Below are 922,746 nucleotides of genomic sequence, written 5' to 3'. Positions count from 1 at the left end.
CAGAAAACCGGCCAGCAGCAGCGGTTTGCGTCCCCACAGATCGGCTTTTGCCCCGACCAGTAATGCCGCCGGCACCATCACCAGTTGCGCCGCGACGATGCAGGCCGAGGTCAGCGGGGTGGCCATCTGCAGATTGGCTTGCGCAAGTTTTTGGCTCACCAGCGGCAACATCGCCGCATTGGCGAGGTGGAACAGCGCACAGCAAATGGCGAACAGCAGCAGCGACCGGTTACCCAGCAGCACGGATAACCCGGAAGGTTGGCGATGCCCAGCGTCGGCCGGGTCCAGCCCGCGGGCCTGATCATGGTCGATCGCTTCTGGCGCCACGCAGGCGATGGCGATGACACTGGCCAGGGCCATGGCCGCCATCAGGTAGAACACTGCCACCGGGCCGAACAGATAAGCGAACACACCGGCGAGGAGGGCGGCGCAGGCGTTGCCGGCATGATTGAAGGTTTCATTGCGCCCGGTTCGCCGGGTGAACGCCCGTGGTCCGGTCATGCCCAGGGTGATCGCGCAGATGGCCGGGGCGAATATCGAGGCGGCCATTGCACTCAGGGTTTGCGTCAACGCCACCCAAGTGAACGACGTCACGAACGGCAGCAGCAGGCAACTGCCGGTCACCAGCAGCGCGGCGATCGCAATCAACGCACGTTTGCGTCGGCTGTTGTCGACCCAGGCGCCGGCGGGTGTCTGGGTGATCAGCGCGGCGACCCCGGCGATGGTCATGACCAGACCAATGCTGGCCGGCTCCCAGTGATGCACCGCCAACAGATAGATGGCCAGATAGGGGCCGAGGCCGTCGCGCACGTCGGCGAGGAAAAAGTTCAGGCTGTCCAGGGACAGGTTGTTGCGGCGATCGAGGTCAGCGGCCACGGCGGTGTCTTCAATGTTCGAGGTTTGCGGATGGATTCAACCTCAGCAAGCCTAATGACCTGCGCCCGTGAATATAAGTTGCAGGCCGCCGCCGTGTCGTTGCGAAACAACGCCAAGGGGCTGAAAACGACGTTCCGTCATACGGTTGCTGCACGTTCGACGCGCTACTTGTATCCTTGCGCCGGTCGAGGACATACGACCGCTGTTATTGCCTTGAATCAGTAACGGCCGGAACGGGAAACCGGACTTTCCATTAGGTACTTTCGTGAAGCGTGATACCCACCTCGTCATCCTCTTGCTGCTGGTCATCGGCTGCTCCCTGGCGTCGCTGACCATCTGGAAAGTGCTGTCCTCGCGCGATCGCGCGCTGGAGGAAGTCAACGTGCACGGGTTGAACCTGACCCAGGCACTCGAGACCTATTCCGAGGGCATTGTCCGGCAAAGTTCGCTGCTGTTGCTCGGGCTGGTCGAGCGCCTGGAAACCGAAGGCAGTGGCCCCGCGCAGATCCAGCGCTTGGGTGCGTTGATCAACCGCCAACAGCCGTTGATGCCACAAATGAGCGGGATCACCATCTATGACCGTCAGGGCCATTGGCTGATGTCGTCGAACCGACCGATTCCGGCGGGGGCCAACAGCAGTGATCGGGCCTACTTCATTCATCATCGCGACGACCCGAGCCGCGAACCCTTTATCGGGCCACCCATCCGTAGCCGCTCCAATCAGGAGTGGGTGATCACCGTCAGCCGCCGTTTCAATGATGATCGCGGCGAGTTTGCCGGGGTCGTGGCCGTGACCTTGGGCGTGGAAAACTTCCTGCGCCTGTTCGGCAAACTCGACGTCGGGCAGGAAGGTGCCATCGGTTTGTCGTATACCGACGGCACGTTGCTGGTGCGCTATCCGTTCCGCGAGCAGGACATGGGCCGCAACTTTTCCAAGTCGCCGATCTACGCCAAGTACCTGGTCGATCAATCGGTCGGCACCGCGTCGTATACCTCCAGCCTGGATGGCGTCGAACGCCTCTACGCCTTCCGCAAAAGTGAAAAATTGCCGCTGATCACCACGGTCGCCATCGGCAAGCGTGAAGCGCTCACGGCCTGGCGAACCGAGGCGCTGTTGTCGGCGGTGGTGGTGGCGGGGCTGTTGGGACTGACCGGCCTGATCGGCTGGTGCTTGATCCTCGATATCCGGCGCCGGACCCAGGTTGAAGGCGAACTGCGCATTGCTCAGCAGCAGTTGCTCGGCTCGAACCGACAACTGGAACTGCTGGCCATGAAGGATGCACTGACCGGTCTGGCGAATCGGCGCTGCTTCGACCAGACCCTGGCCACAGAGGCGCGGCGGGCACAGCGCGACGGCTCATCGCTGGCCTTGCTGATGATCGATATCGACTATTTCAAACTGTTCAATGATGCGCTCGGGCACGTTGCCGGCGACGCTTGTCTGCAAGCTGTCGCCAGGGTGCTGGATGAATGCGTGCGGCGACCGTCAGACCTGGTCGCGCGCTACGGCGGTGAAGAGTTCGCGGTGATCATGCCCGCCACCGACATCGACGGTGCCGCCGTGGTAGCGCAGTTGATTATCGAGCGCTTGCAGAAAGCCAACATTGACCACCCGACAAGCCCGGTGGCCCGCGTGAGCCTGAGCATTGGCATCGCCGCCGCGCGCGGGTCGCACCTGGACCCGGTGCACGGTTTGATCGAGTCAGCCGATCAGGCGCTGTACCAAGCGAAGTTGGCCGGGCGCAACCGCTTCATGGCGTCTCGCGCGCAAGCCTTACTCGACTTCGATGGACAGCAGGCCACTGACGCGTGACACCAACGTGTCGACGGCAAACGGTTTGGTCAGCACCTGCATGCCCGGGCCGAGTTGACCGTTACCGATCACCGAGTTTTCCGCGTACCCGGTAATGAACAAGGTCTTCAACTTCGGCCTGATTTGCCTGCCCGCATCGGCCATCTGCCGGCCGTTCATGCCGCCGGGCAAACCGACATCGGTAATGAGCAGATCGATGTGCGCGCTGGAACGCAGCACTTCCAATCCTTCAACGCTGTCGCCCGCTTCGAGCAAGTCGTAGCCGAGGTCGCTCAGCACGTCCTTGAGCAGCATGCGGACGGTGGGTTCGTCGTCGACAATCAGGATGGTCTCACCGGCCTTGGCATGAGGCGTCGCCGAGCTTTGCGCGTCATCGTGATTGCGCTGCGCTTCGCCGAGGTAGCGCGGCAGGTAAACGCACATGGTGGTGCCTTGACCCACAGTCGATTGCACCCGCACCTGCCCGCCGGATTGCTTGGTGAAACCGTAGATCATCGACAGCCCGAGCCCGGTGCCCTGGCCCAGCGGTTTGGTGGTGAAAAACGGGTCGAAGGCCTTGGCGATCACTTCCGCACTCATACCGGTACCGGTGTCGGCGACCGACAGGCACAGGTATTGTCCTTCGGGCATTTCCCGTAAGCGTGCTGATTCAGCATCCAGGGTTCGATTGGCGGTCTCGACGATGATGCTGCCACCATCGGGCATCGCATCGCGGGCGTTGATGCACAGGTTGAGCAGGGCGTTTTCCAGTTGGCTGGCATCGACCAGCGCCGGCCACAGATCGGCGGCGGCGACCGTCTTCAGGCGAATACTCGGGCCGACGGTGCGCTGGATCAGTTCGCTCATGCCGGCAATCAGCGCGTTGACTTCAGTCGGACGTGGATCGAGGGTCTGACGTCGAGAGAAGGCCAGCAGACGGTGGGTGAGGGCAGTGGCGCGTTTGGCGGCGTCCTGGGCGATCTGCATGTATTTGTCGATGTCGTTCGAACGACCCTGGGCTATGCGTTTGTCCATCAGCTCAAGGGATGCGCAGATGCCCGCCAGCAGGTTGTTGAAGTCATGGGCCAGACCGCCGGTGAGTTGCCCGACCGCTTCCATTTTCTGCGATTGCCGCAACTTTTCTTCGGCCTGCATCAGGTCCGCTGTGCGCGCCGAGACCCGTTGTTCCAGTGTGTCGTTGAGGGCCTTTAACGCGGCGGTGACCCGGTCGCGCTCGGCTTCGACGTTGCGCCGGTCTTCGACATCGATCAGCACGCCGGGAAAGCGCAAAGGCGTGCCGTCTTCGGCGCACTCGACGCGGCCGTTCGCTTCAATCCAGGTGTATTTGCCGTCCGCGCCTCGCACTCGGTATTGGTGCGAATAGGCACCGCCACGGGCAATGACTTCGTTGATCGCGGTGGTGAGTCCTTCCCTGTCGTCCGGGTGCACGGTCATTACCACTTGTTCCAGGCTCAAACCGTCGAGACCCCAGGCCGGATCGAGGTCGAAAACCCGCGCGAAGGCCTCATCGACGCTGAAACGATCGCTGGGCAGGTGCCAGTGCCAGGTACCGATAATGGCGCCGGCGGCCAGGGCGAGTTGTACCCGCTCGACGTTTTCCCGGGCGACGGCCTCGCTGATGCGCAAGCGTTCTTGCGCGTCGCGGCGCTCGGTGACATCGCTGAAGAAGATCGCAATCTGCCGATCGGCCGGGTCGCCGACGCGGACGGCGCGTACATCGAACCAGCGTTCGAAGGTATTGGCGTAGTTCTCGAAGTTGGCCGGCTCGCCGGTCTTGGCCACATGGCCGTAGGTCTCGAACCAGAATTTTTCCAGGTTGGGCGCAAACTCGGTAACCCACTTGCCGCGCAGATTGACCCCGGCCTGACGTTCGAATGCCGGGTTGGCCTCGACGAAGTAATAGTCGATGGGGTGGTCGTCGGCGTCGAATTTGACTTTGACGATGGCGAACGCCGCCTCGATGGTTTCCAGAATGGTGCTGAAGCGCTCTTCACTCTGGCGCAGTGCGGTTTCGGCGCTGCGCGAGCGGGTCAGGTCGAGCATCGCTCCGATCATGCGTTCGGCCTGGCCATCGGCATTGCGGATCAGATGGCCGCGATCCAGCACTTCGGCGTATGAACCATCGTGGCAGAGGAAGCGGTACTCAGCGCTCCAGGTCGTCCCGGAGCCGTCAATCGCCGAGCGAATCGAGGTTGTCACGCGCGCGCGATCCTGCGTGTGAATCTGCGCAAATCGCCAGTCACACGTCGGCTCGATGGCTGCTGACGCGTAGCCATACGCCTGTTGCAGCGAGTCGTTCCAGATGACCTGATTGGTTTTCAGATCCCAGTCCCAGACGGCGTCGCAGGTCGCCTTGACGGCCAGACGCAGGCGCGTGACCTCAGACTCAAGCTCCTCGCGAGTAAGCTGTTTCAGGATGTTCACCCTTCATGCGTTGATGGTTGGCTTGCGTTCAATTGGCGTGTTTCAAACCATCGGCCTCACAAGCTTTGTGAGCCATTGACCCGGGGCCCCATGTTTAAGTTGCACACGGGCCAAAGGCACACGCGTTTTCATAGCGATTCGCCGCGATGCATTCTGTCGAGCAGACTCTGCCCGCGTTGCCACAAAGCCTGCTGTTTTTCCAGAGGCATGCGATCAAGGTTTTTGTACATCATGCCCATGCGCTGATTGCTGCGCAGAAGGTCGCCGTGGCGCATCAGGAAATGCCAGTACAAGGCATTGAACGGGCAGGCGTTGTCAGTGGTGGTTTCGCGCACCGAGTAAGCACAGCCGCGACAGTAGTCGGACATCCGGTTGATGTACTGGCCGCTGGCGCAATAAGGCTTGGAGCCGAGGTAACCGCCGTCGGCGTGCATGACCATGCCGAGGGTATTGGGCAACTCGACCCAATCGAACGCGTCCATGTAAATGGCCAGATACCATTCACAGATCTGGCTCGGTGCGATGCCGGAGAGCAGGGCGAAATTGCCAGTCACCATCAGGCGCTGAATGTGATGGGCGTAGGCGTGTTTGAGGCTTTGGCCGATGGCCTGGCGCATGCAGTTCATCTTTGTGTCGCCGGTCCAGTAAAACTCTGGCAAGCGCCGCGTGTTACCAAAGGCATTGCCCTCGGCGTATTCCGGCATGTGCAGCCAGTAGACGCCCCGAACGTATTCGCGCCAGCCGATCAGTTGGCGGATGAAGCCTTCGGCGGCATTCAGGGCAATGTTGCCTGACCAATAGGCAGACTCCACGTCACTGCAGAGTTGACGCAGATCGAGCAAGCCAATGTTCAGCGCAGCGCTGATGCGGGCATGGAACAGAAACGGTTCGTCGCTGGCCATGGCGTCCTGATAGTCGCCGAATCCGGCCAGGCCGTAATCGAGAAACCAGGCCCACAGCGCCTGGGCATCGGCGTGTGTCACCGGATAGTTGAAATCATCCAGGCTGCCGTAGTGACTGGCGAAGCGATCCTTGACCAGTGCGAGAACTTCGAGGGTGATTGCATCGTTGGTAAAACCCGCCGGGTAGGGCGCCTTTACCGTTTTGGGCAAGGTTTTGCGATTGTCGGCATCAAAGTTCCAGGCGCCACCGACCGGGGTGCCGTCGCCGTTGAGCAGCAGGCGACTCTTGCGGCGCATCTCACGATAGAAGAACTCCATGCGCAGCTGCTTTTTGCCAGCGGCCCACGCGCGAAATTCGTCGCGGCTGCACAGGAAACGGTTGTCGGCATGCCAGTGGATCGGCAAGCCACAATCCTTCAGTGATTGCTCCAGACGCCAGTCGCCGCATTCGGTCAGGTGCACCTCGTTCGCTTGCAGCAGCGCCTGCCAGCGCTTTAATTCGCCGGGCACCGAGCCGCTGTTGTGCGGGTCGTCGAGGGTCACGTAATGCACCTGAAAGGCTTGGGCTTTCAGTGCCTGAGCGAAATGACGCATGGCGCTGAAGAGCAAGGCGATCTTCTGCGGATGATGGGCAACATGGCTGGCTTCTTCCATGACCTCGACCAGCAGCACACGATCCTGTTCGCGATCCAGACCTGCCAATGAAGCCAGATCAAAAGAGAGCTGGTCACCCAGAACAAGGCACAGCCGATGGGTTTTGTTCATTTAGCGGATTCAGCGTAGTGAGCAGCAGGCTGCCGAGTGGACGTTTAAGCATCAAGTTCAGATAGTTGTACAGATTGTAGTCTGTGTATAGGTTTTTGTGCGGTGAATATTCACATCCCTCCTGTGGGATCGAGCCTGTTCGCGAAGGCGTCGTCACATTCAACATTTTGGCTGACTGACACGCCGCTTTCGCGAGCAGGCTCGCTCCCACAAGGGCTTGCACTCCGACTCGGATGAACGTTCCCGCTGTTGCGGGAGCGCTTGACGCCGCGAGGAAAGGCTTAGCCGGGATAAACGGGGTAGTCGGTATAGCCTTCGGCGTTGCCGCCATACACCGTCGCCGGGTTGAGAGCATTCAACGGCCAGTCATTGGCAATCCGCGCAGGCAGATCGGGGTTGGCCATGAACGGGCGGCCAAAAGCGACCAAGTCTGCCAGCCCCGAATCGAGCAGTTGCGCGCCGGATTCGGCGGTGTAACGCCCGGCATAAATGATCGCGCCGCTGAAGGTGTCGCGCACCGCCTGGCGGAACGTTTGTGGCATCGCCGGGGCGTTGTCCCAATCGGCTTCGGCGATGGACAGATAAGCAATGCCGACGTCTTGCAGGATTTTGATCGCTTCGATGTAAGTGGCGTGCGGATCTTCCTCGACCATGCCCAGGTAAGTGCGCGCTTCATCGGTGGTGGTGAACAGCGGGGCGAAACGCACGCCGACTTTTTCCTTGCCGATGCACTCGGCGACGCCGGCGACGACTTCCTTCAAAAAGCGCAGGCGATTGTGCAGCGAACCGCCGTACTGATCGTCGCGCAAATTGCTGTGGGCGGAGATGAACTGGTTGACCAGATAACCGTTGGCGCAGTGCAATTCGATGCCATCGAAACCCGCGTCCATGGCGTTGCGTGCGGCCTGGATGTACAGCTGAACCAGTTCCTGCACTTCGTCGGTGCTCAGTGCACGCGGTGCCGACGGTGGCACCAGTTCACCGGCGCCGGGGGCGGTTTCGATAAACACGCTGACCCGATCTGTAGCCACGGCGGAAGCGGAAACCGGCGCTGCGCCGTCGGGTTGCAGCGCGGTGTGGGAGACGCGGCCGACGTGCCACAGCTGGGCGAAAATCACCCCGTCCACGGCATGTACGGCTTCGGTGACTTTGCGCCATCCGGCGATTTGCTCTGCGGTATGGATGCCCGGCGTCCACGCGTAACCCTGGCCACGAGGCTCGATCTGCGTGCCCTCGGTGACCAGCAAACCGGCGCCGGCGCGCTGTTGGTAATACTCGGCCATCAGCTCATTGGCAATGTTGCCCGGTTGGGTGCTGCGCTGGCGGGTGAGTGGCGGCAGGACGATGCGGTTTTTCAGGGTGTGATGACCGAGTCTGGCCGGGGTGAAGAACGGGCTGCTATTCATGGATTACCTTGTCTTTGGGTTTATTAGACCAGTCGACTAATTGGTGGGCGAAAAAATAACGCCGGGTGATACGCCCCCGGCGTTCGATGAGGTTGTAGGGTTTTAGCCGAGCATTTCCAAAAGCTTTTTAGCAACAGCGGCGGAGCTGGCCGGATTCTGGCCAGTGACCAGTTGCCCATCGGCAACCACATGAACCTGCCAGTCAGCCACTTTCGAGTAATAACCGCCGAGACGCTGAAACTCGTCTTCGATCAGGAACGGCACCACGTCCGTCAGCCCGACGGCCTCTTCTTCGGAGTTGGTGAAACCGGTGACCTGGCGATGCTGAACCAGCGGTTTGCCGTCAGCGGTGAGGGCGTGACGCAACACACCCGGCGCATGGCAGACAAAACCGTGGGGTTTGTTGGCGCGGTCAAACGCTTCGATCAAAGCGATCGACTGCTTGTCTTCGGCCAGGTCCCACAGTGGGCCGTGGCCGCCCGGGTAGAACACCGCATCGAAATCATCAGCGCTGACGTCAGCCAGGAGGCCGGTATTGGCCAGTGCCTGTTGCGCGGCGGAGTCTTTTCGGAAGCGATCAGTCTCGGCAGTCTGCGCATCGGGCTCATCGCTTTTCGGGTCCAGCGGCGGCTGGCCACCGGCCGGCGAGACCAGGGTGACGTCGGCACCGGCGTCCTTGAAGGCGTAGTAGGGCGCGGCGAACTCTTCCAGCCAGAAGCCAGTTTTCTTGCCGGTGTTGCCGAGTTGATCGTGGGAAGTCAAAACCATCAGGATTTTCATAGAGCACCTTGAGTCGATCAGGTGTCTTCGATTGAGCGAAGGATTCGCCCATCGGCCACACCGGTCAGAAAACGTTTGTCGGGGCGCAGCATAGATTCCAATTAGACCAGTCGTCTAGTAATTTTTTATCCTGCGGTTTTTCATCGACAGGTATGGCAAACTTCCGTTCCTCCGAAAATACGACTGGTCTATTGCCTGGTAATTTGCGCCCCATGAAACCGACCTACGACGACACCCGCCAACATTTGCTCGACACCGGCCACCGGATGATGGCCGAGAAAGGCTTTACCAGTGTCGGCCTCAACGAAATCCTGCAAACCGCCGGTGTGCCCAAGGGTTCGTTCTATCACTACTTCAAATCCAAAGAACTGTACGGCCAGGCGTTGCTTGCGGATTACTTCGTCGGCTACCTCGCTGACATGGAGCGGCGCCTGACGCTGCCAGGGCTGAGCGCCTATGAGCGGCTGATGGATTACTGGCAGGGCTGGCAGAACCGCTGCACCCTCGAAGGCCACGGTGACGAATGTCTGGTGGTGAAGCTCAGTGCCGAAGTCGCCGATTTGTCGGAGTCGATGCGCCTGACCTTGCGCGATGGTGCCGAGCAAGTGGTGGCGCGCATTTCCTTGTGTATAGAACAGGGTCAAGCCGAAAACAGCCTGCCCCAGGGCGATGCCCGGCATCTGGCGGAAACCTTGTATCAGCTGTGGTTGGGCGCCAGTTTGCTGAACAAATTGCAGCGCACCGGGCAGTCGTTGCAGACCTCGATGGCGATGACCCGACAACTGCTGGCGGTATGAGCGGTGGGGCCGTTGTGGTCGTTGTGGCCCAGGTTACATGACTCAACACGCCTCGCCCTGACTGTTGCAGGGCCGCACATCCTCGGCGCGCCATTGTTTGATCAAGCGCCGGCGGTCAGGCGCGTAGTGTTCGACAAGCACCTGCACCGTCGCAAGGTCAGCCATATCGATCACGCGAAACCGGCTGTCGCTTTCGCACCACGCCGCAATGCAGCGCTTGCCTTCGATAAAGCCCAACATGATCGGCCAGATGATGTGTTCGGCGGCATCCGCATGTTCGAGCGCTAGCGCGATGCGCAGCTTGTTCTGCTCGCGCAGCGCCCGACGAATCTCGCTGAGGTCGATGGTTGTGCCGGGCTTGTGCGGCTTGGCCACGTAAAAGGTTTCGTCTTCGAAAATCGGCCGCATCTGCGCGGGCAGCACGGCACTGATTTTCGCCAGGGCATTGTTGACGGCATTCGCGAGTTGGCTGTCGGTCTGCCGGCTGACCCATTGCGCGCCGATGACCAAAGCCTGTATTTCCTCGGCGCTGAACGATAACGGCGGCAGGACAAAACCGGGCTTGAGCACATACCCAAGACCCGGCTCGCCGTCGATCTCGGCCCCCATGCCTTGCAGCGTGACGATGTCGCGGCGAATCGTGCGCAACGACACACCCAATTCAGCCGCCAAGGCTTTGCCGGACACCGTGCGACGATGACGCCGCAGCGCTTGCATCAGCTCAAACAGACGATGACTTCTGGCCATTAACGCTCCATGGCGACGACGCCTTTGCCGCCGAGTTTGCGGCCCTGTTCGAGCTCGCGGATCAATTGTATGGCGCCGTCCAGCGGCACCACTTCTCCTAGCCGAATCTTCAAGCGTGCCTCACTGGCGGCGCTGGCCAGTGTTTCGAGGATTTCGTGTCGCGGTGTGCCAATGACCAGTTTCAGTCGCCGATCAATCAGGCCACGCAGGAATTTACCCGGACCCGGATTGAGATCAAGCAAACAGCCGCCCGGACGCAGCAATCCGATACCGGTCGAGACCGTCATCGACGCGGCCGTGTCATACACCACATCGAAGCGCGTCGGCAGCCTCTTCAGGTCCGTTAACCGGTAGTCGTAGACGGTCGATACCCCCAGCGCCTGTGCCCGGGCAGCGTCCGACGCGCTGCAACTGCCCGATACCGTGGCCCCCGACATCAGGGCGATCTGCACCGCCGCTTCGCCGACAGCCCCGGCGCAACCATTGATGAAAACCTGCTGACCGGCTTGCAGTCTGGCCTTGTCGATCAGCCCGTTCCACGCGGTAATGCCCGGTGTGCCAAGGCACGCCGCATCGGCGAAGGAAAGAGTATCCGGCTTGCTCGCCAGAAAGTCCTCTCTGGTCACGACGGCTTCACCCAATGCGCCACTTTCTTTGAAGCGGGATAGCCCGAAAACCGCGTCGCCGACCTGGAAGCGGCTGACGCTTGCCCCAACCGCAAGAACCACGCCAGAGAAATCCATCCCCATCGCGCGCGGAAACGTTCTGCCGGTGATCAGCTTCATCCGGCCCTGACGCAACTTCCAGTCAATGGGGTTGATCGCTGCAAATCTGACCTGCACCAGCACTTCATCCTTGCCGGGGGCCGGCAGCGGGAATGCTTCAACGCGCATCACGTCCGGACCGCCGTAGCACGAGTACTGAATACGTTTATAGCCTGCTGACATGTTGGGTTCGCCTTCCGAGAGTGGACATGACACCGACTCTATAACGGGGCAGTGCCAGTTTTTGGCACCATTCGCTTTATGCAGATTGATGAACGGTGTTCATGACTTCATGACGCTGAGCGCAGATAGTCGCAGGATCCTCGTCGGTTTAACGTAGCGGCTGATTATCCCGCCAGCAGGAGCTTTGCGATGCCAGCACACCCGGTTCGTAGCGTGACCCACTTCAGCCGACTTCTGTTGACAGCCATCGCACTGTTGCTGACAGCCTGTGCTTCAACTGAAAAAGGTTCGACCTCCATGAAACGTTCACTTGCAATGACCTCCGATGCCGCGGCTGCCGTGTCCCCGGCACTGGCTCATAACACCGACGCAATGTTGTTTGGCGAAGTATGGAAACGCCCGGGCTTGTCACCGCGTGACCGCAGTCTGGTGACGGTTGCGGTGTTGATCGCACGCGGGCAAACCGCCGAGATGGCCGCGCAATTCAACCTTGCGCTGGACAACGGTGTCACGCCGCTTGAGCTGTCCGAAACGCTCAATCACCTGGCGTTTTATTCCGGTTGGGGCAATGCATCAGCGGCTCTGCCCATCGCCGCCGAGGTGTTCATCGCGCGCAACATTGATGCTGAGAAACTGGCACCGGTTGCGCCGTCATTGCTGCCGCTGGACCAGGCTCGCGAAGCTGACCGCGTGGAGCGCGTGAATGCGGCGGTGGGATCAGTGGCGCCGGGGCTGGTCGAGTTCACCACCAAAGCACTGTTCCGCGATCTGTGGTTGCGGCCAGGTCTGGCGCCCCGCGATCGAAGCCTGATCACGGTCAGTTCGCTGGTGGCCAACGGGCAGACAGGCCAGGTCGGCTATCACTTGGGTCGGGCGATGGACAATGGTTTGAGCCAGACCGAAGCGGCGGAAATGATTACCCAACTGGCGTTCTATGCCGGATGGCCGAATGCGTTTTCCGCCGTGCCGGTGTTCAAGGAAGTGTTCAGTCAGCGCACGCCGGGCTGACTGAACAGGGCGTTAAATCTGCTCCGGCAAGTGCGCGATAAGTTTGTCCAGCGTGATCGGATAATCGCGCACGCGCACGCCGGTGGCGTTGTAAATCGCATTGGCGATGGCCGCTGCGGCGCCACTGATGCCCAACTCGCCGACACCTTTGGCCTTGAGCGGCGTGGCGTAGGGGTCGACCTCATCGAGGAAAATCACCTGCTGATGGGGAATGTCGGCGTGCACCGGCACTTCGTAACCGGCGAGGTCATGGTTGACGAAAAAACCACGGCGCTTGTCGACCTGCAGTTCTTCCATCAGTGCGGCCCCGGCGCCCATGGTCATGCCGCCGATGATTTGGCTGCGCGCGGTCTTTGGATTGAGAATCCGCCCTGCTGCGCAGACGGCCATTTGACGGCGCAGGCGAATCTCGCCGGTCGCCGCGTTGACCGCGACTTCGGCGAAATGTGCGCCGAATGTCTGCTGGGCAAAGCGCTGGGCCAGATCGCCGAATTCCATGCGGTCTTCGCCAACGAGTTCGCCCGCGGCCGCCGCCTGAGCCAAAGGAACATGCCGCGTGCCATCGTGCACCTCGCCGTGGGCAAATTCGGCCGTTTGCGGATCAAATCCGACGGCGCGGGCAGCGGCTTCGCGCAACTTGACGCAAGCGGCATAGACCCCGGCGGTAGACGACGCAGCACCCCATTGCCCGCCCGATCCCGACGACTCCGGAAAGCGCGAGTCGCCAAGGTGCACTTCGACCCGGTCCAGTTCCACACCCATCATCTCGGCGGCGGTCTGCGCAATGATCGTGTAACTGCCAGTGCCGATGTCAGTCATGTCGGTTTCGACAGTGATTGTGCCGTGCCGATCAAGACGCACACGGGCCGCCGATGCGGTGGTTGGCGCGCCACGTATTGCCGACGCCAGACCGATGCCGATCAGCCAGCCATTCTCCAGGCGTCGGCCGGCGCTTGCGTTGCGCTGGTGCCAGCCGAATTGCTCGGCACCGGTTTGTAGACACTCGACGAGTTGCCGTGTGGAGAACGGGCGTGATGGCTGTTCGGGGTCGACCTGTGTGTCGTTGAGCAGGCGCAACTGTAGTGGGTCGATACCGAGTTTTTCCGCCAGTTCATCCATGGCAATTTCCAGCGCCATCATCCCCGGTGCTTCCCCCGGCGCGCGCATGGCCGAGCCTTCGGCCAGGTCCAGCACGGCAAGATTCAAGCGGGTCATGCGGTTGGCGCCAGCGTAGAGCAAACGTGTCGAGGCCGTCGCGGCTTCGGCCCGGCCCCCGGGCAGGTTGCCTGACCAACTCTCATGGCCGATGGCTGTGATCAAACCTTCGCGACTGGCACCGATGCGAATGCGTTGAAGCGTCGCGGGGCGATGAGTCAAATTGTTGAACATCAGCGGACGTGGCAGCGCGACTTTCACCGGACGTCCGGCGTGTCGTGCCGCCAGCGACGCCAGCACCGCGTCACACAGGATCGTGCCTTTGCCGCCGAAACCGCCGCCGATGTAGGGCGATATCAAACGAATATCTTCTTTGCGCATGCCGAGTGTCCTGGCCAGATCGCGCACGCCCCAGTTGATCTGCTGGATCGAAGTCCACAACGTCAATGAGTCACCGTTCCACTGAGCGATGGTGGCGTGGGGTTCCATCATCGCGTGCGCCTGATCCGGCGTGCTGTAGTGCTGGTCGATCTGGACCGGTGCGGTGTTGAAGGCGCCTTCGAAATCTCCGGTCTGCGTCTGCGGCGGGGGGCCGAAGCCGGCGGGTGGGGGCGGGGTTGCCGAATCCTTGGCGGCCGCCAGATCGAACGCGCCGGGTTCGGCCACATAGTTGATTTCCAGCAGGTTGGCGGCGCTGCGGGCCTCTTCAAATGTCTGCGCGACGACAATCGCGACGGCTTGGTGATAGTGGTCCACCTGCGGGCCGGCCAAGGCGCGCGCGACATAGAACTCGCCCTTGGCCAAAGGCCCGGCATTCTCGTAGGTGACGATGGCAATCACCCCGGAACTGTTGCTCGCCTGCGTCGAGTCGATCGAGGCAATTCGTCCCTTGCCGATCCCGGCGCCGACCACATAGCCATAGGCGGGGTTGGGCACTGCGGCATGTTGTTCGTACGCGTAGGGCGCGGTCCCGGTGGTTTTCAACTTGCCATCGATGCGGTCGGCGGGTTTGCCGATGACGTTCAATTGATCGATCGGATTAGTGCCGGCCGGTGTGTCGAATTTCATCGCTGATTTCCTCTTCAGGCGGGCTGGCGGACAATGCCGGGCGCCTCAGCGCCAGCGTTTGCAGGCCATATCGCCTACGAGCCTAGGCCATTGAAACGCATCTGATAATACGCCTTGCCAGGATGGAGTCATGAGTCCGGCTCACGAATCCTGACCAACATGACAAATAAGAATAAGTTTCAATTACACGATCTCTGGTATACCATCCGCGCCGCTGTTCTGGCGGTTTCACCCTTCGTTCTGGCCTATTCACAAGGTTTTCTTTTCATGCGTCGTACTCTGCTTTCAATTTGCGTGCTGCAGGCGTTGTCTTCTTCCTCATGGGCCGAACAGGCCGAATCAACACCCGCAGCGCTAGAGCTGGAGGCGACCGACGTGGTCGGTACAGCGGATTACGAACGGGCCGACGGCCCGGTGCAGGGTTACCGCGCGACACGTTCTGCCAGTGCCACCCGTACCGACACCTCGATCCATGAAACCCCGCAATCGATCAGTGTAGTGACTAAAGATGCTGTCGAAGACCTCGGCGCCACGCGTCTGCAAGATGCGCTGGATTACGCCGGCGGCGTCGGTCGGGCGAACAATTTTGGCGGGCAGGGCCTGACGACGTTCACCGTGCGCGGTTTCACCACCGGCGAGTTCTACCGCAACGGCTTCCCGATCAATCGTGGCTACCCGAACATGCCCGATGCCAACACCATCGAGCGTCTGGAAGTGCTGCGCGGACCGGCAACCATGCTCTACGGCCGTGGCGATCCGGGCGGCACCTTCAATGTCGTGTCCAAGCAGCCGTTGGCCGAGCGCACGGTCACGTTGGGCAGCCAGTTGAATGATCAAGGCATGAAGCGCGGCACGCTGGACGCCTCCGGCCCTTTGGATGAAGAGGGGCGCCTGGCCTATCGACTCAACGTGGTGGGTGAGGGCGGCGATACCTTCCGCGATCACGTCGAGACTGAGCGCTACGGCATCACGCCAGTGCTGACCTGGCAGGCCAGCGATGCCACCCGGGTGATCTTCGAGGGTGATTTCATGCGCAACAATCATCCGCTGGATCGCGGCGTGACGCGTTACGCCAAACAGATTGGCACCGCCTCGCGGGATACGTTTTTCGGTGAGAAAGACGCCGGCAAATTGCACAACGACAACAACATGGCGCAACTGCGCTTCGAACATCTGCTCAATGATGACTGGACGCTGGGCGGTGGTTTCCAGTGGCTCGACGGCTCGCTTGAGGGCAATGCCATCGAAGCCAACGGCATTGCCGATGACGGTCGAACCCTGGGGCGCAATTTCAACTACCGCAAACTGGAGTGGACCGACAAGGACACCCAGCTCAATCTGACCGGGCATTTCAGCACCGGTGGCTTGCAGCACACCTTGCTGACCGGTATCGAATACGAAGATTACGACTACAAGTCGATCATTCAGCGCTCCAGTGGTGCGATCGGCGCCTACCCGATCGACATCTTTGATCCGGTTTACGGTCAGCCACGCCCGGCATTGACCCGCACGCCGACCCACGACAAGGAAAACCTCAAGACCTACGCCGCATTCGTGCAGGACCAAGTGGCGTTGACCGAGCGCTTGAAAGTGCTGGCCGGGGCGCGGTTCGAACGATTCGAGCACGATTATGAAACCTACGTGCCAGGCGGCAAAAACTGGCAGGCCAGCGACAACGCGGTGACTCCACGACTCGGCGTGACCTACGATCTGACCGACACGCTGGCGGTCTACGCCGACACTGCGCGCTCGTTCAAGCCCAATACCGGTGCAAGCCGCGTGGGCGGAGGCTTCGCCCCGGAGAAAGGCAAGTCTTACGAAATGGGCATCAAGTGGGAAGCGCTGGATCATCAGTTGAGCGTCGACGCGGCGATCTATCAGATCGAAAAACGCAACGTGCTGACCACCGACCCGGTGGACTCGACCTTCAGTGTGGCGGCCGGGGAAGTGCGCAGCCGTGGTTTCGACCTGAACGTCGCCGGCAACCTGACACCCGAATGGCGCGTCATCGGCGGCTACGCCTACGTGGATGCCGAAGTGACCAAGGACAACGTGATCCGTTCGGGCACGCGGCTGATGAACATTCCGCAGAATAGCTTCAGCCTGCTCAACGTTTACGAGTTTCAGGACGGCGCGCTAAAAGGCCTGGGCCTGGGTACCGGACTCAAATATGTCGACGAACGCGCCGGGCAAACCGCCAATACTGCCTTCTCGATGGACAGCTACACCGTTGTCGATTTGCTCGGTTTCTATAAGGTCAACGAGAAAGTGCGGCTCAATCTTGACGTGAAGAACCTGTTTGATCGGGATTATGAAGAGGGCGCGTTCGGTAATGTCTACGCCTATCCGGGTGCGCCGAGAACGGTGCAGGTGGGGATTTCCTACACCTTGTAAGCCGAGCTCAACGCTGCAACGGCGGCCCCTCACCCCAGCCCTCTCCCTGAGGGAGAGGGGGCCGACCGAGGTGTCTTGGGTTATGCATCGACCTGACAGATCGCGTCGATTATGGATTCATCGGTAATGCCTGACGGTGATGGATTCACAGGCGCTATTGCACGTCGGTGCTCATCGCCAACATCCCCCAATCGGCCCCTTTCCCTGCGGGAGAGGGAGCCTATGCATCGACCTGACGGATTGCGTCGATGACGGGTCAATCCGCAATGCTTGGCGGTCATGGATTCACAGCCGCTATTGCACGTCGGCGTCCATCGCCAATATCCCCCAATCGGTTCCCTCTCCTGGGGGAGAGGGCTAGGGTGAGGGCAGCTGTTTCGGCACCCGCCACTTAGCCAGTGACACTACCTTCCGGTGTTTTTCCAGCAAACACATGCGCGTTGAACACCTAGGGCTCAAGCATCAAGGGCCGCCAGACGATCGGAGCAACACCAAGTATTGCGTTGTGCTGCTTAGGGTCGGGCGTTTCGTGGTTCGCGGGTTCAGGTGGGTGTTTGTTCTCCGTGTCTTGCAATTCGTCGGCGGGGGGCTTTTCGGTGTCGCAGGCAACGTTATCCATGGGTCTTTCGCCAGATGATTACAGGCAGGCAACTATTTGATCTGCACAATTACCTTGCCTTTCGCACGGCCCTGTTCGACGTAAGTCAGGGCTTCGCCCGCTGACTCGAAGGCGAAGGTGCGATCCAGCACGGGCTTTATTTCGCCGGCTTCAATCAGGGTGGTGATTTCTTGCAGCTGTGCACCGTTGGCCCGCATAAACAGGAAGCTGTAACGGACATCCTGCTTGCGCGCCTTGCGCCGAATGCTCAGGCTCAACAAGCGCATGACTTGCCGCAGCGGCCACGCCAGGCCTTGCGCCTTGGCGAACTCGGCAGTTGGCGGGCCTGAAATGGAAATCAGCTGACCACCCGGTTTGAGTACCTTCGGCGAGTTTCCCAGCACGTCGGTGCCGAGGCTGTTCAGCACCACGTCGTAGTCGCGCAGTTCCTCCTCGAAGTGCTGCTGTTTGTAATCAATCACCACGTCTGCGCCCAACGCTTTAACCCATTCGACATTCGCGGTGCTGGTGGTGGTCGCGACAACCGCGCCGAGGTGTTTGGCCAGTTGAATGGCGATGCTGCCGACACCGCCGGAACCGGCGTGAATCAAGACCTTCTGACCCTTTTGTAAACGGGCGATGTCGACCAGCGCTTGCCAGGCTGTCAGGGCGACCAGAGGAATAGCCGCGGCTTGCTCCATATCGAGGTTGGCGGGCTTCAAGGCCACCGCGTTTTGGTCGACGGCGATTCGCTCGGCGAACGTGCCGATTCGCTGTTCGGGCACGCGCGCATACACCGCGTCGCCGGGCTTGAAACCCTTGACCGCTGCGCCAACCGCAATCACCACGCCGGCACAATCGTTGCCCAGCACCAAGGGGAATGAGTACGGCAAAATCAGTTTGAATTCGCCGCTGCGAATCTTTGAATCGAGTACGTTGACGCTGGCAGCATGTACTTCAATCAGCACGTCATGGGCGCCGGCTACAGGCTCGGAGATATCGCCAATACGCCCGTTCTGCTTGCCGTAGCGATCGATAAAATAAGCTTTCATGGTGGGGGCGGCTCTCACGGTTCTGGGGGAGGGCAGTGTTGTCTGAGCAGACTGGTTCAGCGATCGAGAAACGCCTGCGCCTTGCTGACAAAGTCAGCGTAGTTCTGGAAAATCGCGCCGTGTCCGGCGTCCTCATAAATGATCAGTTGCGCGTAGGGAATCCGGTTCGCCAGGTCAATCGAATTGACCGTGGGCACCATGATGTCGTTGTCACCGTTGACCACCAATGTCGGAATTTGCAGGCCGCCAAGGTTCTGTGGCGTCTGTTTTCCCCATGCCTTGATGGCTCTCAACTGCCGTAGAAAAGCGCTGGGTGTCGGGCGCTTGTCGCGATCTTTGCGGCGTTCTTTCAGGCGTTGCAAAAAGTCTGTCGCGGCCCGCCGTCCGTTGGCGGTCGTGGTGAAAAACAGGTGGAACTTGGGATCGCGCAGGGTCAGCAAACCCTTGAACATCAGTGGCCAGGAAACCGCACCGACCTTGGCGATACCGACTCCGCCAGCCGGTCCGGTGCCGGTCAGAATCAGGCGCCGCACCAAAGTGGGGACTTTGAGTGCGATGTCCTGAGCAACGAATCCACCGAGGGAAAAACCGAGCAGATCGACGCAGGCGAATTCCAGCGCGCCGATCAGGCTGATGACGTCGTCAGCCATTTGCGCGACGGTCAGGGGCGCGGTGCCGCCTGAGCCACCGACACCGCGATAGTCAATGGCGAGCACGCGCCGGGTTCGCGCCAGACCATCGACGATTCGCGGATCGAAGTCGTCCAGTACCGCGCCCCAATGATTGAGCAGGATCAGCGGCACAGCCGTTTTCGGACCAAGGTCTCGATAGGCGAACGCCGTGCCGCCAACCCTGATCGATTGGTTGGCGGCGTTGACGAAAAGCATCTGCTTCATTGCACTCACGCCAGATAGCGCTGGGCGACTGCCGACTGGCGGATCTGCGCCAACAGGCCCTGCCGCGCGGTTTGCAAGGCATCCCAGCGCTCACCTTCATGCAGCGGCGGAATGGTCACCGGCTCGCGACGATCAAAGCCGACCAACGCTGCATCGACCAGATCGGTGACTTCCATGATCTCGCTCAAGGTGTTGATGTCGATGCCCGCGCGATCCCAGATCTCGGTACGCGTCGCGGCCGGCAGCACGGCTTGCACGTAGACGCCCAGTGGCGACAGTTCCAGGCTCAGGCCCTGCGACAGAAACAGTACAAACGCTTTGGTCGCGCCGTACACCGACATGCCGAACTCCGGGGCCAGACCGACCACCGAGCCGATGTTGATAATGGCGCCGTCACCGGCCTTCGCCAGACGGGGTGCGATGGCACTGGCGAGCCGCACCAGTGCCGTGGTGTTGAGGGCGACCAGATTGGCCACTTTGTCGGTGCTCTGCTCGATGAAGTTGCCGGACTGCGCGGCACCCGCGTTATTGACGAGGATGCCAATACGCGCATCGTCGCGCAGGCGCGTTTCGACGCTGGTCAGGTCTTTGAGTTGGGTCAGGTCGGCCTGAAGCACATCCACGGCGACGCTGTGTGCGCTACGCAGTTTCGCGGCGAGTGTTTCCAGGCGCTCAAGATCGCGGGCAACCAGCACCAGGTCATGCCCGCGTTGGGCGAAACGTTCGGCGTAAACCGCGCCGATGCCGGTAGAGGCGCCAGTGATCAGAACAGCAGGGTGGGCGTTCATAGGGTCATCTCTTCGTCAGAAAAATCGATCAGGGACTGATGCATGAAGCAGTAAATGCGCTGGGACTCGGCTTACTGAGCAGCAGCGCTCCATTCAGCCAGGGTCGGGTAGTCGATGTAGCCTTCCGCGCCACCGCCATACAGGGTGGCGGGGTTGAAACCGGCCAATGGCGCACCGGCCGCCAGGCGCTCGACCAGATCGGGATTGCCAATGAACGGGCGACCGAAGGCGATCAGATCGGCGTGGTCCTCGGCAATTCGCGCGTTCGCCAGGTCGAGGTCATAGCCGTTGTTGGCGATGTAGGTGTTTTTGAAACGCTGGCGCAGAGAGCCGAAATCGAACGGCGCGATATCGCGCGGCCCACCGGTTGCGCCTTCGACCACGTGCAGATAAACGATGCCCAGCGCATCGAGTTGCTCGACGATGTAGTCGAATTGCCCTTGCGGGTCGCTGCTTGAAACCCCGTTGGCCGGCGACACCGGCGAGAGGCGAATGCCAGTGCGATCTGCGCCAATCTCGGCGACGACCGCGGCCGTCACTTCCAGCAACAAGCGCGCACGATTTTCAATCGAGCCGCCGTAGGCATCGGTGCGCACGTTGGCGCCATCCTTGATGAATTGATCGAGCAAATAGCCGTTGGCACCGTGGATTTCCACACCATCAAACCCCGCGGCGATCGCGTTGACCGCTGCCTGACGGAAATCGTTGACGATCCCCGGGAGTTCGCTGATGTCCAGTGCTCGCGGCGCGGAAACGTCTTCAAAGCGGTTGTTGACGAACACTTTGGTCGCCGGGCGTATCGCCGATGGCGCTACAGGTGCGGCGCCGTTTTCTTGAAGATCAACGTGTGAAACACGGCCGACATGCCACAGTTGCAGAAAGATCTTCGCGCCTTTTTCGTGTACCGCAGCGGTCACCTTGCGCCAGCCATCGATCTGCGCCTGCGTGTAAATCCCCGGGGTGTCCTGATAGCCCTGGCCCTGTCGGGAGATCTGCGTCGCTTCAGAAATCAGCAGGCCAGCGGAGGCGCGCTGGCTGTAATAGGTGGCTGCGAACTCACTGGGCACAAAGCCTTCGCCCGCTCGATTGCGGGTCAGCGGCGCGAGAACAATTCGATTCGCCAGTGTCAGGGAGCCAAGCGTGTACGGCGTGAACAGATTTTGATCGGTCATGGGGTTGGATCCGTGCCTGTGGATGAGCAGCGATAATGTCTGTAATTAGGATGATGATCGAAATCTAAACTGTCAACGGTTTTGATTATGGCTGACATCTATGTATCATCTGCGCATGATTTTTCAGCGGAGGTATTGCACGTGAGAGTGAGCAAAGCCCAGGCGCAGGCAAACCGCGAGCACATCGTCGAGACCGCTTCGGTGTTGTTTCGTGAGCGAGGTTTTGACGGTGTCGGCGTCGCGGACCTGATGGCGGCTGCCGGATTTACCCACGGTGGTTTTTACAAACACTTCGGCTCGAAGGCCGACCTGATGTCCGAAGCCTCGGCCAACAGCCTTGCGCGCTCGTTAGCCGGTGCCGAAATGGTCGATGTTCAAGGCTTCATCGACGCCTATGTGTCGAAAGAACATCGCGACGGGCGGGGCAGCGGTTGCACCATGGCCGCTTTGTGCGGCGACGCAGCGCGTCAGTCTGACGATGTGAAAACCGCGTTTGCCGACGGCATCGAGCGCACGCTGCAGACGCTTGGCGACAAGTACCCGACAGGGCCCGACGCGGCATCTGGTGAGGGGCGAGTGAAAATGATCGACATGCTGGCGCGTGCGGTTGGCGCGATCATCCTGTCGCGGGCCTGCCCGGCTGATTCCGCGCTGGCCGATGAAATCCTTGCGGTATGCCACGCTGAAATGACCGCGTCGTTGCTGATGTCCGCCGACAGTGCAGAAGTGCCTGGCTGATCGGTATTGTCCTTTTTGAGTTGACGGTGAAACGCTTTTCAGCCGATTTATCCCGTCCCTGTGCGTCAGTAATCTGTACCCAACTTGAACGCAACAACAACTTCAAAAACTCAAAAGGGACGCACACCATGACTACTCCAACCTACAACCGCCTCAACAAAGACGACGCCATCGTGCTGCTGGTTGATCACCAGACCGGCCTGATTTCCCTGGTGCAGGACTTCTCGCCAAACGAGTTCAAGAACAACGTGCTGGCCCTGGCCGATCTGGCCAAGTTCTTTGAACTGCCGACCATCCTCACCACCAGTTTCGAACAAGGCCCGAACGGCCCGCTGGTGCCGGAACTGAAAGAGATGTTCCCGGACGCGCCGTACATCGCTCGCCCAGGTCAGATCAACGCCTGGGACAACGAAGATTTTGTGAAGGCAATCAAGGCCACCGGCCGCAAGCAGATCATCATTGCCGGTGTAGTAACGGATGTGTGCGTAGCGTTCCCGACCTTGTCGGCGCTGGCGGAAGGGTTTGAGGTGTTTGTGGTGACTGATGCGTCCGGCACCTTCAACACCACCGTGCAACAAGCCGCGTGGAGCCGCATGACTCAGGCCGGCGCACAGATGATGAACTGGTTCTCGGTGGCCTGTGAGCTGCACCGCGACTGGCGCAACGACATTGAAGGGCTGGGCAATCTGCTGTCGCAGCGGATCCCGAACTACCGCAACCTGATGAACAGCTACTCGGCGCTGACCGCTCAGCAGAAGTAAGCCTGCGCGCTGCAAACGAAAAGCCTGCCCTGAAAAGCAGGCTTTTTCTGTTTTCTGCCGCTGCGCCTATCAGAACGGCGTTTCTAGACGGTCGACGGCATCCCTTCCTTTTCGCCGCCACGGCTTTTGAACGCCAGTGCGAAACACAGCAGAACCACCACCGAAAATCCTGCCGGGAACAGCCATATACTTCTCCAGTCGTGGCCGTTTTGCGCGGTGAAGTGGTCAGTGATCTGTCCCGCCACCCAGAATCCGATCAGCATGCCCACCCCATAAGTCGCCAAGGTGATCAGGCCCTGAGCCGAGCTGCGGAAGTGCTCGGGCGCTTTGGCATCGGTGTAGATCTGCCCACAGACGAAGAAAAAGTCATAACACACGCCATGCAGCGTAATACCGATCAACAGCATGAAAGCCTGGTCACCGTTGTTGCCGTAGGCGAACAACACATAGCGCAAGGCCCAGGCCAGCATGCCGACCAGCAACGCAATCTTGATGCCGAAACGCTGGATGAACAGGGGTAGCAGAAGCATGAACAGCACTTCGGAGACCTGACCGAGGGCCATCTTCGCGGTGGGATTGGTGACACCGATTTCGGCCAGGAACGGATTGGCATTCTGGTAATAGAACGCCAGAGGAATGCAGATCAGGATGGACGCGAGAAAGAACACCAGATAGCTGCGATCCTTGAGCAGGCCCAACGCGTCAGCCCCCAGCATCTGTTTGATGCCAGGCGCATCGGCGGTGGATTTCAACGGTGCGGTTTTCGGCAGGCTGAAGCTGTAGAGCCCCAACACCAGCGAGGCCACGGCAGACATCAGGAACGTGTTGCGCAAACCGCCTGCAGAAATCGCCTGTTGAGCGTCCCAGGCAAAGCCGAAACTGATCACGATGCCGGCGACGATCCAGCCAACGGTGCCCCACACGCGGATGCGGGAAAACTCCCGGGCCGGGTCTTTGATCTGGCGGAAGGCTACTGCGTTGACCAAGGCCAGCGTTGGCATGTAGACCAGCATGTAGGCCAGCACATAGGGATAAAACGCGCTGAAATCAGCTGCCCGATAAAGCTGAAAGAGCAACACCGCGCCCAGCAGGTGCAACACCGCCAGAATGCGTTCGGCATTGAAAAATCGATCTGCAACAAGCCCAACGACAAACGGCGCAATGATCGCGCCCCACGACTGTGTGGAAAACGCCATTCCCACTTGGCCGCCGCTTGCTGCCAGTGTCGTGGTGAGGAAAGTGCCGAGGGTGACGAACCAGCCGCCCCAGATAAAAAACTGCAAAAACATCATGACGCTGAGTCGCGCATTCATTACGTTCATTTCAATCACCGTATTATTTTTATGTCGGTAACAGCGTTGTCATCAGCGTTCGCCAAGGCCCAGCAGACGCCGGTTGGATAGCTCGTCAGCGCTCACACCGGCGAAATCGTCGAATGCCTTGCGGGTTCGGGTGATCATGTGGCGTTCGATGAAGGCCGCCCCTTCGGCAGCGCCTTGTGCCGCGTCTTTCAGGCAGCATTCCCACTCCAGCACGGCCCAGCCGTTGAAGTCGTATTGAGTCAGTTTGCTGAAGATCGCCTTGAAGTCGATCTGGCCATCGCCCAGTGAACGAAACCGGCCCGGGCGATCAACCCAACCCTGATAGCCGCCGTAGACGCCGGACCGGGCGCTGGCGTGAAACTCCGCGTCCTTGACGTGGAACATGCGGATTCGCGCGTGGTAGCGATCGATGAAGCCCAGGTAGTCCATTTGCTGTAGTAACAGATGGCTCGGGTCATACAGAATCGCCGCGCGGGGATGATGATTCAGCGCTTCGAGGAATTGCTCGAAAGAGGCGCCATCGTGCAAGTCCTCACCGGGGTGGATCTCGTAGCAGAGGTCGACACCGGCCTCATCGAAGCACTCGAGGATCGGCAACCAGCGTTTCGCCAATTCGGCAAAGCCCTGTTCCACCAGGCCGGCAGGACGTTGCGGCCACGGGTAGACGTATGGCCAGAGCAGGGCGCCGGAAAAGGTCGCGTGGGCCGTCAGCCCCAAGCGCTGACTGGCGCGCGCCGCCAGTTTCAACTGGTTGATCGCCCATTCGGTGCGTGCTTGCGGATTGCCACGCAGCGCTGCTGGGGCAAAGTCGTCGAAAAGTGCGTCGAACGCTGGATGCACCGCGACCAGTTGGCCTTGCAGGTGTGTCGACAGCTCGCTGATCACCACACCGGCCTTGGCGCATACAGCGATGAGTTCGTCGCAATAATCCTGACTGTCGGCGGCGCGTTCAAGGTCGATGAAGCGCGTGCCGAGGGTTGGCAACTGAATGGCTTTGTAGCCTTGAGAAGCTGCCCATTGCGCGATGTTGGCCAAGGTATCGAAAGGCGCTTCGTCGGCGATGAATTGGGCGAGAAAAATGCCGGGGCCGCGCATCCCGCTCGGGCGTTGTTGATTAACGTTCATTGGCGGTTGCTCCATTGGCAAGGTCAGGTATTGCAGTCCATTTGGCTTCGCCGCAATGATTGGCGATGGCGGTCTCGATGAAGGCCATGCCGCGCAGCCCGGTGGCTATACCGGGAACGCCCGGTGCGTCAGGGCCGCTCGCACCGTTGAAAATGGCCTGCGCGAGGTCACCGTAGAGATTGGCCATGGCCTCCAGGTAGCCTTCCGGGTGTCCGGCGGGCAAGCGCATGCGCCGCGTGGCGGCTGCGCACAGCCAAGGTTGACCAAGGCCCGAGCGCAGCACGCGCATCGGTTCATTCAAGGGTCGATGGATCAAACTGGCGGGCTCTTCCTGACGCCATTCCAGCCCGCCTTTATCGCCATACAGACGAATCTTCAGCGGGTTCTCTTCGCCGGCGCACACTTGGCTGGCGATTAATACGCCGCTGGCGCCGTCGGCCATTTTGAACAGCATCGAGGCGTCGTCATCCAGTTGGCGACTGCTCAAATGTGAGCCGAGCATCGCGCTGATGAACTGGATGGGTTGACCGGCGACAAACTCCGCGAGGGAGAACGCGTGCGTGCCGATGTCACCGATGCAGCCACCGATGCCGGATTGTTCAGGATTGTCGCGCCAGCCCGCCTGTTTGTTGCCTTGGCCAGCCACATCGCTGCTGAGCCAGCCTTGCGGATATTCGACGAGGACTTTGCGCAGGCGCCCGATTTCACCGCTGGCGACCATCTCGCGTGCCTGCCAGACCATCGCATACCCCAGGTAGGTGTGCGCCAGGGCGTAAATTCGCTGGCTGTTGTTGACCACGCGGGCCAGGTCCTGCACTTGCGCCAGATTCAGCGCTGCAGGCTTTTCACTGAACACATGGAAACCCGCACTCAGTGCTGCACTGGCGATAGGGGCGTGCAGATGATTGGGCGTGACAATCACCAGCAGCTCCATGCGCTGATCGGCCGGCAGTGTGTGTTCGGCGGCCAGCATGTTCTGCCAGTCGTCATAGCAGCGTTGCGCAGGCAGCCCGAGCGCCGCACCACTGCGTTGATTGTTGTGTGCGTCGCGGCTGAACGCACCGCAGACCATTTCGAAGCGTCCATCAAGACCGGCGGCTTGCCGGTGTGCTTGGGCGATGAAGGCGCCTTCACCACCGCCGACGAAGCCCATTCTTATTTTTCGACCTGCAGCAATCATGGCAATTGTCTCAGTGGATTCATGCGGAACATTGATGATGTAACCGGTTACATTGTCGGCAAAATCTAGGCCTGAAATCAGCGAGTGTCAAACCGCATCTGACGAATGCCAACGTTTCGGCGCGTGACGCTGTGCGGTAAGCTCGACGGCCGATTTGATTGAAAGAGCGAGGCAGTCTTGTCCAATATCCGCGAAGTGGCACGGCTGGCGGGTGTCTCGGTGGCAACGGTGTCGAGAACATTGAAGTCCCCCGAGCGGGTGCTGCCCGATACCCGCGATCGGGTCATGGCCGCCGTCCAGCAAACCGGCTATCGACCGAATTTGATGGCGGTGCAGTTTCGCTCGCGTAGAACGGGAAACCTGGTGATTCTGGTCCCGACCATTGCCAACACCTTTTTCGCCAGAGTGATCAGCGGCGCACAAAAAGCCGCGCAGGCCGCCGGTTACCGGTTGCTGTTGTGCGACACCCAGGGCCAGGCATCACTTGAGCGCCAGTTCGCTGATCTGGTGCACGCCCATCAAGCCGATGGCGTCATACAGTTGCGCGCCTATGATCCCTTCGAAGAATCTGCCGCCGAGCCAGCACTGACCCCGATCGTCAATGCCTGCGAAGTCATCCGGCACGGACGGCATCCAACGATCAGTCTGGATAACGTTGCGGCGGCCAAAGCCATGACCGAGTACCTGATCGCGATGGGGCATCAGCGCATCGGACTGATCAAAGGACCCAAAGGCAGCCCGCTCACGCGTGATCGTCTGGCGGGGTATGAGGCGGCCCTGCGCGATGCCGGTCTCGCGCTGGATCACACGCTTATCTGTCACGGCGATTTCACGCTCGACGCGGGCTATTCGGGTGCCGGCAAACTACTCGCGCTCGACAGCCGACCGAGCGCGCTGTTTTGTGAAAATGACGAAATGGCCATCGGCGCGCTCAAGCGGATCAAAGAGCAGGGGCTGCGCGTGCCGGAGGATATTTCTCTCGCCGGATTCGACGATATTCCAATGGCCGCGTACTCCGATCCACCGCTGACGACCATTTCCCAACCCGCCGAAATGTTCGGCGAGAAAGCCGTGGAAATGCTGATCGCGCTGATCGAGAAACAGCCGTTGCCGCAACGGCATGTGGTATTGCCGTTCGCATTGACCAAGCGCGACAGCACGGCGCGGGTTGATCAAGCGGGCAGGTGAAACTCTGAATTCCAAGCCGACGCAACCAAGCGATAGCACGAGAGAAAAAAACCTGTGGCGAGTGCGCTTGCTCCCTCGCCACAGTCATGGTGGATCCTCAGAGCTCTGAAAAAACAGGCGACTATCGAACCGCGTAAACCTTGCGCACATAGCGCGTGCTCTTCCACGCGCAGGACGCGCCGCGCGGTACGAACACGCTGTCGCCGGTATCGACTGTAACGCTCGATCCGTCCGGTGCGAGTAATGCGACGCTGCCTTCGATCAGATGCATCAACTCATTGAGTGTGTGTGCTCGGCCGTGGCGTTCGTAGGGCGTCGAATCCCACACACCGACACGCAGATCGGTTACCGGATCTTCGAAGGCATTGCGGGAACGGCATTGTGGTGTCGCGCCAATCAGAATCTGTTCTTGCGGTGCCGCCGACGGCGATAGCATCGCCAACGGATCGAGGCCGGTGAGGCCGGGTGTCGGGGTGTCAGTGGTCATTGCACAGAAAGCCCATTGCGTTCCGACCTGAGCCTCTATTCGCAGCGAGGTGCCACGGCCGATCACTGCGCTGCCGCCGACAGCCAATGCCAATGTCTGTTCGCCGGCTTTCAGCCGCACGTGCCCGGCGTGCACGACAATGGTTTCGGTGTGCGGAAAATCCTCGATTTCCATCGAATCGCCAACCTCAACGATGCCTGCACTGATGCCGTCATCACCGTGCCAAGCAACGCGTCGGCCAGCGGCAAAAGGATCTCTGGCGCTCAGCGCCATCTGTTCGAAAGACGTAGCGATGCGGCCACCGTCGGCGCGAGCCAACAGCAGAACAGTAGGTTGCGACATACGAAGAACACTCCATTAGAAAACGTTGAGGCACTGCAACAGCGCAATCAACCGATGGCTTGGGTAACCAGAGCAAACTGGCGCATGCCATTGGCGGCCGCAGGAGGCGTGCCTCGGGCCATTTGCGCGACGGTGTCGATCTGCTTGAGTCCGGCTGTTTCCAGCCATTCGGCGAGGCCACAATCGGCCGGAATGTCGATGCGCACAAAGGCGTCCGGTACTTGGTTCAACAATGTGCCGATCAAGTACTTTGCTTGTTCGAGGTTTTCAGCAACCACCGGGCCTATGCAGCGGCCGCGTCCGAACGGGCGCATCAGCGCGAAGGCGCGCAACTGGCCGTCGCGTTGAATGCCGACGGACTGCTCCACCACCGGCGCCAGGTCGTCCAGCACAGCGCGCCGATCCAGGCCGCTGGCCGCGTTCGCCAGCGTCAACCGTTGTTGCTGATCCGCGCCCGTCAGGGCACGACATGCTTCGCCCTCGGCCAGCGCACTCAGCGCCGGTGCGTGCGCCTGGCCCTGATGTTGCTGGATCCTGCCAAACTCGACAAAACCCTGACTGGCATACAGCGGCGCACCGGCGAGGGTCGCATTCAACATGGGCGTTCGCGCCTGGCAGGCATCGAGGGCTTGCTCCATCAACTGGCGCCCGATGCCTTTGCCTTGGTAGTCGTCGCTGACGATGACCAGCCCGATGGTGGCGAAATCACCTTGCGGGCAGGCGAATGCCGTACCGATCAACCGTTCGCCATCAAGCACGACGAAACCGGCACTGACCCGTTGCAGCATCGCCCAGTCGTCCAGTCGATGCGGCCATTTCAGCTGCACGGACAAGGCATGGGCGGCGGGGAGATCGGCGGCGGTCATCGGGCGATAAACATAAGCGGACGGGTGTGAGGCGGACATGGCGAGTCTCCGTTGAACAATGTGCGCGAGCGCCCGGTTTTGCGGCGCGATGGTGCCTGTATCCCATCTGTGTGAAGCGCTGACAAGGGGCGAACGCGCATTCGGCAGATTCGGCGAGACGATGCCCGCAAGACCACACTTACTACTTATTTGCACGGCAAGGTCGGCAGCAAATGCTTGGGCTTTTTTTCTACGATGGAGGCCTGAGTAATGACTCGCCGGCCCCTCTTCTGGAGTGCTCCATGAATAGCTTCGATCCCCGCCTTATCGCTGTTCGCAGCGCCCACTTCATTGACGGTCAATACCGCGATGCGCATTCAGGGCTGGAAGTGGTTCGCCCCTCCGACGGCCAGGTCTATGCCGAACTGCCGGTGGCGGATGCCGACCTGGTGGACGAAGCCGTCAATAATGCCTGGCAGGCCTTCAATCGCAGTGACTGGGCCAGCCGTCCACCGCGCGAGCGAGCGCGGGTGATGCGGCGCTGGGCCGATCTGATTGAGGCGGACGCGGAGATTCTTGCGCCTCTGGAAGCTGTCGGCTCAACCCGCCCGCACAAAGATGTGATTGCCTGGGATATTCCCTATGTGGCCGAAGGCATTCGTTTTTTTGCCGAGCTGGCGGACAAGCATGGCGGTCAGGTCGCCGCCACCCAGACTGATCGCCTGGGCATGCAGATTGCAGAACCCTATGGGGTGATCGCCGCCATCGCACCATGGAATTTTCCGCTGAGCATGGCGTCCTGGAAGGTCGCGCCAGCCTTGGCTGCGGGCAATGCCGTGGTGCTCAAACCTTCAGAGCTGACGCCGTTCTCCAGTCTGCGCTTTGCTGAACTGGCGTTGCTCGCCGGGCTGCCGGCCGGCATCTTCAACGTCGTGCAGGGGGATGGCCGTGTGACGGGCGACGCACTGTGCCGGCATCCGCGTGTGGGTAAAGTGACGTTCACCGGCTCCACGGCAACCGGTTCGAGCATCATGTCGACGTGCGCGCTGGTCGGGCCCAAACCGGTCACACTGGAACTCGGTGGCAAAAGTCCACAATTGGTCTTCGCCGATATCCCCGACATTGCCAAAACCGCGCGCACCGTGGCCTTGGCAATTACCGGTAACGCTGGCCAGGTGTGCGTCTCCGGCTCACGGCTGTTGATTGAACGCTCGATCATGGAACCCTTCCTGGCGCACTTGCAGACTTACTTCGAGACGCTGCGTCCCGGCCCTACGTGGTCGTCGCAAAGCACGCTGTCGCCGATCATTTCGCGTCTGCAGGCCAGTCGCATCGATGGCATCGTTCAGCGTTCGCGCCAGGCCGGGGCCGAGGTGTTGACCGGCGGCGGACTGTTTGAAGAAATGGGCGGTGCTTACTATCAACCGACGTTGCTGACCGGCGTCGACAATCAGAATCCGGCGGTCTGCGAAGAGATCTTCGGGCCAGTGCTGACGGTGCAGGCGTTCGATGACGAGGAGCAGGCACTCAGTCTGGCTGCGCACGCCACTTACGGTCTGGCCGCGGGCGTACACACCGCTGATATCAATCGCGCCTTGCGCCTGGTGCGCAAACTGGAGGCGGGGACGGTGTGGGTCAACCGTTACGGGCGCAGTAACGATTACATCCTGCCCACCGGTGGCTATAAACGCTCCGGTATCGGCAAGGACCTGGGGCGCGAGGCGTTCGAGGCCAATCTGCGCTTCAAGAGTGTGCTGATCGATATTGTTCAGTAATGCCGATCAAGCCATGGGAGCGAGTTTGCTCGCGAAGAGGGCGCCTGAGGCGACATTGATGTTGCCTGACACAGCGCTTTGCGAGCAGGTTCGCGCTCGCAGAGATCGGGTCATCCAGTGGCATCAGTAACGCTTGCATCAGTCGCGAACGGGCGCGTCCTTAGGGACGCGCCCGTTTTCGTTTTGCTCGGCGTAGTTTCTGCGGTGAATGCCGCAAAACCAGCGCGCAAACAGCCAAAGGAGGTCCATAAGGGCGCACAAATACAGGGTTTGCCCAAGGCTGGAGCGAGCCGCAAAGTCTGCTGAGGCAGGTGGCCAAAACGGTGGTTTGTATCGAGCAGAGGTCGCTTTTAACGCCATCTGCTGAATTCACAGTGTTGTAATGACGGTGTGCTGCAGCGTTGCATCACCGCTTGCCAATCAAGCGAATGCTGGCCGCGCCATGACCTCAACGAACTTCAGGATCGCACCCAATGAGCTTTCTTCGTCCCAAATTCATTACGTTCGACTGCTACGGTACGCTGACCAATTTCCACATGGGCACCATGACGCGCGAACTCTTCGCCGATCGCGTGCCAGCGGAGCAGATGGACCAGTTCGTCAAGGATTTCTCGGCTTATCGCCTGGATCAGGTCATGGGCGACTGGATGCCTTACGACGAGATTCTCAAGACAGCACTGGCGCGTACCTGCAAGCGTTGGGGCGTCGAGTACCGCGACGAAGGTCAGCTGTACTACGACGCCGTGCCAACCTGGGGCCCACACGCGGATGTGCCGGCCGGTCTGGCGAAAATTGCCGACAAGATCCCGCTGGTGATTTTTTCCAACGCCAGCGACAGTCAGATCATGTCCAACGTCGACAAACTCGGCGCGCCGTTTCACAAGGTCTTCACCGCTGAACAGGCACAAGCCTACAAGCCACGCCTGGCGGCGTTCGAGTTCATGCTCGACAACCTCAACTGCGGCCCGGAAGACATCTTGCATGTGTCCTCCAGCTTCCGTTACGACTTGATGCCGGCACACGACATGAAGATCAAGAACAAGGCCTTCGTCGCCCGTGGTCACGAAGTTCCGGGCAATGCGTTTTACGGCTATCAGCAGATCACTGACATCGGCGGACTGCCGGCGCTGGTCGGTCTCTGAGTTGCATCGGCATCGGCTTTTTTTCTGGCATAGGCGAATCAGACATGGGCAGTGAATCCTACTGGCTCGACACCGCGCCGGCTTTCACCGGTGGGCAACTCGGCGCATTGCCCGCGCAGGTCGATGTGGCCGTCGTGGGGGGTGGTTTCACCGGGTTGGCGGCGGCCCGCGCCTTGGCGCTCAAGGGTGCCAGTGTGGTCGTGCTCGAAGCCGGGCGAGTGATCGGCGAAGCCTCGGGGCGTAACGGTGGGCAATGCAACACCGGAGTGGCCCAGGATTACGCCGGCCTCAGTGCCAGCCTCGGTGCGGACAAGGCGCGCGCCTATTACCAGGCGTATGAGCGAGCAGTGCAAAGTGTTGTTTCGCTGGTGGAACAGGAGCAGATCGCCTGCGACCTGATCCGCAACGGCAAGCTGAAACTGGCCGCCAAACCCATGCACTACGAAGGCCTGGCGCGCACTTGTGAGCTGATTCGTCGTGAGGTCGATGCCGATGTCGAGTTGTTGTCCGCTGAGCAGACCCGCGCTGAAGTGAATTCGGCACAGTTTCACGGCGCTCTGCTGCAACGCAACGGCGTGCAAATGCACGTCGGCCGCTTCGGCGTCGGCTTGGCCGAAGCGGCGGCGCGGCACGGTGCTCTGATCCATCAAGGCACTTCGGTACTGGACTGGAAGGCCAGGGCCGGCGGCTATCAGGTCAATACCAGCAAGGGTTCGCTGCACGCCGGGCAGGTGCTGCTCGCCACTGGCGCCTGTCAACACGGCGGCTTGAGCTGGTATCGGCGGCGCATCGTTCCGGTCGGCAGTTTCGTCATCGCTACCGAGGTATTGCCAGACGCGTTGATCGACCAATTGCTGCCGTGTCGTCGTGCCTATGTCACCAGCCGCATGATCGGTAACTACTTTCGCCTGACCCCGGACAACCGTTTGCTGTTTGGCGGCCGCGCGCGGTTCGCCATGTCCGACAGCGTCAACGACGCCAAGAGCGGCAAGGTCCTGCAAGCCGCCATGGTGCAGATGTTCCCGCAATTGGCCGAGGTGAAAATCGACTACTGCTGGGGCGGGCTGGTCGACATGACCTCCGATCGGCTACCTCGGGCCGGTCAGCATGGCGGGGTTTTTCACTCCATGGGTTACAGCGGCCACGGTGTACAGATGTCGGTACACATGGGCCAGGTCATGGCCGAGGTGATGGCGGGTAACGTCGAGGCCAATCCATGGCGCGAACTTGAATGGCCAGCCATCCCCGGGCATTTCGGCAAGCCGTGGTTTTTGCCGTTCGTGGGCGCGTATTACCGCTTTCAGGATTATCTGCATTGAGTTGCTGTTGTAGCGTCACCGTCGTTTGCGTTTCAGGACGTTCCGGTCAACCGGAACACTCGAGCCTTCTCATCTTCGACAGGTAGCACTGATATGACTGACAACAAGAACGACTCACCCCTGATCTCCGGCGAAGAAAGCCTGCGGGTTTTCGAGGGCCTCAATCGTGGCATGTCACGCCGTCATGCTCTGCAAATGCTCGGTGTCGCGGGGGTTGCCGCGGCGGGCGCCAGCAGCCTGTTTGGCGCCGCGGGCAAGCTGTTCGCCGATGAAACGGCAACACCGGGCAAAGGCAAACCGGGCGGGCGCATTCGTGTCGCCGGGATGTCCAGTTCCACGGCGGACACCCTCGACCCGGCCAAAGGCGCGTTGTCCACCGACTATGTGCGCCATTACATGTTCTACAACGGCCTGACCCGATTCGACTCGCATCTGGTGCCACAGCTGGAACTGGCCGAGCGTATCGACAACACCGACGCCACCGTGTGGACCATCACCCTGCGCAAAGACGTGACCTTCCACAACGGCAAGACCCTGAGCGCCGCCGACGTGGTGTTTTCGTTGTCGCGACACAAGGACCCGCTCACCGGTTCGAAAGTCATGCCGCTGATGGAGCAGTTCGTCGAGATCAAGGCTACCGGCACCAACGAAGTACAGATCCGCCTGAGCGCCCCCAACGCAGAGCTGCCGTCGATTCTCGCGGTGTCGCACCTGCTGATCGTTCCCGAAGGCACCACCGACTTCAATCAGGGCATCGGCACCGGGCCGTTCAAGGTCAAGGAATTCAAACCGGGCGTGCGTTCGGTGGCTGCGCGCAACACCGGTTACTGGAAACCAGGCCTGCCGTACCTCGACGAAATCGAGTTCATCGCCATTGGTGACGAACCGTCGCGGGTCAACGCGCTGCTTTCCGGCGACGTACACATGATCAACGAGGTCAATCCGCGTTCTACCACCCGGATCAAAGCCAGTGCCAAGCATCGGGTCGTTGATGCGCCTTCGGGCAACTACACTGATTTGATCATTCGTCAGGATCAGATGCCCGGCAAAAGCGCCGAATTCACCCAGGCGATGAAGTATCTGCTCGACCGCGAGCAGGTCAAATCGGCGGTGTTCCGTGGCTTTGCCGTGGTCGGCAACGACCATCCGATTGCGCCGGGTTCGCGCTATTACAACGCCGACCTGCCACAAACCGTCTATGACCCGGAAAAAGCCCGGTTCCTGCTGAAGAAAGCCGGGATGGAAAACATCAGCATGCCGCTGGTCGCATCGCCGGCCGCCACCGGTTCAGTGGATATCGCGGTGCTGTTGCAGCAATCGGCGAAACAGGCCGGGCTGAAACTCGACGTCAACCGTCTGCCGAGCGACGGCTATTGGTCCAACCACTGGATGAAGCACCCGCTGAGCTTCGGCAACATCAACCCGCGGCCGAACGCCGACGTGATGTTCTCGCAGTTCTTCCAGTCGAAAGCGCCGTGGAACGAGTCCGGTTGGCAGAACGATCAGTTCGACCAATTGCTGATGCTCGCCCGCGCCGAAACCGACGACGCCAAGCGCAGCAAGATGTACGCCGATATGCAAACGCTGGTGCACGACCACAGCGGCATCGGCGTGCCGGTATTCATCAGCAACATCGATGGCGTTGACCAACGCATCAAAGGCTACAGCAGCAATCCGCTGGGCGGCTTCATGGGTTACATGTTCGCCGAGCAGGTCTGGCTGGACGCTTGATAAGCCGTCGGTTTGAGCGGCAGTAACAGTGCAGGAGGACAGGCGATGAACAGCAACACCTTGTGGTTGATCGGTAGGCGCATGGGCGCCGCGATCGTGACGTTGTTGATTGTGTCCATGGTCGTGTTCGCGATCACGGCGGTATTGCCGGGCGACGCCGCGCAACAATCGCTGGGGCAGTTCGCCACGCCGGAGCAGGTCGCGGCGTTGCGCCTGAAACTGGGACTCGATCAGCCCGGCGTGTTGCGCTATTTGCACTGGCTGATGAACTTGCTCAGTGGCGACATGGGCCTGTCGGTTTCCAACGCCATGCCGGTGGGTGAGCTGATGGCCGGGCGCGTCCCCAACACCTTGATGCTGGCCGGCGCAACCGCACTGGTTTCGGTACCGGTGGCGCTGATTCTGGGCATCGGTTCGGCGATGGGTAGGGGCGGGCGACTCGACAGCCTGTTGAGCTTTTTTACCCTGGCCATGGTCGCCGTTCCGGAGTTTCTGGTGGCGACCCTGGCGGTGCTGATCTTCGCGGTAAACCTGGGTTGGTTATCGGCGCTGTCCTATGCCAGCGACATCACTTCACCGTGGCAATTCATGCGCACTTACGCGTTGCCGGTGATGACCCTGTGTTGCGTGATCGTCGCGCAAATGGCCCGCATGACCCGCGCAGCGGTGATCGATCAACTCGACAGTCCTTACGTGGAAATGGCCCGGCTCAAAGGGGTCAGCCCGATTCGTATCGTACTGCGGCACGCCTTGCCCAACGCGATCGGGCCGATTGCCAACGCCATCGCCCTGAGCCTTTCCTACCTGCTGGGCGGGGTGGTCATCGTCGAGACCATCTTCAACTATCCCGGTATCGCCAGCCTGATGGTCGATGCCGTGACCAACCGTGACATGGCACTGGTTCAGGCCTGCACCATGTTGTTCTGTACAGCGTACCTGGGGCTGGTGCTGCTCGCCGACCTGTGCGCCATTCTGTCCAACCCGAGGCTGCGAAACCAATGAACAATCTCATTGTGAAATCGACGCCTTCAGCGCCCGACCTGTCGGTGGGCAAGGTGTCCCATGGCCCGGCCTGGCTGGGTCTGATCGGTGCTGCAATGTGCCTTCTGTGGTTGCTGGTGGCAATGTTCGGCCCGTGGCTGGCACCCCATCCGGTGGGCGAAGTGGTGTCGGACAATGTCTTTGACAGCATCAGTGCCCTGTACCCGTTCGGCACGGATTATCTGGGCCGTGACATGCTCAGCCGCGTGCTCGTCGGCGCCCGCTTCACGGTGGGCCTGGCGTTGATTGCGGCGATATTGGCCAGTGGCCTGGGCACCAGTTGCGCGCTGCTGTCGGTGGTGTCGCCAAAATGGCTGGACGAAGTGATCAGTCGCCTGATGGACGCGTTCATCTCGATCCCGAGCAAGATGCTCGCGCTGATCATGGTCTCGGCGTTTGGTTCGTCGGTGATGTTGCTGGTATGCACCGCCGTGCTGAGCTTCGCTCCCGGGGCCTTTCGCATTGCCCGCAGCATGGCAGTGAACATCGAGGCTCTGGAGTACGTACAAGTGGCGCGTACCCGTGGCGAACGGCGCCTGTACATTGCCTGTGTGGAAATCCTGCCGAACATGCTCAACCCGGTGCTGACCGATCTGGGCCTGCGCTTCGGCTTTATTGTGTTGCTGCTCAGTGGCATGAGCTTCCTGGGCCTGGGCGTGCAACCACCCGACGCCGACCTTGGCTCGCTGGTGCGCGAAAATATCGGTGGACTCAATCAGGGCGCGCCGGCCATCGTCATTCCGGCACTGGCAATCGGCACCCTGACCATTGGCGTGAATCTGTTTATCGACAGGCTGTCGTCTCGCCGCAGTCGCCGTTCGGGAGGTCATTGAAATGAGCCAATTGATTCGAGTCGAAGACTTGCGGGTGGTCGCGTGTGGCGAGCGCGGTGAAAGCGAAATCGTCAAAGGCGTGAGTTTCGCTCTGGAAAAAGGCGAAGTATTGGCGCTGATCGGTGAGTCCGGGTCGGGCAAAACCACCATCGCCCTGGCCTTGCTCGGGTACGCCCGGCGTGGCTGCCGGTTGTCCGGCGGAGTGGTGCAGGTCGGTGAGCACGACATGCTGGCCCTCAGCGAAAAAGAACTGCAAAAACTGCGCGGCAACCGTGTGTCGTACATCGCGCAAAGCGCGGCGGCCGCGTTCAATCCGGCAAAAAGACTGCTCGATCAAGTGGTGGAGGGCGCATTGATTCACGGTTTGGGCACCCGTGCGGTGCTCGAAGCCAAAGCCATCGCGTTGTTTCGCGACCTCGCATTACCGAACCCTGAGCGCATCGGCCAAAGTTATCCGCATCAGGTGTCGGGCGGGCAATTGCAGCGGGTGATGGCGGCGATGGCGCTGATCAGCGATCCGTTGCTGGTGGTCCTCGATGAACCGACCACCGCCCTCGATGTGACCACCCAGATCGACGTGTTGCGTGCCTTCAAACGGGTGGTTCGCGAACGAGGTGCGACCGCTGTCTACGTGTCCCACGATCTGGCGGTGGTGGCGCAAATGGCTGACCAGATTGTGGTGCTCAATGGCGGCCAGATATTCGAACAGAGCGCTACCGCGCCGTTGTTGAAGGGGCCGTCCCATGAATACACCCGCAGCCTGTTGGCCGCCGCGCGCCCGGACACCTCGATCCGGCCACCCTGCGGCATTGCTGAAAAGCAACCGCTGCTGACCATCAAAGGCCTGACCGCAGGCTACGGCAACAAGAACACGCACGGCATGCCGGCGATCCGCGTATTGGAAGACATTGATCTGACCGTGCGTCGCGGGCAGGCAATCGGCGTGATCGGTGAGTCCGGTTCCGGCAAGTCGACGCTGGCGCGGGTGGTGGCGGGGTTGCTGTGTCCGGCGCTGGGCGGGTTGACCTTCGATGGTCAGCCACTCGGCGGCTGCCTGTCCGAGCGCACCGATGAGCAGTTCCGACGGATACAGATGGTCTTTCAAAACGCCGATACCGCGCTTAACCCGATGCACAGTGTCAGCACCATCCTCGGTCGGCCGCTGAAAATGTATTTCGGCCTCAAAGGCGCGGCGTTGCACGAACGAATCGGCGAACTGCTCGATCTGGTGCGTTTGCCCCGAACCCTGGCCGAACGTCGGCCGAATGAACTGTCCGGCGGGCAAAAACAACGGGTCAACCTGGCGCGTGCGCTGGCGGCAAAACCGGACTTGATCCTGTGCGATGAAGTGACCTCGGCACTGGACACGGTGGTGGGTGCGGCGATTCTCGAACTGTTGCGCGATCTGCGTCAGGAGCTGGGTGTTTCGTACCTGTTTATCAGTCACGACATCTCCACCGTGCGCGCGCTGTGCGATGACATTGTGGTGATGTACAGCGGCCACAAAGTTCAGGCCGGGACGCGTCAGGCATTTGCCCAGCCGCCGTTTCACCCCTACACCGACTTGCTGATTCATTCTGTCCCGGAACTGCGCCAGGGCTGGCTGGAGAATTGCGGCACGACGTGTGGGGAACTGCCGCCGGTGGGGGCCAGATCCGACGAACCAGAACTGTGTACGTTCCTCGACCGCTGTCCGGTGCGGGTCGATGGCCTGTGCAATCGCAGCGCGCCTGCGCGTCGCAACATTGACGGCGGCAGTGAAATTCTCTGTCACCACGACAGCATCGAACTGCTGAAAACCCAGCGCGATGTCATCAATCTGAGTCAGGGAGCCTATGCATGAGCGGGCGTTTTGTAAGGCTGGCCGAACAGGGGCGACCTAGCGTCAACCTGACGGTGGATGGTGCGCAGGTGCAAGCGTTGCAGGGTGACACGTTGATGGTTGCCTTACTGACTCACGGCAATGCCTTGCGTCAATCGGAGTTTGATTCAGGTCGACGCGCCGGGTTTTGCCTGATGGGCGCCTGCCAGGATTGCTGGGTCTGGACGCGCAGCGGCGAGCGTTTGCGCGCCTGTTCCAATGAAGTGCGTGAAGGCCTGGACATTGTCACCACGCAACCGGAGGCAAAATGGCCATTGCACGCATAGTCATTGTCGGCGCCGGGCCTGCGGGCATTCGTTGTGCCGAAACGCTGGTGGCGGCCGGTTTCAAACCGACGCTGATCGATGAAAATCGCCGCGACGGCGGACAAATCTATCGTCGCCAGCCCGAGGGATTCACCCGCAATTACGCCACGCTGTACGGCAGCGAAGCGCATAAGGCGCAAGACCTGCATGAGAGCTTTGATCGCCTGCGCGAGCGGATCGACTATCGTCCGGACACCCTGGTGTGGAACCTCACGCCGGGACAATTGTGCTGCGTCAGTCAGGGCCGGCACTCGACGCTGGATTACGACGCGTTGCTGCTCTGCACGGGCGCCACTGACCGGCTGATGCCGATTGAAGGCTGGCAACTGGCGGGCACTTACAGCCTTGGCGGGGCGCAGATTGCGCTCAAGTCGCAAGCGGTGTCGATTGGTCGCAGCGTTGTGTTCATGGGCAGCGGGCCGTTGCTGTATCTGGTGGCCAGTCAGTATGTGAAAGCCGGGGCGACGGTAGCTGCGGTGCTGGACACCTCGCCGCTGCACAAGCGCATCGGCGCACTGCCGAAATTGCTCGCGCGCCCCGGCGTGCTGTTGACCGGGATGAAATTGTTGGCGCAGTTGTATCGGGCAAAGATACCGGTGCACCTCGGCGTCGAGCCGTTGCAGGTCCTGGGTGATGCAGCCAGCGGTGTCAGCGGCGTGCGGATACGCACCGGTAAAGGTGAAACGCTGAGTCTGGATTGCGACGCCGTGGCGCTGGGTTATCACTTGCGTCCGGAAACTCAGCTGGCGGATCTGGCGGGATGCCGGATGGCGTTTGACCAGGCGTCCGGCCAGTGGTGGCTGGCGGTCGACGAAGCGGGGCGCACGTCGGTCAGCGGTGTCTACTCTGCCGGCGACGGCGCGAAAATTCGCGGTGCCGATGCGGCTGAGCACGCCGGGCGACTGGTGGCCATGGCCTTGCTGGAAGATTTGAACCAACCGGTAAACGCCGGTCTGCGTGAGCAACAACGGCAGGCGCTGGTGGTGATGGATCAGTTTCGTCTTGGCCTGGCGCAAGCCTTTCCCTGGCCTGCGCAGCAAGCCGCGGCGTTGCCGGACGCTGCCATTGTCTGTCGGTGCGAAATGATCAGCGCCGGTGAACTGCGCCGCACTGTCAGCGAGAAGGGCGCCTGTGAGGTCAACCGTGCCAAAGCATTCAGCCGGGTCGGCATGGGCCGCTGTCAGGGCCGTTATTGTTCCCAGGCCGGGGCCGAGGTGATCGCGGCAGCGGCGGGTGTCAGCGTGCAGCAGGTCGGTCGACAACGCGGCCAGGCGCCGGTCAAACCGCTTTCGATGTTCACCGAGGAGGTGTCGCCATGACTGTTGAAAAAGCTGATGTGGTGATTGTCGGCGGTGGCTTGATGGGCTCGGCGGCAGCGTTTTTCCTGCGTCGTCGCGGGCACTCGGTGATCCTGCTTGAGCGTGACCAGATCGGCCAGTACGCCAGCGGTGTCAACTTCGGCAACGTCCGTCGTCAGGGCCGCTATCTGGGGCAACTGGAACTGGCCAACCGTTCATGGGCATTGTGGAAGCGCTTGCCGGAACTGATCGATGACGACCTGGAGTTCATCGCCAGCGGGCACATGCGCGTGTGTTATCGCGACGACGAAATTGCCGAACTGGAGGCGTATGCCAACGCGCCGGAAGCGGCGCAACTGGATCTGCAAATCTACCGTGGCAAAGCGTTGCATGAGCGCTTTCCCTTCCTCGGCCCGGACGTCAAGGGCGGCTCTTACGCTCCGCACGATGGTCACGCCAATCCACGCCTGGCGGCACCGGCCTTTGCCCGGGCAGCACGGCGTCTGGGGGCGCGGATCGAAGAACAGACTGAAGTGGCCGAAGTGCAAAAGGTTGCTGGCGATTTTCGCGTCAGCACCACCGATGGCCGCCAGTTCAGCGCGGCGCAGTTGTTGATTACTGCCGGTGCGTGGGGGCAGAAGCTGTCACAACAGTTCGGCGAACCGGTGCCGCTGGACACCCACGGCCCGCAAATGGCCGTGACCGAGCCGGTGCCTTACGCGTTGCCGACGGTGATTGGCGTTTACACCAAAATCGCCGAGGAAGTGATCTATTTTCGGCAGATTCCGCGCGGCAACATCGTCATTGGTGGCGGCTACCGCAGCAAGCCGGACATGCTCAATCGCCGCGCCTATTTCGAGCCGCGCAGCCTGCTCAATCAGATGGAACAGATGCGGCGCCTGCTGCCAGGTGTCGGCAATCTGAACATCATCCGCGTCTGGAGTGGCATTGAAGGTTATCTGCCAGACTCCTTGCCGATCATGGGACCGAGCGGCACGGTTGACGGTTTGTTCTATGCCTTCGGGTTCTGCGGTCACGGCTTCCAGCTCGGCCCTGGCGTGGGTGACGTCATGGCCGAACTGATCAGCACCGGCAGCACCAGCACCTCGATTGAACCGTTCTCCATCCGCCGGTTCGCCACCCTGACCGAGCAACGGAGCAAAGCCTCATGAAGCCGCGCGTACTGGAGATTCTCAAGCGTTTGTTGGCGTTCGATACAGTCTCTTCGGAGTCGAACATGGCCCTGATTGACTACGTCCGCGAATTGCTGCTGAGCAAGGGCATCGAGTCGCTGATCGTCAAAGACCAAACCGGCAGGAAAGCCAATCTGTTCGCCAGCACCGGCCCGCAAGGCTTGCCGGGTATCCTGCTGTCCGGGCACACCGACGTCGTGCCGGCGGCAGGGCAGGCGTGGACGCTTGAGCCGTTTCAGGCGACGCTGCAGGACGGGCGAATTTACGGGCGCGGCAGTTGCGACATGAAAGGGTTCATTGCCTTGGCCATCGACGCGATGCTCGACGCTGCCGACCATTCGCTGAACCGGCCTTTGCAACTGGCATTGTCCCACGACGAAGAAACCGGCTGCGTCGGTGTGCGGCGCTTGCTCGACGTTTTGCATCTGGCCCCGGTGCGCCCGTTTCTGTGCCTGATTGGCGAGCCGACCAACATGCAGTTCGTACTCGGGCACAAGGGCAAGGGCTCCTATCGCACCTACTGTCGTGGCCTGGAAGCGCATTCCTCACTGGCGCCTCGCTCGGTCAATGCGATTCACGTGGCTTGCGACTTTATCGCCGCACTGCGCGACAGTCAGCGCCAATTGCAGGAGCAGGGCGCCCAGGATACGGATTACGACGTGCCTTACACCACGGTGCATGTTGGTCAGATTGGTGGCGGGCGCGCCCTGAACATCGTGCCCAATCTCTGCACTCTGGACTTCGAGGTGCGCAACTTGCCGGCCGATGATCTGGACCAGTTTCTCGCGCAGATGCAGGAGCGCGCCGAGCTGATCGTACGCGAGGCGCGTTTACTGTCGAGCGTCGCCGCCATCGAGATCGAAACGCTGAACGTCTATCCCGGGCTCGACACGCATCCAAGCATCGAAGCCGTGCGCTTTCTGAAAAACTTCGCCGCGCCGGATACCGGTGTGTCCAAGGTGTCTTTTGGCACGGAAGGCGGTTTGTTCAAGCAGCGTCTGGATGTGCCGGTGGTGGTGTGCGGGCCGGGTTCGATCGAGCAGGCGCACAAGCCGGATGAGTTTATCGAGGTCAGTCAGATGGAGGCCGGGGAACGCTTTCTTCAGGGTTTGCTGGGGTCGCTGAAACAATGACGGTGCCTGTAGGTGCGAGCCAGCTCGCGCCTACAGGGTTTTGTGTTGATCTGCTGTTGCGGCGAAAATTTCAGCATCCGACGCCGTCCTCAAAGCGCTTTCAGCATCCTCCCCCGTAGTACCTCCCTAGACTGGAGCATGTCTCGAATCAGGACTCGACCATGCTCAAGAATCGTTTGAAAGACTCCAGCCTTTTGGCAGAACTCGCTTATATAAACGGGCAGTGGATCGGCGCCGATGACGCCGCGACCCTCGACGTTATTGATCCGGCCAGCGGTCAGTTGCTTGCCCGGGTGCCGGCCATGCAAGGCGCGGAGACCCGCCGCGCCATCGAGGCCGCCGACAAGGCCTGGCCCGCCTGGCGTGCGCGCCCGGCCGCCGAACGCGCCACTTTGCTTGAGCGTTGGTATCAGGCCATGGTCGACAACCTCGATGATCTGGCACTGATCATGACCTGCGAACAGGGCAAGCCGCTGAACGAGGCCAAAGGCGAAATCCGCTACGGTGCCGGGTTCGTCAAGTGGTTCGCTGAAGAGGCCCGCCGTGTCTACGGCGAAACCATGCCGGCACCTGGCGGCGACCGTCGGCTGCTGACCTTGAAACAACCGGTCGGCGTCTGCGCGGCGATCACGCCGTGGAACTTCCCCAATGCGATGATCACCCGAAAATGCGCGCCGGCGCTGGCGGCGGGTTGCCCGATCATTGTCAAACCGTCGGATCTCACACCGCTGTCGGCGCTGGCGCTGGCGATATTGGCAGAACGTGTCGGTATTCCGGCCGGTGTGTTCAATGTGGTGACCGGAATGCCCGCCGGCATTGGTGAAGAGCTGACTGGCAACCCGACAGTTCGCAAGATCTCCTTTACCGGCTCGACCCCTGTAGGCCGTTTGCTGATGCGCCAGAGCGCCGAGCACATCAAGCGCTTGAGTCTGGAGTTGGGCGGTAACGCGCCCTTCATTGTCTTCGATGACGCCGATCTGGAGCAGGCCGTGGCCGGGGTCATGCTCAGCAAATTTCGCAATGCCGGCCAGACTTGCGTGTGTGCCAACCGCATCCTTGTGCAAAACGGCATCTATGAACGCTTCGCTCAGCGACTGGTGGAAGAGGTCGGCAAGCTCAAGGTTGGTAATGGCCTGGAAGCTGATGTCACGATTGGCCCGCTGATCAACCCGGCCGCAGTAAGCAAAGTCGCGCGGCACATTGACGATGCGCTGACCCAGGGCGCGCGTTTGCTCTGTGGCGGCATGCCTGATGCCAGCAGCCAGTTCGTGCAACCCACCGTTCTGGGCGATGCCCATGCCGGCATGCTGCTGGCCAACGAAGAAACCTTCGGCCCGGTGGCGCCGTTGATGCGGTTTGACAATGAGGCACAAGCCCTCGCTCTGGCCAATGCCACGCCGTATGGCTTGGGTGCCTACTATTTCACCCAGGATCTGCGCCGCTCCTGGCGGTTCGGCGAAGCGCTGGAGTTCGGCATGGTCGGCCTTAATACCGGAATCATCTCCATGGATGTCGCGCCGTTCGGCGGTATCAAGCAATCGGGGCTGGGCCGCGAGGGCAGCAAGTACGGCCTGGATGAATACCTTGAAGTCAAAGCCTTCCACATCGGCGGGCTGTAATTCACGTGCATGGGGAGGCAGGTTCAATGAGCAAGGCATTCAAGATCGCCGCGATTGCCGGCGACGGCATTGGCAAGGAAGTGTTGCCCGAAGGTTTGCGTGTGCTGGAGAAGGCTGCGAAAAAATGGCAGTTGGACTTGAACATTGAAGTTCTTGAATGGGCCAACTGCGATTACTACCTGGAGCATGGGCAGATGATGCCCGATGACTGGTTTGAGCAGCTCAAGGGCTTCGACGCGATTTATTTCGGCGCGGTCGGCTGGCCGGACAAGGTGCCCGATCACATTTCGTTGTGGGGATCACTGCTGAAGTTTCGCCGTGATTTCGACCAATACGTGAATATCCGTCCGGTGCGTCTGTTTCCCGGTGTCCCGTGCCCGCTGGCCGGGCGCGAACCGGGCGACATCGACTTCGTGGTGATCCGCGAGAACACGGAGGGCGAGTATTCCTCGGTAGGCGGAAAAATGTTCGAAGGCACCGAGCATGAGTTCGTGCTGCAAGAGTCAGTGTTCACCCGTCGCGGTGTCGACCGAATTCTGAAATTTGCCTTCGATCTGGCCCAGACCCGTCCGCGCCAGCGTCTGACGGCGGCGACCAAGTCCAACGGCATTTCCATCAGCATGCCCTACTGGGACGAGCGCACCGCGTTGATGGCGGCGAACTACCCGCAAGTTACCTGGGACAAGCAACACATCGATATCCTCTGCGCACGGTTCGTCTTGCAACCGGATCGATTTGATGTGGTCGTGGCCTCGAATCTGTTTGGCGACATCCTGTCCGACCTGGGGCCGGCATGTGCCGGAACCATCGGCATTGCGCCTTCGGCCAACCTCGATCCTGAGCGGCGTTTTCCCTCGTTGTTCGAACCGGTGCATGGTTCGGCGCCGGATATCTACGGGCAGAACATTGCCAATCCGATTGCGATGATCTGGTCCGGTGCGTTGATGCTCGATTTTCTCGGCAACGGTGATGAGCGTTATCGGGCCGCGCATGACGGGATATTGCGGGCAATCGAGCAGGTGATTGCCGACGGCCCGATTACCCCGGATCTCGGCGGAAAAGGCGCGACGCAAGACGTCGGTAAAGCCATCGCCGACATCCTTTAAGCCCACGTCAATCAGCCTGGGGAAGCGAGCCTGCTCGCGAAAGCGGTGTCAGCCCGGAGACGATCAACTGACGATGCGCATTCGTGAGCAGGCTCGCACACCTGGGTTATCGATGTTTTCAGTAACCCTGCTGGCGGTCGATCTGGCCCGTCATTGGCTCCCCGCGCTGAAACCGGCGAATGTTTTCCAGCAACACTGCAAATGCGCTTTGCGGTTGCGTCATCGCCGCAATGTGCGGCGTCAGCAGAATCTTTGGATGCGCCCAGAACGGATGATCCGCCGGTGCTGGTTCTTCTTGTAATACATCAAGCACCGCGCCACTGAGCTGTCCGCTGTCCAGTGCTTGCAACAGATCGCTTTCCACCAGATGCCCACCACGGCCCATATTGATCAGCGCCGCACCGTGCGGCAGTTGCCGGAACACGTCACGATCAAGAATGCCTTGGGTCTGTTCGGTCAGCGGTAACACGCACAGGAGAATGTCGCACTGGCTGAGAAACGCCGACAGTTGCGCGTCACCCGCGAAGCAATCCACGCCGGCAATTTGATGGCGGCTGCGCGCCCAGCCTTTCAACGCGAACCCCAGCGGCTGCAACGTCGCCAGAATCTGTTGCGCCTGCGCACCGAGCCCCATTACCCCGACCCGCCGCGTGTGCGCCGGTTGCAGCATATGCGCCTGCCAGCAACGCGCGATTTGTTGCTGACGGTAACGCAACATGTCGCGGTGCAGGCAGAGCACGGCGAAACTGGCGTATTCGCACATGCCACGGGTGATGCCGGGATCAAGCAGGCGCACCACCGGCAGGCTGGGTGGAAGGCGGCTCAGATCGAGTTGATCGACACCGGCCGACAGCGCGAACAACACTTTCAGGTTTGGCAACACCGCAGCCAGATCGTCCGGCGCTTGCCACGCAGCCAGGTAATCAATGTCGGCCGGATCGCCGATATCTGGCCAGGCGCGCCATTCGATGTCCGGGGCGTGTTCGGCGAACAACGCTTGCCACTGTTCGCCGCGTACCGGGTCAGCTTTATAAAGCAGGGCCATGAGCAATTCCTGAAAGGGGTAGGTGCTTTCATGATCGCGCAATGCCGGCGCAGGATCTGTCGAAAGCGTCAGTGCAAACGGTCTGCGTCACGCTCGATGAACGTGACGGCGGCAGATTCGGCGGGCTGAAGGAATCTGCCGTTTGGCAGGGTCAAAACAGTCGATCCGAATTTCTCAGGGGGGAAGTTCGGCGTAGTTCGTTTCGCGCAAGCCTTAATCTGAACACCATCGCAACCACCTCCAGGTTGCCGGTCTCACGATGGGAAATGCCATGAATAGCAAAGTCGACGACACCCCTCATTTGCTCCGTCAGCGCGATCAATTCGTGCCGCGTGGCCTGGTTACCGCTCACCCATTGGTGATTGATCGCGGCCAGGGCGCCGAGTTGTGGGACGTGGACGGCAAGCGCTACCTGGATTTTGTCGGCGGCATCGGCGTGTTGAACATTGGTCACAACCATCCCAAGGTGGTGGCGGCGGTGCAGCAGCAATTGCACAAGATTTCGCACGCCTGTTTCCAGGTGGTCGCCTATCAACCTTATCTGGATCTGGCCCAGCGCCTGTGTGAAATGATCGGCGGCCAGCAAGCCTATAAGGCCGCGTTCTTCACCTCCGGCGCCGAAGCGGTCGAGAACGCAGTGAAAATCGCCAGGGCTCACACCGGCCGTTCGGCGGTGATTGCCTTTCGTGGCGGCTTCCATGGTCGTACCTTGCTGGGCACCACGCTGACCGGCATGAGCCAGCCTTACAAACAGAACTTCGGCCCGTTTGCACCGGAGGTTTTTCACACGCCTTACCCGAATGCCTATCGCGGCCTGACCAGTGACATGGCGCTCAAGGCCCTCGAGGAACTGTTCGCAACGCAAGTGGCGCCTGAGCGGGTGGCTGCCATCATCATCGAACCCGTGCAAGGCGACGGCGGCTTTCTTGCGGCACCGGCCGAGTTCCTCCAGGCCCTGCGCGCGCTGACCGAAAAGCACGGCATCGTGCTGATTCTCGATGAAATCCAGACGGGGTTCGGCCGCACGGGCAAATGGTTCGGTTTCCAGCACGCGGGCATCCAGCCTGATCTGGTAACCGTGGCGAAAAGTCTGGCCGGTGGTTTGCCGCTGTCGGGGGTGGTCGGTAAAGCGGCCATCATGGACGCGCCGTTGCCCGGAGGTCTGGGTGGCACTTACGGCGGCAACGCGTTGTCATGCGCAGCTGCGCTGGCGGTGATCGAGGCCTTTGAAGAGGAGCAGTTGCTGGCACGCGGCGAGGCGCTGGGCGAGCGCTTGCGTCACGGTTTGTTGCAGTTGCAGAGCTGTTACGCGCAAATCGGCGACGTGCGCGGTACCGGTTTCATGCTGGCGATCGAGTTGATCAAGCCTGACGACGCGCGTACACCCGATGCGGATCTGAATCAGCGCTTGATCGATGAGGCGCGCAAGGGCGGCTTGCTGGTGATCAAGTGCGGTGTGCACCGCAATGTTCTGCGTTTTCTCGCGCCACTGGTGGCCACGCCGACGCAGATCGACGAAGCCTTGCAGATTCTCGAAAGCGCCTTGGCACGCGTCTTGAACTGAGTGCCTGTGCGCTCGCGGCGGTGCGCCAGCGCATCGCTTGTGAGCATTTGTGGAGCATGGACGGATGGAATGCATCATTGGAGGCTTCGCACGCCATGGGACTGATTGATTATCGAGCGTTGCTCATTGATTGCGATGAAGCGCTGGTCGACCGCGACTCGGGGGTCTGGACGGCATTGCTACCGCTGCTGGTCAGTCGGGGTGGTCATCCGGACAAGGATCAGGTTCTGGCTGAATACCGTGAAGTGCTGCATGCGCTGTATCCGCGTTTCGCTGAGCTAGGCTTCAGTGGCATGTTGTGTTTCGCCCATCGTCAACTCGCCGAACGCTGGGGCTTGAATGCCAGTTGGGAGGAGGGCATGAGCTTTGCCCGGTCGGTGGCGGCATGGTCATTGTTCGAAGACGCGCCAGGTGCGATGTTGTACCTGCGCAAGTTCTACCGCCTGCTGGTCCAGGGTGACCGCGATGCCGAAGATCGTGGCCCGCTGTGCGAGCGTTTGGGGATCAATGCCGACGACTTCATTTCATTGGCTGACGCACCGTTGCAGGACGCCAATTGGCTGAGCGCCAACGCACTGGTACCGGGCGATATTCTCCATATCACGCGCGCAGGTGCGCGCCGAGGGTCGGAGAATGACGTGTGCCTGATCAGTCGTGATCGGGGCAGGCAACCCACGCCCTGCTCAGCGCAATACTGCATCAACAGCATGGCGGACCTGGTGACTCAGCATCAGCTGTCATTACGGCGCTGATTTTGCTAGAAGATTGTCCTACAAATGGCAGTCAGAGGTATGCAATGGAAGGGATAGTAAAACTGGACCGGATCGACATCAGCATTCTGGTCGAGTTGCAGAAGGATGGCCGCATGACCAACGTCAGCCTGGCCGATGCCGTCGGGCTGTCGGCCAGTCCGTGTCTGCAACGGGTCAAGCGACTGGAATCAGCGGGTTATATTTCCAGCTACAAAGCGCACCTGAATCTGGCGAAGATCACCGACTCGGTCACGGTGTTTACCGAAATCACCTTGAGCGATCACAAACGCGAGGATTTCGCCAAATTCGAATCGAATATTCGTTTGGTCGACGAAGTGCTTGAATGTCATCTGATCAGCGGCGGCTACGATTATCTGGTGCGCTTCATGACCCGCAGCATCCAGCATTATCAGGAAGTGATCGAAAGCTTGCTGGACAAAAATATCGGCATTTCCAAGTACTTCAGTTACATCGTCATCAAGTCGCCCGTACTCAAGGATGGCGTGCCGCTGCGCAAATTGCTGCGGCATTGAACTGCAGTGACTGCCACCGCGTGGACTTCAGCGCTAAGCCCCGGCCCACTCATCACGAAACTGCAGCAGAAAATCGACAAACGCCCTGACCCGTTGCGGCACATAGCGGCCGTGCGGGTAGAGCAAGGTGTAAGGTCGCGAACGCCCGGCGTAAGGCTGTAGCACCTCAACGAGGCTGCCGTCGGCCAGCTCCTTTTCGACGATGAACTTGTACGTCTGGAAGACCCCCGCGCCGTGTTGGGCCAGGGTGACGCCGCCAAGCACATCGTCTGAGCAGGAGTAGCCTCCCTCGGAAATCACTTCCCGATCATCGCCGTTTTCCTGGAACAGCCAAGATATTCGCCGTCCGCTGCTCGGCAGTTCGAACTGAATGCATTCGTGTTGCACCAGATCCTCAAGCGTCTGCGGTACGCCAGCCTTTTTCAGATAGTCGGGAGAGGCGACCACCACCAGTTTTGCATCCTCCAGCAGGCGCGCGACCATGGTCGAATCCGGTTGGGCGCGGACGCGGATTGCCAGATCGTAGCCTTCGCCGACAAAGTCGATATTGCGGTTGCCCAAGTGGATGTCGACGGTGACGTCGGGGTAGAGCGCGCGGAATTTTGGCAGCAGCGGCAGGATACGGTGATGCCCATAAGTGGTGGGCAGGCTGATGCGCAACAGCCCTGAGGGTGACGTCTGTGCGCCCATGACTTCCTGTTGCGCTTCGACCAGTTGCGTCAGCGCCTGGCTGCACTGGACGAAAAAGTTTCTGCCAGCTTCGGTCAAGCGAATGCTGCGCGTGGTTCGCGCAAACAGGCGCGATCCCAAGCGCTGTTCCAGACGCAGAATCGACCGGCTCACGGCGGCCGGCGTTACACCCGCAAGCTGGGCGGCAGCGGTGAAACTGCCGGCTTCAGCGGCGAGGCAGAACAGTTCGATACTGCCCAGTTGCAAGTCATCAAAGTGGCGCTTCATGTGAGTACACCGAGGATCAACTGACATTTCATCCTCCGCCTTATCTCATGAAGCGGCACCGCCGGTACACACCGGCAGTGCTGTGCGGCGGTTTCAGTGGCCAGCGCTCTGACCACCGTCGACATGGAGGATTTCGCCGGTGACGAAGTTCGCGTTGTCCAGATAAAGGATCGCTTGCACGATGTCGTCGATTTCGCCCATATGACCAACCGGATGCAGGCTACCGAGGGCGGCGTGGGTTTCTTCGCCGTGCATCGGTGTCTTGATGATGCCCGGCGACACCGCGTTGACCCGAATGCCGCGCTTGGCGTACTCGATGGCCAGGGATTTGGTCGCCGCGTTGATGCCACCCTTGGTCAGCGAAGCGAGCACCGACGGTACGCCGTCAATCGCGTGGTCGACCAGACTGGTGGTAACGCTGACGATGTGGCCGCTGGCATTTTTCTCCATTTCGGCAATGGCCAATTGCGAGATGTGGAAAAAGCCGCTCATGTTGGTCGCCACTACTTGTGCGTAGTCTTCTTTGCTGTATTCGGTGAAGGGCTTGGCGACGAAAATCCCGGCGTTATTCACCAGCGTGTCGATACGACCGAAGCGTGCAACGGCTTCGCGGATCACCCGTTCGGCGGTTTGCGGGTCGGCAATGTCACCGGCGACGGCGAGAATGTCCGGGTCAGTGGAAGGCTTGATCGAGCGCGAGGTCGCGACAACCTGATAGCCGCGCTCACGGAATCCCTTGACCAGACCTGCGCCAATGCCTTGCGAGGCGCCGGTAATCACTACAACTTTCTTGGACGTGCTCATGATGTTTCCTCATGCAATCTGGATGGTTTGAATAAACGGATTTCGAAGGTCAGGCGTGAGCCGCAACCTGTGCGGCCTGACGTAACGCTTGCTGGTAATAAGCAACGGACTGGGAACCGGGGATGACCTGTTTGTCATCGAGGACCATGGCCGGAACCGAATCGATGCCGCGTTGCTGGTAAAACCGTTCGAGTTCGCGCACTGGTTGGCTGAACTCAGCGTTGGCCAGCACCTCTTGTGCACGCTGGCTGTCGAGTCCGACTGCGCCTGCCAGTGTCACCAGCGTGGCGTGGTCATTCGGGTTCAGGCCGTCAGTGAAGTAGGCCTTGAGCAGCGCCTGCTTCAACTCACGCTGACGTCCTTGTGTGGCGGCCCAGAACAGCAGTCGATGGGCGTCGAAGGTGTTGTGGAAATGGCTGCGTTTTTCCAGGTCGAAGTGAAAACCGATCTGCTCGCCGCGCTCAATGATCATCGCGTTGCGATCCGCCACTTGCTCAGCGCTGCGCCCGTATTTGCGCATCATGTGCTCGATGGCGTGCTCACCTTCGGCGGGCATGTCGGGGTTCAGTTCGAACGGTTTGTAGGTCAGCTCCACGTCGACTTCGCCTGCCAGGTTGCGGATCGCTTGCTCCAGAGCGGTGGCGCCCAACGCACACCAGGGGCAAACGACATCCGAGACGAAATCGATTTTCACGGCCCGGCTCATGACTGCGAGTCCGCCAACTGTTGGCGATATTCGGTGGTGGTGATGCCGGCATAACCCCAGTTATCGGTGTCGACTTCTTCGATCACGATGTGGGTGAGTTTCGGATCCTTGTGCAGCACCCGCTGCATCGTTTCGGTGATTTCCTTGATGACCTGGGCTTTTTGCTCCCGGGTCACGCCGTCACGGGTGATGCGTACGCTGATGAAAGGCATGGGGATCGCTCCACTGGCCAGCCCGTCAGGATGATGGGCCGCTGTTGGAGTGAACTTTAAGAAGCCACGCAAGATTGATAAATAGGCTTTGAGGTACATCATTTGTAATGTGGTGTATCAAATGGCTGCGTGCGGTGAAGTGCGCAAGAAGTTGCGCAGTACCTGGCCTGTTTTCATCCGGGAAAGTCTGTGCAGGCCTTATGAACCGCGGCTTTCAGACAAGTGCGCAACTTCTTGCACACCACTGCGCAAAAAGTTGCGCACTTTTATTTGTTTAATCTCGTTTATTCAAAGGTCGGCGTACGGGCTGTTTGTTTAAGGCGTTGAAGAGTAATGGTTTTGTGATAGCTGGCATGGAGTTTGATAGCTCAAGCCTGCCCGGACAGGCAATGGTGCCTGTCGGTTGTGTGTTTTAAGCAAGGAGAGCATCCCCATGGCAACACCAGCGTACATGTCCGTTACTGGCGAAAAACAAGGTCTGATCACTGCCGGCGCATTCACCGCCGACTCCGTTGGCAACACCTTTCAGGAAGGTCATGAAGACCAGGTCATGGTGCAGGCTTTCACCCACGACGTGATCATCCCGCGTGACCCGCAATCCGGTCAGCCAACCGGTCAGCGCGTGCACAAGCCAGTGGTCATCACCAAGGTCTACGACAAGGCTTCGCCTCTGCTGCAAGCGGCTCTGACCTCCGGCGAGCGCATGAGCGAAATCGTTATCCAGTGGTACCGCACTTCGGCGCAAGGCACCCAAGAGCACTACTACACCACCAAACTGGAAGACGCGATCATCGTCGCCATCAACAACAAAATGCACAACTGCCAGGATCCAGGCAACGCGCACTTCACCCATCTGGAAGAAGTGCAGTTCACCTACCGTAAAATCACCTGGACCCACGAAGTCTCCGGTACTTCGGGTTCCGATGACTGGCGTGCTCCGGTCGTTTAATCGCGGCTGATAGTGATACCGACTCGACCAGTCTGACTGGTCGAGTTCACTGTTCGATCAAGGAATTCTTCGCCTCAGGCTCTTGCACCCTGAGGCGTGTTGCAGCACTGCGCGAGGAACAAGGGATGTTCTCACCGGCCAACCAGCCTCATTTCAATCTGACCGTCGATGGCATCGACAGCGATTTCCAGGTGCTGTCGTTTACCGGTCGTGAGGCCCTCAACACGCCATTCGAATTCGAGCTGGAACTGGTCAGCGAAAAGGCCTCGATCAACCTCGAAAGCGTGCTGCACAAACTGGCATTTCTTCAGCTGTCGCCAACCGGCACTGGCATTCACGGGCTGGTCTACAGCATCGCCCAGGGCGAGGCGGGCAAGCGCCTGACGCGCTACAAGATTTCCCTGCGCCCGCAACTGGCGTACCTCGCGCACCGGGTCAACCAGCGCATTTTCCAGCAGATGACCGTGCAGCAGATCATCAGCCAAGTGCTGGAAGAACACGGCATCCTCGCCAGCGATTACCACTTCCAACTCAGCGCGATTTACCCCGAGCGCATCTACTGCGTGCAGTACGACGAGTCCGACCTGGATTTCATCCAGCGCCTGTGTGAAGAAGAGGGCATTCACTACCACTTCCAGCACACGTCCAGCGGCCACAAACTGACTTTCGGCGATGACCAGACGGTGTTCCCGAAGCTCGCGCCAGTGGCCTATCAGCAGGACTCCGGACTGGTCGCCGACAAACCGGTGGTCAAGCGTTTCGGCCTGCGTTTGGCCACGCGTACCAGCCGCACCACGCGCCGCGATTACGACTTCGTCAAACCGAAGATCGAGCTGGAAAGCGACGCCAAGAGTTCGGCTCAGCCAGACCTCGAAGACTACGATTACCCGGGCCGTTTCGTTGATCGCGAGCGCGGCAAACACCTGGCCAATCGCGCGCTGGAACGCCATCGCAGCGACTATCGACTGGCCGAGGGCAATAGCGATCAGCCGATCCTCGTCAGCGGACATTTCCTCGCCCTGACCGAGCACGCCAACTCGACCTGGAACGACCTCTGGCTGCTCACCGAAATCTTCCACGAAGGCAAGCAACCGCAAGTGCTGGAAGAGTCGGTGACCAGCGACACCACCGATCTCAAGGACGATTTCCACCAAGGCTATCGCAACCGCTTCAGCGCGATTCCGTGGGACGTGCCGTACCGTCCGCCGCTCGATCACCCGAAACCGAAAGTCCTCGGCACGCAAAGCGCGGTGGTCTGCGGCCCTGAAGGCGAAGAGATCTACTGCGACCAATACGGCCGGGTGAAGGTGCAGTTCTTCTGGGACCGCGAAGGCAAGCACGACGACATGACCAGTTGCTGGATGCGTGTGGCGTCGAGCTGGGCGGCCGAAACCTTTGGCTCGATCAATATTCCACGGGTCGGCATGGAGGTGTTGATCACCTTCCTCGAGGGCGATCCCGATCAGCCGCTGATCACCGGTTGCCTGTACCACGGCGCCAATCTGCCGCCGTACAAACTGCCGGATTTCAAGACCCTGGCCACGGTCAAGAGCAAGGAATACAAGGGCAGCCGCGCCAACGAACTGCGCATCGACGATACCACCAGCGAGATCAGCATCGCGTTGCGCAGCGACCACGGCGCGAGTGCGATCAACCTCGGCTATCTGACCCATCCGCGCCCGAGCGGTGGTCAGCCGCGCGGTGAAGGTTTTGAGCTAAGAACCGACCGCCACGGTGCGGTGCGTGCGGCGGCCGGTCTGCTCATCACCACTGAGCCGCGTCCGAACGAATCCAAGCACCACAAGGATCTGCCGGAAACCGCTGAACGCCTCGCCACCGCCAGCGATCAGCAAGATGGATTCGCCGTTCAAGCCAAAGAGCTGCAAGCCCAGGAAGCCGGCGATCAGGACGACGTCGCCAAAGCGTTGCACGCCCAGCATCAAGGCGTACTCGGCAGCGGTCCGGCGAACCTCACCGCCAACGAATTCCCCGAATTCACCGAACCGCATCTGGTCCTCGCCAGCCCGGCCGGCATCGCCCTGACCACGCCACGCTCCAGCCACATTGCCACCGGCGAACACCTGGCGCTGAGCAGCACCGGCCACACCAGCCTGTCGATCGGCAAACGCCTGCTCGCCAGTGCCAGCCGTGGCATGCGCCTGTTCGTGCAGAGCATGGGCTGGCGTCTGGTAGCCGCGTCCGGCGACATCGACGTACGAGCGCTGAAGGACAGCATCAACCTGCTGGCCAAACTCAACATCACCGCCAATGCCGACCGCATCACCATCACCGCCAAGACCGAACTGGTGATCCAGGGCGGCGGCAGCGCCACCACCTACAACGCCGGCGGCATCACCCACGCCACCAGCGGCCCGTACACCGCGCACGCGGCGAACTTCGCCTACACCGGCGCGAAAAGTCTCGCCGGCGTGTTCCCGGAACCGCCGAAGCCGGGCAAAGGCAATCTGGAATTGTTCAACCAATACGCCGGGCGCCAAGGCATCAAGGACGGCGATTACGAAGTCATCGATGCGCTGGGCAAAAGCATCAAGGGCAAGCTCGACGGCAAGGGTTTCGCCAGCGTCGCCGGCGCTGCACCGGGGCCGGCGCGTGTGCTGTTCGGCAAGGATCCGGCGGATACCTGGAGCGATGGCAGTTACATCGGCAAACCGGAGTGGCCGTTGAATCCACCGGGGGCCGAAGAAGTACCGAGTCAGGTGCAGGCGATGGTCGCGCAGGTGTTGCCGAGCAAGAGTTGGGAGATGTTGGAGAAGGGCAAGGACATGGCGCAAACAGGGATGAGTGTGATGCAGACGGCGCAAGGCGCGATGCAAACAGCGCAGCAAGTGAAAGGTGTGGTGCAGGGCGGGGTGGCCGGGTTGCCGAAGCTGGCGAGTGCGGCGTTGCCGAGTGCTTCGGGTCTTCTTGGAGCGGCGAGCAAGGCGGGCAAATTGCCGAGTCTGCCAGCGCCGACGATTTCGAAATCTGTTGTTAAAACTCCAAGCCTCCTGACCGGAGAAGTACTGTCATGACTGAAGCAGCCGGTGCGCAAAAACGTGAACCACAGGTCGCCGTTGTACCGTTGAACACTCTGGATGTGCAGGATGTCGGGCGCGGTGCGGCTCGATTTGATGCCTGGCTGCGATCTATCAGTGGCGATGTGGTTACGCTGGATCGTATCAAGGGTGTAGCTGGAGCCCTGCCTGTTGTCGGCAACATCATGGCGCTGGTTGATGCGCTTGGCGATATCGTGACCCTCACCAAAAGCAAGCAGCGCGAACTGCTCGACTGGGTGAGCCTGGGCATCAACCTGATTGGTGTCTTGCCCGCGCCTCCCACGATGGCTGCAGCGCGCATGAGCTTGCGTCCGACCCTGTTTCTTGTTCGTCAGGAACTGCGCAACAGCGTCAAAATGCTGTTGGGCGATTCAATGATTGAAGTATTGGTCGGTCATTTGAATGCAACCATCGTCGGCACGATTGATGACTTCGTCAAACAAGCCCAAGGAAAGCTTTCCGGGATACTCGCTGACGCTGGAAAACTGGGCGAAAGCGCGGTCAGCGAAATTGCCAAAGGGCTTGAGGCCGTCGTCAACGGCAAGCTTGACGCGAAAGGCGATGCACGCGCGGCCAGTCAGAAAATCACCACGGCGGGCAATCAACTGCTCAGTGATCCTAAAGCGGCCATCGGGAACATTTTTGGTGCCGCCTTCAGTGCTTACAAAGCAGTAGGTAAGGGTGTCGCCAACAGTGCAGCCAGGAATCTGCTTCCGGATCAAGCCAAGAAGCTGGTGTTGACGCATACCGGAACCTTGCGAGCTATGGGGCCTGAGATAAAAACCCAACTGAGCAAGTTGGGGGATCCAGGTACACGTCATTCGATCGGCTGGTTATTGCAAATGCTCAGCGGTGCTGTTTTGACGTGGCGCAAGCGCCGTGGGCATGGTCAGAGCGCGAGCGTCAAACCCAATGCGACTAGCAAGGCACAACGCAAGGCCGGGGAAGGTCGATTAGAGGCCTCCAGTCATCAAGCACCGGCCAAAGGTGCAGCCAATCCAAACAAGAACGTCGCTTGTACGGGGACCTGCCACAGTATTAGTTTTTCGCTGGGCTCAGAGCTACTTCGTCATATCGACTTCAGTCTGCCCGGTGCCTTTCCAATCGAGTGGTCGAGAACCTATAACTCTCGACTGGATGCCTATGACCAAGGCTCATTGGGTGCACGCTGGGTAACCGAACTGAGCACACGCTTCGATTGCCGAGAAGAGGGTCTGGTCTTTTTTGGCTCCGATGGCAGAAGCCACGACTACCCACTCCCCAAGGTCGGACTTTTTCACTATGACCCTATAGAGAACGTCACGCTGATCCGCAGCAGAGAAGATCAGTTGCTGTTATGCCACGGCTTTGAGCGCAAGGAAACCTACGTCCGTCATGGTCGGCGCTATCTGTTGGCTGGCGTTGTACTTCGTAACGGTGCCGGGATCATGCTTCATTACGAGCATCGTCACGGTGACGAATCGATCCTGTCGGACTTGATGACTTATCAGGACGAAGTCACTCAAGTGCTTTCGCATCTGGGCACGTTAATTGATGATCACGGACGTCTCACCGGTTTGTGGGAGATCAAGGATGGCGTGCCTCAGCGTCAACTGTGCAGTTATCAATACGACACCTTCGGCAATCTGATTCTGGCCCAGGATGAAAATGGAGCCGCTTGGTCGTATCAGTACGAGCATCACTTGATCACTCGCTATACCGATCGAACCGCCCGGGGCATGAACATCGAATGGCAGGGGCGTGGCGCCGACGCAAAGGCTATTCGGGAATGGGCGGACGATGGCAGCTTCGATACGCGTCTTGAGTGGGATGACAATATTCGTTTGACCTATGTGACGGACGCGTATGGCAACGAGACCTGGCATTACTACGACATCCTTGGCTATACCTATCGCATCCGTCATCCGGATGAGCGCTCTGAATGGTACTTTCGTGACGACGCCAAAAATCTGGTTCGTCATGTTCATACAGATGGAAGTACCGATCGCTTCAGCTACGACGCCCGCGGGAACATGGTTGAACACATCCGCCCGGATGACAGCGTCGAGTACTACGCGTTTGACGACCATGATCAACTGATCAAAATCAGTGACGCAGAAGGTGGTCAGTGGCAAAGAGGGTATGACGACCGCGGCAACCTTGTTGAGGCGATAGATCCTTTAGGCAACAAGACGGAGTACGCCTATAACAAGGCCGGACTGCCAATTGCCATCAAAGATGCCAACGGCAATGAAAAAGCGATCGAATACAACGAGGCCGGCCAACTGACCAAGTACGTTGACTGTTCTGGCAAGGCCAGCGCATGGGCGTACGATGCGCGTGGCCAGATGATCTGCTTCACTGACGCCGCCGGACAAAGCACTGAATACGAATACAGAAATGGTCAGCTGGTGCTGATCAAACATCCTGACAAAACGGAAGAGCGTTTTGAGCGGGACGCAGAGGGGCGACTGCTGGCGCACGTTGATGCATTGGGGCAATGCACGACTTGGAGTTATACCGCGGCCGGGTTCGTCAGTGAGCGTGTAGATGCCGCCGAGCAGAGCCTGCGTTACAGCTGGGACCGTTTGGGTCGTCTGGTTGCCTTGGAGAACGAGAACGAACAACGCGCCCACTTTCACTACGATCCGCTTGGCCGCTTGTTGGAGGAGAGGGGGTTCGACGGACGCACGACTCGCTATCAATACAATCCTGAAACCGGGCGCCTGGATAGCAAGTTCAATGGCCAGCGTGTCATCAAGTTCAACTTCGACTCCATGGGGCGCCTGACTGATCGTCATGCAAATCTGGGCGGTGAGTCTCAAAGTGAAGCGTATGCCTATGACGGAAATGGTCGTCTGGTCATGGCTAGCAACGGCAACAGTCGCCTGAACTGGTTTCATGATCCTGCCGGCAATCTTATTCGTGAACACCAGCACTATCTGGATCTCGACAAGCCTCTTGTCGCTGTCTGGAAACATGAATACGACGTTCTCAATCTACGCATAGCGACGGTTCGCCCAGACGGGCACAAGGTGAGCTGGTTGACCTACGGAAGTGGCCACCTTCTGGGGTTACGACTGGACGATCATGATCTGATTGCATACGAGCGCGACGATCTGCACCGTGAAGTGGCACGCCATCAAGGTAATCGGCTACTACAAACCCAGAAGTGGGACCCGGCTGGGCGGCTTCAGGAGCAACTGCTGGGGCACTCTGACGACAAATCGACTCTACTCAAGCGCGAGTATAAGTACGATGCAGTGGGCCAGTTGACCGAGATTAACGACACTCGACGGGGCCCATTGGCGTACCGCTACGACCCGGTTGGCCGTCTCATCAGTGCCGTCAGCCGACTGGGCACCGAAACATTTGCATTCGATCCGGCCAGTAATCTGTTGGATGACGCGGTTACGCAGGTTCGAAGACCGCTTGATCAGGACACGCCGCGCAGCAAGTTGCTCGATAACCTCCTGCGTGAATACGCCGGTACTCACTATGAGTACGACGAGCGTGGCAATCTTATCCAGCGATGGCACAACGGAAGTTACAGCCGTATGCGCTGGGATCTGTTTGATCGAATGGTGAATTTCGACGATGCACGTTTGAGTGTCGATTTCGCTTATGACGCGTTGGGCCGGCGCCTGTACAAAAACTCCAATGCTCACTACAAGGAGCGTCCAGAGGCAGGGTCTCAGTGGAATCACAACGAACATGCTCGTAAACAAAGAGAGTTAGGCTGCGGTTTTACGTTATTTGGCTGGGACGGAGATAACCTGGCGTGGGAAAGCAGTCCTGCTCAAGCAGATGACGGAACGGGGAGAACGGTTCATTACGTTTTTGAGCCAGGCACTTACATTCCGGTAGCCCAGGCTGTTTCCAACGGCTCGATACAACTGTCAGGACTGCCCGATTATGTTGGCGACTACACGCTCGACGACGATCCCTTGTGGAATCACCAACCGACTGTACAAAGTTTCGATGCGATTGCCTGGTACCAGTGCGATCGTATGGGGACACCATTAGAACTCACTGATGAGAACGGTGAGATTGCCTGGAGTGCTCACTACAAGGCATGGGGAGAGGTTCGTGAGCAACGTTCCGCTCGAGCACAGCAGTTGGGGTTGGCCAACCCGATACGTTTCCAGGGGCAGTACCACGATGTCGAGACCGGCCTGCATTACAACCGCCATCGCTACTATGACCCTGGTGTCGGTCGATTCATAAGCAAGGACCCGGTAGGTTATGCAGGTGGTTTGAACACCTACGCTTACGCGCCTAACCCCACAGGCTGGATTGACCCTCTAGGCTTGACGAATACCCCAGACGGTACGGGGAAAACCGTTCCGATGAACAATCTGGGTATTCCCGACAAGAGTCAATTTGCTCCAAAACCTGGCATTACAAAGCCTTACGCTCGAAGTTCGGCGTGTGGGCCTACTACGGCGCAAACCGCCTCGGTACAGGGCCTACCTTGTGTGGTGTGTGGAACCGTGGCGCCTAAAATGGTTGCTGATCACAAAGATGCCTTGGTGGTGGAGTATTATCGAACGGGCACTAACGATGTGACGCATCAGTCCTCGTTGTTGGCTGTGCAGTCACACTGCCCCGTCTGCTCAAAAAAACAGGGTGGGCATGCATCATCGTATTCAAAATGTATGAAAACCAAGCTGGGAATCTGATTTATGCAAAAGGCTGACGCTGTTTATCCGGACCAGGCGCAAACAGAAATCTGTAGCAAGTATGGAATGCCTGTGCAACCGCCCGAAGAGATGGTCGCGATCGCTATTGACTCGCTTGGCAAGTCGCCGATTTATGGCACAAGAGTTCAATTGCCGGAAGACGGCAATATCAGCTGGTTTATTCACTGTGGTGAGTTCTCTGACGCGGATGACTTCTACAAGCCTGTCCATGTTCACCACCTGAGTGAAATGTTGCCTCAGGTTGTGAATTATCTTTGTCTGCCCACTGGCGCAAAATTCATCATCGATACAGCCGGCTATGAAGATGTCTGGATGGCTGAGTAAGGAGTATTGAAGCCGGTTCACCACCGGTTTCGCGTTTGATTGATCCCGTGGATCAATTGGAATATCAGCGGCTTGGTCAAAGGAGTGACAACATGAAAGACGCCATTCGCTTGGGCGACTCCACCACTCACGGTGGCAAGGTCCTCGAAGCCTTCTCCCGGACTGACCTCAATGGCAAGCCGATTGCCGGTGTCGGTCACAAGGTCAGTTGCCCGTTGTGCAAAGGGATATTCCCGATTGCCGAGGGCAGCAGCACCTACACCGTCGATGGCACGCCCATCGCGCTCGATGGCATGAAAACCGCCTGTGGCGCTGCGCTGATTGCCAGTGGCCCGAAGGGTGCGGTCGTCAGCTGAGTGCTGTAATGCCGCTGACGGAGAGCCAGCGGCGTGGCGTTTGACCTTAGTGAAGAAATGTAATTTGAATGCAGTGGGCGGTAGCGGCTGCGGAGGAAGGCAATGACGTCAGGGTTTTCAAGCGAACTCAGAACTCTCTCCGCCAGAGATTTACAACGTTATCCCTCAACTGTAATTCAAGGGAGGGCAGCATCACGTCACCGTCACACTTGGACTCCCGTTCAAGTGTGACGGTGACAAAAGCAAAGCCCAGGGACGAAAGGGCGAAGTGTTGACGTGAGGTCAATACCAGAATCTGGAAGCGAGCCTGCCCGCGGAATTGGCGCATGCGCACCTGCCGGCCACGGCTTCTCAAGCCAGCAACTGCGCGATCCATTCAGCCTGTCGCGTGATCTCTCGTACCTTCGCCTCGGGCAAAGCCTGCTGCGCCCGGGCGAACTGACCGAGGGTCTTTTGCTTTTCGTTCAGTATGCGTTGCCACTTGGCCAGAAACTCTGGCCTGCGTGCCTGCATCTGTAGCGGGCCGAAGTACAGTTCCTGGTCGGAATAGCTCACCGGTTCGGCGCGTTCGGCGACGATGATTTCGTAGTCGAAGCGGTTTTCCCGCAGCACTTCTTCACTGAGGATGCGGTAGCCGTTTTCCATCAGCCACTGGCGCAAGGGTTGTTCACCGCCGTTGGGTTGCAGGATCAGACGTTCCTGGCCGTTGAGGTGAGCCTTGCCGCTGTCGAGGATGTCGCGGATGGTTTCACCGCCCATGCCGCAGACGCTGACGGCGGTGATGCCGTCGTCAAGTTTGATTGCTGCCAGACCATCGGCCCTGCGCACACAGATGTGCTGCTGCAAATCGTTTTCGCGCACAGTGCGTTCAGCCGCGTGGAACGGCGTCGCCGCAACCTCGCCAGCCACGGCCGCGCTGATCAAACCACGACGCATCAGCGCCACCGGCAGATAGCCGTGATCCGAGCCGATATCCGCCAGTCGCGCACCGGCAGGTACGTGGGCAGCCACCCGCTCGAGGCGCATGGACAATGTCTGTTCGTTCAACGGCAACCCCTTGATGGCAGGCAAAGGGGTGCGACTCTGGCGAGCAACGTCGGGCCTGTCAAATCCCGGCGACGGAATTCAATGGCCCATTGGCCGCGCTTAATGGCCAATGGGCGCTGAGGTTTAGCCGGCCAACGTTGCGTTGTCGATCACAAAACGATACTTCACGTCACCCTTGAGCATGCGCTCGTAGGCGTCGTTGATCTGGTCGGCGCGGATCAGTTCGATGTCGGAGACGATGCCGTGCTCAGCGCAGAAGTCGAGCATTTCCTGGGTTTCGGCAATGCCACCGATCATCGAACCGGCAATCGTGCGGCGCTTCATGATCAGGTTGAACACGTTCGGCGACGGGTGCGAGGTGGCCGGTGCGCCGACCAGCGTCAACGCACCATCGCGCTTGAGCAGCACCAGGAATGCATCGAGATCGTGCGGCGCGGCGACGGTGTTGAGGATCAAGTCGAAACTCTTGGCGTGCGCGGCCATTTCTTCGGCATTGCGCGATACCACCACCTCATCGGCGCCCAGCGCTTTGGCCGCTTCGCGTTTCGATTCTGACGTAGTGAATGCAACCACGTGAGCGCCCAGAGCATGGGCCAGTTTGATGCCCATGTGACCGAGGCCACCGATGCCGACCACGCCGACTTTCTTGCCGGGGCCGGCGTTCCAGTGGCGCAGCGGCGAGTAGGTGGTAATACCGGCACACAGCAGCGGTGCGACGGCGGCCAGTTGCGCTTCGGGATGACGGATGCGCAGCACGTAGCGTTCATGCACGACGATGTTTTGCGAATAGCCACCCAGCGTCCAGCCCGGTGCGTCCGGGGTCGGGAAGTTGTAGGTGCCGATCATGCCGTCGCAGTAATTTTCCAGGCCGCTTTCGCAGTCATCGCAATGTTTGCAGCTGTCGACGATGCAACCGACGCCGACCAGATCACCGACCTTGTAGTCCGACACATGTGCGCCGACGGCCGACACGCGACCGACGATTTCGTGTCCCGGTACGCAAGGAAATTGTGTCCCGGCCCATTCGGCGCGTACCTGGTGCAGGTCGGAATGGCAGATGCCACAGAACGCGATGTCGATCTGCACATCATGGGCGGCCGGCGCGCGGCGGTTGATCTGCATCGGCTCAAGGGGTTTGTCGCCCGCGTGGGCGCCGTAGGCTTGTACAAGCATGGGAACATCCTCGATCGGTTTGTCGTAAGGCATTGTTTCTTTTTCAGCGCTGCGGGCACTAGTGCATTCCTGTGCGATCCTTGCCTGATCCTGTGCGTTGTTGTGACATTGCGCGGACAGACGCTCGTGGCGTTTGCAGGTAATCTCCCGGTTCACTGACGACAACAAAATCAAAACAGGAGTCATTGATGCAACCAATCCGTCTCGGTCTGGTGGGCTACGGCAAGATTGCCCAGGATCAACACGTCCCGGCGATCCTCGCCAATCCCGCTTTCCAGTTGGTCTCCGTCGCCACCCAAGGCAAGCCTTGTGCTGGCGTGGAAAACTTCCAATCGTTGAGTGAGTTGCTGGAAAACGGCCCGTCGGTGGACGCCATTGCCTTCTGCACCCCGCCGCAAGGGCGCTTCGCACTCGTACAGCAAGCCTTGGCCGCCGGCAAACACGTGCTGGTTGAGAAGCCACCGTGCGCCACGTTGGGCGAGGCGCTGGCCTTGGTTGATCAGGCAGCGGAGCAGGGTGTCAGCGCGTTGTTTGCCTGGCATTCACGCTACGCGCCCGGTATCGAAGCCGCGCGCGACTGGCTCGCCTCGCGCACTTTGCAAAGCGTGCAGATCGACTGGAAAGAAGACGTGCGCAAATGGCACCCCGGTCAGACCTGGATCTGGCAACCCGGCGGCCTCGGCGTGTTCGATCCGGGCATCAATGCCTTGTCGATCGTCACCCATCTGCTGGCGCTGCCGCTGTTTGTCGAATCCGCCGAACTGCGCGTGCCGAGCAACTGCCAATCGCCAATCGCTGCGTCGATCAAAATGGCTGATGCGCATCAACTCGATGTGCGTGCGGAGTTCGACTTCGACCATGGCCATGATGAGCTGTGGAGTATCGAAGTTCGTTGCGCCGAGGGTGTTCTGCGTCTGGATAACGGCGGCGCGTTGTTGAGCATCGATGGCGTGCGTCAGGCCGTGTCGGAGGAGGGTGAGTACGCGGCAGTGTATCGGCATTTTCAGCAGTTGATTGGCGACAAGGCCAGTGACCTGGATGTGCAGCCGTTACGGTTGGTGGCGGACAGTTTCTTTGTCGGCAGTCGGGTGTCGGTTGAAGCGTTTTACGATTAGTGCGACGGGCAACGTAACCGGTCAATCGCTCTTTACTTTTTTTGCCTTGCCGACGCTCTATTGAAGGCAGAACGGCGGGAACTGAAAAGCTCCCGCCGTCTGAATTTCTATTCAGCGATTGGCTTCGACCAGACCCGCCTCAATGAAACGTACTGAGCTCTCCATTGCCTGTTGACCTTCTGGCAGCATGGCAGAGTAGAAGTGCCAGGCGTGGAACATGGCAGGCCATACCTCGAGATTGACTCGGACACGGTTGTCCGCCAGATGGCTGGCAAGCCGTATCGCGTCACTCAGCATCAGCTCGTTCTCGCCAATCTGAATCAGAATGGGTGGGAGTCTAGTGACGTCCGCGAAAACCGGCGATGCCAGAGGATGGTTGGCCAGTGTCTCGCCAAGGAATGTTCTGGCAAGAATATCCAGAACAGGCTTGGAATTCAGCGGATCCAGGCCCTCACGGTTGCTCATAGAGGCGCCGGTGTGTTCGAGATTTGCCCAAGGCGAGATCGAAGAACCCACCGCAGGTAACGCAAGCCCTTTGGATTTGGCCGCCACCATCACGCTTACTACCATTGCGCCGCCAGCCGACTCGCCGGAAAACGCGATTTTTTCAGCCGGGATTTTCTGCTCAAGCAACCATTCGTAGGCGCGCAGTGTGTCGTCGATGGATGCGGGGAATTTGTGCTCCGGGGCCAGGCGGTAGTCAGGCATGTATACACGAGCACCCAGCATTTTCGCGTAGTTGCCACCAATGCCGTGGTAGCCATCTGGACGGCCGACAATATACGCCCCGCCATGGATGTACATCACAACTGCGTCGGTCTTGACTTCATCGGGTGTCACCAGGGTCCCTGGAACACCGCCCATGTCGACTGCTTCGAACCTGACGCCGGTGGGCGCTGGATTTTGCGCGAGCATTCCTGCGTAGGCGTCGCGGATATCGCTCATTTTCGTGGTGGTATCAATGCCTTTGAGGACAGGTATCAAATCGCTCAGGCTGTTGGCCCAGGTTTGAACGGCTGCTTTTACTTTCGTATTCATAGTGATCTCGATTGAAGGAGGGCGTTGGATTAGCTAATTGAGATACTATTCTCTTGATTGGGGAATAGGGTTCCCCATAGCGAGTGCCGGGGCGCCCGAACGTTGATCGAGTGAGGAAGTATGGAAATTCATAACCTGAACGACATCGCGGCTTTTGTGAGTTCTGTAAATGCCGGAAGCTTTACCGCAGCTGCCAAGCAATTAGGTCTCACTCGTTCGGCAGTGGGTAAATCGATTGTCAGGCTGGAAGCTCGATTGCAAGTGCGGTTACTCAACCGCACAACCCGCAGTCTGAGCCTGACGGACGACGGTCAGGTTCTCTACGAGCGCTGCGTTGGCATCCTTCAAGATCTTGACGATGTCGAAGATGCACTGGCGTTTCGTCGCTCGACACCCAGTGGGCGATTGCGTATGAGTCTGCCGGTCGCACTGGGTAGGCTTCACGTTCTCCCGCATATCGAATGCTGTCTGAAGGACTGGCCTTCGCTAAGTGTCGACGTTACGTTTTCCGACCGACTGGTAGACCTCATTGATGAGGGGTTTGATCTGGCCATGCGAATTGGCCCGCCGAAAGAGGATTCTCGATTGCTGACACGCACCGTGGCGTACCAGCAGATGATCACCTGTGCTTCACCCCACTATCTGGCTGAGCATCCACGGCCGCAAACGCCCGAAGAACTGTCCACGCACGAATGTCTGCATTTCGTCAGCGGGGGACGATTACTTCCATGGAATTTTCGAGTAGACGGCCAAGCGGTTGCCTTTACTCAAGGTGGGCGGCTACAGATGGACAGCGCGGAAGCGCTGCATGAGTGCGCGATGGCGGGCTTGGGTATTGCGACACTGCCGTCGTACGTAGTGAGCCACCAACTACGCAGCGGCAAGCTTGTTCAACTGCTCGAAGAATACGCTGAGGCCGCAGAACCCATCCGGATCATCTATCCCAGCAAACGACATCTTTCGCCCAAGATCCGCCTGTTCATCGATAAGCTTTTAGACGCGTGGTCTCCTTGTCCGCCGTGGGAACAATGTCTGGTTGATGATATTGGCGCTGTATGAAAAGGGGAGCTGATGCTCCCGGCGGAACGGCTAGTTGCAATGTTGTCAGGAGCGCTGATAGAAGCGTTACAACCGATCACTTGAGGGCAGACGCTCAATCGCATCGGCACCCGCCGTTCAGAAACGATCGAGTCTGAAGCGTTCATCTGCCGTCAGATCAGTCACCTGATGCGTCGTTGCTGGCCGAGCCATCCGCACCACCATCTCCGCTGTCACCGCCGCCTGTGTCAGCCCCAGATGCTGATGCCCAAAAGCAAGCAACACCTTACCTCCACAGACCCGATCAATCACCGGCAACGAATCCGGCAACGACGGTCGAAAACCCATCCACGGCGTCGCCGCTTCAGCGCTCAGATCCCTGCGAAACAAGCCCTGACTCAATCGATGCAACTGCCACGCGCGTTCCATGCTCGGCGGTTTTTCCAGACCGGCGAATTCGACGGTGCCGGCCAGACGCAAGCCTTCGGACATCGGCGTCATGATGAACTTGCGTTCCAGCGAGGTCACGGGGAAGGGCAGTCGGTCGTGTTCCTGAGGCAGCATCAGGTGGTATCCGCGCTCGGTGTCCAGCGGTACTGTTTTGCCGGTGAGGGCGGCGGTGAGTTTCGCCGAATGTGCGCCACAGGCGATCAGCACGCGGCGTGCAGTCAGACCGCCATTGCCGGTGGTCAGCGTCACCCCGTGCTCTTGCACATAGCCACCCTGAACCTGCTGCTGTACGAAGCTCACGCCGCTGGCCTTGGCCGCTTCGACCAATTCACACACCACGCGATACGGGTCGATGAAGTGCCCGGTGCGCGGAAAGAACAAGCCGCCCTGAATCTGTTCGCTGAGTTGCGGCGCGGTGTCGCGTATGGCGCCGGCCTGCCAGAGGTCGACCGGCACTTGCTGCTGATGCATCCGGGCCTGTAATGCCTGGATGGTCTGACGCGATTCGGGGCGCTCGAATACCAGTAACGATCCATCGATCTTCAGCAGGTCCGGCCGCTGGATGTCGGCGAGCAAGCGCTGCCAAGCCTTTAGACTGCTTTCATTCAGGGCGCGCAAGCCTGCTACGGTATTCTGAAAAGGCGCCGGGCGCAGATTCAGCAACAGCCGGGTAAACCACGGCAAGGCGCGCGGCAGGTATTTCCAGTCCAGCCGCAATGGCCCCATCGGATCCAGCAGCATGGCTGGCAGGCGCTTGAGGATGGACGCGTCGGCAATTGGAAACACCTGCTCGGTCGCCAGATGCCCGGCGTTGCCGAACGAGGCGCCGTGGCCGGGTGGCTGCTGATCGATCACCGCCACGCGTAATCCCTGGCGCGCCAGACGCAGTGCGCAGGCGACGCCGATGATGCCGGCGCCGACCACAGCAATGTCGTGGGAGACGTTATTGGTCATGGTACTGCGCTTCCCTTTGCCCATCGAGCAGACGTCGCAATTGCAGCGGGTTGTCATGTTTCAACGCTTCAGGCAGCAAGTTCTCCGGGAAGTCCTGATAGCAGACCGGACGCAGAAAACGCAGAATTGCCGCTGTACCCACGGATGTAGTGCGCGAGTCTGAGGTGGCCGGGAACGGCCCGCCGTGAACCATTGCGTCACACACCTCGACGCCGGTGGGCCAGCCGTTGACCAGCAACCGACCGGCCTTGCGTTCCAGTGTCGGCAGCAGGTCGCGTGCCTGTTCCAGGTCTTGCTCATCCAGATGCAATGTCGCGGTCAACTGGCCCTCCAGATGTTCGGTGACCTGGCGGATTTCAGTTTCACTTTCGCATTGCACAATTAATGCAGCTGCACCGAAGGCTTCAGCTTGCAGGCGGTGATCGGCGAGAAAGTCGGCGGCTTCGGTCACGAATACACGGGCCTGACATTGATTCGGGCCGTTGCCGCTTAGACCAACACCCGCGATGTTCGCACTGGCATTCTCGGCCAGCGCATTCACGGCAGATTCGTAAGCACTGAAGATGCCCGGTGTGAGCATCGTTTGCGCCGGACTGCGTTGAATAATTTCGGTGGTGGCGCCAATGAATCTGTCCAGCGCCGGTTCTTTCAAGGCAATCACCAAGCCCGGATTAGTGCAGAACTGGCCCGCGCCCAGCGTCAGCGACGCCACAAACCCTTCAGCCAACGCCTGCGTGCGATTCTCCAGCGCCGCAGGAAACAGCAGCACCGGATTGATCGAACTCATTTCCGCGTATACCGGAATCGGCTCGGGCCGTGCTTGCGCCGCTTGAATCAATGCCAGACCGCCGCTGCGCGAGCCGGTGAAACCCACTGCTTTGATCCGTGGATCAGTGACCAGCGCAATGCCCACTTCGCGGCCGGAACCGTACAGCAACGAGAACACGCCTTCCGGCAAACCACAGGTTTTTACCGCCCGAGCGACTGCGCGGCCGACCAGTTCGCTGGTGCCGGGATGCGCACTGTGCGCTTTGACGATCACCGGGCAACCGGCGGCCAGCGCCGATGCGGTGTCACCGCCGGCCACGGAGAACGCCAGCGGGAAATTGCTCGCGCCGAACACCGCGACCGGCCCCAGTGCAATCTGCCGTTGACGCAGATCCGCGCGCGGCAGTGGTTGGCGCTGCGGTTGCGCGCTATCGACCCGCACATCCAGCCATTCACCGGCGCGAACCGTGCGGGCGAACATTCTTAATTGCTGGCAAGTACGCCCGCGTTCACCCAGTAAACGCGCACGCGGCAGACCGGTTTCGGTGTGGGCACGCTCGATCAGTTCATCGCCGAGGGCTTCGATTTCCTCGGCAATGCTTTCGAGAAATTCAGCGCGGACATTCAGCGCCGTCTCGCGATAAGCATCGAACGCTGCCCAAGCCAGAGCACAGGCCTGTTCGACATGCTCGGCCGATCCACCGGCATACGCTGGTTGCAGCGCTTCATCGGTGGCCGGATTGATCCCGCGAATGGCGGCGCGATTGCCCGCAACCGAGTGCTGTCCGATCAGCATGTGGCCCGTCAGAGTCATGGTGTCTTCCTGATGAAAAGGGAAATGCCTGCCGCGTAGCACTACGCATCGCGGCAGGTGAGGCTGAAGTGTCAGGCGAAGCTCTGTTCCGCCGACCAGTTCTCGTACCAGTGACGGAACAGCGAGTACTGCTTCTCGGCATAACGCCGCTGCGAATCGCTCAACGCATCGGTTTCGGTGAAGTGCAGGGTGTATTCCTTGTCGCCGTTGAGCACCATCAGGTGTTTGTAATACAGCACCAGGTCGCAGCCTTCATCGAACGACGACAACACGGCCAGCGCCGATTCCAGCTCCCGCGCCTGACGACGGGCCTTGGCATCACCCTTGGCCGCTTGCTTGCTCAGCGCGACCAGTTGCAGCACCTCGCGGGGCAGCGCGTTGCCGATACCGGTGATCGCGCCGGTGGCGTTGCAGTTGACGAAACCGTGCACCACTTGGGTGTCGACGCCGACCATCAGGGTCACGTCTTCATCTTTGGAGGTGATGTTTTCGGCGGCGTAACGCAGGTCGGCGCCACCGCCAAACTCCTTGAAGCCGATCAGGTTCGGGTGCTCGCGGCGCAGTTCGAAGAACAGGTCGGCGCGGGTGGCGAAGCCGTAGTAGGGGCTGTTGTAGATCACTGCCGGCAGGTTCGGCGCGGCTTGCAGAATCGCGGCGAAGTGGGCTTTTTGCGCGGCCGGCGAAGCACCACGGGACAGTACGCGCGGAATCACCATCAAACCCTGCGCGCCGACTTTCGCCGCGTGCGCTGCATGGGAAACCGCTTCACGGGAATTCACCGCGCCGGTTCCGACAATCGTTGGAATCCCGGCAGAGACCAGGCGCGCCACGCCTTCCTGCCGTTCAGCCTCGGTCAACAGCGGCCAGTCGCCCATCGAACCGCAATAAACCACGGCGCTCATGCCGACATCGATCAGCTCGCGACCCTTGGCCACCAACGCGTCGAAGTCCGGTTTGCGTTGGGCGGTGCACGGGGTCATCAGGGCCGGCATGCAACCGGTGAAGATGTTGTCGCTCATTGCTTTAACTCCTTGGCACATCGTTCAAATTGAGGTGAAAAGTCAGCGCGGCGGCTCAGATGCCCCACGCGAACGGGTCTGCTTCGTCGATCAGCAACGTGCTGTCGGCGGTCATGTAGGCACGGCCGGTGATGAACGGGCGGATGCGTTCGCCATGCCATTCAAAGCGGCCTTCGAACTGGCTGCCGGTGATGCTCGCCTGCACCCAGGTTGCGCCGGGTTGCAGTTTTTCGTCGGCCGCAAGGCAGGCGAGTTTGGCGCTGGTGCCGGTGCCGCAAGGGGAGCGGTCGTAGGCTTTGCCAGGGCACATGACGAAGTTGCGGCTGTCGGCCCGATCGTCATCGGCGAACAGTTCGATGTGATCGATGACGGCACCGTCTTCGCCGAAAATGCCCTGATCTTCGAGGGCCTTGAGCATGGCCCAGGTGTACGCCGTGAGGTGTTCGACGTTGTCCATGGTCAGCGTCTGGCCGTGCTCGGAGACGAGGAAAAACCAGTTGCCGCCGTAAGCGACATCGCCGAATACACGGCCGTAACCCGGCACATCCACCGATACCTGTTTGCGGTGACGATAAGCGGGGACGTTGCCCAAGGTGACGGTTCCGTCGTCATGCAACGTGGCACTGACCGGGCCGACCGGGGTGTCGATCTTGTGGATGCCTGGCTCGATTTTCCCCAGGTACTGCAACGAGTTGATCAGGCCGATGGTGCCGTGGCCGCACATACCCAGATAACCGGCATTGTTGAAGAAAATCACCCCGCACGTGGCGTCCGGCGAGACCGGCGCGCAATACAACGCGCCGACCAGCACATCGTTGCCGCGCGGTTCCAGCAGGCAGGCGCGGCGCCATTGATCATGCTGAGTGCGCAGCGCATCGCGTTTTTCCACCATGCTGTTGCCGGGCAGATTCGGGAAGCCTGTCATCACCAGACGCGTGGGTTCACCGCCGGTGTGGGAATCAATGACGTGTAGTTCTTTCATGATTAGATCCCGTTGGTTGATTTCAGTAGGCGCCGGCAGGGCGTGCAGAAACGGTCGAGGCAGGGGCGTTGACTTCGCTTTCCTCATCGTCCTCTTCCAGACGCAGCAGATGCGCCGGCACACCGGTTGCGGCACCCCAGTAATAAATGCCGGTGGCGCAAGCAGCGACGACGATGGTGTCGAACGGATGAGCGAGGATGCCGAGGCCACCAAAGGTGCCGAGTTTCGACAGAACGATGGTCACCGCATAGAAGGCGATCAACCATGCCGAGGAACGCACTTGGCTGGCCAGATTCAGGTGAGCGGTCGGCACAAAACGACCGCAGAGCAGATAGACGACGAACATCAGGATTTGCAGGCCGAGCAGCCACGACACAGTGTTCCAGCCCGACCAGTAGACAATCAGCGCGGCGATGATGAACGACACCGGCCCGAGCAGACCCATGCACTTGACCCGGAACGGTCGTGGCATGTCTGGCGCATTACGGCGCAGCGCGGCCACGGTCACCGGCGCCACGGCGTAACTCAACACCAGCGCAGCGGAAACCACGTTGATCAGCGCTTCCCACGACGGAAATGGCAGGGTCCAGAACACCGACAGAGCAAAGGTCAGCCACAGCGCCGGACGCGGAATCCCGGACTTCTCATCGATATGAGTGAAGACTTTGAAAAAGGTCCCGGTCTGCGCCCAGCCATAGATCACGCGTGGGGTGGCGTTCATGTAGATGTTGCCGCAGCCGCTCGGCGAGATCACCGCGTCGGCGACCACCAGATACGCCAGCCAGCCCACACCCAGTGCCAGGGCGATGTCGCGGTACGGCAGGGAAAATTCCTTGCTGATCCCGGCCCAGCCATTGGCGAGCATTTCCGTCGGGATGCTGCCGAGAAAGGCCATTTGCAGCAGCACATAAATCAACGTCGACAGCAGCACCGAGAGGATCAGTGCGATGGGAATGGTGCGCTGTGGATTCTTCACTTCACTGGCCACGGAGATGATCGGCGTCAGCCCCAGGTAAGCGAAAATCACGCCACCCGCCGACACCGCCATTTCGATACCGGACAAGCCGAACGGGGCGAAACCTTGTACTTGGAAATTCGCCGGTTTGAAGAAGGTGAACAGCACGCCGATCACCAACAGCGGCACGATGAACTTGAACACGCTGACCAGATTATTGGCCTTGGCGAAGGTTTTCACGCTGCGGTAGTTGAGCAGGAAAAACACGCACAGAAGGCCGAACTGCACCAGCCAGCCGAGAATCGTCGGATCGCCGCTGCCAGCCTTGGTCAGCTCGGGAAACCACGCTGCTGCGTATTGGCGTGAGGCAACCACTTCGATCGCCACCAGACTGGAAAACGCAATCAGGGTAATGAAGCCCATCAAGTAGCCGAGCAGAGGCCCGTGGGAATAAACCGGATAGCGCACCACACCGCCGGCTCGCGGCAATGCAGCGCCCAGCTCGCAATAGACGATGCCCAGCAACAACACGGCAAAACCACCCAGCAGCCAGGAAAAAATCCCCGCCGGCCCGGCGATGGCGGACACATGACTGGCCGCGAACAACCAGCCGGAGCCGAAAATCGCCCCGAGTCCGATAAATGTGAGGTCGATCAGTGAAAGCTGTTTTTTGAACTTGCCTTGGCCTGACATGGCATCGCCTTCTTGTGAGTTATTGGATAGGCAGTTGTGTCACTGGGACGCCCAGACTTTGAACGTGTCGACGCTGTGGCGATTGATGTTTTGCGGCGGCTTCGATGACGAAATCAGCACAGTCGCGCTGAATAAACGTGGTCCTCGACATGCTTTGAGCCATGCTGCAATCTGCACGCGAAGGCCGCATGGCGGGCGCTTCTTCCATCCACGTTACGAGGGGATTGTTTGATGCAGCAGGCGTTCTCGATCCTGTCTCAAGGCATTGATGGGCATCGTCCGCAGACACTTGAGGAACTGTTGGCCGGCGCGGCGCTGCTGCTGCCGATGCTCGATGTGATCCCTAACGCGGCGATTTTCATCAAGGATGTGCAGGCCCGTTACGTGCTCGCCAACCGCACGCTGGTGCAACGCTGTGGCTTGAAGGATCTGCGTCCGCTACTTGGCAAAACCAGCGCGCAGGTATTCCCGGCGCAATTCGGGCCGGGCTACACCGAGCAGGATCGCAAAGTGCTGGAGGAGGGCTTTGTGCTGGAGGATCAGCTTGAACTGCATCTGTACGGCAGCCGCGAACCAGGCTGGTGCCTGACGCACAAGCAGCCGCTGTACAACCGTGACGGAGTGATCATTGGCCTGGCGGGGATTTCCGTGGACCTGCAATCGGCCAGTGAAACGCACCCGGCATTCGAGCGGCTGGCGGCTGTCGATGAGCATATCCGCGCGAATTTCAATCGCCGCGTGACCCTCGGTGAGCTGACCCGCATCGCTGGCATTTCCGTGGCGCAGCTGGAGCGTTACTGCAAACGCGTGTTTCACCTGACGCCACGGCAGATGATCCAGAAAGTACGCCTCGAACACGCGCATCGATTGCTGCACACCGACCTGCCGATTACCGAAGTGGCGCTGCAATGCGGCTATACCGATCACAGCGCCTTCACCCGCCAGTTCAAGGCGTCGACCGGGTTTACGCCGCGTGAGTACCGGCAGGCCACCTCACCCTGATGAAATGGCACTGAGAAGCAATGTAGGAGCTGCCGAAGGCTGCGATCTTTTGATTTTGTTTTTTAAGATCAAGATCAAAAGATCGCAGCCTTCGGCAGCTCCTACGAGGGCGTTAAGCCAGGACAGTCAGCCATGCCGAGAGCAGCAGTAACAAGGCAAGCGTCGCGTTCATCCGCTTGAACGCTTTCGGCGACCCCATCAATCGCGCACTGCCCACACCCAGCAACGCCCACAACGTCATGCATGGCAACGACACCAGCAGAAACGCCAGCGACAACACCAGCAGCCGCAGGGTCTTGTCACCACCGCCGACAAACACGCTGACCACCGCCACAGCCATCATCCACACTTTGGGGTTGACCAGTTGCAGCATCGCCGCGCCGAGCACGCTGAAACCTTCTTCCTGCGTATCCGTCGGGTCCAGCGACGGCGGCGCACTGCGAAAGATCTGCCACGCCAGCCAGCTCAACCAGAGCACACCGCCCCAGGCCATCGCTTGCTGCACGCGCGGGTAGCGCAGCAAGGTTTCGCCGGCACCGAGGCCGACCACCAATACAATCAGTGCCGCCGCCGCGCAGGCACCAAAAATGATCGGCAATGTGGCGAGCAAGCCTTGGCGCGAACTGTGGCTCAGCACCAGAATATTGGTCGGCCCCGGCGTGATCGAGGCAACGAAAGCAAACAGCAGGAAGGGCAATAATGACGCCATGGGCGGATTCCTTGGAAGTAAACACAGGAAGCCATGATCGCCAGCCGTTGTGGATCAGTCTGGAAGGTTTGAGCAGCGCTTGCGGTAGTCGGCGGGGGTAAGCTGGTAGGCGCGGCGGAACCAGCGGCCCAGATGACTCTGGTCAGCAAAACCGAGCACGCTGGCGACCTGCGCCGGCGTTTCACCCCGGGCCAGCAACTGCCGCGCCTTGGCCAGCCGTAACTGGATCAGATACGCGTGGGGCGCCAGGCCAAAAGCAGACTTGAAGGCGCGGCTGAGACGAAAACGGTCTACCCCGCAGATCCGCGCGAGATCATCGAGACCGATATCTTCATAGGTGTGCGCGTGCAGATAATCCCGCGCCAGTTGCGCCACCAATGGCAGGCGCGGATCGAAAACCTGGCGCTTGCGCCAGTCGAGATGGCGCGTGAGCGAGCTCAGCAAACCATCGACGGCGGTCTGCCGGACGATGCGCAGATCGCCGTCATGCAGCGCATGGAAGGCTTGACTGATCGCTGTGGCCAGACGCGGATCCTGACTCAGCGTGTCGGCAAAACCGGGCTGGCTGTCGGCCGGGGCGTCTTCGAACAGCGCGTGCATTTCACGCTCCAGCCAGTGCGGATCGAGGTAGAGCATCGAATAGGTAAAACCTTCCTCGGTCGGCGCTTGCCCATCGTGGATTTCCCCCGGCTCCAGCAGGAACACGTTGCCCGGCGTACTGCGATGGCGCACGCGGCGGCAATTGAACTGCTGCACACCTTGCTCGGTGACGCCGACGAGGAAACTGTCATGCCAGTGCGGATCGTAGGCATGGCCCTCAAAGTGAGCGCGAATCGATTCAATCCCGGTGTCGACATCCTGGGACAGATCGATCCAGTTGCGTTTATCCACGAAGTCTCCAGTGTTCGGCGTTACAAAGGTGCGGCTCCATAAAATACCGCGCAATGGTGAAGGGCGTTTAGAAGATTTGTGCAGGTGAGGGGGCTAGACTCTGTAGGTCACGACCCCTTTGGCGGCAGGTGAAATACGATGCTCAACCGATGCTCGCTCTGGGGCATGCTTACCCTGATCGGCCTCAGCCTGACGTTTAACGCAGGCTGTTCCAGCCGAAAACACTATCCACCGTCGGGTGTTGGCGATGCCTGCTACGCCAAAGCCTTGCCGTCGGTCGGCGAGGGCGGTCTGGCCTGGGGCTCCAGTTTGAACATGGCTCGGCAGAAGTCGATGAACAACTGCATCCGCTATGCCGGTCGGTCTGGAGGCACGCCGGATACCTGTCAGGTGGTCTTGGCCAAATGCAAATAGCTTTCTGTTGACATGGTTGCTTCAGGCAAATATATAGTTGCCTTAAGCAACTACTTGAGTATCTGCCATGTCCAGCAGCCATCTCCTCGAACAAGCCGACGTTGTGCGCGGCTTCAACCGCTTCTACACCCATCAGATCGGCGTACTGCAGGAGCATCTGCTGCAAAGCGATTACTCGCTGACTGAGCTGCGCATTTTGTATGAACTGGCCTCGCGTGGTGACCTGACCAGCGCTGATCTGCGCCAGATGCTCGGCCTCGATGCCGGCTATATGAGCCGGATCATCAGCGGTTTCGAGAAGCGCGGCTTGATCCAGAAAGTCCCGTCGCCTACGGATGCCCGCGCTGCACAATTGCACCTCACTGACATCGGGCGCGAAATTCTGGTCCCGCTGGAAAAGGCTTCCCGCGAACAGATCGTCGCCATGCTCGAGCGATTGCCTGAACCGCAGCAAAAACAACTGATCGGCGCCATGACGCTGATCCAGACACTGCTGGAGGGCAGCAAGGATTCAACTTACCTGTTGCGCGATCCGCAGCCCGGCGACATGGGCACGGTGATGCAACAACAAGCGGCACTCTATACCCGCGAATACGGTTGGAACGCGGAGTTCGAGGTGTTGGTGGCGGAGGTGGTCGCCAAGTACCTGCGTGATTACGACCCGACGAGCGAGCGCTGCTGGATTGCGGAAAAGGACGGCAAGGTCATCGGCTCCGTGTTCATCGTCCGCCAGGACGCCACCACTGCCAAACTGCGCATGCTCTACGTCGACGCCAGCGCGCGGGGCTTGGGCATTGGCAGTCGTCTGGTCGAGGAGTGCCTGCGCTTTGCCCGGCAGATTGGCTACCAGAAAATGACCCTGTGGACGACCAGCAACCTGACGGCTGCACGCAAGATTTATCAGCAGGCCGGGTTTGAACTGGTGGAGGAAGAAGCGGTTCACAGCTTTGGCAAGGATCTGGTGAGTCAGACGTGGGCGCGGGCGTTGTGATCTGATTTTCATCGGTGGGTGCAGTGAAAAGGCAGACGAAAAAAAACCGCCTTTGCGGGGCGGTTCTTTTGTAAACCTTGGGTTGCGGCCGAGGTTTGTTGCTTCACTAGCTGCTTTAACGTTCGCTCATGGTAGGAGTCTTTGTGCCCCCTTGCAAGGTTAAAGTTCGTATGAAGCTGGTTGTTTGTGCTATTTCATTTCCAGAAAAAGCTGGCAGAAATAATGGTTAACAAAACAGAAAATTACTTTTCCTGAAAGCCTTTGAATGAAGATTATGATGCGGGCGCTCACTTGTTCGAGCAGCGGTGAGGCCAGGCTGGTGACTAAACGGTTTCATGCCCTTTGACACGGTTTTGCACCCGTTCCGGAATGATGTTTCGGAGGGATTTCAACCGGCCGCCTCACTAGCTGCTTTAACGTGCAGGCTGAAGACAAGCATGATCCGGTAAGTTTGCCGGAGGTTTGGCCCCCAGCCCCGGAGGCCAAAACGTATGAAGCTTTTGCTGCGTACGCTGAGCCTTGTATGGAGATTGTTTAAAGCATTTCGCTTTTACGAGTTCCTGCGAGACCACTTTGACGACCTGAAGTAGCGGCTGTTGAGGTGGGAGAAGCCCGTTCCAGTTTCGACTGAAACGGGCTTTTTATGTTTTATAAAGCTGTCATAAGTAGGATTTTTCTTTATCGGGTTTTTTTGGCGTGTAGGGCATTTCTTCGGCAAGTGTAGGCGTTGTTCAAACACACTCTGTAATCCACAAAAAGTGTTCGATTATCGAGTACCCAAACCTTCGTCCAATTGCCCACCCTGACACTCCGGCGTACTGTGACACGTGATGCCTGAAACCCCGTGAAACCAAAATAACGACAACAACGAGCACCTCCCATGGACAGCCATCTGCTGAGCGATCGCAGCAGCGTGTTTCGTCACGCTGACCCTTATGCCGTCTCCGACTACGTCAATCAGCACGTCGGCCAGCACTTCATCGGCCTGTCCAGAACCGCCCACCCGCAAGCCAGCCTCAACCATCGCAAACTCGCCAATCTCGATCTGGCCCGCATCAGCTATGGCGGCAGCGTACGCGTGACCTCCGTGGCCCTGGAGACCGTTTACCATCTGCAAGTGCTGCTGCAAGGCAATTGCCTGTGGCGCGGGCACAAGCGCGAGCAGCATCTGGTGCCGGGCGAGTTGCTGTTGATCAATCCTGATGATCCGGTCGATCTGACTTACTCGGATGATTGCGAAAAATTCATCCTCAAGGTGCCGGTCAGCGTGCTTGAATCGGTGTGCGACGAGCAGCGCTGGCAGCGTCCGGCAAGCGGTATCCGTTTCCTGCGCAATCACTATCGGCTCGATGAGCTGGAAGGCTTCACCAATCTGCTGGCGATGATCTGTCAGGAAGCCGAGGCCAGCGACCCGTTGCTGCGGGTGCAGGAGCATTACGCGCAGATCATCGGTAGCAAACTGATCTCGCTGATGAACACCAATGTCAGCCGTGAGTGCCTAAGCGCACCGAACGTCAGCTTCGAGCGCATCGTCGATTACATCGAGCGCAATCTGAAACTGGATTTGCCGGCCGAACATCTGGCCGCACAGGCGAGCATGAGCCCGCGCTCGCTGTACGTTTTGTTCGAACGCCAACTCGGCGTCACGCCGATGCAATACATCCGCCAGCGCAAACTGGCGCGCATCCACACCTGCCTCAGCGATCCAAGTTGCCCGGTGCGCAGTCTCACCGAACTGGCCCTGGACTACGGCTTCCTGCACCTCGGTCGCTTCTCCGAAAGCTATCGCCAACAGTACGGCGAACTGCCGTCGCAGACCTTCAAACGCCGCCACTAAAACACAGCGCTAAACCCTCTCCGAAACACGCCGAATCATCTGCCGCGCCATCCTGCACAAAACGGATAGCGATCTGCAGGATTCGGCTATTGCCCCGTGCATCGCCTCCCTAATCTGACCTGGCCTGAACAATAACAATGGAGGCCCCGGCCATGTCCCTGGGAATCGACTACCTCAATGCCATGCTTGAAGAAGACAAGGAGAAGGGCGCCTACCGCTGCAAGCGGGAGATGTTCACTGATCCGCGGCTGTTCGAACTGGAGATGGCGCACATCTTCGAAGGCAACTGGATCTACCTCGCCCACGAAAGCCAGCTCCCCAACAATAACGATTTTCTGACCACCACCATGGGCCGTCAGCCGATCTTCATCGCGCGCAACAAGGACGGTGTGCTCAACGCGTTCCTCAATGCCTGCAGCCATCGTGGCGCCATGCTCTGCCGGCACAAGTCCGGCAACCGTTCCAGCTACACCTGCCCGTTCCACGGCTGGACGTTCAACAACAGCGGCAAACTGCTCAAGGTCAAAGACCCGAGCGAAGCCGGCTATCCCGCAGGCTTCAATTGCGAAGGCTCCCATGACCTGACCAAAGTCGCGCGTTTCGAGTCCTATCGCGGCTTTCTGTTCGGCAGCCTGAATGCCGATGTGAAATCCCTCGCCGAGCACTTGGGTGAGTCCGCCAAGATCATCGACATGATCGTCGATCAGTCGCCAGAAGGCCTGGAAGTGCTGCGCGGTTCCAGCTCTTACATTTACGAAGGCAATTGGAAACTCACCGCTGAAAATGGCGCCGATGGCTACCATGTCAGCTCGGTGCACTGGAACTACGCCGCCACCCAGAACCAGCGTCAACAGCGCGAAGCAGGTGAGGCGATCAAGACCATGAGCGCCGGCAGTTGGGCGAAGAAGGGCGGCGGTTTCTACTCGTTCGATCACGGCCATCTGCTGCTCTGGACTCGCTGGGCCAACCCCGAAGACCGTCCCGCTTATGAGCGCCGTGACGAACTGGCCCGGGATTTCGGTCAGGCCCGCGCTGACTGGATGATCGAAAACTCGCGCAACCTGTGCCTGTACCCGAACGTGTACTTGATGGATCAGTTCAGCTCACAGATCCGCATTGCCCGGCCAATCTCGGTCGACAAGACCGAAATCACCATCTACTGCATCGCTCCCAAAGGCGAGAGCGCTGAAGCGCGGGCCAAGCGCATTCGTCAGTACGAAGACTTCTTCAACGTCAGCGGCATGGCCACGCCGGATGACCTGGAAGAATTCCGCTCGTGCCAGACCGGTTACGGCGCTGGTCGTGGCTGGAACGACATGTCCCGAGGCGCGACGCATTGGGTCGAGGGCGCGGACGCAGCGGCCGAAGAAATCGATCTCAAACCGTTGCTCTCCGGCATGCGCACCGAAGACGAAGGCCTGTTTGTACTGCAACACAAGTACTGGCAGGAAACCATGCTCAAGGCCGCTGCCACCGAGCCACAACTGATCCCCGTGGAGGCCGTGTGATGAGCAACCTCTACGACTGCGTGCGCGATTTTCTCTACCGCGAGGCGCGTTATCTTGATGACGGCCAGTGGGATCAATGGCTGGAGCTGTACGCCGCCGACGCCACTTTCTGGATGCCGGCCTGGGACGACAACGACACCCTCACCGAAGACCCGCAAAGCGAAATCTCGCTGATCTGGTACGGCAACCGTGGCGGCCTCGAAGACCGCATTTTCCGGATCAAGACCGAGCGCTCCAGCGCGACCATTCCCGACACCCGCACCTCGCACAACCTGAGCAACATCGAAATCGTCGAGCAGAGCGCAGACGAGTGTCAGGTGCGCTTCAACTGGCACACCCTGAGCTTTCGTTACCAGGTCACTGACAGCTACTTCGGCAGCAGTTTCTACACCCTCGGTCTGCGCGGCGAACAGCCGCTGATCAAGGCCAAGAAAGTCGTGCTGAAAAACGATTACGTCCGTCAGGTCATCGACATCTACCACATCTAGTCGACACGGCGAGGTGCACCATGAATTTCCAGATCGCGCTTAATTTTGAAGACGGCGTCACCCGTTTCATCGAGGCTGGCGGCCATGAAACCGTCGCCGATGCGGCTTATCGCCAAGGCATCAACATCCCGCTGGACTGCCGTGACGGCGCCTGCGGCAACTGCAAATGTTTCGCCGAGGCCGGGCGTTACGACATGGGCGACAACTTCATCGAAGACGCCTTGAGCGCCGACGAACTCGCACAAGGTTATGTGCTGACCTGCCAGATGCGCGCTGAAAGCGATTGTGTGGTGCGAGTGCCGGCAGGCTCGCAGCTGTGCAAGACCGAACAGGCCAGTTTCCAGGCCTCGATCAGCGATGTCCGGCAGTTGTCCGAAAGCACCATCGCGCTGTCGATCAAGGGCGAGGCGCTGAGCAAACTGGCGTTTCTGCCGGGTCAATACGTCAATCTGCAAGTGCCGGGCAGCGCGCAGAGTCGCGCCTATTCTTTCAGCTCGTTGCAAAAGGACGGCGAGGTCAGCTTCCTGATTCGCAACGTGCCTGGCGGCTTGATGAGCAGTTTCCTTACCGGGTTGGCCAAGGCTGGCGACAGCATGACGCTGGCCGGTCCCTTGGGCAGCTTCTATCTGCGCGAGATCAAGCGGCCGTTGTTGCTGCTCGCTGGCGGCACCGGCCTGGCACCGTTCACCGCGATGCTGGAAAAGATCGCCGAGCAGGGCAGCGATCATCTCGTGCATTTGATCTACGGCGTGACCAACGATTTCGATCTGGTCGAACTTGATCGTCTCGAGTCCTTTGCCGCACGTATCGCCAATTTCAGCTTCGGCGCGTGCGTGGCCAATCCGCAGAGCGCGCATCCGCTCAAGGGTTACGTCACCCAGCACATCGAGCCGCGCCATCTCAATGAAGGCGACGTCGACGTGTACCTGTGCGGGCCGCCGCCGATGGTTGAGGCGGTCAGCCAATACATCCGCGAGCAGGGCATCACCCCGGCGAATTTCTACTACGAAAAATTTGCCGCTGCGGCTGCCTGAAATCCTTTTTCGAGGTTGTCATGAACAACAGATTCTCCAACAAGGTCGCACTGGTCACTGGCGCGGCGCAGGGTATCGGCCGCCGTGTGTGCGAACGCCTGTTGCGCGAAGGCGCACAAGTGGTCGCCGTAGACCGCTCAGAGCTGGTTCACGAGCTGCAAGGCGAGGGCGTTCTCGCACTGACCGCTGACCTTGAGCAATACGCCGATTGTGCGCGAGTCATGGCCGAAGCCATCAACACGTTTGGCCGTCTCGACATTTTGATCAACAACGTCGGCGGCACAATCTGGGCCAAGCCCTTCGAGCATTACGAAGTCGAACAGATCGAGGCTGAAGTGCGCCGCTCACTGTTCCCGACGCTGTGGTGTTGCCACGCCGCGCTGCCGCACATGCTAAAGCAAGGTTGCGGGGCCATCGTCAACGTTTCATCGATTGCTACCCGTAGCGTCAATCGCGTGCCGTACGGCGCGGCCAAGGGCGGCATCAATGCGCTCACCGCGTGCCTGGCCTTTGAAAACGCCGAGCGCGGGATTCGCGTCAACGCTACCGCACCGGGCGGTACCGAAGCACCGCCCCGGCGGATCCCGCGCAATGCCGCCGAACCGTCGGCGCAGGAGCAGGCCTGGTATCAGGAAATCGTCGCGCAAACCCTCGACAGCAGCCTGATGAAACGCTACGGCAGCCTCGACGAACAGGTTGGCGCAATCCTCTTTCTCGCCTCCGACGACGCTTCCTACATCACCGGTGTGACTCTGCCGGTTGGTGGCGGCGACCTCGGTTGATTACTTTTCAAGGGACATTGAAATGCAGCGAATCCTGATTGAAAACCTGACGACGATCATCGTCGACTTGCCGACCATCCGCCCGCACAAACTGGCGATGCACACGATGCAGAAGCAGACCCTGGTGATTCTGCGCCTGCGCTGCAGCGATGGCATTGAAGGTATCGGCGAAGCCACCACCATTGGCGGCCTCGCTTACGGTTATGAAAGCCCGGAAAGCATCAAAGCCAATATCGATGCGCATCTGGCGCCGGCGCTGGTAGGCATGGAGGCCAACAACATCAACGCGGCGATGCAGCGGCTCGACAAAATTGCCAAGGGCAACACTTTCGCCAAGTCCGGCATCGAAAGCGCGCTGCTCGATGCGCAAGGCAAACGCCTCGGTCTGCCGGTCAGCGAACTGCTCGGCGGCCGCGTACGGGACAGCCTCGAAGTGGCCTGGACCCTGGCCAGCGGCGACACCGCCCGCGACATCGCTGAAGCCGAGCAGATGCTCGAAGCGCGTCGCCATCGCATCTTCAAATTGAAGATCGGCGCCAACCCGCTGGAGCAGGATCTCAAGCATGTGGTGGCGATCAAAAAAGCCTTGGGCGAGCGCGCCAGTGTGCGAGTTGACGTTAACCAGTATTGGGACGAATCCCAGGCAATTCGCGGCTGTCAGGTACTGGGTGACAACGGCATCGACCTGATTGAACAGCCGATCTCGCGGGTCAACCGCTCCGGGCAGATTCGCCTGAATCAGCGCAGCCCGGCGCCGATCATGGCCGACGAATCGATCGAAAGCGTCGAGGATGCTTTCAGCCTTGCCGCCGACGGTGCTGCCAGTGTGTTCGCCCTGAAAATCGCCAAGAACGGCGGCCCGCGTGCCGTGCTCAGAACCGCGCAGATCGCCGAGGCGGCCGGCATCGCGCTGTACGGCGGCACCATGCTCGAAGGCTCCATCGGCACGCTGGCCTCGGCGCACGCCTTCCTCACGCTCAAACAACTGACCTGGGACACGGAGCTGTTTGGGCCGTTGTTGCTGACCGAAGACATCGTCATTGAAACGCCGCAGTACCGCGATTTCCACCTGCACATCCCGCGAACCCCGGGCCTTGGCCTGACGCTGGACGAAGAGCGTCTGGCGCGTTTTCGTCGCCACTGAATCAGGAGAACCAGCATGTTGTTCCACGTAAAAATGACCGTGAAATTGCCCGTCGATATGGACCCGTCGCTGGCCGCCCGGCTGAAGGCGGACGAAAAGGAACTGGCCCAACGGTTGCAACGCGACGGCGTATGGCGACACCTATGGCGCATCGCCGGGCATTACGCCAATTACAGCGTGTTCGATGTCCCCAGCGTCGAGGCCCTGCACGACACGCTGATTCTTCTGCCGTTGTTCCCCTACATGGACATCGAGGTCGATGGCCTCTGCCGGCATCCGTCGTCGATCCACAGCGACGACCGCTGACCCAACCCGGTCCCTGTAGGAGTGAGCCTGCTCGCGATAGCGGTGTGTCATTCAGCATCGATGGTAACTGGCAGACCGCTATCGCGAGCAGGCTCACTCCTACAAGGGACGGTGCTGGAACTCAAGAACTGCGTCGACAAAACAACAAGATGAGGTAACCACCATGACCGTGAAAATTGCCCACACCGCCGAATTGCAAACGTTCTTCAAAGAAGCCGCCGGTTTTGCCAACGTCGACGGCAACTCCCGGCTGAAAACCATCGTCCTGCGCATTTTGCAGGACAGCGCCAGCATCATCGAAGACCTCGACATCAGCGAGGACGAGTTCTGGAAATCGGTCGACTATCTCAACCGTTTGGGCGCTCGCTCGGAAGCAGGGCTGCTGGTCGCCGGCCTCGGAATCGAGCATTTTCTCGACCTGTTGCAGGACGCCAAGGATGCACAGATCGGCTTGACCGGCGGCACGCCACGCACCATCGAAGGCCCGCTGTACGTGGCCGGCGCGCCGTTGTGCGAAGGTGAGTGCCGCATGGATGACGGCAGCGAGGAGGGCGTCGCCACCGTTATGCACCTCGAAGGCCAAGTGTTCGATCTGCATGGCCAGCCGCTGGCCGGTGCCACCGTTGATCTGTGGCACGCCAACACCAAGGGCACGTACTCGTTTTTCGACCCGAGCCAGTCCGAGTACAACCTGCGTCGACGCATCATCACTGACGCCGAGGGCCGCTACCGCGCTCGCAGCATCGTTCCGTCCGGTTATGGCTGCGACCCGCAAGGGCCGACCCAGGAATGCCTGAACCAGCTCGGCCGCCATGGCCAGCGCCCGGCCCATGTGCATTTCTTCATCAGCGCACCGGGGCATCGGCACCTGACCACGCAGATCAATCTGTCGGGCGATCAATACCTGTGGGATGACTTCGCCTATGCGACCCGTGAAGGCTTGGTCGGGGAAGTGGTGTTCCGTGAGGACGCGGTTTTGGGGCGTTATGCGGAGCTGAAGTTCGACTTCCAGTTGCAGCAGGCGCCGGACGCCAGTGCCGAACAACGCAGCCAACGACCGCGTGCGTTGCAGGACGCTTGATACCGAGTCGTCAGTGCCCCTCACCCTAACCCTCTCCCAGAGGGAGAGGGGACTGACCGAGGTGATCTAGAGCGCTACGTCGACCTGAACGCTTTGTACCGAATCCAACCCGGTTGTTCAGGTCGATGTACACCGCAAGCCAACACGGTCGGCTCCCTCTCCCTCTGGGAGAGGGCTGGGGTGAGGGGAACTGATCAAGGTGATCTTGAGCGTCACGCCAACGTGAACGATATTCGCCGAATCCAACCCGGTTGTTCAGGTCGATGTATACCGCAAGACAACTCGGTCGGCTCCCTCTCCTCGGGAGAGGGTTGGGGTGAGGGGAATTCAGACCTAAGGTAATGCGAAAAAGATATTGGCTACGTATTTTTAAGATCGTTTAGTTTTGTCGCAACGACGAATCAAAACGCATCAAACCGATAGACCCCCGATTGCCATGACGGCACACGCTGAATCGATCACAGGTTCTTCAGGTTTGATTCACACGGGAGTGAATCATGCCGCATACCCTCGATATCACCGCATTACCGACGCTGGACCTGTCGCAGTTCGAAGGCACAGCTCAGCAGCGCTACGAATTTCTCGAAAACCTGCGCCACGCCGCCCGCGACGTCGGCTTCTTTTACCTGACCGGCCACGGTATCGACAGCGACTTGCTCAAGCAGGTGCAGGCCCACGCCCGGCAATTCTTCGCCTTGCCCGACAGTGAGAAAACCGCCGTCGGCATGATCAACTCACCGCACTTTCGCGGGTACAACCGTGCCGCCTCGGAGATCACCCGTGGCCAGCCTGATCTGCGTGAACAGTTCGATCTGGGCGCCGAGCGCGAGGCGCTGCCATTGACGGCGGACAGCCCGTTCTGGGCGCGGCTGCAAGGCCCCAACCAATGGCCGGCGGCACTGCCGGAACTGAAACCTTTGCTGCTGGAATGGCAAGAGGCGATGACGCGGATGTCGTTGCGCCTGCTGCGTGCGTTCGCTCAGGCACTGTCGCTGCGGGCCGACGCGTTTGATCAGCTCTACGGCGACAAACCCAACGAACACATCAAGTTGATGCGCTATCCCGGCCAGTCCAGCGAGTCGAGCCACCAGGGTGTCGGCGCGCACAAGGACTCCGGTTTCCTCAGCTTCCTCCTGCAAGACCAGCAGGCCGGTCTGCAGGTCGAGATCGAAGAGGGGCGCTGGATCGACGCGTTGCCGCGTGAGAACACCCTGGTGGTGAACATCGGCGAACTGCTCGAACTGGCCAGCAACGGTTATCTGCGGGCCACGGTGCATCGCGTGGTTTCGCCACCGGCGGGTAGCGAACGCCTGTCGGTCGCGTTCTTCCTCGGCGCGCAACTGGACGCCGTGGTGCCGCTGTATCCGCTGCCTACTGCACTGTTGCGCGAGGCGCGCGGGCCGGCGAGTGATCCGCTCAATCCGCTGTTTCGCGATGTCGGCTGGAACTACCTCAAGGGTCGTTTGCGCTCGCATCCCGATGTCGCGCAGCGCTTCTACGCCGATGCGCTGCTGCCGCCACCGCCGGTTCGCAAATCCGCCTGACTCATCACTCGCTCAAGGACTCCGCACATGATCAAGAAAGCAGGTTTGACCCTGGCCGTGCTCGGCGCACTAGTGACGTCGTTCGGTGCGCAGGCGCTGGAGCCGTTGCGCGTGGCCGCCGACCCGGTGCCCCACGCGCAGATTCTGGCGTACATCCAGAAAATCGATCCGCAGCTGAATCTCAAAGTCATCGAGATCCCCAACGGGGTGAACTCCAATGAGCTGTTGGTGCACGGTGATGTCGACGCCAATTACTTCCAGCACCTGCCGTACCTGAAATCCCAGGAAAAGGCCCTCGGCGAGAAACTTGCGGTGGCGGCCACGGTGCATATCGAACCCTTGGGCATCTACTCGCACCGGCACAAAAGCTTCGCCGACGTGCCGGTAAAAGGCACCGTCGCCGTGCCCAACAACGTCACCAACCTGAGCCGCGCGCTGTACCTGTTGCAGGACAACGGCCTGATCAAACTCAAATCCGGTTTCAATGACCCGGCGGCCGATCAGGCAACGCCCAAGGACATCGCCGAGAACCCGAAACAGCTGAAGATTCTCGAAATCGAATCACCGCAGATTCCGCGCTCGCTGGACGACGTCGATCTGGCCGTGATCAACGGCAACTACGCGCTCGACGCAGGCTTGGTGCCAGCCAAGGATGCCTTGGGCCTGGAGAAAGCCGAGCACAACCCCTACGCCAATATTCTGGTGACCACGCCGAAGCTGGAGCACGACCCGCGTATCGCGCAACTGGCCAAGGACCTGACTTCGCCAGAAGTCGCCAAATACATCACCGACAACTTTGCCGGTTCAGTGATTCCGGTGGCGGGCAGCAAGCCATGATCGCCGTCGAGCAGTTGAGCAAGACGTATCCTTCGGCCGCGCAACCGGCACTCGATCAGGTCTCGCTGAGCATTCCCGACGGTGCGGTCTTCGGGATTCTCGGGCGTAGCGGGGCGGGCAAGTCGACGCTGCTGCGCTGTCTCAATCTGCTCGAACGTCCGGACAGCGGCCGGATTCTGATTGACGGTGTGGATCTGCTGACGCTGTCCGACAGTGACCTGCGCAAACAACGCCAGCGCATCGGCATGATCTTCCAGGGCTTCAACCTGCTGCATTCGCGCACGGTGTTCGACAACATCGCGGTGCCGCTGGAGATTGCCAATATCGGCAAACCGTGGCGCCATGTGCGGGTTCGCGAATTACTGGAACTGGTCGGTTTAAGTGACAAGGCGCAGGCCTTCCCGTCGCAATTGTCCGGCGGCCAGAAACAGCGCGTCGGCATTGCCCGCGCCCTCGCCGCAGAGCCGGCGTACCTGCTCTCGGACGAGGCCACCAGTGCGCTCGACCCAGAGACCACCGAATCGATCCTGCAATTGCTTCGCGACATCAATCGGCAATTGGGCGTGACCATCGTGTTGATCACCCATGAACTGGAGGTGGTCAAGTCGATCTGCGATCACGCTGCGTTCATGGCCAACGGACGTCTGGTCGAAGCCGGGCCGGTGCCAAGGCTGCTGGCCGATGCGCAATCGCAACTGGGCGCTTCGCTGCGGCCGACCTGCGGCTTGCCACTGGGTCACGCTGAGCCGGGCCTGAGTTTTCTTAAACAATACGGCGTACGGGCGGCGCATTCATGAACCGCACGGTCAATTGGGATGAAATCCTGCAACTGGTGTTCAACGCCACCGGTGAAACCCTGTACATGGTCTTGCTCGCGGGGCTGTTCACGCTGCTGATCGGCTTACCGCTGGGCGTGTTGCTGTTCATCAGTCGTCGCGACGGGCTGTTGCCGTTGCCACGCTTGAATGCCGCGCTGGGTGGCGTGGTCAACCTCGGCCGTTCACTGCCATTCGTGGTGATGCTGATCGCCCTGATTCCGCTGACGCGGTTGCTGGTCGGCACAACACTGGGCAGCACCGCCGCTGTGGTGCCGATCACCATCGGCGCGTTTCCGTTCTTCGCACGCATCGTTGAAAACGCCTTGGACGAAGTCGACAAGGGCCGCATCGAAGCGATCCTCGCCATGGGCGGCGACATCGGTCATGTGATCTTCAAGGTGTTGCTACCCGAAGCGTTGCCGGCGTTGCTGGCCGGGATCACCTTGACGCTGGTGATGCTGATCGGTTTTTCCTCGATGGCCGGGGTGATCGGTGGCGGCGGGCTCGGTGATCTGGCGATCCGTTACGGCTATCAGCGGTTCAACAATGAAGTGATGGTTGCCACGGTGGTGGTGTTGGTGATCCTCGTCCAAGGCGTGCAAAGCCTGGGTGATCGATTGGTTCGTTCGCTGGCGCATCGCCGCTAAGGATTTGTATGAGTGTGCCGGTCGCTGTAGTTCGCGAGCCACTGATTCGTGTGCGTGAGTTGAGCAAAATATTTGGCGCGAGCCGGGCGCTGGATGCCGTCAGCCTGGACATCTATCCCGCCGAAGTAGTGGCGCTGCTCGGTGCCAATGGCGCGGGCAAGTCGACCCTGGTGAAGATCCTCGCGGGCAGCCAGACTGCCGACGCTGGCGAGATCTGGCTGGAAGGCGCGCCACGGCATTTCAGCTCGCCGCTGTCGGCGCGGCGCTTCGGCATTGTCGCGGTGCATCAACAGATCAACGAGGGCATTGCACCCGGTTTGAGCGTCGCGGAAAACCTCCTGCTCGATGAACTGTGCAAGCCAGACGCGGACTTCTGGCTCAATCGCAAACGCCTGCTGGAACGCGCCGCGAGCATCGCCGCCGGGCTGGGTTTGACCTTGCCGCTGGAGCAACCGATCGAGCATCTCGGTCAGGCCGAACGGCAATTGGTGGTGCTTGCTCGGGCCTTGGCCTTGCAGCCGCGTCTGCTGATTCTCGATGAGCCGACGGCAGCGCTCTCCGACACCGAGGCGCAGCGCCTGTTTGGTTTGATCGACACCTTGCGCAGTCGCGGCGTGGCGATTCTGTACATCTCCCATCGACTCTCCGACCTGCAACGCGTGGCGGATCGCGCCATCGTTCTGCGTGATGGTCAGTTCGCGGGTGAGTTCACCGCTCGGCAATTGCCGGAAGCGGTGAGCGCCATGCTCGGGCAGGCGCTGGCCGAGCATGTTTATCAGCCGTGCGTGGCCGGGCGCGAGGTGTTGAAACTCAACGCCATGCAAATTCTGCCGCGCTCCGCCGCGTTCGACCTGACACTGCACGAAAACGAAGTGGTGGTGCTCACTGGGCTGTTGGGCGCCGGTAAAAGTGAAATCGCCGAGGTGCTGTTCGGCCTGCGTAAAGCGACCTCGGGCCGCGTGCAACTGGATAACGCTGACTGGCGTGCGGACTCACCGCGCCAGGCCATTCAAAGCGGGGTGTTCTTTGCTGCCGAAGACCGCGCCAGTCAGTCGATGGTGGCGGATTTTTCCCTGCGCCGGACGTTGACCTTGCCGTTTCTGGAGCGCTTCACACGTGGCGGTTTTATCCGCAACCGCGCCGAGGCCGCAGCGGTCGAGGCACAAGTGGCAGCGCTGGGGATCAAGACTGCCGGCATCGATGTGCCGATGAGCGCGTTGTCGGGCGGCAATCAACAGAAAGTCGTGCTCGGCCGCTGGCTGCTCGGCAATGGGCGAGTATTGATCCTTGATGAACCTTTTCAAGGCGTCGACGTGCGCGCCCGCCGCGACATCGGCCAACTGCTGCGCGACAGCGCCGAGGGGCGCGCGACTTTAGTGATTTGCGCCGACGTCGATGAAGCCCTGGAAATTGCCGACCGCATTCTGCTGGTACGCGATCACGCCGTGGTCGCCGAGTACCCGCGTGCCGGCCTCGATCGTGCTGATCTGGTCGCTGCACTGGCCGGCAGCGACGTGACCGAACATTCCCCTCAAGCCACGCCAAGGAGCAGAGCGAGTGCCTGATTCAAGTTTACTGTTATCGACCGAGCCGGCACGCGCCGAACGTCTGCTGCACGGGTTGATCCGTTACGGCCTGTTATGGCTGCTGGCGCTGATCGTGGTGTTTTTCAGTGTGGCCGAGCCGGCATTCCTGCGCGTCGGCAATCTGTTCAGCATCCTGCAATCGGTGTCGATTGTCGCGCTGCTGGCGCTCGGCGTGACGCTGACCATGGCGGTCGGCGGTCTCGATCTGTCGATTGGCGCGGTGGCGGCGATGAGCCTGATGATCGCCAGTTACGTGATGGTCGTGCTCGGCTGGGGCGCGGTGCCGGCGGTGTTGATCAGTCTGGCCGGTGGGGCGCTGGTCGGTCTGCTCAACGGCTGGCTGATCGTCAAACTGCGGGTGCCGGACATTCTCGCGACGCTGGGCAGCATGTTTCTGGTGATCGGCGTGCAGCTGATTCCCACTGGCGGGCGCTCGATTGCGGTAGGCATGACGCTGCCCAGCGGTGAGGAAACCGAAGGTACGTTCAGTGCTGCGTTTCTGGCGCTGGGGCGTGGACGGTTGTGGGAGGTGGTGCCGATTCCGGTGTTGATCACGGCGGTGGTAGCAGTGGCGGTGTGGCTGTTTCTCGAACGTACGCGCATTGGTCGTTTGTTCTATGCGATCGGCGGCAACGAGCAAGCGGCGCGTCTGGCCGGTGCTCCGGTGCAGCGCTTCAAGTTGTTGGCTTACGTGCTCTCGGCGTTGCTCGCATCGCTCGGCGGGTTGTTGCTGGCAGCGCGCCTGGGTCGCGGCGATGTCAGTTCGGGCAACGGTCTGGTGCTGGATGCTCTCGGCGCGGCGCTGATCGGTTTTGCCGTGCTCGGTGCGAAGAAGCCCAATGCCTTCGGCACCCTGGTCGGGGCGCTGCTGGTGGCGGCGCTGCTCAATGGCCTGACCATGCTCAACGCGCCGTATTACGCGCAGGATTTCGTCAAGGGACTGGTGCTGGTGCTGGCCCTGATGTTCACGTTCGGCCTCGCGCATCGGGCGCGTTGAGCCGCTTTATTCAAGGAAGTTGCATGCACGGTTCAATCACACAGTTCGCCCGTCAATGCCTCGCTGGTGCGTTGCTCTCGGCAGTGGCGCTGGGCGCTCAGGCTAAAGCCTTGCCAGGTGCGCCGGCACCGTTCGATAAAGGTCAGGTGCAGATCGCGCTGGTGGGATATTTGTTCTCCGGGGACTTCCCCGAGGCGTATTTGCGCGGCGTCGAAAAACAGACCGAAGCGCTGGGTGCCAACCTGCGGGTATTCGATGCCCGGCAGCAAGCGGCGAGTCAGGGCGAGATGATCGATCAGGCGGTCGATCTCGGCGTCGACGGCATCATCGTCCAGCTCGGCCTGGCCGAAACCCTGAAAGCGCCGATCGATCGGGCCATCGCCAAAGGCATCAAAGTCGTCGCTTTCGATGTCGATCTGAACACCCCGCAAGTGACTCAGGTCGAGCAGGATCACCATGCGCTGGCGCGTCTGGCACTGGATCAGGCCATCAAGGACAACGGCACAAAGTTTGATGCCGGCTACGTGTACATTAGCGGCTTTACGCCGATGGAGCGCCGCGATGAAATCTGGAGTCAGGTGAAGAAAGCCAATCCGGGGATCGTCGAGAAGGCACGCTTTGGCACGCTGAATCCGCCGATTGCCAACTCGGTGGCGGATCAGGCCAGCGCCGTGCTTCGAGCCAATCCAGGCATCAGCGTGATCTTCGCACCGTTCGATGAGTTCGCCAAAGGTGCGAAAATCGCCGTCGATGAGGCTGGGCTGACCAGCAAGGTGAAGATCTACAGCGCCGATATTTCCACCGCCGATATTCAGATCATGAAAGAACCGGACAGTGCCTGGGCGGCGACGGCGGCGGTCAATCCGCAAGTCGCCGGGGCGATCAGCGTGCGCAGTCTGGCGATGTTGATTGCCGGGGAAAACCCGGGGCATCAGGTGCTGGTACCGCCGACGTTGATTACCCGCCAGCAGTTGCTGGATCTGGATGTGAAAAACGTTCGAGATCTGGCGCAGAAGCTCCCCAGCTTTGGTGATTCCGCGAATGTCGCACGGGCGGCGTGGATCCCGGTGGTCAACTAGATCCTCCTACCGACAACGATCCCCTGTAGGAGTGAGCCTGCTCGCGATGGCGTCAGGTCTGTCGACATCTTTGGCGCTTGACCCAGCGCTATCGCGAGCAGGCTCACTCCTACAGGGAATTGGGGGCACCCTTGAAAATGGAGTGACTATGCACAACAAAGCTGACCGCTTACGCAAAAGCCGTTCCCCGAAAACCGATACGGCGCTCGGTAAACGACTACCCCCAGGCCAGGTGCTGACGGAGCGTTTTCCAATTCTCCACGAAGGCGAAATACCGGATTACGACCTCGCCAACTGGTCGCTGCGCCTGTTCGGCACACTCGCACGGCCAATCGAATTACGTTACGCCGATCTGCAGACGCTGCCGCAACGGCAACTGCGCTGCGACATCCATTGCGTGACGCGCTGGTCGAAGTTCGACACCGAGTGGAGCGGGGTGCATCTGCAGGACCTGTTGCAGGCATTTGATATCCAGCCAACATCGGATTTTGTCATGGCCCATGCCGACCACGATTACCAGACCAACTTGCGACTCGACGATCTGTTGCATCCGGGCAGTCTGCTGGCCACCCATTACGCCGGCCAACCGCTGACCGCACAACATGGCTGGCCACTGCGGCTGGTGGTGGCGGGGCGGTATTTCTGGAAGAGCGCGAAGTGGCTGCGCGGGCTTGAATTCGTCGAGCAGGAACAACCGGGGTTCTGGGAGCAGAATGGCTTTCATCTGCACGCCGATCCGTTTGCCGAACAGCGTTTCAGTGGGGATGAACTGGATATTGCCGAGAATGCCTGGCTGGAAAAAGAGTTCGACTAAGTAGTGCCCGACGCAGATCAAAACTGTAGGAGTGAGCCTGCTCGCGATAGCGGTTTTAAATTCAACGGTGATGTCGACAGATGTACCGCTATCGCGAGCAGGCTCACTCCTACAGGGGGACTGCATTTCAATATAAAAAATTGGTGTTGGTTGGTTCAGGTGTTGGCTCAGCAACACTTCTGTTGAACTAAGAACAACTTTTTAGAGCGATCTAACCTAAGCGTTATTGGTTCTTTTGCGATCGACGGCAGCTCGTCTAGCATCGGCTTTCAAGGGGAAACGTCTCACGCTGGGGAAACTGCAACTCACCGTAAAAAAGCCTTCACTGCCTTCCAGAAATCCAAAACTACAGCAGACATTTCCGCGCATTGCTTGCCGAACTTTTATTGTCGGCAACGGCCGGGTATTAACTGCGATTCAAGGAGCTGTTATATGTATTACCGTTCCCGTTCATTACTGGCGGCTGCTGTCGTGTCCGCTATCTGGCAACTTCCGGCCAACGCCGAAGAAACTTCGGCAAGCGCTGACAGCGAATCCCGACTTGGTACCGTGTTGGTCACCGGCACCCGTGGCACTTCGCGCACCGTGCTGGATTCGCCGGTGCCGGTCGATGTGCTCACCGCTGAAGACCTCAAATCCGCCGGCGCCGCTGACGGTGAACTGGGCGCGGCATTGCAGACTTTGTTGCCATCCTTCAGCCTGCCGCGCCAATCCAACTCCGGCGGCGCCGACCATGTGCGTGCGGCGCAACTGCGCGGCATGAGCCCGGATCAGGTGCTGGTACTGGTCAACGGCAAGCGCCGCCACACGTCGGCGGTGGTCAACGATTCGTCGAAGATCGGTCGCGGTACTGCCCCCGTGGATTTCAACTCGATCCCGCTCAGCGCGATCAAACGCATCGAAGTGCTGCGTGACGGTGCCGGCGCGCAGTACGGCTCCGACGCGATTGCTGGGGTGATCAACATTATCCTCGACGACGCCCCCGAGGGCGGTGAGGTGTCGACCAGTTATGGCGCCTATCACACCCGTCAGGACGCGATCGACAAGACCACCACCGACGGCCAGAACAGCGTGACCACGGCGAAGATCGGCACGCGTTTGGGGGAGGAGGGCGGGTTTATCCGTGGCGGCACCGAATACAAGGATCGCAACCCCACCAACCGCGCTGGTTTCGACGGTTTTGCCGACAGCCCTGGCCAGCGCAACTATGTGATGGGCGACGGCGTCGCGCGCGACGTCAACCTCTGGTTCAACAGTGAGTTGCCACTGGCCGGCGGCAAGGCCTACAGCTTCGGCACCTATAACCAGCGCCACACCACCGGCGCCGAGTTCTATCGCTACCCGTACGAACAGCCGCAGTTCTACCCCAACGGCTACTTGCCGCAATCGCTCGGCGACAACAAAGACATCTCCGCCACCGCCGGTTTCAAAGGCCTGATCGGTGACGAGTGGGACTTCGACAGCAGCGTCACCCACGGTCGCAACCGCTTCGACGGATCGACCCGGCACACGCTCAACGCCAGTCTCGGCGAAGACTCACCGACGAAGTTCGACACCGGCGATTACGAGCTGCGCCAGACCACCAGCAACCTCGACTTGAGCCGCGAACTGCGTCTCGGTGAGCGCTCCTTCGTACTCGCGGTTGGCGGCGAATACCGCTACGAAAACTACCTGACCTATGCCGGTGACGAGGCCTCCTACATCGGCTCCGGTGCCGACGGCGCCAATGGCCTGCGCCCGAGCGAAGAATCGGATCTGGATCGCAACGTGTTCGGTACTTACGCCGAGTTTTCCGGCGATCTCACCGACCGCTTCTTCGTTGACGCCGCTACGCGCTGGGAGCATTACGACGATGCCGGCAGCAAACTCACCGGCAAACTCAGCGGTCGCTACAAGCTCACCGAGCAATGGGCCTTGCGCGGTGCGGTGTCGAACAACTTCCGTGCACCGTCGCTGGCGCAAAGTGGCTTCCAGAACACCACCAGTAACTTCGGCGATGGCGGCACGCTGACTGACATCCGCGTGCTCTCGGTCAACGACCCGATCGCCCGCGCACTGGGCGCTGAAAAACTCGATCCGGAAACCTCGAAGAACTTTAGCCTTGGCCTGACTTTCCAGTTGAACGAACGCTTCGACGCGTCGCTGGACGTGTTCCGCATCGACGTCAAAGACCGCATCACCCTGTCGCAACGCATTGGCAGCGATGCTCTGGAAAACTACATCAACGACAACTTCGGCGTTGCTGGCGTGCACGACGTCAACTTCTTCACCAACGCGGCGGACACCAGCACCGACGGTGCCGAATTGGTGCTCAACTACCACCAACCGTTCTACGAAGGGCAACTGGGCCTGACCACCGCGTACACCTACAACCACACCAAAGTCACCAGCACCAAAGGCACGCCGTCGCAACTGACGGCGCTGGGCGTTGGCAATGACGCGCTCGTTGGTGTCGAAGAAACCAACACCCTGACCGACGCGGCGCCGAAGGATCGCTTCATCTTTTCCGCCAATTGGGCCAGCGAGCATTGGGGCTTGCTCGGGCGTCTGACCCGCCAGGGCGAGACCACTCGCGTGTTCGATTTCGGCGATTCGCAACCGGAGCAAACTTACGGCGCGGTGTGGCAGCTGGACGCCGAGGTGGCCTACAAATTCACCCCGAAATTCAACATTGCCGTGGGCGGCAACAACCTCACCGACAACTACCCGGAACGTTCCGGTTCGGCGATCAACTACGGCGGCAACCTGCCGTACGACGTGCTCTCGCCAATCGGCACCAACGGCGCCTACTACTACGCCCGCGTCACCTATGGTTTCTGACGCGGGGCCGGGGCGGCATCTGCCGGTGTTTCAGGCGTTGCTGATCACGCTGGGCATGGTGATCACCACCGACATCCTGAAAACCGCGCCGACCGTGGCCCTCAATGTCGGGCCGGAGCATTTCTACCTGGTGTGGGTGCTGGGCGGCGTCGCGTCGATGATTGGCGCGCTGTGTTTTGCAGAGATGGCCACGGCGTTTCCGCATCCGGGCGGCGACTATCACTTTCTGCGCACGGCGTATGGCGAACGCATGGGATTCTTGTTCGCCTGGTCGCGGTTTTCGGTGATGCACACCGGGTGGATAGCGTTATCGGCGTTCATGTTTGCCGATTACGTCGATGCGGTGGTGCCGCTGGGGCAGTACGGCTCCGGGTTGTTTGCCGGGGCGGTGATTGCGGCATTGGTGTCGCTTAATCTCATCGGTAAACACACTGGTTTTATTACCCAGACCTTGTTGGTGGGGCTGCTGGCGCTGGGTTTTTTGAGCATCGCCAGTGCCGGTGTTTTTCTGGCCTGGCAAGGTATCGAAGCGCCTGCGCCGAGTCTTGCGCCCGTCGCGCAAAACACCGGCATGGCCGGGTTCTCGGCGGCGATGATTTTCGTCTTTCTGGCATTCGGCGGCTGGAGCGATGCGGCGACGTTGTCGGCGGAAGTGCGTGATGGCCGGCGGGGGATTTTCATCGCCATGCTCGGTGCGCTGAGCGTGTTGATGGCGATCTATCTGGCGCTCAATTGGGCGTTCGTTCAGGGCTTGGGATTCGCTGGACTGGCCGCCAGCAATGCACCGGCGGTTGAGTTGTTGAACCGTGCTTTCGGTGCACCGGGTGTCATGCTGATTTTGCTGATGGTCGGTATCGCCGCGATCGCGACCATCAACTCGACCCTGCTGGTCGGCGCTCGCACCACTTACGCTGCTGCGCGCGATGTGCCACAACTGCGCAGCTTCGGCGCCTGGGATGACCGCCATGGTGTACCGCGCAAAGCGTTACTGGCGGAAGGAGCGGTGGCATTGTTGCTGGTGCTGTTTGGCAGTTTTACTCAGAGCGGCTTCAACACCATGGTCGAGTACCTGACCCCGGTTTATTGGCTGTTTCTGAGTTTGAGCAGCGTAGCGCTGATCATCCTGCGACGGCGCTTTCCTGAGGTGCCGAGGCCGGTGAAGGTGCCGTTGTATCCGCTGTTGCCGCTGCTGTTTTTCGGGTTGTGCCTGTACATGCTGTATTCCAGCGTGACGGTGGTGGGGTTTGGGGCATTTTTGGGGATTGCGGTGTTGCTGGTGGGCTTGGTGCTGTTGGCCGGGTTGAGCCGACTGACGCTAAACCCTCACCCCAGCCCTCTCCCAGAGGGAGAGGGGGCCGACCGAGGTGTCTTGGGGGATACATCGACCTGAAAGACCGAATCGATTATGGCTTCAGTGAAGCAAATACTGGTCGAAGCCGATTGTGGATTCAGTGAAGCAAATACTGGTCGAAGCCGATTATGGATTCAGTGAAGTACGTTCAGGTCGGCGTACTTCTCCAATATCCCCGGATCGGTCCCCTCTCCCTTTGGGAGAGGGCTAGGGTTAGGGGCTCTTAAAAGGACACCTCCGCCGGCTGCGACAACCGCAGCACCGACAAGTCCCCCGTAATACGCTTGTAAGCCAAACGAATCGCTTCGATGCTGGCCCCATTCTTCGCACTATTTTCATGCAAAATCACAATCACCTTGGTGCTCAAGCGCTCAGGCTCCTTCGCGCCCTTATCCCGCCACTGCCCATAAGCATCAAGCACACTGAATCCATCAGGAAACCGCGACGTAACCTCCTGATCAAGAAACTCGCGCCAGCGCGCCGGGCTGACCGCACCTTCCTTGCCATCAATCGAACCCACGGAGAAGTACAACTCGGTGCGAATCCACTGCGCCTGCGCCGGCCGCGAAGTATCACCTTGCAGGGTCGAACTGGCGGGATCATGGGTGTGAACGGACGCAGGAGGAGGGCTGGCACAACCGGCTACGGCGAGGAATAAAGCCGCCAGTAAAAGACGTTGAGGCATGGAACATCCTTATTGAACGATGAGTAAACCGCTCGAGTATAAGGTTGCTGTCTGACCGCCAATAAAGACCTAAAAAGCAGGCATTTAGGCGCTTCCGGAATAACCCTTCACCGCGCAAAAATTGTGGGAGCGAGCCTGCTCGCGAAGGCGATTTTTCAAACACCGAAAACATTCCATGCCACAGCCTCACCGATTCATTACCCACTCGCCGGCGGTTTCGCCAACGCAATCTCTGCCGCACCCAGCCGCTTGAGAATTTCAAACAACAAATCACTTTTGGTCACCCCGACAATCCTCGGGCTGCCCACATAACCGGTCACCGTCAAAGTAATCCCGTCCGGCGACAACTTGCTGAAGCGCACGAACGGTGCCGGTTTATCGAGGATGGTTTCGTTCTCCCGATAAGTGTTGAGCAACAGGTCTTTCACCTCTTCGGGATCGATGTCCAGCGGGAACACCAGTTCCAGCGACGCCACGCCTTGCGCGCTGCCACCCAATGTCACGTTGCGCAGGTTCTGCGAGATCAGTTGCGAGTTGGGCACGATGACAATCGAGCGGTCGCTGAGCTGGATTTCCGTGGCGCGCACATTGATGCGGCGAATATCGCCTTCGACGCCACTGATGCTGATCAAGTCGCCGACTTTCACCGGCCGTTCAGTCAGCAAAATCAGCCCCGAGACAAAATTCTTCACGATCTCCTGCAAGCCGAAACCGATGCCCACCGATAACGCACTGACGATCCACGCCAGATTGGTCCACTGCACGCCCAGCGACGACAGCGTCAGCAGAATCACGAAGGCGTAGCCGATGTTGGAAAACAGCGTGCTCAGCGAGGCGCACATGCCCGGGTCCATCTCGGTCTTGGGCAGGAACTCGTTGTCGAGCCAACGGCGCAGGGCGCGGATCAGCCAGATGCCGATCATCAGCGCCAGCACGGCATTGAGCAGGTGGCCGGGGACGATGTTCAGCTTGCGCAGCCCGGCGCCGCCGAGGATTGCCATGATGTTGCTCGCCAGTTGTCCCAGCGTGGTGCCGATGCCGCCGACAAACAGGGCGATGACCGCCAGCAACAACAGCGCGGCCCGGCTGAAACCGGACAGCAGAATCTCGATCTGATCAAGCCGGCGATCGCCAATGCCGAGCAACTGTTTAAGTGCCTTGCCGCTCGCATGTCTGGGTGAAAACACGTGTTCGCAGGCGTCCTTGACCAATTGAATCAGCAAGTAGAACCCCGACAAGACTATGTACGCCCACACCAGCTCATAACTGATGAACCGCGCCAGCGACACGTAACCGGTGAGCAGGGCAATCGCCGAGACAAACATCGAAATGCTCGCGATGGTGTAAATCACCCCGGCAAACGTACTGTTGGCCGCCGCTGCATCATTGGCCGCGACCAGTGCCTTGCGCACCTTGCCGACGCGCAACAGCAGGACCGTCACGATCGCTAGCACGACGATCGAAATGACCCCGCGCCCGGCAATCACGATCTGGCTGCTCATGCCGGTGGCGTTGCTGACCTGCACCAGCGTCACCAGCACCAATAACGTGCAGGACAAGATGCGCGGGTAGGGCCTGAGCGCCAGCGCCACCTGATCGGCAATCGCCGGCAGGCGCCACGAGGGATGTTCGGTCGACAACAACGCGCGGCTCAAACCGGTGATCAGCACGCAGGCATAGACGACCTTCTCGAACTCTTCGGAGAATGTTTCCAGTACCGGCGGCAAATTTTGGTGGCGGGTGCAGGCGTAGAACAACAATTGCAAGGCAATGCCGGTGGTAGCGATGGTCGCCAGCGCTGAGGCGAACGCCAGTGCACTGCGGCGCAGACGCCCCTCGGGCATGCGGTAAATGCACACCCAGGTCAGGCCGCGTTCGGCCAGTCTGCGGCCGAATGTCCAGATGATCAGCGCCAACGCCATCAGTACACTGGTGTAGGCGCGTTCGCCCGGCGCCCACACGGTGGACCATGTATCGCGCACCTGCGTGACGAAAAAGCGTAAACGCTGACGGTCGTCGTCACTCGGACTCACCAGCGGCGACCAGAAACTCGGGCTCAGCACGCTGTCAGTGCCCAGCGTCAGCTCACTTTCAAGCAGTGTGCGACGGATGCCAGCGATCTGCGTAATAAGGTCCGCTGCGCTCTGCTTCAGCGCAGCCAGGCTCTTCAGCGTGCCGTCGACCTTGCTCTTTTGCTCGGCCAGCGATGCCCGTTGCGCGACGATATCTGCCTGCTCGGCCGCCAGATCGGCATCCGGCGCAGCCCCCAGCACCCCAAGCTGCACGGCCAGTTGCGCCTGCTGCGGCAACAACGCTGCCGACAACCGATCGACATCCAGAATAAACGCCTGCACCCGATCCTGCGGGCCTTCGAGCTGGTTGTAATTGTTCGCTGCGGAAATCTGTTGCTTGAGGCCGTCGAGGCGTTGTTGCAACGCCTGCAGATCGCTTTGTGAAATCACCGGCAACGGCGCGGCGGCGGTGGCCGGCGCCGGCAAATCGGCTGCCCACAGCGGCGGACTGCCGCAAACAAGCAGCATGAACGCGACAAAAAACAACGACTTCAGTGTGTTGCGCATGGGTGAGGCGGCTCGAATGGATCACACAGTCTATGAGGTTAGGTGATCGAGCCGATCAGGGAGGAAAACTTTCCGGCAAAGCAGGGCAGGTGAGCAAGTGTCCAGACGAAAAAAGCCCGACGGGTAAGGTCGGGCCTTTCTTCGGTGACGGCGCTGAAGCACTGCATTCAGACGGCGCGGCGTTCAATCAAGCGGTCCGAACCACCTTCGGCAACGGCATCACTGAACAGCGGGTCGGTTTCAGTGGCGGCGGCAACTGCGTCGCTGAACAGCGGATCAGTCTGGGTCGCAGCGGCGACTGCATCGCTGAACAGTGGATCAGTCTGGGTGGCAGGTTCAGCGGCAAAAGCATTCAGGGCGAACAGTGAGAAAGCGATGCTGAGAAGGGCTTGGCGTTTCATGAGTGTGTGCTCCGTGGGGTAGTGGTTGGGTCTGGAGCCGATCTTACGCCGTGAGCCTGATAAGAGAACTTCATTGAATCAATGGCTGTTATTGACGCGGTTAATGATTGGGCTTTCTGAAGTCATCAAGGCGTAAATCAGGCTTACGCATAACCGATCTTCACCTGAGCACTGATCAGTTCAGCCAGCATCCGCACCGGCTCGGTGAAGGTCTGCCGCGACCGGTGCACCAGGCCGATATCGCGGTGGAAAGTGTGTTGCCCCAAGTTCAGCACCCGGACACCGGCAGGCCATGCAAAGTCGGGCGCGGTCTGCGGCACCAGTGCCACTCCGACACCGTTTTCGACGAGTCTGATAATCGCCTCCAGCTCATCCAGCTCGCAGACCTCTCGCAGTGTGAAATGCATCTGCCGCAAAAAGCGGTCGACCTGCCTGCCGCCAAAGGAAGATCGGTCATATCGAATGAACGGCTGGCTGGAAAGCAACTGGGTCCAGTCATCTCCCGGCATATCACGCGGCACGATCAACCGGTAAGGCTCCAGTGCCAGCGTCGTCCAGCGCAGGTCGCTTTGCAGTGAAAAGGGTGGGCGGATGATCACGGCCATGTCGATCTCGCCAACATCCACCAGGTTGACCAGTTCCATCGACAACCCAGGCACCACGCGGGATCGGCACTGCGGGCAGTGCTGGTGAAACTTAGCCAACGCGTCCGGCAAGTAAGAGCGCTGCACTGAAGCAATCGCGCCAATGTTGACCAGCACGTTGGGCGGCAGTCCCATCGTTGTCGAACCGAGGCTGTCGTAGAGCCTGAGCAGTTCTTGCGCCTGCAGGAGGATCTGCTGGCCCATTTTGTTGAGGTGTGCCGAGCGCCCCTTCCTGTCGAAAAGCTCGAAGCCGAGTTCAGCTTCCAGGCGCTGGATCTGTGCGCTGACGGCGGCCTGCGTGAGGCCGATTTTGTTGCCTGCAGCAGCGAAAGTACCTTCGCGCGCGACGGTGATGAGTGTCTTCAGTTCTTTGATCATTCACAAATATTAATTGTGTTTCTAAGAAATATATATTGATTTTTATGTTTGGTTTTCCGTCCTAGGATGTTTCCCATTCCCCGGCAGCGGCTGAATCCTAAGGCGCCGATGACGGCAGGAATGTTCGCCAACCCACAACAATATGATCGGAGTTCTGATGAGCCTCTCGCCTTTTCACCTCGCTATCCCCGTTTACGATCTGGCTGCAGCGCGCACCTTTTACGGTGAAGTCTTTGGTCTTGCAGAAGGGCGCTCCAGTACTCAGTGGGTCGACTTCGATTTTTATGGCCACCAACTGGTCATCCACGAACACCCGAAAACCGCGTCCCAGGAAAGTGTTCACAGCAACCCGGTCGACGGTCACGACGTTCCGGTTCCGCACTTCGGCATCATTCTGGGATGGCAACAGTGGGAAGCATTGGCCGAACGCCTGAAGTCCTTTGGCACCGAGTTTGTGATCGAACCGTACATTCGCTTTCAGGGGCAGGTCGGCGAGCAAGCCACCATGTTTCTCTTTGATCCGTGCGGCAACGCTCTGGAATTCAAGGCTTTCAAGGATATGAGCCAGCTCTTCGCCAAATGACAGGCGGCATGGCACAACCCGGTTGTGCCATTCGGTCTCAAGTGAGCTGGAAGCTCATGACTCTAGCAACTGCCCTTAGCGCAGACCTTTCATTCCAACAAAAAGGCTAGACATGAAACGTATTCCCCTGGTGTGGCAAATCGTTGCCGGGCTGTTGCTTGGCGTGCTCGTCGGTTGGTATTTCAACACCCATCCGCAGTATCAAACATGGGTGAGTGCGGAGATCTTGAAGCCTCTGGGCGACATCTTTATCAAGATGATGAAGATGGTGGTGGTACCGATTGTGTTCTGCTGCATGATCCTGGGCATTGCCGGCGGTGGCGATAACAAGTCGTTTGGCCGCATGGGCATCAAGTCGCTGGGGTATTTCTTTGCGATAACCGCGCTGGCGATTGTGGTCGGCCTGTGTTTCGCAAATATCTTCGAGCCGGGTACCGGCACCGATATTTCCGGCCTGTCCCACGGCACGGCGTCGATCAACATGGAGCCGTCAAAAGGTGCGCTGGTGATCCTGCAGAACATCGTGCCGGACAATGTTCTGGTGGCGATGTCGGAAGCGAAATTGCTCTCGGTGCTGTTCTTCGCCGTGCTGTTCGGCCTCGCCCTGAACGCGCTGCCGAGAGAAAAAAGTGCACCGGCCATTGCGCTGGTTCAGAGCATTTCCGATGCGATGTTCAAGGTTGTCTCAATCGTCATGGCCTACGCACCGATAGGTGTCTTCGGCATGATCGGCGCGACTGTCGCGACGTTTGGGTTTGCCTCGCTGTTGCCGTTGCTCAAGTTGATCGGCGTGGTTTACCTGGCGCTGGTGGTTTTCGCCTTGGTGATACTCGGCGGAATTTGCTACTTGATTGGCGAGAACATTTTCAAATTGATTCGCTACTTCCGCAGTGAATTGATTCTGGCGTTTTCAAGTGCCGCATCCGCCGCCGTCATGCCGCAGTTGATGACCCGGTTGGAGAGCTACGGTGTACCGCGTCGGATCGTCAGTTTCGTGGTGCCGGTGGGTTATGCATTCAATCTGGACGGCGCTTCGATTTTCCTTGGCGTCGCGACGATCTTCGTCGCGCAACTCTATGGCATCGACCTGTCGCTGTCGCAGCAGATCCTGCTGGTGGTGACGATGGTACTGACATCGAAAGGCGCGGCAGGTGTGCCCGGGTTTGCCATCATCATTCTCTCCGCAACGTTGGCTTCAGCCGGTTTGCCCCTGGAGGGTGTGGCATTGATCGCGGGTATTTTCAGGATCATCGACAGCGGTACGACCACGCTGAATGTATTGGGCAATGCCATTGCACCGCTGGTGATTGCCAAGTGGGAAAGAGCAACGCTTGAACCTGCACGCGTTCGTCCTGCGGCCGAAGTGTGAGTCTTTAGTCGCACCTCGGCACGACGGATATCTGCTTGTTAAACCGCACTGATGACGAGTGCACGCTCGCTGACAAAGGGGCGTTTTTTTTCGGTCTGGTTACTAGACGACCGGTCTATTGAGTTGGAGGGTTTATGATTGATAACGCTGTGGATACCGACCTTTTTTCGCCCATGGCCATGGGTGCGCTGCAATTGGCCAATCGAATTGTCATGGCGCCCGTCACGCGCAGCCGGATGGCTGATGACGGTGTGCCGAATGAAATGCACGCGACGTATTACGCCCAACGCGCCAGTGCAGGCTTGATCATCGCCGAAGCGACGAACATTTCCGCTCAGGGCCGTGGCTATGCGATGACCCCGGGAATCTGGTCGCAAGCGCAGGTCGCCGGGTGGAAGAAAGTCACCGATGCCGTACACGCGGCCGGCGGAAAAATCGTCAGCCAGTTGTGGCATGTCGGGCGTTTCTCCAGTGTCGAGTTGCAGCCCAATGGCGAATCGCCTGTGGCACCTTCGGCGATCAAGGCTGAGGGCAGCACGTACACCGAGAAAGGTTTTGTCGAAGTGTCGATGCCGCGTGCGCTTGAGACCTCGGAAATTCCGGGAATCATCGAGCAGTACAAACTGGCTGCTGAGAACGCCAAGCGCGCCGGTTTCGATGGCGTGGAAGTGCATTCGGCCAACAGTTATCTGCTCGACCAGTTTCTGCGCGATTCGACCAATCAGCGCACGGACCGATACGGCGGCACCATCGAAAACCGTGCGCGGCTGACGCTGGAAGTCACCGAAGCGGTGGTGTCCATCTGGGGCAGCGACCGCGTCGGTATCCGCCTTTCACCCGTAACCCCCGATGCCGGCAATACGCCGCCCGACAGCAATGTCATGGCGACATACGGCTACCTGATCCAGCAACTCAATCGATTCAATCTGGCCTACCTGCATTTCGTCGAAGGCGCCACCGCCACATCTCGAACCGTGCCGGCGGGCGTGGACCTGGACGCGCTGAGTGCGCAGTTCGAAGGCGCGTTCATTGGCAACAACAACTATGACCTGGCGATGGCGCTTGAGCGTCGGGCGCAGGGGCGTATCGACGCGGTGGCGTTTGGTCGCCTGTTTATTGGCAACCCCGATCTGGTGGAACGTCTGCGGCACGGTCTCGAACTGACCAGTGCGCCGCGTGAGAGTTACTACGGCGGGGGCGCCAAAGGCTACATCGATTGGCCCACCGCTAACGCCTGAATGACTGCCCTGACGCAATCGCATTCATTGTAAAGAGGAACGGAACATGAATTATCTACACAACAAAGTCGCCATCGTCACCGGCGCATCTTCCGGTATCGGGGCGGCCACGACGCGCGCGCTGGCGGCACAAGGGGTTCGCGTGGTTGCCGCTGCTCTGGACGAAACGGGTCTGCAGGCTTTCGTTGCCGAGTTGCGTGAGGCCGGTCATGACGTGGCTGCATTTACCACGGATGTGACCCGGCTGGATCAAACCCGGGCGCTCGCCAGATTCGCGCAGGACACCTATGGCGCTGTCGACATTCTGGTGAACAACGCCGGGCTGATGCTGTTCTCCAACTGGGTCGATCTGGCCGTGGCGGATTGGGACAAGATGATCGACGTGAACATCAAGGGCTATCTCAATGCCACAGCAGCCGTGCTGCCAATGATGCTGGAGCACAAGTCCGGGCAGATCCTCAACATGGACTCGGTGGCCGGCCATCAGGTCGGGCCGGCGGCGGGTGTTTACAGCGCCACCAAATTTTTCGTGCAAGCCATGACGGAGTCCATGCGCAAAGAGCTGGGTGTGCAGCACGGCATCCGCGTCAACACGGTCAGCCCCGGTGTCATCAATACCGGCTGGGCGGACAAGGTCAGTGATCCACAAGGGCGCAAGGCTGCCCAGGAACTGAACCGCATCGCCATCGCACCTGACGATATCGCGCGTGCCGTGATCTACGCGCTCAATCAGCCGGAAAACGTCACCGTCAACGACCTGATCATTTCGCCGACGCGCCAGGACTGGTAACCGTCGGCTGTTCCTGCTGCCGGGTGCCAATCCTGGTTCCTGGCAGCCTTTGTCACTCACCCCCAACGATAGGAAACAACCATGTCCAAGAACATCAAAGCCGTGCCGACGGCTGAATACAACGCTGTCATCGCGACCGCCAATCAATACGTCGAAGGCCTTCGCATTGGCAGCGCGCAAGGCGTCGCTCAAGCCTTCCATAAAGAGGCAGTGATGTACGGTTTCACCAACGGCGAACTGCTCGGCGGCCCGATCAAGAACCTGTTTGATTTTGTCGAGAAGAACGGCGCAGCCCCCGAAATCAGCACGCGACTCGACGTGCTGGCGATCACCCCGACCACTGCGGTGGTGCGTGTGGACATGGAAACGGATGCAATTGGCGCCGACTACAACGACTACCTGACCCTGATCAAAATCGACGGAGCCTGGAAGGTCATCGCCAAGGTGTATCACCAGTTCGAGGTCTGAATACCGACCGCTCCCGGCATCTCGCTGCCGGGGATCAACATAAGAGGATTTTTGTCATGCCGATGGTTGAGTTTGACGCTGTCGTGGACGGCGATGCACAACAGGTCTGGAGTGTGTTGAAGCAGTTTGGCCAGATTCAGAACTGGCATCCTTCGATCGTGAGCAGCCAGATCGAAGGCGGGGCGGCGCAGAGGGTGGGTTGCATTCGCACCCTCACGCTGACCGATGGCGCGGTTGTCAGAGAACGCTTGTTGGCGCTTGATGACTCAGCATTATCGCTGTCCTATCGCTTTGAAGAGGCACCTTTACCGCTGGACAACTACGTGGCCAGCGTGAAGTTGGTCGCTTTAACGGGACAGAACAAAACGCTCATCAGTTGGTCGGCAAGTTTCGATCCTCAAGAACTGAATACCGCTGAGCACTATCAGGCACTGATCCAAAGCCTGATCGTTGAGGGGCACAGCGGGCTGCAGGCATTGCTCGCTCAGCTTTAACAACACACGGTTCACACGCCCTCATTCCCGCAAGGAATGCAGGGCATGAAGCGAATGAATTTTTCCTCGCGTGGCGGCCAGTCTAGGTACGCGACCGGCCTGAGGCGGGGTTTGGCGAGGCGCCGCGGTTTTTCAGCTGCCTGTTCTGGGAGGCGTGGCTGACGTGTAAAAGCGACAGCCTCTAAAAGTACCGACTCGGCACTTCCCCCAACACTTGCTTGAACACCGTCGCAAACGCACTGGAACTGCTGTAGCCCAAGTCCATCGCGACCTCTGTGACCGACTGACCTTTGCCCAGCATGACAATCGCCGCCAGCAGACAGGCTTGCTGCCGCCATTCGATGTAGCTGATCCCGGTGTGCAGTCGAAAGTGTCGGGTGAAGGTGCGTCGACTCATGCCAGCACGTTGCGCCATGTCGTCGATACCGACCTCCAGCGAAGGCTGTTGCAGAAACGCGCGGCACACCATTGCCAGTCTAGGTTCTGCCGGTAACGGCGCATTGAGCGAAAGCGCCGGCATGCTGGCGATTTCATGCAGCAGCAAGCCCATCAAATGGCCGTCATGCCCTTGAGTGGAATAGCGCGCGGGTACATCGATGGCTTTCAACAGCAAATGGCGCAACAACGGCGACACGTCCAGTACCTGACAGTGCCCCGGCAGTCCGAGGCGCTGCGCCGCTTGTTTGCGGATATAGGTGTTGTGCAGCGCGACAGTCCCGCGCATTTGCATGGAGTGCGGCAGTTGCGCGGGTACCCAGATACCGCGTTGCGGCGGCACGACCCAGTTGCCGTCATCGGTAAAAACGGTGATGACGCCGCTGGCCGCGTAGGCAAATTGGCCGCGCTGATGATCGTGCAGCGGGAACAGCGTGCCGTCCGCGTAGTCAATGGCAGTCACGACGGCATCGCGCGGGGTGTTCTGATAGGGATGGCTGGAGATTTCTCGCATGGCCCGATTCTAATGAAAGTTGGCCTGTGACTGAAAGCAGGCCATGTCGATTGCCGGCATATTTCTCCGCGCCCGAGTACTTCCGCTCGGCGCCGGGAAAGATTGACCATGCAAAAGAAGCATCTTGTACTCGCCGTTCTGGTGACGGCTGTCTGGGGATTGAATTTCCCCGTGACCAAACTCGGACTGGCCGCTATCGACCCGCTGTTGCTGACCGCGCTGCGTTTCACGTTGGCTGCATTGCCCTGGGTGTTTTTCGTCGAGCGTCCACGCGTAGCGTTCCACTGGCTGGCTGCTTACGGATTGATTTTCGGTGTGGCGATGTGGGCGTTGATCAACCTTGGTATTGCGTGGGGCGTGCCCCCCGGAACGGCATCGTTGCTGATCCAGTTCAGTGCATTTTTCACCTTGGGCTGGGGCGTGGTCTTCTTCGGCGAGCGCCTGGGACGGCTGCAATGGCTTGGCACTCTGCTGGCCGCCGCCGGCCTGATAGGCATCGTACTGAGTCGCCCCGGCGACGCATCAACGGCGGGTTTGGCGTTGGTCATTGGCAGCGCCGTGGCGTGGAGCATTGGCAACGTCGTGATCAAAGTCTCGAAGGTGCGGGAGATTTTCGCATTCGTGGTGTGGGCGAGCTTGTTTCCTCCGATCCCGCTCATGCTGCTGACGTGGCTGCTGCATGGCTCGGCACCGTTCACGGCATTGCCGTCGCAGCTCAATGCGATAACCGTGTTTTCACTCGCGTTTCAGGTCTACGCCGCGACGCACTTCAGTTACTGGGGATGGAACCTGCTGTTGCGCGAATACCCGATGTCGCGAGTGGCGCCGTTGTCGCTGTTGATCCCTGTGTTCGGGATCTTCAGCTCGATGGCGATATTCGGCCAATTCCCAACTCCGGGCGATTGGTTTTTGATTTTGCTGGTGTTACTGGCAATCGCCTTGGGATCAGGGAACCTGCACGCAATGTTTCTTCGCCTTCGTGTGCGCCATTGACCGTTCAGTAGTTGATGCGACCCATTGTGCCTTGGACAGACCGTTGGAGAATGCAGAGGATTTTCGCCAGGCGAGAGGGATTTCAGCTTTCGCTGGTTTCGACTGGCTCTGCGGCTTCAGCTTCCAGTTTCGCCCGGTCAGCCTTGCTGATGTACTTGGGCTTTTTCGGCGCGAGTTTGGCGCTGGCCTTTTTGGCCTTTTCCTTGAATAACTGCTTGAGTTTCTTTTGACGATTCATGTTTTCTGTCCGGCCTACAAGTTTGAATAGCGACTAGCGAAGGGCGTAAACGTATGCATCAAGGGGCGATCCACAAGATATGCACTTTGCCCTCAAAAAGGCGCGAATCCTGACGTAAGCTTCCGTCCAAGGCAATGCCAATTCTTCACATCGCGATAAAGTCGCGCACAGCCTTGATGGTCGGCGCCGGGGCTTCTTCCATCAACCAATGTCCTGCCGCCGGAATCACCACCTCGGTGACGTTGTCCGCAGCATTGCGCATGACGATCGCTTCATTGTTGCCGAAGGACTTTTCACCGCCCACGGCCAGCACTGGCATGCTCAAGTGTTTGTGCAGGACGGGGGCGTTGTCGAGGGCGTCCTGACGAATGCTGCGAAACTGCGCGAACGCGGCGTGCATGGCGCCAGGGCGGGCGTAAAGCCTGGCGTAGTGCTGGCGGGTGCCCTCATCGACTTTGGCCGGGGTGCCGGCGAACTCGTTCCAGAAGCGGTCGAGGTAGATGCGCTCGCGTCCAGCCACCAGACGCTCCATGTCCGCACCGCCAAAGTCGAAGTGCCAGAGCATCGGCGAACGAACGATATCGTTCCACGGTGTGATACCGGGCACGGGCGCGTCCATCACCACCAGGCGCTCGGTCAGTTCGGGATAGCGCGCGGCATAGGCGAACGCGACCATGGTGCCGATGTCATGCCCGATGACCACCGAGTGCTCGATCTTCAGCGCGCTCAACACCTGACGAATGTCGCCGGCCTGGGTCTTCTTGTCGTAGCCGTCCGCCGGAATCGAAGACAAACCCATGCCGCGCAGATCCGGCACCACCACGGTGTGATCGCGGGCCAGATCCGCCGCCAGCGGCGCCCACATGTCGCCGGTATCACCGAAGCCATGCAACAGCACCACGGCCGGACCCTTGCCACCGACCCGCACATGCATTGTCGCGCCTTCGACCTTGATGTCCTGAGTGTGGAAGGTCGGCGGGAAGGGGACGACGTCGGCATAAGCCTGGAAACTCAGGGCAGTAAGGGCGAGGGCGGCCAGTAGCGGACGAGTCATGACGAAGTCTCCGGGCGTAGGGGGAATGGAGAGAGCGTAGACGTATCGATCAGGGCTGGCGGAGTTTCATTCAGAAGCGAACGCTGCCTCGATAAACGCCCCCAGCGCCTGCTCTTCAAGAATCTCGATCGAGAAATGTCCGAAGCGTTTCGGCAGCCAGATGATGCGCGTTCCGGACGGCGATTGCAGGTTCTCGCGAGTCAGCGGCTGGCCGTTTTCGTCCTCCGGCTGAACCCCGCTGGCGAGCAGTTCGTCGTAGGCCAATTCGATATCAGGGGTCGTGTAGCAATGGCGGTAAATCATGCCTTCGCCAACCGTATCCAACAGATCCTTGAGATTGCCCGCCAGCGGCTGGACCAGCATGAAGCGTTCCTGACCGATCAACGCGACGGCATAGCGTACGTGCAGGCCCCCGCGATTCCATATCTGCGTTGTGGAGATCCGCGCCTGCAGTATCTGCGCGTAATAGGCACAAGCTTGTTCAAGGTCTTTGACCAGTACGTCGATGTGGCTGAACTTCAAATCCATGAAATAGCTCCTGTCGGGCGGTGTCGATGGGCCGGGCTGTCATCGACGAACGGTCAGCCGGAATAAACTAAGCTGATGTGTAACGTCAAGATGACACAGGAGCAACCCACCATGAAGGCGCGCCGCATGATCAAGTCACGCAGGTTGATTGCAACGGTTTCTTCGCTGGCGCTGGTTTTCAGCTCGGCGATGGCATTGGCCGATCCCGGCAACGGAAAGGGGCAGGGCAATGGCAAGGGTAATCCGCAGAACATGCAGGGCCACGGTAACCAGAAAGGTAATGGCAACAAGGGCAACAACGCTGGGGGTGACTGGAGTCATGGCCCAAGCATCGATCGCGGCAATGTGCTCGGAATTGTTGGCGGCTACCGCGACTACTGGAGCCCGGGCCCCGCGCTGCCGCCGGGCATCCAAAAGAACCTTGCACGCGGCAAACCGCTGCCGCCCGGGATCGCGAAAAAGCTCGATGGACGCCTGGTAGGGCACCTGCCGCATTACGATGGCTACGAATGGCAGCAGGTGGGCACGGATCTGATCCTGGTCGCGCTGGCAACCGGGCTGATTTATGAGGTGCTCAACGGCGCATTTGATTAAGCCGTAGCGCTGAGCCACGGTCGCCGTCAGCTGTTATTGATGTGCGATTGAATTGCTGCAAAATACGCAGCAATGATCTGCATGTTGAGGGTCTTGTTCGTCGACTCATCGGTTATCAGACTGGAACCACTGACGTTGAAGCAACTTCCAGAAAGGAGAGATAACCATGGTTTCCGTGATCCGGCTTGAGCAGTTTGGCAATCAAGACGTACTGCAAATGCAGATAACCGATTGGCAGGCACCAGGGCCCGGTGAAGTCTGGCTTGAGCAGGAAGCGGTAGGTGTCAACTTTCTCGACGTGACCCAACGCAAGGGCGCGGTCGCGGTTCCTCTGCCTTCCGGCCTTGGACTGGAGGGCGCGGGACGTGTGGCTGCGATTGGTGCAGGTGTGAGCAACATCAGCGTCGGGGATCGTGTCGCCTACGCCACCGGGCCATTGGGGGCTTACGCCTCGGCGCGGCTCTTCCCCGCTGAGCGCCTGGTCAGAATTCCTGACTCCTTGTCATGCGATGAGGCAGCCGCAGTCATGTTCAAGGGCATCACCGCGCAGTACCTGTTGAAATCCACTTATCCCGTAGGGCCGGGTACCACCCTTCTGCTTTACGGGGTGGCGGGGGGGTTGGGGGCGATCATGGCGTCATGGGCCAAGCATCTGGGAGCGACGGTGATCGGTGTCGTGTCGAAGCAGGCCAGTGTCGAAAAAGCTCGGGCGTCGGGTTGTGATGAGGTGCTGGTGTTCGACGCCGAGACCCTGGCAGCGGACGTCGCGCGACTCACCGATGGACAGAAGGTCGATGTGGTGTATGACCCGATCGGGCGGTTGTCTTTTCAGGCGTCACTGGACAGCCTGCGTCCACGTGGTTTGATGGTGTCGTTCGGCGCCTCATCCGGTGCGCCGGCAGCGGTGGAACTGGCGACACTCAACAGCAAGGGCTCGCTGTTTTTGACGCGTCCCTCACTGGCCGCGCACACGGCAACGGTCGCTGAGTATCAGGCGCGCGCGCAAGATGTTCTGGCCGCTGTCGCAGCCGGTATTATCCAACCGCATATCTGGGCAAGCTATCCATTGGCCGATGCCGCGTTGGCCCATGCCGACCTGGAATCGGGCCGATCTTCAGGGGCGATCATTCTAAAACCATGAATCTCGATGTTTTGAGCAATCAGCACGGCGACGAAATCGCTGCCTTCCTCGCCGTCGCCTCGCAGGGTTCCTTTGTCGCGGCGGGGCGGCTGCTGCAACGCCATCCGACGATCATCTCCAAGCGCCTTGCCGCCATGGAGCAACGCCTGGGTGTTCGCCTTGTCGAGCGCTCGACCCGCCGGGTGCGCATCACCGAGGCCGGCGCCCAACTCGAACAGCGCCTGCGCTCCGCCGTTGAGCTGATGAACGACGCGCAGCAGCAAGCGGCGCAGGGTGCCGGCGAAATTCGCGGCACGTTGCGCCTCGCATTGCCGGCTGCCATGGGCCGCCTCTGGCTGGGGCCGATGTTGCCGGAGTTTCTCAAGGCGCATCCGCAGGTCTCGATTATTGCCGACTACAGCGAGGGGCTGGTCGACATCATCGAGCAGGGTTTTGACGCCGCCATTCGTATTGGCGAGCTGGAGGATAATCGGTTGATCGCGACGAAGCTTTGCGACCACCGGCGGATTCTATGCGCCTCGCCAGCCTATCTCCAGGCGCATGACGTGCCCGCAACACCTGAGGATTTACTTCAGCACAACTGCCTGCGCTTCAGTGGGTTGGCCTCTTTTCCGCTGTGGCGCCTTCATCGTGGTCATGAACTGCAAACCGTCAGCGTCAAAGGCAACCTGACCGCCAGTGACAGCGAGTCGCTGCTTGCCGCTGCCCGAGCGGATGCCGGCATTCTGGGCGCGGGAGACTGGTTGATGAGCCGCGATATCGCCGCCGGAAAGCTGATTCATGTCCTGCCTGACTGGCAACTCGACAGCGCTGGAGGCGTTTATCTGGTCAGACCATCGGCGCGGTTTCCAACGGCGGTGGTCGTCGCGTTCAAGCAATGGCTCGAAGAGAAGTTCGCGCCCGCGCCGCCGTGGGCTTTTTGAAAACTTGCAGTGGTGTGTGCTGATGGCGCGAGTGGCAGCAGACTCCAGTCTGCACCGCTGCGCGCCAACAGGGCGATCAGACGATTCTCAACGCGCTCAGCACGATCAGTGATTGCTCGGCAAATGCCTGGGCCTGTTCGGTCAGCGCGGCGATGTTGGCTTCGGCGGTGGTCAACGCTTTGCCGTCCTTGACCAACACTTCGTTTTGTTCGGCGATGACGCTCCACGCCAGTTGCGCCCACTCCGCCGGGTGCTGCTTGCCCTGACGGATCGCAATCAGGAACAGTTGCTGGAAACGACTGACGGTAACGCCGCCACCGGTAACCGGGCTGCTCAGCACCTGAATGTCGGCGTTGAGCAGCGCGCGCTTGCACAATTGCAGGTTGAACGCGGCGCAGCGTTCGTACACCAGCGCCTCGGCGGCTTCGCTCTGGCACGGGGCTACCGCGCCCATACTGACCAGGATGGCGATGGCCTGTTCGAGATCGTCATAGGCCATTGGTGACACCGCATCGAGCAACTGCTGCATCGTTTTGGCTTCATACGTCTGGCCGGCGAGTGCATCGAGGACCGGGCCATAAATTTCCGCTTGCAGTGATGCTTCGCCAGCCGGGCCGGTGACGCTGGACGCTACGTTTTCTGTCGGTTGCATCAGGACAAAACGCGTACTGAGCATGCGCGACCGGCGCTCGGTCGCGCTGAGTCGGTTGGCACCGCGCACGTACAGGTCGCGACGGAAAGCCTGGTTGACGAAGTAGTCACGCGCCTGCTCGCGCATCACCGGGTGTTCGATCCCGTCGAGAAAGGCCAGGCCTTCGGCGCTCAGGTTGAGTACGTCGACCGAATCCAGCGGCACCGCCGTCGTAACGTAATCGAGCTTGGCCGGGGCCAGCGCATCGACCATGTCGGCGAAATACATGCAGTTCCAGTCGCGATTGAAATATTCGTGGGCGACGTATTGGCGATCCTGACCTTTGATGGTCTGCAGGCGCGCGCCCAGGCTTGGCGCAGCAATGGCGTACTTGGGGTTGGCCGCCAGCAGCGCTTCGGAAAACTGCAACGCGGCATCGATGCGCTGATCCGCCCGCGTCGAGTGATTGGCAAAACGGTCGTGCAGGCTGAACAACTGGCGCAACGGCGCTGCAGGCGACCAGCCCGGGAAGGCGTTGTAGCTGACGTACAGATGACCACCCGGTTTGAGGTGGCGGCGGGCGAATTCGACAATCAGCTTCTGGTTGTCACGGCTGACCCAGGTCCAGATGCCATGCAGGCTGATGCTGTCGAACTGCGGCAGATCATGACGCGCCAACAGTTGCTCGAAGCTGTCGTCATACAGCCGCGCACCGTTGTTGCCGAGCGCTGCGAGTTCAATGGCATGGGCCGCCTGACCGGGGTGGAAGTCGGTACCGACGAAGCCTGCCGGGTTGGCGGTGGCGTGGATATTGATCGACACACCCTGACCAAAACCGAGTTCGCAGTGATAGCCGTCGGGATTGTCCAGACCGGCAAAGCCGCGCAACAACAGGCAGTAACGCTGGAAAACCGGATTGATTTCCCGGCTATAGCTGTAGGTGTAGCCTTCGTCGGTGAAATAACCTTCGTTCCAGGCATTGCTCATGGGTGCAGCCTCTTGAATCGTCATTGAAAGTAGCTTTATACGGGACGGACTTGCATCGTTGAAACCTCTCGCCGTCCACACAGGATGTTGTCGGCAGGATAGGACCGTTCGATAGGGGGCATGCGGATATTTCGCCGGGGTTATTGATGATCGGACCTGGGCGCTCCTGACAAACGCACGCCCATCTCAAAGGCGCGGGTCTCGAAGCCGAACTCGGCATACATGCGCACCGCGCGCTCGTTGAATGGCCAGACCGTCAGGCGCAAGTCCTGTGCATTCTGCTCGATGGCCCAGTCCTTGATCCGTTGAATCAGCGCGCGGCCAATGCCTTTGCCCCAGAACGGCTCGGCGACACACACCGAACCGATGCGAACAACATTCTGCGGTTGCATCAACGGCCCGGAACTGGCGGACAGGTTGGCCGTAATGAACGCGACGGGACGGTCACCGGCGCTGGCAATGAAGACGATCTGACCGGGCTTCTCGAAAACACCAGACCAGTGCGGCAAGTCGCGGACAAAATCTTCGGTCGCGGCGGCGTAGATATCTGGGCGGGCGGCGTGGTGAACCGAATTGAGCAATTGGCCCAGTTCGCACATCGCCAGAGCATCGGCGACAGTGGCTGTGCGGTAGCTGATGACTTCTTCCATGAGAAAAATTGTTCCTTGGGTGAGTTCATTAGCTTCGCATCCTGCGGTAAACGGCGAAATAAAACATCCCGGATCCTGCGGGCACTTCAACGAAGCAGGGTGCACCTGGGTCGCTTTTTCAGGCAAATCTGTGCATTGAATGTTTTTACGTCAGGCGAATAATCGAGCGCTCGAAACCTTTTGGAATGAGCACTGTATGGAAGTTTTCCGCGTTGATTCTGACGACATCTATCGTTTACGGACAGCTGCCTCAAGGAGTCGCCCATGAGCCTGCATACCCGCACCAAACGCCTGACCGTGCCGCAACTGGTCGCGATGAAAGGCCAACAGAAAATCGTCTCGCTGACGGCGTACTCCAGCAGTATCGCCAAACTGATCGACCCGATCGTCGACTTCATTCTGGTCGGCGATTCCACGGCCATGGTCGGTTATGGCCGCCCCTCGACGCTGAGCATGCAGCTCGAAGAAATCATCGGCCACACGCGGGCAGTGGTCGATAGCACGCGCCAAGCCTGTGTGGTGGCCGACATGCCCTTTGGCAGTTATCAGGAATCCAATGAACAGGCCTTTCGCAATTGCGCTCAGGTGCTGGCGCGGACAGGTTGTGATGCGGTGAAGCTGGAGGCCAACAAGACCTTGGCGCCGACGGTCGAGTTTCTCGTGGCGCGCGGGATTCCGGTCATGGCCCATGTCGGGTTGATGCCGCAGTTCGTCAATGTCATGGGTGGTTTCAAGGTTCAGGGCCTGACGGCTGAAACGGGTGCAGTGATTGCCGAAGATGCCCGGGCCAATCTAGAGGCAGGCGCTTTCGCTTTGTTGCTCGAAGGTGTGGCCGAGGGCGTGGCGCGGCAGATTACCCTGGAGTCGAAAATGCCCACCATCGGCATTGGCGCCTCACCGGCCTGCGACGGGCAGGTGCTGGTCACCGAAGATGTGCTCGGCCTGGGCGGTGAGCATCTGCCGCGTTTCGTCAAACGCTACGCCGATGTCGGCGCAGTGATCAGTGAGGCCTGCGCGCAGTTTGCTGAGGATGTGCGCCATGGGCGGTTTCCGGAAGCGCGGCATTGTTATGGACTCTGATTACGCCGGATGTTCTGCGCCGATAGCTTGCGCCAGTTGTTTCACCGCGTGGCCGATGTCCTTTTCCCAGTCGAGGGTGTAGCTCAGGCGCAGGTGCTGCTTCCAGGCGCCTTGCTGGCTGAAGATTTCGCCGGGGGCGATGACGATCCGCTCGGCCAGCAGGCGCTCGAACACCCGTTGCATGTCGATCGGCCGCACAGCCTTGAGCCAGAAGCTCGCACCGCCTTGCGGGACGACTACTTGCCACTGGCCGTTACCGTGCTTTTCCAGCAAGGTCTGCAGCTGTTGCATGCGCTTGACCAACAGTGCGCGCAGCATAGTCAGGTGCTGGTCAATGCGCCTGGAGTTGTAGAGTCTGGCAATCGCTTTCTGCCGCATCGGCGAGAGACGAAATCCGCGCTGCATAAACAGTCGATGAAATTGCGCGGTCTGCTGGCGACACAGCACGTAGCCGTACGGCGCTTCGCCGCCAATGATCTTGTCGAACGTCGAGAACACCAGCAGCTTGTCCGGGTTGGCAAAATCGCGATAGCGCGCGGGTGAATCGGAGAAACACAACTCGCCCCAGGCATCGTTTTCGAACAGCCAGACATCGCGCTCGGCCAGCCAGTGACAGATCTGCTGTTTATCCTGTGCTGGCATCAACTGGCCTTGGGGAATATTCACCGTGGAGGACAGCACCGCCAGGCGCACCGGTTCGCGCGTGAGCAGTTCGTTGAACGCAGGCAAGTTGAAGCGGCCGTCTTCGCCGAGGGGCATCTCGATGACGCGGATGTTGGCAGCCTGCAATTGGCGCAGAATCGCCCATGAGCAAGGCGATTCCACCAGCGCTACGCTGCCGCCGAGGTTCAAGGCGCTGAGCGATAACTCCAACACGCTGCGCAGGTCCGCGCCGATATACACCTGCTCGGCCTGCCAGTGGTCGTGAGTGGAGCGCGTATAGCGTTCAGCCAGGGCCGCGCGCAATTCGGGTTCACCTAGGGGCTGATAAAGCGGTGCGTGCGAGTGCGGGTATTGGCGGGTCAGTTCGCGCTCGATCGTCAACAGCGGACCTTGAAGCGACAACAGCATCGCCGGGGCATCGCTGCTCAGGGCCAGCATGGCCGGCTGACGGGCACTGGCGAAGACGTTGTCCAGCAGGCTGTCTGCGCTGCCTGTCACACGCGCCGCCGGTGTTGCCCGGGTGAAATAACCGAACCTGGCTTTGGCCTGGATTCTGCCTTCGTCCTCAAGCAGTGCATAGGCGTATTTGGTCGTCGACACCGAAACGCCAAGGCGCAGGGCCAGTTGTCGCAAGGACGGCAGTTTCTGTTCAGTCGTGCCACTTGAGGCCTCTATCAATCCGACGAGGTAGTGGTAGACATCCTGATAGGCAAATGACACGTCCTTGCGTAACGTCAATGCTGCGCTCCTTGAATGTCAGTGTGTCAGCGTCGGGTGCATTGAGGTTTTCGCACATCGGCCAGTTCAGCCAGAAACGCTGAAATCTGCTGGGGGCCGCGCACGTGAATGACCGGGATCTGCGGTCCGACGGTAGCACGTATTGCTTCAATGCTCGGGCGATTGATACGGTCAAAATTCCACACGTATTTCAGGAAATGCAGAAAGGCTCGGTTCAGACGCTCGGTGCAGCCCAACGGCAAATCAGCGCGTGGGCGATTCAGTGCGCTGCGCAGAATGACCCGCTTGATGCAGGTCAACCGTGGCGTATCCAGCCAGATAACCAGCTCGGCACGGGGCAGGCGCAGATCGAGGGTTTGCCGCGAATAATTGCCTTCGCAGATCCAGGCGTCGCCCGCCACGGCTTGGCGAACCCGTTCGCGGAACACTTCATTGTCCGGCTCTACCCAGTCCGGTTCCCAGAACAGCGGGTCGAGGTGAATCACTGGCAGACCCAGGCGCCTGCCCATCTCGCGAGCAAGGGTGGATTTGCCGCTGCCCGAGTTGCCCAGAATGACGATGCGTTGCATGTGCAAATCCCTTGCTGCAAAAAGTCGCCAAGTCTAAATCAAGCGCCTTCGCAATTCTGAAAAAAACGCTCTGGGCGGTGGGGGCCGAGTGGCAACCGGAAAAAAGCCCGGCGAAAGCCGGGCTCGTCAGCTTTCAACGGGTTAAGCAGCCATGTTTCCGGCGGCCATTTCCTTTTTGCAACTGGCCTTCATGGCCTCCATCTGCGCACCCAGTTCTTCAAGTTTTTCCTTGCCCAAGAGCTTTTTCGCCTGAGGAAACATTTCCGTTTCTTCCTCTTCGATATGGTGTTCAAGCAGTTCCTTGACCACTTTCACCCGACCGGAAAACTCCGGTGTGCCGGGGTCGGTCAGCTTCAGATCGGGCAGCACCAGTGAGTCGACGGTGCGGTGTTCTTCCTTGGCCTCGAAATACATGACGTCCTGTTCCTTGCTGCCGGCGGCCTTGAAGGCGGGGTAGAGGATTTCCTCTTCGAGTCGGGTATGGATGGAAATTTCCATTTCCAGCTTGCCCAGCAGCTCGACACGTTTTTTCAGCGCGCGCTCGGTCGAGTCGCTCAGTTGGCTCAGGATATCTTTGACTTTGGCATGATCGGCTTTGAGAAGGTCGATGGCGTTCATGGGATTGCCTCTGCTGTCACGGAGTGGACACAGGCCGTTTTCTCACGGATCTGTGAATGCCCTGACTCAACCGCATTTGCCGTGCCAGTTCGTGGCAAATGTTCAAGCGCTATGGATCAAGGGCTTGCGCGGTCAGAGGCAAAAAGCCTTCGTGCAGCCTGCATGAAGCGGGGAGCGCAGGCATTGCAGATCACCGCTTCGCAGCAATTCATGGCCCGCTGATCCGAATGTGCGAAAGCCTTCTGAACTCGTTTTGGCGTTGCCCTGCCGTATGGAAACAGCAGCCATTTCACTCAAATGATCGAGGAACTCACCATGCGAGCAATGACCTATCACGGCGCCCATGACGTCAGAGTCGAAAACGTGCCGGACCCGAAACTGGAAGCCGCCGACGACATCATTCTGCGGGTGACGGCCACGGCGATTTGCGGCTCGGATCTGCACCTGTATCGGGGCAAGATCCCGACGGTCGAGCATGGCGATATCTTCGGCCATGAGTTCATGGGCATCGTCGAGGAAACCGGTTCGGCGGTGACCGCAGTGCAGCGCGGTGACCGGGTGGTGATTCCGTTCGTGATTGCCTGCGGCGACTGTTTTTTCTGTCAGCAGGAACTGTATGCCGCGTGCGAAACCACCAATACCGGCCCCGGCTCGGCAATGAACAAGAAAATCATCCCGCCACCCGCCGCGCTGTTTGGCTATAGCCGTCTGTACGGTGGAATCCCTGGAGGCCAAGCGGAACTGGTGCGGGTGCCGAAGGCCAATATGGGGCCGTTCAAAGTGCCGGGGACACTCTCGGACGAGAAGGTGTTGTTCCTTTCGGACATTCTGCCAACCGCCTGGCAAGCCGTGACCAATACTGGCATCGGTCAGGGTTCAAGCATTGCGATTTATGGTGCCGGACCGGTTGGCCTGCTCAGCGCGGCATGCGCGAAGATGCTCGGCGCCGAGCGCATTTTCATGGTCGATCACCACCCATATCGGCTTGACTACGCGCAACGCACCTACGGCGTGATACCGATCAACTTCGATGACGACGATGACCCGGCAGATACCATCATTCGCCAGACTCCGGGCAGTCGTGGCGTCGATGCAGTAATTGATGCCGTAGGGTTTGAAGCCAAGGGCAGCACCACCGAAACGATCCTCGCCACCCTCAAGCTAGAAGGCAGCAGCGGCAAAGCGTTGCGCCAGTGCATTGCTGCCGTGCGTCGAGGTGGGGTAGTGAGCGTGCCGGGCGTGTATTCGGGCTTCATCCACGGCTTTCTGTTTGGCGATGCCTTCGACAAAGGACTAACGTTCAAAATGGGCCAGACCCATGTGCAGCGCTACTTGCCCGAGTTGCTCGGCTACATCGAAACCGGCGCATTGCAACCCGAAGCGATCATCACTCATCGACTGTCCCTTGAGCAGGCCGCCGAGGGTTACAAGATCTTTGACAAGAAAGAGGAAAACTGCCGCAAGGTCATTCTGACCCCCGGCAGCAGTGAAGTGCCGCTGGCGCAGATGGAGGAGATGCCGCCGCTGGTGCCCGCCAGTTAAATCGAGCTTGAACAGCGGGGCGCTGCCGGTGGCAAGCCCCGCACGACAGCGAATGAATCAGGTTACGACGACGCGTTATGACTGACATGCTTGGGCCCCGCCAACGCCCAGGCAATCAAGCCGAACAGCGGCACAAACACGATCAGCACAATCCATACACCTTTGTTGCTCGATTTCCCCTCACTCTTGCGCACCCGATTGATGGCCCAGAGTTCGATTAGCAGAAGAACTGCCGCCAGTACGATCCACACGGTTTCGATTTGCATTGGCTACCTCCTGATGGTCTGTTCGTTAGGTGGCGTGCGGTGCGACGGGTTCATTTATTTTTCTTCAGTGCATTGAGCTGCCGCGCCAGTTGCAAGGCTACGCGGCCGCTGTTGAAAGTCGGCAGCAGGTGGGTGAAAGGGATCTCGATGATGCGGTTCTCGCGCACCGCGCGCAGTTGCGACAACACCGGGTCGTGGGTCAGCAGATAGCGTTTGCGCCTGGCGGGCGACCATTCGGCGTCGGCCAGCAGGATTACGTCCGGGTCGCTGGCCAGCAGGGTTTCGCTGTTGACGGTGACTCGATAGAGGTTGATGTCGGCGAGCACATTGCGTGCCCCTACGGCGGCCAGTAGCGGGGTGACAAACCCGCGTTGACCTTCGCTGTCGAGGCCTTTGACTTCGCTGTCGAGATAGAACACGGACAACGGTTTACCGGCACCGGCCAAGGCTCGGGCGCTGGCAAGGTCCTTTTCCATGGAGTCGATCAACGCTTGGGCTTTTTGCGGCTGGTGCAGCAGCTTGCCCAGCGTCAGCAGGTCATGGCGTACATGCGCGAAATAGTCCAGCGAGTGCCCGTTGCAGGCAGATTCCAGCAGATACGAACCCACGCCATTGCGCGCCAGTCCCGAGCGTGAGGTCACCCCGTCGCCGAACGCCGTGGCAAAACCGCCGATCACCAGATCCGGCTTCGCAGCGTAAAGCACTTCGCTGGCCGGGTACTGCCGCGCGATTACCGGCACGCCGAAATAATCGGCTTGCCGCTGACCGGCATCGTTGTCATCCAGATAGGCGACCCCGACCAACGATGACCCCGCGCCCAACGCCAACACAATGTCGGCCGCATGCTGGTTGAGCGCAACAATTCGCGAGGGTGGTGTTGTCGCAAAGTGCCAGTCCTCGCCGCAATTGCTGAAACTGTCGGCGAGCACTGGCGTTGAGCAGAGCAGGGCGCCAAGCGCCAACATAATCGATCTCATCCCCGCGCCTTGATCAGCAAATCCGCGACAATTTCCCCGCCCACCAGATGCCCCTCGACCAATCGCTGCACATCTTCATGGCTGTGCACGCCATACCAGCAGCGTTCCGGGTACACCGTCACAATCGGCCCCAGATTGCACGGAAACTGGCAGTGCGTGCGGGTCAGCAAGACGCCGCCTGGCGTCTCGATGCGATCGTGCGCCAGCAAATGCCGACGCAGGGTTTTCCATAACTGCAAGGCGCCGCGCTGGGTGCAGCGCGGGCCGGTGCAGAGGAACACATGGCGCGCATGCTCGGGCACGTGCGACCAGTCCGGGTGCGTGTCGACGCCGTCGACGGTTGTGATTTCACTCATCAGAAGCGGTACGTGTAGCGCACTTCGGTGGTGAACGGCCGGCCGAGGTTATCGACGTTGCTCGAACGGCTGGTGACGTAATCACGGCCGAACAGGTTCTCTACCAGCACGCTTACGCGGTGTTGGTGGACGTTGTCGAGGTAGCGATAAGCGTCGGCGTCGACCACTGAATAGTTGCCGTATTCGACTTGCTTCGAGCTTTTGATGTCGCGAATGTAGCGCATCGCAGCGCCGGCACCCCACAGGCGGTTTTCCGATTCATAACCCACCCGCGAGCGGGCGAAAAAGCTTGGAATGTCGTTGATCGTCACACCGGTGCGCGACTCGGTGAGGTTGCGCGTCATGTCCGCTTGCAGGCTCCACTGATCGTTGAGCGCCAGTTTGGCGTCGGCCTCGAAACCGCGCATCTGGATCGTGCCTTCACCGTTGACCCACTGAATGCCGTCGAGGGTGATCAAGTCGTCGATCTTGCGTTTGAACAGGGTCACGCTGGCGCTGAATTCGCGATCGAGCAAGAAGCCTTTGTAGTCGACACCGAGTTCAACGTTGCGGCTTTTTTCCGGTTTGAGATTACGGTTGCCGATCTCGTCGCCCGGTTCGTTGACGAACAGTTGCTCGGCGTTCGGCAGTTTGTAAGCGCTGCCGTACTGACCGCGCACCGACCAGTTGTCATTCAGGTCATACAGCGAAGTGAGCATGCCGACCGTGGCACTGTCGCCGCCGCTCATGGCTTCATGACGCACGCCGATGCTCGGGTGCCAGTCGGGCAGGGCGTCGATCTGCGGGCGCAATTGCGTGTAGAACGCATGGGCTTCAGCCTTGTCGTTGTCGATGATCAGCACATCGTCCTGGCCCTTGAACCACTGGTTGTCGGTGCCGAACACCAGCACATGGCCGCCGGGCAGTTCAGCCTTGCCTTCGGCCTGCACACCCCAATCGGTGAAGCCCCAATAGTCGTTGTGGTTAATGACTTTGGTGCCACCGCCGACGACGTTGTTGACCCGCGTGTAGCGCGTGTCCCAGTCGTTGATATGCCCTTTGACAAAGTAGCTCAGGCGCTCATTGATGGTCTGCTCGAAGGTCGCCGTGGCGATCTGTTGCACGCGGTCGTTGGTGGTGTTGTGGTTGTCGACCGGGCGGGCGAAGTCGAGGTTGGCGTCGGCGTATTGGTAGAACAGTTCCAGCCGCGCATCCTCGCCGAACGACTGAATGGCCTTGCCGCCAAACGTGGTGACTTCGTAGGCGCGGCGCTTCTCGCTGATGTTTTTCATGTCGCGGTTGCGATAGGGCTGGTAACCGTCGGAAACGTTGTGGCTGACATACGCCAGCAGACCGAGATCGCCGAAACCGTTCGTGAAGATGTTCTCGACGCGCGCGTCTTCGGTGGTGCCGCCGAAACTGTCGGCGCCCAGATTCACTTCGCCAGAGGTTTTGCGCGATTGCGGGCTGCGGGTGACGATGTTGATCACGCCGGAAACGGCCTGAGTGCCGAACAACAGACTCTGGCCACCCTTGAGCACTTCGATGCGCTCGATAGCGTTGGCCGGCAGGGTGTCCAGATAGAGGCCGCCGTACAGGCGATTGTTCAATCGAACGCCGTCGAGCAGGATCAGCGTGTCGTCGTTGCGCCCGCCGAGCAGCGAATAGGTGCCGTAGTCGAACGGGCCGTTTTTCGGCGCTACGTACAAGCCGGGAATGAACATCTGCATGACGCGGCTGACATCGGCGCTGGGGCCGGCGCGTTCGATCTGCTCGCGGCTGACGATCTCGACCTTGCTGCCGAACTTCGCCATCTCGGCGACAGTGGTGGACTCCACCGACGGTGCAGAAACGATTTGCTGATTGAGTTCCAGCGGCGCGTCGTCGGCCAGCAGCAGTGGGCTGAACAGGCAGCCGCACAAAAGGGTTGGAGCAGAAGTGTTGAAAGGTCGAATCATTGTCTTCTCGAAAAGGATCTTCGCAGAAGAGCATGCAAGAGAAGGCATCGCGCACAGCCAATACCGGCCCATGCCCGCCCACCGCAGGATTTTGCCAAACGAAATTCCAGGCCGGTCTCCGGGCTCGCGCGTATCGAGGCTTTCACCTTCCCATGGCCGTCTGGCCACAGTGGTGTATCGAAAGCATCACGCGCATACCGTTGCGGGGGCAGCACCGGACTGGTTCGAAAAGAACGTACCGGTTTCCCGTTTCACCCCATGCACGGCGGCATGGGACACCTGAAACTGGCCGGCATCTGAACATTCGACAGACCGTTCGTCAACTTGCCGATGAGTGCTCCTCAATCTGGATCTGCCAGTACCACCTATGGACGCCTGAGCGATCGCTTTGATCTGAATGGCTTGCCGACGTTCGGCCCTATATCCTGCACGCCTGTGTGATGGAATGACTTAGGGAAGAATTGCATGCCGTTCAGGGTGATGGTGGTCGGTGGTTACGGAAATTTCGGCAGCATCGTGTGCCGGCATCTGGCGTTGATGCCGCAGATCGGCCTGGTACTCTCCGGCCGTGATCCGCAAAAATTGCAGCGCAAAGTCGATGAACTGAATGGTCAATCGGGCAATGTCTGCGAAGGCTGGTGCGGCGATGCCATGGGCGCCGATTTCAAAGACGCATTGCGGGCGCTGAACATTCAGTTGGTCGTCCACACCGGCGGGCCGTTTCAGGGGCAATCCTATGCCGTCGCCGAGAGCTGCATCGACGCGGGCGTGAACTACTGCGATCTGGCCGACTGCCGAACTTTCGTCAATGGCATCGACGTGCTCGATGCGCGGGCGAAACTGGCCGGCGTGGCGATTCTCAGCGGTTGCAGTTCGGTCCCAACGCTGTCGTCGGCAATCATCGATGAACAGCGCCAGCGCTTTTCCCGCATCGACTCGATCGAACACGGCATTTCCTCATCGGCGAAAATGCCGGGGCTGTCGACCATCGAAGGCGTACTCGCCTATGCCGGCAAGCCGATCAAACAGCTGAAGAACGGCAAGGTGCATGAAGTGTCCGGCTGGCTGGACCTGACCTTGCGCAAAATGCCGCAGATGGGCACCCGGCTGCTGGCCAACGTCGATGTCCCGGACATGGACATCTTCGCCAGCCGTTATGGCGCGCAGACCCTGAAGTTCAAGGCCGGCGCCGGGCTGAAACTCGGCGGCATCGCCAACGGCTTGCTGGCGCAGGCTCTCAAGGTGGGGCTGGTGCGCGACCATGCGCTGTGGGCCGGCAGACTGCATCGACTGGGCCTGCGCTTCGAGCGTTTCGGCGATGGCAAAAGCGCGATGTACATCGACGTTCGGGGCCTTGGGTTTGACGGCAAACCGCTGTCGATGACCGCGCAACTCACCGCCCTGAACGACAAAGGCCCGGAAATCCCCAGCTGCGCCGCCGTCGCCCTGGCAACAAAAATGGCTTCGGGCTACGTACCGGCCGCCGGCGCCCGACCGTGCGTGGGCGAAATCAGCGTCGCCGAGTACATGGCCGCGATCAACGACCCGGCCAACCTGAGTCTGGTCGTGAACTTCTCGGACGGGCAGCGCTGACATGCTCTACCTGTGCCTGAAATACCTGCACATCATCGCCGCGATTTTTTTGTTCGGTTTCGGCATGGGCTCCTACCTCTACCTGATCGCCGCCAGCCGCACGCGCAACCCGCAAGTGATCGCCCACGTCGCGCGCATGGTCGTCGGCTTCGACACGTGGATCACCACGCCGGCCGGTTTCGTGCAGATCATCACCGGTTATCTGCTGATGCGGCTTTCTGGGCTGAGCATGAGTACCGAGTGGGTGCTGATGTCGCTGATCATCTTCTTCTGCGTCGGCTCGCTGTGGTTGCCGGTGCTGCTGTTGCAGAAACGCCTGTGCGTGATGGCGGCGAGTGCGAACGAAGTGGGCGCGGCGCTGGATGAGCAGTATCAAGCCGTGTACCGGAAATGGTTCTGGATGGGCGTGATGGGTTTTGCCGGAATGTTTGTCATCGTGCTGATGATGGTCACGAAGATGACGCCGGTGCAGTTGTTCAGCTTTCTGGTGTAGGTGCTGCGGCTTTCAGGAAGCGCTGTTCATGGTCCGGAGTGGGTAGCAGGCAGGTGTCGTATTTACCGAACAGGCGATAGCGGTTTAGCGCGATACGGTCGTAGGCCCAGTCGCGCAGGCTGCGGGGGAAAACGCGCAGCAACTGCAACGGTTGCCAGCGGGCGGGTAATTGGCGGATGACTTCGAAGAAGGCGTCGGAACGTTCCCAGTAGTGGCGGTCGCGGATGACGGCCATGGTGTCGAATTGGTCGATGGGGAGGCCGGCCCATGCCAGAAGCTCCTGACCCTCGGGGGATTGCACGGCGGCCAGACGTACGCGGTGTTGGTGGTCGTGGCGGATCAGGAAGCGTGCCCAGCCGTTGCAGAGTTTGCAGACGCCGTCGAACAGGACCACGGATTCGCCGGGATTGAGGAGCGGGGCGGCGGTAGGGCGGGTTTTTGAGGTGGGCATGGGGTTGGGTTCGGGAGAGTCTGGAATGTTGCGATCATAGCCTTAGAAGTTGCTGTCTGCGAATGGCCGTACCTGGCAAGAACCGGCGGGGGGGGGGGAACTCATCGCTCCGTGACAAACATCAAGTCGGGCCAAGTCTCACGCCACGCTTTGGCTCGAATGCGGTCCAGAAACATGGCATGTTTTTCGATTCTGAATCGCTCTGTTGGCCGCACCACCAGCGAGAACAGATCTTCCAGCCCGAACGGCGCCAAAACCTCTATCTCATCGTGATGATCAAGTCTGGCAGCGACGGCGGTTGCGGTTTCGGGCCAATAGGTCATTGCATCGGCAGCGGAGCGATAGGGAGCATCGGCGTTGCGCAAGTGCATTCGAGCCTGATTTTTTACAGACCAGTTCAATTCGCTACAGAGGCTCGATAGTGTGCCTTCCAGTGTCGAATCGGTTGCGCACTGGCACGTGCCGGGTCGAACCAGATGATATCGATATCTGCGCGCAGCGCTGAAGACTGGCGCTGATGCAGATGATCCCACACCAGGCTGCGCACGAAGCCGGCGCCAATCCAGCAGTCCGGCAAGTTCAGATCGCGAGCTATGCGCAGGATTTTCATCCTTACAGGATTCTGAGTGAGCAGGGTTTTTAGCTGTGCTTCGTGCTGCATTGGGGTTTTCTCATTGCGCTTGGTCATTTGATCTTGTCAAAGGTAGCCACAATCGTGCCATTCGATGAATGCTTTCGACTGTTTTTGGCCAGAAGCGGATCGTCGTGAATGTCCGCTTTCGGCCAAAAGCAGACGTTCGATCTCGACTTATAGCTACCCAAAGCGTTCGCCCCGAGTGGTCGCGGATCCTTGATTCGTAAACAGTTCGGCACTCTAGCGTTGTATAGGCGGAAGCGGCCCGACGAACATAACCTTTAGCCGATCCTTTCCGATTACACGCGCTAACTCTGCGATAACGCAATACATGAATATCAGCGTGATGAGCAAAATCTGCACCGCCCAAAAACGAGGCCAGTTCATCGAAGCCCATAACAGGGAGTTCGCTTCCATGAGGTTCGGGGCTTCTTTCCAGTAGTCGTAGAGCCGCTCCAGATAGTGGACGATCAGCGCCACCAATGCATACATGAGTGTCTTCCAGATAATATTCCAGAGCAGCGGCTTATCGGGGAAACGGTTGATGAAGGGCAGCATATCCGCGACCAAGACAGACTTTCCGAGTATGAGGGCCGCAATCAGCACCGAGGCTGAAACCGGAAGATCGACCCCAGACCCTTTGATCATAAGTGAACGAATCAATGCGACTATATGCAAGATAACGAAAAAGAAGATGGTGGGTGGAAGCACTTTCAGGAATTCATGTTTGACCTTTTTCATCACAGCGCTCATTTCGACGTCCTTTGGAAGTCAATAAATCCGCTTTGCACCAAGACAAAAAGTGTTCAAACACTCAAGGCATGGTTTTGATCGTCCTCAGAACCGCCACGTCGCACCACCACCGATGATGTGCAACGCGGCGTTCTTATAGGTGCCCGATAAGGTGGTGTCCGAACGTGACTTGGTCTGATCCACATCCATGTCGCCTAGCCACACAAGTGTGTAAGCCGCATGTAAGTCCAGTCCGTCGTCGATCTGGTAATTGATCCCGGTCGCAACACGCCAAGCGTCGCCCATCGGGTTATCGACGGTTCGGTCTTTATCCTCCACGGCCGAACTGTCATAGCCTAGGCCCACGCTCCAACGCAGGCGCGGCGTGGCCTGATACTGGGTACCGATCGAGGCGTGCCAAGTGTCTTTGTACTGGCGGTTGGCAGTTCGACTGACGTCGGCGGCATTGGCGTCGACCTCCACGCCGATTTCGCCGAACTCACTCCAGTCCTGCCAACCGAGGCTGCCCAGAAGTTTCCATTGTGGATCAAGGTCGTGGGCAATACTGAGCAGCACGGTTTGCGGCACCGACATGTCCAGTTCCAGTGAGTCGACATCCAAGCGCCGTAAAGCGGCATTGATGATCGGATTGTCGACTTTGCGCACGCTGGGACTGTCCTTGAATTCCAAATCGATCTTGCTGGTGTAAGCCAGGCCAATCTGCGTGCGTTCGCTCAAGCGATAGAGCAGGCCAAGATTGATGCCGGCACCGACGTCGGTGTCCTTGTATTCGAGTTGACCATCTGGACTGTCGCGCAGTCCGAGCAGGTTATTGTTGATCGCCGTTTCATTGCGGTAATAGGCGTACATGATGCGTGGGCCGATGCCAATGGACAGATCATCTGTGAACTTGTGCGCTAATGTCGGCTGGAATGACACACCAATGATCGCCGCTTCCTGGTTGAAGTAGCGGCCAGCCCAATCGTCATCGTAATCCAGAGCCAGACCGAAGTTACCGTACATGCCAAAGCCGATGGCCGAACGATCGTCGATCTGGTGGCTGACGAAGAAACTGGCGCCCGGCAAATAATGCAGGGCGTTGCCGCCTTCGTTGCCATTGAATTGGTTGTTGCTGTCACGAGAGAACCGCATGTCACCGAGGATCAACTGCCCATTGGCGCTGATCTGGGTGCCCTTTAGCTCTGTAAGGCCGGCGGGGTTGCTCATGAGTACGCTAGGATCGGTGGCCATTGCGGCGGCCCCGGCATTGGCAAGGCCGTTACCTTCTTGACCAGCCTCGTAAATCAGAATGCCCCCAGCCCACGTATTGCCGGCGAGCAAGCCCAGGCTGAGTGCCAAGAAAGAAACCTGGAAACGGCGAGCGTAGCGGCTTGTGTGCATGACGCGTCCTCTGCGAAACCTTGACCCAAACGCTTTTCGTTAGAACGGCCACCTGCGTGACACCAGTCTTGGCAGGTTCAGGTCAGGTGGCCGTAGTTGGCGCTATTTCTTCAACTGCTCATAAGACTTGACCATGTCCCGTGCCCAGACATCGAGCACTGCTTTGAAGTCTTTGGCCTCCAGAACCTGCGCGGAGTTGTCGAGATCAGCACCTGCGCCCTTGCGCACTACTTCGGCAACTAATCTGTTGTCACTTCCATCGAGAAACGCGGCTTCGGTCGCGAGGCTGGTGTCCTGATCACGAATGCCGGTGGCGGCACTGACACCAGCAGCCACCAAGGCAATCGGGATCACTTCATACGGACGCAGTCCCTTGGTCTTGGCACTGGCCGCGGTGATGGCCGGGCGTACCACCAGCACGCCCGGCCCAGGGCCGCTGGCGAGCGGAAGTGCGCTGGAAAACGCATTTTTCAAAGTCTGATCGTAGTACTGAGTGATGCCAATGAGGGTCTTTTGCGGGATTTTTGCGGTAGGTTGCGGCTTGGGAAAGAGCTGACTGGGTTCGACGTAAACGCTGGTGAATTCGCTGACATCGACTTTCGGATCAATCCAGCGCATGACAGCTGCACCGGAAGGCGATTTCTCCTCCTTCAGGACGCTGTAATCGCCGAGGAATCCGGAGTACTGCTCGGGGTCCACGTACTTGCTGGCACAGCCGGAAAGGGCCAACGACAGCACACACAACGGTACAGCGAGTGCTTTGAATCGCATGAGAACGCTCCATTGTCGACATATTGGGGTGACGCTGATCTGCGGCGGCATTTTGAACCGCTACCGCAGACCTACATCAACTGACTCGGTCGTTACGGCGTGACGATGTTGAACCAGAAATCAAAGTTATCCATATAGGACACCAGCTCCTCCAGCTTGCCCTTGGTTCCTTCTTCCTTGATATCACCTGAAGCCAGAGCATCTTTTAGCGTTGTTTCCTTTAGCACGATCTTGTTCAGCGTATCGCGGGTCAAACTGAGCGTCGCATCGGCGTCTTTTGCTGCCACGCCCTCCGTGTGGTTGAGCACGCCATTGACCATCTCCACAGAATATTTTTGCTTGAGATCGGTGAAATCAAAATTGAGCGATAGATGTTTATCTTCCGCTTTCGGGCCATTCAGACGCATGGCTAAGAAGTCGAAGAACAGATCCAGATCCATTGCCCGTACCGTATCCGGGCTGGCGGTATCGGGAGTTGGTAGCTTCATTACACCATCGCGCAACTCCTTGGCACCGGTGAGGTAGAAGTTACGCCACGGCCCGCTCTCGGCCTGGTAACCCAGCTGCTCCAGGGCATCCGCTTGCAGGTTCTTCGCCGCCTGGCTGCTCGGGTTGGCGAATACCGCATGGTTGACCACCTCGGCAACCCAGCGGAACTCACCTTTATCGTAATACTCCTTGGCTTTCTTCAGGAGCGCCTCTTCGCCGCCCATCATCTCCACGTAATGCTTGGCACCTTCTTCCGGTGGCAGTTCGTTCAGCGTGGCCGGGTTGCCGGTGAACCAACCCAGGTACAAAACATAGGTGGCTTTGACGTTGTGGTTCACCGATCCGTAATAGCCACGGTTGGAAAATTTGTTCGCGATCCCTTTCGGCAGTTTGAACTGCTCTGCGATCTCGACCATGGTGTAACCCTTGTTTGCCAGGCGCAGGGTTTCGTCATTGATATAACGATACATGTCGCGCTGGGAAGACAGTTGCTCGCGCACCTCTTTATTGCCCCAGACCGGCCAATGGTGCATGGCATACATCACCTGCACGTCATCGCCCCATAGCTTGAGTGTTTCGTTCAGGTACTTCGACCAGGCCAACGGGTCACGAATCTTGGCGCCCCGCAGGGAATAGGTGTTGTGCAACGTATGGGTGGAGTCTTCGGCGGTATTGAGGGCTTTCTTTTCCTTGATGTAATAGAGCATCTCGGCCGGCGCTTCACTGCCAGGCGCATACAGGAATTGATAGGTCAGGCCGTCAATTACATGGGACTCACCCGTGGTCTTGATGATGTCGGTGGGCGGGATCAGCGTCACCGTACCGGCCGAGGTAGTGGTACCCAAACCTGCGCCCAACTGACCGGTAGGTGAAGGCGGCAGCAGGTTGCCGTACTGGTAGCTGGCACGGCGGCTCATGGCGGTGCCGGCCATTACGTTTTCGGCCACGGCATGCTCAATGAAGCCTAGAGGCGCGTAGATCTTCACCTTGCCGGCTTTCACATCTTCTTCGTTAATCACGCCGCGTACACCACCGTAGTGGTCGATATGGCTGTGGGTATAGATCACGGCTACCACCGGTTTTTTCGGCCTATGCTGGTAGTAAAGATCGAGTGCGGCCTTGGCGGTTTCGGTGGAAATCAGCGGATCGAAAACAGTGATGCCGTCCTTGCCTTCGACGATGGTCATGTTCGACAGGTCATAGTTGCGAACCTGGTAAATACCTTCAGTCACCTCGAATAAGCCAGAGATGTTGATCAGCTGCGACTGCCGCCAGAGACTGGGGTTGGTCGTGTCCGGTGCTGCCTCGCCTTCCTTGATAAATCCGTATTTGGTTGGATCCCAGATTACATTCCCGGAGGCGCCTTTAATGACCGTCGACGGCAGGGGAGCAATGAATCCTTTATGCGCCAATTCAAAGGATGTCTTGTCGTTGAACGGCAACTCTTTGAGCAACGCATTGTTCGCCGCCTTGGTGGCTTCCGAGGCAGGCTTTGGCTTTTCCGCGTCAGCCGCGAGAGCTTGCGAAGCCAATGCTATGGCCGCTACCAACGATAAAGCGGCGCCAGCCAATTTCAAGGAACGCCATTCCCCTCCGGATTGACGTTGCACTGTCGGGTAAATTTCCAAGACCATCTTCTACGCTCCTTCATAGTAGGAATGCGCTAAGCCTAAAGCGCAAAGAACAAGCCCATTTGAAGGTAGTAGGAATTCGCAGTTGGCTAGGAAAAACTCGACCGATTTCAGAAATCAAGTGAAACAAATATTATCGTAAGTAATGACAAACTTAAGGTTTCGGGAAGTGAAAAGGTTTCGGATAAAGCTCCGAAAAGAATTATGAAATTCTAGGAAGATCAGCAGGTTGAAAATTAATTATACAAACAGAGGGGATTTGTCACGCATTCAAATCATTCGATAATTGCATTCCCAAACATTCCCTTTTACACGCTGTTATAAGGCGACGAGCGGTCATTCCGCTGCCATAGTTAACGACCATCAGGACGGTAGCAAATGGCCATACACGCGAGATTTTCTACATTAAAGCGCTCGGTCATGAATGTCCGCTTTTGGCCGAAAGCAGACACAAAATACAACCTTGATCCCTTTGTGACAGCAACCTGATCACCGCCACAAAAGGATTACCCCTCAATCCACCGGCACAACATTATCCAGCGCTCGATTCACCGCCAATTCCCCCAACATCACCACTTGCGCAATCCCCAGCGCAGTTTTGCGGTGGCATGGGTCCAGGAGGGCGGCGAAGTTGCAGAGCATTTCGGTGGCTGAACTAAGGGACTCGCTGGCGTTGACGAGTAGGGATTCGCTGTCGTAGTCGGCGTTGGCCAGAAACATGGGCGCGTGTTTCTGGTCGCTGCCCATGATGCGTTGGGTTGGCGTGAGGTAATAATCGAGGGCGCGCTCGGCGGCTTCGTGGAATTTCTTGGAGTTGGGGGATTCATACGGGGAGGCCGGATCTGTTTCCGGCGGGTTCGGCGTGATCTTGAACATGTTCTTCTTTTTCCTGTTATGTGGCCGCCGCACCGAGCTACTAAACAGGGGGTGGCAGCTGTACGCAGGTTAGTAGACCGGGGAAAAGAAGAAAGCCGGCGCGCCCGAGGGCGCCCTACGCACAGCCGCCATCGAGTGCAGGTACGTGAATACCTTTTGATGGACGCTTGTGCACTTTCATTTACCACGGGCTACTAAACCCGATCACTGGGAATCAGTGATGCGAACCAAGTTACCGGTGGCCCTTGAGGCGCACAAGCCGGCGGATTCTGGCGTAGTCGTAGGCAATGGCGCAAGACGTTGTAGCCTTAAGCAGGTAACGCGACGTGTCTTTTAAACAACCACGAAAAACTCCTAAACACGCCTCATCAACACGCCGTTCAAACTGACATTCGTCGGTCCATCCTCCAGCTCAGCCAATGGCTTGGAACCCCTCACGCCAAGGCACGCACCAACACTAAGTTGCAACCCAATAAGACGAGGAGGGATACCTATGTCAGTTCATCCAATTCTGTTTCTGGGCGGCTCCGGCGCCATCGGCCACCTTTCTACCAAAGCCTTGCGCGCCGCCCATCCCGACGTACCTTTACTGATCGGCGGCCGTGACCTGGCCAAGGCTCAGCAAGCCGCAGAAGAAATGGGCGGGGCGCAGGGCGTGGTCATTGATCCTGCTGCCGATCAGTAAAAAAGGGACAGATTTATTTTCAGAGAATAAATCTGTCCCATTTCTTCTTTTTGTTCTACATAGTCGTATTCGACCGGTAAATCGTTGAGATGCCATGAGAGTGCAGCTCTGATGTCGGTCAGCTATGGCACAGTCAGAAAATGTCCCAAACCAAACCACCTTTAGTTCGTCACTCAGCGGATGAGAACAAGGGACGGGGATATTTCTTGAAAGATAGTACTGGGCTTTTATTGGCAGAAAAGGAATGGCGGGAATTTCAGGATTTCGGAGAATGCGGGATTTATGCGAGCCATTCAAAGTGGGCGAGAGCGCTCGGCACGGAACCAAGCGCTCAGGGTAGGGCGGGGTACTTACTGCTCCACCCTGATGTTTCAGCCTTTGTTTGCGTTTAGCTTGCGCAGTTCTTCGTAGGTCGCCGACTGGACGAACCAGAAGCCGGAAATGATGCACCAGCACAGGGTGCCGGCCACGAAGATACCCAGCGCCGGGAGGAACCCGCTGGTGAAAATCGCGACGATAGCGACCAGCCAGATGAACGCCAGGGAGAGATAGAGGACGGTGTTGTTGACGCTGATGACGAAGTCTTTCACGGGGGCATATTCCTTGCGGGATGTAGAAAAATTCCCCCTCTCCGGGGGCGAGTGCATGCTATCACATTGCCTTCATGGTTCAAGGAAGGGGAACTCATCGCCGGGTGGAATGGGGACAGATTTATTTATCAGGCAGTCCGGTCGCTTCTGGCCGAAAGCAGACGCCCAATGCAATCTTGATCCCTTTGTGACAGCAGCCACACCACCGCCACAAAGGGATTACCCCTCAATCCACCGGCACAACATTATCCAGCGCTCGATTCACCGCCAATTCCCCCAGCATCACCACTTGCGCAATCCCCAGCGCAGTTTTGCGGTGGCCGGGGTCCAGGAGGGCGGCGAAGTTGCAGAGCATTTCGGTGGCTGAACTAAGGGATTCGCTGGCGTTGACGAGTAGGAATTCGCTGTCGTAGTCGGCGTTGGCCAGAAACATGGGCGCGTGTTTCTGGTCGCTGCCCATGATGCGTTGGGTTGGCGTGAGGTAGTAATCGAGGGCGCGTTCGGCGGCTTCGTTGAGTGTTCGGGAGTCTGGGAATTTGTAGGGGGAGACTGGATCGGTTTCTGGTGGGTTCGGCGTTGGTTTGAACATAGATGAAGCTCCATATGGGACTTAAGGAGCCATCACCTTCGCTACCAAACGAAAGGTGGTGGCCATACGAAGGTTGGTAGACCGGCCCATATGGAAAATCCGGCGCGCCCGAGGACGCCCTGCGCATGGCCACCATAAGACAAATGCTGAAAAAGCATCTGCGCACGGTGACGTTATGCGTTATATGGAAGCGGGCTACCAAACCCCATCACTGTTGTTCAGTGACCCGGAAACGATAAAACCTGCATCCCAGACGCACAAGCCGGCGGATTCTGGCGTAGTAGTAGGCAATGGCGCAAGACGTTGTAGCCTTGAGCCGGTAACGCGGCGTGTCTTTTAAACAGTGATGGAAAACTCGTAAACACGCCTCATCAACACGCCGTTCAAAAGGGCATGCGTCAATACTCAGATCATTGCGTTGGAACCCTCACGCCAAGGTACGCACCAACACTAAGTTGCAACCCAAAAAGACGAGGAAGGATACCCATGTCAGTTCATCCGATTTTGTTTCTGGGCGGATCCGGCGCCATCGGCCACCGTTCTGCCGAAGCGTTGCGTGCTGCCTATCCTGAGGTGCCGTTACTGATCGGCGGCCGCGACCTGGCCAAGGTTCAACAGGCTGCCGAGGAAATGGGCGGGGCGCAGGGCGTAGTCATTGATCCTGCTGCCGATGACCTGGGGTTGGGCGATCGCCCGGTCAGCGCTGTGGCGGTTTTCTACATGGATCATTCTCTTGCCGGGCTGCGTTTCGCGCAGAAGCGCAAGGTGCCGCACCTGAGCATTTCTTCTGGCGTGTTCGAGATTGCGCCGCAAATCGCCAATTTCATCCATCGACCTGGTGCGTCGCCCATTGTGTTGGGTTACGAATGGATGGTGGGCGCGACGACGGTGGCGGCGCTGCACATTGCTGAGGCGTTTTTCCGGGTGCGCGATATCCGCATTGATGCGCTGGTCGACGAGGAGGACGGCGGCGGGCCGACCGTGGCCAAGGATTTCGAGCACCTGAACAAGATGCTGCCCGCCGCCCTGACGCGGCGCGATGGCAATTACATCTGGCGTGAAGGTGAGGAGCAGAGCGTCAGCTTCCGTGCGCTGGACGGCACGTCGATGCAAGCCTCTGGCTTCTCGTCCATTGATGTTAGCGGGCTGGCTGCCGCTACCGACGCGCCAAATGTGCAGTTCAATCTGGCCAGCGGGGTCAGTTCTTCGCGGCGCGCGGGTCGGCCGATGTCGACTGAAATTCTCATCGAAATGGTCGGCGAGGATCGCCAGGGTCGGACGTTGCACACACGGCATGCCGTCGTTCACCCGGCAGGTGCCGCAGCGTTGACAGGGCTCAGCGTGGCCATGTTGCTGGAACGACTGCTCGGGCTGGATGGCAAGCCACCCACTCCGGCAGGTCTGTACTTTCCTTATCAGTTGCTGGAGGCCGGTGCTTATCTGGGGCGTCTGAGCAAGGAGGGCGGTGAGCTGGTTGAGCTGAAAGTGCTGCAGTAAGGCAGGTCGCTTTCGGCAATGCCGATCTTGCTTTTTGAACCGCTGGCGAGCCTCGATGTGCTCGCCAGCGGCCATTAGCCCTAGGGCGACTGCCAAGGCCCACCATCCGCCACCGGCACCTCACCCAGATCATAAGGATTGATCCCCTCAAGACACCCCACATTGAAACCAAACTCATGCGGATTGGTGCTGCGTCGATGATGGGTGTAAATGCCGCAGTTACCGCAGAAAAAATGCTCAGCCACTTGCTGGCCAAAGCTGTACTTCAACAACGCAGACTTACCGCGAATGACCTTCAAGTCCGTAGCCGGCACCGCTGCGACGATCGCGCCTCGGCGTTTGCAGAACGAACAGTCGCAGCGGTGGGGCGTGGGCAGGCCTTCGGGCAAGTGGATTTCGAGGATAACGGCGCCGCAGTGGCAACTCGCGCGGTGGTCACGGCGGATCAGCGTGTTGCCGATTTGTTTGAGCATGACTACGCCTCCATCCAGTCCACCGTTGCCGTTTCGCGCCATTTCACCTCGGTAATGCCGAACCGCTCGGCCTGGGGTTTGGAGATGACTTTCAACGGTGGCTTGCCAGGTTTGGGAATCGGCGCAATGCCGGCATCGCAGCTCGCCCAATGCCATGCGTCAGCATTGCGCATGGTTTTCGCGCGGATGACGAATGATTTTGGCTGGCCGTGAAGTTTGTATTCGATGACGAAGATGTCGACGTTGCTCATGAGTTCCTCCTTACGCTCATACGCAAATGAGTTTTGTCGACGAAAAAAATTCAAAGGATTTTCGCGGTTTGTTTCAGGCCGCTGGCAATTGTTTTGCTTTGAACGGTTGGAACCGGCGGTGGCCTAAAGATCGAGCGTCTGCCAGGCAGATACGCGGACGAACAGTCTCAACGAACTCACCCCCGGAGGTCCCGGTGAACAAGACGATCAGTGCCGAGGATCTGGATATTCTGCTCAAGCACAACGATGACGGTTCCCTGTTCAAATGGCTGCTTGCCAGTTTCCTGATGGGCAAGCGGATACAGGCCGAAATTGCCGCCGAAGCCTATCGGGTGATTGCCGATAAACACGGGCGCGATACACCGCGCAAGCTGGCTGCGTGCAGCCACCGTGAACTAGTCGCGATGCTCGGGGAGGCGCATTACGTGCGTTACGACGAGACCACCGCAGTGCGGCTGCACGCCTTGGCACGCAAACTTAACGATGAGTACTCGGGCAAGGTCAGCCATATGGTCGAGGCCAGCGCTGACCGCCAGGCGTTTGAGAAACGGCTGGCGGAGTTCGACGGCATCGGTCCGAAAACCGTGGAAATCTTCATGCGCGAAGCAAGCGCTGTACTTGGCTTTTGATCGCAGGCAGCAATCCAGTCACGGCCACTGCCGGGATCATTCGCAGGCTATCTGACTCGACGACCAGAACGATTGATCGCCAACAGGCACAGCCCGACCAGCAATGCAGCGCCTGCAACCAGGAGCGCCGAAGGTTGCATCGGTTGGCGCAAGCCTGCTGCTGTATGCCGCTGCGATATCGCCCGAGGTCGGGTTTCAATAGCTATTTCGTCAAGCGTCTGCAATGGCGTAATGACCTCTGCCTGAAACGGCATTTCCTCGATGCTCAGACGCAGGCCGTCTGTCAGCTCCAGTGTCCGTGCGGTGATAGTGCCGACGATTCTGTCCGGATAAACCGGTTCGCCATTGGGATCGAGTTGGTCATACAGGAAATTCTGCCCTTCGAGCCAGCCCACGGCCGTTTGCAACTCGGGGCCCAGGTAATACTTGCCGTCGAGGAAAAATCCAGCAAATTGCGGCGCGCGCTCGACGCTTTCAATGCGATAACGCTCACCCGGTTTCATACCGGTTTCAGGGGCAATCATGGTCAATCCCTCCGCTGTAGGTTCAGCAGTAGAGAACAAGGATCGACCGTCGTTCCATGTAAATGAGGAAAGGTAGCGGTTGTCCCGGAACGGACAGGCAAACGGTGAAAACAACTTCGTCCGGTGAAGGCCGGGCGAAGCAGCAGCGCTACAGGTCCAATGCTTTCGCCATGATGATCGTGCGCTCCGCCCCGTGGAACTCGTCGCGGATTTTCTGAAAGCCGAGCGAAGCGTAAAAGCCCTCCGCGGTGATTGAGGAGGGAACACGAAGCACCTCCACGCCTGCGTCGAGTGCGCTTGATTCAATCTGCGCCATCAGGTGTCTTCCAATGCCCTTGCCCTGATAGCGCGGGTCGACAAATACGCTGCGGACAACGTCCTTATCCATACTTGCCGTTGCGACGACTCGGCTGTCGATTGTTGCGACGAGTACCTGGCGTTCGGTCAACCATTGAAGGATCGCCTCAGGCGTAAAGTGTTGCGTCACTTGATTGATGATTTCCGGAGAATAATCCTGCGCATTGGACTCGCGCAGCGTGTGGGTGATGGTTCGACTGATGGCCGGCGCATCTGTATGCGTAGCCTTTCGAATCAGGTAATTGATCAAGCCAGCGCTCTCCCGATTTACGGCGTGGGTTGTTCGATCCGGTGCCTAATAGGCGATTCACAACGTCCGCGCTGATCAGTCCGGATCACTCAGGAGAGCAAACGCACACCCGAGCGGATCAGCCCCTTTGACGTCAATTCCCGAATCTTTTCCCGCAATGCGTCGCGCTCGGCCTTGGGCGTTATCGGATCGGCAGTCAGATACTGCCTGTCGCACCACGATTCGATTTGGCTGATCCAGTAATTCTGTCCGGCATGCCCCGTGTCGAGGCGGCTTAACAAGTAGCCGACTTGTTGCCAGGTCGGCAGCAGTTGGAAAATGGCGCTGCGCCGCGCCAACGGGAGTTCATGCCAGTCTTGATCAAGTTTGGCTTTCACTCCACGGATCAACAGCGGCCAGGACACTTTGTCCAGTCGCGCAATCACCACCGAAAAAACTTTATCCGACGGATCGTCGAGTGCCGCGAACAGTTCAGGCAATTGATCATCGCGAAGCAGGCGCGCTGCTGCCTGTCGCACGGTGACAAAAGCCGAGCGTAATGCGCGGGCATGCCAGTGCTCTGGCAACGTGTCAGCGAGTTCATTGGTCAGGCCGAGCACGCCCAGCCAGTGTTGTTTTGCTGTGGGCAAAGGTTGACTCAAGCGCTCGGCGAGGACCGTATGCGCCTCAACGTCGTTACGCGGTGCGGCCCACAGTGCCAGATTGCGCACCGCGGGTGACACATCCAATAAGGCTTCGCGCAGAACAGGTTTTGGATCGGCGAGGAGCGGGAGCAGCGCATACAGCACGAGCGCGCGGATTTTGGCGCCCGGGTGTGACATCGCTTCAAGCAGCAACGGCAGACGTTGTGCCGCCGGCAACATCGCACTCGCCGGCACTGCCATCAAGCGTACGGTCAACTCGCGATGCGCCAGAGCACTGCGCAGCAGGGTTTCGGGATTTTCAGGGTTTTCCAGCAACAGCGTAAACAGGTAGCGCGCGGTTTTACCCTGACGATGCAAGAAGTCGGCATACACCTCATCCCGGCATTCCGCCGATTGCAGCAGTGCGCGCACCGTCGACAGCGTCTGGCTGTGGTCGACCCGGCGTTGCGCTGCCAGTGCCATCAACGGTCCAAGGGCGGACAACCAAGCCTGAGTGTGGGCGGGCGACAAGTAGTGTTGCAGGCCTGCCGCCGCGAGGTCGCGCACCTGCGGGACCCAATCGTTCAGGCGTTCGATCAACACCGCCAATGCTTCGGCAGACGCTTGCCTGCACATTTCTCGCACAGCGACTTCACGAACAAAACCGTTGGCGTGATTACTTACGTCTGCCCATGTGCCGGTGCTGCCGACGTGAGCGAGTATTTCCAGCGCCTCGTTGCGTCGGTAGTCCTCATAAGTGGCAGGCTGTCCTTGCTTGCGTGCCAACCGGGTCAGCCAGTCTTGTGTGGTGTTCATCGGGCAGTGCGTCCTTGCGGGGGCAAATTGTTTTGCGCAAAAGCGTCAGCCTACGCGACTGGCGCCCGAGCACAAAATATCTTCGCTGCCATCCGGGCAGTGCGACGAGCCACGGCGCGTCGCCATAATTCAGGATGGATTGTCCATGGCCCAGACACACCTTCGCCCGACACAGGCCGGGCGAAGGTGCACAACGCAATCGCGATCAATAATCCCAGATCGCCGGAATCCAGCGAAACGCCTCGCCATTCACGGCAACACGGCCCACCGATGGAAACGGCAGGTGCGTGGCGACAAACAGTTCGCCACTGGCCGCAGCTTCCTGCAATAGCCGGACGCGCACGCGCACCGCTTCATTCGGGTCGTGCTCGAAGCCGTTGTGCCAGTCCGGGTGGTCGAAGGCCACCGGGAACAGGGCGTCGCCGGCGAAGGTCAGGCGTTCGTCGCCGGAGCTCACGTAGACCACGCAGTGGCCCGGGGTGTGGCCGCCGGTGAGTTTGGCGACGACGCCAGGGGCGACTTCGAACGTGTCTTCGAAGATCCGCAGTTTGCTTTGATATTGCTGGATGAACGCGTTGGCGGTGGAGCGCAATACATCCGGCACCGGTGCGGGCATGTCGGTATAAGTGAAGTCCGGCGAGGTCCAGAAGTCGACTTCGGTGGCGGTGACGTGGATGCGCACGTCGTCGCGCAGACGGTTTTTCACGGTGTCGACGAGCAGGCCGCCGATGTGGTCCATGTGCATGTGGGTGATTACGATGTCGGTGACATCGCGTAGGTCGATACCGGCCGCCGCGAGGCGTTTGGGAAATTGTCCGGCGCGGGGGAACCCGGGGAACTGCCCGCCGAGGCCGGCGTCGACGAGGATCACCTGTTCGCCGCTACGCACCACCAGCACGTTGAGTGCCCAGTCGAATGCGTCGGGGCCCAGATACATCTCCTTGAACCACGCAGCACGGGCTTCGGGATCGGCGTTGGTCGACATGGTCTGGGTCGGCAGCGGCAGGACGCCGTCGCTGATCACCATCACGTCGATGTCACCCAGGCGCAGCGCGTAGCGCGACGGCACCAGTTCTTCGGGCGGGGTTTGCAGGGTTGCGCTATTGGCGGTGAAGGAATCCAGATGCACGGTCATGGTGTTCTCCTTGTACTCAGGCAAGACATCGGTTCGAGGTTGAAGGGGGGCGATCAAGCCACCGGAATTGCCGGGTCGGCAGCGGCCAGCGCGGCGCTGCGCTCGGCGGCCGGCGGGTAGATCCACACGCTGTTGATTTGCGTCTTCAATTCTTTGGCTTCGGCTTTCACCAGTTTCAGTTGGCGATCCCAGCCCTCGGTGTACACGGCGCCCCAGGCACCCAGGTCAAGGCAGGTAACGTACTTCGGCTGACGGTAAGTGGTTGGCGCCACGCCGAGCAGATCGGCGACGGCGTTGTTGCCAGCGTGACGACCGAGGCTGATGGCGTGCTGGCAAGACATCACCGAGAAGTTACCGACGTCGTCGGTGGCGGCGCGGGCGACATCGCCGGCGGCGAATACGTGATCGAGACCTTGCACTTTGAGGTTGCCATCGACGTGCAGACGACCCTGGACGTCGCGTTCGGCGTTGAGCTGTTCAGTCAATGGACTGGCGCGGAAACCCACGGTCCAGATCACCGTGTTGCTTTCGATGTGGCGGCCATCGGCGAGAGTTACGCCGTTGGCATCCACGCCGGCGACCGAGGCGTCGACGATCCACTCAATGCCCAGTTCTTTCGAGGCTTCGATGATGGACGGGCGAATCCCGTCGCCCATGGTCGCGGCGATGTCTTTGCTGCGATCAACGATGATCACTCGAACGTCTTGACCCTCACCCAGAATGGCGCGCAAACGGGCCGGCATTTCGGTTGCGGTTTCGATCCCGGTGAAGCCTCCGCCGGCGATGACCACAGTGTTGCGGGCCTTGCTGGCCGGCTGACTGGCCAGCGAGATCAGGTGGCGTTCCAGCCGCGCCGAAGATTCGATCTGGTCAACGTCGAAGGCGTGTTCTTTCAGGCCCGGCACTGGCGGACGGGCCAGTTGGCTGCCGCTGGCCAGCACCAGGCGATCGTAAGAAAGTTCGCCCGGGCGACCGTTTTCATCGCGATAGCCGACGCGACGTGCCTGGCCGTCGATGCTTTCAGCGGTGCCTTTGACGAAGCGCACACCGACAGCGTCGAAAAGTGCGTCGAGCGGCGCATACATGCTGTGCACGTCGGGTTCGTAGAAACGCGGACGGATGCGAAGTTCGGCTTGCGGGGCGAGCAGAGTGATCTCCACGTCGTGACGGTCATGCATGTCCAGCAAACGCGCGGCGCTCAACGTGCTCCAGAGTCCGCCGAATCCTGCACCGATCACCAATAATTGCTGTTTCATAAAATGCTCCCTGACGCTGATGGTTGGATAAACCGAGTCGTGGTTTCGACTCTGGCGAGACGATCACTGGCCGCCGCAAACTGCTTGCCGTACTGCATGGCGCTTAGTCGCCCGCTGTCGAAAACAATGCTATGGCGTCGGGGCTGCGGGCGCAGTTGTCCATCGGTGTGCGTCGATTACGCATGCGTTGAGGGGAGGTATACGAAGGTATCGAACTGTTGGCGCTGCCGAAGGCGGCGATCTGTTGATCTTGCTTTTAAAGGGCAACAGCAAAAGATCGCAGCCTTCGGCAGCTCCTACGCGGGAGGTGTTTTATTCAGGGTTTGTTTGATATGGCTGAGCAAGTCATCAGCCTGGAAGGGCTTGGGCAGGCAAGCCACCACTCCGGGGACTCGGGTGTTCACGTCATCGGGATGAGCAGTGACGAAAATCACCGGAATGCGCCAGCCTTGCGCGTGCAATGCCTCATGGAGTTGCAGGCCGCTCATGCCGGGCATCTGGATATCGGAAATCAGGCAGTGCGTCTGCGAGGGGCCTGTTGATTGAAGAAACGCGCAGGCGCTGGAATAGCTCAGCACCCGGTAGCCACTGGCGCGCAGCAAGCTGTTCAGCGCACTGCGAATGGCCTCGTCGTCGTCAACCACTGCAATGACAACCGTGTTGTGCATAAGGCTCCCTGGCCGGATGGGCACGCGTTACGACTCCTGTCGTTCTTGCACCATACGCCGTCCGCACTGGCGCAAAACTATACCTAGGTATAGTCGGTCGAGACCCTTTAACTCTCAGCCGTTCGGGCCATCAGCCTTCACGGCTGAAGCGGCTGCGGTAATCACGCGGTGAAATCGACAGGTGCCGCTGAAAGCAGGCGCGCAGCCGCTCTTCGTCACCAAAGCCGCAGAGACGCGCGACCTTGTCGATGTTGTGCGCTGAGTTTTCCAGCAGACGCTTGGCCGCTTCGAGGCGGAACAATTCGATGGCTTTGGACGGCGTGCGGCCGGTGCTCTGTTTGTAGACCCGGGTGAAGTTGCGCAGGCTCATTCTGGCCTGCTCGGCGAGACGCTCCACACTCAGCTTGGGATCGCCGAGGTTGTCCATCAGCCACAGGTGCAGTGAGTCGAACAACGGACTTTCCTGCACTTGCGCTTGCAGCAGCGTGCTGTATTGCGCCTGACCACCGGGGCGCTTGAGGTACACCACCAGTTCGCGAGCGACCTGCAAGGCCACTTCGCGGCCGCCATCAGCCTCGACCAGCGCCAGCGCCAGATCGATACCGGCCGTGACCCCGGCCGATGTCCACACCGAACCTTGCTGGATGAAGATCGCATCGGCATCCACCTCGATTGCCGGGAAGCGCTCGCGCAACGTTTCGCACATGGCCCAATGCGTCGCGGCGCGACAGCCGTCGAGCAGGCCGGCCTTGGCCAGCAGGAATGCGCCGCTGCACACCGAGACCACGCGTTGCGCGCTTGGCGCCTTGCGACGCAGCCAGTCGGTCAGTTGACCATGCTCGTCGAGGGTCTGGCAGATGTCCGGTGCACCGGGGACGACGAGGGTGTCCAGCGTGGCAATGTCCAGATCGCGTAGCGCGCGGGTGTCCACGGCCAGACCTTCGACGGTGTACACCAAACCGCCGTCAAGGCTGGCGGTGTGCAGTTGATAACCGGGTTGACCGCGTTCGGCCAAGGCTTTGCTCGCCGCCCAGAACACCGTTTGTGCGCCGCTGAGGTCGAGCAGGCTCATGCGCGGGTAGGCAATGAACACCACGTCGCGTGATTGCGCGGCAGAAGTGCGAGGCTGTGGGAAGGCGCTGGACATCAAAATCTGCCTGTTCAATCGGCTGAAGTGGGGCGGAGGCGACATGGCCGATTTTCAGGGTTTTCTGGCCTGTCGGCAACGCGCGCCGACTGCTAGCCTGCTGCGCGACCGTTTGGCTGGCCTCTGGCTGCGTTTGCCATCATGGACTAGATTTATTCACCTGCACATCGTACGCGTTGCGATCTCGCCGAGGAGACAGCATGACCCTGTGGTCGCATTCCAGCCCCAGCCCCAGCGCCAACCCGCCGACGTTGCGCGAGCCAGTGGTTTATGTGGTCGACGACGACGCCTCGATGCGCCAGGCCCTCGACGGTTTGCTGCGCTCCATCGGCCTGCAGGTGCAGACCTTCGAAACCTCCCAGGATTTTCTCGCATCGGCCAAACGTGACGTGCCCGGTTGCCTGGTGCTCGATGTGCGCCTGCGCGGTGAAAGCGGTCTGACTTTACAGGAGCAGATGGAAAAGACCGGCGTGCGCATTCCCATTGTGTTCATGACCGGACACGGCGATATCGCCATGACCGTCAAGGCGATGAAGGCCGGCGCGGTGGACTTTCTCGCCAAGCCGTTTCGCGATCAGGACATGCTCGACGCCGTGGCCAGCGCGCTGGCCCGCGACAGTGCGCGGTTGCTTGCCGAGCAGTCTGGCGCGGTTATGCGCCAGGCCTACGAGACATTGACGGTGCGCGAACGTGAGGTGCTCAGTTTTGTCATTGTCGGGCTGATGAACAAACAGATCGCCGCGCAACTCAACCTCAGTGAAGTGACGGTGAAAGTTCATCGCGGCCAGATGATGAAGAAACTTTCGGCACGCTCGGTGGCGGATCTGGTGCGCATCGCCGAAGCCCTGGGCATCGAGCCGGCGCGGCGCAACGCTTGAACGGCGGTCTTCGCTAAAAATCGCGGGTCATCCACCGCGTGGCAGAAAACCCTTTGACGGTGTCGACACAGATGGCCAGCAAAAAACAGATTTTGTGGGACGACGGCGAGCGGGTGTTTACCCGCGAACGCGGCCAGGGGGAGGGCAGCCGCAATGTTCTGGTAATGCGCCCGACCCTCGCTCAGCCGCTGCCTGCGACCCTCGATCGACTGGCGCACGAATACAACCTCAAGGACGATCTCAACGGTGAATGGGCGCTGCAACCGCAAGCCCTTGAACGCGCAGGCGCAACCACGCGTCTGCTGTTCGACGACCCCGGCGGCGAGCCGCTGTCACGTTTATTGATCGCGCCGCTGGACACCGAAACCGGCCTGCTGCTGGCCATCAACATCGCCGTGGCGCTGGGCCGCCTGCACCAGTGCGGGCTGGTGCACAAAGACCTCAAGCCGCAACACATTCTGGTCAATTGCAGCGACGGCCAGACACGCCTGACCGGCTTCGGCCTCGCCTCACGTCTGCCCCGTGAACGACAGGCGCCGGAACCACCGGAAACCATCGCCGGCACCCTCGCGTACATGGCGCCGGAACAAACCGGGCGGATGAACCGCTCGATCGATTCGCGCAGTGATCTGTATGCCTTTGGCGTGACCCTTTATCAGATGCTCACCGGCTCACTGCCGTTCAGCGCCAATGAACCGATGGAATGGGTGCATTGCCACATCGCGCGGTTACCGATGCCGGCGTGCGAACGGGTGGCCACCGTGCCGGCGATGCTTTCGCGGGTGGTCATGAAGTTGCTCGCCAAGACCGCCGAAGAGCGCTATCAAACCGCAGCCGGCGTCGAGCATGACCTGCGTCGTTGCCTGAACGATTGGCAGCGCGCCCGGCACATCGAGACATTTACCCTGAACGAACAGGGCGCGATCGATCGCCTGCTGATCCCGGAGAAACTGTACGGGCGCGAGCGCGAAGTGCAAACGCTGATCGATGCGTTCGCACACGTGGTGCAGAGCCAATCGCCGAAACTGGTGCTGGTGTCCGGTTACTCAGGCATTGGCAAATCCTCGGTAGTCAGCGAGTTGCATAAAGTGCTGGTGCCGTCGCGGGGGCTGTTCGCCTCCGGCAAGTTCGATCAGTACAAGCGCGATATTCCCTATGCGACGCTGGTTCAAGCCTTTCAAGGGCTGGTGCGCACGCTGCTGGGCAAGCGCCGCGAAGTGCTCGTTGAATGGCGCGCGGCGCTGTTGCAGGCGCTGTCGCCGAACGCGCGGCTGATGACCGAATTGATCCCCGAACTGAAACTGATCATCGGCGATCCGCCAGCGGTGCCGGAGCTTGAACCGCAACAAGCGCAGCAGCGTTTCCTGCGGGTGTTGCAGCGCTTTATCAGCGTGTTTGCCCGACCGGAACACCCGTTGGCGCTGTTTCTTGATGACCTGCAATGGCTGGATGCGGCGACGCTGGATCTGCTCGAAGAGCTGCTGACCCGCGCAGAGGTTGGCCACCTGCTGCTGGTCGGCGCCTACCGCAATAACGAGGTCGATGCCGACCACCCGCTCAGCAGCAAACTCAAAGCCATTCGTAGTGCCGGCGCGCACATCGCCGAGATTCGCCTGACCCCGCTCGCGGGTGTGCACATCGAACAACTGATCGCCGAATCGTTGCGCTGTCCACCCGCGAGCATCGTCACGTTGGCGCGACTGGTGCTGGACAAGACCGGCGGCAATCCGTTTTTCGTCATCCAGTTCCTCCAAGCCCTCGCCGAGGAAGAACTGCTGATTTACGACCATCAGCTCAATCGTTGGCGCTGGGATCTTGAGCTGATCAACGGCAAAGGCTACACCGACAACGTTGTCGATCTGATGGTCGGCAAGCTTGCGCGTTTGCCGCTGGAAACCCGGCAGGCCCTGCAACAACTGGCGTGCCTGGGCAACGTCGCGCGGATCGACACCCTGGCCACCGTGCTCGATCTGTCCACGGCGCGCGTACACGCGGCGCTGTGGCCGGCGGTGCGCCAGGATCTGGTTGAACGTCTGGACGGCGCCTGTGCGTTTGCCCACGACCGTGTGCATGAGGCGGCTTACTCGCTGATCGCCGAAGCCGAACGTGCGCAGACGCATTTGCGCATCGGCCGGCTATTGGCGCTGCAAACGCCGGGCGAGGGGCGCGAAGAGGCGATCTTTGAAATCGTCGGCCAACTCAACCGTGGCACCAGCCTGATCAGCGCCCGGGCCGAGCGTGAACAACTGGCCGAATTCAATCTGCTCGCCGGTCAGCGCGCCAAGGCTTCGACCGCTTACACCTCAGCGCTGACCTACCTGGGCGCGGGTGCAACAGTGCTTGGCGCACAAGGCTTCGACAGCCGCCATGAGTTGGCGTTTGCCCTGGAGCTGAACCGCGCCGAGTGCGAATTTCTCACCGGGCAATTGGCACTGGCGGATGCCCGTTTGCAGGGTCTGGCCGAGCGCGCGGCAACCACCGTGGAGCGTGCGGCCGTGACGTGTTTGCACATGGATGTCTACCTGTTGCTCGATCGCAGCGACCGCGCGGTGGCAGTCTGCCTGGCCTATCTGCGTCAGGTTGGCATCGACTGGACGGCGCATCCGGACGATCAGCAAGTGCGCCGGGAATACCAGCAGATCTGGACGCAACTGGGTGAGCGCAGCATCGACCAATTGATCGACCTGCCGCTGATGGAAGATCCGGCCTCACTGGTGACGCTGGATGCGTTGAGCAAACTGTTGGCCCCGGCGTTGCAGTCCGATGCGAACCTCGCATGCCTGACCATCTGTAAAGCCGTCAGTCTGAGTCTGGAGCACGGCAATTGCGACGCCTCCTGCATGCTCTACGCCAACGTTGTGCGGGTCGCCGGGCGGCGCTTCGGTGACTACACCAGCGGTTACCGCTTTGGCCGTTTGGGCTGCGATCTGGTCGACCGCCGTGGCCTGACACGCTACGAGGCGAGCACGTATCTGTGTTTCTCGATTTTCGTGGTGCGCTGGATGCGCCCGGTGCGCGAGTGCCGTGAGTTGCTGCGCCGCGCGCTCAGCGCCGGCAACCGCAGCGGCGATTTGCCCTATGCAGCCTATGCCGGCAACAGCCTGATTTCCGACCTGCTGTTTATTGGCGAACCGCTGGCGGAAGTGCAGGTTCAAGCTGAGGCGGGGCTGGCTTATGCGCAGAAAATCCGCTTCGGGCTGGTGATCAGCTTCATGAGTTGCCAGCGGGCACTGATCCGCATGTTGCGCGGGCAGACTGCGCAGTTCGGTAGTTTCAACGATGAACAGTTCGATGAAGCGCGTTTCGAGGCGAACCTCGCCGCGCCTGATCTGGCGCTGGCTCGGGGCAAGTATTGGGTGCGCAAGTTGCAGGCGCGCTATCTGGCCGGGGATTACGCGGCGGCCGCTGACTGCGCGGCTCAAGCGCGGGAATTGATGTGGGTGATCTCCTCGTTTTTCGAGGAAGCCGAATACCATTTCTACGCCGCGCTGACATTGGCCGCCCACGGCGATGCCAATAGCCATCAACTGCAACGCTTGGCAGAACACCACGATCAACTGCAGACCTGGGCGCAACAGTGTGCCGAAACCTTCGCCAGTCACGTGGCACTGGTCGGCGCGGAAATCGCGCGGGTTGCGGGGCAACTGATCGAAGCAGAGTTGCTGTACGAACGGGCGATTCAATTGGCGGCGGATAACGGTTTCGTTCACATCGAGGCTTTGGCCAACGAACTGGCGGCGCGTTTCTACGGTGCTCGCGGTCTGGCGAAAATCGCCCGTGTCTACCTGCAAGATGCGCGCTACGGTTACTTGCGTTGGGGCGCCGATGGCAAGGTGCGACAACTGGAGCGACGGCACCGTTTTCTGCGCCAGGAAGACGCGCTGCCCAGCCCGACTGCGACCATCACCACTGCCGTCGAGCATCTGGATCTGGCCACGGTGCTCAAGGTTTCCCAAGCCGTGTCTGGCGAAATTGTTCTCGACCGGCTGATCGAAACGATCATGCGCACCGCCATCGAACAGGCCGGCGCCGAGCAGGGTGTGCTGATTCTTGCCGAAGGCGAGACGCCGTATATCGCCGCGCGCACCCGCATTGGCGACAGCAGCACATTACTTTGCAATGAACCGGTCAATGCGATGGCTTTGGCGGAGTCGGTGCTCTACCAGACCTTGCGCACCGGCGAAAATCTGTGTCTGGACGATGCCGTCGCCGATCCGGCATTCGCCGCTGACCCCTATATGCACCAGCACGGCGCCCGCTCGATCCTGTGCCTGCCGTTGATGAATCAGGGCCGGGTCGCCGGGGCGTTGTACCTGGAGAACAATCTGTCGGCGGGGGTGTTCAGCCCAGCGCGTATTGCCATTCTGCGGCTGGTCGCTTCACAAGCTGCCATCTCGCTGGACAACGCGCGGCTGTATCGCGACGTCGCCGAGCGTGAAGCGAAGATTCGCCGGCTGGTCGATGCCAACATCATCGGCATCATCGTCTGGAGTGTCGAAGGGGAAATCATCGAGGCCAACGACGCGTTCCTGCGCATGGTCGGCTACCAGCGCGATGATCTGCTCTCGGGAAACGTGCATTGGCGCGACATGACCCCGCCGGCTCGGCGCGCCGAAAGCGAAGCGGCGCTGGCGACGGCGATCCGCACCGGGCGCACTCAGCCGTTCGAAAAGGAATACATCCGCAAGGACGGCAGTTGCCTGCCGGTGATCGTCGGTCTGGCCGCGTTTGAAGCCAGTCAGCAACAGGGCGTGGCGTTCGTCCTCGACCTGAGCGAGCGCAAACAAGCGGAAGAACAAGTGCGCGAAGGCGAACGCCGCTATCGTCAGGTGCAAGCGGAACTGGCCCACGCCAACCGCGTGGCGACCATGGGCCAGCTTGCGGCGTCCATCGCTCACGAAGTCAACCAGCCGATCGCCGCCACCGTTACCAATGCCAACGCCGCGCTGCGCTGGCTCGGCGCACAACCGCCGAACACCGATGAAGTCGAGCAGGGCCTCAGGTGCATCATCAGCGATGGCAACCGCGCGGCCGACGTACTCGGCCGAATCCGCGCATTGATCCGCAAGACGCCGCCGCAACGGCAAGCGCTGGACCTCAATGCGGTGGTGGACGAAATGGTCGGGTTTACCCGTGGTGAGGCGACTCGATACGGGGCTGTGGTGTCCGTGCAACTGGCCAGCGACTTGCCGGCGGTATTGGCGGACCGGGTCGAGTTGCAACAGGTCCTGCTCAATCTGATCGTCAACGCCCTGGAGGCGATGGCTGTGAGGGAGGAGGGCGAGCGCCGGCTGTCCATCACCAGTGATTACGTCGGCGAAGACGTGCGGATCACGGTCAGTGACTCCGGGCCGGGGTTTGCCTGTGAGCGCGCGGAAGAAGTCTTCACCGCGTTCTACACCACCAAAGCCACCGGGCTGGGGATGGGGCTGTCGATCTGTCGCACGATCATTGAGGCGCATGGCGGACGCTTGTGGGCGGAGGCGAATGCGCCTTGTGGGGCGCGGGTTGTGTTTGCGTTGCCGAGTCATGAGGCATTGCAGCGAACATAGGTTGCAATGTGCGCACGGTGACCACTTGGTTTTCATCGTGAACACGTAGTTCTCGAATGTCGATATCAGACACGATCATGGCGCAATCAGTCTACTGACTCACCGGGCAGGCCGGGTAAGGTGAGGTGTCTTTAAGTCAAGATAACCCCATGCAGATCATGGGGTTGATAAGAACTGCGGCGGTTGAGGGGGCTTCTTTCGGGGAGTTTTACAGGCAACGATGATGATCGTTTGCTCACAGCAACTCGCTTAAATGTCGATCAGCAGAGAATAAAAAACCAATGATCAGCCCTAACTCCATGGATTCGAGTAGCCAATTGGCGCAGGGCTTCAAGCCTCGTCACGTCACCATGCTATCCATCGCCGGGATTATCGGTGCCGGTTTGTTCGTAGGCTCAGGGCATGCCATTGCCGCAGCGGGGCCGGCGGTTCTGCTGGCTTATCTGTTCTCGGGTCTGCTCGTCGTGCTGGTCATGCGCATGCTCGGCGAAATGGCGGTGGCTAACCCGGACACCGGCTCGTTCTCGACTTATGCCGATCAGGCGATCGGTCGTTGGGCGGGCTTCACCATCGGTTGGCTCTACTGGTGGTTCTGGGTGTTGGTGATTCCCATCGAAGCGTTGGCGGCCGGTCATGTATTGAACCAATGGTTTCCTCAGGTCGATGCCTGGCTGTTCGCCTTGGGCTCGATCATTGCGCTGGTGGTGACCAACCTGTTCAGCGTGTCGAAGTACGGTGAGTTCGAATTCTGGTTCGCTATGGCCAAGGTTGTGGCGATCATCGGTTTTATCGGTGTCGGTTTTGCCGTGTTGATGGGCTGGGTGCCCGATCGCGAAGTCAGCGGGTTGAGCGGGTTGATGGCCGACCACGGCGGATTTGCGCCCAACGGTCTGTCGGCGGTGGTCGGCGCTTTCATCACTATCATGTTCAGTTTCATCGGTACCGAAGCGGTGACCATCGCCGCTGCCGAATCCAACGACCCGTCGCGAAACATTGCCAAGGCCACGCGCTCGGTGATCTGGCGTATCGGCGTGTTTTACCTGCTGTCGATCTTCGTCGTGATCTCCGTGGTGCCCTGGAATGATCCGTTGCTGGCCTCGGTCGGCTCTTATCAGCGTGCCCTGGAAATCATGAACATTCCCCACGCCAAGTTCATGGTCGACGTCGTCGTGCTGATCGCCGTGGCCAGTTGCATGAACTCCTCGATCTACATTGCCTCGCGCATGCTTTACTCGCTGGGCCGTCGTGGCGATGCGCCGAAAATCCTCAAGGCGACTTCATCGGCAGGCGTGCCCCGCGCGGCCGTTATCGCCAGCACCGTGCTGGGGGCGTTGATCACGGTGTGGAGCTACTTCATGCCCGCCGGGCTGTTTCAATTCCTGCTGGCCAGCTCCGGCGCGATTGCCTTGCTGGTGTACTTGGCGATCGCGGTTTCGCAGTTGCGCATGCGGCGGATTTTGCAACAGCGCAACGTCGAGTTGACCTTTCGCATGTGGCTGTTTCCGTGGCTGACGTGGCTGGTGATCGTGTTCATCTGCGCCGCGCTGGCGGTGATGATGATCACCCCGCAACACCGCACCGAGGTCACTACAACCATCGGACTGGCACTGGCGATTTCCTTTATCGGCTTGGTGACGTCGCGTCACCCTGCGCCGGCGGCGAGGGTCACGTCGGTGGGGTAGGCGTTTGCGCCGATCCTGATACGCCCTTCGCGAATGCCGAGGGGCATGACAGACGCCTGTGTCTCAGACCGACTCTTACGAGGACATGATGTCATCGACCCCCTCCGTGGCCGACGCGACAACGCAATGCGTGGGTTTTCTGCTGCTGGACAAGTTCACCCTCATGTCGCTGGCGTCCGCCGTCGAGCCCTTGCGCATGGCCAATCAATTGACGGGCCGGACGCTGTATCGCTGGCATACCTACAGTCCCGGTGGCGCGCAGGTCTGGGCCAGCGACGGCGTGCCGATTACCCCGGATGGGGCGTGGAGCAATCCCACCGTGGCGGACACCGTCATCGTCTGCGGTGGCGTTGGCATCCAGAGCGTGATAACCCGCGAACACACAACCTGGCTGCAGGCGCTGGCGCGGCAATCGAAACGCTTGGGCGGGGTGTGCACGGGTAGCTGGGCGCTGGCCAAAGCCGGGCTGCTCGATGGCTACGAATGCAGCGTGCATTGGGAGTTTCTGGCGGCCATGCAGGAAGCTTTCCCGCGCGTCAGCGTCAGCACCAGCCTCTTTACCCTCGACCGCAACCGCTTCACCAGTTCCGGCGGCACTGCGCCGCTGGACATGATGCTGCACCTGATTGCCCGCGATCATGGCCGTGAACTGTCCGCTGCCATTTCCGAGATGTTCGTCTACGAGCGCATCCGCAACGAGCAGGATCATCAGCGCGTGCCGCTCAAGCATGTGGTCGGTACGCATCAGCCCAAGCTGCAGGAAGTGGTGGCGTTGATGGAGGCCAATCTTGAGGAACCGATCGATCTCGATAACCTCGCCGAATACGTCGATCTGTCACGGCGACAGTTGGAGCGGCTATTTCAGAAATACCTGCAATGCACGCCGTCGCGCTACTACTTGAAGTTGCGGCTGATTCGCGCACGACAACTGCTCAAGCAGACGTCTTTGTCGATCGTTGAGCTGGCGTATGTTTGCGGTTTCGTCTCCACACCGCACTTCTCCAAATGCTATCGCGAGCACTTTGGCGTGCCACCGAGTGACGAGCGCTCAGGTTCCGAGATGAGTCGCAAACCGGTAATGCAGCCGTCAATGCTCAGGCCGCTGACGACGCTTGATCAGGCACGTAATGAATCGACGTTTGCCAGTGTTCGGATGATGGAGCGTACGGATCTGGCGTCGACGGGCTGATCGCTCGGGACGGGTTATCACAGCAGATTCTGCATCCGTATAGTTCTTGCTCCATCAGGTGATTGCCCATAAACCCTCCTGTTCAGGTCAATGAAGCCGGTGAGTCACCGGCACGAGGAGGGATCATGGACGTCACCGCAATTCCCGAAGGTTTCGCCCCGTTTACCCGCAGCAGCCCGTTGCTGGATTTGCTTGGCCCGATCTACGCGAGGGGTAGCGGGCTGCAATTGGAGCTGGGCTTATTGACTGACTCACGCCATGCCAATGGCCGTGGCACGTTGCATGGCGGTGTCTTGGCGACGTTGGCCGATGTCGGCATGGGCTACGCCATGGCCTTTTCCAGCGACCCTCCGCAGCCATTGATCACGGCGAGCATGACTCTGGATTATCTCGGCGCCGTAAAAATGAACGAGTGGCTGGAAGTGCGTTTGGAGTACTCGAAAAAAGGCCGGCAGTTGGCGTTTGCTGCTGTCAGTTTGCATGTTGGGGAGCGTACGGTGGCGCGGGCCAGTGCGGTGTTTGCGGTGCCGGTGAGTTAAAAATGTGTGTCCATCAAGAGCTGGGCCATCGATAGACTGCGTCTTGGGGAATAGTGGGTAAATATTTCCATGTCTCGGATGATTGCTTCTGGCCGATATCCGCTCACGAACGATTGCTATCGGCCAAATCCAGTCACTCAGTTGTCTATGTTTTTCCAGCGCAACGGCGTGCAGTCCGAAACTCCTACCGACGCTGCTTCGGCGATGACCATCACTGAGTACTCATGATCCTGCCTGCCATCCTCGCACTGACAACACCATTTCGCTGGCGGAATGAAAGCACTTTGAAACTCTTCTGACGCTAAATGCATTCTTTCACTCGAAGCCCACAGAATGACGCCATCCGTACAAATGCGAACGCTGAGTGCCGCGTATTTGCCTAAGGCCCTGTCGCGTGAGTAGAATGCGATTAATTATCAATTGTGTACTTTCCGGAATTCCGATGCGCAGCGACGAAACGCTAGGTACTGCAGATCTAGGGCTGCTCTATCGCACCCACCACTCGTGGTTACACGGCTGGCTGATCCGACGCATTGGATGTCGCGATAACGCAGCAGATTTGGCGCAGGACACTTTCGTACGTCTGCTCAATTCCCGTCAGTCCAGCCCCTTGCGCGAGCCGCGCGCCTATTTGAGCAGCATCGCTCGCGGACTGATGATTGATCAGTATCGTCGTCGCGAACTCGAACGTGCCTACCTGGAAAGCGTTGCATTGCTGCCTCAACACGAGGTCCCCTCGGAAGAAAGCCGGCTGCTGATTCTTGATGCGCTCGAGCGCATAGACCGCATGCTCGGTCTGCTTAAACCGAGAGTTCGCCAGGCGTTTTTATTTGCCCGACTCGACGGCCTGACGTGCGCGCAAATCGCCGAAAAGCTGGGTGTTTCCCGCGCGACGGTGGAACGCGACCTGGCCACGGCCCTGCAACATTGCTATCGCTTGCGTTATGTCGAGTCGTGAGTCGCAGGCGCTGGATCCGGCCATTGTCGAGCAGGCGATCCAATGGCTGGTGCGCCTTCGCTTCAATCCAGCCGATGAACAAACACAGCGCGCTTTTGAGCACTGGCTGCAGCAGCGCCAAGATCATGTCTTGGCGTGGCAGCGAGTGGAAACGCTTGGGGATGAACTCGCAGGCGTGCCAGCCCAACTGGCCCGACAAACCCTCAATGGCAGCAATCAAGGCATGCGCCGGCGGGAAAGCCTGAAGCTACTGGGCATATTGGCGACTGTCGGCACGGCAGCCTGGCTCGGCCGCGACTACACACCCGTTCCCGCCATGCTTGCGCAACAACGCAGCAGTACCGGCGAGCAACGACGCTTCCAGCTCGATGACGGCAGCCTTATCCAGCTCAATAGCGATAGCGCCGTCGACAGCGATTTCGACTCCCAGCGACGCCTGATCATCCTGCGACGGGGTGAAATCATCGTGAATGTCGGTGCGGATCAACACTCACCTCAAACGCGACCGTTCTGGGTGCAATCACGTGACGGGATCATGCGCGCTCAGAGTTCGCGCTTTCTGGCACGTGAACGTGACGATGGCACGCTGGTCGCGGCTCAGGAAGGGTCAGTCACGGTTTTCCCCGGCTCCAGTCAAACGCCTGCGAGCCGCAGCGTCCAGGCAGGCAATCAGTTGCTGTTCACATCAAGTGGCGCCCGAATGTTCAGGGACAACGGCCTTGATCTATGGAGCTGGGCGGACGGGGTGATCAGTGCGCGCAATATGCGCCTCAATGATTTCATCGTGGAGTTGTCGCGTTATCGCCCCGGGGTATTGCGCTGCGCCGAAGAGGTTGCCGATCTTCGCGTTTCCGGCACTTTCCAGCTCGCCGACAACGATCAGGTACTGGCATTGATCGCGCAATCACTGCACTTGCACATTGATTATCGGACTCGTTATTGGGTGACCGTGACCGCTGCCACCTGAGTCCATCACAACTTTTTTGCGCTGCCTGAAAAATAATGAGGTGGTTTCGCATTCTCGTTCGACTTCTAAGGAAGGCCGGAATACAGGCCAGTCTGCCGATATCCTTTCTTGGAGCGAGAAAATGAGTTCGTCCCCGGTTTCACAGCGCCATCCATTAAATCGTGCCTTGCAAGGTGCGATGTTGGGTTTGATCGTCAGCAGCTACGCATTGCCATCGCTGGCGCAAACGTCGGGTGCTGACCACAGCAATCAAGTCAAGCAGTGGAACATCGCTGCCGGCCCACTGGCGCCGGCGCTTGATCGCTTTGCGCGCGAGGCTGGCATCAGTCTTTCCTTCGACGCGTCGAGTGTTGCGAACCGCACCACCGCGGGTGTGAATGGTTCGCTCGATACGTCGGCAGCGCTGTCATCGTTGCTGCAGGGGAGCGAATTGCAGATCGAACAGCAAGGCCCGAACGCCTACCTGTTGGTCCCTCAAGCAAAGACCGCCGGCCCGCTGGAGCTCGACGCAACAGACGTCGAGGACTACCGCCTTGCACCCCTCATCATCAATGCCAAGGTCAGGGTCAGTGCCGACGACGACGCCAACTCGGTGGTCGCCAAGGAGCTTTGGGTTGGCGGCAAGGTCGCAACCAGCATTCTCAATACTCCGGCATCGGTATCGGTTATTACCAACAAGGAAATGGAGCAACGCAGCGTCAGCACCACGGAAGAGGCGCTGCAATACACGCCGGGCGTTATCACGGACTTCTATGGTACGGATGACCGCAACGACTATTTCCAGATCCGCGGCTTCCAGGCCACCACTTACCGTGACGGCTTGACCCTGAGTTCGATGCGCGGCGTACGCGAAGATCCATTCGCCTACGAGCGTATCGAAATTCTGCGTGGCGCCAACTCCACGCTGTTTGGCCCCGCGGACCCGGGCGGCTCGGTGAATTTCGTGACCAAACAGCCGCGTTTCGAGCAGTTTGGCCAAGGCTATGTGACCTACGGTTCGTTTGACCATGTCGAGACGGGCATCGATGTCGGGGATGCGCTGAACGACGAGAAAACCCTGGCTGGCCGCTTTACTGCCAAAGGCCAAAACAGCGACCGCGAATACGACCACTCTCAGGACGACAACCAGTTGTTCATGGGGGGGCTTACCTGGGCACCGACGGATTACACGTCGGCGACGATGATTCTGGACTACCTGAAAACCGAAAGTTCGCCAAACAGTGGTGGCTATCCGCTGGACAAGGAATACGACCGCAGCAAGTTTTATGGCGAGCCCAGCTACAACTTTCACGATGTCGAGCGCACCAGCCTCAGCGGCAACGTCACCCATGACTTCGACAACGGCTTCGTACTGCGCAGCAATCTGCGCTACAGCAAGTTGACCGATGATTTTGGCTACGTATATCTGAGCGACAGCGCTGCACGGGTCGGTACCACCGTTGACCGCTATCAGTTTGGAACGGACACCGAAGCCGACCAGTTCAACGGCAATCTGATGCTGCAATACGATGCCCGCTTCGAGAACATCGACAGCAGCAGCCTGGTGGGCGTGGAGTACCTCGATTCGACCACCAAGGAAAGCTCGGTCTACGCTCCGACGACCTCGATTGACATTGCCAACCCCGTGTTTACTGGCGTTTCACGCTCAATCGCGCCGTATGCCGTGAACAAGCGAGACGCGACCACCAAGGCCGTATTCCTGCAGCAAAACCTGTCGTTCTACGAGCGTTTCATCGTCACCGGCGGTGTGCGCAACGACTCGATGGACCTGACCAGCAAAGGTCTGGAGTCCACGGAGAAAGACACCTTCTCCGAAACCTCCTACCGCGGTGCGTTGACCTATATCGTCAACGATGAGGTGTCCACTTATGTGAGCATGGTGGAATCGGTTTCGCCGCCGCAGGTTGGCGTCACACCGCAGACGGGCCGGCAGTACGAAGTGGGCGTGAAGTATGCGCCGATGGGGATGGACGCACTGTTTTCCGCAGCCGTTTATGACCTGACCCAGGAAAACGTCACCATCGCCGTGGTGCTGCCGAGCGGCATTATTGAGCAACAGACAGTGGGCGAGTCGCGGGCGCGTGGCCTCGACCTGGAGGCCAAGGCGCAGGTGACGCAGAACCTCAGCCTGATCGGTGGTTACTCCTATATGGAGTCCGAGGTACAGCGCGGTTCGTTGTACGACGGCAGCTCCCTGAAGGGTAATGAATTCGCCACCGCACCCAAGCACTCAGCTTCGCTTTGGAGTTATTACGACGTGCCTGCCACTGATGTCAGCGTTGGCTTGGGTGCGCGCTACGTCGGCTCTTACTACTTCGATGCCGCCAACTCCGGCAAAAGCGATGGCACCACGCTGTTCGACGCCGCGTTCAACTACAAGATCGCCAAGGGCACCGACCTTGCGGTGAACCTCAGCAACCTGCTGGATGAGCAGCACGTGGTCGGTTCCGGCACCGCCAACTTCTACAACCCGGGTCGCGAGATTACCGCCAAAGTGAGTTACAAGTGGTAAGCAGACGTGTAGACCTTTTTCCCAGATAGGAAGCGGTGCCCGCTTTACTGCGGGCACCGTCAACCTGGCCAACATCTGTGAGATGAAAAGCAAGGGTATTCGATTTTCATTCCCAACCAGCCCCACACCCTCAAGCCTGATCCATCGCCGCCGCCACGCCCTGATCCTCACCCAGAAACCCACCACTCTGATGCTGCCAGAGCCGTGCATAAATGCCGTTTTTGCTCAGCAGTTCCGAGTGCGTTCCCTGTTCGATGATCCGCCCCTCATCCATGACAATCAGTCGATCCATCGCCGCAATCGTCGACAGCCGATGGGCAATGGCGATCACGGTTTTACCCTGCATCATTTCATCGAGGCTTTCCTGAATGGCCACTTCGACTTCCGAGTCCAGCGCACTGGTGGCTTCGTCGAGCAGCAGGATCGGCGCGTTCTTCAGCATCACCCGGGCGATAGCGATGCGTTGGCGCTGGCCGCCGGAGAGCTTGATGCCGCGCTCACCGACCAGGGTGTCGTAGCCGCTGTGGCCTTGCTTGTCGCTGAGTTGGCTGATGAAACCGTCGGCTTGTGCATTGGCGGCGGCGCGGCGGATGTCTTCGTCGGTGGCATCCGGGCGGCCGTAGGCGATGTTGTCGCGAATCGAACGGTGCAGCAGGGACGTGTCCTGAGTGACCATGCCGATCGCGCTGCGCAGACTGTCTTGCGTCACGTGTGCGATGCTTTGCCCGTCGATGCGAATCTCGCCGCTGTCGACATCGTAAAAGCGCAGTAGCAGATTGATCAAAGTCGATTTGCCCGCGCCGGAACGGCCGACCAGACCGATCTTTTCGCCGGGGCGAATGTGCAGGCTCAAGTTGTCGAGGACCTGGCGTTCGCCGTTGTAGTTGAAATTCACCTTGTCAAAAGACACCGCGCCGCCAGCCGGCACCAACACAGTGGCGTTCGGCGCGTCCTGCACTTTGGGGCCACGGGTGAGGGTGGCCATGCCGTCCTGCACGGTGCCGATGTTTTCGAACAGCGACGTCATCTGCCACATGATCCAGTGCGACATGCCGTTGATGCGCAACGCCATGGCGGTAATCGCCGCCACCGCGCCGGTGCCGACCTGGCCAAGATGCCACAGCCACAGGGCATAGCCGCCGGCACCGATAATCAGCCCGACCACCAGTGCCTGGTTGACGATTTCGAACTGGCTGACCAGACGCATCTGGCGAAAACCAGTGAGCTTGAAATCCTCCATGGCGGCGCGTGCGAAGTGCGCTTCACGCTTGGAGTGCGAGAACAGTTTCACCGTGGTGATGTTGGTGTAGGCGTCGGCAATGCGCCCGGTCATCGATGATCGAGCATCGGCCTGTTCCTGGCCGACCTTCCCCAAGCGCGGCACAAAATAAACCATGGCCAGCCCGAATAATGCGAGCCAGGCAATGAACGGCAGCATGAGTTTCAGGGCGAAGCCGCCAGCCAGGGCGATGATCGCAATGAAGTAAACGCCAATGCCCGGTGCGATTTCGATCAGCGTGAACAAGACTTCGCGCACGGCCAGCGCGGTCTGCATGACCTTGGTCGTGACCCGCCCGGAGAACTCATCGGAGAAGAACGAAAGGCTTTGCCGCAGCATCAGTCGATGGAAGTCCCAGCGCAGCCGCAACGGTAAATTGATCGCCAGGATCTGGTGCTGAACCATGGTGCGCAGCGCCACCAGCCCGATGCTGATAAACAACACAATGCCGATGCCCCACAGCACGCGACTTTCCTGCGCGTTGACACCGCCGCCGGCCTGCCACGTCGAGAGCAGATCGACGACCTGGCCGAGAAAGGAAAACAGCCAGGCTTCGTAGATTGAAACACCGGCACTGAGCAGCGCCAGCGCGAGGATATAACCGCGTGCGCCGCGCGTGCAGGCCCACAGGAACCGCATCAGGCCGACGGGCGGAGGTGGTGCTTCGTCGGGAGGGAATGGGTCGAGCCGTTGTTCAAACACGCGCAGCATTGTGGTCTCCGAAATCATCAGGGTCAGGGGATTCTGCCATTGAATGACGGACTTGAGGGTTTGCATGTCACTGACTTGTCCCCACCAAGTGTCATTGCCCGGGATTGCTGCGGTGCAGAACCCCACGGGTTCCGGGGACCTGCCGATCAGCTAAGCTGTCTGCTCAGACGACTTGAGCAGCGCACGATGCAGCGAACAAATCCGGTTTCATGTTGGGAGTCGATGGGCAAAGGAAATGTTTAATTTCTTTTTGATGTTTGTGTTCGTGCTCATCCCCACGGCATCGCTCTCACTCGACAGTTATCTTCGCTACCGGGTGGCAAAGAGCAAACCGGTGAGCAAGGCGTGGAAGGCTTGCAATCATGTTCTTTCAATCATGCTGATCATGCAGTTGCTGGGTTTGGCGCTGTACTTCTTTTACCTCGCCTAAGCCTCAACGTTTACGCCAGTTCGTCAGGCACCTTAACGGCCTCGACACGCGCCGAAATCCACTTCCGACTGTAGGCCAGTACGCCTTGAGCGATGGCCGTGGGAAAGTGGATAAAACCGTGGGGCGAGGAGGGCAGCAGGTACATCTCGACCGGCGCCGATTGCGCCCAGCGCCTGGCGATGTCGAGGGTGTCGTCGCGCAGTGGATCGAGTTCGCCGGCAAACAGCAGCGCCCGTGGGAAGCCGCTGAAGTCGCCGTACAGCGGAGAGAGTGGTGGCTGACGGCGCTGCTCGTCAGTCAACTCGGGTGTGAGCAGACGTAGCGCCTCGACCATGCCGGGGCCGTCCAGCACCAGGGTGTCCGCCGGCGCGTTGCGTACGCTTGGCGTTCCGGTGAGGTCGTAGACACCGTAATACAGCAGTGCGCCGCGGATGCGTTGCAGTAAATCGGGCCATTGTTTCAGCGCCAGCAAGGTCGCAGCCGCCAGATGACCGCCCGCCGATTCACCGACCACTACAACAGGCAGACCGGCAAATTCGGCATCACTCAATACTCCGCGCGTAGCGTTGAGGCAGTCTTGCAGCAGACCTTCAATTGGCGTTGAAACCGCTAATCGATAGTCGACCGAAACCACCGTCACTTCGCAGGTATTGACGATGGCCGCGTTGAAGTTATCGTCCATCTGCGCATTGCCGATCACCCAGCCGCCGCCGTGAAAATCCAGCACCACGCCTTTCGCCGGGCCCTTGGGGCGGATGATCCGCACGGGCACTTTACCGATAAGTCGGCGCTCAGCAGTCAGGCCAAATTTGCGCAACACGCCGGAGCCGCCGATCTGGCTGACACGCAACAGCGCCTGAATCAAGCGCGGCGTCAGGCGATTGCGGATCTTGAAACGTGGCAGCCAGGCGAGTTTGCGGTTGAAGGCGCGCACCTGCGCCAATTCACGCTCGCCCTGCGGCCACGGCGCTTCACTACCCCAATTGGCATCGGTCATCAGCGGTTCTTGATCAGAATGGAAAAATTCAACGCAGCGGCAACGCACAGCCACGCCAGATAGGGAAACAGGATCAAGCCAGTGATCAAATCCAGTTGTATCGCCAGCACCACCATCGCCGCGACCACCAGCCACAACACGGTGAGAATCACCATCGCCGCCAGCACCTGATGCGCGCCGAAGAACACCGGCGTCCACAGTGTGTTCAACGCAATCTGCGCTGCCCATAACGCCAGCACAGTCTGGCTGCCGGGGATCAGGCTCAAGCGATAACCGGCCCACGCCAGCAGTAGATAGATAATCGTCCAGGCCACCGGGAACGCCCAGTTAGGCGGGGTGAACCCGGGTTTGTTCAGCCCTTCGTACCACGGCCCCGGCTTGAACATCACGCCGGTGGTTGCCGCTGCTGCGCAGGCCAGAAGAAAAATGAAGAAGGTCATCGCCAGTCCTTGGCTGAAATCAGCCGGTTGGGGTTTAAGAAAGGGACGCCCCGGCGAGCGAAAAGTTTGCCATGAATTCCGGATTGGTCTGAGGAGTGATTCAATTTGAACTAAAAACTGACCACTGCGTCAGGATAGTCAGTTGCCTTTTTCTACTGACGCGGATGACATCATGTACACCTATCACATCAAATATCGATTCAACGGAGAGCCTCGGACTTTTCTGCTTGAACTCAAAGAACAGCAGTTGGCCGTCCACGAAGCCGCGATGCATCTGCTGGAGTTACATCTGGGCGACGCGGAAAACGGCCTGCTCATGCCCACCGCAGATTCGACACCCGAGCAGATCCTCGAACATGCCGAGCGAGTAGGGATAACGGACATCAATGTGGTCAATCAAACCAACTGACACCGATCCTTGTGGGAGCGAGCCTGCTCGCGAAAGCGCAGTGTCATCCTGCACATCGGTTGGCTGACACACCGCTATCGCGAGCAGGCTCACTCCTACAGTGGTTCTGCCGCTTGGTCACAACCTCTTTTGCATGATGATCGTGCGTTCGGCTCCGTGATATTCATCCCGAATCCTGTCGAACCCAAGCGATCGGTAAAAACCTTCAGCCGTGATCGAAGAGGGCACATGCAGCGTGGTGAAACCCTGGCTAACAGCGACCGACTCAAGCTTTTCCATCAGCCGCTTACCCAGCCCTTTACCCTGACAGCCCGGCTCGACAAACACGCTGCGAACCACGTCCTGATCAAGACTGGCGGTAGCCACGATGTGCTGATTGAAAGTCGCCACATAAACCTGACGTTTGTCTAGCAAGCCAAGAACCGCCTGCGGCGAAAAGCTGCGTTGCACCTGCTCGATTATGTCTGGCGAATAGTCGCGCCCATTGGACTCACGCAAGGTGTTCACGATGAGTTTACTGATCATGGCGGCATCTTCGCGTGTTGCCATTCGAATCTGATCTTCCATTTTCGTTAGTCCCTGAGACTTTCCCTGCCGGTGGATGGACCAAACACGCACCCCACGGCCCATTCGCGCAGCCATTTCCATTCCAAGCGAAACTGTCATATTCAGTATCACTTGCCTACCCATAGTGACCAGCCCAACGCTTAAACAATGAGGCTGCACTGTGTTTCAACGTCTGCTGTGTTCGCTGTCCGTACTGAGCCTGTCCATCGCCGCCGCCCATGCTGCCGAGCCCGTGTTGCTCGACACGCCGCGCCTGCAGGGCATGGACAATTTCCGCGATGTCGCCGGCACCACCATCGCGTATTCCACCGCCCACGACGGTACCATGCGCGCTGGCGTGTTCTACCGCGCCAACGCGGTAACCCCGACGGCGTCTGACCTGTCGACCCTCAACAGCCTTGGCATCAAAGCCGTCTACGACCTGCGCACCCCCAGCGAAATTGCCGCCACCCCTGACACAATGATCAGCGGCGCGACCTGGCAGAACATCGACATCATCGGCAGCACCACCTCTGGCTCGAACATCAGCAACATCTCCTTCAAAAGCGCCGCCGACGCCATCGCCATGATGGAGCAGACCAATCGCGCGTTCGTCAGCGATGCTGGCATGCGCGGCCAGTTCAACAAACTGTTCAACGAACTGGCCAGCACCGACGGCGCACAACTGTTCCATTGCACCGCCGGCAAGGACCGCACCGGCTGGACCGCCGCTGTGTTGCAGAGCATCGCCGGTGTCGACAATGCGACCATCATGGCCAATTATCTGGCGACCAACGACTACACCGCCGCCCGCGTCGCCGCAACGTTGAAAGCCATGCCGTCAAGCATGGCCGCCGTCTACGAGCCACTGCTCGGTGTCCAGGCCAGCTACCTGCAAGCCGGCCTCGACGAGGTCACTGCGCAATACGGCAGCATGGACAACTACCTCAAACAAGGTCTCGGCCTGTCGCAGGAAACCATCTACGTCCTGCGCGGCAAACTGGTCGAATACAACAGCCTGCCGGGTCAGGCCGGGCTGATCGGCAACGCCGCCACCGGCGCCGAATTGCTCCGCGAATTGCAGAACACCAACCTGTCCGGCACCTACAGCGCCTACAACTACTACCTGCAATCAGCCATTGATGCCGGCACCCTCGGCGGTGTTGAAACGCAGGTCGGCGGCCAAGTCCACGCCGACGCCGCCAGCTACCTACTGCGCCAAAACGCAATGATCGAACAAGCCGCCGCGCCATTCGCCAGCGGCACTGACCTCAAGGTCGGCCAATATCGCCTCTGGACCACCGCGCTCGCCAGCTACCTCGGCACCGACGGCTCGGCCCACGCCGAAAGCAGCAATGAGCACAGCCAAGGCCTGATGGTCGGCATCACCCAGCGCTTCAGCGAACAACTCAGCGCACGCGGCAGCTTCGGCTACAGCAAAGGCACTGTTGGCGGCGCGGGTGGTGAAGCCGACACCGACTTCACCTTCCTCAACGTCGGCGCCCGCTACGGCTTCACCAGCCTCGAACAAGGCCTGTTCGTCGACGCCAACGCCAGCGCCGGGTACATCGACTACGACAGCAAACGCGACCTCGGCGGCGGCCTCGGCACCGCGAAAGGCAACAGCCACGGCAACCTCACCGGCGCCACTGTCGCCCTCGGCTACCGCGCCCCGGTCAACGGCATGACTTTCGAACCAAGCCTTGGTTTGCGCGTCAGCCACCTCGACCTCAGCGGCTTCAAAGAGAAGGGCAGCGAACTGGCACTCGACGTCGACGACAACAGCGCCACCCGCCGCAGCGCCGTCGCCAACCTCAACATAGGTTTCGCCCCGGTGACGATGGGCGCATGGCAACTGGTGCCCGGCGTACAAGTCGGTTACGAACGCACACTGGGCGACAACCAGGTCGACAGCCAAAGCCACCTGCTCGGCCTCGACATCGAACAACGCGCCGCCTTCGACAACCGCGACCAATTTAGCGGCGGCGTCAACCTCATGGCCAGCCTCGGCGCCCTGAGCCTGGGTGCGGAAGTCGGCGCCAATGGCGGCGGCGACAGCCACGGCTTCAACGGCGGCCTCAAGGCCAGCTACGCCTTCTAAAACACACGCGGGATCAAGGATGACCCCCAATCCAACAAACACCCCAAAACCCAATGTGGGAGCGAGCCTGCTCGCGAAAGCGCCAGATCAGCCAACAGCAACATCGACTGACCCACCGCCTTCGCGAGCAAGCTCGCTCCCACAGTCAGCTTTCCAACTTACGAACCGATCAACCGCGCCCGCGAAAATCCGCCGGACTTACCCCAAAAGCCCCCTGAAAATACCGACAAAACCGCCCCACATTACTAAACCCAAACCGCAACGCCACCTCAGTCACCGACCCCGAACCCCGACGCTTCAAAACCTCATAGGCCCGCTCCAGCCGCACCTGCCGCTGATACGCCACAATCGAAACCCCGACAAACCGCCGAAACCCCTCCTGCAACGCCCTCTGACTCACATGACTCAACCGCGCCAGATCCACACCGCTCACCAACTGCTCCGGATGCGCCTGAATAAACTCCACCGCCAACTTCACATGCCGTGGTGCAACCATCGCCGTCGGCCGCCGCAACGCCTCGGAAAAGTTATGCGGCCACGCCTCCAGCACCGCATCAATCAACATCTCGCGCAACCGCGACGGCATCAACGTCCCGCTGTTGATCAACAAATCAAACTCCGTCCCCGTGGCCAGATCGATCAACGCCTTGATCCCCTGAAACGCTGCCGAATTCAGATCCACGCTCGGCTCAAAAACGATCTTCTGCAGAATCGGTTTATCCAACAGCGCCGATAACCGCTCGGTGAGCTGAAGACGATTGATCGACATCCCGTGATGCGCGTGATCATCCAGAAAGTGCATCGAACGGATATCCGCCTTATCGATCGCCAGCCCCACGTGCGACATACCGATAGACTCGGTGGCATGGTTGAAAACAATCTTGCCAGCAGTGGGAATGACGAACGTGATCTCATCCTGTGGATCGGGGAAAGCGACGGTGAAATCACCGTGATAATGCATCCGCCGAAAACTCACGCCATCGTGCCGACCGTAGACCCCGCCAATGATGATGTTCGACGGCAGCGGCGGATTGTCGGCATAACGATTGCCAAACAATCTGGAAAACAGTGCACCGAAGTCGTCCGAACGGAGATTGTCGGAGCGCAGGATGATTTGCTGGCGAACGGGAGTCGGAAACACCTTGGCGGCACCTTCGTTTGGGGGCTCTAGGACTGGGGTGTAGGGCAGGGCGCCGAGGAGATTAGCAGAGGCAATATGACGGGTTTGTGACAGTCAGAAACATGCCGTTACAGCGCCGCGCCATGTTTAAGCGAAGGACACTCGGCAGGCCATGGCCAACATGGCAACCTGCTCGCAACTGTACTCAGCAAACAAATAGCGGCGATGCACTCAGCGTTTGGCCCTGTTTGACACGACCTGAAAGCATTCAAGTTAATTGGAGCGGCAATGCAAGCCAACACACAAACACTCCCCATCACCTTGACCCCCGAACTCGACTTCGACCAATCCGCCGCCAGCGCTTTCGGCGAATCGCTGACCCGCGAATACACCCAAGCCACGCCATTCCCGCACATCGTCATCGACAACTTCCTGCAAGCCGACGTCATCGCCAGCATCCGCGAACACTTCCCGGTCGAACCGACCCACAACGAACAGACCTACGAGCGCGGCTACAAAGGCCAACTCAAACGCCAGATCAGCCCCAACGCCTGCAGCCCGTACCTGAAGAACGTCTTCAACACCTTCAACTCCGCACCCATGCTGGAATTCCTCGAAAAACTCACCGGCATCCAAGGGCTCATTCCCGATCCTTATTTCGCCGGCGGCGGCCTGCACGAAACCAAAACCGGCGGCTTCCTCGGCGTGCACTCGGATTTTCGGCTGAACAAAAAGCTCAACGTTGAGCGGCGGCTGAATGTGATCATTTACCTGACCGAGGACTGGCAGGAGGCGTACGGCGGCAACCTGGAGCTTTGGGATGTGGGGATGAAGAAATGTCTGAAGAAGGTGCTGCCCGTTTATAACCGGTGTGTGATTTTTAATACGGACAAGGATAGTAACCATGGGCATCCAGAGCCGTTGACTACGCCGGAACACATCACTCGGCGGTCGATTGCGCTTTATTACTACACGGCGAGTGGGGTGGGTGGGGAGCCGGGGCAGAGGAATAAAACGCACTATAAGCCGCGGCCGAAGGATCGGTGGAGTTTGGGGTATTACTGGAATAAGGCCTTCAAGAAAAAAGGATGAAGGGGAGCTCACGTATCGACGGTTCGGCTGATTTTTCATGAGCAATAGCCTTGTCTTGATATAAAAGTGTTTAATATCAGTGGCTTTCAGTAGGGTATTGCTATTAATTTTTCTGGTATGTAAATTCAAGCTGCGTAAGCGTACCGCTTATGTGCTGCAATCGATTGTTTTTTAGATCCTGGATTTCGCTCTTACGAGCGCTTGAGGTTTACTTCGAGCTTGTCCGGAGGCTCGCACCTCCGATCTCCTCCGACGAACCTGGAGGAGACAGGGACGGTAGGTTTGGCCATGTGAAGGATGGCAGCTGCCAGCGATCTGATCGATGAATGCATCATCCTTCACTGCACCCTGGCGTATGGGTTGGCCAAATCTATTTTTAAAGGGATTTAAAAATGGTCCTTCTTAACCCTAAAAAAGTTTCTACTGGCTCAATCTCCAGTATTGAGAATTTATGTAGTGCACTCTCTGTTTCTCTCCAGGAGATTTACGGAGCGCTATCTCTTCCTGATGAGGAAAAATACACAGTTTCCCATATCCCTAAAAGTGATGGTGGAGTTAGGTTTGTTTATAACCCTCATTATCTGCTTCGAAGAATTCAGCGTAGAGTAAATAAAAGGATATTCTCTAGGTTGAGCATAATTCAATGGCCTGATCACTTGTTTGGCTCTGTACCCAATCAGCCAGATCAGAAAAACCAACGCATGATAAATAAAGATTATGTATCATGCGCAGCAAAGCATTGCGGTGCAAAAAGTTTATTAAAGGTCGATGTTAAGGATTTTTTTGATAATATTCACCAAGATTTGGTGCTCGATATATTTGAAAACTTCATGAAGTTTGATCGAGAAGTTTCTGAGTTGCTCGCCGAAATCTGTTGCTTTAATTCCCATGTTATTCAGGGTGCTTTGACCTCAAGTTATTTAGCAAGCTTGTGTTTGTACGATGTTGAAGGTTCGGTTGTTCAAAGACTATCTAGAAAGGGGTTGGTCTATACTCGGTTGGTGGATGATATTACGGTGTCTTCAAAGGTTTCTAACTATGATTTTAGCTATTCTTTGGATATCATTAGAGCCATGCTTACGAGCAAAGAACTTCCACTGAATCTCGCCAAAACTCGTACTATTTATGTCTCAAGCGAACCACTGACCGTCCATGGTTTGAGAGTTGCTTTTCCACAACCTCGCCTTCCTTCTGGAGAGGTTGCGAGAATCAGAATAGCGGTAAAAAATATAGAAAATTTAGCATCTGAACGAGGTTACAGAACAACTCACGCATATCGTCATGACTTCAATCGATGCATGGGGAGAGTTAATAAGCTCGTTAGAGTTGGGCATGATAGGTATGACTCATTGCTAGGTCGGCTAAAAAAAATATTTCCTTTGCCTTCAAAGAAAGATATTGATCGAGCAAATGCCATGTTAGAACGTCTTATTCGTGATTCTGGTACTAGGCGAAGCACCTACTGGTACGCAAAGCGATATTATAAACTTCAGGAACGGCTGATTGTTCTCAAGCGGTCATTTCCAGCGATCACTAAAGAAATTAGAAAATCTTTGAAAGGGTTACGGCCTGATTATGAATAGTAGAATCAAGGAGACCTGGTTTCGTTACCCATACTTAAATTATTTGGCCACTAGTCTCTTTTTGGTCGCGGCACTGGGGGTTGTATTTAGCGTCGCTGTTTTAATGGTTACAGGTTTTTCTGGTCAGTTTTCTCGTCCTCTTTGTTTCAATAATGAGTGCATTAAAAAATTTTTAGAGGTTTTTGATCAGTCATTTCTGATTTTGTCGGCAACACTGAGTTTGCTTGTCGGAGTTACAACCATAGGGGGGATAATTGTTGCGCTTATGAGCTATTTAAATAGTGCGAATGCGACAGCGCTAACAAACCATATCTCTCATTTTTCTATATTTCAAAATTATGTTGTGGCTGAGGTCTCTAAGCGCAATCGTATATCTCAAACCTCCGTGGATGCCTTTGTTTGGTATAATTTGATTTTCTCTGAATCGCGAACTGGAAGGATGTCTGTTTCAGATAGCTATTGTGGGCTCGTTTCTGCATTGAATGCCGAGATATTCATTTCTAATGAGCAGGCTAGGACTGCCGCTCAAGGCTCTTTTCGTTATATGTCACACCAAAAAAGGATCATTGATTCGCTATGTTCTTTGGGTATTGTGTTAAGTCATCAGCCTAGAAATGAGTTTTACGAAATTGAAGATCAAATTTTTGCATTGATATCCAGTTTGAATAAATCTTTTTGTTATTCGGAAAAAGTTCCGAAGCTGTTGAAGCGAAATTATATTTGAGTCTCGGGTTGTTTAGAGTGATTTATTGTTTTTAGGCGGTGCGGTCTAGGGTTTTTTATCTTTTTTCCATGCTCTCACAAATATAGTGCACAAATCTTTGGAAAAAAACGGGGCCAGACCACTATAATCTAAAATGGTCTGGCGCTAGATACTCCTTAGTGGCATCAGAACGATGGTCGTCGGCGGGGTCGGGGCGAAGCGGTTGCGAGTTCATTGGATAAAGAGCAGATGGAGTTTTTGTTTTGCGGCATCTTCTGAGTGAACCACAACTGACCAAGATCAGAGCCGCACTCTCCGAGCCATTCAACGACTTTCCTGTCGAGTATGACTATCTGGCGAGGAAGGTTAGAGGCGTCGACCCTGACGTCCTTTACGAAATCCTTTATTCAGAGGTCGCACCGGTGTGTTTCACAAATCTTGTGGCCGCTGTACCTCCGGTGTGGACAGGCTTCGACCCCGAAACTCTCAGAGAGTCGATTGAGGAAAGGTTGGCTGCGAGAGAGCGTAATTGGTTTCGTCGACAGTTCGACAAGATGCTGGTGCGTTGGCTGGAATACAACTACGCCTACATCTGGAAGGAGATCGCCAGCAGACTGTAGTTTGCAGAGCAAGATGGGTTCACATCGTCAATATATCGATGCAAAGCATAATTAAGAGGCGGTTCTGTTCCGAATTTTCCTTATTTCATCTGTGTCTATTTTTTGGTGTTATCGCTCTGCGCACGTTTCGATGTCGGCTTGGGTGGTTATCTCTGAGTCGATGCCTAATCTGTATTTACAATAATCGATAATGTCTTGTCGCTGCTCGTTCGTGAGTTTTTCTATACGTCGATAATTTCCGTCATTCGCATGAATGTTGAAAAACTGCATTCGAAAGGTCGGATGCTTTTTGATGAAATATATTCGAGTGATTTCGCTGTCTGAAACTTCGTTATAGAAGCCTGTATTCAGAATAAGCAAAAGCGAAATTAGAAAAGCGAACATCAAATATCTCATACCGGCCTTGGCTTGAGTGGTGGTAATCATTCTGTCTTCGTGCGTATGTCTGATCAACCTCCATGACGACATCCAAGCCGTCATGGAGGAATTTTCTTTACTCCGTCGGCACTACGTTATCCAACGCCCGATTCACCGCCAACTCCCCAAGCATTACCACCTGTGCAATGCCTTGCAGTGTCTTGCGCTCCGGTCCGTGAACCAGACCGATCACATCCCCAAGCATCACCGAAGCCGAGCCCAGCGACTCGCTGGCATTCACCAGCAATTCCTCAGTCTTGGTGTTCGGGTTGGCGATAAACATCGTGTTGGTTTGGTACGGGGTGAGCATGATTTCCGGGGCAGGGCCGAGGTAATGAGAGAGGGCGCGGTCGACGGCTTCGTTGAATTTCTTGGCGTCTGGGGATTCGTCGCCCGCGATCGGGTCGGTTTCTGGCGGATTCGGTGTGATCTTGAACATGATGTAACTCCCTTGTGTCGCTTAAAAGGAGCCATCACCCACTCGCTACCAAACGATGGGTGGCGGCCATGCACAGGTTGGTAGACCGGGACACAGGGAAAACCGGCGCGCTCGAAAGCGCCCTGCGCATGACCACCATAAAAGCCAGGCGAAGACTTTCGCCAATAGTGGAATTGCGCACCTTGTATACACGGGCTACCAAACCCGATCACTGCTATTCAGTGACCGAACCACAATAGAACCCGCATCCAAGGCGCACAAGCCGGCGGATTCTGGCGTAGTCGTAGGCAACGGCGCAAGGCGTTGTAGGTTGGGATGACGTAACTTGGGGTGTCTTTAAACAAAGTCCGGGAATTGCTTCAACAGGGCAGTTCGAGCTGTTTTTGCGATGTCTTTGTGGACTGGAGGAGCGGGAGCCGTTTCGCGATCCATCGGGGGCAAGCTCTCTCGCTACAGGGGGGAGTTAATTCGCCAGCGAAATCAGCGTGTCGATCACATTGATCGGCACATAAATCAGCGTAATCGCCGCATACGCTTTACGCGACCGAGCCATAAACGCGCCAATTGGCAACACAATCATGATCACATCCATCAACCCCCAAAGCGCCACCGGCGATGCCTCAAACAACGTGACATTGACGATTAGCCCCAGGCACAGATACGTGGACAGCGACAGCAATGCATAGCGCCCATCCTGCTCGAAATACACGCGCAATCCGTTCTGCTCATCCTCACTGCGGCTCGGCAGCAGCAACGCGGCCGTGACGAACAGCGACAATGTCAGCATCACCAACAATAGAAATTCGAGAAACGAGAAGCTCTGTTTCACCGCCGACAGTGCGTTGACGCCCACCAGAATTGCAGCTGCATGGTAAACAGCATCACCGCCCAGACCAGTGCCACCCAGTCGGGCTTGGCGACGCGGCGGATGCGGAACACCGTTAATGCGCCGAGCAGGAGGCGGGTGACGGAGAGTCCGAGGATCATCGAGAGAACGGTGGCGACGATTGGGAAGTTGCTCATCTTGCCTCTCGTGAACTCGGTTTCGGCTGAAAGGGTGTTTTGCGCAGACTAGGTGGGGCCGGGAGGGGCGTCAAACGTGGCTGTGCGGTTGGGTTGGCAGAAAACGGCTGTAGAGCCTTGCTGCGCGGAGGTAATGGATTAGGATGCCCGAAGGCTGGAATGGATCTTCTCGACTAAGGATGTGTGGTTTATGGAATCTGCTTTTTCGCAAGTTGCCGAGCGTTTGCACAACCGCCGGTTTTCCGTGGCGAATAACGCTCAGGGCTTGTCCGATGCACGCACGGTGTTTCACTACTTCGTCGAAGGCGCGGCGGTTTGGGGGACTTATGCGGGTGGCCATATTCGCATGGGTAACCAGGTTGGGCGGGTGACCAGGTCTGACAGTATCGAGCTGCTTTATCAGTGCATCACCACGGATGGCGAGATCCGCGCGGGTTGGTCGCGGGGTGTGGTGGGGGTTGATGAGGCGGGGCGGACGACGTTGCGGTTTGTGTGGGGGTGGTTGTCGGGGGCCGAGGGTGGTGGGGAGTCGAGTTATGTTGAGGTGGTCGCGTAACCGTCCGGTTTTTAGCTACGCGAGCCTTTCAATCACCGCAAAACCCAATTAAGTCGAACTCACCGCCGCCACATCCCATGTCCGCATCACCTGCGTAATCGCCGCATCAATGCTCTCAATCGGCGTGTCATCCCGAGCAAGGATGGAAATCCCCTGCAGGAAACTGTCGAACACCGTCGCCATGGCGGCTGCGTTTGTATCGTCCGCTAACAGCCCTTCACTCACACCCCGCTCGACACACGCAACAATCCCGGCGCGGGTTCTGGCGCGAGAGTGGGTGAGGGCTTGAGCGACGTGGGCGTTTTCCGGGCTCGGCGCGCTCATGACGCCGAGGGTGACCATGCAGCCTTTGGGGTGGCCGTCGTCGCATTGCATGCGGGCCGACTGGCGCAGCGCGGTTTCGATGGCTTGGCGTGGCGGCAGGCTTTCGTCCCACAGGCATTCGGTGACTTGGGCGAAGGTCGCGAGGTAACGCTGCACGCATTCGTCGAACAGGGCTTCTTTGGAGCCGAACGCGGCGTAGAAGCTGGGGGCGGAGATGCCGCCGCCCAGTTCAGCCTTCAACAGTGAAAGGGATGTCGAGTCGTAGCCGTGTTGCCAGAACAATTGCATGGCCTGGTCGACGGCGTCGTCGCGATCGAATGCGCGGGGGCGGCCGGTTCTGGCCATAGCTGAAACTCCTCGGAAAGTGATTTGGATACTAGTCGATACATAAGTCGTTGACAACGGGCCTCGGCTGCCGCCAGTATTTTATATCGATCGGTACGCAAGTCTGAATTTCCAAACTCAAGGAGTTTCCCGTGACACCCTCAATGACTCTATCGGCAGCGCCGAAAAGCCTGCCCATTGGCGCCTTGCTGGCGCTGGCCATGACCGGTTTCATCTGCATCGTCACCGAAACCCTGCCCGCCGGGCTGTTGCCGCTGATCAGCGAAGGCTTGGCGATTTCACCTTCGATGGCCGGGCAGATGGTCACCGCGTATGCGCTGGGCTCGGTGCTGGCGGTGATCCCGATGACCATCGCCACTCGTGGCTGGCGTCGACGCAATGTGTTGTTGCTGACCATTGTCGGTTTTCTGCTGTTCAACTCGATCACGGCGCTGTCGTCGCACTATGGTGTGACGCTGGTGGCGCGTTTCTTCGCCGGGGTGGCGGCAGGCTTGGCGTGGAGTCTGTTGGCTGGTTATGCGCGGCGGATGGTCGAGCCGGATCAACAGGGCAAAGCGCTGGCACTGGCCATGGTCGGTACGCCGATTGCCTTGTCACTGGGCGTGCCGCTCGGCACTTGGCTGGGAGGGCTGGTCGGGTGGCGCACGACGTTCGGGTTGATGTCGGCCCTGACTTTGATGCTGATCGTTTGGGTGTTGGTGAAAGTGCCGGATTATCCACCACAGCCTGCGCATCAGCGTCTGTCGTTGCGCCGCGTGTTGACCACGCCGGGTGTGCGGCCGGTGCTGGCGGTGGTGATCAGCTGGATGCTGGCGCACAACATTCTCTACACCTACATTGCGCCGTTCGTGGCGCCGGCGGGGTTGGCGGATCGTGTAGATCTGGTGTTGTTGGTGTTTGGTCTCGCAGCGTTGGCGGGGATTTGGTTGACTGCCAAGTTGGTTGAGCCGCTGTTGCGTAAGACCGTTCTGGTGAGTCTGGCCACGTTTGCACTGGTGTGCGTGGGATTCGGCTTTTACGGACGAGTGCCGGAGGTGATTTATCTGGGCGTGTTGGTGTGGGGATTGAGTTTTGGCGGTGCGGCGACGCTGTTGCAGACGGCTCTGGCAGATGCGGCGGGGGATGGCGCGGACGTGGCGTTGTCGTTGAATGTGGTGGCGTGGAATAGCGCGATTGCGGGCAGCGGCGTGGTCGGCGGGGTGCTGCTGGATCGATGGGGTGTTGCCGCTTTCCCATGGGCGATGGTGGTGTTGGTGGCGGTCGGGTTTGTGATTGCCTGGAGTGCTCGGGCACATGGGTTCAGAGCGGGGGCGCGTGGGGCGGGAGCGGCGGTCGTGGTTGGGCACTGAAGGTTTTTCAACGCAGCTCATTTTCTGAAGTGCGCAAGAAGTTGCGCAGTGACTTTCTTTTTTTCTCGGGTGAATGCCCTGTAGCCCACGTCGTTATTGGCCTCCAGCCAAGTGCGCAACTTCTTGCACACCACTGCGCAAGAAGTTGCGCACTTCTCTTGGTTTTTCATCGGTTTAGTGTCAAGAAAAGTGAATCGATGGCCGCAAAGCCTTGATCTGTATGGGTTGCATAAAAGCTGGCATGAACTTTGATGGCGCATGGCCATCCTTTCAGGCAATGGTGCCTGAGAGGTATGTCTTTCAAGCAAGGAGAGCATCCCCATGGCAACACCAGCGTACATGTCCGTCACTGGCGAAAAACAAGGCCTGATCACTGCCGGCGCGTTCACCGCCGACTCCGTAGGCAACACCTACCAGGAAGGCCACGAAGACCAGGTCATGGTTCAGGCTTTCACCCACGACGTGATCATCCCGCGTGACCCACAATCCGGTCAGCCAACCGGTCAGCGCGTGCACAAGCCAGTTGTGATCACCAAGGTCTACGACAAGGCTTCGCCTCTGCTGCAAGCTGCTCTGACCTCCGGCGAGCGCATGAGCGAAATCGTTATCCAGTGGTTCCGTACTTCTGCTCAAGGCACCCAAGAGCACTACTACACCACCAAACTGGAAGACGCGATCATCGTCGCCATCAACAACAAAATGCACAACTGCCAGGATCCAGGCAACTCGCACTTCACCCACCTGGAAGAAGTGCAGTTCACCTACCGTAAAATCACCTGGACCCACGAAGTATCCGGTACTTCGGGTTCCGATGACTGGCGTGCTCCAGTCGTTTAATTACGGCTGATGGTTGTACCGCCCCGACCGGCATGACCGGTTGGGGCGCACTCACTTCTAAAGAATTTTTGCCAATAGCCCCACAGCGGGCTGTTGCGCATCGCAGCACTGCGCGAGGAACAAGGGATGTTCTCACCGGCCAACCAGCCTCATTTCAATCTGACCGTCGATGGCGTCGACAGCGATTTCCAAGTGCTGTCGTTTACCGGTCGTGAGGCCCTCAACACGCCGTTCGAATTCGAGCTGGAACTGGTCAGTGAAAAGGCCTCGATCAACCTCGAAAGCGTGCTGCACAAACTGGCATTTCTTCAGCTGTCGCCAACCGGCACTGGCATTCACGGGCTGGTCTACAGCATCGCCCAGGGCGAGGCGGGCAAGCGCCTGACGCGCTACAAGATTTCCCTGCGCCCGCAACTGGCGTACCTCGCGCACCGGGTCAACCAGCGCATTTTCCAGCAGATGACCGTGCAGCAGATCATCAGCCAAGTGCTGGAAGAACACGGCATCCTCGCCAGCGATTACCACTTCCAACTCAGCGCGATTTACCCCGAGCGCATCTACTGCGTGCAGTACGACGAATCGGATCTGGATTTCATCCAGCGCCTGTGTGAAGAAGAGGGCATTCACTACCACTTCCAGCACACGTCCAGCGGCCACAAACTGACTTTCGGCGATGACCAGACGGTGTTCCCGAAACTCGCGCCAGTGGCCTATCAGCAGGACTCCGGACTGGTCGCCGACAAACCGGTGGTCAAGCGTTTCGGCCTGCGTTTGGCCACGCGTACCAGTCGCACCACGCGCCGCGATTACGACTTCGTCAAACCGAAGATCGAGCTGGAAAGCGATGCCAAAAGCAGCGCCCAGCCAGACCTCGAAGACTACGATTACCCCGGCCGTTTCGTTGACCGCGAGCGCGGCAAACACTTGGCCAATCGCGCGCTGGAACGCCATCGCAGCGACTACCGTCTGGCCGAGGGCAACAGCGATCAGCCGATTCTGGTCAGCGGGCATTTCCTCGCCCTGACCGAACACGCCAACCCGACGTGGAACGACCTGTGGCTGCTCACCGAGATCTTCCACGAAGGCAAACAGCCGCAAGTGCTGGAAGAGTCGGTGACCAGCGACACCACCGACAACAAGGACGATTTCCACCAGGGCTATCGCAACCGCTTCAGCGCGATTCCGTGGGACGTGCCTTATCGTCCGCCGCTCGATCATCCGAAACCGAAAGTCCTCGGCACGCAAAGTGCGGTGGTCTGCGGCCCTGAAGGCGAAGAGATCTACTGCGACCAGTACGGCCGGGTGAAAGTCCAGTTCTTCTGGGACCGCGAAGGCAAACACGACGACATGACCAGTTGCTGGATGCGCGTCGCGTCGAGTTGGGCCGCGGAAACCTTTGGTTCGATCAACATTCCGCGGGTCGGCATGGAGGTGTTGATCACCTTCCTTGAGGGCGACCCCGATCAACCACTGATCACCGGTTGCCTGTACCACGGCGCCAATCTGCCGCCGTACAAACTGCCGGATTTCAAGACCCTGGCCACGGTCAAGAGCAAGGAATACAAGGGCAGCCGCGCCAACGAACTGCGCATCGACGATACCACCAGCGAGATCAGCATCGCGTTGCGCAGCGACCACGGCGCGAGTGCGATCAACCTCGGTTATCTGACGCATCCACGCCCGAGCGGTGGCCAGCCACGCGGCGAAGGGTTTGAGTTAAGAACCGATCGCCACGGTGCGGTGCGTGCGGCGGCCGGTCTGCTCATCACCACTGAGCCGCGTCCGAACGAATCCAAGCACCACAAGGATCTGCCGGAAACCGCTGAACGCCTCGCCACCGCCAGCGATCAGCAAGATGGATTCGCCGTTCAAGCCAAAGAGCTGCAAGCCCAGGAAGCCGGCGATCAGGACGACGTCGCCAAAGCGTTGCACGCCCAGCATCAAGGCGTACTCGGCAGCGGTCCGGCGAACCTCACCGCCAACGAATTCCCCGAATTCACCGAACCGCATCTGGTCCTCGCCAGCCCGGCCGGCATCGCCCTGACCACGCCACGCTCCAGCCACATTGCCACCGGCGAACACCTGGCGCTGAGCAGCACCGGCCACACCAGCCTGTCGATCGGCAAACGCCTGCTCGCCAGTGCCAGCCGTGGCATGCGCCTGTTCGTGCAGAGCATGGGCTGGCGTCTGGTAGCCGCGTCCGGCGACATCGACGTACGAGCGCTGAAGGACAGCATCAACCTGCTGGCCAAACTCAACATCACCGCCAATGCCGACCGCATCACCATCACCGCCAAGACCGAACTGGTGATCCAGGGCGGCGGCAGCGCCACCACCTACAACGCCGGCGGCATCACCCACGCCACCAGCGGCCCGTACACCGCGCACGCGGCGAACTTCGCCTACACCGGCGCGAAAAGTCTCGCCGGCGTGTTCCCGGAACCGCCGAAGCCGGGCAAAGGCAATCTGGAATTGTTCAACCAATACGCCGGGCGCCAAGGCATCAAGGACGGCGATTACGAAGTCATCGATGCGCTGGGCAAAAGCATCAAGGGCAAGCTCGACGGCAAGGGTTTCGCCAGCGTCGCCGGCGCTGCACCGGGGCCGGCGCGGGTGCTGTTCGGCAAGGATCCGGCGGATACCTGGAGCGATGGCAGTTACATCGGCAAACCGGAGTGGCCGTTGAATCCGCCGGGGCCTGAAGATGTGCCGAGCCAGGTGCAAGCCATGGTCGCGCAGGTTTTGCCGAGCAAGAGTTGGGAGATGTTGGAGAAGGGCAAGGACATGGCGCAGACAGGGATGAGTGCAATGCAGTCCGCGCAAGGTGCGATGCAAACGGCGCAGCAAGTGAAGGGTGTGGTGCAGGGCGGGGTGGCCGGGTTGCCGAAGCTGGCGAGTGCGGCGTTGCCGAGTGCGTCGGGGGTTCTGGGGGCGGCGAGCAAGGCGGGCAAGTTGCCGAGTCTGCCTGCACCGAGTCTGCCAAAACCTTCCTTGAAAACCCCGGGCCTATTGGCGGGTGAGATGCTGTCATGACCACTGAAGTAGCTGCTGTAAAACGTGAACCTCAAGTTGCCATCGTTCCACTCAATGCCATCGACATTCAGGATGTCGCCAGCGGTGCGGCAACCTTCGACGGCTGGCTGCAATCCGCCAGTGGTGGTGTGGTCACTCTCGACCGGATCAAGAACGTCGCCGGCGCCTTGCCGGTGGTGGGCAACATCATGGCGCTGGTCGATGCGCTGGGTGACATCGTCACGCTGTCTAAGGCGCAGAAGCGTGATCTGCTTGCCTGGGCCAGTCTGGGCATCAATCTGATCGGTGTTTTGCCGCTACCACCAGCGATGGCGGCAGCACGGATGACCCTGCGCCCGACTCTGTTTCTGGTACGTCAGGAGATGAAGGCCAGCAGCAAGATGCTGCTCAGTTCATCGGTCATCGAAGTCCTGATCGGCCACTTGAACGAGTCCATCATCGGCACCCTCGATGACTTCGTTGAACAGGCCAAAGGTAAGCTGCCGGGGATTCTGGCGGACGCTGGCAAGCTGGGCGAGGACGTCATCAACGAGATTGCCAAAGGCCTCGAGACGGTGGCCAATGGCAAGCTTGATGCCAAGGGCGATCTCAATGCGGCCGGCGCACAAGCGAGTGCAGCGGTCGATCAATTCAAGAATGATCCTCTTGCATCGTTCGGCAACATCTTCGGCGCCGCTTGCAGCGCTTATAAAGCCGCAGGCAAAGGTTTGGCCAACAGTGCAGCCGATCACCTGCTGCCCGATGACGTGAAGAAGCGGGTCGCTTCGGAAACCGCAAAACTGCGAGCGATGGGCCCGGAGCTGCGCACCCAGTTGAGTAAGCTGGACGACGAGTCCGTTCAGAACTCCATCGGCTGGTTGCTGTTGATACTGTCCAGTGCCGTGGCTCTGTGGCGCAAGCGCAATGCCCATGGTCAAGGGGCCGGTGTCAAACCAGATCAGACCAGTCAGGCCAAGCGCACTGCCTCGGAAGGGGCGCTGGGAGCGACGGGCCGACAGGCTCCGGCGACTCACGCCCCTAATCCGAAAAGAAACTGTGCCTGCTCCAGCACCCGTCACAGCATTAACTTTGCCCTGGGTTCGGAAAGCCTCAGCCATACCGATTTCAGTTTACCCGGGGCTTTCCCGGTTGTGTGGATGCGTACCTACAATTCACGTTTGGGCGCATACGACCCAAACGAACTCGGCGCCCGCTGGATCAACGAGTTCACCACACGTTTCGATTGCGTGGATGATGGCCTGACCTTCTACGGCGCCGATGGCCGCGATCACAGCTATCCGTTGCCCAAAGTCGGTCTGTTCCACTACGACGCCATCGAAAATATCACCCTCGTTCGTGCCAGCGAAGATCAGTTGCTGGTGTGCCGTGGTTTCGAGCGCAAGGAAACCTACGTCCGGCGTGGCCAGCGCTATGTGTTGACCAATATTTCGCTGCGAAATGGCGCCGGGATCATGCTGCACTACGAGCATCGTCACGATGAGCAGTCGGTGCTTTCGGACTTGATCACTTATCAGGAAAACGACTTCACCAAAGTCCACCTGCACCTCGGCACGCTGATCGATGATCACGGCCGACTGACCGGTCTCTGGGAAATCCGCGACGGTGAACCGCAGCGACAACTTTGCGCCTACCAGTACGACGCTTTCGGCGATCTGATTCAGGCCCAGGACGAGAACGGTGCAGTCTGGTCGTATCAGTACCAGTATCACCTGATCACTCGTTACACCGACCGTACCGGGCGTGGCATGAATCTGGAGTGGGATGGTCAGGGCGCCAAGGCCAGAGCCGTGCGTGAATGGGCGGACGACGGCAGCTTTGACACGCATCTGGAGTGGGACGAAAACATCCGCCTGACGTACGTCACCGATGCTCTAGGCAATGAGACCTGGCACTACTACGACATTCTTGGCTACACCTATCGCATTCGCCATGCCGACGACCGTTCGGAATGGTTCTTCCGCGACGAGGCGAAAAACGTTGTGCGCCACGTGCATACCGATGGAAGCACGGATCGCTACAGCTTTGACGAGCGCAGCAATCTTCTCGAACATATTCGCGCCGATCACACCGTGATGCATTACGCCTACGACGACCAAGACATGCTGATCAAAATCAGCGATGCCGAGGGCGGTCAGTGGCAACGCGCCTATGACGACCAAGGCAATCTGGTCGCAGCGCTCGATCCGCTGGGCAACAAAACCGAATACGCCTATAACAAGGCCGGTCAGCCCACGGCGATCAAGGATGCCAACGGTAACGAAAAAGCCCTCGACTACAACGACGCCGGGCAACTGGTCGAGTACGTCGACTGCTCAGGCAAGACCAGCGCCTGGGAATACAACGAGCTGGGGCAGATGATCTGCTTCACCGACGCTGCTGGAAACGCCACCGAATACGAATACAAGGCCGGCCAACGGGTGCTTATCAAGCACCCGGACAAGACTGAAGAACGCTTTGAACGTGACGCCGAAGGCCGGTTGTTGACGCATGTCGACGGTCTCGATCGCTGCACCACCTGGAGCTACAGCGCTGCCGGTTTGGTCACCGAGCGTGTCGATGCCGCCGAACAAACCCTACGTTATCGCTGGGACCGCCTCGGACGGTTAACGGCCCTGGAAAATGAAAACGAACAACGCGCGCACTTCCACTACGACCCGGTCGGTCGACTGCTGGAGGAAAGCGGATTTGACGGGCGCAGCACTCGCTATCAGTACGACCCGATAACTGGTCGCCTCGCCCAATTGATCAATGGCAAACGCATCATCTCGGCGAGCTTTGACCCGATGGGCCGCCTGATTGAGCGTCGCGCTACCCTGGGCGAGCAGTCGCAAAGCGAGACTTTTGCCTACGACGGCAACGGCAATATGGTGCTGGCCGACAACGCCGACAGCCGTCTGCAATGGTTCCACGACCCGGCCGGCAATCTGCTGCGCGAGCACCAACATTACCTCGGACTGGAAAAGCCCACCGTCGCGATCTGGCAGCACGAGTACGACGTGCTCAACCAGCGTGTTGCCACCGTTCGCCCCGACGGCCACCGCGTCAGTTGGCTCACTTACGGCAGCGGCCATTTGCTGGGCATGCGCCTGGACGAGCATGAGCTGATCAGTTATGAACGCGACGACCTGCACCGCGAAGTTGCCCGTCATCAAGGTAACCATTTGCTGCAAACTCAAACCTGGGACCCGGCCGGTCGCTTGCAGGAGCAACTGCTGGGGCGCAGCGATGACAAAAGCACTCTGCTCAAGCGCGAATACAAATACGACGCTGCCGGCCAACTGACTGACATCAACGACAGTCGCCGCGGCCCGCTCGCCTATCGCTACGATCCCGTCGGCCGACTGCTCAGCGCCGTGACACGTCAAGGCGTTGAAACTTTCGCCTTCGACCCGGCCGGTAACCTGCTGGATGACAAGACTGCCGAAATCCGTCGCCCACTGGATCTGACCCCACCGCGCAGCAAACTGGTCGACAACCTGCTGCGCGAATACGCCGGCACCCACTACGACTACGACGAACGCGGTAATCAGATCCAGCGCTGGCACAACGGCCAACGCAGTGATCTGCGTTGGGACCTGTTTGATCGACTGGTGCATTTCGAAGATCCGTGCCTGAGCGTGGATTTCGCTTACGACGCACTGGGACGACGCCTGCACAAAAACTCCCGAGCGCACTACAAACAGCGCCCGGAAGCCGGTTCCCTCTGGAACAGAAACGAGCACGCCCGCAAACAGCGTGAACTGGGCTGCGGTTTTACGCTTTACGGATGGGACGGCGACAATCTCGCGTGGGAAAGCAGTCTTGCGCAGGGCGATGGCGAGCCGGGACGCACGGTGCATTACATCTTTGAACCGGGCACCTTCATACCTGTCGCTCAAACTGTGCGCCACGCGCCGATCAACCTCATGGGCCAGCCGGATTACAGCGGTGAATACAGCCTTGATGAGGATCCGTTGTGGAATCACAAAGCCACGGCATTACCGTTTGATGCGTTGGCCTGGTACCAGTGCGATCACCTGGGAACACCGCAGGAACTGACGGACTCACACGGCAATATGGCCTGGACCGCGCAGTACAAGGCGTGGGGGCAGGTGACGGAGCAGCGTTCAGAATGGGCGCGGCAGCATGGTGTGACGAATCCGATACGGTTCCAGGGGCAGTATCACGATCATGAGACTGGGCTGCACTACAATCGATATAGATACTATGATCCGAGGGTTGGGCGGTTTATTTCGCAGGATCCTATTGGCTTCGCGGGCGGCATTAACATCTACCAGTATGCGCCAAACGCCAATGGTTGGATTGATCCGCTTGGATTGGTTAAAGGTACAAATGAAAAAGGTCAGGTCACGAGTCGTGGAGGATGGAGAAAGGCATCTGTAAGGGACGCATGGAATAGTGCTCTTCCCGGACCGAACGGAGGCAAAATCTGTCCTGTGTGCGAAACAGAAGTAGACGTTGCCCCAGGAACAGGTCCGCGAGATTGGGATATGGATCACCATCCCGATCCGTGGAGCAAAAGAGATTTCCCAGACGGCGTAAGTCGAAAAGAGGTTCTCGACAATTACCAGACGGGCGTTATTCTAAAATGCCCATCCTGCAACCGTAGAGAAGGAAATCGAAAATGAGCATTATTGAACATATAGAGAAGCACTTTGGGAAAATTTACCAAGGGTGGGATTTTTCTGAAGGTGAACATTCTTATCAAGTAGTTGAGTGTCGGGATGGTAGTGTGGAAGGTGTTGTCACATTTTGTACGCTAGGCCTTTCACATGTAGGGCTTAAGTCTTCGGTGTCTGCACAAGTAATACACCACGAATTGTTATTGTCTATTGATCAGAATGAGATTCCCAAGAATGCAGTGGCAATCGTAAAGCAACTTGCAGATGATGCTATTGGCTCCACTTACGCCTTGTTGAATAATCAGTTAATACAGAGGGGGGGAGTTGTTTTCGATGATTACTCGCTCTCTGCTGTATGGATCAAGCCTCCGGTTTTTTTTGGAGATGAATCATTTTCTTATACTGGGCCTGATACGCATGGCCTTACATGCGTTTTTGCGTGGATTGTTCCAGTATTTGACTCGGAACTTAAATATATTGAACAAAAAGGTGCGGATGCTTTTGAAATGTTGCTTGAAGAAACATCGATTGATTTGTTTTCCCTGAGTAGGGATAGCTTGGTCGCTTGAGTTTTTAGTGCAAGGTTTCTTTGCTCCGTTTTCTGTGGGTCATGGAGATAGGTCGGGATAAAGAGCGTTCTCGGAGGTGGGCTGCGTTTTTATAATTAATTAAACGTAGTCTGTCCTGATAAAAAACGGAGGGCGTAACTTTGACTGTAATACGGACGACGCTGGCCATGCCATCAGAAATCGATTGGGTGGAAGCGGTGGTAAGGGGAACATTTTTCCTCAAGCCCCTAGTGTTAAGCGTGGTGAGTTTCGTGACTTTGAGGGAGATATTGCCGAAGCTGTTAAAGGCGGTAGTAACGTAATAGTACGTGTCACCCTCAGTACGATGAAGGTGCCACTCGACCTCATTCTGTTTTGTACCAGGCGAGAGTTGACGGGGATACTGAAAGTCGGCTATTCCAGAACCCTTGTTCGTGCGATTGTTGATAGGATCGTTTTATGTCACCTAGTGAGCGATTACAAAATTTTCTTTCGCAGATGCATGAGTGGGAGGTGGGATTTCATGCCGAGAAGCGATGCGACGCATATAAGACGGATTCGGGGTATCGGACTAAGGCGAATGAAGCAGCAAAATCAAGGTTGGAAGCGATATTCTCTGAAAATCTGAGTGTGAAAGCTTCAATTGCCCTTGGATCAGCAAGGCTCGATACCTTAGGTACTGGACAGCCTCCGGAGTATGAACAGACCATTTTGACTGATACCGAAGAGCTAGATAAGGTAACGAATATTCAGGCAGTCAGAAAAAAAGGGCTGAAACAACGTTATCGATACACCCTGATCGGAGGGCGTGATGAACCAAAAATTGATGGGGTTAGCGTTTGGCGCGCTAGCAGTGAGAAATGGGAGCGTCGTCATGCGATTTAGCCCTAAACCGGTATCTGAAGAAAATCATCTGTGCACGAGTTGATGAAAACTGCTCTGGGACAGACCACGTTTCTGAAGGTTTTTTAAAAGTGGTTTGCCTAATAAAGTCTAGTCGGCTTATCACCCTGAGTGTATAGAATGAAAGGTACCTTTCACAAGATTGTCTTTGAGTTGACGCCTGACAAGGATGATTATCCTCCGGTCGCCGCTGAAACTATTTGGGGCATCTATTCTGGTGATGGCACCTATACCTTAGACAATACTCCCTATTACGTTTATGGCGTGAGTAAGGGAGATTCCGTGCAGGTAAAGTCCAGTGGCGATGAGATGATAGCTGTGCGTGTCGCAAAACAGGGCGGCCATTCGACTGTCAGAGTTTTTGCCAGTGATACTGAAGAGAAAAGTAAAATAATCGCTCATCTTCATCAGTTAGGTGCCTCGTGCTCAGTTAGTCAGGAAATGTCGCTGTTTACAGTGGATATTCCCTCAGATTGTGATTTTTTCGCAATCGACAGATATTTGTCTGATATTGCTGATGGGGAAAATATTGCATATGAGGATGCTTGTCTGCAGCACTCAGATATCGAGTCATTTCGTCTAGGGGAGTGCCTGTCATTGGCTTCTTTACCACTACTAGCTCATTGATTGAGTAAGCCCTAAGGGGGCATGGAGACAGGCCGTGAGCTGGAGTTTATTAATCGTAGTCTGTCCCTATTAATACTCACTCCTTAAGGACCTGAAATGGAAAAGGTATTTTTTAACTTGATCGTCGAAGACGATTACCCTCCTGTCTCGAGCGAAAGCGTTTGGGGCGAAAAAACGGCATCCGACACATTCATTGTGAAGAACATACCGTTTTATTCGAGAGATGCTTGTCTTCATGATGAGGTTGCTGTCATCGCCGGTGCAGACGGTGAGCACCTTTTCGATAAGGTCGTCACGAGCAGTGGTAACAGCACCATTCGTATAATTTTCTTTGCTGAAGGAGTACCTCACATCTCGCCCGTGCTGGACTCCCTAGTCAATATAGGTTGCAAGTGGGAAGGAATGAGTAAGAAATTCTTTTCCATCAACATTCCTGCGGAGGTTTCCTTCGATGAGGCGATAGACCTGCTTGCTGAGGGAAAAGCTAAAGACTGGTTGGATTTCGAGTATGGATTGGTCCGACAGTAGAGACGCCTACCTAGTAGGCGGAGGGTAACCGTCCGGCCAACTCACCTTCCTGACCCCGACGCCAAAGGCGATGGTGTCCACCTAATTTAAGTGGACACCATTTCTAGCCTTTTAAGCGGGTCTTTCCATGCAGTCACAACGCCGATTAACTCGCCTTGCGAGATTTGCAGGCTCTCAGACCGACCTCAACGGCAAGCCGATTGCCGGTGTCGGTCACAAGGTCAGTTGCCCATTGTGCAAAGGCATATTCCCGATCGCCGAGGGCAGCAGCACCTACACTGTCGATGGCACGCCCATCGCCCTCGACGGCATGAAAACCGCCTGCGGCGCTGCGTTGATTGCGAGTGGGCCGAAAGGCGCCGTGATCAGCTAGGCATCAAACATTCTGGATTCAATCAATACCCCCGCTGTAAACCTTAAAGGACTAAACATGAAATACACCGCTTTGATCTTCGCCATGACCGCAGCCCTGGGCACCGCCAGTTTCGCCCATGCGGAAGAGATGGATCCTGCAGCGCTGAAAAATGCCTATGACATGGGGCGCAACTCGGTTGGTTTGATCAACCACTGCGTCGACAAGGGATTCTTGAAAGCTGACAGTACTGAGAACGCCAAGAAGATGAGCGACTTTATTAAGGGCATGCCTGGGCCAGTGGACAAAAGTGACGGCGACAAAATCGAAGCTCAGGGACGCAAGGGTGAGATGTTTATGAACGGTGAATACCAGAAGCTCGAGGGTAACCTGCCGCCGACGCTCAGTCTCAAGCAATGGTGCGAACAGGCGGATCAAGGCATGCGTAATGGCTTGAAGCAAGTAGGTTTGTAAGTGAGTCCGACCTTGTGGCCCGGCTCGAAAAACGCTCGCTGATTGCGAGCGTTTTTTATTCCGCTGCAGGTGCTGGATGGAGTTGTATTGGCTCAGCCCCTTGGAATCCGCCAACCCGCCCTCATAACCATCGCTATACCCAACACCCCGAAGAGGAACGACACGCCATGACCACTCAAACCGAAACCGCCATCCTCGCCGGTGGCTGCTTCTGGGGCATGCAGGATCTGCTGCGGCGCTATGCCGGCGTGTTGCAGACTCGCGTCGGTTACACCGGCGGCGACGTGCCGAATGCCACCTACCGCAACCATGGCGACCACGCCGAAGCCATCGAAATCACCTTCGATCCTGCGGTGATCAGCTATCGACAGATCCTTGAGTTCTTTTTCCAGATTCACGACCCGAGCACGCCCAACCGTCAGGGCAACGACCTCGGTCGCAGCTATCGCTCGGCGATTTACTACCTCAGCGAAGCGCAACGCGATATCGCTGAAGACACCGCTGCCGATGTCGATGCCTCAAAACTATGGCCGGGTCGCGTGGTGACCGAGATCGAACCGGCGGGGCCATTCTGGGAGGCGGAGCCGGAGCATCAGGATTACCTTGAGCGTATTCCGAATGGCTACACCTGCCATTTCATTCGCCCGAACTGGAAGCTGCCGAAGCGCGCGTGAGCGGTGCACGCTGCTCATTCAGCGCCAGCACGTAAGCACTTAACATATCCGCCAGCCCGTCGGCGCATACCGAGATTTCTTCCTCTGTACGGGGGCTGCTGGAAAAGTCTTTCCCCACCGAACTGAGCGTGGTCAGGATCAAATCGCACGCCGACGTGCGGATTTGTTCACCGACCTCAGGCAGCAATTCGTCCATGAACGTGGCGAAAATCCGCCGCCCGGCCGCGCGCACTTGGTGGGCCTCGGGAGCGTTGCGGTAGAGCGGGGCGGCGTCGTTCAGCGCGCCACGCATCTGCGCTTCCTCGCACTCTGAACGAATGAACGCCTGCACCAATGTGCGCAAGCGGGTGAGTGGCGGCTGGTCAAACGCTTGCAGAATCCGCTGCAGCATCTGCGTGGTGTGCAGCCATTCATCGCTCTGCAATCGGAACAGGATTGCGGCCTTGTTGGGGAAGTACTGATACAGCGAGCCGATGCTCACACCGGCCTTTTCTGCCACCCGTGCGGTGGTGAAACGGCTGGCCCCATGCTCGCTCAAAACCTGAATAGCCGCTTGCAGAATCGCCGCCACCAGTTCGCTGGAGCGAGCCTGCTGCGGCTGTTTGCGTGAGGAAATAAGGGCAGTCTTGCGGTTGGTCATGGGCAGCTCGGGCGTCCGTGGGAATGCGAATAGCGCAAGAAGCGAATCGCTCGCATTATTTAAATGCGACGAATCACTCGCATTTTAATCCCCAACTAACGGAAAGCAATCATGACCACCCTGACCACTGAACCCTTGGCGAGCCTGATCGAACGCCTCTACACCCAAGCCAGCGCTGCCACCAGCCCGGTGCTGCAAACAGTGTCTGGCGAAGAACGCGAACGCCTGATGCACAGCAAAACCGAATACCTGAAACTCTATGAAATGCTCAAAGACCTGTGGCTGCCGGTCTCCCGCGATACCGGCAAACTGTTGTACATGCTGGCGCGCAACACCCAAGCCAAAGCCATTGTCGAGTTCGGCACCTCATTCGGCCTTTCGACGCTGCACCTGGCGGCCGCGTTGCGCGATAACGGTGGCGGTGTGCTGATCGGCAGTGAGTTCGAGCCTTCGAAGATCGAATTGGCGCGGCATCACTTCGTTGAAGGCGGTGTCAGCGATCTGGTGGAGATTCGTCAAGGCGATGCACTGGTGACGCTGGCGACGGATCTGCCGGACTCGGTCGATCTGCTCCTGCTTGATGGCGCGAAGGCGTTGTATGGCGACGTGTTGAGTCTGGTCGAAAAACACCTGAAGCCGGGCGCGTTGGTGGTGGCGGACAACACCGACTATTGCCCTGAGTACCTGGCTTACGTGCGCGCGCCGCAGAGCGGTTATCTGTCTGTGCCGTTTGCGGATGATATTGAGCTGTCGATGCGAGTGGGGTGAAACACTGGTCACTGTGGGAGCTTGCCTGCAAGCGATAGCGATCGGTCAGTTAGCTTCTTCGCAACAGACACGCCGCCTTCCCCAGCAGGCTGGCTCCCACAGGGTTAGGTGTCAGAGCAGGCTCCACGACACCCCGACATAAACCCCCATCCCTTCACCCGGAGTAGACCGCGCCGCATCCAGCCCTTTGTCGTCATACCCCGGCGTCACCGTCGCCGCGTAGTGTTTGTTGGTCAGGTTGCGCATATCCACCCACGTCTGCCAGTCACCCTTCGGCGCGTTGTAACCCAGCGTCGCGCCAAACAGTGCGTAAGGATCGGCGTAATAACTGTTGGCGTAATCCACCGCCACTTTAGACACCAGTTGCGTATTCACTGCCGCAAAGAACCCCTGCGGCCAGTCGTAACGCAATTCGCCTTGGTAATAGTGCATCGGCAGACCGGGCAGGCGGTTGTCGCCGAAGCGATCATCATCGCGATAGTGGAAATCACTGAAGGTATACGCCTGACGCAAACTCAACTGACGGCCATCATCAGCCGACCAGAGTTTGCTGTTGAGGCTGGCTTCCACGCCTTGGTGCACGGTCGGGCTGGCGTTAAGTTCATACGGCGTGACGGCATTGGCATCCGGCAACACCGACAGCAGTTCATGCCGCACCTGCGCGTAGTACCACGCCAGACTCCATTCACCGACGACGCTGTCGCCACGACCGCCCAGCTCCAGCGTGGTCGCGGTCTGGTTCTGCAGTTTGATCGGGTCTTTCTGTGTACCGCTCGCGGCGCCATTGCCAGCCGGAAAGCGCACGTTGGAGCTGTAGATCAGCGACCACGGATGCGGCGCCTCAACCGAGCGGCTGAGGTTGCCGAACACTTGCAGGTCCGGGGTGATCTGGTAACGCAGGCCGAGGCGCGGCGCGTAATCCCAGTCGTTCATGCTGGTTTTGCCGCCGCTCTGCGGGTAGGTCACAGCACTTTCGCGGCGGGTGTAGATGGCGGCGAGACCCGTAGTCAGCCACAGGTCGTCGGCGATTTCCAGGTCGTTGCCCAAGTGCAGAACGGTGTCCGAACCCTGATAGGTGAAGTTGCGCATGCGCGTGCCGGGCACGTAGCTGGCGGTGTTGCCAGAAGGAATGCGCACGAACTCGCTGGCGCCATCGTTGGGCAGGTGTTTGGTCACGCGCAGGCCGACGTTGCTGTGGCTTTCCATGCCGAAAATCGTGTCTCGGCGTTTGTAGTCAAACGTGCCGCTGACGTCGGTATAGGCGACCTTCAAGCGGTTCGGGCCCTCGCGCAGGTCCATCGGGTAGTCGTGGTAAACGAGGCCGGTCTGGATGCTCGAATCGTCGTCGATGTAATAAGTAGTCTTGTTGCCGATGAAGGTGCTGCCCGGCTGCTTGCGACTGTCATCGCGAGCCACATAGGACGGATTGGCCGCCCGTGGCGAGTGTTCGATGGAGTGCTTGGTCACGCGGCCGGCGAGGTCGTTGTCGGTCTCGCGGTAACGAATATAGAAGCGCGTTTCCAGGTTCGGGTTGAAGCGATAGCCGAAATTGGCGATCACACCTTTGCTTTCGCTGGCGGTGTGATCCTGATAGCCGTCGGCGTTGGAATCGGTGAGCGACACGTAGTAATCGAAGTCGCCGAGCACCTGCCCGGAACTGACCTGACGCTGCTGATAGCCGTGGCTGCCGGTGGCATAACGCACCTGAAGTTTCGGTGCGTTGTAACCGGTGTGGCTGACGTAATCGATGGCGCCACCCAGCGCCAGCGAGCCGCGATCGAAGCCGTTGGCGCCGCGCAGCACTTCAACGTGCTCGACCCACAGCGGCTCGAGCAATTCATATGGCGTACCGCCCGGGCCAGTCAGCGGCAGGCTATCGAGCATGGTGTACAGCCCAGAGGCGTGGGCGCCCGGTGCGCGGTTGATGCCCGAGCCGCGGACCGAGATTTTTACGCCTTCGTTGCCCGCCGACTGCGCATAAACCCCAGGTTGATACGCCAGCACATCCTGATTGCTCGCCACGCGGCCCTGCAATGGCTGGCGCATGTCGACCACGCTAGTGCCGCCGGGCACCTGATCGAGGCGGGCCTTGGCCTCCTCAACAGAGACATCACTGCCGTTGCGATCCTCGGCCGAAATCAGCACTTGCCCCAGTTCCAGACCTTGAGTCTCGGCCATCGCCGGGCAGGCGAGGGCCAGGCCGAGCAGGGCGGTGGGCAGGGATTTGGACGCGGGCATCGAGAAAACTCCAGGCAGACAAGGGCAGGGCAATGAACAGTGCGACGCAAGAAAGAACGAAGGAAACACATGGCAATTTTGCTTTTTGCCCGGTCATGGCAAACGGCACGCCATGAACTAACCTCACGTGTCTGGTTTGTCCCGTCAATCAACACTCTGTTTCTGCATTTATTGGAGAGAGGCCAAGGTCATGGCAAAAGGCAAAAAGAAGGCCGCCACGGCGCCTGAAAGTCTGAAGCTGAAAAACAAGGAATACCTCGAGCATTTGCGCAAACTGCACGTCGAACTGGTCAAGTTGCAGGAATGGGTGATCGCCAAGGGCGTCAAGGTCTGCATCGTTTTCGAAGGCCGCGACGGCGCTGGCAAGGGCGGGACCATCAAGGCATTGACCGAGCGCGTCAGCCCGCGTGTCTTTCGCGTGGTGGCGCTGCCGGCGCCGACCGATCGCGAGAAAAGCCAGATGCATGTGCAGCGTTATCTGCCTTATCTACCGGCGGCCGGTGAAGTGGTGATCTTCGATCGCAGTTGGTACAACCGCGCCGGTGTCGAGCGGGTGATGGGCTTCTGCACCGACGAGCAGGCGGACAAATTCCTCAAATCGATTCCCTTGGTCGAACACGCCATCGTTCAGTCCGGGGTGATCCTGCTCAAGTACTGGCTGGAAGTCAGCCCCGAAGAGCAGACCCGTCGACTTGAAGCGCGCATCAACGACGGGCGCAAGACCTGGAAACTGACACCCATGGACCTTAAGTCCTACAGCCGCTGGTACGACTACTCACGGGCGCGGGACGAAATGTTCAAACACTCCGACACCGAACACGCGCCGTGGCTGGTGGCCGACTCCAACGACAAGCGCCGCGCACGGCTGAACATCATCACCGATGTGCTCAGTCGTATTCCGTATGAGGATGTGAAGCGCGACAAGGTCGAATTACCCAAACGGCAGAAGCCGGGCAAGTACCGCGATCCGGATTATCCGTACCGGCGCGTGGCCGGGAAGTTCTGACAAACCACCCCAATCTCTGTGGGAGCTTGCCTGCAAGCGATGGCGGTGGGTCAGCCAATATTTTCGGGGCAGACAATCCGCTTTCGCGAGCAGGCTCGCTCCCACAGGGTTTGGTGGAGTTTCCTGCATTGCTGACAAGTACTACCCCTTTGAAGTGAGCAGTCCATCCGTCGATTACGCTGAACCACTGGGGGCTCATGTCTTTCTATGGAGGACGTCCCCCACGAGATCATCCCCGATGTTCGATCAGCGTAAACGAGAAAAACTGGCGGCATGGCGCAAACTGGCGACGCAAGCGCAGATGCGTCTGGACCCGGAACAACAGTACGACGAACTGCTCAAGGCCGCCGATGAAATGGAGGAACAGGGGCTGATCACCAGCGCCGAGTGGCGGCAGTTGGTGCGCGATGCGGGCAATGTGTTTACCGGTGACCCGGGACGAACACACAGCTAATCAGTGCGCGGAGATCTCAAAACGCTCAGATCACCCGGCCTTTCTTCAGCTTCTGTTGCGCGCCTCTGGAGTCGCGCAAAAGCCGCGCAAACGCCACTTTGTCGATCGGCCGACTCATGAAGTAACCCTGCACCTCATTGCATTGATCGACCCCGAGAATATCCAGTTGCTCTTCGGTCTCGACCCCTTCGGCAGTCACGGTCAGGCCCATGGCTTTGCCCAGGCCGATGATCGCCTGCACCACTGCGCGATCATTGGTGCCGCTGCTGATCGAGGCGATGAAGCGCTTGTCGATCTTGATCCCGTCAAAAGGATAAGCGCGCAGGTAACCGAGGGACGAGTAGCCGGTGCCGAAGTCGTCCATGTTCAGGCGCACGCCGAGTTCTTTCAGGGCATTCATGGTGGTCAGGGCGCCGTCGGTGTCGTTGAGCATCACGTTTTCGGTTATCTCCAGTTCCAGGCGACTGGCTGGGAAGCGGGTTTGCACCAGCACTTCGCGAACATCCTCGACCACATCGCTGACGGCAAACTGCGCGGGCGACAGATTCACCGACAGCAGGATGTCTTCCGGCCAGCCCAGTGCGGTTTCGCAGGCTTCGCGCAACACCCAGCGACCGAGCGGGACGATCAGGTCGGTCTGCTCCGCCAACGGGATGAACAAGTCCGGGCCAAGCAATCCCTTGGTCGGATGCTGCCAGCGCACCAGCGCCTCGACCGAAACAATGTGTTTGCCATCGACCTTGTAGCGCGGCTGATAGTGCAGGATGAACTCGTTGTGCTTGAGCGCGTGGCGCAGGTCGTCTTCCATTTGCCGGCGGGTCTGGATCTGATCGCTCATGTGCGCTTCGAAATAGCACCAGGTGTTCTTGCCTTCGGATTTGGCCTGATAGAGGGCGATGTCGGCGTAACGGATCAGATCGCTGGGCAAGTAACCGTGGCGCCGGCTGAGTGCGATGCCGATGCTGGCGCCGATGTGCAGCGGATGGTGTTCGAAGACCACCGGTTGATGCAGGCTGCCGATCAGGCGGGTGCAGAATTTGTCGATTTCGTGCGGACTGTCCATACCGTTAAGCACCACGATGAATTCGTCGCCGCCCAGACGCGCGACGATGTCGTGTTCGCGGGTGCACTCACGCAGGCGCACGGCGACTTCCTGCAGCACGGCGTCACCGGCCGGGTGGCCGAGCGAATCGTTGATCGGTTTGAAGTTATCGAGGTCGATCATCAGCAGCGACAGCGGTGGCGCGTGTTCCTTGAGCAGCAGCGCTTCATCCAGATAACGCGCAAGCTTGTTGCGGTTGGGCAGGCCGGTGAGGGCGTCGTGCATCGACAGATGCTGAATCTGCGCATGAGCGGCGACTTCGTCGGTGATGTCGCTGGCTGTGCCGCGATAGCCGATGACCGTGTGCTTGTCGAAGATCGGCCGCGCGGACAGCCGGCAGTGGCGCTGCTGGCCGGAGTGGTCACGGTAGGTGCAACGCAAGTCACTGGCGCTGTTCTCCTCGGTGAGGTTTTTCAGCCACAGTTCCAGTGGCGTGGTGTCGCAATTCAACAGGTGGCCGATGTCTTGCCCCAGCCACAAGGTTTGCGGGTAACCGGTCACTTCGCTGAAGCGCGCCGACAGATACGTCAGCGCCAGGGCGCGATCGACCTCCCAGATCCAGTCCGACGCGGCTTCGGCCACCGCGCGAAAGCGTTCTTCGCTCGCTTCGAGCTCACGGTTGGCGTTTTCCAGCGCCTGATTGGAGGTTTGCATGACGGCGAAACTCTGGTCGACGTACTGCGATGAACGCAAGGCGTGACGGAAGAAGTACGCGGTCAGCAGCATCAGCACCACAATCGTCGCGCCGAGTGGCGGCAGCAAGGACCACAATAAATGTTGCCCGGGTCGCTCCAGATCAGCGACCAGACTGTAACCGGTGCTGTCCAGCGGCACCCGAGGGCGCTGCGGGTCGATCGTCTCGTCCGGCGCCAGAGTCAGGTTGTTCAAGCCGTAACCGCTGCCAATCAGACGCAATTTGGTCGGCGTGAGTTTGTCGACGAACACCAGCACCGAAGAAGTCTGCGGATCGCCGAGTGGTCGTTCATCGTTGGGAATGATCGTCGCCGCCGACACCAGCGCCGGCCAGCCTTCGAACAGTGAATAGCGGCTGACCGGCTTGGTCAGATCACCTTGGCCCAACACTTGATCGAATAACTCCGTGGCGCTGACCTGAACGAACGTGGACAGCTCGGCATCGACCATTTGCCCGCGCACCACCGAGTAACGGGTGCCTTCGCGGTTCAGCACGAACACGCCGTCATAACCGTCGGTGGTGAACAGGGTTTTGCCGAGGTTCTGCTCGGTGTAGGCCCAATTCGTGTCGACCTGACCGCTCAAATGCTCGTAGGCGGTGGTCCAGTAGGCGTAGCTGGTGATGTAGTTTTTCGAGGCCGTGATGCGGTTTTCCAGCGCGCGAGCCGAGTAAAAGCGGGTTTTGGTGACCTCTTCGCTGTCCAGGCGCTCGGCGATACCCAGCAAAGCGACCGCCGCCGCAATCACGCCACTGACGAACAGCGCTCCGACCGCGAAGGCCAGGCGGCGAGTGACGGCGCTCTGGCGTGGTGGAAGCGGGGCTGCATAGCTGGAAAGGTCCATGTGCTCGTCCTTGATCCGCTGTCTTCTGAATCTAGATCCACGGCGCGGGCGCAATGTTCAGATTGTTCTCGGCGACTGCTCTGAAAGCGTAGTGAACCCCGCGTGATTTGTCTTCCCAAGTGCAGGACGCCGATCAGCGGCCAATCCCGAAAGGGCAAGACTTCCCGCGTAAAAACCGGATAATGGCCGCCATTCGTTTAGCCGTATTCTGGTAATCCCGCATGGAAATCAAGGTCAACTTTCTCGACAACCTTCGACTTGAAGCCAAGTTCGACGACTTCACGGTGATCGCCGATCAGCCCATCCGCTACAAGGGCGATGGCTCGGCACCGGGGCCGTTCGACTACTTTCTGGCATCGTCGGCGTTGTGTGCGGCGTACTTTGTGAAGTTGTACTGCGACACCCGCAACATTCCGACTGAAAACATTCGCCTGTCGCAAAACAACATCGTCGACCCGGAAAACCGCTACAACCAGATCTTCAAGATCCAGGTCGAGTTGCCGGCGGACATCTCCGAGAAAGATCGCCTGGGCATCCTGCGTTCCATCGATCGCTGCACGGTGAAGAAGGTCGTGCAGACCGGTCCGGAATTCATCATCGAGGAAGTCGAGAATCTCGACGCCGATGCTCAGGCGCTGTTGATGCCGGTGGCCGATTCGGACGCAGGCACCTTCATCGCCGGCAAGGACCTGCCGCTGGAGCAGACCATCGCCAACATGTCGGGGATTCTGGCCGACCTGGGGATGAAGATCGAAATCGCTTCGTGGCGCAATATTGTGCCCAACGTCTGGTCGCTGCATATCCGCGATGCGCATTCGCCAATGTGTTTCACCAACGGCAAGGGCGCGACCAAAGAAGGCGCGCTGGCCTCGGCACTGGGCGAATTCATTGAGCGCCTGAATTGCAACTTCTTCTACAACGACCAGTTCTGGGGCGAAGAAATCGCCAACGCCGAATTCGTCCACTACCCGGACGAACAGTGGTTCAAACCAGGTCCGAAAGATGAGTTGCCGAGCGAGATTCTCGACGACTACACCCGGAAGATTTACAACCGTGATGGCGAGTTGCGCGGTTCGAACCTGTTCGACACCAACTCCGGCAACACCCAGCGCGGCATCTGCTCGCTGCCGTTTGTGCGGCAGTCCGACAATGAAGTGGTGTACTTCCCGTCCAACCTGATTGAAAACCTTTACCTCAGCAACGGCATGAGCGCCGGCAACACCCTCGCCGAAGCGCAGGTGCAGTGCCTGTCGGAAATCTTCGAACGCGCGGTCAAGCGCGAAATCCTCGAAGGCGAAATGGCCCTGCCGGACGTGCCGCAGGAAGTCCTGGAAAAATACCCGAGCATCCTCGCCGGCATCAAAGGTCTGGAAGAGCAGGGCTTCCCGGTGCTGGTCAAGGACGCCTCGCTGGGCGGTGAATTCCCGGTGATGTGCGTGACCCTGATGAACCCGCGCACCGGCGGCGTGTTCGCCTCGTTCGGCGCGCACCCGAGCCTGGAAGTGGCGCTGGAACGCAGCCTCACCGAACTGTTGCAGGGCCGCAGTTTCGAAGGCCTCAACGACTTGCCGCAGCCGACCTTCTCCGGTCAGGCCGTCACTGAACCGAACAACTTCGTCGAGCACTTTATCGACTCCAGCGGTGTGGTGTCGTGGCGTTTCTTCAGTGCCAAACCGGACTTCGAATTCGTCGAGTGGGACTTCTCAGGCGATGGCGAAAACTCCAACGCCGAAGAGGCCGCGACGCTGTTCGGCATCCTCGAAGACATGGGCAAGGAAGTCTACATGGCGGTCTACGAGCACATCGGCGCCAAGGCCTGCCGGATTCTGGTGCCGGATTACTCGGAGATCTACCCGGTCGAAGACCTGATCTGGGACAACACCAACAAAGCCCTGCAATTCCGCGCCGACATTCTCAACCTGCACAACCTCAGCAAGGTCGGCCTGCGCAACCTTGCACAAGGTCTGGAAAACAGCGAGCAGGACGATTACACCGAAATCACCACGCTGATCGGCGTCGAGTTCGACGACAACACGCCGTGGGGCAAGCTGACCATTCTGGAACTGCGCCTGCTGATCTGCCTCGCGCTGCAGAAGTACGAGCAGGCCAAGGATCTGGTTGAAGCTTTCCTGCAATACAACGACAACACCGTTGAGCGCGGCTTGTTCTATCAAGCGGTCAACGTCGTGCTGGAGATGGAACTGGACGAGGATCTGCAGCTGGAAGATTACGAAGCCAACTTCCGTCGCATGTTCGGCGATGAGCGGATGGATGCGGCGATTGGCTCGGTCAACGGCAGTGTGCGCTTCTACGGTCTGACGCCGACCAGCATGAAGCTGGAAGGGCTGGATCGGCATTTGCGCTTGATTGAGAGCTATAAGAAGTTGCACACGGCGCGGGCGAATGTGAAGCAGGGCTAAGGCTGTTTCACATTGAGTTTGGCGGTGGATTCACCCCTCACCCCAGCCCTCTCCCCTAGGAGAGGGAGCTGATCTGTGAGCTTTTCAAAACCCGAGTTCGACTCGATATCTCAAGTCGGCGTATTTCAACCAAACAACTCGGTCAGTCCCCTCTCCCTCTGGGAGAGGGTTAGGGTGAGGGGCTTTTGCTTTTTCGCCCATGCGCCGAATCCGCCAGTTGCCCGGTATCGACCCGCACAAACACCGAATCACCCACTGCCGTCAGCACATCCCCGGCATACACCTCACAGATAACCCGCGTCTTGCGCCCAACTTCACCCTCGACCTTTGCCCGCAAAACCAGCGTCACGCCCATCGGCGTCGGCTTGATGAATTTGATGCCAAGGTTGCCAGTGACGCAGTCGATGCGCGGCAGGCTGCCGGGTTCGCGGTTTTCTGCGCGGTAGTGATACGCCATCGCCGTCCAGTTGGAATGGCAGTCGACCAGCATCGCGATCAGGCCCCCGTAGACCAGATCTGGCCAGCCGCAGTACTTGGCCTCCGGCAGATGTTCGGCGATCACGTGCTCGCCGTCTTCATGCCAGTGGCTTTTGACGTGCAGGCCGTGGGGGTTGCGGCCGCCGCAGCCGTAGCAAACGCCTTCTGGCGCGGCGAGGTCTTGCAGAGGGGTAACGAGGCTGGACATGGTTTTTATTATCCTGGAGTGGTGAGTCCGGTCAGGCGCAGGCGATTGCGTCCGCCGCGTTTCGATTCGTAGAGGGCGGCATCGCCTTGTTCTATCAGAGCGGTGAGGTTGGCCGGCGGGTTGTCGAACAGGCTGGCGCCGATGCTCAGGGTCACGGCAGCGGTGGTGGGGAATGTCTGCGAAGTGGTGCTGAGAAACTGCTCGCGCAATGTGTTGCCCAGTTCCATGACGCGCTCACTCGATGCGCTGTTGAGGAGGATGACAAACTCATCACCGCCCAGACGCGCTGTCAGCGCATTGCGCGGCAGCACCGAGCGGATCATCTCGCTCAACGCGATCAGCAAACGATCGCCGGCGGTGTGACCGTACTGGTCGTTGACCAGTTTGAAGTTGTCGATGTCGATCAGCAGCAGGGCGCCGGGATGCTCCGGCGAAACCTGTTCGAGCAGGCGCGGCGCGCGTTTTTCCAGAGCGCGGCGGTTGTACAGGGCGGTCAGTGGGTCGCGCTCGGCGAGGCGGGCGATCTGTTTTTCCCGGCGATAGCGTTCGGTGCCGGTCATCGACAGGGCGATCAACATGATCGCCATCGCGCCTTCAACCAGAGAAATCTGGATGATCTCGCCACGAAACGCCGCGAGATCGATCAACGTCCCGGGGATCACCACCGTCAGGGCTTTGGCCACGTAGAAAATTCCGTGACCGAGCAGCACATAGCGCAATTGCACCGCGCCGACGCTCAACGATTTGCCATGGGGGCGCAGCAGTGAGCTGGCCTTGAGGGTCGCCAGCGCCACCAGCAGCGAATTGGCCGCCAGCATGACCTTCGACCACAGTGGCCCGTCCGGCAGCAACAGCATGATCAGCCAAGTGACAAAGATCAGGTACCAGGCCGGCGACAACCGTATCTGGGTGAAGCGCGCTACGCCGAGCAGGAACAGGAAGTGCGCGGTCACCAGCAAGCCGTTGGCGAACCAGATGCCGATCAGCAAAAAGCCGCTGCTGCGCAGCAGGGCCAGGGTGGAGCCGACGGTGATGGTGGCGAAACCGGCGCTCCAGAACAGTAGCGAAGGCTCACGAATGCTGCGCCATTCGATCGCCAGATACAGCGCGGCAGCGGCTGCGAGGGCGATGGAAATGGTCAACATCGTAGGTGGGTCGAGCGGCATTTCTTGATGAGCCTGTCTGATTGGCAATTAGACCGGCGATTGTAAGCGTTCGGGCGGTTTTTTCGCAGAGGCCTTATTGCCGCGCAGACCATTGGCTACGGGAGGGCGCAGTCGTCAGCCGCCACCCTGACCACATGCCGTTCGGTCATTACTTGGGCGTGAGCCAGGTGTCGACGACTCGACGATCCAGTTCCTCCCAGTAGGCCATGCCCAGCACGCGCGTGGTGTTGAGCCCGCGCAGGTAACCGCGCAACTGATTGGCGGTGTCGATGATGAGCTGCGGGTCGGTGATGCCTTCGTTCAGCAATACGCTTTCGTACTGAACCAGATACTCGGCCACACGCTCGCGGAAATCGGGCAGAACGGCGTCACGGATCAGGTCAAACGTTCTCAAGGCGAACTCCTCATTTCATGTTTTTCTCGTTGTAGTTGAGTGTGTACCAGTCTGTACGTCGCGCAACTATTGCTAGAAGTAATAGTGACCATCACGAAACGCAAGTTCTGCTTTGTCGGTGATCGGCGGAAAATCACTTCCATCGAATACGCAGCTCAAGGAATTTGCGCGATGAACACATTGACCCGACTGGCTTTGGTCGCCTTGCTGACAGGCGGCGCACTGTTCACAGCCCCGACTTACGCAGCCGACGCCGGGTCGTGTCATTTCCAGACCATCACGGGCAGCAGCGCCACGTTGCAGCACTCGCAAACCGTGGGTGTGTTGCTCAGCGAGAATACCCTGGACAACCTGCAATACCTTGAGCGTTACCACGACATGGCGGTCAGTGGCGCTAAAGATGCGCTGGATTCGCGGATTCGTGAAGCCTTTGTCAGCAGTTCTGATCCGGAACTGGCCATCGACTGGCTGGTGAGTTCGCTGCAACAGCAGTTCTTGTCCGTGACGGTTTACGACAACCTTGATGCGTTGGTACAGGCGCATCCGGACATCGTGGTGAAGCTCGACACCTTCAATCGTTTGCTGACGCAGCAAAACAGCCTGGTCGAAGCGCGTTTCACCGCACGTTTCTACGACGCCGACCTGCAATACATCGGCAAGGCTGAAGGCGCTGTCGAGAAGCAGTTGCCTTCGGTGTGGGTGCATAACCAGGCAGCAACCGCAATCGCTGCGCAGATCGATAAGCAGCGTGACCTGCAACTCCACGCGTTGCAGCAATTCGATGTGTCGCTCAAGGCGCTGGTGGCGTCGAGCTGATTACTTAAAACATAAATGGCGACGGCGGCTCCGTGAGGCTGAACCGTTGCCGGTTGAACCGAACCTTTATTTTCAGGATGACACCGATGCGTCTTTTCTTTGTGCCTGCTTTGGCCGTTGCCTCTTTGTTGCTCGCCGGTTGTGCTTCGGCGCCGAATAATCCGAGCCTTACTCTGCAGACCAGCAAGACGCCTGCGCAGTACGCCGACTGTGTTGTGCCGAAGTTGCAGGGCAGTGCGTTGACCCCGACGGTTTCGCAGACTCAGCGCAGTTACCGGATTGTGGTGCCGAGCAAGATTTCTGCTGACAACGTGTTGGAGGCGTACAAGGCAGGTAATGGCGGCAAGGTGTTTATCTACGAGCGGCATTTGTTGGCTTCGAATCTTTTGCCTTCGAGTTTTGAGCGGGCTGCGCAGGATTGCATCTGATTTTGGCTTTTGTACGTATTTGACTGAGCTCCTTTGGTTGGCCGCAACCAACCAGTTTTTTGCCTCGCGGCCTTATGGGGTTGTGGGGTTTTTTTTTTGTTTGGGCTTGGCGGGCTTTGGGCTTGGCGGCCTTTGGGCCGACCATGCTGTTGGGTTTTGGGGGAATATCCGTTGCTGCGGGTGTTGCCGCTGGCGGTTTCGCTCTTACAGCGAGTCCCTTTGGCAAACGCCCCAAAGGAACCAAAGGTCTGGGCCCCGGCGTTCGGCCCTCGCCGTGGCTCGGGTTCCTTCGTTACGGGATCTATCCGGGGGCATCGCCTACGGTTTGCTTCGCTGCACCTCCTCTCGATGCATTCGACTTCGTCGAACGGTCGCTACGCTCCCACCCCCGGATAAATCCCTCCTCTCAGCCTGCCGAAGGGGCCAGCACGGCAAGATCAAAAGCTGCAGCCGAGCTAACGCTCATCCTGTTGAGTGGTGAGGAGCGGGGAGGGTGTAGTTTTTGATTTGATTCTGAGTTCGAGTGCGGCTCGGTATTTCATGTCGGTGTATCTCTCGCCCTCACCTCGGTCAGTTCCTTCTCCCTCCGGGAGAGGGCTAGGGTGAGGGGCTTTTGATTTGCTTCCGAATTTGAGTGCGGCTCGGTATTTCATGTCGCTGTATCTCTCGCCATCACCTCGGTCAGTTCCTTCTCCCTCCGGGAGAGGGCTAGGGTGAGGGGCTTTTGATTTGCTCCGAATTCGAGTGCGGCTCGGTATTTCATGTCGCTGTATCTCTCGCCATCACCTCGGTCAGTTCCCTCTCCCTCCGGGAGAGGGCTAGGGTGAGGGGCTTTTGATTTGCTCCGAATTCGAGTGCGGCTCGGTATTTCATGTCGCTGTATCTCTCGCCATCACCTCGCTCAGTTCCCTCTCCCTCCGGGAGAGGGCTAGGGTGAGGGGCTTTTGATTTGCTTCCGAATTCGAGTGCGGCTCGGTATTTCATGTCGGTGTATCTCTCGCAATCACCTCGGTCAGTTCCCTCTCCCTCCGGGAGAGGGCTAGGGTGAGGGGCTTTTGATCTGGTGCAGTATTGAGTTCAACTCGGTATTTCATATCGCTGTATTTCTCGCAATCACCTCGGTCAGTTCCCTCTCCCTCCGGGAGAGGGCTAGGGTGAGGGGCTTTTGATTTGCTCCGAATTCGAGTGCGGCTCGGTATTTCATGTCGCTGTATCTCTCGCCATCACCTCGGTCAGTTCCCTCTCCCTCCGGGAGAGGGCTAGGGTGAGGGGCTTTTGATTTGCTCCGAATTCGAGTGCGGCTCGGTATTTCATGTCGGTGTATCTCTCGCCCTCACCTCGGTCAGTTCCCTCTCCCTCCGGGAGAGGGCTAGGGTGAGGGGCTTTTGATTTGCTTCCGAATTCGAGTGCGGCTCGGTATTTCATGTCGGTGTATCTCTCGCAATCACCTCGGTCAGTTCCCTCTCCCTCCGGGAGAGGGCTAGGGTGAGGGGCTTTTGATCTGGTGCAGTATTGAGTTCAACTCGGTATTTCATATCGCTGTATTTCTCGCAATCACCTCGGTCAGTTCCCTCTCCCTCCGGGAGAGGGCTAGGGTGAGGGGCTTTTGATTTGCTCCGAATTCGAGTGCGGCTCGGTATTTCATGTCGCTGTATCTCTCGCCATCACCTCGGTCAGTTCCTTCTCCCTCCGGGAGAGGGCTAGGGTGAGGGGCTTTTGATTTGCTCCGAATTCGAGTGCGGCTCGGTATTTCATGTCGGTGTATCTCTCGCCCTCACCTCGGTCAGTTCCTTCTCCCTCCGGGAGAGGGCTAGGGTGAGGGGCTTTTGATCTGGGCTATGTGGCCGGTTGTTGTAACATGCGGCTACTTCAATCATACGAGCAGCGAAAATGGATTCTCACTCGATATTGACCTTCACTCTGGTCGCCGCAATTGCCATCGCCAGTCCGGGGCCGGCGACGCTGATGGCGATCAACAATAGCCTTGCTCACGGGCAGCGCAGTACGATCTGGTCGTCGCTGGGCAATGCCAGTGGGCTGTTTTGTCTGTCGGCAGCGGCGATGTTGGGGTTGGGGGCGTTGTTGGCCAGTTCCGAAATTCTGTTCAACGCGGTGAAGATCATCGGTGCGGGGTATCTGTTCTACCTCGGGGTCAGGCAGTTGTTCAAAAAGGGGCCGATGTTGCCGGAAGGGACTGAGGGGGAGGCGAGCAAGGTGCGGCCGACTCGCGGCAAGTTGTATAAATCGGCCTTTTTGACGGCGGTCACCAACCCCAAGGCGACGATGTTTTTTACTGCGTTGTTTCCCCAGTTCATTGATCAGGGCGCGACGCTGCTGCCGCAGTTTCTGATCCTGACTTCGATTTTCATGGCGTTGTCGGTATCGTCACTGAGCGTTTATGCCGCGCTGGCCTCGCGGGCCAAGGGCGTGCTGACCCGTCCGGCCTTGTCCCGTTGGGTCAGTCGTGTGGTCGGTTCGACCTTTATCGGTTTTGGTGCGGCGATTCTGACGATGCGTCGGCAGGCGGCTTAAACCCATTTGAACCGGGCCGGGAATCTCGCCACAAAGCAGGTTCCCGACTCGGCGCTTGAGGATACGCTTAGCGTGCCGTTGTGTGCTGTCGCTATCTGCGACGCGATATAAAGTCCCAACCCCAAACCTTCGCAACGCTGCCCGGCTTCGGCTCGGGAGAACGGTTCGAACAGCAGTGGCATCAGTTGCGCCGAAATCGGCGTGCCCTGATTGGTCAGGGAAATCACGATCTCGTCATTTTCCGCATAGGCTTTGAGAACGATCGGCGCGCTGTTCGAGCCATGGGTCGCGGCGTTGCCCAGCAGATTGGAGAGCAATTGGCTGATGCGCAGCGCATCGCAATAGACGCCTGCCGGCACATCCAGTTCATGGATAAACACCGCTTGCGGATGGGAGGCTTGCACCTCGGCCAGGGTCAATTGCAGGGTGTGCTGCAAGTCATCCACCAACTTGCGTTGCACCGGAATCCCGCCGCCCAGTCGTCCTCGGGCAAAGTCGAGGATGTTTTCGATCAACACACCCATGCGCACCGAACTGTTGCGAATCGCCGCAATCAGGTTGAGCGAGCGTTTGTCTTCGGTTTTGCTTTGCAGCAGGTCGGCGCTCATGCGCACGGCGCTGAGTGGTGTGCGCAGGTCATGCCCGAGTACCGCGATGAATTGTTCGCGCAGGCGTCCGAGTTCATTGGCGTTGTTGAGTTCGGCTTTGGTCGCTTCCAAGCGGCTTTGTGTGTCGAGGCTCATGGCGATCAGTTGGGCGAAAAGGGTCAGTGTCTTGGCGATGGCCGGTTCGTCGAGGTTGGCCGGCACGGAGTCAATGGCGCAGAGGGTGCCGAAGAAGTCACCGTTGGCTTTGACGATGGGAATGGAGATATAGCTTTCCAGCCCATAGGTTTTCGGCGTGTGGTGAAGCGAAAAGACCGGGTGCGCGCTGGCGTGACCGAAGATCACCGGCTGTTGATGCTGGCGGATCTCGTGGCAGATGGTTGATTCGAGCACCAGTTCGCCACCGGGTTTGAGCCCGAAATCAATCGAGTCATCGACAGCACACGCCACCCAGTTGCTTTCAGTGACTCGTGCCACCGCGGCGAAACGCATGCCGGTGAGGTGTTTGACCATGCTCAGGATGACCGGCACCGCGTCAATGCTGCGGATCGCGTCGATGTCGGGGGTAAATGCCGGATTGGTCATGGTGTGATGCTTCGTGAAGAGTTCGCTCAGAGACTATCTGTTATTGCCGAACATGACCAATGCGCTAGCCACAAAGAACAAGGGCGCCACGGATTTCCCGGGCGCCCTTTTTTATCGCTGGTTCGAACGTCAACGACTCAGAACTTGTACTTGGCCGTCAGCATGTAGCTGCGCGGGTTGCCGTAGTTGTCGTTGGAACCCCACGTGACATTGGAGCCAATCGCGGAGTAGTAGACGCGGTCAAAGATATTGTTCGCGTTAACCTGCAGATCCAGATGTTTGTTGACCTCGTACCCAGCCATCAAGTCGGTGACCGCGTAGCCACCCTGTTCGAGGCGGTAGCTGCCGTTATTGGCCAGGGCGACATCGTTGTACATGCGGCTCTGCCAGTAGACGTTGCCACCTACGCGCAGGTGTTGCAGCGGACCCTGGAAGCGGTACACGGTGGAGACTTTGAACAGATGCTCTGGCGTGTCGGTATCGAAACGCTGATTGTTGTTCGCCGGGTTCTCGTCCTTGATGTAGTGCGCACGGGTGTAGGTGTAGCCGGCACCGACCTGCCAGTTCTCGGTCAGAGCGCCTTGCAGTTCCATGTCGACGCCTTGGCTGCGCACTTTGCCCGATGAGTTGTAGCAGGTCAGGACCGGGCAGCCGAACTGAGTGTCGGCCTGTGTAGCGCGGCCGGTCTGGTCCATCTGGAACACCGCCAGGCTGGCGTTGAGGGCGCCGTTGAAGTACTCGCCCTTGATGCCCACTTCGTAGTTTTCACCGACGATCGGCTCGAGCACCTTGCCGCCGAGATCCTTTTGGGTTTGCGGTGTGAAGATGTCGGTGTAGCTGGCGTACACCGAGTGGTGGTCGTCGAGTTTGTAGATCAGGCCGGCATAGCGGGTGAGGTTGCGCGTGACTTTGTAGTCGCCATCGGCAGTGCGGTCATCGTAGTCGTACCAATCGAGCCGGCCACCGAGAATCAGCGTCAGCGGATCGGCCAGGCTCAGCCGGGTGGTCAGGTACACGGCGTCCTGGGTGGTGACGCTGCGGGTTTTGCCATCACGGACGAAGTCGGGCTTTGGCGCGCCGATCGGCCAGGCGGTGGTGTACGGGTCGTACTCTTTGGTGGTCGCGTCATACACACGGTTGCTCGCGCCAACGACCAGTTCGTGGGTACGTCCGAACGCCTCGAACGGGCCACTGGCGAAGCCGTCGAACGCACGCTGCTTGTCGGTGTGATGGGATTGATAGGCGGTGGTTTCCAGCGGGCCGGCGTAACGCGACAGGTAAGTTCCGGAGAACTCGCCGTCAAGGGTCGACGAGGAGCCGGCGACGTGAAGTTTCCAGTCGTTGTCGAAACGATGCTCCACTTCACCGAACACGGTGTCGATTTGCAGCTTGCGGTTTTCCCAATCGGTGCCCGGGTAGGTGGAGCGGGGCAGATCGAGGTGGTGGCCATTGGTGCCCAGCGGCAGACCGCCCCAGAAATAGTTGGTCTGTTCATTCTGCCGGGAGAAACCGAGGGTCGCGGTGGTGCTGTCGCTCAAGTCGGCTTCACCGATGGCGTAGAACAAGCCATGATCGTTCTCTTCCTTGTCGCGAAAGCTGTCGGCGCCTTGATAGGAACTGACCACTCGACCGCGTAAGGTGCCGCTGTCGTTCAGCGGGCTGGAGGCGTCGATTTCGCCACGGTAGTCGTCCCAACTGCCGGCCGCGCCGGTGAGCGTCACGCGCTGATCGGCGGTCGGACGTTTGCGCACCATGTTGATCGCTGCCGACGGGTTGCCGGCACCGGTGACCAGCCCGGTTGCACCGCGGACGATTTCGACACGGTCGAACATCGCCAGATTTGGTTGCACTGCCATGGAGTAAGGCGAGTACGCGCTGGGCAGGCCGTCGTACATGATGTTGTCGATGTCGAAGCCGCGCGCCTTGTAAGTCTGCCGCCCCGGGCCGCTGGTCTGGCTGAGAAACAGTCCCGGTGTGCCTTTCACCACATCGTTGATGCTGGTCATGTTCTGGTCGTCCATGCGCTGACGGGTGATCACCGTCACTGCCTGAGGCGTTTCGCGCATGGTCAGCGACAGCTTGGTCGCCGTCCGCATCGGACCAGTGGTATAGGACTGGGTGTCTTCGGTGGTACTGCTCATCTGTGTGGCGCCGATTTCCGTCGCATCCAGTTCCAGCGTGGTCGGCGCGGTTTTTTCAGGCGTGGCGGGCGTTGTCTCGTCGGCCAATGCCGGCGCGATGCTGGCCATGCAGATGGCGAGCGCCAACAGGTTAGGTGAACGGTTTGAGCGGCGGTGAATGGTGCGAAACGACATCAATCTGCTTCCCCAAATGATACGAAAACGAATCCGGTGCGAGTGCGTGTAGGAATTATTCGCATTAGTGTGTCAGATCATTCCGGGCGAAGAAAGTCGTACGGTTCAGTTAGTTAACGAATTTTTCACAATTGGCCGGGCGCTCTGCGTCGCGGGTTAGCGCAGGGTTCTGGTTTTTTGGGGGAGGAGAGCGGGGCGAATCGAGGCACAGCGGGCCGATCACAGAAACGTGTGATCGGCTCGCTGACGAGGGTAATCAAGGGGTGTCAGTTCAGATCTTCGGCTTGGTGCCGCTCCGGCACTTGAGTCGCTTCATCGCCCCATGTGCGATTGACGCGCTGCCCACGAATGACCGCCGGCCGCTTGGAAATCTCCTCTGCCCAGCGCTGCACATGGGTGTATTCATGCGCCGCAAGAAACTCGGCCGCCGAATAAACATTGTTGCGCACCAGTTGCCCGTACCACGGCCAGACCGCGATGTCGGCGATGGTGTAGCTGTCGCCGGCCAGATAAGCGCTTTCGGCCAGGCGTCGATCAAGCACATCCAGTTGGCGCTTGGCTTCCATGGTGAAGCGGTTGATCGGATACTCCATTTTCTCCGGCGCATAGGCATAGAAATGTCCGAAACCGCCGCCGAGATACGGCGCGGCGCCCATTTGCCAGAACAACCAGTTCAGCGTTTCAGTGCGGCCAGCGTGGTCTTTCGGCAGAAATGCACCGAACTTCTCGGCCAGATACAGCAGGATCGAGCCCGATTCGAACACACGAATCGGAGGCTCAACGCTACGGTCCAGCAGTGCGGGGATTTTCGAATTCGGATTGATCTCGACAAAACCGCTGGAAAACTGATCGCCCTCGCCAATGCGGATCAGCCAGGCATCGTACTCGGCAGCGCTGTGCCCCAGCGCCAGCAGCTCTTCCAGCAGAATCGTCACTTTGACGCCGTTGGGCGTGGCCAGCGAGTAGAGCTGCAATGGATGCTTGCCGACTGGCAGGGGCTTGTCATGGGTGGGGCCGGCAATCGGCCGATTGATACTGGCGAACTGGCCACCGGACGGGGCTTCGTGTTGCCAGACTTGGGGCGGAACGTACGGCGTTTTGCTCATCTAAGGGGCCTCATCGTTGGCGAGTGGAAAAATACCTGCTGAGAATAGACAGGACACCACAGAACCCGCTTTGTATTCCACAGCCCAATGAGTCGAAGGTGTTTTTTACAATCCCTCCGTTGGGCGTTCATTACCGGTTGGCACACGATCAATCTCAGCGCTGCGGCCATTGATCCTTGATTTCAAACCACGGCGCCTTAGATGTCACTTCGACGTGTTGCTGTTTTTCTGTGGTGAACGTTGTGTCCAGCGTGCCCAGCGCAACCGAGATCCAGCCGCTGAACTCCCCTTGATTGCTTGCCCAGAACAGCGACGAGCCGCAGTGCGTGCAGAACTGGCGTTGTACCGATTCAGACGATTGATACGACTTCAGCTGGTCGGCACCCTCCAGCAATTCCAGGTTCTGGCGCTGCACGCTGCCATAGCTGGCAAACGCCGCGCCGTGGCTTTTGCGGCATTGGCTGCAATGGCAATGCGAAAGCGCCTTGGGCCTTGAACGGATCTGGTACTTCACCGCTCCGCACAGGCAACTGCCCCGGAAGGTCTGAGGGGAGGGCGTGAGCATTGTTATTGCGGATCCTTGTAGGTGATGGCTTGTTTCAAACTTTCAGGTGACTGCGCCAGAAATCCGGTGATCAGGGAAATCACCTGCTGCTGAATCACCGGGCGTGGACGGCCACCCTCGCCATCGGTGCAGATGATGCTGTCGCCCGGTACGTCTTTGTCGAGCATGGCCACGGCGCCAGGTTTGCAGTTCGCCATGAAACTGAAGTGACTGGCATCGCTGATCTCGACATAACGCGATGAGTTTTTTGGCAGGCGTTTGGCGAGATCGACGGATTCCAGTTCCGCAGGCAGCTCTTTCGACGGTACACCGGCAGCAATTACCAGGATCGGCACGGGGTAGGCCGCCAGGCTTGCATCGGTCATTCCGCGCGATAGCCCCAGGTCCAGAGACACCACGGCGGTGACGCGTTTGTCACGCCAGTCGGCGGCCAATTGAGCTTTGGCTTGCGCGGTGCTTGCAGTATTCATTTGTTGGTAGGCGGTGCAACTGGCCAGTTGCGTGTGGACCTTGCAGTCTTTGGCAAAACGTTCGGGGTCGAAGCGCGCGCCGCCGGTTTCGAGCACCGTCCAGCCGCCGAGAGAATGGCCCACAACAGCAATTCGATCCTTCGCCACCGCGCCGAACTTTTCCGGCTGGGCCGTCACGGCATCGATGGCGCGGCTCAGGTCGACCGGGCGTTGCCACAACTGCGCCGCTGCCTGCGCGCTACGATCACGGCTGGTGGTGCCGGGGTGGTTGACTGCCGCGACGATATAACCTTGATGGGCCAGTGCACTGGCCAGCCAGGTCTGGTTGATCCAGCTACCGCCATTGCCGTGGGAAAGCACCACCAATGGATGCGCGCCGCTGGCGGCCGGAGCGTCGAGCACGGCAGGGGCGCCGACGAAGACCGGGTTGTCGCCGAACAATTGTGGCGTCGCAGCGGTGGTCGAGCTCGGGTACCAGACGACCATTTTCAGCGGGCGTTCGTTGCGCGGATCGGCCAGCGTGGCGTACTGGAAACCAACGGGTTGGGCGTCAGCGAATACGTGGCTGCTCAAGCAGACCAGTAGCAGAGCGCCGAGAGATTTTTTCATTGTTGTTATCTTCCGTGATGGGGCGTTTGGGCGAGATGGACTTTGCCCGAATTCGCGCGCTTCAGCGAGCCTCTTTGAACGCTTCGTGTTAAACATTTTCCATCGGCCAGCGCGTGGCCAGATGCGCTGTCAAATAATCCAGAAAGGCTCTGACCTTCGGCGTCATCGCCGCCCGTTCTTGTACGCAGGCGTAGATGTCCATCGGCTCGACAACGCTGTGTTCAAACAGCGGCACCAATTGCCCGCTCGCCAGATAAGGCGCCGCAACAAACTCCGCCAGTCGCGTGACCCCGGCGCCGTGAACCGCCATTTGCGCCAGGGCATCGATGTCATCACTGATGGCGGTGGCATTGATATTGGCGTCGAAACGCTCGCCGTCGCGGATAAAACTCCAGCGCAGAAAGCGCCCGTCCAAGGGATAACGAAAGGCCAGGCAGGCATGGTTTTGCAAATCATCCGGCGATTGCGGCCACCCGGCGCGCTGAAGATAAGCCGGCGCGGCGCACATGATGAAGGGTAGCGAAACGATCTTGCGCGCGACGATGCCGTCCTCCAGTTGCGGCTTGATGCGCAGGCTTAGGTCGATGCCGTCCTGAATGTGGTTGATCTTGCCATTGGTGGTCGACAGTTCGATGAGCAGGCGCGGGTGCAGTTCGGTGAAACCAGCGATCAGCGATGCCAATACATGACGGCCGAACGCAGATGTCGAGGCAATGCTCAGTCGGCCCTGCAACTCGGTTTCATCGCTGCTGATCGAGCTTTGCGCGGACTCCAGATCCGCTGCAATCCGGCGGACTTTCTCGTAATACACCGCGCCGTTTTCGGTGAGTGCCATGCTGCGCGTGGTGCGTTGCAACAACCGCACGCCGAGGTGCACTTCGAGCCGATTGAGCGTCTGGCTCACCGCCGCCGCACTGACGCCCAGGGTCTTGGCGGCGCCGACAATCGAGCCTGATTCCACCACTTTGATAAAACTGGCAATCGCCGCTAACAGATTCATCCATGGCCCGCTGAGGGTTGATTCGTAAGATCTGCTTTATAAAGTACCTGCAGTTGAGCGTCTAGTTGCGCGGGGGCAGCCTTGCTAACGTGCGGTCTCCCTGTCACTGGATGGAAAAGCCATATGAATCAAAGAACCAACGCCGAAGCTTTGATCATCAGCCGCCGCAAGCTGTCGCCGCGTGCCACGCCGTATGTGTTTGCACTGTACATGGCGACGATCATGGCGTTTCTGATGTCGCTGGTGATCACCGCTGCCAACTCCGGCATTGATAACGATTACCTGAGCAATGCCTTGCATGCCTACAAGCTGGCGATGCCCGCAGCGTTTATGTGCATCCTCGTCGTGCGGCCGATCGTGATCAAACTGGTGGCGTGGACGGTGCATCCGCATTGTTGAAAGGCCCGCCTCAGCGGTGACTGTTCTGGCGCCTTCGCGAGCAGGCTCGCTCCCACATTTAAACCGCGATCCCCTGTGGGAGCGAGCCTGCTCGCGAATGGCCTCACCACCGATAGGCAGGTCTTGTGGGGTGCCTCAGAAAAACTCGTCGAGCAGCTGATAAAAGGCGATCCGCTGTAGATCCGGCTCCACGCCATACACCTCGAAAAACAACGGCAGCCACTGGGCGCCGAGGTTGTCCGTGATGCTGTGCGCTGCCAAGGCCAAATCCTGATACCGGTCAGCGACACCCAGCCGTCCGCAGTCTACAAACCCGCTGAAGCGGCCATTGGCAGCAAGCAGATTGGGCAGGCACGCATCGCCATGAGTCACCACCAAGTCTTCCTGCGACGGACGTGTGGCGAGCAACTGCTGGAACACTTCCTCGGCGGATTGCCCGAGGCGCGAGTCGTCGAAGTCTTCTTCGTCGATCAGCCCGGCGAGCAGGTGTTCGCGGGCCAGTCTGATTTTTGCTTCCAGGCTGTGATCGAACGGGCAGCTTTCGATCGCGACTGTGTGCAGTGCGCGCAATGCCTCTGCTGCGAGCGTGACGATCTGCTGGGGCGAGAGGTGCTCGCTGCTGGCCAGATCGCGACCGGCCACGGCAGTCATCAACAGCCAGTTGTGTTGCGTTTGCGTGGTGGTGTCGAGCACACGCGGTGCGGGTAGATCCTGAGTCGCCATCCAGCGTAACCGCTGCACTTCACCGGGCAACTCGCCCCAGGTCATCACCAGTTCGGTTTTGACGAACTGCGGCGCCGCCCCGGCAGGCGTAATCCGCCATACATCAGCGCGCGATTCGCCAATGGTCTGCTGTTCGATGGCCGCACCGGCAAATTGGCTGCGCCATGCTGCAGGGAAATCCATGTCTTTGTCCTTGCGATTTTCGATGCGCGCATTGTGCCGCTCTGGCGGTTTGGTGCGCAAACAAGGATCGCGCAGGGAAATCCATCGAAACTTCGCCAACAACCCAACTGTCCAGACCCTTACACCTCCCGGCGGATGTTCTGCCGGGACAGCTCCATGCACCGGAGAACGGCGAGGATCGAGATGACGATGACAGTGGGAGATTTTCTGGTTGAGCGGCTCAGCGAATGGGGCGTTACGCGGATTTTTGGCTATCCGGGGGATGGCATCAACGGCGTGTTCGGCGCGCTCAGCCGGGCCAAGGGAAAGATCGAATTCGTTCAGGCGCGGCATGAAGAAATGGCCGCGTTCATGGCCTCCGCACATGCCAAGTTCACCGGCGAGTTGGGCGTGTGCATCGCCACCTCCGGACCCGGCGCCTCGCATCTGATCACCGGCCTCTACGACGCGCGCTTGGACCACATGCCGGTGCTGGCCATCGTTGGTCAGCAAGCGCGAACGGCGCTGGGCAGTCACTACCAGCAAGAGCTTGATCTGGTGTCGATGTTCAAGGACGTCGCCGGGGCCTTTGTGCAGCAGGCGTCGGCGCCTTCGCAGGTGCGGCATTTGCTCGATCGCGCAGTGCGCACGGCCGTGGGTGAACGCCGGGTGACCGCGCTGATTCTGCCCAACGATTTGCAGGACCTGAAATACCAAGCACCAGCGCGTGCCCATGGCACCGCGCATTCCGGGGTGGGTTACACGAAACCGAAAGTAGTGCCGTATGACGCCGATCTGCAGCGCGCCGCCGATGTTTTGAATGCGGGAGAGAAGGTCGCGATTCTAGTTGGAGCGGGTGCTTTGCAGGCAACCGAGCAAGTTATCGCCATCGCCGAAAAACTCGGCGCCGGCGTCGCCAAGGCTCTGTTGGGCAAAGCCGTGTTGCCGGATGATCTGCCTTGGGTCACCGGCAGCATCGGCCTGCTCGGCACCGAGCCGAGCTACAAACTGATGAGCGAATGCGACACTTTGCTGATGATCGGTTCGGGTTTTCCGTACTCGGAGTTCCTGCCCAAGGAAGGTCAGGCGCGCGGTGTGCAGATCGATTTGCAACCCGACATGCTCAGCCTGCGCTACCCGATGGAGGTCAATCTGGTCGGCGACTCGGCGGAAACCCTCGCGGCGTTGTTGCCACTGCTCGAACAGAAAACTTCCAGCAAGTGGCGCAAGAAAATCGAAGGCTGGCGCGGTAGCTGGGAGAAAACCCTGGAAAAACGCGCGATGGCCAAAGCCGATCCGGTCAACCCGCAAAGGGTGGTGTATGAGTTGTCGCCGCGCCTGCCCGATCAGGCAATCATCACCAGCGACTCCGGCTCGTGCGCCAACTGGTTTGCCCGTGACCTGAAAATCCGCCGTGGCATGCAGTGCTCATTGTCCGGCGGACTTGCGTCCATGGGCGCCGCGGTGCCTTACGCGATTGCCGCCAAATTCGCTCACCCCGAGCGCGCGGTCATTGCCCTGGTAGGCGACGGTGCGATGCAGATGAACAACATGGCCGAGCTGATTACTGTCGCCAAATACTGGCGACAGTGGGCGAGCCCGAAATGGATCTGCGCGGTGTTCAACAACGAGGACCTCAATCAGGTCACGTGGGAGCAGCGGGTGATGGAGGGTGATCCGAAGTTCGAAGCTTCGCAAAGCATTCCCGATGTGCCTTACCACTTGTTTGCCATTTCCATTGGCCTGAAAGGCATTTTTGTCGATCGCGAAGAAGACGTCGCCGCGGCCTGGGAAAAGGCACTGGCCTCGGAAGTGCCGGTGCTGATCGAGTTCAAGACCGACCCGAACGTGCCGCCATTGCCACCGCACATCAAGCTTGAGCAGGCGAAGAAGTTCGCTACGACGCTGCTCAAGGGCGACCCGGATGAGGCCGGGGTGATCGTGCAAACCGCGAAGCAGGTGCTTGGCGCCGTGTTGCCCGGCAAAAAATAACCGGTTAGCGCAGGCTTGATTTGATCGTTCCCACGCTCTGCGTGGGAACGATCAGCGCGTACAGGTGAGGAGGTGTGTTTTTGATTTTCATTGGCTGCGCAGGCTGGAGTCTGGGGCGCGAGCATTGGCCGGCATTTCCCGTGGAAGGCACGCATTTGCAGCGCTATGCCGGGCGCCTCAACGCCGTGGAAATCAACAGTTCGTTCTACCGCCCGCATCGTCGGCAAACCTATGAGCGCTGGGCCGATGGCGTACCGGAGGACTTTCGCTTTTCGGTGAAAATGCCCAAACACATCACCCATGAAATGCGTCTGGCGAACTGCGAGTCAGCGTTGGACACATTTCTGGCTGAGTGCGGCGGGTTGGGCGATCGGCTGGGCTGCCTATTGGTGCAATTGCCGCCATCACTGGCGTTTGACGAAGCGATCTCCGAAGCCTGCTTCACAACATTGCGCGAGCGGTTCTCCGGCCCCGTGGTGCTCGAGCCACGGCATGAATCGTGGGTCAGCGCTGAGCCAATGTTGAAGACTTGTCAGATCGCCCTAGCGGCCGTCGATCCCTCGCGCATCAGAGGTGATGCAGCGCCCAGTGGCTGGGCGGGAACCCGTTACTGGCGCCTGCACGGCTCACCGCGCATTTACCACAGCGCCTACGATTCACCTTACCTGCAAAATCTCGCACAAGCCTTGCAATCAGCGGCCACGGCAGGTGCGGCGACCTGGTGTATTTTCGACAACACCGCCAGCGGCGCAGCGCTGGGCAACGCCTTGACGCTGGCGCAGATTCAGGCGGCCGTGAAACTCAACCTGGCGAAAAAACCCTCACCCTAGCCCTCTCCCAGGGGGAGAGGGGACAGACCGAGGTGTTTGTGCAAGTTACGCCGACTTGAAAGACCGAGTTGAACGCAAGATTTGAAAAGCGCACAAATCGGCTCCCTTTCCCCCTCGCCCCCTTGGGGGAGAGGGCTGGGGTGAGGGGGTGGAGCCAGCAGACTGTTGCGATCGCCTGAAAAACACTAATTACCATCGGCCACTTTGCGTTCAATCTCATCGATCTTGCGCTGTAGCGTCTCGGCGTCCTGTTCCTTAACTCTTGTGGACGAGGGCGTGATGACTTCATCCACGGCTTTGGTGTCATCGTCCCTGTCTTCAAGATCGCGCTCGACTACGTTCACCGGTTTGCCGGACGTGTCGGTTGGCGGTGCGTTCGGGGTTTTATCGTCGCTGTTCATTTTGCTGACCTCCAGTGGTGTAAACATTGGAGGCAGGCAGTGCGGCAGGCGTTCGATATTTTTGCCAGGTTATGCCGAATGGCGCCCTCCCGCGATGGAGAGGGCGCGCTGACGGTTTTCAGTCCTTGAGAATGTCGCGATGCTTGGTTTCCGGCAGGAAGAACGTGCCGAGTACCGCCGTCATCACCGCGATCACGATCGGGTACCACAGCCCGTAATAGATATCCCCCGTGGCGGCGACCATGGCGAACGCCACCGTCGGCAGGAAACCACCGAACCAGCCGTTGCCGATGTGATACGGCAGCGACATCGAGGTGTAGCGGATGCGGGTCGGGAACAGCTCGACCAGCCACGCCGCGATCGGGCCGTAGACCATGGTTACGTAGATGACCAGCACGGTGAGCAGGAGCAGGACCATCGGGTAGTTGGTTTTCGCCGGGTCGGCTTTCTCCGGATAACCGGCCTCCTTGAGTGCTGTGCCGAGGGTCGCGGTGAACGCATCATTGCGCGTCTTGAAGTCGGCGGCTGGCAGGGCGCTGCCTTCAAAACTCTCGACGACTTTGTCACCTATGCGCACTTGCGCGATGGTGCCCGGCTCCGCAATCACGTTCTCATAGGGAATCGCCCGTTTTGCCAGCAAGGTCTTCGCCAGGTCGCAGGAACTGGTGAATTTGGCCTTGCCCACCGGGTCGAACTGGAACGAGCACTGGTCGGGGTTGGCGATCACTTTGACCGGGTTCTTCTCCTGGGCGATGAACACGTCGGGGTTACCGTATTGGGTCAGCGCATGAAAGATCGGGAAGTAGGTCAGCGCCGCCAGAATGCAGCCGACCATGATGATCGGCTTGCGCCCGATACGATCAGAGAGGCTGCCGAAAATCACGAAGAACGGCGTGCCGATCAGCAGTGAACCGGCGATCAGCAGATTGGCGGTCTGCGGATCGATCTTCAGCGTTTGCAGCAGGAAAAACAGCGCATAGAACTGCCCGGTGTACCAGACCACCGCTTGCCCGGCCGTGCCGCCAAGCAGCGACATGATCACCACTTTGAGGTTGTCCCAGCGCGCGAAGGACTCGGTCAGTGGCGCTTTCGACGCCTTGCCTTCGGCCTTCATCTTCTGGAACACCGGTGATTCGCTCAGTTGCAGGCGAATGTACACCGAGACGATCAGCAGCAGGATCGACAGCAGGAACGGAATCCGCCAGCCCCACGCTTCGAAGGCTTCCGTGCCCAGTGCGGTGCGGCAGGCGAGGATCACCAGCAACGAAAGGAACAGGCCAAGCGTCGCAGTGGTTTGAATCCACGAGGTGAAGAACCCGCGTTTGTTGCGCGGCGCGTGTTCGGCCACGTAGGTCGCAGCCCCGCCATACTCGCCACCGAGCGCCAGGCCTTGCAATAGACGCAGGGTGATCAGGATGACGGGGGCGGCGACACCTATGGTCGCGTAGCCAGGCAATATACCGACAATGGCTGTCGAGATGCCCATGATGACAATGGTGATGAGGAAGGTGTGCTTGCGCCCGATCATGTCGCCGAGCCGGCCGAACACGATCGCCCCGAACGGCCGCACCGCGAACCCCGCTGCAAACGCCAGCAAGGCAAAGATGAACGCGGTGGTTTCGTTGACACCGGCGAAGAAGTGCTTGGCAATGATCGCCGCCAGTGAGCCGTAGAGGTAAAAGTCGTACCACTCGAAAACCGTGCCCAAGGACGAGGCGAAGATGACCTTGCGCTCCTCCTTGGTGATGCCGCCGCTGCGCGGTGGACTGCCGGTGGATGCTGTGTCGATTGTGGGCATGGGTGTTCTCCGTCGTGCTTATTGTCGTAGGCCGGAGTCCCCCGTTACCGCTTGTCGCACTCTGGCCTTGTGGCGTATGCCGCAACTGCTCTCGCGTGAAACTTGCACAGTCTGACCGCCTCGCATCGCTGCAAGGTTTCCTGAAGCATAATCAGCTTTTGCCAGATATCCACCCGCCGGCCCGTGCATCAGGCCTTGACCCAGCGCTGACGACTCCACGCACTCAGCCAGTCGACCACAAACACCAGCACCAGCATTGCCAGAATCACCGTACTCGCCTGCGCTTCCTGAAACAGGCTGAGGCTCACATAGAGCATCTGCCCAAGCCCGCCGGCGCCGACAAAACCCAGCACGCTGGCCATGCGGATGTTGTTTTCCCAGCGATACAGAATGTAGGCGAGCAGTTGCGGCGCAAGGTTCGGCAGCGTGCCGTAACAGAAGGCAAGGAGCGGATTGCCGCCCTGCAAACGAATGGCTTCGGCCGGTTGCGGCGGCGTATTTTCCAGAGCTTCGGCAAACAACCGACCAAGCACGCCGGTGGTGTGCAGGGCGAGGGCGAGGGTGCCGGCGTTCGGGCCGAGGCCAGCGGCAAGCACCATCAGCGCCGCCCAGACCAGTTCCGGAATCGCCCGCAAGGCGTTGAGCAGCAGCCGCGAGGCACTTTGCAGCGGCCAGCCGAAACGCCCGGCGGCGGGCAGCGCCAGGACGATGCCGAACACCGCCGCGAGTAGCGTGCCGAGGGCCGACATCGCCAACGTTTCCAGTGAACCGTGGAAGATTGCCTTGAGGTAATCCGCGCTCAAGTCCGGACTGAGGAAACGCTGCACGTAAGCGCCCATCTGCTTCAGACTGGTGGCGCTGCCCAGTTCGCCAAGATCAAGCCCCAGATAAACGAAGGAAGCGATGACCGCCAGCGCGATGCCGGCGATCAGCAGCAAGTTGATCAAGCGATTCATGTCAGCCTCCAGCGCAGCAAGCGGCTGAGTTGGTCGGCGGCCAAGACCAGAATCAGGAAGCACAGCAGGATACTGGCGACCTCACCGCCGGCGAACATGCGGATCGACAGGTCGATCTGCTGACCCAGGCCCCCCGCACCGACAAACCCCATCACCACTGAAGCGCGAATCGCACATTCCCAGCGATAGACCGTGTACGAGAGCAGTTCTGACCCGACGTTGGGCAACGTGCCATAAGCAAACGCCGCCAGACGGCCGCTGCCAGCCTGCAACAGTGCGTGCGCCGGACGCTGATCGGTCGATTCAAAAATCTCCGCATAGACCTTGCCGAGCATGCCGCTGTAGGTAATGGCGATGGCCAGCACACCGGCCGCCGGCCCCAACCCTACAGCGCGCACAAACAGCAGTGCCCAGACGATTTCCGGCACGCTGCGCAGGAAAATCAACAGTCCGCGCACCGGCCAGCGCAACAGACGCCCCAGTCGGCTTGGCACGCCACCGCGCGAGGCGGCGGACAGCGACAGCGCACGACTGGCAACCAGGCCCGCCGGTATCGCCAACACCAGCGCCAAAGCCATGCCGGCGGTGGCGATGGCCAGAGTTTGCAGGGTGGCTTTGAGCAGTAACTGCAGAAACGCTTCGTCGTGCGCCGGTGGCCAGAATTGCGCGACAAAACGGCCCATTTCATTCTGGCTGTCGGGGAGCAATACGCCCAGATTCAGCTCGCTGAGCTGAATGCCCGGCCACAGCAAAGCAATCGCCAGCAACGTCAGCAGCAGACGTGGCCATGCGGCGGGATCGCGTGAATCGCCTTTCAGCATCGTGGAATCTGCACAGTCAGAGGCGCCACCGCAGCGGTCGGCGATTGCAGTTTTTCGTTGGCGTACAGCGCGTCGAGCATCTCGGGGCTGACTTGATCGGAGGCGCTGTCGAACAGAATCTGCCCGTCGCGCAGACCGATGATTCGCGGGAAGTGCGACAGCGCCAGGTCCACCGCATGCAGGCTCGCCACCAGCGTGACGTTATGTGCGCGGGCATGCCGCGAGAGGATCGACAAGGTGTGCCCGGCCATCACCGGGTCCATCGCCGACACCGGTTCGTCAGCCAAGAGAACTTCCGGCGCCTGATACAACACGCGAGCGATGCCAACACGTTGCAGCTGACCGCCAGACAATTGCTGACAATGGGCGAACAACTTGTCACCCAGATCCAGCCGCGCCAACGCCGCGCGCGCACCCGCCACATCCAGTGGATGCAACAGGTTCAGAAGACTTTTACCCAGACTCCATTGGCCGAGCTTGCCGGCCAGCACCGCTGTGATCACGCGCTGACGCGGCGGCAACGGCGGTGCCTGATGCACCAGACCGATTCGCGCACGCAGGCGTTGGCGCTGGCGGGCGGACAAGTGCCAGGCGCGTTCGCCGAGCACTTCAATCTCGCCGCTGCTGGGCCGCAGGGCGGTGGCCAGCAGGTTGAGCAAACTCGACTTACCGGCCCCGGACGGGCCAATGATGGCGACCTGTTCGCCGACGCCAATCTGCAAGTCGACACCGCGCAGGGCGTCGACTCCATTGGCGTGGCGCAGGCTGCCTTGTTTGAGGCGTAGGGTCATTTCAGCAGTTCGGCGGCGCGGGCGGCTTCCTCGATGCCTTTGTAGTTCTCGGGCTTGGTGTCGATAAAACGGCTGGCCGCTTGCAGATCCAGAATCTTTTTCTGCTCAGGGTTGGCCGGGTCCAGATCGAGGAAAGCTTTCTTGATTTTCGCTGCCAGAGCCGGGTCGAGAGTGCCGCGCACGGTCCAGTTGTAATCGAAGTAGGTCGGGGTGGTGGCGAAGACCTTGACCTTGTTGGTGTCGACCTTGCCGGCATCGACCAGTTTCTGCCAGACGCTGGCGTTCAGTACGCCGGCGTCAACCTTGCCAGCCTGCACCCATGCCACGGTGGCGTCGTGGGCGCCGGAGTAGGCGACACGGCTGAAATAGCCCTCAGGCTTGATGTTGTCGTTTTTCAGCATGAAGTAACGCGGCATCAGGCTGCCGGAAGTCGATGACACCGAACCGAAAGCGAAGGTCTTGCCCTTCAGGTCGGCGAGGCTCTTCACGTTCGGGTCGGCAGTGATGAATTTGCTGGTGAACTGCGCGTCCTGCTCGCGCTGAACCAGCGGAATGACTGGCGTCGTTGCGTCAGTTTTCAAACGCGCCTGCACAAAGGTAAAACCGCCGAGCCAGGCCATGTCGAGGCGATCGGTCGCCAAGGCTTCAACCACTGCCGGGTAATCGGCTACCGGCACGAACTGCACCTTCATGCCCAGTTGCTGCTCCAGATAAGCACCCAGCGGCTCGAACTTGCGCAGCAACTCGGTCGGCGCTTCATCGGGAATCGCGCTGACCCGCAAAACGTCGGCGGCTTGCACCATCAACGTAGAAAAGGACAGGGCCAGGCCGGCGGTCAGTGCCAGGGTTCGTTTGAGCATGGAATTCTCCGTTTCGTAAGCGTCAAAAGGGCTGAAGTGGCGACGTGAGGCGCAAACTCAGGGTAGACGAAACGGCGAGGTTATACGCATTCGAGGCGGCAAAGGCCAGCATTGGAGCTTCACGATGTTTTACGCCCTGTCCCTTGTAGGAGCTGCGGCACGCTGCGATCTGTTGATTTTGATTTTAAAGATCAACATCAACAGATCGCAGCGTGCCGCAGCTCAGGTTTTATGCATGTCAGGATCCAGGCAGCTTCGCAATCACCTTGATCTCAAAATCAAACCCATACAGCCAGGTCACGCCCACCGCCGTCACCGTCGGATGCGGCGCTTCGCCCCAGAACTCTGTCAGCACGATATTCCAGATCGTCTCGAATTTTGACGGCGGGTCGACGATGAACACGGTGACATCGACCACATCGTCAAAGCTGCATCCGGCCTCGGTGAGAATCGCATTCAGGTTGTTGAAGGCTTGGCGCACCTGATTCTCCAAGTCCGGTTCGGGCGTGCCGTCCTCGGTGCTGCCGACCTGTCCCGAGACAAACAGAAAACCGTTGGAGCGAATGGCTGGCGAGTAACGGTGGCGTTCGTAAAGCGTGCGGCGTGCGGGCGGGAAAACTACATCGCGCTGGGTCATCGGGGGTGTCTCCATCGGTGAGTTGATGGGCCCACTGTAGGTATTTGCAGTCGACCGATAAACGCGCAAGCTTGGCGTTCACTGTTTGTGAAATCCAAACAATCGAGGGCACACCTTGGACCGTTTTGACGCAATGCAGGCCTTTGCCCGGGTGGTCGAGGCGGGGAGTTTCACCAAAGCGGCGGAAACCTTGCACATGAGCAAGACCACCGTGACTCAACTGGTTCAGCAACTGGAGGCACGGTTGCGGGTGAAATTGCTCAATCGCACCACGCGCAAGGTCAACGTCACCGCCGATGGCGCGGCGTATTACCAGCGGGTGATCAAGTTGCTCGCCGATCTGGAGGATGCCGAAAGCAGCTTGCCGGGTGCGGCGGCATTGCCTTCGGGCCGGCTGCGCGTGGATGTGCCGAGTCCGTTCGCACGGTTGATTCTGGTGCCGGCCCTGCCTGAGTTTCACGCGCGTTATCCGGACATCCAGATCGACATGGGCGTCAGCGACCGCATCGTCGACATCATTGATGAGAACGTCGACTGCGTGGTGCGCGGGGGCGAACTCATGGACCTGTCGCTGATGGCGCGCAAGGTTGCCGATCTGCAGTTGGGGGTGTTTGCCGCACCGCAATATCTGGCCCGCGCCGGTACGCCTGCGCACCCACGGGACCTGGAAGACAGCCATCATCGGGTCGTCGCTTTTCTCTGGGCACGCACCGGAAGACCAGTACCGTACGCCTTGCACAACACCAGCGAAAACCTGCAGATCAAGGGGCGTCACGTGTTGGCAGTCGATGACGGCAACGCTTATCTCGCGGCAGGTCTGGCGGGCATGGGCGTGCTGTGGCTGCCCAAATACATGTCTGCCGCCCACGAGGCGCGCGGCGAACTGGTGCCGCTGTTCGAAGACTGGAAACTCGCGCCGATGCCGCTCTACATCGCGTATCCGCCGAACCGGCATGTCAGCCTGAAATTGCGCGTGTTCATCGATTGGGTCGTTGAATTGATGGCGTAGCAGCATTGTGGTGCAGTTATTGCTAGCTGCTGTGCCAGTGCCGTCAAAATACCAACACAATCAGGCGACTTGAAAGCCCGTAGTGATGAGATGCATGGCTTTCAATTCTAGGAGCTTCACCCGCATGAATATGTACATCGATATCGTCGGTGCGTGCAATCTGAGCTGCCCGTCCTGCCCAATGGGCAACTCGGAAAATCTCAATTTCAAAAAAGCCATGCAGCTCGAGATGTTCAAGCAGATTGTCGATAAGGCCAAGACAGAGGGCGTCAACACGATCTACCTCTATAACTGGACCGAGCCGCTGATTCATCCAAAAATTGGCGAGTTTATCGAGGTCATCAATGCTGCCGGCATGGGCAGCGGCATCAGCACCAACCTGAACCTCGCCAAGAATATGGAAAAGGCCTTGATGGCCGAGCCGAGTTACTTCCGTATTTCGCTCTCCGGTTTTTACCAGGAGACCTACGAAAAGGGCCATGTCGGCGGCGATATCGAAGTTGTAAAACAAAACATGATCGCCCTGCAGGAGATCAAGCAGCGCCTGGGTCTGAGGACCCGCGTTGATGTTTACTATCACCGCTACCTGGATAACATCGAAGAAGAATCACTGATGCGCGAGTTCAGTGAGCGTCTTGGCTTCATGTTCACCACCGGGTACTCCGTGATGATGCCGCTGGAGAAGACACTGGCCATTGTCGAGCGTGACCCGTCTGTCACGGCTACGGACATCGACACCCTGAAACGCCTCGCACTGCCGCCGTACGACGATCTCGTCAACGTCATCCAGAACTTTCCCAAGATGGCGTGCACGCTCAAGGATGACTGGCTGGTCATCGACTGCAATGGCAACACGGTGCTGTGCTGCACGATCTTCAATCAGACCGAGTATCAGGTCGGCAAGTATCTCGACATGCCGCTTGCAGAACTGACACGACGCAAATCGACGCAGAAAAACTGTGTCGACATGTGCGACCGCTGCGCCAATAAAGGCCTGCATATCTACTCGATGCATCCCAATCAGGGAGTGCTGGAGCGGCACGCGGTGAATCGCATCATCGATTTCGAGCAGCGTGCCAGCCAGGGTCTGCCGGTGGAAAGCGAGCAACTGGGGCGTGCCGGCGAAGTCAGCGCAGAAAACTTTGATGAAGCCCAATACCTTCGATTGAATGACGATGTCAGGATCGCGGTCGCCCAGGGAGGCTTCTCCAGCGCCTATCAGCACTACGTGCTCTGTGGTCGGCTTGAGGGACGACTAGGTGCCGGGGTTTTCTCGGCCGTTTGAGTCAGAGATGGATTGGCGGACAACCACCCAGTGAAACTGTTCGCCATTCACCAGCGTGATTGACTCTTTGGCGGATCAAGCCAACTATCGGCGCATAACAACATGACCGATGGACCATAACTTGATCGAACGACGCCAATTCAGCGGAGGCATGAAGGGGAAAAACCTCCGCTATCTGAATGAGCAAAGCGCGGAAGACCCGCGCATGACCCGCACCGGTTTTCTGCTGCTCGAACATTTTTCGCTACCGGCGTTTACCCAAGCGCTGGACACCGTTGTCACTACCAATCTGTTGCGTCCGGGGTTGTTTTCCTCGCGCACGTTTGGTTTGGGTGACGGCGAAGTCGTCAGTGATCTGGGGCTGGTCATCCGCCCTGACGCACGTCTGGATTCTGCCGCGCTGGCGCAACTGGATCTGCTGGTGGTGTGTGGCGGGTATCGCACTGAACTGCGCGCGAGTGATGAGTTCATCGGCTTGCTCAGATCGGCAGCGGAGCGCGGCATCTCGCTCGCCGGGTTGTGGAACGGTTCATGGTTTCTCGGCCGCGCCGGATTGCTCGACGGCTATCGCTGCGCGATCCACCCGGAACATCGCCCCGCGCTGACCGAAATCGCTAAAACCACCCACGTCAGCAGTGAGCCTTACGTGATTGATCGCGATCGGCTGACGGCTTCGAGTCCGTCCGGCGCTTTTCACATGGCACTCGACTGGATCAAAAGCCTGCACGGCAAAGCGTTGGTCGAAGGCATCGAAGACATCCTCGCCTTCGAGGAATCGCGCTACCGCCGGATCAAACCGGATGAAAACATCTGCGTCAGTGCGCCGCTGCGTGAAGTGGTGAAACTGATGGATGCCAATCTGGAGGAACCGCTGGAGCTGGAGCAACTGGCGGTGTACGCCGGACGCTCACGTCGGCAGTTGGAGCGCTTGTTCAAAGAGCAACTCGGCACCACGCCGCAACGCTATTACCTGGAACTGCGCATCACTGAAGCACGGCGGTTGTTGCAACACACGGAGCTGTCACAAGTGGAAGTGCTGGTCGCGTGCGGCTTCGTTTCCCCAAGTCATTTCAGCAAATGCTACAGCTCATATTTCGGCTACAGACCTTCCAAAGAAAAACGCCTGGTCAAATAACCCAAGCCGTCACCCACCTAAGTTCACCTCGGTATCCCACGTCGGCGTACCTCCCCCCAAACCCCTCGGTCAGTTCCCTCTCCCTCTGGGAGAGGGCTAGGGTGAGGGGCTTTTAAAAGACGATCTCCATCACCGAACCGCGCCATATGCCCCAGTTGTTGCAGGCGGGAGTCCCTCCAGTTTGCAGATAAGTCATGCCGAGCCATTGAAAGTGGCGTCAAAGTGCCACTGATTGCCACCCCAAACACCACCTGTCACCCTGCGCCTCGTTCAAAGGATCAGGACAAGGAATCAAGGATTGAGTGGCTACGTCCCCAACCCTCCCAAGGGTTATCGCAACACCGGCGTCGAACCCGTCGACGTCAACGCCCAACACTGGGCGCAATACAAAGACCTTCCAGCGGCACCGATCGTTAAACCAGAACCCTTGGGCTGCGTCTTTGCCAAAAGCTGTAACCTTCCCGACGGCGAAATCAACCACACAAACCAAGCTGGATTCGTCCCTGTAGAGAAACTGGCGGATTACGGTTTGTGGGCTGTTCTTGCCACAGGTGCAGCAATTACCGCCCACGGCACAGCGCTTCAACTGGTCAGCGGCTCCACAACCGGCAGTGCCATCGCTCAGAGACTGGGTGGGTCCCTCGCGCTGGGCTTGCTCGAAAGTGCTGGTGCATTGGCAACAGGTGCCGCCGTCGGCACCGTTGCGCTATTAATGCCTAATACCAACCTTGCACCCGACAGTGCCTTCTACAAAATCGACCAGTACGCCACGCTCGAAACGGGCCGCACGCGCGTCCGCGTCAACGTAAAGACTTTGCCGGACGGTTCCGTCAGTGCTTACGGCTTTTACACGGGCGGCAAAAAGGACTGGGAAAATGTCCCTGTCATCAAAGCGGAAAAGGACGGCGAGAAATACGTGGCCGACGTAGGTAATGGCATTGGCCTTACCTGGACGCCAGCAGCAAACCCAGATGGTGTGCTGGGTATTCCAGCACTTGAAGGCGTGCCGCAATTACCTCCCGTATGGGTATATCCGCCGACAGAAAAGTCGGACACGCTTTTGGCTAATCCAGCACATCCTCCCGAGTTTCAGGATGCGATCATCTGGTTCCCCGACGATGCAGGCCTTGAGCCCATCTACATCGTGCTCAGCACGCAACTAGAGAAGAACAAACAAAAGGGCAAAGCGTTTGAAGAGGCCTCCTTTGACGAATTCAGCAAGATCAAACCTGAGGCCGCCCGAGAGGTCACAGTCAAAACCGACAGCGGTGTACGCACACGCATTGATATGATGGGCCGCGACGCCGATGGCAACCTCTCATGCGTCGAATGCAAATCGTCAGAAACAGCGCCGCTGACCCGCAACCAGAAAGTCGGCTTTCCAGAAATAGAAAAGACCGGCGCAACCGTCGTCGGCAAAGGTAAGCCCGGCTTCACCGGAGGCACCAGAATTCCACCCACCAGAGTCGACATCATTCGACCTGACCCGACCCTCTGAGGGAGCAGACATGTCCATCACCGAAACCAAAGTCGTCGACATCATCGCAGTACCCGAGTGGGAACCAGATAACGTCGTGCTCGTCATCACCGATCACCTGGAATGGGGCGACAAAGCGCAACAGGGTGAACACCTGTTGTTGCTTCAAGAGAAAATCAATACCTACATCGCCTTCATCGAGAGCGGCGAACTGCTGGAAAGCTATCCGCCAGCCGAAGGCAAGAATCCAAAGATTCGCATCAACGGCCTCTATGAACTGCCCGAGCAAGGTGAAACCTTTATCGACCGAGTGACCGAGGTACTCAAAGGCGTGGGCATTGGAATGGAGTTTGTACTCAAGGACGACTTTGCAGTTCGCCACTAATTGTGAGTTCGGATAGCGGCAACAGAGCTCAAGCTCTGTTTCCCGAGAAGGATTGAACAACCCTGCTATCAAGGAGCCAAGGATCCGCTATGTCCGTAACAGACGCCAAAACCATCGACATATGGGGTATCCCCAAATGGGACTACAACAAGATCATCTTGGGTATCACTGACCACCTGGAATGGGGTTGCAAGGCCGAACAAGGCGAGCACCTGTTGGTGCTTCAAGAGAAAATCAACAACTACATCGCTTTCATCGAAAGCGGTGAAATCTACACTGAGATACCCGGTGCACTCGGAAAATCACCTGTCATTCGTATTCAAGGCAAGTACGAGTTACCCGAGCAAGGCGAGTTGTTCATTGATCGCGTTGCCGAGACACTGAAGGGCGTGGGTATCGGATTCGAGTTCGTGCTCAAAGCGAATTAAGAAACATATTTTAGGAACCGGCAACTCAGGCATGGGCTTGTCATATGAGCGCTGTGAGTCCTCTCTGATAGAACCCGAGCACTGAAAACTGCTGCGGTACCGGAAATCGGGCCAGCCAAGCCATTTCAGCAAATGCTACAGCTCATATTCGGCTACAGACCTTCCAAAGAAAAACGACTGGTCAAATAGCAACAGCCGTTTCCCAACCTGAGATCACCTCGGTATCCCACGTCGGCGTACCTCTTCCAAACACCACGGTCAGTCCCCTCTCCCTCGGGGAGAGGGCTAGGGTGAGGGGCTTTTAAACGCCATCACCCACGCAAGTTTAACTTACACGCACTGTTACGCCATAACGGCTACAACACCTTGCGCCGTTGCCTACGCGTACGCCAGAATCCGCCGGCTTACGCGCCTTGAGGCGGGCTGTATCGTTTCCCTGTCACTGCAAAACAGTGATCGGGTTTGGTAGCCCGTTTCTTGATAGCCGTATTGCGTCACCTTATTCAGCCATTTATTTGGGCTCAGCTTTATATGGTGACCATGCGTGGGGCTCATTCGTGAGCGCCGGGTTCGCTGTCTTGACCGGTCTACCAACCCACGTATGGCCGCCACCCTTCGTTTGGTAGCGAGAGTGTCGGCTCCTCATTCCTTCAAGGTAGCAATTCATCTATGTTCAAAATTACGCCAAACCCGCCAGAAACCGATCCAATCCCCTACGACGCCGCACTCGAGCCTCAAAACATCAAAGAGGCCACCGACCGCGCGATCAACTTCTACCTCAATCCCTCGGCGCTGAAGACCTCAGTACCCACCCGCAAGACCGGCAAGATCTACCTCATCGACCCCACAGTAGATAACGAAACCCTGCTCGTCGAAGCCACTGAAACATTGTCCTCCGCCACTGACATGGCCCGTGAACTCGCCGATTCGATTGATCCTTCACAGCGCAAAAAGATGCTGATCCTGCAACAGGTGATCATGCTCAGTGAGTTGGTAGTCGGACGAGTCCTGGATAACCAGCGATTGCCGCACTAGTCACGATGCAGATGGGTGAGGGGGCTCGCTCCCTCATTGCACAGAAGCGTCCGCAATCGGGGCGCTTCAGGCCTTCTATTAAAGAGCCGCCAACGGTTCTTGTCTGGAGTTTCAGCTGATGTCTCAGCCACCCGAACCACCGGTCACAGATCTGGTATCGCCGTACGCCTCGCCCAATTCAAGAAAGCTGCACGAAGCGGCAGAGCGTGCACTCGACCATTACCTGTTGCCTGCCGCGATCATGGCCGAACCCTATACGCCAAACGCTCTGTTCATGGCCAACCCGCAAGCAGACACCGAGTCGTTGCTGACCAATGCTTGCGGGTCGTTGGCGTCCGCGTCGGTCATGCTCGGTAATTTTGCCGGCGTGCTGGAGGGATCAAACCGCCATACGCTTCTGGGCATTGCGCAAGTGGTCATGTTGGGGGAATTGGCAGTGAACAAGGCGTTGGATCTGGTCGTGCCAACCGAGTGATCGCGCACGTTAGTCGGGGTTGAGGGTGTCTGGTCGGGCGTGATCGCGAGCAGGCTCACTCCTACATTTGAAATGCGTTCCCCCTGTAGGCGTTCGCCTGCTCGCGATGGCGTCCGTTCAGGCAAAGCATCTGCAAAACGTGACCATCCCTCCACCCTCAAATAATCAAGCAGTCAGCCTGAGCGGCTGACTGCCTTTTTGTTTCTACAGGTGATCCGCATCAATCACCGCTTTGGCAAACGCCTGCGGATCTTCCTGCGGCAAGTTGTGGCCAATCCCGCCATTGATCAAACGGAACTGATACTTGCCGGTAAAACGTTTGGCGTAATCCTCTGGCGCCGGGTGCGGTGCACCGTTGGCATCGCCTTCAAGGGTGATGGTCGGCACGCTGATCGACGGCGCGGTAGCGAGCTTCTGTTCCAGTGCGGCGTATTTCGCTTCGCCCTGCACCAGGCCCAGCCGCCAGCGGTAGTTGAACACGGTGATGTCGACATGATCGGGGTTCTCCAGCGCCTTGGCGCTGCGATCGAACGTGGCGTCATCAAACTTCCACTGCGGCGAAGCGGTTTGCCAGATCAGCTTGGCGAAATCATGCGTGTTCTTCTCATACCCGGCACGGCCACGGTCCGTCGCAAAGTAGAACTGGTACCACCACTGCAACTCAGCCTTTGGCGGCAGCGGGTTTTGCCCGGCGGCCTGATTGCCGATCAGATAACCGCTGACCGAGACCAGTGCTTTCACACGTTCCGGCCACAACGCCGAAACGATGTCCGCCGAACGCGCGCCCCAGTCATAACCGCCGAGTACCGCTTGCTTGATCTTCAACGCATCCATGAAGTCGATGACGTCACTGGCCAGCGCCGCCGGTTGACCGTTACGCAGGGTGTCTTTGGAAAGGAACTGCGTATCGCCATAACCGCGCGCATACGGCATCAACACCCGATAACCCTTGGCCGCGAGCAACGGCGCGACTTCGTCGTAGCTGTGAATGTCGTACGGCCAGCCGTGCAGCAGGATAACCACCGGGCCATTCGCCGGGCCGGTTTCGGCGTAGGCGACGTCGAGCACGCCAGCCTTCACATGTTTGAGCGGGCCGAAAGGCGAGGGCGCGGAATAGCTGACGGCCGCAGGTTCAGTGGTTTGCGCTTGTGTGGTGCCAAAAGCGCCGAACAGCGACAGCGCCAGGATCGACAAGCCGAATGCGGTGTTGCGGGTGTGCAGTGCCTTTTTCATGATGACGTCTCCTTTGCGAACCGTTGGCCGAGGGGTCTTGGTGAGCCCTTGAAACCTTGAGTGCATTTGAGCGTTGGGACGTATCTGGCCTGTGTCGAAGAACGGCTTAGTTGAAAGTCGATGTGTCGCGGTGGGGTTCGTACACAGTGTGATACACGGCGCGAAACCGACTCACCCTGGACCTGATTCAGGCCAAAATAATAAGTCGCTGTTTTAAAACAAAAAATATTTCACTTCGCGCTTCCAAAAGCCAAAAAACCTTGGTAAATTGCGCCCCGTTCTCACAGCGAAACTAACGGAGTAGCTGGAAAGAGCAGTAGGGGCGTCGCCAAGCGGTAAGGCAGCAGGTTTTGATCCTGCCATGCGTTGGTTCGAATCCAGCCGCCCCTGCCATATTCGAAAAAACGCCAACTTCGCAAGAAGTTGGCGTTTTTTTATGCCTGCGATTTGGCCAGGCTTGGTACAGCAGGCGTGCGCGGCGCCGAAGCACCGCGCACGCCGTCCACTCAGTGCGGTGCGCGCGGAATGGTTTTCATCAGGTCTTCGGGGCTGATGTGGCCGACCACGCTGCCCGGTTGCGGCAGGTTGAGGATGTGGCCCTTCATCTTGCCGATGATGTGCATTTCGCACGGCTTGCAATCGAACTTCAGCGTCAGCACTTCATCGCCGTGGATCAACTGCATTGGTGCAACCTTGGTGCGCACGCCGGTCACGCCTTTGGCCTGTTTCGGGCACAGGTTGAAGGAGAAACGCAGGCAGTGCTTGGTGATCATCACCGGCACTTCGCCCGGCTCTTCGTGGGCTTCATACGCGGCGTCGATCAGCTTCACGCCGTGACGGTGGTAGAAGTCGCGCGCCTTCTGGTTGTAGACGTTGGCGAGGAAGGTCAGGTGCGAATCCGGGTACACCGGCGGCGGACTGGTTTCAGCCTTACGGCCTCCACGCGGGTGCGCAGCGACACGGGCGGTGGTCAGGTTCTCGATCACTTCACGGCGCAGGGCTTTGAGCTGCGAGTTAGGGATGAAGAACGCCTGTGGCGCATCCAGTTTGATGTCGGTGGCGTGGTACTGCGTGGTGCCGAGTTGGCCGAGCAGGTCGCGCAACTGTTCCAGCGCTTGCTCAGGCTTGTTGGCCACACCGAACGGGCCGTTGAGGGTAACGCTGGCGCTGATGCCTTCTTCGCTGGTGGCGGTGACTTCCAGTTGCTCTTCACGCAGGCGTGCGACCCAGCTCAGGGCCACGCGACGCTCGGACGAGGTCTTTTGCAGCGCCTGTTGCCAGTTGTGGTCGAGGTTGCGATTCAACGGGTGGTTCGGGCGCAGCTTGTACAGGCCTTCGGGCATTTCGTTCGGCTCGACGCGATAGCGGTAGCGCTTCTCGCCGTCTTCTTCGAACTCGCCTTTGGCTTCGGCGATGTTGGCGCGGAAACCGACCACTTCGCGCTTGACCAACACGTTCAAGCCGTCGCCGTTGGATAGCGGCTCGTGGGTGATGACCTGCATGTCGCGTTTGCCGACTTTCTCGACGGTGCCGACTGGCAGGCCGGTGAAGGTCGGCGAGTCGAAAGCGCCGATGTCGATCTTGCGATCGGTGACGAAGTAGTCGGTGCTGCCACGGTGGAAGGTCTTTTCCGGATCGGGCAGGAAGAAGTGCGCGGTGCGGCCGCTGGAGGCGCGGGCCAGGTCCGGGCGATCTTCGAGTACGTCGTCGAGGCGCTGACGGTAGTAGGCGGTGATGTTCTTCACATAGCCCATGTCCTTGTAGCGACCTTCGATTTTGAACGAACGCACACCGGCTTCAACCAAGGCGCGGATGTTGGCGCTCTGGTTGTTGTCTTTCATCGACAGCAGGTGTTTTTCGTAGGCGATCACGCCACCCTTTTCATCTTTGAGGGTGTACGGCAAGCGGCAGGCCTGCGAGCAATCGCCACGGTTGGCGCTGCGCCCGGTTTGCGCGTGGGAAATGTTGCACTGGCCGGAGAAGGCCACGCACAACGCGCCATGGATGAAGAACTCGATGGCGGCGTCGGTTTCATCGGCGATCGCGCGGATTTCCTGCAGGTTCAGCTCACGGGCCAGAACAAGCTGCGAGAAACCGGCCTGATCGAGGAACTTCGCTCGCTCCAGGGTGCGGATGTCGGTCTGCGTCGAGGCGTGCAGCTCGATCGGCGGAATGTCCAGCTCCATCACGCCCAGATCCTGAACGATCAGCGCGTCGACCCCGGCGTCGTACAACTGATGGATCAGCTTGCGCGCCGGCTCCAGTTCGTTGTCGTGCAGGATGGTGTTGATGGTGGTGAAAATGCGCGCGTGATACTTGCGGGCAAATTCCACCAGTTCGGCGATTTCACCAACTTCGTTGCAGGCGTTGTGGCGCGCGCCGAAGCTTGGGCCGCCGATGTACACGGCATCAGCGCCGTGGAGGATCGCCTCACGGGCGATAGCGACATCGCGGGCAGGGCTGAGCAATTCCAGATGATGCTTGGGCAAGGACATAGTTTTTTTAGTCAGGCTGTCACGGTTAGGCGCGCATTCTACCCGTGAAACGCGCGCCCGGCACGCCCGTGCTGCCCGATGGCACAGGCGACTTTGATCTTCCACTCCGGACCAGTAGGAACTGCGGCACGCTGCGATCTTTGATCTTGAAGCTCAGATCAAAAGATCGCAGCCTCGTTTCACTCGACAGCTCCTACAGGGGCTGGGGTGGTGGGTCAGGCCTTGGCGGCCATCGCAGTCACTTCCACACGCATGCCTTCAACCGCCAGCGACGCCACACCCACCGCCGCACGCACCGGCCATGGCTTGGCGAAGTAGCGCTTGTAAACCTCGTTGAATGCCGCGCGATCAGCCATGTCGGTCAGGTAAATAGTCAGGTGCATCACCCGGTCCATCGAACTGCCGGCACGTTCCAGCGCAACCTTCAGTGCTTGCAGGGTGCACTCGCTTTGCAGGGTGATATCGCCCAGTTCCAGGCTGCCATCGGCGCGGGTCGGGATCTGCGTGGACATCATGATCCCGTTGAACGTGGTGACGTCCGAGGAAATCGAGTCTGCGTCCGGATCGGGGGTAAAAGTGATGTCTTGGTTAGCCATGCGGATCCCTTGTTTGAGCGAGTAAATCGCGCCAGTTTACAGATTCACGGCCAACGGACAAATGATCAGCCGCCACCGCAGTGAAAGCGTAGAGGGCGATCAAACAGGCGGCGTCGCCGCTTCAGCCGCCATGGCCGCAAGGACGCTGGGGCGGGCGGCGATACGGCGGGAGTGAGCGGCCAGCGCTGGCCAGTCCTGCAGGTCGATACTGAAGCTGGGCAGCCACGTCAGCACGCTGAACAGGTAGGCATCGGCGACACCGAACGTGCCCAGTAAATAGTCCTGATCCGCCAGCCTGCGGTTCAGGTAGTCCAGGCGTTTGAACAGTTTTTGCGTAAAAATCGCTTTGGCAGCCTGTGGAATCTGTGCATCAAACAGCGGCGCACAGCCACCGTGAATTTCCGTGCTGATGAAGTTCAGGTATTCCTGCAAGCGTGTCCGTTCCCAACTGCCGGGTGTCGGCGCCAGTGCGCTTTCGGGGATCTGGTCGGCGAGGAACTGCAAAATCGCCGGGCCTTCTGTCAGCACTTCGCCGTTATCCAGGAGCAATGCAGCGACGTAGCCCTTGGGGTTGATGTCGCGAAAGTCTTGTCCATCGGCCGTGCGCTTGCTCTGGTTGTTGACGCGAATCAGCTCGAAAGGCAGGCCCGTTTCGCGCAACACAATGTGTGGCGCCAGCGAGCAGGTCATGGGGGCAAAATACAGTTTCATGGCACTTCCAGTGAATGAGGAAGTGTCAGCATCCATCGGCGGGGCAGGCCTTCGCAAAGGTCATTTGCAGTGTTAGCGTATGACAAAATCTCATGAGTACCGAACTCGTCATGGTCGCCAGACTCCCTTCGCTCAATGGCTTGAAAGCGTTTGAGTGTGCCGCTCGGCACATGAGTTTCACCAAGGCTGCCGAAGAACTGAACGTCACGCAAACCGCCATCAGCCATCAGATCCGTCGTCTGGAAGAAGAATTGGGCGTGAGTCTGTTTCTGCGGCTGAAGGATGGGCTGACGCTGACTGAGCACGGCCAGACTTACTTACCCGGCATTCGTGCGGCCTTCCACGAGTTGCGCTTTTCGACGCAGGCGTTACTGGAGTCGCACTATCACAGTGTGTTGACCATCAATACTTTGGTGTCGGTCGCCTCCAAATGGTTGTTGCCGCGATTGCCGGCATTTCAGCAGGTGTTTCCTGCGATCGATGTGCGCATTAGCGCGTCCACTGAATTGATGGATTTTCGCCGGGGCGGCATCGATGCCGCGATTCGTTACGGGCGTGGCGACTGGAAAGGGCTGCGCGCCGATTTCCTGATGTCCGATGAGATTTTTCCGGTGTGCAGTCCGGCGTTGCTCGGCGCGTCGAAAAGCCTGAGCACACCGGCCGATTTGCTTGAGCACGCGTTGCTGCAAGTCAGCGGCATGACCGCCGGCGACTGGAACAACTGGCTGAGCGCCGCCGGTGAGCCTGCGCAATTCGCCGAGCGTCCGCGCCTGACCTTCGATCTGGCAATGATGGCCGTGCAAGCGGCGGTGGACGGGCAGGGGGTGTGCATCGGGCGTTCGACGTATGTCGACGATGATCTGCGTGCGGGCCGGCTGGTCGCCCCGTTTAATCTGCGATTGAAGGACGACTTGGGGTTCTACCTGGTGACGCCCCATGAAACCGCCGATACCCGCAAGATCGTGGCGTTCAGGACATGGCTGTTGGCGCAATGCTCCTCCAGCGAGGCATTTGTATAAGCGTGTATCAATCCCGTGCAAGGACACACCTAAACAACAAAACGAGGATTTGCGACACATCCCTTCTACATGCCGCGCCCACAGTAGAGGTCACCCCAACATGACCTTTGAGAGGCACCGCCATGCACCGTCCACTGTTTCTGGCTACCGCAGCAATCTTCGCTTCGATGATCGGCTTCGCACACGCGGCTGACGCTCAACCCAAGAGCTGGCAGCAAGGGCTGAGCCGCACCGATCTGGTCCGCGAGGATCTCGGCGCGGCCGAGCGCGAAGTGATTCAGGCACGGGTTGATTTCGAGCCGGGCGTGACCTCGCCCCGACACGCCCATCCGGGTGTGGAAGTCGCCTATGTGATCAGCGGCACGTTCGAATATCAACTGGAGGGCAGGGCGCCGGTCACATTGAAGGCCGGGGATTCGCTGTTCATCCCTGAGGGCGTAGCGCATATCGCCCGCAATGTCGGAAAAGACAAAGGCTCAGAGCTGGCGACGTACATCGTCAAGAAGGGTGAGCCGGTGCTGATACTCAAACCCTAAGGCGCAGATCGGGCCCTGCCACGCTGGCAGGGCTGATGATCGATACGCAATTCAATGCAGGGTGACAACGCGGCGGCTTTCTCCGATACGGATTCTGTCGAGTGCGCGGTTCAAGGCATCAAGCGCATCGAGCAGCGATTTGGCCTCGGCTTCACGCCCATCCCCCCACAGACGCTCGGCCATTTTGTTCAAGGCCTGAATAGAGCGTTCGATGTCTGCTGCGGTGGCGGCCTCTTTATTGACCGGCGGTTTTTTCGGCATTCAGGGCTCCTTTGGTGACGGTTAACGGATCAGGCCAGTTAACCCGTCATGCGACTTTTTCGACGCCTATTGCAGCACATCTGCAAACGCTTTACTGCGACGGATGTGCGCCTCCGTGACGCAAAAACGATCAGGGGCCGTGTGCACCTGTTCTAGAGTGATCGATACCAACGACTGAATGAGATCAGGACGATGTTTGGCAAGTATCCCGAGCAGAAGCAGAGCCGACAGGTGATGGGCGCGCTAGGGGCGGCATTCGCGACCTTGGGCGTGTTTCTGCTGTTCATCGATGGCACCGGCGGCGTGCTTTTCACGGTGTTGGGCGGCGCTTTGGTGCTGTTGACACTCCTCGCCAATCAAAAAACCTACACCAAGGTCATGCGCGTGCTGGGCTGGTTCGATGGATTGTCGTGAGTGGCGGATCACTGATTGATTCAAGGCTCGACTCGAGTCGGCGCGTTCGCTCAATCAATCGCCACCGCGTCGATGGCATGTTTAGCCTGGGCGATGCTGAGTTCACTCGGCAAGTTCGCACCGTTCTTGGCTGCAAGAATCTCGGCCATCACGCTGACGGCGATTTCTGCAGGCGTCTTGCTGCCGATGTAGACGCCGATCGGTCCGTGCAGACGCTGAAGTGACGCCTCGGTCTCGCCAAAATGCTCGATCAGGCGTTCGCGGCGCAGCTGGCTGTTGCGCCGCGAGCCGATGGCGCCGATGTAGAACGCCGGGCTGTGCAGCGCTTCGAGCAGGGCCAGATCGTCGAGTTTCGGGTCATGACTCAAGGCAACGATGCAGGTGCGCAGATCGACCGCGAAGTCGCGGACCACGTCATCCGGCATACCGACGATGCGCTCCACGCCGTCTACTGCCCACGTCTCGATGTACTCGGGACGCGGATCGCACACCGCCACTTTGAAACCGTTGAACAAGGCCATGGTCGCCAGATACTCGGCCAGCGCGCCGGCCCCGATCATCAGCATCCGATAGCCCGGTCCCAAGGTGTTGAGCATCTGCGCGCCATCGAAGCTGAATTGTTCCGGCGTCGCGGTCGGTTCGAGCGTGACCTGGCCGGACTCCAACACCAAGCGACGGCGAACCAGTTGCCCGGTATCCAGCTGCACCAGCAGTTCATCGAGTGACTGCCACGACGGGTTGAACTCAAGTATCAGTTCCAGCGTGCCACCGCACGGCAAGCCGAAGCGATGCGCTTCATCGGCGCTGACGCCATATCGAACGACTTGCGGTACGCTGTCACTAAAAGCGCTGCCGCCATGGGCCGTGGTGTAGCGATGGATCAGGTCATCCTCGATGCAGCCGCCGGACACGCTGCCCACCACGCGTCCGTCGTCACGCAAAGCCATCATCGACCCCGTCGGCCGTGGTGACGAACCCCAGGTGCGCGCCACCGTGGCGAGCAACACACGTTCGCCGGCGGCAAGCCAGTCCCGCGCCGTGCGCAGGACCAGCAAGTCGATGCTTTCCATCAGTGTCTCCTCTTAGCGCATCTGCAGAATGATCGGGCTGCTGCTGGCCGGATCAGTATGTTCACGCAGTTTGCTCACCGTCTGCGCATCGACAGCACTGGCCTGATTGCCCCAGGTGCTGCGCATGAAGGTCAGCACTTCGGCGATCTGCTGATCCGACAACTGCTCACGGAAGGCCGGCATGCGATAGGCGTCCGGCACACCGGCGGCTACGACACGCTGCGAACCATTCAGGGTGATGTTGATCGCCGAGGCGCTTTCCTTGGCCAGTGCCGAGGTGGCGCCGGCCAGCGGCGGCATCCATTCAGGTTGCCCCTTGCCGTCCAGGCCATGGCACGAAGCGCAGCGCGCCACGTAGGTATGCGCACCGGGCGAATCCAGACGTTGCGCTGCCGACACCGCTTGATACTGCCAAGGTGCGCCATCGCGTTCGCGATCCCCGGGAAGTGACTTCAGATAGTGCGCAATCGCGCTCAGATCGTCATCGCTCATGAACTGCGTGGAGTTGTTGAACGCTTCGGTCATCGAGCCGTAGACCACCGCGTGTTGGTTGCGACCGGTCTTGAGGAACTGCACGATCTCCGGCTCGCTCCAGCGGCCCAGACCAGTGTTGTGGTCATCACGCAGGCTCGGCGCGTACCAGCCATCCAGCAGGGCGCCAGCGAGGTACGGTTTACCGGATTCATCCAGTGCCTTCTCGTTGAACGCCAAGCCACGCGGCGTATGGCAACTGCCGCAGTGCCCGGCACCCTGAACAAGGTAAGCACCACGGTTCCACTGTTCATCCTGCGACGGTTTGGCCGCATACGGTTCGGCGTCGACAAACACACCGTTCCACAGTGCAATCGGCCAGCGCAGGTTCAGCGGGAACGGAATCGCACTCGGGATGTTCGCCTGTTTGACCGGCGCCACGCCTTTCATGAAGAACGCATACAACGCACGCACATCATCGTCACTGAGCTTGGCGTAGGACGGGTAGGGCATCGCCGGGTACAAACGGCGACTGTCGGGTGCCACGCCGTGGCGCACCGCTCGGTCGAAGTCCGCCAGGCTGTAGTGGCCAATGCCGGTTTCCGTGTCCGGGGTGATATTGGTCGCATGGATCGAGCCCAGCGGCGTGGCCATTTCCAGGCCGCCAGCGAATGGCGCGCCCCCTGGCACGCTGTGACAGGCCACGCAATCGCTGAGCCTGGCGACGTATTCGCCACGGGCGACCAGCGCCGGGTCGATGTCGGCCACGGCGATCTGATGGTTTTCCAGGCGCGAGACAGGCTCGCGGGTGACATACCAGGCCAGCAGGCCTGCCGCGACCAGGCACGGCACTGCCAGCCAGCCAGCGGTTCTTGCGAATCGGCTGTTATTCATGGACGCTCCGGCGCTGATCAAGTGAAGGTGTGTCGGCTCATGGGCAGGCTGCGCACCCGCTGACCGGTTAGCCTTGCCACCGCGTTAGCGACGGCGGGCGCGACCGCTGGCAACGGCGGTTCACCGATGCCGCCCATTTTTTCTCCACTCTCGACCACTCGCACATGGACCCGCGCCATCCGCGCAGGCGGCAGAATCGGATACAAGTCGTAGTTGCGCGCCCGGGGTTTGCCATCAATCCACACGGCTTCTTCCATCAGGGTTTGCGACAACCCCAGCGCTACAGCGCCATTGACCTGCGCCTCGACAATCGCCGGGTTGACGATGCTGCCCGGGTCAATCGCCTGCCAGATGTCGTGCACCTTGACCTGGCCGTTCTCGATGGACACCTCGGCGATCACCGCTGTCTCCGTTCCGAACGGCGAAGCCATGGCCACGCCGCGCGCACGTTTGCTGCCGTCTTCGGCGGTAAACGGCCCGCGCTTCCAGCCTCCGGACAGTTCACCCACCGCTTGCAGCAAAGTGGTCAGGCGTTGGTTGTCACGCAGCAGATGCAGGCGCAAGTCGAACGGGTCTTTGCCACCCTTATCGGCCAGTTCATCGAGGAACGATTCATAAAAGAAGTCGTTGAGCGAATTGCCCACCGAACGCCAGTAACCGAGCATCGCCGGGCCTTTGACGTAGATCTGCGCGATGCGTTTGTTGGGGATCGCATAGGTTTTGCCCGACAACCCTTCAAGCGCCGTGGGGTCGAGTTTTTCTCCTTGCTTGCCGGCGAGGGCTTCGGTCGGGCCTTCGGTGGCACTGATCGCTTCGATTGCCAGCGGCCAGCCGTCGTTGTCCAGCGCGGCACGGAAGTTCACCGCAGCAACGGGACGGAGCACGTCACGCAGGAACTCTTCCTCGCGACTCCAGATCAGTTTGACCGGACGGCCAACGGCCTTGGACAGCGCAATCGCCTGAGGGTAGGGACTGGCCGAATCGTAGAGGAAATGCCGACCGAAGAACCCGCCCAGCAGCGGCGAATGCAAGGTGATGCGCGAAAGATCGAGGCCCGTGCGTTTGGCGATGTCGGCACGGAACATGTCCGGCGCCTGATTCGGCAACCAGACTTCCAGCGAACCGTCCGGGTTGAATCGGGCCAGCGCCGAAGGCGGTTCCAGTTGACCGTGGTTCAGGTATTGGTTGTGGTAAGTGGCGTCGATGCGGGTCTTGGAATCCTTGAGGATCGAAGCCACGTCGCCTTGGTTTTCATCATCTTTGGCCGGGCCTTTGTCTTCAGCGAGGCGCTTGAACCAGGCATCGCTGGAAAAGTCGGCGGGCATCGGCCGCACTTTGCTCTCGGCCGTTGGCTCTTGCCAGTCGACCTGGATCGCCTCGACGGCACGTTTGGCATGCCACCAGCGCTCGGCGACCACCGCCACGGCACCCGGTAGACGATGCACGGAATGCACGCCTTTCATTGCCTTGACCTGCTCTTCGTTGCGCAGGTTGCCGACCGTCATGCCCAAGCGCGGGGCATGTTGCACGGCAGCATGGAGCATGTCGTCGACTTTCAGATCGATGCTGTACAGCGCCTTGCCGGTGGACTTGTCGTAAGCATCGAGGCGCTTCACCGGTTTGCCGATCCAGCGGAACTGGCTCGGATCACGCAGTTGCACCGAAGCAGGATCGGGAACCGGCAGATCCATCGCCCGCTCAGCCAGTTCACCGTAGGCCAGCGAGCGGCCCGACTTGGCGTGCACGACTTTGCCAGGCTCGGTGCCCAACTCGCTCACCGGCACGCCAAGTTGCTGCGCACCGGCCTGCAATAACATGGCGCGGGCGAGGGCGCCGAGGCGGCGCATGACCGGGTAACTCATGCGCACCGACATGCTGCCGCCGGTGATGCGCATGCCGTTTTCCAGCACCACATAGGCTTCGCCGGGCGGTGCGGCTTCGACCAGGAAGGTCGACGGATCGGCATCCAGTTCTTCGCCGACGATTTGCGCCATAGCGGTGAACGTGCCTTGCCCGCCTTCCATGAACGGGCAGAGCAGACGCACGCGGTTGTCCGGACGAATCTCAAGAAACGCCGGGACCTGCGTGCCGCGCTCGGCCGTCGCCGCCGCAACGGCAGCTTGCACGCGTGTCGCACCGAGCGGCAAGCCGAAGCCGAGAACCAGGGCGCCGACGGCGGTACCGGTGAGAAAACGTCGGCGCGAAACATTGATCGGTTCGTGCAGATCCAGTGCTGAGGCTTGCAGTGCAGGGTCGATTCGAACGTTCATCACGCGTCTCCCTTGCCGGCCAGCTCATGCACGGCGGCATGGATGGCGTTGTAAGTGCCGCAGCGGCACAGATTGACCATCGCCGCTTCGATCTGCGCATCACTCGGTTTAGGGTTTTGTTTGAGCAGCGCGGTGGCGGCCATCACTTGCCCGGACTGGCAATAGCCGCACTGCGCGACCTGCAGATCGACCCAGGTCGCGACCACCCGTTTGCCCACGTCATCGCTTTCGATGGCCTCAATGGTGGTGACCTCGCGGCCGACCACACCGGCCACCGGCGTGACGCACGAGCGCACCACGTTGCCGTCTACCAGCACCGAACAGGCGCCGCATTGCGCCAGGCCGCAGCCGTACTTGGTCCCGGTCATGCCCAGATCATCGCGGATCACCCACAGCAAGGGCGTATCGGCGTCGGCATCGACCTGATAGGTCTTCTGGTTGATTCGTAGTTCCATGGTTCACCCGCTGATCATCGGTTGACTTGCATTGTTATGTTCGGTGACGCGCGGCGAGGCGCATCAGCGTTTTTCGTTCAATTCGCTACTGTGCCGAGCGCTTCTGTATCGAACGGCTGCCCGCGCAACAGGGCAATGTCTCGACTCGGCGCGGTGCCGAACAGGCGGCCATATTCGCGGCTGAACTGCGAAGGGCTTTCATAGCCGACCGCAAACGCCGCCCGCGAAACGTCGAGGCGCTCGACCAGCATCAGCCGCCGCGCTTCGTTGAGCCGCAGCCATTTCTGGTACTGCAGCGGACTCATGCCAGTGAGCTGGCGGAAATGATGGTGAAAGGTCGGCGCGCTCATCTGCACCCGCGCGGCCAGATCGTCGATGCGCAGGGCATCGGTGTAGTTGACCTTGAGCCAGTCAATGGCCTTGGCAATGCGATAACCCTGGCCATCGACGGCAGTGATCTGCCGCAGGCGTGTGCCTTGATCGGTGTGGAGCAACCGATAGTGGATTTCGCGCAGAACCAGCGGCGCCAGCACCGGGATGGCCTCGGGCTCATCGAGCAATGCCAGCAGCCGATCGAGCGCGCCCTCCAGCGCAGACGACAGGCTGCCAATCGCGGCGCCCGTGCCCGTTGCTGGCTGCCGCTTGGCCGGCAAGCCGCTCTTGGTGATGACTTCGGCGAGCATGCTCACATCCAGTTTCAGCACGAGGCCGACACAGGGCTGTTCGGGACTGGCAAGCATCACTTCGGAGTTGGCGGGTAGATCCAGTGAGGTCACCAGAAACCGCGAAGGGTCATAGCTGTAACCCTCGCCACCCACCCACAAGCGCTTTTCGCCGCGACCGACGAGAATCAGGCTCGGTTCGATCATGCACACGGCCGGGGGCGCCGGTTGGTCGCGACGAAACAGCGACAAGCCGGGGATGGCCGTGGCGAAGTCACCCGGTGCGCTCACGCGCGGGTCAATGTTCAGCGCCAACGGTGATTCCTGACGCAGTGGGGTATCGATCATGGCGGGTCACTCCTGTTGACCGAACTCTAATCCGCGCGCGAGACGTTTCCTATCCATCACCCTGCATCCTCAGAGGATCAGGCAAGCATTCAAGAGGAATGCGCTAGGGAAGGGCCGGATTGACCGGGAGAATGTGTCTATCTGTTACAGGGGCAGTGCCCGCAAAGGCGAAAAAAGGCCTGAGCCCCTGCGCATCACACCCACACGTTTTCGCACCACAGGTAGTTCCCATGACGATTCCTTCTACAGATCCTTCTAAAAGAACAGGCGGCTGGAGCGCTGTGCTGGCCATGTCGTTGGCCGCATTCGCTTTGGTAGCTTCAGAATTCATGCCGGTCAGCCTGCTGACGCCGATCGCCGCAGACCTGCACATCACTGAAGGCCAGGCCGGGCAGGGGATTTCCGTGTCCGGTGCCTTTGCCTTGATCACCAGCCTGTTGATTGCCTCGGTCGCTGCTCGCGTCGAACGCAAGAAGCTGCTGCTGGGCCTGACCTTGCTGATGATCGTCTCTGGTACGGTCGTCGCGGTCGCGCCAGGCTACCCGTCATTCATGTTCGGACGTGCGCTGATCGGGATCGCGATCGGCGGTTTCTGGTCATTGTCGGCGGCGACTGCAATGCGTCTGGTGCAGCCTGAACAGGTTTCGCGAGCGCTGGCCATCGTCAATGGCGGTAACGCCCTGGCGACGGTCATCGCCGCTCCGGCGGGGAGCTTTCTCGGCTCGCTGATCGGCTGGCGCGGGGCATTCTTTTGCGTGGTTCCGGTCGCAGTGCTGGCCGCCGTGTGGCTGCTGATGAGTATGCCGTCCTTCAAGGCGGAGCGTCAGGCAGGCAGCGGCAACGTTTTGCGGCTGATGAAGCAATTGCCAGTGGCCTTGGGCATGGTCGCCGTCAGCGTTTTTTTCATGGGCCAGTTCATGCTGTTCACCTACCTGCGGCCCTTTCTTGAAGGCGTAACGGGCGTCAGTGTCTCAACCTTGTCCTTGATGCTGCTGGGGCTGGGACTGGCCGGTTTTATCGGCACCTTTCTGATCGAAAGGTTTATGGGCCGTGGCCTGTACCGCACGTTGACCGTCATCCCGCTGATCATGGCGGCCATCGCGCTGGCGTTGGTCAGCTTCGGCAAATCAGCGGTGCTGACCGCCATGTTGCTCGGACTCTGGGGATTGGTAGCCACGGCCGCGCCGGTCGGCTGGTGGACATGGCTGGCGCAGACGCTGCCGGATGATGCGGAAGCCGGAGGCGGTTTGCTCGTCGCCATTGTGCAACTGGCGATCGCCGGAGGCGCAATCATTGGCGGTCTGGCTTTTGACCTGAGCGGATACAAAGCCACATTCGAGCTCAGTGCTGCGGTGCTGGTCGCCGCGTCTGTACTTGCCTGGCTGGCGGGTCGCAACGCCACTGAAGTTCATCTTGTTGAGTCGGCAGCTCATACGAGCGCTGTTTCCGGCGATCCGGAGTCCCGATTTGTCTGATCAAGCAGAAGGCTGATCAATGGGCCACTGACGGTTGGGTCGCGACCGAGACAGTGAAGACCACGACAAACAGCACGACCAATCCCCAGAACATCACCATGACCGTCAGCAGAAAGACCTTAAGGCCTTGATAAAGCCTGCGCAGCCAATGGCCTTCGGGTTTTGCGTCTGCGCGGGTTCTGAGTACTCCTTTCAAATAAAAACCAAGGAGCGCCAACAGCGCGCCATCTATCGCCAGCGCAGGCAAGCCGGCTGAGGGGAAAATGCTTTCCCACCGATAGAAAGAGGACCGGCTCAGAAAGACCACATAACAAATCAGACTCCCGTAGGGCAGTGCCCGCCACCATTTACCGGCCAGCGCGCCGACCATCAGGCACATGATCACCATGAACGGGCTGAGGAGAATATGGAGCATCCACTCCAGTACGTTGGGCAAGTAGTCCGGGGAATGAATGCTGCGCCAGAGGTATTCCAACATTGATCGGGTTCCTTCCTTCTAGGGAGTCAGTGCTGCTGCGGTGCTTCCGTGCTGCTCGACGGTATCGGCGTGTTTTTGGGTTACATAAGGGTTGTTGTGTGAATTGGGCTGCCATTCATTCGTCACCACTTCCGCTCCAAAGTGGATTCTAACGCTTGAACCAAAAGGCCCGCACGGCTCTTCGCATACCTATTTAAAGTTTTCAGGTGCGAGGCCGACAATAATGTAAGACTCTTGAATAATAACTACAGTCTGCGGAGCCAAGTTTCGAAATAGGGTTTGAATAAGCCATGCGTCGAAGCAAAAGGAGTTGGCTTTTGCCAGCCAGGATTTATATAAGATTACTCAAAGCAAGGCAAAGAAATCATGCTAAAAAGAGTTCTCAGTGTTTTCCGCAACGCCAAGCCGAACCCTCTTCCAAAAGAGATCAAGGAGTTCATAGTAAAACATGAAATGAAGTTTGATGGGTTTGGTGGGTTGAATATAAATAGGCAGGTTGTGCGCGAGTACGGTTATCTTGTTCGAATGCTGACGGAGGGCAGGCTAGATACGCTATACGACTTTCGAGAAGTTTTTAATTGCGGAGAGCTTCTCCTGAGTAGCATAAGGCAAGAGTTGTCCAGGGACGTTCTTCGTGAGTCAGAAGCACTAGGCTACTCTAGGCAAACAACTGAGGGGAATATGCTAAGACTACAAGGGTTGGTCGAAACTATAGTTCAGTACGTCACTCTCTGTGATCGATACAAAGTTGATCCTGAGGCCGCCCGTGAGTTTGAAGTCTGAGTTCTAGTGTAGTCGCGTGATACAATAAAAAGTGGGCTGATTTATTTCCAGAAAATAAATCAGTCTATTTTTTTGTAATTTTCTAAATATTCGGAATTGCTATGGAAGATATCAATAAGTCACTCAAGGATAATGGAATTAGAATTGGCTCTGACTTGGTTGATGGTGGCCAGGTTCTAAAAATATATCATAATGACATATTATGCAAAATAGCAAAGATCGATTCTCACCCTGCGAGATTGACGGCAGGATATCAAGCAATGCTCAACGACGTGTACAAAATCCAGGCTTATACAGAGCTCGGTAGCAAAATAGTCAACGAAAAGCTGCAAAAAGATCTACCGGTTAGAGAATTTAAATTCGATGACCCAAACCAATTGATTTGCAGTAGCCTATATCTTTCCGCAATTACCCTGTACGGAAAGTGCTTCACCTCGGCCGAGGGAAGAATTGCCCAACTACAAGAAACTCAAATATTAAAGAGGATGTCAGAGTTTCAGCAAAAAAATCACGCGAAATTTATGGATCTTCGACACAATTGGGCCGGGCATGGCGGAAAGAGTAATCACGAATTGATATGCGGTGTAGTGGTTTTTTTGCCCGACAATGAAGCCTTAACCCTTTACCCAGCTTTAAGCACGGGTTTCTCTGTGGCAGGAAGCTTCGAAGATCTTTCGGAGTTGTGCTCTATTTTGGCTGAAGAGATTCAATATCGTAAGGACCAACATTCGGCAGACGTATTTAAGAATAGGGATCAGCAAGAATACCTATATGAACTAATGGGTCAATCTGAGTTTTTTCTCCACATTGAATATCCACAGCCAGAAACAAGCAAAAAGGCGAAAGTGAAGCAGAAGCAAAACAAGCGTACTTAATATTTTAGGCGTAAAGAGGGATAAAGAACGATAAAGGGAGATGGTTTAATTTCTCTACTCAAAACGTCCGCTTTTTTTGCCGAAAGCGGTCGTTCGTGAGCGGCCGATACCGGCCAAAAAAAGCTCAGATGCAGAAAGGTTCTGCGGCGACCGCCTTACTCAAATCACCCATCTTGCAAATGTAGAAAAGGAGTTGAGCATGCTTTATATGTATTTCTTCATTACTTTGGCTATGTTTTCGTTTAGCTGATCACCCACGAATTCACATTTAACTCTCGTATGAGCGGTGGTATCTAACGACTCATTTCGCTCAAGTTTTTTACTTGGGTCTCGATACGACATAAGGGCGTGAGTGATCGGTATACCTGCATCTCTGGCCTCCAGGAGCATATGGTTCGCCGCATAATTGATGAAAGCCTCTGAGCACCGGGAAAGCGCTGTTACGGATTGTGTAATTTCATCGACATACAACTCGTTAATTGTCTTGATTTCAGTCAGTTTGGCTCTATAGGCGTTGAGCGCTTTATTGTAAGTGCCGCCGTTAAATCCAACGTTGGCAGGAGTGGTGACTTCAGTTGCAGACATGTTTACCGCTAACGCCAAGTCAGATACCTCCAAATTCATATTATAGGCCATGGCGAGTTTCTCCCTGATAATTTTGTTGCTTTCACCCACAGCAATCATTCTCTGTCCCATGTATACGCCCCCTAAGCTTGCAGCAATAGTGAGCAAGGGAATGCCAAGCCCGGCAAAGCTTAAGGTTGGTTTTTTTCTCTTAAAAGTCATCCCGGATCTCTATCAAAGAAAGTTTATAAATCAGATTTGTGCATCGGTTCATAGCTTGAAAAATGGTAATTGCACTCTGTTCATGTCACTAGCACCGTAGCAGGAACGGCACGCCCCTCCAGTATTGCCAAGAGATTTCGAAGAACTACTCGTTCAGACTCTTCTTCTATGGGGGCGCCGATGAAGAGTGTGATTGTGCTTAAAATCATTTACGCATCCCCACATTAAGCGTTGCAGTCGGACCATAATTTTTGGCGCACCTGCTGCAGCAAAAAGTAATACGTCAACCGTGCTGCGGCTATTTTCTCGCTCATGAATTTTTAGCTGATAATTGCCGCCGTGGTCCACAGCTAAATTTGGAACAGTTAGTTTTCCCTTCAATTAAATCGATATAGTCGGTTGCCTTTAACCCTTGGAGCGGCATGGGAGATCTAAGGAGTTCTTCCAGGACGTACTCGGCATCGGCTTGTTCGTCAACTGAATAGCCGACAAGGAGTGTACGGACTCGGCCTTCGTACATCCTCCGAGCAAGGTGGGGGGCAATGTCCCAAACCAGTGGGCCTTTTCTATCCAGAAGGATAAACGACTCAAAGGTAACGAGCAGTCCTGAGCCAGACGGATTTAGCTGTTTTTTCGGATGTCGACCTACCCACGTAACGCGCCCTGCAATTCCGTGGCTCTGAGGTTCGTCACCGATTCCTCCAATACCAATTACCGCATCAAAGTCCCAGTTCCGCACCTTCCCCATACAGTCGTGAATGCCAAATCGACCATTTCTGTCGGGGTCGCCTATGTGAGTTCGTTTGTACGTGAGGATTCGCATGATCGTCCGCCTTGGGCTGCGACCGTGTTGCCCACCATTGCAGTGAGTACGGCGGTATCACTCTTACCAAGAATGGAAACCGGGTACAAGGCTTCCATATTCGTTTTCAGATTCACATCTAGACACTCCAGCGAGAACATTCGGAATCTTCTCAGTAGCTCAATCCCTAGACCATCGTCCCAAGTATCCAAAGCAAACTGAATTCTATACTCCATGTATTTTCGTGGTGTTTCAACGTCCGGTCTTGGCCGATAGTGGCCCCTCACGGACGTCCGCTTCCGACCAAAAAAGCTCAGCTACAGTCCTTCCTCAAATCACCCATCCTGCAAAAGTTTCAAAGCCCGATCAAAATCGAACCGTTCCACCTGTACCGCGACCCGTGCCAGACGTTCTTCTAACGCCCGATCAAGTCGCATGTTGCGCAGTCCCGCAAGCGCGTCCAAAGCCGCCGTGTCACCTTCGTCCAAAAGACCCACGAGTCTGTTCAGTTGCTCGTTGATTGCCGAGTCGTTCAGCAGGTCGTCACCTGTGCTGGCCGGTGTGTCTGTCTTGAGGTCGGCCAGAGCCGCCAGAATCGGGTGCAGGCAATATTCGACCTGCATCGCCAGCCCTTGGAGCACCGTAGCCGGCTCGCCGTCATGGCAGGCCTGTTCCAGCAAACCGCACGCTTGCGCCAAGGCCCTGGCGCCGATGTTGCCGGCGGTGCCGCGCAAGCTGTGCGCCAGTCGTTCAGCGGCGCCAGCATCCGGATCGATCCGTGCGGTGTGGAACTGCTCGATAAAGCCTGTCTGGGTGTCGCGAAATTTGCAAAGCAGGCGTAGGTAGAGATCTCGCCGCCCCATGCAGGTGGCGAGACCCGCTGCCAGATCGATGCCCTCAAGCTGCTCGGGCAAACCATCGGCGAATCCTGCGTTCAGCGATGCTTGAGCGGCACGTGGCTTGATCCATTTTGCCAGGGTGGCGAACATGGTTTCGACGTTGAGTGGCTTGGAGATATGGTCGTTCATGCCGCATTCGAGGGCGCGCTCGCGGTCACCGTCCATTGCGTTGGCGGTCATGGCGATCACCGGCAAAGTGCTGAAGCGCGGTTGCTGGCGAATTTTTCGGGTTGCCGTGTAGCCATCCATCACCGGCATCTGGCAATCCATCAACACGCCATCGAAGTCGCCATCCTCGGCGAGGATGTCCAGGGCCTCCTGACCGTGTGTGGCGAGTCGCAGGCGTATTCCGACGCTCTCCAGCAGCTCGCTGGCCAGTTCCTGATTGAGATCGTTGTCTTCGACCAGAAGCAGCCGCGCGCCATTGAGGCTGGCGACGGTGTTGGCATTGTGCAGGGAGCGTTCGCCCGTTCGCGTTTCACCCTGTGGTTCTCTGCCCAGCACCACGCCGATGGCTTCGAGCAGCGAGGACGGTGTGACGGGTTTGGTCAGTACCACCGGCAACTGGATGCCTTGGCGCTCGGCTTCTTCGCGGGCTTCTTCGCGTCCAAATGCGGTGATCATGATCACCGATGGCGTGCGCATCAGGCTGGCGGAATGCATTTTGCTCACGGCTTCCATGCCATCCATGCCGGGCATCCGCCAGTCCATCAAGACCAGATGGTAAGGCAGTGCCTTGTGCTCGGCGTCGGCCAACATGCGCAGGGCCAGACTACCGCTCTGCGCGACATCCACTTCCAGGCCAAAGCTGCGCGCCATGCCCGAGAGAATTTCACGCGCACTGGCATTGTCATCCACGACCAGTACCCGCATCCCCAGTAGCTCGCCGGCTTTGAACATACGGCGCGGTTGCGCGCCTTGCTGCACGCCGAGCTGCACCTGGAAATGGAATGTCGAGCCGGCCCCCGGTTGGCTTTCCACCCAGATTCGGCCGGCCATCAGCTCCACCAGTTTCTTCGAAATGGACAAGCCGAGCCCGGTGCCGCCGTACTTGCGAGTGATCGAACTGTCTGCCTGACTGAACGACTGGAACAGGCGTGAACACTGCTCGACGGTCATGCCAATGCCCGTGTCGCGCACCCAGAAGTGCAGTTGCACGTGTTCGTTGTGTGTACCCACTTCTTCCACGCCGACCACGATGTCACCGTGTTCGGTGAATTTGGCCGCGTTGTTGCCCAGATTGATCAGCACTTGCCCCAGGCGCAGGGGATCGCCGAGCAGGGCCGTGGGCAGGTCGGGCGGGATCTGGAACAACAACTCCAGACCCTTGTCTTCGGTCTTCAGGCCAATCATGGCGGCAAAGCTGTCGAGCACGTCCTCGAGGCGGAAAGGTGCCTGTTCGAGGCTCATCCTGCCGGCCTCGATCTTGGAAAAATCGAGGATGTCGTTGATGATTCCCAGCAGGTTCTCCGCCGAGCGGTGCACCTTTTCTATGTAGTTGCGCTGGCGATTATCCAGATGGGTGCGCAGCGCCAGGTGGCTCATGCCGATGATGGCGTTCATCGGCGTGCGGATCTCATGGCTCATGTTGGCAAGGAACTCGCTCTTTGCCTGAGTGGCGTCTTCGGCAGCTGCTCTTGCTTCTGCCAGCGCCGTCACGTCGATGTTGATGCCGGTTGCGCGCAATGGCTGGCCGTCCAACGTGCGTGAGAAACGGTTGAGCGAGCGGAATGTGCGTATCTGCCCGTCATTTTTGCGCACGATGCGAAAGTCGAATTCGACGCGATCATCGCCACTCTGCACGGCGCTCTCGAAGGTGCTGCGGACCCGCGCCACATCCTCGGGATGCACCAGCGCCTGCCAGTGCTGCAGCGTTCCGCCGAAGGCGCCTGGTTCAAGACCAAACAGGGTTTCGAGCTGGGGCGTCCAATAGTTTGTGCCGCTGACCAGATCAACGTCGAACAGGCCGATGTCGCCGGCCTCTTGCGCCAGGTTCAGACGATCGCTGGCAGTCCGCAGTCTGGCCTCCATCGCCCGGCGCTCACTCACGTCCCGCACCGAGGCACAGACGCAGACGCCACGACCCTCCAGGCGGGGCAGGTGGGACAGGCCAATTTCCACGGAGAACAGGCTGCCGTCTTTGCGCACGCCGCTCAGATCCTCCAGGTCGCCACCCATCTGCCGGGTGCCGCCGCTGGCAATGAACCCGTCGCGCAATTTGACATGGCGCTCGCGCGCAGCCTGCGGCACCAGACGCTCGATGCTGGCGCCAATCAACTCGCCGGGTGCATAGCCAAACAGGCTGTCCATTTGCGGGTTGGTCATCAGAATGCGACCGTCAGCCCCCAGCACCAGCATACCGTCCGGTGCGGCCTCGATGATGCCGCGATACCAGGCCTCGGTGGCGCGCAATGCTGCCTGCTGGGCCTCCAGTTCGCTGGCCTGATGTTCCAGTTGCAAGGTCTGCGCGCCCATTTCGTCCGCCTGACGGCGAGTCTCCAGCAGCAGCGCCTGGGCTGCTTCACTGCGTTCCATGATGGCCATGGCACCGGCCAGCCTGGGCAGCACTTCTTGCAAGAGCAGCGCTTCGTTCTCTTCCAGTTGGCGAAAACCGGCCATTTCCACCACCCCGAGCAGGCGTTCGCCACGCAGCACGGGTTGAACCATCAGGACGCTGGCGGGGGCTGCGCCCAACTGCGTGCGTACATGCCAAAACGCTTCGGGCAGATTCTGCAGGTGGCGAGGTTGACGATCCAGTGCGCACTGGCCAAGCAAGCCGTCACCGAGCTCAAGTTCAACGGGCAGAGGATGCTCATTGTCCACCGCGTAACCGCCAACCAGTCGAAGGCGCGAGGCGCCTTCATAGAGGACGTAAAGCGCCCCTTGGCACATGCCCAGTTGCGGCGCGATTTGGCTAAAAAAAGCCTGGGCCAACTGCTGCGGCGTTTCCGCCTGTTGCAGAGCCACTTGCAGTAGTGAAGTGTGGTTTTTAACCCAGCGCTGGCGCTCAAGCTGACAAGCCTCCACCTGCAACTTGGCGATGGCACGGGCGAGGTCACCGGTTTCGTTGCGAAGGTCGGTGTGGGGGATTTGCCCGTCCAGCTTGCCGGACGCCAATTCGTCCACCGCCACGCGGACACGATTGAGCGGCACGCGAATGGAATAACTGACTAGCCAGGTCAACAGCAACGCCAGCGTCGACCCGCCCAGCAGCAACACATACGTGATCGTGGTACTGCGCTGCGCATATTCGGCCAGATTCTTCGCCGTATCGTGGATGTCGGCTTGCTTGTTGTTCTCTATCTGCGTGAGCAGCCCGTCGCTGCCCTGTTCCAGCGCGAGAAAATCCTTACTGTTGAGCAACATCCAGGCTTGACCCAGCGAGCCCTTGCCGGCGAATTCCAAGGCGTCATCGCCGTCTTTTTGCAGACGCCGCAAGAGCATTTCGAATTCCAGCAGACTGCTGAGACTGCTCTGTCGCCGCAGCGTCGGGCGCACCTGTTCCAGGGCTTCGTGGAGTCGTTCCTGGGCAACATTCATCTGCGCTCTGGCGCTGATGCGGATGTCCGCGTTGTTGGTCGAGATCGCACGTTGCATGGCCAGCAAAAGATGCGGCAACTGCACCCGGACTTCCTGCACATGCTGGATACCCACCAGATCCTGCTGGTACAACTGCTGCATTTCGTTCCTGAGCGAATACTGGGCACGCAGGCTTTGCACCCCCAGTATCAGAACCAATATCAGCAACGCGGCGAAGCCGATGATCAATTTACTGCGCAGGGACAGGCGCTCGAGCATCTCGAACAGTCTGTTCATAAAGGGCCTCGTTCAACAGGGGGGCAGAGTGCTACACAGGGTTCAGGGTTGTTCAGCGATCTGTTCAAGCAAGGCCAGTTGTCTGGCCACGTCCTGGTCACTGTCGGCGAACTGCACGGCAATGTTCTGGAACTGCTCGGCATTGGCCAGAAATGCATCGCAGATGTCCGGGTCAAAATGTTTGCCTCGGCCTTCGCGGATTATTTCTACTGCTTGCTCATGGGGCATGCCGGGCTTGTATACGCGGCGGCTGATCAGCGCATCGTAGACATCCGCCACAGCCATCAAACGCGCGCTGATCGGAATATCGTCGGTGGCCAGCCCTTGCGGATAGCCACTGCCATCCCACTTTTCTTGATGGCCGTAGGCGATTTCCTTGGCCAGGCGAAGGAAGTCGACGTCGATTCCCAACTGGTCCTCGGCGTGCTGGATGGCGTCGCGTCCCAAGGTCGTGTGGGTCTTCATGATCTCGAACTCTTCCGGAGTGAGACGTCCGGGCTTGAGCAGGATGCGATCAGGAATGCCGATCTTGCCGATATCGTGCAGCGGTGCCGATTTGAATAGCAGCTTGATGGTTTCCTCGTCGAGGAAGTGACGGAAGCGCGGGTGCTCGCGCAGCCGTTCGGCCAGCAATTTTATGTAGTGCTGGGTGCGGCGAATGTGGTTGCCGGTTTCGTTGTCGCGGGTTTCGGCCAGTGAGGCCATGGCGTGGATGGTGACATCCTGGATGGCAATCACCTCGCGGGTACGGCGTTGCACTTCCTGTTCCAGAAAATCGTTTTGATTGCGCAGAAAGTCGGCGACGGCCTTGAGCTTGACCTGAGTCTCGACCCTGGCCATGAGCACCGGAGGAATGATCGGCTTGGTGATGTAGTCGGCAGCGCCGAGGCTCAAGCCGCGAATCTCGTCCTCTGTGGCCGTCATGGAGGTCAGGAAAATGATCGGTATGTGAGCGAGGCGGGCGTCATGCTGGAGCCGTTCGGCAACGTCGTAACCAGACAGGCCCGGCATCATGATGTCCAGCAGAATCAGATCGGGGAGCGGGTCGGCCTGCAGAAGGCGCAAGGCTTTTTCACCGCTGTTGGCGGCCTTGACCCGGTATTTGTCCTTGAGTAACTCGGCGATCAGCATCAGGTTGTCGGGGGTATCGTCGACCACCAGAACGGTTGCTGATGGATAAACGCCCTGCATGCTATCCATGGATGTTGGCTCCCTTGACTGATAAGCAGTAGGCGTACTTTCGCCAGACTCTTGTCGGCAAGCGTAGCTAGAAAAGCTGCAATCGCTAGGTCGAAGCAGGGAGGTTGGTTCGATGAGGCTTTTGATTAAATGTCAGCGTAACCGGCGGCTTCAACATCTTGCTGATGCAGTAACGCGTGCAGCTTGCCGAGGTAGCGATCTGGCTACAGCACTTCGACGAGATGCAGGATTTTGGATTGGTGACGGTCGGCAGGACGGCAGAGAAGGTCAGAAAGTTTTGTAGTTTTTCAATCAGCGCGGCAGAAATCTCAAACCCCAGAAACGACAAAGCCCTGAATAATCAGGGCTTTGTCGTACTTAAGATGGCGGAGGCGATGGGATTCGAACTCATGGACCTGTTACAGTCGACGGTTTTCAAGACCGTTGCCTTAAACCACTCGGCCACACCTCCGTTGCGTTGCGGGCGCCATAATACCTGAATGAAACACACTGTCAAACTCTCTGCATGGCTTGTTACAGAGCGTCTGTTATGATCTTTGCGACTGAACGTTTCAAACCAACAGGAGTGTCGCCATGCGCGAACAGGATTACGCAGTTAATAACAGCGTGCAGGCTGAGCAGCTAGAGGTTAGCCGCGTCCTGCGCAACACTTACGGCCTACTGGCTCTGACCCTCGCATTCAGCGGCGTCATGGCTTTCGTTGCCCAGCAGATGCGTGTTGGCTACCCGAACATTTTCGTGGTGCTGATCGGCTTCTACGGGCTGTTCTTCCTCACCAACAAACTCCGTGATTCCGCGTGGGGCCTGGTGTCCGCTTTTGCGCTGACCGGTTTCATGGGTTTCCTGCTCGGCCCGATCCTCAACCGTTACCTGGGTATGCAGGGCGGCGCTGAAGTGGTCAGCTCGGCGTTCGCGATGACCGCGCTGGTGTTCGGTGGTCTGTCGGCCTACGTGCTGATCACCCGTAAGGACATGAGCTTCCTCGGTGGTTTCATCACCGCTGGTTTCTTCGTGTTGCTGGGTGCAACGCTGGCGAGCTTCTTCTTCCAGGTCAGCGGTCTGCAACTGGCGATCAGCGCAGGTTTCGTGCTGTTCTCGTCGGTGTGCATCCTGTTCCAGACCAGCGCCATCATCCACGGCGGTGAGCGCAACTACATCATGGCGACCATCAGCCTGTATGTATCGATCTACAACCTGTTCATCAGCTTGTTGCAGATCTTCGGCATCATGAGCCGCGACGACTGATCGTTAGTCGTTTCAACAAAAAACCCGCTTCGGCGGGTTTTTTGTTGCTCGCCGAAAAGCGTAGTGGCCTTTTACCTATAAAATGATCTGAAAATAGTGGCGTCTTTTTGGAAATCACCTACACCTAATTACCAAGGAAGAGCAGTAGCCTGATCGACAGGAGTCGGTAACCAGCCCCCCTCGTGTAATTCCTGCGTCCCTCGCATTCACTTCCCTCGCTGTTGATCGCCAGGCCTTTCGGTCGAGAGCGACTGTATTCGTTCGTCCAGTAAAAACCGGGAGGTGAACCACGCCAAATGCCATGCACCGTGACCGTATCCCGGCGAACGACCGGGACCCTGATACCAGAAAAATAATGGAGGCCCTGCCATTGCGGGCGTTGTCCCAATCAAGGAGATCATCGATGAACCAGCCCCAAGGAAAACTGGCTGTACTGGCCGTCACCACCGCGCTGTTCAGCGCGTCAACCTTCGCCGGCGTCTATCCTGACTTCGGCTATCAGCCACCTTCCAGCCAATACTCTGGCCCATTGTTCGAGTTGAGCCAGAGTTACCCGGCAACCGCGCCGCAAGTACCGCTACCCGGTTTTTTCAAGAATCTACCGACCAAGCCAGATAACAATTTTGAGACTTGGCGTGCGTACATGGAGGAAGTCAAAACCTATTGCCTCGAAGGCAACGTCGAGGCTGATTGGTACGTGCAGAACAATAAAAAACGTCAGTGGTATCACATGCCGTGGCAGCACTACGGCCCGCTGGGACGCGAAGGAATTCACGGCCTGACCAAAGAGGCGCAGATCCAGGTCAAGCAACTCGCCGCCACGCAGACCGCCACCGGCCAGACTTACGCGGTGGGCATCTATAACGACATCGGTGCGTATACCATCGGAGAGGTCTGGAAAGACCCGAACAACCCTGATCCGAAATACACATCGGCGCCCAACAGCTTCCCCGACGGCACCGTGGTCTGCAAAGCCCTGTTCGCCGATATCGATCGCAGCACCGTGCCGTTCCTGGTGAATCCGGTGTTGTGGAAGGGCTACGTCACCGAAACGTTCACGTCGGCCAATCGCAAGGTCAAAGATGTCGCATTGATTCAGATGGACATCGCCGTGCGCGATCAGCGCATGAGCGCCACGGGCTGGATCTTCGGCACCTTTCAGTACAACGGCGCGAAAACCGGCAAGCCGGGCTGGGACAACCTCGTCCCGGTTGGGATCATGTGGGGCAACGATCCGGAAGAAACCGGCAACGACTTCACCAACCCGCAACCAACGCAGACCAAGATCAATCCCGTGTTGCAACAGACCGCGATCAACGCCAAGACCCAGGAGTTGCCACCCACCCATCTGGGCTGGAACGGTCGCCTCAACGGTCCGGTGGATAACCCCAACAGTTCCTGCCTGAGCTGCCATGCAACCGCCGAAACGCCGCAAGTGGCGATCATGAATCCAACGTTCCAGGCCAATGCGCCGCAGCCGGGTTCGCCTGAATGGATGAAGTGGTTCCAGAATATTCCGGCCGGCCATGCTTTTACGCCGGGCACTCAAAGCACTGACTACAGCCTGCAGTTGTCCGGCGGTCTGGTGAATTACTTCAAGTGGAAATGCAACATGAGCGGCATCTACGCCGACGGCAAGAACGCGTGCAGCAAAGCGTCGGACATGAAACTGAAAATGCTCAATTCCACCAACAACGCCACGCCGCAGCCATTGCAGAAAGTCATTCGTGACCCGAGCCTGCAGCAACTGCTGGAGTAAGCAGCGAAAAGCCTGCGCACGTTGCGGCGTGCGCAGGCTTTTTCAGTTGATCACGATGCTACCGTCAGTCTGCTGTTTGTAAATGGTGTAAGGCAACAACAACGTGTCGAGCACCCCGGACGCCACCGCATCAATCGCCCAGCCGGGCAGGGCGGCGTTGTACTTGTTACCTTCGTCTATCGGCGCATGCAGGCTACAAAAGTCATACATCACACCGCTGTAGATCCTCGGCACCGCCCCGCAATAGGATTTGTTCGATCTCAAATCGTCCACGGCGACCTGGTCGTCGCGCATGACCGTTTGCACTGTCCCGCAACCACTTAACATTAATGCGCTCAGCATCATTGCCTGAACTTTCATACCGCCAATCCTTCGCCGGAAAAACCTCAATCTACGCTGAACGTGCAGCAAATGCACTTAGGCCATCGGTGGCAAGCGGCGCTTGACCGGGGTCTTCTTGACGATTGCAGTGTTGGTTTCGGCCAAGGTATTGAGGCGGTCGAGCAGGGTGTCGAGCTGTTCCATCGAGCGCACATGCAGGCGCGCGATAAAGCAGTCTTCGCCCGTCACCTTGTCGCACTCGGTGAATTCGGGAATCGACAGGATCTGCCGTTCGACTTCCTGTAACTGCCCCGGCAGCGGACGCACCCGGACGATGGCCTGCAATTGATAACCAAAACACTTCGGATCGATCTCGACGGTGTAGCCCTTGAGCACACCGCGTTCTTCCAACCGCCGCAAGCGTTCAGCCACGCTCGGCGACGACAATCCGCTGATTTGCGCCAAGGCTTTGAGCGAGCGCCGCGAATCCTCCATCAATGCGCCGATGAGGATCTGATCAATATCGTCAGTCATGAAAAACTCCAGCATTAGGCAATTGGTGAAAACCACCCACGATAAAAAAGGCAGATACCGAGTTTAGCCTGCTTTTTGCGCTGGAGCGCCTGCGGGTTTGCTTGGCATACTTTTGTCACAAAGACAGGAGATTGAAGATGGACAATACAATCCGTCGCGGCTTATTTGAAATGACCGCTGCCATGCTGATTTCCGGGACGATCGGCTGGTTCGTGCTGGTCTCCGGGCAACCGGTGCTGGACGTGGTGTTCTGGCGCTGCGTGTTCGGTGCCGGCACCTTGTTGTTGATCTGTGCCGCTTTCGGCTTTTTGCGCCCGGGCATTCTGACTCGCAGCACATTCCTGCTCGCGGTGCTGAGCGGGATGGCGATTGTCGGTAACTGGGTGCTGTTGTTTGCTTCGTATTCCCGCGCTTCGATCGCCATCGGCACAGCGGTGTACAACGTCCAGCCGTTCATGCTGGTCGGTTTGGCAGCGCTGTTTCTGGGCGAAAAAATCACTTTGCAGAAGCTGTTCTGGCTGGCGATTTCGTTCATGGGCATGCTGGCAATCGTCAGTGCCCACGGCACTCAGGGCGAGAGCGGCAACGACTATCTGATGGGCATTGCATTGGCGTTGGGTGCGGCGTTTCTCTATGCGATTGCCGCGCTGATCATCAAACGCCTGACCGGCACGCCACCGCATCTGATTGCATTGATTCAAGTCTGCACCGGGATTTTGTTGCTGGCGCCGTTTGCGCATTTCAGCGCATTGCCGCAAGCGCCGAGTGCCTGGGCCAGTCTGGTCACATTGGGCATCGTCCACACCGGTGTGATGTATGTGCTGCTGTACGGCGCGATCCAGAAGTTGCCGACCGCGTTGACCGGCGCACTGTCGTTCATCTACCCGATTGCGGCGATCTTCGTTGACTGGTTTGCGTTCGGCCATCGCCTGGAAATCCTGCAATGGATCGGTGTCGCGGCGATCCTGCTGGCCGCTGCCGGCATGCAGCAGGGCTGGGGCCTGAAGAGCCGGCGACTGGCCGCGCAGTAACCCTCAGATGTTCCAGTGCGCTGCGGTTTTCGCCAAGCGCTGGCGCATCTCGCCGATATTCGACGCCAGTTGCCGGGTCAACAGTCGGTAGCCATCCAGCGCGCTGTAAACCGGCGCATCGAGGTTGGCTTCCGGCAACTCGAGCGGCTTGTCCAGGCGTTGCGAAGCGCCGGTTTTCAGCGCCCGGGCCATACCGATCAGTTGCACGCGAATCTGCCGGTGCTCGGCCTTCAGCGCTGATTGCAGATGCGCCATGGCTTCTGGATCGTTGGCATCCGGTCGCGTGTTGCCGAGGATTTCCAATGTGCTGATGCACATGCGCAGGTTGCGCTGGATGGCATCGAGTTCGGTCATGGAAATCTTCACTTCCTTGGACACCGACGGCATCAGCGAGCGCAATTGCACCATCACCGCGCCGAGTCGGCCCATCAGTTTCAAATGCTCATCGGCGCTGATCGGTTGGCCGCTGATGATCCGCCCATACACCGTGGCGCAATCGCGCAGGGCATCGGCGAGGTTGTAGCGCCACGAATACACCGCGTAGAGCGGCAGGGCGAAAGAGAAGGCCAGAGCGAGGGCGATACCGATCAGAATATCCACCCCGCGCCATAAGCCGTCGGTGATCGGATTGTCGCCATGCCCGGCGACGATGAACACGGTAATCGCCGAAAGCAGGGCGGTGTAACCACCCTTGCCGATGGCGTGATAAGAGAAGAAACCGCAGACCACCGCCATCGCAAAGTACGTCAGCCATGGCATGCCGAGCCACGCCTGCTGCGCCACCAGCAGCAAGCCGACGCCAGCACCGATCAAGGTGCCGGTGGCGCGTTCGGCGGCTTTTTTACCGATGTTGCCGTGGTGCTGCAAACCACCGATCACCACCAGCATGGTCACTGATGCCCATTCGCCGTGGGGCAGGTTGATGCCGGTGGTCAGCAGGATCGTTGCCAGCAACCCGAGGGCCACGCGCACCGCATGAATCAGCCGCGCGTGCCGGTAACGTCGATAAGGATCAAGCAACGGACGCAAGACACGGCGCAGCAAGGGCGGAAGTCGATGGGTGCTGTAAGTACTCAGTGCGGGCCTCTCGTGATTGGGCTTCGGGTCAATGGAAAGGGAAAATGTAATTCATCCATGCTGCCATACGCAGGAGGATTTTGCGCATCGTGCCAATGTGGTGGAAGTGCTGACTGTACAACGCGGCCTGCCCGTAAGCACCGCCCGGCATCAGCTTGCTGTACTGGGCGAATTCCGGATCGGTAATTTCGATGATCACCGGCACACGCCCGGCCGGCGGCGAACCGGTATAGCCGATCAAAGTGCCGGACGGTTGCACCTGACCTTCGGCAATCACCCCGATGACGTTTTTCACCCGGCCGGCGAACACCTTGCCGGGAATGCCGTCGAACGCGACTTCCGCCTCATCCCCGACGGTCAGGCGCAGCAGGCTGTTCTGGCGCATCCACGCAGCAAAATATTGGCCTTCCTCGGGAATGAACACCATCGACGGGCGCAACGGCAACTTGCTCGCCATCATCCCCGGCCGCAGCGAAACATGGGTGACGAAGCCTTTGCTTGGCGCGCGAACGGTGGTGTTGTCCAGCTCGAACTGGGCGTTGTCGAGTTGCGCCTGCAGATCATCGGTGCGGGCGATGGCCGCATCCAGTTCGCGTTGGGTGCCGAAATTACGGCGGATCAGTTCGGTGATGCGATAGCGATCACCCTTGGCGGCGATCAATTGCGCCTTGAGCGATTTCACCCGGTTTTGAAACGGTGTGGGGTCGATGCGAAACAGCACGTCGCCTTTTTCCAGCGGCTCGTTCCCCTTCACCGGCACGTCGATTACCTGGCCACTGACGATGGGAATCACCGGCACGGAAACGAAGTAAGTGCGCGCCACCTCGGAGTAGGGATGGTTGTAGTTCATGGTGAAAATCAGGGCGCCGATCATCAGGATGCCGCCCAGTACGGCGGTGGGCACCGTCCATTTGTTCAGCGGGATACGGAAGATCTTGAACACTGCGACGCAGATCGCGGCGTAAGTCAGGACAAGGAGCAGATCCATAGTGTTCAGCCCTCCCGGTTGTGGGGGGCAGTGGCATTCAGCGCTTCGAGTCGTTCGAGGCGTCCTTGCAGTTCGACCACCTGTTGCTCCAGGCGAACGACATGGTTTTGCACGGATTTGCCGTCACCGAATCCCCAGCCGCGATCTTCTCGATAGGCCATCGCCCAGATCCACAGGAAAGGCCAGAGCGCATGCAGCGTGAACAGACTGACCCAGCCAGTGGCATGGATCGCATCCTGATGCGGGTGTTTACGATGGACGGCAATCTCATAGGGAATGTCGTGCAACACGATGATCCCGTAAAACAGTACGAGCCCGGCAAACACCAAAACCCCTAGCGCAAAGTAATCCAGCATGGTCAAGCTCCCGGCATCCAGCACAGTGCTGGCATCAGTGTAGACACTGATTTGCCGGGCGCTTGGCGACTTTGGATCAGAACCGCACGGGCTCGCCTTCTTGCTTATTCACGATTCGGGAGACCGTGGATCAGAAGATGTAATCGGTGGTCAGGAAGCTCGAATCACGCCCGCGAATAATTTCGCTGATCAGGTCCTTGTTGCTGTCCTGGAACTTCGTCGCCACCAGCGTACGGATTGAGAACACCCGCAACGCATCGTGCACCGAGAGCGTACCTTCGGCGGAGTTTTTGCGGCCGTTGAACGGGTAGGTGTCCGGGCCGCGCTGGCATTGCGCGTTGAGGTTGATCCGCCCGACCTGGTTGGCAAAGGTGTCGACCAGACGGCCGACCGCCACCGGGTTGGTGCCGAAGATGCTCAACTGCTGACCGAAATCCGATTCCAGCACGTAATCGATCACGGTATCGAGATGACGGTACGGCACGATCGGCACGACCGGGCCGAATTGCTCTTCCTGATACACACGCATTTGCGGGTTCACCGGGTACAGCACCGCCGGATAGAAGAACGACTCGCGGGATTCGCCGCCATGGGGGTTGACCACTTCGGCACCCTTGCTGCGCGCATCGGCAACCAGACCGTGCAGATAATCGACCTTGCCTGATTCCGGCAGCGGCGTCAGCGACACACCGCTGTCCCACGGCATGCCCGGCTTCAGCGTGGCCAGTTTGGCGTTGAATTTTTCAATGAAGCTGTCAACCACGTCTTCATGGACGAAGAGGATTTTCAGTGCGGTACAGCGCTGGCCGTTGAATGACAGTGAACCGGTCACCGCTTCGCTGACGGCGTTGTCCAGATCGACTTCCGGCAAGACGATACCGGGGTTTTTCGCGTCCAGACCCAGCGCAGCACGCAAGCGGTGCGGTTTCGGGTGGAGCTTCTTCAGGTCACTGGCGGCTTTGTTGGTGCCGATGAAGGCGAAGATGTCGATCTTGCCGCTGGCCATCAGTGCACTGACGGTTTCCCGGCCGCTGCCGTAGATCACGTTGATCACGCCGGTGGGGAAACTGTCGCGGAACGCTTCCAGTAACGGACGAATCAGCAGCACGCCGAGCTTGGCCGGTTTGAACACCACGGTGTTACCCATGATCAGTGCCGGTATCAGCGTGGTGAAGGTTTCGTTCAGCGGATAGTTATAGGGGCCCATGCACAAAGCGACGCCGAGCGGCACGCGACGGATCTGGCCGAGAGTGTCCTGTTCCAGCTCGAAACGGCTGGAGCGGCGGTCGAGTTCTTTCAGTGCATTGATGGTGTCGACGATGTAATCGCAGGTGCGGTCGAACTCTTTTTCCGAATCCTTGAGGTTCTTGCCGATTTCCCACATCAGCAACTTCACCACGGCATCGCGTTGTTGGCGCATGCGGCCGAGGAAGGCTTCGACGTGCTGAATGCGTTCGGCCACGCGCATGGTCGGCCACAGGCCCTGGCCACGGTCGTAGGCGCGGACGGCAGCGTCGAGGGCGGTGAGGGCGGTGTCGGCATCGAGCAGCGGCGTGCTGCCGAGGATGACTTGTTCGTCACCGTTGTCACCTTTCAGGTAGACCGGGCTGCGCACGGTGGCGAGCGGGCCGTCCCAGCGGCGCAACTGGCCGTCTACCAGATATTCGCGTTGCTCGACCTGACCGTCGAGGCGGTATTTTTCCGGGATGTCGCTGACAGAAGGGAACAGGTTGCCAAGGATGTTTGCTGTGGTCATGTCGCTACCCCGTGTTGATGTCCGCATGCAGATCAAAAAAGTCTCTACAGGTTATACGCCTGAATGCGCCGAAATTTAAACCCGCAAATGTCACCCGAATGTCACGCAAAGGCGCACAGCAGAGCGGTGATTCCCACCGAAAACCCTGTAGGAGCTGCCGAAGGCTGCGATCTTTTGATTTTGCTTTTGGAAGGTCAAGATCAAAAGATCGCAGCCTTCGGCAGCTCCTGCATGGGAGGTCATGTCCCCGGATGCCCCCTCTCTGGCCTGCAATGCCCTCAACCCGTTGCAGTTGCTGCCTTAAGGTGTGAGCACAACAATAAGCGAGGCCGTTATGCGGGCAATCCGACTCACTCTACTGCTGGTGTTGGCCCTGGCTCTGCCCGGTTGCGGCGAAGCCCCCAAACCCCCGGCCAGCGTCAATAGCAACGCCACGCCGAAAGACCCGGCACTGGCGCAGATCTACGCCAACAGCTGCCAACTCTGCCACGCCAACCCCGCCGCCAACGCACCACTGACCGGTGATCGCAAAGCCTGGGAGCCACGCGTCCAGCAAGGCACCGACACACTGCTCGACCACGCCATCAACGGCTACAACGGCATGCCGCCGATGGGGCAGTGCGTCGAGTGCTCGGAAGAACAATTCCTGCAGTTGATCGGTTTCATGGCCGACCAGCCCCTCCCTCAATAAGGTGCCCGGCATGACGATGGATCTGACACGGCGTCAGTTGTTGCAACGGACAAGTATTGTCGGCGCATTCAGTGCGTTGGCGAGCTGTCCGGCATTGGGTCAATTGCTGCGTGCGCCGCGCTTGATTCCGTGGCGCAACTGGTCGGGCGGGCAGAGTTGCCTGCCGGCGGCGCGACTGGCGCCGAAGAATCTTGATGAGCTGGTGGCCGCTATCCAGCAGGCGCAAGGCAAGATCCGCCCGGTCGGCTCGGCGCACTCGTTTAGCGCCTTGGTGCCCACCGACGGCACGCTGTTGTCGCTGAGCTACTTCAACGGTCTGCTCGAGCACGATGCGAAAACCCTGCAAGCCGAATTTGCTGCCGGCACACCGATGTCACGCATGGGCCAGCCGCTGAAAAACATCGGCCAAGGTTTGCAGAACATGGCCGACATCGATTATCAGACCCTCGCCGGAGCCATTGCCACGTCGACCCACGGCACCGGCAAAAACTTCCAGTCCTACTCGGCCCACGTCTGCGGCATGCAACTGGTGACCGCCAATGGCGAGGTGCTCGACTGCGACAGCCAACGGCATCCCGAAGTACTCAACGCCGCCCGCGTCTCCCTCGGTGCACTCGGTGTCGCCACTAAAATCCGCCTGCAAAACCGCCCGGCCTATCGCCTGCACGAACGCCAGTGGATCGCCAAGACCGAAGAACTGCTCGAAGACCTCGACAAGAACACCCGAGAAAACCAGCACTGGGAAATGCTCGTCGTCACCCATTCCGACTACGCCTTGTCCATTGCCCTCAACGAAACCGATGACCCGGCTACACCGCCGATCCCGCCTGAAGAGGAGGGTGGCAACGAGTTCGTCACCCTGATCGAGAAGATCGACAAGTACGGCAGCGACTTCCCTGACCTGCGCCGCACGCTGCTCAACAACTTGCGTCATCTGGCCAGTTTCGATGACCGCGTCGGTGACTCGTTCGACATCTATGCCAATGTGCGCACGGTGCGTTTCAATGAGATGGAATACTCGGTGCCCGCCGAACACGGCCCGGCGTGCCTGCGCGAGATTCTCAAGCTGATTCAGGACAAGGATCTGCGCACCTGGTTTCCGATTGAGTACCGCTACGTCAAAGCTGACGATATTCCGCTGAGCATGTTCGAAGGTCGCGACAGCTGTTCGATCTCGGTGCACCAGCATTATCAGATGGATCATCACAACTTCTTTGCGGCGGTCGAACCGATCTTCTGGAAGTACAACGGGCGTCCGCACTGGGGCAAGTTGCACTCGCTCAGCGCAAAAAACCTGCAACCGCTGTATCCGCGCTGGCGCGAGTTTGTCGACGTGCGCCAGGCGCTGGATCCGAGCGGGCGGTTTCTCAATGCGCATTTGTCGTCGATTTTGGGGGTGAGCTGATGGCGGTCAATCGGCGCAATTTTCTACTGGGTACGCTGGGTGTCGGTGCGTTGCTGATGGGGGCTGGAGCATGGCTGCGACCGGGCGATCGAGGCGCGCCGTACAGCGAATATTTCCGCGCACTGAACAAAGAGTTAAAGGAAAAAGGCCCGATGCGCCCGGTGCTGTTGATCGATCTGGATCGCCTCGATCACAACATCGATGTGGTGACGCAGTCGGTCAAACGCGGGGGCAAACACCTGCGGCTGGTGGAGAAGTCGCTGCCCTCGCCGGGGCTGTTGAGCTACATCGCGCAACGTGCCGGCACGCAAAAGCTGATGTCGTTTCATCAGCCGTTTCTCAATCACGATGCGCAGGTTTTTCCGCAGTCCGACATTCTGCTCGGCAAGCCATTGCCGGTGCGCTCGGCAGAGCTGTTCTACCAAACCCACAAAGGCCCGTTTGATCCCGCAAAGCAACTGCAATGGCTGCTCGACGGCCCCGAACGTTTGCAGCAATACCTTGCGCTGGCTCAAGGAATGGGCACACTGATGCGCATCAACATCGAGCTGGATGTCGGCCTGCATCGCGGCGGCGTCAGTGATGTGAATGCGCTGGGGCAGATGCTCACGTTGATCAGCGCCAACCCCCAGCATCTGGAATTCGCCGGGTTCATGGGCTATGACCCGTTCGTGGGTATGGGCGTGCCGGGGATTCTCGGCTCGCCGGAAGAGTTGTTCGCCAAGGTCATGGTGATTTATCAGCGTTGCGTCGATTTCACCCGGCAGCAGTTCCCCGCGTTGTGGCACGACGGCTTGTGCCTGAACACCGCCGGCAGCCCGAGTTATCGCATTCACGAAAACGAAAAACTCAGCACGGAAGTGTCGGTGGGCACGGCGATGCTCAAACCGACGCACTACGATTTGCCATCGCTCACCGAACATGTCCCCGCGACCTACATCGCCACGCCCGTGTTGAAAAGCACTGGCGCGGTGAACATTCCTGCATTGGATGACAAGTCGAAGCTGTTCTCGTGGTGGGATCAGAATCAGCGTCAGACCTTCTTCATCTATGGCGGCAACTGGATGGCCGAGTTCGAATCGCCGAAGGGTTTACAGAGCAACAGCGTCTACGGTCGCAGTTCTAATCAGGAGATGGTCAACGGTTCCAATGCCGTGGGCCTGACCATCGAAGATCAAGTCTTCCTGCGCCCGACCCAGACCGAGGCCGTACTGCTGCAATTCGGCGATCTGCTCGCCGTGCGCGGTGGCAAAATCGTCGACACCTGGCCCGTCTACACCTGACCCAAAATCACCACAAATCCCCTGTAGGAGTGAGCCTGCTCGCGATAGCGTCCTGTCAGTTGATATTTCTTTGGCTGACACACCGCTATCGCGAGCAGGCTCACTCCTACATTGGATGTGTGTACACCCATACGCCGTAATGAAGCTTTTATGACAAAAGTTCGGTAGCACATCGCCAGTCCGGTCATGCCTATGTAACGCGCTTGAGGGGCCCAACGGGGCGCTTTTCACAAGCCGAGGCGGGACGCCGGGAGTGAGGCAATGGGGACTATGGAACGCTACTCGAAAGTGGGCATGCAGGAACTCGATCAACGCCTGTCGAAGATCGTCGAAGCCGCGCGCAAGAAGCCGGTTTCGGTGTATCGCTACGGCGCGCCGTGGGTCTGGATCGTCTCGCAGGATGACTGGCAGGGCGCCTTGAAAGAGGTGTCGAGCTACATTCCGCCGGGCCATTCGCTGGTGTTGCTGCGCCCGCAGATCGACGACCTGCTCGATGCCCACCGCGACCTCCTGCACGACCTCAATGCCGAGCCGGGCATGCTGATTCCCGCGCAAACGGTGATGCACATCCTGCTCCTGCAACTGCTGTATTCGGTGCCCAGCGAGCAGCAACTGTATGAACAGCTCAATTACAACCTGTTGTTCCGCTGGTTCGTCGGTCTTGGCCTGAACCAGAAAGTCTGGAGCTTCAACGCCCTCAGTCGCGACATCGCCACGCTGCTCAACGAGCCGCGCGCGGTGCTGCTTATTCAAAAAATCATCGGCGAAGTGTTCTGCGGCGCGCTGCTGCAAATGCCCGAGTTCTCGCTGAACTTCGCGCTTTTGCACACGTGGCTGGGCAAACACGCCTGCGCCTCGACAGCCAGCAATTGACGCCATACACGCGGCGTTCGAAACGCCAACAGGTCATCGCGAATTCAGGGGGTAGTGTGGAACCGATTTTCAAGTCACGGCTGGCGCTGTGGGGCTGGCTGCTGGTGACGGCGGGCGTGCAGCCGGCGTTGGCCGAAGAGGCTGCGCAAAACACCGCAGCGCAGCGTCTGGTCGACGTCAACGAATACTTCGTGCGCGGCAACACCGTGCTCGATGCGCGGGCGATTGAAGAAGCGGTGTACCCGTTCCTCGGCCCGCAAAAAGCCCTCACGGATATCGAAGGCGCTCGGGACGCGTTGCAAAAGGCCTATCAGCAACGCGGTTATCAGTCGGTGTTCGTCGAGCTGCCGGAGCAAGCCGTCGCCGACGGTATCGTCTATCTGCAAGTCAGCGAAACCAAGGTCGGCCGGGTACGTGTGGTCGGCGCCAAACACTATTCGCCGCTGGATATTCGCGACGACGTCCCGGCGCTGAAGGAAGGCGAGGTGCCGGACTTCGCCAAGGTTCAAGGCGAACTCGCACAACTCAACAAAACCCCGGGCCGGCAAGTCATGCCGCTGGTGCGCGAAGGTCAGCGCCCCGGCACCATGGACGTCGATCTGCAGGTCGAAGACCAGAACCCGTGGACCGCGAGCGTTGGCCTCAACAACGACTACAGCGCCGACACGGAAAAGCTGCGCACTGTCACCAGCCTTGGCTACAACAACCTCTGGCAACTTGGCCATAGCATCTCGCTGACGTACTTCACCGCGCCGCAGGAAACCGACAACGCCAAGGTCTGGTCCGGCTCCTACACCGCGCCGCTGACCGAGCGCTGGAGCGTGCAGTTCTCCGGTTACCAGTCCGACAGCAACGTCGCCACCATCGGCGGCAGCAACGTGTTGGGCAAGGGCCATTCCTATGGCGTCTCGGCGATTTATACGCTGCCCTCCAGCGGCAACTGGTCGAACTCGCTGTCGGCCGGCATCGACTTCAAGGACTTCGACGAACGCCTGACCCTGTCCGGTGATAGCGACAAAGTCCCGCTGCAATACGCGCCGTTCACCTTCGCCTACAACGGCTATCGCTACAGCGAAAAGAGTCAGCTCGGCCTGGGTCTGAGCCTGGTTGCCGCGACCCGCAGCATTTTCGGCTACGGCAGCTCCGACGAAGATTTCGACTACAAACGCTACCGCGCCAAACCGAGTTTCGCCGTGCTCAAGGGCGACACCAATTATACCTGGACCTTCGACAGCGATTGGCAGAGCGCAAGCAAAGCCGCGTTCCAACTCGCGTCCGGGCCGCTGGTTTCCAACGAACAATTCTCCGCCGGCGGCGCGACCTCGGTGCGTGGCTATCTGGCCGCCGAACGCACCGGCGATGACGGCTTGCTGCTCAGCCAGGAAGTGCGCTCGCCGTCGCTGGCCAAGTACGCCGGCACGTGGATGCAGGACTGGCGTTTCTATGCCTTCGCCGAAGGCGCGCAGCTTTACCTGCGCGACGAACTGCCGGATCAGGACGCCCATTACGCCCTGGCCAGCGTCGGCCTCGGCACCCGCGCCAGCCTGAGCAAATGGCTGTCCGGCAGCCTCGACTGGGGCTACCCGCTACTCGAAGGGCCGAACACCTCGAAACAGGAATCGCGCCTGCACTTCAACCTTCAAGCCACTTTCTAACAAGGAGCACGTTCATGCAGCGCCTCTTCCTTTCGTTGTTGATCTGCCTGGGCTTCGTGCTCCCGGCCACGGCTCAGGCCTGGTGGCAGGACGACTGGCATTACCGCAAACAGATCGCCGTCGACACCACGCCACAAGGCGCGGCGATCAATCAGGCCCTCGGCCGCACGGCGTTGCTGGTGCGTTTGCACACCGGCAACTTCACCTTCGATGGCGTGAAGGAGGACGGCGCGGATCTGCGCTTCGTCGCCGCCGATGACAAGACCGTGCTCAACCACCAGATCGAAAGTTTCGACGCGCTGATGGGCATGGCGCTGATCTGGGTCGATGTGCCGAATGTCGAGGGCGGTCAGCGCCAGGACATCTGGATGTACTACGGCAATCAGAAGGCCCCGGCGACCGGCAACGGCCAGCTGACCTTCGACCCGAATTACACCGCGCTCTATCACTTCGACGGTGCCACCGGCACTCCGGCCAAAGACACCACCGCCTACGGCAATACCGCACAAAGCGCGACCGGCGCGGCGATTGACGGCGTCGTCGGGCGCGCCTTGCAGTTCAGCGGCCAGCCGTTGCTGCTGCCGGCAAGTCCTTCGCTGCAACACAACGCCGGCAGCGCGTTCACCTTTAGTGCTTGGTTGCGTCTGGATCAGGCCAGTGGCGAGCAACTGATTCTCGCCCGTCGTGAAGGCGCCAATAGCCTGCTGATCGGTGCCAACCAAGGTGCGCCGTTTGTTGAAATCGACGGTCAACGTGCCGTCGCCACACAAGCGCTGAATCCGGGCCAATGGCAGCATGTCGCGCTGACCGCTGAAGGTTCCAAAGTGACCCTGTTCATCAACGGTCGCGAAGCGGCCACGCTTGCTCTGGCGATGCCGGCATTCAACTCGGTCATGGCCATCGGCGCTGACGTGCACGAAGGCCCGTTCCAGCCGTTTGTGGGCGCTATCGATGAATTGCGCCTGTCGAAGGTTTCGCGCCCGGCAGCGCTGTTGCTGGCCGACGCTACCTCGCAAGGTGCCGAGTCGAAACTGGTCGCTTACGGTGTCGACGAAGAACAGTCCGGTTTCGGTTTCGGCAGCCTCGGCTTCCTGCTCAACGCCGTGCCAATCGACGCCTGGGTGATCATCGCCGTGCTGGTGCTGATGATGTTCCAGTCGTGGATCATCATGCTGCGCAAGAACCGCAGCCTCAGCCGCGTGTCTGCCGCCAACGAAGACTTCCGCGTGCAGTTCGCCAAGGTTGGCACGCGTCTGGAGATGTTCGCCGACGACGCCCAACTCGCGCAGCGTTTGCAGCATTCGTCGCTGTGGCGCCTGTATCTGGTGGCGGTCAAAGAGATCCGTACCCGCCGCGAGCAGGGCGCCGATACCTCCTCGGTGTCAGCGGCCACCATAGAAGCCATCCGCTGCTCGATGGACGGCGTGCGCACCCGTGAAAACCAGCAATTGAGTTCGAAACTCTCGACCCTGTCCAACGCCATCGCCGGCGGCCCGTACATCGGCCTGCTCGGCACCGTGCTGGGGATCATGGTGGTGTTCCTCGGCACGGCGATGGCCGGTGACGTGAATATCAATGCCATTGCGCCGGGTATGGCTGCCGCGTTGTTGGCCACGGCGATGGGCCTGTTCGTCGCGATCCCCGCGCTGTTTGGCTACAACCGCCTGATCACCCGCAACAAGGAAGTCAGCGCCGACATGCGCGTGTTCGTCGATGAGTTCATCACCCGTCTGGCAGAGATGCACGGCGAGAGCCAGTTCAGTGAGTCGTCGCATCGCGGCCATCACGCCAACCACTCCGTACCGGCCTGAGGAGCACTGACATGGCGTCTGTAAATGCCTCCCACGACGATGACGAAGATGCAGCGGTAGACAGCATCAACATCACCCCGCTGGTCGACGTGCTGATGGTGGTGCTGGTGATGTTCATCCTCACCGCCACCGCGCAGGTCTCGGGGATCCAGATCAACCTGCCCAAGGCCAGCGCCTCCGTGTCGCTGTCCGAGGCCAAGACCAAGGCAATTTCGGTCAACGACGGCGGCCAGGTGTTCCTCGACGCTTACCCGGTGACCCTGGCTGAACTGGAAGAACGCCTGCGCATCGAGAAGGCGCAGAGTCCGGATTTCCCGGTAATCGTGCGCGGCGACGCGACGGTGCAATACCAGAAAGTCATCGAAGTGCTGGATCTGTTGCGCCGGCTCGAACTGTCCCAGGTCGGTCTCGTCACCGGCAAACCGAGTCAGGGCTGAGTCATGACCGCACAACTCCCGATCGAGCCGTTGCCGGTGAAAAAACCAGCGCTGCGTTATGCGAAGTGGGGCGCCGGCTTGCTCATCGGCGCGCTCGCTGCGTGGTTTTTGTGGCAGTGGGCCAACGACATGAGTGGCATCCGCCGCGAAGCGCCGAAGGTGCCGACGATCATTCCATTGCCGCCACCGCCACCACCGCCGCCAGAAAAACCGCCGGAACCGGAAACCCCAGTGGAAGAAAAAGTCGTCGAGCCGGAGCCAACGCCCGAGCCAGAAGAGGTCAAGCCCGAGGAGGAAGCGCCGCCATCGCCGGCGGACGATCTGGCCAACCCGATGCAAATGGACGGTGATGCTCAAAGCGGCAACGACGCTTTCAATATCGGCGCGGGCAAGGGCGGCGGCATGGCCGGGGCTGGCGGCGGGCGTCTGGGCACGGGGACATACAGCCAGTTTCTGGCGTTCACCTTCCAGCGTTTGCTCCGTGAGAACCCTGAACTGCGCAACCTCGCGTTCTCGCTGCAGGCCGATGTCTGGCTGAGCAGCGTTGGCGAGATCACCCGGGTCGAGCTGATCAAGTCCAGCGGCAACCCCGAGATTGATACGCAAGTGTTGGCCGCGCTGCGTGGCGCGCCGGCACTGAGCGAACGGCCACCGGCCTCCATCACTTTGCCTGTGCGCCTGTCCCTGCAAGGGCGGCGTCCGGGTTAATTCACTTATTTACGCTTTGCCAAAAGGAGTTGTGTGCAGATGATTTCCAACGTGAATCGATTGTCCCTGGCGGTCGGCATGGTCATTGCGACCCTGGTCGGTCAGGCCGTGGCAGCGCCTGCGCCCTCGGAGAACGCCACGATCAATCTGATCCGCTTGCTGGTCGAGCAGGGCATTCTGAAACAGGACAAGGCCGACGCGCTTATCGCTCAGGCGCAGAACGAAGCGGCCCAGGCTAAACAAGCAGCGACATCCACCGCCGTAGCCGCCGGCCCGGTGGCGGCGCCGGGCGATGTGCGTGTGCAATACGTGCCTGCCGCTGTGCGCGACCAGATTCGCGATCAGGTCAAAGCCGAAGTCATGGCTACCGCCAAACAGGAAAACTGGGCCGCGCCCAACAGCTTCCCGGAATGGGCTGCGCGCATCAGTTTCGACGGCGACATTCGCCTGCGCAACGAATCGCGCTACTACTCGGACAGCAACAGCAACGAGATCGTCGACTTCGCCAAGCTCAACAATAACGGCCCGTACGACGTAAACCCCAACAGCAGCACCAGTCTGCCGCCATTGCTCAACACCCGCGAAGACCGCACCAATCAATTCCGCATTCGTGCACGGTTGGGCATGAAAGCCGAGATCTCGCCGCAATGGACCGCCGGTATTCGTATCGGCACCGGTTCGGACAACAACCCGGTGTCGACCACGCAAAACCTCGGTGGCGGTTTCGCCAAGAAGGACATCTGGCTCGATCAGGGCTACCTGAACTGGAAGCCTACGGATGAGCTGACCCTGACCGGCGGGCGCTTCGCCAACCCGTTCATGTCCACCGACATGCTCTATTCCAACGACTTGAATTTCGACGGCGTGGCAGCGATTTTCGACCACAAGCTCAACCGCGATTGGGGCGTGTTCGGCACCGTCGGCGCGTTCCCGGTGGATTACACCAACGACACCGCCAGCAGCAACGGCTTTGACAAGGAAGAGAGCGACAACAAGTGGCTGTACGGCGCGCAGATCGGCGCCAAATGGGCGATCAACAGCAACAACCGCTTGAAAGGCGCACTGGCTTACTACCGCTTCGACGACATTCAAGGCCAGCGCTCCAGCCCTTGCGAACCGTGGGCCGGCGCACCGGGTTGCGACAGCGATGGCAGCCGCGCAGCGTTCATGCAGAAGGGCAACAGCGTGTTCCTGCTGCGCGACATCACGCCGAACCCGCTCAACCCGACCACCACGCCGCAGCCGCAGTTCGTTGGCCTTGCTTCGGAATTCAATCTGCTGGACTTGAACGTGGTCTGGGACGCCGATCTGCCGGAAGATTTCAAACTGCGTAGCCAGGGCAACTATATCCACAACCTCGCCTACGACGAAGGCGACATGCGCAAGCGTTCGGCCGGGCAGATCGTCAACAACCTCGACAGCAACGGCGACATCGAAAGCGGCGCCAATGCGTGGATGGTGCAGTTCACCCTCGGCAGCGCGCTGGACCTGAAAAAGCAGGGCGACTGGAACATGTTCGCTGGTTACAAATACATCCAGCCCGACGCCTTGCCGGACGGCTTCAACGACTCGTCGTTCCACCTCGGCGGCACCAACGCCAAGGGTTATTTCATTGGCGGCAACTACGGTCTGGCGAAGAACGTTTATGCCACCGGGCGCTGGATGAGCACCGAAGCGGTGTACGGCGCGCCGTTCGACATCGACGTCTTGCAGCTTGAGATCAACACGCGCTTCTAAGGCGCCGGGAGAGGGTTATGAAAACGCGATTTGTGTGGCTCGGGCTCGGGCTTTTGATCGCCTCTGGAGCGCATGCCGAAGGCATGGAAGAACGCCTGCGCACGCAATTGCGCAGCACCACGCAACAGTTGCAGGCCCTGCAAAGTCAGCAGGCCCAGGCCAGCGCCGCGCAACTGGCGGCGCAGAACGAGGCCAAGGCTGCGCAGGCGCAAATCAAGCAATTGACTGCCGAACTGGCCAAGGCCAAAGGCGTTGCCGAACAGCTCGCCGGGCAGCAACAGAGCCTGCACAGCCAGGCGCAGGCACAAGTGGCGGCGAGCGCCGAGCAGACCGGCAAGTTCAAAAAGGCCTATGACGAATTGCTGGTCATGGCCCGTGCCAAAGAGGCAGAACGGTCTAAGCTTCAAGCGCAATTGGCTGAACGTGACACACAAGTGCAGCAATGTTCAGTCAAGAATCAGCAGATGTACGGCGTCGCCAAACAGATTCTCACTTCCTACGAAAACATCGACGTGGCCGAGGTTATGAAGATCCGCCAGCCCTTCGCGGGCAGCGCCCGGGTCAAGTTCGATGAACTGGCTCAGGGGTTCGGTGACGAGCTCTACAAGACTCAATTCGACGCGCCGCAAGCTGCGCTCTCGCACTGATAGACAAGGAAGAAGTAATGACTCAATTGATCAGCCATGTTTCCCCACAATCCCTGACCGACGTCCTGCAAGCCGCCGGTTATCGCGTCAACGAAACCGCGCAGAACGGCATCGTCCAGTTGCTCAGCGCTAGCCAGGGCATCGGCTACGCCGTGCGTTTCGGCAACCCGGCGGTGGAGCAGGGCAGCTACGTCGATTTCACTTTCAGCTGTGCGCTGCGGGTGCAGGGTGAGTTGCCACAGGGTGTGGCCGAGCAATGGAACGCCACGCGCCGTTTTGCGCGCTTGTCGTTGCAGGGTGAGTTTCTGGTGATGGAAATGGATGTGGTCGTGGCAGCAGGCGTGAGCAACGAGCACCTGCGTGGCAACCTGGAGTTGTGGGATCGCCTGTTGCAGGAGTTCATCGTCTATCTGCGTGATTTCACTCAAGCCGCGCAAGCATCCACCGCCAAAGTCGCCGTCGCCGAGCAAGAGGAAGTCGCGCTGTGAAAAAGCCTGCCATGGTGATCAGCGCTGCGGCAGTGGCGCTGTTGGTGGTGGCCGTGGCACTGGTGGTGCGGCCGGGCAGTGACCCGGTCGCCGCCCAGCAATCGTCGCCGCTGGCGACGGTTGCAACGGGGCCAGCGGTGGCGCGGTTGGGTAATCAGCAGGTTTCGCCTGACGAACTGCAGGGGTTGCTGGCGACAGTCCCGCCAGAGACCCGCGAACAATTGCGCGGCAACCGTGAGGCGCTGGAGCGCTGGATTCGCACGCGTCTCGCCGAGAAAGCGGTGCTGGAGCAGGCCGATGCACAGGGTTGGGCGCAGCGCCCGGAGGTGGTACGGCAGACCCGTGCGGCGACTGAGCAGATCGTGTTCCGTGATTACTTGCGTTCGGTCAGTCAAGTGCCGGCGGATTATCCGAGTGCGGCTGAATTGCAGCAGGCTTATGACGCCGGCAAGACGAACTGGCAGACGCCGGCGTTGTATCGGGTCAGTCAGATTTTCCTTGGGGTGAATGATCCGCAGAATCTTGAATCGGTGCGCAAGCAGGCGCTCGAACTGAGCAAGAAGGCGCAGGCGACGCCAGCGGAGTTTGCTGCATTGGCGGCTCAATATTCACAGGATCGCGTCACCGCTGAACGCGGTGGCGATACCGGCCTGCAACCGTTGCAGCAACTGGTGCCTGAGGTGCGTGGTGCCGTGGCGCGGCTCAAGCTCGGTGCGGTTTCCGATCCTGTACAAAGCGCGGCCGGTTTCCATGTGATCAAACTCACCGAGCAACAACCGGCACGCACCGCGACCCTCGATGAACTGCGCGATCAACTGACCCAGGCCTTGCGTGCGCAGCGCCAGGAGCAGATTGCCCAGGCTTATCTCGACGGCATGCTCAACACCGCAACACTGAGCATCGATGGCGCCGAACTCAACAAAGTCCTCGAGGAAAAACACTAATCTCAGTTTCACCACCCCCCCCCTGTAGGAGTGAGCCTGCTCGCGATAGCGGTGGGTCAGGTTAGTCAATGTCAACTGACCGGACGCTATCGCGAGCAGGCTCACTCCTACAGGGAGCTGCGTTAAGACAAATACAAAGATCGACAGGGAGTCATCGATGTCATTCACCGAACCCGCAGGACGACCGGGCACCAACGATTACCGCTGGCCACAGGACAACAGCGAACCGTGGCTCGCACATGCCGCGACCATCGACGCCGACGTCGCGCAATACTTCCTGGTCAGCGCCCGCTGCGGCTGCTTCATGCAAGCGGCGCGCAGCCTCAACGTGCGCTCGACCCTGCTGCGCAAACAACTGGCGCAACTTGAGCAAGAACTGCAACACACCCTGTTCAGCTTCCAGGGCAGCGCCCTGAGCCTCACCCGCGAAGGCCAGCAATTGCAGGCCAAACTGATAGCGCTGGCCAACGAACGCAAACTCCCGGTGATCGAACAACCATTGATTCGCCTCGCCGTCGCCGAATCGATCCTCCACGACATTCTCGGCCGCGACCTCATCGCGCTGCTGCGCCGCAACGCCAGCGTACGTCTGGAAATCATCGCGCTGGACAGCGAACTGTCGCTGCGCGCCGTCAGCGCCGACATCGTCCTCTGGCTGGCCAACGGCGAAACCCCACACCCCGGCCCGACGTTCGCCACCAGCGAACCACAAGCGCTGGCGCGTCTCGACTACCTGCCGCACATCGCCAAACGCTACTCCCGCGTCACCGCGCGGCCGGACACCCCTGATGACCTTGCCGATTTCATGCTGGTGCAATGGCAACATGATCGGCAGATCGACAGCTTTCGCCCATGGAATGAACTGGTTGAACAGCGCTTGGCTGGGGTGGTGCAGATGCAGTCTTATGAATTGATGCTGGAGATGATTCGTTGCAGCGCGTGCATCGGTTTATTACCGGCGTATATGAGCCGCTTTGATCGGGGCCTGATCGCGCTGCCCGGATTGTTCGCCGAGCCCATGCAATTGCAGGCATGGCTGGCGGTCAACGCGGACTCACAAAATATCAGCGAAGTCCAAACCCTGACCGACCTCATCCACCACACCTTCAACGAACGCCACGAATGGTTCCAGCCCTGACGCAATCCTCCTGTGCCCACATTCCCCTGTAGGAGTGAGCCTGCTCGCGATAGCGGTGTGTCAGATTGATCAATGTTGACTGACACACCGCTATCGCGAGCAGGCTCACTCCTACAAGTATTTACCTATGGCTGATGTCGTGTTTGGCGGTTTAGAGTGGTCAGCCACACATCGATCCAGGAAGGATCCGTCATGCCCGACCACAACGCCGCCATTCACATCGAACGCTTCAGCGAGTCGCACCTCGAGGCTGTCACTGCGCTCTACAACGAGCGGGCCGTCACCCGGCAGGTGTTGCAGATGCCGTTTCAGTCCGTCGACGTCTGGCGCCAACGGCTGCTGGCGGAAAATGAACGGGTGTTGAAGCTGGTCGCGCTGCATCAGGGGCAGGTCATCGGCCATCTGGGGCTGGAAAACTATTCACGGATTCGTCGCAGCCACGCCGGCAGCGTCGGTATGGCAGTCGCTGTGGCGTGGCAGGGCAAAGGCGTCGGTTCGAGATTGTTGGCGGCGGCGCTGGATATCGCCGACAACTGGATGAACCTGCACCGCGTCGAACTCTCGGTTTACGCCGACAATGAGGCCGCCATCGCGCTCTACCGCAAATTCGGTTTCGAGACCGAAGGCCTGTTTCGCGATTACGCGGTGCGCGACGGGCAGTGGGTCGACACCCTGAGCATGGCCCGTCTGCGCAGTCGTCCGAAAACCTGACTCACTCGCCCAAAGCGAAGGCCACCGCCGACTGCGCATGCAGCTCGGTGGTGTCGAGCAGGGGCAGGGCGCTGTGTTCGGGTTTGAGCAACAGGCCGATTTCCGTGCAGCCGAGGATGATCGCCTGCGCGCCGCGCGCGGTGAGGGATTCGATCACCCGCTGATAGATTTCTCGCGACTGATCGCTGATCACACCGACGCAGAGTTCGTCGTAGATGATCCGGTGCACGTCCTTGCGCTCTGTTTCGTCCGGCACCAATACGGTCAAACCCTTGGCGACCAAGCGTTGCTTGAGAAAGTCCTGCTCCATCGTGAATGCCGTACCGAGCAATCCCACCGTGCGTGCGTCGATCGACAGGGCAGCCTGCGCGGCCGGTTCGGCAATGTGCAGGAACGGAATGCTGATCGCCGCCTGAATCTGTTCGGCAACCTTGTGCATGGTGTTGGTACACAGCACCACGCATTCGGCGCCGCCGGCTTCGAGCCTGCGCGCGGCGTCCACCAGAATGGCGGCGGCATCGTCCCAGCGCCCGGCGTGCTGGGCCTGTTCGACAGGGCCGAAGTCGACGCTGTACATCAGCAATTGTGCCGAGCGCAACGGGCCGAGACGATCACGGACTTGCTGATTGATGAGTCGATAGTATTCGGCGCTGGATTCCCAGCTCATGCCGCCGATCAGGCCGATGGTGCGCATTGGATGTCCTCAGGCATATGACAGTGTCGAACGTTCAGGTTTGCGCGGAGTTTCCTTTTGTTCAGCGTTCGATGCCAGTAACAAGTGACTGTACTGCCGATCTTTCACGCAAGTGTCATGGTGCTTCATCGGGCATGCTGCAGGTTAAACGTACGCAGAGGCTGGTATCTGCCACTATCGACCTTTGCAGCTCCTTTCCGAGGAACACCGCTATGGACGACGTACAACAACTGGGCGAGATGCTTCGTCATTACGCCGAGAGTGAAGCGCACAAGAAGCAACTGTTCGAGACGCAATCGGCGGCTTGGGCTACACGGATTACCGCGTTGTTCGGTGATATTCAGCAATGGCTGGAGCCGGTGCAGACACCGAATCTGCTGGAGGTGAGTCGTGAGGCGTATGTCGCGTTCGGGCCGAGCAACCCGGTGGAGACCTCGACCTTCAAGACCGAGAAACTGAGTATTGTGATTGCCGGCAAGCCGGTGGAGTTCGTGCCGGATGTGATGGGCAGTGCGGGGCAGATTTCGCTTGCGGTGATGGGGCTGACGGCGGCGCGTTATGGCAGCATTTCGTTGGTGGGACTGGCGAATGGTGAGTGGCAGTGGCGCAAGACCAATGGTTTGAAGGATCCGGATACGTTTGCCTTTGATGCCAACTTCCTCGCCCAGCAGTTGCAGAGCCTGATCCCTCGGGATCGTAGTTAAGATCAAGAGCTTACCCCCTCACCCCAGCCCTCTCCCCCAAGGGGGCGAGGGGGAAAGGGGGCCGATCTTCATCGTTTTTGAGATTGCATTCACCTTAGATATTTCAGGTCGATGTAGTTCGCATAAACCACTCGGTCAGTTCCCTCTCCCTCTGGGAGAGGGCTAGGGTGAGGGCAGCCCACCTGACACCCTCACATATCGAGATTGACCCACCCCGGCTTCGCTACTTCAGGCGCCACCGCTTTCACTGTCTTGCCAGTGGCCAGCTCAACCCGCCGAGCGACCTCCGGGTCATCGGCAAACGGCACCATGCTTGCCTCATCCAGACTCTGCGCCGTCTCCCGCCGCAAGCAGTACTCCACCGCCAGCCACAGAAACACCACGCCCAACACATTGAAAAAAATATCCATCACGAGCGGCTCCCTGCCTCAGGCAATCTGCGCTTCGCGGTGCGCCAGCGCGACATCGGCGACCCGCACCGTGCGCCAGACGTTGTAAGCCATCAGCAACATCCCGGTGAGGAAAAACACCCCACCGGCAAAACGCACGATGAAGCCCGGATGACTGGCCTGCAGCGCTTCGACAAACGAATAGGTCAGCGTGCCGTCCTCGTTGATCGCCCGCCACATCAGGCCCTGCGTGATGCCGTTGACCCACATCGAGGCGATGTACAACACCGTGCCGATGGTCGCCAGCCAGAAGTGCAGGTTGATCAGCGGTGTGCTGTACATCTGCTCGCGGCCAAAGACTTTCGGCACCATGTGATAGGTCGCGCCGAAGGTGATCATCGCCACCCAGCCCAAGGCGCCGGCGTGCACGTGGCCGATGGTCCAGTCGGTGTAATGGGAGAGGGCATTGACCGTTTTGATCGCCATCATCGGCCCCTCAAATGTCGACATGCCGTAGAACGCCAGCGACAACACCAGAAAGCGCAAAATCGGGTCGGTACGCAACTTATGCCAGGCGCCGGACAAGGTCATCATGCCGTTGATCATCCCGCCCCAGCTCGGCGCGAGCAGGATCAGCGACATGGCCATGCCCAGTGATTGCGCCCAGTCCGGCAGCGCGGTGTAGTGCAAATGGTGCGGGCCGGCCCAGATGTACAGGGTGATCAGCGCCCAGAAATGCACGATCGACAGGCGATACGAATACACCGGTCGATTGACCTGTTTCGGCACGAAGTAATACATCATCCCGAGGAACCCGGTGGTCAGGAAGAAGCCCACCGCGTTGTGCCCGTACCACCACTGCACCATCGCATCGGTGGCGCCGGAATACACCGGATAGGACTTGAACCAGTCAACCGGAATCGATAGGTGATTGACCACATGGAGCATGGCGATCACCAGAATGAACGCGCCGAAAAACCAGTTGCCGACATAGATATGCTTGGTCTTGCGCTGCACCACGGTGGTGAAAAACACGATGGCGTAGGCGACCCAGACCACGGCCATCCACACCGCGCCGGAGAATTCGATTTCGGCGTATTCCTTGGTGGTGGTGTAGCCCAGCGGCAGGGTGATCAGCATGATCACGATCACCGATTGCCAGCCCCAGAAGGTGAACGCCGCGAGTTTGTCTGAATACAGCCGCACCTGGCAGGTACGCTGCACGGCGTAGTAACTGGCGGCGAATTGCGCGCTGCCGGCGAAACCGAAAATCACCAGGCTGGTGTGCAGCGGTCGCAGTCGGCCGAAGGTGGTCCACGGCAGGTCCAGATTCATCTCTGGCCAGACCAGTTGCGAGGCGATAAAAACCCCCATCGCCATGCCCACCACACCCCAGAAAATTGTGGCGATGACGAATTGGCGGACGACCTTGTAGTTATAAGCCTGTCCGATTGTTGCTGTACTCATGGTCAGTTCATCCACGGTTGCAAAGTCTTGCCAGGCCACCCGGTCTGGCATGAGCTGCACTGTAGAAACCCCACCAGAAACAAAACAGGCTCAGGAATCCTTGATTTGTGCGGATCAGATTGAAGAGCTGGCTGCGGCGTTCTGCCGCGCCCTGATATGGTTTTTATGACTTCAGGTGAATCTGTAACGTGCTGCGCTGTTCGGCCATAGTCTGGGAAAATCTGTAGGAGTGAGCCTGCTCGCGATAGCGGTGTGTCAGTCAACATCTCAGTTGCCTGACACACCGCTATCGCGAGCAGGCTCACTCCTACAGGAATTGTGTGCGTCCTGATGAGGTGGCAGTGGCATGTATCAATACGATGATTACGACCGGGCGCTGGTGTTCGAGCGCGTTGCGCAGTTTCGCGATCAGGTCGAGCGCTTCATGGCCGGGGAACTGAGCGAAGAGGAGTTTTTGCCGCTGCGCTTGCAAAACGGCCTGTACATGCAAAAGCACGCCTACATGCTGCGCGTGGCGATTCCCTACGGCACGTTGAACGCCAAGCAGATGCGCACGCTGGCGAGCATCGCCAGCGACTATGATCGCGGTTACGGCCACTTCACCACGCGGCAGAACATGCAGTTCAACTGGATCGAACTGAGCGACGTGCCGGATATTCTCGAACGCCTGGCGCAGGTCAACATGCATGCGATCCAGACCTCCGGCAACTGCGTGCGCAACATCACCACCGAGGCCTTCGCCGGGGTCGCGGCGGACGAGTTGATCGACCCGCGCCCGTTGGCCGAAATCCTGCGGCAGTGGTCGACGATCAACCCGGAATTCCTCTTTCTACCGCGCAAATTCAAGATCGCCATCTGCTCGGCGAAGCAGGATCGCGCGGCGATCATGATGCATGACATCGGCCTGTATCTTTACCCCGGGCGCGACGGGCAGATGTTGCTGCGAGTGATCGTCGGCGGTGGTCTGGGGCGCACGCCGATTCTCGGTTTGCAGATTCGTGAAGGTTTGCCGTGGCAGCATTTGCTGTCCTACGTCGAAGCGGTTTTGCGCGTGTACAACCGCCACGGTCGGCGCGACAACAAGTACAAGGCGCGGATCAAGATTCTGGTCAAGGCGTTGGGCATCGAGGCGTTTGCCAAGGAAGTCGAAGAGGAATGGCAGCACCTCAAGGACGGCCCGGCGCAACTGACCGAGGCCGAATATCAACGGGTTGCCAGTGCCTTCGTGCCGCCGGTTTATCACACCCTGGCCGACACCGATCTGGACTTCGGCACGCGCCTGGCGGAAAGCCCGGCGTTCGCCCGTTGGGTCGCGCGCAATGTGCAACCGCACAAGGTGCCGGGTTACACCAGCGTGGTGCTGTCGACCAAACCGGGCATGGCTTCGCCGCCGGGAGATGTGACCGCTGTGCAGATGCTGGCGGTGGCCGACTGGTCGCAGCGTTTCGGGTTTGGCGAAATTCGTATCGCCCATGAGCAGAACATCGTCTTGCCCGATGTGCCGAAAACCGACCTCTACGCGCTGTGGCAACTGGCGTGCAAACATGATCTGGGCAGCGCCAACGTCGGCCTGCTCACCGACATCATTGCCTGCCCGGGTGGCGATTTCTGCGCACTGGCCAACGCCAAATCGATTCCGATCGCCCAGGCGATTCAGGCGCGCTTCGACAACCTCGATTACCTGCATGATCTGGGCGATATCAGCCTGAACATCTCCGGTTGCATGAACGCTTGCGGCCATCATCACATCGGCAATATCGGCATCCTCGGCGTCGATAAGAATGGCAGCGAGTGGTATCAGATCACCCTCGGTGGCGCCCAAGGTAAAAACAGCGCATTGGGCAAAGTCATCGGCCCGTCGTTCAGCGCCGCCGAAGTGCCGCAGGTGATCGAGCGGATCATTGGCACCTTCGTGCGCTATCGCGAGCACGAAGAATTGTTTGTCGATACCGTGGCACGGATTGGCCTGGAGCCGTTCAAGGAACGGGTCTATCCGAAAACGCTGGAGGCCACGGCATGAACAATCTGTTGCGGCTGGAGCAGGGTGTGGCGCGGATTGCGAAGGACGATCCGTGGACGCTGGTGCGTGAACCATCGACGCCAAGGCCTGCAGGTTTGCTGATCTTGCCGCTGATGCACTGGCTGCAATCGCCGTCGACCCACGCCGTGTGGCTCGGCCCGGACGATGAGGTCGAGAGCCTGGTGCCGTGGCTGGGTTCGTTGCCGCTGATTGCCTTGGATTTTCCAAGTTTTCGCGACGGTCGAGCCTACAGTCAGGCGTATCTGCTGCGCAGTCGGTTCGGCTGGGCAGGGGAGTTGCGCGCGATTGGCGATGTGTTGCGCGATCAGCTCAGCCATATGCGCCAGTGCGGGTTCGACAGTTTCGCGGTGCGCGAGGACAAGTCTGCCGAGGATGCGCTGAAGGGGTTGGCCGGCATGAGCGTGTTGTATGGGCGTTCGGTGATCGAGCCGCGTCCGCTTTTTCGTCGGCGTTGACGGTTAAAAAAGATCGCAGCCTGCGGCAGCTCCTACAGTGGATTGCGTGTAGGAGCTGCCGCAGGCTGCGATCTTTTGATCTTCGATGTACACCGGGGAAACCCCTAGAAACCTCATGAATCGGGCATTTTCCCTTGGGTCGATGGTGGCCTTTTGGTAGAGTCGCCGTCGCCAGCGGGTTTTCGGCTGGACGATGGAACCGAAGAAGGGAGTCTGATCAGTGAGTCCGGGCAAAAAAATCCTCGGCCTCACAGCGTTGCTGTTAATGGTGACGCTGTGGGCCAGTTACTTTTACGTATTCAAGGAAAACCGCAGCGGCCAGCTCGGCGGTGTCGGCGAAAGCACCGCGTGGTGCGGCACGCCGCCGTCCACGGAAGCGGCGTTGCTGGGCAAGGATCAACTGACCTTGCGCGTCACCAATAACCTGCGCGGCGAGTTCATGCTCAGTGGTTCGCTGGTGGTCTCGGAACGTACCTTCAACCGCTATGACCTCGCTCGCAATGAACTGCGTTTGCGTCTGGAGCCGTTGCAATGGTCCTACGGCGTCACGCCGATCTTCCTTGAGCAGGTCAAGGTGCAGCCGCTGAGCCGCAACCTTTCCGCGACCAACAAAAGCGCCTACGCCGAACTCGAACCGCGCCCGATCGGTGTGCAGGGTCAGGTCACCGAATTCCCCTTCGACACCTATCGCTACGGCTACAAACCGGTGCTCTATTACCTCAAGGGCAGTGAGCGCATTGATCTGCGCTTCAAGAACATCACCACGCTGATGGAGATGTCCAACACCTTCACACCGATCCAGAAGTACAACCGCGTCGACTACATCAACGAGAACAACTCGATGATCCGCGACGACGATTACAAGGCTTACGGGCCGCACGAATGTGCCTTCAGCGTGGAGCGTAAAGGTTCATTCAAGGTAGTCGTGTTGTTGCTGCTGTTGGTGCTGTGTCTGCCGTTGCTGCTGGTGTTTTACCGTAATGAACCGGGGATCGACTTCCTTGCCACGCTGTTGGGCGCCGCGATCGTGCGGGTGCTGTTGATCGGGCCGGTGCAGGATTTCCAGCTGTACAACATCGACTTCCTGTTGGGTGCGGCGATTTTGCTGGTGGGCACGGTGTCGTTGATCAAGGCGATGCACATCAACAGCCGGCGGGAGATGGCGTTGCGCAGTGGTGAGACTTCGTCCTGGTAACGGGGTGAACCCCAGAAAAGCCCCTCACCCTAACCCTCTCCCAGAGGGAGAGGGGACTGACCGAGTTGTCTGGCGTCCTGCACCGACGTGGAAGACCGAGTCGATTATGGATTCAAAGCCAATCGGTCACGTCGGTGCATCTCTCGAATATCCCCCGGTCGGTCCCCTCTACCTCTGGGAGAGGGCTAGGGTGAGGGAAGACAATTTCCAGCCAATCACTTAAGCGCCGGATCCCCCATATTCATCTTCTTCCACCCCTGCAACAGCATCTGCGGGCGTCCTGGCTCAGATTGCTCCAATGCAGCGGATTCTTGAAGCTCACCAATGGCCAAGTGCTCGAGGCAGCGTTGCCGGATGCGCGACGTCTTTCAAATGATGCATGTGATCCGCCGCGCAGCCTTGCGTGAATATTGTGCTTTGCAATCGCAATTGCTGAGGTTTTAGCTATACCTGTAACTCCCCCAGGCAAAGTTTTCGGCCTTCTGACAGGAGTTACAGCATGAAGCTAGCAGTGATGATGGGCACACTGTGTTTTGCCACCCTCGCAGTGGTAGGTTGTTCCAGCAAAACCGTCGACCCGAAAGAGTACTCCGGCTTCCTCAAAGACTACAGCCAACTCAAGGAGGCCAAATCCCCGTCAGGTGCCGAGGTCATGCGCTGGATCGATCCGAAGGTCGACGTCAGGAAATTCACCAGCGTTTATATCGAGCCGACCCAGCTCTACCCGAAACCGCAACCGACCGCGAAGATCTCCCAGCAAACCCTCAATGGCATCACTTCCTACTACGATCAAGCGCTCAAGCGTGAAATCGGCAAAGATCTGCCGTTGGCGACTGGCCCAGGTCCAGGTGTGATTGTGGTGCGTGCGGCGATCACCGCCGTGAGCAGTTCCACCGAAGGCCTGCACGCTTACGAGGTGATTCCGATTGCGTTGGTCGCCGCTGCGGTCAGCACGGCCAGCGGTATTCGCGATCAGGAAACCACGTTGGCCACCGAAGCGGTGTTCCTCGATGGCGCGAATAACAAGGTCGTCGCACAAGTGGTGCGCAAAGGTACCGGCAAGCCACTGGAAAATGATTCGCAGGCAATGAGCGCCAATGACGTCAAACCCGTCATCGATGGCTGGGCCGCAGACCTGCGTCAGTCGTATCTGAAGCTCAAGGCCGGCAAATAAGTGCATACGGCCGGAGGTCCGCGAGGATTCTCCGGCCTGTGCACACCCTCAAAAGTCAGCGCGCGCCCGGCGGTTGTAGTGACTGAGCAGGGCGTCGTAACCGCGAGTGACGGCGTAGTAGTCGTCGCTCAAGCGTTGCGGCTCGGCGTGGTTTTGCCAGTCCTTGTGCAGTGTGTTCAGCGCCTCAAGGTACTGTTGCGATGGCTCACGGATGTACTCCCACAGTTCCCTCGCGTCGTCGTCCTTGGTGCGTAATCCGCGCTCGGGCAAGCGCATGAAAGGATCGCGGCGATCCCACGCTCGTTGCAGGCTGGCGGTGATGTCCGCCACGGTTTGCGGTGTCAGCGTTCGGTGCTTCATCCCGTCTTCCAGTCGCTCTAGTGTCTCCCGGGCCTCAATCATGAAAGCCAGCAGAGACCAGTGGATATCCTTGCCCACACGTGCTTCGAGGCGTTTCAGTTGTTCGTTGCGCTGGGCGACATCGAGCGCCACAAGGTCTTTTCTCAGAGCCGCCGATGTTTGGAGGTAGTCAGCGATGGCGCTCAGGTACCGCTCCCGGTAGCCCCCTGACGGATTCGGGAACACCGAAACGAAACTTGCACTTCTATCGAATCGTGAGGGCATCGATACCGTTGCTACACCCTGCAGTGCTTTCGCATAGGCCCGGGCGCTTTGCGAGAGGCCCGGCTGATAGCCCAGAAGATCGAGCTTCAGGTTCATGTTGGAAAGACAGACATCCTTCTGGATGTCCTGCACGATGCGCGCATCACTGTCCTCGAAGTCCCGTGGTTCGGGGACCCAATTGGCGGCAGAATAATCCTTGGGCGGTTTCGGATTTTTGTATTGCTCATAGGCCACCTGCCAATGCACGTCGACACGGTTGACGCAGGTGATGATCGGGCTGAGTGCGTTGGCCTGAGCGGTGACGGGCGCGTCGCGATTGTCCAGCCACAGATCGAGTTGCAGGAACGGCGTGGTTGCTCCCGACAATCCCATCACCAGCAGCGCGATCAGCAGGCCACTGCCAAACATCATTCTCGAACTCATGGTTTTGCCTCCGCGCCATACCATTGCTCACGGGTGGCTGGCGCACCGCAGCCGGTCGCCGAGGCGGGCAGACGACTGCACAAGCGCTCGGCCCAGGGTTGCAGTCCCTGATTGCGGGTAACCGTGTCTTTGCTGGCAATCACATTGAGCACGCCGAGGGCGATCACCAGGGCAACAACGCCGAGGATCACCAGGCAAATCTTCAGCAGTGGATTGCGTTGTTCCCAGGACACATGTGGCTGGATCTGGCGCCGCCGTACCAGACCGACAATCGCCAACGTCGTCGCATAGACCACCCCGCCGACGGGGCCGAATAGCCAAGTGAGCCCGGCCGCCATCAGCGCACAGGGAATCAAGTCGCGAAGTACACCGAATGGCGCCACGATCCCCGGACACAGCCGCGCGCTGAGCCAGTCATCCAGCAGCCAATAACGGTGCGCCAGATCGTGCGCCAGCCAATTGAGGCCGGCGGCAATTACACCGAACACCACGATCGATACCATGAAAATATTGAACAGGCCGGTGACGCGTAGCCCCAGCGGGATGAAGTGCGCAAAAGCACCGATCAGGCAGGCCAGCACCACGCCAAGGTATGTCGGCCATTCGCCACGGCCGAGCTCCCAGTCGCGCCAGAAAAACGCGGTGCCACCGGGCAACTCTGCGCAGATCTTTGGGTGATTGGCATAGAGTGCCGAGCTCAATTGGCGGCATTGCGCCCAATCCTCTTCGCGCAGGCGTCGGGCCAGCGCGCGACGCTGACTGAACGGGCCGCTGCCGAGCAACAGGCGCGCGGCGCGGTGTTCGGCAGTGGCTGGCGGCTCTTGGGCAAGTTGTCGTTGCTGCGCGATAAAAAGCGGAGCTTCATGGCGAGCGATCAGACGCTTCCATTCGTCTTGCGGGCAACGGTTGGCCGGGCCGGTGTGCCAGCCCTGGCCCGCACAAACCTGCTCGAAAATAGCGGAGGACCAGTGTTCGCTGTCCAGTAGCAATCGACTCAGAAACAGGTTGAACCACTGCCGGTGTACCTCAGCGTCGAGCCAGAGGCATTCGGCGCACTGTGCGTAGGCCTGCAAAAAGGCTGCAGTGTCTTCACTTTCGAGGGCATCACGCAGCGGTCGAGTGATGCGTTCCCGCTGCTGATCGAGCAACAGCTCGATCGACTCTTCATCCAGCTCAAGCCGCTGCCAGGCACTGAACCAGTGATAGGTCTGAACCGCCCAATCAACCATCGGCGCCGATGTTTCAGGGTGCTCGATGCAATGCTGCAGCAGGGTCTCTTCGAGGATGTGCGCGCAACCCTGCTCGACGGCGAGGGCATGGCGTTGTTGCAACTGCGCAAGGCTGGTGCCGTGCAGCGAGCGGGTCGCCTGTTGCAAGGCATCGACCTCGACCACGGTCAGGCCGGTCAAGTCCCAGGCGTCTTCTTCAGCCTCCAGGTCTTCGTTGGCCTGCGCCCATTCCTTGTAATTCAGGGCTTGCTCATAGGCGTCACGCAGGCGCTGGAAGCCCTCGGCGTCTTCGTCTGGACGGGTCTGTTTGAGCAGGGCAGCATATTGTCGTTTGATACTGCGCGTATCGGCGTCGGCCGTAAGGCCAAGGACGGTCCAGCAACTCATTGCGTGTACAACTCCATGAAAACCTTCGACGCGGTCCAGTGGTGGCACTTTGATTGTGCGCACCCTACCTGTTTCGCGTCTAAAAGTCCTCAGCCGTCGTTTATTTGCCGACGAACCAGCGGAAATACGGGGTGCCGCCATCGCCGCGCATCAGCCGCCAACTGACCCTGCAAGCGGCCGGCGCACTGGCGACAGGAGCTTTCGAGTGACACGAGGCTGCGCTTGTTTTTTAAATGCGAAATCAAAAGATCGTCCGATCAAGGCCCGAGCATTTGGCAGCTACCTATGCGTATTTCAATTCGGGATGTTTAAACGTTGTTTCGAATTTGCGGAACGTTCCCACAAGGTTTTCAGGTTGTCCGTCGGACGTCGGGTCTCTAGCCTGTGTTCGTCGCTGCCAAATCAGCGACCGGGACTGGAAACCCCGACGGGTATTAGTGGCGCGTACACGCTTTTCATAACGTATCCTTGCGCACTTCGAATGTGTGCACTCCGTTATGGCGGCTGTGCGCGGGAGACCTTCGGGTCGACCGGGTCGCCGCTGCCCGGGTTTCCAACCTGCGTACAGCTGCCACCTCTTCGTCCGGAAACCGAATGGGGCAGCTCCAACTTTCCAGTGGAGTTCCACCATGAAAAAACCAACACCCAATCCCCCAGAATCAGACGCAGACAGCACATCCCCCTACGCCTCAGTCGACAGTAAAAAACTCCACGAAGCCGCCGACCGCGCCCTCGATTTCTACCTCAACCCCTCCGCCCATATCATGTCCAGCGTCAACGAGCCGGAACCCATGTACCTCGCCAATCCCAGGTACAACACTGAATCCCTGCTCGCCAACGCCAGCGAAACCCTCGGCTCGGCCAGCGAAATGCTGATCAACTTCGCCGCCTCGCTGGAAACTTCTCAGCGCAAGACTGCATTGGGGATCGCACAGGTCGTCATGCTGGGGGAACTGGCGGTGAATCAAGCCTTGGATCACGTCGAACTCAAGAACTGATCCATTGAATGATCATTCCCACGCTCTGCGTGGGAATGCAGCCCCTGACGCTCTGCGTCAAATTCGCAAGCTGGAACGCGGAGCGTCCCTTGAATTACGGTCGGGCATAACCGTGACAATTGCAGGAGCAAAGGTTTGATAAGGAAGATGGTTACAAACAGGCGAATTAGCCTATGGCTGGCGGTAGTTTTATCCGTCAATGCAGTTTTTTTGGCTTTTCTGATTTTTGGTGATATCGGGAAAGGGCACGACAGGAAAATGATCAAAACCAAAGAGCCGTTGCTGATTGAAGGCCCAAATGGCGACGAGAACTACTATGTTCTGCCTTTGGGCACTACGCTTTATCACGATAAAAGCTTTCCTGAAGGGCATGACCGCTATGTGGTGTATCTCAACCATAGAGGTGCAATTGCACACGAAGAAATTCCCATGAAGCCTGAATATGGCGGTTCATTTATCGATCCGCTCTGGCTGGACAATGTTGATGAGGAAACCTTGAAAGAAACTTTCAAACGTTTTCCGCTTTCCAGAATAGATGTCGCCGCTGCGATCAAGGCCAATGAAATAACCAAGGATGATCTGGCTGACATCATCCGCTCTATGCCCGACTGATCGAATCTTTAGCTGTCGTGTGAAACGACGCTGCGATCTTTTGATCTTGTGTTTTAAGAACAGAATCAAAAGATCGCAGCCTTCGGCAGCTCCTACATGGGGATATCCGGTTCAGCTGTTTTTCTTGGCTTGTTCGCGAGCGCGTTCTTCTTGCGCACGTGCTTCGGGGGTGAATTCGGCGCCGAAGTCTTCGGCAGAAAATATCTGGCGGATTTCAATATCAGAATCGCCTGACATTGGATTAGGGCAGCGCTTGACCCATTCGATGGCTTCTTCTTTGGATTTCACTTCCCAGATCCAGTAACCGGCCACCAGTTCTTTGGTCTCGATGAACGGCCCGTCGATGACCGTGCGTTTGTCCCCGGAGAAACGTACGCGGGCGCCTTTGCTGCTCGGATGCAGGCCATCGCAATCGATCAGGATGCCGGCCTTGACCAGTTCTTCGTTGAAGTTGCCCATCGCGGTGATCAGCTCTTCGCTGGGCATGATGCCGGCTTCCGAGTCGGCGCTGGCTTTGACAAGGATCATGAATCGCATGGCGGGTACTCCGTGGATTGTTGGGATTCATTGCTTAGTCGAACGAGCCGGGATCGAATCGACAGGGGCTCTGGTAAAAGATGCGGAGAATTTTCACACCGCAGATCTAATTGTAGGAGTGAGCCTGCTCGCGATGGCGGTGTGTCAGTCAACATTTGCGTATATGAAAGACCGCTATCGCGAGCAGGCTCACTCCTACAGGGGAACGGCGGTGGTTTTGTATACAATTTTTCAGGCAGGCACCCAACAATTTCCAAACAGGGCATAGGTCGTCGGACAATTTCGTGGTTAACTTCGGCCTCTTGCATGCTTTCCAATCAAAACATCAGAAGGACTCAAGTCATGGCTCAAGTCACCCTTAAAGGCAATCCGGTTCAAGTCAACGGCCAGTTGCCACAAGCCGGTTCCAAGGCGCCAGCCTTTTCTCTGGTTGCCGGCAATCTGTCCGACGTCACCCTGAAAGACTTTGCCGGCAAGCGCAAAGTGCTGAACATTTTCCCAAGCGTTGACACCCCGACCTGCGCCACCTCGGTGCGCAAGTTCAACGCTCAGGCCAACGAAGTGGCTAACACCGTGGTGCTGTGCATCTCCGCTGACCTGCCGTTTGCTCAAGCGCGTTTCTGCGGCGCTGAAGGTCTGGAAAACGTCCAGAACCTGTCGACCCTGCGCGGTGCCGAGTTCATCGAGAACTACGGCGTGGCCATTGCTGACGGCCCGCTGAAAGGCCTGACCGCTCGCGCCGTTGTGGTTCTGGACGAAAACGACAACGTCCTGCACAGCGAACTGGTCAAGGAAATCGCTGAAGAGCCTAACTACGAAGCGGCACTGTCCGTTCTCAAGTAAGCGCTTTTACAATTGTTAACGGCCTGGCCCTGTCCAGGCCGTTTTCATTTGTGTATCAGTGTTTTGCCTCACACCTTGAAACGTAAGGTGTAAGTAAATTGCCGGTAAAGCTGCTTTGCTATTTTCCCACCAGTGCTTATCGTTCAGCCTCCCGTAAAAGAAGCCCACGCGCCCAATGGTTAATGACTCCATGCAATCGTCCCCTCGTAACTCCCGCCGCTGGCTGATCAGCCTGCTTGTCTTGTTGGTGATCGCCGTCCTGTGCTGGAAATTCTGGCCCGCCGGTTCAGCCCACAAAGAGGGCGCTGACAAGGCTGCGGCCGGGCACACCGGGCGTTCGGGGATGATGCGGCCGGGCTTCGGTGGCGGCACCGGGCCGATTCCGGTGCGCGTGGCGCCGGCGGTCACCGGCGACTTCCCGCTGTATTACAAGGCACTGGGCACCGTGACCGCGCTCAACACTATCAATGTGCGCAGCCGGGTGGGCGGCGAGTTGGTCAAGATCAACTTCGAAGAGGGCCAGATGGTCAAGGCTGGCGACCTGCTGGCCGAGATCGATCCACGTCCATACCAGAATGCCTTGCTGCAGGCTGAAGGCACTTTGCTGCAGAATCAGGCACAACTGAAAAACGCCCAGGTCGACGTCGAGCGTTATCGCGGTCTGTACAAAGAGGACAGCATCGCCAAACAGACACTGGACACCGCCGAAGCACTGGTCGGCCAGTATCTGGGCACGGTCAAGACCAATCAGGCCGCGGTCAACGACGCCAAGCTCAATCTCGAATTCACCAAGATCCGCGCGCCAATCGCCGGTCGCGTCGGTCTGCGTCAGGTTGACGTCGGCAACCTCGTTACCGCCAACGACACCACGTTCCTCGCGGTGATCACGCAAACCCAGCCGATCAGCGTGGCTTTCACCTTGCCGGAAAACAGCCTTGAAACCGTACTCGCGCGTTATCGCAGTGGCGCCAAGCTGCCGGCTGAAGCCTGGGATCGCGGTGACAGCAAACTGCAAGCGACCGGCGTATTGCAAAGCCTCGACAACCAGATCGACGTCGCCACCGGCACCCTGAAGTTCAAGGCCCGCTACGACAACCGCGATCAGGCGCTGTTCCCCAACCAGTTCGTCAACGTTCACTTGCTCGCTGACACGCTGAAAGGCGTGGTGCTGGCACCATCGGCGGCCATCCAGTTCGGCACCAACGGGACCTTCGTCTATGCGCTGGACGGCGACAAGAAAGTCACCATTCGCCAGTTGAAGATTGGTGCCAGCGACGGCGAAAACACCGTCATCACCGAAGGTCTGACTGCCGGCGACCGCGTGGTACTGGAAGGCACCGACCGCCTGAAGGAAGGCAGTGAAGTGGAAGTGGTCAACGACAGCAATCAAGTACCGACCACGCCGACCGAACACCTGCAAGGCAAGTCCGCTGCCCAGACGCCAGACGCTGTGGTCACTGACAAGGCCAAGAAGGGCGCATGAACATTTCGCGGCTGTTCATCCTCCGACCGGTAGCCACTACCCTGAGCATGCTGGCCATAGTTCTGGCCGGCCTGATTGCTTATCGCTTGTTGCCGGTATCGGCGTTGCCACAGGTCGATTACCCGACCATCCGCGTCATGACCCTGTATCCCGGCGCCAGCCCGGATGTGATGACCAGTGCCGTGACTGCACCGCTCGAGCGCCAGTTCGGGCAGATGCCGGGCCTGACGCAAATGGCCTCGACCAGTTCCGGCGGTGCGTCGGTGCTGACCCTGCGTTTCAGCCTCGACATCAACATGGACGTCGCTGAACAACAGGTGCAAGCCGCAATCAACGCCGCGACCAATCTGCTGCCGACTGATTTGCCGGCGCCGCCGGTGTACAACAAGGTCAACCCGGCAGATACCCCGGTGCTGACCCTGGCGATCACCTCGAAAACCATGCTGCTGCCCAAGCTCAACGATCTGGTCGATACGCGCATGGCGCAGAAAATCGCCCAGATCAGCGGTGTCGGCATGGTCAGCATTGCCGGTGGTCAGCGCCAGGCCGTGCGGATCAAGGTCAACCCGGAAGCGCTGGCGGCCAACAGTCTGAACCTGTCGGACGTGCGCACCTTGATCAGCGCCTCCAACGTCAACCAGCCGAAAGGCAACTTTGACGGCCCGACGCGGGTGTCGATGCTCGACGCCAATGATCAACTGACCTCGCCCAAGGATTACGCCAACCTGATCCTCGCCTACAAGAACGGCGCACCGTTGCGGCTCAAGGACGTGGCGGAAATCGTCGATGGCGCCGAAAACGAACGCCTCGCTGCATGGGCCAACCAGAATCAGGCGGTGTTGCTGAACATCCAGCGGCAGCCGGGTGCCAACGTGATCGAGGTGGTCGACCGCATCAAGGCGCTGCTGCCGAGCATCACCGACAACCTGCCGGCCGGCCTCGAAGTGACGGTGCTGACTGACCGCACGCAGACCATCCGCGCCTCGGTCACCGACGTACAACACGAATTGCTCATCGCCATCGCCCTGGTGGTGATGGTGACCTTCCTGTTCCTGCGTCGCGCCAGTGCCACGATCATTCCGTCGGTGGCCGTGCCGCTGTCGCTGATCGGCACCTTTGGCGTGATGTATCTGGCCGGGTTCTCGGTAAACAACCTGACCTTGATGGCGCTGACCATTGCCACCGGTTTTGTGGTCGACGATGCCATCGTCATGCTGGAAAACATTTCGCGCTTTATCGAAGAGGGCGACAGCCCGATGCAGGCCGCGCTCAAGGGCGCCAAGCAGATCGGCTTCACCCTGATCTCCTTGACCCTGTCGCTGATTGCAGTACTGATTCCGCTGCTGTTCATGGCGGACGTGGTCGGGCGATTGTTCCGCGAATTCGCCATCACCCTGGCCGTTGCGATCCTGATTTCGCTGGTGGTCTCACTGACCCTGACGCCGATGATGTGCGCACGTTTGCTCAAACGTGAACCCGAGGAACATGAACAGGGCCGTTTCTACCGTGCCAGCGGCGCTGTCATCGACTGGATGATCGCTGAGTACGGTCGGATGCTGCGCTGGGTGCTCAAGCACCAGCCACTGACCTTGCTGGTGGCGATCGGCACACTGGCGTTGACCGTGTTCCTCTATATGGTCGTGCCGAAGGGTTTCTTCCCGGTGCAGGACACCGGGGTGATTCAGGGCATTTCCGAGGCGCCGCAGTCGATTTCCTTTGCGGCCATGGGCGAGCGTCAACAGGAACTGGCGAAAATCATTCTCGAAGATCCGGCGGTGCAGAGCCTGTCGTCCTATATCGGTGTCGACGGCGATAACGCCACGCTCAACAGCGGGCGCTTGCTGATCAACCTCAAACCCCATGGCGATCGCGATCTGAGCGCTACTGAAGTGATTGCGCGCCTGCAGCCACAACTGGACAAATTGGTCGGCATCCGCCTGTTCATGCAGCCCGTGCAGGACCTGACCATCGAAGACCGTGTCAGCCGTACGCAATACCAGTTCAGCATGTCCTCGCCGGACTCCGAACTGCTCAGCCAGTGGAGCGGCCGTCTCGTCGAAGCGCTGGCCCAGCGTCCGGAACTGACCGACGTTGCCAGTGATTTGCAGGACAAGGGTTTGCAGGTTTATCTGGTGATCGATCGCGATGCCGCCTCACGCCTTGGCGTTTCGGTGGCGAACATCACCGATGCGCTTTATGACGCTTTCGGCCAGCGGCAGATCTCGACCATTTATACCCAGGCCAGCCAGTACCGCGTGGTGCTGCAAGCCCAGGCCGGTGAGAAAATCGGCCCGCAGGCGCTGGACCAGATTCACGTCAAGACCACCGATGACGCGCAGGTACGCCTGTCGAGTCTGGCTCATATCGAGGAACGTCAGGCGCAACTGGCGATCACCCATATCGGCCAGTTCCCGGCGGTGATGATGTCGTTCAACCTCGCCCCCGGTGTGGCGCTGGGGCATGCGGTCGACATCATTGAACAGGTGCAGAAAGACATCGGCATGCCCGTCGGCGTGCAGACCCAGTTCCAAGGCGCGGCCGAAGCATTCCAGGCGTCGCTGTCGAGCACCTTGCTGCTGATTCTGGCGGCGGTAGTGACCATGTACATCGTGCTCGGCGTGCTCTACGAGAGCTACATTCACCCGATCACCATTCTCTCGACCCTGCCGTCGGCGGCGGTCGGCGCCTTGCTGGCGCTGCTGCTCAGTGGCAATGACCTGGGCATGATCGCGATCATCGGCATCATCCTGCTGATCGGTATCGTCAAGAAGAACGCGATCATGATGATCGACTTCGCCCTCGATGCTGAGCGCAATCAGGGCATGGCGCCGGAACAGGCGATCTATCAGGCGGCGTTGCTGCGCTTCCGGCCAATCCTCATGACCACGCTGGCGGCGCTGTTTGGTGCGGTGCCGTTGATGCTCGCGACCGGTTCCGGGGCTGAATTGCGTCAGCCGCTGGGTCTGGTGATGGTTGGCGGTCTGCTGGTGAGTCAGGTGCTGACGCTGTTCACCACGCCAGTGATTTACCTGTATTTCGACCGCCTCGGGCGACGCTTTGGCAAGACCAATGCGGATGCTGAAGAGGTGTCGGTATGACTGTCCGAACACATAACCCCTGTAGGAGTGAGCCTGCTCGCGATGAGGCCGGCACCTGCAACATCAATGTAAACAGACACACCGCTATCGCGAGCAGGCTCACTCCTACAGGGGATGGGTGTGAAGTCGGGGTTTGTGGTCAATGAACCTCTCCGGTCCTTTCATCAAGCGTCCAGTCGCAACGATGCTGCTGAGCCTGGCAATCATGCTGCTCGGCGGCGTCAGCTTCGGTCTGCTGCCGGTGGCGCCGTTACCGCAAATGGATTTCCCTGTGATCGTCGTGCAGGCGAGCCTGCCCGGCGCCAGTCCGGAGGTCATGGCGTCCACCGTGGCGACGCCACTGGAGCGCTCGTTCGGCGCAATCGCCGGCGTCAACACCATGAGCAGCCGCTCCAGTCAGGGTTCGACCCGGGTCATTCTGCAATTTGATCTCGACCGCGACATCAACGGTGCCGCGCGGGAAGTGCAGGCGGCGATCAACGCCTCGCGCAACCTGTTGCCGAGCGGTATGCGCAGCATGCCGACCTACAAGAAGGTCAATCCGTCGCAAGCGCCGATCATGGTGCTGTCGCTGACCTCCGATGTGCTGGAAAAAGGCCAGCTCTACGATTTGGCTTCGACCATTCTGTCCCAGAGCCTGTCGCAGGTGCAGGGCGTCGGTGAAGTGCAGATCGGCGGCAGTTCGTTGCCGGCGGTGCGCATCGAGCTCGAACCGCAGGCGCTGAACCAGTACGGCGTGGCGCTCGACGATGTGCGCAAGACCATTGCCGACGCTAACGTGCGCCGGCCGAAAGGTTCGGTCGAGGACGGTCAGCGCTTGTGGCAGATCCAGGCCAATGACCAGTTGGAAAAAGCCAAGGATTACGAGTCACTGATCATCCACTATGCCGACGGCGCCGCGCTGCGCCTCAAGGATGTGGCCAAAGTCAGCGACGGCGTCGAAGACCGCTACAACAGCGGCTTCTTCAACGATGACGCGGCGGTGCTGCTGGTGATCAACCGCCAGGCCGGCGCTAACATCATCGAGACGGTCAACGAGATCAAGGCGCAACTGCCGGCCCTGCAAGCGGTGTTGCCGGCCAGTGTGAAACTGAATCTGGCCATGGACCGTTCGCCGGTGATCAAGGCCACTCTGCATGAAGCCGAGATGACCCTGCTGATTGCCGTGGCGCTGGTGATTCTGGTGGTGTTCCTGTTCCTCGGTAACTTCCGCGCCTCGCTGATTCCGACATTGGCCGTGCCGGTGTCGCTGGTCGGCACCTTTGCGGTGATGTACCTCTACGGTTTCTCGCTGAACAACCTGTCACTGATGGCGCTGATTCTGGCCACCGGGCTGGTGGTGGACGACGCCATTGTGGTGCTGGAGAACATTTCCCGGCACATCGACGAAGGCGTCAAACCGATGCAGGCCGCGTACCTCGGGGCCAAGGAAGTCGGTTTCACCTTGCTGTCGATGAACGTCTCGCTGGTCGCGGTGTTTCTGTCGATTCTGTTCATGGGTGGGATTGTCGAAAGTCTGTTCCGCGAATTTTCCATCACCCTGGCCGCGGCCATCGTCGTCTCGCTGGTGGTTTCGCTGACGCTGACGCCGATGCTTTGCGCCCGTTGGCTCAAACCGCACACACCGGGGCAGGAAAACCGCCTGCAACGCTGGAGCCGCCGCACCAACGACTGGATGGTTGGCAAATACGCCACCAGCCTCGACTGGGTGTTGCGCCACCGGCGCCTGACGTTACTCAGCTTGCTGATCACCGTCGGCGTCAACGTCGCGCTGTACGTGGTGGTGCCGAAAACCTTCATGCCGCAGCAGGACACCGGCCAGTTGATCGGTTTCGTGCGCGGTGACGACGGTCTGTCGTTCAGTGTGATGCAGCCGAAAATGGAAATCTTCCGCCGAGCCGTGCTCAAGGACGAAGCGGTGGAAAGTGTCGCCGGGTTCATCGGTGGCTCCAACGGCACCAATAACGCTTTCATGCTGGTGCGTCTGAAGCCGATCAAGGAGCGCCAGCTCAACGCGCAGAAAGTCATCGAGCGCCTGCGCAAGGAAATGCCCAAGGTGCCCGGCGCGCAACTGATGCTGATGGCGGATCAGGATCTGCAATTTGGCGGCGGCCGCGAACAGACTACCTCGCAGTACAGCTACATCCTGCAGAGTGGCGATCTGGGCGAGTTACGCAAGTGGTATCCAAAAGTGGTTGCCGCGTTAAGGGCGTTGCCCGAACTGACCGCGATCGATGCGCGTGAAGGCAAGGGTGCCCAGCAAGTGACGTTGATTGTCGACCGCGATCAGGCCAAGCGCCTGGGGATCGACATGGACATGGTTACCTCGGTGTTGAACAACGCCTACAGCCAGCGGCAGATTTCGACGATCTATGACAGCCTCAACCAGTATCAGGTGGTGATGGAGGTCAATCCGAAATACGCCCAGGACCCGGTGACTCTCAAGCAAGTGCAGGTGATCACCGCTGACGGTGCGCGGGTGCCGCTGTCGACGATCGCTCATTATGAGAGCAGCCTGGAAGATGATCGCGTCAGCCACGAAGGCCAGTTCGCCTCCGAGGACATCTCTTTCGACATGGCCGAAGGCGTGACGGTGGAGCAGGGCAGTGCCGCAATCGAACGGGCGATTGCCAAGCTCGGCCTGCCGGAAGATGTCATCGCGAAAATGGCCGGCACGGCCGACGCCTTTGCCGCTACGCAGAAGAGCCAACCGTTCATGATTCTCGGGGCGTTGTTGGCGGTGTATCTGGTATTGGGCGTGCTGTACGAAAGCTACATCCACCCGCTGACGATTCTGTCGACCTTGCCGTCGGCCGGTGTCGGCGCGTTGCTGTCGATCTATGCGCTGGGCGGCGAGTTCAGTCTGATCTCGTTGCTCGGGTTGTTCCTGCTGATTGGCGTGGTGAAGAAAAACGCCATTCTGATGATCGACCTCGCGCTGCAACTGGAACGGCATCAAGGGCTGTCGCCGCTGGAATCGATCCGCAGTGCCTGTCTGCAACGCCTGCGGCCGATTCTGATGACCACGCTGGCGGCGATTCTCGGCGCCTTGCCGTTGCTGCTCAGCCGGGCCGAAGGCGCGGAAATGCGCCAGCCGCTCGGTTTGACCATCATCGGTGGACTGATTTTCAGCCAGGTGCTGACGCTCTACACCACACCTGTGGTTTACCTCTATCTCGACAAGCTGCGCCATCGTTTCAACAAATGGCGTGGCGTGCGTACTGACGCCGCTCTGGAAACTCCGCTATGACTGACCGTTCGCTTTTCAATCTGGCCACTGCTCGCGGCTCGCGTCTGCTGAGCCTGTCGCTGTGCGTGGCGATGCTCAGCGCCTGCGCTGTCGGCCCGGACTACCAGCGTCCGCAGACCGCTGAAATTGCCCAGTACAAGGAAGCCGAGGGCTGGACTCAGGCCAACCCGAGCGATTCGCTGGCCCGTGGTGCGTGGTGGGAGTTATACGGCGATCAGCAGCTCAACGGACTGATCGAAAAACTCAACAACGCCAACCAGACCGTCGCGCAGTCGGAAGCCCAGTACCGTCAGGCCCAGGCCTTGGTACGCAGTGCTCGCGGAGCGTTTTATCCCAGCGTTGACTTGAGCCTGGGCAAGACCCGCTCCAGTCAGGGCACCGGCAGCAGCAGTTCGAGTCTGAGCAGTTCGTCCAGTGGTATTCGCGATACCTATAACGCTGAGCTGGGTGTCAGTTGGGAAGCCGATGTGTGGGGCAAGCTGCGCCGTGGACTGGAAGCCGATGAGGCCAGCGCCCAGGCCAGTTTTGCCGACTTGGCGGCCATGCGTCTGAGCCAGCAATCGGAGCTGGTGCAGAACTACCTGCAATTGCGCGTGATCGATCAGCAAAAACGTCTGCTCGAAGCCACGGTGGCGGCGTATGAGCGCTCGCTGAAAATGACCCAGAACCAATACCGCGCCGGGGTTTCCGGGCGCGATGCGGTAGCGCAAGCGCAGACGCAACTGAAAAGCACCCAGGCCGATCTGGTCGATCTGATCTGGCAACGCGCGCAGTTCGAAAATGCGATTGCCGTGCTGACCGGGCAAGCGCCGGCGGATTTCAACATTGCCGAAGTGCAGACCATTCCAAAGCTGCCGCAGGTGCCGTTGAGCCTGCCATCGCAATTGCTCGAGCGCCGCCCGGACATTGCTTCGGCAGAGCGTTCGGTGATTGCCGCCAACGCCAACATCGGCGTGGCCAAAGCGGCGTATTACCCGGACCTGAGCCTGAGCCTGAGCGGCGGCTACAGCAGCAGTACCTCGCAGAATCTGGTTAGCCTGCCGAACCGTTTCTGGTCGGTCGGGCCGAAACTGGCGCTGCCGCTGTTCGACGGTGGCATACGCTCGGCAGAAGTCGAGCGCACCGAGGCGGTGTACGACCAGACCGTGGCCAAGTACCGCCAGACCGTGCTCGACGGTTTCCGCGAGGTGGAAAACTATCTGGTGCAGCTCAAGGTGTACGAAGACGAAGCAGCGGTGCGTCAGGAAGCCCTCGATGCCGCCCGCGACTCCCTGCGCCTGACGGAAAACCAGTACAAGGCTGGATTGATTGCCTACATCGATGTGGTGGTGGTGCAAGCGACAGCGTTAAGCAACGAGCGCAGCGTGCTGAACATTCTGCAAAGCCGCTTGATCGCCAGCGTGCAATTGATAGCGGCGCTGGGCGGTGGTTGGGACGGGCAACTGGACGTAAGCAACTCCAACTGACGCCATGTGCCTCCTACGGGTATGTATTTCAGTTTTGAGCAAAGCTATGAACGCCGCGCCAGAGCCTCGTCGGCCGATCAAACGAGCGTTTCATCGGCTTGATGGCCAATTGCTTACTTTGTCAGTGCGTTCTTCTGCGCAATCAGTACAATCGCCGCATTTGCCCGACCGAGAATGGACGCAATCCGCGTTGGGTGGCCACGAGAAATCCCATGCTCATCGGTAGTTATTCCTCCACCCTGGTTTTCATTTCGTTGTGCGTGGCGATTCTCGCTTCCTACACCGCGCTCGACCTCACCGGTCGCATTGCCACGGCCAAGGGCCGTGCGGTGCATTTCTGGACCGCCGGTGGTGCGTTTGCCATGGGCATCGGCGTCTGGTCGATGCACTTCATCGGCATGCTCGCCTTCAAACTGCCGATCGACCTTGGCTACGACATCACTCTGACCGCGCTGTCACTGCTGATTGCCGTGTTGTCCTGCGGGTTCGCCTTGTGGCTGGTCAGCCAGCCGAAGCTGCCGATTCTGCAACTGGCGTTTGGCGCGTTGATCATGGGCACCGGAATCAGTGCCATGCATTACACCGGTATGGCGGCGATGCGCATGACGCCTGGGATCGATTACGACCCGACGCTGTTTGGCGCTTCGTTGCTGATTGCCGTCGGCGCCTCGGCTGCGGCACTGTGGATCGCTTTCCGCCTGCGTCAGCACTCGCCGTACGTGCGCCTGATTCGTGGCGGCGCGGCGATCATCATGGGCATCGCCATTGTCGGCATGCATTACACCGGCATGGCGGCTGCACAATTTCCTGACGGCAGTTTCTGCGGTGCCACTGTCAATGGCTTGAAAGGCAACGGCCTCGACAGCCTGGTGTTGATCACTACGTTGGCGGTGCTGTCGATTGCCTTGCTGACCTCGATTCTCGACGCACGCCTGGAAGCGCGCACCGCTGATCTGGCGCACTCATTGACTGTGGCCAACCGCGAACTCACGCAACTGGCTCTGCACGACACCCTGACCGGCCTGCCGAACCGCATGCTGCTGGACGACCGCATCAATCAGGCGATGAAAAAGGTCCACGAGCAGGGCGGCTGTTTTGCCTTGATGTTCATCGATCTGGACGGCTTCAAACCGGTCAACGATGCCTTCGGTCACCATATGGGCGACCAGTTGTTGCGCGAAGTGGGGTTGCGTCTGCGTGAAGACTTGCGCGGCCCGGACACACTGGCGCGCATCGGTGGCGATGAATTCGTGTTGCTGGTGCGCCTGACCGAACCCAATGACGCGCTCGGGCTGGCGGCACGTCAGGTCGGTCTGATTGCGCAATCGTTTCGTGTCGCCGAGCATGACTTGCAGATCTCCGCCAGCGTCGGCATCGCCTTGTATCCGGGCAATGGCCAGAACGCGCAGGAACTGCTGATGAACGCCGACGCGGCGATGTACCACGCCAAGGGCGGCGGCAAAAACGGTTACAGCTTCTTCGACGCGTCGATGAACAACAACGCGCGCAAGCAATTGCAGTTGTTGCAAGATCTGCGCGCGGCGCTGGAGCACAGCCAGTTCAGTCTGTATTACCAGCCGAAGTTCGACGCCGCCAATGGCCGTCCGGTCGGCGCGGAAGCGTTGCTGCGCTGGCAGCACCCGATTCACGGCATGCTGATGCCGGACAAGTTCATCGAACTGGCGGAGAAATCCGGGCTGATCATTCCGATCGGTGAATGGGTGCTCAATGAAGCCTGCCGGCAGATGCGCGAGTGGTACGTGCTCGGTTACACCGATTGGCGGATTGCGGTGAACCTGTCGGCGTTGCAGTTCTGCCACACCGGTCTGGTGCGCAGCGTGGCCAAGGCGCTGGCCACCCACCACTTGCCGGCCAACAGTCTGACCCTGGAAATCACCGAAACCACGGCGATGAGCGATGCCGATGCGAGCATGACGGTACTGCAGGAGTTGTCGGACATGGGCGTCGATCTGTCGATCGATGACTTCGGTACCGGTTATTCCAGCCTGATGTACCTCAAGCGTTTGCCGGCCAACGAGCTGAAGATCGACCGTGGTTTTGTGCGCGATCTTGAGCATGACAGTGATGATGCGGCGATCGTCTCGGCGATCGTTGCGTTGGGGCAGGCGCTTGGGTTGCGGATTGTCGCTGAAGGCGTGGAAACCGGTGTGCAGCAGGCGTTTCTGACTGAGCTGGGCTGTGATTCGTTGCAGGGTTATCTGCTGGGGCATCCGATGCCGGCAGATAAATTCATGCGGGATATTGCGCGGGGCGAGCAGGTGGCGGTGGTCTGATCGACCGCGTTATCGTTCTTCGCGAGCAAGCTCGCTCCCACATTTGGAATGCATACCCCTGTGGGAGCGAGCCTGCTCGCGAAGACGTCTGTCCAGACACCACAGACTCCATGCAAAACCCGCCAATGGCGGTTATTCTTCCCCCCGACTGTTACGTGTGCATTGGGGGGAAAGGCCAGCATGGATAAAGTCATTGTGATCACCGGTGGCGGGCGCGGGATTGGCGCCGCTACGGCGTTGTTGGCTGCCGAGCAAGGCTATCGGATCTGCATCAACTATCAGTCGGATGAGCAAGCCGCGCAAAGCGTGCTGGAGCAAGTTCGCGCATTGGGCGCCCAAGCCATCGCCGTGCGCGCCGACGTCAGCATCGAAGACGAAGTGATCGCGCTGTTCCATCGGGTCGACACCGAGTTGGGCCGGGTCACCGCCCTGGTGAACAATGCTGGCACCGTCGGGCAAAAGTCGCGGGTCGACGAAATGTCCGAATTTCGCATTCTCAAGATCATGAAAACCAATGTCCTGGCGCCGATCCTCTGCGCCAAGCACGCGATCCTGCGCATGTCGCCCAAGCACGGCGGGCAGGGCGGCAGTATCGTCAATGTGTCGTCGGTGGCCTCGCGTCTCGGTTCGCCAAACGAATACGTTGATTACGCCGCGTCCAAAGGTGCGCTCGATACCTTCACCATCGGTTTGTCCAAGGAAGTCGCGGGCGAGGGGATTCGGGTCAACGCGGTGCGCCCGGGTTATATCTACACCGATTTTCACGCGTTGAGCGGCGATCCGGATCGGGTCAGCAAGCTGGAGTCGGCAATTCCGATGGCCCGTGGCGGGCGGCCGGATGAGGTGGCGGAGGCGATTGTCTGGTTGTTGTCGGACAAGGCGTCGTATGCGACCGGGACGTTTGTTGATTTGGGGGGCGGGCGTTAATTCAGCGGTGACCGCTCTGGCCCTATCGCGAGCAGGCTCACTCCTACATTTGGAATGCGTTCCCCTGTAGGAGTGAGCCTGCTCGCGATAGCTTCTGACGGGGCAGCAATAACTTGTCAGAACGACCGCACAATCCGCCCCAACGTCTCCATGGCCTTTTCCGAATCCTCGGTCCAAGGGCTGCCATAATTCAACCGAATACAATTCCTGAAGCGCTGCGTCGGCGAGAAAATCGGCCCCGGGGCGATGCTGATGCCTTGCGCCAGTGCCATCTGAAACAACTTAAGCGAATCCATCTGCGGTGGCAGTTCCAGCCACAGAAAGTAGCCGCCCGCCGGCTGGCTGACCCGCGTCTGCGCCGGGAAGTAACGGGCGATGGCCGCTAACATCGCGCTCTGCTGTTCTTCCAGGGCGTAACGCAGTTTGCGCAGATGCCGGTCGTAGCCGCCGTGTTGCAGGTAGTCGGCAATCGCTGCTTGCGCTGGCATCGAGGCACACAGCGAGGTCATCAGTTTCAGTCGTTCGATTTTCTGCGCATAGCGCCCGGCAGCGACCCAGCCGATGCGATAACCGGGGGCCAGGCTCTTGGCGAACGAGCCGCAGTGCATCACCAGACCTTCAGTGTCGAAAGCCTTGGCCGGTTTTGGTGCCTGTTGACCGTAATAGAGTTCAGCGTAGACATCGTCTTCGATCAGCGGCACCTGATGGCGGCGCAGTAGCTCGACCAGTTCCTGTTTCTTCGCCTCGGGCATGGTGGCGCCCATCGGGTTCTGGAAACTGGTCATGCACCAGCAGGCCTTGATCGGGTGACGTTCGAGGGTTTGCGCGAGCACGCCGAGGTCGATGCCGTCGCGTGGATGTACGGGGATTTCCACTGCTTTGAGTTTCAGCCGCTCGAGTACTTGCAGGCTGGCGTAGAAGGCCGGGGCTTCGATCGCCACCAGATCGCCCGGTTCGGTCACGGCTTGCAGGCACAGGTTCAGCGCTTCGAGGGCGCCGTTGGTGATCAGCAATTCTTCCATCGGCAGCATCAGGCCGCCAACCATGTAGCGCAGGGCGATCTGCCGGCGCAGTTGCGGGTTGCCCGGCGACATGTCGGTGACGACCATGCGCGGATCCATCTCGCGGGCAGCGCTGGCCAGCGAGCGCGACAGACGTTGCAGCGGGAACAGGGTAGGGCTGGGGAATGCCGAGCCGAAGGGGATGGTGCTTGGGTCCTTGATCGAATCGAGTACCGAGAACACCAGTTCGCTGACGTCGACTTCGGTGGAGTCGTTGACGTGGCTACTGATCACCGGCTCGGAAAACGGGCTCGGTGCATGGGTGTTGACGAAGTAGCCGGAGCGCGGTCGGGCGCGGATCAGGCCACGACGTTCAAGGAGGTAGTAGGCCTGAAACACCGTGGACGGGCTGACGCCGTAGGTCTGGCTGGCGTAGCGCACCGAAGGCACGCGCTGGCCGGGGCCAAGAACGCCGGAGCGGATCAGTTCAGCGATGTCGTCGGCGAATTTTTCGTAGCGTTTCATCGAGTACCTTGGTGCTGGTGTTATTGAGGTGTGTCAGGGAGGAAGCCCTCACCCTAGCCCTCTCCCAGAGGGAGAGGGGACTGATTGGGGGATGCTTGTGAACTACACCGACCTGAAAGTGCTTCGCCGAATCCATAATCGACTCGACCTGAGAATGCTTTGTTGAATCCATAATCGACTCGGTTTCTCAGGTCGATGTATAGCGACAGACACCTCGGTCGGCCCCCTCTACCCCTGGGAGAGGGCTGGGGTGAGGGGAAAAGATTCTAACGGCTCAACGATTCATCGGCGCAACAAACCTGCTCTTCGCCACGCTGTAAACCTCAGGCTCATCACTGTCGGCAATCTTGAAACTCAAGGTCTGCGAGCTGCTGGCCGGGCGTTCCGTGGTCATCGCCACCGACACCGGCACATCGACAATCTCACCCGGGGCCAGGCTCAACTCCGTCTTGCCTTGCAACTGGAAGCCGTCGCCATCGACCAGGCTCAGGTGGTAATCCTGGCGTTGCTGGGTCTTGTTGATGACTTTGAGGCTATAGATGTTTTCGATCTGGCCCTGACCGTTTTCACGGAACAAGCCGCGATCCTTGGTCACGTCCAGCGAGACCATAGGCCGCACGATCAGCGCCAATGCCAACGCGCCGATCATCGCCACCAGCACCACGCTGTAGCCAATCAGTCGGGGGCGCATCAGATGGGTCTTGCCACCCTGCAATTCGCGCTCGGAACTGTAGCGGATCAAACCACGCGGGTAATTCATTTTGTCCATGATCGAGTCACAGGCATCGATGCACGCGGCGCAGCCGATGCACTCCATCTGCAAGCCGTCGCGAATGTCGATGCCGGTCGGGCAGACCTGCACGCACAACTGACAGTCGATGCAATCACCCAGGCCGGCTTCCAGCGGTTTCACGTCGCGTTTACGCGGGCCACGGTTCTCGCCACGGGCGACGTCGTAGGAAATCGCCAGGGTGTCCTTGTCGAACATCACGCTCTGGAACCGCGCATACGGACACATGTGCATGCACACCGCCTCGCGCAGCCAACCGGCGTTGATGTAAGTGGCAGCAGTGAAGAACAGCACCCAGAACAGGCTGACGCCGCCGATTTGCAGGGTCAGCAGTTCTTCGGCCAATGGCCGGATCGGCGTGAAGTAACCGACGAAAGTCAGGCCGGTGAGCACGCTGATCGCCAGCCATAGGGTGTGCTTGGCCGCGCGCCGAGCCAGCTTGTTCAGACTCCACGGCGCGGCTTGCAGTTTGATGCGCTGGTTGCGCTCGCCTTCGGTGATCTTCTCGCACCACATGAAGATCCACGTCCACGAACTCTGCGGGCAGGTGTAGCCGCACCAGACCCGACCGGCAAACACGGTGATGGCGAACAGGCCGAACGCGGCGATGATCAGCAGAGCCGAAAGCAGAATGAAATCCTGCGGCCAGAATGTCGCGCCAAAGATGTGGAATTTGCTTTCGGAAAGATCCCAGAGCACCGCCTGACGTCCGCCCCAGTTCAGCCACACCGTGCCGAAAAACAGCACAAACAGAAAACCCGCGCCGCTCATGCGCAGGGTGCGGAACAGGCCGGTGAAGCTGCGGGTGTGGATCTGGTTGTCGCTGGATTTGGCCGTCGCCTTCATTGGGCGTGCGGGCACACTCTTTATAGCGGGCGTTACTTCTACGGTTCGGACGGGGATTTGTTCGCTCATGGTCATTCGCTCATCAGCCTCCATCAGGCCAGAGCACTATGAGCGTCGATCTGTTTGCATAACAGACTCAGGTATTTCAATAAAAAGCGGATCAGATGCGTTTTCGCGCGGCGCCTGCGACAAGTTGAAGCAGCCCGCAGGCGTGGGCGCAAACGCCTATCGCAGACGTTTGCGCGCGGTGTTGATCAAGGTCAGTCAAATCACCGAATCACTCTCGTCGGCTTTCAGGTGTTTGCGACCGTCCTTGGCGCCTGCGACGGTCAAGGCGTCAGCTTCTGCCTCGGTGATGTAAACGCGCCGGCCTTCTATTTCCACGAACGACATGGATTTTTCGCTATCCGTCATGACTTCCAAGGTGTCGCAAATGCGAATTTCCTCGCCATGTTCAACGGTGAAAAAACACACTTTTTGCTCGGGGTTGGATTCATCGACTCGAAGAGGCATAGGAGCAGTCCTTTTTTCAGGGAGGTCTGCAAGGTTAGGGCGCACACTTCGCCGATCGTTCTGCGCAACTGATTAATGGTCGCCGCTGTCCATCGTTTATCCAGCCAATAACAAGGACTGCACGATGAACGCGTGGTGGCATGAAGTGTGGCAAACCCTGCAAGCGGAATTCGCCGACGTCGGAGATGCTTCGCAATTGACGCGCATCACCGTGCGCCTGCTGATGGCGGCGGTACTCGGTGGAATTCTCGGCTTCGAGCGCGAGCACAAGGGCAAGGCTGCCGGGGTGCGCACGCACATGCTGGTAGCGCTGGGGGCGGCGTTGTTTGTGCTGGTGCCGCAGACGTCCGGGGCCGAGTCCGATGCGATGAGCCGGGTGGTGCAGGGGGTGATTGCCGGGATCGGCTTTCTCGGTGCCGGGACTATCCTGAAAAACAAGGAAGGCGATGAAGGCCATGTCAAAGGCCTGACTACTGCTGCCGGGCTGTGGATGACGGCGGCCATTGGTGTGGCGGCCGGGTTGGGCAGAGAGGCTACGGCATTGCTCAGCACCTTTCTGGCGCTGGCAATTTTCAGCGTGATGCCACGCATCGTAAAACTCTTCGAAAAAGAAGAGGAGAAGACTGACGACCACTGATCATTCCTGCGCGGAGCGTGGGAATGATCAGTTCGCGAAGTTAAACGATCACGGGCGGCATCGTGCTCGGCGGTTCTTCTTTCGGCGGTGGCGTGGTGCCGGGCGGTTCCTGTTCGGGAACCGGTTGCGGCTCGGTCTCGGGCAGGGTGGGTTTGTCGATGTTCGGATCGGGCGTTTCGGCCGGGATAGGGATGTTCATCTGATGACCTCCGTGTGGCACATGGCGTGAGAAGTGCTTAAGTGGATTGACCACCCTGCGCGCAATTCGATCCGCTTTCCTGACACGGCAATTTCATCTGAACTTTTCCCGGCGCCGGTCGCTCGGAACCTAAGTGAGTTCATTCCGGGCAGGCGCTCGATTGTGAACGCCGAACCGGCACAAGAGCGTCCTTGGGGCGTTAAGGAGAGATGCTCAATGACTGCTGAAAAACCCTCTGAACAAAGCTACAACCCGCACATGCCACTGTCGCAGGCGTTGCTGCTGCCGCGCATTGTCATTGAAAACACCATGCCGACGCTCGATGGCGGACAGTTCGCCGTGAAGTCGATTGCCGGCCGTGAAGTGGTGGTCACCAGCAAGGTGTTTGCCGACGGTCACGACAAACTCGCCGTGCGCATCCGCTGGCGCGAGGAAGGTGAAGAGACCTGGCAAAGCGAAGTCATGACTGATCAGGGCAATAACGGCTGGCAAGGCCAGTTCCGCCCTGAACAGCAGGGCCGTTTTCTCTATTGCATCGAAGCGTGGATCGATCACTTCGCGAGTTTCCAGTACGAACTGGAGAAAAAACACACCGCCGCCGTACCGGTTTCGCTCGAGTTGCAAGAAGGCCGCACGATGGTGCAACAGGCCGCTGAACGCAGCGAAGGGCAGCTCAGCGAACAGCTCGCCGCGTTGCACCACGAACTGTCCGGGCTGCTCGAAACCGAGCAGGTCGCACTGTTTCTGCACTCGCGCAGTGCGCAATTGATGGCTGAGGCCGATCACCGCGCCTACTTGAGCGTCAGTCCTGAATTCCCCATGGACGTCGAACGCGAACTGGCCGAGTTCGCCAGTTGGTATGAATTGTTTCCACGTTCGATCACCGACGATCCCCACCGTCACGGCACTTTTAACGATGTGCACTCACGTCTGCCAATGATTCAGGACATGGGCTTCGACGTGCTGTACTTCACGCCGATCCACCCGATCGGCCGCGCCCATCGCAAGGGTCGCAACAACTCATTGACCGCCGGCCCCGATGATCCCGGCAGCCCTTACGCCATCGGCAGTGAGGAAGGCGGTCACGAGGCGATCCACTCGCAACTTGGCACCCGCGAAGACTTCCGCCGACTGGTGGCCGCTGCCGCCGATCACGGACTGGAAATCGCTCTCGATTTCGCCATCCAGTGTTCCCAGGATCATCCGTGGCTCAAGCAGCATCCGGGCTGGTTCAACTGGCGCCCCGACGGCACGATCAAATACGCGGAAAACCCGCCGAAGAAATACCAGGACATCGTCAACGTCGACTTCTATGCGCCGGACGCCATTCCGAGTCTGTGGATCGAGCTGCGTGACATCGTCATCGGCTGGGTAGAGGAGGGTGTGAAAATCTTCCGCGTCGACAATCCGCACACCAAACCGTTGCCGTTCTGGCAATGGCTGATCGCCGATGTGCGGGCGCTGTACCCGGAAGTGATCTTCCTTGCCGAGGCCTTCACCACACCGGCAATGATGGCGCGTCTGGGCAAGGTCGGCTACACACAGAGCTACACCTACTTCACCTGGCGCAATACCAAAAACGAACTGGCCACGTACCTCACCGAGCTGAATGAATCGCCGTGGCGCGAATGCTACCGGCCGAACTTCTTCGTCAATACGCCCGATATCAATCCGGCGTTCCTGCACGAGTCCGGGCGTCCGGGGTTTCTGATCCGCGCGGCGCTGGCAACCATGGGTTCGGGCTTGTGGGGCATGTATTCGGGGTTTGAGCTGTGCGAGTCGGCGCCGGTGCCGGGCAAGGAGGAATACCTCGACTCGGAGAAATACGAGATCCGCGTCCGCGACTTCACAGCGCCGGGCAACATCATTGCCGAGATTGCCCAACTCAACCGCATTCGCCGGCAGAACCCGGCGTTGCACACGCACTTGGGTCTGAAGATCTACAACGCGTGGAACGACAACATTCTGTACTTCGGCAAACGCAGTTTTGACGGCAGCAACTTCATTCTGGTCGCGGTCAGCCTCGATCCGCATAACGTGCAGGAAGCGAATTTCGAACTGCCGCTGTGGGAAATGGGCCTGCCCGACGATGCGACGACCCACGGCGAAGACTTGATGAACGGGCATCGCTGGGACTGGCATGGCAAATACCAGTTCATGCGTTTGGACCCGGCGTATCAACCGTTTGGCATCTGGCGAATCACTGCCTGAACACAGATCCATTGTAGGAGTGAGCCTGCTCGCGATAGCAATCTTGCAGGCGACAACTCTGCCGAATATGAAACCGCGATCGCGAGCAGGCTCACTCCTACAGGTTGCTCAGCGTTTTCGAGTCAGGTGATCGGCTCACGGTTTTTCTAGAATTGAACAGGAGTTTCACATGGCGAAGAAACCCAAGGCAGCCACCTTTATCAAAGACCCGCTCTGGTACAAGGACGCGGTGATCTATCAAGTTCACGTCAAATCGTTTTTCGACTCCAACAACGACGGGATCGGCGACTTTCCCGGCCTGATCGCCAAACTCGATTACATTGCCGACCTCGGCGTCAATACCATCTGGCTGTTGCCGTTCTATCCCTCGCCACGCCGCGATGACGGCTACGACATTGCGGAATACCGTGGCGTGCACAGCGATTACGGGACTATGGCCGACGCCAAGCGCTTTATCGCCGAAGCGCACAAACGCGGCTTGCGGGTGATTACCGAGCTGGTCATCAACCACACCTCCGACCAGCACCCGTGGTTCCAGCGTGCGCGCAAGGCCAAACCCGGTTCGGCGGCGCGGGACTTTTATGTGTGGTCGGATGACGATCAGAAGTACGACGGCACGCGGATCATTTTCCTCGACACGGAAAAATCCAACTGGACCTGGGACCCGGTCGCCGGTCAGTACTTCTGGCACCGTTTCTATTCGCACCAACCGGATCTGAATTTCGACAACCCGCAAGTGATGAAAGCCGTGCTGTCGGTGATGCGTTACTGGCTGGACATGGGTATCGATGGCCTGCGTCTCGACGCGATTCCGTACCTGATCGAGCGCGACGGCACCAACAACGAAAACCTCCCCGAGACCCACGACGTCCTCAAGCAGATCCGCGCTGAGATCGACGCCAATTATCCCGACCGCATGCTGCTCGCCGAGGCCAACCAATGGCCCGAAGACACGCAGCTGTATTTCGGCGACACGGATGCGGCAGGCCTCAACGGTGACGAATGCCACATGGCGTTTCACTTCCCGCTGATGCCGCGCATGTACATGGCGCTGGCCCAGGAAGATCGCTTCCCGATCACCGATATTCTGCGCCAGACCCCGGAAATTCCTGCCAACTGCCAGTGGGCGATTTTCCTGCGCAACCACGATGAACTGACGCTGGAGATGGTCACCGACAAAGAACGTGACTATCTATGGAATTACTACGCCGCTGACCGCCGTGCGCGGATCAACCTTGGCATCCGCCGGCGTCTGGCGCCGTTGATGGAGCGTGATCGCCGCCGCATCGAGCTGCTCAACAGTCTGCTGCTGTCGATGCCTGGCACGCCGACTTTGTATTACGGCGATGAGATCGGCATGGGCGACAACATTTATCTCGGCGACCGTGATGGCGTGCGTACGCCGATGCAATGGTCGATCGACCGCAACGGCGGCTTCTCCCGCGCCGATCCGGCGAGTCTGGTACTGCCGCCGATCATGGACCCGCAGTACGGCTATTTGTCGGTCAACGTCGAAACCCAGTCCGGCGATCCGCATTCGCTGTTGAACTGGACCCGCCGTCTGCTTGCGGTGCGCAAGCAGTCCAAGGCTTTTGGCCGTGGCACCTTGAAAATGCTCTCGCCGAACAACCGTCGCGTGCTGGCCTACACCCGCGAATTCACCGATGTCGACGGCAAACACGAAATCATTCTGTGCGTGGCCAACGTCTCGCGCAGTGCGCAAGCGGTGGAGCTGGATCTGTCGGCCTATGTCGGCATGGTGCCGGTGGAGATGCTCGGCGGTAATGCGTTCCCGCCGATTGGCCAGTTGAATTTCCTCCTGACCCTGGCCCCCTACGGTTTCTACTGGTTCGCCCTGGCGGCAGAAAACCAGATGCCGAGCTGGCACGTCGAACCGGCGCAGAGCCTGCCGGACTTCACCACGCTGGTGCTGAAAAAACGCATGGAAGAATTGCTCGAAGCGCCGTCGCGTACGACGCTGGAGCAGAGCATTCTGCCGAGCTGGCTGCAAAATCGTCGCTGGTTCGCCGGCAAGGATGCGGCCATCGACAAGGTGCATCTGGCCTACGGCGTGCGCTTTGGCGATGCGCAGCATCCGGTGCTGCTCAGCGAAATCGAAGTCACCAGCGCTGGGCAGACCAGTCGTTATCAATTGCCGTTTGGTTTTATTGCCGAAGATCAGGTTGGCCCGGCGTTGCCGCAGCAATTGGCTCTGTCCCGTGTAAGACGCGTGCGACAAGTCGGCCTGATCACCGACGCGTTCAGCCTTGAAGCGTTTGTTCGTGCGGTGCTGCAAGGCATGCAGAACAACACGGTATTGGAGTCGAATGAGGGTGAAATCCGCTTCGCACCGACGCCGCATCTGGAAAAACTCGGCCTCGGTGCAGAGTCGGAAGTGCGTTATCTGTCCGCCGAGCAATCGAACAGTTCGGTGGTAATCGGCAACAGCCTGGTGCTCAAGCTGATACGTAAAGTCGCTTCTGGCGTACACCCGGAACTGGAGATGAGCGCTTACCTGACCGAGGCCGGATTTGCCAATATCTCTCCGCTGCTCGGCTCGGTGATTCGCCACGATGCCAAGGGCGAAGACAACCTGCTGATGATCGCCCAAGGCTATCTGAGCAATCAGGGCGACGCTTGGGAGTGGACGCAGAACAACCTCGAACGGGCGCTGCGCGATGAACTGGCCGATGCCATGTCCGAGCAGGAACAGCATTACAACGCCCTCGGCGAGCTGAAGGATTTTGCCGGGATGCTCGGTCAGCGCCTGGGCGAGATGCACAAGGTGCTCGCCGCGCCCACCGACAATCCCGACTTCGCGCCGCAGGTGTCGACGGCCAAGGATATGCAGGCGACGGGCAAGGATGTTGTGGCCCAGGTCGAGCACGCCTTGAAACTGCTCAAGCAGCATCAGGGCGAACTCAGCGCAGCGGATCAGAAACTGGTCAAGCGTCTGGTCGACGAGAAAAAAACCATCCTCGCCCACGTGCAGGATCTGGCGAAAAAAGCCGTTGGCGGTTTGCGCATTCGCGTCCATGGCGATCTGCATTTGGGCCAGGTGCTGGTGATCAAGGGCGATGCCTATCTGATCGACTTCGAGGGCGAACCCGCGCGGCCATTGAGCGAGCGCCGTGGCAAACACAGTCCGTACAAGGATGTCAGCGGCGTGCTGCGCTCTTTCGATTACGCGGCAGCGATGACCATCAACGTGCACAACGTTGACCACAGCGCGGAGTCTGAAACCGCGCGGCGTCTGGTCGCCGAGCGCTATCTGCGTGAGGCCCGTGAGGCATTTGTGCAGGCATATCGCCGTGCGGCAGCTAGTCTTGATCATGCCTGGCAAGATCCTGAAGGTGCCGACGCAGCACTTGCGTTGTTCGGACTGGAGAAGGCGGCCTATGAAGTGGCCTATGAAGCCGAAAATCGCCCCACGTGGCTGCCCGTGCCGTTGCACGGTTTGTACGGGTTATTGACGGGGCTTAAACCCTTTTCCGATCTTGGTGGAGAGTAGTCATGAGTTTCTCGAACAAGGAACAGGGTCAGGTCAAAGAAGCACTGTTGCCCTCGGCAAAAGATATCGACGCCTTGGTCCGCGCTGAACATCACGACCCTTTTTCCATTCTTGGCCCGCACGGCGATGGCGCTGGCGGGCAGTTCATTCGCGCTTATCTACCCGGTGCGTTGAGCGTCGTGGTGCTGGACAAGGACAGCGGTGAAGAGCGCGGTCCGTTGGAGCAGACCGAAACGCCGGGGCTGTTTGTCGGCCATTTCGATCAGGCGCGACCGTATCAGTTGCGCACGCGCTGGGCCGGCGGCGAGCAAGTCGCCGAAGACCCGTATAGCTTCGGTCAACTGCTCGGTGAAATGGATTTGTATCTGTTCGCCGAGGGCAATCACCGCGACCTCAGTGCGTGCCTCGGCGCCCAACTGAAAACCGTGGATGGCGTCGACGGCGTGCGTTTCGCCGTGTGGGCGCCGAATGCCCGACGCGTGTCAGTGGTGGGGGATTTCAACGTGTGGGACGGTCGCCGGCATCCAATGCGTTTGCGTCATCCGTCCGGGGTCTGGGAGTTGTTCATCCCGCGCCTGCAAGCTGGGGAGTTGTACAAATACGAGATTCTCGGTGCCCACGGCATTCTGCCGCTCAAGGCCGACCCGATGGCGCTGGCCACCAGCCTGCCGCCGGATACCGCGTCAAAAGTCGCGGAACCCCTGCAGATCGACTGGCAGGATCAGGACTGGATGAGCAGCCGCCGTGACCGTCACAAGCATTCGGCGCCACTGTCTATCTACGAACTGCACGCCGGTTCCTGGCAATGCGAGCTGGACGATCTGGGCGAAGTGGCGCGCCAGTACACCTGGCCGGAACTCGCCGAGCGGTTGATTCCGTACGTCAAGGAACTGGGTTTTACCCATATCGAACTGATGCCGATCATGGAGCACCCGTTTGGCGGCTCCTGGGGTTATCAACTGCTCTCGCAATTCGCGCCGAGCGCGCGGTATGGCTCGCCTGCGCAATTCGCCGAATTCGTCGACGCCTGCCACCGGGCCGAGATCGGCGTGATCCTTGACTGGGTGCCGGCGCATTTCCCCACCGATACCCATGGTCTGGCGCAGTTCGACGGCACTGCGCTGTACGAGTACGGCAACCCGCTGGAAGGTTTTCATCAGGACTGGGACACGCTGATCTACAACCTCGGGCGCACCGAGGTGCATGGCTACATGCTGGCTTCGGGGCTGCACTGGTTGAAGCATTTCCATGTCGATGGTTTGCGCGTCGATGCGGTGGCTTCGATGCTTTATCGCGACTATTCGCGCAAGGCTGGTGAATGGGTGCCCAACCGCCACGGTGGCCGCGAGAATCTGGAAGCCATCGACTTTCTCCGGCATTTGAACGACGTGGTCGAACTGGAAGCGCCGGGTGCGCTGGTCATCGCCGAAGAATCCACCGCGTGGCCCGGTGTCAGCCAAAGTACGCAGCAGGGCGGCTTGGGCTTTGCCTATAAATGGAACATGGGCTGGATGCACGATTCGTTGCATTACATCCAGCAGGACCCGGTTTACCGCGCGCACCATCACAACGAGTTGAGTTTTGGTCTGGTCTACGCCTGGTCCGAGCGCTTCATCCTGCCGATCTCCCACGATGAAGTGGTGCACGGCAAGCATTCGCTGATCGACAAGATGCCGGGTGATCGCTGGCAGAAATTCGCCAACCTGCGCGCTTATCTGAGCTTCATGTGGACGCATCCGGGCAAAAAACTGTTGTTCATGGGCTGCGAGTTTGGCCAGTGGCGCGAGTGGAATCACGATCAGCAACTGGATTGGTATCTGCTGCAGTATTCCGAGCACAAGGGCGTGCAGAAACTGGTGGGCGACCTCAATCGGCTGTATCGCGACGAGCCAGCGCTGCACGATCAGGACGACGCGCCGCAGGGCTTTCAATGGTTGATCGGTGACGATGCGATCAACAGCGTTTATGCCTGGCTGCGCTGGAGCAAGGACGGCAAGCCAGTGCTGGTGGTGGCCAACTTCACGCCGGTGCCGCGTCAGGCCTATCGCGTCGGTGTGCCGTTTGCCGGGCGCTGGACTGAATTGCTCAACAGCGATGCCGACACCTATGCCGGTTCCAATTATGGCAATGGCGGCGGGGCGTTTACCGAGGAAGTGCCGAGCCATGGCCAATCGTTGTCGCTGGAACTGAACCTGCCGCCGTTGGCCGTGTTGATCCTCAAACCGGAAGGCTGATCCAGTACCGAGTTGCTGCTATCGCGAGCAGGCTCACTCCTACACTTGGAATGCGTTCCCCTTGTAGGAGTGAGCCTGCTCGCGATGGCGTCAGCACAAACACTATCGCCGCCAAGCCAAACTCTACCAGCGCATCCGCACCCCAAGGCTGCCAATGATCCCGTTCAGATCATTGTCATCGACATCACTGCTGTAATCGGCACTGACATACAGACTCACCGCCGGCGTCACCCGCGCCACCAGGCCCAGGCCCAACTCAACGGTGGATGATTTGCGGCTGCTGCTGATCTTGTCGACCTGATCCAGCGTCACCGTGCTGCCGGTGTAGACCGTGTGCCAGAGGTTGGTGCGCACATAGGGTTCGACCGGCAAGCCATTCAAATCGTAACTGCCTTTCAACCGTGCACCGACGCGACCGCTCCACGCCGTCAGATCGGTGGAAGAAGCATTGCCCGAGCCGGCGTATGGCGTGTCGAGGGTGATGCGTTGATTGATCAATTGCGCCTGCGGTTCGACCACCCAGTTGTCACTCAGGCCAATCGGAAAACCGCCTTCCACCGAGAAAGTCATTGCGCTGCCTTCGGTGGCTTGCCGCGCGCCTTGGCCGTTGCGACTGAAACCGCTGACCCGACCACCGCTGGCCGAAAGGTCAACGTGCCAGCCTTGGGCACCGGTAAGGCTGTAGTAGGCACCGAGGCTCTGGCCTTGCAGATTGAGCGTGTCACTGTTCGGATCGGCCAACGCGCGACTGGTGAGCACGCCGTTGCCATTGGCTTGAATCTGGTTGAGACCACCAATCAGGCCGATTTTCTGGGTATGGCTAGCACTTTGCAGAGTCAGCACGGCGGGGCCTTTGAAGTCGCCACTGCCGGGCATCGCGTAGCCTGACGACAGCACATCGGTCTGCGCCTGCCGGGCGCTTCTGCCGTACAGCTCATCCCAGGCCGACGGTGCGAGGTCTTCGGTAATCAGGCGTGTGCCTTGCAGATCGGGCCGTGGGCTGAAGCGTTGTGGCCCGGGGGTGATGACGGTGGTGGGCAACGTCATCACGGGCACATCCGCGCGATACCACGGGGTCGTTTCATCCGCTGCAGGACCGGCCTGCGCCTCCATGGATGAGCACAGCAAGATTGAACTCGACACTGTGCAGAAAGTGATTTTGATCTCGTGTGGGCTGATGGAAGTTTTCATGGAGGTCTACCTTGCAGGCGCATGCATTCTCTCTGTGTGGCGTCTCTCCTACCCCGAACGAGGGGCGACCGAATGGAGCGGGGCGAACCGTGGCCGCTCGATTTCGCGAGTGTCCGAAGGCTCGTCCCGGGTAGTGATTCCGGGGGTAGTAAGGTAGAGATAAGAAGAGTCGCGCGCCCCCGTCAAGAAATTGAACGATGAGCGGTAGTGGTAAAACGGGCTTTGCAAGCGTTTGTTTTTCTGCACATAACTAAGTGGTTGTTTGCATGGATAAACGCAGCGAAAGCCCCGATCCAGAGGCATTCAGTTACCGACAGATGGTCTGCCGGTAATTTTTAACCGCCGAATGAGTTGCCCCATTCCCTCCTGTATTGCTGTCACTATTGCGGCTACAAGTGCACCTCTACAGCGAGCGGCAGATGATCCGACAGATGGGTCCACGGCTTGTTGCCGAGGATCTGTGGGTCATGGCTGCTGGCATTGCGCAGGTAGATCCGGTCCAGCCGCAGCAACGGAAAACGTGCCGGGTAAGTCTTGGCCGGGCGTCCGTGATGACGCTCGAAGGCTTCGTGCAGATAGTCGCGACGAGCGAGGGCGACATTGCCCTGCAACTGCCAGTCATTGAAATCGCCAGCGATGATTACCGGGGCGTCATCGGGCAGGGATTCGAGTAACTGGCAGAGCAGCTGCAACTGCAACTGCCGATGACTTTCCAGCAGACTCAAATGCACGCAGATCGCATGCACTTCGGCATGCCCCGGCACGTCCAGCACACAGTGCAGCAGACCACGGCGTTCGGGGCCGGTGATCGAGACATCGAGGTTGCGGTACTCACGGATCGGGTATTTCGACAGTAGGGCATTGCCATGGTGGCCGTCGGGGTAGACGGCGTTGCGCCCGTAGGCGAAGTCGCTCCACATGCTGTCGGCGAGAAATTCGTATTGCGAGGTTTGCGGCCATTCGTTGTAACGGCTCGAATGCCGTTCGTGTTCTCCCACTACTTCCTGCAGAAACACCAGGTCAGCGGAGGTGCTGCGCACCGCTTCGCGCAGTTCCGGCAGGATGAATCGCCGATTGAGCGCGGTGAAGCCTTTGTGGGTGTTGACCGTCAACACCCGGAGACGATGGATGACGGGCGCGTCGACAACATGACGCTCGGGATCGCTGGACACGTTCACTCCTCTGGATTGCGGGCCGCTTATTCATGCGACTGATGGGGAGGGGCGGCAGTTCCTTTTGATCAATCCACAAAACCTTGTAGGAGTGAGCCTGCTCGCGATAGCGGTGGATCAATCAACATTTGCGTCAATGACACACCGCTATCGCGAGCAGGCTCACTCCTACAAAGAGCTCGGCAGTGTCGTAAAGATTCAGACGAAGACGATTTCGTAGGGCAAACGCATTCTTTCGAGAATCACCGGCGGCAGCATCGGCGCAATGCCGATCGCCGGTTCGCCCTTGAGCTGGCTGGCATAGGCGTGGGTCGCGTGGCTCTTGCGCGCCACGGTCCAGGTGTCGAGGCGCAATTTGCGCGCGCGTTCCCAAGGGATCAGTTGCTGGTCGCGCTCGGGCCAATGCCAGGCCCACACCGGTACATCATGAAAGGTCGCGCCGGCCTGTTCAGCCGCTTGCGCACTGGCCCGGCCCACCGCTTCATGGTCGTCGTTGCCATCACCGCGCCAGGTGCTGAACACCACGTCACCGGGGCGCAGGTAGCGGCTGATGAATTCGGTCACTTGTGCCTGCTGGTCGCACAGGGCGTTGTCGGTGAAGCCGCCACGCACCCATTTCAGGCTGTGCATCGGCAGGCCGAGGCGGCGCAGGGCTTCGACGCTTTCCTGCGGGCGGAATACGCTCAGGCGCTTTTCCGACCACTGTCGCGAGCCCGGATGGCTGGCACTGCCATCGGTAATCGAGAGCAATTGCAGCGGATGACCTAGGCTGGAGAGCAATTGCAGCAGACCGCCGCAGGTGACCACTTCATCGCCCGGATGCGGCGCGATGACCACGGCGCGGGCACCGTCGGGCACCAGACTGCGGGTATTGATCACGGGGATGTTGTCCAGTTGCGCGGCGCTGTTCCAGATTTGCGTCGACGAACTGCTGTCGCTGAGGGTTAACGGTTTCATGATATGACGTCCTTGTGTTGACTCGCCCTCAGTCGTGCGCGTGACAGTGATTGCCCGACGCTACCGACCCGTGAAGGCTGGTTGATTGCCCTGCGACGCTCCGAACCCTGGATTGCCGCGCAGCAGAGTATTGCTCATGAAGCGAACTTCGTCGCGTCACAGATCAATCTGATCCGCTTTTTTTTGCTCTATCTGTGCCAGATTTCGCAGATAGTCACCAAAGCCACCGCGTGCACGGCTGTCGAAGCGAGCGCTGGTGAGCACTTGTGGGCGATGACTCCAGGCGATGTTGGCGCCATCCCGCTCCAGCTCCCGCACCAATTGCACATCTTCGTCGCATGCCAACGGTTTAAAGCCTCCGGCCCAGCGATAAGCATCGGCGCTGATGCCCAGATTGGCGCCGTGAATGTGCCGATGGCCATCGCAGGCCCGGTAATGCCGGTGGTAGCGGATTTGCGCCGCTGCATCGAACGACTCGTGCCAGCGCTCGACGGTGACGGTACCGCAGACGGCGTCCGCACCCAAGCCCAACTGCGCCACCAGCCAGTCGTCGGCCACGCGACTGTCGGCGTCCGAGCAGGATATCCAGCGCGCGCCGCGCTCCAGCAACAGCTGTGCACCGGCCGCCCGTGCCTGGCCGACGTTGCGCGCGTCGATGTGCAGGCTCAGCACCGGATAGCGACTGACAATCTGCGCCGAGCGATCGGTGCAACTGTCGAGCACCACCAGCACTTCGACGCGCTCGCCGGCCAGCAAGCCATGCCGGCTGGCGCGCACGGCCGCACTCAGGCATTCGTCGAGCAACTCTTCCTCGTTGTGCGCCGGGATCAGAATGCCGATCATCGCAAGCCCTCCAGTGCCGCCACCGAGCGCGGTTCGCGGCTCCACACCTCAAGAATGAAGTCCGCTTCCTGATGCAGAACCACTCGCGGCAGACGCAGTTTTTCGTGGATCAGGTCGTGCACCTGCCGCGCATTCAGCGGGCAGCCGTCGATGGGCGGACGCCAGTGACAGGCGAGGAACTGGCCGTCGGCAGTCAGGCAATCACTGGCTCGACGGATCACTTCTGTCAGATCCTGGCCGTCGAGGTAGTAGCCGATCTCGCTAAATACGATCAGGTCGAATTTTTCCTCCGGCCAGTCGCCGGGAAGACGGTTTTGCCGCACTTCGGCGTGATCGAAAAGACTCAAACGGGTGCGCGCCAACGTAACCGCCGCACCGGCGGTGTCGCAGGACAGCAAGCGATCACAACGCGCGGCGAGTTCGGCGCTCAACTCGCCGTTGGCGCAGCCCGGTTCGAAGATTGCCCGGTAGTGCGGACGCGGCAGGGCGGCGAGGGTGATCGCGCGTTTGCGCTGCTCGTACCAGCGCTCGCGGAAGGCCCAGGGGTCGTCGTTGCCGGCAAACAGACCGTCGAAATAGCGATCTTCGACACTCATAGAAACACCACTTCGAAGGGTTGCAGCAGGCGATCGAGCACATAGGGCGCGAGCACCGGGCCGAGTCCGGCGTCAGGATCGCCTTCCAGTTGACTGGCAAAGGCGTACACCGCGTGACGCTTGCGCGCGACTTGCGCCGGCGTCAGGAGAATCTTGCGTGCTCGTTGCCACGGTACGAAGGCGTCCTCCGGGGTTGCCCAGTGCCAGGTCCACACCGGCAATTCATGGCAAGTCGCACCGACGCGACGGGCAGCCTCGGCACTGGCGCGGCCGACGGCCTCGTGGTCGCAATGACCGTCCTCGCTCCAGGTGGTGAAGAGCACGTCGTCGGGACGCAGATGACGCGCGATGAAATCGACCAGTTCAGCTTCCTGAGCGGCGACCTGCGTGTCGCTGAAACCGCCGCGCAGCCATTTCATACGATGCATCGGCAGACCGAGTCGGCGCAGCGCTTCGGCGGACTCTTGCGGCCGTACCACGCTCAAACGTTCAACCGGCCAACGACTGGAACCGGGGTGACTCGCGCTGCCGTCTGTCACCGAGATTAGTTGAAGAGGTCGGCCAGCTTCGGCGAGCAATTGCAGCAGGCCGCCACAGCCAAGCACTTCGTCGTCCGGGTGTGGCGCGATAATCACTGCCCGTGCGCCCGGTGGCACCAGACTGAGGATGTCGATGCTGTCCAGTTCCGCCAGATGCCGCGAAGCCTGCCACTGATGCAGGCTCGTGCCCTGACCGACAATCGGGTTGGTTTTCATAACGTCCATGCCTCGCCGCTTTGTTCGGCAATCAACTGCCCGAGTGCCGCCAGATCACGTTCGGCATGACTCTGGCGCAAGAACACCGGCAGGTCGGCGCTGAGCCGGGCAAAGTGTCGATCCTTGCAAAACGGCCCGGCGCCGAGAGCGCGACCGACTTCACGCGTTACCTGTTCGGCAGACTGCTCGACCACCGCGCGGGCCCGACGAGCGAGCAATTCGGCGTTTTCTTCGGGATGGGCATCGATGTGCAGCGCGCTGAAACGCAGCACATCGGCGGCCGCCTGCAAGGCACTGTCGACCGCGCCGAGATGGGCGAGGGCGTGCGGTTCCGGGCGCTGACCACACTGCGCGCGCAACGCTTCTCCGATTTGCCGCGCGGCGCCGTACCAGCACGCGGCAATGCCGATCCCGCCTTGCCAGAAACCCGGGCGTTGCAGATAGTCGCCGGGATTGCCGATGGCCTGCGCTTCGGCGCCGTCGAACAGCACCTCCACGCTGCCAGTGGCGGCCATGCCCACCGCTTGCCAGCCTTGCTCCGTTACAGTCACGCCCGGTTGGTCGAGGGCAACGGCGACCAGTTGTTGCTGATCATCGGCATCCCACGCGGTGAGCAAGGCATGGCTGAGCACTGCGGCCCCGGAGCACCACGCCTTGCGCCCGTGCAGCGCGACCATGTGCCCGGCCGGGCTGATCTTGACCCGCGCTTGCGGCGGTTCCGCTGCCCACATGCCCCAAGTGCTGCCCGGTGTCGGCGAGCCGCCCAGTTGTTCGATGATCGCCAACGCGTCGGTGTGGCCTTCAAACAGTTTGCACAAACCGAGATCATGTCCGCCGACTTCCGCCAATTGCTGGAAACGTTCCAGCGTGCGGCCACCGCCCGGCAATGGCAAACGATCCAGCCCGGCTTCAACCAGCGCTCGCAGGCAATTGCCGAGCGCTACGGTGTGCGGATAATCCGCCGGACGCCGGGCGAGATAACGGTGCAGATCCATATCAATCTTCTTCATCACGTTGCAGTTCGAACATCAGCAATGAGCGGCCAGTGACCGAGTATTGGTGGCCGAAATCGAAGCGTTCCTGGCCACGGATCGACGGTTGATTGGTGTCGATCATGCAAGTCCAGAAACTGCCTTCCGGTACTTCCGGCAAGGTGAAATTGACGATGTCGTGATGGGCGTTGACCACCAGCAGCAATGTCGCATCCGCACCTTTGCGGCGAATCCCGGTTTCCTGCGCGCGACCGTCGAGCAACATGCCCAGGCAGCGATTGTGCGCATCGTGCCAATGCTCGGTGGTCATCTCGGTAGCGTCAGGTGCCAGCCAGGTGACGTCCTTGACGCCGATGTCCTCGTTGTACTCGCCGACCAGAAAACGTCCACGGCGCAGAATCGGATAGGTCAGGCGCAATTTGATCAGGCGTTTGACGAATTTCAGCAGTGCCTTGCCGTCCTCGCTCAGGTCCCAGTTGACCCAACCGATCTCACTGTCCTGGCAATAGGCGTTGTTGTTGCCGTCCTGGGTGCGGGCGAATTCGTCCCCGGCGACGATCATCGGCGTGCCTTGGGCAAGCAGCAGGGTGGCGAAGAAATTGCGCATCTGCCGATGGCGCAGGGCGTTGATCTCCGGGTCGTCGGTCGGACCTTCGACACCGTGGTTCCACGACAGGTTGTTGTTGCTGCCGTCCTGATTGTTCTCGTCGTTGGCTTCGTTGTGTTTGTCGTTGTACGAGACCAGGTCGTTGAGGGTGAAACCGTCGTGCGCGGTGATGAAGTTCACCGAGGAATACGGACGCCGCCCACGCTGGTTGAACATCTCACCGGAAGCGGTCATGCGGCTGGCGAAATCGGCGACCTGGCCGTCGTCTCCTTTCCAGAAGGCGCGCACGGTGTCGCGGAACTTGTCGTTCCACTCGACCCAGCCCGGCGGGAAGTTGCCGACCTGATAGCCGCCAGGGCCGCAGTCCCACGGTTCGGCGATCATCTTCACCTGACGCAGCACCGGGTCCTGACGGCAAGCAACGAGGAAGCTGTGACGCTCATCGAAACCATCGTGGTAACGGCCGAGAATGGTCGCCAGGTCGAAACGGAAACCGTCGACATGCATTTCGCTAGCCCAGTAACGCAGCGAGTCGGTGACCATTTGCAACACGCACGGGTGGCTCAGGTCGAGGGTGTTGCCGGTGCCGGAGTCGTTGATGTAGTAGCGCTTGTCGTCGGGCATCAAGCGGTAGTACGAAGCGTTGTCGATGCCACGCATCGACAGGGTCGGACCTTGCTCGTTGCCCTCGGCGGTGTGGTTGTAGACCACGTCGAGAATCACTTCGAGGTTGGCTTCGTGCAGGTGCGCGACCATCTCCTTGAACTCGGCAATCTTGCCGCTGGCCAGATAGCGCGGGTCCGGGGCGAAAAACGCAATGCTGTTGTAGCCCCAGTAATTGGTCATGCCTTTTTGCAGCAAGTGCTGGTCGTTGACGAAGGCATGGATCGGCAACAACTCGACGGTGGACACGCCGAGCTTGCGGATGTGTTCGAGGACATCGTCGACCATCAGCCCGGCAAAAGTGCCGCGCACGTTCTCCGGCACCGACGGGTGACGCATGCTGATGCCGCGCACGTGGGTTTCGTAAATGATGGTTTTGTCCCACGGCACGCTGACGCGGTGGTCATTGCCCCACGTGTGCGCCGGGTCGATGACTTTGCACTTGGGCACGAACGGCGCGCTGTCGCGTTCGTCGAAACTGAGGTCGGCGTCGGGGTGGCCGATGGTGTAGCCGAACAGTGCTTCTGACCATTTCAATTGGCCGACCAATTGCTTGGCGTACGGGTCGATGAGCAATTTGTTGTGGTTGAAGCGGTGACCGTTGGCCGGGTCGTACGGGCCGTAGACACGGTAACCGTAGATAAGCCCCGGGTGCGCATCAGGCAGGTAGCCGTGGTAGATCTCGTCGGTGTATTCCGGCAGTTCGATGCGTTCGAGTTCGACCTCGCCGGCATCGTCGAAGATGCACAGTTCGACTTTGGTGGCGTTGGCGGAAAACAGAGCAAAGTTCACCCCCAGACCATCCCAGGTCGCACCGAGCGGGAAGGGCAGACCTTCACGGATTCTCGACGGCTCGGCGTGCGCGGTGGGTTCGGCTTTCTTTGGACGGGTCATGATTGCTCCTGCAAAACGGGTAAATTCTGGGCTTACACATCCCCCTGTAGGAGTGAGCCTGCTCGCGATAGCGGTCTATCAGGCGACATCAATGTTGAATGTCAGATAGCTATCGCGAGCAGGCTCACTCCTACAGGGGGGTTTGTGTGTTTCTTGAGGACGAACGCGTCCTCGGTGGCGAGCGAACCCGCCACACGGTCATTCAATTCATATTTCCGGTGAGCGTCAGATCGCCGAAGGCTTTCGCGGCGCTTTAGGCTTTTTCTCGGCGGCTTTTTCGCCCGGGGGAATCACTTTGGCGGCGCTGGCCGGTTTGGCTTTGGCCGCAGGTTTCGGTTTGGCGGCCGGGGCCTTGGCCTCAGTGGCCTTGCCCGCGGTTTTGCTGCCAGCGGCTTTTGGCGGTTTCTTCGGTGCCAGCGCCTCAGCTTCAGCGAGCTTGCGTGCCATCTCCCAATGGCGCGCCTCCTGACCGTCAGGCTGGCCTTCCGATTCCCAGATTTGATAGGCGAATTCGCGGATGCGTTTATCGTCGGTACTCATCGCAATGCTCCTGAACTGAACTCATGCTTGTGTTAAGTGTTGGATAAAGAGATTGACCGGGACATCCCCCAGCGCGTCGCTGATATTCAGCTCCCTGTTTTTTGTGACTGCGCTGCTTGAAAAAAGTCCCTTCAGGTTTGTCGCAGAGGCGGCGAACGGTAAAACCACCCGCGTATCGCCCCAGCGCAGCGCATCGACCTGAGGTACAGCACCGTTTTCCAGCAGGGTTGCGCAACGGATCGGCACGATCACGATGGCCTGCTTGCCCTCGTGCTCGCGGGCAAACGCGAGCACGTTGTGCGCCTGACTGCCGAGCACTTCCAGGGCCTGGTAAGTGCCCCGGCGGAACAGCTCGGCATGCTCGACACGCAGGTTCAGCACCTCGGCGATCAAGGCTTGCTTGATGCGTCCGTCACGCCAGTTCGCCAGCAACTCCACAGGTGGCAATGGCGCCTGCAAGGCGTGCTCGCGAGCGGCGTAATCCACCGGCCGGCGATTGTCCGGATCGACCAGGCTGAAGTCCCAGAACTCATTGCCCTGATACAGATCCGGCACCCCCGGCACGGTCATGCGCAGCAAGGTTTGCGCCAAACCATTGAGGGCGCCGGCAGCGGCGATGCTGTTGACGGTCTTGCTCAGCGCGGCGCGCAGCAGTTCGCCTTCCTCACCGGTGAGGAGTTTTTCGGTGAACGCCTGTGCGGCGTTTTCATAGCTTTCGTTAGGCGCGCTCCAACTGCTTTGCAGCTTGGCTTCGCGCAGGGCTTTCTGCTGCCATTGCCATATGCGTTTGGCGTAGTCGGCGAACCCGGCCTGATCGTCATCGCGCAGTTGCAGCGGCCAACTGCCGAGCAACGCTTGATAGAGGATCAGCTCATCGCCGCTCGACGGCATCTGCTCGTCAACCCGAACGGGACGGGCGAGGGCGCGCCACAATTCGATCTGCTCGGCGTACCAGTGACTGCGCTCGCTGAGCACAGCCAGCCGTGCGCGAGTGTCTTCGCCACGTTTGTGATCGTGGGTGGCAGTGGCCAGCAAGTTGTCGGGGAACGCGTCCAGCCGTTGCTGATTGACTGCATGAAAATCGCTGACCGGGGCGCTGAACTGCTCGGTGTTGTAGCCAACGTCATTACGCGACAACAGTACCGCCGAGCGATACAGCGCGGTGTCTTCCACGGCTTTGGCGGCTGCCGGTGAGGTCAGTTGCTGAAAGCGTACGCAGGCGTGTTTGAGGATTTTGCGCGAGCGGCCGCGCGGTTTGCGCCGCCACGGTGTGCCACCGAGCCACGCAGCGACACAGTCGAGTACCGGCCAATCGGCTTCGCTCAGCGTTTGCCGCGCACCGTCCATGGCCTGCTGGAAAAACACCTCGTCCTGCGCCGAGCGGCCCATGGCGCTGATGTAAGTGCGATACACCGGGAAATGCACGATCAACGCCTGCAACACCCGGCGGATCGCGCCGAGGGTCAGGTCGCGGGTCATCAGGTCATCGCGAGCGACTTGCAGCAGCGCTTGGGCGACGCTTTCGCAGTCGCTCGCCAGCGAGCCGTTGAGGATCTGCTGACGCGCCAGTTGCGCCTCTTCGATAAACGCGGCCGGGCGTTCGGTGCGCCGTTGCCACAGATCACCGAGGACGTATTCGCCGTCCGGATCGTGTTGCAGCAACGAAAGCTGATTCATGAATTCGTAACCGGTGGTGCCGTCCACCGCCCAGTCGCGGTGCAGGGTTTCGCCGGCGCCGAGGATCTTCTCGACGTAGATCGGCAAATGCCTGCCCGGTGCCAGCAGGTCAACGCGGCGGCGCAGTTTGCGGCAGTAGCCGCGCGGGTCGGCGAGGCCGTCGATGTGGTCGATGCGCAAACCGTCGACCAAGCCTTCGGCGATCAACTGGAAGATTTTGCCGTGGGTGGCTTCGAACACCGCCGGACGTTCGACACGCAGGCCGCCGAGTTCGTTGATGTCGAAAAAACGCCGCCAGTTGATATCGTCCGCTGCGGTGCGCCAGCTCGCGAGGCGATAGCTCTGGCGCTCGAGCAACTGATGCAGCGCCTGGAAGCCTGCTTCGGTCGTTGAGTCGAAATGCTGCAGGTTGCTGTGAATCGCTTCAAGCGTCTGCGGATCGCTCGCCAGTTCGCGCAACTCTTCCTTCAGTGGCATCGCCAGCGAATGTGCATCGGTTTGATAACTGAGCGTGCTGAACCGGTCAGCGAGGGATTTCAGCGTCTCTTGGTGTTTGAGGATCTCACCGTAGTCACTCGGGCAGATCGGGAAATGATGATCGTAGTGCTCGACGTAAAAGCTGCCGGTGCTTGCCTTGAACAGCAACTTCAGCGTGCCTTCCTGCAACGCCACGCCGTAATCGCTGCCGAGAAATGGCAGCAGTAACTGACCCTCCATCAACGGGTCCGGCGAGTGCCACTGAATATCGAAGAACTCGCCGTAAGGGCTCAGTCGCCCCCATTCCAGCAGGTCGAGCCACCACGGGTTGTCGCTGCCACCGACCGCCATGTGGTTGGAAACAATGTCGAGGATCAGCCCCATGTTGTGTTCACGCAGGGTGCTGACCAAGCGCCTTAACGCCGGTTCGCCACCGAGCTCCGGGTTGACCTGGGTCGGGTCGACCACATCGTAACCGTGCATGGAACCGGCCCGTGCCGCGAGCAGCGGCGAGGCATAAATATGGCTGATGCCGAGCCAGGCGAAGTACGGCACCAATGGTACGGCTTGTTCGAGGGTAAAACCTTTATGAAATTGCAGGCGCAATGTCGCGCGCAGGGGCTGGATGAGCGCTTGATTCATTGGTCACGCTCGGCAGCCTGAAGACGCGCGCACGCGAGTAGTTCCAGGCGTCGCGCCGCATCCGCGCCGTCGAGCAGCGCCTCACTGGTGCCGGGCAAGCGCCGTGACCAGTTCGGATGGCTGTCGATAGTGCCCGGCAGATTCGCTTGTTCGTTGATGCCTAAAGCATCTTCCAGCGGCAGCAGCACCAGCGGCGCGCGGGTGTGACCGAGGAAGCGCACCGCGGCATCGACCACTTGATCGGCCTCGTGGGATTCCTCGCGAAAATTCTGCGGGTCCTGACTCAAGGCACTGCGCAGGCCTTCACGTTCACGCTGACGATGCTGGCGCCATTCGATTTCACCGTTGGCATCGACAAATCCCAACCGCGCGTTCCAGTCGATGTCGCGGCCATGCCACCAACCGTTGAGCGTCGGCAGATCGTGGGTGCTGGTGGTCGCCAGTGCGTTGTCCGGCCAGTCGAGAATCGGTTTGAAATGGGTGTTGTCCTGCTCGAACAGCAACACGCGCATGCCGAGCATGGAGCGGGCGATGAGTTTCTCGCGCAGGCCGTCGGGCACGGTGCCGAGGTCTTCGCCAAGGACGATCGCCTGATGACGATGGGATTCGAGGGACAACAAGCGCAGCAAGTCATCGACCGGGTAATACAGGTACGCACCATCGGCCGGCGCGGCGCCATTGGGGATCACCCACAAACGTTGCAGGCCCATGACATGGTCGATGCGCAAACCACCGGCGTGGGCGAAGTTGGCGCGCAGCATGTCGATGAAGGCGCGAAAACCGTTGCGGATCAGGCCTTCCGGAGAGAACGCGGAAATCCCCCAGCCCTGACCCGAGCGATTGAGAATGTCCGGCGGCGCACCGACGGTGAGCGAGGCGAGCAGTTCATCTTGAAAACTCCAGGCCTGACTGCCAGCACCGTCGGCGCCCACTGCCAGGTCGGCGATCAGACCAATGCCCATGCCGGCGCTGCGTGCGGCGGTTTGCGCACGTTCCAGGCAACGGTGGATCAGCCATTGGCAAAACGCGAAATAGCCGATGCGCTCGGCGTACTCCTCGGCAAAGGCCTCCAGCGCCGCGCCGCGTGGGTCGTGCCAGTGTTCCGGCCATTGCCGCCAGTCGAGGTTTTCACCTCGGGCGGCGCGCATTTCCTGAATCGCTTCGAAACGGCAGTGATTTTCCAGTGCTTCGCCACCGGCGTGGCGGAAACTGGCGAAATCCGGGTGCAACGGATGGTCACCAGCAATGAAACCTTCGTACAACGCTTGCAGGAGCTTTTGCTTGGCGTCGGCGGCGTTCGGCCAGTCGATCAGTGTCAGGTCTTCCAGTTGCGCGAACTGCTCGGCCAGGCCGGCCGCGTCGATCGCATCACGCAAGGCGCGCTCACCGAGAATGGCCCCGGGTGCGGCGTAAAGAGAGTTGAGGAACAACCGACTGGATGGCGAATAAGGGCTGTAGCGCCCGGTATCGGCGCTGAACATGGCGTGCAGCGGGCTGATCGCCAAGGCATCGGCGCCGCGCTCACCAGCCACGCGGACCAGGTCTTCCAGTGCTTGAGTGTCGCCGAAGCCGCCGTCGCCGGCGCGGCGCAAGGCATACAGTTGCGCACTCAGCCCCCAGACGCGGGGAATCGGATTATCCACCGCATCGCCGACGCTGAAGCAGCGCTCCGGCGCCACGGCCAGGGTGAAATACTGGTCGCTGATGTGCACCTGTTGATAGCCGACCGGGATCAGCCCCGGCAGTATCGCCTCGGAATCGAGTTTCAGGTTCAGCCGCGAGCCGTCTTCAAGGTGGATTTCACACGGCGTTTGCGGAGCGAAATAACGCGCCAGATCAACGCCGACACCGACATCGGCGGTCAACAGCGGCGGCAAGTGGCGGTCTTGTTGCACGGCTTGCAGTTCCAGCAGGCTGGCGTCGATTTCCTGCGCCGTGCTGGCGGGGTGGCCGAGTCCGATCAGGACATTGCGCAGCACCGCTGGGGCGACTTTCTGCGGACGGCCGTTGGCGTCGATCCAGTCGACGGCGAGGCCGGCTCGGCTGGCAAGAATTTCCAGTTGCGCATCGCTCATAGGCGCTCTCCATTCAGAGGTTGCAAAGGGGTTGCGGCCGTGAGGCTGACAAGCGCGCAATACGCGGGCAGTTCGCCCGATTCCGACAGATCGGCGCTGGATGGCTGCTGAAACAACCACACGGCCTCGGTCTGTGGAGGGTTGACCACTGGCGTGTCACTGAGGTTCAGGTCAATTCGCAGCTCGCTGCCATTGCCAAGCCGCCAGCGTGCACTGACCGCGCCGTAACCGAGCATGTGCGCGCCGAGCGCTTGCGTGCCGGACAGATGGGGAATGATGTATTGATGGCGAAATTGCAGGAGCTTTTGATACAGCGCGAGGGTTTCCTGCTGTTTTGCGCTGCCATGGCCGATCAACCTTGGCTGTGAGGCGTGGAAGGTTTTTTCAGCATTCGGGTCAGGAATCTGCTCGCGCTTGTGCGGATCAGTGAAGGCACTGAACGCGGCGAATTCATTGCGTCGACCCTCGCGCACCAGTTTCGCCAGTTCACCGTGGTGGCTGGTGAAAAACAGGAACGGCTGCTCGGCGGCGAACTCGTCGCCCATGAACATCAGCGGAATCATCGGTGACAGCAGCAACAACACGGTCGCTGCCTGCACGGCACGCGGATCGGCCAGGTGATGCAGGCGTTCGCCGAACGCGCGGTTGCCGATCTGATCGTGGTTTTGCAGGAACAGCACGAACGCGGTGGAGGGCAGATGTTCGCTAGGCTCGCCGCGCGGTTCGCCGTGACGGGTGATGTGCCCCTGGAAAACAAAACCCTGACTGAGGCAGCGCACCAGTTGTTCGGTGGGTTGCGCGGCGTAGTCGGCGTAATAGGCGTCGGTTTCGCCAGTGAGCAGGACGTGCAAGGCGTTGTGGCCGTCGTCGTTCCACTGCGCGTCGTAGTCGTATTCGAGCAGGCTCGACTGGTTCAGTTCGTTTTCCACGGTCAGCCAGACATGCCGGCTCGGGTCAATCTGCGCGCGGACACGCTGGGCCATTTCCGTGAGGAAGTCCGGGTCTTCGATGGCATGCACCGCATCCAGGCGCAGACCGTCGAAGCGATATTCGAGCAACCACATCAGGGCGTTTTCGATAAAGAATTCGCGAACTTCGCTGCGGCGAAAATCGATCGCCGCGCCCCATGGCGTGTGTTTGTCCTCGCGGAAAAAGCCTTTGGCGTAACGATGCAGGTAATTGCCGTCGGGACCGAAGTGGTTGTAGACCACATCAAGAATGACCGCCAAACCGTGGCCGTGGGCACTGTCGATCAGGTGTTTGAGTTGTTCCGGGGTGCCGTAGGAAGCTTGCGGTGCGTAGGGCAAAACACCGTCGTAACCCCAATTGCGATCGCCTGGAAACTGCGCCAGCGGCATCAGTTCGATGGCGGTGATGCCCAGGCCCGCGAGGCGCGCCAGATGTTGTTCGACTTCAGCGAAACCGCCGAGCGCACCGACGTGCAACTCGTAGATCACCGCTTCGCTCCACGGCCGACCTTGCCAGGCAGTGTGGCGCCATTGATAAGCCAGCGGATCGACCACCACGCTGTGGCGGTCGAGGTCGCCATCCTGTGCTCTGGAGGCCGGGTCGGGCACTTCCAGTTCGCCGTCGATGTTGTAGCGGTAACGCGTGCCCGCCGGGCAGCGAGTCTTGATCACAAACCAGCCGTCTGCCTGAGACAGCATCGGCAGCGACTGGCCATTTTCAAGCTCGACACTGACGTAAAACGCATCGGGTGCCCACAGCGCGAACTGTGTGTGTTCGGCGTCCAGCATGATCGCGCCGTGGGGCCAGGTTTCAGTAGACCGTAACGGCATCGTGGTGAACCTCCCTGGTTATTTGTGGTGAGCTTTACCCAGCGCCTTGGCGACCAGTTGTTCGTAGAGTTCGGCGTACGGTTCAACCGCTTTGCACCAGTTGAACGGCGCAGCCATCGCCCGGCAACGCATGGCGTTGAGCAGTTCGGGGAAGGCGAACACCTTGAACGCGCGGCTCAGGGCTTCCTGGTAGCTCTCGGCAGTGGATTCGTCGAAGAGGAAACCGGTGACGCCGTTTTCAATGGTGTCGGCCAGCCCGCCGGTATTGCGTGCGACCGGCAGCGAGCCGAAACGCTGGGCATACATCTGGCTCAAACCACAAGGCTCGTAACGCGATGGCATCAACAGGAAGTCGCTCCCGGCGAACATCCTGCGGGCGTCGGTTTCATTGAAGCCGATGCGCACACCGATCTGCCCGGGGAAGCGTAGCGCCAGTTCGCGCATGGCTTGTTCTTCTTCCGGCTCACCGCGACCGATGATGGCGATCTGTCCGCCGTTTTTAACGATGTACTCGGATACCGCGATCGTCAGGTCCAGACCTTTCTGATAGACCAGTCGCGAAACCACGGCGAACAGCGGGCCTTCTGAGTCATTCAATTCAAACAGCTCACGCACATGCGCGGCGTTGACCGCTTTGCCTTCCCAGTCACCGATGGCAAACGGTGCGAACAGGTGCGGATCGGTGGCGGCGTCCCAGCTCTCATCGATGCCGTTGGGGATGCCGCTGAGCAAGCCTTGCTGGGTCTTGGCGGCGAGAAAGCCGTCGAGGCCGCAGCCGAAATCCGGGGTGGTGATTTCCTGCGCGTAGGTGGCGCTGACCGTGGTGATATGGCTCGAATAGGCCATGCCGGCCTTGAGGAACGACATCTTGCCGTAGAACTCCATGCCTTCCTGTTGCAGAGCATGGTTGGGAATCCCCAGTTCAGGGCAGGAACCGAGGCTGGTCACGCCTTGATAGGCGAGGTTGTGAATGGTGAACAGGGTCGGCGTGCGCTGCCCGCGCCAGTGCATATAGGCGGGGGCGAGACCGGCCGGCCAGTCGTGGGCGTGCACCAGATCCGGGCACCAGTGAATTTGCGCGAGATTGGCGGCGATGTCCGCAGCGGCCAGGCCCAGACGGGCGAAACGAATGTGGTTGTCCGGCCAGTCGCGACCGTTGTTGGCGCCGTAGGGCGAGCCTTCGCGCTCGTAAAGTTCCGGGCAGATCAGCACGTAGATGACCAGACCGTCGGGCATGTCCATACGGCCGATCTTGCACGGTGGCAGAGCGGCATGGCCACCGAGTTCGCCGATGATGTGGATCGGGTTCTCGCTGTGCATCACTTGCGGGTAGCCGGGGATCAACACGCGCACATCGTGCAGATGGGCCATGGCCCGCGGCAGGGCGGCGGAAACGTCACCCAAGCCACCGGTCTTGACCAGATCGGCGATTTCCGAGGTGACGAACAATACTTTTTTCTTGTTGGGGTTCTGGCTCGCTACTGGAGTCAGCGTTTTGGTGCCGGGGACGTTGATCTGTCGGCTGCCGGGAACACTGACGGTGCTCGATTCTCCAACCGCCTGCTGAGCACGCTCTCCCTGAATATCCAATGCCGCACTGATCATATGAATCTCCCGTATCGTTGATCTGATTCTTGTCTTGAACAAGCGATGTCCATGGCCAAGTCCTGTGGCCGGGCGCAAACGCGCCACGCATCGGTGAGCAAACGCTACCCAACACGCGCAAGCAGAATGGGTGATCGGGCCGTTGCAAGGATTGCACCAGTCGCTTTGGCCCTGCCTTTCAGATGACCCGCCGCTTTGCGCAAAAGTTTCGAGTTTTTTTGCGCAATGTGACCGACAGGTCGTACCCCGAAAAAATCAGTCTAGGCCAGATCCTAGAGCGGGCCAGAGCAAATGGGTGAATTGTTCGACAATCGGTTGGCAGTCTGAGCAAACCGTACTTTGGCGGGGCAAACGCACCGACGAAGTGCAGGTTTTTCTGCGAGGGAGGGCCAAAACGGTGACTGAGCGGTCACGATTTTGTGCTAGCGGGCAGCGCGGTTGCACTGTTGTGGTGCGGACAGTTTGTTGATGGGGTGACTGTTATGTCGCTATCGCGAGCAGGCTCACTCCTACATTTGAAATGCGTTCCCCTGTAGGAGTGAGCCTGCTCGCGATGACGATGGTGAATTCACCCGATCATTACCGCATCGGCTTAATTCAGCAGGCGAACCGGCTCCCCAGCCGCCCAAGCCTGAATATCTTCGATCATCTGCGAAAAGAACTGCTCATAATTCTGCCGGCTGACATACCCGACATGCGGCGTCGCCAAGACATTGTCCAGTGTGCGAAACGGGTGCATGGCCGGCAACGGCTCCTGTTCGAACACATCCAGCGCTGCCCCGGCGATGTGCTGTTTCTGCAAGGCCTTTATCAGCGCCGCTTCATCGACAATCGGCCCGCGTGCGGTGTTGACCAGCAGTGCCGTCGGTTTCATCCACCCCAGGGCCTGCGCATCGACCAGCCCGTGACTGCGCTCGCTGAGCACCAGATGCACCGACAACACATCGGCCTGCTCGAACAGTTGCTGCTTGTCCACGTACGTAACGCCAACCTGTTCAGCCCGTTCGGCGGTGAGGTTTTCGCTCCAGGCGATGACCTTCATGCCGAACACCTGACCGAACTGTGCAACCCGCTGGCCGATGCTGCCCAGACCAAGAATCCCGAGGGTCTTGCCATGCAGGTCACCGCCCAGCCCTTGCTGCCACTTACCGGCGCGCAGGGCATTGGCCTCATTCACCAGATTGCGCGTGGCCGCCATGATCAGCGCCCAGGTCAATTCCGGCGCGGCATGCTTGTAACTGTCGGTGCCGCAGACCTTGATGCCCAGTTTTGCTGCGGCTTGCATATCCAGCGCCGCGTTGCGCATGCCGCCGGTGACCAGCAACTTCAGATTGGGCAAGCGCTTGAGCAGGTCTTCGTCGAACCGCGTGCGTTCGCGCATCACGCAAATCACCTGATAGCGGCCCAGGCGCTCGGCCAGTGTCGCGTTGTCGGCCGGGTAATCATGCTCGAACGTCACTTCACCGAGGCTATCGAGCACTGACCAGTCGACCACGTCGCGGGCCACGTCCTGCCAGTCATCGATCACTGCAATCTGCACCGCCATCAGCCTTACCTCATCAACGAACGGGATTGGATGTATTCAGCCAGTCGAGCAGGGCCTTGTGGAACTGCGCCGGTTCTTCCATTTGCGGCGCGTGGCCCATGCCGGGAAATTCCACCAGCGTCGACTGCGGGATCAGCTTGGCCACTTGTTTGCCGAGCACGTCGTAATGGCCGATTTTCGCTTTCACCTCAGGCGGTGCGAGGTCTTTGCCGATGGCTGTGGTGTCGGAGGTGCCGATCAGCAGCAGGGTCGGCATCTTCAGGTCCTTGAACTCGTAGTACACCGGCTGGGTGAAAATCATGTCGTAGATCAGCGCCGAGTTCCAGGCGACCTGGGGCTTGCCCGGGCCTTTGCTCAGCCCGGCGAGCATGTCCACCCAGCGGTCGAATTCCGGTTTCCAGCGGCCGTCGTAGTAAGTGGTGCGTTCGTAATCGCGAATGCCTTGAGCGCTGACTTTCAGCTCACGTTGATACCACTGATCTACCGTGCGATAGGGCACGCCGAGGGCTTTCCAGTCTTCCAGACCGATCGGGTTGACCAGTGCCAATTGCTCGACCTGCTCGGGGAACAGCAAGGCATAGCGGGTGGCGAGCATGCCGCCGGTGGAGTGACCGAGCAACGTGGATTTCTGAATGCCCAGCGCTTTGAGCAACTGTTGAGTGTTGGTCGCCAGTTGCTGAAAGCTGTACTGATAGTTGTCAGGTTTGCTGGAGGTGCAGAAGCCGATCTGATCCGGCGCGATCACCCGGTAACCGGACTCGCTCAAGGCCTTGATCGAACTGTCCCAGGTCGCTGCGCAAAAATTCTTGCCGTGCATCAGCACCACGGTGCGGCCATTGGCCTTGCCGTGGGCGGCGACGTCCATGTAACCCATCTGCAAGGATTTGCCCTGAGACTGAAAGGCAAAGTGTTTAAGTGTGTAGGGGTATTCAAAGCCTTGCAGCTCCGGGCCATAGGCCGGGCCTTCCGGCGCGGCTGCGCTTGACGTCGCAGCTTGCACCGACAGGGGCAGGGCGGCGCAGAGGAGCAGGGAGGGGAGCCAACGGGAAAACGTGACAGACATAAGGTCAAACTCCGTTTGAAATCGGCCGATGCTGGAATGGCGGGATTATGCCGACGTTAAACACAGGCAATGCCCGCACCCGAACGTTCAACCCAGCCAGCCCAGCGTCAGCATGGCCAGCACGCCGTAACGGGCGCCTTTGGCCAGGGTGACAATCAACAGAAAGCGCCCGAGCGGCTCGCGCATGACACCGGCAATCAGTGTCAGTGGGTCGCCAATGATCGGCAACCAACTCAGAAGCAACGACCAGTGGCCGTAGCGCTCATAGTGTTTGCGCGCCCGGGCCATGTGCGCGGGGCTGACCGGAAACCAGCGTCGATCCTGAAAGCGCTCGATGCCACGGCCCAGCCACCAGTTGACCAGCGAGCCGAGTACGTTGCCTAGCGTTGCCACCGCGAGCAGACCCCACAGCCAGTAACGCTCGCTGACGATCAAGCCGACCAGCAATGCTTCGGACTGCAACGGCAATAAGGTGGCCGCACCGAACGCGGCAAAGAACAGCCCGAAGTAAGCGGCGCCGATCAATGGGCCGGGTAGTCCGCCACGACGACGTCAGCGCCATCCTTCTTCAGGCCGATGACCTGATAAGCATCGCTCGTGCCGTCCATTTCCATGCCCGGCGAGCCCATCGGCATACCCGGTGCGGCGACGCCGAGCAGATCGTCACGCTTGCTCAGAGCCAAGACCTGCTCCGCCGGCACGTGGCCTTCGACGAATTTGCCGTTGATGATTGCGGTGTGGCACGAGGCCAGGCGCGGCGGTACGCCATGTTGTTGCTTGAAGCTGCTCATGTCGCTTTCGACGTGGTCTTCGACTTTGAAACCGTTGGCTTCGAGGTGGCTGATCCATTTTTTACAGCAACCGCAATTGGCGTCGCGGTGCACTTCGATCGGGATCAGATCGGCGGCCTGGGCCAGGGAGGAGATGAAGAGGGCGCTCAGGGCGACCAGACGCAGGTGGGTTCGCATAGCGGATTCTCGGCTCGGTTGACGATCAGAAAAGAACGCATTTTGACCGGTTTTTCCTGCTTGGCATCAACGCAATGTTTCCAGTTGTTGCAAAACGCAGCACCAACCTGTGGGAGCGAGCCTGCTCGCGAAGGCAGTGTGTCAGGCAATGGATGCAGTGACTGACAGGACGCTTTCGCGAGCAGGCTCGCTCCCACAGGGGTTATCTGGTTGGCAGTAACCCCGGCATGAATCAGCGGACTTTGAAACGCCCCATGATTGCGCTCACCCGGCTGTTGGCTTCGAGCAACTGATGGGTATTCAGTTCGCTGGCTTTGCCGCTCTGCACCAGTTCATCAACCATGTGGCGGATCTGCACCATGCTGCGGTTGATCTCTTCGGTCACCGCGCTTTGTTGTTCGGCGGCGGTGGCGATCTGGGTGCTGAGGCTGTTGATGTGGCTGACCGAACCGGCCATTTCATCCAGACCGGAGTTGACCCGCGCGGTGGCGTCGGCGGCAGACTGACAACTGGCCTGGGTGTTTTCCATGGCGCTGACTGACGAGCTCACGCCTTGGGTCAGGCGGGTCAACATCTCGTTGATTTCCGAAGTGCTGGCCTGGGTGCGGGCGGCGAGGGCGCGGACTTCATCGGCGACCACGGCAAAACCACGGCCTTGTTCACCGGCGCGTGCTGCTTCGATCGCGGCGTTGAGCGCCAGCAGATTGGTCTGCCCGGCGATCGCACCGATCACCCCGAGGATCTCGGTGATGCGCTGGGCGTCCTGCTGCATGTTTTCAACTTTGTGTGTGGCGCTGGCCACTTCATCGATCAGCGCCACGACGCTGTTGGTCGCTTCGCCCACCACCACCCGGGAACGGTCGGCGTTTTCATTGGCACGCTGGGTGAACGCGGCGGTTTCGGCGGCATTCTGCGCGACGCTTTCTGCCGTCGAACTCATCTCGGTGATGGCGGTAACGGTCTGATCGGTTTCCGAGGCGTGACGCAGCAGGATCTGGCTGGTGTTCGCCGAAGTGCGTTGCAGGTTATCGAGGCTCGAGGCCATGGCACCGGTAGCCTGGGTGACTTCGCCGATCATGTTTTGCAGGTAGGCAATAAAGGTGTTGACCGAATGACCGATAGCACCCAGTTCATCTTCGGCGCGAATGGTAATGCGGCGGGTCAGGTCGGCATCGCCGCTGGACAGCAAATCGATGTTGGCTTTCAACGCTTTCATGCGCTGCACCAACTGGCGAATCGCGTAGACCTGCAACAGCACCAGCAGGATCACCAGCGGAATCTGCAACAGGCTCAAGGTGCTGAGGACGTCATCACGCTGTGCGGTAAGCATTTTCGTCGGCAGGGCGCTGGCGAGGAACCACGGCGTGCCTTCAATCGGGCGCATGAAGAAGGTGCTGGCTTCACCGTTGTTGTCGAACTCGATGCGTTGTGCCTGATCGCGGTTCTGCAACGCGGCTTTGACCTGACTGGCGAAGGTCGACGTGCCAGCCAGTTCGTTGATGTTTTTCAGCACAATCGGGCCACTGATGCGCGAGCTGTTACTGATGATCTTGCCGTCGGCTTCGATGATCAGCATTTCGGCATTGAGGTCTTTCTCCTTGCGCGCCACCAGATCGTTGAAGAAGCCGAGGGTTACGTCGATGGTTGAAACACCCCAGGCGCTACCGTTTTTCTGGATGGCCATGGCGCAGTTGGTGCGCGGCTCGGCGCTGGCGTCATCTTTATACGCTGCCGCCCACGCGCATTGGCCGCGCGGTGTGGCCATGCCGCCCTTGTACCAGCTCTGATCGTAATAGTTGGGGGCCGCGTCGCTATTCCAGAAGGTGTTCACGGCGAGTTTGCCCGACGCGTCGCGGTGCCAGAACGTACTGAATTTGTTGCGCCCGGCCTCACGCTGCCCCGGCAGTGGCCAGATCCCGCCGCCGAACACCTTCAACTCGCCGTACTGATCAACCAAGCCTGGCAGCACCGTGTCGATGGCGGCGCTGTCGAGCAGCGGGATGGTCTGGGTGATGCTGCGCTGTTGCGCCTGCACTTTGTTCAACTCGCCCTGAATCTGCTCGGCCACTTCGGCGATGCGGTTGAGGACTACCTGTTCTTCGGTATGCCGCAGCTTGGGGGCGACCAGTTGGCTGATGCCGACCACGGTCAACACCGACAGCAGCAGGATGAACAGAACCAGAAACAGCGTATAGCGAGCCTGAATAGTGCGGAATGCGGGCATGGAGACCGGTCCTTGAGCAGCGTTTCTTATTAGGGGGCAGGGTTAAAACAGTGCGGGTATCCACAGCGTATCGTCGTTGCGACGGGAAGCTTTAGGTACTCACGTCCTAAAACATGCAGGTGCCGATGACTGGTCAGTATCAGGTTCGATACACAAACGCGTATCAGCCCGCCCCAGTGCGCGTAACCCCGATTTTCATTTCATTGTCATGACAGCTCTGGGTCAGGATTTGCGGGGTGTTTGGCTTTTGTATCGAGAATGTACAAGAATTGTAAAAAAGTTCAGAAAAAGGTTGGTGCCATCAGTTCGCCCGTCGATACTCGCGCCCATTAATGGTGCTTGGCACCTACATTTTCGTGGTCATTTCACAGGGAGTCTTCTCATGACGATCGGTATTGTCGGTGGTTGGGAGAGCAAGGCAGGGGTTCTGGTTCGTAACACCGGCGCAAAAAAACAGGTGGCCCAGAGCGTCAAGGTGCAGCAGATGCTGACCATGGTCGGCAACGATCCCAACGCACTGAATACTGCTGAAATGGACAAGCAGGGTTTGCGCAAGCAGATCAAGGGTTTTGATCCTGCGAATGTGTCGGTCAAACAACTGGGTAACCTGAGCGCGTTTCTGCGTGGCCGCGGGCTGATCTCCGAGATCACTTCGTTTACGTTGATGAACGCCGGTGACAAGTTCGACCGTTTCGGCGTGACGACCGATGTCGATGCGAAATTCAATGCGCTGGAATATTTCGCCACCCAACTCGATGCCATCCAGACCAACGGGCTCAATGGCAACGCCTACGGCAAGAACCTGATTCCCGAGTTCAAGAAAGCGATCTATGTTCTGCAGAACCTCAAGACCTACGGTGAAGGCAACGCCGCGAAACCGGCCGACGAGGGTGTCAAAGCCAAGGCTTGAGCCCCACCGGTGTAGCCCGTCCAACGCTTGAACGGGCTGGTCGAGGTAAAGACTTTTGGTTCAAGACAGCGGCGGCGCCTCGCTGGCGCTCGGGGCAATGTGTTGTTGCGCCTGATCATGCAGTCGCTGGATGTGCGGGCAGCGCAACTCCAGCGTACGCGGCTGATATCCACGATGAAACAACGCCAGCCATCCCGCGCAACGTTCATTCGGGGCAATCCCGGTGAAGACGAAACCCATCGCCGAGAGGCTTTCCACGGCACTGGCGAAACCCGTTGCCAGCCTGAGTCTGATCGAGATCATCCAGTGTTCGGGTAGTCGTCGTAGTTGCTGAAGCAAGCCGGCGTCGAGTTTTTTCAGTATCACGTCATAACGCCCTGAGCATTGTTCAACCTGCATCGACTCTCCCACCCAAAGCGCCTCTTTTTCCTGGGTCCCGTATATGCCGCACAAATGCGCCATGAAATCGTGGCAGCTTTGCGGCCAGGACAATGCCGGGAGCGGGCGGCGATAGCCTTCGACAGGGGTGTAGCCGATGACGATGGACTCCGGCAGTGGCTCGCCAAACGGTGAGGGTACGTAGTCGAGCAATAACCCGGTGCTGCAAAAACCGAGGCGGTCAGCCATGCGTTGTGTGTAGGGGTGCTGCGTCACCTGTTTGATGGTCACGCCGTGGCAACCGAGTGCCTGGGCATGGATCAACAGCCGCATGCCCAACTGCGTCGCAATGTTTTGCCCGCGTGTTGAAGGATGGACCACGCTCAACGCCAGTTCCGCCGTGCGCGTTCCCACATTTCTGCACAACGTGGCGTGGCCGAGAATTTTCTTCCCGGATTCCGCCACCAGTGAATGCCATCTACCATCGCCGTGGTTCTGGTTGATCATCAGCGGCATATACACGTGCGGCTGCACGTAATGGTCACCATAGGCTTCCCGGAACAGACGGCTGACCGCTGCGGCATCGGAGCGGCGATAGCTGCGCAGCGTCACGTTGTCCATGGGCGTTGCTCCGGACGTGGGGCGTTGTAGTCGCGAAGGTCGACGACTCGTTGGCGTTTGCCAGAGCGCGGATGGCGAGCGAGCTCATCGGCTGTGCAATGGGCGACCTGTAGCTCAAGTTGGCCATCAGCACAGAGTTGCGCGATCAGCGGATAATGTTCGATCAAGCCGTTTTGCAAGGCTGTACTGGCCTGAGTCGTCTCGGGTTTCAGCGCCTCGGGCACCCACTTCAGACACAAGATATCGACGTTTGCCGATTGGCTGATGACCAGTTGCCAGTCGTCGCTGACGGTATTGCGCTGAATGATTGTGTCGATGTCTTCGATCAGCAGGGTCAGGCTGCTGACTCGTACGCGCTGACTGCTCATGCTGCGACCCATCAGGGCAAATTTGCGCATGGGCGCCGTGGCCGGTTCTCGCCAGCAGGCGAGGTCACCCACGGGATAACGAATCAATGGCATAAGCCGACGAGTGAGGTTGGTGATCAGCAAACGCCCGGTGCGATCGCATTCTTCAATCACTTCACCGGTGTGCTCGTCGATGATTTCCAGCACGCTGTGGCTGGCCAGCATGCGGTGTTCGCCCAAGGCACAATCGCGGCTTGTGGCGCCGATGAACCCTGCGTCGACACTGGCGTAGCCGATGGAGGCGATCCGTGCGTTGGGGAACACTCGGTGCAACATCTGCAATTGCCCGGCGAACAGGCTTTCGCCGCCGTAAAGTACGCTTTCGACCTCGACCAGGGTTTGTCCCTGGCGCTCCAGCACGCTGGCGAAGGTCAGCAGTTGTGCAGGCACGCCGGCCAACACATTGATCCGGTGTTGGCGGATCGAGTCAGCCAGCACCGTAAAGTCGACGTCGCCGGTGAAGGGGTATTCGGTAATACCCGATGTTTCGTGCGCCAAGGCGTCGTGGATAAAGATGAAACTGGCATACAGATCGCCGACAAAAAACAGATTTGCAACCCGGTCTCCCGGATTGAGTTGGCTCGCCAGATGGCGCCCGAAGTCGCGCACAAGTGTCTGCCATTCCTCACGAGTGAATACCGAAAGCTTACCCGCGCTGGTTGTTCCACCAGTCTTGAACACCAGTGCGCGTTCGACCGTTGAAGTCAGTACTGGCCATTGATCGAAGTTATTGCTGCTGGCCCAGTATTGTTGCGGATCAATCGGCGGAAGTTCATCCAGTGTGCTGATCTGCGGCTTAACGCCTTGCCAATGTCTGGCGTAATAAGTTGAGTGCTGTCGGGCGAAGGCGAGCAACTTGTTCAGTTCAAGTGTGGTGTTCATGGTGTTCTCTTTAATTGTTCTGATAATGGACGATGTTTGGCCTTCAGCGGCGAGCGTCGACCACTGCCGGTATCTTTCCGCTGTGTCTGTTTCTGTCGAACTGTTGTGGCTCGCAGGTTTGCCCTTGCACGGTGAGCAGCCCGGTTCGCACGAGGGTCGCCAGCGTCACGTAGCCTTCCAGTCGGCGGAGGATGTCGGCGGGGGCAGCGGGGCTGCGAATCAGCAGGCGTTCGAGGCCATCAGGGGCGTGATCGAGATGTAACTGAAACGGTGCTTGCAGGTGTTTGGCGAGCTCGTTCAGGCAGATGAAATCGGTGCCGATACGCAGCAGTCTGCCGTGCCGTTGCAGCAACTCGAAACGCGGCGAACTCAGCCCGCACGGACAATCGCCGGGCAACCAGCGCCCCGTGTCGCCGACGTCATAACGCTGTACCTGCTGACCTTCGCGTGCTTTTGAGGTGAACAGTAAACGGCCGACTTCATTGCCAACGACAGGTACGTCCTCCTCCAGCGCAACGATTTCCAGATGCTGGATCGCGTCCATCAGATGAAACACACCATCGCCGGTCGCGGCGCAGGCATGCCCGAAGGGGCCGGCATCGACACTGCCGTACACCGCCGAGCGGATGCTGGCAACGCCACAGCGCTGCAACAGTTCGCGGCACTGATCACTGATGTGTTCACCGCCGAGAAAGACTTTTTCGATGGCGCCATAACGGCTCAGGCGCTGCTGTTCGTTGAGGAACAAACGATGCAGGGTGCTGGGCATGCCGATCAGCACGGTGACCTGTTGCTCGATAATGACTTGTGCAATATCGCGGTAGTCATCGTCGGCGGGAGCGCCCATTGGCAGGTGGCTGACACCCAGCGTTTCCAGCACTTTGGCAAAACTGAAGAAGCCGCCGTACAGACCCCCACTGAAGAACAGGTTCATCACCTTGTCACGGCTCGGATCGAGCCCCGCCGCAAACAACCCGTCGGCCGTTGCGCGCATTTGCCGTTGAAAATCGCGGTAGCTGTATCCCGCCAACGCTGGTGTGCCGCTGCTGCCGCCAGAGCGGAAAAACAGTTGCGCGGCTGCTGTTGTCGGTCGCGCGATAAACGCCTCTTTGTCGGTGATCGCCACGCCCGCCATCGTCGGTTTGCAAGGTGGCCGGTCGAGGGTCATGTGGGTGGACAACTGCGTCGCGGCGACGCTGACCGACACCCGCCGGCTCAGGCGTTGCAGTGCATAGACACCGTCGTGGGGTTCGCCATCGTAGCCATCATGGATTGCATCAATCGGCGCAATTCGGCTGACGCCGGCGGCAATCAATGTTCGCGACAATGCACCGATCTGCGCTTCGTTACACACCAGTGCGCAGCTCTGTAAAACATTGCGCCAAGGCAGCAGGTTTTGCGCCAGACGCGTACGTGGCAGGGGTTTGAGCAACACCGTGCGAAACAGCGGCGAGGGCGCAAGCAGCTGATCATGGCTCCAGATCACCCGCCATCCCGGTGCGCTCCAGACCTGCGCCGTCACCTCGGAAAAACTCTGGCTCAGGCGCGTCATCAGGGTGCGGGTAGTGATTTCGCTGGCCTCCTGAGCCGTCGGGATCAGTGCCGGCCATTGCCCGGCGCGGCGCTCGAACGCCTTGGCCAATTCGCCGCCGATTGCTTGTAGAACGGCGGGGTCGTCGCTATCGACCAACAACCATTGCGGGCTGGAGCAGGCTTGCTGATCCAGTCGGCAGACCTCATCGACCAGCGCGTCCAGCGCCTGTGGCGAGGCCGCGTCCGGCGTCAGGTAGGCAAAACTGATGCGGTGCCCCCAGTCGATCCAGCGACATCCGGGCGGCAACTGTTGGCGGATCGCGTGCAGCGCCGCTTCGCCACCCCATGCCGAAACACCGTTGGCCATTTTGCACAAACTGCCGATCTGAGCTGTCGCCACCGGCAACACAGCGACGTAATGGCGCAACTCACCACTTGGGTCGCATTGCACCAGGGTATGTAACAGGCGCGCCGTCAGGCCTTGGTCACTGCTGCTGGGCCGTAGCCAGTTGATGTTGCCGGCCAAGAGACTTTCAATCATTGCGCAGCACGCCAGCAGCGGCGCGTTGGCCGGCGTGACGTGGACCACCAGGCCGAGCGGACTCCAGCGCTCAAAACGCGATTGCCGATAATCGACACGTCGCAACGATTCAGCCTGATCGCCGAGTTCGCGCTCAAGCTTGAGTTGCAAGGCGTGAGGCTGACAGAAGGCGATCAGCGCCTGGCGTTGTTCATCGTCCAGCGGCAGTTCGGCGTTGTGCAATTGCTGCGCAAACTGTGCGGCGGCGCTTAGTACGGTGGCGTTGTCCAGCGGTGTAGAGAGGTGTTGCGGCAAAGTCTGATGCAGCAGCGCCAGTGCATTGTCGAGGTCGACGTCTGCTAGCAGTTCTCCGTTGATCAGGTACATGTCAGTGCCCCCCCAGCAATTCGGAAGCGGCCATCGCACAGCTTCTACTGGCCGTGGTGCCTGCGCGACCTTGCAGTTCGAACCAGTCACTGGCGAGGCCGCAATCACAACTCGACCCGGGATGCAGCGTCGCCAGATCGCTCATGACCACCGCGTGCGCGGGGCTGGACGAGATGTAGGGGGAGACGAATCCCAGCAAGCCTTGCTGACCGTAGGGCTGGATGGAAAAATCCTGCGGATTGCGCACGTAAGCCTTGGCGTAAACGGGGACATGAAAATGATGCTGGGCACATTCGATGTAGGGCACCGCATGCTCGACGGCGCCGTAACCGTCGCGGCACTGCGACAGTTCGATGCCCAGTTGCCGGACGATACGCCCATACAGTTGTTGTTTTGGAATTTCCTTGCTCGCGAGGGTTTTCCAGCCACCGCCGAAAAACACCAATGAATCACTTGGCAGTTTCAGCGCAGGCACGCCGGTGGCCTGCATCTGCTGCAAGGTCTGCCAAAGAAACGCCGGGAAGCCGAAAATGCGCACAGGCAGGCCTTCTTCGGCGAACGATTGCAGAGCCGCGATGACCCCGAACACATCGAACTGGTGGCCATCGCCGTTGCAACGCAAGGCGTAGACAACTCGGTTGACGGGCGCAAAGCGGCAGAGAAATTGGTCGGTGAAGGACGTCCCCAGTGTGATCGCTCCCTGCGGTTCGTAGCTCAGCAGCAAGTAGTTGCACGGCGTCTGCGCTGAATGCCAACCGTAATGACTAAAGATTCGCTCGACCATGAACTGCGCGGCCGACAGACTGCGCGGGTCATAGCGCATGCGGCTTTTTTGGCCACTGGTGCCGGACGATGTCAGTTCCAGGGCATTCTCTGCGGTGGGGCTGAGCAGCATTTGCTGCTTGAAAAAATTGGCCAGAATCGGCGGGAGCCGGGACCAGTCATCGAGGCTGTCCAGATCCTTCACATCGAGGCCGTTGGCGTTCAGCCAATGTTCATAGCCGGGAGTGTGCTGGCAATGAAAGCGACTGATCTCGGTCATGGCCTGATCGAACAGGCCTGCTGGCACGGAAGCCGGGCAATAGGGGTGTGGCAATGCGCAAAGCGCATCGCTGGCGGGGAACTGATTCATTCAATACTCCTTTATTGAGTAGAGGCGGAGTCGGGATGTTTGCGTTGCAACAAGCCGTGCAACAGGGGCAGGCACATCAGGCCACTGAAGGCGGCGCAGAGTGCGAAGAGTTCGAGTTGGGTGCCGCCGCCGATGGCGGCAATCAGGGAGCCGCCGAGCCCCATCACCGCAATCGAAATCATGCCGGCCAGCGCCGAAACCAACCCCTTGCTGTCGTCGCTGGCAAACAGCGCCAACCGATACAGCGCAGCGTTGCTCATTCCCAGCCCGACCGCGTACAGCCCCAGACTGGCAACCACTGCGCCCAGTCCGGCACCTGACAGCGCGCAGGCGATCAATGCCATAAGACCCAGACCAAAAGGCCAGAGCGCCAACCGGATCAACCGGGACAAAGAATGCGTGTCCAGCAAGCGGTCGAGGATCAGATTGCCGGTGATAACGGCAGAAAAAACCGGAATCTGCCACAAGGCATATTCCAGCGGCGTCAGCCCGAGCAGCTGGATCAGCAGCAACGGTGCCAGGCCGATCCAGGCGATCAGCGGCAGGCTCATGAGCCCCAGTGCAAGACTGGCAGCGAGGAAGCGACGATTACTCAAGAGGGCTCGGTAGCGCTGACCGGTCTGGCGCCAGGAAAAACGTACGGCGGCCTGCACTTGCCCATCGTGGCGAGTGACCCCGACCGTTTCCGGCATGCAGACGAAAAGCCCCAGCCAGACCATTGATGCGGCAAAACCCAAGCCCAGAAACAGTTCGCGCCAAGACAGCCACTGCAGCAAGACAATGCCCAGTAGCGGCCCCATCAGCGGTGAAAGCAGCGCGATATTGCCGAGCAGCGCCATCAAGCGCACCGCATCGGCCTCGCAGAATACTTCCTGAAGGGCGGGATAACTGACCGCGACCACGAAACCCAGGCCCATGCCTTGCAACAGTCGCAGCAGATTGAAGGTTTCAATGTTCTGAGTGGCAAATGCACTTGCGCAGGCCACCGCAAACAATGCGCAGCCGATCAACAGTACCCGCCGCCGGCCCCATTGATCGGACAGCGGCCCAATCAGCCATTGCAGGCAGACTCCGCCGATCAGATACAAGTTGAACGCGTTTGGAACATGTCGTACATCGGCCTGAAGTTCTGTTGTCACACCCAACATGGCTGGCATGATCAAGTCACTTGCCATATACGTCAGAAGTTCAAAAGCGCTCAGTGCCAAACAAAATCCGAGTACTTGCCGTGGCCCGATCGCTATAAGTGTTCTCTGCATAAACGTCCCTGTCAGTAAGTGGGAGAAAGTTGGCAGAGACTAGTTGCAGAGGCTTGTGTCACCTATTCTTTTGCTGCGACATTAGATTTCAAATGCTTGCAACTTGTTTAGCAAGTCCGCTTTGCTTGTCAGGCAAGTTTCAACTGCGCGCCAGAAGCCGTCGGCAAAAAACAGAAAAGCCCGCAACAGGGCGGGCTTTGTTTGAAGTTGATCGGGCTTGTTGATTTCCTGCCTCAATCTGTTTGTGGGTAAGCGGGCAGGGCGAACAATCCTGTTCTAGCGATGTTGGTAATAACCAGGGCCACCCTGGTAATAACGGTGGTGATCGTCATGCCAGCCGCCGTGGGGGAAGATGATGCAGCCACTCAGGGTCAGCAGGGCAAGAACGGGAATCAGCCAGGTGATTCGACGCAGCATTTTGAAAATTCCTCATGGTTACGCCGTCATGAAGCCAAAACTCTTCATCGGCTGTAACATGAGACCCCGATTGCAGCGGCGCATCCCCGTAGAACGGTATGTGCATGGCATGCAAACGGATACAAAACGGATACATTTCAACGTTTCAGGAAGCCGTAATGACCCACAAGCAACGCTTGATTTATTCGATTCTGATCGCCGTGTCGGTCCTGGCCATCATGCTTGGTCTGTCCTGGCTGCAAAACGCCGGCATGATTTCGGAGAAGACTTTCCAGTTCGTCGCCATCGGTGTGGCGGTGATCGTGGTCGTCATCAACGGCGTCATGCGCCGCAAGGTCAAGCCTTGACGGCGTTTGCCGCACGCTTCAATCGTTGTTGAGGACTGCCGCAGCCTGTGGATGCAGGCTGTAGCTCTTGTCTTCATTGAAGGTGATCACCCCTTCGGCGCACAGACGCTTTAGCACTTCGCGCACACTGAGGAATGACAGCGGAATATCCAGGTCCAGCAATTGGCTGTGGACGCCGCGCACGCCCAGACGCCGCTCGCTTTGTGCGGCGACCAGCAGGGCATCAATGACTTTCAGACGAATCAGGCTGGTGCGCAGCCCGAAACTTTTCAGCAGCAAGCGGATGCGTTCGTTACCGTGACGCTCGACGCGTTGCCCGAAATCGCTCGCGTGGGGGCTCATGGAAACTCCTTTGGGTGCCTGGCTACCGTCCGTTGGTAGTTGCGAGTTGTACATGCGATTACTCCTTTTCAGAGCCTGATCGGGGAGGGTTTTTTTGCTCTCTCTAAACAAGACGTTTCAGCACGACAAATCATGAAAGAAAAAATGTAGAAAATTTGTCGGGGGTTTGTCTTTTTCTTGTGATTGCGGGTTGGAATTGGGTTGGCCTTGGCGGCCTTTGGGCCGACCATGCTGTTGGGTTTTGGGGGAATATCCGTTGCTGCGGGTGTTGCCGCTGGCGGTTTCGCTCTTACAGCGAGTCCCTTTGGCAAACGCCCCAAAGGAACCAAAGGTCTGGGCCCCGGCGTTCGGCCCTCGCCGTGGCTCGGGTTCCTTCGTTACGGGATCTATCCGGGGGCATCGCCTACGGTTTGCTTCGCTGCACCTCCTCTCGATGCATTTGACTTCGTCGAACGGTCGCTGCGCTCCCACCCCCGGATAAATCCCTCCACTCAGCCTGCCGAAGGGGCCAGCACGGCAAGATCAAAAGCTGCAGCCGAGCTAACGCTCATCCTGTTGAGTGGTGAGGAGCGGGGAGGGTGTAGTTTTTGATTTGTTTCTGGGTTCGAGTGCGGCTCGGTTTTTTATGTAGGCGCAGCTTCCCCAATCACCTCGGTCAGTTCCCTCTCCCTCCGGGAGAGGGCTAGGGTAGGGGCTTTTGATTTGCTTCCGAATTTGAGTGCGGCTCGGTATTTCATGTCGCTGTATCTCTCGCCATCACCTCGGTCAGTTCCCTCTCCCTCCGGGAGAGGGCTAGGGTGAGGGGCTTTTGATTTGCTCCGAATTCGAGTGCGGCTCGGTATTTCATGTCGCGGTATCTCTCGCAATCACCTCGGTCAGTTCCCTCTCCCTCCGGGAGAGGGCTAGGGTGAGGGGCTTTTGATTTGCTCCGAATTCGAGTGCGGCTCGGTATTTCATGTCGCGGTATCTCTCGCAATCACCTCGGTCAGTTCCCTCTCCCTCCGGGAGAGGGTTAGGGTGAGGGGCTTTTGATTTGCTCCGAATTCGAGTGCGGCTCGGTTTTTTATGTAGGCGCAGCTTCCCCAATCACCTCGGTCAGTTCCCTCTCCCTCCGGGAGAGGGCTAGGGTGAGGGGCTTTTGATTTGCTCCGAATTCGAGTGCGGCTCGGTATTTCATGTCGGTGTATCTCTCGCCATCACCTCGGTCAGTTCCCTCTCCCTCCGGGAGAGGGCTAGGGTGAGGGGCTTTTGATTTGCTCCGAATTCGAGTGCGGCTCGGTATTTCATGTCGCGGTATCTCTCGCAATCACCTCGGTCAGTTCCCTCTCCCTCCGGGAGAGGGCCAGGGTGAGGGGCTTTTGATTTGCTCCGAATTCGAGTGCGGCTCGGTATTTCATGTCGGTGTATCTCTCGCCATCACCTCGGTCAGTTCCCTCTCCCTCCGGGAGAGGGCTAGGGTGAGGGGCTTTTGATTCTGCTTTGGGGGGTTGCGTGGAGAGCCTAAATTTTTTCCTCTGACTTCGTTTCTTCGACAGGCTCATTGCGCGTGGACGCGTGGGTGTTTCCAGGGTGGGTCCGCGTCAGCGCCGGACCCGCTCTTTGGCATGTCGATCAGGAGCGAGCGTGATTATTTCCAGACAGTTAACGGGATTGAAGCAGCTGCAAGCTTCGAGCTTCGAGCGGCAAGTTGAAAACTTCGGTTCGAATGTCAAATATGGCTTTTGCTCGAAGCTTGTCGCTCGCAGCTTGCAACTTACAGTGGCCAGCACGGTTTTTGGTCTGAGTTGTTCAGCCCATGCGTTTAGCCCGGCCACGGATGTCAGCGCCGATATTCGCCGCACTGCTTTTGGCGTGCCGCATATCCGCGCGCAAGACGAGCGCGGGCTGGGTTTTGGCATCGGCTATGCCTATGCGCAGGACAATCTGTGCCTGTTGGCCAACGAGATCGTGACGGTCAACGGCCAGCGTTCACGTTACTTCGGCCCGGATCAGTTCACCGTCGAACAGCGCGAAAACCGTGTCAGCGATGTGTTTTTTACCTGGCTCAACACTCCCGAAGCGGTCAAGGCATTCTGGCAGGCGCAACCTGTGCAGGTGCGTGATCTGGTCGAAGGCTATACCGCCGGTTACAACCGTTATCTGGCCGAGCGCCGCCAGCAGGGCTTGCCGCAACAGTGTCACGGCGAATGGGTGCGTGAGATCGCACCGGAAGATCTGGTGAAGCTGACCCGCCGTCTGTTGGTCGAGGGCGGCGTCGGGCAGTTTGCCGAGGCTTTGGCCGGCGCCACTCCGCCGCAAGCGACAGCCGGGATCGAACACAACGTGCAGGCCTATCAGTTGGCCGATGCACGTCAGCAGCGTTTTGCCCTGGACCGTGGCAGTAACGCTGTCGCGGTGGGCAGCGAGCGCTCGTTCAACGGGCGCGGGATGTTGCTGGCCAACCCGCACTTCCCTTGGGTTGGCGGCATGCGCTTTTATCAGATGCACCTGACCATTCCGGGCAAGCTCGACGTCATGGGCGCTGCCTTGCCAGGCCTGCCGATGATCAATATCGGCTTCAATCAGCACCTGGCCTGGACGCACACGGTCGATTCATCGAAACATTTCACACTCTATCGTCTGCAACTCGATCCGAAGGATTCCACGCGCTATCTGCTCGATGGCAAATCTCTGCCATTGAACAAGCAGACCGTCACCGTGCAGGTGAAACAGGCCGACGGGCAAGTGGTGCCGGTCTCGCGTGATGTCTACAGCTCACAATTCGGGCCGATTGTGCAATGGCCGGGCAAGCTCGACTGGGACAACCAGTTCGCCTACAGCTTGCGCGACGCCAATATCGACAATGATCGGGTGCTGAACCAGTGGTACACGATGAATCAGGCGTCCACACTTTCGGAGCTGCAGGATTCGGTGCACAAGATTCAGGGTATTCCGTGGGTCAACACCCTGGCCGTCGATGACAAGGGCCAGACGCTGTACATGAACCTGTCGGTGGTGCCAAACGTCAACGCCGAGAAGCTGGCCAAGTGCAGCGACCCGCGTATCGGCACACAAATGATCGTGCTGGACGGTTCCAACAGTGCGTGCGCATGGGACATCGACCCGCAAGCTGCACAGAAAGGCATTTATGCCTCCAGCCAACTGCCGCAACTGCTGCGCAAGGATTTCGTCCAGCACTCCAATGACTCGGCATGGCTGGCCAACCCGGCGCAACCGCTAACCGGTTTCTCGCCGTTGATCAGTCAGGATGGCCAGCCGCTGGGCTTGCGCGCCCGGTTTGCTCTGGATCGTTTGAGCACGCTGAGCAAGAAAGGGCCGTTGGCGGTGAAGGATCTGCAGCAGATGGTGATGGACGATCAGGTGTATCTGGCGACGCAAGTGGTGCCGGATCTACTGAAGTTCTGTGCTGCTGACCTTGGCGCCGATGCTCAGGCCCTTAAACCGGTTTGCGTCAGCCTCAAGGCCTGGGATGGCCGGGCCAATCTCGATTCGGGTGTGGGCCTGGTGCACTTCCAGAACATCATGCAAGCGTTGCAGGCTTCGCCGGATGTCTGGCGCGTGGCGTTCGATCCCAAGGATGCGCAACACACTCCGCGTGGCCTGGCCGTCGAGCAGCCGGCGGTGGCCAAGGCATTGCGTGAGGCCATGCTGGCGTCGGTCGAATCGACTACAAAAATGGGTCTCAAGCCGCAAACCCGCTGGGGTGATATCCAGGTGGTCAGCAGTGGCGGGCAACAGACGCCGATTCACGGCGGGCCGGCTACCCTGGGAATCTACAACGCCATCCAGAGCGTGCCCCGTGAGGACGGTAAACTCGAAGTGGTCAGTGGCACCAGCTACCTGCAAGTCGTGACCTTTGACGACAAGGGCCCGCACGCCCAAGGGCTGCTGGCGTTCTCGCTGTCGAGCGATCCTGCGTCGAAGTATTCGCGGGACCAGACCGAGGCGTTCTCGAAGAAGCAGTGGAGTGTATTGCCGTTCACCGAACAGCAGATTCAGGCTGATCCGCAGTATCAGGTGCAGACTGTTCGTGAGACGTTGGACAAGGCGGGGAACGTTGCCGCTCAATAAACCCGAGCGTTAGTGGCGACGAGCCTGAAGGCCGCATCCTGCAAGGGTTGCGGCCTTCAGCTTTTTGGCGGCTGTTGCGGTATCGAGTTGATCACCGGGTTACCTTCCTTGTTGCGGCTCAGGTAGACCGGGAGCACCTTGGGCAGGCTGTTGGCGAGGTTGTTCAGCTCTTTGATGTTGTAGATGCCACCCACGCGAATCGAACCGGTGCTGTTATCAGCCAGTTCGAGTGGATTGCTCAGATAACGGTTGATCAGTGGCAGTGCTTCGCTCAGCGCGAGGTTATCCAACACCAGTTTGCCGTTGCGCCAAGCCAATGAACTGTCATCGGAGTAGGTCTGGCTGATCTGCGGCATGTAATCGCCTTGCTTGTAGCGCGCCTGCATCGACGGGCCGAGGCGCAAGCCGTCACCTGGCAATGAACGATTGCTGGTGACCAGCACCGAACCTTCGATCAGGTTCACGCGCACCTGGTCCTGATACATCCAGACGTTGAACCGTGTTCCCGTGACCCGAATATTGCCTTCGCCTGCGCGGACGACAAACGGGTGGGCCATGTCGTGACTGACCGTAAAGAACGCTTCACCTTTTTTCAGGGTGACGCGGCGTTCGTCCTTGTAATTGCTGAAGGTCAGATCGGTGTTCAGGTTCAGTTCGATCTGGCTGCCGTCACTCAGTGTGACCTGCCGGACATTATCGGTGGCGGCGAAATGCTCATAGCTGTCGGGCAGCCAACCCAGGTTCCAGCCAGTGTAAGCGGCCAGGGGCAGGGCGAGCGCACAGACACTGGCTGCAATAGCAAATTGACGCCATGAGCGCGAAGGTCGCGGGGCTGGCACGACTGACGCAGATTCCGGACGAGGCAAGTGTTCCGCCACGTCCCAGATTTCCAGCATGGCTTCATATTCGAACGCATGCAGTGGATGTGCGTCGTGCCATTGCTTGAATGCGCGATGCTCTTCGTCCGTGCAGTCGGCGGCGTGCACACGCATGCACCAATGCGCAGCGGCATCGGTGATCGCATCGTATTCGGCTTCCGAGAGGGTGTCTTGGGTCATTGACTCGTCCTGATTTCGCACATTCTAACCTTGTCGGGAAGTGGCCGAGAACATCCGTCATGGCATTTACCCATCAAATTGGAACTTATTTTTCGCTCCGGCACCCAAAAAGCAGGACGCTTATGAACACTATCCACAAATGGAGTGAAAAAATGATCAAAAAGACATTCGCAGCGTTAATTGCCACCGCCAGTTTGCTCAGCGCTGGTGCCGCGTTGGCCGATCGGCCGGGTGCGGGCTGGATCACCATCGAAAAAGCCATCGAGACCATCAAGACCAAGGCCGGTTATGTCGAGGTTTATGAGATCGAGGCCGACAACAACGGCTACTGGAAGGGCGAGGGGCGCAAGGCTGATGGCGTTGTCTACGAGTTCCGCATCGACGGCGCGTCGGGCAATATACTGCGGGATCAGAAAGACTGATCAACGCGCCCGCCGCTGATTGGCAAAAGGCGCAGGTTTCGACCTGCGCCTTTTTTTTGCGCCTGTTTCAGGGCAGCGGCACCGGGTCAAGTTGCCGGCCCATTTCGCAGACCAAACGGGCAATCGAATCAGCGTTGCGCAAGATCACGTCGATACGAACATCGGGTGAACCCTGATCCAGAAACGCATCCCGAGCCTTCTCCATATCAGGGCTGCGGGTCAATGTGAGGATTTCCTTGCCGAGGTCCTCGCCCCCCACAAACTGATCCAGGTCTACGAAGGAATCTTCTTGCCTGCTCCATCGCGCAAACAGTTCATCGCGAGGCGTTGTGATGGACAGGGCATCGGCCTGGAACCGCACCAGTTCGTCCTGAATGGCCCGCCCATATGAGGTGAGGGTGGTGATCAGGTCGTGAAACGGTCGGCGCGCCTCCAGCGAAGCGATATCTTCAGCGTTGGAAAACTGATGGGCAAACTCGTGGATGAGTGTCGCCGCTTGGGCATGGCCATCAATGTTGAAATCGGCAGGCATGACCGGTTTGTACCCATCGAGTTGCGGGTGAAAGAAGTTCTCGGTGAAATGCACTTTTTTCTGGTCGTCGTTGTTCAGCACAAACGCAATGATCGAGGAAAAATAGGTGTTGGAGCCGACCACGAAGCGTTCGGTATTCATCAGGTCATCGTCAGGGTCCACCAACGCCTTGCAGATGGGCACGATCGCTGTGTTGAGTTTGCTCAGCAGGTTCAGATCAACCTGGGGAACACCGAAAAACACCCTGAGAAAGCCGTCCAGCCGCGTACCGGGTACGTTGGCTTTCAGTTGCGCGAGGTTATGCAGGCAGTTGAAAGCATAAAAACGGGCGAGGTCGACGGCGTGCTGGATAACACGGGCCTTATGCGGATAATTGCGCCGGATTTCGTTCATGCCCATCGCCTCGATATTGATCAGGGCACGGCGATCCTGATTCACACTGTAGCGTTTGTACAAGGTCGACATGGCTTTGCCGTAATGCACCGCATGGCGGTCGGGCGCCAGCAAAAGTCGCGATCCCACCTGGGTCAATGACGGGCCGGCGATGCCGTCATTGACCATCTGCCACATGGCGCCTGGCTGTTTTATCTGCACAACCTTGCCATCAACGGCGGTGTAAGTACGCCTGCTGACCGGGTCTTCGAAAGTGCCTTTTTTAGTCTGGCGCTTGAGGTCTTCCAGTGCCACGGCGGGCGTTTCAAAGGTCTGCAGTTCAGTGCGCCAGGGCGAAGTGATCTTCAGCTGCGACCAGGCAGCGGGCGCTGGCGCGGGCGGCTTGGAGGTCGTGTCGATAATGTCGCTCTCTTCAGGCGGGGACGCGGTAGTCGTCGCTGCAGCAGTGGCTTCCGTGGACTCGATACTCAGCCGCCCCAGGCTGATCATCTGGATGGCACCTTCGATAAACGACTTCAACGCGCGAGACCAGTGATGATCCTGCAGGTTTTCCGCCGAATCCTTGAACGCTTTGTAGGCCTGCCATAGAAATGTTACGTACGAAATTTTGCCCGGCAGCAGCCCTGCGGTTACCTGGAAACCTCGACTGAACAGGTGCTTCGCAGCCTCCCAGTCGGCTTGTGCATGGCTCTTCAACTGACAGGCGAGCAACTGGGGCAGGAGCTTGAGATTGTCCGCGTAGAACCTGTGCAGGAGATTGCCGGTGATGGCGTTGCTCGACACAGTCATCTCACTGGTTTCACCCTCGCTCGATTGCAATAACCCTGTAAACACCGATTGCTGCGCGGCCGGCAGTCGGCGAATCAGCAGATCCTGAAAGACGCCCGGGGTGTTTACCGCGGCGATAAGGCTGGCCTCGTCAGTGAATTCTCGTAGCACCTGATCGGCATACGGCGCGTACAGCACCAGTGGCCCTGGATGGCCCTTGCCGGGGCCGATCACGTACAGACCCAGGGTTTGCACCGCGCTGGCGCCGGCGGTTTTGATCAGTGACAAAGGCGAGACGATGGCATGGGCGCCCTCAACCGCGGCACGTGCGATGCCGTCCGGCATGTCGAGCACCTGACAGAGTTGATCGAACGCACCACTCGACAACTGTTGTTGTAGCTTCAGTTCATGGGCGTGCTGCAGCAATTGCCAAGGCAACTGGCGAAAGAAACGCTGTTGGCGTTCGTCGGCCTCGGCGTGGCCAGCCGACAGCGCGGCGGTCACGGCGTTGGCGTAGGTCGTCGGTATATCCAGTGACAGCAACAGTTGCCGTACCGCGTTTTGATCGAGATCAGGCGGCAACGCTTTCGCGGTTTTCGAGATGACCGAGAAGCCTGTGCCTTGGGCGATGTTGACGTGGTTAAGGGCAAATTCGCTCAGCATGCGGGCGGGACCCGCCAAAGCCAGGTTGGGAATGATCTCGATGTCCTGCGGGTCGAGTTGCTGCCCGGGAAATCGTCCATCGAGGAGCGTTTTCAGCGTTTTGTTGACGTAGTCGGGCAGGGCGGTCAGGCCGCTGAGGTAATCCTTGTGGTCGACGACGCTGTGACGCCATTGCTCCAGCAGTTCGAGGTGCATTTGCTGCTCTTCGACTTGCGCCATGCCGAGCCAGGCGGGAAGTGACTGCTGTTGATTGATCGCCTTGGCGAGGTCGATGCCGCGCAGCAGGTTGGTAGCAATAGGCGTTTTTTTCAGACCATTGAGTGTCGGAGTCAGTCCGGACTGGTCTTTGAACCACTCGCGCGCCCGATCGCAACGCGCAAGGAAGTGCTCAATGCCGGATTGCACGCGGTTGTGCAGCACATTGTCTTCGATCAGGCGCAACGCGCCCAAGGTGTAGTCCTGATGGAACAGCCAGTCCTCGGGGGCCAGGTTTTCCAGCAGCGACAAGCGTCCGACACTGTCCTTCAGGCGTCGCTCCAGTGCCCGTCGCGCACGAGTAACTCTCGGGAAAACTTCCAGCCCCTGAGCGGGTGTCCACACAATCGCCCGACCTGAATGCACGTCGTCAAGACCACCGCGCTCGGTCAGCAAGACACAGTGAGCCAGTGGCAGCGGCGCCTGGGTCTTGGGGTGCTGCACTGTGAGCGACCAGGCGTCAGGGCGAAAGCCATTGAGTGAACGCCGAGTGTCACGGCGCGGTTGATCAGGATGGAACACGGTATCGACAATGGCCTGCGCAGCCGTGTCGAGCGAGCCACTGAGCACTCGTAGCGCGGCTTCCCCTGTGACGCCGACAAACAGTGAGTGGGCGAGTTTGTCCTTCATGTTTTCAAGAAAGCGCCGTTGCAACGTCGGCGTCACCAACGGCTGGCTTCTGAACATGCCCGTGAGCAAGGCATCGATTCCCGAAAAGGACCGAATCACCTCTTCTGCCTTGTGGGCGAGCACCACGGACGGCTGCTGGACGCCGGCCAGTACCGGCCGGGTCGACCAGCGTTCGCCGGCGTCCAGTTCCAGCAAGCGCTCATGAACCATCGCGCGGATGTCCAAGGCCTTGTCGAAAAGAGCATGGATATCCACGGTGCCATCGCTTTGCCGGAACACTTGCGTGGCGTAGGCAATGTTTTGCCGCTGCTTGGTGATGATGGCTTCGAACAATACTTTGAAGGTCTCGCCACCGATGTTTTCTCCGGTGACATGCGGGTGGTCGAAGCCGACGAAGCGTTTGCGCTCTTCGAGGTTCAGCAGCCCATACAGCTCATCCTCGTGACCGGGGGCGCGGAATTTGCTCAACACGGTGTTTTTCAGATCCAGATAATCGTGCAGGACTTGCAGGCCCATGGTCGGCGTGTAGAGGCACGCGTTGGCTTGAGTGATCATCAACGATCCCGCGAGTTCGACGTAATTGGGCTCGTACTCCCACAAGCGCACGTTCTCGATGGTCGGGCGGCGTGCCGGCACCGCTGTGGGTTTGATGATGTGATGCAATATGGCGAACTGCGTGGCGTCGATGATCCCGCTTTCGCGTTTGATCAACAGTTCGGCGCGAGCCTGTTCCTCCAGTACCTGACTGAAAAAAGCGCGGCGCGCGGATCCCGCGATGGCCGGCGAGCTCCAGTATTTTTCCATTTCGCCAAACAGCAGCACCTGGAGTTTTTCCGAGGCTTGCTTGAGCGCGTTTTCCCATAGCGCCTGATCGCCGGCAAACGCTGCGCGCCCGGGGTTGGAGAATTCGTGCAACTGCTCGGCAGGCCATTGCGGGTGCCGATAAAACATCAGCAGTGCTTCGCTCAAACTCATGGAGGCGTGCCAATGCTTGTTCGCTACCGCCGTGGAGCGGGTGTCGCCGGCAGACGCATCGGTATAGAAATTCACCCGGGTGAGGGCCTGGCGGACGTTGGGAAAGTCCTCGCGCAACAGATTATCGAGGATTGTTTCCAGCAGGGACGAGAGCGATGGCAGTTGCTTCAGTTCGCCAAGTACAGCCTCGGCATTGAGGCGCTGGGCGGCGCGAACAACTTCGATCTGGGTGTCGAAAATATCGCCGTCGAGGGTTTCGTAGGTCAGGGTAATGCCACTCTGTTCGGCGACGTTTCTGCGCTCGGATAACGCGAGAAACGCCAGAATGTCATCCTCTTCATCGGCTTTGTTCACGCGTATTTCGAGCAAGGTTTTAAGGGTTTTCAGGTCTTCGTATTGTTTGATGCCCTCGTAGGGCGTGTAGAGAATCGCTCGTTTGTCCTCTGCGTTTTCACTGAGGATAAAACTGCCCGCCAATGTGACGGGGGCCAGTTTGCCGGCTTTGAGGCGGATACGTTGGGCATGCATCGGCGGGGATTGTTTGCTGCGCATCGCATGGGTGGCCAGTTTGATATGGGCGAGCCATTTGAAGGCCGCCTCGTCGAGGCCGTGGGTTTTGCGCAGCGATGGCCACAAGCCGGGCGAATTCAAGGTTTCGGAGAAAAACAGGGGGGACGCCGGTTCAGACATGATCAAGCCTCGGTAGGGCGCGCGTGTTCGGCACGCAAGTGAGGCCCAGCCTACAAAGCACAGGTGCTGCGTCGGTGGTAGATAGTTATCGCACTGGCGGCGAAGTTTGCTGATCTCACGGCCAAGGGTTGACAGGCAGTTGTCAGGGCATGGTTAATCGGCGAGCAAGTCGTCCGTACGCTGTTGTTCCCTCCAATAATCATTCTGGAGCTTCAGATGTCTGCGCCACACGATCAGGTGTCCTCTGCTGTCTCGTCCTCGTTATCCCTCGAAGCGCTGACGCAATTGCTTGAAACGATTTTCCTGCGCCACGGTACCTCCGCCGACGTCGCGCAAGTACTGGCCGCCAACTGCGCCGGGGCCGAGCGCGACGGCGCCCACAGCCATGGCGTGTTCCGCATGCCCGGGTATGTCTCGACCCTCAAGAGCGGCTGGGCCAACGGCCAAGCGGTGCCACACGTCGAAGATGTCGCGTCGGGATTTGTCCGTGTCGATGCCGGCAACGGTTTCGCTCAACCGGCACTTGCCGCCGCCCGGCCGTTGTTGGTGGAGAAGGCGCGCAACGCCGGGATTGCCGTGTTGGCGATTCGCAACTCTCACCACTTCGCCGCACTGTGGCCGGACGTCGAGCCATTTGCCGATGAAGGTCTGGTGGCGCTCAGCGTGGTCAACAGCATGACCTGCGTGGTGCCCCACGGCGCCGACCGGCCGCTGTTCGGCACCAACCCGATCGCGTTCGCCGCGCCACGGGCCGGTGCGGCGCCGATTGTCTTCGACCTCGCCACCAGTGCGATCGCCCATGGCGACGTGCAGATTGCTGCGCGCAAAGGTGAGCGGCTGCCGGCCGGGATGGGCGTGGACAGCCTCGGTCAACCGACTCAGGATCCCAAGGCGATTCTTGAGGGCGGGGCGTTGTTGCCGTTTGGCGGCCATAAAGGCTCGGCGCTGTCGATGATGGTCGAACTGTTGGCCGCAGCGCTGACCGGGGGGAATTTTTCTTTCGAGTTCGACTGGTCCAATCATCCTGGGGCGAAAACGCCGTGGACCGGGCAATTGTTGATCGTCATCGACCCGAGCAAAGCCGCCGGGCAGAGTTTTGCCGAGCGCAGTGGGGAATTGGTGCGGCAGATGCACGGCGTCGGGCTCAAGCGTTTGCCGGGGGATCGTCGGCATTGGCAGCGCAGCAAGTCGCTGGCGGAGGGGATTGTGCTGGATGGGCAGACATTGGCGCAGTTGCGTGAGTTGGCGGGGGTGTGAGCGAAGAGCAAAGGCCCCTCACCCTTACCCTCTCCCGGAGGGAGAGGGGACTGACCGCGGTGAATGGGCGAGGTACGCCGACGTGGGATACCGAGCTGAATTCAGGATTTGAACAGCAAAAATCAGGCAGGCATAAAAAAGGCGAACCCAGTGGGTTCGCCTTTTTGTTTGCGTTTGACTCAGCGACGGCCGAGCAGCAAACCGACCACCAGACCGAAACCGGCGGAGATCGCCACGGTCTGCCATGGATGACCGCCAATGTAGCTTTCGGTGGCATCGACTGCCGGTTTGGTGCGGTCACGTACACTCGAGACCGAATCCAGTGCCTGCTGCAGTTTCAGGGCGATTTGTCCGCGCAGCGTTTCCGCTTCTTCGCCGACCAGTGAGGCGCTGCTCTTGAGCAGTTTGTCGGACTCTTGAATCAGAGCCTGAAGTTCGCTGAAGGCCTGATCCTTGATTTGATCTTCGGCGGCTTGCACGGCGGATTTGCGGGCCATTGGGTGACTCCTTGCAGTTGAATGGACAGTGATCAATGGAGTGTGGCGCTTGCTGAAAAGTTGCACTGAATTTAGGCCAGAAAGAAAAACCTGCGCGGGAGATTTCCGTCGAGCGTGTAAGATGTCGCCATTTTACGCAGCAGGATAATTCCCCATGAGTTTCAATCTGGCCGACAAATCCCTCGCAGAGCGCGCTGCGCTGGAAGACGAGAAATCCCGTCTGTTCGAACTCTGGCAGAACAATCTGGGCAAAGCCAAAGGCGAAGCCGCGCGTTTGTTCGGCGAGCGCGGCAAGCGCAAAGGCAAATGGGCCGAGTGGGTCCGCGCGGAACTGGACGGCATGTCGCCGCCGGAGTTCGCCAACATGGTGCGCAGTGAAGTCAATCGCCTGATGGCCGCCAACAAGTAACGCCTCAACTGAACGTCGCGGCAATCGCTTCACGCACTTTGACCACCACCGGATCGATCTGCGTGCTGGTGCGCCAGCCCAGTTCGATCGGATAGCGCGGCAACTTCAGCGGGCAGGGCAGCAGCGCCAGACCGCTGAGTGCTGCGATGCTTTCGGCGGCATGCGCCGGAATCGTCGCCACCGCCCGGCTGCCCTTGAGCAGATACGGCAACGCGGCGAAATGCGTGGTCGAGGCGCACACCCGTCGACTCAGGCCCAGCGCCGCCAAGCCCTCATCGGTGATCCCGATAAAACCGCCGGACGACACCAGGATGTGCTCGCGGGCGACGAATGCCTCAAGATCAATCAACTGCTGACCGGGCGCAAGGCTCGCTGGATCGACCAGACACGCATATCCACCTTCGCCCAACACCTGACGGCTGAGCAAACGCTCGGCAAAGCCACCAGCAGTGATTGCCAGGTCGATACTGCGCTCCATCAGCGCGCGGGCGACGATCTGGCTGTGGGTCTGACGAAAGATCAGGCGCAGCTTCGGCGCACTGCGGGCAATTTCCTCGATCAGGCGGCGACCGTAGGCAATCTCGAAGTCATCCGACAGCCCGACTGTGACCGAACGGCCCTCGTATTGGTTGGCCGCCGGGTCGACCATTGCCAGGCTCTGCCGGCATTTGTTCAGCGCTTCGCTGACCACCGGTTTCAATTGATTGGCCTGGAGCGTCGGCGCCAGTCCGCGGCCGGTGCGCACGAACAACTGATCGCCGTAGACCTCGCGCAACCGGCGCAGCGCCGCACTGACCGCCGATTGCGTGACGCCCAGACGCAACGCTGCGCGGCTGGCGCTGGATTCTTCATGCAGGGCTTCAAAGACTTTCAGCAGATTGAGGTCGACGGTGGCGATATTCATATGGCTCATATCATTCAGCAGTGAACGGGGCTTTATTCATGATCGCGTGACGCCGCAGAATCAGCAACCACTGAACCTGATGGAGTTACCGCGATGGCCAAATCAATCGTTGCTGCGCTGCAAATCGGCGCCTTGCCCGAAGGCAAAGACGCGACTCTGGAACAGATTCTCAATTGGGAAGGCGCGATCATTGAATCCGGAGCGGCATTGGTGGTGATGCCCGAAGCGCTGCTGGGCGGGTATCCGAAAGGCGAGGGTTTCGGCACGCAATTGGGTTATCGCCTGCCGGAAGGGCGTGAAGCCTACGCCCGTTATTTTGCCAATGCGATCGACGTGCCCGGTGCCGAGACCCAAGCACTGGCCGGCCTGTCGGCGCGCACCGGGGCTAATCTGGTAATCGGTGTGATCGAACGCTCCGGCAGCACGCTGTATTGCACCGCGCTGTATTTCGACCCGCAGGCCGGCCTCGTCGGCAAACACCGCAAACTGATGCCCACCGGCACCGAGCGGCTGATCTGGGGCAAGGGCGATGGTTCGACCTTGCCGGTGTTCGACACCCCGGTTGGCAAGCTCGGCGCCGTGGTGTGCTGGGAAAACATGATGCCGCTGCTGCGCACGGCGATGTACGCCAAAGGCATTGAAGTCTGGTGCGCGCCGACCGTGGACGAGCGTGAAATGTGGCAAGTCAGCATGCGCCACATTGCTCATGAAGGCCGCTGCTTTGTAGTCAGTGCCTGTCAGGTGCAGGCTTCGCCCAATGAAATGGGTGTGGAGATTGCCAATTGGCCGGCGGAGCGACCGCTGATTGCCGGTGGCAGCGTGATTGTCGGGCCGATGGGCGATGTGCTGGCAGGGCCGTTGCGCGGGGAGGCGGGGTTGCTCACGGCTGAAATCGACACCGATGAACTGGTGCGTGCGCGCTATGACTACGATGTGGTCGGCCACTATGCGCGGCCGGATGTGTTTGAGTTGTCGGTCGATGAACGCGCGAAACCCGGGGTGCGATTCAACACATAACCCACTGGCTGACACAAAACCTGTAGGAGTGAGCCTGCTCGCGATAGCGGTCTGCCAGACACCATAATCGTTAACTGACAGATTGCTATCGCGAGCAGGCTCACTCCTACAATGGATCGGTGGTGTGTCTGGGAGTCAGTGGCGTTGCTGCCATTCTTCGCGGGTGATTTCCCACAGCTCCCGCGGGAAGCGCCCACCGACGAAATCGCCTTCATCGGTCCGAATCAAGCGCATCCCCGCGCGCTCCGAGAGCTTGCGCGAGCCAATGTTCGGCGCGGCTTTCGGCACGCGCATCACCGGGCGTTGCAGAACGTTGAACCAGTAATTGGTCACCGCCGCGCTGGCTTCAGTCATTAAGCCCTTGCCTTGCCACGCCGGGGCCAGCCAGAAGCCGCGGTGGTTGTCCGCCTGATCCATCAGGCTGATCTTGCCGATCAACAGTTCCGGTGCCGATTTCAGGCGGATCGTCCAAGGCCATTCCTTGCCCGCCGCAACCGCCGGCAAGACATTGTCGCGCAGATAGGCGAGGGCACCGTCCTCCGGGTACGGCCATGGCACGGCAGCGTTCAGATAGCGCACCACGTCCCAATGCGGAAATTCGCGCTGCACGGCGTCGGCATCGGCCAGTTGCAATGGGCGCAGGATCAGTCGTTCGGTGTACAGCGTCGGCATGTCTTCCATAAACCTGCAGCCTCCCTGAATGTCTTCAATGAACGAAGCAGGTTAGCGCATTTTTACCAGGTGGCGGCGGTAGCCTTGGGCAGGCTGAGCTTGCCGCTGTCGACAAAACGCATGGTGCCAAACAGACCGCCGGCAAGCTTGCCGCGCAGCACATAGGGGAGGTTGTCGAGGGTTTGCGTCTGGCTCAGGCCCAAGGTCTGGCGCAGCACCGAGAACGCCGAGATGCTGACCGGTACTGTGACGATGCTTTCGGAAAAGCGTGGGATCGAACCGCTCTGATCGCTGACACCGGACGCCAGCGAGTGGCCGTTGACCTCCAGATCCAACGCGATGCCGTTGTAATCAATGGCCGTCTCATTCGGGTTCTGTACGCGCAACTTGATGGCGAAACGCACTTCCAGATCCTGGCTCGGCAACGGTTCGAGGCCGACCACGTTGATGTTCACCGGATCACGGTTGGGGAATAGCGCACAGGCGCTGAGCGACAGCAGGAGCAGTGACAGAATGACGGCTTGGAAGCGGCGCATAAACAGTCTCTCAACAAAAAAGGGCTGAACCGTCTCCGGCTCAGCCCTTTCTAGCAAAGGCCAGACGTTAGCGGTTCAACTGTGCGACAGCCGCCGCCGGGGCAGGTTCACCTTTGGCCGGCATGTCCGGGTTTTCCATGACCTGAAGAATTGAAGCTTCCGGATCGAAATCGTCTTCTTCCAGCTCGATGAACTCTTCCGGCAGGAAGATGTTCAGCACGATAGCGCACAACGCACCGACGGTGATTGGCGATTCGAAGATGTTGCGCAGCGCTTGCGGCAACTCGCGCAGGACTTCTGGGACCGCCGCGATGCCCAGGCCCATGCCTAGCGAAATCGCCACGATCAGCATATTGCGCCGATGCAGGCCGGCCTCGGCGAGGATCTTGATCCCGGCCACCGCGACGGTGCCGAACATCACCAGTTCGGCGCCGCCCAGCACCGGTTTCGGCATCAGTTGCAGCACCGCGCCGATCATCGGGAACAGCCCCAGCAGCACCAGCAAACCGGCAATGAAGAAGGCCACGTAACGGCTGGCCACGCCGGTCAGCTGAATCACGCCGTTGTTCTGCGCGAAGGTCACCATCGGCATGCTGTTGAACACGGCAGCCATCGCCGAGTTGAGGCCGTCGGCGAGCAGGCCGGATTTGATCCGACGGATATACAACGGGCCTTTGACCGGTTGCCGCGAGATCATCGAGTTGGCGGTCAGATCACCGGCAGCCTCCAGCGGCGACACGAGGAAAATCACCGCCACCGGCACGAACGCCACCCAGTCGAAGTTGAAACCGTACTTGAACGGCACCGGCACGCTGACCAACGGCACCTCGGGCATCGAGGCGAAATCCACCGTGCCCATCAGACACGCGACCACATAGCCCAAAGTCAGGCCGATAACGATCGCGCCCAAGCGCAGAAACGGCACGTCGACGCGGTTCAACACGACGATAGTGCCGATCACCAGCGCCGCCAGAAACAAATGGCTGGCCGCACCCAGATCCGGCGCGCCGAAGCCGCCGGCGATGTCGGTCATTGCCACTTTGATCAGCGACAGGCCCATCAACGTGATGATGGTGCCGGTGACCACCGGGGTGATCAGCATGCGCAGTTTGCCGATGAACTGACTCAACACCACTTCGATGAAGGCGGCGAAAAAGCACACGCCGAAGATCGTCGAGAGAATTTCATCGGTGCCGCCACCGCGCGCCTTGACCATGAAACCGGCGCTGAGAATCACGCTGATAAAGGAAAAACTGGTGCCTTGCAGGCACAACAATCCCGAACCGACCGGGCCGAAGCGCTTGGCCTGAACGAACGTGCCGAGGCCGGAGACGAACAGCGCCATGCTGATCAGGTAGGGGATTTCACTGTGCAGACCGAGGGCGCCGCCCATGATCAGGGTCGGGGTGATGATGCCGACGAAGCTCGCCAATACGTGTTGCAGCGCGGCAAACACGGTGGCAGTCAGGTGTGGGCGGTCGTTGAGACCGTAGATCAGGTCGTTGTTGCGCGGGGCTTTTTCAGAGGCGGTCATGGTGTTTTGCGCGCCGCGAGGCGGGGCCGGGTCAGAAAATGGAGGCGCAGGATGCCGGAAGAGGGCGGCGAGGGCAACGAGCAATAACTGCCTGAAAGGTCAGGTTTTTCGGGTGTTGCCCGCTAAATCGATTCATGCAAATGCGCTGAGCAGATCTTCTTCAAACGCCTTTTGCGCATCCCCCGGCACCTGTGCCCGATGCCGGGCCAGATGAAACGCCGCCTCGAAACTCAACTCGCCCTCACGAATTGGCCGTAGCAGGCCCTTTTCCTGCCAGCTCCGTGCATAGTGATCCGGCAGATAACCCACATGTTTGCCGGACAGAATAAACGTCAGCGTGCCCTCAACCTGCTCCGAGCGCGCCGAGCAGACCTTGCCCTGAAACGGTTCGTCACTGCGAAAAAACCGATAGGGGTGATCGACCCGGTCGCAGGTCTGCAAGGCTGCATCGCTGGGCTTCTCATCGGTAAACAAGGGATGGCCGGCAGCGCAGTACAGATGCTGGGTTTCGCTGAACAACTGCTGATAGTCGAAGGCACTTTGCACTTGCGAGAAATAACCGATGGCCAGATCCAGCCGCTGTTGTAACAACAACCGTTCCATCTCGCCGGGCATGGCACTGATCAGTTCGATGCGCACCGACTCATCACGCTCGCGAAAGCGCCGGATCGCCACCGCCACCCGTTGCAATACCGATTGATCGACCGACTCGGAAATCCCCAGACGCACTTCACCGATCAAACGCCCGGCGACGCCGTTGGATTGATGGCGGAAGGTTTCGATCGATTCAAACAATGCACGCACCGCGATCAGCAATTGCTCGCCCTTGGGCGTAACGCTGAAACCAGCCTTGCCACGGCTGCATAAACGGTAACCAAGGCGGGTTTCCAGTTTGGCCATTTGCTGGCTGATGCTCGATTGGCTCAGGCCCAGATCACCTTGGGCAGCGCTGAAGCCACCGCACTCGACCACCCGCACAAACAGGCGCAACAGCTGCAAATCGACGTCGTGCAATTGACCCAACATCACATTACTCCGGGATAAAGTCAGGATAATTATTAGGATATTTTTCTAATGTATCCGACGACGCATCCTGCAACCACTTCCTCCGGTCAGGTGTTCGTCATGGCTCCCGTGTTCAAGCTGTGTTTACCCGCGCTGCTGTTGTCCGTAGCTGTTCAGGCTCAGGCCGAGGACAACACCCTCAACCTCTACAGCTGGGCCGACTACGTGCCGCCGCGAACCCTGCAACGGTTCGAGCAGGAAACCGGCATTCATGTGCGCTACGACACCTTTGATACCTCCGAGGTGCTGGAGACCAAATTGCTCACCGGCGGCAGCGGTTACGACGTGGTGGTGCCGTCGTCCAGCGTTCTGGCGCGTGGACTGGCGGCCGGCGCATTGAAGGAAATCTCCCATGAGAGCCTCAAGGGCTACGCCAATCTTGATCCGGATTTGCTCGAAAAAATGGCCGCTGTCGACCCCGGCAATCGCTTCGGCGTGCCATACACCTGGGGCACGCTGGGTCTGGGTATGAACGTCGAGGCCGTGAAGAAACGGTTGCCCGAGGTGCCGCTGAACAGCCTGGATCTGCTGTTCAAACCCGAGAACGCCAGCAAGCTCAAGGATTGCGGCATCGCCATTCTCGATTCGCCGCAGGAGGTCATTGGTCTGGCTCTGCATTACTTGGGTAAAGATCCCTACAGCACCGACAAGAATGATCTGGCTGCCGCCGAGGCGTTGTTGCAGAAACTTCAGCCGTCGGTGCTGTACGTCGCCAGCGGTCGGCAGATCAATGATCTGGCCAGCGGCAATGTGTGTCTCGCGCTGACCTACAACGGCGACGCGAGCATGGCCGCTGATCAGGCCCGCAAGGCCAATAAACAGTACGAAGTGGCCTACCGCATTCCCAAGGAAGGCACGCTGGTGTGGCAGGACAATCTGGCCATCCCCAAAGACGCGCCGCACCCCGAAGCCGCGCGGGCGTTCATCGAATTCATGCTGCGCCCGGACTCTGTGGCCGAACTGACCAACACGTTGTTTTTTGCCACCGCCAACCAGGCCGCCACGCCATTGGTGGATGAAGCCGTGCGCAACGATCCCGACATCTATCCGCCGAGCGACGTGCGTGCGCGGCTCTACGCCGACCGCAGCATGAGCCTCAAGGACATGCGTCAGCGCACGCGTCTGTGGACCACTTTCCGTAGCCATCAATAACAACAGGAGCACCACGATGGATGTGCCCATGCAGAATGATCAGGCCCTGACCCGTGACAGCCTTTATGGCACTGCCGCCGAAAGTACCTACGCCGGCATCACCAGTTTCATGCGGCGGCGCTATAGCCGCGACTTGCGCGGCGTCGATGTTGCGGTCAGCGGTGTGCCGTTCGACACCGCGACCAGCAACCGCCCCGGCGCACGTTTCGGGCCACGGGGGATTCGCGCCGCGTCCAGCGGCATTGCCTGGGAACGCCACTGGCCGTGGACGTTTGACCCGTTCGATCATCTGGCAGTCATCGACTATGGCGACTGCGACTTTGATTTCGGCTCGCCGCACAGCGTCCCGGAAAGCATCGAAGCCCACGCCGAGCAGATTCTCAACGCCGGCAGCGCGATGCTGACATTTGGCGGTGATCACTTCATCAGCTATCCGCTGCTCAAGGCCCATGCTCGCAAGCACGGCACGCTGTCGCTGATCCACTTCGATGCGCACAGCGACACCTGGCCGGACGAGGAGGGCAAGCGGGTCGACCACGGCACCATGTTCTGGCACGCGGCGCGCGAAGGACTGGTCGATCCGGCGCGTTCGGTGCAGATCGGTTTGCGCACCACCAATGACGATCACATGGGTTTTCAGGTACTGGATGCCCGGCAGGTGCATCGCCGTGGTTGCGAGGCGATTGTCGAAGCGATCCGCGCGCGGGTGGGCGATAACCCGGTGTACCTGACGTTCGACATCGATTGCCTGGATCCGGCCTTCGCACCGGGCACCGGCACCCCTGTCTGTGGAGGCTTGAGCACCGTGCAAGCGCTGGAAATTCTCGGTGGTTTGCGCGGGATCAACCTGGTCGGCATGGACGTGGTGGAAGTCGCCCCGGCCTACGACCATGCCGAGGTCACTTCATTGGCCGCCGCCACATTGGCGATGGAAATGCTCTGCCTCTATGCCGCCCGACACAAAGTCGATATTTGACGCAACACTGCGTACCCCTGTGGGAGCGAGCCTGCTCGCGAAGGCGTCGGATCAGCCAACCTCTTGTCGACTGACCCGCCGCTTTCGCGAGCAAGCACTCACAGCCGGGTCAGGCCACCGGGATGATCGGCAGGTACAACGTTTGCGGGCCGGTAAAGCGAGGTGTGGCACTGGCAATCGTCTCGTGCGGTACGCCGGCCGGCACGACGCTGATCTCCTCAAGCCGCGCCATGTGTTGCTCGCTCAGTTGCACCTCGAGTGCGCCCAGGGTTTTGTCGAGTTGTTCGCGGGTACGCGAGCCGAGGATCGGAATCAGCGCGGTCGTCGAGCGCCGGGCCTTCTCGCGTAACCAGGCAATAGCGACATGGGTCGGGCTGACGCCGATTTCTGCGGCCACCGCCAGCAACGTATCGAGCAGGGCGGTTTCTCGGGCGCTTTTTTCCGCGTGCACCAGCATGCCGAGTTTGCTCGCACGGTTGTTGTCATCGCCGCCGCGATACTTGCCAGTAAGGAAGCCACCGGCCAGCGGCGACCACAGCGTCGCCGCGAGTCCGAGCGCCTCGGCCATCGGCAGCAATTCGCGCTCGGCGCTGCGTTCGGCGAGGCTGTATTCAACCTGAATCGCGGCGATCGGCGCAAAGCCGCGTAGTTCCGCCAACACGTCAGCGCGGGAAACGCGCCACGCCGGGAAGTTCGACAAGCCGGCATAGTGAATCTTGCCGGCGCGCACCAGGTCATCAAAACCGCGCAGGATTTCCTCCATGGGTGTCACGCCATCAGTTACGTGGGCCCAGAACAGATCGATGTGATCGGTGTTCAAGCGTTTGAGGCTTTCTTCTACTGCGCGAACCATGTTTTTCCGGCTGTTGCCGGTGTGGGAAATACCGTCGGCCGGGGTCGTGCCCATGCTGTACTTGGTGGCGATCACCAGCCGATCACGCTCCGGGGCGATGAATTCGCTGAGCATCGACTCCGACTGTCCACCTTGATAGCCATTGGCGGTATCAATGAAGTTGCCGCCGGCATCGAGAAAGCCATCAAAGATCCGCTTGGCTTCGTCACGTTCGGCGCCGTGACCCCAACCGGTGCCGAAATTGCCGGCGCCCAACGCCAGTTCCGATACGCGCAGGCCGGTTTTGCGGCCGAAAACCTTGTAATGCATGGCGATGCTCCAGATAGAAAACGTGGCAAGAATTAAAAATTACGAGCAACATATTTTCGGCAATATGATGCTGGTAATATTCGGCGTCAAGTGCCTTGTTGCTCAACGGTCATTCGAGCTGCGCGGCGTGATGATGAACGGGCATTTGCCAATGCTGGTCTTTGGCGTAGTAACAGTCGTGGCATACTGCCGCGCATGACTTTCGACTCCCCCCTCAGCGCCTGGCAACACGCCGTGCAACACAAGGGCTTCATACAGGATGAAGCCCAGGAACAAGCAGTCTGGGCGCTGCAAAAATGCCACGAAGCCCTGCACACCGGTGCCCGTTCGGTCACCGGCGTTTATCTGTGGGGGCCGGTCGGACGCGGCAAGACCTGGCTGATGGATCAGTTCTATCAGAGCCTGCGGGTGCCGGCGCGACGCCAACACTTTCATCACTTCATGGGCTGGGTGCATCAGCGCTCGTTCCAGTTGACCGGGATTGCCGATCCGTTGCGCGCGCTGGCCAAAGAGCTGGCGGCCGAGGTGCGGGTGCTGTGCTTCGACGAGCTGTTCGTCAACGACATCGGCGACGCGATCATTCTCGGTCGGTTGTTTCAGGTGATGTTCGACGAAGGCGTGGTGATCGTTTGCACCTCCAATCTGCCGCCGGATGACTTGTACGCCGATGGTTTCAATCGCGACCGCTTTGTACCGGCAATTGCCGCGATCAAGGCGCATATGCAGGTGGTCGCGGTGAATGGCGCCGAGGATCATCGCCTGCATCCGGGGGCGGGTCTGCAACGCTACTTTGTGGCCACGTCCTCGCTCAGTGCGCTGGACGAAGTCTTTCAGGCACTGACCGCCGGGCAACCGGCGAGCGTTGAACCAGTGTCGGTCGGGCATCGCCAGTTGAACGTGGTGCAGGCCAGTGAAACGGTGGTGTGGTGCCGCTACGCCGATCTCTGCGAGCAACCGTTCGCCGCCATGGATTTCATCGCGCTGTGCGATCGCTACACAGCTATTCTGTTGAGCGAAGTGCCGAACCTCAGCGCCCAAAAACGTGAAGGGCGCATCGCTCGCGGCACTGAAGACGGCGCGCAACGTTTGGTGGCCGGTGATCGCGAGTTGCCGCAATTGTCGGTTCACGACGACGGCGTGCGGCGTTTCATCGCGCTGGTCGACGAGTGCTACGACCGCAAGGTGCCGCTGTACATCGAGGCCCAAGTGCCGATGGACGCGCTGTACACCGAGGGTTATCTGGAATTCCCGTTCCGCCGCACCCTCAGTCGCTTGCAGGAAATGCAGCTGCAGCGTTTTGCCGAAGCTTGAGTGAAGAGGGCGCCGACATGAGCCAAGCGTTATCCCATCATTTGTTGACCATGGCTTACCAGAATGCCTGGGCCAATCATCGTCTGGCCAAGGCCTGGAGCCAGCTCGGCGCGGCAGATCTGGCCGCGCCCCGGGTGAGCTTCTTCCCGAGCATTCGTCTGACCCTCAACCACATCCTCACCTGCGACTGGTTCTACGTCGATGCACTGGAGCGCGAACTGCGCGGGGCCGAGCCGCATCCCGACTGCTATGTGTTTTTCAATGTCGACGAGCCGTTTACCGACGGCCCGCAATTGCGTGAAGAGCAGGCTCACGTTGATCGACGGCTGATTGCTTATTGCGAGCAACTGCGCGATGCCGATCTGCCTCGAATCGTCACCATCGCCCGAGATACGCCGCAGCACGACAGTCGTTTGCGCATGCTGTCGCACCTGTTCGAGCATCAGCTTCATCACCGTGGTCAGGTGCATGCGATGCTTAGCGACACTTCTGTGAAACCGCCGCAACTGGATGAGTTTTTCTGTGTCGGCGAGAGTGGCCTGCGCGCCGGGGATTTCGCCGAACTGGGTTGGACTGAAGAACTGATCTGGGGCCACTGACGAGACAAAAGATTGTCGGCCGGTCCACACTCGCGCTAAGGTCAGACAGCCTTTCAGTGCGCACTTTGCGCGCCGGGGCTTTTGTGTGTTCGGGGATGGAAATGGATTCCGCAGAAATTCTTGTGCTTCAAGCCAGCTACAGCAATCCGACGCATGCCGAGGCCATCGGTATCGTGCTCAATCATTACGCAGAAGACCCTATGGGCGGCGGTCATTCGCTCGACCCCGATCTGCTGCGTCGACTGCCCGAAGAACTGGCCCGACGCTCGCATGCGTTCAGCGTGTTGGCCTTCGTCGGTGGCGAGCCGGCAGGTCTGGTGAACTGCTTTGAAGGGTTTTCCACGTTTGCCTGCAAACCCTTGGTCAACGTCCACGACGTGGCGGTGGTGGGCAAATTTCGCGGCCTCGGTCTGAGCCAGAAAATGCTGCAGAAAGTCGAGGAAATCTCTCGCCAGCGCGGCTGCTGCAAGATCACCCTCGAAGTGCTGGAAGGCAACGCCGTGGCGCAGAATGCCTACAGCAAATTCGGCTTCGCGCCGGGCATGTTCGACCCGAATCACGGGCGCATGCTGTTCTGGATCAAGAATCTGCAGACCTGAAAGCCTGAAAAGCCCCTCACCCTAACCCTCTCCCAGGGGGAGAGGGGACTGACCGAGGTGTTTGGACGAGGTACGCCGACCTGAAATATCGAGTCGAACTCAGGCTTGAAAACACCACAAAACAGCTCCCTCTCCCTCGGGAGAGGGCTGGGCGGGCGGCGTTCCGATGAGGGGTGAGTGCGCCACAGTAGAAAGCCGAACACCCATCTCAATGCCCCAAAAAAAAGGCGCCCCAATCAGGGCGCCAAACTGTCTTCTCCCGGGCCAGAGCGGAGCCACGGGAGGTCCATCGGTTGCTCGGTCAATCTCAGTCGCGATAGGACTCGGTCACTTGCGCCGTCTGGTCGGCGGGAACGCGAATTTCTTTCGCGTTGGCGTCGCTCTTCTGCTCGCTCTGGGCGTGGTGAACCGGGAAGTTGTCGTAGTAATAACGCATGCGCTCAGCGCCGCCTTCGGCAAAGACGCTGGCAGAACCCAGGGCAAACAGCCCGGCAAGGATTATGGTGGTGATTTTCATGGTGCCTCCTACTGAACAAGTGGGAGCTGTTCGTCCATGAAGCAGATCTCGGAAGAGAGTCTGGGTGGCATGAATTAACACGGGGTTAACGCCGGTTCAGTGTAGGTTTTGCAGCATGTTGCGGCGCGATATCTGACAGACGCGGCGGCCATCAGGCGAAGGCACGCCGCGTCGAAGGGGAAGGCTTAGAGCTTCCAGTCGAGACTCACCGTTACCGTGCGCGGATCACCCCAGTACACGCCGTTATAGAAGCCGACGTTGTCGTAATACTTCTTGTCGAACAGGTTGTTGACGTTCAGTGATGCCGACAGATGCCGATCGAACTCGTAGCGCGACATCAGATTGACCACGGTGTAGGCGCTCTGGGCGATTCGCGCTTCTTCGGTGTCGCCGGCAACCGGTCGGCTCGACGTGCCATACACATCGCTTTGCCAGTTCACCGCGCCGCCCACGGTCAGCGCCTGCCATTCACCCGGCAGACGGTACGCCGTGGACACGCGCAACAGGTTCATCGGCTGATTGGTGTTGGTGCGCGCGCTTTCGCCGTTGACCGAGTGGGTGTAGGTGTAACCGGCGGTCATGTTCCAGCCTTGAAGGATTTCCCCGGACAGTTCGGCTTCAAAGCCGTTGACCTTGTTGCCCTTGCCGCCGGATTTGTAGAACTGCTCACGGGTAACCGGATCCGCCGGGACCGAGTTATCGAGTTCGGCGACGTTATCCTGCTTGCTCCAGAACACCGCCGTGGACAGGTTCAGGCGTTCCTCGAGCAGGCTGCCCTTGATGCCCACTTCATAGTTTTTGCCGACCACCGGGTCGATGTATTTGCGATTCTTGTCGCGGTTGCCCTGGGGCTTGAAGATGTCGGTGTAACTCACGTACGCCGTGTATTCCGGGGTCAGGTCATACAGCAGCCCGGCGTAAGGCGTCCAGACGTCGTTCTGTTTCTGGCTGGTGTAATCGACCTCCGTCAGCTGCCGATTGGCGTCGTAACTGTTGCTGGTACTGGACGCTTGCCAACTGCCATATCGGCTGCCGAGCACGGCGTGCAGATCATCGGTCAGGCTCAGGCGCGTGGCGATGTACCCGGCTTTCTGCCGGGTATCGTCCTTGGACCCGGTGAGGTCGGTGACGGTGTCGCTGAACTTGGCGATGTCGCCCATGTATTTCCAGTCGCGGATGGTCCCGTAGTCCTTGGAACGTGCGCCGGCAATGGTGTACGGAGAGTTCGAGCGGCGTTCGGCCTCACCGTAGCCGAACATCATTTCGTGCTCACGGCCCAACAGGGAGTAAGGGCCGGAGACATTGAAGTCATACGCCTGCATTTTCTGCGTGCCGATCATGTGCGAGGTGTAGGCGATCATGCCGCTGCGGTCCGCTGCGGGAAAACCGGCACCACCGTAATAGACCTTGCCGTCGGTATTGCTCTCGCGGTGGGTGTACGCGGCTTTCAGGCGCCAGCCGCCGCCCAGTTGCTGATCGAGGGTGGCAAACGCGGTCTTGTCTTGCAGCGGCCAGGAACTCCACGACGTCGCCATGTTGGTCGAGCGCCCGAGACCGGCCTTGCTGCCATCGGCATTCCAGTAGGGCACGGTGCCCCAGGACGAGCCTTGCACGTGTTTGTTCTGATAGTCGTAACCGACTGCCAGCACGGTGGAGTCAGTCAGATCGGCTTCCAGTACGCCATAACCGACCTCCCGTTGCAGCGCGTATTTGTCTTTGATCGACTGGTTGTCGCGATAGGCCAACACCGTGCGACCGCGCAGGCGACCCTCGAAAGCCAACGGCCCACCGACGTCGACGTAGCTGTAGTAATTGTCGTAGCTGCCACCACTGACCCCGGCCAGCGCCTGCCATTGCGCGGTCGGACGCTTGCGCACCATGTTGATGGTCGCCGATGGATCACCGGCCCCCGTGGTCAGCCCAGTGGCACCGCGCACCACCTCGATACGGTCGTAAATGATGGTGTCGGAATCGGACTTCATGCGATCGAAGGTGTTGAGCATCCCGTCGATCTGGAAGTTGTTGATCGCATAACCGCGCGAGGAATAGCTGACTCGGTCCGAATCCAGATGCTGCACCACCACACCCGTGGTCTGGCGCATCGCTTCAGACAATGTACCGAGTTTGAAATCATCCATTTGCTGGCGGGTGATCACCGACACCGATTGCGGGGTTTCCTTGATCGACAGGTTCAGGCGCGTAGCCGTGCTCATGGCGCCGGTGGTGTAGGACTCAGTGTTTTCGGTGGTGGTACCCAAGCCTTGTGCGCTGACGTTGGTCGCCGCCAGCTCAAGCGCCGTGTTGGCAGGCTGTGGCGTTTTTTCGGCTTCGGTTTCAGCTAGCAGATCGGCACTGAACGCAGCGCTGCACAGGCCGAGGGTCAGGGTCATGGAACGGGTAATGGGCGCGAACATCGCAGCCGACTCCTTGTCTTCGAGGGAAAAATTCCGTTTGTTCAAAGACGAGGGGTAGGGCTGGGATTTAGTGCCAAACGAGAAATATTATTATTTGAGGATGTTTCAATTCCATCGATCGCGTTCTGTCAGAAACTCAAGGGGTACTGGACGACTACGTAGATCCGGTCGATATCATCACCCGCCTGCGCCTCATTGGCCCGGTGCGATACGTGCGATAGCTGCACCGACAAATCCTTCGCCGCGCCCGATTGCACGATGTATTTCAAATCGATATCGCGCTCCCAGTGCTTGCCGCCATTGCCTTGCTGCGGCTGAAAGTTTCCGCTGTCAGGATCAAACGGGTTATAGGCGCCGCCCCTAGGGGCGTGAGTACCGTCGATGTGCCTGCCGGTGACGTAGCGGGTCATGAAGTTCAGCCCGGGAATGCCGAAGGCGCCGAGGTCGAGGTCGTAGCGCGCTTGCCAGGAGCGTTCGTTGGCGCCGTTGAAGTCGGCGTATTTGATCGAGTTGGCGAGGTAGATCGAGTCGCCGCCAACGAAGTCGAACGGCGTGTCGCCATTGATCCGTTGCCAGCCAAGCATTACCGCGTGAGGGCCGAAGGCGTATTTGCCGGACAGGCTGAACGCGCTGTTGTCGATGGCACCGGCCAGTGCGCGGCCGGTGTCGCGGGTGTGGTAGAGGTTGGCGTCGAGCAATATGCCGGATTGCTTGAAATGCAGATTGCCGTAGTACTGGTGCCACGTGTCGCTGAGTTCAGACGCGTACAACGCGCCGCCAATCGGGTTATCAGCGAACAGGTCGGCGCCGAGAAAACTGATGCCGCCGGCCTCGGTATTGGCGCCGTAACCGTAAAAGTCGCCTTTGCCAGATGAGCTGTCCTGATTCTTGAACGCGGTGAAATGCCCGGCCACCAGATTGACGTGGTCGAACTCGGCGCTGTTGAGCAGGAAACCGGTGGCGTACTCCGGTTGCAGGCGTTTGTCGGAGGTGTCGAATACCGGGGTTTCGACGGTCATTTCACCGAAGGCGAGGGTGGTCCGCGAGGCTTTCAGCTTGAGCGCGCCGCCGACGCTGGAGTAGTCGTTTGCGCTGCGACCGTCGCTGTCGACCGGCAGCAGACCGGTCCCGGAATGCCCCTTGCCGCCGTCCAGTTTCAACCCGGCGAAGGCGTGGGCATCGATGCCGAAACCGACTGCACCGGATGTGAAACCGGATGAGAAAGTGCCGATAAAGCCTTGAGCCCATTCCTGTTTATAGTTTTTTCCGGAGGGCGAAGGCGAGCGATAGTCGTTGCTCAGGTAGAAGTTGCGGCTGAGCACTTCGCTTTGGGCATCGTCGAAAAAACCGCTGGCGTGGGCGGTTGGGTTCAGACCGCAGAGCAGCGCGAGCAGGGTGAGGCGCGAGGGGAAGCGGTCGATCATGGTCAGTGGCCAGCGGCAATTAAGGTGGCTGGAATGATCGAGGGATTGCAGCGTGAGAGATTGAGCGGATGTGCTCAATGAACGGCATCACACAAAACCTGTGGGAGCGAGCCTGCTTGCGAATGCGGTACATCAGGCAACATTTCTATCAGCTGACACACCGCTATCGCGAGCAGGCTCACTCCTACAGTTTTGATCGCGTTACGACAATGGCGGCGTGCGCGGCGGGATCTGGCGTTTGCTGCCGGTCGATTCAAACGCGGCGGCCAGGCGCAGCAGGTTCGAGTCGTCGTAGGCGCGGCCGGCGAAGGTCAGGCCGACCGGCATGCCGATGTCGGCCATCACGCCCATCGGCACGGTGACGGTTGGCACGCCGAGGTGGCGGATCGCGAGGTTGCCATTGGCCACCCAGATGCCGTTGCTCCAGGCGATGTCGGCCGACTCAGGATTGACATCAGCGTCCGCCGGGCCAACGTCAGCGACCGTCGGGAACAGCACGGCGTCGAGGCCTAGGTTGTCCATCCAGTCTTCGAGGTCGAGGCGTCGAGTCTGTTCGAGGCCACGCAGGCCATCGGGCACGGTGGAGATTTCATTCCACGGCGTGATGCCACGCTCGGCCATGCGCACGTATTCATCCATGCCCGCCACCAGATCGCCCTCACGGTTAGGCAGCGTGCCTGGTTCGTGCGGGAAGATTTTCGGCCCGTCGACGTCGACCAGACGATTGAGTTTCGGGTCACCGTTGGCTTGCAGGAAGTCATCGAACGCCCACGCGGTCAGGTCCCACAGTTCATGGTGGAGGAACTCTTTGGAGACCAGACCCCGGGTGAACACGGTCGGGGCGCCGGGACGATCGCCTTCGCAGTTGGAGACCAGCGGGAAATCGGTTTCGATGACTTCGGCACCGGCGGCTTCGAGGGCCTGACGCGCCTGCTTCCACAGGTCGATCACCGAAGCGCGGGTGTTGATGCGCTGGCCGGTCGGGCCACCGATACCCGGGGTTTCACTGGTGCCGGCTTCAGGGTCAGCATTGATGAACATGCGCGGCACGGCGAAACGTTTGCCGGTCAGCGCTTTGGCGTCAGCGGCCAGATCGGCGTAAGTGGCGGGACGCACTTCGCTGACGCTCGGGATCGGCACCCACGGTTGCAGGCGCCACAGGTCGCCACGGGTGTCCGGGTCTTCTGCCACCACAATGTCGAGGACTTCGAGCAGGTCAGCCATGGTCCGCGCGTAAGGCACGACCACGTCCATGGTCGGCGTCAACGGCCAGTTGCCGCGCACCGAGATCACCCCGCGCGATGGGGTGTAGGCGCACAAACCATTATTCGACGCCGGGCCACGCCCGCTCGACCAGGTTTCTTCGGCCAGACCGAATGCGGCGAAACTGGCGGCGGTAGCGGTGCCGGCACCGTTCGACGAGCCGGAGGCAAACGGCGCGGTCAGGTAAGCGGCGTTGTAAGGACTTTCGGCGCGACCGTAGACGCCGCGTTGCATGCCGCCATTGGCCATCGGCGGCATGTTGGTCTTGCCCAGGCAAATCGCCCCGGCGCCGCGCAAGCGTTCGATGGTGAAGGCATCGCGATAAGCGACCAGATCAGCGAAGGCCGGGCTGCCGGACGCAGCGGTCAGGCCCTTGACCAGATAACTGTCTTTGGCGGTGTAGGGAATGCCATCGAGCGGGCCGAGGGTTTCGCCTTTGGCGCGACGGGCATCGGACGCCCGTGCCTCGTTCAACGCTTCCGGGTTGCGCACGACCACGGCATTCAGCGCCGTCGGTGTGTCGGCGCCGTCGTAGGCGTCGATACGCGCCAGATACGCCTGCACCAGTTCGACTGCGGTGGTCTGGCCGGACTCAAGGGCGGCGCGCAGTTGGGCAATGGAAACTTCGGTGACTTCGATCATGCGCTCACCGCTGTTTGAATTTGGGTGTTTTTCCTGGAATGGGTGTTCATATCGGTTCTCGTTGCACAGCTATAAGCGACAAGGTTAAGACTGGCGCCTATTTAACACCAAGCGGCGCGCGGAGTAATCGGCGGGATTGAATCTTGCCTGTTTTCAACCCGACTGACGCCATCGCGAGCAGGCTCACTCCTACAGGGGAACGCATTTCAAATGTAGGAGTGAGCCTGCTCGCGATAGCTGTATTCCGGCCGCCATATTCCTTCAGCCGATCACAAAACGCCGTACTCCCGCGCCGTCCGATCCACCGCAATCCGCGTCTTGTCGATCAGCTCATCCAGCTCCGTGCGCATGGCCACCAACGCCGGCGCCATGATCATCCGCCCCAATGTCGAACGAATGATCAAGCCTTCCTCAAAACCAATCGTGCGGCAACGCCAGGCAATGTCGTTTTCATTGGCAAAACGCTTGCGCGTCGCTTTGTCCTCAGCAAACTGCAACGCCGCCACCAGCCCGACGCCCTGAATCTCACCCACCAGCGGGTGATTGCCGAACACTTCGCGCAGGCAGTTTTGCAGGTACGGGCCGGTGTCGGTTTTCACCCGGGTGACCACGCCTTCATCGCGCAAGGCCTTGAGGTTGGCAATCGCCACAGCGGCCGCCACCGGGTGGCCGGAATAGGTCAGGCCGTGGGCAAACACGCCGCCTTTTTCCACCAGCGCCTCGGCCATGCGTCGCGACAGAATCAAACCGCCCATTGGGATGTAACCGGAGGTCAGGCCCTTGGCGATCGACAGCGTGTCCGGCTCAAAGCCGAACGTCTGATGCGCGAACCATTCACCAGTGCGGCCGAAACCGCCAATCACTTCGTCCGCACACAACAACACATCGTACTTACGGCAGATACGCTGAATTTCCGGCCAGTAAGTCGCCGGCGGAATGATCATGCCGCCCGCGCCCTGAAACGGTTCGGCGACGAAGGCTGCAACCTTGTCGGCGCCCAGTTCGAGAATCTTCTCTTCCAGTTGCCGCGCGGCTTGCAGGCCGAATTCTTCCGGGCTGAGATTACCTTCGTGGGCGAACCAATACGGCTCATCAATGTGCGCTACATCAGGGATGGTGCCGCCCATCTCGTGCATGAACTTCATCCCGCCCAGCGCCGTCGCGGCCAGGGTCGAGCCGTGGTAGCCGTTCCAGCGGCCGATCATGATTTTCTTCTCGGGCTTGCCCATTACCTGCCAGAACTTGCGCACGGTGCGGATCAGCACTTCGTTGGCTTCGGAGCCGGAATTGGTGTAGATCGCGTGGCTGTAGTGCTTGGGCAACAGGCTGAAGAGCAGCTCGGACAGCTCAATCACCGCCGGGTGAGTGGTGTGGAAGAACATGTTGTAGTAGGGCAGTTGTTCCAGCTGCGCGGTCGCGGCAGCGGCGAGATCCTTGCGCCCATAACCGAGGTTGGTGCACCACAGACCCGACATGCCATCCAGATATCGATTGCCGTCGTTGTCCCACAACGCCAGCCGATCGCCGCTGACCATCACTCGCGGTCCTTCTTCGTTGAGGGCCTTCTGATCAACGAACGCGTGGATGTGGTGAGCAGCGTCAGAGGCTTGGTAATCGCGGGTACTGCGGGTCGAATCGAGTTCGGCGGACATGGCGGATCTCCAGAGCAAAGGGCAAGTGAGTGAGCTCGTTGCAGCGCTGCACGGAGAAAGTTTTGTCATCTAAAAATATTTTTGTAAAGAAAATATTTGTCGGTGAAAAAAGATCTCCGTAGGCTGAGAGCCATTGGCAAGGATCATCAGAGGCAACATGAGCGGACTCAGAGAACGGCAGAAGGAACAGCGCCGGCAGGTGATTGCCGAAGCGGCGCTCGAGTTGTTCAAGCGCAACGGCTTTGCGGCCACCACGCTGGACCAGATCGCCGTGCAGGCGGGGGTTTCCGCACCCACCGTGGTCAATTATTTCGGCGGCAAGCAGGAGATTCTGCTGGCTTTGCTCAAGCAACCCGACGAGCAAGCCATGCGCGAGGCGCGGGCCAATCTGGACGAGGACAGCGATCCGCTGGAGGCGTTGTGCGAGTTCGAAGGGCTGATGACCGATTACCAGCTACAGGCGATGCCGGCTTCGTTGTGGCGGGAACTGGCGCCATTTCTGCTGACCGGTGAACTGGCCGAAGCGATGAGTCCGTGGAACGCGGCCGTGATCGAAGAAACCAAAGCGCTGCTCCTGCATTTTCAGCAAGCGGGAAAAGTGCGCGAATCGATCGATCTCGACGTGGTGGCGACGCTGTTCAACCAATACGCGAACATGGCGTTCATTCGCCTCGCCACGCAGGAAGTCCCGGATCGGGCCGCGCACGCCTTGCATATGCGCGGGGTTTTGAATCTGTTGTGTCACGGCATGCTGGAGCGCTGATCGCCGCCATCATGTGCGACTCGTGTCGGGCCCCCGTCGAGACGATATGCCGGTTGTGAACTAGGCTCACAGCGGTTCATCGATGGCCCACCCAGGAGCGCCGACATGGAAGACAAACCGCTGATAGCGTTTCAGAGTTCCAGAGCATTGCTCGACGTGCTCATTCGAGCGGGTCTGATCACCGTTCTGGTGCTGTTCTGCTACGACATTTTTCATCCGTTTCTCAATGTCATGCTCTGGGCGCTGATCCTGGCCGTCACGCTGTATCCGCTGAATCAGGCTCTGGGCGCCAAACTCGGTAATCGCTACGGTTGGGCGGCAATCATTCTGGTGCTGCTGGGCCTGGTGATTCTGATGTTGCCGTTAAGCCTGCTGGGCGCGTCGATTGCCGAGTCGATCAAGGGCAGCATGCACACGTTCGAAGCGGGGCAGTTCGAGATACCGCCGCCACCGGCCAGTGTCGAAGGCTGGCCGTTGATTGGCGCGCCGCTTTACGGCATCTGGATGCACGCTTCGCAGGACCTGAGCTGGGTGTTTCAGGAACTGGCGCCACATCTCAAGGACTGGAGCAAAGTGGTGTTGCATCAAGCCGCCGGTGTCGGGGCGGGCATCGTGGTGTTTGTGGTCGCGTTGATCGTCGCCGGGTTGATCATGCACCACGGCGAGCGCGGCCACCGCACAGCGGTGGCTGTCACCACCCGCATTTCCGGGCCGGTGCGCGGCCCGCAGATTGCCGAACTGTGCACGGCAACCATCCGCGCCGTGGCGCAGGGTGTGGTCGGCATCGCCTTTATTCAGATGCTGCTGGTCGGCGTGGCACTGGTGGTCATGGGCGTCCCGGCTGCCGGCATTCTCGCCTTGATGGTGTTGCTGCTGGGCATCACCCAATTACCGGTGCTGCTGATCTCGCTGCCCATCGTGATTTATGTCTTCGCCGTGGACGGGGTCAGCGCCGGCACGATTATCTTTGCGGTGTGGATGGCGATTGCCGGGCTTGCGGACAACGTGCTCAAACCGATGTTGCTGGGTCGCGGCGTCGCGGTGCCGATGCCAGTGGTGCTGATCGGTGCGCTCGGGGGCATGGTCACCAGCGGCATTATTGGTTTGTTCACTGGGCCGGTGATTCTGGCGGTTGGCTACGAATTGTTCATCGGTTGGGTGTATCAACCGGCCGATGTCACCGAGCTTCTGGAGAGCCAGCGCAAAGAACATCTGCCGTGACTCTCACCCCTCTCGCTGACGCATTGGCGTACCCCCAGACTGAGGTCTAGGCTGGTCAATCAGTCGCCCTTCGGGCGCAACGCCCACCCAGGGACAGGAGCGCAACCGATGAAAGCCCCAGCCAGTATTGTCTGCCTGATGTTCACACTGGTTCTCGCGCCGGGAGCCCGTGCTGAAGACCCGCCGGCTGCGCCCGCTGCGTCTGCCACTGACGACGCGCCGTTGATCAACCCGCAAGTGGTCGACAAGCTCATCGATATGGGCAACTACCTGCGCAGCCTGCCGAAATTTCAGGTCGATGCCCAAGTCTCGCGCGACACGGTTCTGGAGTCCGGGCAGAAGATCAAGACCGAGTCCGCCAATACCCTGAAAGTGCTCGGCCACGATCGCCTGTATGCGAAAAGCGAAGGCGATGTGCGCACCCGCGAGTTCTTCTACAACGGCAAAAAACTCACCCAGTATTCGCCGTACCTGAAGTACTACACCACCGTCGACGCCCCGGCCACCGTGGCGGAAACCCTGCACAAGATCGAGAACTTCTACGGTGTGCAGGTACCGATGGAGGACCTGTTTCTGTTCGGCAGTGATCAGGCGCAGATCGATGCCTTGAAAGCCGCGCTGTATGTCGGGCCGTCGGCCATCAAGGGCCAGCTCTGCGACCATTTGGCGTTTCGCCAGGAAGGCATCGACTGGCAATTGTGGCTGACCCGTTCCGACAAACCTTTGCCCTGCAAACTGGTGATCACTACTACTGACGAGAAGAGCTTTCCCGAGTACAGCGCGGTGTATCAGTGGAACCTCAAACCGACCATCCCGGACACGCAATTCACTTTCAAACCGGGCAAAGGCGATGTGGCGATTGCGTTTAAAAAAGCCAGCGATCAGGGAGGACAGTGACATGAACAAGTCGATGACGTGGAGTCTGTTGTTGTCGCTGGCCACCGCCACGCTGCTGACCGCCGGTTATGTCGCCGAAGCCGATGCCCGGGGGCAACGCGCTCAGGGACATGCGCGCGCCAACGTCAACCGGGCGCCGGCGCCGAACGCGCAACGTGCGCAGCGCATCAATGCGCCGCAGCGCACCAACAATGTCAGCGCCGGCAATCGGGTCAATTCGGGCAATCGGGTCAATGCCGGCAACAACGTTGGCAACCGCACGAACGTCAACAACGGCAACCGAAACGTCAACATCGACAACAGTCGCGATGTCGATATTGATGTCGACGGCCATGGTCGCTACGGCTACGACGATCACTACCATCCGGTAGCGGCCGCAGTGGCAGTGACGGCCACCGTCGCGGCCACTGCGGCAGTGGTGGGCGCGATCTTCACCCCGGCGCAAATGCCCAGCAGTTGTGTGCAGGTGATTCAGTACAACGTCGCGTATATGCAGTGCGGTTCGACCTGGTACCAGCCGCAGTATCAGGGCAGTGACGTCACGTATGTGGTGGTCAACGCGCCTTGATCAGGCTTTCGGCACCCAGGGTGCATGTGCGCGAGCATGCCTCGGCCGCCACGGCGCAACCCGGTGGCCAGGGTCAGCCACGACAGTTCGGTAACGGTGACGTGTGCGGCCGGTGCCAGCCGCACTGATCTCGATCCACCTGCCGGAAGGGTTAAGCGCGGGAGCGACCGGGCGTTACCCGTGCCGCCAACTGCCCAACGGCAATTCGACCTCGCGCTCGGCCGCAGCCAACGCCTGTTCCAGCCCGGACTTGTCCAGCGGCGCGCAGTAGGCCGGTTTTGCCCGCTCGAATCGCCAACTGTCATCAAGGCCTCCGGTGTCGACCGCATCAAAACCGAGGTCATCCAGCAAACCCGCGACCAACGCCTTGGCCTGCGCGTCATCCGCTGCAATGGGCAGTGCGCGCCGCTCGCTGGAATCATGCGGGCGGCCATCCGTAAGCAAATCCGCTGCGAGAATGGCGTTGAACACCTTGACCACCGTGGCACCGCGCAAATGCTCGGCGAGCAAGCGGCTGGTGGTGCTCTGGAACGTGTCGAGCGCAGCGATGTGGCCGTCGCGATCCGGGTAATAGTTGTTGGCGTCGAGCACGGTTTTGCCCTCGAACCAGGCGGGTTGCAGGCTCGGGATTTGTTCGTAGGGGATGGCCACCAACACCACGTCGGCAAACTGTGTGGCCTGTTCGGCCGTGCCGATCTGGCAGCCGGTGATGCCTGCGAGCACGCTGCTCATGGTCTGCGGGCCGCGCGAATTGCTGAGCATTACTTCGTGCCCGGCGGCGAGGGCGATTTGCGCGACAGCGCGCCCGATGAATCCGGCTCCAACGATTCCAATGCGCATGGTGTGTCCTCTGTCAGGTGGGGAGCGACTATGATGATTCCTGATCAGGTGCAGATAAATCGCACTCTGTTACTTACTTTCGCTAACAGGAGTATCGAATGGATCGGCTGACCAGCATGGCGGCTTTCGTGATGGCGGCTGAAGCCGGCTCGTATGCCAGCGCCGCGCAACGCCTGGACATGTCAGCGCAAATGGTCGCCAAGCACGTGGCCGCCCTTGAGCAGCGGCTCGGCGCACGCTTGCTCAACCGCACCACGCGCCGGCAGAGCCTGACCGAGCTGGGCCAGGCCTACTACGAGCGCTGCAAGCACATCGTCAGTGAGGCATCAGCCGCTGATTCACTGGCGCAAATCATGAACGACACACCGCGCGGCAAGCTCAGGGTCAGCGCGCCGGTGAGCTTTGGCTCTTACAGTCTGATGCCGTTCGTGACCGCTTTCTTGCGCGAGTACCCCGAGGTGGAAATCGACCTGCACTTGACCGACCGCGCCGTGGATCTGGTGGAGGAGGGTTTTGAGGTGGCTTTTCGGATCGGCCCGCTGGCGACGGCCAGCCTGACCGCGAGGCCATTGTCTCCGTATCGACTGATCGTCTGCGCTGCGCCACGCTATCTGGCCGAATACGGCACGCCGCAAGTGCCCGCCGATCTGCAACAGCATGAGTGCCTGGGTTATGCCTATTGGTCGCGGCCCGCCGATCACGAGTGGTCGTTTTTCAACGGTGCGCAGGTCGAGCGCGTGCCGGTCAGCAGTCGCTTACACGTCAACGAGAGCAAGGCGTTGTTATCAGCGGCGGTAGATGGTTTCGGGATTGTGCTGGGGCCTGCCGATTTTCTTGAGCCGGCGTTGTGCAGAGGTGAGCTGGTCAGGTTGCTGGAGGGATTCGAAGCGCCGAGCAGACAAATGCATCTGCTGTACACGGCGCATCGACAGAAGACCGCGAAGGTTCGTCAGTTCATCGATGCCGCGGTCAGGCGCTTTGCCTGACCGCGGCATCCGGCTCAGTTAATTCGCGGATGCTGTTGAACCAGTTCCTTGCGCTTGGCTTCCAGTGCGGCGATTTCAGCGTCGATGTCTTCGATTTTCTGCTCGATGTTGTCGTGGTGTTCTTGCAGCAGTTCCTTGGCTTCTTCAAGGTCGGACGCGGCAGGCGCGGCGCCACGCAACGGCTTGTTGGCGGTTTCCTTCATGGTTACACCGGTGACCAGACCGACCACGGCGATGACCATCAGGTAATACGCCGGCATGTACAGATCGTTGGTGCTTTCGACCAGCCAGGCCACCACGGTCGGGGTCAGGCCGGCGATCAATACCGAAACGTTGAAAGCCGCCGCCAGCGCACTGTAGCGAATGTGCGTGGGGAACATCGCCGGCAGCGTGGAGGCCATGACGCCGATGAAGAAGTTCAGCAGCACGGCCAGCATCAGCAGGCCGGCGAAGATCAAGCCGATCTTGCCGCTGTTGATCAGCATGAAGGCCGGGATCGCCAGAATGAACAAACCAATGCTGCCGACGACGATGAAAGGTTTACGGCCAATCTTGTCGCTGATGAAACCGATTGCCGGCTGCACGAACAGCATGCCGACCATGATCGCGATGATGATCAGCACACCACGGTTTTCGCTGTAATGCAGGTTGTGCGACAGGTAGCTCGGCATGTAGGTGAGCAGCATGTAGTAGGTGACGTTGGTCACCGCGACCACGCCGATGCAGGTCATCAGGCTGCGCCAGTGTTTGGTCGCGACTTCCTTGAACGAAACTTTCGGGCCACCGGCGAGGCCTTCGCGATCGCCTTGTTCAAGCTTTTCAACGTGCTGCTGGAACGCCGGGGTTTCTTCCAGGGCGTGACGCAAGTACAGGCCGATCATGCCCAGTGGTAAGGCGAGGAAGAACGGCAGACGCCAGCCCCATTCCTCGAACTTGGCTTCGCCGAGCGTCGTCGAGATCAACACCACCACACCGGCACCGAGGACGAAACCGGCAATCGAGCCGAAGTCCAGCCAACTGCCGAGGAAGCCGCGCTTGCGGTCCGGCGCGTATTCGGCGACGAAGATCGACGCGCCGGTGTATTCGCCACCGACCGAGAAACCCTGAGCCATTTTTGCCAGCAACAGCAGGATCGGCGCCCAGATGCCAATCGAGGCATAGGACGGAATCAAGCCGATGGCGAAGGTGCTCAGCGACATGATCACGATGGTCGCGGCGAGGACTTTCTGCCGTCCGTACTTGTCGCCCAGCGCGCCGAAGAACAAGCCGCCCAGCGGCCGGATCAGGAAGGGCACCGAGAACGTCGCCAGCGCGGCGATCATTTGCGTTCCGGGGTCGGCGCCGGGGAAGAACACTTTGCCGAGCACATAGGCGACGAAGCCATAGACACCAAAGTCGAACCATTCCATGGCATTGCCGAGTGCGGCGGCGGTGATCGCCTTGCGCATCTTGGCGTCGTCGACAATGGTGATGTCTTTCAGGCCGATCGGCTTGACGGTTTTCTTGCGTGATTTCATCCGGGTCTTCTCTTTGCTGATCCATCGTGCCGCGTAGATGCCATCTTTTTGATGGCGCGTACTCTTTGGCTCAGATACATGAGGACACGAAATAATTCACTGCCCGGCGTTTTTTTTCCTGGCGCACCCTGATTTTCCCTGTAGGAGCTGCCGAAGGCTGCGATCTTGTTGGGACGCGGAGCGTCCCCGGCTGCATTCCCACGCAGAGCGTGGGAACGATCAAGAAGGGGAAATGTGTTTACCGGCGGATGGCCGTATACGATTGCCGCAGGTCGCTGGCCCAGCCATCCAGCACCACCTTGACGTCGTCGGCAGTCAACATCTGTTGGTCGTTCTCCAGCGGCACACCAGTGCCTTTGCGCACCACTTCGGCAATCACTTCGCCAGTCGAACCGTCCTCGAACGACACTTCGGTGGCGACTTCACTGTCCTGATCACGGATGCCGGTGGCGGTGCTCACACCGGCAGCGACGAGGGTGACCGGCAGCCACTCATAAAAGCGCAAACCCTGAGTGCTGGTCGCCACTTGGGTGATAGCGGGGCGCACTATCAGGGTGTTCGGCCCGGGTTGACTGACCAGATGCAGCACTTTGCTCAATTCCAGCCGCAGCGCCGCATCGTAGTAGTCAGTGACGCCGGACAGAGTGCTCAGAGGAATCCGTTGCGTCGGCTCGGCACTCGGGTAGAACTGACTCGGCGCCAGATAAACCTGGGTGTATCGACCCCGGGCCAGGGCCGGGCTGACCCACGCCAACACGGGCTGACCGGACGGCGACTGGCGCTCGGCCAACACGCTGTAGTCATGCAGAAAGCCTGAGTGTTCCGGCGTTTTGCTGCTGCACGCCGACAGGCTCAACGTGGTGGCAATGGACAGCGACAGCGAACGAATGCGCGACATCAAACGGCTTCCTTGTTCTGCGCCAGGTTGTCCGAGCATTCGATGTGCAATCGGCCTTGGGCCATGATCCAGTTCATCAGATCAGCCGTGTTGACGCTGTGCACGTATTCCACCCAGTGCGCGTTGGTCGGACTGAAATGCTCGAAGTAACGGCGCAGCACCACTGTGCTTTGATCAGGGGAAACCCCCATGCACGATTCCTGAAACACCACCGGTGTGTCCGGGCCGAGCGCTGCGGTGCGCTGGCTGAGAATCAACGGCCGATTACCGTTGTGCTGCGTGATGCCCGGTTTGCTGTTCAATACCTTCATGCCAATCCCCCCGTTGGAAATAGCTGCAGAGTGCCCGCGCGGTTTTGCCGGAGGATGTCCGCTTGATGTCTGGCGCGTAGAAATGTTGCTCGATTGAAATAAATGACCCGGGCGGCGAAATGGCTTTAGATTGGCTTTTTTTGGTGCATGGATCCTGTCACTGTGAGCAGACTGCTGTTCGTCGACGACGACGTGGAAATTCTCGCGCTGCTGAAGAAGTTCTTCGTGCAGCATGCTTATGAGGTCGACGTTGCTGCCAACGGCGAGGCGATGTGGGCGGCCATTGCGCAGCAGCGCCCGGACACGATCATTCTTGATCTGATGATGCCCGGCGAAAGCGGCCTGAGCCTGTGCCAGAAGGTGCATACGCAACTGGGCATTCCGATCATCATGCTTACAGCCATGGCCGAACTGAGCGATCGCATTGTCGGTCTGGAACTGGGCGCGGACGATTACCTGACCAAGCCGTTCGCGCCGCAGGAATTGCTCGCGCGAGTGCGTGCCTTGCAACGTCGCGCCGGCGAACAGCGCCAAACGGTTGAACCTTCGCGGCCGGTGATCGGCTTCGCCGGTTGGCATCTGGACATCACCTGCCGCGAACTGCGCTCCCCGGAAAACGTGATGATTCCGCTGTCCGGTGGCGAGTTCGATTTGCTGCTGGTGTTCCTCGACCATCCACAGCGCATTCTGACCCGCGAGCAGTTGATCGATATGACCCACGGCCACGGCCATGACGCGTTCGATCGCAGCATCGATGTGCAAGTCAGCCGCTTGCGCCGCAAGATCGAACCGGACAGCAAGCGCCCGGACCTGATTCGTACAGTGCGCAACGGCGGTTATCTGTTTACGGCCAAGGTCACTCGCTCGTGATCCGCCGACTGTGGCGCGGCGACACTCTGCGCCGGCACATCGCCCTGACCATCGTGGCGGCGATGGTCGCTTCGCTGGCGTTGAATGCGCTGTTCGTGCAAGTCGCCGGCATCTGGGCCCGGCCGCCGATCGAACGCACCGGCCTGCTGGAGCAGATTGCCGCGACCTCGCGGGTGATCGAAGCCGCCCCGGCCAACCTGCGCCCGCAACTGGCCGCAGCGGCGAGCAGCGCCATGCTGCAAGTGTCGTGGAAAGCACAGCGCGCCGACTTCGATCTGCCCAATGACGGCCTTCGCCTGCCAGCGAGCAGGGTGCCGGTGCTGCAGCAACTGTTGGGCAATGATCGAAAAATCGAGGTGTTCAGCCCAGGCGACTGGCCGAACGGCAGCCCCCAGGCGCATTACGCCGCCGTCGTGCAATTGGTCGATGGCAGCTGGTTGTCATTTATCCCGCCGGAGCGCAGCTGGGGCCTGGAATTTGGCGTGCGTATCGCGATCGTCATCGCCTTGGGACTGATTGCCACATTGCTCGTCGCCTGGGTCGCCACCCGGCAACTGGCCAACCCTCTGCAGCGTTTCACGCGTGCCGCCAAACGTTTCGGCACCGATCTGCGCGCACCGCCGATCAAGCTCGAAGGCCCCGACGAAATCCGCCAGGCGATCATCGCCTTCAACACCATGCAGGCGCAGATCCAGCATTTCATCGCCGAGCGCACGCACATGCTCGCGTCGATTTCCCACGACCTGCGTGCACCGCTGACCCGCATGCGCTTGCGCAGCGAATTCATGGAAGACCTCGATCATCAGGGCAAACTGATTCGTGACGTTGAAGAGATGCAGTCGATGATCAACGCTGCGTTGGCGTTCTTCCGTGAGGACACGCACAGCGAGCAGACCACCGCGTTCGATCTGTCGGAGCTGCTGCAAACCATCGTTGATGATTACCGTGACCAGCAGATCAATGTCGATTTCGAAGGCCCGGCGCATCTGGTGTACGAGGGCCGGCCGCTGGGGATCAAACGGGTGATCGTCAATTTGCTCGAGAATGCCGTGAAGTACGCGTGTGCCCCGCGCATTTCCCTGCGCAGTGATGCCTATGCGATACGCATTGAGGTCATTGATCAGGGGCCCGGCATTCCCGAGGAATCGCTGGAGCGTGTGTTCGACCCATTCCTGCGCCTGGAAACCTCACGCAATCGAGACACGGGCGGTGTTGGGCTGGGGCTTTCGGCAGCCAGGGCAATCATTCGAGAGCAGGGCGGCGATCTGACGTTGAGTAATCACAGCGCTGGGGGAGTGGTGGCTCGTGTGGAATTACCGATTTAGATGCGGATAGTTCCGACAATCTCTTGCGGGCCCGCGCGCCCGCGCAGATCCGTCGGAGGTTTTTTGCTGTCGAACAATGCTCTTCCCTATAAATGAGCATGCAGGAAATCAATCACACGCTTTAAAGCCACTCGTGTTGGATGGTTTGGCGTGGGGGCTTTCGCCGAATCGTATTCGTACGTCAGTAACGCATGATGGGTGCTACGACCATCTGCTGGTGGGGCGTATGTGTAAACAACGCCGGTCGCAGCAAATGCTTGTCCAAGTCGATTGATCCGCGCCGGCGTACACAGTCGATCATCGCTGAAGTGCTGAATGAGCACGGCGCAGCCTCTCGTCGCGGCAGCCTGGCTTGCCGCCTCCAGTTCGGTATCGGCAATGTTCAGTTCGCTCATCCACGGACCTTTGCCTCGGCCCGTTAGCCAGTACCTGAATTTAAAGGGTATGGCTGGCTGGGAAGCGACTGCGGCGGCCACATTGGTTTCGAGAATCAGTGGAATCACGAATGCACCGGTGACGCACATTCCAATGACCCCGATACGTTGGTGGCCATGGTCAACGCCCAGCTTTCGTACCAGCGCTCGCAACCAGTCACTGACCGGTGCACTGCGCCCGGCTTTGAGGTACGCAAATTCTTTGCTGATGCAATGGAGGCGCCCCTTGACCAAGCACCCCGTTTCTTCCGGTTTCCCGAACAACAGCGGCAAGTAGACTTGAAAACCGGCGCTGATCAACCGTTCGGCGAATCGCAGGGTATCGCGGGTCAGCCCCGGCAGTTCATGCATGACCAGGACAGGAGCTCCGTCGCCCTTTTTATAGACGGTATGCGTGTAGTCTGAATGCTCAAAATCAAAAGACTGATATTCACTCATGTCCATTGCTGATCTCCAGACTCAGTTGGTTATCGTTTGAGTAATCAGGCCACCGATGAACGTCATGAGCTGGCAACTGTAAATCCCTCCGTGTCCATTAATGATCGGAGCGGAAGCTTTGACGTTTAGTACCGGATTGTGGTCTGGAGAATTTTTCAGCTGCGGATTTTTTTCCAGATGCAGATCAAAGAACTTCTGCGAACCGTCAATCTGCTTCTGTTGCGATGTAAAACGGACTGTGCGCGACGGTTCTGAAGTGGAAAGCGTTGTCAGGCTGATGCGCAAGTCAGATTTGAGGGGATCGATGTATTGCTCGCAACCGTTGAAAGTTTCCCGGTCAGCGTTGTCAGGCGAAAAAGTTGGCGAAGAAAGAAAGTGGGTCTGGTAAGGCTCATAGTGACCGACGGCTGTCGAATTGGCGGAATAACCTTCAACGACATCGTCCGTGTATTTTTGAAATCTTGCCCTGGGCGCGCGTGCAATGTGAAAAGCCCACTTCGTCGCAAGGTCAGTGGTCCCGGTTACGATTGCCACAACAGGTGCTTGATGTTCGGTGTAATGACAACCCATGCTCATCTTCTGCAAGGTCGCCAAACGCATCGCCTCAAATGCCGGGTTGATCAATACCACGAGATCACCAACCGTTTTAAGAGGCTCCCGCGGGTTTTTCTCGCAGCCGGTGGTCGCAAGGTCGTTGGCTGGATCGAAACCACTGCTTTGCGTGAAACGCTCGATCAGAATCGGTGCAAGCGCTGTATAGAGCACTGCCGCACCGAAGCTGTGGCCAATGAATACCAAGCGGGTCTGCGTGTTGCTCTTTGCTTGCAGTTGGCTGTTGTCATTGCGTCGAACGCGTTCTTTATCCAGGCGCAGCAACACCTCGGTGACTGCTCCGCTACCGACGCTGTGCGCTGTTTGTTTACGATCCCAAAACGTAATCAGATCCAGCGGTGAGTTCCACGCAAATACCTGGCCCCGCCAGCCCATGTACAGCCCGACAACGGTACGTTTGCAACCGTCCATGGCGGCGATGTTGCGCATTGCCAGCTTGAACTCACGAACATCGTCATCATCTGGCGCTGCGGAGTGTCGCCAGCCATGCAAGTACGTCACAAGTAGAAGTGGCCCGTTGACCGCCCTGATGTCGGCCATCTGCCTTTCGAAGGCGTCAGGGTTCAACAGATTGCCGTATTCGTCGAACTCGATGAACCCATGCTGAAAGCCTGCCTTCTTCGCGCTGTCATTCGGGCAGGAGGCCAGAGGAGTGTCGAGATCATAGGTTTTAAAGTAGGGCGGAGCAGGGTGGTACTGTTTCAGTGGGGCACAACCCTGAAGAATCAGGCCCAAAGCAATGATGGTAATGAGTGCGCGCATTGCTAACGTCCTCTATAAGTTGCGTCCTGATTTGCAGAGTAGAAGGTTTTGGTCTGCATGCTGGCATTTTGTAATGACTGAGTACGTCGAAGAGTCTCGCTGACTGCTGAAATCTGCACGGAAATCACCGGCTGAGTGCGTTGGCGGACGGCAACTGAACGCAATGGCCTGAGGCGGTGATCGGCGGGACGGACCGCATTTATCGCAAACTTGTACTAATGTTCAGAGCAACTTATCGCTGTAAACCACAGCAAGGATGCATGAGATGACGCCCTTTAAAACGCTCGCAAGAACAATTCCATTGTTTGCCGCGTTAGTTTTGCAAGCAGGCTGCCTTTCCCAGACACAGCAGATTCATAGTTTGAAAGCTGTCCAGGCAAAACCCGCTTCCGACACTACGAAAAGTACAACGCCTATGTGAAATCACTGTTTGCCGCACTCTCCAGTGGTCATCCCGATTCAGCGCCGGACCCACAACTGGATGCCTTTACCAAAGAGATCGCACAACAGGCCGCTCAGGGGGACGATCCAGACAAAACGGTCGTCATCACAATCAAAAGCGGATCACCCACCTTTGATTGGAAAAAGAACGATAAATTGTGCGATAGCCTGAATACCAAGATCGCCGATAGTGAAATCAATGAATTCCTCAAAAAGCTATTAAAGGCACTCTGATGCTATTCACAAGCTTCCATTAATTTGATCGCGTAGTCCCTGCTGGTCTGGTCGCCTACCTCCGCCAGTTTAGCCACAGTGGGCGCGATTTTATCTTTGCAGCTCGCTTGTGCCTGGGCTTGTTGACTAAAGTTTCGAGCCACATGCTGTGCCGCCAACCCGGTGGCAAACACTTTGCCTATTCCCTGGCCCGCAGCGTCTGCTCGCAGGAGTGTGTTTGAGTCGAATGCCGAGAACACGGAAAGAGCGTCAACCCGACTCAATACGTTGCTCAAGTCCTCACTCAGATTCTGGATCTTTTGGTTTGCCTCGTTAATAGCTTTCTCGCCTTGTTCCCGTGTTTCAGGCGTTACCTTCCCTGCAAGCGTTGCTTGGGCGGCGCTGATGTTGTTTTTTTCGATACTGATCTGATTAGCCAGGAAAGCTGCAAGGTTTGCACGCTGCTCCTCGGTTAACGACTCGCCAGATTTCACCTCGTGGACTGATTCAGAGGTTCCGTTTTTGATGCGTTCGACAACCGGAACATACGCCGCATCAAGCGTATTCACGCCAATCGACGCTCCGAACTCTCCGGTGCCCGTGCCGGGAGCTGAGACCTCTACACCCACGGATGTTTTCGATACGAAGACCAAAGGTGTTTTGCTGGTACAGCCGGTGGCGACCAGTGCAAGCGAAAGAACAAGATAGCGTTTCAAGGGGAGACCTCTGCAGAGTTCGAGCACACGTGGTTGATGGTTTCACCCAATGCTCTTTTGATGTTTTCAATTTCTTTGTGGTCGCGAACGATCAGGATCAGGTTGCAGGAGGATGGGGAGGGGATAACAACAACTTCCTGATTCAGGTAACCAATATTGTTGGTGCCCTGAACGCTGGTGGCACCGACACCGAAGGCGCTGGTGACAATGGCTCGCGCAGGCATGTCGGTCTGTAGATTGACCGGGCCGATGTTGATGAAGCGTTGCTGCGTTTGAGCGCCCTTTACAGTGACAACGGAACAACCACTGGTCAGGCAGGCCGCAAGAAATATCCCTGTCAGGCGCATTCATTTCTCCATCCTTGAACCTGCATAAGGCTTAGCCTCGACTTTGGTTGCTGTCAAAGTGATGGCAATTTTTTTTGCTTACGAATGACTGGCTGTATTCCCTAAGCGTGGCTGGACCATCGTCCGTCCATGATTTCAGAGTTGCTTTGGTGAAAATATCTCTATAGATTTTCATGAAATTATAAAAAGATAATTTCATGAGGTCGCGAATGTTCCTGCAATCCAGCCAGCACGTCGACAGCTATTACGCCCACAGTTGCGCCGATATTCTGCGCCATCGCGCTGTTCTGGACGGTGAACATGACGCCGACGTGGTGATCATCGGCGGCGGTTTCAGTGGCCTGCACACGGCGCTGCGTCTGGCCTTGGCTGGCAAACGCGTGACGGTACTGGAAGCCAGTCGCGTGGCGTGGGCAGCGTCGGGGCGCAATGGCGGGCAGGCGATTCTCGGCTGGTCGTGCGACATGCCGCCGCTGGAAGCTGCGCTCGGTCATGAGCGGGCGAAACGCTTGTGGGACGGCATGCGTTGGGCTGCTCGGGAATTGCGTGAATTACCGGGTCGTCACGGCTTCGATATCGATTATCGCCCTGGGCACCTCTGGACATCGGTAATACCACGGCGGGTCAGTCTGCTCCGCGAATGGCAACATGAGGCCAGCCACAAGTGGGGCCACGATGTGTTGCAATTCATTCCTCGTGAACAATTGCCGGAATGGGTGGCCACCGATCGCTATCAGGCCGGGCTTTACGATCCTGAGGGCGCGCACCTCAATCCACTGAAACTGGCACTGGGCCTGGCGGATGCCATCGAACGAGCCGGCGGGCGTATCCATGAACAAAGCAAAGCCTTGAGTTATCAGGAGCAGGGCGGTGGTTTCCGGGTCAACAGCGAGCGCGGCTCGGTGCGCGCCGATGTGCTGGTGCTGGCGTGTAACGCTTATCTCGATGAACTCGACCCGCAACTGTCCAGCTGCATTCTGCCAGTAGGTACTTACCAGGTCGCCACCGCACCGCTGACACCTGAGCAGGCCACGGCGCTGTTGCCGCGCAATGTCTGCGTGACCGATAACCAATTCGTCCTCGATTACTTTCGGCGCACGCCGGATAACCGTTTGTTGTTTGGCGGCGGCTGCACGTATCTCGGTGGCATGCCCAAGGACATTGCGGCGGCGACGCGGCCGTTTCTCGAGCGGGTGTTCCCGCAGCTTAAAGGTGTCGGCATCGAGTTCGCCTGGGGTGGGCATATCGACCTGACGATCAAGCGCACGCCGGATGTCGGCGGCGCGGACAATCGTTATTGGCTGCAAGGCTATTCAGGCCACGGCGTATTGCCGACATTGGCCGCCGCACGCGCGGTGTCCGATGCGATTCTTGGCGACGCGGATGAACTGGGGTTGTATCAGGGCTTGAGCAATGGCAGCTTCCCCGGTGGCAAGCATTTCGCTGCACCGCTGGAGGCCATCGGCAAGGCCTGGTATCGACTGCGCGACAGCATTTGATGAGACTTTTTTCGGAATCGCGTCCATGAACAAGCAAGAAGAAATCGCCGCGCTGGCGATCCTTATCCACGACCTGCGCAAGCACAAGAAGTGGACCCTCAAGGAACTGGCCGACAAGATCGGCCGTTCAGTGGGTTTTCTCTCGCAGGTCGAGCGCGGTTTGTCGCGGCCGACGGTGGCAGACCTGACCGCAATCAGCGAAACCTTCGGCGTGCCGACCACCTACTTCTATAGCCTGCCCAAGCCCAAGGAGTTGCCGTGGGTGACGCGCCCGGACGAGCGCCGCACGCTGTATTACGCCAACGGCATCACCGACATTCTGGTATCGCCGCAGATCCGCGCCTCGTTCTCCATGCTCGAAAGCCATCTCGAAGCCGGCGCGAGTAGCGGTGATCGCCATCTGACCGACAGTTCGGAGCAGGGCGGTTACGTCCTCGAAGGCGAACTGACTTTATGGTTGGGCGACGACGAAGAACCGACCACGCTGACGGCCGGCGACAGCTTCCAGTTCGACAGCCACACCCGGTGCCGCTATGGCAACCTAACCGAGCAGCTGACCCGCGTGCTCTGGGTCTACACCTGATCACAACAAAGGATGAACACGATGGACGCTGTCTGCGCTGACCTGCTCGCCGAAGTGCGTGCCTTTCGCCAACGCTACCCCGAGGTGCGTTATGTCGACCTGATTTCCCTGGACATTCCCGGGCACTTTTACGGCAAGCGTTATCCAGTCGACATGCTCGAAAAAGTCGCCGCTGGCAGCGTCCTGAAGTTGCCGCAGAACTGCGTACTGCTGGGCGTGCAGGGTGGTTTGTTTCCGATTGGCGATTACTGCTTCAACGATGGCGACCCGGATGCCGTGCGCCGTTTGGTGCCGGGCACCTTGACGCCGGTGACCTGGGAAGCGCAGCCGCTGGGGCAGATGCTGATCACTTCCGATGGCACTGAAAAACCGATCGAGTTCGAACCGCGTGAAGTCCTCGCGCAGGTGCTTAAGCGTCTGGCACGCAAAGGCATTCACCCGGTGGTGGCGTTCGAGCTGGAGTTCTATCTGTTCGACAAAAAGCTGCGCGACGGCCTGCCGCAATTCCCCCGCGACGACCTGACTGACGACGCCGATGATCAACCGAACCTGCACATCGAGCGGCTTTCACGCTTCGCGCCGGTGCTGGATGACATGGTCGAAGCCACACGGGCGCAGGGCATCGACGCCACGGTGATTACCGCTGAGCTTGGCCCCGGCCAGTTTGAAATCAACTTCGGCCATCTCGACGACGGTTTGCGTGCGGCGGATTGGGCAGCGTTGTTCTGCCGCAGCACGCGCGGTGTTGCGCTTAAACACGCCTATCGCGCCAGTTTCATGGCCAAGCCGTACTTGCAGCATCCGGGCAGCGGCATGCATGTGCATGTCAGCCTCTACGACGCTGAGGGAAATAATCTGTTCGCCGCGAATCAGCAACAGGCGTTGCGCCACGCGGTCGCCGGGTGCCTGGAATTGCTGCCGCACAGCATGCCGATCTTCGCGCCGAACCAGAACTCGATGCGCCGTTTGGGCGGCACAGTGAATACAGCGACCAAGGCCAGTTGGGGTTTTGAAGACCGTGATGCGTGCCTGCGGATTCCCGAGTCGGACGCGAAAAACCTGCGGGTTGAATATCGCTTGGCGGGCGCGGATGCGAATCCATATCTGGTGCTGGCGGCGATTCTGGTCGGGCTTGAACACGGGCTGGAGTCGGGCAAAGAACCGATCGTACCGCTGAATGAAGACCGCAACAGCGGGATCGATTTCCCCAAAGAGATGTTCGAGGCCGTGCGCGCGATGCAGCATCAGCCGCAGTTGCGTGAGGGCTTGGGCGCAGAGTTTGTGGATGTGTATTGCGAGAATAAACGCCAGGATCATTTGGCGTTCATGCAGGACATCAGTGCGCGGGAGTATCGGTGGTATTTGTGACACCTGCAAAAGCAGTCAGCCTTGAAGGGGGCAGGCGCCGCGACTCCACTATACTGCTCCGCGACATCATGGAAGCTTCGTAACAGGGACGGCGATATTGATCATGAACTACAGACGACTGGGACGCTCGGGACTCAAGGTTTCCGCAATTGCGATGGGAACCGCGCAATGCAACTGGTGGGTGGATGAGCCTACTTCACGCCGCTTGTTCGATGCCTATGTGGAAGCGGGCGGTAACCTGATCGACACGGCGGATGTCTACCCGGTCCTGGGCGACGGTGTCGGTGGCAAGGCCTCGGAAGAGTTCGTCGGGCGCTGGTTGAAAACCACGGCCAGCCGCAACCAGGTATTGCTCGCAACGAAGGTTTCCGGGCGCATGGGGGCCGGGCCGAATGACGAGGGGCTTTCCTGGCGACATATCGTCAAGGCTGTGGAGGGTTCGCTTGCGCGTTTGCAAGTCGACTGCATCGATTTGTATCAGGCCCATGATGACTACGATGACGTTCCGGTCGAAGAAACCCTGCGCGCCTTCGAACATCTGGTGCAGCGGGGGATGGTGCGTTACATCGGTTGCTCCAACTTCAAAGCCTGGCGCCTGATGAAGTCACTGGCGATCAGCGAGCGCAACGCACTGGTCGGCTATGTCAGTGTTCAAGAGCGCTACAACCTGCTCGAACGGCGTCGAGTCGAATCCGAACTGCAGCCATTGTGCGTGGAAGAGGGCGTCGGGCTGCTGCCGTACAACCCGCTCGCCAAGGGCTTTTTGTCTGGCCTGTACCACCCGCAGGCAGGATTGCCGGATTCTCCGCGCGCGCCGGGTGTACAGAGAGACTACTTCAATGAGCGCAACTGGCAGATCCTTGAATCACTGCGTCGGATTGCGCGGGACTGCGACAGTACCTGTACGCAAGTGGCACTCGCCTGGCTGCTGGCGCAACCAGCGGTGGTGGCGCCCGTGGTGGGGGCCAGTACTGTCGAGCAATTGCGCGAGATCATGGCGTCCCCGCAACTGCACCTGCCGGCCGCCGATGTCAGTCATCTCAACCAAATCAGCCAGCCGCCGGTTACATAGCCATCAGGCACTGCTTGCCGGCCGTCCGACGCGCAAGCCCAGCCTGACTTGCCGCAGGTAATCCTGGCGGTTGTAAGGGTTGGCCAGGGTGCGCTCCCGTCGAGGCGCGGTACCCGCGATCGGCGTATACGTGGCCAGTTGGCTCTCCATAAAACCGAGGCCACTGGTGACATCGGGTATCTGGTGTTGCAACTTGTAGATTCGCGTGGTGACGATCGAGCCTTCGATCCGCGCGGTCTCTGCGTCCAGCGTGGTGCCATGGATTGTGGCTCCAGCCTTGGCCAGCAAACCATGAACCGCGCTGCTCATGGCCGCCGGCACTTCGATGCTGAATTGGCTGCGTGGCTCGCAGACCTCGGTGCCGGCGCGAGTGATCGCTGCTGCCAGTACCAGCGGTGTGAGGTGTCGAAAATCAGCCGCAGTGCTTGAGGGCGATGCATAGTCGACGGTGGTCAATGTCACCTCGCAATCGTGAACCATCCAGCCGCACGGGCCTTCCTTGAGACTCTCGAAGACGGATTCTTCGATCGCTTTGTAGAAACTCGTCGGCATCAGCCCTGCATGGGCCTGCCGAATAAACGTGAGCCCCGAGCCCGCGGCCCCTGGACTGACACGAATACCGACGGTGGCGAGAAACGGGTTGTCGGGTTCATCGATAGATTCCTGGGCTTGACCAGGCGCTTGCAGGGTTTCAACGCAGATCGCCGAGCTTTCCTCGAAGACCGCCTCTATGGCGCACTCCTCTTGCAACGTGGCCTGGATGATTTCCTTTTGCACCTCGCCGTACAGCGAGACGAACATTTGCCCTGCTGGATTTCGACGCAAATCGATCAGCGGGTCCTGTTCTGCCAGCAGGCTCAAGGCTTCCCAGAGGGCTTTGGTCTGCGCTGGCAAAGCGGCTGAAACATGGGTTTCGATCGCCGGTGGGGTAAAGGTGTGCGAGGCGGTGTTTCGTTCTTTGCACGCGCCGATCCGATCACCGATGCGCACGCCTTCAAGCCCGCTGATACAAGCGATCTGGCCTGCGCGGGCGAGGGTTGCCGGTTGCAGACCGCCGCTCTCGGAGACCTGAATGGCGGTGATTCTGCTGGTGCCTTGCGGCGTCTCGATTGATTGGCGTACGTGCAGCGTGCCGGCCTGGACGCAAACATGAAAACGCCGGTGCCCACCCCAGCCCCGGTCGATTTTGAATACCGAGGCGAGCACGGGCGCCTCGGCATCGTGACATTTGGCCGGGGCCAACCGCGTGAGCGTCTCGATCATCTGTGCGACACCTACTCCAGTAATGGCGGACCCGGCAAACACCGGATTGATCAGTCCTCTGCCCAGTTGCTCGCGCACTGCTTGCTCAAGACGCGAACCGTCGATTGTTTGCGCCGCCGTCACGTAGTCGTGCAACAACGTCTCATCGTGTTCGCACAACACGTCCAGCCACTGTGAAGTGACCTCGGCTGACGCCGGGTCAATGCGCTCGACCGTCGCCTGCGCCGTTCCGGTCTCGTGCACAGCGTACAAGGCCAGCGGGCGACTCTTGAGTTGTACTTCGAGAGCCTCCAGAACGCGCAGAAAATCGGCGCCTTTCCGATCAACCTTGTTGATGAAGAACACATGAGGTATCGCCATGCGTTGCAGGGCATTGACCAGTACTCGGGTTTGCGCCTGAACTCCCTCGACGGCCGACACCACGACGACGGCGAGGTCCAGCAAGGCAAGCGTACGCTCCACTTCGGCAATGAAATCCGGGTGTCCGGGGGTGTCCAGCAGATTGACCAGCAGGTGGTTGAACTCGAACGAGGCCACGGCGGATTTGATCGTGATGCCGCGCTCCCGCTCCAGCAGCAGGTTGTCGGTGCAGGTGTTGCCCGAATCCACACTGCCCAGGCGCAGACGCGCACCGGCATCGAACAGGATCCGTTCGGTAAGGCTGGTCTTGCCGGCATCGACGTGCGCGAGGATTCCCAGATTAAGGGACTTCATGGTTGATCGCTCCTGATCATACGGCTGACGAGGCGGTTGTCGGCCGGTCGAACTCCATTCGAATGCGCTGTCTCACGGCGGATACTTCCAGTTACCACCGCTGACGGTTGTTTAAACTAGTTGAGGTTTGCAGGTGCGTCAATTCACCACGGAATGTTGCAATTTGTTTCTGCTGTACCTTTCAACGCGGAAGGTGCCGAAATCGCGAGGCGCGACGGCGGGTAACTTTCTGTACACCGTCAAAAATCGCAAAAAACATGATCGGGTTATTTTTCATTTAAACCATTGATACACGTCGAAAAACGCCATTGGAACTAACTAGAAGGTTCGTTTTAACCTGGCAAGTGCCTTTCACAAACTTTCTTGACGTATCTTCGGATGACAGCTAAATCTTACGGCGCTGCAATTTGCAGCAAACTTTAAATCACATGGAGATAGTGAAATGATCAAATATCAAAGCGTACAAAATCGGATGCTGTCGGCGCTGTTCATCCTCTGAGAAGCGGTAACTTTTATTCCGGTCGTGTTGAAAGACTTGGCTGCGAATGAAGTAACGGAATCGCATGGATACTCCATGCATACTTTCAAAAAAGGAGCTTCAACATGATTAAGTTCAATAGCGTACAGAACCGAATTCTTTCGGCACTGTTCATCCTCTGATTGTCCGCTGTACACAAGATACCGGTGTCTTGTGAGGTACGGCCGAAGCGTTGCTTCGGCCGTATTTAATCTCGACAGCGCAGTTTCTACATGTCATTAGGGAAAGTGATATGCACAGCAAATTGGACGATGCGTTTTCGCGCGCCGTGTTTTTCTATGATGACTCAGGCGCTCATCCGACGAATTGGTCGCGCTCCGTGTGTGCGGGGCTGGCGGAACAGAACTTCGATGAGGTGCCTTACCGGGTGCCTCAACTGCTTGAACCCTCGACGTTGATTGAAGTGGCGCAGCGCCACGCCATAGGTGTCGACGAACTGGAGTTTTTTTCCTACCCGATGGATGGCCCGGTGACCAAGGTCAAGTGGTTGGCCGACATGCTGGAGTGGGCCCCTCCAGTGCAGAAATTGAGCCTCGCGCAATGTCTGGCCGCCAGTTGCAGGTACCGCTACGCCAATCAGGTCCTGACGAAAATCCCTTACGAGGCACTGTTTCCCGACCAGCGTGTGACATTTCATCTGACCCGGTTCGCCATCCAGAACCGTCTTGAAATGACCACATCGCATCAGGAAGACTTCACTGCGCTCAAAGCATTGCTGCAGGCTCAGCGTATGCCACCGTCGCGGGTTCTGGACGTTTGCTCGCAGGCGATTGTCTGGAAATTGAAAGGCGACTCCATCGATGATGAGCTGAACAAATGGTTCATCGACGCTGGCGAAAAGGCTGCCCGGCAGATTGCCTCGAGCGACGCGCCGGTGGATCTGGTTTCGCTGTCATCGTTCTATCGCGGACTGGCCATGGTGCCGGCAGCCCGGGGCGATGTGGCAACCACGCGGCAATACATGCTGCTGGCCGAAGAATATGCCGATGCCGTCATACGTGGTGAAAAAGGCGCGAGTATCCCGGCAAGGGAAGCGCGCAAGACTGTTTATGAATCCAAGCTCAAGGAAATGCTCTATGTCGCCCGCGACATCGAGAGCGCCCGCCAGGTGGCTGACGAGTTGATCGCCTACGATCCCCACTGGAGCATCTCCTACCACGAGGCTGCCGAGATCGAAGTCAAGGATCAGCAATGGCAGCGTGCGTTGCAACGTTACCAGCAAGCTTACGATATCGGTTTTCCACGAGTGACTTACTCGCAGTACATGATGGGTGCCTGTCATCAGCAAATGGGCAACTTCGATCAGGCATTGGCGGCATTCAAGGACACCCTGTCGCTGGACAATACCAATATATCCGCAGGCGTCGCCGGTTATGGGGTGGCCCGAGAACATGTTCCAGAACAGTTGCCTTACTTCAAGTCCTGCATCGACCGCTGGCATGCTGACGGTATATTGCCCGACGAATATCGAGGGTTAGTCCAATGAGCGTCGCACTCGACAAGATCAGGATAGTCGCTGTCGATCATATTCAACTGGACGTCGCTGACATTGAAGAGAGTCGCGATTTTTATGCGCGAGTGTTTGGCTTCGAAGTCAAGGAAGTGGGTATTCGCGCATTTACTCGCTGGATGACGATCGGGGCCAATGAAACACTTTATTTATGCATGCATGAATATGCAGAAGGTCGCGGCGTAAAAAACGATGGTCTTGAAATTACTCACTTCGGGATTTTGGTGGAGGACTTTGATCGAGTATTGACGCAACTTCGCGATCATGGCGTCAAGTTGCTGCCAGACTATGAAGTTCAATATCATTCTTCACGTTCCGTTTATTTTATTGACCCTAACGGTTACAAGGTCGAAATTTCCGAGAAGTACGGCGGCGGTATCGAAAGTGCCAGGTACACCTCATGCTGAGCGCTACCTCGGATCGCGCGGCACCCGGAACGGTGTATGCGCAGCACCTGCTAAGCACCTGGTACAAAAACAACCAGGCGCTGCGCAGTCACAGACCCTGGCGGGAAAGCTCGCACAAGGACTGGCAGGCTCCTCCGACTTTTCAACGCACGGTGTCCTGCGACGAGAGGGTTTGGAGCATTCCCGGCAGGATCGCTGATGACCGGATTCTGTTCGGCTGCTGGGATAACAGCTTGCAGTGCGTACGCTTGAGTGACGGCGAGCCACAGTGGCGGTTTGCGACTCAGGGACCGGTCTACAGCTCGCCAGCCGTGTCGGCAGACGGCAGTTTCGTCGTGGGCTGCGAGGACCATCTGCTACGTCGCATCTCCCGTGACGGCGAATGCCTGTGGACGTTTCAGGCGCAGGGGCCGTTTCACGCCAGCCCGACCATCGACTCGGCCAGGGATATCGTCTACGCCGGCAGCTACGACCATACGCTCTACGCCGTCGATCATGCTTCGGGCACGTTGCTGTGGAAGCAATCCTTCGACGATCAGGTTGAGGACGACCTCTACAGTTCACCGGCACTGGACGGGAACGGCAATGTCATCGTCGGTACGGACAATGTGCTGATGTGCTTCAGCCCCGAAGGCGAGGAGCGCTGGAGAATCACCGAAACCAGCCGGTTTGAAGGCACTGCTGCGATCGACCATGCCTCGGGACGCGGGATCATCGGCACCGAAGTCGACGGCAAGATCATTGTCTTCAATGCTGCCGACGGCACGGTGCTGCAGCAATTTCACACCGACGGTTTCGTGGTGTCCTGCCCGAGCCTGTCGCCCGAAGGTGTGGCGTATGTCGGCAGCAATGACGGTCACGTGTACGGCATTGATCTGCACAGCCTGAAGATGTTGTGGCGGGTCAATCTCGCCTGCGAATTCCGCTACACACCCTTTACCGTGCTGCCAAGCGGCGACGCGTTGTTCGTTGGCACCGACGAGCGCTTGCACTGCCTGGCCCAACATAGCGGACAAACCTTGTGGCAACTGGAGCACGACACGGGATTTCATTCCTCGCCGTTGCTCACGGATGATGGGCACCTGGTGATTGGCTCGCACCGTAACGCTGTGCATTTTTATCAATGGATCCGCTAGCGTGGATCGAACCCCGGCAGTAAACAGGAGTGTTGGATGAGTCACGAACAGGAAGTCGAGACGCTCTTCGACGAATGGGCCATCGAGGATGGCGCGGTGGACATGGCCCGCGAGCATTGGGCGCGGGTCGAACCGGTATTGTCCGCGCTTGAACCCTCTACAGGTCGCTACCTGGAGATCGGTCCGGGCAACGGATATGCCCTGGAGTATATGGCCCGCTCGAAGTTTCCCAACGGCTATTGCCGGGCTGTGGAGCTCAGTCAGGAAATGGCGATTATTTGCCAAACCAAGGTCAAGAACTACGACAACGTCGACATCGATGTCGAAAGCTTCATGAACTGGCAGCCGCCGGCGGGCATGCAGTTTGATCTGATATTTTCCATGGAGGTGTTCTATTACTTCGAAGACATCACCGCCGCCATCGAAAAAGCCGCCGGCCTGCTGGCGCCCGGTGGCGAGCTGATTGTCATGGTGGACTATTACGAAGAAAGCGAAGAGTCGCAGGGATGGGAGCAAGAGCTGGAGGTCAAGCTGACACGCTGGCCACGAAGCCGATACCTCGAAGCCTTCAAAGCGGCGGGCCTGCAAGGTGTCAGCCAAGAGGAAAAAAGTGGTGGCGTGCAAGAGCATGGCGTAACGCTGTGCACCCGAGGTACAAAAACCTCGACAGGCGTAGCCGCGTGACGCAGCGCAAAAAACCATTGCCGCGGTCGCCAGGTGTAGCGGGTGAGCCATGCGCGTTGCCGGGAAGGCGCCGGTGATTTCCCATCTGGATCACGTCGTCTACCCTGTGTCGCAAGGCCTGTTCGATGAGGTCATCGGCCAGTTTGCCCGTGCAGGCTTCACGGCGCATACGCGACAAGTGCGTCACGATGATGGCCGCGTCAGCGCATTCTTCCGGTTGAGTGGCGGGTATCTGGAGTTCTGCTCGGGCAATCTGGATGGGAGCGATCGAGGTTGTTCAATCTGGCTGTGTTCAACGGATCTGGTGGCACATCTGGCGTGCCTTTTGCCGTCGCAACGCGCGGCCCTGTCCATGTCGGCCAAGGCTCCGGCGGGGGAGACGGCGCCGGCCTGGCTGATCGCCAACGTACCCACTGGCAGTACGGACGATGTCAGTCTGTCGCTCATCGAGTACGTGCGCGGCATCGGTGGCGACCTTGCCACTCAAGTCTCGGATAACGGTTTGTTTGCGCTCGGCGGGGTGTCCTTGCTCTGTGCCCGGCCCGAGCAGGAACAACACCATTACTTCACACACCTGGATGACCGGATCAGCATCGCAATGGAGCCGGGACGCTTGATGATCGGCCAGCAGCGTCTGGCCTTTCTTGATCGTCAGACATTACCCGGCAACGCGTCGACCGCGCTGATGGCGGCGCCGTGTCTGGTGCACCTGATCACGGTTGACGTCGATCGGACGAAGGCGACGCTGCTGGCGGCCGGTTTCAAACTGCAAGAAGTACTCGGCCTCGGCCTGTTGGCGCAATCGAGTCTGGTGCCTGCGGTTTGCCTGGTGATCGACGACGGTTTGTCTGTGCAAGCCCATCACGATCAACTGCTGGCTCGCCGTGGCTGAGTACGCCAACATACAGGGATCGCCACCGCTACATGCTGGCGTGTTGACTGAAGTGAAGGATGCGGGATTTCAAGGAAAGGTATGTCAAAAGCAATCGAGCTGTGTGGTATCAGCAAGGTTTACGAAGTTTACCGGGCCCGTGATGACCAGTCGCGCAGCCTGCTGCGTTACTTTCGTCGCGAGAAGACGTACGTGCCGGCTGTTACGGATGTTTCCTTCTCGATAGACGCGGGTGAGGTGGTTGGCTTTCTCGGCGGTAATGGCGCGGGCAAGACCACCACGCTGAAAATGCTCTCGGGTATCGTGCGACCCAGCGCAGGGCACCTCTCGGTACTGGGCCATGACCCGTTCAAGCGGCGCGCGGAGTTTCTCAAGTCGATCGCGCTGGTCATGGGGCAAAAGCAGCAGTTGACCTGGGATCTGCCGGCGCTGGAGTCCTTCCATCTTCATGGTGCGCTATACGATATTGCGCCTGTCGAATGCAGGCGCCGGATCGATGAGCTGTGCCAGTTGCTGTCCGCCGGCGACATCATTCGGCGTCCAGTCAGGAAGCTGTCGTTGGGCGAACGGATGAAATGCGAGCTCATTCTTTCGCTGCTGCATCGCCCGAGTATCCTGTTTCTCGACGAGCCGACCATCGGCCTTGACCTGGAAATGCAGGTCGCCATTCGCAAATTCCTCCTCGAGTACAACCGCGAGTCTGGCGCCACGATCATTCTCACCTCCCATTACATGGCGGACATCGAGGCATTGGCCAACCGCGTCATTGTGCTGGACCAAGGACGCGTGGTGTTCGATGGCGCACGTCAGGCACTGGTCAAGGCGCACGTCAACGAACGCCAGGTCAGCCTGCGCTTTTCCTCGCAAGTCGGCAGCGACGAACTGAGCGTTTACGGCACTCTGCTCAGCCTGGACAGTGAAAGCGCCGAGCTGCTGGTGCCTGAAGAGCAGTTCGCCGCCACCGTGGCGCAACTGCTGGCGAACTTTCCGGTGACGGACATCTCGATCCAGACGCCATCCCTGGAGCAGGCGTTTCCGCGCCTGTTGCTGCCAAAGGAGCACGCGTGATGGTTGCTCTGGCTTCGTGGCCCGGCATCGCCGGGCGCCTGCTGCGCACAAGCGTGCTGGTGACGGTGGTCTACCGGGCGCAGTTGTTTGTCTGGTTGATCAGCGGCGTTGCACCGTTGTTCATGATGATGATCTGGTGGGAGCTGTCTCGGGACAAGGTCATCGGCGGCTATGCGCCCAGTGATTTCGTAGCGTATTTCCTCGGCATCTATCTGGTCAGACAGCTGACTGCCGTATGGGTCATCTTCGTTTTGAACGACGAAATCCGCCAAGGCACGCTGTCCGGTCGCCTGCTGAAACCGGTCGCACCTTTCTGGTTTCATGTGGCGGAGCATTTGGGGCAGATGGTGGTGCGCGCACCGATCGTCATCACCGTGTTCTGCATCGGGGCCTCGTTGTTTGCCATCGACCTGGCAGCGGTCGCCTGGCGATTACCGTTGTTCCTCGTCTCGCTGGTGCTGGCCTGGATCATTATTTTCCATATCTATTACTGCGTCGGCCTGCTTGCGTTCTGGATGGCCAATTCGCTGGCGCTGGATGCAATGGTCTGGTCGATGTACACGGTGCTGGGCGGCATGCTGATTCCGGTCGACCTGTTTCCCGAAGCGACCCGTCATCTGGTGGCGTTGCTGCCGTTTTCTGCCTCACTGGATTTTCCGGTCAAGGTATTGATCGGCAAGGCGGCCGACGGCGATCTGCTGCAGGGTTTCGCGGTGCAGCTGTTCTGGGTGGTGCTGCTGGTGGGGCTGCGCCGAAGGCTGTGGCGCCAAGGGTTGAAGCGTTTTTCGGGGGCCGGCATATGAACCTGCGACCGTTGAAAGTGCTGCTGGCCCTGATCAGGCATTCGATGCTTGCGGAGTTGGAATTTCGTATCAATGCCGTCACCAATGCCCTGAACACGGTGGTCGGGATGCTCCTGGCGCTGTACTTCCTCGATGCCATGTTCAGCGAAGTCGGAAGTCTGGGGGGCTGGAACCTGCATCAGGTACTCGCGCTGTTCGGCGTGGCCCTGGTGCTGGAAGGTTTGCTTGAGGTCTGGCTGTTTCCCAGCCTGCACGCGCTGTCGGAGCAAGTGCGCACCGGGGATCTGGACTACATGCTGGTGCGCCCGGTCGACAGCCAGTTTCTGGTGTCATGCTCGAAAATCAGCCTTTGGGAACTGCCTCGTGTATTGATCGGGCTTGCGGTCGTTGTGTATGCGATGCACAGCGAAGGTGCGCTAGGGGTGGGCAATCTCGCGGCGTTTCTAGGGTTGATGGCGGCAGGAGTGGCGATCTTCTACTCGTTGTTTCTGATCACCTGCACCTTGTCGATCTGGTTTGTGAAGATTGGTGATGTCTGGATCATCAGCTACACGCTCATGGAGATCGCGCGGTTTCCGGTCACGGCGTTTCCGCAGACGATCCGCATGGTCCTGACCTTTCTGGTCCCGGTGTATTTCGTTTCGAATGTCCCGGTAGCAGCGGCCATGGGCATGGTCGGCTGGCAGGAGGTCATGGGCGCGCTGCTTTTTGCCGTCGCGTTTATTTGTCTGTCACGGGTGTTCTGGCTGTTTGCGCTGCGTTCCTACAGCAGTGCCAGCAGCTAGCGTTTGAGCCGCCGCGCAACTGGATGCGCGGCAATTGCGATCGTCCACACAGGGAAGTTCTCGATGAGTCGTTATTCCGGGCCTGTTTTCGATGCGCACGTGCATACCGAATTTGCGCGGGCGGACAGTCTGCAAGCTTTCAAGGCGCTGCAAGCGCGCTTCGACATCCGCGCATCCGTAACGGATTCGCATAACCCCGGTTGCGATGCCGGGCAGTTGCAGGCGCTGGGCGTGACCAGGTGCGCGGTCATCGCTCAGCCTGAGTGGTCGCCAGAGTCGCTGGCGCAGGACCTGGCGTGCGGTGTCTATGGGGCCATCAAAATCAATCTGGGATTCATGCATGTGCATGCTGACGATCACAGGCTCATGCCGCTGTACACCCTGGCGCGTCAGTTTGATGTCCCGGTGCTGTTCCACAGTGGTGACACAGGCTGGCATCGCTCCAAGCTCAAGTACGCCCACCCGCTCAGCCTGGACGAGGTCATCGTCGACCATCCGGACGTGAATTTCGTTCTGGTTCACAGCGCTAACCCGTGGTTTACCGATGCCGCTGTGCTGGCGGCGAAAAACCACAACGTCTGGCTCGAACTCAGTTCGATCATCGAAGGGTCGCTAAGCGACGTTTCGCAAGCCACGCTTGGTCGGTTGATGGTCGAACCGATCCGCTGGATGCTCGATTACACCGGCAAACCGGAGCGGTTCCTCTTCGGTTCGGGCTGGCCCAGCGTCGATTACCCTGGGTACGTTGCCGCGTGCGCCAGTGCCATCGACGAGCAGCACCACCGGCAGGTGTTCTTTGACAACGCCGCACGGCTGTTCAAGTGGCCGGGCGAAGGGGAGCCGACATGCGACGCGCGCTCCTGAAAAAAGCCAGGCAAAAAAACGCTCGCGCTCCGGTCTTTCGCGGTTACCTGAAAAACAAGCTCCATGCGGCAGCGCTCGCCGAAGTTTGTCGGACCTTGTCCAGCGCCCGTTTTGCCGGGCGCGGGGCAGGGGAACCCGGTGCGTGGCGAGCATCACTGTGGATTGCGCGAAAAGTCCGAGCGCTAGGGTTGACGCCCTGGCAGGGCCGCCGGGGCCTGTTCCAGTCAGTCCCCCTCGGTTGCGCCACGGTGCGATCCGATGCGAAAAGCTGCCGGACGATCATTCAGGGTGATACCCGCTACAACCTCGAACAGGACGATGAACTGCTGATCCGCTCACAGCAAACCAGGGTTTCGCTCGACCACGCGCCTTTGGTGTTTGTCGGCTATGGCATTGTCGCAGCGCAGTTTGACTGGGACGATTACGCCGGACTGGATGTCGTTGGCAAAGTGGTCGTGGTGTTGCCCAACGATCCCGGACGCAACAGCCCGGAAGGCGAACTGTTCCTCGGCCAACGCATGAGTTACTACGGGCGCTGGGAGTACAAATACGAGGAAGCGGCCCGCCAAGGTGCGGCGGGCGTAATCATCGTCCACACCGATGAACTGTTCGGCAGCGCGTTTCATCTGGTGCAGGACGAAATGCGCCGGCCGTTTCGCTTTCTTCCGCAAGCGGTGCGCAGTCGGCTGGATTTCGAAGGGTTCTGCAGCGAAAGGTTCGCACGGCGATTGCTAGCTGACGGCGGTGTTGACCTTGATGCATTCATCGCCGCACCCAGGCCAATGGCGGGGCGCCTGTGCCGTCTCGATGCACACCTGCAACTGCGGCTCGATTGCGACATTGGCATCCGGCATTGTCGGAATGTGCTGGCGATGCAAAAGGGCCGACTGTTTCCCCGCCAATGTGTCCTGTTCTGCGCGCACCTGGATCACCTAGGCAAAACCGCCGACGGCAGCGGTTATTACCCGGGCGCTGTCGATAACGCGATCGGTGTGGCGGTCTTGCTTGAGCTGGCCAGACGTCTGGCCGACTCCACGCCGCTGCGGCGCACGGTACTCTTTGCCTGGACGTCTGCTGAAGAGGTCGGCATGCACGGTTCCGCACGGGTCGCACAGTTGATCCGCGAGACGGGGCTGGAGGTGGTGGCGGCGCTTAACGTCGATGGTTTCGTACCGATTGGCAGAACCCGTGATCTGTTTCTGGTGGACGGCGATCAGTCCGATTTGCCCAATGCCTTTGTCAGTGCCGCCCACACCCTGGGGCGCACAATCAGTCTCGATGAAGAGCCTTCGGCGGGATATTTTTTCCGCTCCGATCAGGCGAGTTTTGCCAGGATTGATATCCCCACGGTGCAGGTGAGCACCGGCAGCGACTTGCTCAAAGGAGGCGTTGAGGAAGGCATGAAGCGGCATGATTTCTATGACTCGAATACCTACCACCACACATCCGATAGGTTCAACCGCTACTGGGATTTTGCCAGCGTCATTGCCGATGTCGACGTCCTTGACGAAACCCTGCATCTGCTCGGCGATTCTTCAATGCGTCCGGCGCTGCGCAGGCGTTAAAGGCCGGGCTATCGACCTTGCATGCAATGATGGCAATATGGCAGCTACTGGAGAGGTAGCATTCGGCGCGAAGCGAAGCCGGATGTCATGCGTATAGGGACGAGGAATATGGCTTCGATTCAAATGGATGGTGAGGACAAGACCGCAAAGATCAGCGACTGGGCGATTCGCTGGAGCGACAGGGACGCATTTCTGCAGCTGACCTGTCATTATCCCTCCAGAAAAAAAGACACCCGCCCGCTCAGTGATTGTCTGGTTTCGCCCACCCGCGAGTTGACCAATGTCTTGCTGCACAAGCGCGGCAGCACGATCGTCAAGCCCATTGCCAACGCTACGATTTACGGCGAACGCTATGCTGTTGTGCACTATCCGGGCAGCAAAAAGCCCTATGTCTACAAGATGGACGGCATTGGCTTTTCCGTTCCGACACCGATGAAGGACACGCCGGTCTTCCGCTATTTCAATACAGTGGCGAACGCCCGAAAGGATCACGCTGCGTCGCAGACTGATCGTGAGATTGCCGACAATGTGCTGCGCCAACTCGAAGCTCTGCCCGCCATCGCTGGCACTGCTTTGCAAGCCTACTGTACGGGGCGCAACGGCACGCTGGCTCCGGGGCAGGGGCTCATCTATCCGTTCGGGCTCAATGAGAGTCAGCTTCAGGCAGTCGAGCGGGCGTTCAGCGCGCAAGTCAGCGTGATCGAGGGTCCGCCAGGAACCGGCAAGACCCAGACGATCCTCAACATCCTCGCCAATATTCTGTTACGTGGGCAGACGGTAGCGGTGTTGTCCAACAACAATGCTGCCGTGGAAAACGTCTACGAAAAGCTGGAGAAATACGGCCTGGGCCACTTGGTCGCCAAGCTTGGCAACCAAGACAAACGCCAGGCCTTCTTCGCCGACTTGCCTGCGTGGCCATCAAGTCTGCCCGAGCCAGCACTGTCCCTGGATGAGATCCAGGCCTTGCTGGCCCGCTTGAAGCAGCACCTGCAAGACCACAACAGGGCGGCGCAACTGCAAATCGAGCTGGACGAGCTGGTCATCGAGCGGCGCTACCTGCAGCAGTGGCAGGCAGAAAGCGAGGTGCAGGCCAACGGTTCGCTCGACAAGTACGGCCTGACACCGCGCAAGACGGCGGACCTCATGGCCTACCTGGCTTACCTCGGCGAGCAGCGCATTCATCTCAAAGACCGTATCGAGCTACTGTTCAAATTCAGGATCTTTCGCACCAGGCCATTCGCCGACGCCGAGGCGCGGATGGCCGTTTTCCATGCACTGCAAATGCATTATTACGACAAGTCGCTGCGGGACAAGGAAGCGCAGTTGCGGGCGTGCCGTGAAACGTTGGCACGCGCGAATTTCACGGCGCTGCTGAAAGAACTGACAACCGCATCGATGCAGCATCTCAAGCACCACCTGCAACTTCAGGTACCGCCGTCGGACAGCTTCGATGTCAAAACTTACCGCAGGCATTTCGATGCCTTCCTGCAGCGCTTCCCTATCCTTGGCAGCGGCACGCACTCGATCGTCAATTCGATCGCGCCGGGAGCGGTCCTCGACTACGTGATCATCGATGAAGCCTCTTTGCAGGACATCGTGCCGGGCATCCTGCCACTGGGTTGCGCCAAGAACCTGATCGTCGTGGGTGACAACCGCCAGTTGCCGCATATCCCCGTAGCATTGGGGCTTCAAGCGCGCGCCGAGGCCTACGATTGCGAGCGCTACAGCTTGCTGGACTCGTGCATTGCCGTGTTCCAGGACGCGCTGCCCAGAACCTTGCTGAAAGAACATTACCGCTGCCACCCCCGGATCATTCAGTTCTGCAACCAGCAGTTTTACGACAATGCACTGGTGCCGATGACCGAGGACAACGGCGAAGAGCCCCTGCGACTGGTGGTGACCGCCAAGGGCAACCACGCCAGGCAGAACACCAACCTTCGGGAACTGGACTCCCTGCTGAAGGTGCTTGAGGAGGAGGGGCAGCCCATCGGAATAGACGGCGAGGGCCGAGGTTACATTGCCCCGTTCAGGGCACAAGTCAATTTGTCCGGCACGCACTTGCCGACGGATTTCGTCAAGGACACCGTGCACAAGTTTCAGGGGCGCGAGTGTGATGAAATCGTGTTCTCCAGCGTGCTCGACAAGAAACGCTACAACCAGGCGCGAACACGCCTGGATTTTGTCGACGACCCCTGCATGATCAACGTGGCCGTTTCGCGGGCCAAACATCGCTTCACTCTGGTGACCGGGGACGAGGTGTTCACGGACAACAATGGCCACATCGCCGCGCTGATCCGCTACATCAGCTATTACGCGCAGGATGAGCAGATCGTACGCGCGCCGGTGGTGTCGGCATTCGACTTGCTGTACCGCGAGTACGACCAGTCTCTGGCACGACTGGATGCCCGCTTGCGGCCCGAGGATTCACGCTACAAGTCCGAGCAGATCGTGGCACAGTTGCTGCGCGAAGCGCTGTCCGCCCCGGCGTGCCAGGCATTGAAGTTCCACACACAGATCCAGCTGGATAAGCTTGCATCGCCGGCTGGCCTCGACTGGACGGAGCCGCAGCGGGCGTTCATGCGTCGCGCCAGTTGCGATTTCGTGATCTATTTCAAAGTGGGCAAGCAACCGATAGGTGTGATCGAGGTCGATGGCGGGTACCACGACCAACCTGTGCAGGCTGCTCGGGACGCCATGAAAAATGAGATTCTGGCTAGAAGTGGCATTCCCATTCTGCGGCTGCGCACAGTTGAGAGTGACATTGAGCGCAAAGTTGGCGACTTTATCGGGCAGTGGGCCAGTCCTGCGCAGAAAGTATAAGCACCGGGGCAGAGGCCGTCAGCCCCTGAAATTCTTCTTTAACTCAAATAAAGTTTTGAAAAAATATTCAAGCTGTTTACATGGCAGAGCAGACATAGATGAAACTAAGCTCACCTGAGAAAAAATCGAAAAGAATAGTCGTTAAAATTATAGTGACTTTGCTTTTTGGTGCATGGCTTAGTTATGCATTTTGGTCTGTCGGCATTTCTGCACGAACAGTTTTAATGCCTGAAGTCCACGAGTGGCAGACGTATTTGCTGATAAGCGCTATTGCTGGACTTGTTGCGGCGGGTCGAACTATGCACAGGCGCCCTGACGGTAACACCGCAAGAAAAGTTTTCGATTCTTTTATTGGTTGGTTTTGCTTAGGTTTGATTTTATCTGTAAATAGTTATGATGCCGCCGCCTACCTTATGCCTGGCGAGATCATTGAATATGAATCCGCCTATGAAATAACCTATCCTGGCCCTTCCTCTTCAAGGTTCGGTCATTGCGAGGCAGGATTATGGATCGTAGATTCACGCACGCACCGAAAAATTAAGCTTTGTACGAATAAAGCGGACTTGAATGAAAAAATAAAACAAGGCACGAATGCTGTGTGGGTGAGGGCCCGAGCAAGCAAAATAGGTAGCTACATCGTCGGCTATACATTTTTCCATAAGTAAAGCCACTATAGGAATAACGCTTTCGATCGCCGCTTCGATAATGCGCAGAGAACGCCTTAAGCAAGGGGTTCGGGCAGAAGCCGAGGTTTGCCCTACAGCGAGTAGAAGCAAGAAGATCAGGAGTTAAACAGTGCATTGTACCTGCAGTGGCAGAAGCGATCTGGTAGAGATTGGTCAGCATTACACGGCGTTTGTCGCAGGAATGCGCTGCCTTGCAACGGCGGACTGGGTCAAACTATTGCAATGCCCCGAGTGTGGGCAGCTTTGGCGCACCGATGAGTGGGATAAGTATCAAACCCTGTACGCCCGCAAGTTGGACTCGCCCGAAGGCTGGGAATCAGTTGATATGGAATCCTTGATAAAGCTACGCATCGTCGAGAATCATGGCGGTCTGGATACGTCTTCTTGCCTGGCGAAGGACTGCAAACAACATGCACTCAAAGGAAGAGCCTATTGCGTTGACCACTTTTATCAAACTGGAACAAGAGTTTGATCCGCTGAAAGTGGCCATTGCGGCACCTCAATTCTCCTTTCTTGGCTTCAGCATTGATTCTTCCTCAGCTAAACGCTTGCGCTTCATCGTGCTGTGACAGCGGCTGCACCGCGAGGTGCGGGGATTCGCCGAAGTACTCGATCAGCAGATCCGTGAGCACGCGGATCTTGCGTGCGGGATGCGGGCCTGGCGCGCGGAGGAGGTAGGCACCGGCCGGGGGTGGTGGATGGTTGGTCATGATCGGTACGAGTGCACCCGAGGCGATGTGTTCGTGGGTGAGGCAATCGGGCAAGTAGGCGACGCCGAGGCCGGCAGTCGCGGCTGCGGCGAGGGCAGTGCCGTTGTCAGCCTTGAAGCGTCCTTGCGGGCGAACCGTGATGATCTTGTCAGCCTCCATGAATTGCCAGGCTTCGGTGCCTTGCATGAGTGCCTGATGGGCGTGCAGTTCGTCCGGGGTTTCGGGGGCGCCGTGCGCTTTGATGTAGTCGGGGCTTGCGACGAGCTTGGTGAAGACCGGGCCGATACGTCTTGCGATCAAGTTGGAGTCCTGCAGATAACCCACGCGAATGGCGCAATCGTAGCCCTCGGTAATCAGGTCAACGAAGCGATCGCTGTAGCAGGTCTGCATGTGCAATTGAGGGTGACGGCGCGCCATTTCCGCCAGCACCGGGGCGAAGTGTGTCGGCCCGAACGACAACGGCACTGCTACGCGCAAGCGACCGCGAAGGGCGCCGGCGGGCAAGATGGTTTCCTTGGCGATGTCGATTTCGCTGCAGACTCGGGCGGCGTAATCGCGGAACGTCGCGCCGGCCTCGGTGAGTGATGCCCCGCGCGTCGAGCGTGCCAGCAGTTGCACGCCCAGTTCTGCTTCAAGCCGGGCCAGCCGGCGGCTGACGATTGATTTCGAAACCCCGAGCCGCAGCGCAGCCTGTGAAATACCCCCGGCATCCGCCACTTCGACAAAGGTTTGCAGTTCTTCGATATCCATTTTCGCGTTCCCCTTGGCGCGACACAGTTCGCCTCGGGATGCTACTACTGCAGCGAATAGGGGAACAGCACAATGGCTTTTCCAGCCGCGGCGTCACACGCCAGTGTTCTGGAACCCATCAGCCGCACGGGCCACGGCCGCTGCACCGACGTGCGTTACCCATACAAAAGGACCTGCAAATGGCAAGCGAAACAATCCGCAACCCCCACACCGATCAACTGCTGACGCCCGACAATTCAGCGTTGATCATCATCGACTATCAACCGGTTCAGGTGTCCTCGATCCGCTCGATGCCACGGGATGAACTGGTCTTCAATATCACCAGTGTTGCGAAGGCGGCGCTCAACTACAACCTGCCGATCATCCACTCGACCGTCAATGTCGCGACCGGCCGCAACAAACCACCGATTCAAGAGTTGCAAGCGGTGCTCGGTCATCTGCCGACCTATGACCGCACATCGATCAACAGTTGGGAGGACACCGAGTTCAAGCAAGCGGTCAAGGCGCTCGGGCGCAAGAAACTGATTATGACCGCGCTGTGGACCGAAGCGTGCCTGACCTTCCCGGTGCTCGATGCGATCCAGGAAGGCTATGAGGTTTACGTGCCGGTCGATGCGGTGGGAGGCACGTCGCTCGCTGCGCACGACGCGGCGTTGCGCCGAATGGAGCAGGCGGGTGCGAAGCTCATCAGCCGCGTGCAAATGTACTGCGAACTGCAACGCGACTGGGCGCGAGAGGTAACCGTGCCAGGTTTCATGGGCGTGTTCGAAAACTTCGACGGCTTCAACGCTGAAAAGGCGCTGGAGGCGGCGGGCAACAAGGCCTGATTAACGGGCTGTTGTTGAAGGTGGCGCTGGCGACAGCTGGCGCGGCCTTCATTTAGCATTGTTTCTAATGCCGCAAAATAATCTGAACCGCTCCGAGGCCTGCTCGCCTAATGATTAGCTTGTGGTCAATCGCACAGGCCCTGTGTCAATCACGGCACACTCCGAGAGGTGGTCAACGTGGCTAAAGACAAAAAGAAAAGCAAAGACAAAGGTGACGCTTCGAAAGCCAGCAAGGATTTGAAGGACAAAAAGTCATCGCCTGAGAAGAAATCAGCAGCGGCTTCGGCGCTTTCAAAGTCCTCCGACAAGGACAAGAAAGACAAGAAGAAAGATGCCGAGCCGAAGAAGTCTGCCAAGAAAGCCGATAGCAAGCCTGAGAAGGCCAAGGATTCAAAGAAGGCTGACAAGCCGGCTAAAAAGAAAAAGTGATCTTGAAGGCAATAAAAAACCCGGCATTCAAACCGGGTTTTTTATTGCCTGCTATTTGCAGATCAGAGCGCCGCTTTGACCTGCAAACCAAACACCAGCGCATTGTCGATGTCCTGCCCGGAGAACGCGCCCGGCTCGATGATGTACTGCAGATTCGGCCGCAGGGTCAGCCAAGGCGTGGCCTGATAACCGTAGCCGAGTTCGATCAATTGCTCGGCGCTGTCCAGGTTCGGGAATGCCGTGCCATTGTTCAATGCGGCGTCCTGCAGCACGTCGCGGCTGCGCGGGTTCGGTACGGCGCGACCATAACCCAGCGCTACGGTGTCACGCGGACGACCTTCGAACGGTTTGTACAGAACCACGCCGGTGCCGTACCACTTGCTGAACGGCGAAGCCGCTTCGCTGGCCGCCGAGTACTGACCGAAGGCATGCAGGCTGCGGCCTTCGGACGTTGGCGAGTTCCAGACGGCCTGATCGATCAGCAGGTAATGACCGCCGCGACCGGACACTTCTTTATCGCTGCCGATGCGTTTTACATCAGAGCTGTCGTAGTAGTAACCGAGCTTGTATTCGCCGGGCAATTCACCCGCATGTTTGTACACCAGCTCGATCGGCACCACGGTGCCAGTGGTGTGTTTCGGGCCAAGGTGCCAGGCGCGGCTGGAGTTGCCGTTGCTTTGCGGGTCGACGTTGAATGCGGCCACGCGCAGTTGCCACGAGGACGACAGATCGTATTTCACCCGCACGCCCAAATGGGCATTGGGGTAGTTGGTCCAGCCGCTGCCGCCGGACATGTTCAGCGGATGGCCGCAGAAACCGGCGTTCATGAAGTTGCACAGAATGCCGCTGTCGAGGCCGCCGAGGTCGTTGCCCATGGCCATGTAACCGAGTTTCACATTGAGCGCCGGGGTAAACACGCTGCGCTCGTAGCTCAACTCGGTCAGGCGCGTGTACAGGCCACCGTAGTTTTCCTGGATCGGCAAGCGGTTGCCGACAAGGTCTTCCGAGGCGCTGTTGCCGCGACGGTCGTTGATGGTCAACTGGACTTTGCCGGCATTGTCGACGCCGTACAGTTTGCTCAGGTCGAACTGCACGCCGAGTTTGATGTTTTGCGAGTAGCGCGCCGAGCGATGCAGGCCGCCGTCGGCGTTGTATGCCATTTCACCGCTGTAATCGCCGGTGAACTTGATGCCTTGTTCATCCATCTGGTGACGCAAGCCACCCCAGTCACCGGTGAGGGTGCTGCGGGTCAACAGATCGGAATCGTTGTCGGCCAACGCGGGGAGGGTGGTGGTGCACGCGACGCCCAGCAACAGGCCTTTGAACAGGTCGGAACGGGAAAAACCAACAGCCGATAGCATGTAAATCTTCCTGCAGAAAACATGAGCAATAGGGGGGAAAGCAGCGCGGCACCCGAAGGTGCCGCGCTTTACGTGGACACCGTGATTTACGGCAGGGCGTAAGCCATCACGTAGTCGCCGCGATCGGTCGACTGACGCGCGCCGCCGGCGGTGATGACGATGTATTGCTTGCCGGTTTTCGGCGAAACATAGGTCATCGGGCCGCCCTGACTGCCGACAGGCAGACGTGCTTTCCAGACTTCGTCACCGTTGCCGCTGTTGAACGCGCGCAGGTAGAAGTCCTGGGTGCCGGCGATGAAGATCAAACCACCTTGGGTCGACAGGGTGCCGCCGAGGGTTGGCAGACCGATCTTGATCGGCAGGTGCATGCGGATGCCCAGTGGACCGGTGTCTTCAACGGTACCGACCGGAACCTGCCAGGCGATTTTCTGGGTCTTCATGTCGATCGCGGTCAGCGTGCCGAACGGTGGTGCCTGGCAAGGAATGCCGGCTACCGACAGGAAGCGGTTTTTGTTCACCGCGTAAGGCGTGCCTTTCAGCGGCACGGCGCCCATGCCGGTGTTGAGCGCTTCGCCACCGCCAGCGGCCTGGCCATTGTTCTGCGACGGAATCATCTGAATCCACAGACCCAGACGCATGTCGTTGACGAAGATGAAACCGTGCACCGGGTCAGTGGAAATGCTGCCCCAGTTCATGCCGCCCAGCGAACCCGGGAAGCTCAGCGATTTATCCATGCCCGGCGCGGTGTACAGGCCGTCGTAGCGCATGCCTTTGAAGTCGATGCGGCAGAGCAACTGATCGTACGGAGTGGCGCCCCACATGTCCGATTCAGTCAGGTGCTGAGCACCGATTTCTGGCATGCCCACCGATTTCGGCTGGGTAGGGGAGTACGGTTCGTTCGGAATGTTCGCCGCTTTCACCGGCACTTCTTTCACGTCGGTCAGCGGTTTGCCGGTGGCGCGGTCGAGCACGTAGATCTGCCCGGCCTTGGTGCCGATGACCAGCGCCGGAATGCTTTTGCCGTCTTTGGTGAAGTCGATCAGGCTCGGCTGCATCGGCAGGTCGAAGTCCCAGAGATCGTTGTGCACGGTCTGGAATACCCAGCGCTCGTCACCGCTGGTGGCGTCCAGCGCGAGGATCGAAGCACCGTAGGTGTGATCGAGTTTGCTGCGCTCGACACCATAGATGTCGGTCGACGAACTGCCCATCGGCAGGAACACGGTGTTGGTCGCCGGGTCATAGGACATCGGCGCCCAGCTGTTCGGCGTGCTGCGCACATAAGTGCTGCCGTCGGCTGGTGCGTTTTTATCCTGCGGATTGCCCGGGTCGAACGCCCAGCGCATGGCGCCGGTGATCACGTCGAAACCACGAATCACCCCGCCTGGCATGTCGGTCTGCACGTTGTCAGCTACGCGACCGCCAACCACCACGGTGGTGCCGGCCATCAACGGAGCGGACGACAACTGATAGTAGCTGTCCGGCACGTTACCCAGACCGGCCTTCAGATCAATCTGGCCGTTGTTGCCGAAACCCTGGCAGAACTCGCCGGTGTCCGCATCGACTGCGATCAGACGCGCATCAATGGTGTTGGTCAGCAGACGACGCTGGCAATTGGCCGCCGGAGCAGGCTTGGCTTCGATGATTTTCGAATTGGCCGGCTGAGCGATAGCGGCGGTGGCGTCGAAATAAGCCATGCCACGGCAACGCTGCCAGACTTTCGACTGAGCGTTGATTGCGTTCTTCCACAGCTCTTTACCGGTGTCGGCATCGAGGGCGATCAGGTTGTTGTGCGGGGTGCAGATGAACACCTTGTTGCCAACCTGCAGCGGGGTCAGCTGATCTTCAGCGCCGTTGCCATCGCTCTCGGCGACGTCACCGGTGTGGTAGGTCCACGCCACTTTCAGCTTGTCGACGTTGGTGCGGTTGATCTGGTCCAGCGCAGCGAAGCGGCTGCCACCTTCGGTATTCCCGTAGTGCGCCCAGTCCTTTTGCGCTTTGTCCGGCTCGACCGGGGTCAGGCCCGGGCCAGTGCCGGTGGCAGCAACGGTTGGGTGGGCGACGAACATATTGCCGGCCGCTACAACCACGCCGACCGCCAGCACCGCAGCCACGGCGTAAGCGCCGCGACCGGCAACACCGCCGTTGGCACGCTTGAGCAGCGGATAGACCAGTGCAACGACCAGGCCGATCACACTGAACATGAACAGGCGCGAGAACACCGGCCAGAACACCAGGCCGGCATCACTCACCGCCCAGATCGCGGTGCCCACCAGGAACGCGGCGAACAACCACGCACCGGCCAGCTTGAAGCGCGCGATCAGCAGACCGGAAACGGCCATGACCAAGCCACCCACCAGGAAGTACCACGAGCCTCCCAGGCTGACCAACTTCACGCCGCCCGCAGCCAGCGCCAAGCCGAGCAGGGCGATGACGACGCCCAGCCCGATCAGAATGAATTTCGATATGCCCGAGAGGCGTTGACTCTGCTTCACGTTGAGTGTCCCGTTGAAATGAGGCGCGCATTATATAGTTAGGTAACTACCTAGTTAAATCACAAATTTCAACGTGAAGCTTAGTTCGCGGTTTTGACTCACGCTGCGGGGGGGCGCAGATGTGGAAATGTCTGTCGAAATGCGCACAAATATCGCTGTTCTGTCAGATTGATTGTGAGTTGTGACAGATATCGGATGCCGCGCCCTCAGGCGTAATCCATTTTCACAGGGTTGTAAATGCGACGAATAACCGCCAGCCAGCCCGTTCCAGAGCGGTCGAAGGACGCATCGAGCTATATGGATATGCTTTTTTAATCTTGGAATTCGCCACGGTTTACCGCTCAACTGGCGCCTTTTTGATAGGTGGCTATTTATGTCCGAGCGATGTGAGGTAGTGGTTCTGGGCTTGGGCGCGATGGGCGCGGCGACGGTTTATCAGTTGGCGAAAGCGGGAGTGAACGTTGTCGGTATTGATCGTCATCATCCACCGCACAACCTCGGTTCCAGCCACGGCGATACGCGCATTACCCGGCTTTCGGTCGGAGAAGGCGCGCAATACGTGCCGATCGTGCGCAATTCACATCGTATCTGGCGTGAGCTTGAGGCTCTGACGGGAGAGTCTTTGTTCGAGCAATCGGGCCTGTTGGTGCTGACGTCGAGCGCCGAGTTCGATCCTCAAGATGAGACCGACTTCACCTTGCGCACCATCGGCCTGGCGCGGACTTACGGCATCGAGCACGAAGTCCTGTCCGCCGAACAGATTCGCCAGCGCTTCCCGCAATTCGCCAACGTGCACGACTCGGCCATCGGCTATTTTGAACCGGGCGGCGGCTTCGTGCGCCCGGAACGCTGCATCGATGTGCAGCTCAAACTGGCCGAGCAACACGGTGCGACGCTTTATAAAGGCGAGACCGTTACCGCTATCAGCTCGAACGAAGAAGGGGTTACGGTCACCACGGACCGGCGCACGCTGTTTGCCAATAAGCTGGTGATCAGCGCGGGCAACTGGAACGGCGAGTTGCTCGGTGAACCGTATGAGAATCTGCTGAGTGTTTACCGGCAAAAGCTGTTCTGGTTCGAACTAGAAGAGAACGCCGGACTGGTCGGCCACTCACCGACGTTCATCTTCACCCACGGTCGCGGCGACGACAAAATCAACTACGGCTTTCCCGCGCTACCCGGCGAAAGCAGCATGAAAATCGCCACCGCGCAGTACCACACCGCAACGTCACCTCAGGCCATCGACCGTACGGTTTCAGCGGCCGAAGCGCAGGACATGTACGAGCACCAGGTGCACGAGCGCATCGCCGGCGTGACCTCGAAAGTGCTCAAGTCGGCGGTTTGCGCCTACACCGTGACCCCGGATCGCCATTTCATCATCGATGAGCATCCGTCGCTGCAACACACCCTGTTCGTCTCGGCCTGTTCCGGGCACGGTTTCAAGCATTCCGCCGCGCTCGGCGAAGCATTTGCGCAGTGGTGCATGCGCGGCTCGAGCGACCTGGATCTGTCCTCTTTCTCCCTGAAACGCTTCGAAGGAAAACTATCGTGAAACGCGTCGCGCTCTCCGTAGCACTGCTGGTCGCCGCCCTGGGCAATGCCTATGCCGAAACCCTGAAAATCGCCGTGGTGCCTGTGCCCCACGCCGAAATCCTCGAGTTCTTGAAACCGGAGCTGGCCAAGGAAGGGGTGACGCTGGATGTCAAAGTCTTCTCTGACTACATCCAGCCCGACCGGCAGACGGATGAAGGCTTGCTCGACGCCAATTACTTCCAGAGCAAACCGTATTACGAGGCCTACAAAAAAGACCGGCCGAGCAGCGATCAAGTGCCGATTGTGGCCGTGCACATCGAACCGTTTGGCGCCTATTCGAAGAAGATCAACAACATCAGCGAACTCAAGGATGGCGCGACGATCGCCATTCCCAACGACCCGACCAACTCCGGTCGGGCGCTGCTGCTGATCGCCAAGCAAGGCCTGATCACCCTGAAGGATCCCGACAACATCATGGCGACGCGCCTGGACATCGTCAGCAATCCCAAGCATCTGAAGTTCCAGGAACTCGAAGCGGCGATGCTGCCAAGGGTGTTGAATCAGGTCGACATGGCGTTGATCAACGCCAACTACGCGCTGGAAGCCAAACTGGTGCCGCACAAAGACGCGCTGTTTATCGAAAGCTCCGAGTCGCCGTACGCCAATTACCTGTACGTGCGTCGCGACAAGGCCAACGCCCCGGCCGTGCAGAAGCTCGGCGCGCTGCTTAACTCACCGCAAGTGAAGCAGTTCATTCTTGAGCGTTATCACGGCGATGTGGTGCCGGCGTTCTGACTCAGTCGGGAGCCGCCAGAAATGCTGACGGCTCCCGACATCTTCAAGCGTTCTCTTCAAGCCGGCGCACATCGCCCAAGGAATCACGCTGCATCGATTGCAGGTTTTTCTCGATGGTTTCGCACAGCGCCTCCATCTGAATCTGGTGTTCGCTGTGGCGAAACGGGCTTTGCAGATCGGTGCCGATACGTTCGATGGCCAGCAGCATAAAGCCCACCACGGTCGAGGCCAGCGGTGTGAACCAGCCCAGCGATTCCACCAGACCGACCGGGACGATCAGGCAGAACAGCGAAATAAACAGTCGCGGAAAATACACATAAGGGTAGGGCAGCGGCGTATTCGCGATCCGTTCCATGCCGCCCTGACTGTTGGACAAATCCACCAGCGTCGACTCCAGCCGCGCCAGACGAATGCTGTCCAGGCGCCCGGCCTTGTATTCGCGCGCAAGCAAAGTCGCCGATCCGGTGAGGATATCGTTGGCAAAGTTATTGGTCGTGCCACTGCGGGCGAATTCTTCGGCGGGAATGAAGGCGCGGACTTCCACGGGACAAGGCTGGCCTTGCAGATGCGCCGCGAGGCAATTCACATAGGCGACGTGGCGGCGCAACAGGGTCGACTTGACCGGATTGACCTCGCCATCGGGATCATCCAACAAAGTCAGCACCTGGCGGGCGAAGCTGCGCGAATTGTTGATCATCGAACCCCACAACGTGCGTGCTTCCCACCAGCGGTTGTAAGCGCTGCTGTTGCGGAAACTGATCAGCACGATCAATGCCGAACCCAATAACGTCAGGGGCATCAATGGCAGATTCAGTTTGGCGTTGAGGAACAACATGAAGTCGACGGTGACGGCGATGTCCCAGAGCAGCAGCCAGAACAACGCCCAGCCGACATAGCCCAGAGTCTTGATGATCAAACGGTATTTTCTGACGATGGCTGCTTTCAAACGGAAACCTCGTGGTGAGCGGTAAGCGTTAACGCCTTAGCTCGGACGCTGTTTTCGCGGGAAAGGTTCGCTAAATCGCTTCAGCTTTCGTCTCCGCGGGTTAATTAGCCCGGAGACGATTAAAGGAAAATGACAGGGACCTCTTCATCAGTCTGGCCATCGGCGTTTCGATCTTTTCGTGAATGACATAGGACGCAGCGATCATCAAAGCCACGGTGCCCCACAGCAGAAGGTGAGCATTCACCGCCGGATAGGCCATGTTGAAGATGATGAAACCGATCATTTGATGGAGCAGGTACAGCGGGTATGTGAGCGCTCCCAGGGTCGTCCAGTTCAATTGCCCGATGGCGGCTGTTTTGTTGGTTGCGATCAACAGGAAGGTCATGAAGAACACGATAATGAAGCTGGCGATGATCGACGGATCGTACTCCGTCGCATATTTGCTTTCGATCGACTCGGCCCAGGTAATGGCGGTGAAGGTGGCCAAGGCCAATGCTCCCGCCACCAGGGCAATGCGCAGTTTTGTCATACCCTTCGCCCAGATCAGGTAGAACGTGGCACCGGCGATGAAATAGGCCGCGTAATCGGTGATCAATATCGAGCGCAGCTTTTCAAAAGCGAGGACTTCCGCGGTGGCCGAGACCAGTAGCCAGAGCACGAGGCAGGGTTCGATTTTGTCTATTTTCTTCAAGGCCAGGAGAATCGAGATCATCAGGTAGAACTTGATTTCTACAAACAGCGACCAGTACACGCCGTCGATGGGCGGGACGCCGAGCAGGTCGCCAAGGAAGGTCATATTGATCAGATATTGATAAAGATCCGCGCTGAACCTCGGCTGACCGAAGGCCAGTGTGATCAGAAAGGTGAGCGTGCAGCAGACCCAGAATGCCGGGCACAGGCGCACCACGCGGGAGATGAAAAACACTTGCAGGTTGTTGCTGGAAGCCGTCATCAGGATGACAAATCCGCTGATCATGAAAAACAGTTCGACGCCCAGGTAACCGTATTTGGCCACCTCGGCCAACATCGGATAGGGCATGACCGACATGTCGCCCCGCGCATAACCGCGAAAGGCGTAGTGAAAAATCACCACGGCGAGCGCTGCCAGGAAACGCAGCAAATCCAGCTCCTTCAGTCGTCGGTTGTTCATGTTTGGGCGCTCCGGAGGTGTTAGCGCTGATCGAGAACTGACGACTTTGCCGAGTGAATTTCGACCCAAGGCGCAAGCTATGGCAGCAGGAGGGCGTCGACTGTCCCAGGCTGGGTGTGACGGTTATGGACCGCGTTGCCACATGCGGATGTAGTCGACCTCGAAGGTGGACGGCAGGTCAGCGTCGTCGACCACGCCGAACCATTTCCACATGGCCTCACTGTCAAAGACGATTTGCATCGGAAAGAAGAAGTGGCGGTTCTTCGATTCCCTGACCAGCACGCCATCGACGTACCAGCGCAGGGTGTCGGGCTGCCAGTCGAAGCCGTAGACATGAAAGTCACTGGCCAGGCGCCAAGGGCTGATCCAGGTGCTGCCGCTGGCGATATGTTCTTTACTGTGCGGCGTCGCCCATAAATGCGCGTTCATATTGTAAGAACGGTCCAAGGCTGCGCCTTTGGTTTTACCGCCAATTTCAAAGATATCGATTTCGGTGGCGTTGTCCGTGAAGCCCGTCCACGCCAGCCAGAATGCGCTCGACGCTGCGGAGTTCATCGGTTTGGCGCGTGCTTCGTAATAACCGTAGAAACCGCGTTCACGGGTACGGACCATCGCTGAGGTGTAATCCTTGAAGCCAAGCTCGACGTACTTCTGCGGCAAGGTTTCCTTGCGAAAGACAATGTTCAGGTTGCCGTTGCTGACGCTGGCATTGCGTGGAGTGAACAGCGCCGGTTTGCGCCCGAGCGATTCATTGCCGATGGCATTGTTGACGTGCCAGCGCGCAGGGTCGAGGGTGTTGCCGTTGAAGTCATCGGACAGGTTCGTGTCGAGTTCCCAGCGTCCGGTATTGTTTTGATCGGACAGTGGCAGATAAACGTGAGTGCGGGTCGGCACCGTGCCCAGCGGACCGACACGGGTCCACGTATCGGCGTGGCTGGGAACGGCCACTGACCACTTGTGCGCAAGGTACTGGAAAGCCTGCTGACGCTCGGCGAGGGACGCGAACGGGCGGTCGTAAACCAGCACTTCGGCGATATCGCCGCGAAAATTTTCTGACGTACCGACGGCATTGCGCCCGACCGCATACGGGCCGATCGGCACACCCTGTAGTTCCAGGACGGAAACCGTCGGTTCATACGCGGTGGTTTGCGCCAGGCTGATGGCGAAGTTCGGCAACACGTTATCGTTGTCAGCGGTTTGCGCACGTGAACTGAACAACCGCTGCCACGGATCGACCCCGGCCTGTTCGGGCAATCGGCGGGACACGATCAACACCGTGACAGGTCCTTTTGCGCTACGAATGCTCTTGCCCAGAAACGCCGACCCTCCACTGAAACGCACGACCGCATGGCCATTCACGGCATTTTCCAGACGTTGCGGCTGCTCGGCACCTTCGTCGACCATCGCGTCATGGGACTGGCCGGATTTATCGCCCCAGCGCTGCACACGGTTCTGCGCATTCACGCTCAGGCTGGATGCATCGGCGGCGTCCAGCCACAGCACCAGCCCGGCATTGGGCGGCGCTTGTGCGGCGCTGCCAGTCAGCGCAACCCACAGCAGCAGTGCCGGCAGCGATCGTAAGCACATCATTTGAACGCAAGCAGCGCGGGGATTTCGAAGGACGACTGATACCCCTGCGGATTGCACGACTGCCAGCGCCAGGCATCGACAATCATCTGTGGCAGATCGCGTTGCGCGGTCCAGCCCAGCTCCCGTCCGGCCTTGGCCGGGTCGGCCCAGCACTTGGCAATGTCACCTTCACGGCGCGGTGCAAAGCGGTAGGGAATGCTGATGCCGGTGATGTCCTCGAAACTGTGGATGATCTGCAGCACGCTGTAGCCGACCCCCGTGCCGAGGTTCCAGAAACGGATGCCGTGGTTCTGCTGCAACACCAGCAGTGCCTTGAGGTGGCCAATGGCAAGGTCGACAACATGGATGTAGTCGCGCACGCAGGTGCCGTCGACGGTGGGATAGTCGCTGCCGTACACCGTGAGTTCCGGTATCCGGCCAATGGCGACCTGGGTCAGGCACGGCAGCAGGTTGTTGGGTCGGCCGCGCGGGTCTTCACCGATCATCCCGCTTTCGTGGGCGCCAATCGGATTGAAGTAGCGCAATAGGCCAATGCTCCAGCGCGGATCGGACTCGCACAAATCCGTCAGCAACTCTTCGATCATTAGCTTGGTGCGGCCATAGGGATTGACCGGTTTACCGGTGCCGAAGTCTTCGGCAATCGGCGTACGGGTCGGCTCGCCGTAAACCGTGGCCGATGAGCTGAACACCAGACGGAAGACGTTGTTGCGCGCCATGGCCCGGCACAGGTCAAGCGTACCGGCCACGTTGTTGGCGTAGTAGTCGAGCGGCTTGCGCACGCTTTCGGCGACGGATTTGAGGCTGGCAAAATGCACCACGGCATCGATGTCATAGCGCCGGAAGATGTCGTCCAGCAGGTCGGAGTCACGGATGTCGCCCTTGATGAAATCGATCCGGGTCAAGGTCAGTTGCTCAAGGCGCGCGATGCACTCCTGACAGCTGTTGCACAGGTTATCGAGCACCAGCACCCGGTGCCCGGCATTGATGAGCGCCAAAGCGGTGTGCGAGCCGATGTAACCGGCCCCGCCAGTAATCAACGTGGTTTTGCGCATGGTGAGGTCTTCCTGTCTCAGGGACTGAATCAGCGGGCGGTGAAAACCGATTTGAATTCCTGCGGCCAGTGCGGGTGGATCAGGCTGTACGCCACGGCGTAGCTCAGCGCGCCCAGCGCGATGTTGCCGATCAGGTGCAGGTAGCCTTGAAAGCCCAGTTGCGGTGACACCAGCAGCACGGTCGCGGCCATGACCAGTGAGGCAATCACGCTGCGGTAATTGGCCTCGACAAACCGTCGCCAGCTGTAACCGATGGCCAGGTTGAGGCCGCGGATCTGCAGCGGCGTGATCAGCAGCATGCGCACGAGCAGAGCGCCGGCTGCGGCCATGCCGCCATAAACATTGCCGAGGCTGTAGACCAGCGCGAGAGCCAGAACAGTGGTGAGCACTTCTGCCTTGATCGTCAGGTGACTGCGGTTGACCGCCACCAGTGCGGTGGTGGCGTACATGGCGGTGTTGCCAATGGCCGCCGTGCAAGCCAGCACTTGCAACAATGGAATGGCGTCAGCCCACTTGGCGCCGAAGATCAACAGGATGAGGTCGTTGGCGGTGAGCGCGAGGCCGATGAACAGCGGCGTCAACACAAAGCCGCTGACCGCGGTCGAGTCGCCAATGATCCCGAGCAGGCGCTTGGGTTCTGCACTGCGCCGGGCGAACGCCGGCAGCGCATAACTCAGCAGACCGTTATAAATCGCCGTGCGCGGCAGTTCGATGATGCGCATCGCCATGTTGAACATGCCGACCGCATTCGCCCCGGCCGTCATCCCCAGCACCACGTTGACGCCGCGCTGCAAGGTTTGTGAACTGAGTGAATTGATTGCAACCGGTGCACCAGCCTTCAACAGTTCGCGCAAGACCGTCCGGTCGATGGCAAACGCGATGCGTCGCCGGTCTGCATGCATCAGGACAATGATCGACACCCATTCCATGATCAGCGCCTGGGCAATCACTGCCCACGCACCCCATCCGCACAGCGCCACCGCGATGCCGCCGACACCGCCGGCGACTTTGCCCAGTAACGTGCGCGACGCGAGCATCTTGAAGTTGCCGCTACGGCGCATTTGCGCCACATAGACCCGCGCCATCATGGTGAACAGGATTTTCACCGAGGCCACCGCCGTCAGCCATTGCAGTAGCGGGTCGGGCGTGTACAGGAATGCCGCGAGCGAGATGATGACAATCGACACCAGGCTGACGAGTACACCGGCCCAGAAAGCCGTGGAGATGTGTTTGTCTTCCAGCCGTTCAAGGCGTACCAGCGGATCTTCCAGCACCGATGAGTACACCAGACCAATCAGCTCGACGATGGCAATGATGATCGTGCCCACACCCAGCTCGGCCGGCGAGAGCAGTTTCGCGTAGACGACAAAGGTGATCATCGACAGCAGGATCAGGCCGAATTTCTCGGTGAAGATCCAGCTCAATGTCACCAGACGGTGATTGGCCATGGCGGTTACCGATTCAATGAGCTGGAGTTGACGCCGTTGCCTTGCGCCATGTTCTGGCGCGCGCATAGAGATAGCGCAAGGTCGCTTTGCCGTTGGCGAAGATCAGCGCTTGCCAGGAGCACTCGAGCATTCGCCGGTACACGCCGAGCACTTGGTCATGCTCGCCGCGTCGGGAAAACGCTTCGAGAAAATCGGTGTGGTTGCTCAGGACGAAATTGATCCGTTGCTGCTGGCTGAGCATCTCGCCGTAGCGGGCGAGGTACACCTCGATAAAATGGATCTTGTTCTGGTAGTACTTTTTCGGTTGCGCGGTCATGTTGCCGCCGTTGACCGTGCGCTCCAGCAGTACCTGCGGCACTGTGTGAACCTCCCAATGTTCGGCGATCCGCGTCCACATGTAGCGGTCTTCGGAGTAACGCAGGCTGGCATCGAAACCACCGAGCTGCATGATCACCTCGCGTCTGACCAGCGCGGTGGAGACGCCATTGACGACGTTGGCGTGGATGAAGTCGTAGAAGTGCCTGCCGCTTTTGCGGCGGTTGTCCAGCTGCCGCCGGCCGTCGCTGTAATTGACCTGCGCGTAGCAGTCGATCAACCCCACCGGCCGGCCCTGACGACTGAGTTCTTCGTACAGGGCCAGTTGCAGCTCAAGCTTTTGCGGGTGCCACTGGTCATCGGCATCAAGCATCGCCACAAAGGTTTCTTGCGAGTGCCGCATGCCGTGATTACGCGCGCTGGCCTGGCCTTCGTTGGCTTGCTGCAGCAGCGTCAGGCGAAACGGCGCGACAAAGTCTCTGACCCGTTGCGGTCCGTCATCGGTGGAGCCATCGTCAATAACGATGACGTGATCCGGCAGGCGGGTTTGCCCGACCAGCGACGCCAATGTCTGCTCGATGCTGTCGGCACCGTTGTACATCGGGATGACGACGCACACTGAATCCACGGAAGGGAGGGCTTGATTGGGCACGGGTGGTTCTCCTTGGGTTACGCGTTGGCTGAATCGCGCGGCAGTGCTCTGCTAGACAAACGCTGACGCTGTGTTGCCGGTGAGGTTGCGGGGTAGGTCGCGAGGTGATGGCGGAAAGACAGGGCGAGGGTGCAGAACACCAGAAACTCGGCGGAGCGATAGTTGGGGATCACGTACGCCACATAATTGGTGACGGCGAACAAGCCGATGATCACCAGGGCACTGGCGCGAAACTGCGCCGTTTGATTCGCGGTCACGGCGCGGTACTGCTTGAGCAGGGCTTCGCCAAACATCAGCGCCAGCGCGGTCAGTTGGATGACACCGCCGTTGAGCAGGGTTTCAACGTAGCCGCTGTGGGCGTTACCGATGTAACCCCAACGGGTAATGAAGCCATCGGCATCGGGGCTGGACCAGAAGGCACCGAAGCCGTAACCCTTGAGGAACTGCCCGTCGATAAACGGCCCGAGCAGTTCCCAGATCAAGGTACGATCGGTCAGTGACGGGTCACGACCGGCCATTTCCAGCAGCACCGCGAAGTTGCTGTAGAGGAACAGGCACACCAGCAGGTAGAGGAGGGTGCAGCCGAGGAACATCAGCGGCGAATGGTTGACGCGCAAACGGATCAAGGTCAGGAAGTACCAGTAGCTGATCGCGCCTGAAACAATCAGCGCTACCCCGGTTGCAGACTGCGCGAGCAGGATCGCGACCAGCGAAAAGAATGCACAGAACAGCGCCCAGTGATTGCGTCGGCGAATCATCGGTAGCAACAACAGAATAGCGATCGCGTTGAGCCGCGCACCGGCATTCTTTTCGGCAAAAATCCCTTTGAAGGCGCCGTCGCGAATCCCACCGGAGAGGAACGCGACGTCAGGCATGACAACCGCGAGGATCAAGCCGATCAACGCCGCCCCGCCGATGGCGCAGCCGAGCATGAAGGTGATTTTTTCCAGCGAATAGTTGTAGGCAATGAAACCGGCGAAAAACACCATGCTGAGCATCGCGATAAAGCGCTTGAAACTCAGCATCGGGTCGTGGGACCAGCCGATCGAGGCGATGACAGAAAACATGAACAGCAACAGAAAGAAGTTGCTGCGATAGAAGGTTTTGCTGAGGAAGACCTTGTTGCGGATGAAGAAGAATAACGGCACCAGCAGCGTGATCAGTCCGCAGATCTGATTGGCCACGTTGCCTTCGAGGTCTTTATCGATATCGCCGAAGCTGGCGGCGCCGCCCAGGCCGAGGACAAAGGTAATCACCTGGATGTAGAACAGGATGCCGAACAAGGTGAAGCCGTCGCGTAATGTTGAATACCTGATCGCCAATGTGCTCATGATGACGGGCTCCCGATCAACGCTTTGAGATAGGTCTGCACCGCGCTGGCATTGATGAATCGGGCCGCGGCCTCCAGGCGCAATTCACGTTGCAGATTGCGCGGTGTAGCCAGTTGCAGGGCAATCGCCTGAGCCAGGGCGAGCGGATCGTCGACGTCTACCAGTGGCGCGACCACACCACCAATGAGGATGTCTTGCGGGCCATGGGGGCAACGAGTAGCCACCACTGGCGTGCCCGTGGATAACGCCTCTACCAACGCGTTCGGACTGCCCTCGAAGCGCGACGACAGCACGAAGCAATCGGCGGCGGCGACCTCTGCCAACGGGGCATTGGCATAGCCCGGCAGATCGAAGCGCTCCGCCACCCCCAGTGCGCGCGCCTGCTCCAGCAGATTGGGCCTGAGTGCACCCTCGCCAAAAATGATCAGGCGGGCATTGCTGTCCGCTAATGCGGCGAACGCGCTGATCAAGGTGTCGAAGCCTTTTTGCGGCGCCAGTCGACCCACGGCGACAATCACCGGGCCGGACTTTTCCAGCAGCCAGCGGTGGCTGGGCAGCCCCGGGGCTTTCTGGCGAAAGTCGTTGTCGAGCACCGGGTTATCGGCAATGGTCACGTCCTGGCGGCGGGCGACGGTGGTGTCGACCAGGTCCTGGGCGACACCCCGCGAAACACAGATCACCGGGTTGGGAATCAGCCGATACAGCAGCGGCGCCAGCAGGTACGCGACGCGCACCATGAAGTCGGGATTGACGTGCTTGTCATGGGAAAAGGCATTGCGCTCGCTGACGTGCAGGCGTGCCAGCGTGCCGGACAAAATCGACGCCGCGATCGCCACCACGTTGACGTGGGTGAGGGCTGCCAGTTGTGCGTCAAAGCGATTTGCCCGCAGAAAACGCGTGAGTGCCGGCACTGCACGGACGCTGCGCGGACTATTCAGCTCAACCTTTTTCACTCGCGGATCGAGGTGCGCGGCGTGAATTCCGCCGCCGGTGAGCATCAGCAAGGTCACGTCATTGCCTGCGTCCACCAGCGCTCCGGCCAGACGCGCCATCATTTTTTCAGCCCCGCCGGCGCTGAGGTCATGCAGGATGATCAGCAGTTTTTTCATTGATTCCATACCTGGTAATACGCCTGCGCCGCGTACTGGCTGGTGTACTGACGCAGGGTGTCAGTGAGTCTGGTTTCGCTGAAGGCAACGTCATCGAGTGGCGTCAGGCTGCGCAGCATGCCGGCGGCCAGCGCCGGTACGTCGTTGACCTTCACCAGTTGGCCCAGTCGACCGTTGTCCAGCAGTTCTCTAGGGCCGGTCTCGCAGTCGCTGGCCAGCACCGGCGTGCCCAGTGCCAGCGCCTCGATCAACACCGTCGGCATGCCTTCTTGCACGGAGCTCAAAATGAACAGTTGCGCGTGCCGGAGCAGCGGATAGGGGTTGCTCAGGAACCCGGTGAAATGCACCCGCGAGGCGATGCCCAGACGACTGGCCTGAGCCGTCAGTGCGTCGCGCAATGGGCCATCGCCGACGATCAGCAGATCCGGCAGCGCAGCGCTGCGCAATGCCAGTGCGTAAGCATCGAGCAACAACTGAAAACCTTTCGGTTCGACCAAACGGCCCAGGCCCAGCCAGTAAGCACCGGGCATTCCGGCGGGTAGCGGCGCCTGCGAGGCTTGAAACAGTTGCTCGGTGACCACCGCATTGGGGCAATAACGGATGCGCTGCTGACCCCAGGGCAGCAATTCGATAAGCGTCTGGCGCAAGGCATTGGAGACGGTGACGACCTTGCCGCTGCCACACAGGTACAAGCTGTAGAGCAAGCGCAGGCTGGCGGGACCGGTATTCTGTTCACTGCAATCGAGGGTCGCGTGGCGGCAATAGATGACTTTGCACAAACGGCCCCAGGTGGCGAACCAGGTGCAGAGATTGGCCTGCTCCTTGGCGGCGATCAGGTGTGTGACGCCTTCACGCTGTATGAGCCGGCGCAACAAAACGATGGACTTGAGCAAACCGACAAGACCGCTGCCGCCGCCGTTGAAGCGCTGCACACCGGGCGTATCTGGCACGTCTGCGTTGATAACGAAAAAACTCACCCGGCGACCGTCCTTGAGAAACTGCTCGGACAGCCGTTGCTGAACGCGCTCGACGCCACCGCCCAGCTTGAAATCCTTGAGGATAAACAGGATGTGCATGGTCATTCCCCCACGCTGATGGCGACTTTGTGCCGGGCGAGCATCGTCAGCAGGTGCAAGAAATTGCTGGGGTAATCGACGAGGTAGCGTTTGATCGTGTGCGGCTCGCGGTACATTCGATAGAACGCGCGCAGGTGCAGGCGATTGATCAGCGCCGGGTAGTATTGCCGCGTGGCCAGGGCTTCCTGGCGGATGAACCCGCCACAGGTGAAGGCAACACCGCGAAAGCCTGCGCGCAGGGCATCCTGTTCGAACTGTTCTTGCAGCCCGGCGCCGAGGCCAACAATCAGGATGTCGGCGGCGCTGCGACAGATGTCCGCTTGAATATCTTCAGCCTCGACGGCGTCGAAATAGCCGTTGTGGTAACCGGCGATAATCAGCCGCGGATAAAGCGCCCTGATCTTGACGATAAACAGCTCCAGCTCGGCTTGCCGGGCACCGACGAAGTACACGCGTTTACCCAGTTGCTCGGCGCTGCCGAGGACAAGATCGGCGATCGAGGTGAAGTCGAAGCTGACCCGGCCAATGGCCCTGCCGGTCACCCGCGACATGAAGGTCGACATCAGCATGCCGTCGCAGAAATAGGCGACGCTGCCCGGAGTCTGCTGGAAAACGCTGCCGATGGAGGCAAAGTTGATAAAGGAATAGGCCTGGTTGGCCTCCAGTAATTTCGCCGAGTAATGCCCGACCAGTTCCAGCTGCAACATGGCGCGGCTCCTTCAAATGACTGAAGGGGTTGGCCGCCCCACGGAAATGTAGGTGAAGCCGCGTTTGCTCAAACGCTGCGGATCGAACAGATTGCGTCCGTCGAAAATCAACGGTTGTTTGAGCTGCTGGCTGAGCAAGTCAAAGTCCGGCGCGCGGAACGCTTGCCACTCGGTGACGATGATCAATGCGTCGGCATTTTTCAGCGCCGCTTCCTTGGTGCCCGACAGGGTCAGATCATCGCGGGCGCCATACAGGCGCTGGGCCTCTTCCATGGCTTTCGGATCAAACGCCTGAACGCTCGCGCCGGCGTGCCACAAGGCTTCCATCAATACGCGGCTGGGGGCTTCGCGCATGTCGTCGGTATTGGGTTTGAAACTCAAGCCCCAGAGGGCAAACGTCTTGCCGCGCAGATGGCCGTCGAAGTGATTGAAAATCTTGCTGTACAGACTGGCTTTCTGGTCCTGGTTGCGCGCCTCTACAGCCTTGAGCAGCCGGGCGTCGATATCGACACTGGTCGCGGCATGGATCAGCGCTTTGACGTCTTTGGGAAAGCACGAGCCGCCGTAGCCCACGCCCGGGTAGATAAACTGGTAACCGATGCGCGGGTCGGCGCCGATGCCGTGGCGGACTTTTTCGATGTCGGCGCCGAGCTTTTCGGCGAGGCATGCCATTTCGTTCATGAAGCTGATCTTGGTCGCCAGCATGCAGTTGGCGGCGTACTTGCTCAGCTCAGCGCTGCGAAGGTCCATGACAATGATTTTGTCGCGGCTGCGATTGAACGGTTCATACAGCTCGCGCATGACCGCTTCGGCCTGCGCGCTGTCGGTGCCGATGATGATCCGGTCCGGGCGCATGCAGTCTTCGACCGCGCAGCCTTCCTTGAGAAATTCCGGGTTTGACACCACATCGAACGTCAGGTGACTGCGATCGTTGTCGGCCAGCACCTGCTCGATACACGCACGTACCTGATCGCCCGTGCCGACCGGTACTGTCGATTTGTCGACGATGATCTGATGCCGATCCATGTTCAGCGCGATGGTGTGCGCCACGCTCAACACGTATTGCAGATCGGCCGAACCGTCTTCGTCGGGCGGTGTGCCGACGGCGATCAACAGCACATCGCCATGCTGAACGGCGTCGGCCAGGTCGGTGCCGAAGCGCAGGCGACCACTTTGATAATTGTCACGCACAAGGCTTTTCAGGCCCGGTTCGTAGATTGGCAGCGTGCCTTGTTTCAGCGCCTCGACCCGGGCCGCGTCGACATCGACGCAGAGCACGTTGTGCCCGACCTCGGCCAGTGCGGCGCCCTGGACCAGGCCCACATAACCAATACCGAATACGCTCACATTCATGGTCAAACCTCGGATCGTGGTGAAGGTTGTCAATGCAGGGGCAGGGCGGGGATCAAGCGCTCGGGCAGGGGTCAGTAGATGTTTTTCGAGAACAGCGTGAAGGGCGTCTTGATGAGGATTTTGATGTCGAGCCACAGCGACCATTGGTTGATGTAGTTGAGGTCCTGGGCGACGCGCAGCTGCATCTTTTCCACGGTCTCGGTTTCGCCGCGATGACCGGTGATCTGGGCGAGGCCGGTGATGCCCGGCTTGAGGCGATGGCGGGCCATGTAGGCGCGCACTTTGCCGGTGTAATAAATGTTGTGGGTGACGGCGTGCGGGCGCGGGCCGACGAGGGCCATCTGCCCGGACACGACATTGAATAATTGCGGCAATTCGTCGATGGAACTGCGGCGCAGAAAGCCGCCGATCGGGGTGAGGCGGTCATCGTCGCGGGTGGCCTGGCGTACCTCGCGATCATCGTGGACGTGCATCGAACGAAACTTCCAGACCTTGATCACTTCACCGTTGCAACCGTGGCGGGCCTGCTTGAACAGCACCGGGCCTGCGGAGGTCAGCTTGACGGCGACGGCCACCGCCAGCAGCAAAGGACTGAGCAGCACAATTGCCAGCGCCGCCAGACTGCGCTCGAACAGGTCTTTGCAAAACAGGCTGGCCGGGTGCGAGCTGATCAGGCTTTCATTGAGGTAGATCGCCGGCATCCGTTCGATTTCCGAGATCGAATGGTTGAGCAAGACCATGCTGCCGAAATCCGGAATCCACACCACGTCGACATTCATGTCCAAGAGGTCGATGTACAGCGCTTCGATGGTCGCGGCATGCGCCATGGTCAGGACGATGTAGACGCGGCGCACTTCCAGACGCGTGATGATCTCGCGGATCGCGGCAACGTGGCCGAGCAGCGGCAGAATGCTCGGGGCCGGGCCGCTATTGTCGGCGGCGGCGATGAAACCGAGCACCAGCGCGCGGTTCGGTCGCGAGAGTTTTTTCGCCAGCTCATGAGCCGTCGGGCAGGTGCCGATGATCACTGAACGGCGCTCTTTGCAGACCTTGCGCGAGTGCAGCCGGGCGAAGTAATGCAGGGGTAGAAAGCTCGCCGCCTGAACCACAAAACCCAACACGGCCCAGACAATGATCACCTGGCGTGAATAGATCGCGCTGGTCTGGGTGATGAAGGCAATCGCCGCCAACACGGCCAGCAGAATCAGCCACGCCGCGAGCAATCGGCCCAGGCCGACCAGCAGACCATGGCGCTTGTGGTAGACCTGCATCACGCTGTAAATCGGCACCGAACCGAGCACGGCGAGAATGATCAGGATGCGGTATTCGCTGTTCAGACTGCCGACTCGCCAATGCACGAGCAACATCAGCAACACGGTGGTCAGCGATAGCGCACACAGCCACTGGCCCCAGAAGGTCAGGCCTCGGCGATGCGTCAGGTGAGCGGTATAGAGCGGCGTCATGGGCTTAACCTCAAGGCAGCAGTCATGCATCAGCGCTAATCGAACGGACAGGACGTGTCGCCCGATGGCTATTCCGTAGCTCGGCAGAGGTGAAGCGGGTTGTGCGTGGGCAGAAGGGGGCGTAGCGGTTGGCGTATTCGCCTGGTGTTACCTGGGCGCGAAATCGTAGTTATAGAACGCCCGGGAGTGGTGATAGCCGTACTTGCGCGCCTTGCGCAGGTCGACCTGATTGAGCACGGTGCCAAACACCGGCACATGGCTCTGCTGCAACACGGCCAAGCCGCGCTGCACCTGGCTGATCGGCGTGCTGTCGGCCTTGACCACATAGATCACGGCATCCGAATGCCGCGCCAGCAACAGTGCGTCGCTGATCATCTCGGCTGGGGGTGAATCGATAATGATGTGGCGGTAACGCGACCTCAGTGCCTCAAGCATGCGCGCCATGCGCGGTGAGCTGAGCAGATCCTGCGGCGGTGGCTGTAACGGATTGAGCGAATCGGCCGGCGACGGCAGGCGCGGGGCGGCGAACATGTCCAGCGGTGCCGGCAGGACTTTGCCTGCCGGCAACATGTCCAGATTGCCCACCGAGACAATGCAGTCTTCAAGCCGGGCGGTGCCGGCAATGACATTCGCCAGTCCCGGGCTGTCCGGCGGGAAATCGAAGTTCAGCGACAGGGTTGGCTGACGCATGTCGGCATCGATCAACAGCACTCGTTCGAGTGACGTCAGCGAGCTGGCCAGATTGTTGGCAATCGTGCTTTTACCTTCACCGGCAACCGTCGACGTCACCAGCACCACCTGCGAGGGCATTTCGCTGCTTTGCAGCATCAACCAGGTGCGCAGGTTGCGAATGGTCTCGGAGAAACGCGGATTGTCGTTATCTTCGAACAAGCGCGCCAGTTGCCGACGGGTTTTCTTCGTCACCAGTGGTACGACGCTGAGCAACGGAATGTTCAGCGCGTTTTCGATCGACTCATCGGTTTTGAAGGTATTGCTCAGGCTGTCGAAGAGCAGCGCCAAGGCAACGCCGATCACCGCAGCGATCAACCCGACGATCGCGACAATCAGGGTTTTACGCGGTTTGCTCGCGTCAACCGGGACAATGGCCGGGTCGACGATGCGCACCTTGGTCGAGTCCATGTCGGCGGTGGCGGTGGTTTCTTTCAGGCGGGTGACGAATGTTTCATACAGCGCGCGGGAGCTGTCGACCTCACGCTGGAACTCACGCAACTGGAACTCTTTGCGCGCAATGTCCTGGATTTGCGCCTTGTTGCTGTTGAACGACTGACGCAGCGAGGCTTCACTGGCGGTAGCGAGTTGGTATTGCCGCTCAATACCGGCGACCACTTGCTGCACCTGCAATTGCAGACTGGTGGTGGCGGTGCGCAATTCGGTCTGCGCAGAAAGCAGGCTCGGGTGTTTTGGCCCATAGCGGCCCGCCAGTTCATCCACCTTGGCTTGCGCCACAGCGCGGTCGGCCTGGAATTTCTGCACCAAGGGATTGCTCAGCACCGCAGGCACGCTGGACAGTCGGCTCAGATCACCGTTGCCCAAAGCCTTCGCCTGGCGGTACTCACTCTCGGCTTCAGCGCGGTTGCGCCGGGCGTCGACCATGCGATTGCCGGTCATTTCCAGTTCGTTGGCACTGATGGTGGCAACGCCGCCAACGTCCACCAGACCTTGTTCTTCGCGGTAGCCCTGAAGCTTTTTCTCGGCGACGCGCAGGTTGTCGCGCAATTTGACCAGCCGGGTGTTCATCCAGGCGGTGGTGGTTTGCGAGGACTTTTCGCTGGTGTCGAGCTGGCTGTCGGTGAAGCCTTGGGCCAACGCATTGGCCGCTGCGGCTGCGAGAACCGGATCGGGCAACTCGACCTCGATTTCGAGCAACTGGCTCTTGCCGACGAACTTGACGCTGGTGTGCAGCATGAGGTTCTGCGTGACCTGATTGAAAACATCTTCTTCAGTGGGCTGCTCTTTGTTGGTCAGCGGCATCACCCGGCTCAGCTCCGGGATCCATTGATCAAGGTCGAGATCCGCCAGCCACTGGCGCGGTGTGAACCAGGGCTTTGCTTGTTGGCGCGGGTCGGTGACCGGGTGGGTGGTCAGGCCGAGTTTTTTCACTGCGCGTTCGGCAAGATCGCGCGATTGCAGGAGTGCCTGCTGAGTCTGCAAGTAATCCGTGGCGTTGCCGCCGGAATCCTTGACTTGCTGGAACGACATCAGCGGCGGGGTTTTATCGTTGAACAGCAAGGTAGTGCTGCCGATGTATTGCGGCGTGATGTTCGAGACCACAATCGCGGCCAGCGCAGCGCTCGCCAGCACCAGCCAGGCGATGCTCCATTTGGCGCGCCAGATCACTCTCCAGAGCTTTAACAGGTCAAGGGTGTCCTTGTCTTCGCTGTACTGCTGATGCAGATGCGCTTGCAAAGGACGTTCGACGTAGGTGCTAGGGCTGTTGTCCATGATTAGAAAAAGCCTTGTGCAATGGAAATGGTGTCGCCGGGGGCAATCGTGGTGTTGCGCGTCACGTCATCGGTGAGGGTCGCGCCACCATCGCCGCGCAAAATGGTCACGCGCTTGATCGAGGCCCGCTCGGTCAGGCCACCGCCCAAGGCGATGGCTTTCTCCAGAGTCAGACCGGGCACGAACGGGTAGCTGCCGGGTTTCTTCACTTCGCCGTTGATGTAGAAAGACCGGTATTCGATCTGGCTGAGGCTGACTTTCGGGTCGATCAGGTAACCCTGCTTCAGCCCGTCGACGATGATTTTTTCGACTTGGCCGGGGGTCAGCCCCTTGGCGGAGATCTCACCGAGAAAAGGGTAGGAAAAAGTGCCGGCATCACTGAGACGGATCTTTTTCAGGCTCAATTCCGGCTCACCGAAGACGATGATGCGCAAGACATCGCCAGCGGCCAGTTTGTATTGGGTGCTGGGGTCTGCGGCAAAGGTATGGGGTACAAAACACAGGGCGAACAGCAAGACGAGTGTGCGTGTGTTCATGTCGAGACCCTCTTAAAGGCTGACGTTGAAACTGATCTGGAACACGTTGCGGGTGAAGCTTTCATCGTCGGCATCGGAATCGTTGTCGCGGTACCGATAGCCCAATTCGATATCCAGCCAGCGGCGCATCGCGTACACCACGGCCAGGTTGTAGTCCTGGAGATCGTCGGTACGGCTTTGGCCTTCGTAGACATAACGGCCAAACCCGGCTTGTGCCACGGTGGTGATGCGTTCGGTCCAGCCGTGGCGCCAACCGACCTGAGTGAACGTCGACTTCACGGCATCAGCGCCATCGTCGCCTTCGGCGAGGGCCTGACGGGCGACAAAGGTAAACGTCGAATAGGTTCGCGGTTTCCATTGCAAGTCCACTTGCCAGGTCGGGTTGTTGAGGTCTTTGGATTCGCTGTTGTCGAAGTTCTTGCGCTCATAACCGAGGCGCACTTTGCCCGTCGTACGTGCGGTGAAGTCCCACACGGCGCCGGCCAGTACCGCATCGGATTTACTGCTGCGCGGGCTGTTGGCCTGTTGGTAATCAAAGTCGGTATGGTCATATTCCAGCAGGCCGCGGGTGTTACTGCCGATGCGGTGGTACCAGGTGCTGGTGAGGGCGGTGGTATTGCGTTCCTTGTCGTCGTTGATGCCGTCGGCATTGTCGTAGCGAAGTTGCGCGTAACTGGCGCCGACATCGATTTGGTTGTCGGCACTTTTAGCGCCGAAGGTGTAGAGACCGCCCACGCGTTTATTGTTGAGCTTGTCGTTGATGCCCTCGACCGCCGTCGACTCGGTGCGCTCCCATTTACGGTATTCGGCGTCGAGTTTGAGACGATGGCGGTCGGTGAACTCCATGATGCTGTCGGCACGCACGCGCTGGGCGGTGTTCGAGGCATCGGAATCGTCGTGATAGATATAACGCGTGGGCTGCCAGATCAGTCGAGTGGCGCTGTTGCGATCTTCGGCCTTGAGCTCGAAGGTCGGCGCCAGTTTGGTGACCATCGATGACTGTTTACTGTTTTCCACTTCGCGAAAGTTATCGTCATAACTTTCTGAAAACAAAAAGGATGGTGTGAAATCGAATCCGTAAACATTAATGGCTTGCGGATCGATACTCCAGGCCATTCCAGGATAGAGAGAGGCCATCAGCAGTGCGACAGGGCATCGTGACTTCAAAGCCATGTTATAGCTCCTGAGCAAAGGCTTATAAGGCAAAGGGTTAGTGATAGTTCTGAACGTTGGGTTGTTGACGTTCGATCACGCTGAGTGGCAAGCAAACGGATTGTTCGCGATTCAGAAACTGCAAGAGGACCATCACCCGGTCGTTGCCGTGCAAGCCGAGAAACACGCCCTCCAAGGGAGCCAGCGGGCCGCTGACGATCTGCAGGTTCTGCCCTGGTTTCAGGGCCTGATCCGGCTCCGCCAGGGATGATTCGATACAGCGCACACGCAGGTGCTCGATGACATGCTCTGCCACCGTCGCAGGCCCGTGATTGAATTCGACGATACGACTGACCCCGCGTGTAGAACGCAAGGGTCCCCAATTGTCGTTACGACTGAGTTGGATAAACAGATACCCGGGGAACAGCGATTCGCGCACTCGCTGTCGTTTCCCGCGAATGATGCGTTCACTGAGTAGTTGGGGATGGAATACCACGTAATCCTGTTGGAGCAGGTTCAGGTGAGCACGCTCATCCTGACGTGGCTTGCATTGCAAAAGGTACCAAAAGGGACGTTCGGAGCTGATAACTGGCATGCTGGTAAACTCTGTAATGATCGAAAGTTTATGCAGGCAGAAGCTCTATCGAGGGCTAAGTAAGGGCAAGGGGTGAAGATCTATTCTTATTTTATTAACACTGAAGTGTTTCAAACTTGAATCACACAGCGTTTCATTAAGGTGCGTTGAACTGCGGCGTGACGCTATATTGTGCGGCGCATGGGGAATAAGCCGCGGCTTAACTTTTCAGAAGGCAAAGCTACCGCACGGTCTGCTCATGCAGCTTTAACGATAGGTAACTAAGTAGTTGTCTCTGAAACGACAGGGCGCGAGTAGAAGATTGCTCGCGCCCTGTAAAAATGAACCTTGGTAGTTATCGGCCAGTCTTTGCGGTCTGTCAAACGATCCCAGTCAAAAAACACGCCATTTATCTGCTAATGATGGCACTCGCACGCAGGTTATTGTTTTCTAAGGCGTCAGCCTTTTGTCGGAAGGCAAGAAACTTTACTGTCACTTCAGAGTCGTCGCTCGCTATTTAGATCGGGTGTTAATTCCTATCGTTGGGGGAAGTTATAAAGTCTGGACTGCGCAAGTAGACCAACGCTATAACTAATCGCCTGGCGACTTGGCTGGAGAGGCGAATATGTCCGTTCTTGTTACAGGTGCTGCAGGCTTTATTGGATATCACACGGTCAGACGATTGATATTGCAAGGCCATCAAGTAATCGGCATCGACAATCTTAACGATTACTACAGCGTGGAACTCAAACAGGCGCGCCTCAAGCAGTTGAGCGAGCTAAAAGGTTTCCGTTTCCAGACCATGGACATTGTTGATAAGCCAGCCTTGATGGCACTTTTCGAAGAGCACGGGTTCACCGAAGTCGTGCATTTGGCCGCTCAAGCGGGTGTCCGTTATTCGCTCGACAACCCGGATGTTTATGCACAATCGAATCTGCTGGGCTTTCTCAATGTGCTGGAAGCCTGCCGCCACTATGCACCCGCGCATCTGATCTACGCGTCGAGCAGTTCGGTGTATGGGGCCAACAGCAAGCTGCCATACAGCGTCGATGACGCGGTCGAGCATCCGGTTTCGCTGTATGCCGCCACCAAACGCGCCAATGAATTGCTTGCCGACAGCTACTGCCATCTCTACGGCCTCAAGGCCAGCGGGCTGCGGTTTTTTACCGTCTATGGGCCATGGGGTCGACCGGACATGGCGCTGTTCAAGTTCACCGAGGCGATCCTGCAGGGGCGGCCGATTGATATCTACAACCAGGGCCAGATGGCGCGGGACTTTACCTACGTCGATGACGTTGTCGAAAGCATCTTCCGCCTGTGCCCGAAGCCGCCGATGCCGGACAAAGACGCCAAGGGTTGCCACCGGATTTTCAATCTGGGGCGGGGCAGGCCGATAGCGCTGCTGGATTTTGTCGACTGCCTGGAGACGGCATTGGGCATAAAAGCTCAGCGCAATTTGTTGCCGATGCAGGCAGGCGATGTCATCAAGACCTGGGCGGATGTTTCGGCGCTGGCAGACTGGATCGGGTTTTCGCCGCAGGTGGAGGTTGAAGCCGGTGTGCAGCAGTTTGTACGCTGGTATCGCGAGTATTATCGGGTATGAGTGATCGGGTCGTGGATAGCACGTTCCAGCCAGTCAGAATCAAGCTGCGGAAAACGCTCTTGCAGCCACTCGATAAAAGCTTGAACCTGCGGTGCCAGATGAGTCCGGCTCGGGTATACCAACGACACAGGGCAAGGGGCTGGCCGATAGGGCTTTAGAATCTCCACCAAACCGCGACTTTCCAAATGGTCGGCCACGGCGATCCCGGGCGCCTGGATTATTCCGAAGCCCGACACGCCACACTGGACGTACGCATTCGACTCGGTGACGGTGATGCCGGCATCAGGCACAAAGGATCGATCCTGACCTTTTAGCGAAAAATGCCAGGGCAATGTTCTGTTGCTCTGACCGGACAAGAAGTTGACGCCTCGATGGGAGGCCAGATCGTCGAGTGTCTTGGGTTCGCCATGCTCGTTCAAATACTCGGGCGCGGCACACGTCACCATCGTCGCCATCGCGACAGGGCGAGCGATCAAGCTCGAATCTGGTAGATCGCCGATACGCAACGCACAGTCGACGCCTTCGCCGATCAAGTCGACGGCCCGATCAGTCACGCCCAGAATCATGTTGATGCCTGGGTAGGAGACGGTGAATTCTTTAAGGCTATTGATGAATTTCATTTGCGCGAAGGCGCTTGGAATATCGACGCGAAGCCGGCCAGTGAGCGTGACTCCGGATCGATCGAACATTGAGGTCGCAGCAGAAATACCCGCCAGAATTTCCTGTACCCGCTCATAGAACCTCTCGCCCTCGGCGGTGAGTGCCACCTTTCGCGTGGTGCGCTGGAACAACCGCACGCCCAATGACGTTTCCAGTTCCTGGATATACCGAGTGACCTGAGGTCGGCCAATGTCTAGCGATTCGGCGGCTTTGGTGAAGCTGCCAAGTTCGGCAAGCCTGGCGAACAGGCGCATTGATTGAAGCAATTCCATGACGCTTTCCCGTGAACCCCGATTGAATCAAGAGGTTGAGCATGATTGTTATCCAAGAATAGAACAATCATGTCTTTTCTCACGCATTTATTGCGCGCCATCAACAGCGAAAAATGCACCCAAGGCGGAACCGGCTCTGGTTCGTGGCCATTGATGTGTAATTGGAGATTCGCAATGAAAGCCTGGTTATTAAAAGATTTCGGACTCGACAACCTGCAATTGGGAGAGGTGGCGACCCCGCAACCCAAGGCTGGCGAGTTACTGGTGAAAGTCGGTGCTGTCTCGCTCAACTTTCGCGACAAGGCTATCGTCGACGGCATTTATGAACCCCACATGGTGCCCAAACCGCTGATTCCCGTAAGCGATGCAGCCGGCACGGTGGTCGTGATTGGTGACAACGTCACGCGTTTTAAAGTCGGTGATCGCGTCAACTCCCACCTTTATTCACGCTGGCTGGATGGTGAGCCAGGGCCGAACGAACCCGATTACTGCTTCGGTTCGCCGTTGCCAGGCGGTCTGGCCGAATACATGATCATCCATGAAGACAGCGCCGTCGGTGCCCCCGACAACATGAGCGACGAGGAGGCGGCAACACTGCCTATTGCTGCGCTCACAGCCTGGTATTCGCTGGTGGACTTTGGACAGATCCAGCCGGGTCAAACCGTATTGGTTCAAGGCACTGGAGGGGTATCGATATTTGCCGTGCAGATTGCTACTGCACTTGGCGCAAAGGTCATCGCAACATCGAGCAGCGACCAGAATCTGCAAACCGTGACGGGGCTGGGGGCCGTGGCTGGCATCAACTACCGAACCACCCCGAAGTGGGCGGACGAGGTGCTCAAGCTAACCGACGGCAAGGGTGTGGATCTGCTACTCGATGTCGCCGGTGGCAGTGGTATCAATCAATCGGTCGCAGCAACCAAAGCATCGGGGCGTATTGCACAGATCGGCTTTCTGACAGGGCAAACTGTCGAACTGAATCTGATGCCCCTCATTTTCCGCCAGACGACCATTCGCGGAATCGCCGTGGCGCCGCGCTCATCATTCGACCGGATGAACGCTTTCCTCAACGAGCACAAGATCCGTCCCGTGATCGATCAGGTATATCCGTTCGAGAAAGCACGAGAAGCTTACGAGCATCTCGCGAGGGGAGCATTTGGCAAGGTTGTGATCAAAGTCGCTTAATAACGTAAAGGCGCCAATTTGGCGCCTTTTTTCTCGCCCATCGCAGCTGATTCTCCCGCAGATCCTAATGTCAACGCATAAGCAGGGAGAGTGGAAAACTAAGCCGCCGGACGGCGCAAGTCATCAAGGCGCTGCATGCGTTTGAAAAATCTTGCTGATCACAGTCCACTTTCCATCAACTTTCAGCAGATGAAAAAAGTCAGTGAAAGAGATACCTGACATGTCGTTGGCGTCAATGCGAGCGCTAGCCGCCGTACCGACGACTTCGACGCGGACGATAGCTGCCGGTGCGTCAGGAGAAGGGCGGAAACCCTTGTCGATCCCTTCGAACAGTATTGAAATCGCCCCTCCAGCCAGCTTACCGTCGCCATCGACGCTGAACATGGTTGCTTGCTCACTGAACGCTGGCTTCATGATGCTGCTTTTGGCCTGCTTGCAGCCCTCAATGTACTTGTTAAGTACCTCGGTAATGGCTTGGTATTCTTCCACGTAAGTCGGTTTGCTCATGTGCTTGCTCCTGCTTCATAGGATTAGTGCAACGAAGGCATCAGGCTTTGGTATCAAGCCAGACAGATCCATATCGTGTGTAGGCGGCAGGAATTTCAATGATTTCTCCAAGATCATCTGCAGCGGTGCGAACCCAGAATGGATCTCGGAGCATTTGCCGCCCGACAAACACCAGATCAGCTCGGCCGTTCTGCAAGATTTCTTCCGCCTGACGCCCACTCTGGATCACACCCACTGCGCCTGTCGCAATATGCAACTCCTTGCGGAGTAATTCAGCGGCCGGTACTTGATAACCTGGGTAAGTCTCGACCTTCACCATCTTGATCCCACCTGAGCTGCAGTCGATCAAGTCAACTCCCTGTTCTTTCATCCAGCGACCGTATTCGAGAAACGACTCGGGCGTGTTTCCGCCTTCGGCGTAATCAGAACTCGAGATGCGTACGAATAGAGGGCGATCCCCCCAATGAGTTTTGACCTCTTCCAGTACCTCGCGCAGGAAGCGGTAACGACGCTTGGCATCACCGCCATATTCATCATCACGGTTGTTGGCCAGCGGGGAGAGGAACTCACTCAATAGGTAGCCGTGCGCGGCATGGATCTCTAGCACATCGAATCCAGCGTCGCTGGCACGCCGTGCGGCATCGCCAAAAAGTTTAACCAGCCCCGGAATCTCGTCAGCCGCAAGTTCGCGAGGAACAGGGCTGGTTTCCGTGAATGGAATCGCCGACGGCGCGATGTGAATCAGACCGGGCAGGTCAGCATTGCGACCCGCATGGCCGATCTGAGCGCCCGCTTTTGCACCAAAGCCGTGAAGCAACTCTGTTAGCGCCTTCAAGCCGACAACGTGCTCATCGCTCCAGATGCCAAGGTCACCGGCTCCAATACGACCGTCAGCCTGAATGGCCAGCGTTTCGGGAAAAATCAGCGCCGCCTGACCCAAAGCACGAGCGCCGTAATGAACGCGGTGCCAGTCAGTGACGAAACCGTCATCCGCCGCCATATGCATGCACATAGGGGACATGACGACCCGGTTTTTCAGGGTGAGGCCCTTAATTTCATAGGGTGATAACAACAAACTCATCTGTCCGATTCCATAGTGGTGAATATGGAATCCATGCTAACTTTTGCAGCACATTGACGTAAGTACGCACAATTTTGTGCGGTAGGCACACTTTTTATACCTAGGTGATAACAGTGAAAAAATGTAACCCTCAAGACGAAATCGAGGCTTTCGCGTGCCCCGTGGCGTTCACTGTCGATGTCATTGGTGGAAAATGGAAATCGCTCATACTTTTTCACCTGATGTCAGGCACGAAGCGCTTCAACGAGCTGCGTCGGCTAATTCCAGATATCACGCAGAGAATGCTCACACTCCAGCTGAGAGAACTGGAGACTGACGGGGTGATTCATCGCGAAATCTACCGCGAGGTGCCACCCAAAGTGGAGTATTCGCTTACAGCGTTAGGTCACTCACTCGCGCCATTGGTGAGTGCGATGCGAGAGTGGGGAGCAGTGCATGAACGCACGATCCTGGAGCTCAGGCGCTCTGCTGTCTGTGATGACAAACTGCAATCTCTGGCGTGAGTCATGGCGATGTTGAGAGATGGCGGGAGTGATCAATTCGAAGTTTGGTGCCCACTTTGGGTTCGCTGAGTAATGTCTCAAGCGCACTTCATGAACTCATGATCGCAGCCAGTTTTGGATGGTTGTTTGCGTAATACAACTCTGACTCAGCGTCATCTTCCAGGAAGTGCCATACCTTTTTTGATCCCATGGAATACATGACGATAATCAGAAATACCCCGAGATAAAGCCACATCAAACTGGTTGCGCCGGATTGGGACATGATGGCGCCCGTCATCATGAATGAAACCGAGCTTCCCAGTTGACTGATCACTAATGTGGATGCCATCAGTCGTACGCGGACGCCGGAGGGGATCGACATGAGTCTCTTGTCCATTCCGACCATCGTAATACATGCACTCGCCGCCCCGGCGAAAAACAGGCAAGCACTCAACAGCCAGATTTCGTCGGCTTGTGTCGCTGCACAGAGTGCAAAATGACGAGTCCGAGCAACGACACAAATAGCAGCGAGATTTCCAGTGAAGAAACCGTTATCACAATACCCGCCAACAAAGGCCCCGCAACCCGGGCGACAGTAACAACGATGCGCCGGACGCGAAAAGCAGCGTCCGCACGATGTTTATCAACGGTTTCCGCAGGATAGATGCCCAAGAGAGGCTGGATCATTCCAAAAGCTGATGCGCCGATCACATCGATCAGTATCAGCGCATCAAGCGAATACCAGTTTGCGGCAAAAAAGTATCGCAATACGCTAGCTATCAATACCGCAAAACAGCCGACCTTAAGCGCCGTACTGCGGCGCATCGACTCAACACGCGGCGCCAGGCACAACATTGAAATGATCGCCGCGAGCGCGAGCGCTGTTTCGTATGCGGCCAGCTCCAGCAGGCTTCCTCGCTGCAAGATGATCAGAGGTAGCGTGGTATTCCAACAACCGAGGTAGATCCAAAGTAACAAGTCCAGGCAAAGATACTTTCGAAATGTACTCAATGGGTGGCTTCCTTGCTCGCACCTTGTGTTTGGGAGGTCATTCACACGCGCCGAATTGTCCGCAATACAACTGCGCAAATATCAGCTTATACCTGCGCTGACATCCGGTGATGCTCCAGCAAGAAGTCGACGAATAATCGCACCCGTGCTGGCATTGCCGCGCCGCCGACGAACACCGCATGAATCGGCTCCTGATCCCCCGGGTTCCACGCTTCCAACAGCGCAATCAGATCGCCGCGCTGCAGATCCTCGCTCACGCTGAACGCGCCGATACGGGCAATACCGGCGCCCACTCGCGCGAGTTGTGCCAGCGCTTCACCACTGCTGCATTCGATGTTACCGCTGACCTTCAGGGAAAACGCTTTGCCATCGCGGATAAATGGCCAGTTGGGTTCGGCACGCTTGAAATTGAAGCGCAGGCAGTTGTGCTGCAGCAGGTCCTCCGGTTCCTGCGGGACGCCGTGACGCTGCAGATACTCGGGCGATGCCACCACGACCTGGCCGGTGGTGCCGATCCTGCGTGCGGTTAGCGGGCTGTCGGGCAGATGGCCAAAGCGCACTGCGACGTCGGCCTGCCCGCCAAGAATGTCGACCACTTCGTCGCCGAGGGTGAGGTCGACGACGATGTTCGGGTAACGCGCGCTGAAGGCTGCGACCAACGGAACAATGGCCAAGCGTCCATGGCCAAGGGCGGCACTGACGCGCAAACGCCCCTTGGGCACGCCCTGATCGGCGATGGCTTCTTCGACCTCGTCCATGTCGGCGAGGATACGTCGAGCGCCGCGCAGGAACGCCTCGCCCTCGGCGGTGAAGGTGATCGCTCGGGTGGTGCGCAACAGCAGGCGGGTGCCAAGCCGCTGCTCGGTGCGCGCGATGATCCGACTGACGGCCGAGGGCGTCAGGCCCAGCGCACGCGCGGCGGCCGACAGGCTACCTTCCTGCGCCACGGTGGTGAACACGCTCATTTCACCTGACCTGCCGTTGAAATCCACTTGTGCCTCCTACGCAAAGGTGATTGCCAAAAATGCTATCTACCGCCTGAAAAGACAGGATCGTAGCATTGGCGGCATAGATAAGGAGCTTTCCATGCGTATCAATCCACCACTTGTCGCACTCGCCATCGGTGCCTTCGGCATCGGCGTCACAGAATTCGCCCCCATGGGCATGTTGCCGGGTATCGCTGCGGATCTGGGCGTTTCCATTCCCGCTGCCGGTTTGCTGGTCAGTGCTTATGCGCTGGGCGTATTGCTCGGCGCACCACTGATGACCCTGACCACCGGCAAGATTCCCCGGCGTTATTTGCTGATCGGGCTTATGGCGATTTTCACTCTGGGTAATCTGATGTCTGCCCTGGCCACCGATTACTACAGCCTCATGGTCGCCAGGGTGGTGACTTCACTGAACCACGGAGCCTTCTTTGGCGTTGGCTCAGTTGTCGCCGCCACCCTGGTCGCCCCGGAAAAACGTGCCGGGGCGGTTGCGGCGATGTTCATGGGCCTGACTCTGGCGACCATCGGCGGTGTGCCGCTGGCCGCCTGGTTTGGCGAACTGTTCGGTTGGCGCACCGCTTTCTGGGGGATTACCGGCCTGGGCGTGGTGACCATGGCCGCGTTGTGGTTCGCTCTGCCCAACGTGCGGGCGCCGCAAAGCGTCGGTGTCATGGCGGAAATCCGCGTATTGGGGCGCGGCCCGGTGCTGGCCGCGCTGGCCCTGACCGTCGTCGGTTCAAGTGCCATGTTCACCGTTTTCACCTACATCGCGCCGATTCTCAGCAGCGAGACCCATGCGTCCACCGCCTTCATCACCGCCATGCTGATGCTTTACGGTGTCGGTTTGACGCTGGGCAACATGTGGGGCGGCAAGGCCGCTGACCGCTCGATAGATCGCACTCTGATCGTCTCGCTGAGCGTGCTGATTGTGGTCTTGTTGGCGTTTACCGTACTGATGCGCAGGCCGCTGCCGGCCGCCGTGGCCATCCTGATCTGGGGTATCGCCAGCTTCGCCCTCGTGCCGCCGCTACAGATGCGCGTCATGGAAGCGGCCAAGGACGCGCCCAATCTGGCCTCGGCGGTGAACATCGGCGCCTTCAACTTCGGCAATGCGATTGGCGCAGCGCTGGGCGGCGCGGTGATCAGCAGCGGGCTGGGTTATCCGGCGATCTCCCTCGCCGGCGCCGCAATGGCGGGCCTGGGGTTGCTGATGGTGTTGGGGTTTGCGTGGCGTTCCAGAACGATTGAAGCCGCCGTGGTGTGACTGCGTACAGTTAACTCCACCGGTGACTGAATGTACCAACAGCTTTGGGCCGTTTTCTGCCAGTCGCGCAAGGCAGCAAAACGGCCTCCTCAAGGACGGCTTGCGGATATCACCGTCTGAGTGCCTGCCGCGTGAGTGGAATAACGCTCTGACTCGAACCTCGGAAGTTCACTGCCGATATCACTCAGGCGCTCCAGGCGAGCGCTTTCTCCCAGGACATGGTTCTCCTGATCTTGACGCGGAAGAAAACCCTGATGCATCCGCACCTCAAAAATGGTCCGTGAAACCCCGTTGATAGTTTCTACGAAGGACGTCGACACCGGCGAGCGTTGAACGCTGGCTTGATGCACTACTGACTCCGTTTCCGTTGCCACTCCTCGAATCCTGAGCAATGCCCATTCTTTTGCAGGCGTACCTGACATGACCAGTTCAACGGTGACGCCGCCATTCCCTTCGTAACCTCGTACGATGGGCCTTTGTACGCTGGAGTCGGCGTAACAATAATTGCCCGCCCACAGCCCCAGCGCTGGAGCGGTGAGCATCAGTAGCGAAATAAGCGCTTTGAAAGACGACATGCTGCTATCTCAATGTACAAGGCAGCGCAGCATAGGCAACCTCGAGCTGTTGACCTATAGCGCAACTTATCCATAAGCTGTGCATATGACGTACAGCTCAGACGATATTCTCCCGCCCTTTGAAGCGCTGCAAGCTGCCCTTGCTGCCGCCAGAACCGGCTCCTTCACTGCAGCAGCGGAGGAACTGGAGGTTACCCATGCGACCATCAGCCGACGTGTTGAATTGGCTGAAAAATGGTTTCAATGCGCCTTGTTCGACCGGCATGCGCGCGGTGTCACCATTACGGCCACGGGACAAATCGCGCTGGTCAAGGTTGCTCATGCCTTCGATCAGCTTAAGCAAGCGCGACAGCTGCGGCCCGGCGGCCAGACGTTGCCCGTCGTCAAATTGGCCACGACGGCATCCTTCGCGCGTTTCTGGTTGATCCCGCGTTTGATAGAACTGGAAGGCTCGCCTCAGGATCTGCGTATCGAACTGGTCACCTCTGCGCTGAATGCCAGCCTTTCCTCAGGCGAGGTCGATCTGGCCATCAGGTACGGGCGCGGACAGTGGAATGACGGAGACGAAGAGGCATTATTCGACGAGTCGCTTTGTCCCGTGGCGTCACCCGACGTCATTGCCATGAACGAGCAGCCGTTGTCCTTGATACAGGACAGCGCACTGCTGCACACCGGAGATTCGACATTGTGGCGAGCGTGGATGAGCCATCACGGCAAACGCCTGACCTCCAGGCCCGCCGACAGGATGCTGGGTGATTACGCCCAGGCAATCGAAGCCGCCCGCTCAGGGTTGGGCATCGCGCTCTGGAATCCGGCGATTCACTCTCTAGAGGCATTCAATGGGCAATTGATTGCGTTGAATACCTTGAGCTGCCCAAGCCCGCTGAGGTTCTTTCTCCTGTCGAAGCCCGGGCCGGCTCATACACCACCCATGAGGGTTCGGTCGAGGCTTCGCCGGTTGTTGAACTTAAGCCAAGAGACGAAAACGACCGCCAACTAACTGTCCGGCAAAGGCTGGTTAGTGGTCGCCTGCCTGACGCCGCAACAAGTCATCGACGGCGCGGATGGCGAGGGGATATCCGTCGGCGCCCATGCCGCAAATTACCGCATTGGCCACCCCAGACATGATCGAATGGCGGTGCAGTTCGTCCCGTGCATGGATGTTCGACAGGTGCAGTTCAATCAGCGGTGTGTCGAGCAGCTTTAGCGCATCCAGTACCGGAATCGAGTGGAACGACAGTCCGGCCGGGTTGATGATGACGGCCGCGCCTTGCTCGAACGCCTGTTGAATCCAGTCGACCATCACGCCTTCGTGGTTGGTTTGGCGAAAGTCGCAGATCAGGTCAAGTTCCGCGGCCAGTGTTTCACTGCGTTGGCGGACCTGCTCAAGGGTGGTGTGGCCGTAAATGTGCGGTTCACGGCGACCGAGCAGGTTGAGGTTGGGGCCGTTGAGGATGAAAACGGTGCGGTTCATGGTTGTCCTGCTGCGTTATTTGGAAAGAAGGGCGGTGGCGCGGGTGTCGAGGGTGTCGTCACTGGCGACGGCGTTGAGGTCAATGCCGCGGGTTTCCGGGCCGATGACAATCATCGCCAGGGAGATCAGGTTGATGACCGCGCACAAGGTCACCAGCGGCCACGGCGAGTTGTTCGACTGGCTCATCAGCCATACAGCGATCATCGGTATCGGCCCACCAATCACCAGGTTGGCGCCGGTGTAAGCCAGTGCCGAACCCGAATAGCGCACCTGGGTCGGGAACGCCTCAGCAAAAGCCACAGGCTGGATCCCGCTCTGGAACTGGGTGAAACCCAGAAACAGCCCCATGATTGCCATGATGGCTGGAACGTTCAGCGTGTTGAGGATCGGGAAGTACACGAACAGGATCAGCAGGGTCATGCATGAACCCAGCGCCAAGGCCTTTTTTCGGCCCCAGCGATCAGACAGATATCCGCCGGCCAGCGCACCGAAAATCGCGCAGACGTTCGCCACCATCAGTGACATGAAACCCGTCGACTGGCTGAAGCCCAAGTGCTTGGTCAGGTAGCTGAGGGAGAAAATCACGATCAGATAGAACAGCGCAGCGGGCGAGCAGAAAAACAGCATCAGACGCAGGATGGTTTTGTAGTGGCTGCCGACCGCGGATTTGAGCGGGCTTTTTTCCTGTTTGACCGGGGTGTTTTTCAAGGCTACGAAAGCCGGAGTCTCATCGACTTTCAGGCGGATGAAAATCGCCACCACGACCAGTACGAAGCTCATCAGGAAAGGAATTCGCCAGCCAAAGCTTTCGAATTGCTCGCTTGAAAGGCTCGCGGCCAGGCCCATCAACACACCATTGGCCAATATCTGGCTGAGCGGGGAGCACAAGCCGAGCATGCCGGAATAGCGCCCGCGGCGATCAGGTGAGGCGTGTTCCAGCGCCATCAGTTGTGCACCGGTGGACTCGCCGCCCAGCGCAAAGCCTTGAACGATCCGCAGCAACACCAGCAGGATCGGCGCCCAGATGCCCACTTGAGCGTAGGTGGGCAACAAACCCATCAGCACCGAAGCCAGACCCATCATGGTCACGGTGGCCAGCATCAGGTTACGGCGGCCGAGTTTGTCACCCAGGTAGCCACAGGTAATAGCGCCCAATGGCCGCGCGGCCAGGCCGACACCGAACGTTGCCAACGACGCGAGCAGGCCGGCAGTCGGCTCCATGGCCGGGAAAAACAACTTGGGCAAAATGGTCGCGGACATCGCGCCATACAGTGTGAAGTCAAACCACTCCAGGGCCGTGCCGATGGTCGCAGCGGTCACCGCTTTGCGCGGCATGCGCGAATCATGAGTCTCGTGACTGATTGTGCTCATAAGGGTGCTCATCATTATTTTTATAGTGTCGGGATGCCCGGACGATTCTGCGCAGTAACGACGCAATGGGCAGGAATCGTCGAGGTGGCTAGACGTTAGCGCATCCTGCTTGCAGAATAATTATCGAAATCACGACAAATAGATAAGCCGACCTTATGAGTAGCGAGTATGGAACTGCGTCACCTGAAAGCCTTTGTCGTTGCCGCTGACCTGCAGCACTTCAGTCGCGCGGCTGAACAGTTGGGTGTTGCACAGCCGGCACTGAGCCAGTTAATGCGAACCCTCGAGTCCGAACTGGGCTTGGCATTGTTCCGGCGGGAAAACCGTGGCGTCGCGTTGACCGCTGCCGGCGAGGCATTTCTGCCCCATGCGCGGCAGTCCATCGAATCCAGTGAACTGGCGATTGCTGCTGCACGGCGAGCGCGCCGTGGTGAGGTGGGCGAGATCAACATCGGCTATCACTCGGCGCTGTTCGAGGCCAATTTGCCGCAGTTGCTGCGGCATTACTTCAGCACCTTCCCGGAAGTCAAAGTGTCGCTGGTGGACGCCGGTATTCGCGCGCAGTTCGACATGTTGCTCGACCACAAGCTTGACCTGGCCTTCGCCCGGGTTTTCAAGGACCACCTGCCGGATCGCCTGCGCACCCATCATTTCAGTCAATCGAGGCTGGTGCTGCTGATGCCGGACAACCATGACATGGCGGACAGTTTTACCGGCGAACTGGCGACGCTGCGCCATGAGAAATTCGTGTTCCTGCAGGACAGCGCCGGCATCGGCCTGACCTCACACACCCTCCAGGCGTGCCGGCAGAACCAGTTGCACCCCGAGAACATCATGCACGTGCCGTCGCTGATGAGCATTCCGGGGCTGGTGGCGGCCGGCATCGGCCTGAGCATCGTCCCGGAAACGATGACGCGGTTGACCATGCCGGGCATACGCATCGTACCGCTGGCGCAAGCGGAAATGGTCAGCGAGCTTTCGCTGATTTCGCGCATTGATGAAAGGTCCAGCGCGGTGCTGCACTTCATTGAAGAGGCGCAGGGGTGGGGGTGAAATGCGCTGTTCATAGATCATCACGCGTTGTCAGTCACCGACAGGGTGAGTAAGCTGCCCCCATGAATCAGCCATCCCTCTCTACCTCCTCGCCGAGCACTCGCGGCCCCGCCGAACACGACATTCGTGACCAGATTGTCGCCGCGGCCAACGAGCATTTCAGCCAATACGGCTACGGTAAAACCACGGTTTCCGACTTGGCCAAGGCCATCGGTTTTTCCAAGGCCTATATCTACAAATTCTTTGATTCCAAGCAGGCAATTGGCGAGGCCATTTGCGCCAACTGTCTGGGGCAAATCGCTGCAGCAGTCGAACAAGCGATTAACGCAGAAGCGCTTTCAGCGACCGAGCGTTTGCGCAGGTTGGTCAAAACTGTGATCGCCACGGGTGTGGACCTGTTCTTCAACGATCGCAAGCTCTACGACATCGCGGCGTTTTCCGCATCGGAGCGCTGGAACAGCGCCCAGGTGTATGAGGCGCAGATCAAGGGCTTTATCCTCGATATCGTGCGTCAAGGTCGAGAAGCGGGGGAGTTCGAGCGCAAGACGCCGTTGGACGAGACCGTCGAAGCGATCAATCTGGCGTTGCGACCTTTCGTCAACCCGCTGCTGCTGCAACACAATCTGGATCTGATCGAGCAAGCGCCCACGCTGACTACAAACCTCATCCTGCGCAGCCTCATGCCTTGACCCATCGCTGAGCACGGTTTCCAGGCGATTCGAGTCAAACGACATCCCCCCATTACGTTTCCTGACCACCGGCACATCAGTGCCGGGAGGGCGTCGAATTTAGCTCGTCGTGACCATTGACTGAATTGGTCACATGGATAATATGGCTGCGCTGTAGTGCTCGATGTTCTATTCCAGTGATCTCCATAGAGTCCCGATAATGAAAAAAACAATGCTCAAGAGCCCCGTGGGCCTAGCCGTCGTGCTTGCGTCTTCCAATGTGTTTGCCGGTGGCTTTGCACTCAACGAACAAAGCATCAGCGGGATGGGCTCCGGTTTTGCCGGGCGATCTTCATCAGCCGAAGACGCCAGTACGATCTACGGCAACCCGGCGGGCATGGCGCGGCTTAAACGAGAGCAGGTCAGCGTGGGCGCGGCGACGCTGTTCGCCAAGTCAGATATCAGCCGCACGCGCAGTACGTTCGGCGGCAATGAAGATGGCGACATGGTGCCGACGACCACAGTGCCGATGGGGTATTACGTCAAACCCATTGATGACCACTGGGCATTCGGCGTCGGATTTTATGTACCGTTCGGGCTGATCACCGACTACGGCAGTGGCTTTGCCGGACGCTATTACGCCAACAAGAGCGAAGTCACCACGCTGACTTTCCAGCCGACCATCAGCTACGCCTTTAACGAAAAAGTCTCGATCGGTTTCGGTCCGACCATTAACCGTATCAGCGGCGAGATATCGGGCATGGTCCCCAATCCGCTCAGCCCGGGGCGTAATGACGGCAAGCTGAAAAGCACGGGCGATGACACCGCGCTGGGCTTCAACGCTGGCGTGCTGGTGCAGGCGACAGACCAGACTCGCTTGGGGCTGACCTATCACTCCAAGGTCAGCTACCACCTGGATGCGAAAACCAAGGTCACCGATGGCATTTTCAGCGTGCTGGGTGTCAGCGGCCGCAGCTATGACGCGTCGCTGGACGTGGACACGCCGGAGTCGGTGGACGTTTCGGTCACGCATCAATTCAATAACGACTGGACGCTTTATGTCGGCAGTACCTGGACGCGCTGGAGCCGCTTCAAGGAACTGACGATCGAGAACAGTGGCTTGCCGCCGTTGCTGAGTGGCCAATTGGGCACGATCAGCGAAGAGCAGAACTGGCATGACACTTGGGCTCACGCGATCGGTGCAGCCTATCAATTGAATAACCAATGGGTGCTGCGCGCCGGTTTCTCGGTTGATCAGTCACCGGCCAACAACACCAATCGGGGGCCGCGCATTCCGACGGGCGACCGCAAGGTGCTCAGCTTCGGTGCCGGCTGGACGCCCGTGGAAAATGTCACGATCGACCTGGCTTATTCCTACCTTTGGGAGGAGAGCGTCGAGGTCAACGACACCTCGGCATCGAGAGGTGCCTACAGTGCCAGATACAAGAACAGTGCGAGCGGATTCGGCACTTCGGTGAGCTACCGTTTTTAGTCAGGCCTGTCGGTCGATTCATGGTTCGATCTCGCAGGTGGTCAGGATGCAGGCTGTGACTATTGACGATATTGGTCACAAGACTGAGAATATGATGATCATCCTATTCCTCAGTAAGTGAACCTATGCGCCGGCTCCGACTTTTCCCCATTGCCGCATGCTTGTTGCCTCTTGCACTGACCGCCTGTGGCGAATCTTCCAGTGTTGCAGATCCCCGTACACAGGCGCCGCTGGTCAGATCCGCTGCGGTACAAGCGTCACCTGACATCGCTCGTTCTTTCACCGGTGTCGTGGCGGCGCGCGTTCAGGGCGACCTGGGGTTTCGCGTATCGGGCAAGGTGCTCGAACGCCTGGTTGATACAGGACAGGCCGTGAAGCAAGGGCAGCCGCTGATGCGTCTCGACCCGAGTGACCTCGGACTGCAAGCGCGGGCGCAGCAGGCGGAGGTCATAGCTGCTCGTGCTCGCGCCAAACAGACAGCCGACGACGAGGCTCGCTATCGCAAACTGGTCGGCGTTGGCGCCATTTCGGCATCAGCCTACGACCAGTACAGAGCCGCTGCGGAGACTGCAAAGGCGCAGCTCAATGCCGCGCAAGCGCAAGCCGACGTGGCCCGCAATGCGTCGGGTTATGCGCTGCTGGTCGCTGATGCGGACGGCGTAGTGGTGGAAACACTCGCCGAACCTGGACAAGTCGTCAGCCCGGGACAACCGGTGGTTCGACTGGCGCGCGCAGGTCAGCGCGAAGCCATCGTGCATCTGCCCGAAACCCTGCGCCCGGCTGCCGGCGCCACCGCGCAAGCCAGCCTCTACGGGGTCAATTCAGCGGCGGTGACGGCAAAACTGCGGCTGCTTTCAGATTCGGCAGACCGCACAACGCGCACGTTCGAGGCGCGCTATGTGCTCGAGGGGCCTCTGGCCAACGCGCCGATCGGTGCGACCGTGACCCTCAGAATTGCCGAGGGCGCCACCCAGACACAGGCATTACAAGTCCCCATCGCAGCGATTTACGACCCGGGCAAAGGCCCCGGTGTGTGGGTCATCGCCGGGACGCCGGCAACCGTGAGCTGGCGAGCGGTTCAGGTGTTGGGGTTGAGCGATGATTCGGCCCGCATCGCCGGAGACCTCACTGCTGGTGAGCAGGTTGTAGCGTTGGGCGCCCATCTGCTGCGCGATGGCGAAGAGGTGCGATTACCGCAACAGAGCGAAGCCAGCGTTGCCGGGAGTCGTCCATGAGCCAGGGGCGATTCAACCTGTCCGCCATCGCCGTTCGCGAGCGGGCGATCACCGTGTTCCTCATTTTCCTGATTGCCGTTGCCGGGACGTTGTCGTTCTTTCAATTGGGGCGTGCGGAGGATCCACCGTTTACGGTCAAGCAGTTGACCGTGATTACCGCGTGGCCCGGCGCGACGGCGCAAGAGATGCAGGATCAGGTCGCAGAACCCCTTGAAAAGCGCCTGCAAGAACTCAAGTGGTACGACCGCTCGGAAACCTACACCCGACCTGGACTGGCGTTCACGATGGTGTCGTTGCTCGACAGCACGCCGCCCGCGCAAGTGCAGGAAGAGTTCTATCAAGCACGCAAGAAACTCGACGATGAAGCCATCAGGTTGCCGGCCGGTGTGATCGGGCCGATGGTCAACGATGAGTTTTCCGACGTGACCTTCGCGCTGTTCGCCTTGAAAGCCAAAGGCGAGCCGCAGCGTTTGCTGGTGCGTGATGCGGAAGCCATGCGCCAGCGTCTGCTGCATGTACCGGGGGTGAAGAAGGTCAACATCATCGGTGAGCAAGCCGAGCGCATCTACGTTTCGTTTTCCCATGACCGCTTGGCGACCCTCGGCCTGTCACCGCAGGACATCTTTGCCGCGCTGAACAGTCAGAACGTGCTGACGCCCGCCGGCTCCATCGAAACCAACGGGCCACAGGTTTTTCTGCGTCTCGACGGTGCCTTCGACAAGGTGCAGAAAATTCGCGACACGCCGGTCTCCGTGCAGGGGCGCACACTCAAGCTCTCTGATGTAGCGACGGTCGAACGCGGTTATGAAGATCCGGCGACTTTTTTTGTGCGCAATAACGGTGAAGACGCGCTGCTGCTGGGTGTGGTGATGCGCGAGGGCTGGAACGGTCTGGATCTGGGCAAGGCGCTGGATGCGGAGACCGCGAGGATCAATGCAGAAATGCCATTGGGCATGACCCTCGCCAAAGTCACCGACCAGGCAGTGAATATCGACTCGGCGGTCGGCGAGTTCATGGTCAAGTTTTTTGTCGCGCTGCTGGTGGTCATGCTCGTGTGTTTTCTCAGCATGGGCTGGCGGGTGGGGGTGGTGGTCGCTGCAGCTGTGCCGTTGACCCTGGCGATCGTGTTCGTGGTGATGGCCGCCACCGGCAAGAACTTTGATCGCATCACACTCGGGTCATTGATCCTCGCGCTCGGGCTGTTGGTCGATGACGCGATCATCGCCATTGAAATGATGGTGGTGAAAATGGAGGAGGGCTACGACCGCATCAAGGCGTCCGCGTATGCCTGGAGCCATACGGCGGCGCCGATGCTGTCCGGTACGCTGGTGACCGCAATCGGTTTCTTGCCGAACGGTTTTGCCCAGTCCACCGCCGGCGAGTACACCAGCAACATGTTCTGGATCGTCGGCATCGCGCTGATCGCGTCTTGGGTTGTCGCGGTGGCGTTCACCCCGTATCTGGGCGTGAAGTTGTTGCCGGACATCAAGAAGGTCGAAGGTGGCCACACGGCGATCTACAACACGCCGAATTACAACCGTTTCCGCCGGCTGCTGACCGCGGTGATCGCGCGCAAATGGCTGGTGGCGGGCACGGTGGTCACGCTGTTTTTCGTCGCCGTGCCAGGCATGGGGCTGGTGAAGAAGCAGTTCTTCCCGACCTCCGACCGCCCCGAGGTGATGATCGAGGTGCAGATGCCCTACGGGACTTCGATCGAGCAGACCAGCGCCGCGGCCGCCAAGGTTGAGGCTTGGTTGCACAAGCAGGACGAGGCAAAAATCGTCACGGCCTATATCGGCCAGGGTGCGCCACGTTTCTTTCTGGCGATGGCGCCGGAATTACCTGATCCTTCGTTCGCCAAAATCGTGGTGCTGACGGACAGTCAGGACGCACGCGAAACCCTCAAGTTCCGACTGCGCGAAGCAGTTGCTGAAGGCCTCGCGTCGGAGGCTCGTGTGCGGGCAACGCAAATTGTCTTTGGCCCTTATTCGCCGTTTCCGGTTGCCTACCGGGTGATGGGCCCTGATTCGGCGAAGCTGCGCGATATCGCCGAGCAGGTACGCGGCGTGCTGCAAGACAGCCCGATGATGAGAACGGTGAACACTGACTGGGGACCGCTGACCCCGACCTTGCATTTCAGTCTCGATCAGGACCGTCTGCAGGCAGTGGGGCTGACCTCGAATGCGGTCGCCCAGCAACTGCAGTTTCTGCTGAGCGGAGTACCGATTACGGCGGTGCGCGAGGATATTCGTTCTGTGCAGGTCGTCGGGCGTGCCGCCGGTAATATCCGGCTCGACCCGGCGCAGATCAAAGGTTTCACCTTGGTCGGCGCGACGGGGCAACGCATCCCGTTGTCGCAGATCGGCGAGGTCGATGTGCGCATGGAGGATCCGATTCTGCGGCGCCGTGATCGCACGCCAACCATCACCGTGCGTGGAGACATTGCCGAAGGCTTGCAGCCACCGGATGTTTCGAGTGCGATCCTCAAGCAGTTGCAGCCGATCATCGAAACACTGCCTTCCGGTTACCGGATCGAGCAGGCGGGTGCCATCGAGGAGTCCGGCAAAGCGGGCAAGGCAATCTTGCCCCTGCTGCCGATCATGATCGCCATGACGTTGCTCATCATCATTGTGCAGGTTCGTTCGATCGCGGCGATGATCATGGTCTTCCTCACTTCGCCGTTAGGCTTGATAGGTGTGGTGCCGACGCTGCTGATCTTCAATCAGCCGTTTGGCATCAATGCGCTGGTCGGGTTGATTGCGTTGTCGGGGATCCTGATGCGCAATACGCTGATTCTGATCGGGCAGATCCACCACAACACACAGGAAGGACTGGACCCGTTCCACGCCGTGGTCGAAGCCACGGTGCAACGTGCGCGGCCGGTACTGCTGACGGCAATGGCGGCCATCCTGGCGTTTATTCCCCTGACACACTCGGTGTTCTGGGGCACGCTGGCCTACACCCTGATCGGCGGCACGTTCGTCGGCACTATCATGACGCTGGTGTTTCTGCCGGCGATGTATTCCATCTGGTTCAAGATCCGCCCTGAGCACCAGGCTCAGACTGAAACAGTCAAACTGGCCTGAAATCGAGGCCCGCTTTCGCGGGCCTCTTTGTCCCCCCGTCAAAGCGTGGTGATCTGCCCGTTGCGATCCAGTTCATACACCTTGTTGCCCTGCAATTTCTCCTTCAACCACCGCTCGGCCTTACCCAGCGGCCGCTGCCGCGCCCAGAGCAAATCGACACCAATCTGCCAGTCGGTATGCGGATACGCCGAGAGCTGCAGTTCCACCAGCTCACCCTTGGCCAGTTCACGCTGAACGAGCTGGCGGGGCAGGGTGGCCCAGCCGAGCCCGGCGCGGACCATTTCCAGTAACGCCAGATAGCTTTCCGCTTGCCACAACTGGGTCGAGCGCAGGTATTCGCTGCTTGGCAGTTTGCTTGCGTGGGCGCTGAAGGCCAGGCGGCGATGGACGTGCAGGTCGTCGAAGGTGACGTTGTCGAGTTGCGCCAATGGATGATCGGGGTGGCAGACGTGGAGCATGATCAGTTTGCCCAGTTGCTGGAACGCCAATTCCTTGGGATAGCCAGGCTGCGAAAAGGCCACGCCGAGTACCGCTTCACCGCTGCTGACCAGTTCGCTGACGTCGCCGTAAACGGGGTGGCGGATGATCAGGTCGACAAAGGGGAACGCGGCCTCGAAGGCTTTGAGCACCGGCATGATCGGGCCGTACGGCGTTTCAATGGCGAGCGTCAGGCTGGTTTCGACGTTGTCCGAAAGGCAATCGGCGTGGGCTTCGAAGGTCATGCAGCGTTCGAGCACGGCTTCGGCCTGCACCAGCAATTTGTGGCCGCTGGCGGTGAGGGCAGGGCTGCGGTTGCTGCGGTCGAACAGGTCGACGCCAAGGTCGGTTTCGAGGTTGGCAATCGCCGCACTGATAGTCGATTGGGTCTTGCCCAGTTGGCGCCCGGCGGCGGAAAACGATCCGCTTTTGACCACTTGGACGAACATCAACAGTTGATCGAGTGAGAAGCGCAAGCGGTGAACTCCCGGGTCGAAAATAAAGGTTTGGAGCGGCTAACGAATGCCTGATTGTGCCATCGAAAAAAGCGATGGTTGCTAATTTGTTTCATCGTAATAAACGTTCAACTATGGCCCCGCGTCAAACGATCTCCGGGGTGGATCTGACTTTCAAACGCCCCTGAGCATGCCCGCGATCTCAACAGATGCCGCACCTTCAGGAGCGTGTGAAATGACGACACAACGCATTCATCCGGTGGACGAGGTTTTGCCACTGCGACAGTTGTTCACGTTTGGCTTGCAGCATGTGCTGGTGATGTACGCGGGAGCGGTGGCGGTGCCGCTGATTCTCGGCAGTGCGATGGGGCTGACTTCGGCGCAGGTGGTGTTGCTGATCAACGCCAACCTGTTGACCTCGGGTGTGGCGACGTTGATTCAAACCCTCGGTTTCTGGAAGTTCGGCGCGCGGCTGCCGCTGATTCAGGGCTGCTCGTTCATTGCTCTGGCGCCGATGATCATGATCGGCAAGGAATTCGGTCTCGGTCAGATTTTCGGTGCGGTGATCGCCGCTGGCTTTATCACCATTGCGCTGGCGCCGGTGTTCAGCCGCTTGCTGCGTTTTTTTCCACCGGTGGTGATTGGCAGTCTGATCACCATTATCGGCATCTCGCTGATGCCGGCAGCGGCGATCTGGCTGGGCGGCGGCAATCCCGACTCGGCGGATTTCGGCAATCCCGCGAACTTGTTGCTGGGCCTGGCCACGGTCAGCGTGACGCTGGTGATCTACGCCAAATTCAAGGGTTTCATCGGCAACCTCAGCGTGCTGATTGGCTTGTTCGTCGGCAGCCTGATCGCCGCGGCTTGCGGTATGACTCACTTCAATCAGGTCAGCGAAGCCGCGTGGTTTGAGCTGAGTGCGCCGATGGCCTTCGGCGCCCCGGAATTCGCGCCGGTGCCGATTCTGATCATGACCCTGGCGATGCTGGTGATCATGGCCGAGACCACCGGCAACTGCCTGGCGATCGGCAAACTGACCGGCAGACCGACCACGCAACAAACCCTCGGCAACGCATTTCGCGCCGACGGTTTATCGACCATGCTCGGTGGTTTGTTCAACAGCTTTCCCTACAACGCCTTCACTCAGAACACCGGTTTGATCGCGCTTTCCAACGTGAAAAGCCGCTTCGTCGTCGCTGCGGCCGGGGCAATCATGGTGCTGATGGGCCTGTTCCCGAAACTCGGTGCGTTGATCGCCGCCGTGCCGACGCCTGTGCTCGGTGGCTGCGCGATCGTGATGTTCGGCATGACCACGGTGGCGGGGATTCAGGAATTGTCACGGGTGCAATTCGAAGGGACGCGCAACGGCATCATCGTCGCCGTATCGGTGAGCGTCGGCGTGCTACCGATGTCGTTTCCGGCATTGTTCGAACACGTCGGCCCGACCCTGAAACTGGTGCTCGACAGCGGGATTTTCCTCGGCGCAATCACCGCCATCGTCCTCAACGTCCTGCTCAACAACGACAAAAAATCGACCGAAACCCTCGGCGCTGAACTGGCCGACTGACTTTTGTTTTCCACTGCCCAGGAGTTACCCATGAATCAATTCACTCAGCTCATTCCGGCCGGCGTCAGCGCGCTTGATCTGACCTTGCTGCGCCAGACCATCGCCTTGTCCGAGGCATCGAAGCAACGCGGCCGCCATCCATTCGCGGCATTGGTGGCCGACCGCAACGGCAAGGTGATTGTCGAAGCGGGAAACAACTCGATGCCGCCGGAAGGCGATCCGACGCAGCACGCGGAGTTGGTAGCAGCCGCCGCAGCGGCAAAATTGCTGTCACCGCAAGAGCTGGAACTGTGCACGCTGTACACCAGCGCCGAACCTTGCTGCATGTGCGCCGGCGCGGTGTACTGGACCGGCATCGGGCGGGTGGTTTATGCCTTGTCGGAGCATGCGTTACTGGGATTGACCGGTGACCATCCGGAGAACCCGACGTTCTCCTTGCCGTGCCGCGAGGTGTTCGCCAAGGGGCAGCGCAAGGTCAGTGTGTTGGGGCCGATGCTGGAGGGGGAGGCGGCTGAGCCGCACAAGGGTTTTTGGTCGTAACCGCTTTGAAACGAAGCGCGAGTGGTGTGAGGTTGCGCTATCCAGAGACTTAAGAGCACTTGCTCGCCGAGAGGGAGAAGTGCGAAGTTTTGGAACTGCCAGCCCTCGGCCGATGCCGAATGCGTAACCAGAACGAGGGCAAAGCAATGACTGAAGAAACAGCACAATTTCCAGAGGAAGAAGTACCGGATCAATCGACGCCTGCGCATTCCACAGAGGAAGAGCAAAAGCGCCTTAAAGATTTTAACAAGGAAGGCATCCCGCCCGGCAGCTGCTGATGGGTAGGCACTGGCGCGGGCCACGTACCTTCGGCTCGTCGTGCGACGCGCCATGAGGCGTTGGCCCGTGCCAGTGCGGCCATCGGCGGGGATTTCAAGCGTGTGTGTCAACGCTGAGTGTCATTTGGATCAATGTTGCCTGCAGCGCGTGGAGGTTGCCAGCGCATACAGAAATCTGATTTTGAATCTCGATTGTTCTTTGCGCCTTCTCTTCTTCTGGCATATTCATTCTTTCGGTTTTAGCCAGCTCAGCTTTGCGAGTTGCAAGTTGTTGCTGGATCTCGGCAATTTGTTTTTTTATGAGCTCGACTGCACTAATCGGCTGTTTGACCGTATTAACTCCTTCTTCGCTGGAATCAATTCTAAACTTGTCGTCGCTTGTGGTTTTCTTCGTGAGTGATAGATGGGTTTGCGAATCTGATTTTATGTGTTGGTTGTCCTCTGGTTTTTTCTTATAGGTGGTTACGCTGATTGCGCTGATTTTTGGCATGGCTAATTCTCTTGGCTTTCTCGCCGATAGGGCGGTGGGGCTATTGATCTCACACGGTTGCGCGGGAGTGCTCACTACGCCTTTTATGGTAATGAGCCTTCTGTGTATGGATATAGGAATTGTCTTGTTTTTATGCGCCATGGTTAGACGCGCAGAAACGACAAGGCTCTGAATAAATCAGAGCCTTGATGTTTAAGACTGACGAATTGAACGTGTTATTTCGATGCGTCTACGCTGGTTGAGCAAGAAAGCCGGTAATGCTCATAGTTCAAATCCTTCAGTCGTTCTGGAAGCTTGTAAGGGGCGGGGCAACTTTTACCCTGCCACTTGATTGTAATGATGCCTTGATCTTTGGTAACAAGCGCTAACGCCTTGCCGGTGGGGTCAGAAAGTGCCAGTTGTTTACCATCGGCGTCCATCAAAACCGCTCCGAATGGGAGGGGTTTGCCCTCGGCATCGTAGAGTTCGAACTGGATCCGCCTCCCTTTGCTGCCTTCAAAGCGCGCGAGCACGACTGAACCTCGTCTCGGTACGAGTTGTTGAGTGGCGTTGTCCAACTCGATTTCACCGCCGAGATTGCGTGTATCCAACGTCACCCAGTTCACGCGATAGGGCTGTGCATTTGGAACGACGGCATAGCCGTTGAGGCCGGTTTTCACGCCGGAGTAGCTGCTGACTTCTACCCCTGACATGCCAGGCACCGCCACCAGTGCGAATGTTTCGCCCACGGTCTGGCCCATGTTGATGCCCCCCGCGTGGGCCACGATCGATCCGGCCGCGCTCAGGTTCTGTGATTCATAACCGCTGCCTCGGCTGTAGCCCAATCCCAGATCACCCATCGCTGTACGTGTACTCAAGCTAAGCGAGCCGGAGCGGTCACCTTGCACACTGCGCCCGGTCTGTACGGAATAGTAGGTGTCACTGTCTTCAGTCAGATAACCATTAATCCCGGCTTGTGTACTGGTGCCGGTATTCTGATGATTGCTGGAAATATAGGCGCGAGGTGCGCGAGGTGTCGATCCGAGCGGGAATGAGATCGAAACGCTCAGTTGGGTGTCGTGAGTGGTGTCACCGCGTGCGCCGAACTCTTCGGTTTTACTCAAACTGATGTTGTAGTTCAGGTCGCGCCAATTATTGTTGTAACCGGCAGAAAAGCTGCGCGAGCCACCGCGATCCCAATAGCGCTGATCACTGGCATTCAAGTACAGCGAGCCGTACTGGCGCGCTTCGCCCAGGGTCTGGTTGACCGTGAGGTCGGTACGGGTTTTGGCGTTACCTGCGCGCCGCGTAGCGCCGGTGCTGGTGTCCTGAACGTGGTCGGTCAGCGTGCGGTAACCCTCGGTCGAATAACGATAGGCAGCGAGGGTGAAGCTGGTATCGGTACCGGTGAAGGTCTTCGCATAGAGCGCGCGTACGCTGCTGCCCTGGGTCGTTTTGCCGAATGCCTTGCTGGACGATTGCGTGACGTCCAGTGACATCGCGCCAATCGAAGTGTTCTTCGCCGCACCGACGGAAAGCGCCTTGAAACCGTTGCTGGCCTGAATGCCGGCAATGCCTGTCAGGTTGCTGGTCAAACCGTAGGCGAAAGTGCCGCCCAGGAAGGCCGGCTTGTCGTAGCCCTCGCTGTTGTTGTTGAACTTGCCGCTCGACAGGCTGTACTTCAATTGACCCTCACGCACCATCGTCGGCAAGGCGGAGAAGGCCTGCCGGGTGACCTTGCGCCGACCATCCGCCTCGACAATGGTGATCTCCAGATCGCCATTGGAACCCGATGGATAGATATCACTGATCTCGAACGGCCCCGGCGGCACGTTGGTGGTGTAAAGAATGTAGTTATCCTGGCGGACCTCGATCTTCGCATTGGTTTCAGCCACGCCACGAATGATCGGCGCGTAGCCGCGCTCGCTGTCTGCACGCATGCCCTCATCAGAGGCCACCTTGACCCCTTGATAGCGCACGCTGTCGAACAGGTCTGAGTCGGAAAAGATTTCACCCGCGCTCAGTTGCCCCTTGATCGCCGTGAGGTCGCGCTGGATGAACGTGCGATTGCTGACAAACCGATTGGGCCGGCCGGTGGCACTGCTGAGGTTGGACTCGTTGCGCAAACGCCAGGCACCGAAGTTGATGCCGTTGCGCAGCCCCAGATTATTGGAGATTTGCGTCGAGTAATCGGTTTTGCTGCGGGTGCTGCTCAACTGATAGTTGATGAACCCGGCGGCCACGCCATCGTCCCAAAGTTCTGGGTCAACATAGCCGCGCATGCCACGCGCCATCGCAACCTGCGGCACGCTGATATTGAGGCGCAGGCGGTTGGCGTCAAAACTGATACTGGCTTGCTCGATCATCGACGCAAGATCGTAGTGATCGGCAGGCCGTTGCTCATCAACCAGACCTTGCTCACGCAGTTTGCGCATGTCCACACCCAGCTGCTGTAACAATTCCAGGGTGATACGTGGCTCGACTTTGCCGTTGAGCGGGTTGGCCGCGAAATCAACGTCGCGACGACCGACCAGCGTGCCGTTGCTGAACACGTCAACGCGATATCGGCCTGGCAGAACGCTGTTGGCATTCAACAAGGGTTGCAGATCGACCGCCGATGAACCTTCCAGAAACAAGGTATTGAACGCCTCACCCGCTACCGCGGCGGGGGCTTCGGCACCCATGGCGAATCCACAAATGGCCATATTGATGGCAAAGCACAATGGATGCAGGCAGCCCAACGCCGTTTTGTTTTTATGGCGCGCAACGTGATGCTTTACACAACTTGAAGATGTGTGGTGTTGGGAGGAAAACATGCAATTTGCCTTATCAGTCCGTGTTGCTTCAACCGGAGTCCGGAACTCGTAAATAGCTTGTAAATTGGCGGGGTGGGGCGGGGAAGTTATTGGGCGGATGCATCTTTCAAGCGCTCGGCATGACTTTCGGTAGCGCTGAGTGGTGCATCGAATCGTTGTTGTGCGCCGTAATCGTTAATGGCTGAAAACGTCAGACGCGGAGATCCAGGTGGCAACTCTTTCAAGTTGAATGAACGAACTTCGCCCGGAACGATCATTGTCGAATCAATCACCAACTCTGCTTTTTTTCCTGCAGCGACTTTCAGGTCGGCCAGCGATACGTGGTAATTACTTTGATTTTTTACTTTCAGTACCGACTTGCCAGCTTGCGTGACCAATTGCCATACAAGTTGCACCGGCGCTTGCGCGGCGTCACCGGTGAGTCCGTTCGGGCGGAAAAAAACCTTGATGCGCTGACGCACCGCCAGTTGCAGGGTATTGACATCGGCAGCGCTGGCCTGAGGGATTTCCTGCACGTTCAGCCACACCACCGACTCTTTGTCCGCAGGCATGCCGCGGCCTTCATACAGAATCCTCAACAGTTGCTGTTGATTGGGTTCGAGTCGGGCCAGCGGTGGAGTCACCGCAAATGGCGGCGCGCTGCCAGCCGTGTCGCCGGCATCCAGCCACGATTGCGCGAGGATGGTTTGCCCGCCGTTGCGCACGGTGACGTTTGCCTCTTTGTGCGCGCCATCGAAGATGATCCGGGTGGAACTCAAGGAGATGCTGGCGAATGCCGAGTGCGTCATCAACAACCCGGCAAGCCCCAGGCAGAGCGGAAAATAGCGACTTAACATAGTTTTCACCGATTGATCTGGTCGGGAAGGACGAGGCACAGCGGCCCCGTCCAGGTATTACGCGCTGCTTATTCGTATTCGAGAACGAACGGCAGAGTGGCGTTACCGGTACCTGCAGTAGCGGTGGTCTTGTCGCCGGTGGTGACGTAAGCGGCTGCGAACGACAGGGTGCCGTCGCCGCCAGTGGTGCCGTCGCCGGTCAGGCTGGTCTGTACTTTGGCTGTGGCTTCGGAGCTCAGGTCGATCAACTGGCCGTTGCTGTCCAGCAGCGCGATACCTACGCCTTTGGCCGCATCAGTGCCTTGCAGCTTGAGCACTTTCTTGCCATCAACCAGGCCCGAACCGCCGTTGACGGTTGGTTTGAACAGCATCGACACCTTGGTGCCGGCGTTGCAGTTCACTTTCAGGTTGAAATCGTTGGCAGCCACGCGACCAGCACCCGGAGCAGAATCGGTGCCCATGTCTTTGATCGATACGCTGCCCATGTCCACGGCGATCATCTTGTCGTTACCCGAAGCGCCATCTACCGAGCACGCATCATTGTTGATGACGCCGGTGAAGCTGATTTGACCGCTGCCGCCCTTGACGGCTTTAGCGGCTTCTTCAGCCAGTGCACCAGTGGAGGCAGCCAGCACGGAAAGAGTGAGTACTGCGAAAGCGAACTTTTTCATGTTTATATCCGAAGTTATTGTGAAGTGCTGCATTTGAAATGCCCGGCCATCTTAGGTCGGTGATGGTGGCGGGTCTTTGAGATTTGTCTTAAAGCGTGGCAAGTTCGAGCAAGTCAGTAACATCGGAAGTGCGTATTTATATTTTCAGTCAATTGTATGACGGATCAAATGAGACAATTCTCAAAGTCGCACGGGTTCTATTTGGTTAGTATTCGCGGATGCAGAAATTCTCAGTCAATGCAAAGTTTGTCAGTGTTCTTTCTGCTTGAAAGATAATTCAGATGTTTTGCTATTAATGACTGATAGAAAGAGGTTCCCGGTTTGTGAACACGCTTCGTATATTGGTATTGGAAGATCACGCCTTCCAGCGCACGGCTGCGGTCAGCGCGCTTAATAGTCTGGGTTACAAAAATATCTTTCAGGCGGCTGACGGCAAGGATGCGCTGGCTGTGATATCCCAGGCAGGGGGCGTGGACATTGCGTTGTGTGACTTGAGCATGGCGGGGATGGATGGTTTGACCTTTTTGCGCCTGGCGAGAGAGGCCGGATTGATTCGCGCAGTGATCATCTGCAGTTCATTGCCTGAAGACTTGTTGCGCACGGTTGATCGAATTGTCACGTTGCAGGGCCTGGAATTGCTCGGCAGTGTCGCAAAGCCGTTGATGGTCGATGTGCTGGCGCCATTGCTGGCGCGCTATCGGCCGCACAGCCAGGTCGATGCCAAAGTGGCGGAAAGTCATCTGGATCAGCCTTCGGAGAACGAAGTGCTCGAAGCGATACGTCGGCAGGAATTTCGCGCGTACTTCCAGCCCAAGTTCCATCTGCGCAGTGGTGAGGTGGATGGCGCCGAGGTCCTGGTGCGCTGGCAAAGCCCCAGTCGCGGGCTACTTTCACCGGGTATGTTCCTGCCAACGATCGAGCGTTGCGGGCTGCTCGACGAAATGTTTTTCAGCCTGCTCACGCAAGGACTGAGTCTGCAGCGTTTTGTGCAGTCCCACGGCAAGCCGTTCAAGCTGGCATTCAATCTCGACGTGACGCAGATGGCCAACCCGAATCTTGTCGACCGGATCAAGGCACTGTTGCGCATACACGGCGCCTCGCCAGCCGGGCTCATATTCGAGCTGACGGAAACCGGTCTGCTGCAGATGCCCGAGATCAGCATGGAAAACATGGTGCGTCTGCGCATGCTCGGCTTCAGCCTGGCGATCGATGATTTCGGTGTCGGCTATTCTTCGCTGGAGCGACTGTGTCAGATGCCGTTCAACGAAATCAAACTCGACGCCGGCTTCGTGCAGAATTTCCAGCAGGCTCGCTACAGTGCGGTCATCCACGGTGCTCTGGCCCTGGCGCGCGAACTGGACATGCGTGTGGTGGCAGAAGGCATTGAAACCGCAGACCAGGTTCATCACCTGGCTCGACTCGGTTGCCAATGGGGGCAGGGTTTCTTCTATGCCCGACCCATGAATTGGGCGCACCTGGTCGATTGGCGTTTCGAGGGTCAAAAGTCGTCCTGGCGCCGCGCAATAGGCACGTCGGACGTTTAATGAGCGCACGCGGTCTGACTTTTGGGACAAAGCCCTATTTCGTCACATCTTCAAAACAATCATCATGTGCCGAGAAATCAATCAGATGCACCTGAAAGCTTCGGTGATGCCCGGGATCTGCTGCGGTTGCCAAGTGCTGATGATCCTTCAACCCTCCTCATCATGGAGCTGCTCATGCATTGGTCAGTCGTGAATCCGTTACGCGTTGCCATCCTTGATGATCACTCGCTCATACGTCTGGCGATGAAATCGCGGCTGACGCGCGAAGCCGAGTTCAGTGTCGTGGGCGTGTACGGGAGCAGTGCGCAGTTGCTCGCTGGATTGCGCGAGATCGACATCGACCTGCTGATACTCGACTACAAGCTGCACGATGGCGAACTGGACGGGCTTAATCTGATTCGCCTGCTGCGCAAGCAATATCCGGGCATGCGCATCCTCGTTTCATCCTCTGAAGAGCGCCCGGCGGTGGTGAACATGGCGATCGGAGCGGGCGTCAGCGGATTCTTCGGCAAGTCCCAGCCAGTCGATGATCTGATCACGGGTATCCGCTGCGCAGCGTCCGGCCAGTTGTACCTGTCGCCGGCAATGGCCTTCGAACTTGATGTGCTGCCTGCGTCGGTCGATGAGCCTGCTGGTGCCAGTGATGACGGCGCGGCGCACAGCGACGATTTCCTGAGCAATCCTTTGCTGTCGCCGAAAGAAAAAGAAGTCTTGCGCTGCTGCCTCGAGGGTATGGGGGTGACGCAGATCGCTTTGAAGTTCTCCCGAAGTCGCAAAACCATCAGTGGGCAAAAACAGGCCGCTTTCAAAAAGCTTGGCATTCGTGGTGATGCAGAGCTGTTCAAGTTGCAGCACAGCCTGACAGCCGATAACCAGGGATAACACGCTTATGTTTCATCTGTTGCGCGGTGTTTTGCTAGTCAGTGTGCTTTTCGTAGTCGGTAGCGGGTCGTTGTGGGCAGCAGAGCCGCGCACTCTGCAGGTTTTCGGTCGATCAGACTGCAAGGAGGTGCAGGTCGATCTGGGCAATGAAGACTGGAGTTGGCTACGGCAGAAACGCAGTCTCGTATTGGGATCGGCGCTTCCGGATTTCCCGCCTTATGTCATGACCGCCAGCGGTACGCGTTACGAGGGAATTGCCGCCGACATCGCCTGCATTATCGGTCAGGCCCTGCATGTCGAAGTTACTGTCAAGGCATATCCCGACCGTCGCGATGCCATGGCGGCGCTTGAGCGCGGCGACATCGACATGTTGGGCAGCTCCAACAGTTTCGAGTTGATCGACGGCCTCGTCACGCTCAGCAAACCTTATGTCGAAGACGTGCCGGCAATGTTCATGCGCGGCGATGATCGGCGACCGATGCCTGCCAATCTGGCCGGTTTGCGTATTGCGGTTGCCGACGATTACCTGCCATCCAGTCAGCTGCATGGCTTGTATCCCAACGCCGAGTTCGTACTCTTCCCATCCAACGAGTTGGCACTGGCTGCGCTGGCGTTTGGCAAAGTCGATCTGTTTCTGGGCGACACGGTGTCCAGCAACTATCTGATCAACCTCAACTACTTCAATTATGTGCGCCTGCACTCTTTCGTCAAAACGCAAACCAACGGTTTCAGCTTTGCCCTGCGCCGAGGTAATGATCAACTGCTGCGTCTGATCGACTCGGTCATCGAGTCGATGGGTGAGGGCAAGATAGCCGAAATCACCAAGCGCTGGTCCGGTGGCGGCGGGGCACTGACACCCAAACGTATCGATCTGACACCCGGCGAAGCACGCTGGCTTGAGCTGCACCCGGTCGCGCGGTTCGTCATCAATGACGATCAGGCGCCATTTGCGTTCTTTGATGGCGATGGCAATTTTGGCGGGATCGGCGCCGATCTGCTGGAACTGATTCAGCGGCGCACCGGTTTGCAGATCGATGTGAAGCGCACCGACAGTTTTTCCAGCTTGAGCACCCGCCTGCTGGATGGCAGCGCCGATATCTCGTTGCTGACGCCAACCGTCTCCCGTGAAGTCGGTATGCGTTTCACCCATCCGTTCCTCGCCAGTCCCTTTGTGATCGTCACCGCCAAGGACGCAGGCGCGCCGTCAAGCCTGCAGGAGCTACGCGGCAAGCGTGTCGCCGTCCCCGAGAGTTCGGCGGAGCGTGAGCTGCTCAAGGATTATCCCGACATTGAAATTGTCGACAGCGAAACAGTGCTGGGTGCGCTGGCTGACGTGAAGGATGGCCGAGCGGACGCGATGATTACCACGCTGCACGGTGCGCGCTACTACATCGCTCACATCTACAGTGACAGTTTGCGCATCTCCAACATCGTCGGCATGAACAAGGGTTTCCTCGCCTTCGCCGCCCGACGTGCAGATACCGAACTGGTCAGCATTCTGAACAAGGCTCTGCTGAGCATTCCACCCGATGAGCTGGACGTGATTCTCAACCGTTGGCGCCCCATTGCTGCGTTCTCGGGCTTGTCATGGCGCGATTACAAGACGTTGATCTACCAGATCAGCGCTGGCGCTTTCTTGATTATCCTCGGGTCGCTGGCGTGGAATTTCTATATCCGCCGGCAGATCCGCGAGCGCAGTCGGGCAGAGCGCTTGCTCGGCGATCAACTGAAGTTCATGGGGGCGCTGATCAACGGCACGCCGCATCCCATTTACGTTCGCGATCGGGAAGGTCGGCTTGTCACCTGCAATAACAATTATCTGCAGACGTTTGGCCTGTTGGAAAAGGACGTGATTGGCAAGACCGTGCTCGAAAGCGGCAAGCGCAATCGCCAGGAAGCGTTGCAATTTCACGATGACTATCTGCGCGTCATCGAGCGGGACGAACCTTACGAGGTGGATCGCACACTGCATGTCGGTGATACGCGGCTGATCATTTATCACTGGATCCAGCCGTATCACGACACGACGGGGGAAGTCAGAGGCGTGATCTGCGGCTGGATCGACATCAGCGAACGCCGCGAACTGATCGAGGAGTTGCGTTCGGCGAAAGAACTGGCCGATGAGTCGAGCCGTGCCAAAACCACGTTCCTGGCGACCATGAGCCACGAGATCCGTACGCCGATGAGTGCTGTAATCGGCATGCTCGAACTCACTCTCAAGCGTGCCGAGCAGGGCCACTTCGATCGACCGGCGATTGAAGTGGCCTACGACTCGGCGAAAGGCCTGCTGGAGCTGATCGGCGATATCCTCGATGTGGTTCGCATCGAGTCTGGGCATGTCAGTCTTTCGCCGAAACGTGCCAACCTGCGCGAGCTGGTCGAATCCGTGGCGCGAGTGTTCGACGGCCTGGCCAGGCAGAAGAGTCTGGTATTGAAGCTCGACATCGACGCCACTGTCGGCTGTGACGTACTGGTTGATCCGATGCGCTTCCAGCAGGTGCTCTCGAACCTGGTGGGCAACGCCATCAAGTTTACCGATACCGGGCATGTCAGCGTCTCGATTCGCGGCCAACGCCTTGCTGACGAACGTTTGCAAGTCGACCTCAAAGTCGAAGACACCGGCATCGGTATTTCCAGTGCTGATCTGCAGAACCTGTTCCAGCCGTTTTCGCAAGCCAATCACGGCCCCTCGAACCGGGGCGGCACCGGTCTGGGATTGGCGATTTCACGTTCGTTGTGCGAGTTGATGGGCGGGCGGCTGAACATCACCAGTACGCTGGGCAAAGGCACCTGCCTGGAAGTGTCGCTGTTCTTCAATATCCTCAGTCCGCTCGGCGGCAAGGTGCTGCCTGTTTCGGTTGTCCAGGACAAGCCAGTGCCGACGCTGCGGATTCTGGTAGTGGACGACCAGAGCGCCAACCGTTTGTTGCTGACGCAGCAGCTCAGTTTTCTTGGCCAGGCGGTGCGTGATGCTGCCGATGGTGCCCAGGCATTGGCGTTGTGGCGCTCGGAGCCGTTCGACATTGTGATCACGGACTGCAACATGCCGGTCATGAACGGCTATGAACTGGCCCGCACCATTCGCCAGGACGAACGCGGTAGTGGTGAAGCGCCGTGTATCGTGCTGGGCTTCACAGCCAACGCGCAGCCGGAAGAAAAAGTGAAATGCCGAGAGGCGGGGATGGATGACTGTCTGTTCAAACCGATCAGCCTCAGCACCTTGTCGACCCTGCTTGCCGGCTGGGAAAAGAACGTCGAAACCGAGCCAGTGGAAAGCCCGCCTGCGGCGGGTATCAAGGAGCTGGGATCGATTCGCGAGCGGCTGAACGAGCTCACCGGAGGCGATCTCGACATGATGAAAGAACTGCTGCGCGAGGCGCTGTCGAGTTGTGAGAAGGATCTGGAGGAACTGCATTCGCTGATACCCGAAAGCGATCCCGGGTTGTTGGCTGACCTGGCACATCGGATCAAGGGCGCGGCGCGCATTGTCGCCGAGCATCAGGTCATCGAGGCGTGTAACGAGCTTGAGGCCGAGTGCGAAGCGCCGGTCATCGATCCACTGGATATCAATCGCAGCGCGTTGAAGCTGGAGCATGCACAGGCTGATCTGATCAAGAAAATCAAACGGGTCGAGCTGTAACCGTATTGGCGCAGGGCTCTGCTGACTGGCCTTGCATTGAAGGGGGATGCTAAAGATCATTTTGCAACGGGCGATACCTTGGTTAATAACCATGGAGTTTCGCGATGATCATTCGACGTCCTTTATTGATTGCCTGTCTCTGCCTGCTGGGTTTTGACACCGTCAGTGCGGCCCAGTCTGCACCCGTCAGCGGAGTGATTCGCTTCAGCGGACAGATCGTCGAGGCAAGTTGCATGGCGAGTGGCGCCAGCCGTGCTTCTGCTTCTGTCGAGCTGCTTGATTGTCCGCAGGCGAGCACTGGTCAGATGTTCTCGGTGACCAACGTCAGTGCGACAGGGCGGGGTGAGCCGCGCCAGCAAGTGTTCGTGAGGATGATTGCCGATACCCACGAGCAGGAAAAATATTACGACCAGCGTTTGCTGCTCACGGACAACAAGGGCCATCAGATAACGACTGGCAATTACGTCGTGACGCTGACGCTGCCTTGATGGACTGAGAAAGAATGAGTTTGCGCCTCTTGTTTCAAGGTTACTGACAACAAGGGGCGTTAATAATGAGAATTGTCTGGTTCGTACACAACCGTCCCGCGCTTCTGGCATTGCGCCGCTCGCCACCGTTGCAAACCCCTCCCTCCAAAGACTTTGACCCAGGCCTGGCCGCGCTAGCGCGGGCTTGTCATCAAGGTGTGGTTTTCGTTCAGCGATCCCCGCGGTCATTTTGAGACAAGTCTCATATCGGACAGGTTAGCCCTTGGTTATTTTCTTGAAAGGAAGAATGGAGCTGCCAAAGGTGTCCGATGTTTCTTGAAAATAACCGAAGTCGATCCTTGCGGATCCTGATCGCCGATAACGACGTGCGTAGAGGTCTGTCGATTGAACAACAGTTCAACAAGCTGGGCTGTCTCAGCGTAGTGAATGTCTGTACTTATCGTGACCTGAGAGTACTGACGTATTACTGCCCCCAACGGCTAAGCCTGGTCGTCGTCAATGCTGAGTTGCTCAACGAGATGGCGATGGATCCGCTCGATTTTTTTGGGGAAAACCCGCTGATTCGTCACCTGCTGATTTTCAACCCCAGTGATGATCATCAGTGGTCGAAGACCTTCTTCAACCCGCATCCGCAACGCTGGATGCGTCTGGTCTCGAAAATCAATCTGCCGCGATTGGCGGATTTTCTGATGCTGGCCGACCCGACGCTCAAGGAACTGGCGGAGCCGGCCTCATCCGACTCCACGCTTCCTTCAGGTGCAAACCGCTAGCTGTTGCGCCTTCGCGCGGTAATCCGCTTGTGCTTTGAGGTGCTATTGCCCAGCGCCTGCTGTGCTGCCCACTCGTTTGCCCCATTGTCTTGAATACACTCTAAGGTAAGGCATCATGCTGCTTCGTAAACTCAATCTCGCGCCGCGTTCGGCGCTGTGTTTTGGCTTGTTCTGTCTCATGATTATCGCGATCGGACTGATCGCCTTGCAGCAAGTCGACTTGCTCAACAAGGCAGAGACCTATGTCGAGACGACCATCGTGCCAAGCATCAAGCTGCTCGGCCAACTGGATCGTGAGTTCATCGAAATCAAGGGTAATAACGCCCGCCTGCGCAACCCTATCGAAACCCCTGAGCGTAAGGCTCAGGCCTTGATGGACATTCAGCAGTCGCGTCAACTCATCAAAAATCATCAGCGAGCACTCATTGATCTGCTGGCAACTGACGCTGGGCGTGAGGCCTTCGAGGCGTTCGCCAAAGCACAACAAGTCAATGATCAGGCGCAGGACCAATACCTTGAAACCGTGGCAAAAGGGCAGCTTGAAGCGGCCATTGCGCTGTCAAAGAATCAGATGCGTGCCGCCTCGGACGGCGTGCAGGTCGCGCTCAAAAAGCTGATTGCTCTCAACGAGATCGAAGCATATGAAGCGGGCAAGCAGGCCGACAATGTCTACGAACACACGCTATTGATAGTCAGTGTGTTCATTGTCATTGCCATCGGTGCTTCCTTGGCCCTGGCGGTGTTGTACACGCGCAGCCTGACGGTGCCGATTGCAGGCTCGCTGAGGGTAGCGGAATGCATCGCTGCCAACGATTTGAGCGAAACCATTGCGCTGGATGGTTCCGATGAGGCGGCGCAGATGCTGTCGTCACTGGCGGCGATGCAAACCAGTTTGCGTGATGCGCTGATCATGATCCGTGACTCGTCCACGCAGTTGGCCGAAACCTCGGAAGTCATGCACGGCGTCACCGAAGATATCTCGCGTATCACTCAGCGTCAGAGCCATGAAATCGAAATGGCCGCCACGGCCGTGACGCAAATGAGTGCAGCGGTGGAACAGGTTGCGGACAACGCCGCATCGACCTCGCAACTGACGTCGGAATCAAGCGCCGCAGCCATCGCCGGTAAAACCCGGGTCAGCGAAACGGTTGCGGCAATTAACCTGATGGTTTCCAGCGTGCATAGCACCTCGGCAGAAGTGCAGGCGCTTTCTACGATGGCGAGCGATATCAGCAGCGTGCTGGACGTCATCCGAGAAGTCGCCGAACAAACCAATCTGCTTGCCTTGAACGCAGCGATCGAAGCTGCGCGGGCGGGGGAGGCGGGCCGTGGCTTTGCCGTGGTCGCAGATGAGGTGAGAGGGCTGGCCCAGCGTACGCAGAAATCGACCGAAGACATCGAGTCCATGGTCAGCTCCATTCAATCGGGCACCAGCAGGGCGGTTTCTTCCATGAGCCACACCCGCTCTCAGGCCGAAAGAACGCTCGAGATGGCCAATATCGCCGGCGAAGTGCTGACCGACATCACTGGCTCTCTGAATCTTATCAATGAACGAAACCTGCTGATGGCGACCGCTGCCGAAGAGCAGGCTCAGGTTGCGCGCGAAGTGGATCGCAGCCTGATCAGCATTCGCGACCTGTCTTGCGAAACCGCAGAAGGCTCGAAACAGACGGCGGTTGCATCGGCGGAGCTCTCGCAGTTAGCGGCGTCGCTGAACAAATTGACCAAGGAATTCAAGCTCTGACTGTGAGCATAAAGCCCTGGTTGCCAGGGCTTTTTTATCAGTGCTTGATCGGTGAAGTGAAGTCTTGCGCATCGGGTGCAGAATTCTGAGCTGGCGATGCGGTTTGTGCCGTCAGTTGTTCAATGCAGGTGGCGAGTTGTTTTTCATAGCTTTCAAGCACGGCTTCGGCTTCAGCTTCGCGCTCATCACGCAAGCGAAAGAAGTCGTCGCGACTGAGCTGATCCGCTACGAGGCGGATATTTTGCTCGATGATCGCGCACAGAGAATCTTCGTCCTCTAACGCGGCGCTGGTTTGCGCCGCGCGTTGAGTGTTTTCGAGCTCCGTCTTTGCCGCCTCGGCGGCCTTCACTTGTTCCTTCGTGGTAAGCAGGTCGGTTTCCAGGGCTTGCTTCTGTTCTGCCAGACGCTTGAGTTCTGCGCTCATTGACTGGATAGCATCGGCGCGGTGGGTGAGCTGGACCTCCTGTTGTTGCACCACAGCCTTCAGTGGAAACAGTTCATTGAGCTGGTAACCGGCGACCACAGTCATGGCGATCAGCGCCAGTGCCAGAATCGTCAGGCAGTAGATGGCGGCGTTGCTCTGGGGTTTTGGACTATTGAGGGTATCGAGGGCTCTCACGGAATCGTTTCTCCTATCACGAGCGGCCAGTGTAATGGCCGAGTTCCGTTGCGCCTTTAAGACGAGTCTTAAATTGGGTGTTGGTTATTTGCGCTGGTAAAGGAGGTGTTCAACAACGCGTCCTTTTTATAGGTTTCAAGATTTAGTTAGTTGACTATAAATCCATGAGAATTGTCTGATTGTTGAATAAATAAACTTTTTGCCCAAGTGCTATTTATTCATTATCTTCTCGCTCCGGTTGTGGTGACTTTGCTGCCGGTTGAATATTCGCACCATCGTCAATCATTCAGTTGTTTGCATGCAACGCAGAGTCAGAGAGAGTGTTATGAAGTTATGCTATATATTAATTGTCGGGCTCTTGTATGTGCTGTCGTCAAATGCAATGGCGGCGGTATGCGAGTTCTATCCCGACAACTCCAAGGGCAATGTCCACGTTGTCCTTCCGGCCACGATCTCGGTGCCGCAGGACACACCGAACGGCACGGTTATCTATGAAAGCCCAATCGTGACCCTGGGAGCCATTCCCAGTTCGTTCAGGTGCTCTGCGGTACACAATGAAGGTGTGCGCAACTCTGTGGGTGTCACCCAATCAGGCGCGCAGATTTTTCCTGTTGGAAATACCGGGATCGGCTGGCAATGGATTCGACCACCCTCGGGTAAAGCATGGAAAGGCTTTCCGGGAGACAGCGACGTTGCTGGCGGTTGGGGTTGGAATGGCAGTGAGCACATCTTGCGGCTCGTAAAGACGGGCACTATTTCAGGGAGTGCGACGATACCCTCAGGCCAATTGGGAGTCTTTGTCGCCGCTGAAATCGAGCCTCTGGCAATGAATACAAATGGCACCAGGGTCGTCTCACAGTCTTGCGAAACACCTGATGTGAAAGTTGATATGGGTAGTTATAACTTGAGCGATTTCCCGAAGAACGGTGCCTATGCCAAGGAGCAATACTTTTTTCTCAGTATGAAAAACTGTCCTGCCGGAATAAATAACTTCCGCTACTCCTTTTCGCCCACTGCGGGCAGCCCTGCGTGGGACGCTAATACTGGCATGGTAAATCTGAACAGTAGCTCCACTGCCAAAGGTTTGGCATTGCAGATGCGCTTCAGAGACGGGAAGCCACTCAAGCTGAATCAGAACTACATAACGAAAGCGCCTACATCGGAAGGCGGGAATGCAGCTGTAGACTTGCAAGCGCGCTTCGTGCGCATTGAACCCGCCAATTCACAAATGAGAGCGGGCAATGCCAATGCCGAAATTGCCTTTGTCGTTGAGTATCTATGAGGAGGCCAACAGCTTCTTCACCTCAGCCACAATCACTTCAATGTCGAAAGGCTTGGGCAGCACCACGTCAAACAGATCCGAGCGCTGCATGCCAATGTGCGCCTGCGCTCCACTCATGAGAATGATCGGCAGGTGTTTGACGCAAGGCTGGGCACGCACGGCTTCGGCGAATTCGAGGCCGTCCATGACCGGCATCATGAAGTCCGTGATGATCAGTGCTGGCCGTTCTCTCTCCAGCACTTCGAGGGCTTTCTTGCCATTGCTGGCCGTCACCGTCATGAAGCCTTCATCCTCCAGCGCAAAGCCAAGAATGTCAGCAATCAGATACTCGTCGTCGACTACCAGGATGGTGGTCATGTTATTTCAACCCGCTCGAAGACTTACGATATTGAACCAGGCAATGACTCAGATGAGACGGAAGGTTCATTTCTCAAAGCCTTTTCCAGGAACACATCTTGATCACGGATGACTACCTCGAACCGCGAAGGGTTATAGGAGCTATCACGTATCTTGAGAATGGAAAGCGTCCTGCGAAGTTCAGCGTGATTTTCAAAGAAACGCATGAGAATCAGGTTGTCGGCAATACTGGACAGGTCGGAATTCGGTGCGCTGACCTCGGAGCCGAACAGATCGCGCATTTCCCAGGAGGCGAAGACCGTGACGCCTCGGGATCGCAGCTCGTTCATCAGTGCACTGAAAAAGTCGGTGATGCGTTCCGGTGTGGTCGAAACCCGAGTCATGCCGCTGAGGCTGTCGATGAACAGGCGTTTGATACCTTTTTCATCGACCAGGCTCAGCAGGCGCGCACCGAGGGCGTCGAGCAAGCCCTCGGTGGTCGGCTGCCAGGCAATGCTCAGCGCACCGCTGTGTTCCATTTGTTCAATATCGATGCCCAGCGAATGGCCTTTGAGTCGTAGCCGTTGCGGGCTCTCATAGAAACCGAAATGCAGGCCCGGCGCTTCGGCCGTCGACTGCGCGAGAAACTTCAGCCCCAGCGTGGTTTTGCCGATCCCGGAAGGCCCCATGACGAGCGTGACGCTGGAGCTGTGCAAGCCGCCACCGAGAATGTCATCCAGCGAAGCGATGCCGCTGGGAATGCGTGTCATGTCTGCACTGTCGGGGGCGGAAGGGCGCTTGTACAGACTTTCCAGGCGCGGATAGACCACCAGGCCGTTTTCGGTGATCTCACACTCGTGAACACCGGTCAAGGCGCCGCTGCCGCGGGTCTTGCGCAGGTGAATGCGTCGCACCGATCGCGTGCCGAACAGTTCTTCGCCCATTTCGATGACGCCGTCGACCATCGTGTGTTCCGGGCTGCCGTCGTCCAGGCGCGAGCTAGTGAGAAACAGCACGGTGCAACCGGCGAATGCCGCATGGCCTTGCAGTTCGGAGATGAATTTTTTCGTGTCGATCGGTGAGTCGGCCTTCGAGCGGGCGTTGAGCAAACCGTCGACGACCATGACCGTCGCTTTCTGCCTGCTGATTTCGCGCCGCAGCAGTTTCACCACTTCATCGAGGCCTTCGTTTTCCAGCGTATCGAAAGCGCTGACAAACTGTATTTCAGCGCCCACTCGGGATGCGTCGAAAAAACTCATGGTCGACAGAAACTGAAACAGGCGGTCGTGAGACTCGGCCAGCAACGTGGCGACCAGAACGCGACCGCCATTGCGGGCATGATTGAAGCCGAGCTGATTGGCGAGGATGGTCTTGCCGGAACCGGGGCGGCCCTGAACGATGTACGAAGCACCCGCGACCAGGCCACCCTGAAGCAGCGCGTCGAGCCCTTCGATTCCGCTTTGAAGGCGTTTTAGCTTTTCCACTTTGCGACCCTGATCTGAAAAAACAGGCTTGTTAAGCCGAATGGGTGAAATGCTAACGCCATTTCCATTTTTGGGCCATGCCGGTGGAGGGAAAGTAGCGTTGGAACGTATCGTTTTGGCGTGTTCCACGCCCCCGTGACTTCGGCCAGGCCTTTCAAAAACGGTGCCCATCCAGGGCACCGTTATCAATCGAGAACTCAACCCGTTTCAAATCAAGTTCAGCGCGATTTTAGGAACAGTCTGATAGGAAAACTCTTGATGAGTCCTGAGAATGGGGGTGAGACCTCAGATAATGCCCTCGTCGAAGGATTAAGCCGATGAAACCTCTGCGTGACCTTCAAAATCTTCAGCTAAGACTGGTTGAGTCTGCCGCTGTGAACGAAAGCTGCGCCGCTGACTTGTTAAGCATTCTGCAAAAACTGACGAACAAGGAGGCAAACAGCGTCGTTGAGATAATCGGCTTACTGCAGCATGAGGCAGCAATGCTTCAGCAACTATCGAGAGACTTAACGCTTCAACGCTATAAAACAATGTTTGGCTAACGACTTGCCGACCCGAGCAGCGCATCGCGAGCATTATCTTGGATGGAGTAACGCAAAGCGCAGGGAGAGGTTTTCACCGCTGTATACGCCATACAGCCGTCGCAAAGCAGCACTTGTACGATGTCCTATCACAAGGTATTACTGTGTCTCCCCCAAAAAAAATAAAATCACGGAGATCGCTACATGGACTCATCCCTGTCCGCCAATTCTGAAAGCCTTGACCCAGCGAAAGGCAATACCCGCCGCAGTTTCCTGAAAAAATCCCTCGCCGTTTCCGCCACGCTCGCCACCGTCGGCAGTACCGCGCTAACCCGACTCGCCGAGGCTGCCGAGCCCTTGAGTCAGCGTTACCCTGATCCGCTGATTCACATCCTCGACGACAGCTTTCTCGAACTACGTGTTTTCAACGCCAGTGTTGAAAAACTTGCCACGGGCATGCGCTGGGCCGAAGGGCCGGTTTGGATCGGTGATGGCCGCTATTTGTTGGTCAGCGACATCCCCAACAATCGCATCATGCGCTGGGACGAGATCACCGACACCTTCAGTGTGTACCGCGAACATTCGAACTTTTCCAACGGCATGTGCCGGGATCGCCAAGGGCGCCTGATTGTCTGCGAAGGCTCCACCACAACCAGCGAAGGCAGGCGCATCACGCGCACCGAAGCCAATGGCACGATCAGCGTACTGGCCGACAGCTTCGACGGCAAGCCCTTCAACTCGCCCAACGATATCGTCTGCAAAAGTGACGGATCGATCTGGTTTACCGATCCGCCATTCCAGACCAGCAACAACTACGAAGGCCACAAAATCACTCCGAGCCAACCCCACGCCGTGTACCGCATCGACGGCGAGAGCAAAAAAGTCACCCGGGTCATCGATGACCTCAACGGCCCCAACGGCCTGTGCTTTTCGCCCGATGAAAAAACCCTGTACGTCGTTGAAGGTCGGGCCAAGCCCAATCGTCTGATCTGGGCAATTGCCGTAAAGGACGACGGCACACTGGGCGAACGTCGCAAGCACATCGAAGGGCTGGAGTATGCCGCGATCGACGGCATCAAATGTGATGAAGCGGGCAACCTCTGGTGCGGCTGGGGCGGCAATGGTGATCCCAAGGCCGACCTGGAAAAACTCGACGGTGTGCGCGTTTTCAATCCGCAGGGCAAGGCCATCGGGCATATTTCCCTGCCGGAGCGCTGCCCGAACCTGTGCTTTGGGGGACGCGAAGGGAATCGGCTGTTCATGGCCAGCAGTCACTCGATCTACTCACTGTTTGTGAATACTCGCGGGACTACGTTTGCGTTGTAAAAACAGCCTGCAGCGCATCTGAGGATGCGCTGCATTTTCGGCTGTTTTATGAAGCCCTACTGCCTAGAGACGCCTGGCACATCCATATTGATCTTGCGCCAAAACGCTTCAGAAAAACTGTAAACCGAGAAGGCAATCAACCCCAGGGCCATCATCATCAAAATCAGCCAGCCAGCGGGCAGACTCTGCAGCGCATCGAGCGCTTCTTTCAGACCCGGTGGATCCATGGCTTGATAGGTGGAACCGCTGATTGCCAGGAGCAATGCAATCTCTATAAACACCAGTCCGCGAGCGATCAGACCAAACCGGGATACCGGGCGGACGTAGCGCATGACTTCTTCATCGGCCTCAAAATACCTTTCGAACGACGCTTTCCAGCCCTTGATGATGTGAGCAATGCCAACACCGAGCGGAACGAGGGCGATCACATACACCAACACATTCGAGTATTCCCACGACAAGAGATGCGCTAGCCAATCTTTGGTCTGCCCTCCGGTATTGCCCGAGCTTCGAATACCGCTTACGAGCAGGCCCAAGGCAAAAAACGCCAGAGCCCCATTGACCAGACCTCCCGCCAACAGGCCGGCGCGAATCACCAGGCCTTTGAGCTGTTTGCCGTGATGATCGACATCACGCGTAGCTTGCAGGACACGCCAGGCCGCAAAGGCGAGCAGACCCGCCACCACCAACCCAACTAAAAAGTAGCCGAATGGCTGGCCTAGCAAAGCCTCCAGACTCTTGTGGCTGTCCTTGGGTCGGGTCGAATCCCGGGCGGCGAGCAATGCGAAGATACCGATGATCAGATACAGCACTCCCCGAGCGGCGTAGCCTCCCCGAGCAAGTATGACGAGGCTGTGTTGTGCGGACATGAGGTGTATTCCTGAAGGGGGCATAGGAGAGCAGACCCTTCTTGCCAGGAGGGGTTCTATTTCGCCTTCCTGGCGTTCAAACGTTGGTTATCTGCGGCGGGCAGAGGAGGGCTTACTCAACCATCACCTCATCCAGTGCCTGCTCCAGCAGGCTGACTGTGCGCTCGATATTCTGCAGTTTTTCGAGTCCGAACAGCCCGAGGCGGAAGGTCTGAAAGTCGGCCGGCTCGTCGCATTGCAGCGGCACGCCGGCAGCGATCTGCAGGCCGTGTTGGGCAAATTTCTTGCCGCTTTTGATATCGGCATCATCGGTGTAGCTCACCACCACGCCGGGGGCCTGAAAGCCCGCAGCCGCCACGCTTTTGATGCCTTTGCCGGTCAACAGCGCACGCACCCGATCGCCCAGCGCCTGTTGCTCGTCGCGAACCTTGTCGAAGCCGTACGCTTGCGTCTCTTTCATCACGTCGTTGAACCGCGCGAGGGAATCGCTGGGCATGGTCGCGTGATAGGCATGTCCGCCCTGTTCGTAGGCCTGCATGATCTGCAGCCACTTTTTCAGGTCGCAAGCGAAGCTGCTGCTTTGCGTCTGTTCGATACGCTCAAGCGCCGCAGCACTGAACATCACCAAGGCACAGCAAGGTGAGGCGCTCCAGCCTTTCTGCGGTGCGCTGATCAGCAGGTCGACCGCGCATTGGTGCATATCCACCCAAATGGTGCCGGAGGCAATGCAGTCCAGTACGAACAGACCACCCACCGCATGCACGGCGTCGCCAACGGCTCGCAGGTACTCGTCCGGCAGGAGGATTCCGGATGAAGTTTCAACGTGGGGCGCGAAAACCACTTTCGGCTTGTGCGCTGCAATGGCGGCCAGCACTTCGTCCAGAGGTGGCGGGGCGTAGGCGGCTTGGCGACCCGTCTCAACCGGCCGGGCTTTGAGCACCGTAGTGGCCGCCGGGATGTTGCCCATCTCCAGAATCTGGCTCCAGCGATAACTGAACCAGCCGTTGCGTATCACCAGGCACTGCTGGCCGGTGGCGAATTGTCGCGCCACCGCTTCCATGCCGAATGTGCCGCTGCCCGGAACCACCGCCACCGCCTCGGCGTGGTAGACCTGTTTCAGGGTCATGGAAATGTTCTTCATCACGCCTTGAAAGGACTGCGACATGTGGTTCAGCGAGCGGTCGGTGTAGACCACGGAATACTCGACCAATCCCTCGGGATCGATGCTCGGATAGAGCTTGGACATGGTGACTCCTTTGGCAGGGCTAAACATCTTTGGCAAGCAAGTGTAGGCAAAGGGCAGGGATCAGCTCATCGAAATGCGCAAATGAGGTTAGAGTGCTCAGCAATGTCTCTGTCGTTGCGTGAACCATGAAGCTGCCGCTGTTTATTTCTCTGGATGGGCCCAAGGGCACCGGCAAAACCACACTGCTGGAGGCCGTTACCGCTGCACTGCGGGCAAACAACCAGAAAGTCATCCGCCTGTGCGAGAGAAAAAGCGATCCGTACCGCGGCGAAACCATGGCCCTGGTCAACCAACTCGCCAGACATCCGTCCCGGGATCTGGAGTGGGCGGTGTGTCAGCGCCTTGCCGATAGCCGTCGCTGGATTTCTGAGCGGGTGCTGCCCAAACAGCCGCTGGACAGCATCATTCTGATCGACCGCTGGTATCCGTCGGATGCCGCATTTCGCCATAGCGTGCCGTTTGCCGAGATTCTGCATCTGAACATGCAGCGAGGCGTGCGCGTGCCGGATCTGCATGTCGGCGTCGTCACCGCGCCGGACATTTCATGGGCACGGGCAACGGCCCGATCACGAGGACTGGGCGGCACAGTGATCCAGAAACACACCGAGCATGTCGTCTGTAGCGAGATGTTCGAGCAGGCGGTTGCCGATCATGGCTGGGTGTTGTGCCGTAATGAGGGAACCATCGAAGCCGCAACGACTCAGGTAGTTGCAGAGATCTATAGAGTGCTTGGCTGATCGTCGATGCGCAGGCGCTGGTTTAATTTGAATGTCAGGTTTCTCTGATCTGAGCTCACCGTACTGACGGATCACACGCCCCCCATGCTCACAAACCTCTGGTATGTCGTTCTCCCATCGTCACAGTTGACTGATGGATTGATGCCGGTTCAATTGCTCGGACAACCGTTCGTAGCGTTCCGCGATGACGCAGGCGTCGCTCATGTGCTCTCGGATATTTGCGTGCATCGCGGCGGCTCGCTGTCCGCCGGCAGCAAAGTGGGCAATAGCGTGCAGTGCCCTTATCACGGCTGGCGGTTTGGCACTGATGGAGTGTGCACGCTGATACCGGCGCAGCCCGACCTGCGGATTCCCGCCAAGGCCCGCGTCGATGCGTACCCGACGCTGGAGCGATACGGATGGATCTGGGCGTTTTTAGGTGATCTGCCTGAGTCTGAACGTCCACCCTTGCCCGCGCTCGACTGGATCGACGATCCCGCCATCCGCGTGGTCTCGGGCCACTTTGACTGGCAGGCCAGTTGGGACCGGATTATTGAAAACGGTCTGGACTTCGCGCACGCACCGTTTGTCCATGGTTCAACCTTCGGCGATCCGGATCATCCCGAGATTGAATCATTCGAGGTCGCAAGCGATGCGTGGAGCGGCAGCGCGCAAATGGTCATGCGCAGGCCGGCACGCAAGGGGCTGCTGCGGCGCAAATCCTCCACTGAGTTTGTCAGCGTCGGCACTGTTCCGGGGTTTCACCTGTCCGGCCCTTGTACAACGCTTGAGCTTCAGTTGCCCAACGGCTGGCGGATCTACATCGTCTCGGCGCATGTTCCGATTGACGCCAATCGCACGCGCACCTGGTGGATGATGGGCAGAACGTTCCTGCGCACCCGACTGCTGGATCGCAGGTTCATTGCGAGCAATATCCGCATCTTCGAACAAGATCATGCCGTGCTGAAAAACGTCCGGCCCGAACGTGTGCCGGACTCTTTCCAGCAGGAGGTTTCGTTGAAATCCGATGCGCTGCAGATTGCTTTTCGCAAAGACGTGCAGGCACTGGAGCAGCGCGGCTGGCGCATTGATGAAGGCCGCCTCGCGCGAACGTTCACTGGACGCAAAGCCTGCGCAATACCCAGCCCTGAACGTCGTCAGATTCGCGCTTGGGCCATTGAGCCGATTCCGCTCGTGGACATCACCCACGAATCTGAATAGTGCTGCGAGCCAGCCTGCGCTTGACGCAGACTGGCGCAACCCTTAGCGCGTCTCACATTGTGGCGAAGGTTCGCCGCTCAGTGCATCAACCATTGGCGGATGCTCCTGCACTGCCTGACGCAGATCTTCGGTCACTCGCAATTCCGCACCTGTCGGCGAGAAGGTTGCTGCCGCTGCAAACGGCGCGGGATTGGCCGGAACCGGACGTTTGCCACGGCGCCACAGGAAGAAGGTGACCATGCACAGATTGACCAGCGCAAATACCCAGAACAAACCATTGGCGCCGAACGAATTCATCACCGGAGAGATCATCATCGGGCTGATCGCCGAGCCCAGCGAATTGATCAGCAGCAAGCCCTGAATCATTGGCACCAAGGCTTCGGCAGGGGCGCGGTCTGCGGCGTGGCTGACCGCGACCGGGTACAGCGCGAACACACCGCCGCCAAGCAGAAACAACATCACCGCGAGCATCGTCTTGGACAAGGGCACCAGGACGATCAGCAGCGACAACACCGTGCACGCCACCGTCAGAATGGTCAGCACTTGCAAGCGATCCTTGCGATCGGACCAGCGTCCGACCGGGTATTGCAGGAGCATCGCGCCGAGGATCGTCCAGGCCATCATGCTGCCGACTTCACCGACATTCAGACCGCTGCGCTGCAGATACAACGGCAGCAAGGTGTAGATCGCCGCGATGGTCACACCCGAGCCGAAACAGCCGACCAGCCCGGTCGGGGTCACGCCCAGCAGTTGCCGTGGTTTGAGCGGTTCCACCTGATCAAGCAGTGGCGACACGCGCGGCAGGATTACGATCGGCAGCACCGACAACGAGGCGAGCATGCCGGCGACCATGAACGGCGCGCTGTCGCTGAGCCCGGTGATTTTGCCCAGCGTTGCCTGACCCAGCACACCGGCGCCGTACAAGACGATCATGTACAACGCGAGCAAGCGCCCGCGAATCTTCGCGTCGCCCGCCAGCAGCAGCCAGCTTTCGATCACCAGAAACACACCGACCGTGGCCCAGCCGTTGATCAGGCGCAGGGCGAACCAGCCCCAGGTGTCATAGAACAAGCCCTGCAGCAGGATGGTCACGGCGATCAGCGAAGCAAAGCTGCCGTAGGCGCGGATATGACCGATGCGCAGAATCAAACGGTCATTGAACACCGCACCCAGGGTCAGACCGATGAAGTAGGCCGATGAAACGACACCGATCATCGTCGCCGAGGCACCGGCGGCATCGAGTCGAAGGGTGGTCAGCGAAGATAGAAAACCGTTGCCCAGCGCAACAATGAACAGCCCGAGCAGGGGCGCCAGCGCCATGGCCAGCAAACGCGGAGACATAAAAACCTCTGGAGATCGAACAGCAGAACGTGCGCCTCTGCGCATGCGATTGCCAAGCCGAAAAAATGTGTGGTGCGAATGCCTGCCGAACGGGCAGGGCGGTTGAGTCGGCCACTCGTCAATGAGGTGTGGCTAGCCCTTCAAGTCGGGCGCCAACTCTGGCGACTGCAAGAGCGCGCGGATTCTAAGGCTTGTATGGAATTTTCCAATGGCTGTTTGCTGCGACAGTTGGACGCAGGTCAATCAAGGTCGTGACATAACGACAGCTCATGGTTTGCACGGCAAAAATGTTCCTTTATTGATCCTCTTGCGCTGGTTAGCGTGTGCGGTCGGTTTGCCATTTTGTGCCAGGAGTCATGATGCTGATCAAAGGTGAGCGGGCCGCCACGGCGTGTGGTTTGGTAGCGATCGTTTTGTGGAGTACCGCAGCCGGATTGATCAGAGGCGTCAGCGAGCACTTCGGCCCGCTGGGGGGCGCTGCGCTGATCTATTCGCTGGGCGCGATGCTCTTGCTGGTGTTCCTCGGCCGCCCGCGGATTCGCTCGACCTCCAGGCTCTATCTGGTGCTGGGCAGCGCTTTGTTCGTCGCTTATGAGGTGTGCCTGTCGTTGGCGTTGGGTTTCGCCAGTGATCGTCATCAAGCCATCGAACTGGGCGTGGTCAATTATCTGTGGCCGTGCCTGACCGTGGTGCTGGCGATTGTCATGAACGGGCAGAAGACCCGGTGGTTCATCATCCCAGGCTCCGCGCTGGCGATTTTCGGCATCTTGTGGGTGGTCAGTGGCGAGGGATTATCGTTGCCGGGGATTGTGCGCAATGTTCAGTCCAACCCGTTGAGCTACAGCCTGGCCCTGACCTGTGCGATTACTTTTGCGCTGTATTGCAATGTCACGCGTCGTTATGCCGGCGGGCAGAATCTGGTGGTGCTGTTTTTCGTACTGACGTCCGTGGTGTTGTGGTTGAAGTGGTTCCTCAGCCTCGAACAGATTCCGCCATTCACCTGGGCAAACTCTCTGGAACTGCTGGCGGCGGGAATCGCCATGGCCGGTGGCTACGCACTCTGGAACATCGGCATTCTGCGGGGAAACCTGACCTTGCTGGCGACCGCGTCCTACTCCGCGCCCGTGCTGTCGTCGGCATTCGCTGCGGTGTGGCTTGGCGTCAGTTTGCAGATGCAGTTCTGGCAGGGCGCCGTGCTGGTGACGGTGGGTTCGCTACTGTGTTGGCAGGCGACCCGGCAGCACAAGATTTCCCAAGCAACTCCGATCAAGGTCAGCGTGGGCGAAAACCCTCACTGAAAGAGGCCTTAGCGGCCTCCCTTAACGATGCTAAATTAGCGTCGCAACGCAAGTCTCCCGCAATCACGCGGGTTTATGGAGAGCAACAGCATGGAAGCCACCCCGGTAGACCGTTCAGCCCCGATCCGTTACTGGGCAGTAGTGGGCTTGTCACTGCTGTTCAACCCCTCAACCCCGGCCATGGCCTTTACCCCCGAGCTGCATTCGGCCTACGCGCTAAAAGCAGCGCAGGCGTTTCAGCGCTGCCCCGGAGTAAAGCTACCTGTGCAGTTGGGCGAGGCGTTGGCTAAAGGCACGGATGCAGAAGACTCAAGCCCGCGGACGATCCTTCAGCGCGCCACCCACTGGCATTTCTACAACCGCAACGAAAAGCTTGAGCCATTCTGGTTCTTCGAGCGCAATCTGGACGCGATTTTCAACAAACGCATCAAGAAGCTGAACGAGTTGCTGGTGAAACCTGATGCCGACCCGGTTGAGGTCTACGAGCAAGCGGGAAGGGTCTTGCACTACATACAGGACATGAGCGTACCCGGCCATGTGGTGCCGGCTTACCACGCAAAGTTACCGGGCAATCATGCCGATCCGTTTGATGAGTTCGAAAGTATTGAAGCCCTGCCAGTGTTCGACTTGTCTGACGCGCAGTGTCAGGCGCTTCGTGATGGGGCGGGTAAAGCCGATGCCAACCCTCGACGTTTTCTGGACGCCGCTGCCACAGCAACCTTGCAAGCGATAGGGCAGATAGACGCGGCCGGTAAACCTGTCGTCGACGGTGCATGGAACGCGTATTGGGTTTACCCCGCACGAGACACCGATGAAGCCCGCAAAGGCTGGGGCCAATACGGTACCTGCGAATTTGCAAAGGGCAATGTCAATGCTGGGTGCAAGCGTGAAGAAGAACTTGTGACGTTGTTCGAACAACAGTCTCGGCAAGCTCAGAGAAACTCGGTGCTGATGCTTTTTTATGTGCAAAAGAAGCTGGCCGAAGCAGGCCAGAAAAACGCCAGTGCAATGGCTGATCAATAACCAGGACTGAAATTTAGAATGCGCCGCTTAATAGCTCATGGATGTGTTGTTGTCAGTATCGCGATGCTGTGTTCCGGCTGTACCTCCTATGCGACCGTGCCGACAATCAACGAGCACGCTGGAACTGGAACACAGGAAATCATCTCTAGCTTCAGCTACCAAATAGACTCTCCCTGGAAAAACAGTCGCCTTGGCAAAGACGCCTACGCGCAGACAAAAAGCATGTTTCCAAATGCACAGGATCTCAGCTCCAGACCTGCAGCCTCGAGACTCCCTGCACTGGAAATAAAAGTCTCGGAATTTTCATTGGGTGGCGCTTGCACACAAGAGTATTTGACGGGGTTGAGTTTTGGTTTGATTCCGAGCTGGTGCACAAGGCCAGACCTGTTCAAGTTTGATTTCATCCTGAATAAAGAAAACGGCGTTTGCAGGCAAAAAACCTATTCAGTAAACGCCACAACGGTTTCACATCTCGTTGTGATTCCATTTGCACTGTCGCAGCCCGACAATCGACCACTGACCCTTTATCAGGCTTCGCTAAAAGATTTCCTTCAAGCCGATCAATGTTCCAAAGGCTTGTGACCAGCGCATCAGGCTTTCAAAAATCTCGCGGCGTAGCTGACAAACAACAACAGAAATACCAATCCCCCCAATGCAATGACCAGCGTACTGAGATGCGCAACCATGCCGATAAACGCCGGCCCCATGAGAATGCCGGCGTAGCCCATGGAAATGATCGCCGGGATGGCGGTGCGCTGGGGCATGCGCTGTTGCCGACCCGCCGCCGTAAACAGCACCGGAACAATGTTCGAGCAGCCGATGCCGACCAAGGCATAACCCAGCAAGGACGCTTGCCAGCTATCGAACACAAGAGAAACCAACATGCCGGCAGCCGCGCAGATCCCACCCAGCGCCACCACGCGAACGCCACCCAGCCGGCTGACGATGGCATCTCCGGTCAGGCGCCCGAGCGTCATCGCCGCCGCAAAACTCGCATAGCCCAAACCGGCGTAGCTGGGTTCCATTGCGCGTTGCGAGGCGAGGAAAACCGCGCTCCAGTCGAGCATGGCGCCTTCCGTCAGGAAAACAATGAAACACAGACAGCCCAACAGCAGCACGATCCCCCTTGGCAGCGCCAACAACGGGCCGTCTCTCTCCGTGCCATAGGGCAACAAACTCGGCGCAGCCTTGTACAGCGCGGCGAGGATGATCGCCACCAGACACAGCACCGACAACAGCGGATCCAGACCCAGGCTGAGCATCGCCGTCATGGCACCTGCGCCGGCGATGCCACCGACACTGTAGAGCCCGTGGAACCCGGATTGCAGGGTTTCGCCGCTGTTCTTTTCAACGATGATGGACTGGATATTGATCGCGCAATCGAGCATGCCCATGCTGGCGCCGAACCCCAGCACCGCAAGCGCCAGCCCCGGCAGCCATGTCAGATGGCTCAGCATAGGCAGCACCGAACACAACGCGAGGGTTGAGCAGATGATCACTGGCCGACAGCCAAACCGTGCAGTCAGATAACCGGCAAACGGCATGGCGACGATCGAGCCGATACCGAACCCCAGCAACAACAGGCCCAGTCCACCGTCGTCCAGTCCGGTACGCGCCTTCACCAACGGAACGAGCGGCGCCCAGGCCGACATCACAATGCCGGTGATCAAAAATACGATGCGCGTGGATACGCGTTCGCCGTGGTTTGCGTAAGCTGCCAGGGATGACGTCGAGGCGTTCATTGATGCGGACATCCTTATCGGTGCCTCCCGGCTTTTTTGGCGACGAACCGGAATAACAGCTTTTCGAGACGAAAGAGTCCCTGCCAGCATCCGTCGGGATGCTGGCAGGGAGCAGGGTTAACGCAGGTCAGCCAACAGACTTCAACGGGATAGGGCCTTTGAGCCGATCCATCATGGTGGCGCAGTACCAGTCATCGAACTGGCAAACGCCGGTCTCGGCGGTTTCCGAATAAGGCCCCGGCTCGTACGAAGGCGAGGTCACGCCACGCTGGGTGCCCTCGACCAGCGTGCGGTCCTGATCGTTGGTGGCAATCCAGACTTTGGTCAGGCGTTCGATTTCGTAATCAACGCCTTCCACTGCGCTGTCGGGTACCAGCCATTTGGTGGTGACCAAGGTTTCGGTGGCGCTGATCGGCAGCACGCGGAAGCTCAGCGCATGGTCACCGAGGAAGTGATTCCAGGTGGAGGGGTAGTGGAAGTACAGCAGCGCGCCGATGTCCGCTTCAGCTGTCTTGTCCAGGCGACCGGCAACGGCCGGTTTGCCATCCATGGTGTAGCTGACGGCACCGGATGACAGCGGAATACGAGTCATGCGGAACTGGCCGTTGATGTCCATCACCAGACGGCTCGGCAACCCGGCGCTCTCGCACTTGGACCAGTAAGCGGACAGCTCTGGATCATCTTCGCCACTGACGCCGCCCACCGACAGGTTATCGACGAACGAATGCAGCAGCTCCGGGTGTGAGCCGTCGCAGTGGTAGCACTCGCGATTGTTTTCGAAGACCAGTTTCCAGTTGCCTTTCTCGATGATGTTCGATTCGAACGCCACTTTGCAGTTTTCAAGATAGTGCGGCGCTACAAAAGGGCTGACGGCTTTGCGGAAACCCTCGAAGTCCGGGGCCTTGGCGGCCACGCAGACATAAATGTAGGTATCGACGATCTCGCAGTGAACGCTTTTCAGACTGTATTGGGACTTGTCGAAATCCTGGCCCATGTTGCCGGCGAACAACAGGTTGCCATCTAGCTCATACGTCCACTTGTGATACGGGCAAACCATCTTCGCCACTTTGCCATGATCGGCCTCGCAGATTTTTGCGCCACGGTGACGGCAGGCGTTATGGAACGCCCGAACCTCGCCGTCTTTGCCGCGGACCACTGCGACGGGATAGTCACCGATCTGCAGGGTGAAATACTGCCCCGGTTTGGTAATTTCAAAGGTGTGGCCGGCGAAGATCCAGTCCTTGTGCCAGATCTGCTCAAGGTCCTGACGGTAAACGCTTTCACTGCTGTAAAGAGCACCCGGCAGCGAGTGCCAGGGTTTGCGCTGAGCGATCAGGTCAAAAACGCTTTCTTTATTGTTCATTGTTATCCTCCCATAGGCGACATGGTTCTCAGCCTATATGGCCCAGGACAGACGTCACAAACGACATTTGCTGTGGGCAATTCATGCGTTGGCGTTATCGATGAGGGCCTGACTGGAGTGCCGGAAGCGGGTGGAAAATCGGTTCCAGGGCGGTAATGGCGCAGCTGGATTGAGCGATGTGTTTGATCGCTGTTTTCACCTCGGCACTGCGTTCTACACCGAGACCGCTGGCGAACAGATCAAATTTCTGACTCAGCTCTTCAGCGCTGAGGGCGGTTTCGGGATCGCCACGTGCGGCGGTGACCGGACTGACCAGCACGGCACCGTTCTTCAGGGTAATGGTCAATCGGGAGAGGATTTCGTCGGGGAATCGGGCGGAGATATCGGCGGCTTCGACGACTTCGATACGGCGGCTCAGTGCCAGAATGTCTTCGGCAAAAATCACCGCCCCGGTGACTTCTTCCGGACCGACCTTGCCCCGCACAATCAATGCGGCCAGCGGAAAGGCGAGGGCGTACTGCGCCTGGTCGGCGTCACTCGGCGTATGCCCTTGCAAACACATTGATTCGTAGAACGTTTCCACACGAACGGTTTCAATCGAGTCGGCATCGAGCTGAGGATTTTCCCGCTGCAGTTCGAGCATGGCGGTCAGCGCCGGTTGCGCCCAACGGCAGACCGGCCAGGGTTTGAAGTACTGACTGTCGATCTCCCAGCGTGTTCCGATGTCGGTCCAGTATTCAGCGACGGTGACGTCTTCAACCGTTTCTGCCGGTGCACCGGTGATGCCTTCCCGAGCCATGAACAGGGAGTTCAAACCCGCAAATGCGCCTGCACCGTGGGCATCGCGCAGCATGGTCGGCGCTTGCACCACGCGCATCATCGGGCAGCGTGCGCTGAAGTATTCGGCGATGCCCAAGGCGTGGCGAAAAGTCGGTTCATCCAAGCCCAGCAAGCGCGCCCCGGCACAGACCACACCCAGCGTCGAAAACCCACCTGAGGCGTGATAAGTCGGCGAAGTCGCCATCAAGGCGGAACCGGCCCGCAGCGCCGTTTCATAACCGATGCACAGGGCGGTCAGTAGCGCATGGCCGCTGATTGAGTGGCCTTGATGATGCAGCGCATCGGCGAGGGCGAGCACGGCGGGAACAACGGTGGCACCGGCATGACCCTTGGATTTGAAGTGGCCTTCGTGGGCGTCGAGGCTGTCAGCACTGAACCCTCCGGCCCAAGCTGCGCCGAGTACGTTGACGCGCTGCCCGGCAAAGATCAGGCGACTGCTGTAAGCGCCCGCCGGGTAATGCCGTTCGGCAAAACGTCGCATCGCGCTGGTGGTGTCATTGCTGGCCGCACCGGCCATGACGCCGACGATATCCAGCAGACTGTCCTGCACGATTGCTCGAGTCTTGGACGGGGCATCGAGGAAATCAAAGTCGCGACAGAATTCGAAGAGTGACATTCAACAATCCCTTCCTGTGAGTTGAGCCGAACCGATCATGGCCGGCGCGGCTCAACAATGAGCCAGGGAGAGGGTGCCGCTCTAGCAACATTTTCGGCGGGCTATTGATAACCAAATCAGCCGACGCCTGTGCGGACTGAATTAACGGCGGGGAAACTTCGCCAGAATCCATTCGCGGAAACGCCGCAGTTCGTCTTCGTTTTCGGAGCTTTCGCGACAGCTCAGGTAGTGCCAGCTGTTACGCAATTGCACCTGTTGCTCGATCGGTCGCACCAGCAGACCTTGCTGTACCAATCCCGTGACCAAGTGATTCCAGCCCAACGCAATGCCCTGATGGGTCAGGACCATGCTGATGAGCAGGTTGTAGTCGTTGGCGTTGAAGATCTGCGGACTGTTCGCCGGGCGATCGTCAATATCGATGGCCTGAAACGCCAGCCACACGCCCCAGTCGACATGTTCGGCGACTTGCGAGCGGCCATAAGGGCTGAGGTTGAGCAATGACGAATCGCGCACGCCTTCGATCGTCGCAATCTCCGGGTGTTTCTCCAGATACTGCGGGGTGCACACTGGGTAAATCACGTCGTGGCACAACGGGTAGCTTCTATAACCATCACGAATGCGCGAAATCTTGGTGATGAAGATGTCCGGCTGCACACCGGGTTCCATGGTCAGAAAGTTCTGCGTGGTGATCAGGTTGAGTTCGATGTCCGGGCATTGCGCGAAGAACTCCTGCAAATGATTCGACAGCCACAGCGCGGAAAAGGCCGGCGAGCAACAGACGGTGAGCACCTTCTTGGTCGACTGGCTGCTGCGAATGCGTTCGGCGGCCTGGGCGATATTGACGAACGACAGTTGCGCGGCATCGAAGAACACCGCGCCGGCGGCCGTCAGTTCCACCGCCCGGCCGACCCGGGTAAACAGTTGCGCGCCCAGATAGCTTTCCAGCTCACGGATCTGCCGGCTGATCGCGGCTTGCGAAACGCACAACGCCTCCGCCGCACGGGTGAAGCTTTCGTACTTGGCCGCGGCGACAAATGCCTTCACAGCCCTCAAGGACGGCATTTTCAGCAGGATGGTGTCAGGGTCGACATGCTTGCTCATTCGTACACTCTCCTAACGGTACAGCTCCCCAACGAAGCGCGAGGAGGGTAACGGAACCGTGCGGGGAGGGCTACGCGAGCGTCGCTGTGGGGATAGACCCGGTCGCTCATGGTGTTGACGCGGCACTCGGCAATGGCAGCCGTCGCAACCGATAACCCGACGTTATCGAATTGCCCCTGTAAATGTAGTTGGATTAAGCGGGGTGATGCTAATAGATTTGAAACATCCCTTTTTCCTGGGACCTCAAAAATAATAAAAGGAAGCCCGTCGTGAAGACATCTATTCATTACCGCTGCCGCTTACAATTATTTTTGCTCGTTTGCCTGTCGCTTAATGCGAAAGATGCACGATGCGAAGGAGGCAAGGTATGACAAGTTCCGACGAGATCATTTGCGTAAAGAATGTTTTCAAAGTCTTCGGTACGCAGCCAGCACTTGCCATGAAAATGGTTAAAGAAGGCGCATCAAAAGCTGAAGTGTTTAAAAAGACCGGTCAGGCGATTGGTGTTTTTGATGCCAACTTCTCGGTTCGCCGCGGTGAGATTTTCGTGATCATGGGTTTGTCCGGCTCGGGCAAATCGACCATGGTCCGATTGTTCAACCGGTTGATTGAACCGACCTCCGGACAGATCTTTCTCAATGGCAAGGAAATCACCGGCCTGGGCGACAAGGACTTGTTGCAGGTTCGTCGCAAAGACATGGGCATGGTCTTCCAGTCGTTTGCTTTGATGCCGCACATGAGCGTCATCGACAACGTCAGCTTCGGCCTGGAAATCAGCGGTGTCAGCGAGAAAGAGCGCTATTGCCGCGCGATGGGCGCACTGGAGCAGGTCGGACTTTCGGGGCAGGAGCTGAGCTTTCCTCACCAACTCTCCGGCGGCATGCAGCAACGCGTCGGCCTGGCCCGCGCGCTGGCCAACGATCCCGCCATTCTGCTGATGGACGAAGCCTTCTCGGCACTCGATCCGATGATTCGCAGCGAGATGCAGGGCGAACTGATCAAGCTGCAGGCCGAGCAGGACCGCACGATCATTTTCATCTCCCACGATATAGAAGAAGCGGTTCGCATCGGTCACCGCATTGCGATCATGGAAGGCGGGCGCGTGGTGCAAATCGGCACGCCGCGTGAACTTCTGTGCAACCCGGTGAATAAATATGTTCGTGATTTCTTTAATGGCTTCGACACCAGTCGCATTCTGAAAGCGGGCGATATCGCGCAACAGGATGGCAATGTCGCTTACATACCGGGCGGGCAAACACCGATTAAAGCGGAAGCGTCTCTTCGCGACATCTTTCATCTTGTTGCTGCCTCGGCAACTCCCATGCCGGTTGTGGATGAAGTTGGGCTTTATAAAGGCTCGATTTCGCAAGGCCATCTTCTGAGTTGTCTGTGTAACAGCTGAATTGCGAATAATCAGCATTGATATGCCGTTTCTGAGTGCGAGGTAGCATCATGTCAGACTTCAACTTTTTAGATCCCTTTCAAAGTCTCAATATTCCTTTGGGATCCTGGGTGGAAACCGCCCTTAAATACCTGGTGCATAACTTCAGGGAAGTGTTTCGCTCGATCCGCTGGCCGGTCGATCAAGTGCTCGACGGTGTGCAGTGGGGACTGCTGTCGGTTCCGCCGACGGTGTTCATCATCATCGCCGGACTGATCAGTTGGCAGATTGGCGGCAAACGCATCGCCATTTTCAGCGTCGCCACCCTCACCGGGCTTGGACTGATCGGTGTGTGGAGCGATGCGATGGTCACGCTGGCCCTGGTGCTGACATCGCTGTTGTTCTGCGCAGTGATCGGCATACCGCTGGGCATCCTGTGTGCACGCAGTGATCGCACGGAAATGATCATCCGTCCGGTACTGGATGCCATGCAAACACTGCCCGCGTTCGTCTATCTGGTGCCGGTGGTGATGCTCTTTGGTATCGGCAACGTCCCCGGTGTGATCGTCACCATCATCTTTTCCGTCGCGCCGCTGGTGCGGCTGACCAACCTTGGTATTCGCCAAGTCCCTGCGGACAAGGTCGAAGCTGCCCGCGCGTTTGGCTGCACGGCCACGCAAATGCTGATGAAGGTGCAGTTGCCGTTGGCGGCGCCAACGATGATGGCCGGTCTCAACCAGACGTTGATGCTGTCGCTGTCGATGGTGGTGGTCGCCTCGATGATTTCGGTGGGCGGTCTGGGCTTGATGGTGTTGAGCGGCATCGGTCGCCTCGACATGGGCCTGGCTAGCGTCGGCGGCGCGGGGCTGGTGCTGCTCGCGGTATTCCTTGACCGACTGACCCAGGCAATGGGTGAGCGCAGCAGCGATCTGGCCACTGGTCAGCGCTGGTATGAAAGCGGCCCGGTGGGGCTGGTCATGAAACTGAAGTAAAAGAAGAACGTTGCACGTCCAGTGACGAATTGAGTTGGCCTGCTCACCCCATTAAAAACTCCAAGCGTGGTGAAACATGAAACTGACAAATCTCAAGAAAAGCGTGGTTGCGAGCCTGGTAGCTTCAGTGTTTGGGACTTTGCTGTGCTCGGCGGCCTACGCGGCCGATGCCAACAAACCGGGTGCCGGTGTTTCGATTACACCGATTTTCCCGACCATTGCTGAAGAACGCTTTCGTGGTGAGGTGGTGATCGCCGGCCTTAAGGAGCTGGGCTACGACGTCAAACAGCCAAAAGAAGTCGACTACCCGGCGATGTTTCTCGCGCTGTCTTACGGCGATGCGGACTTCACCGTGCATGAATGGGAACACCTGCACCAAGCGTTTTATGAAAAGGCCGGCGGCGATGACGTGATGGTCAAAGTCGGGCAAGTCATGAAAGGCGTGCTCCAGGGCTACATGATCGACAAGAAAACTGCCGACGCTTATCAGATCAAGGATCTGTCGGACCTGAAGAAACCCGAAATCGCCAAACTCTTTGACAGTAACGGTGACGGCAAGGCCGACCTGACGGGCTGCAACCCGGGCTGGGGCTGCGAGATCATGATCGAACACCACATGAAAGCCTATGGCTTGGGTCCAACCGTAGTCGACAACCGCGGCTCCTACTTCGCGTTGATGGCTGACACCATTGCGCGGCTTCAGCAAGGCAAGCCCGTGCTGTTTTTCACTTGGGTTCCGCAGTGGATTGCCAGTGTATTGGTGGAAGGGCGTGACGTGGTCTGGTTGCCGGTACCTTTCACCTCGCTGCCGGATGGCAAGGAAAGCAAGGACACCTTCCATGACGGCAAGAACCTCGGTTTCCCGGTGGACACGATCAATGCCGTCATGAACAAAGAGTTCGCTGAGAAGAACCCGGTGGCGCGCAAATTCCTCTCTGAAGTCAGCATCCCGACGGCCGCTGAAAGTGCGCAAAACCTGCGCATGCAAAACGGTGAAAAGTCGCTGGCCGACATCAAGCGCCATGCCGCGGAATGGATCAAGGCCAACCAGCAAGCCTATGACGGTTGGTTGAGTGACGCCCGGGCGGTAGCGAAGTAATCGGTTTGAACACGGGTTGGCGGCGGGCGGTGCCAGTCGCCAAGCCACAGGGTTGTCGTTTCAAGTGAAGGCGAGCGGGTGACGCAAGATGGAAACGTTCCAGAGTCCGTTGAAACAACAGAACATCGGCTTTCGCCCATCCACCGTGATGTCGGGCCATGAACGCATGGTGCGGGTGGCGTTTATCCTGCTCGATCATTTTTCGTTGACGACCCTTTCAACGGCGATGGATGCCCTGGCCACTGGAAACCTGATCAACGCTGAGACGATTTACACGGTATCGACCTACTCACTTCAGGGTGGACTGGTTGAAAGTGATATCGGCGTGTCGCTGGCTTCGCAAAGGCTGGTCGCAGAAGGCTTCAGTCATGATGCAGTGATTGTCGTCGGAGGCCAGCGTGTGAGGCTTGCCACGCAGCCAGTGCTGCGCCGAGTGCTGAAGAGGTCCGCGAGCAAAGGGATCGTTGCCGGTTGCTGGAATGCCGCGTTCTATCTCGCCGATGCCGGTTTGCTCGATACTCAGGAGTTCGCCTGCCACAGCGACAGCTGCGGTCTGGTCCATGAATATTTCCCGCAGTTGAAAGTTTCGACTCGCGAGTTTATTTGCACACAGCGTCGGGCCACTTGCGCCAACGCTCATTCGGCGCTGGATATGACCCTGGCGATCATGCAGGAACTGGGTGCGCACAACGATGCGGTACTGGTCGATGAGATAAAACGTGTTCACCAGCCCGCACAAGCTCGTCCGAAGTTCTCGGCAAATGCCGACAGCCTTCGCTGTTCATCGATTCCAAAGCCTTTGAACATCGCGCTCGACTTGATGGAAAAGAACATTGAGGAACCGCTGGAAATCGATGCAATCGCCAGCCAGGTCGGCGTGTCACGCCGGCAACTGGAAAGAAGGTTTGCCCGCTATCTCAATGCGGCACCGAATCGCTACTACCTGGAACTGCGTTTGACCCGGGCCCGGCAACTGATTGTGCAAAGTGATCGCTCGTTGACGGATGTGGCACTGGCAACCGGGTTTGTCAGTTATCCGCACTTCTATAAACGCTTCAAGGATCTGTTCGGCTTACCGCCCATGACCTTCCGGGATTATTACTACTCGAGCGACTGTGCCAGTAGCGGACGTTATGCCGTAGCGGCCAGTTTTTAAAACAAGCAGTCAATCGTCACTGTTTGTGCAAGTGCCAGTTTTGCAAGTTTCCGGATCAACGCCATTGCGTGCGTTTGCTTTGTGCCGCGTACGTTTTGCAACTTCAACGATTAACGGTTTAACACTATGAAAGTCAGTTCATTACCCGCCGATGATGATAGTTGTGGCTGGTTTCATTTGAGCACGCCACGCAGTCCCGAGCCGGCTCACCGTGGGCACCGTTCAGCCCGCTGGGTGATCATCGGTGCCGGCTTCACGGGACTGGCCTGCGCGCGGCAACTGGCGTTGAATTTTCCCGACGACGAAGTGGTGCTTATCGAAGCGCAGGAAGTCGGACTGGGCCCGTCGGGTCGCAATGCCGGTTTTGCCATTGACCTTCCCCATGACATTGGCGCTGAGGATTACATCGGTGACATCGCACTGGCCCGCACCAGTTTGAAACTCAATCTGGCCGGCCAATCGATACTTCGCGAGCTGGTCGATCAATACCGCATCGAATGCCAGATGAAAGCCTGCGGCAAATATCAGGCAGCGGTAGAGACCCGCGGTATCGCCGTACTCGATGCCTATCGCCGGGGCCTGGAAAAACTCGATCAGCCTTTTCAGATGATTGATGCCGATGAGTTGCCCGAACATTTGGGCACGCGGTTTTACCGCAAGGCGTTGTTCACGCCGGGCGCAGTGTTATTGCAACCGTCCGGACTGGTGAAAGGCCTGGCCGACAATTTGCCATCGAACGTCACGCTGTATGAGCGCACCCCGATTCTGGAAGTGGAATACGGCGCCAAGACGCTCCTCAAACATGCCCACGGCAGCATCACCGCCGACAAACTGATTCTGGCGAACAACTCGTTCGGCATGCGCTTCGGTTTCCTGCAAGGGTGCATGTTGCCGATCTACACCTACGCGAGCATCACGCGGCCACTGACCGAAGAAGAACAGGCACGGCTGGGCGGCAAACCTTTCTGGGGCGCGATTCCGGCGGATCCGTTCGGTACCACGGTGCGCCGCACCCCGGATAACCGCCTGCTGATCCGCAACAGTTTCACCTTCAACCCGGATGGCCGCAGCAACAGCAAATACAACGAACGTTTCGTGCGTCGGCACAAGGCTTCATTCGATCAGCGGTTCCCGATGTTGCCGGGCGTGACGTTCGACTACACCTGGGGCGGCGCCTTGGCCATGTCACGCAACCACAACGGCTTCTTCGGTGAACTGGCGCCCAACGTTTATGCCGCGCTCGGATGCAACGGTCTGGGCGTCACGCGCGGAACCGTCACCGGCAAGTTGCTCGCTGACTGGCTGGCGGGGCAGCGTGATCCGCTGATTGATTTCCTGTTGCAGGCGCCAGGCCCCAACAGCAACCCGCCAGAACCGTTTCTTTCGCTTGGGGTGAACATGAACCTCAAGTGGGGGCAGTACCGCGCCGGGAGAGAAAGCTGAGTCTGCGTTGACCGGTCGCTGAAGCCTCGTCGCTTGCAGGCTTGCGCCGCCAATAACCACAGTTTGCCCGGCATGCCGTCGGGTGTACGGATTGAACATTGAACCACTGGAGAAAACGCTATGAACTTTGACGGAATCTTTACCCCTGCCATTACCCCGTTGTCCGCTGATGGCCAGATCGACTATTCGGCGTTCGCCGATGTGCTCGAATATCTGATCGAGTCCAAGGTTCACGGCATCGTTATTGGCGGCTCCACCGGCGAGTATTACGCGCACACCGCCGAGGAGCGCGTGGCCGTGGCCGAGCGCGCCAAAGAGGTGATCCGCGGACGCTTGCCTCTGGTCATCGGCACCGGCGGCATTCGTACCGAAGACTCGGTGTACTTCGCCGAAAAGGCCAAATCCCTGAAAGCGGACGCGATTCTGGTCGGTTCGCCACCGTATGCCTTGCCGACGCAGAAGGAAATTGCCGCCCATGTGCTCGCCGTGGACAAGGCGGCCGGGCTGCCGATCATGCTTTACAACTATCCGTCGCGAATGGGCGTGGCGATGGGCGACGAGTTTTTCGAAGCCATCGCTGGCTGCAAGAACATCGCCGCGATCAAGGAAAGTTCGGGCGAGATGAGTCGCCTGCACCGTCTGGCTCACGCTCATCCGTCGATCCAGTTGTCCTGTGGCTGGGATGATCAGGCGCTGGAGTTCTTCGCCTGGGGTGCGCGCAGTTGGGTTTGCGCCGGTTCGAACTTCATCCCGCGTGAACACATCGCGCTTTACGAAGCCTGCGTGCTGGAAAAGAACTTCGATAAAGGTCGGCGGATCATGTCGGAGATGCTGCCGTTGATGGATTTCCTCGAGAGCGGCAAGTTCGTGCAGTCAATCAAACATGGCAGCGAACTCAGTGGCCTGCGTGCCGGCGGCGTCCGTGCGCCACTGCAAGCACTGGAGCCTTCCGAGAAGCAAGCGCTGGAAGGCGTGATCAAAACCCTGCAGAAAAACGTCGCGCGTATCGTCGAGGAGGCTTGAAATGGCAGACCTGCTGAGTAAAGAGCAATACCTCGAGCTGGCTGCGAAGCTCGAATTTCGCAATCAAGCGTTCATCAACGGCCAGTTTTGCGCCTCGCGTTCAGGCAAGACATTCACCACAACCAACCCGGCTACCGACCAGGTGCTGACTGAGATTGCTGCGTGCAACGCCGATGATGTCGACGCGGCCGTAGCGGCGGCGAAGGAAGCCTTCGATGACGCACGCTGGCATTCACTGGCGCCGTCCGCACGCAAATCGGTATTGCTGCGCTTCGCCCAATTACTGGAAGACCACGCCCATGAGCTGGCGGTGCTGGAAAGCCTGGACAGTGGCAAGCCGATTCGTGAATGCCAGAACATCGACGTGCCGGAAACGATTCATACGTTACGTTGGCATGCCGAGCTGATCGACAAGATCTACGACGCTACGGCACCGGTCGGCTCGGGTGCGGTAACCATGGTCGTGCGTGAACCGATCGGCGTTGTCGGCCTGGTGTTGCCGTGGAACTTCCCGCTGCTGATGCTCGCCTGGAAAATCGGCCCGTCGCTGGCCGCAGGCTGTTCGATCGTGGTCAAACCGGCCAAGGAAACCACCTTGAGCACGTTGCGTGTCGCCGAACTGGCGTATCAGGCGGGGATTCCCGCCGGCGTGTTCAACGTCGTGCCCGGGGGAGGCAAGGAGGCCGGTGAGCCGCTGGGTCGTCATCCGGATGTGGCGATGGTCAGCTTCACCGGTTCAACCGATACCGGGCGGCTGTTCCTCAAATATTCCAGCGAATCGAACCTGAAACGCATCGTGCTGGAATGTGGCGGCAAGAACCCTGCTGTGGTGATGAATGATGTCGAAGACATCGACCTCGTCGCCCAGCATGTGGTCAACGGCGCCTTCTGGAACATGGGTGAAAACTGTTCGGCCTCATCAAGGCTGATCGTACACGCCGACATCAAGGATGAACTGTTGCAGCGTGTGCAGGTTCATTTGGGCGACTGGAAAATGGGCGATCCATTGGACCCTGAAAATCGCTTGGGCTCGATGATCAGCAAGGCGCATTTCGACAAGGTGCGCTCCTACCTTGACGTGGCCCGCGACGAAAATCTGCGCGTACTGGTGGGCGGCAAAACCCTCCAGGATATTTTCGTCGAACCGACTATCGTTGACGGCGTGAGTCGCGATAGCCGTTTGTTCCAGGAAGAGATCTTCGGCCCGGTACTGAGCGTCACCACCTTCCAGACCGTTGACGAAGCCATTGCGCTGGCCAACGACACAGCCTACGGTCTGGCAGCATCGGCTTACACCGGCAACCTGCGCCATGCCCTGAAACTCTCACGCGGGATTCGCGCCGGGATCGTCACGGTGAACTGCTTCGGTGAGGGCGACGCCTCCACGCCATTCGGCGGCTACAAGGAATCAGGGTTCGGCGGGCGCGACAAGTCGATCTGGGCGCACGACCAATACACTGAAATCAAAACCATCTGGATTGACGCTTCCTGATAGCGCCTTGACGCAAGAAACCACATCGCCCCCGACACTGGATTCAGTGGCGGGGCGATTTACCCAATCCATGAGCTGGATTGGTTGGTAGCCACGTCAGCAAAAAAGCTTTCAGTCATCCGCTTTTCTTCAGACATTTTGAACCTAATCCGAAATCGGTCGCTCAACCGTGCAATGTTCGGGGGTGGCGAAATGAACGCGTTCAAGAACCAACTGACATTCGCACAAGAAACCAGACTACTCGCTTTGGCTGCCTGGCAACGTGCACTGGAAAACCTTGAACTGCGAATGGACTGCCCAGACGCCTATCACGACGAACTGCTGCGCCAGTCGGATGAAATGGACCGCTTGGGCATACTCAGTTGGAACGAGTGGCGCGACCTGCGTAGAGAAGCAGATGTCGCCTATCTGCGCGCAGTCGCTGGAGACGATTACCACTGAGGTCATGTACGGTCGTTATCCGCATCCACTGAAAAGATCGAATCAACAAAACAGGAGATTTCCATGCCCGAGCCGTTGTCCTCATCAGGTGCACCAACTCGCTCCTGGTTCGCTCGTTTCTCAGGGTGTGGATGGGGCGGGCGGGTCTTCTGGTCAATTCTGATCGGCGTGACAATCTTCCTGCTGATAAGCGGGTATGACGCCTTTGTCGGGGCCAACAAACAAAATCTGCACTTCGCTTTTATCGGTGGCATGACTGGCTTCGCTGCGACAGCAATCGGTGCTGTCGTAGCGATCGCGTTGCGAGACATCGCCGCCCGAACCCAAGACATCATGCTCGGCTTCGCCGCCGGGATGATGCTGGCCGCGAGTTCGTTTTCGCTCATTCTGCCTGGCATAGAAGCGGCTCGGGCGCTTTGCGATAACCAGTTGCTCGCGGCCTGCGTCGTCGTCGCAGGGTTGGGATTGGGCGTAGCGCTGATGGTCGGCCTTGATCGTTTCGTGCCTCACGAACACGAGAAAAGCGGACGCCGAGGGCCGGACGCGCAGCGCATCAATCGTGTCTGGTTGTTCGTCCTGGCAATCACACTGCATAACCTGCCGGAAGGCATGGCCATTGGCGTGAGCTTCGCCAACGGCGACATGAAGGTGGGACTCCCGCTGACCACGGCGATCGCCATCCAGGATATTCCCGAAGGCCTGGCTGTCGCTCTAGCGTTACGCGTGACAGGCATCTCTGCACTTCGCGCAGCGCTTATTGCAGTGGGTTCGGGGTTGATGGAACCGATTGGCGCCATTGTCGGACTGGGCATTTCCAGCAGCTTTGCGTTGGGATATCCCGTTGCGCTCGGTTTGGCCGCCGGGGCGATGATTTTTGTGGTCTCCCATGAGGTCATTCCCGAGACCCATCGCAACGGTCATGAGACCCCGGCTACCTTGGGACTGATGCTCGGCTTTGGGGTGATGATGTTTCTCGATACTGCTTTGGGTTAATCACGAACCTGACCACTGGAGAGAAACCCTCACGCACTGGCTTTAACCTCAGCCTTGACTACTGATTTACGGTAAGTCAGCAAAACGATGCCCGTGACCACAATCACCCCGCCGAAAATCTGTCCTGTACTGAGCATTTGGTCCAGCACAATCCAGCCCATCAACAGCGTTGCTAGTGGCTCGATGTTCATGACCGGCGCATTGCGCGGCATGTCGAGGCGAGGCACGGAAATGAACAGGACGATAAAACCTGTGCCGTACAGCACCACCAGGGTGGCAAGGGCCAGCCATCCGGTCGAGGTGGCGGGCAGGTTCAAGCCGCCGGGAAGGGCGCCCGTCAGTCCTGCCAGGTTGACGCTGCTGAACACGATGAAAATGGTCAGCAGACTGCGCACCGAGCCGCGTACCTGAGACAGTTTGTGGTCGGTGATCCACAACGCGCAGGCGAACACGCTGGCGGCACAGAACGCGAGCGCGACGCCGGTCAGCCATTGCGCACTGACGTCTGTCGTGGTCGAGAGACGCCCGGGGACGTCCAGCACAAACACCAGACCCAACAGAATCAAACCCATCAACGTCGCAGTGCGTGCGCTCGGTCGCTGGCCACCCAGCGCCCAGGTGAGCAATGCCAGCAGAATAGGAAATACGTTCGCCACCAGCAGGGCCAGCGCCACCGGCACCCGTGCGACAGCAGAGTAAAGGCACAGACTCTGCGCAGTGATCAGCAACCCCAGCAACAGTTGCCAGCGCCAGGCACCGGCCGGCAAGCGCGGGCTTTGTCTTTGCCACAGCACCAGGATGGCGAGCACCAGCAGGGTCCCGCCGGAACGCATCAAAATAGCCAGCAACACACCCGCACCATCATCAAATGCGACCCGCGCCGCCACATGATTGCCGGCAAATGCACAGCCCATGCACAACAGAATGATCACAGCCAGATAGCGGGGGAAGGGTGGCGGCACGGCTTGCGCAGCGGTAGGGCGAGGCATGGCAGATCTCAGGATTGTTAGCCGTTCGAACGACTTGGTTTTTATTTGGTTGTCGTACAACTATGCCGTTTTATCGCATTCAGCGACGTCGGGCAATAGACCTGAAAACGCACAGCGACGCATATGTTCGGCGTCAAGGTGGATTTTTACGTATTTGATTAAGCGTAGAGATCGTATGACTTGATAGAGCAGGGGCGTATCGGCCCCTGCTTCCAGGGATTTACACATTCATGACAGGCGGGTGGTCTGCTTCTGCTCAAGCATGAAATGGATAATCGATATACCCACGCTGATCCCCGCCGAAAAAGCTGCTCGGGTCTGGCGCGTTGAGCGCCAGACCATCATGCAGCCGACGCGGCAAGTCAGGGTTGGCCAGGAACGGGCGGCCGAACGCAATGATGTCGGCACGATCGGCAATCAGCGCCTGTTCGGCAGATTGCGCATCGTAGCCGCCCGCCAGGATCAGCACGCCGTTCCACGTCTTGCGCAACTGCGCAATGATCGCGTCCCAGCGCGGGTCGAAGTTCTCATCTTTGACTGTGCCGACCATTGCTGGCTCGACCAGGTGCAGATAGGCCAGATTCCATTGGTTGAGCGCCTCGACCAAGTGGCCGAAGGTCGCCTCCGGGGTGTCGTCACCCATGCCCATGAAGCGCCCCATCGGCGTCAGGCGTACGCCGACCCGTTCGGCACCGACTTCTTCAGTGACGGCCGCCACCACTTCCAGCAGAAACCGCGCGCGATTCGCCACGCTGCCGCCATAGGCATCGTTACGCTGATTGCTGTTGCTGTTAAGAAACTGATCGAGCAGGTAACCGTTGCCGGCATGAATTTCCACGCCGTCCATGCCTGCCTGCAATGCGTTGCGCGCGGCCACGCGATAGTCCTCGACGATCCCGGCGATTTCTGCGGTTTCCAGCGCGCGCGGCACCGGCACATCACCCCAGACGCCGTTACCGTTTTCATCGACGATAAACGTCTTGCCAGGTACCGGCAGCGCGCTGGGCGCAACCGGCAGGCCGGCATCAGGTTGGAAACTGGGGTGGGACACCCGGCCAACGTGCCACAGCTGCATGAAGATCAGACCGCCAGCCTCATGCACCGCCGCGCTGACGTCACGCCACGCCCGCACCTGCTCAGGGCTGTAGATGCCAGGCGTCCAGGCATAACCCTGAGCCTGCCGGGAGATTTGCGTGGCCTCGGTGATGATCAGCGCGGCGCTGGCCCGTTGGCGGTAGTACTCGGCGTTCATCGGCGTCGGCACATCGCCCGGTTGGCCGGCGCGTGAGCGCGTTAACGGCGCCATCGCCACGCGATGGGCGAGGGTGCAAGGACCGAGTGCGAGGGGTTGGAACAGACGACGGGTCATGGGTAGCTCCAGATAAAAACAAAGGAAATTCAAGCGCGGCAGCGGCGCCGCGAACCAGTGCCGCTAAATTAACCGGGTGCAGCGGGGCTGATAATCAGTGACCGGCGCTACGCTGTTTTGCGCAGGGCGCAATGGCGCCCGTGCTCATCAGCGATGAACACGGGCGTGGCTCAGGCGGGCTGGTTAGAACGGGTCAGCGGCAGGTTCAGCCAGCGCCGGCCAGTGGCGTTGGCGACGGCGTTGCCAAGGGCAGCGGCCATCGGCCCCTGGACGATTTCAGCGGCACCGAGGAACGGTTCTCCCGGCTGGTCGAGCAAATGCACATCGACTTGTTTCGGCAGTTGCGTGAAACGCAGAATCGGATAACCGCTCCAGTCGTAGCTGCGAATACCCCCCGCGTCGTAGGCAACTTTTTCGTACAGGGTCCAGCTCGCGGACTGCACGATGCCGCCCTCGACCTGATTGCGCAGGCCATCCGGGCTGACGATCTGGCCGACGTCCACCGCCGTCACCACGTGATCGATGCGAATCTCGCCGGTCTGCGGATGCACCCGCAGCTTCACGGCGATGGCGCAGTAACCCATGATGTTTTTATAGCGAGCGAAGGCGAAACCGATACCGGCGCCGGGCTCGCTGCTTTTTTGCGGCCAACCGATCTCATCCCGCACACGTTCTACCACCGCGCGAGCACGCGGGTCGCTGAGATGGTCCAGACGCAACGCGACCGCGTCGATGCCGGCCCTGATCGCCAGTTCGTCGATACTCGCCTCGATGGCGAAGATATTGATGTGCGCACCCAGCGAACGCATGGCCGAGGTGCGAAAGGGCATTTCGGTGACGAAGGTCATGTTGATGCGCGTCGAGTTCAACTCGTACAGCGGCACCGCGTTGCGATCACCATCGCCTTCGGGCTGGGCGATCGGCACGGATGGCGCTGACGTGAAGGGCCGCGCGAGCAAGCGTGCCGGCAGCAGACGCCCGGCGTTGACGATGCGTTCGTTGTGCGGCGTGGTCCAGAGTTCGTAGGCCCAGTCCTGCAGGCGGCCTTGGCTGAGGCTGGCGTCGACTTCGGTGACCATCGCCGAGCTATACGGCTCCCAAAGATTTTCCTGTTCGCGCATCCATTGCACGCGCACCGGCGTCCCGGGCACGCGCAGGGCAATCAATGCCGCATCGGCGGCGGCATCATCGGCGCCGTTGTGGCCGTAACACCCTGAGCCTTCGGTATGAATACAGCGCACCCGCTCAGGTGGCAGACCGAGCATTTCGGCAATGCCGGCGCGCAGCGGATAAACACCTTGGGTGTGGGTCCAGACCGTGAGATTGCCGTCCTTGAACCAGGCCACTGCGCAAGACGGGCCGATCGAGCCGTGCATCAGATATTGCTTGGTAACCCGCGCCTGAAAACGCGTGTCGGCCGCGCCGCTCGGCGTGCCGCTGTGGCTGATCGGATAGCGCCGTGAGGGCAGGCGTTTAAGCAGACCATGAATTTCGGCCGCATCGGGAATCGCCTCGCCCACGCTCCATTGCGTCACCTCGCTGGCACGGCGCATGGCTTTGATCGCTTGCCACTCATCACCGGCGACCACCGCCAGATAGTTGCCGTCGCGGATCACCTTGACCACGCCAGCCAACGCCTCGATGGACGCCGTATCGAATGCTTGCAGCGTGCAGCCCGGACGAGGCGGGCGGATCACCCGCGCGTGCAGCATGCCCGGCAGGCGCATGTCCTGGACGAATGCTGCGCCACCGCTGACCTTCGCCGGGATGTCGAGGCGCGGCAAAGAATCGCCGATCAGTTTGAAGTCAGCGGCGGCCATCGCCGGTGACTGGGCCTTGGCGTATTGGTGCACATCGACATGCCCGACCGCGTCGGCATAACTCATCCGCTGACTGGCCGGACCTTCGATCACACCGTCGCGGGTGCTCAGCAGCGCCGCATCAACCTGCCAACGGCGCGCGGCGGCATCGACGAGCATTTCGCGCACCTGCGCAGCGGCGTTATACAACGCGGTACCGCTGTCGAAAATGCTGTGGCTGCCGGCGGTGTAGCCTTCGTTGGGTGTCAGCGCGGTGTCGGCGGTGAGCAGGTTTATGGAGGTTGTCGGCACCTGCAAACGCTCAGCGGCAATTTGCAGCAGCGCGGTTTTCACACCGGTGCCCAATTCGACCTTGCCGGTGTAGACGGTAATGCCATCGGCGCCGATGCGGATCCAGGCGTCGAGAAACGGGTTGGTGCGCAGGCTTCCGGGCAGGTCGGGTGCGAGGACCACGGTGCCGAGCGTATCGACTTCCGTATCCGCCAACACACGTCGCGCCACCGGCATCAGGGTGAACGCCATCAGCAACGCACCACCGCGCAGAAAGGCGCGCCGACTAGGGTTCAAACCATTCGACTCGCTCATTTCAGGCTCCCGTTGTGCCCGGCCACCTGTTTGATCGCCTCGATGATCCGCAAGTGCGTACCGCAGCGGCACAGGTTGCCGGCCATGTGCTCGAGAATGGTCGCCTCATCCGGGTGGCGATTACGCTCAAGCAAAGCTTGCGCGCGCATCAGCATGCCGGCGATGCAGTAGCCGCATTGTGCGGCCTGTTTCTCGATGAACGCGGCTTGCAGAGGGCCTGGTTTTTCCGTGCTGCCGAGGCTTTCCACGGTGCGGATCTTTTTGCCTTCGAGGCCGGCGCAGGGCGTCAGGCAGGCGAACACCGGTCGATCATCGACGATCACGGTGCAGGCGCCACATTGACCGAGACCGCAACCGTATTTGGCGCCGTTGAGGTTCAAGTGATTGCGCAGCGCATACAGCAGCGGCATGTCCGGCTCCAGCTCAAGCGGTTGCGCGGCTCCGTTGACGTTGAGGGTGATCTGGCTCATTTCGTCTCCTGACGTAACGCTTCAATAGTGGAAGGGAGGTCGGCCCACGGCTGATCGGGGCTGGCTTGCTGACGCAGATACGCGGCCAGTGCACCGAGCTGCGCGTTGTCGAGGCTGGCGGCGAACGCCGGCATCAGCGGGCCGGGCGATCCTGGCGTGGCGGGCAAGCCTTCAAGCACGGTTTTGAGGAAGTTGCGCGAACTGGCCGCTTGCAGCGCCGAGGTGCTTTGCAACCCCGGGCGACCATCGATGGTGCGCATCGGCGCCGCCGGGCCATGGCAGCCGGCGCAGGCACTGCTGAAGAGCAGGGCGCCGCTCGAATAGTCTGCCGGCTCACTGGCAGGCGTCTTCGCCGTCGTCTCTGTCACCGAAGGCGGGTTTTCCAGGCTGAGCAAATACTCGGCAATTGCCTCGGCTTCACTGGCGGGCAAGCGGGCCAGACTCAAGCTGACCGGCCGCATCGGCCCGGCGGGTGTGCCGTGGCCATCGACGATCTCGGCGCGCAGATAGCCGACCAGTTGCGCGCGACTCCACGGGTTGACGCGTTGGCCCATACCGACCAGTGCGGGCGCATGCCAGCCGTCAACGCTGCCGCCCTGTAGGTATTCCGAGGACTTTTCCGCGCCGATCAGGTTCAGCGGCGAATGGCAGCCAGCGCAATGGCCCGGACCGTCGGCCAGATAACGCCCTCGATTCCACGCTTCGCTGCGCCCCGCCAGCGGCGTCAGTGGTTCTCCGTGCAGGAACAGCAGGTTCCAGAACGACACCAACGGGCGAATGTTCATCGGAAAGTTCATCTGGTTCTGCGCGGCCGGCGCGTGCACGGCGGGGCCGCTCATCAAGTAGGCATAGGCGTCGGCGATGTCTGCTGCGCTCATGCGCCGGTAATGTACGTAGGGGAATGCCGGATAGAGCAAGTGACCATCGCGAGCGATGCCCTGACGCATCGCCCGCTCGAAGGCCGGCAGCGACCATTGGCCGATACCGGTCTCTGCGTCCGGGGTGATGTTGGTGCTGTACAGCGTGCCGAACGGCGTTACCAGCGGCAGCCCGCCGGCCAGATATTCACCGCCGGGGCGCGTATGGCAGACCGCACAATCGCCGGCCTCGACCACCCGCGCCCCGCGTTGCAACTGCGAAGTGTCGAACATCGTCGGGCGCTCGATCGGCGCAATCACCGGGCGCCACATCAGCCAAGCGGCACCGATCAGGCCGAGCACGGCGACGACGGCCACGCTGATCCAAAGCGTTCTGGATTTCAGAAATGAGTTGTTCATGGCACAGGAAGAAACGCGGCAGGCGATGACAGGACGGATGGGCTGCGGGTCATGGAAACGCTCCTTGTGATAGCCGGGGAAGGGCGCCGCCGGGGACGACAGCGCCAGAGGCCAAAGCGTAGAGAAACCACCAGCGTCGGAGAATCAGCGGCGCACGCAACAGCGCGTTGCGCGAGAAGCAACGCCTGCGCCGTTGCGCCGGACGCATCACTGCGTTGCCCGCCGCATGGATTCTGCGCATCGCCACAGGGCCGTAGCCTTGGCAGCACTTTCCTGAATTCAATGAGGTGTCATCATGCTCACGAGCAATCCGGTCATTGCGACCAACGCCGAACAGCCGGCTGGACTTTCCGGCCTGATGGTCGCGTTCCTGGCATTTTGCTGTGGCGCGGTCGTGGCCAATCTTTATTACGCGCAGCCGATCGTCGAACTCATTGCACCGCAGATCGGTCTGTCCAGCGCCAATGCCAGCCTGATCGTTTCGCTCACGCAGTTTGGCTACGCGCTGGGCCTGTTGCTGCTGGTACCGCTGGCCGATCTGATGGAAAACCGTCGGCTGGTGGTCGGCTTCACGCTAGCGGCCAGCGTCACGCTGTTGTGCGCCGGACTGACCCATTCGCCGTCGATGTTCCTGGTGTTGTCTTTGCTCATCGGTCTGACGTCGGTGGCTGTGCAGATCCTTGTGCCGCTGGCGGCGCACCTGGCGCCCGAGGCCAGCCGTGGCCGCGTTGTCGGCAATATCATGAGCGGTCTGCTGCTGGGGATTCTGTTGTCGCGGCCACTGTCGAGTTTGTTGGTTGAAGTGTTCGGCTGGCGCGGAGTGTTTTACAGCGCATCAGCCCTGATGGCCGTCATCGCGCTGATTACCGCCGTGGCACTGCCGCGTCGGCTGCCGACGCATAAAGCCACCTATGCTGCGCTGATCGGTTCGGTGTTTGCCTTGGCCCGGCGCTATCCACTGTTGCGTCAGCGCTCGCTGTATCAAGGGTTGCTGTTTGCCAGTTTCAGCCTGTTCTGGACCCTCGCGCCGATTGAACTGATGCGTCACCACGGTTTCACTCAGGCACACGTGGCGATCTTCGCGCTGGTCGGTGCGGTGGGTGCCATTGCCGCGCCGATTGCCGGACGTCTGGCCGATGCCGGGCATGGTCGTCGCGGCACGCTGGTCGCATTGCTGCTGGCGCCGGTTTCGCTGCTGATCGCTGCGCTCCCGGGCAGCGGCTATATCTGGTTGGTGGTGTGCGCGGTGCTGCTGGATTTCGCCGTGCAATTGAACATGGTGCTCGGCCAGCGTGAGGTGTACGCCCTCGATCCCCATAGCCGTGCGCGCCTGAACGCCGTGTACATGACCAGTATTTTCGTCGGCGGCGCCGTGGGCTCACTGGTCGCCAGTCCGCTGTACGAGCACTTCGGCTGGAACCTGTCCGCCGTCACGGTGGCGCTACTGCCAGCGCTGGCGCTCGGGTTGTTTCTGAGCCGCAAGAGCGATGTCTGAACAGCCGACGAGTGCGGGCAAGCACGGCGGCACAAGACGAAGGGCGAACAGTGATGCACAATCATCCGCGTTCCCTTTCGACCGGACCCCGCTTATGGACAAGTTGCTGGCACTGAAGATGTTTGTGGAAACCGTGCGCTGCGGGGGCTATTCCTCGGCAGCGCGCAAACTCGGGATATCCACGTCGTCAGTGACACGGCAAGTGGCAGGGCTGGAACACGAGCTGGGCGCGAGCCTGCTCAATCGCACCACGCGCAACACCAGCGTGACCGTTGCCGGCCAGACCTATTTCGAAAAAGCCGTGGCGATTCTCGACGCGATCGACGAAGCCGATGCCGTCGTCGCCGATCGTGGCGCCGAAGCGCAGGGCCGTCTGCGCATCAGCGTGCCGGTGGAGTTCGGCCGACGCCTGATCGCGCCGCACCTGAGCCGTTTGCTCGAGCGGCATCCGGGGCTGGAGATCAGTCTGTCGCTGAGTGATCAGGTCAGCGACCTGCTCAGCGAGCAGATCGATGTTTCGGTGCGGCTGGGATCCTCCGTGGTCAGTGAAGACATCGTCAGCAAACGCGTGGGGCAGTTCGAGCGCTGGGTGGTGGCGAGTCCGGCGTATCTGGCGCGTAGCGCCACGCTCTGTCATCCACGGGACTTGCTGGAGCATCAGTGCCTGCGTTTCGATTACGGCGGCACGCACCAGCACTGGACCTTCCAGAATGAAGACGCGCCCATTCAACTCAACGTCCATGGGCGCCTGCAAAGCAACAACGCCGACATCCTGCGCGAGGCCGCCATCGGCGGCGGCGGGGTGACGCTGCTGGCTGACTGGCTGGTACGCGACGACGTCGCAGCCGGCCGGCTGACCCGCTTGCTTGAGCACTACGAGGTCAATCCCGGCAGTGCCAGCACGTGCATCAACGCGTTGTATTTACCCAATCACCGTGGGTCCAGCCGGATCAATGTGTTTATCGATTTCCTGATGGAAGTTCTCAACCCGGCGGCCGCGACCACGCCCGCAGCGTGATCCCGGCGGCTCAACGGCGCCCGGTTCGCGTACTCACATCCACCCAAACCGCCAACACCAGAATGCTGCCCTTGACGATCATCTGCCAATAGCTGTCGACGTCGAGCATCGACATGCCGTTGTCCAGGCTGGTGATGACCAGCGCGCCGAGGAGGGCGCCGTACACCGTGCCGGAGCCGCCGCGCATGGAGGTGCCGCCGATAAAGCACGCGGCGATGGCGTCGAGTTCACCCATGCTGCCAGCCGAAGGCGAGCCGGCGGCCAGGCGCGCGGTGTTGACCACGCCGGCGAGGGCGCACATCACGCCCATGATCCCGAAAATCCACAATTTCACGGCCTGTACATTGATGCCAGACAAGCGCGTCGCTTCCATATTGCTGCCCACCGCATAAACGCGGCGGCCGAAAACCGTCTGACTGGTCACGTAGCTGAACACGCCCAGCAGAATCAGCAGCAACAAGACCGGCACGGGAATGCCGTCATAGCTGTTGAGCGTCTGCACGAAACCGGCGAGCACGGCGCCGATCACCAACACGCGGACGACGTCACGCACTAATGAATGCGCCGCGAGGCCGTGCAGGGCACGATTGCGTCGTTGTTTCCAAGTCAGGAACACGGTCAGCGCGAACAGCACAATGCCCAAGCCAGTGCCAATTGCGTGGGGCAAGTAACCCTGGCCAATGTAAACCAGCTCCGGCGATACCGGTGCGATGGTCGTGCCGCCGGTAATCCCCAGCAGAATCCCGCGAAACGCCAGCATGCCGCCGAGACCGACAATGAACGAGGGGATGCGCAGGTAAGCCGTCATGTAGCCGTTGGCGAGGCCGATCATCAGCCCGCACAAGGCGACCAGACTGAGGTTCGCCAGCAGCGGAATGTGATAGACCACATCGAGAATCGCCGCGAGACCACCGAGCAGGCCGAGCAACGAGCCGACAGACAAATCGATCTCGCCGCTGATGATTACCAGCACCATGCCACAGGCGAGAATCCCGGTAATCGACATCTGCCGCAGCAGATTGGAAAGGTTGCGCGGGGTCAAAAATCCGCCCTCGGTCTGCCAGCTGAAAAACAGCCAGATCAGCACCACGGCAAACACCAGCGCGAGCATTTTGTAGCGGGTGAACAGTTGTTTGACCTGATTCATTTACGCGGATTTCCGATCATTATTGTTATGGCTGCCAGTCTGGCTGAGGGCGGCGGCGAGCACCTGTTCCTGGGTGAGCTCATGGTTGATGAAGTCGCCGCGCAACTGGCCTTCGCCGATCACCAGCACGCGGTCGGAAACACCCAGCACTTCGGCCAGCTCCGACGAGACCATGATGATCGACACGCCGGCGGCAGCCAGCGCGCCCATCAACTTGTAGATTTCGTATTTGGCGCCGACGTCCACACCTCGGGTCGGCTCATCGAGAATCAGCACCCGGGGTTTGGCCAGCAGCATCTTCGCCAGCACGGCTTTTTGTTGATTGCCGCCCGACAGGCTGGTGATCGGCAGGAACGGGCTGGCGGTTTTGAGGTGCAGGCGCGAAATTTCCTTATCGATGCTGCCCAGTTCGGCTTCGGCATCGATGCGGGTCAGTTTCGAATAGTTGTCCAGCACGGCGAGGGTGATGTTCTGACCGACGCCCAGATCGGGAATGATGCCTTGGCGCTTGCGGTCCTCGGGCACCAGGCACAGGCCAGCACGGATGGACTTGAGTGGCGTGCGGGTGCCGATGGGTTGGCCATCGAGCCAGACTTCGCCCTCATGACGGCCGGGGTAAGCGCCGTACAGCGCGGTGACCAGTTCAGTGCGGCCGGCACCGACCAGCCCGGCTATGCCGAGGATTTCCCCGCGCTTGAGGACGAAGGAAATATCGTCGACCCGTTTGCGCTTGGGGTTGTCGACGTCGTAGCAATTGATGTGGCGGGCCTCGAAAATCACCTCGCCAATGTCGTGCGGCTCGGAGGGGTAGAGGTTGCTCATTTCCCGCCCGACCATTTGCGTGATGATCTGCGCAATGTCCATGTCGGCCATGGCGGTGGTGGCGATGTGTTTGCCGTCACGGATCACTGAAATGGTGTCACACACGGCGGCCACTTCATCGAGTTTGTGCGAGATGTAGACGCAGGCGACGCCTTTGGCTTTGAGGTCACGGATGATGTCCAGCAACACCTCGATTTCCGAGCGGCTCAGGGCCGATGAAGGCTCGTCGAGGATCAGCAGTCGGGCCTTTTTGTTCAGGGCCTTGGCGATTTCCACCAGTTGCTGATAGCCGCCGCCGTACTGCGAAACCGGCAGCGATACGTTCATGTTGGGGACTTTCAATTCGCGCATCAGGGCTTCGGCGCGGTGAATCATCGCCGGGTAATTCATGCGTCCGCCGGGCAGTGTCAGCTCGTGGCCCATGAAAATGTTTTCGGCCACCGACAGGTCGGGCACCAGGGTCAGTTCCTGGTGAATGATGACGATGCCGGCAGCTTCCGTTTCACTGATCGATTGCGCTCTGAGTGGTTGCCCGTCCCAGAGGATTTCACCGTCCCAGGTGCCGTGCGGGTAGACCGCCGAAAGGATCTTCATCAGCGTCGACTTGCCGGCGCCATTCTCGCCGCACAGGCCAACGCACTCGCCGGGTCTGACCTTGATGTCGATGCCGTTGAGCGCTTTGACACCGCCGAAGGTTTTGACGATGCCGTTCATTTGCAGCAGATAGTCGGACATGGACAGGGCTCGTATTCCAAAAGGATCAGACACTTAACCCTGTGGGAGCGAGCCTGCTCGCGAAGGCGTCTTTTCAGACAGAGCTGTACTGACTGACACTCCGCCTTCGCGAGCAGGCTCGCTCCCACAGGAGTTACGCACAAACAGCGTCAATCACTTCCCGGCAATTTGCGCCTTGGTGTAGAAGCCGTCCTGTTCGAGCAGGTCGATGTTGTCCTTGGTCAGCGGGGTTGGCGTGAGCAGGATGGTGTCGACTTTTTTGCTGCCGTTGTCGTACTGCGAGCTGAAGGCGGGTTTTTCGTTGCGCGCCAGTTGCACCGAGAGTTTGGCCGCTTCGGTGGCGATGAGTTTCAGCGGTTTGTACACGGTCATGGTTTGCGTGCCGGCGATCACACGTTTGACTGCAGCAAGGTCAGCGTCCTGCCCGGAAATCGGCACCTTTCCGGCTAGTTGCTGCGCCGCCAGTGCCTGGATAGCGCCGCCGGCCGTGGCGTCGTTGGAGGCAACGATGCCGTCGATTTTGTTGTCGTTGCGGGTCAGGGCGTTTTCAACAATGCTCAGCGCTTCGGTCGGGTTCCATTCCTTTACCCACTGTTGGCCGACGATCTTGATATCGCCCTTGTCGATGGCCGGTTGCAGCACTTTCATCTGGCCTTCACGCAGGATCTTGGCGTTGTTGTCGGTGGGCGCTCCGCCGAGCAAAAAGTAATTGCCCTTGGGCGCGGCATTCAGCACGCCGCTGGCCTGCATCTCACCGACCTTTTCGTTATCGAAGGAAATGTAGGCGTCGACATCAGCGTTGAGAATGAGCCGATCATAGGACACAACTTTGATCCCGGCTTTCTTCGCTTCGGCCACCGCGTTGGTCAGCACCGTGGCGTTGAACGGCACGATGACGATGACATCGACGCCTCGGGAAATCAGGTTTTCGATCTGGGAAATCTGCTTCTGCTCGTTGGCATCAGCCGATTGCACGAAGACCTTGGCGTCCATTTTTTCTGCCGCCGCGACAAAGTAGTCACGGTCACGCGACCAGCGTTCCAGGCGCAGGTCATCAATGGAGAAACCGATTTTCGGGTGGGCAGCGTCAGCCATCACCGGCAGTGACAGCAGCGCCAGGGCAGAGGCCAACAGCGTGCGTTTTACGTTCTTCATGTGGGGCGTCCTTTTATTGTTGTTGGAAAGACACGGCCTGACGATGAGTATCGGGCTGGTAAAACTGTAGAGAATCCGCAGACGCCGCAGGCACAGATTTGTCGTAGAAATGTCACCGCGTGAATGCGCCCGCAGACTCCCTGTGTGATCAGCGATAGATAAACCGGTTGACGATGTTCTCAAGCATTTCCTGGCGGCCGCTGACGGCTTGCGGGTTCAACTCGTTGGTGAATGCGTGCTCGGCCAGCGATTCAAGGTTGAAGTCGCCGGCCATCACCGCTTGCCCGAACGGCTGCTGCCAACCGGCGTAGCGCTGATCCTTGAGCCGTTGCAGTTCATCGTTCTGCACCATGGCCGCGGCGCGTTCCAGAGACAGGGCCAGAACGTCCATCGCGCCGACGTGACCATGGAACAGATCGATCTGATCGAGGCTTTGCCGACGCACCTTGGAGTCGAAGTTGAAGCCGCCATTCTTGAAGCCGCCGGCCTTGAGAATTTCATAGGTGGCCAGGGTCATTTCTTCGACGCTGTTGGGAAATTGATCGGTATCCCAACCGTTTTGCGGATCACCCCGGTTGGCGTCGATACTGCCGAAAATCCCCAGCGAGACCGCCGTCGCGATCTCGTGATGGAAGCTATGCCCGGCGAGGGTGGCGTGGTTGGCCTCGATGTTGACCTTGATTTCGTGCTCCAGCCCGAACTGCTGGAGAAAGCCAAACACGGTGGCGCTGTCGTAATCGTATTGGTGCTTGGTCGGCTCCTGTGGCTTGGGTTCGATCAACAGGTCGCCGGTGAAACCGATCTTGTGCTTGTGCTCGACCACCATGCGCATAAAGCGCCCCAGTTGTTCGCGTTCACGCTTCAAGTCCGTGTTGAGCAGGGTTTCATAGCCTTCGCGACCGCCCCACAACACGTAGTTGGCGCCTTTCAGGCGATGGGTCGCGTTCATGGCGCTGAACACTTGCGCTGCAGCGCAGGCGAACACTTCCGGATCTGGGTTGCTCGCGGCACCTGCCGCAAAACGCGGATTGCTGAAACAATTGGCGGTGCCCCACAGCAGCTTGATTCCGCTTTGTTCCTGGTGTTGCTCCAGGTGATCAACCATTTGCGCGAAGTGGTTGCGGTATTCCCTCAGTGACTGGCCTTCCGGGGCGACATCGGTGTCATGGAAGCAGTAGTAGTCGATACCCAGTTTGGAGAAAAATTCGAAGGCGGCGGCTGCCTTGCCGATCGCCATTTCCATCGGGTCGCCGGCGTGTTGCCAAGGGCGCTTGAACGTCCCCGCGCCGAACACATCGGAACCCGGCCAGACGAACGTGTGCCAGTAACAGGCGGCCATTCGCAGGTGTTCGCGCATGGGTTTGCCGAGGATGATTTTATCGGCGTCGTAGTGACGAAAGGAGAGGGGAGAATCGCTGTCCGGGCCTTCGTAGCGAATCGCATCGACATCGGGGAAATACTGCATGGACCTTGTCCTTGTTGTTCTTGGCGGTGTCTCGATACTAGCAACGGCCCCGGCCCTGCTGATTATGAAAAACATCAACACGGAGTGCGATTTTGCGTATTGAGCTTCTTCGGCCACGCGCCTAGTCTGTGCCAATCGCCTCAGTGACCAGAGGCCCGGAACAAGCATAAAAACAATGAAAACCGTACCGCCTGTTCACCGCATCGCCCTGTTATTCAACGGCAGCAAGATCTACGACCGTGGCATCATCAGCGGCATCGGCAACTACCTGAGCAGCACCCGCGCTTCCTGGGACCTGTTTCTCGAGGAGGATTTTCTCTGTCGCTTGAAAGGCATCGAACGCTGGCAGGGGGACGGGATCATTGCCGACTTCGACGATCCGCTGATTGGCGAGGCGTTGGCTGATATCCAGATGCCGGTGGTAGCAGTAGGGGGCTCGTACGAGGATAAACGCGCCTATCCGAAAGCGATTCCCTACGTCGCCACCGATAACAATGCGCTGATGACGCTGGCTTACACGCACTTGATCGAGGCAGGACTGCAGCGTTTTGCCTGCTTCAGCCTGCCGGAAGCGCAAGCCAATCGTTGGGCACAGGAGCGGGAAAAAGCCTTTCGCAAACTGATGAAACGCGACGGCTTGCACGGCGAAATCTATCGCGGCATGGGCACCAGCGCACCGCTCTGGGACAGCGCCGTCGAACAACTGATCGCCTGGCTGCAAAGCCTGCCCAAACCCATTGGCATCATCGCCGTCAGCGACGCCCGCGCGCGCCAATTGCTGCAAGCCTGCCTCACGGCCGGGATTGCCGTGCCGGAGCAGGTGGCATTGATCGGCATCGACAACGACCCGCTGACCCGCAGCCTGACTCGAGTGCCGCTGAGCTCGGTTATTCAGGGCACGGAAACCATGGGACGCACCGCCGCGCAATTGCTTCACCAGATGCTGCACGGCATGCCGTCCACCGGCACGCAAATCCTGGTTCCTCCCGATGCGGTAAACGTGCAGGTGTCGAGCTTGCACCAGCCATTGGGCAATCCCTATGTCATGCAGGCGCTGCTGTTCATTCGCCAATATGCTTGCCAGGGCATCAAAACGGCGCAGGTGGCGGCTTATGTCGGTGTGTCGCGTTCGTCACTTGAAGCGCATTTTCGTACTGAGCGAGGCTGTAGCGTGCATGACGAGATTCTGCGTTTCAAACTGGCAGCGGCGACTAGCGGCCTTAAAGATGCAGATTCAGTGATTGCCGACGTTGCGCGCAGTTGTGGGTTTAAATCTGCGCAGTATCTGCACACGGTGTTTCGAAGGGAGTTTGGTTGTACGCCGCGGGAGTATCAGCAAGGGGCAGGGATGCGCTAAGGGAATACCCTACGGACTCGGCGCTATTGTTCGAGCGTGCTTGCCGCGAATCATTGCGTTAGGGGTAGCCAGTGCAGAAGAGGTAGAAATCGAAGCGTTGCAAGAGCGTCTGGATCAGAAGCGTTCAGCCTTTTCAGGCATCTACGTCGGTGATGTGATGTTCGGAAGCTGGGCGCGGAAGTTTTGACGTTTTGAAAAGTGGATATAGCAGACTCGCGTAAGCGAATGTCTGCTATTGGCCGTTTTCTGCCCGTCGCGAGAGGCAGAAAACGACCCATAGCAGGGCAATGTCGCAACCGCTGGCGGCGGCCTGGCATCGCAGTATCTGGCTGCCTGGTTCATTTCCCGCCTAGCGGGTGTAGAGGCTGAGCGCAGAGCGCTTCATTACGTTGCTCTAAATGCAGATTCCACCCAATCCGAAAAGTCAGGCTGTCATTGCCCGATTGGTGGCAATAATTTGCTGGTGAGTAAACTGACTGCCGGGAGTCATGAACTTAGCGAGCAGTGCGTCACGGTTTTGAGGTGCTCGTGCCTTGTCTGCAGCTTTCAGTGCTAATTTGAGTTCTGGCAAGGTCAGTTCAGTGCAGTAAGCAGGTGTACCTGGTTGCTGGCGCCATGAATCCTCAATGTTGCCTGCGGCCAGAGCGATAAAGCCAGTGTCCTCTACGAGATCCTGTGCAATTGCCTCAGCATTAATATCATCGCCGGCTACAGGTAAGGCAATGCGTTCTGACGACCGCGCTGGTTGACCCTTGTCGGCAAGAGTCGCTGCGAGAACGGCGTTCCAAGCCTTAATCACCGGTCGGCCAATCTGTTCGCTTACCCAGATGCTCTCAGGCTTGCCGTCGTCAACTTCTTTGATCGCCCCGTCGCGCCCCGGATAATAATTGGACGTGTCAATGACGACGGTCTTCTCAGGGACACTGCTCAATGTCTGTTTGAGATCAGGGTATTTTGCGAAGGGGATCGAGAGGATTACAACTTCTACTCCGGACACCGCATCTTCCTTGGTTACCGCGCTCACGCCGATTTCATTGGCAAGGTTCTGAATGCTCTCAGGGTCTTTCGAGTTTGCCAGCTTAACTTCATGGCCGCACGCAGCAAGCTTGCGGGCAAGCGTAGCCCCAATATTACCGGCGCCAATAATTCCGATTTTCACTTCAACCTCCTTACCTACAACCAATACTTGAGTGACCGCTTGGTTGGATATACGAATGAATTAAGCATGTCACGCAGCCACTTCGCTCTGGGGCACGCATGTCGCCTGGCTCAGGTAAATACGACTCTTCAAGAGTGAAAGGTCACGCTGTCAGTAATTGGCACGCGATCCATATGCATGCGGTTGCCTGGAGCACTCTCGTCTGGGTAGCCAAATGACATGCCAAACAGCATTTTCATTTCTTCAGAAATGCCTAACACCTCGCGGATCGTTTCTGCATAGAAACCAAGCGAGGTTTGCGGGATGCCGCCTAACCCACGGGCAGCGAGTGACAGTAGGAAGGTTTGGCCGTACATACCAATGTCGCCAGCAGTTCGAACGCTGTCGCCAAACACCGGCATGAATAAAAAAACTGCCTGGGGAGCATTGAAAAAAGACAAGTTCAGGGCTGCGGCCCGCCGACGCCCCTCCTTGTCTTCGCGCATAACATTCATAGCCTCGTAGTAGGCTTTGCCTTGCGCATTCTTACGATCCCCATACATGCCGTAAAAAGCATCCATATCGAACGAAAAGTCTGGCGTGAATTCGCCTGCAGTATTTTTTGCGTGGAGGATTTGCGAAAGCTCTTTTAGTTTTTGACCGCGAACGATGTGCACGTCCCAAGGTTGGGTATTGCAGTTGGAGGGGGCGCACTGGGCATCCTTCAACACCTCCTGAATGATGTGATCGGGTACGGAGGTGTCCAGAAACCCTCGAAAAGACCGCCGAGTACGTGCCGTCTTTTGAAATTGAAGGGTGTCATCCATCGCTGTATCAGCATCGAATCTAGATATTGAAATAGTCATGATTTCCTCTTTGTGCAAGGCGTGAAAAATACTCAGTCGGTTGCCGGATGACCGAGCGCATCGAGTGTTTGTCGAAGTTCATCGATACCCCGCTCATCAAGCTGGCAAGCTGACTTAATTTTGCTAGTGATTCCCCGAATGTCAGCTTCCAACATGCGGCTATTAGGCGTCAGGTCGATCATCACGCGGCGCTCGTCGGCAGGATCCCGTGTGCGGCTGACGAGTTCGGCAGCCTCAAGCCTTTTCAGCAATGGCGTTATGGTTCCAGCGTCCATCGCAAGCCGGGTTCCGAGTGCTCCCACAGTGAGTGGCGAACCGTTTAGAAGCTCCAGGATGACCAGATACTGAGGGAAGGTTAGGCCCAACGGCTCCAGATAGGGTTTGTGCAATCGCACGACCCGATTTGCCGCCGCGTAGAGTGAAAAAGACAGCTGGGTACCCACCCGTTTCAGGTTTGAGGTCATTTCATAGCTCGCTATTGTATAGTGCACTATATATTTAAGTAGGAGAGTCGCTCTGTCAACCGACGCCTTCGGCGCTCGACGAATGGCTCATCTAGCTAAGTAGCATATGCCTTGCACTTGCTGTGATTTGAGGCGGACGCCTGGTCATGCGGTAGGAAATGGCCAATCCCACTCGCCAGAGGGGTAGGCCAGCGTTTCAGGCTGCATCGGACTGCTCCGCTGGGTAGCCAAATTTACGGGCGTGAGATTGCGCACTGCATCCATCTACGCGCTCCAATTGGATGATCAGCTTTGCCGCCATTTTCCCTTGATGAATAGGAGCAACAAAAAACTGTGCGCCCAGTAGGCAGATGCTAGCTGCTTATTTGGACGCATCAGGTGTGCCCACAAGGTAAACGTTACTCTGTCGGTGGCTTGTATCCCGCGAGCATTTTCAAGACATCACCATGTGATCCGCTCGCTTCCGCAAATCGTAATGGCTTCGCGCGTTCAACGACAAGTTCAGGCGGGGTCGGAGAAATCTTGAGCAGTTCGAAGATTTCATCCAAAAACTCCTCCAAAGGCATAGCATTTTCGTCGTTTTCCTGTCCAAGCAATGTGGTACGTACCCCTGGCGGCGCAAGCTCGATGACCTCGACGGACGAGGCTTCTAGCTGCACTCGAAGACTTTGAGTGAACGAGTGAACCGCCGCTTTAGTTGCGCTGTAGGTCGGTGTGGCTGGCAGCGGTACGAATGCCAACGCCGAGCTGACATTCACTATCGTTGCACTGATCTGCTTGATCAGCTGGGGAGTGAATGCGTACACCATTCGAATCGTGCCAAGCAAGTTCGTTGTCACGATATCTTCGGCGGTGCTCAGGCTTTCCGGATCAGTCAGATCCTCCCAGTGCATGATCCCAGCGTTGTTTATGAGAACGTTCAGATTCGGATGGCTGATCGCAAGCGCTTCGCTGGTACGCTGGATGGATTGGGGATTTGAGACGTCAAGCAATACTGATTCAATGCCAGGGTGTTCTGACACGACCTTGTCGAGCAGAGCCTTGCGACGCCCAGCGATGATGACTTTGTTGCCCGCCTTGTGAAATCTCAGCGCCAGACCGAGGCCGATGCCTGAGGTGCCGCCAGTAACCAGAATCGTGTTGCCAGTGCTGTTCATAGTAAACTCCAGAAACGATGCCTAAGCGGACAGCTGTCCACTTTTCGACCGTACCGGACAATTGTCCGCTTAGCAATGCAGTGAAGGAAAACTTTTTCATGACTGACGAGTTGGTGATGCGTTCTGACGCAAAAAAAAACCGGGAACGGATTTTGGCGGTCGCGGTGGTAGAGCTGACAAGCGACCCTGCGATGCCTTTAAGCACGATTGCGAAGAAGGCAGGGGTAGGGCAGGGCACGTTCTATCGCCACTTCCCTACCAGGGAGAAGTTGGTGTTCGAGGTCTATCAATTCGAAATGCAGCAGGTGGCCTCCTTGGCGGAAGAGTTACTCGCGACAAAACCACCTAAGGAAGCCCTCCGAGAGTGGATGGACTGCCTCGCTGAATATGCAATGACAAAGGCAGGACTCGCTACTGCGATCCAACAAGCTGCTTGCGTTTACGAGTTCCCTGGGAAGTCGGGATACGCTCCTGTCCAAGGAGCCGCCGAGTTGCTTTTGAGGGCAAATGAAAAGGCAGGAACGATTCGTAGCGGGATTACAAACGACGACTTTTTTCTAGCCATCGCGGGAATATGGCAAATGGATGCCCAGAGCGAATGGCGCTTACGTCTCGCCAGATTGATGAATTTGGTGATGGATGGTCTGTGCGCTGGCAGCCCTGAGAGCCTGAAAAAGAATAACGCCTAGCATCAAAATCAGGACACGCGTCGGCGAGAACAGGAAACGGAGCGCATCGGCAAATAGTCGATCTTGTTTAGAGCGGCTTAAGCTTGAGTAGGCGACCCAACCTATAGCCGCGATCCATCCTGAGCGGTGGCCATACCGCCAGCGTCCTTGTCGTCACTGCTGCGTCCATCTGCGTCCTAGCCCGTGAGTGTTCACGAGGTCTCTTGGTTGCCGTCCTTCGAGACCCGTAAGCAAATTTTCCAATGCGCGCAGTGCCATCGCATTGCGTGTATCGCCTGTTGCAGAGCCGATTTGAGGCACGGTGACAACGTTCTTCAATTTGAAAAGACCTGAACTCACTTGTCTTTTTCATGACGCTTTATTTCACCTGCTTCAAACTCAATTTGAATCGTGTCCTGACTTCAAATAGGTTTTCGCCCACTCACGGTAATTGTCCGAGAGTGTGTATTTAGAAAGCAGATCAGGAAGCGAAAGCTCACTTCCGTCTGTGCCGCTTTGTTCGCGCAGCGCCTCGTACGTCGCTTTGATTGCGGACAAATACGGAGCATGCCCATTGACGACAATCCGCACATTGGCAGCACTCAGTTTCTCAACATCACTAAGAGCCGGATTTCCATAATTGATCAGCATGATCGGCACGCTGAGGTGTGCTGTGAGTGCTTCCAAATGTTGGAAGTCTTTTACTCCGACGAGGCAAATCGCGTCGGCCCCGGCTTTTTCATAGGCCGTGGTACGTGCAATGGAATCTTCCAAAGTGGTAACGGCCACATTCGTTCGGGCGATGATGCTGAGCGCATCATCTGATCGGGCAAACCGCGCAGCGTAAATCTTGCTCGCGGCTTCTTCCCTCTCGATGAGCACATGCGATTGCTCGTCGTACTTGGCCGGTAGGTGGGTGTCCTCCAGCGTTAGGGCAGCGACGCCGGCTTTCTGCAGCTCGGTCACAGTTCGCATTACATTCAGCGCGTTTCCGAATCCATGGTCAGCATCCCCAATGATTGGGATTTGGCTAGCTCGTCCGACTCTGGAAACCTGCTCGACATACTCATCCAGCGTGAGCAGTGCGATGTCCGGTGCCCCGAGCACCTGAAGCGAGGCGACGGAACCACCTTGAATGGCGACCTCAAAGCCAAGGTCGCAAGCCATACGAACCGAGATCGGGTCGAATACTGAAGCAGCGAATTTGCAGACGGTACCCTGAAGTAAATCACCAAACGCCTTGCGCAGTTCATGATGTGATCGCTCAATCATTTTTGGCTCCATCAAATTCTTACAAGTAATTTGTTGGTCTCATTCGAGTTGAACGACACCTGGAAGGCACTACCGGTCATAACCGTTTCAAGACGAGATGACCGACTCCCTTTGCAGTTTATTTCTGCGCCAGCAATGCCTTCCTGGCCGCTTTTTCGTGTTTCATGGCGGCGATTTCACGCTCGCAGGCCTCGACATCGAACGAGTTATCCCACTTGGCAATGGCGATGGTGCCGATGCCATTACCGATCAGGTTGGTCACGGCCCGTGCTTCGTTCAGGAATCGGTCAATGCCCAGTAGCAAGACGAGGCCGACCAGAGGAATGGAGTGGATGGTTGTTAGCGTTGCCGCAAGGGTTATGAACCCGGCACCCGCCACGCCAGCGGAGCCTTTTGAGGTCAGCAGGAAGACGCCCAACAGAATCATCTGATCCATAAACGTCAGTGGCGTATTTGTTGCCTGTGCGATAAAAATCGCCGCCATGGTGAGGTAAATGCAGGTGCCATCTGCATTGAAGGCATATCCAGTGGGTAGCACCATGCCTACCACTGACTTCTTGCAGCCCAGCTTTTCAAGTTTCACCATCATTCGCGGAAGCACGGCTTCGGTTGAGCAGGTGCCAAGCGTGATGAGAATTTCATCTTTGAAATAACGAAGAAATTGCATCAGGGGCATGCCCGACCATCTGGCAATCGTACCCAGCACTACCACGATGAAAATCAAGGTGGTGATGTAGAGCGCGACCAGCAACTGGCCGAGCGACAGCAAGGTACCAATGCCGTACTTGCCTATAGTGAAAGCCATCCCGGCGCCGGCACCAAGGGGAGCAAGGCGCATCACCATTGCCACGATCTTGAACAGCCCTTGCAGAAACAAGTCGATGGTATTGATCAGCGGTTTGCTGGTTTCGCCCATCTGAACGAGGGCTACGCCCATCAATACCGAAATCAGAATGACCTGAAGCATGACGCCATTCGAGAATGCGCCAATGAAGGTGCTCGGGATGATGTTTAGAAAGAAATCGATAGTGCCACCCTGTTCCGTGGCGGCTTGGCTGTACTTGGCGATAGCGCTGGCATCAAGCGTGGTAGCGTTGATATTCATCCCGGCGCCTGGCTTTGCGATATTGACCACAATAAGGCCGATGACTAGCGCAATGGTGGAAAGGATTTCAAAGTAGAGCAGCGCCTTGACGCCGATCCGTCCGACCTCCTTGATGCTGCCCATCTTTGCGATACCAACCACGACGGTACCGAAAATAATAGGCGCCAACAGCATTTTGATGAGTTTGATAAAGCCATCCGCAAAAGGTTGAAGCTTGGCTCCGAATTGCGGTTCAAAGTGACCAATCGCTGCGCCGATGACGATACCGATCAGCACCTGCACATATAGCTGGCTGTACCAGCGGGATTTGGAAATTTCCACGGAAGCACCTCATTTTATTTTTGTGATGGGCATGTGGTTTGGCGTCAACGGATGACGCCTGAGTCTGCGGTCTCTTTAAAAGAAACCGCAGATCGAGGTTGATCAGCCTTCGCCTAGCTCGCGCATAACTGCGTACAAGGCGGACTTGGCTTCGAAGCCAACACCTGGAATATCTGGCAGGCCGACATATCCATTTTCCACCTTGATTCCGTCGGCGAAGCCGCCGAAAGGCTGGAACACGTCGGGGTAAGATTCGTTGCCGCCCAAGTGCAGACCGGCTGCTATGTTCAGGGACATCTGGTGACCACCGTGCGGCACTACGCGGCGCGAAGACCAGCCCATTTCTTCCATCACTTTCAGAGTGCGCATGTACTCCACGAGTCCATAAGACAGCGCACAGTCGAACTGGAGGAAGTCGCGATCCGGGCGCATGCCGCCGTGACGCAGCAAGTTACGGGCGTCCTGGTGGGAAAACAGGTTCTCCCCGGTCGCCATAGGCAGTTCATAGTGATTGGCAAGCTCAGCCTGAAGTGCGTAATCGAGTGGGTCGCCGATCTCCTCGTACCAGAACAGGTTGTACTTCTTGATGGCTTCCGCGTAAGCAATACCGGTCTGAAGATCGAAACGACCGTTGGCATCGACCGCCAGTCGACGACCGTCGCCAACTACTTCGAGTACCGCTTCGATACGACGGATATCTTCGTCCAGTGGCACCGCACCGATCTTCATTTTGACAACGTCGTAGCCACGATCCAGGTAGCTCTGCATTTCTGCTTTGAGTTTGGTCTGGTCTTTACCTGGGTAGTAGTAGCCACCCGCCGCATAGACCCAGACCTTGTCATCGGCCACGCCGTTACGGTAACGATCAGCCAGCAGACGATAGAGAGGTTTGCCTTCGATCTTGGCGACGGCATCCCATACCGCCATGTCGATAGTGCCAACTGCTACTGAGCGCTCACCGTGACCGCCAGGCTTCTCGTTGGTCATCAGGGCTTTCCAGATGGCAAACGGATCCAGGTTATTGTTTTCATGGTCGACAAGCGTGTCTGGATCAGCTTCGGTGATACGCGCCAGGAAGCGATCACGCATCAGAGCGCCTTGGCCATAACGACCGTTGGAGTTGAAACCGTAGCCGATGACAGGTTTACCATCGCGAATCACATCCGTGATAACAGCGACGACCGAGCAGGTCATTTTGGAAAAATCGATATAGGCGTTGGCAATTGGGGAGGCAATGGAAACAGTTTTTTCACGGATGTCTACGATACGCATAACGGGTTCCTCTTGTTGTTTGTGGCCCCACGTTATGCTTTGCGATGTGACCCGCCCAATGCTATTAATGCCGCGCCCTATGCACAGGAGGCATTGCCCTTGGAACTCGTTTGGCTTGAGGATTTTTCAGCGCTTGCGGAATACGGCAGCTTTGTACGGGCGGCTGAAGCGCGCCACGTAACTCAGCCCGCATTCAGTCGCAGAGTCCGGTCTCTGGAGAACTGGATGGGCGTCGAATTGTTCGTGCGCACCCCCCAAGGAGCGACCCTGACCGAGGCTGGAAGACAGATTTTGCCTAGCGCTCAAGAGGCAGCCAGACGTTTGTACCGGATGCGATCTGAGGCTCAGGAAGTGGCGGGGATGGCCGCAAAAACACTGCAATTCGCAGCTACTCACTCCTTGTCATTCACCTTCTTCCCAAGATGGCTGAGAAGTGCAGAAAATGGCGCACCGATAGATGCGGTACGCCTGCATTCAGACAGCATGGCTGTTTGCGAACAGATGCTAATTCACGGCCAGGTTCAGTTTCTGCTTTGCCACCGCCACCCAGATGTGCCGCCTTTGCTAGCCCCTGATCAGTTCACTGGAAAGAAGATTGGCGAGGATGTACTCGTGCCACTGGCGAGTCCCTCTGCCAATTTTGGTTCCTCCCCTGAAACACTGCCTTACTTGGCCTATACGCACGAATCGGGGCTTGGCCGAATCGTCGCTCACCGACTCCACGGCAAAGAAGATTATCTTCATCTGAAACCTCTTTTCAGCAGCCATCTTGCTGCCGTCCTGATGTCTATGGCACTGGAGAGCAAAGGGGTTGCCTGGTTACCAAAAAGCCTGACTGAACAGGAAATGATTGATGGACGTCTCGTTCGGGCGCTCGACGAAAGTTGGGATATTCCTCTGGAAATTCACCTCACGCGTCCGACTGCCCCCATTAGTCCGTCAGCAGAGGAATTCTGGGCCCGAGTGGGCAACGATAAACCGCGTTCTATATGACTCTCCGGCCCAGGCAGCAGCCTGCGCGGTGTCCAGGATGGAATTGGGCCGCACACCTAGAGGTGGCTCGAGTTGTCTGGCGCGGCGAGGAGGGCGGTAGCATCGAGTTTCTGTTCGGAAGATCCGCTGTCTTCATGCAAATGCACGTGGCAGGTAAAAGGCGCTTGCCGCTGGTATCGGATAAACGCGGCGCGTTCGCTGGATCGAAAGCTGTAGTGCAGCTGAAATCGGCCCCTTGATGATGGAGTTCATGGGCCATCGCCAGCATTGGCGTAATGTCAATTCCGCCGCCAAACAACAGGTGGCGTTTGGCTGAGTCCGCGCACAGCGAATATTGTTGAGTGAGGCCGCAGGCAATGTGGATGTCGATGTGAGCAACGGCGTTGAACGGTGGTAACGGGCTACCGTCTGCTGAGCACAGTTCAAAACTGCAAAGACCTTCGGCCTCAACGACTTTTCTTGACGGCCAGGGGTAAAGAATTGCATGACCGTGCGCTCAAAGTTGCACTTGAGTGAGAGTCGCGTCTGCAAAGCGGGTTTTTGGTTTTAGGCAATTGCCGCTCTGCAAGGGCGCATAGCGTAATACATGATTTAACATAATATACATTACACGTAACAAGATGTTTCGAGATTAGCCCGGTTGCACAGTGGATTTCAACCTGCAGAATCGCCCTGAAGCCGGTCCACTGCTTTTCCTTGAATTCGACGGCGCTCAACGCTCATCACGCGTCAGCTTTTCAATCAGCGTTCGATGCTGTGGAAATTGCAGCGTAAGTTTCTGCCGATCACCCATTTCCATATCGGCAAAATCAAACCCTGGCGAAACGGCTTCGCTGATCAGCCCAAATCCGTTTTCGCCTTCGAGCAACCGCGAAGCTTTCCATATTCCACCCGGTACGTGTAATTGCAAAAGCTGTCCTGCCAGAATGTCGGTGCCCATCACCAATGTCTGCAATGAGCCGTTAGCATGAATCAGGCTGTACTCAATGGCGTCGCCCAGGTGGAAATAATGCAGGATGTCGGATCGATTGAAATGAAACTGGCCCACCGGTGATTGCTGATCCAACAGATAGTAAATCGAGGTCATCAGATACCGTGGGCCGCTGGGGGTTTCGAGTGGGTCGCGATGATCGGCCTGATAGGTTCTACGGAAATAGCCACCTTCGAGATGAGGCTGCAGATCCAACGTTTTAATAATGTCTCCAGCTTTGGCTTCACGCATGATCACGATCTCTTCTCCGTCGAAATTGATGCCATTTTACGTTAACTCGACTAAACGACCATTTAGTGTAGTTAAACGTGAGCCGCATACTTTCCAGTAAATATAGGGCCACGCTCGCGCCACTGCTTTTGAAATTCGCTACGTCGGTGGTATCGCCAGGCAATCATGACGGAGTCGCCCTACCCTCAACGCAAAACCTCCCCCCGATCGGCTTCTTCGTGGGCACCTTTTTTCAATTACTGCCGGACCAAGGCAACTCGATGACTATTGCGCCGGTACTCCCTCGATCAGGTAGACATCCGTTCTGGCTGAACGCTGGCGGACTTTCCTCAGTTCCGTGTATTCCACTGAGTTGTACCAAGCCTGGGCTTTTTCGACGCTGGCGAACTCGATGACAACACGGCGTCGCTTTGGCGCTTCACCTTCAAGCGAGATGGTCTTTCCGCCGCGCACGATGAAATGTCCGCCATAGGGTTTGAAGGTTGATTCGACCTGTGCACTGTAAGGCTTCATCCCCTCGGGATCGGTTACTTCAAACTCGGCGACATAGTAGGCCGGTGCTGCTGCCGCATGGGCGGCGGATGCCATCACCTGACAAGTGCACGCCGCAAAATACGCCAGTCCTGCCATCGCCATCACCTTTAAATTTTTCATCTCTTTCCTCCATTTAAAAAATGGCTTGCCCAGCGCACAAATGTTTTTCGAACTAGCCGGTTACGGGCCAGGCCGGGGGCTAAGTTCGATTGGTGTGGATTCAATCAAGCGTTTCGACACAATCATCGACTGCGTGGTAACGGCGTACTTTTTGAAGTGCGGCGATTCGATATGGCTTCGGTATGCCGAGTCGCTGGCGTAGATTTCGAAGAAATGAAACCAGTTTGGGCGGTCGACTTCGGCGACAGCGTAGATTGATATGACGCCCGGCTCTGTTCGAGTCGACTCTGTGATCTCCTCCTTGACTGCGGCTTGATAGGCCGCAACCTGTGCAGGATCGATTTCGAGTTGCGCGATGCGCACAACCAAGCCATTTTCCTCGGCGGCCAGGGCTTGTCCTGCCAGTAATCCAGCCAATGCGATCACTCCTAAAAAACGTTTACCTTTCATGTTTCCCCTCCTTCACTGCGGCAGCGCATACGCCACGACGTAATCACCCTTCTGCGTCGTGGCTGAATTACCGCCAGCGCTGACGACTAAATATTGTCGGCCACTTTTTGGCGAAACGTACGTCATCGGTGTTGCCTCGGCCCCGACAGGCAACCGCCCTTTCCACAGCTCTTTGCCGCTACGAACATCAAAAGCTCGGATGTAATAGTCCTGCGCTGCCGCGATAAATACCAATCCACTGGAGGTGGTAATTGGCCCACCGCGAGTTGGCATGCCGATCGGCATAGGAAGGTGAGTAGCGATTCCCGATGGGCCAGTTTGCTCGGTCGTTCCCAACGGCATAGACCAGGCGACCTTACGCGTCGCCAAATCAATCGCGCTGATCGTGCCGTATGGAGGCTCTTGGCAAGGGATTCCCAAGGGAGACAGAAAACGCCCCATCTCGATACCCCATGGTGTACCCGCTTGGGGAGCGTTGCCCTCATGGCCGCCACCTGTTGTGCCTGCGTCATCATAGGCTTTACGGGGAATTATCCGACTCCAGGTGGCAACTCTGGTGTCATTGACGATCATGTAACCCAGGTTCTCGGCAACGGAAACAGAACCCCAATTCATACCGCCTAACCAACTCGGATACTGCAGGGTCAGGCGTTCATTGGGTGGGGTGAACTCGCCTTCGTACCGCGCCTTGCGAAAGTCGATCCTGCAGATCAGTTGATCTAAAGGTGTCAGCCCCCACATGCGTTTTTCGCTGAGGGGTTCTGTACCCATGGCCGGCATTCCAACCGAATACGGTTGCGTGGGAGATAGACGATCATCTGCAACGCCTCCTTGCGGAACCTGGCGCTCTTCGACTTCAGCGATCGGCGTGCCGGTACGTCGATCCAGCATGAAGATCTGGCCGCGCTTGGTAGTTTGAATCAGCGCTGGTAGCGTTCCACCCTGACCGTCCGGCACTTCATACAGCGCTGGTTGCGACGGCACGTCGTAATCCCAAAGGTCATGATGCACTGTCTGGAAGTGCCAAAGCTCACGCCCAGTGGCAATATCCAGCGCTACGATTGATGAAGAATAACGATCATCCGCCGCAGTCCTGTGGCCGCCCCAAAAGTCGGGAGTGGCGTTGCCGGTTGGAAGATAGATCAGACCCAGTTCATCGTCGAACGCCGGGGTCGACCAGACATTGGGCGTTCCCGCTGTGTAGCTCTGGCCTTCTGGTGGTTCACGCAGGATGCCTGGATTGCCCAAATCCCACGCCCAAATGAGCTTGCCCGTATGGACGTCAAAGGCACGAACGACACCCGAGGGTTCACCCGTTTTCTGGTTATCCCACACCAGTCCCCCGACCACCACTAGATTGCGCACGACGGTTGGAGCTGCTGTCGGGAAGTAGAGGTTCTGATCAGGACTGCCCATCCCGCTACGCAGACTGACGCTGCCGTGATCTCCGAAATCGTCGCAGGTTTTTCCCGTTTGCGCGTCGACGGCAACAATTCGAGCGTCGACGGTCGTTGAAATGATCCGGCGCGAGCAGGCTGTTACGGGTATCTGAACGTCAGCGGTTGAAACCTCGGTCGTGGCATCGTGATAACCCACTCCACGGCAGCGCGGATACACGTTGTTTGCCTGTACATTCGGGTTGTGGCGCCAGATCTCTTTCCCCGTATCAGCGTCCAGAGCGAATAACTGGCTCGACTGCGTACAGCCATAAAGCACGCCGTTAACGTGAAGCGGTGTGACAACGTGCCCTTCCCTGCCTTGCGGAATCTCTCCAGTGCGGTACGTCCAGGCAACTTTCAAATCAGATACGTTTTGCGGGTTGATCTGATCCAGCGCAGCGTGACGCGTACCTGACGGGGTGCGCCCGAAGTAACGCCAATCCGCAGCAGGTTCGACGAGGCCCACGGCCTTGCCAGCAACAGGGGCTGAAGTTCCTTCTGCAGTCTGGATGGGTTGCGGTTGCAGGGCTGCATAAAACGTAGCGCCTAAGGCAACGGCCACCACGGCGGCACCTGCGTAAGCGATTTTGCTGATCAAAGATTTGTCGCCATTGCGCAGCCACGGCATTGCCAGCAATACCAACAGCGCTAACACTGCCAGCGCTACCATGCGGGAAAACAGCGGCCAGAACGCGAAGCCAACGTCCCATACCGACCAGACGATGGAAGCAAGGAAAACTAAAAGGAAAACGACGGCCCCCGAAGCTCGACGGCGAACCAATTGCAAACCACCGAGCGTCATGCCGAGACCCGCAAGCGCGAAGTACCAGGAGCCGCCCAAGGTAATGAGATAGCTGCCGCCCGCTAACATGAATAACCCAGCCAGCAGGATGATGATGCCCAATGCAATCACCGTCATCATTCTTGCTTTGGATGGATTCGATTCCAACATGTAGCTCTTCCTTTGATGGGCGGGTGAACGTCAGGCATGGCTCGCAAAGGCCACGCGCTGCCAGTGGTTCAAGCATTGAAAAATCAGCGCACTGTTAAAGAGTCATTTCGCCGCACGATCACCGCATAACGAATCCGCCATCCACTGAAATGGACTGGCCTGTGACATAACTGGAGGCGCTACTGCTTAACCAGAGAACCGCGTCGGCGATCTCTTCCGGCTTGCCATGCCGCCCCATTGGCACCGCTCTGGTCATGCCCTCAAGCGCCTCGCCCTGCCCGGCCGCGACCATCTGATCGACCATCGGCGTCCAGATCAGCCCTGGGCAAACCGCGTTGACGCGAATATTCCGAGCTGCATATTCCAATGCTGCACTTTTGGTCAGCCCTATCACTCCATGCTTGGCAGCGTGGTAGTTGGCACGTTCGGCACCCCCGATCAGTCCGCCCAGAGACGAGCAGTTGACGATGGTGCCGCTACCTTGGCGGCGCATGTGCTCCAGCTCAAACTTCATGCAGCTCCAAACGCCGCGAAGGTTAACCGACATTACTTTGTCGTAATCCTCCACTGTGGCATCAGCGGTTTCTGCAAGAAGGTTCTGGATACCGGCATTATTGAAGGCAGCATCGAGGCGACCGAACGTTGCGATGACTTCTTGCACCATGGCTTCGACCTGGTCGATTTGCGCGACATCGCAGCGGATCCCGATGGCTCGATGACCGGCCTTCACCAAGGCCTCAGCGGCAGCATTGGCCGCGTCGCCATCGACATCGGCCAACGCGACGGCAGCGCCAGCCTGGGCGAATGCCTTGGCCGTTGCCAGCCCGATACCGGAGGCGGCGCCAGTAATCAGGGCGACTCTATTTTCAAATGCGAAGTTCATCGATTTTTCCTCTAATGCCAAGGCTGTTGAATCGGTTGCGAAAGGCGCAGGGCGAAGGCTGCACTCAGTGCGCATCCCAAGCCGCAAATGGCTACAACCCACCCCATGGGCCAAGGCGTACCATCAGCAAAAACGGCGACCAATGCCGAGCCCAAAATCCCCGATCCGTACTGCAATGCGCCGGCGAGTGCCGACGCCGACCCGGCAAATTCAGGGAGACAGTTGAGCGCACCAGTGATCGCGTTGGCCAGCACGAAACCGGTGGCCGATACGAATAGAAAACAGCCGCAGATCAAGAGCGCCCCCCCCCCCAATCTGCCCACGTGGTACCAGCAATAACGCGGCGCACCGGCGATAATGTCTCTGGCAACCAAAGCAAACTCATCAGTGTCGCTCCACCCAATAGCACCAATGTCCAGAAGATCGCGTGCCACGACCACAGATGGAGAATCTGTCCACCCACTGTCGGCCCCGCGAGCGGTGCGATTGCCATGACTGTCATCAGCGTCGACATCTTCTGTGCGGCCCGCTGACCTTCATACAAATCCCGCACCATGGCGCGTGCAAGTACCACATTCGCACAAGCGCCAAATGCTTGAACCAGGCGCCAGGCGATCAGGGTTGTCCCGCTGGTCGAGAGTGCACAGCCAGCAGAACCGGCTATGAACAACAGGCAGCCAAGTGCTACGGGTAGTCTTCTGCCAAACCGGTCGCTGAACGGCCCCCAGAAAAGCTGCCCCACACTGAAGCCCGCCAGGTAACCGCTGATGGTCAACTCCATCGTGCCGCCGTCCGCATGCAGATCGGCAGCCATCACGGGCATCCCAGGCAAATAGAGATCCGTGGAGATGGATGCAAACGCGAGCAGCGCGCTGAGGATCAGCAGGATGCTCAAGCCGTGCTCTCGCTCGCCTTGCTGGCTGCCTTCGCCTAGACCCGGTTGCTTTGCCGTTGCAATGCTGGTCTGGCTCACCGGGCACTCCTTGTCCGCGAGAAACGCACAGTGGCCGTATGGGAGCGCTTGCTAACCTTCGAAGCTATGTACCGACTAGCGCTGTATTTGGTGCGGTAATACGCCCATGTTTTATCCAGAGCAGAGCCGCCGAGCAGTTTTAAAGCGACTATCGCCGAGCTGGATAAGCGTGTGGGGATCATCAATAAGCCTCCGTCAGGCGCCGTAGGAATCACAGCCAGTGAATGGGGCTGGTGAGGCCACCCACGCTAATCAAGGAGCAAGAAGATGAATATGGGGCAAATCCGGGATGTTCTGATGAGTGATACTCAGCAATCCAGGTAGCGACTGCGCTAGAGGACTCGAGTCAACAGGAGCAGGCACACAGCCGGACTAATGAGAGATATTCATCGCTTCATGTCGGTTTTGCCGTGTAGTCCTCAGGTGGGTCTTGGAATAGTTTGTCAGCTCTATTGCATATCCAGCAGGAGCTTGCCTCATGAGAACACTCGTCACCGCCTCGATGCTGACTGCCGCGATCCTGTCCGACGCCTCTGCGCACGCAGCGGATCTCCCTAAGGATCAAGCCATGAGCATTGTCAGGAATGGCGACCAAGCCTCACTGATGGGGGCTCCAGGTAATTTCGTCGGCAACGCAAGGATCGACCCTCTTTTCGCCGCGCCGGAACCTTCTACTGTTTCTGCAGGTGCGGTGACCTTCCAGCCGGGGGCTCGGTCTGCATGGCATACACATCCTAAAGGCCAGGCGCTTGTCGTCACCGCCGGCGTGGGTTGGATTCAGCAGGTGGGCGGTGAAAAAACCGTGATAAGGCCAGGCGATGTGATCTGGACACCGCCCGGCGTTAAACACTGGCACGGGGCGACCGCGACCACGGGTATGACCCATATCGCGATCCAAGAGGCCGTGGATGGCAAGAATGTCGTATGGATGGAGCCGGTCAGCGAGGCGCAATATGAGGCATCGCGATGAGGCCTCTCATGGCTCATCAAGGGGCTGCAGTTCACGGATGAGATCGATCAGCAGACGCAGGCCCATCGGTAACTGCCGGTGACTTGAGTAATACATGTGAAAACCGGGTGCGATGCTGGCCCAATCATCAAGAACTGTCGTGACATACCCGCTCTCGATAAGCGGCGCCATGGCCGGCTCTGGGGCATACATCAAACCGGCGCCCTGGCGAGCTAAAGACAGGCCGACACGGGTTTCGTCGATGGTGATCAACCCAGGCACCGCAATCGAAACGGCTTCCTCGCCTTTCTCGAACTCCCAGTCGTACATACAGCCGTTGCCCAAGCGAATGCGTAAACAACGATGCTTGAGCAAATCCTGCGGATGCTCTGGAACACCAAAGCGCTTCAGGTATTGCGGAGCGCCGGCAACGACCCAGCGGATGTCCGGAGACAAACGTTGCGCGATCATGTCCTCCGGCACAGTGCCGCCGTAGCGTATGCCTGCGTCATGGCCACCGCCGATGATATCGACGATAAGGTTGGTCACCGTCAGGTCAATCTGGATTTCCGGGTAGCGGTCGTTGAAGACGGGCAATACCGGGCCGAGCAGAAGATCTGCGGCGTCGCTGAGCAAGTTCAAGCGAATACGACCAGTAGGCTCATCGCGGAAACGATTGAGAACCTCCATGGCCTGCCCCATCTCCAGCATGGGCTCACTGATCAGCTTGTGCAGTTCTTCGCCCGCCGCAGTGAGAGTAACGCTGCGAGTGGTGCGATTGAGTAGACGAACACCGATTCTGCTTTCCAGGCCCTTGATGGCATGGCTCAAGGCGGAAGCACTGATGCCCACCTCTTTGCCTGCGCGATTGAAGCTCTGATGGCGGGCAATGGCAAGAAAGTAGACAAAATCTGCGAGGTTGGCGCGGCTTACATTCATGAGACCTCACAACTTGAATTCTGGATGGAAGCCGGACGAGCGACCACGTCAGATGATTCTACGGATCACATCAACGTATTTTGATGAATTTGCCTCATCAAACTATCGCACAAACTCATCAGTTGATCCCGCTGGAGAACGGCGGAAAAAAATCGTTCCAGTGATCATTGCCACGGGTGGCTGATCGCCCGAGAGCGTCTGCCGCGGTGCGATGCCCCCTCGTTTACCCCTACCGTTAGTCGGATATTTCTGAGGGGTTTAGCGCAACAGCTAGCCTGCAGCCTAGCGTCAGGGATAACGCTGATCATTCGGTCCATGAAGGGCCAGTACGCCTCGTCGTCCCGACGCTTTATCTGCTGAGGAGACGATAATGAAAATAACCCTGAAACGGCTGGCGTGCCTGAGTGCAAGTTTCACCAGCGCGCTCGCCATAGCCGATGCGGCTGGCCCGCCGGTGCTGTTATCTGCGATTCCCCACGACGTCACCGCCAACCCCCCCTTCACTCTGGACAACCTGCAACACGATTTCGACGTGCTTTCGTGGCAGACCTTCGTCGCCCTGAACTGGCCCGCCAACGCTGACGGCAGCGCCAACACCTCGGCGATGATCGGCGCGCCGGGGCAGACGGTGTGGGAGTCGTGGAAGGAGAGCTACGAGATTTTCTTGCCCCAAGGCCAGAAACCGGTCGCCTGGAACCAGAAGGCGCCGCTACCCGCCGCCTGCCAAGGCAAGGGTGATCTGCCCGTGTTGCAGCAGATGGGCAAGGTCGCCGGTGTACTCGACGAGATCATCCAGCCATTCAAGACCGGCCCACTGGTGGATCAGAACGGCACTTACACGCGCAACGCGATCATGGTCAACCAGCCGATGTTCGATGACATCGTCAACAATGGCCTGTACAGCAAGGAAGGCCAGCAAGCGTTCCTGAGCAAGGCCAGCAACGGCATCGCCTTCGCCTGCGGTACGAATAAGCCCCAGCAGGTCGGCGCGATCATGGTCAAGTCGGCCTGGAAGGTACTCGGCGGCAGCGACAACCCGCAGGAATTCCACGCCATTGACGCCTTGGTCTACACCCCCGGCAACGCCGACCCGAATAAGGGCGCGGTGATCCCCGAGTCGTGCAGCGCGCATAAGGTCGGGCTGGTCGGCCTGCACATCGTGCACAAAACCGAAAGTGCGCCGCAGTGGGTGTGGTCGAGCTTCGAGCACGTGCGCAACGTGCCGGAGAAGACCACGCCGATGAACGAGCGCAAGGGCCCCTACCTGTTCTACGACGCCCAAGCCAGCGACCGCCCGGTGAACGAACCGCCCGCGCAACCGTGGGACCCATCAAAGAAAGCCACGCCCTCGCAGATCGTGCGGGAAATCCCGCTCACCGCCGCGACCCACCAGCTCAACGCACAATGGCAAGCCTCGCTCAAGGGCACTGTGTGGGCCAACTACCAGTTGATCAGCACCCAATGGCCGACCGCCCCGGCCAAGGGTTGCGAAGAGCCGTCGCCAACCAACCCGCTGGGCACGCCTGCGCCGAGCTTCCTGGCCAACGCCACGCTGGAAACCTACAACCAGGGCACCACGCCGCAGGCTTCATCCAGTTGCATGGAATGCCACAACAACGCGACCACCCGCGTCACCCAGTCACCGCGAACCAGCTTCGCCGATTTCACCTTCCTGCTTGAACGTGCCCAATCCACCGGCGCCAAGGAGTGATGCCATGAGCGACCCGAACCTGCAGAACTTCATCGACCTGTCCGCCACGCTCACCGGCCTTGCGGCCGACAAGCTCGCGCCGTCCGTCGACCCGATCAACCTGCCTCCGCTGTTCTTCGCCACCGCCCAGCAAGGGATGGGCACCGTAGCGTTCAGCAACCTGCTGGAGCTGTACGCCAGCCTCAAGAGCCAATCAGATCAGCAAATCGCCAGTCTCAAGAGCCAGTCAGAGCAGGAAATCGCCAGCCTCAAGGGCCAATCAGATGAGCAAATCGCCAGCGCCATACGCGGCCATTCGGATCCGCAGATCGCTCAAGGCGCCCGCTCGATCATGAAGCTGTGGCTGCTCGGCAGCTGGTACCAGCCTTATGACGAAGGCAACGCCAAAAAGGGTTCTATCCGCGTGGTTTCCGACCAGGCCTACAAGGAAAGCTGGGCGTGGAAGATCGCCCAGTCCCACCCCATGGGCTACAGCCAGTACCATTTCGGCTACTGGGCCGAACAGCCACCGACCCTCAAGCAATTCACCGGTGTCGACGCCAAGGAAGGGCAGCAGCCATGAGCAATCTAAAAACCCAGAACATCGAAACCGCCGATGTGATCGTCGTCGGCGCCGGTATGGCCGGCAGCGTCATGGCCTATCAGTTGGGCCTAGCCGGATTGAAAGTGCTGGTGCTCGAGTCGGGCCCGGCGATTCCACCTAACCGCAGCGAGTACCTGGAGCGCTTCTACACCGCCGTGCTCAAGTCGCCCGAGTCGCCATACCCCCCCGAGCAGACCGAGCAGACCCCAGCCACGCAGTTCGCGCCACGGGCGACCATCCAGGACCTGATTACCGCCGGCAGCGAAGAAGAGAACAAGGCGCAGAAGAGCTACCTGGTGCAGCAGGGGAATCTCCTGTTCGCCAGCACCTACGAGCGGGTAGGCGGCGGCACCATGTGGCACTGGATGGGCACAGCCCTGCGCCTGTTGCCCAACGACTTTCGCATGCGCACTGCGTACAACGTCGGGGTCGACTGGCCAATCAGCTACGACGACCTGCAGACTGCCTACTGCCGTGCCGAGGAAGAGATGGGCGTGTCCGCCGATGTCGCCTCGCAGACCTACCTGGGCGTGACCTTCCCCAAGGGCTACGAATACAGCATGCACGGCATCCCGCCGTCGCTGGTCGACCAGGGCCTGAGCAAGAATGTCACGGGCAAGGTTTACCAGAGTCCGGAGAAGGCCCCCGACGGCAAGCCTTACCCGGGTGTCACCCTCAACGTCCGGCAGACCCCGGCCGGGCGCAACTCGCAGAACGACAATGGCCGCCGGGTGTGTGCCGGCAACACCAGTTGCACGCCGATCTGCCCAATCCAGGCCAAGTATGACGCCACCGTGACCATGGCCAAGGCGTTGGATACCGGCAACGTACGCATCCTCTACCAGAGTGTGGCGAGCAGGGTGAAGGTCGATGCCAGCGGCGTCACCGGTATCGAGTACATCCAGTACCAGAACGATGGCACGCGCCAGAACGGCGAGGCTCAGGGTAAACGCTACGTGATCGCCGCCCACGCGATCGAAACGCCGAAACTGCTGCTCAACTCGGTCAGCCCGGACAGCCCCCACGGCGTCGCCAACAACAGCAAGCAGGTCGGCCTGGGGTTATCCGACCACCCGGTTTACCTGGCCTGGGGTCTGATGCCCGAAGGCAAGCCGTTGTTCCCGTTCCGCGGGCCACTGTCCACCTCGGGGATCGAGGACATGCGCGATGGCCCGTTCCGCAGCCAGCGCGCCGCCTGGCGTATCGAGATCGGCAACGAGGGCTGGAACTGGTCGGCGAATGATCCGTACAACACGGTCTGCGATTTCATCGACGGCAGCAACAACGGCGGCGCTAATCCCAAAGGTCTGGCGCTGTCCGGCAAGGCGCTGGTGCAGCAGCTCAACAGCGTGCTGACCCGCCAGTTCCGCCTGGGATTCTTGGTCGAGCAGTTGGAGAAAGACCCAGACGAGCCTGCCCGCCCGGGGAAGCCACCCAAGGCGATCTGCCAGGTGGAGCTGTCCAAGACGCTCACTGATGGCCTGGGCCTGCCTCGGCCGCAGATCACCTACAATTTCTCCGAATACACCAAGGAGGGTTTCAAGCAGGCGCGCCTGGCCGCCACGCACATCATCACCGAGCTGATGGGCGCCACCGAGCTGACCGACCTGAACCCCACGCTCAAGACCGGTTCGCAAACGGTGTTCGAGTACGACCACCAGAACTACACGTTCTTCGGCGCTGGCCACCTGATGGGCACCTACCGCATGGGCTCGGACCGCAAGAATTCGGTGGTGGACAAGGACCAGCGCACCTGGGACCACTCCAATCTGTTCCTGGTTGGTGCCGGCGTATTCCCCACCAGCGGCACTGCCAATCCGACCTTGACCATCACCGCGCTGACCTTCCAGGCCGCCGACGTAATCGCCAATGATCTGATCAAGCATACCGTGCAGGTGCAGGCCAACCAGGCCTGGCAGGGTACCGGTGTGCAGGTCAACGGGCAGAGCTGGCAACTGGCGGTGTGCACCGGTGGGGAGTGGACGGCCAACCCGGACACCGGGAAGGTCAGCGCGGCGGGCAATCCGAGGTTGATCGCCAAACCCGGCTATACCTTGCCCGGTCAACCAGAAGGAGCGTTGATCGGGCGGATCGGCACCAGCGGCGTGCCGTTCCTGGTCGGCAACCAGGCGCAATTGCCGCGTGGCCAGCAGGGAGAGTTGCAATTGTGCATCAATGACGACCTGGACGGGCGTTTCGGGGCTGGGCTGAGCGATAACCAGGGCAGCCTGTCGGTGGAGGTGCGTTTCGGGGCGGTGTAGGCCCTGTCATACCAACCCCACAGCGCTGCGGCAATGCCGCAGTAGTGTGGGGTTGCTCTCTCTGGCCAGATGAATCAACAACTCTTAAAGCTGCTTCGTATCGCTATTTCCCACCGAGACTCCCTCCCCCATCGACGCTGATCACTTGGCCCGTTACGAAGGATGCCGCCTCGCTGAGCAGGAAGGTAATCAGCGAGGCCACTTCTGATGGCGTTCCCAGTCTTTGCATCGGAATCGTGGAGAGTATCTGACGCTCGCCCTCTCTGCCCACGGGTCGGTTTTTTCGGAAAAGCTCGGTGTCTATCGGGCCAGGTGCGACCGCATTGACCGTAATGCCAATGGGCGCCAGTTCAAGTGCCCACGTACGCGTGACACCCACCAATGCGCTTTTTGCGGCCGCGTAAGCGGTTCTGTCCCGGGCTCCAAAAATGGCTCGGCTGCAGACATTCACGATGCGTCCTGCAGAAGATCGCTTGAGAGACGGCAGGCAAGCCTGGGTGACTTGTACCGAGGCTCTGACATTCAGGTCAAAAACGTTTTGGAGTGTTTCGAGTTCAAGCGTTTCCAGGCTTTGCGGAGATGCAACGCCTGCGTTATTGACGACGGCATCAATAGAAGTCCGCTCCAGGAGTTTCTCAAGCATTTCCCTCGTTTGTTGAGCATCGCTTAAATCACAGAGCAACAGCTTTCCGGGAAAATCATTAACCGGATGCCTGGCAATGCCGACCACATTCCAGCCTGCCTGATTCAACTGAGTACTGAGTGCGAAACCGATTCCTTTGGTTGCACCCGTGATCAGTGCGGTTCGGCGGTTGTTCATGATTACCCCCTCATCATCCGATGCCAGACCTATTGATAACACTTTCAGAACCCTATCCGACAGACAGGCTTTTCCTGGTATTCGAGACACGATCTCGAGGCGGCTCGTCCAACAGCCGTTTATATTCCCGGCCAAATCGATGGGCGCTTTCATCGAAGCTGGCTACGCCCAGGCATCAAAGCTTTTTGCTTTGAAGCCAGTTATCAATGGCAACAACGAGTCCTGACTTGCATTCCAGCGGCAGCCAGTGCGCGCCTGGCAGGCTCGTTATGGTGAGGTCTGCACAAGCCGCCCGCATCGGGTCGCCCAATCGATTGCCGTTGATGTTGTTCATCTGATCGTAGTCGCCGTTCACAAACAGCACAGGCAATGACAACCTGCCGCCATCCGGCGCGCGACGAGCGTAGGCGATGTTGGCGTCATCGTTTAGGTACCACGCGCAGGGAGAGCGGAAGCCTCGCTCCTCGAATGCCTGCAGCAGTGCGGAGAAGTCCGTCACTGGCCAGAGCGCCAGATCAGGCTGCATAGGCGGCGCACGATGACTGACGCCGAACCGCCCTCCTTTGCGTGTCACTTCGGCATTCGACGCGACCTTGCCAATATTCGCCGGGTCTCTTCGTCGATAAATCGAAGCCAGCGATGCCGCTTTGTCCGCGTCCAGATCAGCGACGGCGGATGTGAAGTGCGTGTTGTAGTAGCGGTAATAGTCCCATTGACCATCAGGATACTGATTGGCTGGATAGATCGCCCGGTCAACCAGTGGAATCAGCGTCGACAAAGCGTTCGTGTCGGGGAAATACGGCACGGAGATCAGCACCACGCCACGACTGCGCTGTGGTTCATGAGCCACCAATTCACCGGCCACTACACTGCCCCAGTCGTGGCCAACCCAGATGGCGGGCTTGCCGTCGAGATGGTCATGAAGTTCGGCCATGTCCGCCACGATTTTTTCCATCGTATATTCGCGGGTGGATTCTGCCGCGGCAGAACGGCCATAGCCGCGCATATCCGGTGCAACGCAGTGCCAGCCTTTTGCAGCGAACGCTTCCATCTGCGCGCGCCAGACCAGGCTAATCTCCGGCCAACCATGCAGGAACATCATCAGCGGCCCGTCGTCTGGCCCGGACTCCAAATAATGCGTCGTATGGCGCGGGGTACTGAAAGTGCGTGAGGTCAGCGTGAGTGTGGACATGAGAACTCCCCTGCTTGATGTGACCTTCTCAGAGGAAGTTTGCGTTCAATCAGATTGAGCGCCTCCTTCCAAAATCTCAAACCCATCATCAATGGGAGCATATCCGACCACTTTTCTGCTCTGATCAATAGAGAGGCGCTTATAGCGGTTATCTGAGACCCCATGGATAACGTGAAACCCCTTTAGCTCGGCTTCAACGCAATTATTGAGTAGCGCGACAACATCTCTAAAACTGATGAAGGCGGCGACGTCTCTGGGACTGTGGGTCTCCCCTTGTTGAAATTTGGCTACGTTGGCAATACGGACTGCGATGGTCGTCATCTGTCCGTCGTTTGCATACATCGAAGCCAATGCTTCTCCAAACGCCTTGCTGACGCCGTAAAGATTGCCTGGTTTAGGTGCCATGCATTCCTGTACCTGAACATCCGTTGGATATCCTTCGATCACTTGGGCACTGCTCGCAAATATGAAGCGCTCGCAGCCTTGCGCCTTTGCGGCGAACAGCATGTTGTAAGTGCCCACGATGTTCACTGGAAGCAGTGAGGCCATGAAATCGGCGTCTGGGTCAGGGTCAGCAGCTAGATGGATGACGGTGTGGATACCTTCGCAAGCTCGAAGGCAACTGGCTTGATCCGTGACATCCAGAGCGAAACGCTGTGCCGAGTCCGGAAGTGCTGTTACGTCTAGATCGGCCAAACGCAAATCGGATTGATCATCGCGCTCTTGCCAGAAAGCAGTGCCGATTTTTCCTGCCGCACCTGTGACGAGGATTTTTCCTGAGCTCATTTCGGCATGTCCTTATGGTAAATGTCACGCTAGCCTCCCAGCCTTTTGAGCGGTCTACAACCTCTGATCCAATCAGCAACCCGCCAGCTCGCGTCGGGCTGCAGCCCTCAATTTCACGCTGCAGTCTGCCGAGACTCACTCCTCACTCGGGTCATAACTGTTCACATTGGGCACTTGCAGATGCAGGCGCCCAAGCAAGTCAACCAACGTATCAACCTCAGCCGGGGTCAATCCGCTGAGCAGACGCGCTTCTCGCTCAAGTGCAACTTTGAGCACGCGGTCATGCAGTTCTTTGCCGCTGGCCGTCAATCGCACGGTGTAACGCCGCGCATCCTTGGGATCCTGTTGACTGGTGATCCGCCCCGCTGCTTCCAGCGTTTGCAAGGAACGACTGACAGCGCTCTTGTCGAGACCGATCGCCTGGCAGATTCGATTGGCGGTGATGTCGGATTCAACGGCGAGCATCGAAAGCATCCGCCATTCAACAACGCCGATGCCGAAGTGTTTGCGATAGCACTGGGAAGCCCCGGTGGCGAGTTTGTTCGCCAGGAATGTCACCAGGCCAGGTACATAACGCGACAGGTTCAGTTGTGTATCGGTAGGCATCGAGAAAACACCGTAGATCGAAGATCTTGCAATTTGGTTGACACCGCAACTAAATTATCTGAGGATTCACTCAGCCCAGTATTGCGGACAATGCGCCGCATGATACGCCGTAGCACAACCTCAAAAAAATAATTAACAGGTCTTGCTTATGAACGCTCCCCAACTGTGCCCTTCCTTGGCGCCCTTGATTACCCAGCCTTTCTACTTCTTCTTGCCTGGCTGATTCGTCACCCGCAAGCCCCTTTCGTTTTTCAGCAGCCACTTCAATGTGGAGGGAGAAGTCATGCTTCAAGTCAACGTCACCCGCAAGGTCGTCGAGGCCGAGGGCATCTGCAGTTTCGAGCTGTGCGCAGTGGACGATAAGCCGTTACCACCGTTCAATGCCGGTGCTCACATCGACATCCACATTGCCGGCGGCCTCACCCGGCAATACTCGCTGTGCAATGATTCCCGAGAACGTCATCGCTACGTGATCAGTGTGCTGAAGGACCCCGCCTCGCGCGGCGGTTCCACTGCGATGCACGACACCATCAGTCAGGGACAGACACTCAGCATCAGCGAACCCCGCAACCTCTTCCCAATCGCCGATTCAGCGAAGCGTCACCTGCTGTTCGGCGGCGGTATCGGCATTACGCCGATGCTGGCAATGGCCCATGAACTCCATCATCAAGGCGCGGATTTCGAACTGCATTACAGCTTCCGATCCAGCAAGCGTGCCGCGTTTATCCAATGGCTCAAGCAAGCGCCTTTCGCCAACGACGTGCACTTGCATGACGACAGCGGATCGCCCGCACAGAAACTCGATGCAACCGCCCTCCTCGCCGCGCCCGAGACCGCGACTCACCTTTACGTGTGCGGCCCGGCGGGCTTCATGAGTTTCATCCTCGACACCGCGCAGGCCGCTGGCTGGCCCGAAGATCGCGTGCACAGAGAGTTCTTCGCCGCCGCACCTGTCGATGCAAGCGCTGATTCGCCTTTCGAAGTTCAGCTGGCGAGCACAGGGCAGATTTTTTACATCCCCGCCGATCGCACCGTTTTCGAAGTGCTCGATGAGGCCGGGATTGCCATCGAATCATCGTGCGAGCAAGGCGTCTGCGGCACCTGTGTCACGGGCTTGCTCGAAGGCATTGCCGATCATCGTGATCAGTTCATGACGGCTGCAGAACACGCTGCCAATGACCGTTTCACCCCGTGCTGCTCACGTGCCAAATCGCCCCGCCTGGTATTGGATCTTTGACCTGAACCGAGCATCGACCGCTCGCCGGAGAACATCATGACAACCGCTGCCCAACCCCTTGCCCATGAAATTGCCCCGGCCACTGCGCCGAGTTTCCCTCTCGATCAATGGTACGTCGCAGCCTTGAGCCGAGAACTCACAAACCAACCCCTTGGCCGTACGTTACTGAACAAACCGGTGGTGCTTTTCCGCACGGCAGATAATCAAGTCGCCGCGCTGGAAGACCGCTGCTGCCATCGCGCATTGCCGCTGTCGGGCGGCACTGTAGAGGAACGCGGTTTGCGCTGCGGTTACCACGGCCTGCTATTCAATGAAGACGGTAAATGCATTGAAATTCCGGGCCAGGACAAGATCCCGAGCAAAGCCAAAGTCCCTGCCTACCCCGTCCGGGAGCAGGATCAGATCATCTGGATCTGGTTCGGCAGCGCCGAGCATCCTGAGCCGACATTCGCGCCACCGGTCTACGACGTGCACAGCAGCGGTAAATACCTGTTCGACGGTGATGTCTACCACTACGACGCGCCCTATCAACTCATCCACGACAACCTCATGGATCTCAGTCATCTGGGCTACGTCCATTTGCACACCATTGGCGGCAACGCCAGCATTCATATGAACGCGAAGATGAACGTCGATGGTGATGACTCAATGGTTCGCGTGGTTCGTCATATGCCTGACTCCGTTCCGCCGCCGACCTACACCGCGGCCTACCCGTTCAAAGGCAACATCGACCGCTGGCAGGAGATCGAATTTCACTTCAATCACCTGCGCATCTGGACCGGCGCGATAGACGCGGGCACGGACGATCTGAACAACCCGGATCGGGGCGGTTTTCATATGCGTGGCTTTCACGGCGTGACACCGGAAACGGACACTTCAAGCCACTATTTCTGGACCATGGCCACCAACCCTGAACATGACCCCGAGGCCGTCACAGCCAAAGTTCTGCATCAGACGCGATTGACGTTCGATGAAGACAAAGTGGTGATCGAGGCGCAGTACCAGAACATGTGCCGGTTTGGTACGCGCCCGATGATTGATATTCATGTCGATGTCGGAGCCAATCGTGCCCGCAGAATCATCGAGCGACTGCGCAATCCAGCGGGTTGATTGCCTCAGAACAGTGGCGGCGGCAAACGCCGTCCACTGTGTTCAAAGCCTGCCGTTCTCTTACTGTCGTTGAAAGAATGCCTCAAACAGCCCGATCACTCTTCGAAAATAGCCACTGCGCGCACAAAACCTGCCGACGCATGCCGGATCTTGTAGGGAAAGCACGACACAGTGAAACCACTCGTAGGCAGGGACTCAAGGTTGGCCAGTTTTTCCATTTGCCCGTAGCCGATATCGCGCCCGGCCTTATGCCCTTCCCAGATGATCGAGGCATCGCCGCTGGCAGCAAAACGTTCACGGGTGTATTTGAACGGCGCGTCCCAGCTCCAGGCATCAGTGCCGACCACGCGCACACCACGTTCCAGCAGATACATCGTCGCTTCGCGTCCCATGCCAATGCCTGCGTCGAGATACCCGGGCTCACCGAACAGCGCACCGGCGCGTGTGTTAATCAACACGATATCCAGTGGTTGCAACGTGTGCTTGATGCGCGCCAGTTCCGCTTCAACCTCTTCTGCCGTGACCACGTGACCGTCAGGCAAATGGCGAAAATCCAGTTTGACCCCCGGCTGCAAACACCAGTCCAGCGGCAACTCATCAATGCCAAACGCCGGCTCGCCGCCATCGGTGGTCGAGGCGTAATGCCACGGCGCGTCCATGTGGGTACCGCTGTGGGTGGTGATCTGCAAGCGCTCGGCGGCCCACGACTCATTGCCGGGCATTTGCTCAAGCTGCAAACCCGGGAACATCGCCGCCATCTCCGGCCAGCCTTGTTGGTGATCCATGTAATCGATCTTCGGCAACAGCGGTGGCGGGTCTGTGTACGGGTTGTTATCGAGGGTCACCGAAAGGTCGACCAGACGACGTTTACGCTGGATGGGCTGTGACATGAGGCGTATCTCCGTTCAACGGCAGAGGCCGATAAGGGGCTGGGTTGAGGGCGTTGCGAATAAGCGTGGCGACGTTGCCGTCATGGTTGAAGCCGGCAGCGCGGGCCTGTGGGGTTTTCAAGGGCGGCATGCGCCCGAACAGGGTTTCGAGGTCAAGTTCAGCGGCGAAACTGATCAGCGCACGGCGTTGCTCGCCGTAAGTTGCCGCCAGCGCATCGATGACTTGGGCGATGGACAAATGCAGCACCGGCAGTTGCCAGACCCGCTGTTGCGCGGCGGCGTCATCCAGTTCGGCGGCGTGGATCAGGTTGTTCACGCAACAGCGCGCCGACATCCACCACGCCGTAGCCTGCGGCGACACCGGGCAGCAATACTCAGCGCCCTCGGCGAAGGCACGCATCAAGTCGCTCATGAAGGCCGAGCGCAAGCCGTTGGGTTCACGCGGGCGCGCGACAATGCCCGGCAGGCGCACCGCGCGTCCATCGACTTCAGCGCGCCGACCCAGATCGATCAGCGCACGCTCGACCATCATCTTGTGTGTGCCGTACGACAATTGCGGGTGCAGTTCAGCCTGCTCGTTCATCTTTGCCGGCAGATCAGCGCCGTACACCGCGACGCTGCTGGCATACACCAGCACCGGAGGTCGCGCCTTGTTGCGCAGTTGATCAAGCAGTTCGAGGCTGGCCAGCAGGTTGACCTGATAACCCGATTCGTAGTGCGCCTCCGCTGCTCCGCCGGGAATACTGACCAGGTGAAACACCACATCAATGCCATCGGCCAAGACCCGGCGCATCAACGCTGCATCCGTCACGCTGCCGCTGTGCCGCCGCAGGCGGGGATCGTCTGGCAGGCCTTGGACATCGGTGTCCAGCACCAGCAACGAACGAATGACTTGCCCGCGCAAACTGCCGCGCGCGAGCAGACAACGCAGCAGTTCGCGACCGACAAAGCCATTGGCTCCGGTAATCAGTACACGCATGGGCGTTCCTTAGCCGTTGGCTTTGACGACGCGTTGATCGATCGCACCAAACAGTGATTGACCATCGCTGCCAGTGACGTCCATGCGCACGCGATCGCCGAAACGCATGAAACCTGTCACCGGCGCACCCTGCTCGATCATCTCAATGGCCCGACGTTCGGCGATGCACGCCGAGCCGACGTTGCGCTCGGCGTTCGACACCGTGCCGGAACCGATCAGCGTGCCGGCGCGCAGGCGACGGGTCAGGGCCGCGTGAGCGATCAGCTCGCCAAAATGAAAGTTCATCTGTGCGCCGTGCGGTTGGCCGAACCACTCGCCGTTCCACTGCACTTGCAGGGGCAAATTGACGCGACCGTCTCGCCAGGCTTCACCGAGTTCATCCGGGGTAATCGCCAGCGGGGCAAAACTGGAGGACGGTTTGGCTTGCAGGAAACCAAACCCGGTGCGCATTTCCCGCGGAGCGAGTGCACGCAGGCTGACATCGTTGATCTGCAGGATCAGTTTGATGTGCTGCAACGCGTTTTCGGCCGAACAGCCCATCGGCACATCATCGACCAGCACGACAAATTCGCCTTCGAAATCGATGCCCTGGCTTTCGCTCGGCAGTTCGATGTCATCGTGTGCGCCGATGAAGTCATCACCGGCGCCCTGGTACATCAACGGCGTACGGTCAGCGCCTTCGATCGGATCGAGGTTGAACGCTTTCTGCATCAATGCGCCGTGACTGAGAAACGCCGAACCGTCGCACCATTGATAAGCACGCGGCAACGGCGCCATCGCCTGCGCCGGGTCGAAGGCAAAGGCCTCGCGGCAATCGTGGTTTTCAAGCTCACGCGCCAGGGCCTGCAAACGCGGCTCGGCTTCGCGCCAGTTTTCGATGGCGTGCTGCAAGGTCGGCGCCACCAAACGCGCGTCCAGCGCCCGGGCCATGTCGCGCGAAACCACCACCAATTGGCCGTCACGGCTAGCGTTTTTCAAGGTTGCGAGTTTCATGATTTTTCTCCCGGGCAGTCTTGCAGTTCAGCGGCAAAGCGCCCGTCGAGCAGGATAAAAACCATGCGTGCCATGGCCTCGGTACGGTTGCTCCACGCGTGATTGGTGCCACGCTGAACCACCACGTCACCGCGTTTGAGGTGGACTTCTGTCTCGTCGAGCACCAGCCAGACTTCGCCTTCGGTGACGATGCTGTAATCGAGGGTTTCGGTGCGGTGCATCAGTTTGTGCCGCGAGTTCGCCTGGCCGGTACCGGCATGCGCCTGGCCAATCTCGGCGAATGCGGCGGCTGCATCGGCAGCGCTGACCTGGTTCTGCACGCTGTCCGGCGGAATGTCGACGACACGAATCACACTGCCCAGCGGGCCGGGGCTCAGCTGTAAGGGTTTGCTGGTTGGATCATCGGCATTGTCGAGCAGTGCCGGACTGCCGCTGCTGTTCCATATTTCATGAAACACCGTGCCCGGCACCGCTTGCAGTGCGAAGACGTTGGTAGTTGCTGCGTGACTGGCGACGACCGCGCGGCCGTGGGCATCATGCCCGGTGACCACGCGTTTGAAAGGGGGAAGCGCTTGCATGGAATATCCTCGTTCAATGGCCGTTGCCGATGGAGTCATGACCGCCGACATGGCTGCGGGTCAACAGTCCACCGAGCCTCGGCACGGACAGACAAAACAGCGCCACGACCAGTTGCAACCAACCGATCATGGCCAAGGCTTGAGGCAACGCCGTGGAAGCCCCGGAAGTGATGGCGAGTACCACCAGCGGGCTGATGAACTCGCCGGCAAAAATCGCGGCGGTGAAGCACCCCGCCGCTCGCCCACGCTGAGCAAACCCGACTTGCGCCATGATCCAGGTGATCAACGTCGGCAACATCAGGCCGATGCCCAGACCGTTGATCAAGACCGCGACCACTACTTGCGCGTGGCTGCCGGCAGCGGCCATCAACAGCCCGCCGATGCCGGCCAGGCCATAGGCAATCAGCAACACATGCTGGCTGCGCACACCGCTCAACAAGCGAAAACTCAAGGCCCCCGCGAGCACGCCGAGTTGATTGGCGCCCATGGTCATGCCGATCTGCTGCGGTGCATCCACGTGCAGCAAGTTGAGCAAGTAACCGGCCTGTACCGGCACGATGAACAGGCTCAGGCCCGCGAGCAGCGACAACGCATACAGGGGCGTCAGTGCGCGCCACGGAAAAACGCGCAGGGCTGGCACCGGCAGCGTTGTTGACGGCTCCACGCGGGATTGCGGTTCCCAGAGTTTCCACGCCATCAGCGGCAGGAAAATCAGCCCGACTGCGTACAACGCAAACGGCGTGCGCCAGTCGTCCTGGCCGAGGAAACCGCCCAGCGCGATAAACACCGCAGCGGACAGCGATGTCGCGACCATCTGCAACGCAAACAGGCGTTCACGGCGTGCGCCGCTGTAGTAGTCGCCCATCAGCGTCGTGCAACAGGTCATGATCCCCGCCTCTGCCAGACCGATACCGGCGCGGCTGGCGACAATCGCTGGCAGCGAATCCAGCCACAGCGGCAACACACCGCACAGCGTGTACAGGGCCATGCTCGCCAACAACAGCGGTTTGCGCCCGAGCCGATCGGCGATGACCCCGGCAAACGGCGCCAGTACTGCAATCATCAATGCCGGCAAGGTCAATACGATCGGCACCAGCACCGCGCTGCCCGTGACCTCGGCAAAATGTGCCTGCATGCGCGGCAATACCGGTGCGAGCAATACCGCGCCGAGCACGGGCAGACAGCTGCCGAGCAGCAACAGCAACGATTGCGTCAAACCAGCGCGACGGCCGCTGTTTTCCAATGAAGACTCAACGGCCATGACAGGTCTCCCGATGACGCGATTGAAGAACATCTACCGCCACGGCTCGCGACGGCAGGCTCAGATTGATGGCCTCCGCCGGCGTTTCTGCGTCGGTGTTCGTGTGCCGTGCAGGCAGCAGGAAGTACGCCAGCGCTGGCAACAACACCAGTGCGCCGACCATGTTCCAGACGAACATGAACGCCAGCAGTACGCCCATGTCAGCCTGGAATTTGATCGGCGAGAAGATCCACGTGGCCACGCCAATGGCGAGTGTGATGCCAGTGAGCATCACCACTTTGCCGGTGGATACCAGGGCGCGGTAATAGGCTTCTGACAGGCTCGCACCCTGGCGCAGATGACCGAGCAGGATGCTCATCACGTACAACGCATAGTCGACGCCAATGCCGACACCCAACGCGATCACCGGCAACGTCGCGACCTTCACGCCGATGTTTAGCCAGACCATCAATGCTTCACAGAGGATCGAGGTGACCATCAGCGGAATCACCGCGCACAGCGTGGCGCGCCACGAGCGGAAGGTGATCAGGCACAGGACTATCACCGCTCCGTAAACCCAGAACAGCATCTCGCGATTGGCCTGCTTGACCACGATATTGGTCGCTGCCTCGATGCCGGCATTGCCCGCCGCCAGCAGGAACTGCACATCCTTGTCGTTATTGGCGGCGGCGAATTGCTCAACGTGCTCGACCAGCCGCGTCAGCGTTTCAGCCTTGTGGTCGGTGAGGTAGGCGTACAGCGTGAGCAGGCTGCAATCCTCGTTGTACAAACCACGCGGTGCACTGGCGGTGATCATGTTGAGCATCGCCTGATTGTTCTGCAGCTCGTACCACTTGGCGCTGCCTTCGCTAAGGCCGACCAGCATGCGGCGGTTGAGCAAGGCCAGCGAATTGGTCGAATCCACCCCCGGCAGCGCGCGCAGTTGCCAGTCCAGCGCATCGACCTTGGCGAGGATGTCGTAGCGCGCACACTGCCCGGCCGGAGTCTTGACCATCACTGCGAACAAATCACTGCTGGCGCCGTAATGCCGGGTCAGAAACGCATCGTCCTGGTTGTAGCGTGAGTCAGCTCGCAACTCCGGTGCGCCGGCATCCAGATCACCGATCTTCAATTGCAGGCTGACCACAAAGCCCAATGCCGCCAACGCCAGGCTGATGGCAATGCACAGGCTGGCCCAGCGACGTCGGGTAAACAGATCGAGAAAACGCCAGAAACCATGACGCCGCGCGCCGGTCTGGTCGTTCTGCTCGCTCTTCAGGCTAAGTTGCGCCGCACGCGGCGTTACGCCGACATAGGACAGCAACACCGGCAGCAGAATCAGGTTGGTGAAAATCAGCACCGCCACACCGATACTGGCGATCACCGCCAGATCCTGAATCACCTGGATCTTGATCAGCATCAGCACGGCAAAACCCACCGCGTCGCAGAGCAATGCCGTGAGCCCGGCCAGAAACAGTCGGCGAAAGGTGAAGCGTGCGGCAACGACCCGGTGCATGCCGCGACCGATGTCCTGCATGATGCCGTTCATTTTCTGCGCGCCGTGGCTCATGCCGATGGCGAACACCAGAAACGGCACCAGCACCGAATACGGATCCAGTTGATAGTCGAGCAACGGCAACAGACCCAGTTGCCAGACCACCGCCACCAGCGAACAGAACACCACGAGCAACGTGCTGCGCAGGCAGCGTGTGTACCAGAACAGCACGGCGGTGGTGATCAGAATCGCTACGGCGAAGAACAGCAGGATCTGCTTGAGCCCGGCAATCAGGTCGCCGACCTTTTTCGCGAAACCGGTAATGTGGATGTCGATCCGGTCGTTCTGGTACTCACTGCGCAACGCCTCCAGTTGCTCCGACAGCACCGAGTAATTGAGCGCCTGGCCGTCGGCAGTCGTCGCCAGTAACGGCACGTAAATGATGCTCGAGGTTTGATCGAACGCTACCAGTTGGCCGAGCTCGTTGGAGCGCTGCACGTTGCGGCGCAAGGCCTCGAGACTGGCCGGGGTGCCGGCGTAATCGTCCGGAATCACCGGACCGCCATCGAGGCCGTCTTCAGTCACTGCGACCCAGCGTGTTGCTGGCGTCCACAGCGACTTCATGTAGGCACGGTCGACGCCGGGCAGCAGGTAAAGCTTGTCGCTCAAGGCCTGCAAGGTTTTCAGATACTCAGCGTCGTAGATATCGCCCTGGCGATTGGCGACGACAATACGCAGAGAGTTGCCGAGACCGCTGAGCTGCTTTTGATGTTGCAGATAATTGGCGATGTAAGGTTGTTGCGTGGGAATCATCTTTTCAAAACTGGCGTTCAGCTCGACACGCGTGGCCTGATAGCCCAGGAAAAGCGTGGTCACCAGGCACACCAGCAACACCCACAACCGGTGATTGAACAAAGTGCGTTCCACGACCGAGCCGGAGCGCGGGTCGAAACTCGCCAGGCTGGCCGTGGCGTTGTCGAATGGTTTCATAACCTCACTCCGAAGCTGTAGCAGTGGGCGACGCCAGGCGCGTCACCCCGGTGAAACCGGCCAGCACCAGGCTGCCATCGGCGGCCTGCACGACACTGGAAATCGGTTTGCCCAGCGGTTTGCCGAAAGGCTCTAGGGTGGGTACATCACCCGAGGTGCGAAACATTGCGCCCGCCTGATTGACCAACAACAACTGGCCGTCAGCGCTGCGGATCGCATCACTGAAGGACACCGGCATCGGTACGGGCGCGGGCACGAAGCTGTTGCCGTCGTCGGTGGAAATGAACGCGTTGCCTTTCAGGCCTGCCGCCAGCAGCGTGCCGTCATCGCGTACTTGCAGGGCGAAAAAGCTGCCGCTGTACGGGCTGTCGAGCGCGACGAAGGATCGTCCGCCGTCCTCGGAACGCGCCACATAGCCTTGCTCGCCGGCGATGAACCAACGCTCGTCGTGTTGCGCGACGGCATACAGGTGCGCGCCCATCGGATTGTCGATATGGCCCATCAGCGACTGCCAGCTCACGCCGCCGTCCTCGGTGGTAAACGCGAGGCCGTAGGCGCCGACGATCAGGCCGTGACGCGCATCGGTGAACTTGAGGCTCAGAAACGGTTTGTCCGCGCCTTCGCTGACCATCCGTTCGGCAGTTTGCACACGTGCCGCCGCTGCATCGGGGTCAGTGGCTGTCGGCAATTGCTCGCGTGCGGCGTCCAACTCCAGTATCGCAGCGCGGTTGCCATCCAGTTGCAAAACCCAGTTTTCGCCACCGTCGTGGGTGACCAGCACCGCACCGGCATGGCCGACCGTCCAGCCGGTGTTGGCATCGACAAACTGCACCGCCGTAAGGCTGACGGAGACCGGCACCTGCGCCTGCCGCCAATTGATACCGTTGTCATCGGAGAGCAAGACGATGCCGCGTTCGCCGACCGCCACCAACCGCGCACCTGCCCGCGCCAGATCAAGCAAGACCGCTTGCCGGGCCTGTGGCGCGCGCATTGCCGGGGTGTGCAATACATCACCGACAACAGCAGCCTGAGCCTGGCTTACGGGTAATACGCAAGGCAGCGCCAGTAACGCTAACAACCGCCCGAGCACCTGACAGATTCTGTTCATACCGACCTCGAAACCACCTGTGAAACCGGATCGCCACAGCGTGTGGCGATCCGGCCCGATTCAACGAACCCCGGCACCCGCCATCGCCGCTGGCGAGAATTCCGACGCCTTGTAGCGATCGACCATGCCGTATTGCTCAGGCAGGCCGGTGTAGACGTTCTGGATAAACCAGGCGCCGGAGGTCAGGTCGTAGAAACCCGAAGACAGCTGCGCCTGCGCTGGCAGATCCGGCAGCACTGCTGGCAGCGACCACAAGGTTTTGGCGAGTTGGCCGTTGGCGTCCCAGCGATCGCCGAGCATCGCTTGCCAGGTGTCTTCGTCGAGGTAGTAGCGGCCCTTCGGCAGTTGGTGACGCTTGCCCGGCGCGAGTTCGGCGTCTACCACCCACACGCGGTGCAACTCCCAGCGCACGTAATCAGGATTCATGTGATGGGCCAGAAACAGGTCTTCCGGTTTGCCGGCCGTCAGGACCTTGTTGGTGTTGTAGGGGATATACATTTCCTGCTTGCCGACCAGTTTCCAGTCGAAGCGATCGATGCGCCCCTGGAACACGCTCAACTCATCGAACGACATCACCCCGGCGGTTGCCGGCGTCGGTGTATCGCAGCAGGCATTCGGCAACTTGCGCACGCGGCGCTGGCCGGTCAGATAGACGTGGGCCTGGGACTTGTCGCCGTTGATATTGGTGCGCCCCATGATCTGCTCGCCAGCACGCAACGGCGGGCCGACGTTAAGCAGGCGGAACAGCCAGTAATCACCGGCGAAGCTTTCCGGCGTGCCGTCCTGGTAGTAATAAGGCATGTCCTGGATCGCCTGGCCGTCGGTGGTCATCACCTGTTTGCCGTCTGCAGTCATCAGGTAATGGCGAAAGTGCATGGCGAGTGACGTGCCGCGCCAGTTGAGGATGTGGTTCCACATGGCTTCGGCGCCGTTATGCGGAATCGGGAATGGAATACCGCCAAACGCACCTTCGGGCACCGGGCCAGCGCTGCTCTCGACCAGCTTGGCGCGGGTGGCATTTTTCAGGGTGTTGTCATACACCCATTGCGGCGCAGCGGCCGAGCGACGGGTCGGATAGACATCGATGCGATAGGTATCGGGAAAACGCTTGAACATCTCCTTGGTGCCATCGCTGAGCTTGGCGGCGTATTGCGCAAGATTCTTCGAGGTGATGCTGAACAGCGGCTTGTCGGCCGCAAACGGATCGCTGCGCTTGCCGCCCTCCTTGAAGGCCGGATCGACCTTGGTGTAGCCGCCATCCCAGGCCGGAATCGAGCCGTCGGCATTGCCGGCGCGCTCGGCACCGAAAGGCGTCAGCGACTTGTTCAACTTCGCCGCTTCGTCAGCCGTGGCTGCTGCGGCACCTTGACTCAATACCGCCAGGCTTGCGAGCAACGCAAAGCACAAGGCTTTGAGTGTAAACGCGGCATTTTTATTGTTGTAGGTCATGCGCAAGTCCTCTTAAAACGTGGTCTTGACGGAGAAAGCCAGGTAATCCCGGTCTTTCAGCGATTGCTGGAAATTGAATTGGCTGGTCGCGTTCAGGTTGGTGTTCTCGGGGCCGTAGTAATGCGTGTACGTCAGGCCGGCGGTCACACGGTCGAGGTAGGTCGCGGTAATACCGATATTCATGTCACCGCCGTTATCCGCGCCGAACGAACTGACAACTGCCGATTTGCCAAGCGGGAAATAGCTCAGGCCAACCGGAATGCTGATATCCACGCCGGGGAAAAACTGCCGATAAGTCGGGGTGTAAACCATCTTGAAGCCGAGACCGTCATCGGTGGCGTTGGGGTCTAGTGCGGCACGGTTTTTCGTGACGCTGAGCAGACGGTTCCAGGCGACCTCACCGACGAATCCGGACTCCTTGGCAATGAAGTTCGGCCCGAACGAAGCGATCACGTTGAGGTTGATGTGCGCGGTGCGCCCGACGGCATAAAGCGCATCGTCATCGTTGTCGGCAGCAACCCCCGGTAGCACCGTGACGCCGTTGGACACCAGCGGCATGTTCCAGCGCATCGAGGCTTCACCAGCAAAACTGTAGGCATCGACCGTGGTGGAAAAACTGGCGCCCAGCGCGCGGATGTCTTCCGGATAAACCCAGTAGTAATCGCCGATTTGGCCCGTGCTGAAGTTCGGTGCGCCAGTGGAAGGTCTGAGGTACAGCTTGGGGGTCTTGTCGTGGTACTGAATGGCATAGAGACCGTACTCCACGGTCTCGGCGCTGTATTTCAGTTGCAGGCCACCCTGCCCCGAATCCTTGGCATCTTTGTCTTTGCCATGGAAAAACGCCGCCGGGCTGCTGGCGTTGCCACCCAGAAACGCCGGAAACGGTGCGCCGACAATCAGGCGTTCATTGCCTTCACCGATGGTGTCGCTGGTAGAGAAGTAACTGCCTGCGCCGGGCAAGCGTGTTTCTTCCCATTCGAGTTGGTAGTACGCGCCGAGCGATACGTCGTCAGTCAATTGGAACGTGCCAGACAGTTGATTGACCGGACGGGTGATTTCCTTGAACTGCGTATTAGGCACCGACTGCGCCTTGACCACGTCAACCGGCGCCATACCACCGGCAATGCCGTTGGCGCCGAAGAACAGGCTCTCGCCCCAGATCAGACCATGACGGCCGGCGCGCACCGACGTTGCGCGGTCGGCCAGTTCACCGTTCCAGTAGACGAACGCGTCGAGGATTTCACCGTCGCCACCATGCAGATGACGGGTGTCATCGGTGAACTCGTCGTAGCCCACGGAACGTGCGTTGGCACGGGACGGATCGTTATTGTCGTTGTTGCCCTGGTACTCGCTGTCGTACCACGCTGCACCGCTCAAACGTGCGCCGAAGTCCTTAAATGACAGATCCAGCTCCGAGAGGATGTCGGTGCGATTGGAGATCAGGCCTTTTTTGAACGCACGATCACCATCGTCCTGATTGAGCGCTACCTGACCCTCGGTCAATTTGCTGTTCGGATTCTGCGTGCGCCAGGCAGCGCTGTACTTGACCGTGTTGTCCCAGCGCAACTTGAAATCCGGGTTGCCAGTATCGATGTCGAAAGCCTGAGCGGCCTGGCTGCACAGCACCAGCAGCGCAGCAACGCTCAAACCAAAGGGTGCAGACGAGCAGACCGGGCGACGCGCGAGCGCCGCAGTCGTAGAACTAACCATCGCGTTAACCTCTTGTTTTTATAGTGGTAACTGCTGTGGATGCGTCGCAGGTGGGGCTTAGATTGGCTCGGCAGTGCGCGCGAGCATTTGCTTGACCAGGCCAATACGATCGAAGGCGCGGTCGTGCTGCATCTCCTTGTCGCCGGCCAGCACCGAGCTTTCGCTGATGTATTTGCAACGCTCGAAGCGCCGCGCCATGAAGCGCTGCAGCTGCTGTTCGACGCTGGTGGCGGCGGACTGCTCGCGAGTCAGTTCTTCGCTGAGCACAATCGCGTCTTCGATGGCCATGCCGGCGCCTTGACCGAGATGCGGCGTGGTGGCGTGGGCCGCATCGCCAATCAGCAGGACGCGTCCGCGATGCCATGGCTCATCAACGAACACCACTTCCATCGGCTTGTAGACGACCTGGCTGTTGTCGGTGATTTGCTCACGCAGCTCGCCGATCAGCCCAGTAAAGCCTTGCAGGCGCTGGCGCATCTGCGCGGCCAGATCGGCAGGATCCATCCACGGATTGGACGGTTCGTGAGACGTCAGAAACAGGTACATCAAATCGCCGGCCAACGGCACCAGCCCGGCGTTGCCGTCAGCGCTTTGATAGTTGGCCAGATGATCGATTTGTGGCGCGCGGGGAAAGTTGTAGCGCCACACCGACTGACCAGTGAAACGCGGGGTGTAGGCATCGCCGAAGACCAGGCTGCGCACTTTCGAGAACAGTCCGTCGGCACCGACCACCAGGTCGTAGTGGCCGCGATTACCGTCGGTAAACAACACGTCGACCTCTGTGCCGTTGTCGTCCAGCGTTTCCACACTCAGGCCCAAACGCACGTTGGCACCGAGTTGCAAGGCGGTTTCACTGAGGACTTTATGCAGCGCCAAGCGGGAAATCCCGACGTTGGCGGGGTATTGCGGGCCAGCGAGGCGTTGACCCGGGATGCGCGCCAGTTGCTGTCCGCCCGGGCCGTAGATGGCGACGTCTTCAAACGCATAAGCGGCATCGAGATAGCCGTCGAGAACGCCTAGCTTGGCCATTTCACGAACGACGTTGCTCTGCTGAATAATCCCGACGCCATAGACTGTCCATTCGGACTTGAGCTCGATCAGGTCGACCTCGATACCTTTACGCCGCAAGGCGATGGCCGCACACAAGCCGCCGATACCACCGCCCACGATCAGAACGTTGTTCACTGCACTCATGGTGTTCTCTCTTTTTATTCTTGTGATCGATGCTGCGTCGGGCACGGCATCGTTGGATGAAGCTTCCCGGCAAAGCAGGGATTTGACTAATCGCGAGTAAGGATGCGATGTATCGCCGTACGCGATACCTCGATTTATCCCGGCAGCGGCAACCCTTCAGGCATTTGCACCAGCAGCCAGCCGTCCTTCTCGCAGCTCGGCAGCGCCTCCAGCGTCTGGCCCAGACACGGGCCGTAGATGCACTCGCCTGTCGCCGGCAGAAATTGCGCACCGTGGGCATAGCAGACGATCAACTGGCCATCGGCGGACAGGAACTTGTCCTTGCGATACTCCAGGCGCACGTCCAGATGCGGACAACGGTTGCGATAGACCCGCACCTGATGGTCATGACGCAGGGCAAACACGCTGTCGCGTCCCTGCGCCAACGGATCGAATCCGCGCGCCCAGCCCTCCTCCAATTCGTCCAGCCGACACAGTGGCTGCGAAATTGCGCTCATGATCAGCGCCGCCATCAACCGAGTTTTGGCGGCGGGCCACCGGGAGCCCATTTTTCTTTGGCGCTGAACAGGAACAGCTGCGAGTTATCCGCCGACAGCGGCGCGCGACGGGCCTCCCAGGCGTCATCGTGCTTGTCCATGTCGGCGTCGTATTCGATGTGGCAGCCCAACGGACTGTTGAAGTACCAGAACCAGTTGGAGCCAAACAGGTGACGGCCCGGGCCCCAGAAACTGGTCCAGCCCTTTTGCTCGAAACGCGTCCCGGCCAGCAGCACTTCGGTGCCACTGCCCATGTGGAAGGTGAAGTGTTCGCAGCCTTTCATGTGCGGCGGGGTCTGGATCATGAACAGGCAATGGTGATCATCAGAACCGGCCGGGCGCATGAACGGCCCGGCGCCAATGAAGGTGTCGGTGGTGCGAAAACCCAGACGCTCGGCGTAGAACGCTTCTGCTTTCGCTGCATCGGGTACGAAATACACCACGTGCGACAAAGTGCGCGGGACAGCGCCCATATCGAGCGTAATGCCCGGCTGGTTAAGCGGCCGCTGTGGCGCATGGCCGGCGGCGTTGGTCAGGTCATCCGGTGCGCTGTACGGCTTGCGTACGCTGACCTGAAAAGCGATCGCGAACCCCATGTCGTCGACGCTGTGCAGCACGCCGTGCTGATCACGACGGACGCTACGATCACGGGCCAGTTCATCTTCGATGGCATCCAGATCGCTGATCGCGCCGACCCCGTAGACCGTCTCGCGAATCGACGGCGCCGGACCGATCGCCGCCGGCAAATCAGGATCGTCGGCTCGACGGATAATCACGGCGGTGCCGTCCAGCGCTTCGAAACGCCCGCCGTTGCTGTCAACGCCGACCGGCGCAAGGCCGTAGTCGCGCAGGCAATCGGTGCAGGCTTGAATGTCATCGACGCCAAAAATCAGGGCATCAAGGCCAATGATGTTCATGGCTTACCACTCCATTGAAATTATGATCCGGTGACTGTCGCCATGGACGCCTTGCAGCGCGCCGGGCCTGACTGGAAACCGGTGGTGGTGTCGGCAGCAGGGCCGACTGCGGCGAAGATTGGCGCAAGGGCTGACAGCTGACTAATCGCAAGTCGGGATGCGACCTATCGGCAAACGCGATACCTGCGACGAAGGTTGACGTGTCGATGGATTCGTTCGAATGTATTGCGAAAATAAATACAAAAACGGACCTGCCCATGCGTTTCAACCATCTGGATCTGAACCTGCTGGTCGCGCTCGATGTGTTGCTCGAAGAGCAGAACATCACCCGCGCTGCCGAACGCCTGCACATGACCCAATCCGCCACCAGCGGCGTGCTCGCGCGTTTGCGCACCTACTTCGAGGATGAGTTGCTGGTCCAGGTCGGACGCAAGATGCAGCCCACGCCTTACGCCACGGAACTGGCCAGACCGGTGCGAGAAGTCCTGCTGACGATCCAGTCTTCAATCACTGCCAAACCGGTGTTCGACCCGGCCACCAGCAAACGTCATTTTCGCTTGGTGACCTCGGACTATCTGATCAGCGTGCTGTTCGCCCAGGTGATCCAGAACATTCATCAGGAAGCACCCAACATCACCTTCGAAATGCTTGGCCCCAGCGACAATTCCGGCGAGTTGCTGGTGCGTGGCGAAGTCGACCTGATGATTGTTCCCGAGCGCTACATCATTGAGGGCCACCCTTCGCGCCTGCTGTTCGAGGAAGAACACGTGTGCGTGGTGTGGCAAGGCAATACGCAAGTCGGCGACACCCTGACCCTTGAGCAGTACATGGAGATGGGCCATGTCTCGGTGGGCTTCGGCCGTACCCGGCACATGAGCATCGAAGAATGGTTCATGAATCAATACGGCTTCAATCGGCGCATTGAAGTGATCACCAGCGACTTCAATACCCTGCCGCAACTGATTGTCGGCACCCAGCGCATCGCCACGATGCACCAGCGTCTGGCGAACCTCTACGCGCACTATCTGCCGCTGCGCATCCTGCCGCCGCCGGTGAAAATTCCAGTCATGCGCGAGTACATGTTGTGGCACCGCAGCGTTGATGGCGACCCGATGCACCGCTGGCTGCGCGAACGCATCAGCGAATCCATCCAGCATCTGCAACACGTGCCCATCGTATCTCGCGATACCTCGTATCCGCCGTCACGATTGGCCAATTAGCCGGGTGATCCTTAACGTGCCTTGGGAATGCCAAGGCAACCATAAGGACAACAATAATCATGTTTCGCTATTTCCCGACCAACTACGTTTGGAATCTCTCTGTCGACCTGGCCATTGAAATGGGCGCCCGCATGGGTGAAATCGAAGAGATGTGCGCCCCACTGCAAGAGGCGGCCAAGCAGCCGGACGCGGCCGGCACCCGCGCCTTTCGCGAAACCTGGGCGAAAATGGCTGACAAGCTCTGCGGTCTGGCCGAGGAAGACGAAGGCAATGGCCGGATGCTCTCGGCTGGCGAAAAATACAACCGCGCCGCCACTTACTATCTGACCTGCGAGCGCCTGCAGGCCCACGGCGCGCCGGGCCGTACCGAGCTCTATCAACGCTTCCTGCAAACCTTCAAGCGCGGCATCGAACTGTCGCGTGAAAACTGTGAACGGGTGGAAATCCCCTACGAGGGCAAACATCTTTCCGGCTTGCTGGTGCGCGCCGAAGGCGTCGAGGGTCCGGCGCCGATACTGGTGCAGGTCAACGGTCTGGACTCGACCAAAGAAATGAAATACCGCGTGGGCCTGCCAGCCTGGCTGGCGAAACGCGGCATCTCTTCGCTGATCATCGACCAGCCCGGCACTGGCGAAGCGCTGCGCCTGCATGGCCTGACCGCACGATTCGACAGTGAACACTGGGCCAGTCGCGTGGTGGATTGGCTGGAAACCCGAAGCGATGTTGATGCCAAACGTATCGGCCTCGAAGGTGTCTCGTTGGGCGGTTATTACTGCCCGCGCGCGGTTGCCTTCGAACCACGCTTCGCCTGCGGCGTCGTCTGGGGCGCCAACCACGACTGGCGTGATGTGCAAAAGCGTCGATTGGAAAAAGAAGGCAGCTTCCCGGTGCCGCATTACTGGGCGCATGTCTGCTGGGTGTGGGGCGCCAAGGACGTCGAAGAATTCATGACCATCGCCGAAAACGTCCACCTCGATGGCGTGCTCGACCGGATCAAGGTGCCGTTCCTGGTGACCCATGGTGAACAGGATTCGCAGATTCCGTTGAAGTGGGCGCATCGCACCTACGAACAACTGGTCAACAGTCCCAAATGTGAACTGAAAGTCTTCACCGAACGTGAAGGTGGCGTGCAGCATTCGAGCTTCGACAACAGCATCAATGCCGGGCATTACATTGCTGACTGGATCGCCGAAACTCTGGGCGGCCGTACCGCCTGATCACTGAAAAACACGCACAAAAAAACGCCGGACAATCTCTCGATTGTCCGGCGTTTTCGTTGGTGGCTTCAGCCCGGCGCAGCTATTGACGCAATCAATGCGCAGCCATCGATGCAATCTGCTGGTCGTCCCCTCGCCTGCTCTCTAGCCTCTCTTTGCATAACAATCACATAGCGAAGACGCCATGACTGCCCTGCACCTGAAATGCCAGACCCTGTTCGATGGCACCGGACTGCAAACCCGCCAACAACAAACATTGATCGTCGAAAACGGCCTGCTCAGTTACGTCGGGCCTACCGCGCTGGCACCCGCCCCCAAGCCAGGCGATACGCAGGTGGATGCAGGGGATGATTTCGTGATGCCAGGGCTGGTCGACGTGCACACGCATCTGGCCTTCGGCAACGCGCAAAGCGAAGAAGACATTGATCTGTGGACCAGCGACGAATTTCGCGCGTTGCGCGGGATGTTCTTCGCACAACACGTGCTGGCCGCCGGCGTCACCAGCATGGTCTGCCCCGGCGACAGCGGCCAGCTCAGCATCGCCGTGCGCAACGCGGTGACCGCAGGTTTGTTCGAAGGTCCGAGGATCGCAGCCAGCAGCCGCGTCATCACCAACCGACAGAGTCTCAATGACTGGTTCCCGAGTCGGGTGGGCGCTCCGGAATACTTCACCGCGCAGTTGGTCACCAGCCGTAGCGACGCCCTCGCGGAGATCCGCAAGCAGGCCAAGGATGGCGTTGACCTGATCAAGATCGCCATGGACGGCACGCACCGCCGCCCCAACGGCGAAATCATTGCGGCCTTCACCGCCGACGAGACTTTCGAAATGGTCGAGGAAGCACACCGTCTGGGCTGCAAGGTCGCCACCCATGCCTACGGTCGCGAAGCCGTGATGTACGCGGCGCGCGCCGGCGTTGATCTGGTTTTCCACGCCTTTTACATGGACGACGCGTGCATCGAGGCGCTGCTTGAAGCCGGCAGCATCCTTGCCCCGACCATGACATTCCCGCAAAACACCGTGGATTTCTGCCAGCCCCATGATCCGGCGATCAGCACCGGTTATGCCGGTTATTGTGCTCGCACATTGGAGGTCGGTTCGGCGGTACTCAAACGCGCCAAAGCGGCGGGTGTTCCGTTCGCCTGCGGCAGTGACAGCGGTTTTGCGGTGACGCCCTACGGCGAATGGCACGCCCGTGAACTGGAACTGCTGGTGACCCGGCTCGGATTCACCCCGGCCGAAGCGTTATACGCCGCGACCGCTGTCGGTGCGCGCTGTATGCCGCGCGGTGAAACCCTCGGCTCGCTGCAAGTGGGCAAGCAGGCCGACTTCCTCGTGCTTGATGGCTCACCACTGGATGACATCCGCACCCTTCAGGATCGTTCACGCCTGAAGGCCGTTTACAAGGCCGGACAACCGGTGCGTATGGATCGCAGCCCCTACAACCCCAAGCAAGTGTCCGATTTCAACTCGCTGAAATGGACGGATCTTTACACCCGCGACCGCGTTGCTCAACTGGGCAAGTGGGCTGTATGAGGACTGAGGCCATGCAACGACTTGATTTACTGACTGCGACGAACATGGCCAGCGATGCCATCCGCATCGCTCGGGAAACCGGGATCAAACCGCTTGGCGTTGCCGTACTGGATGCCGCCGCCCATCCGTTGGCGATCTTGCGCGACGAAGACGCCACTTTCCTGCGCACGCAAATCGCCACCGGCAAGGCACGCGGTTGCCTGGGCATGGGTTTTGGCGGACGTGAACTGGCGCGGCGCGCACAAGCCATGCCGGCGTTTTTCGATGCGATCAACAGTTTGACCGGCGGCGAGGTGATTCCCGTGGCGGGCGGCGTGCTGATTCGAAATGCCGATGGCGTGGTGCTCGGGGCCATCGGCATCAGTGGCGATACCTCGGACAACGACGAACGCTGCGCATTGCTGGCCATCGCCAAAGCCGGATTGGTCGCCGACAGCGGCGATCAGACAGAGGGTTGATCGAGTAACGCAGCCTGTTCCAGGAGCAGGCCGCGAAACCACTGCATGGCCGGGTCATGTTCTTGATAGGGATGCCATTGCAAGACTTGCACAGCCTCGGGGAACGCCAGCGGTGCTGGATGGACGCGCAACGGATAACGCTGGGCGAAGCGCTGCGCCTGTCGTTGAAACACCGTGGCAATGCGCGCGGTGCCAACGATGTACTCCGGCATCAGCACAAAGCTTTCAACGGTCACCGCTACTTGCCGCTCAATCCCGAGTTCATGCAAGTGCATGGCATCCATCGCCAGGTTGTGCCCGTCGGCAAACTCGCGCACCACATGCGCTGCCGCGCGATAGTCAGCCATGCTCAGTTGCTCGGCAAACTGTGGCTGTTGCGCGCAGACGATACAACAGAGCTGGTCAGTCATGAGCCGCACATGGGGATAGGCCGGATTCAGCCGTCGTTGCGGCACGATCACGCAATCACTGCGCCGATAATCCAGCGCTTCGCTGACGACATCACCGTCGCGCGGGACAGGCATGTCGCGCAGGCTCAAGCGAATATTCGGAGCGATACGCGCCAATGCATGGCTGACCGCAGGGAGCAGCACATCGGCGACGTAATCGGAGGCTACCAGAGTGATGTGTCGGTCGCAGTTCGCCGGGTCAAAGTTCAGCGGTGCGTTGACGATCTCCCGGGTCAACGCCAACGCTGCACGCACTTTTGGCAGCAACTCCAGACCCAGCGCAGTGGGTTCCAGGCGGCGGCCCACTTGTACCAGTAACGGGTCGTTGAAATGTTCACGCAGGCGGCCCAATGCCGAACTGGTCGCTGACTGTCCCAGGCACAGGCGCTCGGCCGCCCGGCTGACACTGCATTCGCTCAACAAGGCGTCGAGCGCAACCAACAGATTAAGGTCGAGGCGTCGATATCGCATGTGGGTTCCGCTGAAGGTGATGGTGACGTCTTTGCGCCCGGTTTGCGGGCAGGATCAAAAACGAATCATGACCTTAGCGAGCTGTGTAGCAATGCGCCAATCGCGTGTTTGGTTGGGAGGTATCGTTTACGGAGATACCAAGCGCCACTGCGCGTGAATTAGTTACTCAAGGGAAGCCACTAATAGAAGTGGTCAACGCGCATCATCGAGGATCTGACAGGTAAGCAAAAGCGCTGCGATCACTTTTGATCGAGAGTAACTTATAGGTTGCTCGAAAATTGGTGCTCGTGGACGGCAATCGGCCAAAAGCGGCCCTTGGACAACCTGATTGCGAAACAGTAGCTTATGTAGCGAGACTGACGAAAAATACTCGGCGGTGGGGTTCCTTCCCATACCGTGATTCACCTTGGACGATGTCAAGAAATGGGACCTAAAACCGAAGAGCTGATCTGCGTTCTTGATCAGCTTGCAGCAATGCTTGAGAGCGATGGAGATACTCACTGGAGCCTGTGGATGCGTAAGGCAAGAGCACGCTTAATGGATTCTGATTACTCCGGAATTGAGTACCTACAGTCAGCCTATGGTGGAATGGGCTCATTCAATGATCTCATTCTTGGTCAAAGTGATGAGAATGGCGTCCCTTGCTGGAAGCCGGGTCATGTTGAGCTAAACGAAAGATTCGATGAATTGCGCAATGAAGCCGCGAAGCTTGTCGAGCTCATAAAGCGAACTACATAAAGGGGCGCAGTTATCAAACTACGGTATTCAAAGGGGTTAGGCCTGCCACCGACACATCTCACTTTGATCAGCTCCGTCGACTCCGTTTCCGGCAGCCTGGTGTTTGCCTACACAGAAGTCGGGGATTACAGAGTGTATTACACATCACGTGCCGAGTTGTTGAGCATGCTCAACAGCCTTTTGCGTCAGCGCGTGCCCATTGCTGTCGGAGGCATGCTCCCGGGACCTGCCGACGAAGTCGACATGTTAATAGCGAACGAAGTACTTGAAGGCCCCTACATAGAACTGTCCTGGTCCGGCCCCCAGCAATGGACTCTGCGCGAAATTGACTCCACCACTGCTGAATGGCAACCAGTACCTGACACTCGAAGTATGGCCAATATGTCATTCGATCCGAAGTCCCTGAAATGCTCTGGCTGAACTGGCTAAGAAATTAATACAAGTTCAGGCGGTTCTTCGTATCTAGCACCAATCACCTACGGTCGCGACCAGCAGCAATCGGCCAAAAGCGGACACTTGATTCCGGGGTCACTCAGCGACCCATCGGTCATTCAGGAATGGATATACCGGCATGAAGTAGCGCCGCGATAATAAACGGAGACTTTTTCTCCAGATACTCAGCCATCCCACCAATATTGCTCGACTCCAACTGAAACTTCAGCGCCTCATACTGCTGGCGGATCGAGGCATCGCGCCTAAGCAAATCTCTGAACCCAAGCATCTGGGTGATCGTAAGGTGGCCACGGGTACAAGCGTGGAGCTTGTGCGTACGAATCCCATCCACATTACGCCGATAGAAATGATGCCCTTCCGATAAATCACTTCCTCGTACATATCCCAAACCCATCAACACCTCGTCCCGCACCGAGGCATTGCGATGATCGAGAACCTCGATGAGCACATCGATCTCGGGCTTCGCTGCGAGCCCTGGAACAGAGGTGCTTCCAACGTGGTGTATGGCAATCAGTTTATTGCCAAAGGCCGAAGCGATGAGTGGTTTGTCTGCCAGAAAGCGGGCGGGCCAAGTGGGGTTGTAGGGAGTGATCTTGCTGGTCAATGCCATATCCGTTCCTTGGCGACTACTATCTAAAGCACCGAATTTTCCGTCAAAACATCTGCATCCGCCAGCGACTGATAACGAAACCTCGGCATTACGGCGATTTAGCAGATCGAATTAGAATCTAGCCGAGGTTGGGCAGCTGTCCTGTCCAGCGTCTGCTTCTGGCCGATTGCTGCCTTTCGTGAGAGGCTGAAATCGACTCAATGCAGACGCTGACCAGAATTTGGCTAAGGGGCGGGCTTTAGCCCGGCCCAGTGAGCAAAGCGACCGGTTAGAACCAGTTGCTATGCATGTTTTACTAGCCGTTTCTTTAAATGATACAGGTTAGTTCCGATTGGGCGATCCTCAAGAACACCATAAATCTCATACCCATGCCGCTCATAGAACTGTTTCGCATCAACGGTTTTTAAGAATGCAACTACTGCCCCATTGTCGGCACCAATCGCTTCTGCTTTCTCCAAAAGCATAGATCCTACTTTTTTACCGCGATGAGATTCCTTTACCCAAAAGGTGTCAATCTCTAAGCCATCCCAGTAACAATTACAACTTATTGCACCGATGTAGTCGCCCACTTCATCGTGTGCAACCACCATAAATATTTTATCTTCTGATTCTGGTGGTAGATTTGGATATTGAATTCGAAGATATTCTGAAAACCTATTATTCAGAACTCCTTTATCCTTTTCTGTTGGAGAACCCAATATATCAATCCTGATTTCCACTTTATTGCTCCTTAAATTCAATCTTTAAGTGCCGAACCGCTTTTTGCATACATTCCATGTTCATGCGTAATCCCTTGAGCAATCAAAAATCGCGTCTGTAAACGCGACATCAAGAAGGGGGGAAGCGAAATAATACTTTGCACATTACTGACGTATTAGCTGCGTGTCGATGGTCCGCTTTTGGCCGATTGCTGCCAGTCACCAACGCTGCAATTGCCCCATAACTGCCGGTGAGGAACGGTAGATTTTGGCCACAACCGGACACTCGACAGCCCCCGATCGTTTGTTGAGATCCGTCTGATCGTCTATGAAAGAAGCGCTCGCAACGGAGCTGGAATGGGAACGACTTCTTTACTTTCCGGTGAGACACATACGTGTGTGACATTCGCGGTAAATGCCAGCACGCCTTCGCCGATAAACCCCTCCACCAAAAAAGTAAAAGAGTGCTCGCCCAACCTCGCCACGCCAACTTTAATAGTCATTTCGTCATCCCAGGTCACCGGAGCCAGCAACTCGATCGACATCGCACGCACCGGCGGCAATATATTAAAACTCATCACCGCTCTAAGCCCCGGCCCCCCTACCCATCTGTCGAGTGCTACACCAATGGCCTCTACAGCAAAATATGAGAATCGCGGGGTGTAAACCACCCCTGCCGGATCACAATCTCCGAACAAAATAGTTCTGCATACAAAAACCGCATCAGGCATTTAATCCCCCCTACTCGTCGACGTCAGGCCGATATCGATGAGTTCTTCTCGCTCGGCCATCAAGGGCTTCTGCCTTTGATGGCGGCGATTGTCCCCATATCAGCGACTCAAAGATTTTCACCTGGGACCTAAGCACTCAGCTGCTTGATCCAGTCAAGACTCGCAACGGTAGAGTCAGAGGGACGATATTCACACCCGATCCATCCGGCATAGCCGCGTTGCTCCAGCGCCTCGAACAAGGCAGCAAAGTCGATACTCCCCGTTCCTGGCTCGTGACGACCCGGGCAATCGGCAATTTGCACGTGCACGGTTCTGTCATAAAACCGCGCCAGCACATCGGCTGCATCTCCGGTCAAAAGCTGGGCATGGTAAAGATCAAGAATCAGCCCGACACTCGGGAAGGTCTCCAGTACCTGTTGCGCCTTGCTGAAGTCAGACATGTAATAGCCCGGCATCGCCTGCGCGCTGATCACTTCGATCAGCGGCCGCAGCCCCTGGTCCTCCAAGTACTTAACCGCATATTCCAGGTTGCCCGCGTAGGTTCGCTCAGCGTCATTCTGCGTGGTAACGCCCGACATGATGTGGACATCGCACACGCCAAGGTCTTTGCGTAGCGGGCGGCCTGGAGCAACCCGTCACGAAACTCCTCTCCCCTGCCCTGTAACGCGGCGATGCCTTTGGTCACGCCAGCCGGGGCGGCGAACTGAATCAACGGCAAACTGTATTGGGCTAGATGGTCGGCAAGCAGACTGGCGTCGAATTCATACGGCGAGGGGAATTCAACTGCCCGGAAACCGGCGGCTGCGGCGGCTTCGATGCGCTGCAGAAAAGGCAATTCATTGAACTGGAAACCGAGATGAGCATTGAACTTGAGCATTGGGTAATCATCCATCCTGGGAAGAAACGACATCATCAGCCTGGAGCATCCTTCGCCGCTCCAGCTCTGCACTATCGCAAGTACGTTCAACGATTAAAACCAGGTTTCCATCTGTATACCGTATTGCCACACCCCTCCCGCCTGGAAGTCGGACATGCCAAAAGAGTCTTTAGTACTGAACCGGTCCAGATCCGAAGACCAGTTCATGTAGCTGGCGAACACTCGCAACTCCGGACGCGTGAGGAGATCGCCAACATCCAGTTTGAATGTCGGGGCGACCGTGAATTTCCAGAAGTTACCATCGACCGCATTGCGTTGTAGATAGCCTTTGGGGTCGAGGTTCATGGTTTGCCAGCTCATTTCGTAGGCCATTTCGAAGTTGCTGTTGATTGTGTTGGCCAAGCGCACGTTCAGAGTCAGCCAGCGGTAGTCGTCACCTTTGACGTATCGATCCTTGCTCTGTTCGGCCAGCAAGCTGGGCCCGATGCGCCAGTCAGAGGTCAGCGGGGTCTCACCGTAAAGCGCCAGACGCAGCGCGCGGGCATCGTCGATCAGTTCACCATCCGAGCCAACGTTCTTGACCTCGGCCCCCAGACCTTGCCCATAAAGCAGCGCCGTTTTGAAGAAGCCTTCCCTGCCGAAAAAGGTTTTCTGGTGATTGGCCAGCATGCTGTGCAAACCGCTATCCGCAGGCGTCAAACCGGCCTTGTTGGTGTGGGTGCCGAAGTCGTTTTTCTTGGCGCCGATGGCGTTGTACATCCACTGCCACTGGCCATCCTCAAAGAACTGGTTGGAGGTCAGGATGTAGCTTTCTACGTCGGCATTGATACCGCCTTGACTGAAATCTCCGTAGCTACGCCCAATCAACGAGTAATTGGAGCGCCAATCCTTGTTCATCTGCACATCGTAAATTCCACCGCCGGTGCCGGCCAGGTAAACGACGTCCGAGTCCAGCCAGTGGATATCGAAATTATCTCTATCAAACCGCTTGCCCGCCCACAGCGTGGCGTTCTCGAAGACTGAATTGCCTTTGAACGCTGCGACATGGTCAAGCGTTGTGAATACTTGGCGTACGTTGAGTTTGCTTTCGTCGGCCGTCCAGTCATTGGAGCTTTCCACACCGTCGGCGATGGAGACGGTGAATTTGGAACGGGTGCCGTTTTGCGCATAGAGCTCTTTCGACAGGTCGATACGCATGTAGGTGTCGTCCTCGTTGCCGAGTCGCCCGACTGCCCCGCCCACCGAGCCGGCCGGCGTTGTGTAAGGGCCGCCACGCCCGCCACCCAGCCCCTCGTCGACCAGCAATCCGGAGCGCGCATAGCCGTTGAAGCTGAACCCATCGGTGAGGTTCCCAGTACTGCCCTCCTTTTCCAGGCTTTGCTGACGGGCTTCGAGTTTTGCCAGTCGGGTATCCAGAGCCGGCGCCGAAATGGCTGTTGCGTTAGCCGCGGCTGACTGTGAGGGAGGCGTCGCGAATTTGATCTGCTGCAATTCCCGGGCAAGTGCCTGAGTCTGCTGTTCGGCCGTGGCCGCACGCTTTTCCGCTGCGCTGGCACGCGCTTCAAGTGCGGCCATGCGCTCTTCCAGCGTCGCGCCCTGAGAAGTCGCTGCCGATGTGCCGAGCACGCCGACCAGTAGCCAGCTTGATCCTTTCTGCATGTTGATTCCCTGTTTTGTTTTTATTTTTGGTTGCCGCGATTGCCTTTTTTGCGTGAGTTGCGAGTTGTCACAAACGACAAAAAAAGGATGCCTCCTCGCAAATACGCTGCTACATTTGGCGATGTTAACGTTAACTTTTCTAAAAACAAAAATAAAGGACGCTCGATGAAACACCTGAAATCGCTCCTGCCAGTCGCATTGTTCACCCTGTCTGCCGCACTTCCATCCGTGTCGAACGCAACCGATCTGACGATCTCGTGCGGTGCGGTGGGTGCGGAGTTGCAACTGTGCAAAGAGGCCGTCGAGACATGGTCGAAACAGACTGGCAACAACGTCGAGGTGGTCTCCACGCCTAACTCGGCAACCGAGAGGTTGTCGTTCTACCAGCAGATCCTCAGTGCGCAGTCCACCGACATCGACATCATTCAAATCGATATGGTGTGGCCGGGGATGCTGGCCAAACACCTGATGGATCTGCGTGAGGTGCTTCCCGCCAACGCGACCCAAGGCTACTTCCAGGCTCAGGTCGATAACGCCACGGTCAACGGCCGGCTGGTGACGATGCCGTGGTTCACCGACTCGGGGCTGCTGTATTACCGCAAGGACTTGCTTGAGAAATACAACAAACAGGTTCCCCAGACGTGGGAGGAAATGACCGCTACCGCCAGGGATGTGCAACAGGCCGAGCGCAACGCCGGCAACGCCAATCTCTGGGGTTATATTTTTCAGGGACGTGCCTACGAGGGGCTGACGTGCAATGCGCTGGAATGGATCAGCAGTCAGCCGCAAGGCGGACTGATCAATCAGCGCGGCGACATCGTGGTCAACAGCCAGGCCTCTAGAGCGGCGTTGACCCTGGCGAAAAGCTGGGTCGGAGATATCTCCCCGCGTGGCGTGCTCAATTACACCGAGGAAGAAGGACGTGGCGTATTCCAGTCAGGCAATGCGCTGTTCATGCGTAACTGGCCTTATGTCTGGGCCCTGGTGCAAAGCCAGGACAGTGCCGTAAAAGACCAGGTCGGCGTCGCTCCCCTGCCCCGCGGCGGCGAGACCGGCGAGCATGCCTCTACCCTCGGTGGCTGGGGCCTGGCGGTATCGCGTTACAGCACGCATCCGAAACTTGCCGCCGAGCTGGTGAGCTACCTGAGCAGTGCCCAAGAGCAAAAACGTCGCGCGCTGAAAGGCGGCTATAACCCGGTGATCGAGTCGCTGTATCAAGATCCCGAGTTGCTCGCGGCCATGCCTTATTACGCTCAGTTGCACAGCATTCTCAACGCTGGGGTCATGCGCCCCGCCGCCATCACCGCCGAGCGCTATCCACGGGTCTCCAATGCGTTCTTCGATCGGGTGCATGGCGTGCTGGCCGGCGAGTTGCCCGTCGATCAGGCACTGGCCGAACTGGAAAGCGAACTCACGCGCATCAAACGCCGGAACTGGTAAGCCACAAGGAAGGAAATCACCATGTCTGTCTCTACGACCCATGCCCCCTTTGACGAACTTCTGCTGACGAGGGAAACGCCTGTACAACGTCGCCGGGTGCGCGCTGCCTGGCTGTTTCTGACGCCAATGCTGGTCTGCCTGGCCTTGGTGGCTGCGTGGCCGCTGCTGCGCACATTCTGGTTCAGCCTGACCGACGCCAGCCTGGCGGATACCGGTGGCGCAACCTTCATAGGCGTGAGCAATTATCTGTCGTTCAGCGGTTCCGGCTGGTCGGGCATCCTCGTCGATCCACAGTGGTGGAATGCGGTGCGCAACACGTTGTATTTCACGGTGGTCTCGGTGGGACTGGAGGTCGTGCTGGGGTTGTTGGTGGCGTTGCTGCTGAACATCAAGTTCACCGGCCGTTCTCTGGTGCGGGCGTTGATTCTGATTCCGTGGGCGATTCCGACGATTGTCTCGGCGAAGATCTGGTCATGGATGCTCAACGATCAGTTCGGCATCATCAATCACCTGATGCTCAGCCTCGGTCTGATTGACGCGCCTCTGGCCTGGACGGCAGAAGCGGACCTGTCGATGTGGGCGGTGATCATCGTTGACGTCTGGAAGACCGTGCCCTTTGTCACGCTGTTGATGCTGGCGGCCTTGCAGATGTTGCCGAGCGATTGCTACGAAGCGGCCAGGGTCGATGGCATTCATCCGCTGAAGGTGTTCTGGCGCGTCACCCTGCCACTGTTGATGCCTGCACTGCTGGTGGCGGCGATCTTCCGCATCCTTGATTCGCTGCGGGTATTCGACGTCATCTATGTGCTGACCTCGAACTCGTCGAGCACCATGAGCATGTCGGTGTATGCCCGCCAGCACTTGGTGGAGTTCCAGGATGTCGGTTACGGCAGCGCGGCGTCGACGCTGTTGTTTCTCGTGGTCGCGGTGATCGCCATGCTTTACCTCTACCTCGGACGCCGTCAACTGGAGGTCCGCGCATGAGCCCGCGCCTGCTGAAAAAAGCGCTGTTGCGCCTCGGATTCTGGTGCCTGATCGGAGTTTTGCTGCTGTATGCGGTTTTCCCGTTCTACTACGCCATCGTGACGTCGCTGAAGCCCTCCAGCGCCTTGTTCGAGGTGAGCTACTGGATCGAAAATCCTGACTTCTCCAATTACGCTGCGGTCCTCCACCAGGCCTCGTTCCTGCGAGCAATCGGTAATTCACTGGTGGTTGCGCTGTGCGTGGTCACCCTGGCGCTTTTCCTCAGCCTGACCGCTGCTTATGCCTTGGGCCGGGTGAAATTCCGTGGGCGTGGCACGGTGTTGATGATGGTGCTTGGCGTGTCGATGTTTCCCCAGGTCGCGGTGCTGTCGGGACTGTTCGAAGTGATCCGCGCCTTGGGCCTGTACAACACGTCGTGGGCGTTGATCCTGAGTTACACGATTTTCACCCTGCCCTTCACCGTCTGGGTGCTGACCACGTTCATGGGACAACTGCCCCATGAACTGGAGGAAGCGGCAATCATGGATGGTGCGTCGCCTTGGGTGACGCTGACCCGCGTGCTGTTGCCGCTGCTCTGGCCAGCCCTCGTCACCACTGGTTTGCTGGCCTTCATCGCCGCGTGGAACGAGTTTCTGTTTGCCCTGACCTTCACCCTCACCGACAGCCAACGCACGGTGCCGGTGGCCATCGCCTTGATTTCCGGCGGCAGCCCCCATGAGTTGCCTTGGGGCTTGTTGATGGCTGCCTCGGTGCTGGTCACCGTCCCACTGGTGATTCTGGTGCTGATTTTCCAGCGCCGAATCGTTTCCGGTCTCACTGCCGGCGCGTTAAAGGGTTGATGCCCAATAAAGACAAGGAACCGCATCGTGATCAAATTGAAACTGGACAACGTGAGCAAACAATTGGGCGGAGTGCGGATTCTTCGCGACATCAGCCTGGAGATTGCGGCGGGTGAATTCGTGGTGTTCGTCGGTCCTTCGGGCTGCGGAAAGTCGACGCTGCTGCGCCTGATCGCCGGGCTGGATTCTATCTGCGCCGGTGATCTGCTGATCGACGGGCGGCGGGTCAACGACCTCGAACCGCGCGAACGTGGCGTCGGCATGGTGTTTCAGTCCTACGCGTTGTACCCGCACATGAGCGTCTACGACAACATCAGTTTTGGTCTAAAACTGGCCAAGACTGAAAAGACCAGCCTGCGCGAGCGCGTACTTAAAACCGCGCAAATCCTGCAATTGGACAAACTGCTGCAACGCAAACCAAAAGAACTGTCTGGGGGGCAGCGTCAGCGTGTGGCCATGGGCCGGGCCATGGCGCGGGAGCCGGACATTCTGTTGTTCGATGAGCCGCTGTCCAATCTGGATGCCTCCTTGCGGGTGCAGATGCGCAACGAAGTCGCCCGACTGCATGACCGATTGGGCTCGACCATGATCTACGTCACTCACGATCAGGTGGAGGCGATGACCCTGGCCGACAAAATTGTCGTGCTCAATGGCGGCCATATTGAGCAGGTCGGCTCACCGCGCGAACTGTATGAGCGCCCGGCCAGCCGCTTTGTCGCCGGTTTTCTCGGTTCGCCGAAAATGAATTTCCTGCCGGCACGCCTGCAGGCGCCGGGCGAAACCAGCCTGGTCGATGCTGCCGTTTTGGGGATCACCACCCTGCCCTTTGACAGCTCGAACCTGGCGGCAGACGCCGCGCTGAGCCTGGGCGTTCGCCCGGAACACCTGTCGCTCAAGGCGGCGCAGGGAACGGCTGGCGTCGTTGTGACCGGGGTCGAATACCTGGGCAGTGAAACCTATGTGCACCTCGATACCGGGCAGGACGAGCCACTGATCTGTCGTTGTGAAGTCAACGCCGGTTGGCAGGCAGGCGATCGGGTCGAGCTGCAACTGGACATCGACACGATCCACCTGTTCGACAGCGACGGCACGGCATTGAAGCGCCACCCGCACGCCATTGAGTCCGTGGCAGATGACCTCTCTCTGCGCTCAGTCCGAGCACACGCCCTATGACCTTGTCTTTGAATACCGCGAGCGATCACATGCCTTCGACCCTTGACCTTGCGCAGCGCGCACTGGCTGACAGCCAGTCCCGCGTCATCGAGGATTATCGACCCGGTTATCATATTGCCCCGCCGGCAGGCTGGATGAACGACCCGAACGGGGTCGTGTACTTCCGTGGCGAGTACCACGTGTTCTATCAGCATCACCCCTTCGACGCGAAATGGGGGCCGATGTATTGGGGCCACGCCAAGAGTGCCGATCTGGTGCATTGGCAGCACCTGCCCATTGCGCTGGCACCCGGCGATGACTGCGACCGCGACGGCTGTTTTTCCGGGAGCGCCGTGGTCTGTGGCGATACCCTGGCGCTGATCTACACCGGACACACCTGGCTGGGCGAAGTGGGTGACGAGCGCTTGATCAAACAGGTCCAGTGCCTGGCAACCAGCAACGACGGCATCCGCTTCGTCAAACACGGCGCAGTGATCGACAGCGCGCCGCAAGACGCCATCATGCATTTCCGCGATCCCAAGGTCTGGCAGGAAGATGGCCATTGGTACCTGATTGCCGGCGCACGTCTGGGCGACAGGCCGCTGCTGCCGTTGTACCGCTCCACGGATCTGCACGCCTGGGAATTCCTCGACTATGTGTCCGCCGGCAGCGAGGGCGATGGCTATATGTGGGAATGCCCGGACCTGTTTCGACTGAATGGACGCGATGTGCTGCTGTACTCACCGCAAGGTATGCAAGCCGACGGTTATGACCGGCTCAACAAGTACCAGACCGGTTATCGAGTGGGCCATCTCGACAACCAATGGCACTTCACCGGCGGGCCTTTTATCGAGCTGGATAACGGCCACGATTTCTATGCGGCGCAGACGCTGTTGGCCGCCGATGGTCGGCGCCTCGTATGGGCGTGGCTGGACATGTGGGAAAGCCCGATGCCGAGCCAGGCCCATCACTGGTGCGGCATGCTCGGATTGCCACGCGAACTGGAACTGTGCGCCGAGCGCCTTTGCGTGTATCCGGCACGGGAGCTCAGCGCGCTGCGAATGACGCAATTGCCGGGGACGCCGTGGTGGGAAGCGTCGGGAAGCCGCTGGGTACAGGATATGAAGGGCGATATGCTCGAACTCCATGTGCATCTGGATCTGCTCGGCTGCACTGACGGCCACCTGGGAGTCGCCTTGCGCTGCAGCGACGATGGCCGTGAAGAAACCCTGCTCTACTATGATCCGTCACTGCAGCGCCTGGTGCTTGATCGCAGCCGTTCGGGTGCGCAAGTCACCGGCCAGCGCAGCGTGGCGATAGACCCGACACAAGAGCGCCTGGAACTGCGCGTGTTTCTTGATCGCTCATCCATCGAAGTGTTCGACGAAAACGGCCGCTTCAGCCTCAGCAGTCGCCTCTATCCGCGCTCCGACAGTCTGGGCGTGAAGCTGATGGCCAGTGGGAGTGGCGGACGCGTCTCGATTGCCAAGGCATGGCCGCTCGGTTCGGGATGGTCATGAGCGGCGTCATTCGGGTCGCGAGAGGCCCGGGCCCTGTGTCATGATTCTGCGTCAACCTGACCGGCCGCACTTCGCATGACTTCAGTGAAAGACGTTGCACAGCTGGCCGGCGTGTCCCTGATGACGGTGTCTCGAGCGCTCAATACTCCGGAAAAACTGAGCCCCGAAACCCTTCTACGGGTGCGTCGTGCCATTGATGAACTGCAATTCGTACCCAGCCTGTCAGCGCGCAAGATGCGCGGTGACAACCTGCAGTCGCGCACCATCGGCGTGTTCGCGCTGGACACTGCGACCACGCCCTTCGCGGTCGAGCTGCTGCTGTCCATTGAACAGACTGCGCAGCAAGCTGGCTGGAATGTCTTTATCCTCAACCTGCTAAGCAACCCGCCCACCGACCAGAACATCGACCTGATGCTGTCGCACCGTCCGGACGGTTTGATCTTCAGCGCCATGGGGTTTCGCCAGGTCAGCATTCCCGAGCGCTTGAAGAGCAAGCCTCTGGTGCTCGCCAATTGTCTGGCAGATGACAGCAGCCTCGTCAGCTATGTACCCGACGACGAAATGGGCCAGTATCGCGCCGTACACCACGCATTGAGCCTCGGCTACAAACGTCCTCTGTGTATCAATCTGCCGAAACAGAGTCTGGCATGGGGGCTGCGACAACAAGGTCTGCAGCGTGCCTGTCAGGCATTCGGACTGGCGCCTGAAACGCTCCTGCAATATGACCTTTCCGATCATGATGCCTACAGTGAAACAGCCGCCATCCTCGACCGGCATGTCATTGATGGTCGTCCCCAATTCGATATTCTGATCTGTGGCAACGACCGTATCGCCTTTTGTGCCTATCAACTGTTGTTGGGGCGTGGCCTGAAAATTCCCGACGATGTCGCCGTGCTCGGCTACGACAACATGATCGGCATTGCCGAGTTGTTCATCCCGCCGCTGACCACCGTGCAATTGCCGTACTACGAAATTGGGCGCCAGGCTGCACGGCATCTGATCGAAACCCTGGAGCTATCGGGAACCCAGCGCGTTGACTGTCCATTGGTGGTCAGGACATCACTCTGAGAGTGGGTCAGCTCGCTGATAGCACTCCCGATTGCTTTCGATTTGCCGAGTGGAATCAGAAGTCCACCGTCGCTGAAAGCAGATAAGTTCTCGGTGTCGACAACGTCAATCCTGGCTCACTGTCGTCCGAAGCGCCTGCCGAACTCCAGTAGCGTTTATCCAGTACGTTTTCGACATTGGCGCGCAAGGTGACGGTTTTCTCATCGACCTTGAAGGCATACCGCGTACCTACGTCGAAGCGCTCCCAGGAATCGATTTCCTTGTCGTTGGACTGATCCAGGTACTGCGAACTCGAATAGATGCCCCGCGCTGTCAGCGTCAGCCCCTGCACAGTCGGCACGTCCCACTCTGCGCCCAGATTGACGTTGTATTTCGGCGTCGCCGGCGCCCGGTTGCCGTCGAAGGTGCCATTGGTGGTCTTGGTCAATTCGCTGTCGATGTACATCACACCGCCAAGCAAACGGAAGCCTTTGAGCGGTTCGCCGAACACGCTCAATTCCACGCCGTCGTTCTGTCGCTTGCCGTTGGGTCCGAAGACTCGGGTCGTTGCGTTGGTTTCATAAGCGGGCTGTTTGATCCTGAACACCGCTGCCGTCAAGGCATACGAGCCGGCGTCGTACTTGGCACCCACCTCGACCTGCCGACTGATAAACGGCGGGAAGATTTCATCTTCGTTCACCGAGGTCGACGGCGCGATCTTGCCCTGACTCAGGCCTTCCATGTAGTTGGCGTACAGCGACAATCGGTCCGTGGCCTTGAACAGAATCCCGCCCGATGGCGAGACCTTTTCTTCGTCGTAAGCCGTGTCGCCTTTTACGTCATCGCTCCAGTCGTCGACTTTCACCCGCTGCCAGCGAGCACCGAGGGTCAGCAGCAATCGATCGTCGAAAAAGCCCAGGGTGTCGGACAACGCCACGCCGCTGAAGCGGTTCTCGGTATAGACCTTGGCGTCATTGCGTGTCGGCGTGCCGGGTTTTGCTGTTTCAACCGGGTCATACAGGTTGCTGCGCCCTGCCGCGTAACGCGCGCCGCCGTTCTCGAAATCCATGTAGAAGTAGCTGGCCGCGAGGTTGACCTCATGGCTCACTGGCCCCGTGTGGAACCAGTTGCGCACACCGGCCGTGGCGGTACGGACATTCTCGTCGCGGGTGAAGTCGCGCGGCAGTACGCTGAAATCACCGGCATCGTTGGTGACGGAAACGGCGTGGCGCAAGAAGTCATGATTACTTTTGCGCGCGCCGACGCCGCCGTACAGCATCACCGAATCATTGACGTCGAACTCGGCGTTGACTGTGCCGAAGGTGTCCTCGGTTTTCGCCTGGCTCCACGGTTGCGCGTAATTGCGATGCACGCTATTTGCGCTCGGAACCTTGGCACTGGCGGCGACTTGTACGCGCTCTTGCGGTGCGTCGGTATCGCGCTCGGTGTGGCCGATATCGGTCGAAAGTCGCAAGCGCTCACCGCGAAAATCCAGGCCGAGCACGGCCATGTCACGGTCGACACTTTGATGATCCCACTCGGTATCACCGGACTGCTTGACGCCGTTGAAACGCAGGCCGAACTGGTTGTCCTCACCAAACCGGCGCCCGACATCCACCGCTCCACCGACCTGATTATTCGACGCGTAATTGGCAGTCAGTGAAGTGATCGGCTGATCGCTAGCGCGCTTGGGCACCACGTTGATCCCCCCGCCCACACTGCCCCGCGGCGAAATGCCGTTGATGAGCTGGCTCGGGCCTTTGAGAATATCGACGCGATCGGCCATTTCCATGTCGATCGTGTAAGTCGGCAACACACCGTAGAGGCCGTTATAGGCCACGTCGCTGTTGAACAGGCTGAAGCCACGGATGGTGAACTGCTCATAGCGGCCCCCGGCCGGGTTGGTCGCGCGCACCGAAGGGTCGCTGGCAATCAGATCACCCAGCGTGCGCGCCTGTTGGTTTTTCACGGTTTCACTGGTGTAGGTGGTCATGCTGAACGGGGTTTCCATGAAGTCCTTGGACCCGAGCAAACCCTGCGAACCGCGTCGTGCTACCTGCCCTCCGGCAAATAAATCGGCGCCTGTCGAATCACTGGCGCCGAGGATCGACGTCGGCGCCAACTGCAGGCTGCTGCCCTCCGCTGCAGGCACCAAGGTGTAAGCCTGATCGCCCAGCGGTTGCAGTTGCAAGCCAGAGCCCAGCAACAACCGGGTAAACCCCTCCTCCACGCCAAACTCGCCGGACAAACCATTACTGTTGCGCCCGCTGACCAGCGCCGGATCGACCGACAGATTGACCCCGGCCAACCCGGCAAAGCGGGTCAGTGCTGCACTCAAACTACCGGCCGGCACCTGGTAACTGCGCCGAGCGGCGTCTTCGGCCCAACTGGATTGAATCAACACAGGGCTGGCACTCAGGCTCAGCAGGAGGCTCAACTGCAACAACGGACGCAAACGACTTGGGAATACTGCGGGCATTGGAAGAAGCTCTCGATTTTGTTCACTTGCCTGGAATGACCAGCGAGGCGAAAAAAAGGGACAGGCTTCAGCCAGTTTTTTCTGAGGAGGGAATGTTTCGAGGCGTGAGAGACACCCAGAACCGTGTACGCGTATGAACGTCGATCGGCAAGCTGGCCGCGAGCAGTGTGAGGATTTGATCAGTATTGTCGAGGCGGAAACTGCCGGTGATGCGCAGCGTTTCCAAGGCCGGATCCCAGCGCAACAAGCCCGAACGATAGCGACTCAGCTCGCGCAAAAAATCCCCCAGCGGTTGGTTTTGCGCCATCAACACACCGTCGCGCCAACCCGGCATCAGCGCATCGAACGCTGTAACGGAACCGGAACCAGATGCTTTCAGGCTAACCTGCTGACCTTGATTCAACACCAGCGCCGCCCCGTGCAACGGTTGTAACTGCACCTTGCCGCTGACGACCGAAACGTTGCAGTCACGCTCATTGATACGCACGCACACCTCGCTGCGACTGACGATGATTCGCCCGTAAGGTGCGTTGATCGTCAGCGCCGAACTGCCCGGCACGTTGAGTGCTATCTCGCCACGCACCAGCGTCAATTGCCGTGCCGGCAGATCGACGTTCACTGCGCTGGCGGTGTTCAGTTGTAACGAACTGCCGTCACCCAACGACAAACGCTGGCGCTCTCCAGTGCTGGTGTGCAGATCGGCACGCCATGCATCCATCGGCAATTGTCGACTGATCAGCCACGCTGCTGGCACCAGCGCGGCGAGTCCGAGCGCACGTTTCAGCGCGGCACGACGTTCCAGATCCGGACGATCCAGCGTGGCCATGGCCAACGCCGCCGGCACCGCGGAAAAGCGTTGGCGCAGCAGTTGAATCTTCTGCCAGGCGTTCTCGTGACGACTGTCGCTGTTGCGCCAATACTGCAGGCGCGCGTGATCAGCATCCGTGGCGTCGCCCGATTCGAGCAGTGCCAACCATTGCGCGGCGGCACGAGCCACTTCGCGCGCTTCTGAGTTGGACGATACGCGCATCATAGATCCAACATCAAACAATGCTCGTAAGCCTGCGCCATATAACGTTTTATGGTGCGTTCGGAGACCTGCAGGCGCTCGGCGATTTCGCGGTAACCGAGGCCTTCAAGCTGACTCCATAAAAACGCCCGGCGCACTGCTCGGGGCAAACCATCAAGCAACTCATCCAGCGCTTGCAGGGTTTCCAGCAGCACCCAACGTTGCTCGGGCGACGGCACGCATTCTTCGGGCAATTGCGCGAGGGCTTCGAGGTAGGCTTTTTCCAGGCTGCGACGTGTGTAGAAGTTGCTCAGCAGGCGTTTGCCGACAGTCAGCAAATACGCCCGAGGCTCGCGCATATCGGTAATCGGCTGAGCGCTGCACAGCACGCGCAGGAAGGTGTCCTGACTCAAATCCGCCGCATCCCACGCATTGCCCATGCGCCGCCGCAACCAGGTTTCCAGCCAGCCCTGATGATCGCGGTACAACTCATGCAGGCTCTGCTCCGATGGCGTCGCTGCTTCAGTCATCTCAAGAGGCCCTGCGCGAAGTAAGAATTCAAATGAGACTGATTCTATTTAACTTCAACGCTGACACAAAGGTCTTTTTGCCCATTGATGTCGGCCTGCAACAAAATTTCGCGCAAGCAGCCTGTTTTTTGTCGCGCTCTAGTCTGCGTCGGGCTGTAATTTTTGCAACGCGTCCTTCTCTAGCGGGTGTCATCACCTCAAAGAAAAGGAACAACCATGAACACTTGCACTTTGTCCCGCCTGCTTTCGAATGACTTCGAGATCAGATTGATGCGCTGGACGCTCGTACTGATCTTCGCGATCTTTGGCTATAGCAAATGGTTTGCGTACGAAGCTGAAGGCTTGATTCCTCTGTTGGGCAACAGCCCTCTACTGAGCTGGATGCACAGTGTGTTCGGAATTCAGGGGGCCAGCTATGCCTTGGGTGTAGCCGAATGGGCCATTGGCCTCGGTTTGATTGTGGGCGCCTGGTTTCCCCGGGTATCGCTGTGGGCCTCGGCCGGATCTGCGATCACTTACCTGACCACGCTCACCCTGATCCTGACCACCCCGGATGCGTGGGAAGCGTCTGCCGGCGGCTTTCCGGCAATGGGCGGCGCAACCAGTTTTCTGATCAAGGATGCAGTTTTGCTCGCAGGATCTGTTGTATTGCTCAAACACAGCTTGTTGACGCTGTATCCAGTCACCGCAGCGAAGGTTGTCAGCAAGAATCCGTAACAATCGAAACCGGCAGAAAAGCTGCGCGCCCGGGAAACAGGGCGCTGTCAGTTCAAATCACTGGTGAGCGTTTCAGCGTCTCGCTCGGCAACTCCTTGAACAACGCCCGGTAACTGCTGGAAAACCTTCCCAAATGCCAGAACGACCACTGCATCGCCACCTCGGCAACCGTAGTTTCCGTCGGCCGGCGCTTGAGCAATTCACGGTGTGCACTGTTCAACCGGCGCAGGCGCAACCAATGGCTAGGGGTCATCCCGGTGTAGGCTTTGAACGCCTGCTGCAATTGTCGCAATGGCACGCCGGCCACGTGCGACAGCTCAAGCAGATTGACCGTGTCTTCCGGCGAATCCGCCGCCCACTCTCCAACGCGTTTAATGATCATCCGCTCTTCGCTGCGCCGCTGTAATCCGCCGCGATCAAGACTGGTGTGAGCGTTATCGAGAATGAACAAACAGTCTTCCAAGAGTTGCTGCGTCAACGCATCTTTATCAAACAGATCAACAGCTTGCGACAACTTCGTGAGAGTGGAGCTTAACCAGCGACTGAACAGAGCGTTCTGTCCGCAATTGAGTTGTGTCATGAACAACCCTTCGAGTTTCGCCACATTCAGACCGTGCTGACGGACAAACTCCGGACCGAACACCACGGCGATTTCCTGGTAGTTCTCCGGGGTGATCCAGATATTGCGGCTTTCTTCGTTGAGCAGATACAGCGCGTTGTCACTGCGATCAAAACAGAACGCCAAAGCACCCGACGGCGCGCTGAAATTCTGCTCGACCCGGGTGTTCATCTGCTCTTCATAGACCTCGACGCCCTGCAGATCCAGATAGCGGATCTGCCCGGCAAAATGCCCCGGTGACATCTGTTGGTAATGCTGGACCCAGCCCGGTGTGGCACGGACTTGTTCGGCGACATCGGCGGTGTTGAACGCTTGGACCTGTAACGAATTGCACGTTGTCATGGGGTGACCTTGCGCACTCTTTTGGTGCGCTTTGGTGCTGCTTAAAGTGGATAGATGGAACTGCATGGCTCGCCCAAGATAGTCGTCAACGCGCCACAGGGGAAGGGGCGGAAGATGAAACCCGCCCTCCCCGGCGTCTATAAAACCAATAACGAGGTCTTTATGAATGCCCCTTTCGATCAGCTGTTCACGTGGCTGAAAGATCACAAGATTACCGAAGTCGAATGTGTGGTCAGCGACCTGACCGGCATTGCCCGCGGCAAGATCGCACCGACCAACAAGTTCCTGCATGAGCGAGGCATGCGCCTGCCGGAAAGTGTGCTGCTGCAAACGGTAACCGGGGATTTTGTCGACGACGACATCTACTACGACCTGCTCGATCCTGCCGACATCGACATGGTGTGCAAGCCCGTGGCTGACGCGGTCTACGTGATTCCATGGGCGATCGAACCGACCGCCATCGTCATCCACGACACCTTCGACAAGTTCGGCAACCCGATCGAACTGTCGCCGCGCAACGTGCTGAAGAAAGTCTTGCAGCTCTACACCGACAAAGGCTGGAAGCCGATTGTGGCGCCGGAAATGGAGTTCTACCTGACCCAACGCTGCGAAGACCCGGATCTGCCGCTGAAGGCACCGCTGGGCCGTTCGGGCCGTGCTGAAAGCGGTCGGCAGTCGTTCTCGATCGATGCCGCCAACGAATTCGATCCGTTGTTCGAAGACGTCTACGACTGGTGCGAACTGCAAGGCCTGGACCTCGACACGCTGATCCACGAAGACGGCCCGGCGCAGATGGAAATCAACTTCCGTCACGGCGACGCCCTTGATCTGGCCGACCAGATCACCGTGTTCAAACGCACCATGCGTGAGGCGGCGCTCAAGCACAACGTTGCGGCGACGTTCATGGCCAAGCCGATCGGTGATGAGCCGGGCAGCGCCATGCACATCCACCAGAGCGTGGTGGACATCGCCACTGGCAAACCGATTTTCGCCAATGAAGACGGGCAGATGAGCGAGCTGTTCCTGCATTACATCGGCGGTTTGCAGAAGTACATTCCGAAAGTGCTGCCGATGTTTGCGCCCAACGTGAACTCGTTCCGCCGCTTCCTGCCGGACACCTCGGCACCGGTCAACGTCGAATGGGGCGAAGAAAACCGCACCGTGGGTTTGCGTGTGCCGACTTCCAGCCCGGAAGCCATGCGCGTGGAAAACCGTCTGCCGGGCGCCGATGCCAACCCGTACCTGGCAATCGCCGCGAGCCTGCTCTGCGGTTACATCGGCATGGTCGAAGCCATCGCGCCGAGCGCTGCGGTACAGGGCCGCGCTTACGAGCGTCGCAACCTGCGCCTGCCGATCACCATCGAAGAAGCGCTGACGCAGATGGAAGAGTGCGAAACCGTTGGGCAGTACCTGGGCGACAAATTCGTCCGGGGCTACGTCGCGGTAAAGCGTGCCGAGCATGAAAACTTCAAGCGCGTGATCAGCTCGTGGGAGCGTGAGTTCCTGATGCTCAGCGTGTAATTCAGATTTGCACAGACCCTGTGGGAGCGAGCCTGCTCGCGAAGGCGTCAGCACAGTCACCATTTATGTTGCCTGACCCACCGCTTTCGTCGGAACGCCGCCCGGAGCAGGCTCGCTCCCACAAGGGATTAGCGAACCACCTGAAAAATCCAACAATTTAAGAGGTGTCGAAATGCGTCTGTTGAAAACCATGATTCCCGCCGCTCTGGCCCTGATGTGCAGCGCCGTAGCAAACGCCCAACCCCAGGTCAGCGTCTACAACTGGACCGACTACATCGGCGAAACCACCCTCGCCGATTTCCAGAGCCAAAGCGGGATCAAGGTGATCTACGACGTTTTCGACTCCAACGAAACCCTCGAAGGCAAACTGCTCGCCGGTCGCACCGGGTATGACGTGGTCGTGCCGTCCAACCACTTCCTCGCGCGTCAGGTGAAGGCCGGCGCCTTCCTCAAACTCGACCGTGCGCAACTGCCGAACTTCAAAAACCTCGACCCGAAACTGCTCGAGCTGCTGGAGAAAAACGACCCGGGCAACGAGCACTCGGTGCCGTACCTGTGGGGCACCAACGGCATCGGCTACAACGTCGACAAGGTCAAGCAAGTGCTGGGCATTGACCACATCGATTCCTGGGCCGTGCTGTTCGAACCCGAAAACCTGAAAAAACTCAGCCAGTGCGGCGTGTCGATGATGGATTCCGCCGACGAAGTCTTCCCGGCCGTGCTCAACTACATGGGCATGGACCCGCGCAGCGAAAACCCGGAAGACTATAAAAAGGCTGAAGCGAAACTGCTGAGCATCCGCCCGTACATCACCTATTTCCATTCTTCGAAGTACGTGTCGGATCTGGCCAACGGTGACATCTGCGTGGCCTTCGGTTACTCCGGCGACGTGTTCCAGGCCGCCAACCGTGCCAAGGAAGCCAAGAACGGCGTGAACATCGCTTACGCCATTCCGAAGGAAGGCGCCAACCTCTGGTTTGATCTGTTGGCCATCCCCGCCGATGCGAGCAACACCAAAGAAGCGCACGCTTTCATCAATTACCTGCTCGATCCGCAAGTGATCGCCAAAGTCAGCGCTTCGGTCGGTTACGCCAACCCGAACCCGGCCGCCAAGCAATACATGGATCAAGAGCTGGTCAACAACCCTGAGGTTTACCCATCCCAGGCAGTGCTCGACAAGCTCTACATCTCCTCTACCCCGCCCCAAGCGATCATGCGACTGATGACCCGATCCTGGAGCAAAGTGAAGTCGAACAAATGAATCAGTACACCCAGGAACACGCCCGCTCCTATTACGCCGCTTCGGCCCGGGCGAGCACACCCTATCCGCTGCTGGACGGTGACTTGACCGCCGACGTCTGTGTGATCGGTGGCGGCTTCACCGGGGTCAACACCGCCATCGAGCTGGCTCAGCGCGGATTGTCGGTGGTGTTGATCGAAGCCCGGCGCATCGGCTGGGGCGCCAGTGGGCGCAATGGCGGCCAGTTGATTCGCGGGATCGGTCATGAGGTCACGGGATTCGCCAAGTATGTCGGTCAGGAAGGCGTGCGTTATTTGCAGCGCGCCGGCATCGATTCGGTCGAACTGGTGCGTCAGCGCATCGGCGACAACGCCATCGATTGCGACCTGCGCTGGGGCTTCTGCGATCTGGCCAATACCCCGGCGCAGTTCGCTGCCTTCAAGGATGAATTGGTCGACCTCGCCGAACTCGGTTACGCCCACGAAACCCGGCTGATCGGCCCGGAGCAGGTGCGCCAGCAGGTGGTCAACTCCGACATTTACGCCGGCGGCTTGGTGGACATGGGGTCCGGTCATTTGCATCCGCTGGATCTGGTGCAAGGCGAAGCGCGACTTGCAGCATCGTTGGGCGTAAGGATTTTCGAGCAGAGTGAAGTGCTGGAAATCATCCATGGCCCGACCGTGCAGGTCCGCTGCGCAAGCGGCACGGTGCGGGCTGGCAGTCTGGTGCTCGGCTGCAATGCGCATCTGGACGAACTCGAACAGCAACTCAGTGGCAAGGTGCTGCCGGCCGGCAGTTACATCATCGCCACCGAACCGTTGTCCGAGGCGCGCGCCGCGCAACTGATCCCGCACAATCTGGCGGTGTGCGACCAAAAAGTCGGCCTCGATTACTACCGGCTCTCCGCCGATCGGCGCTTGCTGTTCGGCGGTGCCTGCCACTATTCCGGGCGCGATCCGGCGGACATCGCCGCTTATATGCGACCGAAGATGCTCAAAGTCTTCCCGCAACTGGCCGACGTGCGCATCGATTACCAGTGGGGCGGCAAGATCGGCATCACTGCTAACCGCTTTCCGCAGGTCGGCCGGCTCAAGCAACAGCCGAACGTGTTCTACGCACAGGGCTATTCCGGCCATGGCCTGAACGTCACGCACTGGTGCGCGAAGCTGCTCGGTGAGGCGATTCATGCCGGTCACAGTCAGGGCATGGACGTGTTCAGCGGCGTGCCGCACATGACCTTCCCTGGCGGCCCGTCCCTGCGCTCGCCACTGCTGGCACTGGGCATGTTCTGGTATCGCCTGCGGGAAATGCTCGGATAACCCGCAACCCGCTCCGACACCATGCCCAAGTAGGAGCTGCCGAAGGCTGCGATCTTTTGGCCCTGAAAAAGCAAGATCAAAAGATCGCAGCCTCGTTTCACTCGACAGCTCCTACATGGAAACTGTCAACGATGCGAGCTATACACATTTGCTCTATCGCCAAGCACTTCTATATTGATGAGGTGCTTTTGCGTTCCTGACGCTCAGTGCCCATTCAATCGAGGAGACATGGATGAAGTCGTCAGCCACCGACGAGCCGCGAGCGCCAGGCCAAGCCCCCGTGAAAACCCGCCGCTTCGGCATCTCCCTCGTCTGGATCGTACCGATCGTGGCGGTGCTGGTGGGTATTTCGCTGGTGGTGCACAACATCCTGCAGGAAGGGCCGACCATCATGGTCACCTTCAAGACCGGCAGCGGTCTGACAGCCAATAAGACCGAAGTCAAATACCGCAACGTGGTGATTGGTCAGGTCACCGATGTCGACTTGAGCGACGACCAGAAAAGCGTCAACGCCACGATCAAACTGGCCAAACAGGCCGAGACGTTTACTCGTGAAGATTCACAGTTCTGGGTGGTACGCCCGCGAATCGGTGCCGGTGGCGTTTCAGGTATCGACACCCTGCTTTCCGGCGACTATATCGGTGCCGACATCGGACAGGCCAACAACCGCGCCAAACAATTCAAGGGCCTGGAAAACCCGCCGCCGATTACCTACGGCGAACCCGGCAAGCGTTTCATGCTGCACACCCAGGATCTCGGTTCGCTGGACATCGGTTCGCCGGTGTATTACCGCAAGATCCCTGTCGGCCAGGTCGTCACCTACGAGCTGGCGCCTGACGGTAAAGGCGTGAATATCGAAGTGTTCATTCACGCGCCCAACGATGCGTTCGTCACTGAAAACACCCGATTCTGGAACGCCAGTGGCATTGACGTCAGCGTCGGCGCCAACGGTTTCCAGGTGAAAACCGAATCCCTGTCCTCCATGCTGGTGGGCGGTATCGCTTTCCGTGCGCCGGATTACAGCCCCAACGACGTGGCCGCCGCCGATGACAAGGAATTCGAACTGTTCGAAGACCAGCAAACCGCCCTCGCCCCACCCAACGGCAAGGCGCAGTATCTGAGTCTGCGCTTCGACCAGTCCCTGCGCGGCCTCAAGGTTGGCGCACCGGTGGAGTTCCTCGGCATGGAAATCGGTCGGGTGGTGGCGATCAATCTGGATTTCGATGCGAAAAAACGCAGCTTCCCGCTTAACGTCGGCATCGTCATTTACCCGCAACGTTTGGGCATGGCTTATGGAAAAATGCTCACTGCGTTCAAGCATGATCCCAACGATGAGGCCGCCGGCATTCGCCTGATGGGCACCTTCATCGACAATGGCCTGCGCGCCCAGGCCCGCAGTGGCAACCTGCTGACGGGGCAACTGTACGTGGCCCTGGACTTCTTCCCGAAAGCCGAAAAAGTCGCGTTTGACCCCACGGCGCGCCCGGTGGTGATTCCAACCGTGCCGGGCAGCCTCGAACAGCTGCAGGAAAAACTCGAAGCCGTGGTCGACAAGCTCAACAAGCTGCCGGTTGATCGCATCGCCAACAACCTCGACAGCAATCTGATCGAGCTGCGCAAAGGCCTGACCCAGTTCAACGCCAAGACCCTGCCGGGCGTGCAGAGCACTCTGGCCGACGTCAGCAAGACCTTGCAGTCCGCCAGCTCCACCTTGGCCGAAGATTCGCCGCAACGCGAGAAACTCACGGAAACCCTCGACGAGCTCGGGCGCATGTCGCGCTCCCTGCGTGAGCTGTCGGATTACCTGGGCCGGCATCCTGAATCGCTGATCCGCGGTCGCCCCGATAACGCCGCGCCTATCGATCTGAAAGGCCCGCCACGTAACTGAGCACAGGAGCTGAACCATGGCTGTACCGCTGAAAATCACCGTGCTCGCTGCGTTCATGCTGCTTGGCGCCTGCCGCAGCGACCCGATCAGCTTTCACACGCTGACGCCGGTGCAGATCGCCAACACCCGGACCGGCGCGCAGATTCCGATTGAAGCGCTGAGCGTGCCGCCGCAGGTCGACCGGGCGCAAATCGTTATCCGCCAGGGCAACAGCGGCCTGGCGATTCTGGAAACCGATTGGTGGGGGGCGACACTGGCGGATGAGTTGCGCGGTGCATTGGCCGACCAGTTGAGCAATACCAGTGGCCAAGGCAACGTTTCGGTTCGCATCGAAGTGCAACGCTTCGACTCGATCCCCGGTCAGTACGGCCTGATCGACGCCAAATGGCGCTTGCGTCCCGTCGGCGCCACTGACAATGGCTCGCTGACCTGCCGTTCGACCCTGCAAACACCGTCCGGCCCGACCATCGATGATCTGGTGGGTGCCCAGCAGAACAACGTCAAACGCTTGGCCGTGCAGATCAGTCGGGCGGCCACCGGCAACGCGCGCACCTGCCCTTCCCCGTCCTGACGGGGCCTACAGATCGAAGCGATCGACCGCACGCCGCCGCTCGTTGTCATCACGCACATCGTAGTTGGCGGTGGTCTGGATGTTGCTGTGGTGCGCCAGTTTCTGCGCAATCGACAAATCATGCTCCTCGATCACCCGCGTGATAAACGAGCGGCGGAAATCGTGGGGCATGATCTTCACCCCGACCTGAGTACCCCGCTGACGGGCAATGTAATAAATCGCGTGTTTGGTGATGCGCTCACGGGTGATATGGCTGCCGCGACGGATGCGGTTGAACAGAAAGGCATCGTCACTCTCGCCCTCCTTGAGTTCTGAACGCCGCAGTTCCAGCCACGCATCAAGTTTGGCGAACGCCCACGCCGGTGCGTACTTGATCAGTTGCTTGTTGCCCTTGCCGGTGACGGTCAGGCTGCGTTCGGTGAAGTCGACCTGATTCAGGTCCAGATCAACCGACTCCGATTTACGCATGCCGGTGCCGTACAACAGCGCAATCACCGCTGCGTCGCGCAGCCCTTGCGGACGCGGATCGGCGGCGCAGACTTCCATCAATTCGTGGATCAAGGTGCGCTTCAAGTTGCGCCCCTGGGACAAGCGCGTGCCGGCAATACCTTTGACCGAGCGCATCTTCAAAAGATGATCCTGGCTGATCAGGCTCATGCGCCAGGCTTCATTCATCACACCGCGCACGGCATTCACGTACAGCGACGAGGTATTCGGCGCATAACCGTCGGCGCGCAATGCGGCGACCAGCGCCACGACGTCTTCCGGTTGCAGCCCGTGCCAGGGGATTTCTTCGATATCCACGTCTTCGAAACCGAGGCGGTCTGCAGCATCCTGCAAGACATAGCGCATGGTCAGTTGGCTGGACGGCGCCAGGCGTGCCAGATAAAGCGTCAGCGGATTAGTGGTGGACGGGGTGGATTCAGTACTCGACAAGTCAATCAAACGAAACGGCCTTGAATAGAAAACGGTTCAACAAAACAACTTAAAAGTGCAAACAAACTTATATAAAGAGCGACTCTTCCGTAGGACTTTTCTATTAAAAGAGCCGATGAACGGAAGAAGTCTGAACGGTGGCTGTATGGCTTAGAGATAGACGAATCGCCGACCGTTTTTTCATGTTCCTTTGACAAAAACGCGCATAACCTTAGTTACAACAGGTTGCCCCGAAAGGCCTGCAACCCTGCCGTCCGTGGACTTAAAAGTCAATCAGGCATTCCCCGGCCGGTATCTCAACCCTTTGAAATTCCGTGTTTTTCAGACAATCGGCTGAAGGATGGCTGTCGCCCCGAGGTTCTTATGAGTCAAGCGTTTCTGCCGTTTTCCCGTCCGAGTATCGGCGATGAAGAAATAGCCGCCGTTGAACAAGTATTGAGTTCGGGGTGGATTACCACCGGGCCTAAAAGCCAGGCACTGGAAGAACACTTCGCCAACTATGTCGGTTGCAAGCACGCCGTGGCACTTTCCTCGGCCACCGGCGGCATGCACATCACCTTGTTGGCTTTGGGCATTGGTCCGGGTGACGAAGTCATCACCCCGTCGCAGACCTGGGTCTCGACCGCCAACATGATCTCGCTGCTCGGCGCTACACCAGTGTTCGTCGACGTTGATCGCGGCACCTTGATGACCGACGCCTTGCGTATCGAAGCCGCCATCACCCCGCGCACCAAAGCAATCATCCCGGTGCATTACGCCGGCGCCGCGTTTGATCTTGATCCGCTGTACGCGCTGGCCGACAAGCACGGTATCGCCGTCATCGAAGACGCCGCCCACGCCGCTGGCAGCCGTTACAAGGGCCGCCAAGTCGGCGCGCAGGGCACGGCGATTTTCTCTTTCCACGCGATCAAGAACATGACCTGTGCCGAAGGCGCAATGTTCGTCACCGACGACGAAGCCCTGGCCAGCCGCGTGCGCATGCTCAAATTCCATGGTTTGGGCGTTGACGCCTACGACCGGCTGACCGGTGGCCGCAAGCCGCAGGCGCAAGTGATGGAGCCGGGGTTCAAATACAACCTCGCCGACATCAACGCTGCAATTGCCTTGGTGCAGCTTGAGCGTCTGGACGCAATCAACGCCCGCCGCAGCGAACTGGCTGCCGCCTACCGGCAAAAACTCGAAGGCTTGCCGGTGCTACCGCTGGCCCTGCCCGCTTACGCACAAACCCACGCCTGGCACCTGTTCATCCTGCGCATCGACAGCGAGCGCTGCGGCATGGACCGCGAAGCCTTCATGAAAGGCTTGCAGGACCAGGGCATCGGCACCGGTATCCATTTCATCGCCACTCACCTGCACACCTGGTATCGCCAGCGTGCCCCCGACCTGTATCTGCCCGACACCGAATGGAACTCGGCGCGGCTGTGCTCGATTCCGTTGTTCCCCGACATGAGCGATCAAGACCTCGATCGCGTGGTCGGCGCCATCGCCACCCTTATGGACAAACGCCTGTGAAAACCTATCCGATCCGCTGTGTGTCGATCGTCATCCCGGTCTACAACGAACAGGACAGCCTGCCGGAACTGCTGCGGCGCACCGAAGCGGCCTGCCGCATGCTGCGTCACGACTATGAAATCGTCCTCGTCGACGACGGCAGCCGTGATGAGTCGGCCAACCTTCTGGAAGAAGCCGCGACACGTGAAGACAGCCCGTTTGTGGCCGTCATTCTCAACCGCAACTACGGCCAGCACGCGGCAATCATGGCCGGTTTCGAACAGTGCAAAGGTGATGTCGTGATCACCCTCGACGCCGACCTGCAGAACCCGCCGGAAGAAATCCCGCGCCTGGTCGCCGAAGCGGAAAAGGGTTACGACGTGGTCGGCACCGTGCGCGGCAACCGCCAGGACTCGGCCCTGCGTCGCTATCCGTCGAAGCTGATCAACCTCGCCGTGCAACGCTCCACCGGCGTCGCCATGAGCGACTACGGCTGCATGCTCCGCGCTTACCGGCGGACGATCATCGACGCGATGCTCGCCTGCCGTGAACGCAGCACGTTCATCCCGATTCTGGCCAACAGCTTCGCCCGCCACACCACTGAAATCGTCGTCGCCCACGCCGAGCGTGAACACGGCGATTCAAAGTACAGCCCGATGCGTTTGCTCAACCTGATGTTCGACCTGATCACCTGCATGACCACCACGCCGTTGCGCCTGCTGAGCATCGTCGGTTTCGCCATGGCTGGCCTCGGCGTGTTGTTTGCCGCCGCACTGATCGTGCTGCGCCTGGTGTTCGGTGCCGGCTGGGCCGGTGACGGCATGTTCGTGCTGTTCGCTGTGCTGTTCGTGTTCACCGGTGGCCAGTTCATCGGCATGGGCCTGCTCGGCGAATACCTCGGGCGCATGTACAGCGACGTGCGCGCCCGCCCGCGTTTCTTCGTTGAAAAAGTCTTGCGCGGCCAACCCGCCATGCCGCCGCGCGCCATCACCGTCGACGGTCTCTCCTCCTCCAATGATCAGGTTCTCTCATGAGCGCAAAAACTGTTGTCTTCGCTTATCACGATATCGGCTGCGCCGGCATTCAAGCCCTGCTCGACAGCGGCTATGACATTGCGGCGGTATTCACCCATGCCGACGACCCGAAAGAGAACGCCTTCTACGCCTCGGTCGCACAACTGTGCGCACGCAAAGGCATTCCGGTGCACGCCCCCGAAGACGTCAATCACCCACTGTGGATCGAGCGGATCGCCAAACTGAATCCGGACTACCTGTTCTCCTTCTACTATCGCCACCTGCTGAGCGAGTCGTTGCTGGCCACCGCGAAAAAAGGCGCGTTCAATCTGCACGGCTCGTTGCTGCCAAGCTACCGTGGCCGCGCCCCAGCCAACTGGGTGCTGGTCAACGGCGAGACCGCAACCGGCGTGACTCTGCACCGCATGGTCAAACGTGCCGATGCCGGCGCCATCGTTGCCCAACAGCGTGTGGCCATTGAACGCAGCGACACCGCGCTGAGCCTGCACGGCAAGCTGCGCATCGCCGCGACGGATCTGCTGCGTGACACCTTGCCAGCCATGCTGCAAGACAAAATCAACGAAACCGCGCAGGACGAATCGAAAGCCACAGTATTCGGGCGTCGCACGGCGGCGGACGGCAAACTGGTCTGGGCCAAACCGGCCGAGCAATTGTTCAACCTGGTTCGCGCCGTGACCCAACCGTATCCGGGTGCATTCTGCGCTGTGGGCGAGCACAAACTGATCGTCTGGAGCGCTGAAGTTGCCAAGGGCAACGACAGCCAGGCGCCGGGCCGGGTGATCAGCGTCGATCCGCTGCGCATTGCCTGCGGCGAAGATTCGTTGGTAATCCTCTCCGGCCAGCGCAACGACAACGGTCTGTTCCTCAGTGGCCCGCAACTGGCCAGTGAACTCGGTCTGGTCGACGGCTCGCTGTTGCGCGGCGCTGAATCCGGCCGTGCACCGCGTCGCACTCGCGTGCTGATCCTCGGCGTTAACGGTTTTATCGGCAATCACTTGTCCGAACGCCTCCTGCGCGATGACCGCTACGAAGTCTATGGCCTGGACATCGGTTCCGACGCCATCGACCGTCTGCGCAGTCACCCGCACTTCCACTACGTCGAAGGCGACATCAGCATTCACTCCGAGTGGATCGAGTACCACATCAAGAAGTGCGACGTGGTCCTGCCGCTGGTGGCCATCGCCACGCCGATCGAATACACCCGCAACCCGTTGCGCGTGTTCGAACTCGACTTCGAAGAAAACCTCAAACTGGTGCGTTACTGCGTCAAGTACAACAAGCGCGTGATCTTCCCGTCGACCTCGGAAGTCTATGGCATGTGCCAGGACAAGCATTTCGACGAAGACACCTCCAACCTGGTGGTCGGCCCGATCAACAAGCAGCGCTGGATCTACTCGGTGTCCAAGCAATTGCTGGACCGCGTGATCTGGGCGTACGGCGCCAAAGGTCTGAATTTCACCCTGTTCCGCCCGTTCAACTGGATGGGCCCGCGCCTTGATCGTCTGGACTCGGCCCGTATCGGCAGCTCCCGCGCCATCACTCAGTTGATTTTGAATCTGGTGGAAGGCACGCCGATTCGCCTGTTCGACGGTGGCGAGCAAAAACGCTGCTTCACCGACATCGCCGATGGCGTCGAGGCCCTGGCGCGGATCATCGATAACGACAACGATGTCTGCAACGGTCAAATCATCAACATCGGCAACCCGGACAACGAAGCGAGCATCCGTCAGCTGGGTGAAGAACTGCTGCGTCAGTTCGAAGCGCATCCGCTGCGCGATAACTTCCCGCCGTTCGCCGGTTTTCGCGACGTCGAGAGCAAGGCGTTCTATGGCGCTGGCTATCAGGATGTTGAGCACCGCAAACCCAGCATCGCCAACGCCAAGCGTCTGCTCGACTGGACGCCAACCGTGGAAATGCGCGAGACCATTGGCAATACGCTCGACTTCTTCCTGCGTGAAGCGATGCTCGAAATCGCGGACAAGCGCTAATGCAGGCCGGTCTACGCATCGACGTCGACACCTTTCGCGGCACCCGTGAAGGTGTGCCGCGCTTGCTGGAAATGCTCGACGAGGCGCAGATCAAGGCAACGTTTTTCTTCAGTGTCGGCCCCGACAACATGGGCCGGCATCTGTGGCGCCTGATCCGCCCGCAGTTTCTCTGGAAGATGCTCCGCTCCAATGCGGCCGGCCTGTATGGCTGGGACATTCTGCTGGCCGGCACCGCGTGGCCGGGCAAACCGATTGGCCGTGATCTCGGGCACCTGATGCGTCAGGCCCGCGATGCCGGTCATGAGGTTGGCCTGCATGCGTGGGATCACCACGGCTGGCAGGCCAACGCCGGGACCTGGAGCGACAAGCAACTGATCGAGCAGATTCGTCAGGGCGTCGACTCGTTGAGCGACATCCTCGGCGCGAAAGTCGACTGTTCCGCCGCCGCTGGTTGGCGTGCGGACGAGCGCGTGATCGAGGCCAAGCAAGCCTTCGGCTTTCGCTACAACAGCGATTGCCGAGGCGACCGCCTGTTTCGTCCGCTGCTGGCCGACGGCACGCCGGGCACGCCGCAGATTCCGGTGGATCTGCCGACCTTCGATGAAGTCGTCGGCCCGATCGTTGCAGCGCGGGACTTCAACGGGTTTATCCTTGACCACTTTCGTCCGCAACAGCTCAACGTCTACACCATTCACGCCGAAGTAGAAGGGATTCTGATGGCTGAGGATTTTCGTCAACTGCTGGTCGATGCACGCCAGCGCAACATCGCTTTCAAACCGCTGGGCGACTTGTTGCCCGAGTTCTTCAACACCTTGCCCATGGGTCGCGTACAACGTGGCGCCCTCGACGGCCGTGAAGGCTGGCTGGGAGTGCAAGACGCATGACTAAACGCTGGACGCTGCCACTGCTGTTGCTGGTCATTTGCTTGCTGGCCTATCTGCTGCCGCTGGGCACGCACGGCTTGTGGATTCCCGACGAGACCCGTTACGCGCAGATCAGCCAGGACATGCTGCTCAGTGGCAACTGGGTATCGCCGCACTTCATGAGCCTGCGTTATTTCGAGAAGCCGATTGCCGGTTACTGGATGATCGCGCTGGGTCAGCAAGTGTTCGGGCAGAACCTGTTCGGCGTGCGCTTTGCTTCGGCGCTGAGCACTGGCTTGAGCGTGCTGCTGTGCTATCTGGTTGCCCGGCGCTTGTGGAACGAACCGCGCAAAAGTTTCGTCTGCGCCCTGCTCTACATGAGTTTCACCATCGTTGCCGGTCAGGCGGGCTACGCCAACCTCGATCCGCAATTCACCTTCTGGGTCAATCTGAGTCTGGTGGCGCTGTGGTTTGCCCTCGACAGTCAAACCGGCGGCAAGCGCATGGCCGCTTGGGCCGTGCTGGGGCTGGCCTGCGGCATGGGTTTCATGACCAAGGGTTTTCTCGCCTGGCTGCTGCCGGTGCTGATCGCCGTACCGTGGATGCTCTGGCAAAAACGCTGGCGAGAACTGCTGATGTTCGGCCAGGTGGCGATTGCCATCGCGATCATCGTCAGCCTGCCTTGGGTGCTCTCGGTGCATGCAAAGGAGCCCGATTACTGGCGATTCTTCTTCTGGCACGAGCACATTCGTCGCTTTGCCGGGGACGATGCGCAACACGACGCGCCGTGGTGGTTTTACCTGCCGCTGCTGGTGGCGTTCAGTCTGCCGTGGGCCGGCCTGTTGCCGACGGCGTTCAGGCAAGCCTGGCAAACCCGCGCTCAGCCGAAAATCGTGTTCCTGCTGCTGTGGCTGCTGATGCCGCTACTGTTTTTCAGCCTGAGCAACGGCAAATTGCCGACTTACATACTGCCGTGCCTGCTGCCGCTGGCGTTGTTGCTGGGCGATGCGTTGGCCGATCGTTTGCGTCTGGAGCAAGGTCGGGCACTGAGCATCAATGGGTTGCTCAATCTGCTGCTGGGCGTCGTCACGCTGATCGCGCTGGTGTACCTGCAACTGAGCAAACCGGTGTACGACCATGAACTGCACAGCATGGTGCTGGTGTTTATCGCGCTGATCGGCTGGATCATCGCCAACCTCCTGCAAGCCTTCCTGCCGCTGCAATGCTGGGCGGCTCCGGCGCTGGGCAGCCTGTTGCTGATCGCGGTGTTGCCAGCGGCGCTGCCGAAATCGGTGGTCGCCAACAAGATGCCCGATCAGTTCATCAAGCATCACGTCACGGAACTGGCGCAAACCACACACCTGTTGAGCAACGATCTGGGTGCTGCTTCGGCACTGGCCTGGCGCCTGAAAACCCCGCAAGTGGCGTTGTACAACACGATAGGCGAATTGAAATATGGCCTTGCCTATCCTGACGGCATTCAACAGCGGGTCGATCCCGAACACGTACAACAGTGGATGCGCGAGGCACGCCGCAGCGGTGCGGTCGGCGTGGTGATGCGCGTCAAGGGGCAGGACGAACTGGACGAAATCGACAAGTTGCCAAAGGACGGCGTCCGTTACGAGCAGGGCAACCTGGTGATCATGATCCTGCCCAAGGAGGCGTCATGAGCCTGTTGCTGCTGTTGGCCGCGTGCCTGCTGACCTGTCTGGGCCAAGTGGGGCAGAAATACGCGGTGGAGAGCTGGCGCGGCGTCGAGTCGACCTGGGCCGACAAACTGCGCTCGCCGTGGTTGTGGCTGGCGCTGCTCGCCCTCGGTTCCGGTCTGTTGGTCTGGTTGCTGGTGCTGCAGCGGCTGGAAGTCGGCGTCGCTTATCCGATGCTCAGCCTCAACTTTGTCCTGATCACCCTGATCGCGCGCTTCGTCTTCCGTGAACCCATCGACCGCCAGCATTGGCTCGGCGTGGCGTTGGTGATCGGCGGCGTGGCGTTGCTGGGGCAACAGTCATGAATCAACGTCGCGGCATCACTTTCGCGCTGGGCAGCGTGTTACTCGTCAGCGCTGCGCAACTGGGCATGCGCTGGAGCATGACCCGTCTGCCCGTGCCGGAACAATGGCTGCACATCGACAGCCTCGACCTGCGTGCATTGGCCGTGGTCGTTGCGGCGATTTTTGCCTACGCGCTGTCGATGCTCTGCTGGCTCGCCGCCCTGCGCGATCTGCCGCTGGGCCGGGCTTACTCGCTGCTGAGCATCAGCTATGCGCTGGTGTATCTGCTGGCGGCCAGTCTGCCGCTGTTCAACGAATCCTTCAGTTTCACCAAATCACTGGGCGTGGCGCTGGTCATGCTCGGGGTCATCACCATCAACACTCGTCCGGCTCGTGCGCCCGAATTCAGGAGTGCTCCATGAAAATCACAGTATTTGGCAGCGGTTACGTCGGTCTGGTGCAAGCGGCTGTGTTGGCCGAAGTCGGCCACGATGTCGTGTGCATGGACGTCGACCAGAAGAAGGTCGACCTGTTGCGCCAGGGTCATGTCAGCATCTTCGAACCGGGGCTGGCCAGCCTGGTACGCGAAGGTCTGGATTCGAAACGCCTGCAATTCACCACCGATGAAAAGCTCGCCGTGCAGCACGCTCGGGTGGCGTTTATTGCCGTGGGTACGCCGTCGCGTGAGGACGGTTCGGCGGATCTGCGTTATGTGCTTTCGGTCGGCGATGCCATTGCCCGCCATCGTGAGCAGCCATTGATTCTCGTGGAAAAATCCACGGTGCCGGTGGGCACGGGCGACACCCTGCGCACGCACATTGAAAAAGCCTTGATCAAGGTCGGCCGCCTGCTGCAATTCGATATCGTTTCCAACCCGGAGTTTCTCAAGGAAGGCTCCGCCGTTGCCGACTGCCGTCGGCCGGACCGTATCGTTATCGGTTGCGAAGGCGATGACGTGCGCGACGTGATGCGCGATCTGTATTCGCCGTTCAACCGCAACCACGACCGCATCATGTTCATGGACCTGCGCAGCGCTGAGCTGACCAAGTACGCCGCCAACTGCATGCTGGCGACCAAGATCAGCTTCATCAACCAGATCGCCGAACTCGCCGAACACCTGGGCGCCGACATCGAGTCGGTACGCCAGGGCATCGGTGCCGACACGCGCATCGGTTATCACTTCATCTACCCAGGCTGCGGTTATGGCGGTTCGTGCTTCCCGAAAGACGTGCGCGCGTTGATCCACAGCGCCGAAGAAGCGCATTGCTCCAGCGACTTGCTGCAAGCGGTCGAGGCGATCAACCAGCGCCAGAAACACAAATTGTTCGAGCGCATCAACGCGTTCTACAAGGGCGACCTGCGCGGCAAGACCTTCGCCCTGTGGGGCCTGGCGTTCAAACCCAACACTGATGACATGCGCGACGCGCCGAGCCGCGTGTTGCTGGAAGAACTGTGGGCCGCCGGTGCCAGCGTGCGCGCCTTCGACCCGGAAGCCATGCAGGAAACCCAGAACCTTTACCCGAACGAATCGAAACTGATGCTGATGGGCACACCGGAATCGGTCTTGCCCGGCGCCGATGCGTTGATCATCTGCACCGAGTGGCAGCAGTTCAAAGCACCGGATTTCGACCTGATCAAACAGCGCCTCAACAGCCCGGTGATTTTCGACGGGCGCAACCTTTACGACGCCGAGCGTCTGGCGCGCAATGGCTTCCAATACTTCCCGATGGGCCGTGGCGAATCGCGCAAACTGCCGATCCCGCTGCAACAGTGGCCGAATGCGTCCGACGTTGCTTGATCGCGTTATCGCCTGAGATTCGCCGGCAGTCCCTGATCGCAGGGCTGCTGGCGTTTTTATTGTTCATGGCCGGGGTCCACGGGCAGGCCCCGATCGGTTTCGACTCGCGATTTGTGTTGTTCGCGCAAGAGATGCTACGCCATGAGCCGACGGTGTTTCCGACCACCTATGGTCAGCCTTACGCGGATTACTCAGCGGTTTCGACGCTGTTCATCTGGCTGTTGTCGTTGCCGTTTGGCGCGGTGAATGCGTTGACCGCGTGGGCGCCGAGCGCAATCGCGGGCGCGTTGATCGTGACGTTGATGTATCGCCTGCTGGCACCGTACTCACGGCCCTGGGCGTTGATCAGTATTGCCTTGCTAATGCTCACCAGTGGCTTTGTCACTGAAGTGCGCGCGGTGTCGCAGGACTTGATGCTCGCGGGTGCGGCGTTCGCAGTGTTTTATCTGGGCTATGCCCATGATCATTTTGGCGGCGGGCGTCGTTGGCCGTTGATCTTCGTATTGCTGCTGCTCGGTTTCGGCATACGCGGGCCGATTGGTCTGGTGGTGCCGACCGGAATGCTCTGCAGTTATTACCTGCTCAACCGTGAATGGTCGCGGTTGCTGGTGTTCGGTGTGTTGGCTTCGCTGTTGCTGGCCGCGTGTGTCGGGTTGTTGTTATGGCTGGCGCAGATCAGCGCCGGCCCGGTGTTCCTGCAGGACGTGATCCGCATGCAGTTCATGGGGCGCATGGACGGCAGCGAAGGCGTCAGCGGTTCGCTGTATTACTTCACCAGCTCCTTCGGTAACTATGCGCTGGCCTATCCGTTGGCATTGCTGGTGCTGGCAGCGGCCTGGCTGAGCAAGCCGCAACAGCGTGGCCCGGCGCTGCGTCTGGTGCAGTACTGCGCGGCGGCGGCCCTGATTGTGATGGTCGGGTTGTCGATTCCCCAGGCGAAGAAGGCACGGTATCTGCTGCCGATGCTGCCCATGGCGGCGGTCATTGCGGCGTATCCGTTTCAGGTGGCGCATGGGCTGGTGTTTCGCTGCTTGCGCGGGTTGATCATGGGCTTGTGGCTGGTCACACCGGGCTTGTTGCTGGTGGTTTTACTGGTCGCGCAACGGCGCTTTCCCGAGCAATTGAGTGAAGTTTCCATTGTTTTGCTCGCGCTGGGCGTTCTTCAACTGCTGGCTCTGTCGAGATTGTTGATCACGCGTTGGCGCGCCGAACTGTTGGCGTTGTGTGCCGTGTTGGCGCTGTGGATGGTGTATGCGGCGGTCTTCGAACCGGTGGAACGGCGTTTGTACGACACCCAGTCATTCAGCCACGCGGTGTTCGCCCAGGTTCAGCAAAACCCGGCGCCACTGGTGTTGCATGGCATGGGCAAGGACGCGAAAGCTACCAAGTTCATGGTCAATCTCTCGCAGGACCTGCAACCGCAGTTCAGCGACTCGATCCAGCAACTGGAGGCGATCAAAGGTCCGGCGTGGCTGATGATGGATCGCAGTGATCTGCCCTCCCTCAAGGGCACACCGCTGGAAAGCGCGCAACCGGTGTTGAACGGGCGTTTCGACAAAAACGACTATGTATTGCTGTGGCTGAAACCGTAACCTGTCCAGCTCTAGACCGACAGGATGCGCCTCAACATGACCTTCGACGTACGCCGCGCCAGCCTTGCTTACGCGGTTGCCCTCCCCGCGATCGAGCGTTCGGCAGCGCAATTGTTTCGTCTTGATCCGCCGTTGGCGTGGCTGGCTGATGCCGAGGTACCCGATGCTGCCCGACATCGGCAGGCCATCGAACAGGCGTACGTCTGGGTTGCTGAAAATAGCGATGGGCAACTGACTGGATTTGTTCGTGCTGTCGACATCGATCAGCACCTGCACATTGAGGAGCTCTCCGTCAGTCAGGCTTTTCAAGGACAAGGCATGGGTCGTGCACTGGTTGCGGCCGTCATTGAACAAGCGCGCGCGATGCAGTTGAACTCAGTGACGCTGACCACTTTTCGCGATCTGCCGTGGAATGCGCCGTTTTATCAGAGGTTGGGGTTTGTCGAGTTGACGCATGCACACACCGATCGCCATTTGCGCGATGCGCTGCAAGCCGAGGTCCTCTTCGGCTTTCCCGCAGAGCGCCGCTGCGCGATGCGCCTGCCCCTTTCCTGAAGACAACACAAATCCCCTGTAGGAGTGAGCCTGCTCGCGATAGCGTCTGCACATTCAACACTTCATTGGCAGATCTACCGCTATCGCGAGCAGGCTCACTCCTACAGAGGAAATGCGGTGTGGCAGCTTGACCGGTGATGGCCGCCCGGTAAGGATGGCGTACCCCCGCCAGGCATTTGAAATAAGGACATTGACCCTTCGTGGCCACCTACTCGCGCCTCATCCGCCGGTTGATGATCAGCTCGCTGACCGTCGTCATCAGCCGCGCCCTGATCAGCCCACTGCTGACGCTGTTCCTCAGCAACAAGCTCGGCCTCAACCCGCAAGATGTCGGTCTGCTGCTGGGCATTGCGGTGTTCAGCGCCACGTTGTTGTCGCTGTACGGCGGTTACATCATTGATCGGCTCGACAAACGCCAGTTGCTGATCCTGACCATGCTTTCCAGCGGTATCGGTCTGATCCTGCTGACCTTCGCGCAGAATCTGTATCTGGTCACCCTGGTGCTGATCATCAGCGAAACGGCGTCGGCGCTGTTCCTCATCTGCTCTAAAGCCATCCTCAGTGAAAACCTGCCGGTGGGCCAGCGGGTCAAGGCGTTTTCCCTGAACTACACGCTGACCAACATCGGTTACGCCGTCGGCCCGATGATTGGCGTGGTGATCGCCGGCGTTCAGCCGTCAGCGCCGTTTATCGTCGCGGGCGCGATTGCCATCGGCAGCATTTTTCTGCTGTTCGGTGCCGCGCGCGAAGTGAACCCGGTCGCCGCGGTCGCTCAGCCACAAAGTTTTCTGAAAACCCTGATCATCCTGAAAAACGACCGCACGATGATCCTGTTTACCCTGGGCTGCCTGCTCAGCACGCTGGTGCACGGGCGCTTCACCCTGTACCTGTCGCAATACCTGCTGGTGACCCACACCCAGCAACAAACGCTGGACACCATGGCCGCCCTGCTCGCCTGCAACGCGGTCACGGTGATTCTGTTGCAGTACCAAGTCGGCCGATTACTCACCCGGGAGCACCTGCGCCACTGGATCGCCGGCGGTACCGCGTTGTTCATCATCGGGCTGATCGGCTTCAGTCTGGCCGACAGTCTGGTCGGTTGGTGCGTGGCGATGTTCATCTTCACCTTGGGCGAGATGATCATTTACCCGGCCGACTTTCTGTTTGTCGACACCCTCGCCCCGGAAGAACTGCGCGGCAGCTATTACGGCGCGCAGAACCTCGCAGCGCTGGGCGGTGCGGCGAGCCCGGTGATGTGCGGGTTTCTGCTGATGCACACACCCGCGCCGAGCATGTTCTACGCCTTGAGCGCACTGGCGGCGGTGGGCGGCTATTTATGCTTTGTGAGTGGCCGCCGCGTCGCTTCAATACAAAATTAATGCACTAAATGTGCATTAATATGAATTTGTCAGCATCGAGTTTGCCCGGCACACTGTGCACGTTCCTCCCCCAATGTTGGAACGCTTCGAGGGCTTTCCGGATATGCCGGACAAGTCCTTTTTTTTGCCTCGAATTTGCTGCAAGGATTGGATTCACATGCTCGCTCGCTGGTTGCCCGCCGCCATCAATACCCGCCCGACCGAATGGAGCCGCGCCGCCATCGGCATGGCCTTGGGCACGTTGTTCAGTGTGTGGTTGTGTGCACAAGTATTCGGCCATGAAGTCGCCTATCACCTGATCGGTCCGCTGGGCGCCTCGGCCGTGCTGCTATTTGCCGTGTCCTCCGGTGCTCTCGCTCAGCCGTGGTCGATTCTCGGCGGGTATTTATGTGCCGGCGTTGTCGCATTGCTGGTCGCTCACGTGCTCGGCCGGACCCTTGGCAGCGCGTGTCTGGCGGCGGGCATGGCGCTGATTCTGATGTGCTGGCTGCGTTGCTTGCATCCGCCCGCTGGCGCGTTGGCCCTGACGCTGGTGCTGGCGGATCCCGCGACCATCGCCCTGGACTGGAAAGCCATGGAACCGGTGATGCTCGGCGCGGCGTGCATGCTGCTCAGTGCCCTCGCCTACAACAACCTGACACGGATTCGTTATCCGAAACGTCCGGCTGAACCGGCACCGCTGGTGGCCCCGGTCGACAGTCAGGCGATCACCGCTGAAGACCTCAAACTGGCGTTGGCCGACATGGAAGCCTTCATCGACATCACCCCTGAAGACCTCGAACAACTGATCCACGCCAGCGAACTGCACGCCAAGCGCCGCAGCATTACCCAAACCTTCCGCTGACTCCGTGTAGGAGCTGCCGCAGGCTGCGATCTTTTGATCTTTAAAATCAAAGTCAAAAGATCGCAGCCTGCGGCAGCTCCTACATGAGCGCGCACATTTTCGACCAAGGTAAAAACGCAAACTCCCCCTGCGAATATCCCGGTTGTACACGGCAAATTTGCACTGTTACGATCCGGTAACGCTCGCGCGCGAGCTTCTCGAATAAAGACAATAAAAGCAGGGAGTTACTGATGACAGCTCAGGCTTCATCCCCGCGGACCCCGTCCATGGATGCCACGCAAAACGAAGTGCTGGCCGAGGTTCGCAATCATATCGGTCACCTGACCCTCAACCGCCCCGCCGGTCTCAATGCCATTACCCTCGACATGGTGCGCTTGCTGCAACAGCAGCTCGACGCCTGGGCGACTGACGCCGATGTTCACGCCGTGGTCCTGCGCGGTGCCGGTGAAAAAGCCTTCTGTGCCGGTGGCGACATTCGCTCGCTGTACGACAGTTTCAAAAGCGGCGACACGCTGCACGAAGATTTCTTCGTCGAGGAATACGCCCTCGACCTGACGATTCATCACTACCGCAAACCGGTATTGGCGCTGATGGACGGTTTCGTCCTCGGCGGCGGCATGGGCCTGGTGCAAGGCGCCGATCTGCGCGTGGTCACCGAGAAGAGCCGACTGGCGATGCCGGAAGTGGCCATCGGTTATTTCCCCGATGTCGGTGGCAGTTATTTCCTGCCGCGCATTCCCGGTGAGCTGGGGATTTATCTGGGGGTCAGCGGCGTGCAGATCCGTGCCGCCGATGCGCTTTATTGCGGGCTCGCCGACTGGTACCTGGACAGCAGCAAACTGGCGCTGCTCGACGAAAAATTCGATCAGATGGAATGGCAGGAGACACCGCTGAAGGCGCTGCAAAACCTGCTGGCCAAACACGCCGTGCAAACCCTGCCCGATGCTCCGCTCGAAGCCTTGCGCCCGGCCATCGATCATTTTTTCGCCCTGCCGGACGTGCCGAGCATGGTCGAGCAATTGCGCGCGGTGACCGTCGCCGACAGCCACGAATGGGCGACCACCACGGCAGACTTGCTGGAAACCCGCTCGCCGTTGGCCATGGCCGTTACCCTGCAGATGCTCCGTCGTGGCCGACACTTGAGTCTGGAGCACTGCTTCGCGCTGGAGCTGCATCTGGATCGTCAGTGGTTCGCCCGTGGCGACCTGATCGAAGGCGTACGCGCCCTGCTGATCGACAAAGACAAGACACCTCGCTGGAACCCGCCGACCCTCGCTGCGCTGGACGCAGCGCATGTCGCGAGTTTCTTCCACGGTTTTCCTGAGAGCGGGAGCTGAGCAATGCACGATCTCGAACTGACTGAAGAACAAGTGATGATCCGCGACATGGCCCGGGACTTTGCCCGTGGCGAAATCGCACCGCACGCGCAGGCTTGGGAAAAGGCTGGCTGGATCGACGATGCGCTCGTCGCGAAAATGGGCGAACTCGGTTTGCTCGGCATGGTGGTGCCTGAGGAATGGGGCGGCACCTACGTCGATTACGTCGCCTACGCCTTGGCCGTGGAAGAGATTTCCGCCGGTGACGGCGCGACCGGCGCGTTCATGAGCATCCACAACTCGGTCGGCTGCGGCCCGGTGCTCAACTACGGCAGCGAAGCACAGAAACAGACCTGGCTGGCGGATCTGGCCAGCGGGAAAACCATCGGCTGCTTCTGCCTGACCGAACCACAGGCCGGTTCCGAAGCGCACAACCTGCGCACCCGCGCCGAACTGCGTGACGGCCAGTGGGTGATCAACGGCGCCAAGCAATTTGTCAGCAATGGCAAACGCGCGAAGCTGGCGATCGTGTTTGCGGTGACCGATCCGGATCTGGGCAAGAAAGGTATTTCGGCGTTTCTGGTGCCGACCGATACCGCCGGTTTTATCGTCGATCGCACCGAACACAAGATGGGCATCCGCGCTTCTGATACCTGCGCGGTGACGCTGAATAACTGCAGCATCCCCGAGGCCAATCTGCTGGGTGAGCGCGGTAAAGGTCTGGCGATTGCCCTGTCCAACCTCGAAGGCGGACGTATCGGTATCGCGGCTCAGGCGCTGGGTATTGCTCGTGCGGCATTTGAAGCGGCGTTGGTGTATTCGCGTGATCGCATCCAGTTCGGCAAACCGATCAATGAGCACCAGAGCATCGCCAACCTGCTGGCCGATATGCACATGCAAATCAACGCCGCGCGGCTGATGATCCTGCATGCAGCGCGTCTGCGCACGGCGGGCAAACCTTGCTTGTCCGAGGCTTCGCAGGCCAAGCTGTTTGCTTCGGAAATGGCCGAGAAGGTCTGCTCGTCAGCGATTCAGATTCATGGCGGGTATGGGTATCTGGAGGATTATCCGGTCGAGAAGTACTACCGCGATGCGCGGATTACCCAGATCTATGAAGGCTCGAGCGAGATTCAGCGGATGGTGATTGCGCGGGAGCTGAAGAACTACCAGTTGTAATGGTGTTGGCCCCTTTCCCTCTCCCCAGCCCTCCCGAAACGTCGGACCGCCCAGAGGGAGAGGGAGCCGACCGAGGTGTCTGGCGTTATACATCGACCTGGAAGATTGAGTCGATTATGGATTCATTAAAGCACTTTCAGGTCGGCGTATATCTAAAGCATCCCCCAATCAGTCCCCTCTCCCTCTGGGAGAGGGCTAGGGTGAGGGGCTTTTCGCTTTTGACGCATTACTTGCCTTGGAATGCCGCCTCACGCTTGGCAATAAACGCCGCCATCCCCTCCTTCTGATCCTGCGTGGCAAACGCCGCATGGAACACCCGACGCTCGAAGCGAACGCCCTCAGTCAGGTTCACTTCAAAGGCACGATTCACGCTCTCTTTGACCATCATCGCAATCGGCAGCGACTTGCTGGCAATCACCGCCGCCACTTTCAGCGCTTCGTCCAACAACTCATCACTCGGTACAATTCGCGCAACGATGCCGCAACGCTCGGCTTCCACCGCATCGATCATGCGCCCGCTCAGGCACATCTCCATGGCTTTCGCTTTACCCACGGCGCGGGTCAGACGCTGGGTGCCGCCCATGCCCGGCAGCACGCCGAGGTTGATTTCCGGCTGGCCGAATCTGGCGTTGTCGCCAGCCAGAATGAAGTCGCACATCAACGCCAGCTCACAGCCACCACCGAGGGCGAAACCGTTAACGGCGGCGATGATCGGCTTACGGCGATTGGCCACGCGATCGCTGTCACTGAACAAGTCGTCCATGTAGATCTGCGGGTAAGTCAGTTCGGCCATTTCCTTGATGTCGGCGCCGGCGGCGAAGGCCTTTTTCGAACCCGTGAGGACGATGCAACCGATGTTCGCATCGGCTTCAAGTGCATCAAGAGCCTGGTTCACTTCGCTGACCAGTTGCGCATTCAGCGCGTTCAACGCCTGCGGACGGTTGAGGGTAATCAAGCCAACGCGGCCATGGATTTCCAGCAGAATGGTTTCGTACGTCATGAATAAAAATTCCTTCTTAAAGATTGCGCGAAATGACCATGCGCTGAATATCGCTGGTGCCTTCGTAGATCTGGCAGACGCGCACGTCGCGGTAGATGCGCTCCAGCGGGAAGTCGTTGAGGTAACCGTAACCACCGAGCGTTTGCAACGCCATCGAACAGACCTTTTCGGCCATTTCCGAAGCGAACAGTTTCGCCATGGAGGCCTCGACCAGCGCCGGTTGGCCGCTGTCACGCAGGGCCGCCGCGTAATGCACCATCTGCCGGGCGACGGCAATTTGCGTGGCCATGTCGGCCAAACGGAATGCCACGGCCTGATGCTCGATGATCGGTTTGCCGAAGGTGTCGCGCTCACGGGCGTAATCACGCGCCGCTTCAAACGCCGCGCGGGCCATGCCCACCGATTGCGAAGCGATGCCGACACGGCCGCCTTCAAGGTTGGCCAAGGCGATTCTGTAGCCCTCGCCCTCTTCACCCAGGCGGTTGGCCACCGGCACTTGCACATCTTCGAAAAGAATCTGACAGGTGTCGGAAGCGTGCTGGCCGAGTTTGTCTTCGACGCGAGCGACTTTGTAGCCCGGCGAATCGGTCGGCACGATAAACGCGCTGATGCCGCGTTTGCCGGCACTCGGATTGGTCACCGCAAACACAATCACGATCCCGGCGTTTTGCCCGGAGGTGATGAACTGTTTGCAGCCGTTGAGCACGTAGTGATCGCCTTCCAGCCGTGCACGGGTTTTCAGGCTGCTGGCATCGGAACCGGCTTGCGGTTCGGTCAGCGCAAATGCGCCGAGCATGGCGCCGCTGGCCAAGGGTTTGAGGAAGCGTTCGCGCTGATCGTCGTTGCCGAACTTGAGGATCGGCACGCAGCCGACCGAGTTGTGCACGCTCATGATCGTCGAGCAGGCGCCGTCGCCGGCGGCGATTTCTTCCAGGGCCATCGCGTACGCCAGGTAACCGGTGTCGCAGCCGCCCCACTGTTCCGGCACGAGCATGCCGAAGAAGCCCAGCTCAGCCATATGACCAATGGCTTCCTTGGGGAAACAGTGCTCGCGATCCCATTCGGCGGCGAACGGTTTGAGTCGTTCCTCGGCGAACTGCCGGGCCATGTCACGGATCTGGGTTTGGTCTTCGTTGGGAATCATGGTGAATCCTTAAATATCAGTCGCACCGCTTTCCCTGTAGGAGTGAGCCTGCTCGCGATAGCGGTGGATCAGACAGATCATTATTGACTGAAAAGACGCTATCGCGAGCAGGCTCACTCCTACAAGGGGATTGGTGTTGGGCTCAGTAAAGGCATTCCACGGCCATGGCCGTGGCTTCGCCGCCGCCGATACAGATCGCTGCGATGCCGCGTTTGTGCTTTCTCTGGCGCAGGGCCGACAGTAGCGTCACCAGAATCCGCGCCCCCGATGCACCGATCGGGTGACCCAAGGCACAGGCGCCACCATGCACATTCAACTTGTCATGGGGGATTTCCAGATGCGTCATCGCCGCCATGCCGACCACGGCAAACGCTTCGTTGACCTCGAACAGATCGACGTCACCCAGCGACCAACCGGTTTTCTTGATCAGTTTCTTGATCGCACCAATCGGCGCCACCGGGAACAAGCCCGGAGTATCAGCGAACGCGGCGTGGCCATGGATCACCGCCAGCGGTTTCAGTCCGAGTTTCTGCGCCTGCGACTGACGCATCAGCACCAGCGCCGCCGCACCGTCAGAAATCGAACTGGAGTTCGCCGCCGTCACCGTGCCGCCTTCACGGAATGCCGGTTTCAGCGAGGCGATTTTGTCGAGTTTGGCTTTCGGTGGCTGCTCGTCGTGGCTGATCAGTACCTGCTCTTTGCCGACGGTCACGGTCAGCGGGACGATTTCGTCCTTGAAGCTGCCGTCCTTGATCGCCTGCTGCGCGCGGGTGGTCGAGGCGATGGCAAAGGCATCCTGCGCTTCACGACTGAAGTGGTTGGTCTCGGCGCAGTCTTCGGCGAAGGTGCCCATCAGGCGGCCCTTGTCGTAAGCGTCTTCAAGGCCGTCGAGGAACATCGAGTCAAGCACGCGACCATGGCCCATGCGGTAACCGGCGCGCGCGCGATCCAGCAGATACGGCGAATTGGACATGCTTTCCATGCCACCGGTGATCACCACATCGGCACTGCCAGCCAACAGCATGTCGTGAGCGAGAATGGTGGTTTCCATGCCCGAGCCGCACATCTTGTTGACGGTGGTGCAACGGGTCGATTTATCCAGCCCGGCGCCCAGCGCAGCCTGACGTGCAGGTGCCTGGCCGAGCCCGGCAGGCAGCACACAACCGAACAGCACTTCATCGACCGAGTCGCTGGCGACACCGGCACGTTCCACTGCGGCTTTGATCGCCGCAGCGCCGAGTTGCGGTGCAGTGAGGCTTTTCAGCTCGCCCTGAAAACCGCCCATGGGCGTGCGCACGGCGCTAACGATAACAATCGGATCGTTGGAAATGGTCATGACAAATCCTCCTTACTTGGCGGCCATGCGCAAGGCGCCGTCGAGACGGATCACCTCGCCGTTGAGCATGCTGTTTTCGATGATATGCCGAACCAGCGCGGCGTACTCGGCAGGCTTGCCCAGACGTGGCGGGAACGGTACGCCGGCGGCCAGCGACTCGCGGACTTCCGGGGTCATGCCGGCCATCATCGGCGTTTCAAAAATGCCTGGGGCGATGGTCATCACGCGGATGCCGAAACGCGCCAGTTCACGGGCAGCCGGCAGGGTCAGGCTGGCGATCGCGCCTTTCGAAGCAGAGTACGCCGCTTGGCCGATCTGGCCGTCGAACGCCGCGACAGATGCAGTGTTGATGATCACACCGCGTTCGCCATCAGCGTTTGCCTCGGATTCAGCGATGGCCGCAGCGGCCAGACGCAGCATATTGAAGCTGCCGATCAGGTTGACGTTGATCACTTGCGCGAAGCTGCTCAGCGCATGTGGGCCGCTCTTGCCGAGGATCTTCTCGCCACGGACGATACCGGCGCAGTTGACCAGACCGTTGAGGCTGCCAAAGGCTTTGACGGTAGCCTGCACGGCAGCTTCAGCGGCGGCTTCGTTGCTGATGTCGGCGACCACGCTTTGCGCGCCAAGACGCTGAGCCTGAGCGGCGACGGCTTCGGCATTCATGTCCACCAGCATCACTTTGGCGCCGGCACTGACCAGCAATTCAGCGGTAGCGGCACCCAGGCCGGACGCGCCACCGGTGACGATAAAAACCTTGTTCTCGATCTGCATGACTGTTTCCTTCGGTTCAAGCTTAAACGTTGTGCGCCGCGGCCTCTTGAGCTTTGGCGATTTCCTGGTTGCGCAAGATAAAGCGCTGCAATTTGCCACTCGGGGTCTTGGGCAATTCGCTGACAAATTCGATTTCACGCGGGTATGAATGCGCGGCCAGACGTTTGCGCACGTGTTGGCGCAATTCTTCGGCCAACTCCGGCGCGGCGCGGTATTGGGCGCTCAGCACCACGAAGGCTTTGACCAGTTCGGTGCGCTCCGGATCGGGTTTGCCGACCACCGCCGCTTCGACCACTGCCGGGTGCTCAATCAATGCACTTTCAACATCAAACGGACCGACGCGGTAGCCCGACGTGGTAATCACGTCGTCGCTGCGGCCGACGAAGCTGATGCTGCCGTCCGGGTTCCATTCCACGGTATCGCCACTGAGGTAGTAATCGCCGACGAACGCCTTGGTGGGCGCGCCTTCGTAACCGCCAAACCAGCACATCGGCGATTGCGGGCGGTCGATGGCGAGAATGCCGGGCTGGCCGACGCCAAGTTCTTTGTATTGCTCATCGAGCACAACAATACGGTGGCCAGGCGAGGCGAAACCGGCCGCACCGAGATGAACCGCGTGATCGAGGCCGTGGTGGTTGCACAGCACCATGCCCAGTTCGGTCTGGCCGTAATGGTCATGAATGACCACGTCGAGGTTGTCGGCGAACCAGCGGATCACTTCCGGGTTCAGCGGTTCGCCGGCACTGCTGACGATGCGCAATTTGCCTTTGATCGACTTGGCGAACTCGTCGCCGCCGGCAATCAGCAAGCGGTAAGCGGTTGGCGAACCGGTGAGGTTGGTGATGCCGTATTTGTTGATCACCCGGCAGGTGCTTTCGAGGGTGAACGGGCCATCGTAAAAAGTGATCGGGTGCCCCATCGACAACGGGCCGGTGACGCCGAAATAAATGCCGTAGGCCCAACCCGGATCGGCGACGTTCCAGAACGAATCTTCCGGGCGCAGATCGACGGCATCACGGGTGTAGCTCTGGAACGCGACGATGGCTTTGAGCGGTACCGACAGCGCTTTCGACGGGCCGGTGGTGCCTGAGGTGAACATCAGCAAAAACGGGTCTTCACCGCTCAGTGATACCGGTTCGCAGACGCTGGAATGGTTGGCCAGTTCGGCCCAGAAACTGAAGTCGCCACGGACAATGCCCTGGCCTTTCGCGCCGCCAACGGTGACGAGTGTCGGACAATCGGCGACTTCAGCGAGTTTCGGCCGGTTGACCGCGTCAGTGACCACCACTTTGGCGCCTGAGCTGTTCAGGCGATGTTCAAGGGCTTTTGGGCCGAACGCGGTAAACAGCGGCTGATACACCGCGCCGATGCGCCAGGTGGCGAGCACAGTGATGAGCAATTCGATGTTGCGTGGCAGCAGACCGGCGACCTTGTCGCCCTTCTGCACGCCCTGGGCGAGAAGGAAATTGGCGAAACGCGCGGCTTTGTCCTGCAGCTCGCAGAAAGTGTACGTCGCACTGGCGCCATCGCGGCCTTCCCAGAACAGCGCAATGCGCCCCGGCAAGGCATGGCGGTCGCAGCATTCGACGCAGGCGTTGAGCGCCGCAAGCGTACCGCTGAGCGCGGCATCCACGGTGTGCTGATAGTTGAACTGTGCGGTGGCAGACAAGTAATCGCGCATTGCCAGAATCCCTCTGTTTTTTATTAGGCTGGGAACCGTAAACAACACAGGGATAGTCGCGCTGTGCGGGGACTGGGGCAATGGTCAAAGCTATCAATGTGGCTGACTGGTTTGGCCAACCCTGACTGGCGTACAACCGTTTACTTACAAGTTGATAATTATATGCAGTGGTAGAAAGTTGGATGCCTTGGTAGTTTGCGATGACGAACCCCCAACTTCTATCTTGATCCAAAAGGAACGCACAGTGTCGCCCCAAGAAAACTCATTTGATGACAAAAGCTTTATTTTCGAACAATCGATACGCGCTCAATTCAAAAATCACCCGACGTTACGCAGTGTTGCCAGATCGCAACTGGAAAACTATCTGGAACACTGTCTTGAATCGGGCTCACTAACGCTTGATTCGATATTTTATCGTGATACCCGTTTTGTTCAGGACGCCGAACCAGTACCTTTTCTGGATGCATTCATTCAGGCCTTCACTGAAGGGCGCAGTGTTGTTCTGGCCGACGAAAACCTGATCATTCCGGTAAATGCCGAGAGCCACTCTGCAATCGATCTCGCCGAATTCCACCTGGCTCAGGAAGAACTGTGCCAAGCACTGGTTCCTGCGTTGCAGCAACAGTTGCTGGATTATTGGCAGCAACCAGCCGATAACGGCATGACGCGTTGGCAGTGGCTGGCTGAGGTTGTAAAAGATGCCTGCGCATCGAACATCAATGAATTACTTCACCAGTCAGATCAAGACTTTTATTTTGCTTTGACTGGCTTGGTCATAAAATCAGAAAAACACCATCGAGAAATTTTTAACGAGCATTTACGGGCACCGGCTTATCTGTTGAAAATCACCTTGAATAACGAGGCTGATAATCTCTCGCTAATCTATCCTGCTCTGTTGATTACGGACAACTCAGGAACAGTGTTGATTCAATCTTCGGGTGCCTGGGAGCGATTTGAATCCGAGTCTGACTGCATACAGAATATTGCCCGAGACTTGCAGCGAAGCTGGGAGTTCACCACCCTGAGCGTTGATCGTTATGAGCCTGATGCGGATATTTTTGATGAGCTGGTGCGGGTCCTGATCGATCAGCAACTGTTGGAACTTGAGTGCATCCAGATTCCGGTCAACGAAATATTCGAGGGCGCTGAGCAACTGTTCGACCAGATCACCGATCCACTTCGCCTGCTGGCCGGCAAACAGCCGCATGTTTACCAAACGGCAAATGTCGACCAGCATTTGCCGCAATGGCTAAAGAATGCAGACTCTGGTGATCGCCGTACTTATCGGCGCTATGTATCGGCCATGGCGGCAACTCATCTGGAGTACGACGGTGCGACGTTTTTCACCGATCTGGATTCCATTCGCGACTTTGCCAGTCAAGCACTCGTCGATCAGATGAGCCATGACGGGCATGAACCGGTAAACCCTGATGACATGGAACTCAACGTCAAGGTGGCGCGAGGTGTACCCGGTGGATGGGGAAGCGTGGAAACCATCAGGCTGGGCATCATCGATTTTGCGCTGGAGAATCTTGCCGGCCTGCCATGGGGCACGATGACCGTCAAAGGCTTGCACCAGCGTAATGTACCAGCGTGGATGACCCCCGATTACGTCAAGAGTCTCATCCAGTCGGTGGACATTGGCCGTACCTACCCGGCGTATCTGAAACAGCATTTGCTTGATAATCGTACCGAGGCGTCGTCCCGACAAAATCTGTTCACGGTTCACCTGCGCAATCAATTGCCGCTCCAGGCACTAGAGGCAAAACTGACGGGCGCCCATGGTTTTGACGATGACGGTGTACGTCTGATCATCGCGCTGGCTGATGGCGACGCCGCTCGACAGATCGTCGTCAGCCCCTTGCACCTGCGGCTTGGACCGGTTCTGAATATGTTCGTCATTGCTGCCGGCGACCTGAGCGATGCTCCGGTTATCCTCTATCGCCCCTTCTATTCCCCTTCGTTGATTCAATACCCTTCGCGCAGGCATCTGGAGCAGGCAATTCAGTCCGACGCCCCGCTGCAGAAGAGCATTCATGACTGGTACCAAGCCGTGGTCAGGAACACCGGGCTGCTGGGCGCTAACGAAATACGCCTGCGTTGGGAACTGAAAAACGTGTCCCCACTGCAGGGCGATGTATTTCAGCACTTGTATGAGGCGAACAGCCGGGCGCTTGTCGAGTTGGCAGACCGCCAATCAGTGTCCAATGCAGAAAGTCGCTGGGCCCACTTCAAGACACTGAGCTGGTTGATATTCGAGTCGTTGTTGCCGCTGGTGACCGGGCCGGCAGCCACCGCCGGATGGTTAGTGCAATTGGCGGTGAGTCTCAAGGCCGATCTTGAGGCACTGTCGCAATCGGATGGTCAGGACAAGTCGTTCGCCGTGGCTGACCTGTTGCTTAACCTGGCGGCCGTACTCATGCACGCCGGGCGCGTCACGACGAGGTCCCAAAACGCCGAGAGTGTGCCGCACCTGTCGATCGAACCGGAAGTGTTCGACTATTCCGTCGAAAGTCCCGCCCCCGCTACGCCCGACGTGCCGGTCCTTGAAAACCGTAGTTTACCGAGTGAGCAACATCCACAGGTGGACCTGTCGATTACCGAAAACGCGTTGGCGACACCGCGCTCATCCTTTTCCCGGGCGCAGCAAGCGATACTCGACAGTTTCGCGATGGAAAAGCCGGTAGACCTCGGAGAACCCGAGGCGCAAGGACGCAACAAAGGCCTTTATCGGTACAACAACAAATGGCATGCATTGGTGGAAGGTCAGTTTTTTCGGGTTTCGATTGAAGAAGGGCCGGTGCTGATCATTGACCCGGTGGATTACCAGCGGCCCGGCCCCTTCCTGATCTCCGACGGTCAGGGGCGATGGACAGTGGATAACCGGATGCACCTGAAAGGGGGCGCGCCAAGCAAGCGCGGCCATGATGATTCCAACACTGAGGCACCGGGGCCTTCACGGCGGGCAATCGCTGACAGTAGCGGGTTTCCGTCGGTTATCGAAACCGAAATCAAACCCTTGCCCAAGCGACTGTATCACTACGTGAACCGGGATAAATTAGCGACGATCAAAGCCACAAGAAGCGCGTTTATCGACAATTCGTCCAACGATGCGTACGGCAGACCGCAACGCAACATCGTCGGACTGTATGTGACCGATCTCGCTCCGGATTCCATGCCTCTGCAGCAGCTTTCGGAGACGCTGTTCGGGAAAAACCGCTACAACATTTCATCCCGTGCCAACAAGATCCACGCGGTACTGGAACTTGACCCCACGCTTTATCCAGAGGGCAGTGTGAAACTGTTCAAGCTCGAAAGCCCGAAGCTGACGGATCATATCTATGTCCTGCGCGGTGCGAAGAATGACTTGCAGTTGCGCATCAAGGCTTCGACGTTCGGTACCGGTACCACCTCGCTGGTCAGTGTGAAAGAACTGTAACTGTTCCCTCGGTCGAGCCAGCTTCGGCTGGCTGGCTGAGGATCAGGCTGCGGTAGTGACCAGGATTGGAGCCCGCCCATTTGCGGAACGCTTTATAAAATGAGCTGACATCGGCAAATCCCAAGCGGCTGGCAATTTCGACAAAACTGATCGAAGGTTCCGCCAGCCAGACAATGGCCAACTCCTTGCGCACACTGTCCTTGAGGCCTTGATAGGTCTGCCCTTCCTCCGCCAGTCGCCGGCGCAAGGTCGAGGCCGACATGCACAACTGTTGCGCCAGTGCCTCGGTTTCCGGCCATTGTTCAGCGGGCAGTTGCCGTAGATCCTGCTTGACCCGGCTGGCAAGACTTTGCGGATCGCGGTACTTCACCAGAATATTGGCCGGGGCGTGGGCGAGAAAGCGTTTCAACTCCTCGGCACTGCGCTTGATCGGCAGATCGAGGCAATCGGCGGAGAAAATCATCCGTGTCCGTGGCCGCTCGAAACGCAGGTTTTCCGAGAACATTACCCGGTAATCATCGGTGAAGTCCGGCGCCGCACAGCGCAATTCAATCGCCAGAATCGGTATCCGTCGCCCGGCCAGCCAGCACGCGACGCCGTGGACGATCATCCAGTAGGTGAAATAGCTGAAGGCACGGCGTGGTTCGGGATCGTCTTCAAGCAGAACGATTTCCGCCAGACTTTGCTGGTGCACCAGTTGTGCAGGCAGACGTTCGAGCATCAGTGAGAGAAAGCTCAACCCCGTGCTCAAACCCGCTGCGAGTGTCGGTTGCGCCATCGCACTGCGACAGAGGAATTCAAGGCTGCCGGACTTGAGCTTGCGCGGGTCCATACCAAAGAACTCGTCATCGCCACGGCGCGCCAATAACCGCCAAAGCTTCGCGTACTGCGAGGCCGGTACCCGACCGTGCTCGGTTTGCAGCAACGCCGGATCAATCCCGACCTTGTTCAAGGCTTCTTCCGTGGCCACGCCCGGGGCACAACTTTGCAGCAGTGCTTCACGCACCAGTTGAACGGCGATGGTGTCTTTTTCCGACATGGAACCCGCTTATTCCTGTTGTTTTGAGTGGCAGGCATCTTACCGCAGCCAACACAAATCCCGTGTAGGAGCTGCCGAAGGCTGCGATCTTTTGATTCTAAAAACCAGGATCAAAAGATCGCAGCCTTCGGCAGCAACTTCAGAGTTCCGGTGTCACCCGCATGAGAATGGTTGTTCTTTAACTTGTTCAGCTTTTGTTCAGGTTTGTGTCAATGATTGTCATGTGAGAATGGTTGTCATTATGTTACAACTTGTAACCTCTTCGAATGACTTGTTGGATACCGAATGCTCGTTCCCTTTCTGATCATGCTGCGCGAAGGCATTGAAGCCGCGCTGATCGTTGGCATTATCGCCAGTTACCTCCAGCAAACCGGCCGTGGTCAATGGATGCCCGCCGTGTGGATCGGCGTGTTTCTCGCCGCCGCCCTCGCCCTGCTGGTCGGTGGTGGCCTGGAACTGGTCAGTGCCGAATTCCCGCAAAAACAGCAAGAACTGTTCGAAGGCATCGTCGGCCTGGTGGCCGTTGGCATTCTCAGTTCCATGGTGTTCTGGATGCGTAAAGTCGCGCGTTCGATCAAGCATTCGCTGCAAGCCTCGCTGGATCACGCGCTGACTTCTTCGAAGCATCAGGTCATTGCGCTGATCGCCATGGTGTTTTTCGCTGTCGCCCGGGAAGGTCTGGAAACGGTGTTCTTCCTGCTCGCGGTGTTCCAGCAGAGCGAAGGCCCGGGCGCGCCGATCGGTGCCCTGCTCGGGTTGATTCTGGCGATCATCGTCGGCTTCCTGATCTACAGCGGCAGCATGCGTCTCAATCTTTCGGCGTTCTTCAAGTGGACCGGCCTGTTCATTCTGGTGGTCGCCGCCGGGATTCTCGCCAATTCCGTGCAAGCCCTGCATGAAGCCGGGCTGTGGAATCACCTGCAAACCGTGCTGTTCGACTTCAGCGCGACGCTGCCGATGGACGGCCCCTTGGGCTCGGTGCTGGCCGGCATGTTCGGTTACCAGGATGCGCCGACCGTCAGCACCCTCGGCGCGTATCTGATCTATCTGCTCGTCGCGCTGGTGATGTTCTTTCTGCCGGCGCCCAAGCCGTCCGCTCAATCGTCTTCTGTTTCCAGCCAATAAGGGCATTCATGTCAAAGCCTAATACTCCTCAGGCCTCCCCTCCCCGCGCCTTGCGCTGGGCGGTGGCCGGTTCGGTGGTGGTGATGATCGCCGCAGGTGGTCTGTTTTATTACGCCTCGAAAATGGCTGCGGCCAAGCGTCAGCACAATCACGATGAAGTGGTGGTGAACATTCATCCGGGCAAATGCGAGCCGAACGCGCTGACAGTGCCGGCCGGTCGCGCCAGTTTCCGCATCGTCAACCGCTCCGACCGGGCGGTGGAATGGGAAATTCTCGACGGCGTGCTCGTCGTTGAGGAGCGCGAAAACATTGCGCCGGGCCTGAGTCAGGTGATCAATGCCAACCTGCAACCGGGCGATTACGCGATCACCTGCGGCCTGCTGAGCAATCCGCGTGGCACCCTGCATGTGACGCCGACTGCCGCTTCTGATGCTGCCGCGAAGGCCAAACCGTCGATGGTCACCTTCGTCGGGCCGTTGTCGGAGTTCCGTGTGTACCTGGCCAGCCAGAGCAGCGCGCTGATCAAAGCCGTGACCGCGCTCGATCAAGCGATTGAAAGCGGCGACTTGAGCCAGGCGCAGGCGCTGTACCTGCCGGCACGTGCGGCTTATCAACGTCTGGCCCCGGCCGCGCAGCGCCTCGCCGAACTGGACAACAGCATCAACGCCCGCGCCGACTACTTCGAAAAGCGCGAAGAGGATCCGGCGTTCGTCGGTTTCCACCGCGTCGAATACGCCCTGTTCCAGCAACGCAAACTCGACGAACTGACACCGGTCGCCAAGCGCCTGCTCAGCGATGTCACCACACTCAAACAGCAATTGCTCGCGCAGAGCCTGCCACCCGAGCAATTGGTCAGCATCATCGTGCGCAACCTCAACACCCTGGCCGACGTCCGCGCCGCCAGCGGTGAAGAAGAACGCTACAGCCACAGCGACCTCAACGGTTTTGCAGCCAACGCGCAAACCGCACACAAAGTCGTCGATCTGCTGCGGCCAATGTTGAGCAAGTCCGCCGCTGACCTGCTGCCGAAAATCGACAAGGCACTGACGGATTTCGACAGCGAACTCGACGCCTACAAGATCAAGGACGGCTACGCCAGCTACGACTCCGTCAGCGGCGCGCAACGCAAGCAGATCGCCGACAAGGCCCAGGCCCTGGCCGACGCATTGGATGGCATCGATCCCGCCCTAGGCCTCTCCGGCCTGTAAGCAGAAGACTAATTCCCGATGAAAGATATCGAACCACTTAACCTGCAACGTCGCCGTGTCTTGATGGGCATGGGCGCCGCGGGTGTTGCCCTCGCCGGTTCAGCCTTGAGCTGCCCGGCCATGGCCGCAGCGCCGGCGCAAGTCACCGAAGCACCGAGCAGCGACAAGACCGAAGACCGCCACGATTTCCACGGCGTGCACCAGACCGGCATCGTCACCCCGCGTCCGGCCTCGGGCATGCTGGTTTCGTTCGACGTATTGGCCAGTGATCGTGAAGATCTGGAGCGGTTGTTCCGCACGCTCAACGAACGCATCGCGTTTCTGATGAAGGGTGGCCCGGTCGCACAGATCGATCCGAAACTGCCGCCGCCGGATTCCGGCATCCTCGGCCCGAACGTGACGCCGGACAACCTGACCATCACCGTTTCTGTCGGCGAGTCACTGTTCGACGAGCGCTTCGGTCTGGCCGATGCTAAACCCAAACGACTGATGCGCATGGTCGGTTTCCCCAACGACGCGCTGGACGCCGATTGCTGCCATGGCGACCTGAGCCTGCAGTTCTGTTCGAACACTGCTGACACCAATATTCACGCCCTGCGCGACATCGTCAAAAACCTGCCCGACCTGCTGCTGGTGCGCTGGAAGCAGGAAGGCAGCGTGCCGCCGCAAGCCCCGGCGAAACCCGGTGTGCCGGCACAGTCGGCGCGCAATTTTCTCGGTTTCCGTGATGGCTCGGCCAACCCCGACTCTAACGACAGCAAGGCCATGGATCGCCTGGTGTGGGTGCAACCGGGCAGTGACGAACCGGCCTGGGCCGCGCACGGCAGCTATCAAGCGGTGCGGATCATCCGCAACTTCGTTGAGCGTTGGGATCGCACGCCGTTGCAGGAACAGGAAAGCATCCTTGGCCGGGTCAAAACTACCGGGGCACCGATGGGTGGCCAGCATGAAAGCGAAGTCCCGGATTACAGCAAAGACCCGGCCGGCAAGCTGACCAAACTCGACGCGCACATTCGTCTGGCCAACCCGCGCACTGCCGCGACGCAGGCCAACCTGATCCTGCGCCGGCCGTTCAACTACTCCAACGGCGTGAACAAGAACGGCCAGCTCGACATGGGCCTGCTGTTCATCTGTTACCAGGCCGACCTGGAAAAAGGCTTCATCACCGTGCAGACCCGCCTCAACGGCGAGCCGCTTGAGGAATACCTCAAACCGGTCGGCGGCGGCTACTTCTTCACCCTGCCGGGTGTCACCGGCGACAAAGACTTCATCGGTCGCTCGCTGCTCAACGCCACACAACCGAAAACCGCTGCCTGAAACAACATCCCAACACTGGAGCCGCCCCCATGAAAAAGACGCCACTCGCCTTATTGCTGACCCTAGGTTTGCTCAACACCCCGCTGTCGGCGTTCGCCGCCACGGCACCGCTGGATCTGGTCGGGCCGGTGTCGGACTACAAGATCTACGTCACCGAACAATTGGATGAACTGGGCAGCCACACCCAGCAATTCACCGATGCGGTGAAGAAAGGCGACCTGGCCACCGCGCAAAAACTCTACGCACCGACCCGCGTTTATTACGAGTCGATCGAGCCGATTGCCGAGCTGTTCAGTGACCTCGATGCATCCATCGACTCCCGCGTCGACGACCACGAGAAAGGCGTGAAAGCGGATGACTTCACCGGTTTCCACCGCATCGAATACTCGCTGTTCTCGGAGAAAAGCACCGCAGGCCTGAACGAGTTGGCGGACAAGCTCAACAGCGACGTCAAAGACCTGCAGACTCGCGTGGCCGGCCTGACTTTCCCGCCGGAGAAAGTCGTCGGCGGTGCTGCTGCGCTGCTGGAAGAAGTGGCCGCCACCAAGATCTCCGGCGAAGAAGATCGCTACAGCCACACCGACCTGTATGACTTCCAGGGCAACATTGACGGCGCGAAGAAAATCGTTGATCTGTTCCGTCCGCAGATCGAGAAGCAGGACAAGGCTTTCGTCGCGAAGGTCGACAAGAACTTTGCCACGGTCGACAAGATTCTGGCCAAGTACAAGACCAAGGATGGTGGTTTCGAGACTTATGACAAGGTGAAGGATAACGACCGTAAAGCGCTGGTCGGGCCGGTGAATACACTGGCGGAAGACCTGTCCACGTTGCGTGGCAAGTTGGGTCTCAACTGATTTTTTTGTAGCGCCTGTTGAAGCCCTATCGCGAGCAGGCTCACTCCTACATTAGGAATGCGTTCCCCTGTAGGAGTGAGCCTGCTCGCGATAGCGGTTGTATGACCGCCACAAATGTTAAGCCTTACAGGATCCGGTAGAGCAACCGCTCAATCCGCACCCGACTCACGCGCTTGAGAAACTTGGCCACCCCGGCCGGGTATTCCGGCAGCGTCTCCAGAGTCTGAAAGCTGTCGATCCGCGTGGTATGCCGGAAAATCTCTTCCAGCTCCTTCGCCCGCGGTTCCAGCCATTCGCCCTTCGGGTCATCGATCAACAACGCATTCTCCAGATCCAGGCGAAATGCCCGTGGATTGAGGTTGTTGCCGGTCAGCAACGTATAGCGCTGATCGATCCACATGCCCTTGAGGTGATAGGTATTGTCGCCATCACGCCACAAGTGCAGGTTCAACTGACCACTGTCGATATTGCGCTGGTGCCGTTTGGCAAAGCGGCGCAGGCTGATCTCGTACATATACGGTAGCGCCGCGATCACCTTGAACGGCTCGCTCGGCGGGATATAGAAGTCGTTGGCGGTCTTGTCGCCGACGACGATATCGATCTTCACGCCACGGGCCAGCGCGCGGTTGATCTCACGGATCACGCCCAGCGGCAGATTGAAGTATGGCGTGCAGATGGTCAGTTGCTTTTGCGCGCTGGCGATCAACTCAAGAATCGCCCGGTTCAACGGGTTGTTCTTGCCGACGCCGAGCAACGGAGTGACTGACAGGCCTTCTCTGGCCGTGCTGCCGGTGGCGGTATCGTACGTCGCGTATTTGAGACGGCTGCGCAGATCGCCGATGTCGTTGCGCAGGCTACGCGTAGTCGGCAGGTTTGGCAGATCGAGGCGATGCACCGCTTTCGATTCGATCAGGCCGTGCTTGACCAAGTGATGCATCGAATCGGCCAGTTCGCGACTTTGCAGGACGTGATAACGGTCGAAACGGTACTTGTCGAACTTGTGCAGGTAAACGTTGTTCAGGCTCGCGCCGCTGTAGACCACGCAGTCGTCGATCACGAAGCCTTTCAAATGCAGCACACCAAACAACTCGCGGGTCTGCACCGGCACGCCGTACACCGGCACTTCGCTCTGGTGCGTGCGGGTCATTTCCTGATACCACGCCGAGTTGCCCGGCTGCTTTCCGGCGCCGATCAGCCCGCGCTGGGCACGCAACCAATCGACGACCACGGCGATTTCCAGCTCGGGGCGCTTAAGCTTGGCCGCGTGGAGAGCATCGAGGATTTCCTGACCGGCTTCGTCTTGCTGCAGATACAGCGCGACGATGTAGATGCGCTGGGTCGCCGTGGCGATTTTTTCCAGCAGGCAACGACGGAACTCGGCGGCGCCGGACAGAATGGTCACGGCCTCGGCGGTCAGCGGAAAGCTGCGCAGTTTAGGCAGCAGGGAACGTTTGAAAAGCAACGGCATAGGGCTCGCAATGGGTCGAATCCGAAGAACCCGAGAGCTTACACCATCGCATCCTTCGGGTCTTGTTAGTGCCCGTAAAGAGATCAAAAGATCGCAGCCTTCGGCAGCTCCTACACGGGCCAATGTAGGAGCTGCCGAAGGCTGCGATCTTTTGATCCTAAAAAACCATTGCCAAAGGAGAACAATCGTTCTACTGTTCGCCACATGAACGAAATCACTAGCAACGACACACGAGACATCATTCTGGATGTCACCGAAAAGCTGATCTACAAAAGTGGCATCGCTGCCACCAGCATGGATCTTCTGGTGAAAACCGCCGGCGTCTCCAGAAAAAGTATCTACCGTTACTTTGCCGACAAGGACGCGCTGACCGTCGCCGCCCTGCAACGCCGTGACGTGCGCTGGATGCATTGGTACAGGAGCGCCGTCGATCAGGCCGAAACCCCGGCCGATCGCCTGCTCAACCTGTTCACCGTGCTCAAGAGCTGGTTCGCCTCCGAAGGCTTTCGTGGCTGCGCATTCATCAACACCAGCGGCGAAACCGGCGATCCACAGGACCCGGTGCGCCTGGTCGCCAAAGAACACAAACAGAAGCTGCTCGACTACGTGTGCGAGCTGTGTACCGAACATGGCGCCGAAGATCCGCAACTGCTGGCCAGACAGCTGCTGATCCTGATTGACGGTGCCATTACCGTAGCGCTTGTGATGGGTGATCACAGTGCCGCCGATAATGCGCAATGCATGGCGCGAAAGTTATTGGACCTGTAACGCCTTAATAAGCCGGACTTGTTGTTCAATTATTAATTAGATCGGGAGACTGAACATGTCTACTGCAGCCCAGGTACGTCCGCCATTGCCGCCCTTCAACCGTGAATCGGCGATCGAAAAAGTTCGTTTGGCCGAGGATGGCTGGAACTCCCGCGACCCGGAACGGGTATCGCTGGCCTACACCCTCGACACCAAGTGGCGTAACCGCGCCGAGTTCGCCAACAATCGCGAAGAAGCCAAGGCCTTCCTCACCCGTAAATGGGCGAAAGAACTGGACTACCGCTTGATCAAGGAGCTCTGGGCCTACTCGGATACCCGCATCGCCGTGCGCTACGCCTATGAATGGCACGATGATTCGGGTAACTGGTTCCGCTCTTACGGCAATGAAAACTGGGAATTCGACGAGCAAGGCCTGATGTTCCAGCGCTATGCGTGCATCAACGACATGCCGATCAAAGAGAGCGAACGCAAGTTCCACTGGCCACTGGGCCGGCGCCCGGATGATCATCCAAGCCTGTCCGACCTCGGTCTGTAACAATCGACCCTGTAGGAGCTGCCGAAGGCTGCGATCTTTTGATCTTGATCCTAAAAAACAAAATCAAAAGATCGCAGCCTTCGGCAGCTCCTACAGGGGATTTGTGGGGTTCAGGCGACAGCGGCGGTCTTCTCGGCCTCCAGTTCGCGCACCAGCGGCAACACCCGCCGCCCGAAATATTCCACCTCTTCCTGAAAGTGCAGAAACCCAGCCAGCACCAGATCCACCCCCACCGCCTTCAACGCGACAATCCGCTCGGCAATCTGCAGCGGCGTACCAATCAGATTGGTCTTGAAGCCATCGTTGTACTGCACCAGATCCTCGAACGTCGATTTCGCCCAGTTGCCCTCACCCTCCGGCGATGCCCGGCCCGCTTGTTTCGCCGCATCGCCAAAGGCGTTTACCGCTTCCGGATCCGCCTGATCGATGATCTGCGCAAGTACCGCCCGCGCCTCTTCTTCGGTATCACGGGCGATGACAAAAGCGTTGACGCCAACTTTCACCGAATGATTATTCGCCGCCGCTTTCTGACGAATATCGTCAACCTGTGCCTTGATCCCTTCAACGCTGTTGCCATTGGTGAAATACCAGTCCGAAACCCGCGCCGCCATGTCTCGCGCCGCACGGGAACTGCCGCCCTGAAAGATCTCCGGACGGCCCAGCGGCTTCGGTTTCAGACTGTAATTGTCGAAGCGGTAGAAGTCGCCGCGAAAGGTGAAGTTGTCCTCACTCCACACGCCTCGCAGTGAGCGGATGAACTCTTCGGAACGACGATAACGCTCGTCGTGCTCCAGCCAATGCTCGCCGATGGCCTGGAATTCGCCCTTGAACCAGCCACTGACGATGTTCACCGCGATGCGGCCGTTGGTGAGTTGATCGATCGTCGCCAGTTGTTTGGCCGCCAGCGCTGGTTGCCAAGGACCGGGCAGGATCGCCGCGATCACTTTGAGTTTGCTGGTGGCCGCGAGCAAGGCGTGGCTGAATGCGACGGACTCGTGCTGGAACTCCGCACCATAACCGGCGGTGAAGCGGATCTGCGTCAGCGCGTATTCGAACCCGGCCGCTTCAGCGATCTGCGCCAGTTTGCGGTTGTAGTCGATGCCCCAGTCGGTGCGTTGTTCAATCTTGCTGACCACCAGCCCACCGCTGACGTTCGGCACCCAGTAGGCAAATTTCACGGCTTGCTGACTCATTGGCGTGTCCTCGGGACATTTGCGGAGATGGGAGTGGTAGAGCAGCAAGCGTGCCAGGGTTGAAATGCCTGGTTTTATTGGTGTTCGGCGTTGAATAGATGTTTTGTAGAGGAGAGATTTGTTGGCTGGATGTTGAGTGGGCAACAGTAGATTTTGCAGTGGCTGGAAAGCCGCCTTCGCGAGCAGGCTCGCTCCCACAGGGTGGAATGCATTTCAAAATGTGAGAGCGAGCCTGCTCGCGAAGGCGTCAGACGGGTCGCCGCAACAGTTGGATACAGGTAACATGACCGCCCTCCCCGCAGCCAAATCTGCGCCCTGCCGAATAAGCCGATTCCATGCCTTTCGAACTCAGCGTTGACCTCACCACCCTGGCCATTCTGGCCCTTGTCGCTTTCATTGCCGGTTTCATCGACGCCATCGCCGGCGGTGGCGGTCTGTTGACCACCCCTGCGCTGTTGACCGCTGGCCTGCCACCGCATCTGGTGTTGGGCACCAACAAGTTGAGTTCGACCTTCGGTTCGGCCACCGCCAGTTTCACCTTCTACCGCCGCAAGCTGTTCCACCCAAGGCAGTGGACGCATGCGATTGTCGGCACTTTGATCGGCGCACTGACTGGCGCTGTCGTCGCTCATTACCTGCCAGCAGAATGGCTGAACAAGATGCTTCCGGTAATCGTCTTCGCTTGCGGTCTGTACCTGTTGTTCGGCGGTACGCCAAAAGCGCCGCTGGACAGCGACGCTCCGATCAAGAAGAAATGGCAATCGACCCAAGGCTTCAGCCTCGGTTTCTATGACGGCGTGGCCGGTCCCGGCACGGGCGCATTCTGGACGGTGAGCAGCCTGCTGCTCTACCCGATCGACTTGGTCAAGGCCAGCGGTGTGGCGCGCAGCATGAACTTCGTCAGCAACATTGCGGCGCTGTCGGTGTTCGTGTTTTCCGGGCAGGTGGACTGGATCATCGGTCTGAGCATGGGCCTGTCGGTGATGGTCGGCGCGTTCTTTGGCGCGCGCACCGCGATCAGCGGTGGCGCCAAATTCATTCGCCCGGTGTTCATCACCGTGGTACTGGGTTTGACCGTGCGCCTAGCCTGGCAGCACTGGTTCAGCGTGGCCTAAGCGCCGCGCCACGTAGACATCGATCAAGTAACGGGCAATCGACTTGGACGCCGGCAACAGCGGCAGATCGTGCACGTTGAACCACTGGGCGTCTTCGATCTCGTCTTCCTGACAGACAATCTCGCCACCGGCGTATTCGGCATGGAAGCCGAGCATCATCGAGTGCGGGAACGGCCAGCACTGGCTGCCCAGATACTGAATGTTCTTCACCTCGATCTGCACTTCTTCACGCACTTCCCGAATCAGGCAATCCTCGGCCGACTCACCCGGCTCGGCGAATCCGGCCAGCGTGCTGTAGACCCCGGTGACGAATCGCGGCGAGCGCGCCAACAGAATCTCGTCGCCCCGAGTGATCAGCACGATCATGCTCGGTGAAATCCGCGGATAACTGCGCAGGTCGCACGGCTGGCAATACATCGCCCGCTCGCGCGGCACCTGCGTCATCGCCTGCCCGCAGTTGCCGCAGAAGCGGTGTTCGCGAGCCCAAGTGCCGATCTGCGCGGCGTAACCGAGCACTTTGTAGATCGTGTGCTCGCCATCGAGCATGAACGCCCGCAGGCCTTTCCAGTTGCAACCCGGCACCTCACCGGCACTGCGCAACTCCAACAGGTACACCGGCTCGCCATCGAGATGGCCAATGCCGTGCTCGGCGAGAACTGACAGGTCCTGACGCTTGAGCCATTCCCGAGGGAACAGCGCGCCGTTGTCATCGAACAAAAAGCCTTCCGGGCTGCGCGCCACGGCCCAGCCGCCGGGTTGATCGGTGTCCAGTACTGCAGTGGTCCAGCGAGATGTCATGGTTTCTCAGTCCAGAAATTCGGGTTTCTGTTTGCTCATATGGGCGGCCATGGCCACGCGCAAGTCAGTGGATTGCAACATGGCGGCGTTCCAGGTGGCAACGTATTCGAGACCGTCGTCGATGCGATGGTCGCGCATGTAGCTGATCATTTCCTTGGTGCCGGTAACCGCGATCGGCGATTTCGAAGCGATCTCGCGAGCGATGTCCAACACGCCTTCGAGCAGCGCGTCCTTGTCGCTGTAGACGCGGTTGACCAGGCCAATGCTGCGCGCCTCGTCAGCGCCGAAAGTGCGACCGGTGTAAGCCAGTTCACGCAGCATGCCGTCACCGATGAGCCGTGGCAACCGTTGCAAAGTGCCAACATCGGCGGCCATGCCGATATCGATTTCCTTGATCGAGAATTGCGCGTCTTCAGCGGCGTAGCGCATATCGCACGCGGCGATCAGATCGATGGCGCCACCCAGGCAATAACCTTGAATGGCCGCGATGACCGGTTTGCGGCAGTTGTCGACGGCGTTGAACGAGGCTTGCAGGGTGAGGATCTTGCGCCGCAGCAGGCGCGCATTGCGGCCAACGTCCTTGCCCAATTCATTGGCCACGCCGGCGAGCATCATCAGGTCGATGCCCGAGGAAAAGTGCTTACCGTTGCCACTGAGCACAACCACGCGCACTTCGTCGGTGTCGTCGATCCACTGGAAGATCTCGACGATCTCGCTCCAGAACGCCGCGTTCATCGAATTGATCTTTTCCGGGCGATTGATCTGCACATGGGCGATGTTATCGGCCAGTTCGACGCTGAAGGCGGAGTATTGAGTCATGGCAGTGATCCTTTACCGGGCTGAAAATGAGGCCCGAACTATAACAAGGCATCACAGTGGCGGTTCGGCCAAATGCGGGACTGTCCTGAGTTTTACTTTGCCTGTACTGACCTCTTCGCGAGCAGGCTCGCTCCCACAGGGGGGAATGCATTTCAAAATGTGGGAGCGAGCCTGCTCGCGAAAGCGTCCGATCAGGCACTACAAATCATCTGGCCAAACGCCGCAGCCCAAACAACATCCCCCCCGCCCCCAACAACATCGCCGCCAGAAACAGCGGATAGGAAACCCACCACGGCGTCCCCGCCGTCATCATGCTGAACTCCGACATCCCGCCAATACTGGCAATCAGGTTCAACGGCAGAAACACCACGTTGATCAACGTCAGCTTGCGCAGGAGGTTGTTCATGCTGTTGTTCATCAGATTGCCACGCGCATCGATCAGCCCGGAAAATACTGTGGAGTAGATTTCCGCCTGCTTATAGCACTGGTTGTTTTCGATGATCAGGTCGTCGATCAGGCCGATCGCCTCACTGCCGAAATGCTGCTTCTCGGCATGATTACGCAAGCGTGTAAGGACCGCGCCGTTGCTGTGCAGCGCGTTGATGTAATAGATCAGGCTTTCGCTGAGGTTGAACATCTGCACCAAGTGCTGGTTCTGCATCGATGCATTGAATTTCTGCTGCAGCTCGCGGGCGACCAGTTTGATCACCTTCAGGTGCCCGAGGTAGTGGTGGATGTTGTTGAACAGCAGGTCGAGCAAGACATCCAGCGGCGTATTCAGCGGCTGGCGGGTACCGAGGCCGAGCAGCGGCGTGTCGTCGGTGGCGATCACCAGTAGTTGTCCCGGGGCGAACAGCAATCCGCACGACGACACTTCAAACGCCAGACTGCCACCGCCGGAATAGTTTTCCGGGCGCTTCCAGATCAGGAACAGATGGTCCGGATGGAACTCGATGCGTGACACCTCGTCCGGGTCCAGCGCTGACGCCAGTGCATGCTCGTCGACCTTGAAATGACTGTGCAGCAAGTCGCGCTCGGCGGCATCCGGGTTGCTGAACAGCATGACCTCGGCGTCCAGTCGCTCGACCCGCTGCAAGGCGCCGTGGCTCAGTGCGAAGCTGTTGATCATCGGCGCCTCACCAGGCCTGACCGCGACGCTTGAGTTCCAGACGACGCACGAATTCTTCCAGCACCAGTGAATACAGATCGTCGTGCAAATAAGCGTCTTCAATACCGGCGTCGAGGTTGGGGTTGTCGTTGACTTCGATTACCACCACCTTGTCGCCGGCCTGCTTCAGATCGACACCGTAGAGGCCGTCGCCGATCAGATTGGCGGTCTTCACCGCTAACTCCACCACCGCACGCGGCGCCTCGTGGATCGCCATGGTCCGGCATTCGCCGTTGACATCCTGACCTTTGGCCTTGTGGTTATAGATTTGCCAGTGGCCCTTGGACATGAAGTATTGGCAGGCGAAGATCGGTTTGCGGTTGAGTACGCCGATGCGCCAGTCGTATTCGGTGTAGAAAAACTCCTGAGCCAGCAGCAACACCGAGTGTTCGAACAGTTCGGCGGTGGCTTCGAGCAAAGCCTGCTGGCTTTCGACCTTGATCACGCCACGGGAAAAACAACCGTCGGGGATTTTCAATACCAGCGGAAAGCCGAGGCGCTCGCCCACGCGCTCGAAGTCCTCGGGTCGTTCCTTGTAGAGAATTTCGGTGGCGGGCATGCCCAGTTGATGACTGTTGAGCAGATCGGTCAGGTAGACCTTGTTGGTGCAGCGCAGAATCGATGTCGGGTCGTCCATTACCACCAGACCTTCGCTCTCGGCCTTCTTGGCGAAGCGATAAGTGTGGTTGTCGACGCTGGTGGTCTCGCGGATCAGCAAGCCGTCGTACTCGGCCAGGCGCGCATAATCCTTTCGTTCAATCAGTTCAACATCGATACCCATGCCCTTGCCGACCCGGACAAAATTCGCCAGTGCCTTGGCGTTGGATGGCGGTAACGCCTCCTGCGGATCGTGCAGTATCGCCAAGTCGTAGCGCGCCACTTGCGGCGAGCGCGGCACTCGCCAGACTTTGCGACTGAAACCGTCCAGCGCATTGGCGAACTGATCTTCCTGATCATCGCGCAACTTGTGCAAGGCGCCGGACTTTATACCTTCGATGTGCCAGCCGTTAGTTCGGCGAAACTCAACTAACAGGATCGGACAGGGAAATACTTCAAACAACTGCCGGGCCAGATCCTGTAATGGCTCGATATGTGTTCGGCCAAAATACAGGGTCAGAGTAAAGCCTTCGGTATCACTGTAGAGATGATGACTGAGGGCTTTCTCCAGGGTTTTATCGAGATCGTCCAGCGCCAGGCCGTAAAGTGATTTTTTCGTCAGCTCGCTAATGGTACGCACCGAAGGAATCACCTTATGCCCGCGGGCTTCGGCCAGCAGCGAGCAGTAATAGCCATGGCCAAGGTACTTGTAGCTGCGGCACAGATTGATCACCTGCACGCGCTTGCCCGGCTCGCTGTCGCAGCTGTGCTCGAGATATTCCTGCGCCGTCAGGATGTCTTCACTGGGAAAATAGGAGGCCCAGTCTTCCTTGCGCTCGACAATTATCAACACTTGACTGGATGCCTTAACCGCCGAACTTAAATAAGTTGCCGCCGGCAAACTTTGCTCGGATACTTCGCGCCAATGACCCTGTACCGCTGACATAGAGATTGATCCGTTGGAGAACAAGACCTTTTCTATTAAGCACGAAGTTTTTCGAAAGTCTCGTTTCGTTACGCAACTTTTACGGTGGTCATATGAAGGCTGTTTTTCGTTTGGCGATAGTTGAAGACTTGCCGGCGCTGCTGGCACTGGAAAAGCAATGTTTCACCACGGACCGGCTCACCAGTCGCAGTTTTCAATGGATGATCACTCGTGCTCACGGGCAGTTGCTGGTGGCCGAGTGCGACGGCCAACTGCTGGGTTATGCGTTGGTGTTGTTTCATCGCGGTACTTCGCTCGCGCGGCTGTATTCCATCGCGATCGCGGTTGAGGCGCGAGGCACGGGCCTGAGCAAGCAACTGCTGCAACGCATTGAAGCGATGGCGCTGGAGCACGACTGTGCGTACCTGCGTCTGGAGGTACGCACCGACAATCCTGCGGCCATCGCGCTGTACGAACGTAGTGGCTACCGGCGTTTTGCGCTGATTCACGATTACTACGAAGACCACGCCGATGCGCTGCGCCTGGAGAAACGCATCGTCCAGCATCGTGATTCGCGCAGCATCAAAGTGCCCTACTACCGACAAACCACTGATTTCACCTGTGGCCCGGCGTGCCTGCTGATGGCCATGGGTGCTCTGCAATCGGAACGTTTACTGGAGCGTGGAGAAGAACTGCAGATCTGGCGGGAAGCGACCACGGTGTTCATGACCTCCGGCCATGGCGGGTGCAGCCCGCAGGGATTGGCGTTGGCGGCGTGGCGTCGAGGCTACAAGGTGGGTTTGCAACTAAGCCTGGCCGGGCCATTGTTTCTCGACGGTGTGCGGGATGCGCATAAAAAAGACGTCATGCGCCTGGTACACGAAGAGTTCACGGGGCAATTGCAGGAGACCGATGTTGAGTGTTTGATCGGTGCGTCTCTGGACCTGCCGCGACTGCTGGATGCCGGTGGACAGCCGCTGTTGTTGATCAGCAGCTATCGACTGACGCGATCCAAGTCGCCGCACTGGGTAATCGTGACCGACTGCGACGAAGATTTCGTTTACCTGCACGACCCGGATGTCGACCATAGCCAGCATCGACAGCCAATGGATTGCCAGCATGTGCCGGTCAGCCATGGCGAATTCGAGAAAATGTGCCGGTTTGGCCGGGGCAAACTGCGTGCGGCGGTGGTGCTGTATTCCCGCGAAACGTAAGCGTCCACATGCAGGAGCTGCCAAAGGCTGCGATCTTTTGATCTTGATTCTGAGAATCAAGATCAAAAGATCGCAGCCTCGTTGCACTCGACAGCTCCTACAGGGGAATACCCGTCAAGGTGCGGGCTTCAGACCGATCTTGTACAGCGAGCCGTTCTCTTCATCCGTCAGCACGTACAAGTAACCATCCGGCCCTTGCCGCACATCACGAATCCGCTGCTTGAGTTCGCCCAACAAGCGCTCTTCATGCACGACCTTGTCGCCATCGAACTGCAAACGAATCAGTTCCTGAGTCACCAGTGCACCGACAAACGCATTGTGTTGCCACGGTTTAAAGCGATCGGCATCGTAAAACGCCATACCGGTGACGCCCGGCGACTTCTCCCAGACATGGTGCGGTGCAACGGTGCCTTCGGCCGTTTTACCCTGGGCTTCCGGGATCGGCTGCATCGAGTAATTGATGCCGTGGGTCGCCAGCGGCCAGCCGTAGTTCTTGCCGCGTTCGATGATGTTGACCTCATCGCCACCGCGCGGGCCGTGTTCGTTTTCCCACAACGTGCCTGTCCAAGGATTGAGTGCCGCGCCCTGCGGGTTACGCAGGCCGTAGGCCCAGATCTCCGGCCGTACGCCAGACTGACCGACAAAGGGGTTGTCATCCGGCACCTTGCCGTCCGGGTAGATACGCGCAACCTTGCCTTGCAGCTTGTCGAGATCCTGTGCGGTCGGCCGGTCGTTGTTTTCGCCCAGAGTAATGAACAAATAACCGTCGCGATCAAACACCAGCCGCGAGCCGAAATGGTTGCCAACCGAAAGCTTCGGTTCCTGACGGAAGATCACTTTGAAATCCTTCAGTGTCTTCAAGTCATCCGAGAGCCGCCCACGCCCGACGGCGGTGCCCGCCTTGTCGCCGACCCCACCCCCTTCGGCATAGGACAGATAGACCAGCCGATCCTGTTTGAAATCCGGCGACAACGCGACATCCAGCAAACCGCCCTGCCCCTTGGCCCAGACCTGCGGCACACCGGAAATCGGCGCCGATAGTTTGCCGTCGGCCGCGACCACGCGCAGATTGCCCGGACGTTCGGTGACCAGCATGCCTTGGCGATCCGGCAGAAACGCCAGCGCCCACGGATGCTCAAGGCCAGCGGTGATGGTCGTGACTTCGAGGGTGCCCTGTTCGCTTTGCAGCTCTTTGGGGGCGGCGGCAAAGGCCGGTGCACCGAGCAGCGCACCGGCACACAGTGTGGCTAGAAGGGTTTTACGCAACATGCACGATTCCTTTTGTTCGCTTGAAGGGTCGACAGAAGCTCAGTCCTGCCGCTCAACGGTTGCTGCCTCCGCTGCGCGAAGGTGGATTGGGGATAAATGTGGGCGGCGAGCTCGGCACCGAGCGGATCGGCTGGCCGTTGCCGATGCCTCGGTTCTCGACCGTAGACTGACGTGGCGTCGGCACAGTGTTCGGCCCCCGAATGGGTGGAGCGCTGGGCTGGGTGCCCTGCATGCTGTTGGGGTTAGCCCGGCGTATCGGGCTGTTGTAGGGGTTGTTGCTGTTGCCGGTAGGGCTTTGCGCCAACAGGACGTCGGCATGAACCAGACCGCCACTGAGGGTCAGGACGACGATGCCAAGCAGAATTCGGTTCATGACGCTGCCTCTCGATGGGCCAGGGATAGAGCCTTCGAGTCCACGCTACGCTCAGGGTTCGGATTTGTTAACCCGCATGCCTTAAACAACATGTAACACGGCTTGACCGAGTCCCTGGAAACCCGCGCATTCCGGGGAAACTTTCAGTCACAGCCGCAGGTCATCCGATCATCACTCGGAGAACTCACCATGGCTCGGGCAATCTGGAAAGGCGCGATCAGTTTCGGACTGGTTCACATCCCTGTCGCACTGGTCTCGGCGACCTCGTCGCAGGGTGTGGATTTCGATTGGCTCGACAGCCGCAGCATGGACCCAGTGGGTTATAAACGGGTCAACAAGGTTACCGGCAAGGAAGTCACCAAGGAGAATATCGTCAAAGGTGTTGCTTATGAAAAAGGCCGCTATGTGTTGCTCAGCGAAGAGGAAATCCGCTCGGCGCACCCTGTTTCAACGCAGACCATCGACATCTTTTCCTTTGTCGACGCCGAACAGATTCCCCTGCAAAACATCGACACGCCCTACTACCTGGCACCCGACAAACGCGGTGGCAAGGTCTACGCGCTACTGCGCGAAACCCTGAGCAAAACCAATAAAGTCGCCCTCGCCCGCGTAGTGCTGCATACGCGCCAATACCTGGCTGCGTTGATGCCACTGGAGTCGGCGCTGGTGCTGGTGAAACTGCGTTGGCCGCAGGAGGTACGTGGCCTCGACGAGCTGGAACTGGGCAGCGAAGTGACCAAGCCGCAGTTGGCCAAGGGTGAACTGGACATGGCCAAACGGCTGGTGCAGGACATGAGCGCGGACTGGAAACCCGAAGACTACAAGGATGAGTTCGAAGACAAGATCATGGCCCTGGTCGAGAAAAAGGCCCATGAAGGCAAAATCGAGGATGTTGAAACGGTGGGTGGCGAGGAAGAGCGCAAAACTGCTGATGTGATCGACTTGACCGAGCTGCTTAAACGCAGTCTGGGCGGGAAAGCGGCGGCTAAACCGAAAGCGAAAGCCGCGACCAAGGCAGCGCCAGCCAAGAGGACCAAGAAGGCCTCCGGAGAATGACAATCCAAGGATCGTCAGGCAACTGACAGGTTGTATTTGAGAGAGTCTTCGCGAGCAAGCTCGCTCCCACAGGGTTCTGAGTCGAGTGCTAAATGCGCATTCACCCAATTCCATTGTGGGAGCGAGCTTGCTCGCGAAGGCGTAAGTTAATTCACCACATTGATCAGATCAGAATGAAGATCGCCAGCAAACCACCGAAGATCGCCCACTTTTCCATGTAATAGCGCTTACGGTTACGCTTTTTCAGCTCTTTACCACGCAGACGAATCTTGTAGATCCGGGTAAACAAGCGGTTGATGCCACCGGTCCGATCACCAGCATCATTCGGCGCTCCTGCCGCCGACATGACGGTACGGCTGAACCAGCTGTTGAACGCCGCCGCCCAGCGGTACTTCATCGGTCGTTCAATGTCGCAGAACAGGATGATGCGGTTCTTGTCGGTGGTGTTTTCGGCGTAATGGATAAAGGTCTCGTCGAACATCACCGCTTCGCCGTCACGCCAGTGGTAGCTCTCACCGTCGACGTTGATATAACAGCCGGCATCGTTCGGCGTGTCCAGGCCCAGGTGATAGCGATAGGAACCGGCATACGGGTCGCGGTGACGCACCAGCTTCGAACCCGGTGGCAGCTCGGCAAACATCGCGGCCTTGATCGAACCGATGCTCTGCACCAACTCGGTGGTGCGCGGACACAGCTTCATCGCCGACGGATGGCTCTCGCCGTACCACTTCAGATAAAAACGCTTCCAGCCGCTTTTGAAGAACGAGTTGAAACCGACATCGTCGTACTGGTTGGAACGCTTGATCTCGCCGGCACGCAGCAAATTCTGCCCTTCTTCGCGGATTTCTTCCCAGTGCGCCTGCAACGGGCTCAGATCAGGGAACTCGGCCGGGTCGAGATAAGGCTTGTTCGGCTTTTTCGAGAACAGATAAAGGAAGCAGTTGATCGGCGCGAGAAACGTCGAATGGTCACTCAGTTGTCGACCAAGCTTGTGGCGCACGCGCCCACGCAAATGAACGTATGCAATGGAAATGACATAAATAGCAGCAATGATGAGTTTCACGGAAATCGTCACATGTCAGAAGTGAACAAACTGCGCGCCGTGCGGCCTGAGGCTCAACGTCTTATGCAGTGGTCTGAATACAAATGGCACGTCCTTGGCCCGCGCCGTAACCGGACGCTCGGTGAAAGGTGGCATTTTAGCCACAGTTTGTAACCGATAGTGAATCTTCAACTGTGAAAAACTGTCCCGCGATCATGCCAATCGGCGATCGTGGCGTGATCGCCCTATCGTTTAAAGAGCCAGACCAGTACAATCGCCGCCAAACTTTACGCGCCCCCCTTGGTTGATGACGGGACTTTCCCGCTTCAGCGCACTTTGACTCGGGCCAAGCGCTCCAGCCGCACCCTCGCTTTTTAAGAATGCTTCGCAGGAATAACTCTTGATTTCTACAGCTAACATCACGATGCAGTTCGGCGCCAAGCCGCTCTTCGAAAACGTTTCGGTCAAATTCGGCGCGGGCAACCGCTACGGCCTGATCGGCGCCAACGGTTGCGGCAAGTCGACCTTCATGAAAATCCTCGGCGGTGACCTCGATCCGTCCGGCGGTCAGGTCATGCTCGAGCCGAACGTGCGTCTGGGTAAATTGCGCCAGGACCAGTTCGCTTACGAAGAATTCACCGTGATCGATACGGTGATCATGGGTCATGAAGAGCTGTGGAAGGTCAAGGCCGAGCGCGATCGCATCTACTCGCTGCCGGAAATGAGCGAAGAAGACGGCATGGCCGTCGCCGAGCTGGAAACCGAATTCGCCGAGATGGACGGCTACACCGCCGAATCCCGCGCCGGTGAGCTGTTGCTGGGTCTGGGTATCGGCATCGAGCAGCACTTCGGCCCGATGAGCGAAGTTTCCCCGGGCTGGAAACTGCGCGTATTGCTGGCGCAGGCGCTGTTCTCCGATCCGGAAGTGCTGTTGCTCGACGAACCGACCAACCACCTGGACATCAACACCATCCGCTGGCTGGAAAACGTGCTGACCCAGCGCAACAGCCTGATGATCATCATCTCTCACGACCGTCACTTCCTGAACAGCGTGTGCACGCACATGGCTGACCTGGATTACGGCGAGCTGCGTCTGTTCCCGGGCAACTACGACGAGTACATGACCGTGGCGACCCAGTCCCGCGAGCAACTGCTGTCGGACAACGCCAAGAAGAAAGCGCAGATTTCCGAGCTGCAATCGTTCGTCAGCCGCTTCTCGGCCAACGCCTCGAAAGCCAAGCAGGCCACCTCCCGCGCCAAGGCGATCGACAAGATCCAGCTGGCCGAGGTCAAGCCTTCGAGCCGCGTGAGCCCGTTCATCCGCTTTGACCAGAACAAAAAGCTGCACCGCCAGGCGGTCATCGTCGAAAAAATGGCCAAAGGCTTCGACGGCAAACCACTGTTCAAAGACTTCAGCTTTCAGGTCGAAGCCGGCGAGCGCGTGGCGATCATCGGCCCGAACGGTATCGGCAAAACCACCCTGCTGCGCACCCTGGTCAACGAACTGACCCCGGACGCCGGCAGCATCAAGTGGACCGACGCCGCGGAACTGGGCTACTACGCCCAGGACCACGCGCACGACTTCGAAGACGACGTCACCCTGTTCGACTGGATGGGTCAGTGGACTCAGGGCGAGCAGATGATTCGCGGCACGTTGGGCCGCATGCTGTTCTCCAACGACGAGATCCTCAAGTCGGTCAAAGTGATTTCCGGTGGTGAGCAAGGTCGCATGCTGTTCGGCAAGCTGATCCTGCAAAAGCCGAACGTGCTGATCATGGACGAACCGACCAACCACTTGGACATGGAATCGATCGAGGCACTGAACCTGGCGCTGGAAAACTACCCGGGCACGCTGATCTTCGTCAGCCACGACCGTGAGTTCGTATCGTCCCTGGCCACGCGCATCATCGAGCTGAGCCCGGACGGCGTGACCGACTTCAGCGGCACTTACGATGACTACCTGCGTAGCCAAGGTGTAGTGTTCTAAAAGCGGCTTCAAGTGTTGAGCTGCTAGCTTCAAGCTAAAGCCCTGTCCATGTGACGGGGCTTTTTGCATTCCAAGCACCGTGATTCGCTGGTGCGGCTACCTTCGCGAGCAGGCTCGCTCCCACCTTTGGAATGCATTCCCCTGTGGGAGCGAGCCTGCTCGCGAAGGGGCCATCAGCAGCACCATCAATCTTCAGGAAAATAGTTAGCCTGCTTTCTTTTATCTGACACCCAAGCCATGATGCGAACTCTCCCACCGCCGCCCGCGAACGAGTCCTCATGTCTGCGCAGCAACTGCCACCAAAAAGCTCCATGGCGATCACCCTGCAGATCGTCTCCATCGTGTTCTACACCTTTATTGCCTTCCTCTGCATCGGTCTGCCGATCGCGGTGTTGCCCGGTTATGTGCATGAACAACTGGGTTTCAGCGCGGTGGTTGCCGGGCTGGTGATCGGCTCGCAGTACCTGGCCACCCTGCTCAGCCGGCCAATGGCCGGGCGTATGTCGGATACGATCGGGACTAAGCGGGCGATCATTTATGGTTTGTGGGGGATTGTCCTCAGCGGCTTGCTGACGCTGGTATCTACGCTGCTACAGGACTTTGCGCTGACCAGCCTGATCATTCTGATTATCGGCCGCTTGCTGCTCGGCATCGCACAAGGGCTGATCGGCGTCGGCACCATCAGTTGGTGCATGGGCCAGGTCGGCGTCGAACACACCGCAAAATCGATTGGCTGGAACGGCATCGCTTCCTATGGCGCGATTGCCATTGGTGCGCCATTAGGGGTGGTGATGGTCGCCGAATACGGCTTCACCAGCCTCGGCATCGCCTTGTCAGTTCTGGCAACGGGTGCACTGCTGCTGATTCGCAACAAGCCGTCGGTGCCGGTGATACGCGGCGAACGGCTGCCGTTCTGGGCGGTGTTCGGGCGAATCGCCCCGTATGGCGCCAGCCTGACCCTGGCCTCGATCGGCTACGGCACGCTGACCACGTTCATCACCTTGTATTACCTGAACCGTGGCTGGACCGGCGCGGCGTACTGCCTGACCGTGTTCGGCGTGTGCTTCATCCTGTCACGGCTGATGTTTATCTCGGCGATCAGTCGCTTCGGCGGCTTCAAATCGGCGATCGCCTGCATGACCATCGAAACCGTGGGCCTGGTGATGTTGTGGCTGGCCCCCTCCACCGCATTCGCTTTGATCGGCGCAGGGCTGGCGGGGTTTGGCCTGTCGCTGGTCTATCCGGCGCTGGGTGTCGAGGCGATCAAACAGGTGCCCAGTTCCAGTCGCGGGTCCGGGCTGGGCGCTTATGCGGTGTTCTTCGATCTGGCGCTGGCGATTGCCGGGCCGCTAATGGGCGCGGTGGCGCTGAATCTGGGCTATTCGTGGATATTCTTCAGTGCGGCGCTGTTGTCGGTGATCGGGCTGGGGCTGACGTTACTGCTCCAGCGCCGGGCGATTTCCTGAAGTTCGCCGCGATCCCCTGTAGGAGTGAGCCTGCTCGCGATAGCGGTGTATCAGAAAAGGAAATGTCGACTGACACACCGCTATCGCGAGCAGGCTCACTCCTACAGGGGATTTGCGGGGTTATTGATCCGCGGTTTGCATGCCCGCCCGGGTCGGTTTGCCCAAGGCATGGGAGAAAAACCGTCCGGCTTCGGAGATCAGATTGCGGTGAATATCCTCGCGATCCACGCCATCCGCATCGGTACACAACGCCGGCATGGCGCGAATCTGCTCTTCATTACACGGTGCCATAAAGACGAAGTGCCCTGCCCCGGCCAGTAATTTGAAATCCGGCGCGGTCGGCAGTTTGCGCGCCAGCGCTGCCGCGTTTTTGTCGAAGGCCACCAGTTTGTCGCCATCACCGCTGTAGAGCAGCACCGGCACATGCACGTCAGCCAGGGTGTGACGACCGAACTTGAGGCTCAGCGGCGCCATTAACAGCAAAGCGTGAACACGCGGATCGGCCACCGGTTGCAGGTCATCGCGATCAACGATCAGCTCACCTTGCGTATTGCAGGCATCACGATCATCCGGACGCTCCTGACAATAACGACGCAGACGATCGAGATCCGGTTGCGCGCCCGACAGGATCAACGCCGTCTCGCCGCCCGCTGAATAACCGATCACCCCGACCTGATCCGCGTTGACATACGGCGCGAGCATACGGTCGCCCAGGGTTGCGGTGATGGCTTCGGAAATCTGGATCGGCCGCCCGTAGAGATTGCTCAGGGTGCCGAGTCGGCTGTGGTCTTTGGAGTTGTCGCCGGGATGAATCACCGCCACCACCACAAAGCCTTTGCGTGCCAGCGAGGTCGCGAGATCGTGCAGCGCCAGCGGCGTGCCGGTGTTGCCGTGGGAAAGCATCAGCATCGGAAAGCGGCCGATGGCAACTTTGGTGTCTTCGCCAGCCTCGACGGAGTAACCCTCGAGCAGACTCATGTGTTCGCGGTCGCTGGAAGGATAGAAGGCGATGGCGCGCATCGGTTGCAGGTCCAGCGGATCGAGGAAGGTCATCTCGTGGTAGCCGACGCTCCACACCGGGTGTCGCCCAGGCGCAGCGTGCACTGTGTTAAAGCTGCCAAGCAGGCAAATCAGTAACGTTGCACAAAGACGCATCATGGGATGCTCCACCCTGTTGTGACTCAATCGAAAGTTCCGTTGCGTTGCGGGCCTGAAACGCCGGGGATTCGGTATTTCGGTACGACAATGCACTCAGACGCTGATTGTGTGACTGCATAACCCGGGCCAGATTATGTAACAGCCAGAAACAAAAAACTCCGTATTCGCCCCTTGCGGAACCAGAATACAGAGTTTTTTGAGTATTACCTGAACAACAGCTGTTCTTTACGCAAGCCTTACGCAGCGGCGAACAGTTGCTCGCTGATCTTCGCTTGAGCAGCAGTCATGGCGTTGTTGCGCACTTCGTCGCCATACGCCAGGCCTTCGGCACGGACGATTTCGATGTCGGTGATGCCGAGGAAGCCCAGCACCAGCTTCAGATACTCTTCGTGAGCGATGCCGCTGGCCTGGCCAGCGTGGATGCCACCCGAGGTGGAAACGATCACCACTTTCTTGCCACCGCACAGGCCTTCAGGGCCGGCTTCGGTGTAACGGAAGGTCTGACCGGCAACTGCAACGCGATCGATCCACGCTTTCAGTTGGGTCGGCACAGTGAAGTTGTACATCGGTGCGGCGATGACGACGGCGTCGGCAGCGATGAATTCGGCCAAAGTTGAAGCGCTCAGTTCGGCTTCGTGCTGTTGTGCGGCATTGCGCAGTTCAGCGGTGGTACCGGCGGCGACCAGCGTGGTCGACGAGAAGTGGCTGATGGCATCGGCGGCCAGGTCACGGTAGGTCACCACGGCGCTTGGATCGGCGGCCTGCCAGGCTTTGACGACTTCGCCGCTCAACTGACGGGAGGCCGAGTTGTCGCCCAGAATGCTCGAATCGATATGCAGCAGTTTCATGTGGAATCTCCTGGAATGAATCGCCGGTGGCGACGGAATGGAGACAATCCTACGCAAGAAACCAATGGATGATTAGCCGCCTGAAATGCGATAGTTTGTCCCACTGATAGAACAGTTGGATTTCCCTATGCAAGACCTCAACGATCTCTACTACTTCGCCAAAGTTGTCGAGGCCGGCGGTTTTGCCGCGGCCGGGCGTTTGTTGGGCATTCCCAAGTCACGGCTGTCGCGGCGTATTGCCGAACTGGAAGAGCGCCTTGGCGCGCGTTTGCTGCAACGCACCACCCGGCAACTCAATCTCACCGCGGTTGGCGAACGTTATCTGCGTCACTGTCAGGCAATGTTGCTGGAAGCGGAAATGGCCGATGAAGCGGTCGCCAGCATGTCCAGTGAGCCGCGTGGACGTTTGCGGGTGTCATGCCCGACCGGTTTGGCGCATGAGATGCTGCCGTGGGTGATCAGCGAATTTCTCGGTAAATTCCCGCAGGTGCAACTGGAAGTCGTCCTGCTCAATCGCAGGGTCGATCTGGTCGGCGAAGGTTTTGACGTCGCGCTGCGTGTGCGTGAACACGGAGATGAGGATCCGTTGCTGGTCACCCGGCGCTTGCGTCAGGCGCAAATGGTCGTGGTGGCCAGTCCGGCGTTTTTGCAGGGCCACACGGTCAACCACCCGCAAGACCTGAAGAACCTGCCGGTGCTGGGTGCGCTGGAGGCCGATCGCATGGTGCATGTGCGCTTGCTTGATCAACAGGGTGAAAGCTTTGAGTTGAACATGGAGGCGCGCCTGGGCATCGATGACTTTATTGTGCGCAAGGCCTGCGTTCTGGCCGGCCAGGGTTTTACCCTGTTGCCGATGATGTTTTGCGAGGCGGAGCTGGAGAACGGCACGCTGGTGCAGATGCTGCCGGAGTGGTCACTGCCCGGCGGCTGGCTGCAAGCGGTGTATCCGCATCGACGCGGGGTCATGCCGGCGGTGCGCGCGTGGATTGATCATCTGGTCGAGTCGTTCAATGCCTGTGGGGAGCGGTTGTTATGAGCAAGGGAAAAATGAGTGAAACCGACGTCGCGGCGTTCTGCCTGGAACTGCCGGGCGCTCGGGAAGATTACAAGTGGGGTGGTGTGCGGGTGTTTTCGATTGCCGGCAACAAGATGTTTGCCTTGCAGGGGCTCCGTGGGGATTCGTTGGCATTCAAGGTCGACAAGGATCTGTTTCTCGGCCATTGCGACCGCCCCGGCATTCACCCGGCGCCATATCTGGCGCGGGCGCAGTGGATCATCATGCACCCGCCCTACCCGCTGGGTGCCGAGGAATTGCGCGGGTTGTTGCAGCGTTCGCATCAGTTGGTGGTGGGCAAGTTGCCAAAGAAAACCCAGGTGGGATTATTGCTCTAACCCCAATCCCTGTAGGAGTGAGCCTGCTCGCGATAGCGGAGTGTCAGTCAAAGAAATTCCAACTGACACTCCGCTATCGCGAGCAGGCTCACTCCTACATAGGGAATTGCGGTGTATTCAGAACAGTGTCAGCAGATTCGAGCCGAGAAACAGCTGGTCGATCCAGAACACTTGGTGCAACACGACAATCACCCAGAACAGGATCTGAAACGAGACCTTGCGCGTCTTGTGCCGGAACACCTGCTGGGCAATCAACGCGCCCGGCCAGCCGCCGGCCAGTTCCACGGCATGCAGGATGTTCTCCGGGGTGCGCCAGGCATCGGTGCGCGCCTTGCGCTTGTCGGCCCAATACATGAAGAACGCCAGCACGCTGACAACCCCATAGGCTGCCAACGGCACCAGCGAAATCCCGCGCAGCCACATCGATACAGAGCCGAACAGCGGCAGCGCGCAGACGATCAGCAGAACCAGCAGTTTCAGCTTCAGATGCTGGATATTGTTGCCGCCCGAAGGTCGACCATCCGGCCGGCGTGCGCGGGAATCACTCATGGTTTGGCCGCTGCCCAATCGATCCAGCCAAACTGCCACGTCGCCAGAATCACCAGGCCAAACACGATCCGATACCAGGCGAACGCCGCATAGCTGTGGCTGGCGATGAACTTGAGCAAACCGCGCACGGCGATCATGGCGAAGATGAACGCCGTGACAAAACCGATGGCAAACACTGGGAAGTCCGCCGGCACAAACAGGTCGCGGTATTTGTAGCCCGAGTAAACCGCCGCACCCACCATGGTCGGCATCGCGAGGAAGAACGAGAACTCGGTGGCGGTCTTGCGCGACAGACCGAACAGCAACCCGCCAATAATCGTCGAGCCGGACCGCGAGGTGCCGGGGATCATCGCCAGACACTGGGCGAAGCCGACCTTCAAGGCATCTTTCCAGGTGATCTCGTCGACCGTTTCGGCGTGCACTTCATGCTGACGCTTTTCCGCCCACAACATGATGATGCCGCCCACCACCAGTGCTGTCGCAACGGTGATCGGGTTGAACAGGTATTCGTGGATCAGGTCGGCAAAGATCACACCCAACACCACCGCGGGCAGAAACGCGATCAGCAGGTTGGCGGTAAAACGCCGTGCGCTCGGCTGCGTCGGCAAACCGATGACCACATCAAGAATCTTGCGTCGAAACTCCCAGACCACCGCGAGGATCGCGCCGAGCTGGATGATGATATTGAACGCCATGGCCCGTTCGCCGCCGAAATCGAGCAAGTCGGCAACGATGATCTGGTGTCCGGTACTGGAAATGGGCAAAAACTCCGTCAGCCCTTCTACAACTCCTAGTATCAGTGCCTGCAAGGCCGTCCAAAGATCCATCAATCCCCCAAAGAGCGATGCGCGTCGGCATGCCCCGATAGTATTTTTCTAGCGTTCACTGCGATCAGCGTAGCTGGTTATGGCTGTACCGATTCCGCGCGCACAGGATCCACACGAAACGGTCAAAATTCCGTGAAATATCAATTTGGATTCAGGTTTTCACGCGCGGGGCCGAAATCCTAACAGACAAGCCTTAATAGCGCTGCCGCGTTATACGACTTGGGTCGCGTATGCCCGCTCACGAAATCGTGGTTGGATGCTGGCGGTCGTTTATTACAAGAAAAAGAATCCGGAGTGACAGCGTTATGAACAGCTTGCGCAGTGTGTCGATCAGCCGACGCTTGTGGCTCATCTTGATTGTGGCGGTGGTCATGTTGCTGACCTTGGGCGTGTTGATGCTCAAGCAGATCCACGACGATCTCTATCATGCCAAAGCCCAGAAAACCCAACACGTGGTGCAGACCGCCAGCGGCCTGCTGACCTATTACCACGACCTTGAAACCGCCGGCACGCTGACAAAAGATGCCGCGCAGAAACAGGCCCTCACCGCCATTCGTGGTCTGCGCTACGACCAGAGCGATTACTTCTGGATCAACGATCTCACGCCCGTGATGGTCATGCACCCGACCAACCCCAAACTGGAAGGCCAGAACCTCTCGGCGATCCGCGATCCGGACGGCTTTGCGGTGTTCAACGAAATGGTTGCCATCGCCAAGGCCAAAGGCGCCGGCATGGTCGATTACCGTTGGCCGAAACCGGGCGCCAGCGAGCCGGTGGCCAAGACCTCCTACGTCAAACTGTTCGAGCCTTGGGGCTGGGTGCTCGGCTCCGGGGTTTACGTCGACGACGTCCAGGCCGAATTCCAGGGCCAAATGATCAAGGCTTCGGTCATCGGCTTGGCGATTGCGCTGATCATGGCACTGCTGGTGATCCTGATCGCGCGCAGCATCGTCCGCCCGTTGCAGGAAACCGTGAACGCCATGGCCAACATTGCCAGCGGTGAAAGCGACCTGACCCGCAGCCTCGATACCCACGGCAAGGATGAAGTCACCGAGCTTGCGCATCACTTCAACGCCTTTACCGCCAAACTGCGCCGGGTGATCGGCGATTTGCAGGTGTCGGCCAGCGCTTTGGGCCAGTCGTCCAGTGAACTGGGCAACGATGCGTCGCAGGCCCAGCAACGCAGCCAGCAGCAATCGCAACAGATGGAACTGGTGGCCACGGCGATCAACGAAGTGACCTACGGCGTGCAAGATGTGGCGAAGAACGCCGAGCACGCCGCCGCCGAAATGCGTGACGCCGAAGCGCAAGCGCAACAGGGCCAGATCAACATCGATGGCAGCTTGCAGCAGATCGACAAGCTGTCCGGGACCATTGATCAAGCGGTCGAAGTGATTCGCACCCTGGCTGCCGAAAGCACGCAGATCGGCAGCGTACTGGAAGTGATCCGCTCGATTGCCGAGCAGACCAACCTGCTCGCGCTCAACGCCGCGATCGAAGCGGCGCGGGCCGGTGAGCAAGGTCGCGGGTTTGCCGTGGTGGCCGATGAAGTACGCCTGCTGGCGCAGCGGACGCAGAAGTCGACAGCGGAAATCCAGTCGATGATCGAGCGCCTGCAGAACCATTCCGAAGCCGCCGTAAAGGTGATCGGCGACAGTAGCAAGGCGTCGCAATTGACCATCGAGCAAGCCGGGCTGGCCGGCGCCAGTCTGAACGCCATTGGCCAGGCATTGCGCAATCTCAACGGCCTGAATGCCTCGATTGCCAGCGCTACGTTGCAACAGGCCCACGTAGTCGAGGACATCAATCAGAACGTGACGCAGGCTGCTGGCCTCTCGCACAGCACGGCGATCGCGGCCGAGCAGTCGAGTGCGGCCAGCCTGAAACTTGGCCAGTTGAGCGAACAACTCAACGCCCTGCTGCGCCAGTTCCGCGTCTAGACCCCCCCCCTGTAGGAGTGAGCCTGCTCGCGATAGCGGTGTGTAGCCACTATAAATTTCGCTGACACACCGCTATCGCGAGCAGGCTCACTCCTACACGTTTTTGGGTACAATCCGCCCCCTTCTTTTTATTTCCCCAAGGAACCCCCATGTCCGGGCTTGAACTGTTTGCCGCCGCCCTCGGTGTGATCGCCGTCTGGCTGACGGTCAAACAGAATCCGTGGTGCTGGCCGATCGGGCTGGTCATGGTGTTGCTCTACAGCTGGATCTTCTTTGAAGTGAAGTTGTACTCGGACATGTTGCTGCAAGTGATTTACGCCGCGCTGCAAGTCTATGGCTGGTGGCAATGGACCCGCGCCGGGACGATGCATGACGGCCGCGAGGTCACTCGCCTCGATCATCGGTCACTTTTGCTCGGCCTCAGCGTTGGCGCTGTCGGCAGTGTCTTGCTCGGCGCGGCCATGGCCCATTGGACCGACGCCGCGCAACCGTGGCTGGATGCGGCGCTGACCGGTTTCAGCCTGGTCGCGCAATTGTGGATGGCGCAGAAACGCCTGCAATGCTGGGCGTTGTGGTTCGTGCTCGATGTGATTTTTGTCGGCCTGTTCATCTATAAAGGGCTGTACCTCACCGCTGCGCTGTACGCTCTGTTCACCCTGCTGGCAATTCAAGGCTTTCGCGAATGGCGCGCCGATCCGGCGTTGCGCACATGAAGGTCGTGGTCCTGACTGGGCCCGAATCCACCGGCAAGAGCTGGCTGGCGGCGGGCCTGCAACAACGCTTTGGCGGTGTGCGCGTGGATGAGTACGTGCGCCGCTTTATCGAACTCAATCCCCGTGACACCTGCCTGGCTGACATCCCCGAAATCGCTCGCGGTCAGCTGCATTGGGAAGACCAGGCACGGGCGCAACAGCCGCCGCTGCTGATTCTCGACACCCATTTGCTGAGCAATATGCTGTGGAGTCAGACGCTGTTCGGCGACTGCCCGGACTGGCTGGAATCGGAATTGTTGGGGCGGCATTACGACCTGCACCTTTTACTCTCGCCAGAACAGATCGACTGGACCGATGACGGTCAGCGCTGCCAACCGGATCTGGACGAGCGTCTGGCGTTTTACCAGTCCACGCAAAACTGGCTGGAAACCCACCATCAGCGCTTTCTGATCATTCAGGGCAATTGGGCCGAACGCCAACGACAGGCTTTTGCCGCCGTCGAGCAACTGCTGGCGGAGTGACCCGGCCAACGGGTCAGTTTCCCCAAAGATTCCCCCTGTTTTGGGGGCAAAGTGTCCAATCCTGAAACACTCCGTGAGGTGCAAAGTGCCCGTCTCAGCACTGTTCACTGTTTTGTCATCGCCGTTGTTTCACGGTTGAAACACATCGTCGCAAACCCTCGTTCCAGAGCTTTGTTCAGCCAATAGACAGGTCGGCGCGCGCACGCGTGTATCAATCCTGAAACAGTGTGCGTATCAGCTGCGCGGCTGATTTTTGCAAGCATCTGAAACCAAACAACATTTAAAAAGCGGCACAGCTTTCGCTCTCTTCTTCACAACGCTGACTCGGGCCAGCCCACTGAAGAAGGAATTGCAGCCGTGGGGAATATCCAAAAAGGTTTGACCTGCCTTCTGCTGATCGGATCAGCAGCCAGCACATTGCTCAGTTTCAATGTCCACGCAGAAGGCAATGGCGTCATCGTCCTCAACCGCGATGTCCAGCCGATCCCGATTGGTCGCAATGGCGGCAAAGACCCCTACCCGACCACCGTCAATGCCAATCCGTCCGCACGCATCAACTCCACCATGAACAGCACCGAATTGAGCGACGGCGACTTCGCCGGTGTCGCCAGCGGCAGCGCGTTCCGCACCGTCAACAATGTCCAGGCCGGCAGCAATCTGCCAGGCCTCAATACCGTCACCAATCCCAATGGCATGCCCGGCATGAGCGCAGGACACGGCGGCGGTTCCGGTGGCGCGATTTCCGGCACGATCAACCGCGCCATGAGTTCCGGCCTTGCCCCCCTGACCCGCATGGCCGGAGGCCAATGAAATGAATCGTTCACTCCTTCTGCTTGCCCTGCTCGGTTGCACCACTGCCATGGCTGCTGATCCTGGTTCAGTGAACAAGGCCAACATTCAAGATTCCGGGGTTCAGTACCGCGGCAATTTCAACGTCAACCAGGCCGCTGGCGATCAAATGCAGCAGACCAACGTCAAGGCTGTGGCGATCGGCACCGAGTCCCACGCCACTACCAGCGTTATGCAGAAAATCGATACACCTGCCTCGCGCTCGATGGACGCCAGCGCAACCATCGGCGGCACCTCTTTCAGCAATGGCAACGGGATCCTGGGCGTGAACCAGGGTGCCGGGGCCAACAACCAGATGGCCAACGTCACGCGCGTCAGCATCAGTGCTGCCCCGCAGAGCGTTGACGACAGTGCCCTTTCACAACAGAACGTGGCGCTTTTACCGAGCTCAGGAGCAACTGGTACCTCACCCGGCAGTCGCCAGGTCACGACAAGTGATCAGGCCTTCACCGGCAGCCGCGGGGTAATTCAGGTGAACCAGAGTGCCGGGGTGGGGAACCGTATGGCTAACACCCTGAGCATCCGGGTCGCTGACTGACCCAAACAACAAAAGCAGTGCAATTAGAAAGTACCAACACTTAACCAACTAATAAGCACGATGGAGAAACACCATGAAACCTACAATGGCTCTCAAACCACTGGTTTTCGCACTTGCAGCAGTGATGGCAATCGCAGCACAGGCAGGCGGTCGTGATGACAACAACGGTCATGGTAACGGGCATGGCAATGGACACGGCAACGGTCACGGCCAGCCACAAGGTCCAAATCTTGAACAACTGCTGCAGATCACCGCAGGCGCCGGCGCCGCTGTACTCGACGCGCAAAACAGTGACGGCAACGTGGTGAAAAACCAGGGCACCCTCAACAACGCCAACGCCAGCGACTCGCTTAATGGCTCCAATGGCAACATGGGCGCCAACGTTGCAGCCGGCGACGGCAACCAACAAGACAACGCCGCCGCCCTGGCTACTGCCGACGAAAGCTTCATCTTCGGCACCGCTGTTGCTGCCTCGAGTGCAACTCAAGTCAACAACAACAACTACGTGAAAAACTCGTCCACCTTCAATAACGCCACTCTCAACAATGCAGGCAACAATGGTTCCGGCAACATCGGCATCAACGTCTCTGCCGGCAACTTCAACCAGCAGAAAAACAACCTGGCGATCGCCGTATCCGGTGGCCGTGTAGCCACTGCCGCCGCAGCCGCCAATCAGTCCTCCACCGGCCTGGTTGTAGACAACAAAGGCGTGCAGACCTACAAAACCGACACCCTCACCGGCACCTACGCGGCCGCTGGCGTGTTCAAAGCCAAAGGCACTGCAACCATCGAAGATGATGACCACCACGGCGGTTATGGCAATCGTGGCGGCGGCCACGGTGGCAACGATGACCAGAAAGCCAAATTCGAAGCCGTCGGTACCTTTGGCCTCGCTGGCGTAACCACTCAGCAAGTGATGACCAAAGACGGCTGGAAAGCCCCTGTGGTCAACAATGCCAACATGACCAACTCGATGAACAACTTCTCCGGCAACGGCGGAGCCAACGTCTCGTCTGGTGTGGGCAACCAACAAAGCAACTCGCTGTCCATCGCTGCTGGCTGCAGAGCCTGCCTGTAATCGCGATCGAAACGAAAGCCCCGGAAACGGGGCTTTTCCTCAGTCCGCAAAGGCGTATCGATCATGCGTAAGACGGCCCTCCTCGCTCTGCTTTTCGTCTGTGGCCTGACTCAGGCCGGTCAGATGCCCGTCGCTGCCCTGCCGGGTGGCACGCTCGTCTACAAAAACGTGCAGAGCATCCGTGAGCGCAAGTTTGCCGACATCGTCGAACAGAAAACCGATTTCAGCTGCGGCGCCGCTGCACTGGCAACGGTATTACGCCAAGCCTATTGGCTCGACGTCGATGAGGAGCACATCATCAAAGGCATGCTGGTCAACGCTGACCAGGACCTTGTTCGTACTCAAGGTTTTTCCATGCTGGACATGAAGCGCTACATAGAAAGCATCGGCATGCGCGCCAGGGGTTACAAGATTCCACCGGAAAAGCTCGAAGCGGTAACCATCCCGGTGGTGGTACTGATGGAAATTCGCGGCTACAAGCATTTCGTCGTGTTGCAGCGTTCGGACAAGGATTGGGTTTACATCGGAGACCCGGTGCTCGGCCATAAACGCTACAAACATGATGACTTTGTCAAAGGTTGGAACGGCATTGTCTTCGCGATCGTCGGTCCCGGATATGACAAGGCCAACGCCTTGCGCAGCCCTCCGGTGCCCTTGACGGCCAAGAACAAGCTGGATGGTTTCAACCCGGTCAAAGATGCTGAATTGATGGATTTCGGGTTCATTCAGAGCGACTTCTTTTAATCGCCGATTATAGAAAATGGGACTGGATGTCCCGGGAGCAGCAGATGAAAACCTCATACTGGCTGGCCGCCGCCTGCCTGGCAGCGAGTGCGTCAGGCTATGCCAATGCAGGATTCAAACCCATAGAAATCAAGGACCAGGAGCTCGCCGAGTTGCGTGGTCGTTATGTGATGCCGGGGCGAATTATCAGCTTCGGCATTGTCATGAGCAGTACCTGGCGCAACGCCAGTGGCGATCTGATCGGGGCGTCTGCATCAATGCAGGTGCAACAGACCACCATCAAACCGGAATTTTACGTGTCGACCATCAAGGAGATGGGCAACGGCAATACGCCGCAACAGGGCACGGGATCGATTATCGGCGGTGCCGGCCTTAACTCATCGTCGGGCGTGACGCAGAGCGTACGCGCGGCGGGTGACGGCAACACGGCGAACAACAACGTCGCCATTAACGTCAAGGAAGCCAATCAGGCGCCAGCACTCGCCCCCGTACAGGGCCAAGCCCTGATGGCCGGCCAGACTATTTCCGGCAGTAATGCCGCCGGCAATGTCGCAGTGTCGGCAACCGGTACGGGTGGCGTGCAAATGGCGATACAAGCCAGCGGCAATCAAGGCACGGCACTGCAACAGGTCGCTTCGAGCGGTCTCCTGCAAAACACCCGTCTGCTCGGGAGTGCCAATGTGGTCAACAACCTGACTCAACTTAACGTCGTACTCAATAATAACGGCAGAAGCGCCGGCGCACTGGATTGCAACCTGACTCAACTCGGGGCCCTACGCAGTATTGGATATTGAACTACGCTGAGTCTCGATCATTGGGCTTAAAGGGACGGCTTATTCATGTATCGATCAGTATCACTGCGTGCCGCAGTGTGTTTGAGCGCTCTTCTCCCTGCGGCGATGCTGCAAGCAGCACCCGACGCAGATGTAGAGGCCCTGAAACAGGAACTTCTGGAGCTGAAACAACGATACGAAGTACAACAAAAGGCCCTGGCGGTTCTCGAACAACGAGTCCGCCAGGTTGAAGAACAACCCGCCGCCCCACCACCAAAACGTCTGGCCAAATCGCCATCGGACATGAAAGGCAATCGCGTCGCCACCGGCACCGGTGCGGCAGCAGCATCAGGAGGCGCCGCCGGGGGCAGTGGCGCTTCTTACGGGCAGTCGCTGGCGGACGATTCGCAACCGGCGCAGAGCGTTTCCAACCTGTACGACGAGGCCAGCGGCTTCTTCGGCGGCGGCAAGTTCAGCGTCGAAACCGGCATCACCTACTCGCGCTATGACACCCGCCAGCTGATTCTCAATGGCTTCCTGGCACTCGATTCGATCTTTCTCGGCAACATCAACCTCGACCGGATCAAGGCCGATACCTGGACACTCGACCTGACGGGGCGCTACAACTTCGATAATCGCTGGCAGTTCGACCTGAACGTGCCCGTGGTGTATCGCGAATCGACTTATCAGTCGGGCGGCGGCAATGAGGGCGCGGCGGGTGTCACCACAGAAGAAACTGTCACCAAGGATCCAACCATCGGCGACGTCAACTTCGGCATCGCTTACAAGTTCCTGGACGAGTCGGTCAATACGCCGGACGCGGTAGTCACACTGCGGGTCAAGGCGCCAACCGGCAAAGATCCGTTCGGGATCAAACTACGCCAGACCGATGCCAACTCCAATCTGTTTGTACCTGACACCCTGCCCACCGGCAACGGCGTCTGGTCGATCACACCGGGCATCTCGCTGGTCAAGACGTTCGACCCGGCCGTGCTGTTCGGCAGCCTGTCCTACACCCACAACCTGGAGGAGTCGTTTGACGACATCAGTTCGACGGTCAACCAGAAAAACCCGGGCAAGGTAAAGATCGGCGACAGCTTCCAGATCGGCGCCGGTATTGCGTTTGCGCTGAACGAGAAGATGAGTATGTCGTTCTCGGTGTCTGATCTGGTGCAACGCAAGAGCAAGCTGAAACAGGATGGCGGGGATTGGGAATCGGTGGTGTCCAGCGACGCCAACGCCGGTTACTTCAACGTCGGCATGACCATTGCGGCCACCGACAACCTGACCATCGTACCCAACTTGTCCATCGGCATGACGGATGATGCACCGGACTTTTCCTTCAGTCTGAAATTCCCGTATTACTTCTAGGCAAAAGCAAAAGATCGCAGCCTTCGGCAGCTCCTACATCGGATTTGTGTAATCCCTGTAGGAGCTGCCGAAGGCTGCGATCTTTTGATCTTCAGGTATCTAGCGAATCTGGTGTTTATGCAGCAGGCGATAAAACGTCGGCCGGGACACGCCAAGGACTTTGGCCGCCACACTCAGGTTGTCGCTGTGCCGGTTCAACACATCGCAAAGTGCCTGGCGCTCGGCGCGGGTCTTGTAATCTTCCAGCGTGCCCATGGGGGTAGCGATCGAGTGCTGGCTGATCAGCCCCAGGTCTCGGGCCTCGATCTGCCGGCCTTCGGCCAACACCAGCCCGCGCCGCACACGGTTGGCCAGTTCACGGACGTTGCCCGGCCAGTCATGTTTGCCCATGGCAATCAGCGCATCTTCGCTGAAACTGCGTGGGCGCCGGCCGGTTTCATGGCTGTAGAAATGGGAAAAGTGGTTGGCCAACATCGATAGATCGCCGTGGCGTTCGCGCAAAGGCGCAGTGACCACTTGCAGGACGTTTAGCCGGTAATACAAATCTTCGCGAAATCGCTTCTTCTCGATGGCCGCTTCGAGGTCGACGTGGGTCGCCGCCAGAACGCGCACATCGACCGGGATCGGCTGACTGCCACCGACACGTTCAATGTGCCTTTCTTGCAGGAAGCGCAGCAGATTGGCTTGTAGCTCCAGCGGCAGATCGCCGATTTCATCGAGAAACAGCGTGCCGCCATTGGCCGCTTCAATGCGCCCGACCTTGCGCTGATGGGCGCCGGTAAACGCGCCTTTCTCGTGGCCGAACAGCTCGGACTGAATCAGGTGCTCGGGAATCGCCCCGCAATTGATTGCCACAAACGGTTTACTGTGACGCTGGGATTGTCGATGCAGCGTGCGCGCAACCAGTTCTTTACCGGTGCCACTTTCACCGCGGATCAATACCGGCGATTCCGTGGGTGCCAGTTTGCTCAGTAATTTGCGCAGTTCGCGGATCGGTTTGCTGTCGCCGAGCAGTTCATGTTCGGGCTGATCCACATGAATCGTGCCTTGTCCGCGCAAACGAGCCATGCCGAATGCCCGGCCAAGGGTGACCTGCACCCGTGATACGTCGAACGGCAAGGTGTGGAAATCGAAGAACCATTCACAGACGAAATCACCGACGTTTTGTAAACGCAGGACTTCCTGATTGAGCACCGCGATCCATTCGGTGCCGCTGCGACTGATCAGTTCCTTGACGGCTTCGGGACGTTCGAGGTGAAACGGCTGCAAGCGCAGCAGGCCGACATCACAACTGCGGTCAGCGGCATTTTCCAGGGTGCAGCTATCAACATCCCAACCTACGGCGCGTAATCCGGGCAATAAGCGGTGGCAATCGTCGCAGGGATCGACCACCAATAAACGTCGTAACGCAGGCGCTTCGCTCATGACTGTTCCTTGGCGCCAAATTATTAGAAATGATTGTAAAAACAGTCATTTGGCAGACCCGACTGTAACATTAGCAAGATTTTGACAGGGCCTTGTATCGATTGCTTATAGGCGTACAAGCAAACACGTTATAAGAAGAGAAGTTGTTAGTAAGCTATCGACTAATTCCAGCCTTAACCTTTCAGGGAGCTTCCAAAAACCTGTCTATAAAGCAACTCCATGAAAGAAAGTTGAAATTTCTTTGTTTCATGTGTGACCTGCCTGCGGGTTCGGTGCATCAGTACAAGTACCAGCCGAACGGTAAGCCCAACCGACGGCAGATCAATTGATTGGGCACGACAGAGAGAAAAATCCATGACCGCCCCGCTCCGTATCAACGAAGCTCTTCTGATTGCCAACCACGCGTTCAAACCTTTCCAGTGCGTGGCCTGGGCGCCACAAGACGGCAATGGCGAACTGAGCCTGACCGTGATCGACCGGACCAATTCCCATATCGGTCGCAAGCAGATTCCCAGCAGCACCTACTCCGATCCGGCGCAACTCGAGCAACTGCTGCAGCAGGCTCGCGCTGAACTCAGCGAAGAAGGTCACAGCCTGCAATCCTGGTCGATGCCACACTAACAGTCGGGCAATGCGGATGACATTCAGGTCATCCGCCCTCTTCTATTAGTTGTTTTCTTTTTAACCCTTCGTACTTTTGTACAACTATTTCCAAGGTGTTCAGGCTTAACTGCTTGGGCGGCTTGCTATTGGTTCAAAAAGACACTGTTCTGGCACAGTGCGACCCTCCACCTGTTAGTTCTTCCAGTTGTACTTCTCCCGGTTCAGGGATTGAATGTTTCGCTCATGCAGTTACCCGCCCGGCTCCCGGTACGGGTCAACTCGCAAGGAGATGCGTGCATGTCCACTCTGAACACTTTTACGCTCCCGGCGTTATCAACGACGTTATTGAACCGGACCGGTCAACTCGACAGGACATTTGCCGGGACTGGCGTTGCCCAAGTGTATTTCGCTCGCAGCGTGTCGAGCCTGACGGAGGATGTCGCCGTCGATGCCCAGGGTCGCATTCTCGTCGCAGCGAAAGTCGGCGTCACCGCCGGCAGCCGATTCGGACTGGCCCGCATGCTCGCCGATGGCTCCGCCGATCTGTCCTTCGGTGTTCAAGGCAGCGTGATCGATGCCTTCGCCCCTGGCTTCGAAGCCACCGCCGGCAAAGTCCAGGCACTGCCCGACGGGCGCATCCTGCTCGCCGGCCTGCACTATGAAAACACTCATCGCACCCTACCGGCGCTGGCCTTGTTCGATGCACAGGGCAAACCGGATCTGCGCTTCGGTGACAATGGTCGCCAGGTGGTGCGCCTGGCGGGTGATTTGTCCATGGGCAGCCGCGACAGCTGGCTACCGCCGGGCGTACCGGGCGCCGAAGCCTGCGACTTCGTCGTGCAGGACGACGGGCATATTCTGCTGATCGCCAATCACCACTTCGAACTCGCCGACCATGCCGGCATGCTGATTCGCCTCAAGCCCGATGGCCGCCTCGATGAAACCTTTAATGGCCGTGGCTTTGTGATGATTCGCCACTTGCTGCTCAATACCTGGCTCAGCAGCCTGATACTGCAAAAGGACGGGCGGATTGTGGTGGCAGGTTCCATCGACTTTCCGCAGGAAGGTCTGTTGGCGCGCTACCTGCCCGACGGCCGCCTCGACGAGCGTTTCGCCGTGGACGGCTTCATGGCCTTCAAGGCGCACGGTAAAAGTGCTCAGGTCAGTCAGGTGATTGAAACCTCAGATGCACTGCACTGTTTCGGCAGCAGTCGCGACCCGATTCGCTGTCTGGCATTCAGCCCGCACACAAACGGTCGCCCCAACCTGCACAACCATGGCGGCCAGCCACAATTATTGGAAATCGGCCCCAGTGGCTGCCAATGGAGCGCCGCGCAGCGCATGGCGGACGGCCGCATTATCGCGGTCGGTGCAACCATTGGTGGAATCGAGGCGGATTTTATCGTTGCGCGATACTTGAGTGATGGCTGCCTGGACCACAGCTTCGGCGACGGCAAAGGCTGGTTGCGCACGCGTTTGGGGCGCAGCCTCGACACGGCTAATTCGCTGGCTCTGCAGGCGGATGACGCGATCCTTGTCGGCGGTTATTCGCTGGATGGCAACTACCGAGCGATGGTCGCGCGTTACCTGAACCATTGAAAAACACGGACTGTACTTGATCTTCCGTAACGCATCCGGCAACTTGCGCGCTTCGATAAAACAAGGAGCAACCGATGTCCGGTTCAATGGCCCAGGCGTTCGCGTACAATTTTCTCGGGCAATCGCCACGCTGGTACAAGGCGACCATCGTCGGTTTTCTGATCCTCAATGCGCTGGTGCTGTTCACGGTTGGCCCGGTCGCGGCCGGCTGGCTGCTGGTGATCGAATTCATCTTCACCCTGGCGATGGCGCTCAAGTGCTATCCGCTGATGCCCGGCGGCTTGTTGTTGATCGAAGCGCTACTGTTGAAGATGACTACACCGCAGGCACTTTACGATGAGCTGGTGCACAACTTCCCGGTGATCCTGCTGCTGATGTTCATGGTGGCGGGCATCTATTTCATGAAGGACTTGTTGCTGTTTCTGTTCTCGCGGCTGCTGCTGGGCGTGCGTTCAAAAGCGGCGCTGGCGTTGATGTTCTGCTTTCTTTCGGCGTTTCTGTCGGCGTTTCTCGATGCTCTGACAGTGACCGCTGTGATAATCAGTGCGGCGGTCGGTTTCTATTCCGTCTATCACCGCGTCGCGTCCGGCAATGATCCGCGCCAGGACAGCGAGTTTGGCGACGACCAGAATCTGCCGATACTGCATCACGACGACCTGGAACAATTCCGCGCCTTCCTGCGCAGTCTGTTGATGCACGGCGCTGTCGGTACGGCTCTGGGTGGCGTGTGCACACTGGTGGGCGAGCCGCAGAACCTGCTGATCGGCCATGAAATGGGCTGGCACTTCGGCGAGTTTTTCACCAAGGTTGCACCGGTTTCGTTGCCAGTGCTGGCAGCGGGTCTGGTCACCTGTGTGCTGCTGGAGAAACTGCGTTGGTTCGGTTACGGCACGCTGCTGCCGGACAACGTTCGCGCCGTGCTGGCCAACTACGCCGCCGAAGACAACGCCGAGCGCACAGCTCGCCAACGCGCTGCGCTGCTGGTGCAAGGCGCGGCGGCATTGATCCTGATCGGCTGCCTGGCCTTTCACATCGCTGAAGTCGGCCTGATTGGTTTGATGGTGATTGTGTTGATCACCGCGTTTACCGGCATCACCGACGAGCATCGTCTGGGCAGTGCATTCAAGGACGCCATGCCGTTCACCGCATTGCTGGTGGTGTTTTTTGCGGTGGTCGCGGTGATTCATGATCAGCAGCTGTTCGCGCCGTTGATCCAGTGGGTGCTGGCGCTGCCCGTCGAGCAACAACCGGGCATGCTGTTTATTGCCAACGGCCTGTTGTCGGCGATCAGTGACAACGTGTTTGTCGCGACGATCTACATCACTGAAGTGAAACAGGCATTCCTCGCCGGGCACATGAGCCGTGAGCATTTCGAGACGTTGGCGATTGCGATCAACACCGGTACGAACCTGCCAAGCGTGGCGACGCCGAATGGTCAGGCTGCGTTTCTGTTCCTGCTGACCTCGGCGATTGCGCCGCTGGTGCGCTTGTCGTACGGGCGGATGGTGTGGATGGCGTTGCCGTACACCTTCGTGATGGGGTTGTTGGGCTGGTATGCCGTCAGCTACTGGCTCTGACAAGCACCGAATAAGCCTGTGGGAGCGAGCCTGCTCGCGAAGAGGGAGTGTCAGACGACAGATTCGTTGAATGACACACCGCTTTCGCGAGCAGGCTTGCTCCCACATTTGGTTATGGGGTGTCAGTGAGGGAGGATGTATTTTTTGATCGCCTGGGCCACGCCGTCTTCGGTGTTGGGCGCGGTAACCACGTCGGCTTGACGTTTTACTGCCTCCTCCGCTTGGCCCATGGCGATCGACAAGCCTGCGCAATGGAACATTGCCGGGTCGTTGCCGCCATCGCCGATGGCCGCCGTCTGCTCCAGCGGGATACCGAGATGCTCGGCCAGGGTCGCCAGTGCGGTGCCTTTGTTGGCTTCCAGCGCGGTCACGTCGAGATACACGGGTTGGGAACGCGATACTTGCGCCATGCCGTTAACCTTGGGCAACAGGCGCGCCTCCAGTTCGATCAACAGTTCAGTGTTGTTGCTGGTGGCCACGATCTTGTCGATGCGCTCCAGATACGGTTCGAAACTCTCGACCACAACCGGCGGATAACCGAGGCCATGCTGTTCTCGCGGCACCATCGGCCCGTGCGGATCCTTGAGCAGCCAGTCGCCGCCGCTGAACACCCAGATTTCCACGTCCGGTTGATCGGCAAACGTTGCCAGCGCAATGAGCGCGGTGGTGGCCGGCAGGTAATGTGCAACCAGCAAACTGCCGTCCGGATTGACGATCGTGCCGCCATTGAACGCTGCCGTCGGCAAATCAACGCCCAAGGCTTCGATCTGCTGCAGCATGGCTTTCGGCGGTCGCCCGGTGGCGAGACTGAACAGCACGCCGGCCTCACGCAGCGCACGCACCGCGTCAATGGTGCGCTGACTCAGCGTGTGATCCGGCAGCAACAGTGTGCCGTCCATGTCGCTGAGCAGAAAACGCACAGGTTGTTTCGGCACGTCACTCATCCGAGGCCATGCCAGACGCGACCATCGCGAGTCAGCAGATCTTCGGCGGCTTGCGGGCCGTCTTCACCAGCAGCATAAGTCTGCACGCTGGCGTCCTGTTGCCAGGCGTCGAGGAACGGTTGCACGGCGCGCCAACCGTTCTCGATGTTGTCGGCACGCTGGAACAGCGTCTGATCGCCGGTCAGGCAGTCGTAGATCAGGGTTTCGTAACCGGTCGACGGCTGCATCTCGAAAAAGTCTTTGTAAGCAAAACCCAGTTCGATGTTGGCCATGTTCAACGCCGGCCCCGGCCGCTTGGCCAGCAGGTCGAACCACATGCCTTCGTTGGGCTGGATCTGGATACGCAGGTACGTCGGCTGTAATTCGTCGACTTCAGTGTCACGGAACTGCGCGTACGGCGCCGGTTTGAAGCAGATGACGATCTCGGTGTCGCGCACACTCATACGCTTGCCGGTGCGCAGGTAGAACGGCACGCCGACCCAACGCCAGTTGTCGATCATCACTTTCAGCGCGACGTAGGTTTCGGTGCTGCTGTCAGGCGAAACGTTAGGCTCTTGGCGATAGCCGTTCAGCGCTTTGCCGTCGACTTCGCCGGCACTGTACTGACCGCGCACCGAGTTGGCCCGCGCCTCTTCAGTGGTCCACGGACGAATCGCGCCAATCACTTTGGCCTTCTCGCCGCGAACCGCATCCGCGCCGAATGCCGCCGGTGGTTCCATGGCAACCATGGCGAGCAACTGGAACAGGTGATTGGGCACCATGTCGCGCAGTGCACCGGTGTGTTCGTAAAAACTGCCACGGGTTTCGACACCGACGGTTTCCGCGGCGGTGATCTGCACGTGGTCGATGTAATGGTTGTTCCAGAACGCTTCGAAGAGGCTGTTGGAGAACCGGCTGACCAGAATGTTCTGCACGGTTTCCTTGCCCAGATAATGGTCGATCCGATAGATCTGCTTCTCGGACATCACCTTGAGCAAACAGGCGTTCAGCGCTTCGGCGGTTTGCAGATCGGAGCCGAACGGCTTCTCGATCACCACCCTTCTGAACGCTTCCGGGGTTTCTTCGAGCAGTTTCGCGGCGCCCAGTCGGCGCACCACTTCACTGAAGAAACGCGGCGCGGTGGCCAGGTAGAACACCGCATTGCCAGTGCCGCTGTCGGCGATCTTCGCCGCCAGCGCGGAATAAGTGCTGTCGTCGAGGAAGTCGCCCTGGACGTAGCTGATACCTTTGGCGAGCTTGGCCCACAAGACCGGATCAAGCATCTGATCGCCCTTGCCGACCTTGGCCGCCACTTCGGTACGGATGAAGTCTTCGAGCTTCTGCGCGAAGGCTTCATCGGTAATGGCGTTGTGGTCAACGCCGACGATCCGCAGATTTTCGTCAAGCAAGCCGTCGCGACTGAGGTTGTACAGCGCCGGCATCAGCAAGCGCTTGACCAGGTCGCCGTGGGCACCGAACAAAAACAGCGTGGTCGGTGGTGCGGGTTCTGCCTTGGATTTTCTGCGGATCGTATGGGTCATTTCTTCGGTGTCTCCACGTGGCCGCCGAAGCCGAAGCGCTGGGCCGAAAGAATCTTGTCGCCAAAGGTGCCCTGACCGCGCGAGCGGTAGCGCGAGAACAGCGAGTTCGACAGCACCGGTACCGGCACCGCTTGTTCCATGGCCGCCTCGATGGTCCATTGACCTTCGCCGCTGTCCGCAACAGAGCCGGAGTAGCCGTCAAGCTTCGGATCGCTGGCCAGCGCATCGGCGGTCAGATCGAGCAACCACGACGACACCACGCTGCCACGACGCCACACTTCAGCGATATCGGCCACGTTCAGATCAAAACGCTGATCTTCCGGCAGGCGCTCGCTGGACTTGGTCTTGAGGATGTCGAAGCCCTCGGCGAACGCGGCCATCATGCCGTACTCGATACCGTTGTGAATCATCTTCACAAAGTGACCGGCACCGGCGGGACCGGCGTGGATGTAGCCGTGTTCGGCGCGGTGGTCGTCGGACTTGCGATCCTTGGTGCGCGGGATGTCACCCATGCCCGGTGCCAGTGCGGCGAACAGCGGATCGAGACGCTGCACGGTTTCAGCGTCGCCGCCGATCATCATGCAATAGCCGCGCTCCAGGCCCCACACGCCGCCGGAGGTGCCGACGTCGATGTAGTGCAGGCCCTTTTCGGCCAGGGTCCTGGCCCGGCGGATATCATCCTTATAGTTGGTGTTGCCGCCGTCGATGATGGTATCGCCTGCTTCGAGCAAAGTGCTCAGGGTGTTGATGGTGTCTTCGGTTGGCGCGCCGGCCGGCAGCATGACCCATACCGCGCGCGGCTTGGCCAGGCCGGCAACCAGTGCCGGCAAGTCGGCGACGCCGGTGGAGCCCTCGGCGACCAGGTTATCGATGAAAGCGGTATTGCGGTCGTAAACAACGGTGGTGTGACCGTTGAGCATCAGACGTCGCGCAATATTGCCGCCCATGCGGCCCAGTCCAATAATCCCGAGTTGCATGTGCTGATGCTCCTTACTACAAATAAATGTGTGTCATTGGTTATAGCCCAACGCGACTGATGGAGGTTAGTCCAGAGCGTTGCGATGAAGTTTCCGGGCATTGTGCCCGATCCAGACTGATAACGCCCCGAATCATGCAGAAGACACACCGACCCTGAAAAATAAAAAAGTTCCATTCCCAGGCAAAAGAAATCAAAATCGGCGCCGATAGTAAGTCAGCACCCCAGAGCGGGGGCCTTACATTTGATGCACGCCATTTGCGAGGTGAGCAATGGGCACAGTACACACAGCAATGCCGCCACAAACCCTGTACGTGACAATCCGTCGCGATGAATTGCGTCAGTTGAAAGACGAACGTGACCAGTTGAAGCAGGAACTGGCGCAGCTGCGCCTCTTGACCCAAGGTGCGCAACCGCAACCTTTGCCGGTCGTTCAGCGTCACCCCCACGCCTGATCCCCCGCCTGATTCGGGAACGGCCTCCGCTGTTCCCGACATGATGCACCCCTGCCCGCCGGGCGAAAGCCAAAAAGCGGCAACTAACAAACTTTTCACATTCTCTTCGTAATACTCCGCCCCATTCTGGCCGTACCTGCGCGTACGGCTTTCGTTCGTCGGTTTCATGGATGTTCCGGCGGTGGTTGTAACGAGTGAGCTGGAGCGCCGAATGGCATTGTTCAAACGCAGCAAAACGACTGCGACAGGTTTCGACTGGGCCGGTTTTCTCTGGCTGTTTGTATTCTTCTGGTACTTCTCGGGTATCACCCAACTGCTGATCCAACTGACTGGTACCTCCGGCTTCACCGGGTTCCGTCAGGCGTTCGTCATGAGCGCGATCTGGCTGGCACCGATGTTGCTGTTCCCCAAGCGCACCAAACTGCTCGCCGCCATCATTGGCTTGGTGCTGTGGGCCTGCTCGATGGCCAGCCTGGGTTATTTCTTCATCTATGAGCAGGAATTCTCCCAGAGCGTCATCTTCATCATGTTCGAGTCGAACATCTCTGAAGCCGGCGAGTACATGACCCAGTACTTTGCCTGGTGGATGGTGCCGGCGTTCCTCGCACACACCGCCTTCGCTTACTTCCTGTGGACGCGTCTGCGCCCGGTGTACATGCCCCGTGGCCGCGCATTCGTCGCAGCAATGGCAATTCTGATTGCCGTAATCGGCTATCCGCTGGTCAAACAAACGCTGCGCATGGGCACCTTCGCCCAAGGCTTCGAAAAATTCGAAACCCGCATTGAGCCGGCCGTGCCATGGCAGATGGTCGTGGCCTACCACCGTTACCAGGAAACCCTCGCCGACATGCAGGGCATGCTGCACAACGTCAGCAAGATCCCGCCGCTGAAAAACCTTCAGGACGCCTCGGCCGATCAACCGAAGACCCTTGTGCTGGTGATCGGCGAATCGACCAACCGTCAGCGCATGAGCCTCTACGGCTATCAGCGCAACACCACGCCGGAACTGGACAAGCTCAAGGATCAACTGGCAGTGTTCGACAACGTCGTCACTCCACGTCCGTACACAATCGAGGCGCTGCAGCAGGTCCTGACCTTCGCTGACGAAGAGCATCCGGATCTGTACCTGTCGACGCCGTCGCTGGTCAGCATGATGAAACAGGCCGGTTACAAAACCTTCTGGATCACCAACCAGCAGACCATGACCAAGCGCAACACCATGCTCACGACCTTCTCCGAGCAGGCCGACGAGCAGGTGTACCTGAACAACAACCGCAACCAGAACGCCGCGCAATACGATGGCGACGTGATCGAGCCGTTCAACAAGGCGCTGGCTGACGCGGCACCGCGCAAGCTGATCGTCGTGCATTTGCTCGGCACGCACATGAGCTACCAGTACCGCTATCCGCCGACGTTCGACAAGTTTCAGGATCGAAACGGCGTGCCACCGGGTGTGCGTGATGATCAGGTACCGACCTACAACAGCTACGACAACGCCGTGCTGTACAACGACTTCGTCGTGTCGAGCCTGATCAAGGACTACGCCAAATCCGATCCGAACGGCTTCCTGCTGTACCTCTCCGACCACGGTGAAGACGTGTTCGACTCGGTGGGCCACAAGACCCTGGGCCGCAACGAAAACAAACCGACCGCGCCGATGTACACCATCCCGTTCATGGCCTGGGCATCACCGAAGTGGAAAGCCAACCATGACTGGAACTTCGCCGGTGATCTCGATCGCCCCTACAGCAGCTCGCACCTGATCCACACCTGGGCCGACCTCGCCGGATTGAGCTTCGATGAACTCGACCACAGCAAGAGTCTGGTCAGCGACAGCTTCAAGGCGCGGCCATTGCTGATCGGCGATCCGTACCAGACTGAACAGCGCGCGCTGATCGACTTCAGTTTGATGAAGCCGAAAAAGCCCGACGCAGCACCGGCGGGTGTCGCGCAGCAGTAAAACCAGAAGGGGCCGGAAACGGCCCCTTTTTTCATGTCCACCGCAAGCGAAGTGCGTTATCAGGGACAGACCACCTTTCCCCCAGAGATTCGCGCGACTTTTCGCGTTTTAAACTGGAATGTTTAAAAGACACCTCCAGACACGTCTCTGAGGCTACAAATTCTTGCGCCTTTGCCTACAGCTACGCCAGAATCCGCCGGCTTGTGCGCCTTGGGGGCGGGTTCTATTGTGAGTCGGTCGCTGACGAATCAGCGATCGGGTTTAGCAGCTCGGCAATTTTCAAGGCTCGCGAGTCCCGCCATTACGTTATGGCGGCTTTGCGTGGGGCACTTCGGTGCGCCGGGATCCTTGAGCCTGGTCTGCTAACCCGCGTACAGCCGCCACCCTATCCGTTTAGCAGCGATGGATGACGGCTCCACATCTCAAGGAGCTTTACCATGATCAAACCAACACCCAACCCGCCCGAAACCGACCTCGCCTCCCCCTACGAATCCCTCGATTCAAAAAAGCTCAACGACGCCGCCGAGCGCGCGCTCGATCACTACCTCTGCCCACCCGGCTCCACGCCACCGCCACGCAAGACCCGCAGGATGTACGCCGTCACCGCAGACTTCAAAAACGAGGAACTGCTGGCCGATGCCAGCGAAACACTCGCCTCAGACAGAACCATCGCCCATGACTTCGCCCATCTGATACCGGCATCGCAGCGCAGGACGCTGTTGGGGATCGCGCAGTTGATCATGCTCGGCGAGCTGGCGGTGAATCGGTGATGGATAATCTGGAGTTGCCGCAGTAGCGGGCCTCGCGACAGACTCCGAGTAAGGCGCCGGCAGTGCCGACGCCTTCGCGAGCAGGCTCGCTCCCACAGGGATTCGTGTCGCTCACGCGGGCGCGGTTCCACCGCCGAATTTGCGGGAGCGAGCCTGCTCGCTCCCACACTGGATCGGGGAGATCCGAAGGAAAAACTGGCGGAAGGCAGCCGGAGTCGAACCTGCCCGGGAACGGATGCCGTCCCCAACCGGGTTTGAAGCCCGGCCGCGCCACCGGGCGCGATTGCCTTCCTTGAACTCATTGTGCGCAGGCGTTGGCCAGCGCGTTGTCGGGGCGGATCTGGCGGGATTCGCCGAGGCGTCGGGTCAGGCCGACGCGGTCGAAATATTCCAGATACTGAATGCAGCGTTTGCGTCCCAAGCCTAGCGCATCGCGAAAGGTTGTCACCTGGATCTGCGGATTTTCCTTGGCGAGGTTGACCAGCACTTCGGCCATTTGGCGCAGTTGCACATCACTCAAGAACAGGTCGCGCACCACTTGATGCATCAGACCTAGCCGGGCCAGTTTGCGCAGCAGCAGGCGTACCACGGCGTCGTCCTGGCCGAGCATTTTCGCGATGTCGCGCACCCACGGCGGGTCGAAACCGGCCTGTTCGAACAACGTTTGTAATTCCAGCCAGAGGCTTTCGTCCTCGGCATTCAGACGCACCTGATGATCCGGCAAATGCAGCCACGGCCCGCTCGCCTGAATCGATCCGGCCGTGAGCAATTCATCCAGCAAACTGACAAACGTCGCACGCTCCAGCGCCAACCCACTGAAGCGCCGCAAGCGATCGCGGTCCGGGCCCATCTGGTCGGGCTCCAGTTCATGGAACTGCGCCAGTTGTTCCAACAGGGTGAATTTCAATTGCGCCCAGCGTTGCACATTGAACAGCAGCGGGCCTTGGCGGGTGTCGATCAGGCGCACGTTTTCCGCTAACGACCAGGTTGCGCACGGGCGATTGAACTGACGTTCGAGCCTCAGCGGATCGAGGCCGCCCGCGCTGTAGTTGAGCAACACGGGCAGGACCTGTTCGAACTCGTCGCCCGAAACCAAGGCGCGCAGTTGCGCGAGACGTTCGGGGCTGCGACGTTGTCGCGCCGGGGCGAACGGGTCAAGCACCTGTCCGCCGCCCAAGGTGCGTTGCGCGCTCTGGTCGCGCAGGATCAGCCGATCGCCCTTCACCGCGTGCACCGGCGCATTGATCAGCAGTTGCGCAAACATGCGCTCACCGGCACTCAAGCGCGGCCCTTCGAGCAAGGCCACCCGAGCGACGACATCTTGCGTGCCGAGGTGCACATGCACCGGGTGAAAGTGTTCGAAGGTGCGTTCACCGGGCAATAGATGAAAGTCGATATCGACCCGTTGCGTCGGCGCGTGTAGCCATTCGCTCAGCAGCCACTGGCCGCGATGGATCTGCGCCAGTTCGAGGCGTTCGCCGGTCAGGTTCAACGCCACTCGCTGGCCGGCGAAGGCCTGTTCGGCGGGCTGATTCTGCGCATGCAAGCCGCGCACTCGCACGGTTTTCCCGGATGGCCCGAGGCTGAGTTTGTCGCCGATGGCCACCGCGCCCGACAACGCCGTGCCGGTGACCACAATCCCCGCGCCGGCGACGCTGAACGCGCGGTCGATGGCCAGGCGAAAACCACCTTCACGGCTGCGTTCATGCACTTCACTTTGCGTCTGTAGCAACAACTGGCGTAACCCATCAACGCCCTGCCCGCTCAGGCTCGACACGGTTAGGATCGGCGCCTCGTCAAACGGCCCCGGAGCGAGCAGGTCCAGCACCTGCCGCTGCACCTCTTCCACCCTGCCCGCCTCGGCCCGGTCGCATTTGCTGATCGCCACCAAAGCGCGCGGAATGCCGAGCAATTCGACAATCGCCAGATGCTCGCGGGTCTGCGGCATCACGCCGTCATCTGCGGCGACCACCAGCAACACCAGATCAATGCCCTGTGCGCCGGCGAGCATGTTGTGGGTGAATTTCTCGTGGCCGGGCACGTCGATAAACCCGGTCAAGCCGGCGCCGGGTTCAAGTTCGGCATAGAGATAGCCAAGGTCGATGGTCATCCCCCGCTCGCGCTCCTGCGGGCGACGGTCGCCAGTTTGTCCGGTCAGGGCTTGCAGTAGCGAAGTCTTGCCGTGGTCGATGTGCCCTGCCGTGCCGACGATCACGGTTCGACCTGCAACTGCGGCAACTGCGCGAGCCATGCCGGTTCATCGTCGAGCTGGCGCAGATCGAGCCACAGCGCATCGTCATCGATACGACCAAGCACCGGGATCGGCAAGGCGCGCAGCGCCGCTTCCAGATTAAGCAGAAAGCGACCGCGCAAACGCTTCGACACCTGCGGACGTATGCACAGCGCCGCACTCGGCAAACGCGCCACCGGTTGGCTGCCGCTGCCGATCATGCCCAAGGCGTCAACTGCGCTGACCTGCCACAGCGAACCCAAGACTTCAGCCAACGCCGGTTGCAACCGTGAAGCCTGGATGAAGATGTCAGCTTGCGGACGGGTCAGCAGACGCAAACTCGGCAGACGTTCTGCGAGGCGATCCGGATCGCGGTACAACCCCAGCACCGCCTCCAGCGCCGCCAAGGTCAATTTGTCCACCCGCAGCGCGCGTTTCAGCGGGTTCTTCTTGATCTTTGCGATCAGCTCTTTACGCCCGACGATCAACCCGGCCTGCGGGCCGCCAAGCAACTTGTCGCCACTGAAAGTGACGATATCGGCGCCATCCAGCAGCGCCTGACGCACCGTCGGCTCTGCCGGCAACCCCCAACGAGTCAGATCCAACAGACTGCCGCTGCCCAGATCCTCCAGCAACGGCAAGCCATGTCGATGCGCCAAGTCGGCCAGCTCAGCCGTCGGCACCCGAGCGGTAAAACCTTCGAGGCTGTAGTTGCTCGCATGCACACGCATGATCAAACCGCTGCGTGGGCTGATCGCCGCTTCATAGTCACGAGCATGGGTGCGATTGGTCGTGCCCACTTCGTGCAGGCGCACGCCAGCGCGGGCCATGATGTCGGGAATGCGGAAGGCGCCGCCGATTTCGATCAGCTCGCCACGGGAAATGATGCCTTCCTTGCGCGCGCCCAGACTGTTCAGCGTCAGCAGCACGGCGGCGGCATTGTTGTTGACCACCGTGACGGCTTCGGCGCCGGTCAGTTCGCGGATCAGGCCTTCGATCAGATCATCGCGATCGCCGCGTTTGCCACTGGCCAGATCGAATTCCAGATTGAGCGGATAACGCGCAGCCATTTGCACCGCATCGATGGCTTCGTCCGGCAACAAGGCGCGGCCGAGGTTGGTGTGCAGGACGGTGCCGGTGAGGTTGAAGACTCGGCGTACGTTGCTGCGTTGTTGCTGGGCCAAGCGTTCCCCGACACGGCCGGCGAGTACTTCGGGGCTGATTTCGACGGCTGATAATTGCCCGTTCAACACGCTGGGCCGCAGTTCATCGAGCAATTGCCGCAAACTCGCCAGCAACCACTCACGCCCGTGACGCTCAAGCAAAGGCACACATGCCGGGTGACGCAACAAACCATCAATGGAAGGTAACCGCAGGGACATCAGCCACTCCTGGAGACAGATCACTGCGCAAGAGTGTAGACGTTGTAGTCAGTCGTCTCCGGGGGCCAGTAATAGATTAGGCGCCAAGCGCTGATAACCGTCCTGCGCCAGGCGCATGTCCAGCAACAAACTGCCGAGATCCGCCGACAACGCCTCAGCATCGGCATCGTTTTCCAGATACACCAGTTTCAGATAGCTGTTACAACCCGGACAGACTTCGGCGCGCAGCGGCGCGTGATTGGCCGCATGGCGATCATCCTCAAGGCTCAGATAATCAAGGCCCTTGCTCGACTCGCAATACACACACTTGACCCGCACCACATGCCATTCACAGGCACACAGCGAGCAGACCAGATAACGCAAACCGTTGTGCTTGCCGCGATGGCGGATCACCCCGGCCATCGCTGGCGAACCACAGGCCGGGCATTGGCTGAGGCTGTCGCCGGGTTTGAGTTTCAGGTCCGGCGCGCTGAGCAGCCAGTGACTCCACGCCACTTGCAGCGCCGCGCCAAGAAACGGCACCAGTTGCGCCGGCACCATCGAGTATTGGCCACTGACCAACGCCACGGCCCACGAACGTAACTGGCCGGTACTGGCGACGCGTAACGTTGTCAGCGCCTCAATGACGGCGGGCTGTTCATCAGGTTCATAACGCTGCAGCAAAGCTTCGAGATAAGCCTGCCAGCCCTCTTCGCGCACCAAGGTATCAGCCGCAAACGGCGGCAAACCATGTTGCTGACAAGCCTCGATCCGTTGCTGATCAAACGGAGCCGTCAGCGGCGGATCGTCAAACACCTGCTGCTGCACCCGGCACAATCCGGCAATCAGCCGCAGATACTCGGCCAGCGCATGCCCCTCGGCCAGTTGCTCCAGTCGATCAGCCCGCAGCGCAAACAGATTCGAAGGCGGTAGATACAGAAACGGCGGCGAACTGGCCGCCGCTTCGATTTCCCCGGGTTCCAGAATGGTTGGCAAAAGTCAGCCCTTTTTGGTGATCGGTCGCTCCGGCGCGTCTGGTTGACGCTCATCGCGGGTGATGTCGCGATACCACAGTTCATGGTGTTTCTTCGCCCAGGCGCGACTGACCCAGCCATGCATCATCGCGTCCACCGAACCCTTGATCCACAGCCCGGCGTAGATGTGAATGATGATGCTCAGCACCAGAATGAACCCGGCCAGCGCATGCAGGAGCATCGCCCAGCGAATCACGGTGATGCCGAAATACGCACTGAACCAGGCGCGCCAGATCACCAGACCGGTAAACAGCAAACCGAGCATGCACAGCAGTAAAGTCCAGAAAAGCAGCTTTTGCCCGGCGTTATATTTACCCACCGGCGGCACGCTTTCCTCGTCGTTGACCATCACCCGATTGATCCGTCGCAGCCACCGCCGGTCATTGGCGATGAAGAAATTGCTGCGCCAGAAGCTGAACACCAAGCCAAGGAACAACACAAACATGGCGATGCCCATGTACGGGTGCAGAATTCGCGTCCACGGCCCGCCGCCGAACAGATTGCTCAGCCAGAACAGCGACGGATGAAACAACGCCAGCCCGGACAGCCCGGCCATGAAAAACAGGATCGCCACCAGCCAGTGATTGGTGCGCTGGTTGGCGGTGTAACGCAGGATCGTCTTGTTGCTCATGGCCGGTCCTCCCCGCGTGGATCGAAGGTGTGCACCGCCGGATCGACGACATGCACCGAGGTGTCGGGTGGCGCCGGATGCTCATCCTCTTCAACCCGGTTCGGGCCGATGCGCACGTAATGGAAGAACCCGGCCAACACCGCCGCGCCCATGGCCAGCAGGCCCAGAGGTTTGCTGATGCCTTTCCACAAGCCCACCAACGGACTGATTGCCGGATCCTGCGGCAGGTTGGCGTAGATGGTTGGCGTGTCGGCGTGGTGCAACACGTACATCACGTGCGTACCGCCAACACCTGCCGGGTCATACAGACCTGCATTCTCGAAGCCACGGCTTTTCAGGTCGACAATGCGTTCGGCAGCGTGTTCCTTCATGTCTTCCTTGGTGCCGAAGACGATGGCGCCGGTCGGGCAGGTTTTCACGCAGGCCGGTTCCAGCCCTACCGCCACGCGATCCGAACACAAGGTGCACTTGTAGGCCTTGTGATCCTTCTGCGAAATACGCGGAATGTTGAACGGGCAACCGGTGATGCAATAACCGCAACCGATGCAGTGATCCTGATCGAAATCGACGATGCCGTTGGCGTGCTTGATGATCGCGCCGGGGCTTGGGCACGCCGCCAGACAACCGGGCTCGGCGCAGTGCATGCAGCCGTCCTTGCGGATCAACCATTCGAGATTGCCGGCGTCGGTTTCGTGCTCGGTGAAGCGCATCAACGTCCAGGTTTCCGCGCTCAGGTCTTGCGGGTTGTCGTAGGTGCCGTGGTTGTGGCCGACGTCGTCGCGCAGCTCGTTCCATTCCGAGCAGGCGACCTGGCAGGCTTTGCAGCCGATGCATTTGGTGGTGTCGATCAGCTTGGCCACCGCCTCCTGATTCCTCACCGACGGCGGCACCGTGGTGGTGGCCGAGCGGGCAATGATGTCTTGGCTGGCCATCTATAGTTTCTCCACGTTGACCAGGAATGACTTGGATTCCGGGGTCTGGGTGTTGCCATCGCCGAGGAACGGCACCAGGGTGTTGGTCAGGTAACCGTGACGCGTCAGGCCGGTGAAACCCCAGTGCAGCGGGATGCCGATCTGATGCACGACCTGGCCGTTGACCTGCAGCGGCCGGATCCTTTTTGTCACCACCGCCACCGCCTCGATAAAGCCGCGTTTGCAACTGACCCGCACCCGATCTCCGGCAGCAATGCCCTTCTCTTTCGCCAGCACTTCGCCGATTTCCACGAACTGCTCGGGTTGGGCAATTGCGTTCAACTTGCAGTGCTTGCTCCAGAAGTGGAAATGCTCGGTGAGCCGGTAACTGGTACCGGCGTACGGGAAGTCCTTGGCCTCGCCGAGGGTTTCCCAGACCGAATCGAAGATCCGCGCCGCCGGGTTGCTGGTGGCTTTCTTGTTCTGCGGGTGCAGCGGGTTGATGCCGATCGGCGTTTCGAACGGCTCGTAGTGCTCGGGGAATGGCCCCTCGTTCATCTTGTCGACGGCGAAGAACCGCGCCACGCCTTCGGGGTTCATGATGAACGGGTTCATCCCGGCTTCCGGCGGTACATCGGCCTTGTAGTCCGGCACATCGGTGCCGCCCCAGGCCTTGCCATTCCACCAGACCAGACGCTTTTTCGGGTCCCACGGCTTGCCAGCGACATCCGCCGAAGCACGGTTGTAGAGAATCCGCCGGTTGGCCGGCCAGGCCCACGCCCAGCCCAGATGCTGGTGCATGCCGAACGGATCGCTGTTGTCGCGGCGGGCCATCTGGTTGCCGGCCTCGGTCCAGCTGCCGGCGAAGATCCAGCAACCGGACGCGGTGCTGCCGTCATCCTTGAGCAAACCAAACCCGGCCAGTTGCGAGCCGGCCTTGACCGCTACGCCAGTGGCATCGGTGAAATCGGCGACAGCGCTGCCATTGATTTCCTTGGCCAGTTCTTCCGGCGAAGGCTCGTCGGGGATCTTGTATGGCCACGTCAGTTTCAGCAGTGGATCAGGGAATTTGCCGCCCTCGGCCTGATAGCGCTTGCGCAAGCGCAGGAACAATTCGCTCATGATGCGAATGTCGGTCTGCGCTTCGCCCGGGCCGTCGGCGCCTTTCCAGTGCCATTGCAGCCAGCGGCTGCTGTTGACCAGCGAGCCGTCCTCTTCGGCAAAACAGGTGGTCGGCAGGCGAATGACTTCGGTCTGGATCTCCGCGCTTTTCACATCGTTGTACGGCCCGACGTTGTGCCAGAACTCAGAGGTTTCGGTGGCCAGCGGATCCATCACCACCAGCCATTTCAGCTTGGCCAGTGCGCCCATCACGCGGTTCTTGTCCGGCAGCGCAGCGATCGGGTTGAAGCCTTGGCAGAAGTAGCCGTTGACCTTGCCCTGGCTCATCAGGTCGAACATCTTCAGGACGTCGTAGTTGGGGATGTCGAGCTTCGGCAAATGGTCGTAGCACCAATTGTTTTCGACGGTGGCGTTGGCGCCGTACCACGACTTCATCAGGCTGACGTGGAATTTGCTGTAGTTCTGCCAGTACGACAGTTGTCCCGGCCGCAGTGGCACTTGCGTGCGTTTATGGATGAAGGCGTTGTAGTCCTGCTCGCTGTCCTGACCCAAGGTCAGATAGCCCGGCAGTGCATTGGAGAGCAAGCCAAGATCGGTCAGGCCCTGAATGTTCGAGTGACCGCGCAAAGCGTTGACGCCGCCACCGGGCATGCCGACGTTGCCCAGCAGCAGTTGCACCATCGCCGCGCTGCGAATGATCTGCGCGCCGATCGAGTGTTGGGTCCAGCCGAGGGCGTAGAGAATCGTCATGGTCTTGCCCGGGGTCGAGCAAGTGGCGATCTCTTCCCAGATTTTCTGCATCGCATCGACCGGCATGCCGCAGATCTGGCTGGCGAGGACGATGTTGTAGCGGCTGTAATGCTGCTTCATCAATTGATAGACGCAGCGCGGGTCTTGCAGGGTCGGGTCGACTTTGGCGAAGCCGTCCTCACCCAGCTCGTAACCCCAGCCGGATTTGTCGGTGTAGCTGCGCTTGGCGACGTCGTAACCGCTGAAGATGCCGTCTTCGAAGCCGTAGCCTGCTTTGACGATGAACGAGACGTCGGTGTAATTGCGCACGTATTCGTGCTGGATTTTGTCCTCGGTCAGCAGGTAATTGATCAGGCCGCCCATGAAGGCGATGTCGGTGCCGGTGCGGATCGGCGCGTAGTAGTCGGCCACCGAAGCGGTCCGGGTAAAACGCGGATCAACCACGATCAGCCGCGCAGCGTTGTGCGCTTTGGCCTCGGTCACCCATTTGAAGCCGCACGGATGCGCTTCTGCTGCGTTGCCACCCATCACCAGGATCAGATTCGCGTTGGCGATATCGGTCCAGGTATTGGTCATGGCACCACGGCCGTACGTCGGGGCAAGACTTGCCACCGTCGGGCCGTGTCAGACACGCGCCTGGTTATCGAACCCCAGCATGCCGAGACTGCGAATCACCTTCTGGGTGATGTAACCGGCTTCGTTGGACGCCGCCGATGCGGCGAGAAAACCGGTGCTCAGCCAGCGATTCACCGTTTGCCCGTTGGCATTTTTCTCGATGAAGTTGGCGTCGCGGTCGGCTTTCATCAGGTCGACGATGCGGTCGAGCGCTTCGTCCCAACTGATCCGCGTCCATTCACTGCTGCCCGGCTTGCGCGTTTGCGGGTAGAGCAAACGGCCGGGGCTGTGAATGAAGTCGAGCAGGCCTGCGCCTTTCGGGCAGAGGGTGCCGCGGTTGACCGGGTGGTCGGCGTCGCCCTCGATGTGAATGATGCTTTGCGCTACGTTCTTCGCGGTATCGCCCTGGCTGTACATGATCAAACCGCAACCGACCGAGCAATACGGGCAGGTGTTGCGGGTTTCATGGGTGTGGGCAAGCTTGAAGTGGCGCACCTGCTCGGCGAAGGCTTGCGTCGGGGCCATGCCCAACGCGCCCAGGCTCGAGCCTGCAAGGCCGATACCGGCGACCTTGAAGAACTGACGACGGCTGAGATCCATCGTGCACTCCTGATCAGGTGGAACCCGGTACTGGTGCCGGGTTTTATCTGGACAATCACGGTTGCGGCAAACGCGTGCCGACCTTTTCACTGTAGACAATGACCATACGATCTGTGTGAAAACCGACCGTCGGCCGTTTGTCGGGCAATACACGAATCTGTGTAGGAGCTGCCGAAGGCTGCGATCTTTTGATGTTGCTCTTTAAAAACAAAATCAAAAGATCGCAGCCTTCGGCAGCTCCTACACGGGTTGTAGGTTTATCATGCCCGCAGGACCAATCCCGCCTTCACGAGACCGCGCATGACTTTCGATTTTGATCAGGTATTCGACCGCCACAACACCGGCAGCACCAAGTGGAGCCGCTATTCGGCCGACGTGTTGCCGATGTGGGTCGCTGATATGGATTTCGCCGCGCCGCCGGTGGTGATCGAGGCGCTGCAGCAACGCTTGCTGCACCCGTTGGTGGGCTACAGCGTGGCGCAGGAGAACCTGCGTGAAGCCATCGTCGCCGACCTCTGGAACAAGTTTTCCTGGAAGGTCAAACCGCAAGAGCTGATCTTCCTGCCGGGCGTCGAGTCCGGTTTCAACATGGCTTTGAAAGCGCTGGTGCAGCCACAACAGAACGTCGTGGTGCAAGTGCCGAACTATCCGCCGCTGCGCCATGCGCCGGGGCACTGGGGGTTGAACAAGGTCGAGCTGGAGTTCGTCGCACAGGCTGACGGTACTTACCTGACGCCGCTCGACGTGCTGCGTGAGTCGCTGAACGGTGGCGGCGCGCTGTTGCTGAGCAACCCGCACAACCCGATCGGCAAGGTCTTCGGCCGTGAAGAGCTGCAAGCCGTGGCCGATATCTGCGCGGCGCAGGACGCCTGGATCATCTCCGACGAAATCCACGCCGAGCTGTGCTTCGACGGTCGCGTGCATATTCCGACGGCGTCGCTGAGCACGGAGATCGCCGAGCGCACCATCACCCTGATGTCGGCGAGCAAGGCCTACAACATCGCCGGCTTGAAGACTTCGTTCATGATCATCCAGAACGCCGCGCTGCGCGAACGCGTCAATCATTCCCGCTGCGGCATGGTCGACAGCGTCAACCCGCTGGGCATGGAAGCCACCCGCGTCGCTTACAGCGAAGGTGCGCCATGGCTGGCCGAGTTGAAAACCTATCTGCAGGCCAACCGTGACTGGTTGGTGGAAGCGGTGCGCAGCCGCCTGCCGGGCGTGAGCATCAACGTACCGCAGGGCACGTATCTGGCCTGGCTGGATTGCTCGGCGCTGGATCTGGACAACCCGCAGCAGTTCTTCCTTGAGCAGGGCAAGGTGGGCCTCAGCGCCGGTCTGGACTTCGGCGATCAACATAAGCAGTTCGTGCGCCTGAACTTCGGCTGCCCGCGCTCGTTACTGGAAGAAGGCATCGCCCGGATGGAGCGCGCCCTGACTCAGCGCAACATTTAAGAGCACCACATCCCCCGTGTAGGAGTGAGCCTGCTCGCGATAGCGTCCTGACATTCAACATCATTGTTGACTGAAATACCGCTATCGCGAGCAGGCTCACTCCTACAGGGAATGTATGTTCACGCAAAATCTTCGTTGGAAATCCGATCGAACTCACGGCAAACACCCCGGGTCAACCACCCATACCAGCCCTGAGACCTCGGAGACCCGCGATGACCGACTATCCAAAACCACCCTTCCCCGCACAAGCCCAAGCCGTTCCCGGTTCGCAGCGCAAAATGGAGCCCTATCCCGATTGCGGTGAGCAAAGCTATGTCGGTTCCGGGCGACTGGCCGGCAAGATCGCCCTGATCACCGGCGCCGACAGCGGTATCGGCCGCGCCGTGGCCATCGCATTCGCCCGGGAAGGCGCCGACGTTGCGGTCGCCTATCTGAATGAACACGAAGACGCCAAGGAAACCGCGCGCTGGGTTGAACAGGCCGGGCGTCAGTGCTTGCTGCTACCGGGCGATATCGCACAAAAGGCCCAGTGCCAGGCCTTGGTCGACAAGACCGTCGAACGCTTTGGCCGCATCGACGTGCTGGTCAACAACGCCGCATTCCAGATGACTCACGAAAACTTCGAGGAAATCCCCGACGAGGAGTGGGTGATGACCTTCGACGTCAACATCACCGCGATCTTCCGCCTGTGTCAGGCGGCGATCAAACACATGCGCGCCGGCTCGTCGATTATCAATACCAGTTCGGTCAACTCGGACATGCCCAAGCCCACCCTGCTCGCCTACGCCACCACCAAAGGCGCGATCGCCAATTTCACCGGCGGCCTGGCGCAGATGCTCGGGCCCAAGGAAATCCGCGTGAACTGCGTGGCACCGGGGCCGATCTGGACGCCGCTGATCGTCTCGACCATGCCCGATGAAGAAGTGCAGAACTTCGGCGGCAACACCCCGCTCGGCCGCCCCGGCCAACCAGTGGAAGTCGCGCCGATCTACGTGCTGCTGGCCTCGGACGAAGCCAGTTACATCACCGGCCAGCGCTATGGCGTCACCGGTGGCAAACCGATGCTTTGAGTAAACGCACTGTAGGAGCTGCCGCAGGCTGCGATCTTTTGATTTCGATGTTAAAAACAAGGTCAAAGGATCGCAGTCTGCGGCAGCTCCTTGTATGTTGCCCTCACACCAGTCAATTGAGATCTAAGCTCGCTGGTGCGGACATACGAAGATGTGTTTCTGGGGGAGACCGATCGCTCCTAAAGGCAGGACTTGCTCCTGACCTTGTCTGTAGAGAGGTCCCCCCGCCTCATTGCCCACCACGAAGAGTATCGAGAAGCCGACAAGTCGGACTTCGCATTACAAGGTTGCAGTGGCATGAAGTTCGAGGTCAGGGGAACCAGGATGCATTTCTAACCCAGTTCACTCGGAGTTGAAAGCATGAGCATGCATGTCGGTTTGGATGTGGGGTCTCGCACGACCGCCATGGGCTGGCGCAACGACGGCCGTTTTGCAGGGGCCTGCAACATCGACCAAACACCCGCCGGGCGCAAAGCAGCGGTCAACAGGTTGCTCGAGCTCAAGCCTTTATCCGTAGTGATGGAGGCCACCGGCATCTATTACCTGGATTTGGCCATGGAGCTCACCGCGGCGGGTTTGCCCGTTTCGGTTATCAACCCGAAGAGCTTTCATAACTTTGCCAAGCTGATGCTGAAAAACAGCAAAACCGATGCGATCGATGCCCAGTTGCTAGCCGAATACGGCGAACGCATGAGCCCAAAATTGTGGACGCCGCCCACGACCATACAGTTGGAACTGCGGGCTATCGGAAGGCATATCAATCGTTTGACGTGTCATCGCACCCGAGCCAAGAACGAGCTGCATGCGCTGAAAGCTACTCAAACAACCGTGAAAATGCTGATTGAAGACGAAGAAGAAGCCATTGAAGCTTTTGACAAGCGAATCGAGCGTTTCAGGCTCGCAGGTCGGGCGCTGATCGACAACTGCCCGACGCTAAGCGCCCAGTTTGGGCACATGATCGCAGCGCCGGGCATGGGCGAAATTTCAGTATTTGCGGCACTGGCTGAATTGACGACCTTGCCAGTGACACTTAAGTCCGCGCAGGTCAGCCGACATGCAGGACTCGATGTGCGGCTTACGCAATCAGGTACCAGCATCGATAAACCTGGGCGGATAAGTAAGGGCGGAAACACCTACCTACGTTCAGCGATGTACATGCCAGCGCTGACTGCCATACGTTGCGACAGCAACGTGAAAGCCTTTTACGAAGCGTTGATCGGGCGAGGGAAGAGAAAGATGCAGGCTATCGTCGCCGTCATGCGCAAATACCTGACCGGCTTGTGGGCCTGCATGCGAGCCGGCGAAGATTTCAATACGGCCAAGCTTTTTTGCGCAAAAGATCTCGCAAAAGCTTGACCGTGAACAGAGTATCTACAGTGGCGGCGTCAGAAGCGAAAGGGTCTCTGCAGGCGGCCGTCATTAATCACTGAGGGCGGCACATCATGAGTTTTATCGTGTGGGTAGCGGTGCTCGGCGCCGTGCTGCTGACCCTGGCACTGACCTCGTCGTACCTGCGCTGGATGCCGGTCACCACCTCGGCCGTTTGTCTGTTGCTGGGGATCGGCATCGGCCCCAGCGGCCTCGACTTGCTGAAACTGTCCCTGGAAAATGCCTCCCTGTGGATGGAGCATCTAACGGAAGTCGCGGTGCTGTTTTCCCTGTTCGTCTGCGGTTTGAAATTGCGTTTACCCCTGCGCGACAAGCGTTGGCGGATCGCCTTTGGTCTGGCCGGGCCGGTGATGGTGCTGACCATCGCCGGCGTTTGTCTGCTGCTGCACTTTGGCTTGAGCTTGCCGTGGGGGCCGTCACTGTTGATTGGCGCGATTCTGGCGCCGACCGACCCGGTGCTGGCGGCGCTGGTGCAGGTCAACGATGCCCGAGATGTCGACAGTGTGCGTTTCGGCCTGTCCGGTGAGGCCGGGCTCAATGACGGGGTGGCCTTTCCTTTTGTGATTCTCGGCTTGTTGCTGATCCACGGGGACGGTTCTGCAGCCGACTGGCAGGGCTGGGTCTTGCGCAGTTTATTGTGGGCGGTGCCCGCCGGATTGCTCACTGGATACTGGATGGGGCGCGGTATTGGCCGCGTGACTTTATCGCTGCGTATCCACAATGACGACAGCACGCTCAGCCCCAATGATTATCTGGCGTTGTCGCTGATTGCCCTGGCCTACGTCATCGCCGAGGCGATTGGCGGCTATGGCTTTCTCTCGGTGTTCGCCGCCGGTTTGGGCTTGCGTCAGGTTGAAGTCAAATCTACCGGCGCCAGCCAACCGCCCGCCGAGCATCTGGTGCAACCGGTAGTCGGCCATCAGAACGTCGAACCGCAACACGCGGTGCACGGTGACACCGAACGCCTGGAAAGCAGCCAGGTCGCCGCCGGGATCATGATGGGCGATATGTTGTCGTTCGGCAGTCTGGTCGAACGCGCCATGGAAGTGTTTCTGGTGACCCTGCTCGGCGTGGTGCTGGTGGCGCACTGGGATTGGCGGGCGTTGCTGGTCGGCGGCGTGCTGTTCTGCCTGATCCGCCCGGCCTGCGTCACGCTGATGCCTTGGGGCGCACTGATGGAAGGACGGCAACGGCTATTGATCGGCTGGTTTGGCATTCGCGGGATCGGCAGCCTGTTCTATCTGTTTTATGCCTTGAATCATGGGCTGACCGACACGGTGGCCAGCGTGTGTACCGACCTGACCCTGTCGGTGGTGGCATTAAGCATCTTGGTCCACGGCATCAGCACGCAACCGATCCTCGCCCGCTACGAACAGCGTAAAAAACAAAAAACCTGATTATTGATTACAGTTTTCATCAGGAAATTGATCGAACTTCTTTCTGTAAAAAAATGGATCGCGGGGTAATCGCTGGCAGTCACAAGCATAACCCCTCGCCAGATGCATCCGGCGGGGCCCGGCAGGTTCGGTTCCACTGCGGCGTTTAAGCCTGTTGAAGGAATCCTTGAAGAATAAGGTTACGGTCATGAAAGAATGCTCGACTCCGGCACAAATCAAGGCTTGCAGAGCACTGGCTCTGGAACGCAATCGTCAATTGTTCGATAACGCCCACACCCTCAACCGCGCGGCCAATGCGCTGCTTGACGTCAAGGATCTGGACATCGAACAGTTTGAGCGCTATCGCGCGCTGCGCAAGAAAGCCGATTCGATGTTTGAAGATGCCATCGATCATTTGTGCGTGTTGAACGAGGATTTTCCGCCGATCCCGATGTCGTCGCAGAACTCGGTGGCGTTGCGTCGAGAGCTTGAGACGGTGGAGTGAGCCAGACAGCCCCTCACCCTAGCCCTCTCCCGGAGGGAGAGGGAACTGACCGCGGTGAATTGGTTGAGGTACACCGACTTGAGATACCGAGTTGAGCGCAGATTTTGACCGCGCCGAAGATCTGCTCCCTTCCCCCTCGCCCCCTTTGGGGGAGAGGGCTGGGGTGAGGGGGATCGATCTGAATGGCAACACAAAATCCAGGCGAATGAAAAAGCCCGGCCACACAAGCCGGGCTTTTCTATACCTGCCCATCACCCTCCAGGATTGGTCACCTGAATAAACACCGCATAACTCCCCAACAACACCCAAAACGTCGCAAAGATCCAAGGCGTACGCACCGAAAACAGCAGCGACTTGCGATAACCCTTGTGGCTCGACTCCATTTCGCTGAACAGCGGCGATTCGTCATACGCCAGGCCCATCAGCGGCTCGCTGTGCAGCAAGTGGCTCTGTTTGAAATGCCAGTGATCGATGATGTCGTACGCCGCGCGAATCCCCGGCCAGGCGTTCAGCGAGCTGAGCAGTCCGAGCAAGGCGAGAAACGGCGGCACCACCAACGTAAATAACTTGCCCCACTCCGGGTTGAGATTGGCCATGCAGGACGCAAAGGCAATCACCAGAAACGACTGCGCCGCCAGATAGGCATCGGTGCGGTTGGCGAGGATGCTGGTTTCGTACTGGATCTCCCGCCGATAGAAATCCAGCCGTTCCTTGGGCGAGCCGAACATCTTGGCGTCATGTTCGGTCAGGGTTTCTTCAGCGGTTGGCTCAGTCAGTATGCGAGACAAAAGACGCAGGCTCCGGGGTGGGGAAAATGTTTAGAAGCCCCCGTTGGCGCGCAAGTTCAGCCGGATTGACCGGCGCCTCACTTCATCGATTGAGCAATGATCGCCACCAGATTCATTTGCGTGAACGGCTTGGGCAGGCGTGGCAGTTGTGCAGCAAAACCTTCCAGACGTTCGGCATAGCCGGTGGCCAGGATAATCGGCAGATCCGGTTTGAGCAGACGCACCGCATGGGCCAGTTGCGCGCCACTCATCTGCGGCATGGCCATGTCGGTGATCATCAGGTCGATGACTTCACCCTGATCGAACAATGCCAGCGCCCGTGCCCCGGACGTCGCACTGACCACCCGATGGCCGAGGTCTTCAAGCAGCAGGCTGGTACTGGTCAACACCAGCGAATCGTCATCCACCACCAACACGCTGAGTCGTGGCACCGTCACCGGTTCGGCGGGCGGAAGCAGCGGCTTGCTGATCATGCCCTCGACGGCCACCGGGATCCACAGTTCGGCCGTGGTGCCCTGGGCCTTTTCACTCTTGAGAATGAAGCGCCCCCCGAGTTGCTCCATAAAACCGTGGACCATCGACAAGCCCAGCCCGGTGCCCTTGCCCAGGCCTTTGGTGGTGAAAAACGGATCTCTGGCCGAGGCCAGGGTGTGCTCGTCCATGCCCTCGCCGGTATCGACCACACTGAGACAAACATAACGCCCCGCCGGCAGATCCGAATGCCCCAGTTCGAGCACCACTTGCGGTTCAGCAGTGATGCTCACCGCGCCACCGTCGGGCATGGCGTCGCGGGCGTTGGTTGCCAGGTTGAGCAAGGCCAGTTCCAGCTGATTGGTGTCCGCCAGCACCGGCTCCAGATCTTCGGGAAACCGTGTGTCGATGCGGATACCCGGACCGAGGGAGCTGCGCAACAACCCAGTAATGCCCTGGACCAGTTGCGCAATATCGACCGACTCGGTTTTCAGTTCCTGACGGCGGGCGAAGGCCAGCATGCGCTGGGTCAGTGACACACCGCGCAGTGCGCCCTGAGTGGCGTTTTCCAGCAGGCGGCTGATTTTCGCATCGTCGCCCATGCGCTTTTGCACGATTTCCAGATTACCGAGAATCACCGTCAGCAGATTATTGAAGTCATGGGCGATGCCACCGCTAAGCTGACCGATCGCCTGCATCTTCTGCGCCTGGAACAACGCTTCCCGGGTTTTCTCCAGCGCTTGCTGCGCCTGGTGGGCTTCGGTGATGTCGCGGGTGATCTTGGCGAAACCGAGCAAAGTGCCGGTATCGCCACGAATCGCATCGACCACTACATGGGCGAGAAACCGCGTGCCGTCCTTGCGCATGCGCCAGCTCTTGTTCTCGAAGCGGCCCTCGCGGGTGGCGATTTCCAGCGCCCGTTGCGGCTCGCCGAGTTCGCGGTCTTCGGGGGTGTAAAAGATCGAAAAGTGCTGGCCGATGATTTCTGCCGGCAGATAGCCCTTGATCCGCTGGGCGCCCTGGTTCCAGTTGCTGACCCGACCTTCGGGGCTGAGCATGTAGATCGCGTAATCGGTGACGCCCTGCACCAGCAAGCGGAATTGCTGTTCGCTTTGCTTGAGGGTTTCCTCGGCCATTTTGCGGTCGGTCAGGTCGCGGGTGATCTTGGCGAAACCGAGCAACTTGCCGCTGGGATCAATGATCGGATCGATCACCACGTGCGACCAGAAGTTGGTGCCGTCCTTGCGCACCCGCCAGCCCTCGCCTTCGAAACGCCCTTCACGGATCGCCGTATCAAGCGCCCGTTGCGGCAGACCGGCGGCGCGGTCGTCAGCGGTATAAAAGCGGGAGAAATGTTCGCCGAGGATTTCCGCTTCTTCGTAGCCCTTGAAGCGTTTGGCGCCGGAGTTCCAACTGGTGATAATGCCGTCGGGATCGATCATGTAGATCGCATAGTCGACCACAGCATCGATCAGCAGACGAAAACGCATCTCTTCGATCGCCGCGGTCTTGTTTTTCTCGCTCATCACACTCACCAGCCATTGTCATGATCGGAAGTATGCGTCAATCCGGCGAATTGGGAAGCAGCCGACTCATGATTGATTGCCCACCAACGCGGCAGCAGTTGTTTGATCCGGCTCTCGGCAAAGCGATCGTCAATCAGCATCACCACGCCGCGATCCTCGCGGGTACGGATGACCCGCCCGGCGGCCTGCACCACTTTCTGCACGCCGGGGTACAGGTAGGTGTAGTCGTAACCGGCGCCGAAGATCGCCGCCATGCGGTATTTGAGTTGTTCGTTGACAGGATTGAACTGCGCCAGCCCCAGTGTGGCAATGAACGCACCGATCAGTCGCGCGCCGGGCAAATCGATGCCCTCACCGAACGCGCCGCCCAACACGGCGAAGCCGACGCCTTGGCTGTGGGCGGTGAACTGTTCGAGAAAAGCCTGCCGTGCGCCTTCGAGCATTCCCCGCGATTGCTGCCAGAGGGTGATGTGCGGATAGCGCTCGGCGAGTAACGACGCCACTTGTTGCAGATAATCGAAGCTGCTGAAAAACGCCAGATAGTTGCCCGGGCGCTCGCTGAACTGCCGCGCGATCAATTCGACGATCGGCTCCAGCGACGCCTGACGATGGTTGAAGCGCGTCGAGATGCGGCTGACGATCTGCACCTGCAATTGTTCGGCGCAAAACGGCGATTCGACATCGATCCACACGGTATCGGCGGGCGTACCGAGCAAGTCCGCGTAATAGTGGCGCGGGCTGAGGGTGGCGGAGAACAGCACGCTGCTGCGCGCCGCTTTCAGGCGTGGGCCGATGAACGCGGCCGGCACCACGTTGCGCAGGCACAACTGCGACAGCGGCTTTTTACGCTCGAGGTCACGCTTGCTGATGTCGAACAGGTAATGCTCGTCATACAGCTCCGCCACCCGGGCGAACTGCAGCAGGTCGAAGTAGAAATTCTGCAAGGCACTGTCGAGACCCTGCGGATGGTCATTGAGGTAATCGCCAATCGCGGCGCAACACAGCGAAATCGCTTGCAGGAGTTTTTCCGGAGCCTTGTCGTAAGCCTGATAGGCCGCCAGTTGCGGCGCATGCAGGGCGTTCCATTCACGGTTGATCCGTTGCAGGGAGTTTTTCAGCGCCGCCGGCGCGGTTTTGCGCACGCTGCCCAAGGTGAACTGATCGAGACTGGCGCTGTACATCTGCCGGCCCCGCTCGACGAGGTTGTGCGCCTCGTCCGCCACTACCGCGACTTTCCATTGGTTGAGCTGGGCGAGACCGAAGAGCATGGCGCTGAAGTCGAAGTAATAGTTGTAGTCAGCGATGACCACGTCCACCCAACGGGCCATCTCCTGACTCAGATAATACGGGCACACCGCATGTTGCGCGGCGACCTCGCGCATGGCCGTTTGATCGAGCAAGCGGATTCGACTGGCCGCTTCCCGCGCGGCCGGCAGGCGATCGTAAAAGCCTTGGGCCAACGGACAGGATTCGCCGTGGCAGGCTTTGTCCGGGTGTTCGCAGGCCTTGTCGCGGGCGACCATTTCCAGTACCCGCAAAGGCAAGGCTGGCGACTGATCGAACAACACCTGACTGGCATCCAATGCCAGTTTTCGCCCCGGTGTCTTGGCGGTAAGGAAGTACACCTTGTCCAACTGCTGCGGTGCCAGAGCCTTGAGCATCGGGAACAGCGTGCCAAGGGTTTTGCCGATGCCGGTCGGTGCCTGGGCCATCAGGCAGCGGCCGGTGCTGACGGCCTTGAACACCGACTCGGCCAGATGCCGCTGACCGGGACGAAAATCGGCATGGGGAAACGCCAGTTGTTGCGCAGCCAGATTGCGCGCCTCGCGATGGGCCATTTCCTGTTCCGCCCATTGCAGGAACAGCGTGCATTGCTGCTCGAAAAACCCTTTCAACGCATCTGCGTTGAACGCTTCGACCAGACAGGTCTCTTTCTCGCTGACGATATCGAAGTACACCAACGCCAGATTGATCTGTTCCAGCTTGAGTTTGCAGCACATCAACCAGCCGTAGATCTTCGCCTGCGCCCAGTGCAACTGGCGGTGATTGGCCGGTTGTTTGCTCAGGTCGCCACGGTAGGTTTTGACTTCTTCCAGGCAGGTTTGCGCCGGGTCGTAGCCGTCCGCCCTGCCCTTCACCTTCAATTGCCGGAACTCGCCTTCCAGCGCCACTTCGCTTTGATACTTTTCGCTGCGCCGTGAGGCCACGGTGCGGTGGCCGGAGATGCCTTCCAGCGCCGTGGGTGATGGGGTGAAGCGCAGGTCGAGGTCGCCGGTCTTGGCGGTGAACTCGCACAGTGCGCGCACGGCAATGCTGAAGCTCAAGCGCTCTGCTCCGCCCATTGCACGTAACACACCGCCACTGGCATCTGGTGTTGATGGCAGAACTCCAGCCAGCGCAGTTGATTGTCCTGCAAGCGATCGCCGGGGCCTTTCACTTCAATCATTCGGTAAGTTTTGTGCTGCGGCCAGAACTGGATCAGGTCAGGCATGCCGGCACGGTTGGCCTTGATATCGAGCAATAAACGGTTGAACCAGTGCTTGAGGTGTTCGGCCGGCAGACAGGCCAGCGCTTGCTCCAGCAGTTGTTCATTCATGGCACCCCAGAACACGAATGGCGACTGGATGCCCCATTTTTCGACAAAGCGCTGGCGAATGGTCGCGGCATAGCGGCCGTCGTCGAGTTCACTCAGACACGCCTCAAACAGCTCGGCGCGGCGTTGCTGGAAGTCTTCGTTGAGCAGGTCCACCGGGCCACGCTGGAACGGGTGAAAGAACGCCCCGGGCAACGGCGCGAAAATCGCCGGCCAGCACAACAGGCCGAACAGCGAGTTGATCAGGCTGTTTTCCACGTAATGCACCGGTCCCTCGTCATCGTGCAGATGCGCCTGCACGTAAAACTCCACGGACAACGCGGGATCGGTACGCGGCAATTGCAGGTCCAGACGCTCGACCGGTCTGGCGGCGGCACGCTTGAGCGGCGGGCCGCCGAGTTTGCGCCGCACCCTTGGCAATATCCGTTGCAGGCCTTGCTGCTCGGCGGCGCTTTCCGGCGCTTGTTCCGCCAGCGTCGCGAGCTCCAGCGCCAACGGGTATTCGCCACTGCGTTCCAGCACGCGAATCATGCGCAAACGGGCGCCGGGATAGGCGCAGTCGCGGTAAATGCTCAGGGCCAGGGCGAACTCGGTGATGCGCTCGCAATACTGGCCGATCTGGAACAGCACCTTGCCACGCCGGCGTTGCAGCCACGGGTTGTCGAAGTGCAAGGCATTGACTTGCTCGGCGATGGTTTGCAGCGGCTCGCCGGCCTCGAAGCGCAATTGGCAATTGTGCAGGAACACGCAGGCGTCGACGTCTTCACGGCTGCGCAGGCCTCGCGAGTCGGCGCAGAACTCGACTTTTTCATAGGTGAAAATGCCCAGATCGGCGAGGACGAATTCCGACCAGTCCTGATACAGGTTGCCGAAGAACATCAGACGCAAGCGGTCGCACAGGTCCATGATGGTCAGGCTGAACAAGCGGTCATCGAGCAGCGGCGCCCAGTCGCGCAGGCTGCGGGTGTCTGCAAACTGCTCGGCCAGTACTGGCAGCCAATCGTCCTTGCGGCCCTTGGGCTGCTCGATAAAGGCTGCAAACGCTTGCAGGATCTCGGCCTTGAGCAACACGTCGAACAACTCGGCGAGGGCCAGCGGCGCGTGCTCGTCGATCCAGCCTTGTTCCAGCAAGGGTTGCGCGGCCTCGACGATGTCACCGATCTCAACGTAATTGAGTTTGCCGGCACGAAAGTGCACGCCCTTGCGCATCACCATCCGCACCAGCAGCCCCTGACTCGGGCGGGGCAAGGCGTTGAAGTCGCGAATGAATGCGTGTTCCGTCTCGCTCATCACATCGGCATAGCGAAATTCAAGCCAATCAAGCACTTGCCGGAAGTTGTTAAGATAATAGAACGGGTCGTCGAGGGGATTGGCAGTCACGGGAATTCTGGGCCATGGCGAACGAGTACTGGTTATGCGTACAGATAACAGCTGTGAGCCGCCCGGTGCAAACGGAAAATGATCAATGGCATTTTTTCATCGGGCTATCGAACTTTTCCCCCGGGGATGGCACCAACCGCGTTAGAAGGCCGACAATGCTCGGCATCACATCGAATGAGGATTTAGAGGTGGGTATGAAAATCAAGTCACTGGGCATCCCTTTCGCCATCGCCGCCGCACTGGCACTGGCCGGTTGCTCGACGCCGACGGTGGTCACCCTGCAGAACGGCACCCAGTATCTGACCAAGGACATGCCGAAGACCAAAACCAAGGACGGCTTCTATGAGTTCGAGGATATTTCCGGGTCCAAGGTCAAGGTCCGTGCCGATGAAGTGGCCACGGTTCGCGAGGAAGATTGACACCCCGCGAACTCTGTAGGAGCTACCGAAGGCTGCGATCTTTTGATCCGGATCTTGAAAATCAACCTCAAAAGATCGCAGCCTTCGGCAGCTCCTACACAGGAATTGCGTGTTATTCGAAGGTCGGCATACCCGGCAGGCTACCGTCGCACGGCATGTACGTGCCACCGCGCTTGACCACTTCACCCTGCAAGCGCCGGCAGCGTTCCAGATCCTGTTGCGCCATGCGATCGATGCTCAGATTGCCGGTGGTCTGCGGCTGTTTGCCGTCACCCAGACGCAGGGTCACGAACGGTTGTTCGGGCTGAATCTGAAAGCGGCTCTTCTCTTCGACCGGTTCGACTGCCTCGGTTTCCGGCGGGCTCGGCAATTGGTCGGTGGTGATGCCGTAACGGCTCAGAATCGAACTTTGAGGCAGATCGGCGCAGACATTGGCCGAACACAGCGCCAATGCAACAAACCCGACATACCCCTTGAAACCTTTCACGTTTGAATCTCCTGTACTCAATGGCGGCTAGCTATAGAACGTGTGTGCACGTGCTGGCTTTAGGCCGCATTTCCTGTTTTGCAGGGGTTTGAGTCAGGTCGTGGCCATCGAGTCACTTTTGAAACCGCTTTATCGTTCTTCGCGAGCAGGCTCGCTCCCACAGGGGTTTTGTAAACGACACAGATCCAGTGTGGGAGCGAGCAGGCTCGCGAAAGGGCCCTTACCGGCGCCCCATCAACATCAGGCAATCACAACACCGTCAGCACTCAGGCTATTCAGCGACACCCCGACCAACGTCACCGAGTCGTTGCCAAACGTCAGCACCGTATCCTGCCCGACAGTCGCAGCATGAGCCCGGAAATCCTCCGCCGGCAACACCCCCTGCACACCAAGAAACACCAGTTTGTCATTGGACGTGAAGCCGACCACCCGGTCCTGCCCGAACGCACCGTTGAACAGAAACGTATCCGCCCCGCCCCCCGATTCCATCAGGTCATTACCGGCACCGCCGACAAACACGTCATTGCCCGCGCCGCCAATCAGGTGATCGTTACCGTCCAGCCCGAACAACCAGTCACCACCGGCATGTGCCTTGAGCGTATCGGCGCCACTCGCGCCTTTAACGCTGGATTCGTACGCAGTGACGTTGTTGCCGACTTTCAAGCCGCTGGCCGTAACGCTGTGGGTCACGTCGTCCTTGAACAGCCCCCAGAGAAAGCCCGGTTCCTTGGTGACAATGCTGCCGATATCGCGGGTGATGCTGATCCCGCCATTGGCATCGCGGATGTAGAGATTGCCGGCGCCGTCATTGGCAAAGTCGAAGTTCTTCACCGCGCTTTGCAGATCGAGGGTATTGCTGCCCTGCCCGCCAAGGATGACGTTGTAGCCGCCGCCGTCGCGGAAGGTGTCGTTGCCAGCGCGACCTTCCAGATAATCGTTGCCGTTGCCGCCCTGAATAAGGTCATTGGCGTCGCTGCCGATAATGAACGTGCTGTCTTTGTGGGTTTCGGCGTTGCGGTTGAGGTCTTGTACCCAGGTGTTGCCCCGCGCCGGGTCCGAGAGGTTGGCGACGATGATCGTCGAGTCGCGGCTGGTCAGGTCGTAGAATTTTGAGTCGATCACCCGGTTCATGCCGTCGCCATACGCGGTCGGCAAGTGCGAGATCCAGGTGGGAATGTTGAGGATCGAGTACGGCAGCAGATTCCACGCGGTCGAGGCGTAGTGATCGTTGAAGCTGACGATGTTGTCGGTGGCCGACTCTTTCGGTGCATCGTGCACGCCGATCGAGGCACCGGTAAAAGTCGAGCCGTCGAGGGCGCGGAACACCGGGTCGTTTTCGTAGCCGACGTTGAGCACTTTGTCGGTGCTGCTTTGGGTTGGCGAGGCGTAGGCGATGTAGTTGGAATCGGCAAAGAAACCGCCCCACTTGCCGCCACTCAGATCCGCCATGCTGTTGACCGCCAGACCACCGAGGCTGTGACCACTGACGAGAACGTCCTTGCCGCTAAGGCCGTTGGCCTTGGCAAATGCCACCACGTCATTGAGCAGATTGCCGAAGGCTTCACCGACGTAATTCTTCGCGTAATCCTTGGGACCGAACGCGGCGAGCAGGTCGTTGATCACGTCGCCGATGGAGTCGAGGATCAGGTTTTCCCGCGGGCCGCTAGTGCCGCGAAAGGCAATGCCGAGTTCGGTGAGATGGCCCTGGGCGTCGTACTTGCCGAGGATTTCCACTTGCGCGGTGGTGTAACCGGCCTTCTCGCCGAAGAAGGTTCCCCGCGCGTCGGTCTTGCCGTCATAGCCCAGTTGCGAGGCGGTGATCGGCGTCCAACCGGCCTGTTTCACGGCGTCGAGGGCGAGTTTTTCCGAGTCGGGATTCCACGGAATGCCGGGGATGACACCTTGCGAATCGGTGCCGCCGAGCAGCGCCGTGACCAATGTCGCAGGCAGCCCGAGGCCGAAACCGTTGTGCTGATAACCGGCGGCAAAGCCGTTATCGAGGTTGTGATAGGAATACAGCGTGATCGCCATGGCATCGCTGAACAACGCCTTGGAATCGGCTGTGCCGAAGTTCTTGTAGTCATACACACCCATTGCTATTGCCTCTCTCTTGTTGGAATTGTTAGAGATAGCTCACAGCCAGGGCGCCCCACGGGGACGCCCCGGAGCATTTCAGAAACTACGAATAGCTTTTAATGTAGGAGTGAGCCTGCTCGCGATAGCGGTGTGTCAGTTTGCATTTCTTCGTCTGACACACCGCTATCGCGAGCAGGCTCACTCCTACAGGGGTTACTAGGCGAACACGAACGCCGAGTCCGACAGGTTAGCTACTCCAACCCCGATCAGGGTCACGGCATAGTCGCCAATCTTCAGCACGGTATCGCTGCCGGTCTGCGCCGCGTGTTGCTTGTAGTCGTAGCCCTGCCCCGCGCCTTCAACGCCCATGAACACCAGTTTGTCGCTGCCCTGATAACCGTTGATGGCATCGAAACCGAACGCGCCGCTGAACAGGAAGGTGTTGTTGCCACCCACCGCCGTCATCACGTCGTTACCGGCGCCACCGACGAAGGTCACATGGCCCTTGTCGCTGATCAGTTTGTCGTCGCCACCGAGGCCGAACAGCCAGTCACCGTCAGCCGAGGCATGCAGCGCATTGCCGTAGCCATCGCCGCTGAGTGAATGGTTGTACTGGGTCAGCTCGTTGCCGTTGGTCAAACCCTTGGCCGTGACGCCCCAGGTGATTTCCTTGCTGCCCCACCACGAACCCGACTCCTTGCTCACCAGCGCGCCGATGTCGCGGGTCATGCTGATGCCGCCGTAGGCGTCGCGCACGTACAGCGTGCCGTCACCGTCGTTGGCGAAGCTGAAGTTCTGCAGCGGCTTTTGCAGTTCGAAGGTGTTGTGGCCCTGGCCACCGAGCAGGATGTTGTAGCCGCCGTCATCACGGAAACGGTCATCGCCGCCCAGGCCTTCAAGGAAGTCGTTGCCCGCGCCGCCCTTGAGCCAGTCGTTGCTTTGCGTGCCGATGATGAAGGTGCTGCCGGTGTGCGGCTCGCCGCTGCGACCGAGATCTTCAACCCAGGTCTTGCCCCGGGATGCTTCTTCCAGATTGGAGACGATGATCGTCGAGTCTTTATGCGTCAGGTTGTAGAACTTCGAATCGATGACCCGATTCAAGCCATCGGCATAGCCCAGCGAGCTGTGGGCCGACCAGTTCAGCGGATTGATGATGCTGAACGGCACCAGGTTCTGCGCGGTGGACGCGTAGTTGTCGTTGAAATTGACGATGTTGTCGGTCGTCGAATCGTGCGGCTTGTCGTGTTTGCCCATCGAAGCAGTGCTGAAGGTGGTGCCGTCGAGCACGCGGAACACCGGGTCGTTTTCGTAACCGATATTGAGCACGTTGTTGCCGGTGCTGCTTTGGGTTGGCGAGGCGAAGGTAATGTAGTTGGCGTCCTTGAAGAAACCGCCCCAGTTGCTCGCGCTCAACTCGGCCACGCTGTTGACGCCGAGCCCGCCGAGGCTATGGCCGCTAAGCAACACGTCCTTGGCGGCGATGCCGTTGGCAATCGCGAATGCGGCGACTGCCTTGAGCAGATTGTCGAAGGCGTTTTTCGCGTAATTGCTCGCGTAATCCGACGGCCCGATGGCGGCCAGCAGATTGTTTTTCAGGTCGCCGAAGGTGTCGCTGTAACCCAGCCCACCGGTGCCACGAAAAGCCACGCCGATGCCGATCAGTTTGCCGGCGGCATCGTATTTGCCGAGCACTTCGGCTTCGGCGCTGGTAAAGCCGTCTTTCTCGCCGAAGAACGTGCCCTGCGGCCCGACCTTGCCCTGATAACCCAGTGCCGTCGCCGTGACCGGTGCCCAAGCGGTTGCCGGCATCGGTTTGCCGGTCGGCGTGTAGGCATACAGCGTCAGTGCGATGGCGTCGCTGTACAACGCTTTGCCATCGGCATTTTTATAATCGAACAGTCCCATGTTGTTCTCTCTCTTCCTTCAAATGGCTGGCAGCTCTTTGCAGAGCTGCCAGCACGCCTCAGAACTGCCAGTCGAGGGTCAGACCCACGCCGTGGTCCTTCTCGTTCGAGCCGATCAGTCCGTTGTAATCCAGGTTCACCCGCACATCGCGGTTGAGCGCCAGACCCGCACGCACGCCGACCACTGCCGCGTCGCGATCCATCGACACGCCCTGCACGGTGAACGCGCTGTTGCCGTTGGCAAAGGCCAGATGGCTGTCGGCGTCGACACTGCTCAGGTTGTGCTGCCAGCCGAGGCTCGCGCCCAGTTCCAACTGATGCTGATCCGACAAGGCGAAGCTGCGCTTGGCGCGCACACCGAGGGTCGACAGCACCACATCACGGTTATCCTCGCCGCCCTTCAGCGCGGCGGCGTCACCTTTTTCGGTGAAGCTTTCGGTGTTCAGGTGCACATAGGACAGATTGGCGAACGGCTCCAGATTCATCGGTTGCAGGCCCAGATCATAAGCGGCCTCGGTGAATACTTGAGTGGTTGCGGCATCGTGCTTGGTCTTTTGTTTACCGCTCACGTCCCCAAACTGCAGGTCACGTTTGACGTCGACACGGTGCCAGCTGTAGGCGCCGCCGACGGTCAGACGCAGCGCATCGATCTGATGCCCCAAGTACGCACCCAAGTGGTAGCTGTCGACCGACGCCGACGAATGCGTGCCGCTGCCCATGCTCAACGAGCTGTCGCTGTAACCGGTAACGAAACCCAGACGGGTATCTTCAGCGATCAAACCATCGACACCGGCCAGCAGGCCACCGATAGAACTGTTGGAATCGGCATTGTCATGCCCGCCATCGCTCTTGCCCCACGAACCCAAGACCTTGACCCAGGCGTTGCTGCGGTCATCCGTCGGTGCGCCGGCATTGAACAGATCACGTTCGCGCAGACGCTCGCCCACCGCTTCACGCAGGTAACGGCTGTCGTTGATCAGCATCGTGCCAATGGCCGGATGAATTTCGCCGGACAGTTGCTGGAAGGCTTGCTGCGCCGACGCCGCATTCGGCGACAGCAACAGGGTTTCGAACAGCGCATTGCCAGCGCCCAGCCGTTCAGCCGCCGCACCGACAGCGCGTTGGTTTGGCGTCAGACCGACGCTGGCGAACGAGGCATCGTTACGCCCGACCGCCAACTGGATGCCATCCGCCGAGTACGCCAGCGTGCCGCCGAGGAAGGCGTAATCCGGTAACACCTGACCGAAGCGCCCTTCAATGCCACCCGCCGCTTGCAGGATGTTGTAGCGCGTGCCGAGCAGGCTTTGCACCTCGTTGGTGGTCAGCAGTGTCGGGCTGTTTTCCAGTGACATGCTCACCGTGGCGCCTTCAATGACCGCTTTGCCAGTCGCGACAATCTGATCGCTGCTGGTCGGCGACAGCTCTACGGCGTAGGTCGAACCCGGTGCAAACGTCACGTCACCGGCCACGTTCAGGGTGCCGATGGAGTTACCCGGCGCCACCGTACCGCCGCTGTTCACCGACAGCGCGCCGATATGGCCATTGCCGCCGAGGATACCGCCGTCATTCACCGTCACCGCCGATTGCAGCGAGCCGTTGATGGCCAGGCGGCCCTGATTGACCAGGGTCGGGCCGCTGTAAGTGTTGTTACCGGTCAGCACCAGCGTGCCGAGACCTTGCTTGGTCAAACCGCCGTGACCGGAAATATCGTTGCGCCAGGTGTCGAGGCCGCAGGTGATATCGGTGCACACGCGTTCGGTCGGCTTGCCCTGATCGATGATCGCGCCGATGCCCGGCAGATCCGCGACAAACTGGCCGGAGCCGTAAGCGCCGTCGATGCGGAATTCCGCCGGAATGTCCTGCTCGGTGACGAACATCGACGGTCCGTCGATGCCTTTGCGCAGGTTGATCATGCCCCAGCCGTACAAGGCGTCGATGCCCGGCGCGCCGAGGTCGGTGGCGGTGGTGCGCAAGACCGTGGCGACTTGATCGCCGGTCATGTACGGGAAGCGTTCCATCAGCACCGCCATGGAACCGGCCACGTGCGGCGCGGCCATCGAGGTGCCGTTGTAGTTTTTGTAGCCGGTGGTGAGGTTGTCGGCGTTGGTGCCTTCGATGATCGAACTGAAGATTTTCGTACCCGGTGCCGAGACGCAAAAACTCGCGGTGTAGCCGCAGCGCGAAGAGAACGTACTGATGATGTACGGGTTGGCGCTGGCCTGGTCCGGGTTCTGCTGCAACGCGGCGACGGTGATCCAGTTCGGCGCGATTTCCGGCACGAAATAGCCGAGGCCGGCGATGGCGTCCGGGTTGTTGAGGTTGTAGTCGTTGCCGGCGGCGAAAATCGTGACGATGCCGCTGCGCGCGGCGGCAATTGCGCCGTCATAGGCGCCGCCCGGTTTGGTGCCGAGCAGTGTGCGGATCTCGTTGAACTGCACTTGCGCGTCATTGACGGTGAAGTGCGGGTACGCCGGATCGCGCCCACCGAGGTCGAAACGGTCAGTGATGCCGATGCCCCAGCTGTTGTTGATGATCCGCGCGCCGCTGGCGATCAGTGCGTCCCAACCGGCCTTGTACACCGCGCCATCGTTACCGCGAACGATGCCGTCTTCCGGGCCCGGGTCGCCGTTGTCGGCGCTGATGATCTGCGCCCCGAATGCCACGCCGTGCATCGGCCCGCCGTCGCGACTGCCGGCGGCGATGCCGCCAACGTGGGTGCCGTGGGCGCCGAGTTTGCCGTCGGAACCGACCGAGGGCGAACCGTCATAGCGGAACGCATCACCGGCTTTGACCGGGATGTACGGGTCGGTGTATTCGCGGATCCCGCTGGTGACCAGGGTGACCACCTTGTTGCTGCCGGAAAACTCCGGGTGCGCGGCATAGACCGGTTGGTCGAAGATGCCGAGTTTGACGCCTTTGCCGGAATAGCCGGCGGCGTAAGCGTAATCCGCGCCGATGGCACCCAGGCCCCAATCAGCCTTGAATTCGCTGCTGCGCCAACTCGACGGATCGCCCGTGCGACCGCTCTCCACGAAGGGCGCGGCATGGGCTGTGCCGATGGCACAGAGCACGGCGAGCGTGAGGGTTTTCAGGGCAAAGCGGCCTCCCGTTTGCGCGGGGGTATTGTTGTTATTCATCCAGCGACCTTCCTTAGTGATGTTGCGAAAAATCCTGATCGTTCCCACGCTCCGCGTGGGGTTAGAACTGCCAGTTCAGGCTCAAGCCAACGCCATGAAGCTTTTCGCGACTGGCCAGTTGTCCGTTGTAATCAAGGTTGACCCGTACGTCCTTGCTCAACGCGAGGCTGGCCTGCACGCCAACCAGCGCGGCATCGCGCACCAGCGCCGAGCTCTCCACCGAATACGGCGTGCCACCGCTGGCAAAACGCAGATGTTGTTCAGAGTCGATGTCGCTCAGGCTGTGCTGCCAGCCGAGGTGGCCGCTGACGTCGAGTGATTGCGCAGGCGAAAGATTGAAGGTCTTGATCGCCCGCACGCCGAGGGTGCTCAGCACCGCGTCACGTTGATCGCCCGAGCTTTTCAGCGCGGCCGCGTCGCCCTTCTCGGTCAATCCTTCGGTGTCCAGATGCACGTAGGCCAGGTTGGCGAACGGCTCCAGCGCCAATGGTTGCAGGTGCAAGCGATAAGCCGCCTCGCCGAACACTTGCGTGGTTGCCGCATCGACCTTGGCCTTCTGTTTGCCACTGACGTCGCCGTATTGCAGGTCGCGCTTCACATCGGCGCGATGCCAGCTGTAGGCCGCGCCGGTGCTCAAGCGCCAGGCGCCGATTTCACGACCGGCGTATGCGCCCAGGTGATAGCTGTCGACCTTGGCCGAGGAATGCGTGCCCGAGCCCATGCTCAATGAGCTATCGCTGTAACCGGTGACCAGACCGATGCGGGTCTGCTCGTCCAGCGCGCCGTCGACACCGGCCAGCAGACCGCCGATCGAAGTGTTGTAGCCTGCCGTATCGTGGCTTGAATCGGTCGAGCCCCAAGCGCCGAGGGCTTTGATCCAGCCGTTGCTTTGCGCAGCAGTTGTGTCGTGCAGACGCTCGCCCACCGCATCGCGCAATTGGCGGCTGTCGTTGATCAGCATCGAACTCAATGCCGGGTAGATTTCGCCACTCAGTTGCTGGAAGGCTTGTTGCGCGGAACTCGCATCGGGTGAGCGCAACAGGCTTTCGTACACCGAGTTGCCGGCGCCCAGGCCTTCGATGGCAGCCGCCACCGAGCGTTGATTCGGTGTTTGCCCGATGCTGGCGAAGGTTGTGGCGTTACGTTCGACGTTCAGTTGAATAGCGTTGGCGGCGTAGTCGAGGCTGCCGCCGATAAACAGGTAGTTCGGCAATACCGCGCCAAACTGACCCTGAATGCCGCCGGCCGCTTGCAGGATGTCGTACTGGCGACCGAGCAGGCTTTGCGCTTCGGTGGTGCTGAGCAGCGTCGGGCTGTTTTCCAGCGACAGGCTGACAGTGGCGCCGCTGACGCTGGCCGTGCCGCCGGCAACGATGCGATCGCTGCTGGTCGGCGACAGTTCAACGGCGTAGGTCGAACCCGGTGCGAAGGTCACGTCACCGGCCACATTCAAGGTACCGATGGAGTTGCCCGGCGCCACGCGTCCGCCGCTGTTGGCGAGCAGCGCGGCGATTCGCCCGGTACCGCCGAGGGTGCCGCTGTCATTCACCGTCACCGCAGACGTCAGCGAGCCGTTAACCGTGAGCAAACCGCCATTGATCGTGGTCGCACCGCGATACGTGTTGTCGCCGGTGAGGATCAACTGCCCGCCGCCGGACTTGATCAGACTGCCCTGATACACCCGACTCGCCGCCGCTGCATCACGGGCAGTGCCGACCGCGTAATCGGTCTGATCCTGTTGGCTGGCGCCCGCAGCAACGCCGTTCTGCCAACCCTTGTCCTGCAGTGTTTGCTGCCAGGCGCTGTGCTCGGCGAGATCTTCGGTCTGACGCTGAATCAGCGCCTTGTCGGAGATGTCATTGCTCCAGACATCGCGCTGCTCTGCCCCCAGGTTGGCATCAAACGCACCGAGCAACTGCCCCGGCCCGCGCATCGCCCGGTTCAGATTGGCCACGCCCCAACCGACCCGCTCGGTCGGCGCATCGGTGACCGAACCATCCAGTTGCGTGGCGGTGGTCAGCAACACTTCGAGGGCCTGCTGATTGTTCATGTACGGGTAGCGTTCCATCACCAGCGCCAGCGCGCCGGTCGCATGCGGCGCCGACATCGAGGTGCCGGACTTGATCGCGTAACCGCCACCGGGAATGGTGCTGTCGATCTTCGCCCCTGGCGTGGTGATGCACCAGTATTTGGCGAGGCCACACTGGTTGTACTTTTGCTGATTGCTCTGATCGAGGCCCGACACGGCCAGCCAGTGACCTTCCAGATCCGGCTGAAAGTACGGCAGCGCGGAACGCACGCTGGCGTTTGGATAGCCGCTGTTACCGGCGCTGAACACGTTGATCACGCCGCGTCGGGACACATCGGCGGCGGCATCGAGCCAGGTGCCTTTGTTCCAGTGCTGCGCATAAGCGGCGTGCAGATCCGCCAGAGTGCGATAGCTGACGTCCGGTGGCTGGCTGCCCCAACTGTTGTTGATCGCGCGCACGCCGGCATCGGCGAGGGCGTCGTATACCGCTTTGAAATAGCGCGGATCGGGGTTGGGGCCGAAGAGGAAGCTGTCGTTTTTGTTGGTGTTGCCGACGTAGATCTGCGCGTTGTACGCCACGCCGTGCATGCCGGTACCGTCGCGCGAGGCGCCCATGGTGCCGACGACGTGAGTGCCGTGCGAGTCGTTGTTGGGATTGATGGTGCCATCGACGTTGAACGGTGAGCCGTCGATGTAGCTGCCGCTGGCCAGTACCGGGTGATAACGGTTGGTGGCGAATTCCGGGTGGGCGGCATCGAAACCGGAGTCGAGCGCGCCGATTTTCACGCCTTGGCCGGTGATGCCGGCGGCGTAGGCTTGCTCGGCCTGCATGCGGCTCAGGCCCCAGTCGCGGAGGAATTCAGCGCTGCGCCAACTGGCGGGATCGCCGGGTTGGCCGCTTTCGAGGTATTGCGCCTGAGCCTGGGTTGCAGAAATCAAAAGCAGCAGGGTGCCGACCGAAATCGGCTTGATGCGTACGTCCATGTTCACCACTCACTTTTATTGTTTTATGCCGGTTGTTTTGCGGTGTTGCCTGTTCCCCTCACCCCAGCCCTCTCCCCCAGGAGAGGGAGCTGACCGCGGGGTCTTGCGTCATGCATCGACCTGGAAAACCGGGTCGATTGTGGATTCGGTAGAGCGCATCCTCGCCAAGGCAAACGGAGTTGATCGATGTTGGATTCGGTGCCGCTCGATCAGGTCGGTGTACTTCTAAAATATCCTCCGATCAGTCCCCTCTCCCTCTGGGCGGTCCGACGTTTCGGGAGGGTTAGGGTGAGGGCTGTTGAGCGACCACGAAAGCCTCATCCACCCGCGCCAGATCCTGCTCGTTCAATGTCCCGGCGTAGTAATGCAACTTGGTCCAGGCCATCAGATAGTCGTACCGCGCCTGCGCCAGATCGCGGCGCGTGGTGAACAGTTGCTGCTCGGCGTTCAACGCGTCGAGGTTGGTCCGCTCACCGCCGAGAATGCTCTGCTTGGTCGACACCACCAGCGCTTCCGCCGAGGTCAACGCCTTCTGATAAGCGCGCAGTTTGCTCACCCCCGACAAACAGGCGCTGAACTGCCGACGCAGTTCGATCAGCGTCTCGCGCGTCTTGCCATCAAGCTCGTACTCCGCCTGCTCCATGGTGCGGCTGGCCTGACGCGTGGACGCCGAGACACCGCCACCGGCATACAACGGCACGCTGACTTCAAAACCGATGGTGTTGGTTTCGTAGCGTTGGTTGTAGGTGTTGCCGCTTTCCGATTCGTTCTGGCGCATCGACGCGTAAGCACTGACTTTCGGCAAATGCCCGGCGCGATTGCGTTCCACTTCATAACGCGCAACTTCCACGGCCTGGCGCTGCGAGGCCAGATTCGGGTTATTGCTCACTGCCATTTCGTGCCAGGTGTCGTAATTGGCAGGCATCAGCGCGAAGGTCTGGAAGTTTTGACCCAGCGGCGCCAGATCACCAATATCCACCGCCGGCACGCCAACCAGTGCGCCCAGTTCCCGCAGCGCCGCGTCTTGTTCATTGCGTGCTTCGATCTCTTCAGCCGTCGCCAGTTCATAGCGCGACTCAGCCTCAAGAATGTCGGTGCGCGTGCCCTCGCCTTGCTTGAACATGTGTTCGTTCTGCTGGAACTGCTGCTCGTAGGCCTTCTTCTTCGCTTGAGCGATGTCGATCTGATCCTGTGCGAACAGCGCTTTGGTGTAGTTATCCAGCACGCGAACCAGCAGTTCCTGACTCTTGCCGCGAAAATTTTCATCGGCAAACAACGACTGCGCGACACCTTTGCGATACGCGGCATAAGCCTCGTAGTCGAGCAGCGGTTGCTGCAGGGTCAAGGCCGAGCCGTAACTGCTGTAGTTGCGCTCATCGGTACGGTTACGCGCGCGCTCATCCAGAGAGGTGGCTTTCGAGGTGTTGCGGCCCTTGTTGTAGGTGTAACCGATGCGCGGCAGCAGGCCGGCGCGGCCAATCGCACGGTTTTCCAGGCCTGCGTCACGTTCCTTGATCGCCCCGAGGAACACCGGGTCATTGCGCAACGCCTGTTCGTAGATCTCGAACGGCCCCATGGCCGCTGCTGCTGAGTGACTCGCGAGCAGCATCATTGCCGCGCCGAGCAGGGAAAGCTTATTCATACAGCCGAACATCCTTATTCCTCGGTCAACGCGGAGCCGGCCCGGTCGAGCAGCGGTTTGAACAGATAGTTGAGGAGTGAACGTTCGCCGGTGCGCACGAACATTTCTGCCGGCATGCCGGGCTTGATCACCAGACCGTTGAGTTTTTCCATGGCCTGATCACTGACGCTGCTGCGCAACACGTAGTACGGCACGCCGGTTTTCTCATCGACCATCTGGTCTGCGGAAATCAGGCTGACTTCACCCGGTACACGCGGGGTTTTGCTCTGGTTGAACGCGGTAAACAGGATGTCCACCGGCAAATGCGCACCAACTTTGTCGATCAGGTTGATTGGCAAGTGCCCTTCCACTTCCAGGGTGGTGCCTTGCGGGACGATCTCCAGCAACGTTTCCCCCTGGCGCACCACGGCACCTTCGGTGTGCACGCCGAGGTTGACTGCCACACCGTCAGCGGTGGCGATGATTTCGCTGTGTTGCAGGTCGAAACCGGCGGAAGTCAATTGCTCCGACAGGGTCACGCTTTTCAGCTGCGCGTCGGCCAGTTGCGTGCGAACTTCCTTCTGGTATTCCTCGGCATGCTGTTGCAGCTTCAGCCGCGACTCAAGGATGCCCTGCTCGACCCGGCCGCTTTCACCGGTGTTTTCCGCCAGTTGCTGCTGCACTTGCGACAGTTGCCGCTGGTACTCCATCAAGCGGTTGCGCGGGATGTAGCCGTTGTCGGCGAGCGGTTGCAGATTGCTCAACTGTTGTTGCAGCGAGCTGGCCTGAGCATTCAGATCAGTACGCGCGCGACGCATGCCGGCCAGTTGCGCGGTGGCGCCTTCGATGCTCGCACGCAGTCCGGCCTGCTCGCGGTAGTACGCCTCGCGACGGCTGCTGAACAGTTGGCGCTGACCTTCCAGCACCAGTGCCAGACGCGGATCCGGGTCATTGCTCAGCTCGGCCGGAAAGGTCACTTGCTTGAGGTTGTCACGCTCGGCCTGCCAACGCGCAAGGCTGGCCCACGCCATACGGTACTGCGCTTGCAGCGATTGCACGTCAGCGGCGACTTGCGTCTGATCGAGGCGGAACAGCGGCTGGCCCTGCTTGACGATTTCGCCTTCGCGCACCAGGATCCGGCTGACCACGCCGCTGCTCATCGACTGCACGGCTTTGCGTTTGCCCGACACGACGACCGTGCCCTGCACCGGAATGCCTTGATCCAGCGGCGCCAGGGCCGCCCAGGTGAAGAAGCTGCCGGCACCGACGATCGCCAGAATCCAGCCCATGCGCGCGAAAAACTTCGCATCGCGCTCCGGGCGTTCGGTGATGTAGGCGTGTTCCATGCTCGCTTCGTTTTCAGTGTTCATGCTTGCGCTGCTCATACACCCGAATTCCTTGTCGAGGGCTGATACTGTCGGCTCATGCTGAGCCCGCCCGGTGTCTGTGCAGCTTTTTCCCGTTGTTGTTCTTGCTGGCCGGAAAGTGCCTTGAGCACGTCCTGACTCGGGCCGAAGGCTTGTAAACGACCGTCATTGAGGACCAGCAACTTGTCAGCCTGGGCCAGTACCGAAGACCGGTGCGTCACCAGCACCACTGTGGTGCCTTGCGCTTTAAGCGCAGCGATGGCGCTGGCCAATGCGGCTTCGCCGACGGTGTCGAGGTTGGAATTCGGTTCGTCCAGCACCACCAGACTCGGCGTGCCATACATTGAACGCGCCAGGGCCACGCGCTGCTTCTGGCCGCCGGACAAACCACTGCCATCCTCGCCCAGTTGCGTGTCGTAGCCTTGTGGCAGGCGCAGGATCATTTCGTGCACGCCAGCCTGTTGCGCGGCGGCGACGACTTTCTGCGGATCGGCCTCGCTGAAACGGGCAATGTTCTCGGCGATGCTGCCGCTGAACAATTCGATGTCTTGCGGCAGGTAGCCGATGTACGGGCCAAGGTCATCGCGGTTCCAGCGATGAATATCGGCGCCATCGAGACGCACGGTGCCGCCAAGGGTTGGCCAGACACCCACCAGTACGCGGGCCAGTGTCGATTTGCCGGAGCCGGAAGCACCGAGCACGCCGAGCACTTCGCCGGCATTCAGATTGAAATTGACCATCTGCAACGTAGCCGCGCGTTGCCCCGGTGGGCCGGCGCTGACTTGTTCGAAGGTAATCTGGCCTTTCGGCGGCGGCAGCGCCATGGCGTCGTCGCTGGGCGGGAACGCTTGCAACAACGCATCGAGACGGCGGTAAGCCAGCTTCGCCCCGCTCCACTGCTTCCACACCGCGATCAACTGGTCGATAGGGCTGAGCACGCGGCCCATCAGAATAGAACCGGCAATCATCATCCCGGCGGTCATGTCACCCTTGATCACCAGTAATGCGCCCAGCCCCAAGACCAACGATTGCAGGCACAGGCGCAGGGTTTTGCTCAAGGAGCTGATCACTGCACCGGTGTCGCTGGCCTGATTCTGCAGACCGAGGAACCGCGAGTGCACCTGGAACCAGCGTTTGCGCAGCGAACCGAGCATGCCCATCGCCTGAATGGTTTCGGCATTGTGTAGATGACTGGTGGCCAACTGACTGGACTTCTGCGAATAACCGGCGGCCTCGCCCAGCGGCTTTTTGGTCATGTATTCGTTGAGGCACGCCAAGCCGATCAGCAACAGTGCGCCCGCGGTGGCGAGTACGCCGAGCCAGACGTTGAACAGGTAAATCACGAACAGATAGACCGGGAACCACGGCGCATCGAAAAACGCGAACAGCGCAGGCCCCGTAACGAATTGGCGAATGTGCGTCAGGTCACCCAATGACTGCCCGGCGTTGCCCTCGCCTTTGAACAGGTTGCGCTCGAACGCGGCTTGATAGACGCGCAGGTTGAAGCGGCGCTCCAACTGACTGCCGATGCGGATCACGATAAAGCTGCGCACCACTTCCAGCAGGCCGATAAAGGCGAAGAAGCCGACCACCATCAGCGACAGCATCGCCAGGGTCGTTTCGTTCTGCGAGGACAGCACCCGGTCATAGACCTGAAGCATATAGATGGAAGGCACCAGCATCAGCACGTTAATCAGCGCGGTAAAGCAGCCGACGCTGATCAGGATACTTTTATAGTCACCCAATGCCTTGAATAAGGGCGCGGTGGCTGGGGCCTTCGCCATCTTCATTGTTTATTCCTGGAAAATATTTCCCGCCATTCATTGGCGAGAGTCGAATTAATTAACCGCACAACGTCGGAACTTGATTTTTTCGTCTGCCGCTTACACTTTCATAACAACTCAAGCGATTAAATGCGGTGCAGTTGCCACTCAGCGTTACTTATAACCATAGCCTGGCGCTTTATATTAAAACTTTGTCGCCATCTGGATAATCAAGGCTATTGCGCTGCACGCTCAAGCGTAATCACCAGACCTGACTTCAAAGTGGTCAGATAAAGCCCGTCACGTTGTCGGCTGAAAAACTGGATTCTTGAGCCTTCCTTGCCAGTAATCGACAGGCCGTCCGGATCGGGAAACCAACCGATCGGGGTTTGCTCAAGCCATGCACCGAGACAGTCGGCCCCTTTGCCCAAGGTCTGATTGGATTCAAGGTCGATCAGGCAAGTGTTCGAGGGCTTGTCCTGCAGCTTTTGCGCTTCTCGACCATCATCCCGGGTAGACAACGTCGCTTGCCATTGCCCCGCAAACATCGAGGGTTCTTCAAGTCTGAGGCTGCTGGCCATACTGGTTTCTCCTGAAATCATCATGAGCGCCGCCGAAAGCCACGCCGCCACCTTGTAGGTAATAGCTTTACTGTTCATGGGAATATTCGCTCCGGCGTGTAGCCTTGCTTACCGACCAACACGATGCAAGCAAAGAAAGCGGCGCATCACACGCCGCTTTCCACTGCTACATCACGCGACGATGTCGCTGGTGGCTGCCTGGCCAACGGTGCTGACCTGGAAGTCCGCCACGCCGTGCCCGGAAAAGTCCACCGACAACAGGCTGTTGCCGCCCGACGACGTCAGAATCGCGTCACCGGCGGAACCGGTGAAGCTGCTGACGAAGTGCAGGCCGGAACCGTTGGTGATGCCAGTCAGGTCGATTTTGTCCAGACCGCTGACGAAATCGAGGATCTGATCGATCGCACCCGGCTTGGAGTCAGAACTGGCCGCGAACACAAAGGTGTCCGAACCGGCGCCGCCCCAAAGTTTGTCGGCACCACCAGCGCCGTAGAGGATGTCGTTGCCGGCACCGCCCTTCAGCTCGTTGGCCACGCTGTTGCCGATCAGCAGATCGTTACCCGAACCGCCGATGGCGTTCTCGATGATCGCGCCCTTGGCGATGGACACGTTGCCCACCAGGCCGCCAACGTCGGAGAACGAGGCGTCATTGAGGTTGATCTTCTGGTTCTGGGTGAAACCCGAGAAGTCCAGAGTATCCTTGCCGCCGGCATCCCACACCGAGAACACCACTTTGTCACTTGACGACGAAGCGCTGAGGAAATCGCGACCAGTGTTGGAGTTGAAGCCGTAGGTGGTGTCACCGGTGCGGGTGGTGGTGTTGGCACCGTAAAGCTTCTGGATGGCAGCAATATCGTCCATCAGCGGGCCGGACGAATACGCTTCGACACCGCCCTTGCTGAAGTTCTGATTGGTGTTGCTTTCGCTCCAGTAGCTCATGACGCTGTAGCCGCGGGTGTCTTGCCCGTAGGAAGCGTCGTTGTAGGTCGGGTTGCCATTGCCGGCGTTGTAGTCGCCAGGGTGAGCGAGACCCAGGCTGTGGCCGATCTCGTGAGTCAGAGTCTGACGACCGTAGTTGTTCAGATCCGGGTTCTTGTTCTGCGTGTAGCCACTGTTGATCAGGTACCACGAGGTGCCGTCATAACCGGCGCCAGTGCCTGGCAGATAGGCGAACGCTGCAGCGCCATCCTGGCCACCGCTGTAGTTACCGAAGGTCATGTGGCCGTCACCGCCCGAGGCTTTCTCGGTGAAGGTCACGTTGGCCACGTCAGCCCAGGATTGCATGGCGAGCTTGGCCTGGGCTTGTTGTTGAGCACTGAACTGACTGAACCCGCTGATCCCGTGCTTGTTCATCGTGCTGGACGATACCGAAGTCAGGAACGTGTAGGTGAGTTCGATCTTGCCGCTGCCGTCCTTGTCCTGGTAGGCAGCGCCGTCGCGCAGCAACTGGGTTGCGGCCTGGTCGACGGAGAAGGAGGGTTTGCCATTGACCGTGAGGTTGCCGCCACGATCGTACTGATGGCTGAAGCTATTGATCTGGTTGTACGCCGAACTGGCTGCGGCCAGTGGTTGAGGCGCCGCGGACAGCAGAAAAGCCTGTTCGGCGGTATCAATAGCATTCGCTTTTACTTTCGACATAAACACACTTCCTTGTTTAGCAATGGAACAGTTTTTGTCCGATAGGACTCTCTCTGGCGAGATCGTCCTATCACTCGCCCAATGAAGGCGTAAGAAACCTGACACAATTTGAAATCTGCCGTAAAGGATTTTTTTGAGATCAAATCGGGCTGTTTCGCAAAACTGCCGTAAACAAAGCGTGCGGAGGTGAAAGAATGTTTTAGTTGCGCGGCTTTTGCCTAATTGTCTGACGATTTTCTATTTAAATATTAAATATGGGTAAGTTGTTTTCTGTTAGGCGCGTCTCACTTTGCTGCACTTTATTAGTGCGATGCCAGTGTATTGATATCAACCAAATGGCTCACCCAAACTGTAGGAGCTGACGAGTGAAACGAGGCTGCGATCTTTTGACTTTGCCTTTCAAAAGCAAGATCAAAAGATCGCAGCCTGCGGCAGCTCCTACAGGGGAAAAGCGAGTCAGCTACCGGTCCGGATCTTGTTCCACACCCGCGTGCGAATCCGGTCAATGTTCAACGGCATCGCCTCCAGCGCAAACAGCTTGCCCATCATCTCCGGGCTCGGATACACCTTGGTGTCGTTCTTGATCGCCGGGTCGATCAGGCTGTCGGCCTGCTCATTGCCATTGGCGTAGTGCACGTAGTTACTGATGCCGGCCATCACGTCCGGGCGCAGCAGGTAGTTCATGAACGCATAACCGGCCTTCTCGTCCGGGGCATCGGCGGGCATGGCGACCATGTCGAACCAGATCGCCGCGCCTTCCTTGGGAATGTTGTAGCCGATGTCGACACCGTTTTTCGCTTCCTTGGCACGGTTCTCGGCTTGCAGGATGTCGCCGGAGAAACCGACCGCCACGCAAATGTCGCCGTTGGCCAGGTCGCTGGTGTATTTCGACGAGTGGAAGTAACTGACGTAAGGCCGCACTTTCATCAGCAGCGCTTCAGCCTTTTTATAGTCCTCGGGATTTTTGCTGTGGTGCGGCAGGCCCAGGTAGTTGAGCGCCGCCGGGAGTAATTCCGGGCCGTTGTCGAGGATCGCCACACCGCACTTCTGCAGCTTTTCCATGTACTCGGGCTTGAAGATCAGGTCCCAGGAGTCCACCGGCGCGTTGTCGCCGAGCACGGCTTTGACTTTGGCGATGTTGTAGCCGATGCCGGTGCTGCCCCACAGATACGGAAAGCCGTGTTCGTTGTTCGGGTCGTTGGTCTGCAGGGCTTTGAGCAGCACCGGATTGAGGTTTTTCCAGTTCGGCAACTGACTCTTGTCGAGTTTCTTCAGCGCCCCGCCCTGAATCTGCCGGGCCATGAAGTGGTTGGACGGGAACACCACGTCGTAACCGGATTTGCCGGTCATCAACTTGCCGTCGAGGGTTTCGTTGCTGTCGTAGACGTCATAGGTGACACCGACGCCGGTCTCTTTCTCGAAGTTCTTGGTGGTGTCCGGCGCGATGTAGTCGGACCAGTTGTAAACCTTGACCGTTTCCGCTGCCTGAGCAAGGGAAACGGCGAGCATCAGCGGTGCCAGAGCGAGGGTCTTGCGGATCATGGATCGATTCCTGTGTGGGTTTTCTTTTTTGTTGGCAGGCAATCAAAGGATCAAACAATCAGAAAATCAGCACGTAGCTCTTGCGCACGGTTTCCTGGATATCCCAGACACCGAGCGTGTTGGCCGGCAACATCAGTGCGTCGCCACCTTGTATGTGCAGGGTTTCGCCGCCACCGTCGGGGGTGAACGTGCAGCGCCCGGAAATGAAATGGCAGAACTCCTGTGCGGTGATCTGCCGGCGCCAGCGCCCGGGCGTGCATTCCCAGACGCCGGTTTCGACGCCGTCGTCGCGCTCGACGCTGGTGGTCGAGGCAACCGCGATCGGCTCGCCGAGGGGCACGGCCACCGGGCTGGACTCATCCAGTTGCAGGGTTGCAGTGTTTTTAAACTGGGTAATGCTCATGGTCTGACCTGTCTTTTGGGCTTTCTTCAAGTAAATCGGCGCTTAGTGCATGAAACCTTCCATGAAACCGGCGACCTGGCTGGCAAGTTTGCGCCGCCATGGCGCAGTCGCCGGGTTGGCCAGGGTCTGGTCTTCGTGGACGAAACTTTTGATGATCGCGTTGTAACCGAGCCAGCGGCACGGCTCCGGTTCCCACGCACGCAGTGCATGAATGCCGCCGTCCGGCAGCACCCACGGCTGCAGAGCCAATTCGGTGTCGCGCTCAAGAATCAGATCGGCCAGCGTGCGCCCGCCGAGATTGCTGGCGCCGACGCCCTCCCCGCCATAACCGCCGGACAGCGCGACGCCATTGGCGCGATCACAGAGCATGTGCGGTTTGAAGTGCCGCGACATGCCGAGATTGCCGCCCCAGGCGTGGGTGATCTGCACGTTTTTCAGTTGCGGGAACAGTTCGCCGAACAGATAACGGCGCAGCTCGACTTCATCGCGGGTCAGATCGAAGTTGTGGCGCAACTTGCCGGCAAACTGATAACCGCCGCGTGCGCCGAAGATCAGGCGGTTGTCGGCGCTGCGCTGGCCATAAGTGACCTGACGACTGAATTCGCTGAACGCTTGGCCACGATTGAGGCCGATCTCATCCCAGGTCGCGGCAGACAAGGGTTCGGTGGCGACGATCAGACTCTGTACCGGCAATTGATAACGGCCCAGCGGCGGCAAGGTCACCGAATAGCCTTCGACGGCCGGCACGATCCAGCGACTGCGCACGCTGGCTTTCGCGGTGCGCAAACTGCCCGACTGCCAATGGATGACGGGGCTGTTTTCGTAGATCTTCACGCCCATGTTCTGCACGGTGCGCGCCAGACCGCGGACCAGTTTCGCCGGATGAATGGTCGCCACGTGCGGCGCGTAAATCCCACCATAAGGCTTGGCCACGCGGATCTGCTGCGCCAGTTGCTCGGGGCTGAGCCAGCGGTAATCGTCGTCGGTCAGGCCCTGGGCGTGCAGTTTGGCCAGATATTCACGCAGCGTGGCTTCCTGTTCTGGATAGCGAGCGGCGCAATACAGCACCCCGCCCTTGCGGTAATCACAGTCAATGCCTTCGCGTTCGAGGACAATCTCCACTTCATCGGGAATGCTGTGCAGCAGATCAAAAGAAGCGCGGCGCTGCTGCGGCGACAGCCCGGCCAGCAGACGGTCCTCGCCAAGCAGATTGCCCATCAGCCAGCCGCCATTACGCCCAGAGGCGCCAAATCCGGCGGTCTGCGCTTCGACAATCGCAATGTCGAGGCCCGGCGCGAGTTTTTTCAGGTAGTACGCCGTCCACAGCCCGGTGTAACCGGCGCCGATGATCGTCACATCGACGTCCAGATCCCGCTCAAGCTCGGGCCGCGCGGTCAGCGGCTCATCGAGTTGATCCATCCACAAACTGATAGTGCGCCACGCCGGCATGCAAGACTCCGCCACTGAAATTCTTCGATGGCGTCGATCCTAGTGCTCGGGCTCAGGAGAAGTCTTGCGCGCGTGTCCGCAAAGAAATTTGTTTAACGTAAGCCTTCGGTGACTGGCCAGTGTGCTGTCGAAAACAGCTGTAGAACGCCGACAACGAGTTGAAACCGGCAGCGAACGCCAGTTCATCGATGCGCACCGGCGGCGTGGCGTTGTCGAGGGAGCGCAGCAGATGTTGCAGGCGTGCCTGATTGACATAGCGGTAGAAGCTTTGCCCGAGCACCTGATTGAGCAGATAGGAAATCTGATTGCGGCTGTAACCGCACTCCTTTGCCACTCGCTGCAAGTCGAGTTCGGGATCGAGGTACGGCTGCTGCTTTTCGAAGTACTGTTGCAGGTCTTCAGCCATGAAACTCAACTGGCGCGGCGACAGACCCAGGCGGCTGACCGCCGGGCGCTGACTTGACGAGGCCGTGCCGGCAGTTTGCGTGCGCACCAGCGAGGCATATTCGTTGACCCGCCAAATCAAGCCGTCCCTGACCGTGATCGCCTCGCTGGAGCGAAACGACACCAGCCCGTCGCCGCCGCGCAAGGTCACTTCGTATTGAATGAACGCGGTGTTGCCGTCGACGCGAATGCGGTCGCAATGCTCAAGCAGTTCGTCGGATTCGCGCGGCATGCTGACGCGCACGTATTCGCGTAACTCGTCGAGGCCGAGCACGCGGTTCTGGAAGAAATCGTTGTACTGGATGTCCGGGTGGTACAGCGCCATGACGCTGTCGAGGTCACGGTGCTTCCAGCTCAGGTGATAGCGCATGACCGTGGCGGCCGTGGCCTGGGTCTGTTCTGGGCCGTCGTCGTCGGCGTACATAAAGGGCTCGGCGCAAAAGAATCGAGCTTGCCGAAGTTCGGCGCGGGCTTCAATGACTAATCCGTAGTGGCCATTTGGCGACGATTGCGTAGGCCGTGACTTACATCAAAAAATGCGAAGCAATCGCAAAATGAACTGAAAAATCTCACAGGAATTTCACATCCGGATGCTACTTTTAATGTCAGTCACCGGTTGAGCCAATGAAGGCTCTTCCCACCTAACATGAGCAAACGGAAGCGCTCGATGAAGAAGGCGGGCAACACATGAATAAAGGGTCAAGCAAAGTCACGTTCCCCAATGCATGCCAACTGATGCGCTGGCATTTTCATCCCATGGGTTTCGAGGCGACGATGGACGCGCCGGGCAGCATGATCGCCCGTCTGTTTGATCGCGCCAGTGGCGAAACCATGATCGCCATCGCCGGCATCCCGTGCGCGACGGTGATGAATGCAGCGGATGTCGAGCGAATCATCGAGGCTGTGGAGGATGAGCTGGAAGCTTTCGTACCTCCGGAGTCTCTCAGGAGTTACGCATAAGCTTATGATTTAAAACAAAAAAGCCCACATTTCTGTGGGCTTTTTTGTGCCTATGCGGTTTGTTTGGTGATGCGGTGATCAACGAAGAACGGCTTACCCTTGGCCACCCGGTCAGACGCCCTGGGCATATTCACCGCTTGCGCTTCCTGCGGTTCGACATACCAGTAGCAATGGCTGACAGCTCGTGTAATACCGACGTAGGCCAGGCGCAGGATCTCGTCCTTTTGCGCACTGTCGTACGGTTCGCTGTCACCCGATTTACCCAAACCTGCCATGCGATAAACCTGGTTCTTGTAGGGCGAGCTGGTCAGGTGCTGACAGTCACCGAGCAAGAACACTGCATCTGCCTGCAGGCCTTTGGCGCTGTGGTAGGTCAGTTGTTTCAGGCGCCGCGCCTCGTATGGCAAGCTCGAATCCACATTAACTACGGACTGAATATGCTGTTCAATCAATAACTTATCGCTGCTTTTTCGATACAACATCAAGATTGAATGACCTTGACGATAGTGTTCGGCGAGGCGCTGACCCAAAGCCTGATCGTCGCGCTCCAGCACATTGACCGGCTGCAGCGGCTTGGGTGCGCCGCTGGCCTTGGCCTTTTTGCCGGGGATCGCTGGGGCGGCGCGGACGATATGTTCAGCGGCATCAATGATGTGCTGGTGGCTGCGGTAGTTATCGCTGAGCATCACCCGCGTGGTGCTCGGCGACGGGAATTCCTTGTCGAACGCCATGAAGTAGCTCGGCGAACTGCCGCGCCAGCCGTAAATCGACTGCCAGTCATCACCGACGCACAGCAACGACGAACGCTGCGCGCCCCGCCCGACGTGCATGGCCGGGCCACGACTGCGGATTTCCGCCAGACTTGCGCGAATCCACGAGACGATCTGTGGCGAAACGTCCTGAAATTCGTCGATCATCAAGTGCGACAACGGCCTGAGTAACTCGTCGCTCAACAGCTTGAGGTTCCCCGGCGAATGCTCGCTGAACAGCGCGAACATGCGGTTGTAAGTCATGACCGGCGGTTTCTGATCGAGCAGATGATCTTCAAAAGTCCGCCAGAACAGACTCAGGGCCTCAAAGAAAAACCGGTCCGGGTCATCCTTGGCAAAGCTCATGCGGCTGACGGCGTCAGGCACATCCAGGCCCAGGTTCTCGATGAAGCCTGCCGCTGCGACAAAACAGTCGAGCAAAGGAGCGGAAGCCAACTCGCCCTTGACCTTGTAATCGAAGCCCGGCCCGGCACTCGCATCGCCCGCCAAGGTTGCTAGAACACGCCTTGAAGACTCATAACTATCAAGCCAAATCAACGGCTTACGGCAGAAAGCTTGAAACAGAGTGCGCTTCACCGCCCATTCTGCGCGTATGCCGAGCTTGGCATTTGGCCGGCTCACCTGCGGGTTTTCCCGTGGGTCGAAACCTAACACTACCCACGCATCCAGACTCGGAATGTAGCCGTGGCAATGGAATTTTGCGCCGTTGATGTCGAAAATCTGCCGGTTCGGCTCAATGCCCTTGATCGGCCAGGCACCGGCACGGAACCACAGATCTTCGATGGCATCGCACAGTTCTTCGTCGCGCTGGGAGGCCAGCTGCGTTACCGCTACGCGCTTCTGCACGTCCGGGTGATCACGCTCCAGCTCCTTGAGCTGCAAACCGGCGCGAGACAATGGCTGAATCAATTGGCGAAAACGCTCGTCCTGGTTGAACAAGCGGTGATAGCAGGCGTTGAGTTGCTGGCGTTGCGCATCGTTGATGCGCAGGTCGAACGGGTTACTGTCGACCTCCTCGTCAGCACCTTGCGCTCGATGACTGAGGTTTTCAAAGGCCTGCAAGCGCTCAAATCCCGGCAAGCTGCGCACCATCGGCAGAATGCGCGAGTGGAATGTACGCACCAGTTCGCGCGCCTGGCGCAGATTCAGCGCCTGGCCCCAGAGCGCGAACAGCTCAATCAATTTGTTGATGAAATCCTTGCGCGACTCGCGGGTGAAGGTCACCACAGTCATCGAATCCAGCTCAAAGCCCAGATAGTGGTTGAGCAGCAGGATGCGCAGCACCAGCGTGGTGGACTTGCCCGCGCCAGCGCCGGCGACCACGGATGTCGAGGGGGTTTCGCTGAAAATCATCTTCCATTGCGCGACGCTTGGCTGAGCATGCTCAGGCAATAAACGCGCGACATCGGCCTTCATGCGCTTTTTCAGCTCGGCCGTTAGCGGCAGGCGCCAATCGTCAAACAGATGATTATCAACGCTCGGCGGGCGATGCTCAGTGTTGCGGCTGTCACGGATCAGCAGTACCTGCCGGCCTTCTTCCAGCCCCTCCAGCTTGCCTTCCTTAAAGCCATATTCGACGCCAGCGGTGTGGCCGCTGCGGAAACCATCGGCCTGGCCGTGCAGCCACGATGCCCGGTGCTGCGCGCGCAGACGCGTCAAACCATGGCCGAAGAAGCGTGCAGCCAGGCGTTTGAACCAGGGCATCTCGGCCAAGGGGCGAAGTTCGGGAGGAAGATCGGGGGTGTGTTGCGTCACGCTGACGGGCTCCAGTGTGTGAGGCTGTTGCGGCTATGGTGTCTGTATTTGCCGTTCAGTTCTAGCGAAATGCTTACAGGTCATTGGTTTAGGCGATGAACTGAAGGTGAGATGAGACGCTTTCGAGCTGCTTTCTTATCTGGAATTTCGATCATAACGCCGCACTTTTTACGCTTTTTATCGATCATTAACTGATAGATGATGGCCGTCATAAACCACCGGTGTCGCGTCGGGTGTCAACCATTCACACCCCATGACGAACCTTTTGAGGAGACGATCATGCTTGAACTCAGACCTTTCAGCTCGCTAGGCGGCGCCCATCACGGCTGGTTGGATGCCCATCACCACTTTTCGTTCGCCGAGTACTACGACCCACAGCGCATGAACTGGGGCAACCTGCGGGTGTGGAACGATGACGTGATCGCTGCCGGCACTGGCTTCCCGCAGCATCCGCACCGCGACATGGAAATCATCACCTATGTCCGTGAAGGTGCGATTACTCACCAAGACAACCTGGGCAACAAGGGCCGCACCGAGGCTGGCGATGTGCAAGTGATGAGCGCCGGCACCGGCATCGCTCACAGCGAATACAACCTGGAAGCGAAAGACAGCAAGATCTTCCAGATCTGGATTCTGCCGACGGAAACCGGCGCCCCGCCATCTTGGGGTGCCAAACCCTTTCCGAAAGGCCAGCGTGAAGGCTTTGTCACACTGGCCAGCGGCAAGGATGGCGATGACCAAAGTCTGCGGATTCGCGCCGATGCCAGGTTGGTCGCGGCCAATCTCAAGGCGGGTGAAACCGCGGAATATCACCTGGACGAGGGCCGTCGCGCCTATCTGGTACCGGCCACCGGCGTGATTGAAGTCAACGGCTTGCGTGCACAAGCTCGAGACGGTGTGGCAGTGGCGCATGAGCAAGTGCTGAGCGTCACGGCCATTGAGGACAGTGAAATCGTCTTGGTGGATTTGGCTTGATCGCCTGAAGGGCAGACAAAAAAAAGGGGCAACCATCACGGTTGCCCCTTTTATCATGCGCTTGCGAGCATCACTTGCTGGAGATGGCGCCATCCACCAGCGTCTGCGCTTCAACGACCAATTGCTTGAGGTGGTCGTCACTGATGAAGCTTTCAGCGTAGATCTTGTAGATGTCTTCGGTGCCCGACGGACGCGCGGCGAACCAGCCGTTTTCAGTCATCACTTTCAGACCACCAATCGCCTGATCGTTGCCTGGGGCATGGCTGAGAATGCTCTGGATTTTCTCGCCGGCCAGTTCGGTCGAGGTGACCTGGTCAGGTGACAGCTTGCTTAGCAGTGCTTTCTGCTCCGGATTGGCCTTGGCGTCGACGCGCACCGAGAACGGTTCGCCCAGCTCATCGGTCAATGCCTTGTAGGCCTGGCTCGGATCGCGACCGGTGCGCGCGGTCATTTCGGCGGCGAGCAGCGCCGGGATCAGACCATCCTTATCGGTGCTCCACACGCCACCGTCCTTGCGCAGGAACGATGCGCCGGCGCTCTCTTCACCACCGAAACCCAACGAGCCATCGAACAAGCCGTCGGCGAACCACTTGAAACCGACCGGAACTTCGTACAAACGACGCCCCAGACGCTTGGCCACGCGATCGATCAGACCGCTGCTGACCACGGTTTTACCCACGCCAGCGTCCGCGCGCCATTGTGGGCGGTTCTGAAACAGGTAATCGATCGAGACAGCGAGATAGTTGTTCGGCGCGAGCAAACCACCGGACGGCGTCACGATTCCATGACGGTCGTGATCAGGGTCGCAAGCGAAGGCAACGTCGAAACGCTCTTTCAAGCCGATCAGGCCTTGCATCGCATGGCTGGACGACGGGTCCATACGAATCTGGCCATCCCAGTCGACGGTCATGAAACGGAACGTCGCGTCGACTTCCTTGTTAACCACTTGCAGATCGAGGCGGTAATGCTCGGCAATCGCCGACCAGTAGCGCACCCCTGCTCCGCCCAGCGGATCAACGCCCAGACGCAGTTTGGCGTCACGAATGGCGTCGAAGTCGATCACGTTGATCAGGTCGGCTACGTAGCTGTTCAGGTAATCGTGACGATGCGTGGTGCTGGCCTTGAGCGCCTGCTCGTAACTGATGCGCTTCACACCGGTCAGTTTGGCAGCCAGCAGTTCATTGGCCTTGGCTTCGATCCATTTGGTGATGTGGGTGTCAGCCGGCCCGCCGTTGGTTGGGTTGTATTTGTAACCACCGCTTTGTGGCGGGTTGTGCGACGGCGTGATGACGATGCCGTCCGCCAGGCCCGAGGTGCGGCCACGGTTGTAGCAGAGAATGGCGTGGGAAATGGCCGGTGTCGGCGTGTATTCATCACCTTCGGCGATCATCACCGTCACACCGTTGGCGGCCAGAACTTCCAGCGCACTGGCCCCGGCCGGGGTCGACAGTGCGTGAGTGTCGATGCCGACAAACAGCGGCCCGGTGATGCCCTGGGCTTCGCGGTACAGGCAGATCGCCTGGCTGATGGCCAGAACGTGCCATTCGTTGAAACTCAAGTCGAACGAGCTGCCCCGGTGTCCGGATGTACCGAACGCCACACGCTGGGTGGAAATCGAGGCGTCGGGCTGTCCGGTGTAGTAAGCCGTTACCAGTCGCGGGATATCGACCAACAATTCTGCCGGTGCCGGTTTGCCCGCAAAAGGACTGAGTGTCATGCAAAACCTCTGAAATAGAGTGGTTCAGGAATAGAGCGCAGTTTACTGGCAGTTTGACCGCAGTGCGATGGGATCTATCCGGGACGCTCTCGATGTTTTTTAACGTTATTCACCGGGTGCCAGGCGCAAGGCGTCACCGAGCAGGCCGACCACGCGGGTCAGGTCATGCTCGCCGTGGCTCAGCGGACTCAACCGCACATGCTGCGCATGCAGGCCTTGCAGGCTGAACAGTTCGCCCGGCGCAATAATGATCTGCTGCCTCAACAGGCACTGGAACACCTGCGCCATGTTGACCGGCCGCAGAGAACGCACCCACACGGTCGCGCCACCTTGGGGCTCGACAACCTGCAACGCATCGCCGAGGCGTTCGCGCAGCAGCTCAATCAATTGCGTGCGACGCTCCTTGAGCATTCGTCTCAAGATCAACAAATGCTGATCCAGCCGACCACCCGCCAACAGCCTGGCAACGGCCTTCTGACGGATCGGCGACAAGCGAAACGCGCGCAACAGAAAATGCCGCTGCAACTCGTTGCGCCACTGCCGTGAGAGCAATATGCCGAAAGGTGCCTCGGCACCGATGAACTTCTCGAACGTGGAAAACACCAGCAGACGATCAGGGTCCAGCCAGTCGCGCAATCGTTGGGCGCTCCCTCCTTCGTGGAGTTCGCTGTAACAATCGTTTTCCAGCACCCAAGTGCCATGGCGCCCGAGCAAATGCGCGACTGCCTGTTGGTTGCTCAGCGGTATCAGGCTGCCCCGTGGCATGCTCAACGCCGAAGACAACAGGATCAAACGCACCGGCTCACTCTTGAGTACCGACTCCAGCCGCTGCAGATCAATCGCGCCAGCGGCAAACGGCAGTTCGATCACACGCACCTCGGCGGCTTCCAGCAGACGCAGGATCACCCAGTCACAGGGCGACTCGACGACCACGGTGGCGCGACGTAACTCAAGCACGGAAATCAGAATGTCCAGGACACCGCGCAGATCTGCGCCGATGTAGACGTCATCCGCACGCCAGTAATTGGCGGTGGACGAGGTATAACGCGCGGCCATTACCGTGCGCAGTTCAAGTTCTCCGCAAGGTTGCACCAGCGCTTGCGGCTGGCGTGGATATTGACGCAGCAGTTCCCGCTCCAGCATCAATAATGGACTGTCCAGCGGTTGCAGAGAGGCCGGCTCATCGGCGCTCAGCACGCACATGCCCGGGCGCCTGGCATTGACGTAAACGGTTTCCAGCAAATCACTGCCGCTATCGGGTGAGTCCGTTACGTGTAGCGCTTGCGCGTAGTATCCGGATTTGGCGATTGAATAGACCCGGCCTTCCTTTTCCAGCAGCGAATATGCGTACTGGACCGTCGAGATCGACACATTGAGCCGATCCGCCAATTGTCGCAGTGATGGCAAACGCACCGCCGAGCCACTTCCCGCCTCGTCTATCAGCAGCGTGAGGTATCGATATACCGCCTGATAAACAAAGTCATTCTGCCTCGCCGCTTTCACAAGCTCGCATCCGTTGGCATGGCTCCATCTCCCTGCACGAAGCTCACGTTCACCCCTCCGCTGATCGATCATCTGCCGATTCAACGACCGGGTCCTGCGAGGCCGTTTCAGCGGCAGCAGGCATATGAACAGGTCCCATCGCATACAGCCGCACAATCAACCTGACCGGCAGTCCACTGACATCCGTCATCCATTTCATGACCTGTTCCGGCGCATGCAGGCCCTGCATCGCCCGGTGCAGATCCGGCAACGCCACCAACATGCCAGGGTGACAATTGCGCAAGAAGCGCTCGAGCCCGGCGCCAGCATTGATGAACGGTGAAAACAGCAGGCACGTCAGCTGGATTTCATTCAGTTCAAAATTGGCAAGCAGAGTGCTTTCTGCCTGCTTGCGCAGATACTCGGGCTCCTGCAGATTGCCGAAACTCGCCAGCAACTGTTCGCAAACAGGTTCGGGAACCTGTTTCTCTCGCATGGATATCAGGCAGTTTTTCAGGTAATCGGCGACGCCAGCCTCGTAGGTCTGTCCCTCGATGAAGTGCGCCTGCAAGCCCCGAAGATGCGCGGCTACCAGAGGCTCCACATGTTCGTTGTCAACTTGATAAAGCGTCAGTTCATCAGCCTGGAAACCGAGAAAATCGCTCAACAAAGGCCAGCGTTCTTCGAGCTTGCCGACAATCATGTCGTTGATACTGATGAAACTGGTGCGCCGACAGGCCTCGAATTGACCTTCGGGACGCCAGGCTACCCGCTCTTCTTCGGGATAAAACTCGCGGTAATAATCGCCGCCCAGTCCATCGAGAAGCGGGAACAGCATGTCAAAGCCGACAGGACTCACTTGCGGCCCGGCAATTGCGGCTTTCTGCGCGGCGCGCCCCAATCCCTCAAGGAAGTGCCCCTGACGGCGCACGGATTCACTGCCAATCATCGCATCGACGCCATTGTTCCAGCGGGCCACCTGACCGTAGAACTCGGCAGTGGCCAGATAAGCGTCATCCCATAGTTCGAGCGTTTCGTTCCAGGTTCGACGATGTCCGATCAGCAGCAAATTGATGCGGTTGGCCTCACGCCCCGCCTCGCCAATGGGTGCCTGATGGTCAAACGGCAGAACCTCGCGGTGATCCACCATCACCAGTTCGACTCGAGGATCGTCATACAGAAACAGCGCGCTGTAGCTGCGGTGCATGTTTTGCAGGGACGCCTGGCTGCTGCCGTTCCAGCGCAGGTTGGCGACCCGCAACTGAAAGGTCGCGGGCGAGCGGCCAGCGATGGTCAGTTGTGCGGCCCGTAACAGGGCCAGCGTATAACAACTGTCGCGCGACCCTGACTGGCTCACCAGAACCTTGAAATGACCGATGTTCTCCATACCGCCGGCAGCCACTGCCAGTCGCTGGATCAGCAACTGCAGCGCCGTGCGTTCTGCTCGAGAGAAGAAACTCAGCAAACGCTGCAATACTTGCTGGTAGACATAGTTCATTGCCTGATCATGGATCGTGCTCATCGGTATTTACCCGGTATCGAAAGTTTCATGCCGCGCGGACTGAAAAATCAGTCAGGCGACAATTCATCAATAAGTAATAGACGTTCGAATGCTAACACTTACAAGTTTGTAGTTATTTGAAACACTTGAGCTGATTAAACCCCTGCCGTCGCCGAGACGCAGCCTCAAACCCCTGTAATTGTTGAGATATTTTTTTTGGGACGCGATCCTAGGAAACTTCCCACAATGTCCCACGACAAGTGAGTACAAGAAAAAGAGAAGCAGTTTCCGAATAGCCCTACAACAATTAAACAGAAGTTGGCGCAACCAACGGATTTAGCCGATTGATATAGCGCAGGACAAATTGAATGCACAGCCATGGCTCATTCCTTGAGATGAAAGTAATCATTCAATTATCAGGGCTTACATTGTGATTAGAAGATACAGATCGAGAGCAAAAACCAGTTCAGTTGCTGAACGGTCCCGGGCATAGCGCCAGGGAGCTCTGTTTTTCAGGAGGGAAGGTAAACGCACGAGAGTCCGTGGGGCCACGGACTCTGATGACAGGGCTTACGCCGGTTCGACCTGCAGCGCGACCCGTTCGCGGCATGGGCATTCGTCCATGTAGCGATGCGCTTCGACGAACTCGTTGAACGGGAATACACGCGTCTTCAGCGGCAGCAACACGCGGTCGGCGGTCAACTGGTTGATGTCACGCAAGGCACGTTGCAAGGCGACGTGATCCTGAGTGATGCCCAGTTCCGGCTTGCCGGTGAAGTTGCCGATGCAATGCACGAAAAACTGGATGTTCTTCTGGAACGCTGCACAGGCCGGGAACGGCGTCTGATTGCCGCCCTGCAAGCCATACAACACCAGGCTGCCACGCGGCGCCAGCACATCGCCAAGCAACGACATCTGCGGGCCGCCGAGGCCGTCGAACACCACGTCGACACCGCGGTTGTCGGTGATCTTGTTGATTCGCATCAACAGATCTTCCTCTTCGGTGACAATGACCTTTTCCGCACCAAGGGACAGCAGGTACTCGCGCTCTTCGGCTTCTTTGGTCGCGGCAATCACCCGCACACCCATTGCCTTGCCCAACTGGACAAACGAAGGACCGGCGCAATGGCTGGCGTCCGTGACCAGAGCGAACTGCCCTGGCTTGACCCGCGCCAGATCGGCGTAGGCAAAATAGGCGATCAGTAGCGGCGTGTAGTGCACGCTGGCTTCGATCGGGCTGAGCACATCCGGATAACGGGTCAGCGCAGTACGCGGCAGCACGATTGATTCGCCGTAGACCGGGTAGTCGTTCGCACTCTCGGCCGGAAAGCTGGCGACCTTGTCACCCACTGCCAGATCATCGACACCGTCGCCGACAGCGGTGATCACACCGGCCATCTCGTGACCAAGACCCGCAGGCAGTCGCGCCTGAGACGAGGCCAGGTTCTGACGCCAGAGGGTGTCGTACCAGCTGATGCCGATCGCCTCGACGCGCACCTGCACTTCGCCAGGACCTGGCTGAGCGGCCGCATGCTCTTCGCATTTGAGCACCTCGGCCGGACCAAACTTGTGAAAACGGATCGTGCGGGACATCGCAAACCTCGTCAAAGTAACCTCTAATGCCATGAACTCTATCTGGGCTTTTGACCCAAGACCATCAGTGGCTATTAATAGTCGACATGCCTGTCATTGATTCCGCAGCAGGGGCGGCATTGGCAAAATCCATGAAAAAACTGCTGCCACCGTCTCAGTTAAGCTGAATTTTCCGGTGCAGAGTACCAGCCTTTCCCCGTAAGATTCATGCCGGCCATTGTTCTCATATGGCCGCTCTCGTCAAGCTTGATGACTCTGCCAGGACTCCAGATGAATCGTAATGACCTGCGTCGTGTCGACCTGAACCTGTTGATCGTATTCGAAACATTGATGCACGAACGCAGTGTGACCCGGGCGGCAGAAAAACTGTTTCTCGGTCAACCGGCGATCAGTGCGGCGCTCTCGCGCCTGCGCAGCCTGTTCGATGACCCGCTATTCGTGCGCACCGGTCGCAGCATGGAACCGTCCGCCCGCGCGGTGGAAATCTTCGCCCTGCTCTCGCCGGCCCTCGATTCGATTTCAACCGCTGTCAGCCGCGCGGCCGAATTCGACCCGGCGACCAGCACCTCGGTTTTCCGTATTGGCTTGTCCGACGACGTTGAATTCGCCCTGCTGCCGATGCTGCTCAAACGCCTGCGCGCCGAATCCCCGGGGATCGTGCTGGTGATCCGTCGCGTCAACTACATATTGATGCCGGGCCTGTTGGCCTCCGGCGAGATATCCATTGGAGTCAGCTACACCACCGACCTGCCGGCCAACGCCAAGCGCAAGGTCCTGCGTCGCAGCGCACCAAAACTGCTGCGTGCCGACACCGTGCCGGGGCCGCTGAGCCTGGATGACTACTGCGCGCGTCCGCATGCACTGGTGTCGTTCGCCGGCGACCTCAGTGGTTTCATTGATGAAGAGCTTGAGAAACTCGGGCGCAAGCGGCACGTGGTGCTGGCCGTGCCGCAGTTCAATGGTTTGAGTACGTTGCTGGCGGGCACTGACATCGTGGCGACCGTGCCGGATTACACGGCGGAGGCGCTGACGGCGGCTGGTGGCGTTCGGGCGGAAGATCCGCCGTTGCCGACGCGCACGTTTGAGCTGCATATGGCGTGGCGGGGGTCGCAGGATAATGACCCGGGTGAGCGGTGGTTACGGTCGCGGATTCAGATGTTTTTTGGGGACCCCGATAGTCTGTAATGGAGTTCCAGTAAGCTCCATAAACGTTTTTTATAACAACAGGTTACTTGTTATTTCAGTCCATTGCCGCCTGTCTAAATCCAATGGATTCCAGGGCTCACGGGGGCATAATTGGGGGCAAATTTCGGTTCCTTAAAAAGGATGCCCCCACCGATGCCCCCAGATAATGCGGTTGTTTTCAAACGAAAACTCAGCGATGCCTTGATCCGCTCACTGACCGAGCCCGGCAAACACGCCGATGGCGAAGTCCCTGGCCTCTATTTGGAGGTAAGGGCGTCGAGCAAGGTCGGCAAATCCCCCTCAAAGGTTTGGCGATTGAAGTATCGGCTGCATGGCAAGGAAAACCGCTTCTCAATCGGCGCTTACCCCGACATCGGTCTGAAAGAAGCGCGCGATATTGCCCGCGGCGCACGCCGCGACGTGGCTAACCACACCGCCCCGCTCAAGGCCAAGACCTCCAAAATCGAGGCGCAACTCCTCAACGAGGTACGCACCTTCGAATACGTGGCCAAGCAATGGTTGGCATTCAAGTCTGCCGAACTGGTGACCAAATCCATCTCGGGTTTTAGAGGAGCGCTGAACAACCACATCTTGCCTGCGATTGGTAAAACACCAATCAGCGAGATCAAGTTGGAGCACATCACCACAATCATTACCGAGTTGCGTCGCAAGCGCACCATGGCCATGGCCCGGCGCGTGCGCACTATCATCCGTGCCGTCCTGGGCTTTGCCGAGGGGCGCGGCTGGGTGGAACGCAATGTAGCGCTCAGCAACATTGAGGAGTTGAAGATCCGCCATGTCGTGACCAGCAACCCAGCGATCGAAAGGCCGGCCGACCTGGGCAGGTTTTTGCTGCGACTGGATGACTGCAACGACGGCAGCGTTGCCGCCGCAATGCGCTTGCTGGTCATGTTGCCGGTCCGCCCAGGCGAACTGGTGCAGATGCGCTGGGAAGATGTCGACTTGGTGGCCGCCGATTGGCGCTATGTGGTGAGCAAGACCAAGCATTTGGACAAGAGTAAACACATCGTGCCGTTACCTGAGCAAGCCTTGGTTTTGTTACGCGACTTGCATAAAATCCGCGTGGTGGATAAAGAAGGCAAAGGTTGGGTGTTCGTGTCGCCGGTTTACCCTGGTCGTCCCATCAATCCAACCTCAATGCTCAAGTCCTTTCAGCGTATTTGGCCGGAGTACGACATCACCGCGCACGGCTTTCGCGCCACCTACCGGACCATCGCACACGAGCACTTGGGTATTGATCCAATCGTGCTCGAATTGTCGTTATCTCACCGGATGCCAGGTGCACTGGGGGCTGTGTATGCCCGCGCACAGTTACTAGTGCAACGCCGAGAGGCGGCGCAACAATGGGCAAACTACCTAGACCAGTTGCGGCAAAACGCTGCGCGCGTGACCTCAGATTGACGATATAGCGAAAAATCAGGAGATGGAGTGGGAAACGAGACTCGTATCTGGTGTCCGACCCTTTGAAATTTAAGGGCTGTTTTTTCTTGCCGGGGCAGGAAAAGACTTGATTCTGGACTTGTTTCTGAAGGGTATCAAGGACCATTAAAGGAGATATGCCAGGCTATGTCATTTTATTCGGCCCATAGCCACTCGGACGGGAAGCCCCCTTGGACGTACTGTTCGAAAAGCTGCCCATTCCGTAAGCACTAGGCGGAGCCGGGAAATACATCAAGTCAGCACCAAGCACCGCAATGAGGCCCGTCACAGCTTGGTCGACCGTGACGGACGTTGGCACGGTGATTTGGGCTCCCTGACCATTGCGCTCCAATTCCCACCGATAAACCCGGTCATCTCCAAGACGGTTGCTGATGCACCGGTGATTCAACAGGTCATCCGAATGTTCGGGCGTTCCGAACCGCTCCAGATGACTCGGCACCGCCGCGACAACCCAGCAAATATCGGCCTAGAGTCGCCGGCTCACCATGTCCTCCGGGACGGTACCACCGTAACGGCACATAGCAGCGAACAGCGCTTGCCAGTTGGCGAAGGGACCGAGCGGAATAACCTCCCAATCAATGAGGCCTGCCTTGGCGAGCGGGAACTCGGCCAATGCTGCCTTGGCGACTTCGACAGATTCGGCTTCGGCGATGATCGCGACACCGGGACGATCCTGCCGGAAATAGATATCCCGGATAATGTCGCCCTTGTACATCTGCTAGGTGTGACGGACTTCGTCCGCCATGTGTGGTGCATATTTTTCCATCGTGGCGCCGGGCTGCGGGACGTCGAGGCAAAGCAATTTCATGGTCTTGCTCCTGGATTGGATTGAGGCGAAACGGCTTATACAGAACTGAAGCGACGGGCAGTCTGGGCGACTCGTTTGCCTAGATAAGAGGCGGTATCGAGATCACTGCGAATCGGCGTGAGATCGGCGCCTTGGTCGTTGTTCGACTGGGTCATGGCGCCGAGCCAACTTCCATGACGATTGAGGTCGTTCTCGCTACCGGTGCTACTGCTGTTGCCCGGCATCATGTCCAGACCGACCCAGATCATGCCGTGCTGAGCGGCGAACAGCGCCATGGAGACCAGCGAATTCAGCTTGTCGCCGTGCTGCGCGCCAGAATTGGTGAAACCGGCAGCGAGCTTGTCGCGCCACTTGAGTTCGATCCACGCGGCCTTCGTGGAGTCCTCAAAGAACTGTTTGAAACGGGCGCTGATCATGCCGTTATAAGTCGGTGAGCCGAAGATAATCGCGTCGCTCTTCTCTAGCCGTCCCCAGTCGATCGGGCCATCCGCTACGGCGATCAGCCGGACGTCGACACCGACGACCAATCTGGCGCCTTCAGCAACTGCCTCGGCCACACGTGCGGTATGACCATAACCACTGTCATACACAATTGAGATCAACTTCATCTAACTCCCCTGTTCTCTGGCCATATGCGAGATCCATAGGCTGGTAGTTCTTTTGGTGTGACCCTACGTTGCAAAAACACGGAAACACGTGCTGCTGTGCTACTTTAAAGTAGAATACGATTCGGCATTGGAGTTAATAATTCTCACCAATGCATCATATAATTCTACAATCGTAGGAAACTTGCCGTGCGTGATAGATTCGATGGTGTACAGTTGTTCGTCGAAGTCGTCGAAGCCGGTGGTTTTGCGAAAGCCGGTGAACGGGTTGCTTTGACGCGTTCGGCAGTCGGCAAAGCGATTGCACGTCTAGAGGAGCGACTTGGTGTTCAGCTGTTTCAGCGGACCACAAGAACTCAGTGTCTGACCGAGGACGGCCAGCAGTACTATGAGCGCTGCCAACGTGCGATCGATGAGTTGCGCGCAGGTGAGACTATGCTGGAGAACGGCCGGCGGGAGGTCGTCGGCAAGTTGCGAGTCACTCTTCCTGTTTTGTTCGGACGCTATCGCGTCGCGCCCATCTTGCGGTCCTATGCGCGCCAACATCCCAACCTCGAGCTGGAGCTGAATTTCAGCGATCGCCAGGTTGACTTGATCGCCGAGGGCTTTGACCTCGCAGTACGCAACGGTCGGCTAGGCAATGGCTCGACCCTGCACGCACGCCAGTTAGTCAGTCAGCGAAAGGTGCTGTGCGCCTCGCAGGCTTATCTCGAAAGACGGGGTGAGCCACACTCATTAGCCGATCTTACTGACCATGACCTGCTCCCATACTGGCGCAACGATTACGGTTTGGCGTGGAAGCTTCCCGACGAAAAAGGTGCGCTCGTTGACGTTCTTGTCACCTCACGCCTGCGCTTTGACGACTTGGAGGTGATTGCGGACGCTGCCGCCGAGGGCATGGGCTTGGCTTGGCTTCCTTACTGGCTTATCCGGGATCGGATGCAGCAGGGCTCACTTGTAGAGATATGGGGAGATCGGCCTAGAGCAGCCATGGAGTGCTACGTGGTCTGGCCTGCTGCTCAATATTTGCCACTTCGATCTCGACTTGCGATCGACGTGCTTGTCTGCGATTTGGAGAAATGCCCGCAAGACTGATAGCACCCTCGATGATTGAAAGGTAAGTCATGCGCAGCGGCATCAGCCCCCATTGACCCAAGGAGATATCACATGACGAAAAACAGAAACCGACTCCTGCCGGCAGTATTTTTCGCTGGCATGGCAAGTAGCCTCGGAGCAGGTACGGTGCAGGCACAAGAGGCACCCACGACCGTTGTACGCATTGCCGAATTGGTGATCGATCCGGCACAGCTTGAAGCCTACAAGGTGGCCGTCAGGGAAGAGATGGAAGAATCCATCCGTGTTGAACCCGGCGTGCTCGCCATCTACTCAGTAGCGGAAAAGGGAAAGCCCAACAGTCTTCGTTTTTTCGAGATTTACGCCAGCGAAGAAGCCTATCGAGCACACATCGAATCCCCGCACTTCAAGAAATACGTAGCGATCACACAGCCAATGATCGTGTCGCGCAAGCTGATCGAAACACAGCCCATCCAACTCAGCGCCAAAGCGTTACAACCTGACTGACGACCAACGTCACCTCGATCTTGCGAAGGAGCATGACCCATGAAGTTGAATAACTCCGCATTTTATATGGCCGTCGCGACTGTAATCTTGACCCTTGGCGCGCCCATTGTCCAAGCTCAGACACCGCCTCCCCAGGCTCAGCAGGCTAAAGGAAGCACCCCTGCCTACTACATTGCCGAATTCGAACTGACCGACCCGGAGGGAATCAAGCCATACCGGGAGCAGGTGGATGCCACGTTTGAGCGCTACAGCGGACGATACATAGTGCGTGCCCCCGGAGTCAGCCCGCTCGAAGGCAGTCCACCGAGTCATCGATTGATCATCATCGAGTTCGATAGCCTTGAGCAGGCTCGTGCCTGGTACAACTCACCTGAGTACGCCAAGATCCGGCCCTTCCGGCAGCGATCAGGCCATACCAATGCCTATATCGTCGAAGGCGAGCCGAAGTAGAAAGGGGAAACGGCATCGGCGTGCGGATCAGAAGACTTGGATGACCTGCCGCGATCATGTTGATAGCGATTGGACTTGTTTTCGATGGGCATCAAGGGCAGAAGAAATCCAAACCAGGCCCACACCGCTCGATTCAATTGACGTGTTCATTAGCCAACGCCACACAGACCGCCCGAAGCTCGGATGAACTCACCGCTCACCCAAATGCGAATCCACCTCTTCACCGGTAGGTTCCCATTCCGAACAGCTTGGATCACAGAACCGATTATCCAATAGCGTGCATAGATGCTTGCAATTTCGTGCGATGTTTTGGGGCAGTGACAGGCATACATTAGCTGGCAAAGCCGATCCCGACGGGCAACGTCATTTACGAAACATGTTCCCCATGGTTCGAAAAGCCTATGACGCCGACGACAAGCCCCCCGCTGCTCGACGGGTATCCAGGCTGGCAGGAACAATCTCAACTACATGTAAGGCAAGCACATGCAACTGACACAGGAATGGGACAAGACTTTCGCCAAGAGCGACAAGGTGGACCATAAGAAGATCACCTTCACGAACCGCTATGGCATCACCCTAGCGGGCGACCTGTACCAACCGAAGAACGCCAGCGCAAAACTCGCAGCTATTGTCGTCTGTGGCCCGTTTGGCGCGGTGAAGGAGCAGGCCTCCGGGCTTTACGCGCAAACCATGGCCGAGCGCGGTTTTGTCACTCTGGCCTTCGATGCATCCTACACCGGGGAAAGCAGCGGTGAGCCGCGCAACGTCGCCTCGCCAGACATCAACACCGAGGATGTGAGCGCGGCAGTTGATGCTCTTGGCCTGCAACCCTCCGTTGATCGCGAGCGGATTGGCGTCATCGGCATCTGCGGTTGGGGCGGCATGGCGCTGAATGCCGTGGCCTTGGATAAGCGCGTCAAGGCGGTTGTCGCCAGCACCTTGTACGACATGACCCGCGTCATGTCCAAGGGCTACAACGATAGCGTAACCCTCGAACAGCGCACGCAAGGGCTCGAACAACTGAGCGCACAACGTTGGGTCGACGCGGAAAATGCTACCCCTGCTTACCAGCCCCCCTACAACGAACTGAAGGGTGGTGAAGCGCAGTTCATGGTCGATTATCACGATTACTACAGCACGCCCCGCGGACACCATCCGCGCGCGGTCAACTCGGGCAACTCGTGGACCATAACTACACCCCTGTCGTTCATGAACATGCCGATCCTGACCTACATCGCGGAAATTTCCCCACGCCCGGTCCTGTTCATCCACGGTGAAAACGCCCACTCGCGCTACTTCAGCGAAACCGCTTACGCGGCCGCGGCGCAGCCGAAGGAGCTGATGATCATTCCAGAGGCCAGCCACACCGATCTGTATGACCGCGTGGACGTGATTCCTTTCGACAAGCTGACGACCTTCTTCACGCAGCACCTGGCCACGGCGGCACGCGCCGCTTGACGTCTTGAGGCAGTCGCATCCAGGCGGACAACGCGCCTGGATGCGACTGAGCGGGATGACGCGCCCTACGGTATGGATTGATGCCACTCAGCACTTCTGACTTTCCAGTGAGGATCGCAACCAGAACTGGCAATAGACCACTCGCTGAGGAGCATCGGCGCCATATTGCTGAGCTAATTCGCGCTCGAAACCTACGAATTCAAGTGCAGGCGCGGCAACGCGTCTTGCCCATTTTCCGCATTGCAAAGGAGAACAACATGCAGAGCAAAACCGTTGACGTCGGTGCAGGCGGCGCTCTCTCCTCTCTTGGCGCTGCAAGCCGTAGGCATTCCTGGCACCGGCGGGCCATGCAACAGCTTGGAATGCCGTTGCTTCTCCTCGCACTGTGCAGCGGCCATCCCGCCCACGCCGCCAGCACTGCGCTGCCCGTGGCCGCTGAGCAGGATGTCACTCAAGCACCCAAGAAATCGGATGAATCACGCCTGTGGATGACCGTCGGGGAACGTCGCTTCGCCATCACACTGGCCGACAACGAGGCGACTCGCGCATTCACCGCCACGTTGCCGCTGACACTGGACATGGAGGACCTCCACGGCAACGAGAAGAAAAAAGAACTGCCTGACGCGCTGCCCACCAGTGAGAGCCGACCCGGTACGATCCGCAACGGAGACCTGATGCTTTGGGGATCGCGCACCGTGGTCGTCTTTTACAAGACCTTCGACTCAGCTTACTCATACACCCGTCTGGGCCGCGTGGACGATCCGACTGGCCTGGCCCAGGCGCTCGGCCATGGCGATGTTCGGGTGGTGTTCTCCCAAGAGCAGCGTGCGCCGACAAAGTAGTCTCCCCGCGCTCAACACCGACCTGAGATACCGCCTCATCATCTGCTGCGTCTCCTTCGCAGCCCGAATCCAGAGAGAAAAATCATGATCAAAGACAAAGTAGTCATCATCACCGGCGCATCGTCCGGAATCGGCGAGGCAACCGCCAAGCTGCTCGCGAGCAAAGGCGCCAAAATCGTGCTCGGCGCGCGACGCGAAGACAAGCTCAAGCAGATCGCGGACGAGATTCTCCTGAGCGGAGGCCAGGTGGTTTATCAGATACTGGACGTGACAAAGCAAGAGGAAAACGACCGCATCGTCCAATTGGCCAAAGAAACATTCGGCCGTGTGGACGTCATTTTCCTGAACGCGGGACTGATGCCGAACTCGCCGTTGTCCGCCCTGAAGACCGAAGACTGGCACCAAATGATCGATGTCAACGTGAAAGGTGTTCTGAATGGCGTAGCGGCCGTGCTGCCCGAGTTCCTGGCACAGAAGTCCGGGCACGTGATCACCACCTCGTCGGTGGCGGGGCTCAAGGCCTATCCGGGCGGCGCTGTTTACGGCGGGACGAAGTGGTTCGTGCGCGACTTCATGGAAGTCTTGCGCATGGAGTCCGCCATGGAGGGCAATAACATACGCACCGCGACGATCTACCCGGCCGCAGTCAACACTGAATTATTGGCGACAATCAGCGATAAGCAGGCGCTAGACCAGATGCAGGACATCTATGACAAGTACGGCATTTCTCCAGACCGGATCGCCAACGTTGTCGCCTTCGCAATCGACCAGCCTGATGACACCACAATCAACGAGTTCACCGTTGGCCCCGCAAACCAGCCTTGGTGAATGCATTGCAGTCAGGCAAGGCGTCCGACAGCCCACCACTGCCCTGATAAGGAGCTTTCATGAAGACCGTACTACTAGGATCAACCAATACTCGGGTTCCCAACGTCGTCACGGGCATGATGCGCATCGCCGGCAGCACCGATGACCAGATCCGCGCGCTCTACACCACGGCGCGCGAATCGGGCATCAATTTTTTCGATCACGCTGACCTCTATGGATTCAACCATCCCGGCGGTGGCCCGCATTTGTGCGAACGCCGGTTCGGCGAGGCGCTGCGACTCAGCAGCGCTGAGCGTGAGCAGATCTTCCTCCAGTCCAAGACCAGTATCGTTGACGACCCGTGGCACTATGATCAGTCGTACGAGCACATCGTGGAATCGGCCGAGAGGTCGCTAAAAGCGCTAGGTACCGACTACCTGGATGTGCTACTGCTGCACCGTCCCGACGCACTCGTGGAGCCGGAAGAAGTCGCTCGTGCATTCGACCATCTGGAGTCCACCGGCAAGGTTCGCGCGTTCGGCGTTTCCAACCACACTCCCCGTCAGATCGATTTGCTCAAGACCGCCGTGACTCAGCCGATCCTGGCGAACCAGGTCCAGCTTTCGCTGACGCATTCGACGATCGTCGCACAGGGCCTGTCGTCGAACATGACCGGCTTCGACGACTCAATCACTCGTGACGGCGGCGGCATCGTCGACTATGCGAGGATCAACAAGATCACACTGCAGGCGTGGTCTCCATTCCAGAAAGCTTTTCAGGATGGGGTGTTCTTCGACTCTCCCGACTACCCGCAACTGAATGCCGAACTCAAACGATTGGCTGTGAAGTACGACGTCACTCCGACCGCAATCGCAACAGCCTGGATCACCCGTCACCCCGCCGGCATCCAAGTAGTGCTGGGTACCACGAGACCCGAGCGCCTCGTCGAGGCAGCTGCGGGCTCGAATATCCCGCTCACCCGCCCCGAATGGTACGGGCTGATCCGAGCGGCTGGTCACAACGTTCCCTGAACTGCCCGGGCGTCGAAAGCGGCGCCCGTCTCCTGATGCGAGCCCCTCACCTCTCCTGACTGGAGTTCCGCTTGGATCATGCCCGCCGAAGCGTAATGATCGAAATTTCTCGTGGCACACCGATTCGCAAGGGTAGCCAGTGGCCCAGTCCAGAAGTGACGTCGAGGGACGCCGCCCCGTCACGATAGATCCCATGCATATAGTCGTAAGCGACGATCACGGGCCGCCCGAAAAGCCGTACCTGTCCGCCGTGCGTATGGCTGGCCAGGGTCAATACAGCACCCCGCGCAGCCGCGATAGGAAAGAACTCGGGGTGGTGTGACAGCGCAATGAGCGTATCGCCAGGCGACGCCTCGGCGAACGCCAGGTCTGCGAACCTGCGCATGGCAGCATCCTGCTCGTCCCGTGGAAGCATGTGACGTCCATCCGAGGCGAGCGGGTAATCTACGCCGGCGATGCGCAACGGCACGCCGCGCGGGTGCACTACAACACTGTTATTGATGAGTACCTGGATACGAGGGTTGCGCGCACGCAAGGCGGCGACTACGGCGGCTTCGTTAGGGTACTTGTCATGATTGCCGAGGATGGAGAGCACAGGCAGCGCGTTACTTCTCTCCAAGGCGTCCAGCGTCGGCTCCAGCTGGCTGAGATCGTCGATGAGATCACCCGTAATCGCCAGCAAGTCCACCTTACGCGAATTGACGATGTCGATGGCCTGGGCAAAGTCCTCGGGCACGATGAAATGCCCGATGTGGACATCACCTATGTTAGCGACCCGCAGTCCGTCCAAACCTTCGGGCAGACCGTTCACATGGACCACTTCTTCGCGAACCACTGGGCCTCCGACGGTGCCGAAGCTCACACCGCCCCCAACGATCACTGAGGTGGCGACCAAAATCAGAGGCACGCGTACGCTGCTGGTCGAGCGTTGACCAAACAGGCGACGCCCAATGAGAAACAGCCCGACGGGCAGAATCAGGAACACTGCCGTCAGCACCGCACCGACCCAGGCACTGACCAGCCAGCGCCCGGCTTCGCTCCATGCTCCCTTGAGTTCAGGTAGCCCCCACCAGATAAGGTGTACAACGGCGGCGAAAACCCAGAACGCCACGATGCAACCCCGCGTGCGCGCGGCGCGACCAGTGACTAGGAGAAACAAGCCTATGATGATCGTCAACACAATCGAACGAACAAACACAAACTCGTAACTCATAGCCTATTCACTCCGTTTCTAAGCTAGGGTCTTTGCGGGACCCCCGTCCTCTCTCAGCGCATCTGCAGGATGATCGGGTTGCTGCTGGCCGGATTGGTTCGCTCACGCAGTTCCTTCACCTCGTCAGCCTTCACTGCGCCTCCCTGATTACCCCAAGAGGTGCGAACGAAAGTCAGTACATCGGCGACTTCCTGATCAGAAAGTTGGTTGCGGTACGGGGGCATGCGATACGAATCCGGAATACCGTTGGCAACGACACGTTCGGAACCGTTCAAGGTGGCATTGATGCTAGTAGCGCTTTCCTTCACCATCGATGAAGATGCGCCTGCCAAAGGAGGTATCCATGGCGCTTGCCCGCTGCCGTCACTGCCGTGGCAACTGCTGCACTTGGCCATGTAGTTGGCGGCCCCTGGTGTCGACAACGGTGGTGATTGTTCTACCGCCAGTGTGGCCGCTGGCTTCCATGGCGGCCCGTCACGCTTTGGGTCACCCGGCAACGACACCAGGTAATGCGCAATGGCTTTCAGGTCCGGGTCAGACATGTATTGCGTCGAGTTGTTGAAGACTTCCGCCATAGTGCCCACGACCACGCTGTGAGCGTTACGTCCGGTCTTCAGGTAATCGACGATTTGCTGCTCACTCCAGCGACCCAATCCAGTGTTTGGATCCTGGCGCAGGCTCGGCGCGTACCACCCGTCGAGCAGCGAACCGCTGAGGAAAGTAGCGCTGCTTTCATCCAGCGACTTCTCGTTCATCGTCAAACTGCGTGGGGTATGGCAACTGCCACAATGCCCCGCGCCTTGAACGATGTATGCACCGCGGTTCCACAGCGCATCCTCTGACGGCTTGGCCTGATAGGCACCGTCATCGACAAACGCGGTATTCCACAAAGCCAGCGGCCAGCGCATGTTGAGCGGCCAGGGGATATGGCTTTGCTGATTCGGCTGCTGCGCCGGCTTAACGCCGGCCATGAAGAACGCATAAAGCGCCCGCACATCATCGTCGCTGAGCTTGGCATAGGATGGGTACGGCATAGCCGGATACAGCCTGTGCCCGTCAGCCGCGACTCCGCTGCGTACTGCGCGATCGAAGTCGGCCAGGCTGTAATTGCCGATGCCCGTTTGTTTGTCCGGGGTAATGTTGGTGGCATAGATCGACCCCATCGGGGTCGCCATCTCTAACCCGCCGGCAAACGGCGCACCTTTTGGCGTGCTGTGACAGGCCACACAGTCGCTCAGCCTGGCAACATATTCACCGCGTTGGACAAGTTGTGCATCTGTCGACGGGGGAGCTGTCTCATCAGCAAAAGGCGAAGATGGCGTGCGATTGACAAACCAGCCCAAGCCGGCTGCCACGACGATGCCTGCTGGCAGCAGATACTTTATAGTTTTATTCACGAGCCATTCCTCATCAGGTGTCGAAGCGGTACTGCGATAGAGGCATGCTGCGAATTCGTTGCCCGGTCAGTCGCGAGACGGCGTTAGCAACCGCCGGTGCCACCGCAGGCAGAGGCGGTTCGCCGATTCCGCCCATTGGCGCACCACTCTCCACCACGCGGACATGGACCCTGGACATCATCTCCGGTGTGAGAATGCGGTAGAGGTCGTAATTACGCGCTACCGGCGTCCCATCTTTGTAAATGGCTTGTTCAATCAGGGTTTGAGACAAGCCGAGGGCCACGGCTGAGTTGACCTGAGCCTCGATGATGGCGGGGTTGACGATGCTACCCGGATCGATTGCCTGCCAGATATCGTGAACCTTCACCGCTCCGTTGCTGATGGAAACCTCTGCGATCACCGCCGTTTCGGTACCAAATGGCGATGCCATTGCAACGCCTCTTGCTCGCTTGGTGCCGTCTTGCGCCGTGAACGGCCCTCGTTTCCACCCCCCGGACAGGTCGGCCACTGTCTTGAGCAGGTGGCTTAGCCGCTCGTTGCCCTGCAGCAGCTTGGCCCGCAGCTCATAGGGATCCTGACCGCCGGCATCCGCCACTTCATCCAGAAAAGCTTCATACATAAAGTCATTGATAGAGTTCCCGACTGAACGCCAGTAGCCCAACATCATCGGGGTCTGCGAGTACAGTTGAGCGATCCGACGATGGGCAATGGCGTATTTTTTACCGGCCAGGCCCTCGACGGCGGTCGGGTCGATTTTGTCTCCTTGTTTGTTAGCGATACCCTCGGTTGGCCCCTCCGTGGCACTAATTGCTTCAAAGGCCACCGGCATGCCCTGTTCATCCAGGCCTGCGCGAAAGCGCACTACGGCGGAAGGACGAAGCACGTCACGCAAAAATTCTTCCTCGCGGCTCCAGATCACCTTGATCGGTCGACCTGTGGATTGAGCCAGCTGGATAGCTTGAGGGTAAGGTGATGCATTCGGGTATAAAAAATGCCGGCCGAAAAAGCCACCCAGCAGCGGTGAGTGAAGAGTGATTTTGGAAGGATCCAGACCGGTACGCTTGGCGACGTCGGCCAAAAACAAATCCGGGGCCTGGTTCGGCAGCCACAGATCGAGATTGCCTTCAGCGCCGAAGCGCGCCAGGGCCGAGGGCGGCTCCAACTGGGCGTGGTTGAGGTATTGGGTATGGTAAGTCGCACTGACGATTTTCTTGGCGCCGGCCAGCCCTTGCTGCAGGTCGCCCTCACGTTCGGCCTCATCCCCGGCGTCGGTGGTTTTACTCAATTGCTCCGCATAGGCCTGGGTGTCGAAATTAGCCGGCATGTAGCGCACGGTTGAATCGCCACCCGGCTCCGTCCACTCCACTTGCAGAGCCTCGACGGCACGCTTGGCCACCCACCAGCGTTGCGCAACCACCGCCACTGCCCCTTCAAGACGGTGCACCGAATGCACGCCTTTGAGGTTCCTGATCTGATCCTCGTTGCGCACCTGCCCCACTTGCAGACCCAGGCGCGGCGCATGCTGTACCGCAGCGTGGAGCATGCCTTCGACACGAGTATCGATGGTGTATTGCGCCTTGCCAGTGGATTTGTCGTAGACGTCTATTCGCTGGACCGGCTTACCGATCCAGCGGAATGTAGCAGGGTCGCGCAGAGTAACGGTTTGCGGATCGGGAATGGGCAAATCGAGCGTTAGCGGCGCGAGTTCACCATAGGTGATCGATCGATTGGAAGCGGCATGAATGACCCGCCCTGGCTCGGTAGTCAGCTGCGCCAGCGGCACCTTCCAGTGGGATGACGCAGCCTGCAATAACATCAGGCGCGCCGATGCGCCCAGTCGGCGCATGGTCATGTAGCTCGCGCGCATCGACCGGCTACCACCGGTGAAGCGCATGCCACCTTCCATGACTTTGAAGTCATTCCCGGGCGCCGCGTTCTCCACCAGAAAGCTGGCTGGATCTATATCGAGCTCCTCACCCACGACCTGTGCCATGCCCGTGAAAATGCCCTGCCCACCCTCGATAAAGGGGCTCTGCAGGCGAACGGTATTGTCCGGGCGAATCTCCAGGAACGCCGGTACACGGGCGCCAGCCGGCAATGCCTGGGCACGCTCGGCAGCACGCAACGGGCCAAGGGGAATTCCGAAGCTGATAACAAGCGCACCCGCCGTGACGCCAGCCGATGCCTGCAAAAAACGGCGGCGAGAGACGTTCACAGGTTGCGCGTCGGAAAGTACGCCGCGCTCGGCGATTGAATCATCCAGTTTTGACATAGTGTTCCCCTGTGTTTGCATTCAATGCTCGGCCTGGCAGCAGACCAATCCCCGCTCCATTAAAGGTGGTCAGGATTAGCCGTCGGCATTGTCGCCAGGCACGTCGCAGCTCAGTCGAATTGCGCGTGTTCAAGCACCAGCAAGCTCATCGACAGCAGTCTTGATCGCGTTATAAGTGCCGCAACGGCAGAGATTCGTCATGGCGGCAGCAATATCGGCTTGGGAAGGTTTGGGAATGCGCTGCAACAGCGCAGTGGCGGCCATTACCTGGCCAGACTGGCAATAACCACACTGGGCGACTTGATGCTTGACCCAGGCCGCCACTACGCGCTTGCCCAACTCGTCGTCTTCAATGGCTTCGATTGTGCGGATCTGTTTGCCCTTTACACCTTCAACCGGTGTAACGCATGAGCGAAGCAGCACGCCGTCCACCATGACCGAACAGGCGCCGCATTGCGCCAATCCGCACCCGTACTTGGTTCCGGTCAGGCCGATATCGTCGCGAATCACCCATAACAATGGTGTATCCGCATCCGCCTCAACCTCATACACAGTGCCATTTACGTTGAGTTCCATTGTAAGAATGCCTCGATTGAAAACAGTGTGAAAAACCTGGTCGAACACGACCTGCGGATAATCGTTGGCAACTGACCATTCGCAATAACAACAACTGCAACGTCGTATTTTTAGACGAGCCTTACCCTACTGGGCGCGTCCGTGGCACAGCAAGCGAACCACGTGAGTCAGCTCGCAAGGTGCTATTAATCAGATGAATAAATATGCACTTCAAACAGCAGGCGTGCCGCGCCAATCATCGGTGCGGCAGCGTTTGGTCTTGGATAGCCGTATCAGGCTTTCAACGACGGCAGTGCTGCGGCTTCCTCGTCGAAGCCATAGACCGATTTGATTTCCAGATACTCTTGCAACCCGAAAACACCCATCGAGCGGCCAATGCCGGATTCCTTGTAGCCCCCCATAGGCGTCAGCGAGTTAGTCGGCGCGCCGTTAAAACAAATACGCCCGGCGCGCAGGCCGCTGGCGAACTCATACGCCTTGCGCCGGTCCTCACCGAATACATAGCCACCCAACCCATAAGGCGAGTCATTGGCGATTTCCAATGCCTGCGCCTCAGTGGAATAAGGCACTACCACCAAGACCGGCCCGAAAATCTCTTCGCGGCAAATGGTCATCTCCGGCGTCACATCGACGAACACGGTCGGACGGGTGAAAAAGCCACGTTCGAAGCCTTCGGGGCGCCCCAGTCCGCCAACAATCAGCCGTGCACCCTCATCAATGCCCGACTGTATGTGACGCTGAATGCTGTTGAATTGTGCCCGGCTGACAATCGGCCCCATCGTCGTGGAAGGATCACGCGGGTCCCCCAGCCGGAACTGGTTTGCTTCGTCGACCAGAAACGGAATGATCTGCTCCACCTGGCTTTCATGCACCAGCATACGACTCGGCGCGTGGCAGGATTGCCCCGTATTGAAGAAGCCGCGCTGAATGTTCCAGCGCGCGGCCTTTTCCAGATCGGCGTCTCGCAGCACGATATTCGCCGACTTCCCCCCCAGCTCCAGACACACGCGCTTGATGGTGCGTGCCGCTGTCTCGCCTACCTGCGCACCGGCACCGGTCGAGCCGGTGAAGGAAACCATGTCGACATCGGGATGCCTCGACATCGCCTCGCCAATCACTCGCCCCGAGCCGTTGAGCATGTTGAAAACGCCCTTGGGTACGCCCGCGGCATCCAACACCTCTGTCAGCAAAATAGCGCTGACCGGAGAGTTGATACTGGACTTGGACACGACCGTACAACCGGCGGCCAACGCATAGATCAGCTTGATGACGGTGGTCTGGATTGGCCAGTTCCAAGGCGAGATCAGCGCACACACGCCCAGGGATTCGCGACGGACGATCGTGTTGCCTATCCGAGCTTCGAACTCGTAGGTTTTCAGCAGGTCCCGAGCCACCTTCATGTGTTCGATTGGCCCCATGACCTGAGCCCGAGCGCTACGAGGAATGCCCACCTCTTGCGCAATGGCCTGGGCAAAATCATCGACGCGCAGTTCGTAGGCTTCGATGATGCGATTGATCAGGTCGTAACGCTCATCGAGGGAAGACTGCGAATAGCTTTTGAATGTACGTCGAGCCGCGGCAACCGCGGAATCCACTTCTTCAACGGTCGCCATGGCGACCGTGGCAAACGCTTCTTCAGTAGTCGGATCAATCAATTCCTGGCGCTGGGAGGTCGCGGCCTCTACCCATTCACCGTCGATATAAAACTTCGCGTAGTCGTGCATCTTGCTGGTGCCTCCAGTTGTTGTTATTCGGTGAGGATTTTTCGTGACAGGTGGCAACACAGTAGCCGCCGATTCAACCAACAGCTTCGATCGGCGAACTGTTTGCCCGACGAGCCAGCGCATCTTCACGAATCAGGTCGGCGGCTTTCATGCACCCACTCCTCCCGCTATTTCCCGACGCGAGAAGTGCCTTTGAACAACCTGTCAAAACGCTCGAAGCGATAAGCCCATTCGGGCCCCTGGTCCGTTTCGTAGGCCAACACTGCAGAGAGCATCGCAAAAGGCTCTATATAACGGGCAACCTTCAGCGCGCCAACATCCACCGGTTCAAATCCGACTTGACTGATAAGATCCGCAACCGCGGCTTTGCTGGCTTCGTCCTCGCCACAGAAAATCAAACTGGGGCGTAGCGCCTCGTTTCTGGCCGCGAATACATCGAAGAGAACCTCGCTGGGCGTCGACTGGAAGGCTGCAACGACATGGGCCCCAGGTATCATTTGTGCCAGCGTTTCCGCACCGGAAATCGTGTGGCCGATGACAAGCTCGGTGTCCTCTGCGTTTAAAGGATTGCAGCAGGTCATGACGATTTTGCCGCTCAAGTCATCCACCTGGCTGAGGACGTCAGGCACCTGAAGCCAATGCACAGCCAGGAGGACCAAGTCAGCGTTTAATGCCGCCTCTGCCGGTGTGCTGGCCTGTGCATTCTTACCTGCCGACGCAGCCAGATCGGAAAGTTTCTGCTGATTACGCGAGTAACTGAAGGAGACCTCATGGCCAACCCGGGCGAACATTGTGCCCAGGTGACTGCCCATTCGGCCGGAACCAAGAATTCCGATTTTCATAAAAGTCCTCTTGTTATCTTTTCGATTAGAAACACGGATGGCGTCAGGGTAAAAGGCTCGACGTCGAATAGAGGTATGATCAGAATTGATTAATCCCCTCCGCGATTGTCATGACCAGCTCATGAAGATGGATCCTTGCGGCCGCTTGAACTGATACAGTATTCGCCCCCACGCAGAGATTGATGAATGGCAAAGGAACACTACAGCGACCTGCTCGCGCTCATTGCAGTTGCACGAGAGCAAAGTTTCACGCGAGCGGCCTCCCAGCTGGGAATCTCTCAATCGATGCTCAGTCATAGCATCCAGAGATTGGAGGCTCGGGTCGGGGTACGTCTGCTCACTCGAACGACCCGCAGCGTATCCGTTACCGAGGCCGGTGAACGTCTACTCAATACCGTTGAACCGCGATTACGGGAAATCGAGACCGAACTGATCGCCGTGGCTGAATTTGGCGACACCCCCGCCGGTAACATTCGCATCACCGCAACCGACCATGTCATCGAAACGGTGCTTTGGCCGAAGTTGGCGCAAGCCCTGCCGAAATACCCACAAATCAGTGTAGAAGTGGTTATTGACTATGGCTTGACGGATATAGTGGCCGACCATTTCGACTTTGGCATCCGGCTCGGGGACGGGTTGGCAAACGGGATCGAAGCCGTTCGTATCGCTCCCGACATGCGCTTTGTCATGGTGGGCGCTCCGTCCTACATGGAGTCTCGTGCCATGCCCACCAGACCTCAGGATCTCATGGAACATGAATGTATAAATATGCGCCTGCCAACACGTGGAGGCCTGTACGCGTGGGAGCTGGAAAAAGACGGCCAGGAAATCAATACGAGAGTCAAGGGCAGGCTCGTATTCAATGGCATCAATCAGATTTTGGATGCCGCTGTATCGGGTTTCGGACTGGCCTATGTTCCCGAGGACATCGCCCAGCCCCATCTGGTTGATGGCACCCTGGTTCCTGTCATGGAAGCCTGGTGGAGAACATTTCCGGGGCTGCACCTTTACTACTCCAGCGAGCGCGAGAAGTCTCGGGCGATGCAGGTTCTAATCGATGAGTTACGGTACCCCGGATAGTCACCGACGCTCTGAGCCTCTTCCTTCTTCGCATCTGAAAGTGCCATGCAGGGGCACGCAGGGGCAGGTCCCGATCAGTAGAGACCGACTCATACCAATCACTCATGAGGTTGCCGCGCCGGGCATCGGCGCGGGCTTTACCGAACTTAATTGTCGTACAGACCGGCGGCTTTCGCCCGCTGCACAGCCAGGTCAACCACCAGATCAAGCGCAGGTGTCTCGACATCAGCCAGCCGTGCGAGCTCCAGCGGGGCCCTGAGTATCGTGTCGACTTCCATTGAGCGCCCCAGCTCGAGGTCTTGAAGAATGCTTTGTTTATGCGTCGATACGGCCAATCGACGAAGCCCCTCCTCGACATCTCCCGGGTCGCACCCCAGCTTCCGAGCAATCGAGGCAGCCTCGTTTGCCATAGCCTGGGCAGTTTTCGAAATTGCCGGGCTAGCTAGGGCTTGCTTCATCGTCGACGCCGTCAGAATGGCCAGCGATCCACCCGTCAGATTGATGACCAGCTTAGTCCAGATAGCGTCCCGTATCCTGTCGGTGACTTCAATTTCCAGCCCCCCTCTGATCAAACACTCGGCCAAAGCATCCAGGCGCGCATCCGGCTTCCCATCCGGGCGCCCGAGAATGAGCCGGTTACGTGGATTTTCCGCCTTGATCACTCCCGGCGCGGTAACCGTGCAAGCGGTATAAGCGACCGCACCCACTACACGCTCGGGGACAATGGCATCCGACAGGAGCGATTGCGGATCGATCCGAGGAAGTGATGCCCCCTCAAGCATCCCTCCTTGGCCTTGCAGGTACCACCAGGGGATGCCATTCAAGGCGAACAATACCAATGTTTCATCGCCCAATAATGGCTTGATACCTGCCACAATCCCGGGAAGCGCTGGTGCCTTGACCGATACAATCACGACGTCCTGTCGACCCAGCGATGAGGGATCATCGGTGGCCACTGGCTGACTCAAGAAAACGCCATCCTTTGTTTCCACGCGCAATCCATTTGCGCGGATAGCAGCCAAATGCTCCCCCCGAGCGACCAGAGAAACCTCGGCTCCACCCTCAGCAAGTCTCGCTGCAATATGCCCGCCGACAGCGCCGGCTCCGTAAATGCAAACTTTCATTCTTCTGCTCCGCTGCACGCACTCCGGCGGACGAATCAAGGCACCACGCAAGGACGCCTTGAGTCACCCTACGTTCGTGCAGTAACGATAGTTGTTGAGGCTTAGCTGCAGATCAGCCGGGTTATGCAAACTGCTGGCGTTTCTGTATCGCCGCCGCGAGAAGAAATGAGATGTCGTTGCCGGTTGAAACATATCGTGCGCCCAACGCCACGAGCTCTTTGATCAAGTCGGGCCGGCTGCCCAACCCTCCTACACCGAGAACCTTATTGTTCGCCAGGCAGGCATTCAACACGCGCCTGTAGGCGTTACGCACCAGTTCATGGTCCATCTCGCCAGACACACCGAGGGCGCTGCTGAGGTCGTTGGCCCCCACCAATAGGATGTCAACGCCTTCCACTGCTGCGATTTCCTCAACAGCTTCAAGGCCTTCCAACGATTCGATCATGGCAATAATCATCGTCGCGTCGTCGAGTTGCTGCGTAGCTTCTACTGCGGGCAGGGATCGATAGTGGAATTGCGGCGGCGCGCCGGCCACCGACCGTTCGCCCAGCGGAGCATGCTTGGCCGCTCGCACGATAGCCCTGGCATCTTCCGCCGACTGCACACTTGGGACAATGATGCCCAAGGCGCCGGAGTCAAGCACGCGTGCGATGAAGTGCGGGTCTGTGCTGGGCACGCGCACGAATGGCGTTATGTCCAGACCGATACACGCCATGCATACTTGCCCCGCAGCTTCCAGCGAATAGCTGCTGTGTTCCATGTCGATGTAGATCGAATCGAAACCTGCCGTATAGGCAATGCTGGCGATGTCAAAGGTCCTGACGAGCCGAGATGTCATCGAATACACCGTCTCGCCCCTGGCGAGCTTTTCTTTGACCCCGTTTCTGAGTGACGCATTCGAAGCATTCATGTTTTTGTTCTCTGAAAAGATTCATAGGCAAGCACTGCACTATTGCCAGGGCTGTGCACAGTAGTGCCCTGGCCTCGGATGAACATGGGTATCAGGCCTTCAACGACGGCAGCGTCGCGGCTTCTTCTTCAAAGCCATAGACCGACTTGATTTCCAGGTACTCTTCCAACCCAAATACGCCCATCGAGCGGCCGATTCCGGATTGCTTGTAACCACCCATTGGGGTCAAAGAGTTAGTCGCCGCGCCATTGAAGCAGACACGCCCGGCCCGCAGGCCGCTGGCAAACTCATAGGCTTTGCGCCGGTCCCCGCCAAATACATAGCCACCCAACCCATAAGGCGAGTCATTGGCGATTTCCAGTGCCTGCGCCTCGGAGGAATAGGGCACCACCACCAGGACCGGTCCGAAAATCTCTTCGCGGCAAATACTCATGTCCGGCGTCACATCGACAAACACGGTAGGACGAGTGAAAAAGCCACGTTCGAAGCCTTCGGGGCGCCCCAGTCCGCCAACAATCAGCCGTGCACCCTCATCAATGCCCGCCTGGATATGACGCTGAATGCTATTGAATTGCGCCTGGCTGACAATCGGGCCCATCGTCGTGGAAGGATCACGCGGGTCCCCCAGCCGGAACTGGTTTGCTTCGTCAGCCAGGAACGGAATGATCTGCTCCACTTGGCTTTCATGCACCAGCATGCGGCTCGGGGCGTGGCAGGATTGCCCCGTATTGAAGAAGCAACGCTGCACGTTCCAACGTGCGGCCTTTTCCAGATCAGCGTCCCGAAGCACAATATTGGCTGACTTCCCGCCCAGCTCCAGACACACGCGCTTGATGGTGCGTGCCGCTGCTTCGCCTACCTGGGCACCTGCACCAGTCGATCCGGTAAAGGAAATCATGTCGACATCGGGATGCCTCGACATCGCCTCGCCGATCACACGGCCCGAGCCATTGAGCATGTTGAAAACGCCCTTGGGTACGCCCGCGCTATCCAGCACCTCTGCCAGCAGAATTGCGCTGACCGGTGAGTTGATGCTGGACTTGGACACAACCGTGCAACCTGCGGCCAACGCATAGATCAACTTGATGACGGTTGTCTGGATTGGCCAGTTCCACGGTGAGATCAGCGCACACACGCCCAGGGGTTCGCGACGGACGATCGTGTTGCCTATCCGAGCTTCGAACTCGTAGGTTTTCAGCAGGTCCCGAGCCACCTTCATATGTTCGATTGGCCCCATGACCTGAGCCCGGGCGCTACGAGGAATGCCTACCTCCTGCGCAATGGCCTGGACGAAATCATCGACGCGCAGCTCGTAGGCTTCGATGACGCGGGTGATAAGGTCGTAACGCTCATCAAGGGAAGACTGCGAGTAGCTTTTGAATGCCCGTCGAGCCGCGGCAACCGCGGAATCCACTTCTTCAACGGTCGCCATGGCGACTGTCGCAAACACCTCTTCAGTGGTCGGGTCAATCAACTCCTGCCGATGGGGCGTTGCGGACTCTACCCATTCACCGTCGATATAGAACTTGGCGTAATCCTTCATCTTGCGGGTGCCTCCAACTGTTATGCGGCGAGCGTCTGGAATCAGCTGCTGTGGGTGTAGCCGCCATCACAGGCGATGGTCTGGCCGGTGATGAACGACGCCGCCGGGGTGGCCAGGAACAACATGATTCCGACAAGGTCGGTGGGCAGCATTCCACGGGGAATGCACTGCAACGCTGCCGCGCGCTGACGCAGCTCAACTGTCGGATTGGCGACCCGCTCCACTTCCGTGGCAACGCTACCGGGACGAATGCAGTTCACAGTGATGCCGTGTGGTCCGAGTTCTCGAGCAAGCGAGTTGGTCATGCCGATCAGCGCCGATTTCGACGTGACGTAGTGCAGGTAATTCATCGTGCCGCGGGGCACGGCGTCTGAGGAAATATTGATGATTCGGCCGAATTTCGCGTCACGCATGGCCTGAGCAACGGCACATACGCACAGATAGGTCCCAGTGATATTGACGTGCAGGACCTTCTGCCATTGCTGATAGGGGATCTGATCGAACGCGCATTTTTCCAAGGCTGCGAAAATGGATGCGTTATTGATCAAGACGTCGATACGCCCATGAACCTTCAGGACCTGCGCGACCATGGCGTCAACCGAGGCCTTGTCACCCACGTCGACTTGCACGGCCAAGGCCTGACCGCGCGCAACCTCAATTTCTTGCACGACCGAAGCCGCCTTGTCGAGATTCAGATCAGCGATAACCGGAAAGGCACCTGCCGCCGCGTACTGCCGGGCCAGTTCTCGGCCAATGCCCTGGCCCGCACCGGTGATGATCACAACCAGTTCCTTGACGCTGAAATCACGGGCCTGCAGCGGAACGCCGGAGTCGGCGGGGGCGTGGGTAATGGATGATTCGCTCATGTCTATTCCTGGATTGAATTTTTTGTGAGGCCACAGGGACCTTATTTTTAAGTTGCTGTGAGTCACGCTTGGCCCTGGCAGAACCCAAACATCCTCTTCGCCCTCAACCGCTGATCAAGGGGCGTGACCGGCAACTGCCCGCCCTGCCCCATAAGCCCCGGTCATCGACGATTGACGCAAAACGATGAAACCATCAACTTGCGAATAGAATTATGTCGAATTGTGGGATTTGTCAAGACAATCGACGTCCATGGATTACGACTAAAAACGCTTCAATAACGCCCCTCCTCTCGCTCATATCCCTTTCTAAAGCTCATCTCCACCGTGAAACGCCAACGAAAAAGCCGACAACACCAGCTCGGCATCCCGCTCAATTCAAAATTTGACCATATCTCACAGTGCGGGATATATTTAATTGGTGGTCACAAATCGATCTTGGGATTCCCTGCACTACACGGGCGCCGAAAAACATCCCGCTGACAGGATTGAATAATCCAGCCACGACCAACATTCAGTTAAACGAGGAATGAAAAATGCGAGTAGGCAAGGCTGCAGACACGAACAGTGAAATGGTTGGAACCATGCGTGAAGGCAAGCTCGCGCAAAAGCATCTGCTGTTTGGCGAAGACGGTTCACCCAACAACTACGACTTGAACATGGGTCGGGCTGGCTCCGGGGGCTGGAGAACGCCGCGTCATCGCCATAATTTCGATCAGATCCGCTACGTCATCAAAGGCGTCCTGCCTTACGGCGAGGACCAGTTTCTCAAACAAGGCTGGGTGGGTTACTTCCCGGAAAGCGTTCCCTACGGCCCTCAAGATCGTTCCGAGGGGCTTGAGACGCTCGTGCTGCAACTCGGCGGCGCCAGCGGCTTCGGCTACCTGAGCGTCGCCCAGCGTGAAGCGACAAATGCGATCCTCAACAAGAAAGGCGAGTTCAGGAAAGGCCTTTACTACTGGAAGGATGAGAACGGCAACGAGCAGAGCATGGACGGCTCCGATGCCTGCTTCGAACATGCGACCGGGCGCAAATTGCAGTTCGCCGAGCCTCGCTATACCGATGTGATCGCAATGAACCCCGATGCCTTTGACTGGCTGCCAGAAGGTTCGGAAGGTGTCTCGGTCAAGTGGCTCGGCACCTTTACCGAACGGAACATGCGCATCGGTTTCGTTCGACTGGACGCAAACGCTGTGTTCGGGGCCGGCCAGCACCCTTCCCTCCAGGTTCTTTACCTCACAAAAGGCCGACTCGCCGTTGGCAATGATGAATATGGCCCTGAGACCGGCTTTGAATTGCTGGCAAACGAAGGTCCCGTCGCCATGCGCGCGCTCGAGCCAACCGAGCTGCTTTGTGTGGTCTTCCCGCAATTCTAAAGACGATAGCCGCGCCGTTTCGATAGCGCCCCGTGCTGTGAGCACATCGTAAACAGCGCCGCGGTCGGGTAGGACTGCAAATAATTATTCAAGGGATACTCCAATGTCTAATGCAAATAATAAGATCACCCTCAACGACCCTGAGCTGCTGAGAAACCAGAACTACATCAACGGTCAGTGGGTGTCCGCCGATAGCGGTGCCGTGATTGAGGTACGCAACCCTTCGACAGGTGAGCTCGTAGGCACTGTCCCATCCATGGGCGCGGAAGAAACCCGCCGGGCAATCGAGGCCGCCGGAGCAGCGCTCCCGGCCTGGCGCGCCATGACTGCCAAGGCTCGTGGCGCAATCATTCGTCGAATCGGCGAATTGATGCTGATCCACAAAGACGACCTGGCTACCATCATGACGGCCGAGCAAGGCAAACCCTGGGCGGAAGCCAAGGGAGAGATCGAATATTCGGCTGGTTTCCTGGAGTGGTTTGCCGAGCAAGGGCGCCGCGTGTATGGCGAAACCATGCCTGGGCACGTGCCGGGCCGGCGTGTCTTGATCACCAAAGAGCCGATCGGGGTTTTCGCTGCGATCACACCGTGGAATTTCCCGTCAGCGATGATCACCCGTAAAGCTGGCCCCGGCTGGTCGGCAGGCTGCACCGGTATTATTCGCCCCGCCTCGCAGACGCCTTTTTCTGCCCTTGCCATTGCAGTGCTCGCCGAGCGCGCCGGCATGCCCAAAGGCGTTTGTAATGTCATCACCGGCCCTTCAGGTGCAACCGGTGGCGAACTGACCGGCAACCCGATCGTACGCAAGCTGTCCTTTACCGGGTCGACCGAAGTAGGCCGTGTGCTGCTGGAGCAATGCGCCAAGACCATCAAGAAAACGTCCATGGAACTGGGCGGCAATGCGCCCTTCATTGTTTTCGACGATGCGAACCTGGATGAGGCGGTCAAAGGCGTCATGGCGTCCAAGTTCCGTAACACCGGGCAAACCTGTGTGTGTGCGAACCGCATTCTGGTTCAGGATGGCGTTTACGATGCCTTCACCGAAAAATTGAAAGTCGCCGTGGAAGCCTTGTTCGTGGCGGACGGCATGGAAGAGGGAGCCACCCAAGGCCCGCTGATCAACCAGGCATCCGTGCTTAAGGTCGAACAGCACATCAACGATGCCTTGGCCAAAGGGGCATCGGTCATCACCGGTGGTGCCAGACACGCAAGGGGCGGCAATTTCTTCCAACCTACCGTGCTGGCCAATGTTCCGAAAGATGCGTTGATTTTCCGCGATGAGACCTTTGGTCCGGTCGCCCCGCTATTCCGATTCTCGACTGAGAAAGAAGCCATCGACCTCGCCAACGACACCCCGTTTGGCCTGGCGAGCTACTTTTACGCCCGGGACCTGGGCCGCGTTTTCCGTGTGGCGGAAGCCTTGGAGTACGGCATCGTCGGTATCAACGAAGGCTTGATCTCCACCCCCGAAGTACCTTTTGGCGGTGTCAAGGAAAGCGGCCTGGGTCGGGAAGGCGGCCATAACGGTATCGAGGAATACCTCGAAATTAAATACATGGCGCTGGGCGGCCTGTAAGCCAATAGGCCTCGCCATTCTCTAAAAGCGCGGGCGCGTTATGCGCCCGAAGCCCTACGACGGCTATTTTGCTGACCACATATCAACCTTGCCAATTCGTGATGCGCGAAGGCTCATGTTCGCCTCGTAAACGCGTCACCTCAATCGCCAAACGCCTCCTACCCCCAGCTCGTCGTTGCCTTTGAGCTGCTCCTCCAAAAACTCACAGAAACCTTGTGCTGCCGGAGACATCGCACGTGTGCTTGAATGGTAAATACATACCTGTCTGGTGACTTCTGGCTGAACAATTGGCCGCATCGTCAAACCGAGCAGTCGGGCCAGTAATCCCACATATGCCGGGCCCAGCGTGGCTGCCATGCCCTGTGCTGCAATCCCCAACGCCGTACTGACGTTCTCGACAATGTCCACGGGCATGATTCGTCCCTGCTCGAACTCTCCCCCGTGAGTGAGCGCGACGGTGCGCTCATAGTCGCGACCCGCGACAACAAGTGGTTGGTGCCTTAACTGGCTCCACGGAATGCTTTGATATCCGGCGAGCGGATGGCTTGCCGAGCACCACAGCACCCAGGGACTCTTGAAAAGATCCTTGCGCACAATGTCATCCCCCACCGGCTGATCTGCGCCGATAGCAAAATCGGCGTCTGCATTGCTCACCCTATCTACCAGACCATCCACGGGTGCGTCGCGTATACGGATTACAAGCTTGGGCCGCGTTCGGGTGTACTCCTTGATCAGCGCTGGAAGCACCGAACTGGCCATGATCAGGGGAGCCGCAATCCGAACGACACCCGACGCTCTGTTGCAGATGTCGTCGGCGGAGTTCTGTGCCAATTGCATGTGCTTGAGAACGCTCATGGCCGAAGGGAGAAACTCCCTACCCGCCGGGGAGAGGACGACGCTGCGCGTCGTTCGATCAAATAAACGAAGCTCTACAGCCAACTCCAGATCACCTACCAACTGGCTGACAGCAGAACTTGAAAGACTCAGCTGCTCTCCAGCCTTGCGAAAACTTCTTGCCTGCGCCACTGCAACGAACGCAGCCAGCTGACGCGGGGTGAAACGCGGATGCGGCATTGGGAGGCCCTTTGATTATCCAGTTTTGCTTAATGATAGTCCGTAATTCATCGCTTGTTGATTGCAAGTCTCACCGGCAGATTGAAGGCGCTCACCAAGCCACGGATGGGCTGGACAGGTGCTCAAGGAAGGTCCCAATAACAATTTCCCCGAGTGAAAGCGCCACTATGTCAACGATCGATTTAAGCCATGAAATTGCGCGTCATGTCGCTAATACCCGCTATGAAAATCTACCTGCTGAAGCCATTGAGGCGGCCAAAAAATCCATTCTGGACACCTTGGGCGTCATCCTTGCCGGAAGCGGAATGGAGCCTGCAGTCCAAGGCGTAGCCGATATCGTGCTGAACGGCGGCGGACGTCCAGACTGCTCCGTCCTGGGATTCAACAGCAAAGTTCCTGCCCCCATGGCCGCCTTCGCCAACGGGGTAATGGCCCACTGCTTGGATTATGACAATCAAACCCCGTGGGGGGCGCACCCTGACAGTTCAGTGGTGCCTGCCGTGCTCGCCATTGCACAGCATAAGGGCGGTGTCAGCGGCAAGGATCTAATCACTGCTGTAGCCTTGGGCGAGGACCTTTTCGTCCGCCTGCGATGCAATGTGCGTTGGAAGCAGGATTGGAATCTCTCCTCAGTCCTCGGGGTGTATTGCGCCGCCGCGGCTGCAGGTCACATCTTGGGGCTGAACGCACAACAGCTTGCTCATGCCCTCGGCATTGCGAGCATGCAGTCAGCCGGGACAATGGAAGTCATCTTCGGCATCGGCAGCGACCTGAGAGGAATGTACGCCGGTTTCACCGCCCAAGGCGCCGTGCTTGCAGCGTTGATGGCGCAGCGAGGGATTACCGGAATCAACGATCTGTTCGAAGGCAAGGCCGGTATTTTCAACGTCTACTTTGGCGGTGAATACGATCGCGCCAAAATGGTTGAAGGTCTGGGCAAGACTTATCTTGGCGCATCGATGATCTACAAAGCCTGGCCTGCGGTCGGCAACGTGCATACCTATATTCACGCAGCGATTGAAATGATGCGTGAACATTCTCTCAAGGCCAGCGAGATCGAGCAGATCTACGCCTACGTTGGCGACTTCCATATGCGCATGTGCACTCCCCTCGACGTGCGTCGCGCCCCGAAAACCCTCGTGGATGCCAAATTCAGTCTTCCTTACTGCGTTGCCTTGGCCCTGGCACGCGGAGAAATTCGCATCAGCGATTTCAGTTCCACCGCACTGGTCGATCCTGAGGTGCTTGCGCTGGCACAAAAAGTCGTTCCGATTGAAGACAGCGATCTGGACTGGAAAGTAACGATTCCCGATGGCCGCCTGGAAATCCTCATGCGTGATGGCCGGCGGCTTCAGCGCAAGGGCGACAACGTCCCGGGCAGCCCGGAAACCCCATTGTCCTGGGATCGGCTGACTTCAAAATTTCGGGATTGCGCGTCGGTCGCTGCACATCCTTTGGCACCGGATGCCATCGATGCTGCCGTGCAGATGGCGCGAAATCTGGAGTCTTTGGACGACTGCGCAAAATTGCTGCACGCGTTGAGCTAACCACAAAAGGCTTCCTCCTCGGCAGCCGGACGTTCGGCTGTTTTTCCCAACGTTGAAATCTAGTCACTCATCCAACAATAAGAGGTGCATTCATGAAACGGTTCGAAGGCAGAGCAGTTCTGATAACGGGCGCAGCCAGCGGGATTGGCGCGGCTTGCGTGCAACGCTTGTACGACGAAGGTGCAAGCGTCGCAATCGCGGACATCGATCAGGCTCGAATCAACGATATAGCGGCTCGGTTCGATGAACCCGAGCGGGTTTACGCAGCAGCACTCGATGTATCTGATCCCGAGCAGGCGAAAACATTTGTCGCTGAAGCTCAAAACAAGTTGGGCAACCTGCATGGGCTGATCAACTGTGCCGGCATCAAAGGTGTCGGCAACGTTCTTGACTGCGATCTGGAAAACTGGAAGAGAGTGATGGCGGTGAATCTGGATGGCACGTTCTTGATGTGCCAAGCCTTCGCACGCGCCGTCCGAGACGACGGAAGCTCGCGGGCGATCGTCAACATTTCTTCGGGTGCCGGCATCCTGGGCGTTCCGAATCGCTTGCCCTATGTCGCGTCGAAGTTTGGCGTTTCCGGCATCACCCGCACCATGGGCGCGGAACTCGGAGCCTTCGGAATCCGCGTGAATGCCATTGCACCCGGGATGATCCGCACTCCGTTTACCGCCTATATGTTCGAAGACCCCGAGAAGACCAAGCGCATTCGAGCAGCGCACGCGATCGGTCGCGAAGGCGAACCAGAAGAGATCGCAGCAGTCGCCGCGTTCCTGCTGACCGATGACGCAAGCTTCATGACTGGAGCGGTGATCAGCGTCGACGGAGGCCAGACCGCCTGCATCCCGCCGGTGTAACGCGGGGCTAGAACCGGCACCTCCCGATGGCGTTTATTTAACCGAAACGCAGGGAGAGTGCCGTCAGCCCGGCGAACAACACGCATGTGAATCGCGGCCCCAAAAAGCTTTAACAGGCCTAGCAATACCAGGCGCTGCGCAGAACAACGCTGAATAATAATAAGGGAGAACACCATGACAACCGCCGATGACACCGCGGCAAAAAAGGCATTTCGGCGACTGATGCCGTTGATGATTGTCTGCTATTTCGTCGCTTATCTGGATCGCGCAAACGTAGGATTCGCCGCACTTCACATGAGCAAGGACATCGGCCTCACCGCTGCCGCGTTTGGGCTGGGTGCCGGGCTGTTTTTTCTGACTTATTTTTTATTCGAGATCCCCTCCAATCTGATGCTTGCCCGCTATGGTGCACGACGTTGGATCGCGAGAATATTATTTACCTGGGGCCTGATGTCCGGGGCCATGGCCTTCGTTACCACGGATACGGAGTTCTATGCTCTGCGCCTATTATTAGGCGCAGCAGAAGCAGGTTTTTTTCCAGGAATCACCTACTTCGTGACGCTCTGGTTCCCCTCCCGTTATCGCGCCCGGGTTATGGGAACGTTTCTGTGCGCTGCTCCAATATCGCTGTCACTCGGGGGGCCGGTCTCCGGTGTGCTTCTGGAGCTCGACGGAACCCTCGGCATTCCTGGCTGGCGCTGGATGTTCTTTCTCGAGGCGCTGCCAGCGATTGTTCTTTCATTCGTCGTTCTTCGGTATTTGACCGATCGCCCCCACGATGCAACCTGGCTATCCCCACAAGAGAAACAAGCGTTGGCTGCACGTCTGGCCGAGGATGCCGACGCCTGCCCTCCTTTGCCGCATGACAGCCTGTTTCGCGCATTGACCAGCGCACGGGTTCTGCTGCTGGGGCTGGCCAACTTCGCGATCGTCGTAGGCGCCTATGGCGTAAGCTTTTTCCTTCCCAGGATCATCAAGGAATTTGGCCTTGGCGATCTGCAGACCGGATTAATTTCTGCAGTGCCTTATGCTCTGGCCGCAATGGCCATGATCTGGTGGGGAAAACGATCCGATGCCAGGCTGGAACGTCGTTTTCATACCGCCGCCCCAATCGTACTCGCAACACTGGGTTTAACAGCGGCGGCCTTGCTGAACGATCCCCTTGCCCGGATGGCGGCTTTTTCCTGCGCAGCGATAGGCTGTTGGGCTTCGATCTCGCCATTCTGGTCGTTGTGCTTCAGTCAGATCCCCACGAAATTCGCTGCCGGTGCGATCGCCGCCATTAATGCGATAGCCAACTTGGGAGGCTTCACGGGGCCCGCCATCATGGGTTTCTTCCGCGACCGCACCGGTGATTTCACCGTGGGCCTGCTGATCCTGGCGGGCATCAATTTGTGCGCCGTGGCAATCGTGCTGTTTATCAACCGAACGCGCACGAATCATGTCCCGGCCGTACAGCCTGAAACATCACTCAGTTAGGAGATTTCCGTGAAAACTTACGCGCATTGGATTGATGGCAGTTATCGAAATCCGACCAGCATGCAATGGATGGACAGTGTCGATCCTTATCGCGGCGAGCCGTGGGCAAAAATCCCCCTGGGTTCTGCTGCCGACGCGGATGCTGCGGTCGCATGTGCCAAACGCGCCATGACAGTGGGCCCATGGGCACGCATGAGCGCAACCGAGCGTGGCAAGATCATGCGGCGGATTGGCGACCTTACGCTAGAACACATTGATCTGCTCGCGGAGCTCGAAGTGCGTGACAACGGCAAACTGTTCGCCGAGATGCGCGGGGCGATAAAAAGCGTTGCGGATATCTGGTACTACTACGCGGGGCTCGCCGACAAAATCCAGGGCTCCGTGATGCCGATCGAGAAGACGGGAATAGTCGCAATGACCACCCGGGAACCGGTTGGGGTGGTACTTGCGTTGACCGCTTGGAACGCCCCCTTGAACTTCATGGCACTCAAATGTGCCCCCGCGTTGGCAGCCGGTTGCGCTGCAGTCGTAAAACCTTCCGAATACTCCTCGATCAGCTCCCTCGAATTTGCCCAACTGACCAGGCAAGCCGGATTGCCGGATGGCGTCCTCAATGTGGTAACCGGACTTGGTTCGGATATCGGCGCGCCCCTCGTCGAACACCCGGACGTTGCGATGGTCACCTTCACCGGCTCTGATCTGACCGGGACAAAGGTATACGAAACTGCTGCTCGCCATATGAAACGAGTCGCCATGGAGCTGGGCGGTAAATCGCCTAATATTGTCTTCGAAGACGCTGACCTGGAGCTGGCCGTTGCCGGGGCGGTTTCCGGTATCTTCGGTGGCGGAGGTCAAATGTGCACGGCAGGCTCACGCCTATTGGTGCAGAGTTCGATTCTTGAAACCTTCACGGAGCGGTTGCTCGAAAGCGCTCGGTCCGTGAGGCTCGGTAACCCCATGGATCCAGCCACCCAAATGGGTCCAATGTCCACCGCACCACAATACCGAAAAGTACTGGAATACATCGAGATCGCCCAGGGCGAAGGGGCGCATTGCATTCTGGGTGGCAAGCCCGCAACCGGACCCGGCCTAACGGGCGGCCAATTTGTCGAGCCCACAATATTTGTCGGTGTTTCAAACGGTATGCGTATCGCCCAGGAAGAAGTATTCGGTCCAGTCTTGTCCGTCATTGCCTTCAAAGACGAAGCCGAAGCTGTTTCGATCGCGAACGACATCCCTTACGGATTGGCTGCAGGCGTTTGGACGCGCGACACTGGACGATTGTTCAGGATGTCCAAAGCACTGGAGGTTGGAACCGTCTGGGGTAACACGTACCGCACTTACAGCTACATGATGCCGTTTGGAGGAATGAAGCGTTCAGGCATCGGTCGCGAAATGGGGATCGAAGCCGTCGACGAGTTCCTGGAGACGAAAAGCCTCATGATCTCGATTGCAGACGCGCGTCCGGGTAACAATTTCATCCCACGCTGAGGCATGGCCAAGTTGCTGTTTACCCACTCATTGGGACGCTAGTCAAACTGGAAGCGGGCACTCAACAAAGCCGCTTCCAGCCCATGCCCTCCCCCGTTACTGATGGGAAAACAGTGGAAGTGCCTGCGCAAACCCTCGCGCCCGGAAAATCATCGATCCTTGTCCCCGATCACCATCGTTCGCCACAAGATACACTTCCCGGGTGCCTGGCTTGAGAGCCATGCTGGTAGAGAACAGGAAATGCCCCGCTTCCCTACCCGGTAGCAGAATTTGTCCGATTGGTAGACCGTTGGGATTAAGCACCAGTACGCGCCCCTGACTGTATTGCGCGACATAGACGTTGCCGTCTGCATCCACCCGCATCGAGTCAGGCGACGGCCCATGGAAGCGGTAAACCACCACCGCACCGAACGGCGCAATTGACTGTGCGTCCTTTAGCTCGACGCGGTGCAGCAAACCCGTACCAAACTCTGTGACCCACAATCTCTTCCCATCCGGAGAGAGAGCTATGCCGTTGGCGTTCGCCATATTAGGCAGGATTGGCACAATGCTCTTGTGATCGGCTGGCACGTAATATACGCCGCCAGTGGGCTCCGTGGAGGTGCCCTTAAGGTCGGTAAAGTAGAAGCCGCCGTGAGCATCGAATACCAGATCATCGACCAGGAAACCCTTATTCGCGTCGATAATCACCTCAGGTTTTTTACCGTTGGCATCGTAGACAGTAAGATTGCCTGTATCGACGTAATTCCCCAGCCCGGCGACAAACAAGCGTCCGTCCTTGTGTATGGCGAGGCCTGCAGAACCACGCGCGTTTTTCGCCACCACCACCTGAAGCTGGCCTTGAGTGTCGACCTTCAGTACCTGTCCGCCTAATACTTCCACAAATAACAGATTGCCTTGACGGTCAAAGGCGGGTCCTTCCAGTTGCCATGCTTCGTCCGTCACCTTGAACCAAGGCTGCGCGGTGACTGTAAGGAGATCTTTTTCTGCTACGGCTGTGGCGTAGAGCTGTTGGCCCTGGGTCGGGTAGTTCAACGTGGGTAAGGTGTCCGAATTATCTGCCAGTGACAATCTGGACGTCAGCGCTATGGCAAGGGCTACTAAGGTCGATTTCTGCATGGAACAACACCTCTGTACTTATTTTTGGAGTGGAGTGCCTGGGCCTGCGTACTTTGGATATGAGTAAATAAAACACAGGGACGTAGGCGTTTTGACATACACCACCGCCCCAAGTACTTCCCGTTCGTTCAGCTTGCCAAATCCCGCCCGCGGGTTTCTTTAACCAGGAACCGAACAGCCAACACCGCGATAAGCGCCAGCGCCATAAAGTAAAAAATAAAGGCATTGGGCGAGATATATGCGGTCAACCACGACTTCATGTAGGGCGCGGTTCCGCCGAATATGACGGCCGAAACAGACGAGGGAATGCTGATCACCTGGGCCCGGACCCGGTTGGGGACCAGCTCGCTCATGAAGGCGACCTCAGTGGAGGCCACCGCCGCGAAAAAGAACAAGCCGATCGCCATGGGTAGCAGAATCTGCAGAAAGCTTGGACCCAGTAAAAAATGTTGCAGCGGGTAAACGAGCAGGAAAATGGCCCCGAATCCAACTGTGTAGTTGAAGCGCCGCCCGCGACGGTCAGAGATATAAGCCCAGACGGGCAACATGAACAGGTACATGACCTGCGCGACGAGGACCGCCCAATAGGCATCCTTTGGCTTGGCCCCCAGCATGGTGATGGCGTAATCACCAAAGGTTACGAGCATGGTGTACGAAGCAACATAATTGGCCGGCCAGATCAGAAACAGGATCAGCACTGTCTTTCTGTATCGCCAGACGTTTCGCCAGTAGCCGTTATCCTCGAGGTTCGCCTGGTGCTTGGCATCTTCGTAGGTGGAAGATTCGTCCATTCCGTGGCGCAGGAATACCGTTAACAGCCCATACAGAACGCCAATCGCGAAGGGAATTCGCCAGCCCCACCCTTGCATGTCTTCTGCACTGAGGACCGAGCTGAGGATCGCGCCGAACAGCGTTCCCTGGATAATGCCAAGAATCAATCCGATGGGATAAGCACAACTCTGCAGCGTTCGCCATTTAGGATCGGCCATTTCGCCCACATAGACGAACGCCGAGATACTCTCCATCCCATGGGCAAGCCCCTGCATCAGCCGAGCCGCCACAAGCACAAACGCCGCGGCGGCCCCGATGGAACTGTAGGTCGGGGCGCAGGCAATGACCAAGCTGCCCAGAGTGGCAAGCATCAAGGCGCACAGCATGATCGGCTTGCGTCCGAAGCGGTCCGCCAGTCTGCCGGCCAGCATCGCTCCAACCGGCCGAGCAAGAAAGCCGATGGCGAAAATTCCGAGCACATTGAGCGATGCGGCAAGCGCGCTGTCCTGAGGAAAAAACAACCTGGAAAAATAGGGAGCGAACGTCGCGTAGACGACGAAATCGTAATACTCGAACGAAACCCCCAGCACGCCTCGAATCAGCGATTTTCGACGAGCCTTTTCAGACGACAAGGTTGCGTTCGACGTGCGAATCGGATGTTGTTCTCCAATAGGTTTTGCGTAACGCGGAGATGAGTCGGCCGTCTGGCCAAAGGAGTCTGTACCTGCCATTTTTATTGTCCTTGTGATGACCGTAAGACGGCCGCCTTCCATCGCGAAAGACGGCATCCAGGGATACTTCACTCACTGATGATCGATCCAACTGACGGGCACGTTGCCAGCCGGCACCCACGTGCCCTGATGTCGCTGCCTCTCAATGAAAAGAACGACCACCGTCAACGGCCAGCGCCGTACCGGTGACGTAGGAAGACTCCATAGAGGTCAAGAAGAGGATGGCCGCCGCGATCTCCGACGGATCAGCCAAACGCTTGAGTGCGTAATTGCTAACGTTGGCCCGGTAGCCGTCCGCCATCGGCGTGTCCACCATGCCTGGGCAGACACTGTTGACCCGCACCCGTGGCGCCAACTCCGCTGCCATGCATCGTGTCAGGTTGATCACTCCACCTTTGGATGCCGCATAGGCGGTAAGGCCCGGCGCATTGGGCAGCAGGCCCGCCGCTGAGGCAATGTTCACGATCGTTGCAAAGGGCTCATCCGTCATCCATCGCAGGCAGTTGCGCGAAACGATGTAGGTGCCCACCAGGTTGATCTCGATCTGTTGACGAAACTCATCGGCAGGTACCTCAAGGATGGAGCCCTTGCCCATGATCCCGGCGGCGTTGACGACGCCGTCGATACCGCCCATGTCCCGCGCCGCTTGCTCAGTGACTTGCGCTACAGCCTTCTCGTCGCTGATATCGACAGCGAAGCAATGGCCCCTGCCGTTGAACGCCGCGTTCAATGCCTCGCCATTCCTGTCAAGCAACGCGACGCTGGCCCCTTCCGCTAGAAAGCGCTCTGCTGTCGCTCGCCCGATACCCGATGCAGCGCCAGTGATTACGATTCGCCGTCCGTCCAGACGGGCGTGGCTGGATTGATGAGAAGCCTTATCGGTCATTTTCTTGTTTTCCCTTTTTTGTTCTGTAAGGACAAACAGTCATGAGCGCTGATGTCGTCACTCGCTCATGCTGCTATCAGCCGACTCAACGCGGAATGAAGTTGTTTTGCGGGCGTGCATCTGCGATGGAAATCATCAGGCTTTTGGTTTCGAGGAACTCATCCACCGCCTCGATGCCCATCTCCCGTCCTATGCCGGACTTTTTCATGCCGCCGAAGGGCATCGTGTAGCTGTAGGTGCGGTATGTGTTGCCCCAGACCGTTCCGACCTCGAGCGCCTTGGCCATGCGAAACACGCGACCAATGTCACGGGTCCACACCCCAGCTGTCAGCCCATAAGCAATGTCATTGGCGATGGAGACAGCTTCAGCCTCGTCCTCAAAGCCGATGACGGACAGCACCGGGCCGAATACCTCTTCCTGAGCAATGCGCATCGAATTGGATACGTGGGTAAAAATCGTCGGTTCGACGAACTGACCGCCGCGAATGCCCGGCCCACTGGCAGGCTGACCGCCGAATACGCAGCGCGCTCCTTCTGCCTTGGCTATCTCGATGTAATTGAGCACTTTCTGATATTGCGGAGCGGTGGACATGGGTCCCATCTGGGTGGCCGGGTCCATCGGATTGCCCAATTTTACCGAACGCGCACCGGCAATTAACTGCTCGGTAAAAGCCTCCAAGATAGAGTTTTGAACCAATAGCCGGGAGCCGGCCGTGCACATCTGGCCGCCGCCGCCGAAGATACCGGAGACAGCTCCGGCCACAGCTAGCTCCAGGTCCGCATCGGCGAAAACGATATTGGGTGATTTGCCGCCCAGCTCCAGCGCGACTCGTTTCATGTGGCGAGCCGCGGTTTCGTATACTTTGGCGCCCGTTGCGTCAGATCCGGTAAAGGTGACCATCGCAACGTCGGGGTGCTCAACGAGCGGAGCGCCAATGCCAAGGCCCAAGCCTGTGACCACATTCAGGACGCCGTCCGGCAGACCGGCTTCCTTGGTCAGCGCTGCGAACTCCAGCGAACTGACCGAAGAAAACTCCGAGGGTTTAACCACCACTGCGCAACCTGCGGCTAATGCGGGGGCACACTTGAGCGCCAAAAAATTCAAAGGCGCATTCCAAGCAGTCAACGCAAGCACCACCCCAACCGGTTCCCGGGTAGTCATCGCGACGATGCCTTCTTTCTCTATCGGCATCACGGAGCCTTGGATCTTGTCGGCAAGGCCCGCGTAGTAATACCAAATCTCCGCCACGTTGCTGATAGCGCCGCGCATTTCCGCCAGCAACTTGCCGTTGTCGCGCACCTCAAGTTCGGCCAGACGATCAGCATTCTCCAAGGTCAGGTCACCGATACGCCGCATGATTTTTCCACGCTCGGTTGCGCTCATGCTTGCCCAGGGCCCGGACGTCATCGCGCGTTTGGCCGCAGACACCGCCGCGTCGGCATCAACTGCCACTCCCAGGGGAATTCTTGCCCATACCTCGCCCAGATAAGGGTCCTGGGTGTCCATCCATTCGCGCCCCGCCGGCTCTTGGTAAGCTCCATCAATCCAATGTGCGTAGGTCTTCAACTGCCATTCTCCTTTCTGCTGGTTTGCGCCCTTGCAGAGGTGCGCCGAAATGCCGCACAGCAAAATTAAACTATCTCGCATAGTGGGATAAATCAACAGAAAATCTGTGTCCGTCTTTATTGCCCTTGAGTTCAATATCGTAGGATCAGACAGGAACGATCCTGTCTAACCACGTTGAAGACAGGTGCAAGGACGCGATGACGCCCCGAAGATTCGGTGGGCCGGAGGGCGGGAAAGGCGATCAGTAGGAGGGATCTAAACCGACAGACGGCGGATTACGAGCAAAACTCTTTGAGTGATAACGGCCCATCCAGGCGGCCAGAATCAGGCCCCTGGATTCACGCAGGAAGGATGACCTTGGCCGGCTGGAGAGACAATTCACTCCGGGTGGGAACCGCTAGATATTTACTTCTGCCTGGGCAAGGCGATTGGAAATCTCTCGCGCCGCGCGCTTGACAGATACCACCGCACGCTTGACGTCGACATCGCGCCGCTCCTTTTCATCCCAAGCAACGCCAATACTGCCTAAGACGATGTTGCTCTCATTGATAATAGGCGCCGCTACACCATAGACGCCGGGATTGAATTCGCCCTTGGTGATGAGATAGCCATCTTTTTTGATTTTGCTGAGCGTGCTCCGGAACTCCTCCCATGTGTCGCCTAGGCCCGCTCGCTGTATATCGGGTTGCGCACGGCTATAAAGGCTTTTTAGCCGATGATGAGGGAAATAAGCCAGGATGACCTTGGACACGGCACCTTGAAACAGCGGCCTGCGCTGTCCACGTCGAAATCGATTTTCGGGGCTCAGAGGTGCACGATGCTCCCGAATACATAGCACCGAGTCCCTGAACGCCGTACACAAGAGCGCCGAGTGACCGATCGTATCGACCAGTTCCTCCAGCACCCCCTTACTGGCCTGCAGCAGCGGATCGGTATTACGGATTTGTAAATCCAGCTCGATAATGCGCGAACCCAATACGTAGTTGCCATTTCCAACGGTACTTAGCAAACCTGCAGAGTGCAGCGCCTTGATGTAGCGATACCCTGTAGACCGAGAGGTTTCGAGTGCTTCGATGATGGCAGTGGTCGATAACACAGCCTGATTGGAGCTGAACAGATCGAGGATGCTGAGCATCTTTGTAAGACTGCTCGCGCCGTCGCGAGCATGCTCTTCTCTCTCGTCTTCAATGGCCGGGTTTTCCCCATGAAGCGCTTCTATGTCCATTACCCACTCTATCCTACGTTAAAGGGTCCCTCGGAATACCTCAGGCCCCCGTGAAAAACCATGATTGCGTTGCGCGCAATTCGGAGTGCGCTGGCTTTTGATCATAGTCTCAAATTGTAGGATCGAGCAAGAAACAGACAATAAACAAAAACATTAATCCCACAATATGAATAAAATTTGGGTTCTACAAGAAAAGCCCGAAGTGACGATTCAACGTCATCGGGCTTGCCCTTAACGGCTCGTTTGACCTGTTGCCTATTTGTGGAAGGACAAAGGATGAAAGAAGTTTTCTTCGATCAAGCCTTCTGTTTTTCGCAGAAACTCTTTCACATGCGGTGCGTGCACATGAGCCTCGAAATCCTCGTAGGTTTCCCATTCCTCGATGAACACGAAGCGTCTCGGCTCAGTGCGATCACAGTACATTTCATACTGGATCATGCCCTTTTCCTGATGAACAGGCTCGATCAACGCTTCAAGCGCCGCCTTTACCGCATCCAGATGTTCAGGCTTGGCCAGCGTTACAGCTACGCAGTGCACTCTTTCCATCGTATGGACCTCATTTTTGTGGTTCTTCAAAATAGGCTGCGCAGGTATCAACCCGTCATTGCAACGTGCGCATCAACTCGGCAACATCCTCGACGTCTTCCAGTAACTGCACCAGCCGCTGGACTTCTGCAATCCTGTGAGAGCTCAACGGACTCACCGCCACCGCTGCGCATTCGGCGAATTTCGAACAGAGATCGGCCCAGGTCATTGGGTTGTCCGCATTACCGGGAATATGGGTACCGGACCTTTCCCAGCGACGACCATCCGCTGCTACCACCTCGACACGCCCTAGTGGCAGTTCCAGCTTCCAGTCCAGTGACGCATCGGCGACCAAGGAAATTTTGTTGGCGGTGGCCAGGACCTTCGTATCACGCAGGCCCGACTCGGTGAAATCCAGCACACTCATGCCACGACGCACAGCTGCAACCGCGACGAGAAAAGGTAGGCTGAACTTCGCATCCGCCAACGTCGCCGGCGCCTTGCGTACGTCCAGCGGCTCGCACATGAGCGCGTGATAGTCGCCCACGAACAACCGGATTTCGGCGATATCGTCGGGCGCAAGATCGTTGTCCGAAACAATGTCGATAATTGCTTTCATATGACTGTGCGCGGTACCCACCGAGGGCCAGCGCTTGTACAAGGTGACGCTACCCTTGTAGTCGACACCGATATCCTCAAGGATTTTGTCTCGATCGTAACGGCCGTCGAAATAGGTGTTGAAAAACCCGTACCCGCCTTCAAAAAGACAATCGATACCAGGCACGCCTTTTTCCGCCATGAGCGCTGCCAGCACTGCGCCTTTGGCCGAAAAGCCGGCATATAAGCCGCGCAGGTCGCTACCCGTACCACACACCATCTCCATGATGCCCGAACACTGCATACTGGCGATGCCCAGGGCGTTGGCGGTCTGCTTCGCATTGAAGCCCATGACGCGCCCGGCAGCCGCGGTGGCAGCAAACACCCCCATAACAGTGGACAGGTTCCAGTCTTTCTTCCAACCGACATTGCAACGCAGTCGCGCGAAGATATCCTGCCCTGCTGCCACGGCGGCAATCATGTCCTTGCCGGTCACGCCGCCCTTGCGCTCGGCCAATGCGAACACCGCTGGAATGATCGAACTCGCCGCGTGCTGCCCCCAAGGGGTTTGATCGTCGTAGTCCAGGCAATGCGCCAGCGCTCCATTGGCCAAAGCCGCCATCGTTGCCGGAACACGCCCCCCAAAGCCCAGGATCGTAGCTTGCGGGGTACCTGCGGACTCCTTGACCACCTCGATAACACCCAGTACCGCAGGCTCCATCCCACTGGCGGCAAGCATCACCCCAAAGGTGTCGAGAATACTTTTCTTCGCGGCTTCGCGTGCCGCCTCCGGCAAGTCTTCATAACGCAGCCCGGCCGCCAGCCCAGAAAAGTGATGGACGATGTCGGCGTTGATGGCCACGTGTTTCGAATTGAATATCTGTTCTGACATGGAACAGTCTCCCGTCACTGCAACTAAAACTACGGCGCCGGGCGCTGATCACGCACCGGGGCCCCTTGCTCAGACGCGGACCGTCTTCTGCAGCACGGTCTTGCTGACCATGTAGGATTCCAGACTCCACGGCCCCCCCTCTCGGCCAATCCCACTGTCCCTCATGCCTCCGAACGGAGTATCGGGATCCGGCGCACCGAAATGGTTGATCGACAGAACCCCCAGATCCAGCTCGCGACTCAGCCGCTCGGCCTCTTCCAGCGTATTGGTGAACGCGAATGCCGCTAGCCCCACGGACAGGCTGTTGGAGATTTCGATCGCTTCATCAAGGGTCTTGAACGGAACGGCCACCGCGACCGGACCAAACGGCTCTTCGCGCATGATTTCGCAATCGAGTGGGGTATCGACCAGCAGCGTTGGCGCAAAAAAGTAGCCACGATCACCGACGCGATGACCACCCACGGCAGCCTTGCCACCGCGCTCGAGCGCGTCATCGACGAAATGCTGCATTGCCGCCAACCGTCGGCCGCTGGTGACGGGGCCCATATCTGCCTTGAGGTCTAGCCCATCAGCGACACGCACCTGCTGCGCCGCTGCAACGAACCCAGCCACAAATTCCTCGTAAAGACTTTCGTGAACCAGGAAACGTCCCGGCGCAGCACACCACTGAGAATTGATACGGATCTTGCTTTTGAGCGCCATCTTGCCGATTTCGGTCGCATCAACCCCAGCGCAAACAATCACCGGCGCATGACCACCAAGCTCCATCAGCACCGGTTTCATAGCGGCTCCCGCCAAGGCGCTGAGGTGTTTACCCACGCCGACCGAGCCAGTCAGCGTGACCATGCGAGTCACTGGAGAGTCAATCAGCGCCAGGGAAACCTCGGCGGGGTTACCGAACACCAGATTCAGGACCCCCTTGGGCAAGCCGGCCTGCTCGAAACATTGGACCATGGCGACAGCCGCCCCAGGCGTTTCTTCTGGAGCCTTCAGGATAATCGAGCAACCCGAACATAACGCGCCGCTGATTTTTCGACCTGGCGCGCTAAGCGGCACATTCCAAGGGGTGAAGGCAGCTACCGGCCCGATCGGTTGGCGTAGAATCAGCTTTTGCATCTGCGCTTCGCCCGGAACAATGGTTCCGTAAGCACGTAACGCCTGCGCCATGTCCCAATCAAAGAAGCTCGCCGAGCGTTCAACTTCGGCCCGCGCATCTGCGATCAACTTGCCATTCTCACGGGTAATGATCTGTGCGATTTCCTCGGCGCGCTCACGCACGCCAGCGATGGCACGAGCAATAATAAGGTTGCGCTCAACCGGTGGCGTCGCTCGCCATACCTTGAATCCCCGCTCCGCAGCGACCAATACGCGCTTCAAATCTTCGGAGTTGGCGCCGGGTACCGTAGTGAGCACGGCTTCGGTGCTCGGATTGCGGACTTCGAAACATGATGGGCGATCAAAAATCCATTCACCATCGATGAACAAGCCAACACGCGGATGCGTAGCATCGGCGACGTGACGTTGAGTTTCTGTGGACATGGGATTTTCCTCTGCAAGTGGCGACACGGTGTTCACCAACTCGCTCAATTAGTTTCGGCCAGGGAGCTGCTTGCGCGGCGCGCCAGCGCATCTTCACGAATCAGGTCGGCGGCTTTCACACCTATCATGATGGACGGCGCATTGGTGTTGCCCGACGTGATGAATGGCATGATCGAAGCATCTACCACCCGCAGTCGCTCGATACCACGGACACGCAGTCGTTCGTCCACCACCGCCATGGCGTCGTTACCCATCTTGCAGGTGCCGCCCTGGTGGTGGGCCGAGTTGCCGGTTTCGACCAGGTAGTTATAAATATCTTCATCCGTACGGACGTGGGGCCCCGGTAGTTCTTCGGCGACCACCCGGGATTTGATGGGCTCGCTGTTCATGATTTTGCGTATCCAGCGCACACCACTGATCACGGCATTGACGTCGTAATCACTGCTCAGGAAATTGGGTGTGTAATCGGCCGGGTCCGACGGGTTGGTCGAACGCAGCGTCACTGTTCCCGTGGTGCTGGGACGCAACTGATAGACCGACACCCCGAGCCCAGGATGCTTTTCAACGTCAACCGTGCCGTCGGGAAAGTACTGAAAGGTCATGGGCCTGAAGCTGATTTGGAGATCAGCATAGTCCTCGTCCGGGCTACTTTTAACGAACGCCGCTACCTGGGAGGAGCCGAGGGCAAGATAACCTTTGCGGGTCATCAGGTAACGGAAGCCTTCCCAGTACTTTCGCAGACCGACAAGGTTGGCGTTGTACGAGCTGTCCGGGGTGCAACGCCAACCTGTGTGGATATAGAAGTGATCCTGCAGGTTCTGCCCCACCCCCGGGGAATCGAGGACCACAGGTATCGCGTGCTTTTCCAGTTCAGCCCGTGGGCCGACACCCGATAGCATGAGCATCTGCGGAGTCTTCAGTGAACCCGCTGACAAGATCACCTCACGCGCCGCATAGATCCTTTCCAAGCGACCGCCCTTCAAAACCTCTACGCCGACGGCGGTGCGTCCGTCGAATAAAACGCGCTGTAGTTCGCATCCGGTTCGAACCGTCAGGTTCGGTCGTTCAATGACCGGCTCGATAAATGCCCGGTAAGTCGACATCCGCTGTCCGTCCTGGATGTTGTGCTGCATGAAACCCACGCCATCGTGCACAGCGCCGTTCATGTCCTCGGTCACCGGGATGCCGATACGGTTCGCGGCCTCTATAAAGTCGTAGCTACTCTTTTCCTTGACGATCGGATCGCTGATCCACAGCGGACCATTCGCTCCCCGGTATTGGTCGCCGCCCCGCTCGAAATGCTCCATTTGTTTGAAGTAGGGCAAAACATCTTCATAGCCCCAGCCTGTGTTGCCCAGGGCACGCCAGCCATCAAAATCTTTCTGATGCCCGCGAATGAATACCATGCCGTTGATGGAGCTGGACCCACCGAGCAATTTGCCCCGAGGCCAGTACATTTCGCGCCCTTGGAGCTTGTCCATCGGCGCGGTGCGAAAGTTCCAGTTCAACAGCTTGTTAAAATACAGCTTGCCCATTCCCGCGGGCGTGTTGACCCAAAAACGATCTGCCGCAGGACCCGCCTCGATGAGCAGGACGCTGTTCTGTGGGTCGTCAGACAAGCCGCGCGCAACCGGACAGCCGGAAGATCCAGCACCGACGACGATGTAATCATAAATCTGCATTGACCCTATTCCTCGCTCTTTCAAACCTGGTAGCAACGAACAGGCGATACCTGCCCGGGCTCAACCATGGGATGCCCTAACCGCAAACCGTTGTCATCAGCAGCCGATCTGGCTTCGTTGTTCAGGATCCAGCACGAGGAATGTCGACCTGCACTTGGTTAAGTGCCCCAAGTCGCTTGCGCGCTTGCTGGTCAGGGATCGTGCCATCATAGGTAGTGATAAAAAGGGTATGACCGTCATCCCCGCCCAGTTCGCAAGCAACGGCGCTACCTGGGAAATGCAGATGATGTGTAATTTCCCCTCCTTCCAAGACCCGCAAAACTTCCCCTGTATTGAACGAGCAAACCCAAACGCCGCCTTCTGCATCGGCGCACATACCGTCCGGCTCTCGTCCTGCGATGTCGGCAAATAGCCGGCGATTGGACAGAGATCCATCCAGCGCACGATCAAATGCCGTCAGCCGGCCGCGCCAGGTTTCTGCGACCACCAGCGTTCGCCCATGATTAAGAATTACCGCGCCATTGGGGAATTCGACGCCATCGCTACCGTGGCTGACGGTGCCATCCAGCTCGACGATATGGAGAGAGGTTTCGCGCTTCTCTTCGCCCATGAACAGGTCATAGCCAAAATTGCCGACATAGAGACAGCCATTGTCGGCCACCGCGAAATCATTCAAATCACCAGTGGCCCACTTCGAGAGGTCAGCGTGTACAAGCAACTCTCCATCCACCAGCTTCAATATCTGGCGAGCGACGGATGACACGATAAGAGGAGTTCCATCAGACAGGAATCCGAGACTATTAGGCCGCGGTGGCAAATTGTCTTTCAGCACAACCCGGCGCCCGCTCACGTCGACTTGGTAGAGAATCGAGTCAAAGACGTCTGGCACCCACAGGCAACCGTCGTACCACCGAGGAGCCTCAAGGAAGACGAAATCATCAGCGAAGCGATGCGCCTTTAGCTCTTGCATGTTCTGCCTGCCCTTTCTTTTATTTTTAGATGAAAAACGGTAGAGCGAATGCGATCTGTGCAGACCACCGAGCGAAGCCCAATGAAAGTCACCTGCTGCCACAAACCCTATCGAACAATAAAAATTGTGTCAATAAATGGGATTAATTAATTTATAGACATCCAGTGCTGGCCTGTAAATCCTGCAAACAGGTGGGTTCTGCGTAGGTTATTGGCATCGTGGACGGCTCATTGTCATCGCCCTCAAAGGCCCGTCGAGACGCCTGAAGCCACACATCACTCGTGCTTCGGTGTGATCGAAAAACATGATTGAGTGGCCTGCTCCCAAGGCTTGGCACCCTAATCGTTGGGCATGACTGTAGGCCTCCCGACGCCAACCGCCCCTTACAAATAGCGAGCGCTCCAATGGCGCAGCGATTCGGCACGGCGCTGTGCCGCGCCAGACGGTAGACCCGAATCAGAAAATGACCAAATCAAAATCTGTTGCGTAATCCCACAATCAGGGATATGTTGATTTTGAGCAACGCAAAATTGACTCGAATGTGCCTAGCGAGAAACCCACCCTCCAACCGGTCGGGCAGGTATTCACGCAAAGCGCCTGCAGATCGGATGAATGTGTCGTGCGCATCACGGCGGTTCGCCCTCTGAGTTTCGTGATTGGAAATGCGTGCTTTACCAAGGCAAAACCAAGAAAGACCTGACGCAAAACACAAAAACAACAACGTTTCGACAAGTTTCAGGGAGCTATAAATGCCGAATAAGAATTTCAGCGTGCGCCAAAACCACGCTATCCGTGCGCTTTTCAAACACATGATCCCCGCCGTCCTGGCAGTGACTGCCACCGTCAGTAACGCTGCCGAGCTGACCTTCGGCTATGTCCCAGGCAACCTCGCCTATCCCTACAACGTAGCGACCGCTAAAGGCTTCGAAGCCGCAGCCAAAGCTGCCGGCGTAAAAGCGGTCATCATCGACCCGCGAGGCAGCGTCGAGAAGCAGGGCAATGCGCTCGACGACATGATCGCGCAGCGCGTCGACGCTATCGGTTTTCTGCCCCTGGATTCGGTGGTGTCGCAATCTTTCGTCGACAAGATCGTAGATCACGATATTCCCGTGGCTGCGGTTGCCGTGATGGTAGGTGACCCTCAGGAACGGGCGATCAACAAGCCCTACGAACAACTTGTTGCCTTGGTTACCACCGATGACATCCGCGCTGGCGAAGTGGCCGGTGAGCACGCAGCGACGCTGTTGCCTAAAGATCGTGTCGCAAAAATTGCAGTCGTCGAAGGCGTACCTGGCTACGCCGTGGTCAAGCAGCTCACCGAGGGCTTCAAGACGGGCCTGAAAAAAGCCGGCGCGAAATATGAAATTGTTGCGTCCCAGCCCACCGACTGGACACCTGAGCAGGGCGAGCGCGTTTGCCAGAACATGCTGACCGCCCACCCAGACCTCGACCTCATCTTTAGTCAGGCCGAGGACATGGCCATTGGTTGCGCACGCGCCTTGGCTGCCCAAGGTTCAGAAATCGCCCTGGTCGCAACAGGGGGCGGTTCCAAGGTCGGGTCTACCGGGATCGCGGCTGGCGAAATCAATGCATCGGTCTGTGTGCGTCCCAAGCTGCTCGGCGAACTTCTCTTCAAGTCTCTTTATGAGTCTGTGACCCATCCGGAAACACCGAAAGGCAAGTACGTGACCTACGACCTGCCATTGCTGACCAAAGACACGCTCAACGCCTGCCCCGACAAGTGGTAAGCCGCTTTATATAAGCCGATAACAAAGAACAAAAACGGATTATCGAGATGACTCATCAAGAAACGCTTCTCATGCGGCTCCAAGGGGTTGCGAAAGAATACCCAAACGGGACTGTCGCACTGCGCGGCGTCGATCTCGACATTGCGAGGGGCAAGGTTCACGGATTGCTTGGCGCCAACGGCGCTGGCAAGTCGACCCTGATAAAGATCCTGTCCGGCGCGAATGCTCCCACGAGCGGTGAAATTGTCTGGCGCGGCAAGCCAGTGACGTGGGCGAGTCCAAAGGTGGCCAACGACATGGGCGTAGCCACCATCCACCAACATATACCGCTCGTGCCCACCCTCTCCGTGATCGAAAACGTCTTTCTCGGAAAGAACGGCACGTGGCGCTATCCCAATTCGATGCGCGAGCGCTTTGATGAGCTCTGCCAGCGCGTCGGTTACAGACTGGATGCCGATAGCAAGGTGTGCGACCTCTCAATAGGTCAGCGCCAGATGGCAGCGATTTATCAAGCCTTTGCCACGGGTGCGGACTTAATTGTCATGGACGAGCCAACTGCCTCCCTGGCGACAGAGGAGCGGGAAATTGTCTATGACACTGTCCGTCGCCTGTCAAAAGTAGAAAACAAAGCGATTCTCTTCGTCTCGCACTTCCTGGACGAAGTCATAGCGCTGACAGACTGCGTCACGGTCCTGCGTGACGGGGTCGCAGCAATGCGAGCCAACACCTGTGATCTGGACGAAAATCTCTTGGCCGAAGCGATTGTCGGCAAACCCATTGCCAAACAAGCGCGTGCGACGGCTCAACGTAGCAGTTGCTCCGATCCATCCCGAACTGTGCTGGAACTGCAGAACGTCTCGTCCTCGGGCAAGTTGCACCCGATATCGCTGAAACTCGCAGCAGGCGAGGTCATAGGCATAGCGGGCCTGCTGGGCTCAGGTCGAAGCGAACTGCTGCACGCAGCATTCGGCGCCGACCCGCATGCCTCAGGCAAGGTCATCCTCAATGGCCGGGAGATTGGGCGCAGCACCGGGGCTTCCGTGAAAGCAGGCATAGGCCTGGTGCCGGAAGATCGTATAAAGCAGGGCCTGGTACCGGATTTCGAGATCTGGCGTAACACCTCCCTGCCCGCCTTGAATTCCGTGTCGGCATTCAATTGCCTTCCCAACGAGCAACGTGAACTGAACCGTGGCTGGGATGCCATCCAACAACTCTCCATCAAGGCCAGTTCGCCTGACATTCTCGTCAGCGAACTCAGTGGCGGTAATGCCCAAAAGGTGACGATCGCGAAGTGGTTATTCAGCGACGTCAAGGTGCTTCTTTTGGACGAGCCAACCGCCGGCATCGATATCGGTGCAAAGACCGAGATCATCTTCCTGATCCGTCGGCTTGCCGCAGAAGGCAAAGCCATCATCGTCGTGTCGTCAGAGTTTGAAGAACTGCTCGCCGTCAGTGATCGCATCATCGTCATGCGCGATGGATGCTGCGTCGCGGAGCGCCCCGTCCATGAAACATCGGAACATGAACTGCTCCTGCTCGCTGGCGGTAAATGCGTTACTCCTGAAAGCAGAGGTCACTGAGCAATGGACAATCTAGCTATAGAGATAAAAACAATGAGTACAACAACTCAACCAAAAATCGAACCGGTGCGGCTCGCCAGTCAAAATGTAACACCGCCGCCGCCCGCGCCTGTCTATCGTCAGGTTGATTGGCGACGCCTCTTCAGCCTGCGTGAAATGGGTGTCTATTATGCATTGCTGTTATTGCTGGTTGGCCTGTCGTGCATCACGACTTACCTGGGGAAATCCAACTACCTCAGCGTTTTGAACATTACCAATATCGTCTATCAGTCCTCACTCATCGCCATTATGGCCGTGGCCATGACGGTCATATTGATCAGCGGTAATTTCGATTTGTCAGTGGCGTCGGTCGCGGCGCTTTCGGCCGCGATTCTTATCGGTTTCGCCGATCAGTTGGGTTTCTGGCCCGCCTGCGCCTTTTCAATGACGGTCGCCATTTGCGCCGGCTTGCTGAACGGGTCGATCGTGCAATTCGTGGGGATCAATGCTTTTATTGTGACCCTCGGCACCATGACTGCTCTACGCGGCGCGGTTTTGATTTTCACTGACGGCCAGTCTCTGTCTGTGCAAAAACCCGAAGTCATCGAAGCCATGAAAGCGTTCGAGTCGGGTCGCCTGGACGCTGGCGTGGTTGCAATCCTCCTGGGTGCGGTACTGCTGGGCATCAGTGCCCTGCAAGCGGTGCGGGCACGAAAAGCGTCGAGACCCTTGACACCAGCCATGCTCGGAATGGCTCTGGGCGGCCTATGCCTGCTGGCAATGAGCTGGGGTGCCGGAGGCAAAATCATGCTGCCGAAACCGGTCATCTACATGTCGATTTTCACCACCATCGTTTGGGTGACGCTGAGTTTCACCATGGTAGGCCGTCGCCTTTACGCCGTCGGCGGTAATGCCGAAGCCGCCCGCCTCTCCGGTATCAATGTTGTACGTTACAAGTTGGTTGCCTTCGTGTTGTGCAGCGCCGCGGCAGGCTTTGCCGGGATCCTTTTTGCGAGCCGCCTGCGCTCCATCAATCCCGCAGCCCTGAGTGGTGCTGAATTGGCTGTTATCGCGGCGGCAATTCTGGGCGGCACTTCGCTGTTTGGCGGCGCCGGCAGTGTGATTAAAACCCTGGCTGGGGCACTGCTGCTTTACTCGCTCACCAACGGCTTCAACATCTTGAACCTGGGGGCGAACTATCAGGGGTTGATCGAGGGCATCGTGCTCATTGGTGCTGCCGCGCTATACACCGTTGGCAACAGCCGAAGCAAAGCCAAATCCAAGTGACCCTATGACCGAGACCGGTGCCCCACCGCTGTAACAGAAGGCGAGGCACTGGCCCCATCTCTGCTCGAACCCTTCAGTAAAAACAAATCAAGAGGACAGCACCATGACCCCATCTACCGCAGGGACCTATACCGGCAAAGTTGCATTTGTTACCGGCGCCGGTAGCGGCATCGGCCGCGCCACGGCCATCGCATTCGCCAAAGCCGGTGCCAGCGTTACGGCTGTAGACATTTCAGAAAAAGGTCTACAAGAAACCGCCGCACTCATCGAAGCGTTTGGTGGTCGGGTCCTCACCATCCCCTGCGATGTGACGAGCAGCAAGGGTATCAAAGCGGCTCTGGATAAAACCGTGGCGACTTTTGGAGGGCTCGACTGCGCTTTCAATAACGCCGGCATCGAGCAGCCCGTGAACAAGCTCAAAGATATCGACGAAGACCTCTGGGACCGCGTGCTCGCGGTCAACCTGAAGAGCGTCTATCTGTGCATGAAGCACCAGATTGACATCATGCTGACGAATGGAGGCGGTGCGATCGTTAACACCTCCTCTGGGGCCGGAGTATTGGCGATCCAAGGGCAATCGGCTTACTGCGCTTCAAAGTATGGCGTCACCGCCATCAGTAAATGCGCAGCTCTGGAACATGCCTCCCAAGGTATTCGAGTGAATGCCCTGTGCCCTGGAATTATCGATACCGACATGATTTCTCGCTTCACCGGTGATACCGAACAAGGCCGCGCTCGCGTGATTGCACAGGAACCGATTGGTCGCATGGGTCGGCCCGAGGAAATTGCCAATACCGTCTTGTGGCTCTGCTCCGAACAGGCAGGTTTCGTCACCGGCCATGCCATGGTCATTGACGGTGGTCAGACTGCGGGAATCTGAGCCCACACACCGTCCCGTTGAGATTTCGCTGCTGGGCCTCATACTCGGCAGCGACGCCATTCATGGCCCATCGTCACGTTCGCCAGAACCCAAATGACGCCCGCCCCGAACCGATCCTGGTCCCCGCCCCGTTTCGTCCGAAACCGAAACCGAAACCGAAACCGCCGCATATATCTCTGAGCTTATCAACGCGTCCCAGCGGTTTTTGCCGATATAGAACTCGTCGATGCCACGGGCTGACTTCGCATTTGCGTTTTGTCTGAAGAGGGACGCGAGTGGAGACTTGAGCGAGGAGCATATAAATCAAACTGCAGCATATAAATCAAACTGCGGATAAGCCAAGGGCGGATCGATGATCCGCCCTTGGCTTCCGGCTGCAGTTTTACCAGTAGTGAAATCAGCGATTGATCAGTTCAAGTACCGCGTCGGTGATCTGCCGAGTAGTGGCTTTACCACCGAGATCAGGTGTATGCAGGCCGCTTTCAGTCACCGCTTCGATGGCCGACATCAAGCGGTTTGCGGCGTCCACTTCACCGAGATGTTCGAGCATCATCGCTGCCGTCCAGAACGTTGCAATCGGGTTGGCCACGCCTTTGCCAGTGATGTCGAAGGCAGAGCCATGGATCGGCTCGAACATCGATGGAAACTTGCGTGAAGGATTAAGGTTAGCCGTCGGAGCGATGCCCAGGCTACCGGACAACGCCGCAGCCAGATCGGACAGGATGTCGGCGTGCAGATTGGTCGCCACGATGACGTCCAAGGTCGAAGGTTTGAGAACCATGCGAGTCGTCACCGCATCGACCAACTCTTTGTCGATTTTTACGTCCGGAAAATCCTTGGCCACTTCGTAAAAAATCTCGTCCCACAACACCATACCGTGGCGTTGGGCATTCGACTTGGTGACCATCGTCAGGTGCTTGCGTGGACGGCTCTGTGCCAGCTGGAAAGCAAAGCGATGGATACGCTCAACACCGGCCCGCGTGAAGACAGACACTTCAGTCGCCACTTCTTCTGGCAGACCACGGTGGACACGACCGCCATTGCCGGAGTACTCGCCTTCGGAATTTTCCCGGACCACCACCCAATCAATTTGGTCGCCGTTGATCAGCGGGCTTTTTACCCCTGGCAACACACGGGCTGGACGCACATTGGCGTATTGGTCAAAGCCCTGGCAAATCGGCAGGCGCAGGCCCCAGAGAGAAATGTGGTCAGGCACATTAAGCGCACCGACAGCGCCAAAGAAGATGGCGTCGAATGTTTTCAATTCCTCAAGGCCGTTCTCAGGGATGTAGTAACCGTTTTTCAGGTAATTGTCCGAATTCCAATCGAAGTGTTTGAACTGCAAATCGAAACCGGATTTTTTTGACAGTGCCTCGAGCACCTCGACGCCCGCTGCAATGACTTCAACACCAATGCCATCACCGGGAACTGCAGCAATTTTGTACGCGCTCATTTTCATCTCCGCTCTTGTTTTGGCTCTTGCAACCCGCCATACCGGACTGGCCAGGCGGGGTCGTGAGCCAATTATATGGAGCGCGAAAAGAAGCAGAGTCGACTCAAAATCACTACATACATAACCTTGAGTTATGAATCAGAATCTTAACTGTGTTCCGGTAGGTGCAAGTGCTCCCAATCCGGGAAGTGTTTTGAACAACCTACCGAAATGCCCAAAGCGAATTACAGGAATAACTCAATCGGCGCTCAGTCGTAGCATCCAGAGAAGGAAGCCTGGGTTGGCGTTCGCCTTCTCACACGAACGAGCCGCAGTGTTTCCATCAAAGAGACAGGGAACGTCTGCTTCAATCTTTAGAACTCCGACAGAGGGAAATCGAAGCCGAACTGATTGCTGAATATGCGTCCTTTACGCAGCTGAATTATTCGCCAGCATTCATAGGTGCTTTCGGATTTCAGATCATTACAGATCATCCTTAGCAGCCTATCATTCCACCTCAAATCGCGATGAGGCAGTGACCCATCGCCCGCCGGGCCAATCCCTGGCGTTCTCAATTTCCTTGCATTCATTCGTCCATTTGCGCAGTGCCCCAATCGTTTGGGGCGTTGTGTATCGGCTATTTCATGGGAACAACGATGACTACCTCAACTTTTACTTCGGCCCAGGTCGACAGCCGGATCTGGAGCGCCGTGGGGTCTTTGACACTCTGCGTCGCTCTGTTGATCGCGGCAGAGTTCATGCCCGTGAGTCTGCTGACTCCAATCGCCAACGACCTTCATACTTCTCAAGGGATGGCTGGACAGGCGATTTCCATTTCCGGTTTCTTTGCGGTGGTGGCAAGCCTCTGCATCGCCTCTATCGCCGGACGCTTCGATAGACGTCATGTCCTGATTTCAATGACCGTGCTGATGCTTGTTTCGCTGGTAGTCATCGCTCTGGCGCCTGGCTTCACTTGGTTGATGATTGCCCGAGCCTTCTTGGGGGTCGCCATCGGCGGTTTCTGGGCTTTATCCACTGCCACTGTCCTGCGAATAGTCCCCGAGGATTCGGTGCCTAAAGCCTTAGGCATGATTTACATGGGGCATTCGGTGGCCGCTGCATTTGCCGCGCCGATTGGGGCTTACGTGGGAGGCCATTTGGGATGGCGCTTCGTGTTCGCTGCGCTGGTGCCGATTGTCATCGTTAACGTGATCTGGCAATACAAAAGCTTGCCCAAGATGCAGCCAGAAAAAACCATTCCCCTTTCCAGGCTGTTCGGCGTACTGAAACGCAGAAATGTAATGTTCGGTCTGCTGGCCGCCATGCTGACTTTCGGTGGTACGTTTACCGCCTTCACCTACTTGCGCCCATTTCTGGAACAAGTCACTGGCGTTGACTCGACCCAACTGTCGGTTTTGCTCTTAAGCCTGGGTATCGCCGGTTTCGGAGGTACATACCTCGTCAGTCGGCTGCTGGAAAAACAGTTTCTCTTCCAACTGTTGCGCTGGTTGCCAGTGGCCCTGGCTGTCATGACGGTGGCTTTGGCCGAGCTTGGATACATCTTCGCGGCCGCCGCCATCATGATGTTTGGCTGGGGGATGCTGTATTCAGCCATCCCGGTATGCTGGTCGACCTGGCTGGCCAAAGAGGTGAGCGATGAGCCAGAAACTGGCGGTGGGTTGATGGTTGCAGCTATTCAGATGGCGATCATGGTCGGCGGCGCGTTCGGCGGGAGCCTGTTGGATCATGTGTCGGTGGCTGCCCCTCTAATCGGCGGCAGCGCACTGCTCATCCTGGCAGCACTGGTGGTTGGAAACGGTGAGCGGCTCACCCAGTCCTCGCCGGCTTGATAGGCCCAATCGAGGCAAGCGGCTGCCAATAGCATCCGCTAGCCCAATAAAATGGTTCCATCGTTTTTAAGGACACTCAGCAACATTTGTGCGGCCGGCGATAAATAGGCGCCCGCGCGGACAAAAACGACGATAGTACGTTTCATAGTGGTCTCCTTCAGTCTCACCTCACGAAGGTGCGTGACCCCCTTGACGTCTTCGAGGGTCTCCCTGGCTAGAAAGCTCAGCAGGTTGGTTTCACCAATCAGGCGTGGCAACAAAGAGATCGAGGTGGTTTCGATCTGTACCTGAGGTAAAGGCAGATCCCTGGACTGGAACACATTGTCTATCCAGCGCCGCGCCGGCACAGTGGAGGCCGGCAACACCCATTGGTACTGACACAAATCGCGCAACTCATAACTGGCGCTGAATAACGGATGATGACGGCTGGCGACCACCACCGCCTCGTCGTCAAACAGGGCATGAAACTGCAGTAACGGATCCGCTTCGTATTGTGGGCAAATCACCATATCCAGCCTCCCGGAGAACAGTGATTCGCGCAGTAAATCGTCTTGGCCGATCACCAAGTTCAAGGTGATCTGCGGCGCACGCGAAAGCAGCGTCGCGGTCAGGTGTGGAAGCAGGTGATCAGCCATAGAGGCTGCGCAGCCCAAGCGGATGTTTCCCATCACACCGTTTGCAAAATCACGTATTTCTCGCTGGGTTTCGGCAACGCTCTGCTGCAGCTGTTTGCCACGCACTTTCAGCAACTCCCCCACTGGTGTGAGCTTAATCCGCCGCCCATCGCGCTCGAACAACCGGGTCCCTAGAGACTCCTCAAGCCGCTGGATGCTTTTAGTCAGTGCTGGCTGACTGCGGTTGAGCTTTTGCGCAGCCCGGCCCAGGTGCCCCAACTCGGCGATGATTTCAAAATAGGCAAGATCACGCAGGTCCATATCCATCAACCAAAGTTATCAATCAATCGATATTAGAAAATAGACTTTATCAAACTAGGTATCAATAATTATCAGCACATCGATAGCGATGCCACGCCCTCGCGGCGACCAGCGTTTTGGAGTACGACTCTTGTCTTCTTCTGCCAGATTTTCCCTGCATATCTACCCCGCGCCGCTTCAATGGTTGGCGCTTGCACTATTGGCTGGAGCGGGCGGTCAGTTGCTGAGGTTTCTAGAGGTGCCCGCAGGCCAATTCCTGGGGCCTATGCTGGTTGCCATCATGTTCGGCGTATGCGGTGCGACCATTCGACTGCACCGCTACGCCTTCAAGCTTGGCCAGGGCTGCATCGGCATTCTTGTCGCTCATTCGATGACACTCGCCGTACTCGTTTCGATAGCACAGTCCTGGCCAATGATGCTGTTTGCGACCGTGGTGACGGTAAGCCTTAGCGCGCTGGTGGGGCTCGCGTTGGTGTGGATGGGCATCCCGGCCAGTACCGCAGCTTGGGGTACATCGCCAGGCGCAGCTTCTGCCATTGTCTTGATGGCTGACGAATATGGCGCCGATTCCCGAGTGGTCGCCACGATGCAATATGTGCGCGTGGTGTGCGTGGTAATGATCGGTGCGTTGGTGAGCAACTTGCTGGAAGCACCGGTCGGAGGAAGCGAGGTGCATGCTGCAGACGTCGCGTTGCAAAGCTTCGGCCTGCTGCATCTGGTCCTCACAATCGTCACTCTACTAATCGGTGTGGCGTTGGGAAATCGATTGCCGGCCGGTGCGCTGCTGATGCCGCTAATGTTGGGCGGAGCGTTACAGATCAGTGGCCTGTTGCATATCACCCTGCCCAGTTGGTTACTCGCTATCGCCTACGGTGCTATTGGTTGCTACGTTGGCTTGCGCTTTGATCGAATGACCGTCAAATACGTCTGGCGGCGATTGCCGGCGATGATACTCGGAGCGCTCCTGATGATCGCTTTGTGCGCATTGTCTGCGTGGCTGTTGGCAGCAGTGTTGAACAAGGATTTCCTCTCGATTTACCTGGCCACGAGCCCAGGGGGGCTCGATACGATGGCGATCATCGCGGTGGACACGCACTCCGATGTAGGTCTGGTATTGGCCATGCAGACCCTACGACTGTTTGCGGTCATCTTGACGGGGGCTTTTGTGGCCCGATTGATTATTCGCTTGGGCAGTTACCGTCGGATAACGTTATAGACTTGAGCCTCACCGCAACGATCTCCAGCGCAGATGCCAGCGTCCGCGCCTCTTTATCCCCCTTCACCTTCCAAGAGACGGCAGCGCACAACTGCCGCACATCTAGCTCCCCTGCGCATCATTGAGAAACTCGTTTCGACGATGCATCAGCCACCGCATGCCAGGCCAACTCTCCGCTGACAACGTATCGGCATCGAATGAGCGCTTTGGCTTAGGCGCGCAGCGACGAGTTCACTGTGGTTTAGCTCATGAATACACGCAACCATTTCATTAAATAAATCCCACAATAAGATTTTTCTAAAAAAATAAGCCGCCATGCATTAGCTTTTAGGCATCAACCTCAACTTCTATTTGTACAAAAAATTCATTTTTTTTCAGATACTTAAAAATTTTACCTGTCTTTATAGTCAGAAAAATCCCCAGATCCTTTGCTAAAAATGGGAACCAGACAAAAAACAGACTGTTGACTAAAAATCCCACCATGTGCATATTTGCAACAGCGCCGCAAGCGAATGACAGGTGACAGTCTCATATCGAGCAAAGCGAGCATTGCTGCTCGGGCGCATGCCCAATGACGACTGATCCACTCCGTCCTTGACCGACCATCAAGGGCCCATGGGCACGAATCCAGCAGAACTCGGCTGCAAAGACACTGACCTGGGAATTTTCAATCACGCTAGCCAGCACAGCGTGAAAGTTCATAGGTATTTATAACGAAGTCACGAATGAATCTTCTCCATAACAATCAGAATCGGAGAGTCGCTCCATGGCCAAGGTAAATATGAGCACACGTTCTCTTGCCCCCTGTGAGCTGTTGCACCCTGCCCCATCAAAGCCACTTCTAAAGTCTTCTGCCTGTCTTCCGAAGCCAGCCTAGTTAAGCGCTTCGCCCCTAAAAATATCCGATTAATAACCTTAGAGGTCGCTATCGCCGAAAAACACTAGCCGCGTCGTACTACTCAATGCCATTGCACTACACCCTTAGGCCGATACTCAGTATTCGGTCGACAGCAGGGTGCGCTCAATTATCTGACCAACAAAAACAAAAGCAGAGATCAAGATGATTACCCACTCGAACCGCATTACCCGGAACAAGATATCAATGGCACTGCTGCTTTGCGGAGCGACCAGCAGTCAGGCGCAAGAAGCCTTCAATCCCGAGTCCCCCTGGATGTTGGGTGACTGGGGCGGCCTACGCTCAGAATTACTGGAAAAGGGTTATACCTTTAACGTGCTCTACACGGGCGACGCCGCGACGAATCTGGCCGGTGGCTACGACTCGCACACCACGGCGCGGTATACCGACCAACTTGCGCTAATGAGCAATTTTGACCTTGAGAAAATACTCGGTTGGGAAGACGCTGATTTTCAATTCACGATATCGGATCGTAACGGGCGCAATCTCACCAATGATGTCATCACCGATCCTCGGGTAGGCGGCATCAGTCAGGTTCAAGAGGTATACGGGCGCGGCCAGACCTGGCGCCTTACGCAACTCTGGTATCGTCAGAAATTCTTTGACGGCGGGCTGGATATCAAACTGGGCCGCATGAACTTTGGCGAGGACTTCGGCAGCTTTCCCTGCAAATTCCAGAACTTGGCATTCTGCGGCGCGCAGCCGGGTAACTGGGCCGGCGATATCATTTATAACTGGCCAATCACTCAATGGGCGGGCCGGGTCAAGGTTGCATTGAGCGATAACACTTATGCGCAGATTGGTGCGTACGAGCAGAACCCGTCCTACCTGGAAATAGGTAACGGCTTCAAACTCAGCGGCAGCGGCAATGAGGGTACCTTGGTACCTGTCGAGCTGGTCCATACCACGTCGCTGGGAGCCGGACGGCTGCCAGGGGAATATCGCGTAGGGGCCTATTACAGCAGCCGTAACGCAAACGACGTCAACACTGAAGAAAATGGCGCGCCCAAATCCCGCGATAGCAAACACGGCGCATGGATTGCTGCGCAACAGCAAGTCTGGAAAGACCCAGACTTCGCCGCTCGCGGGGTGTCGGTGTTTGCCTATGCCACCGTGCATGACAAAGCCGCCAGTATGATTGATCGCTCTGTTCAAGCAGGCGTCTTCTATACCGCGCCGTTCAAATCCCGTCCAAATGACGAGATCGGCGTCGCCATCTCCAATATCCATGTAAATGAACGTTACAAGGATAACCAACAACAAATGAACGACCTGGCGGGCGTCAGCGACTATGACGATCCTCGCTACACGCCGACGCAAGGTTCGGAAACCAACATGGAAATCTACTACGGGTTCGGCGTCACCAAATGGCTAACCGTGCGCCCCAACATCCAGTTTGTTGGTAACCCCGGCGGTGTCAGTGAAGTCAAGGACGCGTGGGTCGCAGGTTTGAAGTTTGAGACCAGCTTGTAATCCAAATCTGAATCCAGATGAAATAGTTAAACCAGCGCAACGCGCTGGTTTAACTCTCGATTAAGCAGCCGACGATAATTAGAAACTCTTCAACAGGCCCACCAGCCATACAAACCAATAAGCCTAGTGATGCGATGAGGAAAATAGAAGTGGATAAAGAAGCAGCCGTTGAATCGTTGACTGACGTCATGGCCAAGTTTACTGCCTATATTGGTAAGCGCTTGCCGACCGACGTAAAAAAGAAGACCGCCCAACTGCGCGCAGCGGAAACCAATCCGCTGGCCATCGCCGTCTACGACTCCATGGCGGAAAACCAGGACTATGCTGACAAGCTCGACAGACCGAGCTGCCAGGACACCGGCGTGATTCAGTACTTTATCGCAGCAGGTGCCAAGTTCCCGCTATTGGGGGAACTTGAAAACATTCTGGAAAATGCAACTCTGGAAGCAACCATCAAAGGCCCGCTACGTCATAACGCCGTAGAGACCTTCGTCGAAAAGAACACAGGGACCAACACGGGCTCCAAAATTCCGTGGCTTGACTGGGAGATTATCCCGGACGCCGATTACGCAATGATCGATGTTTACATGGCTGGCGGTGGTTGCACACTACCGGGCTCCGCTAAGGTTTTGATGCCTGGTCAAGGCTACGAGGGCGTAACGGAATTTGTTTTCGACGTCATTACCTCCCGCGGCGTGAACGCTTGTCCGCCGTTGCTGGTGGGCGTCGGCGTGTCCACCTCCGTAGAGACAGCCGCCCGTTTATCCAAGCGGGCCATCCTGAGACCAGTCGACTCCAGCCATCCCAACGAAAATGCAGCCTTGATGGAACGGCTTCTTGAGGAAGGCCTCAATGAGGTCGGCATCGGCCCACAGGGCCTGACCGGCAACAGCAGTGTGATGGGTGTGAACATCGAGTCTTCAGCGCGCCATCCATCGACCATCGGCGTTGCCGTCTCCACCGGTTGCTGGGCACATCGCCGCGGCAAAATCCGCATCAATGCCGACCTGTCCTACGACATCCTCTCCCATGAAGGAGTAGTCCTGTGATTAAAGTCCTCAACACACCTATCAAGGACGAAGATCTCGCAGAGCTCAATGTCGGCGACGTGGTTTACCTGACTGGGCAATTGGTCACCTGCCGCGACGTGGCTCACCGACGCCTCATCGAGCTCAAACGTGAACTACCGGTAGATTTGCGCGGCGGGGCAATCTTCCATGCGGGCCCCATTGTGCGTAAAAAAGATGATGGCAGCTTTGAGATGGTGTCCATTGGCCCAACTACCAGCATGCGAATGGAGAAGTTCGAAAAGCAGTTCATCGAGGAAACCGGCGTCAAGATGATTATTGGCAAAGGTGGCATGGGCCCCGAAACCACCGCAGGCTGCCTGGAGAACAAGGCCGTGCATGCCGTATTCCCTGGCGGTTGTGCAGTCCTTGCGGCCACCAAGGTGGAGGAGATCGAACGGGCTGAATGGCAGGATCTTGGCATGCCGGAAACCCTTTGGGTTAACCGGGTCCGGGAGTTCGGTCCGCTGATCATCTCCATCGACACCAAAGGCAATAACCTTTTCGAACAAAACAAAGCGCGATTTAACGAACGCAAAGGTGCAATCATCGATAAAATCAACGCTCAGGTTCGCTTCATCAAGTGACCTGGTAGATCGGCCGCGACCTGGCACCGTGGCGGCCGTTCTTTATCAGAAGACACTTTGGAATCAAGCATGAACAATGCTCAAGACCTGGCTTTTTTTCACTTGCTAGCCAAACAAGGCAGCCTTGTCGCAACCGCCAGAAAACTTGGCGTTACCCCTCCTGCAATCAGCAAAAGACTTTCCGCGCTGGAGAAAAGGTTGGGGGTGCGGCTCGTTAATCGAACTACACGATCGATGAGCCTTACTGCAGAAGGTGAGCTGTATTACACCCACGTCGCCCGCATCCTGACCCAGATCGACGAGGTAGAACAGCTCGTCAGCAGCCGTCGCGCTACGCCCAAGGGCCTGATACGGGTGAATGCATCGCTCGGTTTCGGCCGTCGCCATATCGGACCCGCCCTGGCCGCCTTCTACGCCCTGTACCCGGAAGTGGAGATTCAGCTAGAGATCAGCGACCATCCTTTGGACCTAGCCACCCACGGCTTCGATTTGGGCATTCGCTTCGGCACGTTGCCAGACGCTGCCTTCCACGCACGTAAAATCGCCTCCAACCGCCGCCTGCTTTGCGCCTCCCCTATCTATCTCGAAAAGTACGGAACGCCGCAAAAACTGACGGACCTGCAACACCACAACTGCATCTTTATTCGTCAGAATGAATCGCCCTACGGCGTGTGGAAATTCGCTAACGGCGAACGAACGGAAAATATAAAGGTACACGGCGCCCTGTGCTGCAATGACGGCGAAGTTGCCTTGAACTGGGCGCTGGAAGGTTATGGGCTATTGCTCAGAGCCGAATGGGATATAGCTCGTTATGTGCGTAGCGGACGACTGCGCCTCGTACTGGAAAACCATATGCCCACCCACGCTGACGTCTATGCAGTCTATCCACAGCAACTGCAACTCTCGGCACGAGTCCGGCACCTGATTGACTTTCTGATTGAACGGTTCAAACAGATCGACCATATCGAAGATCGGGAATAGTCCTGCTGCCTCACCACGACCATCTCGGCGCATAGCAAGGCCTGCGCGCTGTAAGCTCTGCGAACAATGCACCAGAATGTTATTGTTCATGCGCACTCACGAAGATCATTCAAGCCATGCAAGACGACATCCTTAAGCAATCCTTTGGTGGATTGATGGCCTTTATTGCCGTCGCCCGCGAAAAGAGTTTTACTCGAGCAGCGGCGCATCTTGGCCTGTCTCAATCGGCGGTCAGCCATGCCGTCAGCTCACTGGAGCGAAATCTGGGCACGCGCTTGCTCGCGCGCAACTCCCGCTCAGTCTCGCCAACGGAAGCCGGTGAAAGACTACTGGCAACGGTCGGCCCCCGCTTCGAAGAGATAGACGCTGAATTACTGGCATTGTCAGAACTGGGCGAAAGCCCAACCGGGACCGTACGCATCACCGCATCGGATCACGCCATCCGATCGATCATCTCGCCAAAACTAAAGAAATTCCTACCGAAATACCCTGGGATAAAAGTCGAACTGTTCGCAGACAATGGACTCATCGACATCGCTGCGGATCGTTTCGATGCCGGCGTTCGATTGGGTGAAGCGGTGGCCCAAGACATGATCGCCGTACGCATCGGTCCCGACATGCGATTTACCGCAGTAGCGACCAGGCGCTACTTCGCCAGTCGCCCAAAACCAGAGACGCCCGAAGACCTGATGCAGCACAATTGCATCAATCTGCGTCTTCCCACCCATGGTGGATTGTGGCCTTGGGAGTTCGGGGAGGATGGTCGACAGCTTAACATTCGGGTTGACGGTCAGCTGATTTACAACAGCATTTATGATTGCCTTGACGCAGCCATTGCCGGTTTGGGTATCGCCTATGTACCTGAAGACATCGCCGAGCCCTACGTCAAGGCCGGCCACCTGATTCCGGTACTGAAGGACTGGTGCCCCCTGTGGACAGGACTTCATCTCTATTACCCAAGCCGTAGGCAACCCTCAGGGGCTATGACGTTATTGATCGCCGCCTTGCGACACGAGTCATGACGGATAAAAAAAGGCCCTGCACAGCGTGCAGGGCCTGAAAGAGCCATGAAGACTCAAGGGATGAACGTTCCACCAAGGGCAAGTCAAGCGATGCGCACTACGACCTACGTTCAGACTTGAAGCCACAACATCCTGTACAAACCGGGCAGTTGCGGCTTCAAAGATGGGTTACTTCAGGTTGGTCCGGAAGAAAGAAGTCAGCTTGTCGAACGGAATGAGATTCACCCGATCATACAAGTCCACATGGCCTGCGCCTGGCACGATGAACAATTCCTTAGGCTCACCCGCCAGCTTGAAGGCTTCTTGGCTGAATTCCAGCGAGTGTGCTTCAGAACCTGCGATGAACAGCATAGGACGAGGCGAAATCGACGCAATATCGTTGAACGGATAGAAGTTCATGAACTTCACGTTGCTGGTCAGCGTTGGATGCGTCGTCACGTCAGGCGACGACCCGGCCGGGGTGAACTCACCGCGAGGCGTGCGATAGAAATCGAAGAATTCGCGCTGGATGGGATGGGTGTTCGCGTCCAGTTTATGCACGGTGCCGCCGGTGTACTTGGTTTCGCCACCCGTGAATTCCACATAACGCTGTTCAGCCGCCTCTGCGATGATCTGCTTGCGCTGTTCAAGTGTTTGCGAGTGCTTGAGCGCGTCGCGGTTGGCTGCGCCCATGTCATACATACTGACGGTGGCAATCGCCTTCATCCGAGGGTCGATTTTTGCCGCACTGATGACAAAGCTGCCGCTGCCACAGATACCGAGAACGCCGATGCGGTTGCGATCGATATACGACTGGGTTCCCAGGTAATCGACCGCTGCGCTGAACGCTTCGGAGTAAATATCCGGCGCCACGGCGTTACGCGGTTGTCCCTCGCTTTCGCCCCAGAATGATTGGTCTATCGCAAGGGTCACAAAGCCTTGTTCAGCGAGTTTCTGAGCGTAAAGGTTTGAGCTTTGCTCTTTGACCGCACCCATCGGGTGGCCAATGATAATCGCAGGGCTTTTGTTGGCCTTATTCAAATTCTTCGGCACATACAGATTCCCAACGACTTTCATGCGGTACTGATTATTGAAGGATACCTTCTGCTCAGTCACCTTATCACTCTTGAAAAAGTTGTTCGCGCCGTTGGACATATCGGCTGCCATCGCAGTAAACGAACTAGCCAGCAGGGCCAGCGTTAAAAATAATTTCTTCATGGTGTTGTTCCTAATTAAGAACCGATGTGTGGACATCCAGAACGACTGCGGCCTGACCCAGGCTCGATGAACGCCAGTAGAGTCCAATCCAGTTGGCCAGCTACGCTGAACGAGGCATTGGGCTTTTATGCTGGGCACTTCCCTTCATGGCATTACGTCTAAGCCCACAAAGGATCAATTCGTCGACGTCAATGTATTCGAGGCGCTGCCCGAAAAACACCACATCCAATTGAATGGCACCATGCATAAAAGTAATTAATAGAGGTCGAATCGCCTGAGACAGAGGACTGGTGCACTGACGATTTTATTAGCGGCAGCTCAGGGACCGCCCACGGATTCCGGGAGGCTCATCGACCTGCCCTTCAATCAATAACAAAAAACATACCGGCGACCCACTGCGCCAAGCATCAATGTAACAGAATAATGCAAACCTAGTTGTCGACTTTTCCATCCCAGTTTCAGACTAGACCGCGTGGAACCGCAGATGCCTGGTGGGCTTCATTGCAAGTGCCCGTACTGCTCATCAGTAACCGGTTCCAGCCACTCGACATTTTTCCCGTCCTGTACCTCTTGAATTGCCAAATGCGTCATGCCAGTGGAATTCGTGGCCCCGTGCCAATGCTTTACACCCGGAGGTGTCCAAATCACATCGCCAGGCCTGATGGCGATTTTCTCCCCCCCTTCTTGCTGGATCCATCCAACGCCGGAGGTGACGATCAGATTCTGGCCCGCAGGATGAGTGTGCCAAGCTGATCGGGCCCCTGGTTGAAAGGTTACAGCACCTGCCGTAACCCTTGATGGCGGTCGCGCTGCAAATAATGGATCAACCCTGACGGTGCCGACGAAATTGCTGGACGAGCCCAGGACAGAAGGTTGCTCCCCGTTTCTGGCAATTTGCATCGTGTTCTCAGGCTCATCGGCAGCGTGCAACGAACTTGAAATCATCAAGGTTGCGCTCAGCACTGACACGGCAAACGTTATTCTCATCGATAAGCTCCTGCTTGAAATGGGTACTCAAAAAAAAGAAGGGACAGCACTGCCGATCATCCTCCAGAGGGGCGTATAACGTCCTGGATCCTCATCAATGCCGGCGCCAACCCCCGCACGATTTCGTTGGCCTTGGCCGTGGGCACCAGCTCCCTCGAACGTCGGATAAACAAGGGGTCTTTAAAGTGGACGCGCAGCTTCGCCAGCGTATTGCTCACCGCTGGCTGCTTTACGTTCAGTCGTTCGGCTGCCCGCGTCACGCCTCGCTCGCGATAGACCACCAAGAGAATGAACAAGGCATTGAGATCGATCGCCGTAAATAGCGCTTCATCAAGCTTCATCGTGCGGTCCCCTTCCGATTTGGGGCGTGAAACTGGCAAACGTCAGGTTGGAACATGACGTTACCAAATGATTGACCAACGCCGTCATCGACTCACTCTCAAAGTGCTCAGTCATCATCGATGCCGCGCTCCAGTAGCCACTGAAGACCCACAAACCAGGATCGCGGGAGCTGCGAATCACGCTATAGCCCAGGCATCCGTGTACTTTTTCAAAAGTCTCCGCGTACGCCTTTAAACGCTGTTCAAAGTGTTGGTCAACCTCTTCGATCACTCGAATCTCCAAGGTATTAACTGCGGCGATATTCATATCCGGCCCTGCTTTGCATGGGTAATAAAATTAAATGACAACTGCGTGCAACGCCTGTGGTGCGCGCGTTCAAGTCCCGCATCCAACGAAAGCATTTCTTCCGCACCCGCGAGACAAAGCTAGCTCCGGCATTGGCCGCTGGCTATACGGCACCTTGTTGATACGCTCATGAGCTTTTCTCAACAGTGCTCGTGCTTGAACTGCGCCACCACGAGTCCCGTTGAACAACGGTGGCTAAGCCATGAGCGGCGCGTCCTACAAAGGCAGATGTCGCCGAATCAAGAAGGCACCAATGAAAACAACGAGTTAAGAGGTATCGCGATAAACAGAATGGCATCACTTGAACATCGCCGGGTCGCGATTCGGTGAATGCCGACTGAACATTCGGCAGCAATGAAACGCGGTCGTGAGGATTGCATCTACGCCGCGCTCTTCCAGGGAGATATATCCCGCAATAATTTACTGCCGTGGAAAGGCGTGACGCCTCCCTCCCATGACCACCACGAGGGAAGCGCTAACGATGAGCAGCGCAAAACCCGAGAGACTTACTATCCCGAAGTAGCTTAGGAGCAAACCACCTACGGCACCTCCGCCAAAAATCCCCAAGTTGTAGATGGTCGTCAATATCGCCGTTGCCAGCTCCGCATTATCTTCTGCCACCCGCCCCGTCGCTGATTGGAAAACAGTAGGCATGCCGCCGAACGAAGCCCCCCACACAAATATCGCAGCCGAAGCGATCATTTGATACGGAGCCGCTATCAGCACAACCATCGTCACAGCCGTGCACGTCAACGCGGTGGTCGCTATGAGCCGCAGCCTCGTATCGACGAAACGTCCGGCGATCAGTACGCCCAGGATGGCGCCCGTACCGAACAGAAACAGGCCCTGAGCGGTCCCGCCTGACAGCCTGGTTTTTTCCGCGAGCGGCGCCATATAGGTGTACAGCGTGTAATGAGCCAGGATCGCGCAGAAAGCCGACAGCAAGATCACTCTCAACCCCGGGGTGCGAATGACGTCATGAATCGAAGTGCCGTCCTTGCGCTCCTCTCCCGGCATGGGTGGCACGACCAGCAAAACCCAAACGATGACAAGCAGCGCGAGCAGCGAAAGCAATCCATAGCTGAAACGCCATCCAAGCAATGAGCCCAGCATGCTACCCAGGGGCAAACCGGCGACCATGGCCACGGTACTCCCCGCCAGGGTAATCGCGACAGCCCGTCCCATGTCTTTGCGATCGACCAAGCGGATGGCATAACCACAGATGACCGGCCAGGCAACTCCTGCGGCCAGGCCAGCCACCACCCGTGACGCGACCGTCAGCGCATAAGACGTCGAGATGGCGGTAATACCGTTAGCCACTGCAAAGCTCAGCACGAGCATGATGTACAACGATTTGCGAGGCAGACTTCGAGTGAGCGCCACAATGGGGATTGCGGCTGCAGCGGAGGCCAATGCATAGATGGAAACCAATAAACCGATACCAGCGGGGGGCTGTTCAAGGCTCTCCGACATCGCAGGCAGAACCGCTGCCGGCATCGTCTCGGTCAGAATGGTGAGAAACGCTGTAGTGGACAGGGCAAGTAGCCCGATCATAGGCAGGCGGCCACTATGGGCACTCATGGGCAGACTCCTTAGTCGGATGCGTTCTTGCGAAGGCGCATTGATGCCTTGCGTATCAAAAAAACTCCGACGTTAGCAGGAAGCTGCTTCAGGAAATGCCTGCCTCAGTGAATGCTCCTATGAATCCAAGTGGTCACTGGATTGGCCTTGATCATCGAATAAAACCAAAGCCCCCAACGCCCGTCACGGAAACTGGGGGCACTGAGTCAGACGCGAGCAGTTTTCTGTAGCACGGTCTTGCTGACCATGTAGGAGTCCAGGCTCCACGGCCCCCCCTCTCTTCCAATACCACTGTCCTTCACACCGCCAAACGGCGTGTCAGGATCCGGCGCACCGAAATGGTTAATCGACAGGACTCCAACATCCAGCTCACGACTCAATCGTTCAGCCTGTTCCAGTGAATTGGTGAACGCAAAAGCAGCCAAACCCAAGGATAGACTGTTGGAAATCTCGATGGCCTCCTCAAGGGTCGAGAAACGAACCGCGACAGCGACCGGGCCAAAAGGCTCATCGGTCATGATGGCGCAATCCAGTGGAGTGTCGACCAGCAGAGTCGGCGCAAAATAATAACCACGCTCACCTACACGATGCCCACCCACGGCAACCTTGCCGCCACGCTCCAATGCGTCATCGACAAAATGCTGCATCGCGGCGAGGCGCCGGACACTGGTGACCGGCCCCATGTCAGCCTTCGTATCCATGCCATTGGCCACACGTACCTGGTCGGCGGTTGCCACAAACGCCGCTACGAATTCGTCGTAGATACTCTCGTGTACCAGGAAGCGACCTGGCGCAGCGCACCACTGAGCGTTGATCCGAATTTTGCTCTTGAGTGCCATCTTGCCGATTTCCGCGGCATTGACCCCTTCGCAAACGATGACCGGCGCATGGCCGCCGAGCTCCATCAGCACCGGTTTCATGGCCGCACCCGCCAGTTGACTCAAATGCTTGCCGACTGCCACCGACCCCGTCAGGGTCACCATGCGGGTCACTGGCGACTCGATCAGGGCCGAAGACACTAGCGCCGGGTTGCCAAACACCAGATTCAATACGCCCTTGGGCAAACCGGCTTGCTCGAAGCACTGAACCATGGCGACTGCCGCGCCAGGGGTTTCTTCTGGGGCTTTCAAAATGATGGAGCACCCGGCGCACAGTGCACCGCTGATCTTTCGCGACGGCGCGCTCAGCGGCACATTCCATGGCGTGAACGCCGCAACTGGACCGATTGGCTGACGAAGAATCGATTTCTGCATTTGGGCTTCGCCCGGAACGATGGTCCCGTAGGCTCGCAGGGCCTGTGCCATGTCCCAATCGAAGAAGCTCGCCGAACGCTCCACCTCCGCACGCGCATCTGCAATTAATTTGCCGTTCTCTCGGGTGATGATCTGCGCGATTTCTTCGGAACGTGCACGCACGCCGGCGATGGCACGACTGATGATGATATTCCGCTCAGCCGGTGGTGTGTCCCGCCAGATCCTGAACCCCCGCTCAGCGGCGGCCAACACGCGTTCCAAATCAGCGGTCGTGGCCCCAGGAACGCTGGTGAGCGATGCTTCGGTGCTGGGGTCCAACACCTCAAAGCAAGAGGGGCGGTCGAAAATCCATTCACCGTCGATGAAGAGGCCTACGCGCGGATGGTCAGCGTCGGCGATGACATTATTATTGGTTTCAATGGACATCTGAATTCCCTCTACATTTGGCGCCAAGGGGCTCGGTTGATATCGCCCTCAATCCCCAAAAAAAACTGTGCCGGAAAGGCTATTAATCAAATCTCGACCATCTCGAAGTCCAGCTTCGTCGCCGAACACTCAGGGCAAATCCAATCCTGGGGAACATCTTCCCACCGAGTTCCAGCAGGTATGCCCTCTTCCGGAATACCTTCGGCTTCGTCATACATGAAACCGCATAAAATGCATTGCCAAATTTTGAATTCGCCCTCGGACAAGGCTTGTGTGGACGTGTCACTACTCATGATTTTCCTTCCGTTTCGTTTCTACTTGTTGGCCCCTTTGCCGACCATGGGAAGCGTTTCGTAACCCTTGGGGGACAGCAACCAGGGCGTTGCTTTCATTAAAAGAACAACCGTTACCGGCCGCACGCGGCCATGGTTGCCATTGCCGTGCTTTTCATATGACTGATTTCAGCTCTCTCAGGGACAGCCCTTCATTGGCCGCTTTCGACAGCAGCGGACTAGGTGCCCAACGCCTGCCGTATTGCTCATGCCATTGCTGCACTTGCAGATGGATTTCCTTGGCCCCGAGCGTGTCAGCCCAGTACAGCAGCCCACCTCGATGGCGAGGAAATCCAAAGCCGTACAGCCACATGACATCAATGTCACTGGCTCGATATGCCTTGCCTTCATCCAGGATCTTGCAGGCCTCGTTGATCGAGGCGAATAACAGACGTTTGAGGATTTCACTGTCGGTAAAGGTACGCTGAGGCGTGCCAAGCTCATGGGCGACGGTCGCGATGATCCGCATCACTTCTTCATCGTGACGAGGTGTGCGGTCACCTTCTTCATAGCGATACCACCCGGCCCCATTTTTCTGGCCCTTGCGGCCCAGCTCGACCATCCGATCCGGGACATGGAGCTTCCTGTATTGAGGGTCAGCTGCCGCGCGACGCTTGCGCGTGTCATAGCTGACATCGAGACCGGACAGATCGCTCACTGCGAACGGTCCCATCGGATAGCCAAATTCAACCATGACCCTGTCGATCTGCTCAGGGCGTGCTCCCTCCTCGAGCAGTAGCATCATTTCCGTGACCAGCGGCGCGCGACTGCGATTTGCCGCGAAGCCATCGCACGTCCCGGAGACCGCACAGACTTTTTTAAGATCGCGGCCCATCTTCACGGCCCGCACAACTGTCTCGATCGAGGTTTGATCACCCTTCACGATTTCGCACAGTTTCATCGCGTTCGCGGGAGCGAAGAAATGAGCGCCGGCGACGTACTGCGGTCGGCCTGTCATGTTGGCCATGACGTTGATATCAATCGCGGAAGAGTTCGTCAGCAACAGCGCGCCAGGCTTCATCACGGCATCGAGTTTGGTGAATACGTCCTTCTTCAAATCTATCCGTTCAAACACCGCTTCAACCACGACATCGCAGTCGCCGATTTCTTCGTAGTGGGAGACAGGCTGGACAAACTGAAGGCACGCATCCATCTCTTCCACGGTCATGCGTCCGCGCTTGACCTTTACGGCGTAGATGTCACGTATGCGCTGCAGGCCCCGGTCCAGTGCTTCGGCACTCGCTTCCAGGAGCTTCACCACAATGCCTGCGTCAGCGAAGCAAATGGCAATACCCGCGCCCATTGTTCCCGCGCCGATCACCGCAGCGGACGTCACACCAGCAGGCTTGAAACCCGGGGGCGCATCCGGAACTTTGGCAGCCTCACGCTCAGCAAAAAATGCATAGCGAAGTGCCTTGGCAACATCAGACCCCTCCAGCTCAGAAAACAAGCGGCTCTCAACCTCTAGAGCCTCATCAAACGACAGGCTGAAAGCTGCTTCGATACAGTCGATCGCGTACTGTGGCGCTTTGTTGTGAGGAGACTTTTTGGCTGCTTCGCGGCGTGCCGCTTGCAGCACATCCATGGTTGTCGCATCCATCGGTTCGAGCACCAAATCGCGTACGCGCTGCGGTTGAGCCTGCGCCACGGCCTTTGCATAGCTTACGGCGGCATCACGAAGCTCTTGGCTTTGTGTTCCTGGAATAATCTGGGAGATAAGCCCGATCTTCAATGCTTCGGCGGCATGGACTTGGCGGCTTGAGACGAGCAAACCGGTGGCTACGGCAGCCCCGACCAGCCTCGGCAAGCGCTGCGTACCGCCGCCTCCCGGTATCAACCCGAGAGCGACCTCGGGCAATCCGAGCTTGGCTGCGGGCAATGCAATCCGGTAATGGCAAGCGAGGGCGTGCTCGAGACCGCCTCCCAGCGCATACCCATGAATAGCCGCGACAGTCGGCTTGGCGCTGGCGTCAAGTGCCGCGGCGCTCATGCGGGTAGTGATTGTTCTCGCCTTGCCGAACTGTCGAATATCAGCACCCGCGATGAAATTCTGACCGCCCCCCATCAACACGATCGCCGCGACAGCCGGGTCGGCGTTCGCATGGGCAACGGCGTCAATTATGCTCCCTCTCATCTCGGGAGTCAGGGCGTTGACGGGCGGATTGTTGACTGTGATTACGGCCACAACGCCTTCGACTTCGTAACTGACCATCAGGCTTTCGCTCATCTCATCTTCCTGTCTCAAAAAAATAAGGCCTGCCCCTACCCCGCGACCGCTCGCATCCAATGAGCATCCTGGTTTGGCCCGGAAATTTGAGTGCAGTGCCATCCTGCGCTCCAAACAACGTTGAATCGATGGTAGCATGAGTTTTGATAATCAGCACAGATTTCACTGATCGGAACTTTACGCCATACTACTTTTGTCTTTGACGCTGGGCCGATCCCCCTGAACGAAGGTACCGGAAAGCACATTCGAGCTTCATCTTCATGCACTGAGGAAACCCTAGAGATGACAATAAAAGGCAGGGCATACATCGTCGGAGCGTATGAGCACCCCCTACGCAAGGCCCCCCACCATTCGGTGGCGCAGCTACATGCGGAGGCGGCTAAAGGGGCAATTGAAGACGCGGGATTAAGCAAAGATGACATCGACGGATATTTCTGCGCGGGCGATGCTCCCGGTGGGAATGTATGGTCGATGGCCAACTACCTGAATCTGGACAAGCTGAGGCATGTCGATTCGACCGATATGGGGGGATGCTCTTATCTCGCCCATATCGCCCACGCTGCAGAATCAATAGCAGCGGGCAGATGCAACGTGGCGCTGATTACACTGGCCGGCCGCCCCAACTCTGAAGGCATCTCAGGGATACAGGCGCGCGTACGAGGCGTCAATCTACCGGACGCGCCATTCGAGATGCCCTATAACCCAGTCACGTTGAACCTCTATGCCATGTGTGCGATGCGCCACATGCATGAGTACGGCACAACCAGCGAGCAACTGGCCTGGGTCAAGGTCGCCGCCTCTCATCATGCGCAACACAACCCTCTGGCGATGCTGCGCAAAGTGGTCTCGGTCGAAGATGTATTGGCATCGCCGATGATTTCTGACCCCCTGCGGCGTCTCGACTCCTGCGTCGTGAGCGACGGCGGCGGCGCAGTTATCGTTGCCCGCCCGGAGATTGCCAAGGCCCTCAACAGACCACGCGTACGGATACTTGGCTGCGGTGAATCCACTAAACACCAGATGGGCGGACGCCTCGACTTGAGCTATACCGGCGCCGCGTGGACCGGCCCTCGAGCTTTCGAAGAGGCAGGCGTGACGCCGGCCGACATCCAGTACGCCTCCATCTATGACAGCTTCACCATCACCGTCATCCTGCAACTTGAAGACCTGGGATTCTGCAAAAAAGGCGAAGGCGGAAAATTCGTGTCGGACGGCAACCTTATTTCGGGCATCGGCAAGTTGCCGTTCAACACCGATGGCGGCGGCCTGTGCAACAACCATCCCGCCAATCGCGGCGGGATCACAAAAATAATCGAAGCCGTACGACAGCTTCGAGGCGAGGCTCATCCAAAGGTGCAAGTTCCCAACTGTTCGCTAGCCCTCGCCACCGGCATCGGCGGCGCGATAGGTCATCGGCACGGTGCAGCCACCGTCATCATGGAAAGGGAGTAAAAACATGTCGACCCCCTACATAGAACGCCCCATCAGCGACCCTATCCTGAACCCCGGTGATGAACCCTATTTCGACGCTGCGGCCGAGGGGCGCCTGCTCTTGAAGAGCTGCAATGCCTGCCATCAACCGCATCATTATCCTCGTGCGTTGTGCCCGTTTTGCTGGAGCACCGATGTCGAATGGATCACCGCAAGCGGGACCGGGACGATCTACACCTTCAGCATCACACGACGTGGCGCATCAGCACCGTACTGCATTGCCTATGTGCGCCTCGACGAGGGACTGATGATGCTTACGAACATTGTCGATGTTGATCTGGACAGTGTTCGCATCGGGCAGCGGGTCAGGGTCGCGTTTAAAGAATCAGAAAGCGGCATGTCCGTTCCCATGTTCACCATTGACCATTCGGAGGCTTGAATGAGCAGCCGCGCCGTACTCTACAGCGCCGTAGATGATGTCATCACGCGCTATATGATTGACGTAGACAGCGCAACGCTCCACAGGATGGAAAGCGTCACTGTGGCCTCAAAGGTGCAATACGCATGGCCTCATCCATCCGGCGGCTTCCTGTATGTCTCAACAAGCGACGGTGGCCCGAGGGTGGAGTCCCATCACAATCACATCAGCGCTTACTCGTTGGGACCTGACGGGCAACTCAACACTCACGGCTTACCTGCGCGACTTCCCTACCGAGCGGTACATTTGTGTATCGACCCCCTGGGACGATTTATCGTCAATGCCCACAATTTCAAGCGCGGCTCATTGACCGTGCACCGCATCAACGCAGACTGCACAATTGGCAGCTGCCAGGCTCAGGATCCGAACACCGACTTTGGGGTCTATCCGCACCAGGTCATGTTTTATCCATCCGCCAAACACGTCCTGGTAGTTGACCGCGGCAATAACCCAACGACAGACAAGCTGGAAGATCCCGGGGCACTCCGTTCATTTCGGCTAACTGAAGAGCATCTCCAAATGAGCGATGTGGTTGCGCCGAATCATGGCCATGACTTCGGCCCGCGGCATGTCGACTTTCATCCGACGCATCCATGGCTTTACGCAGCCGACGAGCGAACCAACCGTCTCTACATGTTCCGACATGACGGTGACCGGATCGAGGCCGAGCCAGCCTTCACGCGGGGAACGCTGCGAACCCCTGAGCACGTGCACCCGCGACAACTCGCCGGTGCAATCCATGTCCATCCAAGCGGGAAGTTTGTTTACCTGGTAAATCGCGCAGATGCGACGCACTCCCACCAGGGGCACCCAGTGTTCTCCGGAGGTGAAAACAACATAGCCGTCTACGCTATCAACCCTGAAACAGGCGAGCCCACACTTGTTCAGCATGTGGACACTCGTTCCTTTCACGTCCGAACATTTGCCTGTGATCCCAGTGGCCGCTTGCTCGTCACGGCGAGTATCAAGGCCTTGGCCGCATACGATGATGAAAAAGGACTGACCGTAACGCCCGCGACACTGTCGATATTCCGGATAGGTGATGACGGGCATCTCAAGTACGCTCGAAGCGTTGATGTCGAGACGCCAGGAAATCAACTTCAGTACTGGATGGGTATTGTCGGGCTACGTTGATTGAGCGGTAATGCGCCGATGGTCCCCCACTGCCAGCAGTGGGGGACTACGATTAAATACGATTGAGCAACCGGCCGCCGTCCACCGCCAATGAGATCCCCGTGATGAAATTGGCTTCATCGGACGCAAGAAACAGGGCCGCGTTCGCAACATCCCAAGCGGTTCCCTGGCGGCCGAGCGGCACCTTGGCGTTGCGCTCCGCGCTGACCTGCTCGCGCGTCTGGTTCCACGCTTGAATACGCGCCTCGACCGCCATCGGCGTCGAGATCAAGCCTGGCAGGATGCAGTTTGCCCTGATCCCATAAGGGGCATTTTGAAGCGCCAACTGCTCGGTGAAAGCAATGACACCCGCCTTTGTAGCCTTGTACGTAACGTAGGGGTACTTACCCAATGCCGCCGCGGATGACACATTGACGATAACCCCGCCCCCTTGTTCGCGCATGATTGCTACTGCGTGCTTACAAGCAAAGACGGTACCGCGAAGATTGATACGGCAAATGTTATCGAACTGATCTTCGGTGATATCCATCAAGTCGCCGTCACCACCGGCGAGGCTGACCCCCACATTGTTGTGCAGGACATCCAGGGACCCCCAACGTTTTTTTGCCATCTGCATGGCAAGGGCCAACTCGTGTTCCCGGGTCACATCCGCAGAAAATGCTGCAGCGGAGCCGCCCTCTTGAATGATCATCGCCGCAGTTTCCTCAGCGGACTCGATTTGCCGATCAACGGCCAGGACGTGCGCCCCTTCACGCGCAAATCGAATGGCCGCCGCTCGACCGTTACCCATGCCTTCGCCCGGGCTTTGTCCAGCACCAATAACAACAGCAACTTTCCCGGCAAGCCGTCCTGCCGGTGTGTGCCCCTGCGTTTGATCCAGTGAGCTCGCCATTTCCGCCCTCTCTTATTTTCGTGTAAGCGATTGAACTAACTAATAATTTCAAATAGTAGACTGGCACCAACATCGATTTTCTGAACAGCTGTCGACCCTCGACCTGCCACGGTGACACTTAGGTAGGTAACGCCCGCGCCCGAACGAATGTCGAAATCGATACTATCACATGTTCCTATTATCGATACCCGTTCCAATCATCAGAACCAAAAAATCTAGACTGACTCTTTATCCAACGACATGATGCCTGTACAAATCGTGGTCATGCCATTTTCTCAGTGCTATTATAAGTTCTATCTATCAGAATACGTTCCACTGACCGGAACCATAAATTCCCCACAAAAATAATAGGAGGAAAAATGACATCGAACGCCACCATACTGATCGGCGGGGACTGCGGCCCCACGCATGGACCGAAAGACGGCTTCCCGGTGGAGGGATACACAGAACTCGTCCTGCCGACTCTTGCCTCGGCCGATATGCGCTTCATCAACTGCATGCGCACCTACTCGGACCGCACCGTGCGCGCAGACCATGCCCCTCAAGTCGGTCAGCCCGTTGAAATGGCTGCTATTTTCACCAATGGCAGGTTCGACGCGGTGACCCTGGCAAACAATCACAGCTACGACAGCGGCCCGGATGCCCTCGTGGATACCCGGGACTTTTTCGTCTCCCGCGGCATCCAGGTGACAGGCGCAGGTCGGGATCTGGAAGAAGCACGACGTCCAGCCATCATTGAACACGACGGTATCAAGGTCGGTTACTTGGGCTATACCTCACTCGGTCCTGCCGGCAGCGAGGCAGGACTGCAAAAACCTGGCGTGACCAGTATCAAGGTCGATACCTCCTATGAAACACGAGGTCCCCACCAGTCCGTTCGCATTCGCACGGAACCTGACTCCAGCGACCTGGCGAACCTGGTCGAGGACATCAAGAAGCTGAAAGGTGAAGTCGACGTCGTTATCCTGGCTTTTCATTCCGGCGTCATCCGGCTGCCGCGCGTGATCTCCGATTACCAGGTGACCGTAGCCCATGCTGCCATTGATGCAGGTGCAGATATGGTGGTGTGCCACGCACCGCATATTCCCAAAGCGATCGAGATGTATAAGGGCAAAGCTGTCTTCTACAGTCTCGGCGTGTTCGCAATGACCAAGTCGTTTCCCGCGCCTTCATGGAGCGAGCCCGCCTGGTCTCACGGTGCGGTTCGCAATCACGCGGACCTCGATCCCGAATATCCTTTCATGCCCTACGGCAAGGCCTGTACGTTGAGCTTGCTCGCCAAAGCAGTAGCGACCAAAGACGGCATACAAAAGGTTTCGTTCCTTCCGATGGTCATGGACGCACGGTATCGGCCTGAAGTGCTGAATCACGACGATCCTCGATTCCAGGAAGTGCTTTCCTACCTGGAGTGGGCCTCCGAAGACATGCCCCATCGATTTAGCGTCGAAGGCAATGAAATCATCGTGTCGGAGTAAATCATGGATCTGAAGATCAACGGAAAAGTGGCAGTCATCACCGCCGCCAGCGCAGGTTTAGGCAAAAACATTGCTCACGCGCTGGCAGCCGAGGGCGTTCATGTGGTGCTGTTTGCACGTTCGGCGGACAAACTGACCGCCCTCGCCCAGGAAATAACGGCAAAGCACGGCGTGCGTGCAGTCGCGGTTCCCGGCGACATGCGCGTCGCCGCTGATGTAAAGCGCCTCGCCGACACGGTGAACGCGACATTCAACGGCACCGACATCCTCGTCCTGAACACGGGACGAGCCCCCAATCCGCTGCGGGCGACGCTCGACGAAACTGAAGAGGAACGGTGGCAAGAGGCCTATCAAAATCAACTCTGGGGGACCATCCAGGTCGCCAAGGAAATGGTTCCTCAGATGCTCAAGAAGCAATGGGGTCGCGTCATCGCCATTACCTCGGCATCGGTGAAGCAACCCATGCCGCACCATAGCCTTTCAACCGTTTTTCGCGCCGGCGTCACCGCGTACATGAAACATCTCGCGAACGAGGTGGGCTCTTGCGGCATCACTGTCAATTGTGTAGCGCCGGCATTGATCGACACATCGCACCGCACCGGCACCGCCGCGTACACCCCGGAGCAGGCAGAGGCACGCCGCAAACTCACACCGCTCGGCCGCATGGGGGAGCAAGACGAGGTCTGTGGCGTGGTCGCGTTTCTCGCATCCACACAGGCGGGTTTCATCACTGGATCGAGCATCAGCGTTGATGGCGGCATGATCGGTTCATTGCTTTAGCGTTCATGCAATACGCTTTCATCGCACCCCAGGACAATAAAAGTATCTGCACCATTCCCCCTATACGCCGCATGCGTCGGTTGAATGGTCACAAGAGAGGCGACAGGCAATGAAAATCGGATACATCGGACTCGGTGCCCTCGGCAATCAACTCGCTCGTCGATTCCTGTCTCACTCGTTATGCGTGTGGGATATCAACACGGCCGCCGTCGACACGTTCAAGAAACTGGGCGCCGACGTCGCGCCCACGGCGGCCGACCTGGCTCGCCGGTGTGACGTCATCCTCCTGTGCCTGCCACGCAGCTCGGACGTCAGGTCTGCGTTGTTCGGTCCAAACGGCCTGGCGGCCGGATTGGTGCCGGGGACACTGATCATCGATCAGACAAGTGGCATTCCGGCTGAGACCAGACGTATGGCCGAAGAACTGGCCGAACGCGGTATCGACATGATGGATGCTGCGGTGTCTGCAAGTCCGCTGGTCGTTGCCGAAGGCAAAGCCACGCTGATGGTTGCGGGCTCGGATACGGTTTACGAGCGCGCCCTCCCCGTTTTACAAATTATTACCCAAACGATTTATCGTTGTGGCGACAGGGTCGGCGACGGCCAAGCCATGAAAATGGTCAACAACGCCATGAATGCTGGCTGCCGACTCGGGACCCTCGAGGTCGTGGCCATGGGCAAAAAGGCCGGCCTTTCACTGCCCCTGATGGCGGACGTGTTGAACCGCAACAAAGCGCGAAATCAAACCACAGACAGGATGCTGCCCGCGCTTGCCCAGGGAAAACCCTCCACCAATTTCGCCCTCGCATTGATGCTCAAAGACGTCGATCAAGCCGTCGCGCTGGGAATGTCCAGGGATGTCCCGATGCCGCTAACCGCTCTGGTCAGGGCATTGTTGCAAATCGGAACCAACACCTTGGGACCCACTGCGCAGCTCGAAGACATGGTCGGGCTCATCGAAAGCATGGCGGCGACAAAATTGTACGACGGCGATGCGGTGACGCCGAACACGGGGGGTGCCCCTCAAGCGTGCCCTGAAGGTCACGCCATCGAACTGGTAACAGGTGCGATCGCATCGCTATGCAGCGCGATTACTTATGAGTGCACGGCGGCAGGTCTGCGATATGGGCTGGCATTGGAAGACATGGCACAGGTCCTGGAAAAGACGTCGGGATGGAGTGAATCCTCCCGCTCTATTTATACCCAATTGTTATCCAGTCACGCCCTGGACAACACGGCACTCTCAAGCGAAAAAAACATCCTCAAAGCGGCCTGTTTGCGCGGTAACGATCTTGGCGCTCCCATGTTGATCGCCAATGCGGCACGAAGTCTCTTCGAGCAAGCGGATCATCAGATCAGCGAACCCGTCCCGATAAAAGACTTGAGCACGTTCTACAGCTCTATTTCCGCGATTCAGTTCAAGCCCTCCTCCAGCTGTAATTGATTGGCGGCTCACGAATAGTGAGCGTGGAATCGATCGAGGTCTATATGAAAACCAAAATCTGTCCTGATGCGGCGGTGAGCCAGTGGCACCTTCTGCAGGAAACAAGCCCACGCTCGGCTACCTGTCTGGTCCGGCAAACCTCGCCAACCTATTAACAAATAGTGAACGCGTATTGCTTTTAAAGCCCAGCAACACGCGTCTTTCTAACATAACCTCCGTTAGCGGATTGCGTCATCGCAGAAACGCTTTTCACAAACGTTACGGTCGCTGACTAACACGATTCATCCGGCGAAAACGCAACATTGATCCACGCCTCGAACATCTCTAAGGCCTGATGGCGAAGCAACACTGTTTCATCCTGCAGTCTTGATGCATCAGCTTTGCATCAACTAATAAAAACCATCCTGTCACAGGAGAAGACGCATGACGAAGACGAAAACGACCAGCTCTCGGCGATCGCTAGCCGCTGGCGCTATCGGGAACTTCGGTGAGATCTACGATTTCGCTGTATTCGGGTTCTCAATACCCATCTTATCCGTCCATTTTTTTCCCGGCTCAGATCGAACTGCCGCGCTTCTGAGCACGTTCGCAGTCTATGCAGTGGCCTTCGTAGCCCGCCCCCTGGGCGGCTTGATGTTTGGCTATCTGGCGGACCGCCTTGGCCGCATCAGAGTCATGGCGATGACCGTTTGGCTCATGGCACTAGGCACCGCGATCATCGGGCTGCTTCCTACCTATGCAACCATCGGGATCGCCGCACCGTTACTGCTGTTGCTCTGTCGAATCGCACAAGGCTTGGCACTGGGTGGCGAAACGACCGGCTCGACCAGCTACATCGTCGAGTCGGCACCGGAGAACCGCAGAGGATACTGGCTTGGCTTCACGCTGATTTTCTCTCACCTGCCCAACGCCGTCGTGGCCGGTTTGGTCGTCGCGCTCCAGCTTGGAGCGGGAGATCAAGCGTATTCGGATTGGGCGTGGCGCATTCCTTTCCTTCTTGGGGGCATTATCGGATTGGTGGGGTTCTGGCTGCGCCGCAGCATCGATGAGCCTGAAGAGTACAAGCAAGCCCGCCAGGCTAGCAAAGCCAGCAAAACGAAGAAGAATCCTCTGGTCGCGGCCATTCGCTGCGGTGGATTGAGAGGGATGTTGCACGTGTTCATGGTCCAACCGGTTTTTTCGGTAGGGGCTTACCTCTTGCTCGGTTTTATGTACACCTTTCTGATTGAGGTCGGGAAGCTGGACTCCACCTCGGCTTTGATCTCAAACGCCATCGCCGTCATCGTACTTTCAGCCCTGCTTCCGTTAGGAGGTCTATTGAGCGATCGGTTTGGTCGTAAACGAGTACTGACAGTTGGTGCGGCATGGATAGCGCTCTCGGCCTATCCGGCCATGTACTTGGCGGCCTCAGGCTCCTTCGCCAGCGCCGTGGCCGGGCAAACACTCCTCGCTACCGGATTGGGGATCTATGGGGCAGCCAGCTTTGTGGCCGCAGCGGAATTTTTCCCGACGTCGTTCCGTGCAACCGGACACGCCATTTCCTATCAGACAAGTGTCGCGATGTTCGGTGGAACGTGCCCATTGATCGCTGCATACCTGTCGCAGGCGTTTGGCTCCCCGCTTGCGCCGGCCTTTTACGTCACGTTGATTGCCGTGCTCTGTCTGATCACGACTCAGTTTGTTCCTGAGACTCGTGGAATAAACCTGCGCACCTCGGTGGGCAACAAGACAAGCAACAAGGCGAGTGAACTGCCGCAGCCCCAGGGGGCAATGCGGCAAGAACTATCTATATAGCCTCTTCTACAACCAATCGCGGCTCAGGGTGTGCGCGGGCTGAAAAAACCCGCCTCATCGGCAGAGCCGCTGCCCTATCGCGCCCGAACAGGATCGGGTGTAAAGGCAACTAACGCGCCATTGACCTTTTGCACGACTCCCTATTTATGGGCTTAACAATGAAAATAAAAAACAAGCTAGTGCTGACGTTCGTATTGGTCGCTTTTATACCCGTGAGCCTGGTCGCAGTGGTTTCGGTGACCAACACGCGAACACTAGCGGTCGATCAGTTTATGGATGGCAGTACGCGGGAAATACGTCAGATCGATGGCAACATTCGCCAGTTTTTCGACGCCAGCCAGCAAAATGTCGATCAAATGGCAACCGATCCAGTTTATGTATCGGTTGGCGCGCTGAAGAACTATCAGACCGGTGATGCCGCCAGCCGGCCATTACCTTCTGCGGCCCAGCAACTGATCGAAAGGTTTGCGCATTACGGTGCGGCCCACCCGTCCGCGGCGATTCTCTCCATCGGCCTGGAGGACGGCTCCTATGCCAAATGGCCAGATGATCCTCAGTTGGCCAACTACGATCCACGTTCACGCCCCTGGTATAAAGCGGCGATGGCGAGCCCTGGCAAAACCGTACGAACACCCGCTTTTTACCCGGCGTATGATTACGGTAAGGAAGATGCAGCACTGGTGGGGACCGCCAGGGCAATGATCACGAGCGAAGGCATCGTCAAAGGTGTGTTAGCCGTGAACGTGTCTTTGAAAAACCTTACTGAGCTGGTCAAAAGCATCAAGCTTGGCGAAAGCGGCTACGTGATGTTGATCGAGGACGGCGTCGTACTGGTAGACCCCCGCGACACAACGCATAGCTTCAAGCCGCTCAAAGACCTGGGCGAGGCCTATGCAAAGTTGGCCGCCACCCCGCAGGGATCAACCGAGGTTGAACTCAATGGGACCCCTTACATGGCCAACGTCTGGACGTCGCCTGATCTTGGCTGGCGCTATATCGGCTTGATCGAGCGCAGTGAAGTCATGAGCGCGGCCACTCGCATGACCTACCTCACCGCCCTCATCGTGGGAGGATTGACAGTCATCTTTGCCCTGGTCGCCGTGGCATTTTCCAAGTCCATCGTCAAACCCATCAGCCAGGTCAGCACCGGACTGCAATCGATCGCACAGGGCGAGGGAGATCTGCGTCGCGACCTGGAGTTTCAGGGTAACGACGAAACCGCTGAGCTGGCAGGCTGGTTCAATAAGTTTCTCACCGCCATACGTCAGTTGATCCAACACATCGGCGCCGCATCGAGCAATCTGCAAAATGCCTCGAGGGTTAACAGCGAGGTTGCCAACAACATGAACGAGGCCGCCGGGAGACAGCGCGAAGCGGTGGAACTGGTGTCGACTGCGTTCAACGAGATGGTCGCAACCGCCAATGAGGTGGCCCGCTCATGCAGTGGCGCAGCAGAGTCTGCCGAGAACGGACATCGCCGTGTGGCGGAGGGCAAGCAGCAGATCGAGATCACCACGGACAACGTGAATCGCCTGGGACGCCGTCTGACCGAGTCGTCGCAATCGATGACGGAGCTCGAAGCTGGTAGCCGTAGTATCAACCAGATCCTTGGCACCATCCGCGCCATTGCCGAGCAAACCAATCTGCTGGCCCTGAATGCAGCCATCGAGGCCGCCAGGGCGGGTGATCAAGGTCGAGGATTTGCAGTGGTGGCAGATGAAGTCAGAGCACTGGCCAAACGCACATCCGATTCGACCGGCGAAATCGAGCAACTGCTCGGCGCCCTAGGCAGCAAGACCCAGGAGGTGATGGGCAAAATGGGAAGTTGCCTTGAGCTTTCGCGAGCCAGTGTGTCGTCCATCGAAAGCACCCGGGACAGCTTTGAAGGCATCCAATTGTCGGTCAATGAAATAAGGGATCAAAACCTGCAGATATCCGCCGCCGCTGAAGAGCAGCATAGCGTGGCCGAAGAGATCAATCGGCATATCCAGCAGATTTATGACGAGGCTCGGCTGGTGGAGAGCTTGGCCAACTCTGCACAGGATGACTCCGGCAAGTTGTCGAGTCTGTCAGATGAGCTGAACGGTCTGGTGGGGCGCTTCAAATCGTGAAACGTGGTCGTTCGCCTGGAAGTCCCAACTGGTCCATTCGCATGGAAGTGACCAGCGGGGCGTTTCTTTCTCGCGATGAGCCGCTGTCAAGAAGTCCAGGCTTGAGGCCAGGCGCACATCATCAGTCGGATGTAGGCGCGGGCAAGGCCACCTCTCCACCGAATTGTCGCGATATGACTTCAGCACCTTTGACCGCCAACTCGATAAACTCCTTTTCATTCATGTTCATTCGGACAGTCGGTGCCCCCACCGACAAGCAATAGTGCACTTCTTGATTGACGTCCTTGATGGGTACCGAGATCGCCGAAATGCCTAACAGCCGTTCGCCATGGGAAACGGCATAACCCTGCTCCCGGATCATGGCGAACTCTTCAAGCACCGCGCCATTGGTGCGCTTCGTCGCTTTGGCAACATTTTTGACTAACGGGGTGAGCTGGGCTTTGGGCATATAGGCCATCAAGACCTTTGAAGCAGACCCTACCAACAAGGGAATCTGTTCACCCGCCTGGACCACCGCGCGCAACGGTGCCGAGCTGGTAGTGACCGAGTCGAGACACACTCGATTGCGATCACTCACCGCATGGATGGAGACTGTTTCTTCAGTCTGCTCAGCGAGTTCTTGCAATACGGGTCGAGCGATCTCACGAATACCCAAGGTACTTTTTACCAAGCCAGCCAAGCGCGTGAACCGGAAGGACAAGCAATACTGCTGCTCGAGACGTACCAGGTAGCCAGCCTTTTCAAGACTCTGGACAATACGAAACGTCGTCGACTTCGGTAGCTCGATACGGTCTGCAATGTCTTGAAGCGTAAGGCTGCTGCGGTCTGAACTAAAGCTTTCGAAAACTGCCAGGATACGTTGCACAGAGCGCATCATTCTTGAAAAACCCCATCAAAATCGTTGATCGTAACGATCCTCCTCGACACGAAATGCTTCATTCGCCAACAAACGAGAATCAGTCTCAAAATAACATACTAGCATGACGCTATTTCACTCGCCAACGTCAGTTCCACCCACCGGACTCGAGAACGGAGGCGCATCGAGACCGCTGGCGACCGCGCCCTGTTCAGTCGGGCACCGTTACCAGTTGCGTGCCCAGCCAACGTTTATCCGAAACCAACGTGCGAACGACGTCAGCCAAAACAACACGTGCTGCCAAACCCGCCGGCGACAACTCATCGTCCGACAAACTGGCGACTTGATTCAAGCGGGTAAAATTGAACTCGGAAATGGGTACCGTATCGAAACGGTCTTTATCATGCCTTGCAAGCGCCGCGCTAGGTTGCACCGTCATCCCCAAGCCCGCCCCCACCGCGTCCATGAGTATCGCTAGCCCGTCGATTTCCGCGATGACGTTCATCGTGCAGCCTTCTCTTTCAAAAGCATTGTTTATCAGGGCCCTGAGGCCGTGTGTACTGCCGGGCAATATAAGGGGGACGTTGGAAAGCTCACTGATTGACAGTGATTCACTCTTGCGGACCAGGGAAAAGTCAGCTGCGGAAATAGCGAAAAGACGTTCATTTACCAGCGGTTGAGTGCTGAATCTGCGCCCATGATCAGCGCCAAACAATATCGCAAGATCGATCTGTCTAGCACTTAGCATACGCTCCAGGTTGCCCGATAACGCCTCGACAATACGAAGGGAAATATCCGGGTATCGCTCTCGCATCGCCTCCATGAACGGCAGTGCAACGACGCCTGAGGTGGATGGAGCCAATCCCACCGTGACATGCCCGGCGAACCGTCCAGTCCTGGCCGCGTGAGCCGCATCCTCCGCGTTGCGCAACACCAGTTGTGCTCGATGCCAGAATGCCAATCCGGCGCTGGTGGGCTGCACGCCGCTCTTCTTTCTTAGCAGCAACCGAACGGACAGTTCATTCTCCAGTCGACTGATTTGTTGACTGAGGGCCGAGGTCACAACATCGAGTTCAAGCGCTGCTCGCCCCATGCTTCCACACTCAACTACCCGGACAAAGTAGCGCAGTTGACGCAGTTCCATCGGACACCTCCACTATCACAACGATGCCTGGACCGGTCGGCCCAGGCACGACACGCTATTTGCCGATGAAACGCGGTTTCCTTTTTTCCTTGTACGCTTTGATGGCCTCCTTGTAGTCATCTGTGGATTGCACCACGGCCATCTGCGCAGCCACCGACTCCAAGCTCGTCCGCAAATCAGTCCGCAGCGATTGGTATAGCAGCTTCTTTATGCTGCGTTGCTGGATGGGAGGGCCATCCGCCAGGCGTGTAGCAAAATCCAGCGTTTGCTGCATGAGTTCGTCATCACCGAATACTCGGTTGACGATGCCCAATGCCAACGCCTCCTCAGCACTGACGAAATCGCCCGTCCATAACAATTCCAGGGCTTTCGCGGTACCGACTATGCGCGGCAACAAATAGCAGCCGCCATTTCCAGGGATCAGGCCGACACGAATATAAGCCTCAGCAAATCGAGCCGACTCTGATGCGAAACGCATATCGCACTGCAACGAAAGATCCATGCCCGCCCCCACCGCCGCGCCGTTTACCGCCGCGATGAGTGGCTTTTCGAAGTTCTCGATCGCCAATGCCACCTTGTGGGTGACTTTTTGCAATCTGATTTTACGCTCGAGCGGCGTTGGATCCCCCTCTGCGCTCTCCGCGGCACGACGGCCCAGGTCGCCTCCGGAGCAGAATGCATCACCGGCACCGGTGATGACAAAACAACCGATGTCATCATTTTCATCGGCCGCCAGCAATGCAGTGCGAAGTGAATCCAACATGCTCTCGCTCAAGGCGTTCTTTTTTTCGGGCCGGTTTAGCTTGGCTACCATGACCCGGCCAACGGTACTGACTTCTAGATCAGACATCATATTCCCTCAGTTCGATATGGACACGCCGCCCGTGCAAAACCACACTCGTTGCCCGCTGCGCTATTGCTCGGCCTGGGCCAGTGCACGGTGTCGTGCATGCTCGTCCCGAGCCTGCAACAATGCAGCTCTCAGCGAACGATTGAGCCACCGCTTGTTTTCGGCAAACGTGCGCGGGTTCTTTGCCCCCAACGCCTGCCCCAGCGCCGAAGCTTTCAAATGAAGTTCGTCTCGCAGGGCTACCTCGCGGACCAGCCCTCTCGCCAATGCTTCGGTAGCCTTCATCGCCCTGCCGCTCTGAATCAGATCAAGCGCCAAAGCGCGCCCGCCGATGACCTCTAGAATGTTCGCACCCGAGAAGGTGGCGATACCCAAATCAATTTCGGGCAGCGACAGTTTCGCGGTATCGACGGCGACACAGGCATCTGCCAAGAGCGCAAGCATCGCGCCACCTCCCGTCGCGGTACCATTGAGCACTGTGACAACTGGCTTGGGGCAGTCCATCACGGCGTCCTGGAGCGCCGCCAACGCCAACGACCTTCGTTCACGCTGGCGTGCCGTATCACCGTCCGCCGGTTGTTCACGAATATCGACTCCTGCGCAGAACACGCGCTCACCAGACCCGGTCAACATCACCGCGTTTATCTGCAGATCATCAGCGGCCGCCTGCAGTGCAGCCGTCACACGCTCCATCATATCCACCGTCATGGCATTCGCCTTGGCGGCACGATTCAGAGTGATCCACAGGAGCGACTCATGTCGCTCAACCGTCAACTCGCTGGTTAGTTCATCCACGGACATCTTCCTCTACGTGCTTGTTTTTATTTTCAATCGAGACACACGACACAAGTTCTACTGGGCAGTCTTTTGTCCCGACACAAACATGTCCGCGAAGAACTCTTCCTCGGGGAGGTTGCGTAACGCCACAAAATCCTGCCTTGCCGATTGCACGACGATGGGCGCTCCACAGGCATAGACCTGATGCTGGGAAAGATCCTCGTAATCTTCCATGACTGCACGGTGAACAAAGCCGACCCGGCCTTCCCATAGATCGTCGGGGTGTGCTTCTGACAGGACAGGTATGAACGTGATGTTGTGACTTTTCGCCCAAGCCTCGGCAACGGAACTCAAATACAGATCCGAGGCCCTTCGCCCGCCCCAATAGAGCGTTATTTCACGACTCGATGCTTTTTCAAGTTCGCGCTCAATCATGGCTTTGATCGGTGCGAACCCTGTGCCGCTGGCAACGAAGACCATTGGTTTACTACTGTCTTCACGCACAAAAAAAGTACCTAGCGGGCCCTCAAGGCGCACCAAGTCGTTTTCTTTCATGACATTGAAAACGTGTTGGCTAAACGGGCCACCGTAATTCCTGAGATGCAATTCCAACACGTTGTCGTCGGGCACGTTTGCCAGCGACAAACTGCGACGAATACCGCCTGGCATCACGACGTTGATGTATTGCCCAGGCAAAAACCTTAAAGACTCCTTGGCAGGAAGGCGCAGGCGAATTCTCATCACATCCTCGGCCAGGCGCTCGAGACGATCGACACGGGAAACAAGCCGTCGAATAGGGATGTCTTGTGTTGCTTCCACCACCTCGCAGGCGATCGTCAATGCGGTTAAAGCCTTTGCCTGGCACAGGAGCGCGTAGCCCTGCTGCCGGTCCTCGTTGGAAAGTATCGCCATGCTGGACTCCGCATGATCGACCACCCCGTCGAGTACTTTGGCCCGACAGGTTCCGCAGATGCCATTTTGACAACTGTAGGGCAGTTGACACCCGTTTTTGAGGGCGGCAGCAAGTATCGTATCGTCTTGCTGCACCTCGAACGTGCGGTCGATAGGCTTCACATTGACCCGATGCGTCAATGTGGCGGACAGGCTGTCATTCATAGCGATTCACCCCTTTACAGAATGTTTTGTACGTTGCTCTTTCTCGCGACAAACTTGGGGGCGGTTCATTAACCGCGCACAATCAAGGCGTCCGCGGCAATCACACCGTGGGGCAATACAAACATTGGATTTATGTCGATTTCGGCTATATCGCTGCGCTGCTCCCAGGCAAACTGCGATAACGCCACCAACGCGCGGGCAACAGCATCGACGTCAAGGGGAGGCGCGCCCCGAACCCCGTGCATGATCACGCTGCATTGCAGTTCATCGAGCATTTCCATAGCGGTTGGCAGGCCGAAAGGAGCGATTCGACACGCGGAATCCTTCAGTACTTCCGCATAAATCCCACCTGCGCCGACTACCACCACTGGGCCAAATGAAGGATCCTTGACCACCCCGGCAATCAGTTCGAAGCCACCTGTCACCATCTCGGAAACGAGGACACCTTCAATGTGGGCGGCAGGCACATGCCGTTGCGCGTTGGCCAACACCTGCTCGATCGCTGACTCCAGCTCCTGGGCGGTCCGAATGCCGACCTTTACGCCGCCTATTTCGGTTTTGTGCGCAATGTCCGCAGAGACAATCTTGACGACTAGGGGCGCTTTGACTTTGTCGAACAGCGCAGCGTCAAAACCCTTCACGATCAGGTCGGTTGTGACGGGGATACCGATGGAACGTAACATTCCCTTGGACTCGACCTCGGACAACGATGCCCGACTGCCAACGGCGGTGCTAAGCGCTACAGAAGCTCGCTCTACTTTGAGGCCCTCATCCTCTTGCATCTGCAAAATGCGCGATTGAGTCCGCTTGAATCGCATCAGCATTGCGATAGCTTTGGCGGCTCGCGACGGCGAAGGCAACACCGGAATTCCCGCATCAGCGAATACACGCAGCGCCTCTGCAACCTGAACGCTGGGGGCTGAGGAAAAAACCAGGATCGGCTTCGACGCCGACGCGGCAATTCGGGCCAATACCTGGGCTGCCGCCAGGCTGCCAGAGGCGCCTGTGGTTGCCAGGTTAATGCAAAGCGATCCTACGGCAGGGTCTTCAAGCGTCGCGCTTACAGCGGCTTCCAACTTCTGCGCATTGGCCGCTGAAAAATACCCTGCGGTAAGGTCGATTGGATTATGGACGGCCCCGATGTTAGGTACGACCGTCAGCAGCTTTTGCTGGGTATCGTTACCCAGTTCACACAAGGTCAGACCTTCAGGCTCACCCGCATCTGCGAATACGATCGCAGACCCGCCCGATACCCCCATCACCGCGACACCCCCATTGTCCGGGTATTTTTTGCTTTCCAATGCCTTGAGGAAATCCACTGCTTCATGGATCTCTCTGATCTCGACGATCCCCGTTTGCTTGAACAGGGCACGATAGAAATCATAGACACCCGTCATGCTGGCGGTATGCGATGCGGCCGCTAGTGCGCCCTGCTCGGTGACGCCCCCCTTCCACAGCAGGATCGGCTTGCCGCGCGCCGTAGCCTTGCGGCCGATCTCCAACAGCGCACGACCGTCATTGGTTCCCTCGATATAGGCGACGATGGTGTGTGTCTCGTCATCATCAAGCAGCGCCTCAATGAGCTGTACCGTGTTGACATCGCTTTCGTTGCCCGTCGCGATGACATGCCGGAAACCAATCCCGGCTTCGGCGCATGCAAGGGCGATGCTGTAGCCGAATCCCCCACTCTGCGTCACCAGCGATACCGACCCTTTCTCGAGTTTCGGTTCACGCGTAATGCTGCCGAATGCGGCGTAGACACGAGAATGGATGTTGGCAAAACCGAGGCAGTTGGGCCCGATGATACGCATGCCCGCCGCCCGGGCAATCGCGAGCATTTTCTCCTCTCGGAGAACCCCTTCCGGACCGCTCTCTCGAAAGCCACCACTCAGAACCACCGCAAAAGGAACCTTCTTATGCGCACTCGATTCCAGCACGGCTAAAACGCCCTGCGCAGGAACGCCAACCACCACGAGGTCGACGTCGCCTTCGATATCTGCAACGGACCCATAGCACTTCAAACCTTCAAAGGTTTCGTATTTGGGATTCACCGGATAGATCGCGCCGGTATATCCATTGCTCATCAGAGCTCTCACAGCCTGAGAGCCGGGACGTCCCGCATCCTCCGACACGCCTACAACCGCAATCGAACGTGGTTCAAGCAAGTTTTTGTAATTATTCATATCGGTACTGATGCCCTTGATCGCTATCGAAAATCGGGAGACGAGGTAAAGAGATGCAGTCGTTTCTCTGCTTTCCCCAAAAGCAGAGCTGCCACGGTGCACTGTCGTCCGCAGCCAGCCGAAAGTCAATTATTTTCGGAATAGGTTTCAGTGAATGAAACCACAAAGACCATCTTATAATAGCTTGCACCGGCGCTAACCCAGCATGCACCCACTACGCGCAAGTTCCACCTATTGAAACTTGTGCTAATTATCAAAACACATGCTAGTATGATTTTCCGTCGACCGAGGGCACGCTACGGCCTCGTATGGACGGTTGATTTGTCCTGCATACATGCAGATTCAATAGGAGCATTGATGATGATTTACACGCGCAGTGGGGCAGACGCCCTTGCAAATCGGAGCGTTATCGTTTCGCCCGGCACCGGAAACCAGCATTGGGGAACGACCTTCTTTGGCCCGCGGAGCTCTCAAGAACGGGCCCCAGGCCCTCAGGCGACAATGTCTGAACTCAGAGCACACGAAGCAGTGGTGCCCCATTTCCACGGGGTGTCGATGTTTCAGTTGTTCATCGCTGGCAGTGGCACACTGGGTAATCGCGGACAGGTGCTGGAACCGCTCACCGTCCAGTTCAAAGACCATCACACGGCTTACGGTCCGATCGTGGCGGGCCCGCAAGGGCTGTCCTTCGTCGCCATGCGGATGTACACCGGGAACTCCCAACCGGTCTATTTGAGTGAACCTGGCTACCGGGAGCAACTGCGTCCAAGCAAACGCCGGCACCTGACGTCCGAGCCCATCAAGTTCTCCATTGCCCCTGTGATGCAGGCCCGCGAAGAAGCGAGTTGGGAACTGCTTTTTGAAGATGAGGCAGATGGGCTGCGCGCTCAGGTGTTGCGATTGGGCGCTGGTATGAAAGTGGACGGTCCGCCCCCTGGTATTGCATCCGGTTATTACGTTTTCGTAGGAAACGGCAGCGTGCTGCATGGCGAAGAAGAGCTTCCTCTCTGGTCCATGATCGTCGTGGAATCAACTGAGGAAAAGTTCGAGATCCAAGCAGGTGGCGAAGGTGCCGAGGTCCTCGTGCTCCAGTACCCCCGGGAAGAGATTTGAAGTAGGGGTTCCCTCCGGCGGACTGAGATTCGCTGGTCGTGTGCCCAACGTTAGCGCGTAAGAAACACCGCTTCACCCTATCAAACAATAAACAAGTCTACGCCCCTGAGGGGGAGTAAAAGGCTTTGCACAATGGAGTTCGTTATGAGCATTGGCGTAACGTTCAATTTCAAAGGGCTGGTCGCGCCGATATCCGGCGCGCCCCCCAGCCGGCTATTCGCTACGACCGCTTTACCCACGCTGACACAACTCGACATGCCTGCGGTGCACACAGCGATCAACACGACAAGCATTCATGCAGGTAGGAAACGTTCGGATAGAAGAAGCAGCGCTCGTGTCCCTGGAGCGCTCAGAAAGCTCCAGCTAAGCAGCCTGCTGGCCTGTCTGGCTATCAGTGCCGCCGGCATCGCTACAGGCGCATACGCTGGACAACTCCCCGCCTCTTCAGCATTGGCCTACGACAAGCAGACACAAGGCCCTGTACCCATTCCAGTATCGGAACGAGGCCTTCCAACGGTCACGGCTCAAACCTGGTTCAAAGCATCCAACGAAGGTCGGATACTGGAAGGCGCGATATTTGACCGCGAGGGCAACCTGCTTTTCTGTGATGTTTCGGGTAAACGCGTACTTCGCCTCTCGCCGACCAAACAGCTTTCAATCGTAGCCACGATAGAGAATCTCTCCCCTGGCGGACTGGCCTTTCATCCCGACGGACGTCTGTTCATCGCGGCTCTCGATCTGAACCGCAACCTCGGCGCGATTTTCGCGGTCAAACCCGATGGCACGGGCATGCAAACCATCATCGCGCAAGACGCCGGATTCATGCCCAATGACCTGGCGTTCAACAAACAGGGCGGTTTCTACTTCAGTGATTTCAAAGGTATCTCGACCGAGCCAAAGGGCGGGATCTATTACGTTTCTCCCGATCTTTCGCCTCCCGTTGTCGTCTTGCCGCATCTCTCGATGGCCAACGGCGTTACGCTAAGTCCAGACGGAAAAACCCTGTGGGCAACCGAATTTGGCCGCAACCTTCTGCATCGCATCGACCTGGCCAACGCTACTACCATCGCCACTATCAGTTCGTCCATCCCCTACCGTTTCACGGGGCCCTCTCCCGATTCGATGCGGGTCGACGCCGATGGCAATGTCTATGTGGCGATCTATGGGCAAGGGCGTGTAATGGTCTTTAACCAGATCGGTATCCCGATTGGCCAGGTGCTGCTGCCGGGGCGCGAACAAGGACACAACCTGCTATCGACTAGCCTCGCCATTGATCCCAATACGAACACCTTGTACTCCGTCACCAGTGATGGAGATAAGGGGCAAGGAGCGACAATATTCAGCGCCAAGGTGTTCACCCATGGCTTGCCTCCGGCGTCATTCAAATGAGCCGCCTCAATGCTTGTTCCCAACACGTGTGTCCTATTGATCACATGGAGAAACCCTTATGACCCCTTTTGGCGTAGAGCCTGACTCTTTGAATGCCAAGCGCGATACGACAAAAGCCTCACGATGGGTGTGTCGTATCTTTGCCATTGTATTGCTGATACTCGGTCTGGCCCTTTCCATTGGCGGTGTCATCTTGGTTGCGGACGCAGGTTCTGCGTACTACCTGATCACCGGGCTGGCCTTCATCACAAGCGCTGTATTTCTCTGGCGCGGCGATGCGCGAGGGATTTGGGTCTATGCCGCAATGCTGGTCTGGACCACGGCCTGGAGCTTGTGGGAAGTGGGTTTTAACGGCTGGCAGCTGGCGCCCCGACTGATGGGTCCGTTCGTTCTCGGCGCAGTACTTCTGCTACCGCATTTCACCCGACTCACGCCTGCGCCGAACACCCGGAAGCTTCCACGCGGCTGGCCATCGTTTGCCGGCGGCCTGGCCGCTGCAATCGCCTTGGGGAGCGTCAGTCACGCTTTCGGACCTGACGCACCGGACTTTCCGATGTTGAGACGCGGCTTGCAATCGCAGGCGCCAGCGAAACTGCCTGAGCCAATGGCCAACAACGAACGTACCGACTGGCAAGCCTACGGCAATGACCAGGGTGGGACCCGCTTTAGCCCGCTTGCCGACATAGACACAACCAACGTCTCGAAGCTGGTCAAAGTCTGGGAAGCCGACATGGCGCCGGTGAACGGCGATCTCAACGCGATCGAAGGCACCCCCATCATGATGGGTAGTTCCCTGTACGCGTGTGATGGCAATAACGGCATCCATGCATTCGATGCGGAAACCGGCAAAGAATTGTGGCGCCGCGACATTTCCAACGGCGTACCGCAGTCGGGTAAACCTTGTCGGGGTGTGGCGTACTACAAAGTGCCTGACGCCAATGGGTTTTGCTCGGAACGCATCTACGCCCCCAGCCACAACCCCACGCTGGTGTCACTGGATGCGAAAACCGGTGAATATTGCCCAGGGTTTGGTAATAACGGCGCGGTCGATCTGACAAAGGGCGTCGCACCTTACCCACATGGCTTGTTCTACGTCAGCTCGGCACCGCAAGTCATCCGCGGCAAGATTGTCGTCGGTGGCGGCATCCCCGACGGGCAATATTGGGGTGGTCCGTCGGGCGTCATCAGGGCTTTCGATGCGGTGACAGGCGAACTCGCCTGGGCTTTTGATGCCGGCGCGCCGAATCGCCTCGGCCTGCCACCTGAAGGGCAGTATTACACGCCTTCTACGCCTAACAGCTGGGCCCCCATCAGCGCGGATGAGAAGCTCGGCCTGATTTATTTGCCCGTGGGCAACGCGACACCTGATGCTTACGGTGGCCAGCGCCGTCCCTATGACGAGGACATCTCCAGTGCGGTGATCGCTCTCGACGCGGAGACGGGTCGGCTGCGCTGGAAATTCCAGGCCACGCACCACGACATCTGGGATTATGACGTCGCCTCTCAGCCCACCCTGTTGAACTGGCCTACCGCAAAGGGCATGCGGCCAGCACTGATCCAACCGACCAAGCGCGGCGAGATTTTCGTGCTCGACCGCGAGACTGGCGAGCCGATCAAGGCGGTGGAAGAACAGCCTGTGCCTCAGCGTGATATTGCCAAAGGCGAATGGCTGTCCCCTACCCAACCTGCCTCTGTGGAGCTCCCTGCTTTCAGGGGGCCTCAACTGCGCGAAAAAGACATGTGGGGGGCGACGCCGATCGACCAGATGGTTTGCCGGATCATGTTCAAACAATCGCGCTACGAGGGCCAGTTCACGCCCATCACGCTCGACAAGAATGTCTTGATCGATCCCGGTTCAATGGGTGGTGTGAACTGGAATGGCATCTCGCTGGACGTTGATCGCGGGCTGATGATCGTCAACTGGACTCAGGTCCCTGACCGAATCGAGTTGGTAACACGCGAAGAAGCAACGCAACGCAATTTCAAGATTGCACCTGGTCTGGATGCAGGGGGACAAGCCGAGCAGCCTATGCTTGACACGCCATACGGTGCTTATCGGGTCAACTTCCTTTCGCAGCTTGGCATTCCTTGCAATGCGCCGCCTTGGGGTCTGATTGGCGCTGTTGATCTTGTCAGCGGCAAGCTCATCTGGTCCAAGCCATTTGGCTCCCCGCGTGACATTGGCCCGTTCGGTCTGCCGACCCTGGTCTCCATCCCGATCGGTACACCGACCGCCGGTGGTGCCGTGACGACCCGTGGCGGCCTGGTATTTATCGGTGGCGCAGCAGAGCATACGTTCCGTGCCCTGGATGCCGCCACCGGCCGAGAGCTGTGGAGCAGCCGCCTGGCCACCAGCGCAAATGCTACGCCCATGACCTATCGCAGTCCGGTCAGCGGAAGGCAATTTGTGGTGGTCGCCGAGGGTGGGCGCCCGCATTATCGTACGAAGCCTGGTTCGAAGCTGGTTGCTTTTGCAATTCCAGACGGCAAGTAATGGCGGCTGACAATAGCTGATCAACTTAGGAGCCGGTCCATCGTGACCGGCCTCCAAAGGATTGAACTGGGCAAATTTGCCTGTCTCTGAAATGGATCTATATCCATTTCAATATCAAAGCGCCCGATGCACTTGCATCGGGCGCTTTGTATTTCAGCGAGCGTGGTAACGCCTGCCACATCGCCCTCTACACAGAAACATCACCCTTCACTAAAACTGAAGCCCTCACCTCTAAATCCGCCTTTCGCCGCGCGACGCCCATCCCTATGGTTAATCCACTGGCCGGCAGTCACTTCGCCCTGCCAGTGAATCGAGGAGATACGATGGTCGACGTTCTGGTGATAGGTGGCGGCAACGCTGCGTTATGTGCCGCATTGATGGCACGAGAGGCAGGCGCCAGCGTAATGCTGCTGGAAGGCTCGCCGAAAGTATGGCGCGGCGGAAATTCGCAGCACACGCGCAACCTGCGCTGCATGCACGATGCGCCTCAGGATGTGCTGGTCGATGCCTATCCCGAAGAAGAATATTGGCAGGATCTGCTTAAAGTCACCGGTGGCCTTACCAACGAGAAACTGGCGCGCATCGCCATTCGTGCCTCGTCATCTTGCCGTGATTGGATGCGTTCACATGGCGTGCACTTTCAGCCGCCCTTGTCGGGTGCTCTTCATGTGGCTCGCACCAACGCGTTTTTCATGGGCGGCGGAAAGGCACTGATCAATGCCTACTTTCGCAGCGCCGAACGCCTGGGCGTGAAGATCCGTTATGACGCTCAGGTCACTGACATAGAACTGGAAAACGGTGCTTTCGTCGCAGCTCACCTGGCCGAACGCGGGGTAGATGGACAACGATTGCCAGCGGAGCGTATCGAAGCACGCGCCTGCGTCTTGGCTGCTGGCGGGTTTGAATCCAACCGCGAATGGCTACGGGAGGCTTGGGGGCAAAACGAGCGCGGTGAATGGCCATCGGACAACTTCCTGATTCGCGGCACCCGCTTCAATACTGGTGTGTTGTTGCGACGGATGCTCGATCTTGGCGCCGATGCAGTCGGCGACCCGACTCAGGCGCATATGGTGGCCATCGACGCACGGGCTCCGCTTTACGACGGCGGTATCTGTACCCGCATCGACTGCGTATCCCTGGGCGTGGTTGTCAACCGCGATGGCGAACGGTTTTACGATGAGGGTGAGGATTTCTGGCCCAAACGTTATGCGATCTGGGGCCGTCTCGTTGCAGGACAACCCAACCAGCAGGCCTACTCGATTATCGACCAACAGGCACTTGGCCGCTTCATGCCGCCGGTGTTCCCTGGAACCACAGCACGGACGTTGCCAGAACTTGCTCGCCTGTTGAACTTGCCGCAAACGCAGTTCGTTAAAACCATTGAAGACTACAACAACGCTTGCCATGTCGGCACGTTCGACCACACCACGCTCGATGACTGCCATACCGAAGGGCTTACTCCCGCCAAGACTCACTGGGCAAGGCCGCTCACCAAACCACCCTACTACGCCTACCCCCTCAAGCCAGGTGTCACCTTTACCTATCTCGGCTTGGCGACCGACGAAACGGCCGCCGTGCACTTTGATGGCAAGGCCAGCCCGAACCTGTTTGTCGCCGGAGAAATGATGGCTGGCAACGTACTGGGCAAGGGTTATACCGCGGGTATTGGCATGGCCATCGGTACCGCCTTCGGACGAATCGCCGGCGTACGGGCCGCGCTTTGTGCGGGGGTTGGTCTTTCTCCTGTAAACTCGGAGCCTCAACATGCAGCTGTTTGATCCCCAGGTATCCAGCCAACTGATCCCGGTCCTCAACCTGCAGGAAACCGAAGTCGAACGGCAGATGACCATTTGCAATGCCTGCCGCTATTGCGAAGGTTTCTGTGCCGTATTCCCCGCAATGACCCGGCATCTTGAATTCGGTCAGGCCGACATTCATTACTTGGCGAACCTTTGCCACAACTGCGGCGCGTGCCTGTCGGCCTGCCAATACGCTGCCCCGCACGAATTTGCAGTCAACGTCCCCAAAGCCATGGCCAAGGTACGGCTGGAAACCTACACCAATTACGCCTGGCCGCAGCCACTGGGTAAATTGTACCAACGTAACGGCCTTACCTTGGGGCTGGCTTCAGGCGCTGGGTTGGCGCTGTTCCTGTCGCTTACCTTGATGATCATGGGCAACCTGTTCGTTGCCATGCCAGGCGGTAACTTCTACGGGATTTTTCCACACAACACGTTGGCACTGATGTTCAGCGCGGTGTTCGGTTTTGCCGTGTTGGCCCTGGGTATCGGCGTGCGTCGATTCTGGCGCGAAATCTCACCCGCCGAGGCACCTCTGCCGTTGAAAGCCAGTGCAGCACTGGAGGCCGGCGCCAACGTCGCACAACTCAAATACCTGGACGGCGGACATGGGGAAGGCTGCAACAACGCCGACGACGCATTCACCCTATGGCGCCGCCGCTTTCACCACCTCACCTTCTATGGGTTCATGCTGTGCTTCGCAGCCACAGGCGTTGCCACTCTCTATCATTTTTTGCTGGATTGGTCGGCCCCCTACCCGGTTTTAAGCCTGCCAGTGCTACTCGGCATCTTCGGTGGCGTAGGTCTGCTGATCGGCCCTGCAGGTTTGCTCTGGATGAATCTGCGGCGTAACCCGCAGCAAGGGGACGAGAATCAGAAACCGATGGATCGTGGCTTCATCGCGCTTCTGTTCCTGGTCAGCGCCAGTGGCCTGGCATTGCTTGCCGGGCGCGAAACCAGTGCGTTGGGCTTGTTGCTGGCCATCCACCTGGGTCTGGTCATGGCGTTCTTTCTGACCATGCCCTATAGCAAATTCGCCCACGGCATATTCCGCAGCGCTGCGTTGCTGAAATACACCATTGAAAAACGCCAACCCAACCCGATCAGTGCGGCCAGCGAATGACCGGTATTTTCAAGAGCGTGCCGACGGCATCATCGGCGCCGCTAAGTTGAAAGCAACCTTCATGGCAATCACAAGGAGAGCATTACCGATGCTCAAATAAATTACCGAGCTGTTTCGCAAGAACAGACGAGGCATGAGTTAGGTCCCGTCTTCTCATCAACTTACCGTGTGTCACGTCAAGCTCGACGCCTTTACAAACCCAGACTCCAGTCGCTCTTCGCTGGGATCAACCCGTTGCAGACATTCTTTAATGCTCTTCCGGGCGGAAGATCAATCTGAAGACGTGTTCGATTATCTAACTATAAAAACAAAAGCAGAGATCATCATGACCACTCATATGAACTGCAACACGCTTAATACTTCCATCGCATTGTTGCTGCTTTGCGGAGCGGCCAACAGTCATGCACAAGAAGCCTTCAGTCCTGAATCCCCCTGGATGTTGGGAGACTGGGGCGGCCTACGCACAGAATTGCTGGAAAAAGGTTATACCTTTAACGTGCTCTACACGGGCGACGCCGCGACGAATCTGGCCGGTGGCTATGATTCGCACACCACGGCGCGGTATACCGACCAACTTGCACTGATGAGCAATTTTGACCTTGAGAAAATACTCGGTTGGGAAGGCGCTGATTTTCAATTCACCATATCGGATCGTAACGGGCGCAATCTCACCAATGATGTCATCACCGATCCTCGGGTAGGCGGCATCAGTCAGGTTCAAGAGGTATACGGGCGCGGCCAGACCTGGCGGCTTACGCAACTCTGGTATCGTCAGAAGTTCTTTGACGGCGGGCTGGATATCAAACTGGGCCGCATGAACTTTGGCGAGGACTTCGGCAGCTTCCCCTGCAAATTCCAGAACCTGGCATTCTGCGGCGCACAGCCGGGTAACTGGGCCGGCGATATCATTTACAACTGGCCAATCACCCAATGGGCGGGCCGCGTAAAGGTCGCGTTGAGCGATGACACTTATGCGCAGATTGGTGCGTACGAGCAGAACCCGTCCTACCTGGAAATAGGTAACGGCTTCAAACTCAGCGGCAGCGGCAATGAGGGTACCTTGGTACCTGTCGAGCTGGTCCATACCACGTCGCTGGGAGCCGGACGGCTGCCAGGGGAATATCGCGTAGGGGCGTATTACAGCAGCCGTGACGCGAACGACGTCAACACAGAAGAAAACGGCATAGCCAAATCCCGCGACAGTAAATACGGCGCATGGATTGCCGGGCAACAACAAGTCTGGAAAGATCCGGACTTCGCCGCTCGCGGGCTGACGGTGTTTGCCTATGCCACCGTGCATGACAAAGCCACCAATATGATCGATCGTTATGCGCAAGTAGGCGCTTACTACACGGCCCCCTTCAAATCTCGCCCGAATGACGAAATCGGCGTCGCCATTGCCAGTCTCCATGTGAATAACCGCTTCACAGATCATCAGCAGCAACTGAATGACCGGGCGGGCGTCAGCGACTATGACGATCCTCGCTACACACCGACGCAAAGCTCAGAAACCAACATGGAAATCTACTATGGCTTTGGCGTGACCAAGTGGCTGACCGTGCGCCCCAACATCCAGTTTGTTGGTAACCCCGGTGGTGTCAGTGAAGTCAAGGACGCTTGGGTGGCCGGTTTGAAATTCGAGACCAGCCTGTAAGGGGGTTCTTCCAATGCACTTTATTTTCGAACAAACATGGGATAGCACGACAATGATATTTTGCGCCCTGCAGAATCGAGTTCAATCGTTCGCGAAGTGCTTCGCTGCCCTGGTTGCTAAATTGTCGAGTCACTCGTTCTCGTACTGGGAGCAGTTTCCTGAAGCCGTCCTGTTATCCGATCGTCCGGCAGCAAAAGACGAAGTATGACAACCGAAACACGGCGTCGTGGGTTGGGCGCGCCTTGGAACGCTGCAAAATGATCCCAACCAAACTCAGAAATACGTACCTGACAAACGTCTCATCACTTGATAGGAGTACTTTCATGTCTTGGTCCAAACCTGCTTACACCGACCTGCGTATCGGTTTTGAAGTCACCATGTACTTCGCAAACCGTTAAGTTTGTACCTGATGGACAGCGCCTCGGCCTGCCGAGGCGTTTTATTTTCGGTTCCAGAATGATGGAGCAACCATGTTCGTCCAGATACTAGGTTCCGCCGCCGGCGGCGGTTTCCCCCAGTGGAACTGCAACTGCGCCAATTGCGCAGGTTTTCGCGACGACAGCCTGCGGGCCCAGGCGCGCACCCAGTCGTCCATCGCGATTTCCGATGATGGCGTGAGCTGGGTGTTGTGCAACGCCTCCCCCGACATCCGCGCCCAACTCCAAGGGTTCGCCCCGATGCAACCCGGCCGGGCACTGAGGGACACGGGCATCGGTGCGATCATCCTGATGGACAGCCAGATCGACCACACCACCGGCCTGCTCAGCCTGCGCGAAGGTTGCCCGCATCAGGTCTGGTGCACCGACATGGTCCATGAAGACCTGAGCACCGGCTTCCCGCTGTTCAACATGCTCACCCACTGGAACGGTGGGCTGCGCTGGAACCGCATCGAACTCGACCAGAGCTTCACCATCGCCGCCTGCCCGAACCTGCGCTTCACCCCACTGCCCCTGCGCAGCGCCGCACCGCCCTATTCACCGCACCGCTTCGACCCGCACCCAGGCGATAACATCGGGCTGATCGTCGAAGACCTGCGCACGGGCGGCAAGCTGTTCTATGCGCCGGGGCTGGGCAAGGTCGACGAGTCGTTGCTACAGATCATGGCCGGCAGCGATTGCCTGTTGGTGGACGGCACGATGTGGGACGACGATGAAATGCAGCGCCGTGGCGTCGGCACCCGCACCGGTCGGGAAATGGGCCACCTGGCGCAGCACGGCCCTGGCGGCATGCTTGAAGTGCTGGAGCAACTGCCCGAGCAGCGCAAGGTCCTTATCCATATCAACAACACCAACCCGATCCTCGACGAAGATTCGCCCGAGCGGGCCGAGCTTGTGCGACGCAATGTCGAAGTCGCCTACGACGGCATGAGCATCGAACTGTAGGAGGGCCCGAAATGACTGACACGCCATTGACCACCGCAGAATTTGAAGCAGCCTTGCGCGCCAAGGGCGCCTTCTACCATATCCATCACCCGTACCACGTGGCGATGTACGAAGGCCGTGCCACGCGCGAGCAGATCCAGGGCTGGGTCGCGAACCGCTTCTATTATCAAGTGAACATCCCGCTGAAAGACGCCGCAATCCTGGCCAACTGCCCGGACCGCGAGATCCGCCGCGAGTGGATCCAGCGCCTGCTCGACCATGATGGCGCCCCGGGCGAAGACGGCGGCATCGAAGCCTGGCTACGGCTGGGCCAAGCGGTGGGGCTGAACCCCGATCAACTGCGTTCCCAGGAACTGGTACTGCCGGGCGTGCGCTTCGCGGTGGACGCCTACGTCAACTTCGCCCGCCGGGCCAGTTGGCAGGAAGCCGCCAGCAGTTCGTTGACCGAACTGTTCGCCCCACAGATCCACCAGTCGCGCCTGGACAGCTGGCCGCAGCATTACCCGTGGATCGACCCGACCGGCTACGAATATTTCCGCACTCGCCTGGGCCAGGCCCGGCGTGATGTGGAACATGGCCTGGCGATCACCTTGCAGCACTACACCACGCGCGCTGGCCAGGACCGCATGCTGGAAATCCTCCAGTTCAAACTGGACATTCTCTGGAGCATGCTCGACGCCATGAGCATGGCCTACGAACTGAATCGCCCGCCCTATCACACCGTGACCGACCAACGGGTTTGGCATAAAGGAATTACCCTATGAGTTTCGATCGCAGCCAAACCCCGAACTGGCGCCCCGGCTATCGCTTCCAGTACGAACCGGCCCAGAAAGGCCACGTGCTGCTCTATCCTGAAGGCATGATCAAGCTGAACGACAGCGCTGCGCTGATCGGCGGCCTGATCGATGGTGAACGCGATGTGGCGGCGATCATCGCTGAGCTGGATAAACAATTTCCCGGTGTGCCAAAGCTCGGTGACGACATCGAGCAATTCATGGAGGTCGCCCGTGCACAGCACTGGATCACCCTTGCCTGAGAAGCCCGCCGTCGGCCTGCCGCTGTGGCTGCTGGCCGAGCTGACCTATCGCTGCCCGCTGCAATGCCCATACTGCTCCAACCCGCTGGACTTCGCCGAGCAAGGCAAGGAGCTGAGCACCGAGCAGTGGTTCAAGGTGTTTCGCGAAGCCCGGGAAATGGGCGCCGCGCAGTTGGGTTTTTCCGGAGGCGAGCCGTTGGTGCGCCAGGACCTGGCCGAATTGATCGGTGAAGCGCGCAGGCTGGGCTTCTATACCAACCTGATCACCTCCGGCATCGGTTTGACCGAACAGAAAATCAGCGACTTCAAAAAGGCCGGCCTGGACCATATCCAGATCAGTTTCCAGGCCAGCGACGAGCAGGTGAACAACCTGCTGGCAGGCTCGAAGAAAGCCTTCGCGCAAAAACTGGAGATGGCCCGGGCGGTGAAAGCCCACGGCTATCCGATGGTGCTGAACTTCGTGACCCATCGGCACAACATCGACAAGATCGACCGCATCATCGAGCTGTGCATCGCCCTGGAAGCCGACTTCGTCGAGCTCGCCATCTGCCAGTTCTATGGCTGGGCGCAGCTCAACCGCGTCGGCCTGCTGCCCACTCGGGAGCAATTGGTGCGGGCCGAGCGCATCACCAACGAATACCGGGCCAAGCTGGAAGCCGAAGGCAACCCGTGCAAGCTGATCTTCGTGACCCCGGACTACTACGAAGAACGCCCCAAGGGCTGCATGAACGGCTGGGGCAGCATTTTTCTCACCGTCACGCCGGACGGCACGGCATTGCCGTGTCACGGCGCCCGGCAGATGCCGGTGCAGTTCCCGAATGTGCGCGACCACAGCATGCAGCACATCTGGTACGACTCGTTCGGCTTCAACCGCTTCCGCGGTTATGACTGGATGCCCGAACCGTGTCGCTCCTGCGATGAAAAGGAAAAGGATTTCGGCGGCTGCCGCTGCCAGGCGTTCATGCTCACGGGCGATGCCAGCAACGCCGACCCGGTGTGCAGCAAATCCGAACATCACGGGGTGATCCTTAAAGCGCGTGAAGACGCCGAGCACGCCACGCAAACCATCGAGCAACTGGCCTTTCGCAATGAACGAAACTCACGCCTCATCGTTAAAGGCTGATCGTTTCAGCGACAGAAATGTCTGACTGATCGACGATCGATTCGAACGGTAACGTCCGACGCGCAGCAAATACCACGTGCGACACCTGAGGGATTCAAGTTCTCGGCGTCGCAGATGGCGCATCATTGGTGAATAAAGCTCAGCACTGCATCAATATCTCACAGGCTAATCAATTAAAAAATAGCCTGTAGAATATCCCCATACCGACAACAAAATCATTCCAGATATCGAGTAGGCATCTTAATCCTTGCCGTCCTCGATCATCTTGCGTCATCTGCAAAAACAATAACGGGCGCACATTCCCAAGCCAATGCGTTATTAGGCTGAACAGCTTATTTAAAACCTTACCTGTTTAACGGTTCAGAACAAGCTTATCGCTATTCTCGGCCCCCAAAGAATTCAGGACACTTATGAACCTTGCAAAACTAACAGCTTCTATCATTTTAGTCACCGGCCTGGCTGGCTGTGCGACTGAACTTCCGACGCTTAAGGATGGCGAATCCATTGTCAACCTTCACGAGCAGGTCGGCGATGAAATGCTGGCCAGACGCCTGGATACGAAACGCGCAGAGAACCTGACTTATTTCAAAGTATCGCCAGGGGCGCATACGATGGAACTTGGGGTAGTTACCAAGGGCTACCAGGAAAGCCAGAACCGCTGTGTTGCCACCCTGTCCTATGACAATTTCTTACCGAATGAACGTTACACCTTGATGGAAAGCAGTGCAGGCCAGGAAGTAAAGATTGAACTTATGGACAGCAAAGGTAATACCTTGGCTCAAACTGACAAGATGCCTTGCTTGTAATTAACTGCCGTATAAATGACAGCGCAGCGCCACCAATCAGCACGTAACTATCATGACAGTGTCAGTCACCGCTAATACAAGAACGCCCGGCCTATCGCCGGGCGTTTTTGTTTAGTCGTCATTCTTAGAGTTTTTGCGCGCCTCGCGCGTTCCATCCGCCACCCAGTGCACGGTACAGGTTCACTTCAGCCTGCAACTGCGCAAGGCGATCGTTGATCAGCCTTTGTTGGTTGCTGAACAGCGAGCGCTGCGCGTCCAAAAAGGTCAGGTTGCTGTCCACACCGATTCGATAACGACGCTCGGCAAGCCGATAGTAATCCTGACTGGCGTTGACGAGGTCATTCTGCGCCTGCAACTGATCGACGTAGGTCTTGCGTGCGGTCAATCCGTCGGAGACTTCCTGGAAAGCCGTCTGGATGGCTTTCTCGTAGTTGGCCACGCCAATATCCTTCTGAATCTTCGCGTAATCCAGGCTGGCGCTTAACGCGCCGGCGTTGAAAATCGGCAGACTGATATTAGGGATAAACGTCCAGCTGCCTGAGCCGCTCTTGAAAAGCCCATCCAGATTTGCGCTCGAGGTGCCAGCATTTGCCGTAAGGCTGATGCTGGGGAAGAACGCCGCCCGCGCCGCGCCGATGTTAGCGTTAGCGGCCAATAGCGAATGCTCGGCGGCAAGGATGTCGGGCCGACGGGCGAGCAGATCACTTGGCAGACCGGCCGGTACGCTGGCGAGCAGATCGCCATTCAAGGGCTGCGGCTCGGGCAAATCAGCGGGCAGTCCTGTGCCGAGAAGAAGCACCAACGCATTCTCATCTTCTGCCACTCGGCGCTGGTAGGTTGCCAGGCTCGCCCGCGCACTTTGCACCGATGTACTCGCCTGTGCGAGATCAAGCGCCGAAGCCACACCCACCTGATTGCTCCGTGTGGTCAGACGCAAGCTCTCCTCATAAGCGCCCAACGTATTCTCGGTGAGCTTGAGCAACTCACGGTCAGCTTGCCAGGTGAGGTAGGCATTGGCCACGCTCGCAACGATGCTGATCTGGGTCGAGCGTCGGGCCTGAGCGGTGGAGAGATAATTTTCCAATGCCTGCTGACTGAGACTGGCGATGCGACCAAACAGATCCAGTTCGTATGAACTCATTCCCAGATTGACGTCATATTGGCTGGAAATACTGGCCTGACCGGGCTGCGCCTGAGCGCTTGGCAGTCGCTGCCGCACTCCGCTGGCGTTGGCGTCAATCGCCGGAAACAGGTCAGCTCTCTGGATCCGGTATTGCGCTCGATAAGCACCAATGTTCAGTGCCGCAACCTTCAGGTCGCGATTATTGATCAAGGCAGTCTGGATCAATCGCTGCAGTGCCGGATCGTGGAAAAACTCACGCCACCCCTGCTCCACAGCGGCCTGGTCGGCAGCGAAGGTCGCCTGATAAGCAGAACCCTGCGGATATTGCGCAGCAACCGGTGCCTGCGGTCGCTGATACTCAGGGACCAGCGAGCAACCACTCAGAACAGCGGCGCTGATCGCGAGACCGATTAGAGAGCGAGTCATTGGCCTGCCTCCTCACGCATAGCTGTTTCGTCCTGCTTCTTGCGGCTGCCTTTAAACGAGGTCGAAACGGAAACGAAAAACAGCGGAACCCAAAATATCGCCAGTACGGTGGCCGTTATCATGCCGCCGATCACCCCCGTGCCGATGGCGTGTTGACTGCCAGAGCCGGCTCCGCTGGAAATCGTCAGTGGCAGTACGCCGAGGATAAAGGCCAGGGACGTCATCACGATCGGACGCAGACGCATACGGCATGCCTCAATCGTCGCTTCAAGCAACGGTTTACCTTTTTCATTCAACTCCTTGGCAAACTCGACGATCAGGATCGCATTCTTCGCCGCCAACCCCACTGTCACCAACAGACCCACCTGGAAAAACACATCGTTGGAAAGTCCACGCAATGCCGTGGCCATCAGCGCGCCAATTACCCCAAGAGGCACGACCAGGATGACCGCAATCGGTATCGACCAGCTTTCATAGAGTGCCGCCAGACAAAGAAACACTACGAGAATCGACAATGCATACAAAGCAGGCGCTTGTGAACCTGAAAGACGCTCCTCATAGGACAACCCGTTAAACGAAATGCCTACGCCGGGCGGCAGCTGTGCTGCAATTCGCTCGACTTCCGCCATCGCCTGGCCAGAGCTGTAACCCGGCGCGGGAGTCCCGAGAATTTGCTCGGCAGGGACGCCGTTATAGCGTGACAGTTTTGGTGAGCCGAAGACCCACTCGGCACTCGCAAATGCCGAGAACGGGACCATTTGACCTTGATTGTTACGCACGAACCATTTGCTCAGATCCTCTGCGGTGCTGCGCGAGTCAGGTTGGCCCTGTACGTAAACCCGTTTGACTCGGCCGCGATCAACGAAGTCGTTCACATAACTGCTGCCGTATGCCACTGACAGCGTGGTGTTAATATCGGTCAGAGAAATGCCCATCGCTCGCGCGCGCTCGTCGTCGATGGTCAGATGGTACTGTGGCTCGTCGGCCAATCCGTTGGGGCGAACGCCGGCAAGGACCGGGCTCTGGGCTGCCAACTCAAGAAACTTGCTGCGCGCTTCCATGAGTTTTTGATGACCCACGCTGTCTTGGTCCTGCAAGTAGAAATCGAAGCCGGTGGCGTTACCCAACTCCAGAACCGATGGCGGAACCACTGCATATACCAGGGCGTCACGGTACTTCAGGAACTCTTGCTGGGCACGCTGGGCAATCTTGAACACAGTATTGTCACTGTCTCGTTCATCCCATGGCTTCAAATTGACGAATGCGATCCCTGAGTTCTGCCCGCGTCCGGCAAAGTTGAAGCCGTTAACAGTGAAGACAGTAGCAACGGCCTTACCCTCTCCGTGCTCCTTGTCCAGCAGGTATTGAGTCATGCGATCAAGCACTTTTTGCGTGGTCTCAGCCGAGCTGTTGGCCGGTGTCTGCACCTGCGTAAAGATCAAACCCTGATCCTCATCAGGCAGGAACGAGGTCGGTATCCGGGCGAACATCCAGATCGTGCCGGCGACGATTACCAGGTAAACCATAAAGCCCGGCATCTTATGCCGAATGATCTGTCCTACGCCCTGCTCATACCCGTTGATGCAGGCATCGAACTTTCTGTTGAACCATCCAAAAAAACCGCGCTTGGGCTGGCCATGTTTCGTCGGATCGATTGGTTCGAGCAGTGTGGCGCAAAGCGCCGGCGTGAACACCAGGGCAACAAATACCGAAAGCGCCATCGCCGATACGATAGTGATCGAGAACTGCCGATAGATCACGCCAGTGGAACCACCAAAAAAAGCCATGGGCAACAGCACCGCCGAGAGCACCAAGGCAATCCCCACCAGCGCACCCTGAATCTGTCCCATCGATTTGCGCGTGGCTTCCCTGGGTGAAAGGTGTTCCTCCGCCATCACCCGTTCGACGTTTTCAACCACCACAATCGCATCGTCGACGAGTAATCCGATCGCCAGGATCATCCCAAACATGGTCAAGGTATTGATGGAGAAGCCGGCCGCTGCGAGGACACCGAACGTACCCAACAACACAACGGGCACTGTCAAAGTCGTAATGATGGTGGCGCGCAGATTTTGCAAAAACAGCAGCATGACCAGAAAGACCAGCACCACCGCCTCGCCCAGCGTATGCATCACCCCGCTGATGGATTCGGTGACGACCGGCGTCGTGTCATACGGGTACACCGCTTCAATCCCGGCCGGGAAGAATGGTTTCAGTCGGTCCACCGTGGCGCGAATGGCCTTGGCGGTATCAAGGGCATTGGCGCCGGTGGCCAAGCGAATGGCGATACCCGAGGCAGGCTTGCCATTGGCTTGGGCGTTGATGCTGTAGTTTTCGCCGCCCAAACTGATATCAGCCACATCACTCAGACGCACCTGGGAGCCGTCGCTATTGACCTTAAGCAAAATGTCACCGAATTGCTCGGAGGTCTGCAGCCGCGTCTTGCCGATGATAGTTGCGGTAAACACCGTACCCTTGCGCGCCGGAAGTCCACCAATCGTGCCCGAAGCCACCTGCACGTTCTGGGCCTCGATCGCCTCGGTTACGTCAACTGGCGTCAACTGGAACTGGTTCAGTTTGGCCGGGTCCAGCCAGACTCGCATGGCGTATTGCGTACCCCAGATCTGAAAGTCACCAACGCCTGAAGTCCTCGAAATCGGGTCCTGGATATTTGAGACGATGTAGTTGGATAGATCCTCCTTGGTATGTTTTCCATCGGTTGAAACCAGGCCAATGAACATCATGAAGTTCTGTTGGAATTTTGTGACACGAAGCCCTTGCTGCTGCACTTCACGCGGCAACAGCGGCGTGGCCAGATTCAGCTTGTTCTGCACTTGAACCTGGGCAATATCCGGGTTGGTGCCCTGGTTGAAGGTCACGATGATTCGCATGCTGCCATCAGCATTACTCTCCGAGGAGATGTAGCGCAGATTGTCGATGCCGTTCATCTGCTGCTCGATTACTTGCACGACCGTATCTTGCACTGTCTGTGCGGAAGCACCGGGGTAAGAGACCTGAATCGCGACCGCGGGTGGTGCAATGTCAGGGTATTGATTGATCGGCAACTTGAGGATCGACAATGCCCCCACGAGCATGATGATCAGTGCAAGCACCCACGCGAAGATCGGTCTATCAATAAAATACTTCGACATCGTCTACTCCGCCTTAGCGCTGGTGTTTACCGCTACAGGAGCTCTGTTCGCCTCATCTGTCATCGCTTCCTGAGCGACTACGGTGACGCCCGGCTTGATGAACTGAAGCCCTTCGACGATGATTTTGTCCCCGGCGCTCAAACCGCTTTCCACCAGTACATTCGCACCGACGATGCGGCCCACCTTGAGCTCACGTTGCTCGACTTTGTTATCTGAGGTAACGACCATGGCGGTCGGCGTTCCTTTGAGATCCCGAGTCACGCCAATCTGCGGTGCAAGAATGGCCTGTTCGGCAACTCCCTCCTGCAACCGTGCATGTACAAAAATCCCGGGAAGCAGCAAGTGATCCGGGTTGGGGAAGACCGCGCGCAGGGTGACCGAGCCGGTGGCTTCGTCCACCGAAACTTCCGAAAATTCCAGAGAGCCCGGCAGGGGATATTGGCTACCATCCTGAAGTGTCAGGCTGACTTTCGCAGCCTTGTCAGCGGATTTCTGCAACTGCCCGCTTTCCAGAGCCCGACGTAGCTTAAGCACCTCGCCATACGGCTGAGTGACATCGACATAGATGGGATCGAGCTGTTGGATGATCGCAAGCGGAGCCGCCTGGCCATTGGAGACCAGCGCACCTTCGGTCACAGCGGAACGTCCGATCCGTCCACTGATGGGAGCAAACATTTTGGTGTATCTCAGGTTGATCTGGGCGCCCTTGACTTGGGCCTCCGCCTGCATCTGCTGAGATCGGGCGGTGTCGTACTCCTGCCTGCTCACCGCTTGCTCGTCAATCAGTTGCCGATACCGAGTGCTGAGCGATCGAGATTGCTCCAGACTGGCCTGCGCGCTGGCGAGCGCCACCTCGTAAGTCGACGGATCGATCTGATAAAGCTGCTGACCAGCCTTGATATCTGCACCTTCCTTGAACAAGCGTTTCAAGACGATGCCATCCACCTGTGGCCGGACCTCGGCGAGGCGATAGGCACTGGTACGCCCAGGCAGGTCGTTAAACAGAGTCACAGCCTGGGGTTTCAGAGTCACCACGCTGACTTGAGGTGCTTGCGCCGGGGTAGCGGCAGTTTGCTTCTTGTTGCATCCACTAAGCATCGTGGCAAAAGCAATGGCGGTTACCAAAGCAGGAAAGATAGGCTTGAATGGCATAATGTCCTCGAACACAGCGCTGAAAAAATGCGCGCAGGAGTTTGCAAACTGCCGCAGCACGGGCTGAAACAGCTGCTGGTGGCAATGGGAGAAAGAGTTCGGCAAGTACGCGCAAGAAGCGCGGTGTGAGATCAAGCTTATTGGCCGGGTTAATAACCCGATGAGCCAATGCGCTGCGCATTGGATTGTTATGTGGCCATGCTAACAATCGAGATGCCTGGGGATTAGCCCACCTTTACTGAAATCACCAATGAGGGATATTCAGCAATAAAATGTTTTCGAGGTTTTGCGGCATTTCGACAATGCTCTATATCGAGTAATCAGCACATCATTGCATGGCAATTCGTGAGTTTGGGTCAGGTCTGACTCAAGTGCTTTGTTACACTTATGCGAATCCAACACCAGCAGGACCGTCAACTCCAGATCTCTGCTGTTCAGACGCAAAAGTGCTCCGAGAACAACTCGATTCAAGCCGATCGTTTTCGTGAATCGTTGAGGCCCGCAACTTCAAACTCGCCCCCGCTCGCCCGTGCATGACCGCTTGCATCTCCCCAAGCACCGCCATCGCTACGCTTTCTGGTGTGTCTCCACCTATGTCCAAACCCATGGGGTAGTGCAATCGGTCACGCGCAGGCAGTTGATCTGTCTGTCTGATTATTTCATCAAGCAAACGCTCGGTCCGGGCACGCGGTCCAAGCTGACCGATGTAACGGGGGTTTCCTTGCAATGAGCCTTTCAACCAATGAGCATCCTGGCTGAGGCTATGGGACATCACCGCGACAAATGCTCCCTCCACTAACTTCAGAAACTCGAAAGATTCGCCGATATGGGCGTTCAATACCAAATCCGCCTCGGGAAAACGTTCCGGGCGGGCGAAATGGGAACGGCTATCAACAACTGTGACATGCCAGCCGAGGATTTTCGCCATACGCACCAGCGGTTGCGCATCATGACCGGCACCAAAAATTATCACTCTCGGTGCGGGAGCGATGTACTCAAGAAAGACTTCTATCTCTGTAGGACCCTCGGCGTAGTGCTGAAGCGAAGACTTTTGCCGATCGAGGGTGAGACGCAGATCCGCGGCAATTCGCTCATTCAGTCCAGGATGGTGGAGGCCTCCGAGGGGCGCAGCACCAGGTTCCAGGAACACGCGGTTTCCAACATCTGCTCGGCTACTGCGCGAGCACGCTATCACTGTGGCGATTGCCACGGGTATTTGCTTGTTCCTGACATTGCGTAACGCATCAAGCAGAGCACATTGCTTTTGTGCTGGTATTCGCTCAAACAAGACATACACTTTACCGTTGCAGCCCAGCCCGAAACCGAGCGCGTCTGCACCACCCTCTTCGTCTGTAGCCTCGGCAGTGCTGTAGCTACGAATCACCGGGCCCGTCTCACTCAACCACCAGGCTTTTCGTACTACGTCACCCTCCAGACAGCCGCCACTGATAGTGCCCTCGGGACGCCCATATTGCGACACGAGCATGCGCGCACCTGGACGGCGATAAGCTGAACCCTCGACTTTCACAACAGTGGCGAGTACAGACTCCCGGGCCTCGATCTGTTCGCATTCGATGACGTCAAGCAATGCGTTCAAGCTGGACATATCAGACTTCTCTCCCCAAATCGAATCAGTCAAAACTACTGGCCACCGCCAACTATCCAAGCGGGCGCAGCTCTTTGATCAACTCAATCAGCAAACGTAGAGCAATGGGCACTTGCCGGTAGCTTGAGTAATAGATATGGAAACCTGGACCTTCACTTACCCAATCCTCTAAAGCCATTTGTAAAATCCCTTCCGCGACCAGCGGCGCAACAATGGGTTCGGCACAGTAGGTCAGCCCCGCTCCTCGGGTGACCATGGCGAGCATCATCCGCGTTTCATCCAGCACGACACTTCCAGACACTGGAATCTCTAATTTTTCCCCCTCCTTCTCGAACTCCCAGTTGTACATCCGACCGTTGCCTAGCCGGAACCTTAAACAACTGTGCTGCTTCAGATCCTCTGGATGCAGCGGCGTGCCACATCTTTCGAGGTAATCGGGGGCTCCGACCACGACCCATCGAACAGGGGGCGAAAGGCTTTGGGCAATCATGCCTTCAGGTACTGTAGCGCCATACCTGATCCCGGCGTCAAAGCCTCCTTCTACGATATCCACCATGCTGTTGGTCGTTGAGACTTCGACTTCGATATCGGGATAACGATGGGCAAATGTCGATAACACGGGGGCCAACAAGAGGAGCGCCGCGTCACTGAAAACATTCAGGCGTATGCGACCCGTGGGCTCGTCACGAAACTTATTCAACAACTCAATGGCCTGATCAATTTTGTCGACCGGTTCGCTTATCAACGCCAGCAGTTCCTGACCGGCTGCCGTCAGCGTGACGCTTCGAGTCGTGCGATTGAGCAAACGTACACCCAGTCTCGCCTCCAGCCCTTTGATCGCATGGCTTAGCGCAGATGCGCTGATCCCTACTTCAACGCCCGCGCGGCTGAAGCTTAAATGGCGGGCGACGGCTAGAAAGTAGATAAAATCGCCAAAGTTGGCACGGGTCAGCTGCATTAGTTCTCTGCCGTTAGTGTGAAACTTGTGAACACAGGACCGAACCGCCACTCAGACACCAAAGGCAGCTTTATCAGTGTGGATTTGATGTTTTGGGGATGGATCAATCACGCACCAGAGTGATCGTCACTTTTAGAGGCCCGGGTCGCGCGAGTATTTCCAGACCGGAATCAATCCTGCCAAGTTTGATAAGGCCACTCGAATACTTGAAGCCCTTAAGAAAAATCGCGAGATTTCCCCACGGCGCATAAAAAGCGAGGTCCCCCGCCGAAGGGGTAAAGCCTGCTGGAGCGCCCTGTGTCGACAATGGCTTGGGCAGGTCGCTGATTTTTTCGGTCGAGGCGTAGTCTTCCAGTGTCAGCTTCATCGGAAGCTGCTTAACGAAATCCTTGGAGACATCGTTGTTGTCGAGCGTTGCCGTAACCGGACCGTCTGCGTGATCGATACGTATTTTCATAATGGCTCTGCTTGGGTCCGATGGGCACCGCCTGCGGTGACCTGCATTGGATTGATCACCTTCGGAAATGTTAAAAACCAGGATGCTCGCGTGTCGGTCACCGTGGTTAACGTTCTCTCAAACTGGTGAGTTGAGGGTCAACGGATAACTTTTTATTCGCTGGAGAATCGGCTTCAATCGTTAACGCGGTGCGCCGCACGACCGCTCGCGCAACCACCATCACATAATGAGAGGTGATCGCGACGAGGCAGAGTACCGCAACCCAATGCTCGAAAAACGGGGCAACCGCGACCGTGAAATCCCAGAAGTCCAAGCTGGGATTGAACGTTAATTTAGTCCACGCGCCCAGTACCGAGAAACTCCAGATTCCGTACTCCGCCATCAAAACTGCTGCAATACGAAGTGCCATTGTTCTTGGCGTGCTTTGATAATTCAATTTCAAAGCCGAACCCAATATGGCCATGACTCGCGCCCAGTGCACGCCCACATGACTGCCTACCAAGATGACCACCCAGTAAGCTACGAACCAATGAACATCACGTATGTAAAAGTTTTCTCGGAAAGTAAAAAGAGTAATCACCGATTTTGAAATCAGAGCACTTGTCACCAGCAACGTAACGACAGCAACGATTAATAATAAGTGCCATACAAGAGAGACGACGCCACCTAGGTCATAAGGGGCCTTAAACATTCGTATAAGCCCTTTTCGGTTCCCGACGACGTGCCAGCCGATCAGTGAAAACAGGACAGCACCAAAGACCTCGTGTGCCAGATTATCGAGCCACCAATAGGCGAGCGAACACAACAGCAGCGTGGTCATCACGAGCGGAAGCGCGAAGCGTTTGATAAGGGCCATTTTCAAGGGGAAGTGCTCGACTGAAGTTTTTCGTGTCCAGCAGAAACTTTGAAATTCAGCGCCTCGTCCAAGGTGAACATGTAACTCTGTTCCCTGCGCGACCGCTGATGGCAGGCATAGCATTGGCCCACTTTCTCGTCGACCTTCACCGTTTGATCCGGCCAGAACCATTGGTACGCCCAGTCGTCAATTCCGGCGCCCGTTTTTTGCGCAACCAGATACCGCTCGAGAACATCACTCTGGTAATCCACCAAGACGACATGTGACCCCGCAGGGACAGGTTGACCCGTTTGAAGAGCATCAAGCGCGGCCTGGCTGGTGAGCATGTGCTCCCTGGTCACGCCGCGTCGTACAGTTGTGTAATGCTCCAATTGATCGAGCGGTGGAAACGTCACGGCATTCGGTTCGGCCCAGGCCAATGTCGGGCCTGTTCCATCCGGGGACAACCCGAAGGTCAGAAGCAGAGTGCCAAACCCCAACTGCCAAACCTTTCTTTTCATCCGTCAGGTCTCTTTGCTTGCTTCACTGTCTACGTTACGAGCCGCCCTGCTTTTAAGCCGACACCCCAAAATTGATGCCTGCCAAGGTATCAGCTGACGATAAAACTGAAATACCGCCCAGCGATTGAAGCCATGAATGAGATTTATCAATTCTCCTGCCTTGCCGTGGTGCTCCGGGCGGCCACCCATCAATGCAGCTCATGGTTATATGCAATCCATGCCGCTAGTGCTCGATTGTCCCTGTCGTAAAATCACGCCACGGTCCCTCGGGCTGTGCCTCTAAAGCCTTGACTGCCCCATGTCGGAACAAGGATCTACTGCTCCAGTCCCGTGAAAGATTTTTCTCAACAAGTGGAGTCCCATTGATGCCATCTCCGATCAAGCTTGAATTTTCCGAAAAGTACGACGATGAGCACGCACGGAATTATTTGCTCAAGCATCAGGATAATCTGGCTCGGCGGTTATCCCACAGACGCGATGAACAACTGGCCAGGTTGGCGTTGACCTTAGCGGGTGAGCCTGGGCTGGTCCTGGACTTGCCTTGTGGAGCCGGGCGTTTTTGGCCGTTGCTGGCGCAGAAATCCAATCGGGTGATCATCGGTGCCGACAACTCAGCGTCCATGTTGAAAGTCGCAACTGTCGCTCAGCCTGCCGATGTGGTGAAGCGGGTACGCCCGTTGCAAACGTCTGCCTTTGATATCGATCTGCCGGACAATTCGGTCGACAGCATATTCTGCATGCGCTTGATGCATCACATCGGAGACGCCCAGCACAGGATGGCAATATTGCGTGAATTTCACCGTGTCACCCGCGACAGCGTGATTATCTCGCTATGGGTGGACGGCAACTTCAAGGCTTGGAAACGCAAACGCGCCGAAGTGCGCCGTCGCAACAAAGGTGAACAGGACGGTTATCAAAACAGGTTCGTATTACCTGCTGCTACCGTAGCGGCAGAGTTTGAGCAGGCCGGTTTCTGCATCCAAAATTCATTGGACTTCATACCGTACTACGCCATGTGGCGAGTGTATGTATTGCGCAAGAGATGACGGGATATTGAAACGCTCTATGTAGCCTCAAGCCGCAAACCTGATGACCTTGATCAACTGCAAGTTCCTTGCGGACAAAGCATGTCTCCATCGGCCATCAGAAACACCCCGGTAACACAACAACAATAACTACGGTCACGCTGTCATTAACCTATCCTGATAGCAGACCGCATATCAATTCTGATGGGATTTACAACTCATGCCCCCTCGAATCATATGCCACATGATCAGCTCACTGGACGGCCGCCTCGTGTCTTCTCGATGGACACCTCTCCCGAACGGGGGCAGCGAGCAAACCATTTGCAACCACTACGAGTTCATTGCCGACCGCTTGCGCGGCGACGGTTTCATCATAGGTCGAACGACCATGGAAGCATTCGATGGCATTTCTTCAAAACCACCGCTAGTTGCGGAACACAGCGGTGGCACGCGGCGCAACTCCATTGCGCATGAACCAGGGGACCCGGTTGCAATCGTGATTGACCCCTCCGGGAAGCTGCACTACCAGACGAATACCATCGATGGCGGACATCGGATTATCTCCATTCTCGGAGACTCGGTATCGGATGACTATTTGCAGGCGTTGCGAAATCAGGGCGTTTCCTACCTCTTCGCAGGCCCTAATTGTATAAACCTTGAGCAAGCGTTAGCGATGCTAGGCACTCAGTTTGGACTGAAGACCCTGCTACTCGAAGGCGGCGGCGTGACCAACGGGACTTTTTTGAAGGCCGGCCTGATCGATGAGATCAGCCTTTTGATTTACCCTGGAATAGATGGCTTGAGCGGGGTACCCAGCATATTTGAATACCACGGCCAGTCAGATGAACGCCCTGCGTCCGGCCAGTCGCTACGCCATATCAGTACGCAAACAATCGAGGATGGTTTCATCTGGGCCAGATACCTCGTTGCGAAGGCGCCATTGCGCACATGACACATGGCATCTATCGGTGGGTGATTCACACTGCCCGGCTATCATGAGTCGGGCAGTATGATCAGTCGAACCGCCGGTTGATCGGAAAATGTGCTGCTCTCCTGTCACCCGCCCCTCCTTCTGCACTCAGCTCATCCAGTTCCCACCATCGACGTTGTACGTTTGTGCGACGATGTAATCGCTCTCCGAGCCCGCCAGGAAAATAGCCATTCCTACCAGATCCTCTGCCGTACCCATTCTCCCATACGGAACTTCAAGGCCGACCAGCCGCTTCTTCTCACCTAGTGGTCGGTTCTCGTGTTTGGCGAAGAGCGCGTCGACACCGTCCCAGTGTTCGCCATCGACAACCCCCGGGGCGATCGCATTGACATTGATATTGTGCTTGATGAGGTTGAGGCCAGCAGACTGCGTAAGGCTGATGACGGCCGCCTTAGTGGCGCAATAGACGCCTACCAGCGCCTCACCGCGGCGACCCGCCTGGCTGGCCATGTTGATGATCTTCCCGCCATGCCCCTGACTGATCATCTGCTTCGCTGCTGCCTGAAGCGTGAACAGCGTCCCGCTGACATTGATTGCAAAAAGCTTGTCGTAGCTTTCTCGAGTGATCTCGGTGATCGGTGCAAGATCGAACAACGCCGCGTTGTTCACAAGGATGTCCAGCTTTCCTGCGTGGGCAACAACCTCGGCGATTGCTGCATCTATGGACGCCTGGCGGGTAACGTCCATCTCCACCGCGTAAGCTTGCGGCCCAAGCTCGGAGGCTGTCGCTTGAGCTCTTTCCAGATTGATGTCGGCGATAGCGACCGTAGCGCCTTCACCGATATAGGCCTGGGCAAACGAGCGGCCAATACCGCGCGCGGAACCAGTGATCAAAGCGCTTTTACTTTCGAGACGTTTCATTGAATCTACCTTTGTGGTTCGTGGCGCGCTTCATCGAAAGAACGCGCCTGATGGAAGTCAGGCTGCGCGTGATGCCGCAGGGCTTACCGAAAGACCGCTCTCATCAAATAGATGGCAATGAGCGACATCGAGGGTGAGATAGCGCCGGGCGGCGTACGGCACTTCGCAATCCCCCTGGACACGTACCGTCAGGCTTTCTCCTGAATCGACATTTACGTGGCAGAAGGTATCGCTGCCCAGGCGCTCGGTGACATCCGTCGTGACCGGCACATGGCCTTCAGCGCCTAGGGTCAAATGCTCCGGCCGTATCCCGATCGTCACGGTTTGCCCGACCGACAATGCACTGCTGTCGCGTGGAATGAGCAAAGTGGTTCCAGAGGCGAATCCAACCTCAACCCCCGATGCATGCACGGCATGCACAGTCGCCTGCAAGAATCCCATTTTTGGTGTCCCAAGGAAGCCGGCAACGAATAGGTTGGCAGGATGATGGTAGAGCTCGAGCGGCGAGCCAATCTGCTCGATCCGTCCTGCGTTAAGCACAACCACCTTGGTGGCGAGCGTCATGGCCTCGACTTGGTCATGGGTCACGTAGATCATGGTTGCCTGCAGTTCCTTATGCAGTCGGGACAGCTCCAGGCGCGTCTGTACACGAAGGGCAGCATCAAGGTTCGACAGAGGCTCGTCGAAAAGGAAAATCTTCGGGTTTCGGACAATCGCACGTCCAATCGCGACTCGTTGGCGCTGACCACCTGACAACTGCTTAGGCTTGCGGTCGAGTAGAGAACCAAGTTCGAGAATCCTTGCGGCCTCAGCGACCTTCCTTTCCACATCCGGCTTCTTCTCACCGGCCAGATCCAAGGCAAATGACAAATTCTTGCGTACCGTCATGTGCGGATACAGAGCATAGGTCTGGAATACCATGGCCAGGTCTCGCTTGGCAGGAGTCACCTCAGTGATGTCTCGGCCGTCGAGCTCGATCGTACCGCTCGTGACGTCTTCCAAACCTGCAATCAGGCGCAACAGGGTCGACTTTCCACACCCCGAAGGCCCTACGAATACCACAAACTCCTTGTCCTTAACCTCGAGATCGATGCCCTTGATGATGGACAGTCCCTCGAAACCCTTCTTGAGATTTTCTATTTTCAAAGTGGCCATGCGTAAAGTCCTGTATGAAATTGGAGCCTTCGCGAATTCAGTGGATGCTCGACGTCATCATTTGACGGCACCGAAGGACAGCCCACGAACCAGTTGCTTCTGGCTGATCCAGCCGAAGATCAAGATAGGTGCGCAAGCCAACGTGGAAACCGCGGAAAGCTTCGCCCAGAACAACCCCTCGGGGCTCGAGTAGGAAGCGATCAGCGCGGTCAGAGGCGCGGCGCTGGAGCTCGTCAGGTTGAGCGACCAGAAGGCCTCGTTCCAGCACAGGATCATCGACAGCAGCATGGTCGAGGCCAACCCACCCTTGCTGATGGGCAGCAGCACGCGCAGCATCTCCTGCCCCAGGGTCGCGCCGTCCAGTCTGGCCGCCTCCAGAATCTCGCGGGGGATGTCTTTGAAGTACGTGTAAATCATCCACACCACGATTGGCAGGTTGATCAGGGTGTAGATCACGATCAGCGCGATCCGGGTATCCAGCAACCCCGCCCCCTTCGCCAGAAGGTAAATAGGCATGAGCACCCCAACTGGAGGAAGCATCTTGGTCGATAGCATCCAAAGCAGCGTCTGCTTGGTGCGCTTGGTCTCATAGAACGCCATCGAGTAGGCCGCCGGCACCGCGATCAGCATGCACACCGCTGTAGCAGAGAAGGAAATCAGCACCGAGTTCCACGCGAAGTGGAAGTAGTCACTGCGCTCCTGGATGTGCAAGTAATTCTCCAGCGTAGGCATGAAGATGAACTGTGGCGGCGTAGCGAAGGCGTCGATCTCTGTCTTGAAACTGGTAAGCACCATCCAGAAGATCGGAAAGAACAACAGCAAAGCGGTGACCCAGGCCAAGGTGCCGAGCAGTACGCTTTGCAGGGACCGGGATTGTTTGAGCGTCATCATGGCGTTGTCCTCAGGATTTGTCGGTCAGGTTCTTGCCAATCATGCGCACCAGCACAATCGCCGCGATGTTGGCGATCACCACCGCAATCAGGCCACCGGCCGAGGCCATGCCCACATCGAACTGCACCAGTGCCTGGTTGTAAATCAGATAGGCGAGGTTGGTCGAAGCGAACCCAGGTCCGCCATTTGTCGTGGTGAAGATTTCTGCAAAAACCGACAACAGGAAAATCGTCTCGATCATCACCACCACGGCAATGGGCCTGGCCAAATGTGGCAGGGTCAAGTGCCAGAAGATGGCCAGGGCACCCGCCCCATCCAAGCGAGCGGCCTCCTTCTGCTCTTGATCGAGCGACTGCATAGCGGTCATCAGCAACAAGATCGCAAAAGGCAACCACTGCCAGGAAACGATGACAATGATCGAGAAAAGTGGGTAATGAGCCAGCCAATCGACGGGTTGTGCCCCGAAGAATTTCCATACCGTCGCGAGGATCCCGGAGACAGGGTGGAAGATCAGGTTCTTGAAGATCAGCGAACCCACGGTCGGCATGATAAAAAACGGCGAAATGAGCAGCACCCTGACTATGCCGCGTCCAAAGAACTCGCTCGCCTCAAGCAAGGCTGCAATCAAGACACCAAAAATCACGCTGATCATCAGCACGCTGCCCACCAATATCAACGTGTTAAGCGCTCCGGGAAGAAAACCCGAATCTGTCACGAAATAGGCAAAGTTTTCCAGGCCAACGAACTCGTTTTCCCCTGGATTGAGCAGGTTGTACCGAATCACCGAAAAATAAACGGTCATGGCCAGCGGCACGATCATCCAGAGCAATAAAAGTGCAACCGATGGCGACACCAGAAACCATCCTGGATTGATCAAACGGCGTGCGCGTGATGGCGCCGAGGCCGCAAGCTGGGCTCGAATAATGGAAGTGTTCATGATTATTTACCTGTGCGGCTGTGACCGCCGGCGCTAAGCCGGCGGAGGTAAGGGGCTATTTATTTTTTGGGATAGCCCGCACGCTTCATCTCGCGCTCGGTTGTGGACTGGGCAGAAGCCAGCGCTTGCTCAACCGACATTTGTCCTGTCAATGCTGCGGAGAAAAGCTTGCCTACAGATGTACCGATCGATTGAAACTCGGGGATCACCACGTACTGAATGCCTACGTAGGGCACAGGTTTGGCTGAAGGCTTCGAGGGGTCAGCGTGCTTCATCATTTGCAACGTTACCTGAGCAAACGGCGCGGCCTTGAGGTAAGCGTCGCTGTAGGTCGAGATGCGTGTACCGGGTGGCACGTTCGTGATGCCATCCTTGTCGGTCACGAGTTGGATGTACTCTTTGGAGGTTGCCCAGGTGACGAACGATTTGGCAGCCTCTTTGTGCTTGGAGGTGGCGGGAATTGCCAATGACCAGGCATATAACCACGAGGACCCCTTGTCGGTAACCTCAATAGGCGCAGGAGCGAAGCCTACGCTGTCTACTACCCGGCTTTGCTCCTTATCGGTGGTGAAAGATCCAGCCACGCTTGCATCAACCCAAATCGCGCATTTTCCACTGTTGAAAAGGGCCAGTGTTTCGTTGAACCCGTTACTGGATACTCCCGGAGGCCCGTATTTCTTCAGAGTATCAATATAAAACGTCGCTGCTGCCTTCCACTCAGGACCACTGAATTCAGGCTGCCATTTCTCATCGAACCAACGCGCCCCGAAGGCGTTGGCCATCGTCGTAAGCAAGGCCATGTTTTCGCCCCAGCCAGCTTTGCCACGCAAGCACATGCCATATTGATCCTTCGAAGGATCATTGAGCTTGGCAGCGAACTCGCCCAGTTGCGACCAGGTCGGCTGTTCCGGCATCGTCAATCCTGCACCCTTGAACAGATCGGTGCGGTAGTAGGTGATGGTGCTTTCGCCGTAGAACGGCAATGCGTAGAGCGTATCGTTAACGGAAAGGCCCTGACGCACGGCAGGAAAGATATCGTCGACTTCGTAGCCGGCCGGGAGGTCCTTCATCGGCTCTAGCCAGTTCTTGGCACCCCACATCGGGGTCTCGTAGGTACCAATGGTCAACACGTCGAACTGGCCACCTTGAGTGGCAATGTCAGTGGTCAGGCGCTGACGCAGAACGTTCTCTTCGAGCACGACCCAGTTCAGTTTGATGTCGGGATGCTGCTGCTCGAAGACCTTGGATAGCCGTTGCATTCGGATCATGTCGCCGTTGTTGACCGTCGCGATGGTCAGCGTCTCAGCGGCATGGCTGGCAAGGGCGAATGACAGACCAGTAGAAAGAATTAGCGCATTCGTAATCTTCATGGGGCTCTCCACTCCAAGCCAGATGACCGGAGCTATTATTGTTGTTGTTCACCACTTGTGAGCAAAACACGACCGCATTGCAGTGGTGGGCGAATTGATTAGATCACCTGCGCGCCCCACCCTCAAACGAATCGCGGACGCTTAATCGATACTTTTTTGATCGCGATAACCGGCAGCCGCGAGGGTCAAAAAAGTATCAACAAGCTGCAATAGCTGGGCTAGCAGTCCCGAAGGAATTCGGCGTATGGTTGGCGCATTCGATCCACCGCATAACTATAAAAAGGGGCACGAGATGCCTGATAACCGCGCTGCTTTGTTCGAGCACCGACCCGCCGACCTTGAAGTCATCCTTCCCGAACCCGACCAGAGCTTTCGATGGTACGAACACGACTATCCATACGCCCTCGCCCGCTGGAACCACCATCCAGAATATGAAATCCACCTGATTCGAAAAGGAAGCGGCAAGCTTTTGGCCGGCGATTACATCGGACCCTTCACCGAAGGTCATGTCGCACTGATCGGCCCAGGCCTTCCCCATGACTGGATGGGAGATATCGCGCCGGGAGAACAGCTCGCAGGCCGCGACGTGGTGCTGCAGTTTGATGGCGCCGCCCTGCTCGACCTCCGAGGTTCATTGCCTGAGCTATCGGAGCTGAAAACGCTGTTTGAGATGGCACGACGCGGTATCGAATTTACTGGGAGGACAGCCGTCGAAGCGGCTTTGCTGCTTGAGGCAATCGGCGAGGCGACGGGGCTTCAGCGGCTGATCATGTTCCTGCAACTGATAGGTATCCTCGCAAGAGCGCCAAAGCGAGAAACTCGGGTATTGGCCAGCGCCTGCTACTCGCCTTCACTGAACGAGCGCAGCTCGGAGCGAATCAATCAGGCATTCGACTACCTGATCAATGAGCTCACGTCCGACGTCCGGCTAACCGTCATCGCAGAGCGGGTTGGAATGAGTGAGGCCGGTTTTTCGCGCTTTTTCAAACGAATCACTGGCCACGGATTCATGGACCTGATGCGCAAGCTGCGTATCCAGCGTGCATGTAGGCTACTCGTCCAGACACAGCTTTCGGTCGCGGAAATCTGCTTTGAGGTCGGATACGAAAACGTCTCCAATTTCAATCGCCACTTCCGTCATGAAATGCATCAGACCCCGAGCGACTACCGGCGTATCACTGCCGTGAAGCTCTTCAACCGAGACAGTGCTCACCCACCGCTACCGATCACGCAGGTGCGGTGAGACCAAGTCTATCGATGTGACACACGAGAGTGTCCCCAGCCCGATACAAGAGAGAATGAATATGCAATTGCCGAGCGTAGTGGTGTTTGGTGAAGCACTGACCGACGTGGTTCAACACTCGCCCGGACGGTGGCAGGGCTATCCGGGTGGCGCCCCCTGGAACGTGGCCCGCGCGATGAGCCGCCTCGGCGTGCCCACTGCATTCGCCGGCTCGATCAGTACCGACTCATTGGGCGATGAGATCGCACAACAATCGAAGGCGGCCGGCCTGGACATGAGATTCCTCCAGAGAGTTGACGCTGACCCTCTGGTAGCGATCGTGCCATCCAGCCACCCTCCCCGGTATTTCTTTGCGGGCGAGGCCGATCTTCTTTTTGATGTCGACCAACTTCCGGCAGGTTGGTTGGATGCCGCTCGACTCTGTCACTTCAGCTGTATCAGCCTTGCCCGTCAGCCACTGGGGGACAGGCTTGTTGAGGTGGCCAGGAGGGCCAAGGAAGAAGGCAAGCTGATTAGCTATGACCCGAACTGGCGCAACCTGATGGACACCCGCTACCGCGAGCTGACTTTCCCGTCCATGGTGGAGCTTGCAGACATCATCAAGCTCTCGGATGAGGATCTTCGCCAGATATACCCTGGATTGAACGAAGAACAGGCCCTTCGAGAATTGCGAACAATGAATACTCGTGCCCAGATTCTTTTCACCCGTGGAGCGAAAGGCATGGTGTTGTATGACGCCGATCTAAAGTTTGAACAGCCCGCGATCGCCGTTGAGGTCGCTGATACGGTGGGTGCCGGCGATTCGAGTATGGCCGGCTGGCTCGCCTCGACACTTCTAGGCTTTCAAGAGCCGCGTGCACGATTGGAGTTCTCCGCGGCTTGTGCGTCGGTGTCTTGCTCACATGCAGGGTCTTACGCGCCTGGCCGTGAAGAAGTGAACAACTTGCTGTCAAGTCACATGCGCCACTAGTGCGGAAGCTCGCATAGAGTACCGCCTTTGATCAGCAGGCGGGGCTCAAGATACTCGTTAATTCAGTTTCCCAAGAGTGTCCAATGTCAATCACGAGCGAGGTTGAAATGTTTTCACTTGGTTTGTCATGCAGCAGCGCATGCGAAGCTGTTATCAGCGCTGGTACTACGCTTCGGCAAATGATCACCTTCAACTGTCTGTCATTTCAGAAACGATAAGGCTACCCGATGTTACTCTCGCCGCATGAGAGTGTGAGGTGCAATGCCAAATGCCTTGCGAAAAGCGTGGCTGAAATGAGAGAAGTCGGAGAAGCCGAAATCCAGCGCCGCCTGAGAAATACTGCGAACTTGACCGCGCTCAATAGCGTCGCGGCTCGCGAGCAATCGCGCCTTCCAAATTTCCGCGACCGGCGATTTCTGATGACGAGCAAAAGCGCGCGTCACAGTTCGCGTAGAGACATGGTGAGCTTGAGCAATGCGTTCGAGCGACAGGTCCACTTCGGTCAAATATTGGTGGATGTATTTCATGATCCGGCCATACAGGTCCAGCTCGTCATGAGTCTGCTTTAAATCCTGGAGTTCCAGGCTAACCACCAGAAGGTCGAGCAACGTGCTGGAGTAACGACTGGATATTCCTGAGTTATGGAAACCTGAAGGCATACCTGCGGCTTGGCGTAACATCTCGCGTAACGGAATCACCCCTGGGCGACGATCATCCAGAACCACAGCGGTGCAATCTGCTATGCCGGGCAACCGCTGACTGAGCAGCTGTCGCGGAATGCGGACAAGGTGATTGTCGGTACCACCAAAGCTGAATCTGAACGGCTGGGATGCGTCATAAAGAAACAGATCGTCCGCGGTGAGCTTCGTCCGTCGGTCAGCCTGTTCCAGTTCGCCATAACCGCTCCTGGTAAAGCCCAACCACAAATCGTCATTAGGATCACTGCGTAGGTGCTGGGCGGACCGCTCCCAATAGTGCAAGGGTGCGGACAACGTGCAAATGTCCAATGCCCCCATGCTATGCACCTCCAACACGCCATCGAAATCGCTCTGCGCCAGCAGTTTGCTGTCGGCGTCCAGGCAGTGATGACAGACCACATCTTTCCAGTAATCGAAGCGGAGTGGTGCCGTTACGGCAAGGGTCGAATAGTGACATGTCTGGCTCATTGCATTCACCTATCGGCAGCGATTCAACAAAAAAGCGGGGTAACGTTTTTGCGAGCCAAGCAATTAGCAGGCCACCCCAGGGCCTTATTCCAGCTGCCAGACGCACTACACGATGGCAACCGAAATACTTGGCTGGCGTATGAGTGGGTAGATCTTCCTAGACAGTCTCCTTGCAACTTCTCGGGGCGAATCGCCCCTTATTTCACGAGCCCCGCACCATTGCTGGGCATAGATATGCCGGCCATTTACACCTGTCCTTTTTAACCAAACGGTTGTCCATTCGAGCCAAGCGCATTCCATCTCCCCTCGATAGTTTTCACTCCATGCCGTAGTCCCTACAAACACGAATGACGAGGTGGGTCATGCAACTACGAGAACAGCAGCGGCTGTCCGATTCATCCTGGTTTTTACAGCGATGGGACATGGCACCCGAAGAGTTTGCCACTTACCTGGTGCAGCTCGGGACCTTGGTGCTGCAACGCCGATGGAGTAATACCCACCGCAAAACAACAACAGCCACTGGAATGTAGAACAGCGAACCGCCCGTTTGAGACGGAAATAAAGGAGCCCCCCATGGAATCTGCAATCGATAAACATCTCAAATGTCCCCGGACTTTGTCCCGTCGTGTTCACGACGATTACAAGCCACCTTTCCCGATGTTTGTGGGGCGAGCTGACGAAAACGTGAAGCAAGTTGTGATGGCCTACCTCGGGGTGCAATTTCGCGACGAACAACGCGCCGCCGCCCTGCAGGCCATGCGCTACATAGACGCCAGCTTTGCCCTCGCCGATGGCCCTGGGAATCATGACCTGACCTACCACCTCGACAATCAGGGTTATGGAAACTTCATCGCCGTGGGCTACTGGCGTGATCCCGCCGCCTATCACCGCTGGTTACTTTCAGCACCTGTAGCCGACTGGTGGGGCGACGAGGCACGCCTGAACGAGGGGCTGGGGTATTTCCGCGAGGTCATCGCACCACGTGCCGAGCAGTTCGAGACGCTGTATGCATTCAAGGACGATTTGCCAGGTGTCGGCGCGGTCATGGACGGCATCAGCGGCGAGATTGAGGAGCACGGCTACTGGGGCTCGGCGCGCGACCGCTTTGCTATCTCACAGACCGACTGGATGCAGCCGACCAGCGAACTGCAAGTCATTTCAGGCGATCCCGCCAAAGGCGGTAGGGTCGTGGTACGCGGCCACGACAACCTGACGCTGATCCGCTCTGGGCAAGACTGGGTCGAGGCCGGCGAGGAAGAGCGCGCGCTCTATTTCAACGAGATGCTGCCGCCACTGCAAGACGGCATGAACTTCCTGCGTGACGAGGGGCAGGCGCTGGGCTGCTATAGCAACCGCTTCGTACGCAATATCGACCTTGATGGCAATCTCCTCGACATCGCCTATGACATCGGTCACTGGCGATCGCTCGACAAACTGGAGCGCTGGGCAGAATCCCATCCCACTCACTTACGTATTTTCACCACTTTTTTCCGAGTGATCGGAGGCCTTTCGAAGCTGCGGCTGTATCACGAGGTCTCGGTAGCGGACGGTAGCCAGCAACTGTTCGAGTACATCAACTGCCACCCGCAGACTGGAATGATGCGCGACGCGCAAGTGTCGCCCACCTGACTTCATCGCTGACTCCACTTTTAGCCCTGCGCGTTGCCTGACTGGCGATAGCGGGGCTCTTTTTGCCCGAAAAAAGGTTCTTCGATCATGAAACAGTTCCGCTACCTGTCGCTCGCAGCCCTCCTCCCCAGCCTTTCCTCTCACGCTCTCGAGGTGGATCCTGGCGATTACGAGCCGCTCCCCGTTGGAGCGACCATCGGCGTGCTCTACTACCAGCACTCCACCACGGACAATGCCTACTCCCAGGGGCACAAGACCAGTTCCGATTTCAACCTGACGTCCGATGTTGGCATCCTGCGTCTGCTACACATCTACCAGTTGAGCGAGCGGCTGACCATCGAGCCGCAATTCCTGTTGCCCTTCGGTCATGTCTCAGGCGGAGGTGACGCTTCTGGTCTGGGCGACGCCAGCGGCATCGGCGACCTCATTCTTACAGCGCCGCTCAAGTACCGTCTCAACGACGCCAACGACACCCTCGGCGCGACTGCTTACTTGTACGTGCCGACTGGCGACTATGACAAAGACGACGCGCTCAACCTTGGCGAGAACCGTTGGAAGGTTGATCTCCAGGCCGCTTACGTCAAGCACTTCACGGAGAAGTGGGCCATCGACCTCGTCGGTGACGCCATCTGGTACGGAGACAACAACGACTTCGGCGCCAGCTCTGCCCGCCGGGAGCAGGACGTTTCCTACGGCGCTCAGTTAATGGGGCGCTACATGCCCGACGAGACCACTGCGCTGGCTATTGGCTTCGGCCACAGTTGGGGCGGGGAAAACCAGATCGATGGCGTCAACCAGAACGACAGGATGGAAACCACCAACTTCCGTGTCACGGCCAGAAAGTTTTTCACCGCCAAGGACCAGCTCCAGGTGCAACTTGGACGCGACCTTGCGGTGGAGAACGGCCCCAAAGAGGACTTTCGCATGAACCTGCGCTACGTCAGGGTCTTTTAGACCCGCCCGTCTCTACCACCCGTTGTCCTTACCAACCAAGCGTGCGCCCAACGGCGAATTCAACCTGGATCCGTCGCAAGACCTCGCATCCCGTATCAATCGTGCCAACGCGACAGTTGGCTAATGAGATGCCTCTCACCCGAAACGGAGTAACCAGACAATGACCGACCAGCAACCCACCCTGGAACAACAACCCTCCCTCTATACCCGTCTTGGCGGCTACGACGCTATTTATCAGTTCGCCGGCGCAGTGTTGAGAAAAACAATGGGGCACCCCGCCATCGGGCACATCTGGGCCCATATGTCGGAATCGACGTTCCAAAAGGAACACATCAATTTTGTCGATTTCCTTTCCGAGCACTGGGGTGGAAGCGCCAAATACCGGGGTAGAGACATGGTCACCGCGCATCGCGGGATGGGTCTGACCGAGGTGCACTGGCAAGCCGTGCTCGATTGTCTCGAGGCGTGCTACGACGACTACAGGCTGGCCCCGGATCTGCGCAAAGAGGTCAATGACTTCCTCATCAAGTTCAAACCGGCCGTGATCGGGAGCCCCTCCTATCGGGACGTCGTACTCGCGCACCCGGAAATGGACCCCGCCAAAGGCATGAGAAGCGTTGGGGTTGTCTGGCCAAAACCCGGGAAGTCATCTGAGAAACCGGCCACGCCTGAATCAGGGAGTTGACACGTTATTCAACAACCTGAGCCACACCCCTGAGGCGTATACATGCCCTCCAGGCTGCCGAGAGCTCGCTCTGGCAGCCGGCGTCTACCGTGGTGTGGCTATAAAAAAACGGGCACCCGAGTCCCGCACAACCAAGCGAATGTCCTCCTCAGCCAAGCACCGCTCAATGTGCGGAGATAGCTTTATACCGGCCCAGCCGCGACTTCGCCGACAGTGCGCACCGTGCCCGGGCGTCCCCAGATGACGTTTGAACAGACATTGCCAATCCTGCGGGTTGGCACAGGAAACAGGACACCCCCATGGCCATCATTCGCCCGACGCTCGAACAAGTGCAAGATCTCGCCAGCCGCCTGCACATACAACTGACACCCGAGCAAGCCAGCGAATACCTGGCACTGATGCAATCCAGTTTCGATGCCTACGACCTAGTCGATGAGTTGCCTGATTTCATCCCACCAGTGCGCTACGAGCGCAGCTCTGGTTATCGCCCTTCAAGCACGGAAAATCCGCTGAACGCTTGGTATTACCGAACTGAGTTGATGGGCGCCAGTTCGGGCAAGCTCGCTGGCAAGACAGTCGCGCTCAAAGACAATATCTCTCTGGCCGGTGTCCCGATGATGAACGGCGCCGCGCCACTGGAGGGCTTCGTACCGTCGTTTGATGCCACCGTGGTGACGCGTCTGCTCGACGCTGGAGCAACCATCCTCGGCAAAGCTACTTGTGAACATTACTGCCTCTCCGGTGGTAGCCATACCTCAGACCCAGCGCCTGTGCACAACCCTTTTCGTCATGGTTTCACGACCGGCGGTTCGTCTTCCGGCAGCGCGGCGCTTGTGGCGTCGGGCGAGGTCGATCTGGCTGTCGGAGGAGACCAGGGCGGCTCCATCCGCATTCCGGCAGCATGGTGCGGCATTTACGGAATGAAGCCCACCTTCGGTCTGGTTCCCTATACCGGCGTCATGGCGATCGAGGCAACTTTCGACCATGTAGGCCCCATGACGAGCAACGTACGCGATAACGCTCTCATGCTTGAAGCGATGGCTGGAGCGGACGGACTCGACCCCCGCCAGACCGCTCCCGAGATCGATGCCTATAGCGATTACTTAGAACGAGGCGTGACCGAACTCCGGATCGGGATCCTCCAGGAAGGCTTCCAACTCGCTAACCAGGATCAACGTATCGCAGAAAAGGTGCGCGCCGCTATCGCCCGGCTCGAGGCTTTGGGCGCGCGGGTCGAGGAGGTATCGGTTCCCGAACACATCCTGGCGGGATCGTTGTGGAGCCCCATCGGCTGTGAAGGCCTGACCATGCAAATGATGCACGGTAACGGAGCGGGTTTTAACTGGAAGGGGCTTTACGACGTGGGCCTGCTGGACAAACAGGCCGGTTGGCGCAATCAGGCGAACGCGTTGTCGCCATCACTCAAGCTTTGCATGTTCGTGGGTCAGTTCGGTCTGGAGCGCTACAACGGTCGCTACTACGCCAAGGCCCAGAACATTGCGCGCTTTGCCCGAGCGGCCTATGACAAGGCGTTGAACACCTATGACCTGCTCGTCATGCCGACCGTGCCAATCACCGCCCAGCCGCTCCCTGAACCGGGTGCTTCAATCATCGATACCGTCACGCGGGCGTTGGAGATGCTTGGAAATACGGCCGCGCAAGACATTACGGGGCACCCCGCCATGTCGATTCCTTGTGGCTTGGTGGACGGACTGCCCGTGGGACTGATGTTAGTCGGAAAACATTATGCCGAAGGCACCCTCTATCAGGCTGCTGCAGCATTCGAGGCTTCTGTTGATTGGCGGACGTTGTGAACCTGCGTATCGCATTGGCGAGCAAACACCGGCAAGTAGCACTGAAAGTGAGTATCAACTTCAGAGGAGTCAACACATGAGCCACACCCACGAACATCACCACGACCACGATCACACCCAGCCTCCTGAATCCATCGCCTTGCGTGTCAAGGCGCTCGAATCCTTGTTGATCGAAAAGGGCTTGGTCGACCCAACCGCCATGGATGCTCTGGTGGACACTTACCAGCACAAGATCGGCCCGCGCAACGGCGCTCGGGTGGTCGCCAAGGCCTGGTTCGATCCCAATTACAAACATCGGCTGCTGGAAGATGCCACCGCGGCGATTGCCGAACTGGGCTTTTCCGGCGTGCAGGGCGAAGACATGGTGGTGGTGGAAAACACCGCGACCGTGCACAACGTGACGGTCTGCACGCTGTGCTCCTGCTACCCCTGGCCGACCTTGGGTCTGCCACCGGTCTGGTACAAATCCGCGCACTATCGGTCACGGATAGTCATCGATCCGCGCGGGGTGCTGGCCGAATTCGGTTTGATTATTCCCAACGACAAGGAAGTTCGCGTCTGGGACAGCAGTGCGGAGTTGCGCTACCTAGTACTGCCGGAACGGCCGGCGGGCACTGACGGCTGGAGCGAGGAACGATTGGTCGAGCTGGTGACGCGTGACGCCATGATCGGCACTGGCCTGCCGAAGACGCCGGGCGACGAAGCCTGAACCTGAGAAGGAGAAAACCATGAACGGTGTACACGACTTAGGCGGTATGCACGGTTTCGGCCCAGTGCTCACTGAAGAAAATGAACCCGTCTTCCATCACGACTGGGAGCGCAGGATCTTTCCGCTGTTCGCTTCGCTCTTCGTCGGCGGACACTTCAATGTCGACGAGTTCCGACACTCCATTGAACGCATGGAACCGGCTGAATACTTGCAGTCGAGTTACTACGAACACTGGCTTCACGCCTTCGAGACCCTGCTGCAGGAAAAAGGCGTGATCAGCGCTGCCGAACTGCAGGGTACGGTCAAGCCGACCTTACCGGCACAGCCGCCAACGGTGCTCACACCGGACATCGTCGAGGCGGTGATCCTTGGAGGCGCTTCATCCAGGGCAAAGGAAGCTGTCAGCGGCCGCTTCCGGGTCGGTGACCGGGTGCGGACGAAGAACCTCAATCCAACCACTCACACCCGACTGCCGCGCTACGCGCGCGGCAAGGTCGGGACCATCGAGATTGCACATGGCGCGTTTGCCACCCCAGACAAGATGGCCCACGGTCTAGGCGAGCAACCCCAACAGGTCTATGCCGTTCGCTTCAGTGCTACAGAATTGTGGGGAGTGGCGCGACCGGACAGTGTTTGCATTGATCTTTGGGACAACTATCTGGAGGCCGTATGAACGCCAGCATGCGTCACATCCCCCCAATAGCCGGCCTGTCTCTCGACGATGAAGGCCCGGTGTTCGACAAACCTTGGCAGGCCCAGGCTTTTTCCCTGCTGCTACACCTGCACCAAATCGGTCTGTTTCCCTGGAAGGACTGGGTGCAGGTATTCAGCGACGAGATCAAGGCGAGCCCGGCGCAGCCCGGAGAAAGCGTCAACGACACTTACTACCGGCAATGGATCGCAGCCATGGAAAGAATGGTCACCACACTCGGTTTAGCGGATATGGAAGACATCACCCAGCGCAGCGAGGAATGGCACCAAGCTTACTTGAACACCCCCCACGGACAACCGGTCACGCTGCTCAATGCGAGTTGCCCACCGCCTCATGGACACGAGCACGAACACCTCCCACGGCGCGAGCCGGTAGCGATCAGCCGTGTCGCAAACTGACGCCGCAGTCAGCCGATTTTTTACTTTCGAGGTCGCGAAGCGGCCAAGGAGCAATCGTCATGCATATCGAACCGAATCTGGTGGAAGCTGGAAAAATCTGGCTGAGCTATGTCACTGCCGCAGGTGTCGGCGCCTACACCCTCAAACTCGCTGCGCAAGCCATCGGTGAGCGTGGTGTCTTTTCGCTGCTGGCTCGCACAATCACCGCCACGGCCCTGGTATTCAGCTTCTTCGAGCTATTACCGCACTATCCAGTCGGTGTTTCCGAAGTGCATCTCATCCTGGGATCAACGCTGTTTCTGCTGCTGGGCGCCGCCCCCGCAGCGGCGGGGCTCGCCCTGGGGCTGCTGATCCAGAGCCTGTTCTTCGCTCCATTCGATCTACCGCAATACGGTATGAACGTCACCACCCTTCTGGTACCACTGTTCGCAGTCGCTGCCCTGGCGAAACACATCATCGCGCCAGACACGCCGTATGTGGCGCTGAGCTACAGACAAGCTCTGGGGCTGTCGACCGCCTTCCAGGCGGGCATTGTCGCCTGGGTTGCCTTCTGGGCCTTCTACGGACAAGGCTTCACAGCCGAAAACGCCATGTCAATTCTGACCTTCGGCAGTGCTTACATGACCGTCATCACTCTCGAACCGCTGCTGGACCTCGCCGTGCTGGCCGGGGTCAAGGCAACCCATCGCCTTCGTGGTAGCACGCTGCTCGAGCGTCGACTGTACCAAGCCACCTGAGTAGACGTACTCCGTCCATAGCGGACTGTCCCCCGGGCATTCGAAGACCGTAATGCCCGGCGCCATCGAGAAAAAACCACCCCGAATCCTCGTGAGCAACCCCAGAGGTATTTGATGTTTTTCAGAAATAACATCCGCAAGGAACTGAAGCTGCTTGGCGACAGGCTGGAACAGCAAGGCGAGAGTGTATCGGTAGCGGCGAAGGATTCGTCACTGCGGCAGGTTCTGGCCGGCATCGAACGCCTGCTCGCCGATCGCACGGCGCTCCGGGCCAACGTAGACGACCTTAATGCAGAGCAGCAAGGCATCAAGCGTCAACTGGGTGAATACGAAACACAGTTGCACGATCAACAGCAACTTTTGCAATTGGCGGTATGCGGGTCAGGGACTTTGCTCTGGAAGCTGCAGCTCAATGGCAGTCTGCAGCCCACCCGCGATGCAGTACTGCAATGGTTCGGCAACCTGCCCGCCCAAACGGACCTCCCCACATGTCTCGGCCCTTGGAACGATTGCCTCCACCCTGATGACCGACAGGCCAACTTGGATGCCCTGGCTGGTCATCTTTCCGATCGCAACGGACATACTGTGTACCAGGTGGATGTGCGCCTCGCTAACCACTCGGGAGAATACCGCTGGGTCCAAGTTGCCGGTGATACGCTCCGGGACAAACGGGGAATGCCACAGGTCAGCGTCGGTATTGTGCGTGACATCCATACCCAGCGCGTGCGAGAACTAGCGTTCGCGATACTTTCAGCCCGCTTCGATATTTTCCGCGAATGCATTCAGGACGCACTCTGGGACATCAATATCGTCGCAGGCGATCCAGCCAATCCGCACAATGTCATCTGGTTCTCATCACAGATGCGCCGCTTGCTCGGCTACGAAACCATCGAAGAGTTTCCCAATGTATTCGAAAGCTGGTTGTCTCGCCTGCATCCCGAAGACAGCCAGCGTGCCGTACAGGCGTTTGTCGAACATGTCGCCGACCGCTCCGGCCAGACACCCTTCCATGTGACCTACCGCCTCAGGCACCGCAACGATGAGTATCGCTGGTTCACAGGCAAAGGACAGACCCAGCGAAGCAGCGACGGCACGCCCTTACGTACTGTAGGGGCGATCACAGACGTGCACACCCTCCATGAAGAAAGCCTGTTGCGTCAGACTCAGGAACGTCAGCATCACGCTATGCAGGAAAACCTCGCTCAGTTGACGCAAATCGTCGCCGCCATACAAAGCATCGCCAAACAGACCAATCTACTGGCTCTGAACGCGGCCATAGAGGCCAGAGCCGGAGAGGCCGGAAGGGGTTTTGCGGTAGTGGCCGACGAAGTTCGGAAGCTGGCCACCCGAACAAGCCAAGCAACCCAACAAGCGGCTGACATGATCGAGAGGTACTGAGTTCAAGTGAGCATCCGCACTAAACGTCGTGCGCGGAAATCAATCATCCAAGCCTCTAGATCGAAGACCGGCCCCTTAATTAGAAAAAATTATATCGACCTCCGGTGGAGCTCGGATATGCAAAACCACTAATTCAATATCTGAGAGCAACTGCAGGACCTAGTTGTGGCTTTCTTCTTTACAAAATTTTTCTACTATTTCGTTTCTGACATGCAAATCCTGTTCGACAAACAGTGCAACGGGCTCATCGATCAGCTTCGCTTGAAGTTCGATACTTTTGGTCAGGGCGTCTGCGAATTCGGCCGCTGAAATCCAACGCACGGCTTGGAGGAGCTGCTGAGCTGCCGGAAGGTCTTGAATTTTGAATTACTACGCCCATGCGATACCTAGCTCAGTCTCGTGCAGATCCATTCGGCTCCAATTACCTTGTATCCAAGTAAGCATCACGTGCGTGTGCGTGAGCTAGTTCCGCAACCAGTTGTAAGTATCAGAGGCCCGACACCCTTATTTCAAACAGATCACGCGGTATTCAATCAGATTGGCTGCCTTAAATTTTTCCAGGCCCGGGTGAGGAATGTCCAGCTCCGCCCACCTGATGGTTCTGCAGTCCCGGCAGAGAATGCTTATAGCATAGACGGGAAGCACCCCACATAGTGATTGGATCGGTCAGCAGGCGTATCCATCTAATCGCCCGCGTCGACCTCAGTCCAACCTTGACCATCAAGGAAGCGGCGTGCGGCGGGCATATCTTCAGGCTTTACGTCCGTCAAAAACATTCACCGACGGATAACAGTACATTATCGAGCTCTCCCGCACTGATCTGTGCCTTTGCTGGCCCAAGCTATGATTTTCTCGAGTTGCCCAGAATCCTGTCACAGAGAAAGCTCAACCCCTCGCCTGCCTTGAACTTCCAGATGACCCGCTCGCCAGTCTCCGTCCTAAAACTGGTGCTGTTCGCGCCCTTGTATTCTGGAAGTGAAAGCTGGCAAAAGGCAGTCAGCCTGGCAAATATATCTCGATATTTACCTGAGGACTTAAGCGCGATACTGCCCGCGGACAAAAATGAGGAATAAGCCAGGCTTTGTTGCGCGCGGGCAATGATTAACGCTTTGCTGTCAGGCGGATCATTCAACAGTTCGCAGGCTTGCGTAAAAATCAGATATTTTTCAAGCGCTCTTCTGGGGCACCAGAAAGACCAGAGGCCGCATACCATAATAGGTAAGTTACAATCCATCTCACCCTCATAGGTCAAAGCCCTATCCCAATCAGGTGAGATATCACTATTTTCCAGCGCTTGCAGATCTGCATCCGCGCGGTACTTAAAGTATTCAGGGAAACAATCGATGGCGTCTTTCAATGCCTCAGTGAAAAAACTGGAGTGGACATTGTTGGTCAACGCATCGTTTGCCTCATGAACGATTTGAGCCTTATCAACTCCCGCACCAGAGAAGATTCCGCCAAAGGGCCCATCCAGACTCCAGCTTGTTGGGGCGATCTGTTTCAAGTCTTTTTCTTTGTAGTGTTCGATAGGCACGACAAATCGCCTGAACAGATTTGCGTAACTGACGGGGAAATACCGGGCGGCAAATAACCAACCCACGACACTGTCTTTATCAAGAAGGCGCGACTCGATGTCCGAGTTTTTCAGGATCTCGTAGTCAAAGGGTATGCTTTTGTTGTTCTTCAAGCCTTCCAGCTTCGTGATTAGAGGGGCGCTGGGAACCGTGGAGTAGAAGCCGATGAATTTTGTGCAGCCATTAGAGTAGATCGCTGACACCGGATCGTATTCCTGATCAGCGCCCACGGCGTTATCACCATGAGCATAATGCTTGCAACTGACTAGCAGAGTTTCACCATTCAATTGGACCTTGAGGTCCAGATCATTATCGGGGCCTCTTGTGGTACCTGCCAGTACAACTCCGCCTAGTACCTTCTCAAAATACTCTTCCGCAAATTTTTCAAATGCATCCAGCTCGTCCTTCATCAACGCCTTTTTTCTAGCCTTTCGCAGCTTAGGGCTGGCGGAAGGAATTTCACGAAAATCCAGGATACCCACATGACCTCCAGGTCTTTAATGCGCCATGATTCGCTCGGGTTTTTCTTGGAGATTATCGATAGATACGGCAGGATAATTCATCAAGTTTGTTGATCACGATGTTCAGCATTGGCGTCACTGCACCGAATGCGGCTAAAGGCTCAAGATCTCGGTAAAGCTGGAGCATTGCGCGATAGAAATCGTGAGCAGTCGGCATATCCGACTAGCTCCAGCATTCATCATGACTGGCGATCTTCCATCACCAATGCAGCCTGCTCACGGCCCCCACCTGTGGCATCAGATAGGTATCTGCACGCCGGTCTCGGTGTCATTGCTGGCGACCGGCTGGTTGGCCGTGAAGCCCTGCACCGCAAAACAACTGTCGACAATGTCGTCCATGCGCTGCTTCCAGTCTCGCACGGCTGAGGCACGGGCGTGGGTCAGGGCTCGGTTCTGCTCGACACCCCCTGTTGCATTGGTATGCCCAGTGATCACGATCAACCATCCCGGCTGGGCTTTGATGCCAACCAAAGCATTGATCAGCACCTTGGCCGAGCCCAGGCTTCAGCGTAGCGCTACCGGCATCGTACAGCGACAGACTGTCCAACCGCACCGGTTCGGGCATAAGGGCTTCATTGTCTGGGCCTGCCAGCCATGTCCGCCAACTAAACCCCGCGGCCAAGGCAACGAGGAGCACCCCGGCGAACAGCCACAGGGCCATACGTGGCCTGCGCGATTCCACTTCAGGGGGGCGGTAGAATCACGACAGGTATCACCAAAGAAGGAGCCACCACCCTGATGGGCACGAGCACCCTTTCGCCCGGTGAATAGCTCTGCCCCAGGTGCTGGGTCAGACTGCCGATCTGGTGGCGCTGAGCCGCAACGTCAGCAGAGGACTGGACAGCTGAGGAAGCAAACAAGCATGCAAACGCGCTAGCTCGGTGTCCAGTTGAACCAGTTCTAGAACACTGTGTGCCGTCATCACTACACCGAGCAGCAGCCGTTGGTCGAAACTGCTTGCTCAACGCAGCAGGTCTGGAAGATCGTAAAGAAGTTTAAGCGCGTCGGGCCATCCAACCTCAGAGAAAATCTGCAGAATCGCCACCAGCCTATTGCGTTGATCTTCGTCCTCAAAAATTGAGCGATAGTCAGCAATGTAACGCTGCACAATCTCTACGATCACCGAGCCACCAAGACTTTCGTAGTGATAGCCCTCCTCCTTACCGCGTCCGAGCAGAATTTCGTGAATGGTCTCAAAGACAGCGATTGGGTTGCCGGGGATCAAGAAGCCGTAAAGCTCCATCAAATGGTGCAAAGTCGCGGGATTGCGTGTGTTTGCAATAAGCGCAAGTATTTCAGCATAGTCAGCTAGGAAACGCGCCATTGCGGACTCATTCGGCAACCCGGGTTTCTCATCACCATGGTTCTCAAAGGCACCGGAGCCAAAATAAAGCTGATTCATCCCTTGATGGATAACCTTCTCTGCTGCTTCGAACCGCTTGCCTGCTGCCTCTTTGTCAGCATCGCCGGCATCAGAAATAAGCACCCCATGGGCTTCGGCTGAGATGGTGATTGCCGGCCTCAGGATAAGCGCGAGACTCTCCTGCGCGCGATCACAGATGGCGCAGATTTGGGTCGTGTTCTCGGGCTTATAGCGCTCAAAAAAAGCTGCGCGCAGGTTGAAAGTAAAACGGCTGAGCAAACCGCCAAAGCGCTCTGGCTCGACTACCCACTCCTCGAACCAGGTACGCGTGAGTGCTCGGCCCTGACCTACATACAGCTGGGCAAGCCAGCCGCCAAGAGTATCTTGAAGATGTTGGTTTTCTTGTTCATCTAAATAAAGATCTACAAACAGTCGATTCTTGACGATGCTTAAAACAGCCTCACATCGCTCTGGCTCCGACACACTGAAAGGATCCATCGAATACTGGAGGTAAAAGCCAACTATTTCAGCGCTGGTCTCCTGAGCCGCTATGCGCTGCCCCATCGCCCACATGCGTTCGGGCGCGACAACGCCTATGACCTGAAGGTTTTGAGCCACTTGGAGCCGCACCGAGGGCTCAGGATCTTGGAGAAACTCTTCGAGTCGGTCGATGATCACCGGATGCTCTGCCCCAAAACGAGAAGCAAGTGACACCCAGGCATCAGCAGCATATACACGCACGTCCCAATTCCCCCAGCTGATGGTCATGACTCAGTCTCGTTCGGTTCGGGATAGCGGCTAGTCGAGAGCCGATCCAAGACTGCAATAAGCGTTTCAATATCCGGCAAGCCATCTGCGCCTGGCATAAAACTGGAGCTCGACGCAACCCGCTCTACTGCACACGCAAGATGTCCCCAGGCTGGGCGATCGACTTGATCGTGCAGATCAGGATTCGCATCAATCAAGGTAAGCAACGCCATTGCCTCGTCCCATAGCAATACCAGTTCGGGCGCCAGGCTGTCGCTGGATGTGCGTTGTACGCGGGCGTAAAGAGCGTTTGAAGCATCGAGCACCTCTCGGTGGGGTCCGGCGTTCGTATCGACACCCGCCCGGCGCAGTTGCTCAAGTTCGTAGTCTGCTGTGTCTACCCAAGCAACCTGGGGTCGATACGGCTCGTCATTTATCAGGAGCTCCCGAGTAGTGAGCGAGTTTTGCAGCGTGCGCATTGCCTCCAGCACAAGGGTTTCCGGTGGCATTGGCGCTAAAATGTGGCCCAAGACGCGATGCCATTGGTGAAGACGCTCTGTATCAGTGAAGCGCGTCGCATCGAGCGCCATTGTCTCAAATATCACGCGTTCTTCCTGCGTACGCGACGTCCAGGCGGCATTTAAAAACTGAGCAGCGGCGCGCGAGGTAAACCTATTTTCGAGAAAATCAGGTCGCTCAATCAGCGGCCAGAGAAGGTCACCCAACTCAGAAATCCGTTCGCTGCCAACACCAAAAATCCGCGTCCAGACTGACGCGGTGGCGTAATCGCGCGATGCGGCAGTGACGCAGAGCCTAAAGGTTGCAACGTTGCACTCACGCAGAAAGCGCACATAGTGATGCAACAAATCTTCCTTTGCCGGATGACTTTCCTGCTGATCCCACGCCCTGAACTCAGTGAAGAGCCCGCGAAGCTCTAGCATCGAGCTGCCGATGTCGATCAGTTCAGCCGCAAAATTACCGCCACGGCTTCGAATAGCGACTGTACCTATCAGGGCCTCGATCAATGCGCGCGTGCCATGCTCGGGCGAAATCGCCAAAACTTCGCCCATGGCTGCACCCAATTGATAACGGCAATGCTCATAGTTCTGCCGCCTATTAGAGGTAAGCTGCATAATGCGACTGTGCTGCCCACCGAGCGCAGTGGGAGCGTCGTCAGTAATCTGCTGGCTGTAGAGGGCCGCGTAGATTTCGACACTAAACTCAGGGTCAGCACGTGTGATCGGAACAATCTCTCCGGCGAGCCGTGTGGCTTCTCGGTCAGCATGTTTCGAAAAATGGGGTTCACGCAATACGCGGTCTAGCAGTGTCCGTGATGCCACCGGGTCGGAGGCGAAACTTCTGCCGACGAAGCGAATTGCGCTATCTGCGATGTGCGATGAAGAGGTTGTCCAACCCACCTCCAGGAGTGCTCGTGCTGCCTGCCCGAACTCTGCCAGAAGCTTTGGATCCTCGAGATCACCATGATCAATCAGCGTATGAAGCAGATACCGAGCCGGATCCAGCAACATCTGCTCTTCGCTTGCTAAAAGAGCATTTGCGAGCTGACCCCACGCGATGGCTGTAGGGGTTGCAATGACTTTGACCGATTCAGAAACCACTTTGGCGAAACGAGCAAGGCGCGCGAGCAGCGATGCGAATCCTGGCTCTTTTGAGGCGGTAGCCGTAAGCGCCATCAATCCGGCGACATCACTCTCATCTTCGATGTTTTCGACTGCGATCCGCAGCGCCATGCTCCCCAACACCGGATTAATTGTACTTGTCCCGTAAATCCCCCTGATCAGTTTCCAACTCGTAGGTCGCCCCACTTGATCGAAACGCCAGATTCTTTCGACTGCAAATCGAAGCGCTGGCGCGAGCAAAAGCGCGGTTGATGCATCACCGGCTATCTGAGCAAGGAGTGCCTCAGGGTCGTCCCAGGCGAGATGGAAACGACTGGCGACATGATCAAACAATACGTGGTGGGCAAAGCTTACCAAGTCCCCCGTGGCAGTGAGAACGCCTGTCTGGATAACCGCGTCGAGAGCAGCATGTTCTACCGACACCTTGCGCACTACCAAGCGTTGGCCGCTTATCATCGTCCTCACCGCAGTAGTCGCGGCCTGTTGAAGCTGCGTCGTGTTGAGCCGCGCATCTTCATAAACGTCAATAAGTCCTGATTGTGTGCGAATTGCGCGGAATGATTCAGGTGCGGTGCCGTCGGCGAGTAACTCTGCAGCCAAGGACAAGTTAAAGATGTTACACAGGAGTTCTGCCAAAGGCCGAGGTGCCGAATTGAGCAATACGGCCAACTCCGATGATGCAATACCTACTGCAGCGAGATCGACCTCACTCAGACGTGGGACAAGAAAGTGACGTACGTTTGAAAGACCAGATTCCGCAAATCCGGCATTGGCAGGTTCGCCCAAAAAAGCTTTTTTGTAACGACGACCGTTTCTGAGATCGAAGGTACGGATCGATGCTATGACGATCCATTCATCAGCGAGTTGTTTACGAACATCTTCAATCAGCGCAGCAAATACCCCTTCTGCGGGTGCGCCACGCGCAGCATCGAGCGCGTCAATGAAAAGTATCTTTTGACCGACTCCAGGCATTGCTGCAAGGGTTTCAACGAGCGGGTGCGTGAGCCCAAGCTCAGAGGTAAGTTGAGACGCCATAGTGACGCCTGGAAAACGATCGAGTGAAAGAAATACGACGGTGTCGCCCGCAGCCGCGATTGCAGCAGCGGCATGGATCAATGCGCCTGTTTTCCCCCCACCCGGCTCGCCAACTACTAGCAGCGAACCCGACATGATGGCTGCCAACAACGGTGCATCGCTCTGGCGCGTGATTGGCACGCCATCACCAACAGGCAACTGACCATGGCTCGCGAGTCGAGTAAGTTCGCTGGCGGTTGCTGTGCGCAGTTTGGCGATATCCGGCTCAAAGCCTGGGGCACCGACATCGACATGACCACGACGACGCAGAGCGCGCAACAAACCATCACGATCGGCAGGAGCGCCGCTGGCAATCAGATCACGCATGATGCCCTTAAGGTCGCGCAGAGGCGCTTCGCCCGCAGCATCCCCACCGAACAGGAATCGCCCCAATAATTGCGAGGCTTCGCGCCAATTACTTTGACCTTCATCCATGGAGAAGCGCGAGATGCGAAAAATTCTCACTAAGTCCGAAAGATCACCATCTCCAGGTGCCGCACCTCGATACTCGCTCCAAGCCGGGGACGCAATCGCCTCAAATATGTCGAGGGCCTCCCGCTCTGCCTGATTGCGTTGAGTGCGCGTCACTGCCCAAGCACCACCCAGATCGAACGCCCGACAAGCTGATTCAAGTGTGTCCAACGTACGCGCCGCGTCGGCGTGCACCGCAAACAGGGCGACGTTTCGATTCAGATCAGGAAGGCCGCCCATAGATTTTGCATCGGCAACCCAGCGCACGAGCTGTCCAACCGTTTTGGACAGCGGTGCTCTTGGCCCGAGACCTAAGGTCGCGCTGGTCTTACACTGCATATGAAGTGCACCACCGTCCGACTGGGTCACCTCGATGTCATCAAGTCCTTCCCCTGTTTCGAGCCGTATAGCGATCGGAAGCGCCTGATTGTTGATGCCGAACCTGCCTCCTACTGGCATGCGCGTAAGTATGTGAACGGCAAACCAGGTCGCTACCTCCGCCTGGAAAGCCATGCCAGCTTCTGTGGCACGGCCGCCGGCGCGCATAGGTGCCGGTAGCGCTGAAGATGTCTGCTCCATTGTTATCGAAACGCTCCGAAAATCACTTAATCTGAACACAATCATGTCATCTGACGCGGGCGAATGTCTCGCCTTAGCTCAACGTATTCCGTTGATGCCGCTACTGATCAAAAAGTGAAGCCATCGGTCGGGGCATCGGGGCGCGGGTTTCAGATGGGAGCATTTCGGCGTGAGTGTTCGAGGGAACGGCCAGCGAAGAAGTTGTGCTTACAGACTTAAACGCTGGATCATTCCGTAGCTGGTTTGAACCCAGGCGATCTCGATTCGACTCTCGCCGATGTAGAAAACATGCTGCGCTAGAAGTGGGATTGGCCGCTGCCGGAAACTTTGCTTATGAAGTCTTTTTCTTCGATATCACTGGATATCATGAGTGCAATTCAATTCGCACAACGGCAAACTAATAGCTAAGTCACAAAAGGAAGAGACAATGGAAGTCGTGTTTTTGATCCCTGGCATCATGGGCACCAGCCTGGTTCTCCCGGCAAAGAATCCCGGTGATACAGACGAAGAAGTCTGGCCACCAACGCCGTCGGAAGCGGCCCTGAAGTACAAGCGCCTGCATAAGTTGATGGACCCCGCCCTCAAGCCCGGCAGCCCGATTCACAAGGTCGCCTGTTACAACTTTTACAGTCTGCTGCGAACTCACCTGGATGATCTTGGCTATCCAAACGACGACAGTGCCAAGCGTCGAGTGGAGTTTGGCTATGACTGGCGACTCGATAACGTTCATACCGCCGACCTGCTCGCGCAGCGTATCGAGGCCGAGTATGCAAAGGGCGCCCGCAGTATTTCCCTGGTGGCTCACTCCATGGGCGGGATGGTCGCCCGGCTGCTGCTGGAAGGCGGAAAATACAACGAAAGGCCCTGGTTCAAGAGCATCCGACTGCTGGTCACCCTGGCCACGCCCCACCTTGGAGCACCGCTGGCATTGGCCCGTATCTTCGGTCTGGATGGCGTCGCGGGGCTTAACGCGAGTGACGTTGCCAAGCTGGCCAATAATCCGGCGTACCCCTCGGCCTACCAGCTGATCCCGGCTCCGGATGAGGCAGCCATTTGGTCTATGGAAAGCCCAGACCTGGCCAGCGTAGATCCCTACGACGCCGATAGCGCAAAAGACCTGGGCCTGGTCCCAGAATTGCTGGAGCGAGCTCGCGCCGTGCATGATGTGCTGGGGCGCGAGCAACGCCCAGAGCATGTGCGATATGTCTATTTTGCCGGTAGCGGCCACCGCACCCTCACACGAGTCAATGTGGTTCATACGCCTGGGCAAGCGGTTCAGCATTCGCAATCACGGCTGACCTTCACGGACGACGCCGGCGACGGAACCGTACCGCTGTACAGTTCGCTGCCGAGCAAAGGGCAGCGCCAGATCGTTATCAATGAACACTCGACGGTGTTCAAGGGCTCTTCTTTTCGTCGCGCGTTCTTTCGTCTTTTGGGCGGTGATGCTGGCACGGCCCTGGAAAACGCGGACAACCTGGACATAGAAGGCAGCCTGCTGTCGGGTTCACTGGACCGTCAAGCCTATGCCATTGGCCAAGAAGTCGAATTGACGCTGCAGGTTGTCAATCGCAGCCTGGCGGATGAAGCACCGCCGATCGATAAGATCACGGGCGAGCTGGTTCTGGAGCGTCTGCACGAAGTCAGCCTGGTGCCTTTGACGATCGCCCGTCTGCCCCTTACCTACCAGGGCACGCCCCTGCGGCGGCTTAGCACGTTGCTTGCCGATATCACCTCAAGCGCAGGACTTTACCGACTGACTTTCGAAGGCAAACCGAGCCTGAGGGAGGCGCTGCCGTTTGTGGTCACCGCAAATGACTGAGATCAAGCAGTTGCGGCAGCGCCTCGCCGCGGGTGCGCTGTCAACGGGCCAGGAGAGCCAGCTCGGCACTGCAAACCTGAGCCCCGCGCGACGCGAGGCCTCCCTTGAACGATTGGCGTCCCTGATAAACGCCCGCGGGCTTGGCGGTGACACCGCAGGTCGTCAGTTGCTGATTGATGCAAGTTGTGGCCTGGATGCGATTGCCAATGGCGCCGCCGTACCGCTGACCAGAGCCATGCGCGTCGGTATCGAGGCAATCATCCATGCCGACGGATCCCGGCCTGCGGTGATGACGTGCAATGACAGTATCGACGTACTGGATCCGACGCTGGGGTCGTGGAAGGTCAAGCTTTTACAGGAGCCGGTGCAACTGCGCAAAGTCATAAGGGCCGTGGCCCGAATCAGCATTGTTTCTGCCACTCCGGAGCAGCCGATCCGCACCGTGGGTACCGGTTTTCTGACTGAAAGCGGACTGATCACCAATCGCCATGTGCTGCAATACATTGCCTTGCCGGACGATCAGGCCCCCGGCCGGTGGCGCTTCCACGAAGATGTCATCATCGATTTCGGGGCCGAGCACGCCAGGACGGAGCCCCTGACACCTCGTGCACGCCCAGTCCGAGTGCTTGAATGCGGACCCGATGAGATCGGCCAAACCAGCAACCCGGCCTTGCTTGACCTAGCGTTAATCGAAGTGCAGGCAGACACCGCGGCTGTCGCGCTCCCGGCTTTTCTGGAGATTGAACGGGACAGCGCCAGTCTTCATTCAGGCAAGAACGTGTTTGCGGTCGGCTTTCCCGCCAGGCCCCAACCCGGCACCGAGAGTGGCCAGATTCTGCTGCGATTGTTCGGGGACGTGTTTGAGGTAAAACGCGTCTCGCCCGGCCTGGTGGACCAGGTACACGGTCAAGTGGCCGGTGACAGTAATCCCCCCCGCTGCTTCAGCCATGACGCCTCCACCCTCGGCGGCAGTTCCGGCTCATGCATCGTTGACCTGGAAGGTAGTTGGAAAGTGATAGGTCTGCATTTTGGTGGTCGATCAGGCGTACGAAACCTGGCACATGAACTGGCGTGCGTTCAATGAGTGTGGTCATCAGCAACGACGACTGGCTGTTGGCGGAGCACGTCTGCGTGGGCGATTCTGCGTTTGCTGAATGCTTCGCGGCAGCCCAGGACGGGAGCGACAAAACCGTTGCGTATGACGCGGTCGTCTCCTCGAATAAAGAGTTGAAGGAGCGAATCGCTGCCGCCTTTGCCTATGCTCGCCTCGGGAAATGGCTCACCGAGCTTTGCACTCAATGCGTGTCTGAACGCGTGGTGTCACGCGACTTCATCTCAGCAGCCACCAGGCAAACGCCAAGTCAAAGGCTGGTGGGCTGGCAGAAGATGGTCGAACAAGACTCGCCCTTCAAACATACCGCTTTGCATGCAAAGGGTTTGATCTATGTCACAAACTATATTTGCCGCATTGTGATCGATGGACAACACGCAGGCACTGGCTTGCTCGTGCCCCCCGACTTGGTGATGACGGCCGGGCATGTATTCCTCAATCAAGACCCACTGATCCAGGGAGGTGCCGTGGAGCCCCATTCATGGGAGCGAATTGAGGTGTTGTTCGACGATCGATTCGATTTCATCGAAAGGGATCTTGTGCGAGTGCGCCTCAAGCCCCGCCCATTCAAGGTTGTAGAAAATTGGTTGTTGGCCCATGAGGCTCCCCCGAGCAACGCCGGCGGTGTCGCCACTGCCGATATCGATAAGCCAGACTATGCCCTGGTCCGTCTGGCCGGATCACCACTCCCCTATGCGCGCCCGCTTCACATGCAAAGCGCCGCACCCTTCCACAATGACCCGCTCCTGATCATCCAGCATCCCCAGGGCAGCGCCCTATGCCACCATGATGGACTAGTCAAAGAGCCGATAACTGGCTCAACGGTATTTCTGCATTCGGTCAATTCACAACCGGGCAGTTCCGGTGCACCTTGCTTCAACACCAACTTCGAGGTCGTCGGGGTACACACTGGCGAAGCAATAGGCTCGGACCCGGCGAGGAACGTCGCCTTGGGCATCAACCTACCGGCCATAGAAGTAACTAGATGGATAGCGGAAGGCGAACCTGCCCGGCCTTATTTTTTCCGGTGCGCCAAGGGCACCATTCACCCGATCGTGCAACGTGAAAGGACGCTCGACTGGCTGAAACAAGCGACCACCGGCGACAGCAGCCGCATCCTGGCGATCAGCCCCGCCCCACGGTGCAGGACCGGCATGAGTTTCACTGCAGACCTCATCTCAGCGTTGCTGCCTAACGCGGAACATCGCGTGGTAAAGCTCTCCGCGCTGCGGTTTCACTCTCAAACGCCTCTTGGCTTTGTGCAAATGCTGATCGAAGCCTGCGGTGCGCCCTCCCCAAGGGATCTCCCTCTTCCCGATGGCGAAACCACCGTCGTGGCCTACATGCGCAACACCTTGGTCCCCGAGCTGATTCGCAAACTGCAGAAAATTCGCGACGGGCGCCTGTTCTGGCTGATCCTGGATGACTTGCGACGCCCGGACGATAGTCACGTCCCGCTGTCGGAGGGCACAGGCTTAAGAGAATGCCTGGATTTAATCTACGAGTCGGTGGCGGGATATGACTGGTTGCGCATTGTTTTGTTGGGTTACGACAGCGTGGCACCCGACAAAATTAAGAACTTTTGGACCAACGAAAAATTTGAGGAAGTGCCCCTGAGTGCATTTGTGGACTACTCACGCGGGCTTATCGATCGTATACCCGATCAAGGCCAGCGAAATGGCTACGGCTCTCTGTTTGACAGAAACCAACAGCAACTTGAAAACCTACCACCGGAGCAACAATTGCCCATCGCGGCTGACTACGCCCGTTTTTTGTTGATGAATCTGGGAGTACAAGCATGATGGAGACTGAATCAAAAGCTCAATCTGCCGAACTCCTCGACGCATTCAAAGCCGGCCTTGAGGCCATAGGCACAACTGATCAGCCGGGTGACCCAGCCTCGGATCCGGTCGCCTGGACTCTGGCGCTGGCCGCGCTTTGCGGGCCGTTCGATGTTCATCGTCTGGTGCGATTCGCCCGCGAATCCGAGCAGATGATGCTCGTAACAGAACTGATCAACAGAACCGAAGGCCTGACTGTCAACGGGTGCCGCCGACGCTTGTTGGAGATCACCACGCGCCGCCGAATATTGGCAGATCTGCTCACCCGCCCTGGCTTGCTGCAATCGCTGCTCAACTCCTTTGCGCCGGCTCGCGAGGACGCCCAAGGCCGTGTGCTGCGCAAGCTATTCGCGGGCTGGCGGCCGGACCTGCGACGGCTCAGAGCCGAGCGCCTTGGCATCCTTTGCATTGCCCTGGGCTGGCTGCAAGGGCTGGCGCCGTCCAAAGACGCCAATGGCCAGGACGTATTGCCATGGCCGCAGATCGGCGAGGTCCAGCGCGAACAGGCACGCCGAGGACGTAACGCGGAAATCCGCAGTTTGCTCTCAGGTGGCATGGTTGGCCGCGAATCGGACCTGCACAAGTTGCTCGCGTTTGTCGATAGCCCTGAGACAGCCGGCGGCATCATGATCGTTACCGGGGCCGGCGGAATCGGAAAGTCCACGCTGGTCGCCCGCCTGGCGAGTGCTTTGGGGGCCCGCAAGCACCCGACGCCCGTGCTCAATTTCGACTTTGACCGACCCGCTCTTGATCCCGTTGGCCCTGGCCTGACCCTGGAGCTCACCAGGCAACTAGCCCAGCACCTGCCCCAATCCGCGGATGCGCTGTCCGAGGCAAGAACCCTGATCCGCGAAACCTTCGAGCGCGGCGGCGGCCAGTCGGACCGTAAGCAGAGCGCAGAAACGAGCGCTGTGTCATCCAGCGGCGAGGCCGGCTTGATGATCGGTCGCGAGATCATCGATACCGACTTTACCGGACATCCCGTGCTCGTCTTGCTCGACTCATTCGAAATGGCCGCTGCTCAAGGCCATACCGCGGTCACGGCGCTGCGCGATTGGCTGGCGTATCTGACCCAAGACGTCGGTATGCACGGTGTTCGCGCCATCGTTGTTGGTCGGGCAGCCGAATCAGCGGCGAACCTGTTGCGCGTTGGAGAAAGCGCCATCTACCGACTTGGACCATTGACCCCGCCCAATGCCATACGAATGCTGAAACAATCCGGGCTGGATGAGAAGCGCGCGGTAGAGGTCGCCAGTTCGCTGGGGGGCAATCCACTGGTCCTGCGCCTGGCCAGCCGTTACCTGCTCGAGCATCCCGAGGTCTCAGGAGATGCACTGCTTGAGGGTGGCGAGGTAGACGAAGCCCTGACCCAGGGTGTGTTGTACCGACGCATTCTCAACCGCGTGGGTAATGGCGACCACGATCCGTTACGCAAGCTGGCTTATCCTGGCCTGGCATTACGGGTGATCACGCCTGGGTTGTTGCGGGATGTCCTGGCTCCTATCGTGCTGAAAAACAGCGTGCACGGTGCAAAGGAAAACGCCGCACTGTTTGAGCGCCTAGCTCAACAGGTCTGGCTTGTGGATCAGGAGTCCGAGCGCCGAGTGCGTCATCGCCGAGACCTGCGGGAGATAACCTTGCGTTTGCTGCGCAACGACAGCGCCGTGGGCCCGCTGGTCGATGAATTGCACTCGAAGGCGATCGCGTATTACACCAACACCCGTGACCCTGACTTGCCAGCTGATCGGGCGCGCCTTGAGTTGGTGTACCACCGTTTGATGCTGTTGGCCCCCGACGAGGATCTGCCGACCAGTGAGCACAGTCTCGTAAACTTCACAATGGCAGGCGAATTCGATGAACTACCGCCCCACACGGCCGCCTTGGCGCGCTTTCATTCAGGACAGCGCCCGACAGTTGATGACCTCAAGTTTTTACCTGAGGTCTATCAACGCAGCGCCACCGCGGAGGTCGCCTGGGCGGCCATCGACACGGGCCGTCCCGAAGATGCGCTGGCACTCTACCAAGACCAACTACCAGTGCCCGTGTGGCACCTGACGGCGCTGCATGACACTGTGCAATGGCGACTCCCCCCGTATTACTTAGATCTCGAATACCGTGTCAGGACTGCCAACGAACCCACCACGCAAAGTCGCGAGCGCTTTGAAGAAGCAAGGACAGTGACCGCCTTTCTACACCTGTGGCGTGGGGAATTTCATGAAATCGAAAGCCCTGCTGATGACGAGCTCACAAAAAAGCGCTCATTGAGTACGGGCACCGCTCACTTACGGGCTGCCGCGGCATGGGGAGTGGGCGCTTTGCTTGATGGAAAGATCAAGCATCCAGGGTGGCTTGCGATGCGGGAGATGCTTGGGCCGGGTTTCAAACTTCATCCAAAAGATGCGATGAAGGCCAAAGCCGAGGCTCGACTGTGGTTGTTGCTCTGGAAAGCTGGGTACTTAAAACCTGATGACAGGATTCCGATTCTCGCCGACTCACTGGCGTTGACCCCAAAGTTGTCGAGCAAACTGGCGAGACTCTGGGATGACTTCCCCGATGCGCGTCGAGACCAAGAATTGCGCCTGGGAATGAAAATCCGCTTGCCCGCTCCAGTCGCGATGCTGACAGGAAAAGTGGCGCGCAATGTTGAAAATGTCATTCAAGATGATCAGGTCAACCTTCGAAGTAATTTGGAAGCTGCGGGTTTCCGCCCAGAGGATTTCCTTCCTGGCCTGATGACCGAACTTCAACCCGCGACCCGTCGAATGCTGCGATTGTTCATCGCTGATGAGCGCTCACGAGAAGCCTTTGCTCATTATCTGCATAAAGACCCCCACTCCCCGTTGCCCGACTTTACGCCGAGTGACTTGAAACTTAACCAGTGGTTCAAGGCTGCCTCGGAAGGTGATGGCCTGCGGGCCACCTTGCCACTGATTGAATGGTGTGGGCGACTGGGACAACTCTCCTACGTTTGCAGTCTCGCTGCCAAAATATCCGGTGGTGAGACAGGGCATTCGCTGCATGAATTGGCGCATGCCTGGCGCAGGCTCGAAGCAGTCTGCGCCAGGCAAACGAATTATATCGGACGGTAATCAACACTTTAGCGATAACGCTCCAGCCAATGCGCATAAGGAGCAGGCAAGTTATCGGGAGTGCTGAAAACGACTGTGAGTTAACAGCGAATTTGGCACCGACCTGGAACCTTGCAAGAGATTTCGAGCTGACCGTTAGAGATCGGTTCACACCTTTTTTCTAGTGCTGTGGCCTTCACGTGATTGGTATCCATGCTAGCGTCGCCGCGTTTTATTTTGAGTATCGAAAGCTGAAACAAGCCCTGCAGAGTGACGAGAGGAGTCGCCTGGATGCCGCTAGCATGAACATCCACGCCAGGCTCCAGTGGGGCTGTCTCAACATTTTGTCGCGGCTTGATAAGATCTATTTCTTCGCTTTCTGCGGAACCTTCTGGATCGCAGGTTTTGACAACGCAATGCACGATAATCTGTGCTGCCCCCAGGCTTTCAGCGCGGCAAAGGGAAACTCCTGGCCACAGCCGGGGCACTTACGTTTCGCATTCCAATGAACATCCATTTTTTCACCTTATGTAGTCACCGTAACGGTATGTCTCAATGTCCCGAAAGCACCAACGACACCAAAGATCGGCTCAATGCTCTTATCGCTCCTCACCACCACTTATCAGTATGCTTCGTAGCATCCGATCAGGACACAGAGCATTAAGAAACGTGATTTGTGTGATTCGTCGCGGATCGATGGGCAGGAAAAACAACTGCAGGTAACTTCTCTAAACCGGCAGTGTGAACATTCATGCGGAGAGCCCCCTCGTGCTATAGCCTCTGTCTAGCAGGAAATCCCGAGCCCATTTGATTACGGGCAAGATCACGCGGAACGAACTTTAGCGCTGGTTACAGAGTGCACCAATTCCAAAACCACCGTTCATTCTTCCCATCCTGACAAATCCCCACAGATTGATGCTAATGTGCCATCCATGAGTATACCTTAGCCAAGATTTCATCTGCGCATTGACGCGCCTGGCGTAATAGGGAGGCACCGTCCGTTGAGTTCTATTCACGTAGCCAGCGATCGCCAGAGCGCTGTACGACTGCTTGCTTGCATTGACGCTGGGTCCACAGAGGTCACCGATGACTCGTGGGGGAGCGAAATTGCAGCAGTGCTGCGCGCTCAGTCCCGACTTCAAGCCCTAGATTTCTGGATGCGAAATCCAGACTATCTTGCCAACGAATTGCTCACCGAGTTTGAAGCAGGAGGTGATCCGGCGTCATTAGCTCTGGCGCAACAGATACTCGATTCCCGAGAGCCCGACCTGCGTCGTGTTCCGATGATCCGCTATCGCTTCGGCGCCTTTGAACCGCTGGACAACGCATTATCGATTCTGCGCGCTGCCGAGTTCATCAAGATCAAACGTCAAGGATCTCCCGGTAAGGTGCAAGAGCATATCTACCTATTGACGCTCAAAGGTAGAGAAGCCATGAACGAACTGTCGGGGATGTCTGAAGAGATCAACTGGTACAGAGATAGAGCCTGCGTGGTAGCCCGGATAGCCGGCGGCGCGGGAGGCAAGGCACTGAAGGACCGCCAGTATCTTCAGGCTGAGTACGCCGACACCGCACTCAAGCACATCATTGCGCCGATTACGGATCGTGTACGTCAACGTTTGGAAGCTCTTTTGCAAGGAAATGCCGCATGACCATGAGTTGGCTTGAATCAGTCGCCAATGACGCCGGGTTGTCAGTAGCGGACGCTGAATCGCGTCTTCAACAGCGTGGTGTTTACGTAGATCGGCCCGTAAGGCCAACACCCAAGTTAAGCGTGACGGGTATTGCATTCAAGGGGCAGAAAGTCGGGAAGATCGAAGGTGCTATCGATTTTAGCTGGACAGACTTAAGCCCTGGCGTATGGGCCGTCACCAGTCACGGAAGTCTTGGAAAGTCTAATCTCGTGGGCAAATCGAGCGTTCTCGAGATCATCCTTTGGTGTTTACGTGGTGAGGTGAAAGGCCTGCAGGAGGATGTCCGCAGCTGGCTTTCATGGGTGCAGCTCAGCTTCAATCTTGATGATCGCCCCCACATCATTGAGTTCGATGTCAATGATAAAAGGCCCAATGGGGTGCTCAAAGTCATCCGACCTAATGGAGTCACTGATACCATTGACCGGTTTAGCAGCGATGGAGGTTTTGCTGCAGCGATGTCGCGCTTCATGATGAGCGCCTTTGATCTTCAGTCAATACCATCCCGCAAGGATAGTATTGAAGGCGGTAGTACCGTCTCCCATGGTTGGCCAGCATTATCCGGAGCGCTTTACTTTGGCGGGGACCACAAGGCTCTGTTGGGCGACGTGCTGATGGCGGGACTACCCGCGCGCATGCTCCAACTGTATATCGGCTTGCCGTGGGCGAGCACTGTGATGCAAGCAGGCACTGCCAAGAAGGAAATCGAGCAGCAACTGGCGTATGCCAACCGAACTCACACCGCTCAAAATCATCAGTCAACAGAATCAAGAGTCCGAATATCAGTCCAGCTTGAGCAGGCCCGTCGAGATCTCACCTCTCTAAATAGCACAGGTATTACTGCAGAATCCCTAGATAAGTTGACTAAAAACACGAGGGAGCTAACCACTCAGACGCTGCAGCTCGAACAGGCAAAAGCCCATGCAGCGGCGGAGTTAGCCGCGCTTAGAAGCGCATCAGATGGCGACCAGCGAGCACTCCGAGACCTGCGAGAGAATCTAGTCACTACTGCCTTCTTCACTGGGTTGCAGCCTAGCTGCTGCCCTCGTTGCGAGAAAGCAGTACCGCAGGCACGGATCAAGCGAGAAAGCGTCGAGCAGAGTTGCTCGCTGTGCTCAGAGCCCATTAGCGTAGACGAGCAAGACGATAGCTCCGAGATGCTGAGCGCAGCAGAGACGCAGGCAGCCGCTTCGCAAGCCGCCTATCAAATTGCGAAGACGATCCACCAGGATATTGAGTCCAAGACCAAGTCCGTGGCCCATCAACTCTTTCTTGCCCAGCAAGCACTAACCGACGCAAGCAAGAGTATGAGTTATCAGCAGCAGCGAGCTGCCGAAATTCTCGTAGCGCGCCTAGAGGGCGAACTCCAAGCACACACCACTCCCCTTCTGGCACCTAAGCCGCCCGAGGACGCTGGGTTGATTGATTTTGCTTTAAAAGAGGCGAGAAAAGCCTTTGATGAAGGCAAGGTTGATCTGATGGTTAAACTCAACCAGGAGATCCTTAGACTGGCAAATGAGTTTGGTGCGCTAGGACTCGAGTCCATTGAGCTTGGCTCGGATGCAAGAATGACTGTCGGCAAAGGTAATCAGAAGTCACCCTTTAGTAAGCTGACTCCAGGTGAACGTCTCAGGTTACGCATTGCGACGGCCATCGCATTACTGCGCGTTGGCCAGAGCCTGGGGGTCGGGCGTCACCCAGGTCTATTGATCATCGACTCCCCCGGATCCGAGGAAACAAGCGAGGGAGACCTCGCCAAGCTCCTGACCGAGCTTCGGCGGGTCGCCAATGAAACACAGGGGCTGCAGATCTTCATTGCGAGCGCGAATGCGCCCGCTGTACTCAATGCCCTCGGAGAGAACCAATGCCGAGTGGCGCCGGAAGGCGGCTATGCCTGGTAATGAGCAGACTTGCCTGTTAGAGGTTATAGAACGACATCTACAATCAGCGAGGCCGCTGACGATTGCCTCATTGGGAGGGATAGCAGACCTAATGGCGCAAGCCCAGTCGCTCGTGGCATCACCGTTCCTTGATGTAATCGCAGAACTTGCAGGCTGCGCGCTGCCTGATGAGGCGATAGAGATGGACAGCCTGCTGCTCGAAGGTTTTGCGAAGTGCCAGGATCCTTGCGCAATTCGCGCTGCGGCAGATATCGTAATCTGCGATCTTCCTCTGCGTCAGCGAATCAGTGGTCGACTTGCCGCAACACTGGAACGACGCATCGAATCTCAGAATACTGATAAACAGGCACTAATAGCCGCCTACGCGCTTGAGGCGCTCTTCCGCCTTTCCTTTGTCTCCTGTATCACCAGATTCATTCCGCTCAAGATCCTGGCCTGCATCAAACCAGACATCAACAGCCTGTATGCACAGCATGCGGCAAAGCTAGCAGGTGCTGCATTTAGCACTTGGCAAGAATCTGACTTGATCAATGCTTTGAACGTACTGCGCAAAATTGACGGCGCAGAGGGGGAAGCAGCCTTTGAACTTGCACTGGTGAACCTCTCGAAAGCTTTGGATGCCGGATCCCTCACAGAAATTGACCAGCACCTCGAAGTCGCAAGAATACTTTTGCGCGACGCCCAGGCAGTGGACGAAGACCGGGCCGATGCCGCCGCTTATACAGCAGTCATCGATATCATTAGAGGATTCCATGCGGATGCAGAGCCGGCGTTCATAAACGGACGTGCAGAGGCTCTTACCAGAGCCGTTCAAGACCGCGCTTTGGTTCTAGATAAACAGCACCTTCCGGACTGGCTGCTCCCACGGGCTGACCGTGAAATTCAATGGGTACGATTGATGAGGTCGGTGCAGCAGGCTTGCAACGATTTGACGCGTCCAAGCTGGCTAAAAGCGAGCGCGATCATCGAGAATCTGCTGGCGGTCTTTGACGCTGACCGCACCTTCGAAACACGAGGCGGACTTGGCCAGCTTCTGCGCCCCAAAATAGAAGCGAGTTTCGTACGAGAAAGGGGGCAGTTAGCGCTTCTTGAGGAGCTGCTCGATGAGCCGGACTGGGAACCGAAATACAAGGAGACAGGACGTGCTCTTCGTGCCTGCATCACGCAAATGGAGGTCAACGGGGCTCCTTTGGGAAAGCGTTCGCCTAACACGAATTATCCTATTCTGGAGCGGCTACTCGGAATCCCCGAGCTTCCGTCCGACTGGGCTTCCGACTTATTACACCGTTTAGAAACGACGCTGAAGGACCGTTACGATCCCTCTCACGATTTCAGCAACCCTGTGGTACAGCGCCTACTTCAGGAAGCCACATCTAATCTCGCGTCCTGTCTGGACTATTCAGGGGAGGTCCGATTCCATTTCAATGAGCTTTTGGCTCAGATCATCCTCTTTTGTAAAACTCGTCAAGATGGGGGAACCAAAGAGTTGCGTCACCGCGGCGACTATTTACGTGACCGAGATGCAACGGAGTTCCAACTTCAGCAAGACCTTTGGCAATGGTTATCTGGAAACTTTCGCCATGGTGAAGTCCTTGACGAGGTAGAAGGCGTTGCGACAGGCCGAGCGGACCTCTATACCGGATTCGGTGGCCATAGATTCGTCATCGAATTGAAGCGCCATCATGGACATTTGGATCGTACTGCTGCGAGAGCTTACTGCAATCAGGCAGCCAGCTATCAAAACACAAACGTCAAGCTCGGCTTTTTAGGTGTGCTGGAGATTGCAGACCGCACAGGGCCGCCACCAAGCCTGGAGGAATGCATCTGGTACGACGCCGTGCTGCCAACAGGCAGCAGTATCGCGCGTCATCTGATTATTTTCAGAGTGCCCGGCAATCTCATATCGCCGTCCTCGATGTCATCGAAGACTCCAAAACCCAGGAAAAAAAAGGTCGACCAATAACGCATGGGGACGACTTCGCTGCAGCCTGTTTCGCGATGTATACCTGATAGGTGTCGGCTCGTGGCGGATGCTCAGGGTAGGAAAAGACGACCTTTTCAAACCGTTCAAAACAAAGATATCCGACACAACGTAGTCTTGGCGTTAGGCTCGGTCTGAGTTTGACGCACCTTCAGAGTTGAAGGAAAAACCGTACCTTGATTAGCTAAATGAGGATAGATATGGCATCCGCCAAACAGGACTTCGAACGATTTGTAGCATGGCTTCACCAACATGATGAGATAGCTCCCCCAGATGTGCGACGTCTGGCCAATCTGGCGTTGGCGAACTTCGATGCTCTGGCGGCTACTTCACGTCATCGCAGCCAGCGTTCTATCTATTTAGAAGGCCTGCTCCGGCCGGCATTGGCGCATACATCGGATGCACCCCCTGCAGCCCCAGCAGCGGCCGCCGACGGCGCATGGCCCTGGAAGCGGCTCCGGCATCTAACGTTGGGGCCATTTAGAGGCTTCCGCACTCCGGAGCCATTCGACCTTCAGAAGCGGATCGTCTTGTTCTATGGCCCAAATGGCAGTGGCAAGACCAGTTTTTGTGAAGGATTGGAGTACGGGTTACTAGGTGCGGTCGAAGAAGCTGAAAACAAGCGTATCGACGCCAAAACCTATCTCAAAAATCTTCACGCGGGACAATTTTCTGCTCCAGTCTTGAAAGCAACAGACCACCAGAATCGAGAAGTGGATGTTGTCTCGAACCCCGATACTTTTCGATTTTGTTTCATTGAAAAGAACCGTATTGACTCCTTCTCCAGGATTGCAGCAAGACCAGCCGGTCAGCGCACTGAGCTCATCGCGACGTTGTTTGGTATGGAGCAGTTCAATGAATTTGTAAGCCATTTTAATGAGAGCATTGACAGTCAGCTCGTTCTGGAGGCAAAGAACGAGACTGTCTTGACAGAGCGCCGCAGAGCACTCGCGAATGACCAGGCGACGGTTGAGGCCGTGGCTCAATCTCTTGCAGATTTGGCGACGGAAGAAATGGAACTGGGCCATCGCTACTTCACAGAAACCAGTTACGTTGAGCTCAAGCGACTGATTGGCAGCGAGGAAGCCCCAGGCCGGCTTCACGAGTTGAATAACATCCTGAACTCAATCCCTCCAGCAGTCATAGGGTTGACGTCTGCAGGTCTGCTAACAGCCTTTGAAGAGGCTCACCGGTGGCATGAACAGGCCGAGAAAATATCAGGTGTACTTGAAGAGCGTAGCGCTCAAGTATCGTTCAAGGATCTGTACACGTCGGTGATCGCGCTTCAGGAAACTGAGGGTGACCATTGCCCGGCATGCGATACACCACTTGAAGGCCCATCTCATGTCGTAACCAATCCTTACGAGAAATCGCGAGCGGGCCTGGAGAAATTAAAAGACCTTGGCGAGCTTCAAGAAAGCCTGAAGAGCACCAAGGCAAATATGGCAGTTGCTTCACGTGCTTTACGCCAGCAACTTGCAGACATGGGAAAATTCATTGCTTCCCAGCTGGAGATGGATACCCCTCTTGGCCGTTACCTCTCTGGTCTAGAAATAGAACCCTCAGGCTCTTGGTGGATGAGTCTCTATCCGATTCAGGCTGAAGGTCATCCAGAGGGATCAGGACTTACAGACCTTCTCTCCCTCGCTGTCCGCATCGAGAAGCAAGACGCCACATCGCGACTCGCGCTTCAAGACCGACAAATGAGAATCGAAGAACGAGATCGCCTCATCGAACTCCAGCTCTTGGTCCATACCCAAGATCAGAAACGACAGCAGTCTCTCGGCAATGTTGCTGAAGCGAAAGCCAGAATTGCCGCCTTCGATGAAGCAAACGCCCAATTGATTGATGACGCTGAAAAGGAAGGACAAGACATCGCCCGAGATCAGCCGATCAAGGTCGCCTACGACTTGTTCCTACGAAAACTCAGAGAATATCGAGAGCAGTTGCCCGGTACCCTTATCGCCGGCCTCAACGAGTCGGCCATGAACCTCTACAACGAGTTCAATCGAAATGACCACGACGTCGATAAACTTGAGCAACTGCATTTACCTGTAACCGGCGACGGAAAGATCGAGATCACCTTCCGAGGTAATCCTGGGGGGCGAGTCGACGCCTTGCACGTCCTAAGTGAGGGGCACGTCCGCTGCCTTGGCTTGGCAATCCTATTGGCAAAGGCAAAGAGTATCGAAAGCCCCTTGGTCGTCTTCGACGATGCCATCAATGCGATTGACCACGATCACCGCGGCGGAATCAGGGAGGCAATTTTCGAGAATGACAACTTCTCGGATATGCAACTTATCGTTACGTGCCACAGCAACGAGTTCATCAAGGACATCCAGCAACACCTACCGCAAAAGCAGCGAGGCGACTGTGTAGTCTATCTGCTCCGACACCATACCGGCGACTACCGCCCCAGGGTCCGAAATAACGTCCCGACCAAGAATTACATCGTCAAAGCAAGAGAGGCCAAGGACAATCTGGAGAATCGAGAGGCGTTGGCTTCGGCGCGCCAGGCGCTCGAAATGTTGTCAGAGAAAGCATGGCGCTGGCTTGGCAGTTACGACCTAGGACTGATCAGCTTGCTTCTCCCTGGAGTCGGTGCAGAACCAAGCTTGCGCAACCTCTGCGAGGCCCTTGCAAGGAAACTCAAAGATGCCACGACATTCAACCATGAGAGCAAGGCCCCATTATTAGCCGCATACGACACGATCCTCGGGATACCCTCGAACAACCTTGTATGGACTTACTTAAACAAAGGGACCCACGAGGAAGCGGATCGCGACGACTTCGACGCCGAAGTGATTGAGACTGTAGTTCAGATCCTCGAGACGCTGGATGCAATCAACCTAAGGCCAAAAAAGTAAGTGGGGTACTCAGCGAGCTTCGCGAAAATCGCGTGGCCTTCAAATAACGCTACGCCATTGGATCATATGAAGCTACAGGGGGGGTGGTCACTTGTGTCACCGGCGTTTCGGTTTGCGAACTGAAAGTAATGTAGCCGTTCCACATGCGTATGTGGTTTGCAACGGTTGCGGTCTGGCTCACGGCTAGCGTCTCGTCACTCTCGAGTGCGGTGGGGGCAGGAAAAAACGGCGCTAATATCCGCGCCCGGCGTAAAGCCGGGCATTAATAAAACGTAAAGAATGCTGCCCTTGTGGCGCTGCCTCGGGGCCACCCCCTCTCTTTCCAGAAGGAATGACCGGCCCCAGGCGCTCACCACTATGGGGTAGCGGCAGGCGCTTCATGGCTGTCGTCAGCCGGGTCCAGACGAAGATCCAGAAGATAGTGGTAAATATGGACAGCCGAGCCGTTCACCGGCCGCGTCTCCCGGTAGCCTCTCAAATGGGGGTGCTCTTTATCGAGCGTGAGCGTGCCCTGGCTGTCGAAACCGGCATAAATGGTTTCATTGACCCATCGCTCGTATTCAGAGCACAGACGTCGGAAGTCGCCGGTCGAGTAGACGACAATGGCAATAGAGGAAACCCCCAACGAATTGTACCCTGCAACCTTGTCGAGATGGTCCTCGAACGTATTGCGTCCTAAGCTGCGCAGGTGGAAAGCCTCGACAATCGAAATGCAATTCGTGCCTACGTAGATGCCACCATCAATTTCCCCTACCCCTTTTTTTGAGGCAGAACTGCCCACCCTCGCTTGGTCTTTCACCGTCCAGCTCAGGTAATCCAAGCGATGGCACAGCAGCGAAGTCAACCAGTCATTGATCATGTTTTCGTGGTCTATCGACATCGGTGCGTTACCGTCACTTGGGCGGTACAAGTTGTTCTTTCGCGTCAGAAGCTCCTGGGCCACGCCGTACAGGTTGTTTGCAAGGAAAGCTTCCAACGTATCGCCCTGCTCTGCCTGACCAAACACCAGGCTTTTCTCGTGCGGTGACAATGCGCGGATTTCCTGCCACATGACCCTCGCGTGCGTGTGATTGGGCTTAATGTACAGGTCAATCACATAAGGAGAGCGCTTCAAGCGCAAGACGTTGTTCTTCCTGAGATCCCTTACCAGCTCTTCGAATGCCTGCTTCTGCTCGGCAGGTAATTCGAGATGCAACTTTTCGACCTCATGCAAATACGTCAGTGCCTCCTCAACCCGCTCTTGTTTTTGGAGGTACGCGCAACGGACGTGCATGAGCTCGCAAGAGAGCAGATAGCGCTCTGGCACTTCACACCAGATACGATCAAACTCTTGCCACTGCTTGCATTCCAACAGAAGCCACAGTGCCTCCTCGAAATCCAAGACACCCACGTGCTGCGACTCAACAGCACGATAGACCTCGCGCCACTGTTCATAGCGTTGCCAGCTCTCGCTACCTACCTTGTTCACCCCCTCTCGCTCTGCGAGGGCACGACTCGCCTTGAGCCTTCCCGTCGCGTAGGTGATCTGACGCCGCTCCTTCAGCAGGGTGTCAAACAGGTAGAACGCCCGCTGGGCATCGACCCTCAAATAACAGTTCGCCATTAACTGCCGGGCATACCGAGAGACCTCATCACTGATATCCCTAGCGTCGTCGAGGAACGCGTCCAGCTTGGCAATCCGTTCCTTATCGTTGAGGGCCGCATCGTCGGCAATCGCTTTAAGCGCAATCAACTCGTCCAACGGCTCAAATGAAACAGAAGAATGGCTGCGTTTACAGGAAGCGCCATACTTCACCAGACGCTGTGCAAGCTTTAACTGGCCGGCGTTGGCCGCCATCACGGCCACCCGGGATATCTCTGGAATCCAGACAATCCTTTCAGCATCGAAGTCCAGCGTGGCCAACTGCTCTAGAATACGCGACCTCCTTGCAGACGATCGCGTCGCCTCATACAGCTCAAGCCATCCGCCAAGGGGCGTTGGCCCCGACTGCAGTACGCAGAGGAACTTCTTGAAATCATCCATCGTGAACACGTTGCTTGCCTGGCACACCCGCGCCCACAGCTGAACCTTGCTGTGGCCGACGCTATCGTTGAAGACTTCAAATACCCCAGCTAAGCGATCTACGGCAAATCCAAAATCCTGAATCAAGCTCAGCAAGGCGTCGAACACATCTTTCTTACATTTTGGTTCAGTATCAGCGACAAGCCGTAGCAGAAAGCGCAAATGAGTCCTTACCGCGCCAAATAACCCCCTGTGACTTTCTTCAGTGGCCTCAGTGTCATGTGCGAGTAGATCATCAAAGGCATGAATCACTCTGCGGCGCAGGCGCTCATTGCAACAGCGCAGCAGCCCACTCCAGTCAAAGCTGTCGAACACTTGACCGTCATCTATGCCGATATGCACGCTGGTGAAGCACTGTTTTAGATGCCTCAAGTAGTCCGTTGCCAATAACGTGGCAACGTGTTCGACACCCGCTATTTTTCGCGCATCGATGCCTTTGTATCCCTCTGACAACGCCTCGATGCACCAGAACGAAAACATCCATTCAGCAACCGGTAGCTCGTCATATCGCCCCCTCAGCCGCTTGCGCCTGGCGATCAGAAAATCAGCAGCCAGGAGGCAGTGGTCTTTAAACAGGAGCGAGGCTCTGCCGTCTTCAGGACTACGATACTCCATACGCTCGACTGCCTGCTTCAAGTCCGGTAGCAACTCCTTGCCCTCGGCATGAGATTCGGTCTCACGCGCCGCCATCCAGGCGAAAACCTCGGCAATCGCCAGCACAGTGTCTCTGGCCGACTCGGTATCAGTCGGCGCATCATTGGTGATGGTATACAGCTCCAGGGCTTGGGCGAACACCAATTGCTGCCAAGCCCAGTCGTAGTCATAGCGTTCCGACAACCGCTGAGCGGCACGGTGCAGCCACTCATGGATCTTGATCAATCCGATATGACTGGTGGCCCTGTCGCGCAGCAGCAGGCACGCATAACGTGAAGATTGGATTTTCCTGAACAGGATTTCTGCCAGATGCGGCGCCTGCGCCGAGTGCTGCAACAAAAGGTGCGTGTAAGGAGAACTGTCTCGCCCTACACCCTCTTCGCATTCGTACTTCACTATGCCTGCCACGAGATGATGGGTCGTCTCGTAGTCGTAATAGTTCCTCGCCTCTTTCCACCACTGGAAACAATCAAAAACGCGCTCGTTCCGCAGGCGCCGATAGTGCTCGATCACGTCGTCCAGTTGGGACAGATCCAGTGCTGAGCAATAGGGCTCCTGCTCGCTCGCAACGAAGCCGGTACGCACCTCATCTGAATCCCGCCGTGCAGGTCGCACGATCGCATTCATTCGATTCTCGGACAACGCGATATCGGCCGCACATTCTTCCCAACTGTCATGTAGGGAGTCATCAGCCATCACGTAATGAAATGCACCCGCTAGGAAGTCCTCGCGTAACTGCGCAGAGCGGAACTTCAGGTGAAAAACATACGGCCGCCTGTAAGCCAGCACCATTTTCAACCACCATTCCTTGAATGCCACCTCCTGGTCCGCCCTTGACGCCCTCAACTGCTCCCAAAGCAGCGTGCCGACCCCGACAAGATCTTCGTCCTCAAAGGAGATCTTGTAACCACCGTATGACGCAGACAACTTGTGGCATGCTTGCAGGTAGCCCACTTCGGTGACACAGCACTCATCGACCCGCACATGCGGCGCCACCCAGCCTTCGCCACCGTGTTTGATGTCATAAAGAGAAGCCACTGTCGCAAGCTGTTGCCTCAGCTTTTGCGGCATGTCGTCGGCGACGGGAATCGGTCTGACCACCTCCAGCAGCCCACTTTTAAAGGTCACCACACGCTGCTGTTCAAGCTCTGCCAGCGGCACAGGGTCTTTCAACGCTTGCCAGTCCTCGTAATGCAACCAAGTCGCCTGCTCTTGCAAAAGATCGAGCACCGTGTCGCGGTTCAGCACGCGAGGAAAAATAGTGCCGGCCGCCAGCAACTCAGCGAGATAGCCATGCAGGGGTGTGATGACGTCGGGGCCGCCCCGGTCCGGATGTTCGTAAAAATCGAGTTTCTTCTCGAGATCTTGAATGAGACGAGCGGTATTCACCCCATGCTTCCTTGCGCGACTGGAAATAGCCGGTCACGCTACCACTCTAGCTTAAGGGGCGCATTTGAATTTTATGCGCGCAGTTAGATGAACGAATCTTCATGTTGCCCGTTTGTTTACACTCAGTGATGGATTTCTATCCAAGAGCATCACCGGCGCTGTCCCAACCAGTATGACAACGCCAACGCTCAGGAAAGCCGGTTCGAATAAGCCACTACGGTCTTTGACCCAGCCGATTAGATAGTGCTGCAAGAAACGGGATGATGCCCCCAACGCCGCGATCAAACCGATACCCGCCTCGGCGGCCCTGCCCGGCAGCAATCTGCTGGGTAATCGCCAGAACGACTCCAGCGAAGAAAAGCAGGCCGCGCAAGCGATCGCGAAAAGCCGCCATGATCAGCACTGAAGAAGGCAGCGCCAATGCAAAGCCGATGGACACCGCGCATGCCACCGGGGCAGCGCGATATGCCAGGCCTCGATGCCTGACCTTCCGGCATAGAGTGCGCGCCGCAGCATCCTCACCACAGCGAAACCGAAGGGAATGGCGGTGATGTTAAGATCTCGAAGGCCGTGTAATGAGTCTGTAAGCTTCCTCGAAAGACTTGATCACCAACGGCCGGGCACCTCCCCTACAAGTCGAGCCTGACATACACTGAAAGCCATCAGCGACCACCCTGCTACGCCTCAGAAATCGCCAATCGCGATCGCCCGCGTGCCCCGCGCAACTGGGGGCAAAACTGGGGGCATACTTTAGTTTTTCCGACCTGAAAATACTGCGCTAGAGCCCAGTCAAAATGTTTTTTGGCGCCCCTGAGAGCCTTTAGGCTTCGTCTGGCAGGCTGTTTAGCTGAGCATTTCTGGCTTTTCATGGGCATGGAGATCCATTCATTTGCAAGCCCGCCAGTCCCGTTGCCTCACCGAAATCGCCATCAATTTATTCTGGCCCAGCAAATACAACCGCGCCCCGTCAATAAATGGTTCAGGCACCTGATGTTCGATCTGTTCGGCGATTAACTGCGCGCGCAGCCTTTACTGCCAATGCGAAAACCTTGGAGCGCAGGTGCGACACCTTCGGCCAGACCGCATGCACATCAGCGTTACCGAAAAACGACTTGCGACACGAAGCAGACATTAGAGCAGGTAAATAAGCCCGTCGTTTTTCTTCCTTTGGCCTCGTTTTTTGCCAGCAGATTTCAGGTTGCTCACCGAGCACTCCGATAGAATCAGGCAATACTAAAATCGAATCAGGCATAGTTCCCAGCCACTCTCCGCCCTAGCATAGCCTGACCTTATATATTCAGGAGTGCGCCCCATGCGTGCAGAAAAAACCATTTTTATCACGGGCGTTAGTAGCGGCTTTGGCCAGGCCCTGGCTAAGGAAGCTCTCGCTCAGGGCCATCGAGTGATCGGCACTGTTCGCAGCGAATCCTCTCTGGCAACGTTCCAGGCGCTCTTGCCTGAGAGAGCCCATGGCGTGGTGCTGGACGTTACCCACTTTAATGCCATCGACGCCGTCGTCGCCGCTATTGAGGGTCAGTATGGCCCGGTGGACGTGCTGGTTAACAACGCGGGTTATGGCCACGAAGGGGTTTTCGAGGAGTCGTCGCTGGAGGAAATGCGCCGTCAGTTCGACGTCAATGTATTCGGCGCGGTGGCGATGACCAAGGCGTTTGTGCCCTTTTTTCGCCAGCGGCGGGCGGGACGTATCCTCAATATCACGTCCATGGGTGGCTATATCACCATGCCAGGTATTGCTTACTACTGCGGCAGCAAATTTGCCCTGGAGGGCATCTCTGATACGTTGAACAAAGAGCTTGCGCCCTTCAATATTTTTGTAACGGCCGTGGCGCCGGGGTCTTTCCGAACGGACTGGGCAGGTCGTTCGATGCAGCGTACGCCGCGCAGCATCAGTGACTACGATGCGACTTTCGACCCGGTGCGAAAAGCCCGTGAGGAAAAAAGCGGCCTTCAACTGGGCGACCCGCAGAAAGCCGCACGCGCCATGATGACTATTATCACCAGCCCTAATCCGCCGGCTCAACTGCTGCTGGGCAGCGACGCCCTGGCTCTGGTGCGTGACAAGCTGCAGCGGACGGCGGAGAGTATTGAGCAATGGGAAGCGCTGAGCTGTTCCACGGACGGCTGAGCATAAAAGTGGAGAACGTACAATCGATGCCGAAATCCAAGGACCCGAGCACTGCGCGTATGGTGCAGTTGATGGGCCAGCTTGCACCGCTGGAGGGTTACAACCTGAGTCCGCTGGATGATGTGCGTTTTCTGCGTTCCAACCGGCCGCTGAAGCGCACCCCGGTTCTATATGAGCCGGGCATCGTCATCCTCTGTCAGGGGCAGAAACGCGGCTATCTGGGTGATGAAATTTACATCTATGACGCCCAGCATTATCTGGTGGTGTCAGTGCCAGTGCCTTTTACAATGGAGACCGACGCTAGCGAGGCGGAGCCAATGCTGGCGGTGTACATACGTCTGGATTTCAATCTGGCCGGCGAGCTGATTCAGCAGGTAGATGAGGTATGGAACATCCGCGTGGCTCAGCCTATGGGTATGTACGCCTCGCCCATGGACGAACCGCTGCGCCAGTCGACCCTGCGTTTTCTGGAAGTCATGGGCGACTGCACCGACGCGCAAATCCTCGGACCAGCGATGTTGCGCGAACTCTACTACCGCATTCTCACTGGCGAACAAGGCGGTACCCTACGCGCGGCTATCGCCCAGCAGGGTCAGTTCGGCAAGGTGACGCGCGCCATTCACAAAATCCACCGCTGTTACCACGAGCATCTGGATGTAGAAATCCTCGCCCAGGAAGCGCAGATGAGCGTGCCTAACTTTCATCTGCATTTTCGCAAGGTGACCGATTCCTCGCCTATGCAGTACCTCAAGTCGACGCGGTTGCATCAAGCGCGATTACTGATGCTGCGTAACGACCTGACAGCGGCCAAGTCGGCATTTCTGGTGGGTTATGAAAGTGCTTCGCAATTTAGCCGCGATTTCAAGCGCCTCTTCGGACGCACGCCAATAGCGGAGGTGGCGCGGATGAAGCAGGCTTATACGTTGCCGGCACCGACAACCCCGTCGCCCTTCGTGTCATCACACTGAGTTTCAAACAATCCTGTCTTGCCCGTCGCCAGTAGGCGTGGGAACGTGCGGATGGCGTGCCTGCCGACACAACGGGCGAGCGAAGTGTCACATCTGCTGCCGCATAGATAAACACCCATCCAGGATTTGTATATTCAGGGGCCTATCAGAAAAGCTATCGCTCTACGGCGATGCATTTGATCTCCACGAGAAGGCCGGGGCGAGCCAGTTCACCGACACCTATGCATGTCCATGCACAAGTACTCCGAGGAAAGACTTTATCCTTCACGCGTCTAAAAATTGGCATGTGGCGGTGCATATCGACGTGATAAGTTGTCATTTCGACGACATCTTCAAATTCGCACCCGCCGGCTTCCAAGACGAGCCGGAGATTGTCCCAAGCTGCCAAAAACTGCTGCTCTGGGTCTTCGATAACTGATAATTCCGGCGTCCGGCCTACCTGACCAGCGCAGTAAAGAGTCTTTCCTACCTTTACAGCTGGTGCATAACCAGCATGCTCGCAGAGCAATCTCATGCCATCTGGAACAATGATCTGACGATCAGTCATGGTTGTGGAGCCCAAAATATAAACGGATACGAAAGCTAACTCACGTGCCAGAACGGCGTCCAATCGGGTCACTGGGACTCAGCCTCATAAAACCGCATTCGCCACTCTAGAAACCCCGGCCAGTAAGCGAACGACAGACCACTAATAAATAAAGACGCGCATTGGCGTAGCTGCTTTCTCGATAGAAATACTAGCCCCGCGGCGAAAGAGCTATCGAGATCCGCCCGTTTAACGCCCTTACTCTGAAATTGACTTGTCGAGAAGGTGGCTCTCGACTGAAGAGGACTTGCGACGGCGAAAAATCCGTACGCCAGGCGACCGTAGCGGTGCTCTAACAATCTCAATCGGTAACCAGGTGAGGGTTATCGGGGAAAGAGCCACTGCGGTAGCGAACGCATTCAATCCCTCTTTGCAGATCACATCAGAAGAGAATTCGCTTTCCTCGCCATTGAAAGTACACACGATTCGCTCATCAAAGGACTTTGAGTAGGGCCGTCTACCCTCCTCATTTCCGCAGGTGTGTTTGATAATCTCACTGCTATCCAGAATGTTTCGATCAGGGAAGTTGAAGTCCGCAATATCCAAGCCACTGGCTCGCGTACCTGGCACTGATCGGCCCGGTCTGCTGAAAGAACCGTCGGCGTTCCTTCGCCATGGCAACAATTGAAGCAGCGCTCGCATCTCCGGCCGGCATGACAGGTTTGTGGTCGATTCCGATAACAGATGAGCGCGGGTTGTATCCGGCTCCTGCACAGGTGATCTGGACTGAGCCTGCAATTGGGATTGGAAATCTGCACTATGGGTCGTTGCCCGCTTCTTGTTTTCTGAAGTCGGTAACAGTGATGAAGCTGGCGGTACCGCAGATATATAGGTCATGGGGACGCCTCATATCAGGTCTGGTGTCATGAGTCTCGCCAGCATTCCTGGCGTGGCTGTTCAGTTTTTGCGCCATCAGATCCCGCTGAACCAGTTGTATCCCTGGTCTTCCCAATACCCGCCCGGGTTGTCGTTGCTCACGAAAATCTCGACAACATGCTTGGGGTTTTTGAAGCCCAATTTGGTGGGTACTCGAACCCGCAGCGGATAGCCGTACTCGGGCGGCAACGCGACATCAGCGTAATCCAGCGCCAGCAGTGTCTGTGGGTGCAAGGCCGTCGGCATGTCCAGACTGGAGTAATAGCGATCAGCACATTTGAAACCGACGAATTTCGCTGTGGTATCGGCACCGATGTGTTCCAGAAAGGTTTTGAGCGGTACACCTCCCCATTGTCCTATGGCGCTCCAACCTTCAACACAGATCAAACGGGTGATATCGCTACGTTGCGGCAGTTTGCGCAAGCTTTCGAGTGTCCATGGAGCCTTGTCCCTGACCCGGCCGGAGACGGCGAGCGAGTAACTGGCGAGGTCCACTTCAGGGATATCGTCCTGGCCATAGAATGCGTTGAACGGAAATGGCGTAGTGATCTGCGCGCGGGTGAAGGTCGGCGCCAGTTTCTGTCCGCTGAACAGCCATGCCTGGACCCTATCGTTCCAGCGCGACATGGCCCAAAGGACCTTGTCAACCTGATCGCCGTCCTGCAGGTTGCAGCCGGTCAGCATCGACATCGCACCCACGGTCAAGCCGGCACGAAGGAAATGCCGGCGCTGGATATTCTCCAACTCAAGCTGTTGCGCAGGTTCAAGCCTGACGCGCTGAACAGTTCCTTTTCTGGATTCAGTCATGGCCATTTCTCCTGATATCAAGCGACCGCACCCCACCTGAAATCATTGGCAGCAGGGTTTTGGGTACCAGCATTACCAACCCAAGATGAATCACGACGAATGCAGCAATTACCGCCATCGCCGCAAAATGTACGTAGCGAGCGACGTCATAGCCGCCCAGTAGCGCGACCAGCTCTTGAAGTTGAATGGGTTTCCAGATCGCCACACCCGAAATGACGACGAGTGCGCCTGCTGCCAGCACCATCCAGTACATCAGGCGCTGCACAGCGTTATAGACACCCTTTTCATGCACGAGCCGGAAGCGCAAAGCGTCCGTAAAATCACGCTTCAATGCGACAAGCCCAATGGGCAGCAACTCACGTTTGAAATGGCGACTGACGACGCCATACAGCACATAGATTGCGCCGTTGATCAGCAGCAGCCACATGAATGCAAAGTGCCAGGCCAGCGCCCCACCCAACCACCCGCCCACGGTTACCGACACTGGAAACCTGAAGCCGAACAGTGGCGAGGCGTTGTAAATGGCCCAACCGCTCATGAACATGCAGACCATGCAGGCGGCGTTGAGCCAGTGGGTGAGGCGAACCGGCCAGGGATGAAGCTTTTTCTGTCTCACGTGTTTCCCCCTCGAAACCAGCCATGTAGCGGAGCGTTGCCAAGCGGCAGCGCCCCTGCCTTTTCAGGTGATTACATCGGTGGCTGGAAGCCATCCTTGCCAACTGCAATGCCGCGCGCGGTGGTTCCATCTGCGGCGGGGAACACGACAATTTTCGTACCTTTGACCAGTTCATCGGCTTTGCCTGGCTCGACGTAGGCAATTGGCACATCGTCCGGTACGACGATTTGTTTCTCGCCACCCTTGTAGTTGACGGTCAATGTGCGGCCGTCAGCTTTGGACAGTTTCCCCACTGTACCGTTGGTCATGGTGCCTGTGCTGCCATCCGCGTTCTGCCAGCCATAATGACCTTCGCCGCTGCCCTTCAGGCTGGCGTCAAAAACCGTCACCTCCAGCGCCTTCAATGTTCCGTTGGCCTGCGGGATGGCCGCCGAGCCAATGAAGCTGTCGGATTTGATCGATTCGATATTGGCCTTCGATACCCGGTTGATACCGGTCTTGTCAGTCAGTCCGATAGTCTGCTGGGCGCCGGAGCGGACAGTGAATGTCAGCGTATTGTTGCTGACGCTTTCCACCGTGCCACGCAGCGGTTTGATCACCGGCATGTCAGCCGCGGTAGCAATGACGGCAGCACTGAGCATCAACAAACCGAATGTGGTAGACAAGGCGTTTTTTAGTTGCATGGTGACGATTCCTCATGGGGTGATGTGCCGCCATCCTCGACCGCAGACCGGGACGTCACGATGACCGCCGAATGACATTTTTGTCATTCGTCAGCCCTGCCCATGAATGACAGAAATGTAACCGACTGCGCCCGCTCATCCCGTTACACTGCACAGCCGAGATACCGATGTCGCGGGCTGAATCCTGTCATGAAGAGACCCGAGCGCGCCTCACGATGCATATCCTGCTAATCGAAGATGACACCAAAACAGGTGAGTACCTCAAAAAGGGGCTCGGCGAGTCCGGTTACAACGTCGACTGGACCCAGCACGGCGCCGACGGCCTGCACATGGCCTTGCATACGACCTACGATCTGATCGTGCTGGACGTGATGTTGCCCGGGATTGACGGGTTTCAGATCATCGAGCTTTTGCGCGCCAGACAAGACGTCCCCGTGCTGTTCCTGACCGCGCGCGACCAGTTGCAGGACCGCATTCGCGGCCTGGAACTGGGCGCCGATGACTACTTGGTCAAACCTTTTTCGTTTACTGAACTGCTGTTACGCATCCGCACCATCTTGCGTCGTGGTGTCGTGCGCGAAGCCGACCATTTCCACCTCGCCGACCTCGAGCTGGATCTGGTCCGGCGCCGCGTTACACGCCAGCAGCAGGTGATCGTGCTGACCAACAAGGAGTTCGCCCTGCTGCATCTATTTCTGCGCCGGGCAGGCGATGTGCTGTCCAGGACACAGATCGCTTCGGAAGTCTGGGACATGAATTTTGACAGCGATACCAACGTGGTGGACGTAGCGGTCAAGCGCCTGCGCAGCAAGGTCGATCAGCCCTACCCTATCAAGCTGATCCATACCATTCGCGGTATCGGCTATGTCTGCGAGGTGAGGCCATGCGGTCCCGACGCCAACCCTCTCTGACCCTGCGATCGACCGTGGCGTTTTCCATGGTAGCGATGCTGGCCGTGGCCGGTGCAGGCGTTTATCTGTATCAGACGATGAAAGCCTCGGTATTGGTGTACAGCGATCATGCGGTCATGGGCCGCCTGGAACATTTTCGCAAGCTGCTGCACTACGATCTCGCCATCGAAAAGCTGCGCGACAGCCCGCAGATTTTCAAGAACATGCTCGACAGCGAAGACGACATCTTCATCATTGAAGAGCCCGGACAGCAACCGGTAATCCAGGTAAATCCACTGAACGTCACGTTGCCTGAACTGCCCGTGATCGGCCAGGATACAAAGCTGAGCGTCAGTGACCTGCGTAGCGGCGTGACCGACTCGGGAACAATGCTGCGCGCCGCCTCCGTCGTCACGACGTCGGGGGGACGTGAAGTGCGCCTGACCGCCGCGCACCTCATGGGCAAGGAAATGGCTATGCTCGCGGCGTATCGCGAACGTATCTACCTGGCCGTTGCCCTTGCGTTTCTGGCCACCGCGTTGCTGGGTTACCTGGTACTGCGTCGAGGGCTGCGTCCGTTACGCAAGATGGCCGCGCATGCGGCAGCGATAACACCCGAGCGTCTGCACAGCCGTATGGACAGCTCCGATACGCCGGTTGAACTGCAACAGCTGAGTGACGCCTATAACGCGATGCTCGATCGTCTTGCCCGGGGTTATCAACGATTGACGCAATTTTCCGCTGACCTTGCCCATGAAATCCGCACGCCGGTGGGGTCGCTGATGGGGCATTGCCAGGTCGCCCTTCGCCAGCGCCGCAGCGAGGATGACTATCAGGCACTGATCGCTTCGAACCTTGAAGAGCTCGAACGGATCTCGCGCATCGTCGAAAGCATTCTGTTCCTTGCGCGCGCCGATGAAGCGCACGCACTGGTGGAGCGCCAGCAACTATCGCTGCATGACGAATCGCAGCGCATTGCCGACTATTTTGAAGGCTTGGCTGAAGAGCGGCGAATGACCGTACAGATAACAGGCGATGGAAACGTGCTCGCTGACCCTTTGCTGCTGCGCAGAGCCTTGAGCAACCTGGTGGCAAACGCCGTTCGCTATGCCTACGAGGGCACCGAGATTCAGATCCGGGTGATGGAAACCCCCGGCGGAGCCCGCATTGAAGTGAAGAACCAAGGGCCTGTGCTGAGTGATGAAACCGTGGGCAAACTCTTCGACCGCTTTTACCGCGGCGATGCGTCTCGCCACCAGAACTCTGACTCCTACGGCCTTGGCCTCGCCATCGTCGTGGCAATCATGCAACTGCATGAAGGTCACGTGCGTGTCGAACAGCCAAAGCCCGGGGTTATCTGTTTTTCGCTGTCATTCCCTGGAGCTTGAACGACGTCGGCGGACAGTGCTTGTCGTTCGCTGCCCCCAACTGAAACTCATGCGCGCAGGTCAACTGTCTGAGGGCTTGCCCAGGCTCTGGTGCTCGACCGGCGCATACTTTTCTTCGCCAGCAACGGGTACCCAGTCCTTCAAAGGTGTAAGAAAGTGCAGTTCAAAACGACGTGACAAGAACGCCCATCTTCCGTCCCGACGTTCAAACCTGTCGTGGTACAGCCCGCTGACTTGCACCGGGCCTTTTTCAATGTCGTGAAACAGGCAATCCGCAGCCACCGTACCCACCGCGCTGTCACCCTTAATATCGATCAGCGGGTTGGCCATCCAGTGATGCATATGTGGCATCTGGCGCCAGCTGTTTTGCGCCATCGCGAGGATTTCGTCACGGTTTCCGGCTTGGCCAAAACCCGGTAGATCCAGTGTTGATTCTTCGTGCCAGATACCGCTCAGGAGCGAGGCGTCGATGCGGTCGAAGGCATTGGCGTAGGCGTTTATCAGCGACTCGATGGCGGCGCGACTTTCCAGGGCGTCCAGTCGGGCGGTCAGTTGTTCCATGTTCATGATGGGGTTTCCTGCTGAGGCTTCGCATAAGCGACGAAGGCAGCCCTCCGCGAGGGCTGCGCTACGGTTGAGCACGTGTTCAGATCTGCGACAGGCCGCCGTCGACCATCAGCTCCACACCGTTGACATATTTCGCATCGGCAGATGCAAGGAACAGCGCCGACGAGGCGATTTCTTCAGGTTGGGCCATATACCCCAGCGGAGTGATCTGCTCGACGTGTTGGCGCAGCGCGGCAATGTCGCTCTCGCTCATCTTCAAGCCGTTATCCATCAGAGGCGTGCGGGTGAAGCCAGGGCTCAGGACATTCGCTCGAATCTTGCGACCTTTGAGTTCGTTGGCCCAAGTCCTGGCGAAGGACCGTACTGCGGCCTTGGATGCGTTGTAGAGGCTCAGTCCTTCCATCCCATTGCTGGAACAGATAGAGGCCGTCAACACGATCGACGCACCGTTTTTCAACAATGGCATCAACGTTTGAACGGTAAAAAAAACCCCCTTCACGTTAATGTCGAACATGTTGAAATAAGCCGCCTCGGTGGTCTCGCCCAGCGGGTTCTTTTCGCAAATACCCGCGTTGGCAAACACTGAGTCCAGCTGATCGTCGCGCGCCTCAATTGTAGCTTTGAGTTTATCGAGATCAGCCTGGCTGGCGACATCGGAAATGACCGCTACGACTCTGTCGCCTAGCTTCGCCACCGCCGCCTCCAGCGTGGCTGCAGAACGACCCGTGATGTAAACACGCTTGGCTCCCTCGGCAATCAAACCTTGCGCAATTGCAAACCCGATCCCTGTGGATGCCCCGGTGACGACTGCAACCTGATTAGCGAATTTGCCTGACATATCTGACTCCTCAGTCTCGATTGTGTGGCTCGACTGGAACCACAGTGCGGCCATTTTGAGAGGAGTCAGGGGCTGAGCGGCACTGCCATAAATGAACATTGGCCGTTCATTTATGTGAGGCGTAAGGGAAGGTTTGATCGTTTAGATTGGAGTCAGCTGATTCAGAGCATGACCTGCAATCGAGAATATTCTGGAACCGAAGGGTTCCAGGAAGGAGACCTTATGCCTAAGACAAAAGTCGCCCCCCCGGAACCGCGGCGTTGGTTGATGTTCACCATCTTGTTGGTCGGTGCATTTTTACCGCCGCTGGATTTTTTCATCGTCAACGTAGCGCTGCCTTCAATTCAGCAATCGCTAGGCACGGCCTCCTCCGCCGAACAGTTGATCATCTCCTCGTATGCGGCGCTTTATGCCGTGACACTGATTACCGGTGGACGGCTGGGTGACATCTATGGCCGCATGAGAATGTTCTTCGTTGGTCTGGTTGGCTTTGCCGTTGCCTCACTGATCTGCGGTGTAGCCGAGTCACCCTGGGTGTTGATCGCCGGACGTTCGCTGCAAGGCGTGACGGCAGCCATCATGGCACCTCAGGCACTCGCATCAGTGCAGGCGATATTCCCCGACTCCGAAAAGCCCTTGGCACTGAGCCTGTATGGCGCGGTCTTTGGTCTGGCTTCGGTAGTCGGCCAGGCACTTGGCGGAATATTGATATCGCTCAACCTGATGAACCTGGGCTGGCGGGCGATATTTCTGGTGAATTTACCGATTGCGTTACTGGTCATCCTTGTCGCCATTCCAGTGGTCAAGGAAACCCACGCACCACAGACAAGCAAGCTGGATCTGGGCGGAACGCTATTGTCGATGGTGACGCTTGCGGCTCTGATCATTCCTCTGATCGAGGGGCGTGAATCGGGTTGGCCTTTGTGGGCCTGGCTGTCGCTTGCAGCGGTGCCGCTGCTGGCCTGGCTGTTCTGGCGCTACGAAGCCCGCCTGCATCAAGCGCAAGGTGCTCCGTTGCTGAATCCTGCCGCACTGCGCGCGCCCGGTCTTGCCCGGGCACTGCTCGTCGCCCTCACCTTTTACGCGATCGGCGTGTTTTTCCTGCTGCTTTCCATTTATCTACAGGGAGCGCTGCACACGAGCCCACTCAATGCAGGCCTCGTCTTCCTTCCTTTCGGCGCGGGATTTTTGCTGGGACCGCTTTCCACCCCTCAGTTCAGGCGTTTTCTGGGGGCATACGTCAATCCCGTCGGAATGGGGCTTGAAGTGTTGGGATTTGTGCTCTTGGCCTGGCTCGTGGCGCACACGCCGATGTCCGCCAGCCCCGCTGCGCTGCCCCTTGCCGTCATTCTGTTTCTGATCGGTTTCGGACAAGGATTAGCCCTTCCGACATTGATGCGCATGATCACAGGACGTGTGGCACCCGCATACTCCGGCATGATTGCAGGCATTACCAGCTCCACCCTGCAAATCAGCACGTCACTGAGCGTGGCAATAATAGGCGGCATTTTCTACACCCTTCTAGGCACGGATACGGACGCGGCTGCCATCACCCACGCTTTCACCGTCTCCATACTCTGCATCGCAGCATGCCTGGCGGTAGGCGCGGGATTGAGCCTTACCCTGACGCGCCAACCTGCTACTGATCCGCAAACGGCGGCCATGCACCCAGCAGAGTGAGTCAACCGCATGCCTGATTGCCGATCATGATGGAAGCAAGATCGGCAAGAGCACGAAGGCTGTCCATCTGGCGCATGTCCTGGTGGTAGCCCATCCATATGTCGCGACCCGGTGGCGGCTCGTGCGGATCAATCAACCGCAGCGCCGTTAATTGGTCACCCAAGGCGCGGGGCAATACGGCAACGCCCTGCCCCTGCGTGCACATTTGCGCCTGGACTGTGCGGCTGCTACTGGTGAACAAGGTACGCGCCAGAGGGTAACGCTGCTGCAGCCACTGCACATCGGGATAATGAGACTGGGCAACACTCATGGTAATCAAACCAACCCCCTCGCCCTGTGGCTCGGGATCAGCAGATCCGACGGCCGTGTATAACCCATAGCTCAGGGAGATCAGCTTGCGGTGAACAATATCGGGTTCGGTGAAAGGGACGATTCGAAACGCGATATCGGCGTCGCGACGAGCCAGGTCAAACAATCGATGCCCGGCGATAACCTCAGGCACAATCAGAGGGTAACGTCGCCCCAGTTCACTGAGGACGGGGGCCAGCACATAACAGGCAAACCAGTCAGCGCAAGAAATGCGCAACACACCTTCTGGCTGGGCGCTGTCGCCCGCCAGGCGCCTTTCGATGGCCAACGCACTCTGCTCCATTTCCTGCGCTAGGCTGAGCAGCTTCTCTCCGCTGTCGGTCAGTACCAAACCTTGGGTGGTACGCAGGAAAATGGGCTGGCCACTGGACTGCTCAAGCACCTGCAAGCGCCGCCCCACGGTCGGATGGCTAACACCCAACAGCTTGGCAGCAGCGCCCAATGACCCACTGCGGGCAATCGCGAGAAAGATCCGCACATCACTCCAGTCCATACTCTACCCCGTACAAAAATGAACAGTGAGAGTGCAGTAATGGCAGTGCCGTAGCAATCCCAGGCTCGACATACTTCTCTGCATACACCTTCGTCGAAACACCAACCGAGGGACTGCAAATGAAGATTGGCTTTATCGGTGTGGGAAGCATGACCAGAGCGATCATTCCGTTGCTCATCCGGGCCGGCCATCACGTATCGGCATGGAACCGTAGTCACGCTGCGATTATGGATCTCGAAGGAGTAAGCGTTCTCGAATCCCCGTCCTCGGCCTTTCAGCAAGAGGTCGTCATCAGCCTGCTGGCCGATGATGCCGCCGTCAGGGAAGTGCTGCTGTCCAGCGCTGCTCTGGAAAATGCAGACAAGGCCTGCGTGCATGTCGTGATGTCGACTTTGTCGCCTTCACTCATGGTCGAGTTGCAGGGCATGCATGATGCAATCGGCATGGCATTGGTCGCGGCACCGGTTTTCGGCGTGCCCGCCGTGGCCGCGAGCGGCGAGTTGAACATCCTGGCGGCCGGATCGCAGCTAGCTGTCTCGACGGTTCAACCGCTGTTTGACCTGCTCGGGAAAAAAACCTGGTATCTGGGCGATCAGCCTGAACACGCGTGTATCGCGAAAATCGCCGGCAACATGATGATCACTCAAGCCATCCAGTCGCTGGGCGAAGCAAGCGGACTCGTTCAACGCCACGGACTGACCCCTTCGATTTTCGTCAACCTCATGACCCAGACCCTGTTCGCCTGCCCCAGTTATCAACGGTATGGGCAGAACATCGCCAACAACAGCTTTGAACCGGGTTTCAAACTGTCTCTTGGCCTCAAGGATATAAATCTGGCTATTGATGCGGGCCGTCTCAAGGACCTGGAACTGCCTGCTGCGGATGCAGTGCGATCGAAAATGACGTCGGCAGTTGCCCGGGGAGACGGGCACAAGGACTGGTCGGTCTTCGCTACGCAGACACTTACCCAATCAGCCGATCATGCCCAGCAACCCTGGCGAAGCGCACCGATAAAACGTACGCGGCGTGGCAACTTCTGGGTGACCGGCGCCCGTGTTACCCAGAACGGTAAAAATTTCCAGAAGGGTCCGATGTACGTAGCCTGGGAATCCCCTGAGCACATCACTCAAGCCTATCCCGTGGTGCTGGTGCACGGCGGCACGCTGCAGGGCACCGAATGGCTGGATACACCCGATGGTCGCCCGGGATGGGCGCAGCGGTTCCTCGAAGCGGGCTTCGTAGTCTTTCGCGTCGACAGACCCGGCCACGGGCGATCGCCGTATCACCCCGACATCATGGGACCGATGGGGCCAGCGTTCTCCTATGAACGCGCCCGCGAAGTTTACTTTCCAGAGGGAGGTGGAGAAACGCAGTGGCCGTTTGAGTCGGATGACGAAGCAGCGTTTGACGCCTTCATTGCAGCTTACGGCCCCATGCCGGCTGACCTTGCGGCCTCGCAGACCCTGGACGCGGACCGACTGGCCGAACTGCTCGACAGAATCGGTAAGGCCATCATCGTTACGCATTCCGCTTCCGGGCCCAGTGGCTGGTTGGTCGCCGATCGTCGACCCGACCTGATCGCAGGGATTGTGGCAGTGGAGCCTATGGGGCCGGTATTTGGCCATACGCCGGGTATAGGCAGCCTCGAATGGGGACTGACCGCCGCCCCTTTGACCTTTGATCCGCCTCGCGAGACGGCGGAGCAAGTCCGCACAGCAGAACCATCAACCCTGAAAATTCCCGGATTGCAGGGCGTTCCGGTAGCGCTGATGACAGGTGAGACATCAGCGTTTGCTTCTTACGCATCCAGCATTGTCCCTTTCCTGCGAAATGCCGGTGCCAACATTCACCACCTGGATCTACCGGCACTGGGTATTCACGGCAACGGCCACGGATTGATCTATGAACGCAATTCAGACTCGGCTTTCAAGGTAGTCATGCAGTGGCTGGAGGAATCGTTGAACATGCCCGATCCCGCGTAAAGCGCCTGCTCAGGTTCTCCGTCCAATCATGGAAGGACCAAGGAAGGGTACAGACAAGCCCCTTAGAACAACTGCCACGAGGTTATCCATGGACAATTCCGACATCACGCGTCAACTCTCGGCATTCAGACAAACCATCGACAATATCGACGCCGCGCTCATCCACATGCTTGCTGAACGGTTCCGCTGTACTGATGAGGTCGGCTTGCTTAAAGCCCGACATCAATTGCCAGCGGTGGACAAGAAGAGAGAGCAGCATCAATACGAACGTCTGACAGCCCTCGCCCAGGAGGCCAACCTCGATACGGCCTTCGTCCAGAAGCTGATGCAGTTTGTCATCGGTGAAGTGGTCGACCGCCACAGACAATTTGCGGCCAGGCATAACCCAGGACTCTGCGAGGGCGCTGTCCTCAAACCTGAAAACACCGCCGTCTAACCCGCCGCCTCCCCTCACTAGACGCCCGGGAATTGCTGATAGATCGCAGACAACTCGATAGAGAAGCGACTGAATAAGCCCCTTTCTCCGACCGATTCCTGAAAGGCAATTAGACTATCAAGACGAGCAGAACCGCATGAAATGGCCAATGATCGATCAGATTCGCAGTTTCACTGTTTTACCCTCTGGCTACACATGGGATTACCTGAAACGCGAGGAGATCGATGTAGCGATAATTTTTTTCCAGACGTGGTTTCCCTCCATTACGGTGGGGTTAGGGAGCCCTTTTCTGAACCAGCAATTTTATGAAGACAACGTGGTGCTCGAAGACGATCTGGAGCGGGCGATGTTCGCTATAGTGGTCCGCCGAAATCATGAAATCGTCGCGATAGCAACGTGGGAAAAAATTGACGGCGCTGATGTCATCTTCGGGCGAGTGGGCGCGGTAGCCAAACATCATAGACAAACCAAACTGGCCGTAGCTGCCCAAGACCTCGGAGAAAAAATGGGAAGGTTCATGGGAGCGGGCTTGATCTATGGTATGGCGACAACCAGCGCTCCGTATATGCAACAAGCACTGGAGCATGCGGGTTACAAAGCCGTAGGAATAATGCCTGGCTTCGACCAAGAGGAAACAGAGCCAGGAATCGTTCGCAGGGTTTACGAAGTAATCTACGCAAAACGACTCGCCCCCAACTCAAATTTTCTGATTCCTTCAGTACACAACCTCACACCGACCGTCGCTCGGCTTTATGCAGAAATATTTCACGAAACAATCAGGGCTGAATGAGAGGCAAGCATAAAACCAGTGTGTTTCGGATCAAATAAAGATCCTCGCTCACGCTGATTGCGTTGCTCGGGAGCGCCGCTTTAGCTTGCGTGCACCGAATACCAGGTACTGCCATACTGGAGTCAGTCGCAGGTCACCATTCAAGATCACTCGCACACTCAATGCGATTGGGGGCAAAAGGGGGGGCAAATAACAGCATTATCGACCTGAAAACGCCTTCCTAGAGCCTAGTCAAAATGTTTTTTGGGGATCCGGATAGTCTCTAGGGGTATTCTCCGCTATTCGATAGACCGGCCTGAGGCTTTCAGCGGAACAGTGGAAGCAATAAAACTGCGTATGTCGGCCGAATGAAAACGGTGAGCGCTCACCGTTTTCATTCGGGTCGGGATACTAATATTTGAAACGACCCACCAGGCCTTTGAGCTGACCGGAAATGTCTATCAATCGACCCGAGCCAGCCTGTGACGACTGAGCAAAGCCTTCGACCAGTTGGGCATCGGCATGGATCTGCGCGATGTGGCGATTGATCTCTTCGGCCACTTGGTGCTGCTCCTCAGCGGCTGTGGCGATCTGGGTATTCTGGTCGCGGATCGAGTCCACCGAGCCACGGATCTTGTCGAAGCTGTCACGCGCCTGCTGAATGCGTTCCACGCTGGCGTGGGACACTTGCAGGCTGCCTTGCATCTGCTGCGTTACCTCCTGAGTGCGGCGGGCGAGATTGCCCAGCAAGCTGTCGATCTCGCCGGTGGAGTCGGCTGTCCTGCGAGCCAGGGCGCGGACTTCGTCGGCGACTACGGCGAAACCTCGGCCTTGGTCACCGGCGCGCGCCGCTTCAATCGCCGCGTTGAGCGCCAGCAAGTTGGTCTGCTCGGCAATCGAGCGGATGGTGTCGAGAATGGTGTTGATGTTCTGGCTGTCCTGCTCCAGCAACTGCATGGTCTGGGTCGACTTCTGCAGGTCTTCGCTGAGCTTGAGCACGCTGCCGGTGGCTTCGCCGATGTGCTGCTGGCCGTCATGTACGTCGCGGTAGCCTTCGTCGGCACTCGTCGCGGCAGCACTGCACGAACGTGCAACTTCGTTGGCAGTAGCGACCATTTCGTTGAATGCGGTGCTCACCAACTCCACGGCCTCACGCTGGCGACCTGCAGCCTGGTTCATATTGTTGGCCACGTCGCTAGTCTCGGCGGCGGCGGTCTGCAGGTCAGATGAGGCGTTGCCGATGCGCTGCACCAATTGTGCGATCATGCCCAGGAACTGGTTGAACCAGCCCGCCAGGCTGGCGGTTTCGTCCTTGCCCTGCACCTGGAGTTGGCGCGTCAGGTCGCCTTCTCCTTCGGCGATTTCTTGCAGGCCGTCGGCCACGCCGCGAATCGGACGCACGATGACGCTGGCAAAGCTGGCGCCTACTATCGCGAACACCAACGCCAATGCCGCGGCAATGGCGGCGATCAACCAGGTCAGGCGGGTGACGTCGGCCATCACTTCATCACGCTTGATCAGGCCGATAAAGCGCCAGCCCAGGCCTTTGGAGCTGACCACGTTGGCCATGTACGCCACGCCATCAATCTCGATTTGGGTCACGCCGTCGCCTCCTTTGGCTAGTTCGGCGTAGTTGGGCCCCAGGTCGGCCAGAGGTTTGAAGTTGTGCTTCGCGTCGCTGGCGTCTACCAGCACGTTACCGTTGTCTTCCACCAGCATCAGGTAGCCGCTATCGCCCAGCTTGATGTTGCGCACCAGCTCGGTGAGTTGCTTGAGCGACACGTCCAGACCAACCACTCCCAGGATATTCCCGGCGGCGTCGGCGACAGTACGCACAGTGCCGATCAGCGTCACATCGTCCGGCGCCCAATAGTAGGCCCCCGTGCGCACAGTGGCGCCTGGCGTGGCGATGGCCGCTTTATACCAGGGACGGACGCGCGGATCGTAGTTGTTCAGCTTGGTGTCGTCCGGCCAACTGGCGTAGCCGCCGTCGCTCAGACCCAGGGACAGGTAAGCAGTACTCGGATGACTTTTGGCGAACTGGTCAAATATCGCCAGCAGCTCTTTGTTGGCCTGAGTAAGTGGAATTTGCGCGGCTTCGGCACCCGCGTAGCTCTTGAGGTCTTTGGCCGCGACAACGCGCGGGTCCTTGGCTACATAGTCGACGTTTTGGCTTATGCCGTCGAAAAACTGCTTCATCCCATTGTCGATCTGGCGGATCTCACGACCGCTGCTGTCGAGAAAATTGGCCAGGGCCCCCTCTCGCAAATTCAGCACTACCAAAACGGCGACCAAGATGACCGGGACGCACGCGATAGCTGCGAACGCCCAGGTCAGCTTCTGCTTGATATTCATGACTTCACCTGCGGATATTTATAGTTTTGGCAAGGGGAAACGCTAGAAGTGAACGTCGCATGTGTTGTTATGAGGAGATAGAGCCCATGCGTACTCTGAGTTATCGACCGCGACGCAGCGCACTTTAGAACGGCGAACATCGGCAAACTCAGGGCAATCTATCTGCGATTAAAGAAAGGCTTCCCTGCCATTGAAAACCTTCCATAACGTCGCATCGATTTTCCTGGCCGCTGCTTCACTGACCCAACCCTGCCAGATTTCGGGATCCGGCTTCTGCGCCAGTTAGACCCAATCCAATTGGCCCATTAGCGGCGTGGGAGTTCAGTAGCAGAACAGGATCGGTTCGCCCCGCTTGCAGCTCGATAGCACGGCTGCGTCCCTGGTTACGGACGGATTTAGGCGGTTTGGCAAACCGGATCAAAGGTGCAGCGCGGGCTTGGACTGGCGAACGCCATGAGCAGAAGTGACCCGGACACGCAGGGCAATCAGCAACGCGGCCAGCAGCATCAGCACGGCTGCCGCTACGAATACGCCTGCGCTGCCACTGAGGCTGAACATTGCACCGCCAGCGGCGGCGCCAGTGGCGATGGCTGACTGCACAGAGGCCACTACCATGCCTCCGGCGCTTTCCGCCTGATCAGGTACCGCGCTGGCGACCCAGTTCGACCACGCCACCGGCACACCACCAAAGGCCATGCCCCAGACCGCCAGCAGTAGCGCCTGTCCCGGCACCGAGGCCGGCAACAGCACCAACGCCAGTGCTGCAACGCCGACCAGCGCGGGCATCAGCACCAGAGTGGCCAGCGGGTGGCGCTCCAGCAGCCGGCCGGCCAACAGCGTGCCGACGAAGTTCGCCACACCGAACCCCAGCAGCATCAGGGACAGCCCTTGCGCGCCGATGCCGGTAGTCCCTTCAAGGAATGGCCGAACATAGGTAAACATCGCGAAGTGCCCGCTGTGCACCAGCACACAACCGAACATGCCCATGGCGATGCCTGGGCGCTGCAACACCTCGAGCACAGTGCGCAGGCGTGCCGGCCGGCGCGGCGCAAGACGCGGGAGAGTGAACGACTGGAAAGCCAGGGTCACCATGCCTACCGCCGCCGCTGCGAAGAACGCGCTGCGCCAGCCATACAGCCCGCCCAGATAGCTGCCCAGCGGCACTGCCACTACCGTGCCGATGGCGATGCCGCTGAAAATGATCGACAGCGCCCGGGGCAACAAGGCACTCGGCACCAAGCGCATCGCTACCGCCGCCGCCATGCTCCAGAACCCGCCAAGGGCAATGCCCAGCAAGATACGCATCAACAACAGCACCGCGAAGCTGGAGGAAACGGCGACCAACAGATTGGAGGCGACCATCAACGTCGAAAAACCCAACAACACCCAGCGTCGGTCGATACCACGGGTCAGACCTGGCACCAACAAGCCGGCGAACAGCGCCACCACGGCAGTTACCGTTACCGCCTGGCCAGCCAGCGCTTCGGACACTCCCAGGTCAGTAGCCATCAGCGTCAACAAACTGGCCGGAAGGTACTCAGCGGTCAGTAATCCGAACACACCCATTGCCAACGAAAATACTGCCATCCACGCCGGGGTTGCAGGTTCTACGTCCGCGCCGACGCCGCAATGGCGGTCGGATACGGTGTTACATACACAGTCAGTCATTGCACGGATCTCCCAATCTTCATTAAGAGCCGAAGTCTAGGCGCCGAAATCGGGATGATCTATGATCCAAAGTCTCTACTTTTTGACCAAAACACCTGAACGATGCCTGCAGATCAGTTTGCTCTTTCCTCGGACCTCATCAACGAGCTGTTGCGCGGCATGCGCCTGCGTGGTGTTGAATACCGGCGTATCCAGGCGGGTCCTGCCTTTGGTTTGGGCTTCGCGGAAAAACCTGGGCATGCCTGGTTCCACTTCGTGGCCGTCGGCAATGCGGTACTGCGAATGGAGGACGGCAGCACCTACGCGCTGTCTGCCGGCAACGCCGTGTTCATATCCCATGGCGCAGCCCATCAACTGTTTTCTCATCAGGGCGCGCCTGTCCAGGACATCGATCGTCTAGACGGTGCGCCCTTGGGTGAAACCGTCAGCGCGGTGAATACCGGAACCGATGCCAGCGCCACTCCGAGCACTATTCTGTTCAGTGCTTGTATGGAGTTTGAACTGGGCAGTATCCATGGCCTTGGCCGGCTGATGCCGGGACTGATGCTGATTGATGCCGGCGGCCAGCGTTACCCCGGGCTGGTGCCGATCCTGACCACCATGGAACGTGAGGTCAGCGCCGCTCGTGTCGGCTTCGCCGGTATTCTCGCGCGGCTGGCCGACGTGGTGGCGGCCATGGTAGTTCGCGGCTGGGTCGAGTGCGCCTGCGGCAATGCCTCTGGTCTGGTCGCCGCCTTGCGCGATCCCCGCTTGGCCGGTGCACTGCTTGCGCTCCATCAACAACCGGGCCGCGACTGGACTGTTGCGCAGTTGGCAGAGCACTGCAATACCTCACGCTCGGTCTTCGCGGACCGCTTTCAGGCTACGATTGGCATGGCCCCGCTACGCTATGTCACCGAACTGCGGATGCGGCTTGCAAGCCAGTGGCTGACCCTCGAAAGGCTACCGATTGAAGAGGTGGCGCAGCGTTTGGGCTATACCTCCCAGGCCGCTTTCAGTCGTGCATTCAAGCGCATTACGGGCAAGACGCCTGGATTGAGTCGCAAGGTGAGGCAAGCCGAATGCGGCTAGTCGATGATCCCTGCCGCCGACTCATTTACCTCCCGTTACATCGAGGAATGTACCGGTAACGAATGATGCCTCCGCGCTCGCCAACCATAGAATTGCGCGTGCCACTTCCTCAGGCTGTCCGCCCCGCCCCATCGGGATCGAGTCCTTGACACGATCGACCCGCCCCGGCTCACCGCCACTGGCATGCATTTCGGTATAGATATGTCCGGGGCGAATACAGTTGACGCGTATACCTTCCCGTGCGACCTCCTTCGCAAAGCCAATGGTGAACGTCTCCAACGCGCCCTTTGACGCCGCATAGTCGACGTACTCGTTGGGGCTGCCAAGGCGCGCCGAGGCCGATGAGACATTGATCACCACACCGCCCAGGCCGTTGTGGCGGTAAGACATGCGCTTCACCGCCTGTTGGGCACAGAGAATTGGGCCAATGGCGTTGACCGCAAAGATGCGCTGCATCCGCTCGAAGCCGAGGTCCTCCAGGCGTGACTGCGGCGCCAGCATCCCGGCGTTATTGACCAGGACGTCGATGCGTCCGAACGAGTGGTCGATCGCCGCGAACAAATCGACCACCTGTTGCGGATCCGCACTGTCCGCGCGCACCGCCAACGCCCGCTGCCCCAATGCTTCCACATCCGCAGCCACAGCCAGCGCTGCGGGTTCGTTGGCAACGTAGCTGATCGCCACGTCATAACCTCTTGCGGCGGCCAGCCGGGCAGTTGCTGCCCCTACTCCACGACTTCCGCCCGTAATCAGAATCAGCGGTGCCTGCGATACGTTGACCATGAAACTTAACTCCTGAGCCGTTGGCTGTATCAGCCGATGATGAGAGTGCCGCTGGCGATCACTACGCATGCCAGTATCCGGCGCGCGGTGAGCTTCTCGCCGAGAAACACATAGCCGATCAACGCCGCAAACAGCACGCTGGTTTCGCGCAATGCGGATACCGCGCCCAGGGGCGCTTCGTTCATGGCGTAGATGACCATTGCATAGGCGAGCAAAGAGACCAGCCCGCCGACCAGCGCGGTCACTGTTCCGGGCCGGACGGAGAACAAGCTGCGGGTATCGCGCAGGCCGATATAGACCATTGGCATCAGTACGCCCCACAGGGCACACATCCACACCGTGTAGGCTAGCGGCGAGCCGGAGATCCTGGCGCCGATGCCGTCAACCACGCTGTAGGCCGCGATAAAGCCGCCCGTTCCCAGCGCATAAGGCAGGCTGGGAACCGACAGACTGCGCCCTCTGAAAGCCAGCGACATAATCCCGCCTGACACCAGCGCAATACCGAGTAACACGTCAGGCGTGATGCTTTCTCCGGCAAACACGGCGGCCCCCAGAGTGATCAACACCGGCGATGATCCACGCGAAATCGGATAGATCTGCCCCAGGTCGCCGACCCGGTAACTGCGCACCAGAAACAGGTTGTAGCCGACATGCAGCAACCCTGAAAGCACCGCGTAGCCCCAGCTCTCAATCGCGGGGGGCACCATGAACGCTGCGGCGACGACACTGGTGATGGCGATGGCAATGCACATCACTGTCATCGACCACAGCCGATCGGCGCCGCTACGCAGCAGCGCATTCCAGCTGGCATGCAGGAGCGCGGCGAAAAGCACGAGGAAGATGATATGAATAGGCATGCGCCACTTTAGGCAATGCGGCAACGGGACTAAAGCGAAGCTTCCTCATCACAGCATGAACGTATACTCATGACTCACCCATCCGGTCGTTGGACTTCAGCGCCTCACTGACCAACCATTGGCGAAAGCTGGCGATATGCGGTTGCGCTTCGATGCCCTTGGGGCAGACGAAGTAGTACGCCAGCGGTGATGGGAATGGCACATCAAACAACCGCACCAAACGGCCATCGCTGATTTCGTTCTCGACATGCCCGCTGCGCACCAATGCAACGCCCTGGCCGAGCAAGGCGGCCTCGACCGTCATGTTGGTATCGCCAAATCTGACACACTCCTTTAGCGGCAAATAGGCCAGCCCGACGGCTTGAAACCACACCTCCCATTTTGGCACCAATTCAGCACCATCGCGCGTGAGTAGCGGGAAATGCAACAGTTCTGCGGGGCTCAGCGGCGTACCGACGCGTCGCAACAGTTCGGGGCTGGCCACCGGAAATACCTGCTCCCCAAACAGGAACTCGGAATGCAGACCGGGGTAATCGCCCTTGCCCAGCCTGATCGCAACATCAGCCTGGCCGTAAGAGAAGTGGATGATTTTATCCGTGGTGTCCAGCGAGACCAGCAGCTCGGGGTGCTGACGAGCGAGACGCGGCAAGCGCGGCAGCAACCATTTGAGCGCGAAGGAATAGGTGGTGCTGACGCCGAGTCGAACTCTGCCTTTTTGCTCGCGCAAGTCCCCCAAAGTCGCCTCCAGGCTGATGAAAAACTCGCGTACGATGGGCGCCAGCGCAGCCCCCGCTGCCGTGAGACGTAACGCCTTGCCACGTTCAAACAACTGCACTCCCCAAAGGGCCTCAAGATGCTTGAGCTGATGACTGACCGCGCTTTGAGTTACATGCAGCTCTTGTGCGGCCGACGTAAAGGTCAAGTGCCGGGTGGCAGCTTCAAATGCGCGCAAGGTCGCGGTAGGCGGCAGGTCTCTCATTAGGACAGCATCCAGTGAGTTATCAGAAAAGTGCTTACATGAACGCCAGCTCATGATAGAACCAAACTCACTCGAAACGTCACTTCGAATATCGAGGCAGATCCGACCATCAACAAGACCATTGATAAGCACCATGCTTCTGCTGACTGGATGTTTATAGAACCTGTGCAAGGGACGAAGTCCGCCTGCGATCTGATTTTTGACTCAATCAACGGTATTTTCGGCCAATGAACAGCTTCCGCGCGGTCATATACCTGGGCGTTCTACTCTGCAGCGGCTGCGTAAAAACGGCCAGCATTCCGCCCACCGACCTCACGCTATCATCGTTTGAGCTCGGCCCCGCCAATCTGTTCACGGCACACTTCAACTCCACTGTGGATTTGCAGAACGCTTTCAATGACTACGAAAACTCCAACCAGCTCAGCCCTACCCTGATCTGCTCTCTGAACCGAGACATGGAGTTCTCATCCGAGCATTCAATCGCGGTAAAAGCCGAAGGGCGAGTGAACGCAAGCGGTCAAGCCAGGCCCAATTACAAGTTTTCCTCCGACCTGATCTTCTACTACACCAATCCGGATGGTACGCAACGCGACTTGAATGACTACGACGCCATCAAACCGTTGCTGACGTCGCAAGCTTCAATCCCGTGCAAAGTTCGCATAACCGCCTATGGGTATGAGGTCTATTACACGAATACGTTATTCATCCCCTCCAGGATCATGATTGAACATATCTTCAGATAGCCGCGCTTTGCTGAACCTGGCGCAAGGATTTGGAGAAGCGCTGGTCGTCAGGTGAGCCCCCATAAAAAAGCCCGGAAACCTTCCCCGAGCTTTTTCATTTCTGCGCCTCTTTTGCATTTTTGTGCGACAGATCCCCTTTCAGGACTCCCGCAAGGCTCTGGCACGGTGTTAGTTTGTAAGTGTATATGTCTCAACCTTGAGACACGCCTAACTCACTGCCCTGCAAAGGAATGCCCTTCGTAATGAATGTCCCTTTCAAAAAACTGGCTGCCACCACCTTGATGCTGGCCGGTCTTGCCGTGTTCACGGCGCCCGCACAAGCCAATATCACTCCGCAGCAGAGCGCTGAAATCCTCAAGACTTATAGCGCAGACAAAGCCACTGATTTCCGCCAATTCCTCGGTAATCTGGGGAAAAGCGATCTGGCGAAAACCGCCGACATCGACCCGGCCATTGGTGCTTACCTCGACAACAAGGCATTGAGCGCCGAGCAGCAGAACGAAATCTATCGTCTGCTGGGTCTCTACACGCGAGCGAAATACAGCGCCGCCGCTACCGAAACCCTGCGCGAACTGGTCGAGATCCCGACCTTTCGCAAGGATGGCGTCGAACAGCACGACAACCCGGAATTCACCAAGATCGCGGCGAAGATTCAGAGCCTTGCCGAGTCGTTCAATCTGAAATTCCGCAACATCGACAACCGCGTGTACGAGATCTCTCTCGACGGCAGCGGCGATGAAGTGGTTGGCATTCATGCGCATGCCGACGTGGTGCCGGTGACGCCGGAAAACTGGGTGCTCAAGGATGGCACCCGCCTCGACCCGTTCAAGATCACCTTGATCGGCGATCGCATGTATGGTCGCGGCACCGAGGATGACAAGAACGGCATCGTGGTTACGCTCTATGCCATGAAAGTCATCAAGGAAGAAAAACTGCCGCTGGTGCGCAACTTCAAGTTGCTGGTCGACACCACCGAAGAAACCACGGGCGACGCGATCCCTTACTACTTCGAACGCAATCCGACACCGAACTACAACCTCGCGCTGGATGGTGGCTACCCGGTGGTGATTGCCGAGAAAGGCTACGGCACCGTCATGGCCAACTTTGCCAAGCGCAAAGGCGAAGGCAAAGGTACCGAAATCGTCTCGATGACCGGTGGCCTGGCGACCAACCAGATTCCATCGGCGTCGGTCGCCACCCTGATCACCGACAAACCTGCTGAACTGGCTGCCAGTCTGCAAAAGGCCGGTGATGAGTTTGCCAAGCGCAATGGCGGCGATTTCCAGGTCAGCGCCAAGGTCGACGGCAAAGACGTCAAACTGACCGTGACTGGCGTATCTGCGCACTCCTCCGAGCCAGAATCCGGGGTCAACCCGGTCGCGCGGATGCTGGTCTTTATCAATAGCCTTGATGGCAAAGTCGCGTTCAAGCACAACCACATCACCGATGCCGCGCGTTATGCCGCCGACAACTGGGGGCTGGATTACCTGGGCAACAAGCTGAATGTCGGTTTCTCCGATGCCTTCATGGGGCCGCTGACAACGTCGCTGACCTACGTCGGCATGGATGACAAAGCCTTCAAACTCGCGGTCAACCTGCGCGTGCCGAAGGGCAAGTCGCCGGAGAAGCTCAAGGCTGAAATCGCCGATAAACTGGCGGCGTGGGACAAGAAAAGCCACGTAGCCGTAACCTTCGATTATTCGATCGCCGAGCCGATGTACCGTAATCCTGAGGGTGAGTGGGTCAAGGCGCTGCTGGCGGTATCGACTGAAAACCTCGGCATGAAACACGAGTTCGGCACCTCCGCCGGCGCTACCTCGGTGCATGAACTGCCGAATGGCGTGCAATTCGGTCTGGCCATGCCAAACGTGAAATACACCGGTCACACTGACGGCGAATTCAAGACTGTGGAGCAATTCCAGCTGGATCTGCAGATCGTGACTGAAATGATCGGACGCATCGGCCAGTTGCCGAAACTCTGACCGCATTGTCGAACCCGCCGCCATGGCGGGTTCGGCATTTTTAATCCCCGCATAATCCCCGCCGCGCAGCCTCGCTCCTGACTTTTACACGTCGGGCAACACTGAATTGTCCTGAGAGAGATTGATAGCCACCTAACGAAAGGTGCATGCTAGAGGGCTCGTTCGGGTCTTATATCATTCCGAATGATAGTTACCTTTGCTTCATTCGATTCGTGCCATCACACCCCGCCGAGCATCATCCGCCCATCTTCAATACATTGGCGGATGCATCCATGGAACAGTCACTCAAACATTTGCGCTTCCCGTTGGCCATGTTGGCCGTACTGGTGATGAGCGCCTGCGGCAAGACTCCCGAGACTGCCGCCACCATGCCTGCTGCGAAAGTCAGCGTTGCCAAGGTGCTGGAACAACCGGTCAACGAGTGGGACGAATTCACCGGGCGCCTCGAGGCGCCGGAAACCGTTGAAATCCGTCCACGGGTCTCCGGCCAGATCGACGACGTCGCTTTCACTGAAGGCGCACTCGTCAAGAAAGGCGACCTGCTGTTCCAGATTGACCCGCGTCCGTTCCAGGCTGAGGTGCGCCGCCTCGAAGCCCTCGTAGCCCAATCCCGCGCCAACGCCACTCGCAGTGAAAACGAAGCCGGTCGCGGTGAACGTCTGCGCGCCAGCAACGCCATTTCCGCCGAACTGGCCGACTCGCGCACCAGCGCTGCACAAGAAGCCCGCGCCGCCGTCGGTGCCCTGCAAGCGCAACTGGATCTGGCCAAACTGAACCTCAGCTTCACCCGCGTGACCGCGCCGATCAGTGGTCGCGTCAGCCGTGCCGAGATCACCGCCGGTAACCTGGTGACCGCCGACACTACGCCGCTGACCAGCGTAGTTTCCACCGACCGCGTTTATGCCTACTTCGACGCCGATGAGCGTGTATTCCTCAAATACACCCAACTCGCTCGTAACGGTCAGCGCGGTGCCACCACTCCGGTGTACATGGGCCTGTCCAACGAAGACGGCAACCCACACCTCGGCCAGATGAACTTCGTCGACAACCAGGTCAACCCGAAAACCGGCACCATCCGTGGTCGCGCGGTGTTCGACAACAGCGACGGCACCTACACCCCGGGCCTCTACGCACGCTTGAAGCTGGTTGGCAGCGGCACCTACAACGCCATGTTGATCAACGACGAAGCGGTCGGTACCGACCTCGGCAAGAAGTTCGTACTGGTCATGGATGCGGACAACAAAACCGCGTACCGCGCCGTCGAACTGGGTCCGAAAATCGAAGGCCTGCGCATCGTCCGTAATGGCCTGAACAAGGACGACACGATCATCGTCAAGGGTCTGCAACGGGTTCGTCCTGGCTCACCGGTCACGCCTGAAGTGGTGCCAATGGCCAGCGAACAGACCATCGCGGCACTCGCTCAACAACGTCAAGCGCTGGAAGCCAGCAACCTGCCCAAAGTCGCCCCTGCCAAAGGCGCGTCCGGTTCGGTTGTGAAGCTGGCTGCTACGACCCCACGCGGTTAAGGGACGACAACTCCGATGAATTTTTCCCAATTCTTCATTTCCCGGCCGATCTTCGCAGCGGTGCTTTCGCTGCTGATCCTGATCGCCGGTGCGATCTCGCTGTTCCAGCTACCGATCAGCGAATACCCGGAAGTCGTGCCACCGACCGTGGTGGTGCGTGCCAACTTCCCGGGCGCCAACCCTAAAGTCATCGGTGAAACCGTGGCCGCTCCGCTGGAGCAGGCCATCACCGGCGTCGAGAACATGCTGTACATGTCCTCGCAGTCGACCGCCGACGGCAAGATCACCCTGACCATCACCTTCGCCCTGGGCACTGACCTGGACAATGCGCAGGTGCAGGTGCAAAACCGGGTGACCCGAACCGAGCCGAAGCTTCCCGAGGAAGTGACGCGCATCGGTATCACCGTCGACAAAGCATCGCCTGACCTGACCATGGTTGTGCACTTGACCTCGCCGGACAAGCGCTACGACATGCTCTACCTGTCCAACTACGCGATCCTCAACATCAAGGATGAGCTCGCTCGTCTCAACGGTGTCGGTGATGTGCAGTTGTTCGGTATGGGCGACTACTCGCTGCGTGTCTGGCTCGACCCGAACAAGACCGCTTCGCGCAATCTGACCGCGACCGATGTGGTCACCGCGATTCGTGAGCAAAACCGCCAGGTGGCTGCCGGTCAGTTGGGTGCGCCCCCTGCCCCGAATGCCCAGAGCTTCCAGCTGTCGGTCAACACACAGGGTCGTCTGGTCTCCGAGGAAGAGTTCGAGAACATCATCATTCGTGCAGGCGACGACGGTGAAATCACTCGCCTCAAGGACATCGCTCGGGTTGAACTGGGCTCCAGCCAATATGCGCTGCGTTCGTTGCTGGACAACCAGCCGGCCGTAGCCATCCCGATCTTTCAGCGTCCAGGCTCCAATGCCATCGACATCTCGAACGACGTTCGGGCGAAAATGGACGAGTTGAAGAAAGGCTTCCCGCAAGGCATGGATTACAGCATCGTCTATGACCCGACGATCTTCGTGCGCGGTTCGATCGAGGCGGTGGTTCACACCCTCTTCGAAGCACTGATCCTCGTGGTACTGGTGGTGATCCTGTTCCTGCAAACATGGCGCGCCTCGATCATTCCGTTGGTGGCGGTGCCGGTATCGTTGATCGGTACGTTTGCGGTGATGCACCTGTTCGGCTTCTCGCTCAACGCGCTGTCCTTGTTCGGATTGGTGCTGGCCATCGGTATCGTGGTCGACGACGCCATCGTGGTGGTGGAGAACGTCGAACGGAACATTGAACTCGGACTGACACCGGTCGAAGCAACCAAACGTGCCATGCGTGAAGTAACCGGTCCGATCGTTGCCACGGCGCTGGTGCTGTGTGCGGTGTTCATTCCGGCGGCCTTCATCTCCGGTCTCACCGGGCAGTTCTACAAACAGTTTGCACTGACCATCGCCATCTCGACGGTGATCTCGGCGTTCAACTCGCTGACCCTGTCGCCAGCACTGGCCGCGGTATTGCTGAAAGGCCACGACGCACCGAAAGACCGCTTTTCCAAGGTGCTCGACAAGATCTTCGGTGGCTGGCTGTTCCGTCCGTTCAACCGTTTCTTCGATCGTGCCAGCCATGGCTACGTCGGCACCGTGCGTCGGGTTATCCGCAGCAGCGGCATCGCCCTGCTGTTGTACGCAGGCCTGATGGTGCTGACCTTCTTCGGTTTCTCCAGCACGCCGACCGGCTTCGTACCGGGCCAGGACAAGCAATACCTGGTGGCCTTCGCGCAACTGCCGGACGCTTCGAGCCTGGATCGCACCGAAGAAGTCATCAAGCGCATGTCCGACATGGCGCTGAAACAGCCAGGCGTGGAAAGCGCCGTAGCGTTCCCGGGCCTGTCGATCAACGGCTTCACCAACAGTCCGAACGCCGGCATCGTCTTCGTGACCCTGAAACCATTCGACGAACGTAAAGACCCGAGCATGTCCGCCGGTGCAATTGCCGGGGCCTTGAACGGCCAGTACGCGAACATTCAAGAGGCGTACATGGCGATCTTCCCGCCACCGCCGGTACAAGGTCTGGGCACCATTGGTGGTTTCCGTCTGCAAATCGAAGACCGGGGCAACCTGGGCTACGACGAGCTGTACAAAGAAACCATGAACATCATCAACAAGAGCCACAGCGTTCCGGAACTGGCGGGCCTGTTCACCAGCTACACAGTGAACGTGCCTCAGGTCGATGCCGCCATCGACCGTGAAAAAGCCAAGACCCACGGCGTGGCCGTCAGCGACATCTTCGACACCCTGCAGATCTACCTGGGGTCGCTGTATGCCAACGACTTCAACCGCTTCGGGCGCACCTATCAGGTCAACGTTCAGGCCGAACAACAGTTCCGCCTCGAATCCGACCAGATCGGCCAGCTGAAAGTACGTAACAACAAAGGCGAAATGATCCCGCTGGCGACCTTCATCAAGGTCAGCGACACCTCGGGCCCGGATCGCGTGATGCACTACAACGGCTTCATCACCGCAGAAATCAACGGTGCGGCTGCCCCGGGCTACAGCTCCGGCCAGGCGGAAAAAGCCATCGAGAAACTGCTGAAGGATGAACTGCCGAACGGCATGACCTACGAGTGGACCGACCTGACCTACCAGCAGATTCTGTCCGGCAACACCGCGCTGTTCGTATTCCCGCTCTGCGTATTGCTGGCGTTCCTGGTACTGGCCGCTCAATACGAAAGCTGGAGCCTGCCATTGGCGGTGATCCTGATCGTACCGATGACCCTGCTGTCGGCCATCACCGGTGTGATCATCTCGGGCGGTGACAACAACATCTTCACCCAGATCGGTCTGATCGTACTGGTGGGACTTGCCTGTAAGAACGCGATTCTGATCGTCGAGTTCGCCAAGGACAAACAGGAAGAAGGCCTCGACCCGCTCGCTGCGGTACTCGAAGCTTGCCGTCTGCGTCTGCGGCCGATCCTGATGACCTCCTTCGCGTTCATCATGGGTGTGGTGCCACTGGTGTTCTCCAGCGGTGCCGGTGCCGAGATGCGTCACGCCATGGGTGTGGCGGTGTTCTCCGGGATGCTCGGGGTGACCTTCTTCGGTCTGTTGCTGACCCCAGTGTTCTACGTACTGATCCGTAACTTTGTTGAACGCGGCGAAGCCCGCAAAGCGGCCAAAGCTCTGAAACTGGAGGCGCAACAATGAGTCTGAAAGTCTTCCTGCCGAGTCTGCTGGTGCTGGCTCTCAGCGCCTGCGCTGTCGGCCCCGACTACAAGACCCCAGCCACGGAGGCGGCCAATATCACGGCCGCCACCGACGGCGCCGCCGGGCAAAAGAACTTCGACCGTTCTAAATTCGAAGGCATCTGGTGGCAGCAATTCGACGATCCGACCCTCAACCAGTTGGTGACCCAATCGCTGCAAGGCAACCGTGAACTGCGCGTGGCGTTCGCGCGCTGGAAAGCCGCCCGGGCGATCCGCGACGACGCCAGCAACGATGCGATGCCGACCATCACCAGCCGCGCCAGCAGTGATCTGGCCAAGGGGCAAATCCCCGGCCAAACCACCAACCGGGTCAATAGCGAACGCTATGACCTCGGTCTGGACATGGCCTGGGAGCTAGACCTGTTCGGGCGCATCCAGCGCAATCTGGAAGCCAGCGACGCCGACCAGCAGGCAGCCGAAGCCGATCTGTACCAACTGCAAGTCACCATGATTGCCGAACTGGTCGACGCTTACGGTCAACTGCGCGGTGCACAACTGCGCGAAAAGATTGCCGTGGCCAACCTGAACAACCAGCAGGAGTCGCGCAAGATCACCATCAGCCTGCGTGACGCCGGCGTGGGCGATCAGCTCGACGTCGAACGTGCCGATGCACGTCTGGCTTCGGTCGAAGCCAGCGTGCCGCAATTGCAGGCAGAACAGGTTCGGCAGAAAAACCGTATTGCTACCCTCTTGGGCGAGCGTCCGGACAAGCTGACTGTCGATCTGAGTCCAAAAGACCTGCCAGCGATTGCCAAAGCCTTGCCGATCGGTGACCCGGGCGAACTGCTGCAGCGTCGTCCGGACATTCTCAGCGCCGAACGCCAACTGGCCTCGGCCACGGCACGTATCGGCGTGGCGAAAGCCGATCTGTTCCCACGGGTCAGCCTCAGCGGCTTCCTCGGCTGGACGGCCGGGCGTGGTTCGCAGATTGGTTCCTCGGCGGCCAACGCCTGGGCACTCGGCCCGAGCATCACTTGGGCAGCATTTGATCTTGGCAGCGTGCGAGCTCGATTGCGCGGCGCCGATGCCGATGCCGAAGGCGCCCTGGCGACCTACGAGCAACAAGTGCTGCTGGCTCTGGAAGAATCGGAAAACGCTTTCAGTGATTACGGCAAACGTCAGCAACGCTTGATCTCGCTGATCCGTCAGAGCGAATCGAGCCGCAAGGCTGCCGACCTCGCTGAAATCCGCTATCGCGAAGGTACGACCGACTTCCTTGTGTTGCTCGACGCCCAACGTGAGCGCCTGAACGCCGAAGACAGCCAGGCCCAGGCCGAAGTCGACCTGTATCGCGGCATCGTCGCGATCTACAAAGCCCTTGGCGGTGGCTGGCAACCGGAGACAGTGGCCAGCAAGTAATCGATTGTTAAAGAGCTCCTTTGGTTGGCCGCAACCAACCAAATTTTTTGCCCCGCGTATCATTCGGTCGCGGGGTTTTTTTATGCCTCGAAAATCACACCCTCTTCTGTAGGAGCTGCCGCAGGCTGCGATCTTTTGACTTTGCTTTAAAAGAGCAGATCAAAAGATCGCAGCCTGCGGCAGCTCCTACAGGGATCAGTTTTCCAGCACGGTGACGGTCGCTGTGGTGCCAGCACGCAGGCGGTTCTTGCCGGCATAGTCGCCATCAATGTCGATCCGCACCGGCACCCGCTGTGCCAGTTTTACCCACGTGTAACTCGGGTTGATGTTGGCCAGTAACCGGCTGCCCGGCGCGTTCTCCCGGTCGGCGATGGCGAAGGCGATGCTCTGCACCCT

At 58.5% G+C, this 922,746-nt stretch carries 777 protein-coding genes, 3 tRNA genes, 14 pseudogenes and 1 riboswitch (2 of these 795 only partly in view); of the genes and pseudogenes, 398 read left to right on the top strand and 396 right to left on the bottom strand.

Annotated elements, in window-relative coordinates:
- Positions 1-876: the 5' portion of an MFS transporter gene (locus ACI514_RS13105; RefSeq protein ID WP_405124011.1), read on the bottom strand. It extends 381 nt beyond the left edge of the window; the window shows 876 of its 1,257 coding nt (coding positions 1-876); the start codon lies at positions 874-876; the stop codon falls past the left edge of the window.
- Between the two features lie 265 nt (positions 877-1,141).
- Between ACI514_RS13105 and ACI514_RS13100 the strand changes: the two genes are divergently transcribed.
- Entirely contained in the window at positions 1,142-2,689 is a 1,548-nt protein-coding gene (locus ACI514_RS13100) for a sensor domain-containing diguanylate cyclase (protein WP_160057490.1), read from the top strand.
- Here the strand turns inward: ACI514_RS13100 and ACI514_RS13095 are convergent.
- The 4 genes from ACI514_RS13095 to ACI514_RS13080 form a co-directional block, all read right to left on the bottom strand.
- The gene (locus ACI514_RS13095; RefSeq protein ID WP_405124010.1) at positions 2,651-5,113 is read right to left on the bottom strand and encodes a PAS domain-containing protein; all 2,463 of its coding nucleotides are present in this window, start codon (positions 5,111-5,113) and stop codon (positions 2,651-2,653) included. The genes ACI514_RS13100 and ACI514_RS13095 overlap by 39 nt on opposite strands.
- A 128-nt stretch (positions 5,114-5,241) precedes the next feature.
- On the bottom strand, positions 5,242-6,780 hold the full coding sequence (locus ACI514_RS13090) for a cryptochrome/photolyase family protein (protein ID WP_405124009.1): 1,539 nt from the start codon (positions 6,778-6,780) through the stop codon (positions 5,242-5,244).
- A gap of 281 nt (positions 6,781-7,061) precedes the next feature.
- Complete coding sequence (locus tag ACI514_RS13085) at positions 7,062-8,186, bottom strand: alkene reductase (protein WP_405124008.1); 1,125 nt, start codon at positions 8,184-8,186, stop codon at positions 7,062-7,064.
- A 102-nt stretch (positions 8,187-8,288) separates the two neighbouring features.
- Entirely contained in the window at positions 8,289-8,966 is a 678-nt protein-coding gene (locus tag ACI514_RS13080; protein WP_160057494.1) for a type 1 glutamine amidotransferase domain-containing protein, read from the bottom strand.
- A gap of 212 nt (positions 8,967-9,178) precedes the next feature.
- Between ACI514_RS13080 and ACI514_RS13075 the strand changes: the two genes are divergently transcribed.
- On the top strand, positions 9,179-9,763 hold the full coding sequence (locus ACI514_RS13075) for a TetR/AcrR family transcriptional regulator (protein WP_160057495.1): 585 nt from the start codon (positions 9,179-9,181) through the stop codon (positions 9,761-9,763).
- 42 nt (positions 9,764-9,805) lie between these two features.
- Here ACI514_RS13075 and ACI514_RS13070 read toward each other — a convergent pair whose 3' ends face one another.
- Both ACI514_RS13070 and ACI514_RS13065 read right to left on the bottom strand, forming a co-directional pair.
- The gene (locus ACI514_RS13070; RefSeq protein ID WP_160057496.1) at positions 9,806-10,510 is read right to left on the bottom strand and encodes a YafY family protein; all 705 of its coding nucleotides are present in this window, start codon (positions 10,508-10,510) and stop codon (positions 9,806-9,808) included.
- Positions 10,510-11,457 carry an NAD(P)-dependent alcohol dehydrogenase gene (locus tag ACI514_RS13065; RefSeq protein ID WP_160057497.1) on the bottom strand — a complete coding sequence of 316 codons (948 nt, stop codon included), beginning with the start codon at positions 11,455-11,457 and terminating at the stop codon, positions 10,510-10,512. The genes ACI514_RS13070 and ACI514_RS13065 overlap by 1 nt, the downstream gene beginning before the upstream one ends.
- A 297-nt stretch (positions 11,458-11,754) precedes the next feature.
- On the opposite strand from ACI514_RS13065, the gene ACI514_RS13060 reads away from it, so the two are divergent.
- On the top strand, positions 11,755-12,465 hold the full coding sequence (locus ACI514_RS13060) for a carboxymuconolactone decarboxylase family protein (RefSeq protein ID WP_405124007.1): 711 nt from the start codon (positions 11,755-11,757) through the stop codon (positions 12,463-12,465).
- A gap of 12 nt (positions 12,466-12,477) precedes the next feature.
- On the opposite strand, the gene paoC is transcribed toward ACI514_RS13060, so the two are convergent.
- Positions 12,478-14,688 carry an aldehyde oxidoreductase molybdenum-binding subunit PaoC gene (gene paoC / locus ACI514_RS13055; protein ID WP_405124006.1) on the bottom strand — a complete coding sequence of 737 codons (2,211 nt, stop codon included), beginning with the start codon at positions 14,686-14,688 and terminating at the stop codon, positions 12,478-12,480.
- A gap of 267 nt (positions 14,689-14,955) precedes the next feature.
- On the opposite strand from paoC, the gene ACI514_RS13050 reads away from it, so the two are divergent.
- Positions 14,956-17,082, top strand: a complete 2,127-nt coding sequence (locus tag ACI514_RS13050; protein WP_405124005.1) for a TonB-dependent siderophore receptor — start codon at positions 14,956-14,958, stop codon at positions 17,080-17,082.
- A gap of 651 nt (positions 17,083-17,733) precedes the next feature.
- On the opposite strand, the gene ACI514_RS13045 is transcribed toward ACI514_RS13050, so the two are convergent.
- The 4 genes from ACI514_RS13045 to ACI514_RS13030 form a co-directional block, all read right to left on the bottom strand.
- A complete protein-coding gene (locus ACI514_RS13045; protein ID WP_405124004.1) occupies positions 17,734-18,732 on the bottom strand; it encodes an NADP-dependent oxidoreductase in 999 nt (332 codons plus the stop codon).
- A gap of 56 nt (positions 18,733-18,788) precedes the next feature.
- A complete protein-coding gene (locus ACI514_RS13040; protein WP_405124003.1) occupies positions 18,789-19,628 on the bottom strand; it encodes an alpha/beta fold hydrolase in 840 nt (279 codons plus the stop codon).
- 5 nt (positions 19,629-19,633) lie between these two features.
- The gene (locus ACI514_RS13035) at positions 19,634-20,416 is read right to left on the bottom strand and encodes an SDR family NAD(P)-dependent oxidoreductase (RefSeq protein WP_405124002.1); all 783 of its coding nucleotides are present in this window, start codon (positions 20,414-20,416) and stop codon (positions 19,634-19,636) included.
- Positions 20,417-20,487: 71 nt separating this feature from the next.
- Positions 20,488-21,588 (bottom strand): alkene reductase, encoded by a 1,101-nt coding sequence (locus tag ACI514_RS13030; protein WP_405124001.1) that lies wholly within the window; start codon positions 21,586-21,588, stop codon positions 20,488-20,490.
- Positions 21,589-21,729: 141 nt separating this feature from the next.
- Between ACI514_RS13030 and ACI514_RS13025 the strand changes: the two genes are divergently transcribed.
- Both ACI514_RS13025 and ycaC read left to right on the top strand, forming a co-directional pair.
- Positions 21,730-22,326: a TetR/AcrR family transcriptional regulator gene (locus ACI514_RS13025; protein ID WP_160057508.1), complete on the top strand. Its 597-nt coding sequence runs from the start codon at positions 21,730-21,732 to the stop codon at positions 22,324-22,326.
- A gap of 128 nt (positions 22,327-22,454) precedes the next feature.
- The gene (gene ycaC, locus ACI514_RS13020; RefSeq protein ID WP_007915995.1) at positions 22,455-23,087 is read left to right on the top strand and encodes an isochorismate family cysteine hydrolase YcaC; all 633 of its coding nucleotides are present in this window, start codon (positions 22,455-22,457) and stop codon (positions 23,085-23,087) included.
- Between the two features lie 83 nt (positions 23,088-23,170).
- On the opposite strand, the gene ACI514_RS13015 is transcribed toward ycaC, so the two are convergent.
- From ACI514_RS13015 to ACI514_RS13005, 3 genes are read right to left on the bottom strand one after another with little or no spacing between them, the layout of a single operon-like run.
- On the bottom strand, positions 23,171-24,409 hold the full coding sequence (locus ACI514_RS13015; protein WP_405124000.1) for a nucleoside permease: 1,239 nt from the start codon (positions 24,407-24,409) through the stop codon (positions 23,171-23,173).
- A gap of 42 nt (positions 24,410-24,451) precedes the next feature.
- Positions 24,452-25,534, bottom strand: coding sequence for a sugar phosphate isomerase/epimerase family protein (locus ACI514_RS13010; RefSeq protein WP_405123999.1), 1,083 nt, complete (start codon positions 25,532-25,534; stop codon positions 24,452-24,454).
- Complete coding sequence (locus tag ACI514_RS13005; protein ID WP_405123998.1) at positions 25,524-26,714, bottom strand: Gfo/Idh/MocA family protein; 1,191 nt, start codon at positions 26,712-26,714, stop codon at positions 25,524-25,526. Before ACI514_RS13005 ends, ACI514_RS13010 begins: the two co-directional genes overlap by 11 nt.
- A gap of 177 nt (positions 26,715-26,891) precedes the next feature.
- On the opposite strand from ACI514_RS13005, the gene ACI514_RS13000 reads away from it, so the two are divergent.
- Complete coding sequence (locus ACI514_RS13000; protein ID WP_405123997.1) at positions 26,892-27,902, top strand: LacI family DNA-binding transcriptional regulator; 1,011 nt, start codon at positions 26,892-26,894, stop codon at positions 27,900-27,902.
- A gap of 121 nt (positions 27,903-28,023) precedes the next feature.
- Here ACI514_RS13000 and ACI514_RS12995 read toward each other — a convergent pair whose 3' ends face one another.
- Together ACI514_RS12995 and ACI514_RS12990 are read right to left on the bottom strand one after the other, a co-directional pair.
- Positions 28,024-28,731 carry a cupin domain-containing protein gene (locus ACI514_RS12995; protein WP_405123996.1) on the bottom strand — a complete coding sequence of 236 codons (708 nt, stop codon included), beginning with the start codon at positions 28,729-28,731 and terminating at the stop codon, positions 28,024-28,026.
- A gap of 47 nt (positions 28,732-28,778) precedes the next feature.
- Positions 28,779-29,636, bottom strand: a complete 858-nt coding sequence (locus ACI514_RS12990) for a GNAT family N-acetyltransferase (RefSeq protein ID WP_405123995.1) — start codon at positions 29,634-29,636, stop codon at positions 28,779-28,781.
- A gap of 242 nt (positions 29,637-29,878) precedes the next feature.
- On the opposite strand from ACI514_RS12990, the gene ACI514_RS12985 reads away from it, so the two are divergent.
- The 13 genes from ACI514_RS12985 (at position 29,879) to ACI514_RS12925 (ending at position 45,953) form a co-directional block, all read left to right on the top strand.
- A complete protein-coding gene (locus ACI514_RS12985) occupies positions 29,879-31,351 on the top strand; it encodes an aldehyde dehydrogenase (protein ID WP_016987767.1) in 1,473 nt (490 codons plus the stop codon).
- A gap of 473 nt (positions 31,352-31,824) precedes the next feature.
- Positions 31,825-32,493, top strand: coding sequence for a haloacid dehalogenase type II (locus ACI514_RS12980; RefSeq protein ID WP_405123994.1), 669 nt, complete (start codon positions 31,825-31,827; stop codon positions 32,491-32,493).
- A 44-nt stretch (positions 32,494-32,537) separates the two neighbouring features.
- Positions 32,538-33,812 (top strand): NAD(P)/FAD-dependent oxidoreductase, encoded by a 1,275-nt coding sequence (locus ACI514_RS12975; protein WP_405123993.1) that lies wholly within the window; start codon positions 32,538-32,540, stop codon positions 33,810-33,812.
- A gap of 93 nt (positions 33,813-33,905) precedes the next feature.
- Positions 33,906-35,543 (top strand): ABC transporter substrate-binding protein, encoded by a 1,638-nt coding sequence (locus ACI514_RS12970; protein WP_160057516.1) that lies wholly within the window; start codon positions 33,906-33,908, stop codon positions 35,541-35,543.
- A 45-nt stretch (positions 35,544-35,588) separates the two neighbouring features.
- Positions 35,589-36,545, top strand: a complete 957-nt coding sequence (locus tag ACI514_RS12965; protein WP_077572462.1) for an ABC transporter permease — start codon at positions 35,589-35,591, stop codon at positions 36,543-36,545.
- Positions 36,542-37,417 (top strand): ABC transporter permease, encoded by an 876-nt coding sequence (locus ACI514_RS12960; RefSeq protein ID WP_016987772.1) that lies wholly within the window; start codon positions 36,542-36,544, stop codon positions 37,415-37,417. The genes ACI514_RS12965 and ACI514_RS12960 overlap by 4 nt, the downstream gene beginning before the upstream one ends.
- Position 37,418: 1 nt before the next feature.
- Positions 37,419-39,260, top strand: a complete 1,842-nt coding sequence (locus ACI514_RS12955; RefSeq protein WP_405123992.1) for an ABC transporter ATP-binding protein — start codon at positions 37,419-37,421, stop codon at positions 39,258-39,260.
- Entirely contained in the window at positions 39,257-39,565 is a 309-nt protein-coding gene (locus tag ACI514_RS12950; protein ID WP_160057519.1) for a (2Fe-2S)-binding protein, read from the top strand. Before ACI514_RS12955 ends, ACI514_RS12950 begins: the two co-directional genes overlap by 4 nt.
- Entirely contained in the window at positions 39,547-40,923 is a 1,377-nt protein-coding gene (locus ACI514_RS12945) for an FAD-dependent oxidoreductase (protein ID WP_405123991.1), read from the top strand. The genes ACI514_RS12950 and ACI514_RS12945 overlap by 19 nt, the downstream gene beginning before the upstream one ends.
- On the top strand, positions 40,920-42,074 hold the full coding sequence (locus tag ACI514_RS12940) for an NAD(P)/FAD-dependent oxidoreductase (RefSeq protein ID WP_405123990.1): 1,155 nt from the start codon (positions 40,920-40,922) through the stop codon (positions 42,072-42,074). The genes ACI514_RS12945 and ACI514_RS12940 overlap by 4 nt, the downstream gene beginning before the upstream one ends.
- The gene (gene argE / locus ACI514_RS12935) at positions 42,071-43,228 is read left to right on the top strand and encodes an acetylornithine deacetylase (RefSeq protein ID WP_405123989.1); all 1,158 of its coding nucleotides are present in this window, start codon (positions 42,071-42,073) and stop codon (positions 43,226-43,228) included. The genes ACI514_RS12940 and argE overlap by 4 nt, the downstream gene beginning before the upstream one ends.
- A gap of 161 nt (positions 43,229-43,389) precedes the next feature.
- Positions 43,390-44,847 (top strand): NAD-dependent succinate-semialdehyde dehydrogenase, encoded by a 1,458-nt coding sequence (locus ACI514_RS12930; protein WP_405123988.1) that lies wholly within the window; start codon positions 43,390-43,392, stop codon positions 44,845-44,847.
- A gap of 26 nt (positions 44,848-44,873) precedes the next feature.
- Positions 44,874-45,953, top strand: a complete 1,080-nt coding sequence (locus ACI514_RS12925) for a tartrate dehydrogenase (RefSeq protein ID WP_016987779.1) — start codon at positions 44,874-44,876, stop codon at positions 45,951-45,953.
- A 118-nt stretch (positions 45,954-46,071) separates the two neighbouring features.
- Here ACI514_RS12925 and ACI514_RS12920 read toward each other — a convergent pair whose 3' ends face one another.
- On the bottom strand, positions 46,072-46,998 hold the full coding sequence (locus tag ACI514_RS12920) for a 2-hydroxyacid dehydrogenase (protein ID WP_405123987.1): 927 nt from the start codon (positions 46,996-46,998) through the stop codon (positions 46,072-46,074).
- A 271-nt stretch (positions 46,999-47,269) separates the two neighbouring features.
- Here ACI514_RS12920 and gabT point away from each other — a divergent pair, with 271 nt between their 5' ends.
- From gabT to ACI514_RS12905, 3 genes are all read left to right on the top strand, one after another.
- Entirely contained in the window at positions 47,270-48,562 is a 1,293-nt protein-coding gene (gabT, locus tag ACI514_RS12915) for a 4-aminobutyrate--2-oxoglutarate transaminase (protein ID WP_405123986.1), read from the top strand.
- A gap of 95 nt (positions 48,563-48,657) precedes the next feature.
- Entirely contained in the window at positions 48,658-49,314 is a 657-nt protein-coding gene (locus tag ACI514_RS12910; RefSeq protein WP_123594368.1) for a 2-haloalkanoic acid dehalogenase, read from the top strand.
- 44 nt (positions 49,315-49,358) lie between these two features.
- Positions 49,359-49,847, top strand: coding sequence for an Lrp/AsnC family transcriptional regulator (locus ACI514_RS12905; RefSeq protein WP_016987783.1), 489 nt, complete (start codon positions 49,359-49,361; stop codon positions 49,845-49,847).
- Between the two features lie 33 nt (positions 49,848-49,880).
- Here ACI514_RS12905 and ACI514_RS12900 read toward each other — a convergent pair whose 3' ends face one another.
- The 4 genes from ACI514_RS12900 to ACI514_RS12885 form a co-directional block, all read right to left on the bottom strand.
- Complete coding sequence (locus ACI514_RS12900) at positions 49,881-50,804, bottom strand: LysR family transcriptional regulator (protein WP_405123985.1); 924 nt, start codon at positions 50,802-50,804, stop codon at positions 49,881-49,883.
- 93 nt (positions 50,805-50,897) lie between these two features.
- Positions 50,898-51,608 carry an SDR family NAD(P)-dependent oxidoreductase gene (locus tag ACI514_RS12895; protein ID WP_405123984.1) on the bottom strand — a complete coding sequence of 237 codons (711 nt, stop codon included), beginning with the start codon at positions 51,606-51,608 and terminating at the stop codon, positions 50,898-50,900.
- Between the two features lie 49 nt (positions 51,609-51,657).
- Positions 51,658-52,314: a DsbA family oxidoreductase gene (locus ACI514_RS12890; RefSeq protein WP_405123983.1), complete on the bottom strand. Its 657-nt coding sequence runs from the start codon at positions 52,312-52,314 to the stop codon at positions 51,658-51,660.
- Complete coding sequence (locus ACI514_RS12885) at positions 52,311-52,526, bottom strand: 4-oxalocrotonate tautomerase family protein (RefSeq protein WP_016987787.1); 216 nt, start codon at positions 52,524-52,526, stop codon at positions 52,311-52,313. Before ACI514_RS12885 ends, ACI514_RS12890 begins: the two co-directional genes overlap by 4 nt.
- A gap of 433 nt (positions 52,527-52,959) precedes the next feature.
- Between ACI514_RS12885 and ACI514_RS12880 the strand changes: the two genes are divergently transcribed.
- The 5 genes from ACI514_RS12880 (at position 52,960) to ACI514_RS12860 (ending at position 61,893) form a co-directional block, all read left to right on the top strand.
- A complete protein-coding gene (locus ACI514_RS12880; protein ID WP_008084998.1) occupies positions 52,960-53,475 on the top strand; it encodes an Hcp family type VI secretion system effector in 516 nt (171 codons plus the stop codon).
- Positions 53,476-53,600: 125 nt separating this feature from the next.
- Positions 53,601-56,507 carry a type VI secretion system tip protein VgrG gene (locus tag ACI514_RS12875; RefSeq protein ID WP_405123982.1) on the top strand — a complete coding sequence of 969 codons (2,907 nt, stop codon included), beginning with the start codon at positions 53,601-53,603 and terminating at the stop codon, positions 56,505-56,507.
- Complete coding sequence (locus tag ACI514_RS12870) at positions 56,504-61,192, top strand: RHS repeat-associated core domain-containing protein (protein WP_405123981.1); 4,689 nt, start codon at positions 56,504-56,506, stop codon at positions 61,190-61,192. Before ACI514_RS12875 ends, ACI514_RS12870 begins: the two co-directional genes overlap by 4 nt.
- Positions 61,193-61,195: 3 nt before the next feature.
- The gene (locus tag ACI514_RS12865; protein WP_116029673.1) at positions 61,196-61,537 is read left to right on the top strand and encodes a hypothetical protein; all 342 of its coding nucleotides are present in this window, start codon (positions 61,196-61,198) and stop codon (positions 61,535-61,537) included.
- A gap of 92 nt (positions 61,538-61,629) precedes the next feature.
- Positions 61,630-61,893, top strand: a complete 264-nt coding sequence (locus ACI514_RS12860) for a PAAR domain-containing protein (protein ID WP_011333757.1) — start codon at positions 61,630-61,632, stop codon at positions 61,891-61,893.
- A 351-nt stretch (positions 61,894-62,244) separates the two neighbouring features.
- Here ACI514_RS12860 and ACI514_RS12855 read toward each other — a convergent pair whose 3' ends face one another.
- Entirely contained in the window at positions 62,245-62,940 is a 696-nt protein-coding gene (locus ACI514_RS12855; RefSeq protein ID WP_342794635.1) for a tRNA (adenine(22)-N(1))-methyltransferase TrmK, read from the bottom strand.
- 123 nt (positions 62,941-63,063) lie between these two features.
- Complete coding sequence (locus ACI514_RS12850; RefSeq protein WP_405123980.1) at positions 63,064-64,113, bottom strand: NAD(P)-dependent alcohol dehydrogenase; 1,050 nt, start codon at positions 64,111-64,113, stop codon at positions 63,064-63,066.
- A gap of 188 nt (positions 64,114-64,301) precedes the next feature.
- Here ACI514_RS12850 and ACI514_RS12845 point away from each other — a divergent pair, with 188 nt between their 5' ends.
- Positions 64,302-65,228 carry a Gfo/Idh/MocA family protein gene (locus tag ACI514_RS12845; RefSeq protein ID WP_405123979.1) on the top strand — a complete coding sequence of 309 codons (927 nt, stop codon included), beginning with the start codon at positions 64,302-64,304 and terminating at the stop codon, positions 65,226-65,228.
- Positions 65,229-65,339: 111 nt separating this feature from the next.
- On the opposite strand, the gene ACI514_RS12840 is transcribed toward ACI514_RS12845, so the two are convergent.
- Complete coding sequence (locus ACI514_RS12840) at positions 65,340-66,266, bottom strand: alpha/beta hydrolase (protein ID WP_405123978.1); 927 nt, start codon at positions 66,264-66,266, stop codon at positions 65,340-65,342.
- A 120-nt stretch (positions 66,267-66,386) separates the two neighbouring features.
- On the opposite strand from ACI514_RS12840, the gene ACI514_RS12835 reads away from it, so the two are divergent.
- Positions 66,387-67,325, top strand: coding sequence for a LysR family transcriptional regulator (locus tag ACI514_RS12835; protein WP_077572477.1), 939 nt, complete (start codon positions 66,387-66,389; stop codon positions 67,323-67,325).
- A 117-nt stretch (positions 67,326-67,442) separates the two neighbouring features.
- Here ACI514_RS12835 and ACI514_RS12830 read toward each other — a convergent pair whose 3' ends face one another.
- The 5 genes from ACI514_RS12830 to ACI514_RS12810 form a co-directional block, all read right to left on the bottom strand.
- The gene (locus ACI514_RS12830) at positions 67,443-68,708 is read right to left on the bottom strand and encodes an FAD-dependent oxidoreductase (RefSeq protein ID WP_405123977.1); all 1,266 of its coding nucleotides are present in this window, start codon (positions 68,706-68,708) and stop codon (positions 67,443-67,445) included.
- A complete protein-coding gene (locus ACI514_RS12825; protein WP_405123976.1) occupies positions 68,698-70,290 on the bottom strand; it encodes an aldehyde dehydrogenase (NADP(+)) in 1,593 nt (530 codons plus the stop codon). Before ACI514_RS12825 ends, ACI514_RS12830 begins: the two co-directional genes overlap by 11 nt.
- A 71-nt stretch (positions 70,291-70,361) precedes the next feature.
- A complete protein-coding gene (locus ACI514_RS12820; RefSeq protein WP_095118480.1) occupies positions 70,362-71,309 on the bottom strand; it encodes a dihydrodipicolinate synthase family protein in 948 nt (315 codons plus the stop codon).
- A 55-nt stretch (positions 71,310-71,364) separates the two neighbouring features.
- Positions 71,365-72,291, bottom strand: coding sequence for a 4-hydroxyproline epimerase (locus ACI514_RS12815; RefSeq protein WP_160057534.1), 927 nt, complete (start codon positions 72,289-72,291; stop codon positions 71,365-71,367).
- Between the two features lie 22 nt (positions 72,292-72,313).
- Positions 72,314-73,939: an APC family permease gene (locus tag ACI514_RS12810; protein ID WP_160057535.1), complete on the bottom strand. Its 1,626-nt coding sequence runs from the start codon at positions 73,937-73,939 to the stop codon at positions 72,314-72,316.
- A 231-nt stretch (positions 73,940-74,170) separates the two neighbouring features.
- Here ACI514_RS12810 and ACI514_RS12805 point away from each other — a divergent pair, with 231 nt between their 5' ends.
- Complete coding sequence (locus ACI514_RS12805; RefSeq protein ID WP_405123975.1) at positions 74,171-74,941, top strand: helix-turn-helix domain-containing protein; 771 nt, start codon at positions 74,171-74,173, stop codon at positions 74,939-74,941.
- A gap of 112 nt (positions 74,942-75,053) precedes the next feature.
- Here the strand turns inward: ACI514_RS12805 and ACI514_RS12800 are convergent, their stop codons facing one another.
- Entirely contained in the window at positions 75,054-75,650 is a 597-nt protein-coding gene (locus ACI514_RS12800; protein WP_160057537.1) for a LysE family translocator, read from the bottom strand.
- Between the two features lie 54 nt (positions 75,651-75,704).
- Positions 75,705-76,541 carry an AraC family transcriptional regulator gene (locus ACI514_RS12795; RefSeq protein WP_095118485.1) on the bottom strand — a complete coding sequence of 279 codons (837 nt, stop codon included), beginning with the start codon at positions 76,539-76,541 and terminating at the stop codon, positions 75,705-75,707.
- Positions 76,542-76,679: 138 nt separating this feature from the next.
- On the opposite strand from ACI514_RS12795, the gene ACI514_RS12790 reads away from it, so the two are divergent.
- The 20 genes from ACI514_RS12790 (at position 76,680) to ACI514_RS12695 (ending at position 98,658) form a co-directional block, all read left to right on the top strand.
- Positions 76,680-76,955, top strand: a complete 276-nt coding sequence (locus tag ACI514_RS12790; RefSeq protein ID WP_095118486.1) for a hypothetical protein — start codon at positions 76,680-76,682, stop codon at positions 76,953-76,955.
- Between the two features lie 67 nt (positions 76,956-77,022).
- Complete coding sequence (locus ACI514_RS12785) at positions 77,023-77,946, top strand: GNAT family N-acetyltransferase (protein ID WP_405123974.1); 924 nt, start codon at positions 77,023-77,025, stop codon at positions 77,944-77,946.
- Positions 77,947-78,826: 880 nt separating this feature from the next.
- The gene (locus ACI514_RS12780) at positions 78,827-79,783 is read left to right on the top strand and encodes an AraC family transcriptional regulator (RefSeq protein ID WP_095118488.1); all 957 of its coding nucleotides are present in this window, start codon (positions 78,827-78,829) and stop codon (positions 79,781-79,783) included.
- Positions 79,784-79,935: 152 nt separating this feature from the next.
- The gene (benA, locus tag ACI514_RS12775) at positions 79,936-81,291 is read left to right on the top strand and encodes a benzoate 1,2-dioxygenase large subunit (RefSeq protein WP_099758901.1); all 1,356 of its coding nucleotides are present in this window, start codon (positions 79,936-79,938) and stop codon (positions 81,289-81,291) included.
- Positions 81,291-81,779, top strand: coding sequence for a benzoate 1,2-dioxygenase small subunit (gene benB / locus ACI514_RS12770; protein ID WP_160057540.1), 489 nt, complete (start codon positions 81,291-81,293; stop codon positions 81,777-81,779). Before benA ends, benB begins: the two co-directional genes overlap by 1 nt.
- Positions 81,780-81,799: 20 nt before the next feature.
- Entirely contained in the window at positions 81,800-82,813 is a 1,014-nt protein-coding gene (gene benC, locus ACI514_RS12765; protein WP_405123973.1) for a benzoate 1,2-dioxygenase electron transfer component BenC, read from the top strand.
- 20 nt (positions 82,814-82,833) lie between these two features.
- The gene (locus ACI514_RS12760) at positions 82,834-83,595 is read left to right on the top strand and encodes a 1,6-dihydroxycyclohexa-2,4-diene-1-carboxylate dehydrogenase (protein WP_405123972.1); all 762 of its coding nucleotides are present in this window, start codon (positions 82,834-82,836) and stop codon (positions 83,593-83,595) included.
- Between the two features lie 22 nt (positions 83,596-83,617).
- Positions 83,618-84,739, top strand: coding sequence for a muconate cycloisomerase family protein (locus ACI514_RS12755; protein WP_405123971.1), 1,122 nt, complete (start codon positions 83,618-83,620; stop codon positions 84,737-84,739).
- 15 nt (positions 84,740-84,754) lie between these two features.
- Positions 84,755-85,045, top strand: a complete 291-nt coding sequence (gene catC, locus ACI514_RS12750) for a muconolactone Delta-isomerase (RefSeq protein WP_405123970.1) — start codon at positions 84,755-84,757, stop codon at positions 85,043-85,045.
- A 163-nt stretch (positions 85,046-85,208) separates the two neighbouring features.
- Positions 85,209-86,126 carry a catechol 1,2-dioxygenase gene (gene catA / locus ACI514_RS12745; RefSeq protein WP_405123969.1) on the top strand — a complete coding sequence of 306 codons (918 nt, stop codon included), beginning with the start codon at positions 85,209-85,211 and terminating at the stop codon, positions 86,124-86,126.
- A gap of 497 nt (positions 86,127-86,623) precedes the next feature.
- Positions 86,624-87,670, top strand: a complete 1,047-nt coding sequence (locus ACI514_RS12740) for an isopenicillin N synthase family oxygenase (RefSeq protein WP_160057545.1) — start codon at positions 86,624-86,626, stop codon at positions 87,668-87,670.
- Between the two features lie 27 nt (positions 87,671-87,697).
- Positions 87,698-88,507: a MetQ/NlpA family ABC transporter substrate-binding protein gene (locus ACI514_RS12735; RefSeq protein WP_095049871.1), complete on the top strand. Its 810-nt coding sequence runs from the start codon at positions 87,698-87,700 to the stop codon at positions 88,505-88,507.
- Complete coding sequence (locus ACI514_RS12730; RefSeq protein WP_160057546.1) at positions 88,504-89,304, top strand: methionine ABC transporter ATP-binding protein; 801 nt, start codon at positions 88,504-88,506, stop codon at positions 89,302-89,304. Before ACI514_RS12735 ends, ACI514_RS12730 begins: the two co-directional genes overlap by 4 nt.
- Positions 89,301-89,972, top strand: a complete 672-nt coding sequence (locus ACI514_RS12725) for a methionine ABC transporter permease (RefSeq protein ID WP_405123968.1) — start codon at positions 89,301-89,303, stop codon at positions 89,970-89,972. The genes ACI514_RS12730 and ACI514_RS12725 overlap by 4 nt, the downstream gene beginning before the upstream one ends.
- Before the next feature lie 8 nt (positions 89,973-89,980).
- A complete protein-coding gene (locus ACI514_RS12720; protein WP_160057548.1) occupies positions 89,981-91,537 on the top strand; it encodes a sugar ABC transporter ATP-binding protein in 1,557 nt (518 codons plus the stop codon).
- Positions 91,530-92,555, top strand: coding sequence for an ABC transporter permease (locus ACI514_RS12715; protein ID WP_160057549.1), 1,026 nt, complete (start codon positions 91,530-91,532; stop codon positions 92,553-92,555). Before ACI514_RS12720 ends, ACI514_RS12715 begins: the two co-directional genes overlap by 8 nt.
- Positions 92,556-92,578: 23 nt before the next feature.
- On the top strand, positions 92,579-93,634 hold the full coding sequence (locus ACI514_RS12710) for a substrate-binding domain-containing protein (protein ID WP_405123967.1): 1,056 nt from the start codon (positions 92,579-92,581) through the stop codon (positions 93,632-93,634).
- Positions 93,635-93,782: 148 nt separating this feature from the next.
- The gene (locus ACI514_RS12705; protein ID WP_160057551.1) at positions 93,783-94,448 is read left to right on the top strand and encodes a sulfite oxidase-like oxidoreductase; all 666 of its coding nucleotides are present in this window, start codon (positions 93,783-93,785) and stop codon (positions 94,446-94,448) included.
- Between the two features lie 432 nt (positions 94,449-94,880).
- Positions 94,881-97,268, top strand: coding sequence for a TonB-dependent receptor plug domain-containing protein (locus ACI514_RS12700; RefSeq protein WP_405123966.1), 2,388 nt, complete (start codon positions 94,881-94,883; stop codon positions 97,266-97,268).
- The gene (locus tag ACI514_RS12695; RefSeq protein ID WP_405123965.1) at positions 97,258-98,658 is read left to right on the top strand and encodes an APC family permease; all 1,401 of its coding nucleotides are present in this window, start codon (positions 97,258-97,260) and stop codon (positions 98,656-98,658) included. Before ACI514_RS12700 ends, ACI514_RS12695 begins: the two co-directional genes overlap by 11 nt.
- Positions 98,659-98,842: 184 nt before the next feature.
- Here ACI514_RS12695 and ACI514_RS12690 read toward each other — a convergent pair whose 3' ends face one another.
- The 4 genes from ACI514_RS12690 to ACI514_RS12675 all read right to left on the bottom strand — a co-directional run bounded on the left by ACI514_RS12690 (position 98,843) and on the right by ACI514_RS12675 (position 103,306).
- On the bottom strand, positions 98,843-99,304 hold the full coding sequence (locus ACI514_RS12690; protein ID WP_405123964.1) for a DUF3574 domain-containing protein: 462 nt from the start codon (positions 99,302-99,304) through the stop codon (positions 98,843-98,845).
- Between the two features lie 197 nt (positions 99,305-99,501).
- The gene (locus ACI514_RS12685; RefSeq protein ID WP_160057555.1) at positions 99,502-101,883 is read right to left on the bottom strand and encodes a DUF3772 domain-containing protein; all 2,382 of its coding nucleotides are present in this window, start codon (positions 101,881-101,883) and stop codon (positions 99,502-99,504) included.
- A gap of 167 nt (positions 101,884-102,050) precedes the next feature.
- On the bottom strand, positions 102,051-102,284 hold the full coding sequence (locus tag ACI514_RS12680; RefSeq protein WP_160057556.1) for a hypothetical protein: 234 nt from the start codon (positions 102,282-102,284) through the stop codon (positions 102,051-102,053).
- A gap of 143 nt (positions 102,285-102,427) precedes the next feature.
- Complete coding sequence (locus tag ACI514_RS12675; RefSeq protein WP_160057557.1) at positions 102,428-103,306, bottom strand: LysR substrate-binding domain-containing protein; 879 nt, start codon at positions 103,304-103,306, stop codon at positions 102,428-102,430.
- A gap of 157 nt (positions 103,307-103,463) precedes the next feature.
- On the opposite strand from ACI514_RS12675, the gene ACI514_RS12670 reads away from it, so the two are divergent.
- From ACI514_RS12670 to ACI514_RS12645, 6 genes are all read left to right on the top strand, one after another.
- Entirely contained in the window at positions 103,464-103,889 is a 426-nt protein-coding gene (locus tag ACI514_RS12670; protein ID WP_108225465.1) for a VOC family protein, read from the top strand.
- A 112-nt stretch (positions 103,890-104,001) separates the two neighbouring features.
- The gene (locus ACI514_RS12665; RefSeq protein ID WP_160057558.1) at positions 104,002-105,258 is read left to right on the top strand and encodes a cation:dicarboxylate symporter family transporter; all 1,257 of its coding nucleotides are present in this window, start codon (positions 104,002-104,004) and stop codon (positions 105,256-105,258) included.
- Positions 105,259-105,392: 134 nt separating this feature from the next.
- The gene (locus ACI514_RS12660) at positions 105,393-106,496 is read left to right on the top strand and encodes an alkene reductase (protein WP_405123963.1); all 1,104 of its coding nucleotides are present in this window, start codon (positions 105,393-105,395) and stop codon (positions 106,494-106,496) included.
- 46 nt (positions 106,497-106,542) lie between these two features.
- Entirely contained in the window at positions 106,543-107,286 is a 744-nt protein-coding gene (locus tag ACI514_RS12655; protein WP_405123962.1) for an SDR family oxidoreductase, read from the top strand.
- An 81-nt stretch (positions 107,287-107,367) separates the two neighbouring features.
- Positions 107,368-107,754, top strand: coding sequence for a nuclear transport factor 2 family protein (locus ACI514_RS12650; RefSeq protein WP_160057561.1), 387 nt, complete (start codon positions 107,368-107,370; stop codon positions 107,752-107,754).
- Between the two features lie 56 nt (positions 107,755-107,810).
- Positions 107,811-108,248: an SRPBCC family protein gene (locus ACI514_RS12645; protein WP_405123961.1), complete on the top strand. Its 438-nt coding sequence runs from the start codon at positions 107,811-107,813 to the stop codon at positions 108,246-108,248.
- Positions 108,249-108,429: 181 nt separating this feature from the next.
- Here the strand turns inward: ACI514_RS12645 and ACI514_RS12640 are convergent, their stop codons facing one another.
- Positions 108,430-109,197 (bottom strand): AraC family transcriptional regulator, encoded by a 768-nt coding sequence (locus tag ACI514_RS12640; RefSeq protein WP_405123960.1) that lies wholly within the window; start codon positions 109,195-109,197, stop codon positions 108,430-108,432.
- A 108-nt stretch (positions 109,198-109,305) separates the two neighbouring features.
- Here ACI514_RS12640 and ACI514_RS12635 point away from each other — a divergent pair, with 108 nt between their 5' ends.
- On the top strand, positions 109,306-110,190 hold the full coding sequence (locus tag ACI514_RS12635; RefSeq protein ID WP_405123959.1) for an EamA family transporter: 885 nt from the start codon (positions 109,306-109,308) through the stop codon (positions 110,188-110,190).
- Between the two features lie 82 nt (positions 110,191-110,272).
- Here ACI514_RS12635 and ACI514_RS12630 read toward each other — a convergent pair whose 3' ends face one another.
- From ACI514_RS12630 to ACI514_RS12620, 3 genes are all read right to left on the bottom strand, one after another.
- Positions 110,273-110,428: a DUF2986 domain-containing protein gene (locus ACI514_RS12630; protein WP_077572520.1), complete on the bottom strand. Its 156-nt coding sequence runs from the start codon at positions 110,426-110,428 to the stop codon at positions 110,273-110,275.
- Between the two features lie 145 nt (positions 110,429-110,573).
- Positions 110,574-111,482: an alpha/beta fold hydrolase gene (locus ACI514_RS12625; RefSeq protein ID WP_160057565.1), complete on the bottom strand. Its 909-nt coding sequence runs from the start codon at positions 111,480-111,482 to the stop codon at positions 110,574-110,576.
- Between the two features lie 66 nt (positions 111,483-111,548).
- The gene (locus ACI514_RS12620) at positions 111,549-112,010 is read right to left on the bottom strand and encodes a VOC family protein (RefSeq protein WP_160057566.1); all 462 of its coding nucleotides are present in this window, start codon (positions 112,008-112,010) and stop codon (positions 111,549-111,551) included.
- Positions 112,011-112,136: 126 nt separating this feature from the next.
- On the opposite strand from ACI514_RS12620, the gene ACI514_RS12615 reads away from it, so the two are divergent.
- The 3 genes from ACI514_RS12615 to ACI514_RS12605 all read left to right on the top strand — a co-directional run bounded on the left by ACI514_RS12615 (position 112,137) and on the right by ACI514_RS12605 (position 114,668).
- Positions 112,137-112,604, top strand: a complete 468-nt coding sequence (locus ACI514_RS12615) for an anti-virulence regulator CigR family protein (RefSeq protein ID WP_174244505.1) — start codon at positions 112,137-112,139, stop codon at positions 112,602-112,604.
- A 166-nt stretch (positions 112,605-112,770) separates the two neighbouring features.
- Positions 112,771-113,745: a quinone oxidoreductase gene (locus ACI514_RS12610; RefSeq protein WP_160057568.1), complete on the top strand. Its 975-nt coding sequence runs from the start codon at positions 112,771-112,773 to the stop codon at positions 113,743-113,745.
- On the top strand, positions 113,742-114,668 hold the full coding sequence (locus ACI514_RS12605) for a LysR family transcriptional regulator (RefSeq protein WP_405123958.1): 927 nt from the start codon (positions 113,742-113,744) through the stop codon (positions 114,666-114,668). Before ACI514_RS12610 ends, ACI514_RS12605 begins: the two co-directional genes overlap by 4 nt.
- A 76-nt stretch (positions 114,669-114,744) precedes the next feature.
- On the opposite strand, the gene ACI514_RS12600 is transcribed toward ACI514_RS12605, so the two are convergent.
- A complete protein-coding gene (locus ACI514_RS12600) occupies positions 114,745-116,286 on the bottom strand; it encodes a class I SAM-dependent methyltransferase (protein WP_160057570.1) in 1,542 nt (513 codons plus the stop codon).
- Between the two features lie 140 nt (positions 116,287-116,426).
- Entirely contained in the window at positions 116,427-116,936 is a 510-nt protein-coding gene (locus tag ACI514_RS12595) for a GNAT family N-acetyltransferase (protein WP_405123957.1), read from the bottom strand.
- Positions 116,937-117,200: 264 nt separating this feature from the next.
- Between ACI514_RS12595 and panB the strand changes: the two genes are divergently transcribed.
- Entirely contained in the window at positions 117,201-118,016 is an 816-nt protein-coding gene (gene panB, locus ACI514_RS12590) for a 3-methyl-2-oxobutanoate hydroxymethyltransferase (protein WP_405123956.1), read from the top strand.
- On the opposite strand, the gene ACI514_RS12585 is transcribed toward panB, so the two are convergent.
- The 3 genes from ACI514_RS12585 to ACI514_RS12575 form a co-directional block, all read right to left on the bottom strand.
- On the bottom strand, positions 118,017-119,417 hold the full coding sequence (locus tag ACI514_RS12585) for a PLP-dependent aminotransferase family protein (protein ID WP_405123955.1): 1,401 nt from the start codon (positions 119,415-119,417) through the stop codon (positions 118,017-118,019).
- Between the two features lie 26 nt (positions 119,418-119,443).
- On the bottom strand, positions 119,444-119,986 hold the full coding sequence (locus ACI514_RS12580; RefSeq protein ID WP_160057574.1) for an AAA family ATPase: 543 nt from the start codon (positions 119,984-119,986) through the stop codon (positions 119,444-119,446).
- Positions 119,987-120,127: 141 nt separating this feature from the next.
- Positions 120,128-120,604, bottom strand: a complete 477-nt coding sequence (locus tag ACI514_RS12575; RefSeq protein WP_034155440.1) for a hemerythrin domain-containing protein — start codon at positions 120,602-120,604, stop codon at positions 120,128-120,130.
- A gap of 315 nt (positions 120,605-120,919) precedes the next feature.
- Here ACI514_RS12575 and ACI514_RS12570 point away from each other — a divergent pair, with 315 nt between their 5' ends.
- The gene (locus tag ACI514_RS12570; protein WP_405123954.1) at positions 120,920-122,146 is read left to right on the top strand and encodes a zinc-dependent alcohol dehydrogenase; all 1,227 of its coding nucleotides are present in this window, start codon (positions 120,920-120,922) and stop codon (positions 122,144-122,146) included.
- Positions 122,147-122,208: 62 nt separating this feature from the next.
- On the opposite strand, the gene ACI514_RS12565 is transcribed toward ACI514_RS12570, so the two are convergent.
- The 4 genes from ACI514_RS12565 to ACI514_RS12550 are packed head-to-tail and all read right to left on the bottom strand — an operon-like array spanning position 122,209 to position 125,682.
- On the bottom strand, positions 122,209-122,412 hold the full coding sequence (locus ACI514_RS12565; RefSeq protein ID WP_160057576.1) for a PLD nuclease N-terminal domain-containing protein: 204 nt from the start codon (positions 122,410-122,412) through the stop codon (positions 122,209-122,211).
- Positions 122,413-122,462: 50 nt separating this feature from the next.
- Positions 122,463-123,389, bottom strand: a complete 927-nt coding sequence (locus tag ACI514_RS12560) for an ABC transporter substrate-binding protein (protein WP_405123953.1) — start codon at positions 123,387-123,389, stop codon at positions 122,463-122,465.
- Positions 123,386-123,745: a ferredoxin gene (locus ACI514_RS12555; RefSeq protein ID WP_160057578.1), complete on the bottom strand. Its 360-nt coding sequence runs from the start codon at positions 123,743-123,745 to the stop codon at positions 123,386-123,388. Before ACI514_RS12555 ends, ACI514_RS12560 begins: the two co-directional genes overlap by 4 nt.
- Positions 123,745-125,682, bottom strand: coding sequence for a TonB-dependent receptor plug domain-containing protein (locus tag ACI514_RS12550; RefSeq protein ID WP_405123952.1), 1,938 nt, complete (start codon positions 125,680-125,682; stop codon positions 123,745-123,747). The genes ACI514_RS12555 and ACI514_RS12550 overlap by 1 nt, the downstream gene beginning before the upstream one ends.
- 91 nt (positions 125,683-125,773) lie before the next feature.
- Positions 125,774-125,980, bottom strand: a riboswitch (cobalamin riboswitch).
- Between the two features lie 167 nt (positions 125,981-126,147).
- Between ACI514_RS12550 and ACI514_RS12545 the strand changes: the two genes are divergently transcribed.
- Positions 126,148-127,275: a saccharopine dehydrogenase family protein gene (locus ACI514_RS12545; protein WP_405123951.1), complete on the top strand. Its 1,128-nt coding sequence runs from the start codon at positions 126,148-126,150 to the stop codon at positions 127,273-127,275.
- A gap of 1 nt (position 127,276) precedes the next feature.
- Positions 127,277-127,768 (top strand): DUF2269 family protein, encoded by a 492-nt coding sequence (locus tag ACI514_RS12540; protein ID WP_405123950.1) that lies wholly within the window; start codon positions 127,277-127,279, stop codon positions 127,766-127,768.
- Here the strand turns inward: ACI514_RS12540 and ACI514_RS12535 are convergent.
- The 7 genes and pseudogenes from ACI514_RS12535 to ACI514_RS12505 all read right to left on the bottom strand — a co-directional run bounded on the left by ACI514_RS12535 (position 127,752) and on the right by ACI514_RS12505 (position 134,753).
- Entirely contained in the window at positions 127,752-128,219 is a 468-nt protein-coding gene (locus ACI514_RS12535; RefSeq protein ID WP_405123949.1) for a thiol-disulfide oxidoreductase DCC family protein, read from the bottom strand. The genes ACI514_RS12540 and ACI514_RS12535 overlap by 17 nt on opposite strands.
- A 101-nt stretch (positions 128,220-128,320) precedes the next feature.
- Positions 128,321-128,880: pseudogene (locus tag ACI514_RS12530) on the bottom strand (nucleotidyltransferase family protein).
- Positions 128,881-129,093: 213 nt separating this feature from the next.
- Positions 129,094-129,606 carry a hypothetical protein gene (locus ACI514_RS12525; protein ID WP_405123948.1) on the bottom strand — a complete coding sequence of 171 codons (513 nt, stop codon included), beginning with the start codon at positions 129,604-129,606 and terminating at the stop codon, positions 129,094-129,096.
- An 84-nt stretch (positions 129,607-129,690) separates the two neighbouring features.
- A complete protein-coding gene (locus ACI514_RS12520; RefSeq protein ID WP_405123947.1) occupies positions 129,691-130,986 on the bottom strand; it encodes an OmpP1/FadL family transporter in 1,296 nt (431 codons plus the stop codon).
- Positions 130,987-131,088: 102 nt separating this feature from the next.
- The gene (locus tag ACI514_RS12515; RefSeq protein WP_405123946.1) at positions 131,089-131,757 is read right to left on the bottom strand and encodes a DUF3313 domain-containing protein; all 669 of its coding nucleotides are present in this window, start codon (positions 131,755-131,757) and stop codon (positions 131,089-131,091) included.
- Positions 131,758-131,849: 92 nt separating this feature from the next.
- Entirely contained in the window at positions 131,850-133,880 is a 2,031-nt protein-coding gene (locus tag ACI514_RS12510) for an alkyl/aryl-sulfatase (RefSeq protein ID WP_405123945.1), read from the bottom strand.
- Between the two features lie 510 nt (positions 133,881-134,390).
- Positions 134,391-134,753, bottom strand: coding sequence for a DUF6124 family protein (locus ACI514_RS12505; RefSeq protein ID WP_405123944.1), 363 nt, complete (start codon positions 134,751-134,753; stop codon positions 134,391-134,393).
- A gap of 493 nt (positions 134,754-135,246) precedes the next feature.
- Between ACI514_RS12505 and ACI514_RS12500 the strand changes: the two genes are divergently transcribed.
- Positions 135,247-135,438, top strand: coding sequence for a hypothetical protein (locus tag ACI514_RS12500; RefSeq protein WP_405123943.1), 192 nt, complete (start codon positions 135,247-135,249; stop codon positions 135,436-135,438).
- A gap of 371 nt (positions 135,439-135,809) precedes the next feature.
- Here the strand turns inward: ACI514_RS12500 and ACI514_RS12495 are convergent, their stop codons facing one another.
- Positions 135,810-136,028 carry a hypothetical protein gene (locus ACI514_RS12495; RefSeq protein WP_007916145.1) on the bottom strand — a complete coding sequence of 73 codons (219 nt, stop codon included), beginning with the start codon at positions 136,026-136,028 and terminating at the stop codon, positions 135,810-135,812.
- A 226-nt stretch (positions 136,029-136,254) separates the two neighbouring features.
- Positions 136,255-136,617, bottom strand: coding sequence for a DUF6124 family protein (locus tag ACI514_RS12490; protein WP_405123942.1), 363 nt, complete (start codon positions 136,615-136,617; stop codon positions 136,255-136,257).
- 486 nt (positions 136,618-137,103) lie between these two features.
- On the opposite strand from ACI514_RS12490, the gene ACI514_RS12485 reads away from it, so the two are divergent.
- Positions 137,104-138,114 carry an NAD(P)-dependent oxidoreductase gene (locus tag ACI514_RS12485; protein WP_405123941.1) on the top strand — a complete coding sequence of 337 codons (1,011 nt, stop codon included), beginning with the start codon at positions 137,104-137,106 and terminating at the stop codon, positions 138,112-138,114.
- An 80-nt stretch (positions 138,115-138,194) separates the two neighbouring features.
- On the opposite strand, the gene ACI514_RS12480 is transcribed toward ACI514_RS12485, so the two are convergent.
- A complete protein-coding gene (locus tag ACI514_RS12480; protein WP_405123940.1) occupies positions 138,195-138,587 on the bottom strand; it encodes a GFA family protein in 393 nt (130 codons plus the stop codon).
- 2 nt (positions 138,588-138,589) lie between these two features.
- Entirely contained in the window at positions 138,590-138,838 is a 249-nt protein-coding gene (locus tag ACI514_RS12475; RefSeq protein ID WP_016984867.1) for a DUF6555 family protein, read from the bottom strand.
- Between the two features lie 194 nt (positions 138,839-139,032).
- On the opposite strand from ACI514_RS12475, the gene ACI514_RS12470 reads away from it, so the two are divergent.
- Positions 139,033-139,467 (top strand): DNA methylase, encoded by a 435-nt coding sequence (locus ACI514_RS12470; protein ID WP_160057587.1) that lies wholly within the window; start codon positions 139,033-139,035, stop codon positions 139,465-139,467.
- A gap of 47 nt (positions 139,468-139,514) precedes the next feature.
- Here the strand turns inward: ACI514_RS12470 and ACI514_RS12465 are convergent, their stop codons facing one another.
- The 7 genes from ACI514_RS12465 to ACI514_RS12435 form a co-directional block, all read right to left on the bottom strand.
- Positions 139,515-139,991: a short chain dehydrogenase gene (locus ACI514_RS12465; protein WP_405123939.1), complete on the bottom strand. Its 477-nt coding sequence runs from the start codon at positions 139,989-139,991 to the stop codon at positions 139,515-139,517.
- A 148-nt stretch (positions 139,992-140,139) separates the two neighbouring features.
- Positions 140,140-140,595, bottom strand: coding sequence for a GNAT family N-acetyltransferase (locus ACI514_RS12460; RefSeq protein WP_160060081.1), 456 nt, complete (start codon positions 140,593-140,595; stop codon positions 140,140-140,142).
- A gap of 92 nt (positions 140,596-140,687) precedes the next feature.
- Positions 140,688-142,037 (bottom strand): PBS lyase, encoded by a 1,350-nt coding sequence (locus ACI514_RS12455; protein WP_160057589.1) that lies wholly within the window; start codon positions 142,035-142,037, stop codon positions 140,688-140,690.
- 205 nt (positions 142,038-142,242) lie between these two features.
- Complete coding sequence (locus ACI514_RS12450) at positions 142,243-143,172, bottom strand: MBL fold metallo-hydrolase (protein ID WP_160057590.1); 930 nt, start codon at positions 143,170-143,172, stop codon at positions 142,243-142,245.
- Positions 143,173-143,225: 53 nt separating this feature from the next.
- Positions 143,226-144,428: an NAD(P)/FAD-dependent oxidoreductase gene (locus tag ACI514_RS12445; RefSeq protein WP_160057591.1), complete on the bottom strand. Its 1,203-nt coding sequence runs from the start codon at positions 144,426-144,428 to the stop codon at positions 143,226-143,228.
- A 296-nt stretch (positions 144,429-144,724) separates the two neighbouring features.
- The gene (locus tag ACI514_RS12440) at positions 144,725-145,096 is read right to left on the bottom strand and encodes a response regulator transcription factor (protein ID WP_160057592.1); all 372 of its coding nucleotides are present in this window, start codon (positions 145,094-145,096) and stop codon (positions 144,725-144,727) included.
- Positions 145,097-145,226: 130 nt separating this feature from the next.
- Positions 145,227-146,243 (bottom strand): GlxA family transcriptional regulator, encoded by a 1,017-nt coding sequence (locus ACI514_RS12435; RefSeq protein WP_405123938.1) that lies wholly within the window; start codon positions 146,241-146,243, stop codon positions 145,227-145,229.
- 200 nt (positions 146,244-146,443) lie between these two features.
- On the opposite strand from ACI514_RS12435, the gene ACI514_RS12430 reads away from it, so the two are divergent.
- From ACI514_RS12430 to ACI514_RS12395, 8 genes are all read left to right on the top strand, one after another.
- Entirely contained in the window at positions 146,444-147,121 is a 678-nt protein-coding gene (locus ACI514_RS12430) for a response regulator transcription factor (RefSeq protein WP_405123937.1), read from the top strand.
- Between the two features lie 71 nt (positions 147,122-147,192).
- Positions 147,193-152,673, top strand: coding sequence for an AAA family ATPase (locus tag ACI514_RS12425; RefSeq protein ID WP_160057595.1), 5,481 nt, complete (start codon positions 147,193-147,195; stop codon positions 152,671-152,673).
- Between the two features lie 281 nt (positions 152,674-152,954).
- Positions 152,955-154,355: a GABA permease gene (gene gabP, locus ACI514_RS12420; protein WP_405123936.1), complete on the top strand. Its 1,401-nt coding sequence runs from the start codon at positions 152,955-152,957 to the stop codon at positions 154,353-154,355.
- A gap of 88 nt (positions 154,356-154,443) precedes the next feature.
- A complete protein-coding gene (locus ACI514_RS12415) occupies positions 154,444-155,544 on the top strand; it encodes a GlxA family transcriptional regulator (RefSeq protein WP_405123935.1) in 1,101 nt (366 codons plus the stop codon).
- A 125-nt stretch (positions 155,545-155,669) separates the two neighbouring features.
- The gene (locus tag ACI514_RS12410) at positions 155,670-156,083 is read left to right on the top strand and encodes a PaaI family thioesterase (RefSeq protein WP_160057598.1); all 414 of its coding nucleotides are present in this window, start codon (positions 155,670-155,672) and stop codon (positions 156,081-156,083) included.
- A 442-nt stretch (positions 156,084-156,525) separates the two neighbouring features.
- Positions 156,526-157,041 carry a sigma-70 family RNA polymerase sigma factor gene (locus ACI514_RS12405; RefSeq protein WP_160057599.1) on the top strand — a complete coding sequence of 172 codons (516 nt, stop codon included), beginning with the start codon at positions 156,526-156,528 and terminating at the stop codon, positions 157,039-157,041.
- A complete protein-coding gene (locus ACI514_RS12400) occupies positions 157,028-158,008 on the top strand; it encodes a FecR domain-containing protein (RefSeq protein WP_405123934.1) in 981 nt (326 codons plus the stop codon). The genes ACI514_RS12405 and ACI514_RS12400 overlap by 14 nt, the downstream gene beginning before the upstream one ends.
- 121 nt (positions 158,009-158,129) lie before the next feature.
- Positions 158,130-160,520 carry a TonB-dependent siderophore receptor gene (locus ACI514_RS12395; protein ID WP_405123933.1) on the top strand — a complete coding sequence of 797 codons (2,391 nt, stop codon included), beginning with the start codon at positions 158,130-158,132 and terminating at the stop codon, positions 160,518-160,520.
- A gap of 130 nt (positions 160,521-160,650) precedes the next feature.
- Here ACI514_RS12395 and ACI514_RS12390 read toward each other — a convergent pair whose 3' ends face one another.
- The 3 genes from ACI514_RS12390 to ACI514_RS12380 all read right to left on the bottom strand — a co-directional run bounded on the left by ACI514_RS12390 (position 160,651) and on the right by ACI514_RS12380 (position 164,377).
- The gene (locus ACI514_RS12390; protein WP_405124220.1) at positions 160,651-162,510 is read right to left on the bottom strand and encodes an ABC transporter ATP-binding protein; all 1,860 of its coding nucleotides are present in this window, start codon (positions 162,508-162,510) and stop codon (positions 160,651-160,653) included.
- A gap of 440 nt (positions 162,511-162,950) precedes the next feature.
- On the bottom strand, positions 162,951-163,937 hold the full coding sequence (locus ACI514_RS12385) for an alpha/beta hydrolase (protein ID WP_405123932.1): 987 nt from the start codon (positions 163,935-163,937) through the stop codon (positions 162,951-162,953).
- Positions 163,937-164,377 carry a tryptophan-rich sensory protein TspO gene (locus ACI514_RS12380; RefSeq protein WP_007916213.1) on the bottom strand — a complete coding sequence of 147 codons (441 nt, stop codon included), beginning with the start codon at positions 164,375-164,377 and terminating at the stop codon, positions 163,937-163,939. Before ACI514_RS12380 ends, ACI514_RS12385 begins: the two co-directional genes overlap by 1 nt.
- Before the next feature lie 172 nt (positions 164,378-164,549).
- On the opposite strand from ACI514_RS12380, the gene ACI514_RS12375 reads away from it, so the two are divergent.
- A complete protein-coding gene (locus ACI514_RS12375) occupies positions 164,550-164,786 on the top strand; it encodes a hypothetical protein (protein ID WP_174244448.1) in 237 nt (78 codons plus the stop codon).
- 117 nt (positions 164,787-164,903) lie between these two features.
- Here the strand turns inward: ACI514_RS12375 and ACI514_RS12370 are convergent, their stop codons facing one another.
- On the bottom strand, positions 164,904-165,353 hold the full coding sequence (locus tag ACI514_RS12370) for a GNAT family N-acetyltransferase (RefSeq protein WP_405123931.1): 450 nt from the start codon (positions 165,351-165,353) through the stop codon (positions 164,904-164,906).
- Between the two features lie 160 nt (positions 165,354-165,513).
- Here ACI514_RS12370 and ACI514_RS12365 point away from each other — a divergent pair, with 160 nt between their 5' ends.
- A complete protein-coding gene (locus ACI514_RS12365) occupies positions 165,514-167,433 on the top strand; it encodes a tyrosine-protein phosphatase (RefSeq protein WP_405123930.1) in 1,920 nt (639 codons plus the stop codon).
- 169 nt (positions 167,434-167,602) lie between these two features.
- Here the strand turns inward: ACI514_RS12365 and ACI514_RS12360 are convergent, their stop codons facing one another.
- Positions 167,603-168,574 (bottom strand): AraC family transcriptional regulator, encoded by a 972-nt coding sequence (locus tag ACI514_RS12360; RefSeq protein ID WP_405123929.1) that lies wholly within the window; start codon positions 168,572-168,574, stop codon positions 167,603-167,605.
- Positions 168,575-168,841: 267 nt separating this feature from the next.
- Here ACI514_RS12360 and ACI514_RS12355 point away from each other — a divergent pair, with 267 nt between their 5' ends.
- From ACI514_RS12355 to ACI514_RS12340, 4 genes are all read left to right on the top strand, one after another.
- Positions 168,842-169,645 (top strand): 2OG-Fe(II) oxygenase, encoded by an 804-nt coding sequence (locus ACI514_RS12355; protein ID WP_405123928.1) that lies wholly within the window; start codon positions 168,842-168,844, stop codon positions 169,643-169,645.
- Between the two features lie 392 nt (positions 169,646-170,037).
- A complete protein-coding gene (locus tag ACI514_RS12350) occupies positions 170,038-171,228 on the top strand; it encodes a reverse transcriptase family protein (protein ID WP_405123927.1) in 1,191 nt (396 codons plus the stop codon).
- Positions 171,221-171,952, top strand: a complete 732-nt coding sequence (locus tag ACI514_RS12345) for a retron Ec48 family effector membrane protein (protein WP_405123926.1) — start codon at positions 171,221-171,223, stop codon at positions 171,950-171,952. The genes ACI514_RS12350 and ACI514_RS12345 overlap by 8 nt, the downstream gene beginning before the upstream one ends.
- 242 nt (positions 171,953-172,194) lie before the next feature.
- Positions 172,195-172,551 carry a hypothetical protein gene (locus tag ACI514_RS12340; protein WP_405123925.1) on the top strand — a complete coding sequence of 119 codons (357 nt, stop codon included), beginning with the start codon at positions 172,195-172,197 and terminating at the stop codon, positions 172,549-172,551.
- Between the two features lie 493 nt (positions 172,552-173,044).
- Here the strand turns inward: ACI514_RS12340 and ACI514_RS12335 are convergent, their stop codons facing one another.
- Both ACI514_RS12335 and ACI514_RS12330 read right to left on the bottom strand, forming a co-directional pair.
- Entirely contained in the window at positions 173,045-173,407 is a 363-nt protein-coding gene (locus ACI514_RS12335) for a DUF6124 family protein (protein ID WP_405123924.1), read from the bottom strand.
- Positions 173,408-173,870: 463 nt separating this feature from the next.
- Positions 173,871-174,430 (bottom strand): annotated as a pseudogene (locus tag ACI514_RS12330) (hypothetical protein).
- A gap of 190 nt (positions 174,431-174,620) precedes the next feature.
- Here ACI514_RS12330 and ACI514_RS12325 point away from each other — a divergent pair.
- Positions 174,621-174,986, top strand: a complete 366-nt coding sequence (locus ACI514_RS12325) for a hypothetical protein (protein WP_405123923.1) — start codon at positions 174,621-174,623, stop codon at positions 174,984-174,986.
- A 48-nt stretch (positions 174,987-175,034) separates the two neighbouring features.
- Here ACI514_RS12325 and ACI514_RS12320 read toward each other — a convergent pair whose 3' ends face one another.
- Entirely contained in the window at positions 175,035-175,655 is a 621-nt protein-coding gene (locus ACI514_RS12320) for a TetR/AcrR family transcriptional regulator (protein WP_405123922.1), read from the bottom strand.
- Positions 175,656-175,786: 131 nt separating this feature from the next.
- Between ACI514_RS12320 and ACI514_RS12315 the strand changes: the two genes are divergently transcribed.
- From ACI514_RS12315 to msrA, 12 genes and pseudogenes are all read left to right on the top strand, one after another.
- Positions 175,787-177,004, top strand: coding sequence for an MFS transporter (locus ACI514_RS12315; protein ID WP_405123921.1), 1,218 nt, complete (start codon positions 175,787-175,789; stop codon positions 177,002-177,004).
- 321 nt (positions 177,005-177,325) lie between these two features.
- Positions 177,326-177,841 carry an Hcp family type VI secretion system effector gene (locus tag ACI514_RS12310; protein ID WP_123593248.1) on the top strand — a complete coding sequence of 172 codons (516 nt, stop codon included), beginning with the start codon at positions 177,326-177,328 and terminating at the stop codon, positions 177,839-177,841.
- A gap of 126 nt (positions 177,842-177,967) precedes the next feature.
- Positions 177,968-180,874 (top strand): type VI secretion system tip protein VgrG, encoded by a 2,907-nt coding sequence (locus ACI514_RS12305; RefSeq protein WP_405123920.1) that lies wholly within the window; start codon positions 177,968-177,970, stop codon positions 180,872-180,874.
- Positions 180,871-185,502 carry an RHS repeat-associated core domain-containing protein gene (locus ACI514_RS12300; protein ID WP_405123919.1) on the top strand — a complete coding sequence of 1,544 codons (4,632 nt, stop codon included), beginning with the start codon at positions 180,871-180,873 and terminating at the stop codon, positions 185,500-185,502. The genes ACI514_RS12305 and ACI514_RS12300 overlap by 4 nt, the downstream gene beginning before the upstream one ends.
- On the top strand, positions 185,499-186,065 hold the full coding sequence (locus tag ACI514_RS12295; RefSeq protein ID WP_405123918.1) for a suppressor of fused domain protein: 567 nt from the start codon (positions 185,499-185,501) through the stop codon (positions 186,063-186,065). The genes ACI514_RS12300 and ACI514_RS12295 overlap by 4 nt, the downstream gene beginning before the upstream one ends.
- 115 nt (positions 186,066-186,180) lie before the next feature.
- Positions 186,181-186,372: pseudogene (locus ACI514_RS12290) on the top strand (DNA/RNA non-specific endonuclease); the annotation flags it as partial.
- Between the two features lie 131 nt (positions 186,373-186,503).
- On the top strand, positions 186,504-186,929 hold the full coding sequence (locus ACI514_RS12285) for an NTF2 fold immunity protein (RefSeq protein ID WP_405123917.1): 426 nt from the start codon (positions 186,504-186,506) through the stop codon (positions 186,927-186,929).
- Positions 186,930-187,067: 138 nt separating this feature from the next.
- Complete coding sequence (locus ACI514_RS12280) at positions 187,068-187,574, top strand: DUF4265 domain-containing protein (RefSeq protein ID WP_405123916.1); 507 nt, start codon at positions 187,068-187,070, stop codon at positions 187,572-187,574.
- A gap of 96 nt (positions 187,575-187,670) precedes the next feature.
- On the top strand, positions 187,671-188,102 hold the full coding sequence (locus tag ACI514_RS12275) for a DUF4265 domain-containing protein (RefSeq protein WP_405123915.1): 432 nt from the start codon (positions 187,671-187,673) through the stop codon (positions 188,100-188,102).
- A 127-nt stretch (positions 188,103-188,229) separates the two neighbouring features.
- Entirely contained in the window at positions 188,230-188,475 is a 246-nt protein-coding gene (locus tag ACI514_RS12270; protein WP_405123914.1) for a PAAR domain-containing protein, read from the top strand.
- 57 nt (positions 188,476-188,532) lie between these two features.
- Positions 188,533-188,928, top strand: a complete 396-nt coding sequence (locus ACI514_RS12265; protein WP_223026369.1) for a hypothetical protein — start codon at positions 188,533-188,535, stop codon at positions 188,926-188,928.
- Positions 188,929-189,095: 167 nt separating this feature from the next.
- Entirely contained in the window at positions 189,096-189,602 is a 507-nt protein-coding gene (gene msrA / locus ACI514_RS12260) for a peptide-methionine (S)-S-oxide reductase MsrA (RefSeq protein WP_405123913.1), read from the top strand.
- Here the strand turns inward: msrA and ACI514_RS12255 are convergent.
- Positions 189,565-190,242 carry a TetR family transcriptional regulator gene (locus ACI514_RS12255; RefSeq protein WP_405123912.1) on the bottom strand — a complete coding sequence of 226 codons (678 nt, stop codon included), beginning with the start codon at positions 190,240-190,242 and terminating at the stop codon, positions 189,565-189,567. The two genes, msrA and ACI514_RS12255, sit on opposite strands and share 38 nt — an antisense overlap.
- A gap of 111 nt (positions 190,243-190,353) precedes the next feature.
- On the opposite strand from ACI514_RS12255, the gene ACI514_RS12250 reads away from it, so the two are divergent.
- Positions 190,354-191,010 (top strand): O-methyltransferase, encoded by a 657-nt coding sequence (locus ACI514_RS12250; RefSeq protein ID WP_405123911.1) that lies wholly within the window; start codon positions 190,354-190,356, stop codon positions 191,008-191,010.
- Positions 191,011-191,121: 111 nt separating this feature from the next.
- Here ACI514_RS12250 and ACI514_RS12245 read toward each other — a convergent pair whose 3' ends face one another.
- A complete protein-coding gene (locus tag ACI514_RS12245; RefSeq protein ID WP_405123910.1) occupies positions 191,122-193,248 on the bottom strand; it encodes a TonB-dependent receptor family protein in 2,127 nt (708 codons plus the stop codon).
- A gap of 190 nt (positions 193,249-193,438) precedes the next feature.
- On the opposite strand from ACI514_RS12245, the gene ppk2 reads away from it, so the two are divergent.
- A complete protein-coding gene (gene ppk2 / locus ACI514_RS12240; protein ID WP_160057625.1) occupies positions 193,439-194,254 on the top strand; it encodes a polyphosphate kinase 2 in 816 nt (271 codons plus the stop codon).
- Between the two features lie 238 nt (positions 194,255-194,492).
- Entirely contained in the window at positions 194,493-194,708 is a 216-nt protein-coding gene (locus ACI514_RS12235; RefSeq protein WP_160057626.1) for a hypothetical protein, read from the top strand.
- Between the two features lie 25 nt (positions 194,709-194,733).
- Here ACI514_RS12235 and ACI514_RS12230 read toward each other — a convergent pair whose 3' ends face one another.
- Positions 194,734-197,346: an EAL domain-containing protein gene (locus ACI514_RS12230; protein WP_405123909.1), complete on the bottom strand. Its 2,613-nt coding sequence runs from the start codon at positions 197,344-197,346 to the stop codon at positions 194,734-194,736.
- A 221-nt stretch (positions 197,347-197,567) separates the two neighbouring features.
- On the opposite strand from ACI514_RS12230, the gene ACI514_RS12225 reads away from it, so the two are divergent.
- Complete coding sequence (locus ACI514_RS12225; RefSeq protein ID WP_405123908.1) at positions 197,568-199,766, top strand: OsmC domain/YcaO domain-containing protein; 2,199 nt, start codon at positions 197,568-197,570, stop codon at positions 199,764-199,766.
- A 169-nt stretch (positions 199,767-199,935) separates the two neighbouring features.
- On the opposite strand, the gene ACI514_RS12220 is transcribed toward ACI514_RS12225, so the two are convergent.
- From ACI514_RS12220 to ACI514_RS12210, 3 genes are all read right to left on the bottom strand, one after another.
- On the bottom strand, positions 199,936-200,451 hold the full coding sequence (locus ACI514_RS12220) for a PaaI family thioesterase (RefSeq protein ID WP_405123907.1): 516 nt from the start codon (positions 200,449-200,451) through the stop codon (positions 199,936-199,938).
- A gap of 8 nt (positions 200,452-200,459) precedes the next feature.
- The gene (locus tag ACI514_RS12215) at positions 200,460-201,617 is read right to left on the bottom strand and encodes a GGDEF domain-containing protein (RefSeq protein ID WP_160057630.1); all 1,158 of its coding nucleotides are present in this window, start codon (positions 201,615-201,617) and stop codon (positions 200,460-200,462) included.
- Positions 201,618-201,765: 148 nt separating this feature from the next.
- Positions 201,766-202,011 (bottom strand): hypothetical protein, encoded by a 246-nt coding sequence (locus tag ACI514_RS12210; RefSeq protein WP_160057631.1) that lies wholly within the window; start codon positions 202,009-202,011, stop codon positions 201,766-201,768.
- A 171-nt stretch (positions 202,012-202,182) separates the two neighbouring features.
- On the opposite strand from ACI514_RS12210, the gene ACI514_RS12205 reads away from it, so the two are divergent.
- The 3 genes from ACI514_RS12205 (at position 202,183) to ACI514_RS12195 (ending at position 205,787) form a co-directional block, all read left to right on the top strand.
- Complete coding sequence (locus ACI514_RS12205) at positions 202,183-202,827, top strand: ATPase (protein WP_160057632.1); 645 nt, start codon at positions 202,183-202,185, stop codon at positions 202,825-202,827.
- Positions 202,828-202,913: 86 nt separating this feature from the next.
- On the top strand, positions 202,914-203,255 hold the full coding sequence (locus ACI514_RS12200) for a hypothetical protein (RefSeq protein ID WP_160057633.1): 342 nt from the start codon (positions 202,914-202,916) through the stop codon (positions 203,253-203,255).
- A 1,890-nt stretch (positions 203,256-205,145) separates the two neighbouring features.
- Positions 205,146-205,787: a LysE family translocator gene (locus tag ACI514_RS12195; protein ID WP_405123906.1), complete on the top strand. Its 642-nt coding sequence runs from the start codon at positions 205,146-205,148 to the stop codon at positions 205,785-205,787.
- Here ACI514_RS12195 and ACI514_RS12190 read toward each other — a convergent pair.
- The 6 genes from ACI514_RS12190 to ACI514_RS12165 all read right to left on the bottom strand — a co-directional run bounded on the left by ACI514_RS12190 (position 205,784) and on the right by ACI514_RS12165 (position 213,042).
- A complete protein-coding gene (locus ACI514_RS12190) occupies positions 205,784-206,977 on the bottom strand; it encodes a GAF domain-containing sensor histidine kinase (protein WP_160057635.1) in 1,194 nt (397 codons plus the stop codon). The two genes, ACI514_RS12195 and ACI514_RS12190, sit on opposite strands and share 4 nt — an antisense overlap.
- 137 nt (positions 206,978-207,114) lie before the next feature.
- Entirely contained in the window at positions 207,115-209,292 is a 2,178-nt protein-coding gene (locus ACI514_RS12185) for a TonB-dependent siderophore receptor (RefSeq protein ID WP_160057636.1), read from the bottom strand.
- Positions 209,293-209,558: 266 nt separating this feature from the next.
- On the bottom strand, positions 209,559-210,398 hold the full coding sequence (yghU, locus tag ACI514_RS12180) for a glutathione-dependent disulfide-bond oxidoreductase (protein WP_405123905.1): 840 nt from the start codon (positions 210,396-210,398) through the stop codon (positions 209,559-209,561).
- Positions 210,399-210,552: 154 nt separating this feature from the next.
- Positions 210,553-210,963: a GFA family protein gene (locus ACI514_RS12175; protein ID WP_160057638.1), complete on the bottom strand. Its 411-nt coding sequence runs from the start codon at positions 210,961-210,963 to the stop codon at positions 210,553-210,555.
- Between the two features lie 2 nt (positions 210,964-210,965).
- Entirely contained in the window at positions 210,966-212,042 is a 1,077-nt protein-coding gene (locus tag ACI514_RS12170) for an alpha/beta fold hydrolase (RefSeq protein WP_160057639.1), read from the bottom strand.
- Positions 212,043-212,130: 88 nt separating this feature from the next.
- Entirely contained in the window at positions 212,131-213,042 is a 912-nt protein-coding gene (locus ACI514_RS12165) for a LysR family transcriptional regulator (RefSeq protein WP_160057640.1), read from the bottom strand.
- Positions 213,043-213,165: 123 nt separating this feature from the next.
- On the opposite strand from ACI514_RS12165, the gene ACI514_RS12160 reads away from it, so the two are divergent.
- Positions 213,166-213,441 carry a DUF2798 domain-containing protein gene (locus ACI514_RS12160; protein WP_077572627.1) on the top strand — a complete coding sequence of 92 codons (276 nt, stop codon included), beginning with the start codon at positions 213,166-213,168 and terminating at the stop codon, positions 213,439-213,441.
- Between the two features lie 135 nt (positions 213,442-213,576).
- Here the strand turns inward: ACI514_RS12160 and ACI514_RS12155 are convergent, their stop codons facing one another.
- A complete protein-coding gene (locus tag ACI514_RS12155; protein WP_160057641.1) occupies positions 213,577-214,347 on the bottom strand; it encodes an APH(3')-II family aminoglycoside O-phosphotransferase in 771 nt (256 codons plus the stop codon).
- A 183-nt stretch (positions 214,348-214,530) separates the two neighbouring features.
- Here ACI514_RS12155 and ACI514_RS12150 point away from each other — a divergent pair, with 183 nt between their 5' ends.
- The gene (locus ACI514_RS12150; RefSeq protein WP_405123904.1) at positions 214,531-216,318 is read left to right on the top strand and encodes a thiamine pyrophosphate-requiring protein; all 1,788 of its coding nucleotides are present in this window, start codon (positions 214,531-214,533) and stop codon (positions 216,316-216,318) included.
- Between the two features lie 80 nt (positions 216,319-216,398).
- Positions 216,399-217,148, top strand: coding sequence for a DUF72 domain-containing protein (locus tag ACI514_RS12145; protein WP_160060084.1), 750 nt, complete (start codon positions 216,399-216,401; stop codon positions 217,146-217,148).
- 185 nt (positions 217,149-217,333) lie between these two features.
- On the opposite strand, the gene ACI514_RS12140 is transcribed toward ACI514_RS12145, so the two are convergent.
- The 7 genes from ACI514_RS12140 to ACI514_RS12110 form a co-directional block, all read right to left on the bottom strand.
- Complete coding sequence (locus ACI514_RS12140; protein ID WP_160057643.1) at positions 217,334-217,549, bottom strand: hypothetical protein; 216 nt, start codon at positions 217,547-217,549, stop codon at positions 217,334-217,336.
- Positions 217,550-217,667: 118 nt separating this feature from the next.
- Positions 217,668-219,347: an MFS transporter gene (locus ACI514_RS12135; RefSeq protein WP_405123903.1), complete on the bottom strand. Its 1,680-nt coding sequence runs from the start codon at positions 219,345-219,347 to the stop codon at positions 217,668-217,670.
- Between the two features lie 188 nt (positions 219,348-219,535).
- Entirely contained in the window at positions 219,536-220,303 is a 768-nt protein-coding gene (phnE, locus tag ACI514_RS12130) for a phosphonate ABC transporter, permease protein PhnE (RefSeq protein ID WP_405123902.1), read from the bottom strand.
- Positions 220,300-221,124 carry a PhnE/PtxC family ABC transporter permease gene (locus ACI514_RS12125; RefSeq protein ID WP_405123901.1) on the bottom strand — a complete coding sequence of 275 codons (825 nt, stop codon included), beginning with the start codon at positions 221,122-221,124 and terminating at the stop codon, positions 220,300-220,302. Before ACI514_RS12125 ends, phnE begins: the two co-directional genes overlap by 4 nt.
- Positions 221,118-221,915, bottom strand: coding sequence for a phosphonate ABC transporter ATP-binding protein (locus ACI514_RS12120; RefSeq protein WP_405123900.1), 798 nt, complete (start codon positions 221,913-221,915; stop codon positions 221,118-221,120). Before ACI514_RS12120 ends, ACI514_RS12125 begins: the two co-directional genes overlap by 7 nt.
- Positions 221,912-222,775, bottom strand: coding sequence for a putative selenate ABC transporter substrate-binding protein (locus ACI514_RS12115; protein WP_160057647.1), 864 nt, complete (start codon positions 222,773-222,775; stop codon positions 221,912-221,914). The genes ACI514_RS12120 and ACI514_RS12115 overlap by 4 nt, the downstream gene beginning before the upstream one ends.
- 238 nt (positions 222,776-223,013) lie before the next feature.
- Positions 223,014-223,412: a RidA family protein gene (locus tag ACI514_RS12110; protein WP_405123899.1), complete on the bottom strand. Its 399-nt coding sequence runs from the start codon at positions 223,410-223,412 to the stop codon at positions 223,014-223,016.
- Between the two features lie 115 nt (positions 223,413-223,527).
- Here ACI514_RS12110 and ACI514_RS12105 point away from each other — a divergent pair, with 115 nt between their 5' ends.
- From ACI514_RS12105 to ACI514_RS12070, 8 genes are all read left to right on the top strand, one after another.
- Positions 223,528-224,421 (top strand): LysR family transcriptional regulator, encoded by an 894-nt coding sequence (locus ACI514_RS12105; protein ID WP_160057649.1) that lies wholly within the window; start codon positions 223,528-223,530, stop codon positions 224,419-224,421.
- Between the two features lie 124 nt (positions 224,422-224,545).
- Positions 224,546-225,706, top strand: coding sequence for a radical SAM/SPASM domain-containing protein (locus ACI514_RS12100; protein ID WP_141129207.1), 1,161 nt, complete (start codon positions 224,546-224,548; stop codon positions 225,704-225,706).
- Between the two features lie 109 nt (positions 225,707-225,815).
- Positions 225,816-226,841, top strand: coding sequence for a GlxA family transcriptional regulator (locus tag ACI514_RS12095; protein ID WP_405123898.1), 1,026 nt, complete (start codon positions 225,816-225,818; stop codon positions 226,839-226,841).
- 298 nt (positions 226,842-227,139) lie between these two features.
- Entirely contained in the window at positions 227,140-228,339 is a 1,200-nt protein-coding gene (locus ACI514_RS12090) for an S-type pyocin domain-containing protein (RefSeq protein ID WP_405123897.1), read from the top strand.
- A gap of 10 nt (positions 228,340-228,349) precedes the next feature.
- The gene (locus ACI514_RS12085; protein ID WP_405123896.1) at positions 228,350-228,703 is read left to right on the top strand and encodes a DUF6572 domain-containing protein; all 354 of its coding nucleotides are present in this window, start codon (positions 228,350-228,352) and stop codon (positions 228,701-228,703) included.
- Between the two features lie 89 nt (positions 228,704-228,792).
- A complete protein-coding gene (locus ACI514_RS12080; RefSeq protein WP_405123895.1) occupies positions 228,793-229,131 on the top strand; it encodes a DUF6572 domain-containing protein in 339 nt (112 codons plus the stop codon).
- A gap of 669 nt (positions 229,132-229,800) precedes the next feature.
- Positions 229,801-230,166, top strand: a complete 366-nt coding sequence (locus ACI514_RS12075; protein WP_034155865.1) for a DUF6124 family protein — start codon at positions 229,801-229,803, stop codon at positions 230,164-230,166.
- Positions 230,167-230,284: 118 nt separating this feature from the next.
- Positions 230,285-230,641: a DUF6124 family protein gene (locus ACI514_RS12070; protein ID WP_038368693.1), complete on the top strand. Its 357-nt coding sequence runs from the start codon at positions 230,285-230,287 to the stop codon at positions 230,639-230,641.
- Positions 230,642-230,845: 204 nt separating this feature from the next.
- Here the strand turns inward: ACI514_RS12070 and ACI514_RS12065 are convergent, their stop codons facing one another.
- Complete coding sequence (locus ACI514_RS12065) at positions 230,846-231,874, bottom strand: alpha/beta fold hydrolase (protein WP_405123893.1); 1,029 nt, start codon at positions 231,872-231,874, stop codon at positions 230,846-230,848.
- Between the two features lie 318 nt (positions 231,875-232,192).
- Here ACI514_RS12065 and ACI514_RS12060 point away from each other — a divergent pair.
- Positions 232,193-232,267 (top strand) — tRNA-Gln (locus tag ACI514_RS12060).
- A 113-nt stretch (positions 232,268-232,380) separates the two neighbouring features.
- Here ACI514_RS12060 and ACI514_RS12055 read toward each other — a convergent pair.
- From ACI514_RS12055 to gstA, 3 genes are all read right to left on the bottom strand, one after another.
- Positions 232,381-234,369, bottom strand: a complete 1,989-nt coding sequence (locus tag ACI514_RS12055) for a U32 family peptidase (RefSeq protein ID WP_160057653.1) — start codon at positions 234,367-234,369, stop codon at positions 232,381-232,383.
- 215 nt (positions 234,370-234,584) lie between these two features.
- On the bottom strand, positions 234,585-234,965 hold the full coding sequence (locus tag ACI514_RS12050; protein ID WP_007919637.1) for a RidA family protein: 381 nt from the start codon (positions 234,963-234,965) through the stop codon (positions 234,585-234,587).
- A gap of 99 nt (positions 234,966-235,064) precedes the next feature.
- Complete coding sequence (gene gstA, locus ACI514_RS12045; protein ID WP_160057654.1) at positions 235,065-235,676, bottom strand: glutathione transferase GstA; 612 nt, start codon at positions 235,674-235,676, stop codon at positions 235,065-235,067.
- 110 nt (positions 235,677-235,786) lie between these two features.
- Between gstA and ACI514_RS12040 the strand changes: the two genes are divergently transcribed.
- Both ACI514_RS12040 and ACI514_RS12035 read left to right on the top strand, forming a co-directional pair.
- Positions 235,787-236,695, top strand: a complete 909-nt coding sequence (locus ACI514_RS12040) for a transcriptional regulator GcvA (RefSeq protein ID WP_174244507.1) — start codon at positions 235,787-235,789, stop codon at positions 236,693-236,695.
- Positions 236,696-236,817: 122 nt separating this feature from the next.
- On the top strand, positions 236,818-237,231 hold the full coding sequence (locus ACI514_RS12035) for a cupin domain-containing protein (protein ID WP_405123892.1): 414 nt from the start codon (positions 236,818-236,820) through the stop codon (positions 237,229-237,231).
- Positions 237,232-237,282: 51 nt separating this feature from the next.
- On the opposite strand, the gene ACI514_RS12030 is transcribed toward ACI514_RS12035, so the two are convergent.
- A complete protein-coding gene (locus ACI514_RS12030; RefSeq protein WP_405123891.1) occupies positions 237,283-237,492 on the bottom strand; it encodes a hypothetical protein in 210 nt (69 codons plus the stop codon).
- Positions 237,493-237,684: 192 nt separating this feature from the next.
- Between ACI514_RS12030 and ACI514_RS12025 the strand changes: the two genes are divergently transcribed.
- On the top strand, positions 237,685-237,906 hold the full coding sequence (locus tag ACI514_RS12025) for a hypothetical protein (protein ID WP_160057658.1): 222 nt from the start codon (positions 237,685-237,687) through the stop codon (positions 237,904-237,906).
- Between the two features lie 50 nt (positions 237,907-237,956).
- On the opposite strand, the gene ACI514_RS12020 is transcribed toward ACI514_RS12025, so the two are convergent.
- From ACI514_RS12020 to ACI514_RS12000, 5 genes are all read right to left on the bottom strand, one after another.
- Positions 237,957-238,976, bottom strand: coding sequence for an XdhC family protein (locus tag ACI514_RS12020; RefSeq protein ID WP_405123890.1), 1,020 nt, complete (start codon positions 238,974-238,976; stop codon positions 237,957-237,959).
- 12 nt (positions 238,977-238,988) lie between these two features.
- Complete coding sequence (locus ACI514_RS12015) at positions 238,989-240,341, bottom strand: cytochrome c (protein ID WP_160057660.1); 1,353 nt, start codon at positions 240,339-240,341, stop codon at positions 238,989-238,991.
- Positions 240,342-240,358: 17 nt separating this feature from the next.
- On the bottom strand, positions 240,359-242,611 hold the full coding sequence (locus tag ACI514_RS12010) for a molybdopterin cofactor-binding domain-containing protein (protein WP_405123889.1): 2,253 nt from the start codon (positions 242,609-242,611) through the stop codon (positions 240,359-240,361).
- The gene (locus ACI514_RS12005) at positions 242,611-243,066 is read right to left on the bottom strand and encodes a (2Fe-2S)-binding protein (protein ID WP_007915396.1); all 456 of its coding nucleotides are present in this window, start codon (positions 243,064-243,066) and stop codon (positions 242,611-242,613) included. The genes ACI514_RS12010 and ACI514_RS12005 overlap by 1 nt, the downstream gene beginning before the upstream one ends.
- Before the next feature lie 77 nt (positions 243,067-243,143).
- Positions 243,144-244,076, bottom strand: a complete 933-nt coding sequence (locus ACI514_RS12000) for an AraC family transcriptional regulator N-terminal domain-containing protein (protein ID WP_405123888.1) — start codon at positions 244,074-244,076, stop codon at positions 243,144-243,146.
- A 230-nt stretch (positions 244,077-244,306) separates the two neighbouring features.
- Between ACI514_RS12000 and ACI514_RS11995 the strand changes: the two genes are divergently transcribed.
- Positions 244,307-245,551 (top strand): MFS transporter, encoded by a 1,245-nt coding sequence (locus tag ACI514_RS11995; protein ID WP_405123887.1) that lies wholly within the window; start codon positions 244,307-244,309, stop codon positions 245,549-245,551.
- Between the two features lie 16 nt (positions 245,552-245,567).
- Here ACI514_RS11995 and ACI514_RS11990 read toward each other — a convergent pair whose 3' ends face one another.
- Complete coding sequence (locus ACI514_RS11990) at positions 245,568-246,029, bottom strand: hypothetical protein (protein ID WP_405123886.1); 462 nt, start codon at positions 246,027-246,029, stop codon at positions 245,568-245,570.
- Positions 246,030-246,395: 366 nt separating this feature from the next.
- On the opposite strand from ACI514_RS11990, the gene ACI514_RS11985 reads away from it, so the two are divergent.
- Both ACI514_RS11985 and ACI514_RS11980 read left to right on the top strand, forming a co-directional pair.
- Entirely contained in the window at positions 246,396-246,812 is a 417-nt protein-coding gene (locus ACI514_RS11985; RefSeq protein WP_405123885.1) for a hypothetical protein, read from the top strand.
- Positions 246,813-246,913: 101 nt separating this feature from the next.
- Entirely contained in the window at positions 246,914-247,687 is a 774-nt protein-coding gene (locus ACI514_RS11980) for a hypothetical protein (RefSeq protein ID WP_405123884.1), read from the top strand.
- A gap of 204 nt (positions 247,688-247,891) precedes the next feature.
- On the opposite strand, the gene ACI514_RS11975 is transcribed toward ACI514_RS11980, so the two are convergent.
- The 4 genes from ACI514_RS11975 to ACI514_RS11960 form a co-directional block, all read right to left on the bottom strand.
- Positions 247,892-248,473, bottom strand: coding sequence for a hypothetical protein (locus ACI514_RS11975; protein WP_405123883.1), 582 nt, complete (start codon positions 248,471-248,473; stop codon positions 247,892-247,894).
- Positions 248,474-249,610: 1,137 nt separating this feature from the next.
- Positions 249,611-253,990: a response regulator gene (locus ACI514_RS11970; RefSeq protein ID WP_405123882.1), complete on the bottom strand. Its 4,380-nt coding sequence runs from the start codon at positions 253,988-253,990 to the stop codon at positions 249,611-249,613.
- A 42-nt stretch (positions 253,991-254,032) separates the two neighbouring features.
- Positions 254,033-255,190, bottom strand: coding sequence for an HD-GYP domain-containing protein (locus ACI514_RS11965; protein ID WP_405123881.1), 1,158 nt, complete (start codon positions 255,188-255,190; stop codon positions 254,033-254,035).
- A gap of 363 nt (positions 255,191-255,553) precedes the next feature.
- Positions 255,554-255,641, bottom strand: a tRNA-Ser gene (locus tag ACI514_RS11960).
- A 122-nt stretch (positions 255,642-255,763) separates the two neighbouring features.
- Here ACI514_RS11960 and ACI514_RS11955 point away from each other — a divergent pair.
- Entirely contained in the window at positions 255,764-256,435 is a 672-nt protein-coding gene (locus ACI514_RS11955) for a Bax inhibitor-1/YccA family protein (protein ID WP_007915443.1), read from the top strand.
- Between the two features lie 403 nt (positions 256,436-256,838).
- A complete protein-coding gene (locus ACI514_RS11950) occupies positions 256,839-258,194 on the top strand; it encodes a hypothetical protein (RefSeq protein WP_405123880.1) in 1,356 nt (451 codons plus the stop codon).
- A gap of 42 nt (positions 258,195-258,236) precedes the next feature.
- Here the strand turns inward: ACI514_RS11950 and ACI514_RS11945 are convergent, their stop codons facing one another.
- Together ACI514_RS11945 and ACI514_RS11940 are read right to left on the bottom strand one after the other, a co-directional pair.
- On the bottom strand, positions 258,237-258,554 hold the full coding sequence (locus ACI514_RS11945; protein ID WP_160057669.1) for a YceK/YidQ family lipoprotein: 318 nt from the start codon (positions 258,552-258,554) through the stop codon (positions 258,237-258,239).
- A gap of 57 nt (positions 258,555-258,611) precedes the next feature.
- A complete protein-coding gene (locus ACI514_RS11940) occupies positions 258,612-259,049 on the bottom strand; it encodes an Lrp/AsnC family transcriptional regulator (RefSeq protein WP_064381847.1) in 438 nt (145 codons plus the stop codon).
- A 137-nt stretch (positions 259,050-259,186) separates the two neighbouring features.
- On the opposite strand from ACI514_RS11940, the gene ACI514_RS11935 reads away from it, so the two are divergent.
- Entirely contained in the window at positions 259,187-260,080 is an 894-nt protein-coding gene (locus ACI514_RS11935) for a DMT family transporter (RefSeq protein WP_405123879.1), read from the top strand.
- A gap of 3 nt (positions 260,081-260,083) precedes the next feature.
- Here ACI514_RS11935 and ACI514_RS11930 read toward each other — a convergent pair whose 3' ends face one another.
- From ACI514_RS11930 to ACI514_RS11915, 4 genes are all read right to left on the bottom strand, one after another.
- On the bottom strand, positions 260,084-261,124 hold the full coding sequence (locus ACI514_RS11930; RefSeq protein ID WP_405123878.1) for an FUSC family protein: 1,041 nt from the start codon (positions 261,122-261,124) through the stop codon (positions 260,084-260,086).
- A gap of 61 nt (positions 261,125-261,185) precedes the next feature.
- On the bottom strand, positions 261,186-262,145 hold the full coding sequence (locus ACI514_RS11925; protein ID WP_160057671.1) for an HlyD family secretion protein: 960 nt from the start codon (positions 262,143-262,145) through the stop codon (positions 261,186-261,188).
- A gap of 5 nt (positions 262,146-262,150) precedes the next feature.
- On the bottom strand, positions 262,151-262,501 hold the full coding sequence (locus ACI514_RS11920; protein ID WP_038368661.1) for a DUF3302 domain-containing protein: 351 nt from the start codon (positions 262,499-262,501) through the stop codon (positions 262,151-262,153).
- Positions 262,502-262,631: 130 nt separating this feature from the next.
- The gene (locus tag ACI514_RS11915; RefSeq protein ID WP_405123877.1) at positions 262,632-264,257 is read right to left on the bottom strand and encodes an NADP-dependent glyceraldehyde-3-phosphate dehydrogenase; all 1,626 of its coding nucleotides are present in this window, start codon (positions 264,255-264,257) and stop codon (positions 262,632-262,634) included.
- Between the two features lie 334 nt (positions 264,258-264,591).
- Here ACI514_RS11915 and ACI514_RS11910 point away from each other — a divergent pair, with 334 nt between their 5' ends.
- The 14 genes from ACI514_RS11910 (at position 264,592) to ACI514_RS11845 (ending at position 278,785) form a co-directional block, all read left to right on the top strand.
- Positions 264,592-264,948, top strand: coding sequence for a c-type cytochrome (locus ACI514_RS11910; RefSeq protein WP_405123876.1), 357 nt, complete (start codon positions 264,592-264,594; stop codon positions 264,946-264,948).
- Between the two features lie 76 nt (positions 264,949-265,024).
- Positions 265,025-266,353 (top strand): D-arabinono-1,4-lactone oxidase, encoded by a 1,329-nt coding sequence (locus ACI514_RS11905; protein ID WP_405124219.1) that lies wholly within the window; start codon positions 265,025-265,027, stop codon positions 266,351-266,353.
- A 74-nt stretch (positions 266,354-266,427) separates the two neighbouring features.
- Positions 266,428-267,636 (top strand): DSD1 family PLP-dependent enzyme, encoded by a 1,209-nt coding sequence (locus ACI514_RS11900; RefSeq protein WP_405124218.1) that lies wholly within the window; start codon positions 266,428-266,430, stop codon positions 267,634-267,636.
- Between the two features lie 261 nt (positions 267,637-267,897).
- The gene (locus ACI514_RS11895; RefSeq protein ID WP_080750810.1) at positions 267,898-268,509 is read left to right on the top strand and encodes a transposase; all 612 of its coding nucleotides are present in this window, start codon (positions 267,898-267,900) and stop codon (positions 268,507-268,509) included.
- A gap of 56 nt (positions 268,510-268,565) precedes the next feature.
- A complete protein-coding gene (locus ACI514_RS11890) occupies positions 268,566-270,164 on the top strand; it encodes a ShlB/FhaC/HecB family hemolysin secretion/activation protein (protein ID WP_405123875.1) in 1,599 nt (532 codons plus the stop codon).
- 14 nt (positions 270,165-270,178) lie between these two features.
- Positions 270,179-271,975, top strand: coding sequence for a DUF2341 domain-containing protein (locus ACI514_RS11885; protein WP_405123874.1), 1,797 nt, complete (start codon positions 270,179-270,181; stop codon positions 271,973-271,975).
- 11 nt (positions 271,976-271,986) lie between these two features.
- Positions 271,987-272,412: a biopolymer transporter ExbD gene (locus ACI514_RS11880; protein WP_007915482.1), complete on the top strand. Its 426-nt coding sequence runs from the start codon at positions 271,987-271,989 to the stop codon at positions 272,410-272,412.
- 3 nt (positions 272,413-272,415) lie between these two features.
- Positions 272,416-273,120 (top strand): energy transducer TonB, encoded by a 705-nt coding sequence (locus ACI514_RS11875; RefSeq protein WP_034156521.1) that lies wholly within the window; start codon positions 272,416-272,418, stop codon positions 273,118-273,120.
- A gap of 39 nt (positions 273,121-273,159) precedes the next feature.
- Entirely contained in the window at positions 273,160-274,857 is a 1,698-nt protein-coding gene (locus tag ACI514_RS11870) for a putative porin (protein ID WP_405123873.1), read from the top strand.
- 17 nt (positions 274,858-274,874) lie between these two features.
- Entirely contained in the window at positions 274,875-275,504 is a 630-nt protein-coding gene (locus ACI514_RS11865; protein WP_405123872.1) for a DNA repair protein, read from the top strand.
- 17 nt (positions 275,505-275,521) lie between these two features.
- On the top strand, positions 275,522-275,992 hold the full coding sequence (locus tag ACI514_RS11860; RefSeq protein ID WP_405123871.1) for a YbjN domain-containing protein: 471 nt from the start codon (positions 275,522-275,524) through the stop codon (positions 275,990-275,992).
- Positions 275,989-276,936: a peptidylprolyl isomerase gene (locus ACI514_RS11855; RefSeq protein ID WP_405123870.1), complete on the top strand. Its 948-nt coding sequence runs from the start codon at positions 275,989-275,991 to the stop codon at positions 276,934-276,936. The genes ACI514_RS11860 and ACI514_RS11855 overlap by 4 nt, the downstream gene beginning before the upstream one ends.
- A 157-nt stretch (positions 276,937-277,093) precedes the next feature.
- On the top strand, positions 277,094-278,074 hold the full coding sequence (locus ACI514_RS11850; protein WP_405123869.1) for a LysR family transcriptional regulator: 981 nt from the start codon (positions 277,094-277,096) through the stop codon (positions 278,072-278,074).
- A gap of 192 nt (positions 278,075-278,266) precedes the next feature.
- Positions 278,267-278,785, top strand: coding sequence for a GNAT family N-acetyltransferase (locus ACI514_RS11845; protein WP_160057684.1), 519 nt, complete (start codon positions 278,267-278,269; stop codon positions 278,783-278,785).
- Position 278,786: 1 nt separating this feature from the next.
- Here the strand turns inward: ACI514_RS11845 and ACI514_RS11840 are convergent, their stop codons facing one another.
- Positions 278,787-279,479: an aspartate/glutamate racemase family protein gene (locus ACI514_RS11840; protein ID WP_160057685.1), complete on the bottom strand. Its 693-nt coding sequence runs from the start codon at positions 279,477-279,479 to the stop codon at positions 278,787-278,789.
- Positions 279,480-279,691: 212 nt separating this feature from the next.
- Between ACI514_RS11840 and ACI514_RS11835 the strand changes: the two genes are divergently transcribed.
- Positions 279,692-280,183: a hypothetical protein gene (locus tag ACI514_RS11835; protein ID WP_160057686.1), complete on the top strand. Its 492-nt coding sequence runs from the start codon at positions 279,692-279,694 to the stop codon at positions 280,181-280,183.
- A 191-nt stretch (positions 280,184-280,374) separates the two neighbouring features.
- Here ACI514_RS11835 and ACI514_RS11830 read toward each other — a convergent pair whose 3' ends face one another.
- Together ACI514_RS11830 and ccoN are read right to left on the bottom strand one after the other, a co-directional pair.
- Positions 280,375-280,593, bottom strand: coding sequence for a cbb3-type cytochrome c oxidase subunit 3 (locus ACI514_RS11830; RefSeq protein ID WP_405123868.1), 219 nt, complete (start codon positions 280,591-280,593; stop codon positions 280,375-280,377).
- An 18-nt stretch (positions 280,594-280,611) separates the two neighbouring features.
- The gene (gene ccoN, locus ACI514_RS11825) at positions 280,612-282,039 is read right to left on the bottom strand and encodes a cytochrome-c oxidase, cbb3-type subunit I (RefSeq protein ID WP_095119025.1); all 1,428 of its coding nucleotides are present in this window, start codon (positions 282,037-282,039) and stop codon (positions 280,612-280,614) included.
- 346 nt (positions 282,040-282,385) lie between these two features.
- Between ccoN and ACI514_RS11820 the strand changes: the two genes are divergently transcribed.
- The 4 genes from ACI514_RS11820 to ACI514_RS11805 all read left to right on the top strand — a co-directional run bounded on the left by ACI514_RS11820 (position 282,386) and on the right by ACI514_RS11805 (position 286,904).
- A complete protein-coding gene (locus ACI514_RS11820; RefSeq protein WP_405123867.1) occupies positions 282,386-284,059 on the top strand; it encodes a nitrite/sulfite reductase in 1,674 nt (557 codons plus the stop codon).
- A complete protein-coding gene (locus ACI514_RS11815; RefSeq protein WP_160057688.1) occupies positions 284,056-284,535 on the top strand; it encodes a DUF934 domain-containing protein in 480 nt (159 codons plus the stop codon). Before ACI514_RS11820 ends, ACI514_RS11815 begins: the two co-directional genes overlap by 4 nt.
- 220 nt (positions 284,536-284,755) lie before the next feature.
- Entirely contained in the window at positions 284,756-285,730 is a 975-nt protein-coding gene (locus tag ACI514_RS11810; RefSeq protein WP_160057689.1) for a hypothetical protein, read from the top strand.
- A 499-nt stretch (positions 285,731-286,229) separates the two neighbouring features.
- Positions 286,230-286,904, top strand: a complete 675-nt coding sequence (locus ACI514_RS11805) for a DUF3313 domain-containing protein (protein ID WP_160057690.1) — start codon at positions 286,230-286,232, stop codon at positions 286,902-286,904.
- A 48-nt stretch (positions 286,905-286,952) separates the two neighbouring features.
- Here ACI514_RS11805 and ACI514_RS11800 read toward each other — a convergent pair whose 3' ends face one another.
- On the bottom strand, positions 286,953-287,951 hold the full coding sequence (locus ACI514_RS11800) for a DUF3829 domain-containing protein (RefSeq protein WP_405123866.1): 999 nt from the start codon (positions 287,949-287,951) through the stop codon (positions 286,953-286,955).
- Positions 287,948-289,567 (bottom strand): J domain-containing protein, encoded by a 1,620-nt coding sequence (locus ACI514_RS11795; protein ID WP_405123865.1) that lies wholly within the window; start codon positions 289,565-289,567, stop codon positions 287,948-287,950. Before ACI514_RS11795 ends, ACI514_RS11800 begins: the two co-directional genes overlap by 4 nt.
- Before the next feature lie 629 nt (positions 289,568-290,196).
- Between ACI514_RS11795 and ACI514_RS11790 the strand changes: the two genes are divergently transcribed.
- Together ACI514_RS11790 and ACI514_RS11785 are read left to right on the top strand one after the other, a co-directional pair.
- Positions 290,197-290,565, top strand: a complete 369-nt coding sequence (locus tag ACI514_RS11790; protein ID WP_405123864.1) for a DUF6124 family protein — start codon at positions 290,197-290,199, stop codon at positions 290,563-290,565.
- 135 nt (positions 290,566-290,700) lie between these two features.
- Positions 290,701-291,177: a hypothetical protein gene (locus ACI514_RS11785; RefSeq protein ID WP_160057695.1), complete on the top strand. Its 477-nt coding sequence runs from the start codon at positions 290,701-290,703 to the stop codon at positions 291,175-291,177.
- Positions 291,178-291,288: 111 nt separating this feature from the next.
- Here ACI514_RS11785 and ACI514_RS11780 read toward each other — a convergent pair whose 3' ends face one another.
- The gene (locus tag ACI514_RS11780; RefSeq protein WP_160057696.1) at positions 291,289-291,714 is read right to left on the bottom strand and encodes a YciI family protein; all 426 of its coding nucleotides are present in this window, start codon (positions 291,712-291,714) and stop codon (positions 291,289-291,291) included.
- 342 nt (positions 291,715-292,056) lie between these two features.
- On the opposite strand from ACI514_RS11780, the gene tpx reads away from it, so the two are divergent.
- The 7 genes from tpx to ACI514_RS11745 all read left to right on the top strand — a co-directional run bounded on the left by tpx (position 292,057) and on the right by ACI514_RS11745 (position 305,075).
- The gene (tpx, locus tag ACI514_RS11775; protein WP_016987527.1) at positions 292,057-292,557 is read left to right on the top strand and encodes a thiol peroxidase; all 501 of its coding nucleotides are present in this window, start codon (positions 292,057-292,059) and stop codon (positions 292,555-292,557) included.
- 175 nt (positions 292,558-292,732) lie between these two features.
- Positions 292,733-294,040, top strand: a complete 1,308-nt coding sequence (locus tag ACI514_RS11770) for an MdtA/MuxA family multidrug efflux RND transporter periplasmic adaptor subunit (protein WP_160057697.1) — start codon at positions 292,733-292,735, stop codon at positions 294,038-294,040.
- Entirely contained in the window at positions 294,037-297,138 is a 3,102-nt protein-coding gene (locus ACI514_RS11765) for an MdtB/MuxB family multidrug efflux RND transporter permease subunit (protein ID WP_160057698.1), read from the top strand. Before ACI514_RS11770 ends, ACI514_RS11765 begins: the two co-directional genes overlap by 4 nt.
- Before the next feature lie 142 nt (positions 297,139-297,280).
- Positions 297,281-300,388, top strand: coding sequence for an efflux RND transporter permease subunit (locus ACI514_RS11760; RefSeq protein WP_116032998.1), 3,108 nt, complete (start codon positions 297,281-297,283; stop codon positions 300,386-300,388).
- The gene (locus ACI514_RS11755) at positions 300,385-301,854 is read left to right on the top strand and encodes an efflux transporter outer membrane subunit (RefSeq protein ID WP_405123863.1); all 1,470 of its coding nucleotides are present in this window, start codon (positions 300,385-300,387) and stop codon (positions 301,852-301,854) included. Before ACI514_RS11760 ends, ACI514_RS11755 begins: the two co-directional genes overlap by 4 nt.
- 212 nt (positions 301,855-302,066) lie before the next feature.
- Entirely contained in the window at positions 302,067-304,148 is a 2,082-nt protein-coding gene (locus tag ACI514_RS11750) for a putative bifunctional diguanylate cyclase/phosphodiesterase (protein ID WP_405123862.1), read from the top strand.
- Between the two features lie 180 nt (positions 304,149-304,328).
- Positions 304,329-305,075, top strand: a complete 747-nt coding sequence (locus ACI514_RS11745; protein WP_038368973.1) for an SDR family oxidoreductase — start codon at positions 304,329-304,331, stop codon at positions 305,073-305,075.
- Positions 305,076-305,191: 116 nt separating this feature from the next.
- Here ACI514_RS11745 and mapR read toward each other — a convergent pair whose 3' ends face one another.
- The 3 genes from mapR to ACI514_RS11730 form a co-directional block, all read right to left on the bottom strand.
- Positions 305,192-306,601 (bottom strand): GntR family transcriptional regulator MpaR, encoded by a 1,410-nt coding sequence (gene mapR, locus ACI514_RS11740; protein ID WP_034155962.1) that lies wholly within the window; start codon positions 306,599-306,601, stop codon positions 305,192-305,194.
- 274 nt (positions 306,602-306,875) lie between these two features.
- Positions 306,876-308,306, bottom strand: coding sequence for a cytochrome c oxidase accessory protein CcoG (ccoG, locus tag ACI514_RS11735; protein WP_405123861.1), 1,431 nt, complete (start codon positions 308,304-308,306; stop codon positions 306,876-306,878).
- A 195-nt stretch (positions 308,307-308,501) separates the two neighbouring features.
- Positions 308,502-308,750: a DUF3203 family protein gene (locus tag ACI514_RS11730; RefSeq protein ID WP_038368975.1), complete on the bottom strand. Its 249-nt coding sequence runs from the start codon at positions 308,748-308,750 to the stop codon at positions 308,502-308,504.
- 124 nt (positions 308,751-308,874) lie between these two features.
- Here ACI514_RS11730 and ACI514_RS11725 point away from each other — a divergent pair, with 124 nt between their 5' ends.
- Positions 308,875-309,387 carry an MgtC/SapB family protein gene (locus ACI514_RS11725; protein WP_160057702.1) on the top strand — a complete coding sequence of 171 codons (513 nt, stop codon included), beginning with the start codon at positions 308,875-308,877 and terminating at the stop codon, positions 309,385-309,387.
- A gap of 40 nt (positions 309,388-309,427) precedes the next feature.
- Here the strand turns inward: ACI514_RS11725 and ACI514_RS11720 are convergent, their stop codons facing one another.
- Positions 309,428-309,586 carry a hypothetical protein gene (locus ACI514_RS11720; RefSeq protein ID WP_164979430.1) on the bottom strand — a complete coding sequence of 53 codons (159 nt, stop codon included), beginning with the start codon at positions 309,584-309,586 and terminating at the stop codon, positions 309,428-309,430.
- Between the two features lie 216 nt (positions 309,587-309,802).
- Here ACI514_RS11720 and ACI514_RS11715 point away from each other — a divergent pair, with 216 nt between their 5' ends.
- From ACI514_RS11715 to glgB, 3 genes are all read left to right on the top strand, one after another.
- Entirely contained in the window at positions 309,803-311,797 is a 1,995-nt protein-coding gene (locus ACI514_RS11715; RefSeq protein WP_160057703.1) for an alpha-1,4-glucan--maltose-1-phosphate maltosyltransferase, read from the top strand.
- A 169-nt stretch (positions 311,798-311,966) separates the two neighbouring features.
- Positions 311,967-315,308, top strand: coding sequence for a maltose alpha-D-glucosyltransferase (gene treS / locus ACI514_RS11710; protein ID WP_405123860.1), 3,342 nt, complete (start codon positions 311,967-311,969; stop codon positions 315,306-315,308).
- 2 nt (positions 315,309-315,310) lie between these two features.
- Positions 315,311-317,542, top strand: a complete 2,232-nt coding sequence (gene glgB, locus ACI514_RS11705) for a 1,4-alpha-glucan branching protein GlgB (RefSeq protein WP_160057705.1) — start codon at positions 315,311-315,313, stop codon at positions 317,540-317,542.
- Positions 317,543-317,665: 123 nt separating this feature from the next.
- Here glgB and ACI514_RS11700 read toward each other — a convergent pair whose 3' ends face one another.
- The 19 genes and pseudogenes from ACI514_RS11700 to ACI514_RS11610 all read right to left on the bottom strand — a co-directional run.
- Complete coding sequence (locus tag ACI514_RS11700) at positions 317,666-318,733, bottom strand: autotransporter domain-containing protein (protein ID WP_405123859.1); 1,068 nt, start codon at positions 318,731-318,733, stop codon at positions 317,666-317,668.
- Between the two features lie 389 nt (positions 318,734-319,122).
- Positions 319,123-319,905 (bottom strand): endonuclease/exonuclease/phosphatase family protein, encoded by a 783-nt coding sequence (locus ACI514_RS11695; protein WP_122661320.1) that lies wholly within the window; start codon positions 319,903-319,905, stop codon positions 319,123-319,125.
- A 198-nt stretch (positions 319,906-320,103) separates the two neighbouring features.
- On the bottom strand, positions 320,104-320,862 hold the full coding sequence (locus ACI514_RS11690; RefSeq protein ID WP_160057707.1) for a PIG-L deacetylase family protein: 759 nt from the start codon (positions 320,860-320,862) through the stop codon (positions 320,104-320,106).
- 156 nt (positions 320,863-321,018) lie between these two features.
- Entirely contained in the window at positions 321,019-321,705 is a 687-nt protein-coding gene (locus ACI514_RS11685) for a glycosyltransferase family 2 protein (RefSeq protein ID WP_160057708.1), read from the bottom strand.
- Complete coding sequence (locus ACI514_RS11680; protein ID WP_405123858.1) at positions 321,702-322,301, bottom strand: SAM-dependent methyltransferase; 600 nt, start codon at positions 322,299-322,301, stop codon at positions 321,702-321,704. The genes ACI514_RS11685 and ACI514_RS11680 overlap by 4 nt, the downstream gene beginning before the upstream one ends.
- Positions 322,298-323,056 (bottom strand): PIG-L deacetylase family protein, encoded by a 759-nt coding sequence (locus ACI514_RS11675; protein WP_405124217.1) that lies wholly within the window; start codon positions 323,054-323,056, stop codon positions 322,298-322,300. The genes ACI514_RS11680 and ACI514_RS11675 overlap by 4 nt, the downstream gene beginning before the upstream one ends.
- The gene (locus tag ACI514_RS11670) at positions 323,053-324,051 is read right to left on the bottom strand and encodes an acyl-CoA dehydrogenase family protein (RefSeq protein WP_160060087.1); all 999 of its coding nucleotides are present in this window, start codon (positions 324,049-324,051) and stop codon (positions 323,053-323,055) included. Before ACI514_RS11670 ends, ACI514_RS11675 begins: the two co-directional genes overlap by 4 nt.
- Position 324,052: 1 nt before the next feature.
- Positions 324,053-326,212 (bottom strand): glycogen debranching protein GlgX, encoded by a 2,160-nt coding sequence (gene glgX, locus ACI514_RS11665; RefSeq protein ID WP_160057710.1) that lies wholly within the window; start codon positions 326,210-326,212, stop codon positions 324,053-324,055.
- Between the two features lie 225 nt (positions 326,213-326,437).
- Entirely contained in the window at positions 326,438-326,752 is a 315-nt protein-coding gene (locus tag ACI514_RS11660; protein WP_160057711.1) for a DUF2934 domain-containing protein, read from the bottom strand.
- A 21-nt stretch (positions 326,753-326,773) separates the two neighbouring features.
- Entirely contained in the window at positions 326,774-329,548 is a 2,775-nt protein-coding gene (locus tag ACI514_RS11655; protein WP_405123857.1) for a malto-oligosyltrehalose synthase, read from the bottom strand.
- Positions 329,545-331,623 (bottom strand): 4-alpha-glucanotransferase, encoded by a 2,079-nt coding sequence (gene malQ, locus ACI514_RS11650; protein ID WP_405123856.1) that lies wholly within the window; start codon positions 331,621-331,623, stop codon positions 329,545-329,547. Before malQ ends, ACI514_RS11655 begins: the two co-directional genes overlap by 4 nt.
- Entirely contained in the window at positions 331,620-333,422 is a 1,803-nt protein-coding gene (gene treZ, locus ACI514_RS11645; RefSeq protein ID WP_160057714.1) for a malto-oligosyltrehalose trehalohydrolase, read from the bottom strand. Before treZ ends, malQ begins: the two co-directional genes overlap by 4 nt.
- An 18-nt stretch (positions 333,423-333,440) precedes the next feature.
- Entirely contained in the window at positions 333,441-335,027 is a 1,587-nt protein-coding gene (gene glgA, locus ACI514_RS11640) for a glycogen synthase GlgA (RefSeq protein ID WP_160057715.1), read from the bottom strand.
- Between the two features lie 592 nt (positions 335,028-335,619).
- Positions 335,620-336,573, bottom strand: coding sequence for a D-2-hydroxyacid dehydrogenase family protein (locus ACI514_RS11635; RefSeq protein WP_405123855.1), 954 nt, complete (start codon positions 336,571-336,573; stop codon positions 335,620-335,622).
- A 13-nt stretch (positions 336,574-336,586) separates the two neighbouring features.
- A complete protein-coding gene (locus tag ACI514_RS11630; RefSeq protein WP_160057717.1) occupies positions 336,587-337,636 on the bottom strand; it encodes an alpha/beta fold hydrolase in 1,050 nt (349 codons plus the stop codon).
- An 87-nt stretch (positions 337,637-337,723) separates the two neighbouring features.
- Positions 337,724-338,158, bottom strand: a complete 435-nt coding sequence (locus ACI514_RS11625) for a YqaA family protein (protein ID WP_160060088.1) — start codon at positions 338,156-338,158, stop codon at positions 337,724-337,726.
- Positions 338,158-338,604: a DUF411 domain-containing protein gene (locus ACI514_RS11620; RefSeq protein WP_160057718.1), complete on the bottom strand. Its 447-nt coding sequence runs from the start codon at positions 338,602-338,604 to the stop codon at positions 338,158-338,160. Before ACI514_RS11620 ends, ACI514_RS11625 begins: the two co-directional genes overlap by 1 nt.
- 232 nt (positions 338,605-338,836) lie before the next feature.
- A pseudogene (locus ACI514_RS11615) lies at positions 338,837-339,364 on the bottom strand (methyl-accepting chemotaxis protein); the annotation flags it as partial.
- A 333-nt stretch (positions 339,365-339,697) separates the two neighbouring features.
- A pseudogene (locus tag ACI514_RS11610) lies at positions 339,698-340,828 on the bottom strand (cache domain-containing protein); the annotation flags it as partial.
- A gap of 382 nt (positions 340,829-341,210) precedes the next feature.
- On the opposite strand from ACI514_RS11610, the gene ACI514_RS11605 reads away from it, so the two are divergent.
- The gene (locus ACI514_RS11605; RefSeq protein WP_160057720.1) at positions 341,211-341,738 is read left to right on the top strand and encodes a hypothetical protein; all 528 of its coding nucleotides are present in this window, start codon (positions 341,211-341,213) and stop codon (positions 341,736-341,738) included.
- Positions 341,739-341,798: 60 nt separating this feature from the next.
- Here the strand turns inward: ACI514_RS11605 and ACI514_RS11600 are convergent, their stop codons facing one another.
- The 6 genes from ACI514_RS11600 to ACI514_RS11575 all read right to left on the bottom strand — a co-directional run bounded on the left by ACI514_RS11600 (position 341,799) and on the right by ACI514_RS11575 (position 349,274).
- A complete protein-coding gene (locus ACI514_RS11600; RefSeq protein WP_160057721.1) occupies positions 341,799-342,737 on the bottom strand; it encodes a GNAT family N-acetyltransferase in 939 nt (312 codons plus the stop codon).
- Positions 342,725-344,026 (bottom strand): phenylacetate--CoA ligase family protein, encoded by a 1,302-nt coding sequence (locus tag ACI514_RS11595; protein ID WP_160057722.1) that lies wholly within the window; start codon positions 344,024-344,026, stop codon positions 342,725-342,727. Before ACI514_RS11595 ends, ACI514_RS11600 begins: the two co-directional genes overlap by 13 nt.
- A 43-nt stretch (positions 344,027-344,069) precedes the next feature.
- Positions 344,070-346,466 carry an acyl-CoA reductase gene (locus ACI514_RS11590; RefSeq protein ID WP_160057723.1) on the bottom strand — a complete coding sequence of 799 codons (2,397 nt, stop codon included), beginning with the start codon at positions 346,464-346,466 and terminating at the stop codon, positions 344,070-344,072.
- Between the two features lies 1 nt (position 346,467).
- A complete protein-coding gene (locus ACI514_RS11585; protein WP_160057724.1) occupies positions 346,468-347,598 on the bottom strand; it encodes an acyl-protein synthase in 1,131 nt (376 codons plus the stop codon).
- Positions 347,599-347,609: 11 nt separating this feature from the next.
- Positions 347,610-348,857 carry an MFS transporter gene (locus ACI514_RS11580; protein ID WP_160057725.1) on the bottom strand — a complete coding sequence of 416 codons (1,248 nt, stop codon included), beginning with the start codon at positions 348,855-348,857 and terminating at the stop codon, positions 347,610-347,612.
- Positions 348,858-349,133: 276 nt separating this feature from the next.
- Positions 349,134-349,274, bottom strand: coding sequence for a hypothetical protein (locus tag ACI514_RS11575; RefSeq protein WP_007918111.1), 141 nt, complete (start codon positions 349,272-349,274; stop codon positions 349,134-349,136).
- A gap of 158 nt (positions 349,275-349,432) precedes the next feature.
- Here ACI514_RS11575 and ACI514_RS11570 point away from each other — a divergent pair, with 158 nt between their 5' ends.
- Complete coding sequence (locus ACI514_RS11570; protein WP_038363103.1) at positions 349,433-349,621, top strand: hypothetical protein; 189 nt, start codon at positions 349,433-349,435, stop codon at positions 349,619-349,621.
- Between the two features lie 18 nt (positions 349,622-349,639).
- On the opposite strand, the gene ACI514_RS11565 is transcribed toward ACI514_RS11570, so the two are convergent.
- The gene (locus ACI514_RS11565; RefSeq protein ID WP_077572726.1) at positions 349,640-350,017 is read right to left on the bottom strand and encodes a fe2+ zn2+ uptake regulation protein; all 378 of its coding nucleotides are present in this window, start codon (positions 350,015-350,017) and stop codon (positions 349,640-349,642) included.
- Positions 350,018-351,721: 1,704 nt separating this feature from the next.
- Here ACI514_RS11565 and ACI514_RS11560 point away from each other — a divergent pair.
- The gene (locus ACI514_RS11560) at positions 351,722-354,034 is read left to right on the top strand and encodes an acylase (RefSeq protein WP_405123854.1); all 2,313 of its coding nucleotides are present in this window, start codon (positions 351,722-351,724) and stop codon (positions 354,032-354,034) included.
- 56 nt (positions 354,035-354,090) lie between these two features.
- Here the strand turns inward: ACI514_RS11560 and ACI514_RS11555 are convergent, their stop codons facing one another.
- A complete protein-coding gene (locus ACI514_RS11555; RefSeq protein WP_405123853.1) occupies positions 354,091-355,092 on the bottom strand; it encodes a FecR family protein in 1,002 nt (333 codons plus the stop codon).
- Between the two features lie 152 nt (positions 355,093-355,244).
- Between ACI514_RS11555 and ACI514_RS11550 the strand changes: the two genes are divergently transcribed.
- Positions 355,245-355,514, top strand: a complete 270-nt coding sequence (locus tag ACI514_RS11550; RefSeq protein ID WP_160057727.1) for a PepSY domain-containing protein — start codon at positions 355,245-355,247, stop codon at positions 355,512-355,514.
- Positions 355,515-355,581: 67 nt separating this feature from the next.
- Here the strand turns inward: ACI514_RS11550 and ACI514_RS11545 are convergent, their stop codons facing one another.
- Positions 355,582-360,420: a dermonecrotic toxin domain-containing protein gene (locus ACI514_RS11545; RefSeq protein ID WP_405123852.1), complete on the bottom strand. Its 4,839-nt coding sequence runs from the start codon at positions 360,418-360,420 to the stop codon at positions 355,582-355,584.
- A 216-nt stretch (positions 360,421-360,636) separates the two neighbouring features.
- On the opposite strand from ACI514_RS11545, the gene ACI514_RS11540 reads away from it, so the two are divergent.
- The gene (locus ACI514_RS11540) at positions 360,637-361,677 is read left to right on the top strand and encodes an Ldh family oxidoreductase (protein WP_160057729.1); all 1,041 of its coding nucleotides are present in this window, start codon (positions 360,637-360,639) and stop codon (positions 361,675-361,677) included.
- Between the two features lie 179 nt (positions 361,678-361,856).
- Here ACI514_RS11540 and ACI514_RS11535 read toward each other — a convergent pair whose 3' ends face one another.
- Complete coding sequence (locus ACI514_RS11535; RefSeq protein WP_007917413.1) at positions 361,857-362,174, bottom strand: YqjD family protein; 318 nt, start codon at positions 362,172-362,174, stop codon at positions 361,857-361,859.
- Positions 362,175-362,328: 154 nt separating this feature from the next.
- Between ACI514_RS11535 and ACI514_RS11530 the strand changes: the two genes are divergently transcribed.
- Entirely contained in the window at positions 362,329-362,583 is a 255-nt protein-coding gene (locus ACI514_RS11530) for a hypothetical protein (protein ID WP_007917411.1), read from the top strand.
- Positions 362,584-362,587: 4 nt separating this feature from the next.
- On the opposite strand, the gene ACI514_RS11525 is transcribed toward ACI514_RS11530, so the two are convergent.
- Complete coding sequence (locus ACI514_RS11525) at positions 362,588-363,496, bottom strand: LysR family transcriptional regulator (protein WP_160057730.1); 909 nt, start codon at positions 363,494-363,496, stop codon at positions 362,588-362,590.
- 84 nt (positions 363,497-363,580) lie between these two features.
- Here ACI514_RS11525 and ACI514_RS11520 point away from each other — a divergent pair, with 84 nt between their 5' ends.
- The gene (locus tag ACI514_RS11520) at positions 363,581-364,504 is read left to right on the top strand and encodes a carbon-nitrogen hydrolase family protein (protein ID WP_405123851.1); all 924 of its coding nucleotides are present in this window, start codon (positions 363,581-363,583) and stop codon (positions 364,502-364,504) included.
- Between the two features lie 135 nt (positions 364,505-364,639).
- Here ACI514_RS11520 and ACI514_RS11515 read toward each other — a convergent pair whose 3' ends face one another.
- The 4 genes from ACI514_RS11515 to ACI514_RS11500 all read right to left on the bottom strand — a co-directional run bounded on the left by ACI514_RS11515 (position 364,640) and on the right by ACI514_RS11500 (position 368,272).
- Complete coding sequence (locus tag ACI514_RS11515) at positions 364,640-365,185, bottom strand: GNAT family N-acetyltransferase (protein WP_405123850.1); 546 nt, start codon at positions 365,183-365,185, stop codon at positions 364,640-364,642.
- Between the two features lie 53 nt (positions 365,186-365,238).
- Positions 365,239-365,712, bottom strand: a complete 474-nt coding sequence (locus ACI514_RS11510; RefSeq protein WP_034156003.1) for an LEA type 2 family protein — start codon at positions 365,710-365,712, stop codon at positions 365,239-365,241.
- 67 nt (positions 365,713-365,779) lie between these two features.
- Positions 365,780-367,246 carry a nucleobase:cation symporter-2 family protein gene (locus ACI514_RS11505; RefSeq protein ID WP_405123849.1) on the bottom strand — a complete coding sequence of 489 codons (1,467 nt, stop codon included), beginning with the start codon at positions 367,244-367,246 and terminating at the stop codon, positions 365,780-365,782.
- Positions 367,247-367,378: 132 nt separating this feature from the next.
- A complete protein-coding gene (locus ACI514_RS11500) occupies positions 367,379-368,272 on the bottom strand; it encodes a LysR family transcriptional regulator (protein WP_405123848.1) in 894 nt (297 codons plus the stop codon).
- Between the two features lie 99 nt (positions 368,273-368,371).
- Between ACI514_RS11500 and ACI514_RS11495 the strand changes: the two genes are divergently transcribed.
- Entirely contained in the window at positions 368,372-369,463 is a 1,092-nt protein-coding gene (locus ACI514_RS11495; RefSeq protein ID WP_405123847.1) for a polyamine ABC transporter substrate-binding protein, read from the top strand.
- A 16-nt stretch (positions 369,464-369,479) separates the two neighbouring features.
- Positions 369,480-370,439, top strand: coding sequence for an agmatinase (gene speB, locus ACI514_RS11490; RefSeq protein ID WP_405123846.1), 960 nt, complete (start codon positions 369,480-369,482; stop codon positions 370,437-370,439).
- Between the two features lie 109 nt (positions 370,440-370,548).
- Here speB and ACI514_RS11485 read toward each other — a convergent pair whose 3' ends face one another.
- Positions 370,549-371,601, bottom strand: coding sequence for an aldo/keto reductase (locus ACI514_RS11485; protein ID WP_160057737.1), 1,053 nt, complete (start codon positions 371,599-371,601; stop codon positions 370,549-370,551).
- Here ACI514_RS11485 and ACI514_RS11480 point away from each other — a divergent pair.
- From ACI514_RS11480 to ACI514_RS11465, 4 genes are all read left to right on the top strand, one after another.
- Complete coding sequence (locus ACI514_RS11480) at positions 371,600-371,800, top strand: hypothetical protein (protein ID WP_405123845.1); 201 nt, start codon at positions 371,600-371,602, stop codon at positions 371,798-371,800. The genes ACI514_RS11485 and ACI514_RS11480 overlap by 2 nt on opposite strands.
- Positions 371,797-372,912 carry a cell division protein ZapE gene (zapE, locus tag ACI514_RS11475; protein ID WP_405123844.1) on the top strand — a complete coding sequence of 372 codons (1,116 nt, stop codon included), beginning with the start codon at positions 371,797-371,799 and terminating at the stop codon, positions 372,910-372,912. Before ACI514_RS11480 ends, zapE begins: the two co-directional genes overlap by 4 nt.
- 17 nt (positions 372,913-372,929) lie before the next feature.
- Positions 372,930-373,511, top strand: coding sequence for a DinB family protein (locus ACI514_RS11470; protein ID WP_405123843.1), 582 nt, complete (start codon positions 372,930-372,932; stop codon positions 373,509-373,511).
- Between the two features lie 101 nt (positions 373,512-373,612).
- A complete protein-coding gene (locus ACI514_RS11465; RefSeq protein ID WP_160057740.1) occupies positions 373,613-374,110 on the top strand; it encodes a GNAT family N-acetyltransferase in 498 nt (165 codons plus the stop codon).
- Between the two features lie 307 nt (positions 374,111-374,417).
- On the opposite strand, the gene ACI514_RS11460 is transcribed toward ACI514_RS11465, so the two are convergent.
- The 5 genes from ACI514_RS11460 to ACI514_RS11440 form a co-directional block, all read right to left on the bottom strand.
- Complete coding sequence (locus ACI514_RS11460; protein WP_160057741.1) at positions 374,418-374,627, bottom strand: hypothetical protein; 210 nt, start codon at positions 374,625-374,627, stop codon at positions 374,418-374,420.
- A 185-nt stretch (positions 374,628-374,812) separates the two neighbouring features.
- On the bottom strand, positions 374,813-377,041 hold the full coding sequence (locus ACI514_RS11455; RefSeq protein ID WP_405123842.1) for a TonB-dependent siderophore receptor: 2,229 nt from the start codon (positions 377,039-377,041) through the stop codon (positions 374,813-374,815).
- Positions 377,042-377,169: 128 nt separating this feature from the next.
- Positions 377,170-378,465: an OprD family porin gene (locus ACI514_RS11450; protein ID WP_405123841.1), complete on the bottom strand. Its 1,296-nt coding sequence runs from the start codon at positions 378,463-378,465 to the stop codon at positions 377,170-377,172.
- 201 nt (positions 378,466-378,666) lie between these two features.
- Positions 378,667-380,370: an amidase gene (locus tag ACI514_RS11445; RefSeq protein ID WP_160057744.1), complete on the bottom strand. Its 1,704-nt coding sequence runs from the start codon at positions 380,368-380,370 to the stop codon at positions 378,667-378,669.
- A 269-nt stretch (positions 380,371-380,639) separates the two neighbouring features.
- Positions 380,640-382,022 (bottom strand): aspartate aminotransferase family protein, encoded by a 1,383-nt coding sequence (locus tag ACI514_RS11440; protein ID WP_405123840.1) that lies wholly within the window; start codon positions 382,020-382,022, stop codon positions 380,640-380,642.
- A 157-nt stretch (positions 382,023-382,179) separates the two neighbouring features.
- Here ACI514_RS11440 and ACI514_RS11435 point away from each other — a divergent pair, with 157 nt between their 5' ends.
- Positions 382,180-382,785 carry a TetR/AcrR family transcriptional regulator gene (locus tag ACI514_RS11435; protein WP_099759206.1) on the top strand — a complete coding sequence of 202 codons (606 nt, stop codon included), beginning with the start codon at positions 382,180-382,182 and terminating at the stop codon, positions 382,783-382,785.
- Positions 382,786-382,890: 105 nt separating this feature from the next.
- Entirely contained in the window at positions 382,891-384,006 is a 1,116-nt protein-coding gene (locus ACI514_RS11430; RefSeq protein WP_405123839.1) for an AI-2E family transporter, read from the top strand.
- Positions 384,007-384,009: 3 nt separating this feature from the next.
- Here ACI514_RS11430 and ACI514_RS11425 read toward each other — a convergent pair whose 3' ends face one another.
- The gene (locus ACI514_RS11425; RefSeq protein WP_405123838.1) at positions 384,010-384,312 is read right to left on the bottom strand and encodes a hypothetical protein; all 303 of its coding nucleotides are present in this window, start codon (positions 384,310-384,312) and stop codon (positions 384,010-384,012) included.
- On the opposite strand from ACI514_RS11425, the gene ACI514_RS11420 reads away from it, so the two are divergent.
- The gene (locus ACI514_RS11420) at positions 384,265-384,903 is read left to right on the top strand and encodes a DUF2092 domain-containing protein (RefSeq protein WP_405123837.1); all 639 of its coding nucleotides are present in this window, start codon (positions 384,265-384,267) and stop codon (positions 384,901-384,903) included. The genes ACI514_RS11425 and ACI514_RS11420 overlap by 48 nt on opposite strands.
- 1 nt (position 384,904) lies before the next feature.
- Positions 384,905-385,471: a hypothetical protein gene (locus ACI514_RS11415; protein WP_311886841.1), complete on the top strand. Its 567-nt coding sequence runs from the start codon at positions 384,905-384,907 to the stop codon at positions 385,469-385,471.
- A gap of 174 nt (positions 385,472-385,645) precedes the next feature.
- On the opposite strand, the gene ACI514_RS11410 is transcribed toward ACI514_RS11415, so the two are convergent.
- Positions 385,646-386,356 (bottom strand): NAD(P)-binding domain-containing protein, encoded by a 711-nt coding sequence (locus ACI514_RS11410; protein ID WP_405124216.1) that lies wholly within the window; start codon positions 386,354-386,356, stop codon positions 385,646-385,648.
- Positions 386,357-386,409: 53 nt separating this feature from the next.
- On the opposite strand from ACI514_RS11410, the gene ACI514_RS11405 reads away from it, so the two are divergent.
- The gene (locus tag ACI514_RS11405; protein ID WP_405123836.1) at positions 386,410-387,297 is read left to right on the top strand and encodes a LysR family transcriptional regulator; all 888 of its coding nucleotides are present in this window, start codon (positions 386,410-386,412) and stop codon (positions 387,295-387,297) included.
- Positions 387,298-387,311: 14 nt separating this feature from the next.
- On the opposite strand, the gene proP is transcribed toward ACI514_RS11405, so the two are convergent.
- The 3 genes from proP to ACI514_RS11390 form a co-directional block, all read right to left on the bottom strand.
- Positions 387,312-388,814 carry a glycine betaine/L-proline transporter ProP gene (proP, locus tag ACI514_RS11400; RefSeq protein WP_116030251.1) on the bottom strand — a complete coding sequence of 501 codons (1,503 nt, stop codon included), beginning with the start codon at positions 388,812-388,814 and terminating at the stop codon, positions 387,312-387,314.
- A 238-nt stretch (positions 388,815-389,052) separates the two neighbouring features.
- A complete protein-coding gene (locus ACI514_RS11395; protein WP_405123835.1) occupies positions 389,053-389,712 on the bottom strand; it encodes a DUF3313 domain-containing protein in 660 nt (219 codons plus the stop codon).
- Entirely contained in the window at positions 389,712-390,023 is a 312-nt protein-coding gene (locus ACI514_RS11390) for a hypothetical protein (RefSeq protein ID WP_160057752.1), read from the bottom strand. The genes ACI514_RS11395 and ACI514_RS11390 overlap by 1 nt, the downstream gene beginning before the upstream one ends.
- Before the next feature lie 147 nt (positions 390,024-390,170).
- Between ACI514_RS11390 and ACI514_RS11385 the strand changes: the two genes are divergently transcribed.
- Positions 390,171-390,893 carry a response regulator gene (locus ACI514_RS11385; RefSeq protein WP_405123834.1) on the top strand — a complete coding sequence of 241 codons (723 nt, stop codon included), beginning with the start codon at positions 390,171-390,173 and terminating at the stop codon, positions 390,891-390,893.
- Positions 390,890-392,218: an ATP-binding protein gene (locus ACI514_RS11380; protein WP_405123833.1), complete on the top strand. Its 1,329-nt coding sequence runs from the start codon at positions 390,890-390,892 to the stop codon at positions 392,216-392,218. Before ACI514_RS11385 ends, ACI514_RS11380 begins: the two co-directional genes overlap by 4 nt.
- 86 nt (positions 392,219-392,304) lie before the next feature.
- Here ACI514_RS11380 and ACI514_RS11375 read toward each other — a convergent pair whose 3' ends face one another.
- Positions 392,305-393,096 carry a dienelactone hydrolase family protein gene (locus ACI514_RS11375; RefSeq protein WP_160057755.1) on the bottom strand — a complete coding sequence of 264 codons (792 nt, stop codon included), beginning with the start codon at positions 393,094-393,096 and terminating at the stop codon, positions 392,305-392,307.
- Between the two features lie 15 nt (positions 393,097-393,111).
- On the bottom strand, positions 393,112-394,464 hold the full coding sequence (locus tag ACI514_RS11370; protein ID WP_160057756.1) for a hypothetical protein: 1,353 nt from the start codon (positions 394,462-394,464) through the stop codon (positions 393,112-393,114).
- Between the two features lie 417 nt (positions 394,465-394,881).
- Here ACI514_RS11370 and ACI514_RS11365 point away from each other — a divergent pair, with 417 nt between their 5' ends.
- Positions 394,882-395,139, top strand: a complete 258-nt coding sequence (locus ACI514_RS11365) for a hypothetical protein (protein WP_405123832.1) — start codon at positions 394,882-394,884, stop codon at positions 395,137-395,139.
- A 2-nt stretch (positions 395,140-395,141) separates the two neighbouring features.
- On the opposite strand, the gene ACI514_RS11360 is transcribed toward ACI514_RS11365, so the two are convergent.
- Both ACI514_RS11360 and ACI514_RS11355 read right to left on the bottom strand, forming a co-directional pair.
- Positions 395,142-395,834, bottom strand: a complete 693-nt coding sequence (locus ACI514_RS11360) for a hypothetical protein (RefSeq protein ID WP_405123831.1) — start codon at positions 395,832-395,834, stop codon at positions 395,142-395,144.
- Positions 395,831-396,181 (bottom strand): hypothetical protein, encoded by a 351-nt coding sequence (locus tag ACI514_RS11355; protein WP_160057759.1) that lies wholly within the window; start codon positions 396,179-396,181, stop codon positions 395,831-395,833. Before ACI514_RS11355 ends, ACI514_RS11360 begins: the two co-directional genes overlap by 4 nt.
- 209 nt (positions 396,182-396,390) lie before the next feature.
- Here ACI514_RS11355 and ACI514_RS11350 point away from each other — a divergent pair, with 209 nt between their 5' ends.
- The 4 genes from ACI514_RS11350 to ACI514_RS11335 all read left to right on the top strand — a co-directional run bounded on the left by ACI514_RS11350 (position 396,391) and on the right by ACI514_RS11335 (position 400,703).
- Positions 396,391-397,680 carry an NAD(P)/FAD-dependent oxidoreductase gene (locus ACI514_RS11350; protein WP_405123830.1) on the top strand — a complete coding sequence of 430 codons (1,290 nt, stop codon included), beginning with the start codon at positions 396,391-396,393 and terminating at the stop codon, positions 397,678-397,680.
- A gap of 25 nt (positions 397,681-397,705) precedes the next feature.
- Entirely contained in the window at positions 397,706-398,263 is a 558-nt protein-coding gene (locus ACI514_RS11345; protein ID WP_160057761.1) for a helix-turn-helix domain-containing protein, read from the top strand.
- Between the two features lie 21 nt (positions 398,264-398,284).
- Positions 398,285-399,631 carry a glutamine synthetase family protein gene (locus ACI514_RS11340; RefSeq protein WP_405123829.1) on the top strand — a complete coding sequence of 449 codons (1,347 nt, stop codon included), beginning with the start codon at positions 398,285-398,287 and terminating at the stop codon, positions 399,629-399,631.
- Between the two features lie 103 nt (positions 399,632-399,734).
- Positions 399,735-400,703 (top strand): aldo/keto reductase, encoded by a 969-nt coding sequence (locus tag ACI514_RS11335; protein ID WP_160057763.1) that lies wholly within the window; start codon positions 399,735-399,737, stop codon positions 400,701-400,703.
- A 3-nt stretch (positions 400,704-400,706) separates the two neighbouring features.
- On the opposite strand, the gene ACI514_RS11330 is transcribed toward ACI514_RS11335, so the two are convergent.
- Positions 400,707-402,680, bottom strand: coding sequence for a GTP-binding protein (locus ACI514_RS11330; RefSeq protein ID WP_405123828.1), 1,974 nt, complete (start codon positions 402,678-402,680; stop codon positions 400,707-400,709).
- A gap of 770 nt (positions 402,681-403,450) precedes the next feature.
- Between ACI514_RS11330 and ACI514_RS11325 the strand changes: the two genes are divergently transcribed.
- The 13 genes from ACI514_RS11325 to ACI514_RS11265 all read left to right on the top strand — a co-directional run bounded on the left by ACI514_RS11325 (position 403,451) and on the right by ACI514_RS11265 (position 417,007).
- Positions 403,451-404,704 (top strand): M48 family metallopeptidase, encoded by a 1,254-nt coding sequence (locus ACI514_RS11325; RefSeq protein WP_160057765.1) that lies wholly within the window; start codon positions 403,451-403,453, stop codon positions 404,702-404,704.
- Positions 404,701-405,135 carry a VOC family protein gene (locus tag ACI514_RS11320; protein WP_160057766.1) on the top strand — a complete coding sequence of 145 codons (435 nt, stop codon included), beginning with the start codon at positions 404,701-404,703 and terminating at the stop codon, positions 405,133-405,135. Before ACI514_RS11325 ends, ACI514_RS11320 begins: the two co-directional genes overlap by 4 nt.
- Positions 405,129-406,271, top strand: a complete 1,143-nt coding sequence (locus tag ACI514_RS11315; protein WP_160057767.1) for a PQQ-binding-like beta-propeller repeat protein — start codon at positions 405,129-405,131, stop codon at positions 406,269-406,271. The genes ACI514_RS11320 and ACI514_RS11315 overlap by 7 nt, the downstream gene beginning before the upstream one ends.
- Before the next feature lie 36 nt (positions 406,272-406,307).
- On the top strand, positions 406,308-406,955 hold the full coding sequence (locus tag ACI514_RS11310) for a class I SAM-dependent methyltransferase (protein WP_405123827.1): 648 nt from the start codon (positions 406,308-406,310) through the stop codon (positions 406,953-406,955).
- 49 nt (positions 406,956-407,004) lie between these two features.
- Entirely contained in the window at positions 407,005-407,847 is an 843-nt protein-coding gene (locus ACI514_RS11305) for a hypothetical protein (RefSeq protein ID WP_405123826.1), read from the top strand.
- An 81-nt stretch (positions 407,848-407,928) separates the two neighbouring features.
- Positions 407,929-408,915 (top strand): ATP-binding cassette domain-containing protein, encoded by a 987-nt coding sequence (locus tag ACI514_RS11300; protein WP_160057770.1) that lies wholly within the window; start codon positions 407,929-407,931, stop codon positions 408,913-408,915.
- A complete protein-coding gene (locus tag ACI514_RS11295) occupies positions 408,915-409,718 on the top strand; it encodes an ABC-2 family transporter protein (RefSeq protein ID WP_160057771.1) in 804 nt (267 codons plus the stop codon). Before ACI514_RS11300 ends, ACI514_RS11295 begins: the two co-directional genes overlap by 1 nt.
- Entirely contained in the window at positions 409,715-410,503 is a 789-nt protein-coding gene (locus tag ACI514_RS11290; RefSeq protein ID WP_405123825.1) for an ABC transporter permease, read from the top strand. The genes ACI514_RS11295 and ACI514_RS11290 overlap by 4 nt, the downstream gene beginning before the upstream one ends.
- A gap of 63 nt (positions 410,504-410,566) precedes the next feature.
- Positions 410,567-411,367 (top strand): amidohydrolase family protein, encoded by an 801-nt coding sequence (locus ACI514_RS11285; protein ID WP_160057773.1) that lies wholly within the window; start codon positions 410,567-410,569, stop codon positions 411,365-411,367.
- Between the two features lie 188 nt (positions 411,368-411,555).
- Entirely contained in the window at positions 411,556-412,932 is a 1,377-nt protein-coding gene (locus ACI514_RS11280) for a M20/M25/M40 family metallo-hydrolase (RefSeq protein WP_405123824.1), read from the top strand.
- A 108-nt stretch (positions 412,933-413,040) separates the two neighbouring features.
- Positions 413,041-415,752 (top strand): AAA domain-containing protein, encoded by a 2,712-nt coding sequence (locus ACI514_RS11275; protein ID WP_405123823.1) that lies wholly within the window; start codon positions 413,041-413,043, stop codon positions 415,750-415,752.
- Between the two features lie 98 nt (positions 415,753-415,850).
- A complete protein-coding gene (locus tag ACI514_RS11270; protein WP_405123822.1) occupies positions 415,851-416,417 on the top strand; it encodes a hypothetical protein in 567 nt (188 codons plus the stop codon).
- Positions 416,418-416,848: 431 nt separating this feature from the next.
- Positions 416,849-417,007, top strand: coding sequence for a hypothetical protein (locus ACI514_RS11265; protein WP_405123821.1), 159 nt, complete (start codon positions 416,849-416,851; stop codon positions 417,005-417,007).
- Here ACI514_RS11265 and ACI514_RS11260 read toward each other — a convergent pair.
- Entirely contained in the window at positions 416,975-417,898 is a 924-nt protein-coding gene (locus ACI514_RS11260; protein WP_405123820.1) for a LysR family transcriptional regulator, read from the bottom strand. The genes ACI514_RS11265 and ACI514_RS11260 overlap by 33 nt on opposite strands.
- Before the next feature lie 179 nt (positions 417,899-418,077).
- Here ACI514_RS11260 and ACI514_RS11255 point away from each other — a divergent pair, with 179 nt between their 5' ends.
- Both ACI514_RS11255 and ACI514_RS11250 read left to right on the top strand, forming a co-directional pair.
- The gene (locus ACI514_RS11255; RefSeq protein ID WP_160057779.1) at positions 418,078-418,725 is read left to right on the top strand and encodes a hydrolase; all 648 of its coding nucleotides are present in this window, start codon (positions 418,078-418,080) and stop codon (positions 418,723-418,725) included.
- Between the two features lie 168 nt (positions 418,726-418,893).
- Positions 418,894-419,154, top strand: a complete 261-nt coding sequence (locus ACI514_RS11250) for a hypothetical protein (RefSeq protein WP_174244450.1) — start codon at positions 418,894-418,896, stop codon at positions 419,152-419,154.
- 62 nt (positions 419,155-419,216) lie between these two features.
- Here the strand turns inward: ACI514_RS11250 and ACI514_RS11245 are convergent, their stop codons facing one another.
- Together ACI514_RS11245 and ACI514_RS11240 are read right to left on the bottom strand one after the other, a co-directional pair.
- Positions 419,217-420,515 carry a carbohydrate porin gene (locus ACI514_RS11245; RefSeq protein WP_160057781.1) on the bottom strand — a complete coding sequence of 433 codons (1,299 nt, stop codon included), beginning with the start codon at positions 420,513-420,515 and terminating at the stop codon, positions 419,217-419,219.
- An 86-nt stretch (positions 420,516-420,601) separates the two neighbouring features.
- Positions 420,602-423,007 (bottom strand): glucose/quinate/shikimate family membrane-bound PQQ-dependent dehydrogenase, encoded by a 2,406-nt coding sequence (locus ACI514_RS11240; protein ID WP_405123819.1) that lies wholly within the window; start codon positions 423,005-423,007, stop codon positions 420,602-420,604.
- A gap of 373 nt (positions 423,008-423,380) precedes the next feature.
- On the opposite strand from ACI514_RS11240, the gene solA reads away from it, so the two are divergent.
- Complete coding sequence (solA, locus tag ACI514_RS11235) at positions 423,381-424,559, top strand: N-methyl-L-tryptophan oxidase (RefSeq protein ID WP_405123818.1); 1,179 nt, start codon at positions 423,381-423,383, stop codon at positions 424,557-424,559.
- A complete protein-coding gene (locus tag ACI514_RS11230; RefSeq protein WP_160057784.1) occupies positions 424,556-425,335 on the top strand; it encodes a MetQ/NlpA family ABC transporter substrate-binding protein in 780 nt (259 codons plus the stop codon). The genes solA and ACI514_RS11230 overlap by 4 nt, the downstream gene beginning before the upstream one ends.
- 43 nt (positions 425,336-425,378) lie before the next feature.
- Here ACI514_RS11230 and ACI514_RS11225 read toward each other — a convergent pair whose 3' ends face one another.
- The 16 genes from ACI514_RS11225 to rfaH form a co-directional block, all read right to left on the bottom strand.
- Entirely contained in the window at positions 425,379-426,281 is a 903-nt protein-coding gene (locus ACI514_RS11225; protein ID WP_405123817.1) for a bestrophin family protein, read from the bottom strand.
- Between the two features lie 100 nt (positions 426,282-426,381).
- Positions 426,382-427,431: an acyltransferase family protein gene (locus ACI514_RS11220; protein WP_405123816.1), complete on the bottom strand. Its 1,050-nt coding sequence runs from the start codon at positions 427,429-427,431 to the stop codon at positions 426,382-426,384.
- Positions 427,432-427,554: 123 nt separating this feature from the next.
- Positions 427,555-429,021 (bottom strand): family 16 glycosylhydrolase, encoded by a 1,467-nt coding sequence (locus ACI514_RS11215; RefSeq protein WP_405123815.1) that lies wholly within the window; start codon positions 429,019-429,021, stop codon positions 427,555-427,557.
- Entirely contained in the window at positions 429,018-430,073 is a 1,056-nt protein-coding gene (gene galE, locus ACI514_RS11210; RefSeq protein ID WP_405123814.1) for a UDP-glucose 4-epimerase GalE, read from the bottom strand. The genes ACI514_RS11215 and galE overlap by 4 nt, the downstream gene beginning before the upstream one ends.
- Positions 430,074-430,102: 29 nt before the next feature.
- Positions 430,103-431,521 (bottom strand): oligosaccharide flippase family protein, encoded by a 1,419-nt coding sequence (locus ACI514_RS11205; protein ID WP_405123813.1) that lies wholly within the window; start codon positions 431,519-431,521, stop codon positions 430,103-430,105.
- Between the two features lie 13 nt (positions 431,522-431,534).
- A complete protein-coding gene (locus ACI514_RS11200) occupies positions 431,535-432,488 on the bottom strand; it encodes a glycosyltransferase family A protein (RefSeq protein WP_160057790.1) in 954 nt (317 codons plus the stop codon).
- Positions 432,489-432,505: 17 nt separating this feature from the next.
- Positions 432,506-433,819 (bottom strand): O-antigen ligase family protein, encoded by a 1,314-nt coding sequence (locus ACI514_RS11195; protein ID WP_405123812.1) that lies wholly within the window; start codon positions 433,817-433,819, stop codon positions 432,506-432,508.
- A complete protein-coding gene (locus ACI514_RS11190; RefSeq protein ID WP_160057792.1) occupies positions 433,816-434,928 on the bottom strand; it encodes a glycosyltransferase in 1,113 nt (370 codons plus the stop codon). Before ACI514_RS11190 ends, ACI514_RS11195 begins: the two co-directional genes overlap by 4 nt.
- Entirely contained in the window at positions 434,925-436,004 is a 1,080-nt protein-coding gene (locus tag ACI514_RS11185; protein ID WP_405123811.1) for a glycosyltransferase, read from the bottom strand. Before ACI514_RS11185 ends, ACI514_RS11190 begins: the two co-directional genes overlap by 4 nt.
- Positions 436,005-436,006: 2 nt before the next feature.
- The gene (locus ACI514_RS11180) at positions 436,007-436,711 is read right to left on the bottom strand and encodes a WecB/TagA/CpsF family glycosyltransferase (RefSeq protein WP_160057794.1); all 705 of its coding nucleotides are present in this window, start codon (positions 436,709-436,711) and stop codon (positions 436,007-436,009) included.
- Positions 436,712-436,723: 12 nt separating this feature from the next.
- Complete coding sequence (locus tag ACI514_RS11175) at positions 436,724-438,064, bottom strand: UDP-glucose dehydrogenase family protein (RefSeq protein ID WP_405123810.1); 1,341 nt, start codon at positions 438,062-438,064, stop codon at positions 436,724-436,726.
- A 71-nt stretch (positions 438,065-438,135) separates the two neighbouring features.
- Positions 438,136-439,527 (bottom strand): undecaprenyl-phosphate glucose phosphotransferase, encoded by a 1,392-nt coding sequence (locus ACI514_RS11170; protein ID WP_405123809.1) that lies wholly within the window; start codon positions 439,525-439,527, stop codon positions 438,136-438,138.
- Positions 439,528-439,674: 147 nt separating this feature from the next.
- Positions 439,675-441,990: a GumC family protein gene (locus tag ACI514_RS11165; RefSeq protein ID WP_405123808.1), complete on the bottom strand. Its 2,316-nt coding sequence runs from the start codon at positions 441,988-441,990 to the stop codon at positions 439,675-439,677.
- A gap of 2 nt (positions 441,991-441,992) precedes the next feature.
- Positions 441,993-442,526: a polysaccharide biosynthesis/export family protein gene (locus ACI514_RS11160; protein ID WP_095118956.1), complete on the bottom strand. Its 534-nt coding sequence runs from the start codon at positions 442,524-442,526 to the stop codon at positions 441,993-441,995.
- A 12-nt stretch (positions 442,527-442,538) separates the two neighbouring features.
- Entirely contained in the window at positions 442,539-443,642 is a 1,104-nt protein-coding gene (locus tag ACI514_RS11155; RefSeq protein ID WP_262415985.1) for an outer membrane beta-barrel protein, read from the bottom strand.
- Between the two features lie 94 nt (positions 443,643-443,736).
- Positions 443,737-444,273 (bottom strand): transcription/translation regulatory transformer protein RfaH, encoded by a 537-nt coding sequence (gene rfaH, locus ACI514_RS11150; RefSeq protein ID WP_160057798.1) that lies wholly within the window; start codon positions 444,271-444,273, stop codon positions 443,737-443,739.
- 604 nt (positions 444,274-444,877) lie between these two features.
- Here rfaH and ACI514_RS11145 point away from each other — a divergent pair.
- Positions 444,878-445,855 carry an NAD-dependent epimerase gene (locus tag ACI514_RS11145; RefSeq protein WP_405124215.1) on the top strand — a complete coding sequence of 326 codons (978 nt, stop codon included), beginning with the start codon at positions 444,878-444,880 and terminating at the stop codon, positions 445,853-445,855.
- Here ACI514_RS11145 and ACI514_RS11140 read toward each other — a convergent pair.
- On the bottom strand, positions 445,843-446,787 hold the full coding sequence (locus tag ACI514_RS11140) for a LysR family transcriptional regulator (protein WP_405123807.1): 945 nt from the start codon (positions 446,785-446,787) through the stop codon (positions 445,843-445,845). The two genes, ACI514_RS11145 and ACI514_RS11140, sit on opposite strands and share 13 nt — an antisense overlap.
- A 174-nt stretch (positions 446,788-446,961) precedes the next feature.
- Between ACI514_RS11140 and ACI514_RS11135 the strand changes: the two genes are divergently transcribed.
- Positions 446,962-447,972, top strand: a complete 1,011-nt coding sequence (locus tag ACI514_RS11135; RefSeq protein ID WP_405123806.1) for an NAD(P)-dependent alcohol dehydrogenase — start codon at positions 446,962-446,964, stop codon at positions 447,970-447,972.
- 123 nt (positions 447,973-448,095) lie between these two features.
- On the opposite strand, the gene ACI514_RS11130 is transcribed toward ACI514_RS11135, so the two are convergent.
- Together ACI514_RS11130 and namA are read right to left on the bottom strand one after the other, a co-directional pair.
- Positions 448,096-448,479: a nuclear transport factor 2 family protein gene (locus tag ACI514_RS11130; RefSeq protein WP_405123805.1), complete on the bottom strand. Its 384-nt coding sequence runs from the start codon at positions 448,477-448,479 to the stop codon at positions 448,096-448,098.
- Positions 448,480-448,519: 40 nt separating this feature from the next.
- Positions 448,520-449,560 carry an NADPH dehydrogenase NamA gene (gene namA, locus ACI514_RS11125; protein ID WP_160057802.1) on the bottom strand — a complete coding sequence of 347 codons (1,041 nt, stop codon included), beginning with the start codon at positions 449,558-449,560 and terminating at the stop codon, positions 448,520-448,522.
- Between the two features lie 113 nt (positions 449,561-449,673).
- Here namA and ACI514_RS11120 point away from each other — a divergent pair, with 113 nt between their 5' ends.
- Entirely contained in the window at positions 449,674-450,063 is a 390-nt protein-coding gene (locus tag ACI514_RS11120) for a helix-turn-helix domain-containing protein (protein WP_160057803.1), read from the top strand.
- 88 nt (positions 450,064-450,151) lie between these two features.
- Here ACI514_RS11120 and ACI514_RS11115 read toward each other — a convergent pair whose 3' ends face one another.
- The 3 genes from ACI514_RS11115 to ACI514_RS11105 form a co-directional block, all read right to left on the bottom strand.
- Positions 450,152-450,424 carry a hypothetical protein gene (locus ACI514_RS11115; protein WP_238785277.1) on the bottom strand — a complete coding sequence of 91 codons (273 nt, stop codon included), beginning with the start codon at positions 450,422-450,424 and terminating at the stop codon, positions 450,152-450,154.
- A 68-nt stretch (positions 450,425-450,492) separates the two neighbouring features.
- Entirely contained in the window at positions 450,493-451,053 is a 561-nt protein-coding gene (locus tag ACI514_RS11110) for a hypothetical protein (RefSeq protein WP_405123804.1), read from the bottom strand.
- Positions 451,054-451,139: 86 nt separating this feature from the next.
- Complete coding sequence (locus tag ACI514_RS11105; protein ID WP_160057804.1) at positions 451,140-452,045, bottom strand: LysR family transcriptional regulator; 906 nt, start codon at positions 452,043-452,045, stop codon at positions 451,140-451,142.
- A 94-nt stretch (positions 452,046-452,139) separates the two neighbouring features.
- Here ACI514_RS11105 and ACI514_RS11100 point away from each other — a divergent pair, with 94 nt between their 5' ends.
- On the top strand, positions 452,140-453,306 hold the full coding sequence (locus tag ACI514_RS11100) for an MFS transporter (RefSeq protein WP_405123803.1): 1,167 nt from the start codon (positions 452,140-452,142) through the stop codon (positions 453,304-453,306).
- Positions 453,307-453,395: 89 nt separating this feature from the next.
- On the opposite strand, the gene ACI514_RS11095 is transcribed toward ACI514_RS11100, so the two are convergent.
- A complete protein-coding gene (locus tag ACI514_RS11095; RefSeq protein WP_405123802.1) occupies positions 453,396-453,881 on the bottom strand; it encodes a hypothetical protein in 486 nt (161 codons plus the stop codon).
- A gap of 85 nt (positions 453,882-453,966) precedes the next feature.
- Between ACI514_RS11095 and ACI514_RS11090 the strand changes: the two genes are divergently transcribed.
- Positions 453,967-454,881 (top strand): LysR substrate-binding domain-containing protein, encoded by a 915-nt coding sequence (locus tag ACI514_RS11090; RefSeq protein WP_405123801.1) that lies wholly within the window; start codon positions 453,967-453,969, stop codon positions 454,879-454,881.
- An 18-nt stretch (positions 454,882-454,899) separates the two neighbouring features.
- Here ACI514_RS11090 and ACI514_RS11085 read toward each other — a convergent pair whose 3' ends face one another.
- Positions 454,900-455,355, bottom strand: a complete 456-nt coding sequence (locus tag ACI514_RS11085; RefSeq protein ID WP_405123800.1) for a type II 3-dehydroquinate dehydratase — start codon at positions 455,353-455,355, stop codon at positions 454,900-454,902.
- A gap of 15 nt (positions 455,356-455,370) precedes the next feature.
- Complete coding sequence (locus ACI514_RS11080; RefSeq protein ID WP_405123799.1) at positions 455,371-456,726, bottom strand: MFS transporter; 1,356 nt, start codon at positions 456,724-456,726, stop codon at positions 455,371-455,373.
- A gap of 168 nt (positions 456,727-456,894) precedes the next feature.
- Between ACI514_RS11080 and ACI514_RS11075 the strand changes: the two genes are divergently transcribed.
- The 5 genes from ACI514_RS11075 to ACI514_RS11055 all read left to right on the top strand — a co-directional run bounded on the left by ACI514_RS11075 (position 456,895) and on the right by ACI514_RS11055 (position 464,260).
- The gene (locus ACI514_RS11075) at positions 456,895-457,779 is read left to right on the top strand and encodes a LysR family transcriptional regulator (RefSeq protein WP_123449816.1); all 885 of its coding nucleotides are present in this window, start codon (positions 456,895-456,897) and stop codon (positions 457,777-457,779) included.
- A gap of 62 nt (positions 457,780-457,841) precedes the next feature.
- Positions 457,842-458,468: a TetR/AcrR family transcriptional regulator gene (locus ACI514_RS11070; RefSeq protein WP_405123798.1), complete on the top strand. Its 627-nt coding sequence runs from the start codon at positions 457,842-457,844 to the stop codon at positions 458,466-458,468.
- Between the two features lie 199 nt (positions 458,469-458,667).
- A complete protein-coding gene (locus tag ACI514_RS11065; RefSeq protein WP_160057810.1) occupies positions 458,668-459,939 on the top strand; it encodes an OmpP1/FadL family transporter in 1,272 nt (423 codons plus the stop codon).
- 125 nt (positions 459,940-460,064) lie between these two features.
- The gene (locus ACI514_RS11060; protein ID WP_405123797.1) at positions 460,065-461,174 is read left to right on the top strand and encodes an efflux RND transporter periplasmic adaptor subunit; all 1,110 of its coding nucleotides are present in this window, start codon (positions 460,065-460,067) and stop codon (positions 461,172-461,174) included.
- Positions 461,171-464,260, top strand: coding sequence for an efflux RND transporter permease subunit (locus ACI514_RS11055; protein ID WP_405123796.1), 3,090 nt, complete (start codon positions 461,171-461,173; stop codon positions 464,258-464,260). The genes ACI514_RS11060 and ACI514_RS11055 overlap by 4 nt, the downstream gene beginning before the upstream one ends.
- Positions 464,261-464,298: 38 nt before the next feature.
- Here the strand turns inward: ACI514_RS11055 and ACI514_RS11050 are convergent, their stop codons facing one another.
- On the bottom strand, positions 464,299-465,213 hold the full coding sequence (locus ACI514_RS11050; protein WP_099759165.1) for a LysR family transcriptional regulator: 915 nt from the start codon (positions 465,211-465,213) through the stop codon (positions 464,299-464,301).
- A 214-nt stretch (positions 465,214-465,427) separates the two neighbouring features.
- Here ACI514_RS11050 and ACI514_RS11045 point away from each other — a divergent pair, with 214 nt between their 5' ends.
- The 3 genes from ACI514_RS11045 (at position 465,428) to ACI514_RS11035 (ending at position 467,577) form a co-directional block, all read left to right on the top strand.
- Positions 465,428-466,759 carry a nucleobase:cation symporter-2 family protein gene (locus tag ACI514_RS11045; protein WP_405123795.1) on the top strand — a complete coding sequence of 444 codons (1,332 nt, stop codon included), beginning with the start codon at positions 465,428-465,430 and terminating at the stop codon, positions 466,757-466,759.
- Between the two features lie 30 nt (positions 466,760-466,789).
- Entirely contained in the window at positions 466,790-467,299 is a 510-nt protein-coding gene (locus ACI514_RS11040; RefSeq protein WP_160057814.1) for a nucleoside deaminase, read from the top strand.
- A gap of 146 nt (positions 467,300-467,445) precedes the next feature.
- Positions 467,446-467,577, top strand: a complete 132-nt coding sequence (locus ACI514_RS11035) for a hypothetical protein (protein ID WP_086936038.1) — start codon at positions 467,446-467,448, stop codon at positions 467,575-467,577.
- A gap of 94 nt (positions 467,578-467,671) precedes the next feature.
- Here the strand turns inward: ACI514_RS11035 and ACI514_RS11030 are convergent, their stop codons facing one another.
- The 4 genes from ACI514_RS11030 to ACI514_RS11015 all read right to left on the bottom strand — a co-directional run bounded on the left by ACI514_RS11030 (position 467,672) and on the right by ACI514_RS11015 (position 472,369).
- Complete coding sequence (locus ACI514_RS11030; RefSeq protein ID WP_405123794.1) at positions 467,672-468,067, bottom strand: hypothetical protein; 396 nt, start codon at positions 468,065-468,067, stop codon at positions 467,672-467,674.
- A gap of 215 nt (positions 468,068-468,282) precedes the next feature.
- Complete coding sequence (locus ACI514_RS11025) at positions 468,283-470,751, bottom strand: fimbria/pilus outer membrane usher protein (RefSeq protein WP_405124214.1); 2,469 nt, start codon at positions 470,749-470,751, stop codon at positions 468,283-468,285.
- A 197-nt stretch (positions 470,752-470,948) separates the two neighbouring features.
- Positions 470,949-471,698: a molecular chaperone gene (locus tag ACI514_RS11020; protein WP_160060091.1), complete on the bottom strand. Its 750-nt coding sequence runs from the start codon at positions 471,696-471,698 to the stop codon at positions 470,949-470,951.
- 68 nt (positions 471,699-471,766) lie between these two features.
- A complete protein-coding gene (locus tag ACI514_RS11015; RefSeq protein ID WP_016986831.1) occupies positions 471,767-472,369 on the bottom strand; it encodes a fimbrial protein in 603 nt (200 codons plus the stop codon).
- 323 nt (positions 472,370-472,692) lie between these two features.
- Between ACI514_RS11015 and ACI514_RS11010 the strand changes: the two genes are divergently transcribed.
- The 7 genes and pseudogenes from ACI514_RS11010 (at position 472,693) to ACI514_RS10980 (ending at position 481,437) form a co-directional block, all read left to right on the top strand.
- On the top strand, positions 472,693-473,913 hold the full coding sequence (locus ACI514_RS11010) for an EAL domain-containing protein (protein WP_160057817.1): 1,221 nt from the start codon (positions 472,693-472,695) through the stop codon (positions 473,911-473,913).
- Between the two features lie 174 nt (positions 473,914-474,087).
- The gene (locus ACI514_RS11005) at positions 474,088-474,795 is read left to right on the top strand and encodes a response regulator transcription factor (RefSeq protein ID WP_160060092.1); all 708 of its coding nucleotides are present in this window, start codon (positions 474,088-474,090) and stop codon (positions 474,793-474,795) included.
- A 7-nt stretch (positions 474,796-474,802) separates the two neighbouring features.
- A complete protein-coding gene (locus tag ACI514_RS11000; RefSeq protein WP_405123793.1) occupies positions 474,803-478,435 on the top strand; it encodes a transporter substrate-binding domain-containing protein in 3,633 nt (1,210 codons plus the stop codon).
- 104 nt (positions 478,436-478,539) lie between these two features.
- On the top strand, positions 478,540-478,923 hold the full coding sequence (locus ACI514_RS10995; protein WP_016984508.1) for a hypothetical protein: 384 nt from the start codon (positions 478,540-478,542) through the stop codon (positions 478,921-478,923).
- Between the two features lie 308 nt (positions 478,924-479,231).
- A complete protein-coding gene (locus tag ACI514_RS10990) occupies positions 479,232-479,693 on the top strand; it encodes a hypothetical protein (protein ID WP_160057819.1) in 462 nt (153 codons plus the stop codon).
- Positions 479,694-479,808: 115 nt separating this feature from the next.
- Positions 479,809-480,582 (top strand): annotated as a pseudogene (locus tag ACI514_RS10985) (MCP four helix bundle domain-containing protein); the annotation flags it as partial.
- Positions 480,574-481,437, top strand: coding sequence for a methyl-accepting chemotaxis protein (locus tag ACI514_RS10980; RefSeq protein WP_405124213.1), 864 nt, complete (start codon positions 480,574-480,576; stop codon positions 481,435-481,437). The pseudogene ACI514_RS10985 and the gene ACI514_RS10980, both read left to right, overlap by 9 nt.
- 37 nt (positions 481,438-481,474) lie before the next feature.
- Here ACI514_RS10980 and ACI514_RS10975 read toward each other — a convergent pair whose 3' ends face one another.
- On the bottom strand, positions 481,475-481,966 hold the full coding sequence (locus ACI514_RS10975; protein ID WP_180697809.1) for a hypothetical protein: 492 nt from the start codon (positions 481,964-481,966) through the stop codon (positions 481,475-481,477).
- Positions 481,967-482,354: 388 nt separating this feature from the next.
- Here ACI514_RS10975 and ACI514_RS10970 point away from each other — a divergent pair, with 388 nt between their 5' ends.
- Positions 482,355-483,338, top strand: coding sequence for a fimbrial protein (locus tag ACI514_RS10970; RefSeq protein ID WP_405124212.1), 984 nt, complete (start codon positions 482,355-482,357; stop codon positions 483,336-483,338).
- Here ACI514_RS10970 and ACI514_RS10965 read toward each other — a convergent pair.
- Both ACI514_RS10965 and ACI514_RS10960 read right to left on the bottom strand, forming a co-directional pair.
- On the bottom strand, positions 483,333-483,695 hold the full coding sequence (locus ACI514_RS10965; protein WP_093431585.1) for a response regulator: 363 nt from the start codon (positions 483,693-483,695) through the stop codon (positions 483,333-483,335). The two genes, ACI514_RS10970 and ACI514_RS10965, sit on opposite strands and share 6 nt — an antisense overlap.
- Positions 483,696-483,718: 23 nt before the next feature.
- Positions 483,719-485,158 carry an ATPase domain-containing protein gene (locus tag ACI514_RS10960; protein WP_160057822.1) on the bottom strand — a complete coding sequence of 480 codons (1,440 nt, stop codon included), beginning with the start codon at positions 485,156-485,158 and terminating at the stop codon, positions 483,719-483,721.
- 317 nt (positions 485,159-485,475) lie between these two features.
- Here ACI514_RS10960 and ACI514_RS10955 point away from each other — a divergent pair, with 317 nt between their 5' ends.
- Both ACI514_RS10955 and ACI514_RS10950 read left to right on the top strand, forming a co-directional pair.
- Positions 485,476-485,700, top strand: a complete 225-nt coding sequence (locus ACI514_RS10955; RefSeq protein WP_160057823.1) for a hypothetical protein — start codon at positions 485,476-485,478, stop codon at positions 485,698-485,700.
- A 183-nt stretch (positions 485,701-485,883) separates the two neighbouring features.
- On the top strand, positions 485,884-487,005 hold the full coding sequence (locus tag ACI514_RS10950) for an SMP-30/gluconolactonase/LRE family protein (RefSeq protein ID WP_405123792.1): 1,122 nt from the start codon (positions 485,884-485,886) through the stop codon (positions 487,003-487,005).
- Between the two features lie 56 nt (positions 487,006-487,061).
- Here the strand turns inward: ACI514_RS10950 and ACI514_RS10945 are convergent, their stop codons facing one another.
- Entirely contained in the window at positions 487,062-487,874 is an 813-nt protein-coding gene (locus tag ACI514_RS10945) for a DUF1206 domain-containing protein (RefSeq protein ID WP_405123791.1), read from the bottom strand.
- 112 nt (positions 487,875-487,986) lie between these two features.
- Entirely contained in the window at positions 487,987-489,120 is a 1,134-nt protein-coding gene (locus ACI514_RS10940) for an alanine--glyoxylate aminotransferase family protein (protein ID WP_405123790.1), read from the bottom strand.
- Positions 489,121-489,245: 125 nt separating this feature from the next.
- On the opposite strand from ACI514_RS10940, the gene ACI514_RS10935 reads away from it, so the two are divergent.
- Together ACI514_RS10935 and ACI514_RS10930 are read left to right on the top strand one after the other, a co-directional pair.
- Positions 489,246-489,857 (top strand): dTMP kinase, encoded by a 612-nt coding sequence (locus ACI514_RS10935; protein WP_405123789.1) that lies wholly within the window; start codon positions 489,246-489,248, stop codon positions 489,855-489,857.
- A gap of 84 nt (positions 489,858-489,941) precedes the next feature.
- Positions 489,942-491,057 (top strand): Rieske 2Fe-2S domain-containing protein, encoded by a 1,116-nt coding sequence (locus ACI514_RS10930; RefSeq protein ID WP_405123788.1) that lies wholly within the window; start codon positions 489,942-489,944, stop codon positions 491,055-491,057.
- Positions 491,058-491,099: 42 nt separating this feature from the next.
- On the opposite strand, the gene ACI514_RS10925 is transcribed toward ACI514_RS10930, so the two are convergent.
- Positions 491,100-492,398 carry an MFS transporter gene (locus ACI514_RS10925; protein WP_405123787.1) on the bottom strand — a complete coding sequence of 433 codons (1,299 nt, stop codon included), beginning with the start codon at positions 492,396-492,398 and terminating at the stop codon, positions 491,100-491,102.
- A 359-nt stretch (positions 492,399-492,757) separates the two neighbouring features.
- Here ACI514_RS10925 and yddG point away from each other — a divergent pair, with 359 nt between their 5' ends.
- The 3 genes from yddG to ACI514_RS10910 all read left to right on the top strand — a co-directional run bounded on the left by yddG (position 492,758) and on the right by ACI514_RS10910 (position 495,301).
- Complete coding sequence (gene yddG / locus ACI514_RS10920) at positions 492,758-493,696, top strand: aromatic amino acid DMT transporter YddG (RefSeq protein WP_160057830.1); 939 nt, start codon at positions 492,758-492,760, stop codon at positions 493,694-493,696.
- Between the two features lie 90 nt (positions 493,697-493,786).
- On the top strand, positions 493,787-494,719 hold the full coding sequence (locus tag ACI514_RS10915; RefSeq protein ID WP_405123786.1) for a hypothetical protein: 933 nt from the start codon (positions 493,787-493,789) through the stop codon (positions 494,717-494,719).
- Positions 494,720-494,737: 18 nt separating this feature from the next.
- Complete coding sequence (locus ACI514_RS10910) at positions 494,738-495,301, top strand: hypothetical protein (protein ID WP_160057832.1); 564 nt, start codon at positions 494,738-494,740, stop codon at positions 495,299-495,301.
- An 8-nt stretch (positions 495,302-495,309) separates the two neighbouring features.
- On the opposite strand, the gene ACI514_RS10905 is transcribed toward ACI514_RS10910, so the two are convergent.
- The 4 genes from ACI514_RS10905 to ACI514_RS10890 all read right to left on the bottom strand — a co-directional run bounded on the left by ACI514_RS10905 (position 495,310) and on the right by ACI514_RS10890 (position 500,381).
- A complete protein-coding gene (locus ACI514_RS10905; RefSeq protein WP_405123785.1) occupies positions 495,310-496,461 on the bottom strand; it encodes an MFS transporter in 1,152 nt (383 codons plus the stop codon).
- A 127-nt stretch (positions 496,462-496,588) separates the two neighbouring features.
- The gene (locus ACI514_RS10900; RefSeq protein ID WP_405123784.1) at positions 496,589-497,824 is read right to left on the bottom strand and encodes an aromatic ring-hydroxylating dioxygenase subunit alpha; all 1,236 of its coding nucleotides are present in this window, start codon (positions 497,822-497,824) and stop codon (positions 496,589-496,591) included.
- A gap of 94 nt (positions 497,825-497,918) precedes the next feature.
- Positions 497,919-499,280 carry an MmgE/PrpD family protein gene (locus ACI514_RS10895; RefSeq protein ID WP_405123783.1) on the bottom strand — a complete coding sequence of 454 codons (1,362 nt, stop codon included), beginning with the start codon at positions 499,278-499,280 and terminating at the stop codon, positions 497,919-497,921.
- A 141-nt stretch (positions 499,281-499,421) separates the two neighbouring features.
- Positions 499,422-500,381, bottom strand: coding sequence for a LysR family transcriptional regulator (locus ACI514_RS10890; RefSeq protein ID WP_160057836.1), 960 nt, complete (start codon positions 500,379-500,381; stop codon positions 499,422-499,424).
- Positions 500,382-500,748: 367 nt separating this feature from the next.
- Between ACI514_RS10890 and ACI514_RS10885 the strand changes: the two genes are divergently transcribed.
- The 9 genes from ACI514_RS10885 (at position 500,749) to ACI514_RS10845 (ending at position 510,401) form a co-directional block, all read left to right on the top strand.
- A complete protein-coding gene (locus tag ACI514_RS10885; protein ID WP_160057837.1) occupies positions 500,749-501,783 on the top strand; it encodes a glycine betaine/L-proline ABC transporter ATP-binding protein in 1,035 nt (344 codons plus the stop codon).
- Positions 501,784-501,833: 50 nt separating this feature from the next.
- Complete coding sequence (gene proW, locus ACI514_RS10880) at positions 501,834-502,754, top strand: glycine betaine/L-proline ABC transporter permease ProW (protein WP_405123782.1); 921 nt, start codon at positions 501,834-501,836, stop codon at positions 502,752-502,754.
- A gap of 76 nt (positions 502,755-502,830) precedes the next feature.
- Positions 502,831-503,853: a glycine betaine/L-proline ABC transporter substrate-binding protein ProX gene (gene proX, locus ACI514_RS10875; RefSeq protein ID WP_174244451.1), complete on the top strand. Its 1,023-nt coding sequence runs from the start codon at positions 502,831-502,833 to the stop codon at positions 503,851-503,853.
- A gap of 88 nt (positions 503,854-503,941) precedes the next feature.
- The gene (locus ACI514_RS10870) at positions 503,942-505,009 is read left to right on the top strand and encodes a GlxA family transcriptional regulator (RefSeq protein ID WP_405123781.1); all 1,068 of its coding nucleotides are present in this window, start codon (positions 503,942-503,944) and stop codon (positions 505,007-505,009) included.
- Positions 505,010-505,135: 126 nt separating this feature from the next.
- Complete coding sequence (locus tag ACI514_RS10865; protein ID WP_405123780.1) at positions 505,136-506,452, top strand: NAD(P)/FAD-dependent oxidoreductase; 1,317 nt, start codon at positions 505,136-505,138, stop codon at positions 506,450-506,452.
- A gap of 120 nt (positions 506,453-506,572) precedes the next feature.
- Entirely contained in the window at positions 506,573-507,475 is a 903-nt protein-coding gene (locus ACI514_RS10860) for a dihydrodipicolinate synthase family protein (RefSeq protein WP_405123779.1), read from the top strand.
- A 1-nt stretch (position 507,476) separates the two neighbouring features.
- Positions 507,477-508,967: an aldehyde dehydrogenase gene (locus ACI514_RS10855; RefSeq protein WP_405123778.1), complete on the top strand. Its 1,491-nt coding sequence runs from the start codon at positions 507,477-507,479 to the stop codon at positions 508,965-508,967.
- Between the two features lie 192 nt (positions 508,968-509,159).
- Positions 509,160-509,408, top strand: coding sequence for a hypothetical protein (locus tag ACI514_RS10850; RefSeq protein ID WP_174244452.1), 249 nt, complete (start codon positions 509,160-509,162; stop codon positions 509,406-509,408).
- A gap of 63 nt (positions 509,409-509,471) precedes the next feature.
- Positions 509,472-510,401, top strand: coding sequence for a ZIP family metal transporter (locus ACI514_RS10845; protein ID WP_405123777.1), 930 nt, complete (start codon positions 509,472-509,474; stop codon positions 510,399-510,401).
- Positions 510,402-510,430: 29 nt separating this feature from the next.
- On the opposite strand, the gene ACI514_RS10840 is transcribed toward ACI514_RS10845, so the two are convergent.
- From ACI514_RS10840 to ACI514_RS10820, 5 genes are all read right to left on the bottom strand, one after another.
- A complete protein-coding gene (locus ACI514_RS10840; RefSeq protein WP_405123776.1) occupies positions 510,431-511,390 on the bottom strand; it encodes an EamA family transporter in 960 nt (319 codons plus the stop codon).
- Positions 511,391-511,646: 256 nt separating this feature from the next.
- Positions 511,647-512,759 carry an alkene reductase gene (locus ACI514_RS10835; RefSeq protein ID WP_405123775.1) on the bottom strand — a complete coding sequence of 371 codons (1,113 nt, stop codon included), beginning with the start codon at positions 512,757-512,759 and terminating at the stop codon, positions 511,647-511,649.
- Positions 512,760-512,929: 170 nt separating this feature from the next.
- Positions 512,930-515,164, bottom strand: a complete 2,235-nt coding sequence (locus ACI514_RS10830) for a molybdopterin cofactor-binding domain-containing protein (protein ID WP_405123774.1) — start codon at positions 515,162-515,164, stop codon at positions 512,930-512,932.
- Positions 515,161-515,634 carry a (2Fe-2S)-binding protein gene (locus ACI514_RS10825; RefSeq protein WP_405123773.1) on the bottom strand — a complete coding sequence of 158 codons (474 nt, stop codon included), beginning with the start codon at positions 515,632-515,634 and terminating at the stop codon, positions 515,161-515,163. Before ACI514_RS10825 ends, ACI514_RS10830 begins: the two co-directional genes overlap by 4 nt.
- The gene (locus tag ACI514_RS10820; RefSeq protein ID WP_405123772.1) at positions 515,631-516,911 is read right to left on the bottom strand and encodes a c-type cytochrome; all 1,281 of its coding nucleotides are present in this window, start codon (positions 516,909-516,911) and stop codon (positions 515,631-515,633) included. The genes ACI514_RS10825 and ACI514_RS10820 overlap by 4 nt, the downstream gene beginning before the upstream one ends.
- 295 nt (positions 516,912-517,206) lie before the next feature.
- On the opposite strand from ACI514_RS10820, the gene ACI514_RS10815 reads away from it, so the two are divergent.
- Complete coding sequence (locus ACI514_RS10815; protein WP_160057847.1) at positions 517,207-518,406, top strand: MFS transporter; 1,200 nt, start codon at positions 517,207-517,209, stop codon at positions 518,404-518,406.
- A gap of 94 nt (positions 518,407-518,500) precedes the next feature.
- Positions 518,501-519,424: a LysR family transcriptional regulator gene (locus ACI514_RS10810; protein ID WP_405123771.1), complete on the top strand. Its 924-nt coding sequence runs from the start codon at positions 518,501-518,503 to the stop codon at positions 519,422-519,424.
- 10 nt (positions 519,425-519,434) lie between these two features.
- Here ACI514_RS10810 and ACI514_RS10805 read toward each other — a convergent pair whose 3' ends face one another.
- From ACI514_RS10805 to xylA, 4 genes are all read right to left on the bottom strand, one after another.
- Positions 519,435-520,571 carry a sugar ABC transporter permease gene (locus ACI514_RS10805; RefSeq protein ID WP_405123770.1) on the bottom strand — a complete coding sequence of 379 codons (1,137 nt, stop codon included), beginning with the start codon at positions 520,569-520,571 and terminating at the stop codon, positions 519,435-519,437.
- Positions 520,572-522,128 (bottom strand): D-xylose ABC transporter ATP-binding protein, encoded by a 1,557-nt coding sequence (gene xylG / locus ACI514_RS10800; RefSeq protein WP_405123769.1) that lies wholly within the window; start codon positions 522,126-522,128, stop codon positions 520,572-520,574. It abuts the gene before it with no gap.
- 153 nt (positions 522,129-522,281) lie between these two features.
- Entirely contained in the window at positions 522,282-523,283 is a 1,002-nt protein-coding gene (gene xylF / locus ACI514_RS10795) for a D-xylose ABC transporter substrate-binding protein (protein ID WP_160057851.1), read from the bottom strand.
- A 148-nt stretch (positions 523,284-523,431) separates the two neighbouring features.
- Entirely contained in the window at positions 523,432-524,748 is a 1,317-nt protein-coding gene (gene xylA / locus ACI514_RS10790) for a xylose isomerase (RefSeq protein WP_160057852.1), read from the bottom strand.
- 175 nt (positions 524,749-524,923) lie between these two features.
- Here xylA and ACI514_RS10785 point away from each other — a divergent pair, with 175 nt between their 5' ends.
- Positions 524,924-526,105, top strand: coding sequence for a XylR family transcriptional regulator (locus ACI514_RS10785; protein WP_405123768.1), 1,182 nt, complete (start codon positions 524,924-524,926; stop codon positions 526,103-526,105).
- Positions 526,106-526,529: 424 nt separating this feature from the next.
- Here ACI514_RS10785 and ACI514_RS10780 read toward each other — a convergent pair whose 3' ends face one another.
- The 4 genes from ACI514_RS10780 to ACI514_RS10765 form a co-directional block, all read right to left on the bottom strand.
- Positions 526,530-527,264 (bottom strand): NADPH-dependent F420 reductase, encoded by a 735-nt coding sequence (locus tag ACI514_RS10780; protein ID WP_137217019.1) that lies wholly within the window; start codon positions 527,262-527,264, stop codon positions 526,530-526,532.
- Positions 527,265-527,392: 128 nt separating this feature from the next.
- On the bottom strand, positions 527,393-528,109 hold the full coding sequence (locus tag ACI514_RS10775; protein WP_160057855.1) for a nitroreductase: 717 nt from the start codon (positions 528,107-528,109) through the stop codon (positions 527,393-527,395).
- A gap of 32 nt (positions 528,110-528,141) precedes the next feature.
- Positions 528,142-528,573, bottom strand: a complete 432-nt coding sequence (locus tag ACI514_RS10770) for a MarR family winged helix-turn-helix transcriptional regulator (protein ID WP_137217017.1) — start codon at positions 528,571-528,573, stop codon at positions 528,142-528,144.
- A gap of 398 nt (positions 528,574-528,971) precedes the next feature.
- Positions 528,972-529,730 carry an SDR family oxidoreductase gene (locus ACI514_RS10765; protein WP_160057856.1) on the bottom strand — a complete coding sequence of 253 codons (759 nt, stop codon included), beginning with the start codon at positions 529,728-529,730 and terminating at the stop codon, positions 528,972-528,974.
- 98 nt (positions 529,731-529,828) lie between these two features.
- On the opposite strand from ACI514_RS10765, the gene ACI514_RS10760 reads away from it, so the two are divergent.
- Positions 529,829-530,419: a TetR/AcrR family transcriptional regulator gene (locus ACI514_RS10760; RefSeq protein ID WP_161986523.1), complete on the top strand. Its 591-nt coding sequence runs from the start codon at positions 529,829-529,831 to the stop codon at positions 530,417-530,419.
- A 378-nt stretch (positions 530,420-530,797) separates the two neighbouring features.
- Here the strand turns inward: ACI514_RS10760 and ACI514_RS10755 are convergent, their stop codons facing one another.
- The 3 genes from ACI514_RS10755 to ACI514_RS10745 form a co-directional block, all read right to left on the bottom strand.
- The gene (locus ACI514_RS10755) at positions 530,798-531,670 is read right to left on the bottom strand and encodes an oxaloacetate decarboxylase (protein ID WP_160057857.1); all 873 of its coding nucleotides are present in this window, start codon (positions 531,668-531,670) and stop codon (positions 530,798-530,800) included.
- A 118-nt stretch (positions 531,671-531,788) separates the two neighbouring features.
- Positions 531,789-533,096, bottom strand: a complete 1,308-nt coding sequence (gene dctA, locus ACI514_RS10750) for a C4-dicarboxylate transporter DctA (protein ID WP_405123767.1) — start codon at positions 533,094-533,096, stop codon at positions 531,789-531,791.
- A gap of 102 nt (positions 533,097-533,198) precedes the next feature.
- On the bottom strand, positions 533,199-534,368 hold the full coding sequence (locus ACI514_RS10745) for a mandelate racemase/muconate lactonizing enzyme family protein (RefSeq protein ID WP_053123197.1): 1,170 nt from the start codon (positions 534,366-534,368) through the stop codon (positions 533,199-533,201).
- A gap of 99 nt (positions 534,369-534,467) precedes the next feature.
- On the opposite strand from ACI514_RS10745, the gene ACI514_RS10740 reads away from it, so the two are divergent.
- On the top strand, positions 534,468-535,361 hold the full coding sequence (locus tag ACI514_RS10740) for a LysR family transcriptional regulator (protein ID WP_137217014.1): 894 nt from the start codon (positions 534,468-534,470) through the stop codon (positions 535,359-535,361).
- 712 nt (positions 535,362-536,073) lie between these two features.
- Here ACI514_RS10740 and ACI514_RS10735 read toward each other — a convergent pair.
- The 6 genes from ACI514_RS10735 to ACI514_RS10710 all read right to left on the bottom strand — a co-directional run bounded on the left by ACI514_RS10735 (position 536,074) and on the right by ACI514_RS10710 (position 541,934).
- Positions 536,074-536,583 carry a cupin domain-containing protein gene (locus ACI514_RS10735; RefSeq protein WP_174244455.1) on the bottom strand — a complete coding sequence of 170 codons (510 nt, stop codon included), beginning with the start codon at positions 536,581-536,583 and terminating at the stop codon, positions 536,074-536,076.
- Between the two features lie 264 nt (positions 536,584-536,847).
- The gene (locus tag ACI514_RS10730; protein ID WP_405123766.1) at positions 536,848-537,237 is read right to left on the bottom strand and encodes a DUF1330 domain-containing protein; all 390 of its coding nucleotides are present in this window, start codon (positions 537,235-537,237) and stop codon (positions 536,848-536,850) included.
- Between the two features lie 60 nt (positions 537,238-537,297).
- The gene (locus ACI514_RS10725) at positions 537,298-537,687 is read right to left on the bottom strand and encodes a putative quinol monooxygenase (RefSeq protein ID WP_160057881.1); all 390 of its coding nucleotides are present in this window, start codon (positions 537,685-537,687) and stop codon (positions 537,298-537,300) included.
- A gap of 12 nt (positions 537,688-537,699) precedes the next feature.
- Positions 537,700-540,078, bottom strand: coding sequence for a membrane-bound PQQ-dependent dehydrogenase, glucose/quinate/shikimate family (locus tag ACI514_RS10720; RefSeq protein WP_405123765.1), 2,379 nt, complete (start codon positions 540,076-540,078; stop codon positions 537,700-537,702).
- A 118-nt stretch (positions 540,079-540,196) separates the two neighbouring features.
- Positions 540,197-540,961, bottom strand: a complete 765-nt coding sequence (locus ACI514_RS10715; RefSeq protein ID WP_160057883.1) for an SDR family NAD(P)-dependent oxidoreductase — start codon at positions 540,959-540,961, stop codon at positions 540,197-540,199.
- Positions 540,962-541,253: 292 nt separating this feature from the next.
- Positions 541,254-541,934, bottom strand: coding sequence for an MFS transporter (locus tag ACI514_RS10710; RefSeq protein WP_405123764.1), 681 nt, complete (start codon positions 541,932-541,934; stop codon positions 541,254-541,256).
- Positions 541,935-542,412: 478 nt separating this feature from the next.
- Between ACI514_RS10710 and ACI514_RS10705 the strand changes: the two genes are divergently transcribed.
- Positions 542,413-542,904, top strand: a complete 492-nt coding sequence (locus ACI514_RS10705; RefSeq protein ID WP_174244456.1) for a cupin domain-containing protein — start codon at positions 542,413-542,415, stop codon at positions 542,902-542,904.
- 6 nt (positions 542,905-542,910) lie between these two features.
- Here the strand turns inward: ACI514_RS10705 and ACI514_RS10700 are convergent, their stop codons facing one another.
- Complete coding sequence (locus tag ACI514_RS10700; protein WP_160057884.1) at positions 542,911-543,822, bottom strand: LysR family transcriptional regulator; 912 nt, start codon at positions 543,820-543,822, stop codon at positions 542,911-542,913.
- 370 nt (positions 543,823-544,192) lie between these two features.
- Between ACI514_RS10700 and ACI514_RS10695 the strand changes: the two genes are divergently transcribed.
- From ACI514_RS10695 to ACI514_RS10685, 3 genes are read left to right on the top strand one after another with little or no spacing between them, the layout of a single operon-like run.
- A complete protein-coding gene (locus ACI514_RS10695; protein ID WP_405123763.1) occupies positions 544,193-545,533 on the top strand; it encodes a cytochrome C in 1,341 nt (446 codons plus the stop codon).
- Positions 545,534-545,537: 4 nt separating this feature from the next.
- The gene (locus tag ACI514_RS10690) at positions 545,538-546,095 is read left to right on the top strand and encodes a sorbitol dehydrogenase (protein WP_405123762.1); all 558 of its coding nucleotides are present in this window, start codon (positions 545,538-545,540) and stop codon (positions 546,093-546,095) included.
- The gene (locus ACI514_RS10685; protein ID WP_160057887.1) at positions 546,092-548,377 is read left to right on the top strand and encodes a GMC family oxidoreductase; all 2,286 of its coding nucleotides are present in this window, start codon (positions 546,092-546,094) and stop codon (positions 548,375-548,377) included. The genes ACI514_RS10690 and ACI514_RS10685 overlap by 4 nt, the downstream gene beginning before the upstream one ends.
- 103 nt (positions 548,378-548,480) lie before the next feature.
- On the opposite strand, the gene ACI514_RS10680 is transcribed toward ACI514_RS10685, so the two are convergent.
- The 4 genes from ACI514_RS10680 to ACI514_RS10665 all read right to left on the bottom strand — a co-directional run bounded on the left by ACI514_RS10680 (position 548,481) and on the right by ACI514_RS10665 (position 551,781).
- A complete protein-coding gene (locus ACI514_RS10680; protein ID WP_405123761.1) occupies positions 548,481-549,197 on the bottom strand; it encodes an SDR family oxidoreductase in 717 nt (238 codons plus the stop codon).
- A gap of 175 nt (positions 549,198-549,372) precedes the next feature.
- The gene (locus tag ACI514_RS10675; protein ID WP_405123760.1) at positions 549,373-550,389 is read right to left on the bottom strand and encodes an alpha/beta hydrolase; all 1,017 of its coding nucleotides are present in this window, start codon (positions 550,387-550,389) and stop codon (positions 549,373-549,375) included.
- A gap of 45 nt (positions 550,390-550,434) precedes the next feature.
- Positions 550,435-551,175 carry an NAD(P)-dependent oxidoreductase gene (locus tag ACI514_RS10670; protein WP_160057890.1) on the bottom strand — a complete coding sequence of 247 codons (741 nt, stop codon included), beginning with the start codon at positions 551,173-551,175 and terminating at the stop codon, positions 550,435-550,437.
- 135 nt (positions 551,176-551,310) lie between these two features.
- A complete protein-coding gene (locus tag ACI514_RS10665; protein ID WP_122598210.1) occupies positions 551,311-551,781 on the bottom strand; it encodes a MarR family winged helix-turn-helix transcriptional regulator in 471 nt (156 codons plus the stop codon).
- A gap of 283 nt (positions 551,782-552,064) precedes the next feature.
- On the opposite strand from ACI514_RS10665, the gene ACI514_RS10660 reads away from it, so the two are divergent.
- A complete protein-coding gene (locus ACI514_RS10660) occupies positions 552,065-553,018 on the top strand; it encodes a PDR/VanB family oxidoreductase (protein WP_405123759.1) in 954 nt (317 codons plus the stop codon).
- Between the two features lie 36 nt (positions 553,019-553,054).
- Positions 553,055-554,128: a Rieske 2Fe-2S domain-containing protein gene (locus ACI514_RS10655; RefSeq protein WP_405123758.1), complete on the top strand. Its 1,074-nt coding sequence runs from the start codon at positions 553,055-553,057 to the stop codon at positions 554,126-554,128.
- 95 nt (positions 554,129-554,223) lie between these two features.
- Here ACI514_RS10655 and ACI514_RS10650 read toward each other — a convergent pair whose 3' ends face one another.
- The 12 genes from ACI514_RS10650 to ACI514_RS10595 all read right to left on the bottom strand — a co-directional run bounded on the left by ACI514_RS10650 (position 554,224) and on the right by ACI514_RS10595 (position 568,207).
- Positions 554,224-555,018, bottom strand: coding sequence for a cyclase family protein (locus tag ACI514_RS10650; protein WP_405123757.1), 795 nt, complete (start codon positions 555,016-555,018; stop codon positions 554,224-554,226).
- Positions 554,996-555,997 (bottom strand): NAD-dependent epimerase/dehydratase family protein, encoded by a 1,002-nt coding sequence (locus ACI514_RS10645; protein ID WP_160057894.1) that lies wholly within the window; start codon positions 555,995-555,997, stop codon positions 554,996-554,998. The genes ACI514_RS10650 and ACI514_RS10645 overlap by 23 nt, the downstream gene beginning before the upstream one ends.
- 9 nt (positions 555,998-556,006) lie before the next feature.
- On the bottom strand, positions 556,007-556,990 hold the full coding sequence (locus tag ACI514_RS10640) for a fumarylacetoacetate hydrolase family protein (protein ID WP_405123756.1): 984 nt from the start codon (positions 556,988-556,990) through the stop codon (positions 556,007-556,009).
- Positions 556,987-557,568 (bottom strand): cupin domain-containing protein, encoded by a 582-nt coding sequence (locus tag ACI514_RS10635; protein WP_405123755.1) that lies wholly within the window; start codon positions 557,566-557,568, stop codon positions 556,987-556,989. The genes ACI514_RS10640 and ACI514_RS10635 overlap by 4 nt, the downstream gene beginning before the upstream one ends.
- A 13-nt stretch (positions 557,569-557,581) precedes the next feature.
- Complete coding sequence (locus ACI514_RS10630; RefSeq protein ID WP_160057897.1) at positions 557,582-558,829, bottom strand: MFS transporter; 1,248 nt, start codon at positions 558,827-558,829, stop codon at positions 557,582-557,584.
- Positions 558,819-561,293, bottom strand: a complete 2,475-nt coding sequence (locus tag ACI514_RS10625; RefSeq protein ID WP_405123754.1) for an RND family transporter — start codon at positions 561,291-561,293, stop codon at positions 558,819-558,821. Before ACI514_RS10625 ends, ACI514_RS10630 begins: the two co-directional genes overlap by 11 nt.
- Positions 561,294-561,297: 4 nt before the next feature.
- Positions 561,298-562,401 (bottom strand): WD40/YVTN/BNR-like repeat-containing protein, encoded by a 1,104-nt coding sequence (locus tag ACI514_RS10620; protein WP_405123753.1) that lies wholly within the window; start codon positions 562,399-562,401, stop codon positions 561,298-561,300.
- Positions 562,402-562,461: 60 nt separating this feature from the next.
- Positions 562,462-563,850 (bottom strand): DUF1329 domain-containing protein, encoded by a 1,389-nt coding sequence (locus tag ACI514_RS10615; protein ID WP_405123752.1) that lies wholly within the window; start codon positions 563,848-563,850, stop codon positions 562,462-562,464.
- A gap of 12 nt (positions 563,851-563,862) precedes the next feature.
- Positions 563,863-565,560, bottom strand: a complete 1,698-nt coding sequence (locus ACI514_RS10610; protein WP_405123751.1) for a DUF1302 domain-containing protein — start codon at positions 565,558-565,560, stop codon at positions 563,863-563,865.
- Positions 565,561-565,617: 57 nt separating this feature from the next.
- On the bottom strand, positions 565,618-566,754 hold the full coding sequence (locus ACI514_RS10605) for an FAD-dependent oxidoreductase (RefSeq protein WP_160057902.1): 1,137 nt from the start codon (positions 566,752-566,754) through the stop codon (positions 565,618-565,620).
- 134 nt (positions 566,755-566,888) lie between these two features.
- On the bottom strand, positions 566,889-567,251 hold the full coding sequence (locus ACI514_RS10600; RefSeq protein ID WP_405123750.1) for a Rieske (2Fe-2S) protein: 363 nt from the start codon (positions 567,249-567,251) through the stop codon (positions 566,889-566,891).
- 14 nt (positions 567,252-567,265) lie between these two features.
- Entirely contained in the window at positions 567,266-568,207 is a 942-nt protein-coding gene (locus ACI514_RS10595; RefSeq protein WP_116030334.1) for a VOC family protein, read from the bottom strand.
- 257 nt (positions 568,208-568,464) lie between these two features.
- Here ACI514_RS10595 and ACI514_RS10590 point away from each other — a divergent pair, with 257 nt between their 5' ends.
- The 4 genes from ACI514_RS10590 to ACI514_RS10575 all read left to right on the top strand — a co-directional run bounded on the left by ACI514_RS10590 (position 568,465) and on the right by ACI514_RS10575 (position 572,636).
- Positions 568,465-569,427 carry a LysR family transcriptional regulator gene (locus ACI514_RS10590; RefSeq protein WP_405123749.1) on the top strand — a complete coding sequence of 321 codons (963 nt, stop codon included), beginning with the start codon at positions 568,465-568,467 and terminating at the stop codon, positions 569,425-569,427.
- A 59-nt stretch (positions 569,428-569,486) separates the two neighbouring features.
- Positions 569,487-570,644, top strand: a complete 1,158-nt coding sequence (locus ACI514_RS10585; protein ID WP_160057906.1) for a S9 family peptidase — start codon at positions 569,487-569,489, stop codon at positions 570,642-570,644.
- A 184-nt stretch (positions 570,645-570,828) separates the two neighbouring features.
- Positions 570,829-572,178 carry an amidohydrolase family protein gene (locus ACI514_RS10580; RefSeq protein WP_405123748.1) on the top strand — a complete coding sequence of 450 codons (1,350 nt, stop codon included), beginning with the start codon at positions 570,829-570,831 and terminating at the stop codon, positions 572,176-572,178.
- A gap of 11 nt (positions 572,179-572,189) precedes the next feature.
- Positions 572,190-572,636: a heme-binding protein gene (locus ACI514_RS10575; RefSeq protein ID WP_160057908.1), complete on the top strand. Its 447-nt coding sequence runs from the start codon at positions 572,190-572,192 to the stop codon at positions 572,634-572,636.
- Here ACI514_RS10575 and ACI514_RS10570 read toward each other — a convergent pair.
- On the bottom strand, positions 572,621-573,556 hold the full coding sequence (locus ACI514_RS10570; RefSeq protein ID WP_405123747.1) for a LysR family transcriptional regulator: 936 nt from the start codon (positions 573,554-573,556) through the stop codon (positions 572,621-572,623). The genes ACI514_RS10575 and ACI514_RS10570 overlap by 16 nt on opposite strands.
- A gap of 423 nt (positions 573,557-573,979) precedes the next feature.
- On the opposite strand from ACI514_RS10570, the gene ACI514_RS10565 reads away from it, so the two are divergent.
- Positions 573,980-574,294 (top strand): DUF6966 domain-containing protein, encoded by a 315-nt coding sequence (locus ACI514_RS10565; RefSeq protein ID WP_108224652.1) that lies wholly within the window; start codon positions 573,980-573,982, stop codon positions 574,292-574,294.
- Positions 574,295-574,841: 547 nt separating this feature from the next.
- On the opposite strand, the gene ACI514_RS10560 is transcribed toward ACI514_RS10565, so the two are convergent.
- From ACI514_RS10560 to ACI514_RS10540, 5 genes and pseudogenes are all read right to left on the bottom strand, one after another.
- Complete coding sequence (locus ACI514_RS10560) at positions 574,842-575,357, bottom strand: GrpB family protein (protein WP_405123746.1); 516 nt, start codon at positions 575,355-575,357, stop codon at positions 574,842-574,844.
- A gap of 281 nt (positions 575,358-575,638) precedes the next feature.
- A complete protein-coding gene (locus ACI514_RS10555; RefSeq protein WP_218278926.1) occupies positions 575,639-576,076 on the bottom strand; it encodes a GNAT family N-acetyltransferase in 438 nt (145 codons plus the stop codon).
- A gap of 305 nt (positions 576,077-576,381) precedes the next feature.
- Positions 576,382-576,786, bottom strand: coding sequence for an acyl-CoA thioesterase (locus ACI514_RS10550; protein ID WP_405123745.1), 405 nt, complete (start codon positions 576,784-576,786; stop codon positions 576,382-576,384).
- A gap of 128 nt (positions 576,787-576,914) precedes the next feature.
- Positions 576,915-577,663, bottom strand: a pseudogene (locus ACI514_RS10545) (hydroxypyruvate isomerase family protein).
- A 93-nt stretch (positions 577,664-577,756) separates the two neighbouring features.
- Positions 577,757-579,322, bottom strand: a complete 1,566-nt coding sequence (locus ACI514_RS10540) for a carbohydrate porin (protein WP_405123744.1) — start codon at positions 579,320-579,322, stop codon at positions 577,757-577,759.
- Between the two features lie 165 nt (positions 579,323-579,487).
- On the opposite strand from ACI514_RS10540, the gene ACI514_RS10535 reads away from it, so the two are divergent.
- The 6 genes from ACI514_RS10535 to ACI514_RS10510 all read left to right on the top strand — a co-directional run bounded on the left by ACI514_RS10535 (position 579,488) and on the right by ACI514_RS10510 (position 586,325).
- Positions 579,488-580,762 (top strand): ABC transporter substrate-binding protein, encoded by a 1,275-nt coding sequence (locus tag ACI514_RS10535; RefSeq protein ID WP_405123743.1) that lies wholly within the window; start codon positions 579,488-579,490, stop codon positions 580,760-580,762.
- Between the two features lie 21 nt (positions 580,763-580,783).
- Positions 580,784-581,746, top strand: a complete 963-nt coding sequence (locus tag ACI514_RS10530) for a carbohydrate ABC transporter permease (RefSeq protein ID WP_405123742.1) — start codon at positions 580,784-580,786, stop codon at positions 581,744-581,746.
- Positions 581,743-582,585: a carbohydrate ABC transporter permease gene (locus ACI514_RS10525; protein WP_007910217.1), complete on the top strand. Its 843-nt coding sequence runs from the start codon at positions 581,743-581,745 to the stop codon at positions 582,583-582,585. Before ACI514_RS10530 ends, ACI514_RS10525 begins: the two co-directional genes overlap by 4 nt.
- A 27-nt stretch (positions 582,586-582,612) precedes the next feature.
- Complete coding sequence (locus ACI514_RS10520) at positions 582,613-583,758, top strand: ABC transporter ATP-binding protein (RefSeq protein WP_405123741.1); 1,146 nt, start codon at positions 582,613-582,615, stop codon at positions 583,756-583,758.
- Positions 583,755-585,257, top strand: coding sequence for a glycoside hydrolase family 32 protein (locus ACI514_RS10515; RefSeq protein WP_405123740.1), 1,503 nt, complete (start codon positions 583,755-583,757; stop codon positions 585,255-585,257). The genes ACI514_RS10520 and ACI514_RS10515 overlap by 4 nt, the downstream gene beginning before the upstream one ends.
- A gap of 75 nt (positions 585,258-585,332) precedes the next feature.
- Entirely contained in the window at positions 585,333-586,325 is a 993-nt protein-coding gene (locus ACI514_RS10510; protein ID WP_405123739.1) for a LacI family DNA-binding transcriptional regulator, read from the top strand.
- 55 nt (positions 586,326-586,380) lie between these two features.
- Here ACI514_RS10510 and ACI514_RS10505 read toward each other — a convergent pair whose 3' ends face one another.
- From ACI514_RS10505 to ACI514_RS10495, 3 genes are all read right to left on the bottom strand, one after another.
- Entirely contained in the window at positions 586,381-588,783 is a 2,403-nt protein-coding gene (locus ACI514_RS10505) for a TonB-dependent siderophore receptor (RefSeq protein WP_405123738.1), read from the bottom strand.
- Between the two features lie 67 nt (positions 588,784-588,850).
- A complete protein-coding gene (locus ACI514_RS10500) occupies positions 588,851-589,813 on the bottom strand; it encodes a FecR domain-containing protein (protein ID WP_160057925.1) in 963 nt (320 codons plus the stop codon).
- A complete protein-coding gene (locus ACI514_RS10495) occupies positions 589,813-590,322 on the bottom strand; it encodes a sigma-70 family RNA polymerase sigma factor (protein WP_160057926.1) in 510 nt (169 codons plus the stop codon). Before ACI514_RS10495 ends, ACI514_RS10500 begins: the two co-directional genes overlap by 1 nt.
- A 216-nt stretch (positions 590,323-590,538) precedes the next feature.
- Here ACI514_RS10495 and ACI514_RS10490 point away from each other — a divergent pair, with 216 nt between their 5' ends.
- A complete protein-coding gene (locus tag ACI514_RS10490; protein ID WP_160057927.1) occupies positions 590,539-591,039 on the top strand; it encodes a YkgB family protein in 501 nt (166 codons plus the stop codon).
- A gap of 52 nt (positions 591,040-591,091) precedes the next feature.
- On the opposite strand, the gene ACI514_RS10485 is transcribed toward ACI514_RS10490, so the two are convergent.
- Complete coding sequence (locus ACI514_RS10485; RefSeq protein ID WP_405123737.1) at positions 591,092-592,000, bottom strand: helix-turn-helix domain-containing protein; 909 nt, start codon at positions 591,998-592,000, stop codon at positions 591,092-591,094.
- 162 nt (positions 592,001-592,162) lie between these two features.
- Between ACI514_RS10485 and ACI514_RS10480 the strand changes: the two genes are divergently transcribed.
- The 5 genes from ACI514_RS10480 to ACI514_RS10460 all read left to right on the top strand — a co-directional run bounded on the left by ACI514_RS10480 (position 592,163) and on the right by ACI514_RS10460 (position 598,539).
- Positions 592,163-593,521 (top strand): glutamine synthetase family protein, encoded by a 1,359-nt coding sequence (locus ACI514_RS10480; protein ID WP_160057929.1) that lies wholly within the window; start codon positions 592,163-592,165, stop codon positions 593,519-593,521.
- 172 nt (positions 593,522-593,693) lie between these two features.
- On the top strand, positions 593,694-594,782 hold the full coding sequence (locus ACI514_RS10475) for a polyamine ABC transporter substrate-binding protein (protein ID WP_405123736.1): 1,089 nt from the start codon (positions 593,694-593,696) through the stop codon (positions 594,780-594,782).
- Positions 594,779-596,080 (top strand): FAD-binding oxidoreductase, encoded by a 1,302-nt coding sequence (locus ACI514_RS10470; RefSeq protein WP_160057931.1) that lies wholly within the window; start codon positions 594,779-594,781, stop codon positions 596,078-596,080. The genes ACI514_RS10475 and ACI514_RS10470 overlap by 4 nt, the downstream gene beginning before the upstream one ends.
- Before the next feature lie 232 nt (positions 596,081-596,312).
- Positions 596,313-597,968, top strand: coding sequence for an intermembrane transport protein PqiB (locus ACI514_RS10465; protein WP_405123735.1), 1,656 nt, complete (start codon positions 596,313-596,315; stop codon positions 597,966-597,968).
- A 16-nt stretch (positions 597,969-597,984) separates the two neighbouring features.
- Positions 597,985-598,539 carry a membrane integrity-associated transporter subunit PqiC gene (locus tag ACI514_RS10460; protein ID WP_160057933.1) on the top strand — a complete coding sequence of 185 codons (555 nt, stop codon included), beginning with the start codon at positions 597,985-597,987 and terminating at the stop codon, positions 598,537-598,539.
- 6 nt (positions 598,540-598,545) lie between these two features.
- Here the strand turns inward: ACI514_RS10460 and xerC are convergent, their stop codons facing one another.
- Positions 598,546-599,391 (bottom strand): tyrosine recombinase XerC, encoded by an 846-nt coding sequence (xerC, locus tag ACI514_RS10455; RefSeq protein ID WP_224793216.1) that lies wholly within the window; start codon positions 599,389-599,391, stop codon positions 598,546-598,548.
- Positions 599,392-599,838: 447 nt separating this feature from the next.
- Between xerC and arnB the strand changes: the two genes are divergently transcribed.
- The 14 genes from arnB (at position 599,839) to ACI514_RS10385 (ending at position 615,501) form a co-directional block, all read left to right on the top strand.
- Entirely contained in the window at positions 599,839-600,987 is a 1,149-nt protein-coding gene (gene arnB, locus ACI514_RS10450) for a UDP-4-amino-4-deoxy-L-arabinose aminotransferase (protein WP_405123734.1), read from the top strand.
- Entirely contained in the window at positions 600,984-602,000 is a 1,017-nt protein-coding gene (gene arnC, locus ACI514_RS10445) for an undecaprenyl-phosphate 4-deoxy-4-formamido-L-arabinose transferase (RefSeq protein WP_160057935.1), read from the top strand. The genes arnB and arnC overlap by 4 nt, the downstream gene beginning before the upstream one ends.
- Complete coding sequence (gene arnA / locus ACI514_RS10440; RefSeq protein ID WP_405123733.1) at positions 601,997-603,988, top strand: bifunctional UDP-4-amino-4-deoxy-L-arabinose formyltransferase/UDP-glucuronic acid oxidase ArnA; 1,992 nt, start codon at positions 601,997-601,999, stop codon at positions 603,986-603,988. The genes arnC and arnA overlap by 4 nt, the downstream gene beginning before the upstream one ends.
- Positions 603,988-604,872, top strand: coding sequence for a 4-deoxy-4-formamido-L-arabinose-phosphoundecaprenol deformylase (arnD, locus tag ACI514_RS10435; RefSeq protein ID WP_160057937.1), 885 nt, complete (start codon positions 603,988-603,990; stop codon positions 604,870-604,872). The genes arnA and arnD overlap by 1 nt, the downstream gene beginning before the upstream one ends.
- A complete protein-coding gene (arnT, locus tag ACI514_RS10430; RefSeq protein WP_405123732.1) occupies positions 604,869-606,521 on the top strand; it encodes a lipid IV(A) 4-amino-4-deoxy-L-arabinosyltransferase in 1,653 nt (550 codons plus the stop codon). Before arnD ends, arnT begins: the two co-directional genes overlap by 4 nt.
- Entirely contained in the window at positions 606,518-606,862 is a 345-nt protein-coding gene (gene arnE, locus ACI514_RS10425; RefSeq protein ID WP_405123731.1) for a 4-amino-4-deoxy-L-arabinose-phosphoundecaprenol flippase subunit ArnE, read from the top strand. The genes arnT and arnE overlap by 4 nt, the downstream gene beginning before the upstream one ends.
- Positions 606,859-607,263: a 4-amino-4-deoxy-L-arabinose-phosphoundecaprenol flippase subunit ArnF gene (gene arnF / locus ACI514_RS10420; RefSeq protein ID WP_405123730.1), complete on the top strand. Its 405-nt coding sequence runs from the start codon at positions 606,859-606,861 to the stop codon at positions 607,261-607,263. The genes arnE and arnF overlap by 4 nt, the downstream gene beginning before the upstream one ends.
- Positions 607,260-608,639 (top strand): UDP-glucose dehydrogenase family protein, encoded by a 1,380-nt coding sequence (locus ACI514_RS10415; protein ID WP_405123729.1) that lies wholly within the window; start codon positions 607,260-607,262, stop codon positions 608,637-608,639. Before arnF ends, ACI514_RS10415 begins: the two co-directional genes overlap by 4 nt.
- On the top strand, positions 608,636-610,231 hold the full coding sequence (locus ACI514_RS10410) for an ArnT family glycosyltransferase (protein ID WP_405123728.1): 1,596 nt from the start codon (positions 608,636-608,638) through the stop codon (positions 610,229-610,231). The genes ACI514_RS10415 and ACI514_RS10410 overlap by 4 nt, the downstream gene beginning before the upstream one ends.
- 36 nt (positions 610,232-610,267) lie before the next feature.
- Positions 610,268-610,786, top strand: coding sequence for a GNAT family N-acetyltransferase (locus ACI514_RS10405; protein WP_405123727.1), 519 nt, complete (start codon positions 610,268-610,270; stop codon positions 610,784-610,786).
- A 200-nt stretch (positions 610,787-610,986) separates the two neighbouring features.
- On the top strand, positions 610,987-612,165 hold the full coding sequence (locus ACI514_RS10400) for an MFS transporter (protein WP_160057943.1): 1,179 nt from the start codon (positions 610,987-610,989) through the stop codon (positions 612,163-612,165).
- 157 nt (positions 612,166-612,322) lie between these two features.
- Positions 612,323-613,009 (top strand): HPP family protein, encoded by a 687-nt coding sequence (locus tag ACI514_RS10395; RefSeq protein WP_160057944.1) that lies wholly within the window; start codon positions 612,323-612,325, stop codon positions 613,007-613,009.
- Positions 613,010-613,239: 230 nt separating this feature from the next.
- Complete coding sequence (locus tag ACI514_RS10390) at positions 613,240-614,346, top strand: enoyl-CoA hydratase/isomerase family protein (protein WP_160057945.1); 1,107 nt, start codon at positions 613,240-613,242, stop codon at positions 614,344-614,346.
- A gap of 3 nt (positions 614,347-614,349) precedes the next feature.
- A complete protein-coding gene (locus ACI514_RS10385; RefSeq protein WP_064390160.1) occupies positions 614,350-615,501 on the top strand; it encodes an acyl-CoA dehydrogenase family protein in 1,152 nt (383 codons plus the stop codon).
- A gap of 226 nt (positions 615,502-615,727) precedes the next feature.
- Here ACI514_RS10385 and ACI514_RS10380 read toward each other — a convergent pair whose 3' ends face one another.
- The 5 genes from ACI514_RS10380 to ACI514_RS10360 form a co-directional block, all read right to left on the bottom strand.
- Positions 615,728-616,501: an enoyl-CoA hydratase gene (locus ACI514_RS10380; RefSeq protein ID WP_160057946.1), complete on the bottom strand. Its 774-nt coding sequence runs from the start codon at positions 616,499-616,501 to the stop codon at positions 615,728-615,730.
- A 16-nt stretch (positions 616,502-616,517) separates the two neighbouring features.
- Positions 616,518-617,645, bottom strand: a complete 1,128-nt coding sequence (locus ACI514_RS10375; RefSeq protein WP_405123726.1) for an acyl-CoA dehydrogenase — start codon at positions 617,643-617,645, stop codon at positions 616,518-616,520.
- 142 nt (positions 617,646-617,787) lie between these two features.
- A complete protein-coding gene (locus tag ACI514_RS10370; RefSeq protein WP_160057948.1) occupies positions 617,788-618,981 on the bottom strand; it encodes an acetyl-CoA C-acyltransferase in 1,194 nt (397 codons plus the stop codon).
- 12 nt (positions 618,982-618,993) lie between these two features.
- A complete protein-coding gene (locus tag ACI514_RS10365; protein ID WP_160057949.1) occupies positions 618,994-619,755 on the bottom strand; it encodes an SDR family NAD(P)-dependent oxidoreductase in 762 nt (253 codons plus the stop codon).
- Between the two features lie 22 nt (positions 619,756-619,777).
- The gene (locus ACI514_RS10360; protein ID WP_405123725.1) at positions 619,778-621,436 is read right to left on the bottom strand and encodes an AMP-binding protein; all 1,659 of its coding nucleotides are present in this window, start codon (positions 621,434-621,436) and stop codon (positions 619,778-619,780) included.
- Between the two features lie 244 nt (positions 621,437-621,680).
- Here ACI514_RS10360 and ACI514_RS10355 point away from each other — a divergent pair, with 244 nt between their 5' ends.
- Positions 621,681-624,875 carry a dermonecrotic toxin domain-containing protein gene (locus tag ACI514_RS10355; RefSeq protein WP_405123724.1) on the top strand — a complete coding sequence of 1,065 codons (3,195 nt, stop codon included), beginning with the start codon at positions 621,681-621,683 and terminating at the stop codon, positions 624,873-624,875.
- Here the strand turns inward: ACI514_RS10355 and ACI514_RS10350 are convergent.
- Positions 624,856-625,914 carry an AraC family transcriptional regulator gene (locus ACI514_RS10350; RefSeq protein ID WP_405123723.1) on the bottom strand — a complete coding sequence of 353 codons (1,059 nt, stop codon included), beginning with the start codon at positions 625,912-625,914 and terminating at the stop codon, positions 624,856-624,858. The genes ACI514_RS10355 and ACI514_RS10350 overlap by 20 nt on opposite strands.
- 285 nt (positions 625,915-626,199) lie before the next feature.
- Here ACI514_RS10350 and efeU point away from each other — a divergent pair, with 285 nt between their 5' ends.
- From efeU to efeO (ACI514_RS10330), 4 genes are read left to right on the top strand one after another with little or no spacing between them, the layout of a single operon-like run.
- Positions 626,200-627,039: an iron uptake transporter permease EfeU gene (gene efeU, locus ACI514_RS10345; protein WP_405123722.1), complete on the top strand. Its 840-nt coding sequence runs from the start codon at positions 626,200-626,202 to the stop codon at positions 627,037-627,039.
- An 8-nt stretch (positions 627,040-627,047) separates the two neighbouring features.
- Positions 627,048-628,247 (top strand): iron uptake system protein EfeO, encoded by a 1,200-nt coding sequence (gene efeO, locus ACI514_RS10340; protein WP_405123721.1) that lies wholly within the window; start codon positions 627,048-627,050, stop codon positions 628,245-628,247.
- Positions 628,248-628,265: 18 nt separating this feature from the next.
- A complete protein-coding gene (gene efeB, locus ACI514_RS10335; RefSeq protein ID WP_160057955.1) occupies positions 628,266-629,564 on the top strand; it encodes an iron uptake transporter deferrochelatase/peroxidase subunit in 1,299 nt (432 codons plus the stop codon).
- Between the two features lie 29 nt (positions 629,565-629,593).
- Positions 629,594-630,418 (top strand): iron uptake system protein EfeO, encoded by an 825-nt coding sequence (efeO, locus tag ACI514_RS10330; RefSeq protein WP_160057956.1) that lies wholly within the window; start codon positions 629,594-629,596, stop codon positions 630,416-630,418.
- Between the two features lie 124 nt (positions 630,419-630,542).
- On the opposite strand, the gene pssA is transcribed toward efeO (ACI514_RS10330), so the two are convergent.
- Entirely contained in the window at positions 630,543-631,886 is a 1,344-nt protein-coding gene (gene pssA, locus ACI514_RS10325) for a CDP-diacylglycerol--serine O-phosphatidyltransferase (RefSeq protein WP_405123720.1), read from the bottom strand.
- Positions 631,887-632,090: 204 nt separating this feature from the next.
- Between pssA and ACI514_RS10320 the strand changes: the two genes are divergently transcribed.
- Positions 632,091-632,654 (top strand): TetR/AcrR family transcriptional regulator, encoded by a 564-nt coding sequence (locus tag ACI514_RS10320; RefSeq protein ID WP_150792674.1) that lies wholly within the window; start codon positions 632,091-632,093, stop codon positions 632,652-632,654.
- A 55-nt stretch (positions 632,655-632,709) separates the two neighbouring features.
- Positions 632,710-633,189 (top strand): nuclear transport factor 2 family protein, encoded by a 480-nt coding sequence (locus tag ACI514_RS10315; protein ID WP_038361256.1) that lies wholly within the window; start codon positions 632,710-632,712, stop codon positions 633,187-633,189.
- A 110-nt stretch (positions 633,190-633,299) separates the two neighbouring features.
- On the opposite strand, the gene sfnG is transcribed toward ACI514_RS10315, so the two are convergent.
- Positions 633,300-634,382: a dimethylsulfone monooxygenase SfnG gene (gene sfnG / locus ACI514_RS10310; protein ID WP_405123719.1), complete on the bottom strand. Its 1,083-nt coding sequence runs from the start codon at positions 634,380-634,382 to the stop codon at positions 633,300-633,302.
- A 335-nt stretch (positions 634,383-634,717) separates the two neighbouring features.
- On the opposite strand from sfnG, the gene ACI514_RS10305 reads away from it, so the two are divergent.
- Complete coding sequence (locus tag ACI514_RS10305; protein WP_077572779.1) at positions 634,718-635,497, top strand: TSUP family transporter; 780 nt, start codon at positions 634,718-634,720, stop codon at positions 635,495-635,497.
- Here the strand turns inward: ACI514_RS10305 and nudC are convergent.
- The 4 genes from nudC to ACI514_RS10285 form a co-directional block, all read right to left on the bottom strand.
- A complete protein-coding gene (gene nudC, locus ACI514_RS10300) occupies positions 635,465-636,295 on the bottom strand; it encodes an NAD(+) diphosphatase (RefSeq protein WP_405123718.1) in 831 nt (276 codons plus the stop codon). The two genes, ACI514_RS10305 and nudC, sit on opposite strands and share 33 nt — an antisense overlap.
- 6 nt (positions 636,296-636,301) lie before the next feature.
- Positions 636,302-637,114, bottom strand: coding sequence for a crotonase/enoyl-CoA hydratase family protein (locus tag ACI514_RS10295; RefSeq protein WP_405123717.1), 813 nt, complete (start codon positions 637,112-637,114; stop codon positions 636,302-636,304).
- Positions 637,115-637,319: 205 nt separating this feature from the next.
- A complete protein-coding gene (locus tag ACI514_RS10290) occupies positions 637,320-638,243 on the bottom strand; it encodes a magnesium transporter CorA family protein (protein WP_405123716.1) in 924 nt (307 codons plus the stop codon).
- 7 nt (positions 638,244-638,250) lie between these two features.
- Complete coding sequence (locus ACI514_RS10285; protein ID WP_405123715.1) at positions 638,251-639,825, bottom strand: RimK family protein; 1,575 nt, start codon at positions 639,823-639,825, stop codon at positions 638,251-638,253.
- Between the two features lie 92 nt (positions 639,826-639,917).
- Here ACI514_RS10285 and ACI514_RS10280 point away from each other — a divergent pair, with 92 nt between their 5' ends.
- The gene (locus ACI514_RS10280) at positions 639,918-641,018 is read left to right on the top strand and encodes a peptidase C39 family protein (RefSeq protein WP_160057962.1); all 1,101 of its coding nucleotides are present in this window, start codon (positions 639,918-639,920) and stop codon (positions 641,016-641,018) included.
- Positions 641,019-641,132: 114 nt separating this feature from the next.
- Here the strand turns inward: ACI514_RS10280 and ACI514_RS10275 are convergent, their stop codons facing one another.
- Both ACI514_RS10275 and ACI514_RS10270 read right to left on the bottom strand, forming a co-directional pair.
- On the bottom strand, positions 641,133-642,287 hold the full coding sequence (locus tag ACI514_RS10275; protein ID WP_405123714.1) for a PQQ-dependent sugar dehydrogenase: 1,155 nt from the start codon (positions 642,285-642,287) through the stop codon (positions 641,133-641,135).
- 52 nt (positions 642,288-642,339) lie between these two features.
- On the bottom strand, positions 642,340-642,660 hold the full coding sequence (locus ACI514_RS10270; protein WP_405123713.1) for a hypothetical protein: 321 nt from the start codon (positions 642,658-642,660) through the stop codon (positions 642,340-642,342).
- A gap of 189 nt (positions 642,661-642,849) precedes the next feature.
- On the opposite strand from ACI514_RS10270, the gene ACI514_RS10265 reads away from it, so the two are divergent.
- Positions 642,850-643,716 (top strand): Ku protein, encoded by an 867-nt coding sequence (locus ACI514_RS10265; protein ID WP_405123712.1) that lies wholly within the window; start codon positions 642,850-642,852, stop codon positions 643,714-643,716.
- A 163-nt stretch (positions 643,717-643,879) separates the two neighbouring features.
- Here the strand turns inward: ACI514_RS10265 and lpxO are convergent, their stop codons facing one another.
- Positions 643,880-644,779 (bottom strand): lipid A hydroxylase LpxO, encoded by a 900-nt coding sequence (gene lpxO / locus ACI514_RS10260; protein WP_405123711.1) that lies wholly within the window; start codon positions 644,777-644,779, stop codon positions 643,880-643,882.
- Between the two features lie 379 nt (positions 644,780-645,158).
- On the opposite strand from lpxO, the gene ACI514_RS10255 reads away from it, so the two are divergent.
- Positions 645,159-646,745, top strand: a complete 1,587-nt coding sequence (locus ACI514_RS10255; protein WP_007914779.1) for an ABC-F family ATPase — start codon at positions 645,159-645,161, stop codon at positions 646,743-646,745.
- 278 nt (positions 646,746-647,023) lie between these two features.
- Positions 647,024-648,211, top strand: coding sequence for an MFS transporter (locus ACI514_RS10250; protein WP_405123710.1), 1,188 nt, complete (start codon positions 647,024-647,026; stop codon positions 648,209-648,211).
- A gap of 120 nt (positions 648,212-648,331) precedes the next feature.
- Here ACI514_RS10250 and ACI514_RS10245 read toward each other — a convergent pair whose 3' ends face one another.
- Together ACI514_RS10245 and ACI514_RS10240 are read right to left on the bottom strand one after the other, a co-directional pair.
- Complete coding sequence (locus ACI514_RS10245; RefSeq protein WP_368969216.1) at positions 648,332-649,369, bottom strand: alpha/beta hydrolase family protein; 1,038 nt, start codon at positions 649,367-649,369, stop codon at positions 648,332-648,334.
- A 236-nt stretch (positions 649,370-649,605) separates the two neighbouring features.
- Positions 649,606-650,217 carry an FMN-dependent NADH-azoreductase gene (locus ACI514_RS10240; protein ID WP_160057968.1) on the bottom strand — a complete coding sequence of 204 codons (612 nt, stop codon included), beginning with the start codon at positions 650,215-650,217 and terminating at the stop codon, positions 649,606-649,608.
- Between the two features lie 127 nt (positions 650,218-650,344).
- On the opposite strand from ACI514_RS10240, the gene ACI514_RS10235 reads away from it, so the two are divergent.
- Both ACI514_RS10235 and ACI514_RS10230 read left to right on the top strand, forming a co-directional pair.
- On the top strand, positions 650,345-651,253 hold the full coding sequence (locus ACI514_RS10235) for a LysR substrate-binding domain-containing protein (protein ID WP_405123709.1): 909 nt from the start codon (positions 650,345-650,347) through the stop codon (positions 651,251-651,253).
- The gene (locus ACI514_RS10230; protein ID WP_160057970.1) at positions 651,250-651,609 is read left to right on the top strand and encodes an MmcQ/YjbR family DNA-binding protein; all 360 of its coding nucleotides are present in this window, start codon (positions 651,250-651,252) and stop codon (positions 651,607-651,609) included. Before ACI514_RS10235 ends, ACI514_RS10230 begins: the two co-directional genes overlap by 4 nt.
- A gap of 117 nt (positions 651,610-651,726) precedes the next feature.
- On the opposite strand, the gene ACI514_RS10225 is transcribed toward ACI514_RS10230, so the two are convergent.
- Both ACI514_RS10225 and ACI514_RS10220 read right to left on the bottom strand, forming a co-directional pair.
- Complete coding sequence (locus tag ACI514_RS10225; protein WP_160057971.1) at positions 651,727-652,158, bottom strand: DUF1294 domain-containing protein; 432 nt, start codon at positions 652,156-652,158, stop codon at positions 651,727-651,729.
- On the bottom strand, positions 652,155-652,985 hold the full coding sequence (locus ACI514_RS10220; protein ID WP_160057972.1) for an undecaprenyl-diphosphate phosphatase: 831 nt from the start codon (positions 652,983-652,985) through the stop codon (positions 652,155-652,157). Before ACI514_RS10220 ends, ACI514_RS10225 begins: the two co-directional genes overlap by 4 nt.
- A gap of 305 nt (positions 652,986-653,290) precedes the next feature.
- On the opposite strand from ACI514_RS10220, the gene ACI514_RS10215 reads away from it, so the two are divergent.
- The 9 genes from ACI514_RS10215 (at position 653,291) to ACI514_RS10175 (ending at position 661,512) form a co-directional block, all read left to right on the top strand.
- The gene (locus ACI514_RS10215; protein ID WP_160057973.1) at positions 653,291-654,925 is read left to right on the top strand and encodes a methyl-accepting chemotaxis protein; all 1,635 of its coding nucleotides are present in this window, start codon (positions 653,291-653,293) and stop codon (positions 654,923-654,925) included.
- Between the two features lie 149 nt (positions 654,926-655,074).
- Positions 655,075-655,638 (top strand): nicotinamide riboside transporter PnuC, encoded by a 564-nt coding sequence (pnuC, locus tag ACI514_RS10210; RefSeq protein ID WP_160057974.1) that lies wholly within the window; start codon positions 655,075-655,077, stop codon positions 655,636-655,638.
- The gene (locus ACI514_RS10205; protein ID WP_160057975.1) at positions 655,635-656,159 is read left to right on the top strand and encodes an AAA family ATPase; all 525 of its coding nucleotides are present in this window, start codon (positions 655,635-655,637) and stop codon (positions 656,157-656,159) included. Before pnuC ends, ACI514_RS10205 begins: the two co-directional genes overlap by 4 nt.
- Before the next feature lie 357 nt (positions 656,160-656,516).
- Entirely contained in the window at positions 656,517-656,969 is a 453-nt protein-coding gene (locus ACI514_RS10200) for a hypothetical protein (RefSeq protein WP_127927856.1), read from the top strand.
- Between the two features lies 1 nt (position 656,970).
- A complete protein-coding gene (locus ACI514_RS10195; RefSeq protein ID WP_160057977.1) occupies positions 656,971-657,546 on the top strand; it encodes an adhesin in 576 nt (191 codons plus the stop codon).
- Positions 657,547-657,619: 73 nt separating this feature from the next.
- Positions 657,620-658,624: a heme utilization protein gene (locus ACI514_RS10190; protein ID WP_160057978.1), complete on the top strand. Its 1,005-nt coding sequence runs from the start codon at positions 657,620-657,622 to the stop codon at positions 658,622-658,624.
- 63 nt (positions 658,625-658,687) lie between these two features.
- Positions 658,688-659,368 carry a C39 family peptidase gene (locus ACI514_RS10185; RefSeq protein WP_127927862.1) on the top strand — a complete coding sequence of 227 codons (681 nt, stop codon included), beginning with the start codon at positions 658,688-658,690 and terminating at the stop codon, positions 659,366-659,368.
- Positions 659,369-659,412: 44 nt separating this feature from the next.
- Positions 659,413-660,162 carry a hypothetical protein gene (locus ACI514_RS10180; protein WP_160057979.1) on the top strand — a complete coding sequence of 250 codons (750 nt, stop codon included), beginning with the start codon at positions 659,413-659,415 and terminating at the stop codon, positions 660,160-660,162.
- Between the two features lie 45 nt (positions 660,163-660,207).
- A complete protein-coding gene (locus tag ACI514_RS10175; protein ID WP_160057980.1) occupies positions 660,208-661,512 on the top strand; it encodes a hypothetical protein in 1,305 nt (434 codons plus the stop codon).
- A 99-nt stretch (positions 661,513-661,611) separates the two neighbouring features.
- Here ACI514_RS10175 and ACI514_RS10170 read toward each other — a convergent pair whose 3' ends face one another.
- A complete protein-coding gene (locus ACI514_RS10170) occupies positions 661,612-662,937 on the bottom strand; it encodes a sigma-54 dependent transcriptional regulator (RefSeq protein WP_160057981.1) in 1,326 nt (441 codons plus the stop codon).
- Between the two features lie 354 nt (positions 662,938-663,291).
- On the opposite strand from ACI514_RS10170, the gene ACI514_RS10165 reads away from it, so the two are divergent.
- The 3 genes from ACI514_RS10165 to nhaB all read left to right on the top strand — a co-directional run bounded on the left by ACI514_RS10165 (position 663,292) and on the right by nhaB (position 666,716).
- A complete protein-coding gene (locus ACI514_RS10165) occupies positions 663,292-663,558 on the top strand; it encodes a hypothetical protein (protein ID WP_311886994.1) in 267 nt (88 codons plus the stop codon).
- Between the two features lie 279 nt (positions 663,559-663,837).
- On the top strand, positions 663,838-665,139 hold the full coding sequence (locus ACI514_RS10160) for a hypothetical protein (RefSeq protein ID WP_405123708.1): 1,302 nt from the start codon (positions 663,838-663,840) through the stop codon (positions 665,137-665,139).
- 74 nt (positions 665,140-665,213) lie between these two features.
- Positions 665,214-666,716, top strand: a complete 1,503-nt coding sequence (gene nhaB, locus ACI514_RS10155; RefSeq protein WP_405123707.1) for a sodium/proton antiporter NhaB — start codon at positions 665,214-665,216, stop codon at positions 666,714-666,716.
- A 122-nt stretch (positions 666,717-666,838) separates the two neighbouring features.
- Here nhaB and ACI514_RS10150 read toward each other — a convergent pair whose 3' ends face one another.
- Genes ACI514_RS10150 through gnd form a run of 3 tightly spaced genes read right to left on the bottom strand, consistent with a single transcriptional unit; the run spans position 666,839 to position 670,157 of the window.
- Positions 666,839-667,660, bottom strand: coding sequence for an HAD family hydrolase (locus tag ACI514_RS10150; protein WP_160057985.1), 822 nt, complete (start codon positions 667,658-667,660; stop codon positions 666,839-666,841).
- Positions 667,657-669,180: a glucose-6-phosphate dehydrogenase gene (zwf, locus tag ACI514_RS10145; RefSeq protein WP_160057986.1), complete on the bottom strand. Its 1,524-nt coding sequence runs from the start codon at positions 669,178-669,180 to the stop codon at positions 667,657-667,659. Before zwf ends, ACI514_RS10150 begins: the two co-directional genes overlap by 4 nt.
- The gene (gene gnd, locus ACI514_RS10140; protein WP_405123706.1) at positions 669,177-670,157 is read right to left on the bottom strand and encodes a phosphogluconate dehydrogenase (NAD(+)-dependent, decarboxylating); all 981 of its coding nucleotides are present in this window, start codon (positions 670,155-670,157) and stop codon (positions 669,177-669,179) included. Before gnd ends, zwf begins: the two co-directional genes overlap by 4 nt.
- Before the next feature lie 271 nt (positions 670,158-670,428).
- On the opposite strand from gnd, the gene ACI514_RS10135 reads away from it, so the two are divergent.
- From ACI514_RS10135 to ACI514_RS10125, 3 genes and pseudogenes are all read left to right on the top strand, one after another.
- Positions 670,429-670,611: a DUF6026 family protein gene (locus ACI514_RS10135; RefSeq protein WP_016983768.1), complete on the top strand. Its 183-nt coding sequence runs from the start codon at positions 670,429-670,431 to the stop codon at positions 670,609-670,611.
- A 211-nt stretch (positions 670,612-670,822) separates the two neighbouring features.
- On the top strand, positions 670,823-672,571 hold the full coding sequence (locus tag ACI514_RS10130; protein WP_160057988.1) for a phosphoethanolamine transferase CptA: 1,749 nt from the start codon (positions 670,823-670,825) through the stop codon (positions 672,569-672,571).
- 437 nt (positions 672,572-673,008) lie between these two features.
- A pseudogene (locus ACI514_RS10125) lies at positions 673,009-673,367 on the top strand (DUF6124 family protein).
- 170 nt (positions 673,368-673,537) lie between these two features.
- Here ACI514_RS10125 and ACI514_RS10120 read toward each other — a convergent pair.
- The 7 genes from ACI514_RS10120 to fdnG all read right to left on the bottom strand — a co-directional run bounded on the left by ACI514_RS10120 (position 673,538) and on the right by fdnG (position 682,595).
- Positions 673,538-673,633 (bottom strand) — tRNA-Sec (locus ACI514_RS10120).
- Between the two features lie 6 nt (positions 673,634-673,639).
- Positions 673,640-675,556, bottom strand: a complete 1,917-nt coding sequence (gene selB / locus ACI514_RS10115) for a selenocysteine-specific translation elongation factor (protein WP_160060099.1) — start codon at positions 675,554-675,556, stop codon at positions 673,640-673,642.
- Positions 675,553-676,956 carry an L-seryl-tRNA(Sec) selenium transferase gene (selA, locus tag ACI514_RS10110; protein ID WP_405124211.1) on the bottom strand — a complete coding sequence of 468 codons (1,404 nt, stop codon included), beginning with the start codon at positions 676,954-676,956 and terminating at the stop codon, positions 675,553-675,555. The genes selB and selA overlap by 4 nt, the downstream gene beginning before the upstream one ends.
- A 45-nt stretch (positions 676,957-677,001) precedes the next feature.
- Positions 677,002-677,928: a formate dehydrogenase accessory protein FdhE gene (fdhE, locus tag ACI514_RS10105; RefSeq protein WP_405123705.1), complete on the bottom strand. Its 927-nt coding sequence runs from the start codon at positions 677,926-677,928 to the stop codon at positions 677,002-677,004.
- Positions 677,929-677,931: 3 nt separating this feature from the next.
- The gene (locus tag ACI514_RS10100; protein WP_150729836.1) at positions 677,932-678,597 is read right to left on the bottom strand and encodes a formate dehydrogenase subunit gamma; all 666 of its coding nucleotides are present in this window, start codon (positions 678,595-678,597) and stop codon (positions 677,932-677,934) included.
- Positions 678,594-679,529 carry a formate dehydrogenase subunit beta gene (fdxH, locus tag ACI514_RS10095; RefSeq protein ID WP_405123704.1) on the bottom strand — a complete coding sequence of 312 codons (936 nt, stop codon included), beginning with the start codon at positions 679,527-679,529 and terminating at the stop codon, positions 678,594-678,596. Before fdxH ends, ACI514_RS10100 begins: the two co-directional genes overlap by 4 nt.
- Positions 679,530-682,595: a formate dehydrogenase-N subunit alpha gene (fdnG, locus tag ACI514_RS10090; protein ID WP_405123703.1), complete on the bottom strand. Its 3,066-nt coding sequence runs from the start codon at positions 682,593-682,595 to the stop codon at positions 679,530-679,532. It lies immediately after the preceding gene.
- Positions 682,596-682,895: 300 nt separating this feature from the next.
- On the opposite strand from fdnG, the gene ACI514_RS10085 reads away from it, so the two are divergent.
- The 5 genes from ACI514_RS10085 to ACI514_RS10065 all read left to right on the top strand — a co-directional run bounded on the left by ACI514_RS10085 (position 682,896) and on the right by ACI514_RS10065 (position 688,390).
- Positions 682,896-684,050, top strand: a complete 1,155-nt coding sequence (locus ACI514_RS10085) for a MalY/PatB family protein (protein ID WP_405123702.1) — start codon at positions 682,896-682,898, stop codon at positions 684,048-684,050.
- A 212-nt stretch (positions 684,051-684,262) separates the two neighbouring features.
- On the top strand, positions 684,263-685,120 hold the full coding sequence (locus ACI514_RS10080) for a glucose 1-dehydrogenase (protein WP_110719269.1): 858 nt from the start codon (positions 684,263-684,265) through the stop codon (positions 685,118-685,120).
- Positions 685,121-685,480: 360 nt separating this feature from the next.
- The gene (locus ACI514_RS10075) at positions 685,481-686,476 is read left to right on the top strand and encodes an IS110 family transposase (protein WP_160057007.1); all 996 of its coding nucleotides are present in this window, start codon (positions 685,481-685,483) and stop codon (positions 686,474-686,476) included.
- Between the two features lie 86 nt (positions 686,477-686,562).
- Positions 686,563-687,906 carry a sodium:proton antiporter gene (locus tag ACI514_RS10070; RefSeq protein ID WP_160057995.1) on the top strand — a complete coding sequence of 448 codons (1,344 nt, stop codon included), beginning with the start codon at positions 686,563-686,565 and terminating at the stop codon, positions 687,904-687,906.
- A gap of 187 nt (positions 687,907-688,093) precedes the next feature.
- Positions 688,094-688,390, top strand: coding sequence for a hypothetical protein (locus tag ACI514_RS10065; RefSeq protein ID WP_064389907.1), 297 nt, complete (start codon positions 688,094-688,096; stop codon positions 688,388-688,390).
- Between the two features lie 251 nt (positions 688,391-688,641).
- Here ACI514_RS10065 and ACI514_RS10060 read toward each other — a convergent pair whose 3' ends face one another.
- The 4 genes from ACI514_RS10060 to ACI514_RS10045 all read right to left on the bottom strand — a co-directional run bounded on the left by ACI514_RS10060 (position 688,642) and on the right by ACI514_RS10045 (position 695,148).
- Positions 688,642-689,178: a hypothetical protein gene (locus ACI514_RS10060; protein ID WP_016983364.1), complete on the bottom strand. Its 537-nt coding sequence runs from the start codon at positions 689,176-689,178 to the stop codon at positions 688,642-688,644.
- Between the two features lie 77 nt (positions 689,179-689,255).
- Positions 689,256-691,175, bottom strand: coding sequence for a PAS domain S-box protein (locus tag ACI514_RS10055; RefSeq protein WP_405123701.1), 1,920 nt, complete (start codon positions 691,173-691,175; stop codon positions 689,256-689,258).
- Between the two features lie 5 nt (positions 691,176-691,180).
- Positions 691,181-693,499, bottom strand: a complete 2,319-nt coding sequence (locus tag ACI514_RS10050; protein WP_405123700.1) for a helicase C-terminal domain-containing protein — start codon at positions 693,497-693,499, stop codon at positions 691,181-691,183.
- The gene (locus tag ACI514_RS10045) at positions 693,496-695,148 is read right to left on the bottom strand and encodes a VRR-NUC domain-containing protein (RefSeq protein ID WP_405123699.1); all 1,653 of its coding nucleotides are present in this window, start codon (positions 695,146-695,148) and stop codon (positions 693,496-693,498) included. The genes ACI514_RS10050 and ACI514_RS10045 overlap by 4 nt, the downstream gene beginning before the upstream one ends.
- A gap of 194 nt (positions 695,149-695,342) precedes the next feature.
- On the opposite strand from ACI514_RS10045, the gene ACI514_RS10040 reads away from it, so the two are divergent.
- Positions 695,343-695,567, top strand: coding sequence for a YgdI/YgdR family lipoprotein (locus ACI514_RS10040; RefSeq protein WP_150706623.1), 225 nt, complete (start codon positions 695,343-695,345; stop codon positions 695,565-695,567).
- 112 nt (positions 695,568-695,679) lie between these two features.
- Here the strand turns inward: ACI514_RS10040 and ACI514_RS10035 are convergent, their stop codons facing one another.
- The 14 genes from ACI514_RS10035 to ACI514_RS09970 all read right to left on the bottom strand — a co-directional run bounded on the left by ACI514_RS10035 (position 695,680) and on the right by ACI514_RS09970 (position 717,416).
- A complete protein-coding gene (locus ACI514_RS10035; RefSeq protein ID WP_405123698.1) occupies positions 695,680-696,054 on the bottom strand; it encodes a hypothetical protein in 375 nt (124 codons plus the stop codon).
- A 240-nt stretch (positions 696,055-696,294) separates the two neighbouring features.
- Positions 696,295-698,148: a polyurethanase gene (locus ACI514_RS10030; protein ID WP_405123697.1), complete on the bottom strand. Its 1,854-nt coding sequence runs from the start codon at positions 698,146-698,148 to the stop codon at positions 696,295-696,297.
- Between the two features lie 198 nt (positions 698,149-698,346).
- Complete coding sequence (locus ACI514_RS10025; RefSeq protein ID WP_405123696.1) at positions 698,347-700,035, bottom strand: polyurethanase; 1,689 nt, start codon at positions 700,033-700,035, stop codon at positions 698,347-698,349.
- 58 nt (positions 700,036-700,093) lie between these two features.
- Positions 700,094-703,171: an autotransporter domain-containing protein gene (locus ACI514_RS10020; RefSeq protein ID WP_405123695.1), complete on the bottom strand. Its 3,078-nt coding sequence runs from the start codon at positions 703,169-703,171 to the stop codon at positions 700,094-700,096.
- 61 nt (positions 703,172-703,232) lie between these two features.
- Entirely contained in the window at positions 703,233-706,184 is a 2,952-nt protein-coding gene (locus ACI514_RS10015) for an autotransporter domain-containing protein (RefSeq protein WP_405123694.1), read from the bottom strand.
- 283 nt (positions 706,185-706,467) lie between these two features.
- Positions 706,468-707,838, bottom strand: a complete 1,371-nt coding sequence (locus tag ACI514_RS10010; protein WP_405123693.1) for a TolC family outer membrane protein — start codon at positions 707,836-707,838, stop codon at positions 706,468-706,470.
- Between the two features lie 2 nt (positions 707,839-707,840).
- Positions 707,841-709,190, bottom strand: a complete 1,350-nt coding sequence (locus ACI514_RS10005; protein WP_160058005.1) for an HlyD family type I secretion periplasmic adaptor subunit — start codon at positions 709,188-709,190, stop codon at positions 707,841-707,843.
- Positions 709,187-710,962 carry a type I secretion system permease/ATPase gene (locus ACI514_RS10000; RefSeq protein ID WP_160058006.1) on the bottom strand — a complete coding sequence of 592 codons (1,776 nt, stop codon included), beginning with the start codon at positions 710,960-710,962 and terminating at the stop codon, positions 709,187-709,189. Before ACI514_RS10000 ends, ACI514_RS10005 begins: the two co-directional genes overlap by 4 nt.
- 209 nt (positions 710,963-711,171) lie before the next feature.
- Positions 711,172-711,594 carry an AprI/Inh family metalloprotease inhibitor gene (locus ACI514_RS09995; protein ID WP_405123692.1) on the bottom strand — a complete coding sequence of 141 codons (423 nt, stop codon included), beginning with the start codon at positions 711,592-711,594 and terminating at the stop codon, positions 711,172-711,174.
- Positions 711,595-711,687: 93 nt separating this feature from the next.
- Entirely contained in the window at positions 711,688-713,154 is a 1,467-nt protein-coding gene (locus ACI514_RS09990; RefSeq protein WP_160058008.1) for a serralysin family metalloprotease, read from the bottom strand.
- Between the two features lie 456 nt (positions 713,155-713,610).
- Positions 713,611-714,696 carry a polyamine ABC transporter substrate-binding protein gene (locus ACI514_RS09985; protein WP_160058009.1) on the bottom strand — a complete coding sequence of 362 codons (1,086 nt, stop codon included), beginning with the start codon at positions 714,694-714,696 and terminating at the stop codon, positions 713,611-713,613.
- 58 nt (positions 714,697-714,754) lie between these two features.
- The gene (locus tag ACI514_RS09980; protein ID WP_160058010.1) at positions 714,755-715,099 is read right to left on the bottom strand and encodes a cupin domain-containing protein; all 345 of its coding nucleotides are present in this window, start codon (positions 715,097-715,099) and stop codon (positions 714,755-714,757) included.
- Between the two features lie 42 nt (positions 715,100-715,141).
- Entirely contained in the window at positions 715,142-716,548 is a 1,407-nt protein-coding gene (locus ACI514_RS09975; RefSeq protein ID WP_405123691.1) for an NAD(P)/FAD-dependent oxidoreductase, read from the bottom strand.
- Between the two features lie 52 nt (positions 716,549-716,600).
- Positions 716,601-717,416: an AraC family transcriptional regulator gene (locus ACI514_RS09970; protein WP_160058014.1), complete on the bottom strand. Its 816-nt coding sequence runs from the start codon at positions 717,414-717,416 to the stop codon at positions 716,601-716,603.
- 263 nt (positions 717,417-717,679) lie between these two features.
- Here ACI514_RS09970 and ACI514_RS09965 point away from each other — a divergent pair, with 263 nt between their 5' ends.
- Positions 717,680-717,952 carry a DUF1652 domain-containing protein gene (locus tag ACI514_RS09965; protein ID WP_038367758.1) on the top strand — a complete coding sequence of 91 codons (273 nt, stop codon included), beginning with the start codon at positions 717,680-717,682 and terminating at the stop codon, positions 717,950-717,952.
- 50 nt (positions 717,953-718,002) lie between these two features.
- Here ACI514_RS09965 and ACI514_RS09960 read toward each other — a convergent pair whose 3' ends face one another.
- Complete coding sequence (locus ACI514_RS09960) at positions 718,003-720,477, bottom strand: UvrD-helicase domain-containing protein (RefSeq protein WP_405123690.1); 2,475 nt, start codon at positions 720,475-720,477, stop codon at positions 718,003-718,005.
- A gap of 279 nt (positions 720,478-720,756) precedes the next feature.
- Here ACI514_RS09960 and ACI514_RS09955 point away from each other — a divergent pair, with 279 nt between their 5' ends.
- Complete coding sequence (locus ACI514_RS09955) at positions 720,757-721,452, top strand: pirin family protein (RefSeq protein WP_160058018.1); 696 nt, start codon at positions 720,757-720,759, stop codon at positions 721,450-721,452.
- A 70-nt stretch (positions 721,453-721,522) separates the two neighbouring features.
- On the opposite strand, the gene pgm is transcribed toward ACI514_RS09955, so the two are convergent.
- The 4 genes from pgm to ACI514_RS09935 all read right to left on the bottom strand — a co-directional run bounded on the left by pgm (position 721,523) and on the right by ACI514_RS09935 (position 727,745).
- Positions 721,523-723,169, bottom strand: a complete 1,647-nt coding sequence (gene pgm / locus ACI514_RS09950; RefSeq protein ID WP_160058020.1) for a phosphoglucomutase (alpha-D-glucose-1,6-bisphosphate-dependent) — start codon at positions 723,167-723,169, stop codon at positions 721,523-721,525.
- 105 nt (positions 723,170-723,274) lie between these two features.
- Complete coding sequence (locus ACI514_RS09945) at positions 723,275-724,672, bottom strand: PLP-dependent aminotransferase family protein (RefSeq protein ID WP_405123689.1); 1,398 nt, start codon at positions 724,670-724,672, stop codon at positions 723,275-723,277.
- A 49-nt stretch (positions 724,673-724,721) separates the two neighbouring features.
- Positions 724,722-726,173: a hypothetical protein gene (locus ACI514_RS09940; protein WP_405123688.1), complete on the bottom strand. Its 1,452-nt coding sequence runs from the start codon at positions 726,171-726,173 to the stop codon at positions 724,722-724,724.
- 549 nt (positions 726,174-726,722) lie between these two features.
- Positions 726,723-727,745, bottom strand: coding sequence for a zinc-dependent alcohol dehydrogenase family protein (locus ACI514_RS09935; RefSeq protein ID WP_016983050.1), 1,023 nt, complete (start codon positions 727,743-727,745; stop codon positions 726,723-726,725).
- Positions 727,746-728,015: 270 nt separating this feature from the next.
- On the opposite strand from ACI514_RS09935, the gene ACI514_RS09930 reads away from it, so the two are divergent.
- The 3 genes from ACI514_RS09930 to ACI514_RS09920 all read left to right on the top strand — a co-directional run bounded on the left by ACI514_RS09930 (position 728,016) and on the right by ACI514_RS09920 (position 731,223).
- Entirely contained in the window at positions 728,016-728,930 is a 915-nt protein-coding gene (locus tag ACI514_RS09930; protein ID WP_007914920.1) for a LysR family transcriptional regulator, read from the top strand.
- Between the two features lie 153 nt (positions 728,931-729,083).
- Entirely contained in the window at positions 729,084-730,352 is a 1,269-nt protein-coding gene (locus ACI514_RS09925) for a tyrosine-type recombinase/integrase (RefSeq protein WP_405123687.1), read from the top strand.
- 310 nt (positions 730,353-730,662) lie between these two features.
- Positions 730,663-731,223: a hypothetical protein gene (locus tag ACI514_RS09920; protein WP_405123686.1), complete on the top strand. Its 561-nt coding sequence runs from the start codon at positions 730,663-730,665 to the stop codon at positions 731,221-731,223.
- Positions 731,224-731,234: 11 nt separating this feature from the next.
- Here the strand turns inward: ACI514_RS09920 and ACI514_RS09915 are convergent, their stop codons facing one another.
- Positions 731,235-731,807 carry a flavodoxin family protein gene (locus ACI514_RS09915; protein WP_405123685.1) on the bottom strand — a complete coding sequence of 191 codons (573 nt, stop codon included), beginning with the start codon at positions 731,805-731,807 and terminating at the stop codon, positions 731,235-731,237.
- A gap of 213 nt (positions 731,808-732,020) precedes the next feature.
- Between ACI514_RS09915 and ACI514_RS09910 the strand changes: the two genes are divergently transcribed.
- The 7 genes from ACI514_RS09910 (at position 732,021) to ACI514_RS09880 (ending at position 737,973) form a co-directional block, all read left to right on the top strand.
- Positions 732,021-732,899 (top strand): LysR family transcriptional regulator, encoded by an 879-nt coding sequence (locus tag ACI514_RS09910; RefSeq protein ID WP_405123684.1) that lies wholly within the window; start codon positions 732,021-732,023, stop codon positions 732,897-732,899.
- Positions 732,900-732,971: 72 nt separating this feature from the next.
- Positions 732,972-733,385: a putative quinol monooxygenase gene (locus ACI514_RS09905; RefSeq protein WP_405123683.1), complete on the top strand. Its 414-nt coding sequence runs from the start codon at positions 732,972-732,974 to the stop codon at positions 733,383-733,385.
- A gap of 39 nt (positions 733,386-733,424) precedes the next feature.
- Complete coding sequence (locus ACI514_RS09900; RefSeq protein ID WP_405123682.1) at positions 733,425-733,835, top strand: DUF1330 domain-containing protein; 411 nt, start codon at positions 733,425-733,427, stop codon at positions 733,833-733,835.
- Between the two features lie 483 nt (positions 733,836-734,318).
- Entirely contained in the window at positions 734,319-735,293 is a 975-nt protein-coding gene (locus ACI514_RS09895; RefSeq protein ID WP_405123681.1) for an alpha/beta hydrolase, read from the top strand.
- A 257-nt stretch (positions 735,294-735,550) separates the two neighbouring features.
- Positions 735,551-736,135: a cyclophilin-like fold protein gene (locus tag ACI514_RS09890; protein ID WP_405123680.1), complete on the top strand. Its 585-nt coding sequence runs from the start codon at positions 735,551-735,553 to the stop codon at positions 736,133-736,135.
- Between the two features lie 84 nt (positions 736,136-736,219).
- Positions 736,220-736,963: an SDR family oxidoreductase gene (locus tag ACI514_RS09885; RefSeq protein WP_405123679.1), complete on the top strand. Its 744-nt coding sequence runs from the start codon at positions 736,220-736,222 to the stop codon at positions 736,961-736,963.
- A gap of 59 nt (positions 736,964-737,022) precedes the next feature.
- A complete protein-coding gene (locus ACI514_RS09880; protein WP_405123678.1) occupies positions 737,023-737,973 on the top strand; it encodes an aldo/keto reductase family oxidoreductase in 951 nt (316 codons plus the stop codon).
- 76 nt (positions 737,974-738,049) lie between these two features.
- Here ACI514_RS09880 and ACI514_RS09875 read toward each other — a convergent pair whose 3' ends face one another.
- From ACI514_RS09875 to ACI514_RS09850, 6 genes are all read right to left on the bottom strand, one after another.
- Positions 738,050-739,186 carry a metallophosphoesterase gene (locus ACI514_RS09875; RefSeq protein WP_405123677.1) on the bottom strand — a complete coding sequence of 379 codons (1,137 nt, stop codon included), beginning with the start codon at positions 739,184-739,186 and terminating at the stop codon, positions 738,050-738,052.
- A gap of 53 nt (positions 739,187-739,239) precedes the next feature.
- Positions 739,240-740,583: a c-type cytochrome gene (locus ACI514_RS09870; RefSeq protein WP_405123676.1), complete on the bottom strand. Its 1,344-nt coding sequence runs from the start codon at positions 740,581-740,583 to the stop codon at positions 739,240-739,242.
- Between the two features lie 13 nt (positions 740,584-740,596).
- Positions 740,597-742,855, bottom strand: coding sequence for a molybdopterin cofactor-binding domain-containing protein (locus ACI514_RS09865; RefSeq protein WP_405123675.1), 2,259 nt, complete (start codon positions 742,853-742,855; stop codon positions 740,597-740,599).
- A 129-nt stretch (positions 742,856-742,984) separates the two neighbouring features.
- Positions 742,985-743,431, bottom strand: a complete 447-nt coding sequence (locus ACI514_RS09860) for a (2Fe-2S)-binding protein (RefSeq protein ID WP_013692840.1) — start codon at positions 743,429-743,431, stop codon at positions 742,985-742,987.
- Between the two features lie 272 nt (positions 743,432-743,703).
- The gene (locus tag ACI514_RS09855; protein ID WP_405123674.1) at positions 743,704-745,278 is read right to left on the bottom strand and encodes an aldehyde dehydrogenase family protein; all 1,575 of its coding nucleotides are present in this window, start codon (positions 745,276-745,278) and stop codon (positions 743,704-743,706) included.
- A gap of 44 nt (positions 745,279-745,322) precedes the next feature.
- Complete coding sequence (locus ACI514_RS09850; protein ID WP_405124210.1) at positions 745,323-746,036, bottom strand: NADPH-dependent F420 reductase; 714 nt, start codon at positions 746,034-746,036, stop codon at positions 745,323-745,325.
- Positions 746,037-746,183: 147 nt separating this feature from the next.
- On the opposite strand from ACI514_RS09850, the gene ACI514_RS09845 reads away from it, so the two are divergent.
- Complete coding sequence (locus ACI514_RS09845; RefSeq protein ID WP_405123673.1) at positions 746,184-747,077, top strand: LysR family transcriptional regulator; 894 nt, start codon at positions 746,184-746,186, stop codon at positions 747,075-747,077.
- 146 nt (positions 747,078-747,223) lie between these two features.
- On the opposite strand, the gene ACI514_RS09840 is transcribed toward ACI514_RS09845, so the two are convergent.
- From ACI514_RS09840 to ACI514_RS09825, 4 genes are all read right to left on the bottom strand, one after another.
- A complete protein-coding gene (locus tag ACI514_RS09840; protein ID WP_405123672.1) occupies positions 747,224-748,201 on the bottom strand; it encodes a ketopantoate reductase family protein in 978 nt (325 codons plus the stop codon).
- Between the two features lie 121 nt (positions 748,202-748,322).
- Positions 748,323-749,111 carry an HpcH/HpaI aldolase/citrate lyase family protein gene (locus ACI514_RS09835; RefSeq protein ID WP_405123671.1) on the bottom strand — a complete coding sequence of 263 codons (789 nt, stop codon included), beginning with the start codon at positions 749,109-749,111 and terminating at the stop codon, positions 748,323-748,325.
- A 91-nt stretch (positions 749,112-749,202) separates the two neighbouring features.
- Positions 749,203-750,654, bottom strand: a complete 1,452-nt coding sequence (locus ACI514_RS09830) for an aldehyde dehydrogenase family protein (RefSeq protein ID WP_405123670.1) — start codon at positions 750,652-750,654, stop codon at positions 749,203-749,205.
- A 41-nt stretch (positions 750,655-750,695) separates the two neighbouring features.
- A complete protein-coding gene (locus ACI514_RS09825; RefSeq protein ID WP_405123669.1) occupies positions 750,696-751,520 on the bottom strand; it encodes an SDR family NAD(P)-dependent oxidoreductase in 825 nt (274 codons plus the stop codon).
- 581 nt (positions 751,521-752,101) lie between these two features.
- Here ACI514_RS09825 and ACI514_RS09820 point away from each other — a divergent pair.
- Together ACI514_RS09820 and ACI514_RS09815 are read left to right on the top strand one after the other, a co-directional pair.
- Positions 752,102-752,893: a hypothetical protein gene (locus tag ACI514_RS09820; protein WP_405123668.1), complete on the top strand. Its 792-nt coding sequence runs from the start codon at positions 752,102-752,104 to the stop codon at positions 752,891-752,893.
- 124 nt (positions 752,894-753,017) lie between these two features.
- Positions 753,018-754,469, top strand: a complete 1,452-nt coding sequence (locus ACI514_RS09815) for an NAD-dependent succinate-semialdehyde dehydrogenase (RefSeq protein ID WP_235868230.1) — start codon at positions 753,018-753,020, stop codon at positions 754,467-754,469.
- Positions 754,470-754,604: 135 nt separating this feature from the next.
- Here the strand turns inward: ACI514_RS09815 and ACI514_RS09810 are convergent, their stop codons facing one another.
- The gene (locus ACI514_RS09810) at positions 754,605-755,543 is read right to left on the bottom strand and encodes a LysR family transcriptional regulator (RefSeq protein ID WP_405123667.1); all 939 of its coding nucleotides are present in this window, start codon (positions 755,541-755,543) and stop codon (positions 754,605-754,607) included.
- Between the two features lie 167 nt (positions 755,544-755,710).
- Between ACI514_RS09810 and ACI514_RS09805 the strand changes: the two genes are divergently transcribed.
- The 4 genes from ACI514_RS09805 (at position 755,711) to ACI514_RS09790 (ending at position 760,917) form a co-directional block, all read left to right on the top strand.
- Positions 755,711-757,090, top strand: coding sequence for an MmgE/PrpD family protein (locus ACI514_RS09805; protein ID WP_405123666.1), 1,380 nt, complete (start codon positions 755,711-755,713; stop codon positions 757,088-757,090).
- Between the two features lie 92 nt (positions 757,091-757,182).
- Positions 757,183-757,947 carry an SDR family NAD(P)-dependent oxidoreductase gene (locus ACI514_RS09800; RefSeq protein WP_405123665.1) on the top strand — a complete coding sequence of 255 codons (765 nt, stop codon included), beginning with the start codon at positions 757,183-757,185 and terminating at the stop codon, positions 757,945-757,947.
- A gap of 174 nt (positions 757,948-758,121) precedes the next feature.
- Positions 758,122-759,426, top strand: a complete 1,305-nt coding sequence (locus ACI514_RS09795) for an MFS transporter (RefSeq protein ID WP_405123664.1) — start codon at positions 758,122-758,124, stop codon at positions 759,424-759,426.
- 9 nt (positions 759,427-759,435) lie between these two features.
- On the top strand, positions 759,436-760,917 hold the full coding sequence (locus tag ACI514_RS09790; RefSeq protein WP_405123663.1) for an aldehyde dehydrogenase: 1,482 nt from the start codon (positions 759,436-759,438) through the stop codon (positions 760,915-760,917).
- Positions 760,918-761,013: 96 nt separating this feature from the next.
- Here ACI514_RS09790 and ACI514_RS09785 read toward each other — a convergent pair whose 3' ends face one another.
- From ACI514_RS09785 to ACI514_RS09740, 10 genes are all read right to left on the bottom strand, one after another.
- Positions 761,014-762,036: an SMP-30/gluconolactonase/LRE family protein gene (locus tag ACI514_RS09785; protein ID WP_405123662.1), complete on the bottom strand. Its 1,023-nt coding sequence runs from the start codon at positions 762,034-762,036 to the stop codon at positions 761,014-761,016.
- A 128-nt stretch (positions 762,037-762,164) separates the two neighbouring features.
- Entirely contained in the window at positions 762,165-763,538 is a 1,374-nt protein-coding gene (locus tag ACI514_RS09780; protein ID WP_405123661.1) for an MFS transporter, read from the bottom strand.
- A gap of 142 nt (positions 763,539-763,680) precedes the next feature.
- Entirely contained in the window at positions 763,681-764,424 is a 744-nt protein-coding gene (locus ACI514_RS09775; RefSeq protein WP_405123660.1) for an SDR family NAD(P)-dependent oxidoreductase, read from the bottom strand.
- An 85-nt stretch (positions 764,425-764,509) separates the two neighbouring features.
- Positions 764,510-766,087, bottom strand: a complete 1,578-nt coding sequence (locus ACI514_RS09770) for an aldehyde dehydrogenase (RefSeq protein ID WP_405123659.1) — start codon at positions 766,085-766,087, stop codon at positions 764,510-764,512.
- A gap of 301 nt (positions 766,088-766,388) precedes the next feature.
- Positions 766,389-767,216: an IclR family transcriptional regulator gene (locus ACI514_RS09765; RefSeq protein WP_095973892.1), complete on the bottom strand. Its 828-nt coding sequence runs from the start codon at positions 767,214-767,216 to the stop codon at positions 766,389-766,391.
- A gap of 255 nt (positions 767,217-767,471) precedes the next feature.
- Positions 767,472-767,762 (bottom strand): putative quinol monooxygenase, encoded by a 291-nt coding sequence (locus ACI514_RS09760; RefSeq protein ID WP_048392967.1) that lies wholly within the window; start codon positions 767,760-767,762, stop codon positions 767,472-767,474.
- Between the two features lie 55 nt (positions 767,763-767,817).
- A complete protein-coding gene (locus ACI514_RS09755; protein WP_405123658.1) occupies positions 767,818-769,230 on the bottom strand; it encodes an MmgE/PrpD family protein in 1,413 nt (470 codons plus the stop codon).
- A gap of 69 nt (positions 769,231-769,299) precedes the next feature.
- Positions 769,300-770,769: an NAD-dependent succinate-semialdehyde dehydrogenase gene (locus ACI514_RS09750; RefSeq protein ID WP_405123657.1), complete on the bottom strand. Its 1,470-nt coding sequence runs from the start codon at positions 770,767-770,769 to the stop codon at positions 769,300-769,302.
- A gap of 44 nt (positions 770,770-770,813) precedes the next feature.
- Positions 770,814-772,451, bottom strand: a complete 1,638-nt coding sequence (locus ACI514_RS09745; protein WP_405123656.1) for a GMC family oxidoreductase — start codon at positions 772,449-772,451, stop codon at positions 770,814-770,816.
- 121 nt (positions 772,452-772,572) lie between these two features.
- A complete protein-coding gene (locus ACI514_RS09740) occupies positions 772,573-773,523 on the bottom strand; it encodes an SMP-30/gluconolactonase/LRE family protein (RefSeq protein WP_405123655.1) in 951 nt (316 codons plus the stop codon).
- A 647-nt stretch (positions 773,524-774,170) separates the two neighbouring features.
- On the opposite strand from ACI514_RS09740, the gene ACI514_RS09735 reads away from it, so the two are divergent.
- The 4 genes from ACI514_RS09735 (at position 774,171) to ACI514_RS09720 (ending at position 778,895) form a co-directional block, all read left to right on the top strand.
- Positions 774,171-775,169: a sugar ABC transporter substrate-binding protein gene (locus ACI514_RS09735; protein WP_405123654.1), complete on the top strand. Its 999-nt coding sequence runs from the start codon at positions 774,171-774,173 to the stop codon at positions 775,167-775,169.
- A 47-nt stretch (positions 775,170-775,216) separates the two neighbouring features.
- Positions 775,217-776,749 carry a sugar ABC transporter ATP-binding protein gene (locus ACI514_RS09730; protein WP_216641513.1) on the top strand — a complete coding sequence of 511 codons (1,533 nt, stop codon included), beginning with the start codon at positions 775,217-775,219 and terminating at the stop codon, positions 776,747-776,749.
- A gap of 3 nt (positions 776,750-776,752) precedes the next feature.
- Complete coding sequence (locus tag ACI514_RS09725; protein WP_405123653.1) at positions 776,753-778,015, top strand: ABC transporter permease subunit; 1,263 nt, start codon at positions 776,753-776,755, stop codon at positions 778,013-778,015.
- A gap of 103 nt (positions 778,016-778,118) precedes the next feature.
- Positions 778,119-778,895: a glucose 1-dehydrogenase gene (locus ACI514_RS09720; protein ID WP_405123652.1), complete on the top strand. Its 777-nt coding sequence runs from the start codon at positions 778,119-778,121 to the stop codon at positions 778,893-778,895.
- Positions 778,896-779,292: 397 nt separating this feature from the next.
- On the opposite strand, the gene ACI514_RS09715 is transcribed toward ACI514_RS09720, so the two are convergent.
- Positions 779,293-780,348 (bottom strand): tartrate dehydrogenase, encoded by a 1,056-nt coding sequence (locus tag ACI514_RS09715; RefSeq protein ID WP_048393611.1) that lies wholly within the window; start codon positions 780,346-780,348, stop codon positions 779,293-779,295.
- A 635-nt stretch (positions 780,349-780,983) separates the two neighbouring features.
- On the opposite strand from ACI514_RS09715, the gene ACI514_RS09710 reads away from it, so the two are divergent.
- A complete protein-coding gene (locus tag ACI514_RS09710) occupies positions 780,984-782,177 on the top strand; it encodes an MFS transporter (RefSeq protein WP_088500315.1) in 1,194 nt (397 codons plus the stop codon).
- 38 nt (positions 782,178-782,215) lie between these two features.
- On the opposite strand, the gene ACI514_RS09705 is transcribed toward ACI514_RS09710, so the two are convergent.
- A complete protein-coding gene (locus ACI514_RS09705) occupies positions 782,216-783,112 on the bottom strand; it encodes a LysR family transcriptional regulator (protein ID WP_405123651.1) in 897 nt (298 codons plus the stop codon).
- Between the two features lie 130 nt (positions 783,113-783,242).
- Here ACI514_RS09705 and ACI514_RS09700 point away from each other — a divergent pair, with 130 nt between their 5' ends.
- From ACI514_RS09700 to ACI514_RS09675, 6 genes are all read left to right on the top strand, one after another.
- Positions 783,243-784,328 (top strand): AbrB family transcriptional regulator, encoded by a 1,086-nt coding sequence (locus ACI514_RS09700; protein WP_405123650.1) that lies wholly within the window; start codon positions 783,243-783,245, stop codon positions 784,326-784,328.
- A gap of 1,054 nt (positions 784,329-785,382) precedes the next feature.
- Positions 785,383-786,717: a carbohydrate porin gene (locus ACI514_RS09695; protein WP_405124209.1), complete on the top strand. Its 1,335-nt coding sequence runs from the start codon at positions 785,383-785,385 to the stop codon at positions 786,715-786,717.
- Positions 786,718-786,866: 149 nt separating this feature from the next.
- The gene (gene ttdA, locus ACI514_RS09690) at positions 786,867-787,766 is read left to right on the top strand and encodes a L(+)-tartrate dehydratase subunit alpha (protein ID WP_172898744.1); all 900 of its coding nucleotides are present in this window, start codon (positions 786,867-786,869) and stop codon (positions 787,764-787,766) included.
- A complete protein-coding gene (gene ttdB, locus ACI514_RS09685; RefSeq protein WP_048392943.1) occupies positions 787,763-788,371 on the top strand; it encodes a L(+)-tartrate dehydratase subunit beta in 609 nt (202 codons plus the stop codon). The genes ttdA and ttdB overlap by 4 nt, the downstream gene beginning before the upstream one ends.
- Before the next feature lie 69 nt (positions 788,372-788,440).
- Positions 788,441-789,352 (top strand): LysR family transcriptional regulator, encoded by a 912-nt coding sequence (locus ACI514_RS09680; RefSeq protein ID WP_095973881.1) that lies wholly within the window; start codon positions 788,441-788,443, stop codon positions 789,350-789,352.
- 116 nt (positions 789,353-789,468) lie between these two features.
- A complete protein-coding gene (locus ACI514_RS09675; RefSeq protein WP_095058161.1) occupies positions 789,469-790,374 on the top strand; it encodes a LysR family transcriptional regulator in 906 nt (301 codons plus the stop codon).
- Between the two features lie 168 nt (positions 790,375-790,542).
- Here ACI514_RS09675 and ACI514_RS09670 read toward each other — a convergent pair whose 3' ends face one another.
- The 8 genes from ACI514_RS09670 to ACI514_RS09635 form a co-directional block, all read right to left on the bottom strand.
- Complete coding sequence (locus tag ACI514_RS09670; RefSeq protein ID WP_405123649.1) at positions 790,543-791,571, bottom strand: alpha/beta hydrolase; 1,029 nt, start codon at positions 791,569-791,571, stop codon at positions 790,543-790,545.
- Between the two features lie 498 nt (positions 791,572-792,069).
- Positions 792,070-792,558, bottom strand: a complete 489-nt coding sequence (locus ACI514_RS09665; RefSeq protein WP_405123648.1) for a cupin domain-containing protein — start codon at positions 792,556-792,558, stop codon at positions 792,070-792,072.
- 56 nt (positions 792,559-792,614) lie between these two features.
- A complete protein-coding gene (locus ACI514_RS09660) occupies positions 792,615-792,899 on the bottom strand; it encodes a LysR family transcriptional regulator (protein ID WP_405123647.1) in 285 nt (94 codons plus the stop codon).
- A complete protein-coding gene (locus ACI514_RS09655; protein ID WP_060743005.1) occupies positions 792,889-793,206 on the bottom strand; it encodes an antibiotic biosynthesis monooxygenase family protein in 318 nt (105 codons plus the stop codon). Before ACI514_RS09655 ends, ACI514_RS09660 begins: the two co-directional genes overlap by 11 nt.
- A 459-nt stretch (positions 793,207-793,665) precedes the next feature.
- Entirely contained in the window at positions 793,666-794,826 is a 1,161-nt protein-coding gene (locus ACI514_RS09650; protein WP_405123646.1) for an MFS transporter, read from the bottom strand.
- Positions 794,827-795,032: 206 nt separating this feature from the next.
- A complete protein-coding gene (locus ACI514_RS09645; RefSeq protein WP_405123645.1) occupies positions 795,033-796,505 on the bottom strand; it encodes an NAD-dependent succinate-semialdehyde dehydrogenase in 1,473 nt (490 codons plus the stop codon).
- Positions 796,506-796,591: 86 nt separating this feature from the next.
- Positions 796,592-796,771, bottom strand: coding sequence for a rubredoxin (locus ACI514_RS09640; RefSeq protein WP_343226763.1), 180 nt, complete (start codon positions 796,769-796,771; stop codon positions 796,592-796,594).
- Positions 796,772-796,952: 181 nt separating this feature from the next.
- Complete coding sequence (locus ACI514_RS09635; RefSeq protein WP_405123644.1) at positions 796,953-799,064, bottom strand: 3-hydroxyacyl-CoA dehydrogenase NAD-binding domain-containing protein; 2,112 nt, start codon at positions 799,062-799,064, stop codon at positions 796,953-796,955.
- Between the two features lie 282 nt (positions 799,065-799,346).
- Between ACI514_RS09635 and ACI514_RS09630 the strand changes: the two genes are divergently transcribed.
- The 3 genes from ACI514_RS09630 to ACI514_RS09620 are packed head-to-tail and all read left to right on the top strand — an operon-like array spanning position 799,347 to position 802,107.
- Complete coding sequence (locus ACI514_RS09630) at positions 799,347-800,516, top strand: thiolase domain-containing protein (protein WP_013692824.1); 1,170 nt, start codon at positions 799,347-799,349, stop codon at positions 800,514-800,516.
- A 4-nt stretch (positions 800,517-800,520) separates the two neighbouring features.
- Complete coding sequence (locus ACI514_RS09625; RefSeq protein ID WP_405123643.1) at positions 800,521-800,934, top strand: Zn-ribbon domain-containing OB-fold protein; 414 nt, start codon at positions 800,521-800,523, stop codon at positions 800,932-800,934.
- Positions 800,935-802,107, top strand: coding sequence for a lactonase family protein (locus ACI514_RS09620; RefSeq protein ID WP_405123642.1), 1,173 nt, complete (start codon positions 800,935-800,937; stop codon positions 802,105-802,107).
- Between the two features lie 52 nt (positions 802,108-802,159).
- Here ACI514_RS09620 and ACI514_RS09615 read toward each other — a convergent pair whose 3' ends face one another.
- Complete coding sequence (locus tag ACI514_RS09615) at positions 802,160-802,999, bottom strand: SDR family NAD(P)-dependent oxidoreductase (protein ID WP_013692821.1); 840 nt, start codon at positions 802,997-802,999, stop codon at positions 802,160-802,162.
- 359 nt (positions 803,000-803,358) lie between these two features.
- On the opposite strand from ACI514_RS09615, the gene ACI514_RS09610 reads away from it, so the two are divergent.
- The 6 genes and pseudogenes from ACI514_RS09610 (at position 803,359) to ACI514_RS09585 (ending at position 810,603) form a co-directional block, all read left to right on the top strand.
- Entirely contained in the window at positions 803,359-804,474 is a 1,116-nt protein-coding gene (locus tag ACI514_RS09610; protein ID WP_405123641.1) for a CapA family protein, read from the top strand.
- Positions 804,475-804,477: 3 nt separating this feature from the next.
- On the top strand, positions 804,478-805,254 hold the full coding sequence (locus ACI514_RS09605) for an SDR family oxidoreductase (RefSeq protein ID WP_048392916.1): 777 nt from the start codon (positions 804,478-804,480) through the stop codon (positions 805,252-805,254).
- Positions 805,255-805,363: 109 nt separating this feature from the next.
- The gene (locus ACI514_RS09600; protein WP_405123640.1) at positions 805,364-806,698 is read left to right on the top strand and encodes an NAD(P)-dependent oxidoreductase; all 1,335 of its coding nucleotides are present in this window, start codon (positions 805,364-805,366) and stop codon (positions 806,696-806,698) included.
- 423 nt (positions 806,699-807,121) lie between these two features.
- On the top strand, positions 807,122-808,492 hold the full coding sequence (locus tag ACI514_RS09595; protein ID WP_405123639.1) for an MFS transporter: 1,371 nt from the start codon (positions 807,122-807,124) through the stop codon (positions 808,490-808,492).
- Positions 808,493-808,638: 146 nt separating this feature from the next.
- Positions 808,639-809,748 (top strand): annotated as a pseudogene (locus tag ACI514_RS09590) (sensor histidine kinase); the annotation flags it as partial.
- 87 nt (positions 809,749-809,835) lie between these two features.
- Positions 809,836-810,603 carry a methyl-accepting chemotaxis protein gene (locus ACI514_RS09585; protein WP_371856347.1) on the top strand — a complete coding sequence of 256 codons (768 nt, stop codon included), beginning with the start codon at positions 809,836-809,838 and terminating at the stop codon, positions 810,601-810,603.
- Between the two features lie 121 nt (positions 810,604-810,724).
- On the opposite strand, the gene ACI514_RS09580 is transcribed toward ACI514_RS09585, so the two are convergent.
- The 6 genes from ACI514_RS09580 to ACI514_RS09555 form a co-directional block, all read right to left on the bottom strand.
- Positions 810,725-811,477: an IclR family transcriptional regulator gene (locus tag ACI514_RS09580; RefSeq protein ID WP_013692815.1), complete on the bottom strand. Its 753-nt coding sequence runs from the start codon at positions 811,475-811,477 to the stop codon at positions 810,725-810,727.
- Between the two features lie 193 nt (positions 811,478-811,670).
- Positions 811,671-812,603, bottom strand: a complete 933-nt coding sequence (locus ACI514_RS09575; protein ID WP_013692814.1) for a LysR family transcriptional regulator — start codon at positions 812,601-812,603, stop codon at positions 811,671-811,673.
- 55 nt (positions 812,604-812,658) lie between these two features.
- Positions 812,659-813,453 carry an enoyl-CoA hydratase/isomerase family protein gene (locus ACI514_RS09570; protein ID WP_405123638.1) on the bottom strand — a complete coding sequence of 265 codons (795 nt, stop codon included), beginning with the start codon at positions 813,451-813,453 and terminating at the stop codon, positions 812,659-812,661.
- 63 nt (positions 813,454-813,516) lie between these two features.
- Positions 813,517-814,254 (bottom strand): enoyl-CoA hydratase/isomerase family protein, encoded by a 738-nt coding sequence (locus ACI514_RS09565; RefSeq protein WP_405123637.1) that lies wholly within the window; start codon positions 814,252-814,254, stop codon positions 813,517-813,519.
- Positions 814,255-814,305: 51 nt separating this feature from the next.
- A complete protein-coding gene (locus ACI514_RS09560; protein ID WP_405123636.1) occupies positions 814,306-815,346 on the bottom strand; it encodes a CDP-6-deoxy-delta-3,4-glucoseen reductase in 1,041 nt (346 codons plus the stop codon).
- Between the two features lie 68 nt (positions 815,347-815,414).
- Entirely contained in the window at positions 815,415-817,658 is a 2,244-nt protein-coding gene (locus tag ACI514_RS09555; RefSeq protein WP_405123635.1) for an acetate--CoA ligase family protein, read from the bottom strand.
- A gap of 426 nt (positions 817,659-818,084) precedes the next feature.
- Here ACI514_RS09555 and ACI514_RS09550 point away from each other — a divergent pair, with 426 nt between their 5' ends.
- The 12 genes from ACI514_RS09550 (at position 818,085) to ACI514_RS09495 (ending at position 831,448) form a co-directional block, all read left to right on the top strand.
- Positions 818,085-818,642: a hypothetical protein gene (locus ACI514_RS09550; protein WP_095058147.1), complete on the top strand. Its 558-nt coding sequence runs from the start codon at positions 818,085-818,087 to the stop codon at positions 818,640-818,642.
- Positions 818,643-818,786: 144 nt separating this feature from the next.
- Positions 818,787-820,031, top strand: coding sequence for an SMP-30/gluconolactonase/LRE family protein (locus tag ACI514_RS09545; protein WP_405123634.1), 1,245 nt, complete (start codon positions 818,787-818,789; stop codon positions 820,029-820,031).
- A gap of 58 nt (positions 820,032-820,089) precedes the next feature.
- Positions 820,090-822,525: a membrane-bound PQQ-dependent dehydrogenase, glucose/quinate/shikimate family gene (locus ACI514_RS09540; protein ID WP_405123633.1), complete on the top strand. Its 2,436-nt coding sequence runs from the start codon at positions 820,090-820,092 to the stop codon at positions 822,523-822,525.
- Positions 822,526-822,848: 323 nt separating this feature from the next.
- Positions 822,849-824,303, top strand: a complete 1,455-nt coding sequence (gene tcuA / locus ACI514_RS09535; protein ID WP_405123632.1) for an FAD-dependent tricarballylate dehydrogenase TcuA — start codon at positions 822,849-822,851, stop codon at positions 824,301-824,303.
- Positions 824,290-825,447 (top strand): tricarballylate utilization 4Fe-4S protein TcuB, encoded by a 1,158-nt coding sequence (gene tcuB / locus ACI514_RS09530; RefSeq protein ID WP_405123631.1) that lies wholly within the window; start codon positions 824,290-824,292, stop codon positions 825,445-825,447. The genes tcuA and tcuB overlap by 14 nt, the downstream gene beginning before the upstream one ends.
- 325 nt (positions 825,448-825,772) lie before the next feature.
- On the top strand, positions 825,773-827,101 hold the full coding sequence (locus ACI514_RS09525; protein ID WP_405123630.1) for a carbohydrate porin: 1,329 nt from the start codon (positions 825,773-825,775) through the stop codon (positions 827,099-827,101).
- Between the two features lie 323 nt (positions 827,102-827,424).
- Positions 827,425-827,499, top strand: a complete 75-nt coding sequence (gene pqqA / locus ACI514_RS09520; RefSeq protein WP_020295432.1) for a pyrroloquinoline quinone precursor peptide PqqA — start codon at positions 827,425-827,427, stop codon at positions 827,497-827,499.
- A gap of 72 nt (positions 827,500-827,571) precedes the next feature.
- Complete coding sequence (pqqB, locus tag ACI514_RS09515) at positions 827,572-828,483, top strand: pyrroloquinoline quinone biosynthesis protein PqqB (RefSeq protein WP_405123629.1); 912 nt, start codon at positions 827,572-827,574, stop codon at positions 828,481-828,483.
- A gap of 11 nt (positions 828,484-828,494) precedes the next feature.
- Complete coding sequence (pqqC, locus tag ACI514_RS09510) at positions 828,495-829,247, top strand: pyrroloquinoline-quinone synthase PqqC (protein WP_323154455.1); 753 nt, start codon at positions 828,495-828,497, stop codon at positions 829,245-829,247.
- Positions 829,244-829,519, top strand: a complete 276-nt coding sequence (gene pqqD / locus ACI514_RS09505; protein WP_405123628.1) for a pyrroloquinoline quinone biosynthesis peptide chaperone PqqD — start codon at positions 829,244-829,246, stop codon at positions 829,517-829,519. The genes pqqC and pqqD overlap by 4 nt, the downstream gene beginning before the upstream one ends.
- The gene (pqqE, locus tag ACI514_RS09500) at positions 829,512-830,642 is read left to right on the top strand and encodes a pyrroloquinoline quinone biosynthesis protein PqqE (RefSeq protein ID WP_405123627.1); all 1,131 of its coding nucleotides are present in this window, start codon (positions 829,512-829,514) and stop codon (positions 830,640-830,642) included. The genes pqqD and pqqE overlap by 8 nt, the downstream gene beginning before the upstream one ends.
- Before the next feature lie 410 nt (positions 830,643-831,052).
- Positions 831,053-831,448: a hypothetical protein gene (locus tag ACI514_RS09495; protein ID WP_405123626.1), complete on the top strand. Its 396-nt coding sequence runs from the start codon at positions 831,053-831,055 to the stop codon at positions 831,446-831,448.
- A 124-nt stretch (positions 831,449-831,572) separates the two neighbouring features.
- Here ACI514_RS09495 and adeC read toward each other — a convergent pair whose 3' ends face one another.
- The 8 genes from adeC to ACI514_RS09455 form a co-directional block, all read right to left on the bottom strand.
- Positions 831,573-832,997, bottom strand: a complete 1,425-nt coding sequence (adeC, locus tag ACI514_RS09490; RefSeq protein ID WP_405123625.1) for an AdeC/AdeK/OprM family multidrug efflux complex outer membrane factor — start codon at positions 832,995-832,997, stop codon at positions 831,573-831,575.
- The gene (locus tag ACI514_RS09485) at positions 832,994-836,149 is read right to left on the bottom strand and encodes an efflux RND transporter permease subunit (RefSeq protein ID WP_405123624.1); all 3,156 of its coding nucleotides are present in this window, start codon (positions 836,147-836,149) and stop codon (positions 832,994-832,996) included. The genes adeC and ACI514_RS09485 overlap by 4 nt, the downstream gene beginning before the upstream one ends.
- Before the next feature lie 3 nt (positions 836,150-836,152).
- On the bottom strand, positions 836,153-837,301 hold the full coding sequence (locus ACI514_RS09480) for an efflux RND transporter periplasmic adaptor subunit (protein WP_405124208.1): 1,149 nt from the start codon (positions 837,299-837,301) through the stop codon (positions 836,153-836,155).
- 385 nt (positions 837,302-837,686) lie between these two features.
- Positions 837,687-838,907, bottom strand: a complete 1,221-nt coding sequence (locus ACI514_RS09475; RefSeq protein ID WP_405124207.1) for an XdhC family protein — start codon at positions 838,905-838,907, stop codon at positions 837,687-837,689.
- 52 nt (positions 838,908-838,959) lie between these two features.
- On the bottom strand, positions 838,960-839,865 hold the full coding sequence (locus ACI514_RS09470; protein WP_405123623.1) for a LysR family transcriptional regulator: 906 nt from the start codon (positions 839,863-839,865) through the stop codon (positions 838,960-838,962).
- A gap of 103 nt (positions 839,866-839,968) precedes the next feature.
- Positions 839,969-840,322 (bottom strand): cyclophilin-like fold protein, encoded by a 354-nt coding sequence (locus ACI514_RS09465; protein ID WP_405123622.1) that lies wholly within the window; start codon positions 840,320-840,322, stop codon positions 839,969-839,971.
- Positions 840,323-840,428: 106 nt separating this feature from the next.
- On the bottom strand, positions 840,429-841,184 hold the full coding sequence (locus tag ACI514_RS09460) for a hypothetical protein (RefSeq protein WP_405123621.1): 756 nt from the start codon (positions 841,182-841,184) through the stop codon (positions 840,429-840,431).
- Entirely contained in the window at positions 841,181-841,678 is a 498-nt protein-coding gene (locus ACI514_RS09455; RefSeq protein ID WP_405123620.1) for a hypothetical protein, read from the bottom strand. Before ACI514_RS09455 ends, ACI514_RS09460 begins: the two co-directional genes overlap by 4 nt.
- Positions 841,679-842,043: 365 nt before the next feature.
- On the opposite strand from ACI514_RS09455, the gene ACI514_RS09450 reads away from it, so the two are divergent.
- Both ACI514_RS09450 and ACI514_RS09445 read left to right on the top strand, forming a co-directional pair.
- On the top strand, positions 842,044-842,724 hold the full coding sequence (locus ACI514_RS09450; protein WP_405123619.1) for a methyltransferase domain-containing protein: 681 nt from the start codon (positions 842,044-842,046) through the stop codon (positions 842,722-842,724).
- A gap of 199 nt (positions 842,725-842,923) precedes the next feature.
- A complete protein-coding gene (locus tag ACI514_RS09445; RefSeq protein ID WP_405123618.1) occupies positions 842,924-843,655 on the top strand; it encodes a RibD family protein in 732 nt (243 codons plus the stop codon).
- A 126-nt stretch (positions 843,656-843,781) separates the two neighbouring features.
- On the opposite strand, the gene ACI514_RS09440 is transcribed toward ACI514_RS09445, so the two are convergent.
- Genes ACI514_RS09440 through ACI514_RS09420 form a run of 5 tightly spaced genes read right to left on the bottom strand, consistent with a single transcriptional unit; the run spans position 843,782 to position 848,908 of the window.
- Positions 843,782-844,555, bottom strand: coding sequence for an L-iditol 2-dehydrogenase (locus tag ACI514_RS09440; RefSeq protein WP_405123617.1), 774 nt, complete (start codon positions 844,553-844,555; stop codon positions 843,782-843,784).
- Between the two features lie 57 nt (positions 844,556-844,612).
- Complete coding sequence (locus ACI514_RS09435) at positions 844,613-845,710, bottom strand: ABC transporter ATP-binding protein (RefSeq protein WP_405123616.1); 1,098 nt, start codon at positions 845,708-845,710, stop codon at positions 844,613-844,615.
- 57 nt (positions 845,711-845,767) lie between these two features.
- Entirely contained in the window at positions 845,768-846,601 is an 834-nt protein-coding gene (locus tag ACI514_RS09430) for a carbohydrate ABC transporter permease (protein ID WP_405123615.1), read from the bottom strand.
- Between the two features lie 10 nt (positions 846,602-846,611).
- Positions 846,612-847,538, bottom strand: a complete 927-nt coding sequence (locus tag ACI514_RS09425; RefSeq protein WP_405123614.1) for a carbohydrate ABC transporter permease — start codon at positions 847,536-847,538, stop codon at positions 846,612-846,614.
- Positions 847,539-847,597: 59 nt separating this feature from the next.
- Complete coding sequence (locus ACI514_RS09420) at positions 847,598-848,908, bottom strand: ABC transporter substrate-binding protein (RefSeq protein ID WP_405123613.1); 1,311 nt, start codon at positions 848,906-848,908, stop codon at positions 847,598-847,600.
- A gap of 292 nt (positions 848,909-849,200) precedes the next feature.
- Here ACI514_RS09420 and ACI514_RS09415 point away from each other — a divergent pair, with 292 nt between their 5' ends.
- Both ACI514_RS09415 and ACI514_RS09410 read left to right on the top strand, forming a co-directional pair.
- Positions 849,201-850,151 (top strand): AraC family transcriptional regulator, encoded by a 951-nt coding sequence (locus tag ACI514_RS09415; protein WP_405124206.1) that lies wholly within the window; start codon positions 849,201-849,203, stop codon positions 850,149-850,151.
- Between the two features lie 61 nt (positions 850,152-850,212).
- The gene (locus tag ACI514_RS09410; RefSeq protein WP_405123612.1) at positions 850,213-851,121 is read left to right on the top strand and encodes a carbohydrate kinase; all 909 of its coding nucleotides are present in this window, start codon (positions 850,213-850,215) and stop codon (positions 851,119-851,121) included.
- Positions 851,122-851,351: 230 nt separating this feature from the next.
- On the opposite strand, the gene ACI514_RS09405 is transcribed toward ACI514_RS09410, so the two are convergent.
- A complete protein-coding gene (locus ACI514_RS09405) occupies positions 851,352-852,287 on the bottom strand; it encodes a helix-turn-helix domain-containing protein (RefSeq protein ID WP_405123611.1) in 936 nt (311 codons plus the stop codon).
- Between the two features lie 573 nt (positions 852,288-852,860).
- On the opposite strand from ACI514_RS09405, the gene ACI514_RS09400 reads away from it, so the two are divergent.
- The 10 genes and pseudogenes from ACI514_RS09400 to ACI514_RS09355 all read left to right on the top strand — a co-directional run.
- The gene (locus ACI514_RS09400) at positions 852,861-853,916 is read left to right on the top strand and encodes a phenylacetaldoxime dehydratase family protein (RefSeq protein WP_085530704.1); all 1,056 of its coding nucleotides are present in this window, start codon (positions 852,861-852,863) and stop codon (positions 853,914-853,916) included.
- Positions 853,917-854,003: 87 nt separating this feature from the next.
- Entirely contained in the window at positions 854,004-854,870 is an 867-nt protein-coding gene (locus ACI514_RS09395; RefSeq protein WP_405123610.1) for a transporter, read from the top strand.
- Between the two features lie 160 nt (positions 854,871-855,030).
- Complete coding sequence (locus ACI514_RS09390) at positions 855,031-855,555, top strand: group 1 truncated hemoglobin (protein WP_405123609.1); 525 nt, start codon at positions 855,031-855,033, stop codon at positions 855,553-855,555.
- A gap of 299 nt (positions 855,556-855,854) precedes the next feature.
- On the top strand, positions 855,855-857,369 hold the full coding sequence (locus ACI514_RS09385) for an amidase (RefSeq protein ID WP_405123608.1): 1,515 nt from the start codon (positions 855,855-855,857) through the stop codon (positions 857,367-857,369).
- A 76-nt stretch (positions 857,370-857,445) separates the two neighbouring features.
- A complete protein-coding gene (gene nthA / locus ACI514_RS09380; RefSeq protein ID WP_405123607.1) occupies positions 857,446-858,078 on the top strand; it encodes a nitrile hydratase subunit alpha in 633 nt (210 codons plus the stop codon).
- Between the two features lie 19 nt (positions 858,079-858,097).
- Positions 858,098-858,751, top strand: coding sequence for a nitrile hydratase subunit beta (nthB, locus tag ACI514_RS09375; RefSeq protein ID WP_405123606.1), 654 nt, complete (start codon positions 858,098-858,100; stop codon positions 858,749-858,751).
- Positions 858,748-859,188, top strand: coding sequence for a nitrile hydratase accessory protein (locus ACI514_RS09370; RefSeq protein ID WP_405123605.1), 441 nt, complete (start codon positions 858,748-858,750; stop codon positions 859,186-859,188). Before nthB ends, ACI514_RS09370 begins: the two co-directional genes overlap by 4 nt.
- Before the next feature lie 59 nt (positions 859,189-859,247).
- Positions 859,248-859,925, top strand: coding sequence for an energy-coupling factor ABC transporter permease (locus tag ACI514_RS09365; RefSeq protein ID WP_405123604.1), 678 nt, complete (start codon positions 859,248-859,250; stop codon positions 859,923-859,925).
- A gap of 114 nt (positions 859,926-860,039) precedes the next feature.
- Positions 860,040-861,029, top strand: a pseudogene (locus ACI514_RS09360) (PAS domain-containing protein); the annotation flags it as partial.
- A 21-nt stretch (positions 861,030-861,050) separates the two neighbouring features.
- Positions 861,051-861,311: pseudogene (locus ACI514_RS09355) on the top strand (methyl-accepting chemotaxis protein); the annotation flags it as partial.
- 853 nt (positions 861,312-862,164) lie between these two features.
- On the opposite strand, the gene ACI514_RS09350 reads toward ACI514_RS09355, so the two are convergent.
- From ACI514_RS09350 to ACI514_RS09335, 4 genes are all read right to left on the bottom strand, one after another.
- Entirely contained in the window at positions 862,165-863,379 is a 1,215-nt protein-coding gene (locus tag ACI514_RS09350) for a hypothetical protein (protein WP_405123603.1), read from the bottom strand.
- Positions 863,380-863,655: 276 nt separating this feature from the next.
- A complete protein-coding gene (locus tag ACI514_RS09345) occupies positions 863,656-863,853 on the bottom strand; it encodes an OmpA family protein (protein ID WP_405123602.1) in 198 nt (65 codons plus the stop codon).
- Positions 863,854-864,379: 526 nt separating this feature from the next.
- Positions 864,380-865,549 (bottom strand): hypothetical protein, encoded by a 1,170-nt coding sequence (locus ACI514_RS09340; protein ID WP_405123601.1) that lies wholly within the window; start codon positions 865,547-865,549, stop codon positions 864,380-864,382.
- A complete protein-coding gene (locus ACI514_RS09335; RefSeq protein WP_405123600.1) occupies positions 865,546-869,226 on the bottom strand; it encodes a hypothetical protein in 3,681 nt (1,226 codons plus the stop codon). The genes ACI514_RS09340 and ACI514_RS09335 overlap by 4 nt, the downstream gene beginning before the upstream one ends.
- A 493-nt stretch (positions 869,227-869,719) precedes the next feature.
- On the opposite strand from ACI514_RS09335, the gene ACI514_RS09330 reads away from it, so the two are divergent.
- The 8 genes from ACI514_RS09330 to ACI514_RS09295 all read left to right on the top strand — a co-directional run bounded on the left by ACI514_RS09330 (position 869,720) and on the right by ACI514_RS09295 (position 885,574).
- Positions 869,720-871,114 carry a lipase/acyltransferase domain-containing protein gene (locus ACI514_RS09330; RefSeq protein WP_405123599.1) on the top strand — a complete coding sequence of 465 codons (1,395 nt, stop codon included), beginning with the start codon at positions 869,720-869,722 and terminating at the stop codon, positions 871,112-871,114.
- Complete coding sequence (locus ACI514_RS09325; RefSeq protein ID WP_405123598.1) at positions 871,107-872,198, top strand: trypsin-like serine peptidase; 1,092 nt, start codon at positions 871,107-871,109, stop codon at positions 872,196-872,198. The genes ACI514_RS09330 and ACI514_RS09325 overlap by 8 nt, the downstream gene beginning before the upstream one ends.
- Positions 872,195-874,027 carry a trypsin-like serine peptidase gene (locus ACI514_RS09320; RefSeq protein WP_405123597.1) on the top strand — a complete coding sequence of 611 codons (1,833 nt, stop codon included), beginning with the start codon at positions 872,195-872,197 and terminating at the stop codon, positions 874,025-874,027. Before ACI514_RS09325 ends, ACI514_RS09320 begins: the two co-directional genes overlap by 4 nt.
- A complete protein-coding gene (locus ACI514_RS09315) occupies positions 874,024-877,155 on the top strand; it encodes an AAA family ATPase (RefSeq protein ID WP_405123596.1) in 3,132 nt (1,043 codons plus the stop codon). Before ACI514_RS09320 ends, ACI514_RS09315 begins: the two co-directional genes overlap by 4 nt.
- Before the next feature lie 980 nt (positions 877,156-878,135).
- Positions 878,136-878,786: a hypothetical protein gene (locus ACI514_RS09310; protein WP_137211811.1), complete on the top strand. Its 651-nt coding sequence runs from the start codon at positions 878,136-878,138 to the stop codon at positions 878,784-878,786.
- Entirely contained in the window at positions 878,783-880,726 is a 1,944-nt protein-coding gene (locus ACI514_RS09305) for a hypothetical protein (protein WP_405123595.1), read from the top strand. Before ACI514_RS09310 ends, ACI514_RS09305 begins: the two co-directional genes overlap by 4 nt.
- Positions 880,727-880,817: 91 nt before the next feature.
- Positions 880,818-882,689 (top strand): hypothetical protein, encoded by a 1,872-nt coding sequence (locus ACI514_RS09300; RefSeq protein WP_405123594.1) that lies wholly within the window; start codon positions 880,818-880,820, stop codon positions 882,687-882,689.
- 218 nt (positions 882,690-882,907) lie between these two features.
- Positions 882,908-885,574 (top strand): AAA family ATPase, encoded by a 2,667-nt coding sequence (locus tag ACI514_RS09295; RefSeq protein WP_405123593.1) that lies wholly within the window; start codon positions 882,908-882,910, stop codon positions 885,572-885,574.
- Positions 885,575-885,929: 355 nt separating this feature from the next.
- On the opposite strand, the gene ACI514_RS09290 is transcribed toward ACI514_RS09295, so the two are convergent.
- Positions 885,930-889,679: a hypothetical protein gene (locus tag ACI514_RS09290; protein ID WP_405123592.1), complete on the bottom strand. Its 3,750-nt coding sequence runs from the start codon at positions 889,677-889,679 to the stop codon at positions 885,930-885,932.
- Positions 889,680-889,893: 214 nt separating this feature from the next.
- Positions 889,894-890,118: a hypothetical protein gene (locus ACI514_RS09285; RefSeq protein WP_405123591.1), complete on the bottom strand. Its 225-nt coding sequence runs from the start codon at positions 890,116-890,118 to the stop codon at positions 889,894-889,896.
- Positions 890,119-890,991: 873 nt separating this feature from the next.
- Here ACI514_RS09285 and ACI514_RS09280 point away from each other — a divergent pair.
- Both ACI514_RS09280 and ACI514_RS09275 read left to right on the top strand, forming a co-directional pair.
- Positions 890,992-891,825: an oxidoreductase gene (locus ACI514_RS09280; RefSeq protein ID WP_058426034.1), complete on the top strand. Its 834-nt coding sequence runs from the start codon at positions 890,992-890,994 to the stop codon at positions 891,823-891,825.
- Between the two features lie 26 nt (positions 891,826-891,851).
- Positions 891,852-892,793, top strand: a complete 942-nt coding sequence (locus ACI514_RS09275) for an AraC family transcriptional regulator (protein ID WP_056859947.1) — start codon at positions 891,852-891,854, stop codon at positions 892,791-892,793.
- Between the two features lie 154 nt (positions 892,794-892,947).
- Here the strand turns inward: ACI514_RS09275 and ACI514_RS09270 are convergent, their stop codons facing one another.
- The 4 genes from ACI514_RS09270 to ACI514_RS09255 form a co-directional block, all read right to left on the bottom strand.
- Positions 892,948-893,340 carry a RidA family protein gene (locus ACI514_RS09270; protein WP_056860328.1) on the bottom strand — a complete coding sequence of 131 codons (393 nt, stop codon included), beginning with the start codon at positions 893,338-893,340 and terminating at the stop codon, positions 892,948-892,950.
- Between the two features lie 951 nt (positions 893,341-894,291).
- Positions 894,292-895,062, bottom strand: coding sequence for a molybdopterin-dependent oxidoreductase (locus ACI514_RS09265; RefSeq protein WP_056859946.1), 771 nt, complete (start codon positions 895,060-895,062; stop codon positions 894,292-894,294).
- Positions 895,055-895,678, bottom strand: coding sequence for a cytochrome b/b6 domain-containing protein (locus ACI514_RS09260; protein WP_056859945.1), 624 nt, complete (start codon positions 895,676-895,678; stop codon positions 895,055-895,057). Before ACI514_RS09260 ends, ACI514_RS09265 begins: the two co-directional genes overlap by 8 nt.
- Before the next feature lie 71 nt (positions 895,679-895,749).
- A complete protein-coding gene (locus ACI514_RS09255; protein ID WP_056859944.1) occupies positions 895,750-896,361 on the bottom strand; it encodes a hypothetical protein in 612 nt (203 codons plus the stop codon).
- A gap of 215 nt (positions 896,362-896,576) precedes the next feature.
- Here ACI514_RS09255 and ACI514_RS09250 point away from each other — a divergent pair, with 215 nt between their 5' ends.
- Positions 896,577-897,272: a heavy metal response regulator transcription factor gene (locus ACI514_RS09250; protein ID WP_056859943.1), complete on the top strand. Its 696-nt coding sequence runs from the start codon at positions 896,577-896,579 to the stop codon at positions 897,270-897,272.
- Complete coding sequence (locus ACI514_RS09245) at positions 897,245-898,639, top strand: heavy metal sensor histidine kinase (protein ID WP_405123590.1); 1,395 nt, start codon at positions 897,245-897,247, stop codon at positions 898,637-898,639. The genes ACI514_RS09250 and ACI514_RS09245 overlap by 28 nt, the downstream gene beginning before the upstream one ends.
- A gap of 60 nt (positions 898,640-898,699) precedes the next feature.
- Here the strand turns inward: ACI514_RS09245 and ACI514_RS09240 are convergent, their stop codons facing one another.
- A complete protein-coding gene (locus ACI514_RS09240) occupies positions 898,700-899,200 on the bottom strand; it encodes a nuclear transport factor 2 family protein (protein ID WP_056860327.1) in 501 nt (166 codons plus the stop codon).
- Positions 899,201-899,285: 85 nt separating this feature from the next.
- Positions 899,286-900,044 carry an SDR family oxidoreductase gene (locus ACI514_RS09235; RefSeq protein ID WP_056860326.1) on the bottom strand — a complete coding sequence of 253 codons (759 nt, stop codon included), beginning with the start codon at positions 900,042-900,044 and terminating at the stop codon, positions 899,286-899,288.
- A gap of 267 nt (positions 900,045-900,311) precedes the next feature.
- On the opposite strand from ACI514_RS09235, the gene ACI514_RS09230 reads away from it, so the two are divergent.
- On the top strand, positions 900,312-901,724 hold the full coding sequence (locus tag ACI514_RS09230) for an MFS transporter (RefSeq protein ID WP_223271418.1): 1,413 nt from the start codon (positions 900,312-900,314) through the stop codon (positions 901,722-901,724).
- Between the two features lies 1 nt (position 901,725).
- Here the strand turns inward: ACI514_RS09230 and ACI514_RS09225 are convergent, their stop codons facing one another.
- Positions 901,726-902,586 carry a LysR family transcriptional regulator gene (locus ACI514_RS09225; protein ID WP_056859940.1) on the bottom strand — a complete coding sequence of 287 codons (861 nt, stop codon included), beginning with the start codon at positions 902,584-902,586 and terminating at the stop codon, positions 901,726-901,728.
- Between the two features lie 119 nt (positions 902,587-902,705).
- On the opposite strand from ACI514_RS09225, the gene ACI514_RS09220 reads away from it, so the two are divergent.
- The 3 genes from ACI514_RS09220 (at position 902,706) to ACI514_RS09210 (ending at position 905,794) form a co-directional block, all read left to right on the top strand.
- Positions 902,706-904,568: an NAD(P)-binding domain-containing protein gene (locus ACI514_RS09220; protein ID WP_223271419.1), complete on the top strand. Its 1,863-nt coding sequence runs from the start codon at positions 902,706-902,708 to the stop codon at positions 904,566-904,568.
- An 88-nt stretch (positions 904,569-904,656) separates the two neighbouring features.
- Positions 904,657-905,004, top strand: a complete 348-nt coding sequence (locus ACI514_RS09215) for a chorismate mutase (protein ID WP_058426038.1) — start codon at positions 904,657-904,659, stop codon at positions 905,002-905,004.
- Positions 905,005-905,140: 136 nt separating this feature from the next.
- Positions 905,141-905,794: a hypothetical protein gene (locus tag ACI514_RS09210; RefSeq protein WP_127927330.1), complete on the top strand. Its 654-nt coding sequence runs from the start codon at positions 905,141-905,143 to the stop codon at positions 905,792-905,794.
- Positions 905,795-906,184: 390 nt separating this feature from the next.
- Here the strand turns inward: ACI514_RS09210 and ACI514_RS09205 are convergent.
- The 4 genes and pseudogenes from ACI514_RS09205 to ACI514_RS09190 all read right to left on the bottom strand — a co-directional run.
- Positions 906,185-906,721, bottom strand: a pseudogene (locus ACI514_RS09205) (methyl-accepting chemotaxis protein); the annotation flags it as partial.
- Positions 906,722-907,045: 324 nt separating this feature from the next.
- Positions 907,046-907,972, bottom strand: a pseudogene (locus ACI514_RS09200) (cache domain-containing protein); the annotation flags it as partial.
- Between the two features lie 324 nt (positions 907,973-908,296).
- Positions 908,297-908,506, bottom strand: a pseudogene (locus ACI514_RS09195) (hypothetical protein); the annotation flags it as partial.
- Positions 908,507-908,545: 39 nt separating this feature from the next.
- On the bottom strand, positions 908,546-909,796 hold the full coding sequence (locus ACI514_RS09190; RefSeq protein ID WP_405123589.1) for an MFS transporter: 1,251 nt from the start codon (positions 909,794-909,796) through the stop codon (positions 908,546-908,548).
- 102 nt (positions 909,797-909,898) lie between these two features.
- On the opposite strand from ACI514_RS09190, the gene ACI514_RS09185 reads away from it, so the two are divergent.
- Positions 909,899-910,867: an AraC family transcriptional regulator gene (locus ACI514_RS09185; RefSeq protein ID WP_405123588.1), complete on the top strand. Its 969-nt coding sequence runs from the start codon at positions 909,899-909,901 to the stop codon at positions 910,865-910,867.
- 21 nt (positions 910,868-910,888) lie between these two features.
- Here the strand turns inward: ACI514_RS09185 and ACI514_RS09180 are convergent, their stop codons facing one another.
- From ACI514_RS09180 to gcvA, 3 genes are all read right to left on the bottom strand, one after another.
- Positions 910,889-911,650: an SDR family oxidoreductase gene (locus ACI514_RS09180; RefSeq protein WP_405123587.1), complete on the bottom strand. Its 762-nt coding sequence runs from the start codon at positions 911,648-911,650 to the stop codon at positions 910,889-910,891.
- A 29-nt stretch (positions 911,651-911,679) separates the two neighbouring features.
- A complete protein-coding gene (locus ACI514_RS09175; protein WP_160058038.1) occupies positions 911,680-912,507 on the bottom strand; it encodes a DMT family transporter in 828 nt (275 codons plus the stop codon).
- A 67-nt stretch (positions 912,508-912,574) separates the two neighbouring features.
- Entirely contained in the window at positions 912,575-913,486 is a 912-nt protein-coding gene (gene gcvA / locus ACI514_RS09170) for a transcriptional regulator GcvA (protein WP_405124205.1), read from the bottom strand.
- 227 nt (positions 913,487-913,713) lie between these two features.
- Between gcvA and ACI514_RS09165 the strand changes: the two genes are divergently transcribed.
- From ACI514_RS09165 to ACI514_RS09145, 5 genes are all read left to right on the top strand, one after another.
- Entirely contained in the window at positions 913,714-914,229 is a 516-nt protein-coding gene (locus tag ACI514_RS09165) for a hypothetical protein (RefSeq protein ID WP_405123586.1), read from the top strand.
- Positions 914,230-914,471: 242 nt separating this feature from the next.
- Positions 914,472-916,211 carry a dipeptidase gene (locus ACI514_RS09160; RefSeq protein ID WP_405123585.1) on the top strand — a complete coding sequence of 580 codons (1,740 nt, stop codon included), beginning with the start codon at positions 914,472-914,474 and terminating at the stop codon, positions 916,209-916,211.
- 272 nt (positions 916,212-916,483) lie between these two features.
- Positions 916,484-917,737, top strand: a complete 1,254-nt coding sequence (gene mexE / locus ACI514_RS09155) for a multidrug efflux RND transporter periplasmic adaptor subunit MexE (RefSeq protein WP_077573018.1) — start codon at positions 916,484-916,486, stop codon at positions 917,735-917,737.
- 15 nt (positions 917,738-917,752) lie between these two features.
- Entirely contained in the window at positions 917,753-920,932 is a 3,180-nt protein-coding gene (locus tag ACI514_RS09150; RefSeq protein ID WP_405123584.1) for an efflux RND transporter permease subunit, read from the top strand.
- Positions 920,929-922,350, top strand: a complete 1,422-nt coding sequence (locus tag ACI514_RS09145; protein WP_123449714.1) for an efflux transporter outer membrane subunit — start codon at positions 920,929-920,931, stop codon at positions 922,348-922,350. Before ACI514_RS09150 ends, ACI514_RS09145 begins: the two co-directional genes overlap by 4 nt.
- 195 nt (positions 922,351-922,545) lie before the next feature.
- Here the strand turns inward: ACI514_RS09145 and ACI514_RS09140 are convergent, their stop codons facing one another.
- On the bottom strand, positions 922,546-922,746 hold the end of the coding sequence (locus tag ACI514_RS09140) for an HlyD family secretion protein (RefSeq protein ID WP_160058043.1). 744 nt of this gene lie beyond the right edge of the window; the window shows 201 of its 945 coding nt (coding positions 745-945); its start codon lies off the right edge, out of view; the stop codon is at positions 922,546-922,548.

This window comes from Pseudomonas sp. M20 (genome assembly GCF_045037865.1).
In the GTDB taxonomy this organism is placed as follows: Bacteria; Pseudomonadota; Gammaproteobacteria; order Pseudomonadales; family Pseudomonadaceae; genus Aquipseudomonas.
This window is presented reverse-complemented; position numbering and strand designations above follow the sequence as displayed.

Excerpts from the sequence above, each read along its gene's own strand:
- ACI514_RS09595 (WP_405123639.1), top strand. The coding sequence starts at position 807,122 with ATGACGAAGACGAAAACGACCAGCTCTCGGCGATCGCTAGCCGCTGGC.
- ACI514_RS11690 (WP_160057707.1), bottom strand. The coding sequence starts at position 320,862 with ATGAAACCGTTAACCCTCAGCGACAGCAGTTCGTCGACGCAAATCTGG.
- ACI514_RS09825 (WP_405123669.1), bottom strand. The coding sequence starts at position 751,520 with ATGAGCGAATCATCCATTACCCACGCCCCCGCCGACTCCGGCGTTCCG.
- treS (WP_405123860.1), top strand. The coding sequence starts at position 311,967 with ATGGCGAAGAAACCCAAGGCAGCCACCTTTATCAAAGACCCGCTCTGG.
- ACI514_RS09795 (WP_405123664.1), top strand. The coding sequence starts at position 758,122 with ATGACAACCGCCGATGACACCGCGGCAAAAAAGGCATTTCGGCGACTG.
- ACI514_RS12030 (WP_405123891.1), bottom strand. The coding sequence starts at position 237,492 with ATGCCGAAAAAACCGCCGGTCAATAAAGAGGCCGCCACCGCAGCAGAC.
- ACI514_RS11870 (WP_405123873.1), top strand. The coding sequence starts at position 273,160 with ATGATTTCCAACGTGAATCGATTGTCCCTGGCGGTCGGCATGGTCATT.
- ACI514_RS10065 (WP_064389907.1), top strand. The coding sequence starts at position 688,094 with ATGAAAGAATGCTCGACTCCGGCACAAATCAAGGCTTGCAGAGCACTG.
- ACI514_RS09955 (WP_160058018.1), top strand. The coding sequence starts at position 720,757 with ATGCTTGAACTCAGACCTTTCAGCTCGCTAGGCGGCGCCCATCACGGC.
- ACI514_RS10575 (WP_160057908.1), top strand. The coding sequence starts at position 572,190 with ATGCAACGACTTGATTTACTGACTGCGACGAACATGGCCAGCGATGCC.
- ACI514_RS12650 (WP_160057561.1), top strand. The coding sequence starts at position 107,368 with ATGTCCAAGAACATCAAAGCCGTGCCGACGGCTGAATACAACGCTGTC.
- ACI514_RS09605 (WP_048392916.1), top strand. The coding sequence starts at position 804,478 with ATGGATCTGAAGATCAACGGAAAAGTGGCAGTCATCACCGCCGCCAGC.
- ACI514_RS11315 (WP_160057767.1), top strand. The coding sequence starts at position 405,129 with ATGCTGAGCGCTACCTCGGATCGCGCGGCACCCGGAACGGTGTATGCG.
- nhaB (WP_405123707.1), top strand. The coding sequence starts at position 665,214 with ATGTCCGGTTCAATGGCCCAGGCGTTCGCGTACAATTTTCTCGGGCAA.
- ACI514_RS10640 (WP_405123756.1), bottom strand. The coding sequence starts at position 556,990 with ATGAAACTCGCAACCTTGAAAAACGCTAGCCGTGACGGCCAATTGGTG.
- ACI514_RS11195 (WP_405123812.1), bottom strand. The coding sequence starts at position 433,819 with ATGAGCACATTGGCGATCAGGTATTCAACATTACGCGACGGCTTCACC.
- ACI514_RS10225 (WP_160057971.1), bottom strand. The coding sequence starts at position 652,158 with ATGAGTGATTCCCGCGCACGCCGGCCGGATGGTCGACCTTCGGGCGGC.
- ACI514_RS11000 (WP_405123793.1), top strand. The coding sequence starts at position 474,803 with ATGTTTCATCTGTTGCGCGGTGTTTTGCTAGTCAGTGTGCTTTTCGTA.
- ACI514_RS11655 (WP_405123857.1), bottom strand. The coding sequence starts at position 329,548 with ATGAATCAAGCGCTCATCCAGCCCCTGCGCGCGACATTGCGCCTGCAA.
- gnd (WP_405123706.1), bottom strand. The coding sequence starts at position 670,157 with ATGCAACTCGGGATTATTGGACTGGGCCGCATGGGCGGCAATATTGCG.
- ACI514_RS12215 (WP_160057630.1), bottom strand. The coding sequence starts at position 201,617 with ATGCCGCTCGACCCACCTACGATGTTGACCATTTCCATCGCCCTCGCA.
- ACI514_RS10150 (WP_160057985.1), bottom strand. The coding sequence starts at position 667,660 with ATGAGTGACGTGCCGAAACAACCTGTGCGTTTTCTGCTCAGCGACATG.
- ACI514_RS11055 (WP_405123796.1), top strand. The coding sequence starts at position 461,171 with ATGAGCCAGGGGCGATTCAACCTGTCCGCCATCGCCGTTCGCGAGCGG.
- ACI514_RS10365 (WP_160057949.1), bottom strand. The coding sequence starts at position 619,755 with ATGCAGATCGAGAACAAGGTTTTTATCGTCACCGGTGGCGCGTCCGGC.
- ACI514_RS09305 (WP_405123595.1), top strand. The coding sequence starts at position 878,783 with ATGACCATGAGTTGGCTTGAATCAGTCGCCAATGACGCCGGGTTGTCA.
- ACI514_RS10540 (WP_405123744.1), bottom strand. The coding sequence starts at position 579,322 with ATGCAGAAAGGATCAAGCTGGCTACTGGTCGGCGTGCTCGGCACATCG.
- ACI514_RS12910 (WP_123594368.1), top strand. The coding sequence starts at position 48,658 with ATGGGACTGATTGATTATCGAGCGTTGCTCATTGATTGCGATGAAGCG.
- ACI514_RS10720 (WP_405123765.1), bottom strand. The coding sequence starts at position 540,078 with ATGTTGGAATCGAATCCATCCAAAGCAAGAATGATGACGGTGATTGCA.
- ACI514_RS12265 (WP_223026369.1), top strand. The coding sequence starts at position 188,533 with ATGAAATACACCGCTTTGATCTTCGCCATGACCGCAGCCCTGGGCACC.
- ACI514_RS10135 (WP_016983768.1), top strand. The coding sequence starts at position 670,429 with ATGGGCACAGTACACACAGCAATGCCGCCACAAACCCTGTACGTGACA.
- ACI514_RS09820 (WP_405123668.1), top strand. The coding sequence starts at position 752,102 with ATGCGTGAAGGCAAGCTCGCGCAAAAGCATCTGCTGTTTGGCGAAGAC.
- ACI514_RS09620 (WP_405123642.1), top strand. The coding sequence starts at position 800,935 with ATGAGCAGCCGCGCCGTACTCTACAGCGCCGTAGATGATGTCATCACG.
- ACI514_RS09230 (WP_223271418.1), top strand. The coding sequence starts at position 900,312 with ATGTTCACCATCTTGTTGGTCGGTGCATTTTTACCGCCGCTGGATTTT.
- catA (WP_405123969.1), top strand. The coding sequence starts at position 85,209 with ATGACCGTGAAAATTGCCCACACCGCCGAATTGCAAACGTTCTTCAAA.
- ACI514_RS12540 (WP_405123950.1), top strand. The coding sequence starts at position 127,277 with ATGCTCTACCTGTGCCTGAAATACCTGCACATCATCGCCGCGATTTTT.
- ACI514_RS11070 (WP_405123798.1), top strand. The coding sequence starts at position 457,842 with ATGAATCAGCCATCCCTCTCTACCTCCTCGCCGAGCACTCGCGGCCCC.
- ppk2 (WP_160057625.1), top strand. The coding sequence starts at position 193,439 with ATGGCAAAAGGCAAAAAGAAGGCCGCCACGGCGCCTGAAAGTCTGAAG.
- pgm (WP_160058020.1), bottom strand. The coding sequence starts at position 723,169 with ATGACACTCAGTCCTTTTGCGGGCAAACCGGCACCGGCAGAATTGTTG.
- ACI514_RS11290 (WP_405123825.1), top strand. The coding sequence starts at position 409,715 with ATGAACCTGCGACCGTTGAAAGTGCTGCTGGCCCTGATCAGGCATTCG.
- ACI514_RS10295 (WP_405123717.1), bottom strand. The coding sequence starts at position 637,114 with ATGACTCAATACTCCGCCTTCAGCGTCGAACTGGCCGATAACATCGCC.
- ACI514_RS11375 (WP_160057755.1), bottom strand. The coding sequence starts at position 393,096 with ATGGACATGAGTGAATATCAGTCTTTTGATTTTGAGCATTCAGACTAC.
- ACI514_RS12125 (WP_405123901.1), bottom strand. The coding sequence starts at position 221,124 with ATGCTGAAAGGCGATTCACGCGATCCCGCCGCATGGCCACGTCTGCTG.
- xerC (WP_224793216.1), bottom strand. The coding sequence starts at position 599,391 with ATGCGCTATGTCTTGCAGGATGCTGCAGACCGCCTCGGTTTCGAAGAC.
- ACI514_RS12575 (WP_034155440.1), bottom strand. The coding sequence starts at position 120,604 with ATGAACGCCATCGACCTTCTCAAAGCCGATCATGCCAAAGTCAAAGAT.
- ACI514_RS11135 (WP_405123806.1), top strand. The coding sequence starts at position 446,962 with ATGAAAGCCTGGTTATTAAAAGATTTCGGACTCGACAACCTGCAATTG.
- ACI514_RS10230 (WP_160057970.1), top strand. The coding sequence starts at position 651,250 with ATGAGCAAGGGAAAAATGAGTGAAACCGACGTCGCGGCGTTCTGCCTG.
- ACI514_RS12840 (WP_405123978.1), bottom strand. The coding sequence starts at position 66,266 with ATGAATACGAAAGTAAAAGCAGCCGTTCAAACCTGGGCCAACAGCCTG.
- ACI514_RS10900 (WP_405123784.1), bottom strand. The coding sequence starts at position 497,824 with ATGAACAATAAAGAAAGCGTTTTTGACCTGATCGCTCAGCGCAAACCC.
- ACI514_RS12080 (WP_405123895.1), top strand. The coding sequence starts at position 228,793 with ATGTCCGTAACAGACGCCAAAACCATCGACATATGGGGTATCCCCAAA.
- ACI514_RS11015 (WP_016986831.1), bottom strand. The coding sequence starts at position 472,369 with ATGAAAAAGTTCGCTTTCGCAGTACTCACTCTTTCCGTGCTGGCTGCC.
- ACI514_RS13065 (WP_160057497.1), bottom strand. The coding sequence starts at position 11,457 with ATGTCAGCAGGCTATAAACGTATTCAGTACTCGTGCTACGGCGGTCCG.
- ACI514_RS12400 (WP_405123934.1), top strand. The coding sequence starts at position 157,028 with ATGTCGAGTCGTGAGTCGCAGGCGCTGGATCCGGCCATTGTCGAGCAG.
- ACI514_RS10565 (WP_108224652.1), top strand. The coding sequence starts at position 573,980 with ATGGGACCTAAAACCGAAGAGCTGATCTGCGTTCTTGATCAGCTTGCA.
- ACI514_RS09750 (WP_405123657.1), bottom strand. The coding sequence starts at position 770,769 with ATGTCCACAGAAACTCAACGTCACGTCGCCGATGCTACGCATCCGCGT.
- ACI514_RS10810 (WP_405123771.1), top strand. The coding sequence starts at position 518,501 with ATGGACAAGTTGCTGGCACTGAAGATGTTTGTGGAAACCGTGCGCTGC.
- ACI514_RS10860 (WP_405123779.1), top strand. The coding sequence starts at position 506,573 with ATGAACTTTGACGGAATCTTTACCCCTGCCATTACCCCGTTGTCCGCT.
- arnF (WP_405123730.1), top strand. The coding sequence starts at position 606,859 with ATGAATCAACGTCGCGGCATCACTTTCGCGCTGGGCAGCGTGTTACTC.
- ACI514_RS12625 (WP_160057565.1), bottom strand. The coding sequence starts at position 111,482 with ATGACTCGTCCGCTACTGGCCGCCCTCGCCCTTACTGCCCTGAGTTTC.
- ACI514_RS10715 (WP_160057883.1), bottom strand. The coding sequence starts at position 540,961 with ATGAACTTCGCATTTGAAAATAGAGTCGCCCTGATTACTGGCGCCGCC.
- ACI514_RS12220 (WP_405123907.1), bottom strand. The coding sequence starts at position 200,451 with ATGTCCAGCCTCGTTACCCCTCTGCAAGACCTCGCCGCGCCAGAAGGC.
- ACI514_RS09710 (WP_088500315.1), top strand. The coding sequence starts at position 780,984 with ATGACTACCTCAACTTTTACTTCGGCCCAGGTCGACAGCCGGATCTGG.
- ACI514_RS09765 (WP_095973892.1), bottom strand. The coding sequence starts at position 767,216 with ATGGACATAGAAGCGCTTCATGGGGAAAACCCGGCCATTGAAGACGAG.
- ACI514_RS09760 (WP_048392967.1), bottom strand. The coding sequence starts at position 767,762 with ATGGAAAGAGTGCACTGCGTAGCTGTAACGCTGGCCAAGCCTGAACAT.
- ACI514_RS11820 (WP_405123867.1), top strand. The coding sequence starts at position 282,386 with ATGTATCAATACGATGATTACGACCGGGCGCTGGTGTTCGAGCGCGTT.
- ACI514_RS12705 (WP_160057551.1), top strand. The coding sequence starts at position 93,783 with ATGCACAACAAAGCTGACCGCTTACGCAAAAGCCGTTCCCCGAAAACC.
- ACI514_RS09970 (WP_160058014.1), bottom strand. The coding sequence starts at position 717,416 with ATGTACGCCGACGACGACGGCCCAGAACAGACCCAGGCCACGGCCGCC.
- ACI514_RS12900 (WP_405123985.1), bottom strand. The coding sequence starts at position 50,804 with ATGAAGCGCCACTTTGATGACTTGCAACTGGGCAGTATCGAACTGTTC.
- ACI514_RS12175 (WP_160057638.1), bottom strand. The coding sequence starts at position 210,963 with ATGCTCACGCCCTCCCCTCAGACCTTCCGGGGCAGTTGCCTGTGCGGA.
- ACI514_RS12760 (WP_405123972.1), top strand. The coding sequence starts at position 82,834 with ATGAACAACAGATTCTCCAACAAGGTCGCACTGGTCACTGGCGCGGCG.
- ACI514_RS12805 (WP_405123975.1), top strand. The coding sequence starts at position 74,171 with ATGCAGCAGGCGTTCTCGATCCTGTCTCAAGGCATTGATGGGCATCGT.
- ACI514_RS12270 (WP_405123914.1), top strand. The coding sequence starts at position 188,230 with ATGCAGTCACAACGCCGATTAACTCGCCTTGCGAGATTTGCAGGCTCT.
- ACI514_RS09560 (WP_405123636.1), bottom strand. The coding sequence starts at position 815,346 with ATGAATGACAGCCTGTCCGCCACATTGACGCATCGGGTCAATGTGAAG.
- ACI514_RS11020 (WP_160060091.1), bottom strand. The coding sequence starts at position 471,698 with ATGTTAAGTCGCTATTTTCCGCTCTGCCTGGGGCTTGCCGGGTTGTTG.
- ACI514_RS11950 (WP_405123880.1), top strand. The coding sequence starts at position 256,839 with ATGAACCAGCCCCAAGGAAAACTGGCTGTACTGGCCGTCACCACCGCG.
- ACI514_RS11395 (WP_405123835.1), bottom strand. The coding sequence starts at position 389,712 with ATGTCGCGCATTCGTTCGCTGTCGCTGTCCATTGCCACCACGTTGAGC.
- arnT (WP_405123732.1), top strand. The coding sequence starts at position 604,869 with ATGACTAAACGCTGGACGCTGCCACTGCTGTTGCTGGTCATTTGCTTG.
- ACI514_RS12945 (WP_405123991.1), top strand. The coding sequence starts at position 39,547 with ATGGCCATTGCACGCATAGTCATTGTCGGCGCCGGGCCTGCGGGCATT.
- ACI514_RS10285 (WP_405123715.1), bottom strand. The coding sequence starts at position 639,825 with ATGTCAGCGGTACAGGGTCATTGGCGCGAAGTATCCGAGCAAAGTTTG.
- ACI514_RS09470 (WP_405123623.1), bottom strand. The coding sequence starts at position 839,865 with ATGCAGCTGACCCGTGCCAACTTTGGCGATTTTATCTACTTTCTAGCC.
- ACI514_RS09210 (WP_127927330.1), top strand. The coding sequence starts at position 905,141 with ATGAAATGGCCAATGATCGATCAGATTCGCAGTTTCACTGTTTTACCC.
- ACI514_RS11895 (WP_080750810.1), top strand. The coding sequence starts at position 267,898 with ATGGGGACTATGGAACGCTACTCGAAAGTGGGCATGCAGGAACTCGAT.
- gcvA (WP_405124205.1), bottom strand. The coding sequence starts at position 913,486 with ATGAGAGACCTGCCGCCTACCGCGACCTTGCGCGCATTTGAAGCTGCC.
- ACI514_RS11515 (WP_405123850.1), bottom strand. The coding sequence starts at position 365,185 with ATGGAAGACATGCCGACGCTGTACACCGAACGACTGATCCTGCGCCCA.
- ACI514_RS10395 (WP_160057944.1), top strand. The coding sequence starts at position 612,323 with ATGCTCGCTCGCTGGTTGCCCGCCGCCATCAATACCCGCCCGACCGAA.
- ACI514_RS12425 (WP_160057595.1), top strand. The coding sequence starts at position 147,193 with ATGGCCAGCAAAAAACAGATTTTGTGGGACGACGGCGAGCGGGTGTTT.
- panB (WP_405123956.1), top strand. The coding sequence starts at position 117,201 with ATGAGCCTGCATACCCGCACCAAACGCCTGACCGTGCCGCAACTGGTC.
- ACI514_RS11840 (WP_160057685.1), bottom strand. The coding sequence starts at position 279,479 with ATGCGCACCATCGGCCTGATCGGCGGCATGAGCTGGGAATCCAGCGCC.
- ACI514_RS11730 (WP_038368975.1), bottom strand. The coding sequence starts at position 308,750 with ATGCCTCTTCGAGTCGATGAATCCAACCCCGAGCAAAAAGTGTGTTTT.
- ACI514_RS12350 (WP_405123927.1), top strand. The coding sequence starts at position 170,038 with ATGGTCCTTCTTAACCCTAAAAAAGTTTCTACTGGCTCAATCTCCAGT.
- nthB (WP_405123606.1), top strand. The coding sequence starts at position 858,098 with ATGAACGGTGTACACGACTTAGGCGGTATGCACGGTTTCGGCCCAGTG.
- ACI514_RS09215 (WP_058426038.1), top strand. The coding sequence starts at position 904,657 with ATGGACAATTCCGACATCACGCGTCAACTCTCGGCATTCAGACAAACC.
- ACI514_RS11995 (WP_405123887.1), top strand. The coding sequence starts at position 244,307 with ATGACGATTCCTTCTACAGATCCTTCTAAAAGAACAGGCGGCTGGAGC.
- ACI514_RS09180 (WP_405123587.1), bottom strand. The coding sequence starts at position 911,650 with ATGGTCAACGTATCGCAGGCACCGCTGATTCTGATTACGGGCGGAAGT.
- ACI514_RS11405 (WP_405123836.1), top strand. The coding sequence starts at position 386,410 with ATGGATCGGCTGACCAGCATGGCGGCTTTCGTGATGGCGGCTGAAGCC.
- ACI514_RS10890 (WP_160057836.1), bottom strand. The coding sequence starts at position 500,381 with ATGAGCAAGCATGTCGACCCTGACACCATCCTGCTGAAAATGCCGTCC.
- ACI514_RS10490 (WP_160057927.1), top strand. The coding sequence starts at position 590,539 with ATGAACACTTGCACTTTGTCCCGCCTGCTTTCGAATGACTTCGAGATC.
- ACI514_RS10080 (WP_110719269.1), top strand. The coding sequence starts at position 684,263 with ATGACCGACTATCCAAAACCACCCTTCCCCGCACAAGCCCAAGCCGTT.
- ACI514_RS09275 (WP_056859947.1), top strand. The coding sequence starts at position 891,852 with ATGCCGAAATCCAAGGACCCGAGCACTGCGCGTATGGTGCAGTTGATG.
- ACI514_RS09420 (WP_405123613.1), bottom strand. The coding sequence starts at position 848,908 with ATGAAGATTACGAATGCGCTAATTCTTTCTACTGGTCTGTCATTCGCC.
- ACI514_RS11750 (WP_405123862.1), top strand. The coding sequence starts at position 302,067 with ATGCTCATCGGTAGTTATTCCTCCACCCTGGTTTTCATTTCGTTGTGC.
- ACI514_RS10765 (WP_160057856.1), bottom strand. The coding sequence starts at position 529,730 with ATGAACAGCACTGGCAACACGATTCTGGTTACTGGCGGCACCTCAGGC.
- ACI514_RS10625 (WP_405123754.1), bottom strand. The coding sequence starts at position 561,293 with ATGAAACCATTCGACAACGCCACGGCCAGCCTGGCGAGTTTCGACCCG.
- ACI514_RS10085 (WP_405123702.1), top strand. The coding sequence starts at position 682,896 with ATGACTTTCGATTTTGATCAGGTATTCGACCGCCACAACACCGGCAGC.
- ACI514_RS12020 (WP_405123890.1), bottom strand. The coding sequence starts at position 238,976 with ATGGAAAGCATCGACTTGCTGGTCCTGCGCACGGCGCGGGACTGGCTT.
- ACI514_RS11595 (WP_160057722.1), bottom strand. The coding sequence starts at position 344,026 with ATGAACACCACACTTGAACTGAACAAGTTGCTCGCCTTCGCCCGACAG.
- ACI514_RS11620 (WP_160057718.1), bottom strand. The coding sequence starts at position 338,604 with ATGCGAACCCACCTGCGTCTGGTCGCCCTGAGCGCCCTCTTCATCTCC.
- ACI514_RS11510 (WP_034156003.1), bottom strand. The coding sequence starts at position 365,712 with ATGCGCCGCTTCCAAGCCGTCATTCTGTCACTGCTCCTGCTGTCGCTC.
- ACI514_RS09550 (WP_095058147.1), top strand. The coding sequence starts at position 818,085 with ATGTTTCAGTTGTTCATCGCTGGCAGTGGCACACTGGGTAATCGCGGA.
- ACI514_RS10055 (WP_405123701.1), bottom strand. The coding sequence starts at position 691,175 with ATGAGCGAGAAAAACAAGACCGCGGCGATCGAAGAGATGCGTTTTCGT.
- ACI514_RS11745 (WP_038368973.1), top strand. The coding sequence starts at position 304,329 with ATGGATAAAGTCATTGTGATCACCGGTGGCGGGCGCGGGATTGGCGCC.
- ACI514_RS12050 (WP_007919637.1), bottom strand. The coding sequence starts at position 234,965 with ATGGCTAACCAAGACATCACTTTTACCCCCGATCCGGACGCAGACTCG.
- ACI514_RS09585 (WP_371856347.1), top strand. The coding sequence starts at position 809,836 with ATGAACGAGGCCGCCGGGAGACAGCGCGAAGCGGTGGAACTGGTGTCG.
- ACI514_RS09250 (WP_056859943.1), top strand. The coding sequence starts at position 896,577 with ATGCATATCCTGCTAATCGAAGATGACACCAAAACAGGTGAGTACCTC.
- mapR (WP_034155962.1), bottom strand. The coding sequence starts at position 306,601 with ATGAAACGCTACGAAAAATTCGCCGACGACATCGCTGAACTGATCCGC.
- ACI514_RS11700 (WP_405123859.1), bottom strand. The coding sequence starts at position 318,733 with ATGAAAACTTCCATCAGCCCACACGAGATCAAAATCACTTTCTGCACA.
- ACI514_RS11670 (WP_160060087.1), bottom strand. The coding sequence starts at position 324,051 with ATGGATCTGCACCGTTATCTCGCCCGGCGTCCGGCGGATTATCCGCAC.
- ACI514_RS11590 (WP_160057723.1), bottom strand. The coding sequence starts at position 346,466 with ATGTACCTGATCAACGGAGAACTGCTAGCAGACGTCGACCTCGACAAT.
- ACI514_RS10930 (WP_405123788.1), top strand. The coding sequence starts at position 489,942 with ATGCTCACAAACCTCTGGTATGTCGTTCTCCCATCGTCACAGTTGACT.
- ACI514_RS10905 (WP_405123785.1), bottom strand. The coding sequence starts at position 496,461 with ATGAACGCCTCGACGTCATCCCTGGCAGCTTACGCAAACCACGGCGAA.
- ACI514_RS11805 (WP_160057690.1), top strand. The coding sequence starts at position 286,230 with ATGAAGCTAGCAGTGATGATGGGCACACTGTGTTTTGCCACCCTCGCA.
- ACI514_RS10605 (WP_160057902.1), bottom strand. The coding sequence starts at position 566,754 with ATGAGTGCAGTGAACAACGTTCTGATCGTGGGCGGTGGTATCGGCGGC.
- ACI514_RS11965 (WP_405123881.1), bottom strand. The coding sequence starts at position 255,190 with ATGGATAGCATGCAGGGCGTTTATCCATCAGCAACCGTTCTGGTGGTC.
- ccoG (WP_405123861.1), bottom strand. The coding sequence starts at position 308,306 with ATGAGCGAACAAATCCCCGTCCGAACCGTAGAAGTAACGCCCGCTATA.
- ACI514_RS09600 (WP_405123640.1), top strand. The coding sequence starts at position 805,364 with ATGAAAATCGGATACATCGGACTCGGTGCCCTCGGCAATCAACTCGCT.
- ACI514_RS10360 (WP_405123725.1), bottom strand. The coding sequence starts at position 621,436 with ATGCGCGATTACTTGTCTGCCACCGCACAGTTCAACTATCAGCACACC.
- ACI514_RS11505 (WP_405123849.1), bottom strand. The coding sequence starts at position 367,246 with ATGACCGCCTCTGAAAAAGCCCCGCGCAACAACGACCTGATCTACGGT.
- xylA (WP_160057852.1), bottom strand. The coding sequence starts at position 524,748 with ATGCAGTATTTCCCCGATGTCGATGCGATTCGCTACGAAGGCCCGGAC.
- glgX (WP_160057710.1), bottom strand. The coding sequence starts at position 326,212 with ATGACCCGTCCAAAGAAAGCCGAACCCACCGCGCACGCCGAGCCGTCG.
- gabT (WP_405123986.1), top strand. The coding sequence starts at position 47,270 with ATGAATAGCAAAGTCGACGACACCCCTCATTTGCTCCGTCAGCGCGAT.
- ACI514_RS11305 (WP_405123826.1), top strand. The coding sequence starts at position 407,005 with ATGCGCGTTGCCGGGAAGGCGCCGGTGATTTCCCATCTGGATCACGTC.
- ACI514_RS10525 (WP_007910217.1), top strand. The coding sequence starts at position 581,743 with ATGAGCCCGCGCCTGCTGAAAAAAGCGCTGTTGCGCCTCGGATTCTGG.
- ACI514_RS11520 (WP_405123851.1), top strand. The coding sequence starts at position 363,581 with ATGGCCAAATCAATCGTTGCTGCGCTGCAAATCGGCGCCTTGCCCGAA.
- ACI514_RS09925 (WP_405123687.1), top strand. The coding sequence starts at position 729,084 with ATGCCCCCAGATAATGCGGTTGTTTTCAAACGAAAACTCAGCGATGCC.
- ACI514_RS11080 (WP_405123799.1), bottom strand. The coding sequence starts at position 456,726 with ATGAGCACAATCAGTCACGAGACTCATGATTCGCGCATGCCGCGCAAA.
- ACI514_RS11445 (WP_160057744.1), bottom strand. The coding sequence starts at position 380,370 with ATGATCGAAGTCACCGAAGTTTCCATTGCCCAACTGCGCGCCGCCCTT.
- ACI514_RS12085 (WP_405123896.1), top strand. The coding sequence starts at position 228,350 with ATGTCCATCACCGAAACCAAAGTCGTCGACATCATCGCAGTACCCGAG.
- ACI514_RS12875 (WP_405123982.1), top strand. The coding sequence starts at position 53,601 with ATGTTCTCACCGGCCAACCAGCCTCATTTCAATCTGACCGTCGATGGC.
- ACI514_RS10670 (WP_160057890.1), bottom strand. The coding sequence starts at position 551,175 with ATGAGCTCAGGAAAAATCCTCGTCACAGGTGCGGCAGGAAAAATCGGC.
- ACI514_RS12740 (WP_160057545.1), top strand. The coding sequence starts at position 86,624 with ATGCCGCATACCCTCGATATCACCGCATTACCGACGCTGGACCTGTCG.
- ACI514_RS09745 (WP_405123656.1), bottom strand. The coding sequence starts at position 772,451 with ATGCAGATTTATGATTACATCGTCGTCGGTGCTGGATCTTCCGGCTGT.
- ACI514_RS11295 (WP_160057771.1), top strand. The coding sequence starts at position 408,915 with ATGGTTGCTCTGGCTTCGTGGCCCGGCATCGCCGGGCGCCTGCTGCGC.
- ACI514_RS12505 (WP_405123944.1), bottom strand. The coding sequence starts at position 134,753 with ATGTTCAAGATCACGCCGAACCCGCCGGAAACAGATCCGGCCTCCCCG.
- ACI514_RS09485 (WP_405123624.1), bottom strand. The coding sequence starts at position 836,149 with ATGTCGAAGTATTTTATTGATAGACCGATCTTCGCGTGGGTGCTTGCA.
- ACI514_RS12110 (WP_405123899.1), bottom strand. The coding sequence starts at position 223,412 with ATGACCCAGCGCGATGTAGTTTTCCCGCCCGCACGCCGCACGCTTTAC.
- benA (WP_099758901.1), top strand. The coding sequence starts at position 79,936 with ATGTCCCTGGGAATCGACTACCTCAATGCCATGCTTGAAGAAGACAAG.
- ACI514_RS12885 (WP_016987787.1), bottom strand. The coding sequence starts at position 52,526 with ATGCCTTTCATCAGCGTACGCATCACCCGTGACGGCGTGACCCGGGAG.
- ACI514_RS09725 (WP_405123653.1), top strand. The coding sequence starts at position 776,753 with ATGGACAATCTAGCTATAGAGATAAAAACAATGAGTACAACAACTCAA.
- ACI514_RS12135 (WP_405123903.1), bottom strand. The coding sequence starts at position 219,347 with ATGCCCACAATCGACACAGCATCCACCGGCAGTCCACCGCGCAGCGGC.
- ACI514_RS11600 (WP_160057721.1), bottom strand. The coding sequence starts at position 342,737 with ATGGACAACGTGACGCTGCGCAGCTATCGCCGCTCCGATGCCGCAGCG.
- ACI514_RS11035 (WP_086936038.1), top strand. The coding sequence starts at position 467,446 with ATGACTGAAGAAACAGCACAATTTCCAGAGGAAGAAGTACCGGATCAA.
- ACI514_RS13040 (WP_405124003.1), bottom strand. The coding sequence starts at position 19,628 with ATGAAGCAGATGCTTTTCGTCAACGCCGCCAACCAATCGATCAGGGTT.
- ACI514_RS12325 (WP_405123923.1), top strand. The coding sequence starts at position 174,621 with ATGGAATCTGCTTTTTCGCAAGTTGCCGAGCGTTTGCACAACCGCCGG.
- ACI514_RS10855 (WP_405123778.1), top strand. The coding sequence starts at position 507,477 with ATGGCAGACCTGCTGAGTAAAGAGCAATACCTCGAGCTGGCTGCGAAG.
- ACI514_RS11275 (WP_405123823.1), top strand. The coding sequence starts at position 413,041 with ATGGCTTCGATTCAAATGGATGGTGAGGACAAGACCGCAAAGATCAGC.
- ACI514_RS12000 (WP_405123888.1), bottom strand. The coding sequence starts at position 244,076 with ATGATCGATACCCCACTGCGTCAGGAATCACCGTTGGCGCTGAACATT.
- ACI514_RS10550 (WP_405123745.1), bottom strand. The coding sequence starts at position 576,786 with ATGCCTGATGCGGTTTTTGTATGCAGAACTATTTTGTTCGGAGATTGT.
- ACI514_RS13070 (WP_160057496.1), bottom strand. The coding sequence starts at position 10,510 with ATGGCCAGAAGTCATCGTCTGTTTGAGCTGATGCAAGCGCTGCGGCGT.
- ACI514_RS10580 (WP_405123748.1), top strand. The coding sequence starts at position 570,829 with ATGACTGCCCTGCACCTGAAATGCCAGACCCTGTTCGATGGCACCGGA.
- ACI514_RS09650 (WP_405123646.1), bottom strand. The coding sequence starts at position 794,826 with ATGAGTGCCCATAGTGGCCGCCTGCCTATGATCGGGCTACTTGCCCTG.
- ACI514_RS09785 (WP_405123662.1), bottom strand. The coding sequence starts at position 762,036 with ATGCAGAAATCGACCTTAGTAGCCCTTGCCATAGCGCTGACGTCCAGA.
- ACI514_RS10495 (WP_160057926.1), bottom strand. The coding sequence starts at position 590,322 with ATGACTGAAGCAGCGACGCCATCGGAGCAGAGCCTGCATGAGTTGTAC.
- ACI514_RS12035 (WP_405123892.1), top strand. The coding sequence starts at position 236,818 with ATGCACCGTCCACTGTTTCTGGCTACCGCAGCAATCTTCGCTTCGATG.
- ACI514_RS12285 (WP_405123917.1), top strand. The coding sequence starts at position 186,504 with ATGTCACCTAGTGAGCGATTACAAAATTTTCTTTCGCAGATGCATGAG.
- ACI514_RS10380 (WP_160057946.1), bottom strand. The coding sequence starts at position 616,501 with ATGACGTACGAAACCATTCTGCTGGAAATCCATGGCCGCGTTGGCTTG.
- ACI514_RS09615 (WP_013692821.1), bottom strand. The coding sequence starts at position 802,999 with ATGGCGAGCTCACTGGATCAAACGCAGGGGCACACACCGGCAGGACGG.
- ACI514_RS10885 (WP_160057837.1), top strand. The coding sequence starts at position 500,749 with ATGACAAGTTCCGACGAGATCATTTGCGTAAAGAATGTTTTCAAAGTC.
- ycaC (WP_007915995.1), top strand. The coding sequence starts at position 22,455 with ATGACTACTCCAACCTACAACCGCCTCAACAAAGACGACGCCATCGTG.
- ACI514_RS12205 (WP_160057632.1), top strand. The coding sequence starts at position 202,183 with ATGAACACATTGACCCGACTGGCTTTGGTCGCCTTGCTGACAGGCGGC.
- ACI514_RS09835 (WP_405123671.1), bottom strand. The coding sequence starts at position 749,111 with ATGAATGCTTCGAATGCGTCACTCAGAAACGGGGTCAAAGAAAAGCTC.
- ACI514_RS09985 (WP_160058009.1), bottom strand. The coding sequence starts at position 714,696 with ATGATCCGCAAGACCCTCGCTCTGGCACCGCTGATGCTCGCCGTTTCC.
- ACI514_RS09890 (WP_405123680.1), top strand. The coding sequence starts at position 735,551 with ATGCAGAGCAAAACCGTTGACGTCGGTGCAGGCGGCGCTCTCTCCTCT.
- ACI514_RS10910 (WP_160057832.1), top strand. The coding sequence starts at position 494,738 with ATGCGCCGCTTAATAGCTCATGGATGTGTTGTTGTCAGTATCGCGATG.
- ACI514_RS11320 (WP_160057766.1), top strand. The coding sequence starts at position 404,701 with ATGAGCGTCGCACTCGACAAGATCAGGATAGTCGCTGTCGATCATATT.
- ACI514_RS10735 (WP_174244455.1), bottom strand. The coding sequence starts at position 536,583 with ATGCGTGAAGCCAAAGCTGGAGACATTATTAAAACGTTGGATCTGCAG.
- ACI514_RS12555 (WP_160057578.1), bottom strand. The coding sequence starts at position 123,745 with ATGAGTGAAATCACAACCGTCGACGGCGTCGACACGCACCCGGACTGG.
- ACI514_RS09965 (WP_038367758.1), top strand. The coding sequence starts at position 717,680 with ATGAATAAAGGGTCAAGCAAAGTCACGTTCCCCAATGCATGCCAACTG.
- proW (WP_405123782.1), top strand. The coding sequence starts at position 501,834 with ATGTCAGACTTCAACTTTTTAGATCCCTTTCAAAGTCTCAATATTCCT.
- ACI514_RS09150 (WP_405123584.1), top strand. The coding sequence starts at position 917,753 with ATGAATTTTTCCCAATTCTTCATTTCCCGGCCGATCTTCGCAGCGGTG.
- ACI514_RS10970 (WP_405124212.1), top strand. The coding sequence starts at position 482,355 with ATGCAACGCAGAGTCAGAGAGAGTGTTATGAAGTTATGCTATATATTA.
- ACI514_RS12310 (WP_123593248.1), top strand. The coding sequence starts at position 177,326 with ATGGCAACACCAGCGTACATGTCCGTCACTGGCGAAAAACAAGGCCTG.
- ACI514_RS12155 (WP_160057641.1), bottom strand. The coding sequence starts at position 214,347 with ATGGATTTCCCTGCAGCATGGCGCAGCCAATTTGCCGGTGCGGCCATC.
- ACI514_RS12485 (WP_405123941.1), top strand. The coding sequence starts at position 137,104 with ATGTCAGTTCATCCGATTTTGTTTCTGGGCGGATCCGGCGCCATCGGC.
- ACI514_RS11570 (WP_038363103.1), top strand. The coding sequence starts at position 349,433 with ATGACCCACAAGCAACGCTTGATTTATTCGATTCTGATCGCCGTGTCG.
- galE (WP_405123814.1), bottom strand. The coding sequence starts at position 430,073 with ATGCGCAAAACCACGTTGATTACTGGCGGGGCCGGTTACATCGGCTCG.
- ACI514_RS10390 (WP_160057945.1), top strand. The coding sequence starts at position 613,240 with ATGACAGCTCAGGCTTCATCCCCGCGGACCCCGTCCATGGATGCCACG.
- ACI514_RS12535 (WP_405123949.1), bottom strand. The coding sequence starts at position 128,219 with ATGCCCACCTCAAAAACCCGCCCTACCGCCGCCCCGCTCCTCAATCCC.
- adeC (WP_405123625.1), bottom strand. The coding sequence starts at position 832,997 with ATGACTCGCTCTCTAATCGGTCTCGCGATCAGCGCCGCTGTTCTGAGT.
- ACI514_RS09160 (WP_405123585.1), top strand. The coding sequence starts at position 914,472 with ATGAATGTCCCTTTCAAAAAACTGGCTGCCACCACCTTGATGCTGGCC.
- ACI514_RS09385 (WP_405123608.1), top strand. The coding sequence starts at position 855,855 with ATGGCCATCATTCGCCCGACGCTCGAACAAGTGCAAGATCTCGCCAGC.
- proX (WP_174244451.1), top strand. The coding sequence starts at position 502,831 with ATGAAACTGACAAATCTCAAGAAAAGCGTGGTTGCGAGCCTGGTAGCT.
- ACI514_RS09425 (WP_405123614.1), bottom strand. The coding sequence starts at position 847,538 with ATGAACACTTCCATTATTCGAGCCCAGCTTGCGGCCTCGGCGCCATCA.
- ACI514_RS12600 (WP_160057570.1), bottom strand. The coding sequence starts at position 116,286 with ATGAGCAATGCCTGGAACGAAGGTTATTTCACCGACGAAGGCTACACC.
- glgA (WP_160057715.1), bottom strand. The coding sequence starts at position 335,027 with ATGATCAGTGCGGCATTGGATATTCAGGGAGAGCGTGCTCAGCAGGCG.
- ACI514_RS10745 (WP_053123197.1), bottom strand. The coding sequence starts at position 534,368 with ATGCGTATCGTAGACATCCGTGAAAAAACTGTTTCCATTGCCTCCCCA.
- ACI514_RS10015 (WP_405123694.1), bottom strand. The coding sequence starts at position 706,184 with ATGGACGTACGCATCAAGCCGATTTCGGTCGGCACCCTGCTGCTTTTG.
- ACI514_RS11285 (WP_160057773.1), top strand. The coding sequence starts at position 410,567 with ATGAGTCGTTATTCCGGGCCTGTTTTCGATGCGCACGTGCATACCGAA.
- gstA (WP_160057654.1), bottom strand. The coding sequence starts at position 235,676 with ATGAAACTGTATTTTGCCCCCATGACCTGCTCGCTGGCGCCACACATT.
- ACI514_RS09665 (WP_405123648.1), bottom strand. The coding sequence starts at position 792,558 with ATGAGAATAACGTTTGCCGTGTCAGTGCTGAGCGCAACCTTGATGATT.
- ACI514_RS12015 (WP_160057660.1), bottom strand. The coding sequence starts at position 240,341 with ATGAATAACAGCCGATTCGCAAGAACCGCTGGCTGGCTGGCAGTGCCG.
- ACI514_RS11390 (WP_160057752.1), bottom strand. The coding sequence starts at position 390,023 with ATGAAGGTATTGAACAGCAAACCGGGCATCACGCAGCACAACGGTAAT.
- treZ (WP_160057714.1), bottom strand. The coding sequence starts at position 333,422 with ATGCCGTTACGGTCTACTGAAACCTGGCCCCACGGCGCGATCATGCTG.
- ACI514_RS12455 (WP_160057589.1), bottom strand. The coding sequence starts at position 142,037 with ATGAACACCACACAAGACTGGCTGACCCGGTTGGCACGCAAGCAAGGA.
- ACI514_RS09860 (WP_013692840.1), bottom strand. The coding sequence starts at position 743,431 with ATGGAACTCAACGTAAATGGCACTGTGTATGAGGTTGAGGCGGATGCG.
- ACI514_RS09670 (WP_405123649.1), bottom strand. The coding sequence starts at position 791,571 with ATGAAGAAATTATTTTTAACGCTGGCCCTGCTGGCTAGTTCGTTTACT.
- pqqD (WP_405123628.1), top strand. The coding sequence starts at position 829,244 with ATGAGTTTCGATCGCAGCCAAACCCCGAACTGGCGCCCCGGCTATCGC.
- ACI514_RS11145 (WP_405124215.1), top strand. The coding sequence starts at position 444,878 with ATGTCCGTTCTTGTTACAGGTGCTGCAGGCTTTATTGGATATCACACG.
- ACI514_RS11885 (WP_405123874.1), top strand. The coding sequence starts at position 270,179 with ATGCAGCGCCTCTTCCTTTCGTTGTTGATCTGCCTGGGCTTCGTGCTC.
- ACI514_RS10925 (WP_405123787.1), bottom strand. The coding sequence starts at position 492,398 with ATGTCTCCGCGTTTGCTGGCCATGGCGCTGGCGCCCCTGCTCGGGCTG.
- namA (WP_160057802.1), bottom strand. The coding sequence starts at position 449,560 with ATGAGTTTGTTGTTATCACCCTATGAAATTAAGGGCCTCACCCTGAAA.
- ACI514_RS09315 (WP_405123596.1), top strand. The coding sequence starts at position 874,024 with ATGATGGAGACTGAATCAAAAGCTCAATCTGCCGAACTCCTCGACGCA.
- ACI514_RS12390 (WP_405124220.1), bottom strand. The coding sequence starts at position 162,510 with ATGCTGCGCGTGTTTGAACAACGGCTCGACCCATTCCCTCCCGACGAA.
- ACI514_RS09295 (WP_405123593.1), top strand. The coding sequence starts at position 882,908 with ATGGCATCCGCCAAACAGGACTTCGAACGATTTGTAGCATGGCTTCAC.
- ACI514_RS12845 (WP_405123979.1), top strand. The coding sequence starts at position 64,302 with ATGCAACCAATCCGTCTCGGTCTGGTGGGCTACGGCAAGATTGCCCAG.
- ACI514_RS09415 (WP_405124206.1), top strand. The coding sequence starts at position 849,201 with ATGCCTGATAACCGCGCTGCTTTGTTCGAGCACCGACCCGCCGACCTT.
- ACI514_RS10785 (WP_405123768.1), top strand. The coding sequence starts at position 524,924 with ATGAAAACCGTACCGCCTGTTCACCGCATCGCCCTGTTATTCAACGGC.
- ACI514_RS11500 (WP_405123848.1), bottom strand. The coding sequence starts at position 368,272 with ATGTTGGGTCAATTGCACGACGTCGATTTGCAGCTGTTGCGCCTGTTT.
- ACI514_RS10870 (WP_405123781.1), top strand. The coding sequence starts at position 503,942 with ATGGAAACGTTCCAGAGTCCGTTGAAACAACAGAACATCGGCTTTCGC.
- ACI514_RS10615 (WP_405123752.1), bottom strand. The coding sequence starts at position 563,850 with ATGACCTACAACAATAAAAATGCCGCGTTTACACTCAAAGCCTTGTGC.
- ACI514_RS11160 (WP_095118956.1), bottom strand. The coding sequence starts at position 442,526 with ATGAACACACGCACACTCGTCTTGCTGTTCGCCCTGTGTTTTGTACCC.
- ACI514_RS12300 (WP_405123919.1), top strand. The coding sequence starts at position 180,871 with ATGACCACTGAAGTAGCTGCTGTAAAACGTGAACCTCAAGTTGCCATC.
- ACI514_RS11865 (WP_405123872.1), top strand. The coding sequence starts at position 274,875 with ATGAAAACGCGATTTGTGTGGCTCGGGCTCGGGCTTTTGATCGCCTCT.
- ACI514_RS09525 (WP_405123630.1), top strand. The coding sequence starts at position 825,773 with ATGACCACTCATATGAACTGCAACACGCTTAATACTTCCATCGCATTG.
- ACI514_RS11910 (WP_405123876.1), top strand. The coding sequence starts at position 264,592 with ATGCGGGCAATCCGACTCACTCTACTGCTGGTGTTGGCCCTGGCTCTG.
- ACI514_RS12345 (WP_405123926.1), top strand. The coding sequence starts at position 171,221 with ATGAATAGTAGAATCAAGGAGACCTGGTTTCGTTACCCATACTTAAAT.
- ACI514_RS12960 (WP_016987772.1), top strand. The coding sequence starts at position 36,542 with ATGAACAATCTCATTGTGAAATCGACGCCTTCAGCGCCCGACCTGTCG.
- ACI514_RS11480 (WP_405123845.1), top strand. The coding sequence starts at position 371,600 with ATGGCGATGCTCCAGATAGAAAACGTGGCAAGAATTAAAAATTACGAG.
- ACI514_RS10975 (WP_180697809.1), bottom strand. The coding sequence starts at position 481,966 with ATGACTGTGGTCGCCGGTTACCAGCTCAATGAACTGTTTCCACTGAAG.
- ACI514_RS10635 (WP_405123755.1), bottom strand. The coding sequence starts at position 557,568 with ATGCAAGCGCTTCCCCCTTTCAAACGCGTGGTCACCGGGCATGATGCC.
- ACI514_RS10165 (WP_311886994.1), top strand. The coding sequence starts at position 663,292 with ATGACCGCCCCGCTCCGTATCAACGAAGCTCTTCTGATTGCCAACCAC.
- ACI514_RS10730 (WP_405123766.1), bottom strand. The coding sequence starts at position 537,237 with ATGAAAAATTTAAAGGTGATGGCGATGGCAGGACTGGCGTATTTTGCG.
- ACI514_RS12675 (WP_160057557.1), bottom strand. The coding sequence starts at position 103,306 with ATGATCAAAGAACTGAAGACACTCATCACCGTCGCGCGCGAAGGTACT.
- ACI514_RS11980 (WP_405123884.1), top strand. The coding sequence starts at position 246,914 with ATGGAAGATATCAATAAGTCACTCAAGGATAATGGAATTAGAATTGGC.
- ACI514_RS11565 (WP_077572726.1), bottom strand. The coding sequence starts at position 350,017 with ATGTACAACTCGCAACTACCAACGGACGGTAGCCAGGCACCCAAAGGA.
- ACI514_RS13035 (WP_405124002.1), bottom strand. The coding sequence starts at position 20,416 with ATGAACGCCCACCCTGCTGTTCTGATCACTGGCGCCTCTACCGGCATC.
- arnA (WP_405123733.1), top strand. The coding sequence starts at position 601,997 with ATGAGCGCAAAAACTGTTGTCTTCGCTTATCACGATATCGGCTGCGCC.
- ACI514_RS09235 (WP_056860326.1), bottom strand. The coding sequence starts at position 900,044 with ATGTCAGGCAAATTCGCTAATCAGGTTGCAGTCGTCACCGGGGCATCC.
- ACI514_RS12905 (WP_016987783.1), top strand. The coding sequence starts at position 49,359 with ATGGAAGGGATAGTAAAACTGGACCGGATCGACATCAGCATTCTGGTC.
- ACI514_RS11680 (WP_405123858.1), bottom strand. The coding sequence starts at position 322,301 with ATGAGTGTCGAAGATCGCTATTTCGACGGTCTGTTTGCCGGCAACGAC.
- ACI514_RS10025 (WP_405123696.1), bottom strand. The coding sequence starts at position 700,035 with ATGGGACTGTTCGATTATAAAAATGCCGATGGCAAAGCGTTGTACAGC.
- paoC (WP_405124006.1), bottom strand. The coding sequence starts at position 14,688 with ATGAAATTCGACACACCGGCCGGCACTAATCCGATCGATCAATTGAAC.
- ACI514_RS10835 (WP_405123775.1), bottom strand. The coding sequence starts at position 512,759 with ATGACCCGTCGTCTGTTCCAACCCCTCGCACTCGGTCCTTGCACCCTC.
- ACI514_RS11330 (WP_405123828.1), bottom strand. The coding sequence starts at position 402,680 with ATGAAGTCCCTTAATCTGGGAATCCTCGCGCACGTCGATGCCGGCAAG.
- ACI514_RS12120 (WP_405123900.1), bottom strand. The coding sequence starts at position 221,915 with ATGACCCTACGCCTCAAACAAGGCAGCCTGCGCCACGCCAATGGAGTC.
- ACI514_RS11025 (WP_405124214.1), bottom strand. The coding sequence starts at position 470,751 with ATGGCCATTTGTGGATTCGCCATGGGTGCCGAAGCCCCCGCCGCGGTA.
- ACI514_RS11770 (WP_160057697.1), top strand. The coding sequence starts at position 292,733 with ATGGTTAATGACTCCATGCAATCGTCCCCTCGTAACTCCCGCCGCTGG.
- yddG (WP_160057830.1), top strand. The coding sequence starts at position 492,758 with ATGCTGATCAAAGGTGAGCGGGCCGCCACGGCGTGTGGTTTGGTAGCG.
- ACI514_RS12305 (WP_405123920.1), top strand. The coding sequence starts at position 177,968 with ATGTTCTCACCGGCCAACCAGCCTCATTTCAATCTGACCGTCGATGGC.
- ACI514_RS12415 (WP_405123935.1), top strand. The coding sequence starts at position 154,444 with ATGTCATCGACCCCCTCCGTGGCCGACGCGACAACGCAATGCGTGGGT.
- ACI514_RS11060 (WP_405123797.1), top strand. The coding sequence starts at position 460,065 with ATGCGCCGGCTCCGACTTTTCCCCATTGCCGCATGCTTGTTGCCTCTT.
- ACI514_RS12560 (WP_405123953.1), bottom strand. The coding sequence starts at position 123,389 with ATGAGATCGATTATGTTGGCGCTTGGCGCCCTGCTCTGCTCAACGCCA.
- ACI514_RS11470 (WP_405123843.1), top strand. The coding sequence starts at position 372,930 with ATGAGCCAAGCGTTATCCCATCATTTGTTGACCATGGCTTACCAGAAT.
- ACI514_RS10695 (WP_405123763.1), top strand. The coding sequence starts at position 544,193 with ATGAAAATAACCCTGAAACGGCTGGCGTGCCTGAGTGCAAGTTTCACC.
- ACI514_RS12695 (WP_405123965.1), top strand. The coding sequence starts at position 97,258 with ATGGTTTCTGACGCGGGGCCGGGGCGGCATCTGCCGGTGTTTCAGGCG.
- ACI514_RS10195 (WP_160057977.1), top strand. The coding sequence starts at position 656,971 with ATGAATCGTTCACTCCTTCTGCTTGCCCTGCTCGGTTGCACCACTGCC.
- ACI514_RS09400 (WP_085530704.1), top strand. The coding sequence starts at position 852,861 with ATGGAATCTGCAATCGATAAACATCTCAAATGTCCCCGGACTTTGTCC.
- ACI514_RS11845 (WP_160057684.1), top strand. The coding sequence starts at position 278,267 with ATGCCCGACCACAACGCCGCCATTCACATCGAACGCTTCAGCGAGTCG.
- ACI514_RS11850 (WP_405123869.1), top strand. The coding sequence starts at position 277,094 with ATGTCATTCACCGAACCCGCAGGACGACCGGGCACCAACGATTACCGC.
- ACI514_RS11370 (WP_160057756.1), bottom strand. The coding sequence starts at position 394,464 with ATGCGCGCACTCATTACCATCATTGCTTTGGGCCTGATTCTTCAGGGT.
- ACI514_RS11245 (WP_160057781.1), bottom strand. The coding sequence starts at position 420,515 with ATGCTATCGGCTGTTGGTTTTTCCCGTTCCGACCTGTTCAAAGGCCTG.
- ACI514_RS09895 (WP_405123681.1), top strand. The coding sequence starts at position 734,319 with ATGCAACTGACACAGGAATGGGACAAGACTTTCGCCAAGAGCGACAAG.
- gabP (WP_405123936.1), top strand. The coding sequence starts at position 152,955 with ATGATCAGCCCTAACTCCATGGATTCGAGTAGCCAATTGGCGCAGGGC.
- ACI514_RS09540 (WP_405123633.1), top strand. The coding sequence starts at position 820,090 with ATGACCCCTTTTGGCGTAGAGCCTGACTCTTTGAATGCCAAGCGCGAT.
- ACI514_RS10275 (WP_405123714.1), bottom strand. The coding sequence starts at position 642,287 with ATGTTGCGTAAAACCCTTCTAGCCACACTGTGTGCCGGTGCGCTGCTC.
- ACI514_RS12830 (WP_405123977.1), bottom strand. The coding sequence starts at position 68,708 with ATGACCAATAACGTCTCCCACGACATTGCTGTGGTCGGCGCCGGCATC.
- ACI514_RS09225 (WP_056859940.1), bottom strand. The coding sequence starts at position 902,586 with ATGGACTGGAGTGATGTGCGGATCTTTCTCGCGATTGCCCGCAGTGGG.
- ACI514_RS10205 (WP_160057975.1), top strand. The coding sequence starts at position 655,635 with ATGAAGGTCGTGGTCCTGACTGGGCCCGAATCCACCGGCAAGAGCTGG.
- ACI514_RS10385 (WP_064390160.1), top strand. The coding sequence starts at position 614,350 with ATGCACGATCTCGAACTGACTGAAGAACAAGTGATGATCCGCGACATG.
- ACI514_RS10760 (WP_161986523.1), top strand. The coding sequence starts at position 529,829 with ATGACTGACGAGTTGGTGATGCGTTCTGACGCAAAAAAAAACCGGGAA.
- arnE (WP_405123731.1), top strand. The coding sequence starts at position 606,518 with ATGAGCCTGTTGCTGCTGTTGGCCGCGTGCCTGCTGACCTGTCTGGGC.
- glgB (WP_160057705.1), top strand. The coding sequence starts at position 315,311 with ATGAGTTTCTCGAACAAGGAACAGGGTCAGGTCAAAGAAGCACTGTTG.
- ACI514_RS11220 (WP_405123816.1), bottom strand. The coding sequence starts at position 427,431 with ATGAACAACCGACGACTGAAGGAGCTGGATTTGCTGCGTTTCCTGGCA.
- ACI514_RS10530 (WP_405123742.1), top strand. The coding sequence starts at position 580,784 with ATGTCTGTCTCTACGACCCATGCCCCCTTTGACGAACTTCTGCTGACG.
- ACI514_RS10945 (WP_405123791.1), bottom strand. The coding sequence starts at position 487,874 with ATGTCCGCACAACACAGCCTCGTCATACTTGCTCGGGGAGGCTACGCC.
- ACI514_RS10000 (WP_160058006.1), bottom strand. The coding sequence starts at position 710,962 with ATGAAGATGGCGAAGGCCCCAGCCACCGCGCCCTTATTCAAGGCATTG.
- xylF (WP_160057851.1), bottom strand. The coding sequence starts at position 523,283 with ATGAAGAACGTAAAACGCACGCTGTTGGCCTCTGCCCTGGCGCTGCTG.
- ACI514_RS10655 (WP_405123758.1), top strand. The coding sequence starts at position 553,055 with ATGACAACCGCTGCCCAACCCCTTGCCCATGAAATTGCCCCGGCCACT.
- ACI514_RS10075 (WP_160057007.1), top strand. The coding sequence starts at position 685,481 with ATGAGCATGCATGTCGGTTTGGATGTGGGGTCTCGCACGACCGCCATG.
- ACI514_RS10585 (WP_160057906.1), top strand. The coding sequence starts at position 569,487 with ATGTTTCGCTATTTCCCGACCAACTACGTTTGGAATCTCTCTGTCGAC.
- ACI514_RS12280 (WP_405123916.1), top strand. The coding sequence starts at position 187,068 with ATGAAAGGTACCTTTCACAAGATTGTCTTTGAGTTGACGCCTGACAAG.
- ACI514_RS09830 (WP_405123670.1), bottom strand. The coding sequence starts at position 750,654 with ATGAAGGATTACGCCAAGTTCTATATCGACGGTGAATGGGTAGAGTCC.
- ACI514_RS09405 (WP_405123611.1), bottom strand. The coding sequence starts at position 852,287 with ATGAGCCAGACATGTCACTATTCGACCCTTGCCGTAACGGCACCACTC.
- ACI514_RS10675 (WP_405123760.1), bottom strand. The coding sequence starts at position 550,389 with ATGTCCACACTCACGCTGACCTCACGCACTTTCAGTACCCCGCGCCAT.
- ACI514_RS12710 (WP_405123967.1), top strand. The coding sequence starts at position 92,579 with ATGCACGGTTCAATCACACAGTTCGCCCGTCAATGCCTCGCTGGTGCG.
- ACI514_RS12375 (WP_174244448.1), top strand. The coding sequence starts at position 164,550 with ATGTACACCTATCACATCAAATATCGATTCAACGGAGAGCCTCGGACT.
- ACI514_RS09625 (WP_405123643.1), top strand. The coding sequence starts at position 800,521 with ATGTCGACCCCCTACATAGAACGCCCCATCAGCGACCCTATCCTGAAC.
- ACI514_RS12975 (WP_405123993.1), top strand. The coding sequence starts at position 32,538 with ATGGGCAGTGAATCCTACTGGCTCGACACCGCGCCGGCTTTCACCGGT.
- ACI514_RS12435 (WP_405123938.1), bottom strand. The coding sequence starts at position 146,243 with ATGTCCAGCGCCTTCCCACAGCCTCGCACTTCTGCCGCGCAATCACGC.
- ACI514_RS12620 (WP_160057566.1), bottom strand. The coding sequence starts at position 112,010 with ATGGATTTGAAGTTCAGCCACATCGACGTACTGGTCAAAGACCTTGAA.
- ACI514_RS12610 (WP_160057568.1), top strand. The coding sequence starts at position 112,771 with ATGGTTTCCGTGATCCGGCTTGAGCAGTTTGGCAATCAAGACGTACTG.
- ACI514_RS12335 (WP_405123924.1), bottom strand. The coding sequence starts at position 173,407 with ATGTTCAAGATCACACCGAATCCGCCAGAAACCGACCCGATCGCGGGC.
- phnE (WP_405123902.1), bottom strand. The coding sequence starts at position 220,303 with ATGAATCGCTTGATCAACTTGCTGCTGATCGCCGGCATCGCGCTGGCG.
- ACI514_RS13005 (WP_405123998.1), bottom strand. The coding sequence starts at position 26,714 with ATGATTGCTGCAGGTCGAAAAATAAGAATGGGCTTCGTCGGCGGTGGT.
- ACI514_RS10850 (WP_174244452.1), top strand. The coding sequence starts at position 509,160 with ATGAACGCGTTCAAGAACCAACTGACATTCGCACAAGAAACCAGACTA.
- ACI514_RS11130 (WP_405123805.1), bottom strand. The coding sequence starts at position 448,479 with ATGAGCAAACCGACTTACGTGGAAGAATACCAAGCCATTACCGAGGTA.
- ACI514_RS11970 (WP_405123882.1), bottom strand. The coding sequence starts at position 253,990 with ATGAACAGACTGTTCGAGATGCTCGAGCGCCTGTCCCTGCGCAGTAAA.
- ACI514_RS11350 (WP_405123830.1), top strand. The coding sequence starts at position 396,391 with ATGTTCCTGCAATCCAGCCAGCACGTCGACAGCTATTACGCCCACAGT.
- ACI514_RS12140 (WP_160057643.1), bottom strand. The coding sequence starts at position 217,549 with ATGAACAGCGACGATAAAACCCCGAACGCACCGCCAACCGACACGTCC.
- ACI514_RS12720 (WP_160057548.1), top strand. The coding sequence starts at position 89,981 with ATGAGTGTGCCGGTCGCTGTAGTTCGCGAGCCACTGATTCGTGTGCGT.
- ACI514_RS09580 (WP_013692815.1), bottom strand. The coding sequence starts at position 811,477 with ATGCGCTCTGTGCAACGTATCCTGGCAGTTTTCGAAAGCTTTAGTTCA.
- ACI514_RS10650 (WP_405123757.1), bottom strand. The coding sequence starts at position 555,018 with ATGTCACAGCCCATCCAGCGTAAACGTCGTCTGGTCGACCTTTCGGTG.
- ACI514_RS12115 (WP_160057647.1), bottom strand. The coding sequence starts at position 222,775 with ATGCTCAAACGAACCCTGGCACTGACCGCCGGCCTGGCCCTGTCCTTT.
- ACI514_RS11945 (WP_160057669.1), bottom strand. The coding sequence starts at position 258,554 with ATGAAAGTTCAGGCAATGATGCTGAGCGCATTAATGTTAAGTGGTTGC.
- ACI514_RS12670 (WP_108225465.1), top strand. The coding sequence starts at position 103,464 with ATGAGCCTCTCGCCTTTTCACCTCGCTATCCCCGTTTACGATCTGGCT.
- ACI514_RS09145 (WP_123449714.1), top strand. The coding sequence starts at position 920,929 with ATGAGTCTGAAAGTCTTCCTGCCGAGTCTGCTGGTGCTGGCTCTCAGC.
- xylG (WP_405123769.1), bottom strand. The coding sequence starts at position 522,128 with ATGTCCGACTATCTGCTGCAAATGAACGGCATCGTCAAAACCTTCGGC.
- ACI514_RS09735 (WP_405123654.1), top strand. The coding sequence starts at position 774,171 with ATGCCGAATAAGAATTTCAGCGTGCGCCAAAACCACGCTATCCGTGCG.
- ACI514_RS12510 (WP_405123945.1), bottom strand. The coding sequence starts at position 133,880 with ATGGTCTTGGAAATTTACCCGACAGTGCAACGTCAATCCGGAGGGGAA.
- ACI514_RS09220 (WP_223271419.1), top strand. The coding sequence starts at position 902,706 with ATGAAGATTGGCTTTATCGGTGTGGGAAGCATGACCAGAGCGATCATT.
- ACI514_RS09395 (WP_405123610.1), top strand. The coding sequence starts at position 854,004 with ATGAAACAGTTCCGCTACCTGTCGCTCGCAGCCCTCCTCCCCAGCCTT.
- ACI514_RS11155 (WP_262415985.1), bottom strand. The coding sequence starts at position 443,642 with ATGGCCTGGAGTATCGATCCGCAAGCCATTAATGTTTACGGATTCGAT.
- ACI514_RS12170 (WP_160057639.1), bottom strand. The coding sequence starts at position 212,042 with ATGAAAAAATCTCTCGGCGCTCTGCTACTGGTCTGCTTGAGCAGCCAC.
- ACI514_RS09880 (WP_405123678.1), top strand. The coding sequence starts at position 737,023 with ATGAAGACCGTACTACTAGGATCAACCAATACTCGGGTTCCCAACGTC.
- ACI514_RS10690 (WP_405123762.1), top strand. The coding sequence starts at position 545,538 with ATGAGCGACCCGAACCTGCAGAACTTCATCGACCTGTCCGCCACGCTC.
- ACI514_RS12665 (WP_160057558.1), top strand. The coding sequence starts at position 104,002 with ATGAAACGTATTCCCCTGGTGTGGCAAATCGTTGCCGGGCTGTTGCTT.
- ACI514_RS12880 (WP_008084998.1), top strand. The coding sequence starts at position 52,960 with ATGGCAACACCAGCGTACATGTCCGTTACTGGCGAAAAACAAGGTCTG.
- ACI514_RS11525 (WP_160057730.1), bottom strand. The coding sequence starts at position 363,496 with ATGAGCCATATGAATATCGCCACCGTCGACCTCAATCTGCTGAAAGTC.
- ACI514_RS11270 (WP_405123822.1), top strand. The coding sequence starts at position 415,851 with ATGAAACTAAGCTCACCTGAGAAAAAATCGAAAAGAATAGTCGTTAAA.
- ACI514_RS09185 (WP_405123588.1), top strand. The coding sequence starts at position 909,899 with ATGCCTGCAGATCAGTTTGCTCTTTCCTCGGACCTCATCAACGAGCTG.
- ACI514_RS12965 (WP_077572462.1), top strand. The coding sequence starts at position 35,589 with ATGAACAGCAACACCTTGTGGTTGATCGGTAGGCGCATGGGCGCCGCG.
- ACI514_RS11720 (WP_164979430.1), bottom strand. The coding sequence starts at position 309,586 with ATGAACATCCCTATCCCGGCCGAAACGCCCGATCCGAACATCGACAAA.
- ACI514_RS12405 (WP_160057599.1), top strand. The coding sequence starts at position 156,526 with ATGCGCAGCGACGAAACGCTAGGTACTGCAGATCTAGGGCTGCTCTAT.
- ACI514_RS10160 (WP_405123708.1), top strand. The coding sequence starts at position 663,838 with ATGTCCACTCTGAACACTTTTACGCTCCCGGCGTTATCAACGACGTTA.
- ACI514_RS09940 (WP_405123688.1), bottom strand. The coding sequence starts at position 726,173 with ATGAGCACGATCCATGATCAGGCAATGAACTATGTCTACCAGCAAGTA.
- ACI514_RS10915 (WP_405123786.1), top strand. The coding sequence starts at position 493,787 with ATGGAAGCCACCCCGGTAGACCGTTCAGCCCCGATCCGTTACTGGGCA.
- ACI514_RS12735 (WP_095049871.1), top strand. The coding sequence starts at position 87,698 with ATGATCAAGAAAGCAGGTTTGACCCTGGCCGTGCTCGGCGCACTAGTG.
- zapE (WP_405123844.1), top strand. The coding sequence starts at position 371,797 with ATGACTTTCGACTCCCCCCTCAGCGCCTGGCAACACGCCGTGCAACAC.
- nthA (WP_405123607.1), top strand. The coding sequence starts at position 857,446 with ATGAGCCACACCCACGAACATCACCACGACCACGATCACACCCAGCCT.
- ACI514_RS09755 (WP_405123658.1), bottom strand. The coding sequence starts at position 769,230 with ATGTCAGAACAGATATTCAATTCGAAACACGTGGCCATCAACGCCGAC.
- ACI514_RS10515 (WP_405123740.1), top strand. The coding sequence starts at position 583,755 with ATGACCTTGTCTTTGAATACCGCGAGCGATCACATGCCTTCGACCCTT.
- ACI514_RS09565 (WP_405123637.1), bottom strand. The coding sequence starts at position 814,254 with ATGTCCGTGGATGAACTAACCAGCGAGTTGACGGTTGAGCGACATGAG.
- ACI514_RS12070 (WP_038368693.1), top strand. The coding sequence starts at position 230,285 with ATGTCTCAGCCACCCGAACCACCGGTCACAGATCTGGTATCGCCGTAC.
- ACI514_RS12010 (WP_405123889.1), bottom strand. The coding sequence starts at position 242,611 with ATGAACGTTCGAATCGACCCTGCACTGCAAGCCTCAGCACTGGATCTG.
- arnD (WP_160057937.1), top strand. The coding sequence starts at position 603,988 with ATGCAGGCCGGTCTACGCATCGACGTCGACACCTTTCGCGGCACCCGT.
- ACI514_RS11955 (WP_007915443.1), top strand. The coding sequence starts at position 255,764 with ATGCGCGAACAGGATTACGCAGTTAATAACAGCGTGCAGGCTGAGCAG.
- ACI514_RS10320 (WP_150792674.1), top strand. The coding sequence starts at position 632,091 with ATGAACGAAATCACTAGCAACGACACACGAGACATCATTCTGGATGTC.
- ACI514_RS12995 (WP_405123996.1), bottom strand. The coding sequence starts at position 28,731 with ATGTCGCAACCTACTGTTCTGCTGTTGGCTCGCGCCGACGGTGGCCGC.
- ACI514_RS10500 (WP_160057925.1), bottom strand. The coding sequence starts at position 589,813 with ATGCGCGTATCGTCCAACTCAGAAGCGCGCGAAGTGGCTCGTGCCGCC.
- ACI514_RS10485 (WP_405123737.1), bottom strand. The coding sequence starts at position 592,000 with ATGACAACGTGCAATTCGTTACAGGTCCAAGCGTTCAACACCGCCGAT.
- ACI514_RS11340 (WP_405123829.1), top strand. The coding sequence starts at position 398,285 with ATGGACGCTGTCTGCGCTGACCTGCTCGCCGAAGTGCGTGCCTTTCGC.
- ACI514_RS10010 (WP_405123693.1), bottom strand. The coding sequence starts at position 707,838 with ATGTTCGGCTGTATGAATAAGCTTTCCCTGCTCGGCGCGGCAATGATG.
- ACI514_RS10990 (WP_160057819.1), top strand. The coding sequence starts at position 479,232 with ATGTTTCTTGAAAATAACCGAAGTCGATCCTTGCGGATCCTGATCGCC.
- ACI514_RS11415 (WP_311886841.1), top strand. The coding sequence starts at position 384,905 with ATGAACAAGTCGATGACGTGGAGTCTGTTGTTGTCGCTGGCCACCGCC.
- efeO (WP_160057956.1), top strand. The coding sequence starts at position 629,594 with ATGAAAAAGACGCCACTCGCCTTATTGCTGACCCTAGGTTTGCTCAAC.
- ACI514_RS12850 (WP_405123980.1), bottom strand. The coding sequence starts at position 64,113 with ATGCTTGTACAAGCCTACGGCGCCCACGCGGGCGACAAACCCCTTGAG.
- ACI514_RS10315 (WP_038361256.1), top strand. The coding sequence starts at position 632,710 with ATGTCTACTGCAGCCCAGGTACGTCCGCCATTGCCGCCCTTCAACCGT.
- ACI514_RS12025 (WP_160057658.1), top strand. The coding sequence starts at position 237,685 with ATGTTTGGCAAGTATCCCGAGCAGAAGCAGAGCCGACAGGTGATGGGC.
- ACI514_RS11085 (WP_405123800.1), bottom strand. The coding sequence starts at position 455,355 with ATGAACCGCACCGTTTTCATCCTCAACGGCCCCAACCTCAACCTGCTC.
- efeO (WP_405123721.1), top strand. The coding sequence starts at position 627,048 with ATGTCAAAGCCTAATACTCCTCAGGCCTCCCCTCCCCGCGCCTTGCGC.
- ACI514_RS12475 (WP_016984867.1), bottom strand. The coding sequence starts at position 138,838 with ATGAGCAACGTCGACATCTTCGTCATCGAATACAAACTTCACGGCCAG.
- ACI514_RS11175 (WP_405123810.1), bottom strand. The coding sequence starts at position 438,064 with ATGAATGTGAGCGTATTCGGTATTGGTTATGTGGGCCTGGTCCAGGGC.
- ACI514_RS11090 (WP_405123801.1), top strand. The coding sequence starts at position 453,967 with ATGACGTACAGCTCAGACGATATTCTCCCGCCCTTTGAAGCGCTGCAA.
- ACI514_RS10020 (WP_405123695.1), bottom strand. The coding sequence starts at position 703,171 with ATGAATAACAACAATACCCCCGCGCAAACGGGAGGCCGCTTTGCCCTG.
- ACI514_RS12940 (WP_405123990.1), top strand. The coding sequence starts at position 40,920 with ATGACTGTTGAAAAAGCTGATGTGGTGATTGTCGGCGGTGGCTTGATG.
- ACI514_RS13060 (WP_405124007.1), top strand. The coding sequence starts at position 11,755 with ATGAAACGTTCACTTGCAATGACCTCCGATGCCGCGGCTGCCGTGTCC.
- ccoN (WP_095119025.1), bottom strand. The coding sequence starts at position 282,039 with ATGAGTACAGCAACAATCGGACAGGCTTATAACTACAAGGTCGTCCGC.
- ACI514_RS12255 (WP_405123912.1), bottom strand. The coding sequence starts at position 190,242 with ATGACCAACCGCAAGACTGCCCTTATTTCCTCACGCAAACAGCCGCAG.
- ACI514_RS12075 (WP_034155865.1), top strand. The coding sequence starts at position 229,801 with ATGTTCAAAATTACGCCAAACCCGCCAGAAACCGATCCAATCCCCTAC.
- ACI514_RS11455 (WP_405123842.1), bottom strand. The coding sequence starts at position 377,041 with ATGTTCGCGCCCATTACCCGTTCCATGACCCTGACCCTCGGCCTGTGC.
- ACI514_RS09455 (WP_405123620.1), bottom strand. The coding sequence starts at position 841,678 with ATGAAAAGAAAGGTTTGGCAGTTGGGGTTTGGCACTCTGCTTCTGACC.
- argE (WP_405123989.1), top strand. The coding sequence starts at position 42,071 with ATGAAGCCGCGCGTACTGGAGATTCTCAAGCGTTTGTTGGCGTTCGAT.
- ACI514_RS12245 (WP_405123910.1), bottom strand. The coding sequence starts at position 193,248 with ATGCCCGCGTCCAAATCCCTGCCCACCGCCCTGCTCGGCCTGGCCCTC.
- ACI514_RS09630 (WP_013692824.1), top strand. The coding sequence starts at position 799,347 with ATGACAATAAAAGGCAGGGCATACATCGTCGGAGCGTATGAGCACCCC.
- rfaH (WP_160057798.1), bottom strand. The coding sequence starts at position 444,273 with ATGCCAGTTATCAGCTCCGAACGTCCCTTTTGGTACCTTTTGCAATGC.
- ACI514_RS09875 (WP_405123677.1), bottom strand. The coding sequence starts at position 739,186 with ATGAGTTACGAGTTTGTGTTTGTTCGTTCGATTGTGTTGACGATCATC.
- ACI514_RS10535 (WP_405123743.1), top strand. The coding sequence starts at position 579,488 with ATGAAACACCTGAAATCGCTCCTGCCAGTCGCATTGTTCACCCTGTCT.
- ACI514_RS09270 (WP_056860328.1), bottom strand. The coding sequence starts at position 893,340 with ATGACTGATCGTCAGATCATTGTTCCAGATGGCATGAGATTGCTCTGC.
- ACI514_RS10725 (WP_160057881.1), bottom strand. The coding sequence starts at position 537,687 with ATGAAAGGTAAACGTTTTTTAGGAGTGATCGCATTGGCTGGATTACTG.
- ACI514_RS12370 (WP_405123931.1), bottom strand. The coding sequence starts at position 165,353 with ATGGAAGATCAGATTCGAATGGCAACACGCGAAGATGCCGCCATGATC.
- msrA (WP_405123913.1), top strand. The coding sequence starts at position 189,096 with ATGACCACTCAAACCGAAACCGCCATCCTCGCCGGTGGCTGCTTCTGG.
- ACI514_RS12355 (WP_405123928.1), top strand. The coding sequence starts at position 168,842 with ATGCAAGCCAACACACAAACACTCCCCATCACCTTGACCCCCGAACTC.
- ACI514_RS09175 (WP_160058038.1), bottom strand. The coding sequence starts at position 912,507 with ATGCCTATTCATATCATCTTCCTCGTGCTTTTCGCCGCGCTCCTGCAT.
- pqqC (WP_323154455.1), top strand. The coding sequence starts at position 828,495 with ATGACTGACACGCCATTGACCACCGCAGAATTTGAAGCAGCCTTGCGC.
- benB (WP_160057540.1), top strand. The coding sequence starts at position 81,291 with ATGAGCAACCTCTACGACTGCGTGCGCGATTTTCTCTACCGCGAGGCG.
- ACI514_RS10100 (WP_150729836.1), bottom strand. The coding sequence starts at position 678,597 with ATGAGCAACAAGACGATCCTGCGTTACACCGCCAACCAGCGCACCAAT.
- ACI514_RS09240 (WP_056860327.1), bottom strand. The coding sequence starts at position 899,200 with ATGGAACAACTGACCGCCCGACTGGACGCCCTGGAAAGTCGCGCCGCC.
- ACI514_RS10220 (WP_160057972.1), bottom strand. The coding sequence starts at position 652,985 with ATGGATCTTTGGACGGCCTTGCAGGCACTGATACTAGGAGTTGTAGAA.
- ACI514_RS12640 (WP_405123960.1), bottom strand. The coding sequence starts at position 109,197 with ATGCGAGAAATCTCCAGCCATCCCTATCAGAACACCCCGCGCGATGCC.
- solA (WP_405123818.1), top strand. The coding sequence starts at position 423,381 with ATGTCCGAGCGATGTGAGGTAGTGGTTCTGGGCTTGGGCGCGATGGGC.
- ACI514_RS10935 (WP_405123789.1), top strand. The coding sequence starts at position 489,246 with ATGAAGCTGCCGCTGTTTATTTCTCTGGATGGGCCCAAGGGCACCGGC.
- ACI514_RS09645 (WP_405123645.1), bottom strand. The coding sequence starts at position 796,505 with ATGTCCATTGAAACCAATAATAATGTCATCGCCGACGCTGACCATCCG.
- ACI514_RS12820 (WP_095118480.1), bottom strand. The coding sequence starts at position 71,309 with ATGAGCGACAACATCTTCACCGGTTGCATGCCGGCCCTGATGACCCCG.
- tcuB (WP_405123631.1), top strand. The coding sequence starts at position 824,290 with ATGCAGCTGTTTGATCCCCAGGTATCCAGCCAACTGATCCCGGTCCTC.
- ACI514_RS11385 (WP_405123834.1), top strand. The coding sequence starts at position 390,171 with ATGGATCCTGTCACTGTGAGCAGACTGCTGTTCGTCGACGACGACGTG.
- ACI514_RS12520 (WP_405123947.1), bottom strand. The coding sequence starts at position 130,986 with ATGCACACAAGCCGCTACGCTCGCCGTTTCCAGGTTTCTTTCTTGGCA.
- ACI514_RS09575 (WP_013692814.1), bottom strand. The coding sequence starts at position 812,603 with ATGGAACTGCGTCAACTGCGCTACTTTGTCCGGGTAGTTGAGTGTGGA.
- ACI514_RS09775 (WP_405123660.1), bottom strand. The coding sequence starts at position 764,424 with ATGACCGATAAGGCTTCTCATCAATCCAGCCACGCCCGTCTGGACGGA.
- ACI514_RS13090 (WP_405124009.1), bottom strand. The coding sequence starts at position 6,780 with ATGAACAAAACCCATCGGCTGTGCCTTGTTCTGGGTGACCAGCTCTCT.
- ACI514_RS11920 (WP_038368661.1), bottom strand. The coding sequence starts at position 262,501 with ATGCTGGATTACTTTGCGCTAGGGGTTTTGGTGTTTGCCGGGCTCGTA.
- ACI514_RS11440 (WP_405123840.1), bottom strand. The coding sequence starts at position 382,022 with ATGTCCGCCGAACTCGATTCGACCCGCAGTACCCGCGATTACCAAGCC.
- ACI514_RS12385 (WP_405123932.1), bottom strand. The coding sequence starts at position 163,937 with ATGACCGATGCCAATTGGGGTAGTGAAGCGCCGTGGCCGCAGGGCGAG.
- ACI514_RS12685 (WP_160057555.1), bottom strand. The coding sequence starts at position 101,883 with ATGCGCAACACACTGAAGTCGTTGTTTTTTGTCGCGTTCATGCTGCTT.
- ACI514_RS11345 (WP_160057761.1), top strand. The coding sequence starts at position 397,706 with ATGAACAAGCAAGAAGAAATCGCCGCGCTGGCGATCCTTATCCACGAC.
- ACI514_RS12790 (WP_095118486.1), top strand. The coding sequence starts at position 76,680 with ATGCTCAACCGATGCTCGCTCTGGGGCATGCTTACCCTGATCGGCCTC.
- ACI514_RS10070 (WP_160057995.1), top strand. The coding sequence starts at position 686,563 with ATGAGTTTTATCGTGTGGGTAGCGGTGCTCGGCGCCGTGCTGCTGACC.
- ACI514_RS11300 (WP_160057770.1), top strand. The coding sequence starts at position 407,929 with ATGTCAAAAGCAATCGAGCTGTGTGGTATCAGCAAGGTTTACGAAGTT.
- ACI514_RS11420 (WP_405123837.1), top strand. The coding sequence starts at position 384,265 with ATGGGCAACTACCTGCGCAGCCTGCCGAAATTTCAGGTCGATGCCCAA.
- ACI514_RS11760 (WP_116032998.1), top strand. The coding sequence starts at position 297,281 with ATGAACCTCTCCGGTCCTTTCATCAAGCGTCCAGTCGCAACGATGCTG.
- ACI514_RS09780 (WP_405123661.1), bottom strand. The coding sequence starts at position 763,538 with ATGGCAGGTACAGACTCCTTTGGCCAGACGGCCGACTCATCTCCGCGT.
- ACI514_RS11990 (WP_405123886.1), bottom strand. The coding sequence starts at position 246,029 with ATGTTGGAATACCTCTGGCGCAGCATTCATTCCCCGGACTACTTGCCC.
- ACI514_RS11310 (WP_405123827.1), top strand. The coding sequence starts at position 406,308 with ATGAGTCACGAACAGGAAGTCGAGACGCTCTTCGACGAATGGGCCATC.
- ACI514_RS11635 (WP_405123855.1), bottom strand. The coding sequence starts at position 336,573 with ATGGCGGTGCAGATTGCAGTGATCGATGACTGGCAGGACGTGGCCCGC.
- ACI514_RS12440 (WP_160057592.1), bottom strand. The coding sequence starts at position 145,096 with ATGCACAACACGGTTGTCATTGCAGTGGTTGACGACGACGAGGCCATT.
- ACI514_RS12410 (WP_160057598.1), top strand. The coding sequence starts at position 155,670 with ATGGACGTCACCGCAATTCCCGAAGGTTTCGCCCCGTTTACCCGCAGC.
- ACI514_RS10405 (WP_405123727.1), top strand. The coding sequence starts at position 610,268 with ATGACCTTCGACGTACGCCGCGCCAGCCTTGCTTACGCGGTTGCCCTC.
- ACI514_RS12445 (WP_160057591.1), bottom strand. The coding sequence starts at position 144,428 with ATGAAACAGCAATTATTGGTGATCGGTGCAGGATTCGGCGGACTCTGG.
- ACI514_RS11605 (WP_160057720.1), top strand. The coding sequence starts at position 341,211 with ATGACGATCGGTATTGTCGGTGGTTGGGAGAGCAAGGCAGGGGTTCTG.
- fdxH (WP_405123704.1), bottom strand. The coding sequence starts at position 679,529 with ATGGCCAGCCAAGACATCATTGCCCGCTCGGCCACCACCACGGTGCCG.
- ACI514_RS10185 (WP_127927862.1), top strand. The coding sequence starts at position 658,688 with ATGCGTAAGACGGCCCTCCTCGCTCTGCTTTTCGTCTGTGGCCTGACT.
- benC (WP_405123973.1), top strand. The coding sequence starts at position 81,800 with ATGAATTTCCAGATCGCGCTTAATTTTGAAGACGGCGTCACCCGTTTC.
- ACI514_RS09680 (WP_095973881.1), top strand. The coding sequence starts at position 788,441 with ATGAACAATGCTCAAGACCTGGCTTTTTTTCACTTGCTAGCCAAACAA.
- ACI514_RS11685 (WP_160057708.1), bottom strand. The coding sequence starts at position 321,705 with ATGATCGGCATTCTGATCCCGGCGCACAACGAGGAAGAGTTGCTCGAC.
- ACI514_RS12295 (WP_405123918.1), top strand. The coding sequence starts at position 185,499 with ATGAGCATTATTGAACATATAGAGAAGCACTTTGGGAAAATTTACCAA.
- ACI514_RS11800 (WP_405123866.1), bottom strand. The coding sequence starts at position 287,951 with ATGAGTTCGAGAATGATGTTTGGCAGTGGCCTGCTGATCGCGCTGCTG.
- ACI514_RS12430 (WP_405123937.1), top strand. The coding sequence starts at position 146,444 with ATGACCCTGTGGTCGCATTCCAGCCCCAGCCCCAGCGCCAACCCGCCG.
- ACI514_RS10570 (WP_405123747.1), bottom strand. The coding sequence starts at position 573,556 with ATGCGATATCGACGCCTCGACCTTAATCTGTTGGTTGCGCTCGACGCC.
- ACI514_RS12490 (WP_405123942.1), bottom strand. The coding sequence starts at position 136,617 with ATGTTCAAACCAACGCCGAACCCACCAGAAACCGATCCAGTCTCCCCC.
- ACI514_RS10995 (WP_016984508.1), top strand. The coding sequence starts at position 478,540 with ATGATCATTCGACGTCCTTTATTGATTGCCTGTCTCTGCCTGCTGGGT.
- ACI514_RS10630 (WP_160057897.1), bottom strand. The coding sequence starts at position 558,829 with ATGGCCGTTGAGTCTTCATTGGAAAACAGCGGCCGTCGCGCTGGTTTG.
- ACI514_RS11880 (WP_007915482.1), top strand. The coding sequence starts at position 271,987 with ATGGCGTCTGTAAATGCCTCCCACGACGATGACGAAGATGCAGCGGTA.
- ACI514_RS11630 (WP_160057717.1), bottom strand. The coding sequence starts at position 337,636 with ATGTCTGTCACGTTTTCCCGTTGGCTCCCCTCCCTGCTCCTCTGCGCC.
- ACI514_RS09265 (WP_056859946.1), bottom strand. The coding sequence starts at position 895,062 with ATGACTGAATCCAGAAAAGGAACTGTTCAGCGCGTCAGGCTTGAACCT.
- ACI514_RS12225 (WP_405123908.1), top strand. The coding sequence starts at position 197,568 with ATGGAAATCAAGGTCAACTTTCTCGACAACCTTCGACTTGAAGCCAAG.
- ACI514_RS09245 (WP_405123590.1), top strand. The coding sequence starts at position 897,245 with ATGCGGTCCCGACGCCAACCCTCTCTGACCCTGCGATCGACCGTGGCG.
- pnuC (WP_160057974.1), top strand. The coding sequence starts at position 655,075 with ATGTCCGGGCTTGAACTGTTTGCCGCCGCCCTCGGTGTGATCGCCGTC.
- ACI514_RS09165 (WP_405123586.1), top strand. The coding sequence starts at position 913,714 with ATGAACAGCTTCCGCGCGGTCATATACCTGGGCGTTCTACTCTGCAGC.
- ACI514_RS09370 (WP_405123605.1), top strand. The coding sequence starts at position 858,748 with ATGAACGCCAGCATGCGTCACATCCCCCCAATAGCCGGCCTGTCTCTC.
- ACI514_RS11030 (WP_405123794.1), bottom strand. The coding sequence starts at position 468,067 with ATGCCAAAAATCAGCGCAATCAGCGTAACCACCTATAAGAAAAAACCA.
- ACI514_RS09840 (WP_405123672.1), bottom strand. The coding sequence starts at position 748,201 with ATGAAAGTTTGCATTTACGGAGCCGGCGCTGTCGGCGGGCATATTGCA.
- ACI514_RS09320 (WP_405123597.1), top strand. The coding sequence starts at position 872,195 with ATGAGTGTGGTCATCAGCAACGACGACTGGCTGTTGGCGGAGCACGTC.
- ACI514_RS11260 (WP_405123820.1), bottom strand. The coding sequence starts at position 417,898 with ATGGATATCGAAGAACTGCAAACCTTTGTCGAAGTGGCGGATGCCGGG.
- ACI514_RS10350 (WP_405123723.1), bottom strand. The coding sequence starts at position 625,914 with ATGTCGGAAAAAGACACCATCGCCGTTCAACTGGTGCGTGAAGCACTG.
- nudC (WP_405123718.1), bottom strand. The coding sequence starts at position 636,295 with ATGACATCTCGCTGGACCACTGCAGTACTGGACACCGATCAACCCGGC.
- ACI514_RS10235 (WP_405123709.1), top strand. The coding sequence starts at position 650,345 with ATGCAAGACCTCAACGATCTCTACTACTTCGCCAAAGTTGTCGAGGCC.
- ACI514_RS12810 (WP_160057535.1), bottom strand. The coding sequence starts at position 73,939 with ATGTCAGGCCAAGGCAAGTTCAAAAAACAGCTTTCACTGATCGACCTC.
- ACI514_RS10180 (WP_160057979.1), top strand. The coding sequence starts at position 659,413 with ATGAAAACCTCATACTGGCTGGCCGCCGCCTGCCTGGCAGCGAGTGCG.
- ACI514_RS09440 (WP_405123617.1), bottom strand. The coding sequence starts at position 844,555 with ATGAAACGTCTCGAAAGTAAAAGCGCTTTGATCACTGGTTCCGCGCGC.
- ACI514_RS10700 (WP_160057884.1), bottom strand. The coding sequence starts at position 543,822 with ATGAATGTAAGCCGCGCCAACCTCGCAGATTTTGTCTACTTTCTTGCC.
- ACI514_RS09915 (WP_405123685.1), bottom strand. The coding sequence starts at position 731,807 with ATGAAGTTGATCTCAATTGTGTATGACAGTGGTTATGGTCATACCGCA.
- ACI514_RS09330 (WP_405123599.1), top strand. The coding sequence starts at position 869,720 with ATGGAAGTCGTGTTTTTGATCCCTGGCATCATGGGCACCAGCCTGGTT.
- ACI514_RS09660 (WP_405123647.1), bottom strand. The coding sequence starts at position 792,899 with ATGAAGCTTGATGAAGCGCTATTTACGGCGATCGATCTCAATGCCTTG.
- ACI514_RS11100 (WP_405123803.1), top strand. The coding sequence starts at position 452,140 with ATGCGTATCAATCCACCACTTGTCGCACTCGCCATCGGTGCCTTCGGC.
- ACI514_RS11335 (WP_160057763.1), top strand. The coding sequence starts at position 399,735 with ATGAACTACAGACGACTGGGACGCTCGGGACTCAAGGTTTCCGCAATT.
- ACI514_RS10895 (WP_405123783.1), bottom strand. The coding sequence starts at position 499,280 with ATGTCACTCTTCGAATTCTGTCGCGACTTTGATTTCCTCGATGCCCCG.
- ACI514_RS09730 (WP_216641513.1), top strand. The coding sequence starts at position 775,217 with ATGACTCATCAAGAAACGCTTCTCATGCGGCTCCAAGGGGTTGCGAAA.
- efeU (WP_405123722.1), top strand. The coding sequence starts at position 626,200 with ATGCTCGTTCCCTTTCTGATCATGCTGCGCGAAGGCATTGAAGCCGCG.
- ACI514_RS11790 (WP_405123864.1), top strand. The coding sequence starts at position 290,197 with ATGAAAAAACCAACACCCAATCCCCCAGAATCAGACGCAGACAGCACA.
- ACI514_RS09495 (WP_405123626.1), top strand. The coding sequence starts at position 831,053 with ATGAACCTTGCAAAACTAACAGCTTCTATCATTTTAGTCACCGGCCTG.
- ACI514_RS09545 (WP_405123634.1), top strand. The coding sequence starts at position 818,787 with ATGAGCATTGGCGTAACGTTCAATTTCAAAGGGCTGGTCGCGCCGATA.
- ACI514_RS12095 (WP_405123898.1), top strand. The coding sequence starts at position 225,816 with ATGGACCATAACTTGATCGAACGACGCCAATTCAGCGGAGGCATGAAG.
- ACI514_RS10305 (WP_077572779.1), top strand. The coding sequence starts at position 634,718 with ATGCCTTTCGAACTCAGCGTTGACCTCACCACCCTGGCCATTCTGGCC.
- ACI514_RS11075 (WP_123449816.1), top strand. The coding sequence starts at position 456,895 with ATGGAACTGCGTCACCTGAAAGCCTTTGTCGTTGCCGCTGACCTGCAG.
- ACI514_RS10600 (WP_405123750.1), bottom strand. The coding sequence starts at position 567,251 with ATGAGCGCAATTTCGCAGCCACTGTGTCGGCTGGACGAATTGGAGGAG.
- arnB (WP_405123734.1), top strand. The coding sequence starts at position 599,839 with ATGAGTCAAGCGTTTCTGCCGTTTTCCCGTCCGAGTATCGGCGATGAA.
- ACI514_RS11675 (WP_405124217.1), bottom strand. The coding sequence starts at position 323,056 with ATGAAAACCAACCCGATTGTCGGTCAGGGCACGAGCCTGCATCAGTGG.
- ACI514_RS11580 (WP_160057725.1), bottom strand. The coding sequence starts at position 348,857 with ATGCAGAGAACACTTATAGCGATCGGGCCACGGCAAGTACTCGGATTT.
- ACI514_RS11255 (WP_160057779.1), top strand. The coding sequence starts at position 418,078 with ATGGCAAGCGAAACAATCCGCAACCCCCACACCGATCAACTGCTGACG.
- ACI514_RS11450 (WP_405123841.1), bottom strand. The coding sequence starts at position 378,465 with ATGATCGACCGCTTCCCCTCGCGCCTCACCCTGCTCGCGCTGCTCTGC.
- ACI514_RS10805 (WP_405123770.1), bottom strand. The coding sequence starts at position 520,571 with ATGAATCAGGTCAAACAACTGTTCACCCGCTACAAAATGCTCGCGCTG.
- ACI514_RS11765 (WP_160057698.1), top strand. The coding sequence starts at position 294,037 with ATGAACATTTCGCGGCTGTTCATCCTCCGACCGGTAGCCACTACCCTG.
- ACI514_RS10190 (WP_160057978.1), top strand. The coding sequence starts at position 657,620 with ATGAAACCTACAATGGCTCTCAAACCACTGGTTTTCGCACTTGCAGCA.
- ACI514_RS12785 (WP_405123974.1), top strand. The coding sequence starts at position 77,023 with ATGTCCAGCAGCCATCTCCTCGAACAAGCCGACGTTGTGCGCGGCTTC.
- ACI514_RS10290 (WP_405123716.1), bottom strand. The coding sequence starts at position 638,243 with ATGATCAACAGCTTCGCACTGAGCCACGGCGCCTTGCAGCGGGTCGAG.
- ACI514_RS11755 (WP_405123863.1), top strand. The coding sequence starts at position 300,385 with ATGACTGACCGTTCGCTTTTCAATCTGGCCACTGCTCGCGGCTCGCGT.
- ACI514_RS10510 (WP_405123739.1), top strand. The coding sequence starts at position 585,333 with ATGACTTCAGTGAAAGACGTTGCACAGCTGGCCGGCGTGTCCCTGATG.
- ACI514_RS12040 (WP_174244507.1), top strand. The coding sequence starts at position 235,787 with ATGGTCGCCAGACTCCCTTCGCTCAATGGCTTGAAAGCGTTTGAGTGT.
- ACI514_RS10250 (WP_405123710.1), top strand. The coding sequence starts at position 647,024 with ATGTCTGCGCAGCAACTGCCACCAAAAAGCTCCATGGCGATCACCCTG.
- ACI514_RS11140 (WP_405123807.1), bottom strand. The coding sequence starts at position 446,787 with ATGGAATTGCTTCAATCAATGCGCCTGTTCGCCAGGCTTGCCGAACTT.
- ACI514_RS12055 (WP_160057653.1), bottom strand. The coding sequence starts at position 234,369 with ATGTCCTTGCCCAAGCATCATCTGGAATTGCTCAGCCCTGCCCGCGAT.
- ACI514_RS11925 (WP_160057671.1), bottom strand. The coding sequence starts at position 262,145 with ATGGATCTGCTCCTTGTCCTGACTTACGCCGCGATCTGCGTCGCAGTG.
- ACI514_RS10775 (WP_160057855.1), bottom strand. The coding sequence starts at position 528,109 with ATGACTATTTCAATATCTAGATTCGATGCTGATACAGCGATGGATGAC.
- ACI514_RS11530 (WP_007917411.1), top strand. The coding sequence starts at position 362,329 with ATGAGTTTCAATCTGGCCGACAAATCCCTCGCAGAGCGCGCTGCGCTG.
- ACI514_RS09635 (WP_405123644.1), bottom strand. The coding sequence starts at position 799,064 with ATGAGCGAAAGCCTGATGGTCAGTTACGAAGTCGAAGGCGTTGTGGCC.
- ACI514_RS09655 (WP_060743005.1), bottom strand. The coding sequence starts at position 793,206 with ATGAATATCGCCGCAGTTAATACCTTGGAGATTCGAGTGATCGAAGAG.
- ACI514_RS11835 (WP_160057686.1), top strand. The coding sequence starts at position 279,692 with ATGGACGACGTACAACAACTGGGCGAGATGCTTCGTCATTACGCCGAG.
- ACI514_RS09280 (WP_058426034.1), top strand. The coding sequence starts at position 890,992 with ATGCGTGCAGAAAAAACCATTTTTATCACGGGCGTTAGTAGCGGCTTT.
- ACI514_RS09905 (WP_405123683.1), top strand. The coding sequence starts at position 732,972 with ATGACGAAAAACAGAAACCGACTCCTGCCGGCAGTATTTTTCGCTGGC.
- ACI514_RS10820 (WP_405123772.1), bottom strand. The coding sequence starts at position 516,911 with ATGAACAACTCATTTCTGAAATCCAGAACGCTTTGGATCAGCGTGGCC.
- ACI514_RS11575 (WP_007918111.1), bottom strand. The coding sequence starts at position 349,274 with ATGCTGCGTCGAATCACCTGGCTGATTCCCGTTCTTGCCCTGCTGACC.
- ACI514_RS10685 (WP_160057887.1), top strand. The coding sequence starts at position 546,092 with ATGAGCAATCTAAAAACCCAGAACATCGAAACCGCCGATGTGATCGTC.
- mexE (WP_077573018.1), top strand. The coding sequence starts at position 916,484 with ATGGAACAGTCACTCAAACATTTGCGCTTCCCGTTGGCCATGTTGGCC.
- ACI514_RS09980 (WP_160058010.1), bottom strand. The coding sequence starts at position 715,099 with ATGAGCATTACCCAGTTTAAAAACACTGCAACCCTGCAACTGGATGAG.
- ACI514_RS10950 (WP_405123792.1), top strand. The coding sequence starts at position 485,884 with ATGGACTCATCCCTGTCCGCCAATTCTGAAAGCCTTGACCCAGCGAAA.
- ACI514_RS11170 (WP_405123809.1), bottom strand. The coding sequence starts at position 439,527 with ATGACGCCGCTCTATACCGCTCACCTGACGCATCGCCGAGGCCTGACC.
- ACI514_RS10665 (WP_122598210.1), bottom strand. The coding sequence starts at position 551,781 with ATGCCTACCGATACACAACTGAACCTGTCGCGTTATGTACCTGGCCTG.
- ACI514_RS10175 (WP_160057980.1), top strand. The coding sequence starts at position 660,208 with ATGTATCGATCAGTATCACTGCGTGCCGCAGTGTGTTTGAGCGCTCTT.
- ACI514_RS10590 (WP_405123749.1), top strand. The coding sequence starts at position 568,465 with ATGCGTTTCAACCATCTGGATCTGAACCTGCTGGTCGCGCTCGATGTG.
- ACI514_RS12645 (WP_405123961.1), top strand. The coding sequence starts at position 107,811 with ATGCCGATGGTTGAGTTTGACGCTGTCGTGGACGGCGATGCACAACAG.
- ACI514_RS11115 (WP_238785277.1), bottom strand. The coding sequence starts at position 450,424 with ATGTCGATCCCCTCCGGCGTCCGCGTACGACTGATGGCATCCACATTA.
- ACI514_RS12615 (WP_174244505.1), top strand. The coding sequence starts at position 112,137 with ATGATCAAGTCACGCAGGTTGATTGCAACGGTTTCTTCGCTGGCGCTG.
- ACI514_RS12990 (WP_405123995.1), bottom strand. The coding sequence starts at position 29,636 with ATGTCCGCCTCACACCCGTCCGCTTATGTTTATCGCCCGATGACCGCC.
- ACI514_RS11265 (WP_405123821.1), top strand. The coding sequence starts at position 416,849 with ATGCACTCAAAGGAAGAGCCTATTGCGTTGACCACTTTTATCAAACTG.
- ACI514_RS09430 (WP_405123615.1), bottom strand. The coding sequence starts at position 846,601 with ATGATGACGCTCAAACAATCCCGGTCCCTGCAAAGCGTACTGCTCGGC.
- ACI514_RS12920 (WP_405123987.1), bottom strand. The coding sequence starts at position 46,998 with ATGGCCCTGCTTTATAAAGCTGACCCGGTACGCGGCGAACAGTGGCAA.
- ACI514_RS12950 (WP_160057519.1), top strand. The coding sequence starts at position 39,257 with ATGAGCGGGCGTTTTGTAAGGCTGGCCGAACAGGGGCGACCTAGCGTC.
- ACI514_RS12980 (WP_405123994.1), top strand. The coding sequence starts at position 31,825 with ATGAGCTTTCTTCGTCCCAAATTCATTACGTTCGACTGCTACGGTACG.
- ACI514_RS10770 (WP_137217017.1), bottom strand. The coding sequence starts at position 528,573 with ATGACCTCAAACCTGAAACGGGTGGGTACCCAGCTGTCTTTTTCACTC.
- ACI514_RS12580 (WP_160057574.1), bottom strand. The coding sequence starts at position 119,986 with ATGCAACGCATCGTCATTCTGGGCAACTCGGGCAGCGGCAAATCCACC.
- ACI514_RS11465 (WP_160057740.1), top strand. The coding sequence starts at position 373,613 with ATGGATTCCGCAGAAATTCTTGTGCTTCAAGCCAGCTACAGCAATCCG.
- ACI514_RS11660 (WP_160057711.1), bottom strand. The coding sequence starts at position 326,752 with ATGAGTACCGACGATAAACGCATCCGCGAATTCGCCTATCAAATCTGG.
- ACI514_RS12865 (WP_116029673.1), top strand. The coding sequence starts at position 61,196 with ATGCAAAAGGCTGACGCTGTTTATCCGGACCAGGCGCAAACAGAAATC.
- ACI514_RS09450 (WP_405123619.1), top strand. The coding sequence starts at position 842,044 with ATGCCATCTCCGATCAAGCTTGAATTTTCCGAAAAGTACGACGATGAG.
- ACI514_RS09410 (WP_405123612.1), top strand. The coding sequence starts at position 850,213 with ATGCAATTGCCGAGCGTAGTGGTGTTTGGTGAAGCACTGACCGACGTG.
- ACI514_RS10240 (WP_160057968.1), bottom strand. The coding sequence starts at position 650,217 with ATGAAACTGCTGCATATCGATTCGAGCATTCTGGGCGACAACTCGGCC.
- ACI514_RS11915 (WP_405123877.1), bottom strand. The coding sequence starts at position 264,257 with ATGACCACAGCAAACATCCTTGGCAACCTGTTCCCTTCTGTCAGCGAC.
- ACI514_RS09720 (WP_405123652.1), top strand. The coding sequence starts at position 778,119 with ATGACCCCATCTACCGCAGGGACCTATACCGGCAAAGTTGCATTTGTT.
- ACI514_RS11430 (WP_405123839.1), top strand. The coding sequence starts at position 382,891 with ATGGAAGACAAACCGCTGATAGCGTTTCAGAGTTCCAGAGCATTGCTC.
- ACI514_RS11535 (WP_007917413.1), bottom strand. The coding sequence starts at position 362,174 with ATGGCCCGCAAATCCGCCGTGCAAGCCGCCGAAGATCAAATCAAGGAT.
- ACI514_RS10705 (WP_174244456.1), top strand. The coding sequence starts at position 542,413 with ATGAGAACACTCGTCACCGCCTCGATGCTGACTGCCGCGATCCTGTCC.
- proP (WP_116030251.1), bottom strand. The coding sequence starts at position 388,814 with ATGAAATCACGCAAGAAAACCGTCAAGCCGATCGGCCTGAAAGACATC.
- ACI514_RS10680 (WP_405123761.1), bottom strand. The coding sequence starts at position 549,197 with ATGAACAACCGCCGAACCGCACTGATCACGGGTGCAACCAAAGGAATC.
- ACI514_RS09300 (WP_405123594.1), top strand. The coding sequence starts at position 880,818 with ATGGCGCAAGCCCAGTCGCTCGTGGCATCACCGTTCCTTGATGTAATC.
- ACI514_RS11460 (WP_160057741.1), bottom strand. The coding sequence starts at position 374,627 with ATGAAAATCACCACCATAATCCTTGCCGGGCTGTTTGCCCTGGGTTCT.
- ACI514_RS11040 (WP_160057814.1), top strand. The coding sequence starts at position 466,790 with ATGAATCAATTCACTCAGCTCATTCCGGCCGGCGTCAGCGCGCTTGAT.
- ACI514_RS10215 (WP_160057973.1), top strand. The coding sequence starts at position 653,291 with ATGAACAGCTTGCGCAGTGTGTCGATCAGCCGACGCTTGTGGCTCATC.
- ACI514_RS13085 (WP_405124008.1), bottom strand. The coding sequence starts at position 8,186 with ATGAATAGCAGCCCGTTCTTCACCCCGGCCAGACTCGGTCATCACACC.
- ACI514_RS12815 (WP_160057534.1), bottom strand. The coding sequence starts at position 72,291 with ATGAAAGAACTACACGTCATTGATTCCCACACCGGCGGTGAACCCACG.
- ACI514_RS10980 (WP_405124213.1), top strand. The coding sequence starts at position 480,574 with ATGCAAACCAGTTTGCGTGATGCGCTGATCATGATCCGTGACTCGTCC.
- ACI514_RS11715 (WP_160057703.1), top strand. The coding sequence starts at position 309,803 with ATGACTGCTGAAAAACCCTCTGAACAAAGCTACAACCCGCACATGCCA.
- ACI514_RS09845 (WP_405123673.1), top strand. The coding sequence starts at position 746,184 with ATGGCAAAGGAACACTACAGCGACCTGCTCGCGCTCATTGCAGTTGCA.
- ACI514_RS12275 (WP_405123915.1), top strand. The coding sequence starts at position 187,671 with ATGGAAAAGGTATTTTTTAACTTGATCGTCGAAGACGATTACCCTCCT.
- catC (WP_405123970.1), top strand. The coding sequence starts at position 84,755 with ATGTTGTTCCACGTAAAAATGACCGTGAAATTGCCCGTCGATATGGAC.
- ACI514_RS12780 (WP_095118488.1), top strand. The coding sequence starts at position 78,827 with ATGGACAGCCATCTGCTGAGCGATCGCAGCAGCGTGTTTCGTCACGCT.
- ACI514_RS12200 (WP_160057633.1), top strand. The coding sequence starts at position 202,914 with ATGCGTCTTTTCTTTGTGCCTGCTTTGGCCGTTGCCTCTTTGTTGCTC.
- ACI514_RS09390 (WP_405123609.1), top strand. The coding sequence starts at position 855,031 with ATGACCGACCAGCAACCCACCCTGGAACAACAACCCTCCCTCTATACC.
- ACI514_RS12835 (WP_077572477.1), top strand. The coding sequence starts at position 66,387 with ATGGAAATTCATAACCTGAACGACATCGCGGCTTTTGTGAGTTCTGTA.
- ACI514_RS12680 (WP_160057556.1), bottom strand. The coding sequence starts at position 102,284 with ATGAAACGCCAAGCCCTTCTCAGCATCGCTTTCTCACTGTTCGCCCTG.
- ACI514_RS11555 (WP_405123853.1), bottom strand. The coding sequence starts at position 355,092 with ATGACCCAAGACACCCTCTCGGAAGCCGAATACGATGCGATCACCGAT.
- ACI514_RS12100 (WP_141129207.1), top strand. The coding sequence starts at position 224,546 with ATGAATATGTACATCGATATCGTCGGTGCGTGCAATCTGAGCTGCCCG.
- ACI514_RS09335 (WP_405123600.1), bottom strand. The coding sequence starts at position 869,226 with ATGGCTTTCCAGGCGGAGGTAGCGACCTGGTTTGCCGTTCACATACTT.
- ACI514_RS11180 (WP_160057794.1), bottom strand. The coding sequence starts at position 436,711 with ATGTTGCAGCTGGAACTGGTCGGGCATTACTCGGCGAAATTACTGGAG.
- ACI514_RS12550 (WP_405123952.1), bottom strand. The coding sequence starts at position 125,682 with ATGATTCGACCTTTCAACACTTCTGCTCCAACCCTTTTGTGCGGCTGC.
- ACI514_RS09930 (WP_007914920.1), top strand. The coding sequence starts at position 728,016 with ATGAATCGTAATGACCTGCGTCGTGTCGACCTGAACCTGTTGATCGTA.
- ACI514_RS12690 (WP_405123964.1), bottom strand. The coding sequence starts at position 99,304 with ATGCCTCAACGTCTTTTACTGGCGGCTTTATTCCTCGCCGTAGCCGGT.
- ACI514_RS09465 (WP_405123622.1), bottom strand. The coding sequence starts at position 840,322 with ATGAAAATACGTATCGATCACGCAGACGGTCCGGTTACGGCAACGCTC.
- ACI514_RS12605 (WP_405123958.1), top strand. The coding sequence starts at position 113,742 with ATGAATCTCGATGTTTTGAGCAATCAGCACGGCGACGAAATCGCTGCC.
- ACI514_RS09475 (WP_405124207.1), bottom strand. The coding sequence starts at position 838,907 with ATGTCCAGCTTGAACGCATTGCTTGACGTCATCGAATGCGAACAGATC.
- ACI514_RS10830 (WP_405123774.1), bottom strand. The coding sequence starts at position 515,164 with ATGAGCGAGTCGAATGGTTTGAACCCTAGTCGGCGCGCCTTTCTGCGC.
- ACI514_RS09900 (WP_405123682.1), top strand. The coding sequence starts at position 733,425 with ATGAAGTTGAATAACTCCGCATTTTATATGGCCGTCGCGACTGTAATC.
- ACI514_RS10610 (WP_405123751.1), bottom strand. The coding sequence starts at position 565,560 with ATGGTTAGTTCTACGACTGCGGCGCTCGCGCGTCGCCCGGTCTGCTCG.
- ACI514_RS09255 (WP_056859944.1), bottom strand. The coding sequence starts at position 896,361 with ATGCAACTAAAAAACGCCTTGTCTACCACATTCGGTTTGTTGATGCTC.
- speB (WP_405123846.1), top strand. The coding sequence starts at position 369,480 with ATGGATGTGCCCATGCAGAATGATCAGGCCCTGACCCGTGACAGCCTT.
- ACI514_RS11585 (WP_160057724.1), bottom strand. The coding sequence starts at position 347,598 with ATGAATCAGTTCCCCGCCAGCGATGCGCTTTGCGCATTGCCACACCCC.
- ACI514_RS09675 (WP_095058161.1), top strand. The coding sequence starts at position 789,469 with ATGCAAGACGACATCCTTAAGCAATCCTTTGGTGGATTGATGGCCTTT.
- ACI514_RS09800 (WP_405123665.1), top strand. The coding sequence starts at position 757,183 with ATGAAACGGTTCGAAGGCAGAGCAGTTCTGATAACGGGCGCAGCCAGC.
- ACI514_RS10270 (WP_405123713.1), bottom strand. The coding sequence starts at position 642,660 with ATGAACCGAATTCTGCTTGGCATCGTCGTCCTGACCCTCAGTGGCGGT.
- ACI514_RS11830 (WP_405123868.1), bottom strand. The coding sequence starts at position 280,593 with ATGGATATTTTTTTCAATGTGTTGGGCGTGGTGTTTCTGTGGCTGGCG.
- ACI514_RS10475 (WP_405123736.1), top strand. The coding sequence starts at position 593,694 with ATGCGTCTGTTGAAAACCATGATTCCCGCCGCTCTGGCCCTGATGTGC.
- efeB (WP_160057955.1), top strand. The coding sequence starts at position 628,266 with ATGAAAGATATCGAACCACTTAACCTGCAACGTCGCCGTGTCTTGATG.
- ACI514_RS10280 (WP_160057962.1), top strand. The coding sequence starts at position 639,918 with ATGAAGGCTGTTTTTCGTTTGGCGATAGTTGAAGACTTGCCGGCGCTG.
- ACI514_RS11325 (WP_160057765.1), top strand. The coding sequence starts at position 403,451 with ATGCACAGCAAATTGGACGATGCGTTTTCGCGCGCCGTGTTTTTCTAT.
- ACI514_RS13015 (WP_405124000.1), bottom strand. The coding sequence starts at position 24,409 with ATGAACGTAATGAATGCGCGACTCAGCGTCATGATGTTTTTGCAGTTT.
- ACI514_RS10465 (WP_405123735.1), top strand. The coding sequence starts at position 596,313 with ATGAAGTCGTCAGCCACCGACGAGCCGCGAGCGCCAGGCCAAGCCCCC.
- yghU (WP_405123905.1), bottom strand. The coding sequence starts at position 210,398 with ATGAGCAAAACGCCGTACGTTCCGCCCCAAGTCTGGCAACACGAAGCC.
- ACI514_RS12150 (WP_405123904.1), top strand. The coding sequence starts at position 214,531 with ATGACGATGACAGTGGGAGATTTTCTGGTTGAGCGGCTCAGCGAATGG.
- ACI514_RS12185 (WP_160057636.1), bottom strand. The coding sequence starts at position 209,292 with ATGTCGTTTCGCACCATTCACCGCCGCTCAAACCGTTCACCTAACCTG.
- ACI514_RS10265 (WP_405123712.1), top strand. The coding sequence starts at position 642,850 with ATGGCTCGGGCAATCTGGAAAGGCGCGATCAGTTTCGGACTGGTTCAC.
- ACI514_RS12985 (WP_016987767.1), top strand. The coding sequence starts at position 29,879 with ATGAATAGCTTCGATCCCCGCCTTATCGCTGTTCGCAGCGCCCACTTC.
- ACI514_RS12860 (WP_011333757.1), top strand. The coding sequence starts at position 61,630 with ATGAAAGACGCCATTCGCTTGGGCGACTCCACCACTCACGGTGGCAAG.
- ACI514_RS11045 (WP_405123795.1), top strand. The coding sequence starts at position 465,428 with ATGACGACACAACGCATTCATCCGGTGGACGAGGTTTTGCCACTGCGA.
- ACI514_RS12565 (WP_160057576.1), bottom strand. The coding sequence starts at position 122,412 with ATGCAAATCGAAACCGTGTGGATCGTACTGGCGGCAGTTCTTCTGCTA.
- ACI514_RS11205 (WP_405123813.1), bottom strand. The coding sequence starts at position 431,521 with ATGGCCAATCACCGTCTGGTGACATTGAGCTGGATCTTCACCGAGAAA.
- ACI514_RS13045 (WP_405124004.1), bottom strand. The coding sequence starts at position 18,732 with ATGAAAGCTTATTTTATCGATCGCTACGGCAAGCAGAACGGGCGTATT.
- ACI514_RS12970 (WP_160057516.1), top strand. The coding sequence starts at position 33,906 with ATGACTGACAACAAGAACGACTCACCCCTGATCTCCGGCGAAGAAAGC.
- ACI514_RS12655 (WP_405123962.1), top strand. The coding sequence starts at position 106,543 with ATGAATTATCTACACAACAAAGTCGCCATCGTCACCGGCGCATCTTCC.
- ACI514_RS10965 (WP_093431585.1), bottom strand. The coding sequence starts at position 483,695 with ATGACCACCATCCTGGTAGTCGACGACGAGTATCTGATTGCTGACATT.
- ACI514_RS12065 (WP_405123893.1), bottom strand. The coding sequence starts at position 231,874 with ATGAAAAAGGCACTGCACACCCGCAACACCGCATTCGGCTTGTCGATC.
- ACI514_RS10415 (WP_405123729.1), top strand. The coding sequence starts at position 607,260 with ATGAAAATCACAGTATTTGGCAGCGGTTACGTCGGTCTGGTGCAAGCG.
- ACI514_RS12570 (WP_405123954.1), top strand. The coding sequence starts at position 120,920 with ATGCGAGCAATGACCTATCACGGCGCCCATGACGTCAGAGTCGAAAAC.
- ACI514_RS10370 (WP_160057948.1), bottom strand. The coding sequence starts at position 618,981 with ATGACCATTTCCAACGATCCGATTGTTATCGTTAGCGCCGTGCGCACG.
- sfnG (WP_405123719.1), bottom strand. The coding sequence starts at position 634,382 with ATGAGTCAGCAAGCCGTGAAATTTGCCTACTGGGTGCCGAACGTCAGC.
- ACI514_RS12380 (WP_007916213.1), bottom strand. The coding sequence starts at position 164,377 with ATGACCTTCTTCATTTTTCTTCTGGCCTGCGCAGCAGCGGCAACCACC.
- ACI514_RS12500 (WP_405123943.1), top strand. The coding sequence starts at position 135,247 with ATGTCAGTTCATCCAATTCTGTTTCTGGGCGGCTCCGGCGCCATCGGC.
- ACI514_RS10460 (WP_160057933.1), top strand. The coding sequence starts at position 597,985 with ATGGCTGTACCGCTGAAAATCACCGTGCTCGCTGCGTTCATGCTGCTT.
- ACI514_RS09365 (WP_405123604.1), top strand. The coding sequence starts at position 859,248 with ATGCATATCGAACCGAATCTGGTGGAAGCTGGAAAAATCTGGCTGAGC.
- zwf (WP_160057986.1), bottom strand. The coding sequence starts at position 669,180 with ATGACCCATACGATCCGCAGAAAATCCAAGGCAGAACCCGCACCACCG.
- ACI514_RS12525 (WP_405123948.1), bottom strand. The coding sequence starts at position 129,606 with ATGAGCGCTGTGATGAAAAAGGTCAAACATGAATTCCTGAAAGTGCTT.
- ACI514_RS11985 (WP_405123885.1), top strand. The coding sequence starts at position 246,396 with ATGCTAAAAAGAGTTCTCAGTGTTTTCCGCAACGCCAAGCCGAACCCT.
- ACI514_RS10560 (WP_405123746.1), bottom strand. The coding sequence starts at position 575,357 with ATGGCATTGACCAGCAAGATCACTCCCTACAACCCCACTTGGCCCGCC.
- ACI514_RS12480 (WP_405123940.1), bottom strand. The coding sequence starts at position 138,587 with ATGCTCAAACAAATCGGCAACACGCTGATCCGCCGTGACCACCGCGCG.
- ACI514_RS11540 (WP_160057729.1), top strand. The coding sequence starts at position 360,637 with ATGTCTGCGCCACACGATCAGGTGTCCTCTGCTGTCTCGTCCTCGTTA.
- ACI514_RS11940 (WP_064381847.1), bottom strand. The coding sequence starts at position 259,049 with ATGACTGACGATATTGATCAGATCCTCATCGGCGCATTGATGGAGGAT.
- ACI514_RS13010 (WP_405123999.1), bottom strand. The coding sequence starts at position 25,534 with ATGAACGTTAATCAACAACGCCCGAGCGGGATGCGCGGCCCCGGCATT.
- malQ (WP_405123856.1), bottom strand. The coding sequence starts at position 331,623 with ATGAGCGATGCGCAACTGGAAATTCTTGCCAGCCGAGCCGGCCTCGCC.
- ACI514_RS13075 (WP_160057495.1), top strand. The coding sequence starts at position 9,179 with ATGAAACCGACCTACGACGACACCCGCCAACATTTGCTCGACACCGGC.
- ACI514_RS11435 (WP_099759206.1), top strand. The coding sequence starts at position 382,180 with ATGAGCGGACTCAGAGAACGGCAGAAGGAACAGCGCCGGCAGGTGATT.
- ACI514_RS09340 (WP_405123601.1), bottom strand. The coding sequence starts at position 865,549 with ATGACCATCAGCTGGGGGAATTGGGACGTGCGTGTATATGCTGCTGAT.
- ACI514_RS10470 (WP_160057931.1), top strand. The coding sequence starts at position 594,779 with ATGAATCAGTACACCCAGGAACACGCCCGCTCCTATTACGCCGCTTCG.
- ACI514_RS12165 (WP_160057640.1), bottom strand. The coding sequence starts at position 213,042 with ATGAATCTGTTAGCGGCGATTGCCAGTTTTATCAAAGTGGTGGAATCA.
- ACI514_RS10865 (WP_405123780.1), top strand. The coding sequence starts at position 505,136 with ATGAAAGTCAGTTCATTACCCGCCGATGATGATAGTTGTGGCTGGTTT.
- ACI514_RS13080 (WP_160057494.1), bottom strand. The coding sequence starts at position 8,966 with ATGAAAATCCTGATGGTTTTGACTTCCCACGATCAACTCGGCAACACC.
- ACI514_RS11185 (WP_405123811.1), bottom strand. The coding sequence starts at position 436,004 with ATGCACATCCTGTTTATCCTCAAGGATTTCAAGCTGGGCGGTGGCGTC.
- ACI514_RS10505 (WP_405123738.1), bottom strand. The coding sequence starts at position 588,783 with ATGCCCGCAGTATTCCCAAGTCGTTTGCGTCCGTTGTTGCAGTTGAGC.
- ACI514_RS12725 (WP_405123968.1), top strand. The coding sequence starts at position 89,301 with ATGAACCGCACGGTCAATTGGGATGAAATCCTGCAACTGGTGTTCAAC.
- ACI514_RS11875 (WP_034156521.1), top strand. The coding sequence starts at position 272,416 with ATGACCGCACAACTCCCGATCGAGCCGTTGCCGGTGAAAAAACCAGCG.
- ACI514_RS12800 (WP_160057537.1), bottom strand. The coding sequence starts at position 75,650 with ATGGCGTCATTATTGCCCTTCCTGCTGTTTGCTTTCGTTGCCTCGATC.
- ACI514_RS12395 (WP_405123933.1), top strand. The coding sequence starts at position 158,130 with ATGAGTTCGTCCCCGGTTTCACAGCGCCATCCATTAAATCGTGCCTTG.
- ACI514_RS09715 (WP_048393611.1), bottom strand. The coding sequence starts at position 780,348 with ATGAGCGCGTACAAAATTGCTGCAGTTCCCGGTGATGGCATTGGTGTT.
- ACI514_RS10480 (WP_160057929.1), top strand. The coding sequence starts at position 592,163 with ATGAATGCCCCTTTCGATCAGCTGTTCACGTGGCTGAAAGATCACAAG.
- pqqB (WP_405123629.1), top strand. The coding sequence starts at position 827,572 with ATGTTCGTCCAGATACTAGGTTCCGCCGCCGGCGGCGGTTTCCCCCAG.
- ACI514_RS11725 (WP_160057702.1), top strand. The coding sequence starts at position 308,875 with ATGAACGCGTGGTGGCATGAAGTGTGGCAAACCCTGCAAGCGGAATTC.
- ACI514_RS09975 (WP_405123691.1), bottom strand. The coding sequence starts at position 716,548 with ATGCCGGCGTGGCGCACTATCAGTTTGTGGATGGATCAACTCGATGAG.
- ACI514_RS11795 (WP_405123865.1), bottom strand. The coding sequence starts at position 289,567 with ATGAGTTGCTGGACCGTCCTTGGCCTTACGGCCGACGCCGATACGCGC.
- ACI514_RS12730 (WP_160057546.1), top strand. The coding sequence starts at position 88,504 with ATGATCGCCGTCGAGCAGTTGAGCAAGACGTATCCTTCGGCCGCGCAA.
- ACI514_RS12890 (WP_405123983.1), bottom strand. The coding sequence starts at position 52,314 with ATGAGCCGGGCCGTGAAAATCGATTTCGTCTCGGATGTCGTTTGCCCC.
- ACI514_RS10130 (WP_160057988.1), top strand. The coding sequence starts at position 670,823 with ATGGCATTGTTCAAACGCAGCAAAACGACTGCGACAGGTTTCGACTGG.
- ACI514_RS11550 (WP_160057727.1), top strand. The coding sequence starts at position 355,245 with ATGATCAAAAAGACATTCGCAGCGTTAATTGCCACCGCCAGTTTGCTC.
- ACI514_RS11190 (WP_160057792.1), bottom strand. The coding sequence starts at position 434,928 with ATGAAAAAACTGCTGATCATCCTGCATGACCTCAGCGCCGGCGGGGCT.
- ACI514_RS12635 (WP_405123959.1), top strand. The coding sequence starts at position 109,306 with ATGCAAAAGAAGCATCTTGTACTCGCCGTTCTGGTGACGGCTGTCTGG.
- ACI514_RS10660 (WP_405123759.1), top strand. The coding sequence starts at position 552,065 with ATGCTTCAAGTCAACGTCACCCGCAAGGTCGTCGAGGCCGAGGGCATC.
- ACI514_RS12235 (WP_160057626.1), top strand. The coding sequence starts at position 194,493 with ATGTTCGATCAGCGTAAACGAGAAAAACTGGCGGCATGGCGCAAACTG.
- ACI514_RS12630 (WP_077572520.1), bottom strand. The coding sequence starts at position 110,428 with ATGAATCGTCAAAAGAAACTCAAGCAGTTATTCAAGGAAAAGGCCAAA.
- ACI514_RS09705 (WP_405123651.1), bottom strand. The coding sequence starts at position 783,112 with ATGGACCTGCGTGATCTTGCCTATTTTGAAATCATCGCCGAGTTGGGG.
- ACI514_RS12595 (WP_405123957.1), bottom strand. The coding sequence starts at position 116,936 with ATGGAAGAAGTCATCAGCTACCGCACAGCCACTGTCGCCGATGCTCTG.
- ACI514_RS12250 (WP_405123911.1), top strand. The coding sequence starts at position 190,354 with ATGACCACCCTGACCACTGAACCCTTGGCGAGCCTGATCGAACGCCTC.
- ACI514_RS12930 (WP_405123988.1), top strand. The coding sequence starts at position 43,390 with ATGCTCAAGAATCGTTTGAAAGACTCCAGCCTTTTGGCAGAACTCGCT.
- ACI514_RS10940 (WP_405123790.1), bottom strand. The coding sequence starts at position 489,120 with ATGTCCAAGCTCTATCCGAGCATCGATCCCGAGGGATTGGTCGAGTAT.
- ACI514_RS10005 (WP_160058005.1), bottom strand. The coding sequence starts at position 709,190 with ATGAGCAGCGCAAGCATGAACACTGAAAACGAAGCGAGCATGGAACAC.
- ACI514_RS11215 (WP_405123815.1), bottom strand. The coding sequence starts at position 429,021 with ATGATGTGCTTACGATCGCTGCCGGCACTGCTGCTGTGGGTTGCGCTG.
- ACI514_RS11095 (WP_405123802.1), bottom strand. The coding sequence starts at position 453,881 with ATGTCGTCTTTCAAAGCGCTTATTTCGCTACTGATGCTCACCGCTCCA.
- ACI514_RS11545 (WP_405123852.1), bottom strand. The coding sequence starts at position 360,420 with ATGTCTGAACCGGCGTCCCCCCTGTTTTTCTCCGAAACCTTGAATTCG.
- ACI514_RS10815 (WP_160057847.1), top strand. The coding sequence starts at position 517,207 with ATGCTCACGAGCAATCCGGTCATTGCGACCAACGCCGAACAGCCGGCT.
- ACI514_RS10620 (WP_405123753.1), bottom strand. The coding sequence starts at position 562,401 with ATGAACAGAATCTGTCAGGTGCTCGGGCGGTTGTTAGCGTTACTGGCG.
- ACI514_RS09855 (WP_405123674.1), bottom strand. The coding sequence starts at position 745,278 with ATGCGCTGGCTCGTCGGGCAAACAGTTCGCCGATCGAAGCTGTTGGTT.
- ACI514_RS09805 (WP_405123666.1), top strand. The coding sequence starts at position 755,711 with ATGTCAACGATCGATTTAAGCCATGAAATTGCGCGTCATGTCGCTAAT.
- ACI514_RS10825 (WP_405123773.1), bottom strand. The coding sequence starts at position 515,634 with ATGAGCCAGATCACCCTCAACGTCAACGGAGCCGCGCAACCGCTTGAG.
- ACI514_RS11495 (WP_405123847.1), top strand. The coding sequence starts at position 368,372 with ATGGCTCCCGTGTTCAAGCTGTGTTTACCCGCGCTGCTGTTGTCCGTA.
- ACI514_RS11975 (WP_405123883.1), bottom strand. The coding sequence starts at position 248,473 with ATGACTTTTAAGAGAAAAAAACCAACCTTAAGCTTTGCCGGGCTTGGC.
- tpx (WP_016987527.1), top strand. The coding sequence starts at position 292,057 with ATGGCTCAAGTCACCCTTAAAGGCAATCCGGTTCAAGTCAACGGCCAG.
- ACI514_RS11485 (WP_160057737.1), bottom strand. The coding sequence starts at position 371,601 with ATGCATTACAAGGTTTTCGGCCGCAAAACCGGCCTGCGCGTATCGGAA.
- ACI514_RS09325 (WP_405123598.1), top strand. The coding sequence starts at position 871,107 with ATGACTGAGATCAAGCAGTTGCGGCAGCGCCTCGCCGCGGGTGCGCTG.
- ACI514_RS09865 (WP_405123675.1), bottom strand. The coding sequence starts at position 742,855 with ATGTCAAAACTGGATGATTCAATCGCCGAGCGCGGCGTACTTTCCGAC.
- ACI514_RS09190 (WP_405123589.1), bottom strand. The coding sequence starts at position 909,796 with ATGACTGACTGTGTATGTAACACCGTATCCGACCGCCATTGCGGCGTC.
- ACI514_RS12450 (WP_160057590.1), bottom strand. The coding sequence starts at position 143,172 with ATGACCGTGCATCTGGATTCCTTCACCGCCAATAGCGCAACCCTGCAA.
- ACI514_RS09885 (WP_405123679.1), top strand. The coding sequence starts at position 736,220 with ATGATCAAAGACAAAGTAGTCATCATCACCGGCGCATCGTCCGGAATC.
- ACI514_RS12545 (WP_405123951.1), top strand. The coding sequence starts at position 126,148 with ATGCCGTTCAGGGTGATGGTGGTCGGTGGTTACGGAAATTTCGGCAGC.
- ACI514_RS11005 (WP_160060092.1), top strand. The coding sequence starts at position 474,088 with ATGCATTGGTCAGTCGTGAATCCGTTACGCGTTGCCATCCTTGATGAT.
- ACI514_RS10375 (WP_405123726.1), bottom strand. The coding sequence starts at position 617,645 with ATGATTCCCAACGAAGACCAAACCCAGATCCGTGACATGGCCCGGCAG.
- ACI514_RS10840 (WP_405123776.1), bottom strand. The coding sequence starts at position 511,390 with ATGCCTCGCCCTACCGCTGCGCAAGCCGTGCCGCCACCCTTCCCCCGC.
- ACI514_RS12320 (WP_405123922.1), bottom strand. The coding sequence starts at position 175,655 with ATGGCCAGAACCGGCCGCCCCCGCGCATTCGATCGCGACGACGCCGTC.
- ACI514_RS12660 (WP_405123963.1), top strand. The coding sequence starts at position 105,393 with ATGATTGATAACGCTGTGGATACCGACCTTTTTTCGCCCATGGCCATG.
- ACI514_RS11860 (WP_405123871.1), top strand. The coding sequence starts at position 275,522 with ATGACTCAATTGATCAGCCATGTTTCCCCACAATCCCTGACCGACGTC.
- ACI514_RS09610 (WP_405123641.1), top strand. The coding sequence starts at position 803,359 with ATGACATCGAACGCCACCATACTGATCGGCGGGGACTGCGGCCCCACG.
- ACI514_RS10955 (WP_160057823.1), top strand. The coding sequence starts at position 485,476 with ATGAAACCTCTGCGTGACCTTCAAAATCTTCAGCTAAGACTGGTTGAG.
- pssA (WP_405123720.1), bottom strand. The coding sequence starts at position 631,886 with ATGCCGTTGCTTTTCAAACGTTCCCTGCTGCCTAAACTGCGCAGCTTT.
- ACI514_RS12755 (WP_405123971.1), top strand. The coding sequence starts at position 83,618 with ATGCAGCGAATCCTGATTGAAAACCTGACGACGATCATCGTCGACTTG.
- ACI514_RS10755 (WP_160057857.1), bottom strand. The coding sequence starts at position 531,670 with ATGATTGAGCGATCACATCATGAACTGCGCAAGGCGTTTGGTGATTTA.
- ACI514_RS12955 (WP_405123992.1), top strand. The coding sequence starts at position 37,419 with ATGAGCCAATTGATTCGAGTCGAAGACTTGCGGGTGGTCGCGTGTGGC.
- ACI514_RS10245 (WP_368969216.1), bottom strand. The coding sequence starts at position 649,369 with ATGATGCGTCTTTGTGCAACGTTACTGATTTGCCTGCTTGGCAGCTTT.
- ACI514_RS09445 (WP_405123618.1), top strand. The coding sequence starts at position 842,924 with ATGCCCCCTCGAATCATATGCCACATGATCAGCTCACTGGACGGCCGC.
- ACI514_RS10170 (WP_160057981.1), bottom strand. The coding sequence starts at position 662,937 with ATGAGCGAAGCGCCTGCGTTACGACGTTTATTGGTGGTCGATCCCTGC.
- ACI514_RS09810 (WP_405123667.1), bottom strand. The coding sequence starts at position 755,543 with ATGCCGCATCCGCGTTTCACCCCGCGTCAGCTGGCTGCGTTCGTTGCA.
- ACI514_RS12465 (WP_405123939.1), bottom strand. The coding sequence starts at position 139,991 with ATGATTGCCCCTGAAACCGGTATGAAACCGGGTGAGCGTTATCGCATT.
- ACI514_RS12190 (WP_160057635.1), bottom strand. The coding sequence starts at position 206,977 with ATGACCAATCCGGCATTTACCCCCGACATCGACGCGATCCGCAGCATT.
- ACI514_RS11355 (WP_160057759.1), bottom strand. The coding sequence starts at position 396,181 with ATGCGCCTGACAGGGATATTTCTTGCGGCCTGCCTGACCAGTGGTTGT.
- ACI514_RS12515 (WP_405123946.1), bottom strand. The coding sequence starts at position 131,757 with ATGCGATTCAAAGCACTCGCTGTACCGTTGTGTGTGCTGTCGTTGGCC.
- ACI514_RS09990 (WP_160058008.1), bottom strand. The coding sequence starts at position 713,154 with ATGTCGAAAGTAAAAGCGAATGCTATTGATACCGCCGAACAGGCTTTT.
- ACI514_RS11780 (WP_160057696.1), bottom strand. The coding sequence starts at position 291,714 with ATGCGATTCATGATCCTTGTCAAAGCCAGCGCCGACTCGGAAGCCGGC.
- ACI514_RS12895 (WP_405123984.1), bottom strand. The coding sequence starts at position 51,608 with ATGAGCACGTCCAAGAAAGTTGTAGTGATTACCGGCGCCTCGCAAGGC.
- ACI514_RS12825 (WP_405123976.1), bottom strand. The coding sequence starts at position 70,290 with ATGACTCTGACGGGCCACATGCTGATCGGACAGCACTCGGTTGCGGGC.
- ACI514_RS09435 (WP_405123616.1), bottom strand. The coding sequence starts at position 845,710 with ATGGCCACTTTGAAAATAGAAAATCTCAAGAAGGGTTTCGAGGGACTG.
- ACI514_RS12160 (WP_077572627.1), top strand. The coding sequence starts at position 213,166 with ATGAATCAAAGAACCAACGCCGAAGCTTTGATCATCAGCCGCCGCAAG.
- ACI514_RS12195 (WP_405123906.1), top strand. The coding sequence starts at position 205,146 with ATGGATTCTCACTCGATATTGACCTTCACTCTGGTCGCCGCAATTGCC.
- ACI514_RS11165 (WP_405123808.1), bottom strand. The coding sequence starts at position 441,990 with ATGGACAACAGCCCTAGCACCTACGTCGAACGTCCTTTGCAAGCGCAT.
- tcuA (WP_405123632.1), top strand. The coding sequence starts at position 822,849 with ATGGTCGACGTTCTGGTGATAGGTGGCGGCAACGCTGCGTTATGTGCC.
- ACI514_RS12870 (WP_405123981.1), top strand. The coding sequence starts at position 56,504 with ATGACTGAAGCAGCCGGTGCGCAAAAACGTGAACCACAGGTCGCCGTT.
- ACI514_RS12925 (WP_016987779.1), top strand. The coding sequence starts at position 44,874 with ATGAGCAAGGCATTCAAGATCGCCGCGATTGCCGGCGACGGCATTGGC.
- ACI514_RS09570 (WP_405123638.1), bottom strand. The coding sequence starts at position 813,453 with ATGTCTGATCTAGAAGTCAGTACCGTTGGCCGGGTCATGGTAGCCAAG.
- ACI514_RS12700 (WP_405123966.1), top strand. The coding sequence starts at position 94,881 with ATGTATTACCGTTCCCGTTCATTACTGGCGGCTGCTGTCGTGTCCGCT.
- ACI514_RS09935 (WP_016983050.1), bottom strand. The coding sequence starts at position 727,745 with ATGTCCCGCACGATCCGTTTTCACAAGTTTGGTCCGGCCGAGGTGCTC.
- ACI514_RS11935 (WP_405123879.1), top strand. The coding sequence starts at position 259,187 with ATGGACAATACAATCCGTCGCGGCTTATTTGAAATGACCGCTGCCATG.
- ACI514_RS10645 (WP_160057894.1), bottom strand. The coding sequence starts at position 555,997 with ATGCGTGTACTGATTACCGGAGCCAATGGCTTTGTCGGTCGCGAACTG.
- ACI514_RS09480 (WP_405124208.1), bottom strand. The coding sequence starts at position 837,301 with ATGCCATTCAAGCCTATCTTTCCTGCTTTGGTAACCGCCATTGCTTTT.
- ACI514_RS13030 (WP_405124001.1), bottom strand. The coding sequence starts at position 21,588 with ATGACCGATCAAAATCTGTTCACGCCGTACACGCTTGGCTCCCTGACA.
- ACI514_RS11065 (WP_160057810.1), top strand. The coding sequence starts at position 458,668 with ATGAAAAAAACAATGCTCAAGAGCCCCGTGGGCCTAGCCGTCGTGCTT.
- ACI514_RS10845 (WP_405123777.1), top strand. The coding sequence starts at position 509,472 with ATGCCCGAGCCGTTGTCCTCATCAGGTGCACCAACTCGCTCCTGGTTC.
- ACI514_RS12230 (WP_405123909.1), bottom strand. The coding sequence starts at position 197,346 with ATGGACCTTTCCAGCTATGCAGCCCCGCTTCCACCACGCCAGAGCGCC.
- ACI514_RS10595 (WP_116030334.1), bottom strand. The coding sequence starts at position 568,207 with ATGAACATCATTGGCCTTGATGCCCTGATTTTTGGCGTCGATGACATT.
- ACI514_RS11815 (WP_160057688.1), top strand. The coding sequence starts at position 284,056 with ATGAACAATCTGTTGCGGCTGGAGCAGGGTGTGGCGCGGATTGCGAAG.
- ACI514_RS13050 (WP_405124005.1), top strand. The coding sequence starts at position 14,956 with ATGCGTCGTACTCTGCTTTCAATTTGCGTGCTGCAGGCGTTGTCTTCT.
- ACI514_RS10030 (WP_405123697.1), bottom strand. The coding sequence starts at position 698,148 with ATGGGTGTGTATGACTACAAGAACTTCGGCACAGCCGATTCCAAGGCG.
- ACI514_RS12005 (WP_007915396.1), bottom strand. The coding sequence starts at position 243,066 with ATGGAACTACGAATCAACCAGAAGACCTATCAGGTCGATGCCGACGCC.
- ACI514_RS09995 (WP_405123692.1), bottom strand. The coding sequence starts at position 711,594 with ATGAACAGTAAAGCTATTACCTACAAGGTGGCGGCGTGGCTTTCGGCG.
- ACI514_RS10040 (WP_150706623.1), top strand. The coding sequence starts at position 695,343 with ATGAAAATCAAGTCACTGGGCATCCCTTTCGCCATCGCCGCCGCACTG.